Below are 922,746 nucleotides of genomic sequence, written 5' to 3'. Positions count from 1 at the left end.
ACGGAACTTGCGGGGTGCCGTCTTCGTTCTTCACCAAATGCATGGTGAGCATGATCATCCGGGCAACCCAGAAGAAAATGATGTCGAAACCGGTCACCAGCACGTCAGTGGAGTGGAAGGTTTTCAGCGCGTCGGTTTTTTCTGGCCAGCCCAGGGTGGAGAACGTCCACAGACCCGAACTGAACCAGGTGTCGAGCACGTCGTTGTCCTGTTGCAGCGCAACGTCCGGACCTAGGTTGTGCTTGGCACGAACTTCGGCTTCGTCGCGGCCTACGTAGACCTTGCCCGATTCGTCGTACCAGGCCGGAATGCGGTGGCCCCACCACAGCTGACGGCTGATGCACCAGTCCTGGATGTCACGCATCCACGAGAAGTACATGTTTTCGTATTGCTTTGGCACGAACGCGATGCGGCCGTCTTCAACGGCGGCAATCGCTGGTTCTGCCAATGGCTTGGTCGACACGTACCACTGGTCGGTCAGCCACGGCTCGATGATGGTGCCCGAGCGGTCGCCTTTCGGTACTTTCAGGGCGTGATCGTCGACGCTGACCAGCAGACCGGCTTCGTCAAAGTCCGCCACGATTTGCTTGCGCGCTTCGAAGCGATCCAGACCGGCGTATTTGGCCGGCAGGGTGCCATCGACAGTTTCGTTCAGCTTGCCGTCGAGGTTGAACACCTGAGCAGCAGGCAGCACTTTGGCGTTTTTGTCGAAGATGTTCAGCAGTGGCAGGTTATGGCGCTTGCCGACTTCGTAGTCGTTGAAATCGTGGGCCGGGGTGATTTTCACGCAGCCGGTGCCGAATTCAGGATCGCAGTAATCGTCAGCGATGATCGGGATGCGGCGACCAACCAGTGGCAGCTCAACAAACTTGCCGATCAGGGCCTTGTAGCGTTCGTCTTCCGGGTTTACCGCAACGGCAGCGTCGCCGAGCATGGTTTCTGGACGGGTGGTAGCAACCACCAGGTAATCCAGACCTTCGGCGGTTTTGGCGCCGTCAGCCAGCGGGTAGCGCAGGTTCCACAGGAAACCTTTCTCGTCGTGGTTTTCCACTTCAAGGTCGGAAATTGCGGTGTGCAGCTTGGTGTCCCAGTTGACCAGACGCTTGCCGCGGTAGATCAGACCGTCTTCGTGCAGGCGAACAAAGGCTTCTTTCACGGCTTCGGACAGGCCGTCATCCATGGTGAAGCGTTCGCGGCTCCAGTCTACGGACGAGCCAAGGCGACGGATCTGACGGCTGATGTTGCCGCCGGATTGGTCTTTCCATTCCCAGATCTTGTCCAGGAACTTCTCGCGGCCCAAGTCATGGCGGTTCAGACCTTGTGCTTCGATCTGACGCTCAACCAGCATTTGGGTGGCGATACCCGCGTGGTCGGTGCCCGGCTGCCACAGGGTGTTGCGACCCTGCATGCGGCGGAAACGGATCAGTGCGTCCATGATCGCGTTGTTAAAACCGTGACCCATGTGCAAGCTGCCGGTGACGTTCGGCGGCGGGATCATGATGGTGTACGGGTCGCCCGCGCCTTGCGGGGCAAAATAATTCTCTTCTTCCCAGGTTTTGTACCAGGAAGTTTCAATGGCGTGCGGCTGGTAGGTCTTATCCATGCGCGGCGGGACCCTATTGGCATTAATTCAGGAAAGCCGACAAGTATAGCGGGGTGGGAGGCGCAGGGCGAGTTGTGGTGTGGTGCAGGAAAAATTTGTAGCAGCTGGCGAAGGAACGAGGCTGCGTTAGCCTGCGAACCAGTCGTAAAGTCCGAGTTCTCAGTTTATCTGACGCGCCGAGGTGTCTGACCTATGACTGCTGCGCAGCCGAACGCAGCCTCGCTCCGCTCGTCAGCTGCTACAAGACCCGGATCAGCTCTGGTGTTGAGCGAGCAGGCGCTCCATATGCGCATCGAGGCGGCGTTTGATCTCGGTTTCGATATGCGGGGCGAAGTCGTTGATCACGTCTTGCATGATCGCTTGCGCAGCAGTGCGCAGTTCTTTGTCCAGATGCACCAACAGCGCGTCCGGGGCTTTTTCTGCCACGGGGGCCGGAGCTATGCCGACCAGTGGTATTTGGGCTGGCTCGGGCTCTTCTTCATCGCTGATCACTTCAGACAGCAACGGGATCTGTGGATCCTGTTGGCCGACCATCTCCGTCAGCAGCGGCGGTTGCAGGCCCTCATCGCCGAGCAGCTTGCGAATGGATTCAAGATCATCGAGCAGGTGTGCGGCTTTTTGCGGCGAATTTGAAGTGTCCATCGTGTGCTCAGAGTCGTTGTAACTTGTGGTCTTGCAGAGGATAGCCCTGTTCACGGTAGAAGCGGAAACTCTCCCGTGCGGCCAGTCGAACGGCGGGGTCTTCGACCACTACTTCAGCCACGCGGGCGAAGCGTTTGAAGAATTCCGGGACTTTAAGGTCCAGGTTGATCAGCAAGTCCTGATGGGACAGGGGGGCATCCGTGCAACCCATGACAACTACACCATCGGGTTCATCTTCGGTGTTGCTGTGGGGCACGAAGCTTTCGCCCTTGAAACGCCACAAGCGTTCATCCAGGTCCTGGCGTTGTGCGGTGTCAGTGCAGTGCAAATACACGCGGTGGCCAAGGCGCCAGGCCTTCTCGGTGAGTTTGCAGGCAAAATCCAGCCGCGCCGAGGGTTCGGCGCTGGGCAGGATATAAAAGTCGATTTTGGTCGGCTCTTTGGTTAATTCTTGGGTCATTGCGGTTCCTGAATCCGGGCTACGCCGCCGTCAAGCGGCGCAGCCTTGGATTGTCAGCTTCAAGCGTTGGCGCGATCCAGCAGGTACTGGGTCAGCAGGGGGACTGGACGGCCACTGGCGCCCTTGTCCTTGCCGCCGCTGACCCATGCGGTGCCCGCGATGTCCAGGTGGGCCCAATGATAGGCCTTGGCGAAGCGCGACAGGAAGCAGCCAGCGGTGATGGCGCCGCCTTTAGGGCCGCCGATGTTGGCCATGTCGGCGAACGGGCTGTCCAGTTGCTCCTGGTATTCGTCGAACAACGGCAATTGCCAGGCACGGTCGTCGGCTTGCTTACCGGCTTCCAGCAGTTGGTTGATCAACTCGTCGTTGTTGCCCATCAGGCCCGAAGTGTGGGCGCCCAGTGCAACCATGCAGGCACCGGTCAGGGTGGCGATGTCGATTACGGCCTGTGGCTTGAAGCGTTCTGCGTAGGTCAGGGCATCGCACAGCACCAGGCGACCTTCGGCGTCGGTGTTGAGGATCTCGACGGTCTGGCCGCTCATGGTGGTCACGATATCGCCCGGACGCGCAGCGCCGCCGCTTGGCATGTTTTCGGCGCAAGCCAGAATGCATACCAGGTTGATCGGCAGTTTCAGCTCAAGCACGGCGCGCAGGGTGCCGAACACGCTGGCGGCACCGCCCATGTCGTACTTCATTTCGTCCATGCCCGCGCCCGGCTTGAGGCTGATGCCGCCGGTGTCGAAGGTGATGCCTTTGCCGACCAGTACGAACGGTTTTTCGGATTTCTTGCCGCCGGCGTAGTTCATCACGATCAGGCGTGGCGGCTGGTCGCTGCCCTGGCCCACGGCGTAGAACGCGCCCATGCCCAGATCCTTGATCTTCTTCTCGTCGAGAATTTCGACTTTCAGACCTTTGTATTCTTTACCCAACTCCTTGGCCTGTTCTGCCAGGAAGGTCGGATGGCAGATGTTTGGCGGCAGGTTGCCGAGGTCGCGGGTGAACGACATGCCCGCTGCAATCGCCTGGGCGTGGGTTACGGCACGCTGGACTTCGGCCTGTGCGGCCTTGATGGTCAGCAGGGTGATTTTTTTCAGGGAGCGAGGTTCGGCCTTCTGGCTTTTGAATCGGTCGAAAGTGTACTCACCGTCGATCAGGGTTTCGGCCAGCAGGCGGGTTTTGCTGTAGCTGTCGCGACCCTTGACCACCAGTTCGTCGAGTGCGAACACCGCGTCGCTGCCGCCCAGGCCTTTGAGGACACCAAGCGCGGCACTGATGATTTTACGGAACGGGCGGTCGCCCAGTTCTTCATCCTTGCCGGTGCCCAGCAGCAGTACGCGTTCGGCCTTGAGGTTGGGCAGGCTGTGCAGCAGCAGGCTTTGACCGGCTTTGCCGGCCAGATCACCGCGCTTGAGGACTGCGCTGATAGCGCCGCCGGTGAGTTCGTCGATAACGTTGGCGGTAGGGCCCAGCTTGCGGCCTTCACCAATGGCGACCACCAGAGTGGCCGTTTTCAACGTTTCTGGACTAACGCTTTTTACAACCAGTTCCATGTCGGGGTCCCTGAGTCAAATAGTCAACATGCGCACAAACAATGCTGTTTGCTTGCTTGATAGAGGAGGCGCTTCACCTGCGATCCAGGCTGGCGACAAGGCGGGCAGTTTGAACCCCGTCGGACGAGCCTGACAACCCCGGTATAGGGCCAACTTGCCACTTTCAAGACTGCGCAGTGACAGGGGCGGCCATTCACAGGATAATGCACCATCTTTTTAAACGGCTCAGCTCATCCCCATGAGCCTGAACCGACTCGTTATGCTGCTTGTTTGGCCGCCTTAGCCTGACGACCCTGGAGTGTCTGGTTTGATCGTCTTCCGTTATCTATCCCGCGAAGTCCTGCTTACATTGAGCGCTGTCAGCGCTGTGCTGCTGGTCATCATCATGAGCGGTCGTTTCATCAAATATCTGGCTCAGGCCGCCTCGGGCGCACTGGATCCAGGCTCATTGTTCCTGATCATGGGCTTTCGCCTGCCAGGCTTCATGCAGTTGATTCTGCCGCTGGGTCTGTTCCTGGGCATTTTGCTGTCTTATGGGCGCTTGTACCTCGAGAGCGAGATGACCGTGCTGTCGGCTACCGGCATGAGCCAGCAACGTCTGCTGGGCATGACCATGGCACCTGCCGCACTGGTTGCACTGATCGTGGCCTGGCTCAGCCTGAGTCTGGCCCCGCAGGGTGCCAATGAATTTCAGTTGTTGCTCAACAAACAGGATGCCCTGACCGAGTTCGACACCCTGGAAGCCGGGCGCTTTCAGTCGTTGAGCGATGGTTCGCGGGTTACTTACACCGAAGAGCTGACCAATGACCGGACCCATTTGTCCGGCGTATTCATTACTCAAAAGAATCTCGGGCAGGACGCCAAGGACCGCAATATTTCAGTGTTGCTGGCTGAAAAAGGTCGTCAGGAGGTTCGCCCCGACGGCAGCCGTTGGTTGATTCTGGACAACGGCTACCGCTATGACGGCAACCCTGGGCAGGCTGATTATCGCGCCATCAAATACGACATCTACGGTGTATTGCTACCGAAGCCGGATGTCAGTAATGACGTGACGGACCGCGATGCGATCCCGACACGAAACCTGATCGGCAACCCGGAGCCGCGCTCGGTCGCCGAGTTGCAATGGCGTATTGCCTTCCCGTTTTTGGTGTTTATCGTGACCTTGATCGCAGTGCCGCTGTCGCGGGTAAATCCGCGTCAGGGGCGCTTCCTCAAACTGTTGCCGGCCATTCTTCTTTATATGGCCTATCTAAGCATGCTGACCTGGGGCCGAGGCCTGCTTGAGGGCGGCAAGATTCCTTTGGTGTTGGGCTTGTGGTGGGTACATGCCCTGTTCCTGATCATTGGCCTGGGGCTGATGTACTGGGAGCCGCTGCGCTTGAAGTTGGCGAGTCGCCGTAGTGCCAAGGAGATGACCCGTGGTTAAGCTCGACCGCTACATTGGTAGCAGTGTGTTGATGGCAATTTTGGCGGTACTGGGGATTATTCTGGGTCTGGCGCTGCTGTTTGCGTTGATCGACGAGATGCGCAGTATCAGCAGCAGCTACACCATCATGGACGTTTTCAGCTTTGTAATGCTGACTGCTCCGCGTCGCTTGTACGAAATGTTGCCGATGGCAGCGTTGATCGGCTGCCTGATCGGTTTGGGTGGTCTTGCAAGCAACAGTGAGCTGACCATCATGCGCGCGGCGGGTGTGTCCCTGGGGCGCATTGTCTGGGCCGTGATGAAGCCGATGCTGGTCTTGATGCTGGCAGGTGTGCTGATTGGCGAGTACGTAGTACCCGCCTCTGAAAACCTTGCCCAGGCCAACCGCGCACTGGCGCAAGGTGGTGGTGATGCGCAAAGTTCCAAGCATGGCCTGTGGCACCGCCAGGGTGATGAATTCATCCATATCAACGCTGTTCAGCCCAACGGGCTGCTCTATGGTGTGACCCGGTATCGCTTCGATAAAGAGCGCAACATGTTATCGGCGAGCTTCGCCAAGCGTGCGCAGTTCGATCAGGGGCACTGGCAGTTGAACGACGTCAGTACCACGGTTTTTCACGATCGCAGCACTGAAGTGATCAAGGTTCCGGAAGAAAGCTGGGACGTTTCGTTGAGCCCGCAACTGCTTAGTACCGTGGTCATGGCGCCTGAATCGCTGTCGATCGCTGGCTTGTGGAGCTACATCCACTACCTCAAGGAACAGGGGCTGAATAATGGCCGTTATTGGCTGGCATTTTGGGTCAAGGTATTACAGCCGCTGGTGACTGCTGCTCTAGTGTTGATGGCCATATCTTTCATCTTCGGCCCATTGCGCTCTGTTACTCTTGGCCAGCGGGTATTTACCGGGGTGCTGGTGGGTTTCACCTTCAAGATTGCCCAGGACCTGCTGGGCCCGATGAGCTTGGTGTTCGGTTTCTCGCCGTTGTTCGCGGTGCTGGCACCGACTGCAATCTGTGCATTGGCAGGCATCTGGCTGCTGCGTCGAGCAGGCTGACAAGCCTTCATTGAGTTCGCCAGAAGCCCCTATCTCGCGACAGGGGCTTTTTTGTAGGTGTCCATTGGCCTGTGAACGTGACGCTTGGCGAGAGGATCAGGTACAATTCCCGGCTATTTTTCGGCGGGCAGTCTGCCTGCGACTTTTTTGAGTGTTGACCCGTGAGTGATTTGAGTCATATCCGCAATTTCTCCATCATCGCCCACATTGACCATGGCAAGTCGACGCTGGCCGATCGTTTTATCCAGATGTGCGGCGGCCTCGCCGAGCGCGAAATGGAAGCCCAGGTACTGGATTCCATGGATCTGGAGCGTGAGCGCGGGATCACCATCAAGGCCCACAGCGTTACTCTGTACTACACGGCCAAAGATGGCATTACCTATCAACTGAACTTCATTGATACCCCGGGTCACGTCGACTTCACCTATGAAGTCAGCCGTTCCCTGGCGGCCTGTGAAGGTGCTTTGCTGGTGGTTGATGCGGGGCAGGGCGTAGAAGCCCAGTCCGTCGCCAACTGCTACACCGCTATCGAGCAGGGCCTTGAGGTCATGCCGGTATTGAACAAGATCGACCTGCCGCAGGCTGATCCTGATCGCGTGAAAGAAGAGATCGAAAAGATCATTGGCATCGATGCCACTGATGCCGTGACCTGCAGCGCCAAGACCGGCCTGGGTGTGGACGAGGTGCTTGAGCGCCTGGTGCATACCATCCCTGCGCCAACCGGTAACTACGAAGATCCGCTGCAAGCGTTGATCATCGATTCCTGGTTCGACAACTACCTGGGCGTTGTGTCCCTGGTTCGCGTGCGCCACGGCCGCGTGAAAAAGGGTGACAAGATTCTGGTCAAGTCCACCGGCAAGATGCACCTGGTAGACAGCGTGGGTGTGTTCAACCCCAAGCACACGGCTACCGCTGATCTGAAAGCCGGTGAAGTAGGCTTCATCATTGCGGGCATCAAGGACATTCACGGTGCGCCAGTGGGCGATACCCTGACCCTGAGCTCAACCCCTGATGTTGACGTACTGCCAGGTTTCAAACGTATTCAGCCGCAGGTCTACGCCGGTTTGTTCCCGGTAAGCTCTGACGATTTCGAAGACTTCCGTGAAGCCCTGCAAAAGCTCACGCTGAACGACTCGTCGCTGCAGTACACCCCGGAAAGCTCCGACGCGCTGGGCTTCGGCTTCCGTTGCGGCTTCCTCGGCATGCTGCACATGGAGATCATTCAGGAGCGCCTTGAGCGCGAGTACGACCTGGACCTGATCACCACGGCGCCAACCGTAATTTTCGAACTGCTGCTCAAGACTGGCGAAACGATTTACGTCGATAACCCGTCCAAGCTGCCGGATGTATCTTCTATTGAAGACATTCGCGAGCCGATCGTGCGCGCCAATATCCTTGTGCCTCAAGAGCACCTGGGTAACGTCATTACCCTGTGTATTGAAAAACGCGGTGTTCAGCACGACATGCTGTTCCTGGGTTCTCAGGTTCAAGTGACCTACGACTTGCCGATGAACGAAGTGGTTCTGGACTTCTTTGACCGTCTCAAGTCCACCAGTCGCGGCTATGCTTCGCTTGATTACCATTTCAACCGTTATCAGTCGGCTAATCTGGTCAAGCTGGATGTATTGATCAACGGCGAAAAAGTTGATGCGCTGGCATTGATTGTTCACCGCGACAACGCTCACTACAAAGGGCGTGCGTTGACCGAGAAGATGAAAGAGCTGATTCCGCGTCAGATGTTCGATGTGGCAATTCAGGCTGCCATTGGTGGCCAAATCATTGCGCGCTCGTCTGTTAAAGCGCTCCGAAAAAACGTACTGGCCAAATGCTACGGTGGTGACGTTAGCCGTAAGCGCAAGCTGTTGGAAAAGCAGAAAGCCGGTAAAAAACGCATGAAGCAAGTGGGTAACGTGGAAATTCCACAAGAAGCCTTCCTTGCAGTGCTCAGGTTGGATAGCTAGGTCCTATGTCACTAAATTTCCCGCTGTTGCTGGTCATTGCTGTTGCCGTGTGCGGTTTGCTGGCGCTGCTCGATTTGGTCTTCCTGGCTCCTCGCCGGCGCAAGGCCATTGCCAACTATCAAGCCAGCGTTACGCCGGTTGATAGGCAGGTAGTCGAAAAGCTCAACAAGGAACCGCTGCTGGTTGAATACGGCAAGTCGTTCTTCCCGGTTTTGTTCATCGTGCTGGTGCTGCGTTCGTTTCTGGTTGAGCCGTTCCAGATCCCGTCCGGCTCGATGAAGCCGACCCTGGATGTGGGCGACTTCATTTTGGTGAACAAGTTTTCGTACGGGATCCGCTTGCCGGTACTCGATACGAAAGTCATCGAAGTGGGTGATCCGAAGCGGGGCGATGTGATGGTGTTTCGCTACCCAAGCGATCCGACGGTTAACTACATCAAGCGTGTAGTTGGCCTGCCGGGCGACAAGATTCGCTACACCAGCGACAAGCATCTGTATGTCAACGATCAACTGGTTGCCGAGCAACTGGTGGGCACCGAACCAGGAACCCTGGGCAGTGCCGAGTTGTACAAAGAGAAGCTGGGCGAGGTCGAGCACATGATCCGCAAGGAAATGAGCCGCTACCGTGCGCCACCTGACAAGGAGTGGACGGTTCCGGCCGGGCATTACTTCATGATGGGTGACAACCGTGACAATTCGAACGACAGCCGTTACTGGGATGATCCGAACATTCCCAAAGACGAGTTGGGCATGGTTCCCGACAAGAATATCGTCGGCAAGGCCTTTGCTGTTTGGATGAGCTGGCCAGAGCCCAAGGCGAGCAACCTGCCGAACTTCTCGCGGGTTGGTCTGATCAAGTAGTCAAGACGGCGCTGTTAATAACAGCGCCGAATGCTTTTCAGGTGTACGAATAAGTCGTGTGCCTGAGTATTCAGGATGTGGATTTGAACAAAGCGTTAAGTGTGACGGCGGCGAACAGCCTGTCCATTTGCTATGCGATAAACGAGCATCACTGATCCCTTATATCGGTCCGGTGGTGACATTCGGCCACGAACTCAGCGTGGGTAAATCGTGAGTTTTTCTTTAGAACGTTTAGAGCGTCAGCTCGGTTATACCTTCAAAGACCAGGAACTGATGGTTCTGGCCCTGACACACCGCAGTTTCGCGGGGCGCAATAACGAGCGTCTTGAGTTCCTGGGTGATGCCATTCTCAATTTTGTTGCTGGCGAAGCGTTGTTTGACCGCTTCCCGTTGGCCCGTGAAGGCCAGTTGTCGCGTCTGCGCGCGCGCTTGGTAAAAGGCGAAACCCTGGCCGTACTGGCTCGTGGTTTTGAGTTAGGCGAGTACTTGCGCCTGGGCTCTGGCGAACTGAAGAGCGGCGGTTTTCGCCGTGAATCGATTCTGGCCGACGCCCTTGAAGCACTGATTGGCGCCATTTACCTGGATGCGGGCATGGATGCCGCCCGCGACCGCGTATTGGCCTGGCTTGCCAGTGAGTTCGAGACCCTGACTCTGGTCGATACCAATAAAGATCCAAAGACCCGCCTGCAAGAGTTCTTGCAGTCGCGTGCCTGCGATCTGCCGCGTTACGAAGTGGTAGATATCCAGGGCGAACCGCATTGCCGCACGTTCTTCGTTGAGTGCGAAATTGCCCTATTGAATGAAAAAAGCCGGGGTCAGGGTGTGAGCCGTCGTATTGCCGAACAGGTAGCGGCCGCCGCAGCACTGATAGCCCTTGGCGTGGAGAATGGCCATGACTGATACAACTGCAACTCGCTGTGGCTACGTTGCCATTGTTGGTCGACCAAACGTGGGTAAATCCACACTGCTGAACCACATTTTGGGTCAAAAGCTGGCGATCACTTCGCGCAAGCCGCAGACCACTCGCCACAACATGCTGGGCATCAAGACCGAAGGCACCGTGCAAGCGGTCTACGTTGATACCCCGGGCATGCACAAAGGCGGCGAAAAGGCCCTGAACCGCTACATGAACAAAACCGCTTCGGCAGCGTTGAAAGACGTTGACGTGGTGATCTTCGTCGTGGACCGCACCAAGTGGACCGACGAAGACCAAATGGTGCTGGAGCGCGTTCAGTACGTGACCGGTCCATTGATCGTGGCGCTGAACAAGACCGACCGTATCGAAGACAAGGCCGAGCTGATGCCGCACCTGAGCTGGCTTCAGGAGCAACTGCCGAACGCCCAGATCATTCCGATTTCGGCTCAACACGGGCATAACCTCGAAGCGCTGGAGCGTGTGATCGCCGATCACCTTCCGGAGAACGAGCACTTCTTCCCGGAAGACCAGATTACCGACCGCAGCAGCCGCTTCCTGGCCGCCGAACTGGTACGCGAAAAAATCATGCGCCAGATGGGTGCAGAGCTGCCGTACCAGATCACCGTAGAGATCGAAGAATTCAAGCAGCAGGGCAAAACCCTGCATATCCATGCCTTGATTCTGGTTGAGCGTGACGGTCAGAAAAAAATCATCATTGGCGACAAGGGCGAGCGCATCAAGCGTATCGGCACCGAGGCGCGCAAGGATATGGAGCTGCTGTTCGACTCCAAGGTCATGCTGAACCTGTGGGTTAAAGTGAAAGGCGGCTGGTCCGACGACGAACGCGCCCTGCGTTCCCTGGGCTACGGCGACTTGTAAACACAGCACTACCCGTGGGAGCGAGCCTGCTCGCGAAGGTCGTTAACGATAGTGCGCGTTTATTGGATAATCGCAGCGCTCTTCAGACCTTCGCGAGCGGGCTCGCTCCCACGGTGATTTCAGGCGTATACAAAACTCCATGTCCAGCAAGCCCATCGTCCCCCAGCTCGCCTACGTCCTGCACAGTCGACCCTATCGTGAAACCAGCGCGCTGGTTGATTTCATCACGCCTCAAGGACGTCTGCGGGCGGTGTTACGCAGTGCGCGGGGTAAGGCCGGTACGTTGGCGCGGCCCTTTGTTCCGCTGGAAATCGAGTTTCGTGGGCGTGGCGAGCTGAAAAACGTCGGGCGCATGGAAAGCGCCGGGATTTCAACCTGGCTCAATGGCGAAGCGCTGTTCAGCGGCCTCTATCTCAACGAATTGCTGATTCGGCTGTTGCCGGCTGAAGACCCTCATCCTGCTGTATTTGATCACTACGCAGCGACCTTGCTGGCGTTGGCCGAAGGCCGACCGCTGGAGCCTTTGCTGCGGGCGTTCGAATGGCGTTTGCTGGACGATCTGGGTTACGGCTTTTCGCTGAGCGTCGATATTCACGGCGAACCGGTAGAGGCCGATGGCATGTACCGCCTGCAGGTTGATGCAGGGCTGGAGCGGGTTTGGCTGCAACAGCCGGGGCTGTTTCATGGCGCGCAGCTGCATGCGATGGCCGAGGCGGACTGGGCTGCGCCTGGCGCATTATCGGCCGCCAAGCGCCTGATGCGTCAGGCACTGGCCGTTCATTTGGCTGGCAAGCCGCTGGCCAGTCGTGAGTTGTTTCGCAAGCCCTGAATAGACCGGTATGCTGTGCGCCGAATCTTCAACTCTTCAGGAGAGCCCCTGTGACCCAAAGCAACCGCATTCTTCTCGGCGTGAATATCGACCACGTAGCTACGCTGCGTCAGGCACGCGGCACGCGTTACCCTGATCCGGTCAAGGCTGCGTTGGACGCGGAAGAGGCGGGCGCCGATGGCATCACCGTGCATCTGCGCGAAGACCGCCGGCACATTCAGGAGCGTGATGTGTTGCTGCTCAAGGATGTGCTGCAAACGCGCATGAATTTCGAAATGGGCGTAACCGAAGAGATGATGGTATTTGCCGAGCGCATTCGCCCGGCGCATATCTGCCTGGTGCCTGAAACGCGCCAGGAGCTGACCACCGAAGGTGGTCTGGATGTTGCCGGGCAAGAAGCGCGGATCAAGGCGGCGGTTGATCGTCTGGCTAAAATCGGCTGTGAAGTCTCGCTGTTTATCGATGCGGACGAGCGTCAGATAGAAGCGTCCAAGCGCGTGGGCGCGCCCGCTATCGAACTGCACACCGGTCGTTATGCCGATGCACAAACCCCGACCGAAGTGGCTGAGGAGCTGCAGCGTGTGGCCGATGGTGTGGCGTTTGGCCTGGCTCAGGGGTTGATCGTGAATGCCGGTCATGGCTTGCACTACCACAACGTAGAGGTAGTGGCTGCGATCAAGGGCATCAACGAGTTGAACATTGGCCATGCGCTGGTGGCGCACGCATTGTTTGTGGGCTTCAAATCAGCTGTGGCCGAGATGAAAGCGCTGATCCTGGCGGCGGCGAAGGCTTAATCCCCTTGTAGCAGCTGCCGAAGGAACGAGGCTGCGTTCGGCGACGTAGTCGTCGCAAATTAGACGCCTAAATGTGTCAGATATATCGAGTTATTCAGGTTTCACGACGGCTGCGCCGCCGAACGCAGCCTCGTTCCTTCGGCAGCTGCTACGAAATGACGCTTTTTGTCAGAGCTGCGGCTCTTCCTTCGGCTTGGTCTTGTCGACACCGGGGATGTGCAGCTTGCTGTCAGCGGCCTGATCGCCTTCAAGTTGCGGTTGTGTAGCCCATGTCAGGATGTCGTAGTAACGACGGATGTTGGCCACAAAGTGCACTGGCTCGCCGCCTCGGGCATAGCCGTAGCGGGTTTTGCTGTACCACTGCTTCTGCGCAAGGCGAGGCAGCATTTTCTTCACGTCCAGCCACTTGTTCGGGTTCAGGCCTTCTTTCTTGGCCAGCTTGCGTGCGTCGTCCAGATGGCCACCGCCAACGTTATAGGCCGCCAGCGCAAACCAGGTCCGGTCAGGCTCTTCAATATCACTGTCGAGCTCGCTCTTGATCAGCGCGAGGTATTTGGCACCGCCCATGATGCTTTGTTTGGCGTCCAGGCGATTGGATACACCCATTGCCTGCGCAGTGTTTTGGGTCAGCATCATCAGGCCGCGAACGCCTGTTTTGGACGTAACGGCGGGTTGCCACAAGGATTCCTGATAACCCATGGCGGCCAGCAGCCGCCAGTCGATCTGTTCTTTTTTGGCGGCGTCCTTGAAGAACTTTTCGTACTTGGGCAGACGCTGCTGCAAGTGCTGGGCGAAAGTGTAGGCGCCGACATAGCCAAGTACATCCACGTGCCCGTAGTAACGGTCTTTGAGGCGTTGCAGGGTGCCGTTTTTTTCGACCTTGTCCAGGTACGCATTGATCTCGTTGAGCAGGCTGTTGTCTTCACCTGCCGCGACCGCCCAGCGCTGGCTGCGGGCATCCCCCAGATCGAACGCCACGCGCACATTGGGGAAGTACACCTGGTTCATGGCCACTTCGTTGGAGTCGACCAGTGTCAGATCAATCTGACCCTCATCCACCATGCGTAGCAAGTCGACGACTTCGACGGCATCGGATTCGTCGTATTCAATGCCGGGATATTGCTTTTTGAGTTCGGCGAGCTGTTCGGCGTGGGAGCTGCCTTTCATGACGGTGATGCGCTTGCCGACCAGATCGGCAGCGGACGTGGGGCGCGATTGTCCGTTGCGATAGATGATCTGCGGTGTGACTTCGAGGTACGGGTGAGAAAACTTGGCTTGTTGCAGGCGCTTCTCGCTGCTGACCAGACCGGCAGCAGCTAAAGCCGGGCCGTTAGGCTGGCCCAGTTGATTGAACATGTCGTCCAGGTTGTCAGCTGTTTCGATTTTCAGCTCTACCCCCAAATCGTCGGCAAAGCGTTTCACCAGCTCGTATTCAAAGCCGGTTTCGCCATTGCGATCCTCGAAGTAGGTCGCGGGGCTGTTACGGGTAATCACCCGCAGTACCCCATCCTCCTTTACGCGCTCAAGGGTGCTGGGTTTTTCAACGCAGGCACCGAGCATCAGGAAGAGTCCGGTTGCGAGGAGCCATCTGGCTCCACGCTGGCGGATATCAGTTAGAGAAAACATCCGCGCAGTATACGCAAAGCAGCGCAGGTGCCATATCTCGACAATTTTCGAAGGTTCTGATAATAGCCGTCAAAATAGCTGAAACCCTTGTGGAATGGGGGTTGCGTCAATGTTTAAAGATCATAAGTGAGCATTCGCCAAGCGGCTGATAGCCATAAAGAATAAGGCTTTGGTCGATTAGTGACGTTTGGTGTGCTTCAGGTGTGCCGTTTCGGGTGCCGTGGCGAACGGTTTAGGCTAGAATGCCGGGCCTCAAAGCATACCCCTCCCGAGGCTGTCCCGAAGATGTTGATCCTGCGCGGCGCTCCTGCCCTTTCTGCCTTTCGCCACAGCAAACTCCTTGCACAACTGAGCCTCAAGGTTCCGGCTGTCACTGGTTTGTATGCTGAATTCGCCCACTTTGCCGATACCACCGGTGAGCTGACCAGCGATGAACAGCAGGTACTGGCTCGTCTCCTGAAGTACGGCCCAAGCGTGCCGGTCCAAGAGCCGAGTGGCCGATTGTTCCTGGTGTTGCCGCGGTTTGGCACCATCTCCCCTTGGTCCAGCAAGGCTAGCGACATTGCCCGTAACTGTGGCCTGGCTAAAATCCAGCGCCTGGAACGCGGCATTGCGTTTTACGTTGCCGGTCAATTCAGCGACGCTGATGCTGAACTGATAGCCGCTGCATTGCATGACCGCATGACGCAAATCGTGCTGGGTAACCTGGAACAGGCTGCCGGTCTGTTCAGTCACGCCGAACCCAAGCCGCTGACTGCGATTGACGTGCTGGGTGGCGGTCGCGCCGCGCTGGAAAAAGCCAACATCGAGTTGGGCCTGGCGCTGGCCGAAGACGAAATCGACTATCTGGTCAATGCCTTCAACGGTTTGGGCCGTAACCCGCATGACATCGAACTGATGATGTTTGCCCAGGCCAACTCCGAGCATTGCCGCCACAAGATCTTCAACGCCAGTTGGGATATTGACGGTCAAAGCCAGGAAAAAAGCCTGTTTGGCATGATCAAGAACACCTACGTGATGCACAGCGAAGGCGTTCTGTCTGCTTATAAGGACAACGCTTCGGTCATCGTCGGCAGTGTTGCCGGGCGTTTCTTCCCGGATCCTGATACCCGCCAGTACGGTGCGGTGCAGGAGCCTGTTCACATCCTGATGAAGGTTGAGACCCACAACCACCCAACCGCGATCGCCCCGTTCCCGGGTGCAGCGACCGGTTCCGGTGGCGAGATCCGTGACGAAGGCGCAACCGGTCGTGGCGCCAAGCCAAAGGCCGGCCTGACCGGTTTTACCGTATCCAACCTGCAGATCCCGGGCTTTGAACAGCCGTGGGAAGTGCCGTACGGCAAGCCTGAGCGCATCGTTACCGCGCTGGACATCATGATCGAAGGCCCGCTGGGCGGCGCTGCATTCAACAACGAATTCGGTCGTCCGGCTCTGACCGGCTACTTCCGAACGTTCGAGCAGTCCATCACCACCCCGCGTGGCGAAGAAGTCCGTGGTTACCACAAGCCAATCATGTTGGCTGGTGGCATGGGCAACATCCGCGCCGAACACGTACAGAAAGCCGAAATCACCGTTGGCTCCAAGCTGATCGTGCTCGGTGGCCCGGCGATGTTGATCGGCCTGGGCGGCGGCGCTGCTTCCTCGATGGCTACCGGCGCAAGCTCGGCTGACCTGGATTTCGCTTCGGTACAGCGCGAAAACCCGGAAATGGAACGCCGTTGCCAGGAAGTGATCGACCGCTGCTGGCAGTTGGGTGACAAGAACCCGATCAGCTTTATCCACGACGTGGGTGCTGGTGGTTTGTCCAACGCCTTCCCTGAGTTGGTGAATGATGGCGATCGCGGTGGCCGTTTCGAACTGCGCAACATTCCAAATGACGAGCCGGGCATGGCCCCGCACGAAATCTGGAGCAACGAATCCCAGGAACGTTACGTTCTGGCCGTGGGCGTCGAAGACTTCGACCGCTTCCAGGCGATCTGCGAACGTGAGCGTTGCCCGTTTGCCGTAGTCGGTGAAGCCACTGCCGAGCCGCAACTGACGGTCACTGACAGCCACTTCGGTAACAGCCCGGTGGATATGCCACTGGAAGTGTTGCTGGGCAAGGCTCCGCGCATGCACCGTTCGGCAGTGCGTGAGCAAGAGCTAGGCGATGACTTCGATCCAGCTGCGCTGAGCATCGGCGAGTGCGTTGAACGCGTTCTGCATCACCCGGCCGTGGCAAGCAAAAGCTTCCTGATCACCATCGGCGACCGCACCATTACCGGTCTGGTTGCTCGTGATCAGATGGTTGGTCCGTGGCAAGTGCCAGTGGCTGACGTTGCCGTCACCGCCACCAGCTTCGACGTGTACACCGGTGAAGCGATGGCGATGGGCGAGCGTACTCCGCTGGCACTGCTGGATGCTCCTGCATCGGGCCGCATGGCTATCGGCGAAACCCTGACCAACATTGCGGCTTCGCGCATTGGCAAGATCAGCGATATCAAGCTGTCGGCCAACTGGATGTCGGCTGCCGGTCACCCGGGCGAAGATGCCCGTCTGTACGACACCGTAAAAGCAGTCGGTATGGAATTGTGCCCTGAGCTGGGCATCACCATTCCGGTGGGCAAGGACTCAATGTCGATGCAAACCCGCTGGAGCGAAGAGGGCACGGACAAAACCGTGACCTCGCCGCTGTCGCTGGTGGTTACCGGTTTTGCACCGGTGCTCGATATTCGCCAGACCCTGACCCCGGTACTGCGCATGGACAAAGGCCTGACCGATCTGGTTCTGATCGATCTGGGTCGCGGCCAAAACCGTATGGGTGCCTCGATCCTGGCGCAAACCTACGGCAAGTTGGGCAAGCATGCTCCAGACGTTGATGACGCAGAAGACCTCAAGGCCTTCTTCGCCGTAATCCAGGGTTTGAATGCCGATGGCCACCTGCTGGCTTACCACGACCGTTCCGACGGTGGTTTGCTGACCAGCGTAATGGAAATGGCGTTTGCCGGTCATTGCGGTGTCAACCTGGTGCTCGACGGTCTGGCTGAAACTGCCGCTGACATTCCTGCGATCCTGTTCAACGAAGAGTTGGGTGCGGTGATCCAGGTTCGTCAGGACTCGATGGCGGATATCCTTGCGCAGTTCAGCGCTGCCGGTCTGGGCGACTGCGTGTCGGTCATTGGCCAGCCGCGCAACTGTGACGATGTGAGCATCGAATTCAACGGCGAGACCGTGTTTGAAGGTCAGCGTCGTCTGCTGCAACGTCAGTGGGCTGAAACCAGCTTCCAGATCCAGCGTATGCGTGACAACGCTGATTGCGCCGAGCAAGAATTCGCCGTACTGCTGGAAGAAGACAACCCAGGCTTGAGCGCCAAGCTGAGCTTTGATGTCAACGAGAACATCAGCGCGCCGTACATCAAGACAGGCATTCGTCCTCAAGTGGCCGTACTGCGTGAGCAGGGCGTCAACGGTCAGGTTGAAATGGCGGCGGCATTCGACCGTGCCGGTTTCAACGCGATCGACGTGCACATGAGCGACATTCTGGCTGGCCGTGTCGACCTGAACGAGTTCAAGGGCCTGGTTGCCTGCGGTGGTTTCTCCTACGGCGACGTACTGGGTGCCGGTGAGGGCTGGGCCAAGTCGGCTCTGTTCAATGCCCGTGCTCGTGATGCGTTCCAGAGCTTCTTCGAGCGTACCGACAGCTTCTCCCTGGGTGTGTGTAACGGTTGCCAGATGATGTCCAACCTGAGCGAGTTGATCCCGGGCAGCGAGCTGTGGCCGCACTTTGTGCGTAACCGCTCCGAGCAGTTCGAAGCCCGTGTGGCGATGGTTCAAGTACAGGAGTCGAACTCGATCTTCCTGCAGGGCATGGCCGGTTCGCGCATGCCAATCGCTATCGCGCACGGTGAAGGCCATGCCGAGTTCGCCAGTGAAGAAGCCATGCTGCAAGCGGACCTGTCCGGTTCTGTGGCGCTGCGTTTCGTCGACAACCACGGCAAGGTGACTGAAAACTACCCGGCCAACCCGAACGGCTCGCCGCGCGGGATTACCGGTCTGACCAGTCGTGACGGCCGTGTGACGATCATGATGCCGCACCCTGAGCGTGTATTCCGCGCCGTGCAGAACTCGTGGCGTCCAGAAGAGTGGAACGAAGATGCGCCTTGGTTGCGCATGTTCCGTAACGCTCGTGCTTGGGTAAATTAAGAACAGGGTGGATTAAGACGATGTACAAGCTCAGCTTTTTCGTTCCCCCGAGCCATGTCGAAGTGGTCAAGGATGCCGTATTCACTGCCGGTGGCGGTCGAATCGGGACCTATGATCACTGCGCCTGGCAGACATTGGGCCAGGGCCAGTTTCGCGCGTTGGACGGCAGTCAGCCGTTTCTCGGGCAAACCGGTCAGGTCGAGTATGTAGGGGAATGGAAGGTTGAGCTGGTCGTCGCCGATGACCTGATTCACGCCGTGGTGGCTGCGCTCAAGCACAGCCACCCGTATGAAACGCCTGCTTATGAAGTGTGGCGTTTGGCGGATTTGTAAACCCTGATATGTAGCGGCTGCTGCAGGCTGCGATAGGGTGCGAAGCAGCCTTGGTTTTTTGAAGGTCCTTCGACCCTTATCGCAGCCTGCGGCAGCGGCTACAGGGGCTTGATCAACTGCCCCAACACCTCGCTCAACCTGCCTGCCTGTTCCCCTACCAACACATGCCAAACGCCATCGGCGTGCTGGCTGATGCCTTGGCTGCCCAAAGCCTTGAGCTGCATCTCTGACAGCAAACACTCTTCCCCAAGCTTGACCCGCAAGCGGGTGATGGCTACGCATTCAACGCGTAATACATTGCTGCTGCCGCCCAGTGCGGTCAGCCATCTTTGTGCGTGTTCGGGTTCGATTTTTTGCACCGGCTCAACCGTTGTGGCTTGCACGGTACTGGCAGCTGGCGAATGACTGACTTGCGTTAGCTGCAGGCGAATGTCATCGGCAATGCTGTCTGCCATTGGCCCAACCACGACTTGCAGGCTGCCTGCTCGGCCGGGGCGCATCACGCCCATGGCGCCCAGGGCTTTGAGTTCGCTGTCGACGGCCTTGCTGCGGTCGGCCAGTTCCAGGCGCAAGCGCGTGGTACAGGCGCCAACCGTGATCAGATTGTCCGGGCCGCCCAACGCCTGAATATAGGCTTTGGCGCGCTGGTTTTCGCAGAGGCCGGCGGTTTCTGCCACGGGGTTGTCTTCACGGCCCGGGGTCTTGAGTTTGAAGCGGCGGATGCAGTAATCGAACACCAGATAATAAATGCCGAAGTACGCCAGCCCGATTGGAAAGATCATCCAGCCATTGGTCGACTTGCCCCAGCCCAGCAGCATGTCGATGGCCCCACCGGAAAAGGTAAAGCCCAAATGGATATTCAGCAGGTTGGTGATAGCCATCGACAGGCCTGTCAGCAGTGCATGCAGCAAGTAGAGCAAAGGCGCGAGAAACATGAAGGCGAATTCAATGGGTTCGGTGACGCCGGTTAAAAATGCCGTCAGTGCCAACGACAGGAAAATCCCGCCCATCAACTTGCGTCGTTCTGGCAGCGTGTTGCGATACATCGCCAGGCAAGCAGCCGGCAGGCCGAACATCATCATCGGGAACATGCCGGTCATGAATTGCCCGCCATTGGGGTCGCCTGCAAAGTAGCGGCTCAGATCCCCGGTCACGACTTGTCCGGCGTCGTTGGTAAAGCTGCCGAACACGAACCAGGCCATATTGTTGAGGATATGGTGCAGCCCGGTCACGATCAGCAGTCGATTAAGCACACCGAAAATAAACGCGCCGAGGCTGCCGCTTTCGAGCAGCAAGACACCCAGGCTGTTGATGCCTTCCTGAATAGGCGGCCAGATCAGGCCAAACAACGCTCCCAGGGCCACGGCCGCAAACCCGGTGACAATCGGTACAAAACGCCGGCCGCCAAAAAACGCCAGGTATTCCGGCAGCTTGATGTCCTTGAAACGGTTATACAGCGCGCCTGCCATCAGGCCGCTGACGATCCCTGCCAGCATGCCCATGTTGATATTGGGGTCCAGCGCCTTGAGGGTCGATACCAGCACAAGGTAGCCGATAGCTCCCGCCAACCCGGCAGTACCGTTGTTGTCGCGGGCGAAGCCCACGGCAATGCCGATGGCAAAAATCAACGCCAGATTGGCAAAGATGGTGCCGCCCGCATCGTGGATGATTGCGATGTTGAGCAAGTCGGTGTCGCCCAGGCGCAGTAACAGCCCGGCAATGGGCAGGATCGCAATCGGCAACATCAACGCCCGGCCAAGCCGTTGCAGACCTTCGATGAAATATTGATACATGAGGGATTCTCCGTCGTTGTTTTTGTTGTTAGTCGCACAGCGGCCAGTACTGACGACAGGCCTCGCGTACCGATGCGGCATTGCTCATGTTCAGCAGGGTCTGGCTTAACGTTTGGCACATCCCGGCATCCAGCTGACGAACCCGGGCCTTGATTTCACCGATTTGCAGCGGGCTTACCGACAGTTCGCGAACCCCCAGGCCGATCAAGACCGGTGTGGCCAGCGGGTCACTGGCCAGCGCACCGCATACGCCTACCCAGCGCTGGTGTTTTGCAGCACCGGCGCAGGTGTGGGCGATCAGGCGCAGCAACGCCGGGTGCAAGGCGTCGACACGGGCGGCCAGCCCTGCGTGGTCGCGGTCCATCGCCAGGGTGTACTGCGACAAGTCGTTGGTACCGATGGAGAGAAAGTCCGCATGTTCGGCCAATTGCTCAGCCATCAGGGCCGCTGCCGGTACTTCAATCATGACGCCCAGTTCCGGACGCTGGCTCAGGCCCATTTCAACGCGCAAGGCATCCAGGCGCCGACGGATATGCAGCAGCTCGTCGACTTCGGTAATCATCGGCAGCAGGATGCGGCAACGCTGCACTGGGCTGACTTGCAGCAGGGCGCGCAATTGCTGGTCGAGTACCTGGGGATGCAGTTGCGCCAGGCGAATACCGCGCAAGCCCAAGACCGGGTTGGCCTCGACGGGTAGCGGCAGGTAGTCGAGTTGTTTGTCGCCGCCTACGTCAATGGTGCGGATGATCACCGGCTTGTCGCCCATGGCATTGAGTACGCCCTGGTAGGCTGCAATCTGCTCTTTTTCATTGGGGGCGGTAGTACGATCGACAAACAGGAACTCAGTGCGCAGCAAGCCCACGCCGTCTGCACCATTGGCGTGGGCGCTGGCGGCTTCGTGGCTGGAAGCGACGTTGGCGGCAATTTCGATGTGTTGCCCGTCGCAGGTCATGGCGGGCTCACGGGCATGCAGTTGTTGACGGGAAAACCGTTGCTGTTGGGCGAGTATGGTTTGGCGCACCTGTTCGACGCGCTCCGTGGTCGGGGTCAATTCCAGGCGAGCATTGTCGGCGTCGAGTATGACTTCCTGGCCTGCGGGTAAATCCAATACATCGGGGCCCAAGGCAACCAGGCAAGGCAAGCCTTTGCCGCGAGCCAGAATCGCCACATGGGAAGTGGCACCGCCTGCCGCCATGCACAACCCGGCCACGTTCTGTGCGCTAAGCATCAACAGGTCGGAAGGGGTCAGCTCATGGGCTGCGACGATGGCCCCCGGCGGCAACTGGCAATGCCCACTCTCACCCAGCAGGGCCCGCAGTACCCGCTGTTGAAGATCGTGCAAATCGTTGGAGCGTTCGGCCAACAGGGTGTTGCCCAGACTTTTCAGGATCGTGCATTGCTGCTCGATGGCATCGCTCCAGGCATGGGCTGCGTCATGTCCTTGGGCGATGGCGACGTGGCTGGCTTGCAGCAGTGCGCTGTCTTCGAGCAGGTCCAGGTGGGTGGCGAAAATCGTTTCTTCATCGCAGTTGTGTTGCTCGCGTGCGGCGCTCAGGGTCAGCCGGATCTCTGCGCGCACTTGATCCAGGGCAGTATTGAGCGCCAGCAATTGTTGCTCGGGAACATGGTTGCCGAGGTCGGGCGGCAGTTGTACGCCGGACAAATAAAACAGCGGGCCGCTCGCCAGTCCGGGCGCAGCACATACCCCGTTAAGCTGGCCCGGCGGATTGAGTGGCCGGATCGGTGTCGGGGCAAGTGCGGGTCGGGCAGGTGCCGGAGCCGATTGAGCTTTGCCCAGTACCGCCAAAACGGCTTGGAGCGCGGCGTCGGCATCTTCGCCTGCGCAACTGACCTGAACCTCATCCTGCTCGCAGATGCCCAGTGCCAACAGCCGCACAATGCTGTCGCATGGGGCTGAGTTGGCGCCTATGTGCAAGCGCACCAGGCTCTTGAAACCCAGAGCGGTCTGGCGCACCAGCGCGGCAGGTCGCGCATGCAGGCCACCGTGATGGGTTATGCGCACGCTGCCCTGGGCCTGTTGGCTGGTGCTGCCAGCGCCGCCAACCGGGGCAGCGCTGGTACGCGCAACGATATGCAACAACGCCTCGCCTGCCAGAGCCGTGTCATGTTGCGGGGGGTGCAGTTCGAAATGCTCGCCGTTGGTCAGCACCAGAAGGCTGATCAGGCTTTTGCAGCGTTGCGCGATTTGATCGGGGTTGAAGCGCAGCAGCGGTTGGCCGTTACTGACCCGGGCGCCGTTTTCCACCAGCAGCTGAAAACCTTCGCCCTGAAGATCAAAGGTGTCCAGCCCCACATGCAGCAGCAGTTCGGCACCGTTTTCAGCGCGTATGGTCAGGGCGTGGGCGGTTTTGGCGACATGCACCACTACCCCGTCACAGGGCGCATACAAACAATCGTTCAGAGGGTCGATGCCAATGCCGTCGCCCATCATGCCACTGGAAAATACGGCATCCGGTACGAGGGCCAGCTTGATGATCGGACCGCTAAGCGGCGCGCTGAGGGTGAGGTTCTTATTATTGTGCATGGCGCGATACTCATTAAACCTGCGGGGAGGACAACTCAGTGGGTACGGGTCACTTTGCTCAAGAAGCGCGGCTGATCGGGGTCCAGCCCTCGGGCTTCGGCCAAGGCTGCGGCCATCACATAGAAGCTTTGGATCGCCAGGATCGGGTCCAGGTCCGGGTGCGCTGCCTGGCTCAAGGTCAGGTCGCGTTCGGCCACGTCATCGGGTGCCGCCAGCAATACACGGGCGCCGCGTTGGCGCATGTCGCGGGCCAGGGTCAGCAAGCCTGCCTGCTCCACGCCACGCGGGGCGAAAATCAGCAGCGGGTAATTTTCGTCAATCAGAGCCATGGGCCCGTGGCGCACTTCGGCACTGCTGAAGGCTTCTGCCTGCAGCGTCGAAGTTTCCTTGAATTTAAGCGCCGCTTCCTGGGCAATGGCGAAGCCTGCGCCCCGGCCGATCACCAGCAGTCGCTGGGCGTCGCGCAGGGTGTCGATGGCTTTGCTCCAGTCCTGTGTACAGGCGTCGCGCAGGCCTGCGGGCAGGAGGTTGCCGGCTTCGAGCAAGGCTTGGTCATTGGCCCAGTACGCAACCAGCCTGGCGCTGGCGCTCAGGGTGGCGATAAAGCTCTTGGTCGCGGCGACACTGTGTTCGGCGCCAGCACACAAGGGCAGGGTGTATGCGCTGGCGTCTGCCAGCGGTGAGTGTTCGGCATTCACCAGCGCTACGCTCAAGGCGCCGCGTTCGCGCAGCAAGCTCAGGCTGTCGATGATGTCGGGGCTTTGGCCAGACTGGGAAAAGGCAAACACCGCCTGGCCTTTCACCCGCAGTGGTGACTGGCGCAAGGTCACCACTGACATCGGCAACGACGCCACGGGCACGCCCAGGTGCTGCATGGTCAGATAGGCAAAGTAACTGGCGGCATGGTCAGAGCTGCCGCGGGCGAGGGTCATGGCCACATCGGGCGGATTGGCCCGCAGTTCGCGTGCGAGGTCGGTCAGGGCCGGGTCGAGATTGAGCAGTTGGCATTCGACGGCTTTGCACGCGGTTTGGGCCTCTTCAAGCATTTTGGAAGTCAAGCGCTTCTCCTTCGACCATGACGGCAGTGATGTTCAATGAGCGATCCAGGCGCACGCAGTCAGCCCAGCTACCGGGCTGTAAGCGCCCGCGATCTTCAAGGCCGAGGTAATCGGCCGGGAACTGCGACAGACGCTGCGAGGCTTCGGCCAGCGGCAGACCAATTTTCACCAGATTGCGCAGCGCCTGATCCATCGTCAGGGTGCTGCCTGCCAACGTGCCATCCGCAAGGCGCACGCCGCCCAGGCACTTGGTGACGGTGTGGCTGCCCAGCTGGTATTCACCATCGGGCATGCCGGTGGCAGCGGTCGAGTCGGTGACGCAGTACAGGCAAGGGATCGCTCGCAAGGCGGCACGGATGGCGCCGGGATGCACGTGCAACAAGTCAGGAATCAACTCGGCAAAGCGCGCATGAGCCAGGGCCGCGCCCAGAATGCCGGGCTCGCGGTGATGCAGCGGGCTCATGGCGTTATACAAATGGGTAAAGCTGCTGGCACCGGCATCCAGTGCGGCCACGCCCTCTTCATAACTGCCCAGGGTGTGGCCCAGTTGCATGCGAATGCCGCGGGCGCTGAGTGTGCCGATCAGTTCGATATGCCCGGCAATTTCAGGCGCTATGGTGATGACCTTGATCGGCGCCAGGTTCAGGTAATCCTCGACTTCGGCCATCAGTGCGGTGTGCGCAAAGTTGGGTTGTGCCCCGAGTTTGCCAGGGTTGATAAACGGGCCTTCGAGATGCACGCCGAGGACGCGGGCGCAGCCGCTCGGGCGAGTTTGGCAAAAGTCACCGAGGGCGCCGAGCACGCGGCTGATGTCGTGATTCGGCGCGGTCATGGTGGTTGCCAGCAAGGCCGTGGTGCCAAAGCGCAGATGGGTACGGGTGATGGTGTCGAAGGCTTGCGCCCCTTGCATGATGTCTTTGCCGCCACCGCCGTGAACGTGCAAGTCGATAAAGCCGGGCAGCAGGTACGGCAAATCGTTATCTGCCGGGTTGCAGGGGCTGCCTTCGATGCCGACCACTTTGCCGTTTTCGTGGCGCAGGTAGCCGCGAACCCAGCCGTGGGCCGTGAGGATGTTGTCTTCGAGCATGAGCAGCCCTCTGGGCGTGGTGTCGAGTCAGGGTTAGCGGCGCAGTTCCGCCACGAAGTCGTAGTAGTCGTTGCGGCAATAGGTGTCAGTGACTTCGATGGGCGTGTTGTCTTCGAGGTAGCCAACCCGGGTCATCAACAGCATGGCGGTGCCAGGCTCAATGCCGACCAGGGTCGCGAATTCAGGCGAAGCGTTGATCGCCTGAATATGTTGCAGGGCGCGGACCACCGGTTTGCCGATGCTGTCCAGGTACTCATAGAGTGAGTCACCAATCACCTGTGGCTGCGGGATCAGAGAGGCGGGCAGGGCGCTCATCTCGATCGCCATGACAGTCTCATCGGCTTTGCGCAGGCGCTTGAGCCGCGCGACTTTATCGGTGGGCGACAGCGCCAGGCGAATCAGCTCTTCGTGGGTCGGCTGGGTAATTTCACGCTCTAGCCAGTGTGAGCTTGGGGCAAAACCTTTGAGCCTGAGCATTTCGCTGAAACTTGAAAGTCGCGACAACGGCTGTTCCAGGCGCGGCGTGATAAAGGTGCCCGAGCCTTGGCTGCGGCGGATCAAGCCTTGCTCGAACAGTACTTCCAGGGCTTTGCGGGCTGTCACCCGGGACAGGCCCAGTTGTTCGCTCAGGCTGCGTTCCGAAGGCAAGGCCTGCTCGGCTTTCCAGACGCCGGCGTGAATCGCGGCTTCCAGATTTCGGGCCAGTTGCAGGTACAGCGGCGTGGCCAGGGTGTCGTCCGGGCGTAGAGCCAGAAGAGTGTTCATGGGCGGTGCATCCGATGCGGTTATTAGGGTTTTGTCGCTCGGTAATGTGGCAAAAGTAATACCACTTCAATACCAAGTCAACGCGAGAATAATCACTATTCCCAGCATTAAGAGGGTGTTGTTCGGCTGAAAATATCTTTGGTGTTTAAGTGGTATTAGCGGTGCGCGGAAGGCGCTGAGAAGTTGCGGGCCCAGTCGGGCCCGGCGGGATGCAAAGGTATTAGACGTGGGGAAGAGGGAGTGGCGAACAACGACTGAAAATTATTTTTTGCTTACGGGCGGATTTCAACCATCGTGCCGTCTTTGACCAGGTTCCAGACTTCACGCATTTCGTAGTTTTTCATCGCGATACAACCATCGGTCCAGTCCAGGGTATGGAACAGCTCTTCTGGGTTGTCTTCGCTGTCCGGCGTGCCGTGGATCATGATCATCGAACCCGGGTTTACGCCCTCACGTCGGGCTGTCGCCGCGTCGCTGATATTGGGGTAGTTGATATGCATCGCCAGGTTGAACTTGTCGCTTTTTTTACGCCAGTCGACCCAATACATCCCCTCAGGGGTGCGCTTGTCGCCTTCACGCATTTTTGCCCCCTTGGGTTGCTTGCCCAAGGAAATACGGTAGGTCTTGATCGGTTTGCCATCGCTGATCAGTTGCAGCTTGCGGGCGGACTTGAGTACCAGGACCTTGTCGATGCTTTTCCCGGCATGGATCGGCTGTGCTGACGGGGTTGGCTGGAGTACCTGATTTTTATCGACGGGTTTTCCGTTTACGGTTATGACAACAGAAGCTTGGCAAGTAACGGCAAATGACAGGCAAAGAGCAGCGAGCAACCAACGCATTAGAGGGATATTCCTGAGGTACAAGGCAAACAGCATTATTGTTGGGGTTTATCAAGGCTGGCCAAAGGCGCTACAGCCTCGCTGCGCACAGGGTAGGTGGCACCAGGGCGGTCAGCGAAAAAGCATTCTAAGGTACGGCTGACCGTGCGAAAAGCCAGCTCTGACCAAGGGATGTCTGCTTCTTCAAACAGCCGGACCTCAAGGCTTTCTTCGCCTGCTGCAAAGTCGAGGCTTTGCAGCTCGGCGCGATAGAAAATATGCACCTGATTAATGTGCGGCACATCGATCAGGGTGTAGATATTCAGGTTTTCAACGATGGCGCAGGCTTCTTCGAGGGTTTCGCGTCGGGCTGCGTTTTCTACCGTTTCACCGTTTTCCATAAACCCTGCGGGCAGGGTCCAGTAACCCTTGCGCGGTTCAATGGCGCGCCGGCACAGCAGCACTTGTGTGCCCCAGGTGGGCAGGCAACCGGCAACGATATTGGGGTTTTGATAGTGGACAGTGTTGCAGTGGTCGCAGACATAACGCAGGCGCGAATCGCCTTGCGGGATATGTTGGCTGACGGAGTGGCCGCACAGGTTGCAAAATTTCATGCTGTGGTCTCTGGGTACTGCGCCTATCTTGGGGGGTTAGACGGGGTCGCGGCAAGTGCAGCATTACGGGCTGCGACACTGCGGTGCTTGGGTGCCCCGGGCAATTTGGTGCATGATGCCCGATAAGTGACGGATCGAGATGACCTATGCTGGACGAGCTGCTTGGCCGTGTGAGCCGCTACACCCCCCGCACGCTGGAAACAGAACGCAACTTCCCTGAGGCGGCAGTGCTGTTGCCGGTGACACGCAGTGCTGAGCCCGAACTGATTCTGACCCTGCGCGCCAGCGGGTTGTCGACCCACGGCGGTGAAGTGGCTTTCCCCGGAGGGCGCCGCGATCCCGAAGACCCGGACCTGGTATTTACCGCTCTGCGTGAAGCCGAAGAAGAAATCGGCTTGCCGCCGGGGCTGGTCGAAATTATCGGTCCGCTCAGTCCCTTGATCTCATTGCACGGTATTCGGGTGACACCATACGTCGGTCTGGTGCCGGATTACGTTGAGTATCTGGCCAACGATGCCGAAATCGCCGCCGTGTTCAGTGTGCCGCTGGAGTTCTTTCGTCAGGATCCGCGTGAGCACACCCATCGCATCGATTACCAAGGGCGCAGCTGGTATGTGCCGAGCTACCGTTTTGGCGTCTATAAAATCTGGGGGCTCACGGCAATCATGATTGTTGAACTGATGAACCTGCTCTACGACGACGTCAATATCAACCTGCATACCCCGCCTGAACGTTCCATTCCAATTTAGGCTCTGTACGAAATATATCTGCGCTCGGTTATGCTGCGTTGAAAACAGGCTCGCCTAACCTTCGCTCGAAAACATTTCATACAGACCCTAGAGCCGTCAGCAGACGGCCACGCCTGCCTTGAGGACATCCCATGAAATACCGTCTGGGCGACTCGCTCGTCGAAACCCACCCCGACAGCTGGACTGCTCCCAATGCCACCCTGATCGGCAAGGTGCGCCTGGAGGAGGGTGCCAGCGTCTGGTTTAACGCTGTGTTGCGCGGTGATAACGAGTTGATCCTGATTGGCAGGCACAGCAACGTGCAAGATGGCGCGGTGATGCATACCGACATGGGCTATCCGCTGACGTTGGGTACGGGTGTGACCATTGGTCATAACGCCATGCTGCATGGCTGCACGGTGGGCGATTACAGCCTGATCGGGATCAATGCGGTGATCCTCAATGGCGCCAAAATCGGCAAGCACTGCATCATTGGCGCCAACTCGCTGATCGGCGAGGGCAAGGAGATTCCGGACGGTTCGCTAGTCATGGGATCGCCGGGCAAGGTGGTCCGCGACCTGACCGAGGAGCAGAAAAAACTGCTGGAGGCCAGCGCGGCTCACTATGTGAAAAACGGCCAGCGTTATGCGCGTGATCTGAAGGTGCAAGAGCAATGAGTGATACCGAGCGCCCGGTCGCCTCACCCTGCGTGAATATTTGCGCACTGGACGATGATGATGTGTGCAGCGGCTGCCAGCGTACCGTGGCAGAAATTACCCGATGGAGCCGCATGACTAACCCCGAGCGCCGTGAGGTGTTAGCGCTATGTCATGAGCGGGCCAAATCCAGTGGTGTGGTGTGGATGTTGGGGCGCTAACCTGTAGTCGCTGACGAGGTACGAGGCTGCGATGAGCTGCGCAGCGCCCCCCTCAAGGCCCTTCGGGCCTTATCGCAGCCTGCGGCAGCGGCTACAAAATCCTGACCGACTCAAGTACCCTGTGCGCCTTCTCTAGAGGTGTCGCCCGCTACCATGCTGTTTCTTGTCGCTTATATCGCCAGCGTTGTGCTGATCAACTTCGCGTTTTCCACGGCGCCGCATCTGGACATCATCTGGTCAGCCTGGGGCGGGCTGGTGTTTGTGTTGCGCGATATGGTGCAAACCCGCTTCGGCCACGGCGCCTTGTTGGCCATGCTGGCGGCGTTGGTGCTGTCGTACATCACCTCCGACCCTTCGATTGCCCTGGCCAGCGCCACAGCGTTCGCCGTCTCCGAATGTATCGACTGGCTGGTGTTCAGCATCACCAAGCGGCCCTTGCACGACCGCTTGTGGATCAGCTCTGCGCTGAGTATCCCGATTGATACCTTTATTTTCTTCGGCATGATCGATGCGTTTACTCCTGGCGTGATCATTACCGCCATGGCGTCGAAATTCGCCGGTGTCACCTGTGTATGGCTGGCAATGGCCTGGCGTTTGCGTAAAGCCGCCGTTTAGTCATGTAAAATACTGGCCTTTGTATCCCCCTGCAGGCGCAAGCTTTGCGCGCGCCTTCGATGATTTGTTTCCTTGAGGACCTGAAATGACCCGTATCGGAACTCCACTGTCGCCCACCGCGACCCGCGTATTGCTGTGTGGCTGCGGTGAGCTGGGCAAAGAAGTTGTCATCGAATTGCAGCGTCTGGGGGTCGAAGTGATCGCTGTCGATCGCTATGCCAATGCACCCGCCATGCAGGTTGCCCATCGCAGCCACGTGATCAATATGCTCGACGGCGCCGCCTTGCGTGCCGTGATCGAAGCAGAAAAACCACACTTTATCGTTCCGGAAATCGAAGCCATCGCCACCGCGACCCTGGTTGAACTGGAAGCTGAAGGTTTCACCGTCATTCCAACCGCCCGTGCCACTTCGCTGACCATGAACCGCGAAGGCATCCGTCGTCTGGCGGCAGAAGAGCTGGATCTGCCGACCTCGCCGTACCATTTTGCCGATACCTTCGAAGACTACAGCGCAGCCGTGCTGGATTTGGGTTTTCCGTGTGTGGTCAAGCCGGTAATGAGTTCGTCGGGCAAAGGCCAGAGCCTGCTGCGCAGCGCTGACGATGTAAAGGCTGCCTGGGACTACGCGCAAGAAGGCGGTCGTGCGGGTAAGGGCCGGGTCATCGTTGAAGGCTTTATCGACTTCGACTACGAAATCACTCTGCTGACCGTGCGCCATATCGGTGGCACCACCTTCTGTGCTCCGGTCGGTCACCGTCAGGAGAAGGGCGACTATCAGGAATCCTGGCAGCCGCAGGCCATGAGCCCGGTTGCTCTGGCCGAGTCCGAGCGTGTGGCCAGGGCCGTTACCGAGGCGTTGGGTGGTCGTGGTCTGTTTGGCGTTGAGTTGTTTATCAAGGGCGATCAGGTGTGGTTCAGCGAAGTTTCGCCGCGTCCGCACGATACCGGTCTGGTGACTTTGATTTCTCAGGACCTGTCGCAGTTCGCGCTGCATGCGCGGGCGATTCTGGGCTTGCCGATCCCGTTGATCCGTCAGTTCGGGCCTTCGGCTTCGGCGGTGATTCTGGTTGAGGGGCAATCGACCCAGACCGCATTCGCCAACCTGGGCGCGGCTCTGAGCGAGCCGGACACGGCCTTGCGTCTGTTTGGCAAGCCAGAGGTCAACGGCCAGCGCCGCATGGGCGTGGCGCTGGCGCGGGATGAGTCGATTGAGGCTGCACGGGCCAAAGCGACCCGTTCTGCCAAAGCCGTAGTTGTAGAACTGTAAAAAACTTGTGGGAGCGGGCTTGCTCGCGATTGCAGCGCCTCAGTTCATCCGATGTTCCGAGTTGTCCGAATCGCGAGCAAGCCCGCTCCCACAGGTTGAGTGTTGCTTCAGGCCACCTTGTTCAGGTCAGCCTCTTTCGTTTCTTTCAGGCACAGCACAGCGATCAGGCTGAGCACGGCTGCGCCCGAAACATACCCGCCAACCCAACTCAAACCGCCCATGCTCACCAGCTTCTGGGCAAAGAACGGGGCCGCCGACGCGCCGACAATTCCGCCCAGGTTGTACGCGGCCGACGCGCCGGTGTAGCGCACGCGGGTCGGAAACAGCTCAGGCAGCAGAGCGCCCATCGGGGCAAAGGTCACACCCATCAAAAACAGTTCGATACACAGAAACAGCGCCACGCCCCAGGTCGAACCCTGGGTGAGCAGAGGTTCCATCAGGAAACCGGACAGGATCGCCAGCACGCCGCCGACAATCAGCACCGGCTTGCGCCCATAACGGTCGCTTGCCCAGGCCGACAAAGGCGTGGCGGCAGCCATGAAGAGCACGGCAAAACACAGCAGGCCGAGGAAGGTTTCGCGGGTATAGCCCAGGGTGGAGACGCCATAGCTCAGCGAAAATACTGTCGAGATATAGAACAGTGCATAGCACACCACCATCGAGGCGGCGCCCAGCAGCATCGGTGCCCAGTACTGGCTGAAGAGTTCGACGATGGGCATTTTCACCCGCTCGTGTTGTGCCACGGCCTTGGCAAACACCGGGGTTTCTTCCAGCTTCAGGCGCACATACAGCCCGACCATCACCAGCGCGGCGCTCAGCAGGAAAGGAATGCGCCAGCCCCATGAGCGGAACTGCTCATCGTTCAGGTTCATGGCCAGAATCAGGAACAGGCCGTTGGCCGCCAGAAAGCCGATCGAAGGCCCCAGTTGCGGGAACATGCCATACCAGGCGCGCTTGCCCTTGGGGGCGTTTTCGGTAGCCAGCAGTGCGGCCCCGCCCCATTCGCCACCCAGCCCCAACCCTTGGCCGAAGCGCAGTACGCACAGCAGGATCGGAGCCCAGGCGCCAATCGTGGCGTAGCCCGGCAGTACGCCGATCAGCGTGGTACACACGCCCATCAACAGTAGGGAAGCGACCAGAGTGGATTTGCGCCCAACCCGGTCACCGAAATGGCCAAACAGGAATGAGCCCAGCGGGCGGGCGAGAAAGGCGATACCAAAGGTCAGAAACGCCGACAGCATTTGCGCTGTACCGGAAGTCTGCGGGAAAAATACCGGGCCGATGACCAGTGCCGCTGCGGTGGCGTAGACATAGAAGTCGTAGAATTCGATGGCCGTACCGATAAAACTGGCCGTGGCAACCCGGGTTGCGGAGTTGACCGGCTTGTCGGGCGAGGCTTCGCTGTAAGTAGTACTGGAGGTCATACGCATATCCCTGACAGTTATGAGCTCGTTTACCGTTATCAGCTATTTCGGCGGATATGGCAGAGCGTTTTTTATGGTCGTTTAGCCCGAAGGGCTGGGGTGTAGGCGCAATGATTATAGGGAGGCCTTGCAAAATGTAACAAGGCCTTGCGCGGCGATTAAACCGCGGGTTTGACGCTGTTGTGCCAGATAAGCACACGGCTGACACGGTTATCTTCGGTCTGGAGGATCTCCAGGCGATAACCGCCGATTTTCAGGCATACCGTGGTTTCCGGGATGGTTTCCAGCGCTTCTGTAACAAGCCCGTTGAGGGTTTTTGGGCCGTCGCACGGCAGGTGCCAGCCCAGTGCCTTGTTCAGTTCGCGGATGGAGGCGGCGCCATCGATCACATAACGGCCGTCGGGCAGGGGGTCGATATGCGGGTTGCTGACGTCTTGCTCGTCCTCGAACTCGCCGACGATCTCTTCGAGAATGTCTTCAAGGGTGACGATGCCGAGCACCTCGCCGTACTCATCGACCACTACGCCCAGGCGGCGCTGCTGCTTGTGGAAGTTCAGCAGTTGCAGTTGCAGTGGGGTGCTTTCGGGGATGAAGTACGGTTCGTGACAGACCGCCAGTATTGCCTCTTTGGTCAGGCTGGCGTCGGGCAACATATGCTGGATATGACGGGTGTTGAGGATGGCTTCGACTTGATTGATGTCGTTATGAAACACCGGCAGGCGCGTGCGCTCGGTGCTGCGCAATTGCTCTATAAGCTCTTCTATCGGATCGTCGAGGTTGAGGCCCTCGACTTCGCTGCGCGGGATCAGGATGTCATTGACCGTGATGTTGTCCAGCGCATGGATGCTGGAGAGCAGGTGCGGGCGGCTGTTGGGTTGCTCGCCGTGTTGCTGGGGATCTTCGTCTTGCGGTTGCAGGGCTTCTGCGCGGCGGGCCGCTGAGCCACTTTTGCCGAGAAAATAGCCGGCAAGTATCCCGACTCCTGCGATCAACAGCGCCGAGACTGCGAGAATCGGCCCGGGGGGCAAGCTATCCATAATTATCGCCCGTCAGATATGCAGAATGTATTCACGAACCAGCTTGCTGCCAAAGTAGGCGAGCATCAGCAGGCAAAACCCGGCAAACGTCCAGCGGATGGCTTTGTGGCCGCGCCAGCCGAGGTGGTAGCGACCCCACAGCAGTACGCTGAATACGATCCATGCCAGGCAGGCCAGCAAGGTTTTGTGCACCAGATGTTGGGCGAACAGATTGCCCAGGAACAGCCAGCCGGAGATCAGTGACAGCGAGAGCAGTGACCAGCCAGCCCACAGGAAGCCGAACAGTAGGCTTTCCATGGTCTGCAGTGGCGGAAAGTTCTTGATCAGGCCTTTGGGGTGTTTGTGCTTGAGCTGATAGTTTTGCAACGACAGCAGCAACGCCTGGAACACCGCAATGGTGAACATGCCATAGGCCAGGATCGACAGCAGGATATGCGCCAGGATGCCGGGCTCTTCATTAATAACCTGGACCGTGCCTGGCGGGGCGAACTCGGACAGCAGTACCGTCAACATGCCCAGCGGATATAAAAGCAGCAGGAGGTTTTCGACCGGTATCCGTGCGCAGGCAACCAGCGTCACCGTGATGACGGCCACGGCAATCAGGCTGGCAGCACTGAAGAAGTCCAGTTCCAGACCCGCCGGGGTCATCAGGTGGGTAAACAGGCTGGTAGCGTGGGCGAGGACGGCAAGAATGCCGAGCGTCACCAACAGGCGTTTGTTTGCCTTGGCGCCCTGGCGCAGGCAAGTGCCTTGATAGAAGGTCGCAGCGGCGTACAAGCAGGCGGCGGCGAGGCTGGGTAGCAAGCTGGGTGACAAGGGGAGCATAAATCCTGTTAGGCAAGCCCGAAAGGGCTGAGTTTGGCATACAACCGCCCATGCACGAAAGACCACATAAGCCGACGGCAAGGTGTCGGACACGGCCAGTCTTCGCTATAATCCGCGACCTGCCCACGCCGCAGGCTCGCCGAGCATCAGTTTTACACGGGCTGGGCCGCAATAACCCCGGTCTACTTTGGGCCTGAAAGGATCGCGCATGTTTGAAAATTTAACCGATCGTCTCTCGCAGACGCTGCGCCATGTCACCGGCAAGGCCAAGCTGACCGAGGACAATATCAAAGACACCCTGCGTGAAGTGCGCATGGCGTTGCTGGAAGCCGACGTGGCTTTACCGGTAGTCAAAGACTTCGTCAACGCGGTCAAAGAGCGCGCTGTGGGCACAGAAGTGTCGCGCAGCCTGACGCCTGGCCAAGCGTTTGTGAAGATTGTGCAGGCTGAGCTTGAAAGCCTGATGGGCGCTGCCAACGAGGATCTGGTCCTCAATGTTACGCCGCCTGCCGTTGTATTGATGGCCGGTTTGCAGGGTGCGGGTAAAACCACCACCGCCGGCAAGCTGGCGCGCTTCCTTAAAGAGCGCAAAAAGAAAACCGTAATGGTGGTTTCGGCTGACGTTTATCGTCCGGCCGCGATCAAACAGCTGGAAACCCTGGCTGCTGAAGTGGGCGTTACGTTCTTCCCGTCCGATATCAGCCAAAAGCCGGTAGACATCGCTCGCGCAGCCATTGCTGAAGCCAAGCTGAAGTTTATCGACGTGGTGATTCTCGATACTGCGGGTCGTCTGCATATCGACGCCGAGATGATGGCCGAGATTCAGGAGTTGCACGCGGCGGTCAAGCCTGCGGAAACCCTGTTTGTGGTCGACGCCATGACCGGCCAGGATGCCGCCAACACGGCCAAGGCCTTTGGCGATGCGTTGCCGCTGACCGGTGTGATCCTGACCAAGGTCGACGGTGATGCCCGTGGTGGTGCCGCGTTGTCCGTGCGTGCAATCACTGGCAAGCCGATCAAGTTCATCGGTATGGGCGAGAAGAGCGATGCTCTTGAGCCTTTCCACCCGGATCGTATTGCCTCACGCATCCTGGGCATGGGCGACGTGCTCAGCCTGATCGAGCAGGCCGAGCAGACCCTCGATAAAGACAAAGCCGACAAGCTGGCTAAAAAGCTTAAAAAAGGCAAAGGCTTCGACCTCGAAGACTTCCGCGACCAACTGCAACAGATGAAGAACATGGGCGGCCTTGGCGGTCTCATGGACAAGCTGCCGAACATGGGTGGCGTCAATCTGGCGCAAATGGGCAATGCCCAGGGCGCGGCAGAGAAGCAGTTCAAGCAAATGGAAGCCATCATCAACTCCATGACCCCGGCCGAGCGCCGCGACCCTGATCTGATCAGTGGTTCGCGCAAACGCCGGATTGCCATGGGTTCCGGCACTCAGGTGCAGGACATCGGCCGCTTGATCAAGCAGCACAAGCAGATGCAAAAGATGATGAAAAAGTTCTCCACCAAAGGTGGGATGGCCAAAATGATGCGCGGCATGGGCTCGATGATGCCCGGCGGCGGCATGCCAAAAATGTAATTTACCTGCCCGAGCGCTTGCGTTCGGGCAACTCGCAGCAATGCGAGACACCCGGCAAACCCGCACTGTGCGGGAGCTGACCTGTCGCCATTCGTGGCGACCTTGTTGCAAGTCTGTAGGGTATGCCGGTAGGCGCCTGAAAAAGACATTTGCAAAAGTCCGGATATTCCTTAGAATATGCGGCCTTTCGGGCACCTATGCCCGCTGTGCCTTTAGATTTGCAGCACCGACTACAGGAACGATGTTCACATGCTAACAATCCGTCTTGCCCTTGGCGGCTCCAAAAAGCGCCCGTTTTACCACTTGACCGTTACCGATAGCCGTAACCCACGTGACGGTTCCCACAAGGAACAAATTGGCTTCTTCAACCCGGTTGCCCGTGGTCAAGAAGTTCGTTTCTCCGTTAAAGAAGACCGCCTCGCCTACTGGCAGAGCGTTGGTGCAACCATGTCTGAGCGTGTTGCTCAACTGGTTAAAGAAAACGCTAAGGCTGCGGCCTGAGCAATATGAGCGTGACGCCTGAAACTGCTGATGATTTGATCGTTATCGGCAAAATCTACTCGATTCACGGCGTGCGCGGCGAAGTGAAGGTTTATTCCTTTACGGATCCAATTGATAACCTGTTGGACTACAAAAAGCTGACGCTTCGGCGCGGTAATGATGTGCGACAGGCAGAGCTGGTCAGTGGCCGTTCTCATAACGGCAAGTTTCTGGTTGTAAAGCTCAAGGGTCTCGATGACCGTGACGAAGCTGGTCTTCTTCGCGAATTCGAAATCTGCGTGCCGCGTAACCTGTTTCCTGAACTGACCGACGGCGAGTACTACTGGTACCAGCTGCAGGGACTGAAAGTGACCAACCTTGAAGGGCAATTGCTCGGCAAGATTGTTGATCTGATGGAAACTGGCTCGAACGATGTCATGGAAGTCAAACCTTGCCCAGGTAGCCTGGATGATCGCGATCGCTTGTTGCCCTATACAGAGCAATGCGTGCTGAGCGTCGACCTTGCAGCTGGCGAGATGAAGGTGGATTGGGATGCGGACTTCTAAGCGTGGCTAAATTGCGCGTAGAAGTGATCAGTTTGTTTCCCGAAATGTTTTCCGCTATCAGCGACTACGGCATCACTAGTCGTGCGGTGAAACAAGGGCTCTTGCAGCTTACTTGTTGGAACCCGCGAGACTACACAACGGATCGACATCACACTGTGGACGATCGCCCATTTGGCGGTGGCCCGGGCATGGTGATGAAGATCAAGCCTCTGGAAGATGCACTGGTTCAGGCCAGAGAAGCAGCCGGAGAGGCGGCGAAGGTTATTTACCTGTCGCCCCAAGGCCGTCAACTGAATCAGTCGGCGGTACGCGAACTGGCGAATGAGGAAGCATTAATCCTCATTGCAGGTCGTTATGAAGGCATTGACGAGCGTTTTATAGACGCTTATGTCGATGAAGAGTGGTCGATTGGTGACTATGTACTCTCTGGTGGCGAGCTGCCGGCGATGGTTCTGATTGATGCGGTTACACGACTGCTGCCTGGAGCTTTAGGGCATGCGGACTCCGCGGAGGAAGATTCCTTCACGGATGGTTTGCTGGATTGCCCGCACTACACCCGACCGGAGGTGTATGCGGATCAGCGTGTTCCCGACGTATTGCTTAGTGGCAATCATGCACACATCCGGCGTTGGCGTTTACAGCAGTCCCTTGGGCGGACCTTTGAACGACGCGCCGATCTTCTGGAAAGCCGCTCGCTTTCTGGAGAAGAGAAGAAGCTGCTCGAGGAATATATCCGCGAGCGGGACGATAGTTAACAACGTATCGATGGTAGATCAGTTGATCTACCTTAGGAGCACAGCATGACTAACAAAATCATCCTTGCACTCGAAGCAGAGCAGATGACTAAAGAGATCCCTCCTTTTGCCCCGGGCGACACCATTGTCGTTCAGGTGAAAGTGAAGGAAGGCGATCGTTCGCGTCTGCAAGCTTTCGAAGGTGTAGTGATTGCCAAGCGTAACCGTGGCGTGAACAGTGCTTTCACTGTTCGTAAAATCTCCAACGGTGTTGGCGTAGAGCGTACTTTCCAGACCTACAGCCCGCAAATCGACAGCATGGCAGTGAAACGTCGCGGTGACGTTCGCAAAGCCAAGCTGTACTACCTGCGTGACCTGTCTGGTAAAGCAGCTCGCATCAAGGAAAAACTGGCTTAAGTCCAGCTTCCCGATGCAGAAAAAAGCAGCCTTCGGGCTGCTTTTTTGTTGCCTGAAATTTGTCATACCTTTGTCCAGTTGTAGGTAGTAAAAGCATGACTTTGCGTGAGCAAGAGATTCAACGCCGTACCGAATTGTCCGTTACCCGTATTACCAAAGCGGTATTCCCCTCGACCACCAATCATCACAACACACTGTTTGGCGGCACTGCGCTGGCCTGGATGGACGAAGTATCGTTTATCGCGGCGACTCGTTTTTGCCGTTTGCCGCTGGTGACTGTTTCTACCGACCGGATTGATTTCAACCACCCGATTGCAGCGGGCTGCATCGTTGAGTTGGTAGGGCGTGTGGTCAAAGTCGGCAATACCAGCCTCAAGGTTGAGGTTGAGGTGTATGTCGAAAGCATGAGCTGCGACAGTCGTGAGCTGGCGATCCAGGGCGTGTTCAGCTTTGTCGCCATCGATGACAACAAGCGCCCGGTGCCGGTATTGCCGCAAAACTTGTAGCGGCTGCCGTAGGCTGCGCTAAGGGCCGAAGGGCCTTCGTTTACGGGGGCGCAGCGCAGCCCATCGCAGCCATCGTTCCTCGGCAGCGGCTACAGGTTTTGTGTCGTCTGCTTTCGTCTCAGGCCTCCCGCCTGATCAACGCCAACAGCGTCCAGCCGGTTCCCGGTTTCAGTTCGCTGTCAGGTGTCACCACATGCACCCAGCCACTGTTGTCGCGGGCGAACAGCAGGGTCAGACGCTTGCCGTGCAGGGCCTGGTAATCCTCCCAAGTAAAGTTGTCGGTCAGGTTCGTGCTGTACAACTCGGCACCTTGGCTCAACTCGCTGGCCAGTTGGCCATAGGTCAGCGCGGGGCTGCCCAGCGCTTGCCCGCGGTACTCATGACTGGCGCGATGCTTGTCGGTACGGCGGTTTTCCTGGCCATTGGTTAATGCAAACAGGCGCTGAGGTCCGAACTCGTGGTGAAAACGTACCGCTGCCAGCGTATTCAGCTCGCCAGATGGCGACAGTGCGAGCAAGTACCCCAAGCCCACCAGATCAAGATGAGTTTCGGCATGCTGTGAGGCCGGATTACCAAAGTAAGTGGGCAGGTTTTCCATGCGGGCGGCGCGAATATTTTCCCAGTTGGAGTCCGTCAACAGGACGCGGCTGCCCAACTGCTGCAGTGCTTTGCCAATCACTCGCGCCGGGCCATTGGCCCCGACGATCAAAAAGCCGCTGGGTGCGGGCTCTGCCACTTTCAGCAGGCGGGCCAGAGGGCGCGCCGTGGCGCTTTGCAGCACCACGGTGCCAATGATCACCGCAAACGTAAGGGGCACCAGCAGCAGCGCGCCTTCATGGCCTGCTTCATCCAGGCGGATAGCAAAGATCGCGGAAACGGCGGCTGCAACAATCCCGCGAGGAGCGATCCAGGCCAGCAGTGCGCGTTCACGCCAGTTCAGTTTTGAGCCCAAGGTTGAGAGCGCAACGTTCAGCGGCCGAGCAATGAGCTGAATGATCAGCAGTAACACCAGTACCGCAGGCCCAAGGCCAATCATGGCGTTCAAGTCCAGACGCGCCGCCAGCAAAATAAACAGGCCCGAGATCAGGAAGATGCTCAGGTTCTCCTTGAAGTGCAGGATGTTGCGCACATCCACACCTTTCATATTGGCCATCCACATGCCCATCAAGGTGACCGCCAGCAGGCCGGATTCGTGCATCACCTCATTGGCGCCAATAAATACGGCCAATACCCCCGCCAGTGTGGCCAGGCTTTGCAGGTATTCCGGCAGCCATTGGCGGCGCACGATGTGGCCCATGATCCAGCCACCCACGATGCCGAACAGGCTGCCGCACACAATCACCCCGGCGAAGGTCAGCAGGCTGTGACTCAGGCCCTCACCTGTGGCGCTGGCGATGATAAAGCTATAAACCACCACCGCGAGCAGCGCGCCAATCGGGTCGATGACGATGCCTTCCCAGCGCAGTATGTTGGCAATTGAGGCCTTGGGCCGCACCACGCGCAGCATCGGTACAATCACCGTCGGCCCGGTGACCAGTGTCAGCGTCCCGAAAAGCAATGCCAGCAGCCAGTCGAAGCCCAGCAGCCAGTGTGTGGCCAGGGTAATTACAGCCCAGGTAGAGAGCGCGCCGATGGTCACCAGCCGGTGCACGACGGTGCCAATTTCGCGCCACTCGGACAGATGCAGGGTCAGGCTGCCTTCAAACAGAATCAGCGCTACTGCCAGAGACACCAAGGGCATCAGCAGGGGGCCAAACAGTTCTTGAGGGTCAAGCCAGCCCAGTACAGGGCCGACCAGAATGCCGGTCAGCAGTAAAAACAGAATGGCCGGCAGCTTCAGTCGCCAGGCCAGCCACTGGGAGCCCAAGGCTGCGATGCCGATACCGCCGAAAGACAGCAAAATCTGTTGTTCGGTCATAAGGTTATCCTGTGAAAACTTATGGTTTATGGCATCTGCCAGCCATGAAAGACTAGCGGCCACTTTTGCAGTTCACTTTTTATTTGTGCGTAGCCTTTGGTCTGCGCGTTTCGAGAGCTAATGTCAGCTATAGACGACCCACTTATCGACCGTTTTCTGGATGCCTTGTGGTTGGAAAAAGGCCTGTCGGACAACACCCGCGACGCTTATCGCAGTGATTTGGCCTTATTCAATGGCTGGCTGCAGGAACGCGACATTGCGCTGATCAATGCCGGACGCGAATTGATCCTGGATCACTTGGCCTGGCGTCTGGAGCAGGGGTACAAACCTCGGTCAACGGCGCGTTTTCTGTCCGGGGTGCGTGGCTTCTATCGTTACTTACTGCGAGAAAGGCTGATTAGCGTCGATCCGACGTTGCAGGTCGATATGCCGCAGTTGGGCAGGCCGTTGCCCAAGTCGCTGTCAGAGGCTGACGTTGAAGCGCTGCTCGCTGCGCCCGATCTGAGCGAGGTTATCGGTCAACGGGATCGGGCGATGCTCGAAGTGCTGTATGCCTGCGGCCTGCGGGTCACCGAGTTGATCAGCCTGACCCTGGAGCAGGTCAATCTGCGCCAGGGGGTATTGCGGGTGATGGGCAAGGGCAGCAAGGAGCGTCTGGTGCCGATGGGAGAGGAGGCCATCGTCTGGGTCGAGCGTTACATGCGTGATGCCCGGCATGAGTTGCTCGGCGGTCGCCCCAGTGATGTGTTGTTCCCCAGCCAGCGCGGTGAGCAAATGACTCGCCAGACTTTTTGGCACCGCATCAAGCATCAGGCCAAAGTCGCGGGGATCGACAAGTCGCTGTCGCCCCATACCTTACGTCATGCTTTCGCCACCCATTTGCTCAACCACGGCGCCGATTTGCGAGTGGTGCAAATGCTGCTGGGCCACAGTGACCTGTCCACAACGCAGATTTACACCCATGTCGCCCGTGCTCGTCTGCAAGACTTGCACGCCCGCCATCACCCGCGTGGCTAGGTGTCTTGTGTCAGTCAGAGTCGGTCATGCAAGTCATCTGTGGTAGGCTTTGCCGGTTTAGAAAGTGCGCCGCCCAAACCCGCTGTTTCAGGACGGGTGCTGAGATTTGGCCGCTTTGTCCGTCTTCAGGAGTTCCCATGCGTGTGACCCAAATTTTTGCCGCCGCAGCCATTGCGTTGGTCAGTACGTTCTCGTTCGCCGATACCGGCGCCGAGCAAGCTATTCGCAAGAGCCTTGAAACACTGCAACTGGATGTTCCGGTCGAGAGCATCAGCGCAAGCCCGATGGCTGGCCTGTATGAGGTCAAACTTAAAGGCAGCCGCGTGCTGTACGCCAGTGCCGATGGACAGTTCATCGTTCAAGGCTATATGTTTCAACTCAAGGACGGTAAGCCGGTCAACCTGACCGAGCAGGCCGAGCGTGTTGGCGTCGCCAAGTTGATCAATGGTATTCCGGTTGCAGAAACCGTTGTTTACCCTGCAATTGGCGAAACCAAGTCGCACATCACGGTATTTACCGACACTACCTGTCCTTATTGCCACAAATTGCACGCCGAAGTCCCGGAACTGAACAAAATGGGGATTGAAGTGCGCTATGTTGCGTTCCCACGTCAGGGTCTTGGTTCTCCGGGCGACCAGCAGTTGCAAGCGGTCTGGTGCTCCAAGGACAAGAAAGGCGCGATGGACAAAATGACTGATGGCAAAACGGTCGAGGCGCCAAAATGCGCCAACCCGGTTGCCAAGCAGTTTGCGATGGGCCAGTCCATCGGAGTAAACGGCACGCCAGCCATTGTTTTGGCTGACGGTCAGGTAATTCCGGGTTATCAGCCTGCTGCACAGGTTGGCAAGCTGGCACTCAGTGTTAAATAATCCTGCGTCGTCACGGTAAGCCTTTGACGATCATGGCGGGGCAGTTCCACTGCCCGGCTATTAATAGAGAACCGTGGTGATCCACGGTTGTTTTCCACGGCCGACCTTGAGTCGGCCGTTTTATGGGGAGTTCAGCGTGAATCCGGTCAAAGTAGGTATCTGTGGGCTCGGGACCGTCGGTGGCGGCACCTTCAACGTACTAAAGCGTAACGCCGAGGAGATTGCCCGCCGTGCCGGGCGTGGTATCCAGGTTGCGCAAATTGCAATGCGTACGCCAAACCCTCAGTGCGACATTACCGGTACCCCCATTACCAACGATGTCTTCGCTGTTGCGACCAACCCTGAAATCGACATTGTTATCGAGCTGATTGGCGGTTACACCATCGCCCGTGAGCTGGTGCTCAAAGCCATCGAAAACGGCAAGCACGTGGTCACTGCCAACAAGGCGCTGATTGCCGTTCACGGCAATGAAATTTTTGCCAAGGCTCAGGAAAAGGGCGTGATCGTCGCGTTCGAAGCTGCCGTTGCAGGCGGCATTCCAGTAATCAAGGCGATTCGTGAAGGCCTGTCGGCCAACCGCATCAACTGGGTGGCGGGCATCATCAATGGCACCGGCAACTTCATCCTCACCGAGATGCGCGAAAAAGGCCGTACCTTCGAAGACGTGCTGGCTGAGGCGCAAGCACTGGGTTACGCCGAAGCGGATCCGACGTTCGATGTTGAAGGTATCGATGCGGCACACAAACTGACCATTCTGGCGTCGATTGCCTTCGGCATTCCGCTGCAGTTTGACAAGGCCTACACCGAAGGCATCACCAAACTGACAACCGCGGATGTGAATTACGCAGAAGCCTTGGGCTATCGCATCAAACACCTGGGCGTTGCGCGCATTACTCCCAACGGTATCGAGTTGCGTGTGCACCCGACGCTGATCCCGGCTGACCGTCTGATCGCCAATGTGAATGGCGTAATGAACGCAGTAATGGTCAATGGTGACGCTGCCGGTTCGACCCTGTTCTACGGTGCTGGCGCTGGCATGGAGCCTACCGCTTCGTCAGTGATTGCCGACCTGGTTGATGTGGTTCGCGCCATGACCAGCGACCCTGAAAACCGCGTACCGCACTTGGCCTTCCAGCCGGACTCGCTGTCGGATCACCCGATTCTGCCGATCGAGGCCTGCGAAAGCGCCTACTACTTGCGCATCCAGGCTAAAGATCACCCTGGTGTGTTGGCTCAAGTGGCCAGTATCTTGTCCGAGCGTGGCATCAATATCGAATCGATCATGCAGAAAGAAGTCGAAGAGCACGACGGTCTGGTGCCAATGATCCTGCTGACCCATCGTGTTATCGAGCAGCACATCAACGATGCCATTGCGGCGCTTGAAGCGTTGCAGGGTGTAGTGGGCCCAGTGGTTCGTATCCGCGTTGAACACCTAAATTAATTGATGGCGCCAAGCGGCAGGCTCCAAGCCGCTTGGCGCTCAAACCGAAGGTTTGAAGACATGCGCTATATCAGCACCCGTGGCCAGGCACCGGCCCTGAATTTTGAAGATGTATTGCTGGCCGGTCTGGCCAGTGATGGCGGTTTGTATGTACCGGAAAACCTGCCGCGTTTTACCCAGGAAGAAATCGCTTCCTGGGCAGGTTTGCCGTACCACGAGTTGGCGTTTCGGGTGATGCGCCCGTTTGTTGCCGGCAGCATCCCGGACGCGGACTTCAAAAAGATTCTCGAAGAAACCTACGGTGCGTTTTCCCACGCAGCGGTAGCACCACTGCGCCAGCTCAATGGCAATGAATGGGTGCTTGAACTGTTCCACGGCCCGACCCTGGCGTTCAAGGATTTTGCCCTGCAACTGCTCGGTCGTTTGCTTGACTACGTGTTGGAAAAACGTGGCGAGCGCGTAGTCATTGTCGGTGCGACTTCCGGTGATACTGGCTCGGCTGCGATTGAAGGCTGCAAGCATTGCGAAAACGTCGATATTTTCATCCTGCACCCCAATAACCGGGTGTCGGAAGTGCAGCGTCGCCAGATGACCACACTGTTCGGTGACAACATCCATAACCTCGCCATCGAAGGCAACTTCGATGACTGCCAGGAAATGGTCAAGGCCAGCTTCGCCGATCAGGGTTTCCTCAAGGGCACGCGCCTGGTTGCCGTGAACTCGATCAACTGGGCGCGAATCATGGCCCAGATCGTTTACTACTTCCATGCAGCCCTGCAACTGGGCGGGCCGCACCGTTCCGTGTCGTTCTCGGTGCCTACCGGCAACTTTGGCGATATTTTTGCGGGCTACCTGGCACGCAACATGGGTCTGCCGATCAACCAGTTGATCGTTGCCACCAATCGCAACGACATCCTGCATCGTTTCATGAGCGGCAATCAGTACGCCAAGGACACCCTGCACGCGACCCTGTCGCCGTCGATGGACATCATGGTGTCATCGAACTTCGAGCGTCTGTTGTTCGACCTTCACGGTCGCAATGGCGCGGCAGTTGCCGGCCTGATGGATACCTTCAAGCAAACCGGCAACTTCAGCGTTGAAGATGACCGCTGGACCGAAGCGCGTCGCCTGTTCGACTCGCTGGCGGTGGATGATGAGCAAACGTGCGAAACCATCGCCCAGGTATTTGCCGAGAGCGGCGAAGTGCTGGACCCGCACACTGCCATCGGTGTGCGTGCCGCCCGCGAATGCCGTCGTAGCCTGGATATTCCAATGGTTATCCTGGGCACTGCGCACCCGGTCAAGTTCCCTGATGCGGTTGAACAAGCAGGCATAGGAAAAACCCTTGAACTGCCGTCGCACCTTTCTGACTTGTTTGAACGAGAGGAGCGCTACACGGTGTTGGCCAATGACCTCAAGGCTGTTCAGGCCTTTGTCAGCCAGCATGGCAATCGCGGCAAGGCCCTTTAAAGGCATTCGTCTTACGCGTTTTGAAGCCCGTCATCTGACGGGCTTTTTTGTTTGTGCATGGCAGACTTGTTCGGTTTTCGCCCCCGTATGCTGGCGAGCGCTCAGTCAAGGATGCTGTCATGTCACGTCTTCGCCGGGCATCTGAAACATGGATGCGCCTAGTGCTGTTTATGGGCTTTTTAAGCGTTATGCCGCAGGCCATTGGCAACCACGGATTGCCCTTGAGCCTTGGAACAGGCCCTGTCGAGTTCAAGCCGCTGCAACTGGATGCCGCTGATCAGCAATGGCTGGCCAATCATGGCGCGCTGCGGGTTGGTATCGCCCTCGGCGATCACGAACCTGTCGATATCACCAATGACCGCAATCAATATCAAGGCCTCAGTGCCGATTACCTCAGTATCGTGCGCGACAAACTGGGTGCAACTGTTGAAGTCCTTGGTTTCAGAAAACGCGATCAAGCCGTTGCAGAGCTGTTGGCCGGGAAGATCGACATTCTGACCAGTGCCAGTGGTTTTGAACGAGGGGTCGAGGGGATCACTTTTTCCCAGGAGTACATGACTGATCGGCTGGTTCTGGTCGGCCGTGCAGGTGAGGCTAAACCGGTTACAGGCTGGGCCGGTAAAAAAATCGGGGTGGTCGATGGCTACGTCGATATTCTGACCGTCCATGCGTTTTACCCTGACAGTGAGATCATAAACATTCCCGATTTGCACAGTGCGATGGAAACACTGGCAGAAGGGGGCGTTGATGCGTTTATCGGTAATGAACTCATTGTGCAGTCATTCAAAAGCATTCGGCCTTATTCGCAACTGCACATTATCGGGGACAGCGCGTTACCTGTTTACGGACTCGCATTTGCATCCCGTCGTTCTGACCCTCAGCTTGCTTCCCTGATCGAAAAAGCCCTGTCCAGCCTTGATGAGAGCACCTCGCGCATGGTCCTTTCCCGCTGGACGACCGGCCTTGAAGGCAGCATTGCGCAACAACGCATCAACCTGCTGCCTGGCGAGCGGGAGTGGATCGCGCGTAATCCGGTTGTGACCCTGGCTACACAGCAGTTTGCGTTGTACTCCTTCAGGACCGGGGACGGTCGATGGGCGGGGTTGAGCATTGATATTCTGGCGCGTATTTCACGCATGACCGGCTTGCAGTTTGTGCATAAAGAGGTGTTTTCAACCGCGCAAACCTTGGCCATGCTCAAAAGCGGCAAGGCGCAAATGAACGCCAGCCTCTCCAGAAGTCGTGAGCGCAAAGCCTATTTGAACTTCACCCATTCCTACGGTGGCGCTCCCTGGGTTTTTGTCGTGCGCGTCAATGATTCTCGCCTGGGGTCATTGGACCAGCTATCCGGAAAAACCCTGGTGCTTCCAGCAAGGCATGCCCTCGAAGACTTGGTTCGACGTGAATACCCTGCAATCACCCTGCGGCTGGTCGATACCTATGCCCAGGCGCGCCACGCGGTCGCTCAGGGCGAGGCGGATGCGACCGTCCAGAGCGAGACCCAGGCGCATTTGTATCCGCCGGGGCGTCTCAAGGTCGGGCGCAGTGTGGACGGGCGCTGGGCTGCCGCCAGTTTTTCGATACCCGACCAGTACCCTGAGCTGCTCAGCATCATGAACAAGGCTCTGGAGGCCATACCAGTGACCGAATTTCGCGCGTTGAGAGCCAACTGGCTGGGGGGCGTTGGCAAACCGCTTGTTATCGACAGTGGCTTGTATCATTCCGAGTGGCTGTACTGGGCGATAGCGGGTTTGCTGGTAGTCGGCCTCATGCTGTTTTCATACAACCGATTTTTACGTAGGCAACTGATTATTGGGCGCCAGCTTGAACAAGCCCTGCAGGCGCAGCTGGAGCTCAGCCAGCGTTATCTGGATGGCATCCCCAGCCCGATCTTTGTGCTGGGCCTTGAAGGTCAGTTGCTCACCTGCAATCAATGCTATGAAGAGCGGTTATCGGTCAATCTGGCGCAGATTTGCGGGCTGAAGGTCACGGACGTCAATTTGTTTCCTGATCAACTGGCCCAGCAGTTTCAGGGCGAAATCATGCACATGCTGCAAAGCCGAAGGCCTTACTACCAGAAGCGTTGGGTGGAGTTTAAATCGGGAGGTATGGAGATCTATCAGTGGACCGTCCCGTTTTACTCCGTTTCCGGACGTTTGGAGGGCTTGGTAGGAGGGTGGTTTGATGAGCATGAAGCCAGAAAGTGGGACTCGTGAGACTGGTTTCAAAGGTTAAATACAGTTTTTTGAACTTCCCCCTGCTTTTTCGGATATGTCCGATGTTTCTTGGTCGTTAGGCCTACTAAGGTTGATCTCCTCGATAACAGTAGGTTTATGTCTGAAGGCCCATGATGCGACCTCTGAAAGTATTGATTCTTGAAGACAACCCATTTCAGTTGATGGTGCTGCATCAGATGCTCAACGCATTCCGTATTTTCGACGTGCTGACGGCCGTAAGCGTGGATTGCGCCCGCAACTCTTTGCTCAAGAGCGGGGGCATCGATGTCGCCATTTGTGATCTAAATATGCAAGGGGCATCAGGTCTGGAGCTGATCAGCGAGTTGGCGCTGAAGCGTAAAGCGAGTGCTTTGATCATCCTGAATGCTACTGAGCCTCAAGTCGTCGAAATGGCGGTCTGTATGGCTCGCAAGCAAGGTCTCAAGGTGTTGGGTTGCTTGCCCAAGCCCGTAACCATAGGCGGGTTGGGGCAATTGCTGGAGTCATACCGGAGTTCCTTTTTGAGAACGGGTAGTGCGAATTAATTGCATATGCCGGGGGAACTTCCTGCGATTTCTGCGTGTCTGATTTTGCATCGGCAGGATCAAGCATATTGCTCCGATGTTTGTAGCCTGTTGAGCAGGTCATCTTGACCTTGTTAAACCCCGAGTTGTCTCCCCACTTCTCGGGGTTTTTTTATGGTTTTTTTGTCACTGCGGATCCGGATGTGGCAAGTGCATCGGCCCGATTTTGGTAAGTACCGCATTAACGTTGCGAATGACTTCGCGACCGTCAGGTGTGTCCGAACAGCCGACGTAAATGGTTTGATACTCGGGGGCACCCTGAATGGGGTAAAACACCATTGTTTCGGACGACAAGCCCTGTTGGCTGATCTTGGCCTGAATTTCCGGCCAATATCCCAGTAGCGCCTGGATGCGACCTGCATGCTGCATCTGCAACAGACTGCCCAGCGGGTCGTTGCCGTAATGCATGAAAAACTGGCTCGCCGGGCTCTGTGACAGCAACTCGTCAACCCACACGCCATAGCTACGTTTGGCGATGAGCCCAAGCTTCAAGGCTTGAGCATTTAACAGGCTCGGCAAGTCCACCTTGTCATCATGGACAAAGGGGGCGATCAGTTGTTGGTCCTTGCGCAGAATCGCCATGCCATTGCTGTGTAAAACCGCAACAGGCACGGAGTAGATAATCGAGCGGGCCCGGGCAGGGTTCCAGATCAGGGCCGGATCGCAGGTCAGAGACGGCTCTGCAAGCATTTGCAGGGCGCGGGCGCGGTTAACCGGCATGACCACGTGTTGGTACTGCGGCATGCTATCTATCAGGATCTGCGTCACTTGATCGATGATGCCCTGACCTTTCTGCGGGCCGTAGAACACGGTCAATGGCGGCAAGTCACGCATCAGCCAGATGAGCTGTTGCTCGGCCTGGCTGCAGGGCGTCCATGCCAGTAAAAGCGAGGTGATCAGGCCTGCCCAAGGGCTTCGCCACTTCGAGCGATGAGTCATTGTGCTGATCTCCTTCGGTCCCACCAGGAATGGGCCATCAGCCTAAATGGCACCGGTTTGCTTGAGGTTGGCGATTGCGGCGGCGTCGTACCCCAAGCTGCCTAATACTTCATCATTGTGGGCACCCAGTTCGGGTCCAACCCAATCTGCAGAGCCGGGGGTATCAGACAGCTTGGGTACGATGCCGGGCATTTTGAAGTCTTTACCGTCAGGCAGCCTGGCTTGCAGAAACATTTCACGGGCTAAAAACTGTGGGTCAGTGAACATGTCTTCTGCCGAGAAAATACGGCTGGCGGGCACTTGTGCCGTGCCCAGCCGCTCAAGCACTGTCTCCAACGGTAACGAGCCGACCCAGCGGTCAATAACCCCGTACAGCTCATCACGACGTCCATCTCGGCCATCATTGCTGGCAAGTGCCGGGTCATTTGCCAGGTCATCACGACCAATGATCTGCATAAAGCGTTTGAAGATTGCGTCGCCATTGGCGCCGATCTGAATGTGCTTGCCGTCCAGGCTGGTATGGATCGAAGACGGGGTAATGCCCGGCATGATGTTGCCCTTTCGCTCACGGATAAAACCGAAGACATCGAACTCGGGCACCATGCTTTCCATCATGGCAAAAATGGCCTCGTAGAGCGCCACATCCACCACCTGGCCCAGCCCCCCGTTAACTTCGCGATGACGTAAAGCCATCAGGGCACCAATCACGCCCCACAGTGCGGCAATCGAGTCGCCAATCGAGATGCCGGTGCGCACCGGCGGGCGATCCTCAAAGCCAGTGATGTAGCGCAGCCCGCCCATGGATTCGCCGACCGCGCCAAACCCCGGCTGGTCTTTCATCGGGCCGGTTTGACCAAAGCCGGAGAGGCGGACCATCACCAGTTTCGGGTTCAGCGCGTGCAGCACATCCCAGCCCAGGCCGAGTTTTTCCAGCACGCCGGGGCGGAAGTTTTCGATCAGGATATCGGCGTCCGCCAGCAATGCCTTGAGGATGTTCAGGCCGTCAGGGTGCTTGAGGTTCAAAGTCAGGGATTTCTTGTTGCGCGCCTGGACGAACCACCACAACGACGTGCCTTCGTATAGCTTGCGCCACTTGCGCAGTGGGTCTCCGCCATCCGGGGATTCGACCTTGATCACCTGTGCGCCAAATTCGGCGCAAATGCGTGATGCAAAAGGCCCTGCGATCAGGGTGCCCAGTTCGACGACTTTGAGGCCCGAAAGGGGTTTGGTGGCGAGCGTCATGTGCAATCCTTGTCCGGGGGGAGCGAGCGAGTACAGCCTTTTAACATAGCCGAGCGCTCGCAAGAAGCTGGCCGATTCGTTGAATGACAGTGTATCGGTTAGACTTGCCGCCTTTCTCCGTATCAAGAAGCCCGTTCATGGCACAGCCGTCCACGACCTACAAGTTTGAACTCAACCTTACCGATCTCGATCGCGGGGTCTATGAAAGCGTCAAGCAGACCATCGCCCGTCATCCTTCGGAGACCGAAGAACGCATGACCGTGCGCCTTCTGGCCTACGCCTTCTGGTACAACGAGCAGCTGTCTTTTGGTCGTGGTCTGTCTGATGTTGACGAACCAGCCTTGTGGGAAAAAAGCTTGGATGACCGTGTTTTGCACTGGATCGAAGTCGGCCAGCCTGATTCTGACCGCCTGACCTGGTGTTCGCGCCGCACTGAGCGCACCAGCTTGCTGGCCTATGGCAGCTTGCGCGTGTGGGAAGGCAAGGTGATTCCAGCGATCAAAAACCTGAAAAACGTCAATATCGCTGCCGTCCCGCAAGAGATTCTTGAAATACTGGCCAAAGACATGCCACGAGTTATCAAGTGGGACGTGATGATCAGCGAAGGCACGATCTTCGTGACCGACGATCGCGGCCAGCACGAAGTGCAATTGCAGTGGCTGCAAGGCGAACGCTAAGCCGCACCATTTTTTTACGATCTAGAGACCTATCACCCGCTTATGCGCATCGAACCTCGCCCACTGCCTCAAATCCTGCCTTTTCTGGGCGAAATGCCAACCCTGCTGACGCGTCTTTACGCGGCACGGGGCGTGCAGTCTCAGGCTGAACTGGATAAAAGCCTGGCGCGGCTGATCCCGTATCAGCAGCTCAAGGGCATCGATGCCGCCGTGGATTTGCTGGTAGTGGCGCTCGAACAGCGTCAGCGCATCTTGATCGTCGGCGATTTTGACGCCGACGGTGCCACGGCCAGCACCGTCGGTATGCTCGGTTTGCGGTTGCTGGGGGCGGCCCATGTCGATTATTTGGTGCCGAACCGCTTCGAATACGGCTACGGCCTGACCCCGGAAATCGTCGAAGTCGCGCTGACCCGTACTCCGCAGTTGCTGATCACGGTCGACAACGGCATCTCCAGTATCGAAGGTGTAGCCGCGGCGAAAAAGGCCGGGTTAAGCGTGCTGGTGACCGACCACCACTTGCCGGGCAACGAGTTGCCAGCGGCTGACGCCATCGTCAATCCCAACCAGCCCGGCTGCGATTTTCCGAGCAAGGCGCTGGCTGGGGTAGGGGTGATCTTTTATGTACTGATCGCTTTGCGTGCGCGCTTGAACAGCCTGGGCTGGTACCAGAACAGCAAGGCGCCGAATATCGCCGAATTGCTGGATCTGGTGGCACTGGGCAGCGTGGCCGACGTGGTGCCGCTGGATGCCAATAACCGGATTTTGGTGCATCAGGGACTTGAGCGAATCCGTGCCGGGCGTGCTCGTCCGGGGCTCAAGGCGATTTTGGAGGTGGCCAAGCGTGACCCTTCAAAAATCACCTCGACCGATCTGGGCTTTATTCTGGGGCCACGTCTGAACGCCGCCGGGCGTCTGGACGACATGAGCCTGGGCATCGAATGCTTGCTCACCGATGATGCCAATGCGGCGCGAGAAATGGCCGCGCAACTGGACGAGATGAATCAGGACCGCAAATCCATTGAGCAAGGCATGCAGCGTGAAGCTCTGGCCCAGCTCAAGGACCTGACCATCGACAGCATGCCGTTTGGCTTGTGCCTGTTTGACCCTGAGTGGCACCAGGGAGTGATCGGGATTCTGGCTTCGCGTCTCAAGGAGAAGTACTTCCGGCCGACCTTCGCTTTTGCCGATGCGGGCGACGGCATGCTCAAAGGCTCCGGACGTTCGGTGCCTGGGTTTCATATTCGTGATGCGCTCAGCGTGGTGGCCGCACAACACCCGGACTTGATCAGCAAATACGGTGGGCATGCGATGGCTGCCGGCTTGACCTTGCCCGAGGCCAACTTCCCTCTGTTTTGCGAGGCATTTGATGCCGAAGTCCGACGTCAATTGCGTGAAGAAGACCTCACGGGGCGCATGTTGTCCGACGGCAGCCTGGCGGTTGAAGAGTTTCATCTGGAGCTGGCGCGGGCTCTGCGCAATGCTGGCCCGTGGGGGCAGCACTTCCCCGAGCCGTTGTTTCACGGGGTGTTCCAGCTGGTAGAGCAACGCATCGTTGGCGAGCGGCATTTGAAAGTTGTGCTCAAAACCGAATGCGGCAGCGTAAAGCTTGACGGCATCGCTTTCGGGATTGATCGCGACGTGTGGCCGAACCCGACCATTCGCTGGGTCGAGCTGGCCTACAAACTCGACCTCAACGAGTTCCGCGGCAATGAAACTGTGCAACTGATGATTGCCCATATCGAACCGCGCTAACTCACGCCCGCAAACTTTTTTGTAGCAGCTGTCGAGCTCCGCGAGGCTGCGTTCGGGTGCGCAGCGCCCGTGAATCCTGAATCAAGGATTTGTCTGAACTACCGCAATGCCAGGCTTTGCGGCTGCTACGCACCCGAACGCAGCCTCGCGGAGCTCGTCAGCGGCTACGAGGACTTGCGCCCCTATTAGAGTCGCTACAGGTTTTGTACTGAACTCCCCCTCATCCAGTGATGTCGACTAGGCTCTAACGAAGTATCTGGAGCCCGCCCACTGGAATTAGAGGTGACCCATGAGTCTGCTGCTCGAACCCTACACCCTGCGTCAACTGACCCTTATTAACCGCATTGCGGTCTCGCCAATGTGCCAGTACTCCAGCGTCGACGGGCTGGCCAATGACTGGCATCTAGTCCATCTGGGTAGCCGCGCTGTTGGTGGCGCTGGGCTGATTTTTACCGAAGCCACCGCCGTAGTCCCTGAGGGACGTATCACCGCCCAGGACCTTGGGTTGTGGAATGACGAACAGATCGAACCCCTGCAACGCATTACCCGCTTTATTCGCGCTCAAGGGGCCGTGGCCGGTATCCAGCTGGCGCATGCCGGGCGCAAGGCCAGTACCCATCGGCCCTGGTTAGGCAAGCACGGCAGCGTCAAGGTGGAGGAGGGCGGCTGGGTGCCCGTCGGGCCTTCGCCAATTGCTTTCGACCCACAGCACACTGCGCCGACGCAGTTGGACGAAGCCCAGATCAGTGAGGTGATCCAGGCCTTTGTCGCCGCCGCCAAACGGGCGCTCGAGGCGGGTTTCTCGGTGGTTGAAATACACGCGGCCCATGGTTATCTGCTGCATCAATTCCTTTCGCCTTTGAGCAACCAGCGTCGTGACCAATATGGTGGCTCTTTCGAGAACCGCATTCGTCTGGTGCTGCAAGTGACCGAGGCTGTACGCGAGGTGTGGCCACAAGAGTTGCCGCTGTTTGTGCGGGTCTCGGCCACCGACTGGGTGGAAGACGGTTGGAACCCGGATGAAACCGTTGAGCTGGCACGACGTCTCAAGGTGCTGGGCGTTGACCTGATCGATGTATCTTCGGGGGGGACTGCGGCGGCGGCCGAGATTCCGGTCGGGCCGGGTTATCAGACACGCTTTGCCGAACGTGTACGCAAAGAAGCTTGTATCGCCACCGGTACGGTGGGGATGATTACCGAGCCTGCGCAGGCCGAGCATATTCTGCGCACCGGTCAGGCCAACCTGATTCTGCTGGCCCGTGAGCTGTTGCGCGACCCGTACTGGGCGCTGCACGCAGACGATGACCTGGGCGGTAAAAAGGCCACTTGGCCAGCCCAGTATCAGCGTGCTACTCACCGTGATCAGCCGATCCATGAGTCCGATCTGCGCGACTGATTCGACGTTTTTTTCACGCTAAACCCGCCTGGTGGCGGGTTTTCTGGCTCCCTTGAACCCTGTTGCGAGAGGATGTTTATGAGTACGCGAGGATTGCTTGATCAGTTACTGAAATCCGGCCAGCAAATGCTGGAGAAAAAAACCGGCGCTCAAGGTAGCGCTTCCAGTTCCAGCAAAGGGGGCCTGGGTGATTTGCTCGGCTCTGGTGGGTTGGGCGGTTTGCTCTCAGGTGCCGGAGGCGGTGCGTTGGCAGCCAGTGCCCTGGGCTTGCTGCTGGGAAACAAAAGCGCGCGCAAGTATGGCGGTCAGGCGTTGACCTATGGTGGCTTGGCCGCATTGGGCGTGCTGGCCTACAAAGCCTATGGCAACTGGCAGGCCAATCAGGGCACTGCACCGCAAACCGAACCACAAACCATTGACCGCGTAGCGCCGGCGCAAGTCGAGCAACATAGCCAGGCGATCCTCAAGGCCCTGGTGGCTGCCGCCAAGGCGGATGGTCATGTCGATGAGCGCGAGCGGCAGTTGATCGATGGCGAGCTGAGCAAATTGAATGGCGACCCTGCGTTGCGCCAGTGGCTGCAAGCAGAGCTGAACAAACCGCTGGACCCTGCGGAGGTGGCAAGTGCCGCCAGCACTCCGGAAATAGCCGCCGAAATGTATATCGCCAGCCTGATCCTGGTGGATGAAGAGCATTTTATGGAGCGTGCATACCTGGAAGAGCTGGCCAAGCAGCTCAAGCTCGACCCTGGCCTCAAGGCCGAGCTGGAAGCACAGGTCAAACAGGCCCAGGGCTAAAGCCCTCTGCGGTATGTCTATTTCAGCGCCCCGGTCCGCAATGGCCCGGGGCGTTCCTGTCTAACCCCCCCCCTGTTTATGCCAACTCGCAGCTCTTTTCTGCGAACCGCTGCCACTTCGCCGTCATAATCTCCTGCTAGCTTGCCCGCAAGAAATATTTTGTTACGTTTGATCAGGAATCTGTAATGAGCGACGAGACAGACCAGGACACCCAACTCCCGGCGGATAGCAGCCGCCGTCGGTTTCTCGCCGGTGCCGCTGCACTGGGCGTAGGCGCAGCCACCTTGAGCGCTTATGGTGGATCAGGGCCTGACAGTCCCGCCAAAACGGCGCCGCTGACGCCTGCCGAACTGGACAGCAAGCTCCACGAACAGGTCAAGACCATCGTGGTGATCTATGCCGAGAACCGCAGTTTCAATAATCTGTTCGCCAACTTTCCCGGCGTCGAGAAGCCGTTGTCGGCACTAAAGCCCGCCGATTACCAACAGCGCGACCGCGACGGTAGCCTGTTACAGACCTTGCCACCGGTCTGGGGCGGGGTAGTGCAGACAGGGCCGCAAACGGTCGATGGTGTGACCTACGCTCCTGGTGTGCAGTACCAGGAAAACCTGGCCAACGCCCCGTTCGCCCTCAAAGGGCCCAATCAGGAAGATCTACCGCTGAACCTGGTGACCCGCGACCTGTGGCACGTGTTTTATCAGAACCAGATGCAGATCAACGACGGCAAGAATGACCAGTTCGTCGCTTGGGCAGACTCCGGTGGTTTCACCATGGGTTACTACGCCCAGACGCGGTATTCGCTGCGTCTATGGGACGTGGCGCGGGAATTCGTGCTGTGTGACAACTTCTTTCAGGGAGCATTTGGCGGCTCGTTTCTCAACCACCAGTACCTGATCAGCGCCACTGTGCCGTTCTATCCGAACGCAGGCACTTCAGTTGCCGAAGCCCAGATTGCCGTGCTGCAAGGGGACGACCCGACCGGCACGCGCCTCAAACCCCTGGAGAAATCACCGGCCAGTGCCATGACCGGCGCGCCGCAGTTCGGCCCAAGCGCACTGACACCCGATGGTTTTGCGGTAAACACCATGGCTCCGCCTTACTGGCCAACCTGGATCCGCGACCCTGAGCGACCGGACTACGCCAAGTCCGACCTGCCGAGCGTGCTGGTGCCACAAACCCACGAGCATATCGGCGACAAGCTGAACCAAAAGAATATCGACTGGGCTTGGTATGCCGGTGCTTGGCAGGCCACGCTGGAGCAGTTCAAGGGATCGGAGGGGATTCCCAAAATTCCTGGCTTCCAGTACCACCACCAGCCGTTCAACTACTTCGTGAACCAAGGCCCGGAGAACCCGAGCGAGCGCAGCAAACGCCTGCGTGACGGTGGCCTGGGGGACGAGGCAAGTACCAACCGCTTCTTGGCCGACGCCGAGGCTGGCAAGTTGCCTGCGGTGTGCTTCTACAAGCCCCAGGGCAACCTCAACCTGCATGCCGGTTATGCCGATGTAGCTGCTGGTGATCGCCACCTTGATCGCGTGCTCAAGGTGCTACGCAACAGTGCGCAATGGGAGAACATGGTGGTGGTGCTCACAGTGGACGAAAACGGTGGCTGGTGGGACCACGTCGCTCCGCCCAAGGGTGACCGCTGGGGGCCAGGTACGAGAATTCCGGCATTGGTGGTGTCGCCTTTTGCACGCAAGGGTACGGTGGATCACACGGTGTATGACACGGCATCGATCCTGCGCCTGATCACTCGCGTGCATCAGTTGGAAATGCTTGATGGCCTCAAGCAGCGCGACGATGCAATGAAAGCCCGCGGCCAGGCGCCCATGGGTGACCTGACCAATGCACTGACGTTTTAACGCGTAATCACGGTGCTCTGTGGGAGCAGGATCGCTCCCACAGAGCAATGAGTTCAAATCGAGATCTCCTACACGTTTTGGATATTTTAAAATGTAGGTTTTTTTGTTTATTGCTGTGAGATCCGTCTCAACCGCTGTGCGAATCATTGCGTACCCTCGGCTATACTCACCATCATTTTGTATAGCTCCCCGAGGATCGACTGTGAAGAACTGGACGTTGCGCCACCGCATATTGGCGAGCTTTGCGGTAATCATCGCCATTATGCTGTTGATGGTTGTTGCTGCTTACTCGCGCCTGCTGTCGATCGAGAGCAGCGAAGAGACGGTACGCACCGACTCGATCCCCGGGGTTTATTACAGTTCGATGGTTCGCAGCGCCTGGGTCGACAGTTATGTCTTGACCCTGGAACTGGTGGGTTCTATCAACCAGCGTGCTCTGACCAACGAAGACCGCAAGCTGTACGCCAGCTACCAGGAACGTTTGAACAAAGAGCTGGATAATTACCGCAGGACTATCTTTGAAGGTGAAGACAGGGCTCGCTTTGATGAGTTCCTGGGGCTTCGCAAAGATTACGATCAACTGCTGGCCAGTGTCCTCGACCTGTATCAGAACAAGGATTTCGTACAGGCCCATAAGGTGCTTTCCGAGCAACTGGCGCCAGCCTGGATGGCCGGCCGCATGCAGCTCAACGAGGTCATCGACAGCAATCGTGATTCGGCCTCGACTGCGACCGATAACATTGCCCATGCGGTATTGACCGCCAAGTTAAGCATGATTATTTCGCTGATCATTGCCGTGCTGGCGGCGGCCCTCTGTGGCTTCCTGTTGCTGCGGGCGATTATGTCGCCGATGAAGCGCATCGTTTCGATTCTGGAGGTGATGCGTTCCGGTGACTTGAGCTCACGCTTGAACCTGGAGCGTAAGGATGAGTTTGGCGCGGTTGAAACCGGCTTCAACGACATGATGGCCGAACTGACCTCGCTGGTATCTCAAGCTCAGCGCTCTTCGGTGCAAGTCACCACGTCAGTGACTGAAATCGCCGCCACTTCCAAGCAACAACAAGCCACGGCCACTGAAACCGCAGCGACCACCACCGAAATTGGCGCCACGTCCCGCGAAATTGCAGCCACGTCCCGTGACTTGGTACGCACCATGACCGAAGTGACCTCGGCAGCCGATCAGGCCTCTATACTGGCCGGTTCCGGGCAGCAAGGCCTGGCCCGCATGGAAGAGACCATGCACTCGGTAATGGGCGCCGCCGATCTGGTAAACGCCAAGCTGGCGATTCTTAACGAGAAGGCCGGCAACATTAATCAGGTGGTGGTGACCATCGTCAAAGTGGCCGACCAGACCAACCTGTTGTCACTCAATGCTGCCATCGAAGCTGAAAAAGCCGGTGAGTATGGTCGTGGCTTTGCCGTCGTCGCCACTGAAGTCCGCCGGTTGGCCGACCAGACGGCTGTGGCCACTTACGATATCGAACAGATGGTTCGCGAAATTCAGTCAGCGGTCTCTGCAGGCGTGATGGGCATGGACAAGTTTTCTGAGGAAGTACGTCGCGGTATGTCCGAGGTGCAGCAGGTAGGCGAGCAACTGTCGCAAATCATTCATCAGGTTCAGGCTTTGGCGCCGCGAGTGCTGATGGTCAATGAAGGCATGCAGGCTCAGGCGACGGGCGCCGAGCAGATCAATCTTGCACTGGTACAACTGGGCGATGCCAGCAGCCAAACCGTCGAGTCCTTGCGTCAGGCCAGCTTTGCGATCGACGAACTCAGTCAGGTTGCCGTTGGGCTGCGCAGCGGCGTTTCGCGTTTTAAAGTCTGATGAGCGAGCTTCTAGCCAAACACTCAGGCGCCAAGGTGTCGAAAGAACGCCTGTTTTTGGTGTTTTACATCGCCAGTGAACGCTACGCACTGGCGGCCACAGATGTGGTCGAAGTGCTGGCACGTTCGCCGCTCAAGCCGATTGCCCAGGCACCCGCTTGGGTGGCCGGGGTGTTTGCTCATCGCAATCGGATGGTGCCGGTGATCGATATCAGCGCCATGACCTTTGGTAGCGCGGCGGTGGCGCGTACCAGCACCCGGCTGGTGCTGGTCAACTATCGCGGCCAATTGCTGGGGATGCTACTGGAGCAAGCCAGCGACACTTTGCGCTGTGATCCGGCGGACTTTCAGCCCTATGGTCTGGATAACCGTGATGCACCTTACTTGGGGCCGGTGCGTCAAGACGAGTCAGGGCTATTGCAGTGGTTGAGTGTGGATGACCTGCTTAGCCCCGCTGTGTATGCACTGCTGTTTCCTGCGAGCGATGACGGTGCTTGTGAGCAGGTGATCGCATGAGTGACGATCAACGTTTTTTCGATTTCCTGAAGCTGCGCATTGGCCTGGACGTGGCCTCGGTCGGCCCGGCAATCATTGAGCGTGCCGTTCGCCAGCGCTGTTCTGCACTGAACATGGCCGATAACGATCGCTACTGGCAGCACCTGCTCAGCTCCCAGGATGAGCAGCAAGCCCTGATCGAATCAGTGATCGTGCCCGAGACCTGGTTCTTTCGTTACCCTGAATCGTTTGCCACGCTGGGGCGTCTGGCCAGAGAGCGTCTGGCCGAGATCGGCAGTCGCCGCGCCCTGCGTATTCTGAGCTTGCCGTGTTCAACCGGCGAAGAGCCTTATTCGATTGCAATGGCGTTGTTTGATGCGGGGTTTGCAGCGCATCAATTCAAAGTCGAAGCGCTGGATGTCAGCCCGCTCTCGGTGCAGAGGGCGCAGAGAGCGCTGTATGGAAAAAACTCATTTCGTGGGCAGCAAACTGACTTTCGCGAGCGTTACTTCAGCCTTGAGGACGACGGTTATCAGCTGTCGGCACGGGTATGCGAACAAGTCAGCTTCAATGTCGGAAACTTGCTGGACCCCATGTTGCTGGCCAGCTTCGAGCCTTTTGACTTCGTGTTCTGCCGCAACCTGTTGATCTACTTTGATCTTAAAACCCAGCAGCAGGCACTGGATGCACTCAAGCGCATGACCCGTGATGATGGCGTATTGTTTATCGGCCCAGCCGAAGGCAACCTGCTCAGCCGGCTGGGCATGCGCTCGATCGGTGCGCCGCAGTCGTTTGCCTTTTGCCACAGTCGTGAGCCATTACCTGCAGCCCGCCCTGTGCTGGCTGAATTCAAGCCGTTGATCCGCCCACAACGGGCAGTGCCAGTGCCGCCACCGGCCAGCCGACCTTTTGCCCCGCGACCTCAAACCTCTACCGCGCAAAAGCCGAGTTCACTGACAGATGAACCGAAAGCGCTGCTGGAGCAAATCGCCAGCTTGGCCAATGAAGGCAAAAGCAATGAGGCACGGGCCGCCTGCGAACAATTTTTGCAACGACATGAGCCCCAGGCCGAAGTGTTTTACTGGCTGGGTTTGCTCAGCGATGTTCAGGGTCAGACATCCCAGGCACAGGTTTTTTATCGCAAGGCGCTGTACCTGGAGCCTCAACATTCTGAAGCACTGGCCCATCTGGCGGCCCTGCTGGCTTCGCAAGGCGATGTCGCAGGCGCCCAGCGCTTGAACGAGCGCGCTGCCCGTAACGGGCGTTCCGCCCACAGTGAGCGTAAATAATGAGCGCTTTAGCAGCCCAGAACTTGATCCACTCCGAAGCACAAGACATTGATGACTGCTGGAACCGTATTGGTATCTACGGTGACAAGAGCTGCCCGTTGCTGGAGCAGCATATTCATTGCCGTAACTGCGCCGTCTATTCGAGTGCCGCGACCCGTTTGCTGGATCGTTACTCATTTGAACAGGAACATCAGGAACTCAATGCACCACAGGCGCATGAAGAAAAAGTCGCTACGTGCTCGCTGGTGATTTTTCGTTTGGGTGACGAGTGGCTGGGGCTGGCCACGCGATGCCTGGATGAAGTCGCACAAATGCAGTCGATTCACTCCTTGCCGCACCAGCGCTCCAGGGCTTTGCGCGGTGTGGCCAATGTGCGCGGCACATTGGTGCCGTGCCTGTCGCTGGTCGAACTGCTGGGGCTGGACCCATCGGTGCCTGGCGCAACATCGCTGCGGATCATGCCGCGCATGCTGATTGTGGCGGCTCACGGCGGGGCGGTGGTACTGCCGGTGGATGAGGTGGATGGTATTCACAACATCGCCGAGCATGAATTAAAAGCGGCGTCGAGTTCAGGCGAGCATGCCAGCGCCAAATACACCCAGGGTGTGCTGCAGTGGAAAACCCGCAGCCTGCGCTTGTTGGATGAAGAGCAACTTTTGAGCGCAATCACCCGGAGCCTCACATGACCCCCGAGCAAATGCGCGACGCCTCGTTGCTCGAGCTATTCAGCCTTGAGGCCGAGGCGCAAACCCAGGTGCTCAATGCCGGTTTGCTGGCGCTTGAGCGCAACCCGACGCAGGCCGATCAGCTTGAAGCCTGCATGCGTGCGGCACACTCGCTAAAGGGCGCAGCCCGGATAGTCGGAGTGGACGCCGGGGTCAGTGTTTCCCATGTGATGGAAGACTGCCTGGTCAGCGCCCAGGAAGGCCGTTTGTACCTGCAACCCGAGCATATAGATGCTCTGTTGCAGGGCACCGATTTGTTGATGCGCATTGCCACGCCTGGCAGTGACAACGTCGGTCCGGCAGATATTGACGCCTACGTGACACTCATGAACGGGTTGCTGGACCCAGCGAACGCGCATGTGGCACCGCCCGAATTTGATGTGTCGCAACTGTTACTGGCACCCATGCCGCACGCCCCCGCACCTTTGCTTGAGCCGTTATTGCAGGCCGAGCCCGAGGTTGCGCCAGAGCCAATGCGTCGCCCCCAGCGGCTGACCGAAAGCGGCGAACGGGTGTTGCGGGTCACGGCGCAGCGCCTGAACAGCCTGCTCGATTTGTCCAGCAAATCGCTGGTAGAAACCCAGCGTCTCAAGCCCTACCTGGTGACGTTACAGCGCCTCAAACGCATGCAGGGCAGCAACCTGCGGGCAATGGATACGCTCAGTGAGCATCTCAAGACCATGGTCCTCAGTCATGAAGCCGAAGAGGCGCTGGCAGATGCCCGGCGCATTCTGACTGAGTCGCAGCGCTTGCTCAGTGAGCAGACCGCCGAGCTCGACGAGTTCTGCTGGCAGGCTGGTCAGCGTGCGCAATTGCTCTACGACACCGCACTGGCTTGTCGTATGCGCCCGTTTGCCGATGTCCTGGTCGGGCAGGAGCGCATGGTGCGTGATTTGGGCCGCGCCTTGGGCAAGCAGATTCGCCTGGAAATCGAAGGCGAAAAAACTCAGGTCGACCGCGATGTACTGGAAAAGCTTGAAGCGCCACTGATCCATTTGTTGCGTAATGCCGTCGATCACGGCATCGAAACTCCGGAGCAGCGGCTGCTGGCGGGTAAACCTGCCGAAGGTTTGATCCGCTTGCGCATCTCCCACCAGGCCGGTTTGCTGGTGCTTGAACTGAGCGATGACGGGGCCGGTGTTGATCTGGATCGTTTGCGCCGCACTATCGTTGAGCGTCAGCTGTCTACCGAGTCGACGGTGGCGCAACTGAGCGAAGAAGAACTGCTGACCTTTCTGTTTTTGCCGGGGTTCAGCCTGCGTGACATCGTGACCGAGGTTTCGGGGCGTGGCGTGGGGCTGGACGCCGTTCAGCACATGGTGCGCCTGCTGCGCGGTGCCATTGTGCTGGAGCACACTGCGCAACGTGGTAGCCGCTTCCATCTGGAAGTACCGCTGACCTTGTCCGTGGTCCGCAGCCTGGTGGTTGAGGTCGCAGACGAGGCCTATGCCTTCCCGCTGGCGCATATCGAGCGTATGCGTGACCTGCAACCGGACGAAATCGTGCAACTTGAAGGCCGCCAGCACTTCTGGCATGAAGGCCGGCATGTGGGGCTGGTTGCCGCCAGCCAGTTGCTGCAGCGTCAACCCAGCCAGAGTGACGATGAAACCCTGAAAGTCGTGGTGATTCGCGAGCGCGACGCGGTCTATGGCGTGGCCGTCGAGCGCTTTATCGGTGAGCGAACCCTGGTGGTATTGCCCCTCGATCCGCGCTTGGGCAAGGTGCAGGACATTGCGGCCGGGGCCTTGCTTGACGATGGTTCCCCCGTATTGATCGTAGATGTTGAAGATATGCTGCGCTCGGTCGACAAACTACTCAACACCGGACGTCTGGAGCGTATCGATCGGCGTAATCGGCATACCGCAGAACTGACCCGCAAACGTATTCTGGTGGTCGATGACTCGCTGACGGTGCGCGAATTGCAACGCAAGCTGCTGCTTAACCGGGGCTATGAAGTGGCTGTGGCGGTGGATGGCATGGACGGTTGGAATGCCTTGCGTGCCGAACACTTCGATCTGTTGATTACCGACATCGATATGCCGCGCATGGATGGCATCGAACTGGTCACTTTGTTGCGTCGTGACAGTCGATTGCAATCGATGCCGGTGATGGTGGTGTCTTACAAGGATCGAGAAGAAGACCGTCGGCGCGGCCTGGATGCAGGAGCCGACTATTATCTAGCTAAAGCCAGTTTCCATGACGATGCCCTGCTCGATGCAGTGGTTGAACTCATTGGAGGAGCCCAAACATGAGAATCGCCATCGTCAATGATATGCCCTTGGCGGTTGAAGCCCTGCGTCGGGCGCTGGCGTTCGAGCCCGCCCATCAGGTGATTTGGGTCGCCGCAGATGGCGAGGAAGCAGTGCGCCTGTGTGCCGAGAACACGCCGGACCTGATTCTGATGGACCTGATCATGCCGGTGATGGATGGCGTCGAAGCCACGCGCCGGATCATGGCCGAAAGCCCGTGCGCCATTGTGATCGTTACCATCGATCGCGAGCAAAACGTCCATCGCGTATTTGAAGCCATGGGTTTTGGTGCGCTGGATGTGGTGGACACCCCGGTGTTGGGTGGCAGTAACCCCAAGGAGGCGGCGGCGCCCTTGCTGCGCAAGATCCTCAATGTCGGCTGGTTGATGGGCCAGGGTGAGAAGCGTGTCCCACCGGTATCCGCCCAGCCTCGTGTCCCGGGTATGCGGGGCGGGTTGGTGGCGATCGGTTCGTCGGCAGGCGGCCCGGCAGCGCTCGAAACCTTGCTCAAAGGTCTGCCGAGGAACTTTGAAGCGGCAATCGTGCTGGTTCAGCATGTTGATCAGGTTTTTGCGGCCGGAATGGCCGAGTGGCTGAGCAACTCGTGCGGGCTCAATGTTCGTTTGGCCCTCGACGGTGAAGCGCCTCTGGCGGGGACCGTGCTGCTGGCGGGCACCAACCACCATATCCGGCTATTGAAGAATGGCACGCTGGCCTATACCGCCGAGCCGGTAAATGAAATTTATCGACCTTCGATAGATGTATTTTTTGAAAGTGTTGCCCGGCACTGGAGTGGCGATGCGGTGGGTGTGCTGTTGACCGGAATGGGGCGTGACGGGGCTCAAGGCCTCAAGCTTATGCGCCAGCAGGGCTTTCTTACCATTGCCCAGGATCAGTACAGCAGTTCGGTGTACGGCATGCCCAAAGCGGCGGCCGCCATCGATGCCGCGGTTGAAATCCGCCCCTTGGACAAGATTGCGCCACGCTTGCTGGAGAAATTTGCCAAATGACTGGTAAAACCCGACAGGACTGGCTTGAAGGTTGTAATTCAGGTGAACGCGCATGAATGACTTGCAGTTGGACGACGTCAAAACTGACGAAAACTCGGCCATGGTATTGCTGGTAGACGATCAGGCAATGATCGGTGAAGCCGTACGCCGTGGGCTTGCTCTTGAGCAAAATATAGATTTTCACTTTTGTGCGGACCCGCATCAGGCTATTGCTCAGGCCATCCGCATCAAGCCGACGGTGATTTTGCAAGACCTGGTGATGCCGGGGCTTGACGGTCTGACCCTGGTGCGCGCGTACCGCAATCACCCGGCGACCCAGAATATTCCGATCATTGTGCTTTCCACCAAGGAGGATCCGCTGATTAAAAGCGCGGCTTTCTCGGCTGGGGCCAATGATTATTTGGTGAAACTGCCGGATAACATCGAACTGGTGGCGCGGATTCGCTATCACTCAAGGTCTTACATGACGCTGTTGCAGCGTGATGCGGCTTACCGTGCGTTGCGGGTCAGTCAACAGCAGTTGCTGGACACCAATCTGGTGCTGCAACGCCTGATGAATTCCGATGGGCTGACCGGGCTGTCCAACCGCAGGCACTTCGATGAGTATCTGGAACTGGAGTGGCGCCGCGCCATGCGCGAGCAAACCCAGTTGTCGTTGTTGATGATCGATGTCGACTACTTCAAGTCCTTTAACGACAGTTTTGGTCATTTGGACGGCGACGAAGCGTTGCGCAAAGTGGCCTCGGCCATCCGCGATGCCAGCAGCCGACCGTCTGACTTGCCAGCCCGTTATGGTGGCGAGGAATTTGCCATCGTACTGCCCAATACCTCGCAGGGCGGAGCCCGGCTGGTAGCTGAAAAGCTGCGTATGGCGGTCGAAGCCATGAACATCCCGCATATTTCGCCGACAGCGGGTCAGTGCCTGACCATCAGCATTGGCCTGGCGACCATGACCCCGCAACAGGGCGGCAATTGCCGCGAGCTGATTTCGGCGGCAGACAAGGGGCTGTATCTGGCCAAGAAAAATGGGCGTAACCAGGTGGGGATCGAGTAACCCACTCCTGTAGCCGCTGCTCGTCAGCGGCTACAGGGTTTTAGTGTTAATTGGAATACCGCGTACATCCTTCCAGGACCTTGTCCCCATAGGAAAGATGAGATTGCTGACGGAATGCGTCAATAAGCTATCACTCCCGGATCATCTGTGGGAGCGGGCTTGCTCGCGATTGGGGCGATGCGGTTTGTGTTGATTTTCCTGCCCATAACCCCGCCAGGCGGGCTGCTGATGTGCTTGGTTTACGGTATACTCCCCGGCTTTGTAAAAATCGCCTACGAGTGCCGCCAGCCATGGAAATCAACCCGATCCTTAACAGCATCAAGGACCTGTCAGAGCGCTCCGAAACCATTCGGGGGTATCTTTGACTACGATCAAAAGCATGAGCGTCTGACTGAAGTCAATCGCGAGCTTGAAGATCCGAGTGTCTGGAACAACCCTTCGTACGCCCAGGAGCTGGGGCGCGAGCGCTCCCTGCTGGCGCAGATCGTTGAAACCCTTGATGAGATGCACACCGGTCTGGCCGATGCCAAAGACCTGCTGTTGATGTCCGCCGAGGAAGAAGATCAGGCCGCTGTAGATGACGTTGCCGCTGAGGTGGAACGTCTGCGCGAAGCCCTTGAAAAACTCGAATTCCGCCGCATGTTCCGCGGTGAAATGGACGCCAACAACGCTTACCTGGACATTCAGGCAGGCTCCGGTGGTACCGAAGCGCAAGACTGGGCCAATATCCTGTTGCGGATGTATTTGCGCTGGGCCGACAAGCGCGGCTTCGATGCCACCATCATGGAGCTGTCTGCCGGTGACGTTGCCGGGATCAAAGGCGCGACCGTACATATCAAGGGCGAGTACGCATTTGGTTGGTTGCGCACCGAAATTGGCGTCCATCGTCTGGTCCGCAAAAGCCCGTACGACTCGGGCAACCGTCGTCACACCTCGTTCTCGGCTGTATTCGTTTCGCCGGAAATCGACGACAACATCGAAATCGACATCAACCCCTCGGACCTGCGGATCGATACCTATCGCTCCTCCGGTGCGGGTGGTCAGCACGTAAACACCACCGACTCCGCCGTACGTATTACTCACGTACCGAGCAACACCGTGGTGAGCTGCCAGAACGAACGTTCGCAGCATGCGAACAAAGACACCGCGATGAAAATGCTGCGCGCGCGTCTCTACGAGCAGGAAGTCCAGAAGCGTAATGCCGCTTCCCAGGCGCTGGAAGACACCAAGTCGGATATCGGCTGGGGTCATCAGATCCGCTCGTACGTACTTGACGCCTCGCGTATCAAGGATTTGCGTACCAATATCGAGCGCAGTGATTGCGATAAGGTGCTCGACGGCGATATCGACGAGTACCTGGTAGCCAGCCTGAAACAAGGGCTGTAAGTCGAGCGACCAACCGTAAAGTGCGAAGCCAGTGCGATGCCCAAAAGGCGTGCTAAAGCCCGCTTCCCCCCGCCGCAAGGTGGGGGTAACGAACCTGTGATGGAATTTTTTAAGACATGAGCGACCAACAACTCGATCCGCAAGACCTGCAACAGGAAGAAAACGCCCTGATCGCCCTGCGCAAGGAAAAACTTGCAGCCGAGCGCACCAAGGGTAATGCCTTCCCGAATGACTTCCGCCGTGACAACTACTGCGCCGACCTGCAGAAGAAGTACGCGCAAGCGACCAAGGAAGAGCTGGCCGAAGCCGCCATCCCGGTCAAGGTTGCTGGTCGCATCATGCTTAACCGTGGCTCGTTCATGGTGATCCAGGACATGACCGGTCGCATCCAGGTCTACGTCAACCGCAAGACCCTGCCGGAAGAAACCCTGGCCGCTGTGAAAACCTGGGACCTGGGCGACATCATCGCTGCTGTTGGCACCCTGGCCCGTTCCGGCAAAGGCGACCTGTACGTTGAAATGACCGACGTGCGCCTGCTGACCAAATCCCTGCGCCCGCTGCCGGACAAGCACCACGGCCTGACCGACACCGAGCAGCGCTATCGCCAGCGTTACGTTGACCTGATCGTCAACGAAGACGTGCGTCACACTTTCCGTGTGCGTTCGCAAGTCATCGCCCACATCCGCAGCTTCCTGATGGCGCGCGACTTCCTTGAAGTGGAAACGCCGATGCTGCAAACCATCCCGGGCGGCGCGGCGGCCAAGCCATTCGAAACCCATCACAACGCTCTCGACATGGACATGTACCTGCGCATCGCGCCGGAACTGTTCCTCAAGCGTCTGGTGGTAGGCGGTTTTGAAAAGGTGTTCGAGATCAACCGCAACTTCCGTAACGAAGGCGTTTCGACTCGTCACAACCCTGAATTCACCATGTTGGAGTTCTATCAGGCTTACGCCGACTACGAAGACAACATGGACCTGACCGAAGAGTTGTTCCGTGAACTGGCGCAGCTGGTTCTGGGCACTACTGACGTGCCGTACGGCGACAAAGTGTTCCACTTCGGCGAACCATTTGTACGTCTGTCGGTGTTCGACTCGATCCTCAAGTACAACCCCGAGCTGACCGCTGACGACCTGAACGACATCGACAAGGCTCGCGCCATCGCCAAAAAAGCTGGCGCCAAGGTGCTGGGCTTTGAAGGTCTGGGCAAGCTGCAAGTGATGATTTTCGAAGAACTGGTCGAGCACAAGCTGGAACAGCCGCACTTCATCACCGAGTACCCGTTCGAAGTGTCGCCGCTGGCTCGTCGTAACGACGAAAACCCGAACGTCACTGACCGTTTTGAGCTGTTTATCGGTGGTCGTGAAATCGCCAACGCCTACTCCGAGCTCAACGATGCTGAAGATCAGGCTGAGCGCTTTATGGCTCAGGTCGCGGATAAAGACGCAGGCGACGACGAAGCCATGCACTACGATGCAGACTTCGTACGTGCCCTGGAATACGGCATGCCGCCGACTGCCGGTGAAGGTATCGGTATCGACCGTCTGGTGATGTTGTTGACCAACTCACCGTCGATTCGTGACGTGATCCTGTTCCCGCACATGCGCCCACAAGCGTAACGCACCAGAATAAAAAGCCGCCGATTTGAGGCGGCTTTTTATTGCCCGGGATGTAGGGTCCTGCAGCCGCTGCCGAAGGCTGCGACAAGGGCCGCAGACCCAACCCATGGCAGCCTTCGGCAGCGGCAGAGATACTTCAAGCGTGGGAGCGAGCCTGCTCGCGAAGATCATTCGCGAGCAGGCTCGCTCCCACGCTTGACCTGGAACAGAGTATCTACAGAGTGTTAATCAACGTTAAAAGGAATTTATCGTGAACCTTGTCGTGTCTCCGGAAGGCGCCGCAAATGTCGCCGTGGCAGTAGCTGAAAGTGTTCAATACCAAGGCCGCAAGGCCAGCCGGCATGGCAGCGAGCAGCGCCGCCAACTGATCCTCGATGCCGCCATGCGCATTGTGGTCCGCGACGGTGTGCGCGGGGTACGGCATCGGGCTGTGGCCGCAGAGGCCGGGGTGCCACTGTCGGCAACCACCTACTACTTCAAGGACATTGACGACCTGCTCAATGACACCTTCGCTCAGTACGTGGAGCGCAGTGCTGCGTTCATGGCCAAGCTTTGGCAAAGCACCGAAGGCAAGTTGCGCTACCTGGTGGCCAAGGGCGATGGCAGCCAACGGGCCCGTGCCGTACTGGCGGATGAAATCGCCGAGATGACCGCTGATTATCTTCAGCATCAAATGCTTACCCGTCGCGAGCATCTGATGGCCGAGCAGGCTTTTCATCAGGCGGCACTGTTCAACCCACGGCTGGCGGTGCTGGTACGTTCGCATCAGCAGATTTTCCTGCAGGGCGCCGGCCAGATCTTCGAAGTGCTAGGCTCCAGGCAACCTCAGCAGGATGCCAAAGTCTTGACGGCGATTATCGGTCGGATGGAGTATCAGGCCCTACTTGATGGCGCGCAGCCTGAGGCGGATAACGACCGGCTGGCTATTCTTACGCGCTACATGCACTTGGTGCTGGCCGCTCTATAGAAGGATGCAGGCATGAAAGCTTGGCGCGTGATGCTTATGGCATTGTCGTTTTTGATGTTGAACGGTTGTCTTGTGACCTTTAGCCAGGCGCCGCTTGCGCCACAGCCAGCGCCTAAACAGCTGCTGGGCAAGTGGGTCAGCAAGGATGCCTGGGGGCAAGCACGCAATCTTGAGATCAGTGCCATCGACAAAACCCGATACCAGGCCGTGGTCTACCCCAAGGGCGAACCCAAGGCCCGTGAGCGTTATGTGTTTATCGTTGCTCGCCACGGCAGTCGCTGGTATGCCTCGGCTGCAATACCGGCCAAACTGGGCGGCAATCACACGCTGAGCGGTTTTGAGTTGACCGATAACGGTGAGCTGGTGATCTACGATCTGGACCTTGATCAAATCAAGCAGGCTATCGGCCAGTCCGTGTTGAGCGGTGATCCGGTCGAAACCGCAGAAGGCCCTGGCACCTTGATCAAAAGCCCGTCGGCCGATGTTTTTGCCTACCTGGACGACCCGGCCAATTCCGACGTATTTGTCGAAGCAGCCCGCTATAAACGCGCGGCCAAATAACGTTCTTGATTACAAGCACGCTCTTAATTAAAGGAAGCTGCCGGTGGACGACTACCAGCGCACGATCCGCACCTTGTCTGACCGCATCGTGTTGGCACAAACCCCGATTCGCGTACTGGATGCGGTGAAGTGGGACGACAGCATCCGCCAGGGGTTTCTCAAGGCCAAAGGCAAGGAAATGCCTGCGGTCAGCCGCGATTATTATCTGGGGCGACCGTTGTCCTTTGACTCGGGCGCGGTGAAGTCCGAGTTCCAGAACATCGAGCGCGACATCACCCGCCAACTGGGCCAGTTCAACCCGGTCGGGCAGATCATGCGCCGCATGTGCAAGGAGTACCGGATGGTGGTGCGCATGCTTGAAGCGCGCGGTACTGAAGACTTCGGGCTGATTTCCCAGGAACTGTATGGCGCCGCCTCGGACGCGTTCCATGCCGGTGATCCGACCTTGGCCGATCTGGGCTTGATGATGTCCGACTACCTGGACAATATCGACGGCCACGGCGCGCTCAAGGACGAAGCCAAGACCCTGACCGCCAAAGATGCGGTGAACCTGCTGCAAAGCCGCCTGAACAAGGTATTTGGTGAGGCAGAGGAAACCATCCGGGTGTTTGAGTCCGATGGCATTGTTGCGGACGCGGCAGCGGGTGCCGATTACATCAAGATCCGCACCGATGCGATGTTTAACGAACGTGATGTGCGGGCCCTGGAAGTGCATGAGGGCCTGGTGCATGTGGGTACCACGCTTAACGGTCTGAACCAGCCAATCTGTACCTTTCTGTCCAAGGGCCCGCCGTCGTCCACGGTGACCCAGGAAGGCCTGGCGATTTTGATGGAAATCATCACCTTTGCGTCCTACCCGAGCCGGCTGCGCAAGCTGACCAACCGCACTCGCGCCATTCATATGGTGGAAGAGGGCGCGGACTTTATGCAGGTGTATGAGTTCTTCCGTGAGCAAGGTTTTGAGATGCCAGAAAGTTATGGCAACGCGAGCCGAGTTTTCCGTGGATCAGTGCCCAATGGCCTGCCATTCACCAAAGACTTGTCCTACCTCAAAGGCTTCATCATGGTTTACAACTATATTCAGCTGGCCGTGCGTAAAGGCAAGCTGGAGCAAGTGCCGCTGCTGTTCTGTGGCAAAACCACGCTGGAAGACATGCGCACCCTGCGTCAGTTGGTGGATGAAGGGCTGGTGGTTGCGCCCAAATACTTGCCGGATCAGTTCCGCGACATGAATGCGCTCTCGGCCTGGATGTGTTTCTCCAACTTCCTCAACCACCTGAGCCTTGACCGTATTGAAGCGGACTACTCGAATATTTTGTAACGTACACCGTGAACCGTAGCAGCTGCCGAAGGCTGCGTTCGATGGCGAAGCCATCGCAATATCGGGTTTCGCGGTGTTTCAGGTCAACGGCGTCTGCCGGTTTTACGACTGCTGCGCAGCCGAACGCAGCCTTCGGCAGCTGCTACAAGTAATGCAACCTTCGCAACTGGTGCCAACTCAGATGAAAACCCTGGCTGCACTCTGCCTGCTGTTGACCCTCAGCGGATGCAGCTCATTGCTGTTTTACCCCGAGCCCGGCCAGCCGATTACTCCGGCGGCGGCAGGCCTGGACTATCGTGACGTGACCCTCACTGCCGCCGATGGCACGCGCCTGAGTGGCTGGTGGCTACCGGCCAAAAAAGGCGTGCCGCTCAAGGGCACGGTGCTGCATCTGCACGGCAATGGCGGCAACCTGGCTTACCACTTGGGCGCTACTGCCTGGCTGCCAGAGCAGGGCTATCAAGTGCTGATGCTCGACTATCGCGGTTACGGCTTGTCGCAGGGCTCACCGGGTTTGCCTGCGGTGTATCAGGACATCGACGCGGCTTTCGACTGGTTGCAGCAACAACCGCAAACTCGAGGTCAGCCACTGATCGTGCTGGGGCAGAGCCTGGGGGGCGCGATGGGCGTGCACTACCTGAGTGAACATCCGCAGCAACGGGCACGAATCAAGGCGATGGTGCTTGATGGCGTTCCGGCCAGTTACCGCGAAGTAGGGCAGTTTGCCTTGAGCACGTCCTGGCTGACCTGGCCGTTGCAAGTGCCGTTGTCATGGCTGGTGCCCGACGCCGACAGTGCGGTTTATGCGATGCCGCAAATGGGCGGCGTGCCGCTGCTGATTTTCCACAGCCTGGATGATCCGATCGTGCCGCTTTCCAATGGCTTGCGCCTGTATCAAGCTGCGCCCCCGCCAAAGGTGCTGCAACTGACGCGTGGCGGTCACGTCCAGACGTTTGCCGACCCAACCTGGCGTCAGGTGATGCTGCGCTACCTGGATGACCCGCAACACTTTAATGGCGTGCGGCGCTTGGGCGAAATTCCCAACTACCCCGCCTCACCGAACACCGAACTTGAAGCCGAGAGCCAACAATGAGTGAAGAACGCAACGCCATCCCCCTGATCATCACAGGTATCTGCAGCATCATCGGCACCGTGGGTGCTCTGTGGTACTACGGCTATCTGCACTTCGCCAAGCCTGAAGATGCGTTGTTGCTCAGCGACTTCACCATGCTCAAGACCATTCCCGGTGAAGACTACAAAGTCTCGCTCACGCCAGCCAACCAGGTGGCGCAGTGCATCGACGGCATCATCGTACTGTTCGACACCGAGCAGAAGGGCCTGACCGGGGTATTGGTCAATAACAAGAAACAAGCGGTGCGTTGCCTGGGCCAGGAAACACCGAAGCTGTAGCAGCTGCCGAAGGAACGAGGCTGCGTCCGGCGGCGCAGCCGTCGTAAAACCTGAACTCGCGTTTTTTCAGCTAAACCGTGCTTTCAGTGTTTACGACGGCTGCGCCGCCGAACGCAGCTTTCGGCAGCTGCTACGCAGAGTTGCCCGCGTTCGTACAGAAGCAAAAAGCCCCGCCTGATCGCTCAGGCGGGGCTTTTTGCATGGGCTTATTGCATCGAGGAACGTGGTGCTACCGGCTGGTTGTCGTTGGAGATGGTCACTTCAACGCGGCGGTTCTGAGCTCGGCCCGAATCGGTGGCGTTGCTCGCAACCGGGTATTCCTTGCCATAACCCTGAGCCACGATACGGGTTGGGTCTACACCCTTGCGCACCAGAGCATTACGCACAGACTCGGCACGACGCTCAGACAAGGTCTGGTTGAAAGCTGCCGAACCGACGCTGTCGGTGTAACCCTCGACAATCACCTTGCGATCCGGGTTCTGGACCAGGTACTCAGCCAAGGTGTTGATATTGCGCATGCCGTTGGGTTGCAGATCGGACTTGCCGAACTGGAACAGCACATCGCCAAAGGTGACCAGCGTGCCGCGTTCGGTTTGCTTGGCGTTCATGCCCTTGAGTTGCTTGATCTGCGCATCACGGGCATCAAGCAATGCCTGGGAGCGTGCAGCACCGGCATTTTTCAGGTTGTTTTCAGCGGTGCGCAACGCGATGGTTTGCTTGGCCACTTCAATACGCTGGTTGGTCAGATAGGCCAACTGGTCAACCTTGGACTCGTCTTCCTTGTTCAGATAAGCCTTTTCAGCCTTGTCCAGCCATTCGCTGGCGTCCTTGGTTTCAAGCGCTGCAACCTTGGTGGCTTCAGGGTTGGTTTGCAGGCCGGAGAAGTTGGTCTTGGCGTTTTCCAGATTGACGTTTGGCTGGTGCGAGCACGCCGCCAGGCCAACGCTCAGGGCCAACAGGGCAGGGATCAGTACTGTATTGCGCATGATATTTAGTCCTTTCTATCGATTAGGAATGCTGTGTTGTCGGGTGCAGTGAAAAAACAGCAGCGTTTACTGAACGCTGCGCATGCCTTCCTGACGCAATTCCTGCACGGCTTTCTGAGCATCCTGAACAGCTTTCTCGGCTTTGGCCGCCTGGGCTTTGCGCTCTGCTACGCGAGCGTCCCACTCAGCTTGTTCGGACAGGCGTCGGGCCTCGTCGTATTTTTTGTCATGCATGGCCAGCTCGGCTTGCTTGAGCTTGTCCTGGGCAGACTTCATTTCCACCGGCGCATATTCAGTACCGCCCGCGCTCACGGCGTTATTCACGGCCGACTGAGTCACTGCGTATTGTTCCGACGGCGGGTTGCCAGCACATCCAGCCAAAACGAAGCTGGTGCCGATTGCCAGCGCAGCCAGTTTTAGCCCGCGCAGGCGTGGTGAGGTGGTTTTGACAGTGCGGGTCATCATGGTCTTCAACTCCATTGGGAAACTCCTTAGAAACAGCAAATTCCATCACGACTGGTGGCGTCACCCGGAGTGTTGGAACACGAGTTCCAGCGGTGATGGTTAATGGCTGTGACCGGAGCGTTTTTTGAATAGTTCAATAAAAGATGGCATATGGCCTAAAAGAATTCTGACCGTTCGGTCAGCGCATTTTTCTGGTACGGCGGCGCGGATGGCTTGCCAGAAACAGCGTTTGCAACGCACTCTTGGGGCACGAGCTGTCCCCGGATACCGCTGGAGAAACTGCTGATGACCGATATTGATGCACGCTTGCGCGATGATGTTCACCTGCTGGGTGAGCTGTTGGGTAATACGATTCGTGACCAATACGGCGAAGAATTTCTCGCCAAGATCGAGCTTATTCGCCGGGGAGCCAAGGCCGATCGGCGCGGCACTACAGGCGAAGAGTTGAGTGCGATTCTGGATGCCCTGAGCGACGATGAAGTGTTGCCGGTGGCGCGGGCGTTCAACCAGTTTTTGAACCTGGCCAATATCGCCGAGCAGTACCAGCTCATCCACCGGCGTGAAGAGGGGCAGGCCGAGCCTTTCGAGGCGCTGGTGTTGCCGCAGTTGCTCGAGCGGCTGCTGGCCGAGGGGCATAGTGCCGAGTCGCTGGCGCGTCAGGTAGGCCGTCTGGAAATCGAGCTGGTGCTCACCGCACATCCCACTGAAGTGACCCGGCGTACCTTGATTCAAAAGTACGATGCAATTGCCGAGCAACTGGCTGCCCAGGACCATCGTGACCTGACCCTCGCGGAAAAAACCGAGATCGAACAGCGCCTGCAGCGGTTGATCGCTGAAGCCTGGCACACCGAAGAAATCCGTCGTACTCGTCCCACGCCTGTCGATGAGGCCAAGTGGGGGTTTGCGGTCATTGAACATTCGTTATGGCACGCGGTGCCGCACATGTTGCGCAAGGCGGACAAGGCTCTGCATGCGGCCACCGGGCTGCATTTGCCGCTGGAAGCGGCACCGATCCGTTTTGCTTCCTGGATGGGCGGCGACCGTGACGGCAACCCCAATGTCACGGCCACTGTGACCCGTGAGGTGCTGCTGCTGGCGCGCTGGATGGCGGCTGATCTGTATCTGCGCGATATCGACAAACTAGCGGCTGACCTTTCGATGCAGCAAGCCACGCCCGCGTTGCTGGCCGTAGCAGGGGAGAGCGGCGAACCGTATCGGGCCGTGCTCAAGCAATTGCGTGAGCGCCTGCGCGCTACCCGTAGCTGGGCCCAGAGCGCGCTGAGCAGTAACCAGAGCGCTCCCGAGGCGGTGTTGCAGGACAATCGCGATCTGCTGGCGCCGTTGCAACTGTGTTATCAGTCCCTGCATGCCTGTGGCATGGGCGTCATTGCTGACGGTCCATTGCTTGATTGCCTGCGTCGGGCCGTAACCTTTGGCCTGTTCTTGGTGCGTCTCGATGTGCGTCAGGACGCCTCTCGCCACACGGCGGCAATGACGGAAATCACTGACTATCTGGGTCTGGGCCGTTACGAGGACTGGGACGAAGAAGCGCGCTTGATCTTCTTGATGCGCGAACTGGCCAACCGCCGACCGCTGCTGCCGGGCTACTTCAAACCCGGTGCCGACACCGCCGAAGTCCTGGCAACATGCCGCGAAGTGGCCGCTGCACCGGGGGCCTCGCTGGGTTCTTATGTGATTTCGATGGCGGGAGCCGCTTCTGATGTGCTGGCGGTGCAACTGCTGCTCAAAGAAGCCGGGCTTGAGCGTGCGATGCGTGTGGTACCGCTGTTTGAAACCCTCGCGGATCTCGACAATGCAGGTCCGGTTATCGAGCGTTTGCTGTTGCTGCCGGGTTATCGCGCCCGTTTGCATGGCCCGCAGGAAGTCATGATTGGCTACTCCGATTCGGCCAAGGACGCGGGCACCACGGCGGCGGCCTGGGCGCAGTATCGAGCGCAGGAAACCCTGGTCAATATCTGCCGTGCGCAAAGCGTTGAGCTGCTGTTGTTCCATGGTCGCGGCGGCACCGTGGGGCGTGGCGGTGGCCCGGCCCACGCGGCGATTCTGTCGCAGCCGCCGGGGTCGGTGGCGGGGCGTTTCCGTACTACGGAGCAGGGCGAAATGATTCGCTTCAAGTTCGGCCTGCCGGATATCGCCGAGCAAAATCTGAACCTGTATCTGGCCGCTGTACTGGAAGCCACCTTGCTCCCGCCACCCCTGCCGGAGCCGGGTTGGCGGGCGCTGATGGATGAGTTGGCGGCAGACGGGGTCAAGGCCTACCGTGGGGTGGTGCGCGATAACCCGCAGTTCGTCGAGTACTTCCGCCAATCCACCCCGGAGCAGGAGTTGGGCCGTTTGCCGTTGGGCAGCCGTCCGGCCAAGCGTCGGGCAGGCGGGATTGAAAGCCTGCGGGCCATCCCGTGGATTTTCGGCTGGACCCAGACCCGCCTGATGCTACCCGCCTGGCTGGGCTGGGAAACCGCGTTGAGCCAGGCGCTGGCACGCGGTGAAGGCGAGCAGTTGGCGCAAATGCGCGAGCAGTGGCCGTTCTTCCGCACTCGCATCGACATGCTGGAAATGGTCCTGGCCAAGGCCGATGCCGATATCGCCCGGCTCTACGACGAGCGTTTGGTGAGCCCGGAACTGCTGCCATTGGGTGCGCACTTACGCGACTTATTGTCGCAGGCGTGCGCGGTGGTTCTGGGTTTGACCGGTCAGGCGCAGTTGATGGCGCATAGCCCGGAGACCCTTGAATTCATTCGTTTACGCAACACTTACCTTGATCCTCTTCATCTATTGCAGGCCGAGCTTCTGGCGCGCTCGCGTCGCCAGCAAGCAGCCCAGGACAGCCCTCTGGAACAGGCATTACTGGTAACTGTGGCCGGGATCGCGGCGGGCTTGCGCAACACCGGCTAAGGCAAAAGAGCGGCCAATGTCGCGCCAGGGGGCGTGGGGACCGGGCAGAGTTGCTACCGATTCCTGCGCGGGCGCGACACTTTATTGTGGGGTTGAGACCTGTGACACGCGGCCGCACAGGCCCGTTTAGCTGTAATTTTTCCTACTTTTGGCGTCTTGTGTGGGCCGGGCCTGCTGTGTATCTTGATCAGCCCTTGGCCGTTTTGATAGCCATAACCCGATTTTGAGACTGGCCCAAAGAGGCGAGTCTGTTGTCATTTAAATAAAAAATTTGAGGAGCACATCGATGCGCGTAATTCTGCTGGGAGCTCCCGGGGCCGGTAAAGGTACTCAGGCAAAGTTCATCACTGAAAAATTTGGCATCCCGCAAATCTCCACTGGCGACATGTTGCGTGCAGCCGTTAAAGCCGGCACCGAGCTGGGCCTGATCGCCAAAGGCGTAATGGACAGCGGTGGTCTGGTCTCCGACGACCTGATCATCAACCTGGTCAAAGAGCGTATTGCTCAGCCGGACTGCGTAAACGGTTTTCTGTTCGACGGTTTCCCGCGCACCATTCCGCAAGCTGAAGCCTTGGTCAAAGCCGGTGTCGAGCTGGACCACGTGCTGGAAATTGCAGTAGAAGACGAAGAGATCGTTCAGCGTATTGCTGGCCGTCGTGTACACGAAGCTTCGGGCCGCGTTTACCACACCGTCTACAACCCGCCAAAGGTTGAAGGCAAGGACGACGCCACTGGCGAAGACCTGGTACAGCGCAAGGACGACACCGAAGAAACCGTTCGTCATCGCCTGTCGGTTTACCATTCGCAAACCAAGCCGCTGGTGGACTTCTACCAGAAGCTGGCTGCTGCCCATGGCAAGCCGAAGTACAGCCACGTTGAAGGCGTTGGCTCGGTAGAATCGATCACTGCCAAGGTGCTTGAAGCGTTGAGCTGATAAGTCGATTTTGCGTCATCACAACAGCCCGCTTGCGGGCTGTTGTTGTTTATACTGCTGCACTATTTCCAATTCTGATTCTGACGGGAACACCGATGAGCACCTTGCTGGCCCTGGATACCGCGACTGAAGCTTGTTCTGTTGCCCTGTTGCACGATGGCAAGGTCACGAGCCACTACGAGGTGATCCCGCGCCTGCACGCGCAAAAGCTGTTGCCGATGATTAAAGAGCTGTTGGCTCAGGCGGGTATCGAGCTGTCGGCAGTCGATGCCATTGCCTTTGGTCGTGGGCCTGGTGCCTTTACCGGCGTGCGTATTGCCATTGGCGTGGTACAGGGCTTGGCTTTTGCGCTGGAACGCCCGGTGTTGCCGATCTCCAACCTGGCGGTACTGGCCCAGCGTGCCCATCGCGAGCACGGCGCGACCCAAGTGGTGTCGGCCATTGATGCGCGGATGGATGAAGTGTATTGGGGTTGCTATCGCGAAGAGGCGGGGGAAATGCGTCTGCAAGGCGCTGAAGCCGTCTTGGCGCCCGAGGCTGCCACCTTGCCCGATGGCGCCACAGGCGACTGGTTTGGCGCGGGCACTGGCTGGGGTTACGCCGAGCGTTTGCAGGTCAAGCCGTACGCGATGGATACGGGCATGTTGCCCCACGCTGAAGACCTGCTGACCCTGGCCCGATTTGCCTGGGCCCGTGGCGAAGCCATCCGCGCCGATGACGCGCAGCCGGTGTACCTGCGTGACAAGGTGGCGACACCCAAAGCCGAGCGCTAAACCCCGCTGCCCTGTAGCAGCTGCCGAGGTACGAAGCCGTCGTAAAACCTGAGCTCTCATTGTATCTGACACACTGGGGCGCTTGAATTCACGACGGCTTCGCCGCCGAACGCAGCCTTCGTACCTCGGCAGCTGCTACGCATATTGTTTGCACCGCGCAACCAATCGCTGGCTCATTTGCTTAGTCAGCCTGGCGCCGCTAAATTGTAACTATCGCTACCGAGCTTGCTGCCATGCGCATTGACGGCTTTTCTTCCCAGTCCTACCCGATCAAGCGCAAGCCGCGTAAAGGCCAGCCGCTGCTTGATGAGTCGGTTGAGGACAGTGAAGTTCCGCTCGAAAGCGCTCCGCAAGCTACCCGTACGTCCTCATCCAGCGACCGCATCAGCCAGTTGCCAGTGCGCTCCCAGGACATGATCTTCCAACGTGCCATGAGCAAAAACGCAGCCAGTGCCCTTGCCAGCTACCTGACCACCGCAGGCTTTGTTGAATGGGAAACCCAAGTGCTAGGGCTGGACCTGTATATTTGAGCCATGACTCAAATACCTCTGCCTTATTACCTTGGTTGCCCGTCCTGGAGTGACAACGCCTGGCGCGAAGGCCTGTACCCGCAGAACGCTCGCTCGACCGATTTTCTAAGCTTGTATGCGCAGGTCTTCAATGCCGTCGAAGGCAACACTACCTTCTATGCCAGGCCCGCACCGACCACGGTCGAGCGCTGGGCGCAAAGCCTGCCGGAACACTTTCGCTTTACCGCCAAGTTCCCGAGGGAAATCAGCCATGGCGGTGATTTGCGTGAGCAAACAGCGGCAGCAGAAAGCTTCCTGCAGTTGTTGCGGCCCTTGGGAGCACGCGTAGCGCCGTTTTGGCTACAACTACCGGCTAGCTTCGGCCCTCATCGTTTGGCCGAGCTGGTGAGCTTTATAGACGCTCTGGAGTGCCCGCTGGCCGTTGAAGTGCGTCACCCGGAGTTCTTTGCCAGGGGCGATGCCGAGCGCTTGCTCAATCGCCTGCTGATGGATCGCGGGGTCGAGCGTATCTGCCTTGATCCGCGCGCACTGTTCAGTTGCACCTCGACCGATCCTGCGGTGCTTCACGCGCAATCGAAAAAGCCCAAAGTGCCTCCGCGCCCGGCAGCCTTCACGCAATTCCCGCAGGTGCGGTTTATTGGTCGCCCGGAGCTGGAGGCCAATGATCCGTATTTGTTGCCCTGGATTGAAAAAGTCGCGGGCTGGATCGAGGAAGGGCGCACGCCATATGTGTTTCTGCACACGCCGGACAATCACCGCGCGCCTGAACTGGCGCGGCGTTTTCATCGGCAACTGAGTGCAAGGTTACCGGGGCTGCCCGCACTGCCTGAGTTGCATCAGCAGACGGCGGTGGAACAGTTGGGCCTGCTTTAAGCCGCCATTCGCAGGTTGTTGACCACCAATGGGCGGGCCCAGCCCAGATCGAAGTCCATTGCCCGTTGTTGCTCGATCAGGGTCATGGTGTCGAATGGCTCGGCAGGGGGTGGCAACAGGTCCAGCTCGAATTCTGCAATCGGCAGATGCAGTGGGCGTGGCTCAGGCCCCGGGCCTGGGGCGGGCAGCGGATGTCCCTGTGCCATGACCAGCGGCCGCACCCAGGTCTTGTTGAAATTCTGTTGCTGCTGTTGGGCGATAAGATCTTCAGCCGGGTAGGGCACGGCTGGCGGTGGCAGCAGGTCCAGTTCGAATTCGGCAATGGGCAAAAACAGAGCTTGCGGCGGGCGCAGCTCGGTGTCCTGAACTTCGCAATGGCGCTGGGTCACGATAGTACCCAGTACCTCACTCCCGCCACGGGGCTCGGCATTTACATCCCTGGCCAGGTTGGCCACATCTATCGCTGCAAACTCTTCAGTGCCGGACTGTTCTGCCAATGCTTGGGCGTAGAAGTCCTTCCACAGGTGATTGACGCTGCCCGTGATCTGCGAATTGTGTCGGCCAAAGTCGCCAATTGGCGCAATAAAGCCGATGGATGTGGAATGAATGTCTGACATAGCTCTCGGACAACGCCCGGCTCTGGCAAAATGGCGGATATTTCATTTATCGGCAGTCTTTGCCGATCATTAAATTTTTGGGCGTGTTTTTAGATGATTGAGCAAGCAGCGGGCTGTCGTATCAAAGTCGAGGCATTGGACGAGGCCTATCAGGCCCTGGCCGAGCAATGGGCTGAGCGCCTGGGTTTGCCTCTGGACGAGCCGGATGCGCAGTTCGCCTTGCAGTTGAGCGCCCAGGGTTTGCAATTGCAGCAACTGGGCCCGGATGCGCCGGGGCCAGTGCGGGTCGACTTCGTGGAAGGCGGCGCGGCCCATCGTCGTTTGTTCGGCGGCGGGACCGGGCAGATGATTGCCAAGGCGGTAGGCATCCAGCAGGGCGTACGCCCGCGGGTGCTGGATGCCACAGCGGGTTTGGGCAAGGATGCGTTCGTTCTGGCGAGTCTGGGCTGTGAAATGAGCCTGATCGAACGCCAACCACTGATTGGCGCGCTGCTTGAGGACGGCCTGGCTCGTGGCCTGGATGATTTTGAAGTGGCGCCTATCGTGTCGCGCATGCACTTGCTTAAAGGCAATTCGATTGAAGTGATGCGCAACTGGGAAGGCGAACCGCCGCAGGTGATCTACCTCGACCCGATGTTCCCGCATCGTGAGAAAACCGCGTTGGTGAAGAAAGAGATGCGCCTGTTTCGCCCGTTAGTCGGTGATGACAATGATGCCCCGGCCCTGCTTGAAGCGGCGCTGGCGCTGGCGACTCACCGGGTGGTGGTCAAGCGCCCACGCAAGGCGCCGTGCATTGCAGGGCCAAAGCCGAGCCATGCATTGGATGGCAAATCGAGCCGATACGATATTTATCCGAAGAAGGCGTTGAAGCCCTGATACAAAGCTTGGGCAGCGCCAGCAGAGAACCTTAACCGTGGTTGCTCGCGAACGGCCTTCGCGAGCAGGCTCGCTCCCACGGGAGCAACAACCGAGTGTCTACAGGAACGGCCGATAAGCCCGCATGAAAATCCCCACGACTTCCTGTACATGGGCCTCGCTCGCTTCGGGGCCCGGCGGCTCGCCGCCGGCAAACAGCAGGCGAAAGTTGGGTGCGCCCTTGAGCATGCAGAAGAAGTGCTCCGCCGCGTAGTGAGGGTCGTCTATCTGCAACCCACCGCTCTGATCGATCTTGCGCAACAACCCCTCCATCTCGTGAACCACGCGCTCGGGGCCCGCTTCGAGGAAAATTTGCGACAGCTTGGGGTCCTGGCTGCCCAGGGTGACCATCAGGCGGTGCAGGTTCAGCGACTCCTCACTGTTGATCAGCCCCTGAAAGCCGCGGGCGATATTCAACAGCACCGCCTCTATCGGCTTGCCTGCGGGTAACTCAAAAAACAGTTCCGGTAATTGCTCAGTGCATTTGGACATGATCGCCGAAGAAAACAGCGTTTCCTTGTCGGTGAAGTGGCTGTAGACCGTCAGTTTTGACACGCCCGCCAGGCCTGCAACCGCATCCATGCTGGTATTGGCATAGCCATTGGTCAAAAACAGGGTTTTGGCGGCGTCAAGGATCGACTGGCGTTTTGCCAGGTCCTTGGGGCGGCCGAGGGCATTGGGGGGTAAATGATGGTCAGGCATATCCGTTTATTACTGGACTGGTGAGTTTGGTATTAATAACATGCTGGTCAGTATAAATATTCCAAGCCCCATTAGCGAAAGGTCGTCACCATGTTGCGCCATGCCTTGCCCCGCGCTGTGCCTCTGTGTCTGGTTTTTTTATTATCTGGGTGTGGGCATGAAGAGCCTGCCAAAATCAGCATTAGCCCGGCGATGGTGGTGCAACCGCAGCCTTCGGCGCAGGCGAACCAAAGTTATCCTGGTGAGGTGCGGGCCCGTTTTGACCCGCAGTTGGCGTTTCGTATTGGCGGAAAAGTCACCAAACGTCTGGTTGACGAAGGCGAGCGGGTCAAGGCGAATCAGCCACTGGCCGAGCTGGACCCGCAAGACGTACGCCTGCAACTGGACGCTACCCGTGCTCAAGTGGCCGCCGGGCAGGCCAACCTGAATCTGGTACGGGCTGAACGCGATCGCTACAAGACCCTGCTGGATCGGCAGATGGTCAGCCGTTCGCAGTTCGACAACGCCGAAAACCTCTACCGCTCGGGTGAAGCCAAGCTGCAGCAGCTCAAGGCCGAGCAGGACGTAGCCAGCAATCAGGCAAGCTACGCCGTGTTGCGTGCGCCACAAGATGGTGTGATCGCTCAGCGTCAGGTCGAAGTCGGGCAAGTGGTAAATGCCGGGCAGACGGTGTTCACCTTGGCTGCCGATGGCGAACGTGAAGTGCTGATCAGCCTGCCGGAGCAGGACTTTGGCCGCTTCAAGATCGGTTTGCCGGTAGCGGTGGAGCTGTGGTCGCAACCCGGCCAGCGCTTCAGTGGACGTATTCGAGAACTGTCACCGTCGGCCGATCCAAAGTCGCGCACCTTTGCTGCCCGTATCGCCTTCACTGCGGGCAAAGTGCCTGCCGAATTGGGCCAAAGCGCCCGGGTCTTTATTCAGAGCGAAGGCGTCAGCACGTTGTCGGTACCTTTGTCGGCCTTGACTGCCGAGAACGGTGCAGCCTACGTGTGGCGCGTCGGCCAGGGCAACAAGTTGGAGCAGGTCCCCGTGCGTGTAGGACCGTTTGGCGAGAAAAGCGTGCCGGTACTCGAAGGCCTCAAGGCCGATGACTGGATCGTTGCCGCCGGGGTGCATGTGTTGCACCCGGGACAGGAGGTGCGGCCGATTGATCGCTCCAACCGGGCGATCAATGTTGCGGCGAAGGAGTAATCCCCATGGGTTTTAACCTTTCCGCATGGGCGTTGCGCAATCGCCAAATCGTACTGTTCCTGATGCTTTTGCTGGCAATTGTCGGCGGGCTTTCTTACACCAAATTAGGCCAAAGCGAAGACCCGCCGTTTACCTTCAAAGCCATGGTGATTCGAACCCTGTGGCCGGGTGCCACGGCTGAAGAAGTCTCGCGCCAAGTCACTGAGCGTATTGAAAAGAAACTGATGGAGACGGGCGAATACGAACGGATTGTCTCGTTTTCGCGCCCTGGTGAGTCGCAAGTGACCTTTATGGCACGCGACTCGATGCACTCAAACCAGATTCCGGAGTTGTGGTACCAGGTCCGCAAAAAGATCAGTGACATCCGTTACACCTTGCCGCCGGATGTGCAGGGGCCGTTTTTCAATGATGAGTTCGGCACCACCTTCGGCAATATCTACAGTTTAAGCGGCGAAGGTTACGACTACGCAGTGCTCAAGGACTACGCCGATCGCATCCAGATCCAACTGCAACGGGTCAAGGATGTAGGCAAGGTCGAGCTACTGGGGCTGCAGGACGAAAAAATCTGGATCGAGCTTTCCAACCTCAAGCTCGCAACCCTGGGCTTGCCACTGGCGGCGGTGCAAAAGGCACTTGAAGAGCAAAATGCGGTGTCGACTGCGGGCTTCTTCGAAACCCCGGCCGAACGTGTGCAATTGCGCGTCAGCGGTAATTTCAAAACGGTCGAAGAGATCGAACATTTCCCGATTCGCGTAGGCGAGCGCACCTTGCGGATCAGCGATGTTGCCGATGTGCGTCGTGGCTTTAATGACCCACCTGCGCCGCGTATACGCTTTATGGGCCAGGACGCAATTGGTCTGGCTGTAGCGATGAAAGATGGCGGCGATATTCTGGTGCTGGGCAAGGCGCTGGACACCGAGTTTGAACGAATCCAGAAGCATCTCCCGGCCGGCATGCAATTGGGCAAGGTCTCTGATCAGCCTGCGGCGGTGAAAACCAGCGTTGGCGAATTTGTGCAGGTGCTGGTGGAAGCACTGGTTATTGTGTTGCTGGTGAGTTTTTTCTCGCTGGGTATACGCACTGGCATGGTGGTGGCGCTGGCCATTCCGCTGGTGCTGGCAATGACCTTTGCCGCTATGCATTACTTAGGCATCGGGCTGCATAAAATCTCCCTGGGTGCTCTGGTGCTGGCGCTGGGCCTGTTGGTGGACGACGCGATCATTGCAGTGGAAATGATGGCGATCAAAATGGAGCAGGGCTACGACCGGCTCAAGGCGGCGAGCTTTGCCTGGACCAGCACTGCGTTCCCGATGCTCACCGGTACGCTGATTACCGCTGCGGGTTTCTTGCCGATTGCCATGGCGCAGTCGAGCACGGGTGAATACACCCGCTCGATTTTTCAGGTGGTGACCATTGCCCTGCTGGCGTCGTGGGTTGCGGCAGTAGTGTTTGTGCCGTACCTGGGCGCGCTGTTGTTGCCGGATCTGGCGAAGATCCATGCCGCCAAGCACGGCACCGGAGCTGGCGTGCCTGACCCCTATGCGACACCGTTTTACCAGCGGGTTCGACGGCTGGTGGAGTGGTGCGTGACGCGGCGCAAAACCGTGATAGCACTGACCGTACTGCTGTTCCTGGGGTCGGTAGTGTTGTTCAAATTCGTCCCTCAGCAGTTCTTTCCGGCGTCCAGCCGTCTGGAGCTGATGGTCGATATGAAACTGGCCGAAGGCGCTTCGTTGAGCAACACCACCGATCAGGTCAAACAGCTCGAAGCGCTGCTCAAGGATCACCCTGGGATCGCCAACTACGTGGCCTATGCCGGGACCGGCTCGCCACGTTTTTACCTGCCACTGGATCAGCAGTTGCCTGCGGCCAGCTTCGCCCAGTTTGTAGTGCTGGCCAAGACCATCGAGGACCGCGAAAACCTGCGCACCTGGTTGATTAGCACCCTTAACGAGCAGTTTCCGACAATACGGTCGCGGGTCACGCGTCTGGAGAACGGCCCGCCTGTGGGCTATCCGGTGCAGTTCCGGGTCACCGGTGAGCATATCGAAGAGGTAAGGGCACTGGCGCGCAAGGTGGCGGCCAAGGTTCGCGACAACCCTTATGTGGTGAACGTGCACCTGGACTGGGAAGAACCGAGCAAAGTGGTGTACCTCAATGTCGATCAGGACCGTGCTCGGGCCTTGGGCGTGAGCACGGCCAACCTGTCGCGCTTTTTGCAAAGCACCTTGCTTGGCTCAACCGTCAGTCAGTACCGCGAAGACAACGAGTTGATCGAGATTCTGCTGCGCGGCACGCCTCACGAACGCACTGAACTGTCATTGCTGCCGAGCCTGGCAGTGCCGACCGACAATGGCCAGAGCGTGGCCCTGTCGCAAATAGCGACCCTGGAATATGGCTTTGAAGAGGGCATTATCTGGCACCGCAACCGCCTGCCGACCGTGACCGTGCGTGCGGACATTTATGGCAAGGAGCAACCCGCAACTTTGGTACAGCAGATTTTGCCGACCCTTGAAGATGTACGCGCCGAGTTGCCGGATGGTTACTTGCTGGAAGTGGGCGGCACCGTTGAAGACTCCACCCGTGGTCAGGACTCGGTGAAAGCCGGTGTGCCGCTGTTTATCGTGGTGGTGCTGACGTTGTTGATGGTGCAGCTGCGCAGCTTCTCGCGCATGGTGATGGTGTTTCTGACGGCGCCGCTGGGCTTGATCGGTGTGACGCTGTTCCTGCTGCTGTTCGGCAAGCCATTCGGCTTTGTGGCGATGCTGGGCACCATTGCGCTGTCGGGGATGATCATGCGCAACTCGGTGATCCTGGTGGATCAAATCGAGCAGGACAAAGCGGCGGGGCTGGACCCGTGGCGGGCGATTATTGAAGCGACGGTGCGGCGTTTTCGCCCGATTGTGCTGACCGCGCTGGCGGCGGTGCTGGCGATGATCCCGCTGTCACGCAGCGTGTTCTTCGGTCCGATGGCGGTGGCCATCATGGGCGGGCTGATCGTGGCGACTGCGCTGACCCTGCTGTTTTTGCCGGCTTTGTATGCGGCGTGGTTCAAGGTGAGGAAGGTTTAAAGGCAAAAGCCCCTCACCCCAACCCTCTCCCCGAGGGTGAGGGGGCCGATTGGGGGATATTGGAGCGCCACAGCAGTCTGAAGATACTGCACTGAATCCGAAAACAACTCGGTCAGTCCCCTCTCCCTCCGGGAGGGGGCTAGGGTTGCTCTTAAAGCGTCCCAAACACCTTCTTGGCCAAACTGGTAGCTGCTGCTGCCGGGTTCTGGCGGATGGTTTCTTCCTGTTTGCCGATCATTTCGAACAAGCCATCCAGGGCTTTTTCGGTCACGTAGCTTTCGATATTGGCGCTTTTGGCGTCCACCACACCCAGTGTGGCCGCTTGCCCTGCGAATGCGTTGTACTGCTGGGCCAGACCAACCTTGTCCGTGGCGGCTTTGACGATTGGCAGGAACTTGGCGCGGATCTGTTCGCGGCTGCTTTTGTTCAGGTACTGGGTGGCTGAGTCCTGGCCTCCGGTGAGGATGCCCTTGGCATCTGCCACGCTCATGTTTTTCACCGCATTCACCAACAACACTTGGGCTTGTGGCACGGCCGCTTCTGCGGCCTTGTTCATGCTGGTTTCAAGTTGGTCGACCTGAGCGCCCATGCCGAATTGCTTCATCTTTTTCGCGACTTTACCGAGGTTGCCCGGCAACTCGATCTTGACCTCGGGGTTGTTGCTGAAACCACCGGGGGTACCCAGTTGCTTGACCGCAATCTGCGCACCTTGGGTCAGGGCGTCTTTAAGGCCGCCAGTGGCATCGCTTTGCGACAGATCGCTCAACGACAACGCCAGCGCGTTGGCCGAAATCAGCAGGCCTGCGCACAGGCCCGCGAAACGTAGAGAAGGACGCAGCATGGGGTAACTCCTTGATTAGCGAACCTGATCCACACGCAAACGGATCGGTTGCAGGGTTTTTGCATTCAGGTCGACGCTGTTGCGCTCAGTGCTGATAAACAGCAACTGGCCATTCTCTTCAATCCGCGCACTCACCGCATAGGTATGGCCGGGCTTGACCTGCGCCGGGTCATAAGTCAGGTGGAACGGTAGTGGCACCTGACCGTTGATTTGGCCACTTTGCTTGGCAAGCGTTACCGCCGGAGCGTCGGCCAGCGAGACATCCTGCAAGCTCACTTCCAGTGTAGCCGTAGGCGGCAGGGCAATACGTTGCAGGTAAAACACTTCACCGTCGAGGGACGCTTGCGGGGCTGAGGTCATGGAACTACAGGCTCCGAGCAGGGCTGTGAGGCTGAGTAAAAGTACTTTTTTCATGGGGAGCTCCTATCAAGATGTTTTTTCGAGCGAAAGCGGCGGCTGCTCTTGTGGGTCTTCGCTGCGGTGCAAGGCAACCTGGCGAATCGACAAGCGAATTTCGGCCGGCAATACACGTTTGGCGGCGCCTTCGGCCAGTTCGCCGAGCAGTTCGTGGTAGCTCAACTTACCGCTGGCATCGCGGCGCAGTACGTCTTCTTCAAGCAATGTCTGGATAAAGTGGCGGAACAGGCTCTTGTCGAAAAACTCGGGAGCGTTGAGCCCGTGCAGGATCGACAGCCGTTGGGCCATCATGGTGCACAAGTCTTCCAGTTCTTCGGCGCTCAAGGTGTTCTGACCACTGTTGAGCAGCAAGGATATGGCCATGTAGAAGCGTTGCAGGGTTTGCGCAATGCTCCTGGACAACAGGGTCAGCAGTACAAAATGCCGCGAACTTGGCGCCGGGCGCAGGTACACGCCGTTTTCGAAGCGCAACAAGCCTTGTTCGACAAAAGCCTCGAGCCACTGGTCGACCACACCGTCGAGTTCTTGCGTTGACCAGCGGATAAACAACTCCGATTGCAGGTACGGATACAGTGCGTGGGTGTAGCGCAGGATCTGTTCGCGGCTCATGCGCGAGGCGCTTTGGAAGAAGCTGGCCAGCAACGAAGGCAATGCAAAAATATGCAGCACGTTGTTGCGGTAATAGGTCATCAGGACTGCGTTCTGCTCATCCAGATAAAGGATTTTGCCCAGCGCATCGCTTTGCTCGGCGAGCAGGTTCATGTCTTTCACATGGTTGATCAGCGCCCGGCCGTCGCCTTCGGGCAAGGTGGTGTGCGGCGAGTAGGGTACGCGGCGCAGCAGGGCCAGATACAGATCCAGCACCCGCGCCATAGCCTGTTCGTCCAGTGCCAGTCGGGTGGTGGAAAGCAGGGCCAGCGCCACCAGGTTTACCGGGTTGATGGCTGCCGCTTCATTCAAATGCTGAGCAACCTTTTCAGCCAGGCGATTGGTGGTTGGGCTCAACCATTCCGGGCGATACAGCGGCGCCAGTTCCTGCTGGCGCCAGCCCGGTTGCTCTTGTTCAAGAAACTCGGCGAGTTTGATCGGTTCACCAAAGTTGACCGCGACCTGACCGAACTTCTGTTTTTTAAGGGCGCCAATTACTTTGAAAATATCGAAAATCGATTCTTTCTTCTTGCTCGCACCGCGCAATTCGCCCAAGTAGGTACGACCCTCGAGTACGCGCTCGTAGCCGATGTACACCGGTACAAACACAATCGGTGTACGCGATGAACGCAAGAAGCTGCGTACGGTGATGGCCAGCATTCCGGTTTTCGGTTGCAGCATGCGCCCGGTGCGGGAGCGACCGCCTTCGACGAAGTACTCCACCGGGAAACCCTTGGTGAACAAGGTATGCATGTATTCGTTGAACACCGAGGTGTACAGCGGGTTGCCCTTGAAGGTGCGGCGCATGAAAAAAGCCCCGCCCCGACGCAGCAGGCGGCCCAGTACCGGCATGTTCAGGTTGATCCCGGCGGCGACATGCGGCGGGGTCAGACCATTGCGAAACAGCAGGTAGGACAGCAGCAGGTAGTCGATATGGCTACGGTGGCACGGCACGTAAATAATTTCGTGGCCTTGGGCGACCTTTTGCACGCTCTCGATATGGTTGACCTTGACCCCGTCATAAATCTTGTTCCAGAACCAGCTCAGGAGCACTTCGAAAAAACGGATCGCGGTGTAGGTGTAGTCGGATGCGATTTCATTGGCGTAGCGCAGCGCCTGGGCTCGGGCCTTGTCCGGCGAGATGTTCTCGCGCTCGGCTTCATCGAGGATCGCCTGGCGCACGGCAGGCTCGTTGACCAGGCCCTTGACCAGGTTGCGACGGTGCGACAGATCGGGGCCGATGGTGGCGGTTTTCAGGTTGCGAAAGTGCACCCGCAAAATGCGTTGGGCCATGCGCACGGTGCGTTCGTGGCCTTTGTTGAGGTCGATCAGTTCGCGCAAATGAATCGGTGCCGAGAACTGCACGCGGGTTTTGCGGCCCAGTATCAGGATCCGCAGCATGCGGCGCAGGCGCCCGGTCACTGCCCAGCTGTCGGCAAACAGTAGCTTCCAGGGGCTCGATTCGCTGTCCGGGGACTGGCCCCAAAACACGCTGACTGGAATGATTTGCGCATCTTCGCCCGGATTGTGGGTCAGGCCGTCGACCAGACGGGTCAACACCGGCGGTGCCCCGCGCTTGTCCTGACGGCCCAGCCAGTCTGGCTCGGGGGTCAGGTAAAAGAAGGCGGCAGGCTCAATCATCTCGCCCACGGCGACCGGCAATACCGGGCGCGGCAGACCGGCCTTGGAACATTCGGTGTCGACCACGGCCAGTTCGGTCAGCGAAGGCGATTGCAACACATAGAACACCGGTCGGCTGCGATCCAGGTTCAGGGAAAGGGAAGACTGATTAATCGTCTCCGAGCGCACCCACAGGTACAGCAAGCGACGCAGGGCGCCAAATACAAGGCGGCGGAACGGGGAGGGGGTCATACGGCTTCTGCGTTAGTGGATTAAACGAGTGTTTACTCGGTCGGGTAGTTTGCCGTATCTCCGGAAAATCGGCAAAAAAGCGGCGAACTAATATTGATTGAGTGTTTTTTTGCCTGACTTATACTCGGTGTTCTTTCGCGATTGTGCGTAAGACCGAATCTTCAAAGATCAGCGTTAAACGATAGTTCTCAAAGGGCCAATTAACGAGCCCGATCAATAATAAAAAGGGGGAAAGGTTCCATGACAACGCGCGTAACAGGCAATGTGAAGTGGTTCAACGATGCCAAGGGCTACGGCTTTATTCAGTGTGAAAACGGGGCTGATGTGTTTGTGCATTACCGCGCTATTCGCGGTGAAGGCCATCGCAGTCTGGCTGAAGGCCAGCAGGTCGAATACACCCAGGTCACCGGTGACAAGGGCTTGCAGGCCGAGGATGTAGTGGGGTTGTAACGCCAGCCTTGTAGCAGCTGCCGTAGGAACGAGGCTGCGTTCGGCGGCGTAGCCGTCGTAAAGTCAGGCCACGCGCAGGCTCAGATAAGCTGCGCGCTCACGTTCTACGACGGCTTCGCCGCCGAACGCAGCCTCGTTCCTTCGGCAGCTGCTACGGCACTCAGGAACCAGTTTTCCAGGTGATTTCTTCCTGGCCGTCTTCGCTGATACGAATCCAGCGGTCGGCGTCGGCCTCGCCCTGTTCTTCGACCCAGCTACCCGGCGCGCAACGTACTTCTACGTTCAGCGCTTTAAAGGCTGCGTGGGCGCAAGTGATGTCGTCTTCCCACGGCGTTTTATCGCTGTCCAGATACAGGCTGTTCCATTTGCCGACGGCTTTTGGCATCCAGGTAACGGGTACGTCGCCTGCGGTGCACTTCCAGGTTTCGCCTTTCTTTTTCCATTCCGTGCACGGGCCCAGCACTTTCGCGAGCCAGGCTTCGACGTCTTTGTAAGTGACCGCTTCTTTCAGGTAAATCTCGATATCGGGTTGGCGCATGGATGTCCTCACTGTGGGTCTGAAAAATCCACTCGCGGATTAATCGGATCAAGGGCGTATGCCCCTGACCGTAAAGTTGGTTATTGAAGAACGAAGTAATCGTAGCGCATCGAAACCGTCACCACTAAAGGCTCGGGGTGTTCGATGACCTGGGCCCGACGCTCGGCGCTGGCGCGCCAGCCATGGGGGGTCATGGCCAGCAGGTTGGCGCGATCCTGGGGTTCGCTCAAGCTGAGTGTGAACTCCAGGGTTTCGCTGTGTTGCAACTGCATGCCTTCGGGCACCAGGGCCAGGTGTTTGTCGTCGGCATAGTCGCGTACTTCGTCGTACAGCCGTTCGCGCAATTGCATCAAATGCCCGCGGGTTGGGCCGATACGCATCAGACCGCCGCCCGGGGTCAGCAGGCGCTTGGCTTCGAGCCAATCCAGCGGGCTGAATACGCTGGCCAAAAACTGGCAACTGGCGTCGGCCATAGGCACGCGGGCCATGCTGGCGATCAACCAGGTCAGTTGCGGGTTGCGTTTGCAGGCGCGCTTGACCGCTTCGCGGGAGATATCCAGCGCGTAGCCATCCGCGTTGGGCAGCGCCTCGGCGATTTGCGCGGTGTAGTAACCCTCGCCACAGCCGATGTCGAGCCAGCGTTGCGGTGCGCGCTCGGCTGCCAATTCCGCCAGGCGTTTGGCCACCGGTGCGTAATGGCCAGCGTTGAGAAAGTCGCGGCGGGCCTCGACCATGGCCTGGTTGTCGCCAGGGTCGCGGCTGTTTTTGTGTTGCACTGCCAGCAGGTTCAAATAACCCTGGCGGGCACGGTCAAAGCTATGCCCGGCTGGGCAGGCCACGCCATTGTCGACCGCATGCAGCGGCTCGGAGCAGATTGGGCAGGCAAGCATCAGGCGAGCAACTTGATCAGGGTCTGGTAGTAGATTTCGGTCAGCACATCAAGATCGCTGGCCAGAACCCGTTCGTTGACCTGGTGAATGGTCGCGTTGACCGGCCCCAGCTCTACAACTTGCGTGCCCAGGGTGGCGATAAAGCGCCCGTCGGACGTGCCGCCGCTGGTGGAGGCTTTGGTTTCGCGGCCGGTCACCTGCTTGATGCTCGACGATACCGCGTCCAGCAGAGCGCCTGGCTCGGTCAGGAATGGCAGCCCGGACAGCGCCCACTCGATGTGCCAGTCCAGACCGTGCTTGTCCAGAATGTCCGCCACGCGTTTTTGCAGGCCTTCAACGGTGGATTCGGTCGAGAAGCGGAAGTTGAACACCGCTACCAGATCACCGGGGATCACGTTGGTCGCGCCAGTACCGGAGTTGAGGTTGGAAATCTGGAAGCTGGTCGGCGGGAAAAAGGTGTTGCCGTTGTCCCAGTGCTCGGCGGCCAGTTCGGTCAGTGCGGGTACTGCGAGATGAATCGGATTCTTGGCCAGATGCGGGTAGGCCACATGGCCTTGCACACCGCGCACGGTGAGCTTGGCGCCCAGCGAGCCGCGCCGGCCGTTTTTAACCACGTCACCCACCAGCGTGGTGCTCGACGGTTCGCCGACGATGCACCAGTCCAGACGTTCGTTGCGGGCAGCGAAACGCTCAATCACCGCCTTGGTGCCGTGATGGGCCGGGCCTTCTTCGTCGCTGGTAATCAGAAATGCGACCGAACCCTTGTGATCCGGGTAGTCGGCGACGAAGCGCTCAGCAGCCACCAGCATGGCGGCCAGGCTGCCTTTCATATCGGCAGCACCACGACCACAAAGCATGCCGTGCTCATCGATCAGGGCATCAAACGGGTCGTTTTGCCAGGCTTGCACCGGGCCGGTCGGCACTACGTCGGTGTGACCGGCGAAGCACAGTACCGGGCCTTCGTGTTTGCCGTGGGTGGCCCAGAAGTTGTCGACGTCTTCGATGCGCATCGGCTCAAGCTTGAAGCCTGCATCGCCCAGGCGCTGCATCATCAGCTTCTGGCAGTCGGCATCGATCGGCGTCACGGATGGGCGACGGATCAGATCGCAGGCAAGTTGCAGGGTCGGCGAAAGGTCGGCGTGGGCCGTCATGGTATGGACTCCGAAGCGGGACAGGTGCGGGGCGGCACGGCACAAAAGGGCGGTTATCTTAAAGCAAAACGGCGACCAGAGGCCGCCGTTTAGTGGTTGCAGTCAATTTATGCAGCAGGTTGTTCTTCTGCTTCTTCGACCGGTTTGGGCAACGAAGACATAAAGGCCATGATCAACGCCGCCAGATACGGCAGCGATTGCACCAGCAGCATCACCACCCAGAAACGCATGTCGTTGCTTGGCAGGCCTTGTACCAGGAAGATCCCCAGCGCAGCGCCCCAAAGCAGCAGCATGATGAACACTTCTTCGCGGGCTTCCGAGATCGCGACCCAAAAGCCGTGGTTATCGGCGTTTTTAGGTGTACGGAAGAACGGAATGCTGGTGGTGAAGAACCCGTAGAGCACCGCTTTGGCGATGGTATGGGACAACGCCAGCCCGGCCAGAGCCGCGGCAAATGCATCCTTGAGGTTAACCCCCACTGCACGACGGTACAGGAAGATGATCTTGCCAACCTTGAACACAAACAGTGCCAATGGCGGGATAGCGAAAATCAGCAGCGGCGGATCGACCCGCGTCGGCACAATAATCATTGCCGCCGACCACAACAGGGCACCCACGGTGAAGAAGATGTTCATGCCATCGGCCACCCACGGCAACCAGCCCGCAAGGAAGTGATAGCGCTGACCACGGGTCAGTTCCGTGTCTTTGCCGCGTAGCAGGCTGGAGGTGTGACGCTTGATAATCTGAATCGCACCGTAGGCCCAGCGGAACCGCTGTTTCTTGAAGTCGATAAAGGTGTCAGGCATCAGGCCCTTGCCGTAGCTATTGTGCGAATAAGCTGCTGAATAACCTTTTTCGAACACGCGCAGGCCCAGCTCGGCGTCTTCACAGATGCACCAGTCCGCCCAGCCGAGCTCTTCGAGCACGGAGCGTCGGGTCATGGTCATGGTGCCGTGCTGAATGATCGCGTCACGGTCGTTGCGGGTGACCATACCGATATGGAAGAAGCCCTTGTATTCCGAGTAGCAGAGCTTCTTGAACTTGCTTTCGTTCTGGTCGCGGTAGTCCTGGGGCGATTGCACGATGGCGATTTTCGGGTCGGCAAAGTGCGGCACCATATGCTTGAGCCAGTTGCGGTCCACGCAGTAATCGGAGTCGATCACCGCGATCACTTCGGCATCCGGCGCGGTGTGCGGGATCAGGTAGTTCAACGCGCCGCCCTTGAAGCCAGCCAGAGGCGCGACGTGGAAGAACTTGAAGCGTGGGCCGAGGGTGGCGCAGTAGTCGCGCACCGGCTCCCAGACCGCCGGGTCCTTGGTGTTGTTGTCGATGATCAACACTTCGAAATCGGGATAGTCGAGGTTCGCGAGGGCGTCGAGGGTCTGTTTGACCATCTCCGGCGGCTCGTTGTAGCACGGCACATGGATCGAGACTTTCGGGCGATAGGCATCGTCGGCTTCGACCGGTAAAAATTCCCGTCGCCGTTTGTGCGTCCATACCGCCTCGGCCAGTTCATGGGCCTCGGTAAGCAGGACGATAAACACCCCGAGTGCACCCAATCCGAGCAAGAAGCCCACGGTCAGGCTAAACCAGGTGCTGTATTGCTGGCTGTAGTCGTAACCGATCCAGACCAGCACCGACCCGCACAGGAACGCGGTAAAGGTCAGGAAGGTTCGGCCACGCTGGCGCAAGGCCGAACCGTCGATCAGCAGCAGTGCCAGCGACAGCAGGCCCATGACCACTGAGCCAATTGCCAGCACGCGCCACTGTGGAATCGCGACCACCGGGCCTTCAAAGTTGAATTTTTGCTGACGAGCAGCGTTGTACACGCCCCAGTACGCGCCCACCGAGCCTTCATCGCTGGCCTTCCACGGCTGGTCGAAGGCTTCGATCACAAAGTAGTTGTAACCGCGACGGTTCAGGGTGTTGACCAGTGTACGCAGGTAAATCGCCTGGTCGGCCGGAGTGGCATCAGCGCCACCGCGCATGCGGCCATTGCTCGGCCAGCCAACCTCCGACAGCAGCAGTGGTTTTTTCGGGAACATCTTTTTCAGGTCGCGAGCACGGTCCAGTACAAACTGCCCCGCTTCGTCCACCGGGATAAATTCCCAGTACGGCAGAATGTGCGCGGCGATCAGGTCAACGTGCTTGGCCAGTTGCGGGTATTTCTCCCAGATATGCCATTGCTCGGACGTAGTGACCGGTACCTTGACTGCAGCGCGAACCCGATCCAGCAACACGATCAGGTCTTCAGGGGTGATTTCTTCGCGGAACAGGGCTTCGTTACCCACCACAACCCGCACCACGCTGCGCGAGTTATTGGCCAGTTCGATGGCTCTCTGGATTTCGCGTTCGTTGCGCTCCAGATCAGGGCTGATCCAGATCCCGATGGTCACGCGCAAACCGAATTCTTCCGCCAGCTTGGGGATATCACCCAAGGTGCCGTCGACCGAGTAGGTCCGAATGTTGTCGGTCAGCTTGCTCATGATTTCCAGATCGCGACGCATTTCATCGTCGGTCGGGTATTGGTCTTTCTGCGGGTACTGGCCTTGCTGGAACGGCGAGTACGAAAAGCCGGAGATTTGCTCGGGCCAGTTCGGTGCAGAAACCGGGCGATTAATCAGCGCCCAGAAGCCTGTGAACAGGGCGGCGATGGCCAATACCACCACCAGGTTGAGTCCAAATTTACGCGATGACATAACTATTTCGGGTTCCAAAGGGAGTGGAACGAAGATCGCTCGGCGGGTGCCAAACGGCGCGCATCCTACACTGTGCTCTGACCCATCGTATAGCTGACGGAATTGGGTCTGGCATTTGGCAGTTGCAGCCGACTTAAGTTCTTTCTTTATTACTTGTAGCTCTTATCTCTCTACTCAGCAGGCTATTAAAGCAGGCTTGGTCGCCTAGCCTGTAGGAAAGATACTCAATGCAATGTAAGCCCCCTATAATGCGCGCCGGTTTTTGGGGTGTTGGTCATGAGTACAGAAGATCCACGTTTTGCCGGTGTAGCCCGGTTATATGGGCTGGAAGGCCTTGAGCGACTGAAGGCGGCGCATGTGGCGATCGTCGGTGTGGGCGGTGTCGGGTCGTGGGCGGCAGAAGCGATTGCGCGATGCGGCGTCGGCGAAATTTCGCTGTTTGACCTGGATGATGTTTGCGTCAGCAACAGCAATCGGCAGTTGCACGCCTTGAGCACGACCGTTGGTCGGGACAAGGTCGAAGTCATGGCCGAGCGTCTGCGTCAGATCAACCCGGATTGTGTGGTCCACGAAGTGGCGGATTTCGTAACGCGCGAAACCATGGCCGAGTACATCACCCCCAATATTGATTGTGTGATCGACTGCATCGACAGCGTGAATGCCAAGGCCGCACTGATTGCCTGGTGCAAGCGCCGCAAGATTCAGATCATCACAACTGGCGGCGCGGGCGGGCAAATCGACCCGACGTTGATTCAGGTTTGCGACTTGAACCGTACGTTCAATGACCCGCTGGCCTCGAAAGTGCGTTCGACCTTGCGCCGCGATTACGGTTTTTCTCGCACCATGACCCGCCATTACAGCGTGCCATGCGTGTTCTCCACCGAGCAGCTGCGCTATCCCAAGCCTGATGGCAGCATCTGCTTGCAGAAGAGTTTCGTCGGCGATGGGGTGAAGCTGGATTGCGCAGGTGGTTTTGGCGCGGTGATGATGGTGACGGCGACTTTCGGTATGGTGGCGGCCACCAAGGCAGTGGACAAGATCGTGGCAGGGGTCAGGCGGCCTTCGGAGCGGGTGAAGCTTGCACCACAGGAATAAGGCTCGCCTCGGACCTGACCTGTGGGAGCGGGCTTGCTCGCGATAGTATCGGCGCGGTTTTTCAGATGAACCGAATCGCCCGCATCGCGAGCAAGCCCGCTCCCACAGAGGGCGGCAATGGCTAGCCTGCCAGTTCCCGCATTCGCACCAGTACGGCGTTCAAGCCATTGCTGCGCGACGGCGACAGTTGGCGGCTCAGGCCCAACTGATTGAACCACTCGGGCAGGTCGACCTGCTGCAGCGCTTGCGTCGATAACCCGTTCACCCGCGCCAACAGCAACGCCACCAACCCGCGAATCAGTCGCGCCTCGCTGCTGGCAGCAAATTGCCAATGGCCATCTACTTGCTCACCCACCAGCCACATCAGGCTTTCACAGCCATGCACGCGATTGGCTTCGGTTTTGTCGGCATCGTTCAGTTCCGGCAAACGCTGGCCCCATTGCATCAGCAGGCGTGCACGCTGCTCCCAGCCGGAGCAGTGCTCAAAACTATCGAGTGCAGCCTGTGCGTCGGCGGGCAGGGTCATTGCAGTAGCTCCAGCGCCTGATCGAGCGCGACGAAGAAACGCTCGAGGTCTTCAGAATCGTTGTACAGCGCCAGCGAGACACGGATGGCACCTGCCAGACCAAAACCTTTCAGCAGTGGCATGGCGCAGTGGTGCCCGGCGCGTACGGCAATCCCCTGTTCGGTCAGCAAGTGCGCCAGGTCGGCGTTGTGCACGCCCTCGACCACGAAGCTGACCAGCGCCAGTTGCGGCGACCCCAGCAGGCGAATGCCCTGACGCTGTTTCAAACCTTCGACCAGTAGCGCATGCAGTGCCGCTTCGTGGGCCTCAACCGCTGTCTGATCAAGGTTGGCCAAATAGTTGAGGGTGGCGCCCAGCGCAATCACGCTGGCAATCGGCGGGGTGCCCGCTTCAAAGCCCAGCGGTGCCGGACGAAATGTGGCGTGCTGGTAGTCGGCGTCTTGCACCATCTCACCACCAAACTGCCAGTGCTGCAGGCGGGCCAGTGCTTCGTGGCGACCGAACAGTACACCCAGCCCGTCGGGGCCGTAGAGCTTGTGGCTGGAAAACACATAGAAGTCGCAGCCCAGCACTTGCACGTCATGGCGACCATGCACGACGCCCTGTGCGCCATCGACCACTGTCAGTGCATCGTGGGCCTTGGCCATTGCCAGCAACGCGGGCAGGGGTTGCCACACGCCGAGCACGTTGGACAGTTGGCTCACGGCCAGCAGGCGGGTACGCGGGGTGATCAGGCGTGCCGCGGCATCGAGGTCGATCACGCCGTCGGCATCCAGAGGCAATACCACCAGAGTCAGTTTTTTGCGCTGTGCAAGCTGTTGCCACGGCAGCAGGTTGGCGTGGTGTTCCAGAGCGCTGATAACAATTTCATCGCCCGGATTGAATTGGTGCTCCAGGCCATAGGCCAGAAGGTTCAGCGCCGAGGTGGCGCCGTGGGTGAAAACAATTTGCCCGCACTCGCCAGCATTGAGCCATTGCGTCACTTTGTGGCGGGTGTTTTCAAATGCCTGAGTCGCGTGGGCACCCGGCAAATGCTGGGCCCGGTGCACATTGGCTGCGCCATTGGCGTAGTAATGCGTCAGTGCGTCGAGCAGGGCTTGGGGTTTTTGTGTGGTTGCAGCGTTGTCCAGATAGGTCTGGTCCTGACGTTGCAAGGCGGCGATGGCAGGGAAGTCAGCGCGCCAAGGAGAAGGCAAAAGCATGGTGTGGGGCTCTGTCGACGAAGCCAGAGACTGGCCCCGTCAGTTGCAGATAAACGCTTAGTTGTGAGCGTGCAGTGCTTCGTTCAGCTCGATGGCCGACTTGTGGGTTTTGCATTCCACAGCGCCAGTTTGCGAGTTGCGACGGAACAGCAGGTCAGGCTGGCCGGCCAGATCACGGGCTTTGAGCACTTTGACCAGTTGGTTGTTTTCATCCAGCAGGGCCACTTTGGTGCCAGCGGTCAGGTACAGGCCGGACTCGACGGTGTTGCGGTCGCCCAACGGGATACCGATACCGGCGTTGGCGCCGATCAGGCAGCCTTCGCCAACCTTGATCACGATGTTGCCACCGCCCGACAAAGTACCCATGGTCGAGCAGCCGCCGCCCAGGTCCGAACCCTTGCCGACGAATACGCCAGCCGAGACACGACCTTCGATCATGCCCGGGCCTTCGGTGCCCGCGTTGAAGTTGACGAAACCTTCGTGCATCACGGTGGTGCCTTCGCCAACGTAAGCGCCCAGGCGAATACGTGCCGCGTCAGCGATACGCACGCCAGCCGGAACCACGTAGTCGGTCATTTTCGGGAACTTGTCGACCGAGAACACTTCCAGCAGTTCGCCACGCAGGCGCGCTTCGAGTTGACGCTCTGCCAGCTCGCCCAGGTCGATGGCGCCTTGGGTGGTCCATGCCACGTTTGGCAGCAGCGGGAACACACCGGCCAGGTTCAGGCCATGCGGCTTGACCAGGCGATGGGACAGCAAGTGCAGCTTGAGGTAAGCCTCAGGCGTGGAGGTCAGGGTGGCGTCTTCGGCCAGCAGGGTTGCGACCAGTGGCTTGTGGCTTTCGGCCAGACGGGTCAGCAGGGCCGCTTGAGCAGCGTCGAGCGGCTTAACGGCTTCAGCCATTTGTGCGGCTTGAGCGGTGGTAAAGGTGATTGCCTGATTGCCGCCGGTGTAGCCCAGGATTGGGGCTACGGCTGCGATCAGCTCGACCGATGGATTGATCAGGGGTTGTGCGTAGAACACTTCCAGCCATGCGCCTTGACGGTTTTGTGTGCCGACGCCGAAGGCTGCGCTGAACAGGGTAGTAGACATGCAATTACCTCTTACAAAAATAAATGGGCGGTCGTTTAAAGAAGCGCCGCCGCATAAAGATCAGGCTTGAAGCCAATCAGGGTTTTGTCCCCGAGATCCAGCACCGGGCGCTTGATCATCGAGGGTTGGGCGAGCATCAGTTCAATGGCTTTGGCTTGGTCGAGATCGGCTTTGCGTTCGTCGTCGAGCTTGCGAAAGGTTGTACCGGCGCGATTGAGCACCACTTGCCAGCCGTGCTCGTTGCACCACTGGGTCAGGTGTTCACGGTCAATGCCGCTGCTTTTGTAGTCATGGAAGTCGTAGCGCACTGCATGTTCATCCAGCCAGGTGCGAGCCTTTTTCATGGTATCGCAGGCTTTGATGCCGAAAAGGTGCAACGTCTTGCTTGAATCGTTCACGGAAATTGCCCCTCCTTTGGAGATGCTGTAAATGAGCAGTCGAGGATTATGCCATGGGTCGCGTGCTTGGGCGTGGATGGCTTGAGCATCGCACGCTCTTGTGACATGTCGTCGCACTGCGACTTATGTTCAGACTCAAGATTTGTCGCTAGCGGCTACTATGACCTGCAATGCAAAAATGTTGCTAGCTGTGTCTAGTGGAAGCTGAAAGTTTGGGAACCTTGTAGATATGCAAACCGCCTATACCGTACTCATCCTGCTAATGCTGGTGAGTGTCTCGCGTCTGTTGGGGCGCTTGATTCCCTTGCCTTTGCCGTTGGTGCAGATAGCTGCAGGTGCCGTGTTGGCCTGGCCGACTCTGGGCCTGCATGTGGCTCTGGACCCTGAATTGTTTCTGTTTCTGTTCTTGCCGCCGTTGCTGTTCTCGGATGGCTGGCGCATGCCAAAACGTGAGTTCTGGCGCCTGCGTGGGCCGATTCTGACGCTGGCCGTAGGCCTGGTGCTGTTTACGGTAGTGGGTGCCGGTTATTTCATTCACTGGTTGCTGCCGACCATTCCGTTGCCTGTGGCGTTTGCCCTGGCTGCGGTGTTGTCGCCCACCGATGCGGTAGCGGTGTCGGCCATCGCCCAAAACCGGTTGCCAGCGCCCTTGATGCATATGCTTCAAGGCGAGGCGTTGATGAATGACGCAACGGGTCTGGTGACGTTCAAGTTCGCACTGGTAGCGGCCATTACCGGGGTGTTTTCCTTGGCCAACGCCAGCCTGACTTTTGTCCTGGTGGCTTGCGGTGGGCTGGCCATCGGCGTGGCCTTGAGCTGGTTGGTGGGGCGCTTGCGTTCGTGGATGATCGCCCGTGGCTGGGATGACCCGGCGACTCATGTGGTGTTCATGTTGCTGCTGCCCTTTGCCGCCTATGTGTTGGCTGAACGTTTGGGGGCGTCGGGGATTTTGTCGGCCGTAGCCGCAGGCATGATGCAGAGCTGGCTGGACTTGCTGCCGCGTCAGACCAGCACCCGGTTGCTTAATCGCAGTGTGTGGTCGCTGCTGGAGTTTGCGTTTAACGGTCTGATCTTCTTGTTGCTGGGCCTGCAACTGCCGGACATCATCAAAGCCGTAGTCCACCTTGAACCAACCCTGTGGCCGGCTTTGATGTACCGCTGTCTGGACGTAGTCGCGATTTTTCTGGTGTTGTTGGCGCTGCGTTTTATCTGGGTGCAGAGCATCTGGCGCCTGTCCGGCCTGTTGCGTCGCTGGCGCGGTAAGGGCGAGCTGACAATGGTGCCGACCGCACGCTCCTGCTGGCTGCTGACCGTAGGCGGGGTGCGCGGGGCAGTGACGCTGGCGGGGGTGATGTCGATACCGCTGTTGCTGAACGAGGGATTGGATTTTCCTGAGCGTGACCTGCTGATCTTCATTGCGGCGGGGGTGATCTTGCTGTCGCTGGTGGCGGCCTGTATTGCGCTGCCCTTGTTGTTACGCGGCATCCAGAAAGGCCCGGACGATGCGATGCGCAATGAGGTGCGCGAGGCCTGGCGGCGTACGGCAGAAGCTGCAATTCACGCGCTGGAGGCTGAAGATGTGGTCGACGGGCCGCAGGATGCAGCACAGGCAGCCCTGGCGGCGGAACTGAAGGCGCGGATCATGTCGGAATACCGCCATCAGCTGGCGGTGTACAACGACTCGGCAGAGGCGCAGGCACTGGCTACGCAGATGGACCAGTTGGAAAGCCGATTGCGTCTCAAGGCGCTGCGGGCACAGCGGCTGGAGCTGTACAGCTTGCGTCGGCATCACGAAATCGGCGATGACGCGTTGGGTGAGATTCTCAAGGATCTGGACTTGAGCGAGGCGAATCTTGGGGCGGTGAAGTAACGGCTTGATAAAACCGTAGCAGCTGCCGAGGAACGAAGGCTGCGTTCGAGCGCGCAGCGGTCGTAAATCAGGCATATGCGGATGTCACTGATAAACCGCATTTGCCGGACTTACGGCGGCTGCGCCGCCGGACGCAGCCTCGTTCCTTCGGCAGCTGCTACAGGGTCGCGAGGGGTTAGCGGCGGCGCTGGATAAAGTCGCGGATGCGCTCGGCGGCTTCCACGCATTCAGCCAGTGGTGCAACCAGTGCCATGCGCACGCGGCCTGCGCCGGGGTTGAAGCCGTCGACTTCGCGGGACAGGTATGAACCCGGAACCACGGTCACATGCTCTTCTGCGAACAGGTCGCGGCAGAATTCGGCGTCGTCGCCTTCAACCTTGGGCCACAGGTAAAAACCGCCATCCGGTCGCTGTACATCCAGTACCGGGGCCAGAATCTCCAGCACCGCATCGAACTTCTCGCGATACAGGTCACGGTTGGTACGCACGTGAGCTTCGTCGTTCCAGGCGGCAATGCTGGCCAGTTGGGTCTGAACCGGCATGGCGCAGCCGTGGTAGGTGCGATACAGCAGAAATGCCTTGAGGATCTCTGCATCGCCCGCCACGAACCCAGAACGCAAGCCTGGCAGGTTCGAGCGCTTGGACAGGCTGTGGAACACCACACAACGTTTGAAATCTTCGCGGCCCAGTGCCACGCAAGCGCTGAGCAGGCCAACCGGCGGCGTTTGCTCGTCGAAGTACAGCTCGCTGTAGCATTCGTCGGCAGCGATCACGAAGTCGTATTCGTCGGCCAGTGCGATCAGTTTTTTCAAGGTGTCGAGCGGGATCAGTGCACCGGTAGGGTTGCCCGGCGAGCACAGGAACAGGATCTGGCAGCGCTTCCAAATGTCGGGCGTAACAGCGTCGAAATCCGGGTTGAAACCATGTTCGGCCAGGCAGGGCAGGTAGTGCGGCTGGGCGCCTGCAAGGAAGGCTGCGCCTTCATAGATCTGGTAGAACGGGTTCGGGCTGACGACCAGAGCATCGTCGCCACGGTTGACCACGGTTTGGGTGAAGGCGAACAAGGCTTCACGGGTGCCGTTGACCGGCAGGATGTTGCGCGCCGGATCGAGCCAGCCTTTTGGTACGTTGAAGCGACGCTCGGCCCAGCCAGCGATGGCTTCACGCAGCGCCGGGATGCCCAATGTGGTCGGGTAGACCGCCATCTGGTCGAGGTTGTCAGCCAGCGCCTTGGCCACGAAGTCCGGTGAGCGGTGTTTCGGTTCGCCAATCGACAGCGCAATCGGGCGTTTGTCGGCGTTGGGCTGCACGCTGCCAAGCAGGGCGCGCAGTTTCTCGAACGGGTAAGGCTGTAGCTGTTTTAGAGCGTTGTTCATGGGGTGCGGGTCTCACTCGGCGGCGGTTAGATGCTCAGGCGCCACGGTTCTGGGGTTGAGTCTTGGTTGACCGTCAGTTGTTCAACGATGGCGTCCTGCAAGCGCATGCATAACTGCGGGTCTGACAGCGGCTGGTTGTGTGCGTCGGTAATGAAAAATACGTCTTCGACCCGCTCTCCCAAAGTGGCGATCTTGGCATTTTGCAGTGACAGGTCGAACTCCAGGAAGATCATTCCGATCCGCGCCAGCAGGCCCGGGCGGTCAGGGGCGCTGAGCTCCAGTACGGTGACCGGGCGCTGGGCGTCGTTGTGGATCGTCACCTGGGGGGCGAATGCAAAGTGCTTGAGCTGGCGCGGCACGCGGCGCTGGATGATGGTCGGGTAGTCATCCGGGTTGCGCAGGGCTTCAGTCAGGCCCTTGCGGATTTTTTCAATGCGCGCCGGGTTGTTGCCGATCGAGCCGCCGTCGTTGTCGAGCACGATATAGGTGTCGAGGGTGAACTGGCTGCTGGACGTGATGATGCGCGCGTCATGGATGTTCAGGTTGAGTTGGTCCATGGCGGCCACGGTCACGGCGAAGAAGTCGTGCTGGTCAGGCGCATAGATGAAGATCTGCGTACCGCCCTCGAACTCGCGCTGGGTAGTTTCCTTGATCAGCACCAGGGGGCCGCCATCGGCAGGTTGTTGCAGGATGGCTTCGGTGTGCAGGGCTACGTCGGCCGAGGTGTGGCGCAAGAAGTAGTCGTCGCCCAGCTGCGACCAGAGTTGCTCCACGTCATCCTGATCGTTGCCGTTGCGCACCAGCGTATCCAGCGCAGCACTTTGGGTCTGGCGGATTTGCTCTTCGCGGTCTACCGGGTTTTCCAGGCCGCGACGCAAGGCGCGCTTGGTTTCGGTGTAGAGCTGGCGCAACAGGCTGGCGCGCCAGGAGTTCCACAGCGTCGGGTTGGTGGCGTTAATGTCGGCCACGGTCAGTACGTACAGGTAGTCGAGATGGGTCTCATCGCCCACGATCTGGGCAAAGTCATGGATGACCTGCGGATCGGACAGGTCCTTGCGCTGGGCGGTGGTCGACATGACCAGGTGGTTTTGCACCAGCCAGACAATCAGGCGGGTATCCCACTGCGGCAACTGGTGGCGAATACAGAACGCTTCGGCATCCACGGCGCCAATTTCTGAGTGATCGCCGTGCCGGCCCTTGCCGATATCGTGGTACAGCCCGGCCAGATAAATCAGCTCGGGCTTGGGCAGCTTGGCCATTAGCTTGCTGGCCAGCGGGAATTTCTCTGACACTTGGGTGTATTGCAACTTACGCAGGTGCTTGATCAGGTTCAGGGTGTGCGCGTCGACCGTGTAAATGTGGAACAGGTCATGCTGCATTTGTCCGACGATAAAGCCGAACTCTGGCAGGTAGCGTCCGAGAATGCCGTATCGGTTCATCCGGCGCAGGTTGCGATGGATGCCGATCTTGCACTTGAACAACTCGATAAACAGGCTGGTGTTGCGAATGTCTTTACGGAATTCGTCGTCGATCAGATAACGGTGCTCCCGTAGCAGACGAATCGTGTCCGCGCGTACACCTTTGATTTCAGGGTGTTGGGCCATCAGCAGGAATATTTCGAGCATGGCGAACGGGGTGCGCTTGAACACGTAGTCACTGGTGGCTTCGATATAGCCATCGTGCAACTGGAAGCGTGAGTTCAACGGCGTTGGCGGCGCTTCGTCTTCGGGGGCGAGGATAATCTCTTCGAAGTGCTGGATGATCAGGTCGCTGAGCTGGGCAATGCTCATGACCACCCGGTAGTACTGCTGCATAAAGTTTTCGATGGTCTGCTTGGCATCTTCGCCGGTAAAACCGAGCAGTTCGCCGATGCTGCGCTGATGATCAAACAGCAGGCGGTCTTCAGAGCGGCCTGCGAGCATGTGCAGGGCGTAGCGCACCTTCCATAGGAACTCCTGGGAAGAGGCGAGCAGGGCGTGTTCGCTTTCCACCAGAAAGCCTTCGCCTGCCAGGGCGCGCAGATTCAGGGTCCCGTACTGGCGACGGGCTACCCACAAAAGGGTCTGGATATCGCGCAGGCCGCCAGGCGAGCCTTTGACGTTGGGCTCCAGGTTGTATTCGGTGTCGTTGTACTTGTGGTGACGGGCTTTTTGCTCTGCGCGCTTGGCCAGGAAAAAGTCCTTGCTGGGCCACATATGCGCGGTGCTGGTGACATCCAGCATGCGTTGGCGCAAATGCTCGGGGCCTGCCACGGTACGGCTTTCCATCAGGTTGGTGATGATGGTCAGGTCGGCGCGGGCCTGCTCGGCGCATTCCTCCACTGAGCGCACGCTCTGACCTACTTCCAGGCCAATGTCCCAAAGGAGTGTCAGAAAGCGTTCAATGGAGTCGCGGAAAACTTCGTGATCGGCGTTGTCCAGCAGGATCAGCAGATCGATGTCGGAGTAGGGGTGCAACTCGCCACGGCCGTAGCCGCCGACGGCGACCAGAGCAATGTCGGCCTGGTCGCTCCAGCTGAACTGATCCCAGGCCTGTTGCAGGATGTTATCGACGAACCATGCACGATCTTCGATCAAGCGGCGAATATCGCGCCCCCTTTTGAAGCGTTCGTCGAGCACCTCGCGTGCCTGGCGGATCGCCTTTTTGAAAGCGGCAATGGGGCTTGCCTTTAATGCCAGTTCGGCCTGGAACTGGCCACGGTCAAAAAGTTCTGGATCCACCTGCGGCATCGATTGGCATTCCTGTCGTGGGATTTGTTTCTGTTCAAACGGTGAAAACAGGCAAGTATCAGGCCGAAACGCGTGGGATGGTGTCATCGCTGCGCAGGGTGAAGATCTCGTAGCCGGTCTCGGTCACCAGCAGGGTGTGCTCCCACTGTGCAGACAGCTTGCGGTCTTTGGTAATTGCGGTCCAACCGTCGCCCAGCACCTTGGTGTCGGCCTTGCCCTGGTTGATCATCGGCTCGATGGTGAATGTCATGCCTGCCTTGAGCTCCATGCCGGTGCCTGCGCGACCGTAGTGCAGGATTTGCGGCTCTTCGTGGAACACCTTGCCGATACCGTGGCCGCAGAACTCGCGCACTACCGAGAAGCCGTTCTTTTCAGCGTGCTTTTGGATCACTTCGCCGATATCGCCCAGGCGGCAGCCCGGTTTGACGATTTCGATGGCCTTGTACATGCATTCCTGTGTCACTTGCGACAGGCGTTCGGCCCAGACTGGAACCTTGCCGACGTGGAACATGCGGCTGGTGTCGCCGTGATAGCCATCCTTGATCACGGTCACATCGATGTTCAGGGTATCGCCATCTTTCAGGACCTTGTCACCCGGGATGCCGTGGCACACCACATGGTTGATCGAGGTGCAGATCGACTTGGGGAAGCCTTTGTAATTGAGCGGAGCAGGGATGGCCTCTTGCACATTGACGATATAGTCGTGGCAGATGCGGTCCAGCTCTTCAGTAGTAACGCCTGGCTTGACGTGCTCGGCGATCATTTCCAGGACTTCGGCGGCCAGTTTGCCGGCGACACGCATTTTTGCGATGTCCTCGGGGGTTTTGAGGGTGACGGTCATTCGGGCTCTCTTCGCGCGTTGGCGCTCATCATCAGGATTGCGGATGTGCTGTTATAGCTGCACACCGTCATGAAAACGCGATTCTAACAGACGGCCGGCGTGAATCATGAGCCAAGCGCCATCGCTTCTATTAATAGAGTGGAGCATTCTGGCTCTATTCGAAGGCCTGCGCAAAAAAGGTGGCGGTTAATGATCCATCTTTTGATCTGCATTTGATCTGTTTTTGATCTGTTTTTGACTTGGCTTTTGATCTACCTGCCCCTTCGGGAGGCCGAATGGAGGTTCTGCGCAGTGGGTTGACCGGCATGGATGCCGGGAGAGCCGTGCCGGGCCAAGGATGGCCCGTCACGGCGTGCCCACGGAGCGGGACCGGAGTGAGGGGCACCTGAGCGAAGCGAGGGCCGTACGCTGGGGCAAGGCCTTTTTGGGTACTTTTGTGGCTGTTTGACAAAAGTGCCTCGCTGTAAGAGCGAAACCAATATTTCGGTTAGGCGCGAATGCTGGATATGTACTCAGTGGGTCAGTTGTTTTGCAAGGCACCTGATCCTGTGTCGAGTACATATCCATTCGATGCATCATGGTTTTCTACGGGTTCCGCCCTTACGGAGGGTTACTTTTGGCAAGCGCCCCAAAAGTAACCAAAAGGTCTTGGCCCTACCATACGGCCGCCTCGTCCAGGCTCGGCGGTGCCCTCACTCCGGCACTGTTACGGGCCTCAGCGGTGTTTGGAGTATTTTAGTGGCGGCAGTAACATTGTCAGGCAAGAGCCAAGAGCCAAGAGCCAACCTGGGGTAAACCCTTGTCAGGCAAAGGCTTAGCAATAAAGTCAAAATCCACGCTTCGTTTTTTGACCTTCTTGTGGTATAAAATGCGCCGCTTTGCGGGTATAGCCCGCAGAGCACAAACCCACACACGTGTCGACACGATGACCTGGGTGCCTTCAGCTTGAAGCTGCTGGTTGGTCGTTGGGATACGTGGAGGCCTAACCCGACTTATTAAGGAACTATCATGTCCCAAGTCAACATGCGCGATATGCTGAAGGCCGGTGTGCACTTCGGTCACCAAACCCGTTACTGGAACCCGAAGATGGGTAAATACATCTTTGGCGCGCGTAACAAGATCCACATCATCAACCTTGAAAAAACCCTGCCAATGTTCAACGAAGCTCTGACTTTCGTAGAGCGTCTGGCCCAGGGCAAAAACAAGATTCTGTTCGTCGGCACCAAGCGTTCCGCTGGCAAGATCGTTGCTGAAGAAGCAGCACGTTGCGGTTCGCCGTACGTGGATCACCGCTGGTTGGGCGGCATGCTCACCAACTTCAAAACCATTCGTGCTTCGATCAAGCGTCTTCGTGACCTTGAAATCCAGGCAGAAGACGGTACTTTCGCCAAGCTGACCAAGAAAGAGGCGCTGATGCGTACTCGCGATCTGCAGAAGCTGGATCGTAGCCTGGGTGGTATCAAGGACATGGGCGGTCTGCCAGACGCACTGTTCGTTATCGACGTTGACCACGAGCGTATCGCGATCACCGAAGCTAACAAGTTGGGTATCCCGGTAATCGGCGTTGTCGATACCAACAGCAGCCCAGAAGGTGTTGACTACATCATCCCGGGTAACGATGACGCAATCCGCGCTATCCAGCTGTACATGGGTGCGATGGCTGATGCTGTGATCAAAGGCCGTAACCACGTTGCTGGCGGCACCGACGTTTTCGTCGAAGAAGCTCCAGCTGCAGCGGTAGTTGAAGGCTGAGTAATTAACGCCTAGCGTTTACTCAGTACGCAAAAAGGGGGCTTGGCCCCCTTTTTGCCACCTCGAAATCCATTTGTTGTAACCATGTTTGTCGTATCTGTATCAGATGGCGGCCTGCACAGTTGATTCGAGGTGGGCTTCACACGAATTGAACGCCCGTTCGGTCGGGTGGAATGGTTGAAAACCTATCCAAGAGGAATTTTGAAATGGCAGAGATTACTGCAGCGTTGGTTAAAGAACTGCGTGAGCGTACTGGCGAAGGCATGATGGATTGCAAGAAAGCCTTGACCAAGGCTGGCGGCGACATCGAAAAAGCCATTGATGACATGCGTGCTTCGGGCGCTATCAAGGCAGCCAAAAAAGCAGGCAACGTTGCTGCTGAAGGCGCTATCGCAGTTAAAGTTGCGGAAGACAACAAGTCTGCCGTAATTCTTGAAGTCAACTCGCAAACCGACTTCCTGGCTCTGCAAGAAGACTTCAAAAACTTCGTCGCTGCCAGCGTTGAAAAAGCGTTTGCTGACAAACTGACCGACGCAGCTCCGCTGATCGCCGCTCAAGAAGAAGCTCGTCTGATTCTGGTTGGTAAAGTAGGCGAGAACGTTAACATCCGTCGTCTGGCTCGTATCGAAGGCGATGTTGTTGATGCTTACCTGCACGGCAACAAAATCGGTGTTGTAGTTGCTCTGAAAGGCGGCAACGCTGAGCTGGCTCGTGACATCGCCATGCACGTAGCTGCAAGCAACCCTGAGTTCCTGCTGCCATCGCAAGTTTCCGCTGATGCTATCGAACGCGAAAAAACCGTGTTCATGAGCCTCAACGAAGACAAGATCAAAGGCAAGCCAGCAGAAATCGTTGAAAAAATGGTTGCCGGTCGTATCAGCAAGTTCCTGGCTGAAGCCAGCCTGGTTGAGCAAGCTTTCGTCAAGAACCCGGAAATCAAAGTCGGCGAACTGGCCAAGAAAGCCGGCGCTGAAATCGTTTCCTTCACTTACTTCAAAGTAGGTGATGGCATCGAGAAGCCAGTTGATGACTTCGCAGCAGAAGTTGCTGCTCAAGTGGCTGCAAGCAAGCAATAAGACGGTTTTTAACTGTCGACCCAAGAGGCTGCCCGCTCACGCGCGCAGCCTCTTTTCAGATGGGAGGGGTTTTTACCTTCTCAACGGAACCGGTTAACAAAATCGTGTTCCGATGGCACTGCTGTGCAGTGCCACAGTTAGAGCGCAGGCTGCAGAATGGCCTCGCACAGATTTTCAATAAAACGCGGCAGGAGAGATTCGCAATGGCTCAGCAGGGCAGTGGTTATCAAGCTCGCTATAAACGCATTCTACTCAAGCTAAGCGGCGAAGCCCTGATGGGCTCTGAAGAGTTCGGGATCGACCCCAAAGTACTCGACCGCATGGCGCTGGAAGTGGGCCAGTTGGTCGGCATCGGCGTTCAGGTAGGATTGGTAATTGGTGGTGGCAACCTGTTCCGTGGTGCCGCATTGAGCGCCGCAGGTATGGACCGTGTAACTGGCGACCATATGGGCATGCTGGCTACCGTGATGAACGCCTTGGCCATGCGCGATGCGCTGGAACGTGCGAATATCTCCGCCATCGTTATGTCGGCTATTTCCATGGTAGGCGTGACCGATCATTACGATCGTCGTAAGGCCATGCGCCATCTCAACGCCAAGGATGTGGTGATTTTTGCTGCAGGTACCGGTAATCCATTTTTCACAACGGATTCGGCTGCCTGTTTGCGTGCCATTGAAATCGATGCTGATGTGGTGCTCAAGGCGACCAAGGTTGACGGCGTGTACACCGCAGACCCATTCAAAGACCCACATGCCGAGAAGTTCGATCATCTGACTTACGATGAAGTACTGGATCGCAAACTGGGTGTTATGGATCTGACGGCTATCTGTCTGTGCCGTGACCACAAAATGCCATTGCGTGTATTTAATATGAACAAGCCCGGCGCCCTGCTTAATATTGTCCACGGCGGCGCTGAAGGTACTCTGATCGAGGAAGGTCAACAATGATCAACGAAATCAAGAAAGACGCTCAAACGCGCATGCAGAAGTCGCTGGAATCTCTGTCCCATGCATTTGGCCAGATCCGTACCGGCAAGGCTCACCCAAGCATTCTGGGTAGCGTGATGGTTCCTTACTACGGCTCGGATACTCCGATCAGCCAGGTAGCGAACATCACCGTTAAAGACTCCCGCACCCTGCAAGTCGTAGCGTTCGAACGCAACATGCTGGGCGCAGTCGACAAGGCAATCCAGAGCGCTGGTCTGAACCTCAATCCGACCAACCTGGGCGAATTGTTGTTGATCTCCATGCCTGCCCTGACTGAAGAAACCCGTAAGGTTTTCGCCAAACAGGCGCGTGACGCTGCTGAAGATGCCCGTATTGCCGTACGTAATATCCGTCGTGACGCCTTGAGCCAGCTCAAAGACCTGGTCAAGGAAAAGGAAATCAGCGAAGACGAAGAGCGTCGTGGCGCTGATGATATCCAGAAGCTGACCGACAAGGCTGTGGCAGATATTGAAGTTGCCACCAAGCAGAAAGAAGCGGACCTGATGGCCGTATAAGGGTCAGGGCGTTTTATGGAAAAGACGAAGCAGGCTGACCCGTCATCTGTTCCGCGACATGTCGCGATCATCATGGACGGTAATAATCGCTGGGCGAAAAAACGCTTTCTGCCGGGTGTTGCCGGGCATAAAGCGGGTGTGGATGCGGTTCGTGCGGTAATTGAGGTATGTGCCCAGGCGGGAGTCGAGGTGCTTACCCTGTTCGCGTTTTCCAGTGAAAACTGGCAGCGACCTGCTGCGGAAGTCAGTGCCCTGATGGAACTGTTCTTCCGGGCGCTGCGTCGTGAGGCCAAGCGCCTCAACGAAAACGAGATCAGTTTGCGGATCATTGGCGACCGCTCACGCTTTCATCCGGACTTGCAAAAGGCGATGAGTGAAGCGGAAGCAATGACGGTGGGCGAGGGTCGCTTTGTGTTGCAGATCGCCGCTAACTACGGTGGTCAGTGGGACATCGCGCAAGCTGCCCAACAGCTGGCACGTCAAGTCCAGGCAGGTCATTTGCAGCCGGAGGAAATCACCCCCCGGTTGTTGCAAACCTGTCTGGTAACGGGTGATCAGCCGTTGCCTGATTTGTGTATCCGTACCGGAGGCGAGCACCGCATCAGCAATTTCTTGCTGTGGCAGCTAGCCTATTCCGAGTTGTACTTCTCCGACCTGTTCTGGCCGGACTTCAAACACGAGGCCATGCGTCATGCATTGGCTGATTTCGCTTCTCGCCAGCGCCGCTTCGGTAAAACGAGCGAGCAGGTTGAGGCTGGAGCCCGGATTTAATGCTGAAACAACGAATCATCACTGCGCTTATCTTGCTGCCAATTGCCTTGTGCGGTTTTTTTCTGCTTGAGGGCAGCGGCTTTGCGCTGTTTATTGGCGTAGTCGTTACTTTGGGTGCCTGGGAATGGGCGCGTCTTGCAGGCTTTGAGGCTCAAACTGCGCGGGTTTTGTTTGCCGCGATAGTGGCCTTGTTGTTGTTTGGTCTGCACGTTTTCCCTGATCTGGCGCCTTGGGTGCTGGGTGCGGCGGTATTGTGGTGGGCAGCAGCAACCTTTTTGGTGCTGACCTTTCCGCAATCGGCCGGGCACTGGTCGAGTATTGCGGCCAAGCTGGTTATTGGTCTGCTGATCCTGTTGCCAGCTTGGCAAGGTCTGGTTCTGATCAAGGCAATGCCGCTGGGTAACTGGCTGATCATGGCAGTGATGGTTCTGGTCTGGGGCGCAGATATTGGCGCTTATTTTTCCGGGCGCAAATTTGGCAAACGCAAGCTGGCCCCTAAAGTCAGTCCGGGCAAAAGCTGGGAAGGTGTTTTTGGTGGTTTGTTGCTGAGCCTGCTGATCACTGCTGTCGTCGGTGTAGTGCGTAGCTGGAGCGCTTCGCAGATGTTTGCTGCGCTGGTCGGCGCCGCCGTGATTGTATTGATCTCGGTGGTGGGCGATCTCACGGAAAGCATGTTCAAGCGCCAGGCTGGAATTAAAGACAGCAGCAATTTGCTGCCGGGCCATGGCGGTGTGCTGGACCGGATCGACAGCCTGACGGCGGCGATCCCTGTATTTGCGGTATTACTGTGGATGGCTGCGTCATGAGTCGCCCACAACAGATTACTGTTCTGGGGGCTACGGGCTCTATTGGCCTGAGCACCCTGGATGTTATTGCGCGTCACCCTGATCGTTATCAGGTCTTTGCCTTGAGCGGCTATAGCCGTCTCGCCGAGCTGCTGGCCTTGTGCGTCAAGCACCGCCCGCAAGTTGTGGTGGTACCCCATGAGCAGGCTGCGAGCCGATTGCAGGCGGATTTGCGCGCTGCGGGGCTCAACACCGAGGTATTGGTGGGTGAGGAGGGCTTGTGCCAGATATCCTCGGCTCCTGAAGTCGATGCGGTAATGGCGGCAATCGTTGGTGCTGCGGGCCTGCGTCCGACACTGGCAGCAGTCAATGCCGGCAAGAAGATCCTGCTGGCCAACAAGGAAGCGCTGGTGATGACCGGCGACCTGTTTATGCAGGCCGTACGTCGTAGCGGCTCGGTATTGCTGCCCATCGACAGCGAACACAATGCGATCTTCCAGTGCTTGCCGCAGGATTTTGCCCGCGGTCTGGGGAATGTAGGGGTTCGTCGGATTTTGCTTACCGCGTCTGGCGGGCCGTTCCGTGAAACGCCGCTGGCCCAGCTTGAGCATGTCACTCCAGATCAGGCCTGCGCTCATCCCAATTGGTCGATGGGGCGCAAGATTTCGGTCGATTCAGCCAGCATGATGAACAAGGGCCTGGAACTGATCGAGGCTTGCTGGTTGTTCGATGCCCGGCCGGATCAGGTTGAAGTGGTTATCCATCCGCAAAGCGTGATTCATTCGCTGGTCGATTATGTGGATGGCTCGGTGCTGGCTCAGTTGGGTAATCCGGATATGCGTACGCCGATTGCCAATGCCTTGGCCTGGCCTGAGCGTATTGATTCGGGTGTTGCGCCGCTGGACCTGTTTGCAGTGGCACGACTGGACTTCCAGCGTCCTGACGAGCAACGTTTCCCTTGTTTGCGTCTGGCTCGCGAGGCGGCCGAGGCCGGTAATAGTGCCCCAGCGATGCTTAATGCGGCGAACGAGGTTGCAGTGGCTGCCTTTTTGGACGGGCGAATCCGTTATCCGCAGATCGCCCGTATTATCGAAGATGTATTGAATAGCGAGCCTGTAGTCGCCGTAGACGAGCTGGAAGCGGTGTTTGCCGCTGATACCAAAGCTCGTATGCTGGCTGAACAGTGGTTGAGTCGTAACGGCTGAAAAAGTGGTGCTTGCCGGAACCGGACAGAATCGCGGAGAAAGTAGATGAGTGCGCTCTATATGATTGTTGGCACCCTGGTGGCATTGGGGGTGCTGGTCACTTTTCATGAATTCGGTCACTTTTGGGTGGCGCGCCGTTGTGGCGTCAAGGTTCTGCGCTTCTCCGTGGGCTTCGGTACGCCTCTATTGCGCTGGCATGATCGCCAGGGCACCGAGTTTGTTGTCGCAGCCATCCCGTTGGGTGGCTACGTTAAAATGCTCGACGAGCGCGAAGGTGAAGTGCCTGCCGATCAACTCGATCAGTCGTTCAATCGTAAAACCGTAGGTCAGCGCATTGCCATTGTCGCGGCCGGGCCGATAGCCAACTTCATGCTGGCGATGGCGTTCTTCTGGGTGCTGGCCATGATGGGCAGCCAGCAAGTGCGGCCGGTCATCGGTGCGGTTGAAAGCGGCAGCCTGGCGGCGCAAGCCGGTTTGGTAGCGGGTCAGGAAATTGTTTCCATTGATGGCGAGGCTACGACAGGCTGGTCCAACGTCAATCTGCAACTGGTTCGACGTCTGGGTGAAAGCGGCTCTCTGCAGGTTGTTGTGCGTGAGCCGGACTCCTCTGCCCAAGCGTCGCATCAACTTGTATTGAAAGACTGGCTCAAGGGTGCCGATGAGCCGGACCCTATCACCTCCTTGGGGATTCGCCCGTGGCGTCCCGAGCTGCCGGCAGTTCTGGCAGAGCTGGACCCGAAAGGTCCGGCGCAGGCCGCAGGGCTTAAAACCGGTGACAAGCTGCTGGCCATGAACGATCAGGTCATCAAGGATTGGCAGCAGGTTGTTGACTGGGTTCGTGTGCGCCCGGATGCCCGTGTCGTGTTGCATGTTGAACGCGATGGCGTGCCTGTTGAGATACCTGTCACGCTGGCAGCTCGCGGTGAAGGCAAGGCGGCAACGGGTTACCTGGGGGCAGGGGTCAAAGGTGTCGATTGGCCACCAGCGATGATCCGGGAGGTCAGTTATGGCCCGCTCGCAGCAATCGGGGAAGGGGCAAAACGCACCTGGACCATGAGCATATTGACGCTCGACTCGCTGAAGAAAATGTTGTTCGGTGAGCTCTCGGTAAAAAACTTGAGTGGACCGATAACCATTGCTAAAGTGGCGGGCGCTTCTGCCCAGTCGGGTGTTGCGGATTTCTTGAATTTTCTGGCTTATCTGAGCATAAGCCTGGGGGTTCTGAACTTGTTGCCCATACCTGTACTGGATGGGGGGCATTTGTTGTTTTATCTGATCGAGTGGGCGCGTGGTCGTCCCTTGTCGGATCGGGTGCAGGGTTGGGGAATGCAGATCGGGATCAGCTTGGTGGTCGGGGTGATGTTACTTGCCTTGATCAACGATCTGGGTCGTCTGTAAACGCTTCGCTGAATTGCGAATCTGCCGCATTTTGCGGCAGTTTGTTTATTGCCAGTTGGAATAAGAAAGGACTTCATGAAACGTCTGCTGCTAACTGCGGTTCTCGCCGTACTGATGATCGCCGAAGTTCACGCCGAGTCCTTCACTATCTCTGATATCCGTGTCAACGGGCTCCAGCGGGTTTCCGCCGGTAGCGTGTTTGGTGCGTTGCCTCTGAACGTGGGTGAGGTAGCGGATGACCGCCGTTTGGTGGAATCCACTCGTGCGTTGTTCAAAACCGGGTTCTTTCAGGATATCCAACTGGGTCGTGATGGCAATGTGCTTGTTATCACGGTTGTCGAGCGTCCTTCCGTCTCCAGCATCACAATTGACGGGAACAAGGCGATCTCCACTGATGACCTGATGAAAGGTCTTAAACAGTCGGGGTTGGCCGAAGGTGAGATTTTCCAGCGCGCAACCCTTGAAGGTGTGCGTAACGAACTGCAACGTCAGTATGTTGCCCAGGGCCGCTATTCGGCGACGGTAGACACCGAAGTGGTGCCCGAGCCGCGTAACCGCGTTGCCTTGAAGGTCAATATCAACGAAGGCACGGTTGCCGCTATCCAGCACATCAACGTGGTGGGTAATACGGTTTTCCCTGAATCGGATCTGGTTGACCTGTTCGAACTGAAAACCACGAACTGGTTGTCGTTCTTCAAGAATGACGACAAGTACGCTCGTGAAAAACTGTCGGGTGACCTTGAGCGTCTGCGCTCCTACTACCTCGATCGCGGCTATATCAATATGGATATCGCTTCGACCCAGGTCTCGATCACGCCCGACAAGAAAAGCGTCTACATCACCGTTAACGTGAACGAAGGCGAAAAATACAACGTCGGCGAAGTGAAACTGAGCGGTGACCTCAAGGTTCCTGAAGATCAGATCAAGTCGCTGCTGCTGGTTCAGCCGGGCCAAGTGTTCTCGCGCAAGCTGATGACCACTACTTCCGAGCTGATTACCCGTCGCCTGGGTAACGAAGGCTACACCTTCGCCAACGTCAACGGCGTGCCTCAGCCAAACCCTGAGAATCACACTGTTGCCATTACCTTTGTGGTCGATCCGGGCAAGCGTGCTTACGTAAACCGCATCAACTACCGCGGCAACACCAAGTCGGCCGACGAAGTGCTGCGTCGCGAAATGCGTCAGATGGAAGGTGGCTGGGCTTCGACCTACCTGATTGATCAGTCCAAGGTTCGCCTTGAGCGCCTGGGCTTCTTCAAGGAAGTCAACGTTGAAACCCCGGCAGTACCAGGTACTGACGATATGGTGGACGTAAACTACGCAGTTGAAGAACAGGCGTCGGGTTCGATCACTGCCAGCGTCGGTTTTGCCCAGAGCGCCGGTTTGATCCTTGGCGGCTCGATTACCCAGAACAACTTCCTGGGTACGGGTAACAAGGTCAGCATTGGCCTGACGCGCAGCGAATACCAGAGCCGCTACAACTTCAGCTATGTTGATCCGTACTGGACTGCTGATGGTGTGAGCCTGGGTTACAACGCGTTCTACCGTACAACCGACTACAAAGAGCTGGACGTTGACGTAGCAAACTACTCGGTGGACAGCCTTGGTGCTGGTATCACCATGGGCTACCCGATCAGTGATACATCGCGTCTGACCTACGGTCTGACAGTGCAGCAGGATGAAATCAGTACCGGTCAGTACACCGTTGACGAAATTTTCGACTTCGTAAATCGTGAAGGCGACAAGTACCTCAACTTCAAGGCATCGGTAGGTTGGTCCGAGTCGACTCTGAACAAAGGTGTGTTGCCAACACGTGGCAGTTCCCAGAGTCTGGTGCTTGAGTCCACGATTCCGGGCAGTGACCTGCAGTTCTACAAGCTTGATTATCGCGCTCAGCTGTTCCAACCACTGACCGACACCTACACCATGCGTCTGCACACAGAGTTGGGCTATGGTGATGGTTATGGTTCGACCGCTGGCCTGCCGTTCTATGAGAACTACTACGCTGGTGGTTTCAACTCGGTACGTGGTTTCAAGGACAGCGCCTTGGGCCCTCGCAGCACTCCAAGCTCCGGTAGAAATCCGGGCACCATTGCGGACCCGGATCAAGATCCGCTGCCGTTTGGTGGTAACGTGCTGATCCAGGGTGGTGTAGAGGTTCTGTTCCCTATGCCGTTTGTGAAAGACCAGCGCTCCCTGCGTACCTCCGTGTTCTGGGATGTGGGTAACGTGTTCGACACCAACTGCAAGGGTGATACCAAGGATTGCGATATCGGCTTTAGTAACATGGCCAGTTCTGTTGGTGTTGGCGTGACCTGGGTAACTGCGCTTGGCCCGTTGAGCTTCAGCTTGGCCATGCCGATCAAGAAACCGGATGACGCAGACACTCAAGTGTTCCAATTCTCCCTCGGCCAGACTTTCTAAAGCCTGACCTTAGATACAGACAACGGATTTTTTAGGAGTGCATCGTGCGTAAGTTGACTCAATTGGTTCTCCTGGCTTCGGTTCTAGTGGCAGGCCCGGCTTTCGCCGACATGAAAATTGCCGTACTGAACTATCAGATGGCATTGCTTGAGTCGGACGCAGCCAAGCGTTATGCCGTGGATGCCGAGAAGAAGTTTGGCCCGCAACTGACCAAGCTCAAAAGCCTGGAAAGCAGCGCCAAAGGCATTCAGGATCGTCTGGTGAAGGGCGGCGACAAAATGCAGCAGGGCGAACGTGAACGCCTGGAACTTGAATTCAAGCAAAAGGCCCGTGACTTCCAGTTCCAATCCAAGGAGCTGAACGAAGCCAAAGCCGTTGCTGACCGCGAAATGCTTAAACAGCTGAAGCCAAAACTGGACAGCGCTGTTGAAGAAGTCATCAAGAAAGGCGCCTTTGACCTGGTGTTCGAGCGTGGTGCTGTGATTGATGTCAAACCTCAGTACGACATCACTCGCCAGGTTATCGAGCGCATGAATCAGCTGAAGTAATTATGACTGCGACTATAAAACTCGGCCAATTGGCCGAGTTCCTTGGAGCCACACTGCGTGGCTCTGCGGAGAAAGAAATCACTGGGCTAGCCACTTTACAAGAGGCTGGCCCAGCTCAGTTGAGCTTTCTGGCCAACCCCCAATACCGAAAATTCCTCGTTGATTGCCATGCCGGGGCTGTATTGCTCAAGGCTGCAGACGCCGAGGAGTATGTCGGGGATGCGCTGGTTGTACCCGATCCGTATCTGGCTTATGCCCGAATTTCCCATCTGTTTGACCCCAAGCCCAAAGCGGTTGCCGGCGTTCATCCAACGGCAGTGATTGCTGCTGACGCGGTGGTTGATCCTGCAGCATGCATTGGTGCCTTTGCTGTGATCGAAAGCGGTGCACGCATCGCTGCTGGCGTTACGGTCGGGCCTCATTGCTTTATCGGGGCTCGCTGTGTAATTGGCCAAGACGGCTGGCTGGCTCCGCGTGTGACGCTTTATCACGATGTTCGCATCGGTCAGCGTGTGGTTATTCAGTCGGGTGCCGTGCTGGGTGGCGAGGGTTTTGGCTTTGCCAACGAGAAGGGTGTTTGGCAAAAGATCGCTCAAATCGGTGGTGTAACCATCGGTGATGATGTCGAAATCGGTGTTAATACCGCCATCGACCGCGGTGCTTTGGCCGACACACTGATCGGTAATGGCGTCAAGCTGGATAACCAGATCCAGATCGCACACAACGTTCAGGTGGGTGACCATACGGCCATGGCCGCCTGTGTCGGGATTTCCGGTAGCACTAAAATCGGCAAGCACTGCATGTTGGCGGGTGGTGTCGGTTTGGTTGGGCATATTGAAATTTGTGACAATGTGTTCTTGACTGGCATGACGATGGTGACCCACTCGATTACCGAGCCAGGCGCCTATTCTTCCGGTACGGCTATGCAACCAGCCGCTGAGTGGCGCAAGAGTGCGGCACGTATTCGTCAGCTGGACGACATTGCCAGACGGTTGAAACAACTGGAAAAGCGCGTCGGTAAGTGACCCCCGGCGGCAAAGCTTCTTCAAAAGGCTAATACAATTTCCATATCAAGCGTGCTGAACCCCTGGTTTGCTTCCTTGATTTGCTAGAGGAGCGCGCCTTAGTCGCGCGCGCCCAATCTTTATTACAGGCTTCCCCACGAAATGATGGACATCAACGAGATTCGCGAATATCTGCCCCACCGTTACCCGTTCCTGCTGGTGGACCGAGTGGTGGATCTGGATGTCGAGAACAAGCGCATTCGTGCCTACAAGAATGTCAGCATCAATGAGCCTTTTTTTAACGGCCACTTCCCGGCGCACCCGATCATGCCCGGTGTGTTGATCATTGAAGCGATGGCTCAGGCTGCCGGCATTCTTGGCTTCAAGATGATGGATCTCAAGCCGGCTGACGGCACACTGTATTACTTCGTAGGCTCCGACAAGCTGCGCTTCCGTCAGCCTGTGCTGCCGGGTGATCAGTTGATCCTTGAAGCCAAGTTCGTGAGCTGCAAGCGCTCCATCTGGAAGTTCGAGTGTCAGGCCACGGTGGATGGCAAGCCGGTATGCTCGGCTGAAATCATCTGTGCGGAACGCAAACTATGAGTTTGATTGACCCTCGCGCAATCATCGATCCGACGGCCATATTGGCCGACGACGTCGAGGTCGGCCCTTGGTCGATCGTCGGCGCAGGTGTGGAAATCGGCGAGGGGACAGTGATTGGGCCGCATGTGATTCTCAAGGGCCCAACCAAAATCGGTAAGCACAACCGTATCTACCAGTTTTCATCGGTGGGCGAAGACACGCCTGATCTCAAGTACAAGGGTGAGGAAACTCGCCTGGTTATCGGTGATCACAACGTTATTCGTGAAGGTGTGACGATTCATCGCGGAACCATTCAGGACCGTGCCGAGACCACGCTGGGTGATCACAACCTGGTGATGGCCTATGCCCATATCGGGCATGACAGCGTGATCGGCAACCACTGCATTCTGGTCAACAACTCAGCGTTGGCGGGCCATGTGCATATGGGCGATTGGGCGATCCTGTCAGGTTTTACCCTGGTTCATCAGTTTTGCCATATCGGCGCCCACAGCTTTTCGGGCATGGGCACAGCCATCGGCAAGGATGTTCCTGCGTTTGTGACTGTGTTCGGCAGCCCTGCCGAAGCCCGCAGCATGAACTTCGAAGGTATGCGCCGTCGCGGTTTCAGTGATGACGCCATTCATGCGTTGCGTCGTGCCTATAAAGTGGTCTACCGCCAGGGGCTGACCGTTGATCAGGCACTTGCCGAGTTGGCCGAGCCTGCTCTGCTGTTCCCTGAAGTTGCCATGTTTGTTGAGTCCATTCGCTCTTCCACCCGCGGCATTACGCGCTAGTCATGGCCAGATTGCGTATCGCGCTGGTAGCGGGGGAGGCCTCGGGCGACATTTTGGGCTCGGGATTGATGCGGGCACTCAAGGCTCAGCATTCTGATATCGAATTTATCGGCGTTGGCGGTCCGTTGATGGAAGCAGAGGGTATGACCTCCTACTTCCCGATGGAGCGTTTGTCGGTGATGGGGCTGGTTGAGGTGCTGGGGCGTCTGCGTGAGCTGCTCAAGCGCCGCAAGCTCTTGGTTCAGACATTGATTGCCGAAAAACCCGATGTGTTTATCGGTATTGATGCACCTGATTTTACCCTCAATATTGAACTTCAATTGCGCCGTGCCGGAATCAAGACCGTGCACTACGTCAGCCCTTCGGTATGGGCCTGGCGTCAGAAGCGCGTGCTGAAAATTCGCGAAGGCTGCGATTTGATGCTCACACTGTTGCCTTTTGAAGCCAAGTTTTACCAAGAGCACGGCGTACCTGTGCGTTTCGTCGGGCACTCGCTGGCCGACACTATCCCGCTTGAAGCAGATAAAGCCGGTGCTCGCGCTGAACTGGGTCTGCCTGACGGGCCGTTGGTCGCTTTGATGCCCGGTAGTCGCGGCGGTGAAGTGGGCAAGCTTGGTGGGTTGTTTCTCGATGCGGCGCAAAAAATCCGCGAAGCCCGGCCTGATGTGCGTTTTGTATTGCCGTGTGCGAGTGCCGCGCGCCGTGAGCAAATCGAGCAGTTGCTGGTTGGGCGCGACCTGCCGCTGACCTTGCTTGATGGTCAATCACACCTGGCACTGGCAGCCTGCGATGCGGTGCTGATTGCATCCGGCACTGCCACGCTGGAAGCCTTGCTCTACAAGCGGCCGATGGTGGTGGCTTATCGCCTGGCTCGGTTGACGTTCTGGATTCTCAAGCGTCTGGTCAAAAGTCCGTACGTGTCGCTGCCCAACTTGCTGGCTCAGCGGATGCTGGTGCCCGAGCTGTTGCAGGACGCTGCGACGCCTGAAGCCCTGGCCCAGACCCTGCTGCCCCTGCTGGACGGCGGTGAAGAGCAGACTCGCGGCTTTGACGAGATTCATCGCACATTGCGCCTCGACGCTTCCAATCAGGCCGCCAAAGCGGTACTGGACCTGATTGCACAATCCAAGTGAGTAAAGTAACCATGCAAATCGGATTGGACTTCAATCTGGTCGAAGACCTTGTTGCTGGTGTCGATGAGGTGGGTCGCGGCCCACTGTGTGGCGCCGTGGTGACTGCTGCCGTTATTCTTGACCCCAATCGGCCTATCGTCGGGCTCAACGATTCGAAAAAACTCACCGAAGCGCGTCGTGAAAAACTTTATGACGAAATCTGTGAAAAAGCCCTGAGCTGGTGTATTGCTCGGGCCGAAGTCGAAGAGATCGACGAGCTGAATATTTTGCACGCCACCATGCTAGCCATGCAGCGTGCAGTCGAAGGGCTGAGCATTACCCCTAAACTGGCGATGATCGACGGTAATCGCTGCCCCAAGTTGGCAATGCCTGCTGAAGCCGTTGTTAAAGGCGATAGCAAGGTTCCGGCGATTGCGGCGGCGTCGATTCTGGCCAAGGTCAGCCGTGACCGTGAAATGGCTGCATTTGAGTTGCAGTATCCGGGCTATGGTATCGGCGGTCACAAGGGTTACCCAACACCGGTGCACCTCGAAGCCCTTGAGCGTCTTGGCCCGACACCCATTCACCGGCGTTCGTTTGGTCCGGTGCGTCGTGCCTATGAGGCCCTTGAAGGTCTCGCCAAGGTTTAGCCGCAAGGCTGATGTTTTTGCCAAGGCCCGGTACAATCCGGGCCTTGTTGTTTCTCAAAGCTTATAGACAGGATCACCATGCCGGCTTCATTCGTTCACCTGCGCCTGCACACTGAATACTCCCTGGTCGATGGCCTGGTGCGGATCAAACCGCTGATCAAAACCCTGGCCGGCATGAATATGCCCGCTGTCGCGGTGACCGATCAGAACAACATGTGCTCCCTGGTCAAATTCTACAAAGCGGCCATGGGCGGCGGGATCAAGCCGATCAGTGGCGCGGATCTGTGGTTGTCGAACAAAGACCCGGAAAACCCGCTGAGTCGTATCAGTCTGTTGGCGATGAACCCTTTGGGTTATCGCAACCTCACCGAGCTGATCTCCCGTGGTTACATCGATGGTCAGCGCAATGGCCAGGTGATCATTGAGCGCGAGTGGGTAGCCGAGGCTGCTGCAGGCCTGATCATGCTTTCGGCAGCGAAAGAGGGCGAGATAGGTGTTGCGCTGATCAGTGGCAACACTGAAGAAGCCGAGACCCTGGCCCGCGAATGGATGGCGGTGTTCCCGGACCGTTTTTATCTGGAAATTCAGCGCACCAAGCGCCCCAACGACGAAGAGCATCTGCATGCTGCCGTAGCCCTGGCGGACAGGATTGGCGCGCCGCTGGTGGCGACTAACGATGTGCGTTTTATCAAGCAGCAGGATTTCGAAGCTCACGAAACCCGCGTGTGCATTGGTGAAGGCCGGGCCCTGGATGATCCGCGCCGCTCCAAGAATTACAGCGATCAGCAGTATCTGAAAAGTGCCGAGGAAATGGCCGAGCTGTTCAGTGATCTGCCTGAGGCGCTGGCAAACACGGTTGAAATCGCCAAGCGCTGCAATATTGAAGTCAAGTTGGGCACTCACTTTTTGCCCAACTTCCCGATTCCCGATGGCATGACCATCGATGAGTATTTCCGCAAAGTATCGTTTGATGGCCTGGAAGATCGCCTGAGCGTTCTGCTGCCCAAGGACACCACCGAAGATTACGACGCCAAGCGTCAGGTGTATGTCGACCGGCTTAATTTCGAGCTGGATATCATCATCCAGATGGGGTTCCCCGGTTACTTCCTGATCGTTATGGACTTTATCCAGTGGGCCAAGAGCAACGGTGTGCCGGTAGGGCCGGGCCGTGGTTCGGGTGCAGGGTCGCTGGTGGCCTATGTGCAGAAGATTACTGACCTTGATCCGTTGGAATACGACCTGCTGTTCGAGCGATTCCTTAACCCGGAACGGGTATCGATGCCCGACTTCGACGTCGACTTCTGTATGGATGGTCGCGACCGGGTCATCGAGTATGTGGCCGAAAAATACGGTCGCAACGCGGTAAGCCAGATCATCACCTTTGGTTCGATGGCCGCCAAGGCGGTAATCCGTGACGTGGCGCGGGTGCAGGGAAAGTCCTACGGTCTGGCGGATCGTCTGTCGAAGATGATTCCGTTTGAAGTCGGCATGACCCTGGAAAAAGCCTACGAACAGGAAGAAATCCTGCGTGACTTCATCAAGGTCGATGAAGAAGCAGCTGAAATCTGGGAAATGGCCCGCAAGCTTGAGGGCGTTGTGCGTAACGTCGGCAAGCACGCCGGTGGTGTGGTTATCGCGCCGACCAAACTGACAGACTTCTCGCCGATTTACTGCGACGAAGAGGGTGGCGGTCTGGTTACCCAGTTCGACAAGGATGACGTTGAGTCTGCCGGTCTGGTGAAGTTCGACTTCCTCGGTCTGCGGACCCTGACGGTTATCGACTGGGCCCTGAAAACCATCAACCGCGAGCGTGCCAAGGTTGATGAGCCACCGCTGGATATCGCTTTTATCCCGCTTGACGACAAACCGACCTACCAGTTGCTGCAAAAGGCCGAGACCACTGCGGTGTTCCAGCTTGAGTCGCGTGGCATGAAAGAGCTGATCAAAAAGCTCAAGCCCGACTGCCTGGAAGACTTGATCGCATTGGTGGCCTTGTTCCGTCCAGGCCCATTGCAGTCAGGCATGGTTGACGACTTTATCAACCGTAAGCACGGCCGGGCCGAACTGGCATATCCGCACTCGGACTATCAGTACGAAGGGCTCAAGCCCGTACTGGCACCGACCTACGGCATCATCCTGTATCAGGAACAGGTGATGCAGATTGCCCAGGTCATGGCCGGTTATACCCTCGGCGGCGCTGACATGCTGCGTCGGGCCATGGGTAAGAAAAAACCCGAAGAGATGGCCAAGCAGCGCGGCGGCTTTATTGAGGGTTGTGCCAACAACAATATTGATGGCGACCTGGCCGGTAACATTTTCGACCTGGTGGAAAAATTCGCCGGTTACGGCTTTAACAAATCCCACTCCGCTGCCTACGGCCTGGTGTCATACCAGACCGCATGGCTGAAAACCCACTACCCGGCGCCGTTTATGGCTGCGGTACTGTCGGCGGATATGCACAACACCGACAAAGTCGTGATCCTGATCGAAGAAATTCGCAGCATGAAGCTGCGTCTCGACGCGCCGGATGTGAATGCTTCGGAGTTCAAGTTCACGGTGAACGACGAAGGCCGGATCATTTACGGTCTGGGGGCAATCAAGGGAGTAGGTGAGGGGCCGGTTGAGGCGATTACCGAAGCGCGCCAGGACGGTCCATTCACGGATCTGTTCGACTTTTGTGCCCGGGTTGACCTTAAACGCATCAACAAGCGCACGCTTGATGGCCTGATTCGAAGTGGCGCGCTGGACCGTTTGGGGCCGTTCTTTCATGACGAGCCCAAAGCCTGGCAGGCCAGCATCGACCAGAACCGTGCAGTGTTGTTGTCGGCGCTGGAAGAAGCGATCAAGGCGGCCGAGCAGACCGCGCGCACCCATGACAGCGGTCACGCTGACCTGTTTGGGGGGTTGTTTGTCGAGGTCGATGCGGACGTCTATGCCAATCACCGCAAGGCCAAGGAACTGACGCTCAAGGAGCGACTCAAAGGCGAAAAGGACACGCTGGGCCTGTACCTGACCGGTCATCCGATTGATGAGTATGAAGGCGAAATTCGCCGCTTTGCCCGTCAGCGTATCATTGATCTGAAACCTGCGCGCGACACTCAGACCGTGGCCGGGATGATCATCGCGTTGCGAGTGATGAAGAACAAAAAGGGCGACAAGATGGGCTTCATCACCCTTGACGATCGTTCGGCACGGATTGAGGCCTCGCTGTTTGCCGAAGCTTTCCATTCGGCGCAATCGCTGTTGCAGACTGATGCGATGGTGGTGGTCGAAGGTGAAGTCAGTAATGACGATTTCTCTGGCGGGCTGCGATTGCGAGTCAAGCGGGTGATGAGCATGGAAGATGCGCGCACCAGTCTGGCCGAAAGCTTGCGATTGAAAGTCAACCGGGCCGCGCTTAAGGGTGATCAATTGCGCTGGTTGGGCGAGTTGTTAAAGAAACATCGCGGTGCGTGTCCGATTACCATGGACTACACCGGCGAAGACGCCAAGGCCATGTTGCAGTTTGGCGAGACCTGGCGAATCGATCCGGCGGACAGCTTGATTCAAGCCCTGCGTGACCAGTTCGGGCGAGACAACGTCTTCCTCCAATACCGTTGACGGTCAGGGGCGATTAGCGCGCCCTGACCTCGACCTGAATTTTTAATCTCGACCTGAGAGCGCCTGTCCCTTAAGGTAGGCGCGATACAGATCAACCGGCTGCCCCAGCTCGGTTCGAAACGCCAGCAAATGCTGGGTTTCAAACCTTCTGGCATGCTTTGCCGCCGACCCAAGACGGATGCTTATGAACCCGAATTTTCTTGATTTCGAACAGCCGATTGCTGACCTGCAAGCCAAAATCGAAGAGTTGCGCTTGGTTGGTAATGACAATTCGCTGAATATCAGCGATGAAATCTCTCGTCTGCAAGACAAAAGCAAAACGCTGACTGAAGATATTTTCGGCAAACTGACCAGCTGGCAGATTGCCCGCCTGGCCCGTCACCCGCGCCGTCCATACACGCTGGACTATATTCAGCACATCTTCACCGAATTCGATGAGCTGCATGGCGATCGTCACTTCTCGGATGACGCTGCCATCGTTGGTGGTATTGCCCGCCTGGACGATCAGCCAGTGATGGTGATTGGTCACCAGAAAGGCCGTGAAGTCCGTGAAAAGGTGCGTCGCAACTTCGGTATGCCGCGCCCTGAAGGCTATCGCAAGGCCTGCCGTTTGATGGAAATGGCCGAACGCTTCAAAATGCCGATCCTGACCTTCATCGATACCCCGGGTGCTTACCCTGGTATTGATGCTGAAGAGCGCAACCAGAGCGAAGCTATTGCCTGGAACCTGCGCGTCATGTCGCGTCTGAAAACCCCGATCATCGCTACTGTTATCGGTGAAGGCGGTTCGGGTGGTGCATTGGCAATTGGCGTTTGTGACCAGTTGAACATGCTGCAGTATTCGACCTACGCAGTGATCTCGCCTGAAGGTTGTGCCTCGATTCTGTGGAAGACCGCCGAAAAGGCGCCGGACGCAGCTGAAGCGATGGGTATCACCGCTGAGCGCCTGAAAGGCCTGGGTATTGTGGACAAGGTGATTGGCGAGCCATTGGGCGGCGCGCACCGTGATCCGGCAGCAGCATCTGCCTCGATTCGTGCAGATCTGATTTCCCAGTTGGACATGCTGAACAAGCTGGACCACGAAACGCTGCTCAAGCGTCGTTATGATCGCCTGATGAGCTACGGTCTCTGATTTAGCGAAATCTGAATGTGGGAGCGAGCTTGCTCGCGATGGTATCTACGCGGTTTGTCTGAAAGACCGAGTTGTCTGCATCGCAGGCAAGCCAGCTCCCACAGGTTTTTGCAATGTCTGATTTTTCGACTCTACTTTTTGCAGCCCTGAAACCCTGGCGCAATGCCAAAGCCTGGCACGTCGCGCTGTCCGGCGGTCTGGACTCTACCGTCCTGCTGCACCTTCTTGTGCAACTTCGTCAAACCCACCCATTACCTCCAATTACCGCGATCCATGTTCATCATGGTCTTCAGGCGGCGGCTGATGCGTGGCCGGCCCATTGCCAGGTGCTGTGTGACGGGCTGAGCGTGCCGCTGCAGGTGGTTCGGGTGCAAGTTCAAGCGGGTGCCAGTATCGAGCGTGCGGCGCGGGATGCGCGCTATCAGGTGTTTGTGGCAGCTACCGGAGCTCAGGAAGTGTTGCTCACCGGGCAGCATCGCGACGATCAGGCCGAAACCCTGCTGTTTCGTTTGTTACGCGGGGCTGGGGTCAGCGGCTTGGCGGCCATGCCGCGTCAGCGTCGTTTGGGGACAGGGCACCTGTGTCGGCCCTTGCTGGATGTGCCTCGTACTCAGCTTGAAACCTATGCCCGCGAGCACAATCTGAGCTGGATCGAAGACCCGTCCAACACCCAGACAGACTTTTCCCGCAATTACCTGCGCCATGAGGTATTTCCCGCTCTGCGTCGGCGCTGGCCGCAAGCCGCTGCCAGCATGGCTCGCAGCGCTGCACATTGTGCCGAGGCGCAAGGCCTGCTTGATGAGTTGGCGCAGCAGGATATTCACGCGGCAAGCGCTGCCGATGAATTTGTCTGGCTAGGCCTGCCTTCGCTGGAGCTTGCCCCGGTCGCCGCGTTGTCGCCTGCACGTCAGCGCAATGCCTTGCGTCACTGGCTGGCGGCCTTCACGCAATTGCCTGATACCGACCATTGGGCCGGGTGGGACGCATTGCGCGATGCTCGTGACGGCGCGCAGCCGGTCTGGAAACTGGCCCAGGGTGAGCTGCATCGCGCGGGTGCGCGCATCTGGTGGTTGTCCGGTGACTGGCTGTATCAGCCAACTGCGCCAGTGTCGTGGGCCCAGCCCGATCAAGTGTTGGCACTACCGGGTAACGGTCGGGTGCGCTTTGTCGGGGATATTCCCGATGGCCCCTTGCAAGTGAGCTATCGTCAAGGCGGTGAAGTGATGGCGTTGGAGCAGCGCGGTCATCGCGATCTGAAGCGGTTGCTGAACGAGCGGGGTGTTCCGCTGTTCGCCCGTGGCAGATTGCCGCTTCTGTACCGTAATGAGCAGTTATTGGCCGTGGCAAACCTCAATGGACTGGACTCCAGCCCCTGTGGACGCTGGCAATTACAGTGGCTGCCAACTTTGAGCGATCAAGGTTTGAGCTGAAAGGGGGTTTCCGGTAGACTACGCTCCCTTCTTGATACAACTTCTGTGGATTCACCAGAATTACAGAAGTTGCCGATTACCAAGCAGTCTTTGCTGGGCGATTTTAAAAAAATGTGTGGCTTGCATCGAACCGATGGTTTCCATCGGTCTGTTTCAACGCAGCAGTTTTTCGAAAGGTGCACTGTGACTAATGCTGGTGATTGGGGGCTTCGGCCTTCCTTCGCTTTCCCCGGCGGCTCTGACCGCTTTAACGCAGACTTCTAGGGTTTTTCATGACGCGCTACATCTTCGTCACGGGCGGTGTTGTTTCTTCATTGGGGAAAGGCATTGCCTCGGCTTCATTGGCAGCCATCCTGGAGGCGCGGGGACTTAAGGTCACCATGCTGAAGCTGGACCCCTACATCAACGTTGATCCGGGCACCATGAGCCCGTTCCAGCACGGTGAAGTGTTCGTCACACACGACGGCGCCGAAACCGACCTGGACTTGGGCCATTACGAGCGGTTTATCCGCACGACCATGACCCAGAACAACAACTTCACCACGGGCCGCGTTTACGAACACGTCCTGCGCAAGGAGCGCCGTGGTGATTACCTGGGTGCAACCATCCAGGTCATTCCGCACATCACCGACGAAATCAAGCGTCGAATCATCAAGGGCGCCGGCGATGCCGACGTAGCGATGGTTGAGATTGGCGGTACTGTGGGTGACATTGAGTCGCAACCGTTCCTCGAAGCAATCCGTCAGTTGCGCATCGAAGTAGGCGCCAAGCGCGCCATGCTGATGCACCTGACTCTGGTTCCGTACATCGCCACTGCTGGCGAAACGAAAACCAAACCAACGCAACACTCGGTTAAAGAGCTGCGTTCCATCGGCCTGCAGCCAGATGTATTGATCTGCCGCTCCGATCACCACGTTGATATTTCTTCGCGTCGCAAGATCGCGTTGTTCACCAACGTTGAAGAGCGTGCCGTTATTTCGCTGGAAGACGCCGACACTATCTACCGTATCCCGGGCATGCTGCACGCTCAGGGTCTGGATGATTTCGTTGTTGAGCGTTTTGGCCTGGAATGCAACAGCGCCGACCTGTCCGAATGGGAACAGGTTGTCGATGCCAAGCTCAATCCAGAGCACGAAGTCACCATCGCGATGGTTGGCAAGTACATGGAACTGCTGGACGCGTACAAGTCGCTGATTGAAGCGATGAGCCACGCCGGTATTTCCAACCGTACCAAGGTCAACCTGCGTTATATCGACTCCGAAGACATCGAAAACAAAGGCACTGAACTGCTTGAAGGCTGTGATGCCATTCTGGTTCCGGGCGGCTTCGGTCTGCGCGGCGTCGAAGGCAAGATCACGGCTGTTCAGTATGCTCGCGAGAACAAGGTTCCATACCTGGGTATCTGCCTGGGCATGCAAGTAGCGGTTATCGAGTTCGCACGTAACGTGCTGGGCTGGAAAGACGCCAACTCCACCGAGTTCGATCGCAGCAGCGGCCACCCGGTTGTAGGCCTGATCACCGAGTGGGAAGACGCCACTGGTGCAGTCGAAACCCGTACTGAAACCTCGGATCTGGGCGGCACCATGCGTCTGGGTGCCCAGGATTGCCAGCTGCAAGCCGGTTCCCTGGTTCACGATTGCTATGCCAAGGACGTGATTGTTGAACGTCACCGTCATCGCTATGAAGTGAACAACAACCTGCTGTCGCAATTGACTGAAGCTGGCCTGAAAGTGACCGGTCGTTCCGGTGACGGCGCGCTGGTAGAAGTGGTTGAAGCTCCGGATCATCCTTGGTTCGTCGCTTGCCAGTTCCACCCGGAGTTCACCTCCACGCCACGTGATGGCCATCCATTGTTCACCGGTTTCGTCAAGGCAGCACTGGCACAACACGAGAAGAAGGCGTAATCAGCATGGCGCAAAAGATTATCCGTGTAGGCAATATCGAAATTGCCAACGACAAGCCAATGGTCTTGTTCGGTGGCATGAACGTGCTGGAAAGCCGTGATATGGCCATGAAGGTGTGTGAAGAGTACGTGCGGGTTACTGAAAAGCTCGGTATCCCTTACGTGTTCAAGGCCAGTTTCGATAAGGCCAATCGCTCATCTGTCAGCTCTTACCGTGGCCCTGGCCTCGAAGAAGGCATGCGGATTTTTCAAGACATCAAGGCCGCTTTTGGTGTGCCGCTGATTACCGACGTCCACGAACCTGCCCAGGCAGCCGTGGTCGCCGAAGTCTGCGACATCATCCAGCTGCCGGCTTTCCTGTCGCGTCAGACTGACCTGGTCGTGGCAATGGCCAAGACCGGCGCCGTGATCAACATCAAGAAAGCCCAGTTCCTTGCGCCCCAGGAGATGAAACACATCCTGAGCAAGTGCGAAGAAGCGGGCAATGATCAGTTGATCCTCTGCGAACGTGGTTCCAGCTTTGGCTACAACAACCTTGTTGTAGACATGCTGGGCTTCGGCATCATGAAGCAGTTCGAGTACCCGGTGTTTTTCGACGTGACCCACGCGCTGCAAATGCCTGGTGGTCGCTCGGATTCTGCCGGTGGTCGTCGTGCCCAGGTGACCGATCTGGCCAAGGCTGGCATCAGCCAGAGCCTGGCGGGTCTGTTCCTTGAGGCACACCCGGATCCGGACAACGCCAAATGCGACGGCCCTTGTGCCTTGCGTCTGGACAAGCTGGAGCCGTTCCTGGCCCAGTTGAAGTCTCTGGATGAGTTGGTTAAAAGTTTTCCGACAATAGAAACCGCGTAACCCTCGTTTCTCCGGTAAAGTACCGCACGATTTCTCGGGCTGATGAAGCCCGAGCCTTATCGCCCGCAAGGCTGCCTGCTGTTTGACCCTTGCCGCCGATAACAATATTTCCCTCAGCTGCGTCGTTTTCGTCAACTTTGGAGTGTTTACAACAATGGCAAAAATCGTCGACATCAAAGGTCGTGAAGTTCTCGACTCCCGTGGCAATCCCACTGTGGAAGCGGACGTGCTTCTCGACAACGGCATCATCGGCAGCGCTTGCGCGCCGTCCGGTGCATCCACCGGTTCCCGTGAAGCGCTGGAACTGCGTGATGGCGACAAGAGCCGTTACCTGGGCAAGGGCGTACTGAAAGCCGTTGCCAATATCAACGGCCCGATTCGTGACTTGCTGCTGGGTAAAGACCCGGTTGACCAAAAGGCGCTGGACCACGCGATGATCGCGTTGGACGGTACTGAGAACAAAGGCTCCCTGGGCGCTAACGCCATTCTGGCCGTGTCTCTGGCTGCTGCCAAAGCCGCTGCACAGGACCAGGACCTGCCGCTGTACGCGCACATCGCTAACCTGAACGGCACGCCGGGTGTTTACTCGATGCCGGTTCCGATGATGAACATCATCAACGGTGGCGAGCACGCTGATAACAACGTCGATATTCAAGAGTTCATGGTTCAGCCGGTTGGCGCCAAGACCTTCTCCGACGCGCTGCGCATGGGCACCGAAATCTTCCATCACCTCAAAGCTGTGCTCAAGGCCCGTGGCCTGAACACCGCAGTGGGTGACGAAGGTGGTTTCGCACCTAACCTGGCTTCCAACGAAGATGCACTCAAAGTGATCTCCGAAGCCATCGCCAACGCCGGTTACACCCTGGGCACTGACGTGACCCTGGCGCTGGACTGCGCGGCAAGCGAGTTCTACGAAGACGGCAAATACAACCTGTCCGGTGAAGGTCAAGTCTTCAGTTCCGAAGGTTTTGCTGAATACCTAAAAGGTTTGACCCAGCGCTACCCGATCATCTCGATCGAAGACGGCTTGGACGAATCTGACTGGGACGGCTGGAAAATCCTTACCGACAAAATCGGTGAGAAGGTTCAGCTGGTTGGCGACGACCTGTTCGTAACCAACACCAAGATCCTGAAAGAAGGCATCGACAAGAGCATCGCCAACTCGATCCTGATCAAGTTCAACCAGATCGGCACCCTGACCGAAACTCTGGAAGCTATCCAGATGGCCAAGGCTGCTGGTTACACGGCTGTGATCTCGCACCGTTCGGGCGAAACCGAAGATTCCACCATTGCCGATCTGGCAGTGGGTACTGCGGCTGGCCAGATCAAGACCGGCTCTCTGTGCCGCTCTGATCGCGTTTCCAAGTACAACCAATTGCTGCGTATCGAAGAGCAACTGGGTGCAAAAGCCAAGTACAACGGTCGCAGCGAGTTCCGCGGCTAAGTACGGCGTGGTAAAAAGACTGCAGCTTGTGTCGGAAAATTCGCCACTGCGAGTCTTTTGACACTAATCTGATGCACATCGGTACAAGCCTGGTTCTTCCAGGCTTTGTACTATTGGTTGTTTACGTTTGTCGGCATGGCTGTCTTTTTACTGGATACCTGATATTCGATGCGCAGTCCCAATTGGTTGTTTCTCATCTTGCTCTTGCTGCTCGCTGGCCTGCAGTATCGCCTGTGGGTGGGGAATGGCAGTTTGGCGCAGGTTACCGACCTGACCCAGCAAATAGCCGATCAACATGCTGAAAATGAAATTTTGCTGGAGCGTAACCGCGTCCTGGATGCGGAAGTGCTGGAGCTGAAAAAAGGCATGGAGACCGTTGAAGAGCGTGCTCGCCATGAGTTGGGCATGATCAAGGAGGGTGAAACCCTCTATCAGTTGGCCCAATGAGCTATCCAACACCGGCCTTCTGGGCCGTGATTCCTGCCGCGGGTGTTGGTGCCCGTATGGCCGCGGACCGTCCCAAGCAATATTTGCAGTTGGGCGGGCGCAGTATTCTCGAACACAGCATCAGCTGTTTTCTCGACCATCCCGGCTTTAAGGGGCTGGTGGTCAGCGTCGCGTTTGATGATCCCTTTTGGCCAGCTTTGCCATGTGCCGCTGACCCTCGTGTAGTGCGGGTGGATGGCGGGCGCGAGCGGGCGGATTCCGTGCTCAATGCGTTGTTGTATCTGCATGCCCAAGGCGCTGCGGATGACGATTGGGTGTTGGTCCATGATGCGGCACGGCCAAACCTGTCACGTGAAGACCTGAACAAACTGCTGAGTGAATTGGCTGACGATCCTGTGGGTGGTTTGCTGGCTGTTCCTGCGCGGGACACACTCAAGCGCGTCGACAAAAATGGTCGCGCAGTTGAAACCGTTGATCGCAGTTTGATCTGGCAGGCCTATACACCGCAGATGTTTCGCTTGGGGGCCTTGCATCGTGCCTTGGCTGACAGCCTGGTGGCAGATGCGACCATCACTGACGAATCTTCGGCGATGGAGTGGGCCGGTCTGGCCCCGCGCCTGATCGAAGGGCGTTCGGACAACATCAAGGTCACCCGCCCGGAAGACCTGGAATGGCTGCGTTTGCGTTGGCTTAATCGCTGAGCATGTAACTGCTGTCGAAGGAACGCAGCCTCGTTCCTTCGGCAGCGGCTACAGAGATAGCGTCAGATACTCCTCCCGCTTCGCCAAACCTTCCTTAAGGTAATCCACCAGTTTTCTGACTTTTGGCGACAAGTGCCGCTGTTGTGGGTACAGCGCCCAGACCGCAGTGTTGGGCGGCTGGTGGGTGTCGAGCAGAGACACCAATGCACCGCTCTTCAAATGCTCCAGCACGTAGTAATCCGGCAACTGACACAGCCCCACACCCTGTAACGCTGCATCCAGTACCGCCTGCCCGCTGTTGCAGCGCCAATTACCCTGCACCCGTTGCGAAAACTCGCGTCCGTCCTGCTGTAATTGCCACAGATCGGAGCTGCCAATCAGGCAGTTATGCCGGCTCAATTCCGACAGGCTATGGGGGCGGCCGTAATGTTCCAGGTAGGAAGGCGATGCGCAGACATACATGCGCCTGGGGGCGAGGCGGGTGGCTACCAATCTCGAATCTTGCAAACGGCCCAAACGAATTGCCAGGTCAAGGCTTTCATGCACCAGGTCCAATGGCCGGTTGCTGAGTTCTATATCGACCCGCAATTGTGGGTACAACCCCATAAAGCGGGTGACCAAAGGCACGATAAATCGCTCGCCATAAGCTACCGCACACGTCATGCGCAGCATGCCCTTGGGTTCGCTGGCCAGATCACCGACCGCTCTCAGCGCCTCTTCCCGTCCATCTTGCAGGCGCTGGCAGTGTTGCAAAAAAGTTTGCCCGGCTTCGGTCAGCGTCACCTTTCGGGTGCTGCGATAAAACAGACGCGTTTGCAGGCGCTCTTCGAGGCGCGCCACCTGCCGGCTGATATGGGATGAAGAGACGCCAAGGCGCTCGGCCGCCGCTGTGAATTGGCCGCACTCGGCCACGGCGACAAACTCGTCGATACCTTCCCAACGGTTCTCATTCATGGATGATTATCCCTGTATGGCAATAATGTTTTGCTTTTGTCTGGATTATTAATCACTCAGCGCTGATTTACACTCGGCGTCTTGTTTTTACTTTGCTGGAGACGATTGATGATCAAGTCACGTGCTGCCGTAGCGTTTGAGGCCAAAAAGCCGCTGGAAATCGTGGAAGTTGACGTTGCCATGCCAAAGGCTGGCGAAGTGCTGCTGCGGGTTGTTGCGTCGGGTGTTTGCCATACCGATGCTTACACCTTGTCCGGTGCGGATCCGGAAGGCATCTTCCCGTCGATCCTGGGCCACGAAGGCGGCGCCATCGTTGAAGCGATCGGTGAAGGCGTGACTTCGGTTGCGGTCGGTGATCATGTCATCCCGCTTTACACACCTGAGTGCGGCAAGTGTAAATTCTGCCTGTCGGGCAAGACCAACCTGTGTCAGGCGATTCGCTCGACTCAAGGCAAGGGCCTGATGCCGGACGGCACTACGCGCTTCTCCTACAAAGGTCAGCCGATTTTCCATTACATGGGTACTTCGACGTTTTCGGAATACACCGTGCTGCCGGAGATTTCGGTCGCGAAAATTCAGAAAGATGCACCCCTTGAGAAGGTGTGCCTGCTGGGTTGCGGCGTCACCACCGGGATCGGTGCGGTTCTCAACACCGCCAAGGTCAAACCGGGCGATACCGTGGCGATTTTCGGCCTGGGCGGTATTGGTCTGTCTGCAGTGATCGGCGCCGTAAAAGCCAAGGCTGCGCGGATTATTGCCATCGACATCAACCCGGCCAAGTTTGAAATTGCCCGCCAGTTAGGTGCCACCGATTGCGTAAACCCGAAAGATTTCGATCGCCCGATTCAGGATGTGATCGTCGACATGACCGACGGCGGCGTCGACTTCTCGTTCGAGTGCATCGGTAATGTACAGCTGATGCGTGCGGCACTGGAGTGTTGCCACAAGGGTTGGGGCGAGTCCGTGATTATCGGCGTAGCCGGTGCAGGCCAGGAAATTTCAACCCGTCCATTCCAGCTGGTGACTGGCCGCGTCTGGCGCGGTTCGGCGTTCGGCGGTGTGCGCGGTCGCAGCGAATTGCCAAGCTATGTCGACATGGCGCAAAGCGGCGAGATCCCGCTGGATACTTTCATCACCCACACCATGGGCCTGGAAGATATCAATAAGGCATTTGACCTGATGCATGAAGGCAAAAGCATTCGCACCGTAATCCACTTCTGACGAAGAGCTGCAAGTTGCAAGCTATAAGCTGCAGCGGGTGATAGACCTTGCCTGCTTTTAACTTGTGGCTTGCAGCTGAAAGCCTGGAGCTGCCCATGACATTGGAAAATATCTCCTGCCAAAAAAGCTTTGGCGGCTGGCACAAGCGTTACAAGCATCGCTCTGAAGTACTGGGCTGTGACATGGTATTCGCCGTGTACTTGCCGCCGCAGGCCGAGCAGGGCGCCAAGTTACCGGTGCTGTACTGGTTGTCGGGCCTGACCTGTAACGACGAGAATTTTATGCACAAGGCAGGTGCCATGAAAATGGCTGCCGAGCTGGGGCTGATTATCGTGGCGCCCGACACCAGCCCGCGTGGCGAGGGGGTGCCGGATGACCCGCAGAGTGCCTGGGACTTTGGGCTGGGCGCAGGTTTCTATCTGAACGCCACTCAAGAGCCTTGGGCACAACATTATCGGATGCACGATTATGTGGTGCAGGAGTTGCCAGCCTTGGTCGAAGCGCATTTCCCGGCTTCGCAAAAGCGTGGCATCAGCGGCCACTCGATGGGCGGCCACGGCGCTTTGGTCTGTGCGCTGCGCAACCCTGGGCGCTATCAGTCGGTATCAGCCTTTGCGCCGATCAGTAATCCGATGGATTGCCCGTGGGGGCAAAAAGCGTTCTCCAACTATTTGGGTGACGAGCGTTCGCGCTGGCGTGAGTGGGATGCGAGCGTGTTGATCAGTGAGGCTCGTGAGAAGTTGCCATTGCTGGTAGATCAAGGTGATCGGGATGACTTTTTGGCCGTGCAACTCAAGCCTGAAGCACTGCAGCAGGCCGCCAGATTGGCGGATTATCCGCTGACCCTGCGCCTGCAGCCGGGCTACGACCACAGCTATTTCTTCATCGCCAGCTTTATTGATGACCACTTGCGGCATCACGCGAGCGCACTTAGCGCCTAATGTTGGTCAAAGTAGGTAGAATCACGCCCTGACTTAATCGGGGCGTTTTTTTATGCGTATTGGCCACGGCTATGATGTGCACTGTTTCGCTGAAGGCGATTTCATTACGTTGGGCGGCGTGCGGATCTCCCACAAATTCGGGCTGCTTGCCCACTCTGATGGCGATGTGCTTTTGCACGCCCTTAGCGATGCCTTGCTGGGTGCTGCGGCGCTTGGCGACATCGGCAAACACTTTCCGGACACCGATCCGACCTTCAAGGGCGCCGATAGTCGCGTCCTGTTGCGTCATGTCGTTGGTCTGATCCATGCCAAGGGCTGGAAAGTCGGCAACGTCGACAACACCATCATTGCCCAGGCGCCGAAAATGGCGCCGCATATTGAAACGATGCGTGCGCTGATTGCGGCGGATCTAGAGGTTGATTTGGACCAGGTAAACGTAAAGGCTACGACCACTGAAAAGCTTGGTTTCGTTGGGCGTGAAGAAGGTATCGCGGTGCACTCCATTGCGTTGTTGGTTCGCGCATGAACGAGTCTGATTTGCTCGGTCCACGGGCCTATGGCGAGGCATTGGGCACGGCAGTGCTCAAAGCGACGGCTGAAGATTTTCAAGTCGACGAAGTGCTTGATATACCGCTGTCCGGAGACGGTGAACACCTGTGGTTGTGGGTCGAGAAACGCGGCCTGAACACCGAAGAGGCCGCGCGCCGAATCGCCAAGGCGGCAGGCGTGCCTTTGCGCACTGTCAGCTACGCAGGCCTCAAGGACCGTCAGGCGTTAACCCGCCAATGGTTCAGCGTGCAACTGCCGGGCAAGGCAGACCCTGATTTGTCGGGCGCTGAAAACGACACCCTGAAAATTCTCAAGAGCTCGCGCCACAAACGCAAATTGCAGCGTGGAGCCCATGCGGCCAACGGCTTTACTCTGCGTCTGACGCAAATGGCCGGGGACAAGGATGCACTGGAACAGCGCCTGCAACTGATAGCCAAGCAGGGCGTACCGAACTACTTCGGCACCCAGCGTTTCGGCTGGCAGGGCGGCAATCTGGGCGAAGCCCGCGATTATGCGGCGCGCAAAGCCTTGCCTGAGCAGCGTAACGTGCGTTCGCGGTTACTCTCCACCGCTCGCAGCTATCTGTTCAATCAGGTGCTGGCGGCACGCGTGGCCGATGGTAGCTGGCAGCGGGCTCAGGTCGGTGATTTGCTGGCCTTTACCGACAGCCGCAGTTTTTTCCCGGCGGGCGAAGCTGAATGCAGCGATCCGCGACTGGCTATCCTCGATCTGCACCCTACCGGCCCGCAGTGGGGCGAGGGTGAGTCGCCGACCACCGGCGTGACCCATACGCTTGAGCAATCGATCGCAGAGCGCGAAGCCGATTTGCGCGACTGGCTGGTTCGCGCGGGCATGAGCCATGAGCGACGCATCCTGCGACTGCCCATTGGCCGGTTGACGTGGCATTATCCGCAGCCTGACATTCTGCAACTGGAATTTGTTCTGCCGGCCGGATGCTTCGCCACTGTTCTGGTGCGCGAGCTTGTTGATCTGGTGCCTTTGGATCAAGCGGATAGCCTATGCGTATTCTGATTTCAAACGATGATGGGGTCACAGCCCCGGGGTTGGCTGCGCTCTACGGTGCGCTGGCCGATTACGCCGAGTGTGTGGTGATTGCCCCTGATCAAGACAAAAGCGGGGCGAGCAGTTCGCTGACGCTGGACCGGCCGCTGCATCCGCACACGTTGGCCAATGGCTTTATCAGCATTAATGGCACCCCGACCGATTGCGTGCATCTGGGCCTTCACGGCTTGCTGGAGCAGCAGCCGGATATGGTGGTGTCCGGGATTAACCTGGGCGCCAACCTGGGTGATGACGTGTTGTATTCAGGCACCGTGGCGGCAGCGCTGGAGGGGCGTTTTCTGGATCGTCCTTCATTTGCCTTTTCGCTGGTATCGCGTCAGGTAGACAACTTGCCGACCGCGGCTTTTTTTGCCCGCAAATTGCTTGAGGCCCACGCATCGCTGGAACTGCCACCGCGTACCGTCCTCAATGTGAATATTCCCAACTTGCCACTCGAGAAGATTCGCGGCATTCAGCTCACCCGTCTTGGGCACCGGGCACGGGCTGCGGCGCCGGTACGAATGGTCGATCCGCGCGGCAAGGCCGGCTACTGGATTGCCGCGGCGGGGGACGTCGAAGACGGTGGGCCGGGTACGGACTTCCACGCGGTGATGCAGGGGTATGTGTCGATCACACCGCTGCAACTGGACCGCACCTTTGGTGATGGTTTCAAAAGCCTCAATGGCTGGCTGGAGGGTATGGGCTGATGGCGCGCGAGCAGGATGGCATGATGCACCGCGGCATTGGCATGACCTCTGAGCGTACCCGCGAGCGGCTGATTCAGCGTCTGCGTGAAGAGGGCATCGTTAACCAGAACGTGCTTGAGGTCATTCGTCGTACGCCACGACATCTGTTTGTGGATGAAGCTCTGGCACACCGGGCCTACGAAGACACGGCGCTGCCGATCGGTAATAACCAGACCATTTCCCAGCCTTACATGGTGGCGCGCATGAGCGAGCTGCTGCTTGAAGACGGGCCGCTGGACAAGGTAATGGAGATCGGCACCGGGTCGGGTTATCAAACTGCTGTGCTCTCGCAACTGGTTGAACGCATATTTTCGGTTGAACGCATCAAGGTATTGCAGGATCGGGCCAAGGAGCGACTGCTCGAGCTCAACCTGCGCAACGTGGTATTTCGCTGGGGCGATGGCTGGGAGGGCTGGCCTGCGCTGGCGCCCTACAACGGCATTATCGTGACGGCAGTGGCGACCGATGTACCGCAGGCATTGCTCGACCAGCTTGCCCCCGGTGGGCGTCTGGTGATTCCGGTAGGCGCGGGTGAGGTGCAGCAATTGATGTTGATTGTTCGCGAAGAGCACGGTTTCGCCCGGAGAGTGATCGGCAATGTGCGCTTTGTACCGCTGCTCAATGGGCCATTGGCCTGAGTCTTTGCCTGGTCTGAGTGAATTATAGGACTGGGCGCAGGTCATACTGCGCAGCGCCAACACGCCGCCCAATGCTTGACAGTTGTTTTCATGATTCGGCTTTGCCGTCTGTAAAAGCCCTGTAGCCAGTTATACTTGCGCCAAATCATGGCCAGTACTGGCGTCTATTATTTATCTTTAGCCATCTTCAAAGGGAGCGGCGGGTGAGTCTCACAGTCATTGCGCAGCGTATGAGTACCAAAAGCTATCAGAGACTGGTGGTCGGTCTGTTCCTGAGTGCCACGCTGGCTTTGTTGGCGGCGTGCTCCAGCACCCCGAAAAATGGCGTAAACGTCGTTGACCGCAATGGGGTGGCTCAGCGCCCGGCAGTGACCACAGGGCAGTACGTCGTGCGTCGTGGCGATACCCTGTTCTCGATTGCGTTTCGCTACGGCTGGGACTGGAAAGCGCTGGCCGCACGTAACAATATTGCGGCTCCGTTCACTATTGTCCCAGGTCAATCAATTCGCTTTGACGGACGCTCCGGAACCCTGCCTGCAGGTGGCACTTCCACCACTGTGGTGTCGTCTTCTTCGGGTAGCAAGACCACCGTTATCAAGCGTCCAGGCGCTGTCGTAGCGGCGCCGGCGGCTGTCGCGCCACTGCCGGCAGGTCCCGCACCGAAGGGTTGGGGATGGCCTTCTAATGGCATTTTGATAGGCAAATTTTCTTCAAACGGTAGTTTGAATAAAGGTATTGATATCGCCGGTGATTTGGGACAGCCTGTTTTAGCTGCGTCTGATGGTTCGGTTGTTTACGCTGGCAGTGGATTGAGGGGCTACGGCGAACTGATCATCATCAAACACAGTGATACCTATGTCAGCGCCTACGGTCATAACCGCAGGCTTTTGGTTCGGGAGGGGCAGCAGGTCAAGGTTGGACAGACAATTGCCGAAATGGGGTCAACTGGTACAGACCGGGTGAAACTTCACTTTGAAATTCGCCGCCAAGGTAAACCTGTAGATCCACTGCAATTCCTTCCACGTCGTTGATCGGTTACCAGCCTGTTCCTGCTCTGGTTAAGGAACAGGCTCAAGCATTGCCAAGGATTAAGGCGATGCTCGAGCTTGAGGTCGAACTCACCAAAGGACTATAGAAATGGCTCTCAATAAAGAAGCGCCGGGGTTTGACATCGACGATGAGGTGCTCCTTATGGACTCCAGCATCGATAGCGACTTGATGTCAGAAGAAGACGATTCAACCCCTCCAGCTCGAACCAAGTCCAAAAAAGCACCAGTCACCAAACAGCACAAGTACATTGACTACACACGGGCGCTTGATGCGACCCAGTTGTACCTCAATGAAATTGGCTTCTCCCCGCTGCTATCCCCTGCAGAAGAAGTTCATTTTGCGCGTTTGTCGCAAAGTGGAGATCCGGCCGGGCGCAAGCGCATGATTGAAAGCAACTTGCGGCTGGTGGTGAAAATCGCCCGTCGGTACGTCAATCGTGGTTTGTCGCTGCTGGATCTGATCGAGGAGGGCAACCTTGGGCTGATTCGGGCTGTCGAGAAATTTGATCCCGAACGCGGGTTTCGCTTTTCGACTTACGCCACTTGGTGGATTCGCCAAACGATTGAACGGGCGATCATGAACCAGACCCGTACCATTCGTTTACCGATCCATGTTGTCAAAGAACTCAACGTCTATCTGCGAGCAGCGCGTGAACTCACGCAAAAGCTCGATCACGAACCGTCCCCTGAAGAAATCGCCAACCTGCTGGAAAAACCTGTTGCCGAGGTCAAGCGCATGCTTGGGCTCAATGAGCGGGTGTCATCGGTAGACGTTTCTCTAGGCCCGGACTCTGACAAAACACTGCTCGATACCCTGACGGATGACCGCCCTACAGATCCTTGTGAGCTGCTTCAGGACGATGACCTATCGCAAAGTATTGACCAGTGGCTTTCTGAGCTCACAGACAAGCAGCGTGAGGTCGTTATTCGTCGTTTCGGGTTGCGTGGTCATGAGAGCAGCACCCTTGAAGATGTAGGTTTGGAAATTGGCCTGACGCGCGAACGCGTGCGGCAAATCCAGGTCGAGGGGCTCAAGCGGTTGCGCGAAATCCTTGAACGCAACGGTTTGTCGAGCGAGTCGCTGTTCCAGTAACAAGCTAGGCGTATCAACCAAAAACCCCGAGCGACTCGGGGTTTTTTGTGTCTTGAATTCAGCGGGATGCTCTTCGGTGCATATTTAGTATCAATGCCGGTTGAAATGCAGGGTCAAATGGCTGCTGTTGGGGTAGGGCATAAAGGGATCATTCGGATAAGTCTTGAAAAGCAATGTTACGGACGATATTGAATATTATCTGCGTATTGCTGTAAGCCTTTGCTTACCTTTTGCGTAAGCCGAGAGCTCTATCAGGGTGGGATAGCACCTTTTTTATGTATGCTATTGAATATAATTGTTTGAAATATAACGATTTTTTATTTTAGTTTATAACTGCTATGTAATAAATATCTATAACTGCTGTGCTTGCAGCAATTCAATAAAACTCTAGTATCTAAGTTGTGTCGACGGATCGACGCGGCGCTCAAGGAAGAACGCAGATGGACATCGCGGGATGCGATTCATCAGGATGATGAGAAGGAAAAAAAGGGACTAGGGAAAAAATGTGGGCGGGTCAAACCGCCCCTTTTTTCGCCCGAAAAAAGGTCGTGTGACCACTCGCACTATTACGCATCAGCGAATCGCTAACAGCAAAGCGCCCGAGGTCATTGACCTCGGGCGCTTTGTTTTGTGGTGCCAGAATGTCCCGTTAACGCTGATGCCTCTTCAGGGCACACATGCCATGTGCTTACAGCGTTGGGTAGTCGATGTAGCCCACCGAGCCTTTGGAGTAAAAGCTCTCTGGATGCGCTTCATTGAGCGGTGCATCGATCTTCAGGCGTGCAGGCAGGTCTGGGTTGGCGATAAAAGGCACGCCGAAGGCAACGGCATCCGCCTTGCCCGCGGCCAGCCAAGCATTGGCGCTGTCTTTGGTGAAGCTTTCGTTGACGATATACGGGCCGCCAAAGGCTTCCTTGAGCTGCGGGCCAAGGCTGTCTGGCGCTGCGTGTTCGCGGGAGCAGATGTAGGCGATACCGCGCTTGCCCAGTTCGCGGGCGACATAACCAAAGGTTTCAGCCAGGTTGTCATCACCCATGTCGTGCAAGTCGGCACGAGGCGACAAATGCACGCCAACACGGCCAGCGCCCCAGACGTCGATGGCGGCATCGGTAACTTCGAGCAACAGGCGAGCGCGGTTCTCTACGCTGCCCCCATATTGGTCGGTACGTTTGTTGGTGCTGCTTTGCAGGAACTGGTCGAGCAGGTAGCCATTGGCACCATGAATTTCGACACCATCAAACCCGGCGGCCTTGGCGTTTTCGGCACCCGTGCGGTAGGCCTCGACAACATCAGCGATCTCGGCGGTTTCCAGCGCCCGTGGCGTCGGGAAATCAGCCTTTGGACGAACCAGGCTGACGTGACCTTTGGCAGCAATGGCGCTTGGGGCTACAGGCGCTTCGCCATTCAGGTACATCGGGTGCGAGATACGCCCCACATGCCACAACTGCAACGCAATCCGCCCACCGGCTGCATGCACCGCCTTGGTGATGTTGGTCCAGCCACGGACCTGATCGTTGGACCAGATGCCCGGGGTATCCGGATAACCGACGCCCATGGCTGTTACCGAAGTGGCTTCGCTCAGGATCAGGCCGGCAGAAGCGCGCTGAACGTAGTATTCAGCCATCAGCGCATTGGGAACCCGACCTTCATCGGCGCGGCAGCGGGTCAGCGGAGCCATGATGATGCGGTTGGGCAGTTCAAGATCGCCCAGCTTGATCGGATCGAAAATCGTGGTCATTTATGCAGCCCTCTTAAGGATCAGTTTGTAGCACTGGCCAGTTCGGCATTGCCGTTTTGGCGAAAAGTAATCAGGGTCACCAGCAGCGCCAGAATCGCCAGCGCGGCAGCGGCCAGCGGAACGCTGGTGAGGCCGAAGCCGTGGGCAATAACACTGCCACCCACCCAGGCGCCCAGTGCATTGCCGACGTTGAACGCGCCAATATTCAGGGTTGAAACCAGGTTGGGTGCGGCTTTGCCGAAGGTCACGACGTTGATTTGCAGTGCCGGTACGGCGGCAAAGGAGGCGGCGGCCCACAGGAACAAGGTGATTTCAGTTGGAATCACGGCGACGCTGGTCCAGGTCAATACGGTCGACATCACGGCCATCGAGATAAAAACACCGATCAGGGTCGCGGCCAGGCGCTTGTCTGCCAGCTTGCCGCCGATGATATTGCCCACCGTCAGGCCAAGGCCGATCAGCAACAAGGTCCAGGTCACGCCGCTTGGCGATACGCCAGTGACATCACCGAGCAAGGGCGCTACGTAAGTGAACAGGGTGAACATCGAGGCGGAAAACAGCGCGGTCATGCTCAATGAAAGCCAGATGCCAGCGCCCTTGAGTGCGGCCAGCTCGGCACGCATATCGAGCTTCTCTTCGTCACGTTTGGCGGGCAGAAAGCGGATCAGGCCGATCAGCGCCACGACACCAATCACGGTGACTGCGAAAAACGTCGAGCGCCATCCTGCGGCCTGGCCCAGAGCGGTGCCCAGGGGGACGCCCAGCACGTTGGCCAGGGTCAGGCCGGTAAACATCAGGGCCACTGCTGACGCGCGTTTGTTGGCAGGTACCAGGCCTGCAGCCACAACTGAGCCAATACCGAAGAACGCTCCGTGACACAGCGCTGTCACTACGCGGGCAAACATCAGCACGTTGTAGTCACTGGCCAAGGCACACAGCAGGTTGCCGATGATAAAGATCACCATCAACGCGACCAAGGCAGCCTTGCGCGGCAATTTAGCCGTGGCCAGCGCCATGAACGGAGCCCCGATTGCCACGCCCAGTGCGTAACCGGTCACCAGCCAGCCAGCGCCGGGGATCGATACGCCAAGGTCGGCTGCGACATCAGGCAGCAAGCCCATGATCACGAACTCGGTGGTCCCGATGGCGAAAGCGCTGAGCGCCAGAATGAGTAGCGAGAGGGGCATGAAAGTCCTTGTTAAAGCTCTTGGCTGATTTGTTCGAGGAAGGCCTTGATGGTTTCCTCATTGCGTTTGAAAAAGTGCCACTGACCATGCTTTTGGCTGGTAATCAGGCCCGCTCGCTGCAGCGTTGCCAGGTGGGCAGAGACCGTTGACTGCGACAGGCCGCAGAGTTGGTCAAACTGTCCGGCGCACACGCCATGTTCGGTGGAGTGGACCTGGTCAGGAAACGAGGTGTCAGGGTCTTTGAGGGACTTGAGAATTTCTCGGCGTACTGGGTGTGCCAGGGCTTTTATTATTTCGTCGAGTTCAATCGGCATAGTGGCAGTGCTCATTGGGTACAACGTTATATCGCGATGAGGCGAACTTTAAATCGTCGTATCGCGATATACAAATATGAAATTGATCTAGGATCAGCTCAAATCGATATATCGGGTTATAACGATATTGGTGCGGCAGTGCTAAACTGCGCGACATGAATTATCTCGCACATCTGCACCTTGGCGGTCAGCGCCCGGAAGAATTACTTGGCAGCCTCTATGGCGACTTCGTCAAAGGGCGGCTGCACGGTCAGTACAGCCCCGAGATTGAACACGGGATTCAACTGCACCGCAGCATTGATGTATTTACCGACAACCATCCCTTGGTTGATCAATCGTTGTCGCGATTTACCCGGACCCGCAGGCGTTATGCGGGCATTGTGCTGGATGTGTTTTTCGATCATTGCCTGGCACGGGACTGGGGCCAGTATGCCGAGGGGCCGCTTGAGCGATTTACTTCGGACTTTTATCGGGTGCTGGTGGCCGAACAGCAGTTGCCACGGCGGCTTGCCACTATCGCGCCGCATATGGCTGCTCATGACTGGTTGGGTTCGTATCGGGACTTTGCTGTGCTGGAGCAAGTGTTCAACGGGATAGCTCGACGCTTGTCGCGCCCGGAAGAACTGGCCGGTGCTATGCAGGATTTGAAGGGATTGTACGAACCGCTCAGTGAGGATTTTCGGCTGTTTTATCCGCAGTTGCAGGTGTATGCGGCGGGTTGCTATCGGAAGGCATGTCCGTAGCAGGTGCCGAAAAACCAGATTTTGCGGTGTATCAGTTAAACCCGGTTGTCAGGATTTACGACTGCTGCGCAATATCCTGTAGCCGCTGTCGAGGAACGAAGGCTGCGTTCGGCTGGGCAGCAGTCGTAAAACCGTACACTGCAGTGGTTCAGGTAAATCCCGGACAGTGGCTACGGGCCTTTACCGTTTCACCGCTTCGTCTGCATCGCGAGCAAGCCCGCTCTTATCAAACATGAAGCAAGTTACTGATTTTAAAAAATTGAAAATTATCCTTTAAAACGTGAATTCTCGTAGGCGCCCCCCAGTTTGATGCGCGACAGCGCTACATCGAAGAGGTAGTGGGGCCGCCCACACCTCACTGTGCATAGGCCTCTGCTCAAATCATCGCCCCCACTCTTTCCGGCAGCGGGTCGGTTTGCGTGATCGGTGCTGTCACCACTCGCCGTATCGCTTCCTGGGCCTTGAACGCCAGCAATGCACGCTCCTGTTGCTGGCAGGCTATAGGTTCCAGCAGATGGATCTCGACGTCGGCCTGATCGTGGGAAAACAAGCGCAACAAATGCGACAGCAAATCGTCATCGCCAATAAACGGTGCTATCGCATCGACCTCACCATTACGTAAGTAACGGATGGCTACAGGCTGCAACGACATTTGGCTGTCAATCGCTGCCGCTAACAGACGGCCGTGAAAGGTACGTACCGAGCGCCCGTCAGTGGTCGTGCCTTCGGGAAACATCAACAGGGACAGCGGTTGTTGCAAGTGACGGGTCATCTGCTCTCGAATCAACTGGCTGTCGCCCGCGCCCCGGCGAATGAACAGGCTGCCGGCCTTGGCCGCCAACCAGCCTGCAACGGGCCAGTTGCGCACCTCTGATTTGGACAGGAAGGACAGCGGGGTCAGTTGCCCAAGCAGCGCTATATCGGTCCATGACACGTGATTGCTGACCCATAGCATTGGTGTTGCAGGTAGCTCGCCGACTACGGTGATGCGAAAGGGCAGGGCATTGCTCAGGCGTGCCATAAAAAACTGCGACCAGCGTTGGCGACGATCCATCGCGCTGTTCAGGCGCAAGCGTTCAAGTACCCCGAACACTCCAGCCATGCTCAACCCCAGGCTCACCACCCCTAGCACTCGCGCCACTCGGCCATATCGGCGTAAGCGGCTCATTACATGGCCGCCTTGAAGTGGCGAGCGTAACGCGGGCAGAGTTCATCGCGCTTGAGCAGAATAAACACGTCAGCCACCTGGAAGTCCTCATCCCAGCAGGGTTCGCCACAAATCCTGGCGCCCAGGCGCATATAAGCCTTGAGCAGCGGTGGCATTTCGGCGATGACGTTGGCGGGTACTTCCAGTGCCGGTAATGGCTTTTTCGGCTCGGCGCGTAAATGTTCAGTACACAAGTAGCGTTCGCGCAGACGCTGCATGATTGCCTGGGCCTGGATACCGCCATCCTGCATCGGGATGCTGGCGCAGCCCATCAGGTAGCGATAATTGCCCTGGTTGAGTACTTCAGCCAATTCGCCCCAGAGCACGGTGATGGTGCCGCCATTGCGGTAGGCTGGGTCGACACAGGTTCGGCCGATTTCAAGAATTGGGCCCTGCAAGTGAGCCAGCCCGTGCAGGTTGAATTCTTCTTCACTGTAAAAGTGGCCGATGTTCTGTGCTGCGCCGTGATCCAGCAAGCGGGTGGTGGCTACCAATTGGCCGCTATTGAGATCGCGCACCCCGATATGCTCGCAATAGGCGTCGTAACCGTCTTCATCCAGACCGTGTTCTGCACCTTTGAGTTTGGCCTTCAGCTCGTCGCTAAACACCCGAAAGCGCAGGGCCTGGGCCTCGCGCAACGCGTCAGGTCCGATCAGGCGTTCTGCCTGCAGGCGGCGTTCTGGAACAGTTTCGCGGATACGGGCGATCTGGGACATTGCGAATCTCCGTGCAGGCACCGGGCCTGCCTTGGGTTTCTGCGAATCGACTGAGGTGGGCAACTTCAGGCTAGGCAGGTGCAATGTCATCGCCATGACATTTGGATGATGCTTACATGACAGGCTCTGGGCAGAGGAACTGTCGATAGGGGTTGCGGCTCTAACACTGTGTAAAAAAAACTGCCAAGAGCGCGCTCTGGGGTTAATGTTCGCGCACGTTTATTGGGTGATGAGTTTTTATGTTCAAAGCGTTTTTATCTGCGGCCTGCACCTTGTTGCTGACCCTTGGTGTGAGCCTGTCTGCCCAGGCCAACTGGTATCTGGACGGTGAGTCATCACGGCTGTCATTTATCACTACGCAAAATGCCAATGTTGCCAACGCGCATCGCTTTTTGGTCTTGCACGGCAAAGTCGACCGTAAAGGCCATGCGCAATTGCGCATCGAAATGGATTCGGTCAACAGTGCGGTGCCGTTGCGTGATGAGCGCATGCGCGACGTGCTGTTTGATTTCAAGTCCTTCCCCGAAGCGCAAATCAGCGCGCAAATAGATCTGCAACCGATCAACGATCTTGCCTCCGGGGCGCAATTGGAGCTGCACTTGCCGGTCACGGTCAGCTTGCGCGGCAAACAGCACACCTATGAGGCCGAGTTATTGGCCACGCGTCTTGATGAGCGGCGCTTTCAGGTCGTGACTCTTGAGCCGCTGATGCTGCAAGCCGAAGATTTTGGTCTGCAACCGGAGCTCGAAACCCTGCGCAAATTGGCCGGACTGTCGGCGATCAGTTTTTCAGTACCGGTGAGTGCGGTGCTGATTTTCACGGCTCGCTAAGATGGCTGGCGCGGTATTTGGCTGGCGTAGCGACAACCAGTTCGAGTTGCTTATCGATGGGCCTCAGTTTTTCCCTCGAATGCTGGCAGCCATCGAGCAGGCACAAGAGCAGATTGATCTGGAGTTGTATCTGGTGGAGGCCGGAGACTGTGCCGAAACCATCGTGCAGGCCCTGGAACAAGCGGCCTGGCGCGAGGTGCGGGTGCGCTGCCTGTTTGACGGTTATGGCAGTCTGGGATTGAGCCTGGGGTTGCGCCGGCGATTGACCGAGGCCGGTGTCGAACTCCGGTATTACAACCCGCTGAGCTGGCGACGCGGGCTGAATAATCTGTACCGCGATCATCGCAAGCTGTTGCTGGTGGATCAGCAATTGGCCGTGGTTGGAGGCACCGGGGTGACCGACGAGTTTTGGCGCCCCAGTGAAAACACCTGCGACTGGCATGAAGTCATGGTCGAGATTCAAGGCCCGTTGGTGCTGGACTGGCAGATGCTGTTTGATCGTCAATGGCGCGCCAACATCAGTCGCAAGGCGTGGAAATCAGCGACACACTTTGGACTTGCGCGATTGCCCAAGGTGCCTGACGAAGGGCAGGGTATGGGGCGCGTGGCTTACGCGGATGCACATCAACATCGCGATATCCTGCAATCGCTGGTGCGCGCGATCAACAGCGCAAAACAACGAATCTGGCTGGCCACGCCTTACTTCTTGCCGACCTGGAGCGTGCGTCGTTCGCTGCGCCGTGCGGCTGCACGGGGTGTTGATGTGCGGTTGTTGCTCACCGGGCCGCGCACCGACCATCCCTCCGTGCGTTATGCCGGTCATCGCTATTACCCGCGTTTGCTTAAGTCCGGCGTACAGATTCTGGAATATCAGCCCCGTTTCCTGCATTTGAAAATGGTCCTGATCGACGACTGGGTCAGTATTGGCTCGTGCAATTTCGACCACTGGAACCTGCGGTTCAACCTTGAGGCTAACCTCGAGGCGATCGACCCTGCGCTCACCCAGGCGGTCGCCGCCAGTTTTATCAACGACTTCGCGCAGAGCCAGCCCATCAGCCTGCAAGACTGGCAGTCACGACCACTCTGGAAGCGGGTGCAGCAGCGCATCTGGGGCTGGGTTGATCGGGTGGTGGTGAATATTTTGGGGCGTCGGCACTAGAATTTTCTCGGCACGCGGTTACAGAACCCTGCATAACGTGCAAAATCGAGCGACTTCACGAGTAACGGAAACGCGTGAAGCATGTTTTTTTGGAGCGTTTTGCATGACACCTTCGCTGTTATTGGCCGTTCTGGCTTCGGGTTTTATCTACGGCATCACCCCTGGACCGGGGGTGCTCGCCGTATTTGGGATTGGTGCCGCACGCGGGCGACGCGCCGGAGCCGGTTTTTTGTGCGGGCATTTGCTGGGTGATGTGATCTGGTGCAGTACGGCGCTGATTGCCATCGTGGGCGCCCGTGAGTTTGGCAGCACGGCGTTTAATGTCCTGGGCTTGATCAGCGGCCTTTACCTGTTTTGGCTGGGGCTGCGTGCAGTTCGCGCCCAGCGTGGCAGCGTCGCCCAGCAAGGACCAGCACGCCAGCCGTTTACCCATGGCATTTTCTTCGGCTTGACCAATCCCAAGGCGTACCCCGTGGCGGTGGCGACCTTTACTGCATTGCTCTCCAGCCGTGCGGAACTTCTGACATGGGCCATGCTGCCATGGCTGATTGCATTGAGCTTTGTGGGTGGGGCGCTGGCCTACGTCATTTTGGTAGGCATTGTAGGCGCGGGGCATGTCAGGGCACTCTATCAACGGCATGAGCTGCTGATTACCCGTTTATGCGGGGTGATGTTTATCGGTTTTGCGATCAGTGCCTTGATGCACGCGCTGCCTGGGTTATTGCGAACTATCGTATGAAGTAGTGGCAGGGAACGCATGGCGATCTACGGCTCAGGGATGAATGTTGATGTTTACCCCTGAGGCACCAAGCGGTCTTATGGACATCAAAAGTTACCTGTTTCAGGCCGGTTTTATTGACTTGCTGCTGGATGCAGTGTGTGTGGTCGACCGCGCAGGCCACTTTGTTTATGTCAGTGCGGCCTGCGAGCGTATCTGGGGCTATGAGCCAAGCGAGCTGATTGGCCAGCCCATGATCAATCTGGTTTTCCCCGCCGATCGTGAGCGCACACTGCTCGCTGCCAGTGAAATCATGGCAGGCGAACCCAAGCTGAATTTCGAGAACCGCTATGTCCGCAAGGATGGGCGGGTCGCCCATATATTGTGGTCAGCGCGCTGGTCTGAAACCTATCAGATGCGCATTGCCGTAGCCCGTGACATTACCGAGCGCAAGCAAGCCGAGTCGCGCCAGTTGGCACTTTTCGCAATATCGGAAGCCGCCCACGCAACCGATGATTTGCTGACGCTGTTCAAGCGAGTACACCAGCTCATTGCGCAGTGGCTGCCGGCATTGAATTTTTCGGTTGCGCTTTGTGATCAAGGCCAGGGTGCGCTGAGTTTTCCTTATCACGTTGATGAGCATCCGTTGCAGCAAAACTCGGAGGTTACTCAACTCAGTGAGCTGGTCATTCGCGGTGGTCAGTCCATTCTGCGTTGTGGCGAGAAAATGCCGTCATGGCTGGGCGTGCCCCTGGCGACCCAGAACGGCATTATTGGTGCTCTGGTGGTCAAGAGTGCGCAGGGAGAAGAGCGTTATACCGAGCAGCACCAAGACCTGCTGCAATACGTCTCGACCCAGGTGGCGGCCGCCATCGAACGCAAGCAATTGCATGCCCGCTTGCAGTACTTGGCGCAGTACGATGCCTTGACTCGCTTGCCCAATCGAACGCTGCTCTACGACCGTTTGAACTGCGCGCTGGTGCATGCCAAGCGTGAGCGTGAATGCATGGCCGTCCTGTATCTGGATCTGGACCATTTCAAACGGGTCAACGACAGCTTCGGGCATGCCGTCGGTGATGGTCTGTTGCAACAGGTTGCGCACCGTCTGAGAAGTAGCGTGCGTGAAAGCGACACTGTCGCCAGGATGAGTGGTGATGAGTTTGTGCTGGTTCTGTCCAAACTCACGTTGCCGGAGCACGCGCTGGTCGTGGCTGAAAAACTACGACTGAACCTCAGTCAGCCCGTACTGATTGAGGGCCATAGGCTCAGCATTTTTGCCAGCATCGGCATCGCCGTTTATCCCGAGCATGGAGAGCTGGCCCAGCAACTGCTCAACTATGCAGACACGGCAATGTATCGAGTGAAAAAGAGCGGGCGCGGGTGAGATCATTCACCACTTGCCCGCTCTTGCCTCATCAGGCCTGAGCCAGAGCTGTGTGCTGGACGGTCGCAATGTTTTTACGTACCGCGCGATGCAGCAGGCCGCACACCATAAAGCCGATCAGCGCCAGTAGGCTCATCAGGCTGAATACATAGTTGTAGCCTTGTTGGCCTGGAAAGTGATCGAGGATCGAACCGTAGATCACGTAGGCAAACATCCCGGGGGCGTAGCCGATCAAGCAGGCGATACCGAAGGCCGAACCGGTGATGCGCTGGGGAATGCCCACTTCACTCATGGGCGCCCAAAATACGCCACGCATGGTGAACACAATCAGTGCGAAGGACAGCGTGGCGGCCATGCCGATATAGATGAAGTGCCCGCCCTTTGGCACCAGCATGATCAACGCCATGATTGGTAGCAGCGCCAGAAATGCCCACTTCATGTAGCGCGAAGGGCTCTTGAAATACTTGTCGGCCATAAAGCCGCCCGCCGGGCCGCCGAGGATCTTGAGGAAGTACTGGTTGATGATGCCGTAGGCACCGACCAGTGCGACCGGCAGCTCATAAATATCCTTGAGGTAGGGAATGAAGTAAGTCAGGCCGCAATAGACGATGTAGACCATGAAGACGTTGAAGCTGACCAGCCAGATCCCGGGAATCCTGATCGCTTCAAGCAGCCCGGACATGCCGGACAGGCTGGCCTCTTTCTTGACCACGGGGGCTGCCTTGTTATCGCGCAACAAGAACCAGGTGACAATGCCCGCGATGATGTCGACCAACGAATAGAACACGATGGCCGACTTGAGCCCCGCTTCACCTGACCCCATCGCGACGAACACCCCCAGCGCTGAAAACGCGACCAGCGTATCGACGATGCCCCGACCTCCCTCCAGAAAGCCGAACATGCGACCTTGTTCGTTATCCTCGCCAAGGTTGCGCACGGCCTTGAGCAAGGCAGGCCAATAGATGCAGTCCGCGCAGACGGCCAGTAGGCAGAACACGATCAACAGCTTGTCGAAGCCGGGGAAGGTGGCCAGATACAGTCCCAGACTGCCGGTTCCGATCAGGCCCAGGGGGATCAGCTTGCGTGTATCAAAGCGGTCCGCCAGATACCCGCCGACCACGAACAGGGCGGTGGCGATGATGGCATTGGCACTGAGCAGCGTGCCAAGCTCGGTGTGGCTGAGCCCCATATATTGCTGAATCGGGACGTAGAAAGCGTCTTTGAGGTTGGCGAGCTTGTAGATAGTCCCGCCGCCAAGAATGAGGACCAGAAAGCGTAGCCATTTGGCTTTGGACTGAGTGGTCATTTTTGTTCTCCCAGCGTCAGTTGAGCCAACATTTTCAATTCACCCAGCAGGTCGCGCACATAGCGAATCTGGTTGTTCGCCCACTGGTGTTCCTCATCCATCATCCGTTCCACGCAATAGCCTGGCGGCAGCGCGGTTTCGCTCATTTCGCGGTAGTCGATAAAGGGGTCAGCGGCTTCGTCCGACTGGCGGAAAGCTGGCGCGATGTAGTGGTTTTCCTGCTCCAGAATGAAGGCGATAACCTGCGGCTCGTGCTCGCCGAGCATCAGCAGTTCGAACACCATGCGCGCACTTGGCAGATGATCTTCGACGCTGCCTTGCAGCACACCGTAATGCCCGAAACCGTTTTGCTCGGGCACCACGCGTACACCTTTCATATGTACTTGGCGGATGTGCGGGGCCAGTTGTTGCAGGGCTGGCAACGGCTGCTCGCAGGCGTTGATCATGTTGCCGAAGTCGAACAGCGCATGCAGGCGTGGATGGTCAAGACGCTGCAGCAACTGCGCAATCTCATGGCTCTTCAACTCTTCATGTTGCTCGAAGTCGAAAAACAGGTCGTGCAGGTCTGCCTGCTCGGCCAGATACCGCAGGTCAGTTTCAATCAGCGCCATAACCCGTGAGAGGTGGCCTTCATAGCGTGAGTAAACGCGGATGTTGCGCGTGCCGAGAACGTTGGCAATGGCGATAACCTGATCGACATCTTCCTTGCGGGTGCTACTGATTTCCAGATGCACATCCAGACCGAGCCTGGCAGCCTTGTCGCGGAATTCCAGTAACTGGTGCGGGTTCATGTTGCTCAGGCTGTTGGCCTCGCCATCGAGCAAGTGCAGGCTCAGCCCTTGCAGCTCATGGCGGTAGGCGAAGTCCAGCAGCTCACCTGGCAGGACCCGGCCATGGGTCAGGTTGCTGAGGAGGGGATACGCATGGGCGAACAGGCGCAGCTGCGCCAGTCGGTCGATAAGTTTACTGGCCAGTTGCGGGGTCAGCACCGGCGGCGGGCAGCTGCCATCGGTGTTATGGCTTAGCAGGGAGTTGAAGCGTGCTTGAATACAGTTCATTAGAATTATTCCTGGTACAGGCACCGAATCAGTCGGTAGGGCCTTTATCGCACCAGGGTGGTTCTATCTATAGAGCCATTATTTTTTAATTCTTATGACCACTTTGTAGTGAGTGGCCCATTTTCAGCAGCGCCTGAGCCAGCGCTTCGACTTTCTCTTCGGCCTGTTCTACCGGGGTGCCGGCAAAGCCGATCAGCAGACCTGGGGGCAGATAACGCTGTACGCAGTAGTCGCTCAGGGCGTAGGTATGAATCTGGTGCCGGGCCAGTTCCTTGGCGATGGCCGCGTCATCCAGTTCTGGGGCGAGCCAGCCGATCAGATGCATGCCAGCACTCACGGGTTTGAGCTGCATAAAGTTGCCCAAACGTTGCTGCAGTGTGCTCAATAAACACTCTTGACGAGCCTGATACAGCGCGCGCATGCGGCGGATATGGCCGAGGAAATGGCCTTCGCGGATAAAGTCTGCCGTGACTGCCTGTAGCTGCGTGGACGGGCTACGATCCATGACGGCACGCATGGCGCAGAAGGGATCGACCAGCGCTTGCGGGAGTATTACGTAACCCAGCCGTAATGACGGGTAGAGCACTTTGCTGAACGTGCCGACGTAGATGACGCGGGCCCATTGGTCCATTGCATAGAGGGCCGGCAGTGGGCGCGAGCCATAGGTGAACTCGCTGTCGCAATCGTCCTCGATGATCCAGCGATTGCCCCGATCAGCCCACTCGATCAATTCCTGGCGCCGTGCATAGCTCATTGTCGTGCCGAGCGGGTGCTGGCGTGACGGAGTCGTAAACGCCAGTCGCGCCTCTGGGCATTCACGCAGGCCTTGCTGCACGTCGATACCCTGTTCATCAATCCGTAATGGCACCACCCGGCAACCTTGGGCCTGGAGGGCAATGCGCGCAGCAATATGGCCGGGGTCTTCCATCCAGATGCTGTCCTGGGGGTCGAGCAACAACATGCCCAGCAAGTTGAACGCTTGCTGGGCGCCCGAGACGATAACTACCTGGCTGGCCTCGCATTCGATTCCGCGAGCGTCATAGACGTATTCGGCAATCGCCTCGCGCAACCGCAGCAACCCCTTTACCTCGCCATAACCGAGTATTGCCTTGGTCGGTTGGCACAGATGCCGGTTCATCAAGCGCTTCCACACATGCAGCGGGAAAGCATCGAAGGCGCCCTGGCTTGGGAGGAAAGAGGTCGGACAGTTTGGTTCCCAGGTCTCGTAGGAAATCCCGCTGAAATGATCGCTGCGCAAGGACAGCACCGATTGGCTCAGGCTCGACAGGCGCGGGGGCTTACGCAGTTCGTCAGTCGTGGTTTCGCGGCTTTCCCACTCGGCTCCGACATAAGTGCCCGCACCGGGCCGTGAAACCAGAAACCCCTCGGCAATCAGCTGATCGAAAGCGTTCAGGATGGTAATTCGCGACAGCGCCTGTTCTTTGCACAAGGTCCGCGTGGAGGGCAGCCGAGTACCTCCTTGCAGGCGACCAGCGAGAATCTGCTGGCGAATTTGCAAGTACAGTTGACGATACAGGGGCGTTGGGCTGGCACGATCCAGCGCGATGCCGGTAAGGAGCCGACCACCGGGGGATTTCATGGGGTTTTGCCTCAATTATTGTTATTGCGTACTCAGGTACTCAGAGTTGCGCGTCGTCACGTATGGCGGCCAGGTCTTCCAGAAACACTCGTAGAATCGGTGGCGGGGCGACGCCCCGTCGGGTGATCACATCAAAAGGGGAGGTCAGGCAAAGCGTGTTGGGTGCAAGTTGCTGCATCTCGCCGGTCTTGACCCACTGGGCCGCAAAGTGATTGGGCAGAAAGCCCAGGTAGGCTCCCGATATGATCAGAATGGCCAGTGCCTCGATATTGTCGACGGTGGCTGCCGCCTTGCTCACTCCCAGACTATCCAGATCGTATTGCTGCATAAAGCCCCGGGCCACGATACGACTTTCGCCGATTTCCTCCAGTAACTCGTCACTTTCTGCAGTACTTGCGAACAATGGGTGGCGGCGCCCGCAGTACAACCCGAGAGCTTCATGGTACAGCGGTGAATATTCAAGCCCCGACACGGGGTTGGGGAAGTGCCCTATGGCCAGGTGCAAACGGTTGTCGAGTACTCGCTCTTCCAGCTCTGCCGGGGTACCGACATAAACGTTGAGGTGTACATCGTGGCCGCGGGAAACAAAACGCTGCGTGGTTCTGGGCAGGGGCGAGCCGGGGTCGCTGATGGTGGAGTCGATGATGCCCAGATTCAGCTTGCCGGTGATGTTCTGTTTGAGCACACCGGCATCCAGGCAAAAGGAGTCCACGGCCATCAGCAGGCGCTGGGTGGATTCGTAAATGGCCACGCCTTGTTCGGTCAGGCGAAAGCCACTACGGCCGCGCTGGCACAGTTTTACCCCGAGCCGGGTTTCGAGGTGGGTCATTTGTTCGCTGATGGTCGACTGGCCGATATTCAAGGCCGCTTGTGCCGCAGAAAACCCTCCGCATTTTACGATCTCGACAAAGACCCTGAGCAGTTTCAGATCTACGGTGTGTAGTTGATTCACTCCGGTACTCCCTTCTCTTGATGCATCGGATAGCCCGATATGAGTATCGGATGATTAGCATTTTTTCCATCAAAACCTGCGCTCATAGTCACTCCAGCAGGGGACGCTTACCAGCACTGTCCTCGCCAATAACAAGAACTGGAGATACATCACTATGTCTAAGAATGGGTATGAATCCGGCCGTTTGAACCTTCCGTTCGTGGGTCACTGTACGTTTGGCAAGGCCCCGGTCTGCACCGATTGGGATGCCCTTGATGCCGACGTGGCGATCCTCGGAGCGCCCAATGACATGGGAACGCAATGGCGCTCCGGGGCACGTTTTGGTCCACGCGGGATTCGTGAGGCATCGACGCTGTTTTCCTTCGGTCATGCGGGTGCATACGATCACGAAGATGACGTTATGTACCTGACCGCTCAGGATGTGCGCATGGTGGATGTGGGGGATGCAGATATTATCCACACCGACATGAATGCCAGTAACGACAATATCGAATTCGCGGTACGCAAGATTCTCGAAGCCGGTGCCATGCCGGTGGTTCTGGGGGGGGATCATTCCGTACATGCCCCGGTGATCAAGGCGTTCGAGGGCAAGGGACCGATTCATATCGTGCATTTTGATGCGCATCTGGATTTTGTCGACGAGCGGCATGGCGTTCGATATGGCCATGGCAACCCGCTGCGCCGTGCTTCGGAAATGAACCACATTGTCGGCATGACCCAAATGGGCATCCGTAACGTGTCGTCGTCCAACCGCGATGACTATGAGGCCGCCTACGCTTCCGGCTCCAAAGTACTTTCTGTTCGCGATGTGCGCCGCCTCGGCACCGAGGGCGTACTGGAACTGATCCCGCAAGGGGTCAAATACTACATCACCATCGATATCGATGGTTTTGACCCTTCCATTGCACCTGGCACGGGAACCCCGAGCCACGGTGGTTTCTTGTACTACGAGGTACTGGAAATTATCCAGGCCCTGGCCAAACGCAGCAAAGGCAACATTATCGGCATGGATCTGGTGGAGGTTGCGCCGGTGTATGACCAGGCCGGTGTGACCTCGATTCTGGCCGCGCAATTGCTGCTCAACAGCATCGGTTTCATCTACCACGAGCGGGCCAAGGCACGCGAACTCTGATATGCGCAACACGTCGGGGATCAGTGTGCAGCCCCGGATCGAGTCTTGAACCCAAGAGGCTTGGCGTGACCTTCACCCCGGCCCGAGAGAATAAAAATGGACATGACCGTCAAGCAGTATTTGCAAACATTCGGTGTGAGCGAAGCGACGCAAAGATTTCTCACCAAACACCAGAAAATGTTTATTGCTGGAGAGTGGGTCGAGGCAAGCGACGGGCAAACGTCTGACGTGATTGAACCATCGACCGAGTGCGTTTTGACTCGCATTCCCATGGGCACCACCGCGGATCTGGACCGCGCCGTGCAGGCTGCTCGGGCGCAGTTTGACGGTGGCGCCTGGCGTCAGCTCAAGCCGCTGGAGCGCGAGCGGCTGATGCATCGGCTGGCCGATCTGATTGAAGAAAATGCTGATGAGCTGGCTGAAATCGAGTCCATCGATATGGGTAAATCGGTGTCCGGTGCCCGTGCTGTCGACTTGCAGGGTACGGTGGACACGCTGCGCTATTTCGCCGGGTGGGCGACCAAGATTCATGGACGAACTGTAGAACCGTCGCTACCCGGTAACTATCTGGCCTATACCCGCAAGGAGCCGATCGGTGTTGTGGGCGCCATCGTGCCGTGGAACTTCCCTTTGCAAACCATGGCCTGGAAGCTCGGTGCCGCGTTGGCCACCGGCTGCACAGTGGTGGTCAAACCGGCCGAGCTGACGTCACTGTCGGCCTTGCGCTTTGCAGAACTGGTGCAGCAAGCGGGCATCCCTGACGGTGTGGTTAACATTGTGACCGGGCGCGGTAATGTCGTTGGTGCAGCGATGGCGACCCATCCGGGTATCGATAAACTGACCTTTACCGGCTCGACCCCCGTTGGTCGCACTGTCGGGCAGGCGGCACTGGATGACATGAAGCGACTTACCCTGGAACTGGGCGGCAAGTCCCCGGTTATCGTGCTGGCCGATGCCGATGTGCCAGCGGCGGCTCAGGCGATTGCCAACGGGGTGTTTTTCAACTCGGGCCAGGTATGCGATGCGGGTACTCGGGCCTACGTACATCGCAGTATTTACGACAGCTTCCTGAGTGAGTTGATTGCCTACACTCGGACCCTGAAGATGGCGCCGGGGCTGGACCCCGACTGCTTTATCAGCCCGCTGGTTTCTGCATTGCAGAAACAACGGGTGTTGGACTACATCGAAATCGGCAAGCGCGAAGGTGCCGAGCTGGTCTATGGCGGACAGCCAGTCCAAGGTCCTGGCTACTTCGTCGAGCCGACGATCTTTGCTCATTGTCGCAACGATATGCAGATCGTTCAGGAGGAGATATTCGGCCCGGTGCTGGTTACCGCGCCGTTCGATGATGAAGAAGAAGCTCTGGCGCTGGCCAACGACTCTCCGTTCGGCCTGGCCGCAGCGCTGTACTCCAATGACCTGGGTCGCGTACACAGCCTGATTCCGCGGCTCCGGGCCGGTTCGGTGTACGTCAATGCCCACGGCACCATAGACCCTTCGATGCCGTTCGGAGGTTACAAGCAATCGGGTTTTGGCAAGGATCTGGGCGCTGAACAGCTCGATTACCTGCTGGAAACCAAAGCGGTGTGGATAACGCTGCCCTGAGAGTCTTGTGACTCTGGTTCGTCGGGCGCCTGACGCGACTCTGAAAAGACGCACTCCAGTGCGTGCCGGAGCAGGTCGGTTATCTGGTCATGATCTTCACTACCTTTGCGAGTACATCATGGACACTCTTCACAAATCGGCTGTCGAAGGGCACTCGATCGACTTTATTCCCGAAAGCGAGCGCACCGACAAACTGTCCAGCCAGGGACCGTTCTGGTTTCTTGGTAACTTCACATTCTTCACCATGACCATAGGTTTCGTTGGCCCCAGTGTTGGGCTGAGTGCCTTATGGACCATCCTGGCCGGCACGCTGGGCATCATGTTTGGCACTTTGTTCATGGCATTTCACGGCTCCCAAGGGCCGCACTTGGGTTTGCCGCAGATGATCCAGTCGCGGGCCCAGTTCGGTTATCGCGGGGTGATTTTGGCACTGTTGGCCACGCTGTTTGTGTTCGCCGGTTTCAACATTGTCAACATGGTGTTGATGATGCAGGGCCTCAAGGAGCTCTTCGGTTTCAACCCGCTGATTGTGGCGCTGGCCGTGACGGTGCCAGCGACGGTGCTGGCGATTCTGGGACATGACTGGATGCACCGCAGTTTCAAGTGGGCGCTGTTTCTGTCGATCCCGCTCTACGGTCTGGTGACGCTGGCAGTAATGATGAATTGGGTGCCCGATGCACCGATGCCGCTGCTCGCTGCGGGTGAGGCAACCCCGGCACCTTTGGGTTTTAACTGGACCGGCTTTATCACCCAGTTTGCCGCAGCCGCCAGTTACAACATTGCCTATGCGCCATACGTATCCGACTACTCACGCTACCTGCCCAAGAACACCCATAGCGGGAAACTGATCGCGGTGGTGTTTCTCGGCGCTTCTCTGTCCGGTGCCTGGATGATTGCCGTGGGTGCCTGGCTGGCCGATCACCTGCATGCGAGTAACGTTCTGGTTGCGCTGTCGCAAGTGGGCAACACCGTCTCCCCCTTGATGGGCATTGTTGTGGTCGGTGTGACCATTCTGGTGTTTTTGCCGGTTATCGCCATGAACATTTACAGCGCCAAGCTGACCACCTTGACGTGCGTGGACTCGATCAAACACATCGAGCCGACGCGCAGGGCACGTATCCTCGCAATCGCTTTTGTGATCCTGCTGCAACTGGGTGTGTCGCTGAGCCTTCAGGGGTCGGACAAAGGTTTGTCGGTGCTGGGGATCTATCTGGTGGTGATGCTGTATTTCCTGGTGCCATGGACGGCCGTGAACCTCACCGACTACTTCTTTGTGCGCAAGGGGCGCTATGCCATCCCGCACTTTTTCACGCCGCACGACAGCCTCTATGGCAGTTGGGGCATGCGTGGCCTCGCTTCATATGCCATTGGTTTCGTCGCGATGATCCCGTTCTTCTACATCTTTGATGGGGTGGCGCAGAAGGAAGTCTATGTCGGCCCGCTGGCCAAGGCTCTGGGCAATATAGATATCGCCTGGCTGGTCGGGCTCATCGTGTCGGGGCTTGTGTACTACTGGTTAAGCCGCTCGATCGATCTCAAAAACGAAGAAGCCGTCATTCAGGGGATCGAACTGACGCATCCGCATTTCACCACCGGGGACAAGGCAGCGATGCCGCTTGCGCCGCTGTCCGGCATTACGAATTTTGGGAGATAGACATGTCGATCAAAGATTTTGATTACATCATCATTGGCGCAGGCTCTGCCGGATGCGTGTTGGCCAATCGGCTGACCGAAGACCTCGATACTCAGGTTCTGGTGCTCGAATACGGCGGTAGCGATCGCAGTGTGGTGATCCAGATGCCGAGTGCGTTTTCGATCCCGATGAACACCACCAAATACAACTGGCGCTATGAGTCCGAGCCCGAGCCTTACCTCGATGGCCGTCGCATTCATTGTCCGCGGGGCAAGGTGCTGGGTGGCTCGTCGTCTATCAACGGGCTGGTCTATATCCGTGGCCATGCTTTTGACTTTGACGAGTGGGAATCCTTGGGCGCAGAGGGCTGGGGCTATCGCAATTGCCTACCGTACTTCAAGCGTGCCGAGAGTTGTGAAGCGGGCGGTGACGAGTATCGCGGAGGCAGCGGCCCGCTGCATACCACCAGCGGCAACAAGATGAAAAACCCGCTGTACGGGGCTTGGGTCGATGCCGGTGCCGAAGCGGGATACATCAAGACCGATGACTGCAATGGCTACATGCAGGAAGGCTTTGGCGCCATGCATATGACGGTCAAAGACGGCGTTCGTTGCTCTACGGCCAATGCCTATTTACGACCTGCCATGCAGCGTCCCAATTTGACTGTGATCACCCTGGCGATGACCCGTCAGATCATTCTCGACGGCCAGCGCGCAGTGGGCGTCAGCTACGACCGTGACGGCCAGACCCACACGGTTTACTGCAAGCGCGAAGTGCTGATTTGCGCGGGGCCGATTGGCTCGCCGCATCTGTTGCAACGCTCCGGAATCGGCCCCTCGGTAGTGCTCGAAAAGGCCGGGGTAGAGGTGCTGCACGATCTGCCTGGAGTGGGCGAGAACCTTCAGGATCACTCGGAAATCTACATCCAGTACGGCTGCAAGGAACCGGTCACCCTCAACAGCAAAATGGACCCCCTGAGCAAACTGACGATTGGCCTGCGCTGGTTGCTGTGCAAGGACGGGCTCGGAGCAACCAACCACTTTGAAGCTGGCGGTTTTATCCGTTCCGAACAGGGTCTGCGCTGGCCGGATATTCAGTTTCACTTCTTGCCCGCTGCCATGCGCTATGACGGCAAAAAACCGATCAAGGGCCACGGCTTTATGGTGCTCACCGGGCCGAACAAACCCAAGAGTCGTGGCCATGTACGGCTTCGTTCGGCGGATCCCTATGAGCATCCTGAGATTCTGTTCAACTACTTGCAACGCGAAGAGGACCGCGAAGGTTTTCGACGTTGCGTGCGCCTGACCCGGGAAATCATTGGCCAACCCGCTATGGACCGTTTCCGTGACACCGAGATTGCACCAGGACCGAACGTGAACAGCGATGCCGAGATCGATGCCTTCGTACGCGAAAATCTGGAAAGCACCTACCACCCTTGTGGTTCGTGCCGCATGGGGGAGGACGATATGGCAGTGGTGGATTCACAACTGCGAGTGCGCGGGGTCGAGGGTTTACGTGTGATCGACTCGTCTGTATTCCCGACAGAGCCGAACGGCAACCTCAACGCTCCTACCATCATGCTGGCCGAGCGGGCCGCAGATCTGGTTCGTGGGTGCAAGATGCTTCCTGAGTCCGATGTGGTTGTGGGGTTGGCTGCACAGTGGGAAACACGTCAGCGCACTTCAGCACCGGTGAGAAAAGTCAGCGTTTGAGGCGTAGTGCAGTGTGGGGGATTTTGACTTGAAGAATGGATTCTTACTTTGAGCTGCTTATGGAATTTGGGAGTTTCCATGGAAGCAAAAGTGGAGCGGGTGGCGGGAATCGAACCCGCGTGATCAGCTTGGGAATCTTGGGCGGGTGGTGTTTCGTAGTGTCTCGGGATGTATGCTTGCACTCCGCAAAGCCCGCAGGAATGGGCCTTAGCGGCGAGTCGGTCATTTCATGCTGTTTCACCGGCTACCCCCAAATTTCAGGCCAACGGCCCCCAGTAACGGCCCCCAGATGCTCACCGAAAAACAAATCAAGGCAATGAAGCCTGAAGAAAAGGAATACACCGTCTCCGATGGCCGCAGTGCCAGGGGCGAGGGTGTTCTTATGTTGCGAGTTCGACCCAACGGAACAAAGGAGTTCTATTTTCAGCGCCGGTTAAACGGCAAGAAGATCAAGTCGAAGCTGGGCGTCTATCCCACCCTGGGCCTGTCGGCTGCCCGTGACCTGTGCCGCGCAGAAAAGGAAATACAGATATCTGCGGGCACCTTCAAAAATCTGCTCGATGCCTACATTACCAAGCTGGAAGGGGAGGGCGCTGCCTCGGCGGCTGATGTGAAGTGGTCGTTCAAGCACTATGTGATTGAGCCCTTCCCTGATCTAGTCAATCGTCCGGTGTCGCTGATTGGCCCTGCGGAGATACGCGACATCATCAGCAAGATGATTGCTGCGGGTATCACGACTTACTGCAACCGCGTCCGATCTCAACTGCATGCAGCCTTCCAGGTTGGACTTGAACAAGAGTTCAACCCCCGTAGCTACCAGAAGGCGAATCTGAAATTTGGCATCACCAGCAACCCGGTGGCCAGCGTTCCGGTACAGGCTGACTGGGAGAAACCGGGCAACCGCGCTCTGTCAAAAGAAGAACTCGCCACGCTGTGGCAGCTGCTGCCTGAGCATTTGAGCCTGGTCACGTCGGAGCTGATTAAATTCTTGATCGCTTCAGGTGGCCAACGACCCGAACAGTTACTGGCGACAGAGCGTAGAAACTACTTTTCCGATCACTTGATTATCCGCAGCAACAAAGGTGTTGAGGGGGAACGTACCTTGCACACCGTGCCTTACAACGATCTGATGCGGGGTTGTCTGCATGTAATGAATGAGGTCAGCGAGAACAGCGCTTACCCCTTTGAAGGAAAAGCCAAGGACACGTCATTGCATGCCAATTCGTTGTCTCGTGCAGTCACTAAGCTCTATGGTCGGCACACTGAGAAGTTTAACGGGGCTTTCACGCTGCGCGATTTGCGCCGCACCTGCAAAACCCTGATGGGCGTAGCAGGCTTGGATAAAGAACTTCGAGATCGAGTCCAAGGACATGCATTTAATGATGTATCATCAAAACATTACGACAGATATGATTATTTTAGAGAAAAAAGTCAGGCGCTAAGTTTGTGGTGTGATTGGCTTATGGAGGAGGTGGTAAGTGTTTAAGGATTTACGCTCTGAAGAGCCGAAGAGGTTTAAGCTTTATGAGTTTTGTGCTGCTCGTGATTTAATAGATTTTCTTTCCCCGTTGAATAATTTGTGGTCTTCTGGGCAGTACATATTTAGAGGGCAAGGTGACTCTAATTATGGATTGATTCCTTCAGCTTGTAGAAGTGGAGAAGGATCTTTTGCAGGTAAAAGCCCATATCGAATTTTTGGTACAACTAGTCTCGAACAGGTCGAGTTTGAACTGGCAATTCTCAAGAGGTTTTTAGAGGGCTGTGATAAAGCAGGATTGGTAGTGCCGGGCTATAGCGAAAAGCTAAAAGGTGAGTTGGATGGAGGGGTAGATAGTATTGTTGACAAGACTGTTATGTGGCCTCCGAAAGGATTTTATGAGGTTTTAGCTGCTGCACAGCATCATGGAGTTCCAACTCGACTTCTTGACTGGAGCCGCAGAAGTTATGTTGCTGCATATTTCGCTGGAGCTTCGGCTAGTTATGAAATAACCGGACAGCCAGAAGTCGCAATATGGGCGTTGGATATAAGCTCTAGAAAATCTTGGCAGAAGATCAGGATAATCGATCCGCCGGGTGGGACGAGTAAGAACCTAGCTGCCCAGTCTGGTGTTTTCACAATGCAAATCAATTCTGATCTGGGGTTGTGCGAGTATACAAAAATTTACCTTGAAGATATTGATGAGATATATGCGGCTATGGAGTTTTCAGCTTGTCCGCCATTGATGAAAATGACGTTGCCTGTTCAGGAAGTCCCTGAGTTGATGTCTTTGTGCTCAAAGTTTGGTGTCAGTGGTTCTACCCTATTTCCAGGGTATGAGGGAGTTGCCAAGGATGTCCAGGAGTGGGCAAGAGAAAAAAATGGAATTTCTTATATTATGAGTCAAGAAGAAATTGAGAATTATAATGGGGATGATTGAGTAAGTGGCTAGTGATTTTGTTAGGGGTTAAGTAAGTGCTAATAGATGAAGCCGCTCACGCGGCCTCAGATGTATTTAATGCTTTCCATTCTTCGGGGTTCTGCTGCCAAGTAGCTAAAGCAGATTCCCTCCAGCCGACACGCCCGGCCGAGATAACAACAGGCTTTGGAAAGCGCCCTCGTTTGACCTCGCGCCAAAGAGTTGTGCGGGAGAGTGAGGTGATCTCCAAGACATCCTTTTCACGTATGAAACGATCTAGCTTAATCACTCCTTCACCTCTTTAAAGTTTACAGTATGTGTATAACTCTCTGAACTTGAATCCGAACGCCCTCTTTGAGCGGTATCACGCAGCCTGAAAAATCCAGCACCGCACGGTTTTCGCTTTGTCAGCGGCGTCGACAACACCGCGTCCATGAAGGCTTCGCCGGCGAAGTAGTAAGTCAGCCCGACCTGGCGACTTTTGAGAATGTTGCGGATCCGGCAGGTCAGCGGGTTTTGCTTAGCCGCGAACAGTTCCTTTTGGTAGCCGTACATCTTGGAGATGAACTTATCCAGGAAGTCCACTTCGGTCAGGCCGCTGATATCGTTCTTGGCCTTCTTTTCCCGTTTTTTGTCGCCACTGTCCCTACGACCGGAACGCTCCCCTCGTGAGCCTTGGCGGCGCTCCTGGGGTTCTGCCGGATCGTCAACGTTTGGGGCCAGTGATGGCTTGGTGGCTTGTTTAAGAAGTCGCTCGCGAATGGTGGTCAACCGGTCCAGCTCGTTCAGGTCGTCCTTGGAGAGGCTCGTGGCCTTGTCCAGTAGCAGGGTGATCCGTCGGCCGATCGCCGTCAGCGGTTCTTCATCCGACAGCATGTCCTCCCAACCGCCCTGGCGAATCCAGTAGTAGACGATCCGGATGTTGGGCAGGTTGAGTTGCGCCTGAATTTCCTTCGCCTTACAGCGGCGTAGAAACAGGCGTTTAGCAGCTTCTTTTACTTCGGTTGAATAGAGCATGGGCCGCAGTCTATGCGGCGAAAACGCGGTAAACGCGGTGTTAAATTCCGCGTTCCTCCTATAAGTCGAATATAGGAGGAACGCGCAGTTGAATCGTTTGTTTGAGGCCGAATGGCTCCTTATCGTGGCGGCTCATTCAACCGATTGAGCGCAGTTATCGCCCATGCCCCGTTCCCTTGTTTCGTTCTGGAAACGTGTCGCCACCAGCGGCCCGACCGTTGACGGTCGAGTAATCCTTCCCCAGGAACTGCGTGATATCGCTGAGACCTACAGCACCACCACCTATACCGCTTCGATCTGGAGCGAACACGAACGCTGGCCTGGTTCCCACGGCACCGTGTTTGCCGTGCGTCTGGTTGAGGATGCGGAAGATTTGCAGCCTGGCCAAGTGGCTCTGGAAGCCCAGTTGAAGCCAAACCAGCGGCTGCTTTACCTCAATGATCAGGGTGAAAAACTGTTCACCAGCATCGAGGTCACTCCGGACTTTGCCAACACTGGTAAGGCGTATCTGACCGGGTTGGCGGTGACCGATTCCCCGGCCAGCCTGGGCACCCAGGAACTCTACTTTTCCCGCAAAACCGGCCAACCCGCTTATTTTGCGGCCTCTGTGGCCTTTGGGCCTCTGGGGAAACTGAAAGAGGAAGACCCAGTGGGTGAGATCGGCAAGCTGACTCGTCTGCTGACCCGGATGTTCAGCCTCTTTGCGGCTGTTGACCCTTCCATCGAAACGCCATCAATCCCCCCCACGGGCGAAGCCGAGTATCTGGCTGCAGCTCGCAAGCACTGGGATGCGTACCTTACGTATTTCTACGCTGGCCAGCCCATCCCGGATACACCGTCGCGCTGGATTGCCAACTGGATTGTTAACGCCAAGGAACCGGTGTTGGCCAACTGGCCGATCGATCCGGTGAACCCGACGCAAAGCGGTTTTAAAGGCGTGCCCTTTGAGTTTGTCGACGGTTTCACCCGCATTCCACACGGTGCGCCGCACTGGGGTGAGTACCTGGACAAGGCCACCTTTGCCTTTGAAGGGGATCTGGCCTGGAACGCAATCAATGCGTCCGTAAAAGCTCGCAAAGAGGATGGTTCGACCGACTGGAGCGCCGACGGTAAACAGTTCGACGTGGATTGGGTGATTGTCTGGACGGGGCAAAAGATCGATGCCAACGGTCGCGAGCTGTCCACCGGACATGATGCGGCCGAGTTTGGCTCCGTCCAGCTCAGGGACACCACGCTGCAGGGCGAGTACCCATTCAATTACGCCACGCGCCAACCGGTGGAGTTCGGCGGGCAGTACATCCCGCGCAACGCGGTGCAGCACAACCGCCCGTTGCACGTGCCGCTACTGGGCAGCGCCAACCAGATGGGCAATGCCGCCGACGGTGAGGAATGGTTCGCTGACGCCTGCTACGTGTGGAACCGTTGGGACAACTTCAAGTACGGCACACCGGACACCTTCACCATGAATCACTGGGGTGATGGCACTGCTTGGTCAGGCTACCAGCCTCGAGCATTTCAGGGCGCATGCCGTGCCTGGCAGCAACTGGTCGAGGACGGCAAACCTGTACCGGAAAAGTTGAAGGCGTATGTCGGCAACTGGATCAACTGGTTGGGCGAGTTTGTCAGCCAGCACAACGGCGTACTGCCCACCGACTTTCCAATGACCAGCGTTCCCCAGCCAGTGCCTGACGACTTCACCGGGCACATGACCGGCCTGTGGTTGTCCGGCGCCTGCATGGCTGCCATGGCGGGCTGTGAGCACCCGCAGCTGAACACGTTGATTGAGGCATGCGTCACCGAGCTGCAAAACAACTACGTGGTAACGCCTGTACCTGGTCAACCCATGAACGGTTGCTGGAGTCCGGCGGTTCGCCTGGGAACGGATAACGGCATGTTCTTCGGTTTCTGGGCCGGGGAGATCCTGCGCGGCCTGGGCATGTACATCTTGCTTAAACAACTTGGCCCCGGGGCGAGCATTTTCGACCGCCATCCACACGCTTAAAAATTACTGAACAGGTAGACGTATGTCTTCAAACATCACGATCGCGGGTGAAAATCTTATCGCGAAAAAGCATGGTGAACAGAAAGCGCTGGAAGTCAGCCGTTTTGTGTTCGCACTCATCCCAGGCTTGAACCCCGAAAGCGAAGTGGATCGCGCCTCAACCCTGCCGCCTGCAGCGCAAATCGTCCACACGGCCCCCATTCAGCGATCGGGCTACGTGACCCCCAATCAGGTGGTCTACAGCGTGATGCTGGGTTCTGACGTAGGCGACTGGGACTTCAACTGGGTAGGGCTGCAGACTGCTGAAAACGTTCTGTTGGCCGTGGCGTACGTGCCCGTGCAGCAAAAGCGCAAGAACCGGCACCCGTACCAGGTTGGCAACAACCTGACCCGAAACTTTATGGTCGCCTTCAGCGGCGCCCAGGCCATGACCGGCATCACGATCGACGCCAGTACCTGGCAACACGATTTTACCGTCCGCCTAGGCGGCATCGATGAGCGCGAGCGGCTGCACAATCGCGACTTTTTTGGTCGAGCGTGTTTTTTCGACAGTGGCCTGCAGTTGGTCAAAACAGGTAGCAGCTATCAGCTCAAGCCGGGTATTGCCTACGTTGAAGGCATTCGCGTTGTGCAGACCGAGCCGACCATCATCAACGTGGCCAACGTGCCATCCAAAGCCTGGCTGGAGGTCGCTTTACAGCGCAAGGGCAGCGATATGGTCACCACCTGCCAGGTGGTCTTTGGCGCAAACCTGGTCGACAAAACCGACAGCGCCGGTACCCGTCATTACTTCGTGCCGATCGCGGATCTGCCCAACTCCAACACTGTGACCGATTTGCGTCTGCCTCAACCGGTCGACGTTGCCTTGATCGAGCATCTGGCCTTACGCAATGGCGACTATGAAAAGCTGCGAGCCCGGGGCACTACAAAAGAGGACGTCGGGCTCAGTGAGTTGCCCAACGCTAAAAGCGATGATCCAAAGGCCAACAACAGCGCCATCCTGGCGACGACTAAGGCACTGCAGAATCTCAGGCTGCAATTGGAAGAGGACATGGTCGGCATGACAGGACTGTTTTCAACTCCAAATGCACCTATGGGGTGGCTAAAGGAAAACGGCGCGGCGGTATCGCGAACTGTTTACGCTCGTTTGTTCGCCAAGATCGGAACACGTTTCGGTGCAGGCGATGGTGTTAATACCTTCAACCTTCGAGATTCACGTGGACTATTTCCACGTTTTTTGGATGACGGAAGAGGCATCGACCTAGGGCGACAACTGGGCAGTAATCAGGCAGACGAGATCCGCAGCCACAACCACACGGGTAGTGCGGCAGGAGCAGGTGGGCACACACATGGTGCATCCAGCGACATGCAGGGGGCTCATACACACAAGGTCAAGGAAGGCTCTGTTGGGCCCGATGGATCTTCGGGAGAAGTCCTGACATCCGGGGATGACCTGACCTATATCCCTTACAGCTACTCGACGACGTCAAGGGAAGGGGCGCATACACACAATATTTCCATTGGATCAGTCGGCGATCACAGCCACGCCATCACCATTGGTTATTTCGGGGGCGCAGAAACACGCCCGCAAAACACTGCCTTCCTAGCCTGCATTAAGTATTGAGACCCGATATGGACACCAAAATCGTTTTTCAGACTGATCATCATGGGATCTACACAGGTGAAACCTGTGCTGACCGCTGCCCTTTAGAGCCAGATGTCTGGTTGATCCCGGGCGGCTGCGTGGAAGTAGCGCCCCCAGCGATCCCTGCACACCAAGCGGCCCATTGGAATGGCAAGGCGTGGAAGCTGATCGAGTCGTACCAGGGCGAGATCGTCTATCACAAGATCACCGGGCAGCCGTTGCTGATCGAAACCCCTGCGCCACTGCCAAAAGGTTACACCTTGAAAGCACCCGGTGAGCATCAGGTATGGAGCAAAGGCCAGTGGGTTGACGATGTGCCGGCACTGGTAAAAATTCGTCACGCCGAACAGTTGGACGCGGTAAATGCGGCCTGTGAACAAGCAATCACAATGGGTTTTTCCTGCGATGTCCTGGGGGAAACACACTGCTACGACAGTACCCTGATTGACCAGGTCAACCTGACTAGCCAGGTGGTACTGGGCAACGACGGGCACCTGGCCTGCCGTGATGCCCTGGGCGTCAAAGCCTACCGCGAGCACACCGCCGAGCAGTTGCACCTAGTCAGTGCCGCGTTCAACCATCACCGGCTGACCTGCCAGCAAAAAGCCCTGTTGCTCAAAGACCAGCTGGATGTGGCCCTGACCGCCAACGACCTAGCCGCGATCAAGGCGGTGAGCTGGGCAGCAGGCCAAGCATGAGCTGGGCGCCCGTCACCATGCGCTGGCCAAGCCAGTCAACCCAATGGCTGAGCCAGCTGTCCACCGCCAAACAGATGGCCGGATCTGAGCTGGCCAGCACCGCGTCACGCCTCGAAACGCTCAAGAGCATGGCCACCACCAGCCCGGGGCCGGTTGCTGAACTTGCAAAGCAGGGGATCGAGGCCGGGCGCTCGGCAATGGCTGACGCCCTGGGCGAAGTCCCGGCGTGCCTGGTAGTGACACCGTTCCAGAGTGGGGTTGGTCAGGGCACCGGCTTATTGCGTGCGTTGGCCGCGCCGAACCTGCTGCAGCTGCTGAGCGCCAAACTTAAGGACAGCCACGACACCGGGCTACCCATCGGCCAGCAATACGCGTTGGTGATCCTGTTCCTGGGCACTCGATATGACCAGTTCGCCGCCACCCTGGCGCGGTTCAACGCCTTGCTACCGTTTCCGGATCTGGAGCGCGCCCAGCGCCGTGCCCAGCAGTTATTCAAGCTGGAGGCGGAAAAGTGGGAGCTACCTTCTGCCGGTGCGCTGCCGCGCTGGGGGCAGATGCCCCTGGAGCGTTGCACCGTGACCAAAGCCGCAAGCCAGGCGCTGTCCAGCCAACTGGCGGCGCTGGAGGGCTACGCCGCTGACAGCTCGCCCATGGCCGACTTGGCGGCCCTGGCTGCACGCAAAGCCACTCAGGCCCAAGCCCACGACCGAAAGCTGGCCGAGCTGCAGCAGCTGCTGACCGGGAGCACCGCTGAAACCACCATGCAATGCCGCCTGATCGGCCCCGGGAACGGCGCCGAGCTGAGTGCCCAACTGCTGGAAGGCCAAGCCCCGGGCCATGAATGGGGGATCTGCGCTGGCATGGTGCTGGTGGGATCGCGCAAAGGGCTGAGCTTTGTACAGGAGATGATCGGCCTATGACGCTGCTACTTGATGGCGAACAAGTGCGCTGCAAAAACATGAAAGCCACGGCAAATCTGCGCATTGAAAGCGGGGATATGTCGGGTCAGACCAGCAACAGCGACAAGGCCCACACCGGTTTCAAGCCCAAAACTCTGACCTTTTCCGGGCTTATCCGGCATGCCGATGCGGACTGGTTGCGCACGCTGATGCGCCTGGCCGAGGCAACAGAGAGCGGTGGCCAACTCAAAACCTATCGCATCGTTCACGACACGGCCGCCGCATTCGGCATGCGCCAGGTGCAATTCAGCGACGGGGTCAGCTCCCGGGAACACGACACGCTGCAGGCCTGGCTGATCCAGTTCACGCTGACCGAGAAGCTGAGCAACCCCGAGCGGGTAGAAGGCCGTCGCACGGGCAACACCGTGGCCAGTCAGTCGGCGCCCGGGCAAGGCGTTGCCGGTGAGAACGGCAGTGATCCGGAAAAGCCCGGGCAAGAGCTGACCGGCTTTGAAGCCGTGCTGAAAAAAATTGATAACTGGATGGGCTGACCGCCATGAAACTGCACAAAGTGCTGACCATCGGCGGCACCACGTACCCGCTGGTTAAAGACGATGTCCGGCTAGAACTGCGTACCCCGGGGCGAGCCTCGTTCACGGTGCAAGCCAAAGCTCCGTTAAAAGGATTGGTGACGCTGGACATTGGTTACAACGACAAGCCGCTGCAGCGGTTTTTCATTGGCTACGTCGAGCACAGTACCAGCGTGAACGCCGTCGAGCAGGTGCTGTTCTGCCGCGAGCTGGCTGCGATCCTGAGTCAGCCGCTGCCGCTAAACCTGCGCCATGTGGATCTGCGCGCCGTCCTGACCGCTATCAGCAACAAGACCGGGCTCACGTTCCGCGTGCCTGACCAGCCCTATGCCAAGGTCAAAGCCCCGTTCTTTTACAACCTGGCCACCGGCATTCAAGCCATGGACAGCCTGGCCCGGGTGTTCAGCATCCCCGACCCGATCTGGCAGCAGCAGGGCGACGGCGAAGTCTTTGTTGGCAGTTGGGCCGACAGTTTTTTTGGTGCCCGGGAGCCGCTGCAGCTGCCAATCGAATTGTTCGACGGCTACCAGGGCAACGAAAGCGCCATGGTCGCCGCCATGCCAGGCATTCGTCCTGGTGCAACCTTTAACCAGGCACAACGCATCGTTTCGGTGTCGCTGGCCGCGAATCAAATGGGTTTGAAGTGGAAGAAGCAATAAAACGCGCTGTAGAACGTCAATTTCCCGAGCTGAGCGGCGGCTACCACCTGCCCAGATTCGCCCTGGTGCAAGGCGTGGCCGATGCCCCGGCGCAGTCCGGCATCTGCGACAACTTTCGGCCCCGGTACGCGGTAGACCTGCAGGTACTGGCCGAAGACGGCGAACCCGACCCCAACCTGCCGATTCTGGCCGGTGTACCGCTACCAGTGTCCGTGGGCGGTGATGAGATGGGCTTTTTCGGCTTCCCGGGGGAAGGCACCACGGTGGTGGTCAACTTCGCCTATGGCATGCCCAGCAAGCCCTTTATCCAGACCATATTGCCCCACGGCCTGAGCCTGCCTAAGGTGCCCAAAGGGGATCAAGTCTGGCAGCACAGCGAAACTGCCCAGCAGCGCGTAGACGCCGACGGCAACTGGTCGCGGCAGACCGATGGCCGTATACAGGACTTTTCAGCGGATCGCGAAGTGCAGGCCCTGGACAACCAGGAGCACTATCAAAGCCACACCCAAGAAGTGGATGACCATTCAAAAGAGAAGGTCGGCGGTGTAAAAACACTCGAAGCGATGGGTGCCATGAAACTGCTTTCAGGCGGGTCAATGAGCGTGGCGGCTGTAGATGACTTGCACCAGGCCACAGGCCGCGACTTGAATTTGGTGGTTGGTGATAAGTACAACGCCACCGTGGGTGGCGATATGCAGGAGCGGATCGAGGGCCTGCGCAAGAGCGTGGCGGGGGATGGCCAGCGGTTGGTCGCACCAAAAAACTGGATCGGTTCGGAAAGCGTGAACCTGTTTAAGGTGGTTTGTGATTTGCTCGACCTAGTGCAGGAGATGAACACGCAACTGGCGGGGCATACGCATATGCCAGGGCCGATGCCGAGTCCAACCGATGCTGAAGCATTCACCCTAAACGTTGACATCGTGTCTGGGCTGGCATCTAAACTTAGACCTATAGTTATGTGAGAAAAGCCTAATTATTCATTTCTTGGTAAAAATGCATTGGATACAAGGTCGTAGTTGGCAATAAGATAATCGCTGAGTGTTGACTCGGATATCTTATGCTCATTGTATCTAACTGTATAAATCATAGTCTCTATATGATGAGGCACGTTATCGCGAGCAAGAAAAACAGTTTGAGTGCCCATGCCATAAAATCTGAATAAAACAACAAGGTAAATCCCGCCATCTTGACTAGTGCCACTTGCCATCATTATGACGTGGCTATCGCTAGGGGGGTTCTCCAATACTTCTACTATGTTTTTTCCATCACCCAAAGAACAAGGCAGCTTTGGATTGCCTGTCAAAATTGAGCTCTTTACATCATCGAAGCAAGGGTGGCTTGCGAATATTGATCCCATGTTATGTATTAACAAATTAAATCCAATTTTCGCTATGGCTCTGTCGCATTCCCCACTCCACATAGATGAAGAACCTATAACAGGGCGCTCGAATTTTTTTGACACTACTCCAGCTTCCATGTCAGCAACCTCTGGCAGGCTTTTGCGGAGTCGCTCTAAATAATATTCGATTTTAGAGTTGTCTTTAATTTTAAGAACAATTTGCCCATCTTTCATTTGAAATAGCCGAGAATGATAACTTATGCCGTCTTTATCTTTACTCGTTAAGGGTTCCAGCCAAATTCCTAGCGCAGGAGGTTTAGATAGAGTAAACGTGCCATCCGATTTGAATTTGTTCTCGGAAATAACATAGTTGGATATCAGAAAACTTGCCGGGCATGAATTTTTGTTTTTTGAAATTACAGATACGTTATTTTGTTTGAGGATGTTTAATGCTTTCTCGCCAAAACTGACAAGAGGGGCTAGAGAGCTTGCTGAGTATTTTGTCTCGCTATCATTTTTAAATATTACTTGTGGGAGGATTGTAAATTCCCCGCTGCAGGCATAATCAATTTCTAGAAACAAACGCTCCTCGCTATCTATTAGGACTGATCCATTTGCCGAGTATCTAGAAAAAGACTTCCCTCTCCCTTTAGGCTGATTATGCCATCTAGCCAACCCAACCAGCGAATGCCGCAATAATGTCGCTTCCAGACCAGAAAATAATTTTGAGTTGCACTCAAAGCAAACAAGTCCATCCAATTTATAGTTATTGTCATCTCCCCCAAGACCCGCTGAAATAACGTGCTCAGTATTAAAATCATTGGATTCTTTGCAGTAAATACACATCCCCGTGTGGTTATTCATACTCATCCCCTCTCGCTGAATAGCTCGGCACAGCCATCATCGCTTGAAAATAGCGAAACTAAAAAAAAAAATCATAAAAAAGCACTTATCCCCCTCCCGCCGACGGGCCTTGTGTCCTTTTTTTGTGCAAATCCGGATGTAGTGCAAACGAACCTGCAGCCCAGGCGGGCTGTGGGGCTCTGCAGCCGATCGGCAATTGCACAGAATGCAAAGTTTTGAAGAGAAGTGCAGCGCGGTTGCACGAAGGTGCTCAGAACGTACGAGGAAGGCGTAGCGGTGAAGTGCCCGGATTCATTGGGCCAAAACTTTTAAAACGTGGGTTCCGGTGTGTTTTCAAAAACGCGCACGATCTTTTTCTGGCAGGTATTGATGGTGTGCGGGGAGAGGCTGAATTTCCTGCGCGCCACGACTGGCGGGGCCTGTAGCGTATCTGTTGGATTTCATGGGACTGCACGCGGTCGACGACCAGATTCCCCATTGCTCGAGCAAATCAGGCTCGCTTAAAAAGTCGTTTTATTGAGATTTTTTCTCAGGTCGAGGGGGGTATTTTCAAAAAGAGCGATATGAGTAATACGGATCGAAGGATAGGTGTGGAGGCCCCGGTTTTACTGGGCTTTGGGTATTACAAGGGAAGGTAATATGAAGCGATATGAAAAGTAATATTTCTGCCAAACCCCCGGATTCATTGGGTTTTAAAGAATAGAAATATAGCTTTTAAGAAAGGTAATACTATCGCCTTCCTATCGCTTAAATATCGCTTTTCCCAGAATCCGCTGGATGCCTTTATCTACAAGGGCTGCGGCTGTTTTTGGGATGGGATATTACTAATATTACTCTTTTTCCGGTCCCCACATATTTTGAGCAGAGACTGTCAGAGGGCTGGATCGCAGAAGCTTGTATCCGTGTCGTTGACGTTTTCAGGTCGTTGACCAATCAACCTTTTGCTCGACCTTGAGCCACGCGAGAGGGCAGTACAAAAAGGAACTGAGCTAAAGCCAGGGCAAAATCGATTCCTTTCTGCGCATCTGCTGCATTAGGGAGAGGAGCTTCTTCGTCCGCATGGCGTTGGTCGTTTGCCTCAAGTCGGACTTCGTGAGCCCACGCGGCCATATCTGCAGTGATTAGATGCTCAGCAGCTGCTTGGTCAATACGCTTATAGAGCGACCCAGCTTTTAGACCTTTTTCTTTTAGCATCGAGTCTACGGCTGAGGCCGTTAGCATCACAGCACCTGCAGGGGCGGAAATGCTTGTAATCGCCTGCTCGAGAAAGGATTTCGCCCGCTCTGGAACTGACCCATCCACGGTACGAGGGCTAGGCCAAATTTCGACTATGGATCCGAATATTTCGTGTACTTGATCGTATTTAGAAACCGTCATTGTCTGTCCACCACAGCTTTGACAGACATAGGTCGCCCACAATCGTTTGTTGGTCTGATTGTTATTTGTGGTTTCTATAGCTGCGTGACGGTACAGGTGCGGTAGGGCAATTTCGCAATGAGGGCATCGAGGTAGGTATAGTTGAGATGTTTGTTGCATATTCCTGATCCCGGAAGGCCTTGCTAAAAAACAAGGCTCGCAATCATACGGCCCCCAATACGGCCCCCTAGGTGGTAGGCCAGAGTTTCAGATGCGCTGAAACCCTTGAAAATAGTGGAGCGGGTGGCGGGAATCGAACCCGCGTGATCAGCTTGGGAAGCTGGAGTAATACCATTATACGACACCCGCTCAGAGCGGCTGACTTTGTACCAGAAGTCGGCCTTGATGAGAAGTTTTATTCTGAAAATATGCACTTCGCAGCGTTTTTTCGACCTGTTGTTTGTCTCGCGCGCGCTCACAGGGAGAGTGACTGTGGTTGAAGCTGCGTCGGTTTTAGAAAGTCGAGCAGGGCGTTTTTACTGATATGGCTGGCGGATTTGTGTTCCATGTCCAGAAAATGCCCGGTGTTTTCCAAGCTGACAAACTGGCTGTTGGCAATCGGTTGCGCAAAGTGCTGAGCGTCGCTGGCCACGGTGTATTCATCCCATGCGCCATTGATAAATAACACCGGGATCTCGATCCCCTTGGCTGCACTGAGGAAGCACTGCTGGTCGCTGTTCAGAACGTGGTTGATATGAAAGTGCATCTGCGCATATTCATGCTCGGCCAGGCTGCTGACATGCCGAAAGTTGAAGCGTTTGAAGAGCGGGGGCAAGTGCTTGCCCAGCGTGTCATTCACCAGATTGCCGACCTGGGTCCGGTTGCAGGCCGCCAGGCAGTGACGACCACGCTCCAGATAGTCGCGCATGGCTTCGTTGATCAACGGCGAAAAAGAACTGATCACGGCTTTTTCGATACGCCGTGGCGCAGATGCCAGTGCGGTCAGCGCCGCTGTGCCCCCCCCAGGAAAACGACAGCAGATAATTTGCATCAAAGTGCTCTATCAACTCCAGAAGCACCTGCGCTTCCAGTTCTCTTGTCAGCATTTTCTGATGAGGGTTATGAGGTTTGGACTTTCCGGCGTAAGGCTGGTCGTAAAGAACAACATTCAAATGCGGGTGCAGGTTTTTCAAGGTCTGGGAAAATGACGCAGTCGTCGCCATCGAACCATTGACCAGGATGATGGTGTTCTCTGCGTTATCGCACCGATAGAACTCGGTGTGAATTCGGTATTGGCCTTGAATATCGAGCACTGCAATTTCGGGCTTCATCATGGCGTCAGACTCCAGTGAATCGAGCGTCGGTCTGACTGATGGTGCACCGCGATTGTTACAGGCAAGGGTAAGGGGCTAGTCCGTTGACGGCTAGTGTGCGGGCGGCCCTTGGAATAGTTGTATTTCCTGATCGCTCAGCGCCCGATATTCGCCGGGGGCCAGTTGGCTGTCGAGTACCAGCGGGCCGATGCTTTCGCGGTGCAGCAGTACAACCTTGTTGTTGAAGTAGCCAAACATGCGTTTGACCTGATGGTAACGACCTTCAACGATACTCAGGCGCGCACTGCAAGGGCCGAGCAACTCCAGTTCGGCGGGCTGTGTTGTCAGGTCTTCAAAGGCGAAATAAACGCCTTCAATGAATTTGCTGATGTACTCGGGGCCGATTTCCTGTTCCGTCTCGACGTAATACACCTTGGGCATTTTGGTTTGAGGTTGGGTCACATGGCGCGACCACTGACCATCGTTGGTGATCAGCATCAGCCCGCTGGTATTGAAGTCCAGCCGGCCTGCAATGTGCAGTTCGTGCTGGTCGGGCTCATTGAGCAAATCAAGTACCGTCGGGTGCTCCGGGTCCTGGGTGGCGCTTACACAGCCAGGTGGTTTATGCAGCATGAAATACCGCGCTGGTTTACCTGCCTGAAGGATTTGCCCGTCGAACTCAATCCTGCTGAATGCCCGGATTTCGTGGCGCGGATCGCTAATCACCTGCCCATCCACCTGGATCCGTTTCTCGATCAGGAGCAAGCGTACTTGTTGGCGGTTGAACTGGGGCAAGTTGCTCAGGAAACGGTCTACACGCATAGCGATTAATCACAAGAAAAACAGACCTGCATATTACTTTAGGTGCTCCGATTGCGCTGGCTGCAATTGGCTTTGAACGTTCGCACAGCGAGGGCAAAGGCATGTCAGGTCGCGCTGTTCAAGTGGCAAGGCGCGGATGATTTCGGGGTCGATACTGACGCTGTAGCACCAGCAGGGTTGGTCGACGGTTGCAGGGTTTGCCATGGAACAGTCGTTGCGGGCCCCGCATGCAGGGCAAATCTCGGGAGTGGTCATGTCTGGGTGTCCGTTGTGGGGCAGGCGCTTAATCGCTCCATAGTAAACGCTGTCGAGGGCGTACGTATTTTTATGCGCGGGGCGTATGAAAATTCATTAATTTTTCAGTAAGTGGGTATTTAAAAGTTCGTGCACAATTATCGGAATTCGCCTACTAAGAATTGCATTGTCAAGTTGTGAGGGTTGATTAGTATTGGGTGCTTCGGCAAGGGGTGAGTGTCGAGAACTATCAAGTTTTAAATAAATATTTAGAGGTGGCTGGTTATGAAAGTTATTTGTATATTTTTGTGGGTGTTATTTTATTCGGCAAGTTCATGGGCTAATACAGCCGAAAGTTGTCCGAGTGTTGAAAGTGTAACCCTGCGGGCGGGTATCTACACCGCGCCGGCCGCCAAGGCCGGGAGCGAATGGATCGCTGTGTCTGGCGCGCAGTCGGCTTCGCGGTTGGAATCATTTGAGGCCGGGGTGTTTTATCCGGAAAGTAATCAGCAAGGCTCTGTAGGGAAAATTGGCTATTGCGAATATAAAGCGCAGGATCGTTCCCGTGTGAATTTGCACTATCGACAAAGCCGCGCTGAAGAGCACTCAATGCGTCTGCTCAATGTAGGCAACTGGACGTTTATGGAAAGTGGGCTGGGTCTGAAACTCTATGAATGCACTGTTTCAGATCCAGGCGCCTGTGCTTTTTCCATACTGGAGTAACTCGGTAATCCATCAGTTTTGATACAACAGCCGGGTGACAGAGGGGAGGGCGGAGGGCAGTGTGTTGCCTCTCTGCTTGATCCGCCGGTCTGACGTTTTTTATTCACGGCACTGAAAATCATTTTTGCGGTCTTAACAGGTGTCAGACAGCGTTGCTGTTTGTCGCCTTCCAGCGTCGCTGGATGTGCTCTTTCGCGGTCCAGGAGGCCGCCATGTATCGTCGCCTGCTCTCTATCGTTGTTCTTGGCTTGGCTGTATCTGCTTGCGTGCCTTATTACTCGGGTTACGAAGGTTATCGTACAGAGGTCTATACGGCTCCGGCCCCTTATTACTATGGCGGCTATCGTCCGTATTACGTGTATCCGCGAGGCTACTATGCCCCGTCTCCAGGCTATTACCACGGGCCCGCGTATTACCCTCAGGGGCCAGGCTATCGTTACGGTCATGGGCCGGGTTATGGCGCTGGTCATAATGGTGGGCGGGGGTGGAACCACCGGTGATGTTGACAATGGCGGCGGGCTTTTCTAGTGTCCGCCCCATTGTTTCTCAGGATGTAGCCATGACGTCGGATGACCGTATAAAACTTGAACCTGTATGGAAGCAGGCCTTGCGTGAAGAGTTCGATAAACCTTACATGGCCGAACTGCGTGAATTCTTGCGTCAGGAGCATGCGGCCGGTAAGGAAATTTACCCACCGGGCCCGCTTATTTTCAACGCTTTGAACCTGACGCCGTTGGACAGGATCAAGGTGGTTATCCTTGGCCAGGACCCTTATCACGGCCCAGGCCAGGCACATGGGTTGTGTTTTTCAGTGCAGCCCGGTGTCCCGACCCCGCCCTCGCTGGTCAATATTTATAAAGAGCTCAAGCGCGATTTGAATATCGACATCGCCCCCCACGGCTGCTTGCAGCATTGGGCTGAGCAGGGTGTTCTGCTGCTCAATACAACGATGACGGTGGAGCGTGCCAATGCCGCGTCCCATGCAAAAAAGGGCTGGGAGCACTTTACTGACCGAATTATTCAGGTAGTGAGTGAGCAGCAGCCTAAACTTGTTTTCTTGCTGTGGGGCGCCCATGCGCAGAGCAAGCAAAAACTGATTGATGCGACCAAGCATCTGGTGCTGACGTCGGTGCACCCATCGCCGCTATCGGCCTATCGAGGGTTTATCGGTAACGGCCACTTCAGTCGAACCAACAAGTTCCTTGAGCAAAATGGCTTGTCCCCGATCGACTGGAAACTGCCACCGGCATAAACAGCTCAGGCAGTAGCGGGGTGGTTGGCCGCGATAGTTGATCATCGTTTTGCACACCAGGTAAGGCAGCCTGGTGTGTAGGTTCTCAGTGTTAAAACTCGATTTGAATCAGGCAGTGCACAATCGACAATTGTCGGTTGTGCCTGTCATTTTTTCTGCAATCGCGCCGACGCGTGCTACCCAAGTCACTGCGTCGAACCGGATGCTCATGCTAGCGAACGTCTCGCTGCCGATACTGATGTCCAGGTAGGTGATGTTCATGATGTTGCTCCTAACTACTTGCAAGGCAGGTTTTCATAAAGTAGAGCTGCTTGGCGCAGTTCACGATTTACGCCGGGAAGGTGGACGTTGGGATTAGGCATGCCGCTGGGAGATAACTCATGGGTCATTTCAAACTCGGCTCTGACTGACCAGCCGCAGGCTTCAGTTGTGCACTGCAAGTAAGCGACACGCAAGAATATGTGGCGACCCTCGCTGGTGCGAATACGCATTTTACTTAGGCAGTGCGGGCAAACCATTTTGTAGGCGCTCATGATTGACTCCAGTTGAACTATCGTAAGGTGCCTGATTGAACATGCACGCTAATTTCAAAAAAAGACCAATCCGTTGATCGTGGGCCAGGATCGTTATGGGTGGGTTTGAAATGTTTTATAAATGGTGTGTAGGTTATTTTTACCTTGCTTGTAGGAGCTGTGGTTGTTGTTAGTGTTTGTTTATTAAGTTCATGTGATCGCGCTTTTTGCCTTTATTTTTATGGGTAAGGTTACATGGCAGAAATACTGGAAGTACTCGGTAAGCGTAAATTCTGCCGAAAAGCTCAACAAAGTCAAATTGGAGTGAGTAGATGTGTGTGGCCTGAAACCAATTGAAATACTTGGGCTGTTGAAAGTGAATTTGATTAAGCCTAGTGCCGCGCCTTCGCCGGTGTCAGGACTGTGGCAGTGAGCTCAAAAGCAGGCTGGCAGTTTCAATTGTTTGATGGGGCTCTTGATTTACTTAGGTGGGCGTAAACGCCGGATTATTTCAACTATGTCTGCTGTATTTACCCAAGCCGTTAATTTTATACTGATGGGGATGACGATAAGTGCGCAAATAAATGCGGTGACACCCGAAGACAAGCCTGGCAGGTGTGGCAGTACCACGGGGGCAAATAAATACCCAACGCCGGCACTCAGGAAAAATGACCCTGGAAATCTCCAGCCTTTCAGGTTGCCGCGCCTGCTCGTCACGATACATGCACCCAGGCTTGCCCCAAATAGAGTGTCACGATCGATCATTGCGACGACGATGGACAGTTTTGTTTCGAAATACCAGTATTGAGCTAGATTAACTATTTCAATTGTCATGGTGTGTACTCTGGGATCAATGTATTTGTTTGATGTAAAGATTCAAGTGGGTAGTTGCCTCGATTTTTGAGTTGATGATGCTTGATGAGGTGAGGTAAAGGGGCGTGTGGTCATGGTTTGCCCCTTGAAGAGCGTCCAGGCAATTCCGCTCAGGGTAGAAGGGTGATGCCGAGCTTAATGGCTTTAAGTACAGCGGCGTGACGTGACGTAACATCGAACTTTAGGCGTAAGTTAGCCATGTGGAAGTTGATCGTAGTTTCTGACCGGCTCAGAATGATTGCAATTTCAGCGCTGGTTTTTCCCTTGGCACACCACTCAAGTATTTCTTGTTCTTTCTGAGTGAGGCTCGGTATGAACGGCTGGGGTGTCGGCGGGGTCAGTCGGCAAAGTGACTTTTCTGAATGAGCAGAACTATGCATGTGGTGTCCTTGCTGTAGTGGTTGGTGTAAGCGCAGGTTCATTGTTTGAGCATTAAAAATAAGCGCACTTGCTACACACCAACAACTCAGTAAGGTTGTAGGAACACCTTTAACATCTTACGAGAATTCCTACATTGATCGGTGGTATTTCAGCGGGAGTGATCCCGCGTCCAGTACCGAAACAAAGGCTCTGCCAAAAACAGCACGAAGATCAGGCGCATGACTTGCAAGGCGGTGACCAGTGGAACTGAAAGTTGCAGTGTTTCTGCTGTAAGGCTCATTTCAGCAATCCCGCCCGGCATCATGCCCAGGGTCATGGAGCGCAGATCGAGTTGGGTAAGAGCACTCAAGCCCAGTGCGCACAGACTGGCGATCAGCATCGTCAGCGCTGTGCCCAGCAGTGTTCGGCCAATGAACGAAGGTGCCCGACGGAAGAACGCTCGATTGAAGTGGCAGCCCAGCCCGCTGCCAATTAACCATTGGCCCATCTGGCTGCTGCCGTCAGGCAGACCGATATGCAAATCCCACAGGATGCTGGCGCTGGCGCTGACTAGCAGTGGTCCGAACAACCACGGGTTGGGTTGACGCAAGCGTTGCCAGATCCAGGCCAGCAAAGCACCTGCTGGAAACAACAACAGTAACCAGTAAACGTTGATGGGGGCGGGGTGTAAGGCAGGTGCACCTTCGCCCAGTAGATACTTGAAGGCTGCCGGGACGCACAGTACAACAGTCAGCACCCGAAGGCTCTGGCCTGCTGCAACGCGGCTTAACACGGCACCATTGCGTGCGCCGAGGTTAACCATCTCTCCCGAGCCGCCGGGCATGCTGGAGAAGAACGCCGTCGCGCGATCCTCGCCGCTGCGACGCATAAGCCATACGCCGATCACACTCGAAACACTGGTGAGCAGGGCGCCAGCCAGGATCAGCCAAAAATGCGCCAGCACTTGCTCCATCACCACGGGCGTGAAATGCAGGCCGATGCCGATGCCGACAATCCATTGTCCGCATTTTCGCCCGCCAGGAATTTCGGCCAGTTGCCAGGGTGTCAGGCAACGTACCAGGATGATCGCGAGCAAGGAGCCGACCATCCACGGCAGTGGCCAGCCGATAAGGCTGGCGAGATAACCGCCGGCCAGACCGACCAGCGGCGTTCCCCACCAGTGTTTGAGTCCTGAATCACGCATCGGCCAAGGCGCGACGTTGAGCACTACGCTTACGCCAGATACGCAGTACAGGCATCAGCAACATGAGCGCAGTCAGTACCCAAACGCCCAACGTGATCGGGCTTGCCCACAGGATTTCCAGTGCACCATTGGAAATCGACAGGGCGCGGCGCAGGTTTTGCTCCATAAGCCCGCCCAGAATGAACCCCAGTAGCACCGGAGACAGCGGGAAGTCGAGTTTGCGCAGGATATAGCCGAAAATGCCGATACCGATCATCAGGAACAGATCGAACGTAGTGGCGTGAACGGCATAGACGCCAATGGCGGTAATAATTGCGATCACCGGCACCAACGCCCAGTTAGGCACCGAAAGTATCCGGGTGAAGATACGGATCATCGGAATGTTGAGGATCACCAGCATGATGTTGGCGATAAACAACGAGGCGATCAGGCCCCAGACGATATCCGGTTGCTGTTGGAACAACAGCGGGCCGGGCGTGATGTTGTACAGCGACAAGGCGCCGATCATCACCGCCGTAGTGCCTGAACCCGGTACACCCAGCGTCAGCATCGGCACCAGCGCGCCGCATGCCGAAGCGCCAATGGCCGTTTCGGGAGCCGCCAGACCGCGCATGTCACCCTCGCCAAATTTGCCGGTAGCACCCGCCAGGCGTTTTTCAGTCATGTAGGCCACGGCACTGGCCAGGGTGGCGCCTGCCCCTGGCAGTACGCCCATGACGAAGCCGAGCAGACCACAGCGGATATTCACCACGAACACCGCCGACGCTTCCTTGAAATTGAACATCATGCGGCCAGTGGCTTTTACGGCTTCCTGACCGCGGTGGGTTTTTTCCAGCAGCAATAAAATTTCGCTGATGGAGAACAATCCCAGTACCAGAACGACAAATTGAATGCCGTCAGTCAGGTGGATGTTGTCCCCGGTGAAACGGTAAACGCCGCTGTTGGCATCAATCCCCACGCACGCCAGAAACAGGCCAATCAGGGCTGCGATAAAGGTCTTGAGTGGCCGATCTCCCGCCATGCCGCCCAGGCAGACAATGGCGAACACCATCAGCACAAAATACTCCGCCGGACCGAAAGCAATCGCCCACTTGGCCAACAGCGGTGCGAACAACACCATGCCGCAGGTGGCAATAAAGGCACCGATAAATGAGCTCCAGGCCGACAACGACAACGCCACGCCAGCCAGTCCCTTGCGGGCCATTGGGTAGCCGTCGAGGGTGGTCATCACGGTCGAAGCTTCCCCCGGGATGTTCAGCAGAATCGAGCTGATACGCCCGCCGTACTCACAGCCCAAATACACCGCTGCCAGCAGGATAAGTGCCGACTCCGGCGGTAACCCGAGGGCGAAGGCGATAGGGATCAGCAGAGCGACCCCGTTGATTGGGCCAAGCCCTGGCAGTAATCCAACCACGGTGCCGATCAAGGTGCCGCACAACGCGGTGACCAGGTTGTAAGGGCTGAGCGCGACGCCGAAGCCCTGGCCCAAATAGCCAAAAGTATCCATATCAGTTCTCCAGAACGTCGAGCAGGCCAAGAGGCAGCGGAACGTCCATGGCTTTATCGAACAGTAAATAAAGGCCGACGCTCATCAAGCTGATGATCACGATGCTGGGCAGCCAGCGCCCGCCATACAGGCGCGCCATCGGGATGCCGATCAGGGTGCTGCTGAGAATAAAACCGAGGGTCTCGAATGTACCGGCGAAAATCAGCAGCAGTACGACACACAGACCAATCTTGGTCAGGGTTTCGCGATCCAGTTTGGGGTCATCTTCGCTATGCACTACGGGCGATGGACGAAAGACCATGTAGATCAGCCCCAGCCCCATCAAAGCCAGCATGAGCAAAGGGAAGGCGCGAGGGCCGACGGGTTCATAGGAAAAAGCCGCCTGATAAGGCCAGGCCATCACCGCCAAACCGAGGCAGACAAGCAGCATTGCAACGGAAAAAACGCGTTGTACGAGCATGGTTCACTCCTGGGCTGAGCCCTATATTCAAGGGCGCAGCCAGCGGTCGGCAGTGGTTACTGGATCAGGCCAAATTCCTGGGCCAGGGTTTTGTAGTCAGCCACCTGCTTTTTCACATAGGTGTCCAGCTCCGGACCGGTCATGGCGAAGGGGAATAGCTGGCGCTGATCACGCAATGCGGTGAACTCTTCGGAGGCCAGCAGTTTGTCGAAGGCGTCTTTCCACCATGCGTAGTCTGCATCGCTGACTTTTGGCCCAAGATAGAAACCGCGCACAACCGGCCATACGATGTCGTAACCCTGTTCTTTGGCGGTCGGAATGTTCTTCATCTCCGGCTCATCCAGGCGTTCGTTGGCGAACACCGCGAGCAGGCGCATATCGCCGCTCTGGATATGCGGCATGGAGTCGGAAATATCCGTACTGCCTACTTGAATATGCCCACCCAGCAGCGCCGTTGCGATTTCGCCGCCGCCTTCCAGGGCTACATAACGCAAGTCACGCGGGTTGATCCCAGCGGCCTTGGCGATCAGTGCAGTTTGCATCCAATCCTGGCTGCCAACCGTACCGCCTGAGCCGATCACCACTTTGCTGGGGTCTTTTTTCAGGGCCTGAACCAGATCATCGAGGTTCTTGTAGGGCGAGTCGCTCTTCACCGCAATGGCGCCGTAGCTGGTGCCAACGGCAGCCAGCCACCGCACGGCGTTTTCATCGAAACGGCCGAACTTGCCTTGTGCCAGGTTAAGCAATGAGCCACTGGACCAGGCTACCAAAGTGCCCCCGTCGGCCGGGCGCTGGGCCACCACCGCGTTATAGGCAACGGCACCTACGCCACCGGGCATGTAGGTTACGCGCATGGGTTTACTGAGCAGCTTCTCGTTCACCAGTGCGCTTTGCGCCAGTTTGCAGGTCAGGTCAAAACCACCGCCCGGAGAGGCCGGGGCGATGCACTCGGGGCGTTTTGGCTCAGCCATGAGTTGGCTGGTAAGCAGCATGCAGCTGGCAGCGAGAGCCAGGGAACGCAGGGGAAGTTTCATATTATCTCCTCAGGAGCTTTTGTTTTTATAGGGTAGTTATTTGTTGCTCAAATTCGTTGGCGCAGGGCTGTGCCTCGCCCGTATCAGGTACAAAGTACGGGCGATAGAAGGCCACTCGCAGGCATGGTGAGACAGGGCGCGAGTACGGAACAAACACAGAAGTGACGGGGCTTGGGCTGATGAGTCAGCATACAGGTGCTCCATTATTGTTCTTATTGGCGAAAACGCTTCGAGGCGTTTTTCGGGCCGCCATGCAGGCCATGGCGGTAATAGGGATTGCTGTAAGTCTCGCGATGCTAACCGGCTAACCTTTCGCTAACCTTACATAAGGCATTCACGGCTTTTGGGCTTCACAGGGCTCCGGCCGTCTGTACACTCCGCGCACTGAAGGCTGCGTCCTGAACAAAAATAATGAGGTAAACCCAATGCGTGTGCTTTTGGTCGAAGATCAGTTGCAACTGGCCGAGAGTGTCGCCCAAGCCTTGAAGGGCATAGGCTTGACCGTAGATGTACTGCACGACGGAGTGGCCGCTGACCTGGCCCTGAGCAGTGAAGAATATGCGGTGGCGATTCTGGACGTGGGCTTGCCGCGCATGAATGGTTTTGAGGTGCTGGCGCGCTTGCGTGCCCGTGGCAAAACCTTGCCGGTGTTGATGTTGACTGCGCGCAGTGACGTCAAGGATAGGGTTCACGGGCTTAACCTTGGTGCCGATGATTACTTGGCCAAGCCGTTCGAGCTGACAGAGCTTGAGGCTCGGGTCAAAGCGCTGCTGCGCCGTAGCGTATTGGGTGGCGAACGCCAGCAGCAATGTGGATCTCTGATCTACGACCTTGAAACCCGGCGCTTTACCTTGGGCGAAGAGTTACTGACCTTGACTTCGCGTGAGCAGGCGGTGCTCGAAGCGCTGATAGCCAGGCCCGGAAGGGTCATGAGCAAGGAACAGTTGGCGGCCCAGGTGTTTGGTCTGGACGAGGAAGCGAGTTCTGACGCGATCGAAATTTATATTCACCGCTTGCGCAAAAAGCTCGATGGCCAGGCCGTGGCGATTGTGACCTTCAGGGGCCTGGGGTACTTGCTGGAAAGCCGCGATGTTTAAGCTCGACAGCCTGCGCTGGAGTTTGCTCTGGCACCTGACGCTGTTGCTGGTTGTACTGATGCTGGCCAGCGGTTTGAGTGCTTATCTCAATGGCCGTGAAGCTGCCGATACCGCGTACGACCGAACCCTGCTGGCGTCGGCGCGTACCATCGCTGCGGGCCTGTCGCAGCGTGATGGCAGTCTGAGCGCCGACGTACCCTACGTTGCGCTGGATACGTTTGCCTACGACAGCGCCGGGCGAATTTACTATCAGGTCAACGATATCCACCAGCAGTTGATTTCTGGCTATGAAAACTTGCCGCCACCGCCACCGGGCACGCTACGTACCGATGATTACCCGGCTTTGGCGAGTTTCTATAACGGCATGTATTTGGGGCAGAACGTGCGGGTCGTGAGTTTGCTCAAGGCGGTGAGCGAACCCAGCATGAATGGCATGGCGGAAATCCGTGTGGCCGAGACCGATGAGGCGCGGGTGGCTATGGCCCGCAGCCTGATGGCCGACACTCTGCTGCGTTTGGGGATGTTGGGGCTAGGGGCGTTGCTGGTTGTGTGGTTTGCCGTAAGCGCCGCATTACGCCCGCTGGAGCGTTTGCGCACCGCTGTCGAGGAGCGTGAGACGGATGACCTGCGACCTTTGCCGCTGGTTTCCGTGCAGCGTGAATTGCGGCCATTGGTCCAGGCCCTCAATCATTTTACCGAGCGTTTGCGCGGGCAATTCAAGCGCCAAGCGCAATTTATTGCCGACGCGGCCCATGAGCTGCGTACCCCATTGGCGGTGCTCAAAGCCCAGCTTGAACTGGGCTTGCGTGCAGATGATCCGCACGCCTGGCGCAATACCCTTGAGCAGGCAACCCAGGGCACGGACCGGCTGACCCACCTGGCCAATCAGCTCCTGTCGCTGGCACGGATCGAAAATGGCGCGCGAGCCATCGCTGAAGGCGGCGCGCAGTTGCTCGACCTCAGTCAATTGGCTCGTGAGCTGGGCATGGCGATGGCACCTCTGGCCCATACCCGGGGGTTTGCGCTGGCGCTTGAGGCCGATCAGCCGGTTTGGTTGTACGGTGAACCCACGTTGCTGCACGAACTGCTGAGCAATCTGGTGGACAACGCCATGGCCCACTCTCCCGTGGGTGGCAATGTCGTCTTGAGAGTCACTGCTCCCGCGGTACTGGAAGTCGAAGATGACGGCCCAGGTATTCCCCCTGAAGAACGCGAGCGGGTATTTGAACGTTTTTATCGACGTAATCAGCAAGTAGCGGGGTCGGGCCTGGGGTTGGCAATTGTCGGTGACATTTGCCGTGCGCACCTTGCACATATCAGCCTGCACGATGGCGTGCAGGGCGGGTTGAAAGTACGGGTTAGTTTTGTCCCGGCCAATGGCGATCGCCGATAGGGTGAGAAACTCCGGGATTCAATCTCTGTAGCAACACAGAGTTTGTGTTACGAGTTCAGATAAACATCCCGCGCGCTTCGTTCAGTTGCTCCTGAAACCTGGGGTCGCCAGCTTCTACCCCCAGTTTCTTGAAGGCGTGCAGGGCGCTCAGTTGCTCAATGTCCTGATGCATGAACACGGTCGCGATTTGCACCAGATCGATGTAGTCAATGGCTTTGGATTGGCGGTTAAAGTCCTGATACAGGCCGGGAAGCTTGAGAAGCATCTCCGGAAACTCCCAAACAGCCAGCAATTTGTCGCCAATCAGCGGATGGATGCTGTCAATCACGTGATTCAGTGAGATCGGGTCGGAGAGCAGTTCGTTGTGTTCTTCGGCGTAGGTCAGGATGGGCAGTACGCCAATTTGATGCACCAGGCCGCCCAGTGCCGCCTGGTCTGGCTTGAGTGAGCTATGACGGCGGCACAAGGAGTAGCAGATACCTGCTACTTCCAGACTTTGGCGCCAAACATCGCGCATTTTTTTTTCGACCGTTTCCGAGCGGGCATGGAAAATCTGCTCCATCACCAGCCCGATTGCCAGATTGCTGCTGTAGTTCACGCCCAGGCGCGTGATGGCGGTGTGCAGGTCCGTAACCTCGCGGGTGGCACGCAGCATCGGGCTGTTGACCACTTTGATCAATCGCGCCGACAGCGCAGTGTCACGACTGATGACCTTGCTCAAATGGCTGACGCTGATTTCAGGGTTTTCAGCTGCCTTGCGGATGTTCAACGCTACTTCCGGTAGCGTGGGCAAAACCAGGTCGTCTCTATCAATGGCCTTAAGCAAGTCCGCTTGGACTCTGTGCGCGAGCATGCTCATATCTCTAGGGTGCTGCGTTTCAATGTGTGGCAATCAACGCTGGATCTCGCGATCACGGTCCAATTGATAAGGCAGCTCAAGCAGCGAAAGGCCAGGGCCTTGCAAGTCACCCAGGTGAATATCGCCCGCTTGGGCCGCATCCGAGGTCAGGACGGCAAGCAATTCGATACCGTTTTCTGCTTGAGCACCAAGCACGACTTCGCCCACTGAACTGCTATGGGAAGGTGCAAACAGAGGGGTCCCTGGCGCGGGTACTTCTTGAGCCGCCTCAAGCGACAAACGGTAGAGGTGGCGTTTGAGTTTGCCGAGATATTGCATGCGCGCGACGATTTCCTGGCCGGTGTAACAGCCTTTTTTGAAGCTGACACCGCCCACGGCTTGCAGGTTGATCATCTGCGGAATAAACAATTCGCGAGTCTGGGCCATGACCTGGCCAATACCCGCGCGGACCTGGCCAAGCAACCATTGGTTGAGGTCGGCTTCAACCAATTGCGCCTTCAAGTGTTGAACAACGCTTTCGCGCTGTGCAATCGGGGCCCACAGTTCTGCACGGCCTTCAGAGGCGCGAATGGCAATCAAACCGTTGGCGCGAGCGACGCTGTCGGTCTCGGCAGGCAGGTTCAGGCCCAGGCTCTCCAGTACCGTGTCTGCCTGGCTCAGGCCAAAGCGTGCCCAGTTGGCGCTGTCGTCGGTCAGTGTCGACTTGGAGAACACGGCGTACTTCTTCAGGTCCGCCAACTGCGGCTCGACCAGCTCATGGGCCATTGCCAGCAGGCAGCCGTTGTCCTGGAGCACGATGCGGAAACTGGATTGCATGCGGCCTTTTTGCGTACAACGGGCACCCAGGCTCGAGCGAGTTTCGCTCAAGTAGTTGAGGTTGCAGGTCAACTGCCCCTGCAAAAACTTGCTGGCGTCGTTGCCGATAACAGCAAGAATACCTTCGTGGTTCAGAGTGCAGAAAAAAGCAGAGTCGGCCATGGGTCATCGCAGGTAAAAAAGTCTGGGGGACATCATAGAGGTGCGCCCTGCAAATGGGTAGTTCCAGGGGACCGACCAAAGCCGACTGTTCTATGACGGATCGGCCTGTATACTTGCGCTCTATTTGAGGAGCGCTCCATGGTCGAAGATGTTGAACTCAATCGTCTCTACTGGCACAGCCGTCGCGGCATGCTTGAACTTGATGTGTTGCTGGTGCCTTTCGTCAAGGAAGTGTACGCCACCCTTAATGATGTAGACCGCGACTGCTATCGCAAGCTGCTGGAATGTGAAGACCAGGACATGTTCGGCTGGTTTATGGAACGCACCGAATCCGAGGACCCTGAGCTGCAACGCATGGTTCGCATGATTCTGGATCGTGTCCAGCCCAAGTAATTATTTTGAGTGCCGCTGGCATGCCTCCGGGCAATTGCTGGCGGCATGTCTTGCAGCCCAGGCCCTGGCGCTGATTTCAATCTGCCTTCTTTCAATCCCGGTCATGGCACGCGTGCTCGGCGTTTTGTTGTGCCTGGCGTACGGTGTTTGGGTGCTGCCACGGCATGTTCGATTGACCCATGCCAAGGCTTTTAGCCGCTTGCGCCGCGATGCCGATGGCTGGCAGCTGTGGAGCCGTGCACGGGGCTGGCAGGCGGTGCAATTGCGCCGCGACAGCCTGGCTCTGCCTTGGGTGGTGATTGTGCGTTTCAAGTTGCCTGGTGAATGGCGGGTTCGGGCGGTGTGTATCCCCGCCGACGCGCTGGCGCCAGATCAGCACCGGCGCTTGCGCGTGCGACTGAAGTTCAGTCGGCGTAGGTGGCTGGCACCAGAATAGTGTCCAGGGCTTCGGGCAACATGTGCGGGTAGTCGAGAGTGTAATGCAGGCCCCGTGACTCCTTCCTCGCCATGGCGCTGCGGATCATCAGCTCAGCTACTTGTGCCAGATTGCGCAACTCGATCAGGTCGCGACTGACTTTATAGTTACTGTAAAACTCGACCCTATGAGGCTAAACCCAATGGATACAGGGGTTTCAGCCGATGACCATCAACCACCACTCCCTAACTGGGACAAACCTGTTACAAACTGCCCTCGCCAAGCCGTACCACTATCGCCGGTCTGGTCGCTATTACCTTCGCCTTCGCCCTCAAGGAACCGCTAAGGGTTTCTATACGCTATCGCTCAGAACCACAGACAAGGCCACTGCTATGACCATCTCCAAGGACATCCTCAAGACGCTCGCTGCTTTCCACTTGGATAACCCAGAGGCAACATGGGATGAGCTCAGAGAGCGATTGGCAGACATCGCTGAGGAGTGCCTGACCATGGCTCATGGTGATGACTCACTGGTGGCCTACGAGATGATCTATGACGAACTAAGTCTGTCGCTTCGCGAGGCATCAGCTAAGGGGCCAATGACCATTGATCAACAAAGGGCAGCGAGTAAAGCCGAGGACATCCTTGAGGCCGCTCAGGAGCGCTTGAAGGGGAGGCCGGGCAAGCTGGTTGGGATCGTTGAGGAACTCAGAGGTGTCTCTTGTGGCACGCCTGTAGCACCTTGTCTGTCCCTATCTGTAAACGTTTCTAAGGCTCTGACATTCGAGCATCTCTCAGGGCTCTATATGGCGGAGCAAAAGGACAACGTACAGGCCAGCACTATGCGAGATGTTAAGTCGTCTTGTGCTGCTATCAGCGCTGTTCTGGGAGGCCTCGATCTTAAAGAGCACACTCGGGCTGACATGGTGGCGCTCAAAGCAAAACTGCTTGAGAACCGCAAAGGTTCCACTGTGAACAAGCTACTGACCCGGCTATCAACTGTCATGCACTGGGCTGTCAATAACGGCTACCTCGACAAGAGTTTCGATAAGGGCTTGAAGCTCTCCAAGGACGCTGACAGCTCGCGTGAGGCGCTCTCTCAGGATCAAGTACAGGCTCTGATGGATCACACCAAGACACTCCATGCCGATGCGTGGCAGCGCTGGGCGTTGTCCCTCGGGGTCATCACTGGGACCCGTATTGAGGAGCTAAGGCAGTTGACCAAGGCGGACGTTAAGCAGGTTGGAGGTGTGTGGGTCATCGACATTAATAGAAATGACGGCAAAACGGCTAAGACCAAGCATTCACTTCGGGTCGTACCGTTGACCGATGGGGCCTATGGGTTTGACCTAAAGGCGTTCCTTGAGTTTGTCGAAAAGTCCGACACTCGGCTGTTCACGCTGGGTGCTGGGCAATTCTCTGGTGTGCTCAATGGGGCCCTTCGGGATGTCTTGAAGTTGAAAACTGATCGGACCCAAACGTTCCACTCGTTGCGACACTCATTGGCTGGTGCCTTAAAGGCCGCTGAGGTGCCTGTGGGGACCGCTGAGGCAATCCTTGGGCACTCGTCGGGGTCTATCAGTTATGACCTTTATGGTGCGGGGAGTGCCGTGGAAGTGGGGCGTATGGCTGATGGTTTGGTAAAAGCCTTGATGGCACTTTAATGGCGTTCAGTTATGATCGTACGATTAGTTCAAGGAGCTTAAGATGCGTCTACATCTTGGTGGTTTTATTATGTTATGTGGTCTGGTTTCGGGCTGTGGGAGCCACTCTTCTAATTTACAGGTAGGGAACGAACAGTCTTATGCAAGCCTGAAAGATCAGCGAGAGGCAGTCCGTACGATCAAGGAGTACGAATCTCTGCCAATAGGTGCGCAAATTGTGAGTGAGGTTTCGGCAGGGCGGTGTCATCGGAGTTTTGTTGAGGAAGCGCCCAGTGAGGCTGCTGTATTGATCGACTTGAAAGTAGCCGCTTTCGCTCAGGGCGCAGACGGTATTATCGATGTGACTATATCTAAGGAGTCAGGTTTGAATCGGAACTGCTGGTATGTTCTTGGCGGTACGGCCAAAGCGTTCGTTTTCCAATAGCAGTAACGTAACTTTATGGGCATCGAGCTGGACGTTCTGGAAGGTCACCCTGAGCATGAACTATTGTTTGTGGCGACTCAGGTGGCCCGAGCGGCTGGCCTTAAAGATCCGAGCACAAGCATTCGCCAATCTAAGCGGCGTCTGCCAGATGGCTGCGTAACACTGTCGAGCCTTACGGGTTTCAAAACTGTAAGCCTTCCTAAAGAGCCTAACGGCTGCTCATTGCGAGTCACAACGGTGCTCATGCCAGAAAGCACGGTCTATGACATGCTTCTCAAAGGCCATGCCCCGGCCTCTGAGCCGTTCCGCAAGTGGGTCACCGAGGAGGTCCTGCCGACCATCCGCAAGACTGGCTCCTACAACGCCGAAGCAATTGTCATTTAATAACCCTCACTAAGGCCACAGCAATCCACTGACCTTAGGAGCATTCATTATGACAACTTCAGCACCAGCAGTAGTAGCACCCATTAAGCGTAGCCGTGGTCGACCATCTCTTCACATCGTCAATCCTTTCGAGGGCCTCATTGGACAGTCAACTGCATTTGGCCAATATCCATACTTCGCTTCGGACATCATTGAGGGGATCGCTCGGCTTGACTGGCACGACCGACCAATAGGAATAGGTGGTTCCTCTAAGCCGCTCTCCGTGAAGCGTCTGTTCGGCATCCTTTCGTGCCTTCCGGTAATCACAGCGGCAACCGTTCAGGAGTTCTTGGGGTTGGGTCTGCGACAGTCCCAGCGATACGTGAAGGCTATCGAGTTGGCAATGCCGAGACTGGTTAAAGCGAGCCCTGCATGCTTGATTGCTGCCATGAATGGTGACTTCTATATTGCTGGGGCGTCACCGTGGACGGACACGTTGGAGCCACCATCGACAGAGGCGCTGAGGAAACTACATCACGACCTGCGTGACCTCTGATTAAATGCCGCATACTTAAAAAGAACTACAAGACCATCTTTAAGGAAAAGCATCGGCACCAGATCGACCAGTTTCAATGAGAGAGGGTTAGTGATGAATATCACCCTCTTTCTAAGAGAGTTCAATGAACAAACTTTAAGATGCTCTTTCCTGTTATATGAATCTTTAAGAAGAACTACAGAGTTAGTTAAGCTGTGTCGTAAAAACCCTCACTAAGGCTACAGACACACCACGCCCATCGCTGGGCATCACACAGATAATCGCAGAGTCTTCCTGTTTGCTTCTTCATGCCACCGTCCAGAACCTTTGTCGGGTCTCTGCGCTGGGCTGTGGGAGCGAACCTGAGGGAGCAAACAAGAGGAATAGACAAATGATCACTGACATCAAACATAAGCACGCTGGGCACGTCATCATTATCGAAGGTCAAGCATTCAAGGCCAATGATGCAGGGCAGTGGGATCTAACTGACATCTGGCGAACCTTAAAGTTACCAGTAAAGAACGGACCTGCGCAGTGGCGGACCAAGCAGGCTAAACGAATGGAAGCTATGCAAAATTTGCACAGCTCTAATGGTGCCGGCTCATGGGCGACCAAACGCGCAACCCTTGAATATGCGGGCTGGGTCTCGGATGAATTCAAAGATATGGTCTATGACGCCTTCGAGGCGATCCTTGAGCTACCCGAAGTTGCTCTCATCGTTGCCGACAAGATGGCCTCTTTGGGGAACGATCACAGTGCATCCATCCTCAAGCGCATGACATTCAATGACAAGTGCCAATGGAGCTCTCTGGGGCACCGTAACACCGTACAGGGCCTTCGCTCAGCTATCGCTAAAGGCAATCTCACAGAAAATCAAGCAGCCACCCTTGCAGCCAGAGACGGCCTAAAGGGATTCGCTATATGAGCAACTTTAAGAAAACCATTCCGACAATTGATGAGCTCGCCTTGATTAACAGGGTGTTCACCAAGCCACGCCGGGCATCGCTCATTACGATCCGCGCCTTGGTCTCAAAGGTGAATGCTCCAGGCCGTTCGCGTGATCCTGAATTGGGCACTGTTTATGACCTCGCGGTGACGCTTCCCTACATTGCCCTCATAACAAACCAGCGATGCACGGAAGCGCTCAAGGACGCTCTTGAAGACGGTCTCAGTTTGAAGACGCTTGTTCGCTGTGACCTGTCCATTCCGATGAGCAGTCAGCCGATAAAGCTGGCCTGAGAACTGTCGTTTAAAAACCCTCACTAAGGCCACGGGAATCAGTCACCCATGGTCTCCTCAAAGTCCCACGAGGCGCCCTAAGCGTCAGTAGTGGGCAATCTCTGCACCACACCGGAACCTCTTTGCTGTCCGCCATTCAGCACAGAGGCATTCCTACAGTCCCCGCCAAGTTAACGCCCACAGGACTGTGAAACCACCTTCAATCCAATACCTTTAAGCAAACCTTGTTGATCCCGTGCGGGTCTCCTTTCCCCATTGGTCACGCGATCATGGCGGCAAGGTTTGACTTAAGGGTCTCTCAAAGGAGAACCCAATATGAAACTCGACATCGTACATACCGATAAGACCCTGACTATTCAAGGCCAAACTGTGACTAAGGCATATGCCGAAGGCGTGATGTTGGCAGGCCTGCTGGCTGCTGTGGGCAAGAACCACGGCGCTATCACTTCGATCATCAAGCAGTTCATGGAGGCTGGTCTGAGCACCTCAGCATTCCCTGATCAAACCTCAGTTGCCCGCCAAGAGATCCATGCGGCTGGTCTACGTGAAGCTGCTCGACAACGTGATGCCCAGTTCCATGCGGACCGATTTGCATCCTACAAGGCACCGACACGTCTTGAGGTAGCTCGTGCTCGTGAGGCCAAAGAGAAGCAAGCAGCCGCTATCCGTGAGCACGGCAACGCCATTCGTGCAGCTCGCCGTAACTAACAGTCGGCCACAAGGAGCCTTTGAGACCTCTCAAGGCTTCCCTAAACAGAATTCAATTCAGGAGATTATCAAACATGAAACCATACGAATACGTTAAGCCTACAGCGTGGTCCACCGCTATCACCGAACAAGGTGGGACCATTCAGTTCAACACAGAGACCACCATCAAAGGTGGTGCAGGCACTGACGCAGCGGCCTACGTTAAGGCCCTCACAGATGGTCTCAATGAATACTTCAACAGTGGAGACTGGGAAGAAGGCGCTGAAGAAGCGATTCCCTGTGAGTTCCGCCCTAAGGGCACCGAGCCGACCACCCAGCAGATCGTTCTGATGCAAGATCGAAGTGTTGAGTTCGACCCGCGTAAGTCCATCTATGACGATTCGACCTTCACTAAAGGCGAGGCCGTCGCTGGTGACTTCCTGTTCTGTGAGGCCACCCCTCAGGCCGCTCTGTTTTCTTTTCGTCAGACCTTCTTGGACCATCACATCATGTCGGGCTTCACCCTCAATGGTTTGACGCAGACCGCTGAGAAGCTCTTGAAGGATTTCGAGATGTCCTGTGGTGCGACCATTGCCAAGATACTGACCACCTCTTCGTCCACTGAGGTCAAGGCCCTTACAGGTCTCTCTAAGAGCCCACGCGAACGCGCTGAGGACATCATTGATGGTCTTACCATGAACATCAACCAAGCAGTTGGCACCTCGCTGTCTGACTTCGTGTTGCTGATCCCTGCTAAAGAAGTTGCTGGTCTTGAGCGTGCTGCTCAGCGTGCTGGCCTGTCGGACGTAGAGGACCTCTTGGGCTGTGGCTCTCAGTTCTACTCGGGTGCAGACTTGGGCATCTTCATGTTGCCTAAGGGCATGGCCTCACTGAGCTTCCGTAAGGACTCCAACGGTGCTGTGTGGCAGATCCATGCGACCCGTAACCCTAACGCTATGGCGTGGGACGTAGAGGTCATTGGTGTGGCTGATGTGGTGACACAGGCCAAGGTACAGCTCAAGCTGGCAAACCCTGCTGACCCTAAAGAGAAGCTCCAAGTAGAGCTGGTCGATTTCCCTATGGTCACTCGTGTGACCCTGGCTGACTAAATGATGTATCCCTGAGGCTCCCTTTGAGGAGTCTTGGGTTCTTTTAATGATATGTTATTTCGTTTCTTTTTATGGCTGGCTCAAGGAGGACCCTTATGACCATGCGAAAGATGTTCGGTTGGCTGACCTCAAGGCTATCGTTAAGTCTCCCAGCTTCTGGAAGGTAGTCGCCATGATTGCCATAGTCAGCGGGTTGGCTGTCCCTGAGGGGCTCATAGAGCTTACCCATGATCTGCTGAGTGATGTAATGACAGCCATGTGGGGCGTTCCTGTGTGAAATCTCGTGGGCCATTGGCTTGCAGGCTATTTAGACTTCACACAGGAACCCCTAAGAGGGTCTTTTAGAATTTGGCAGAAAAATGTGAGTGACTACCTTTAATGCACTCCGGGAGCAAGTACCCCCATAGGCCCTCGCGCACTCGCTCAGGCGCACCATAAGGACCCTTGCGGGCACGCGATAAGGACCCCAGCATTGGGACAAAAGTGAGCCAAAGCTGTTACAAAGCGGTGCCTTATGGTGCTACGCTAAGGTCTCTTAAAGTGCCTCAAAAGGTCGGTGTAAGGATCGTATCCTTCGCCTCTGGCAGCATCTCTGGATAGTCCAGCGTGTAGTGCAGACCCCGAGATTCCTTACGTTCCATGGCAGACCTGATCATCAGTTCAGCTACTTGGGCAAGGTTCCTCAGCTCAATCAGGTCTCTGCTTACACGATAGTTACTGTAAAACTCGTCAATTTCGTCCAGCAGCAAGCGCACTCGATGCTGTGCGCGTTGCAAACGCTTGTTAGTGCGCACGATTCCAACGTAGTCCCACATAAAGCGCCGTAGTTCATCCCAGTTGTGGGCGATGATCACGTCTTCGTCAGAGTCGGTAACCTGGCTGGCATCCCAGCTCGGCAGGGCTATGGGCGCGGCGATGTCGGGCAGTTGGGCAAGGATGTCGGCAGCGGCCGACTTGGCGTACACAAAACATTCCAACAGCGAGTTACTGGCCATGCGGTTCGCGCCGTGCAAGCCGGTGAAGCTGGTTTCGCCAATGGCGTACAGGCCTGGAACATCCGTATGACCATGTTCGTCGACCATTACACCGCCGCAGGTGTAATGCGCCGCTGGCACCACCGGGATCGCCTGCTTGGTGATGTCGATGCCGAACCCGAGGCAGCGCTCATAGACTGTCGGGAAGTGAGTCTTGATGAACGATTCTGACTCGTGGCTGATATCCAGATACACGCAGTCGATGCCCAGACGCTTCATCTCATGGTCGATGGCGCGTGCCACGATATCTCGCGGAGCCAGTTCGCCTCGCGTGTCGAACCGATGCATGAAGCGCTCGCCGTTAGGCAACTTGAGGTGTGCCCCTTCGCCCCGTAGCGCCTCGGTGATCAGAAAGCTCTTGGCCTGCGGGTGATACAGGCAAGTGGGGTGGAACTGGTTGAATTCCAGATTGGCCACGCGGCAGCCCGAGCGCCAGGCCATGGCAATGCCATCACCGCAGGCGCCGTCCGGATTGCTGGTGTAGAGGTACACTTTGGCCGCGCCCCCCGTGGCCAGAATAGTAAAGCGCGAGCCAAAGGTATCGACCTCGCCCGTGGCGCGATTGAGCACGTAAGCGCCGAGGCAGCGATCGCCTTCGAGGCCCAGGCGACGTTTGGTAATCAGATCGACGGCGACACGTTGTTCAAGCAATTCGATATTGGGCCGCTGACGTGCTTGATCGAGCAAGGTCTTGAAGATGGCGGCGCCGGTGGCGTCAGCCGCATGGATGATGCGCCGATGGCTGTGGCCGCCTTCACGGGTGAGGTGGAACTCAAAACCTGGCTGCTCGGGATCGACGGTGTCGTCGCGGGTAAAGGGCACGCCCTGATCGATCAGCCACTGGATGGCCTCGCGGCTGTGCTCGACGGTAAAGCGTACCGCGTCTTCATGGCACAGGCCGCCGCCGGCATTGAGGGTGTCTTCGACGTGGGATTGCACCGTGTCGGTGTCATCCAGAACGGCGGCAACACCACCCTGAGCCCAGAATGTCGAGCCATTGGCCAGGTCGCCCTTGCTGAGGACCGCAATACGCATGTGGCTGGGTAGTGTGAGAGCAAGGCTCAAACCAGCAGCGCCGCTGCCAATCACCAGCACGTCATGTTGAAAATGTTGGCTCATTCTTCTGACATCCGCAAAAAAGCGCCCACTAGTATATAGAAGGGGGGATCGGCACAATGGCCGGGCCTTTATGGCATTGTGAAATTACAGCGGGCATGAAGTGTGCCTCAGACTTGAGTAGTCTGCATGTCGATTTTCACAATTAATCTGCAAGGGGCGTCAAGGCTCAGGGGGACTCGAACCCTGATCCGCTTTCGAGGTGCCGCAGGGTGTACTTCGTACGAAAGTATTGAACTTTTCGTACTGCTCAGCGTTCCATAGAGGGTTGCCCTTGATGCAGGGAAACGGCGCTCAATTTGATGCGGGGTTTGTTTTTCGACTCGACAGCAGAATGTGGCGACAAGATTATCGACGCAGCCGGCCAGGCCCGAGCTGCGTTTTCGTGCGTGCCAAATCCGAGCGCGCAGGAAACTTGCCAGGGGGGAGAGAACTTTTGTGTAAAGCCCGAGTCTATGTTTGCAAGCCTGATCAATTAGCAAAGCAATCTTCCTCCCGGCCTTATGAGGAGTATTCATGCTAGCCCAGGAAGAGGATCAGCAGCTGGTCGAGCGCGTACAGCGCGGCGATAAGCGCGCATTCGATCTGCTCGTGCTGAAGTATCAGCACAAAATTCTCGGGTTGATCGTGCGTTTTGTGCACGACACCCATGAAGCCCAGGACGTCGCTCAAGAAGCCTTTATCAAGGCTTACCGGGCACTTGGTAATTTTCGCGGTGACAGCGCCTTTTACACATGGCTGTATCGCATCGCCATTAATACGGCAAAAAACTACCTGGTATCACGCGGTCGACGTCCGCCTGATAGTGATGTGAGTTCAGAAGATGCTGAGTTTTACGATGGTGACCACGGTCTCAAGGATCTCGAGTCGCCGGAGCGCGCTTTGCTCCGCGACGAGATCGAGAGCACCGTACATCGCACCATTCAGCTACTGCCAGAAGATTTGCGTACGGCCTTAACTTTACGTGAATTCGACGGTCTGAGTTACGAGGACATTGCGAGCGTCATGCAATGTCCGGTGGGTACCGTGCGCTCCCGGATTTTCCGCGCTCGGGAAGCCATTGATAAAGCCCTGCAACCGTTGTTGCAGGAAAACTGAGACAGCGGCGACAGCCAAGAGAGGAACCGCCATGAGTCGTGAAGCCCTGCAGGAATCGCTGTCCGCAGTGATGGATAACGAAGCGGACGAACTGGAACTACGTCGGGTATTGAATGCCTTTGACGACACACAAACGCGTGATACCTGGTCTCGTTATCAGGTGGCCCGTGCTGTGATGCACAAGGACCTGCTGATTCCGCGCCTGGACATCGCATCTGCCGTTTCGGCCGCCTTGGCCGAAGAACAAGTACCGGCCAAGGTGGTTCGTGGTCCGTGGCGCAGCATTGGTCGCCTGGCCGTTGCTGCTTCGGTTACCGTTGCTGTTTTGGCGGGTGTCAGGCTGTACAACCAGGATGACATCGTTGGTGCCCAGCTTGCTCAGCAGGCTGCACCACAGAGCCTGAGTGCGCCGATGGCTAAAGGCCCTGCGGTACTGGCCAACTACAGCGAAAGCTCCGATCAGGCCACAGGTCCGATGGCAAACGGTGTTCTGCAAGGTCAGCCCGGTTGGCACGATCAGCGTTTGCCAGGTTACCTGCGTCAGCACGCCCAGCAAGCGGCATTGAAAGGGTCTGAAAGCCCTCTGCCATATGCTCGGGCTGCCAGCCTGGAAAACCGTTAAGGACCAACATGCGCGTCCTACCTCTGTTATCGCTTTTGCTCTGCGGCTGGTTTGTTGTACCTGCACACGCCGATGATGCCCAGGACTGGCTCAAACGTCTTGGGCAGGCCGAGCAACAGCACAGCTATCAGGGCACTTTCGTTTACGAACGTAACGGTAGTTTTTCTACCCACAGCATCTGGCACCGCGTGCAGGATGGGAAAGTTCGTGAACGCTTGATGCAGTTGGATGGCGCTGCACAAGAGGTCATTCGTGCCGACGGGCGCACTGAGTGTGTCACTGGCAAGATGGTCTCCGGGCCTGGAGATGTCAGTGCCGTGTCGGCCAGACAGCTTGATACCCAGAAGCTCAATGACTGGTACGCAGTGACAAAAACAGGCGACTCAAGAGTTGCAGGTCGGCCGGTGGCGGTGATTTCACTCACCCCGCGCGACCAGCATCGTTATGGGTTCGAACTGTATCTGGACCGTGAAACCGGTTTGCCTCTCAAGTCGTTGTTGCTCAATGACAAGGGGCAACTGCTTGAGCGTTTCCAGTTTACCAGCCTTGAAACAACCACTCCTGATGACAGTGAACTCAAGCCCACAGGCCTTTGCCGTCCCGTTGCCACGGCTGATACGGCGGCCCCTGTGGTCACTACTGCCCATGCTTGGCATTCCGACTGGCTGCCACCCGGTTTCGAGCAAATCAGCAGCACAGTGCGGCGTGATCCACGGACCAAGTCTGAAGTCACCAGCCTCTTGTATGACGATGGCTTGACGCGTTTTTCGGTGTTTCTTGAGCCTTTGCAGGGCACTGCAGTTCCCGATGCCCGTGTACAACTGGGGCCAACAGTTGCAGTTTCACGGCATCTGACCACCCCGCAAGGTGACATGATTGCCACTGTGGTGGGTGAAATCCCGCTGGGAACTGCGGAGCGAATTGCACTCTCAATGCGTGTCGGTAAAGACGAATCTCAGACTAAACCATAGGGCTGGGTCGACATGGCGGGTGACAATTTTCCAATTGCCATTTTTCTATCTTTTAATAAAGGTCAGAGCCCTAAAGGGCTCTGGCCTTGTTTGTTTTCTGGGGCCTTAAAAACGGTCTATGCTTTGGACTTGGTTTTTTAGTGCCTGTCGCTTAACTCTGCTGCTATTAACGGGAGCTGTATGTCGATGCCTCGATTGAAAACTTATTTACCTATTTTTGCAGCCGTGCTGATGCTCGGGCAGGCAGTTCCGGTGATGGCTGAAGCGCAGTTGCCTGATTTTACGCAACTGGTCGAGCAAGCTTCGCCAGCCGTGGTGAATATCAGCACCACGCAAAAGTTGCCGGAGCGCAAAGTATCAAGCATGGGGCAAATGCCCGACCTGGAAGGCTTGCCGCCTGGTCTGCGCGACTTCTTTGAACGCAGTATGCCGCCTGGTGGCAAAGGTGGGCGGCAACGCGAGGCTCAATCCTTGGGGTCGGGCTTTATCATCTCGCCCGATGGCTACATCCTGACCAACAACCACGTTGTGGCAGATGCTGATGAAATCATCGTGCGCCTGTCTGATCGCAGCGAAATGAAGGCCAAGCTGGTTGGTACTGACCCACGTTCCGACGTTGCGCTGCTGAAAATCGAAGGCAAAAACCTGCCTGTACTGAAACTGGGCAAGTCTCAGGATCTCAAGGCCGGTCAGTGGGTGGTTGCCATCGGCTCACCGTTTGGCTTTGACCACACCGTGACCCAAGGCATTATCAGCGCTATCGGTCGCAGCCTGCCGAATGAAAGCTACGTGCCGTTTATCCAGACTGACGTGCCGATCAACCCGGGTAACTCGGGTGGCCCGCTATTTAACCTGGCGGGTGAAGTGGTGGGTATCAACTCGCAAATCTACACCCGCTCGGGCGGCTTTATGGGCGTGTCCTTCGCGATCCCTATTGATGTCGCCATGGATGTTGCCAATCAGCTCAAGGCTGGCGGCAAGGTCAGCCGTGGTTGGTTGGGCGTAGTGATTCAAGAGGTCAACAAGGATCTGGCCGAGTCGTTTGGCCTGGACAAGCCAGCTGGTGCGCTGGTGGCACAGGTACTTGATAACGGGCCGGCTGCCAAAGGTGGTTTGCAAGTTGGCGACGTGATTCTGAGCATGAATGGTCAGCCGATCATCATGTCGGCAGATTTGCCGCATCTGGTTGGCGCTCTCAAGGCCGGTAGCAAGGCAACCCTTGAAGTGATTCGTGACGGCAAGCGCAAAAACCTCGACCTGACTGTCGGTGCTATCCCTGATGATGCGAAAGATCTCGCTTCAGGCACGGGTGCCGAGCAAAGCAGCAACCGTCTGGGTGTGTCCGTGGCCGACTTGAGCGAAGAGCAGAAGAAAGCCAACGACATCAAGGGTGGCGTGATCATCACCGACGTTCAGGACGGTCCTGCGGCCTTGATCGGCTTGCAATCTGGCGACGTGATTACTCACCTGAACAATCAGGCAATTACCAATGGTAAGGAGTTCACTGAAATTGCCAAGGCATTGCCGAAGAATCGCTCGGTGTCGATGCGGGTTCTGCGTCAGGGTCGTGCCAGCTTCATAACCTTCAAGCTGGCTGAGTAAGCCATAGATATCTGTAGCCGCTGCCGAGGGCTGCGATGGGTTGCGTAGCAACCCCTGTTTGAAGATCCTTTGGATCTTGTTATTCGCAACGCAGCAACAAAAAAGCCCGTATCGAGAGATACGGGCTTTTTTTATTTCTTGGTTTTGGGGATGCGCACCAACTGAGTGTTGGAATACATGTCATGCCAGGTGCGGTTTTGCTTGTCGAAGACCGACCAGATGAACCCCAGACCCAGGCATAGCCATGAGCCGATGGAGACGATAAAACGCAACAAGGCTTGCCACAGGCTGATGGCCGTACCGTCCGCATTTTGCACGCGTATGCCCCAGACTTGCATGCCCAGGGTTTGCCCGGAATGGGTCCAGAACTTGGCAAAGAAACCGAACAGGACAAAAAACAGGATGGTCGAGAGTAATGGGTCGCCATCCAGGGCACCGGCCTCGGAAAGTGCCCTCATTTTGGCTTCGCCGATAAAGCTCATCATGATCAGCTTGTAAATAAAGGTGGTGACAATCAGCAGGGCGGTACACAGCAGGAAATCATAGAACATGGCTGCCAGGCGGCGCCCCAGGCCAACGGCGGGAAATTCGCCTTGAGGGCTAAGTGGTTGTTTCGACATGGCAGGGTCTCGTGAAGGAAAAGAGCCATCTTACGGAATTACGGCCATAAAAAAGCCTCTGATGTCACCATCAGAGGCTTTTGTGCGCGAGATCAGGCTTCTGGTTGAACTTCGTCAGCCTGCAGGCCTTTTTGGCCTTGAACTGCGATGAAGGTCACTTTTTGGCCTTCTTTCAGGCTTTTGAAGCCGTTGCCCTGAATGGCACGAAAGTGCACAAACAGATCTGGACCACTTTCAGGGGTGATGAAACCAAACCCTTTCTCGTCGTTGAACCACTTGACGGTACCGCTCTGACGTTGGGACATTTCTTAATTCCTTTGACGCTAACAATTAATGACAGCCTCTTTCACATGAAAGAGTTCTGGTGCTGGGTTGCAGGAAAGTAAGAGACGCAGAACGGGTTGTAGCAAACGTAGAGCTACTGCCCAGGTCACGATTCCAGCGACCCATGCAAACACAGTAGGCAAACTCTACGAAACTGGAATTGAAAATACAAGCCCCGTTAATAAGCGGGCGATACCGGGTTATTAACCTGCAACGGGAAGTTATAAGTGCGGATTAATCATAGAGAGGTTCAATTGTTTTCGAGTTTAAAACAGTGTTTTCGCTATCGAATCTTAGTGCAGTCCAAGAGCAGTTGCATGCTACGTTAGTGTGTAAACATGCAACTGTCTTACTTGAGGTTAGACGCTTAGCCTCTGTAATAACGCTGTGCGACAAATGGCATTTTCGACACTTTCATGGGTACACGCTTGCCTCGCACAATCGCCCAGACTTCAGAGTCCACCGGGGTGAACGCGATGTCCAGATAAGCCATTGCCAGGGGCGCGCCCAGAGTTGGGCCAAAACCGCCGCTGCACACAGTTCCAATCACAGTGCCGTCGGCGTCGACAATTTCCGCGCCTTCACGTACCGGGGTGCGCTCCTGTGGCAGCAAGCCCACGCGTCTGCGTGCCACGCCTTTTTGCTGCTGGGCAAAGATGCTCTCGGCACCCGGGAACCCGCCAGGACGCAGGCCATCGGCGCGGCGAGCCTTGGAGATTGCCCACAGCAGGCTGGCCTCAATTGGCGTGGTGCTGTCGTTCATGTCATGCCCGTACAGGCACAGGCCAGCTTCCAGGCGCAGCGAGTCCCGTGCGCCGAGGCCGATGGCCTGGACTTCTGGTTCTGCCAGCAGGCGACGTGCCAGTTCTTCGGCGCGATCGGCCGGTACTGAAATCTCAAAGCCGTCTTCGCCGGTATAGCCAGAGCGGCTGACGTAGCAGTCCGCGCCCAGCAATGTCACCGGGGCAAATTGCATAAAGGTCATTTTTGCCACTTCTGGCGCCAGGCGTTGCAGCACGTTGACGGCTGCCGGGCCTTGCAGGGCGAGCAGGGCGCGCTCTTCAAACAACGGCTGGATCTGGCAGTGGGCGCTCAAATGCTTGCGCAGATGCGCCAGGTCCTGATCCTTGCACGCGGCGTTAACCACCAAAAACAGTTCGTTATTGCCCAGATTGGCAACCATCAAGTCATCGAGGATGCCACCTTGTTCGTTGGTGAACATGGCATAGCGCTGCATGCCCACCGGCAGGTCGATGATGTCGACCGGCACCAGAGTTTCAAGGGCCTTGGCTGCATCAGCGCCGATCAGGCGGATCTGGCCCATGTGCGATACATCGAACAACCCGGCCTGTTCACGGGTGTGCTGGTGTTCTTTCATCACCCCCAGCGGGTACTGCACGGGCATGTCGTAGCCGGCGAACGGCACCATACGGGCACCGAGTTCAAGGTGCAGTGCGTGCAGCGGGGTTTGAAGCAGTTGTTCGGTGGACATTCGAGACTCCTTGAAAATCAGCACTCAATAATGTTGACAGCCAGACCGCCGCGAGCGGTCTCCTTGTATTTGCTTTTCATGTCGGCGCCGGTCTGGCGCATGGTGCGGATCACCTTGTCCAGCGAGACAAAGTGCTGGCCGTCACCGCGCAAGGCCATGCGTACCGCGTTGATTGCCTTGACTGAACCCATTGCATTGCGTTCGATGCACGGCACTTGGACCAGGCCGCCAATCGGGTCGCAGGTCAGGCCGAGGTTGTGCTCCATGCCGATCTCGGCAGCATTCTCGACTTGCTGTACGGTGCCACCCAGCACTTCGCACAACGCGCCAGCCGCCATTGAACAGGCCACGCCGACCTCGCCCTGACAGCCGACTTCGGCGCCGGAGATCGAGGCGTTTTCCTTGTACAAAATGCCAATGGCGGCGGCGGTCAGCAGAAATCGCACCACCCCGTCTTCATTGGCTCCGCCAATAAAGCGCATGTAGTAATGCAGTACGGCAGGAATGATCCCGGCCGCGCCGTTGGTAGGTGCGGTGACCACACGTCCGCCGTTGGCGTTTTCTTCATTGACCGCCAGCGCGTACAAATTCACCCAGTCGAGCACCGACAGCGCATCGCGCAACGCGGCCTCAGGGTTGCTGCACAGCTGACGATGCAGCGCAGCCGCCCGACGCTTGACCTTCAACCCGCCGGGCAAAATGCCTTCGTTGCGACAACCGGCACTCACGCAGTCCTGCATCACTTGCCAGATTTTCAGCAAGCCGCTGCGCGTCTCGGCCTCGGGGCGCCAAGCGCTTTCGTTGGCCATCATCACTTCACTGATCGACAGGTTGTGAGTGACGCAATGGCGCAACAGGTCCTTGGCGGTCTTGAAGGGGTATTTCAGTGCGGTGCTGTCTTCGACAATGCGGTCAGCGCCCGCTGCGCCTTCATCGACCACAAAGCCGCCACCGACCGAGTAGTACTCGCGGCTGCGGATCTGAATTCCAGCGCCATCAAGTGCTCTGAAAATCATGCCGTTGGGGTGATAGGGCAGGGGTTTGCGAATCATCGCCAGGTGCGACTTTTCGTTGAAATCGATGGGGTGTTGGCCCAGCAGGTTCAAGCGCCCGCTGCTGCGAATGGCGGCCAGACGCTCGGCCACGGTTTCGGTGTCAACGGTATCCGGGTGTTCACCTTCGAGCCCCAGCAATACGGCTTTGTCGCTGCCGTGTCCTTTGCCGGTGGCGCCGAGGGAACCGTAGAGTTCAACTTTTACGCAGGCGGTGTGTTGCAGCATTTCATCACGGCGCAGACCTTCGACAAAACGCGCAGCAGCACGCATGGGGCCGACGGTATGGGAGCTGGAGGGGCCGATGCCAATCTTGAACAGGTCGAACACGCTTAAAGACATAGGGTTCTCCGGTTTCTTATTGTGTAGTGCAACTTCGATCCCTGTGGGAGCTGGCTTGCCTGCGATAGCATCACTGCGGTCTGGCTGCAAAACCGCATTGCCTGTATCGCGAGCAAGCCCGCTCCCACATTTGGATCTCCATGACCCGGTTGCTTATGCTTCCTGATAGCTTTCGATCGAAGGGCAAGCGCAAATCAGGTTGCGGTCGCCAAACACGTTGTCGACCCTGCCAACCGGTGGCCAGTACTTGCCTTCGATCAGGGATGCAACCGGGTACACCGCTTGTTCGCGGCTGTACGGGTGGGTCCATTCGCCGACCATTTCAGCGGCGGTATGCGGAGCGTTTTTCAGCGGGTTGTCTTCCTTGTCCAGGCTGCCGTTTTCAACGGCGCGAATTTCTTCACGGATACAGATCATGGCGTTGCAGAAGCGATCCAGTTCTTCCTTGGATTCGCTTTCGGTTGGCTCGATCATCAACGTGCCTGCCACCGGGAACGACATGGTTGGAGCGTGGAAGCCAAAGTCGATCAGGCGCTTGGCCACGTCATCGACGCTGATACCGCTGGTTTCCTTGAGCGGGCGCAGGTCGAGGATGCATTCGTGGGCCACCAGGCCATTGCTGCCCGAGTACAGCACCGGGTAGTGCTCCTCGAGACGACGGGCGATGTAGTTGGCATTGAGGATGGCCAGCTGCGAAGCGCGCTTGAGACCTTCGCCGCCCATCATGCGGATGTACATCCAGGTGATTGGCAAGATGCTGGCGCTGCCGAACGGTGCCGCACATACCGCGCCTTCCTTGCGTTCCATTGCCGCGTGACCCGGCAGGAACGGCGTGAGGTGCGATTTGACGCCAATCGGGCCAACACCCGGGCCGCCACCGCCATGTGGGATGCAGAAGGTTTTGTGCAGGTTGAGGTGGGACACGTCGCCGCCGAACTTGCCCGGTGCGCACAGGCCCACCATCGCGTTCATGTTGGCGCCGTCGATGTACACCTGGCCGCCGTTGTCATGAATGATGCCGCAGATTTCGCGGATGCCTTCTTCGAACACACCGTGGGTCGACGGGTAGGTGATCATCAGCGCGGCGAGGTGATCGCGGTGCTCGATGGCCTTGGCGCGCAGGTCTTCAATATCGACGTTGCCCCGTGCATCACAGGCCGTTACCACCACGCGCATACCGGCCATGTTGGCAGTTGCCGGGTTGGTACCGTGGGCCGAAGACGGGATCAGGCAGATGTCGCGGCGCTCTTCGCCACGGCTCTGGTGATAGGCGCGGATCGCCAACAGACCGGCGTACTCGCCTTGGGAACCGGCGTTCGGTTGCAAGGATATGGCGTCGTAACCGGTGGCCGCGCAGAGCATGGCCTCAAGTTCTGTGGTCAGTTGTTGATAGCCCAGGCTTTGCTCGGCAGGAGCAAAGGGGTGCAGGCTGCCGAACTCGGCCCAGGTCACCGGGATCATTTCGCTGGCAGCGTTGAGCTTCATGGTGCACGAACCCAGCGGGATCATGGTGCGGTCCAGCGCCAGGTCCTTGTCCGCCAGACGACGCAGGTAACGCATCAGTTCGGTTTCAGAGTGGTAACGGTTGAATACCGGGTGGCTGAGGATCGGTGACTGGCGCACCAAGGCGGCTGGCAGGGTGCCGGTCACGGTCTGGGCCAGTGCGTCGAAGTCAGGCAGGGTCTGACCATCGGCGGCAAGCAGGGTCCACAGGGCGATTACGTCGCTCTGGCTGCTGGTTTCATCCAGCGACAGGCCCAGACGCTGATCGTCGACCACACGCAGGTTGATGCTTTGTGCGTGGGCCTTGGCGTGCAGGGCGGTGGTGGCGCTGGCGGTGTTGAGAGTCAGCGTGTCGAAGAACTGTTCTTGCTCGACTTTCAGCCCCAGCGCGCTCAGGCCCTGAGCCAGGATCGCGGTCAGTTGGTGAATGCGCCCAGCGATCTGGGTCAGGCCTTTGGGACCGTGGTACACGGCGTACATGCTGGCGATGTTGGCCAACAGCACTTGCGCGGTGCAGATGTTGCTCGTGGCCTTCTCGCGGCGGATATGTTGCTCGCGGGTTTGCATGGCCAGGCGCAGTGCCGGTTTGCCGTGACGGTCAACCGAAACGCCGACCAGACGGCCAGGCATGTCGCGCTTGAACGCGTCGCGGGTAGCGAAGTAGGCCGCGTGCGGGCCACCAAAGCCCAGGGGCACGCCAAAACGCTGGGCGCTGCCGATGGCCACGTCAGCACCGAACTCGCCCGGAGGCGTCAGCAGGGTCAGGGCCAGCAGATCGGCGGCAACGGCCACCAGTGCGTTGGCCGTGTGGAAACGCTCAACCAATGTACGGTAGTCGAACACGTCACCGTTGCTTGCCGGGTACTGCAGCAGAGCGCCGAAGAAGATCGATACGTCAGTCAGCTCGCGTTCGTCAGCGACCACCACCTCAATGCCCAGCGGCTCGGCACGGGTGCGCAGCACGTCGAGGGTTTGCGGGTGGCAGTGGCTGGACGCAAAGAAGCTGTGGCTGTTTTTGTTCTTGCTCAGGCGTTTGCAAAAGGTCATCGCTTCGGCAGCGGCGGTGGCTTCGTCGAGCAATGAAGCGTTGGCAATCGGCAGGCCGCTAAGGTCGCTGATCAGGGTCTGGAAGTTGAGCAGCGCTTCGAGACGGCCTTGGGAAATTTCAGGCTGATACGGTGTGTAAGCGGTGTACCAGGCCGGGTTTTCCAGCAGGTTGCGCAGGATCGGTGAAGGCGTGTGGCAGTTGTAGTAGCCCTGGCCGATATAGGTTTTGCACAGCTGGTTCTTGGCTGCGATGGCTTTGATCGAGGCCAGTGCATCGGCTTCGCTTTGACCCGCCGGCAAGTTGAGCACGCTGGTGCCCTTGATGCTTTCCGGGATCACGCTGGCGCTGAGGCCTTCAAGGGAATCAAAGCCGAGGGTGGCAAGCATCGCCTGCTCATCGGCCTGGCGCGGGCCGATATGGCGGGCGATGAATTCATTGGCAGTGCTGAGATTGATAGTCATGGCTGAGTTCTCAGTTGTCGTCTTGGGCTTTGATCAGGCGGTCGTAGGCGTCCTGATCGAGCAGCTTGTCGAGCGCATCGGCATCGGCGGGCTTGAAACGGAAGAACCAGCCTTCGCCCAGCGGATCTTCGTTGACCAGTTCCGGGCTGCTGTCGAGCGCGGGGTTCACTTCGAGCACTTCACCGTCCAAAGGCATGTACACGCCACTGGCAGCCTTGACCGACTCAACAGTAGCGGCTTCTGCACCCTTGTCGTAGGACTGCAACTCAGGCAACTGCACAAACACCACGTCACCCAGAGCGTTTTGCGCAAACGCGGTAATCCCCACGGTTACGCTGCCGTCGGCTTCGGCGCGCAGCCATTCGTGGTCTTCAGTAAAACGCAATTCGCTCATGGAAACTCCTCAGGGCCAGACATGTCTGGTGGTCACAGGTAAATGCTCGTGAAGACCGAGCTTATTGAGAGTTCATTGCAAAATGGCTGCCAGTTTATAAATATCCATATATATCAATTAGTTGTGTATTTATAAGGATCAGATTTACAACTGTGCTGTAGCGAAATCGCTACAGCACAAGGGCAATAAAAAAATTCAAGAGGATCAAAGCCTTGCGTGGCTGCGGTTTAGAGGGGCTGTATCGATATCGCTCCACTGGAGTGATATCGATACGGGCGAGGGGAGGGCTCTGTGGGAGCGAGCCTGCTCGCGATGCATGCGACGCGGTCTGACCGTGATTACGGGTCGATTCACGCGCGAGCAGGCTCGCTCCCACAGGGGAATGAGTGCGTCAGGCTTTACCCGGGATGCCGTATTTGCGTAGCCGGTGGGCAATGGCGGTGTGGCTGGTTTGCAGGCGGTTGGCCAGTTGGCGGGTCGAGGGGTAGCTGACGTAGAGTTTTTCCAGCAACGCCTTTTCGAAGGACTCGACGGCGTGCTCAAGGGTTTCAATCTCGCCGTCACTTTGCCGTGCAACCGAGGTGCCAGCGATGTCCAGGTCGCCAATGTCGACCAGGTTACTTTCACAAATGGCGGCAGCGCGAAAGATCACGTTCTGCAATTGGCGCACGTTACCGGGCCAGCGATTGCCCAGCAGGGCCGGGTAGGTGCCCGGTGCCAGTCGGCACACCGGGCGCTGGATCTGAGTGCAGGCCTGCTGCATGAAGGTGCGCGCCAGCAGCAAAATATCCTGGCCGCGCTCGCGCAGCGGCGGTACTTCGATATTGAGCACATTCAGTCGGTAGAACAGATCTTCGCGAAAGGTACCCTCGTTGACCATTTTTTCCAGGTTGCGGTGAGTGGCACTGAGGATCCGCACATTGACCTTGACCTCGCGTTCGCCGCCCACCCGGCGGAAGCTGCCGTCATTGAGAAAGCGCAGCAGCTTGGCTTGCAGATAGGGGGACATTTCGGCGATTTCATCGAGGAAAACCGTACCGTGGTTGGCCAACTCCATCAGCCCCGGCTTGCCGCCACGCTGGGCACCGGTGAAGGCGCCGGGGGCATAACCGAACAGCTCGCTTTCGGCCAGGTTTTCCGGAAGTGCAGCGCAGTTGAGGGCCAGAAACGGCGCGCCAAAGCGATCACTGATGGCATGGCAGGCGCGGGCCACCAATTCCTTGCCAGTACCGGTTTCACCCTGGATCAACAAGGGCGCGTCCAGCGCGGCCACACGCTGTGCGCGGGCTTTAAGCGTGCGAATCGCAGGCGACTCGCCGAGCAGGGCATCAAAGCCTTCGGCATGGTCGTGGTGCAACGCGGCCAGGCGCTCGCCGATACGGCTCGGTTGATACAGGGTCAGCAGGGCACCCGCATCGGTGATCGGCGTGGCATCGAGCATCAACGGATGGCCGTTGAGTGTGACTTCGCGCAATGGCAGGCGAAAGCCGTTTTCCAGCAGCACGGCGAGCAGTCCGGGGTCGGTGAACAGCTCGCCGATGCTTTCGCCGGTCGGTTCATGGCCGTACAGGGCCACCAGTGCCGGGTTGGCCAGCAGCACATGGCCTTGGCTGTCCAGCGCCAGTACCGGATCGGTCATGGCCGCGAGCAAGGCGTCGAGTTGCAAGTGGCGGCGTTGGCCGGGAAGGATGTCGACCACTGTCACCGATTGCACGCCCTTGACGCTGAACAGGGCTTCGCGCAGTTCGTCGAGTACTTGCGGGCTCAGGGTCGGGGCATCGATGTAGACGTTGGGCGGGACCATCTCCACCGCATCCAGGTTGAGGTTACGCCCGCCGAGCAGGGCCAGGACTTCCTGGGTGATGCCGACACGGTCGATAAAACTGACATGGATACGCATGGGAACAAGGAACACTTCTGGCCAGCGGGGATGGCCAGTATGCCTTGGCGGGGAGGATAGGTGAAATTCCGTGGGAGCGGGCTTGCTCGCGATGGCATCAACACGGCCTAACAGTAAAACTGCGTTGCCTGCATCGCGAGCAAGCTCGCTCCCACAAAAGCGCAGCCATCATCAAGTGGCTGAATTACTCCAGATGTTCAGGTTTGATCGGGTCGCCAGGCTTGTGGTTGAGCTGGGCCAGGACGTCGGCAAACATCTTGTCGTAGTAACCGTGCATCGCGCGGATGTCTGCGGTTTTTGGAATGCCGTGTTTCACGGCAATCTGGAATGCGTCATGGGCAAAGTTGTAAGCCAGGTCCTTGGGCAGGGTGAACGACTCTTTGAAGTCCTTCTGGTTGATCTGACCATGCATGTCGAACTGCATCGACTTGCCTTCCTTGGGATCCTGAACGACCTGGTAATCAATTTTGATGTCATACCCAAAGTCGCCCGGCTGCAGCGGTTCGCGATGGATATGCAGGTGACCGGGTTCGAACGAGGCCATAGGGGTACTCCTTGATGCTATGGGAAAAAGGGCAGACCCCGGGGCCTGCCCAGGGACTTAGAAGTAAGTGATACCCGGTTTTTCGGTGCTGACGCGAGTACCGGCCTTACCTTGAACGATTGCTTCGATATCCGCCAGTGCGCCGATCACAGCGGTCTTGCCGGTTTTACGGGCAAACTCGCAGGCAGCCTCCACTTTTGGTCCCATTGAACCGGAGGCAAAACCGAGCTTTTCCAACTCATCCGGGTGAGCCTGAGCAATGCCTTTCTGCGTTGGCTTGCCCCAGTCAATAAAGGCAGCATTCACGTCAGTGGCGATCACCAGCAGGTCGCTGCCCAGCTGTTGGGCCAGCAGCGAGGAGGCCAGGTCCTTGTCGATTACGGCTTCGATGCCGCGCAGCTTGCCGTCTTCGCCATACATGGTCGGGATCCCACCACCGCCCGCGCAGATCACGATGGTGCCTTTTTCCAGCAGCCATTTGATCGGGCGAATTTCGAAGATGCGTTTGGGTTTCGGGCTGGCTACCACGCGGCGGAACTTGTCGCCGTCCGGTGCAATGCTCCAGCCTTTTTCAGCGGCCAGGCTCTTGGCTTCGCTTTCGGTGTAGACCGGGCCAATGGGTTTGGTCGGGTTCTGAAACGCCGGGTCTTTGGGGTCGACTTCAACCTGGGTCAGCAGGGTGGCGAAAGGCGCTTCTGGTGGCAGCAGGTTGCCCAGCTCTTGCTCGATCATGTAGCCGATCATGCCTTCGGTTTCAGCACCGAGTACATCCAGCGGGTAGGGGGCTACTGCCGTATAAGCGGCGGCTTGCAGCGACAGCAGGCCGACCTGAGGACCATTGCCGTGGGCTACTACCAGCTCGTTGCCGTGGGCAATTCGAGCGATTTGGGCGGTAGCGGTCTGGATATTTTCGCGCTGGTTCTCGGCGGTCATGGGCTGGCCGCGACGCAAGAGGGCGTTACCGCCCAGTGCAACGACGATACGCATACAGGATGTCCTTATAGAAGTGTGAGAACGCCTTGTGTGGGAGCGAGCCTGCTCGCGAAGCTCGTTCGCGAGCGGGCTCGCTCCCACAGTAGATGTGTGTTTACACATCTACTGTGGGCCAGGCTTAGATATCAGCCAGCGCCGCTACCAGGATCGCCTTGATGGTATGCATGCGGTTTTCGGCTTGCTCGAAGGCGATGTTGACCGGGGACTCAAACACTTCTTCGGTCACTTCAATGCCGTTTTTCAGGTTTGGATGGTGCTCGGCCACATCCTTGCCAACCTTGGTTTCACAGTTGTGGAACGCTGGCAGGCAGTGCATGAACTTCACGCGTGGGTTTTCTGCCGCTTTGATCATGTCGCTGTTGACCTGGTAAGGCAGCAGCAGCTTGATACGGTCGTTCCAGGCTTCAACCGGCTCGCCCATCGATACCCAGACGTCGGTGTGGATAAAGTCCACGCCTTTGACCGCAGCTTTCGGGTCTTCGGTCAGGGTGATTTTGGCACCGCTTTCCTTGGCGAATTCCTGGCACTGTTTGACGAACGACTCTTCCGGCCACAGGCTTTTTGGTGCGGCGATACGCACGTCCATGCCCAGCTTGGCGCCAATCAGCAGCAACGAGTTACCCATGTTGTTGCGGGCATCGCCCAGGTACGCGTAGCTGATGTTGTGCAGCGGCTTGTCGCTGTGTTCGCGCATGGTCAGCACGTCGGCGATCATTTGCGTCGGGTGGAACTCAGCGGTCAGGCCGTTGAATACCGGCACGCCAGCGTACTTGGCCAGTTCTTCCACAATGGCTTGTTCAAAGCCACGGTATTCGATGGCATCAAACATGCGGCCCAGCACGCGGGCGGTGTCTTTCATGCTTTCTTTGTGGCCGATTTGCGAGGAAACCGGGTCGATGTACGTCACGTGTGCGCCCTGGTCGTGGGCTGCAACTTCGAATGCGCAACGGGTACGGGTCGACGTTTTTTCGAAAATCAGCGCAATGTTTTTGCCTTTCAAGTGCGGCTCTTCAGTACCGGTGTACTTGGCGCGCTTGAGATCGCGGGACAGATCGAGCAGGTAGTGCAACTCACGTGGCGTGTGGTGCATCAGGCTCAGAAGGCTGCGGTTTTTCATGTTAAAAGCCATGGTGATCTCCTTGGTTTTGGGTTAACCGGCTTGCACTGGCCCCTCGTAGGGGCCCGCGCAAGCAATCAAATGGGGTGATTAATAGTCGATTGGGTCGCGAATGATCGGGCAGGTCATGCAGTGGCCACCGCCACGGCCGCGTCCCAGTTCGGAGGCGCTGATGGTGATGACTTCAACGCCAGCCTTGCGCAGCAGGGTGTTGGTGTAAGTGTTGCGGTCGTAGCCAATGACCACGCCAGGTTCCAGCGCCACCACGTTGTTGCCGTCGTCCCACTGCTCGCGTTCTGCGGCGAAAGAGTTGCCGCCGGTTTCGACGACGCGCAGTTTCTTCAGACCCAGGGCGTGGGCCACGACTTCGAGGAAGCTGCCTTCTTCGCGTCGTACATCGATGCCGCCTTGTTTCTTGTCATCCGGATACAGGGAGAAGGCAACGATCTGCTTCACCACTTCAGGGAAGATGGTGACCAGGTCGCGGTCGCAGAAGCTGAATACGGTGTCCAGGTGCATCGCGGCGCGTGAGCGCGGCATGCCGGCCACGATGATGCGTTCTACCGCTTTGTTCTTGAACAGGTTCAGCGCCAGTTGGCCGATGGCCTGACGCGAGGTGCGCTCGCCCATACCGATCAGTACCACGCCGTTGCCGACGGGCATCACGTCGCCGCCTTCAAGGCTGGCGTTGCCGTGGTCGACTGTCGGGTCGCCGTACCAGATCTGGAATTCGGCGTTGGTGAACTCGGGGTGGAACTTGTAGATCGCCGTGGTCAGCAGGGTTTCCTGACGACGCGCTGGCCAGTACATCGGGTTCAGCGTCACGCCACCGTAGATCCAGCAGGTGGTGTCACGGGTGAACTGAGTGTTGGGCAGCGGTGGCAGGATAAAGCTGGTGTGGCCGAGGAAATCGCGGAACATCTGAATGGTCTTGCCACCAAAGCTGTCTGGCAGGTCGTCTGCCGACACGCCGCCGATCAGGTATTCGGCCGCCTGGCGTGGCTCAAGGCTCTTGATCCAGGATTTGACTTCGTTGACCAGGCCCACACCCACCTGATTGGGGGTCACTTTGTGGTCCAGGATCCAGTCCAGGGCTTCTGGCATGGCGACGATATCGGTCAGCAGGTTATGCATTTCCAGTACATCAATACCGCGATCGCGCATCTTGGTGACGAAGTCGAAGTGATCGCGTTTGGCCTGGTTGACCCACAGCACGTCATCGAACAGCAGCTCATCGCAGTTGCTTGGGGTCAGGCGCTGGTGAGCCAGGCCTGGGGAACACACCATAACCTTATGCAGCTTACCGGCTTCGGAATGCACGCCGAACTTCACTTTTTCCGTGGTCATTACAGTCATCCTCCAAAGTACACAAACAGGTTGTTACAGGGTCAGGAAGCCGTCGTAGAGACCATAGGCAGCCACCAGGGCGCCGATCACTACTGCGGCAAAAATTACTTTCTCGATGTTGGTGAAAACAGGTTGGCCACTTTCACGCTTGGCCTTGGCGAACAGAATGGCGCCAGGTGCGTACAGCAGGGCCGAGAGCAGCAGGTACTTGAGGCCGCCGGCATAGATCAGCCAGATGGCGTAGATCAGCGCGATACCACCGATGATCAAGTCTTTCTTGCGTTCTGCCAGGGCGTTCTCGTAAGTCTCGGCACGCACCGCCAGCAGGAAGCCGTAGGCCGCAGACCAGAGGTAAGGCACCAGAATCATCGAGGTCGCGAGGTAGATCAGCGACAGATAGGTACTGGCCGAGAACAGGGTGATGATCAGGAACAGTTGCACCATGGCGTTGGTGAGCCACAGGGCGTTGACCGGAACATGGTTGGCGTTTTCCTTTTTCAGGAAGGCCGGCATGGTGTGGTCCTTGGCCGCCGCGAACATGATCTCGGCGCACAGCAGTACCCAGGACAGCAGGGCACCCAGCAGCGAGATGATCAAGCCGACGCTGATCAGCACCGCACCCCAGTGACCGACCACATGCTCAAGCACGGCCGCCATCGACGGGTTCTGCAGTTTGGCCAGTTCAGGCTGAGTCATGATGCCCAGCGACAGCACGTTCACCAGTACCAGCAACAGCAGCACGGTGATAAAACCGATCACGGTGGCTCGACCCACGTCCGAACGTTTCTCGGCACGGGAAGAGAAGATGCTTGCGCCTTCGATACCGATGAACACCCATACGGTGACCAGCATCATGTTGCGCACCTGGTCCATCACGCTGCCCAGATCCGGGTTTTTCACGCCCCAGATGTCGCTGGTAAAGATGTCCAGCTTGAACGCGAAGATGGCAATCAGGATAAACAGCACCAGCGGTACGACCTTGGCAACGGTGGTCACCAGGTTGATGAACGCTGCTTCCTTGATCCCGCGCAGTACCAGAAAATGCACAGCCCACAGCAGGATTGAGGCACCGATGATGGCCGCAGGGGTGTTGCCTTCACCGAAGATCGGGAAGAAGTAACCCAAGGTGCTGAACAGCAACACGAAGTAGCCGACGTTACCCAGCCAGGCGCTGATCCAGTAACCCCAAGCGGATGAGAAACCCATGTAATCGCCGAAGCCGGCCTTGGCGTAGGCATAGACGCCGCCGTCGAGGTCAGGTTTGCGGTTGGCGAGGGTTTGGAACACAAAAGCGAGGGTTAACATACCGACTGCGGTGATTGCCCAACCGATCAGGATTGCACCCACATCGGCACTGGCGGCCATGTTTTGCGGCAATGAAAAAATGCCACCGCCAATCATTGAACCAACTACTAGAGCAACCAGCGCACCCAGTCGCAGTTTTCCAGGAGTATCAGACATTTGTAGTAACTCCAATCCAGGAGAAGTGAGGCTTCAAAGTAAGTCCATTAGTATTCGAGCCGTTTGACATAGATCAGGGCATTACTACATTCCATTGTTGATAGAGCGGGGAAGGTCGCGATGACGTATTTTTATGACGCTTCCTGAAAGCCTTACTCCAGACATGTTTTCAGGTATTAATACGTTCGTTGACCGGAGGGTCGTGGGGATTGAAGCTAGCCAGTATTTTCAGATATGCAAATTTCATTGCCATGTTTCATGAACCTGTCGACGAAATTAAATCGTCATCTATATGTGAACAGTTTTTTAGGTTTCAATAGAAAGGTTCGCAATTAAGAATGGCCGGCTTATTGCGCAACCCTATTAAACGTTCGGTTAGTTCATATATTTAGTCGGTGAGCGGCTGTAGCTTTATAGCCCTGAGTTTTAAATCAACAGCAGCAGAGGTGGCGATGTCGCAACAGACACAGAAGCTCCGGCTAAACGCCCTGATCGCGTTGGTGGTTGGCTCGATGATTGGCGGCGGGATTTTTTCGCTGCCACAAAATATCGCCGAGCGTGCAGCGGGCGGTGCCGTGTTGATCGGCTGGGCGGTCACTGCGGTGGGCATGCTGGCGCTGGCCTTTGTGTTTCAGACCCTTGCCAATCGCAAGCCGGAACTCGACTCCGGGGTGTATGCCTACGCCAAGGCCGGTTTCGGCGATTACATGGGTTTTTCGTCCGCCTGGGGTTACTGGATCAGCGCCTGGATGGGCAACGTCGGCTACTTCGTGTTGCTGTTCAGTACCCTGGGCTATTTTTTCCCGATGTTCGGGCAAGGCAACACGCCGATTGCCATCGGTTGTGCGTCGCTGCTGTTGTGGGGTGTGCACTTTTTGGTGCTGCGCGGGATCAAGGAGGCAGCGTTCATCAACCAGCTGACCACCGTCGCCAAAATCGTGCCGATCGTGATGTTTATCGTGTTGGCTGGTGTGGCATTTAAAGCGGATATTTTTACCCGGGATTTTTGGGGGGCCGAGACCCCGAGCCTGGGCAGTGTGATGGACCAGGTGCGCAACATGATGCTGGTCACGGTGTTTGTGTTTATTGGCATCGAAGGCGCCAGTGTGTACTCGGGGCGGGCCGAAAGACGTTCGGATGTGGGCAAGGCCACCGTCATCGGTTTTCTCGGCGTGCTGGCGTTGCTGGTGCTGGTCAACGTGCTGTCGCTGGGCATCATGAGCCAACCGGAGCTGGCGAAGCTGCAGAACCCGTCGATGGCCGGTGTACTCAAGCATGTGGTGGGGGAGTGGGGGGCGATTCTAATCAGTATAGGCTTGGCGATTTCGTTGCTGGGGGCGCTGTTGTCGTGGGCGTTGCTGTGTGCAGAAATTCTGTATGCCACGGCAAGGGATAAAACCATGCCGGCGTTTTTGAAAAAGGAAAACGCCAACCATGTACCGGTCAACGCCTTGTGGCTGACCAACTCGATGATCCAGATTTTTTTGATTATCACCCTGGTGTCTGCCGGCACCTATACCAGCCTGATCTACCTGGCCTCGTCGATGATTCTGGTGCCTTACCTGTGGTCGGCCGCCTATGCGGTGCTGTTGTGCATAAGGGGCGAGACTTACGAGCGGGCGGGTCGTCGGCGCATCAAGGACCTGGCGGTGGGGGCTGTCGCGCTGATCTATGCGATGTGGTTGCTGTATGCGGCGGGCCCCAAGTATCTGTTGCTGTCGGCGTTGCTGTATGCCCCGGGGATTTTCTTTTTTGCCAAGGCCAAGCGTGAACAGAATGAACCTCTGTTCAAAACATGGGAGAAGGTGATTTTTGCGGCGGTGCTGATGACTGCACTGGGGGCGGCGTATGCGCTCTATGGCGGTTTTATAAGCTTGTGATTATTTTGTAGCAGCTGCCGAGCCTGCGTCCGGCGGCGAAGCCGTCGTAAAGTCAGGCAATTTGGTTGTGTCAGGTAAAAACGGGATTCATGTTTTACGACGACTACGTCGCCGTACGCAGCCTCGTTCCTTCGGCAGCTACTACGGTTGTTTTGCAGTTGCAACAGGTAAGCGCTCCGGCCGTGACCAGATCCACAGGTTGCCCATGCTCATGCCGGCAATGGCGAGGAAGACCGGCCATTGGTGGTCGAGCACATACAGCATCAACCCTGCACACAGCAGCATGCTGATGGTGGCGCTGACCTTGGCCTTGCGCTGGATGATTTTGCCGTTGCGCCAGTTAGTCAGGATCGGGCCAAACAAACGGTGATTTTCGAGCCAGGCACTCAGGCGCGGGGAGCTTTTGGTCGCGGCCCAGGCAGCGAGCAAAATGAATTCGGTAGTTGGCAGGCCAGGAATCACAATGGCGATCAGGCCAATGCCAAGGCTCACGTAGGCCAGCAAGCCGAACAGGATGCGAGTGATTTTCGACGAGGATCGGGTTTGGCGGGTCATAAGCTCAAGACGCATAAAGGACGCCCGGTCAGCCAGTACTGGCCGGGCAACAAGCTTAAGCCAGTTCTGGCTGTTTCACGTACGTCTGTTCCAGCAGGTAAGTAAAGCGGCTGAAAGCATCATTAGCGGCTTGTTCCAGTTCTGCATCTTCTTCAGAAGTGAGTTCGACGCTGTCGAGCATCTCGATAAAGCTCTTCCAGTTGCGGCCACGACCCTCGGCAGGCTCACCCATGTGACGGGCACCGTGGGTTTCGCTCAGGCCCAGCAAGCGGGCTTGCTTGATCAGTACGCCTGCGCCCAGTTTCGAGCCTTCGGATACAAACACCCAACCCAGCGCCTGGGCTTTGCTCGGGTTGGACACCGCACCGGTAACAGGTGCCGGCAGTTCTACGCCCAGGTCGAGCAGGTCAGCCTTGATCTGTTCTGCGCGGCAACGCTCAGGCAGGTTGGGGATGTGCTGGGTCAGACGCGGGTCAGTGTGCAGCGCTGCCAGCTCGGTCAGGAACAGGTACTGGGCGGTTGCGAAATGGGTGTAGTTGTCGAGGCTGCCAAATGGGTCGCGGCCCATGACTTTTTCGCCAAGGGTGTCGTGAGTCTGGCGGGTGGCCAAGGTCAGACGCTTGGAACGCTCGGAGGGACGCGGTGCGGAATCTGGAGTGGTCATGCAAATGTCCTTGAGAATGAGATGCGCTTTGTAACTAGACGATCAGGAAGACGCATCACAGTAAAAAATCCTCACTGCGCAGAGCAAAAGCCTGCGCGGTGAGCTTTGAGGTCAGATATCCCAGACCAGATTGATTGCGAAGTTGCGGCCTGGAGCGGTCAAGCGCTCCATATTGGCCGGGTTCAGCACACCGGCTTCCCCCACGCTGTCGTAGCCGCGCACGTCATCCCAGTTCCAGTATTTTTTGTCGGTCAGGTTGTACAGGCCAGCGTTGACGGTGACGTCCTTGGTGACCTTGTAGAAACCGGTCAGGTCGAGCACGCCATAGCCCGGCGACTTGAATTGGGTGCTGGTGCCATCCGGGGCGAAGAAGCTGGTGTCGTCTACCTGATCCTTGTTCTTGACCAGGGTCCAGCTCACCAGACCGCCGTAGTTTTGCTGCTCGTAGCCCAGGCCCATCACGGCGGTCAGCGGGTTGACGCTATTGATCGGCTGGCCGGTGTCGTTGTTGCGACCGTGGGCATAAGCCACCGAGCCACGGGTGTACAGGCCTTGAGGCGCGCCGAAGGCGTCCAGATTCAAGCGACCTTTCACTTCTGCACCCTTGATGGTGGCGTGCTTGATATTGTTGGCCCGGAACTTGAGGTCGTCATAGCCAGGAGTGATGGCGTCTTCATTGATGAAGTCGCGGTACTTGTTATAGAAAACCGCAACGTCGAATGATCCAGCGTCAAAGTTGCCGCGCAAGCCGGTCTCGTAGCTTTTGCTTTTTTCCGGTTCCAGGTTCGGGTTTGGCTCAACCGAGTAGCCAGCCTGAAGATTGTCAAAGCGGCCATACAGTGATTTGGCGGTCGGTGTACGGAAGCCTTCGGCATATTGGCCGTACCAGGTGTAGTTGTCGTTGAACGCATAGGTCACGCCTAGCTTGGGCGACAGGCGATGCCAGACCTTTTCCTTGTCGCTGACCGTGTCCAGATTTTCAGGGTTAACGGTGTTCAGGAACTCTTGAGTGATGTGCGGCGTCAGCTTGGTGTAGTCGTAACGCAGGCCCGGCATAAAGGTCCAGTCGTTCCAGCTGATCTGATCCTGGGCGAACAGGCTATAGGTGTTGATGGTCGGGTCCGGGAAATCGCTGGATTTGACCAGATAGTCTTTTGAACTGTCGGCACCAACGGACGGGCACCCTGTACCCACTGCCAGGCAAGTACCCGAGCCGCTGCGCGAACCGGTGACTTTTTGGTGCTTGATGGTGGCGCCGTAGGTCAGCAAGTGATCGGTGTCACCAATATTGAAGGCTTTGTCCGCCTGGGCATCGAGTACCCAAGTCTTTTCTTCGTAGGTGGTGTTACGCGAGCGCATTACATTGCGGGAGAACGGGACGTAGTAGTCCTCCAGGGTCTTTTGGTCAGTCTTGGCGATCTGATAGTTCAGGCTCCACTTGAAGTGGTCGGCCAGCAGGGTGTCGAGCACCATGCTGTTTTCAAGGCCAAAACGCTCACGGCTGATGGTGTCTTTACCGTCACGGGAGCGGTACATGTTTTGGCCTACACCTTTGCCGAACGGACCGCCGACCGCACTTTTCTCATTAATGTCGAGACGGTCCTTGTACTTCTCATAAGTGAAGCCAAGACGATCATCATCGTTGTAGTTCCAGCCTGCCTTGGCCAGTACGTTGGTGGTTTTCACGTCTTCGGGGTTGGCCGCAGTGCGGGACAGGCCGGTGCCGCCGTGATCGCCATAGGATTTGGTTTCGTGACCTTCACGCTGGCTCAGGTGCAGCAGGCCGTCGAATTCGCCGGAGCGCCCGGCCACGGTGCCTGATTTCAGCCAACTGCGATCGGCCGAGCTGTAACCTGTTTTAAGGCGGGCACCGACATCCTGGCCTGGCTTGATAATGTCATCCGGGTCCAGGGTGAAGTAGCTGACGGCGCCGCCGATGGCGTTGCTGCCGTACAGCACTGACGCCGGACCACGCAGGATTTCGACGCGCTTGATGACTTCCGGGTCGACATAGTTGCGCTGGGTCTTGGCGTAAGGGCCGTTGAAGAACGAGTTGGGGATTTCTACGCCATCGACCTGGGTCAGAATCCGGTCGCCATCGATGCCGCGGATGTTGTAGTTACTGATACCACCACGCTGACCGGCACCACCTACCGAAACACCCGGCTCATACCGCACCAGGTCTTTGATGGTATTGACGTTATTGCGGTCCATATCCTGGCGGTCATGGACGCTGACGGTGCTGGGCACCGAGTTCACATCCTGCTCCTGGCGGGTGGCGCTAATGGTCACTTGTTGCAGGGCCAGGGTGCCGGTGGTGCCGCTGCGCTTTTCCAGCACGATATTGTTGTTGCTCAGTTTGCGGTAGCCCAGGTTGGTACCGATCAGCAAACGCTCCAGAGCTTTTTCCGGGGACAGCGAGCCGCGTACGCCGGGTGAAGAAACGTTCTGCGCCAGCTCAGCCGGCAGGCCGACCTGCCAGCCGGTGACTGTACTGAAATCGTTCAGGGCAGAGGCCAGTGGCTGTTGCGTGATTGCAAACTTGTAGTTACCCACGGAACGCGTAGCCGGCTGCTCATCGGTTGCCGCCAGGACTGGAGCCGCCTGTACGCCAGCCAAAATTATGGCAGCGGTCAACAACGACAATGTGCATTGCTGCAAACCGCCTGTGCGGACGTTGGATGAGGGCCGGCTGTTGAAACGAGTGGGCATTGATAGCGCTCCGAGGTGAACGAATCTTATAGTTGCGAAGCTGATTCAAAATGCGAATCAGTTGCATTGACTACAACGAGACGAATGACCTACGGCTATCGAGTAAAAAAACCTACATTTAATTGTGATGCTAGTTACTCAAGGTCCCTGTGACCTCAACTGTGGGAGCGAGACTGCTCGCGAAAGCGCGCTACCGTTTGCGACCTTCGCGAGCAGGCTCGCTCCCACAGAAGCATCTCAAACATTTAATTGAGAATGACCAGCGCCGGGAATTCCGAGATGTTACTGGAAGTGATGTGAGCCAGCGAGCGCAGGATGTCCAGCGGCTGATCGAGCCGGTAGTTACCGGTCACGGCGACGCTGGCCAGTTTGTCGTTGTTGTTGACGATCCAGCCGGGGTAGTAGCGCCGTACTTCGTCCAGCACTTTGCCCATGGGGCAGTTCTCAAACACCAGGCGTCCTTGAACCCAGGCCAGGTCGGTCTGGGGGTTAAGTTTGGCGGTCTTGCTGAAACCGTTGGGGCCAATGCTGACGCTGTTGCCGGCAGACAGGCGCATTTGCGTACCGGCACTGCTCACCCGCAAGTCCACATCGCCGCGCTGCACTCGTACTTGGGCTTCCCCATTGAGGTAACTCACGGCGAAGTCGGTGTCGCGCACACTCACGCGTACGGGGCCGGCATCGAGCACCAGCGGGAATTCCAGATTGGCCGGGATCTCAAAATACGCCTCACCCTGGTACAGGCGAGCGCTGCCTTGGGCGTTGACCACCTTGCTGGAGAACGCGGAATTGGTGTTAAGCAGTACTTTGGAGCCATCTTCGAGTTGCAGACGCTGGCGCTCGCCGATCACGGTCAAATGATCGGCTTGCAGGCGCAAGGGCACATTGCTGTAACTGCCCACGCTGATAATTACCACCGCTGCGGTTGCCAAGTGTTTCCAATGCCGCCCGATGCGTCGCAGCAGGCTGGGTGTGCGATGGGTCTGCAGGGTTTGCGCGGCGGCCAGCACCGGCTCTCCATTCCAGATCGCGTTGGCCCTGGCAAAGGCCCGGGCATGGGCCGGGTCGGCATTCAGCCAGTTTTCGAAGGCGGTTTGCTGTTCGTCGCTCGCACACTCAAGGGTAATCAGCCAGTCCAGTGCCTGATCCATGGCGCTGTCTTGCAGCACGTCTTGCGCCAGTTCAGGCACGGCAGATTTGTGAGTGTCCGTCACGGATGTTCCTTGGCAGTTTCAGAGCGTTCTTACAGGCATCACCGCTTAAGGTTAAGGGCGTTCAAGTCTGTCGGCTACCCCGATGCAGATTGCCATGATCAATTTGAGTTCCTTTTGAACGGTGCTCAGTGACACGTCAAGTTCTTCGGCAATTTCTTGATAACTGCAGCCATGCAGGCGGCTGAGGATGAAAATCCGTTGTTGACGCGCACTTAGCTGGCTCAGGCTCACACTCAAACGCTCCAGTAGTTGCGCGGCTTGATGGGCTTCTTCCGGGGTGCTGTGGGTGGAGGCGACGCCTTCGATGACTTCCAGTGGCACATCTTCGACCACGGTGCGTGACTGAATACGGCGGGCGCGCAGGTGATCAAGCGCCAGGTTGCGTGCGGTCTGGAAGACAAAGGGTTCAAGGTGCTCGACGGAGCTCTCGCTCAAGGCCCGGGTTACGCGCAAGTAGGTCTCTTGCAGCAGGTCCTCGGCGGTGCTGTGGTTGTTGACCATCCGCTCCAGAGTGCGCAGCAAGGTTACCCGTTGGGTAAGGAAGACTTGATTGAAGTGGGACTGGCTCACTGTGCTACCCGACCGATTTTGAGCGAATGATAATGCTTATCATCCGTGCTGTTGGTCAAGTGATGTTTTAAAAAGGTGTAATTATCCTGTAGCAACTGCCGAAGGCTGCGTTCGGTTGCGAAGCGACCGTAAACCCTGAATGCACGGTTTTCCTGACCCACCGAACACTATGATTTTACGATTGCTTCGCAGCCGAACGCAGCCTCATGCCTCGGCAGCTGCTACACAATAGGTGCCCAGACTTACGCCCGTCCTTTCAAATACGCACTGTAATCCGGGATGCGGTGTTCGTGGGCCTGGCTCATCAATGGGCTGCTGAGCAGGTAGTCCGCGCTGCATTCATTGCAGGCCACCGGAATGTTCCATACTGCAGCCACTCGCAGCAGGGCCTTGATGTCCGGGTCGTGGGGCTGAGGTTCGAACGGGTCCCAGAAAAACACCAGCATATCGATCCGCTGCTCGGCAATCCGTGCGCCAAGCTGTTGATCGCCGCCCAAAGGTCCGCTGATCATGCTTTCGATCGGCAGCCCAAGACGCTGGCTCAACAGCAGGCCGGTAGTGCCAGTGGCACACAGGTCATGCTGGCCGAGTTCCTCTTTATGGCGCTCGGCCCACTCCAGCAAAAAGCCTTTGCAGTGATCATGGGCCACCAGGGCGATGCGCTTGCGCGCCGCCAAGGTGGCCGTGGTGAAGCTGATACCGATCATCGCGTTACTCCGCGTTGTACAGCGCCAGGCAGTTATCGAGCATGCGGTTGGAGAAACCCCACTCATTGTCGTACCAGGCCAGAACCTTAAGCAGCTTGCCGCTTACTTTGGTGTGATTGGCGTCGAAAATGGACGACAGAGGGTTGTGATTGAAATCGCTCGATACCAGCGGCAGGCTGTTGTAACCCAGTACCTTGGAGTGCTGGCTGGCCTCTTTAAACAGCGCATTGACTTCAGCCGCGGTGGTTTCACGTTTGAGCTCGATGGTCAGGTCGACCAGCGACACGTTGATCACCGGAACCCGCACGGCCATGCCGGTCAGCTTGCCGGCCAGCTCTGGCAATACCAGGCCCACAGCTTCGGCGGCGCCGGTTTTGCTCGGGATCATGTTCTGGGTAGCCGAGCGTGCACGGTACGGGTCCGAGTGATAAACGTCGGTCAGGTTCTGGTCATTGGTGTAGGCGTGGATGGTGGTCATCAGGCCGTTTTCAATGCCGAACTCGCGGTGCAGGATTTGCGCCACCGGTGCCAGGCAGTTGGTGGTGCAGGACGCATTGGAAATAATTTGATGGGATTGGCGCAGAATGTCGTGGTTAACACCGTAGACCACAGTCGCATCGGCATTTTTACCTGGTGCAGAGATAATCACTTTACGGGCACCGGCGATAATATGCGCCTCGGCTTTACTGCGATCGGTGAACAAACCTGTGCATTCAAACACCACGTCAATTTTCAGCGCCGCCCACGGCAGTTCAGCCGGGTTCCGAATGGCTGACACGCTAATGCGGTCGCCATTGACGGTCAGGCTCTCCTGATCATGCTCGACGCTGGCGTCGAACGTGCCGTGAACGGTGTCGTACTTGAGCAGATGAGCGTTGATCGAACTGTCACCCAGATCGTTGATGGCGACGATCTGCAGGTCCTGGCGGTAACCTTGGGTATACAGTGCGCGCAGGACGTTCCGGCCGATCCGGCCAAAACCATTGATTGCGATTCGTAGAGTCATGGAAAGCGCCTGCCATCGATTTGTTGTTGGAATTACAAGATTATTCGCATAAAAATAGAAAACAAGCCATTTAAGTGGCAATATTTTGTTTTATCTACAACGAGTGACCTGAATCAACGGGTCCGAATGATTGAAGTCGTGTGTCTGCACCCTTCGATCAGCATAGGACACGTACAGGTCGCCACATCCGTTAGCCTGGAGTTCAACACATGCATCCCCGCGTTCTTGAAGTCACCGAGCGTCTTATTGCCCGTAGTCGTGCCACCCGTGAGGCGTACCTGACACTTATTCGCGGCGCCGCCAGTGACGGTCCGCAACGCGGCAAGCTGCAATGTGCCAACTTTGCCCATGGTGTGGCCGGGTGCGGCACAGAAGATAAAAACAGCCTGCGGATGATGAACGCTGCCAACGTTGCAATAGTTTCGTCATATAACGACATGCTGTCGGCTCATCAGCCTTACGAACACTTTCCTGAACAAATCAAAAAAGCGTTGCGCGAAATTGGCTCGGTGGGTCAGTTCGCTGGTGGCACGCCTGCCATGTGTGATGGCGTGACCCAAGGCGAGGCGGGCATGGAGCTCAGCTTGCTGAGCCGCGAAGTGATCGCGTTGTCGACGGCCGTGGCGCTGTCGCACAACATGTTCGATGCGGCGCTGATGCTGGGGATTTGCGACAAGATCGTGCCGGGCCTGCTGATGGGCGCACTGCGCTTCGGGCATCTGCCGACCATTTTTGTACCGGGTGGGCCGATGCCATCGGGGATTTCCAACAAGGAAAAAGCCGACGTGCGTCAGCGTTACGCTGAAGGCAAGGCCAGCCGCGAGGAGCTGCTGGAGTCGGAAATGAAGTCCTACCACAGCCCTGGAACCTGTACGTTTTACGGCACCGCCAACACCAACCAGTTGTTGATGGAAGTGATGGGCCTGCATTTGCCGGGTGCCTCTTTCGTCAATCCCTACACGCCATTGCGTGATGCGCTGACCCGCGAAGCCGCTCACCAGGTTACCCGTCTGACCAAGCAAAATGGTGACTTCATGCCATTGGGCGAAATCGTTGACGAGCGCTCGCTGGTGAACTCCATCGTCGCGCTGCACGCTACCGGCGGTTCGACCAACCACACCTTGCATATGCCGGCGATTGCCATGGCAGCGGGCATTCAATTGACCTGGCAGGACATGGCCGACCTGTCCGAGGTGGTGCCGACCCTGTCCCACGTCTATCCAAACGGCAAAGCCGATATCAACCACTTCCAGGCCGCGGGCGGTATGGCGTTCCTGATTCGAGAACTGCTCGAAGCCGGTCTGCTCCACGAAAACGTCAACACCGTGGCGGGTTATGGCCTGAGCCGTTACACCCGTGAACCGTTCCTGGTGGATGGCGAACTGGTTTGGCGCGAAGGCCCGATTGAAAGCCTCGATGAGGCGATCCTGCGCCCGGTTGCCCGTGCATTCTCGTCCGAGGGCGGGTTGCGGGTGATGGAAGGTAATCTGGGCCGAGGGGTGATGAAAGTCTCGGCGGTCGCGCCGGAGCATCAAATCGTGGAAGCCCCGGCCCGCGTGTTCCAGGATCAGCAGCAACTGGCCGATGCATTCAAGGCGGGCGAACTGGAACACGATTTTGTCGCCGTGATGCGTTTTCAGGGCCCGCGTTCCAATGGCATGCCCGAGCTGCACAAAATGACGCCGTTCCTCGGTGTGTTGCAGGACCGGGGCTTCAAGGTGGCGCTGATTACTGACGGGCGGATGTCAGGCGCATCGGGCAAAATCCCGGCAGCGATTCATGTCAGCCCCGAGGCTTCGATTGGCGGCGCCCTGGCGCGAGTGCAGGACGGCGACATGATTCGTGTCGATGGCGTCAAAGGCACATTGCAACTGCTGGTGGATGAGGCAGAATTCGCGGCGCGCACCCCGGCCATCGGCACTCTGGATAATGCCGTCGGCACCGGGCGTGAGTTGTTTGCGTTTATGCGTCAGGCCTTCAGTTCGGCCGAGCAGGGCGCGAGCACCTTTACCTCGTCTCTGGAAAATTTGAAATGAAGCTCGCACTGGTCGGTGACATTGGCGGCACAAATGCACGGTTTGCGCTGTGGGAAAACGACCAGCTGCATTCGGTCCGCGTGCTGGCCACGGCAGATTTTGCCTGCCCGCAAGACGCCATCAAGCTTTATCTGCACGACCTGAACCTGGCTCTGGGCTCTGTAGGTTCGGTGTGTTTGTCAGTCGCAGGCCCCGTGAGTGGCGATGAGTTTCGCTTTACCAACAACCATTGGCGCTTGAGCCGCTCGGGGTTCTGCCAAGCGTTACAAGTCGACAACCTGCTGCTGATCAATGACTTCAGTGCGATGGCCCTGGGCATGACTCGCCTGCAGCCGGATGACGTGCGCCAGGTTTGCCCGGGTATTGCAGACTCGACGCGGCCATCGGTGGTTATCGGGCCTGGAACCGGCTTGGGCGTGGGCACCCTGCTCAATCTTGGCGAGGCGCAGTGGATGGCCTTGCCGGGGGAGGGCGGCCACGTTGACCTGCCCATGAGCAACCCGCGTGAAGTGCAGTTGTGGCAACACATCTACAACGAAATTGGCCATGTGAGTGCTGAAAGCATTTTGAGCGGCAGCGGTTTGCCGCGGGTCTATCGGGCGATTTGTGCAGTGGATGGTCATACCCCGGTGCTGGACAGCGACCGTGCGATCACCGCCGCCGCGCTGGAAGGGGATCCGGTGGCGCTGCAGGTGCTGGAGCACTTCAGTTGCTGGCTGGGACGTGTGGCGGGCAACAATGTGCTGACCATCGGCGGGCGTGGCGGGGTGTATATCGTGGGCGGTGTGATTCCGCGTTTTGCCGATATCTTCCTGGCCAGCGGCTTTGCCCGCAGCTTCGCCGACAAGGGATGTATGAGTGATTACCTGAAGGGCATCCCGGTGTGGTTGGTGACGGCACCGTACCCTGGTTTGATCGGTGCGGGAGTGGCGTTGCAGCAAGCGTTTGGCTAAAACGCGTAAACCTTGTAGCCGCTGCCGCAGGCTGCGATAAGGGCCGAAGGCCCTTCAAAGCCATCGCAGCCTGCGGCAGCGGTTACCAATAAAAATAAGGAACACCACAGTGACCATACCCGGCAAATCCATTTTGCTGGTCGATGATGACCAGGAAATCCGAGAACTGCTTGATCTCTATCTCACTCGCGCCGGTTTTCAGGTGCGCACCGTGGGCGATGGTGCGGGGTTTCGCGAAGCGCTGGATGCGGCGGCCAGCGATCTGTTGATCCTTGATGTCATGCTGCCCGACGAAGATGGCTTCAGTTTGTGCCGTTGGGTGCGTCAACATCCACGTTTTGCCCAGATTCCGATCATTATGCTGACCGCCAGCTCTGACGAGGCGGACCGGATCATTGGCCTTGAACTGGGCGCCGACGATTATCTGGGTAAACCCTTCAGCCCCCGCGAGCTGCTGGCGCGGATCAAGGCGTTATTGCGCAGGGCGCAATTTGCCAATACGAGTTCGGGCAACGAAGTCCTGGCCTTTGAAGACTGGCGACTGAACACCGTGACCCATCGACTGTTTCATTCCGATGGCGAAGAGGTAATCCTGTCAGGGGCTGATTTCGCCTTGCTCAAGTTGTTTCTGGATAACCCGCAGCAGATTCTCGACCGTGACACCATCGGCAACGCTACCCGTGGGCGGGACCTGATGCCGCTGGACCGGATCGTCGACATGGCGGTCAGTCGCTTGCGCCAACGCTTGCGCGACACCGACAAACCACCGCGGTTGATCCGTACCATCCGCGGTAGTGGTTATCAGTTGGCGGCTCAGGTCTCGTTCGGCAATGACCTTTAAATTCCTGCGCAAATGGCATTTGCCCCGCTCATTGCTGGGCCGCATGTTGCTGCTGACCTTGCTCGCCATTTTGCTGGCACAAACCCTGTCCAGTGCTATCTGGTTGTCGCAGTTGCGTACCACGCAACTTGAAGGCCTGGTCAACAGTGCGCGCAGCATGGCGCACTCGATGAACGCGACCGTGACCTACCTGCGCTCCTTGCCATTGGCCTATCGTCCGCTGGTACTGGATCAATTGCGCAGCATGGGCGGTACACGTTTTGTCGTCAGCCTCAATGACAAGCCTTTGGACATGCAAGTGTTGCCGCCGACCCAGCGCAAGCAGGCGGTGCTGGATGCGGTGGATCAGGTGTTGCGCGAGTCGGTAGGGCCCAACGTCGACATGTCGGTGAGGTTTGTCAGCCCGCAGGATTTACGTATTTTCAATGCTGGTCTCAAGCTCGATGAGCTGCCACGTTCCTGGGCGCATTTTGCGTTGACCCTGGAACCGGTCAATCCGCCGGTGCTGGTGACGCAAATTCAGATGGTGCCGGGCGAATGGCTGTACATCGCGTCCCTGTTGCCCCAGCCCTACACCAGCCTTGAAGAAGAGGGCCTACCGGCATTGCAGGTGTGGTTTATCGTCCTCAGCAGCATTTTTTTATTGTTGTTTATCGGGCTGCTGGTGCACTGGCAAAGTCGCCCGCTCAAGCGTCTGGCCCGGGCTGCCCGCGATATGTCGCTGGGCGAGGATGAGGTCAAACCGGTCGAGGTGGGCGGTGGCAGCGAAGTGGTCGAGGTGGGGCGTGCCTTGAACACCATGCGCGCGCGTATCAGTCGTTACTTGACCGAGCGCAGTCAATTGTTCAGTGCCATCTCCCATGATTTGCGCACGCCCATTACCCGCCTGCGCCTGCGCGTTGAGCTGCTGGACGACGAGCAACTGCAACACAAGTTCGGTCGCGATCTGGATGAGCTGGAGATGCTGGTCAAAGGTGCGCTGCAATGTGTGAAAGACACTGATATTCACGAAAATATCGAGGCAGTGGACTTGAATCACCTGCTCGATTGCTTGATCGAGCCTTATTTGCTCCCGCAGGGAAATGGCCGTGTGACGTTACAGGGGAGGGCCCTCTGGCCGTATTCGGGCAAACCGCTGGCTTTGCGGCGCTGCATGGGCAACCTGATCGATAACGCACTCAAGTACGGTAAAAACGCGCACTTGCGTATTGATGACAATGAAAACGCTTTTGTGCTGACCGTTGACGATGAAGGGCCGGGCGTTCCCGAACAGCGGCTTGAGCAAGTGTTTGAGCCTCACTTTCGCCTGGCCGGGCAGCAGCAGGGCTACGGGCTGGGGCTGGGTATCGCACGCAGCATCGCCCACAGCCACGGCGGTGAAGTCAGTTTGCAGAACCTGCGCGTCGGCGGCCTGCGGGTTACTTTGTACTTGCCGCGAAATGGCGACTGATCGACAGGCTCGCCTGCTCGGCACTGATGGGCAACAAGACTTCCAGGTTGGATGCTGAAGCCTTTTCGATAATGGCTTCAGGTCGGCGGGGGCTATTCATCGCAGCGTTGATACGGTTTTCGCGCACGCGCCTGCTGGTCTGGCTGAAGTGCTGCTGCAGTTTTTCCATGGCCACGTCATAGGGCTCGTTGCACAGGCTTAATTGCCGCTGGCGCTCTTGCAGTGCCAGCCGCTTGGCCTCGTCATCGCCATAACGATCAACGCGAAAGCTCTTGCTCAGGTTGTAACCGTGAATACGCGTCGTCGCGCGCCAGTAATCGATGTGGTTGGACAGAACCCGGTAAACCCCGGGGTGCCCGCTGGTGTTGTGCGGCATCAGGCGTTGGCGGCTCTCATAAGTGAAGGCCTGGGGCATTTTCAGCACCAGTTGGTTGCGCAAGTTTTCGGCCGCGTCCAATGCTGCAGCTTCCCCTCCGTACTCGGCAAAGTCGAAGAGGTGCAGATGCATCTTGCCGGAGCGCTGAATGTCCAGTTTCCAGGCGTAGGCGCGACCGTCCGGGTATTCAAGCGGGTAAATGAAACAGTGATTACGGGTCGTTGCGCGTGGGCTTGGCATAAGTCACATCTCCTGATGGGGACCGGCATCCGTTCTTTAATCGTGACGATGTGCAGCAGACTCGCTGAAGTTTTTTGCTGGTACAACGTGGGAAAACGACTTCGGGATGCGTCCTACATGTAATGCGGAAAATGCCTTACTTCGGTTGTGGGCCCAGCTTGGTGGCTTACAGGAACCCGGTGTCAGACATTGTCGTAAAACCTTCAGCATCGAAAATCGCCCAAACCTCTGTGTCACAAGGTTGTGACATATGCGCGTCTCTTCGTTACGCGGGGGCGGGTAGTGATGGATACACTCTTTGGCAGCGCAAGCAAAAGACTTGCACAGCTATAACAACAAGAAAGGATCAGTCATGAATTCATTCAGTCGCCTCGCCGTTGTCATTTCGCTTGCCACTCTATTCCCCCTGAATACCTATGCCAGCACCCCTGCCGATTCCAAAGGTACGGTTGAAGTCGTGCATTGGTGGACGTCCGGTGGTGAAGCCAAGGCGGTTGGTGTTCTTAAAAAGCTGATCGAAAAAGACGGTTACACCTGGCAGGACAGCGCTGTGGCCGGTGGTGGTGGCGCAGCGGCCATGACCGTGCTTAAAACCCGCGCCGTGTCAGGCAACCCGCCGTCAGCTGCACAAATCAAAGGCCCTGACTTGCAGGACTGGGGCGCCCTCGGTTTGCTGACCAACCTCGATGAGGTGTCCAAGACTAATAACTGGGACGCGCTGCTGTCCAAAACCGTATCCGACACCATGAAATACAACGGCCATTACGTGGCTGTACCGGTGAATATTCACCGGGTGAACTGGTTGTGGATCAACCCCGAAGTGTTCAAAAAAGCCGGCATCGACAAAGCACCAACCACCCTTGAAGAGCTCTATGCCGCAGGCGACAAGCTCAAGGCCGCGGGCTTTATACCTCTGGCCCACGGTGGCCAACCTTGGCAGGACAGCACGGTTTTTGAAGACCTGGTGCTGAGCGTCATGGGGCCTGACGGTTATAAAAAAGCCTTCATTGATCTTGATCAAAAAACCTTGACCGGCCCGCAAATGGCCGAAGTCTTCACCAACCTGAAAAAACTGCAGAGCTATATGGATCCGGATGGCACCGGCCAGGATTGGAACCTGGAAGCGGCCAAGGTGATCAACGGCAAAGCCGGTATGCAGATCATGGGTGACTGGGCGAAGAGCGAGTGGGCTGCTGCGGGTAAGAAGGCTGGCACAGACTATGAATGCGTGCCTTTCCCCGGCACCAAGGGCAGCTTCACTTACAACATCGACTCGCTGGCGATGTTCAAACTGTCTGCCAAAAACAACACGCCAGGCAATATCGCAGCGCAAAACGATGTGGCCAAAATCGCCCTCGAACCTGAATTCCAGTACGTGTTCAACCAGAACAAAGGCTCGATTCCGGTACGCAACGATCTGGACATGAGCAAGTTCGACAGCTGTGGCCAGGCGTCAGCCAAAGACTTCGCCGAAGCGGGCAAGTCCAACAGCCAGTTGCCAAGCATGGCGCACAACATGGCCACTTCGCTGGCGGTGCAAGGCGCGATTTTTGACACCGTGAGCAACTTCATGAGTGACAAGAATGCGGATCCAGCCACTGCTGGCAAAAAGCTCTACTCCGCGATCAAGTCTGCGCAGTAATTCGTTGCTCTGACCTGCCACGCTCAGGCGTGGCACCCCATGACCCCAGGTTGTGCGGCATCTGCGTTTGCGGATGCCGGCATACCCTCTCGGGAGTATTTCGATGAGTTCCGTGGCTGTGTTCAGCAAGGCCTCGCCCTTTGATGCGCTGCAACGCTGGTTGCCCAAGCTGGTTTTGGCGCCGAGCATGCTGATCGTGTTGGTTGGCTTTTATGGCTACATTTTGTGGACGTTTGTGCTTTCGTTCACCAACTCCAGTTTTATGCCCAGCTACAAATGGGTGGGCTTGCAGCAATACGCACGCTTGATGGAAAACGACCGCTGGTGGGTCGCCAGTAAAAACCTGGCGGTATTTGGCGGGATGTTTATCGCCATCAGCCTGGTCATCGGCGTGTTCCTGGCGATTCTGCTCGACCAGCGGATTCGCAAGGAAGGCTTTATCCGCACGATTTATCTGTACCCGATGGCGCTGTCGATGATCGTCACCGGTACGGCCTGGAAGTGGCTGCTCAATCCCGGCCTTGGGCTGGACAAAATGCTGCGCGACTGGGGGTGGGAAGGCTTTCGTTTTGACTGGCTGCTGGATCAGGATCGGGTGGTGTACTGCCTGGTGATCGCGGCGGTATGGCAGGCTTCCGGGTTTGTGATGGCGATGTTTCTGGCCGGTCTGCGCGGGGTCGATCAGTCGATCATTCGTGCCGCCCAGGTCGACGGTGCGAGCCTGCCGACCATCTACCTGCGCATCGTGTTGCCAAGCCTGCGCCCGGTGTTTTTCAGCGCCTTCATGATCCTTGCGCACATTGCGATCAAGAGCTTCGACCTGGTGTCGGCGATGACCGCCGGTGGCCCGGGCTACTCCTCGGATTTACCCGCGATGTTCATGTATTCCTTCACTTTCAGCCGTGGGCAAATGGGTGTCGGTTCTGCCAGTGCGATCATGATGCTGGGGGCGATTCTGGCCATCCTCGTGCCGTACCTGTATTCCGAACTGAGGAATAAACGCCATGACTAATATGACGAGCGGGATCGGGGCACCACGATTGAGCTTCAGCCGCCTGGCGATTTACGCCACCTTGATTCTAGCTGCCGCGATCTACTTGATCCCGCTGGTGGTGATGCTGCTTACCAGCTTCAAAAGCCCTGAAGATATCCGCACCGGCAACCTGCTGAGCTGGCCGCAAGTAATTGACGGTATTGGCTGGATCAAGGCCTGGGACACGGTGGGCGGGTACTTCTGGAACTCGGTGAAAATCACCGTCCCTGCGGTATTGATCTCGACCTTTATCGGGGCCATGAACGGTTACGTCCTGTCGATGTGGCGCTTTCGCGGTTCGCAACTGTTCTTTGGCCTGCTGCTGTTTGGCTGCTTCCTGCCATTTCAAACCGTGTTGCTGCCGGCCTCGTTCACCATTGGCAAGCTGGGCCTGGCCAACACCACCACCGGCCTGGTGCTGGTGCACGTGGTTTACGGCCTGGCCTTTACCACGCTGTTTTTCCGCAACTACTACGTGAGCATCCCGGATGCCCTGGTCAAGGCTGCGCGGCTTGATGGGGCGGGCTTTTTCACTATTTTCGGGCGGATTCTGCTGCCGATGTCGGTGCCGATCGTGATGGTCTGTCTGATCTGGCAATTCACTCAAATCTGGAACGACTTTCTGTTTGGTGTGGTGTTTGCCAGTGGGGATGCGCAGCCGATTACGGTGGCGCTGAACAACCTGGTCAATACCAGCACCGGCGCCAAGGAATACAACGTTGATATGGCTGCGGCCATGATCGCGGGGCTGCCGACGCTGCTGGTCTACATTTTTGCGGGCAAGTATTTTCTGCGCGGGCTGACGTCCGGCGCGGTCAAGGGGTAAGGCATGGCTACTCTCGAATTACGTAACGTGAATAAATCCTACGGCAAGGGTTTGCCCGACACGCTGAAAAACATTGAACTGAAAATCAACGATGGCGAATTTCTGATTCTGGTGGGACCTTCGGGCTGCGGTAAGTCGACCCTGATGAACTGCATTGCCGGTCTTGAGACCATCAGTGGCGGGGCGATTCTGGTGGACGATGCCGACATCAGCGGCATGAGCCCCAAGGACCGTGATATCGCCATGGTATTTCAGTCCTACGCGCTGTATCCGACCATGAACGTGCGCGACAACATCGCCTTCGGTCTCAAGATCCGCAAAATGAGCGCGGAGGCGATTGAAGAAGAAGTCGCACGGGTTGCCAAGCTGCTGCAAATCGAGCACCTGCTGACCCGCAAGCCTGGTCAGTTGTCGGGTGGTCAGCAACAGCGCGTGGCGATGGGGCGGGCACTGGCGCGGCGGCCGAAGATTTACCTGTTTGACGAGCCGCTGTCCAACCTCGACGCCAAGCTGCGGGTCGAAATGCGCACTGAAATGAAGTTGATGCATCAACGCCTGAAAACCACCACCGTTTACGTCACCCATGACCAGATTGAAGCCATGACCCTGGGCGACAAAGTGGCCGTGATGAAAGACGGGATCATCCAGCAGTTCGGTACGCCCAAGCAGATTTACAACGACCCGGCCAACCTGTTTGTGGCCAGCTTTATTGGTTCGCCACCGATGAACTTCATCCCCCTGCGCCTGCAGCGTCGCGAAGGACGGTTGCTGGCCCTGCTCGACAGCGGGCAGGCACGCTGCGAGTTGCCGCTGGGCATGCAGGACGCCGGGCTGGAGGATCGTGATGTGATTGTGGGCATTCGCGCCGAGCAGATTGTGTTGGCACCCGCCGAGCCCAATGGCTTGCCAACGATTCGTGCTGAAGCGCAGGTCATCGAGCCCACAGGCCCTGACACCCTGGTTTTTGTGAACCTGAACGGGAGCAAGGTCTGCTGCCGAATGGCCCCTGATGATGCGCCGCTAGTGGGACAGAGCCTCAATTTGCAGTTCGATCCGGCCAAAGTGCTACTGTTTGATGCGAATACGGGCGAGCGTCTGGGAGCGATGAGTTCGCCTCAGACCCACGGCCGGGCAGATAACGTGGCGCAATTCAAGGGTCGTTAAGTCGGAACAGGGAGCCTGTGACCAGGCCTCCTTGAGTTGTGCCGCGTTAAACAATGCCAATAAGAAAACAACGAGGATTAAGGGATGACTAACAGAATGACCCGCACCCGTCTGGCCTGCCAGCTGTCGGCAATTATCGCGCTAAGCCTGGGTGCAAGCAGTGTCTACGCCGACGAAGCGTTCAGCGCCGACTCGAAATGGATGACCGGCGACTGGGGCGGTGAACGGACTAAACTGATTGAACAGGGCATCGACATCAAGGCCGATTACGTTGGTGAAGTCGGTGCCAACCTGCATGGCGGTTACAACGACGACAAGACTGCGCGCTACAGCGACCAGTTCGGTCTGGGCGTGGCTTTGGACCTGCAGAAACTGTGGGGCTGGGATAACACCCAGGCCAAGATCCAACTCACCAACCGTAATGGCCAGAACATCTCCAATGACCGTGTCGGCGACCCGCGTGCCGGCACTCTGAGTTCCTCCCAGGAAGTCTACGGCCGTGGCCATATGGTGCGCTTGACCCAATTGTGGATTCAGCACCAGTTCCTCGACGGCAAACTGGACGTCAAGGCCGGTTACTTCGGTGAAGGCGAAGACTTCAACACCTTCCCGTGCGAATTCCAGAACCTGGCGTTCTGCGGCTCCCAGGTCGGTAACTGGGCCACCAACATCTGGTACAACTGGCCGGTTAGCCAGGCTGCACTGCGTGTGAAATATAATATTTCGCCCGAGTTCTATGCGCAGATCGGCGCGTACAACCAGAATCCGTCGCAGCTTGAACACGGCAATGGCTTCAAGCTCAGCGGCAGCGGCACCAAGGGCACCGTCCTGCCGGTCGAACTGGTCTGGTCGCCGAAGGTCAACAGCCTGCCGGGTGAATACCGTGTCGGTTACTACAAAAGCACCGCGCCGGCCGATGACCTGCGCGAAGACATCAATGGCAATGACGCCGCAACCACCGGCCAGAGCTACCGCGTTCGCAACAGCAAAAGCGGCTACTGGTTTGTTGCGCAGCAGCAACTCACCACCCATAACGGTGATGCTTCCCGCGGCCTGAACATTGCTGCCAATGCCACCTTCCACGACAAGGACACCAACATCGTCGACAACTACCAGTCGCTGATGTTCGTGTACAAGGGCCCGTTCGATGCGCGTCCAAAAGATGACGTAGGTATCGGTTTTGCCCGTATCCATGTCAACGACGAGGTGAAGAAAAACGCCGAGCTGGCCAACGCGGCCATTGGCGCCACCGACTACAGCGATCCGCTGTACTCGCCATTGCGCTCTACCGAGTACAACTACGAAATCAACTACGGCTTCCACGTGACCAACTGGCTTACCGTGCGTCCAAACCTGCAATACATCACTCACCCGGGTGGTGTGGACCAGGTAGATAACGCATTGGTAGCAGGACTGAAAATTCAGTCGGTGTTCTAGGGTTCTTGCGCTAAGCTCCTTGCTTTTCCAGCGGATAGCCTTGGCTATCCGTTTTTTTTTCGGGGCTGCACACCTCGGCGTATGATTTTCAGGACTGCGGCACATGCATGAGCATCCGCTTCACCGTTTCTTCAAATCCAAACGCGAACAGCCGATTTTTCAGTGGGAGCGTTTTCAGCAACGCGACGTACTGGTGATCGATCACCCACATTGCCAGGCCGTATTCAGCCGTCAGGGCGCGCAATTGCTGCACTTCCAACCAACCGGGCAAAAGCCGTGGTTGTGGTGCGCAGCCAAATGGCCACAAGTGGGTGCCATACGCGGTGGGGTCCCTATTTGCTGGCCTTGGTATGGCCGCCATCCCAGTGAAAACGCGTGGCCATCCCATGGTTGGGCGCGGTTGATCGACTGGAAGCTGCTCGACAGCAGCACCGATGAAGAGGGTGTGACCCTGCACTGGCGTTTGCAGCTGTGCGATTGGCAGGTCGATTTGCATGCACGTCTGGGTGAAGAAATGGAGCTGCGCCTGAGTACCGAACATCAGGACGATGAGCCGTGCCAGGTCAGCCAAGCATTACGCGCTTACTGGCGTATTGGTGATGTCGCGGAGATAGCGCTGTCCGGTCTGGACGGTGTGCAGGGCTACGATCAGTTGAACCGTGAGGTTTGTCAGCAGAAGGGCGAGCTGCGGGTGGAAGGCGGTTGCCAGCGGGTGTTCCAGCATGACGGCGAAATGCAGCTCAACGATCACGCCTGGCAGAGAGCGTTGAGTATCGACACGGGAGTCAAGGCCAACACGGTGGTCTGGCATCCGGGCAAGCGGCCATTGCTGGGCGTGAGCTGGAATGAAGTGATGGGTTTTGTGTGCGTGGAGTCCACCAGTGGCGGCACGCATAACCAGACCCTGGCCCCCGGCGAGAAAGCTCATTTGAGTTTGCAGGCGAGGGCGGGGTTGGTGGCTGGTTAATGTTGCGGCTTGCTCACAGCCTCTTTTCTCATCAAACGTAGAAATGCTTGACGATGGGGGCAGAGCTTGCAGCGGATGCTGTACTTTTTGCCGGGCCTTTATAAGACAGGTTTGATTTCGAAATAGTCAGGCTGTGGGGTATGAGTATTTGTGGTCGAAACAAACTGTTCATAACCACGTCCGATTGCCCGGAACGCTGCAACTCGAAAACAGCCTCTTTTGTGTCGCCGCTGAACGGTTGCAGCTCGTTCACAATGCTGAGTGCAAGGCCCTCAATCATGTCCATGCCCATAAAGATGGAAGGCAGAATTGTGTTTGACTCGGCTGACCTGAAAAAAAGATATTTATCCCCATGTGCTACCCATGCGGGTGGGTTCGTTACGGGTCTCTGATCAATTTGCGCAAGGTCGGTCAGCTCTAAATGCGCCACGTCGTGATACTCATGCATGGGTTCCAGGACCGTCCGGTATCGATGCTCACCGAATCGGCTCTTTTCTTTCTGGTTTTTTTCGCCGGCCTCTAGTGAAAAAAATACGAAATCGTTTGTAGCGAAACTTTCGATGTCCAAGAGTTCGGTATTGTTTTTATCGAAGGTGATTTTGTTTTTTTGCAGCTGCTTTCTCGACTGCAGCGTCAGTGCGCCACTGCTGTCGCGAAAATCCTTGTTTGAAAAGTGCACAAGGTTAAATACTTCTTCTTGAAACCCCGTGACGAACAGCTCTTCTGCGGCTGACAAGTCCAGGTCTTGCTTAAGCCTCGCCATATTTCTATCGGATAACTCACTGATGGCGGTGAAACCGTTGCCTTGGGTTCTTATGTCCTCCCACGCCTCGCCATGTTTGAGCATATGGTTATAGGCCGCCTCGACTTCTTGCGGCGCATTGCCATTTGGATCAACAAAGTTCAGCGGGTTGTTGCGCAGCATTCGATACAGATTCAAGCCATCCACAGTCCCCGCCGGATCCGGGTTAATCCACCGCTGCAACCATGGCGCGTAATAGCGCATGCCGTAGTAGTAAAGCCCACTGGCATCGCGCTCCTTGCCCGAGTAACGAATGGTTTTATAGGCTGCCTCAACGGCGGAGCGCGCTGACCACCAGGCTGTACCACCATAGGGGTAATAACCTTCATGGCTGATCAGGCTGGCGTGTGCGTCCAGTTCCAGGGTGCTTGAACCCAAGTGGTCATCCAGGGTGTAGCGCAACTGGTCATTCTCGACCGCGTCGGGTTTGCCGTGTGCCCAATGCAGGCAGCGAACGGCAGTCGCGATCACGACTTCAAGGCGTTCTCCTTCGTGGGTATGTATTTCCAGCCCCGGCAAGTAGCGCACCTCTGAGGTATGGGTCACCATTTTTGCCTGTCGGGTGCCGACTTTGCGCAGGCGCTGGCCGCTGGCGTCGTAGATATAGCGTTCCTCATCATCGCTGCCTCCCTGGCGACTGACTTGTACGGTTCGGCTCAATTGATTGCGGTTATCCCAGCTCAGGGGCTGACCGGGTAGCAGGGCTTGCTGGTTGCCATTGGCATCGAAGGCCGCGTTAAAGTCCGGTATTTCAACCTGGGTCAAACCACGATTGCTTTTGGGCGCGATCAGCATCGTGCGGGTGTAGTTCTGCTGGCCTGTATGACGTAGTTCAGTCAGATTGCCGCCCGCATCGTATTGATAGGTCTGGCGGTAATTGACCAACAGGCTCAAATCGCCCGGGTTGGGCGCAAGTTCAGGTAAATGCGGGCCAATGCTGGCCCCGAGTGCTTCGCTGCCGGTAGCTTCGATCAATTGGTAGAGGCTGTCGTAGCGATAGGTGTTGATGGGTGAGGTTTTATGATGGGCAAAGAAGTGTACAGATTGGGCAAAGTCTTCAATTTGCAGCACATTGCCCACCGGATCGTACTGATAGCTCAGCGACTGCAGGGTACTACCGGGCCGGGTTGAGGTGAGTTTTATCAAGCGTCCGCTGGCAGGGTCGTACTGGCTGGTGCGGGTGACGCCATTGCCCAGGGTCTGGCTTTCAATTTGGCCAAAGGCGTTATAGGCCACGCTGTGGAAAACAGCAGTTTGCGTGCCGCCTTTGAGTTGCAGGGTTGCGCCGTTGACTTCACCTGCAACGTTGTAGCTCGTGCGTTGCTGATGACCCGAGGCATCGATCTGACAGGTTGTTTCGCCTAGGGCGCTGTACTGCCAGTTAGTGGTTGCACCACTTCCGGGTTCGAGTAACGCATCGCGTTCGGTTACGGGCTGCGGCCAGTCAGGCGTCTGCAGGCGGGTTAAAAAGTGTCGTGTTGCACTCAAGGCGGTGCCCGATAATGTGTAATCGGCAAAGAGTTGTGTGCCGGCACTGTCATCGTCGCGAACCAAACGACCGCACTGGTTGTGTGCAGCGGCTGGCGCAGAAACAGCGCCATAGCCAAGACGCGTAATAACCTGTTCAGGCTGGCCCGGTCCTTGTTCGCTAATGGAGACCGGTCGTGCCAATTCATCGAACTCGGTCCGCCAATGGCTGCCTCGACTGTCCCAGCTTTCAGCGTTGTTGGCATTTGCGTCAGCCAGAAGCAAACGCCAACCGGCATCAACGCTGTCGGTTAACAGTACCCGGTTGGACAGACTGAATACGGCGCTTTGATTGGGGGCGCCCAGGCGCGGGTCAGTGCACGCGATGGGTCGCCCGGCGGCATCGAATTGTTGACGAGTTACACGTTCGCTGACAGGTTCTTCGAGGTTGCTGCGATAGTAGGCAACTGTTCGGGCAGCCAACCCGCGCGGTTCAATGACTGTGAGTATCGGGGTCATTGCATCCTGCCGGTTGCGCAAGCTGATAGTCATTGCAAGCCTCCTGTATCGCCGACGCTGCTCATGGTTTTGAGGGGGAAGGCCTCCAGATACAGGTCATTTTCATCCTCACTGATGCTGTACCAGGTCAGGTACGTCTGGCGCCGCCAATAACCACTGGCGGTAATGGTTTTGGTCGGGCGGCCCAGCGGGTCGTAGAACTGTTGGTCGCTGTAACCGAACTGGCGAAAGGACTCGTCGTTGATGTAACGATACTTATCGGCGAAGTAAGGCCGGTAGACGCGAACCGCCAAGCCTTTATTGTTGTATTCCACGCGCTCGCTGACACGCCAGCGCTCGGCGGCCTGTACCTGTGCTGGCTGGCCTCCCGTAATGCTCAGGTTGCCTTGGTCGTCGACTGCGTAGGCCTGCCCCGGTTCGACCTTCTGTTTGCTTTGCAAGGCTCGGCCAAACCCGTCCGAGGCACTGATGGACATGCGTACTTGGCGTTGCGGGTCGTTCGGGTAGCGATCAGCCTGCAAAACTGCGCAATAGGCCGGTTCGCGAGGCAAGGCCAACAAGGCTGCGCAGGTTTGAGCCGAGATCTGGCTTTGCGGGTACTCACCGTTGGCCAAGCGTTTGCGCGCACTGGCGCGTAAATGCCCGGTGGGCATCAGCACCCCCAGCGCTACGCCATTGGGCAGCAGGTTCTGCGGCGCCTTCCCCATCCAGCTGCAGGGTTCGTAGAACATGGCCGAGGCCAGGTCGCCCATCACCGAGCTGTCGGCAATGGCCTGCCCAGCGCTTGCCGTGGCCTGCGTATGGCTGGCCATGGTGCCAAAACCGACATCCATGACCGCCTGGGTTGTGTCGTTCCACTCGGTGCCCCAGAACGTGCTCAGCACCAGCCTGCCCATCGCATCGTAGCGGGCTTCGTTAACATTCTGATTGGGGTCACGAATCCATTTGGCCTGCAAGGATTTGTAGTCGTAGACCACTTCAGTCACACCCTCGTCAGGTGCCGTAAATTTTTCCGGTAGTAACCAAAGGGGGTCATAGCTGACCCTGGACGGTTTGACCCATACCACCGGTTTTTGCTCGAGCAATTTGTTGAAATGCTCAATCGCGGCGAAAGTTGAATACCCCGTGCGTGCGGCCCACAGGCTGGTGCTGGCATCGACCGTGTTGCTGGTGGGCCGCCACAGACCGACATCCACATAACCGGCCGATTCGAGTTTGGCCTTGATCTCGTCAGGAGTGTTGCCCAGCAGGTTTGTCGGTGCGCCCTGAGCATCCTTGATCACATAGGCTTGCAAGGCACTGGCATCCAGTTCGGCCTGTTCGCCATATTCGGGCAGTGCCTCGAAGTTTACCGTCCCGTCAGGGCAGCCCTGGTATTGCACGCGGCTCTGGCCCGCCAGCATGCGCTGGCCGTTGAGCGGGTCTTTGCCCAGAGGTGACTGGGGGCCAATAAAGGTTTCATAACTGATGTTCTTGATCGACGGGTCGCCAGCGTCCAGGACGTAGGCCACATCCTGGCTGCGGTAGGGCAGGCCTAATCGCAGGTAGTCGGTCTGCTTGATATGCAACACCCGCGCATGGCTCTCACTCAGGTAGCAGCGCAGTTGGGCGTCGTCCCAGGCATCGCCCCACCAACGGCGCAAGTGTGCGTGATCTTCGTCGTCCGGGTACGGAGCCCGTGCACCGGCCCGTCGGGCGCATGCAACGGAGACGGCATGGTTTACGCTGCCATACTCATCCATGGTCAGGTTGATCTGGAGCTGGCAGAGCGGATCATCGCCCTGGCGCTCGTATTGCAGGCTGCGCTGTTCGATGACGAAAGGCAGCATGACGCTGTAGTTGTCATGTGCCGAGCGCGCTTGCAGCAGGCGAACGCCATAGCGACTTTGCGTGACGCTGTAAGGCACGCAATTGCCATCCACCCCCAGAATTTCGGTGCGCAAAACCGAGCCACTCAAGGTGCGGGCCGCGTCGCGCAGGGTTGGGGCATCCCAGTCGGTATGGATCTGCTCGTTGCCGTCCACGCACTGGGTGCACAGTGGGCTGCCCAGCGGCGCAAGCAGTGCATCGTCGGCCCAGGCATCGGTAACGGCCATGTGCAGGGTCTTGCCGGTGTGAAACCAGGTTTTGCTCAGTACCGGTGCGCTAAATCCTTGGGTCTCGGTAGCCGGTGCAGACTCTGTGTCGGTTTGCAGCAACAACCCAAATCCGCGAAATTCCCGCTCTACGCCATCGTAATAACCGTGTCGATAGGCAAAGAACTGAGATAAGTGGTTGCCGGTAATCTGATCGAACTGGCGTTGTTCACTGACCAGATGCATGGGGAAGGGCATTTCAGACACTGCCTGAGACGGGTCTTGCAGAAGGGCTTTTTCATCCAGCCATTCCTGGGCCGATGAGCGATACACAACCTCGCCCGCAGCGCCCATGTTGTTGTCCGTGGCGCACAGCAGATACGGTTTGCTGTTGCTGACAAAGTCGCAGCGCCAATGAACAGGTTCAAGATCTGGTTTGCAGGTGTTGCTGGTCACCACCAGGCTTGAGCAGCCCAGACCTTGCAGGTCAGCCACGCTGACGCTGGTCAGCGCCTCATATCGCAACCCTTCGGGCAACGTAATAGTGACGGGGGCGGCGAAACCATGCCCGCTGAGGTTGATGAAAATCTGCACCGAGCCACTTTGCCAATACAGGATGTCGGCGGCACCCGAACCATCGAGATCGGCGAGCCGAATGTGCGCGGGGTTAAACTCCCCGGCAAACTCCAGTTTGCCAAGGTTGATCGGCTCGCCGAATCGACCGCGCCCCAGGTTAGGAAAGCAGCTCACGGCCTGATCTGTAATACGGATCAAATGCTGCTGGCCCGATCCCAGCAGGTCACTGAACGCCACCAGTTCGTAGCGATCATCACTGAATACGGGCAAGGCGCTTTCATCGACCTGGCGTTTGACCAGGACGGGGGGAGCGAAACCCTTGTTCTTCAAATTGGCATACAGGCGAACGCTGCGTGTCCCGATCATCGCCAAATCCGACAGGCCGTCTCCCATCAGGTCGGCCAGTTGTGCTTGCGGATGAAAAAATTCGCTGGGGAAGGCTGCGTAGGGGGTGAAGTGGTCCCATTGCTGGTTGGTGTCGAGGGTGAAAAAACCTGCAATGGAGGGCTGGGCCACCAGCCAGTCGAGCTTGCCGTCACCGTTTAGATCAGTCAGAACTTGAAGTGTCGGCGATTGCAGGTTGGCGGCAGGCATTTGCTTGAGCAACTCCCGCGCAGCGTAGCTCACCGCGTTTTTATCAAGACCGGGAGAGGGATGACGGACGGGGCGCCGGTAGTACCAGGCGTTTTCCAGTCGATACAGGATTCCGGCCAGGCCACCGCCGAACAGGTCCACCAATTGGTAGTTACCGGCATCGATGCCCGCGTCCAGCCTTGGCGCCTGCTCGGAAAAAAATGGCGAGAACCGGGCCTCCCCGGCGGTGAGGTTGAATGAGCTGTACTCGAACTCCATCGGCGGGTTGAACTGCGCCTCTTGCCCGACATAACCAATCAAGTGAGCGGTGCTCAGCAATGACGCAACCGGTTGCTGCTGGTACTCCAGTTGCAGGCGCTGGACCAGCGTCGGTTTCCCCTCAATCAGTACCGGGCCGGTATTGTCGGGGCCATCGGCACACCAGTGATACATCAGTACCTGATGGCACAGGCGCAGAGTGCGGTCCTCGAAGCCATATCGGTAACTGCTGACCGGGTCAGCCCGCAGTGGCCACGACTGGCCAGCGGTCTGCGGGTACTCGGGCTGGGCCACCAGTCGAGCGTCGGATTCGCCATAGTCGAACACCAGATCAAAAAGCCAGACCGGTGCCATTGGCTTTTGCAGCAAAAAAGGCACCCGGTCGCCAGTCAGATTGCCATAACGCACACGCTGCAAATAACGATGGGTGTTGCTGTCCCTGCGTTGCCAGGCGTCTGCGTAGGGCCCTGTCAGAGTGCTCAGCGATACATCGTTTTCAGCTATGTATTCGTACAGGACATGTTCGCCATTCACCGCGACCGACTCTTCAAGATGCCACTCTGCAACCCAGGTCGAGGTGTCATGCCGGTGTTGCAATCGGGCGGTTTCACTATGGCCATAAATATGGACGCTACCGTCGGCGATCTGGATCAGCCAAAACGAATCGGTTGCGCCTACATAGTGTTCGAATGTGCTGAAGTCTCCTTCCACCCGTGGTCTGTAGGCGGTCACGCGGTAGGTTTCAGACAACGACCGGTCGCGAAAGCGTGATGCATCGCGAGTGTTGATCTGGCCATTGGCATTGCGCTCAGGCAACAACACATCGCCATTGGGAGAGAGGTAGGCCGGTTCGCTCATATTGCCATTGGCGTCGGGCTCGAACTGCGGCGTGCCCCGGTTGTTTTTCCGACTGATCGAGGGCCGGTTGATTGACCATCCCTGACCGAACTCTGTCCGTCCGCCAGCACTGCTGTAGCTCAATCCCAGTGCTGGGGCATAGCCGCGGCCAGGCGTGATGGGCAAGGGAATGGCGACTGACGCTGCGCCGGTGAAGCCGACGGCTGCCCAGCCTTTGCCAATGCTTTGGATGGCTCCGCCGCCTTTTGGCAGTGAGGGTGCAGAAATACTGAGCGGTTCTTGGGCCATGATCATGAACTCCTGCCACGGGGCTTTTTCAGATAGACCGATCTGAAGATGAAGGGGCAGGAGTAGCAGGCAGAGGAGAGACTGAACCCCGTTTAAAGAATGACCCCGAGGCGTTCACGTTATGACTGTTTTCGACAGCTGTAACCTGTCATATCTGACAGTAAAACGTCCTGGGGACTGCGGCTTTAGAAGAGGAGGGAAGATCATGGTGTAGCTGCTGAGGAGCGCAGAGAGGCTGCGATAAGGTCCGAAGAACCTTCAAAATATCGGGCTCGCTGCGCTTCTCAGCGGCTACAAGCCCCGTGGGCTGTCAGTTGAATTCGTCGCCTACCGGATAGCGGCTGGCGTTGAGGCTTTCCTTGATTTTGCGCAGGTGTGGCTGGAAGTCCACGCCGCGGCGCAAGGTCATGCCGGTGGCCAGCACATCGAGTACGGTGAGCTGAATAATGCGCGAGGTCATTGGCATATAAATGTCAGTGTCTTCGGGCAGCGGGATATTCAGGCTCAAGGTACTGGCTTTGGCCAGCGGCGAATTTTCGGCGGTCAAACCCAGTACAGAGGCACCATTGGCTCGCGCAATACGCGCCACTTCCACCAGCTCACGGGTGCGTCCGGTGTAGGAAATAATCACAAACAGTTCGCCGGTATGCGCCACCGAGGCGATCATGCGCTGCATCAGTACGTCGGCGTGGGCGGTGACCGCCAGATTGAAGCGGAAAAACTTGTGCTGCGCGTCCAGTGCCACCGGGGCCGAGGCACCCAGGCCAAAAAAGTGGATCTGCCGAGCCTGGATCAGCAAGTCGACGGCGCGGCTGACAAGGTTGGGGTCCAATGCCTGACAGGCGCTGTCCAGGGAGGCGATGGCGCTGCCGAAAATCTTCTGCGTGTAAGCGGCCGGATCATCGTCCGCTTCAACCGCACGGCTGACGTAAGCTGCACCACTGGCCAGGCTCTGCGCAAGTTGCAGTTTTAATTCAGGGTAGCCACTGACGCCAAATGAACGGCAGAAACGGTTGACCGTGGGTTCGCTGACGGAGGCTGCCTGAGCCAGCGCAGCGATGCTGAACCGGGTTGCCTGCTGCGGGTTCTGCAAAATGATTTCAGCCACTTTGCGCTCGGCCTTGTTCAGGTCTTCGAGGCGGCCCTTGATCTGTTCGAGTAAATTTCGCACGCGGTCCATTTATGATCCTTGGGTCAGCGATGCAAGAACCGGACTAAAGCGGTTCTGGAAGGTGGCCTATCCTACTGGTGGCCTGTGACGACCACTAGCAGGAATCTGTATTTTCAGAAAATGTTGTGTTTATTACTACATTTTTCCTTGAGTGATGCCTTGAAAAAAGGTATTTGTAGCTTAACTTGATAAAAGAACAAACATCATGCCTTCGATTACGGTTGAACCGTGCACCTTTGCCTTGTTCGGCGCCCTCGGCGATTTGGCCTTGCGCAAGCTGTTTCCTGCTTTATACCAATTGGATCGCGCCGGTCTGCTCCACGCTGACACGCGCATTCTTGCGCTGGCTCGTGAACCCGGCGACGCCACCGCGCATCTGGCGCATATCGACAGCCAGTTGCGCCAGTACCTGGGCGACAAGGAAATCGAAGCTGAGGCGCTAACCCGCTTCCTGGCTCGATTGAGCTATCTGCATGTGGATTTTTTCAAGACTGAAGACTATTTGTCTCTGGCAGAGCTTGCCGGAACAGAACAGCGCTTGATTGCCTACTTCGCCACACCGGCGGCGGTTTACGGTGCTATTTGCGAGAACCTGTCGAAAGTTGGCCTAGCGGAAAACACCCGCGTGGTGCTGGAAAAGCCCATCGGCTCGGATCTTGAATCCTCGCGCAAGGTCAACGATTCCGTGGCGCAGTTCTTCCCCGAGAACCGCACCTACCGGATCGACCACTACCTTGGCAAAGAAACCGTACAAAACCTGATTGCGCTGCGCTTTGCCAACAGCCTGTTCGAAACCCAGTGGAACCAGCGCTACATCTCCCACGTTGAAATCACCGTGGCCGAGAAAGTCGGCATCGAGGGTCGCTGGGGTTATTTCGACAAGGCTGGCCAGCTGCGCGACATGATTCAAAACCATCTGTTGCAGTTGCTGTGCCTGATTGCGATGGATCCGCCTGCGGATCTGTCGGCCGACAGCATTCGCGACGAGAAGGTAAAAGTACTCAAGGCACTGGCCCCGATCAGCGCCGAAGGCCTGACCACCCAAGTGGTGCGCGGCCAGTACATTGCCGGTTACAGCGAAGGCCAGTCAGTGCCGGGTTATCTGGAGGAGGAGAACTCCAACACCCAGAGCGACACCGAAACCTTTGTTGCCCTGCGTGCCGATATTCGCAACTGGCGTTGGGCGGGTGTGCCGTTTTACCTGCGGACCGGCAAGCGGATGCCGCAAAAGCTGTCGCAGATCGTGATCCACTTCAAGGAACCGTCGCACTACATCTTCGCCCCTGAGCAGCGTCTGCAAATCGGCAACAAGCTGATTATTCGTCTGCAGCCGGATGAAGGCATTTCCTTGCGTGTGATGACTAAAGAGCAGGGCCTGGATAAAGGCATGCAGCTGCGCAGCGGTCCGTTGCAATTGAATTTTTCCGACACTTATCGCAGTGAGCGGATCCCGGATGCCTACGAGCGTCTGTTACTTGAAGTCATGCGTGGCAACCAGAACCTGTTTGTACGCAAAGATGAAATTGAAGCAGCATGGAAATGGTGCGACCAGTTGATCGCCGGCTGGAAAAAGTCCGGTGATGCACCCAAGCCGTACGCGGCGGGCTCCTGGGGGCCGATGAGTTCCATTGCTCTGATTACGCGGGACGGGAGGTCTTGGTATGGCGATATCTGATGTGAAACTGCCTGAAGGTGTCAATGCGCACACTTTCAAGAACCCGGCACACATGGCCGAGGGGCTGGCAACTCGTGTTGCCGAGGAATTGAACCAGGCCATCAGCACTCAGGGCGTTGCCACTTTGGTAGTGTCTGGCGGTCGCAGCCCGGTGGCATTTTTCCAGAGCTTGATCAAACAGCCGATCGACTGGTCGAAAGTTGTCGTCAGCCTTGCTGATGAACGCTGGGTGCCGGTTGAACATGCCGACAGCAACGCCGGGCTGCTGAAAAAGCACCTGCTTCAGGGGCCAGCCGCCAAGGCCCGTTTTGTCGGTTTGTATAACGCTGCAGCCACAGTTGAAAAGGCTGCATTGGAAGCGGATCAAGGGCTGGCCGAATTGCCGCCGATTGATGTGCTGATTCTGGGCATGGGTGATGACGGGCATACCGCGTCGTTGTTCCCTAACAGCCCGAACCTGAGCGAAGCCCTGCAACTGGACAACCCGCGCCGTTGCTGGGCGATGCTGGCGCCAACCGTGCCGCATCAGCGTTTGAGCATGAGCCGCAGTCTGCTGGCCAGTGCGAAGCACAAAGTGCTGTCGATCCAGGGACAGTCCAAATTGAACACCCTCAACGAAGCGCTGGGGGGCACAGATGTTGCTGCCTTGCCGATTCGTGCCTTTCTGCAACCTACGTTAGAGATTTACTGGTGCCCATGAGCCAAGGATCAGCTGCCATGACAACAACAATTGCGAACGTATCGATGGCGGATAAAGTCGCCCTGATCGACAGCCTCTGTGAACGTGCACGAATTCTGCCGGTGATTACCATTGCCCGCGAACAAGACATCCTGCCATTGGCGGATGCGCTGGCGGCCGGTGGTCTGACGGCCCTGGAAGTGACCTTGCGCTCGTCGTTCGGCCTCAAGGCCATCCGTATTTTGCGCGATCAGCGCCCTGAGCTGGTGACAGGTGCGGGCACCGTGTTGGATCGCCATATGCTGGCGGCGGCAGAAGAAGCTGGTTCGCAATTTATTGTTACGCCGGGCATTACCCGTGACTTGCTCCAGGCCAGCGTTGCCAGCGATATCCCGCTGTTGCCGGGTATCAGCAATGCTTCCGGAATCATGGAAGGCTACGGACTGGGCTACCGTCGCTTTAAATTGTTCCCGGCTGAAGTCAGTGGCGGTGTGGCCGCGATCAAGGCATTGGGCGGCCCGTTTGGCGAGGTCAAATTCTGCCCGACTGGCGGGGTTGGCCCGGCGAATATTCGCAACTACATGGCGTTGAAAAACGTGATGTGTGTGGGCGGTAGCTGGATGCTGGACAGCGAGTGGATCAAAAACGGCGACTGGGCCCGAATCCAGGAATGCACCGCAGAGGCGCTTGCTCTGCTGGATTGATGTTTTAGCTACGAATATGTTGTGTGTTCTACGGTTTTTGGTGCGCTTGGTCGGCGCACCTTTTTTTTGCCCGGGTTTTTGTGATTACAACAAACCCGTAGCAGCTGCCGTAGGAACGAGGCTGCGTTCGATTGCGCAGCGATCGTAAATCCTGAATGCACGGTTTTTTCAGAAAGAACGCATAGTCTGACTTTACGACGGCTTCGTCGGAGTGCCGCACCACGCCAACGCAGCCTCGTTCCTACGGCAGCTGCTACGGGGCGAGCATCAAATGGTTATGCGTGGGCCAGTGACAGCTCGCGCAACGCCCTGACCAACTGATTAATGTCATCCAGACTGGTGGTTAAACCCACAGTGATACGAATGCAACTGCCACACGCCGAGCCATTGCGGGCGACGGTGAACAGGTTGTAGTCCTTGAGCAGGCGGTCAACCATCGGCTGCTGATCCTGTAGATGGGTAAAGCGCAGCGACGTAATGGCGCAACGCAGCCGCGGATCATCTTCGATCAGCACTTCAATCCCCGGCATTTTTCGCGCCTCACTCACCCACAGATCGCGCAGGTAGTTCAGTCGTGCTCCCTTGGCCCGTGCGCCGCCCATGTCCTGGTGCTCCTGTAACACTGTGGGCAGGGTCAGCCAGGCCGGGATATTGGCGGTGCCGTAGGGCGAGCGGTTGCGGATATCCGGTTCCGGGTAATGCTGGCTGGCCATGTCGGGGTCAATATCGGCCAGGCGCTGCGGGTCTATATACATACAGCCCAGTGTCAGCGGCGCCCCGATCCATTTATGCAGGTTGTACCCGGCAAAGGCGACGCCCAGTGTCTGCAGATCGAACTCGATCTGGCCCAGGGCGTGGGCACCGTCAAGTATCACATCGACCCCGTGCTCTTTGGCCGCTGCGACAATCTCCTGCACGGGCAGCACCAGCCCGGTGCGGTGGGTCACATGGGTAAGGGCCATCAGCTTGATACGCGGGTGTCGCACAAAGGCTTCGCGATAGCTGGCCACCAGGCTTTCATAAGTAGCAGGGTGCTTGTGGGTGATTTCAATGACTTCAAGCCCGCGTTGCTGTGCCACCCAGCGCATCGCATATTCGACGCTGTGGTATTCCAGGTCGCAGATCAGCAATTGATCGCCGGGTTGCAGGCCGTTGTAGTTGCGAATCAACGATTGCAGTGCGTCGGACGCGCGCGAAGTCAGTGCCACACCTGCCGGGTCAACGCCCAGCAGCTCGGCAAGTTGGTCGCGGATCTCGATGTTCCGGGACACATCGAAATGCTGGCGCACAGGGATCGAGTTGTTGCGGTTAATAAAGTCGATATTGCGCTGGTAGTCCTGCGCCACGTCGCGAGTCATGCGCCCGAAGTAGCCGTTTTCCAGATTGATCGGGCCGGGAGCTACGTCGTAGCGCTCGGCAATGGCGTGCCAGAAGTTTTCGTCGCGGGCGTTGTCTTCAATCCTTGGCATGGGCAACTCTTTCAGTGGCGGGGTTTGGGTTTTGCGTGTTTGGCGCGCAATGGGTCGAGGAGGTCCGACAGGCCGTTGTGATCAATCTCTTGCATCAGGGCCAGCAAGCCGCCCAGTTCGCCGTGGGGGAAGCCCTGGCGGGCAAACCAGTTCAAGTACTGGCCGGGCAGGTCGGCGATGATGCGGCCTTTGTATTTGCCGAAGGGCATTTCGCGTGTCAGCAACAGTTCGAGTTTTTCGGGGTTCATGCGGCGGCCTTTATTACGTGAAGCTATAGGATGAAAAATACAGGCAATTTGCATGAAGGCCAATTGACAGTTCATGCATATAAACCGGATACAGATTTTAATGAGTTTTGTAACTTGCTGATTATTAAGGGTTTTATTCGATTTTAAAAACTGGCACGAGCCCTGCAATCTCTATTGCACGATCCTCAACCCTGTAAGGAATTGAACAATGACTGACCTTAATAAAGAAGCCATTAGCGTCCTGAACGATTTGATCGAAACCAGCAAAGACGGCCAGGAAGGGTTTAAAACCTGCGCTGAAGATATCAAACACCCGGAGCTCAAGGCACTGTTTGCCAAGCGTGCTGCTGACTGTGCAGCGGCAGCTGCCGAATTGCAGGCACAGGTACGTGCACTGGGTGGTGATCCGGAAACCAGCACCAGCGTCGCCGGTGATTTGCATCGCCGCTGGGTGGACGTCAAGTCGGTGTTTACCGGCAAGGATGAAGAAGCAGTGCTCAACGAAGCTGAGCGCGGTGAAGACCACGCGCTGAAAGCTTATAAGGAAGCGCTGGAGAAAATCAGCAAGCACAACCTGGTGGGTATTCGCGATCTGGTAGAACGCCAGTATCACGGTGTGCAACGCAATCACGATCAGGTCAAAGCCCTGCGTAATCAGGCCCGTGCCCGTGCTTGAGAGCAACATGGCTGAATAAAAAAACGCCGGTTAACCGGCGTTTTTTTATGGGCGGGGATTAACCAATGCTGATCGCCGGCAGCACCGGCAAGGTCACGGTTTGTTGCTTGCGCGGGGCAATGATTTCGGCTTCGCCATCAACCACGATTTCATCGCGCTGATTGAACACGCGGGTAGCGATGCGAACGCGGAACTTGGGCATTTTTTCCAGAATTTCCAGACGCACGGTCAGGGTGTCACCGATCTTTACCGGCTTCTGAAAGCTCATTTGCTGGCCAACATAAATAGTGCCCGGGCCAGGCAGTTCGCAGGCCACGGCAGCACTTATCAGCGCGCCACTGAACATGCCATGGGCAATGCGCTCTTTGAACATGGTCGCAGCGGCGAATTCAGGGTCGAGGTGCACCGGGTTGTGGTCGCCGGACATGGCCGCAAAAAGCTGGATGTCGCGCTCTTCGACGGTTTTGCTGTAACTGGCAGTCTGGCCGACTTCGAGGGCTTCGTACGGGGTGTTGGTAACCTGGGTCATCTAGCGCATGTCCTGTGACGAGTGTTTGGTTTTAAAGCCATGATTTTAAAAGATTTTTCAATTCTTTTAGATAAAAAAGCAAATATGCTCATTCGCTGCGCAGCGGGCGGGTGTGGCTCAATGCCTGATTGAGCCACTCAATAACATCAGCCATCACTTCGTCGCGATTAATTTCATTGAAGAGTTCGTGCCGCGCTTGCGGGTACAGATTCAACTGCAACTGACGATTACCGGCTTGTCGCAAAGCCTTGGCCAGATCAGTGAGACGCTTGCCTTCACTCACCGGATCACATGAGCCGCCCATTATCAGTAACGGCAGGCCCGGATCAATTTGAGCGAGATTGGACGCTTTGCTGATTTGCTGCAACCCGCCTAACAAATCGATCCACAGTTGGTTGGTGCAGCGAAAACCACACAAGGGGTCACTGGCGTAAGCATCGACCTGGGCCGGGTCACGACTGAGCCAGTCGTAAGCGGTGCGGTTGGGCTTGAAGGTTTTGTTGAAAGAGCCGAAGGACAGCCACTCGATCAGCGCGCTGCGACCTTTGGGTCCTTGGCGCCACCGTTCGAAACGGGCGATCAGGCTGGCGGCACGATAGAGCGCCACCGGCTGGAAATTCGAGGCGCTGAGAATCGCGCCTTGCAGGCTTGCACTGTGATGCATCAAATACGCCTGGGCGATGTAACTGCCCATGCTGTGGCCGAGCAGGAAAATTGGCACTCCCGGATAGGTCTGGCTGATATGTCGGTTAATAGCCGCCACATCACTGACCACAGCACACCAGCCATCGTTGTCGGCAAAGTAGCCCAGAGTTTCTTGCTCAGCCGTTTTGCCGTGGCCGCGCTGGTCGTGGGCATACAGCCCAAAACCGGCATCACACAGGGTTTTGCCCAGGTATGCATAACGGCCACTGTGTTCAGCCATGCCATGAGCCAACAGAACTATGGCTTTGGGCGTGCCAGCAGGCAGCCACTGGTGAACAAAAAGACCACTCCGGTCGTTCGCCTCCAGCCAGAAAGTCTCAGGGATCATGGCAATTCCTTCATTTGTAGTCGTAGCAGTGTATAGCGCATTTGCCTGAAGGCCACTCAACAGGTAATCCCGTAGCAATAAGATTCAAGATGTAAATGGCGAAGATCGCTGTATTTGCCTACAACTTGATAACTGTTAACGTCCGCACATTCCGCTTTTCATTAAATGAATGACGCGGCCAGACACGCTCAGGTACGAGGATAAAAATAATGCAACCTGATTTCTGGAATGACAAACGTCCCGCCGGTGTACCGCTGGATATCGATATGACGACTTTCAAGTCGGTGGTTGATGTTTTTGAGCGCTCCTGCAAAAAATTCGCGGATCGCCCGGCCTTCAGCAATTTGGGTGTGACCATCACCTATGCCGAGCTTGAACGCCACAGTGCCGCTTTTGCCGGTTATCTGCAGGAATACACCGATCTCAAGCCTGGCGACCGCATCGCCGTGCAAATGCCCAATACCTTGCAGTATCCGATTGCCGTATTTGGTGCGATGCGTGCCGGGCTGATAGTGGTCAACACCAACCCGCTCTACACCTCGCGTGAGATGCGTCATCAGTTCAAGAGCGCAGGTATTCGTGCACTGGTGTACTTGAACATGTTCGGCAAGCGCGTACAGGAAGTACTGCAAGACACCGAAATCGACTACCTGATCGAAGCCAAAATGGGCGACATGATGCCGGCCGCCAAAGGCTGGATCACCAACCTGGTGGTCGATAAGGTTAAAAAACTGGTGCCTGCCTACCAGCTGCCCCAGGCGATTTCCTTCAAAAGCGTGTTACGCCGTGGTGCCGGCCAGGTTATTCGCCCGCTGACGGTAACGCTGGATGACACCGCAGTGCTGCAATACACGGGCGGCACCACCGGCCTGCCCAAAGGCGCGATGCTCACCCATGGCAATCTGATAGCCAACATGCAGCAGGTGCGTGCGTGCCTGTCACAGCATGGGGCTGATGGCCAGCCGATGCTCAAGGACGGCCGCGAGATCATGATCGGTCCGCTGCCGCTTTATCATATCTATGCATTCACCGCCAATTGCATGGGCATGATGGTCACCGGCAACCATAACGTCCTGATCACCAATCCGCGTGATATCAAAGGTTTTATCAAGGAACTTAAAAACTGGAAATTCACCTGTTTTCTGGGCCTCAACACCTTGTTTGTTGCGCTGATGGACCACCCCGACTTCAAGACCGTGGACTTCTCCGGGCTTAAAGTCACCAACTCGGGCGGTACGGCACTGGTCAAGGCCACGGCTGAACGTTGGGAAAAACTCACGGGGTGCAGAATTGTCGAAGGCTACGGCCTGACGGAAACCTCGCCGGTGGCCAGCGCCAACCCTTGCGGCTCCCTGGCAAGGCTGGGCACGGTAGGCATGCCGGTTCCGGGCACGGCCATGAAAGTGATCAGCGATGAGGGGGTTGATCTGGGGCTGGGCGAGCGGGGCGAGCTATGCGTCAAAGGTCCGCAAGTGATGAAGGGCTACTGGCAAAACCCGGAAGCCACAGCCGAGGTGCTGGACGCCGATGGCTGGTTCAAGACCGGCGATATTGCGGTGATTGATCCGGATGGTTTTGTCCGCATCGTCGATCGCAAAAAAGACCTGATCATCGTCTCCGGTTTCAACGTGTACCCCAACGAGATTGAAGACATCGTCATGGCTCATCCAAAAGTAGCCAATTGCGCAGTCATTGGTGTGCCCGATGAACGCACCGGGGAGGCGGTCAAACTGTTTGTAGTACCGCGCGCAGGCGGGGTGACCGTTGAAGAACTCAAGGCTTACTGCAAGGACAACTTCACGGGCTACAAGGTGCCCAAGCAAATCGTGTTGCGTGATTCCTTGCCCATGACCCCCGTTGGCAAGATCCTGCGTCGCGAGTTACGCGATAACGCCTGATTCGTTCAACCTGGCGACAGACGCCCACTGGCAGTAAGCCAGTGGGCGTTTTTTTTCGGCCATGACACTGACCGACAATGGCCCATAACCTTCAGTAGGTGCGCTGTAATGCCCGATATAGAGGGCTTTTGACGTTAGTAGAGTTATTGCACTAATGATGACTTAGGATTGTCCTACAGTCAGGTTGGTTACTCTGCGGCCCATTTTTGGCTCTAGGCGGCCTTTAGCAAAGCTGCTACTCTCGGCGCGCTTTGTGACTTCCAGGTTAAGTAAAAACCTGAACTGTCCATTATAAAAATCAAACAAATAAGAACCGCACCCATGCGGTGAAGAATTCGCGACGCTGAGGAGTGGGCTTCCATGATTGAGAGCTTTTGGAAGGATAAGTACCCAACTGGGATTGCTGCTGAAATCAATCCAGATGAATACCCAAATATTCAGACGGTACTGCGGGAATCTTGCCAGCGTTTCGCCGATAAACCGGCGTTCAGTAATCTGGGCAAAACCATCACCTATGGTGAGCTTTATGAGCAGTCCGGCGCTTTTGCTGCCTGGTTGCAGCAGCACACCGACCTGCAACCCGGCGATCGCATCGCCGTGCAATTGCCCAACCTGCTGCAATACCCGATCGCTGTGTTCGGAGCAATCCGCGCCGGCTTGATCGTGGTCAACACCAACCCGCTGTATACCGCGCGGGAAATGGAACACCAATTCAAGGACTCTGGCGCCAAGGCGCTGGTATGCCTGGCGAACATGGCGCATCTGGCCGAAAAGGTCGTGCCGCAGACTTCGATCAAGTATGTGATCGTCACCGAAGTGGCCGACATGTTGTCGCCCTTCAAGCGGGTGCTGATCAACTCGGTCATCAAGTATGTGAAGAAAATGGTTCCGGCTTATCACTTGCCCCAGGCCATCAAATTCAACGATGTGCTGAGCAAAGGGCAGGGCCAGCCGGTCAAGGAAGCCAACCCTGCGAGCAGTGATGTTGCTGTGCTGCAATACACCGGTGGCACTACGGGTGTGGCCAAGGGCGCGATGCTGAGCCACCGCAACCTGATCGCCAACATGTTGCAGTGCAAGGCGCTGATGGCTTCCAACCTCAATGAGGGTTGTGAAATCCTGATTACGCCACTGCCGCTGTACCACATCTACGCCTTTACCTTTCACTGCATGGCGATGATGTTGCTCGGTAACCATAACGTGCTGATCAGCAACCCACGTGATTTGCCGGCGATGGTCAAAGAACTGTCCAAGTGGAAGTTCACCGGCTTTGTGGGTCTCAATACCCTGTTTGTGGCGCTGTGCAACAACGATGCCTTCCGCAAGCTGGACTTTTCGGCTCTCAAGGTGACGTTATCGGGCGGCATGGCCTTGCAAATGTCGGTGGCCGAACGTTGGAAAACTGTGACCGGTTGCCCGATCTGCGAGGGTTACGGCATGACCGAAACCAGCCCTGTGGCCACGGTAAACCCGGCCCAGAGCATCCAGGTTGGCACCATTGGCATTCCGGTGCCTTCGACGCTGTGCAAAGTAATCAACGATGCCGGTGAGGAGCTGCCGCTGGGTGAAGTTGGCGAGTTGTGCATCAAGGGCCCGCAGGTCATGAAAGGCTATTGGGAGCGCCCGGACGCGACTGCGGAGATCATGGACGCTGAAGGTTGGTTGAAGTCCGGTGATATCGCACTCATTCAGCCAGATGGCTATATCCGTATTGTCGATCGCAAGAAAGACATGATTCTGGTTTCGGGCTTCAATGTGTACCCGAACGAGCTGGAAGACGTGATGGCTTCCTTGCCTGGTGTTTTGCAGTCCGCGGCAATCGGTATTCCGGATGAGAAAACCGGTGAACTGATCAAAGTGTTTATCGTGGTCAAGCCGGGCATGACCTTGACCAAAGACCAGGTGATGGCGCATATGCGTGCCAATCTGACAGCCTACAAAGCGCCTAAATTCGTCGAATTCCGCGACAGTTTGCCGACCACCAACGTGGGCAAAATTTTACGTCGTGAGCTGCGAGACGAAGAGCTGAGAAAGCTGGGCCTTAAAAAGTAACTTGCCTGAATACAACAAAGCCCCGCATTGCGGGGCTTTGTTGTTTACTTGTGTGGGAGCGAGCCTGCTCGCGAAAGATGTTAACGCTTGAAACTTTCGCGAGCAGGCTCGCTCCCACGGATTTTTTACTTCTGCATAAATTGCGCGAAGTTGACACCAGTACCTGTCGGACGCACGTCCTGCAGGAAGGAGTCCTTGTCTGCGCTCAGCTCAAGGCTCATGGTTGGCGTACGCTTGTGCGTAGCACGTACGACCATGCCTTCGCGCTTTTCGCGCAGGAATGCTGTCGTTACCTTCAAATGCAGCAGCTCGTCGGTGCTTGGAGTGTGCAGCAACAGGTGTACCCATTCGTATTGACCGACAGCCAAGCGGGCCAACGGAATATCGAACCACCAGATGTTCTTGTTGGTGTTCAGTGCGGCGAAATGGCAGTTGTTGACGCCGAGTACCGCGCCGCCGAGTTCCTGGTTTCTGCGGGCAATAGCCAGCTTTTTATCGAGTTTCATAACCTTCCTACAATTGCGGATCTTCAGCGCCATAGCCTGAATACGTCGCGTATTCTCGGGGGTTAGCGGGCAAACATAAAGCCCAACCTGCGCGGAACGACGAAATGATCGGTAGAAAATAAATGAAACTCGGTGCGGGAAGGTGAGTCAACCTTGGGTTGGTCGATTTACAGGTTTGGCGATGAAGTGCTTTCAGAGTCGCCAATTGGACTACTTTTAGGTAAAACCCTTCGCTTGGAGGCGTGTTGAACTCAATAACTGCGCGGCGAAAGGAGACGCTATGTTTTTTCCAGGCTTGAACGGCCTGCCTTTGGGCAAAGTCTTGATCCGTACGGTCAAGGAATTTATCGACGATGAAATGTCGACCTACGCCTCGGCGCTGGCCTACCAAATGCTGTTTTCGTTGTTTCCCTTCATTCTGTTCCTGATTGCTCTGATCGGCTTTTTGCATCTGCCCGACTTCTTTACCTGGTTGCGTTTGCAGTCTGAACTGGTCTTGCCGCCGCAAGCGCTGGAGCAGGTCAATCCGGTCATCGACCAGTTGCAGCAGTCCAAGGGCGGGTTGCTGTCGGTGGGTATCGTGATTGCGTTATGGACCGCTTCGGCGGGTGTGCGGCTGATGATGAGTGCGATGAATGCCGCGTATGACGTGGTCGAGGGGCGGCCCATCTGGAAGCGTTTTCCGCTGTCGATTTTTTACACCATCGGCATTGCCGGCATGCTTCTGGCCGCGGCTGCGCTAATGGTGCTCGGGCCGCAAGTGATGAGCTGGCTGGCAGGGCAGGTGGGGCTTGAAGACTTCGTTGTGACGCTGTGGACCATCCTGCGCTGGCCGGTGATTATCCTGTTGCTGATGGTTGCGGTGGCACTGATGTATTACGTGATGCCCGATGTTGAGCAGAAATTTCGTTTTATTACGCCTGGGTCGGTGCTTGCGGTAGTCGTCTGGATTGTGGCGTCATTGGGTTTTGCCTTTTATGTCAAAACCTTCGCGGACTACAACGCCATGTATGGCAGTATCGGGGCAATCATCGTGTTGTTGCTGTACTTCTACATTTCGTCGGCAGTGCTGTTGCTGGGAGCCGAGATGAATGCGGTGATCGAACACTTGTCGGCCGAAGGCAAAAATCCGGGTGAGAAAACATTCGCTGAATCCGAAGACCCCGACCCGAAGCAGCATGTCTCTGGCCTGGGGCGCGACCATTCCCTTAAACCCACTTCTGATGAAGCCTGACTATGATTCGTGAAATTCTGAAAATGGGCGATGAGCGTCTATTGCGTGTAGCCCAACCGGTGCCGGCTGAAATGTTCGACACGCCTGAACTTTGGCAACTGCTCGACGACATGTTGCAGACCATGGAACATGCGGGCGGTGTGGGTCTGGCGGCCCCGCAGATTGGTGTTGATCTGCAACTGGTGATCTTTGGCTTCGAGCACAGCGAACGCTACCCGGATGCCGAAGCCGTGCCGCAGACCATCCTGATCAATCCGTTGATCACGCCTCTGAGCCCCGCGCTTGAGGAGGATTGGGAAGGCTGCCTGTCAGTCCCAGGCCTGCGCGGTGTAGTCGAGCGGTATCACAAGATCCGCTACGAAGGCTTCACCCCCAAAGGTGAGCCGATCGTACGCGTTGCGGAAGGCTTTCATGCGCGGGTAGTGCAACATGAATGCGATCACCTGATCGGGCGTCTGTATCCGTCACGAATCAAGGACTTCAACAAATTTGGCTTTATTGATGTGTTGTTTCCTGATCTGGAACCGGGCACGCAGGAGTAACCCCTAACGCAATCATCGCCTTGTTGCGTTGGTAGCGAACCAGTCGTTCATGCAGGGCGTGGGGCAATTCCACGTCCAGGTTGAATCCCAGTTTTTCATAGAAACCCTGCAGTTCTGGATCGCAGAACAACCAGACCGGGCCGTCGCAGGTTGCCACTGCCTGGCTGACCAGTTCGCCAGCCACACCTTGCCCGCGTAGCGCTGGCGCGACAAACAACCCTGTTAGCCAGTAGCCGTTAGCCATTGGCCGCAAACACAACCCCGCAATAATCTCTTCTTGGCGAGCGACCCATAATTGCGCGTCCTTGACCGCTTTCATCGACGACTGGTGCGCACGATAAAACTTGTTCATCAACGGCCACAAAGGTGCTTCAAGCGGGGCGTAAACAATGGCAGTCATGAGTCCACAGGCTTTTAGGGAAGGGGCGCGCAGTATAAACAAACATGGCGCGGGTTTTGTGGTGTTGCCGATATTTACTGTTGAGGTCTATTCGGAATTAAAACGTAAGTTTTATCGTTCTTTTTCGAATAAACGGTTTTAAATAAAAGTTCGCGCGTGATCAGTGCTATACCTGAGTCCACATCCCTGAACACTGGAGCGCACAACATGGCTAAAGGCATGGATTCAAAGAAAGCAGCGAAGAAAAAACCGGCCAAAACAGCTGACGAAAAACGCGCTGATAAAAAATCCAAAAAGTCCGATAGCGGGTTGTTTGGGCATTAAGTAACTCTCCAGGAGCTCGGTTCTCGGGCTCCTGTCGTACTTTTAAACGCCGCATCCTCCATTTGGATTATTTTTTAAGCCTGTGCGTTTCGTCGCAAGTTGATGGCCATTTGCTTGCACCCGTTATTTGGCTAGCTATGCTCCTGTTTCACGGGGCCGGGCGCTAAGTGCTTAAACCCTCGAAGTGCGTACAGCTCTAACGTTAAGAGTTAAAAGCGCAGGTGGTTTGCTGTGTCTTGGACACTTTTGAATTATCAATAGACAGCACCTCCAGGGATTGAGCCATGTTTAGTTCGCACCGAAAAGCCGATCAGCTTGAGAATCAACGCCTCAATAGCTTGTTAAATGACATGGCAGCCAAAGTGCAGGCCATCAGTCGCTCCATGGCTATTATTGAGTTCGCCCCTGATGGCACCATCCTGGATGCCAACGAGAACTTTTGTCGGGTCATGGGTTATTCCGTTGACGAGATTCGTGGCAAACACCATCGACTTTTTTGTGAACAGTCTTACATCAAATGCAGCGACTACAGCCATTTTTGGCGCGATCTGGAACGCGGCGAACCGTTGAGCGGCACCTTCTCACGGCTTGACAAGTCGGGGCGTGAGGTATGGCTGGAAGCCAGCTATATGCCCATTGTCGGTTCAGACCAGCAGGTCACCCGTGTGATCAAGGTTGCTTCGGACATCACCGAGCAAATCAATAAAGAGCACGAAAACCAGAGCATCGTGAATGCCCTGAGCCGCTCCATGGCCGTCATCGAGTTTTCACCTGATGGGCGGGTGATCAATGCCAACCAGAACTTTCTCGACACCATGCATTACTCATTGAACGAAATTGTTGGCCAACACCACGGCATGTTCTGTCGTCGAAGTGAGAGCGAATCAGCCGGATATAAATCTTTCTGGGCCTCGCTCAACCGAGGTGAATACCATTCCAGACGTTTTGAGCGGGTCGACAAATACGGTCATACGGTTTTTCTTGAAGCGTCCTACAACCCGATTTTCGATGCCAAAGGCCGGTTGTACAAAATAGTGAAGTTCGCCAGCGATATCACCGCTCAGGTCACCAACCTGCAAACTGCTGCCGAATCGGCCCACAGCACTTCGGTGCAAAACGACGCCTGCGCGCAGAAGGGGTCGCAGGTGGTTCAGCAGACGGTGCAAATCATCGAGGCCATTTCCAGGGACCTCAATGAAGCTGCGCAGAGCATTGATGCCGTGAGCAAGCAGTCGGACAGCATTGGCAAGATTGTGCAGACCATTCGCGGGATCGCCGATCAGACCAACTTGCTGGCGCTCAATGCCGCGATAGAGGCGGCAAGGGCTGGGGAGCACGGGCGCGGTTTTGCAGTGGTGGCAGATGAGGTCAGAAACCTGGCGGCGCGCACCAGTGCGGCCACACTGGAAATTGTTGAAGTGGTACGCAGAAACCATGACCTATCGCTCAGTGCGGTCACCAGCATGCAGTCGAGCCTGAGCCGAACCGGGCTGGGTGTTGAACTGGCCAATGAGGCGGGAGAGGCAATTCTGGAGATCCAGCAAGGCTCCAGGCATGTGGTCGATGCTATCAGCCAGTTCAACTCGACGTTGCAGTTGCATTAACTGCTCTCGCGCACCATCAATTCAAACCCCATGTCTTGTACCGGGTTGGACACTTTATTGCCCGCCATCAGTGTGAGCATCTGCTCGGCTGCGCGGCGGCCAATGGCTTCCCGAGGTGTGCGAATACTGCTGAGGCGCGGCACCATAAACTCCGAAGACGGCAGGTCGTTAAAGCCTAGTACCGCAATCTGCTCCGGGATTTTTATCCCGGTGCGCGCTGCCTCCAGCAGGGCCCCTTGGGCAAGGTCATCGTTGCCGAAAAATATGGCATCAACCTGCGGATGGCTGGCGAGCAATTGTAAAAACAACTCACCGCCAAGGCCCACAGAGGAAGGGCGGGGCGTCAACACTTCAAGGTCAGGGTTGTACAAGCCTGCTTCCTGCAAGGCGCGACGGTAGCCTTCGCCCCGCAACAGCGTCCGCTGATCGAGTTGAGCGCCGATATAGGCCAAACGTCGGCGCCCACGGGAGATCAAATGCCGGGCGGCGGTTTCACCGGCCTTCAACTGAGAAAAGCCTACGCAGTTCAGGCCCTCGGCAGCATCCAGTTCCATCATGTACACGCAAGGGACATTGCTGGTTTCGATCATGCGCCGGGAGCTTTCGGAGCGGTCAAAGCCTGTCAGCAACAGACCGCGTGGCTGGTAGGCCATGTAGTTGCGCAGCAGGTTTTCTTCTTCATCGCGCGAGTAGTGAAAGTTGCCGATCAATACTTCAAAACCCTTGGGGCGCAATACGGCATGGATAGCTTCGAGAGTGTCGATAAACAGCAGGTTGGACAATGAAGGCACCAGCACGACTACGGAGTGGCTCTGCGCCGAGGCGAGTGCCCGAGCGGCCGGATTGACCACGTAGTTCAGGTCGGCGGCGGCCATCCGCACCTTTTCTGCAAGCTCGATGGCGACGCTGCTGATACCGCGCAAGGCGCGGGAGGCGGTAATGGGGCTGACCCCGGCGAGGCGGGCAACTTCATTAAGGGTAGGGCGACCCGTGGTTCGGGTGTTTTTATCGTTTTTAGAGGAGGTCATCGGGGCGGCTTGCCAAACAAAAAACAAGTCACTAAGGTAGCGCTGTCCTGGCGTGCCCGCAATTGCCTGATTGCGAGCAAGTCAGTTACCCCAGCTTTGTATGTCGAGAGCGTCACCGCGTCTCCCCATAAAAATGAGAAATAGACGTCGGTAGCCTAGGCTTTGTGCTTTGCTTTCAAGTATTGAACGCACGGACAAAGACAGCGCTGTCTACGGACTGAGGTGTTTCATGAGTCAACCTATTACTGCTCTGGTCATCATGGGCGTCGCCGGCTGCGGCAAGTCCAGCGTTAGCCAGGCACTGTGCCATCTCAATGGCGCAACTCCGATTGAAGGTGATGCGTTTCACCCAGCGGCCAATATAGACAAAATGAGTGCCGGTATCCCCCTGACCGATGAAGACCGTGCCGGCTGGCTAGACAGCCTGTGCGATGAATTGCGTCGTGCGGTTGCTAACGGCCAGCGCCCGGTCCTGACCTGCTCGGCGCTGAAACTGCGTTATCGCGAGCGCTTGCGCAGTGCGGTTGACGGTTTGGGCTTTGTGTTTCTTGAGCTCACCCCTGAAGTCGCTGCTGCTCGAGTGGCCGATCGTCCGGGGCACTTTATGCCCAAGACGCTGATCGACAGTCAGTTCGCTGCGCTTGAGTCACCGACCAATGAGTCATTGGTACTGACCTTGAACGCAGGTGAGATGAACGTTAAGCAATTAGCGAGCGCTGCCCGAGACTGGTGGTGCGAGCAGACGGTAATGGCAACTTCATGATGTTGTTTCAAACAGATAGCGCTATCTGCCTCGGCCGTAGCGGCACACACGTACTGGATAACAACAAAAAGGCAGGAGACGCCCCATGCTAGGCATGTCCCACAATACGTTTCTGCTGCTTGACGCAGTAGTGACCATCATCGGCTTGATCGTATTGATCACCCGATTCAAGCTGCATCCCTTTATCGCATTGATCATTGCGTCGGCATTTTTGGGCCTGACGGCCGGTATGCCTGCCAATCTGATCATCAAATCGTTCCAGGACGGCTTTGGTGGTGTGTTGGGCTTTGTCGGGATCATCCTGGCGCTGGGCACCATGCTTGGCAAAATGATGGCTGACTCTGGCGGTGCAGATCAAATCGCCCGTACCTTGATCCGTGCATTCGGCAAGGAAAAGGTGCAGTGGGCGATGATGTTTGCCGCATTCCTGGTCGGCATTCCGCTGTTCTTCGAAATCGGCTTTGTACTGTTGATCCCGCTGGTGTTTATCGTTGCGCGCCGCACCGGTGTCTCGATCATCAAAATCGGTATCCCGCTGCTCGCCGGTTTGTCGGCTGTACACGGGTTGGTGCCGCCGCACCCGGGCCCGTTGCTGGCCATTGGCGTATTTGGGGCTGATATCGGCAAGACCATTTTGTATGGCCTGATCGTTGCGCTGCCAACGGCGATCATTGCCGGTCCTATTTACGGTACGTTTATCGCTAAATACATTCCCGGTCATGCTTCGCAGGAGTTGATGGACCAACTGGCGAGCGAGCCGGAATCAAGCACGCTGCCGAGCTTTTCCATCACCTTGATCACTGTGCTGCTGCCGGTGTTCCTGATGTTGCTCAAGACGTTCGCGGACGTTGCGCTGCCGGATGGCAACTTCTTCCGTGTGTGGATGGACATGATCGGTCACCCGATCAGCGCCCTGTTGCTGGCATTGCTGCTGGCGCTTTACACCTTTGGTGCTCGTCAGGGTATTGATTCAAAACGCATCCTGAAACTGCTCGACGCGAGCCTGGCTCCGACCGCTGCAATCATTCTGATCATTGGTGCAGGCGGCGGCTTCAAGCAAATGCTTGTGGCTAGTGGTGTGGGTGACGTGATCGGCCATATGGCGGTGAACGCGCAAATCTCACCGATCCTGTTGGCTTGGCTGGTGGCTGCGGTGATTCGTATCGCGACCGGTTCTGCGACCGTAGCGACGATTACCGGGGCTGGGATTGTATTGCCGGTAGTGGACATGATTCCGGGTGTAAACCGCGAGCTGCTGGTGCTGGCAACGGGGGCGGGGTCGTTGATTCTGTCTCACGTCAACGATGCGGGTTTCTGGCTGGTGAAGCAGTACTTCAACATGACCGTGGCTGAAACCTTCAAAACCTGGACCGCGATGGAAACCATCCTGTCGGTTGTAGGTTTGATCTTTATTCTGCTGCTGTCGTTGGTGGTTTAACGAGTATTTGTAGCCGCTGCCGCCAGGCTGTTTGAAGGGCCGCAGGCCCTTCAAACAGGGTTGCCGTGCAACCCATCGCAGCCTACGGCAGCGGCTACAGAAACTTAGCTGGCGCTCAAGCCGTCAGCCCGGAACATAGCGCGAATACCGCGTAGCGCCTGACGAATTCGATCCTGATTTTCAATCAGGGCAAAGCGCACATGATCGTCGCCGTACTCACCAAATCCTACGCCTGGCGACACACAGACCTTGGCATCCGCCAACAGCTTCTTGGCGAATTCCAGTGAGCCCAGATGCGCGTAAGCCTCGGGAATCTTGGCCCAGATATACATCGAAGCTTTCGGGTTTTCGACCATCCAGCCCAGTTCATGCAGCCCTTTGACGATCACGTTGCGGCGCTGACGGTACTGTTCGGCAATATCCTTGACGCACTGCTGGTCGCCTTCGAGCGCAGCAATCGCCGCCACTTGCAGCGGGGTGAAGGTGCCATAGTCGTGGTAGCTCTTGATTCGCGCCAGAGCATTGACCAACTCCGGATTACCCACCATAAAGCCAATGCGCCAGCCTGCCATGTTGTAGCTTTTTGACAGGGTGAAAAACTCCACCGCGATGTCCTTGGCGCCCGGCACTTGCATGATCGAAGGGGCTTTCCAGCCGTCGTAGACGATGTCGGCGTAGGCCAGGTCGTGAACCACCAATACATCGTATTGTTTGGCCAGGGCTACCACGCGCTCGAAGAAATCCAGCTCAACGCATTGCGCCGTGGGGTTGGACGGGAACCCCAGAATCATCATTTTCGGCTTGGGGATCGAGCCGCGAATGGCTTTTTCCAGTTCGGCAAAAAAGTCCACGCCAGGGATCAGGGGCACCGAACGCACCTGGGCACCGGCAATCACGGCACCGTAAATGTGAATCGGGTAGCTGGGGTTGGGCACCAGCACGGTGTCGCCTTGGTCCAGAGTGGCAAGCATCAAGTGCGCCAGGCCTTCCTTGGAACCGATAGTGACAATGGCTTCGTGCTCGGGATCAATCTCGACGTTGTAACGGTCGGCATACCAGCGTGAAATAGCCCGGCGCAGACGTGGAATACCACGCGAAGTCGAGTAGCCGTGCGTGTCTTCACGCTGTGCGACAGTGCAGAGCTTTTCTACGATATGGGGTGGCGTCGGGCCGTCAGGGTTACCCATGCTGAAGTCGATGATGTCTTCGCCCCGACGTCGGGCGGCCATCTTCAGTTCAGCAGTGATGTTGAAAACGTAGGGGGGGAGTCGATCTATGCGCGCAAAGCGTCGCGGCGAACCTTGGTCTGCCATGTGTGCCTCTGATACGTAAGCGCCCGGAACCGTCCGAGCGACGTTGACCACTGCGGTGGTCTGAACAAAACAATACTGGCGATGATGGCCTTTTGTCTAGATGCCGCCAGGGTCTATTTTTTCGCGGGTACGACCAAGCTGCGTTTTTGTTCCTATACTCAATTGCTGTGTTTCCTACTTACTCGATCGAGCATGTCCCATGGATCAACTAAAAAAGTTCGAACTGCCAGCTCCGCGATTTGCCAAAGGTCAGTTTCAACTGATCGCGGGCTTGGGTGGGCGTTTCACTCAGGAGACCTCTGATCGAATTCCTCATTTGTGGGACCAGTTCATCCCGGAGATCGGAAAGGTGCCAAGTCAAATTGGCGAGGAAACCTACGGTGTTTGTTGTAATCCGGATGGCGAAGGCGGCTTTGAATACATTGCCGGCGTGGCTATCAGCAAGCTGGACGACCTGCCTGAGCGGTATCGCTGGATTGAGTTGCAAGAGCATGCCTACGCGGTCTTCGAGCATCGCGGCCCACTGGATACTCTTGCACAGACTTTTCAGGCGATTTGGAACGACTGGCTGCCCAACTCTGGCTACGAAGCGGTTGATGCGCCCGAGTTCGAGCGCTACAGCGCAGACTTCAATCCTGACACCGGCACAGGGGTGGTAGAGATCTGGCTACCGGTTAACAAGCCCGCTTAACCGGCCTGTAACAGCCGCGGCGACATGGGTTTCAGCGACAGCACCAGACGTCGTTCACCGCGATAGGCCTCGCCCTGCTCGACCCACCCCTGGCTCAGGTAAAAAGCCAGGGCGCTGGCGTTGAACGGACTTACAGACAGCATCAACTGACGAACTTCGGGCCAAAACCGATGAATGGCCTGGGGTAGTTCGCGCAGACAGGCTTTGCCTAATCCTTGGCCTTGCATCCGACTGTCGACCTGCAGTGCGTGCAAGGTGGCGCTGCCAGTTTCTGCCCAATGAGGCAAAAGTAGTTGGCGCTTAAGGAGTAGAAAGGCCACCGGTAGTTCATCGGTTAGCAGTGCCAATCCTTTGATCCCGTCATGTGCTTGGGCAGGCAGCGAGTGCAGAGCCGACTCGATATTGCCGCAAAAAGCGATTTGCTCAGGATGAACCTCAATCCCCAGCAATTGTTCGCGCTGGAGAGGGGTGAGGGCTTCATAAGCGCAGAGGCGGATGTGCATGTCGGAATTCTGTCGGGGCGCAATGGGAGGTAGCTGACGCTTTACATCAGTTACCGCTGAACAGTGCGTCAGTTTCTACTTATCCCGAGCCCAAATACAGATTTTTCGCAGGTCGACCTTCAGGGCAGCGGCAGGCTAAAGGTAAAAATCGTGCCGTTTTCTTCATCCGAGGCTACTTCCAGATGGCCGCCGTGGGACAGGGCTATCTGGCTGGCAATGTACAGCCCAAGGCCAAGACCGGCTTGCGGTGTGTGGTTGGCCGAGCGTGTATAGGGCTTGAAGATATCGGGCAGGAGTTCGGCCGGGATGGGTTTGCCTTGGTTCGAGACCGAGAGCCTGAAAACCCCATCCAGGATCAGGGCTTCAACCCGCACCGAACCGGTGAGAGAACCATGGGTAATGGCATTGGCCAGCAGGTTGGAGAGCAGTTGAGCCAAACGGCCACTGTCACATTGAATGCCTTCGAGTGGTCCGATGTCAGACTGGATCCAGCGGTCGGGATGAACGCTTTGTACTTCCGAAACCACGTGGCTGAACACTTGATCGAGATCGAGGCATTCGCACAGGGTTACGGGGATTCCGCTGCCGAGGCGGCCTCGAGCAAAGTCCAGTACGTCCTCTACTAACTGCGATGCACGATGACCGCAAGTCAGGATGTGCTGCACCAGAACATCAGTTGACGGGCTGGGGTGCCTGCGTAACAAACACTCGGCGGCTGTGGTGATAGCGAATAACGGGTTGCGCAAGTCATGGCCGATAACGGCGATAAATTGCTCGCGCAACTCTGCATTTTCGCGCTCCTGTAACAGCGCCGTTTCGGTACGCTGCAGGCTTTCTTCAGCGTCAATTTGCAGAGAAAGCAGACGTGCAAATGACTCCATTGTGGACTGGATGGTGCTGGCTTTGAGGCTTGCTGGATCTGGGTCAAGAGCGCACAGAGTGCCAAAAAAACTGCCGTCGGTACGCCACACCGGAATCGTGATGTAGCTCTCGAAACGATACAGTTTTGGCGTGTGATGGTGCTGGTACAGCGGGTCTGTACTGGCGTTGTCGATGATGATCGGCAGATGCGAGTTCATGCTTTCAAAGCACAGTGTGCTGACCAGATCCAGTTCCCCACCCGCCTGCAAGCCAAAGCCCAGGTTGTCGAGTACCGCACAGGCGGTCCAGGTGGTCTGGGTGACTCGGGCAACGGCGGCAAAGCGCATACCGGTCATTTCAGTGATGACCTGCAGGATCGCAGGCACAGCACTGATCCGGTTAATTGTTGCAATATCGTCTGCCGCGCCTTGCGCCATGGGAAATGCTCTTGCTTAAAAAGTTGATTTTAGCCAGAACACTTGAGCAAGGTACAAATTCATGGGGTATTTGTATAAATTTCTACAGACAAAACAAAAAAGCCGCGCCCTTCATAAAGAGTGGCGCGGCCTTTTTATTTAAATTAACTCAGGTGTCTTGTTTGTCCTGCAGCACTTCAGCAGTTTTTGCGTCGAGATCGACGTCCCACTTAATACCTTTGCTGTCGCGCAATTCAACTTCATAAACCAGTTTGCCGTAGGAGTGATCAAGCTCGGTGTCGAGAATGGTCGCGCCCGGATGTTTATCCAGCGCTGCTTGATTCAACTTTTCAAATGAGGTGATTTCACCCGATTTGATCAGGCCAGGAATATGGTCAGGGCGTACATCGGCCTGGGCAACACCAGCAGTCAAGGCCAGGGCAACAGTGGCGAATACTAGATTAAGTGATTTCATGTTGAGTCCCTTGGGGTTGATTTGTTTAAGTGGGCTCAGACTACCCGGCGCAACTTAACTCATCCTTAATTTTCGCCCTGTTACTTGCTAGTAGCCATTTTTTTCCAGCAGTTGGTTAACGGTTTGTGGTGCTGGACGCTGGAAGTACTTGAGCAGTTCACTGGCACGGTTAGTGAAAATGCCGTCGACGCCTGCGGCCATTGCTTTTTTGAAGTCCACAGGTTCGTCGAGGGTGTACACGTGCACCAGCATGCCTTTGTCGTGGGTGGCCTTGTTCATCCACGGCTGGATCAGGTCGGCATAACTCTGGTCACCGCCGTGGGTGAGTGCTGCCGATGGGCCTGTGCCGATTGCTCCGTTGGTCTTGGCAATATCAAGCCATCGGATGAACTCTGCCTGGTCTTTGGGTTGCTGCTTGGCGTAGTACGCGGCTTTATCCTTCTCGCCAGAATCGGCGAAACTGAGCGTGGTCTTGGGCGTAATGGAGTCTTCACCCACCCACAGCAAGAGGATTTTTGGTGTGTCGGGCATTTCTTTTTGCAACAACCCAAGGCTGCTTTTCTCGAAGGTTTGCAAAATCACCCGGCCTTTGCCCTGACCGACCTGCGGTTCCGCTTTCGCTCCTGTCGCAGGCTCAAGCCAGCCTCGTTCGTTCAGCTTGTTTTTCAGGTCGTGTTCAATACCCGGAAATTGCTTGGGTTCTTTGGTTTCGATGTACAGGCCCGGTTTGTGTTGCGGATTGCCTTGGGCGATATCGATGATTTCGTCCAGAGTCAAAATCGGCAGTCCTACGTAGGATTGACGTGCGCGTGTCGGGTAAGACTGGTTGAACCAACTGCCTGCATCCAGGGTTTTAAGTTCTGCGAGGGTAAAGGCGCTGGCGGGGCTGTCTTTGCGCTCCGGGAATTTTTTGGCCACATCGGTGGTACGTAACAGGCTGTTGTCATGCAGCGCAAACAGAACACCATCCTTGCTGCGTTGCAGGTCCATTTCCAGATAGTCGGCGCCCAAGTCTCGGGCCAGGGTGTAGGCTGCTGCGGTTGATTCCGGGGCATCGAATGACGCACCCCGATGGGCAATAACTGCCGGGTGCGGGATACCGTGAGCGTTGGCTTGTGCCGCTTCAATGGTGTTTACCGCGCTGGCGGTTTGTACGGCGCTCATGGCCAGGATCAGTAGCAGGGCGCTTTTGCCAAAAGTGTCAGGCATTGGTCGAATTCCTTTCAATCAGAACAATAGGGGGCCAAGCGACGGGCAGATCGACATGGACCTGTGTAATGTTTTTTTTTGCGATTTTTCCTGCAAATGTGCAGTACTCTTGGGCGCAGCAGCGTCCCCGGCAGAGGGACAAGCATCAAGTCTTGCGTGTAAACCATCGTTCCAGAGCCCTTGGGGCTCGTTAGTGAGGTTTACCATGCGTATCACTTCGCAACTAATCTGTCAGGCCGCCGATCTACTTAACGGTTTTGTTGGTTTCAATCGTAAGACAAGCCAGCACATTGTCCGTTTTAGTGAAGATTCTTTCGGGATGGATGTCGCTGACGACAACATCACGCCTACCAGCGAGTTTGTTTGGCAGTCTGCTGGCGCAGACACCATGACCCTCAAGCGCGAGTTGATCCAGTTATTGCTGGATCAAAACATCGACGACCGTCTGAACATTACCGAGCCTTTACGTGTGTATATGCAGCGTCAGGACGTGCCTGAAATTTCGGCCGTGCGCCGCTGTATAAGCTGAGTGCCTGCAACCCTCAGGACTCTTTGCGCACGAAGTGTTGGTGCATTTCCGTGGTCAGGCTTTCAATCCGCTCGGTCAACTGTTTGGTCATTTCGGTTAGCCGGGTGTTTTGTTCCAGCAGCGTCATGATCTGTTCTGTGGTTTGAGCCGCGGCGGCTTGCCGTTCGGTATTGGCCACGGCCAGAGCCTCGCGGTGCTGGGCATCTGCATCGGACTGGGCCTTGTCGCGCGCGGCTTGGCGCGTTTGAGCGAGCAGGATCAAGGGCGCGGCATAGGCCGATTGCAAGCTGAACGCGAGATTGAGCAGGATGAACGGATAAATATCAAAGTGCGCCACGCCAAACACATTCAGGCATACCCATATCACCACGATCAGGGTTTGTGCGCCGAGAAAGGCCGGGGTGCCAAAGAAGCGCGCAAATGCTTCAGCCCTTAAGGCAAACCGGTCATTGCCGAAGGTTGGCGCCAAGTGTTCGTAGGCCCGATGAAAACGCAAGTGATCGGTTTTCCTTGTGGGCGCTGGAGTGGCTGTATCTTCAATGGCCATAGGGCTCTCTTCTGGTTTCGCTTGCGTGATGGGTTCAACCGGAACTGCCGCTCAAAACCGACTCTGGAAGTGTGTCTGCGGCACCAACACTGATTTTGTTACGGCCCGTGTTTTTTGCGATGTACAGGGCTTTATCGGCTTCGTTCAACCACATGTTGGCGTGCAGGAACTCGGGGCGGCAGGTGGCTAGCCCAATGCTCAGGCTAACGTTCAGATCAGGTTCGTCGCAGTATTGAAAGTTGGCGAACACATGGCGCAGCCGCTCCATGATTTCCGTGGTTTGGGCCAGCGAACGGTTGGGCAGGATGACGCAGAATTCATCACCGCCATATCGCCCGGCGAGGTCTTCGGCACGCAAGTTATTCTTGAGCTCCTTGCTGAGCTGGCGCAATACACTGTCGCCCACGATATGTCCGTAGGTGTCATTGATATTCTTGAAATGGTCGATATCAATTAGTACCAGCGTTGCAGTGGAATGGTTTTCTTGGCACTTGAGGAAGCTGAGCTGTAACAGGTCTTTCCAGTAGCCGTGATTAAGCAGACCGGTAAGGCTATCGGTACGGCTGAGGGTGCTGAGTGTCCGCTTATGTTCCGCCAAAGTGATTGCCAGGCCATAACTGACCATGCCTACAGCGAAAGGGTAAAGGATCAGTACGGGCACGCAGGCATAAACTTGCAGGCTGGTGGTATGGGGAGTAAAGGCAATACCGAACAGCAACGACGCAATCAGGGCACCTGCCAATTGCGCCAGCGCTCCACGGAGCAGCAATTTTGGGCCACCTGCCGCGACGTTATGCATCATCATCATCGACACGATGATAACCGTTGGCAGAGGATTGAACTGAATGCTCGCAGCCCAAAACCCCCCACACAGAGAGTCGATCAAAATATTGCGGCGTTCAGCCCTATACGGATACGTCGCACGTGATGACAGCTGATATGCCAAGTGCGGCCATGCAAACGCATTGATCAGCAGCAGTACCCACACCCAGGCAGACCTGTCGAGCGGATAGAGAGCCGCCATCAAGCCGATGCCGCCAAACCCAGAGCCAATGATCCGTGGCGCATAAATGCGCTTGGCGAACGACAGACCTTTGCCTCTTTTATTGTCCATGGTTATCTGCGCAAGATGTTTGGGCTGAGTATCCGGCAACTGCTTGGTAGTCTCTGGCCGATTGTTGGCTTGCTGATAAGCATTGTCGAGAATACATCGCAGATATGTTGTTTTTTTTGAAACGATTTTTCGGTCTCTTCCAGCCCCTGAGGTAGAGACCGACCCTGTGGTGCAAGTTAAGCAGTGTCTGCTACCACTACAGGCGTTTATAAAATGACGATCAACCTTTCATGGACTGAAAAGCAAGTTAATACTCACTTTTTCACTGGAGCCTTCAGCCATGGCACTCGACTCACACGGTGCAGAGGGACCTAAACCCGCTGAACGTCATCAAGGCGCATTTTTGAATGATGGCGTAAGACCGTCCTCCAGCCTGGGCAAGACCTTGGGTATTTTCTGGAAAATGATTTTTCAAAAGCCTTCGGATACTCGTCCGGCAGGTGTGATCCCGGTCAAGTCACTGACTCGTGAACAGTTGGATGCCGCACCGAATTTCAGTGTGTATCGGCTGGGGCATTCGACCTTGTTGCTCAAGCTCAACGGCAAATACTGGCTGACCGATCCGGTCTACGCAGAGCGTGCCTCACCGTTCCAGTGGGCTGGCCCCAAGCGTTTTCATGCGCCACCGATCAGCCTTGATCAGCTTCCTCCTTTGGAGGCAGTGATACTTTCCCATAATCACTATGACCATCTGGATCAAAAAACCGTGTTGCGCCTGGCAGCCAAAACACAGCATTTTTTGGCGCCCCTGGGTGTAGGGGATTTGCTCATCAAGTGGGGAGTGCCGGCCAGTAAAGTTCAGCAACTGGACTGGTGGCAGGACACCCAATGTGGAGGCATTCACTTTATCGCGACCCCGTCCCAGCATTTTTCAGGCCGAGGTCTGTTTGATCATAACCAGACGCTTTGGGCGTCCTGGGTGATGATTGTTGATGAGGTACGGATTTTTTTCAGTGGTGATTCGGGGTATTTCGATGGTTTCAAATTGATCGGTGAGCAGTTTGGGCCATTTGATCTGACCTTGATGGAAACGGGCGCCTACAACGTTGACTGGCCGCATGTACACATGCAGCCCGAGCACAGCTTGCAAGCCCATATCGACCTGAATGGACGCTGGTTAATGCCTATTCACAACGGCACCTTTGACTTGGCCTTTCATGCCTGGTCCGAACCCTTTGACCGGATTGTGGCGTTGGCAGAGCAACATAATGTGCTCATCACAACGCCGCAAATGGGGGAGGGATTCAACCTGATGCAACCTCACAAAGGTCGTGCCTGGTGGCTTGAGGCGCACACTGGCGGGTAATCAAGGTCGTTCTTTTACTCGATCATGGCAAAGTCATCGCGGCCCATCGGATCTGGCGTTGTGCCGCGAACATTGCCTCCACGGCCGGGTGAAAACCCGGGGAAGAACACCAGCCCTTGCGCTTCCAGACTGTATGCGAGGGCCAGGCGAGTGACATCGCGTACAGGCGCTCCGGCTTCAAAGCGTTGAATGGCGGGCACTGAAACGGTGGACTGTTCACTCAGGTGCTCGAAACTCCAGCCAAGCATTTCACGGGCTTGCGCGCAGTGCAGTGGAGTAAATTGATTAATGACGATGCGTTCATACGTGCTGCGCATGGCTGAATGGGGCATGGGGGTTCTCCAGAGCTGAGTCAGTGCTTGAAAAAATACTGTTTTTTTATACAGTTATTTTTATCGTGGATCAAACTCATTTCTTGATACGTGCTGGCCGGTTAAACCAGCTGCCCAGCCGTTTTTTTGCAGGTTTTTGCGTGTGACGTAAGGGTCGAATATTTCGATAATGAGGGTCACGTAGCTGGTTTACCCCCTCCGCATTTCCGCCCGCCTGGCAACCCAGTTCGAAGATTTCATCAATAAAGAAATTTCTTCGCTCATCCCAGAAAAGTCCTAAATCTTTTATTTCAACTAAGTCTAAGAATTGCCCCGTTCAGGGACGTTCGGGTGCTCTTGCTTACGAGTTAATCCCACAACCAGATTAACGAATTATGGAAGGGCATCAGCATGACTGTTCGGGATTGAGTGATCACTACGCCGAGACACAACAGAAACCCTGAAAAAGGTTTTTTGGTAGTCGGATGATGCCTGTTTGAATGTGCCCCCTTATCTGAAATAGCGGTACCGGAAGAAATGACTCAATCTGCAATTCATCCCGCCCTCGCTACCAATCAACTTCTGTATCTGCTGTATGGCGACAAGGCTGTTTATCGGCATGAGGCGAAGTTCAGTATTTTGTCGGCGCTACGCCACAGGAAGGTTTCAGCGGACTTTACGATTACGCTGATGACTGACCAGCCGGAAGCTTTTGATGGCTGGCCAATCACAGTGTTGCCTCTGGACGCTATGACACTGGATGCCTGGCAAGGTGCAGGCGATTATTATCATCGGCGCAAGGCTTGCGCGATCCAGGCAGGTGTTGCGCTTGCTGGCAAAACTATTTTCACTGATACCGATACGGTTTTTTTCAAAGACCCTGCACAACTGTTCAAACGCGTCACTGATGATCAGTTTTTGATGGATGAGTTTGAGTGGTATTGGGACGAAGCTTCCCGGCGCTCGGAGTTCAGCGCACTAGTTACACATCTCAAGGCTGAAAATAAAGTACCCGTACCTGCCTTGAGGCTGTTCAATAGCGGGATTTGCGGGATGACCAAGGCCAACGGGGGTCTTCTCGAGGGGGTCATCAGTTTGATTGATCAATGGACTCATCATGGCGTAACGCTCCTTACGATTGAGCAAATCGCGATGTCATTTATGTTGGCCGGTCGGAAAGTCGTCGAGGCCAATGACTGCATCAATCACTATTTCTCGGTGAAGCGCTATCACCATGCAATGTACCAGGCGTTTTTCGAAGAGCAGGGCGAGGGCTATCGCGATGACTTGCCAAGAGCGACATTTGCTGTTCCCGACCGGCTTCCAAATAACTCGCTGCGCAATCGCTTACAGCTTAGATGGAGGTTCAGGGGGCAATGCTCTACTTCCCGAAAGGTAGCCAAGTTCTATCTATTGGGTAAGCAGGCTGATCGTTCTTCTTATCTTGATACTTGCAAGTATCTTTGGTGGGCTGTGGCTGTTGATGAACTTAGCAGCCTGGAACCTGCTGGCAAGTCCTTCACGAAGTTGGCTGCGTTATGGCAGGCGGATTCTGAATTTTTGAGTTTCATAAAGGGGAATAAAACACAAAAAAATGAAAGGTATATTTTCACTGGGCGAGTCTGAAATTTGCAAGGAGGGAGGTCATTTATGTCGGAACAACGTGCACAAAAAAAGGGCCAACAATTGTTGGCCCTTTTTGCTTGTTACGAATGGCTTGAATCAAGCCCCCGTATCAATCCCAGCTCAACGCGCCGCCGGTTTGGTATTCAATAACCCGCGTTTCGAAGAAGTTTTTCTCTTTCTTCAAGTCCATGATTTCGCTCATCCATGGGAACGGGTTGGTGGTGCCCGGGTATTCTTCTTTCAGGCCGATCTGCGACAGGCGACGGTTGGCGATGAACTTGAGGTAGTCCTCCATCATCGCTGCGTTCATGCCCAGTACGCCGCGCGGCATGGTGTCGCGTGCGTATTCGATTTCCAGCTGGGTGCCTTGCAGGATCATCTGCGAAGCTTCTTCCTTCATTTCAGCGTCCCACAGGTGCGGGTTTTCGATTTTGATCTGGTTGATCACGTCGATGCCGAAGTTCAGGTGCATGGATTCGTCGCGCAGGATGTACTGGAACTGCTCGGCAACACCGGTCATTTTGTTGCGACGGCCCATCGACAGGATCTGCGTGAAGCCGCAGTAGAAGAAGATGCCTTCCAGAACGCAGTAGTAGGCGATCAGGTTGCGCAGCAGTTCCTTGTCGGTTTCGACGGTGCCGGTTTCGAACTTCGGATCGGAGATCGAACGGGTGTACTTCAGGCCCCAGGTGGCTTTTTTAGCGACCGACGGGATCTCGTGGTACATGTTGAAGATCTCGCCTTCATCCATGGCCAGCGATTCGATGCAGTACTGGTAGGCGTGGGTGTGGATCGCCTCTTCGAATGCCTGGCGCAGGATGTACTGGCGGCACTCCGGGTTGGTAATCAGGCGGTATACGGCCAGTACCAGGTTGTTGGCAACCAGGGAGTCGGCTGTGGAGAAGAAGCCCAGGTTGCGCATCACGATGCGACGCTCGTCGTCGGTCAGGCCTTCCGGATTTTTCCAGAGGGCGATGTCGGCGGTCATGTTGACTTCTTGCGGCATCCAGTGGTTTGCGCAGCCGTCGAGGTACTTCTGCCACGCCCAGTCGTACTTGAACGGTACGAGCTGGTTGAGGTCGGCGCGGCAGTTGATCATCATCTTTTCGTCAACCGCAACACGGGCGGAAGCGCCTTCGAGTTCGGCCAGACCTTCAGCGATGTCGAGGTTGTCCAGAGCGGCCTTGGCGCGAATGATCGCAGCCGAGTCGTTGGCTGTAACTGCACGGGCTTCCTGGGCTGCAACACCGCCAGCGGCGTCGAGGCGGTCCATGTTGGCTTCGGTGGCGTGGCCAGCGTTGGCGCCTTTAACGGCGACTTCGCCTTCGTCTTCTTTGTCGAATTCGTCCCAGCTCAGCATGACGTGTCGTCTCCTGCGTGAGGGCCTGATAGCCGCGTGAAAACACTGATGGTTTGTTTTTTACACGGCCATAGGCCACTTGGATCTAAGAAATGTTGCTTGCAGTAGCGTTGTGCTCACGCAAAAACATGAATGTGTACGGTGGCTTGTACCGCTGTCGCTCAGGGGAGGAGGTCGTACCTGCACTCACCCTGGACCTTGAGGTTGTAGCAGCGTGGTTTTATAGCCCGGCAAGGGGATATTTCAAGCCTTTTTGGTGGCTGCAGTATACGGCTTTTGCACAAGGTATTTCAGCCAGTATTTTTTTAGAGCATGCGACGAAACGCCCTAAATTTGTGTTGGGCTTAAGCATGGCTGCGGCTGAGCGCGGGTTCACCGGGGCAGAAGTTTTTTTACCAGGGGCCGAAGCGGTCAAATGACCTGCGGCTTGAGCGGGAATGAGGCGGGCTTTGATGCGGGGCAGACCAAGCCCGGCCGAAACCGGGCGTCGAGTCGATGCGGTGTTAGCTGAGGCGATGGCCGTTGGTGCGGTCGTAACCGTCTTCGGCAAAGGCGGCCGAGCGGGTGTTGTCGTAGCCATCTTCGGCAAAGCTGGCCGAGCGGGTGTTGTCGTAACCATCTTCGGCAAAGCTGGCCGAGCGGGTGTTGTCGTAGCCATCTTCGGCAAAGCTGGCCGAGCGAGTGCTGTTGTAACCGTCTTCGGTAAAGGTGGCTGCGTGAGTGCGGTCATAACCGTCGGCGGCAAATGCGGTGCTGGCGAGGACGGACAAACTGAAAGCCACAATCAATGAACGTTTCATTTAATAATTCCCGTGCGATACAGGCGCAGGCAGGCAACTTTTCAAGGGCGATAAAGTTACGTTGATAGTTGCAAGAAGAGCCGTGTTGGATCGCTTTAACAAGTGAGTTAATTAACGCTGGAATAAATCGGGAGCCGTTAATCAGCCGTTGGAGCAACCGTTGCCCATTACGCGGTACTCAAGGGTGTGTTGCATGCCCTGCGAGTCTTCGTAGACCATTTGGGCCGGTACGACTTCGCAAACGCTGGGGATTTCGCTCATGGAAATAACTTTGGCGATATCCAGTTCGGACGAGTAGGAATACTGTTCAACGGCAGGCTGCTGATGTGCAGCATGTGCGTTAACTTCATCAGCCATGGCGGTCAAACACACACTGCTCAGGGCCAGAACTAACAACGCTTTCATTTCAAAATTACCTGTTTTAGGTCGAGAGGGGTCACGCAGCCCTTGTGAGGCTACGTGTGAAACCGAGTAATGAAGAGCGATTAAACTTGCCTTCGTGGGGGCTGTAACTTGGGTTAATCGCGGTGCCTTGGTTGGCGAGATGAATTTTAGGCCTGTGTCGTCCGGGCATATAGAGGGAGTTTTGATAAAGACTATTGACAGTTTCTGCAACAATCGTCGAAAACAGGGTTCTTTTTTGACGTTTGCAAGGTGAGCGTTGAGCAGTAAGACGCTGTAAGTACCGGTCTTGAGCCTTGCGCAGAAAAACCATGATTTTTCTGCGTGTTTCTTACTACCAACGTCGAATGGATCTCACGGCCTGGCCCGGCTAAAACAGGGTCATAAAACAACAACTACAAGCATTGAGGTATGAAACATGAGTGCCGCTTCCCTGTATCCCGTACGCCCTGAAGTCGCTGCTAATACGCTGACTGACGAGGCGACCTACAAGGCGATGTACCAGCAGTCCGTCGTCAACCCGGATGGCTTCTGGCGCGAACAAGCAAAGCGTCTCGACTGGATCAAGCCTTTTACTACCGTCAAGCAGACCTCCTTCGACGATCACCATGTCGATATCAAATGGTTCGCCGACGGCACCCTCAACGTTTCCTATAACTGCCTGGACCGCCACCTTGCCGAGCGCGGCGATCAGGTAGCGATCATTTGGGAGGGCGACGACCCTTCCGAGCAGCGCAACATCACCTACCGCGAATTGCACGAAGAAGTGTGCAAGCTGGCCAACGCCTTGCGCGGTCAGGATGTACACCGTGGTGACGTTGTCACTATCTATATGCCGATGGTGCCTGAAGCCGTGGTCGCCATGCTGGCGTGTACCCGCATTGGCGCAATTCACTCGGTAGTGTTTGGTGGCTTCTCGCCCGAGGCGCTGGCCGGGCGAATCATCGACTGCAAGTCCAAGGTGGTGATCACTGCAGACGAAGGTCTGCGTGGCGGCAAACGCACGGCACTCAAGGCCAATGTCGATGTGGCACTGACCAACCCTGACACCTCGAGCGTGCAGAAGATTATCGTGTTCAAACGCACCGGCGGCGACATTGCCTGGTACAAGCACCGTGATATCTGGTACCACGACTTGATGGCTGTGGCCTCGAAGCACTGCGCGCCGAAAGAAATGGGCGCCGAAGAAGCCTTGTTCATCCTTTATACCTCTGGCTCAACCGGCAAGCCCAAGGGTGTGCAGCACACCACGGGTGGCTACCTGCTGTATGCGGCCATGACCCACGAGCGCGTGTTCGATTACCGTCCTGGCGAGGTTTACTGGTGCACGGCGGACGTGGGTTGGGTAACCGGTCACACCTATATCGTTTACGGGCCGTTGGCCAACGGCGCGACCACGTTGCTGTTTGAAGGTGTGCCGAACTATCCGGACATCACTCGTGTGTCGAAAATTGTCGACAAGCACAAGGTCAACATTCTCTACACCGCGCCAACCGCCATTCGCGCCATGATGGCTGAAGGTCAGGCAGCGGTTAAGGATTTCGACGGCTCCAGCCTGCGCCTGCTGGGTTCGGTGGGTGAACCAATCAACCCTGAGGCCTGGAACTGGTACTACACAACGGTCGGCAAACAGCGCTGCCCAATCGTGGATACCTGGTGGCAGACCGAGACCGGGGCTTGCATGATGAGCCCGCTGCCGGGTGCGCATGCGCTCAAGCCGGGCTCTGCTGCACGTCCGTTCTTCGGTGTGGTGCCGGGGCTGGTGGATAACCTGGGCAACCTGATCGAGGGCGCTGCCGAGGGTAATCTGGTGATTCTTGATTCGTGGCCGGGGCAGGCGCGGACCTTGTATGGCGATCATGATCGATTCGTCGACACCTACTTCAAGACCTTCCGTGGCATGTACTTCACCGGTGACGGCGCGCGTCGCGACGAGGATGGCTACTACTGGATCACCGGTCGTGTGGATGACGTACTGAACGTGTCCGGACACCGGATGGGTACGGCTGAAATCGAGAGCGCGATGGTGGCGCACCCTAAAGTCGCTGAAGCTGCAGTGGTTGGCGTGCCGCATGACATCAAGGGGCAGGGGATCTATGTCTACGTCACCCTCAATGGTGGCGAAGAACCGAGTGAGGCGTTGCGCCTTGAGTTGAAAAATTGGGTGCGCAAGGAGATCGGTCCAATTGCCTCGCCGGATGTGATCCAGTGGGCGCCGGGCCTGCCGAAAACCCGCTCGGGCAAAATCATGCGCCGGATCCTGCGCAAGATCGCTACCGGTGAGTATGACGGTCTTGGCGATATTTCGACCTTGGCCGATCCGGGTGTGGTGCAACATCTGATCGAAACCCACAAGAGCATGAAGGTCGCGTAACGCGCTTTCATTGTCATCGAGCCCCGCCCGGCGCTGCCTGGCGGGGTTTTTTATTAATGGTCTTGTAGCCGCTGCCGAAGGCTGCGATAAGGGGCGCAGGGCCTTCGCTTTGAATTTAAATCGCTGCCTGCGGCAGCGGCGACAGGAGAAGTGTTGGAGGGAGTGTTACCGCATATGTAACCGGCTGCACAGCAACGGGGCATTCCGACACCCAAAGCACCGTTTTAGAGCCCTATTTGACTCGCTATAAAATAAGATGAAACGCTGCACTTGCCGGAATAGAAGGGTTTGCGAATAATAGGCCCGCTATTTGCAGCTTCTATAGGTTCTACGTCTTTTCCTCTTGCATTTATTTGAAGAGTTGTCAACATCCAAGACCGCCTTTTTCGATGCATCTGTAATTAGTTGTCGCATTGAAGAAATAACGGCTTGAAGCCTGTCGTTAGAATGCCGATCACTCGCTCGTCGTTGTTGTGCTGATTTCAGCTCAACGCCAGTAGGACGTTGCGCCGCATTCCCGGTTTAACCTCCGCATATTGGGCTTAGGCTCACTCTGCTTTTATTGCCCTTACCGATGGAGTCCTAAGATGAAGAAACTCGTGCTTCTTGGCGCCCTGGCACTGTCCGTGCTGTCCCTGCAGGCTTTTGCTGCTGAAAAACCTCTGAAGATTGGTATTGAAGCCGCTTACCCTCCGTTTGCTTCCAAAGCCCCGGATGGCAGTATCGTAGGTTTTGACTACGACATCGGTAATGCGCTGTGTGAGCAGATGCAGGTCAAATGTGTGTGGGTCGAGCAAGAATTTGATGGTCTGATCCCTGCGCTTAAAGTACGCAAAATCGACGCGATCCTGTCCTCGATGTCCATCACCGAAGACCGCAAGAAGTCTGTCGATTTCACCAACAAGTACTACCTGACCCCGGCTCGCCTGGTAATGAAGGAAGGTACTGTGGTCAGCGACAGCCTGGATGAGCTCAAAGGCAAGAAAATCGGCGTACAGCGCGGTTCGATCCACGACCGTTTCGCCAAGGAAGTTCTGGCACCTAAAGGTGCAGTCGTAGTGCCTTACGGTTCGCAGAACGAAATCTACCTGGACGTAGAAGCGGGCCGTCTTGATGGCACCGTTGCAGACGCCACCCTGCTGGACGACGGTTTCCTGAAAACCCCGGCTGGCAAAGGCTACGCATTCGCAGGCCCGGCATTTACCGACGTTAAATACTTTGGTGATGGCGTGGGTATCGCAGTGCGCAAGGGCGACGCCCTGAAAGACAAGATCAACGCTGCTATCACGGCTCTGCGTGAAAACGGCAAGTACAAGCAAATCCAGGACAAATACTTCAACTTCGATATTTACGGTCAGTAATACATCGCAGTTATTCGTCCGAAATGGCGCAAGCGACAGGATCTCTGAAGTTTGCGCCATTTTTTCATCCCCATTTCTGAGGACCTGAATCATGTTGAAAGGCTACGGGGCTGTCATCCTCGATGGCGCTTGGCTGACGCTTCAGCTCGCCTTGTCGTCCATGGCCCTGGCCATTGTTCTAGGTCTGATCGGTGTTTCGTTGCGCTTGTCGCCGGTACGTTGGCTGGCTTGGATGGGCGATCTGTATTCAACGGTAATCCGCGGGATTCCCGACCTGGTGCTGATTTTGCTGATTTTTTACGGCGGTCAGGACTTGCTCAATCGCGTGGCGCCAATGCTGGGCTACGACGACTATATTGATTTGAACCCGCTGGCGGCCGGTATTGGCACTTTGGGCTTTATTTTTGGTGCCTACCTGTCCGAGACCTTTCGTGGTGCTTTCATGGCCATCCCCAAGGGGCAGGCTGAGGCCGGCATGGCGTACGGGATGAGTTCGTTTCAGGTGTTTTTCCGGGTATTGGTGCCGCAGATGATTCGCCTGGCGATTCCGGGCTTTACCAATAACTGGCTGGTGTTGACCAAGGCCACGGCCCTGATTTCGGTAGTCGGCTTGCAAGACATGATGTTCAAGGCCAAGCAGGCGGCAGATGCCACCCGCGAGCCGTTCACTTTCTTCCTGGCGGTTGCGGCGATGTACCTGGTACTGACCAGTGTTTCGCTGCTGGCGTTACGACAACTTGAGAAGCGCTACTCGGTAGGCGTAAGGGCGGCTGATCTATGATCTTTGACTACAACGTCATCTGGGCCAGCATGCCGCTGTACTTGAGCGGGCTTCTGGAAACTGTGAAATTGCTCGGCATTTCGCTGTTTTTCGGCTTGCTGGCAGCAGTCCCGCTGGGGCTGATGCGGGTTTCCAAGCAAGCCTGGGTCAACCTCCCTGCCTGGCTTTTTACCTACGTGATTCGCGGCACGCCGATGCTGGTCCAGCTGTTCCTGATCTACTACGGCCTGGCTCAGTTCGAAGTCGTTCGTGACAGTTTCATGTGGCCGCTGTTGTCCAGTGCGACGTTCTGCGCGTGTTTGGCGTTTGCCATCAACACCAGCGCCTACACCGCCGAAATCATTGCCGGTAGCCTGCGGGCCACGCCTAATGGCGAGATTGAAGCCGCCAAGGCAATGGGCATGTCGCGCTCGAAAATGTATCGCCGTATCTTGCTGCCGTCGGCCATGCGCCGGGCGCTGCCGCAATACAGCAACGAAGTAATCATGATGTTGCAGACCACCAGTCTGGCCTCCATCGTGACTCTGATCGACATTACGGGCGCCGCGCGCACCGTCAATGCGCAGTATTACTTGCCGTTTGAGGCCTACATCACGGCCGGTGCTTTCTACCTGTGTCTGACCTTCATTCTGGTGCGCCTGTTCAAACTGGCCGAGCGCCGCTGGCTGGGCTACATGGCCCCACGGAAGGCCTGACATGGAACGAATTGATCATCTGTTGCCCTGGAACAGCTTGGGTTCTGAGCGCCACTTGACGGTATTTCGGTTTGGCGCGGGTGAGCGCAAGGCCTACATTCAGGCCAGCCTGCATGCCGATGAGTTGCCGGGCATGCGCTGTGCCTGGGAGTTGAAGAAGCGTCTGGCCGAACTTGAAGCTCAAGGCGCCTTGAACGGCGTGATCGAATTGGTGCCAGTAGCCAACCCCCTGGGGCTTGGCCAACTGCTGCAAGGCAGTCATCAGGGGCGTTTTGAGTTTGGCAGCGGCAAGAACTTCAACCGCGATTTCGTTGAGTTGAGCGAGCCGGTAGCGCAGAAGCTGGCAGGACGCCTGGGCGAAGATCCGCACGCCAATACCCGACTGATCCGTCAGGCAATGCTTGATGTGTTGTCCGAACTGCCCCCTGCAGCCAGCCAGCTGCAAGGCATGCAGCGTGTGTTGCTGAGCCATGCCTGCAGCGCGGATATCGTGCTTGACCTGCACTGCGAGACCGACGCTGCACTGCATATGTATGCCTTGCCTCAGCATTGGCCGCAGTGGTGTTCGCTGGCTGCGCGACTGGATGTGCGTGTTGGTCTGCTGGCCGAGGATTCGGGCGGCAGCTCCTTCGATGAAGCCTGTTCGTTGCCGTGGCTGCGCTTGCAGCGCCAGTTTGCTGATGCGCAGATTCCATTGGCCTGCATGGCAACCACGCTGGAGCTGGGTGGGCAAGCCGATACTGGGCGCCCGCAGGCTGAGGCTTATGCCGAGGGCATTCTGGCGTTTCTGGCCGAGCAGGGGCTGATCACTGGCGACTGGCCGGTAGCGCAGTATGAAGCGTGCGAAGGCATGCCATTCGAAGGCACTGAGTTGTTATTTGCACCGCACCCCGGTGTGGTGAGTTTTTTACGTCCGGTGGGCGCCTGGGTTGAAGTGGGCGAGCCGCTGTTTGAAGTGATTGATCCTTTATCCGACCGGGTCAGTACGGTATGCGCAGGAACATCCGGCGTGTTGTTTGCCGTTGAGCGACTGCGTTATGCCCAACCCGGTTTCTGGCTGGCTAAAGTGGCGGGGCGCGAGCCTTTGCGTCACGGGCGCTTGCTCAACGACTGACTGTTTTTGTGAGAACCGACAGCATGTACAAACTTGAAGTCCAAGACCTGCATAAACGCTATGGCAGTCATGAAGTGCTCAAAGGCGTTTCACTGGCCGCCAAGGCGGGCGATGTGATCAGCATCATCGGTTCCAGTGGTTCCGGCAAAAGTACCTTTTTGCGCTGCATCAACCTGCTTGAGCAGCCCCATGCAGGCAAGATCCTGCTCAATGGCGAAGAGCTCAAGCTGATTGCCAACAAGGACGGCGCACTCAAGGCTGCTGATCCCAAGCAGTTGCAGCGCATGCGTTCGCGCCTGTCGATGGTGTTTCAGCATTTCAATCTGTGGTCGCACATGACCGCGTTGGAAAACATCATGGAAGCGCCAGTGCACGTGCTGGGGATGACCAAGGCCGAGGCCCGTGAAAAAGCCGAGCATTACCTCAACAAGGTAGGCGTGTCCCATCGCAAGGATGCCTACCCAGGGCACATGTCCGGCGGTGAGCAGCAGCGTGTGGCGATTGCCCGTGCGCTGGCGATGGAGCCTGAAGTCATGCTGTTTGACGAGCCGACCTCTGCCCTCGATCCGGAGCTGGTGGGTGATGTACTGAAGGTGATGCAGGACCTGGCGCAGGAAGGCCGGACCATGGTGGTGGTGACTCACGAAATGGGCTTTGCCCGTGAAGTGTCAAACCAGCTGGTGTTCCTGCACAAAGGGATTGTTGAGGAAAGCGGCAATCCGCGTGAAGTGCTGGTCAATCCACAATGCGAGCGGTTGCAGCAGTTTCTGTCGGGCAGCTTGAAGTAACTGCAGTTTTAAGACTGCCTCTGTGCACCAAAATAGGTCATGCTCCGCATCCCGCGCAGCTGGCCTAGGCTAGTTGCATAGGTTTTATTCCCGTTTTCGTTCCGGATAGCACGCTATGACCGCCCATCGAATTGGTTTCCTCATTTGGCCCAGCACCAAAGCCTTGACCCTGGCGCTGGCCGAGGAAGCGTTGCGTGTTGCTCAGCGCGTGCATCCTGAAGTCGTTTACGAGTTGTTGTTCCTGCAGGCCGAGCCGCCTATCGAAGGCGCCTGGCAATTGCCCGGCGAGCCCTGGAACGGCAAGCTTGAAGGTTGCCAAAAACTGTTCCTGCTGGCGGACGAGCCTCCGACCTCCCTGGCGCCAGCCTTGAGCAGCGCGCTCAAGCAGCTGGTGCGGGCAGGGTGTGTGATTGGCGGGTTGTCGGCCGGGGTCTACCCGCTGGCGCAATTAGGCCTGCTCGATGGTTATCGTGCCGCGGTGCATTGGCGCTGGCAGGATGATTTTGCCGAGCGTTTCCCCAAGGTGATTGCCACCAGTCATTTGTTTGATTGGGATCGTGATCGCCTGAGTGCCTGTGGCGGGTTGTCGGTGCTCGACTTGTTGCTGGCTGTGCTGGCCCGTGATCATGGCGCTGAGCTGGCCGGTGCGGTTTCCGAAGAGTTGGTGGTGGAGCGCATTCGCGAGGGTGGCGAGCGTCAACGCATCCCGCTGCAAAACCGCCTTGGTTCCAGCCATCCCAAGCTGACCCAGGCCGTGTTGCTGATGGAAGCCAATATTGAGGAACCGCTGACCACTGACGAAATCGCCCAACATGTGTGCGTATCGCGTCGGCAGTTGGAGCGAATCTTCAAGCAATACCTCAATCGGGTGCCCAGCCAGTATTACCTGGAGCTGCGCCTGAACAAGGCCCGGCAAATGCTGATGCAGACCAGCAAGTCGATCATTCAGATCGGTTTGTCCTGTGGTTTCTCGTCTGGGCCGCATTTTTCCAGTGCGTATCGCAACTTTTTCGGCGCGACGCCGCGAGAAGACCGTAACCAGCGCCGCAGCAGCAGCCCGTTCGAGTTGTCATCGGCACCCGCCGAACGCGGCTGAAATCGTCCCGCCCCATCCTGCCCCTGAAACCAGCATGACCTGCCGTTGCGGCAATGCTCATGCTTTGGGGGCAAATCAGCGCGCCAGAGTGCTGCCGTAAATACGCCCCAGCGTTTAAACTGCGCCTTTGTGACGGAATATGTCGCATTGTCGTAAGCCTGTGTAAATCGTGGTTTGGCGCTATAAGAAGTTGTCGCTTGGCGACAAGGCGCGCCCCCGATGTGTCCCTACAATCCCCCCATCGCTCGCCAGTTTAGGCAGGCGTTCCTCTTCAGGAGACTCCGATGTCCGTTGAGCAAGCCCCGGTGCAACGCGCCGATTTCGATCAGGTCATGGTTCCCAACTACGCACCTGCGGCCTTTATTCCTGTGCGTGGCGCCGGTTCCCGTGTCTGGGACCAGGCAGGTCGAGAGCTGATCGACTTCGCGGGTGGCATTGCCGTTAACGTTCTTGGCCATGCGCATCCGGCACTGGTTGGCGCGTTGACTGAACAGGCAAACAACCTTTGGCACGTATCCAACGTGTTCACCAACGAGCCGGCACTGCGCCTGGCCAAAAAACTGGTGGATTCGACCTTCGCCGAGCGCGTGTTCTTCTGCAACTCGGGTGCCGAAGCGAACGAGGCCGCCTTCAAGCTGGCCCGTCGTGTGGCCCATGACCGTTTCGGCGCCGAGAAGTACGAAATCATTGCCGCGCTCAACAGCTTTCACGGCCGCACGCTGTTCACCGTAAACGTAGGCGGGCAGTCGAAGTACTCCGACGGTTTCGGTCCAAAAATCACCGGTATCACCCATGTTCCGTTCAACGATCTTGACGCGCTGAAAGCGGCGATCTCGGACAAGACCTGTGCCGTGGTGCTGGAGCCGATTCAAGGCGAAGGCGGCGTGCTGCCTGCCGAGCAGGCTTACCTGCAAGGCGCCCGCGAGCTGTGCGACCAGCACAATGCGCTGCTGGTGTTTGACGAAGTGCAAACCGGCATGGGCCGTACCGGCGAACTGTTTGCCTACATGCATTACGGCGTGACGCCGGACATCCTGACCAGTGCCAAGAGCCTGGGCGGTGGTTTCCCGATCGCAGCGATGCTGACCACCGAAGCGCTGGCCAAGCATCTGGTTGTCGGCACCCACGGCACCACTTACGGCGGTAACCCGCTGGCGTGCGCAGTCGGCAATGCGGTGATCGATGTGATCAACACCCCTGAGGTGCTGCAAGGCGTTAAAGCCAAGCATGACCTGTTCAAAACCCGTCTTGAGCAAATCGGCCAGCAATACGGCCTGTTTACTGAAGTGCGTGGCATGGGCCTGTTGATCGGCTGTGTGTTGAGCGATGCCTGGAAAGGCAAGGCTAAAGACATCTTCAATGCCGCAGAAAAAGAAAACCTGATGATTCTGCAGGCTGGCCCCGATGTGGTGCGTTTCGCCCCAAGTCTGGTGGTTGAAGAAGCCGATATCGAAGAAGGTCTGAACCGCTTCGAGCGCGCCGTTAAAACACTGACACAAGCCTGACCGGCATTCCCTGTGGGAGCGAGCCTGCTCGCGAAAGTCTCGAGAGCCGCGCTATCGTTCACGACCTTCGCAGCAGACTAACTCCTGCAGGGCGGTCTTGTTTTTCCCCTCTTATTTTATGGATTAAGGAGTGACACCATGCTGGTGATGCGCCCTGCGCAAATGGCTGATCTGGGCGAGGTACAGCGTCTGGCTGCGGATAGCCCGATTGGTGTCACTTCATTGCCGGACGATATCGAACGCCTGCGCGACAAGATCGCCGCGTCCGAAACCTCGTTTGCTGCCGAAGTCAGCTTCAATGGCGAAGAGAGCTACTTCTTCGTTCTTGAAGACACCACCACCGGCAAGCTGGTGGGGTGTTCGGCGATTGTGGCTTCGGCCGGTTACTCGGAGCCGTTTTACAGCTTCCGTAACGAGACCTTCGTTCACGCCTCCCGCGAGCTGAAGATCCACAACAAGATCCACGTCCTGTCGCAGTGCCATGACCTGACCGGTAATAGCTTGCTGACCAGTTTCTATGTGGTCCCGGAACTTGTGGGGTCGGCCTGGTCCGAGCTCAACTCCCGTGGCCGTCTGCTGTTTGTGGCCAACCACCCGGAACGCTTTGCCGATTCGGTGGTAACCGAGATCGTCGGTTATAGCGATGAAAATGGCGACTCGCCATTTTGGGACGCTATTGGCCGTAACTTCTTCGACTTGAACTACGCTGCCGCCGAGCGTCTGTGCGGGCTGAAAAGCCGTACTTTCCTCGCCGAGCTGATGCCGCACTACCCGATTTACGTGCCGTTGCTGCCTGACACTGCCCAAGAGGCCATGGGGCAAGTCCACCCGCGGGCGCAGATCACCTTCGACATCCTGATGCGTGAAGGCTTCGAGACCGATCATTACATCGACATTTTCGACGGTGGCCCGACCCTGCATGCACGGGTTTCGGGGATCCGCTCAATCGCTCAAAGCCGCGTGGTTCCGGTCAAGATCGGCACGCTGAGCAAAGGCGGCGGTCGTCAGTACCTTGTGGCCAATGCCCAGTTGCAGGACTACCGCGCAGTATTGCTGGAGCTTGATTGGGCGCCGGGCAAGCCGGTCACGCTGGATCTGGAAGCGGCCGAAGCACTCGGCGTTGGCGAAGGTGCCAGCGTACGAGTGGTGGCGGTTTAACGCGTTTGAGCGAGTTTCGCGGGGTTCGTCAGCGAGCCCCGTCTGAGGAGATAGCATGATCGTTCGTCCTGTACGCAATAGCGATTTACCGGCCCTGATTGAGCTGGCACGCAGCACCGGAACCGGCCTGACCACCTTGCCGGCCAACGAAGAGCGCTTGCTGCATCGAGTGACCTGGGCTGAAAAAACCTTCCGTGGTGAGGCCGAGCGCGGCGATGCGGATTACCTGTTTGTGCTTGAAAACGACGAAGGCAAGGTGGTGGGTATTTCCGCCATTGCTGGCGCCGTGGGCCTGCGCGAGCCTTGGTATAACTTCCGGGTGGGCCTGACCGTCAGCGCCTCGCAAGAGCTGAGTATTTATCGGGAAATTCCGACCCTGTTTCTGGCCAACGACCTGACCGGCAACTCTGAGCTGTGCTCGTTGTTCCTGAGTGCCGATTACCGCACGGGCCTCAATGGCCGGATGCTGGCCAAGGCCCGGATGCTGTTTATCGCCGAGTTCCCGGAGCTGTTCGGTAACAAGATCATTGCCGAAATGCGTGGCATGTCCGATGAAGCCGGGCGCTCGCCGTTCTGGGAAAGCCTGGGTCGACACTTCTTCAAGATGGAATTCAGCCAGGCCGACTACCTGACCGGTGTAGGCAACAAAGCCTTTATCGCCGAGTTGATGCCCAAGTTCCCGGTGTACACCTGCTTCTTGTCTGAAGATGCCCGTGCGGTGATCGGCAAGGTGCATACCCACACCGAACCGGCGCTGAACATGCTTAAAAGCGAAGGTTTCAGTTACCAGGGCTACGTCGATATTTTTGACGCGGGCCCGGCGGTGGAATGCGAAACCAGCAAGATCCGCGCTGTACGCGACAGCGAAGCGCTGGTGCTGGCCATCGGCACCCCGGGTGACGATGCCACGCCTTACCTGATTCACAACCGCAAGCGTGAAGATTGCCGCATCACCGCAGCGCCTGCGCGTCTGGCTGCTGGCACTCTGGTTGTCGATCCACTGACCGCCAAACGCTTGCAACTGACCGCAGGCGATCAAGTGCGCGCGGTTGCCTTGTCGGCCCAGCCAGTTGCCCCACGGGAGTCGAAATAATGAGCACGTTGTACATTGCAGGCGCCTGGCAGAACGGGCAGGGCGAAGCCTTTGAATCGCTGAATCCGGTCACCCAGAAAGTGCTGTGGGCAGGTAATGGCGCCAATGCCGAGCAGGTTGATGCCGCCGTCAAGGCCGCGCGTCAGGCTTTCCCGGAGTGGGCCACACGCACATTTGAACAGCGCCTGAGCGTGCTTGAAGCCTTTGCCGCGAGCCTTAAAACTCACGCGGATGAACTGGCACGTTGCATCGGTGAAGAAACCGGCAAGCCACTTTGGGAGTCGGCCACCGAAGTCACCAGCATGATCAACAAAGTGGCGATCTCGGTGCAAAGCTACCGCGAGCGCACAGGTGAAAAAAGCGGCCCGCTGGGCGATGCCACCGCTGTTTTGCGCCACAAGCCCCATGGTGTGGTTGCCGTATTCGGTCCGTACAACTTCCCTGGTCATCTGCCTAATGGGCATATTGTTCCGGCATTGCTGGCCGGTAACAGCGTGGTTTTCAAGCCGAGCGAGCTGACCCCCAAAGTCGCTGAGCTGACCGTCAAGTGCTGGATCGAAGCCGGGCTGCCAGCCGGGGTGTTGAACCTGCTGCAAGGTGCGCGCGAAACCGGTATCGCACTGGCGGCGAACACAGGTATCGACGGGTTGTTCTTCACTGGTTCGAGCCGCACTGGCAATGCACTGCATCAGCAGTTTGCCGGGCGCCCGGACAAGATCCTGGCCCTGGAAATGGGCGGCAATAACCCGCTGGTGGTCGATCAGGTCGCGGATCTGGATGCTGCGGTCTACACCATCATTCAGTCGGCCTTTATCTCTGCCGGGCAGCGTTGCACCTGTGCCCGCCGTTTGCTGGTGCCGCAAGGCGCATGGGGCGACAGCCTGCTGACGCGTCTGGTTGAAGTCAGCCAGAACATCGAAGTGGGGGCTTTTGATCAGCAGCCCGCACCCTTTATGGGGTCGGTGATTTCCTTGGGCGCCGCACGCGCCTTGATGGATGCACAAGAAGTTCTGTTGGGTTCGGGCGCTGTTGCCCTGCTGGAAATGCACCAGCCCGACAGCAATGCCGCCTTGCTGACGCCGGGCATTATCGACGTGACTGAAGTCAGCGATCGTTCGGACGAAGAGCTGTTCGGGCCATTGCTGCAAGTGATTCGCTACGCCGACTTTGACGCGGCAATTGTCGAGGCCAACAACACCGCGTTTGGTTTGGCGGCGGGCTTGCTGTCGGATTCCAAGGCGCGCTATCAGCAGTTCTGGCTGCAGAGCCGTGCCGGGATCGTGAACTGGAACAAACAGCTGACGGGCGCGGCGAGCAGTGCACCTTTTGGTGGCGTCGGGGCGTCGGGCAACCATCGCGCCAGTGCCTATTACGCAGCAGATTATTGCGCGTACCCGGTGGCTTCTCTTGAAACCCCGACCTTGACCCTGCCAGCGGCGTTGACCCCTGGCGTGAGAATGTCGTAACGCTTATCTCATTCCTGTGGGAGCGGGCTTGCTCGCGATTGCATCAGCGCGGTCTGGCAGCAAAACCGCATCGTACGCATCGCGAGCAAGCCCGCTCCCACAGGAGATACAAATAGCCACCGTTTCCCGGAGCCTCACCGATGAAGTCCTTTGAAGTCAATTTTGACGGTTTAGTGGGGCCGACCCATAACTATGGCGGTTTGTCGTTTGGCAACGTCGCCTCCCAGAGCAACAGTCAGCAGGCCTCCAACCCCAGGGAAGCCGCGCTGCAAGGCCTGGAAAAAATGAAAGCGCTGATGGACATGGGTTTTGTCCAGGGTGTGCTGGCGCCGCAAGAGCGTCCGGACGTTGCAGCTTTGCGCAGTCTGGGTTTTTCCGGCACCGACGCGCAGGTTATCGAGCGCGCAGCCAAAGAAGCCATGCCGTTGCTGGTTGCCAGTTGCTCGGCATCGAGCATGTGGGTGGCTAACGCCGCGACTGTCAGCCCAAGTGCAGACACTGCAGACGGGCGTGTGCACTTCACTGCTGCCAACCTCAACTGCAAATACCACCGCAGCATCGAGCACCCGACCACCAGCCGCGTGCTGGACGCGATGTTCGCTGATCAGCAACACTTTGCGCACCATGCTGCACTGCCCGCAGTGGCTCAGTTCGGCGATGAAGGCGCGGCCAACCACACGCGCTTTTGCCGTGAATATGGCGAGGCAGGTGTCGAATTCTTTGTGTTCGGTCGCAGTGCGTTCGACAGTCGTTACCCGGCGCCGCAAAAATACCCGGCCCGCCAGACCCTTGAAGCTTCGCAAGCGGTAGCCCGCCTGCACGGTCTGAGCGAAGAGGGCGTGGTATTCGCCCAGCAAAACCCTTCCGTCATCGACCAAGGGGTGTTTCACAACGATGTGATTGCCGTGGGCAATGGTGAGCTGTTGTTCCATCACCAGGACGCGTTCCTCAATACCGAGCAGATGCTGGCCGAGTTGCATGGCAAGCTGGCGGCCCGTGGCGCTAACTTCCAGTCGATCAGCGTGCCTCGCGATCAGGTGGCCGTGGAAGATGCGGTGCGTTCGTACCTGTTCAACAGCCAACTGCTGAGCCGTGCGGATGGTTCCATGCTGCTGATCGTGCCTGAAGAGTGCCGCGCCAACCCGCGTGTCTGGCAATACCTGCAAGGGCTGACGGCTGCTGGTGGGCCGATTCGCGAGGTCAAGGTGTTTGACCTTAAGCAGAGCATGCAGAACGGCGGTGGCCCGGCGTGCCTGCGGTTGCGTGTCGCACTCAATGAAACTGAGCTGGCAGCGGTCAATCCGGGGGTTATCATGACCGCGCCGTTGTATGACACGTTGACCCAGTGGGTCAGCAAGCACTACCGCGACGCCCTGCGCGAAAGCGATCTGGCCGACCCGCAATTGTTGCTTGAGTGCCGCACGGCATTGGATGAACTGACGCAAATCCTTAAACTGGGCTCGGTTTACCCCTTCCAGATCAATTGAACGGCGGTGTGCCTGAGCGATTATTAGTGCCGGGCACACACCTTCACCTCCCAATGAGAGCAAAAGAATGACCGATACCCTGAAGTTGATCCTTGAAGACACTGATGGCACCCAGCTGGAAACCAGCTGCACCCGCGTTGCCGTGATGTGGCAGGGCAAAGAATTGTGGATTCAGCAAGACGGCCGTGGCCAGTTGCTGATCGGTGTTGACGTTGAAGAAGGCGATGCCGAATACGCCAACCTGCTGCTGCGTCCATTAGCGACTAACCTTGTCAGCCTGCAACTGGAAATGGAACCGGCTGATCTGAGCGATGACGAAGACGATCACGTACACGGTCCAGACTGCAACCACTGATTAAGGATGCACCATGCTCGCTCTCGGCAAACTGCTTGAACTGACCTTGGCTGGACGTGAACCAGCCGAGAAAACTCAACTGACTGTCGACGGCGTGCGGATGCGCTGGCTGACCGAAGGCGCGCTTGAAGTACGCCCGCCCGAGGCTCGCGACAACGGCATGGATCTGTTGTTGTCAGCCGGCATCCACGGCAATGAAACAGCGCCGATCGAGTTGCTCGATCGTCTGTTGCATGCCATTGCGCGGGGAGAAATCAAACCCCGCGCACGAATTCTGTTCCTGTTCGGCAACCCGGGTGCCATGCGCACCGGCGCGCGGTTTGTCGAAGAAGACCTCAACCGGCTGTTCAATGGTCGCCACGCAAGCAGCAGCGGCCCCGAGGCCCTGCGCGCGTGCGAACTTGAGCATCTGGCCGAAACGTTTTTCAGCCCGCCTGAGCGCACCCGTCTGCATTACGATTTACACACGGCGATTCGTGGATCGAAGATCGAGCAGTTCGCGCTCTATCCCTACAAGGAAGGGCGTACTCACTCGCGCGACGAGCTGGCCCGCTTGCGCGCAGCCGGGATGGAAGCGGTGCTGTTGCAAAACAAGCCTTCGATTGTGTTCAGTGCTTACACCTACGACCGGCTGGGCGCCGAGGCGTTTACCCTGGAGTTGGGCAAAGCCCGGCCTTTCGGGCAGAACGGCGGGGTCAATGTCGAGCGTCTTGAGCTGCGTTTGCAGCAGATCATCGAGGGCACCGAGTCGCCGCTGGCCGAGGCTTCGCTCGAAGGCTTGCAGCTGTTTAGCGTGGCCCGTGAAGTGATCAAGCACAGCGATGCATTTATCCTGCATTTACCGGTGGACGTCGAAAACTTCTGTGAGTTACCCAAGGGATACCTGCTGGCGCAAGACGCGGGCAAGACGCGTTGGGTCATTGAAGAAGAGGGCGCGCGGATTATCTTCCCAAACCCCAAGGTCAAGAACGGTCTGCGCGCCGGGATGATTATTGAGCCTGCTGCAATCGAGGCGCTGGTTTAGCCTGGAATGAACCTTATGTAGCTTTTGCGTGAAGGCAGCCCCAACTCCTCGCGTATGCCGTTTTCGGTAAAGGCCACCGGGTTGGTCCTGGTGGGAGGGGTGAGCGGGTCGTTATCAAAGTCAAAGGGCTCTGCGCTGGCGGGCAAGCCGACTACCTGCAGCTCCGCGTTGTCGGCCTGGGCTGGCGGTATGTGGGGTTGTTGCGGATCCGGGCCGGTTCCCGAAAAAATGGTGCCGGTCACGTAGTTGTAGGCATGACACAGCTCATGGTAGAGCGAGGCCAGAGGCACCGATTCGTCTTTCTGGTGGGCCGGGTTGTAGTAGACCGTTCCGCCAAAGGCTCCCCAGCCAGCAGAGCCACCTGCTATGTAAGGCGACGCCATCAGCAGCGCGGGCTGGTACATCCCGTTGTCGATACGCTTGAGTTCCACAATGGTGATGGGCTTTTGGCTGGCGTGAATGCTCTTGCTCAGGGCTGCCAGCAGCTGTTGGCCGTAGGTCGAACCCAGTAACATTTTCAAGTCATCGGTCACACGCTCGACGAATGCGGGTGCTCCCTGAATGACCAGCCCTGAACTCGCCAGCGATTGCGCGTCGATTTTGCTGACCTGGCTATCGATAAAGGATGTGGCGTCATTTTGCGTATTGGTGGGCACCAGAACGCCCTCGCTTACGGTGGTCACAGGCTCTATTGAGTGCGCCTTGTCGTTGGGCTTGAGCCCTGCGAAGGCGTTATCCCCCAGGCCTGAATAAAGGGCGTTGCTGCCTTGACCAGCGTACAAAAGATCATCGCCGTCACCGCCACTGATGATGCTGTGTTGCTCGCCGCCAATGGCAATATCATTGCCTTCTCCGGTCTCGATGTAGCACCTGCCAGCCCCGCCGCGCACAAAATCATCCCCTTTGCCGGTGTAGACCGTCATTACGCCGCTGCCGATGGCATTGACCACGTCATTCCCTTCACCGGTTTCGATATAGGTGCGTCCATCGCTCGTCATCACGCGGTCATTGCCGGGGCCGGTGTATACCTGGGCGAAGCCTGAACTGGTGACAACGGTGTCGTCGCCTGAGCCGGTGTTGATGTGCAGGGGCTGCATGACCGTGGCGGCAATGTAGACCGAGTCGTTACCGTCCTGGGTATGGATTTCAATGATTTGTCTGGCGCTGGCCGGGGTAACGCGAAAGCGCAGGTGATTGATATCGATCAGCAGTCGATTACCGGTGCGGGTCACCAGAGTGGTTCGGTGCAGCCCTTCAATGGTGAAAACCAGCCGATCCGTGCCCTCGGAGATAGGTGTGGAGTATTCGTGGGTGTAGCGATCAATGGTGACGCTCTGACCCTTGTGGACAACGACATGAGTGCGGGTCTCGAGGGTGTGGTCGGTTATTGGCAGGGTTGTGGTGGTCGTGCCGGGGCCTTGGCTGGCGCCATTTATGGCGAATTCATGCTCGGCTTGAAGCCGTGCAGTGGAGGCTGAAGGGGTGAAAGAGGTCATCGTGGGTACTCCAGTGAATAAAGAGGCTTTATTCAAACGGCTCTGGAGGGTGCTGCGGTGTCAGATAATTGTAGCGGTGCCCACAAGCCGGACCGAAGTCTGGCTTGTGGGCTGGCGATTTACACCGCGCGTTTTTGCTGGGTGTCCATGCGCTTCAAGTCGCGAATTTTTTGCAGGGTATCGACGCAGGTCTTTGCCGCTTCCTGGCCTTTGTGCACGAAGTGGTCGAAGAAGAATTTGTGGTGTTCTTCACCGGCATGGAAGTGGTGCGGGGTCAGGCTGACCGAGAATACCGGCACTTCGGTTTCCAGTTGCACTTGCATTAGGGCGCTGACTACGGACTGGGCGACGAAATCGTGACGGTAGATGCCGCCATCCACCACCAGTGCCGCGCCGACGATACCGGCATAACGGCCAGTCTTGGCCAGCAGCTTGGCGTGCAGCGGGATTTCAAAGGCGCCGCCGACTTCAAAGAAATCGATGTCGCTTTCCTGATAGCCCTGTACCAGCATTTCGGCCAGGAAGCCTTTACGACTCTGATCGACAATGTCTTTGTGCCAGCAGGCTTGGATAAACGCTACGCGCTCGTGGTGGTTTTTGCTTTTGCTGTCGATTGCGGTGGGTTGCATGTTCAGATTCCTGTTTGTGTGAAAAACAGGGCATATGAATCGAATGGGATTAAAGGGTACGTTCAGGTGGGCAGCGCACGGCCATTTGGCATCGTCACTTGTCCACCTGGTTGACGGCCCTTTGGCGCCAATCCCGTTCTCTCTTCATCCGGACTATGACCGTCGGCCCCGGGATCACACCGGGTCTGCTGACCTTGATCTGTCTTCGCCGAAGCGGGGACCGACCAAGCGCTCGCGGGCTATGCGCTTTGCGCGCAATTACCGCCGGTGGGGAGTCGCACCCCGCCCTGAGAACGTTGCCGCCAGCCTTTCTGGCGGCGGGCATTTTGTATCACAAATTTTTCGCAGATGCATGGCTGCTTTTTGCTAATAGCAATCAAATTTCTTGCTGGGTTAGCAGTCGATTTCTGTGCAAACACAAATATATGGCCAATCTGCCTGCGCTACGCTTGTTCGAAAGGGAATTCCCCGATTAGTCTCCAGTGCTGATCCCTTATTGCCGAGGCCGCTCCAATGACTGTTATCGATCTTCGTAGTGACACCGTGACCCAACCCAGCGCTGGCATGCGCGAGGCCATGGCAAATGCGCCGATGGGCGACGATGTGTATGGCGAAGATCCTTCGGTAAACAAGCTGGAGTCCGAACTGGCCTTGCGTCTGGGTTTTGCCAGTGCGCTGTTCGTGCCCACCGGTACCATGAGCAACCTGCTGGCACTGATGGCTCATTGCGGGCGCGGTGACGAATATATCGTCGGTCAGCAGGCCCACACCTATAAATATGAAGGCGGCGGGGCGGCGGTACTGGGCTCGATTCAGCCGCAGCCGCTGGAGGTTCAGGCGGATGGTTCGCTGGACCTGGCGCAGGTTGTTGCCGCGATCAAGCCTGACGATTTTCACTTTGCCCGCACCCGTTTGCTGGCCCTGGAAAACACCATGCAGGGCAAGGTGCTGCCGGTTGAGTATCTGGCAGCGGCCAGTCGCCTGACCCGTGAGCATGGGCTGGCGCTGCACCTTGATGGCGCTCGGCTGTACAACGCGGCCGTCAAGCTGGGGGTTGATGCGAGTGATATCACCCGGCATTTCGACTCGGTATCGGTGTGCCTGTCCAAAGGTTTGGGTGCGCCAGTGGGCTCCGTGTTGTGCGGCACTGCCGAGCTGATCGGCAAGGCCCGACGCTTGCGCAAGATGGTCGGTGGTGGCATGCGCCAGGCAGGCCAGTTGGCGGCTGCCGGGTTGTATGCGCTGGACCATCAGGTTGAGCGTCTGGCGGACGACCATGCCAATGCGCAGTTCCTCGCCGAGGGCCTGCGTGCTGCCGGGTATGAGGTGGAGCCGGTGCAGACCAATATGGTCTATGTGCAGATCGACGAGCGGGCGGAGGCTCTCAAGGCCTTTGCGGCCGAGGAGGGGATCAGGCTCAGCGCGGCACCGCGCTTGCGAATGGTGACGCATATGGATGTCAGTCACAGTCAGATTGAGCACGTAATAGCCGTTTTTACCGAGTTTTCCCGCCAATAATCTTGCGATCCGTCCAATTGCTTGTCGCTATCGTATAAACACGCTGTACCCGAGGCGAAGGGCCGATATAATGCGGCCCTTTGCGAGTCGCACTGTCGATTGACGTGATTCACTTGCCTCTGGCCGCAGCCTCCGTGGAAGAACCTATGAAAAGCGCAGAAATCCGTGAAGCCTTCCTTCGCTTCTTCGAGGAGCAAGGTCACACCCGTGTCCCTTCCAGCTCCTTGGTCCCGAATAACGACCCAACCCTGCTGTTCACCAACGCGGGGATGAACCAGTTCAAGGACTGCTTCCTGGGTCAAGAAAAACGTGCCTACACCCGAGCGACCAGCAGCCAGAAGTGCGTGCGAGCCGGCGGCAAGAACAGCGACCTGGAAAACGTCGGCTACACCGCACGTCACCACACCTTCTTTGAAATGCTCGGTAACTTCAGCTTCGGCGATTATTTCAAGAAAGACGCGATCAACTTCGCTTGGACTTTCCTGACCGGCGTTCTCAAGCTGCCTAAAGACAAGCTCTGGGTAACCGTTTACGCCAGCGATGACGAAGCGTATGACATCTGGACCAAAGAAGTCGGCGTCCCTGCCGAACGCATGATCCGTATTGGCGACAACAAAGGTGCGCCGTACGCATCGGACAACTTCTGGACCATGGGCGATACCGGCCCGTGCGGCCCTTGCACCGAGATTTTCTACGATCACGGTCCTGAAATCTGGGGCGGCCCGCCGGGCTCGCCAGATGAAGACGGTGACCGTTACATCGAAATCTGGAACAACGTGTTCATGCAGTTCAACCGCACCGCCGATGGCGTGTTGCATCCGTTGCCAGCGCCGTCGGTAGATACCGGCATGGGCCTGGAGCGGATCAGTGCGGTGATGCAGCACGTCAACTCCAACTACGACATCGATCTGTTCCAGAGCCTGCTCAATGGCGCGGCGCAAGCCATCGGCTGTGCCAACGAAGGCCAGGCATCGCTCAAGGTTGTAGCCGACCACATCCGTTCGTGCAGCTTCCTGATTGCCGATGGCGTATTGCCTTCCAATGAAGGTCGCGGCTATGTATTGCGCCGCATCATTCGGCGCGCCTGCCGTCACGGCAACAAGCTGGGCGCAACCGGCAGCTTCTTCTACAAGATCGTCGCGGCACTGGTTGCCGAGATGGGCGAAGGCTTCCCGGAGTTGGTTCGCGAGCAAGCCAACATCGAGCGCGTGCTTAAAGCCGAAGAAGAGCAGTTCTCCAAGACCCTGGAGCAGGGCCTGAAAATCCTTGAGCTGGATCTGGCTGAACTCAAGGGCACCGTGGTGCCGGGCGACGTAGTGTTCAAGCTCTACGACACCTATGGTTTCCCGATGGACCTGACGGCCGACATCGCCCGTGAGCGCAACCTGACCGTGGACGAGGAAGGCTTCGAGCGCGAGATGGAAGCCCAGCGTGTGCGTGCGCGTTCGGCCAGCGCGTTCGGCCTGGACTACAACACTCTGGTTAAAGTCGATGTGCCGACCGAGTTTATCGGTTACAGCGCGACCCAGGCCCCGGCCAAAGTCGTTGCTCTCTACAAAGACGGTCAGTCGGTTGCCAGCTTGAGCGAAGGCGATGACGGCGTGGTCATTCTTGATCAGACCCCGTTCTACGCCGAGTCGGGCGGCCAGGTAGGCGATTGCGGTTACCTGCAAGCTGGCGCAGCGCGTTTTGACGTGCGCGACACCACTAAAACCGGCGGCGCGTTCCTGCACCACGGCGTGGTTGCAGCGGGCGGCCTGAAAACAGGCGAATCCGTTGAAGCCAAGGTAGATGCTGATGTGCGTCACGCCACCGCGCTGAACCACTCGGCGACTCACTTGCTGCACGCGGCCTTGCGCCAGGTGCTGGGCGAGCACGTTCAGCAGAAAGGTTCGTTGGTCGACAGTCAGCGCATGCGCTTTGACTTCAGCCACTTCGAGTCGATCAAGCCTGAGCAGATCAAGGCGCTGGAAGATATCGTCAACGCCGAGATTCGTAAGAACACCCCGGTCGAGACTGAAGAAACCGACATCGAAACCGCCAAGCAAAAAGGCGCCATGGCGCTGTTTGGCGAGAAGTACGGCGACAACGTGCGCGTACTGAGCATGGGCGGCGATTTCTCGGTTGAATTGTGTGGCGGTATTCACGCCAACCGTACTGGCGATATCGGCCTGATGAAAATCATCAGTGAGGGCGGTGTAGCCTCCGGTATTCGTCGGATCGAGGCTGTTACAGGCGCGGCCGCACTGGCTTACCTGAACGCCGCCGAAGAGCAGCTCAAGGAAGCCGCAAGCCTGGTCAAGGGCTCGCGTGAAAACCTGGTCGACAAACTGTCGGCGGTGCTTGAGCGTAATCGCCAGCTGGAAAAACAACTGGAACAATTGCAGGCCAAAGCTGCAAGCGCTGCGGGCGATGACCTGTCATCGTCGGCAGTGGACGTAAAAGGCGTGAAAGTGTTGACCGCCCGCCTGGATGGTCAAGATGGCAAGGCGCTACTGGCGCTGGTAGATCAGCTGAAGAACAAGCTCGGCCGTGCGGTGATCCTGCTCGGCAGTGTTCATGAAGACAAGGTTGTACTGGTTGCAGGCGTAACCAAAGACCTGACTGGCCAACTCAAAGCCGGTGATTTGATGAAGCAGGCCGCTGCGGCAGTGGGCGGGAAGGGCGGTGGTCGTCCGGACATGGCGCAAGGCGGCGGTGTTGATGCTGCAGCCCTGGACGCCGCGTTGGCCCTGACTGTGCCATTTGTCGAACAGGGTATCTGAGGTCCAGTACGCGCCATCGTCTAGTGATGGCGCGTCGTTTGAATGATAAATGGGCGCCCTTTATGGGCTGAGGCTGCTTTGAAATGGCTTTGATCGTACAGAAGTTTGGAGGCACCTCGGTCGGCACTGTCGAGAGAATCGAGCAGGTCGCCGATAAAGTTAAGAAGTTCCGCGAAGCCGGTAATGATCTGGTGATCGTGCTCTCTGCAATGAGCGGCGAAACCAATCGCCTGATCGAACTGGCCAAGCAAATCAGCGATCACCCGTCACCTCGCGAGCTGGATGTAATTGTATCCACGGGCGAGCAGGTGACTATTGGTCTGCTGGCGATGGCGCTGAACAAGCGCGGTGTACCTGCGGTGTCCTATACCGGCAGCCAGGTGCGCATCCTTACGGACAGCTCGCACACCAAAGCCCGCATCCTGAAAATTGACGATCAGAAGATTCGCGCCGACCTTGGGGCCGGGCGTGTGGTTGTGGTTGCAGGTTTCCAGGGCGTCGATGAGCACGGCAACATAACCACGTTGGGTCGTGGCGGCTCTGACACCACCGGTGTGGCACTGGCGGCGGCCCTGAAGGCTGATGAATGCCAGATCTATACCGATGTAGACGGGGTTTACACCACAGACCCACGGGTTGTGGCCAAAGCTCAGCGTCTGGAAAAGATCACCTTCGAAGAAATGCTGGAAATGGCCAGCCTGGGCTCCAAGGTGTTGCAGATCCGCGCAGTCGAGTTCGCAGGCAAGTACAACGTTCCGCTGCGCGTTTTGCACAGCTTCAAGGAGGGTCCAGGCACCCTCATTACTATTGATGAAGAGGAATCCATGGAACAGCCGATCATTTCTGGTATCGCGTTCAATCGCGACGAAGCCAAGCTGACCATCCGTGGCGTGCCAGACACCCCGGGCGTGGCGTTCAAGATTCTGGGCCCGATCAGCGCGGCCAATATCGAAGTCGACATGATCGTGCAGAACGTCGCGCACGATAACACCACCGACTTCACCTTCACTGTGCACCGCAATGACTACAACGCCGCACAAACCGTGCTGGAAAACACGGCGCGCGAGATCGGCGCCCGTGAAGTGGTGGGTGATACCAACATTGCCAAGGTTTCGATTGTCGGCGTAGGCATGCGTTCTCATGCGGGCGTTGCCAGCTGCATGTTTGAAGCACTGGCCAAAGAGAACATCAACATCCTGATGATCTCGACCTCCGAGATCAAAGTGTCGGTGGTGATTGAAGAGAAGTACCTGGAGCTGGCCGTGCGTTCCCTGCACACCGCTTTTGACCTGGACGCGCCAGCCCGGCAGGGTGAGTAAAGCGTTACCAGGAGGGCGCGGTTAATCCGCGCCCTTTGTTTTTTTTGGCAGGCATGAACCAGGCCCACCTGTTTTGTCATGTTGGTCAATACTTAGGAGCGCAGGGTGCTATAGCTGTTCGGCTAGTAGGCCCGGGCTCTTTTTTTTTGCAGACTGTTGTCCCTGAAATGAAAAGTGTGAGGAGAAACGTATGCTGATTCTGACTCGCCGTTGTGCGGAAAGCCTGATCATAGGCGATGGCGAAATTACTGTGACCGTGCTCGGTGTCAAAGGCAACCAAGTGCGCATTGGTGTGAATGCTCCCAAGGAAGTTGCTGTGCACCGTGAGGAGATCTACCTGCGGATCAAGAAAGAAAAGGACGAAGAACCAAGTCTTTAATTTTATTTAAGTTTTTAGTTGCATGCGGGGAAAAGGCTGGTTATTATACGCCCCGTGTTGCGGAGAGGTGGCCGAGTGGCCGAAGGCGCTCCCCTGCTAAGGGAGTACATCTCAAAAGGGTGTCGGGGGTTCGAATCCCCCCTTCTCCGCCATTATTCATGTAGCACGTTCGAATCTAGACAGTTCGGTAAGTTGTTGAAATTACTGAAAAAAAAGCTTGTCAGAGAGATTCAACGGTCTATAATACGCAGCTTCAAATGCACTCGTAGCTCAGCTGGATAGAGTACTCGGCTACGAACCGAGCGGTCACAGGTTCGAATCCTGTCGAGTGCACCATTTAAGAGTTAATGGCTTTGGCGGTTAACTTGGCTTCAACCAGCGGTGGTCTGGTCTAACAAACACAACTTGCACTCGTAGCTCAGCTGGATAGAGTACTCGGCTACGAACCGAGCGGTCACAGGTTCGAATCCTGTCGAGTGCACCATTTAAGAGTTAGTTGCTTCGGCGGTTAACTTTGCTTCAACCAGGGTGGTCTGGTCTAACAAACACAACTTGCACTCGTAGCTCAGCTGGATAGAGTACTCGGCTACGAACCGAGCGGTCACAGGTTCGAATCCTGTCGAGTGCACCAAACACCAAAAAGCCTGCACAGTGTGCAGGCTTTTTGCTATCTGCGATTTGAACATTACTGTCATTCGCCAGACTTCTCCCCAGGTTATGCTGACCCTTGTACACGCTGAGATTTCATCTTCGGCTTGTGTCCTATGCGTTTTAACCTGCGTCGCACAATCATCGTGCAGGCGCCGTTCGACGGCGCCTCGCAAGCTTTTGTTAAGTCCAAGATTTTTGCGTCATAAATTTTTAAGCCGTGTATGATTGCGCCCGTCAGCCCCGCCGGGGCTTGTGGAATACTTCCATGGACTTACCCAGTAGAAACTCAGCATCCCGTTTTTCCAATCATGAATTGACTGATTGATCCTTCCGGCGTGCCCTGCTGCTGGGAGTGGAGTTCGCCTATGACCGAAGTTGAAGTAAAGAAAACGCAAGACAGCCTGCAAAGCCGCCTCGCTCAAGTTATTGAGCTGCTTAATCGCCAGCGTGTGGTCGAAGACCTGACTCATCGTCAGGAAGGCCATAACCATGATCGGGTTGAAAACCTGGTCCATCGGCAAAACCTTGTTGAGCTCCAGCGCAAGCTGGAAGACCTGCACTCCGCAGACGTTGCCTACATCCTCGAAGCGTTGCCGCTGAACGACCGTTTGACGGTCTGGCAGTTGGTCAAGGCTGATCGCGATGGCGACATCTTGCTTGAAGTATCCGACTCGGTACGTGAAACCCTGATCGCCGACATGGACGATCACGAGCTTCTGGCAGCCGCCAAGGAGATGGATGCCGACGAACTCGCTGACCTGGCCCCTGAGCTGCCGCGAGACGTCGTCCATGAGTTGATGGAGACCCTTGATGGTCAGCAGCGTGAGCGCGTTCGCTCCGCACTGTCCTACAACGAGGATCAAGTCGGCGCCCTGATGGACTTCGAGATGGTGACGATCCGTGAGGATGTCAGCCTTGAAGTCGTACTGCGTTACCTGCGTCGCCTCAAAGAGCTGCCTGGGCATACCGATAAATTGTTCGTGGTCGATTACGACGGTGCGCTCAAGGGCGTGTTGCCGATCAAGCGTTTATTGGTCAACGACCCTGAAAAGCAAGTGTCCGAGGTAATGGCCAGCGATCCGGTGAGTTTCCATCCGGACGAAGATGCCTACGATGCCGCTCAGGCGTTCGAGCGTTATGACTTGATCTCGGCGCCTGTAGTCGACAAGAACGGCAAGCTGATTGGCCGTCTGACCATCGATGAAATGGTCGACCTGATCCGTGAGGAGAGCGAAACCGAAGTTCTCAACATGGCCGGTCTGCGCGAAGAGGAAGATATTTTTGCCTCGGTCTGGAAGTCCCTGCGTAACCGCTGGGCCTGGCTGGCAGTCAATCTGGTCACGGCGTTTATTGCTTCGCGGGTGATCGGCCTGTTTGAAGGCTCGATTGAAAAACTGGTGGCACTGGCAGCGCTGATGCCTATCGTGGCCGGCATTGGCGGTAACTCTGGCAACCAGACCATCACCATGATCGTACGAGCGATGGCGCTCGATCAGGTCAACACCGGCAGCACCTCGCGTCTGATGCGCAAGGAGCTGGCCGTGGGGCTGATCAATGGCCTGGTGTGGGGCGGGGTAATTGGCGTTGTTGCGTACCTGCTGTATGGCAGTTGGTCGCTGGGCGTGGTGATGACCGCGGCCATGACACTCAACCTGCTACTTGCAGCGCTGATGGGAGTATTGATCCCCATGACGTTGGCCAAGATGGGGCGTGACCCGGCCATGGGCGCGAGTGTGATGATTACCGCCATGACCGACAGTGGCGGGTTCTTCATCTTTCTGGGGCTGGCAACCATCTTCCTGCTTTGATGGTCTGCGGCCTGATCGGACACTGTCTGATCAGGCCGTTTTTGTAGCGGGCGTGAACAGCGCCCATAAAAAAAGCCAGCGCGATGCTGGCTTTTTTGTGCCTGATTTAAATCAGGATTACTCGGATGCCGCTTCAGCGTCGTGAGCAATCAGTGAAACCAGGGCGTTTTGCTGGCGATGTGACAGTTGTCGAAAGCGTTGCAGCAGCTCACGTTCATGCAGGGAAAGTTCTGGGCTGTCCAGGCGCATGCTGAGTTCGTCACCCAGTACACCTTCCTGAATAAGGCTTTGCTCAAGACGAGCAATGATTTCTGAGTTCATGCTGCGGTGATGGTTGCGAGCCACTTCGGCGATGCGCTCGCGCATTCCGTCTGGCAGGCGTACGACGAACTTGTCAGCCGTACGGCTGGAGTAAATAGCCTGTTTCAATGGGCGCATTATAGTTAACCGGTTAGTTCAGGGGAGCGGTTCTCGGGAATTGGCCGCAGGATGTATTTAAGACCGTCCTGGTGGCCAAATGTTCAACCTGAATTGCGAAGAGGCGCGCATCATGCCTTAAATCTGCCATTTTCCCGGCGTCAATTCTGTGACAAATATTGCCCCGGATGCAGGCGTTATGCCAGCAGTGATTATCAAAAACATGCGCTGGTATTCATAGCGTACAGATTTAGCGCTTATCCAGAAGGGTTGTGCCCTTGCAGGTTAGTAGCCTTGGCGCAATTGTGGGTCAAACTTGATTATTCACCCGTTCTCAGTGCGCTCATCAAAAAAACCAGCGTTCAACTTCGGCTGCTTCGCGGGTGGGGCGATCATTGGTCGCCAAATGAGGAGCTACGCTGGTGGCCGCATTCATCACCGCCAACTGGGGTAGCGGTTTGAGTGGTTTGCTGTAAACAGCTGCTATTTCAACGGGTTGCTCAGCCGAAGCAGGCTCAGGTTGAAAGTGCACAGCTGCCAGCACGGCCAGCGCAAGGGCATTTAACAGTAAGAGTGTGCAGTTCATGGCGGTCATCTCTGAGAGCATGGACGGAGTACTGTTACTAGAGCAGTCTTCATGCCAACTGTAGAATGGGTAAAAATCTATATAAAACAGTTGGTTGAAGTATGTCTTGGAGAGGGGCTGATTGCAATTTGCAATGATGGCTTTTTGCTGTAGTGCAATTTGCATGGCACGGAAAAAAGCGAGGAATTATCAGCCCTGTGCAGCCGCGGATAGCGGCTGCAGCGTGCTTGTCTAGCGTGCGAATCGAACTGCCCACCCCGTAATCGCCTTGGGGCGGGGTGTTGCGTAGGTGCGTACTTTCGACGTCGACAGCCCCAGGCGAACCAGCGTTTCGGCGATGGTCACCGCTGCCGTTACACCATCAACCACCGGCACACCGGTGCGCTGACGAATCTGCTCATCCAGTCCGGCCATTCCTCCGCAGCCCAGGCAAATAACTTCCGCCCGGTCTTGGCTAACCGCCAGTTCGGCCTGTCGAACAATGGCTTCAACAGCTTGTTGCGGTGAAGACTCGAGTTCAAGAACGGCAAGGCCGCTGGCGCGTACCGAAGCGCAGCGCTGCCACAGTCCTGACAGTTTCAAGCGGTCTTCAATCAGTGGCACGGTGCGATCCAGTGTGGTGACCACCGAGTAGGCACGCCCCAAAAACATGGCCGTGCTGGCCGCAGCGTCAGTGATATCCACCACGGGCACGTTGAGCAACTCCTGCAATCCTTCGCGGCCATGCTCGCCATATCCGGCCTGGATCACGGCATCGAAGGGCTGATCGTAGGCCATGACGCAGTCCATTACCGCGATTGCGGCCAAATAACTTTCAAAATTGCCTTCAACCGACTCAGCGCCGAAGCTGGGCGTCAGCCCAATGATTTCGGTGCCCGGCGCGGCTACGGATTGCGCCTGCCGAGCAATGGCCTGAGTGATGCTGTCGGTCGTATTCACATTAACCACGAGGATTCGCATGGACTCTCCTTGGAGTGGCTGGGAGGAGGCGGCCTGCACGCGGCAGACCGCCGTTGCATCAATGGCTGGCGTTATCGACCGCAATCGATTCGCCGCTGACTTGGGCGTAGTGGGTTTGGCGTTTGGCGATGATCAGATAAAGCATCGCTGCAATACCGGCACCAATCAGCCAAGAGAATGGAGAAACAGTGTGGAAACCCGGAACCAGCGCCAGAACAATTGCGATCAGCGCTGCCGGAATAAACGCCGCAACGGCGCGCAAATTCACGCCACGGGAGTAGTAGTAAATACCTGTGGGGTCTTCGCTATATAACGCTGGCACATCCACCTGGCCTTTTCGTACCAGCCAATAGTCGACCATGATCACGCCATATAACGGGCCGAGCAGGGCGCCCAGGCCAGACAGGAAGTAAACAATCACCAGCGGACTGTTATAGAGATTCCACGGCAGGATCAGCACCGCGATGGTTGCGCTGATCAGTCCCGCCCGGCGAAAGGTCAGGTACTTGGGGGCCAGGTTGCTCAGTACGAAAGCTGGCGCGACGAAGTTGGCCATGATATTCACCGCCACCGTCACAATCAGAAATGCCAGGCAGCCCAGCACCAGGAAGAAAGTATTGGGGATCGACGCAATGATCTGCGTCGGGCTCTCGATAATTGTCCCGTTGATTTGAAACTGAGCGCCGCAGAGCAGGACGGTGATACCGGCAAACACCAGAATATTCACCGGTAGGCCCCAGAAATTTCCGACCGTGATGGTTTTGCAGCACGGCGACGAACGCGAAAAGTCACTGAAATTAAGGATCATCGTGCCGTAAATCGCCAGCCACAGCGCGCCACCGGCAAACACATTGCGCCACACCTCTGCGGTGCTCAATGGCACGCGATCCGACCAGGCAATGCTGCCGTTGGCCTGAAAGTACATCCAGGCAGCAAGGCACAGCACGGTGATTAAAATCACTGGCCCGGCAAAGGCTTCATAGCGGCGAACCATTTCCATGCCGTAGGCGAGGATCGCCAGTTGCACAAACCAGATCGCGACAAAACATACCCAGCCCAGGGTCGACAGCCCAAGGATCGAGTCGTGGTCATAGGCAGCGAAACCGGGATGAATGGCGGTCAGCAACACACGCAAGACCACAGAGGCCAAATAGGTCTGAATCCCGAACCAGGCTATCGCGATAACGGCGCGTATCAGCGCCGGAATCTGGGCACCATGAATGCCGAAACTAATACGGCTAATAACCGGAAACGGCACTCCGGTTCTCTGGCCCATATAACCCGAGAGGTTCATGAAGTTGAACACCAGCGCTGCGCCGATCCCGAGCGAGAGCAAAATTTGCCAGCCATTCAGCCCAAGTGCATACAGCCCGATGGCAAACGAGTAATTGGCAATGTTGTGCACATCGTTGGTCCACAGGGCAAAAATACTGTAGCGGCCCCAGCGCCGACCTTCGGTTCTGGTCGGGGCAAGGTCGTTGTTATGCAGGCGCGGACTGAGTGCCAGTGGTGCGGGCGTGGGGCCTGCGGTGTGGGGGAGGGGAGTTGAAACCGGTGAAGGTAAATCCAGAGCGATGGTATCGGCGAGTCTTGAACGCATTCTGGCAAGCTCCTGATGCCTGCCGGCGTGATGACTGTTCATGAGCGTTGGCTCGACAAATCTTCGTCACGGCTGGCGGGAATCACTGGTTGTGAGAGTCCGCGGTATGCCTGCTTTTTGCTGCAGGCTACGAAACAATATGTACTTAGTTTTTGTTTATTTTGTATACAAGTTCCGTGTTGGTGTAAGCGATATTCATGCCAGCAGAAACACAGAGATCAGCAAAAGTGTTCATGGACTGCTTTGTGTTTTTTCATCTATATGAAAATAAAAGGATTTTTATTTTTTACCTGGCTGCTGAAAAACCAGCGAATAGAAAGGGAGATGACGCGTGGTCGATTGCGACCAAAGAATGGGTTGTTACTTTTTGATGCAGAAAACCTGTGTGGATAGTTTGAGTGCACCGTTATGTGACGTTTTGTATACGTTTTTTTGGCTGTAAGCACCTGTAAATACCCTGCTCCAGGTCAAGCCCCCCTGTGGGAGCGAGCCTGATTGCGAAGATCATTCGCGAGCGGGCTCGCTCCCACGCTTGAAGTATCTCTGCGGATACTCTGTTTCCGGGTGCGCAGCACGCGTAAATACAAAGCGTCAGGTCTGACGGTTACGCCGCATTCACGGCTATGGGGAGTGTGTCTTACCGTTAAAAAGCCCACACGCGACATGACAAATAAAGGCCTGGCCGTTACCATGCTCGCCGTCATTTGTCTCAGTAGCTCAATTGGATAGAGCATCCCCCTCCTAAAGGCTAGACACGATTTCTTGCAAGGGACAGGGCGCGGTGATAAGTTGTGATGGTTGTTGGTTTGGTTTTTTAGTTTTTCTGTTTGTATTCAAGCTGTTACGTCTGTAGTCCTTGTAGTTCAACGGATAGAACGGGGCCCTCCTAAGGCTCAGATGCAGGTTCGATTCCTGCCGGGGACACCATCTTAGTCACTACTTCAGTCACTACTTCTCTTCTTGCTCAGCATGACCTTGCTCGGGTCAGCTAGGCCTCGCGCTGACCTGCACATCCATCGCGACGTAGGCATGCGCTATGCACTCTGTCGGCAAGCTTCGATTTTCATTCGCTTTGATCGATATCAAGTCAATTATTGCGCTGTGCGCGATCCTCTACGCATATCAACCGCGTGTAAGTGTCAGCTAGCTCACATCAGGCATGGCTTATACGCCTTTGGATCCATCCCCTCGTGATTTCGTGCCACTGCTATAGTGGCTCATAGAATCAACTGAGGGATCAGAATGAAGGTCGTCAAACTCGGCATAGAGAATTTTCGCGGGATTCGGTGCGCCAGTCTTTGCTTCGATGGGCATACGCTCCTGGTTGGAACGAATAACGTAGGGAAAAGCACCATCTGTGAGGCTCTGGATCTGGTGTTAGGCCCGGATCGACTCAATCGGTTCCCCCCCATAGATGAGCACGATTTTTACAACGGAATTTATCTGTTCCCGTCTCTAGAAGAGGGATTGCCGCCTACGCCAATTCGCCTGCGTATCGAGGCTGTTCTGATTGGGTTGAGCGTCGAGGTTAGTAATCGGTGTGGAGGTAACTCGGAGTTTTGGCACCTGTTAGAAATGCGCGTTCTCGCGTCTGGTGAAATCGCCTCTGCGAATCCACCCGATGTCGTACCTTGCCTAAGGATCGAGACCATTGGTCTCTACGACATCGAGGAGGACGAGTTTGTCGCCAGGACTTATTTCTCTCATAGCCCTGATGCACCATTGGGTGAGTTGACGGCTGTTCCAAAGACCATCAAGCGACAGTTCGGATTCCTGTATCTGCGCACCCTTAGGACGGGATCGCGAGCGCTCAGTTTGGAGCGGGGGTCGTTGCTGGATATTATCCTGAGAGCTAAGGGTGTAAGGCACAGCCTCTGGCAGAAAACGATATCTCGGCTGCAAAGCCTAGACATTGAAGCCGATGCGACTGAAATAGCTCCCGTCCTTAGATCAGTTGAAAAAAGGCTCTCCAGATATGTAGCCCTTGAATCGCCTGGCAATGCCACGAAGCTTCACGTATCTGAACTTACCAGAGAGCATCTACGGAAAACGCTGACCTTTTTCATGGCGCTATCCGCTGATCAGGCGCATGTTCCGTTTGCCCATGCCGGCACCGGGACGATTAACACCCTAGTGCTGGCGCTGCTGTCACTTATTGCTGACCTCAAGTCTGATGTGATCTTTGCGATGGAAGAGCCTGAGATCGCTGTTCCCCCACATACTCAGCGAAGGATCGCCGAGTACCTTCTCACCAAAACGACGCAGGCGTTCGTCACGTCTCATTCTCCCTTTGTGATCGAGAAGTTTGAGCCTAGTCAAACGCTGCTGCTTGCCCGACAGGACGCCGGTACTGTCACATCTCGCAAAGTCTCGGATGCGACCGGACTTAAAGATAATGATTACAGACGATTCGCTAAGTCGGGGCTTTCTGAGTGCATGTTAAGTCGCGGTGTCATCGTCGTTGAGGGGGTAACCGAGCTGCATGCTATGCCAGTGATTGCTCGTCGCATGGAAGAACAGGATCCGAGTCTCCAGCCGCTGGATATTTCTGGGGTGGCATTCTTTGACGCGGATGGCGAGTCGAATGTGCCCAAATTCGGCAAGTTTTTTAAAACTTTGGGGCTTCGGACGTTTGCCTTCTACGATCTTCTTCCCAAAGGAAATCGAAAACCCGAGGTGCTCCAAGCGTTGGCCGATACCTATGAGATAAACACTGAACACCCCTACAAGGGCTTCGAGGGTCTGCTTGCTGCTGAGGTTCCAGCGTCACGTCTTTGGTCATTTCTACTCGATCTGAAGATCAGCGACGAGAGTGGAAACGTGATGGTGCCTGAGCTACAGCCAAGTGATGCTGCGGTAAGGTCTTTGGCGATGCAGGCTCTTGGAAGTAACAAGGGCGCGGGATGGGCGGCTCGCTTACTTAATGACTGCGAATATGAGGAGCTGCCCGGAGCGACTAAAGATTTCTTGTCTGGTATCTACAAACTGTTCCCTCGTCCTGTAGAAGCGGAAGAGGAATCGCAGTCTGATGATGCTTGGTTGGATGATCCGATATGACCGAGGCGCGTGATTTGCGCGATACAGTTATCGCCTGCGAGAAGCACATTTTAGTATTAGGCGGCCCCGGAAGCGGCAAAACTACGTTAGCTTTGCGCAAAGCGGTTCACCGGATCAGGCAGGGATTGCTTCCAGGGCAGTCCGTCTTATTCCTCAGTTTTTCACGTGCGGCTGTGGCTAGGATCGCAGATGCGGCGAAGCTGGAGTCCACGACGCAGGAAAAGGATTGCCTTTCAATCCAGACCTTCCATTCATTTTTTTGGACCATTCTTAAGGCGCACGGTTACCTGCTTGGGGCTCCAACTAAGCTATCTATCCTGCTTCCCCAAGATGAAAAAGCTCTATCGGCGGGTATCGACGATGAAGATGTAGGTTGGCCTGCTTGGCTGGTGGAGCGCGATCGCTTGTTCAGGGAGGAGGGCAGGGTCGCGTTCGATTTTTTTGCTACCAGCGTAGGCGATTTGCTAAAGAGCAGTAGTTATCTGCTTCAATCGGTCGCTGCTAAGCACCCACTCATCATCGTGGATGAGGCGCAGGACACCAGCGAGCCAGCGTGGAGCAATATTCAGCTTCTCGCGGCGAGGTCCCAGGTGATGTGCCTGGCTGACCAAGAGCAACAGATTTTTGACTTCTTGCCTGGCGTGGGACCGGAACGAATCTCCGTGATTCGCCAGGTTTTGCAGCCCTTTGCTGTGGATTTGGGAGCGCAGAATCACCGTAGTCCGAATTCGGAGATACTTTGCTTCGGAAACGACACGTTGAATGGCGTCGTTCGTGGGGCGCCGTATCAAGGTGTATCACAGTTAATGTACCGACCAGAAAATCCCACCCCTAATTGGAATCATTTGCTGCGTCGTGCTCTTAAGGAACTGTATGGCTCCATTATCGCGCAAGCCGGCGCCGTGCCAGGCACGATCGCCATCCTGGTCGGTAATAATCGCAGCGCTTTAAGGATGTCTAATGCGCTCAACGCACTGGAGCCTAATGTTGGCAAAGCCGTTCAACATAAGCTCCATTTTGACGAAGCAGAATCTCTGCTTTCAGCACGGTTAGCTGCCTTTCTCCTGGAGCCAAAAAAATCAGAGAACGAAGCCTTTGACATAGCATCTAGCATGGAGCTAATCGCTGCGGCCCGTAATGCCACGGGCCAGGCAAAAGCTGCTATTGCCACGCTGAAAGCGCAGGCTCTGCAAATGAGGCAGGGTAAGCAGTTGAAGATCAACCTCGTAAAAGCATTGCGAGGTGTGCTGTTGACCCTATCTGAGTCTCCGTTCACGGGAGATCCCGCTAACGATTGGCTGGCGGTGAAGGGTGCGCTGCGGGGAAGTGGTCAGAGCGAATTGCTCAGAGTGGCGGACCAGCTTGACTACCTTGTGGCCTTCAGGCGTGGTCACCGCATCTCTGCCGCATTGGCAGCGGAGTGGATCCGGGACGGGAAATACACCAATGCTCGGGGTGCCCTCGATCAAGCTTTGGCGCAGGAACAAATTCTTGATGGGGTTGAAGCAATACCTGGTCTTCAGATAATGAATATCCACAAGGCTAAAGGGAAGCAATTCGACGGTGTGATCATAGTTAGAGAAGCAAAGCGGAGCGCCAACGGAGTGGGGTCGTCCTTTGTGTGGAGAGACGACGATCCGCCGTACCCCAAAAGTCGAAGGCTCCTGCGAGTGGGCATCACGCGTGCTCGAACGCACCTCCTAGTGCTTAATCCCCTGTGGCCTGTATGTCCTCTCTTAAAAGGGCAGCAACTATAATCGGCTCAACTGAAAAACAAAGCTATCTGAATGACGTGCTGACTCGCTTGACTAAGCAGTGGCCAAGTGGAATTGAGCAGCTTCCGGTAGAAGTGGCAGCCAGTTCAATCACGGAAAACGTGATGTCCCGCCGCATAGAGCGATGTTGATGAGACGGTAGGTGCTTCAGCCAGCCTTTTTCAAGGCTGAACTAGACCAGCTTGGGTGCTCCCGTGAGGCGTATGCCGGATCAGCCTAGCTCAGGCTGTCAGTCTACGAGATTGGGCAATGGAGGTGGCAAGGGCGCTAATAGATGAGAAAAATTCTTAATAAAGCATCATTTGTAATCAAAAAACATACCCGGCTTTGCCGGAAGATAACCAGGGTTGTTCAGCGAAACACCTACAAGAGGTATTTTATGTATATATATACAGTGTGTCAAGAGAAAAATTAATCGTCCCTGTATTGACTTTTATGTGAGGGTGGGCATGTATTTTTATTTGTGTATCAAAGCTTTACTTTGACTTTCAGCAAGGACTTGTCGGCTGAATGAGGAGAGTGTCGTGTTTTGTCGCGGTGTGACGCTTTTATATGGGCTCTAGAGCGTTTTTTTGTTGACGGGTGTGCCAGGGTGGCGGCTAATCCCCATCGTCCAGCCTGCGCGCTTGTAGGTTGCTCCTGCTTTTTTTATATGATGCCGCTCGTTGGGCTGCGAAAAAAACCACAAAAGCGACGCAACATTCCACGGCACCGCACCCCATCCTTGACTCTACGGCTTCTTGGTTCATCACTACACTGCTCGGGCTCGCACGGGTTGCGCGTCTTCAGACTGGATCAGATCCAGTTGCAAACGTCTTCACACAGCTCATTCAGGAAGCTGGCAGAGTCTTGGCTGTCCTGCTCGTAAAACGCTGTGAGGGTGAGTAATGCTGCTGAGGAGACGTTTAGAAGCGCGGCCAATTCGACGATGCGTTCTAGAGTTGGCGAGTGGATTCCTCTTTCCAGTGCGCTGATATAGGTCCTTACGACGCCCGGCTCAAACGCCTCTTGCGTCATTCCGCGGGCCTTTCGTATCTGTCTCAAGGCCTTACCAAAAGCGAGCTTCACGTCCATCCTCAAAATACCTTGAGCAAATCCATACATGAGAAATTTGCTCGGAGGTATTTTCTACACTGTATACCATTCATTTTTATCGAATCGCTGGTATCCTCTCTGCGACATACCGGGCAACTAAACGTGGAGATATTTAATGATTGGCGACATCAATGACGCAATCCTGAGGCTAAAAAGTGACGCTGGCGACCTGCCGTTCACCGGCTATCTCACGAATGCTCACGTCGAAGATCCTCCGAGCGTTAAGGGCGAAATTTGGCGGCACATTCGAGCCGAACCCTCCGGGAAATTCGCAGACGGTCATCGCATCGAGACATCGCGAATGGTTGAGATTGAGGTCCGTGGCGAGAGCATGTGGGTGGTTACCGAGCAGGGAAGTCGGTATGGCATTCTTTCTATCAGCCCGATCGGTTGGATCTATTTCAGCAGCATCCTTCGTATTAATGAGCGTCTCAATCCAGCGCCAGCGCAAACTCCTCGATTCATAATGGATCTCCAGGCTGTTGATTCGCCGTTGCCGGAGCTTCGCGGCCTTCGGATGAGATCGCCCAAGCAGCCCGATCCTGCTGCTGTGGTGAACTCTTCGTCGATTCGTCGTGTTCTGAATCCGAGCGCGCAGCCGCCCGAGGTTGAAAGTACTGAACGATTGATCGAAGCCTTGAAACGAAATGGCGTGCGCTTTGTGACGCATTAACGATTTGTTAGGACGTACCTATGACGTAGGTTCGGCAGAAATTCTGCCTGAGTCGTTATCGGCCAGTAACGGACGTTTCTGTGCGGGGAGAAGTCTGCCCCAAAAGAATTGTGCCAATGCTGGCCTCAACGGATAGCGAACGGTGGGGAAAAGTGCACTTTAAAGAAGCATTCGCCCTGGTAAATGATCTCGCCCAGGCCATGTCTGCGATATTTGACAGGGTCACACTAGAGATTGCCTTGGGTGGCGCCAGTCCAGTCATCGGCGACTGGTCGGACCCAGCCAACTAGGGAATGCTGGTCACCGGCGATGGTGTTGGGTGCAAGAGCGGCGTGTATTTGTTTCGTAGCCGAGTTGCTGCTCGCGGTAAGCCCTCCGGGTCGTCACTATGGTCGTGGAGGCATCAGCGATGCTTCTAGCCTGCCAGGTAAGCAACGAAGCCAAGCCATTTAGGTCGACCACGCTTTCGTTAAGCTGCTGGCGCCGAGGATTTTCATAACCCGCTTCATGTTGTAGGCGAGTACCTGTGCATGAATGGCGTTAGGAACCGCTTTTGTCCGACTTCTGCCGGTCAAGGTTACCCAGAATGCCGGTCTAGTCCGATGAAAGCGACTGGTCAAATCCATGCAATACGCAAAAAAGAATTTCACCGACCGTAACGCATTTTTTTTACGTAACATCGTTGTGTTACAAGCAAAAAAAAGCGTTACGTCACGGTGGCTAAAGGCCGTGAGAGGGCTCCGAGTCGAAAAATTTCAGGACTGAGTGCCCCTATCCAGAACTTCTAGGCATGGGTGACTAGCATTGTGCAAAATTTGCACTTTCCAATTGGGGGATCTGGGTGCATCGGTGCCGCCATCGCCCGGCAGCGCTTACAGACACGATATCGGCTCAAAGCACCCAGTCAGTAGTCAGCCTCTACACATGCCTTGGAGACCTTAGAGGTGGTTGTATCGCGAATCAGAGCCTGCCGCTCATCTCCACAGCGCGTCGGCGGAGACTCGCGATCGTAAACCTGCTCTCCGGATGTGAGTGCGCCATTCGATATGGCGGTGAGGCCATACGACTTGAGCGTTCGGTCGAGAATAATCAGGCTCGTTTGGAAGGGTAGCAGCGCGCTCGTTGCGACGGAAATCTGGTTACGCACGCAGAACGCTTTCTACGGATTGAGGAACTGGTCGCCAAGGTAGGGCGGTGAGGTAGCACTCGCTCGTATATGTATACGGTGTACGCTCCTCAGCTCCGCAACTATTTTGTGAGAATGCTCAATTCTGCTCAAGGCTCGCTGGAGAATTGCAGTGGATCGATATAGCCAACTTGCATTGTCATCTGGGCGACTGCTAATCGCGGGCATTCCTTGCAACCTTTGGTTAAATTCTGCTTCGCGGGTCTCTAATAGGCACATCATTCTAACAGCGCTAAGTTGGTTGCATTCAGCACTGCCTTTTCAACTTGGAGTTAATCTAATTCTGTTGCCCCCCACCCCCAGCAATAATTGCAATGCCTCTGGTTGGCGAAGTTTGCTAATACACTTATGTCAAGGCGGTCTATAAATCAAGCATCTCTTTCCGTACGCTCAGCGAAAAAGGATTCCAGCCACTCTTCAACGTAGTTCTCCACAGTCCCCCAATCTATAATTTTCATCGCGTCTTCGGGAATATTTGACTGATAAACTTCAATAATCTCCCAAGCCTTGGTATCGAGAGGTGTATTTTCTGGTAACTCATAAATCAAATAGTCTGCAACATCCCGTGCGTTCCAATCTTTGTCAGCAAGAATCTCCAGGCAACCTTCCAAGCTATTACCAGCAAATAAGTGACTCATACAGTCTTCAACTCAAAAGTTATTTAGAGTATAGTATCGAAGCTAAATATCGTTGGCAATAGGTATGAGTAAATTTAGTCCAGTGTGTGGCAAAAGAAATTATACTAAATAATAAATATTAGTCGCGTATGAGGCTTCTATGTGTGACGATTACTGGGTTGTTTAATTAATATGAAGCATGTTTAATTTTGTTCTCAAATTTCAAGATGATGCACGCTGTTTTTGAATGTTAATTTATAGAAAAACAAGCACCTATTCGGTAGGCATTGCGCTGAAGTAATTTGATCAATCCTATCAAGGTAAAATGGCGCTCTTGAGCATGTCTCGGTTGGTGATTCGACGCAGGGGCGGACTCATCTGGTTCGCAAACCTGATGTTCCCTCTAAAAAGCGGGCTCAAAATTATAAAAGCGCGGAAAACAAATTTTCAACCACTAATCACTTATGGGCTATAGGCACCATTGGTGGCTTTTTCATGAGATCAGCACTCGCAGTTGTAGGAATCCGTGGATGAACATTAAGATTGAGGCGCTGATCACCCGTAGAATCGGCCTCGCCTCTGAATGCGGTTGTGCTCTTAAATAAGTTAAGCGCCTGTAATCAGGAAGAGGCAAATCTTGAAAGCCTAGTCCTGTCCTTAGGAACTGATTTCGACTTGGTTGAGGGCCGAACTTGGCATATCGACAGCCTTAACTCCGGCTACCGCCAATGATGCGCGTCCTATCGAAGTGATTGTGGCATAGGGGCGGCGCATCACAGTAAGGCAAACAGAGTGGTCAACTGATCCGCGTTTTAATCAACCAGCGAAAGCGTGAATTTACGTAAACAACTGGCGTTTTTTCACCCGAAACGAATGCCCGATCTCGGTGCGTGTGTGACTTTTAAACTACCGCTCACAGTCCTGAGCAGGCTCAAGTACCCCTAGCCTAAACATTTGCACTAACGAGGTTGTTCATTGGGGGGGACATAACGACGGCTTCGACCAAATTGATCCGCAATTTTCTTTGCTGCATCACCGAATCGCTTCTCAAAGGCCTCGCGTTCCTTTCGAGATAAGCCTTCAATTTTTGCTGCCGAAATTACGCGATGCTCAGCCAGCTCATCCTGGTTCTTGGCCTTCACGTAAGCGCAGGTATCGAACCCATCTGGACTTTCCGGACTATTCTTAGCGTCCTGATCAATCTGATTTCCCATTTCAGGTTAGCTCCGTCAGATGACAACCCAAGGGTCGTCTCGGGTTTTGGATGATATCAGGTCTGTAGGCCCAGACTGCTTGATCAGCTGCATATCGACTAAATACTGAAGTGACGTCTGATCACAACTTAGCGGATCACCTGATCAACTGCACCTCTTTTTTGATTTTATTGAACAGGGTAGTCCCTTGGTCGGCGGGGGAAGGGATTTGTGCAGAGTCATCTTTTTTGATGACATACCCTATACCCCGGCTATCTAATGCACAGCCAAGCGCAGAGTGAGCTACAAGCATCTCTCGGGCATCTTCGGCGCTACAATATTTTTTTCCGCTGGTTTGAATCGTATATAGTATGCGTTTGCATATGTTCAATAGGTCAGACTTTACTTCGTTCGTTGCAATCAAAACATTTTCGAGCCCTTCTCTGTCTAGATCGAGTTCCGGAGTGAGTTGAGTATTCGGTTTTATTAAAACTCCACCTAGTATCACGCCGCTAAACTCACCGATCTTAATTCCAGATTTACCCATCGTTGATTTAGTTTTGGCTTGAGGTATACCGCCGTGCATCCCCTCGGAAGCGTTGGCTAAAAGCGCAATATGTATGCGGCGAATTTGCTCTTCTCGCCAATTTGTGAATCTCTCGGCGTCTTCAGGAGGTATTTCGCAGTGCTCGATTTTTTGTTCGTGACTAAATTCAGCAATTTTAACCGTAGAGTTTTTCCTGGCTCCTTTTATGAGGTTGTTTTTTTCGTCATAAGCCACAATGCTTGAGCTAACGGTTTTTAGAACTATGCAGCGATCGCAATTTTGGGTGAGTTTTATGTACATGCGCGTGCCTTTTTTATTGATTTTTTATTTTTCAATTATAACATATGCGTTTGAAGTTAGAGTTGATTTTTCTGTTTGAAAGTATTGTTTTCAATTTTCGTGAGTTGCACTATGGGTTTGAAATTGTGCTTTTTCAATGGGGAGTAAACGTTGTGGGTGTATTAGTAGTCCTATTTCATCCAAGGCTTCGACAAGGCCGTTATCGCGAAAATACATTTGAGTCTTATTCAGTTTCTCCTCTAGGTTTTCTATGGTCAGGTTTTGAATCGAGATGGTACCTGATGGCTTGATATTGTTCGGTGGTAGTAAGAATATTTTGAATGTCGGCGTCTGAAAATGCTTTTGCAAAAGGCGTAGCATGTTTTTGGTGCCAAGGTTGACAATGCTTTCCCAGGTCTTCATCTCGTTTTTGCCAGTGGGGCGGGTTGCGGGCATAAAGTTAAAGTTAAATATGAAGCCAATTTTATAATCGTTATCGGTTCCTATGGATATTACACCTTCTCGATTATTTCGATTAATGAATTCGCGAGCTTGATTCGACAGAGATGTTACAGAGGTCATCATGCCTACGCTTACAGTTTTGACGTCTCGCTCAAACTTTGATACTGCTGGGAGCGTAGGGTTCGCACCGAGCCCTAGGGTGGCTTCGTCGCGAACTGGGGAGTAGTTTAGTCTTCCACACAGGGCCCCGAACGTTAGCACTGTTGACATGATCTTACTTCCGCTCATCCATCGGCCGTCCTCAGAGTTAAGCTTATAGCTGAGACCTTTGATTTCTCCTATTGTGCTTAGGACGGGTTTCATCTGCACGCCGCGTTTTGCCATTGCATGTACGAAGTCACTTACCGTTTCAATGTGACTAGAGAGAATGCTTTTAGCAATGGCACGAATGATCGATGCTTGGTTTTTGTTATTTATATTCTCGCCAGGGGAAAGAGTTGGCGTTAACTCATACTTATGCTCTAGGGTTCGTACTACCTCCATACCACGCTCGAAATCGTTGTTGTTGGCTAAAAGTCTATAATGGGATGCTAAGCCACTCTCGTCGAATCGTAACTGTACTCGGCAAAGCGCGATATGGACATGGCTATGGTCAGTATCGTTATGGCGCGCTGCAACCCACATCATGCTATTATCCACGCCTATACCCTCCAAGAACTCCTGCGTGAGTGATTCAAACTTAGTATGTGTGAGCCAGTCCTGGGCGGGGAGAGATAGCACATGATGTTCTATAAGCTTTTCCCCGCTGCCCTTATAGCGTTGCATTTGTATATTGAACTCTTCTTCTAACTCTCTGGTGTCTACGATTCTAATATCGCCTCTGTATCCTTTGTACGGGGAGCCACTCAGTACACTTCCACCGAGGTACTCGATAAGCGGTCGTTTGTCGATCTCTTTAGAATTTGCCGCGAATATGTAGCGTATCAGAGTTTCGCAAGATCGGAATGTGTGAGCCTTTTTGTAAATCATGACATGTGCCCATTATTGTTATTATTGGTAATTTAGAGGAGTTTCGGGGTGGCAGGTTTAAACGTTTTTCCTTTTGATGCAAGGTGTTCAAGCTCTGATAAACTAATGGTTAGCTCAGCGGGAAGTCGAGCGTTTTGGCTAAGTAGCCTCAAGCCTTCAATTTTGTTTAGCAAGTTTTCTATGTAATCATTTCGAGACTCAATTTCGTGAATTATATATCGCTCGTACCCTGTGTTTCTTTCTAATTTGTCTAATGTATAATCCTTGATGAACCGAGAAAGGCTTTTGTATTTGCCAGTTTCGGCCTTGAACTGAACTTGCTTGAATTCCCTTTCATTGAGATGCATTGTGATGCGTCGCGATGCTTTTTCCATGTCCGGCTTTCTTGGTCGGCCACTTTGTTTCTTGGTTAGGTCGATGATCATGCTTTTTCTCTTGTTGTTATTATAAAAGCGCAGAAATCGAAGATTTTGAGCACTAGCCGTTTCATGTGCCAAAAATTTATTTTTGAAGCTTGAAACATAGCTTGCTGAAAATATCTTTATCTAATTATACATTTAATTTTTTGACTGTGGTGATGTGCTTTTGGGTATTTATGTATAATGTGATCATTGGTTACTCCCGAGGGGATTGGTCCTTGTTACGATTGCTTGCGAGTGTTGTGAAGATTAGGGTTGTGTTTATCTTTTTGCTAAGTAGATTTCTGTTGTTTAAAGTGTTTTAGCTGTGGCAATCTCGTACTTTTTTCTACAGGCTTGGACTATTAGGTTTAGACTTCACAATTTAAATGGATTGGTGGATGTCGGTGGCTATTATTGTTTTATTGGCTTCGGGCAACAAACGAGTCTTCCTTTTTTGCAATTGAAGTTTTCTAAGCAAGCTGGGAGTGTCGTGACCCGCTACGCGGAATTTTCCCAGCGGCCGGATTGGGTAATAGGGGGGCAGTTGGTAGATATTTTAAAAAAACGTGAAAAATATTTAAAGGGTTTAGATTAAGTGTTGGACAGACAAACTGTGTTAATATTGAATTGCAACAATCCTGTTGCTTTAATAGATGGCTGGCACCGGGGAAGACTGGTAGTTTCGCTGGCGATTGGTCAGCGAAACTTGATTTCAAACACCGGGAGTTCATAATTTTCGTTAATCATACTTCGTCGTAGCTGGCGCCCGGTCGGTCATTTGATAGAAAGGGCACTGGTAACGACCGCCCCTCGCTGGGTATTTTCGCGCAGCGGTCGGGATTCAGCTTGCATAGCCGTAGTTTCCAACAAACCCTCCAATCGTATAGATGAATTGGCCGGACGGGTAGGATGGAGAGGACTTAGAGAGGGCTTCTCACCACCACGTAAGGCCTACAGCCCACCCTGTCGACGCATTTTTGGGCATCGTTTCAAATTTAATGCGAGCTAAAGATCTTGCAAGTTCTGCCGTTAAATCCAGGTACTGCTGAAACCTGCATCCATGGAAGGAGAGCCTCAGGCCTCATTCCGCTGATCCTAGACGTGTATCAACTGGACCGTCTGGCCATTCAATTCGCCTGGCCACGGCACTTGAGGCAATGCTATGCAACCGATTTCCGGCGATCTGGTAGTTGTAATCGATGACCAGATTCAGTCCTTGATCGAAGAGATCAACCACGCCCCCCATCAGCATCAGCAGACTCGTTTCATCGACGAGTTCCAGAACATGATGATTGACCAGCTCATGGGGCCATTTGGACTGACCAGAGCGATGTTCGATGACCGCGATGGCGGTGCGATCACAACGTTGCATAATTTTGAGAAAGGCATTGCTGCGAACGAATCGGATGATGCTCGCCATGCATCTTGGAAACAGGCCAACGAACAGAGCTTCGAGCGCAAGGACTATGACGCCGCGCTAAATGCTGCGCATGACGACATGCGCAGTGCGGATGGCAAGTTCTATGATGGCTACAAAGTTGCGAGTGAGATTCCTGAGGGGCCTCGTATGGACGCTCGTGATCACGTCGTCAGCGCCAGCAGCATCGAGCGCTCGGCCAAAGGACAGCTTGGGCAAACCCGCGAAGAGCGAGTTGCGACAGCCACCCTTGATGACAACGTAGTGTTGACTGCATTCAACATGAATTGCTCCAAGGGCGAGAAGGATCTGTTGGAGTGGGCTGCTTTACCTAGTAGTAAAGATCCGAGCAAAACCAACGCCGAGTACTTTGAAGTGGATGAGCAGACCCTCCTCGACAAATACAAGAAAGCAACCAAGGCAGTAGGCAGCACCCAGAACAGTGCGCTTTTTAGTAAGCAATCCGGCGAGTTTTTAGTCGAGGGTGCCAAGGCGTCGGGCAAGCTGGTGATCAGGCAGATCCTTGGTCTGCTGCTCAAGGACCTGATCGAGGGGTTAGTCCAAGATGTTCGCTATCTTGTAAACAAAGGCCTCGCCGAAGCCAAGCCACTTATGCAACTCGTCAAGGAGCGCATCCAGGCGACCTACGAGCGGATAAAGGTGAAGTGGGCGGACTATCTGAAAGAGGGGGCGAGTGCCGGGATCAGCGGTTTTCTGTCGACATTTGTGACGTTGATCATCAACTCTTTCATTACTACCGCGAAAAATCTGGTACGGATGATACGCGAAGCAGTACTTTCAATCGTCCGCGCAGTCAAGTTGATCATGACGCCGCCGCCGGGCACAGAGGCTAAAGATATCGCTATCGAGGTTGCCAAGATCCTTGCGTCTTCAATTGCTCTTTGCGTCGGTATAGCGCTGGAAGAAGTGATTCAGAAAGCACTTGAAGCTATTCCGGTGCTACTGCCCTTCGCCGGGACTATTTCCCCGGTGATTACCGGAGTTATCACTGGCGCACTGACACTCTTCACCGTTATGGCCTTCGACCGCCTGCGGGACTCCATTGCCTTTCAGAACAAACAACTTGCCGATGTCCACCGAGGACAAGCAGTCGGGCTGCTAAAAATCAAACATTCAATGTTCATGCTCGACAGTGCATATCGGCATGTCATTGTAACCACTGAAATGTTACGCGTTACCTTCGCTGATGATTGGTTCGAAGTCCGGGCTATGAAGGCCGTAACCACCACCAAAGCCGCTGAGTACCGCAAGGCGGTTGATAGTCTGGATGATCTATTGGAGTTGTTTTAATGAGTACTCACGAGCTTGTCGTTAAGAAGGAAATGACACCAGCGGGAATCGCCTCCGACCTGCTGAATGTGATCAAGGACATTGAACGAAGCATCTCCGAGTCCACCGATAAAACCGGAGCTATCGAACAGCGCGGCATGATCAAAAGTATGTTCGCCAGCTCAAAGACCGATCTGATCGAAATTTCCAAGTCGCAGAATAAGATTAACGAGCTGATGCTTGGCCTGATTCAAGAAATCATTACGCTCAACACTATGAGCTACTCGTTTCTGGCGGCGGTGATCGGTGAGTTGGAACAGCGCGCTAAGACCGGATGGACCGACAGCGAGGGTCGCTTCCAAGAGCTTTCTGAAACCGGACAGCAATTTGCAGGCAGGGCACACGATATTTTCTGCAAGATAGCTGAAGGATCCAAGTCTACGCAGACCCGGATCGATCTAAACAAGCAGGACATTGACAACCTAAAAAATGACTTTATCGCGAAGGCCGAAGTCCTCCAGCAGAGTCGCCAAGACATCGATAACATCAAAAGTGTACTGACCCATAAGACCGTACTGGCAGCCAAGCAGAGTAAGGAGATCGGCCAAATCCACTCTATTCTGGAGTCGAAAACCGAACGCCTGGCGTCTATCGACAAACTGCTTGAGACAAAATCCGAACGCCTATCGTCCATAGATAAGCTACTCGCCAGCAAAGCAGACCGACTGGCCTCCATCGACAAACTATTGGAAGAAAAATCAACGGTGGACCAAAGCCAGGATATGGCTATCAAACAGATCCTCCAAGCCTTGGAGGACGGTCAACACTTTGATCAACAACGCGTGCTGGAAATCCACTCGCTTAGACAAGCGCTGGAAGCACAAACGGAGAAAACCTCAGCAGCCATCAATGCTTTGCAGGCAAGGCAGGCCAAGTTGATGCGGGGAATATATGCCGCCGGCACTGTTGCGATTATGAGTGTAGGTATCACTGGTTTGCGGCTCGCCGGAGTGCTTTAGTGTTGTTGTGGCATTTTCGTTCCGCCTTCACTAAAGTCGGATTATGTGAGGGAATGCACGAAGAAACGTGCTGGCTCGCCGGATGGCATGAAAAGTTCCAAGGGCGGGGTTCGCTGCAAGCGATTTTCGGGTATCGGCTATTGAGCGCGTCAACCACTTATAATCATTTCGTGAAGCGTCACTTCAATGATCCATCGCTCTCTACCTTTCAAGAGGGCTAAGGCTGGCTCCTTTTCGCGAAGCGGGTATTTGCGATTAAGAACCCGCTTCGCGGAAATACCCCACAGGCAAAGCGTGTGGTATGGGCAACGAATTTACTCATACAGCCAAGGCTTCAGCTCGTCTAAGTTCTTCACCACAATCTGCTGCGCCGATGCCTTTGGGTCGAGCTTTTTTGGATCGATTTTAAAACGCTGCAACACGTATTTGATCAGCGCGCGACGAGTCGGGATTACCAACGCACCGTTAACCAAGCCGAAGTCTGCTTCGATGATAGCTTTGTGCTCGGGCTTAAGGCGTGAGTCAGGTCCAATGACCACGTCCACCTCGGTATTCCGGTCGTGATCGTCGGCTATTAGATTATTGGATTGCCGCTCAAACTCCGGCTGACCGCGTAGGGGACGCATTGGGCGCGCCCGTTAGAGGCCTCAAACGGACTGCGGTCTTGAGCGGCATCTCCGATTTTACTCGGCCCTACGGCATTACCGGCGGCGTAACTGACAGCATTGAAATGATGCTCTTCACCGCCGAAGGATTACTGCGTGCATATGTTCGCGGCAGATCAAGGGGAATATGTCATGTACCGAGCATCATTCATCACGCCTTGTGCGGTGGTTGATGACGCAAAACCATCAACCGGTTACGGGCGTTAGCGCTGATGGATTGCTCGTCCAAGAACGGGATTTGTGGTCACGTCGTGCGCCCGGCAACACATGCGTTACTGCGCTAAAAGCCAGCCAGCATCTCGGTTTTCTCGCAGAAAACAATAGAAAAAACTGTCTTGCGGTGATGCGTGCTGCCCCCTGCGCTTTCTTCGGCAACGCGTTTGAGTACGCCGCCGCGTCTCGTCCGGACGCCTCACTCACGAGCATCCAACGGGCTACTTGGCCGCAGGATTGTTTGCCGACATCCTTCAGTGTATGGCAGACCGGCAAGATGGGCTTGAACATGCGCTGTCGGAAAGCTTGGCAGTCCGCGGTAACAAACCTGGCATGGAAGAGTTGCGCGTCGCCTTGGAGCGCGCTCTCTTTTTCTTTTACGAAGGCTACTGCGCAACGCCAGAGAGCATTGATGAGTTCGGAGGTGGATGGATCGCTGAGCAAGCCTTGGCCATCGGAGTGTGGTGCGCTCTGACCGCGACATCCTTTGAGCAAGCGGTCATCGGTGCAGTAAATCACAGCGGCGATAGTGGCAGTATCGGTCTCATTACAGGGCACTTGTTAGGGGGGCGGTACGGTGCCGCCGCAATTCCTGCCCGCTGGTATGAGGGGCAGGAATTGTGCAGCGTGATAGAGAAAATTGCCCGTGGTATTGACCGCATGCAGCGAGAATACTCGGGCTGCGGTGGTGCCGCTGAGGGTGAAATTTAAGCGGATTACCCAGGTGCATAAGGTGCGACTGACTCCGGGATCATTTTTTGAAGACCGAGGCACCTTCTCGCTGGCGCTGCTGGCTCCTGACCGTCAAAATACGGTTCTTATAGCTGTCGCAGAACCAAAGTCATTTATGAACATTAAATCCCTAAACGGCTTCACTCGGTGTTCCCTCATCGTTCCTGAGACCCGTGTCGTTGCTGCGATGCTTTTAGAGGGGATCAGTAAGCAGGAGTGGCAGAGGCAGATAGTCGAGCTGAACGTCTTGCAGAAGCGAACTGCGAAGACGGCCATGACCTATGCGGGCACGGCTCGCTCTAGATTGGAGACTATGCATCCTGATTTATGGGCGCTGGTGCGAGACGAGAGCCTCCCAGTCGCTACGCAGGCGGTGCTCGCTGCTACCGTGAAGTTTTCTCCGCTGCTGGGGGACTTTCTGCGCACCGTGGTGCGTGACCAGTTCCGACGTTTTTCTACACACCTTGAACCGCGCCATTGGAATGCATTTTTAGAGGACCGTCTCCAAGTCGACCTCGACGCTCCGACCTTCAGTGCTTCAACACAGGTCAAGCTGAGGCAAAATGCCATGAGAATGCTTGCTGAGGCCGGTTTCATTGAGGACACTCGTAGCCTGCGGCTGCGCAGTCAACATATTGAGCCTGCTGTTTCCCATTTTTTACATCAGCACGACGAACGATACGTGCTTGACTGTCTCCAGGTGTGCCCGTGAACAATCTTGACGAACGGCTGAACAAAATTCTGGACCGCCTCACTTCCGACGATTTTCTCGGAGGGCAGGGTTTGGGTAATGAGGTTCCTTTTTACGCGTTCGACTATCCCCCGCAGGAGGAACTTAAGGTTCGGGAGCACGTGCAGTTTCTCCAGGGCGCTATTCCTAAACGTCGTCCAGATCTAAAGGTCGCGTGCGTCAACCTCTTCGAGCTAGTACTAGAGGTGTTGAGCGGCCGAAACCTGCTTGAAAAATCCATTGAGCGACAAGCCACGAAGGGCGACGATGCGTTGTTTAAAGCCCTGAAAGCTCCGCTGGATGCCGGCAAGATCGCAAAAGAGTTGGTCGGACGCTATCCACCCACAGAATACGGACTGATCATGGTCACCGGGGTTGGTAGCGCTTACCCGCTAGTACGCACCCATAACTTGCTGAACAACCTGCAACCGTTCATGGGACAGACCCCCTTGGTGTTGTTCTACCCAGGGCGATACGACGGTCAAGCGCTCCAGCTATTTTGTCAGTTAGGCGAAAAACCCTACTACCGTGCTTTCCGTCTGGTGAGCTGAAAAGGATGTCCACTTTGTTAATCAAGAATTTGTTCACGCGTCCTATCAACCGCTCCATCAACGGGGTAATCAAGGCTGACCAAGATGACGAAGAGTCTGTCTGGCAGGAGCTTGATGAGTACGTTATTACCCGCGAGTTGGATCAACACCTTCGTAGTTTTTTCGAAAGCTATCTTGCAGCGCTGGATAATCCTCAAGCAGCGTCGGGCCGTGTAGGTGTGTGGATCTCGGGCTTTTTCGGTTCGGGAAAATCCCACTTCCTGAAAATTCTGTCATATCTCTTAGAAAACAAGCGAGTGAGCAACGCTGGCGAAAGTCGCCATGCTATAGATTTTTTTGAGCGAAAAATTGCAGACCCAATGCTCGCAGCTGATATCAAGCGAGCGGTTGCGGCTGATACCGACGTGTTGCTGTTCAACATTGACAGTAAGGCTGACAGTGGTGACGGTCGTGACGCAATCCTTCGGGTGTTTCTCAAAGTGTTCAACGAGCGTCTCGGTTTCTGTGGTGACCATCCGCACATTGCACACATGGAGCGTTACCTAGATGAGCAAGGTAAGTTTGGCGAATTCAAGCAAGCTTTTGCAGAGTCTTCGGGTTCTACTTGGGAAGAAGAGCGTGACGCTTATCACTTTCAGGTTGATGCGCTAGCTAACGCTTTGTCACAGACGTTGGGTCAAGAAATCAAAGATGCCGATGCCTGGGTTGAGCGTTTTGAAAACGACTTCAACTTGAATGTCCAAAGTTTTGCCAGATGGGTGCAGGGTTACCTGGACAAGCGTGGTAAAGATCACAGGATTGTTTTCTTGGTGGACGAGGTGGGCCAGTTCATCGGTCAAGACACCCATTTGATGCTCAGTCTGCAAACCATTACTGAAGAGCTAGGCGTAATCTGTGGAGGACGTGCATGGGTATTGGTAACCTCTCAAGAAGACATCGATGCAGTCCTGGGTGAGGTACGCGCGTCCAAGGCCAATGACTTCTCCAAGATTCAGGGACGTTTCAAAACCCGTTTGTCGTTGTCCAGCGGCAACGTCGATGAGGTCATCCAGCGTCGTCTACTCGACAAGGAGCCAGAGCCCAAGGATGTCTTGCGTAAAATCTATCGCGAAAAAGCCGACATTCTGCGGAATCAGTTAAGTTTTACAAATACTGGGCGTACCTATAAGGCTTTTACTGACGAAGACAACTTCGCCGCCGTCTATCCCTTTGTGCCGTATCAGTTCCAGTTGGTACAACGAATCTTTGAAAGCATTCGCAAGGCCGGGGCCACCGGCACTCACCTGGCCCGAGGCGAACGCTCGCTGCTAGATGCCTTTCAATCAGCTGCCAAAGCCGTCAGTGAGAACTCCGTTGGTGTACTGGTGCCGCTTTACCGCTTCTACCCGTCCATCGAAGGCTTCCTTGAAGGGGTGGTCAAGTCGACCATTGACAATGCGGCCAGCAATCTCAGTCTGCAAGAGTTTGACACATTGGTTTTGAAAACCCTGTTCCTCATTCGATATGTCGATGAGATCAAGGGCAACGTAGATAATCTGATCACGCTTTTTATTGATGAGATCGACGCCGACCGCCAAGCGCTTCGCAAGCAGATCGAAGACAGCCTCCAGCGTCTGGAGAAGGAAACCCTCGTCAGTCGTAATGGTGATGATTTCTTCTTCCTGACCAATGAAGAGCGCGATATCAGTCGCGAGATCAAAGAGGTTGATCTCACCAGTGCCGACGAGGCTCGTGAACTGGGTCAATTGTTGTTCGATGAGTCCCTGCGTGGTCAGCGTAAGTTTCGCTTCCCAGACAATGGCAAAGATTTTGGTCTCAATCGCCAATGCGATCTGCATCCCCTGGGTAACCGCGTCGATGGCGATCTGCTGATCTCGGTCATCAGCCCATTGGTGGATGACCGGGATACCTGGAGCGAGCAACGCTGCATTCTCGAATCTAGTCAGGGGGAGGGCAGTGTGCTGTTGCGCCTGGACGATGAGCGCGATTTAGCGCGTGAACTGCGCCTGTACTTGCAGACCGACAAGTTCATCACGCGAAAGAATGATGGGACGCTGCCGCATAACACCAAACGTATCCTTCAGGATCGTGCCGAAGAAAACCGCCAGCGCCGCCAGCGCTTGAGCGCAAGTGGGGACCGTCTGCTGCGTGAGGCGGAAGTTTACGTCGCGGGTAACAAGCTGGAAACCAAGGCCTCCAGTGCACCGATGCTGGCGGAGGAAGCGCTTGATTATCTCGTCCGTAACACCTTCAGCAAACTTGGCTATATCCAACACTTGAGCAGCGACCCGCAGAAGGAAATTCAGGCTCTGTTGGCCACGCCACTGACGCTGGGCCTCGGCCTGGAGAGTACTGGCGAAGCTAATCCGCGTGCGCTCAAGGAAGTTAGCCAGCACATCGAATTGCTGGCCTCGCAATCACGTAGGATCGTCCTTCATGATCTCGCGGAAAGTCATTACGGTCGACGTCCATATGGCTGGCCAGAGTGGGAAACAGTGCTGCTTATTGTACGCCTGCTGCTCAAAGGTGAAGTCAGCCTGATCGGCAATGGCGGCCCCTTGGCTCCGCAGCAAATCTGGAGCGAAATCTCCACTCCTGCTCGCTGGCGCACCACCGAAATTCAGAAACGCCAGCAGGTAGGCTCAGGTGAGCTGCAAAAGGCCCGCCAGCAGTTCAAGGACGTGTTTCAGAAAATTGCCCCGGATGGTGAAGATACCCTCTACGATCACCTGCAAAGCAGTCTGATCAAATGGGAGGGCGAGCTTAAGCAATGGCGTGTGTTGGCACAAAACGGCCAGTATCCCGGTTTGGATGAAATCGATCTGGGCCTCAAACTGATTGGTAAGCTAAAGACTGCTCCCGATAGCTTCGATGCCATCCAATTGTTCCTCAAAGAGCGCAACCCGTTGCTCGATCTCTCCGATAGCTACGGCGATCTGGATAATTTCTACAGCAGCCAGAAAACGGCTTGGGACAAGTTGCGTTCCGCACAGTTAGATTTTCAGCCCAACCGGCCGAAGCTGGAGAAGGACGAAAAGGCGGCCCGTGCTTTGACGCGTATTGACGAAATCTTGAGTGCCAAAGCGCCGTACAATCTTATTCGCGAAGGAGAAGGGCTGATTCAGGCTGCTATCCAAGTCAATGACAGCTTCCTTCGGGAATCCCATCAGCGCGCGGACTCCTGGGTTGAGAAGTACATAACCAAGGTCAGCGTTGAGCTGGACGCGTTGCTTGCCAGTCCTGATCAACGAAACCGCAGTTTGCTGCCGTTGCAAACCCTTCGTCAGCGCATCGCTAAGCAGCGAAGTTTGGCTCACATCAGCCAAATGCAGGAAGAAGCCAGAGAGCTTGCCGATGTGGCACTGGACCATCTACAGCAGTTGGCGGAGCAAGCCGCAGCTAAAGCCAAAAAGGCTGCCAGCGAACCGGACCCTAAACCTCCAGTATCGGATAGCGGTACGCCAGATTTGATCGTGGCCGAACCAACCGCCCCGGCTAATAACTCTCCAGCGGCAGTAGTGGCACCAATTGTACCGATCAAAAAGCGCCGGATCATCGATGCTCAGCTGCTTGCCGGTTCTGGCTACATCGAGTCCCAGGTCGACATTGATAACTTTCTTGCCAAGCTGCGTAAGGAGCTGGAAGAAGCGGTGGCTGACAACCAGCGGGTGGAAATTCGTTAAGGAGTTCCGGTTCAAAAACAGAAATGGCGGCTGTATGGGGTACAGCCGTCGTTCTTCTTAGTCGGCGCATTGGAGCAAGCGACCATGGATGTTGAAAAAGTATTTGGGTCTGCCGATTGGCAGCTTATCAAGGGCGAGGTCCAGTCCACCTATAGCGAGCATTTTTCCCAATACAGTTATGCCAAGTATCCGGCGCTAGACTACCAACGCTTCAAGCAGACTTTTTCAGCCTTCAAACCTGTCGTCGAAGTTGATTCGGCATTGCTCTGGAAGTGGGGGCACTGGGGGAAGACCAATTATCCCAGTAAACAGGGGCTCTTGATCACTGAGATATCGGCGTTTTGGGGTGAGTATCTCAATTGGGTTGGTGTTCTTGCTGATGCCCCTTCGCCGAAGGATACCTTTCAATGGTGGAGCGAGCGGCTTGGGCGACTGCGCTATATCACTTCGGCTTTCCTGACTCACCTGATTCATCCTAGCGATGTGCCGATTATTGACCAGCATAATTTTCGCGCCATGAATCATTTTCTACGCGTGCAACAGCCGAAGAAAAAGCCTTCTGACTGGCGCGATATCGCTCACCTGAAATGTTTTCTAACCGAAGCAACTAACAAGCTTCAGTACTCAGAAAGCGACTTTGACAAATACCTGATGATGTATGGCCGTGCCCTTAAGCCGCATAAGCCTAAGAAGTCTCCCAAGGAAAATGCATGAACCGCTCTGCACTCAAGAAATACGCTCCCCAAGCTCGTCTCGATTTTATCGAAGCGGTGACCCAGCGGGCCCGGCGTTTGGGGCTCGATCCAGTCCAACCAGCCAATATTGAGCAAACGGGCGATGTGTTGTTAATTGGTGGCCAGCCATTTCCGGTCAGCATTACCAAGCAACGTGCCACGTTGGCCCAGCGTATTCAGCAGCAGGGCTTTAGCATTGTAATCGAGGCATTGGCCTACACTTGGTTTAACCGCTTGGTTGCCATTCGTTTTATGGAACTCAAGGGCTACTTCAACCATGGCTACCGTGTGCTCAGCCATCCGCAGGGCCAGCAGCCGGAGATCCTCGATAATGTCCAGCACCTTGACCTGTTCGGGTTAGATAAGGCCGAAGTCCTCCGCTTGAAAACTGCGGGTAATAAGGACGAAGAGCTTTACCGCGAAATTCTGCTCGCCCAGTGCCATGAGTTGCACCGCAATATGCCGTTCCTCTTCGAGGCGCTGGATGATGCCACTGAGCTGCTGCTACCGGACAACTTGCTGCGTACCGATTCGCCTATTGCCCGTCTGGTCAACGATATTGAAGAAAATGACTGGGAAGAGGTAGAAGTCATCGGCTGGATCTACCAATTTTACATCAGCGAAAAGAAGGACGAGGTGATCGGCAAAGTGGTTAAGAGCGAGGATATACCCGCCGCCACCCAGCTCTTCACTCCCAATTGGATCGTCCAGTATCTAGTGCAGAATAGTTTGGGTCGCCTCTGGCTTATGGCCAATCCTGGCTCCAGCCTGAAAGAAAAAATGCCCTACTACATCGAGCCCGCCGAGCAAACGCCGGAAGTCCAGGCCCAGCTGGATGCACTGATCAAGGTGCGCATCGACGAAGATGGTAGCACCCTCAATCCTGAATCCCTTACCGTCCTTGACCCTGCCTGCGGCTCCGGTCACATCCTCGTCGAAGCCTACAATTTGCTGCGTGCCATCTATGAAGAGCGTGGTTACCGGCTACGTGATATTCCCAGGTTGATCCTGCAAAAGAACCTGTATGGGCTGGATATCGACGACCGCGCTGCCCAACTGGCTGGCTTTGTTCTGCTGATGAAGGCTCGTGAGGATGATCGTCGTTTGTTTGATGAGGCCGGTAATCCGCCGCATCTTAATGTTATGGCTATTCAGGAAAGCGCTGGTCTGCCGCATGAGGAGATAGCGCAGACCATTATCAGTGCAGCTATTCAGATCGAGGGTGGTGATGCCTTCAAGTCGGGGCAGCTGTTTGGTGGCGGACAGCTAGAAACGCAGCACAGCTCAGGTATTATGGTATCCGATCTGCGTCAGCTAATTCATTTGTTCGAGAATGGCAAGACCTTTGGCTCGCTGATCAGCGTACCGGAGTTTCTTACGGCTAAACTGGCAAAGATTGTTGGTGTGCTCGCCAGTGTGCGCCGCGAGGGTGATGACTTATCTAAGAGCTATGCCGGGCAGGTACTTGAGCAGTTTGCTTGGCCTGCCAGCTTGTTGGCGCTGCAATATGATGCGGTAGTCGCGAATCCACCTTATATGGGTGGAAAGGGGATGAGTACCGAACTTAAGGCTTTCTCAAAAAAACAGTTTCCGGATAGTAAGTCTGATTTATTCGCTATGTTTATGGAACGTGGGTTTCTATGGTGTAAGTCCACAGGTATAAATAGCATGGTTACTATGCAGGTCTGGATGTTTTTAGGGGGGTACAGAGGGCTCAGAGCTAAGATAATCGATGAAAAGTTGATTGGAAGTTTGGTGCAGATTGGATATAATAGTTTTCCAGAATTAAATTCTAAGATAGCTCAGGCCTGTGCGTTTGTAATATTAAATTCATCAGTTTCTAATGCTGTTTCAAGGTTTGTAGATCTTAATTCATGTGAGGCCTCTACTGATAAAGGAGAGCTTTTCTTGGTGCATCGCTCTTCACTTACATACGACCGGTGTTCAGGTGGATTTAAACATATGCCGGGCGCCCCTATCGCATTTAGAATGTCAGAGAGGGAGCGTATGTCCTTTTCAGATAATCCACTTAATGGTGAACTTTGCGAAACCTCTAATGGTGTGCAAACAGGTGATAATGCCTTATTTGTACGGGAGTGGTTTGAGGTTTCTCAGGAGAAAATCGGCTTGAAATGGTTCCCTTACAATAAGGGTGGGCCATATAAGAAGTGGTTTGGAAACGGCGGAAATCTCGTTGATTGGGAAAGTGATGGGGTGAATATAAAGGCGCGGAGTAATTCTTGTTTTAGAGGTGAGGAATCCTATTTTAAGCCATGCCTAACATGGACCGACGTTACTTGGAGGTTGTCTGGCCGCTACTTGCCTTCTGGTTATATATCTGATGCGGCAGGACCCTGTGCGTATTTTTATAATGACGATGATATGTACTATGCGCTGGGGATCATGAATACCCCTTTGGCAGATGAGTGGTCTAAGTTAATAAATCCTACGTTGCATTTTCAGGCAGGAGACTTTAAAAAGATTCCGTTGGCCGCGTCATATAAGCGATCTCGCGTGAAAGAGCTAGTCTTATCTGCAATTGATATTACGGAAAAAGATCTGTTGGAGCATGAGGTTTCGCTTGGCTTTACTTTCAATCCACTTATTGTTGGGGGAGGGCTAATTGAGGGTGTGTTTGAAGATTATCTAAATGAGGTTGAGAAAAGAGTTCTTGATCTTAAACTTATTGAAAGTGAAAATCTTTTGGCTTTAATTGAGTCTTTTGGATTGGTTGATCGGAATGTTCCAGTAATTAAGGATGAGTGGATTACTCTTGAATGTAATCCTGCATATATTTTCGGTGGTGATGTCGGATTTCAAGACTTTAGAGTCAGGGCGAACCTTTCAGTTGAGCTTGTCAGTTATATGATTGGTTGCATGATGGGCCGCTATAGTCTAGATGAACCTAGTCTGATCTATGCACATAGCGGTAATATCGGTTTTGATCCTTCGCGCTACAGAAAATTTTCGGCGGATGCAGACGGCATTATCCCTATCAGCGACGATCATTGGTTCGAAGACGATGCCGCCGAGCGTGTGGGTGAGTTCGTCAAATTGGTCTGGGGTGCTGACACTTTTGTAGAGAATATGGAGTGGCTGTCCGATAGCCTGGGTCGTAAGGCCGGCGAAACCGCCGACGAGGCCATACGGCGCTACTTATCCACAAGCTTCTATAAAAACCACCTGCAAATGTACAAGAAACGCCCAATTTACTGGCTGTTCTCCAGTGGTAAACAGAAGGCTTTTGAGTGTCTAGTCTATTTACATCGCTATAACGAAGGCACGCTCTCTCGTATGCGCATGGAGTATGTGGTCCCCCTGCAAAGCCGCATGCAGGCCCGCGTCGACAAACTCGCTGACGACATTAACAGCGCCACTAGCAGTGCCCAGCAAAAGAGCTTGCAAAAGCGCAAAGATAAACTCACCAAGCAGCACGAAGAACTCCGCCGCTTCGATGAAATGCTGCGCTCCTATGCAGACCAGAGGATTACCTTAGATTTGGATGACGGCGTCAAGTTTAACTACGGTAAATTTGGTGATCTGCTAGCCGAAGTGAAAGCAATTACGGGCGGCAAGGAAGACTGACTGATTGGCGGCCCACTGATGTGGGCCGCTTTATCTCGACAAGGAAAATGTAGGTGCAAACAGGCAAATCTACGGTCAAAGATATTTTCGACGGCACTCGTATCTTCAATGTTCCCACCTACCAACGTGCCTATTCCTGGATGCGTGAGGACAATCTTGAAGACTTTTTCAATGACCTATGCAGTCAGCACCCGGACAGACCGTATTTCCTAGGGTCCTTTCTCTTCCATCTGAATGGAAACAAGAGCGAGTTCGCGCTTGTGGATATCGTCGACGGCCAGCAACGGCTGACGACCCTGGTCATCTTTATGCACGTGTTACTTGGGGGGCTTATTTCCCAAGGATCTACGCTGGTATCTGAGCGTACTCAACGTATATTCGTGCGTGATGGTGATGTCTTCAAGCTTGAGTCGGCGAATGAAGGTAATGCCTTCCTACATGATCTGGTGTTGGGTGACCGCCCACCTGCAACTGAAGACGTAACACTAAGAACCCATTCGCAACGACTTTTGTTAGACGCACGGCAGTATTTTGATGAGCAGCTGACTCGCCATGATCTGGCTATGCTTGAGCGAATTTATACGACCGCCATCAATGCTGATGTGCTGCTCTATGTGGTGGACAAAATCAGTACGGCTACCCAAATATTTGAATTGTTGAATGATAGGGGGCGGCGATTGACGGATCTGGAGTCAATCAAAAGCTTCCTGATGTATAACGCGGGAATTGTCTACGATCACCCAGAGCAAGTGATAGGTAAAATCCAAGAAGACTTTGCTGAAATTTATCGCCTGATTGAGTCGCACAACATTAATGATCGGGATGTGCTGCGTTATCACACGCTTGCGTTTGAGACGTACCCGAGCGATTACACTGATAAACCGAAGGCCTACATCAAGGAGAAGATACTCGGATTGGTGAGTGATGCGGAGCGACGGGAGGAGGCGAGAGCGCAGATTAGAGACTATCCAGCTCGCCTGAAAAAAAGCTTTCAATTATTTGCTCAGATCCGAGATCGCCGATTCATCGATCCGGAGTTGGCGAAAACATTTATGATTGGTCGTGTTGCTCCCTTCTATCCAGCGCTCATGAAGGTGCATAGTGAAAGACCATCTGAATTTCCGCGCTTGGTTAAAGCCATCAATGCCTTTACCTTCCGCTCCTCTTTAGCTCGACTGCGAAGCAACGGTGAAAGCTATCAGTTTACTTCTATGCGCAACGATAAAGATGTCGTTGAGGTGATCGAGAGCTTTGTTTTGGGGAATTGGTGGAACATTAACGGGCGGGCTCGCGAAGCCTTTGATTATAATAATTATTATGATTGGCTTGAAAAAAACGTAGTTAGATATATTCTTTTTTCTTACGAGAATAGTCTTCGTCGGCGTAAGGGCTTTCCATTGTTGTCGAGCAGAGACTACGCTTCAAAGGATGCCCGTGAAAAGCTTAGTATTGAGCATATCACTGCAAAGAAAGCATTGTCTGTTGAGTTTGATGATGACTTTAGAGAGAACTATCTGAATAATCTGGGTAACTTGGTGGTTGATCATGCGGCCTCCAACTCCAGCAAGGGGCGGAAAGGTGGTGATGAGAAGGTTATTCATTTCAATTTAGCGCCTTTAATGTCTCAAAATGAAATAAATGAAGTCGGTTGCGATTGGAATGATCTTGAATCAATAAAGAGATTCATTCGTCACCGTGAGGAAAAGTTAAAGAAGGAAGTTTCGGCTGAGTTCAAGATTTGAATCAGCGTTAGAACGATGGTCATTTCACATCAGTTGATGGTCTTCGGGCAGGGTGCGTAGCCGTGGTTTGGAACGGGCCCCTTAGGAGCATACTTACCGACATCTGACTGGCTGAATCCGGCTAACTGGTTTAAAATCTAGCTGAAAATAATCCTTATGGATAAATACTGGCGGTGAAAATAAACCAGCTCCTTTCCGATTGGCCCTACGGTGCTGTTGCCACGCAAGCGTGGCTACATGAGCATGGCGTAGGGCCAAACCTGGTACAAAAATATCAGCACAGTGGCTGGCTGGAGCGTATTGGTCACGGCACGTGGAAGAGAAGCGGCGATAAGATTGACTGGCAAGGCGGCGTTTTCGCATTGCAACAGGACGAGCCATTACGGATTTGGCCGGGTGGGGCGACGGCTTTGAGCCTGGCTGGATACAGCCATTACCTATCATTCGGGAAAGAGACTGTCGAACTGTTCGCCACAGCCGGCACCAGCCTGCCTGGCTGGTTCAGAAAGTACGCATGGGAAGTCTCGGTAAATTTTCACTCCACCGGGCTCTTCGCCTCAATGGCAGATCCTGCGTTGCAAGCCTTTCAGGTGCCTTACTCTCAATTTCACCTGCAAATTTCCACCCCAGAGCGTGCCGTGCTTGAGCTTATCCATCGAAGCGCGGACGAGAGTCTTTTTAGCGGTGTGGTCGACTTGTTCAGCGGGTTAGGTACCCTTAGCCCCCGCCGCTTGCAAAGACTGCTTGAGGCCTGCACCTCCATTCGCGTCAAACGTGTGTTCCTTTTGCTGGCTCGAAATGCTGGCCACGCATGGTATAGCCGAATAGACGTTTCGAAGGTGGATATAGGCAAAGGCAAGCGTCAGATCACGCCGGGTGGTCGACTTGATAAAGAGTTCCTCATAACCGTGCCAGGGAAATTTGCCAATGTCTCTTGATCCTCGTTACGCCGCTCAGGTCCGTTTGTTGGTCCAGGTGATACCTTACGTGGCGGCTGAGCATTGTTTTGCGCTCAAGGGCGGGACTGCGATCAATTTGTTTGTTCGAGATCTGCCTCGTCTTTCGGTGGATATCGATCTGGCTTACCTACCCAGCTCTGATCGTCACCAGGCTTTGTTGGATGTTCGCGCTGCGCTTGGACGTATTGCAGATGCCGTGGGTCTTGGCTTGCCGAATACAGGTGCAACCGTCCAAAGCAATCGGGACGATGAGTTGCGAATTTTGGTGAGAAGCCAACAAGCTCAGATCAAGGTCGAGGTGTCGCCGGTTCTACGAGGCACGGTTCATCAACCCACTGAGCGTGCTGTGGTCGCGCAGGTGGAGGACGAGTTTGGATTTGCTTCTATCTTATGCGTTTCTTTGCCTGATCTTTATGGCGGAAAAATTTGCGCGGCCCTGGATAGACAGCATCCCAGAGACCTCTTTGATGTCATGCTAATGCTCCGTGAAGAAGGGCTGACACGTGAAATTTTTGAAGGTTTCTTGGTTTATCTGATCAGTCATGGTCGACCTATGGCTGAGCTTCTTTCCCCTCGATGGAAGAAGCTTGATGGGATCTTCCAGGCAGAGTTTTCGGGCATGACGCGTGAGCCAGTTACCCTCGATCAATTGGAATCCACTAGGGCGTCGTTGCTTACTGCAATTCGTGAGCAATTCACCGAGCGAGACGCCGCTTTTTTGCTTTCTCTTAAGCGTGGGGAGCCGGACTGGTCGTTGTTAAATTTGCCTGGGATTGATCAGTTGCCAGCGGTTCGATGGAAGCTGCGTAACATCATGGAAATGTCTGCTTCAAGGCGGGCGGGCGCGGTTGATACTCTGCAAACTGTCGTTGACCAAATACTTGCGGGCCGAGCAACACAAGGCTAGTGATCGGCTCTTGAAACGGTTGGTTTATTTTTTTCTATTAAAGCACCCTTATAGGGTTTTATTTCGTAATATTTTAAACCCGCTTGGGGGCGGTGAATCATGTCAGAGCAGTCTGCACAACTAGAAAAGATTGGCCAAAGCTTGTTGCAGCTGTTCAGCGTTTGCCGAGTTGTATGGTGGGAAGATGCGGAGGGCGAGTTCAGTGAGCTACTGGATAGCATCGTTCTTCCAGACGTCCAGGTCCTAAGACGCTCCTCGGTGCCCGCGTTAGCGATCAAGAAAATCATAGAAACCGACAGGCCGGACTCTCTTTTTCTCATTTATGAGCAGGCTAGCCCTCCTGCCCCCGAGGATGATTGGCTACTGGATATCCGCCTTTATGCCGCCTCTTTCGCTGCGGATAGGACATCCATGCTGCTGCAAGAGCTAGGGTTGCGACGTCAAAGTTTGCGAGATCACTTGAAGGCTCGCAGCGCATTCTTTGCTAGCAAGGATAGGGTCGCGAAGATTCAGCGTCTTTTGAGTCCGGATGACGATGAGGCCGCCGTAGACCTTAAGATCCTGGCTGTGCTCGCGAAAGTTGAGCAAGCGGAGCAGTTTGCGGTTTTTACTGCAATATTTTCGTCGCTTGCTGACGCTGAAAACCTCGAAGAGAACGTGTTGTGGGATTCAATCTGCAAATTCGAGATGCAGGCGGTCTTCTGGCAACTCATGCTACAAGCATTTGGATATCAGCATACCGATCCATCGGTGAAGCATTTTTTTGTGCGTTTGTTTGCTACCGACATTGGTTATGCACTGGGCGCACAGGCACCAAGCAACATGTACTCTCTCCAGTTGAGCACAGTACGTGCGGCTAACGTGGCCGTCTTCCTGTCCCAATGGCGAGACAGTACCCTTCGTCAGCGCGCGTATGATCGGTTGTCCAGCAGACTTGCAATGGAATTGCGGCCGGGTGACTTGCTGGCTCAGGCATCTGTGGAGGCACTCATGTTGGTCAGCACTTTTGTCGACGTTGAGCGGCAGATAGCTGAACGGCTACGCGATTCTGTGCTAAGCAACACCAGCGAGATAATGGGTCAGGAGCTACGGGATATGGCGGCTCGTCGAATGGACGGATATTGGGCTAATCCCCGCTGGCCAGATAACGATGACGCGAACCGTTCGGTGTGGCACGCCTATTACCGCTCGCTAATCGCAGCCTCTGAGTTGTTTGAGCTAAGAAGGCGCTATGCGGGTGGGTTCTCCTTCGAGTCTCCGGAAGCTTGTTACAACGCGTATACCCAAGAGCTTTACCGCTTTGATCAGTTGTATAGGATCTACCACGAGGCTGCTGATGTCGTGTATGCCCGAAGCCCGGATGCGTTGTCTCCGTTGACATCTCGGGTTGAGCAAGATTACTTGACGGGTTTCCTCCAGCCTCTCGCACAGAAATGGGGAGCATTCCTCGATGGCGGACTGCTCCAGCAATGGAAGCTCCCAGGGGTTCCTAATCAGCAGAATTTTTATGCCGACCAAGTTGATCGCTATTTGAAGGGTGGCGATGACCGGCGTGTTTTTGTAGTTATCAGCGATGCATTGCGCTATGAGGTTGCTCAAGAACTGAGTGACTCGCTCAACGGCAAGTACAGGTTCGCGGCTGAGTTGGGTAGTCACTTGGGAGTGCTGCCGTCCTACACGAAGCTCGGGATGGCGAGCCTGCTACCCCACAAAACTCTTAGTTACACCGATGCTGGTTTGGTGCAGGTGGATGGGCTGAGCACAGATGGGTTGGACGCGCGCAACAAAATTCTTTCGGCAGTGAATGGTCTGGCCATACGTGCGGAAGATTTTTTGAATATGAACAAGACTGATGGGCGGGAGCTAATCAAGCCCCACCGGGTTATCTACATTTACCACAACAAGATTGATGCCGTAGGCGACACAGCAAGCACGGAAAGCAGCACATTTACCGCCTGCCGTGACGCGATCCACGAGTTGGAATCCATCGTGAGTCGCATCATCAACAATCTCAATGGGCATCGTGTGTTGGTCACGGCCGACCACGGTTTCCTGTTCCAGGACTCAGCGCTAGAGTCATTGGACAAAAGCAAGCTCGTTACCAAGCCTGCCAACAGCGTGGTATCGAAAAAGCGATATTTGATTGGGCGTAACCTCGGTACCAGTGAACAGGTGTTGAGTGGGTACATCCGAGAAACTGCGGGCATTACTGACGATATGATGTTTTGGTCGCCCCGTGGGGTTAGCCGATTCCACTTTGTGGGTGGGGCTCGGTTCATCCACGGCGGGGGAACATTGCAGGAAATTGCCGTTCCTGTGCTGAAGGTCCAGCAGGTGAGAGGCCAAAAGGCCAAAGAGACAGCAGTTAGGAAGGCGCAGGTGACAGTGCTGGGTAGCAATTTCACCGTGACGACCAACCGCTATGTATTCAATCTGTTGCAGACCGAGCCTGTGTCTGACCGGGTTCAGCCTGCTGTATTGCGCGTTGGGGTCTTTGACGCCGTTGGAGAGGCGGTTTCTGTCGTCGAGCAGGTGTCGTTCGATAGCGACTCACCAAACCTTGATCAGCGGCAGCGCAAGGTAATCTTGACCCTGCTGAATCGACCGTTCCCTTCTGGCGAGCGGTATTATTTCAAACTGCTTGATGCCGAAACCGATGTTGAGCAGTTCCGTATTGATGTCCGTATCAACCTGGCGATCAGCAATGACTTTGATTTCTGACAGTGAAAACCTCGATCTAGACCTTGATGGCCGCCTGAACGAGTTCTTCATGGGCAAGGTGGTCCGCAAGGATCTCACCAAGCGATTGAAGGAAGGTATCAACGTACCTGTTTACGTTCTTGAGTATCTGCTCGGGATGTACTGTGCATCAGATAACGAAGAAGTGATTGCAGACGGTCTGGAGACGGTCAAGCGCATTCTCTCAGAGAACTATGTGCGCCCTGACGAAGCCGAGAAGGTGAAGTCGAAGATCCGTGAGCGAGGTAGCTTCAAGATCATCGACAAGGTTTCCGTGAGCCTGAACGAGCGTCGAGATATTTACCAGGCGCTGTTCATGAACCTGGGGGTCAAGGATGCCGAAATACCCAGTCGCTTTATCAAAGAGTTCGAGAAGCTGCTGGCGGGCGGTATCTGGTGCATCGTGACGATGAACTATTTGTTCGAAGAGGGCGCCAAAGGCTCACCTTTCACCGTCCATGATCTGAAGCCGATCCAGATGCCAAATATGGACATGGATGCGCTGCTGGAGGCTCGGAAACACTTCACAGAAGATCAGTGGATGGACGTGCTGTTACGTTCGACGGGTATGGAACCGGCTCATTTTAAAGCGCGTACGAAGTGGCATCTCCTTACGCGAATGATCGCTTTCGTGGAAAACAACTACAACTGCTGTGAATTGGGGCCGCGCGGCACCGGTAAAAGTCACATCTACAAAGAAGTCAGCCCGAACAGTATTCTGGTTTCAGGTGGTCAAACGACGGTTGCGAACCTCTTTTACAACATGTCTCGGCGTCAGATCGGCTTGGTCGGGATGTGGGACGTCGTTGCGTTTGATGAAGTGGCGGGTATCTCATTCAAGGACAAGGATGGGGTCCAGATCATGAAAGATTTCATGGCATCGGGCTCCTTTGCTCGTGGCCGGGACTCCATTTCCGCATCCGCAAGCATGATGTTCGTGGGTAACATCAATCAGCCTGTAGACACACTGGTGAAGACCAGCCATCTCTTGGCTCCGTTTCCCTCAGCAATGATCGACTCAGCATTCTTTGATCGTTTCCACGCCTATATTCCTGGGTGGGAAGTACCTAAGATGCGGCCTGAGTTTTTTACAAATCGCTATGGGTTGATCACTGATTATCTAGCCGAGTTCATGCGCGAAATGCGTAAGCGTAATTTCGCTGATGCCATAGACCGCTATTTCAAGCTTGGGAATAATCTGAATCAGCGGGACACCATTGCAGTGAGGCGTACTGTTTCTGGTCTCCTCAAGCTGCTGCACCCCAGCGCAGATTATGATCGCGAGGCAGTCCGCCGTTGCCTTGAATATGCATTGGAGGCGCGTCGAAGGGTAAAAGAACAGTTGAAGAAAATCGGGGGAATGGAGTTTTACGATGTCCACTTTTCTTACATCGATGCGAACACGTTGGAAGAGACGTTCATCAGCGTGCCGGAGCAGGGCGGTGGTGGACTTATTCCTGAGGGCCAAGGCAAGCCAGGAGTGATGCACCTCGTGTCCACAGGCGCTAACGGACATCTGGGGTTGTACCGTCTGGAGACGCAAGTGACGGCAGGTAGCGGGCGGCTGAATATGTCTGGTCTTGGGAACAGCTCTTCCGCTAAGGAAGCGCTGAAAGTTGCCTTTGATTACTTCAAAGCAAACATCAGTCGGGTGAGTGCTGCGTCAAAAGTGGGGGATCACGACTATCACCTTCATGCGGTCGAGCTTCATAATACTGGCGCACCTAAGGCGCTGACTCTCGCTGGGTTTGTAGCTTACTGTTCCGTGCTGATGCAGAGACCACTCCAGGCGCAGATGGTTGTGCTGGGCGATATGAGCTTGGGTGGCAATGTGATTCCAGTTGAAAACCTTGCAGAATGCATGCAAGTTGCATTTGACGCTGGCGCGAAACGGATTCTCCTGCCAATGGCTAGCGTTACCGATATCCCAACAGTACCTGGCGAGCTGTTTGCAAAATTTCAAACCAGTTTTTACAGCGATCCGGTAGATGCCGCTTTTAAGGCTCTGGGTGTTAGCTGAAGTTTGGGTGTGCGCTCAATCAATCGAGTTCCCCGAGTCGGTGCACCGACTCGCCGACCATCCGGTTCGGAGGTGATGGTGCAACGAGCGGAGGTCGAGCTTCAAGGATTTTGATTCTTAGAGGCAAAAAACCAGTTGGCGGAGCGGCGCCCGCTGGGTCAATTCCTGGAGCTTGTCTCCAGGGACCTGCTCCGCAGAATGCTCCCACCGGGTCGCTCCTCGTGCCCAATCACTACACGATTGATATCCATGTATGAAGTGGCTGACCACCTGAGCGAGTCTGGACGGGTGATATTTGTACGTCCGGCCAAGTCATCTACCCAGCCCCACAAAGCCAAGACATGGTGTGCACTTAAATTTAAGTGGGCACCAGTTCTAGCCTTTTAAGCGGGTATTTCATGCAGCCAACACGCCGTTCCTGCTCCAAGTCCTTCAACGCCCAAGTCATCCAAGAGTGTGCCCAGCGCGGTACTTCAATTGCCAGCGTCGCACTCAACCATAGCCTCAACGCAAACCTCGTCCACAAATGGATTCGGCTGCAAGCGCAGCAAAGCACTGCGCTGCAACCTGCATTTATTCCATTGCCGGTGCCGCTGGTCGGGGCAAGCTTGCACTCAGCATCATCGAATATCTGTGTTGAATCCAGCATCCACATGGCACCGTCAAAGTGAACTGGCCCACTGAAAATGCTGCTGCCTGCTCGACCTTTCTTCGAGACCTTCTGCGATGATTCGCATCGATTCCATTTGGCTCGCGACCGAGCCCATGAACATGCGCGTCGTTACTGAAGCGGCGTTAGCCAGGGTGATCGCTGTGTTCGGTGCGGCGCAGCCGCACTGCGCTTATCTATCGTGACTGGCAGGCTTCTGCCTTGCCTGTATTTGTACCTTTGAAGCTTGAGACCGCTGGGGGTTTGTGCCGACCTTCGAGTGAGGTCTGGCCCGCATTCCATCGAAAGCTGCGTTTATGACAGAGAGTGGGCCGGGCCCTGCCTAGAACCCTCTGATTTGACCTTTAAGTCAGCTTATGAGTGGGCAAACGGGATGATAAATATTCGAGCGATTCGCTCATGTTGTGCCTATGTTGATTTATCCACACAAGATGTAGTAATTTTGGCTGCGTGATTAAAGGATGGCCTCATGCCATTCGGACGACTCCATCCTAAGGGACCTAGTATGCACATTGTTCGGTTCTTCCCCATCGGCAACGCCGATACCTGCTTGATCGAGTTGGAAAACGGCCGTCGCATTCTCTTCGATTTCGCTGACATGCATTGTTCGGACGATGACGAAGATAAGCGTTGCGACCTTGAAAAACAGCTTCGCGACATCCTTGGGGATGACAAGACGATCGATGTGGTTGCGTTCACTCACCTGGACAAAGACCACTGCAACCGGGCCAAGGAAGTCTTCTGGCTTGAGCATGCGGAAAAGTATCAGGACGACGATCGCATCAAGATCAAAACAATGTGGGTCCCGGCACATGCTGTCTTGGAGGAGGGGGTCACCGGACAGGCTCGTACCCTTCGCGCTGAGGCGCGGCACCGCTTCATCAAAGGGGAGGGGGTGCGTGTCTTCTCTCGTCCTGAGGAGCTTGATGATTTCCTGACCGAACGTGACATCGAGCCGAAAAAGCGTCGCAACCTGATCACTGACGCAGGGACACTTTGCCCGGAGTTCAACCTTGCACATGACGGTGTCGAATTCTTCGTCCACTCCCCATTCGGGAAGCGCGACGAAGAAAATGTCGTGCGCGTTCGAAATAACGATGCGCTGTTCATGCAGGCGACATTCGAAGTGGATGGTCAACAGACCAAACTGATTTTGTCTGCTGACGTCACCCACGAGGTGATTGATGACATCGTCGATGTCACTCGCTACCACGACCGAGAGCATCGCCTGGTATGGGACATCAACAACGTCCCACACCACTGTAGCTACAAGTCTCTGTCTGACGAGAAAGGCGAAGAAAAGACTGAGCCTTCTGCGTCGTCTAAGTGGCTTTACGAAGAGGCTGGGCAGCGTGGAGGGCTTTTGGTTTCGACTAGCAAGGTCATTCCTTCTGACGACGAAGATAAACAGCCCCCTCATCGCCAAGCCGCGGCTTACTACAAAGGGGTTGCAAAGCACCTGGGGGGCGAGTGGGTCGTATCGATGGAGCACCCTTCTAAAAGCAAGCCAGAACCTTTAGTGATTGAAATCAAGAGCACCGGTTACAAGATCAAGAAGGAACCGAGCAAGATCGTGATTGCGACGCCCGCCCCGCGCGCGGGGATCTGATCATGACTGGGCAGTTTGATGCGCCTCGCTCGCGGCTCGCTCGTTCGGTTGTGCAGTACCTTCTAGAGTCTGAAAGCTACCCATACGCGACTCTGCTTTCCGTTAGCCAAGACGGCGCTCAGGATCGTCTGGACATCGAGCTTGAGCTGGGGCTGGAGCAGCGTCGTCAAGTGCCGATCTGTTCCAGAGAGCCGATCAGCATAGTCTTCATGACCAATGACGATTCTTGGCCACCTAGGGTGCGCTCTGAACGAGCCGATTTTCCTGTGGGCATGGTACACACCAATATTGATCCAGATACGGACGGCGGCTTGTGCCTTTGCATCTGGGAAGACAATTGGTCCGACCTGGCAACGGGGCTTACTGGGCAGGTGCTCATTGAACGTATCAGGTCGTGGTTCTCTTCTATGGCCGCCGGGACGATCCATGATGATGAGCAGCATTTAGAACCACTGATCCACTCTGGGGCTCACACACTCATCGTGCCTCCAGGTCGTATTGATGGCACCTGGCATGCTCAATGGGCTGTGGAGAATGGTGGTCGATACGCTGTCGCAGTTGGACCGCAGCCTCCTAAAGAGGGGGGTAAGATCAAGTTTGCTGTGTACTCCCGCCGTTTGCCTTCGCAGGTTCATCGGGGCCTGGCGCTCACTCCCTATGATCTTGGTGCGCTCCATAAGCTTTCTGAAGGCTTTGGCTTCGACCTTATTGGTGATTTCGCCAACTGGCTGAAGGAACCTGAGCAGCTTGAAAAAGCCACTGAGCGCTTGCCCATACTGCTACTCATGGTGCCAAAGCGACGTACCAATGAAGGTGATGATGAGGAGGTCGAGGTCTGGTGTTACAGCTACCTCGAATCCCTAGCCATTCTTGGCGAACGCTTGAGCATCACTGCAACGATGGCAGGTGTCACGACCATCACCGTTCTCGGCACTACTCACGGAGTAGACCTAGCTTCCATTCGGCTTGAGCCGTGGCGTGTGGTCACGCGACTAAACCGTGCCTCGGCGAGAAAATTTTCGGGCATCGACATCCCGAAGGACATGCACTTTCTCGGTATTGGGGCGGGGGCGATTGGCTCGAATGTGGCCATGGTGACTACCCGCTCGGGATTGGGCACTTGGACGGTCGTGGATAATGACATTTTGCTGCCTCACAACGTAGTTAGGCAGGTTCAACGGGATGGTGCAGTCGGATTCAGGAAGGCAGAGATCCTGCGCCATGAGCTAGATAATGTCTTGGCGGATACTGGTAACGAGTTCATAGCGGTTGATGTATTCAACCCGGGTAGTGACGCTCAAGTGCTTGATGCCGCCCTGCGCAGCGCGGAAATCACCGTCGACTTCAGTGCGTCACCCGCGGTGGTGAGCTGGTTGTCCGATCAGCCGGCTAACCGGGTTGTAAGTGCGTTCTTCGGACCGAGTGGCTCTGACCTGGTTGTACTCGCAGAAAGCCTATCCAGGGACACGCGAATCGATGAAATCGAGGCGCAGTATTTCTGGGCGGTAGCCAAAGAGGAAAAGCTCAAAGGTCACCTTGCGGCCGCGCGGATGGACCGGATCCGCTATGCCAATGCCTGCCAAGATTTATCTCGTCCACTACCTCCGTGGCAGGTTCATACCCTGTGCGGCTTAGCCGCGGGGCGTCTGACTCAGATTGTTGATGAACAGAATGCGAGCTTCCGTGCTTGGAGAATGGACACGGTGTCTGGCGCGGTCGACTCTGTGGCGGTGCCTGTTCATCCTGCGCATCGATTCCGTAACGGCGGCATGCGGGTCACCTTGTCCGACGAAGTTGTACAAACAATGCGTGAACTGCGACGTCAGTCTGGCAGGAATGAAACGGGTGGCGTTCTGATGGGAAGCTTCGATCTCGTCTGCAATGTGCTCCACATCGTCGCTGCACTGCCAGCTCCTCCCGACAGCAAGCGTTCGCCAACTTACTTCATCCGTGGCATCAAAGATCTCAAACCGCGCATTGAGGCGATCTCCGAAGCTACCGCTGGGCGACTGCACTACGTTGGAGAGTGGCATAGCCATCTTGGTGCCGTACCAGCCAGGCCGAGCCGCGATGATGAAGAGGTATATGGCCATCTGACGAAGCACTTGGAACCAGCTGGCTCACCTTACGTGATGGCCATCTGCGGAGAGCGTGACAGTTGGCTTCGAGCTGGCTGGCAGGAGCGTGGAGTATTGGAAGGAGTGGTGACGCATGACCGTAAATGAGGTTTCGCTGGACAGTAGCTCAGAATCTATAGCGCTGGCTTTGTCTGGAGGCGGAGCCAGAGCTATGGCATTTCATCTGGGATGTCTTCGCGCCTTACATGATCTAGGAATCCTACAGCGGGTTTCGACGATCACTGCCGTATCTGGCGGAAGCGTTCTGGCAGGGTTGTATTGCAGCCACCCTGGAGATTTTGAGGACTTCGAGGCCCGGGTGCGTGAAGTTCTGAGGCAGGGGTTCGTTGTGCCGGCCTTGAAGCGAATGGTTACCTCGCTCGATGGTGTGAAAGCGGCGGCTTACGCTACCGCTCTAACCGTGGAGCGATCCGTGGCAATATTTTTTCGCCCTCTTTTCAAGTTATTGCGGTTATGGCGCAGAAGTAAGAAGCTCGGGGAGCGTTGGCCGAACTCATCGCCATTCCTACGAAAAGCTAGCCGTACCACGATTCTCCGAAGTGTTTTTAGCGAGACATTCCGCGGTGTCAAACTTAAGGATCTCAGGAGAGATCGTCCTGATTTGATCGTGATCGCTTGCGAGCTGCGTGCCAAAGCGGCCTTCTACTATACCCGAGAGAGCCTGCACTGCTGGCGCTATGGAGCGGTAAAGAGCGATGGTGTGGAGTTGGCTGACGCTGTGATTGCTTCCGCAGCGTACCCCGCAGCCTTGCCTGCGCTCGACCAGCGGTGGAGCTTCCTCAACGATAAAGGAGTGTTGACGCCTCATCGTGTGACGTTGACTGACGGTGGGGTGTACGACAACCTCGGGCTCGCCCCTTTATGGCCCAAGCGCGATTCTCCGAAGAGCTTGCCGGTGGCATCTCATGACCGAATCATCGCGTGCCGTGCAGGCTACGGTCTAGATGTGACTGAGCCATCATCTGTTTGGATGTCGCGAATGGGGGCTGCGTTCGAAAGTGTTTTTGCACGGGCGCAGAATCTGGCAACTAATCGTCTCTTTGACCTTGAAAGCGCAAAGATATTTAAAGGTGTTTTACTCCCATACCTTGGGCAGGAGGACAGTAACCTTAAGTTTCCACCACTTGGTTTGGTAAGCCGGGAGGAGACGGCCGGCTACCCTACAAATTTCAAGGCGATGGATGAGGAGTGGATTGAGCAGCTTGTAAAGAGAGGAGAGCAAATGGTCTACGCTCAGATAAAAGAGCACTGGCAATCATACATGTCTGCTTTACCTGTAAAAGCCTCCGTCTGACTTAAAGTGAGTGGCGCACACTTAAATATTGTGCGCTTTACTCGCAAAGCAAATAACACCACGGGCTTACACATAACTTTATACTTCCGGGTGATGAGCTATAGATGTCGGACATCTTCATATAGCTTTTAACTCCGAGGATGTAGTTGGCCTCAAATGTCAATCTATTAGGATCTTCTTCGGTACCTGATGTTTTTGTTTTTAGATCGGCTGTTACCTCTGGGTGAGGGTGGTGAGTAGAGCTGTTAGGTACGCAGTGGATGAAATATGGAGCAGCAAAGAAACTGGCAGCCCCAGCGTGCCAGGAATGTCTCGATCCATGATGTGGTATTTGAACTGTGGAAAGTGCGCTCCACCGTCCGTCTCCCAAATGCATTCTTAGTGATCTGATGGTATGAGGATTGATCGTTAGGTCGCCAAGCGAGAGATTCGCATTGCGGAATATAAATTCTCCGGTTGTTGTGTCGGTTGTAATCGGCGTGTCTGCTATCGGACGGGTGTACAAGCATAGAGAAATACTGTTGCGCTTTTTACTGCTTTTTCCAAAGTGATGGTCGTATACGTATCGAAGTTTTTTTCGCCAACCTGATCTTGGTTCAAATCCTGGGATCCCGATTTTGTACTCTAATACTACTTTTTTGATCTCGTCGGAGACTAGGTTGAGATCAATCCCGGAGCGTTTTGCTACCACTAAGCCAGCTTCCAATTTTGTGCAGAGACTGGGCTCGTCAGAGTTGTAAAAAATAAATTCAATATTTGAGTTTAATGCTTTGAAAGCTTGGTGGTGGTTTAATGTGTACAGGCTAGAAGATTTGGTGCCTGTGTCTAAAGAGCTACTTTCAGGTTTAGCAAATTGATCAAGCTCGGAAACGCCATGCCACGTGCCGTAAGGACGCCGGCTATTTGAAGCATGCGCCTCAGGGTCATGTTCGTCGGGCGAATCCAAAGGGGCTTCTGGCAATAGAGAGTCGCGTTCCTCAGTTTTTTCTTGCGGGCCACCTCTGACCTGTAAAATCTTCTTTACACGTCCTTCTAAACCCCTAGAAATTAACCAGCGTTCGGGATCCAGTTGGAAGAGAGCGGTCGAATCGGAGCAAGATGCTCCTCCATGATCAGAGGTGCTTTCTAACTTTTGGGCGAGATGGATGTATGGTATTGCCAACCACTTTACTTTCCATGTCCTCAAGAATTGCTCGACACCATTCACATGGTCATCATCGAAATGTGAAATTACCAATAAATCCACGGCTGCATCGAATCGCCATTTACATGAGTACCTCGCTAACTCTGTAATGGTTGCGGCTAAATATTTTTTTCGCTTGGATCCGCAGTCGTAAGCCCATCGAAACATACCGTGTTTGTTGCCCCATGCGGTCCCTGTATGAAAGGTGCCGTGTCCGACTGGGTGGTAGATTTGAGAAATTTTAATTGTCATAATAATGGCTCGCCTGCTTGCTAGAACAGATTTTTTCTAGGAGGAGCAGGGCGAGCCTGCTCAGGATTTAGAAATTTAGGGTGCCGATGTAGTAGTCGAGGTCTCGTACACCAAAGTCTTCATTAGGCCTGCCCTCGTCAGTAAGCCAATCGCGCTTACCATAAGTATCCCAAGACGCATAGCAGTGAACTTTTCGTCCGTCAGGTATAAAAGTAATATCGCCTGCTTTATTTTGCGTAATCTTCTTATAGCCTTGGTAGTACGTTAGGTGGCGGCTTCGTGCTTCACCAATAACGATAATTTTCTGCTTTAGTTTTTCTAGCCATTTGCTTGGAAGCTTCCCTGACTCTCGCCCATGGTGTGGGGCGAATACAATTGTGGTTTCAGGGAGTTCAATGTGGTCGAAGATTTTCTCCATAAATTCGGTTTCCAGATCTCCTAGCCAGAGGAAACTGGGGCCGTTTTTGATGGAGTAGCGCATAACAAGCGAGGAGTTGTTGAATGCTTTGCCGTCGGTGGAGGCTCGAAGTGCCTCTTGGAAGTCCTTGTTGTCAAGGTCAGGCCATAGGAAGCTTAATCCCGATGCGTCTCGTTCATCATCGCCCACATTAATCCACCTGCGAGTGCAGCCTTTGTGTACGTAAAAGGCTTTGTCGCCGTCGCGAAGCTTTTTGTAATGCAGGAATGACTCTGTTTCGTTGGGTTTGTTAGCGTCGTTTTTTACAACATAAAAATTCTGAATCGGCATTTTGGCATCAAGATGTTCGATGCCTAGCAGATGGTCCTCATCCGGGTGCGTCGAAATGAATCGTTTGATCCCCTTGTCTTTCGACTCTTGAATCAACTCGTCAACCAGCCACTCTTTATGGTCCCCAAAAAGCTGGCAGTCGATAATTGTAAAGTTATCGCTGTCGTGCTTTATGTAGAACATATCGCCGTTTCCGACGGTAAACGATCGGATCATTGCCATGGTGCATCCTTTAATCGTTACTGTTGGACTTTTGGGGACGGATCAACGCTTCGCAACTTAGGATCAGTTGGCGACCGTAGGCGTGCGAGGCTTCACGTACAGCAGATTTGTGCACGGCTACCATCAAGTACGCGGAGTGAAGGAAAACAGCGGCTACAGCTAGGTAGACCTTTTCGTCGATATTGGGAAGTGCGGCGAAGTAGCTAGGGCGGAGGTAGAGAATACCGCCGCAAAGAACGAGCACTACTAGATTACAGAGCAACGCAGTCGGTTTGAGGCCTAGCAGATTGCGACGAAACCCGTACGTCACATTTTCGCCGAACAGAAGATCGTATTTGACGTGATCGCGTGTCTCTTCACGTAGCCAGGCATTCGCTGACCGATAGAAGTCTGCGGCGCCCTCAGGGTAGGATTTCTCATCTTCTAGCGTTGGTGCGGGAAGGCGTAGCTGATCAGCAACAAAACTTCTGTAGCGATCCTTCGATCCCTCAGGGACATCTGGATTACCCCGTAGCCATTGACCTGGGGTCTCACCGGTGCCGAGCCTCTCTTGCAGTTTTTTTCCGCGATGCCTGGCCATTTCTGCAAAAGCAAAAAGGAGGACCAGCCCCATGCTGGCAGCGATCACTTGCGAGAGTGCTAGATGGTGCCACGGGACAAGGACAAACAGCAAAAGCAGGGTAGGGAAGCCAGCGATCAACGCCGGGAAGACTCGTGCTTTGAGGCTGTAGGTGTCGAACTGACCGAAAATTTCCATTATCCCACCCGTGATGAACCATACCACTCGCAGCCGGTTTCTGGGTGCATGGTGCCGGCTGCTGAGGGCGGCTAAGACACGACTGGACGCATGGCGATGAATCGCGATCATCGCACGCTCAACGGAGAAATGGCCAGTTGCCATGTGGTACAAATTGGTCCCTCAGACAGCCATGCGCGAATCATGCTCAAGCCCGAATGAATGGCTGTCAGCATCTGGCATTTTTAGGACCATCGATACTCAACTTTCAACGGAGCTTCCCATGTCTCGTCTGGTCGAACTTCGCACTCTTGAACAGGAGCTGGTAAAGCAGCTCGCTCAGCTCGCAGCCTTACCAGAGTCGAGAAAATTAAGATCCTAGCCTAGCTGCATTCTCCCGTAAAAAAGCCACGACTGTGGCATATGGATTCGGTTCTCCTTTGGTGGTGGCTACCGAAGCCAAAGATATCGCCGTCGAAGTCGCCAAAATCCTCGCTTCCTCGGTTACGCTTTGCGTGGGCATAGCGTTTGAAGAGGTTATTCAGAAAGCACTGGAAGCTATACCGTGCTGATGCCATCTGCCAGTGCTATTGCCCCGGTGATTACCGGCGTCGTTACCGGAGCGCTGACACTTTTCACAGTGATGGCCTTCGATCGACTTCGTGAGTCCTTTGCCTTTCAGAACAAACAACTCGCCGATGTGCATCGTGGGCAGGGAGTCGGGTTGTTGAAAATAAAACAGTCAATGTTCATGCATCGACGATGCCTATCGACATGTCATCGTCACCACCTAAATGTTGCGTATTGGCTTTGCCGAGGACTGGTTCGAAGTCCAGGCAATGAAGGTCGTGATCACCACAAAAGTGGCTGACTATCGCAAAGCGGTTGATAGCCTAGACTACTTGCTGGAGCTATTTTAATGAGTCAAGAACTTGTTGGTCAAAAAGAAGTGATCCCCGAGTTCATTGCCTCAGACTTGCTGAATGTGATCAAAGACACCGAACGAAGCAAGACTGACCCCTAAGGATAGGCCAAAAAAAGGCACCCTGTAGGTGCCTTTCATAAACGGTAAATCATTCGATTCTCCGCGCCCTGCTGCATGGCTCAAAGTGTATCCATAAACTCTTGAAACCGGCTTGCTCGCCAGCCAACCGTCTTATGACTTAGTCGCGTTTTCGGAGGTAGCTGTCCGGCTTTCTCCCAGCGTCCGATCGTCCGTGTTGACACGTTAAATAGATTCGCTGCTTGTTTAATGCTCAAAAAACGATCAGAAATTACTTCATTCATATTGCCTCCCAGTGGCCAGTTGATGCGCTATTTTGGTGGCAATAAAATATTAAAGTCAAGAACTTTTGAAAATGTCAATAGCATTGACGGTTTTTTTTAAGGGCTGAATTGGGCACATTTTTCTCCTGTGGAGGGGGAGGCTAGGGAAAGTTGGCTTTGCTTTTTGTCGTGCACCTCAGCAGCGTCACGTTTTGAAGCGGGCGCTCAGTAAGGGGCCGGGCAACACGCCTTCCTCGCCCGGCCGATAAGGGCGATTGTGTCCGCGTATTTTTAAGCGGACGGTCAGGATTTCCATGCGCCAACGAAGCTCCTACCCGAAAACCTTCAAGGCCCGGATTGTTCAGGAATGCCTGCAACCGGGCGCAACCTCATCCAGCGTTGCCATCAGTCACGGCATCAACGCCAACATTAACCGCAAGTGGCTACCGCTTTACCGAGACCAGCCACCAGCGGCGTTGCCGGCTTCCGTTCCGTTGAGAGCTACGCCCAAACGGCAGGCGGAAGCGTTGGCGATTATTGAGCTGCCGTTTGGCGAGCAATCGATCACAGAAATGGCCAACTTCCGATCCTGAAGGCTGCGCCCGCTTTGTCCGTGGACTCACTCAATGTTCGCATCGACGCCATCTTGCTCGCCACCGAGCCCAACCTTAATGTCTTCCAGTCTGAAATTTCGACTTTTTCAACAGAATCGGCCGATAGCTGTCAGTAGGGGCCATGCGGGCGTAGGATGAGGGCTTTCCCATCAGTCCTGACCTTTTCCCTTATGACTCAATCCGTGCGGACAATCGTGAAGTGCCAAGATCCAGGTGATGGTAGCGGGGACGTCATCATCGATCTCCCTCCGGATGTCCTTGCAGCAATAAACGTCGGTTTGGGTGATTCCTTGAGCATCGAATTGGTTAACGGGGCGATAGTGCTCAGACCGATTCGTGATGCGAATACCCAGTCCTGAGGCAGCTCTCGACCCAGAGCAGCCGTAGAGCTTTTGGGAAAGCTGTCGTTCAACGTGCAGCTAACCGGGCTGGCGCGGCTTGCCGCGACAGGTCCGTGTTGAGCTGAATGTTAGGGCTCATCCCTGGCCCTAGGATTTCCGGAGTTTGGTCGCTGCCGCTTGCGCCGTCGGATTGGGCGTAGGCTCTCCGACCTTCCGGAGCGTGTTGCGATCCGTATGGTGGAACGGCTCCGCCTGGCCTGGGATGATCAACACAGTGTCCTGTTCGTAGGACCACGTTCCATCGACATTGATCGCAACCGTGATGATGTAGCTCTTCGTTCTGAACGCATATTCCAAGAACGGGTTTGACACGATCCCGTTTGTTTCGGACCCGCGGACAGCCTCGAGGCGAAACGTTCTCGCATCGGCCTCGGCACGGCCGACGGCCATCGCTGCCTGTCCGCGCGGTATCGAAAGCGTCTGGATCACGGTGCCCGTCGCCGGTTCCCATAGCCAATAGCCGACTTGGTCGTGGAATGTCTCGACGTCATCAGGCTTGACGATCCGCGTGTGGTACCTCAGTCCGTAGAACAATTGCGGCCCATTGGTCTGTGCATCGATCGGCTGCAACTCCATGTGTTCGATGAAAGCCTGCTTTTCGGGGCCGTTGGGCTTCGGATTGACGTCGAGGCCGTGCGTGCCCACCCATATGCCTGCCATGCCGGTGAGCGGTCCCAGATTGGCGAGCGTATCGACTGCCGGCTCAGGTTCCGTGTAGATGTCTTTGGGGATGTTTTCCATAGTTGATTCCAGCGGGCCTAACTTTGTTTTAGGGCGACTGCCCTGCTGCGTAACATCGTTGCTGCTCCATAACATCAAACATCGACCCACGGCGTAACGCGCTTGCTGCTTGGATGCCCGAGGCATAGACTGTACAAAAAAACAGTCATAACAAGCCATGAAAACCGCCACTGCGCCGTTACCACCGCTGCGTTCGGTCAAGGTTCTGGACCAGTTGCGTGAGCGCATACGCTACTTGCATTACAGCTTACGAACCGAACAGGCTTATGTCCACTGGGTTCGTGCCTTCATCCGTTTCCACGGTGTGCGTCACCCGGCAACCTTGGGCAGCAGCGAAGTCGAGGCATTTCTGTCCTGGCTGGCGAACGAGCGCAAGGTTTCGGTCTCCACGCATCGTCAGGCATTGGCGGCCTTGCTGTTCTTCTACGGCAAGGTGCTGTGCACGGATCTGCCCTGGCTTCAGGAGATCGGAAGACCTCGGCCGTCGCGGCGCTTGCCGGTGGTGCTGACCCCGGATGAAGTGGTTCGCATCCTCGGTTTTCTGGAAGGCGAGCATCGTTTGTTCGCCCAGCTTCTGTATGGAACGGGCATGCGGATCAGTGAGGGTTTGCAACTGCGGGTCAAGGATCTGGATTTCGATCACGGCACGATCATCGTGCGGGAGGGCAAGGGCTCCAAGGATCGGGCCTTGATGTTACCCGAGAGCTTGGCACCCAGCCTGCGCGAGCAGCTGTCGCGTGCACGGGCATGGTGGCTGAAGGACCAGGCCGAGGGCCGCAGCGGCGTTGCGCTTCCCGACGCCCTTGAGCGGAAGTATCCGCGCGCCGGGCATTCCTGGCCGTGGTTCTGGGTTTTTGCGCAGCACACGCATTCGACCGATCCACGGAGCGGTGTCGTGCGTCGCCATCACATGTATGACCAGACCTTTCAGCGCGCCTTCAAACGTGCCGTAGAACAAGCAGGCATCACGAAGCCCGCCACACCGCACACCCTCCGCCACTCGTTCGCGACGGCCTTGCTCCGCAGCGGTTACGACATTCGAACCGTGCAGGATCTGCTCGGCCATTCCGACGTCTCTACGACGATGATTTACACGCATGTGCTGAAAGTTGGCGGTGCCGGAGTGCGCTCACCGCTTGATGCGCTGCCGCCCCTCACTAGTGAGAGGTAGGGCAGCGCAAGTCAATCCTGGCGGATTCACTACCCCTGCGCGAAGGCCATCGGTGCCGCATCGAACGGCCGGTTGCGGAAAGTCCTCCCTGCGTCCGCTGATGGCCGGTCTCTGCCAGTTCTGACCGACAGCTTGGAGTGGATATCTCTCAAGAAATCAACAGTTGATACGCAAAATTACGTATTTTGACATTATTTATTCCACATTTCTACGAGAAGCACATGGCAAGCCCAGAAATCAAGCTGGAAGAGCAGTTAATCGATGTGCGCTCAAACCAAATTGCATACAAACTAACCGTATATAACTCTAGTGCAGAATCTATTTCGATTTTAGGGTTGCAGCCAAATGTTCCAATCGGGGCGCAACTATTGGAGATCACTGATAACGAGTCGGCGGAAGATTTCTCCAAAAAGGCAGAGCTGATATTAGAGTTAAACAATCTTCTGGACAGCTTCTTGTGGGTTGAGTCGGAAGATTTTAGGGCGAATTTAATTACGGTTCAGGCTGAGGCTTTTAAATCTATCTTTAGTTTTAGTGGTTTTTTTCAGGCGTACACCTCAATAATATTCAGAAGGGGTTATTTTGAAACGCAAATCAAAAGGCGCGTGAATAGTTTCCAGTACAAAATAGCTTCCGGCGGTGATGCACACCACGCATACGATACTTGGCTAGATACCGGTCCCGTTTCATTTGTTGAACCACGCCATAAACAGAAGGGTATAAAGGTATTGTTTCAAGCGAAGCTAGCGCAATTAGATGCGGTTGAGTCCAGACTCCAAGAAAGTCTTAAAGGTGGTTCAAGCCTGACGTCTGTTGAACCCGGCTCATCTTTTTCGGCTACTTATGTGTTGCGATTTGATAGATCATTATTGGAGCCAAAGAAGTATCAAGTCGGGTTCAATGTGCGTTACAAGATTGCCGGCGGGGACATTCCGCAATCTGCATCAGTCGCGACGAACTTACAAATCAGCCCCTCTCCGCTTAGCTTGTCTATCGTTGCTATAGTTTCCGCACTCTTGGGCGCCATGCTTCGCGGGTCACTAGGCTCTGTACGTAAAGTATTGTCGCAAGCACCGCATAGCGCAGGCCAATGAGACCATCGCCGCAAAACTTGTTGCGAGCTTGTCGAAGCGCGTCACGATGCGACGGTTCTCCTTCAGCCAGCCAAACATGCGTTCGATGATGTTGCGCTGCCGATATTTGGGGCGATCAAAAAGTCGAGGCAATCCTGGCTTGGTTTTGCGCTTCATGCTTCGCAACGGAATGACTGGCTGCATGCGATAACGATCACAATACTGGCGCAGCGCTTCAGCGTCGTAACCCTTGTCAGCCAGCAACCAGCGGCAACGCTTGCGTGGGCGACCGCGCAGGCTGGGTATGCAAGCCTGATCGAGTAGCGGTTGGGCATAGGCTATATCGCTGGCTTGTCCGCCTGACAACAGGAAACGCAGAGGCACACCATTGGCGTCGCACAGCATGTGAATCTTGGTCGTCAGGCCACCCCGGCTGCGCCCGAGCGCGTGGTCTTGCGGTTCTTCAAATCCCCTTTTTTCCCGGCACCTGATGAGGCCCGGGTTGCTCGTACGGCAGTGGAGTCGATCATCCATGTTTCCAAGTCAATCAAACCCTGCTCATTCAATCGGATATGAAGACGCTTGAGCATCTGATCAAAAGCTCCGCAATCACGCCATCCCCGGAACCGTTGATAGATCGTTGACCAAGGGCCGAATCGTTCGGGCATGTCTCGCCAGGCTGCGCCAGAGCAAAGCACCCAGAGAATACCGTTTAGCATCAGGCGATCATCGGCCCGAGGGCGCCCGGTGCGCTGATTTTTGGTGAAGATATCTGCAACCAGATCCCAGGCTGCGTCGGGGAGTTCATACCGCTTTGCCATCTTGGCCTCCTGGCTTTAATGGCGGTGTATTTTACAGAAAATCGTATTTCTTGGGTTTACGTACAGAGCCTAGGAGGGGATGCTAATAAGTTTAATGAAATAATACAGTCAGCAACAACGGGGCAAATAATTATAGGTCCTATTGTTGCGCTGGTATTTTTTAATATTTATGAGCACACATCACTTGGCAAAGAATTAAGCTTTTCAATTAGCTGGAGGAGTGCGCTGTTAATCGGGGCTCTCTGTGGACTGGCGCAAGATAGGGTCATTGCAGCGTTGACGGCTCTAATTGGTGTTTAAGTTAAGCAGTTCTCTGACCAAAAAACTCCTGCTGCCAAGATGCTTGGTTATCTGAGTTAATTTCAAATTATTAATCGAGAATGGCATGAATCACTGCGACTGAATTGACCCTGGTTTTTTCAAATTCCATGGTCAGTTGATGTGGGTAGAACGTATTTTGATCGGCTGCTTCTGGCCAGATGCGGGCTATTCCGAATTCCCGCTCTCGGCCAAGAGCAGCCCTTCGGAGCGGCACATCAGTGGTCCGCTTAAAATTCAGACGTTTGACAAAAATTGAAACCGCCAGATCTCAAGTTATATCATTTTGTAATGACCCACTTTTAGGATGAAGCATAAAATCATGCATGGCATCGAACGCAAGAGAAACTTTCTATCAACTACCATCGGAATAGTCAAATATGTTCGATCTGAATAAGCTACGAAAGGAAATTCATGACAATATTGACTCCAAAAATGATCTGGCTTTAGCCAAAGTGCGTGGTCAGCTGCATTGGCTATCACGCACTGATAAAACATACCAAAACTCGGAAATTACCTGGGCTCTAAAAGCTCAAGAAGGGACACTTGAAAAGTTTCGAGATATATACAATGCGTCAAAATTAGACGGCGATACCGAACTGGTGGCGCTTGCACGGAATCTTTTTGAAAATATAATATGGTTAAGGCTTTTCAATAAAGATCATGGTTACGGATTAGTGTTTTGCTACCAACTAATCAACGAGCAATTAAAAAGCCAAGAGCAGGTTATTGAAAAGGCCCGAGGCGAGATAGCGCTATTCGAAGAGCTGGCAGAAGAAGACAAACCTGACCTTGGCCCATATAGTCACGTAACGCATCAGAGTAGCGCTTCTGAAGAAGAGATAGAGAAAGCACGGGAGTATCTATCCAATCAAAGTGCCATGGTAGATTCTAAGGCCCGAAGTCATTTCTCGATATACGCTGCATCCGCCAAGCACAATGGGTATTCATATCAAGCCCATTTAATAGCAACCAAGGTTATTCCACACCATGAGGAGCGTATATCAGTACTGCGCAAGCATCTAGATGATCTAAAAAAATCACATTCTGAAGCAGATCTTTCAAAACTAGAGGAGCTTGGGGCAACTAAACGTTGGAATTGGTTTGACAAGGCGAAAAACGTGGGGATGGCGGAGCACTACCATTTCCTCTACGCTTTTACAAGTCGCTCACTGCATTGCACGGCAATGAACATTATCACGCCAAAAGCTCTTGAAGACAGCGAGAGACATCTTTTGCTGGACTACATATTTATCACCAGTAATAATTGCTACGACGAAATAGAGAAATTTAATTACCCTGGAAAAGTTAACTTGGCGTATGTAGATATTTAGTAGCCACAGGACAAGCAAGGCAGCTCTAGTATTAAAATATTCTTGTACGTTAGGGCATTACAGAGCAAGACGCGTTACTCCGCCTCGCGCCGTTGCAGGCCGTCTATTTGTATATCGCGAGAAAGATAGATTCCCCTGCCGGAGTGGGGATCGTCTTCCTGTCGTCAAGCGCACTGCGATTGATAGTAAGCGGCATACTCGGATTATTGGCTGTGAAGCTTTCCTGTGAGAACACCGGGTCCCCAACTAGATGTCTGGAATAAAATCCCTTCCGGTGTCTCGCTGCCAATGTCCGCTTTGGCGCTCAAGGGCGCCGGTCCAGTAGAGCATGGCCACGGCTTTATCCCGGCCGCAACAACGCGTTTGCTCGTAAATCGAAGGTAAGCGCTCCATGAACCCCACCGACGTCAAGATGGGTGGGGGAATGGTTCACTTGTAGTCATCCCCGCGAAGCTCGTTGAGGGCTTGTATTTTTAGATCAGGGCGGTATTTTTTCTGCCGGAGGTCGTCTAGAAAGTCTCCCCACTTCTTGAGAGCTTCGGTTTTCTCAACGAGATAGCTATTCCGATCATAAAACTTGTTTTGTACGGACGATCTCCCGTGCGAGAGGATGTGGGCCCTCGTCTCCCGACTAATCCCGATGCCCGCCAGCATTGTCTCGGCAGATACTCGAATGTTTTTCCAGGTGAAATAGCGGGTCTTGGACGCTGCCTCATCTGGCCCAGCGACTTCGCTGAGGTGGGTTCCAGCCTCGCTAAATATTTTGCTAAAGGCGTCAGCTCGTATCAAGTTATGGGTCAGGGCGAAAGGGCCTTCCGCGCTGAGACGCAGGTCGAGCAATGGCTTAATTATCTCGGTAATACGGGGGGTAAAAGGCAGAAAATAGAGCCTGGGCTTCCCTTTGCCTTTGATATCGATCAGCGTAATGCCGTCGTCAGAAACTCGTTCCCACTTGAGGGCTGCGAGCATTTTAAGACGTTGTCCGCCAAAATATATTGGTGCAAGTGCGATCGCTCTTTGTCGATCCGGCAAGGTGTCGAGATAGATAAGCAGCTCAGCAAGCTCAGCTTGCTCAAGCGACTCGGTATCACCTTTGTAAACATCTTCTAGGCCTCCGACACCTGATACTGGGTTGGTAGTGATATCAAAACTCTTCGAATCTTCGACTTTTCGTTCAAGACTGGTAATGTTGCTCCGCGCCTTTTCAAACGCGGTACTAAGGTAGCCATGCAGGGTGTCGGTGGTCGAGCGCATGTTAGAAACGGGGGCGGGAGTAGTGTGATTTTTGCCTCGATTTTTTGGCTTTCCGGCCAGGACGTGTTTAAGGATGGTCGTGATGTCATAAACAGTGATATCACGGGCTGGTTTTGCCACAAGCTCGGGGAAGGGAGTGCTAACGTGGAGCTTGAACATGCCCGCGACCTGCTTTGCTTTCACTCTTCCTCTGGCCAGAAGGTCGTCACAGTAATTATCTAGAAGATCCTGAAATGTACCCACTCTAGACGCGTCATCTGCGATTTTCGCATCGACCACGCGTCGCGCCTCCTCTTGCGCTGCGTTTTTCTCTAGATATGCCTTGGGGTTGCCGTGCTCCAGCAAAATTGCAACGAGGTCGCGTGCCCTCTCTCGGATTTCTGCTAGCGTGAGGCCGGGAGCATTGGGAGTGGATCGGTATTGGCCTATGCTCAAAGATCCTGCTTTTTTGTTAATCGTCCAGCGGTAAAAAGCTGTCGTAACGGCGCCTACTTTTTTAAACAGGATGCTCCCAGTCCCGCGACCTAGCATGGACTCGGTAAGAGTGCCTCCGTCGCCGAGCCCTCTTAATCGTTGATCGTTGACGCGCTTGTCTTGGCTATTGCCTGCCATATGTCGATGCTCCAGGTGACTAATGGTCACTACTTTATCAACTACTTCTCCTGTCGCTCAAGGTCTTTTAATGGTCGTGAGTGTCTTTCATTTTATTAAAAAAAACCAATAAAACAGGGAGTTATTGCGGTTTTGACCTTACCTGTCTTTTTTGGTCTGTAATATACTAACCCCTCCTAAGGGGAAGGTTGCAGGTTCGAACCCCGCCTGGGACACCAGATACGCAAAGGCCCCGCACTGTTTACCAGGCGGGGCCTTTTTTGTTGCTGTTAGCCAACCCTTCAGGCTTGGCCGAGTAACCCCCGGCCCGCCAGGTTTTTCATTAATGCGCTAACTCCAAACGACCATTGCGGTGCTTGGTCGCTACCTGTGACGCGGTTGTGCAAGGCGCCCAGTGTCGGTGACGAGATGCTCACCACATCATCCGCCTTGTGGGTGAAGCCTTGACCCGGCTGGTCGCGGTCTTCAGTCGGGGCGAACAGGGTGCCGAGGAACAGCACGAAGCCGTCCGGGTACTGGTGGTTGGCGTTGAGTGTCTGTTCGGCCAGGTCCGCTGGGTCGCGGCTGATCTGGTTCATCGAGCTTTTGCCGTCGAGTACGTAGCCGTCCGTGCCTTCGACGCGCAAGGTCACTTCGCAGTGGCGCACGTGGTCGAGGTTGAAGTGTTCGTCGAACAGGCGAATAAACGGCCCGAGGGCGCAGGATGCGTTGTTGTCCTTGGCCTTGCTCAGCAGTAACGCGCTACGGCCTTCGAAGTCGCGCAGGTTGACGTCGTTGCCCAGGGTTGCGCCGTGTATGCGGCCTTGGCTGTCCACTGCCAATACTACTTCCGGCTCCGGATTGTTCCAGCTTGAGCCGGGGTGGATGCCGATGGCGTTGCCGCTGCCCACCGCCGCAAGGATCGGCGCTTTGGTGAAGATTTCTGCGTCCGGGCCGATGCCGACTTCGAGGTACTGCGACCACATGTTCTGTTCGATCAGCACCTGCTTGAGGCGCATGGCTTCGGGTGAGCCGGGGCGTAAATCGCGCAGGTTGTCGCCGATCACTTCTTGCACCAGGGCGCGAACTTCTTCGGCGCGCAGGGCATCGCCGCCTGCTTTTTCTTCGATCACCCGTTCGATCATGCTGGCGGCAAAGGTCACGCCTGCGGCCTTGATCACTTGCAGGTCCGCAGGAGCGAGCAAGTAGGGTTTGGCCTGGTCGCGTTGCTCACCACTGTTGGCCAGCAATGCCTCAATTTTACCCAGCGAGGTACCTCGGATTTCGCGCACGGCTTGCAGCGGGTTTTCGCTATCCAGCAGCAAACTCAAAGTAGGGAAGTGGGCGGTACAGTCGATCACTTCGCCGTCACGAATCACCACAACGGCTGGGCCACCACGTTCGCCGGGCAACCACGCGCGACCGACCAGTGTTGCGCGTTGCCAGTCATCCGGCAGGGAGTTTTTTACGGTCAATTGCAGGGTTTGCATTAGCGTGATCCTTGAAAAAAGTACATTGGGCAACTCTGGGGTAGCCCAGGTTTTGTGGGAGCTGGCTTGCCTGCGATGCGGACGCTGCGGTTTGTCAGGTAAACCGAGGTGTTGTCATCGCGAGCAAGCCCGCTCCCACAAGTCAGGTCATGTGTCCATAGTGTTTAGTGGGAGTGGCGGGGTGGGCCGTTTTCCGGGATCACACGCCAGTACAGGGTTGCCGGTTCCAGGCAGCCGCCCGTGGACAATTGGCCAACCAATTGGCGATACAGTTCCTGCCATGGGGTTTGCGAAGGGGCCAGCGGTGGCAGCGGTTCCTGGCGGCGCTCGTTGAGTACGCTTTCGTCCACCAGCAGGTTGACGCTGCGGGCATTGAGGTCGACGCGCAGGCGATCGCCGGTGCGCAGCAATGACAGGCCGCCGCCCACGGCAGATTCGGGGGACATGTTGAGGATCGACGGGCTGGCTGAAGTGCCGCTTTGACGGCCATCGCCCATGCACGGCAGTGAATCGATCCCGGCCTTGATCATGCTGGAGGGCGGCGCCATGTTTACCACCTCGCCACTGCCGGGGAAGCCGACGGTGCCGCAGCCACGAATCACCAGAATGCAACGCTCGTCGATATCCAGGGACGGGTCGTTGATCCGCGCCGTGTAGTCTTCCGGGCCCTCGAACACAATGGCTCGCGCTTCGAAGCTGTTGGGTTGCAGCGGATCGCTGAGGTAGGTCTTGCGGAAGGCCTCGCCCACCACTGACATTTTCATGATGGCGCTGTCGAAGAAGTTGCCGCTGAGTACGATAAACCCGGCGCGGTGCATCAGCGGGTCCTCATAGGAGCGGATCACGTCACGGTCGCCGGTTACGCAGTCGGCAACCACGTCACCCATGCTGCGGCCACTCACCGTGAGGCAGTCGCGGTGCAGGCGGCCGACCTTGTCCAGTTCATGCATCACCGCCGGTACGCCACCGGCACGATGGAAACTCTCGCCCAGGTATTCACCGGCCGGCATGCAGTTGACCAGCAACGGTACGTCTTCGCCGACACGCTGCCAGTCTTCCAGCGACAGGTCGATGCCGCTGTGGCGGGCGATGGCAATCAGGTGTGGCGGGCAGTTGGTGGACGCGCCCAGCGCCGAGGCCACGGCGATGGCGTTTTCAAAGGCGGCGTGGGTCATGATCTGCGACGGGCGTACGTCTTCGCGCACCAGGTCGACAATTCGCATGCCGGTGGCATAGGCCATTTGCCCGCGTTCGCGGTACGGCGCCGGGATGCTCGCGCAGCCTGGTAGCGACATGCCCAGCGCTTCGGCCAGGGCGTTCATCGACAGGGCGGTGCCCATGGTGTTGCAGTGGCCAACCGACGGTGAGGAGGCGGTGGTCAGGGTCATAAACCCTTCGTAATCGATCTCGCCGGCACTGAGCAAGTTGCGCGCATGCCACAACACAGTGCCCGAGCCGATGCGCTGGCCCTTGTGCCAACCGTCGAGCATCGGCCCGCCGGACAGCACGATGGAGGGCAAGTCGGTAGTGGCCGCAGCCATCAGGCAGGCCGGGGTGGTTTTGTCACAACCCGTGGTCAGCACTACACCGTCCAACGGGTAGCCGTGCAGCACTTCTACCAGGCCCAGATAGGCCAGATTTCGGTCCAGGGCGGCGGTCGGGCGGCGTGACTGCTCGGCAATCGGGTGCACCGGAAATTCCATCGGAATGCCGCCCGCGTCGCGAATGCCGTCCTTGACCCGTTTAGCCAGTTCGATGTGATGACGGTTGCAAGGCGTGAGGTCGCTGCCGGTCTGGGCGATACCGATAATCGGCCGCCCCGATTGCAGCTCGGCGCGGGTCAGGCCCTGGTTCATGTAGCGCTCTACATACAGTGCGGTGAGATCGGCGTGGCTTGGATCGTCGAACCACAGCTGGCTGCGCAGGCGGCGTGGGGTTGAATCGGTCATGGCAGGCTCCAGCAAGTTATTCGGGCAAAGGGTTGTTGCGGCGCAACTGACGGATCAGCCCGGCGTGGTCGAGTTCGCCGTCACCGGCCTCGACCATGGCGGCAAACAAGCTGTCGACCAGACTGCCTACCGGCAGTGACAGGCCGAGTTTTTGCGCTTGGGCGAGGGCGGTACGGGTGTCCTTGAGCTGCCATTTGGCAGGCCCGCCGGGAGTGAAATCATTGTTAAGCATGCGTTGGCCGTGTTGGCGCCAGATCGGTGAATCGACAAAGCCACCCATCAGCGCTTCGTGGACTTTTGTCGGGTCCGCGCCGCCGCGCTCGGCCAGCAGCAGGCCTTCGGCGACGGTGGCGATGGTGCTGGCGACGATCAACTGGTTGACCAGCTTGGACAGCTCGCCGGTGCCCGCCGGGCCAACGTGCACCGGGCGGCCCATGGCGGCCAGGACCTCGCAGCCCTGTTCGAAGGCCGCCGTTTCACCACCGACCATGATCGCCAGGCTGGCTTCCCGTGCACCGCGTTCGCCCCCCGACACCGGAGCGTCGAGGTAGTGCAGGCCGCGTTCGGCGCACATATGTGCCTGTGCGGCAGCGGTGTCGACCGGAATCGAGCTCATTACAATCACCAGCGCGCCGGGCGCTAATGCTTGGGTGGAGCCGTTTTCACCAAACAGCACCTCGTCACAGGTCGGGCCATCGCTGAGCATGCAGATCAGCACCTGGGCGCCGTCTGCTGCTTCAGCCGGGGTCTGAAACACTTCGGCGCCTTGCGCGGCAAGTTCCTGCACCTTGGCGGGCGAGCGGTTCCATGCCCGCACCGGGAAGCCTGCATGCAGCAGGTTGCGGGCCATGGGCTGGCCCATGATCCCGGTGCCGATAAAGGCTACGGTTGGCAAACTCATGCTTTACCTCCAACGGCGGCAGCGGATGCCTGGGTTGCGCCGATCTGCGACACCTTGTTACGTGGCATCAGCACCATGCCCAGGCCACCCAGTCCGACCAATGCAGCAATCACCAGGAAGCCCGGGGTGTAGCTGCCGGTCACAGTGAACAGATAGCCGGTCAGGTAAGGGCCGATAAAGCCGCTGAGGTTACCGATGGAGTTGATCAGGCCAATCCCTACGGCAGCGCCGACGCCCGTCAGTACTTGCCCCGGTACGGCCCAGAACACGTTGATGGCGCTGTAGACGCCCATGGCCAGCAGGATGAAACCAATAACGATGATCCATGGCTGGTTGAGCCACAGCGCCACGGCAATGGAAATTGCGGCGAGCATGGCTGCACCGCCCGCATGCCAGTGACGTTCTTGCAGGCGGTCCGAGCGACGGCTCCACCAGATCATTGCCACTGCGGCGACGGCGTACGGGATGGCGGTGATCAGACCGTTCTGCATCAGGCCGATTTCCAGCCCGAACGTGCCGCGGAACGATGCCAGAACCGTTGGCATAAAGAAGTTCATCGCGTTGGAGCCTGAGGTAATCCCGAAGTACACCATTGCCAGCAGCCATACCTGACGGTTGCACAGTGCCTTGCGGATCATCTGGCCCTTGGTCGGTTGCACGCCCACTACCAGCGGTTTGTTGCGCTCTTCCTGGGCCAGGGTGTTGATCAGCCAGTTGCGCTGTTTGTCGGTCAGCCAGTGAGCATCGGCCGGGTGGTCAGTGAGGTAGAAGAAGCACACCACGCCGAGAATCACCGCAGGTACAGCTTCGACGATGTACATCAGGCGCCAGCCGACAAAGCCCCAGGCATCGCCCATTTCCATCAGGCCCACTGACAGCGGAGCCCCGATAATTTGCGCGATGGGTACGCCCAGGTAAAAGCTGGCGATCATGCGGGCGCGGTAACGGCTCGGGAACCACAGTGACAGCAGGTAAATCACCCCCGGGAAGAATCCGGCTTCGGCGATACCCAGCAACACGCGCAGGGAGATGAAGTGGATGGGTGTCTGCAAAAAGCCCATGGCACCGGCGATGATGCCCCAGGTCACCATGATCCGGGCGATCCACACCCGGGCGCCGTAGCGGTGCAGCAGAATGTTGCTTGGCACTTCGAACATGAAGTAACCGAGGAAGAAAATACCTGCGCCCAGGCCATAAATGGTCTGGCTGATGCCGATGTCTTCGTTCATCCGCAGGGCGGCGAAACCGACGTTGTTGCGGTCCAGGAAGGCGACCACAAACAGCAGGACAAGAAAGGGGATCATGCGTTGGGTAACGCGTTTGATCGTCTGTTGTTCGATGTCCGAGACATCGGGGAGTGGAGTAGTCATGTGGCACGACCTCATTTTTTATTGTTGTGAGTAACGTGAGTCTTGAGTAACGAACCCTTCGTAGCAGCTGACGAGCGGAGCGAGGCTGCGTTCGGCGGCGTAGCCGTCGTAAACCCTGGGAGCCGGTTTTGACTGGCACACCGCAGGGTCTGATTTCACGACTGCTTCGCAGCCGGACGCAGCCTCGCTCCGCTCGTCAGCTGCTACGGAGCGCCTTGTGTTAGCTGGCGGTGTCCTCAATATGCGCCCGCACGATGGCGTCGAAATCCGCGTCGGCGGTAAAGCCCAGTGCGCGTGCACGCGGCGCTTCTACCTTGCTTGGCCAGCTCTCGACGATGCGCTGGATGGTTGCGTCCGGCTCCCAGTGAATCAGTTTGGTTACTTCATCACCGGCCACCCGTTGCAGCGCCGCCACCATATCGGCGACGGTGGTGGTGACGCCCGGCAGCGGGATGATGCGTTCGTTGCCCAGGGTTTGCGGTGACAGGGTCATGCCCAGCAGCATCGATTCAATGATGCGCCGCGGCGAGGTGAGGTATACGCGGGTGTCCGGGCGTACGGGGCAGACGGCGGGCAGGCCCACCAGCGGTTCGCGGATGATCGAACTGAAGAAAGTCGATGCCGCTTTGTTCGGCTTGCCGGGGCGCACCGCCACAGTTGGCAGGCGCAGCACCCGGCCATCGACAAAGCCCTTGCGCGCATAGTCGGCCACCAGCAATTCACCCACGGCTTTTTGCATGCCATAGGACGATTGCGGGGTGAGCACGGTGTTGTCGTCGACTACTTCCGGCAATGTGCCGCCAAACACCGCGAAGCCGCTGGCGTACACAAAGCGCGGTGCGTTGCCCTGTTTGCGCAGGGTTTCGAGCAGCAGCATCAGGCCGTGCAGGTTGACCTGCATGCCCAGATCGAAATCCGCCTCGGCAGCCGAGCTGACCACCGCCGCCAGGTGCCATACCAGGTCCACGCCATCAGTGACGCGGGCGATGACTTCGGGGTCGGCGACATCGCCGGTTACCAGTTCGATGCGCGGATCAGTCGGCACATCCTCACCGGCAAAGGTGTCAAACAGCACGATACGTTCAATGGCCCGAGGCGCTTGGCCTTCAAAGGTCAGGGTGTTGAGGTCGAGCAGGCGCTGGGCCAGTTGCTTGCCGATAAAACCGGTGCCGCCAGTGATCAGAATTCGCATGTGTAGCTCCGTTTCTTATAGTTGTTTGAGCGTTGTATCAGTCGGCTTGAACGGTGAGCTGGCGCTGTTCGCCAAGGCCGCTGATGCCCAGGCGCATGACCTGGCCTGCGCGCAGGTACACCGGTGTCGGTTTGACGCCAAGGCCCACACCCGGCGGCGTCCCGGTGGAAATCACATCGCCCGGTTGCAGCGACATGCAGCGGCTCAGGTAGGCAATCAAGGCCGGGATCTGGAACACCATGGTGCGGGTATTACCGTTCTGGTAGCGCTGTCCGTCGACCTCAAGCCAAAGGTCGAGCTGGTGCGGATCGGCGATCTCATCGCGAGTCACCAGCCACGGGCCGAGGGGGCCGAAGGTGTCAAAGCCCTTGCCCTTGTCCCAGGTACCGCCACGTTCCAGTTGCCATTCGCGCTCGGACACGTCATTGATCACGCAGTAACCGGCCACGTGCTCCAGAGCGTTGTTTTCGTCGATATTGCGTCCGCCCTTGCCGATGACCACGCCCAGTTCGACTTCCCAGTCGGTTTTGGTCGAACCACGGGGGATTTCCACGTTGTCGTTGGGGCCGCAGATGGCGCTGGTCCATTTGCTGAATACCACCGGTTCGGCTGGCACCGCCAGGCCCGACTCGGCGGCATGGTCGGCGTAATTGAGACCAATGCAGATGAACTTGCCGACCTGGCCGACGCAGGCGCCGATGCGTGGCGAACCGCTGACTAGCGGCAGGGTGGCGGGGTCGATTTTGCTTAGTGCGTCCAGGCTTGTGGCATCAAGGGCCGTGCCGGCTACATCGGCGATGTGCGCCGACAGATCGCGGATATTGCCTTGAGCATCCAGCAGACCGGGTTTTTCCTGACCTTTATCGCCGTAGCGCAGCAGTTTCATAAAAGCTCCTTTATCAAAATGTTCTTGGTGGGAGCGAGCCTGCTCGCGATTGCATCACCGCGGTGTCACTGAAACACCGAGGTGCCTGCATCGCGAGCAGGCTCGCTCCCACGGTTTCAGTTACTCATCCCGCCATCAATTACCTGGACAGTGCCGGTGGTGTAGCTGCTGGCATCGCTGGCGAGGTACAGCGCCAGTTGGGCGATTTCTTCAGCGCTGCCGATGCGGCCCATGGGTTGGCGGTCTACGAAGGCCTGATACACCTCGGCTTCGGACCGTCCCTGTTCAAGGGCCTGTTCGGCGATGCGCTGGCGCAGCGAAGGCGAGTCCACGGTGCCGGGGCAAATGGCGTTGCAGCGAATGCCCTGGCGCACATAGTCGGCGGCCACTGATTTGGTCAGGCCGATCACCGCAGCCTTGCTGGCGGTGTAGGCAAAACGGTTGGGCACGCCTTTGACGCTGGACGCCACCGACGCCATGTTGATGATCGAGCCGCCGCCGTTACCCAGCATGCCGGGCAGGAACGCGCGGATCATCCGGTACATGGCGGTGACATTAAGGTCGAAAGAGAATTGCCAGGCCTGCTCGTCGCATTCCAGTAGCGCGCCGCTGTGCACGTAGCCTGCGCAGTTGAACAGCACGTCAATAGCCCCCACCTGCTGGCAGATGGCGTCAATGGCGGATGCTTGAGTCACGTCCAGAGCCAGGACTTGAATGCCAGGGATGTCGTGCAAGGTTTCGATATGCAGGTCGGTGGCAATGACCTGAGCGCCTGCATCCCGAAAGGCCAGTACCGAGGCGCGGCCGATGCCTTGCGCCGCCGCGGTGACCAGAACGCGTTTGTTGGCTAGGTTCATGACAAGTGTCCGTTGTTATTATTTGGCGCAACAACTGCACACTAATATTGCTTTGCGATAATCGCCAATGAGATATTCTCAGGTCTTAATAACCGGAGGTTATCGGATGGCGGATGTCGGGTTTAACCAGCTGTGCAACTGGCTGCGATTTCGCCATTTGGTGCTTATCGACACCTTGGCGCGTACGCAAAACATGCACGCCACCGCGCAAGAGATGAGCATCAGCCAACCGGCTGTCAGCAAGATGCTGCGCGAAATCGAGCATCAACTGGGTTTTGATGTATTTGCCCGTTTGCCGCGCAGCATGACGCTCACTGACCTGGGTAGCCACGTGGCCCGGTTCGCCCAGATTGCGTTGAACGATACCGGCCAGTTTGTCAGCCAGATCAATCATCTGCGCCAGGGCGGGCATGGCTTGCTGAAGGTCGGCACCATCTATGCGGCGACAGCCCTGGCAGTACCGGCGGCAATTGTGCGGGTCAAGCAGGACTGGCCCTTGCTCACTGTGCAAGTGCTTGAAGGCACCAGTGCCAACATGCTGACTCTGCTTGAACACAAGGAGCTGGATCTGGTGGTGGCGCGGTTTACCCTCGACCGCCATCGTGAGTTGTTTGAATTCCAGGCGCTGGCGCCGGAGCCGCTGTGCCTGGTCACGGGCAGCCAGCACCCGCTGGCCGGGGCCAGTGAAGTGCCGCTGGCCGAACTCGGCAGCTGGCCGTGGGTGATTTACCCGACGGGCACGCCGATGCGCGCACGGGTAGAGAAAGCCTTTGTCGAAGCAGGCATGCAAACCCCGGAAAACACCGTGGAAACCGTGTCCCTGCAAACCACCATGCAACTTTTGCAAACCACCCCAGCGGTGGCGATGCTGGCCGAATCGATGGTGGAGCCCGAAATCCGGGCCGGGCGTTTGACCCGTCTGGCCTTGCCATTTCCGCTGGTGCTGGCGGATTACGGGGTGATTATCCGGCGCAATGAAGTACCTCAGTGGTCTGCGAAAGCCTTTATTGACGCGCTGTTGAGTGGCCCGGATGCCCTGCGCGGTGCCCGCCAGACGCCTTGATAACGACGAGTTATCAACTGATGGAATCTTGTGATTGGGCAGTGTGAACGTGGGCAACTAGAGTGAGCGGCGTCCTTGCAGGATAAAAAACCGCTCACTAGAGGCGCGCATGAAAACAATAAAAAGCTACAAGACGCTGACCATCTTCTTCCTGTTTATGATTGGCGTGGTCAACTACCTCGACCGCAGTGCCCTGTCCATCGCCAACACCACCATCCAAAAAGATTTGGCCATCAGCCCGATGCAAATGGGCGTGATGCTTTCGGCCTTTTCCATTGCCTACGCATTTTCGCAACTCCCCCTCGGCGCATTGATCGACAAGCTCGGTAGCAAGCTGGCGCTGGGCGGTTCGCTGGTGGTGTGGTCGGTCGCGCAGGCGGCCTTCGGTTTGTTCAGCAGCTACGGCCATCTGGTCGGACTGCGGGTGTTGCTGGGGATTGGCGAAGCGCCGGTGTTCCCTTCGGCGGCCAAGGCGTTATCGGAGTGGTTCGATACACAAGAGCGGGGTACGGCCACCGGCTGGGTGTGGTCCTCGACCTGCATCGGACCGTGCCTGGCGCCGCCTTTGTTGACGGTATTTATGGTGCACCTGGGCTGGCGCGGGATGTTTATCCTGACCGGCATCCTGGGCCTGCTGCTGGCGGTGTGCTGGTTCAAGTTCTACAAAAGTAAAGCGCAGTACATGGCCGAGACCGGCCGTGCAGAACCGGTGCCGGTACAACAGGCCAAGGCGCCGAAAGTGCGTTGGACCTCGTTGTTCAAGGACCGCAACACCTGGGGCGCATTTCTCGGGTTTATGGGCGTGATCTACATGATCTGGCTCAACCTCACCTGGCTGCCCGGCTACTTCGAACGCGAGCATGGCCTGGATCTGTATCGCACCGCCTGGGTGGTATCTTTGGCTTACCTGTTCGGCGCCCTGGGCACCATCGTTGCTGGCAAATGCTGCGACCGCTTGGTGGCGCGCGGCATGCGGGTACTGGCCAGCCGCAAACTGATGGTGATACTGGGCCTGCTCGGCGGGGCGCTGTTTACCCTGATCGTGGCCTTCACCACCAATGTGGTGGCCTGTGTGATCCTGCTGTGCCTGACCATGTTCTTTATCAACATCTCCAGCGCTACGGCCTGGATGATCGTCAACACCATCGTGCCGTCGGAGCGGGTCGCGTCCTTTGGTTCGATCCAGAACTTTGGCGGTTATCTTGCAGGCTCGATTGCGCCGATCCTGACCGGCTTCAGCGTGCAGCAAAGCGGCTCGTTCTCCACGGCATTCGTGATCAGCGCGGTAGTGGCGGCGTGCTCGGCCCTGGCTTACTTTACGTTGCTCAAGGAGCCACAGGCGCCGTTGTCGCCACTGGCGACACTTGCAACAGCGTGATTGAGTCTTTGTGGGAGCGGGCTTGCTCGCGATGAAGGCGCCGCGGTGTATCTGAGCAACCGCGTCGATACCATCGCGAGCAAGCCCGCTCCCACAGGTTTCTGGATGGTTTGATGGATCAAAGCCATTGGGCATCCCACAAGGGATAATCGCCGATTCGTTTGATCAGTCCGGCGCGCAAAGGGTTGGCGATAACGTAGCGGGCTACCCGCTTTAGATCTTCGTCATGACGTAAAGCATGGTCATGGTAGCCCTGCTGCCAGCGGCTGCCTGTGCGTCCGGTTACCTGATTGATGGTTCGGGTGCTCAACGATTTGGTGCGGCACATCAACTCATCAAGCGAGCCATGCTGCAGTTTTAGCAGCCAATGAAAGTGATCAGGCATCACCACCCATGCCAGCGATTCCGCGAAGCCTTGTTCTTGTGCCTGCCTGAACTGCTGGACAACATGCCGTCCTGTACGCCAGTTCAGGAAGATGGGTTCGCGATCCAGAGTGTTGGTGGTCAAGAGATAGATGCGATTTTGCTCGCTGTAGCGGCCGCGGCGCAGGCGATGGGATGCTGGAGGTGAAAGCATGACAAAGCTCAATGAGTTGATAAACCTCAAAGGCTAGTCACTGCTAGGCAGGGGTCACCGGCCATGGTTTAACCGTATATGTCATGGCGCACGATTTTTGTGTGAACGGTTGCATATATGCAACCCTGTGGGAGCGGGCTTGCTCGCGATGGCATCACTGCGGTGTAACTGAAACACCGAGGTGCCTGCATCGCGAGCAAGCCCGCTCCCACAAATAATTGGCGGTGGCTCGCAGCCTGTTACAACCAGGACTCGGTAACCCGCCGGTCAAGTTCTTCCCAATCGGCCATGCCCAGCACCCGGGTGGTGTTCAGGCCGCGCAGGTAGCCGCGCAGTTGATGGGCGCTGGCGTGGACTTCTGCGGTGCTGGTGTTTTCGCTGTCCAGGGCCTGCTCGTAGAGGCTCAGGTAGTCGTCCACCCGGTCGCGGTACTCGGGCAGTACCGCTTCGCGAATCAGGTCGAAAGTTCTCAGTTTTTGATTGGTATTCACGGGCCACCCTTTGTGAGATTACGGGCTATTGTTTTGCGTCCAACTGTTTCCCAATGTATCTCACCTGTGGCCCGTGTTAATACCGCTAGCGCCCGTTAGTGTGACGCAGGTGCCGAGACGGCAAGTTTCCCCGGTTCACGCCCGGCCCTGGCAGAACGCACCAGCATCAACGCCCCCAGCAAGGCTGTCGCGGCCAAAAAGTACATGCCTGCGTGTGGGTTGTTGAAGTAGCCCTCGGCCCAGGTTTTGACCGTCGGCGCGAGGAACCCACCGAGGTTGCCCAGCGCACCAATCACGGCAATCCCGCTGGCCGCTGCCGCACCACCCAAAAAGCGCGTTGGTAAGGTCCAGAACAACGGTTGCACGGTGATAAACCCGGCTGCCGCGACGCAGAACGCCAGGATCACCAGCGGCAGGCTGCCACTCAACGTCGAACCCACCATGCCCACCGCGGCCAGTGCCAGCATCACTGCGGCAAAGCGGGTTTGCTGGCCTTTGCGGTCGGCGTAGCGGGTTACGGCGTACAGCATGATAACGGTAGCAATCCACGGGATGGCGGTCAGCAAGCCGACTTTCAGGCCAATGCCGGTGCCCAGCAGTTCGGCGATCCGGGTCGGCAGGTAGAACAGCACGCCATACACGCTGACCTGAATCGTGAAGTAGATAAAGGTGAAGTACAGCACCTTGGGGTTGATCAGCGCCGAGCGCCAAGACGACGGGCCCTTGTTGGCCTTGAGCAGTTGCTCTTTGTTCAGTTCGTGTTCGATCGCGGCCTTTTCTTCGGTGTTCAGCCACTTGGCATCCCGCGGCTTGTCGGTCAGGTAGAAGAACGCAAATACGCCGATGATCGACGCGGCCAGGCCTTCGGTGACGAACATCCATTGCCAGCCCGCAAGGCCGAACTGGGCCGTTTCCAGCAGCCAGCCCGACACAGGGCCACCCACCATCAACGACACAGGTACGCCGAAGTAGTAAATGCCATAGGCCGAGCCGCGCTGGTTCTGCGGGAACCAGTAGGTCAGGTACAGCACCACGCCTGGCGACAGCCCGGCTTCGGCTACACCGAGCAGAAAACGCAGGACGTAGAAGCTGGTTTCGTCGTGGGCAAACATCATGGCCGCAGAAACCAGACCCCAGGTGACCATGATCCGGCTTAGCCAGATTCGCGCGCCGACCTTGTGCAGCATCAGGTTGCTCGGTACTTCAAATACCGCATAGCCAATAAAGAAAATCCCCGCGCCCAACGCAAACGCAGCGTTGCTCAGGCCGGTGTCGGCCTGAAGGGCGTGCTTGGCAAAGCCGATGTTGGAACGGTCGATGATCGCCATGGCGAACATCAGGGCGACAAAGGGCAGGATGCGCCAACGAATCTTGCTGAGCGCCTGTTGCAATACAGGGTTGGACATGGGGTGCTCCGTTTGTTTTTTTTGTGGAGTACAGCAATCAGATTTTTTTCAGGGCAGCACGGGCATAGGCCGCAACGATGACAAAACAGCCCATCGGCAACAGGTAGGCCACGGCGGTCGAAGAGTGGTCGGCGACCAGGCCCATCACGTAGGGCAGCAGCGCGCCGCCGACAATGGCCATGATCATGAATGAGCTGCCGCGCTTGGTATGCGGGCCGAGGTTTTTCACGCCCATGGCAAACAGGGTCGGGAACATGATCGACATAAAGAAGAACATCGCCACCAGCGCAACCACCGACAGGCCTTCAATCCCCAGCACCACCACGGCGCTCAGTGCCACGTTGATCAGCGCGTAAATCAGCAGCAGAAGCTGGGCATTGACCCGGCCCATCAGCCAGGTGCTGAAAAAGCGGCCAAACATAAAGCTGAGCATCGCCACCGAGAGCAGATACGCGGCTTGCTGGCTGCTCATCTGTGCCCAGTGTTCGGTGACGTAGTTGATGAAAAACGCGCCTACGCCGACCTGTGCACCGACATAGAAAAACTGGGTGATTACCCCGGTGACAAACTCGCGGTGCTGCCACAGGGTTTTGTGGTCGTGCTGTTGGGCCTGGACTTCCTGCTCGCGCAGGTCGGGCAGCGGGGTACGGGCGATCAGGATGGCCACCAGCAACACCAGGGCGGCAATCACCAGATAGGTCATTTGCAGCGATTGCGTGGTGTCAGTGCTGTTGGCGCCGCTGAAGAACAGCGCGCCGCCAATCAAGGGCCCGAAAAACTGCCCCAGGCCGTTGAATGATTGCGCAAGGTTCAAGCGTCGCTCGGCCCCGGCGGGGTCGCCCAAGACTGTGGCGTAAGGGTTGGCGGCGGTTTCCAGGCAACCCAGGCCGCAAGCGATCACAAACAGGGCGAACAGAAAGAACTGAAAGCTCTGCGCGGCAGCAGCAGGCATAAACAGCAGGGCGCCGGTGGCGTAGAGGCACAGGCCTAGCAGGATGCCTGCCTTGTAGCCGTACTTGTCCATCAGCAAACCGGCGGGTAGGGCGATGAGGAAGTAGGCGCCGAAGTAGGCGCTTTGCAGCAGGCCGGATTGCGCCTTGCTGACGTGCAGGGTTTCCTGAAAGTGCTTGTTCAGTACATCGAGCAAGCCATAGGACAGACCCCAGAGAAAGAACAGGCAGGTCACTAGAATCAGTGCCCAGCGATAGGACGTGACCGCCCGGCCAAAGGATGGCTGTGCGACGTTCGAGTGCTTGAGTGACATGACGCATCTCCTTTTTATTGTTGTTAGAGCGGTGTTGCGTGGATCTACTTGTGGGTGCTGACTTTGTGGGAGCGGGCTTGCTCGCGATGGCATCACTGCGGTGTGTCAGGCAGACCGATTCGTCTGCATCGCGAGCAAGCCCGCTCCCACAGGGTCAGGGTCAGGGTGAATGGTGCAGGCTGAAAATCTGGCTCATCGACGCCCATTTTTCGCCGGGACGGGTCCAGGGTGTGGGCTGCTGGAAGCGCCACATCAGCGTTTCCCATTCCTGCACCCTGGGGTCACTGGCTCCGGCCCGGGCAAAGGCTTCGGCGTTGAAGTCGGGAGCCGTGTCCATGACCATGAACAGCCGTGTACCCAGGCGCCAGATCTGCATGTCGAGCACGCCGTGCTGGCGCAGGTGGGCGCTGATCTGCGGCCAGATTTGCTGGTGCAAGCGTTCGTACTCGGCGATCAACACCGGGTCGTCGATCAGGTCCAGCGCCAGGCATTGGCGACTCATGTCAGCGCCCGGTCCAGGTGGGTGTAGCCGCCATCTACCACCAGCCATTGCCCGGTGGTGTGGGAGGAGCGTGACGACAACAGAAACAGCACGCTGTCGGCGATTTCCTTACTCGTGGTCATGCGTTGGCCGAAGGGGATTTTTTCGACGATGCTTGCCAGCTTGGCTTTCGGGTCGGCAAAGGTGTCGATCCAGCGCTCGTACAACGGAGTCATGACTTCAGCCGGAATGACTGCGTTGACCCGTACCCCGTCGCTCAGCAACGAGGTGGCCCATTCGCGGGTCAGCGACAGTTGCGCGCCTTTGGCGGCGGTGTAGCCGCTGGTGCCGCCTTGGCCGGTGAGGGCGGTCTTGGAGCTGATATTGACGATGGAACCGCGAGTAGCCTTGAGCGCGTCCACGCACAAGTGGGTCATCAGGTAGTAATGGATCAGGTTTTTTTCCAGTGACTCGACAAAGGCTGAACGCCCAGCTTCAAGGCCGATGCTGTCATTGACTCCGGCGTTGTTGACCAGCCCGTCGATACGGCCAAAGCGTTGCAGTACTGTGGCGACGGCGGCGCGGCAGGCGTCTTCGTCGCGCAATTCGACCTGTACAAACAGGCTTTGGGAACCACGTTGGTCCAGTTGCCGCGCCAGTTCATCGGACAGCGGGCTGTGACCGAAAATAACCGGGATCGCGCCTTCGTCGGCCAGCCCCAAGGAGATAGCTGCGCCAATCCCCGAGCCACCGCCGGTGACGATAAAGACCTTGTCTTGCAGATACAGATTCATTGAATCGCTCCCTCAATGTTGTAGACGCGGCACGCCGTGCCACCCCAAATGGCCGCATGCTGCGAGACACTGCCAACCAGGCTGCAGGTGGCCGCGTAGTCGCTGGCCAGCAGGCACACAGGCCAGTCGGAACCGAACATCAAACGCTCGGGGCCGAACAGTTCCAGTGCGGTGTGTAGATAGGGCGTCAGTTGTGCGCTATGCCAATCCTGCCAATGGGCTTCGGTGATCAGCCCCGACAGCTTGCAGCTGACATGGGGCAGGGCGGCCAGCGGCGCGAGTTGTTGGGCCCAGGCTTTCCAGTCATTGGCCTGCACATCGGGCTTGCCCAGGTGATCGAGCACCAGATGGTGTTGGTCATGCTGCTGGCATAGCTCGGTGGCAGCGCCCAGATCCCTGGCCTTGACCAGGATTTCGTAGACCAGACCCTGGCGTTGCAAGGTGTTCAACCCCCGGTTAAACGCGGGGTTTTGCATAAAGTCGGCGGGCGCGCTTTCGTCCTGCAACTGATGACGAAAACCACGCAGAGCCGGGTTCTGCGCCCAGCGTTCCAGCGACTGTTCAAGGTCGCTGGCGCACAGGTCGACCCAGCCCACCACGGCGCAAATCCACGGGTAACGTTCAGCCAACCGTAACAACTGATCGGTCTCGCTTGCACAGGCGCGGGCCTGCACGGCGATGCAGCCGTCAAACCCGGCCGCATCCAGCAGCGGGCGCAAATCATCGGGCTGAAAGTCGCGGCGTAAACAGCCCATGTCGCGGCCTATCCAGGGGTAGTCCGCGGCGTCATAGCGCCAGAAGTGCTGGTGTGCATCGAGCCGTAGTGCGTGTGAGGACGACATTATTATTGTGCTCCGCCCGTTGGTTCAGCCCCGGTAGCGATACTGCTCGCGGGACGCTGCCTTCATCTGAATCGAGAAGCCCGGCGCCTGCGGTGGCATATAGGCCGCATTGCGAATCACGCACGGGTCTTCAAAGTGCTCATGCAGATGGTCGACAAACTCCACCACCCGGCCTTCGTGAGTCCCGGCGATGCACAGGTAGTCGATCATCGACAGGTGTTGCACGTACTCGCACAAGCCAACGCCCCCGGCATGCGGGCACACCGGCAAGTTGTACTTGGCGGCCATCAGCATCACGGCCAGCACTTCATTGACCCCGCCCAAGCGGCAGGCGTCGATCTGCACCACGTCGATGGCTTCGCGCATGATCAGTTGCTTGAACACGATGCGGTTCTGGCACATCTCGCCGGTTGCCACCTTGACCGGAGCGACCCCGAGGCGGATTTTGCGATGGCCTTCCACGTCATCCGGGCTGGTGGGTTCTTCGATAAACCACGGCTTGGCGAACGACAGCTCACGCACCCAGTCGATGGCCGCGTTGACTTCCCATACCTGATTGGCGTCGATCATCAGTTGGCGATCCGGGCCCAGCACTTCGCGGGCGATGCGCACGCGGCGGATATCGTCTTGCAGGTCATGGCCGACCTTCAATTTGACGTGGGAGAAGCCCGCATCCACGGCTTCCTGGCACAGGCGGCGGAGCTTGTCATCGGCATAGCCCAGCCACCCGGCCGAGGTGGTGTAGCAGGGGTAGCCGTCGGCTTTGAGCAAGGCCAGGCGCTCGGCCTTGCCCTGGGCGCGTTCACGCAGCAGGGTCAGGGCTTCGGCCGGGGTGATGCAGTCGGTGATGTAGCGAAAATCAATGCAGCGCACCAGTTGCTCGGGGCTCATGTCGGCCACCAGACGCCATACCGGTTTGCCTTCGGCCTTGGCCCACAGGTCCCAGGCGGCGTTGACCACCGCACCGGTGGCCAGGTGAATGGCGCCCTTGTCCGGGCCGATCCAGCGCAGCTGGCTGTCACTGGTGACGTGGCGCCAGAAGCGGCCCATGTCTTCGGCGATCCATTCCAGTTTCAACCCCACCAGCAGGCTGGCCAGGGCCTTGATCGAAGCGCAGCAGATTTCATTGCCACGGCCGATGGTAAAGGTCAGGCCGTGGCCTTCGAGGTTCGGGGTGTCGGTTTCGAGGATGACATAGGCCGCTGAGTAGTCAGGGTCCGGGTTCATCGCGTCCGAGCCATCGAGGGATTGCGAGGTGGGGAAGCGGATGTCTTCAACCCGTACGGCGGTAATCGTGGTCATGGTGCGGCTCCCTGTCAGTCTGCATTTACGGTGCGTTGCTGTTGTTCACCCAGGCCGCTGATGCCCAGGCGCATGGTCTGGCCGGCGCGCAGGTACACCGGTTCTGGCTTGATGCCCAGGCCTACGCCCGGCGGGGTGCCGGTGGAAATCACATCGCCCGGTTGCAGGCTCATAAATTGGCTGAGGTAGCTGATGATTTTCGGGATCTGGAAAATCATCGTCCGCGTATTGCCGTTCTGGTAGCGCTTGCCGTCCACTTCCAGCCACAGGTCGAGCTGGTGCGGGTCGGCGATTTCGTCACGGGTCACCAGCCATGGGCCGAGGGGGCCGAAGGTGTCGCAGCCCTTGCCTTTGTCCCAGGTGCCGCCCAGTTCCAGTTGGAACTCGCGCTCGGACACATCGTTGATCACGCAATAACCGGCCACGTGCTCCAGGGCCTCACTTTCGCTGATGTAACGGCCGCCCTTGCCGATGACCACGCCCATTTCGACTTCCCAGTCGGTTTTGCGTGAGTTGCGCGGGATTTCGACGTCATCGTTGGGGCCGACAATGGCGCTGGTCCATTTACTGAACACCACCGGTTCGGCAGGGATTGCGGCGCCGGTTTCGGCGGCGTGGTCGGCATAGTTCAGGCCGATGCAGATAAATTTGCCGACCTGGCCGACGCAGGCGCCGATGCGGGGCGAGCCTTCAACCAGCGGCAGAGTGGAGGGGTCGATGTCTTGCAGGCGGGCAATGCTTTGCGGGCTGAGGGTGTCGCCTGCGATATCCGTGACCACTGCGGACAAATCGCGCAGTTGACCGTTGTTATCAAGCAGGGCAGGACGTTCCTGGCCTTTTTCACCGTAGCGCAGCAGTTTCATAAGTAATCCTTTTTGGAGAGAGGGCAGGGCCCTGTGGTAGCGGGCTTGCTCGCGATGGCATCACTGCGGTTTAACTGAAACTCCGAGGTGCCTGAATCGCGAGCAAGCCCGCTCCCGCAAGGTCAAAATCAAAAACGAAAGAGCTGGCGTCAGTTGCTCCAGCCGCCATCAATGATTTGTGCGGTGCCGGTGGTGAAACCGCTGGCACTCGATCCGAGGTACAGCGCCAGCTGGGCGATTTCTTCGGCGGTGCCGATGCGGCCCATGGGCTGGCGCGCGGCAAAGGCGGCGTATACCTCGTCCACACTGCGGCCTTCGCGCTCGGCTTGTTCGCTGATGCGCTGGCGCAGGGAAGGGGAGTCGACGGTGCCGGGGCAGATGGCGTTGCAGCGGATGTTCTGGCTGACAAAGTCAGCCGCTACTGAGCGGGTCAGGCCAATCACCGCACCCTTGCTGGCGCAGTAGGCAAAGCGGTTGGGCACACCTTTAACGCTGGACGCCACCGATGCCATGTTGATGATCGAGCCGCCGCCGTTGCTCAGCATGCCCGGCAAAAAGGCGCGGATCATGCGGTACATGGCGGTGACGTTGAGGTCCAGGGCAAAGCTCCAGTCCTTTTCGCTGCACTCCAGAATATTGCCGCTGTGGACCACGCCTGCGCAGTTGAACAGCACATCCAGCGGGCCAAGTTGTTTGGCCAGGCGCTCAATGGCAGCGGCATCGGTGACGTCCAGAACATGTTTGTGCGCGCCTTCAAGGGCGTCGAGGGCGGCGGCATTGATGTCGGCGGCGAAGACTTCGGCGCCGGCGGCCAGGTATGCCTGGACACTGGCCTGGCCAATACCCTGAGCGGCTGCAGTGATCAGCACGCGTTTGCCGGAAAGATCCATGGATGCTCCATAGTGATATTTTTTGTTTTTGTGGAAACTGGCCTAATGGTCAGGCCATTGTAGGCGCAGTAAATGGCAAAACGACGCAAGTATCAGGATAAGGTTTGCTATGATCGCTTTACGTTATCCGTCCAATGGTCAGGCCATTGGTCCTTTTGTAGCATGCACCTCAGTCTTCAACAAGCGTCTTTTTTTGCCAAAAGTGATCGTCGATCGCTGTTCATGCCAGAGCCAATTTCACAATGCCATTTCAAGTAATTGATAACCAAAGACTTTATCGGCAAATTGCCGACCAGCTGCGGGCCTTGATCGACAGCGGTGAATTCCCCCCGGGCAGCCGTTTGCCTGCCGAACGCGAGCTTGCCAAGTTGCTTGGCGTGAGTCGTGCGTCGGTGCGCGAGGCGATGATCGCGCTGGAAGTCATCGGGCTGGTCGATGTACGTGTCGGTAACGGGGTGCTGGTGTGTGAACCACCGGTGCAATCGTTGACCAATGAACCGGTGATGGCCCAAGCCACGCGCAATCAGTGGAAAGAGCTGGACCCTGAGCTGAACCTCGAAATCGACTTCAATGCCGAAATCCCACCGTTCGCCTTGCTTCAGGCTCGTCGTCTGATCGAGCCCGAAGCGGCGGCACTGGCCGCGGTCAATGCCAGCGATGAAGAACTGGCGGGCATCCGCGAAGCCTTTGAACGCAACGTGCAGGACAACCTTGAAGGTTCCCACACGCACCCCGGCGACCGCCTTTTTCATATCCGCATTGCCCAGGCCTCGGACAACCCGGCCTACGCCCTGATGATTCAACATCTGTTGGGCCATCGTTACGGCAGCATGTTTCAGCGTTTGCAAAACCACTACACCTCGGACGATATGATTCATCGTTCGGAAAATGAACACCGGCGTGTGCTGCAAGCACTGGAGCAGCACGACGCGGATGCTGCGCGCCAGGCGATGGCCGAGCATCTGGATGAAGTGATCCGCATCTTCAGCCGTAGCGCTCGCTAATCCTCAATCGGCAGCGGGACAGAGTTGGGAAAATTCCTACGTTTACAGGGAATTTCCCTAGGTAAGTCTCTTACCGAACTCGAGACAATTGACCTACACCGTTCACGATGGGTCAACCTCAATGCCTGGCAACTCCCTGCGTATCCTGATTCTTGAAGATGACGCCTTTCAACGTGCTGTTGCGGTGAGCATGTTTCGCTCGCTGGGGTGCCATGAAGTGTTTGAAGCCAGCGATGGCAGCGAGGCGCTGGCGGTTCTTCAGCAGGTAGGTACGGTGGATATCGCCGTCTGCGACTTGCAGATGGAGGGCATGGATGGGCTGGCCTTCTTGCGTCGGGCGGGCAAATTGGGGCAAGTTAAATCCATCATCATCAGCAGTGCCCTGTCGGCTGACTTGTGCCGTACAGCGCATCAGATCATTGCCCTGCTGGGGCTGGAGCTACTGGGTGATGTTGGCAAACCGCTGTACGCCGACGTCCTTGAGCCATTGCTGAGCAAGTATCAAAGTGCCAGCGCGAATGGGCACAAGCTGGAGCAGAGCGTGCAACTGGCCTGTGAGGACGAGGTGCGCCAGGCGCTGGCCCTTCAGCAATTGCAGGCCTGGTATCAGCCCAAGTTCAATCTGCAGACCGGTGAGGTGTGTGGTGTTGAAGTGCTCTGCCGCTGGTTGCATCCGCACAAGGGGGTGCTGCCGCCAGCCGTGTTTATCCCGGTGCTGGAACGTTGCGGATTGATGGATGACTTGTTGTTTGCTCAGTTGGATCAAGCCTTGCGCCTGCAAGAGCAAGCCAGAGCCGAGGGCTTCCCCCTGAATATGGCGTTCAACCTGCAAACCGCGCAACTAGCCAACAGCCAACTGACTTACACCCTCAAGGGGGTACTGACCCGTCATGCCACACCGGGCTCCAGGCTGACCTTCGAGTTGACCGAAAGCGGGCTGCTGCAAGCACCGGCCGCCAGCCTGGAAAATCTGGTGCGCCTGCGGATGATGGGCTGCCGGTTATCGATTGACGATTTCGGTGCCGGGTTTTCCTCGCTGCAACGGTTGTGTCAGTTGCCGTTTAACGAGATCAAGCTCGACGCAGAATTTGTCCGCAGCGTTGCACATGAGCCGCGCTGCGAAGCTGCAATCAGCAGCACCCTGGCCCTGGGTAAAGCCTTGGGGATGTCGGTGGTTATCGAAGGAATTGAAACCGAGGCTCAGTTCCTGCGTTTGCAGGCCATGGGCTGCATTGAAGGGCAGGGCTACTGGTTTGCCCGGCCCATGAGCGGGCCGGACTTGCTGGGCTGGTTGCAGCAACGTGAAACGAGCCTTGCTTGCTAACAATCAATTACTTAAATGAGTAGGGTGTCAGCGCGGTGGGGTCGATGTTCTGATCGACTTTGACCATCGCATCCTTGAGCGGGCAAAGCAGGCCGACACTGGTTTTGCGGCAGCCTTTGGCGCTTGCGAAATCACCCTTGAGCGGTTTTTGGCTGGCGCTTAGTTGGGTCAGGTTGCGGATTTGATCCATCGACTGCGCTTCAAAGGCAATGCGCAGAAAGTACTCTCCGGTTTTGACTTCCTTGTAGCGCTCGAACTGCAGCGTACCGACCGGGGGAATGTTGTTCTCGATGTAGTCCCCCAGCTTCCAGCCGAAACCGAGCATGGTGCGCAGGTAGGAAATGTTGGTGTCATGGGCCACCAACAGCATCAGCGGAACGTCTGGTGGAGTATCCGGGGCGTCTTTTTGGGCCAGTGAAGTGCCTTGTTTGAGCTCCAGCGAGATCTGGTTCATCAACTCGGACGCGCCGCGGCTGGCGATATAGGGGATGTCGTTGAGGTAGTCGTATTTGGCTTTGGTCAGCACCATCAGGCTTGAGACTTCGGCAGCGGTGCGGCCGTTGCCGAACGCGACTTTATCCAGTGGCAAGCCCTGGCTGTACTCCAGACGGAACACTTCGCCCATATTGGCGCCAGCGCTCAGACCCTTGATCGAGAAGCGGCCCTTGGCATTTTGCTCCAGTTCCCAGGCTTGTTTGCCGTACGGGCAGTCGGTGCCGGGCATGCAGGCGACTTCTCTGAGTTTTTCTTCAAAGGGTTTGTAGCGCGCCTGTGCCGCTTCGACGCTACCGCCCAGGGCCTTGAGAATGGCGGCTTTGGCTTTCACCGGGTCGAGGGCTGCAAAGGGCATTTCATTGGCCTGGAACAGCGCGTCCTGTTCGCCGCTGACATAAGTCGGCTGCAGGCCGCAGCCGGGGAACATGCCGTCGAGCAGGGCCTGGGCGGTAGCTTTGGTGCGTTGCAGGGGGCTGGCGTGGACCAGCAACTGGCTGGCATCCGGGCAGCCCGTGGGGATCAGCCCGGCGGTGCGCAGCACTTCGCCACGGTAGCGGCCCATTTCGACGGCACCGGTGTAGCCGTGGCCGGTCAGGTTGCCGAAGGGCACCAGCCAGGTTGGCCATTGGCGCTGGGTGACGGCAGTCAGCAGTTTTTCATTGGACTGGGTGGGCGGACGGACGCCGTGGCGGCTGACCTGCACGACTTTATCCAGCACATAGCCATCGCCGGTGGGCGCCCCGGCAAAGGCTGCCGGGCTTAACAGGCTGGCCAGCAACAGGCCGGTACAAAGAGGGGGCAACGTCTTCATCGTTTTTCCTTGGGTCATCCTGGACACAGTGGGCGCAGTGTAGCCGCTGCGCAGCCCATCGCAGCCTCGCTGCGCTCCTCAGCGGCTACAGACTGTAGCTTTTTGTGAGGTACCCGCTTGAAATCCCGAACAGCTGCTGCGTATTTTGTACAGGTTGCCGTTAGCGGCCTGCATCACAACAAGGAAAGTGTCATGACGAGCGATGGCCAGGGCTCACTCGCACAGCGATTGGCGGGTATTGATGAAATTGAATGCGTCACCCCCGATCTCAATGGCGTGCCCCGTGGCAAGGTCATGACCGCTGCCGGGTTCCTTGAGGGGCGGCGTTTGCAGATGGCCCGTGGAGTGTTGCTGCAATGCATCATGGGCGGTTACCCCGAAGCGCGTTTTTATGGCAGCGACGACGGCGATCTGGCGCTGGTGCCAGACCCGGCCCATATCCATCGCCTGCCCTGGAGCCAGCAGCCCCGCGCCTTGGCTATTTGTGATGCCGATGAGTTCAGTGGTGAAAGCTCGCGGCTATCGACTCGCGGTCAGTTGAAGGCCGTTATCGCCCGTTACGCGGCCCACGGACTGGCGCCGGTGGTGGCGACCGAGCTTGAGTTCTTTGTGTTTGCGCCCAACACCGATCCGACCCAGCCGTTCCGTCCGCCAGTGGGCCTGGATGGCCGTCGCGAAGATGGTTTTTCGGCGTTCAGCATCAGTTCCAATAACGGACTGCGACCGTTTTTCAGCGAGGTTTACGAATGCATGGCGGCCCTGGGTTTGCCGCGTGACACCTTTATGCATGAGATGGGCGTCAGCCAGTTCGAGATCAACCTGCTGCACGGTGATCCGCTGTTGCTCGCCGACCAGACTTTTCTGTTTAAGCATTTGCTCAAAGAGGTCGCCCTGAAACATGGACTGACCGTGGTCTGTATGGCCAAGCCGCTGGCGCATACGGCGGGTAGTTCGATGCATATTCATCAGAGCGTGGTGGAGCTGGGCAGCGGTCGCAACGTGTTCAGCGACGAAGCGGGGCAGCCGACGGCAACCTTTCGCCACTTTATTGGCGGCCAGCAGGCCGGCATGGGGGACTTCACGGCGCTGTTTGCGCCGAACGTCAATTCCTATCAACGTTTGTTCCATCCTTATGCATCGCCGAACAATGCCTGTTGGTCCCATGACAATCGTTCCGCGGGCCTGCGCATTCCGGCCAGTTCACCGCTGGCTCTACGGGTTGAAAACCGCTTGCCGGGTGCGGACGCCAACCCGTATCTGGCGATTGCCGCCAGCCTTGCGGCCGGGTTATACGGCATCGAACATAAGCTGGAACCCAGCGCTGCAATCGAGGGCGCGTTCGATGTGCCCCAGGCGTTGTCATTGCCATGTACCTTGCATGCTGCACTTGAGCGTCTCAAGGGGAGTCACTTGGCGATTGAACTGTTCGGTACTGAGTTCATCGAAGGTTACATTGCGTCCAAGACGCTGGAGCTGACCAGCTTCCAAGATGAAATTACTCCCTGGGAGCGTCGCGTTTTGGCGGCTCAGGCTTAACCGTTTAAATCTGTGGCGCCGGGCCTGTTCCCGGTTGCAGACACAAGGAGCCGCACGGAAAGCCAATGCACCAAATATGGAAGTCTTTTCGAGCGTTGTACTTTGCCTCGCTGATGATGTTGATCGGCTCTGGCCTTTTAAGTACTTATCTGGCGCTGCGCTTGGCGGCCGACAATGTCGACGGCTTGTGGATCGGCGCCTTGATGGCGGCCAACTACTTTGGCCTGGTACTGGGCGGCAAGATCGGCCACCGGCTGATTGCCCGGGTCGGGCATATTCGTGCCTACGCCACCTGTGCCGGTATCGTCGGGGCGGCGGTGCTGTGTCACGGGCTGACGGACTGGTTGCCGATGTGGCTGCTGCTGCGGGTGATCGTCGGCCTGGGCATGATGTGCCAGTACATGGTTATCGAAAGCTGGCTCAACGAGCAGGCAGATGCCAAACAGCGCGGCGTGGTGTTCAGCCTGTACATGATCGCGTCTTATTTGGGGCTGGTGCTCGGGCAGCTGATTCTGGCCGTTCACCCGGCCCTGGGCCCAGAGTTGCTGATGGTGGTGGCGTTGTGTTTTGCCTTGTGCCTGGTGCCGGTGGCCATGACCCGACGGATTCACCCGGCCCCCCTGCATCCGGCACCGATGGACCCCAGGTTCTTTATCAAGCGCGTGCCGCAGTCGTTGATCGCGGTGATGGGAGCGGGCTTGCTGGTGGGCTCGTTCTACGGTCTGGCGCCGCTGTATGCGTCGCAGCAAGGGCTGTCGACCGAGCTGGTCGGTGTGTATATGGGTAGCTGCATTTTTGCTGGTCTGGTGGTGCAGTGGCCGCTGGGCTGGTTGTCCGACCGTTATGATCGGCCGCTGTTGATCCGGATCTTCGCTTTTCTGCTGGCAGTGGCGGCATTGCCGTTGGCGATCTTGCCAGAGGTGCCACTGGAAGTGCTGTTTGTGGCGGGTTGTGTGGCGGCCCTGCTGCAGTTTTGCATCTATCCGCTGGCAGTTGCCTTTGCCAATGACCACATTGAGCCTGAGCGTCGCGTGTCGTTGACGGCCATGTTGCTGGTGACCTATGGCATTGGGGCAAGCGTCGGGCCACTGGCGGCGGGCGTGCTGATGAAGGTGTTCGGCAGCCAGATGCTGTATGCGTTCTTCAGCGTGGCCAGTTTGATCCTGGTATGGCGGATTCGCCCGAATGCAGTGACCAACCTGCACCAGGTCGACGATGCGCCGCTGCATCACGTGGCGATGCCCGACAGCATGTCCAGCTCACCGCTGGTAGCTGCGCTTGACCCGAGGGTGGATGAACAAATGGTGCAGGAGCAGATGGTGCAGGACCCGGTGGTGGATGAGTTCGAACCGCAGTCGGAACCCAAGCCATAGGTGCCTGCAGTCTAGTAATAGTCATCCTTGTCAAACTGCCGCGCCTCGCGCTGCAGTTGATAGACAAAGCGCTCGACCTGGCGCTGCACAGCGCCGCTGATGTTGTGAAAGCGCAAACCCGCGAAGGTGATGTTGAAGCGCTCTTCAAAATGCAGATAACGCAGTTCGACCGGCGTGGTCATCAGGCCAAAGGGCAGGGCGGCGCTGAAGCGCTCATACACCTGGCCCAGTTGCAGGCTTTGGCTGATATCGCCTTCAAAGCGCAACTTGCAACCGGTGGCGGAGACGTCCAGCAGCTTGCCATTGACTGGCGTGCCGAGCTTGTCACCGGCAATTTCCACATCAATCAGGTGAGCCAGTTTCAGGGCGGCGCGGAACGCGTTGCGGCGTTGGTGGTAAACCACTTCGCGCGGTAGCGCGCCGCGATAGCAGCGATGATCATTGAGGTCGCCAATGCTCAGTTGCGTCGTGCATTCCCAAGCGATGCGTACGCCATCGTGGAAACCCTCAACTCGAAACGGTATACCGTCCTCAAGAAAGCGCTCGCCCTCACGGGGGATCATTTCGTCCAGGACCAGGGTGTTGTTCTCACGATTCACATCGACCACATAGCTTTGGAAGCGCTGGGTGCGATCCTGAAAAGTGATGATTAACGGGTCATGGCTCTCTTGCAGCATCCGCAAGTTGGAGGCGATTTCCAGGGGGGTAGTCAGCACCTTTGGTGGCTGCGGAGCGTCTTGTGCGTCGAACACGTTGCATCAATCTCCAGGCAAAATACTGCAACACACAAAAAAGAGGCATTCTGCCATCATGCTGTGTGTCTCGCTAGATTCAGTGTTTGCGCAGGCTCAGGCCTGGCTGTAGGCGCGGTGCTTGTTAAGCATCGAAGTGGTGCCGCGTGCGTCATACAACGATGGGGCTTCGCCGCCATGAAGAATGCGCAACTGGTTGGCGGTGATCGCCTGCTGAGTCTGGATCGACTGGCCATTGAGCAAGTTCGCGGCCTGGCATTGAGCCAGTAACTGGTTCAGCGCATCGCTTTGGCTAAGCAGCTGCGCCCCCACGCTGGAATGGCTGGCCAAGCTTTCGAGGCCGCTGCGGTTGGTAGCCAGGCCCAGGCTTGCCAGGATCTCGCTGCGTTTGCGGCCATGTTGCTCAAGCAAAATGATCAGCGACTGCTTGCGCGCCAGAATATTTTCCAGCACCTGCATGTCGCGGCCTTTAAGGGCGATGGTCTCGTCCTGCAACAGGCCAAGCAGTTGCTCGGCGGGGGCGAGGTCATCGTTGATCAGTTGCAGTAAATTTTCGTCGTGCATGGCGAACTCTGGGTCTGTTGACGCTTCGTTGTGGCCGCGACGCTGTCCCACTTGGTGCAGGGCAAGGCGCGAGCAGTGTAGTTTGGTGTTTCAAATAAGCTGCGAGTAACACAGCCCAGCGACGCGGCTCACAACGAAGCGTCAACAAACCCCTGGATTAAGCGTCCAAAAGTGCGGCACAGGCCGTGGGCCTAGCGCTCGGCTTCCATATTCAGCAGTTTGCTGGCGACCCGATTGCTGTCGACCTTGTAGCTGCCGTCGGCAATGGCTTGTTTAAGCTCGGCCACCCGATTTTTGTCGACCGCAGGTTGTTCACGCAACGAGTCGCTGATCTTCTGCAACTGTTGAGCCTCTTGGCTGAGGTGTACAGATTCCCCGCTCGGGGCGCTGGCTTGTTCAGGGCTTTTTGCCGGGGCCGCTTGCGTGGCGCTACCGGTTTCCTGGCTGGCGTTGCTGCGCGTGCTGCCGGTTAAGGGTGGTGCGCTGTTGAGACGACTGAAGTCGATGACCATAACGAAAAACCTCGGGGTATTTGGACGCTTGCCATGTTTTCGGCCATACCCGGAAAAACTTTAGGCTCGATTAATCATAGCTTCACATAGAACGGTACTGATCTACGTCAAACCACAGTGTAGGAAAGTCGAGGAGCTGATGCCAGTTTTCCTACAATGCCACCTCAACTTGGCCGGGTGCTGTGACCCGAGCGCGGATCACACGCTTGGAATTCAGGTTCTTTACCCGGATCTGTTCGCTGAGGCCACCGTCCGACAGGGCTTCGCCGGGCATTTTGACACTTAACGTGCCGCTGCGGGCGCTGATTACCACATGGTCACCCTTGCGCACGGCAGCAGCCTGTTCCAGATGCGTGAGCGTCAGCACTTGATCGGTGACCATCGGGCGCAGGAGTTTTTGACCGACCGCCAGCTCGGTCGCGGTCAGATAGCCCTGATTGATCAGGCCCACATCCCGTTCGCGCAAAGTGACATCGGCGTAGTCGATCACCATGCCGCGCTTGAGCGGGTGATTGACGATGACCACGTCACGGAACAGTTTGACCTGGGCCGGAACGAAGATGGTCCATGGCGATAGCCCTTCGCAGCGTACACGCACGATCACGCGCCCCATGGGTTGTGCCGGGCTTTCGAGGGAGGCTGTCAATTCCTTGTCGCAATGAGCCAAGCGCAGACGCGGGTCCAGGTTGTTGACCTGGATCTGATATCGCCCCTCGGTCTGGCTGGTGGCGAGATAGTCTTCAACCGTGAATTCAAGAAAGCCCTGGGTCACGCCGATAAGCTGTTCAGGTGATGTAAACGCGTCGGCCCTGCTATAAGTGCCTACGCCAAGCAGGGCGCCAGCCGCCAGGACGCTCAGACAGCAGCGGCGCAGCGTCTGGGGGAAAAATCGGTGGCAGGAATTTGTCGTTTTTGCGTTCATGGCCGATAAAAAAGCAAGCCCCGTGCCGTTTACGGAAATTGGGTGTTGAAACTTGAAGTCTTTAAGAGGAGCTGAGTATGGCCGGAGTGATGGATGCGGTTAACCAGCGCACTCAACTGGTGGGGCAAAACCGCCTGGAGCTGTTGCTGTTTCGTCTGGATGGGCCACAGCTTTACGGGATCAATGTGTTCAAAGTCAGGGAGGTGCTGCAATGCCCAAAACTGACCATGATTCCCAAGTCCCATCCTGTGGTGTGTGGTGTGGCGAGCATTCGCGGCGCGACCATTCCGATTCTTGATCTGGCGATGGCCACCGGATCGGGTGCTTTGAAAGACCAGAGCAACCCGTTTGTGATCATCACCGAGTACAACACCAAGACTCAGGGCTTTCTCGTTCGCTCGGTCGAACGTATCGTCAACATGAACTGGGAAGATATTCATCCGCCGCCCAAGGGCACCGGTAACGACCATTACTTGACGGCCGTGACCCGGATGGACGACCAATTGGTCGAAATCATTGACGTCGAGAAGGTCCTGGCAGAAGTTTCGCCATCGCCTGAAACCATCACCCATGGCGTGGTGGATGTTGAAACCCGAACCAAGGCGCTGTCGCTGCGGGTGCTGACCGTCGACGATTCGTCGGTGGCACGCAAGCAGGTTGCCCGTTGCCTGCAAACGGTGGGCGTTGAAGTCGTGTCGTTGAACGACGGTCGTCAGGCGCTGGACTACCTGCGCAAGCTGGTGGAGGAGGGCAAGGACCCGTCCGAAGAGTTTCTGATGATGATCTCGGATATCGAGATGCCGGAAATGGACGGCTACACCCTGACCGCCGAAATCCGCAACGATCCGCGGATGCAAAAATTGCACATCATTCTGCATACTTCGTTGTCTGGGGTATTCAATCAGGCGATGGTCAAAAAAGTCGGGGCTGATGACTTTTTGGCCAAATTCCGGCCTGATGACCTGGCATCCCGGGTAGTCGACCGGATCAAAGCAGCAGACCATAGCCAGGGTTCACCCTTGGCGGTCAAAACGATTTAAGAGGCAGGACATTTGTCGACGGCTAATTTGGATTTTGAACAGTTCCGGGTCTTCCTGGAAAAAGCCTGTGGCATTTTGCTGGGTGAAAACAAGCAGTACCTGGTCTCCAGCCGGCTCAACAAACTGATGGAGCAGCAAGGCATCAAGTCGTTGGGCGAGTTGATTCAACGTATCCAGAGCCAGCCGCGCAGCGGGCTGCGCGAGTTGGTGGTCGATGCCATGACCACCAATGAAACCCTGTGGTTTCGCGACACCTATCCCTTCGAAGTATTGAAGAACAAGGTGCTGCCTGAGCAAATCAAGGCCAATCCGGGGCAGCGCTTGCGTATCTGGTCGGCAGCCTGTTCTTCGGGGCAGGAGCCCTTTTCGCTGTCGATGGCGATTGATGAGTTTGAGCGCAGCAACCTGGGGCAACTGAAGGCGGGCGTGCAGATTTTTGCCACCGACCTGTCAGCCCAGATGCTCAACACCTGCCGCACCGGTGAGTACGACAACCTGGCGATTGGCCGTGGCCTGTCGCCGGAGCGCTTGCAGCGCTATTTCGACCCCAAGGGGCCGGGGCGCTGGGTGATCAAGACGCCGATCAAGAATCGGGTCGAGTTCCGCCCCTTCAACCTGCTGGACAGCTATGCAGGCTTTGGCAAGTTCGACGTCGTGTTCTGTCGCAATGTGCTGATCTACTTCTCGGCAGAAGTGAAGAAAGACATCCTGCTGCGCATTCACAGCACCTTGAAGCCGGGCGGTTATCTGTTTTTGGGCGCCTCCGAAGCGCTCAACGGATTGCCGGATCATTACCAGATGGTCCAATGCAGCCCGGGGATCATCTACCAGGCTAAATAGGCGGACAAATAACCGTAGACCGTAGACCGTAGCAGCTGCCGAAGGAACGAGGCTGCGTTCGGCGACGTAGTCGTCGCAAATCAGGCCCCTCGGTGTGTCAGCGATATTGAGTCCTCAGGTTTCACGACGGCTGCGCCGCCGAACGCAGCCTCGTTCCTTCGGCAGCTGCTACGGAAAACCCGAAGCAAAGCGGCAGAAAAGCGGCAGTCAGCGGTCAACCGTTGCCGCTTTTCTGGCATTGCCGCCTCCCATGCCCCTCCCAAAGCCTTGAAATACGGCTCTGTGCCAACTGGCACGGGGTTTGCTCTGTTCATGTCATGTAGAACCTGAATCACATCCTCAGGTCAGCCCACAAAGGTTTTTCGACATGAGCATCAGCTTCGATAAAGCGCTTGGTATCCATGAGCAGGCACTGGGCTTTCGCGCCCAGCGCGCTGAAGTACTGGCCAACAACATCGCCAACGCCGATACCCCGAACTACAAGGCTCGGGACCTGGATTTCGCCTCTGTGCTCGCCGCCCAGAGTGACAAAAACCAGAGCGGCACGTTTGCGTTGAACAAGACCAACACTCGCCATATCGAAGCCCAGGGTCTGAGCAGTGGCGATGAGTCGCTGCTGTACCGCACGCCGATGCAGCCGTCGATCGACCAGAACACAGTGGACGCTCAGATCGAGCAGTCGAACTACGCAGAGAATGCGGTCAACTTCCAGGCCAGCTTCACCCTGCTCAACAGCAAATTCAAAGGGCTGATGTCGGCCCTGCGCGGGGAGTAATTCATGTCTCTAGCCAGTGTGTTCAATATTGCCGGTAGCGGCATGAGTGCCCAGACCACGCGTCTGAACACCGTCGCCAGTAACATCGCCAACGCCGATACCGTGTCGTCGAGCATCGACCAGACCTACCGTGCCCGGCACCCGGTGTTCGCCACTATGTTCGAAGGTGCACAAAGCAGTACGGGTGACTCGCTGTTCCAGAACCAGGACGGCGCCGGCCAAGGCGTGCAAGTGCTGGGTGTGGTTGAAGACCAAAGCGAGCTGCAGGCCCGCTACGAGCCGAACCATCCTTCTGCCGACGCCAAGGGCTATGTGTATTACCCCAACGTCAACGTGGTTGAAGAAATGGCTGACATGATTTCCGCCAGTCGTTCGTTCCAGACCAACGCCGAGCTGATGAATACCGCCAAAACCATGATGCAGAAGGTCCTGACCCTCGGTCAGTGATAAGGGACGACGCAAATGAGTGTGACCGATTCCACCAGCGGCTTGACCCTTAATCAGGTACTTGCCAACTCTGCCCAGGCCAAGACCACCGACACCAGCGTGGCGGCGGCAACCAAAGGCGTTACCGGCAACACGGCGCTGGGCAAGGATGCGTTCCTGCAACTGCTGGTCACCCAGCTGAAAAACCAGAACCCGCTGGACCCCCAGGACAACACCGCGTTCGTCGCGCAACTGGCGCAGTTCAGCAGCCTGGAGGGCATCACCTCGCTCAACGATACGGTCAACTCCTTGTCGGGCGGGCTGCAGTCCTCGCAGGCTTTGCAGGCATCGTCGCTGGTGGGCCGCTCGGTCATCGTGCAAACCAGTGAAGCCTATGTGGACCCTGCCAGCGACAAGCCATTCAACGGCACCGTGGTGGTCAAGGACGCCGATTCAAAACCCGTCATCACCATTACCGATGCCGACGGAGAGGTGGTCCGCACCCTGGAGCTGGGCAGTCAGAAAGCCGGCAACGCGGACTTTACCTGGGACGGCAAGGACGACGACGGTGTGCTGCTGGACAAAGGGTCCTACACCTTCACCGCATCGAGCAAAAACGACACCGGCACCACGGCGCTCACCACCTACCTGCCAGCGACCGTTAACAGCGTGACCCTGAGCAAGACCGGTGGCGAAATCATGCTCAACCTCGCAGGTCTGGGCAGCATTGGCATGTCCAAAGTCCAGACCATAGGCCTCTAAGCCGACTCATACGCCTCAAGGAGAGAAACATGTCATTCAATATCGGCCTTAGCGGTCTCTATGCGGCGAACAAGCAACTCGACGTGACCGGCAACAACATCGCCAACGCTGCGACCACCGGCTTCAAGGCATCGCGCGCAGAATTTGCCGATATCTACTCGGCCAGCAAGCTGGGTATCGGCAGCAAGACCGTAGGCAGTGGCGTGAACCTGGCAGCGGTCTCGCAAAACTTTGGTCAGGGCTCGATCAACAACACCGGCAACTTGCTGGATATGGGGATTCAGGGCAGCGGCTTTTTCGTGCTGAGTGACAACGGCTCCTTGAGCTACACCCGTGCCGGCACGTTCAAATCCGACAAAGAGGGCTACGTGACCAGCTCCGATGGCACTGCGCGTTTGCAGGGCTATGGCGTGGATGCGAACGGCAATATCATCAACGGTGTACTGACCGACCTGCGCATCGACACTTCTAACCTGGCACCCAAGCCTACGGGTTCGGTAACGTCGGAGATCAACCTGAACTCCAGCTCCGATACGATTGACCAGACCAAAATTCCGTTCGATCCGAGCGAGTCCACCAGCTACAGCAAAAAATTCAGCACCATGGTCTACGACACCCAAGGCAACGCGCACCCGATGGACCAGTACATGGTCAAGACCGGTGCCAATACCTGGAGTTCTTATACCCTGATTGACGGTCGTAACCCTGATGGCACGCCAGTCTCGGGCGATGGCGCCAAGGCTCCAGTGGCCTCGACCCTGGAGTTTGACTCGGCTGGTGCGCTGACCAAGGTCACGCAGCCCGATCCGATCAAGGATCAGCCTGAAAACACGCTGGTTGTCAGTGGCTGGAAGCCGGGTGCCATGATCAATGGTAAATGGGACTCAAACGGTGCCGACGCCAAGCCGGGCGGCATTGCCATCAACATGGCCAAGACCACTCAGTACAACACCGACTCCTCGCGTAACCCGCCGACCCAGGACGGCTACGCCACCGGCCAGATCAACAACCTGACCATTGATGGTTCGGGCGTGATGTTCGCCAACTTCAGCAACAACCAAAGCCGCGCCATCGGCCAGATATCCCTGGCCAGCTTTACCAATGAACAAGGCCTGCAGCCGGTGGGCGGCACTGCCTGGAAAGAAACCTTCTCCTCGGGTATGGCTGGCTACGACGCACCGAAAGTTGGCAGCCTGGGGGCCATTCAGTCCAACTCGCTGGAAGACTCCAACGTCAACCTGACCAATGAGCTGGTGGACTTGATCAAGGCGCAGAGCAACTACCAGGCCAACGCCAAAACCATCTCGACCCAAAGCACCATCATGCAGACCATTATTCAGATGACGTGATGGGTGTTATCGGTCATCCAGGCCTTCTGTAGATACTCTGTTGTCGATCAAGCCCTCCTGTGGGAGCGAGCCTGCTCGCGAAGGTCATTCGCGAGCAGGCTCGCTCCCACGATTGTTCTAGTCGCAGTCTCGCTTCGCTCAGCTGAACTCAACCCGCTCCGGCACCCGCGTCATCAGCACCTTGCCAGCACGGATCGACACCCGTGCCTTGGCTTGGCGCCGCACCGCTTCGTAATCATTTTCGGCATCCAGCACCAGTAGATTCGCCGGGCGACCTACCTCGATTCCGTAACCTTCACCCAGATTGAGCGTGCGTGCGCTGTTGTCGGTGACCAGATCCAGGCAGCGCGCCAGATCGTCAAAACCCATCATGTGGCAGATATGCAAACCGGCATCCAGCACCCGCAGGATGTTGCCGTTGCCCAGCGGATACCACGGGTCCTTGATCGAGTCCTGGCCAAAACACACGTTCATTCCGGCCCGGTCCAGCTCGGCCACCCGAGTTACGCCACGGCGTTTCGGGAAGGTGTCAAAACGCCCCTGCAAATGAATGCTCTCGGTCGGGCACGATACGAAGTTGATTCCCGAGGCCTTGAGCAACCGGAACAGTTTTGAACAATAGGCATTGTCGTAAGAGCCCATGGCCGTGGTGTGGCTGGCGGTTACCCGGCTGCCCATACCGCGTACCCGTGCTTCTTCGGCCAGTACTTCAAGAAAGCGTGAATGCGGGTCGTCGGTCTCGTCGCAATGCACGTCCACCAGGCAACCGGTGCGCTCGGCAAGGTCCATCAAGAACTTGATCGAACTGACCCCTTGTTCACGGGTGTTTTCAAAGTGCGGAATACCGCCGACCACATCGGCGCCCAACTCCACGGCCAGGGTCATCAACTCGCGCCCACCGGCGTAGGACTCGATACCTTCCTGTGGGAACGCAACGATTTGCAGGTCAATCAGGTGGCGGATTTCCTCGCGTACTTCAATCATCGCCCGCAGCGCGGCCAGGGTCGGATCGGTGACGTCGATATGGGTGCGTACGTGTTGAATACCATGCTCGGCCAGCATGTGGAGGGTGGCGTGGGCACGCTGTTTGGTGTCTTCGTGGGTGATGGTTTCTTTACGCTGTGCCCAGCGCTCGATGCCTTCGAACAGCGTGCCACTAAGGTTCCACTCGGGCTGGCCCGCGGTCAGGGCCGCATCCAGATGGATATGCGGCTCTACAAAGGGTGCGATCAGCAACTGGCCTTGAGCATCGATATCTGCACTCTGCGCCGCTACTGTGCCGGGCTGCAAGGTGATGGCGCTGATGCGTTCGCCTTCGCAACTGACCGTATACAGACCGGGTGTTCTACGCAGCGTGGCATTGATGATGTTCATAGTCGTTCCTATCGTTGGACACTAACAATGTAGTCGCAGCCTTCGTGCCTCGGCAGCGACTACAGGAAGTTTTTCTCCCCAAAAAACAAAACCCCCGTTAAGCCCAACTGTTGCCAGGGCTTAACGGGGGTTTATGGTCAGGCGGTTAACCCGCCTGCCAGCTCAGCTTATTGGCAAGCTTCGCAATCCGGCTCGTCAATCGCGCAAGCCTTTGGTACAGGTGCTGGACCGGCCGGGGCGGCAACTACGTCTTCGCTGTTGTTGCCGTTCGACACGGCGTTGAGCTTGCCAGTGTTGACGGTGGACTTCTCGGTGCTGGTCGCGGCCAGGGCACGGAGGTAGTAAGTGGTTTTCAGACCACGATACCAAGCCATGCGGTAGGTCACGTCCAGTTTCTTGCCCGAAGCGCCTGCGATGTACAGGTTCAGCGACTGAGCCTGGTCGATCCACTTCTGACGACGGCTGGCGGCGTCAACGATCCACTTGGTGTCAACTTCAAACGCAGTGGCATACAGCTCTTTGAGCTCTTGCGGGATGCGTTCGATTTGCTGCACGGAACCATCGTAGTACTTCAGATCGTTGATCATGACCGAGTCCCACAAATCGCGAGCCTTGAGGTCGCGAACCAGGTACGGGTTGATCACGGTGAATTCGCCCGAGAGGTTCGATTTCACGTACAGGTTCTGGTAGGTCGGTTCGATCGACTGCGATACGCCAGTGATGTTGGCGATGGTCGCGGTCGGTGCGATGGCCATGATGTTGGAGTTACGAATGCCTTTCTGTACACGGGCGCGAACCGGTGCCCAGTCCAGGGATTCGTTCAGGTCAACGTCGATGTACTTCTGGCCACGCTGTTCGATCAGAATCTGTTGCGAATCCAGCGGCAGGATGCCCTTGGACCACAGCGAACCCTGGAACGTCTCGTAAGCGCCACGCTCGTCAGCCAGGTCGCAAGAAGCCTGGATCGCGTAGTAGCTGACCGCTTCCATCGACTTGTCGGCAAACTCAACAGCGGCCTGCGAAGCGTAAGGAATGTGCTGCAGGTACAGAGCGTCCTGGAAGCCCATGATCCCCAGGCCCACTGGACGGTGCTTGAAGTTCGAGTTGCGAGCTTGCGGCACCGAGTAGTAGTTGATGTCGATAACGTTATCGAGCATGCGTACGGCTACGTCGATGGTGCGCTTGAGCTTGTCGGTGTCCAGCTTGCCGTTGACGATGTGGTTCGGCAGGTTGATCGACCCCAGGTTGCAAACGGCGATCTCGTCCTTGTTGGTGTTCAAGGTGATCTCGGTGCACAGGTTCGAGCTGTGAACCACGCCCACGTGCTGCTGCGGGCTACGCAGGTTGCACGGGTCTTTGAAGGTCAGCCAAGGGTGGCCGGTTTCAAACAGCATGGACAGCATTTTACGCCACAGGTCTTTGGCCTGGATGGTCTTGAACAGCTTGATCTTGCCAGGGTACTGGGACAGTGCTTCGTAGTACTCGTAACGCTCTTCGAAGGCCTTGCCGGTCAGGTCGTGCAGATCCGGTACTTCGGACGGCGAGAACAGGGTCCACGGGCCGTCATCGAAGACGCGCTTCATGAACAGGTCAGGGATCCAGTTGGCAGTGTTCATGTCGTGGGTACGACGACGGTCATCACCGGTGTTCTTGCGCAGCTCGATGAACTCTTCGATGTCCATGTGCCAGGTTTCCAGGTAAGCACATACAGCGCCTTTGCGCTTGCCACCCTGGTTAACGGCTACGGCGGTGTCGTTCACCACTTTCAGGAACGGAACCACGCCCTGGGATTTGCCGTTGGTGCCCTTGATCCACGAACCCAGTGCACGTACTGGCGTCCAGTCGTTGCCCAGGCCGCCAGCGAATTTGGACAACATGGCGTTGTCGTGGATCGCGTGGTAGATGCCCGACAGGTCGTCCGGCACGGTGGTCAGGTAGCAGCTGGACAGCTGTGGACGCTGAGTACCGGCGTTGAACAGGGTTGGGGTCGACGACATGTAGTCGAAGGACGACAGCAAGTTGTAGAACTCGATGGCGCGGTCTTCTTTTTGCTTCTCTTCGATTGCCAGGCCCATGGCCACACGCATGAAGAAGATCTGCGGCAGTTCGAAACGTACGCCATCGTGGTGGATGAAGTAACGGTCGTACAGGGTTTGCAGGCCCAGGTAGGTGAACTGCTGATCGCGCTCGTGGTTGATCGCCTTGCCCAGTTTTTCCAGGTCGAAGGTGGCCAGAACCGGGTTCAGCAAATCGAACTCGATACCTTTGGCGATGTAGGCCGGCAGGGCCTTGGCGTACAGGTCAGCCATCTCGTGGTGGGTGGCGCTGTCAGCGACTTGCAGGAAGCTCAGGCCTTCGGCACGCAGGGTGTCCATCAGCAGGCGAGCGGTCACGAACGAGTAGTTGGGCTCACGCTCTACCAGGGTGCGGGCGGTCATCACCAGGGCGGTGTTGACGTCGCTCAACGCTACGCCGTCGTAGAGGTTTTTCAGGGTTTCGCGCTGGATCAGGTCGCCGTCAACTTCTTCCAGACCTTCACAGGCCTCGGTGACGATGGTGTTCAGGCGGCCCATGTCCAGCGGCGCGAATGTGCCGTCAGCGAGGGTGATACGGATCGACGGGTGAGCGCGCACAGCGTCTTCAGCCGGGGCGCGGGTTGCACGTTCCTTGGAGCGGGCATCACGGTAGATCACATAGTCGCGAGCCACTTTTTGTTCGCCGGCACGCATCAGGGCCAGTTCAACCTGGTCCTGGATTTCTTCGATGTGGATGGTGCCGCCCGATGGCATGCGACGCTTGAAGGTCGCGGTGACTTGTTCGGTCAGGCGCGCAACGGTGTCGTGAATGCGCGACGAAGCGGCAGCGTTGCCACCTTCAACTGCGAGAAACGCCTTGGTGATGGCGACGGTGATCTTGTCATCGGTGTAAGGAACTACAGCCCCGTTACGTTTGATCACGCGCAATTGGCCTGGCGCGGTCGCAGACAGATCCAGATTTGAATCGGTACCCTGCGAGTTCTCGCGAGTTGTATCGGTTTGCATGGGGGTGTCTCCACATTCTCTATGTTTGTTTGGGCGCCTTTTGGGTGCCCACCGTTCCGTCCTGAAGCACTACAACCGGTAATGAGCCGGGCATAACAACTTCGGGACGTACAGAAGGGGGGTTAAGCCGCTTCCGTGCCGAAGTCTTGATTCACGCAGACCGCGTGAAACCGTATTCCAGCGGGATGACAGTATTTTTACTGCAACACCCGGGCCGCTTTCCGACGTTTAGGTTGGAAAGCGGTTGCCATCCGCATGAGCGGTTTGGACTTTAAAAACTGCGTTTGGTTTAACCCAACAGGCGCGAGAAAAGGGCTTGAAATTCTCGTCTGAGTTGTGTTGGGTTTTTGGCCTAAAACCCTACATATGGGGTTTTTTGGCGGAGCTGATACAAGATATGCGTTTTGCAGGGGTTGTGCAACGTACTGCCTGTGGATAACCCTGTGTGTAAATTGTGTGTGAAAGCTTGAATATCCATGTAGGCCGCACTGCACCGGCATTTAGCCGTTTGTCACCGGATTTTGCAGGAGCAAATCGTTTGCGCTGGATTTTGAGGGCGCGAACCCTACCATAAAAAACAGCGCTGTCCGAACGCATTTTCAGGCGGGTGCAAAGATAGGAAAGGTCAAGCGAAAAGACGTGCCGGGAGGCCGCATAGGGCCTTCCCGGCAATTGAGCGAAATTACTGCAACTGGAAGCTGTTTTGCTGGACGTTTTGCGAGTCGAGGCCAATCTGCACATTGAATTCGCCAGGCTCGGCGACGTGCTGCAACTGCGCGTTGTAAAACTTCAGATCGTTCTCGGCGACGGTGAATTGCACGACCTTCTGCTCGCCGGGTTTGAGCATGACTTTCTGGAAGTTCTTCAGCTCCTTGAGCGGACGGCTCATGGAGGCGGTGACGTCCTGGATATACAACTGAACCACGGTTTCGCCCGCGCGCTTGCCCGTGTTTTTCACGGTTACGCTGGCGGTCAGAGTGTTGCCCGGCTTCAAGGTTTTGGTCGACAGGCTGACATCCGACAGGCTGAAGTCGGTGTAGCTCAAGCCATAGCCAAACGGATACAGCGGGCTGTTGGGCTCATCGAAATACTGCGAGGTGTAGTTGCCCGGTTTGCCCGGTGTGAAGGGCCGGCCAATGCTCAGATGGCTGTAGTAAGTCGGAATCTGACCTACAGAACGCGGGAAAGTGATCGGCAGCTTGCCTGACGGGTTGTAGTCACCGAACAGCACGTCAGCAATCGCGTTGCCCCCTTCGGTGCCGCTGAACCAGGTTTCCAGCACGGCATCGGCTTGTTGCTGTTGCACATCGATCGACAGCGGACGGCCGTTCATCAACACCAGTACCAACGGCTTGCCGGTGGCCTTGAGCGCAGTAATCAGGGCGCGCTGGCTGGCAGGAATGTCCAGGTTGGTGCGGCTCGACGACTCGTGGGACATGCCCCGCGATTCACCCACCACAGCGACGACTACATCCGCCTGCTGCGCGGCCTTGACCGCCTCGTCAATCATCACCTGCGCCGGGCGCGGGTCGTTGACCACTTCTGGTGCATCGAAGTTGAGGAAGTTCAGGTAATCGACGATTTTCTGGTCGTCGGTAATATTGGCGCCGCGGGCGTAGATCAGGTTGCCCTGTTGGCCGAGTGCGTTACGCATGCCGTCATACACGGTCACAGACTGTGCTGGCAGACCCGCTGCGGCCCAACTGCCCATGATGTCGATCGGGGCTTTGGCCAGGGGGCCAACCAGGGCAATGCGCGCCTGTTTATTCAGGGGCAGGGTTTCGGCCTGGTTTTTCAGCAGCACCAGACTCTTGCGCGCCACTTCACGGGCTTCGCTGCGATGCAGGCGGCTTTCGGCCTTGGTGTCGGCCGGGTCATCTTCAGCCTTGCCGATACGCAGGTACGGGTCGGCAAACAAGCCCATGTCGTACTTGGCGCCAAGCACCTCGCGCACGGCGTTATCCAGATCGCTTTGCGGCACTTCGCCGGACTTGAGCAGGCCAGGCAATTCTTCGCCGTAGGCCTTGTCGTTCATGCTCATGTCGATACCGGCCTTGATTGCCAGTTTGGCGGCTTCGCGGCTGTCTTTGGCTACGCCGTGCTTGATCAATTCAATAATCGCGCCGTGGTCGCTGACTGCAACGCCTTTAAAACCCCAGTCCTTGCGCAGCAAATCCTGCATCAGCCACATGTTTGAGGTGGCAGGCACGCCATTGATCGAGTTCAGGGCCACCATCACGCTACCTGCGCCCGCTTCGATGGCGGCGTGGTAGGGCGGTAGATAGTCCTGAAACATGCGTGTCGGGCTCATGTCGACAGTGTTGTAGTCGCGTCCGCCTTCGACTGCGCCATACAGGGCAAAGTGTTTGACGCTGGCCATGATATTGCCGGGCAGGGCAGGCGATGCGCCCTGATAGGCTTGCACCATCACCCTGGCGATGCGCGAGACTAAATAGGTGTCTTCGCCAAAGCCTTCGGAGGTACGGCCCCAGCGCGGGTCACGGGCGATGTCGACCATGGGGGCGAAAGTCAGGTCGATACTGTCGGCGCTGGCTTCCTTGGCGGCCACGCGGCCGCTGAGGCCGATGGCGTCCATGTCCCAGCTGGAGGCGAGAGCCAGGCTGATCGGGAAAATGGTGCGATGGCCGTGGATCACGTCGTACGCAAAAAACATCGGGATCTTCAGGCGGCTGCGCATGGCAGCGTCTTGCATCGGGCGGTTTTCGTCGCGGCTGATGGAGTTGAACGTGCCGCCGATACGGCCTGCGGCGATTTCCTTGCGGATCATCTCGCGGGGCATTTCCGGGCCGATACTGATCAGGCGCAGTTGACCGATCTTTTCATCCACGCTCATTTTTTTCAGCAGTTCAGCAACGAACACGTCTTTGGGAGGGAGCGGGGCCGCCGGGGTTTGAGCCCACGCGGTGTGACTGGCCAGGCTGATGACGATGCCCAGCAAACACATATTTCTCATTGGATTCTTCTGCGCAGCCGCTCACTTGAAGCGAGGGAAGCCCGCGCTTGTGCAGCGATATTGTTCTGGAGGAATGTCAGGAATACTCGAATTAAAGAAATGACCTACCTTTAGAACAAAGTATTCCTGCATGGCAGGCAGTCTTTTAGCTGATTCGCCGCGAGCAATCCAGTATTGCCGGGAGTTTTTGGGTGTGGTGTGTGGTCTATAAACCTGATGTCGTTATTTCGGAGCGTTGCAAGCATGGGAATACAGAGCGTTAGAACCTGGGGTTGGAAAGTTATTGCCCTGCTGACCGTAAGCAGTCTGCTTGCAGGATGTGGGATCAATACCATTCCGACCCTCGACGAGCAGGTCAAGGCGGCCTGGTCGCAAGTACAGAACCAGTATCAACGTCGTTCCGACCTGATTCCCAATCTGGTGGAGACGGTCAAGGGCGCGGCCAAACAGGAGCAGGCCACCCTGACTGCGGTGATTGAAGCGCGGGCCAAGGCGACCTCGATCCAGGTCGATGCCAGCACGTTGAACAACCCGGAAAAACTCAAGCAGTTTCAGGAGGCGCAGAATCAGCTGACGGGAGCCTTGAGCCGGTTGATGGTGGTGTCTGAGCGTTACCCGGACCTGAAATCCAACCAGAACTTCCTGTCGTTGCAATCGCAACTGGAAGGCACGGAAAACCGGATCAGCGTGGCTCGTCGCGATTTTATCCTCGCGGTTGAGCGCTACAACACTGAGATTCGCACCTTTCCGGGGCGTTTGTGGCATGCGGTGATGTACAGCGACTTGCCGGTACGCTCCACCTTTGAAGCCACAACCCCGGATGCCGACAAGGCACCTGAGGTGAAGTTCTAAGCCGCCTGACCAATATGCGTACCCTGTAGCAGCTGCCGAGGAACGAAGGCTGCGTTCGGCGGCGCAGTCGTCGTAAAATCATTAATTGCGGTGTTTCAAATACACCTCAGGCTCAGATTTTACGACCGCTTCGCGCTCGAACGCAGCCTTCGTTCCTCGGCAGCTGCTACGAGTAACGCCTGTCAGATTCGACCTATGAGGTTGCCGATGCGCGTATCAAAGCCGGGGCTTGGCCTGTTGCTGTGGCTATTTATAGCCACGGCCCAGGCGCTGACTTTTCCTGCACTTAGCGGGCGGGTGGTGGACGATGGGCAAATGCTCGACCCCGCCACACGCCAGCAGCTGACGCAAAAGCTTGAGACCCACGAAAAAGCCACCGGCGAGCAAGTGGTGGTGGTCACCGTACCCAGTCTGCAAGGCACCCCCATCGAAGATTTCGGCTACCAACTGGGCCGCGCCTGGGGCATCGGCCAAAAAGACAAAAACAACGGCGCATTGCTGATTGTGGCCCGCGATGATCGCAAGCTGCGTATCGAAGTCGGCTATGGCCTGGAAGACCGCCTCACCGACGCCCAGTCCTCGGTGATCATCCATCAAGTGATCACCCCGGCCTTTAAAAGCGGTGACTACAACCAAGGTATCAGCGACGGAGTTGACGCCATCCTGCAAGTATTGGGTGGCGCGCCATTGGCCGAACCGGCCTATGCCGGAGGGCAGGGCGACAGCAACGATTTGATGGCCGAACACCCGGGCGTAGTTGTGCTGCTATTTATATTGTTTGTTCTGGTCGTTGCGGCCTGCCAGTTCTTTGGCATCTGCCGCTCAGGCGGCGGCGGTGGCTCGCGCTCGGGTGGCTTTGGCGGTGGCGGTTTCGGCGGTGGCGGTGGCGGTGGCGGAGGGTTCAGTGGTGGCGGTGGCAGTTTTGGCGGCGGCGGAGCCTCTGGCGGCTGGTAATTCATTTTTCAACGAGTATCGATAGTTATGGCTTTGTTAACTCAAGAGCAACAACGGCAGGTCGAAGAAGCCGTCACCCGTGCCGAACAACGCACCGACGCTGAAATTGTCACCGTGTTGGCACCGCGGGCCGATGACTACAGCTATATCCCCTTGTTGTGGGCCAGTCTGGTTGCCTTGCTGGTGCCCGCCGTGGCGCACGTTCTGATTGGCGGCCTGGAGATATATTCCTTGCTGATGCTGCAATGGGCCAGCTTCGTGTTTCTCAGCCTGATCTTCCGCCTACCGGCGATTACCACCCGCTTGATCCCGTCCCGTGTGCGCTACTGGCGAGCCAGCAACCTGGCCCGGCGGCAGTTTCTCGAGCAAAACCTGCACCACACCGAAGGGCGCACCGGCGTGCTGATTTTTGTCAGCGAGGCGGAGCGTTACGTCGAAATCCTGGTGGACGAAGGTATCTCCCGACATCTGGACAACAGCGACTGGGGTACCATCGTCAGCGATTTCACCCGCCGGGTGGCGTTGGGCCATACGGCTGAAGGCTTTATTGCCTGTATCGATGCCAGCGCCGAATTGCTCGCGCAGCACATACCGAGAACACAGGCGCGTAACCAATTGCCGAATCGGTTGGTGATGTTGTAATCGCGGCTGTCTGAAATTACTCCGTGCCCCCGGCGGCCAACGCGCCTAAAATGGCCGCCATTGCTTTTCTGATTTCTCCCTCTTGCACCCCCGAGGCACCATTTTCAATGTCAGTGACTGCTACCACCGCCCCGTCTGTGCCGGATCATCGTGCGCAATTTTTGAATCTGCTGGAAACCGGCCTGGCGCAAAACTCGTTTATCAAGCTGGTGCTGGCCAAGTACGTCGGTCCAGAGGCTGAATTGCAACGGGTGATCATCAAGCAGGTAACGGTCAAGGATCAGCCTTGCCTGTCTTTTGTGTACCGTTACAAAACCCGTGATATCACCAAGAACTTCCCGCTTGAAGAGGGCGTGGCGATTATTGCCGGGCTGTTGCCGGAAGCGTTCAAGAACGCGCACTTGCTGACCCTGACTGACGAAGTGCAGTTGGAATACAGCAAAAAAGGCAAAAGCTCGCTGTTCAAAGGCAAGAGCCAGCAGGAGCGCGAATTGCCGTCGGCTGAGCACAATCGCGAGAAAAATCGCTTTCTGGATCTGACGCGGCCGTTTCTCGCCGATCTGGGCGTGACCAACAAGCAGCAAGAGCTGATCCCGGCGATGTCGCGCAAGTGGAAGCAGATCAACAAGTTTATCGAGGTGTTTTCCCACGCCCTGAGCAACTCGCCGCTCAAGCTCGATCAACCGGTCAAGGTGGTGGATTTCGGTTCGGGCAAGGGTTACCTGACGTTTGCCATTCACGACCACCTGCGCCACAGCCTGCAAGCCGAAGGCATGGTGACCGGGGTTGAGCTGCGTGAAGACATGGTCACGCTGTGCAACAACGCCGCTGAACGCCTGGAGCACCCGGGCCTGACGTTCCAGCATGGCGATGTGCGCAGCTTTGCCCCGACGCCGATCGATGTGATGATCGCGCTGCATGCCTGTGATATCGCCACCGACTACGCCATCCATATGGGCATTCGTTCGGGTGCGGCGATCATCATGTGCTCGCCGTGCTGCCATAAGCAGATCCGCCTGCAAATCCAGAGCCCGGCATTGCTCAAGCCGATGCTGCAATACGGTTTGCACTTGGGCCAACAGGCCGAAATGGTTACTGACAGCCTGCGTGCACTGTTCCTGGAAGCCTGCGGTTATGAAACCAAGGTGTTTGAGTTCATCTCGCTGGAGCACACCAACAAAAACAAAATGATCCTTGCGGTCAAACGCGCCGAACCGCTGGACCCGGCGCAATTGTTGGTGAAAATTCAGGAACTCAAGGCGTTCTACAACATTCAGGAACACTGCCTTGAAACCCTGTTGCAGGCCGATGGGTTGTTGAAATAAGCCTGTAAGTTGCGTCTGGCGGGTACGTAGTACCTGGCTATTACCCGCCCAGGCGCGCAGGGGGTACTTTGGCTACTCTTACTGGCCCTATCCCCCACAGGAGCACGCACCATGGCAGCGAAAAAAATTCTGATGCTGGTTGGCGATTACGTCGAAGACTACGAAGTGATGGTGCCGTTCCAGGCGCTGTTGATGGTCGGGCATCAGGTGCATGCGGTGTGCCCCGGCAAGACTTCGGGCCAGACCGTGCGTACCGCCATCCACGACTTTGAAGGCGACCAGACCTACAGCGAAAAGCCTGGCCATTTGTTTGCCCTGAATTTCGATTTTGACAAGGTTAAAGCCAGCGATTACGACGCGCTGCTCGTACCGGGTGGTCGTGCACCGGAATACCTGCGCTTGAATGAAAAAGTGCTGGAGCTGGTGCGTGATTTCGACAAGGCGGGCAAGCCGATTGCTGCTGTGTGCCACGGTGCGCAACTGCTGGCGGCGGCTGGTACTCTGGAAGGCCGTGAATGCAGCGCTTATCCGGCGTGTGCACCGGAGGTTCGCCTGGCGGGTGGTACTTATATCGATATCGACGTGACCAAGGCCCATGTACAGGGCAACTTGGCCACTGCACCGGCATGGCCTGCGCATCCTGCATGGCTGGCGGCGTTCCTGGGCTTGCTCGGCACCAAGATTACCTTGTAAGAATGAGGGCGTGACCATGTGTGAATTGTATGTAAAAGCCGATCCGATTCTTTACGAGTCGCGCTCACGGTCATTGCGTATTTGCGGCGTGGTCACCACCCTGCGCCTGGAAAACCAGTTCTGGGACATCCTCAGCGAAATTGCACAGGAGGACGGCATGACCACCAACCAATTGGTGGCCAAGCTGTATGAGGAAGTGATGGATTATCGCGGTGAAGTGGTCAACTTCGCGTCTTTCTTGCGCGTCAGTTGCACGCGTTACCTGAGCCAGCGCCGGGTGCAGGTGCCGGAGTTGAGTGTGGTAGCACGTCATAAAGCCTGAGTGTGTAGCCGCTGCCGAAGGCTGCGATGGGTTGCGAAGCGACCCTGCTTTCAAAGGTTCTTCGGCCCTTATCGCAGCCTGCGGCAGCGGTTACAGGTTATGCACTGCTGTTTAGAAGAACCGCGTCACGCTGATCTTGGCATTTCGCCCCTGGCTGTAGGCGTTATCGCCACTGAGCATCGGGCGAAAGCTCTTGTTGAACATATTGTCCAAGGTGAAGTTGACCTCGGTGCCCTTGAGGTAAGGCTGTTGCGGCTTCCAGTTGGCAAACAGACCTTGCACGTTGTAGCCGTCATTATCGTAATGATCCCAGTAACGGTCACCCAAGACGCTCAGCGGGCTGCTGTAGTAATTGTCGCTCGGTCTGCGGTCGGTCTTGCGTACCCATTCGCCTTTCCAACCAACGCGGGCATCCAGGCTCGGTATTTTGGTGCCCAGTACGGCAATCCATTTTGGTGCGGGTACGTCGCGTGCCCAGACGTTGGGGCCCCAAGGGTTGGTGTAGGCGCCTTCGTGTTTGCCAGTCATCCATGCGTATGAAAGCGAGCCGAAGACGTACGTGGACTCGTAGAAGCTTTCAACCTCAAAGCCTTTGATAGTCACGCTGCCAATATTGCGGTAATTCGGCATATTGGGACCGCAGTCTTTGGTCATGCCCCCTGACACAGTTTGTGCCGCACAGCCTACGCCCGTGGCTTTGAAAATCTCGTCGTCGACAGTGTTGTGGAACAGGGTAGTGCGCACCAGTGCGTGGTCACTGTCGCCGAAAATCTGATCGAACGTGGTGATGTTGCCCCCACGCCAGCCGGTGATGCGTTCGGGGTCCAGGCCCAGGCTGCTGGAAGTGCGGCTGCCAGACCCCTGGACTTCATATTGCTCGTCGATCACCGGGGCGCGCCAGGTCTTGCTGTAGTTAACGAACAAGGCGGTTTTCGGAGTTATTGTCCAGAAGGCCGCCAGGCGAGGCGACCAGCCAGTGTAGGTTTTGTCACTGTAGTCGTGGCCCAGTTCCGGGTGGTTGTAGTAGGGCGCATCGTTTTCCTGGCCGCGATTGCGCACATGGTCGTAACGCATGGACGGCGTCAACGTGAAGTCGCCCCAGGTGATGGCGTCCTGAATATAGAAACTGTTGGTGTCGACCTTGCCTCTGGGCATGAAGTTTGGCTGGTAGTGGCCGTAGTTGTACTTCTCGGCGTCATAGCTCCCGCCCGGCATCCACATATTCACATCACGCTGATGCTTGCGAAATTGCACGCCAGTGGTCACCGCATGGTCCAGCGGGCCGCTGGCAAACAGGCTGATATTTTCGATCTGGAGCATGTCGTCGGTGTAGCCGGTTTCCATCTTGCGCCCGCCGCTGGTGGGCTGGGTGAAGGCCTGTGCGCTGCGCGTGTCGGTTTGTTCGGTATTGGAGTGCGAGTACTTCACTTCCAGATCCACCAGTGGATTGTCCAGAGGCTCGTATTTGTATTTGGCTGACCAGGTGGTGTCGATGGTTGAGCGGTTGGACAGGTAGCGTCGGGAGGCGATGTCGTAACCATATTTATCAATGTTGGCCTTGCTGGGTGGCTCCGGGTAGCTGACTGCCGAGAAGGGCACCCACAGGTAATTGTTGGCCCGCGAGTAAGACATGCCTACGCTGTGCTCGTCGTTGAGGTGCAGGTTGAGTTTGAGCAGTTGCGCGTCCAGATCCTGGGCGGTGTTGGGCAGGCGCTTGGGGTTGACCGGGTAAACATTACCGGGGTTGGGCATATTGTCGGCGAGCTTCATGTCATCACCGTCGCGTTTGGTGTAGTACACCAGCGCATCGGCGCGGCCATCATCGGTGCGGCCGTACACGGCACCGCTGTAAATCTGTTGATGGTCATTGCTGCTGTAGCCGTACTTGAGCATGGCACCAACGTCCTTGCCTTCTTCGAGCAGGTCCGGCGCGTCCTTGGTTTCCATGTGCACCACGCCGCCAAAACCACCATTGCCGGTGTGTATGTCGTGGGGGCCTTTCTCGACTTCCAGGCGTTTGATCAGCTCGGGCTCGATAAAAATCGTGCCCTGTTTGTAGCGTTCAAAGCCGCTTTTGGTCGCGCCATCAACGGTCATCTGCACATCTTCAGCTTCGCCCATGCCCCAAATGTTGATGGTCTGACCGCCCGGCTTGAGCGATCCGCCGAGGTTGATACCCGGCAGGGTGGCCAGCAAGCTGGGGATGTTATTGGCCTGATACTGATTGATCTGAGTTTGCGTCATGGTCGATTTGCCGACGCTGCTGGAATCCACCTCGTTACCGCTGCCCACCACGCTCACCGCGCCCAGCTCCAGGCTGTTGCTGGTGGTTGTACCGTCTTCCTTGGGTCTCACAACGTAGGTTCGGTCGACCTGGATCAGGCTGAAATCGGTGCCCTTGAGCAGTAACTGGATGGCTTGTTGCGGTGTGTAGTCGCCCTTGAGCGCGGGGGCTTTGATGTTGCGTAACAGGGCTTCGTCGAACAGCAGCTGGATTTTTGCCTGCTGCGCCACCTCACTTAACGAACTGGCCAGCGATTGTGCCGGCAGTTGCAGCTGGATCGACTCGGCATGGGCTTGCAGGCTGACCGCCAGGCAAGCTGCCACCAGTGTTGGGCGCGAGCAGAAGTGCGAGAAGTGATGTGGTGCGCGAAACATGAAATCCCCCGGTGTGGCAACAAAGGCCAAAAAGACATGCGTTAGCAACGCAGACCGGAGGAAGACGCGGCACAATGAAAAAACCACATATGCGAATGAAAAATATTCGCATATGTTTTTTTAGCGAGGTTCGATACGGATTGTTCCGTTGTCCTGCAGCACGGTTTTTACCGGGATCAGTGCAGGAAGAGCCTTGACCAGGGCCAGTGGGTCGCTGATATCCAGATTGCCCGAGACCTTGTAGGCAGCGAGTGGCCCAGCGGCCAGTTGGATCACGCCGGGGCGGTACAGGTCCAGCTCGTCCACCAGGCTGCCCAGTTCGCGATTGCGAAATGACAGGTGGCCACTGCGCCAGTCCGCCACTTTTTCGGCACCCAGGGGGTGCTCTTGCAGTGAGCTCTTGGCGTAGTCGTAGGTGGCGCGTTGTTGTGCGCCCAGCAGGGTTGAGGATTTTGCATCGGGGGTAAACGCAACCTGGCCGTGGGCGACACTGACGACCAATTGGCGCGAGCTGCGTCGTACATCAAAGCCGGTGCCGACCACCTTGATCCGTGCAGCGCCAGCATGTACCACTAGCGGCTGCTCCTTATTGGCTGCAACCTCGATATAAAGCTGGCCTTGATCCAAATAAATATCGCGCTGTTGTGCGTTGAATTCCAGGCGCAGCCGGGTATTGGCATTGACGTTCAAGGTGCTGCCATCGGGTAACAGGAGGGTGCGCCCGCCTTGGGCCAAAGTACTGACCTGCTGCTGGTGCAGCGCCACTGGAGCCCCGAGATTGAGCGCAAACACGGCGCATAGCACGGCGGCAGCGGTGGCCAGGGCGAAGTTTGAACGCCGGGGGCGGACAGGCAGCGCAATGGGTTGGTTGATCTGTTCAAGTTGACCCAGATCCGCCCACAGAGCCTCAAATTCGGCATAGGCCTGAGCATGGGCCGGGCTGGCATGCCATGTGTCGAATTGCTCGCGGGTGCTGTGGTCGCGCTCGTTGCGGTTACGTGCAAACCAGTTGGCTGCCTGCTCGTCGATGCTGTCGTGACCTGCTGCTTGATGAGGGCTCATTTTGGCTGCTCCTTGCCGCTGTCCCGTTGTTGATACTGCTTGCAGTGCAACAAGGCCAAGGCAATGTGCTTTTCTACCATGCTGACGGAGATCCCCATGCGCTCGGCAATCTGTGCCTGACTCAAGCCTTCAAAACGGTGCAGCATAAGGGCTTCACGGCGTCTGGGCGAGAGTTCTGCGAGTATGGTTTTGAGCTGTTCAAGGCGTTGCAGACGCTGGGCAGCAGCCATTGGATCATCCCTTTCGTCACTCAAGGGCTCGGATTCGCTCTCGCCGTGCTGGTGATGTACAGCCTGGCGCACTTGCTGGCGGCGCCAGTGGTCGCGCAATAGATTGCGCGCCATCTGGAACAGAAACGCCCGCGGCTGCTCGACGTTGGCCCGGTCCTGATAACCCAGCCATTGAGTGAAAACATCCTGAGTCATGTCAGCTGCATCGCTGGTGTTGTCGGTGCGCTTACGCAGAAAGTGCAAAATTTGCGTATAGAACTCGCGAAAGGAATCGGCCGCAGGCGGGTCGGGTTTAAGGCGAGACATGAGGGTCCTTGTGAACACAGCGATGCAAATAAGTCGCGAATGGTATCGATAACCATTGCTATTTGTCTCGTTGAAAGTTCGACTTTCGCTCATCTCGGCAAATAAATGGATAAATAGCCCATGGCGTCTTTACTGACTAGGTGCAGGAACCCTTAATTTCAGGAGAAGGTTATGTCGGGTTGGTACGAATTGAGCAATACCAGCAATGGGCAGTTCCGCTTTGTGTTGAAGGCGGCGAATGCCGAAACCATTCTGGTCAGTGAGCACTACACCACGCTGGCGGCAGCCAAAGGCGGGATCGCCTCGGTACAGACCAACAGCCCGCTTGATGAGCGGTACGAGAGAAAAGTGGCCAAGGATGGTAGTCCGTACTTCAACCTGAAGGCGGCCAATCACCAGATTATCGGCACCAGCGAGATGTACTCGTCAGAGGCTGCGCGTGACAAAGGCATTGCCAGTGTCAAACACAATGGGCCGACTACGGTCATCAAAGACAAGCATTGAGGCGTTCGGCCAGGGTTAAACCTCTACCGGCACCGAGTGTCGGCTGAGGCCCAGCGCATGAGTCTTCGAGTTAAAAAAGCGCAAGGTCAGCTTCTTCTCGGCAAACAGTGCCGTGTAATGGTTCTTTTGAAAGCGGATAAACGCTTCACTGCGCGGATAGATCGAGATGCACAGGGTTTTCAGCGGGGCCTGGCGCAAGGCATCGATCAGGTGCTGGTCCTGCTCGCCCAAGCTGTGGCCGAAGATGCACAGCGCGTCTTTATGCGCCATTAACTGCTCATGGCAAAAAGACAGGTAATCGGACTGGCGGATGGATTTTCGCTTGTCGTCGCTGCTGCTTTCGCTGACAAACAGCGGCACATCGTCCAGTGCGCTGATCGAGTGGTTAATTGCAAAGTTGCTTAACAGGGTGGGTTCGTTGGCCGTGATTCTGCGTGCCTTGCCTTCCTGATTTTTGACCAGGTGCAGCGCCCCGTGCAGATACAGCATACGAGTGGTTTTACCCTTGGCCGCACCGGCACTCAGTTCAAAAGTCGAACCGGGGGTATTGAACAGGTCGTTGAACTGTTTTGGCGCCTGCATCACTGCCCAGGGCGCAAGCAAGTCGTAGTTGGAGCAATACACACTGGCGTAGCGCGCCAGTTCTGCATGCCAGCAAGCCAGGGTTTCGGGCTGCATCAGGCGCCAGGGAATGTGCACGTCTTGAGTGCAGTTGATCAGGGCTTCTTTAATGGCGTAATAGCGTTTGCGCGGCGAGGCCGAGTTGATGGCCAGCGCCTTGTTGACCTTGCTCGCGGTTTTCAGGGCGCTGAGCACATGCTCGAAGTTGCGCGTGCCGAGGGCCTCGAACACGCTGAGTTCGGTCTGACTGAGGGGCTTTTCGGCGACGCTCTTGGCTTTGTCAAACAGCGAGTCGTAATAGAAGTCATGCCACACGGCCATGCTTGCGCCGTTGCCAATCAGCAGCCCGCTGCACGGTGTGCTGGTGCGCAACTGATTCCAGTCTTCTAGTTCGGCATCAAATTCCTGGAAAGGGGTCATCGCAATTTCGTCTCAAGGCGTGGGCGGTGTCGGACTTTATCATGCTCAAGTGTTGAGCCAGATCAACATTGCTGCATTGTGATTGGAGGAAGCTGTGGAGACCGACTTAGCCAATGACCCGCCAAGAGGACTCTACATGACCAGCACTTTCTTTATTCCCGCCGTAAATATTATGGGTAACGGTTGCTTGGCTGAAGCCATGACCGCTATTCGCAATTATGGTTTTCGCAAGGCCTTGATTGTGACTGACGCGGGGCTGGCAAAGGCGGGTGTTGCGACGCTGATCGCTGAGCAGCTGGCGCTGCAGGACATTGATTCGGTGATTTTCGACGGTGCCAAGCCGAACCCGAGCATTGCCAACGTTGAGGCGGGGCTGGTGGTGCTCAAGCAACATCACTGCGATTTTATCGTGTCGTTGGGTGGCGGCTCGCCCCATGACTGCGCCAAGGGCATTGCGCTGTGTGCCACCAATGGCGGGCATATCCGTGATTACGAGGGGGTTGATCGCTCGGCCAAGCCGCAATTACCGCTGGTCTCGATCAATACCACGGCCGGTACAGCCAGTGAAATGACGCGTTTTTGCATCATCACCGACGAAGAGCGCCACGTAAAAATGGCCATTGTCGACCGCAATGTGACACCACTGTTGTCGGTCAACGACCCCGAGTTGATGGTGGGGATGCCCAAAGGGCTAACCGCAGCCACGGGCATGGACGCCCTGACTCACGCCATTGAGGCGTATGTGTCAACGGCTGCCAACCCCATTACCGATGCTTGTGCGATCAAGGCGATGGAGCTGATCAGTCAAAACCTGCGTCAGGCGGTTAGCGACGGTAAAGATCTGACGGCACGCGAGAACATGGCTTACGCGCAGTTCCTCGCGGGCATGGCCTTTAATAACGCGTCGCTGGGCTTTGTGCATGCGATGGCCCACCAGTTGGGCGGGTTCTATGACTTGCCCCATGGTGTGTGCAATGCGGTGCTGCTGCCCCATGTGCAGATGTTTAACGCCAGTGTATGTGCGACCCGCTTGACCGATGTGGCTCACGCGTTGGGTGCCGATGTGCGGGGCTTGAGCCCGGAAGAGGGCGCGCAGGCGGCCATCGCGGCGATTCGCACCTTGGCCCGGGATGTAGAAATCCCGGCCGGGCTGCGTGACCTGGGCGCCAAGCTGGATGACATCCCGATTCTGGCCACCAATGCCCTGAAGGATGCTTGTGGTTTCACCAACCCGCGCAAGGCTGATCAGTGGCAGATTGAAGAAATTTTCCGTAACGCGTTCTGATTGAGAGGTACCGATCTTGCAGGAGAGGGCTTGCTTGCGATTCAGGCGACGCGGTTTACCTGCGTTGTCGGGTTGATGCCATCGCGAGCAAGCCCGCTCCCACAGAAAAGCACGGTACAGACATAAAAAAACGGCCAGGTTATTAACCTGGCCGTTTTTGTGTCTGACGTATAAAGCGCTTATTGCACTTCTACAGCCAGGCTTTCGCTGATTTTTTTCTGCCAGATCGCCGGGCCGGTGATGTGCACCGACTCGCCGTTGCTATCGACTGCCACGGTAACCGGCATGTCTTTAACGTCGAACTCGTAGATCGCTTCCATACCCAGTTCGGCAAATGCCACCACACGCGATTTTTTGATCGCTTGGGCTACCAGGTACGCAGCACCGCCGACGGCCATCAGGTACACAGCTTTGTGGTCCTTGATCGCTTCGATGGCGGTAGGGCCGCGCTCGGATTTGCCGATCATGCCCAGCAGGCCGGTTTGATCGAGGATCTGACGGGTGAACTTGTCCATCCGCGTAGCGGTGGTCGGACCGGCAGGGCCAACGACTTCGTCGCGCACCGGATCAACCGGGCCTACGTAGTAGATGAAGCGACCCTTGAGGTCGACCGGCAAGGTTTCACCCTTGTTGAGCATTTCGACCATGCGCTTGTGCGCAGCGTCACGCCCGGTGAGCATTTTGCCGTTCAGCAGGACGGTTTCGCCCGGCTTCCAGCTCTGCACGTCTTCCGGGGTCAGGGTGTCGAGGTTGACACGGCGGGCCGACGGGCCTGCTTCCCAAACGATTTGCGGGTAGGCGTCCAGCGGTGGCGCTTCGAGGGATGCAGGGCCGGAGCCGTCCAGTACGAAGTGAGCGTGACGGGTGGCCGCGCAGTTCGGGATCATGCACACCGGCAGGGACGCTGCGTGGGTCGGGTAGTCCATGATTTTTACGTCGAGTACGGTGGTCAGACCGCCCAGGCCCTGGGCGCCGATGCCCAGTTGGTTGACCTTCTCGAACAGTTCGATGCGCATCTCTTCGATACGGCTGGACGGGCCGCGCTTGATCAGGTCGTGAATGTCGATGGATTCCATCAACACTTCCTTGGCCATCACAGCTGCTTTTTCAGCGGTGCCGCCGATACCGATGCCGAGCATGCCTGGTGGGCACCAGCCCGCGCCCATGGTCGGAACGGTTTTGAGCACCCAGTCAACGATCGAGTCGGACGGGTTGAGCATGGCCATTTTCGACTTGTTTTCGGAACCGCCGCCCTTGGCCGCTACGTCCACTTCCACGGTGTTACCCGGAACGATGGAGTAGTGAATGACCGCAGGAGTGTTGTCCTTGGTGTTACGACGCGCACCGGCCGGGTCGGCCAGGATCGAAGCACGCAGGACGTTTTCCGGCAGGTTGTAAGCGCGACGCACGCCTTCGTTGATCATGTCGTCCAGGCCCATGGTGGCGCCGGTCCAGCGCACATCCATGCCTACGCGTACGAATACGGTGACGATGCCGGTGTCCTGGCAGATCGGGCGGTGGCCAGTGGCACACATGCGCGAGTTGATCAGGATTTGCGCCATCGAGTCACGGGCCGCTGGCGATTCTTCGCGCAGGTAGGCTTCGTGCATGGCCTGGATGAAGTCCACGGGGTGGTAGTAGGAAATGAATTGCAGGGCGTCAGCAACGCTCTGAATCAGGTCGTCTTGCTTGATCACGGTCATGGGTCGCGCTCCTCTATAAGACGGGAACATACAATCAATAAGGTGTTTGCGACCTTGGGTCAGGTCTTTGCTAGGCATACCGGGCACACATGACCGGTACAAAAAAGGCGCCGCAGTATAACCCGGTACACTCTTTGATACACCCGCACGCACAAAACTTGTAGCCGCTGCCGAAGGCTGCGATAAGGGCCGAAGGATCTTTGTTTTTTTATTCCGGTGGCGGGTCGCTACACCACCCATCGCAGCCTGCTGCAGCGGCTACACGGTGCCCGGATCTGGAATTACCCAACGGAGGCTATAAGTGCCCCAGTTACACGTTGCTGACCAGCGCTGGTCAGTTGCCGAAAGTACCAATCTGCTCGACGCCTTGAATCAGGCCGGGGTAGCCGTGCCCTACAGTTGCCGGGCTGGCAGTTGCCATGCCTGCCTGGTGCGCTGCGTGCGTGGCGAGCCGGCCGATCTCAAACCCGAGGCATTGAGCCGGGCACAGCGTGAGCAGGGTTGGCGTCTGGCTTGTCAGTGTCAGGTGGTCGAGGACCTGCAGGTTGAAGCCTTCGACCCGCTGCGCGATGGCATGCCAGCACATGTGCTGGCGCTGGACTGGCTGAGCCCGAGCGTGCTGCGGTTGCGCCTCTCGCCGCAGCGCCCGTTGCGTTATCGCGCTGGCCAGCATGTGGTGTTGTGGACCGCTTGCGGTGTCGCTCGACCGTATTCGCTGGCCAGTCTGCCCGAAGAGGACCGCTTTCTGGAATTCCACCTCGATTGCGCTCACCCCGGTGAGTTTGTCGACGCGGCCCGGCATTTTAAAGTCGGCGATTGTGTGCGGCTGGGTGAGTTGCGTGGCGGTGCGCTGCGTTACGACCCGGACTGGCAGGAGCAGCCGCTATGGCTGCTGGCATCCGGCACCGGGCTAGGGCCATTGTTTGGCGTGCTGCGCGAGGCATTGCGCCAGGACCATCAGGGGCCGATTCGGTTGGTACATGTGGCCCGCGATGCGAGCGAGTATTACCTCAAGGATCAATTGTCAGCATTGGCGGCGACGTGTCCGAACCTTACGGTTGAGTACCTTGAGCGTCAGCAATTGCCCGAGTACCTGCTGCAGCTGCGTCTTGCCTCACGTCAAACCCACGCTCTGCTCTGCGGCCATCCCGATACGGTCGAGGCGTTTGCCAAACGTCTGTTTCTGGCTGGGCTGGGCCGTAACCAACTGCTGGCGGATGCTTTTTTGACCCGCAGTTAAGCGCCAGGCGCAATAAAAAAGCCCCGCCTGAGTGATCAGGCGGGGCTTTGAGTTTAAGCCGTGTAAGGCTTAAACCATTTTGTCGCCGACATGCAGAATCTTCATGCCGTTGGTGCCGCCCACGGTGTGGTAGCTGTCGCCCTTGGTCAGGATGACCCAGTCGCCATTCTGTACGACGCCCAGTTTGAGCAGTTCGTCGATGGCAGCCTGGCTGACTTTTTCTGGCGGCAGGGATGCCGGGTCGAACGGTACGGTGTAAACACCACGGAACATCGCCGCGCGCGCCTGGGTTTCACGGTGCGGGGAGAACGCGTAGATCGGCACCGAAGAACGGATGCGCGACATGATCAACGGTGTGTACCCGCTTTCGGTCAGGGCGATGATCGCTTTGACACCCGGGAAGTGGTTGGCGGTGTACATGGCCGCCAATGCGATGCTTTGATCGCAGCTTTCGAAGGTTTTACCCATGCGGTGGCTGGAGGTTTTGCTGGTCGGGTGCTTTTCAGCGCCGACGCAAATACGCGCCATGGCTTGCACTGCTTCCAGCGGGTATGCGCCGGCAGCACTTTCAGCCGAAAGCATCACGGCGTCGGTGTAGTCGAGAACGGCGTTGGCAACGTCAGACACTTCGGCGCGAGTTGGCATCGGGTTCTGGATCATCGACTCCATCATCTGGGTCGCAACGATCACCGCCTTGTTGTGGCGACGTGCGTGCAGAATGATCTTCTTCTGAATGCCCACCAGCTCGGCATCGCCGATTTCTACGCCCAGGTCGCCACGGGCAACCATCACCGCATCGCTGGCTGCGATCAGCCCGTCGAGGGTTTCGTCGTCAGCCACGGCTTCGGCGCGTTCAATTTTCGCGACCAGCCAAGCAGTACCGCCTGCCTCGTCACGCAATTGACGAGCGTATTCCATATCTGCAGCGTCACGCGGGAACGACACGGCCAGGTAGTCGACTTCCATTTCGGCAGCCAGCTTGATGTCAGCCTTGTCTTTTTCAGTCAGGGCTGGCGCGGTCAGACCGCCGCCGCGACGGTTGATGCCCTTGTGGTCGGACAGTGGGCCGCCGATCAGCACGGTGCAGTGCAGAGCATCGCCGGTGGCGGTGTCGACACGCATCACGACACGGCCGTCGTCGAGCAACAACTCGTCGCCTACGCCGCAGTCTTTAACCAGATCCGGGTAGTCGATACCGACGATTTGCTGGGTGCCTTCAGTCAACGGATGGCTGGTGGAGAAGGTGAATTGATCACCGACTTTCAGCTCAATCTTTTTGTTGGCGAATTTGGCGATACGAATTTTCGGGCCTTGCAGGTCCCCCAGCAGGGCAACGAAGCGGCCATGCTTGGCGGCGATTTCGCGCACCAGCTTGGCACGAGCCTTGTGCTCATCGGGAGTGCCATGGGAGAAGTTCAGACGGGCAACGTCCAGGCCAGCGAGGATCAGCTGCTCCAGCATTTCTGGTGAATTGCTGGCAGGGCCAAGTGTGGCAACAATTTTGGTTCGACGAACAGACATGCAAAGACTCCTGAGTTCAAGCGCTGCCAAAGGCTACTATGGTCTTTGGCTGTAGTCATTGTTCCTCTGCACTACTTTCTGCTTAAGTTGTGGTGCATTGGGTCGGTTGCCTTGAAGAATTCGGCTGTGGGGTCGATACACTGTTGTGAACAGGAGATACCCATGCGAATTTTGCTCGTTTTATTGTTGCTCAGCACTGTGGCTGGCTGCACCCGCTGGTCGATGAACCACCATTTGAACAGCGCTTACCGTGCCTATGACCGAGGCAACTGTGAAGCAGTGATGCTGGAACTGTCCGAGGTTGATCGCGACAGCCGCAGTCGCCCGTATATCTGGCCGCAAACCGCAATGCTGCGTGGGCTGTGCCTGGAGCGTACGAAGTTTTACCTGGATGCATCCCAGACTTACCAATACATCATCAACGAGTTCCCGAAGAGCGAGTATGCCTATCGGGCCAAGGCGCGGATCGAGACGCTGCGTATTCTCAAATTCATTCCGGGGCCGGGGACAACGGCTCAGGCGCTGCCTGCAACCATTCAATGATGCACAAAATTATGACTGGTCAATTGTGCTCGTTTCACTAATATTGAATGGCTTTGAATGGTTATTGTTCATTCGTCATTCAAAGAGATGTCAATGCTCGGTGGCTGGTCGTTGCTCCGAGCTTCAAGCGGGTGCGTGCAGGGCAGACTGGGCGCGGGTTTTGGCTCAGGTGTGCGGGCAGGGCATTTTGAAGTGCTGGTGCGGCCATGCGTAATGGCCTTCTATAGTGATCTTGAATATGGTTATTGAGCGGCTCATCGAACGGCAGCAACTGACGTGTTACTTGGAAGTGTTCAATCGGTTCACGGACAAACCCGTGGGTTTTCTGGGTAATGTGTCCGACGGCGGGCTGATGCTGATCAGTCAGTTACCGATGCTGGTGGACGCCGATTTCGAGTTGCGGCTCAAGCTTCCCGGTTCCGATGGCTGCCCGCAGTTGATTGACCTGACGGCGCGTTGCCTGTGGTGCCGTGAGGATGTGACGCCCAATTGCTATGACTCCGGCTTTATCCTGTACCAGCCGCCTGCCGAGTACACCGCACTGATCAGTGCCTTGCAGCGCTACTTCAGCTTTCAGCCCTTGCAGGCTTCTGCATAGGTGTTTGAGCGCCTAGACTGTCGGGGTCTACTGCTCAGGAACACCCCGTGACCTCTATTTTTTGGTACGACTACGAAACCACTGGCATCAATCCGCGCTGCGATCGAGCCGTGCAAGTCGCTGGTATTCGCACTGACCTTGAACTCAACGAGATTGATCAGCCGGTCAATCTCTACTGCCAGCCCAGCGACGATATTCTGCCGCACCCGATGGCCTGCCTGATCACGGGCATCACCCCTGGCCGACTCGAAGACAAAGGCTTGGGCGAGGCGGAGTTCATGACTCGCACTCATGCTCAGCTGGCGTTGCCGGGCACCTGCGGTGCGGGCTACAACTCGCTGCGCTTTGATGACGAGGTCACGCGCTACAGCCTGTACCGAAATTTCTTCGACCCTTATGCGCGTGAATGGCAGGGTGGTAACAGTCGCTGGGATTTGATTGATGTAGTGCGCACGGCCTATGCCCTACGCCCTGAGGGGATCGTCTGGCCAGAGGATGACGGGCGTGTGACGCTCAAGTTGGAGCGTTTGACGGCGGCCAACGGAATTGATCACGGTCAGGCTCACGATGCGTTGTCCGATGTGCGGGCAACCATTGCGCTGGCGCGGCTGATTCGCGACAAACAACCCAAGTTGTATGACTGGTTATTCCAGTTGCGGACTAAACAGCGGGTGCTTGATCAAGTTCGTCTGTTGCAACCGATGGTGCATATTTCAGGCCGTTTTTCTGCAGCCAGACATTATGTCGGCGTGGTATTACCGCTGGCATGGCATCCAAAGAATCGTAATGCGTTGATCGTCTGCGATCTGCACTTTGATCCTCAGCCATTACTGGACATGGACGCAGAAACTTTGCGCCAGATGCTTTATACGCGCCGCGAAGATTTGCCGGAAGGTCAGTTGCCGGTTCCGCTCAAGCTGATACACGTTAATCGTTGTCCGGTGGTGGCACCCTTGAATGTAGTGCGGGCACAGGATCAACAGCGTTTGCAGTTGGACATGCCACTCTACCAAGCGCGCGCCCTCAGCCTTACCGATACCCAGGAAGTTTGGCGAGATAAGTTGTCGACCATTTATGCCCGCGAAGACTTTGTTCCCAGTGACGATCCCGAGCAGCAATTGTATGACGGTTTTATCGGTGATCGAGACCGTCGGTTGTGTGAACAAGTCCGGGCCAGTGATCCGGAGCAACTGGCCAAAGATACATGGCCTTTTGATGATGAGCGTTTACCCGAGTTGTTATTTCGCTACCGGGCGCGAAACTTCCCTCATACCTTGAGTGCACAAGAGCTGGAACGCTGGCATGTGTTCTGCCAACAACGGTTGGTGGACCCTGTCATGGGTGCCCCCATGACGCTGGCTAACTTCACCCAGGCCACGGATGAGCTGTCGCGTAGCGCTACGCCAGACCAGCTAAAGCTGCTGGGTGAGTGGCAGCGCTATGCGCAGGCGTTGAGCCGTCGTGTCGGGCTGAGCCTGCCAGGTGATAGCGAGGATTAAAAAGCGGGCAATAAAAAACGCCAGCAAGCTGGCGTTTTTATTAGCAGTGCAAAACGATTTGCGTGCCGGGTATCACTTAGTCAAGCAAAGTTGCCCAGCCTTCAACCACGTCGCTGCCCCACTTGGCTTTCCACTCTTTCAGAGTTTTGTGGTTGCCACCTTTGGTTTCAATCACTTCACCGTTGTGCGGGTTTTTGTATTGTTTAACCTTGCGGGCACGTTTGGTGCCGGTGGTTTTAACAACACCGCGTGGTGCTTTGCTTACTTTGGATTCTGGATCCAGAAGGGCGATGATATCGCGTAGCGATTTCTGGTACTCGCCCATCAGAGTGCGCAATTTACCTTCAAATTCCAGCTCGGTTTGAAGTTTGTCGTCTTCGGACAGATTCTTCAGGCGGGCTTGCAGTTCTTTGATAGCTTCTTCTGTTGCGCGATATTCGTTGATCAAGGACATGAGGATAGCCTTAGCTTGAAAAGGGTTTACAGGGATACAGTGACGCAATAGTAGTCAGACAGTTACTGCAAGTAAACATGCAAGGGCTGATTAATTTAAATTTTTATTCATTAACTTCAATGCTGCCAAGTATGCGCACAGTTAATAGCTGGGGTGCAATGGGCTTAATAACGTAGATTAATAAGTCTTGGCAGTTGTCGATAAAAGGCAGTGCAGGCCACGTCGATGCTGGCGTGCGGTCAAAGGCTACGCGACCCCGTGGCGCCTGCAGCAGGCGGTAACGAATACTGCAGTTTTGCTGCGCACTCGCTAGAATGGCGGCCTTAGTAAAGTTTTTGGAGTTTTCCCCTCATGCGCACTTTTCGGTTGGTTATTGCGTGCCCCGACGGCGTCGGCATTGTCGCCAAGGTCAGCAATTTCCTTGCCTCCTACAATGGCTGGATCACTGAAGCGAGCCACCACTCGGACGACCAAAGCGGTTGGTTCTTTATGCGTCACGAGATTCGTGCCGACTCTCTGCCGTTTGGGCTGGAGGCCTTTCGTGAGGCATTTGCCCCGATCGCCGAAGAGTTTTCGATGGAGTGGCGCATCACCGATACGGCGCAGAAAAAACGCGTGGTGTTGATGGCGAGCCGCGAGTCCCACTGCCTGGCAGATTTACTGCACCGCTGGCACAGCGATGAACTGGACTGCGAAATTTCCTGCGTGATTTCCAATCACGATGACCTGCGCAGCATGGTCGAGTGGCACGGCATTCCGTTTTATCACGTACCGGTTGACCCGAAGAACAAAGAGCCGGCTTTTGCCGAAGTCTCGCGCCTGGTCAAACATCATGCTGCTGAAGTTGTGGTACTGGCGCGTTACATGCAAATCCTGCCACCTGATCTGTGCCGTGAATATGCGGGCCAGGTCATTAACATTCATCACAGTTTCTTGCCGTCGTTCGTTGGTGCCAAGCCTTATCACCAAGCCTCGATGCGTGGCGTGAAGCTGATTGGTGCAACTTGCCATTATGTGACTGAAGAGTTGGACGCAGGTCCGATCATTGAGCAAGACGTAGTGCGTGTCAGCCACAGTGACAGCATTGAAGACATGGTGCGTTTCGGTCGTGATGTCGAGAAGATGGTGCTGGCCCGTGGCCTGCGTTACCACCTTGAAGACCGTGTGCTGGTACGCGGCAACAAGACGGTCGTGTTCTAAATATTCACTGCACAACACGTGTGGGAGCGGGCTTGCTCGCGATGGTATCGCCTCGGTGTTTCATATGAGCCGGGTTGCCTGTATCGCAGGCAGCCAGCTCCCACAGGTTTGCAGCAGTGCAGGGGAGGTGACATGAGTGACCCGCTCGACAAGGCCACCTCCAGTGCGCCTGCGACCTTGGGTGAAGGCTGTTTGAGTCGCTACGACCCGGATGCCCTCAGCCCCGAGGACGGCACCGAATTTCCTGATGCCGCCAGGCTTTGGGAGGCGTTGCAGAAAGCTTCAAGCGGCGAGCTTGAAGCTGTTCCCTGCCAATCAGATACGGAAACTGCCCACCAGTTGCTTCAAGCGCGCAGCTTGCTGTTCCAGGTCGGAACAGGCTCGAAGCGTTGACTGAAGGTTTTCGACCCCTTCCTGGTTGAGCGTATTGATTTCAGTAATGTCCATGTTGATCGACTCGACCACCGACGTTTGCTCTTCGGTTGCCGTGGCGACGGACTGGTTCATGCCATCAATTTCACCAATGCGTTCGGTCACGCTGATCAGGCGCTCGCCTGCGCGGTTGGCAATTTCCACGCTGTCTTGGCTATGACGCTGGCTTTCTTCCATGGTGTTCACTGAGTCGCGGGCACTGATCTGCAACTCTTCGATCATTTTTTGCACCTGCTGCGCCGATTCCTGGGTGCGGTGTGCCAGGTTGCGAACTTCGTCAGCCACTACGGCAAAGCCGCGCCCGGCTTCACCAGCGCGAGCTGCTTCAATGGCAGCGTTAAGTGCCAGCAAGTTGGTCTGCTGAGAGATGCTGGTGATCACTTCCAGGATCTGTCCGATGTTCACCGTCTTGTCGTTCAACGACTCGATATGACCGCTGGACGTGCCGAGCATTTGCGACAGTTTCTGCATCGAACTGATGCTGCGCTCGACCACTTGCTGACCTTCTTCGGCCAGGCCGCGAGCATCGCTGGCCTGGTGTGAGGCCTGGGCCGCGTTGCGGGCGATCTCTTGTGCGGCGGCGCCCAGCTCATTGATGGCTGCCGCGACGCTGTTGGTGCGACTCGCTTGCTCGTCAGAGTTGAGCATCGATGAGTTGGATGCGCTGACGACACGCAAGGCAACTTCGTTGACCTGTTCGGTGGCCGAGGCCACTTCGCTGATCGAGGAGTGAATGCGTTCGACAAAGCGGTTGAAGGCACTGCCCAGGGTGCCGAACTCATCCTGGGACTCCACTGCCAGACGGCGTGTCAGGTCGCCTTCACCTTCGGCAATGTTCTGCATGGCGCGGGTCATTACGTGCAGCGGTTGCATCAGCAGGCGGATCAACAGACCGAGCAGGGCGATGATCGAGACCACGGCAATCACTGTGGCAATAATTGCGGAGGTGCGAAATTCGCTGAGCGCTGCGAAGGCTTGTTCCTTGTCGATCGACAAGCCGACGTACCAGTTGACCGTGCCCAGCCCTTTGACGGGAGTGAAGGTCACGATCCGGGTTTTACCGTCGGCCTGGATCTCGCTGAACCCGGCGTTGATCGCAGGCGTGTCCTGCGGGTAGATATCCTTCAGCTGTTTCTTCACCAGGGTTTTGTCCGGGTGCACCAGGATTTCGCCGTCGGCACTGATCAAAAAGGCGTAGCCCATGCCGTTGAAGTTCAGGGCGTTGATGCTGTCGGTGATGGCTTGCAGGGTCAGGTCGGCACCGACCACGCCCAGGGTTTGCCCGGCCTTTCTCACCGGAGCACCGATGGAAATAACCATCTGCCCGGTGGCTGCGTCTATATAAGGTTCGGTCAGGCTTGAGGTGCTGGTGTTCAACGCATCCTTGTACCAAGGCCGGGTGCGCGGGTCGTAGCCGTCAGGCATTTTGCTGTCGGGGCGAATTGTAAAGCCGCCCTGGCTGTCGCCAAAGTAAACCGCCATAAAGGTGCGGCTAAGGGTTTTTTGCTCCAGCAGGTTCGTCACCTGGGTTGGTTCTGGAGTATTGGCGATTGATTCGGCAAGGTTTTCAGCCAGCAGAATCCGGCCGCCCAACCATGTCTGAATGTTATTGGCTGTGACACTGCCCATTTCGTTAAGGTAGTTGTCCAGGTTGTTGCGGATGGCGTTGCGCTGCAAGAAGTCGTTGTACAGCGTAAATAGCGAGAAGGCGGCTATTACGATCAGGGACGCGGCAAGCAGGATTTTATGGCTGAAACGTAGGTTTTTATTCATGGCTTGAAGGGTCCGCTAAGGTCTAAAAGTGTGAGACATACACTCTGGTAAAACGCGTGATCCGCAAATCACTGCCTGAACAGGGCAGATGGTCCATTTATCAAGGCGCTTTACGACGCTAAATCCGGTTTTTTCTGGTCTAGCATTAACGGTGTATCGACCCGCGATCGCGAAAGATTAATCAAAGGTGGCAAAATGCCTGACTCTTCTGCTCTAGTACTTGGTGCTGACCTCTCGGGTCAGTCCATCGCTCAATCCTTGCGCTTGGCAAACCGCCACGGTCTGGTGGCAGGCGCCACGGGGACGGGCAAAACCGTCACTCTTCAACGCTTGGCCGAGCAGTTCAGTGATGCGGGGGTTGCGGTCTTCGCCGCCGACATCAAGGGCGATCTGTGCGGTTTGGGGGCAGCGGCCAACCCTCAGGGCAAGATCGCAGAGCGGATTGCGGGTATGCCTTGGCTCAATTACCAGGCCAAAGCGTATCCGGTGACCTTGTGGGATATACAGGGCAAGACCGGCCATCCATTGCGAACCACCCTGAGTGAAATGGGTCCCTTGCTGTTAGGCAGTTTGCTGGAGCTGACCGACAGCCAGCAGTCGGCGCTCTATGCCGCCTTCAAGGTGGCAGACCGTGAAGGTTTGCTGTTGCTCGATCTCAAAGACCTCAAGGCACTCCTCAATCACCTGCGCGATAACCCCCAAGTGCTGGGGGATGACGCGGCCCTGATGACCACCGGTTCCAGTCAGGCGCTGTTGCGTCGCCTGGCGACGCTTGAACAGCAGGGGGCTGAAGACTTGTTTGGTGAGCCGGCACTGCAACTGGAAGATATTTTGCAACCGGCCAGCGATGGTCGTGGGCGGATTCATCTGCTTGATGCGAGTCGCCTGGTGCATGAAGCACCGAAGGTCTACGCGACCTTTCTTTTGTGGTTGCTGGCCGAGCTTTTCGAGCAACTGCCGGAGCGTGGCGATTCGGATAAACCGTTGCTGGCGCTGTTTTTCGACGAAGCACACTTGTTGTTTGCGGGAACGCCCAAGGCGTTGCAAGACCGTCTGGAGCAAGTGGTAAGGCTGATTCGCTCCAAGGGGGTCGGGGTATATTTCGTCACTCAATCTCCGGCGGATCTGCCAGACACTGTGCTTGCGCAACTGGGTTTGCGTATCCAGCACGGGCTACGGGCTTTTACGGCCAAAGAGCAGAAGTCCCTCAGGGCGGTAGCTGACGGGTTTCGCCCTAATCCGGCGTTCAGCGCGCTGGAGGTACTGACTGAGTTGGGTACGGGCGAAGCGTTGGTGGGCATGCTTGAGGACAAGGGCACTCCGGCCATGGTTCAGCGCGTGTTGATCGCGCCACCGCAATCACGCATTGGCCCGCTGACCGAAGCTGAGCGTGCGGCGTTGATCGCTGGTTCGCCGTTGCAGGGGCGCTATGACAAGCCCATTGATCGGGAGTCTGCGTACGAAGTGTTGATGGCCCGTAAGGGAGTGGCGCCGCAAGCGCAAACACAGGCTGCGCCGCATGAGCCGGGGTTGCTGGATCAGGCCGGTGACTTTTTGGGTAGCGCTGCGGGCAAGGCGTTGCAGTCCATGGCGCGCCAGGCAGCGGGGCAGGTGGGCCGTCAGCTGGTGCGTGGACTGCTGGGTTCGCTGTTGGGCGGTAGCAAACGCAAGTAGGGAAAATGGATATGTAGCCGCTGCCGCAGGCTGTGATTGGCTGCGCAGCAGTCCTGCTTTTTGGAGGTCCTGCGGAACTTGTCGCAGCCTCCGGCAGCAGCTACAGGTGTTCGGGGTTGTCAGGGTTTTGGTTTGGCGTGACTCGCCAGGCGCTCAAGGGCGGCGCGCAAGGCCGGGTCGGTAATGCCGTCGGCCGTTGCCTGAATGGTCTGGGCTGCATCGACGGATAAGTCCAGAGTATGCCCCACGACCTTGGCCTGCACCGTAGGCGGCTGCACTTTGAATAGAATCCGGGTCAGGCTGGAAAACTCGTCAAATACCTGTAATTGGCGCAACAGGCGTTTTTGCTGATAACGCAGGCGAGTGGCCCAGTGACCGTCAGTCACGATCAGCAACAAGCTGCCTTCACGCCATGAAGCGACGTGGCAATGCTCGCGTGCAGCTGGCTGGAGCTGGCTTTCAAGCAGACGTTGCAGGTGTGCCAGACGCTTTGCATGGCCAAAAATGGCTTTTAGGGGCTTGGCCTCGCGGAGCAGAACGGAGGGTGCCCGTGCTGGGTGTGGGCGAAATGCCATGTTCAGACACCTGAGAAAACAGAGCCGCAATCTTAGCAGAAACCTCCTGTTTCACTCGCCCGGATCCGGACTCGTCAAAATTTATTTATGAAATCAATGAGTAACTTCAGGTGCTTATGGGTTGAAGTTCAGCAAAAAGCCCTTATTTTAGGGAGGCCCCATTACAACGCAGTACCGGTATCGTGGAATAACGCCACTTTCCTCACCGCCGTTTCCGGGTAGAATGCTCGTTCGCATGCGGCCATCAGGGCTGCTCGGGCGACTCTCGGGGCCGCCCTCCATCCCTATGTGTGGAAGATCCTGCCGATATGTTTGCGCCTTTGTTAAAGAAACTTTTTGGAAGCAAGAACGAGCGCGAAGTTAAACGCATGCTCAAGACAGTTCAGGTCGTCAATTCCTTCGAAGAGCAAATGGTTGCTCTGACGGATGAGCAATTGCGCGCCAAGACCCAAGAGTTCAAGGCCCGCATAGCCAAAGGTGAGACCCTCGACCAACTGTTGCCAGAAGCCTTTGCGGTCTGCCGCGAAGCGGGTAAACGTGTCATGGGCATGCGCCACTTTGATGTTCAGCTGATCGGCGGCATGACCTTGCATGAAGGCAAGATCGCTGAAATGCGCACCGGTGAAGGCAAGACCCTGGTAGCGACCCTTGGGGTTTACCTCAATGCGCTGTCTGGTAAAGGCGTGCACGTAATTACCGTGAACGACTATCTGGCTCGCCGCGATGCCAACTGGATGCGTCCGCTGTACGAATTTCTGGGCCTGACGGTAGGTGTTGTAACACCGTTCCAGCCGCCTCAAGAAAAGCGTGAAGCCTACGCCGCCGACATCACTTACGGTACCAACAACGAGTTTGGTTTCGATTACCTGCGCGACAACATGGCTTTCAGCATGGAAGAAAAATTCCAGCGCGAGCTTAATTTCGCAGTGATCGACGAAGTCGACTCCATCCTCATCGACGAAGCCCGTACTCCGCTGATCATCTCCGGCCAGGCCGAAGACAGTTCCAAGCTGTACACCGAAATCAACAAGCTGATCCCGCGTCTTGAACTGCACGTCGAAGAAGTTGAAGGTGAAGTTACCAAAGCTGGTCATTTCACCATTGATGAAAAGACTCGCCAGGTTGAGCTGAACGAAGCCGGCCACCAGTTTGTTGAAGACATGCTGACCCAGATCGGTTTGCTCGCTGAAGGCGAGAGCCTGTATTCGGCGCACAACCTGGGGCTGTTGACCCACGTGTACGCTGCACTGCGCGCTCACAAGCTGTTCAATCGCAACGTCGAATACATCGTTGAAGACGGCCAGGTATTGCTGGTCGACGAACACACCGGGCGTACCATGCCGGGTCGTCGCTTGTCCGAAGGCCTGCACCAGGCTATCGAAGCGAAGGAAGGCCTGAATATTCAGGCAGAGAGCCAGACCTTGGCTACCACGACCTTCCAGAACTACTTCCGTCTGTACAACAAGCTCTCGGGCATGACCGGTACTGCAGACACCGAAGCGTTTGAATTCCACCAGATCTATGGCCTGTCGGTGATGGTTATCCCGCCGAACAAGCCACTGGCGCGTAAAGACTTCAACGACCTGGTGTTCCTCACCGCTGACGAGAAGTACACGGCGATTGTGGCTGACATCAAGGATTGCATGGCCAAGGGCCGTCCAGTGCTGGTGGGTACAGCGACCATCGAAACCTCCGAGCACATGTCCAATCTGTTGCACAAGGAAGGCATCGAGCACAAGGTTCTGAACGCCAAGTTCCACGAAAAAGAAGCCGAAATCATTGCCCAGGCCGGTCGTCCAGGCGCGCTGACCATCGCTACCAACATGGCGGGTCGCGGTACTGACATCCTGTTGGGCGGTAACTGGGAAGTGGAAGTCGCCTCCCTCGAAGATCCAACCCCGGAGCAGATCGCACAGATCAAGGCCGATTGGCAAAAACGTCACCAGCAAGTGCTGGAGTCGGGTGGTCTGCATGTAATCGCCTCCGAGCGTCACGAATCGCGCCGTATCGACAACCAGTTGCGTGGTCGTGCCGGTCGTCAGGGTGACGCGGGTTCCAGCCGTTTCTATCTGTCGCTGGAAGACAGCCTGATGCGCATCTTCGCCTCTGATCGGGTGAAGAACTTCATGAAGGCCCTGGGCATGCAGTCTGGCGAAGCAATTGAGCACCGCATGGTGACCAACGCGATCGAAAAGGCTCAGCGCAAGGTTGAAGGTCGCAACTTCGACATCCGTAAGCAATTGCTGGAGTTCGATGACGTCAACAACGAACAGCGTAAAGTGATTTATCACATGCGTAACACGTTGCTGGCTGCCGACAACATCGGTGAAACCATTGCCGACTTCCGCAAGGACGTACTCGACAGCACCGTCAGCGCGCACATCCCGCCACAATCGTTGCCGGAACAGTGGGACGTCAAAGGTCTGGAAGCTGCAATCGAAACCGGTTTTGGGGTGAAGCTGCCGATCCAGCAATGGCTCGACGAAGATGACCACCTGTACGAAGAAACCCTGCGTGAGAAGCTGCTGACCGAATTGCTGGCGGCTTACAACGAGAAAGAAGAGCAGGCGAGCCCTGAAGCGCTGCGCACGTTCGAGAAGCAAATTGTTCTGCGTGTACTGGATGACCTGTGGAAAGACCACCTGTCGACCATGGACCACCTGCGTCACGGTATCCACTTGCGCGGTTATGCGCAGAAGAACCCGAAGCAGGAGTACAAGCGCGAGTCGTTCAACCTGTTCTCCGAGCTGCTTGATTCGATCAAGCGTGATTCGATCCGTGTGTTGTCCCATGTACAGGTACGTCGCGAAGACCCGGAAGCTGAAGAGGCGCGTCTGCGTCAGGAAGCTGAAGATCTGGCTTCGCGCTTGCAGTTCCAACATGCCGAAGCGCCAGGCCTTGATCAGCCGGACGCATTGGCCCAGGTGCTGGAAGGCGCTGATGTGGCTGATGTGGTGGTCGAGCCTGTTCGTAACGAGCAGAAGCTGGGCCGCAACGAGCTGTGCTACTGCGGCTCGGGCAAGAAATTCAAGCACTGTCACGGGCAAATCAACTAACGCCCGCTTCAACTGCTGATACACCTGCGCCGCGACCGGCATTAGCCGTCGCGGCGTTTTACCATTGAATTCCCGTCCCTTTGCGGCGGCGCACAGAACTTATTTAGGAGCGCGTCATGGCTGTTGGTCTTGGTCCTTTGCCTGTTTTGCACCCGGTGGCCGGTTTTGAACTGGGTATCGCTTCTGCCGGTATCAAGCGTCCAGGACGCAAGGATGTGGTGGTTATGCGCTGCGCCGAAGGCTCCAGCGTGGCCGGTGTTTTCACCCTGAACGCGTTTTGCGCAGCGCCGGTTATTTTGGCCAAGCAACGCGTACAAGGCCCGGTTCGCTATTTGCTGACCAACACCGGCAATGCCAATGCGGGCACCGGTGAGCCGGGGCTGCTTGCGGCAACCCGTACCTGCGCCGCACTGGCCGAGTTGGCCGGTGTAGATGCCAGCGCCGTTTTGCCGTACTCCACCGGTGTAATTGGCGAGCCGCTACCGGTCGAGAAGATCGAAGGTGCACTGCAAGCCGCTCTCGACGACCTGTCCGAGAACAACTGGGCTGAGGCCGCAACCGGCATCATGACCACCGACACCCTGCCCAAAGGTGCCAGCCGCCAGTTCGAGCACGAGGGTGTGACCATCACCGTGACCGGCATCAGCAAGGGCGCGGGAATGATCCGTCCGAACATGGCTACCATGTTGGGTTACATCGCCACCGACGCCAAAGTTGCCCGTGAAGTACTGCAGAACCTGCTGCTCGATGGCGCCAACAAGTCGTTCAACCGCATCACCATTGATGGCGATACGTCGACCAACGATTGCTGCATGTTGATTGCTACCGGCAAAGCGGCCTTGCCTGAAATCACTGAAGCCAGCGGTCCGCTGTTTGCGGCGCTGAAACAGGCAGTACTGGACGTTTGCATGGACGTGGCGCAGGCCATCGTGCGTGACGGTGAAGGCGCAACCAAGTTTGTTACCGTTGAAGTGAATGGCGGCGCTAACCATCAGGAGTGTCTGGACGTGGGTTACACCGTGGCTCACTCGCCACTGATCAAGACCGCGCTGTTTGCTTCTGACCCGAACTGGGGCCGCATCCTGGCCGCTGTGGGGCGTGCTGGCGTGCCGGATCTGGACGTGAGCAAGATTGATGTGTTCCTGGGTGAAGTAAGCATCGCCAGCGGCGGTGCGCGTTCAGCCACTTACACCGAAGAGCAGGGCTCGGCGGTAATGGCTCGTGAGGAAATCACCATCCGTATCGAGTTGGGCCGTGGTGCATGCAGCGAGACTATCTGGACCACTGACTTGTCCCATGAATACGTGAAAATCAACGCCGAGTACCGTACCTAAGTCGTCTCGACATCGCGGACCTGTCAGCCGATTCTGCGCTGACAGGCCGGGGTGCCTCGCGGATCTTCAGCTCCTCCTTTTCTCAAGGTGCCTATCTATGAGCTTTCACCTGATCATTGGCGACAAGTTGCACTCTTCGTGGTCCCTGCGCGGCGCGCTGGCGCTGGATCTGGCGGGTGTTGCGTATACCGAGCAACTGATCAGGCTGGGCCAGCCTGATACCCGGGCACTTATTTTGCAGTATTCGGCAACGGGAAAAGTACCGTTACTCCAGACCGAGCACGGGACTATCGCTGACTCGTTGGCAATTGCGGAGTACCTGAACGAGCGCTTCCCGGCGGCACAGTTGTGGCCAGCAGATGTTGCTGCTCGGGCTCAGGCTCGATCGGCGTGTGCGCAAATGCACAGCGGCTTTTTTGGTCTGCGGGGCAATTTGCCGTTTGATTTGAGCCGTGATCAGGCGTTGGTGCCGATGCCTGCTGAGGCCCAGAGCGATATCGAAAGAATCAGTGCGCTGTGGGCCGAGTGCCGCGCAGTGGCAACCGAGAGCGGTCCTTATCTGTTCGGACGATTGAGTGTGGCAGATGCGTTTTTCGCACCGGTAGCTGTTCGTCTTCGTACATATCACGTTGCTCTTTCGACCGAAGATGAAGCCTATATCGACGCCATTTACCAATGGCCCGCGTTTAAAGCCTGGCAACAGGCCGGATTAGAGGAAGTAAAAGGGTGAAACGAGTTCATGTGGCTGCGGCCGTCATTCGAGGCGCAGACGGCAAAATTCTGATCGCCCGTCGTGCTGATTCTCAGCATCAAGGCGGTTTTTGGGAGTTTCCCGGTGGCAAGGTTGAAGCCGGGGAGTCGGTCGAAGCTGCGTTGGGGCGCGAGCTGAAAGAAGAGTTGGGTATTGTGGTTGAGTCTGCCCGGCCTTTGATCAAGGTTCAGCATGACTACCCGGATAAGCACGTTCTGCTGGATGTGTGGGAAGTCTCGGCTTTTGCTGGTGATCCCCATGGTGCAGAAGGTCAGCCATTGGCTTGGGTCAGCCAGCGCGAACTGGCGGATTACCAGTTCCCGGAGGCTAATCAGCCGATTGTGGCGGCTGCCCGCTTGCCCGATCAATACCTGATCACCCCCGATGGCCTGGAAATGCCAGAGCTGTTGCGCGGTATCCAAAAGGCCATTGCGGGCGGTATCAAGCTGGTTTCGTTGCGTGCCCCCAATGGTTATGACCCCAAGTACCGTGATTTGGCGGTGGATGCCACCGGTCTGTGTGCAGGCAAGGCGCAACTGATGCTCAAGGGGCCGCTGGAGTGGTTGGGGGATTTCCCTTCGGCGGGTTGGCATCTGACCGCCGCGCAATTGCGCAAGTACGCTGCCAAAGGCCGCCCTCTGCCGAAAGAGCGCTGGTTGGCCGCGTCCTGCCATAACGCCGAAGAGTTGGCATTGGCCGAGCAGATGGGCGTGGACTTCGTGACCCTGTCGCCGGTTCTGCCGACGCAGACACACCCGGATACGCCGCCATTGGGTTGGGAACAGGCGCAGCAATTGATCGTCAATTTCAGCAAACCGGTGTTTCTGTTGGGCGGGGTGGGCCCGGATGATCGTCAGCAAGCCTGGAGCATTGGCGCGCAAGGCGTTGCCGGGATTCGGGCGTTCTGGCCGCAGGTTTGATGTGATTTGTAGCCTGTTGCAGGTCTCGCGGGAGCGTAGCCGCTGATGTAGTCGCTGACGAGTAGAACGAGGCTGCGTCCGGCTGCGCAGCAGTCGTAAAACTGTTTCAGATCTACCGCGTCTATCGGCTTTACGACTACTGCGTCGTCGGACGCAGCCTCGTTCTACTCGTCATCGGCTACAAATGAACGACATCAAGCCTTCGGCTTTGCCGCCGCCTGCCACAGGATTTCGGCAATTCCCTGGCGCTTGGCAATCAAGCGCGCCGCGACAAACAGCAGGTCAGACAAGCGATTGATGTAAGCCAGCCCCACACCTGCCAGCGGCTCCATGGCATTTAGCTGCTGGCAGCGGCGTTCGGCGCTTCGTGCCAGGCAGCGGCAAACGTGGGCTTGAGCAATCAGGCTCGAGCCGCCGGGCAGAATGAAATTCTCAAGCGGGCCCAGTTCTTCGTTCCAGCGATCAATTGCGCTTTCAAGTCGCTCGACTTCAGTGTTATCGAGCGCTTGATACACCGGCATTGCCAACTCGCCTCCCAGGTCAAATAGCCGGTGCTGGCAGGGCTCAAGTACTTCAATCAGCTCGGTGAGGCCGGGATTCGCGGCGCTATGTTCAGTGAGTGCGGCCAGGAGCAAGCCGATCTGGCTGTTTAGCGTATCGACCTCACCGATGGCTTCTATCCGTGGGTGGTCCTTGGGTACGCGGCGGCCGTCGCCAAGCCCTGTTTCGCCCTTGTCGCCGGTGCGTGTGTAAATTTTCGATAAGCGAAAGCCCATATTACAGTTCCACCATGGTTGATTCGGGGGAGGCCATCAGGTTGCCAGCCAAAGGCAGGCGCAGGGTGAAGCAGGTACCCTGGCCCAAGGTTGAATTCACTTCCATTTGGCCCTTGTGGTTATTGGTAATGATGAAGTACGACACGGATAAGCCTAGGCCAGTGCCCTGGCCAACTTCCTTGGTAGTGAAAAAGGGTTCGAAAATCCGTTTGCGCACAGGCTCGGGCATTCCGACTCCGTTGTCTTCGACCTGGATTTCGGCCCACGGCGGGTTCAGTTTGGTGCGCAGGGTGATGCGCCCTGGCTCGCTTTTGTCGGTGCGTTGATGAATTGCCTGGGCTGCGTTCTTCAACAGGTTGAGCAGCACTTGCTCCAACTCGTTGGGGATGCCGGGCACCGGGCCAAGCTGTGGATCGAACTGCCGGACGATCGCTTGCCCCATAAAGTCAAAACCGATGGCCAAATCGAAATCATTGCTGGCGATGTCCAGCGCCTGGTCAATAAGTGCCGATAAATCACAGGGGCTCATTTGGCGATTGCTGCGTCGGCTGAAGCTGAGCATGTGGGTGACGATTTTCGCCGCCCGTGCGCCAGCTTGCTGAATGCCGTCCAGCAGCTTGGGAACTTCACGGGCCTGCAGATATTCATTGACGATATTCAGGTCAATGCCGGTCTGTTCGGCTTGTTCGACGTTCTTTGGCAGATCGCTCGATAAGCGTCGGCGAATGTTCTGTACGTTATGCAGAATGGCGCCTAGTGGGTTGTTGATTTCGTGAGCCATGCCTGCAGCCAGTCCGCCAACAGACAACATCTTCTCTGATTGCACCATCATGTCTTCCAGCGACAGGCGCTGGGTAATGTCATCGATGCGGATCACTACGCCGCGCCCACCGCCACCCATCAGCGGGTAGAAGGTCAGGGCATAGTGGCGAGCGTCTTCGCCCTGGCCCCAGGTGACGCGTTCAATTTTTACGACGCTGTGCTGTTCTATGGTGTCTTTGAGTTGTGGCAGGAACGGCTTCAGAGGCTCAAAGGCCAGGTAAATGGGCTTGTTCATGGCTTCATCCAGCTGAGTGCCGGAGAGGGCGCTGGCTTCCTGATTCCATTGCGTGACATAGAGTTGCTCGTCCAGAGCGATCAGGGCTGAAGGCATGGAGTCGATGATGCAGTTGAGGTAGTTCTGAAAGCCGGTGAGTTTTTTCTCTATTTTGCTGCGCACCTGTACCTCAAGCTCAAGCTTGCGGTTGGTGTTGCGGGTTTCCTCGGCCAGCGCCTGAGCTTGATCGTAGGCCTCCCGGGCTTCATCCCTGGCGCGTTTGAGCTCCTGATCACGCACTTCAATTCGCGACAACATGGTGTTGAATGCTTTGGCCAGGCTACCGATTTCGTCGTCGTTTCCCGGCGCTGCGCGTAGTGAGTAATTCTCTTCGCGCGTGACCTGGCGGGACAGCTCTTCCAGGCGGTGAATGGGTTGGGTGATCAGGCGTTTGATCTGTCGTGCCACTACGAACCACAGCAAAATGCTGAACACCAGAATGCCCAGGCTGGCGGTCAGGGTGCCAGTGTAGAAGGCCATGGGCAGTTCGCTGCTGGCGATCAACAGCAAATGCCCGGGCGGCTGGTCGCCGTGGTGCAGGCGTGTGACCTGATGGCTGCGCAGTTCGGTCAGGCTCCAGGCTTCAATTTGGCGATAGTGTTCCGGGAGTGGAAGGTGCTCGCCATGCTGCAATTGCACCAGCAGATTGCCAGCGCTGTCGTAAATTGCTGCGGCGCGCAGGGGGGCATAGCTGCCGATTTCATTGAGCAGGGCCTTGGCATTTTCTGGCGAGTCCAGAGCCTGAACGATCAGGTCGGGGTTGGCGCTTAACTGCCCCAGTGTCTGCAAGGCTTGTGGTGCGGTGCTCTCGTGGGAGATCCAGTACGCCACGCTGATAAACGTCAAATTGGCCACCAGCAACACAGTTGCCAGTAACGCGAGGAGGGCGGCCAGCAACTTCTGGCCTACCGGGAGGTTTTCAAGGCGCTGGCGCAAGGGCATGGGATGGCCGCTAAAAGAAGAACAAGCTGGCAGGGTAGCGCGGGGCTCAGTCGCAGGGCAATCCGCGCCGCTGCAGGTGTTCGCTCAAGCGTTGGTGTAGCTGTTGTAAATGCGGTACGGCAAACTGTCGATCGCGCGCGGCTTCGCAGGCATAGCCCAGCAGGTAGCTGATTTCGGTGCGGCGACCCTTGGTGACATCCTGATGCATCGAGGAGTAGTTGTTGGCGGTGGCCTGGATCACGTGATTTACCTCAGCGGCCAAATCAATCGCGGCTTCAGCTTGGTCGCAGTGCTCAAGCAAGGCGCCGAGTTCAGTACACAGGGTATTCACTTCAGCGCTGTGTGCTTGCAAGCCGCCATTGCGGCAATCGTGCAGGACCGTCAGCGGGTTGATCGCGCAGTTAAGGGCCAGCTTGCGCCACAAGCGGCTCAGAATATTGGGGCTCCACTCGTAGCTGATGCCGCTGTGCTGAAGTTCTTCAAGCCATTGCGGAGCAGGGCCCTGGTTGGAATCGCCCAGCCAGGTATGACCCATGCCGGCAAAGACCACCCGCCAGTCACCGTCGCGAAAGGCGCCTTCGGTACTGGAGGCGAAGATACAGCGTGCGTGCGGTACCAGGGTGGCGATGGCTTGCTGGCTGCCGAGACCGTTCTGCAGCAGGATCAGCTCGGCATTCGGGCTAAGCCGCGCGGCGACTTGTGCAATGGCCTGCGGTGCGTCATAGGCCTTGCAAGTGACCAGTAAGCGCTGGATCGGCTCATCAGTCTCGGGGATTTGTGCGCTGATGGCCCATTTTACTGAGTGTTCGCCTTCAATTAGCGTCAGACCTTGCGCCGCTTCATAGGCTTGCAAGCGTGCGGGGTTGCGCACGATCAGCTTGACCGGCAGGCCCGCACGCGCCAGTCGAGTGGCCCACAGTGTGCCCATGCTTCCAGCACCGAGAATGTGCCAGGTGGCAGATGCCCTGACGGGTACGTTGGGTCGTGGTTGAGACAGGGCCGAATTTGGCATGTGAGCTCGCAAGTGAATGAAGTCGAAGAACCGCTATAATGCCCGCGCATTTTAACTGTCAGGTCAGGCGTGCTCCATCTGTGTTGAGCGCGCCCTTTATTATTGGAGAAAATTACATGCCGTCGTTCGACGTGGTATCCGAACTGGACAAGCACGAAGTCACCAACGCCGTCGAAAACGCCGTCAAGGAACTGGACCGCCGTTATGACCTCAAGGGCAAGGGCACTTTCGAGTTCAAGGAGAAGGACCTGACGGTTAACTTGACCGCTGAGGCTGACTTTCAGCTCGAAGCAATGATCGAGATCCTTAAGCTGGCCCTGGTCAAGCGCAAGATCGACGTTCAGTGCCTTGAGGTCAAGGATGCTTATGCTTCAGGCAAGTTGATGAAGCAGGAAGCCGTGCTCAAGGAAGGTATTGATAAAGAGCTGGCGAAGAAGATCGTTGCTCATGTCAAGGACGCCAAGCTCAAGGTTCAGGCTGCCATTCAGGGCGAGCAAGTGCGCATCACCGGCAAGAAGCGTGATGACCTGCAAGACGCAATTGCTGCGTTGCGTGCCAAAACCTTCGACATGCCTTTGCAGTTTAATAACTTCCGCGACTGATGGCGGGGCTGGAGGAACCTCTGGCGATCATTGACGTCCGACTTTCCTGAGCGCTGCAGAAACGATAGAGCAGCCGAGGCTGCTCTATCGTTTTGTTGAATAAATAACGTTGCCGGGTATGGGCGCGAGGAGATGTAAATGGATTTGAACGCTGAAGTTGATCAATTGGTCAAGGCCTCACAGGCCTGGATCCCGATGATCATGGAATACGGCAGCCGTGTGTTGCTGGCACTGGTTACGCTAGCGGTGGGCTGGTGGTTGATCAACCGCCTGACGACCAAGATCGGGCAATTGCTGGCGTTGAGAAAGGCTGATTTGGCTCTGCAAGGTTTTATCAGCAGCCTGGCCAATATCATTCTCAAGATCTTGCTGGTTGTCAGTGTCGCATCAATGATCGGGATCCAGACCACGTCATTCGTTGCGGCGATTGGTGCGGCAGGTCTGGCCATTGGTCTGGCGTTGCAGGGCAGCTTGGCCAACTTTGCTGGCGGGGTACTGATTCTGTTGTTCCGTCCGTTCAAGATCGGTGACTGGATCGAAGCGCAAAGCGTAAGCGGAACCGTCGATAGCATTCAGATTTTTCACACCGTGCTGCGCACTGGCGACAATAAAACCGTCATCGTGCCAAATGGCAATCTGTCTAACGGCATCATCACCAACTACAACCGTCAGCCGACGCGCAAGGTAGTGTTTGATGTTGGTGTGGATTACGAAGCTGATCTGCAGAAGGTGCGTGAAGTATTGCTGAGGCTGGCTGATGATTCTCGGGTACTGAAAGAGCCGGCTCCAGTGGTTGTGGTCACGACCTTGGGCGAAAGCGCGATTACCATGTCGCTGCGTGTTTGGGTTAACACCCCGGATTACTGGGATGTTCTGTTTATGTTCAACGAGCATTCGCGTGATCGTTTGAAGGCAGAAGGTGTTGATATTCCGTTTCCGCACCGTGTAATTCGTGTGGTCCAGGAAGTGGCAGCGCAATAAGGTCGTGCCTGTACCCGTTAAAAAGGGTGGGTGTGAACAAACATTAAAGGGGCGAATGCCCCTTTAATTGTTTTTGTACCTTGAGGTGGACAGCTGCAGGTGCAAAGTTGGACCAGCGTCGTTAAGTGATAACTACTTGCGTTTAATGTTGTTAGTTAGCTTGCTATATATCGGCTTTTATACCCGCAAATAAAAAGCCACGCCCTGAGACAGGAGCGTGGCTTTCGCTAAACAAGTGCTTGTAATGACTGCCCGAAGGCCATGATTACAAGATGTTCAGTGGGTACTCAGCAATCAGGCGAAGATCGTTTACATCGTTGCCGTTGTTGCTGGTGGTGCGGTAGATAGCGCTACGCAGACGGAAAGACAGGTCTTTGGCCGGGCCTTCCTGCAGTACGTACTTGGTTTCGAAGTCGAACTCGTGTTCTTTGCCTTCGCCATCAGTCGTGGAGATGTTATCGCCTTTAACGTAGCGAGCCATGAAGCTCAGGCCAGGAACGCCGTAGCTGGCCATGTTCAGGTCGTAGCGACCCTGCCAGGAACGTTCGTCACGTTGGTTAAAGTCGGAGTACTGTACGGAGTTGGCAAGGAAAATGGTGCCGCCGCCGTCTACGCCGTAGTAATAAGCGCTGTCACCGGTGGAGCGCTGGTGAGCGATGGTGAACTTGTGAGCGCCGAGGCTATAGGCTGCTGCCAAGCTCCAGATTTTGTTGTCAACGTCGCCAGCTCGTTCCTGACCTTGGCTAGCAGTTCTGTAGCCGTTGAAGTCGAAGTTCAGGGCTTGAGTATCTGCGATAGGCAGGGTGTAGTTCAGGTTGATGTACTGCTTCTTGAAGTAGTCATCAACATCGGAAGCAGCTACGCCGCCGACAAAATTGTCAGTGAACTGATAGGTCGCGCCAGCAATGTTGGCAGCTGTCAGGCCTTTCTGGCCAGGACCGTTGATGCTGTCACGCGCCATACCGGTCTGCGAGCTCAATGCGGTGAAGCGACCTGCGGTCAGTTCCAGGCCTTTGATTTCCTTGCTGGTGAGCAAGGTGCCGGTGGCAACCTCTGGCAGCAGACGGCTATCGTCGGTGGAGAAAACCGGGCTGGCTACGAATTGGTTACCGTATTTCAGCACTGTGTCGGAGAGGCGGAATTTAACAGCGCCGCCGATTTTCGATTGGGTATCTTCCGGAGAACCGTCGCTTTTGGTTGCGAACAGACCGTTGCCTTGACGACCGGCGCCGCCGTCCAGACGTGCTGTACCCATGGCGAAAGCATCAACGCCGACACCGATGGTGCCTTGAGTGAAGCCCGATTGGTAGTTCAGCAGTTCGCTCAGGCCCCAGTCTTCGCGATAGCCACTTTTAAAGCCGCCACCTGGCTTGGCAATGTTGCCAGCGCCGTTACGGAAGTCACGGTTCATGTACAGCATGCGAGTTTTGGAAGTCAGCGAGCTGTCTTCAACGAAACCTTTAGCATCGTCCTGGGACGAGGCCATTGCGAACTGGGTAGTACCGGCTGAAACAGCCAGGGCGATTATGCTCCACTTCATCACGCGCATCGTGATTTGCTCCTTTGGTTTTTAGGAAGAGTACTGCCGTCCCACCTGAATTTATTATCTGGGCGGCTCTTTCTTTTTGTGTCGGCGCAAACTTATATCACGCCGGCAATGTTGGCGATACTTGCTCTCAAAAGCTTTCAGCATCGTTACAGCTATGTCGCAAATTGCACTCTACATGTCGCAAGCGCGTAGCGTTGAGCCGTTTTTCAGCATGTTTGTACTGCTGTTTTCAGCGTTGGCACATGTGTAAATACATGAGGCCTACAATAAAAACTCCTAATTCCTACGGTGCAACTTTTGTTATTTATCGTCAGGCTACTGCGCTCCGGCTGAAGCCTGGTGACTATGCCAAGCTCTATGCAACAAGCATGCTCAAATTGGCCTGAGGGGTAAAAAATAAATATTTTTCTCTCGGATCAGGCTGTGAGGCCTGATGCTGCTTGGGTCAAACGGCGATAAGACAGTCATTGAGGTATTGTTTTTCGTTGCAAGGAGAGCGCCTTGCTCAACCGCTAAGCTCAAAGCGTTACCGGTTACCACCTGTTGGGGTGGTAGGTGACGTTTTAGCGCACTAAAAGCATTCGCATTGTGCAGTTTTGGTGCACAAATGTTTGAGCGCTGTTGAATGAGCGTGCATTGCGGCATTTCAGGGGCGTGCAGGTGCTTGTTGGCGTGATGCGCGGAGTAATCAAGGGTATCCTTAACCTTTGTCGCTTGGTTGTCGGTGAGTCTCATCGCACGGCCAATCCAGCTGAAATAAACGGTTAAACAGGAGAGCTCCCAGTGTTCGCTTTGGATACACGCCTTCAAGAGGATACTTGGCTGATAGGGGATTTCCCCTTGTGCCGCTTGCTGCTTTCCAATGATTCGAATTACCCCTGGTTCATTTTGGTGCCGCGTCGCGAGGGTATAACCGAATTGTTTCAATTGGGTGACGATGACCAGCGAGTGATGTGGGCTGAGACCACCGCTTTGGCGCGAGTGCTTAAAGAGGTGTTCGGGGCGGACAAAATGAATGTCGCGACGCTGGGGAATGTTGTCAGCCAGTTGCACATGCATGTGATTGTTCGTTATCAGGCTGATGTGGCCTGGCCTGGGCCGGTGTGGGGCAAGCATCCTGCCAAGCCTTATACGCAGGCTGATGTGGGCGCGGTCCGAGATCGGCTGGCGTCGGCTTTTGACGTTGGGTTCACTTTTTCGGAGGGTTGATTGTGACGCTTGAAGCGCGAGTAATGGACCTTGAGAGCCGCTTGGCTTTTCAGGATGACACTATCCAGGCATTGAACGATGTGCTGGTAGCGCAGCAAAACGCGGTAGATCGCTTGCAAATGCAGATGGCTGCCTTGCTCAAGCGCCAGGAAGAAATGGGCGGGCAGTTTGAGTCGTTTGAAGAGGAAGCTCCGCCTCCGCACTATTAAGCCTTTTGTACAGGCAAAAAAAACCGCGATCCAGCAGGGCTGGTCGCGGTTTTTTTTCAGGTTTGAATCAGCGGCGCGGCAGTGCTGCGATCACATCTTCAGCTTGCAGGCCTTTGTCGCGGTTCATGACCGAGAACTCGACGCGTTGCCCTTCCACCAGTACGCGGTGGCCTTCGCCACGAATGGCGCGAAAGTGAACAAAAATATCATCGCCGGAATCTCGGGAAATAAAGCCGAAACCCTTTGAGGTGTTGAACCATTTTACAGTCCCTGTATCGCGGTTGGTCATGTCATAGCTTTGCGAGGACGAGGACGGTGATGATTTGTAGAAGCTGACAGCCAGGTGAAGCGCTACGGCAATTACTGCAGGAGTAAGGCCGAGCAGTACTGCAGGCTGGTCGCCAATCGGCAGCAGGAGGCCGAACAAGGTCAGTGTTTGCAGGACAACGGAAAGCACCAACAGGGCGCTGACCAGATTTTGCAGTTGGTGACGCGGGCCTTTATTCCAAAAAGGAATTACTGGAGCCAGAGTCAGGTTCAGCAGGCCAAAAAAAGCCAAGTAAAGAGCATCAGGATGTTGGAGGTAAGGTATAGCTTCGGATTGCAGGCTGGGAATAAAGGACAGCAGCAAAGCCGCTGCACCCGTTAGCAGGTGGACGATTTTCAACATTTCAATTGACTCACATTAAGATGGATCGCAAGGAAGAACTGGCTGAGCACGGTTCGCTTCAGAAAAAAATGGAGGCGCTGGACACGTGTAATCATCAGCCTGTGCACCCTCGCCAGAGGCTAAAAGAGGGCGACACGCTGCCTATTTAACAGCAAAGCTGGGGCCTACTCAAATTAAGCGTATTGAAACATCTGTGAGTGACACGGCTCGCTGAGGTCTAGGTCATATCTGTTTGTTGCGAAAGCCTTGTCCTAGACGCATGTAGTCTACTTTCTATTCGGAGCGGGTGCAGTGTCGCTCGTAGGCTTGATAAGCCAGCAGTTATCGGCGTCGTTGTGCCGAGGGGCGCAGAATGTGAATTTATGTGTTTTTTTTTTCGGCTTGAAGATATGCACGGTATGAGTATGGCTACATGCATGCCGTCTGAGGTGTGTACTTTTAGCGATTATTAAAAGGAGAAAGCATTTCGTTATGCTGATGGTGGATAACTTGGTTGGGGGTGAAATTAACGGGGTAAAGCGTGTGCGGTATTTAATTGTGTTTAATTGTTATTGTTCATGTTTTTTTTGATAGTTGTGTCGTAAGGCTGTCGTGTGAAGTGTTGGGTGTTTTATAGCTTTATGTACGAGACGTTTTCTGATTTTTTGGTGGCTCTCGCTCACTCTCGTCTACCCATTTTCCCTAGCGCTGGCACAGCTCTCGGTTGCGCCTGTTTTCACCTCTCGCTGCGAGAGCGCTCCTACAGGCATGAGGGTCTGGTCCGCTGGATAAGAATTCTTACATATTGTTTTATGGGGTGGTGTTCTACAAACAATATTAATTAATTCCAGTAATGTGCGATGGAGTGCTTTAGCTATGGATCGATTGATTCGACACGAAAACTCAGGGAGCAGGCTGCTGCATAAAGTTAAAGTTGATCCTGTAATTCTTGATTTTGGCATGACCTTGGCCCGGCCACTTTCCCGGTCGGTCAGGTTAAATGGTTTTGCCACCTGTTTACGGCTTGAAGAGGTGTACTGGGAAGTGCTGTCTGATATTTCGCGTATAAATAGCTGTTCAATAAACACGTTGCTGTCTTACATCGATCGAGAAGTGCACTTGCGACATGGGGGGGTAAAAAACTTCAGCGGGCTCATTCGGGTTGTCTGCGTGATGCATCTGTTGAAAATGGGCAGTGATTCTCGGGAGGTGGCATCCAGGCAGGTGGTTACCGGGTGAAGCCACGCGTTCAGCTGGGGGAGGGTGCTCGACGGCTTGTAATCGTTCAATATTTATGATGCATTTAGGGGTTTCTGGCTGTTCATGCGGCTGCAATGGCTCGATTTACCAGATATAATCTCGCGCTTTGCTGCGTGGCCCTCTTTAAGGGTCGCCGCTAACGGATTGTCGAGACACGCCAATGCCCATGTACGATTATCAATGTGCTTCCTGTGGTCATCAGCTGGAAGCCATTCAAAAGATCAGTGCCTCACCGCTGGTTGATTGTCCAGCCTGTCAGGCCCCTGAGCTGAAGAAAATGCTGTCCATGCCAGGCTTTCGCCTTAGTGGCACAGGCTGGTATGAAACAGACTTCAAGACAGGCTCGAAAAAGAATCTGGCCGGCGGCGATAAATCCGACTGAGGTCGAGCGAAAGCAGTCAGAACACAAGCGGGCTCTTGCATGGTTACCAGCACCGACGGTGCGCAAGACCTCCACCGAATTTCGAATTACGAGAAGTGAAACCACTACCATGATGCGCAGCCATTATTGCGGCCAACTGAACGAAAGCCTGGAAGGCCAGGAAATTACCCTTTGCGGATGGGTCCACCGTCGCCGTGACCACGGTGGGGTGATTTTCCTCGATATCCGTGATCGTGATGGTCTGGCCCAGGTGGTGTTTGACCCGGATCGCGCCGAGACTTTCGCTGCTGCCGACCGTGTGCGCAGTGAGTATGTAGTCAAGGTCACCGGTAAGGTGCGCCTGCGTCCGGCCGGTGCTGGCAACGCCAACATGGCGTCGGGCATGATCGAAGTGCTGGGTTACGAGCTTGAAGTGCTGAACGAAGCGGAAACCCCGCCGTTCCCGCTCAACGAGTTCTCCGACGTTGGTGAAGAAACCCGTCTGCGCTATCGCTTTATCGACCTGCGTCGTCCGGAAATGCTCGAGAAGCTGCGTCTGCGTTCGCGCATGACCACCAGCATTCGTCGTTTCCTGGACGAAAACGGTTTCCTGGACGTTGAAACACCAATCCTGACCCGTGCCACGCCAGAAGGCGCACGGGACTATCTGGTGCCAAGCCGTACCCATGCCGGTTCTTTCTTTGCCTTGCCGCAATCGCCACAGCTGTTCAAGCAGTTGTTGATGGTTGCCGGTTTTGACCGTTACTACCAGATCGCCAAGTGCTTCCGTGACGAAGACCTGCGTGCCGACCGTCAGCCTGAGTTCACTCAGATCGACATCGAAACCAGCTTCATGAACGAAGCCGAGATCATGGGCCTGACTGAAGAGATGATCCGCAACCTGTTCAAGGAAGTGCTGGGTCTGGAATTCGGTGAGTTCCCGCACATGACCTGGGAAGAGGCCATGCGCCGTTTCGGTTCCGACAAGCCTGACCTGCGTAACCCGCTGGAACTGGTTGATGTTGCCGATCAGCTCAAGGATGTGGAATTCAAGGTGTTCAGCGGTCCGGCCAACGATCCTAAGTGCCGTATCGCTGCCCTGCGCGTTCCCGGCGGCGCGAGCATGCCGCGCAAGCAGATCGACGATTACACCAAGTTTGTCGGCATCTACGGTGCCCGCGGCCTGGCGTACATCAAGGTCAACGAACGCGCCAAAGGTGTTGAGGGTCTGCAATCGCCGATCGTCAAGAACATCCCTGAAGCCAACCTCAATGTGATCCTGGATCGCGTTGGTGCGGTTGATGGCGACATCGTGTTCTTTGGTGCCGACAAGGCCAAGATCGTTAGCGAAGCCTTGGGCGCTCTGCGTATCAAGGTTGGTAACGATCTGAACCTGCTGACGTGCGAGTGGGCACCGATGTGGGTTGTTGACTTCCCTATGTTCGAAGAGAACGCAGACGGCAGCTTCAGCGCCTTGCATCACCCGTTCACGGCACCCAAGTGTTCGCCGCAAGAGCTCGAGGCCAACCCGGCTACCGCGCTGTCCCGTGCCTACGACATGGTGCTCAACGGTACTGAGTTGGGTGGCGGTTCGATCCGTATCCACCGCAAGGAAATGCAACAAGCGGTCTTCCGCCTGTTGGGTATCAACGAAGCTGAACAGGAAGAGAAATTTGGCTTCCTGCTGGACGCACTGAAATACGGCGCACCACCCCACGGTGGTTTGGCGTTCGGTCTAGACCGTCTGGTGATGCTGATGACCGGTGCCCAGTCGATTCGTGAAGTGATTGCCTTCCCGAAAACCCAGAGTGCTGCCTGCGTCATGACTCAGGCCCCGGGTGTGGTTGATAACAAAGCGCTGAGCGAGTTGCACATTCGTTTGCGCGAACAGCCTAAGGCTGAGTAAAGCGGTCCCTCAAAGGCGCATCTCCGGATGCGCCTTTGTCATTTGGGGCAAGAATTTTTATTGTCGGGTCACGTCACAGGCGAGGCCGGGCAAGGTTTTATAAAGGGATTCGGAGTACGTTATGGCAGGTCATTCTAAGTGGGCGAACATCAAGCACCGCAAAGAGCGTCAGGATGCCAAAAAAGGCAAGATTTTCACCAAGTGGATACGTGAGCTGACCGTTGCTGCCCGTCAAGGCGGTGCTGAGCCGGGTTCTAACCCGCGTCTGCGTCTGGCGCTGGACAAGGCCCTTGGTGCGAACATGAGCCGTGACATCATCGATCGTGCGGTCGCCCGGGGTGCTGGCGCGGCTGATACCGACGATATGGTCGAGTTGAGCTACGAAGGTTACGGCCCTGGCGGTGTTGCTGTGATGGTTGAGTGCATGACCGATAATCGCAACCGCACCGCAGCGGCTGTACGTCATGCGTTCAGCAAGTGCGGCGGTAACCTGGGGACTGACGGTTCTGTGGCGTATCTGTTCGAGCGCAAGGGTCAGATATCCTATGCTGCCGGCGTTGATGAAGATGCCTTGATCGAAGCTGCAATGGAGGCTGACGCCGACGATGTGGTGACCAATGAAGACGGCTCCATTGACGTGTTTACTTCGTTCTCCAGCTTTTATGCGGTTCGCAATGCACTGGAGGCAGCAGGGTTTGCTCCGGCTGATGCCGAAATCGTCATGCTGCCAACCACCAGCGCCGAACTGGATCTGGAAGGTGCGGAAAAGGTGCTCAAGCTGATCGATATGCTTGAAGACCTGGATGACGTACAGAACGTATATTCCAACGCTGAAATCCCTGACGCCGTCCTGGAGCAGCTAGCCTGACATACAGGTTGCGTCAATCAAGAGGCCGGAGGTGCTCCGTCGCGATTATCGCGGCGCTGTGCACCTCCGGCTTCTGCCTTTAAGCTGTCCGGGTAAATGCCGGTGGGCGTCACTTCATAAGCTGTAGGCGTTATGACTCTTATTCTTGGTATCGATCCTGGTTCGCGAATCACCGGTTATGGCGTAGTGCGGGACACTGGGCGTGGCTGTGTGTATGTAGCATCTGGGTGTATTCGCACGGGTAGCGGCGAACTGCATGAGCGGTTGCAGATTGTTTATCGCGGGGTGCGTGAGGTTATTCAGACGTACGGTCCTGTCACCATGGGCATCGAAAAAGTCTTTATGGCGCGCAATGCCGACTCGGCGCTCAAGCTCGGGCAGGCCAGAGGTGCAGCGATTGTGGCCGGGGCCGAAGAAAACCTGGAGATCGCCGAATATTCGGCAACTCAGGTGAAACAGGCCGTGGCAGGCACTGGTGGTGCCAACAAGGAGCAAGTGATGATGATGGTCATGCACCTGCTCAAGCTGACCTCCAAGCCGCAAATTGATGCGTCGGATGCCTTGGCGATTGCCTTGTGCCATGCGCACACGCGCTCCAGCCTGTTGCCGCATGGTTTGGGTGCTGCGCGTAGTCGTGGCGGGCGTTTGCGGCTCTGAGACGCGCTTTTTATCTGTAATTAAGCTTGCTGGCAGGGCTTCATCTGTAATGATGCGGTTCTGTCGTTCTACTTGTCAGCCATTGATCTGGCCAGAGAAAAGGATCTGAAACGTGATTGGACGCTTGCGCGGCACTCTGGCTGAAAAACAGCCGCCGCACCTGATTCTTGATGTAAACGGCCTGGGCTATGAGCTGGAAGTGCCGATGACTACGCTTTATCGGTTGCCGTCTATCGGCGAGCCGCTGACCTTGCATACCCACTTGGTGGTTCGCGAGGACGCGCAGTTGCTCTATGGTTTCATTGGCAAGCGCGAGCGCGACTTCTTCCGTGAGCTGATCCGGCTCAATGGTGTTGGTCCCAAGCTGGCCCTGGCATTGATGTCCAGCCTGGAGGTTGATGAACTTGTTCGCTGTGTGCAGGCGCAGGACACCTCGGCCTTGACCAAGGTGCCGGGGGTGGGCAAAAAGACCGCCGAGCGCTTGCTGGTTGAGCTGAAAGACCGCTTCAAGGCGTGGGAGCAAGTACCAAGCATGTTCGCCCTGGTGCCTAATCAGCCTGATGCGCCGGTGCAAGTGGCCAGCGCAGAAAGTGATGCAGTCAGTGCCTTGATCTCCTTGGGTTATAAGCCTCAAGAGGCGAGCAAGGCGGTTTCCGCTATCAAGGATAAAACGTTGAGCAGTGAAGATATGATTCGCCGCGCCCTGAAGGGAATGATTTAAGTGATTGAAGCTGATCGTCTGATAACCGCCTCAAGCGGGCGAGATCGAGAAGAAGTTCAGGATCGAGCGATTCGCCCTTTGAGTCTGGCTGACTATATAGGCCAGCCAACCGTGCGTGAGCAGATGGAGTTGTTTATCCAGGCCGCACGCGGGCGCTCGGAGTCGTTGGATCACACGCTGATTTTTGGTCCGCCCGGGCTTGGTAAAACCACGCTGGCCCATATCATTGCCCAGGAAATGGGGGTGTCGATCAAAAGCACCTCGGGCCCCGTATTGGAGCGTCCGGGGGATCTGGCCGCCTTGCTGACCAATCTTGAGCCGCACGATGTGCTGTTTATTGATGAAATCCATCGTTTGTCGCCCATTGTCGAAGAAGTGTTGTACCCGGCAATGGAGGACTTTCAGCTCGACATCATGATTGGTGAAGGGCCAGCTGCGCGCTCCATCAAGCTCGACTTGCCGCCATTCACTCTGGTGGGGGCGACGACCCGTGCCGGGATGCTGACCAACCCGCTGCGCGATCGTTTCGGGATTGTGCAACGCCTGGAGTTCTACAGCACCGACGATCTGGCGACGATTGTCAGCCGCTCGGCCGGTATCTTCGGCTTGCCGCTTGATCCTGAGGGTGCTTACGAGATTGCTCGTCGGGCTCGCGGCACACCGCGCATAGCCAACCGTCTGTTGCGCCGCGTACGGGATTTTGCCGAAGTGCGGGCCCAGGGTCATATCACCAAGCCGGTGGCTGACCTGGCGTTGAATCTACTGGATGTCGATGAACATGGTTTTGATCATCAAGACCGGCGCTTGCTGTTGACCATGATCGAGAAGTTCGATGGTGGGCCGGTGGGTGTAGACAGCTTGGCCGCGGCAATCAGTGAAGAGCGTCATACGATCGAAGATGTACTGGAGCCCTATCTGATCCAGCAGGGTTACATCATGCGCACCCCGCGTGGTCGTGTTGTGACTCGCCATGCGTATCTACACTTCGGTTTGAACATTCCGTCGCGTTTGGGTGAGATGCCTGTAGTAGACGAATTTCTGAATGCCCTGGACGATTAATAAGCCGTTTGCGGCCGATTTTTTTAAGGTTTTTGCTGTCTCAAGGACTGGCGCTGAAAATCTTGGGTCATAAAGCCCAAGAAGCGCAAAAAACAGTGGCTTGGCGGATTGGCAACCTGAGGAGTAAGCACTAGAGTATGCGCGCGCAAAACAGGCTTGAGCCGTTCGTACATCGCTGTCGCGTTTATTACGAGGACACCGATGCGGGTGGCGTCGTGTATTACGTAAATTATCTAAAGTTTATGGAGCGGGCTCGAACCGAAAGGCTACGGGAGATGGGCTTTGCCCAATCCGAGCTGGTGGGTGAGAACCTGTTATTTGTCGTGCATTCCAGCGAGGCGCGTTACCACGCACCGGCGCGACTGGACGATGAACTGTTGGTAAGTGCGCAAGTAATAGAACTGAACCGTGCCAGCCTGCGTTTCAAGCAGCAGGTTTGGCGGGCTGCAGATGCAACGCTGCTCTGTGAAGGGCATTTTTTGGTGGCCTGTGTGCGCGCCGATAGTTTCAAACCCCGAGCCATTCCCGAAGCTTTACGTACGGCCTTTGCCGACGTGAGCGGCGCGGGTAAACATTTAGAGCAGGAGATAAAGCGTGGAAGCTAACGTCGTCGACCATTCCTCCATGTGGAGCTTGGTCAGCAATGCCAGCATTGTTGTGCAGTTGGTAATGTTGATCCTGCTGGCCGCATCGGTTACCTCGTGGGTCATGATTTTTCAGCGCAGCACCATGCTGCGCGCCGGTCGACGTGCCCTGGAAAGCTTTGAAGAGCGTTTCTGGTCGGGTATCGACCTGTCGAAGCTGTATCGTCAGGCGGGTAGCAATCCGGACCCGGACTCCGGCGTTGAACAAATCTTCCGTGCCGGTTTCAAAGAGTTCTCGCGTCTGCGTCAGCAGCCGGGCGTCGATCCTGAAGCGGTAATGGAAGGTGTTGCACGTGCCATGCGCGTAGCCATCTCCCGTGAAGAAGAAAAGCTTGAACAAAGCTTGCCGTTCCTTGCCACTGTGGGTTCTGTGAGCCCGTATATCGGTCTGTTTGGTACGGTATGGGGCATCATGAACTCCTTCCGTGGCTTGGCAACTGCTCAGCAGGCAACGCTTGCGACAGTGGCGCCAGGTATTGCCGAGGCGTTGGTTGCAACGGCCATTGGCTTGTTTGCTGCTATCCCTGCGGTAATTGCCTACAACCGTTTTGCTGCGCGTAGCGAAACCTTGATCAGCCGCTACTACACCTTCGCCGATGAATTCCAGGCGATCCTGCACCGCAAAGTGCACACCAGCGAAGAATAAGCAGGTAATTTCCAATGGCTTTAATCGCTCGAGCTCGCAAAAAGCGCAAGCCGGTTGCCGAGATGAACGTAGTGCCCTACATCGATGTGATGTTGGTGCTGCTGGTCATCTTCATGGTGACCGCTCCGATGCTCAACCAGGGTGTGAAGGTTGATTTGCCCAAGGTCTCCAGCGAGGCCTTGCCGCAAGACAACAACACTCAGGTTCTGACTATTTCGATCAAGGCTGACAAGACCTACTTCTGGAACCTTGGCAGTGAAGTTGATACCGACAAGCAGATGGACAAGGCAATGACCTTGCCTCAGATGACTGACGCGGTGACTAAAATCATTCGCGCAGGCAATGAGGGCGGCAAACACACCCAGGTCTTTATTCGCGGTGACAAAACCGTGGATTACGGTGCGGTAATGGGTGCTATGGGTGGCCTACAGAAGGCCGGGGTCGGTAACGTTGGCTTGATAACCGAGGCTCCCTGATGCGCGAACAGCGGGAGCCGTCCGCCTCTGAAAACTTTTTTTGGCCTACAGTTTGGGCGGTAGGGCTGCACGTTTTGATTTTTGGCATGCTGTTCGCCAGCTTTGCCATGACTCCGGACCTGCCGCCTTCTAAGCCGATTGTTCAGGCGACCTTGTATCAGCTGAAGTCAAAAAGTCAGGCAACCACCCAAACCAATCAAAAGATTGCGGGTGAGGCGAAGAAATCCGCCGCTCGTCAGACCGAAGTCGAGCAGATGGAACAAAAGAAGGTTGAGCAGGAAGCTGTAAAAGCCGCGGAACAAAAGAAGGAAGAGGCTGCCGAAAAGGCTGCAGAAGCCAAGAAGGCTGACGAAGCCAAGGCGAGCGAGGCCAAAAAGGCAGACGAGGCGAGGAAGTCTGATGACGCCAAGAAAGCCGAGGATGCCAAAAAGGCTACAGACGCTAAAAAAGCCGAAGAGAAAAAACTGGCAGACATAGCCAAGAAAAAATCCGAGGAAGAGGCCAAGAAGGCTGCGGAAGAAGAGGCCAAGAAAAAGGCCGCAGAAGACGCCAAGAAAAAAGCGGCTGAAGATGCGAAGAAAAAAGCAGCTGAAGACGCCAAGAAGAAGGCCGTAGCAGACGAGGCAAAGAAGAAAACTGCCGAAGATGCGAAGAAAAAGGCCGCGGCCGATGCAGCCAAGAAAAAGGCTGTAGAAGCAGCACGTAAATCGACCGAAGAGAAAAAGGCGCAAGCCTTGGCTGATTTGCTTTCCGATACGCCGCAACGCCAGCAAGCCTTGGCGGATGAGCAAGGTGATGAGGTCGCCGGTAGTTTTGATGACCTGATTCGTGCTCGTGCAGCAGAAGGGTGGGCTCGTCCGCCGTCGGCGCGCAAAAATATGACAGTGGTGCTGCAAATTGGCATGTTGCCAGATGGCACGGTAACGTCTGTGACGGTTGCCAAGTCCAGTGGTGATGGACCGTTCGATAGCTCGGCTGTGGCAGCGGTCAAAAATATTGGCCGTTTAACGGAAATGCAGGGTATGAAGCCCAGCGATTTTAATCCTTATCGATCATTCAAGATGACATTCACACCTGAGGATCTAGCCTTGTGATTAAACTTTTTCGAGGACTGCTGGTCGTCGTCTGCTGCCTGGCAGGGATGGCTGTAGCAGATGAAAAGAACATTCTGGTCACCAGTGGCAGCGACCGGGCGACACCCATTGCAGTAGTACCTTTCGGCTGGCAGGGCGGCACTGTGCTGCCGGATGACATGGCTGAAATCATTGGTAATGACCTGCGTAACTCGGGTTACTACGCGCCGATTCCAAAGCAGAACATGATTGGCTTGCCGACTCAGGCCAGCGAAGTCATTTTCCGTGACTGGAAAGCCTTGGGTGCCCAGTACGTGATGGTTGGTAATATCGTGCCCGCAGGTGGTCGCCTGCAGGTGCAATATGCCCTGTTCAACGTTGCAACCGAGCAGCCAGTGTTGACCGGCAGCGTGTCGGGTACTGCTGAGCAGTTGCGGGATATGGCGCACTACATCTCCGATCAGTCGTTTGAAAAACTGACCGGTATTAAAGGTGCATTCTCAACCCGTCTGCTTTATGTAACGGCTGAGCGTGCCAGTGCAACCAATACCCGTTACACCTTGCAGCGCTCGGATTACGATGGTGCTCGCGCCGTTACCCTGCTGCAGTCGCGTGAGCCGATCCTGTCGCCGCGTTTTGCACCAGATGGCAAGCGCATCGCTTATGTGTCGTTCGAGCAGAAACGCCCACGTATCTTTATGCAGAACATTGATACCGGTCGTCGTGAGCAGATCACCAATTTTGAAGGCCTGAACGGCGCTCCAGCATGGTCGCCGGATGGCTCCAAGCTGGCGTTCGTATTGTCCAAAGACGGCAATGCCGAGATCTATGTAATGGATCTGGCTTCTCGTGGGTTGACTCGCGTCACCAATAACCCGGCAATTGATACCGAACCGTTCTGGGGCAAGGATGGTTCAACCATCTACTTCACCTCTGACCGTGGCGGCAAACCGCAGATTTACAAGACCGCAGTTGGTAGCGGTAACGCAGAGCGCGTGACATTTATCGGGAACTACAACGCCAGTCCGAAGCTTTCGGCTGACGAAAAGACCCTGGTAATGATCCATCGTCAGGACGGTTTCACCAATTTCCGTGTTGCGGCGCAAGATATACAGCGTGGAACCGTGAAAATCCTCACAGATACCAACCTTGATGAGTCTGCTACTGTCGCACCCAACGGCACCATGGTAATCTACGCCACCCGCCAGCAGGGCCGGGGAGTCTTGATGCTCGTGTCTATTAATGGACGCGTAAGGCTCCCTCTTCCTACCGCTCAAGGCGAAGTCAGAGAACCTTCCTGGTCCCCTTACCTGAACTGACGTGGTGATAGCTGTACGTTGCACATAACACTTGGGGTTCATTAGGAGTTTTACGATGGAAATGCTGAAGTTTGGTAAATTCGCTGCGCTGGCACTGGCCATGGCTGTAGCTGTAGGTTGCTCGTCCAAAGGCGGCGACAATGCCGGTGAAGGCGCTGCTGTTGATCCAAACGCTGGTTACGGCGCAAACACTGGCGCTGTTGATGGCTCCCTGAGCGAAGAAGCTGCTCTGCGCGCTATCACTGTTTTCTACTTCGAATACGATTCTTCGGACCTGAAACCAGAAGCAATGCGCGCTCTGGACGTTCACGCTAAAGACCTGAAAGCTAACGGCGCTCGCGTTGTTCTGGAAGGTAACACTGACGCCCGTGGTACTCGTGAGTACAACATGGCACTGGGCGAGCGTCGTGCGAAAGCCGTTCAACGCTACCTGGTACTGCAAGGTGTTTCTCCAGCACAGCTGGAGCTGGTGTCCTACGGTAAAGAGCGTCCAATCGCTACTGGCAACGACGAACAGTCGTGGGCTCAAAACCGTCGCGTCGAACTGCGTAAGTAATTCGTCATGCGAACGTGCCGCCGTGCTGTAACTATTCTGACTCTCAGCCTCATGCCGCTAGCGGCATGGGCTGCGGTTCCTGTGGTCGATGACAACTCTGGCTATAACAATAGCGGGGGGAGTTATCCATCACCGGGTTATGGTGCGAGCGGCGCCTATGCCGGGGGAGGGGTTTCGGCCCCTGTCTCGGCACAGGGCGAGCTGTTCAACCAGCTGCAACAAATGCAGGAACAGATTGCACGCCAACAGGGTGTGATCGAAGTTCTGCAAAATGATATATCTCGCATGAAACAAGAAAGCCTGGAGCGATACCAGGAACTTGATCGGCGTATTGGTTCTGGCATTGCTCCTGCTGCCGCTCCTGATAATTCCTCTACTGGTGGTAATGCCGCCGGTAATACAGCAGCGCCTGCACCTCAGGTTGCTGCCAGTTCGGAACCTGGTGATCCGGCGAAAGAAAAGCTCTATTACGATGCTGCTTTCGACCTGATCAAAGCCAAGGATTTCGACAAGGCCAGCCAGGCATTTACAGCCTTTCTGCGCAAATATCCAAACAGCCAATATGCGGGCAATGCCCAATACTGGTTGGGTGAAGTGAATCTCGCCAAAGGTGATCTGCAAGCCGCTGGCCAGGCATTTGCCAAGGTCAGTCAGCTGTATCCCAAGCATGCGAAAGTACCTGATTCACTGTACAAACTTGCTGATGTAGAGCGCCGCCTGGGTCATACCGACAAGGTCAAAGGCATCTTGCAGCAGGTTGTAGCTCAGTATCCGGGTACTTCGGCTGCTCAGCTGGCTCAGCGCGATTTGCAGCGCATGTAAGCAATAACCGGCTTTGATCGAGAAACCCGCGCCTGTCGCGGGTTTTTTCGTTAGAATCCACGCCCTTTTATGAAATACGCTCTTTTGAATCCTGCGTAAGCAGATTCTCTGGGGTGCCTGACGGAGGCGGACAGCCTGTTTAGCTGTTACGCCCGTGGCGACTATGCAAGACACATTGAGAATTACCGAAGTTTTTTACTCGTTGCAGGGTGAAACGCGAACGGCTGGGCTGCCCACCGTTTTTGTACGCCTGACCGGATGCCCTTTGCGCTGCGGTTACTGTGACAGCGCTTACGCCTTCAGCGGCGGGACTGTGCGCCCCCTTGACGACATCCTCCAGCAAGTTGCCGGCTTTCGCCCGCGTTACGTGTGCGTGACCGGTGGCGAACCACTGGCCCAGCCCAATGTCATTCCTCTGCTCAAGCAGCTCTGCGATGCGGGCTACGAAGTCTCGATCGAGACCAGTGGTGCTCTTGATATCTCGGCGGTCGATCCGCGTGTCAGTCGTGTTCTTGACTTGAAAACGCCGGGCTCAAAAGAGTCCCATCGCAACCTTTACGAAAACATCGCGTTGCTGACACCCAATGATCAGGTCAAGTTTGTGATCTGCTCTCGGGAAGACTACGACTGGGCTGTGTCCAAGTTGATCGAGTATGGTTTGGAGCGGCGGGCGGGCGAAGTGCTGTTTTCGCCGAGCCACCATGATTTGCCAGCCCGCGATCTGGCGGACTGGATCGTGGCGGATAACTTGCCAGTACGCTTGCAGATGCAACTGCACAAATATCTATGGAATGACGAGCCGGGGCGCTGAAATGACCGAACAAACTGTTGTCACCGAAAAAAGAGCCGTGATCTTGCTGTCTGGCGGCCTCGACTCAGCAACCGTGGTGGCTATGGCCCGTGCTGAAGGCTATAGCTGCTACACCATGAGTTTTGATTACGGCCAGCGTCACCGCGCTGAGCTGGACGCAGCTGCACGTGTTGCGCGGGACTTGGGCGCGGTTGAGCATAAAGTGATTGGCCTAAACCTGGACGGTATTGGCGGCTCAGCCCTGACTGACAGCTCGATAGACGTACCAGAAGCTCCGAGTGAGGGCATCCCGGTCACCTACGTGCCAGCGCGCAATACTGTGTTCCTGTCTCTGGCCCTGGGTTGGGCTGAAGTGCTGCAAGCGCGAGATATCTTTATTGGCGTCAACGCAGTGGATTACTCGGGTTACCCGGATTGCCGCCCGGAGTTTGTTGAAGCGTTTGAAGTCATGGCCAACCTGGCGACCAAGGCCGGGGTAGAGGGGCAGGGTTTTAGTATCAAGGCGCCTCTGCAAAACATGAGCAAGGCTCAAATCGTACAAGCCGGCGTGAAGCTGGGTGTGGACTACGCATTGACCGTTTCTTGCTACCAGGCAGACGCCCAGGGTCGTGCGTGTGGCAAGTGCGATAGCTGCCGCCTGCGCGCAGAAGGCTTTGCAGCCGCCGGAATTACTGACCCAACCCGGTATTTTTGAATTATTTCGAATTTATTTCTAACAAGGTGTTGAATTCTCGTTAGAAATCAGTATTATACGTCCCACAACGAAGCGGGTCGTTAGCTCAGTTGGTAGAGCAGTTGGCTTTTAACCAATTGGTCGTAGGTTCGAATCCCACACGACCCACCATATAGCAACACCAAAACAGCCGGTCTAATCCTCAGGATTAACCGGCTTTTTTGTGCCTGCAATTTGGCGAGGAGGGATGGCTGGCTGGCAGTCCCAATCGTGGCATTCATCCTCTCTCGGCTTATCATCAATTCCAACAGCGTCGATGCGTCTGATCTCTCATCAATCGATTGCAGTGATGGCAAGCTCAAGTCCTGAATCGCCTCACTCAATTAACACTCGGCTGAAAAACACCTGTTGAAGTTCAAAATGAGTATTTAAAATTTGTCCAGCAATCCGGTGTTGCGACGATCGGTTGAGTTCGCCCAAAGCGGCAGCCGCCACTTTCAGCAGCGTCTTTGGCGGTACCGCATACGCCAGAGCATTAGTCGCCGAGGCAATTGTGATGATAATTCGCCGATGGTGCGCGTATTCCGGGACTTGAAAACGGAGTGGATATCCTAAGTAGGCCATATGTCGGCTGTGCAGCTCAGCGAGATATCAGCCATTGTTTAATTCACCGCTACAACTGGATACGGGCTTATCCATTCAATGGGGGGGGGCTAATGCCCGCTCAGACCGAGAAAAAACCAAACGCCGCCTCCGTATTGGCCACTACAGAAGGGAGCTGTTCTCCGGCGTGGTAGCGCCGACTGGTTCGATTGCGGGTGACGTCGTCACATTGCAAGACAAACAGGAAGCGTCAGATAGAGACTTTTCCGTTGTTGACGATGACGTTTCGTGGATTGATATTCAGCAGTGAAGGTTGAAAATGCAGAAAAAAGGTGGAAGGGGGGCTGCTGCTTTCACCATGAGTGGCAAACTTGATTATCTTTTACATGGCCTTGGTAGTGGCTAGGGCTTATTAATCTGAGTACCAACTTCGGCCGAATGCCTGGAGATGTTCATGAGAGACCACGTTTTGGATGGGATTGCGCTTGGTCACCTGTTAAACATAACGCTGACAGATGGGGCTATCCGTAATGGCTATATAGCGTCTCCGGATTTAGCCACTTTGTTTCCTTCAGAATTTATTGCTGAGGGAGATCGCGAGCCGCAAGAGCATTTTAAACTGACGCTGCCCGCGGGTAATACTTATGAAACGTGGATCATCAAAAAATTTGGGCGTATCAGAGCTCGATTTGGCGCGGCCTTTTCTGCGCTAAAACTCAAGGGAGGAGATCGCGCCATTTTGAGTAAGGTTTCTGACGGTCATTATCAAATAACGTTTGAAAAACTGGCAGATACACAGCCATCTTTACCACTTGGCGATCTCCGTCCTGGCCTGGAAACGACTATGCATCCGATCCCCCTTAATCAAATTTTTTTTGGTCCGCCTGGAACAGGAAAAACCTATAAGACCATTGAAAGCGCGCTGGAAATTCTCGATGGTGACTTTTTATATGATGGAAATAATAGCCGTGCGGCGTTAAAAGAACGCTTTGATGCCTTTGTCCAAAAAAAGCAGGTTCGCTTTGTTACGTTCCATCAGAGCTTTAGCTATGAGGACTTTGTAGAAGGAATCCGTGCAGACACTGTGGATATTGATATTGAACAACCTGCATCAGGCGTTCAATACCGGGTTGAGAAGGGTATTTTTGCCCAAATGTGTGAGGATGCACGCCGCGACAAAGTCTATGAGCAACGAGTCGGTGTTAGGGAGGGCGCTAAAGTCTGGAAAATTTCTATTGAGGAAGCGAGTAGCTCTGGTGATACCCGTCGCTATTGCTTTGAGCATGGAGAGGCGCGTATTGGTTGGTCTTCCGTGGGTGATATCCGCTCAGCTGATTTGAAGAGCCCAGATTTGAATTTGGGTTCAAATGAACAAAGCTCCTTGACTGACTTTGGGCTGAACATTTTGCCTGGGGATGTCTTGGTTTGCTTGGGGACGCGGACACAGATCAGTGCAGTTGGAGTTGTGACCGGTGAGTACGAGTACGAGCCCAATGTCCCTGTAGGAGTACGCAACGATTATGTTCAGAAATTACCTGTACGCTGGTTAGCGACGGGTTTGAAATTCGACATTACCGCCATTAACAGAGGTGTTGGACTTACGCTGAAAACGGTCTACCCCTTGTGGCGCATCACATGGCCTGCGTTGCAGGAAGCTCTTCATGAGGGGGGGGTCGTTTTGGCTGAAGAGGCAGCAACTCAACCCGACGCGCTTGAGCCTTTTGTCTTGATCATCGACGAAATCAACCGTGGGAATGTTTCGCGAATTTTTGGTGAGTTGATTACGTTAATAGAACCATCAAAACGTGCTGGAGCGGATGAGGCACTGGAAGTCTTACTACCTTATTCAAAAGAGCGCTTTAGCGTGCCTGAGAACCTGTATTTAATTGGAACCATGAATACGGCTGATCGCTCACTGGCAGGTTTGGATATCGCTTTGCGCCGACGATTTACGTTCAGGGAGATGCCTCCGCGCCCGGATTTGCTGGACGATATTAGTGTTCGAGGCATCAATATTGGTGAGTTGCTCAGATCTATGAACGATCGTATTGAGGTGCTGCTCGATCGCGATCATCGCCTTGGCCATGCGTACTTTATGCCTTTGTCCAAGGACGAACTGACTCAAGATGAGCGGATGCATCTGCTGGAGCAAATCTTCCGCAATCAGGTTTTACCGTTGTTGCAAGAGTATTTCTTTGAAGACTGGCAGCGCATTCACTGGGTCTTGAATGACCATCGTAAAGCAGTTGCGGATCGGTTCACCGGTCAGAGTTCGCGTGATATGCAAGCATTGTTTGGCGATAGCGTGAATGTGCCGGCATATACTCGACCGTGGCAGATAAACAGCGCGGCGTTTACTCGTGTGGGGGCTTATAGCGGTGTGATTTCAGTTTCTAATACTGCTCTTATCGAAACCTCTCTCTCTGAGTTCGTGTCCGCGTGAATCGTTTGGTCACAGTCAGAGAGTATGCGCGGCTAACCACAGATTCTGTGCTTTGTGATCTGGATAATGCACAGGTCTCTGAGAGCGCTTTCGATTGGTTGTGTAAGCTCAGCGAGTCGTTCAATAAATCGGGCGCAGTACTGCTGCATGTGGAGGGACGGCGCTCTCTTCGATGGGATAGCTATGTTGGGCTGATTGAAACGCCATGCGGTACAAAGCTGGAAATTCTCCCCAAGCACATTGAAGCTGGTGATTGTCGAAAGACCAGTAGGGCATTACTGCGCAAGATGATTCAAGCTGCTTTGCGGATCAAACCACGTGAGGCCGGTATTACGGCATTGCAGCTATACGACGCTCCGTTGACAGAATGGGTGATGGCTCAGTTTTTGTCCGAGCTGGATTATTTGATCAAACGAGGAGTGCGCTTTGATTTTCACCGGATCGAAGATGAGCAGCGTTTTTTGCGAGGTCAGCTCAATACTGTGGCTCAGATGCGTCAACCACTTGGTCGTCAGCAATATTTTCAGCTCCGGCATGATGCATTTCTTCCTGATCGTGCGGAAAACCGTTTGTTGAAGTTAGCTTTGGAGCAAGTATGCCGCTCGACTCAAGATGCGGATAACTGGCGTCTCGCTAATGAACTAAGGAGCCTGTTGCGTGAAATTCCTTGTAGTTATCAAGTGCGTAAGGATTTTCGTGCTTGGCAGACAGATCGGCTTATGGCGCACTATGTGTCAATCAGGCCGTGGTGCGAACTGGTGCTTAATCAACAGATGCCATTGGCGTTGGAGGGAGCTTGGCAGGGAGTGAGTTTGCTGTTCCCGATGGAAAAACTCTTTGAAAACTACGTGGAGGCTTTTTTTAGAAAACGGCTGGAGCATGGAGCAACGTTACGTGCTCCAGCCAGAAGTGAACATCTGTGTCAGCATCAGAACAATCCTTGGTTTCGCTTGGAACCGGATTTTTTGATCCGTTTCCAAGGACGAGAATGGGTTCTTGATGCTAAATGGAAGTGTTTGGACACGAGAACAAGCGAGAACAAATACGGTTTAAACCAGAGTGACTTCTACCAGCTTTTTGCCTATGGCCATAAGTATTTGAATGGAGAAGGAGAACTGGTACTGATTTATCCACGAAGACAGCTTTTTCAGGAAACGCTGCAACCTTTTCATTTTGGAAGCGGGCTCACGCTGTGGGTGGTCCCATTCGACCTTGAAACTGACGAACTGGTAGGTCTGCAGCCGGAAAAATTAGCTGCGTTGCTGGCTAATAAATTTGAGTAACTGTTTTCGCGCTTATGTTGAATGATGGGGGTAAATGAGTTTTAGGTGTCGAACTAGAGGTGCTGATTGAAACCCGAAACCGTGACAAAAACGGCCATCCCACCACCCATCTCATAAGGGATCAATACTTTCATTCGGTCGTATGTGAAGCCCAGGATTTTCTTCCGTGCAAAATTCTAGGCCAGCGCTATGCTATCTGTATTGCACTCAGAATATTAGTGACAGACGAAATTGCTCAAGGTGGTGTCTGGCATACGCTGCTTATATTAGTAAGTTGGATTTCTATATGTGAATTTTCAATGCTCGTTTTTGCATGATGGTGAGAGAGTGAGTTATGAATAATAAAATCATATTTGCTGTCGTGGTGGTCGCTAGCGTGGGCGGTTGTAAGATCTATCCTGCTAGTAGCTATGATGAAACGTCTGGCTATACTTATATCCCATTGGACCCGTTACGCGTGATTACAGCAAAGGGGGAGAACTGTACCGCTGAAGAAAAAGTACTTGGAGGCAGTAGTGAGCCGTCTGCTTCACCACAATTTAAGGATGTCTTGTCGTCGTTGCCTGATAACACAGTTCGGATGGTGGTTGAGAACTTTACATCGGGGGGGAGTGTCACGTATGGGGTAGGGAAAATAGGTGGTAATTCTGAGCATTATCGGGTTACTGCCGATTACATATCTGCCGATACGATAAATTTCAGGTTGTGGATCAATAAGCAAGTTAGATATAGAAATGCAAAAATTGCAGTGTTCGGAGGTTCGGAGCTAGAAAATTCTAATTGGCAGCAGGTATCGATATTGGATCCGCTGACTTCTGAGTACTCATACGGGAATGCGACTGCGAATAGACAATCTGTAGTGGCCGAGAGATATATTGTACTTACTGATAGTGACTATAAAGATAGAAGCAATAAAGTTTCAGGGGGCGCTGGCTTGATTTTCACGCCATACAATATTCCTGTATATGTGGGGATCGGGATCCGCATTACATCAAATGTTGAGATAACAGGTAGTAAAGCCAATCTTTCCGGTATCGGTGTTATAGGCGCTGAGGCTCAGGCCAATAACCTTAAAGGGAGCTTGATTGTACAAACTTTAGGTGTGAGTGGGAAAGCAGTCTCTAGTGCGCTTCCAATGCACAGTGAATTGAACGCGACGACGGCTCAAAATGCCCTTATTGCTGCGGCCTCAATCAAAACCCTTATATATTCTGACGACACAGAAGTATATCCGCGAATAGTTGGATTATACCTGCCTCTCCCAAGCTCCAGGCCACTCGTTAATTCGATCATTTCTGCCATTTCCTCTAGTAATATTGAATGGAGTAGGCCATGTGGAATCAAGAAACCTAAAAGTGGATGATTGAATTCGCTGCAATTTATCCACCCTGTGCAAGTTTTTAACTGAAAAAAAACAGAGCCAAGCGAGCCCGTGAGGTACCCGCTTCTATGAGGGAAAGTGATTCTGATGGCATCGAGCATAACCAATTGGTCGTAGGTTCGAATCCCACACGACCCACCATATAGCAACACCAAAACAGCCGGTCTAATCCTCAGGATTAACCGGCTTTTTTGTGCCTGCGATTTGGTCAGGCGCGGGTATGGATGCAATAGAAAGCACATTCCTTGCAACGTGCTGGGTAGGAAGTGATGCACCTGAAAATAGGAAATTTCACTCGATTAAAGCCAGAGCCATGGTCTTTGGGCGGTAGTTAAATAGGCATCCTCACTACAGAGGGTTGTGCCATGGCCAAGGGGTTGATGGTTTCGTTTCGTGACGAGGTGCTTCGCAAAGGACTTGAGTCCACGTTGCCCTGCAATTTGAGTGATAAATGGCTGGGTGTGCTGGCTGCACAGTTGGAAGCGTACTTTGAGCAGGATGTAGAGGATGCACTGTCTCTGCCCCTTGCAGCGGTGCTGCATATCTTGTGCTCCAAAAGTGGAGGCGAGGCCGTCACGGTCTCACAAGACAGGCTTTTCGAGCATCTATGTGATTATCGTATTGAGCTGGGGCTGGAAGAGATCAGACGAAAAACAGAGATGGGGAATGAGCCGGTCAGTCTGCAGGCGATTTTTACGAATCGGACTGTCACGTTTCATGGTGCAGGGGATTAGTCGTCCAGTGTCAATGAACAAGGTGTCGTGGTTGGCGTCCTGGATTGAGCCCTGGGAGGTGCAGGGCCCGCTCAAGCCAGCAGTTCGGTAATCCAGCGTACCTGTTGGGCGATGTCTTGCACCTTTGCTTCGGGTACTGCCTGCTGCGCTCGGGCGATGTTGTTCAGGTTTTTTTGCTTCTGGCGCAGCATGCGCTGCCACTTGTGCAGGAACTCCGGGCTGCGGGCCTGCATTTGCAGTGGGCCGAAGTACAGTTCTTCGCCTGTGTATGTCACTGGCCCGGTGCGCTCGGCGACGATGATTTCGTAGTCGAACCTATTTTCTCGCAGCAGTTCCTCGTAGAGGATGCAGTAGTCGTTTTCCATCAGCCATTGGCGCAGTGGTTGTTCGCCGCCGTTGGGCTGCAGGATCAAGCGCTCCCGGCCGCTCAGGTGGGCCTTGCCGTTGTCGAGGATGTCGCGGATGGTTTCGCCGCCCATGCCGCAGATGCTGATCGCGGTAATCCCGTCGCTCGGTTCGATCGCTGCCAGGCCGCTGGCCTGACGCACGGTGATGCGCTGTTCCAGGCTGTTGTCGCGTACGGTGCGCTTGGCTGAGAGGAACGGCGTCAATGCCACCTCGCCAGCCACCGCCGCCGCGATGACGCCACGCCGCATCAACGCCACCGGCAGATAGGCGTGATCCGAGCCGATATCGGCCAGGTGCGCATCTGCTGGTATATGTGCAGCCACGCGCTCCAGGCGCATGGACAATGTATGTTGGTTCAACTGCAGTTCCTTTTCACCGCGAAGGTTCAGTACCTAGGCCTTGGCGCGGGTAATGTGATTGACCGAGCTTGTGCGCTTCAGCGCCCACCCGCCTGGCTAAGCTCAGCGCAGCAGCGAGGAGCTCGCCCGCACCTGTAGCTGCGGGGTCAGGGTGATCGACTCGCAGGCCTCGCCCTTGATGCGCTTGAGCAGCAGTTGCACGGCATGCTGACCCATTTCTGCCAGCGGCAGGCGCACGCTGGTCAGCGGCACCATCAGCTCGTTGGCCAGCGGGGTGTCGTTGAAGCCGACCACGGCAATGTCTTTGCCGGGCATCAAGCCCTTGTCGCGTGCGGCTCCCATCAAGCCGATGGCGAGGAAGTCGTTGACCGCGAAAAACGCCTGCGGCCGTGGGTTCAGGCCCAACAGGTACTCGCCTTGCCTGTGTCCGGTGAGGCTGTCAAAAGGGCCATTGAGGGTCCACTCCGGGCGCAGCGTGATGCCTTGTTCACGGTAAAACCGGGTAAAACCGCGTGTGCGGTCGGCCCCGGTGGAGGCATGCCGTTCGCCCGCCAGAATTGCCACATCGCGACAACCCAGCTGGTACAGGTGCTCGGCCGCCAGCCAGCCACCCAACTCATCGTCACTGCATGCAGCCAGATGCCCGGCAATCTGGCGGCTGACCAGCACGTAGGGGATGTGCTTGCGAGTCAGCAGATCGAGCAAGGGCTGGGTTTCGCCAACGTGTGAATCACCCACGATCAACCCGGCCACCGAGCGGCGCAAGGCATGTTCGGCACGCGCCATCTGGCGCTGCGGCTGGTCGTCGGTATTGGAGACGAAAGTCAGGTAGCCAGCCTGCTCGGCCGCGCTGTCGATGCTGTCGTAGATAGTCGCCATCACCAGGTCGGTGAGGCGCGGCATGAGCACGCAGATTTCCTGACTTTTACGCAACTTCAGGTTGGATGCCTGCGTGTTCGGTCGATAATCCAGCTCTTTTGCCAATGCACGAATCCGCGCCACAACTTCGGCCGACGCCGCTCGCTCGACCCCGGCGGGGTCGCCATTGAGCACCCGTGACACCGTGGAAACGTGCACTCCGAGTGCAGTCGCCATGGACTTCAGGGTGGCGGGGCGGGATTGATTCGGCATGTTCAAGAGGCTTCCAGCAGTCTGTTATTCAGCGCGCGAATTCTACCCGAACATGGGGCATCGTCCCGGAATTAAATCTTTACCCAAACGTTTGACTAAAACTTTTCTTCGCTCTACATTTCGCCAACCCAAACGTTTGGGTAAAACAATAAAAATACGCCGAGTCCGGCCGACTTTTTGACTTCTGCCATCACTTGAAGAGTCAGATTCCTATGAATAACCCAGTGATTCCGTCTTTCCGCTACCAGATTTTTTTCCTGATCATGCTGATGGCACTGCTCAACTACATCGACCGCGGCGCGATTGCCTACGCCTCGGCGAGCATTCTTCCGGAGTACGGTTTCGACAAGGCCGACTGGGGCAATGTCCTGGGTTACTTCGGTTACGGCTACATCCTTGGTGCGTTGATCGGCGGGATCCTCGCTGACCGTTTTGGTGCCAAGCGCATCTGGCTGATTGCCGGTGCCACCTGGTCGGTCTTCGAAATCGCCACGGCGTTTGCCGGTGATTTCGGGCTGGCGTTCCTGGGTGGTTCGGCCATGGCCGGTTTCGCCACCATCCGCGTGATGTTCGGCTTTGCCGAGGGGCCAGCGTACTCGGTGATCAACAAGAGCGTGGCCAACTGGGCGACCCCCAAGGAGCGCGGCTTCGTGGTTTCGGTCGGTTTGCTGAGTACACCGTTGGGTGCGTTGTTGACTGCCCCGGTGGCGGTGGGCCTGCAAACGCTGACCGGCGACTGGCGCAGCATGTTCGTGGTGCTGGGCGTGGTCAGCCTGGCACTGCTGATCTTCTTCATGACGCGCTTCACCAACACCCCCGAGGAAAACCCGCGCGTGTCCAAAGCCGAGCTGGACTTTCTGCGCAAGGAACGTGCCGAAGCGAGCAATGCCTCGACCCCAACGAGCAGCGTTGCGCCGGTCTGGCACTTCTTCAAGAACAAGGACCTGTTGCTTAATGCAATCGGCTACTTCTCGTTTGTGTACGTAACCTTTCTGTTGCTGACCTGGACCCCCAAATACCTGCAGGACGAGTTCCATTACAACCTCTCGTCGCTGTGGTACATGGGCATGATTCCGTGGACCGGCGCCTGCTTCACCGTGTTGCTGGGCGGCAAGATTTCCGACCTGTTGCTGCGCCGCACCGGCAATCTGAAAGTGGCCCGCAGCTGGCTGGCTGCGACCTGCCTGTTGTTGACCACGTTGTGTTTTATCCTCGTATCGCAGGCCCAGACCGTGTGGGGCGTGATTGCCCTGATGACCTTGGCCAACGCCCTCAACGCGCTGCCCAACTCCGTGTACTGGGCCGTGGTGATCGACACCGCGCCGTCCAACCGGGTTGGCGCCTACAGTGGCATGACCCACTTTATCGCCAACACCGCTTCGTTCATTGCCCCAATGCTCACCGGTTACCTGACCGTTCGTTACGGTTACTCCTCGATGTTTGTGGCGGCTGCGGTGGCCACGGCGCTGGGGATGAGCGCAATGCTGATGGTGCGTCCCGGTGGACGGCAGGCTGTTCCTTCCCCTATCCCCGCAGTTGTTTGATGGAGTTGTCTGTATGAACCTGGCGAAGCCTACCCACGCTGGATATTTTTTTGGCCAATCAGTCACCACGCTGGCCGAACGCCTGCGCGCGGGCAGCCTGACGAGTGTCGAGTTGACCCAGGCGGCTTTGGACAGCATCGAGCGCCTGAATCCGCTCTTGAACGCTTTTGTTCAGGTCGATGCACCCATCGCACTGGCTCAGGCCCGCAGGGCCGATGAGTTGTTGGCCCAAGGTCAGGACCTGGGCCCGCTGCAGGGCATTCCGGTAGCGGTCAAAGACAACATCGACACGTTCGACTACGTCACCACCTATGGTTCGGCACATTTCGAAGGCTTCAAGCCGAACGCCGATGCGCTATGTGTGCAGCGGTTGCGCGAGGCGGGGGCGGTGATTGTGGGCAAGACCTTGACCCACGAATTTGCCTACGGTCCGACCGGCGACCGTTCGCTGCAGGGCGCGGCCCGCAACCCGTGGGATGCGCGTTGCATCACGGGCGGCTCCAGCGCAGGCAGCGCCGCTGCAGTTGCCAGCGGTATGGTGCCGCTGGCGCTGGGCACCGACACCGGCGGATCGATCCGGATTCCGGCGGCATTGTGCGGCGTGGTCGGCTTCAAGCCATCGTTTGCCAGCGTACCGCTGGAGGGCGTGTTCCCGCTGTCGTCGAGCCTCGACCACGTGGGCCCGATCGCCAACTCCGTCGAGGATGCGCGTCTGCTGTTCGAAGTGATTGCAGGACGCGCCTGCGTCTCGCAGGCCAATCCTCGGCCGTTGCGGGTGGGCTGGATTACCACGGGCAGCTTCGGCCCGGTCGACGCCGAGGTGGATCGCCAAGCATATCAGGCGGCGCAACAGTTGTTTGGCGATACGTTGCAGGAGACTGCAGAGCTGGCGCCGCTGGCGGGAGGAATGAAAGACACCTTGCTGGTTCTGCAACGCGCCGAGGCCTTCGACGTCCATGCCGAGCGCATGCAGGATGCGCCACACAAGTTTGAGCAGGAGGTACGCGAACGTCTTGAGTTGTCGCGCGAGGTCAGGGGGTGGCAATACATTCGTGCCCAGGCTGGCCAGGAGCAGTACAAGGCTGCCATGGCGCGTTTATTCGAGCGCTATGACTTCCTGGTCTCGCCCAGCGTACCTGTTACCGCAACCGAGGTTGATGCGCGTGAGGTTCGGGTTGGCGAACAGGACATTGATGTACGCGGTGCAGTGCTTAGCTACACCAGTGCCTGGAACCTTACCGGGTTACCGGCGATCAGCCTGCCTGTGGGGCAGGTGAGGGGGATGCCGGTAGGGCTGCAAGTGATTGGCCCCGCAGGCGCAGATGATCGTTTGTTGCAGGTGTTGGCCAAGCTGTTCGTGCGGGGCCAGGCCGCCCGCACAAACCCTGTAGCAGTATAGAGGTAGCCGGTCAGCCCCTCAGGGCTACCGGTTGCTTTTCATTTGTGATGGTTTGACTACGCCACTTCGCCCACGGCCCTGTGTGCTTCATCAATTGCAGCATGGGCATAGGCGCTCCAGGCTGCATCCGAATTGGCAATGCTCACCCGGCCCAGCGGTTGGCGTGCGAGGTTCATCAGTTTTTCGCTCTCGTCGGCATCGTCGTACAGACTGTTGGAAAAATACGCATAGCCGTGTGACCAGCGATTGACGGTGATGGCGAGAATGTCGGTCTGGTGATTGAACCCCCCCGGGCCGAGCATGCGTTGCAGTTGATCACGCAGTTGCGCTTCGAGCACTTCGAACGATTGCCCGTACAGTCTGCCGCGACCGGCACGGGCCTGGTCGCGTGCGTTCATGCCACTGTTCGGGCTGGTAGGTACGTAGACCATGTGCAAGCCGATGGGTTGTTTCGGATCGCGCGGGTGTTCGTAGCCGCCCATGCTTACCGGGTAGTCGAGTTTGATGCGGCTGTAGGGCTGGGTCGCAGCATAGATTTCGTGGACGCCCAGCTTCTGGAACGACTCCCAGTTACGGATCACTACCTTGGTGTAGACCAGCGGGAATTTCACGTTTTGGCTCAGGGCGTAGGATTGCTCTGGCGGCAGGTCGTGCAGCAGATACGGAATCATCATGTTGTAGCAGGCCAGGATGCAATGCTTGCCGCGGACCTGATTGAGCTGGCCGCCACGGCTGTAACCGATATTTACCCCTTCGCCGACATTGCGCACGCTGACGGCGGTGCTGTTCAGACGTAAGCGTACTGGGGCTTTTGGCTGGTCCAGCTTGGCGTAGTCGAACGATGCGAGGACGATGTCCTCCATGTTGTGTCCGGGCGCGACGCTTGGTATCAGGCTACGAACCAGTAGCCGGGCCAGCGAAGCATTGCCATCAGGGAAGTGGTAGATGTAAGGCTCTTCCATTTCCGCTTGGGCTTCTTCGCTGATCGGTTCCAGACTCATCGCACTGAAACCTGGAAAGCCGACGTTATAAGTATCGTAAGCCGAAACAGCGTCGATGCTCAGGGCCATGAAGTCATTGGTACGACTCTGGAAGTATTTCACCGCAGACTCTGACAGGCCTACGTTCTTGAGCAGGAAATCGCGATAGCTGGTGGCTTCCAGGTAGGCGGTTTTTTCCTCGACAGTTTTGCCTGCGAGGTAGTCTTTTGGCGCGACGTGCAGTTCGATCAAGGCTGTCCGGTCTGCTTGCGGCAGGGGGAAGTCGTTGATGAAGTCACTGATGGAGCGGGCATGCAGTTGGTCCGGGGCAATGTCGTCGGCGACCATCGGTGTTGGGTCGCCGTTGACCAGTTTATCTTCGCCGAAGTTCTCCTTGTCGAAGAACACTGCACGGGACAGCCCCAGGTTCGGGTAGAACTGGCGGTCGAAAGCGGTTTCGAAGCGTTTGGTTTCGACCCCGAGTTTTTTCAGCATCCCGTTCACTTCCTTACTGAACAGGTGATTCGGCGACTGGAAGGCTTCGCTGCCGCCGTAGCCCAGGATCATGCGGCCGCCAGCGGAGAATTCGTTGCGCTTGGCGTGGCCGCCGAAGTCGTCGTGGTTGTCCAGAATCAGGATGCGTGCGTTCGGATGTTTCTCACGATAAAACCACGCAGCAGACAACCCGCTCAAGCCGCCGCCGACTACCACCAGGTCATACTGCTCACTGATGGGCAGGTGATCGGTGTCAAAGACCTTTTTCTCCCAGCCCATCTGGTGCGCGATTTCGAAGGAGCCGACGTGGCTGCCGCGCAGGCCGGTCAGGGCAGGTGGGTAGTAGCGACCGTCGGGTGCGGCCTGGAGGATCTGCAAAGGCGTCATGCCGGCAGCGATGATGATGGCGACGCCGTTGAGAAAGTCGCGGCGGGTGATTTCCATGATGAGTCCTTGTTTATTGTTATAAGCGCTGCGGTATCGGGGGGTGAAATGCAGTTATCGGCTGATCTGCCAAGCATCACCCGCTGGGGCTGTGCCGTGGTCATACGGTTTGGCGAGCCACATGTAGAGCAGGCCCAGACCGATGACGATGGCCGTGCTCAGGAGCATGGCGTAGTTGATGTACCACGGGGCATCCGGGGTGCGCGGCCAAGCCATGTTGATAATTGCGCTGATACCGTAGACCAAAGCGCCGATATTCACCGGCCAGCCCCAGGCGCCGAGGGTGAATTTGCCGCTGGGTTTCCAGCCTTTGGCGCGCGCGTAAAGTGCCGCGAGCACGATCATCTGGAACGCAAGGTAAATGCCGATCGCAGCGAAGCTGACGATGGTTGCCACCGCATCTTGCAGAAAGAAGCCCAGTGCAATGATCAGAGCGGGCAGGACGCCGGACACAAACAGTGCTGCCACCGGCACCTGAGTTGCAGGTGAAATTTTCTTCAGCACTGAGCTGCCAATGACCATTTCATCCCGTGCGTAGGAGTACAGCAGGCGACTGGCAGCGGCTTGTAGGCTAATCACACAGGAGATGAAGGAAATCATGACCACGCCCATCACCACTTTTGAGCCAACTGGACCGAAGGCGTTATTGAGGATGGTGGTCACCGGGTCCTTGTCGGTGCCGTTGATCACAGCCTGCATGTCCGGAACCGCCAGAATCAGCGCGAGGCAGGCGAACATCGCCGCGATCCCGCCGATATAGATGGTCATACGCATGGCTACCGGGATTTGCTTGCTCGGGTTTGGGGTTTCTTCGGCCACATCGCCGCACGCTTCAAAGCCGTAGTACAGAAACATTCCCGCAAGCGAGGCAGTGAGGAAGGCTGGCAGATACGAGCCATCGACGCTGATATCAAAGGTGTTGAACAGCACCCCGAGTGGCTGGTGACGTTCGAAAACCAACAAGTAAACGCCGACGATCACGGCGCCGATCAGCTCGCACAGGAAGCCGAACATGGCGATGCGTGCCAGCACCTTGGTCCCGCTGAGATTGACCAGGGTGGCGAACAGGGTCAAAACCAGCGCGATGATGATGTTGGTGTTATTGCTCGGCTCAAAGCCCATCATTGCGGCCAGGTACGGGCCGGCACCGACTGCCACGGCGGCGATGGTGACGCACAGTGCGATGGAGTAGATCCAGCCGACCATCCATGCCCAGCGCTTGCCTACCAAGCGACGAGCCCATGGGTAGACGCCACCGGAAATAGGAAACTGTGAAACCACTTCACCAAAAATCAGACAGACCAGCATTTGGCCGCAACCGACCAGCAGGTAGGCCCAGAACATCGGAGGCCCGCCTGCGGCGAGGCACAGACCGAAGAGGGTATAAACCCCTACGACCGGAGAGAGATAGGTGAAGCCCAGGGCGAAGTTCTCCCACAGGCTCATGCTGCGATTGAAATTGGAGGTGTAACCCAGTTTGCGCAGTTGCTCGGCGTCGCTATCGTCGATGGTGGCAGAGAGGTCGGGGGATGCACTCATGGTGTGCTGGCTCCGGAAGAACGGCGGATTTTGGATGGCCGAAACCGTGGCAAGGCGCTGATGGCGCTGCCGGGATCGGCGGTTATTGTTTTTAAATCGCGCAGAGTCCTTCGCGAACAGGCTCATTCCCGCAGGGGGAGTGCGGTCAAGATGCAGGAGCGAGCCTGCTCGCGAAGCGGTTAGTGCTTGAACATCACATGTCGCACGGTGGTGTAGTCCTCCAGTCCGTACATGGACATGTCCTTGCCATAACCGGACAGTTTCTGACCGCCGTGAGGCATTTCGCTGACCAGCATAAAGTGGGTGTTGACCCAGGTGCAGCCGTACTGCAAGCGTGCAGACAAACGGTGTGCGCGACCTACGTCCGAGGTCCAGACCGACGACGCCAAGCCGTAGTCCGAGTCGTTGGCCCAGCCCAGCACCTGTGCTTCATCGGTGAACTTGGTCACTGACACCACGGGCCCGAATACTTCGCGGCGGACAATTTCATCGTCCTGCAGGGCGTCGGCCAATACGGTCGGTTCGAAAAAGAAACCCTCGCCTTCAACCGCCTTGCCACCGGTGATCAAACGGATATGCGGCTGCGCCACCGCGCGCTCGACAAACCCGGCAACCTGGTCGCGGTGGCGAGCGGTGATCAGCGGGCCGAGTTCGGTCGATGGGTCGTCCTGCAAGCCGTACTTGATGCTGCTTACCGCCGCGCCGAGCTTTTCGACGAACTTGTCGTAGATGCCTTCCTGGGCGTAGATGCGGCAGGCGGCGGTGCAGTCTTGCCCTGCATTGTAGAAACCGAAGGTGCGGATGCCTTCCACGGCGGCGTCGATGTCAGCGTCGTCAAAGATAATCACCGGGGCCTTGCCGCCCAGCTCCATGTGCATGCGTTTGACGCTGTCAGCGGTACTGGAAATGATGTTCGAACCGGTGGCAATCGAGCCAGTCAGCGACACCATGCGCACTTTGGGGTGAGTGGTCAGTGGGCTGCCCACCGTCTGACCGCGGCCGAACACCAGGTTAAGCACGCCAGCCGGGAGGATATCTGACACCAGCTCAGCCAGACGCAATGCTGTCAGCGGGGTTTGCTCCGACGGTTTGAGCACCACGGTATTACCGGCAGCCAGGGCCGGGGCGATTTTCCAGGCAACCATCATCAGCGGGTAGTTCCAGGGCGCGATAGAGGCGATCACACCCACCGGGTCGCGGCGGATCATCGAGGTATGCCCCGGCAGGTATTCACCGCCGGCCGAACCGCTCATGCAGCGGCTGGCGCCAGCGAAGAAGCGGAATACATCGGCAATCGCCGGAATCTCGTCGTTCAATGCGGCGCTGTAGGGTTTGCCACAGTTGTCCGATTCCAGTTTGGCCAGCTCTTGCCCGTGGGCTTCGATGGTATCGGCGATTTTGAGCAACAGCAGTGAGCGGTCCTTTGGCGGGGTTTGCGACCAGCTGTCAAACGCGGCATCGGCGGCACGCACGGCGGCATCGACCTGGGCCTCGCTGGCTTCGTTGATGTGCACCAGCACGCTGCCGAGTGCCGGGTTGAGCACCGGTTGGGCGGGGCCTTCGCCGTCAATCAGTTGGCCGTTGATCAAGAGTTTGGTTTGCATGGCTGCGTCCTTATCGAATTATTTTGATCACTGTGGGAACGAGCCTGCTCGCTCCCACAGTGGGGGAGTCGCTGTCGGTTATTTACCGCCACTGCCCGCTACGCTTTCGCCACCACGGGTCAGGTAATAGGCGCCGAGAATTGGCAGCATGGTCACCATCATCACCAGCATGGCGACTACGTTGGTGACCGGCACGTCCCTTGGGCGGCTGAGCTGGTTGAGCAGCCACAGCGGCAAGGTGCGCTCATGACCAGCAGTGAACGTGGTGACGATGATTTCATCGAACGACAATGCAAATGCCAGCATCCCGCCTGCGAGCAACGCCGAGCCCAGGCTCGGTAACATGATGTAGCGGAAGGTTTGCCAGCCATCAGCCCCCAAGTCCATCGACGCTTCGATCAGGCTGTGGGAGGTGCGGCGCAAGCGCGCGATTACGTTGTTGTAGACGATCACTACGCAGAAAGTCGCATGGCCGACGATGATGGTGAACATCCCGGGTTCGATGCCGAATGACTTGAATGTCGCCAGCAACGCGATACCGGTGATGATCCCGGGCAGGGCAATCGGCAGGATCAGCATCAATGAGATGCCTTGCTTGCCGAAGAAATCCCGGCGGTACAACGCCGCCGAAGCCAAGGTGCCGAGCACCATCGCAATCAGCGTTGCAATCGCAGCAATTTGTGCCGACAACTTGATCGCTTCCAGTACGTCGGGGCGCGAAAACGCCACGCTGAACCAGTGCAGGGTGAACCCCTTGGGCGGAAAGCTGAAGGCCGCTTCCTCGGTGTTGAAGGCGTACATGAAGATGATCAGGATCGGGAAGTGCAAAAACACCAACCCGCCCCAGGCTGCGATTTTCAGGCCCAGGGATGCTTGATCGCCTTGTTTTTCCGACGCCGGTTTCTTTGGATCAGAGCGCATCGAAGGCCCCCAGACGTTTGACGATGGACAGGTAAATGGCGATCAGCACGATCGGCACCAGCGTGAAGGCGGCAGCCATCGGCATGTTGCCGATTGCGCCTTGTTGGGCGTACACCATGCTGCCAACGAAGTAGCCTGGCGGGCCGACCAGTTGCGGCACGATAAAGTCGCCCAGCGTCAGTGAAAACGTGAAGATCGAACCGGCGGCAATGCCCGGAATCGACAGCGGCAGAATCACCTGCATAAAGGTCTGGCGCGGCTTGGCGCCAAGGTCGGCCGAGGCTTGCAGCAGGGAGGGCGGCAAGCGTTCCAAAGAGGCCTGGATCGGCAATATCATGAACGGTAGCCAGATGTAGACGAACACCATGAAACGGCCAAGGTGCGAGGTCGACAATGTACTGCCGCCGACCCCCGGAATGCCCAGTACAAACTGCAATACCGGTTCCAGCCCCAGGTGCTGAACGAACCACTGCGCCACGCCGCCCTTGGCCAGCAGCAGCGTCCAGGCGTAAGCCTTGACGATGTAACTGGCCCACATCGGCGTCATCACCGCGATGTAGAAAAACGCTTTGGTTTTACCGGTGGTGTAGCGCGCCATGTAGTAGGCAATCGGAAATGCGACAACGGCACTGGCGATTGACACGACAATGGCCATGCTCAGAGTGCGCACGATGATGTCGAAGTTTGACGGCTGAAACAGCGCTGCAAAATTTGCCAGGGTCAGGTCGGGAGTGACCGCCATGGTGAAGTCATCGAAGGTGTAAAAACCTTGCCATAGCAACATCAACAACGAGCCCAGGTAGATCGCGCCAAACCACAGCAACGGCGGCACCAGCAGCATCGACAGGTAGAGGTTGGGGCGCCGGTACAACAGGTTGGAGAACCTGCGCAGAGGCGAGTTACCGGCCTGGGTTTGAGGGATAGCCACGCTGTTCATCTCACACCCCGCTTGTAACGGTGTTGTGCAGCGCGACCATGGCCTCGCGTGCCCAGCGGGCGCTGATGCGCTGCCCTGTCTGGTGCTGGGCACTGACATCCAGCCACTGCACGTTGGCGCGGCTGATGTTCAGGGTCTGGCCGTCTTCCAGTTTCAGCTCATAGCGGGTGGTGCTGCCTTGGTATTGAATATCGTGCAGCAGGCCACTGACTTCGATCTCGTGGCTGGCCAAGGGGCCCTCGGCGAAACGTACATGCTCGGGACGAATTGAAAACGCCTGCGGGTTGCCGCTCAATCGACGCGCCAAATCACCGCGGATCACGTTGGAGGTGCCGACGAATTCGGCGACGAAGGTGGTTGCCGGTTTCATGTACAGATTGCGCGGGGTATCAACTTGTTCGATGCGGCCCTTGTTGAACACGGCTACACGGTCAGACATCGATAGCGCTTCGGTCTGGTCGTGGGTGACAAAGATGAACGTGATGCCGAGCTGGCGTTGCAACTTTTTCAGCTCACTTTGCATCTGTTCGCGCAGCTTCAGGTCGAGAGCGCCCAGGGGCTCGTCGAGCAGCAACACGCGGGGGCGATTGACCAGGGCGCGGGCCAGGGCCACGCGTTGGCGTTGGCCGCCGGACAACTGCACCGGTTTACGCTCGCCGTAACCACCAAGGGCGACCATATCCAGCGCCTCTTCGGCGCGCATCTGGCGCTCGGCCTTGGCGACGCCTTTGACTTTCAAGCCATAAGCGACGTTGTCGCGAACGTTCATGTGCGGGAACAGAGCGTAATCCTGGAAGACGGTGTTCACATCACGCTGGTACGGCGGCAGCCCGGCGGCTTCTTCGCCATGAATGCGGATCGAGCCTGCGCTCGGTTGTTCGAAGCCTGCGATCAGACGCAAGCAGGTGGTTTTGCCCGAGCCGGATGGGCCCAGCATGGAGAAGAACTCGCCGTCCTTGATATCGATGGAAACCCGGTCAACGGCTTTCACCTCGCCGAATTGACGGGAAACTTGGGTGAACTGGACTGCAAGTGTCATGGTGCGGTGCTCCAAAAAACAGAATCTTTAAAAGCTGCGCGAGCAGGCTCGCTCCCACGGGGGAGTGCAATCAAATGCGCAAGTGAGCCTGCTGGCGAAGAGGGCTTAGCGACCGCCCATGATCGCGATGTAGTCCTGGGTCCAGCGGCTGTACGGCACAAATTTACCGCCTTCAGCCTGCGGGGTTTTCCAGAAGGCGATCTTCTCGAACTGGTCAAAACCGTTGGTCTTGCAGCCTTGTGCGCCCAACAGTTCGCTCGAGTTGCACGCTGCCGGCACTGCTGGTAACGAACCAAACCAGGCGGCTACGTCGCCCTGGACCTTGGGTTGCAGCGACCAGTCCATCCACTTGTAAGCACAGTTGGGGTGCTTGGCCTCGGCGTGCAACATGGTGGTGTCGGCCCAGCCCGTGGCGCCTTCCTTGGGGATGGTCGAGGCGATTGGCTGTTTCTCGTTCATCAGGCCGTTGACTTGATACGGCCAGGCGCTGGACGCGACCACGCCTTCGTTTTTGAAGTCGCTCATTTGCACGGTAGTGTCGTGCCAGTAGCGGTGAATCAATGGTTGCTGGGCACGCAGCAGTTCAAGCACGGCCTGGTATTGGGTTTCAGTCAGTTCATAGGGGCTCTGGATGCCCAGTTCCGGCTTGGCGGTCTTCAGGTACAGCGCCGCGTCGGCAATGTAGATCGGGCCGTCGTAGGCTTGCACGCGACCCTTGTTCGGTTTGCCGTCGGGCAGGTTCTGCGCATTGAACACCACGCTCCAGCTGTCAGGCGCGGTTTTGAACACACCGGTGTTGTACATCAGTACGTTCGGGCCCCACTGATACGGGGTGCCGTAGGTTTGCTGGTTGACCACGTACCACTGCGCATTGGCGAGTCGCGGGTCGATGTTTTTCCAGTTCGGGATTAGCGCCGTATTGATCGGCTGTACGCGCTTGCCGACGATCAACCGTAACGATGCGTCGCCGGAGGCGGTGACCAGGTCATAGCCACCCTTGGCCATCAGGCTGACCATTTCATCGGAGGTGGCGGCGGTCTTGACGTTGACCTTGCAGCCGGTTTCTTTTTCGAAACCGGTTACCCAGTCATAAGCCTTGTCGCTCTCGCCCCGCTCGATGTAGCCGGGCCATGCAACGATATCCAGCTGGCCTTCGCCTGCACCGACGGCTTTGAGCGGTTCGCCGGCCTGGAGCGTGGCGCTGGCCAGCAGCGCGGTGGTGATTGCACTGAGCATTGCGGTCTTGTGCACGAACATGGGGTTTCCCTCTTTTTTAATTATGGTCGGGGCAGTTTTGAACGTGATGTTGTGCCGTGAGCGGCTTGTTATTAGGGGATGCTGTTTTTCATAGATGTTGCCCGTGGCGGGCCATGATATGCCGCACCACGCTGTAGTCCTGCAGCGAATCGCTGGACAAATCCTTGCCATAGCCCGAGCGCTTGAGCCCGCCGTGGGGCATCTCGCTGACTAACATGAAATGGCTGTTGATCCAGGTGCAACCGTATTGCAGGCGTGCCGCAACCTGCATTGCCTTGTCCAGGTTTTGGGTCCAGATCGAGGAGGCGAGGCCGTATTCGGAGTCGTTGGCCCAGTCCACGGCTTGGGCGAGTTCGTCGAAGCGGGTCACTGTGACCACGGGCCCGAACACTTCGCGCTGAACAATTTCATCGCTCTGTTTGCACCCGGCCAGCAGGGTGGGCTGGTAATAGAAGCCAGCACCTGAATGCACGGCCGCACCGGTGATGCGTTCAATATGCGGTTGGCCGAGGGCCCTCTCGACGAAACTGGATACGCGGTCGCGCTGGCGGGTGCTGATCAGCGGGCCGATCTCGTTGTCGGTGTCGCGTTTACCGGCAAAGCGCAGGCTGCTGACGGCGGCACCGAGCTCGGCTACCAGTCGGTCATAAATTCCGGCCTGTGCATAAATCCTGCAGGCTGCGGTGCAGTCCTGGCCGGCGTTGTAATAACCATAGGTGCGCACGCCTTCAACCACGGCTTGAATGTCCGCATCATTGCAGACAATCACCGGGGCCTTGCCGCCGAGTTCCAGGTGCGTGCGCTTGAGGGTTTTGGCGGCGGTCGACAGGATTTTTTGCCCGGTGACGATATCGCCGGTCAGCGAAACCATGCGCACTTTGGGGTGGCTGACCAGACAGCTGCCCACGCTTTCACCACCGCCGCAGATAATGTTGATCACCCCGCGTGGCAGGATCTGGGCCAGTGCTGGCGCCAGGGCCAGAATCGACAGCGGAGTGTGCTCGGAAGGCTTGAATACCAGCGTGTTGCCAGCGGCCAGCGCGGGGGCGATTTTCCAGGCGGCCATCATGATGGGGTAGTTCCATGGCGCAATCGATGCCACCACCCCAATCGGATCGCGGCGCACCATGCTGGTGTAGCCCGGCAGGTATTCGCCGCTGAGCTGGCCGGTCTGGCAGCGCACGGCGCCGGCGAAGAAGCGGAACACATCGACAGTGGCGCTCAGATCGTCCTTGCGGGCCAGGTGCAGTGGCTTGCCGCAGTTCAGCGATTCGAGGCGGGCGAGCAAGTCGGCGTTCTTTTCGATCGCATTAGCGATCTCCAGCAGCAGGTTCGAGCGTTGCTGCGGCGTGGTCCGTGCCCAGCCAGCGAACGCGCGGTGGGCGGCGAGGATCGCGGCCTCGACCTGCTCGGAGCTGGCTTCGGCGATGTGGGTCAGCACTTCACCGGTTGCGGGGTTGAGGATTGGCTCAGCCATACCTTGGCCTGCGACCAGTTCACCATCGATTAATAGTGCGGTGAACAACGGGGTCTGGGCGGCTGACATTTTGCGGGTTCTCTTTTCTTGTGTGGTCATGGTGCTCCCTGTGACTGGGGCCCCGACCGTCTTATAGATGTAACAAGATTAGTCTTGGGCTCCGAGGTCGACAAATACTTAATACTGAAGGTGGCGTTCGATTAAATAGATGGCTTGCGCCCGCCGTGGGGTTGCTCCCGGGCGACTGTCAGGAACGGATCTACCAACGCCGGGCGCGCAGTACCGCGGCGCCAGGCCAGGCCGACGTCGAGGGTCTGGTTCAGATCCGCTATGGGCCGTGCTTCGATGATGTCGCCCTCCAGTGACCATGGCCGGTAAGTCATGTCCGGCTGGATCGACACGCCCAACCCTGCAGCCACCAGGCTGCGTACCGCTTCGGTCGAGGCGGTGCGCAAAGTGATGCGCGGTTGCAGGCCCGCCCGGGACCACAGGCGCTGGGCATTGCTGTCCATTTCATCGACGTTCAACTGGATCAGGGGCTCGCGGGTCACGTCGGCAAGGTTGATGCTGTCGCGTTCCAGCAACGGGTGCTGGGCCGGCAGCCATAGCCGGTGGGGGGAGTGGGTCAGCACTTCGGTCTGCAAGGCGTGGCGGTCTTCGAGGTTGGAGAGGATCAGTACCCCGACATCAATTTCGCCGCTGACCAGCAAATGCTCGATATAAGGGCGTTCGTCTTCCATTACTCGAATTTCGACGTTGGGATAAGCGCGCTGGAAGCGGGTCAGCAAGTCTGCAAGGTAGTAACCGGCAACGAGGCTGGTCACGCCTACGATCAACTGCCCGGCCACCTGGTCGGTGCTCTGCTGAAGGCTACGCTTGGCGTTGTCGACAGTCGCCAGAATCAGATGCGCCTGGCGCAGGAACTGGTGGCCCTGGTGGGTCAGGGTCATGCCCTTGGCATGGCGGTTGAACAGGCTGACACCGATTTCCTGCTCCAGTTGCTGGATGGCCAGGGTCAATGTCGATTGTGAGATATACACCGCCTGGGCGGCGGCCGAGATCGAACCGGTCTCGGCCACGGCAATAAAGTGGCGGATCTGACGCAAAGTCATCATGGGGGATTACCCAGTGGGCTGTTTTTATAGATGTGCCCCAGTGTATATCCTTTTTATCGATGGCTTGGTGCCGAAAGAACTCGCGATGTTCAGCCTTTGGCCACGCCTACCCGCCACTGCGAGGGTGGCACTATGCCGTTGACCAGGTAGTTGCCGACGATGCGCGACTTGTATACCCGGGGGTTGTGGTTGGCCAGGGTGCGGGCGTTTCGCCACAGGCGATCCAGCGCCTTGTTACTTGCAGTGGCGCTGGCGCCCAGGGCATCGAACAGCGCGGTGGTTGCCGCCAGCGTCGCGTCCACCACCGGATTTACCGCCAGGCAAACCTCCAGCTCGGCCTGTGCGACCTGCGGATCGTCATGGGGCAGGGGCTTGTCACTGGCTATCGTGTATTGCGCGGTGCTCTCCAGACGCTCTGCAGCTTGTCGGGTAATGGCTTGTGCGGCGTAGGCCTGGCTGGCGACTTCGCCGATCACTTGCAGCAGTTGTACGTCTTGCGCGGCAATGTCGGCATTGCCCGTGGAAAAGGTCCTGGATCGATTGCTCAGTTCTTCGGCGCCACTCAAGGCGGCTCGGCGGGCGATACCGGCCAGGGTGCTCAGGTGATAGATCTGAAAGAACGACTGCCCATAGGCAAAACGCTGGTCGGTGGCGCGCGGCTCGTCATCCAGCCGTACATTTTCGAAGATGCAGGTGCCGCTTGCCGTCAGGCGTTGGCCAAAACCGTTCCAGTCATCAATGATCTGTACTCCCGGCGCTTTAAGGTCGACCACCACGCTGTACAGCGTGTCGTCTTCACCGGTGCCGATGGTGTTGATCAGGTCGCTGTAAAGCGCACCAGTGGTGTAGAACTTTTTACCGCTGATACGCAACGAGCCGTCTTCAGCCCGATGGATGCGTGTGCCGAATTCGCCACGGGTCTGGGTGCCGACTTCGGTACTGCCCGGGGAGAGAAGTGCGCCCTGGCTCAGCGTGTCCAGCCATTTTGCCTGCCAGTCGAGATCCTTCGAGACGAGTACTTCTTCGCAAAAACCAAAATGCCCGCGCAGGGCCTGGGTGATGTTTGAGTCCGCGGCGGATAACTCGGTCAGCAGGGTGAGCAACTCGACCAACGTTGCGCCGTGCCCGCCATAAGCTTGCGGCAGGCGCCACCGCGGCAAGCCCAATGCATTCAATTGCTGGATCACCGTGGCCAGGCTGCTGCGCGAGCCATCCGCCTCCGCGGCTTGCGCGCTGATGTGTTCAAACAGTGGGCGAAAGGGCGCGGCCAGTTGTTCATAACGGGCGGTTGGGGCTGTGCCCCAAATATTCAAATCTGGATTAGGCATGCAATCTGACCTTGCCGGGCCTGCGCTCAAGGGCGCGCTGGCGCTGTAATGAGTGAAGTAAATGCGATTAGGCCCAGTGGTCTGGTGAGGCCACCCTAAACCTGGAACGGGAAAATTCTTAATACCAAAAACAGCTAACCAAATACCCGGACAGGGTTCTATTGATATGACTTAAAAGTATTAACCAGTTATGTATTTATTGCGCTAGCTTCTAAAAACGCCACGCTTGGCGATCCATAAAGCCTCTTTTCTCAATGCCAGACTGCATGCCTACAGATGGTTGAGTTAGCCGTTAACTCTGTAGGGATCCTTAATGACAACTCGTAAAAAACTGCTGGCCCTGCTGGGTGTGGCCTCTCTGGCACTGCATGGCGCATCGGCCTGTGCAGCTGCGCCATTGACCTTGGTGGTGGGGGATCAGTTCTTCTCCAATCGCATTGTTTTAGAGCTTTCGGGTGAGCTCAAGGACTTGCCCTATACCATCGACTTCAAGCGCTTCAATACTGGCTCGCCAGTGGCCTCGGCGGTTGCCAGCGGTGCGCTGGATATTGGCGTCGTTGGTGATACGCCGGTGATTAGCCTGGCGGCCAATGGTGCCCCGGTGAAGGTGGTGGCCAGTACGCAAACCAGCCTGAACGGTGTAGGTATCGTGGCCCGCCCGGGGATTCAGTCGGTGGCTGATCTCAAAGGTAAAACCGTCGCTATCTGGAACGGTTCCTGGAGCCAGCAAATGATGTTCAAGGCTCTGGATGAGGCAGGGGTTGCACGCGACAGCGTGACCTACAAATACCTGCTGCCGGCTGAAGCCAGCATGGCGCTGAGCCAGGGCGATATCGACGCGTTTGGCACGTGGGAACCCTATGTCTCGTTGCAGGAGAAAGAGGGCAGTACCCTGATCCGTAACGCCAAGGGGCTGATGAGCGCACCGACTTACGTGGTGGCCTATGAGCCTGTACTGGCGAAAAAAGGCGAAATCATCAAGGACTTTGTTGCGCGCCTGACCCGTGCCCGGGTATGGAGCCAAAGCCATGTCGATGAGTACGCCGTTGCCTGGTCCAAGGCTAACCAGTCCTCCCCGGAAATTGCCAAAGCCTGGTTCAAGCGCGACGCCATCACCGTGTTGCCGATTTCGCCCACCATCATCAGCGAGGCCCAGGCCACCTCTGATTTCCTCTATGACGCCAAGCTGCTTAAAAAGCCGTACGACGTCACTCCCATGTTTGACCGCGCACTCTGATCAACAAGGAAATCCTTATGGCCAAGCAAATGGCATTGGCGGGGTTCATGCTTTCGGGCCCCGTGGTACATAGCCACGCGGTATGGCGTCATCCGCAAACCCATAGCCACTTTCTCGACCCCGACTACTACATCGAAATCGCTAAAACCCTCGAGGATGGCTGCTTCGACCTGCTGTTTTTTGCCGATCGGCTGGCGGTTGGCGATCAGGCCGGGCAATCCCGTGCGCGCTCTTTTGAGCTGGGTGCCCAGGATGCTGCGCGGCTGGATCCGTTACCGATTCTCAGCCTGTTGGCCGGTCACACCAAACACATTGGCCTGGGGCTGACGCGCTCCACCACCTACTACCAACCGCCCCATGTGGCGCGAGCGATCGCTTCTCTGGATCATATTTCCAGAGGCCGCAGCGCTTGGAATATCGTGACCTCGATGAATGACAGCGAGGCGCGCCTGTTTGGCCAAGCGCAGCACTTGGCCCATGATCAGCGCTACGCCCGTGCCGATGAGTTTGTCGAACTGGTGCTCAAACTGTGGAACAGCTGGCAGCCCGATGCGCTGGTGCTGGACAAGGTTCGGGGCATCCTCGCGGACGCGAGCAAGATTGATGCGTTCAAGCACAGCGGTACTTTCTTCGACTGTGAGGGGCCGCTGAATATTCCGCGTGTGCCGCAGGGCCAGCCGGTGTTGATCCAGGCCGGGGCTTCGGGGCGTGGTCGGCAGTTTGGTTCGCGTTGGGCAGAGGTGATTTTCAGTATCAACAGCCGGGTGGAGCGCATGCTTGAATTCCGCCAGGACATCCACCAGCAAATGCGCACCATTGGTCGCAACCCGGACGATTGCAAAATCCTCACCGCGGTCATGCCGTTTATTGGCGGCACTGAAGCCGAGGCGATCAAAAAGCGTGATGAGCACAATGCGCTGGCCAACCCTGAGCTGGGGGTTATCACCTTGTCTACCCAGTCGAATTTCGACTTCACCCAGTTCCCGCTGGACACCCGCCTGCTCGATATCGCCAGGCACTCGACGACACCGGACGTGATCGCGCAAAAGCTGCGTCTGGAACGCGATATCACCCTTGGAGAATACGGCGCGATCATGGCCGCCAGCATCCGAGTGCCGCAACTGGTGGGCACTGCACAAAGCGTGGCGCAGCAACTGATCGACTGGCTGGAGCAGGGCGCTTGCGACGGTTATGTCGTATCGCCAGCGTATCTGCCGGGCACCTTTAAGGAGTTCACCGAATCGGTAGTGCCGATCCTGCAACGTCGCGGCTACCTGCGCACGGCGTATGAACACCCGACACTGCGTGGGCATCTGGGTTTAAAAAGTTATTAGTGACTGATCACAATGCGAGGGGCTTACCCCTAAACCCCTCGCTGATACCTCAATACTCGATAGATCCATCAATGCGTCCGCTTCTCTGAGCGGTTATGTCCTTGTGCCTGGGCTTAGAAGCGGCGGGCAGTAGTGTAGTTTTTCTTCCAGTAGGAATTGTCCATCGAGTCGATGCGGATCGTTTTGCCGGTGCGGGGTGCATGGATAAAGCGGTTGTCGCCGATGTACAGGCCAACGTGATTGCTGCGTGTGCCGCCCTGAGTGCGGAAAAATACCGCATCCCCAGGTTTCAGATTATGCCGGTCGACTTTTTGCAATTTCGCGCTGAGCATGGCTGCGGTGGTTCTTGGTACATGGATATTGGCTTCGTTCTTGAACAGATACACCAGCATGCCGCTGCAATCGAAGCCCTTTTCCAGTGACATGCCGCCCCACAGATAAGGGATGCCAAGCAAGGTATGTGCGCGGTTGATGACCTTTTTGACATGGTGTGGTGCAGAGGTTTCATGAACCGTCTGGACGGCCCAAGGATAAGGTTTTCGAGCCTCAGAAGCGGTAGCAAGGGTGGAGCCGACAAGGGTGAAAAACAAGAACAGAGAAATGAATTTAGACACAAGTAACCTTCCGTTTGATGGGGGTGCTTGAAGTCTAAAAGTGCAGTCGCAGCGGGTATGTGGGGCGCTTCCTACAAGGATTACGGTATTAATCTGAACCCGACGAACAGTACTTGGCGTATTGGATAAAGCGTTTTTCGGTTCTCGGGCTTAATCACGGTGCGCAGACCAGTGACTTCTTTGTGAGAGCGAGCCTGCTCGCGAATGATCTGCCTTCGCGAGCAGGCTCGCTCCCACAGAGAGTTGGCCTTGCAGGTTCTTTGTCGGGCGTCAGTTGGCGCGTGTTACAGCGACCATTTCAGGGAAAACATCACATTGCGCGGGTCACCATAGGTACCGCTGCCGGTGGCAGTCGGGATGCCCTGCCAGTATTTCTGGTCGAGCACGTTGTTCAGATTCACCCGTGCGTCCCAGTGCTCATTGACGCGATAGCCCGCCATCAGGCCCACCACGGCGTAGGCGTCCTGTTCGGCATGGCCATTGCCGACCCGGCCGTAAGTTGCGCTTTGGGCCAGTACGTCAGCGCCAATGCGCATTTTTTCCAGGTCACCTTGCAAGTGATAGGTGGTTGCGGCCTTGAACAGGTGTTTGGGCTGGTTGGGCGCAAACAGGTTGCCCTTGTCAAAGGCCTTGTCCTTGACGTACTGGCTCAGCACCAGGGTGTAGGCTGCCGAGGCTTGCCAGTTCGGGGTGAGGGCACCACTGATTTCCGCGTCAAGCCCACGGCTGCGGACTTCTCCCGCGGCTTCGTAGCAGGTGCGGTTGGTGGCCCGGCAACCGGCAGGCTGGGTATCGAGTGCATAGGCGCGGTTTTCCTGGGTCATGTCGAACAGCGCCAGCGATGCATTCAGTTCACCGTCGAAATACTCACCCTTGATCCCCACCTCATAACTTTCGCCGGTCATTGGTTTCAGAACAGAGCCGCTCACGTCCTGCTGCGTTTGCGGTTTGAAAATCTCGGTGTAGCTGGCGTAGACCGAATATGTGTCGTTCAGGTCGTAGATGACACCCGCGTAAGGGGTGATTTGCTGAGTGACTTTGTAGTCACCCGTGCCCGCTCGGTTGTCGTAGTCGTACCAGCTTAACCGGCTGCCAATGATGACGTGCAGCGGGTCGAACGGGTTGAACCGGGCCGCGGCATAAATGCCCCTCTCGGTTGCCGTGTTTTGGCTTTGATAGGGTGTGCGATCAGCAATGTCGGGCTTGGGAATCACGCCGGGGTCGAAGTTGTAGATATCGATCGGGGTGGCCTTTGACCAGAAGCCACCTTTTTGGTCGAACTTCTCCTGGCGACTGCTGGCGCCAACGGTCAGTTCATGCTCACGGCCAAACAACTGAAACGGACCGGATAAGGAGCCATCGAGGTTGGTCTGCACATCGGTGGTGTCGTATTGGCCCGAGGACTGAGTGAAACCTCCGCTCTTGGGTGCATTCAAGTAACTGGAGAAGGTATTGGACTCGGCCCAGATCCTGGCGAACGCCAGCCGTGAGGTCCAGCCGTTGTCGAAGTGGGTGGTGAGGTCGGTGAACAGGCTCACATTGTCCCGGTTCCAGTAGGCCCAATCGTTGCTCAAGAAGGTGTGGCGCGGCAGGTGCAAGTCTTCGCCATTCGGCCCGGCTGGCAGGCTCCCCCAGTCCGAGGTTGCATCGTCGCGCTGCTTGGACGCGCCCAGGGTCAAGGTGGTTGAGTCGCTCAGGTCGGCTTCCAGCACACCGTAAAAAGTCTGACGCAATTTGTCGCGTTCATCGATATAGCTCTTGTCATCTTCATACGCGGCTACCAGGCGCCCGCGCAGCGTGCCTGTTTCATTGAGCTTGTTCGATGCGTCCACCTCGGTGCGGTAGCGATCCCAACTGCCGGCACTGGTGGTGATACTGACTTGCGGCGTGGCCGTAGGGCGCTTGCGCACCAGGTTGAGGGTCGCCGACGGGCTGCCGGCTCCGCTCATCAACCCGGTGGCACCACGCACCACTTCAACCCGGTCATACATCGCCAAGTCTGCCCCGGCGATGGTGTCCAGGGTGAAAGTACTGAGGCTGGTCGGCAGGCCGTCGTACATCAGGTTATCGACGATAAAACCACGGGCCAGAAACTGTTGGCGGTCTCCGCCGAACTTGCGCAGGGTGATGCCCGGCGCGTACTTGACCACATCATTGAGGTCGTTCATGCCCTGGTCATCCATGCGCTGGCGGGTAATCACGCTCACCGACTGCGGGGTTTCGCGGATCGACAACGGCAGGCCGACTGCAGTACTCATGGCGCCCGTGGTGTAAGAACCGCTGCCTTCGGTGGTGGCCGTGCCAGCAACGCCGCTTTGCGCATTGATACTCACTTCGCCGAGGTTCAATACGCCTGTTTTGTATGGCTGCACATGGACGGAGTTGCCCTGTACGGTGCCACTTAGGCCGCTGCCAGCAAGCAGTTGCTCAAGTGCTTGCGCAGGTTCCAATTGGCCATGTATTGCTGGCGCCTGCTTGCCTGCGACCGCTTGGCTCTCGTAGTTCACCCGCAGGCCACTGGCTTTACCCAACTGGGTCAATGAAATCGATAACGGTTGAGCCGGCAGATTGAAACTGAGCGGTGCCGCCAGTGCTGCGGTCGACAGAGCAAGTGCCAAGGAGCCTGACAACATGGGCATAAAGGGACGAAGCATGTCGAAGATCCTGCAGAGGGGAGGGAGGCAGATCGACTTTGCAGGCAGCTCGCAGCGCAAGCGTGCAATGTATGGCAAAGACCACGTAAGGCGGGGATATTAGAGACTTATTCTCATATGTAAATGATAATTAATATCAATCAAGCGTATTTTTCGTTTGCGCAAATGCCGCTGGTTTTCAGGGCCGGGGGATTGTTGTGTGTTCACTGATGTAGAGGGGGGGGTGCTGCGACTGTCAGTTTTTCCTTGCAGCCTTGTGGCCACAAGGAAACGCCGAGTTCGAGGGTTTTAGAAGTAATAGCCAATATTGACATTGGTGCGGTAGTACCACTGGTTACTACCCACTGAACTTGTGTTGGTGAACCCGCTGCCGTTTTCTGCACCGCCGTAGGGGTTGGCATTTTTCGCCCAGGTCAGGTCAACCCAGGCCATGACTGGCATTGCAAAGAACTGCGCGCCCACGGTGTACATCTGCGAGTCGTCCCAGCCGCTTTTGTCTTTCATCAGACGGCTGTAGTCGTTATACAGTTTGATTTTTTTCAGCTGCCCCAGTTTTGGCGTGAGGATGTCGTAGCTTACGTTCAGCGCCCCAAGACTGGCCTTGGAAGCGATCAGGTACGCAGGCGTCAAGCCGTTACCGCCCATCAGCACCGAGTCTTTGCTGACTCCGGCCGGGTTTTTCGGGTCGAACTCATAGCGGATGCCTTGCCCGGTTACCGTCCATTGCCCGGCATTGATGATGGCGTGAATACCGCCAGCCCAGTAGTCGCCGTCGTCTTTGGTGGTGGCGTTATACAGCTGGGCGGTGGCGACCGATGCCCCGACCTCGGCTTTCCAGCCATCATTGATAAAGGTTCGCGCGACACGGGCGTTGAGCTGGTTGCGCTTCTCGTTGTCCTGGCGCGACTGGATGGCCGGGATCGCATTGTCCTTGAGGTCGGCATAGCGCCCGACCTCCGGTGCAAAGCGAATATCGCTCGGCAACATGCGCGGGAAAAAGGCCAGTTGCACGTCCCACTCCGGGTTCTTGTAGCTGTATTTCAAGCCTGAAGCCGTGCTTGAGCCGTAGCCCATAAAGAACGGCAGGTGATAACTCCAGCCGAACTGGGGATAGGGCTCCAGGCCGAACGGTTTGAACGGTGCACCCAGTTGCAGGTTGGAGTTGTCGTTCAGGCGATAGCCGACATAACCGCGATCCACGGCGCGTTTACCGTCATCCTGAAACCAGTAGCCGACATCACTGAACAGGTTCTTGTAGGTTGCCTGCACATCGAGGCGAAAGGTGTCGAACAAAAAGCGGCCATTGTTTTCGGTCGTGTCCCAATGTTCATCGCGGTAGTTGGTGCGCAAGGCCCCGCCAATATCGAGACTGCTTTGACCGTCATCACTGCGCCAGGCGATATGCGGAAACGGCTTTTTAACCACGGGTGCGGTCGAACCGGATTCGGCAGCAAAACTGACGCAACTGCTCATCATCAGTCCCAGACATATAACGGACTTGTTCATGTTTGACTCCCCTGCAAAGTTACGCATTGAAAAGTGACAGGCAACACGTTCCCGCTTGCCTTGATGGCGGCAATTGGCGAAGTGGCTTTGATAGATGCGTTTATTGTTTTATAGGTGATACGGCGTCTTTTCTATAAATCCGCTAGAGATAGAGCAGAAACTATGCCAACTGTTTTGTTTTTTATTTTTATTGATAATTCTATGTAAAACAATGATTTATATATAAAACGCAGGGCGCCGTATTGCCTGTGGAACATGGCTCTTGGGGAGTAACCAAAGTGCACATTAACTGTGCGTATATCTGTCACGTGCACAAAAAAGCCGACATTGAAGTCGGCTGCTTATAACGACGCAAAACTTTATTCAGGTGCAAGTCATTGTGGGGGCGAGCCTGCTCGCGCCCACAGATATTTACAGTAAGCCTATAAATCCAGCACCAATCGCTGGCTCTTGCAGCCCGATACACAGACCATCATCGATTTGTTCGTCGCACGCTCGGCTTTGGTCAGCACGCCGTCGCGATGGTCGATATCACCTTCCACTACCCGTGTTTCGCACGACCCGCATACCCCTTCGCGACAGCTGTATTCGATATCACAACCGGCTTCGAGCAACACGTCGAGCAAACTCAAACCTGGCCCGACGGACAGCGTCTTGCCGGTTTTTTTCAGTTCCACGCTGTAACTGCTCTGCGCGTCTGTGGATGGCGGCAGTTCGGCCGCCGCAAAGCGCTCGATATGCGCATGGGGATAGCCGAGACTTTCGCAGGTGCTCTCAAACGCATCGAGCATCGGGGTCGGGCCGCAGCAATAGAAGTGCGTATCGACGGGCTGGTCTGCCAGGTAAGCCGCCAGGTTCGGCGGCACGCCTTTTTCGTCGTTGAAGTGGTAGACCACCCGGGCGTCCAACCCGGCGAGTTCTTCCACCAACGCCGCTTCCTGGCGCGAACGGGCGCAGTAGATCAGCTCGGCAGATTTACCCAGCGCCAGCAGTTGGCGAAACATGCAGTAGATCGGCGTGATGCCGATGCCGCCTGCCACCAGCACACTGTGGCGGGCGCTCTCATCCAGTGCGAAGTTATTGCGCGGCCTGGATATGGACAGCTGCATGCCGACCCGCAATTGCCCGTGCACAAACTCCGAGCCGCCACGGCTGTTGCGATCCCGCAGGATGCCGATCACATAACGGCCCTGATCGCTCGGCGAGTTGAGCAACGAGTAACTGCGCACCAGACCGTTGGGCAGGTGCAGGTCAATATGTGAACCCGCGTCGAAAGGTGCGAACACGGTGTCACCGTAAGGGCGCAATTCGACACTGATAATGCCTTCGGCCTCGTAGCGCAGGGTATGCACGCGGGCGGTGATGGCGGCGTTCATGGCAATTGCTTCGCGTCGATCAGCTCCAGTTGAGCCTTGGCCGCGTTTTTCAGGTAGCGGCGCAGACGCACCACACCCAGGTCGTGCTGGTAGAGATTTTCCCGTTGATTGGCGTCCGGCTCCATAAACTCGAGCAGCACCCGGTCTTGCTCCAGCACTGCCCAGTGTCGTGCTTCCAGGCGGTTTTTGTAGAGGAAGCGCCAGGTATCACGCTGCCAGCCGGTCAGCGGCCGGCAACGCCAGTGGAACACCGCCGACAGTGAACGGCTGCTCGGCGTGTAGCTGCCGATGATGCTGAAGTTGCCGCCCGGGCCGCCGGTTTTCGGGTACGGGATTTCCAAACGCAGCCAGTGGCAGCTGTCGTCCATAAATTCGGTCCAGTCGAAATTCACCCCGCGCTGGCCCTCTTTTTCGAAGAAGAAACCCTTGTCAGTGTCGCGGGTGACGAATTTGGCAGTGGCTTCGCCTTCGCTCATGGAGTGCGACATCTTGTGCAGATAGGTGCCGTGCATCGGGTCCATGACGTTATCGATTACATAACGGTAATCGCCTTGCCACTCGGCGTAGCACAAGAAGCTGCTCCACTCTGGCGAGGTCAGCTGTTCGGGCAGCACCAGTTCCGGCGGGGTGTCCACATGGGGCTCGGCGGCGTTGTAGAGAAAGATCGCGCCAGCGGCTTCGCGGGTGTGAAACATACGTGTCGGGCGGCTGCCTTCGAGCTTGCAACCGGGGCTGCCCGGTACTTTGGTCACGGTGCCGTCGCTGCGCACTTCAACGCCGTGATACGGGCACTGCAGCCGGTCGCCCAGCACCGGGCCCTGGGACAACGGAGCGCCGCGGTGGGGGCAGTGATCTTCCAGGGCGTGGACGCTGCCATCATTGTCGCGCCACAGGGCGATCTTGTAGCCCAGGCGGCGGATCGACACGGGTTTTTCGCCCAGATGGTCGCTGGGCAATACCGGGAACCAGAGGTTTTTCAAGCCGTTAGCCAGGAGGTTTTCTACAGGGTCGACGGTTATGTTCATGTTCATTTTTCTCTTCTACCTAATTTTATGGGGCCTCAGCGGGCTATTCGCCCAGCCGGGCCATCAGGTTTTTATAGGCTTCAGGTGTCCACTCGCCGCTGGTCAGGGGGCAGGGCGGCCCGGCGCGGTTGAGGTGGGCGAGCAGGTCAGGCAGCTCGGTCACACCATTGCCGAAAGCGCGTTCGATGGAGTCGCCCAGCAGCTCTTCAAACTGGGTATTGGGACGTTTGCGGGCCTGATGCGGCTCGACATAAGGGAGTTGGGTCGTACTCATTTCATTAACCTGCGCAAGTTTTTTATAGGGGCGATCAAGCCGCATTCGGCGTGGGTACGGTCCAGGCGTCGTAGCCATAAACCCAATCGGCATTGCCGCCGTCCTTGAGCCATTGATTACCCCGTGAACCAATCTGGATCTGGCTGGTGCGTTGCAGGCGGGCGTTCTGGTAAGCGAGCAGAGCATCGGCAATTTGCCCGGTGCTGGTCAGGTCTTGCAGATGGCGGGCGAGCACCACCGCGTCTTCGATGGCCTGGCCTGCACCCTGAGCCATAAACGGCATCATCGGATGGCACGCGTCACCCAGCAGGGTCATGGCGCCCTGGGACCAGAACGGCAGCGGGTCGCGTTCGTACAGTGCGGTCTTGAGCACATCGCTGCAGGCATCGAGCAGGGCGCGGGCATCGGGATGGAAGTCCTGATAGTGGCTGCGCAACTCGTCGGCATCCCCGACGCTGGTCCAGGACTCTTCATGCCAGCTGTCTTGCGCGGTAGTGGCGAAGATAAAAATGTCGCGGCCCTGATTCAGCGGGAAGGTCACGATCTGGCTTTCAGGGTTGGGCCCCCACCACTTGGTGAACGCTTGAATATTCGGCACATGGGCCACGCTTTCGGCGGGCACCACGGCGCGGTAGGCGACTACCCCGGTAAAGCGTGGTTGCTCGTCACCGAACAACGCGTTGCGTACCACCGAGTGGATGCCGTCGGCGCCGATCAACAGGTCGGTGACGTGACTGCTGCCGTCCTTGAAGTGCAATTCGATGCCTTGTCCGGTCTGTACCACTTGCTCGGCACGTTTGCCAAATTGCACGTTTTCACTCGGGAACACATCGGCCAGCGCAGCCAGCAAGTCGGCGCGGTGAATGGTCAGTTGTGGCGCGCCGTATTTCTGTTCGGCGGCATCGGCCATTTCCAGGCGCGAGGTTTCTTCGCCGCTGTCCCACATCCGGCTGATGCGGTGAGTGGGGCGGGCTGCGGGGATACGCACCGCCGCGCCGACACCCAAGCCGTCAAGGGCTCGCACGGCGTTTGGGGTCAGGTTGATATCGGCACCGACCCGCAAAAAGGCCTTTGACTGTTCGAACACGGTGACGTTGTGGCCTGCGCGCTGCAGGGCAATCGCGGCGGTCAGGCCGCCGATTCCGGCACCGGCAATGGCGATATTCAGGGAAGACATGGGCGACTCCTGTTCAGGGTTTCGGTTTGTCGGTAAGGAATTTGCCTTGCGGTGCCTCGACATGCTGCTGGCGCCGGGTATTGCCATCGATGCCGCCCGCGATGGCCCATTCGGCAAACATCGTGGGGCCGGGTTCGAAGGCGCGTGGCTGCCACTCGCCGGTCAGTTGGTCTTCGTCGGCGTAGTACTCCACCAGCGCGCCAGCCGGGTTTTTGAAGTACCAGAAGAATGCCGAGGACACCGGATGGCGCCCCGGGCCAATTTCGGTGGCCCAGCCGCTGCGCGAGATATGCATGCCGCCGCCGAACACTTCGTGTACATCGCGCACGGTGAACGCGACGTGATTCAACCCGGCGCGCGGGGCGGGCAGTTGCAGCATGAACAGGTCGTGGTGGCCGCCTTCTTCGGCGGTGCGCAAAAACGCGCCGCGATCCGGATAACGATCCGAGGCCTGGAAACCAAAACGCTCGTGGTAGAAGGCTTCGCAGGCATTCACGTCCTTGACGAAAAACACCACATGGCCAACCTCAATCGGCGTGGCGCGGTCGTAGATCGGCGCGGCTTTATTGATCCGGCCTTTGGTCTGCCAGGTGTTATGGCCGCTGCACTCGATCTCCAGTTCACGCTTGCGGGTTACTTGCAGGCGGATGGCCAGGCCATTGGGATCGGTGCAGCCGATACGACCGTTGCTCTCGATAAAGCCCGGGTCGTTGGCGATGCGCTGGCTGTACAGCGCCAGGTCGGCAGTGTCGGCCACGCCCCACACCACTTCGCGCACGGTCGAGCCGGCTTCGATGGCGGGCGGCAGGCCGGCCTTGTTGATATCGGCGAGGACCACACGGCAGCCGTTGAGGGTTTCAAAGATCACCTCATCGGCCTGCTCGCTGACTTTGCTCAGGCCCCAGTCGCTGAAAAAACGTACACAGGTGTCCAGATCCTCGACACCGTAGGTGACTTCATCAATGCCCAATACGCTCATAACCCACCTTCTTTTGCCACACCGGCCCAGGCCAGCGGCTGTTCGTTCATGCCCCAATAGAGGCTTTTCTGTTCCATGTACTGCAGGATGCCGAGGCGGCCTTTTTCGCGGCCCAGGCCGCTGTCGCGCCAGCCGCCGAACGGGGTGGAAATCGAGAACTGCTTGTAGGTGTTGATCCACACCGTACCGGCCTGGATTTTTCGTCCCAGCGCCCAGGCACGCTTGTAATCGCGGGTCCAGATTCCGGCGGCGAGGGCATACAGGCTGTCGTTGGCCTGCTCCAGCAGTTGCGCTTCGTCATCGAACGGCATAGCCACCAGCACCGGGCCGAAGATCTCTTCCTGGCAGACTTGCTGGTGGTTGCTCAGGCCTTCGAGGATGGTCGGTGGATAGAAGTAACCCTGGTCGTACACGCCACCGCGCAAGCGCTGACCGCCGAGCATCAGGCGTCCACCTTCGGCGAGCCCCAGGGCGACGTAGCGCTCAACCGACTCGCGGTGCGCGGCGCTGATCAGCGGGCCCATTTGCGTGCGCTCATCGGCCGGGTCACCGACCCGCAACTCAGCTGCGGCCGCCACCAGTCGCGCCATAAACGGCTCATACAGGGCACGGGCGACAAACAGCCGCGAGCCGGCAATGCAGGCTTCACCCGACGAGCTGAAAATGCCGTACAGCACCCCGGCCACCGCGTGGTCGAGGTCGGCGTCATCGAGCACGATGGTCGGCGACTTGCCACCCAGCTCCAATGACACCGGCATCATTTTGTCGGCGGCGATATGGGCAATGTGCTTGCCGGTTTTGGTCCCGCCGGTGAACGACACACGTTTGACCAGCGGGTGGCGGGTCAGGGCATCACCCAGCAGCGAACCCTTGCCTGGCAGCACGCTGAGCAGGCCTTTGGGCAAACCAGCGTCCTCACAAATACGCGCCAGTTGCAGGGCCATTAGCGGGGTGATTTCGGCCGGTTTGATTACCACGGCGTTACCCGCGGCCAGTGCTGGCGCGACCTTTTGCGCTTCGCTGGCGATCGGCGAGTTCCACGGCGTGATCGCAGCGATCACACCCATGGGCTCGTAGACGCTCATGGTGACGAAGTCACCGCGTGACGGGGTGATGGTTTCTTCGAGGGTTTCACAGGCCGAGGCGAAAAACTGGAACGTACCGGCCGCGCTGGCTACCAGGGCTCGAGTTTCACTGATCGGCTTGCCGTTGTCCTGGCGCTGTAACTGCGCCAGATCTTCGCTGCGTTCGCGGATCAGTTCGGCGATGCGATACAGCACGCTGGCCCGCTCGTGGGGTTTGCGCTGCGCCCAGCCACTGTGCAAAAACGCTTGGTGGGCACCCTGCACGGCGTCTTCCACGTCTTCGACGCTGGCGGCATTGAGCCAGGCCACGGTCTCGCCGGTCGCCGGGTAGCACGTGGCGTAGCGCTCACCGCGGCCTTGTCGCCATTGGCCAGCAATGCAGATGGGTAAGGTCTGTTCGAGAGTCATAAGGGGGTCCTTGGCTTGCAACTTGCCGCTAAATTCATATCGAAATCACATGCGCGTGGTTGCCCAAGGCGCGTACAACGCTATAAACGGTCAGCGCCGAGGTTTTCGGGTTGGCCAGTAGCGGCTTGCCGCGCAGGCTCATTTCAAAACCGCCAAAAGCTCCGCGGGCTTCGAAGTGATGCACGTTCTCTTCGCTGCTCGGGTCGGCAATCAGGGTCACCAGTGTGCGGTCCAGTCCGATCCCTGCCAGGGACAAGGTGGCCGCGACGTTGGCATTTTTTGGATAAAGCCGCGCTGCCTCACGGGCGCTGCCCTGAAAAATCACCGTGGCTTCGCTGATGCTGTCCAGGTCGCAGACCTGATCGGCCGGGGTGTTTTTCCAGGCCCGGGCCGGTTTGCGCCCGGTGTAGCTGACCGAGTCCAGCCCGCCCACCTTGGCCGCCGACAGAGCGTCGATGCCGCCGATAGCGCCGGGCAGCAACTGGATGTAGGTCTGACCACGCTCGGCAGCCGCTTCCAGGCGCTCCACCAGGCCGACCTCGGACAGTGCGCCGACCGACACCACCAGGCACGGGATGCCGCGCTCCAGCGCCGGTAGTACGTGCTCTTCGATGGCGCGGTGGCCGGCGCACTCGACCAACAGGTCGGGGCGAGCGTCTGCGGGCAATGCGGTCAGTACCTGCGGCGGATGTTTGAAACCCGCCAGGCGCTGGCGCACCAGTTCCTCGGAACCAGCCGAGGCAATAACGCAGTCGACGCACATCTGCGCATCGCTCTCCAGCAGTTCGAGTACGCCGACGCCAATCGCGCCGCAGCCAACCATGGTGATATGCAACATGAACTAGTCCTCAGGCCGTGGCTTTTTGCGCTTTGGTTTCGCTGTTGGGCGGACCGGCGAACTGGGTGGCGAAACTGCCGACGCTGAGCATGTCGACTTCCAGCAGGAACGGGCCGGGTTGCGCCAATGCACCGTCGACCACACTGGCGAAATCCTTGAGGTCGGTGACCAGCGCGTGACGCAGGTTCAGCGACTCGGCGAGCATGGCGTAATCCGGGGTATGCAGGTCGACGTAGCAGTGGCGGCTGCCATACACCGCGTCCTGAATATTGCGGATCACCCCGTAGCGCTGGTCGTTCATCAGCAGGATCACCACGTTGGCCTTCTCTTGCACCAACGTCGCCAGCTCTCCGAGGTTAAGGATGAAACCGCCGTCACCCGCCAGGGCGAAGACCTTGCGTGTAGGGTCGGTCTCGGCGGCCGCAACCGCAGCACCGATGGCCATCGGCATCCCTTGGCCAATACCGCCACCCAGTGCATGCACGCCCGAACGCGGGTGGAACAGGGTCAGCAGGCGATTGCCCCAGATGCTGTTGGACAAGGTCACGTCGCGCACCCAGGAAAAATTGCGCCCGGTCATGCCTTGCAACTGTTCAACCATCGCCGAATACGGGCCAAGGTCTGCAACGAGTTGGGCGCGGGATTGTTCGCGCACCGCCTTGAGGTCGGCGAGGAACGTCGGGTCGATTTTCAGCCGACCTTGCAGACGATCGGCCAGGCCGTCGAGGGCCAGCGCCGCATCACCGCAGATAAACAGTTCGCTGTTGTAGCTGCGGCCTTCGATGGCCGGGTTGGCGTCGATCCGCAGGGTGTTGCGCGGCAGTTTCAGCGCGTACTTGAAGGTTTCGTTGCTGCGCAGGCGCGAACCTGCAATCAGCAGCGCATCGCAGCTTTGCAGAAACTGTTCGACCCGCTTGTTTTGCGAAAACGCGCCAAGGCAGCGCTCGTCGTCTTCATTGACCACCCCGCGGCCTTGGGTCGAGGTGATCACACCGACGCCCATCTCCAGCAGGCGTTTGACCTGCGCCCCGGCATGCCGCGCCCCACCACCGAGCCACAGCAGCGGGCGGGTAGCACTGGCCAGCCGCTCGGCCACCAGGTCCAGCGCTTCGGGCGACGGTACGGCCACGGGGATCGGCAATGGCGACAGGTCGGTGGGCATGGGGATAAAGGTCGACTGGATATCGATCGGGATCTCGACGCTGACCGGCCCGGTAGGGGCGGTGAGGGCGGTTTGCACGGCGAGCTTCAGGGTGCTGATGGCGGTTTCGACGCTGCGCACCCGGAATGCGGCCTTGGACACGGCCTTGAGCATGGTCAACTGGTCGCGGGCTTCGTGGATGTAAGCAAACTCCTGGTCCAGATACGGTGTTTCGATTTGCCCGGTGATGTGTAGCAGCGGTGTGCCAGCGGTCAGTGCTTCGACCATCGCACCCGCGGCGTTACCCGCAGCGGTGCCGGTAGAGGTCAGGCATACCCCCAGGCCGCCGGTGGTGCGGGCATAGGCATCGGCCATATTGGTGGCGCCGGCTTCACCCCGGGCCATGACAAAGCGGATATTGCCCCGCGCGGCGAAGGCATCGAGGATCGGCATGTTGTGGATGGAGATCACGCCGAACGCGGCCTTGACCTCGCACTGTTCAAGAAATGCAGTGATGGCGGCGCCAACGGTGACGGTATTTTCATTACGCATGGCGGGACAGACCTCCAGAAACATCGATATGGCTGCCTGTGGTGTACGAGGACAAAGGCGAAGCCAAAAACAGGATCGCGCGGGCCGCTTCAATCGGCAGGCCCAGACGCCCCAAGGGAATGTGTTTGCGTTGCGCCAGTTGGGCGGTCCACCGGGACCAGTCGAGCTCGCGCTCTTCCCGGGCCTCGAAGCGACTGCGCCATTGGCCGGACTCGACCAGACCGATCAGAATGCCGTTGACTCGAATGCCTTCAGGGGCAAATTCGGTGGCCATTGAACGCACCAGGTTCATCACTCCGGCGCGGGCGGCCGAGGTGGCGACCATGTGCGGTTCCGGTTGGCTGGCCAGCAGTGAATTGACGCAGACGATGGCGGCGTCGGGCAGGCTTTGCAGCTGGGTCATAAAGGCGCGGATCGGGTTGATCACCGAGAAAAACTTCAGGTTCAACTCTTCGGCCCAGTCGCTGTCCGTGGTATCGGCAAAGGTCGATACCCGGCCCTGGCCTGCGTTGTTGATCAAGATACTGGCCGGGCCAAGTGCTGCGAGGCTGGCGGCGGCAAAGGACTTCACTGACTCTGCGTCTAGAACATTGCACACCTGGGCAAGCAGGCGTGCTTCGGGGAAGCGTTGGCGCAAGGTGGCTTCGGCGTTGCGCAAACGTTCTTCGTTACGCCCGCATAAAGCTACGGCGGCACCGGCTTCGAGCAACAGTTCGACGCAGGCCAGGCCAATTCCCGAAGAACCACCGGTGACAATCGCGGTGCTGCCTTGCAGTTGATAGAGGCTCATCTCAATCCCTCATCAAGGCGGTGACGCGGTTGTGGCCATCGTTGGCCGCGCCGCTGTTGTAGTTGAGCAACCGCGACAGCTCGTCGGCGCTGCGGCGCACTTGCAGGAGCAACTCGTTGAAGTTGACGTGGGCAATCTGCGCGGTGGGAATGGTCACCCCCAGGGCGGCAACAATCCTGCTTGACTCATCGCGCACCGGAGCGGCAACGGTGGAGATCGACGACTCGAAGAAACCTTCGCCGCTGACGAAACCGCGCTCGCGGTCTGCCTGCACCATGTCGAACAGTTCCAGGGCGGTTTTTGGCGTGCAGGGGGAGTGCTGTTCAAGATGTTCTTCGGGGAACAGCTCGCGTAATTCGCTCAGTGACAGGTCTTCCAGCAGGATGCGCCCCAGCACCGTGGCGTGGGCGGGCAGGCGGGTGCCGACGTTGACTGCGCTGGAGAACACCGACGGTGGCGAGACCTTGGCCACGTACACGATGGAGCGGCCATCGCGGACCACCAGGTTGCTCGGGTAGTTGACCCGGTCACACAAACGCGCGAGCAACGGTTGCCCCAGCTCGGTCAGTTCCAGCGAGGCCAGATACTCGAAGCCCAGGCGCAGTACCGACATGCCGAGGCGGTATTCGTTGCCGCTGCGGGTGACGAAACCCATGGTTTCAAGGGTGGTCAACAGACGAAAAATCGTCGAGCGCGGCAGGGCCAGACGCCGCGCCAGCTCGGGGGCGGTCAGGGTGCGGTTGCTGCGCGTGAACTCGCACAGCAGCAGCAAGCCGCGCTCCAGGCCCGGCACGATATATTTGTCCTGAGCGTCCTTGGGCAGTTCTGAATCTGTCATAGCGATGCACCTGTCAGGGATTGTTTGATGGCAATGGCCAGTTGGCCTGCCACCGCATAGGGTTGTTCGATAGGGCTGGCATGTCCTGCGCTGTCAATCAGGCTGAAGCTGGCGCCCAAGGTCTGGGCCAGTACCCGGCAGCTGTCGGGTGTGGTGATGCCGTCGGCGGCGCCGCAATGCACGTCGCACGGCATCGACAGCGGCGGGTGGCGCAGCAGGTCATCGCCGCACAGCAGTTCAATGGCCTGGCAATAACCCTCGGGGTTAAGCCGCGCCATGTTCCAGCGCACCCAGGCGTGATCCTTGGGGCTGGCGCCGGGTGAAAGCATGTAGGCACTGCGTTGCTCGGCCATGGCCTGAATGCCTGGGTATTCGAGATCGGCCAGGCGTTTTAGACGCACGGCCTGGCCCTGAATCTTGCGCGATGGATGGCCATAGCCCTGGGCCGGGCTGATCAACACCAGTCGGCTTACCCGTTGTTGCTGTGCGCCGCTGGCGAAGGCCGTTGCCGTGATTGCACCAAGGGAATGGCCCACCAGCACACAACGCTCAATATCCAGTGCGTCGAGCATTTGCCGCAGGCGCTCGGCGTAGTCGGATGCATCCGGGGCCAGCGAACGTAGCGGGCTGGACTCCCCGTAGCCGGGGGCATCCCAGGCAATTACCCGTACGCGTTGCGCCAGCAACTGCGCCACCGCCAACCAGGACGCCGCGCCAGAGCCAATACCGTGCAACAGCACAATGGCTGCCCCGCTCCCGCATTCGCGCAAGCTTTGACGCCCGCCTGCGACGTCCAGCGTGCGCAGGGGGAAGTTAACGGCCAGCCTTGCTTCAAGGTCGGCGGTCAGCGTCGGGGTTAGATGATCGGTGGCGTGGAGCATGGCGTTATCCGCGTTTGATCGAGGCCAGAGGGTGCTCTGGCGGGTAAGTCGGGGTCAGCGGTTTTTTTGCGCCGAGCATCACGCACATCAACGCGTCTTCATCGCCGATGTTGATCTCTTCGCGATACACACCGGGCGGCACGGAGATCACATCACGGTCGGTGAGGATGGTTTCGAACCGCTCGCCGTCTTTCTCGATCACCACCTTGAGCGTGCCGCGCAGCACGAAGAACACTTCTTCAACGTCGGTGTGCAGGTGTGGCGGGCCTTCGTGACCGGCCGGAATCACCATGGTCGAAAAGGTGAAATTCTCTGACGGGATGGTGTTCATGTCAGTGCTCACACCCGTACCGCCGGTGCCGATGTAACGCATTTGCGCACGGCGGAATTTTGGGTCGTAGTCGGCCTGGAACTTCAGTGCGTTCCAGTCGTACTGGCGCGTTTCATAGCGGGCGATACGGCTTTTCATCCAACTGGCGAGGTCGCTGCCGGCGGGCTGTTCCCAGCTTTTTGGGGTGTCTTGCTGTGCGGATAAATCGGTCATGGCTGTCTCCAGTTCAAGGCATGACGAACCCGCCGTTGACCGGCAGGGTTTGTCCAGTGATAAAGCGGGCAAGGTCGGACAGCGCGAACAGCACGGCGCCGCTGACGTCTTCGGGCAGTTGCGGGCGCTGTATGGCCCTGCGGTCGTTGTACAAGCGGTGACGTGCTTCGGGCACGTAGGCGGTGGCCTCGACCAGCACCAGGCCGGGGGCAATGGCATTGACCGTGATGTTGTCGACGCCCAGTTCGCGGGCCAGGCTGCGGGTCATGGCGATGATTGCGCCCTTGCTCGCGACATACGCCAACAGGTTTGGCGCGCCCCATAGCGGGGTATCGGAGGCCAGATTGACGATGGCGCCCTGGCCGCTATTGCGCAGGGCGGGCAGGCAGGCTTTGGTCATCAGCCAGGTACCGCGCACGTTGACCTGCATGACCTGGTCCCAGGTGTCGATGTGCAGCTCTTCGCAGGTTTTGCCGCCGGAGTTGGTGATCGAGGCATTGTTCACCAGCCCGTCGAGCCCACCCAGCAAGTGCACGGTTTGCGCGACGCAGGCATCGATCGAAGCGGGCTGCGCCAGATCGACAGTTACCCCATATACGTTGAGCCCTTCAGCGACCAGTTCGGCGGCTGACTGCTGCACGCGCTCGGCGAGAATATCGGCGATCACCACCTGGGCACCGGCCTGGCCAATAGCCCTGGCAAAGGCATAACCCAACCCGCGAGCACCGCCGGTGACCAGCACCCGGCGCCCTTCAAGTAACGATTTATGAGCGCTCATCATTGGGTACTCAGCATGGCTTTAGGCATGTAATGCAGGACGCGCTTCTCGGCCCAGACCACGGCGCCGTAAGCCAATACGCCGATCAGGGTGAGCATGACGATGGCGACGAATACGCCAGCGGTATTGCCTTGGCCCTCGGCGTCGACCAGCAGGAACCCCAGGCCCTGATTGCCGCCGACCAGCTCACCCACGGTGACGCCGATCACGGCCAGGGTCGATGCGATACGCAGGCCGGAGAACAGCGCGGCCATGGCGGACGGGAACTCCACCAGACGGAAGATCTGCCAGCGGCTGGCGCTCATGGTGCGCACCAGGTTGATCATGTCCGGGTCTACGGTACGGATGGCGGAGAGCACGTTGATCATTACCGGGAAGAACACAATCAGGATCGCGATCAAAATCTTCGGGTAGATGGTGTAGCCCAGCCACATCACGAACAGCGGGGCGAAGGCCACTTTCGGGGCAATTTGCAGCGCCAGAATGTACGGCGAGAGCATGGCTTCGGCGCTGGGCGATAGCCCCAGCGATACGCCAATCGCTACGCCGAGCAGTGCGCCCAAGGCGAAGCCGACCACGATCTCGAACGCGGTGATCAGGGTGTGTTGCAGCAGGCCACCGGTTTGCCACATCAGCACGCCTTCCTGGGCCACACGGCTCAGTTTTGGCATGACAAATTCGGGCATGCCGAGCAGTCCAGGGCCCCATTGCCAGAGCGCCAGAAACAGGATCAGCAGGGCGATGCTGCCGAACACGGAGTTGTTAAGGTTTTTCATCGTATGTGTACCTTGTTGTCACTGGCCGTTATTGCGCGGCTGTTGGGCTGTCGATGAACTGGTTGGTGTAGAGCTCGTCGAGCTTGGGCTCGCGGGTGACGATGCCTTCGCTGACATAGAATTGGCGCACCGCTTCGAGTCGCGCCGGATCAATGCGCCCCAGTACGGGCTGGTTGGCATAAACGTGTTCGACGTAGAGCTTGAAGATTTTCTCCAGCTCATCTTCCTTGCCGGTATAGGCCGGAACCGCCTTGGCGAACGTCACGGCCGCGGCACGTGGGTCCTGGATGATGTCGCGCATGCCCTGCAGGGTTGCCTGCACCGTGCCGCGTACAATCTGCGGGTGGTTTTTGATGGCGTCATCGGAAGCGATGATCGACTGGGCCGTGCTTTCGAAAATTTGCTCTTGCGGGATCAGCTTGACCTTCAAGCCTGCCTCTTGGGCCTGGACCACCCAGTCCGGTACACCGGCCATGGCCTGGGCCTTGTTGGCCGTGAACAACTGCCAGACCCCCGCTGGGCCTGCGGCCTGGATATTCACATCGGTTTTGCTCAGGCCTGCTTTGCGCAGCGTGGCGAGCAGGGCGTAGTAGGTGGTGTCCGAGTAGGACATCACGGTCATGGTCTTGCCCTTGAGGTCGGCCACCGAATTGATATTGTCCGCGGCATTGGTCGCGATCATCGTTACCCCGCCTGCACCCAGGATAGCCACGGCCCGCACGGGAATGCCGTTGGCTCGCACCACGATCGGGGTATCGCCGATGGCGCCGCCGAGCATGGCGTTACCGGCGCCGATCTGCTTGGCCACATCCACCCCGCCCTTGGCTGCGATGAAGTTCATGTTCAAATCCTGGGCGGCGTAGTAGCCCTTTTCCTTGGCAATAATCCACGGAGCGAACGCTGGCAGGTTCGGCGGTGCCGGTAACAGGTACGTCACGTCGGTCGGTTGCGCCTGGGCGGCGAAAGCCATGCCCAGGCTCAAGGCAAGGGCGCTGGCTTGGCTAAAACGTTGAAACACAGACTTGAACATGCGGACTCCTCAAACAGGTGGGGGACGGCAGGGCGTGATCAATGCAGTTCGGTGTCGGCGCCGACTTGCAGCAACTCCATCAGGCGGCCTACCAGCGGGCCGATTTGCGGCAGCTTGCGGCGCTCCAGCGGGTTGTCGCGAAACGGCAGGTCGATGCTGATTTCTTCGATGATGGTGCCGGGGCGGGCGCTCATGACCAGCAAGCGATCGGACATGGCGATGGCTTCGATCAGGTCGTGGGTGATGAACAGGGCGGTTTTCTTTTCATCGAACAACATGCGCGCCATGTCTTGCTGCAGGATCATTTTGGTTTGCGCATCCAGCGCCGAGAACGGCTCATCGAGAAACAGCACTTGCGGGTCGATGGCCAGGGTGCGGGCCAGGGCTGCGCGTTGGCGCATGCCGCCTGATAGCTGGAACGGGTAGTGGTCGGCAAAACCGTGCAGGTGGCAGCGGTCGAGCAGATCCTTGGCCACGGCTTGGCGCTTGGCCGCGGGTACACCTTGAATCTCAAGGCCCAGCTCGACGTTGCGGCGGATACTGCGCCACGGCATGAGCAGGTCTTTTTGCAGCATGAACGCGACCTGGCGAACCGGGCCGGTAACCGCTTCACCGCCGACGAAGACTTCGCCTTCGGTGGGGCGATACAGACCGGAGCCCATGTTAAGGATGGTGCTTTTGCCGCAACCGGAGGGGCCGATGATCGACACCACTTCGCCACGGCGAATCTTGAAATTTACCTCGCGGATGGCGAAGGGGGCTTCGGACTTTCCTTTGGCCGGGAAGCACTTTCCGACATTGCGGAATTCAATTTCGGTGGGCTCCATATCTTCCTTGGGAGCGGCGTTGTTCCATTGCGGCGCGACGGCGAACATCTCTTTCACAGCCATTGGGAAGGGTCTCTGGTCTGTTTTATAGGTGATACGGTGTTTAATGCATGAACAATGCCAAAGTATTTATGGTTAAGTTTTATGTTTGAAATCTGTTGTTAATCAGTAAGTTGAGTGTTTATTCGGTTAATTGGCTTGTTTCATATATAAAACAACGTTTCTGTTCTGGCACAAAAATGCCCATGTTCAGCGCGAGCCAAATGAAGTTGCGAGAAAGTGGTGCTTCGGTAAGTAACGGATACACGTGTTAATTCGGGGTTTTGTTTTAAGTGCGAAACAGTCGGGACTTTGGTTGGCATCCCTGAGTGAAATCATGTGACTGCCGGGTTTGGTTACACATCGGTGGTGTAGCGCAACTATCATGGCCTGGTTATTTAGTCGTTTTGTGGCTCTAGGTGCTATGCCGTTGCAGCTCTACAGTGGAGCTATCTATCCTTATGGCTGACCATCATGGACTTCACACTGCAACACCTTGAGGACGAACCGGCCCTGCGTGCCAGTTTTGACCTGATGCGCGTCTTGCGCCCACATCTGCGCGATCCTGCAGCCTATTCGACGCAATTGCTGCGTCAGGTGGCTCAGGGCTATCGCCTGCTGGGCGCCTGGCAGGGGCTAACCCTGGTTGGGCTGGCGGGATACCGCGAGATGGAGAATCTGATCTATTCGCGCTTTATCTATGTCGATGATCTGGTGGTCAGTCCCGATTTGCAGCGCTCGGGGCTGGGGGCCAAACTTCTGAACGGCGTTCGTGACGAGGCCGTGCGCCGTCAGTGCAATCAACTGGTGCTGGACACCGGGCTGCATATGGCTCTGGCTCAGCGTTTCTACTTCCGCCAGGGCCTGCTGGCGCATGGCATGCACTTCACCCAGAGCCTGACCGGGAAGCAACCATGAACAACGCCTTGCTGATCAACGCCAGCCCCCACGGGCACTTTTCCCACGCCAGCCGTCTGGCCCGAGAGTTATTGGCCTCGCTACGCCAACGCTACCCGGACCTGGCCTGGGTGGGGCGGGATTTGAGCGAGCAGCCCTTGCCGCCACTGAGCATCGACTATGGCGCGGCACTGGCCGCACCTACTGCGTTTGATGCTCCGGTGTTCGATGTGTCCGAGACGCTGATCCGTGAGCTGGAAGCCAGTGACATATTGGTGATCGCCACGCCCATGCACAATTTCACCATTCCGGCGGCGCTAAAGCTGTGGATCGACTACGTGTTGCGTATCCATCGCACCTTCAGCGCGGGGCCAGAAGGCAAAACCGGCTTGCTCGCCGACCGTCCGGTGTATGTGCTGGTAGGGTCGGGTGGTTTTCATCAGGGGGAGCGGGCGCGGCAACCCGATTTTCTGACCGATTACCTGCGTTATGCCCTCAACACGCTCGGGCTGTTTGATATCCACTTTGTCTACTTGCAGGGACTGGTGTTTGGCGAGGAGGCGGTGGCCGCGGCACTCACGGTTGCCCGTGGGCAACTGGCCGACCTGGCGGGGCGATAGCATTCGTGTAGTCACTGACAAGGCCCGAAGGCTGCGAGAGCAGGTGTTTGGCGTTATCAATCAGTAGCTGGCTCAACACCTGTGCCGGGCCTGCCTGCACGCTTTGGGTGTAAAACGGCGACAGGTGTTCGTCACCGCCCAGGCACTGGGTGCTTTCAACGCCTGTTGATTGAACAGCTATCCATGCTCCGGGTTCATATCAGTGTTTCAGAGCATAAATCTCAGTCTGGTCATTGATCCGGTCAGGGGCTGCGCCCTTCGTCTGTGCGCAGGCCGTCGCCAGTGCAACATTAAACTTTTGAATCCCAAGGATATTCTGTAGCCTTGGCGCTCTGAATAGCTGGTCCGTGCCTGATAACACACATTCTCCCGGCGGGACTTGACGGTCCGGAGCCGGTGGTACACTCGACTTTCGCGCAACAGCGCTTGCAGGTCTTGCGAACATGACGCAAATTTCTGAACGACTTCTGGTTCAAGCCCACCTTGATGCCAAGCAGCCCAAGCCGTTGACTGAGGCCCAAGCCCTCAGCCTGCGTGCGCAGATCGCGGCTGAACTAAAAGCCCGCGATGCGGTGCTGGTGGCGCATTTTTATTGTGATCCGGTGATTCAGGCCCTGGCCGAAGAAACCGGCGGATGTGTGTCCGACTCTCTGGAAATGGCCCGCTTTGGCGCAGCCCACCCGGCCAAAACGATTTTGGTCGCCGGTGTGCGTTTTATGGGCGAGACGGCAAAAATCCTCACCCCAGAAAAACGCGTGCTGATGCCCACGCTGGAGGCCACCTGTTCGCTTGATCTGGGTTGCCCGGTTGAGGAGTTCTCGGCCTTTTGCGACAAGCATCCCGAGCGCACGGTGGTGGTGTATGCCAACACTTCAGCGGCGGTCAAGGCTCGGGCTGACTGGGTAGTGACCTCAAGCTGCGCACTGGAAATCGTCGAAAGCCTGATGGATAACGGCGAAACCATTATTTGGGGGCCGGATAAGCATTTGGGCCGTTACATTCAGCGCCAGACCGGTGCCGACATGCTGCTGTGGGACGGTGCCTGCATCGTTCACGAAGAGTTCAAGTCCAAGCAGCTTGAAGACATGAAGGCGTTGTACCCGGATGCGGCGATTCTGGTTCACCCTGAGTCGCCGGAGTCGGTGATCGATCTGGCCGACGCGGTGGGGTCCACCAGCCAGTTGATTGCAGCGGCGCAAAACCTGCCGAACAAGACGTTTATCGTGGCCACCGACCGCGGCATTTTTTACAAGATGCAGCAGTTGTGCCCGGACAAGGTCTTTATCGAAGCGCCGACCGCGGGTAACGGTGCTGCATGCCGCAGTTGCGCGCATTGCCCGTGGATGGCGATGAACACACTGGAGCGCACGCTGGAGTGCTTGCAGCAGGGCAGCAACGAAATCTTTGTTGACCCGGCACTGGTGCCTCACGCGATTCGCCCGCTCAAACGCATGCTGGATTTCACCCAGGCTGCGCGTTTGAAATTGGCGGGGAATGCCTAGTTTTATTGTGGGAGCGAGCCTGCTGGCGATGCAGGCGGTGCGGTTTGTCTGGATGACTGCCTCGAGGCTATCGCGAGCAGGCTCGCTCCCACGTGAAGCATCAGTTCATCATCTCTTTAAGCGCCCGCTCCTGATCCATCAACTCCCGCTTGCGCGCGTCCAGGCGCGACGACAGCTGGAAGTTGTTGGTCAGCTTCTGCGCGAAGTCCAGTTGCTGGATGGCCTGGCGATAGTCGCCCACCAAAGCAAAATACTCGGCACGCGCTTGATGCAGGCCGATGATATTGCCCGACAAACCCCGCGTTTCGGCCACTGAGTACCAGACATCCGGGTCATCGGGGCGGCTTTTGAGCAAGGCTTCAAGAGCCTTGTCGGCTTCCTTGGGATTATTTTGCTTGAGCAGCAAATCAACTCGGGCCTGGTTGAGCGGGTAGTTGCCCGGATATAGCGTGCGCATTCTGTCGATGCGCTGCTGGGCTTCGGCCAGGCGATTGCTGTCCATATCCAGCTCAATCTGCGCCAGGTTGTAGGTGATGTCGTTCGGCGCCTTTTCCAGCAGGGGCTTGAGGGTTTCGCGGGCTTCGGTGAACTGGCTGCTTTTGATATGGGCAATCGCGAGACCATAACGGGCTACGTCGTTTTTCGGGTTTTCATCCAGTTGCTGGCGAAAGCGCTTGGCGGCCAGGCCCGGGGTTTCTTCGTAGTTGAGTTGTACCCGGGCGCGGATCAGTTGATAGCGCAGGCTGTCTTCGGTGCCGCCCACTCTGGCCTGTTCGGCACGGTTGCGGGTGTCGGCGATACGCGACTCGGTGACCGGGTGAGTCAGCAAAAACTCGGGTGGCCTGCCGTCAAAACGGTATTGGCGCATCAGGCGCTCAAACATGGTGGGCATGGAGCGTGGGTCGTAACCGGCTTTTTCCAGGTTGAGAATACCGATCCGGTCCGCTTCCTGCTCATTCTGGCGCGAGAAGCGCCGCTGCTCTTGCAGGGCTGCGGCTTGTGTACCGGCGATGGCGGCGATCCCGGCGTCACCTGCGCCGGAGGCCGCAACGATGATCCCGGCGAGCAGGGCGGCCATCATCGGCAATTGCATGCGCTGCTGGGCTTCTACGCCGCGGGCAAAGTGGCGTTGCGACAAGTGGGCCAGTTCGTGGGCCATTACCGAGGCATATTCGCCTTCGGTCTGGGCATTGAGAAACAGGCCGCCGTTAACCCCGATGATCCCGCCGGGCGCGGCAAAGGCGTTGAGTTGCGGGCTGTTGATCAGGATGAATTCCAGGCGCCGATCCTGCACCTGGCTGGTTTCGACCAGTTTGTAGACGCTGGTTTCGACGTAATCCTTGAGTTGCGGGTCGTTGAGTTGCGACACCTGGCTGCGCAGCATGCTCAACCAGGCTCGGCCCAATTGGTACTCTTGCTGCGGCGAGACGATGGACGAACTGGCGTCACCCAGAGACGGTAAATCGTCGGCGAAACTCGGTGAAGCGAGCAGGCAAGCGAGCGTCAACAGGGTAGGGCGCAGAAAAGTCATGCACAGAGCTCTAGTCGGTAAAGCGCTTACTGTAGCTGGACACTGGTCTGACGACCAGTGGCGGGTCTGCTTGGGGTATTCTAGCCGGCATAAAAAATGCCCCTCTGGAGAAGTACGTAATGACTGATGCGTTGGCCCATGATGCCGAACTGGACGCCGCGGGCCTGAATTGTCCGTTGCCGTTGCTCAAGGCCAAGATGGCGCTGAACAAAATGATCAGTGGGCAGGTCCTTAAGGTGGTCGCCACGGATGCGGGTTCGCAACGCGACTTTCGTACCTTCGCACGCCTGGCTGGGCATGAGCTGCTGCGTGAGGAAGAGGATGCTGGCACCTATCGCTACTGGTTACGCAAGGCTTGAGTCCTGATTGACTTCAACTGTGGGGGCGGGCCTGCTCGCTCCCACAGAGAAGCACCGTACTTTCTTCTAAGGAATACCGATGTTCAAGGTTTTACGCGGTTGGGTGCAGCGCTATTTCTCCGATGAAGAGGCGGTGGTGCTGGCGGTTTTGTTGGTGCTGGCTTTTACCGCCGTGCTGACATTGGGCGGCATGTTGGCGCCGGTGCTGGCGGGCATGGTGCTGGCGTATTTGATGCAGGGCCTGGTCGTTGCGCTGGAACGCATGCGAGTACCGGCTGCGGCGGCGGTCGGGCTGGTGTTTGCGTTGTTCATGGGGTTGTTGCTGGTGTTCCTCGTGGTCGCGGTGCCCTTGCTTTGGCATCAGTTGATCACCTTGTTCAACGAGTTACCGGGCATGCTCGCCAAGTGGCAATCGCTGCTACTGCTGTTGCCCGAGCGGTATCCGCATCTGGTGTCGGATGAGCAGGTACTGCAGGCCATCGAAGTGGCCCGGGGTGAAATCGGCAAGTTTGGGCAACTGGCACTGACCTTTTCGTTGTCCAGCTTGCCGCTGTTGGTCAACATCATGATTTATCTGGTGCTGGTGCCGATTCTGGTGTTTTTCTTCCTCAAGGACCGGGCGTTGATTGGTCGTTGGGTGCGCGGTTACTTGCCCCGTGAACGGGCATTGATTACCCGGGTGGCCGAGGAAATGAACCGCCAGATTGCCAATTACATTCGCGGCAAGGTCATTGAAATCATTATCTGTGGCGGCGTGACTTATATCGCCTTTGTCACCATGGGCCTTAACTACGCGGCCTTGCTGGCGCTGCTGGTGGGGATCTCGGTGGTGGTGCCGTATGTAGGGGCGGTGGTGGTGACCGTGCCGGTGCTGTTGATTGCGTTGTTCCAGTGGGGCTGGAGCGACCAGTTTATCTACCTGATGGCGGTCTACGGGATCATCCAGACTCTGGACGGCAATGTGCTGGTGCCGCTGCTGTTCTCCGAGGCGGTAAGCTTGCACCCGGTGGCGATCATTTGCGCGGTGTTGTTGTTTGGCGGCTTGTGGGGTTTCTGGGGGATATTCTTTGCGATCCCTCTGGCGACGCTGTTCAAGGCGGTGCTCGATGCCTGGCCGCGTGAGCAACAATTAGTGGCTCCACTACTATAAACAGCTGAATCCCGAACATGAAAAAGCCCCGGCTCTTAAGTACAAGCCGGGGCTTTTTCGTTACTGCATCAGCTTACGCTTGAATAACCGGGATATTGGCATTTGCAGCCGCTTCACGGAATTCGGCGATCTGATCAAAGCTCAGGTAGCGGTACACGTCCGCTGCCATGGTGTTGATCTCTGCCGCGTAGACCATGTACTCCTCGACGCTTGGCAGGCGACCCAGGATCGAGGCAACCGACGCCAACTCGGCCGAAGCCAGGTAAACGTTAGCGCCGTCACCCAGACGGTTCGGGAAGTTACGGGTCGAAGTCGACACAACAGTCGAGTTCGGCTCTACACGTGCCTGGTTACCCATGCACAGCGAGCAGCCCGGCATTTCCATGCGCGCGCCTGCTTTGCCGAAGATGCCGTAGTAGCCTTCTTCGGTCAGCTGGTGAGCGTCCATCTTGGTCGGAGGCGACAGCCACAGACGAGTTGGCAACTGGCCTTTGACCTTGTCCAGCAACTTGCCCGCAGCGCGGAAGTGGCCGATGTTGGTCATGCACGAACCGATGAACACTTCGTCGATTTTCTCACCGGTAACGGTGGACAGCAGACGGGCGTCATCCGGGTCGTTCGGCGCGCAGAGCACAGGCTCATTGATGTCAGCCAAGTCGATTTCGATGATGTGCGCGTATTCGGCGTCAGCATCGGCTTCCATCAGTTCAGGGTTGGCTACCCAGGCTTCCATCGCTTGAGCACGACGCTCAAGGGTACGAGCATCGCCGTAACCTTCACCGATCATCCAGCGCAGCAGGGTGATGTTGGAGTTCAGGTATTCGGTGATGGACTCTTTGGACAGCTTGATGGTGCAGCCAGCAGCCGAACGCTCTGCCGAGGCGTCGGACAGTTCGAATGCCTGCTCGATGCTCAGGTTGTCCAGACCTTCGATTTCCAGGATGCGACCCGAGAATTCGTTGATCTTGCCTTTCTTCTCGACCGTCAGCAGACCCTGTTGGATTGCGACGTAAGGAATGGCGTGTACCAGGTCACGCAGGGTGATGCCCGGCTGCATTTCGCCTTTGAAGCGAACCAGAACCGACTCAGGCATGTCCAGTGGCATAACGCCAGTGGCTGCTGCGAACGCTACCAGACCGGAACCGGCCGGGAACGAAATGCCCATTGGGAAACGAGTGTGGGAGTCGCCGCCAGTGCCGACGGTATCCGGCAGCAGCATACGGTTCAGCCAGCTGTGGATGATGCCGTCGCCCGGACGCAGGGATACACCGCCACGGGTCATGATGAAGTCAGGCAGGGTGTGGTGGGTGGTCACGTCGATCGGCTTTGGATAAGCCGCGGTATGGCAGAACGACTGCATTACCAGATCAGCGGAGAAGCCCAGGCACGCCAGGTCTTTCAGTTCGTCACGGGTCATTGGACCGGTGGTGTCCTGAGAGCCTACGGTGGTCATCTTCGGTTCGCAGTAAGTACCTGGACGAACGCCAGTTACGCCGCAAGCCTTGCCAACCATTTTCTGCGCCAGGGTGAAACCCTTGGTGCTTTCAATCGGAGCTTCAGGCTTCTTGAACAGGTCGGCAGGGCCCAGGCCCAGTTCAGCGCGAGCCTTATCGGTCAGGCCACGGCCGATGATCAGAGGGATACGGCCACCAGCGCGAACTTCGTCCAACAGCACCGGGGTCTTCATTTCGAAGGTGGTGATGACTTCGTCAGTACCGTGCTTGCAGACTTTGCCAGCGTGCGGGTACAGGTCGATCACGTCGCCCATGTTGATGTTGGAAACATCGAATTCGATTGGCAGTGCGCCAGCATCTTCCATGGTGTTGTAGAAGATTGGAGCGATTTTGCTGCCGAAGCAGAAACCACCGGCACGCTTGTTCGGTACATAAGGAACGTCGTCGCCGAAGAACCACAGTACGGAGTTGGTAGCCGATTTACGCGACGAACCGGTACCGACCACGTCACCGACGTAGGCAATCGGGAAGCCGGCGTTGCGCATTTCTTCGATTTGCTTCATCGGACCGATGGAGCCTTGAACGTCCGGCACGATACCGTCGCGAGCCATTTTCAGCATGGCCAGGGCGTGCAGCGGGATATCAGGGCGCGACCAGGCGTCCGGTGCAGGCGACAGGTCGTCGGTGTTGGTTTCGCCGGTGACCTTGAACACGCGCAGGCTGATTTTGTCAGCCAGGACTGGGCGGTTCTTGAACCACTCGCCGTCAGCCCAGGATTGCACTACAGCTTTGGCGTGGGGGTTGCCGTTTTTGGCTTTTTCAGCGACGTCGTGGAAGGCGTCAAACATCAGCAGGGTGTGCTTGAGTTGCTCGGCGGCAACCGGTGCCAGCTCTGCGTCGTCCAGCATCTCAACCAGAGTCACGATGTTGTAGCCGCCTTGCATAGTGCCAAGCAGTTCAACAGCGCGTTTTTTGCTGATCAAAGGAGAGGTAGCTTCGCCCTTGGCAATCGCTGCCAGGAAGCCGGCTTTTACGTAAGCAGCTTCGTCAACACCCGGCGGAATGCGGTTGGTGATCAGGTCTACGAGGAATTCTTCTTCGCCGGCTGGCGGGTTTTTCAGCAGCTCAACCAGGCCTGCGGTTTGTTCGGCGTTAAGCGGCTGGGGAACGATACCCAGTGCTGCACGCTCTTCGATATGTTTGCGGTAGGCTTCAAGCACAGTTATTACCCTCATCATTGGTCCCAAATGGGTGTCCGGGACGCGCATCCAGGAATGCCGAGCACTCATGCGCTGCGGGGCTTTTTGAGCCGCTTAGCCAGAATTGCAAGGATTCCCAACAGAAGCTGTTTTCAAAGTTTTACGCCTTCCGAACGGGGGGCATGATGAATGTTGGTGCGGGTATCTGCAGTGCAAACACCCCTCACCAACACCGTTCTTCGGGATCAACTGTGCTCGTGACGCTTTGAAAACAGCTTCTAACGGACATTGGCGCCTTAAAAGGCAGACCGATTCTACGGTAAAAACTTGTTAAAGGTAAGTTAGGCCCTGAAGGTTGAGGGGTGATCTGCGTTAGACAAAGGGCTAACATGGGTGCCTGTTTCGTTCTGCAGTGCTCTATTTCGCCATGTCCAATCAAACCATCAAGACTCCCTGCATAGGCCTTTGCTCAACGGTTTACGGCGACCTCGTGTGCCGTGGTTGCAAGCGTTTCCACCATGAAGTGATCAATTGGAACGGTTACAACGAGGAAGAAAAGCGCGCTGTATGGCGCAGGCTTGAGCAGCTTTTGGTGCAAGTGATGGCTGGCAAGGTAGAGGTTTTTGATCGAGCCACGCTGCGCGACCAACTGGTGGCGCGCAAGATCCGCTTTGTGCCCAACCAGTCCGAATATTGCTGGGCCTACCAGCTGATTGCCCGCGGTGCGCGGGTGATCAATCAGCTGGAGCTCTACGGCATGGTGCTATTGCCGGAGTTTCGCGGTTGGGCTCTGCCCGAGTTGCGTGACGCCATTGATCGGGAATTTTTCCTGCTGTCCGAAGCGCATTATCAGCGCTATATCGCCCCTGGTTTTTTGCAAGAGGCCTTTGGCGAATAAGCCGATCAGCTCTTGCTCGCCAGTTCTTCCAGGTGCTCGATCATGTCATCGGGCTTGAGCACCAGGATGTCGCTTTCCAGCTTGTCTATCACCACTTCAGCAGTATTGCCGATCAGTGCGCCCGAGAAACCGGTGCGCGCCACTGTGCCCATCACCGTCACTACCGCGCCCAGAGCTTTGGCGACCCGTGGAATAATCACGTCTGCCGGGCCCTCCTCGATATGCAGGCGGCTGTCATCAATTTCACATTGCTGCTGAAACACCTTGCACTCGGCCCGGTAGGTTTGTTCCAGCTGGGTATCCAGGGGGTAAGCTGCGTCGACCGCTGCCAGCATTGGAGCGGGGTGAGCGCTGACGACATGAAATTGCGCATGGGCCATGCTCGCGATGCGGAAGCCGTGGTCGACAATGCTTGAATGCAGGGTCATATGCTCAGGATCGTTGTTGCCCACGTCGACGGCGGCCAATATGACCCCGTGCTCCCAGGATTCTGCGGTTTTGGCCAGCAGTACCGGGCTCGGGCAGTAACGCAGCAGTTTCCAGTCTTCGGGAGTCAGCAGGACTTTTTTCAGCGGGTTATCCGGCACGTGTTGCTTGATCACCAATCCGCAATTGTGAGCTTGCTGCACCTTGATGATGGTTGCGTGCTGGCTTTCATGCCAGGCCTGCTCGCTGCTGACGCTGTAGGCTTCAGTTTTCAGGCTGCTTTCAAGCACGCTCAGCAGGGCTGAGTGGTCATGTTTTTTATCGCAAATCAACAGATGCAAGTGCGCCTTGGTGTGGCAGGCGATGTGTTTGGCACGTTTGAGTGCGAGGCTTTCCATCAGATGGGGCTCGATGACGACCAACAGGGTGTTAATGCTGTGCATGACCGGTGACTCCACAAGTAATAAAAGCGGCTTGCATTCACTATAGTTGCTCTGCAGTTGTACCCGTGTTGATGCATATCAAGTTACGCCGTTGGTGCTGCGCTCCGTGGCCCGTATAATCCCTGGCTCGCCTCAATTCAGTTTTGTGAGCCTCATGTCAGCGATTTTTCAAAACACTGCCGGTTTGCCGTGCAACCCCCAACGGTCGGGAGCATGCGCGTGATTCTTCCTGAAATTCATCAGTTCCTGGGTTGCCGCACGCCTGACGGCTGGATCGCGGCGGCGTTGGCTGATCAGGAAACTTTGCTGATCGATCACAAAAACTGTGAGTTCAAGGCTGCGAGCACAGCGCTGAGCCTGATCGCCAAGTACCATTCCCATGTTGACCTGATCAACATGATGTCGCGTCTGGCCCGTGAAGAGCTGGTGCACCACGAGCAAGTCATGCGCCTGATGAAAAAGCGCAAGATCGAGTTGCGCCAGCTGTCGGCCGGGCGCTATGCCTCGGCGCTGCGCAAAGTGGTGCGTAACCACGAGCCGGTCAAACTGGTAGACACATTGGTGGTAGGTGCATTTATCGAAGCCCGCAGTTGCGAGCGCTTCGAAGCCCTGGTGCCACATTTGGACGAAGAACTCGGCAAGTTTTACTTCGGCCTGCTCAAGAGCGAGGCGCGGCATTTTCAGGGCTACCTGAAACTGGCCTACCAATATGGTGATGCCAAGGATATTGCCCAAGTGATCGAGCGGGTGAGGGTGGCGGAGCAGGAGCTGATCGAGTCGCCGGATGTCGAGTTCCGTTTCCATAGTGGTGTGCCAGCCGCCGCTTAAACTTCGGCAGCTGCTACGGGAGCTGTAAAAATACCAACGACCAGATAGATAGCCGCCTAATAATCGGCTTGACATTAGCTGCCTAGACAGTAATATTTCGAAACATTACTGCCTAGGCAGCTTCCTGGTGCCCTGATGAAACATTTCCATCCCGATAACTTCCAAAACTGCACCCTGGGTTTGCTCCTGGGGCGTACGGCCATGCTCAAGGACAAGATCATCGACCGCCATATGGAGCCTTACGGCATCACGGCGGCGCAGTTCAAGGTGCTGATCATCATGGCCCAGTTTGACGTCGACACTCCGGCCGAGCTCTGCCGCCACCTGTCGCTGGACAGTGGTTCGATGACCCGCATGCTGGATCGTCTCGAGCAAAAAAAACTGCTGGTGCGCCAGCGTTCCGAGGCCGATCGGCGCCAGGTTCAACTGGTGCTGACCGATGATGGTCAGGCGCTCGCCAGCCTGCTGCCGCAGATTGGCGCCGATGCGATGAATCAGCTGGCAAGCGCCATTAGCCCGCAAGAGCTGCAAAGCCTGGAACAGATCCTCAAGAAAATACTGTTGGCAGCGGGTGATCCGATCACTGTCATGCGCTTAGGTGAAAAATGAGCCACAAAACGCTGCGTACAGGCCTGAGCCTGGTATTTACGTCGATGGTGCTGGCCGGTTGCGCCAGCTACAGCGGTTTGAGCACCGTGGGCGTGAGCCAGGATGCGAAAAACCTTCACGCTGCCCGAACGCTTGACGGCGTGACGCTCAGCCCGGCGGCCTGGCCTGAAAAGGACTGGTGGAAGCGTCTGGGTGACGGGCAGCTTGATGGTTTGATCGAGGAAGCATTGCGCGACAGTCCGGATATGCAAATAGCCAGTGCCCGTGCGCATCAGGCAGCGGCTGCCGCCGGTGCCGCCAATGCTGCACGCATGCCAACCCTGGATGCCGAGGCTGATGTTTCGCGTTCGCGCTTGTCGCGCTCCCAGGACCCTACAGGTCAGGGCGGTCGGTACGACACGCTGCGCGATGCCAGCCTGACATTTAATTACACCTTCGATCTATGGGGCGGCCAACGCGACGCCTGGGAAGCAGCATTGGGCGAAGCCCGTGCGGCCACAGTTGACAGTCAGGCCGCGAGCCTGACCCTGGCCGCCGATGTGGCGCGGGGCTATAGCAGCCTGGGGCATGCCTTTATTGTGCGAGACCTGGCCAAGGATGACCTTGAGCGCACCGGTAAATTGCTCGACCTGAGCAAGCGCCGCCTGCAGGCCGGTATCGACAGTCACTATCAGTATCAGCAAACCGAAAGCCTTGAGGCCAGCTCCCAGGAGCAACTGATCAACGCTGAAAAACAACTCAAAAGTGCGCGCATCGCGCTGGCGGTGTTGTTGGGCAAGGGGCCGGATCGCGGGGTCGAGATTGCTCGCCCGAAAATTCTGGCGCCGAGCGCCGTAGCGTTGCCGAGCACCTTGCCGGCTGAGTTGCTGGGTCGTCGTCCCGATCTGGTGGCGGCGCGCTGGCGAGTGGAGGCGGCGAGCAAGAATATTGCGGCAGCCAAGACCCGGTTTTATCCCAATCTGAACTTGAGTGCGGCGGCGGGTACTCAGTCGTTGCTGGGCGATGCCTTGTTCGGCTCTGCCAGCCGCTTCCTCAATATTGCGCCGGCCATTTCGTTGCCGATATTTGATGGCGGGCGCCTGCGTGCAGGGCTGGATGCCGAAGATGCCAATTACGACCTGGCGGTCGCGCAGTACAACAAGATACTGGTGGGCGCGCTTGGCGACGTCAGCAATACCCTTGCGCAACTAGGTGCAGTGGGGCAGCAAATCAATGCCCAGCAGCGGGCCACCGATATCGCTCAGGATTCGTTCAATACCGTGTTGCAGCGCTACGGCTCGGGTGTCGGTAACTACCTGGATGTGCTCAGCATTGAACAGCAATTGCTTCAGGCCCAACGCCAGTTGGCGGACCTGAATGCCGAACAGATCGACCTTTCGATTCAACTGATGCAAGCCCTGGGCGGTGGATTTCAGCCCGGTAACCCGGTTGCGGCCGATTCCACTGAAGTCCTCGCTGGCAGAAAATTTTAGGTACCCGTCATGGCCACTGTGCAAACACCGAATGAAACGCAACAAACCCAGGACGCTGGCAACCAGCGTAAACGCAAGCTCTGGCTGAGCGGCCTGGCAATTCTGGTCATCCTGCTCGGGCTCGGCGTCTGGGCCTGGCAAGAGCTGTATGGTCGCTGGAGTGAAAGCACCGACGATGCCTATGTAAATGGCAACGTGGTTGAAATCACGCCGCTGGTCACCGGAACAGTGGTGAGCATCGGCGCCGATGATGGCGATCTGGTTCAGGAGGGCCAGGTCCTGCTCAACTTCGATCCGAGCGATGCGCTGGTTGGCTTGCAAAGCGCCGAGGCCAATCTGGCTCGTACGGTGCGTCAGGTTCGAGGCCTGTTCAGTGACGTGAAGGGCATGAAGGCTCAGGTCGCAGCGCAAAAAGTCGAAGTGCAGAAAAACCAGGACAACTACAACCGCCGTAAAAGTCTGGCGGCGGGCGGGGCTATTTCCCAGGAAGAGCTGTCCCATGCCCGGGATGATCTGTCTTCGGCGCAAAGTGCCTTGCGCAATGCCGAGCAAAAACTCGATACCACCAGTGCGCTGGTCGATAACACCTCCGTGGCCAACCACCCTGATGTGAAGGCGGCGGCTGCCCAGTTGCGTCAGGCGTATCTGGCCAATGCCCGCTCCACCTTGATTGCGCCGGTCACAGGCTACGTGGCCAAGCGTACTGTTCAGTTGGGCCAGCGGGTTCAGCCTGGCACTGCCCTGATGGCGGTCATTCCGCTGAATCAGCTGTGGATTGATGCCAACTTCAAGGAAACCCAGCTGCACAAGATGCGTATCGGCCAGCCGGTGGACATTGAGTCGGATATCTACGGCAGCAGCGTGAAGTACAGCGGCACCATCGACAGCATTGGTGCCGGTACGGGCAGCGCATTTGCTCTGTTGCCTGCGCAGAATGCGACGGGTAACTGGATCAAGATCGTGCAGCGGGTGCCTGTGCGCATTCATATCAATGCCGATGAGTTGGCGGAGCATCCGCTGCGGGTCGGCTTGTCGACGACCGTTGATGTGAACCTGCGAGACCAAAGTGGCCCGGTACTGGCCCAACAACCGCCGCAAAGAGCTTCGTTCACCACCACTGTGTACGCGCAGCAATTGGCCGACGCCGAAGCTCTGATAGCGCACTTGATCGACAGCAACAGCGCAGGTACTGGCGACATGGCCGCCCAACGCTGATTCGCCAATCCATAAGCCCCGCCACACAGGCGGGGCTGCATCCCCGGTTTTAAAGGATTTGCGATGAGTACAAACGCGTCTTTTTCTCCTCCCAGCCTGGTAATGGCCACCATCGGATTGTCGCTGGCGACCTTTATGCAGGTGCTCGACACCACCATCGCCAACGTCGCCTTGCCCACCATCTCCGGCAACCTTGGGGTGAGTTCGGAGCAGGGTACGTGGGTAATTACCTCATTTGCGGTAAGCAACGCGATTGCCTTGCCACTGACCGGTTGGTTGAGTCGGCGCTTTGGTGAGGTAAAGCTGTTTTTGTGGGCCACGATTCTGTTCGTGCTGGCTTCTTTTTTATGCGGTATTTCGACCTCGATGCCTGAGCTGGTCGGGTTTCGCGTGTTGCAGGGGTTGGTGGCCGGGCCGCTGTACCCCATGACTCAAACCCTGTTGATTGCGGTGTATCCACCTGCGAAACGGGGGATGGCATTGGCATTGCTGGCGATGGTCACGGTGGTTGCGCCCATTGCCGGGCCCATTTTGGGTGGCTGGATCACGGACAGTTACAGTTGGCCGTGGATCTTCTTCATTAATATCCCGATTGGCATATTTGCGGTGATGGTGGTTCGCCAGCAACTGAAGGCGCGCCCGGTGGTAATTACCCGTCAACCGATGGATTACGTGGGGTTGATTACTCTGATTATCGGGGTTGGTGCGTTGCAGATTGTGCTCGACAAGGGCAATGATCTGGACTGGTTCGAGTCCAACTTTATCCTGCTGGGCACCGCATTATCGGTAGTGGCGCTGGCGGCATTTATCATTTGGGAAATGACGGACAAGCATCCGATCGTCAACTTGCGTCTGTTTGCCCATCGCAACTTTCGCATCGGCACCATTGTGCTGGTGCTGGGTTATGCCGGGTTCTTCGGTATCAACCTGATTTTGCCGCAATGGTTGCAGACGCAGATGGGCTATACCGCCACCTGGGCTGGCCTGGCAGTGGCGCCAATCGGGATTTTGCCGGTGTTGATGTCGCCATTTGTGGGCAAGTACGCGAATAAATTCGACTTGCGCCTGTTGGCTGGGCTGGCGTTCTTGGCCATTGGCCTGAGCTGCTTTATGCGCGCCGATTTCACCAATCAGGTGGACTTCCAGCACATTGCGCTGGTGCAGCTATTTATGGGGATTGGTGTGGCGCTGTTCTTTATGCCGACCTTGACCATATTGATGTCGGACTTGCCGCCGCATCAGATTGCCGATGGTGCAGGGTTGGCGACGTTCCTGCGTACTCTGGGGGGCAGCTTTGCGGCTTCGCTGACCACCTGGATCTGGATTCGCAGGGCGGATCAGCATCACGCCTATATGAGTGAAAGCATCAGCGCCTATGACCCGGTAACCCGGCATACCCTGGAAAGTCTGGGTGGGGCCAGCACACCGGCTTACGCCCAGATGGATCAGATTCTGACGAGTCAGGCGTATATGTTCTCCACCGTGGACTACTTCACCATGATGGGTTGGTTGTTTATGGGCTTGATTTTGCTGGTATGGCTGGCCAAGCCACCGTTTGCAGCGAAGGCGGGGCCGGCGACCAGCGGGCATTAAAGCTGGAACCCTGCAAACCCCTTGTGGGAGCGAACCTGCTCGCGAAAGTATCTGACTGCGCCGATACCTTCGCGAGCAGGCTTGCTCCCACAGCTTTACTGTGAGGCGGGCTGCAAGAAATCAAACGGCTCAAGTCGCATGCCGTGCTCATCCACTTGCAGCACCCAACCTTGACGGTCCCAGTCACCCAGAACAATACGCTTGGCGGCGAGTTCGCCGATTTGCAATTTGTGGATTGCCGGGCGATGGGTATGACCGTGAATCAGGGTGTGTACGCCAAAGTGCGCCATGATCCGGGGAACTTCCTCGGGGGTCACGTCAACGATGTCATTGGCTTTCATGCGGGTCTGGGCACGGCTTTCGCTGCGCAGCTTGCGCGCCAGTTTGTGGCGAGTGCTCAGGGGCAGGTGGCGCAGAACCCATAAGGTGATGGGGTTGCGCAGGTAGCGTCGCAGGCGCATGTAGGCTTCATCGCGGGTGCACAGGCTGTCGCCATGCATCAGCAATACCGGCTCACCATAGAAGTCGACAACGCTAGGGTCTTTGATCAGGGTGCAGCCAGCCGCTTTACAAAAGGCCTGGCCAAGCAAAAAGTCGCGGTTACCGTGCATCAGAAAAATCTTCGTGCCGGTTTCGCTGAGTGTTCGCAACGCTTCGCAGATCGAGCGTTGGTAGGGTGTCATCGCATCGTCGCCAATCCAGGCTTCGAAAAAATCACCCAGAATGTATAGCGCCTGAGCCGAGCGCGCGCGCCCGGTCAGGAAATCCAGAAACGCCCGGGTTATGTCCGGGCGCTCCTCTTCCAGATGCAAATCTGAAATCAGCAGTATCACTCAATGATCTCTGCTTTCTCGACGATCACGTCTTCTTTAGGCACGTCTTGATGACCGGCTTTGGAAGTAGTGGCAACGCCTTTGATTTTGTCTACCACGTCCTGGCCTTCAACGACTTTACCGAACACGGCGTAGCCCCAGCCCTGAGCGGTTTTTCCGCTGTGGTTGAGGAAGCTGTTGTCAGCCACGTTGATGAAGAACTGGGCGGAAGCCGAATGCGGCTCCATGGTGCGAGCCATGGCCACGGTGTACTTCTCGTTTGGCAGGCCGTTGTCAGCTTCGTTCTGGATGCTTGGGCGCTTGTCTTTCTTTTCTTTCATGCCTGGCTCGAAACCGCCGCCCTGGACCATGAAATTGCCGATTACACGGTGGAAAACAGTGTTTTCGTAGTGGCCGGCTTTTACGTATTCGATGAAGTTAGCAACGGTGATCGGTGCTTTTTCAGCGTTCAGCTCGATCACGATGTCGCCGTGGTTGGTGCTCAGTTTTACTTTGGTCATGGTCGTTATCGCTCTATCAGAGAATTCGTCGGGCTTGGGGGCGGGGTGAACACACCTCAATCCCCCAGGCTGGCTGGGTAGATACAGCCGCGGGCGGAGTTTAGCGTGCTCGCACGGCATTTCGATGGTGTTTTTCCCATATGGGGACTAAAAGCCGGCATTTCAATCGGTTTGATTGAGTACCTGCTCTGTCAGGGACTTGACGGCATCGGCTATGATAGGCGCTTTGATTTAGTCGGCCGACCCAGGCCGCGCACCCTGTTACGTTCAAGGATCCTATGAGCAAGCCCACTGTCGACCCCACTCTGAATCCAAAAGCTGGCCCTGCTGTCCCGGCTAACTTCCTGCGTCCAATCGTTCAGGCGGACCTAGACTCGGGTAAATGCACACAGATCGTGACCCGCTTCCCGCCGGAGCCCAATGGCTATCTGCACATCGGTCATGCCAAATCCATTTGTGTGAACTTTGGGCTGGCTCAGGAGTTTGGTGGCGTTACGCATTTGCGTTTTGACGACACCAACCCGGCTAAAGAAGACCAGGAATACATCGACGCGATCGAAAGCGACGTGAAATGGCTGGGCTTCGAGTGGTCTGGCGAAGTGCGCTACGCCTCGCAATATTTCGACCAGTTGCACGCGTGGGCGATTTACCTGATTAAAGAAGGTAAGGCCTACGTCTGCGACCTGTCGCCTGAGCAAGCCAAGGAATACCGCGGCACTCTGACCGAACCTGGCAAGAACAGCCCGTTCCGCGACCGTAGCGTCGACGAGAACCTGGATCTGTTCGCCCGCATGACGGCTGGTGAGTTCGAGGACGGCAAGTGCGTACTGCGCGCCAAGATCGATATGGCATCGCCGAACATGAACCTGCGTGACCCGATCATGTACCGCATTCGTCATGCCCATCACCACCAGACCGGCGACAAATGGTGCATCTATCCGAACTATGACTTCACTCATGGTCAGTCGGATGCGATCGAAGGTATTACTCATTCGATCTGCACCCTGGAATTCGAAAGCCATCGCCCGCTGTACGAATGGTTCCTCGACAGCCTGCCAGTGCCAGCGCACCCGCGTCAGTACGAATTCAGCCGTCTGAACCTGAACTACACCATCACCAGCAAGCGCAAGCTCAAGCAACTGGTTGATGAAAAGCACGTCAATGGCTGGGATGACCCGCGCATGTCCACGCTGTCGGGTTTCCGTCGTCGTGGCTACACGCCAAAATCGATCCGCAACTTCTGCGACATGGTCGGCACCAACCGTTCCGACGGCGTGGTTGACTTCGGCATGCTGGAATTCAGCATCCGTGACGATCTGGACCACAGCGCGCCGCGCGCCATGTGCGTACTGCGCCCGTTGAAAGTCATCATCACCAACTACCCGGAAGGTCAGGTCGAGAATCTTGAACTGCCTTGCCATCCGAAAGAAGACATGGGTGTGCGCGTACTGCCATTCGCCCGTGAGATCTACATTGATCGCGACGATTTCATGGAAGAACCGCCAAAAGGCTACAAGCGCCTTGAGCCTGCGGGCGAAGTGCGTTTGCGCGGCAGCTATGTGATCCGTGCCGACGAAGCAATCAAGGACGCCGATGGCAACATCGTCGAACTGCATTGCTCGTACGACCCCGAGACCCTGGGCAAAAACCCTGAAGGTCGCAAGGTCAAAGGTGTGGTGCATTGGGTGCCAGCGGCTGCCAGCGTCGAGTGTGAAGTGCGTTTGTATGATCGTCTGTTCCGTTCGCCGAACCCTGAAAAGGCCGAAGACGGCGCGGGCTTCCTGGAAAACATCAACCCTGACTCTCTGCAGGTGCTTACCGGTTGTCGTGCTGAACCCTCGCTGGGTAATGCACAGCCGGAAGACCGTTTCCAGTTCGAGCGCGAAGGCTACTTCTGCGCGGATATCAAGGACTCGAAACCCGGTCACCCGGTATTCAACCGTACCGTGACCCTGCGTGATTCGTGGGGCCAGTGATCAAGTTTTGAAGGAATAAGCCGTGCTTACGATCTACAACACGCTCACCAAGAGCAAAGAAGTTTTCAAGCCGCTGGACGGCAACAATGTGCGCATGTATGTGTGCGGCATGACCGTGTACGACTACTGCCACATTGGTCATGGTCGTAGCATGATCGCCTTCGATCTGGTGACCCGCTGGTTGCGTTTCAGCGGCTACAACCTGACCTATGTGCGCAACATCACGGACATTGAAGACAAGATCATCAATCGTGCCCGCGAAAACGGTGAGCCTTTTGAGGTGCTGACCGAGCGCATGATCGCGGCGATGCATGAAGATGAGGCGCGGCTCAATATCCTCAAGCCGGATATGGAGCCGCGTGCCACGGATCATATTCCTGGCATGCACGCGATGATCCAGACCTTGATCGACAAGGGCTACGCCTATGCCCCGGGCAATGGTGACGTGTATTACCGCGTCGCCAAGTTCATGGGCTACGGCAAGCTGTCGCGTAAAAAGATCGAAGATTTGCGCATCGGTGCCCGCATTGAAGTCGATGAGGCCAAGAACGATCCTCTGGACTTCGTGCTCTGGAAGGGCGTCAAGCCGGGCGAGCCGAGCTGGGAATCGCCGTGGGGTCCGGGTCGTCCGGGCTGGCATATCGAGTGCTCGGTGATGTCCACCTGCTGCTTGGGTGAGACCTTCGATATTCATGGCGGCGGCAGCGATCTTGAGTTCCCGCACCATGAAAACGAAATCGCCCAGAGCGAGGCGGCAACGGGTAAAACCTACGCCAATGCCTGGATGCACTGCGGGATGATTCGCATCAATGGCGAGAAGATGTCCAAGTCCTTGAACAACTTCTTCACCATTCGTGACGTTCTGGAGAAATATCACCCGGAAGTGGTGCGTTATCTGTTGGTGTCGAGCCACTACCGTAGCTCGATCAACTACTCGGAAGATAATCTCAAGGATGCGAAAGCGGCCCTTGATCGCTTCTATAACGCACTTAAAGGGTTGCCGAAGGTTGCTCCGGCCGGTGGTGAGGCGTTTGTTGAGCGTTTCACCCAGGTGATGAACGACGACTTCGGTACGCCGGAAGCTTGTGCGGTGCTGTTCGAGATGGTTCGCGAGATCAACCGTTTGCGCGAAACTGATCTGCAAGCGGCCGCCGGTTTGGCTGCGCGCCTCAAGCAATTGGCGGATGTGCTGGGTGTATTGCAGCTCGAAGCCGACGATTTCTTGCAGGCAGGTGCTGCAGGCAAGATCGATGCGGCCCAGGTAGATGCCTTGATCGAAGCGCGTTTGGCTGCCCGTGCCGGTAAGGACTGGGCTGAGTCGGATCGTATACGCGATCAGCTGGCTGCGATGGGTGTGGTGCTGGAAGACGGTAAAGGCGGGACAACCTGGCGCTTGGCTGACTAGGTTGCACGTTGTGTGAACAAGAGCCCGTACAGGGTTTAATGCTGGTGATGTTGTGGGAGCGAGCCTGCTTGCTCCCACAGTTGAAGTCATCGCATTGCGCTCTGTGCGGGCTTTTGTTTGCCTGCCTTTTACCGGCACCCACAAAAACGGCACCCGAAGGTGCCGTTTTTGTATGCGCGGATCAACACTCAGTCGTGCAGTGTTTCAGCCGCGTACAGAGTATTTTCCAGCAGGCAGGCACGGGTCATCGGGCCAACGCCGCCCGGAACCGGGGTGATCCAGCCCGCGCGGGGCAGGGCGGTCTCGTAAACCACGTCACCCACCAGCTTGCCATCGGCCTGACGGTTGATGCCAACGTCGATCACGATGGCGCCTTCCTTGATCCACTCGCCTTTAACCAGGCCCGGCTTGCCGGCAGCAACCACGACCAGATCGGCGCGGCCAACGTGGCCGGCCAGGTCCTTGGTGAAGCGGTGGGTCACGGTCACGGTGCAGCCTGCCAGCAGCAACTCCATGGCCATCGGACGGCCAACGATGTTGGATGCGCCGACAATCACAGCGTCCATCCCGTACAGGTCCTGACCGGTGCTTTCCAGCAGGGTCATGATGCCTTTAGGGGTGCACGGACGCAGCAGCGGGATACGCTGGGCCAGGCGGCCGACGTTGTAGGGGTGGAAACCGTCGACATCTTTGTCAGGGCGAATGCGTTCCAGCAGCCTGGATGCATCCAGATGGGCTGGCAGAGGCAGTTGCAGCAGGATGCCGTCGATGTTCGCGTCGTCATTAAGACGGTCGATCAGATCGGTCAGCTCTTGCTGGGCAGTGTCAGAAGGCAGGTCATAGGCTTGGGAAATAAAGCCTACCTCTTCGCAGTCTTTACGCTTGTGCGAAACATAAACCTGGGAAGCAGGATCGCTGCCGACCAGAATCACTGCCAGACCAGGGGTTCGCAGGCCTTGCTCGTGACGCTCGGCGACACGTTTGGCAATCTGCTGGCGCAGGCTGGCGGCGATCGCTTTGCCGTCGATTAGTTGTGCAGTCATTACGCGTGATTAACCATCGTAAAGGGTGGAAAAAGGACGTGCATTCTCGCATGCCGCGACGCGAGGGCAAAGGCGCTTGGTCTGCTTATTCCCCTAACTCCTTTATATTTCTAAACTTTTTTCAAAAAAGAGTTGACGACTTTAGGGCTCACCTATAACATTCGTCGCACTTGTCGGGCACAGCCTAGCACTGGTTAAGAAGGTAGAGCGAAGTTGTTGTTCAGCTTGGTGATACTGAAAGCACTTGGTTTGTAGTCGTCACAGAGTACAAATTATTAAGGCGCCCGTAGCTCAGCTGGATAGAGCATCCGCCTTCTAAGCGGATGGTCGCAGGTTCGAGTCCTGCCGGGTGCGCCATTAGGCAGCTTTGGCACAAGTAAGCAGTACAGGCAATATGGTGGGCGTAGCTCAGTTGGTAGAGCACGGGATTGTGACTCCCGTTGTCGAGGGTTCGATCCCCTTCGTCCACCCCATATTTAGAAAGCCGCCAGATTAATCGTCTGGCGTCTTTGCTTCAAAAGTTTGAAATGCGGATGTGGTGGAATTGGTAGACACACTGGATTTAGGTTCCAGCGCCGCAAGGTGTGAGAGTTCGAGTCTCTCCGTCCGCACCAAATTTGAACAAAGCCGCTGTAGCGGCTTTTTTCTTTTGTTTTAACTGCTTGTTTCGTGAAACAGGCAGGGTTGTAAACGCGCTATGGTGGGCGTAGCTCAGTTGGTAGAGCACGGGATTGTGACTCCCGTTGTCGAGGGTTCGATCCCCTTCGTCCACCCCATATTTAAAGAAAACGCCAGATTAACCATCTGGCGTTTTTTTGTATCCGCAGTTTGAGAAACTGACGTAAGGGTGTCGCGCAGCGCCTCATTTCCCGCATGCTTAGCGTCCACTGCGATTTGTGTGACAATGCGCGCAGATTGGGGCGGCTCCAAAGGTGCCCGTGATCGCCAGTTAATCGGCAAGGGCTGTGTGCGTCGGTTTTGCGTCCGGCTTTTGCTCAATAATGCGGTTGTCTGCGCAAAGTGTCTTCGGTGATGTATCTGGTTCTGCCCGGTACTCGCTTCTATCTATATAGAAGGCGCAGCAGATGGCTGCTTTTACTTCATTTCTGTCGGCTGTTTTCATGCGTGTTTACGGTAGGGTGACTTCTTGAGTTTGACCCACTAGAATGCATGCCCTTGATTATGGGGTCGGAAACGGCCGGCTAACGTCTGTGCAACGAGGAATATCCATGCAAGTTTCTGTTGAAAATACTTCCGCTCTTGAGCGTCGCATGACCATTGGCGTGCCATCAGAGCGTATTGAGGCTGAAGTCAACAAGCGTCTGCAACAGACTGCCCAAAAGGCCAAGATCCCGGGCTTCCGTCCAGGCAAGGTGCCAATGAGCGTGATCCGTCAGCGTTACGAAGCTGATGCGCGTCAAGAAGCTCTGGGCAATGTGATCCAGGCTTCCTTCTACGAAGCAGTGGTTGAGCAGAAGCTGAACCCGGCTGGCGCTCCTTCTGTTGAGCCTAAAGTCTTCGAAAAAGGCAAGGATCTGGAATACGTTGCTACTTTCGAAGTATTCCCTGAATTCGAAGTAACCGGTCTGGACACTATCGCTATCGAGCGCCTGAGCGCCGAAGTGGCTGATGCCGACCTGGACAAAATGCTGGACGTGCTGCGCAAGCAGAACACCCGTTTTGAAGTGACTGACCGTGCCGCCCAGAACGATGATCAACTGAACATCGATTTCGTTGGCAAGGTTGACGGCGAAGTATTCGCTGGTGGTTCGGCCACCGGTACTCAGTTGGTTCTGGGTTCGGGTCGCATGATTCCTGGCTTCGAAGAAGGCCTGGTTGGCGCTAAAGCTGGCGAAGAGCGCGTTCTGAAGCTGACTTTCCCTGCTGACTACCAGAACCTGGACCTGGCTGGCAAAGAAGCCGAGTTCACCGTGACTGTGAACACTGTTTCCGAGCCTAAGCTGCCTGAGCTGAACGAAGAGTTCTTCGCTCAGTTCGGTATCAAGGAAACAGGTCTGGAAGGTTTCCGCACCGAAGTTCGCAAGAACATGGAGCGTGAGCTGCGTCAGGCCATCAAGTCCAAGGTCAAGAACCAGGTAATGGACGGTCTGTTGGCTGCCAACCCGATCGAAGTGCCGAAATCGCTGCTGTCCAACGAAGTTGATCGTCTGCGCGTGCAGGCTGTTCAGCAGTTCGGTGGCAACATCAAGCCTGATCAACTGCCGGCCGAGCTGTTCGAAGAACAAGCCAGCCGTCGCGTAGTACTGGGTCTGATCGTGGCTGAAGTAGTCAAGCAGTTCGACCTCAAGCCTGACGAAGATCGCGTTCGCGAAATGATTCAGGAAATGGCTTCCGCTTACCAGGAGCCAGAGCAGGTTGTAGCTTGGTACTACAAAAATGACGCTCAATTGAACGAGGTTCGTTCGGTTGTGCTGGAAGAGCAAGTTGTGGATACTGTTCTGCAGAAGGCCAAGGTGACCGATAAAGCGGTCTCTTACGAAGAAGCTGTCAAGCCGGTGGAAGCTCCACAAGCCGACTGATTTCTGACTCGTTAGAAAACACAACCATAAGCCAGCCTCGAGCTGGCTTATGCGTATCCAGACATGACTATTTGGGAGTGACTGCCGGACATGTCCCGCAATTCTTATATTCAGCAGAACTCTGATATCCACGCCGCTGGCGGCCTGGTCCCGATGGTTGTCGAGCAGTCGGCCCGTGGCGAGCGCGCCTATGACATCTATTCGCGCCTCCTGAAGGAGCGAATCATCTTCCTGGTCGGCCCTGTAGAAGACTACATGGCCAACCTGGTTGCGGCGCAGCTGCTATTCCTTGAAGCCGAGAACCCGGACAAGGACATCCATCTTTACATCAACTCCCCAGGCGGTTCGGTGACTGCAGGCATGTCGATCTACGACACCATGCAATTCATCAAGCCAGACGTGTCGACCATCTGTATCGGTCAGGCTTGCAGCATGGGCGCCTTCCTGTTGGCCGGTGGCGCACCGGGCAAGCGTCACTGCCTGCCTAACTCGCGCATGATGATTCACCAGCCGCTGGGCGGTTTCCAGGGGCAGGCGTCGGATATCGACATCCATGCCAAGGAAATTCTCAACATCCGTCATCGTTTGAACTCGCTGCTGGCTCACCACACGGGCCAGACTCTCGAAACCATCGAGCGTGACACTGAGCGTGACAACTTCATGAGCGCCGAGCGTGCAACCGAATACGGTTTGATCGACTCTGTGTTCAGCAAGCGTCAAATGCCCGCTTAAGCAGCTCAAATGTGGGTGGTTGGGTTAACCGACCACCTGCGGGCTTGAAAAAGCCCGCAGTTGCCTTCATCTTGTGTTGCAAGCCTATCGGATTTGGATCGATCGAATGACTGACACCCGCAACGGCGAGGACAACGGCAAATTGCTCTATTGCTCCTTCTGTGGCAAAAGCCAGCATGAAGTGCGCAAATTGATTGCCGGCCCCTCGGTCTTTATCTGCGACGAATGCGTCGACCTGTGCAATGACATCATCCGTGAGGAGGTGCAGGAAGCCCAGGCCGAGAGCAGCGCGCATAAATTACCTTCGCCAAAAGAAATCAGCGGCATCCTTGATCAATACGTCATTGGTCAGGAACGTGCCAAAAAGGTTTTGGCTGTAGCGGTGTACAACCACTACAAGCGCCTTAACCAGCGTGACAAGAAAAACGACGACGTCGAACTCGGCAAGAGCAACATTCTGCTGATCGGCCCGACCGGCTCGGGTAAAACCCTGCTGGCAGAAACCTTGGCTCGCCTGCTGAATGTGCCTTTCACCATTGCTGACGCAACCACGCTGACTGAAGCCGGTTACGTGGGCGAAGATGTTGAAAACATCATTCAGAAGCTGCTTCAGAAATGCGATTACGACGTAGAGAAAGCCCAGATGGGTATTGTCTACATCGATGAAATCGACAAGATTTCGCGCAAATCCGACAACCCTTCGATTACCCGTGATGTTTCGGGTGAGGGTGTGCAGCAGGCATTGCTCAAACTGATTGAAGGCACCGTGGCTTCCGTACCGCCTCAAGGTGGTCGCAAGCACCCGCAGCAGGAATTTTTGCAGGTTGATACCCGCAACATCCTGTTTATCTGTGGTGGCGCGTTCTCGGGTCTGGAGAAGGTTGTACAGGCTCGTTCGACTCGTGGCGGCATCGGCTTCAGTGCTGAAGTGCGCAGCAAGGAAGAGGGCAAGAAGGTTGGCGAATCCCTGCGTGAAGTCGAACCTGACGATTTGGTCAAGTTTGGTCTGATCCCGGAATTCGTGGGCCGTCTACCTGTTTTGGCGACGCTCGATGAGTTGGACGAAGCTGCATTGATGCAGATTCTGACCGAGCCAAAGAATGCGTTGACCAAGCAGTACGGCAAGTTGTTCGAGATGGAAGGTGTTGATCTCGAGTTCCGTGCTGATGCCTTGAAAGCCATCGCCAAGCGTGCGCTCGAGCGCAAGACTGGCGCCCGTGGCCTGCGTTCGATTCTTGAAGGCGTTCTGCTCGACACCATGTATGAAATCCCCTCGCAATCCGAGGTGAGTAAAGTGGTGATCGACGAAAGCGTTATAGAAGGCAAGTCCAAGCCGTTGTTGATTTATGAAAACAACGAACCGACTGCCAAGGTAGCACCTGACGCGTAAATGTAGTGCTGGGCACTACACATTGCGTGTTAAAGAAGGGGCCTTCGGGCCCCTTTGCTTTTCCTGCGGTACAACGCTTGTTTTTTATCGAGACTGCCCCCATCTTGGCTTCAAGCTTACATCCATCTGATTACGGCCTTATGGCCGCCGTAGAGGCGAAATCATGAAGACAACCATCGAATTGCCTCTCCTGCCATTGCGCGATGTTGTGGTTTATCCGCACATGGTGATCCCACTGTTCGTGGGACGCGAGAAATCAATCGAGGCCCTTGAGGCTGCGATGACGGGCGACAAGCAGATTTTGCTGCTGGCTCAAAAGAACCCGGCCGACGATGATCCGGGCGAAGATGCGCTCTATCGCGTAGGTACAATTGCAACCGTCCTGCAACTGCTCAAGCTCCCGGATGGCACAGTTAAAGTGCTGGTCGAAGGCGAGCAGCGTGGCGCTGTTGAGCATTTTGGCCAGGCTGATGGCTATCTGAGTGCTGAAGTATCCTTGATTGACGAAGTGGCTGCCCCGGATCGCGAGTCCGAGGTCTTTGTTCGCAGTCTGCTTTCGCAGTTCGAACAATATGTGCAGCTAGGCAAAAAGGTCCCGGCCGAAGTTCTTTCATCGCTTAACAGCATTGATGAACCAAGCCGTCTGGTCGATACGATGGCTGCCCATATGGCGCTCAAGATCGAACAGAAGCAGGAAATTCTTGAAATCATCGACTTGCAAGCTCGGGTTGAGCACGTCCTGGCGCTGCTGGATGCCGAGATTGATCTGCTGCAAGTTGAAAAGCGTATCCGTGGTCGTGTCAAAAAGCAGATGGAGCGCAGCCAGCGCGAGTACTACCTGAATGAGCAAATGAAAGCCATTCAGAAAGAGCTGGGTGATGGTGACGAAGGTCACAATGAAATCGAAGAGCTGAAAAAGCGCATTGACGCTGCGGGCTTGCCTAAAGACGCAATGACCAAGGCTTTGGCCGAGCTGAACAAGCTCAAGCAAATGTCGCCAATGTCAGCAGAAGCCACCGTGGTGCGCTCCTACATTGACTGGCTGGTGCAGGTGCCGTGGAAGGCTCAGAGCAAGGTGCGTCTGGACCTGAAGCGCGCAGAAGACATTCTGGACGCAGACCACTACGGTCTGGACGAAGTTAAAGAGCGGATTCTCGAATACCTCGCGGTGCAAAAGCGCGTGAAGAAAATTCGTGGCCCGGTTCTATGTCTGGTCGGTCCTCCTGGCGTAGGCAAAACCTCGCTTGCCGAGTCCATTGCTCACGCGACAAACCGTAAATTCGTGCGCATGGCTTTGGGTGGCGTGCGTGATGAGGCGGAAATTCGTGGTCATCGCCGTACTTATATCGGTTCGATGCCAGGAAGATTGATTCAAAAGATGACAAAGGTTGGGGTTCGCAACCCGCTGTTCCTGCTCGATGAAATCGACAAAATGGGCAGTGATATGCGCGGCGATCCCGCTTCGGCGTTGCTTGAAGTGCTTGACCCTGAGCAAAACCACAATTTTAACGACCATTACCTCGAGGTCGATTACGACCTGTCGGATGTGATGTTCCTGTGTACGTCCAACTCGATGAATATCCCGCCAGCTTTGCTGGACCGGATGGAAGTCATTCGTTTGCCGGGCTACACCGAAGACGAAAAAATCAACATTGCTGTCAAATACCTGGCCCCGAAACAGATTGAAGCCAACGGCTTGAAAAAGGGCGAGCTGGCGTTTGATAACGAAGCTATCCGCGACATTATTCGTTACTACACCCGCGAAGCCGGTGTGCGGGGCCTGGAGCGTCAGATTGCGAAGATCTGCCGCAAGGCAGTCAAAGAGCATGCGATGGAAAAACGCTTCGCGGTGACCGTCACGCCAGAGCTTCTTGAGCACTTCCTGGGTGTAAGAAAATTCAGCTATGGCTTGGCTGAAGTTCAGGATCAAATTGGTCAAGTGACCGGGTTGGCCTGGACTCAGGTCGGTGGCGAATTGTTGACCATTGAAGCGGCAGTTGTTCCCGGCAAGGGCCAGTTGATCAAGACCGGTTCGCTGGGCGATGTGATGGTTGAGTCCATCACGGCTGCGCTGACAGTTGTTCGCAGCCGCGCCAAGAGCCTCGGCATCCCATTGGATTTCCACGAGAAACGTGACATTCACATCCACATGCCAGAGGGCGCTACGCCTAAAGATGGCCCAAGTGCGGGTGTGGGCATGTGTACCGCTCTGGTCTCTGCGTTGACCCTGATACCGGTGCGTGCCGATGTTGCCATGACCGGTGAAATAACCCTTCGTGGTCAAGTATTGGCCATTGGCGGTTTGAAGGAAAAATTACTTGCAGCTCACCGTGGTGGGATCAAGACTGTAATTATTCCGGAAGAAAACGTTCGTGATCTGAAGGAAATTCCTGACAACATCAAACAGGATCTTCAGATTAAACCGGTTAAATGGATTGACGAGGTCCTGCAAATTGCGCTGCAATACGCGCCGGAGCCCTTGCCGGATGTGGCTCCCGAGATTGTTGCCAAGGACGACAAGCGAGAGTCTGACTCTAAGGAAAGAATTAGCACGCATTAATACGGATTCGCCTGATGGGCTTTCTTGACGCTTTTTAGAGCCCTTGTTATAAAGCGGCTCTATAAGTGTCCGTAAGTGCTTCAGCAGTCGTTTTGCTTTTACCAAAAAACTTTAGAAACATACTCAGATAGATATAAGGGGACTTAGAGTGAACAAGTCGGAACTGATTGATGCTATCGCTGCATCTGCTGATATCCCGAAAGCTGCAGCTGGCCGTGCGCTGGACGCAGTAATCGAATCCGTCACTGGCGCTCTTAAGGCTGGCGACTCTGTGGTACTGGTTGGTTTTGGTACTTTTTCTGTAACCGATCGTCCAGCTCGCATTGGTCGTAACCCACAGACCGGTAAAACGCTGGAAATTCCTGCTGCTAAAAAACCAGGCTTCAAAGCCGGTAAAGCACTGAAAGAAGCGGTTAACTAAGTTTCTGTAACACTTTTTACCCAACCGGGTCAGGCGCACGCCAGGCTTGGCAGCGGAGCGGTAGTGCAGTCGGTGGCAACATCGTCGTGTCACGCCGGGGGTCGCGGGTTCGAGCCCGGTCCGCTCCGCCAGTTACGAGAAGGCGCATCCTCGGATGCGCCTTTCTTCTATCCGGACTCTACCCACGCTCCACGGTTGCTCATTATGCAAGACCGTTTCTGGGGGAAGCATGCTGCAAAATATCAGGGACAATTCACAAGGCTGGATTGCCAAGACCATCATCGGAGTCATCGTCGCGTTAATGGCGTTGACCGGTTTCGATGCCATTTTTCAAGCCACCTCTACCAGCCAGGATGCCGCCAAGGTTAACGGTGAAGAAATCACTCAAGTCGAGCTGACTCAGGCTGTCGACATGCAACGTCGTCAGTTGCTGCAGCAGTTGGGCAAGGATTTCGACTCTTCGTTGCTGGATGAGAAAATGCTGCGTGAAGCGGCCCTCAAAGGGTTGATCGATCGCAAGCTGTTGCTGCAAGGCGCTAAAGACGCGAAGTTTTCGTTCTCTGAAGCTGCTCTGGATCAAGTCATTCTGCAGACCCCTGAATTTCAGGAAGACGGCAAATTCAGTTCTGAGCGCTTTGATCAGGTGATTCGTCAGCTGGGTTACGGCCGCCTGCAGTTCCGCGACATGCTGGGCCAGGAAATGCTGATTGGTCAGCTGCGTGCCGGTTTGGCAGGCAGTGGTTTCGTGACCGATGAGCAGGTGAACGCTTTTGCCCGTCTCGAAAAACAAACCCGTGATTTCGCGTCCATGAACATCAAGGCCGACCCGGCTGCGGTGAAATTGAGCGACGACGAAATCAAGGCTTACTACGACGAGCACGCCAAAGAGTTCATGACACCTGATCAAGTTGTGATCGACTACATCGAATTGAAGAAATCTTCTTTCTTTGATCAAGTAGCCGTGAAGGACGATGAACTGCAAGCACAGTACCAAAAGGAAATCGCCAACCTGGCTGAGCAACGCCGGGCTGCGCACATCCTGATTGAAGTCAACGACAAGGTCAGCGACGAGCAGGCCAAAGCGAAGATCTCCGAGATTCAGCAGCGTCTGACCAAGGGTGAAAGCTTCGAGGCACTGGCTAAAGAGTTCTCGCAGGATCCAGGCTCGGCTGCCAATGGCGGTGATCTGGGCTTTGCAGGTCCGGGTGTTTACGATCCTGTGTTCGAAACTGCAGTTTATGCTTTGAAGCAGGATCAGGTTTCGGAGCCGGTGCGTACCAGCTTTGGCTATCACCTGATCAAGCTGCTGGGCGTTGAAGCACCTGAAGTGCCGAGCTTTGCCAGCCTGAAAGACAAGCTGACCCATGATCTGAAAACCCAACAGGTTGAGCGTCGCTTTGTCGATGCGACCAAGCAGTTGGAAGACTCTGCGTTTGAAGCGTCCGATCTGGTTCAACCTGCTCAAGAGCTGAAGCTGACTGTGCACACTTCCGCGCCATTCGGTCGTGAAGGTGGCGAAGGCATTGCAGCCAACCGTGCTGTGATTCAAGCCGCATTCAGCACCGAAGTGATGGATGAAGGTGCGAACAGCACTGCAATCGAACTCGATCCTGAGACCGTAGTCGTGTTGCGCGCCAAGGAGCACCGCAAGCCTGAACAGTTGCCGCTGGAGGCTGTTGCCTCAAGCATTCGCGCGCAACTGGTCAAAGAGCACGCCAGTGCTGCGGCCAAGACTCGGGCTGAAGACATCATCAAAAATCTGCGCGATGGCAAACTGCCGTTGAACAAGCCGGTTGATGGTCAGTCGTGGAAGGTCCAGGAAGCGGTTGCGCGTGGTCAGGAAGGTATTGATCCTGCCGTGCTGCAAGCTGTATTCCGTATGCCCAAGCCAGCATCCAAGGACAAGCCGACATTTGGCAGCGTGACCTTGGCCGATGGCAGTGTTGTCGTACTGCGTTTGAATGGCGTCAACGATGCAGTAGCGCCAACGGAAGAAGAGAAAGCGTCGTATCGCCGCTTCCTCGCTTCGCGTGTTGGTCAGCAGGATTTCTCTGCCTACCGCAAGCAGTTGGAAAACGAAGCCAAGGTCGAGCGTTACTAATCGATCTTGCCGCTTCACTAAAAATGGCCGCTCATTGAGCGGCCATTTTTTATGGGTGCTGATCAGCTATTGCGGTGGGCGTGCTGGCTATCAACCGGCGCCTGGGCTCGCCGTTCGAGGCTGTAATCGCGTACCACATGGGCGATGCGCAAATGATAGTCGTTGAACACTTGCGCCCGTCCTTCGGACTGGGCCATACGGTGCTGCTCCAGCATGCGCCATTCCTGAATAGACTCTTCGTCGCGCCAAAATGACAATGACAGCAGTTTTCCCGGCTCGCTCAGGCTTTGGTAGCGCTCTATGGATATAAAACCCTCCAGCTCTGCAAGCAGCGGTTTAAGCTCGCCAGCCAGATCGAGGTAACGTTGGTAGTGCTGCTCGTGTGGCCAGGCTTCAAAAATCACGGCAATCATTGTTCAGGCTCCAGGTGGTTGCGAAATTGAGGGATTCGGCCATTGAGCGAGGGGAGGTAGCACCAGCGCAGCGGGCGCCTCAGTGATGCGGCCGGTTGTTGCAGGAGTGTAGAAATGGTTTCAGCAACGATCATCAATGCTAATTGCTGGCCCGGGCATTGATGCCTTCCCTGGCTGAAACTGAAACTTCTCCGCTCACCGCGCGTGAGCAAAAAACTGTCGGGCTCGGGGTTCGCGGCGGGGTCTCTGTTGGCCGAAGCGAGCAACAGCAGAACCGTATCCCCCGCGTGTAAAACGCTATCGCCGATGGTGCATTGTCTGGCAACAAAGCGCCGGGTGTTCTGTACCGGTGAGTCGTAGCGCGCAACTTCTGCAACCAGTTCGTTGACCAGTACTGGGGTGCGGGTCATGTCTTCCAGCAGTCCGGGTTGTTGCTGGAGCGCTACCAAGGTATTGCCGATCAAGCCTGCGCACGCTTCGCAGGTCTGCGATAGCAGGCCGATCAAATTGGCAATCAGGGCGTCATGGTCTTGCCAATCACTGGCTTTGAAGGACCGACAAATAGCCGAGAGAAAGTGGCTTCTCTGCTGCCCGTCGCTGAGCAGCACGTTTAGCATGTGGCTTAACCGGGTAGCGGCAATGTCCGCGTTACGCAGTTCAGAGGCATTGCTCAATGGCGAGAGGCAAGCGACAAAATCACGAGTCAACCCTGCGACGGTTTGTAACTGCGTGACCTGGAACCCCATCAAGGTCGCAAGTACTGAAACCGGCAAATTGAACATCAGCCTGTTCAGGCTTTCAGCGCAGTGCTCTGCACGTCCTGTAAGGCTGCCTACGAGCGCCGCGACCTCTTCCTGCGGCACATCCATCAGGGCGGGTTCGATAACGGCCCTGGGGCACTGGTGGCGCGCTCCTTCGTTCATGCGCATCAGCCTGGAAAATACCCACCCGGCCGAGCCTTGCGCAATGGCTGTCGGAATCGGTTCATGTACGGGCCGTACCCGGCAGTCCGGGTGTTGCAAAATAGCCGCCACCGCCGTTGCCCCGCATGCAACCCACAGGCCCAGAGCGGGATCGAAGTAAAGGTCCTTGTTTTGCCTGAGACCCGAGTAATAAAGGTAAGGGTCGGCGTGCGTGGCTGCCTCAAGGAGTGTCATCAAGAGCGTCCTGTTCAGTAAGAACGGTTAATCTCTCGTACACACGCTGTCTACGATTCGCTCGGGAGCGAAATATGGATGTTTCAGGTCATGACACCGATATCTCTCAGGTTGCGGCGGCTATTGCCGAGCCAGCCAGAACCAGGATGCTCTGTTCGCTGATGGACGGCCACGCGCGGACCAGTACAGAGCTGGCTGTGATTGCCCAGGTGGGAACATCCACGGCCAGTGCGCATCTGGCGCGGCTGAAAGAGGATGGGCTGGTCAAGCTGCATGTACAGGGTCGGCATCGTTACTACAGCCTGGCTGATGACCACGTCGCCCGGGCCATCGAAGCTCTGATGGTCATCAGCAAGATCGCCACGCCCCGGTTTGTACCCACGGCCCCTGATCGTTTGCAGTTTGCCAGAACCTGCTATGACCATATGGCGGGGACGCTGGCGGTTCGCCTGCATGATTTTTTCATCGAGTCTGCCTGGCTGGTCACTGCTGCGTCCGGCGATGGCATGTATCAACTCACGCTGGATGGCGAGAAGGCGCTGACGGGGCTTGGTATGGAGATCGAGACGCTGCGAGCGCAGCGCCGCCGCTTTGCCTGCGGGTGTCTGGACTGGAGCATGCGCCGCCCTCATCTAGCGGGAACGCTGGGTGCAGCTTTCCTGCAAATGTCCATTGCCCGCCAATGGGTGACTCAAGACCTGGATAGCCGGGCGCTTGGGTTGACGGCCAAAGGGCGGAAGGAGCTGGGCAGCCGTTTTGGCATCAGTTTTTGAAATTTCATGCGCAAATGCAAAACGCCCGGTGCAATAAATGCGCCGGGCGTTTTGAGTAGCGGCTACAGCGAAGGATTTACTCTTCGAGGCTGCCCATGGCGGTAGTGTTGAAGCCACCGTCTACGTACATGATTTCGCCGCTGATGCCCGACGCCAGGTCCGAGCACAGGAAAGCGCCGGCATTGCCGACTTCGTCGATGGTGACGTTACGACGCAGTGGGGTCTGCGCTTCGTTGGCCGCCAGCATTTTGCGGAAGTTCTTGATGCCCGACGCTGCCAGGGTACGGATCGGGCCTGCCGATACGCAGTTAACGCGCGTGCCTTCAGGACCCAGGCTACCTGCCAGGTAACGAACACCCGCTTCCAGGCTGGCTTTAGCCATGCCCATCACGTTGTAGTTAGGCATGGTGCGCTCGGCGCCCAGGTAGGACAGGGTCAGCAGGCTGCCATTGCGGCCTTTCATCATAGGGCGACCGGCTTTGGCCAGGGCCACGAAGCTGTAGGCGCTGATGTCGTGAGCAATGCGGAAGCCTTCACGGGTGGTAGCGTCAGTGAAGTCGCCGTCCAGCTGGTCGCCAGGGGCGAAGCCTACGGAGTGAACGATGCAATCCAGACCGTCCCACTTCTTGCTCAGGTCTTCGAAGACCTTGGCGATTTCTTCATCGCTGGCCACGTCGCAAGGGAAGCACAGCTCAGGGTTCGAGCCCCAGCCTGCGGCGAACTCTTCAACACGACCTTTCAGCTTTTCGTTCTGATAAGTGAAAGCCAGCTCAGCGCCTTCACGGTGCATGGCGGCAGCAATGCCAGAAGCGATGGACAATTTGCTGGCGACACCAACGATCAGTACGCGCTTACCGGTGAGAAAACCCATGTGTTGTTCCTCTATCAGGTTAATCGACAGCCACTGGTGCCAAAAAGGCGGCTTCCAGCAGCTGTTGTGTATATGGATGTTGCGGTGAGGCAAAGATGCTTTGCGCTTCACCCTGTTCGACCACTTGGCCATGCTTGACCACCATCAACTGGTGGCTAAGCGCTTTAACGACAGCCAGGTCATGGCTGATAAACAAATACGTCAGGTTGTGTCTGGTCTGCAGAGACCGCAGCAACTCAACCACCTGCCGTTGTACTGTCCGATCCAACGCTGACGTTGGCTCGTCGAGCAGAATCAATGCTGGTTTTAAAACCAGCGCCCGGGCAATGGCGATTCTTTGCCGTTGTCCGCCTGAAAACTCGTGAGGGTAACGGTGCCGGGTTTCCGGATCCAGACCTACTTCTCGCAAGGCTTCAATAATTGCGATTTCTTGCTCTGCAGCTGTGCCCATGCGATGAATGCGCAAACCTTCACCGACAATCTCGCTGACGCTCATGCGCGGGCTGAGGCTGCCAAACGGGTCCTGGAAGACCACCTGCATTTCCCGTCGCAGCGGCCTGACTTCTTTCTGCGACAAACAGTCTAGCCGTTTGTCTTCAAAACTGATCAAACCCTTGCTGGCAATCAGCCGTAAAATCGCCAGGCCCAGTGTCGACTTGCCCGATCCACTTTCTCCCACGATACCCAGGGTCTGCCCCTGTGGCAGGCTGAAGTTGATGCCGTCGACCGCTTTCACGTAATCAACGGTCTTGCGCAACAGCCCTTTTTTGATCGGGAACCAGACTTTCAGGTCCTCGACTTCCAGCAATGGCGGGCCGGCAACAGTGTTGGCCGGGCCTCCGCTGGGTTCTGCACTGAGCAGTTCCCGGGTGTAAGGATGCTGTGGCGAACGAAACAGCTGCTCGCACGATGCTTGTTCGACGATTAAACCGCGCTGCATGACACATACTCGATGTGCAATTCTTCGAACCAGGTTCAAATCGTGACTGATCAGTAGCAACGACATGCCCAGGCGGGCTTGCAGATCCTTGAGCAAATCAAGAATTTTCAGCTGCACGGTAACGTCCAGTGCCGTCGTGGGCTCATCGGCAATCAGTAGCTCAGGCTCGTTGGCCAAGGCCATGGCGATCATTACACGCTGCCTCTGGCCGCCTGAAAGCTCGTGTGGCAGGGCCTTGAGGCGTTTGTGAGGCTCGGGGATGCCGACCAGCTCCAGAAGCTCCAGTGTACGTTCTGTCGCTGCCTTGCCCATCAGCCCCTTGTGAATGGCCAGCACTTCATTGATTTGTTTCTCAATGCTGTGCAGCGGGTTCAGCGAGGTCATGGGTTCCTGAAAAATCATCGCAATGCGATTGCCACGGATATGCCGCAGTTTTTTCTCGCTCAGGCTCAGCAAGTCCTGCCCGCAATAGGTAATGCTGCCGCTAGGGTGATGTGCGAGAGGGTAGGGCAGCAGCCGGAGGATCGAATGTGCGGTGACCGATTTGCCCGAGCCACTTTCGCCGACCAGGGCCAGGGTCTCCCCACGTTTGATATCAAAACTGATGCCTTGCACTGCACGTTGTGATTTTTCACCGGAGATGAACTCGACGGAGAGATCGCGTACTTCGATCAGATTGTCCTGCGTCATCTCATTTCCTCGGGTCGAAGGCATCGCGAGCGGACTCACCGATAAACACCAGCAGGCTGAGCATGATGGCCAGCACCGCAAAGGCACTGATGCCCAGCCAGGGAGCTTGCAGGTTGGACTTGCCCTGAGCGACCAGCTCACCCAGTGACGGCGCGCCTGGTGGCAGGCCGAAGCCCAAAAAGTCCAGCGCAGTGAGGGTGCCGATGGCGCCAGTCAGGATGAACGGCATGAAGGTCATGGTGGAGACCATCGCATTGGGCAAAATATGGCGGTACATGATGGCCATGTCCTGCATGCCGAGGGCTCGGGCTGCGCGTACATATTCCAGATTTCTCCCACGCAGGAATTCGGCGCGTACTACGTCCACCAGGCTCATCCATGAGAACAGCAACATGATCCCCAGCAGCCACCAGAAGTTGGGCTGCACGAAGCTGGCAAGAATGATCAGCAGGTACAGCACGGGCAAACCTGACCAGATTTCCAGAAAGCGCTGACCGGCTAGGTCGACCCAGCCGCCATAAAAGCCCTGAAGCGCTCCGGCTATCACGCCAATAATCGAACTTAAAACAGTCAGGGTCAGAGCGAACAGCACGGAAATCCGAAAACCATAAATGACCCGCGCCAGCACATCGCGGCCTTGGTCATCGGTGCCTAGCCAGTTTTCGGCGGAGGGTGGAGCAGGAGCGGGGACTTTCAGGTCGTAGTTAATACTCTGATAGCTGTAAGGGATAGGCGGCCACAGTACCCAGGCGTCCTTCTTGGCCAGCAGTTCACGGATATACGGGCTTTTGTAGTTGGCTTCGAGGGGGAACTCGCCGCCGAAGACTGTTTCCGGGTAACGCTTGAGTGCCGGGAAATACCACTGGCCGTCGTAATCGATCGCCAAGGGTTTGTCGTTGGCAATAAATTCGGCGTTCAGGCTGAGGCCGAACAGCACCAGAAAAATCCACAGTGACCACCAGCCACGCTTGTTGGCTTTGAAGCGCGCAAAGCGGCGTCGATTCAGAGGCGATAGTTTCATCTCAATGCTCCCTGCTTTCAAAGTCGATTCGCGGATCGACCAGGGTGTATGAGAGGTCGCCGATCAGCTTCACCACCAGCCCGACCAGAGTGAAGATAAACAGGGTGCCGAATACCACGGGGTAGTCGCGATTAATGGCAGCTTCGAAACTCATCAAGCCCAGGCCATCCAGAGAGAAAATTACTTCCACCAGCAAGGCGCCGGTAAAGAAAATTCCGATAAATGCCGACGGGAACCCTGCGATCACCAGCAGCATGGCATTGCGGAAAACATGGCCGTAGAGCACTCGGTGGTTAGTCAGCCCCTTGGCTTTGGCCGTGACCACATACTGCTTGTTGATCTCATCCAAAAAGCTGTTTTTGGTCAGCAAGGTCATGGTGGCGAAGTTGCCGATCACCAACGCGGTGACCGGTAACGCCAGGTGCCAGAAATAATCGAGGATCTTGCCGCCTACACTCAGCTCGTCGAAGTTGTTGGAGGTCAGGCCGCGTAAGGGAAACCAGTCAAAATAGCTGCCTCCGGCAAACAGCACGATCAGCAGGATGGCAAACAGAAAGGCCGGGATCGCATAGCCGACGATGATCAATGAGCTGGTCCAGACGTCGAAGTGGCTGCCGTGTCGTGTCGCCTTGGCGATCCCCAGCGGGATCGACACCAGGTACATGATCAGGGTGCTCCACAACCCCAGCGAGATGGACACCGGCATTTTCTCCTTGATCAGGTCGATGACCTTGGCATCGCGGAAGAAGCTTTCGCCGAAGTCCAGCTGCGCGTAGTTCTTGATCATGATCCACAAGCGTTCCGGCGCCGACTTGTCGAAGCCGTACATCTTTTCGATTTCCTTGATCAGTTCCGGGTCGAGGCCCTGTGCGCCGCGATAATTGGAACCGGCCACCGATACCTCGGAGCCGCCTCCCGCAATACGGCTGGTGGCGCCATCAAAGCCTTCGAGCTTGGCGATCATCTGTTCAACCGGGCCACCGGGGGCGGCCTGGATGATGATGAAGTTAATCAGCAGGATCCCGAATAACGTCGGAATAATCAGCAGCAGTCGCCTGAATATATAAGCCAGCATTTAAGGCTCCAGGCCCGCGCTTGCAGGTTTAGTGGGAGTAGCAGGTTTGGCGTCAGGTTTTGCCCACCATGTCGTGGTGCCAATATCGTACTTCGGGGTCACTTCGGGATGGCCGATATGGCTTGAATACGCCACGCGCCAGGTTTTGATATGCCAGTTGGGGATCACGTAGAAACCCCACTGCAGCACTCGATCCAGCGCACGGGCGTAGTTGATCAGGCTTTGCCGGGACTCGGCGTTGATCAGGCCTTCAGTCAGTTGGTCGATGGCCGGGTTCTTGAGCCCTATAAAATTGCGGCTGCCGGGTTTATCGATACTTTGCGACTCCCAGTATTCACGCTGCTCGCTGCCCGGTGAACTGGACTGCGGGAAGCTGCCGACAATCATGTCGTAGTCACGCGAACGCAGACGGTTCAAGTACTGAGACGTATCGACCCGACGAATCTGCAAGTCGATGCCCAAGTCGCTGAGGTTGCGCTTGAATGGCAGCAGGATTCGCTCAAATTCGGTTTGTGCCAGCAGAAACTCGATAATGACCGGCTTGCCCTGCGCATCGACCATCTTGTCGTCGACAATGCGCCAGCCTGCTTCCTGCAGCAATTGATAGGCGCGGCGTTGTTGTTCGCGAATCATGCCGCTGGCGTCGGTGGCATTCGGTTTGAAGACCTGGGTGAACACCTGATCGGGAATCTGGCCGCGCAATGGCTCCAAAATGGCCAGTTCTGCTTCGCTTGGTGGTGCCTTGGCGGCCATTTCCGAGTTTTCGAAGTAACTGCCGGTGCGTGCATAGGCACCGCTGAACAACTGCTTGTTGGCCCATTCAAAGTCAAACAGCAGGCTCAGCGCCTCGCGCACACGAACATCCTGGAACATGGGTTTGCGCAGGTTGAAGATAAAGCCCTGCATGCCCGTAGGGTTGTGGTTGCGGATTTCTTCTTTTTTCAAGCGGCCCTGAGTGAACGCGGGGGCGTTGTAGGCGCCGGCCCAGTTCTTGGCGCTGATCTCCAGCCAGTAGTCAAATTGACCGGCCTTGAGTGCTTCAAAGGCCACGCTGTTGTCGCGAAAGTAATCGACGGTAATCGCATCAAAGTTGTACAGACCCTTGTTGATTGGCAGGTCCTTGCCCCAATAGTTCTTGTTGCGCTCGTAACGAATCGAACGCCCGGGCTTGATCTCGGTGATGGTGTAGGGGCCGCTGCCTGGCGGAACTTCAAGGTTACCCTTGCCGAAATCCCGGGTTTCCCACCAGTGCTTGGGCAGGACCGGGAGCTGGCCAAGAATTAGCGGCAGCTCGCGATTTTTGTTGTGCTTGAAAGTGAACTTCACCTGTAGCGGGTTTTCCGCGATGGCCTGGTCGACATCGCTGTAGTAGCCCTTGTACAGCGGTGAACCGTTTTTCATCAGGGTATCGAAGCTGAATACCACGTCTTCGGCACGGATCGGATGACCATCGCTGAACTTTGCTTCCGGGCGCAGATAAAACCGTACCCAGCTGTTGTCAGGGGCTTTTTCGATTTTCTCGGCGATCAGGCCGTAGGAGGTGAAGGGCTCATCGAGGGTCTGCCGGGCCAGGGTATCGAAGGTCAGTTCAATATCATCGGCCGGAACCCCTTTATTGATAAAGGGGTTGAGGCTGTCAAAACTGCCCAGTGCGGACTTACGAAACGTTCCGCCCTTGGGCGCGTCCGGGTTGACGTATTCCACATGCTTGAAGTTGGCCGGGTATTTGGGCGGCTCGTCGTAGAGGGTCAAGGCATGTTGTGGGGCGGCCAGCGCCGCGCAGGCAAAACCTGCCAACAGCAAGCCGGCGACGGGCTTGAGCAACGTACGCAAGGGCATCATTGGGTTTTCTCCGTAGGCTTAAGCCACCACGCGCTAAGGCCCAAGTTGTAGGGCGGCGTAGTCACAAAGGCGAACCGGTTGCGGTACGCCAGTCGGTGATAGTTCAGATACCAGTTGGGAATGATGTAGTGCTGCCACAGCAACACGCGGTCCAGGGCTCGCCCCGCTGACAATTGTTCGTCACGGGTCTGGGCGGCCAGCAAGCGCTCGAGCAACTGATCAACAATGGGGTTGGCCACGCCCGCATAGTTTTTGCTGCCCTTGATGTTGGCCTGGCTCGAGTGGAAGTACTGCCACTGCTCAAGGCCGGGGCTCAGGGTCTGGTCGAGGGTCATCAGGATCATGTCGAAGTCGAACTGATCCAGTCTCTGTTTGTATTGAGCACGGTCGACAGTGCGCAGGCGGGCGTCGATGCCGATGCTGGCCAGGTTTTCCACATAGGGTTGCAGAATGCGCTCAAGGTTGGGATTAACCAGCAGTATTTCGAAACGCAGCGGCTTGCCTTCGCTATCGAGCAGGCGCTGGCCGGAGAGTTTCCAGCCGCTTTCGGCCAGCAAACCCAGTGCTTGGCGCAGGGTTTCACGGGGAATGCCGCGACCATTGGTTTGAGGCAGGGCAAAGGCTTGGCTGAACAGTTCAGGTGGCAGTTGGCTGCGCCAGGGCGAAAGCATCAGCCATTCATGCCCTTGGGGAATGCCACTGGCCGAAAACTCACTGTTGGGGTAATAGCTCAAGGCGCGCTTGTAGGCGCCGTTGAACAGTGTGCGGTTGGTCCATTCAAAATCGAACATCAAACCCAGGGCCTCACGGACTTTGCTTTGCTCAAAACTGGCGCGGCGGCTGTTCATAAACAGCCCCTGGGTTTGCGTCGGGATCTGGTGGGTAATTTCGGCCTTGATCACATCACCGCGGCGTACGGCGGGGAAGTTATAGCCATTGGCCCAGTTCTTGGCCTGATGTTCGATATAGATGTCGAATTCACGGGCTTTGAAGGCCTCAAACGCGACATCGCTGTCGCGATAGAACTCCACTTCAACCCGGTCAAAATTGTATTTGCCGCGATTGACCGGGAGATTGGCGCCCCACCAGTTTTTCACGTGTTCAAAGACCAATTGGCGGCCGGGAGTGACCTTGGTGATGCGATAAGGCCCGCTGCCCAGCGGTGGTTCGAAGGTAGTGGCTTTGAAGTCGCGTTTAGCCCAGTAGTGCTGGGGCAAGACTGGCAATTCGCCCAAGCGCAAAATCAGTAACGGGTTGCCCGCACGTTTGAACACAAAGCGAATGCGTTTGGGGCCCAGAATATCGACCCGCAGTACTTCCTGAAGATTGGTCCGGTACTGCGGGTGGCCTTCTTTGAGCAACAGGTTGTAAGAGAACGCCACGTCGTAGGCAGTGATCGGAGCGCCATCGTGAAAGCGGGCTTCTGGCCGTAGGTTAAAGACGACCCAACTGCGTTCTTCGTTGTACTCCACCGACTGCGCGATCAAGCCATAGCTGGAGGTTGGCTCGTCGCCGGAGGGCGCGTACTGGCCAGTGCCGGCCATCAGGGTTTCGTTGAGTTCATTGACCCCGTATTGCAAGAAATTAGGGGTCGATACCGGGCTGGTGCCTTTGAAGGTATAGGGGTTAAGGGTGTCAAAGGTGCCGAACGCCATGACCTTCAAGGTCCCGCCTTTGGGCGCGTCAGGGTTTACCCAATCGAAATGGGTAAATGTGGCCGGGTATTTGAGGGTGCCGAACTGCGCATAACCGTGGCTTTCGCTCAGGGTTGCGCTTGCAGGGAAGCTCAAGGCCAGGCTGATAAATAGCGTAAGGAGGGGACGCATCAAGTCAGAGATCCGATCCAGGCATTGGGCTTAGGGTTTCCGTACAGTAACAGCTTGTATCTGTAGGAAAAAGGCCACGCTGGAAAGCACTGCGGGCAAGTTGAGTCCTACTTTTGTGTAGGACTCAACTTGCCCGCAAGGATAATCCCCTTCCGCTTAACGCGGTTTTGAGACTGTCAGCATTTGCCCGGGTTTTAGGGCTTTTGCGCTGTTTGGATTCCAGCGCTTGAGATGTTGCATTTCAACGTTGAAACGCTTGGCAACGATATACAGTGAATCACCTTTTTTGACCCTGTATTGCGTGGCCTTTCTACCTGTAGGTTTGCGGGTGTCCTGCATGACCAGGACCTGCCCTGCCTTGAGGTTGTTGCCGCTGAGTTTGTTCCAGTGTTGCAGGTCTTTGACGTCGACCTTGTTGGCCTTGGCAATCAGCGTCAGGTTGTCGCCACTTTTAACCTGGTACTTGCGATTCAGTCGAGCTGGTTGAGTGCTTGCAATCGTGTCAAAAACCGGCTTTTTAGGGCGCAGGCTTACCAGCTCTTCAGGCTTGAGGTTGGACAAGCTGGCGGTCAGCAGTTGAGCTTTGGAAGTAGGCACCAACAAGTGTTGCGGGCCATCAGTGGTGGCGCGCTGCTTGTAGGCCGGGTTTAGCTGAAACATCTCGTCTTCGTCGATCTCGGCCAGGGCTGCCACGCGGGACAAGTCCATGGACTGCTTGATCTCGACCATTTCGAAGTAGGGTTCGTTGGCGATCGGGTTCAGGTTGATACCATAAGCCTCAGGGGCCAGAACCACCTGGGACAGGGCCAGCAGTTTCGGGACGTAGTCCTTGGTTTCCTGCGGCAGTGGCAGGTTCCAGTAGTCAGTCGGCAAACCGAGTTTTTCGTTGCGTTCGATGGCCCGGCTCACGGTTCCTTCGCCAGCGTTGTAGGCCGCCAGGGCCAACAGCCAGTCGCCGTTGAACATGTCGTGCAGACGGTTCAGGTAGTTCAGGGCCGCAATCGTCGAGGCGGTAATGTCGCGACGGCCGTCATAGGCGCGAGTTTGACGCAAATTGAAGTAGCGGCCCGTCGAAGGAATAAACTGCCAGAGCCCTACCGCATTGGCGTGGGAGTACGCCATTGGGTTATAGGCGCTTTCGATGGCTGGCAGCAGGGCCAGTTCAAGGGGCATGTTGCGTTCTTCGAGGCGCTCCACGATGTAGTGGATATACAGGCTGCCGCGCTCGCCGGCATTTTCGAGAAACGACGGGTTGCTGGCAAACCACAAGCGCTGTTGTTCGATTCGGGGGTTAACGTTCTGGCCGTCTTGCAGTTTGAAACCCTGGCGCATCCGTTCCCACACATCCTGCGGGGCAACGGGGCTAGGCTTTTCACTGAGCCAGAGCGGCTCCTGGGGAATGCGTTTGGTGATTTTCAGGCTGGCGCGTTCGGTGGTTTGCGCCGAATGATCCATGGATTGGCAGCCCGCGAGAGTGGCGGACACAGCCACCGCGATGGCTTTAACCAAGCGCGTCAATGCGTCTGAATTGATGGAGTGACCTTTAAATGACGACATTGGCTGGAGGATGATTTCAGGAAAAAATGTCGGGGGATTCTAGGAAGCAGGGGGGGCGCGGTCAACTGTTCAGAACTTTTGTGCCAACCGCGACCTTGTTTAGAACGTGTCTTTCCAACTGCGCAAGCTGGCAAAGACAGCACTGGGCGAGTCATTGTCGAGTGAATTCCACTCGTCAGCTTTTTCTTTAACAGATGTTTCATTGACCCGCAGAAAGGGATTTGTGCGTAATTCGAGGGCTATAGATGATGGCAAGCTGATGCGACCTTCGGCGCGCCATTGCGTGACTTGCGCCACTCGCGCTGTAACGTCCGGGTTATTGGGCTCTACTGCCTGGGCAAAGCGCAAATTGCTCAAGGTGTATTCGTGGGTGCAATACACGCTCGTGTTGTCGGGCAGCGCGGCCAGTCGACTCAGCGAGTGGTGCATCTGCTCGGGGGTGCCCTCGAACAGTCGGCCACAACCGGCGGCAAACAAGGTGTCGCCACAGAACAGCAGGGGTGTCGACGCCGCATCGTGGTAGTAGGCAATGTGCCCCAGCGTATGGCCCGGCACTAGAATCACCTGGAATTCCAGGCCCAGTACCTCGATGCGGTCGGCGTCACGGAGTGCCACTTGTCGGGCTGGAATGGTCTCAAGTGCCGGTCCCCAGACCTTCGCGTTAGTGTGCTCATGCAGCTGCGTAACACCGCCGACATGATCGAAATGGTGGTGAGTGATCAGGATGTCACTCAACACCCAGTCCGGGTGCAGGTCCAGCCAGGCCAGCACAGGTGCGGCGTCACCCGGATCGACCACGGCGCAGCGCTTGTGAGTGGTGTCCTGTAGCAACCAGATGTAGTTGTCGCTGAAGGCGGGCAGGGCGTCGATCTGTAACATGGTGCAATTCCCAAGTGCGAAACAATGGCGCATCTTAGGGCTTGTGATAGGTAGATGGCGAGTTGGAGGAGCAATGACCAATAAAGCATTGGCTCAGGCAGATCCTGAGTGGCTGGCGCTGATCAGTTCGGCACGTGAATGGCTGTCTGGTCCTCATGGACAATTGTTGCTCGAAGATGAGCAACGGGTTCTTGAGGACGAGTTGGGACGCTTTTTCGGAGGCTACCTGGTGCATTACGGTCCTGGCGCTGAACCCCCGCCACAGGCTGCGCAAGTGCGGCGCAATGTGCGTCTTGGTGCACCTCTGCCAGGTGTTGAAATCATTTGTGAAGAGCAGGCCTGGCCGCTGTGTGAGCATGCAGCGGATGTTGTGGTGTTGCAGCATGGCCTGGATTTTTGCCTGTCACCCCATGGTTTGTTGCGCGAGGCGGCCAGCAGTGTGCGTCCCGGCGGGCACTTGTTGATTGTCGGGATCAACCCTTGGAGCAGTTGGGGGTTGCGCCATGTGTTCGCCAAGGATGCCTTGCGTAAAGCACGTTGCATTTCACCTTCACGCGTCGCCGACTGGTTGAACCTGCTGGGCTTTGCGCTGGAGAAACGCCGCTTCGGGTGCTATCGTCCGCCGCTTGCATCCAAGGCGTGGCAAAGCCGTTTGTCCGGCTGGGAGCGCAAGGCCGGTAGCTGGCAATTGGCCGGTGGCGGCTTCTATGTATTGGTCGCGCGCAAAATGGTAGTGGGCTTGCGTCCCGTCAACCCGCTACGCCGAGAGCCGATGGGCAAGCTGATTCCTCTGCAAATGGCCAAGGTCAACCGGCGCCATACTGAACCCTGAATTTATAGTGGGTCGGGTTAACCCGGCCCAGGCACTGCCCATTGCCAATGGTCAGGCCATAAGCAGCCTTTTCTGGAAAGTTTGTAATGATTGATAGCGTTGAAATGTTCACTGATGGTGCCTGCAAGGGCAATCCTGGTCCGGGTGGCTGGGGCGCTTTGCTGGTTTGCCAAGGGGTTGAAAAAGAACTCTGGGGCGGCGAAGCCAATACCACCAACAATCGCATGGAGCTGATGGCTGCCATTCGTGGGCTTGAAGAACTCAAGCGCCCATGCGAAGTGTTGCTGGTGACCGACTCGCAGTACGTGATGAAAGGCATCACCGAGTGGATGGTCAACTGGAAAAAACGCGGCTGGAAAACCGCCTCCAAGGAACCGGTGAAAAACGCCGACCTGTGGAAATTACTCGATGAGCAAGTCAGTCGTCACACCGTGAAGTGGCAGTGGGTACGCGGGCACATTGGTCACCCAGGCAACGAGCGCGCCGACCAGTTGGCCAATCGCGGGGTAGACCAGGTGCGGGGAATCAAGCATGCGTAGTGTTGTTCTCGATACTGAAACCACCGGTATGCCGGTTACCGATGGCCATCGGGTGATCGAGATCGGTTGCGTGGAGTTGATGGGGCGGCGTCTGACCGGCCGGCACTTTCACGTGTATCTGCAACCTGATCGTGAAAGTGACGAGGGCGCCATTGGCGTCCACGGTATTACCAACGAGTTTCTGGTGGGCAAGCCGCGCTTTGCTGAAGTGGCCGATGAGTTTTTTGAATTCATCAAGGGCGCTCAGCTGATCATTCATAACGCCGCGTTTGACGTGGGCTTTCTGAATAACGAGTTTGCCCTGATCGGGCAGACGGATCGCGCTGACTTGACGCAGTACTGCACCATTCTCGATACCCTGGCAATGGCGCGGGCGCGTCATCCGGGCCAGCGCAACAGCCTCGATGCCTTGTGCAAACGGTATGGCGTCGACAACTCGGGCCGTGAGTTGCACGGCGCACTGCTCGACTCCGAGATCCTGGCAGACGTTTACCTGACAATGACCGGCGGTCAGACCAGCCTGTCGCTGGCCGGTAATGCCTCCGACGGAAACGGCTCGGGCGAAGGTTCGGGCAATCAGGCCAGCGAGATCCGCCGCTTGTCGGCCGACCGTCAGCCGGGTCGGATTATTCGTGCAAGTGAAAGCGACTTGGCCGAGCATGCGGCACGGCTTGAAGCTATTGCAAAGTCAGCAGGTGGCCCGTCGTTGTGGGCGCAGTTGCTCGACGCGAAAGGGCAAACGCTGCAATAAGCACGGGATTTGTGTAGTCACTGCCGAAGGCAGCGATGGGTTGTGAAGGCAGTACTCCTGCGCCCCTATCGCACTGCGGCAACGGCTATATAAAGCCGGGCAGTCCTTGACAGGAAAGAAGGATTTTTCATGCATCTGGTTAGGAATCCCAAGGACCCTGAAGTCTCGGTACGTGTGGCTGACGAAGGTTTTGCTCCGTATGTCTGGTGCAACGATTTCAGCTTTGAAGTGCGTGCTTACGCCCGTGCCGATCGGCATAAAAAGGTCGAGCACTGGCCGCTGGATCTGATCACGCCTTACCGCAAATGCTACGGCATTGACCCGGATGAATTTGCCAGCTATCGCGGTGGCAAGGACAGCGACATTTTCATGGCGTATCTGGACAATCAGCCGGTTGGGCATGTGGTCGTTAGCACCAACTGGAACGGTTATGCCCATGTTGATGAGCTGGCAGTCGTCGTCAGTGCCCGCCGCCATGGTGTGGCCAAGTCGCTGCTGGACGTGGTCAGGTTCTGGAGCCACAAGAAAAACCTGCCGGGGATCATGCTTGAGACCCAGAACAACAATCTTGGCGCCTGCCGGTTGTACGAGCGTTGTGGGTATCAGGTGGGGGGTATCGATCACTTGCGTTATCGCGGCATTGATCCGCAGACCAGCGAAGTGGCGATTTTCTGGTATTTGATTTTTGAGAATACCAACTCGTAGCCGCAGCGTCGTTCCTTCAGCCGCGGCTACGAGGATTTGCGGCCCCTGGGTAACTAAAGCGTCACCAACCCCTGATCAGACAGCAACGCCTCGGCCTTTAAACGCACGATATCGAGCAGCGCATTCAGTGCGGGCCCAGGCTGCGCGCCTTTGCGCGTCAACGCATAGAGTGTCACCGGGATCGCCGGTGATATCGGGCAAACATCCAACCCACTGGCTTTGGCCCCCACGGCCGTAAACGGGTCAACCAGCGCCAGCCCTTCGCCTGCTTCCACCATGCTGCGCATCATCTGGTAACTCTGTACCTGAATCTGTACGACGGGCGCCGGGTGCAAGGCTTGCAGCTTGCTGTCCAGTACGCGGCTTAAAGGGTCGTGCTGTTGCAGGCCAATCATTGCCTGGCCTGCCAGCTCTTGTAGCGCGATGTATTTGTGCTTGGGGGATAACCAGCCGTGGGGCGCAAGAAACTGTACTTTGCCTTGAACCAGAGGCAGGCATTCGATCCCCGGTTGTTCTGATGGCTGCAGGCTAAAGCCGATATCACATTCGTCCATTAACAGACTGCGCACGATTTCAGCACAGGGCTGGCTGCCAAGAGTGCTCGGGGTATCGGGAAAGCGGCGTCTGAGGGCGCCAATACAGTGAGGGAGCAGAGGGCGTGCCAACGTTTCGCTGCAGACCACGCGCAAGGCTGGTTCCTGATGCTGGCGCAACTCGTTGCCAAGTTGGCGCAGCGGCTCAAGTGCCTGGTACAGCTGGTTGATCAGGGGTTGCAGTACAAGCGTATCGCGGGTGGCTTGAAGCCGCCCGCGAACGCTGGCAAACAGCATGAAGCCCAATTGCTGTTCGGCCTCCTGCAGCGTTGCGCTGAGGGTGGCTGCGGGCAATTGCAGCAATTCGGCAGCATGGCCGAGATTGCCGGTTTGCAAGATGGCTTGAATCACTTCGATGTGGCGTAAGCGCATGCTGGTGTCCTGTCTCGCAAATACTGATCCTTTTTGACGGCGTCTGTTGTTGCCATGCTGCGTTGCCGCTCCTCCCCATAGCCAGCTATGAGTCGTCGCGGCGCCTTGACTGACAACAACAGCCACTCGTCAAAAAAGGATCGTATTCGTGAGACAGGACACTCGTGTCCGGCAGATGAGGTTTCAGCCGTGCGAAGCCTGATCCCGGTCTCATCCTTTGACTTCAGCTAAATGCCGTGTGCAACAGGTCAGACTGCGACAATCGGAGAAGGCTCACGAACCAATATGACGCCCGATTGCACCAGCTCGAAATTATTGTCATCGTTCTTTTTGACGCGATCGCCAATGGCCAACTTGTACGTTGTTACGAGTTGGTCACCTGTTGCTTCCAAATTTTCAAATTCATGCACGGAATAGACACGGCCTTCCGCATCCCTTGCATGAAATTGCCCAACGAGAACTGCCGCCATTTGTAGAGAACCTCTGGAGATAAACACCCAATTTGCGGTTCTGTAGACCGTTGTTCAGCAGGGGAAGTTTAACAATGTTTAAAAAATAGTCCGCCTACTTTACAGGCTTGCAGGCCGATAGGGTGAACTGGGGTGCAAGAAAGGCGTCCGATCATCTATAACTAATCTTCTTACAGCCACAGACTCGGGGTTTTCTATGAGCAAGGTCTACAGCGTTGCAGTGTTGGTTGGCAGTTTGAGGAAGGATTCACTCAACCGAAAAGTGGCCCAGGCTCTGGCAGAGTTGGCCCCGGCCAGCCTTAAACTGTTCATTGTCGAAATTGGTGATCTGGCGCTGTATAACGAAGACATTGATGCCACACAGCCACCTGCGCCATACACCATCTTCCGCGATCAGATACGCCCGGCCGATGCCGTGTTGTTCGTGACTCCAGAGTACAACCGCTCGGTACCTGGCGTGCTGAAAAACGCCATCGATGTCGGCTCGCGTCCTTATGGTCAAAGTGTATTCAATGCCAAACCGGGCGCGGTGATCAGCGTTTCGCCAGGGGCCATCGGTGGCTTCGGGGCTAACCACCATTTGCGCCAGTCGCTGGTGTTCCTCAATGTGCCATGCATGCAGCAACCTGAGGCCTATCTGGGGGGAGCAGGGGATGCGTTTGATGCGTCCGGCAAGCTGTCAGATAAAACCCGACCGTTTTTGCAAAAGTTTATCGACGAGTACGCCAAGTGGGTTGAGCAGCATCACAAGCTCTGAGCCATAGATCTAAAAAAGCGGCAGGCCTGATTCAGGGCTGCCGCTTTTTTTTAGCTCACTCAGCTGCTCTGCGGCATCTCGCCCTTGGCCAGGCGCTGGTTGATATCGGCAATCACGTCCGGCAGGTCGCTGATGGTGTCGATCAGGTAGTGCGGGCGTGAACCTGCAAACAGCGCGTGGATGCGGGTGCGCTCACTGTCCAGTGTCGCGGGGTCCAGCGCCTGGTATTGGGCGTAGGTCAGGCCCAGCGCGTTGCCGGAACATACCAGCGCGACAGTCCACATGCCTGCACGGCGACCTTCAAGGATGCCCGGTACGGTATCGTCGATCTTCACGCAGGCGCCCACGTCATCAATGCCCAGCGCGATCACGTTGGCCAGAGCCTGGGCTGGCCAAGGGCGGCCATTAGGCACTTCGTCGGTGGCCACTACATGGTCGGCGACGTAGCCATTGGTGGCCGCCAGTTCAACAACTTTGGCCATTACTTGCGCCGGGTAGCCTGAACACGAACCGATTTTAATGCCTTGCTCACGCAGCTTGGCAATAGTCTCCAGGGCGCCTGGGATCAATGCCGAGTGCTCGGCGATTTTTTCGATTTGCAGTGGCATAAAGCGCTGGTAAATCGCAGTTACGTCATCGTCGCTCGGCGCGCGGCCAAAGGCTTTTTTGTAGCGCTCGGTGATTTGCGGTTGATCACACAGGGTGCGGATGTGGTCCCACTTGCCCATGCCCATCGGGCCGCGTGCTTCTTCGATGGAAACCTGCACGTCGAATTCGGCAAACGCTTCGACAAAAATCTGGGTTGGGGCGAAAGAGCCGAAATCGACCACGGTGCCGGCCCAATCGAGAATGGCGGCTTGCAGCTTGCTTGGGTTGGTGTAGTTCATGTCAGTAAGTCCTGTATGAGCGGGTGAGCCGCACGAAGTGAGTTAGGTTGTTTCCACACCATCAGATTTCGAAAACTTCCATCTCTTTTAGTACCTGGCCTACTGCGTTTACCGCTGCTTGCATTTCGGCCTGATTGACGTGGCCGATACAGCCCACACGGAAGGTTTCGACCTGGGTCAATTTGCCTGGGTACAGGATGAAGCCCTTGGCCTTGACGCGTTCGTAAAACTCCTTGAACTGGTAGCGCGGGTCTTTGGGGGCATGGAAGGTGACGATAATGGGCGCCTGAATGGCTTCGGGCAGGAAGCTGCGAATACCCAATTTGGCCATGCCGTCGAGCAGTGCCTGGCAGTTGTTGGCATAACGCTGGTGCCGTGCTGGCAAACCGCCTTCTTCGTTGTATTGCAGCAGCGCTTCGTGCAGTGCGGCGACCACGTGAGTCGGCGGGGTGAAGCGCCATTGCCCGGTTTTGGTCATATAAGCGTGCTGATCGTGCAGGTCCATCGCCAGTGAGTGGCTGTTGCCTGCAGCGTTGTCCAGCGCCTGTTTTCGGGCAAAGACAAAGCCCATGCCCGGTACACCTTCCAGGCATTTGCCGGAAGCAGCGATCAGCGCGTCAAAAGGAACCTGCCGGGCATCGACCGGCAGGGCGCCGAAGGAACTCATGGCGTCGATGATCAGACGCTTTCCGTGCTGGGCAATTACCGCCGCAATTTCGGGCAGCGGATTAAGAATTCCGGTACTGGTTTCGCAATGAATCAGTGCCACATGGGTGATGCTCGGGTCGGCGCGCAGCAGGCGGTCGACGTCGGTTGCGGTGGTGGGCTCATCTTCAGCGGTTTCAAAGGTGCTGAAGCGACGCCCCAGCACTTCACAGATTTTAGCCAGGCGTTTGCCATAGGCGCCGTTGATCAGTACCAGCACATTGCCGTCTCGTGGCACGAGTGTGCCGATGGCTGCCTCGACGGCAAATGTGCCGCTGCCTTGTAGAGGCACGCAGTAATGACTGTCAGCGCCATTGAGAATAGCCAGCAGTTGCTCGCAAAGGCTGGCAGTCAGCTGGTTGAAGCTGTCATCCCAGGAGCCCCAATCGACCATCATCGCCTGGCGTGTACGCGCCGACGTTGTCAGTGGGCCAGGGGTCAGCAGGATCGGCGCGGCAGTACTCATTCTGGTTTCCTCACAAGCATTGGGATGGCTACTGGATACACGGCATAAATTGCAGTTTGTGTTGATATCAATCAAATTGTTTGTTGTTATGCCAATCATCAGTGAGGCTTATAGCCATGAACTTGTTCCAGCTCCGTGCGTTTGACGCCGTGGCCCGTGAGGGCAGCTTTACTCGGGCGGCGGCCCGGCTGTTTATCAGCCAGCCAGCGGTGACCGGGCATATCAAGGCTCTTGAAGAGCACTACCAGATCACTCTGCTCAGGCGTACGGCACGGCGTGTGGAGTTGACCGAAGAAGGGATCAAGCTGGCGGCTATCACCCGTGCCATGTTCGGCTTGGTGGATGAAGCGCAGGTCATGCTTGAAGCCAATCGGCAACTGCTCACCGGGAGGCTTGAGGTGGCGGCCGACGGTCCGCATCTGGTGATGCCGATGCTGGCGAGTCTGCGGGCACGTTATCCGGGGATTACCGTGAACTTGCGCCTGGGCAATGCTCAGGAAACCCTGGCCGCGTTGTTGTCGGAGCATGCCGATGTCGCTGTTCTGACTGAAGTTGAGCCACGTAAAGGGCTGAGCTTGCGCCCGTTGGATGAGTCACGGATATGCGCGTTGGTGCCAGCCAACCATCCGTGGTTGGCGCTGCCCGATGGTATTGCGATTGCGCAACTGGATCAGGTGATCATGGTGCTGCGCGAACCGACCTCGATTACCCGTCGCACTTTCGATAGCGCTTGCGAGCAGGCCGGGGTCAGCCCGCGAGTGCTGCTGGAACTGGACAGTCGTGAAGCTGTGACCGAAGCCGTCGCGGCGCAACTTGGGGTGGGGATTGTGTCGTCGGTAGAGGTCAGCCATGACCCCCGTGTACGGGCAGTGCCGATCAACGGGGCGGGGCTGATCAATCTGCATATGCTGGGTTGCATGGAGCGGCGTGCCGAGTTGCGGCTGATCAAGGCGTTTATGGAGTTGGCGCCAAAAGTTTTGAGCGAATAAAACCCGTAGCAGTTGCCGAAGCAACGAGGCTACGTTCGATTGCGAAGCGATCGCAAACTCGTAGTACGCGTTTTTTCTGTAATAACAAGTGAGCTGACTTTACGATGGCTTCGCCGCCGGACGTAGCCTCGTTCCTTCGGCAACTGCTACGGTTCAGTGATCGTGATTTACAAACTCTCCCGCACAATCTCCAAAAACGTCGCTACCACCCGCCGTGATCTCTGCTCTTTCAGGCACACCAGCGTCTCGGTCAGGCGTCTCTTGCAGTCGGTGATTGGCAAGGCGCAGACCCGCGAGTCCGAACCGAACTCGGCTGCCGATACGACCCCCACGCCAATTCCGACCACCACCGCTTCGCGTGCGGCTTCGCGGCCCTCCACCTGGATCGCGGCGCGGATGCGCAGGCCCGCCTGGCTCATTTCTTCTTCAAGGGTTTGCCGGGTCACGGAGCCCATTTCGCGCAGCACCAGCGGCGTATCATCCAGGTCGGCCAGGCAGATGGAGCTGCGACTGGCCCATGGGTGGGTGCGCGCGACAAACGCCACCATCGGATCACTGCGCAAGGGTACGCTCAGCAGTCTTTCGTCGTTGACGTCGCGCCCGAGCAGGGCCAGGTCCGCCTGATAGTTGAACAGGCGCGCCAGGGATTCATCGGTGTTGCCGGTTTCGATTTTTACGGTGATTCCTGGGTAGCGTTCGCAGAAGCGGGCAATTTGCGGTAACACGTGAACCGGCGCGTCCACAGCCAGAATCAGGCTGCCGGTTTGCAGGGCCTGGGAAGCTTGCAGCAGTTCCTGGGCCTCGGCCTGAACCACGAACAGGCGTTGGGTGATGCTCAGTAAGCGCTCACCCAGGTCGGTCAGGCGCACCGAGCGTTTGTTGCGGTGGAACAACAACACCCCAAAACGCTCTTCGAGCTTTCGGACCTGATCGGAGATGGCTGGCTGGCTTAAAAACAACCGTTCGGCGGCACGAGTGAAACTGCCGTGGACAGCAACTGCGTGGAAGGCCTTCAACTGCGCATGGGAAACCGGCATCGGATAACCTCTTACAAGCTGAGCTTATGAGTGAAATACGATAAATCGATTTTACCTATTAGTCAGTAATTGCTTTGATCGACCTCAGCCCGCCGTTATGTCCTCGATAACGGTGGGTCGTGACACACCCTTGAGCGACCCTGAACCCAATAAAAAAAGGGCGCTCATGGCGTGTCTGATAAATACGGCCCTTGTCTGAAGGGCGGTATTGAAGTGCTCAACACAATAAAAAAACAGGCGTTCTTTTCTGATTCTGCCGGCACATCCCACCTCTGAGGTCAGACCTGACATGAACAAGTCCATTGCCACCATCAAGCGTTGGCGCGTGCAGATTTTTGCTATCACCTGGCTGGCCTATGCGGCCTTTTATTTCACTCGCAAAGCGTTTGCCGTTGCCAAGCTGGGGATCGGTGAAGACCCAAACTTCCATCTGGACAAGATGGCCATGGCCAACCTCGACGGTATCTACCTGGCCGCTTATGCCGTCGGACAATTTACCTGGGGCATCCTCGCCGACCGCTTTGGTCCGCGGGTTGTGGTGCTGGGCGGTTTGATCATCTCGGCACTGGCGGCGTTGGTAATGGGCACTTACGCCACCTTGCCGATTTTTGCCACCTGCATGCTGATCCAGGGGCTGGCGCAATCGACAGGCTGGTCGGGCCTGTGCAAAAACATCGGCAGCTTCTTTCCTGCCGAGCAACGCGGTCGGGTGTTGGGGTTGTGGAGTTCGTGCTACGCCTTTGGCGGGCTGGTGGCTTCACCCTTTGCCGGTTGGTGGGCGTATACGTTGATTGGCAGCTGGCATGCGGCGTTTATTTCCAGTGCGGCGGTGGTGGCTGTGGTCGCGGTGCTGTTTTTTATCTTCCAGCGCAACAAGCCTGAAGATGTCGGCCTGCCAGCGGTCGAGCCAGAGCCCGAAATGAGCGCTGAGGAGATTGCTGCCGAAAAACGTATCAGTGTCTGGGCGCCTCTGCGCGAGATCATGCGCAATCGCACAGTGCTGACTTTGGGCCTGGCGTATTTCATGTTGAAACCGGCACGCTACGCGATTCTGTTGTGGGGCCCGGTCATCGTCTTTGAACAAATGCCGCATGTGGGCAAGGTCGGTGCGGCGATCATCCCTACCGCTTTTGAGCTGGCGGGGCTGCTGGGCCCGATCATGATTGGTCTGGCTTCCGACAAACTCTTCGGCGCACGACGAATGCCAGCCTGTATTTTGAGTCTGCTGGCACTGACCATTTCACTCGCGTTCTTTATGGGAGCCTTGCATTCCGGCAGCGTGGTGCTGGTGGTGGCTTTGCTGTTTGTGATGGGGCTGACCCTGTACGGGCCGGATTCAATGATCAGCGGTGCTGCCGCCATTGACTTCGGCACCGCTAAAGCAGGCGCCACCGCGGCGGGTTTTGTGAATGGTTGCGGCTCGGTCGGGGCGATTCTCGGCGGTTTGCTGCCTGGCTATTTCGATACGGTCACGGTGTTTATCGTATTTGCCTGCTGCGCGCTGTTTTCCTCTCTGGTGCTGATTCCGCACTGGAACAGCCGTCCTGCAGGGCTCAAACCCCATTGCGCGTTTGTGCCCAATCATCCGTTGCTGATCAAACCCTTGCGCACCTGAGTGGGAGAATTATCCATGCGACCTTTTTGGCTGGAGCAGGCGCTAGCCCTGGAAAATGTCGAACCTTGTGCCGCGCTGGAGGGCGAGACCCGTGCCAGCGTCTGCATCGTGGGCGGCGGCTACACGGGGTTGTGGACGGCAATCATGCTCAAGGAACAAGACCCCGAGCTGGATGTGGTGCTGATTGAGGCCGACATTTGCGGCGCAGGCGCCAGCGGACGCAATGGCGGCTGCGCGTTGTCCTGGTCGGCCAAGTACTTCACCCTGGAACGTTTGTTTGGCGTGGAGGAGGCGGTACGTCTGGTCAAGGCTTCGGAGCACAGCATTTATGCGATTGGTGCGTTCTGTGAAAAGTACGCGGTAGACGCTGATTACCGTCTTGATGGCACGCTGTATACCGCGACCAATCAGGCCCAGGTCGGCTCGACAGACGGCGTGATTGCGGCGCTGAAGCGACAAGCGATCAATTCGTTCAGCAAGTTGCCAGTTGACGAGGTACAGCGCCGGGCCGGTTCGGCTCAGCATGTGGAGGGCTGGTTTTCTCCGGCAGCGGCCAGCGTGCAACCGGGCAAGCTGGTGCGAGGATTACGTAGGATCGCGTTGCAGCTTGGGGTGAGGCTGTATGAAAACACCCCGATGACCGGTTTGGAGGAGGGTGTGCCAGCCCTGATTCGTACACCCGCCGGGAGTGTTCGCGCCGATCGCGTGGTGCTGGCGATGAATGCCTGGATGGCCCGGGCATTCCCGCAGTTCGAACGCAGTGTGGCGATTGTGTCCAGCGATATGCTGATCACTGAACCGCGTCCTGACCTGCTGCAGGAGATCGGCCTGACCAGCGGTATCACGGTGCTCGATTCGCGAATTTTCGTGCACTACTACCACAACACCCCAGACGGGCGAATCATGCTGGGCAAGGGCGGAAATACCTTTGCCTATGGCGGGCGCATGTTGCCAGTGTTCGATCAGCCTTCGCCCTATGCCGGGTTGCTGGGTAAAAGCCTGCAGCAGTTTTTCCCGGCATTTGCCGGGGTGGGTGTGGAGGCTACCTGGAACGGGCCTTCGGACCGTTCGGTCACCGGTTTGCCGTTTTTCGGACAGATGAGCAGCCATGGCAATGTGTTCTATGGCTTTGGCTATTCGGGCAGCGGGGTGGGGCCGTGCCACATGGGGGGGCAGATTTTGGCGTCGCTGGTGCAGGGGCTGGGCAATGACTGGACGCGTTCGCCGCTGGTCAACGGACCGCTGGGGTATTTTCCGCCCGAACCGATTCGCTACCTGGGTTCGCTGATGGTGCGTAACGCAATTCGGCGCAAGGAGCGGGCTGAGGATCATGGCCATCGGCCCCGGCATTTGGATGTGCGGTTGGCCAGGTTTGCGGCGGCGGCGGGCAAGGCTGATAAGGGATAAGCAGGCACCGATTGGATTTTTTGGTCGATTGCCGACTTCTGGCCGTATAAACTTGCGCCCATTCGACGGCCGATAGGCCGCGACACACCAGATTGAGAGAGTGAGTAATGGGCGCACAGTGGAAGGTTAAACATAAAGCGGACGCCGCCAACAGCCGCGGCAAGATTTTTGGCAAGCTGGCCAAGGAACTGACGGTTGCTGCTCGCAACGGCGCCGACCCGGACATGAACTCGCACTTGCGTCTGGTCTATGAACAGGCGAAAAAAGCCTCGATGCCGGCTGACACCATCAAGCGTGCGATCAACAAAGGTGCCGGTATCGGCACTGAGGCCGTGCAATACCATCGCGTTACTTATGAAGGTTTTGCTCCCCATCAGGTGCCGCTGATCATTGAGTGCCTGACTGACAATATCAACCGCACCGTGGCTGAAATCCGCGTTGCGTTCCGCAAGGGCCAATTGGGTGCTTCGGGTTCGGTGGCATGGGATTTCAACCACGTTGGCATGATCGAAGCCAAGCCTGATACCCCGGACGCAGATCCGGAAATGGCCGCGATTGAAGCGGGTGCCCAGGATTTCGAAGAAGGTGAAGAAGAAGGCACGACCTTGTTCATCACCGAGCCGACTGACCTCGACTCCGTGCAAAAGGCACTGCCAGAGCAAGGCTTCACCGTGTTGTCGGCCAAGCTGGGCTATCAGCCGAAAAACCCGGTGAGCGGTTTGACGGACGAACAGATGGCCGAAGTCCAGGAGTTCCTGACCAAGCTGGAAGAGCAGGACGACGTGCAGGACATGTTTGTGGCGTTGGCCTGAACCTGAAGCAATGCTCCTTTGTAGATACTCTGTTCCAGGTCAAGCCCCAGTGGGAGCGAGCCTGCTTGAAGTATCTCTGTAGCCGCTGAGGAGTGTAGCGAGGCTGCGATGGGTTGCTCCGCAACCCCGGGATATTGAGCCCTTTTCGCAGCCTCGTTCCTCGTCAGCGGCTACAGATTTCTATGCCAGTTCCTGGCTGATATGTACAAAATCCGGCCGCGCCAGCACATCCGGCTGGGTACAGCGCTGCTGCAGGTCTTGCAGCGAAGCTCGCTGTTGATCACTCAGGCCTGAGTCGATCCGCTCCAGCAACTCCCCGAGCAAAATCCCGAAGGCCCGCACCTCGATGCGCTGCAGTGCACGGCTGTGCAGGCTGTCGTCGATGGCGTGAAAGCACGCTGCGCCAAAATCGCCCAGTAAACACTCGCCTTGGGCGTTGAACAGAATGTTGTGCCCGTACAAGTCTCCATGACAGATGCCCTGAGCGTGCAGGTGGCCTGCCGCCGAGGCGATGCCACGGGCAATGCGCAAGGCGCTGTCACACGTGAAGCGAGTGCTGTCGGCATACACATCGCGGCTACAGGTATCGAAACTGGGCAGGGCCGCAAGGTTGATAAACGACGGGTCGATCAATTCCATGACCAGAGCGGCCTGGTTGTCAGGATGGCCAACGACGCGCCCCAGCACCTTGATCAGGTTGGGATGCTGGCCCGCAGCGATACAGGCGTTCATTTCATTGAGCGGCGAGCCGTCGCTGGTGATGCTGCCTTTGTACAGTTTGACGGCCACTGACTGAGCTACCTGGCCGGGGGCGTTCCACCGGGCTTGATAAATAATCCCGGAGGCGCCTTCGCCCAACTTGTGTTCAAGAGCAAGCTGCGACCAGTCAATGTCAGGCGTGTTATCGGCTTGGCGATGAGCGCTGGCATCTTCACGTAGCGGGTTGCCGGCATACGCCAGCCAGCTCAGACCTGGCAAGGCCAGCAGGTCTGCGGGTAACTCGGTGAATTGGTTGGCCGCCAGGCGGATCAACTCCAGGCGCTCGCAGTTAGCCAGGCTCTGAGGCAAATGCTGTAGCCGGTTACCGGCCAGCATCAGCTTTTGCAGCAATGGTCGCTGGCCCAGTTCTTCGGGCAATTGGCTGATGCGGTTATCGGTCAGGATCAGCCAACGGAGCAGAGGAGGCAGCGCCGCACCGGGCACGCTTTCGATCCGGTTGGCCTTGAAGCCGATCATGCTCAACTGTGCGCACTGCCCCAGGCTTGCCGGTAGTTCGGTGAACTGGTTGTCCGAGCAAAACAGGATACGCAAACGGGTAAGACGATGCAGGTCGTCGGGCAGGCTGCTTAAGGCGTTGCCGCTCAGATTGAGAATTTCCAGGGACTCGGCCAACTGGAAAATCTCGACCGGGAACTCGGTCAGTCCGCACGACAGATCAAGGCGTTTGAGGCCTGCCAATTGGCCGGCGCGCAGTTTAGCGAGGGTATCCATAAGCAGGTTGGGCACTCGTGGGTGGGGCAAAAAGTGTCGCGCATGATAACGACTAATTGTGTCGGGGCCGAGTACTAGCCCGCAGAGGTTCTGCGCACAGCCTACGATGAACGGTCTGTGTCTGTTTAATTCCGCTGTCTCATGGACGAATCATCCTACGCTGCTAACCTTCATGCATAAGAACACGCCATGAAAGGGAAAACTCGTGGGGTATCGTTCAGGGATAATCATTATTGGCTTCTTGTTCAGTGGCTGTGCATGGTCTGCGCAGTACGAACTGGAAACTCGCCTCGTCGTCGAACGAGGCTGCCAGTTGGTCGGCATAACCCGCGAGGCGGGTGTCGACTCCTTGGGTATCCTTGATTTTGGTCATACATCGCGGCTGGACGGCCCATCAGCACCCTTGAGTGCAGCACTGATTAATCCGCGTTTACCCCGCTTGGAATGTAATCCCGATACGACTTATCAACTTCAAATCGACGGTGGCCAGCACGGCGGCAACGCCGATGTTCGTTATCTGACCCTGGGGCCCGGTAGCCCGGCCATTCCTTATCGACTGTTTCGTGACCCGGCGCGGCAAATACCGTTACTGGTCAATGTGCCTGTCAGCGGCACAGTGTCTGACAGCGGCTCGGTTGATTTGCCGTTGTATGGACGGATCGAGCCTCTACAGCTAATCCCTCCTGTCGGGCTGTACGCCGACCTGTTGAAAGTCACTCTCACGTGGTAACGACAGGAGTATGGATATGGCCGGCTCCGCGCGCATTTCAATCCTGTTCGGGACCTGTGTCTTGCTGGGCGTAAACGCGCAGGCAGCCATGCTCAGCGGGCAGATCCAAGCCCGTCTGGTAATCCTGGCCAGTTGTCAGGTAAGCAGTGGGGGCAGTGTCGATGAGTACAGCCTGGGCAAGATTGGCGTGCTCGATTTTGGCAGCCACGGCCCGACCTGGAACACCCCGTTTGAAGCATTGCTTGAGGGCAGCGAAAGTAATCTGGCGGTGGACTGCAACCCTTCGGTGAAGGGTTTTTCGGTCTCCATCGATGGCGGTAGTCACGTTAAGGGCACGACGCGCCAATTGAGCAATGGGCGACACATGATTCCATATCATCTGTTTTTCGATGCCGCTGGCAGCGATAGCTACAGTATTGGGCAACAGCACAGATTCAAGGTGGTGAGTGGTGGCCAAGTACCGATTCCGGTGTATGGCATGGTGATGGCGAATCCCAATGCGCTCCCGGCGGGTGTCTATCGAGACACGCTGCGGGTGACGTTGGATTGGTAAATATGAGTGGGGTGCAAGATGCGCGTACTTACATCAACGTTGGGTTTCACATTGCTGGGCTTGATGGCGGCAAGTCAGGTACAGGCAGCCACCACGGTAACCGGTGTCATCAATGCCACGTTAACGCTGACTACCAGTTGCCTGGTTAACGGGGCAACGGGCACCAGCGGGCTGGATTTCGGGACTTTGAGCTTCGGTACCACGACCTCGCTTTTCACTGAGGCCGACGGGCAAGTGCTGGGCAGTGGCGGTGGGGCCTTGACGATTCAGTGTTCGGCCGGTACGTCGCCGGTAATTACGGTGGGGGCGGGTGCTCACGATGGGCTCTCCACGGGGGGCACTCGTGCCTTGTCGGACAGTAATGGCCACTTCGTACCCTATGACCTTTACAGCGACACAGGGCATAGCACCTTGGTAGCCATCAACGGCACCATCGCGCCCGGCCTCAGTACAGGCGTAGCGCAGACGATCAATCTTTACGGCAAGGCGGTGGGTAAAACCGGCCTTCCGGCGGGCAGCTACACGGACGTCATTAACGTTTCGCTGACCTTTTAACCTTTGTGGGCTGGCCGTGCGCAGCGTCACTGATGCTGCTGTGTTCGTGCAGCGGTGTTTTGCACGGTGCAACAACTGCGACGTTTCAGGTCGGCGCGGGCATCGTGGCGGGGTGTCTGGTGACCAGTACCGGCGGCACTTACGGCAGTCTGAACTTCGGTACGTATCCGGCGTTGTCCACCTCGCCAGTCAGTGTGAACCTGGTGGGTGGCGTTACGTTGCAGTGTACGCCAGGGGTGACTGTCAGCATGCAGGTCGATGGCGGGTTGCATAACACCAGTGGGCGTCATTTGCAGATCGGCAGTGGCAGTGCACGGGTGGCATACCAGTTATTTCAGGACGCTGCACACAGCCAGAGCCTGGGCATCGCGCAGTCGGTCAACGTGCCTTATACCAATGCCAACGCAATCAGCCTGCCGATTTTTGGCTATGTGCTACTGCCGGGTAATCAACCGGCGGGTGCCTATAGCGATACGGTGCAAGTGCAATTGTCTTATTGAAGTCCAGGGCTCAGGAGTTTGTTTATGCACTTATTTTTACGGCCGCTTCAAGGTTTGGCCTGTTGCCTGCTGACGTTGGGGATTACTCAGCAGGCTCTGGCAGCCAGTTCGATTTTGATCTGGCCTATCGATCCGGTACTGGAAGCCGATCAGCAAGCCAGTGCCTTGTGGTTGGAAAACCGCGGAGATGAGCCTGCCAGTATGCAGATACGGGTATTTGCCTGGAATCAGGACGGCTTTGACGATCAGTATCAAAATCAGCGTGATGTGATTGGCAGCCCGCCGGTGGCCACTATCGGGCCTGGGCAAAAGCAGCTGATTCGTTTGACCCGGACCAAGTCTTTTCCCGCAGGCGAGGAGCATGCCTACCGCATCATCATCGATGAAATCCCTTCGGCCCTGCCTCCTGCGGCGAAGGACAGCACCAAGACGGCGGCGACGATTCGATTGCAAATGCGCTACTCGGTGCCGCTGTTTGCTTATGGCGCCGGGCTGTGGAGCAAGGTGGATGCAAGCCGCCCACGTGATGCTGCCGGTATCGGCTTACCGCAATTGAGCGGTCGCACCGTCAAGGTCGATGGCAAGCCCTATATCGAGATCCGTAATCGTGGCTCGGTGCATGCGCGACTGACCGAGGCGGTGCTCAAGTCGGGTGGCAAGTCGCAATCGATGGTAGATGGTTTGCTGGGCTATGTGTTGCCGGGTGCAACGATGCGCTGGCCAGCGCCGTTGGCCCAGGGCGATGCGTTGCAAGTACGGGTCAATGGTCAGACCAAGGTGCAGGCGGTGCCTTTAGGTCAATAAACGCAGGGTTCAGTAGTCGCAATTGGCCTTTAGCAAGTCCCCCTGACAACGGCATGACGTAGCGCGGTGTTGAATGTAACCGCGGGAGCGTTTGCAAGGAGCAGCCATTGAGGGACGGGATGAGGACGTGAGCCGGGCACTGATGTTGGTCATCATCGGCTTGTGCAGTGCACTGGCGGTGCCAATCAGTGAGGCAGCAGAACTGCCGCCACCGCCCGCCAATATACAGGCGGTCGCCGATGCATCGCTGTATCTGGAATTGGTGGTTAATCAAATGAATACCGGGCGCCTGGTTCACGTGCAACAGCGTGCAGGTCAACTGTATCTGCCAGCGGCCGATTTGAAGGAGTCGGGTATTCGCCTGCCAGTAGCCAGCCCGGAGGAAGTGGGACTCGACAGCGTGCCTGGTTTGCACAGCGAGTACGATATTCAGGGCCAGCGCCTGTTGCTCGACGTACCCCCCGAATGGCTGCCTGAGCAGCACTTTGGCAGGCGTTCAAGCTACCCGCGCACGGAGGCGGTAAGTAGCTTTGGCGGCTTGCTCAACTACGACCTGTACCTGAACGATACAGACGATGCTGGCACTTATCTGGCCGCCTGGAATGAAATACGGCTGTTTGACAGTTGGGGCACGCTGTCAAACACCGGGCAATACCGGCGCAGCATTGTGGGTACCGCCGATAGCCAGATGGATAATGGCTACCGCCGCTATGACACGCTCTGGCGCTTTTCCGATGACGAGCGAATGCTCACCTACGAGGCGGGCGACCTGATCAGCGGCGCCTTGCCCTGGACCAGTTCCGTGCGCATGGGCGGGGTGCAGCTATCGCGAGACTTTGGCGTGCGTCCTGATCTTGTGACCTATCCGTTGCCGCAGTTCTCCGGGGAGGCGGCGGTTCCGTCTTCAGTCGACCTGTTCATAAATGGCTTCAAGTCCTCCAGCGAAAACTTGCAACCTGGGCCTTATACCCTGACCAATATTCCCTTTATCAATGGCGCAGGCGAGGCCGTGGTGGTGACCACCGACGCGCTGGGGCGGCAGGTTTCTACCAGCGTGCCGTTTTATGTGACCAGTACCTTGCTGCAAAAAGGCCTGAGTGATTTTTCGGTGTCGGCGGGCAGCGTGCGTAGGGAGTATGGGGTCCGTAACTTTGCCTACGGTCCGGGTGTGACGTCGGGTAGCCTGCGCTATGGCCTGACCGACAGCCTGACCCTTGAAAGTCACCTTGAGGCCTCTGACTCGCTGACCTTGGGCGGTATGGGGGGCAATCTCAAGTTGGGTAACTTTGGTGTACTCAACAGTGCCGTGAGCCAAAGCCAGTTCGATGGCCGCGATGGCCGCCAGTTGAGCGTGGGCTACCAGTACAGCGCGCAACGTTTCAGTCTTGCCTATCAGCGTTTGCAACGATTTTCCGACTATGCCGATCTCTCGGTAGTCGACAGTGATTACGTCAGCCTCAGCCAGCGTAGCGAGCAATTGACCCTGAGCTTGAACCTGGATCGCTTTGGCAGTCTGGGCGCCGGGTATTTTGATGTGGTGGCCGCCGATACTTCGCGTACCCGCTTGCTTAACCTGAGCTGGAGCAAGCCGTTGTGGTTCAACAGCAGTGTATACGTCTCGGCCAATCGTCAGTTTGGCGACAGTAACTGGGCGCTGCAGGCGCAGATTGTGGTGCCGTTTGATCTGAATGCCAGCATGAGTTTCAGTACCGAGCGCAGCACCACGGGCGCCACCCAGCAACGGGTCAATTACAGTCGCGGGGTCCCGACGCAGGGGGGCGTTGGTTTCAACCTGGGGTATGCCCATGGCGACACACCTGACTACCGCCAGGCCGACCTGACCTGGCGGATGCAGTCGGTGCAGCTGCAAGCAGGCGTTTATGGCACGTCAGCTCAGCAAACACGTTGGGGCGATGCCAGTGGGTCACTGGTCTGGATGGACAATCAGGTATTCGCGGCCAACCGTATTGACGACGCCTTTGTCGTAGTCAGTACCGGGGATTTTTCCGATATTGGCGTGTTGTATGAAAACCAGTGGGTAGGCAATACCGATAAAAACGGTCATCTGCTGGTGCCCTGGAGCAGTGCCTACTATCGCGGAAAATACGAAATAGATCCGTTGAACCTGCCGGTCAACGTCCTCAGCCCTACGGTCGAGCAGCGGGTGGCGGTGCGTCGTGGAAGTGGCTACTTGCTGGAGTTTCCATTAAAGCGGGTGGCTGCTGCCAGCGTGCGTCTGGTCAATGCCCAGCAGCAAAACCTGGGGTTGGGCAGTGCGGTATTGAATGAGCAAAACGGCTCGCGTGCGGTCGTCGGCTGGGACGGGTTGGTGTACCTGGAAAACCTGGTGGCAAAAAACTCGCTGCAAGTGATCCTGCCTGATGGCCAGCAGTGCAAGGCACAATTCGAACTGGTGCCGGAGGCGGACCAGGTGCCTTTGATCGAGCCGGTGGTGTGCCAATGAAGTGTGCAATCGGGCTATGCCTATTGTGTTGCTTTGCTGTGTCCGAAGTAGAGGCAGGTTGTACTGCGGCGGCGGTCGCCAGCCCGGCCGGTTATGGAACGATCAGTTCAACGTTGGTGCGTACCGTGGCTCAAAACACTTCCTCAACAAGTGCTGGCCTCACCTGCACTCCCGGAGGGATCGCGCTATTCAGCACCGCCTACTTCAAGGCCACGATCACCTCGGCCCAGAGTGGAATGCTAGGACCTACCGGAGATGTGATTGCCTACTCGATCAGTGCGGGCACTAATGGCACTCATCCCATTACCCGTGGAACGGCATTCGACTTTGCCAGCAACGGGCTGCTGGGCACTACGGCACCGAGTATTATTCCTTTGTACTTCACGACCTCGATCAATAATGTCGCGGCAGGGATCTACACCGAAACACTGAGTGTGCGATGGGACTGGTACTACTGCACCGGCTTGGGCGCTTTAGGCGTTTGCCTTGGGTCAGACTCGGGGGTCAACAAGGTCAGCACCCTGACCGTAACCATGACGGTGGCCAACGACTGCACCATCAGCGCTCCCGTTATTACTTTTGGCAATGCGCCGGTGATCAGCGGGTTTACCCCGGTCAGTCAGACCATCAGTGTGGCCTGCACCAAAGGCAGTGCCTACACCGTGGGTTTGAGTGATGGCCTGCATCCCGTCAGTGTGGGCGGGCGGCGGCAGATGATTTTCGGCACTAACTTTTTGGCCTACGATATTTTCCAAAGTGCCGGTACTACCCGCTGGGGCAACGTGGGCAGTGCCCGGCGGGCGAGTTCGACTGCCGAGGTCAACCCCGGCAACGGGTTGGGCACAGGCAGCCAGATATTCAACTACAACGCCAAGATTTATACCGACCAGGCCACGCCGCCAGCCGGTGCCTACACCGACAGCGTGGTGCTGGACGTGGGGTTTTAGCGAAGCTCCTTGACCATCGCCGACAGGGTTGTCAGCACATCCTTGGCCAACTGCTTCGAACGTTTGCCATCCCAGCCAGTCTGCGGGTTCGGTGCATCGTTGTTGTCCTTGAATGGCATCTCCAGGGTCAACGACAGGCAGTCAAAGCGCTGGCCGACGCTGTTGCAGGCCAGGGTCATATTGGCTTGCCCGGGCTCGTCGCGGGTGTAGCCGTGCACGGTCTGAAAGTCCTTGGTCAGCGCGCCAAGGTGGCTGCGAAAGCGCTCCTCCAGCGTCGCCAGCCGCGGGGTGTAGCCCGGATTGCCTTCACAGCCGGCGGTGAATATATAGGGGATTTCTTCGTCGCCGTGGATATCCAGAAACAGGTCGACACCGTAGTGAGCCATCTGCTCCAGGGCGAAAAATACTTCCGGGCTGACCTGCGGGCTGGTGTTTTGCCAGGCGCGGTTCAGGTCCTGACCGTTGGCGTTGGTACGCAAGTGCCCGTGAAACGCGCCGTCGGGGTTCATGTTGGGGATCAGGTACAGGTCAGCGAAATCCAGCAGCTTGCGCATTTGCGGGTCGCTGCCTTGTTCGAGACGCTCGAAGATCCCTTCCATAAACCATTCGGCCATATGCTCGCCGGGGTGCTGCTGGGCGATGATCCAGATCTTGCGCTTGTGGCTGGCGCCGTTGCCTTTGCGCAGCAATTGGATGTCGCGACCTTCAACACTTTTGCCGGTGGCCAGCAACTCGCAACCTGACCACTGCAGTGCGTTCTTGATCAGTTGATCATGGCGTGCGCGGCTGTAGGGTTCGAAGTAGGCAAACCAGACCTGAGGTTGTTCGGCTGCAAGTTGAAAATTCAGTGCTGTGCCGTCGAATTCAGTCGGCACCCGGAACCAGTTTTCGTGATCGTATGAGGCAACGGCCTGATAGCCTTCCCACGCTTTATTGTAGGAAGACTGGCTGGCATTGCTTAATTGAAAATGGTGGGTGTACCCCGGCGTCAGGCCATCAGCCTTGAAGTGGAACCACTGAAAGTGCGGGCTCTTGGTGTCCGGTTTGATGGCGAGCTTTACCTGCAGCGGGTTGCTGGCGTCCAGCACCTGAATGTTGCCGCTGTCGAAGTCGCTGCTGATATGAAGTGAAGAGGGCGCCACGGTCATGGTCCAAATCCCAAAATCTGATGATTGTGGGCGTTACTGTACATCGCTATAGCGATAGGCCAATACGGAATTTTGGACAATAAGATGTAGGGGAATACGAAGGGGGGCGTCATCCTTGACGCAGCACGATTTTAGTGTTTTTGCGAGTGATTCTCAAGTGCTAAATTGCCATTACGGCCATAGTCCAGGACTTCAGGCTTCCGTTTCCCGATGTTCTTTTGCTATCATCGCCAACATCGTAGCGGTCACCGAAAAAAACCGACCGCACACCAGACTTCATTAGCCTGAAGCACGCAGAGCCAGAAAACTGGCCGCAAAAAAAAGACCCGGCCAGAAGCCGGGTCAAATAACCGTGATTAGCCTGATGAGGAGCTAATTCAAAAGACCGACCTAAGGTCCTTTGAATTATCGACTGATCTCGCGACCAGCTGCATGCAATAGTAATCATTATCATTTGCAAAGCAAGTTTTTTCCGCGCTATCTGGAAAATAATTTTCCATTCCTTGGCCCAGGCTTCTATCCCGCGGCCTGTACTGTTAGCCCAACAGCAACTCAGTGGTGCGCTTGACCTCGCTCATGGCGATATTCGAGTGGGCTTCCTGAACGTGTGGCTTCTGCAGCAAGTGATCGCGCAAAAAGCGTTCATAACTGTCGATGTCATGGGTGACCACCTTCAGCAGGTAGTCCATATCGCCTGCCATCGTGTAGCACTCGATCACTTCGGGGTAATCGGTAATCGCCTCTTCAAACTCCGTCAAATGACGTCGCCCGTGGCCTGACAGCCGCACATTGACGAAAACAACGATATTGAGCCCGAGTTTTTTCGGATTGAGCAGGGCGACCTTGCGCTCGATCAAGCCTTCCTCTTGCAGTCGATGGATCCGTCGCCAGCAGGGCGACTGTGACAACTCCACGTGTTCCGCCACCTCGGCGGCAGACAGGTCGGCATTATGTTGCAGCAGGCGGAGAATCTTGCGGTCGATGGCGCTTAATTTAATCTGCATGAATTGATCTGATTTCTTATTTTTTTTGAATGACACATGCAGATTAGCAGAACATTTCCTGCAATTTAGAAAGAAAATTCCTAGGTAAAACCTTCACTCTTTGGCTGCGCACCCATGCGTCGGGTCAGATACTGACTTTGCGGTCTGACACGCTTCCAGGGCCAAGAACAAGAGAGAGAATGTAATGCCGATATTTGCTCATCCCGAATTCGATCACCACGAACAAGTCCAGTTCTGTCACGACAAATCGACTGGCCTCAAGGCCATTATTGCAGTGCACAACACGCGCCTTGGCCCTGCTTTGGGTGGCTGCCGCATGTGGCCCTATGCCGACGAACAGCAAGCCTTGAACGACGTGCTGCGCCTGTCTCGCGGCATGACGTACAAATCGGCGCTGGCCGGCTTGCCGCTAGGCGGCGGCAAGGCGGTGATCATTGGCGATCCGCGCAAAGACAAGAGCGAAGCGTTGTTTCAGGCCATGGGCGGGTTTGTCGAGAGCATGGGCGGGCGTTACATCACGGCTGCAGACTCGGGCACCGGTGTCGCTGAAATGGCCCTGATGGGCCAGCGCACTCACCACGTGGTGGGGGCTGGCACGCGTGAGCAACTGGGCGGAGGCACGCGCAGTGGTGATCCGTCACCGGCGACGGCCCTTGGCGTGTTTATCGGCTTGCGCGAGGCAGTCTTGCAGCGTCTGGGTCGCAGCGACCTGGCAGGCTTGCGGGTGGCCGTTCAGGGCCTTGGGCAAGTCGGTTTCAACCTTGCCCGGCAGTTGAAAGAGGCGGGTGCTGAACTGTGGGTACACGATATTCAGGACGCTAACGTCAGGCGCGCAGTCGATGAACTGGGCGCCCATGCGGTCAGTGCACAAGATATTTACGGGCTGGATGTCGATGTATTTTCACCGTGCGCGATGGGCGCCATCATCAATGATGAAACCTTGCAGTTACTGCGTGCCCCGGTGATTGCCGGGGCGGCGAATAACCAATTGGCCAAAGCCTCTCATGCCGATGAGTTGTGGCGTCGTGGCTGCTTGCATGCCCCAGACTATGCAATCAATGCAGGCGGCATTATTGACGTGTCCTACGAGTACAACGGCGGCACGCCCGAACAGGTTCGCCAGCACGTAGAAGGCATTGGTGAGACTTTGCGCCAGATCTTCCTGAGGGCCAAGGCACAGGATCGCAACACCACGAGCATTGCCGACAGCCTTGCACAAGAGCGTCTTAACGCTTGATAGAAAAGGCGTTGGGGTTCGATCGGGCAGCCAGCGCCTTTTTCCACTTCAGCGGGCAGACAGCTGTTGCACGTCAATGGCCCTGTCCACCAATTGCTTGGACGATTCCATAAAGAACAGGATGCTCATCAGAAGATCACGTTGAGAACCCTGCTGATGCTCGGCAGCGCCTTGAGCACTGGCAATTGCACATCGCAGATAGTCCGATGCATGCACCAGAGCTTCCTCTTGGCTCACGTCTTCGCTGACCAGGAACATTTTTTTTTCGAGACCCTGCTGAGAAACAGATGGTTTCAAATAATAGTCGAGCGCACGTTGGGTTGCGGCGCTGTCCCTTAAGGATTCGAGCTCATTATCAGGCTCTGTTTTCAGCGCAATTTTTGTTATTGGAGTCATGATTTACCTGCGTTTCAGGAGTTAATCGAATCAGCAGGACAAGACTAGTACAAATAGTATTTGTTAATCGATTATAAATAATACAATGTGTGTATTGTTGCGCTGAATTCAATCCGTATTGTTCGGCAGATGGATAAATGGATCGCTTTAGTCAGAACCAAATTGCGCGAGCTGAAACTCACGCAAGAAAAACTAGCCGAACGCGTCGGGGCATCCCAGGGCGGAGTCGGTCATTGGCTCAATAAACGCCGTCAACCCGACCTGCCGACGATGAACAACGTGCTGCATGCCCTTGGGCTTGAGCACCTTGAAGTCGCCCTGGTGATTCGTGAGCGCCATGATGCAGGTGATACACCTGGTCCTGACGAATACGCCTATGAGATCACGTCAGCTTTCCGCTATCCGGTGAGAGACTGGGTGACGGCGGGTCAGGTCAGCGAGAAGGTGCAGCCTGGTTATGCGCCGCCCGGTACGATCTTTGAAGTCAGCGATCATTACGCCAAAGGGGCAGCGTTCTGGCTGCAGGTGACCGGTGATGCCATGACTGCTCCGATGGGTGTCAGCATCGCGCAAGGGATGATGATTCTGGTTGATCCGGATATCGAAGCCACGCCAGGCAGAATGGTGATTGCCCTTACACCTGAATCCGAGGCGACGACGTTCCGGCAGTTGATCGAAGAAAGTGGTCAACGCTATCTGAAGCCGCTGAACCCAACGTATCCCAAAACATTGTTCGATGACCGCTGCCGGATTATCGGAGTGGTAGTCCAGGCCACAGCCAAGTTCTAGACGCGTTTCAGATGCTGTAAAAAAGGCGGATACCGATCACGGTATCCGCCTTTTCTCATTCCAGCTCAACCAGCGCCGAGCCTTCACTGACCATCTCGCCTTCCTGGAAGAACAGGGCTTTCACCACCCCCCCATGGGGGGCGCGCAGGCTGTGTTCCATCTTCATGGCTTCGAGTACCACCAGTTGCGTGCCAGCCTCGACAGTTTGACCGACCTCAACCAGTACCCGCACGATGCTGCCGTTCATGGGGGCAGTCAGGCCGCCCTGGGCCGTGTGACTGGCACTCACGGCGCTGATCGGATCGTGCAGGCGCACGCAGTGCAACTCACCTTCCCAGCGTAGGTACAGCGCGTCAGCGCGGCGAATGGCCAAGTGCTGGCGCCGTACTCCGTCCTGTTCGATGACTAACTGTTCATCACGCAAGATGGCTGTATTGCCACTGAGGTGGATGACCTGTTGTTCGCCATTACAAGCCAATGCCAGCAACGTGTGTGCAGGCAAACCGCTGCGAAAGCCGTTGTTTGCGGACCAGGGTGACGCCGGGTCATCGTCCCGTACCAGTGGGGCCTGGCTCTGATTGAAGGCTTCGGCGGCTGCCGACCAGAAGGCAGCAGGCAGAGGCTCGGCAGCAGGCAGTAATTGTTCTTCGTAGCGCGGGATAAACCCGGTATCGAGTTCGGCTGCGGCGAAGGCGGGGTGGCCGATGATGCGTCGCAAAAAGCTCAGGTTGGTTTTCAGACCGCCGATGGCGAACTCATCGAGCATCGCCAGTAGGCGCAGGCGGGCCTGTTCGCGGTCCTCTCCCCAGGCAATCAGCTTGCCCAGCATCGGATCGTAAAACGGTGAAACCTCGTCGCCTTCACTGACCCCACTGTCCACGCGCCTGCCCGGGCCGGCAGCTGATTCGCGGTACACCTCAAGACGCCCGGTTTGCGGGAGAAAATCATGGCTCGGGTCTTCAGCGTACAAACGCACTTCGATGGCGTGGCCGCGCAAGGGCACTTGTGCCTGGGTGATGGGCAAGGCCTCACCGCATGCCACGCGGATTTGCCAGGCCACCAGGTCCAGCCCAGTAATGGCTTCGGTGACCGGGTGTTCAACCTGCAGGCGCGTGTTCATCTCCATAAAGAAGAATTCGCCTCGCGCATCCAGCAAAAACTCCACGGTGCCCGCGCCAACGTAGCCGATCGCCTGTGCCGCGCGCACGGCGGATTCGCCCATGGCTTGGCGCTGTTCGACACTCAGGCCCGGTGCTGGTGCTTCTTCCACGACTTTCTGGTGGCGGCGCTGAATCGAGCAATCGCGCTCATTGAGGTACAGGCAGTTGCCGTGCTGGTCGGCAAATATCTGGATCTCCACATGACGCGGCTTGAGCACGTACTTCTCGACCAGCATCCGTGCGTCGCCAAAGGAGGACAGTGCCTCGCGCTGAGCCGAAGCCAGCGCCTCAGCCAGTTGGCTGACCTCTTCGACCACTTTCATGCCTTTGCCGCCACCGCCCGCCGTGGCTTTGAGCAGCACCGGGTAGCCGATGCGCTCTGCGGCGAGGCGGAAGATTTCCAGGTCTTGAGCTTCGCCGTGGTAGCCAGGCACCAACGGTACGCCTGCGACTTCCATCAAGGCCTTGGCCGCGGATTTGCTGCCCATCGCATCAATCGCGCTGGCGGGGGGGCCAAGGAAAATCAGCCCGGCGGCCTCAATGGCGCGCGCGAAGCCTGCGTTTTCCGACAAAAAACCGTAACCGGGGTGAATGGCCTGCGCACCGCTGGCCTTGGCGGCAGCGATGATTTTGTCGATCTTCAGGTAGCTGTCGGCGGCTTTGCTACCGCCCAGGTCCACACAGATATCGGCTTCGCGACAATGCCGTGCATCGCGGTCGGTTGCGCTGTGTACGGCGACGGTGGTGAGGCCCAGCGCTTTGGCCGTGCGCATCACCCGGCAGGCGATCTCGCCGCGGTTAGCCACCAGCACGGAAGTAAGAAGAGGGGCGGTCATGAGCGCGGCTCCTGAGTCGATGAATCGGCTTGCCAGCTGGGTGCACGCTTCTGCAGAAAGGCGCGCAAGCCTTCCTGGCCTTCAGGACTGACCCGAATCCGTGCAATGGCGTTTTCACAGTAGCGACGGATGGCCAGAGTTGGCGCGCCATGACTGACTTCGCGCAGCAGATCCTTGCAGGAACGCATGGCTTGTGGGCTGTTGAGCAGCAAGTTGTCGACCCAATGGGCGATGTGCTGTTCAAGCTCTGCGAGGGGGTAGCACTCGGACAGCAAGCCCAGTTCACGGGCACGCTCGCCGCTGAAGCGTTCAGCGGTCAGGGCGTAGCGCCGGGCTGCGCGCTCACCGATGGCCTGCACCACAAAGGGACTGATTACAGCGGGTGCCAGGCCGATACGGACTTCGGACAAGCAAAACTGCGCATCCTGCGCGCCGATGGCCATGTCGCAGGCACTGATCAGGCCCAGTGCGCCACCGTAGGCTGCGCCTTGCACGACGGCCAGGGTCGGCATTTTCAGCTTGGCCAGGTTGTACATCAGTTCGGCCAGATGGCGGGCGTCGTCGAGATTGGTGTGGTAGTCGAGTTCGGCCGATTGTTGCATCCAGGCCAGATCGGCACCGGCACTGAAATGCTTGCCGCGCCCGCGCAGTACCAGAAAACGCATGGCTGGATCCGCTTGCACGGCCTCCAGAGCAAGGATCAACTCGCGGATCATCTCGGCGTTAAAGGCATTGTTCTTCTGCTCGCGGCTCAACCACAGGGTGGCAAAGCCCCGGGGATCGGTGTGCAGTTCGAGGGTGTTGAAATCGATCATGTTCTTCAGTCCTGAAAGGCTGTGGGAGTTACATCCGGAACACACCGAAACGGGTGGCTTCGATAGGTGCGTTCAACGCCGCCGACAAACCCAGCGCCAATACGTCGCGGGTTTGCGCCGGGTCGATCACGCCGTCATCCCACAAGCGAGCACTGGAATAGTAGGGGTGGCCCTGGTGTTCGTACTGGTCGAGGATCGGTTGTTTGATCTCGGCTTCTTCGCGGGCTGAAAACGCGACGCCGTTGCGTTCTGCCTGCTCGCGCTTGACCTGCACCAGCACGCCTGCCGCCTGTTCGGCGCCCATCACGCCAATTCGGGCGTTGGGCCACATCCACAAAAAGCGTGGATCGTAGGCCCGGCCGCACATGCCGTAGTTACCAGCGCCAAAACTGCCACCGATGATTACGGTGAATTTCGGCACTTTGGCGCACGCCACAGCGGTGACCAATTTGGCGCCGTGCTTGGCAATGCCACCGGCTTCGTACTTTTGGCCGACCATAAAACCGGTGATGTTTTGCAGAAACACCAAGGGAATACCGCGCTGGCACGCCAGCTCGATAAAGTGCGCGCCTTTTTGTGCCGCTTCGGCGAACAGAATTCCGTTGTTGGCCAGGATCGCTACCGGGTAACCGTGCAAATGCGCAAAGCCGCACACCAGCGTGGTGCCGAACAGGGCTTTGAATTCATCGAACACCGAACCGTCCACCAGCCGCGCAATGACTTCGCGCACATCAAAGGGCTGTTTGGCATCTGCCGGGACGATGCCATACAACTCGTCACGGCCATACAGCGGTGCCAGCGGTGTGCGCTGCTGCAACTGGCCCAACTTGCGCCAGTTGAGGTTAGCCACGCTGCGCCGAGCCAGTGCCAGCGCATGCTCGTCACTGTCGGCGTAATGGTCGGCCACTCCCGAAATCTTGCAGTGCACATCGGCACCGCCCAGGTCTTCGGCACTGACCACCTCGCCGGTGGCGGCCTTTACCAGTGGCGGACCAGCAAGAAAGATTGTCGCTTGCTGGCGCACCATGATGGCTTCGTCGGCCATGGCGGGCACATAGGCACCACCAGCGGTACACGAACCCATGACCACGGCAATTTGCGGGATGCCCGCCGCGCTCATGTTGGCTTGATTGAAGAAGATTCGCCCAAAGTGCTCGCGGTCCGGGAACACTTCATCCTGACGTGGCAGGTTGGCGCCGCCGGAGTCCACCAGATAGATGCACGGCAAGCGGTTTTGCTCGGCAATAGTCTGTGCCCGGAGGTGTTTTTTCACCGTCAGCGGGTAGTACGAACCACCTTTGACCGTGGCATCGTTGGCCACAATCATGCATTCCACGCCTTCGACCCGACCAATACCGGCGATTATCCCGGCAGCCGGAACGTCTTCGCCGTACACGCCGTAAGCCGCCAGCTGACTCAACTCCAGGAAGGGTGAGCCGCAGTCCAGCAGGCGATCAATGCGCTCGCGTGGCAGTAGCTTGCCGCGTGAAGTGTGACGCTCCTGGGCCTTGGCCCCACCGCCCTGTTGTACCTGCTCGAGCAGGGTGTGCAAGGCTGCCACCTGCTTGAGCATGGCGTCGCGGTTGACACCGAACTCGGCCGAGCGCGGGTTGATCGTCGTATGCAAGATGGACATGCCTACGCTCCTTAGCGAGTTTCGTTGAAGAGTTCGCGACCAATCAGCATGCGTCGGATTTCGCTGGTGCCAGCTCCGATCTCATACAGCTTGGCGTCACGCAACAGGCGTCCGGCCGGAAATTCATTGATATAACCGTTGCCACCCAGAATCTGGATCGCGTCGAGGGCCATCTGGGTGGCGCGTTCGGCGCTGTACAAAATCACCCCGGCGGCGTCCTTGCGCGTGGTTTCACCACGCTCGCACGCGGCTGCGACGGCATACAGATAGGCGCGGCTGGCGTTGAGCTGGGTGTACATGTCAGCCACCTTGCCCTGGATCAGTTGAAACTCGCCGATGCTCTGGCCGAACTGTTTGCGGTCGTGGATGTACGGCACGATCAAATCCATGCAGGCCTGCATGATTCCGGTAGGGCCGCCCGACAGCACCACGCGCTCGTAGTCCAGGCCACTCATCAACACCTTGACCCCGGCGTTGAGGGTGCCCAGCAGGTTCTCTTCTGGCACTTCAACATCGTCGAAAAACAGTTCGCTGGTATTGGACCCGCGCATGCCGAGCTTGTCGAAATGGCTGCTGCGGCTGAAGCCTTTCCAGTCGCGCTCAACGATAAATGCGCTGATGCCGTGGGCGCCCTTTTCCAGATCGGTCTTGGCGTAGATCACATAGGTGCTGGCATCAGGGCCGTTGGTGATCCAGGTCTTGCTGCCGTTGAGGACGTAATGGTCGCCGCGCTTGTCGGCCCGCAGTTTCATCGACACCACATCGGAACCGGCGTTGGGTTCGCTCATGGCCAATGCGCCAACGTGTTCGCCGCTGATCAGCTTGGGCAAGTATTTGAGTTTTTGTTCGTGGCTGCCGTTGCGGTTGATCTGATTGACGCAGAGGTTGGAGTGAGCGCCGTAGGAGAGGGCGACCGAGGCTGAGCCGCGGCTGATTTCTTCCATCGCCACCACGTGCGCCAAATAGCTCAGACCGGTGCCGCCGTATTCTTCCGGAACGGTGATGCCGAGCAACCCCATGTCACCGAACTTGCGCCACATGTCGGCGGGGAACAGATTGTCCTTGTCGATTTGCGCCGCACGTGGCGCCAGTTCGGCAGCGACGAAGGCCTGGACCTGATCGCGCAGCATGTCGATGGTTTCGCCCAGGGCGAAGTTCAAAGTCGGGTAGCTCATGGGGCACCTTGATCGTTGTTCTTGTGGAGGCGGTTACTACGTCGCCATTGATAACCTTGACGTTAACGTAAACTTGGCCTGTAAAACTGTCAACGACCTTTACGTTAACGTCAACTTCAGCCAGAGTAATTGCTGTTCTTCAATTGAGAGGGCGCCGCTACGCGCTTTACTCATGCTCCCAAAACAATCACAAGAGGAGTTGTCATGAAGCTGCAATCCAACCCCAGTTACAGCCAGGGTGCGCAGGACAAGCCACTGCTGGCGATGACCATAGGACAGGCTTTCGATCAGACCGTTGCGCGCTATCCCGAGGGCGAAGCGCTGGTGGTACGGCATCAACAGCAACGCTACACCTGGGCCCAGTTGGCGCGAGCGGTCGATGTGCATGCCAGAGCGTTGCTGGCCTTGGGTTTGCAAGTGGGGGACCGACTAGGGGTGTGGGCTCCTAACGGTGCCGAGTGGTTTATCAGCCAGTTTGCCAGCGCCAGGATTGGCGTGATTCTGGTCAACATCAACCCCGCATACCGGCTCTCTGAGCTGGAATACGTGCTTAAGCAATCGGGGTGTCAGTGGCTGGTTTGCGCGGGTGCGTTCAAGACCTCCAACTACCACGCCATGCTCCAGGAACTCATTCCCGAACTGGCCGAACAATCGATCGGGGCGCTTGATTGCCCACGCTTTGCCGAGCTGCGCGGGGTTATCAGCCTTGCTCCTGAGCCGCCTGCTGGCTTCCTGCCCTGGTCACAACTAGCCCCGCTGGCTGACGGGGTTACGGTTGACCAACTGCATGCCCGCCAGGCCAGCCTGCACTTCGATCAGCCGGTAAACATTCAGTACACCTCGGGCACTACGGGCTTTCCCAAGGGCGCGACCCTTAGCCATCACAATATTCTCAACAATGGCTACATGGTCGGTGAAAGTCTGGGGCTGACGGCCAATGACCGGCTGGTAATCCCGGTGCCGCTGTATCACTGCTTTGGCATGGTGATGGGCAATCTGGGTTGCGTGACCCACGGCACGACGATGATCTACCCCAGTGAAGCCTTTGATCCTGGCCTGACGCTGCAAGCGGTGGCCGAGGAGCGGGCTACCGGGCTGTACGGCGTGCCAACCATGTTTATCGCCATGCTTGATCATCCGCAGCGTGCCGGCTTTGATCTGTCGAGCCTGCGTACCGGAATCATGGCCGGGGCCACGTGCCCGATCGAGATCATGCGTCGGGTCATCAGCGAAATGCATATGGGTGAGGTACAAATTGCCTATGGCATGACCGAAACCAGCCCGGTCTCGATACAAACGGGTCCTGCGGATGAGTTGGAGTTACGTGTTACCACTGTGGGGCGTACCCAGCCACAGCTGGAGAGCAAGCTGATCGATGCGCAAGGCAACACCGTTGCACGCGGTGAGATTGGTGAGCTCTGTACGCGGGGTTACAGCGTGATGCTGGGTTACTGGAGCAACCCGCAGGCGACTCGCGAGGCCATCGACAGCGAAGGCTGGATGCATACCGGGGATTTGGCGCAGATGGATGAGCAGGGCTATGTGCGCATCGTGGGGCGTAACAAGGACATGATTATTCGCGGTGGTGAAAATATTTACCCGCGTGAGCTGGAAGAGTTCTTTTTTACCCATCCGGCCGTGGCTGACGTGCAGATCGTGGGCATCCCGGATGCCAAATACGGCGAAGAGATTGTTGCCTGGATCAAATTCCACCCAGGCCACACGGCTAATGAGCTGGAGTTGCAAACCTGGTGCAAGTCACGCATTGCGCACTTTAAAACGCCGCGTTACTTCAAGTTTGTGGAGACCTTTCCCATGACGGTGACTGGCAAGATCCAGAAGTTCAAAATGCGCGAGATCAGCATTCAGGAGTGTGCAAAACGCTAAGGCACTATTTGTTTTTTTGTGGGAGCGGGCTTGCTCGCGATGCAGTCGCTGCGGTTTATCAGGTAAACCGAGGTGAAGGCCATCGCGAGCAGGCTCGCTCCCACATGAGTGGCATGTGATTTGGCAAAATATCAAATCCCGGACAACACAAAGGGGAGCCTGGGCTCCCCTTTAATATGTCGTTGCATGCTCTTTTTTTATTATTGAAGGGCGGTTTATTGTTGTTTTTGGAACTCACCCTTTGCTGCGTTTTTTTGCGACCCCCATCCGGGGTCAAGAGCAAACGTATTTTTTTGAGCGCTGATCCACTTTTATCACTGGCTATCAAACCTGTGATCCAACCTGTGCGGGTGCTACCTGAAGGTAGTTTTATTATTCTCTGCCCGGTTGCGAGGTGGCTTTTAGGCGCCTCGGAAAAGTAAACCTTCTCCAAAAAAATCTGTTAGCTGCGTCTCTGCCGTGTTGTTTTTGTTATGTCAGAGTCGTTTCGTATTGTTTTTATTATGTTGCTGCGGTTTTTATTCTTGTTATGCCATAGAGATAGCAGGAGCCGTGCCAACTTTTGAAAACCCTTATAAATCAACGGTTTATGATTTTTGGCAATAAAAAACCGGCCATAGGTATGGCCGGTTTGTTTCCGTGTTACTCGTTTGTGGGAACACGAGGTAACACCATGGAACACTTTTTAGCCCTGGCGGGCCTTTGCTACCCGTGACCCGGTAACACGGCCCAGCACGTTGCAGATGTGTTCACCGGCCAGTAACAGCTTGTCCATGTCGATCCCGGTTTCGATGCCCATGCCGTTGAGCATGTACAGCACATCTTCTGTGGCCACGTTACCGCTGGCGCCCTTGGCATAAGGGCAGCCGCCGAGGCCGGCAATCGAGCTGTCGAACACCGCGATGCCTTCCTGCAGGCTGGCGTAGATATTCACCAGTGCCTGGCCGTAGGTATCGTGGAAATGCCCGGCGAGTTTTTCCCGAGGTACGTAAGCGGTTACTGCCTCAAACATCTCTCGCGTGGCCGTAGGTGTTCCGGTGCCAATGGTGTCGCCCAGCGAAACTTCGTAACAGCCCATGGCGTACAGCTCTTTTGCTACCTGCGCGACCTGCTGCGCGCTGACCTGACCTTCATAGGGGCAGCCGAGCACACAGGACACATAGCCGCGTACGCTGATGCCGTGCTGTTGGGCGGCTTCGATGATGGGCACAAAGCGCGCCAGGCTTTCGCTGATCGAGCAGTTGATATTGCGTTGCGAGAACGCTTCGGATGCCGCGGCAAATACCGCGACCTCTTTTACGCCTGCCGCCACGGCATCTTCAAACCCGCGCATGTTTGGTGCCAGTGCACCGTAGACCACCCCCGGCTTGCGCTGGATTTGCGCAAAGACCTCAGCTGAACCGGCCATTTGCGGCACCCACTTGGGCGATACAAAACTGCCGACCTCGATATAGCCCAGCCCGGCGTCGGTCAGGGCATCAACCAATTGCACCTTGTCGGCGACGCTGATGGGTTGAGCCTCATTTTGCAGACCGTCGCGGGGGCCAACTTCGATCAAGCGCACATAGGTTGGAAGTGTCATGGGGATTCACCGTATCTGTGTGGGGATACCCTGTGGGAGCGGGTATCAGCGTCTAATTGGTCGCCTGGCTGCTAATGGTCTGTTCCAGCGCCTGGATACAGCGTTCCTCGGCGGTATCCAGTTCCAGCTGCATTTGCTGGATATCCAGTAACTGCTGCTCCAACTGCTCGCGGCGTTCGGCGATTTTGCCCAGCATGCTGTTGAGCTGCTTTTGATTGCCGCTGGTGGGGTCGTAAAGTTCGATCAGCTCGCGGCATTCGGCCAGTGAGAAACCGATGCGCTTGCCGCGCAGGATCAATTTCAGGCTTACCTTGTCCCGTGGCGAATACACCCGCTCCTGGCCGCGTCGCTCGGGGGCGAGCAAACCTTGTTCTTCATAAAAACGAATGGCACGGGTGGTGATGTCGAGCTCGCGGGCAAGGTCGGAAATACTGTACGTCTGGCTGCTCATGGGCGGGCTCTGGAAGAATCGTGCTCTTAAACTAATGGCTGCTTGACGTATACGTCAAGCAAGCTCGCAGCTTCGGATTTCACTTGCTGTTGGCACAGCTCGATCAGTTGCTCACGCATCCAGCGATTGGCCGGGTCTTGCTCGGTGCTTTCGTGCCAATACAAGTGGGTTTCCACGTTGGGCAACTCATTGAGCGGCAATGGCACAAAGTGCAGGGCATGGCGCCGGGCAAAACGTTCGGGCACGGTCATGACCATGTCGGTTTGTTGCAGCACATTGGAGGCCATCAGGTAATGCTGGGAGCGCAGGGTGATCTTGCGTTGCAGGCCCATTTTTCCCAGTGCCAGGTCTACTTCACCCAGGCCATTGCGCCGGGTCGAAATATGAATATGGGTCAGTGCTAGGTACTCATCCAGGCTCAGGGTCGCGTTGCTGGCTAATGGATGGCCTTGGCGCATGGCGCAGACATAGCGGTCTTCCATCAACTTGATATGGCGCACTTGCGGGTCGGTATTGAGTGGCGCATCCACCGCAAAATCCAGCCGTCCTGCCGCCAGATCACTGGTGGTCTCACGTCGATGGGAGAGAAAGCTCTCGACCACCACTGATGGCGCCTGACGCCGCAAGCGCTGAAATAACGGCGGCAAAATCACCGCTTCGGTCAGGTCAGTCATGCTGATACGGTAGGTCTTGTTGGCTTGCAGGGGGTTGAAGGTGCGGCTTTCCTGAACGGATACGCGCAACAGCGCGAGGGCACTGCGCACCGGGCTGATGATGTTTTGTGCCATTGGCGTCGGCACCATGCCCTGGGCGGTACGGACGAACAGCGGGTCGTTGAAACTCTCGCGCAATCGCGCCAGTGCATTGGACACGGCTGGTTGCGTGATGCCGATGATTTGCCCGGCGCGGGTCAGGTTGGCTTCGGTGTAGATGGCGTCGAAGACGATAAACAGATTGAGATCAACCTTGTTCAGGTTCATGGCACGTGACTCTTGTTGTTAGTTATAGGGCTGCGGGTGAATCATATATTGCTTATGAATGGTAATACACGCTGTTAATAGGTGGCGCAAATAAAGGCGGGCTGATCTAGCATCGGGCATCAGTATTTTTCGACATTCCCGGTAGAAGGTAGCCACCCATGGATTTCGCTTATTCCCCGAAAGTTCAGGTACTGCGCGAGCGTGTGACAGCGTTTATGGACGCCTATGTTTACCCGGCGGAAGCGATCTTCGATCAGCAGGTGGCTGAAGGCGATCGCTGGCAGCCGACAGCGATCATGCAAGAGCTGAAACTCAAGGCCCAGGCTGAAGGCCTGTGGAACCTGTTCTTGCCCGAGTCCGAACTGGGTGCCGGGTTAACCAATCTGGAATACGCGCCTCTGGCGGAAATCATGGGCCGCTCGATGCTGGGTTCGGAGCCGTTCAATTGCTCGGCGCCCGACACCGGCAATATGGAGGTGCTGGTGCGTTACGCCAGCGAGGCGCAAAAACAACAGTGGCTGGCACCACTGCTGCGGGGCGAAATACGCTCGGCGTTCGCGATGACCGAGCCGGATGTGGCCTCATCGGATGCAACCAATATGGCTGCCCGTGCTGTGCGTGAGGGTGAAGAATGGGTGATCAATGGCCGTAAATGGTGGACGTCCGGCGCCTGTGACCCGCGCTGCAAAATTCTGATTTTCATGGGGTTGAGCAATCCCGAAAACCCGCGTCATCAGCAGCACTCGATGATCCTGGTGCCCATCGACACGCCGGGGGTGAAAATCGTACGGCCATTGCCGGTGTTCGGTTATGACGATGCGCCCCACGGGCATGCCGAAGTACTGTTCGATAATGTGCGAGTGCCCTACGAAAATGTCTTGCTGGGCGAAGGGCGCGGTTTTGAAATTGCTCAAGGCCGCCTTGGGCCGGGGCGAATCCACCACTGCATGCGCTCTGTTGGCATGGCCGAGCGGGCATTGGAATTGATGTGTAAACGCTCGTTGGGGCGCACCGCGTTCGGCAAACCGCTGGCACGTCTGGGGGCCAATATCGACAAAATCGCCGACTCGCGGATGGAGATCGACATGGCGCGGCTGTTGACGCTTAAAGCCGCGTACATGATGGACACCGTGGGTAACAAGGTGGCGAAAAGTGAAATCGCCCAGATCAAGGTCATCGCCCCGAACGTTGCGTTGAAAGTGATTGATCGGGCAATTCAGATTCATGGCGGGGCAGGGGTGTCGGGGGATTTTCCGCTGGCTTATATGTACGCCATGCAGCGCACGCTGCGCCTGGCCGATGGCCCGGATGAAGTACACCGGGCAGCGGTGGGCAAGTTTGAGCTGGACAAATATGTGGAGTGACGGGCTTTGATCCTGTGCAGTCAATACACCCACACCTCAACCCGGCGGTTCTTGAGGCGGCCTTCATCTTCGGTGTTGGCCGCTACCGGCATTTGTGCGCCGTAGCCGCGAATCTCGCGCAATACCACGCCATTTTTAACCAGCTCGCGGCGTACAGCCATTGCCCGCAATTTCGACAGCAGTTGTGCTCGCTCCGGGTCATCCTTGGCATCGCCAAAACCTACCAGCGTTACCTGTTTGTTGAGCTTGCCGGTGGCGGTCAGGTACTCGACGACCCGCAACAAGTCCTGGCGTGCCTTGTTATCCAGCGAGGCACTGCCTTCTTCAAAACGAAAGTTGACTGACAGGCGCTGCGCTTCTCTGGCCAGGGTTTGGTAGTCCAGAGGCATATGTGCACCGGGAAGCACACTGCCTGCCTGTACGCTTTGGGCGACAAAACCGTTTTGTGCAACGATGGCCTGGCCTTGAGGGCTTTGGGTAAAGGTAATCAACGCCTTGGCCCAGGGATTGTTCGTAGAGGGTGGCAGGTAAAAGAACAGTCGCCGCGACAAGGGGTAATCCTCGCTGGCGATCAGACTGGTAAGCGGCAGCATCGGTTGCGATGCGCCATCGATGATGGCTACTGCTTTGGCCTCGCGGATATAAGGCAGGCCGATAAAACCAATGGCTTGCGGATCGTGGCTGACCGCATCCGACAGCTGCTCGCTGGATTCAAAGCGTTTCGCGGTGCTGCTCAAGGGGTGCTCGCTGCGGTTCAAGACCAGCTCCTTGAAGATTTCCCAGGTGCCGGATTGATTATCGCGAGCATATAAATGGATGGCGCCGCCGATGCCGCCCAGTTGTTCCCAGCGGTTGATCTGGCCGCTGAAAATCTGTGCCAGCTGTTCGGTGTTGAGTTGATTGAGCGGGTTGCGTGGGTGAAGAATAATCGCCAGCCCGTCGATGGCAATTACCTGCTCGGCGTCAGGGCTTTTCAGGTCACCCAAGCGTTCGAGGTCGACCAGCTCACGGTCCTTGATTGGTCGCGATGAGGCCACCAGATCCGCCTGCCCAGAGGCAAGTGCAGCGAAACCGGTCCCCGAGCCGTGTGCAGCAACATCCACGCGGATCTGCTGACCTTGCGCGTTGGTGCCGACAATACTGTGTTCGTTGGGAGGGACGACGGGGACGCTATGGATGTCATGCAGCCCTTGCTCGGCCAGCATGGCCGCCACCAGCGCCGGGCCGAGGTTGGCGCCGATAGTGTTGGAACCCTGTATGTGCAAGTCGGCAGCAATGACCAGGCTGGTCATGGTGCAGAACAGGGTCAACGACATAAAGCGCAGCATCAGCGGGCACCTTCCTGGGGGCCATAGAAGTGCATGCAATTTAAGTCAGAAAAGTTGCAAGCCGATGACACGGTTTCCTGTAGCCGCTGCCGGAGGAACGAGGCTGCGTTCGGCGAAGGAGTCGTCGCAAATCAGGCGCCTCAATGTGACAGACAAATTGAGTGCTCAGGTTTCACGACGGATACGCCGCCGAACGCAGCCCCGCTGCGCTCCTCAGCGGCTACAGGCCACTCAGCTCAATTCCAGCCAGATCGGTGCATGGTCTGATGGTTTTTCCATGCCGCGCAGGTCGTAGTCGACTCCCGCCGCCTTGATCCGTGGCACCAGCCCCTCGGAGGCGAGGATCACGTCAATCCGCAGGCCGCGCTTGGGCTCGTCTTCAAAACCGCGGCTGCGGTAGTCGAACCAGCTGAAGCGGTCGGCCACGTCCGGGTGCAGATAACGGAAGCTGTCTACCAGCCCCCAGCCCTTTAGGCGTTCCAGCCACTCGCGCTCTTCCGGCAAAAAGCTGCACTTGCCGGTTTTCAGCCAGCGCTTGGCGTTGTCCGGGCCGATGCCGATGTCGCAGTCCTGTGGGGAAATATTGATATCACCCATCACCACCAGCGGTTGTTCGTTGCTGAACTGGCTTTCGAGCAACTGCTGCAGGTCGCTGTAAAAACGCTGCTTGGCCGGAAACTTGGTAGGGTGGTCGCGGCTTTCGCCCTGTGGGAAGTAACCGTTCATGATGGTCACGGGCTGGCCGTTTTCGTCGGCGAAAGTGCCCCAGATAAAACGCCGTTGCGCATCTTCTTCGTCGCTGGCGAAACCTTTATGCAGTTCCAGCGGCGCCTGGCGCGAGAGCAGGGCGACACCGTAATGGCCTTTTTGGCCATGAAAGTGCACGTGATAACCCAGCGCTTCGATGTCGGCGAGGGGGAACTGGTCGTCATGGACTTTGGTTTCTTGCAGGCCGATCACGTCTGGCTGATGTTTTTCGATCAGGGCTGCCAGTTGATGCGGCCGAGCGCGCAGGCCATTGATGTTGAATGAAACGATTTTCATGGGCGGGCAGTCCTGAGCAAAACTGCGATGCTAGCGGACTGACGCGTCAGCGGCCAGTGTGCAGTAGGTCAAATGCACTGCTAACGTAGGATGCACTTGGCCATGATTGAACTGTTGTGGCACTCGGGGGTTCGTACGCATTAGAAGCGCTGCCATGCAGGCCGCGCCCGGGAGATTTATCGCATGACGCAAACGTCGAACGCCAGCAGTCAGATTCAGATGCTCGACAGCGGCTATTCAAGAGAAGCGCGCTCTTTGCTGTATCAGGCCTATCGCCATGAGCCGACGTTCCGCTTTCTGTTTAACGCGAACCGCAGTGGTTACGAACAGCGGGTCAGGGCCACGGTGCGCGAGCTGGTCAAGCAGCATTTCCTGCAGGATTTGCCCGCGTTGGGGTTGCTGGTCAATGACCGGTTGTTGGGTGTTGCCTTGATTGCGCCGCCGCAAAGGCGCCTGGGCATCACTGAAAGTTGGGCATGGCAGTTGCGTATGCTGCTCAGTACCGGTTTGAGCTGTACGCGGCGCTATCTGGATTATCACCAAGCGGTACAGGCCTGCGTCCCGGGCGATGCAGTCCACATGTTGCCGTTGTTGGGGATTCATCCTGAATTTCAGGGGTTGCACTATGGCGAGCAGTTGCTGGAAGCCGTGCATAACTGGTGTGCCGAAGACGAACATTCCGAAGGCGTGGTGCTCGACACCGGGAACCCGCACTATCTGGAGTTCTACAAGCGTCAGGGTTATGTGGAAATAGGTGAGGTAGCGGTCGGACCTGTTGTGGAGCATGTGTTCTTTCATGCCAATCCACAGGTTTCACGCGTAGACGAAGCTTAAAATCCAGTTTCTGCCCATTGACGCGCTCTATGCGCACCCTAGCCCGTGATAGCATTCGCGCCTATGAAGTATCCAGGAAGATTTACCAGTGGTGTTGTCCTGCTGTTCAGCAGTTTTGCGGCGTTTGCCCAAAGCGAGCTGGTGGTCAAGGTCAACCCGGCAAACGATGCCCTCAAGGCCAACGTGGAAGGTTATATCGGCAGCCTCGACGATCGCGACGAGAAAGCGTTGCTGCGCTTCAAGCGTGGTGCGCAAGAGCAGGCCCTTAAAGCATCCCAGGCCTTGGGTTACTACCAGCCCAGCATAGAAGCCGAGGTTGAGCCCGGTGCCAAACCGCGTCTGGTGTTGCGCATTGATCCCGGCGAACCGGTGCATCTGCGCAACGTCAATGTGCGCGTCGAAGGCCCGGCCGCCTCGCTCAAGGCGTTTCAAATCCCGGCCAGTGATGATCTGAAACCGGGTGCGGTGCTTAATCAGGGCAACTACGAAGACGCCAAGCGGATGATTCAAAACCGGGCCCTGCGGTACGGTTTTTTCAACGGCAAATTTACTCGGCACGAACTGCTGGTCGACCCTAAAGGCGGTTTTGCAGACATCGATCTGGTCTACGAAAGCGGACCGCGTTTCCTCCTTGGCAAAGTCAGTTTTGCCGGCGATGCACCTTTTGACCAAACCCTGTTGCAACGCATGGTGCCTTTTACTCCGGACACCCCTTACGACTCGGAGCTGGTTGCAGAGCTCAATCAAAACCTGCAAAGCAGTGGTTATTTTGAAGTCGTGCGTGTCGATGCCGCACCGAGTACCGCTGTAGGGCAAGTAATTCCGGTCGACGTTGATCTGGAAACCCGCAAGCCGCGCACCATGACCCTTGGCCTTGGTTTTTCGACCGACACCGGTGCCCGTGGCAAGGCTAGCTGGATGCGTCACTGGGGCAACCCGCGGGGCGATAGCTATGGTTTCGAATCTGAAATTTCCCAGCCCAAGCAAAACGTCGGCGCCTGGTATGACATCCCGCTGGATCCGCCGCTGACCGACAAGCTGCGTCTTGCCGCGGGTTATCAAAATGAAGAAATCGCCAACACCGATACCTTGAGCAAGTTGCTCACGGTTGGCCCCGAGTGGCACAGCAAACTGGACAACGGCTGGACGCGAGTCGTGTCGCTCAAGTGGCAGCACGAGGAATATCGCCTGGGCGATGACTCTGGCCTCAGTACCCTGCTGATGCCAGGCGTCAGCTATTCGGTATTGCGCAGCGATAACCGTATCGATCCCAGCCACGGTTATAGCGTGACCACGGATATGCAAGTGGCCAAGGAAGGATTGTTGTCCGATACCAACCTGTTCCATGGTGATGTGAAGCTCAAGGCGCTGACCACCTTGTGGGACAAGCACCGCTTTTTGGGGCGGATTCAGTTTGGCGGCAGTGCCACCAATGGCTACCAATCGATTCCGCCATCCTTGCGCTTCTTTGCCGGTGGCGACCAGAGCGTGCGTGGCTATGACTACCAGACCCTGTCGCCGAAAAATTCGGAAGGTGATCGCATCGGCGGGCGTTACATGCTGGCTGGCAGCCTTGAGTATCAATATCAGTTCGCTGACAAATGGCGCTGGGCGACTTTTGTCGACCAGGGCAACGCATTCAATACGCTGGACTTTCCGAGCCTGAAAACCGGGGTCGGTGTGGGTATTCGCTGGATTTCTCCGGTTGGCCCGATACGCCTCGATCTGGCCCATGCGCTGGATGACGATGGCGGTGTTCGTTTGCACTTCTCGATGGGGCCAGAACTGTGATTCGTGGTTTGAAAATAGCCGGTCTGGTGTTGTTGGCGTTGGTGCTGCTGGTGGTTGTCAGCGTGGGCGTTATTCTCGGGACGCAGGCGGGCAGCCGCTGGGTGCTGGGGCAAGTGCCGGGCTTGCAAGTGGACAACTTCGCCGGGCGCCTGGGTGGCCAATGGGGTGCCGATCATCTGTTGTGGGAGCAAGGTACCAGTCGGGTCGAGGTGAGCAGGCCGATCTTTGCCTGGTCGCCGGGCTGCCTGATGCGCATGACTCTGTGTATTGATCAATTGCAGGCCGAGCAAATCAGCCTGCAATTTCCCCCGAGTGAGGACAGCATTAGCGGTCCGATCAGCCTGCCGGAGTTGAAATTGCCGCTGGCGATTGAGGTTGGAGTGGTCAAAGTCGGCAATGTGCTGTTCAACGGCATCGAACAACTCAAAGGCATGCAGATGTCGGCGCAGTGGACCGCCAAGGGTTTGCAGATCGACTCGGTGCATGTCGAGCGCGAAGACCTGAACGTTGAACTGTCCGGGTTGTTGCAACCCAATGGCGACTGGCCATTGACCTTGCAAGGCAATATCAGCCTGCCAGCACCGGGTGAAAAAACCTTGGCGCTGGCGCTCAAGGTTGAAGGTAGTGTGCGCACTACGCTGAACCTTACGGCCGACAGCAGCGGTTACCTTAACGCGCATCTGACGGGTGAAATTCAGCCGTTGGCGGATAACTTCCCGGCGCAGTTGAAAATTACCGCCGAGCCGTTCAAGGCCAGTCCGGATCTGCCGGATACCTTGCAGCTCAATCAGTTGCTGCTCACGGCTAAGGGCAATCTCAAAGACGGTTATGAATTGAATGGCAGCGCCACTCTGCCAGCTGAAAAAGAGCCAGTGAATCTGCTGCTCAAAGGTCGGGTAGATGCCAAGGGCGCGCAAATCGCAGCACTGGATTTGACGGCCAACCCGCAGCAGCGCTTGAAACTGTCGGGGCAAGTGGACTGGCAGGAAGGTTTGAGTGCCGAAGCCAAAATCGACTGGCTGGAATTCCCCTGGCACAACCTGTACCCGGTGATCGACAAGCCCGATGTGGACTTGCGTACCTTTGTTGGTGAAGTGTCCTACAGAGATGGCAATTATCTGGGCAACTTCAAGGCTGACCTCGACGGTCCAGCAGGCAAGTTCAGCCTCAGCAGCCCATTCAGTGGCGATCTGGGCAAGATATTCCTGCCGCAGCTCAAGCTGGTGGCCGGGCAGGGCAAGGCCGAAGGGCACGTCAATCTGCAGTTCGCCGACGGCCTGGTGTGGGACACGGCACTGGATTTGAGTGCAATCAACCCAGCGTACTGGGTGGCCGAGTTGCCGGGTACGTTGGCAGGGCCATTGCGCAGCAAGGGCTCATTCAAAAATGAGCGTCTTGAGCTGGATGCCAACCTCGACCTTAAAGGCCGTTTGCGCGGCCAGCCAGCGGTATTGCAAGCCAAGGCTGCAGGCGCAGGTGAGGCCTGGACTGTCAGTGCGCTGGACATTCGCCTGGGTGATAACCGAATCAATGGCAGCGCCAGTTTGCAGCAGCAACTCAAGGCCCAGCTTGATCTGAACATGCCGCGTCTGGGGCAACTGTGGCCCGAACTGCGCGGCCAGCTCAAAGGCCGGGTCGACCTGGCCGGGACGCTCAACGCGCCGCAAGGCAAGGTGCAGCTCAACGGCCAACAGCTGGCATTTGCCGATAATCATCTGCAAAGCCTGAGCCTGGATGCCAGTCTTGATCGTAATCAACGTGGTCGCTTTGACCTCAAAGGCAGCGGGATTCAGGCCGGTGACACTCAGCTTGGCGTACTCACTGCCAACGGCAGTGGCGATATCAAGCGCCAGCAGTTGAAGCTGGCGTTGCAAGGGCCGTTGCTGCAACTGGGCCTGGCGCTGGAGGGTGGCCTGGATAAAGACAATTGGCGTGGACGATTGGTCAGCGGTGACGTCAAGGCTGGCGGGCAGGACTGGGTGTTGCAAAACCCGGCGCGCCTGGAACGCCTGGCCGATGGCCGGGTCAATCTGGGCGCACAGTGCTGGATCTCTGGTCCGGCCAGTTTGTGCAGCGAAGAGCAACGCCTGGCGCCGGATCCCAAGTTGCGCTTGCACCTCAAGCAGTTTCCGCTCGACAGCCTGGCGCAGTGGCTGCCCAAGGATTTCCAATGGCAAGGCCAGCTCAATGCTGACCTGATGCTCGACCTGCCAGCCAGCGGGCCCAAAGGCCAGATAGTGGTGGATGCCAGTGGCGGCACGTTGCGCTTCAAGGACAAGGGCCAGTGGCTGGACTTCCCGTATCAGGCGTTCAAGCTGACCAGCAATCTGACGCCCAACCGGGTCGACTCCAGGCTCGATTTCGACGGTGGCAAGCTGGGGCAACTGATGCTGGCGGCGCGAATCAACCCGCTGCCAAAAAGCAAACCGATCACCGGTGAGTTCCGCCTGAGCGGGTTGGATGTGTCGATGATTCGTCCATTTGCGCCAATGGTGGAAAAACTCACCGGCCAATTGAACGGCTCGGGCACGATTTCCGGCGCGTTGCTGGCGCCTCATATCAACGGCAATGTGGCTCTGACTGGCGGCGAAATTTCAGGCCCGCAGTTGCCAACCAGTTTCGAGAATCTGCAACTTTCGGTAGCCATCAACGGTGAAACTGCACTGTTGAATGGTGGCTGGACCAGTGGCCCTCAAGGGCAGGGCAGCATCAGCGGCAATCTCGCCTGGGGCCAGGCTATGGCGGTCAACGTGCTGGTCAAGGGCAACAATTTGCCGGTTACGGTGGAGCCCTACGCCAAGCTTGAAGTCGCCCCCGACCTGAAGATCTCCCTGAATGCCGATAACACCTTGTTGATCGCCGGTCGGGTGAACGTTCCCAAAGGTGAAATCGTTGTTCGCGAGTTGCCGCCTTCGACGGTCAAGGTCTCGGATGACACGGTGATCGTGGGCCAGCAAACGACGGATGAGGCGCCGCCGATGCAGGTTGATATGGACATCACGGTGGTGGTGGGGCAGGAGTTGCTGACGTTCTCGGGCTTCGGCCTGAACGCTGACCTGGCCGGGCAGGTGCATATCGGCAACAACATGGATACCCGTGGCGAGTTACGGTTGAACAATGGCCGCTACCGGGCCTATGGCCAGAAGTTGACCATCCGCCGGGCGCGTTTGTTGTTTGCCGGGCCCATTGACCAGCCGTATCTGGACATCGAAGCGATTCGCCAGACCGACGATGTTATCGCCGGGATTCGCCTGACAGGCAGTGCGGAACAGCCCACCACGCAAATCTTCTCGGAACCGGCCATGAGCCAGGAGCAGGCGCTGTCCTACCTGATTCTGGGGCGACCGCTGACGGGGACTGGTGAAGATGAAAACATGCTGGCGCAAGCGGCACTGGGCCTGGGGTTGATGGGCAGTTCGGGGATCACCACCAGCCTGGCCAATCACCTGGGGATCAAGGACTTTGAACTCGACACCCAAGGCAGCGGCAACAGCACGGCAGTGGTGGCCAGTGGCAAGATCAACGAGCGCTTGAGCGTGCGTTACGGGGTTGGCGTATTTGAACCTGCCAGTACCATTGCCCTGCGTTACAAACTGAGCAAACGGGTGTATGTCGAAGTGGCCAGCGGCTTTGCGAGTTCGCTGGATATCTTCTACAAACGGGATTTTTAACCTGGGGTGAAATCCTGCGGCAGCGGTTACAGAGATACTTCAGCCGTGGGAGCGAGCCTGCTCGCGAAGATCATTCGCGGGCAGGCTCGCTCCCACAGGGTGCTTGACCTGGAGCTGAGTATCTACAGGCTATTGATCAGTGATTCAGTTGCTGCATCACCTCTTCGGTATAGCGCAACCCTGCCACGGCGCTGGCCGGGAAAATCGCCTCCAGTGCCGCCAGTTCGCTGGCGTTCAACTTGACCTCCAGCGCCGCCACATTCTGTTCCAGATACTTGCGCTGTTTGGTGCCAGGGATCGGGATCAGGTAATCACCTTGAGCCAGTACCCACGCCAAGGCCAATTGCCCGGCAGTTACGCCTTTTTCCGCCGCCAGACTTTCAACCTGCTCAACCAACAGCAGATTTTTGGCGAAGTTGTCACCTTGAAAACGCGGGCTGAAACGGCGGTAGTCGTCGTCGGCAAAGTCGTCAGCAGTTTTCAGAGCGCCGGTCAAAAAGCCACGCCCCAGCGGGCTATAAGGCACAAAGGCAATCCCCAGGCGTCGGCAGGCCTCAAGGCAGCCGTTGTCTTCCTGATCCCGGCTCCACAGCGAATACTCACTTTGCAGCGCGCTGATCGGATGCACCTTGTGCGCACGTTCAAGGGTCGTTGCCGAGGCCTCGCTCAGGCCCAGATAGCGAACCTTGCCCGCCTTGACCAGATCCGCCATCGCGCCGACGGTCTCTTCAATCGGTACATTCGGGTCCATGCGGTGCTGGTAGTACAGGTCGATAGTCTCGACCCCCAAACGCTTGAGGCTGCCCTCGATGGACTGGCGGATGTACTCGGGGCGACCGCTGACGGCGCGAAAGGCCGGGTTGGCCGGATCACGTACGATGCCGAACTTGCTGGCCACAAACACCTGGTCGCGTTTGCCGCGTATCGCCTGGCCGATCAGTTCTTCATTGGTGTGCGGGCCGTAAATATCGGCGGTATCGAGCAGGTTGATTCCCAGTTCCAGGGCTCGGTGCAGGGTGGCCACGGCTTCGCGGGTGTTGCTGCCGGTGGTGTAGAAGTCGGTCATGCCCATGCAGCCAAGGCCAATAGCGCTGACATAAGGGCCGTTTTTACCAAGTTGGCGAGTGTGCATGCGAAGTGCTCCTGAGTGGGGTGGAGCTATTCTTGACCTCGACAGCGGCAAGATAAACCGGGTAAAAACACTATGAGTATTCGTATTTTCTAAACAATGGAGGGGCTATGGACCGATTCAACGCGATGCGGGTCTTTACCCGTATCGTTGAGCTGGGCGGTTTCGCCAAAGCTGCCGACAGCCTGCAAATGCCTCGCGCCTCGGTCACGGTACTGATCAAGCAACTGGAAGCGCACTTGGGCGTACAACTGTTGCATCGCACTACGCGCCAAGTGAGTCCTACCCTGGACGGCGCCGCGTACTACCAGCGCTGCATCAGTTTGCTGGCAGATCTTGAGGAAGCCGAAGGGCTGTTCAAAAGCAGCCAGCCCAAGGGAACGCTTCGGGTCGAGATGCCTGCTGCGGTGGGCCGCCTGGTGGTGTTGCCGGCTTTGCCGGAATTCACGCAGCGCTATGCGCACATCGAGCTGGAAATCGGTCTTAACGATCGCCCGGTGGATCTGATTCGCGAAGGTGTGGATTGCGTGATTCGCGGCGGATTGACGATGGATGATTCACTGGTAGCGCGGCCGCTGGTGCAGATGGATCAGATCACGTGCGCCAGCCCCGGCTATTTGCAGGCCCACGGCGTGCCGCAATCACTTGAGGACTTGAGCGGGCATCAGGTGGTGGAGTACTTCTCCAGCGCATCCGGCAAGCGCTACGGGCTGGAGTTCCAGATCGGTGACGAAGTACGTCTGGTGGATTTGCCCAAGCAGATCGCGGTCAATAGTGCAGAGGGTTATCTGGCGGCGTGTGTGGCGGGGTATGGTCTGGTGCAAGTGCCGCATTACCATGTTGCGCAACTGGTACGTGAAGGACGAGTGCAAGAAGTGCTCGGCGATTGTCTGCCACCGCGCATGGCATTGACCGCCCTGTATCCGCCGCATCGGCAACTGTCGCCGCGAGTGCGGGTGTTTGTGGATTGGCTGGTGGACTTGTGTGCCCGGCCGGGCAGTGGCTTTAGACGTTAACCCGAGCCTGCGGGGCAGGCTCGGGGTGATTCATCAGCGGTGGTAATAACCTGGGCCACCATCATAGTAACGGTGATCGCCATGCCTTCCATGACCTGGGAAAACCACGCACCCGCTCATGGCCAGGATGAGCAACAACGGGACCAGCCTGGAGATACGACGTAACATGCACAGATCCTCAAGGTTAGAGCCGGTGGCAGCTAAAAAGCTTCCCCGGCTGTAAGATGAGACCTCGAATGTTTCAAATCATCTCCGTAAACCGAACATATTTGTTAAATTCCCGGTTTGCGTTTTCAGACTTACTTCAGGAACAGGTTATGACCCCTTCGCAGCGCTTGAAATACTCGATTTTGATCTCACTGGTAGTTCTGGGGATCATGTTTGGTCTTTCGTACATGCAGAACGCCGGCATGATCAGCGAGAAAATGTTCCAGTACATCGCCATCGGCGTGGCTGTGGTCGTGGTCGTGATCAACGGTGTGATGCGCCGCAAGACCAAGATTTAAGCTTCAATCCTTCCGATCAGAACGGCTTCAGCCTGTGGATGCAGGCTGTAGCTCTTGTCGCTGTTGAGCACCACCACCCCCTCGCTGCACAAGCGCTTGAGCACCTCGCGCACACTCAGAAACGACAGTGGAATATCCAGTGCCTGCAAATGACTGTGCATGCCGCGCACTCCCAGCCGTCGGTCATTCCCGGCCGCGGTCAGCAATGCGTCAATGACCTTGAGCCGTACCAGGCTGGTACGCAGCCCGAAACACTTGAGTAAGTGACGGATCCGTTCGTTGCCCTGCAAAGGAGCCAGAGCCTCCAGCAACCCCGGGTCGGGCTGGAAAGCTGTGTCGTGATGCTGGTGGCTACCATCCGTTGGTATTTGCTGGTTGTGCATGCAAAAAACTCCTTTTCAGAGCCTGATCAGGAAAAGAAAAAAAATGCTCTTGGTTAACTAGACGAATGAGCGACTTAAATCATGAACATTTGAATGTAGAAAATTTGTCGTAAATCCGTCTCGATTACGTATGCCCCCAGTAAGAACGGGGGTTTGGAACAATTATTAAATTTTTTTAACCTGCTTCGTTTTTCACTTGCCCGTGGTGGTTTTCAATCGATTGCGCCGCCCGGCTTTTTGTCGTGAAGGAGCAGCAGTGCACGTGATTATTTCCAGACCGTTAAGCAAAGTGTGCCTTGCAGGGCTGTGCCTGGGGCTGAGCGTTTCAGCCCTGGCCAGCACGCCCGCCAGCGACGTGAGCGCAGATATCCGCCGTACCACTTTTGGCGTGCCGCATATTCGTGCCGCTGATGAGCGCGGCCTGGGCTATGGCATCGGTTATGCCTATGCCCAGGACAACCTGTGTCTTTTGGCCAATGAAGTGGTCACCGTCAACGGTGAGCGCGCCAAATATTTTGGCCCCGAGGCGTTGACCCTGGAGCAGCGCGACAACCTGTCCAGCGATGTGTTTTTCACTTGGCTCAATACGCCCGAAGCGGTGTCTGCCTTTTGGCAGGCGCAAACCCCTGAAGTGCGGGATTTGATCCATGGCTATGTGGCCGGCTACAACCGCCAGCTCAGTGAGCGCGTAATACTCCCGGCACAATGTGACAATGCTTCGGTACGGCCCATCACGGCACAGGACCTGGTCAAGCTGACCCGTCGCTTACTGGTAGAGGGCGGGGCCGGTCAATTTGCCGAGGCCTTGGTAGCAGCAACGCCGCCGCGTGCCACGGCCGGTATCAAGACAACTGCCGGCAGCTTTGAAGTCGCCGCCGAGCGCATGCAACGCTTTGCCTTGGACCGCGGCAGCAACGCAGTGGCTGTAGGGGCCGAGCGCTCACAAACCGGTCGCGCCATGTTGTTGGCCAACCCGCATTTTCCATGGGTGGGCGGGATGCGTTTTTACCAGATGCAGTTGACCATTCCCGGCAAGCTCGACGTGATGGGTGCTGCGCTGCCCGGCTTGCCGATGATCAATATCGGCTTTAACCGGCACATGGCCTGGACCCACACCGTCGACACGTCAAAGCACTTCACTCTGTACCGGCTTGAGCTCGACCCGAAGGACCCGACGCGCTATCTGCTTGATGGTCAGTCGCGGGCACTCGATAAAAAAACCGTGACGGTCGACGTCAAGCAAGCCGATGGCAGCCTGCAATCTGTATCGCGGGATATCTACAGCTCAGTGTTCGGCCCGATAGTGCAGTGGCCGGGCAAGCTCGACTGGGATAATCACGTGGCCTTTAGCCTGCGCGACGCCAACCTGCAAAATGACCGCGTGTTGCAGCAGTGGTATGCGATCAATCAAGCCCCGAGCCTCGATGCCCTGCAAGCGTCCGTGAACCGGGTTCAGGGCATTCCGTGGGTTAACACCCTGGCGGTGGATGATCAGGGGCAGGCTCTGTACATGAACGTCTCGGTAGTGCCCTATGTCGACGCGGCTAAACTCGCCGCCTGCAGCGATCCGCGTGCAGGCCTTGAGCTGATCCTGCTTGATGGCAGCCGCAGTGCCTGTGGCTGGACCGTTGATCCGAGTGCAGCGCAACCGGGCATCTACCCGGCAAGTCAATTGCCACAATTGCGGCGTGATGATTACGTGCAGCACTCCAACGACTCGGCCTGGATGGTCAACCCCAAGGCGCCGTTGACCGGTTTTTCACCCCTGATCAGCCAGGACAGCCAGCCGTTGGGGCCGCGTGCGCGCTTTGCCCTGCAACGCCTGAGCCAGCCGGGGGCAATCAGCGTGTCGGATCTGCAAGGCATGGTGATGGATGATCGGGTGTATCTGGCCGGGTTGGTCATGCCTGACTTGCTGCAGGCCTGTGCGAGCGCGTCGAGGAGCCTTGCACCGCTGTGTGCCAGCCTCAAGGCATGGGATCAACAGGCAGATCTCGACAGTGGCATTGGCCTGGTGCACTTTCAGCACATCATGGGGCAATTGCTTGAAGTCGCGGATGTTTGGCGCGTGCCGTTCGACCCCGCAGACCCGCAGCACACCCCGCGTGGGCTGAACCTGAGTCAGGCGCAGGTACTCAAGGCGGTGCATGAGGCGCTACTGGCCTCGGCAGCCGCAGTGGCTGAAACCGGGTTGGGCGCGGATGTCACCTGGGGCGAGATTCAGGTCGTCAGCAGTGGTGGCCAGCAAACCCCGATCCACGGTGGCCCGGCGACGTTGGGCGTGTACAACGCCATGCAAAGCGTGCCGGGTCAGGACGGAAAGCGCGAAGTGGTCAGCGGCACCAGTTACCTGCAAACCGTGACCTTCGACGAGCAGGGGCCTAAGGCGCAAGGGTTACTGGCGTTCTCGCTGTCCAGCGACCCGGCCTCCAGGTATGCCCGTGACCAGACGCAAGCGTTTTCCAGGAAACAGTGGCAACCATTGCCCTTCACGGAGGCGCAGATCAAGGCTGACCCCGAATATCAGACGGTGCAGATTCGCGGGGAGCTAAAAGGAGGTTTGTAGATACTCTATTTCAGGCCAAGCACCCTGTTCGCTCCCACGCTCGAAGTCACTCTGTAGTTGCTGTCGAGGTACGAGGCTGCGATCGGCTGCGTAGCAGTCGTAAGATCATTCTGGCTAACGAGCGCTTCGCCCTCGGACGCAGCCTCGCTTCGCTCCTCAGCGGCTACAAGTTTTGCGGTCGGGCGTTGAGCACAGGCTGGCCATCCGCATTGCGGCTCAGGTACACCGGCAACACTTTGGGCAGGGAGGTCACCAACTGGTTGATGTCGTGGGTGTTGAACACGCCACCAATGCGCAGCTTGCCGGTGGCGCTGTCCGCCACAGTCAGCGGGGTATTGAGGTAGCGGTTGATCAGGGGCAGGGCCTCTGCCAGCGACAGGTTGTCCAGTACCAGCTTGCCGGTGCGCCACGCCAGGTCCGGGGTATTGGCATAGGTCTGGCTGATTTGCGCTGCGTAGTCGCCCGCCCTGTAGCGCGCCTGCATGCCCGGTTCCAGGCGCAAGCCATCGCCACTTAGGTTCTTGTTGCTGGTCACCAGCACCGAGCCTTCCAGCAGCGTGACCCGCACCTGATCCTCGTACATCCACACATTGAACTGGGTGCCTGTAACCCGAATTCGCCCTTCTGCGGCCTGGACCAGGAACGGGTGCGTGACATCGTGACTGACCTTGAAAAACGCCTCGCCCTTGCTCAGGGTCACCCGACGCTGATCCTTGTAGTTGCTGAAGGTCAGTTGTGTGCCCAGGTTTAGCTCGACTTGGCTGCCATCGGGCAACGTCACCGTTCTGATACTGGTGTCAGCTGTAAAACGTTCATAGGCATTGGGCAGCCAGCCCAGTTGCCAGCCGCTGTAAGCCGCCACAGGGGCCGCAAGCAGGGTGACGGCCGCGGCCACGGCAAAGCGTGACCAAGGGCTGCGACGCTGCACGCGGGGCAGTGCAATCACCTGGGCGGTGGCGGGAGCGGGGTGGGGCAGGTGCTCGCTGACATCCCAGATGTCGAGCATCGCTTCATATTCAAATGCGTGCACGGGATCGGCCGCCAGCCACACAGCGAAAGCCTCGCGTTCCTGATCGGTGCAATCGGGCTCGTGCACGCGCATGCACCACTGAGCCGCAGCTTCGGTGATGGCATCGTATTGGGCTTCGGTGAGGCGTGTTTCACTCATTGGCTTTTCCCGGTTTTGCGTATTCTAACCCCGCACTAGAGCTAACGAGAACATGAGCCATGTCAAAAGCATATCATTTAGCTGCATGGCCGGTTTTTTCTCTGCTACGGTTGTTCCAGTCACATTGAGTACCAGATACAACATCAATTAATGGAGTTAAGACAATGTTGAAGAAAACCTTTGCTGCTGTGATCACTACTGCTGCTTTGTTGGGTGCCGGTGCAGCGATGGCTCAGCCTGATCCGAACTGGGCGTTCTCCAAAGAATTGGTTGAAGTTCTCAAGAACAAAAACGGTTACACCGTGATCAAGAAAATTGAAGCCCAGGACCCTGCTGCCGGCATTTGGAAAGCAGAGGGGATCAAGAAAGTGGATGGCCTGGAATACGAAATTGTTTTCGATTCGACTGGCAAGGTGATCTCCGAGAAGAAAGACTGATTTCGGACACCTGAAACGAATTATCTGCTGAGCGTTTCAACCCGGTCCTGATCACACGTTGTGACAGGGTCGGGTTTTTTATTGCCTGTTTCAAGCCTGGTGCCACCCATTAAAAAGCCCCCGCTATACGGAGGCTTGTTGTGAGCAGCTGGCGCAAGCGGTGGTATCAGCCGTTGCTGCAACCATTACCCATCACCCGGTATTCAAGAATATGACGCTGGCCCTGATGGTCTTCATAAGTCATTTGTGCCGGCACAATGTCGCAGACATCGGCCACCGGTGACACGCTGATAACGTTGGCAATGTCGAGGTCAGTGGCGTAAGTGTAATGTTCGACAGCGGGTTGTTGTTGCGTAACTTGAAGTTCGTCAGCAGCAGCCAGTGTTGAAAGACTGATAAGTGCAAGAGCGATCAAACGTTTCATTATGGAGACCTTAAAACAATCACGAATCACTGACTTCAATTGCCGACATGGCGGGAGAAGTTGCTGCATCAACGAGGTAAGTGATGCAGCACGAAGTACCGTGCCCTGTTTCAATGTTGCGTTGAGGGATGAACATAGAATACGCCCCACGCGTATTGATTAAAGTCAAAAGATCGCCAAGGAGTCTTTCCGGATCAGTAACAATCCTGCTGCTTAATGGTCCGCACAACAAAAGGCCCCCTCACAAGAGGGGGCCTGGGGTCGTATCCGCAGGTGCAGCCATCGAGGGCTAGTGCATGCTGCAACCGTCACCCATCACCTGATACTCGACAGTGTGGCGCTGACCCTGGGAGTCTTCATAGGTCATGGTCGCCGGCACGACTTCACACACGTTGGGGATGGTGGACAGACTGACGACGCGGGCGATATCCAGTTTTGTACCGTAGCTGTAATGTTCGACAGCTGAAGGTTGAACGGTGGAAGTTTCACCTGCAACTGCAAGTGTTGCAAAACCGGCAAGCAAGAGTGCGATTAAATTTTTCATGAACGTGGCCTCTAAAGTAATCAAGAGTTAAAGCTGACTGACTTCATTTGCCGATGAGGCGGGAAGAAGTTACGACACATGTGAAAATTGCCAGGTGCGTACGAAGTACCGTGTAACAGGGTCAAGCAATGTTTAGAACATGTGAGTAATTTTACGCTGTTTTACCAAAGGAAAAAGACCTGATGGCAAAAGGCTCTGTTACTGCTGGGGTAACAATGTGATGGCGATGCGAACTTTTTCAAGTGCCCCCCGTATCGGCTTGCTGGCATACTGGCATCTCTGTTTCAGGAGTCAGCCATCGGTATGAATGTCGAGTCCCCCCTTAATGCATATCAACAGGCCATCGAGCAGCAAGGCTTTGTCCATGATCCTGCTCAATGGCTGGCTGTACAGGCGTTGCAACGCTGTCATGAGTCATTGCACTCAGGGGCGAAGTCGGTCAATGGCGTGTATTTGTGGGGCCCGGTAGGGCGAGGTAAAACCTGGTTGATGGACCGGTTCTACCAAAGCCTGCGGGTACCGGCCCGACGCCAGCATTTTCATCACTTCATGCAATGGGTGCATCAGCGCCTGTTTCAACTGACCGGCACAGCGGATCCGCTCAAGGCGCTGGCTAAAGGCCTGGCTGAGGACGTTAGAGTGCTGTGTTTTGACGAGTTGTTCGTCAATGACATTGCCGATGCGATTATTTTGGGGCGTTTGTTCCAAGTCATGTTCGATGAAGGGGTGGTGCTGGTCTGTACCTCTAACCAGCCGCCGCAAGACCTCTATGGTCACGGCTTCAACCGCGATCGCTTCGCCCCAGGGATCAGCGCGATTCTCCAGCATATGGATGTGGTTGCGGTGGACGGTATTGAAGACCACCGGCTGCACCCCGGTATTGCTCATCAGCGCTATTGGGTGACTGAACCGGGCCGGCCGAGCGCGATTGAAGCAGTGTTCAAGGAATTGACCCAAGGCCAGGCGGTGTCTGATCAGCCGATTGGGGTGGGCCATCGCTCGCTGAATGTGGTGCACGCCAGTGATGCCGTGCTGTGGTGCAATTTCCACGAGCTGTGTGAGCAGCCGCTGGCAGCCACCGAGTTCATGGACATCTGTGACCGCTATAAGGTGATGTTGCTCAGCGGAGTACCTTGCCTGAGTGCAGAGCAGCGCGAAGGTAAAATTGCCCGGGGTACGGAAGACGGGGCGGTGAAAGTCGAGGCCGGGGATCGCGAGCTGCCGCAGCTCTCCAAATACGATGACAGCGTGCGGCGTTTTATTGCGCTGATCGACGAATGTTACGACCGCAAAGTGCCGGTATGTATCGAAGCCCAGGTGCCGATGGATCAGCTCTATACCCAAGGTTACCTGGAGTTCGCCTTTCGCCGCACCTTAAGCCGCCTGCAGGAAATGCAGCTGCAGCGCTTTGGCCTGCAGGGCCAACCCTTGTAGATACTCTGTTCCGGATCAAGCCCCTTGTGGGAGCGAGCCTGCTCGCTCCCACGGTTGAAGTATCTCTGTAGATACCCTGTTCCCGGTCAATCCCACTGCGGTGCAACGCTCTGCGGGTTGGTCAGGCGGTGGCCGCGATCCAGTGCCGCAATCTGTGCCATGTCATCTTCGGTCAGGGTTAACTCACACGCCTTCAAGTTGCTCTCGAGGTTGTCGCGCTTGGTCGACGACGGAATCACCGAATATCCCAATTGCATCGCCCAGGCCAGTGTCACTTGGGCCGCAGTTGCGGCATGGCGTTTAGCGATCTCGATGATCACCGGATCGTTCAGGACTTCACCGTAGGCCAGTGTCATGTACGAGGTGATATGAATACCTTGGCTCTGTGCGAACTCAACCAATTTACGGTTTTGCAGGTACGGGTGAAGTTCGATCTGATTGGTGGCGATGTGTTCGGCGCCAACAGCGGCAATCGCTTCTTTCATCAGCGCGATGGTGAAGTTCGAGACGCCAATCTGTTTGGTCAGCCCCAGCTTTTTGGCTTCAAGCAATGCGCCCATAAATTCTGCTACCGGGACTGCACTTTTCGGTGACGGCCAGTGGATCAGGGTCAGGTCCAGGTGATCGGTGCGCAATTTTTTCAGGCTGTCCTGCAAGCTCGGAATCAGTTGGTCCCCGGCAAAATGGCTGACCCAGATTTTGCTGGTGATAAACAGTTTGTCCCGCGCTACGCCACTCTCGGCAATAGCCTGGCCGACGTCAGCTTCGTTTTCATAGATCTGCGCGGTGTCGACTGCCCGATAGCCCAGATCCAGGGCGTTTTTTACCGAGTCGATTACTGCTTGGCCTTTTAGACGAAAAGTACCGAGGCCGAATGCTGGAATAGTCATGGATAACTCCTTGAGGGACGTAAGAATGAGGTTGAGTATCCTCGGACTGATCCGTGGGAAAAACCTGCGATCAAGCAAAGCAGTCTTGATCTCAGGTCATGAATCCAGCCAGCAGAGTTCCTAAATTTCGTCCTTGAGCAAACGTTCTAGCTTGGATAACGCCTGCATTCGGGCTGGGACAGGTAGGGCAATGACGATTTCACGACGATGGTTCATCGCTGGTTTGGCGATCACCGGCGCAGCAGCGCCAGCAGCGTTTTATGGGCATCGTGAGTTGACGCGAGTGGACGAGCCGATTACGCCCGGCGAGGCGACAGTTGACCTGGCAGATACCGCCGGGCAGCAGTTGGCCGACCAGTTGCGCGGGCTTTGGACGATTCGCTTCAACGGGCAGGATGCCGGGCTTGACGGTGTGCCTGCAGATGATCTGGAGCTATGGCTCGATATCGCGCCACGTGGCCGTGGTGTCCGCGGTTATCTTGACACGGCGGCTATTTTGCACGGCTCACAGGTTCCGCGTTATCGCATTTTGGGCGACCTGGTGGCACCGGATGCGAAGCGGATGTACTGGCGACTCACCAGCAGCGAGTCGGTTAACGGCCAGCCTGATTACGAGTTCAGTTTCAGCCTCGATGAAGTCTGGGGCGCTTACGGTAATGCCGGCAGCGGCACCCTCAGCGGGCGCGTGCAGCATCTTGCGCGGCCATTGGCCTTGCCCGAGCAGGACAACAGCTTTGTTGCCGTCAAGCGTACCTTTCCTGAAGCCCGCGAACGGATCGGCCTCAACCCGACGTTGCTGGCCTGGCTGGTGACTCCTGAGCATCGGTTGTTTCACCAGCTGTGGCATGCATCCCGCGATACCTGGCATGAGCTGTCTGAAGACAAACGCAACGCTCTGCGTGGCATTGGCTGGCAACCCGGCCAGCGCGACAGGGAGCGCGATGCCCGTGGCCCGCGCAAGGATCGTAATGGCTCTGGAGTGGATTTTTTCTTTATGCATCGACATATGTTGCGCACCGCGCGCTCGATGCAGAATTTACCGTCATGGCCAGCGCTGCCATTACCGCAGCCAGAGCTTGAGCGTGATCGTGCAGGCTTTGCTCGTTACTTTGATAACCACGATGGCAGCGCCTTGCCGCCGACCTGGCTGGCGGAGGGTGATGAGGTCTATACGCAGTGGTTGAGTGATATCAAACAGCCGGAAACCTTTCACAGCAACTTCGAGGTCTGGGAGTCACGCTACCGTGACCCGCGCTATTTATCGTCGCTGACTTTGGGGCAGTTTGGTTCCGAGGTTGAGCTAGGTTTGCATGACTGGCTGCACATGCGCTGGGCCTCTGTACCGAGGGATCCGTCCAATGGCGCCCCGGTGCCGATGGCCCGTGATCCGGCGGATTTTGCCGGGCGCTGGTATGTGCCCGAAAACGACTTTTTGGGTGATCCGTTTTCCTCCCATGTAAATCCGGTGTTCTGGAGTTTTCATGGCTGGATCGATGATCGTCTCGAGGATTGGTACCGTGCCCATGAGCGCTTCCACCCTGGGGAGCTGACACGTCGGCAAGTCAATGGCGTGCCGTGGTTTGCGCCGGGGCGCTGGGTGGAAGTGGATGACCCGTGGCTGGGCCCGCTCACCCACGGCTGTAGCACAACACCGGGGTTGGCCACGGGTAAAACCGTGGAGATGGACCCCGAAACCATGAAACTGGCGCTGCGCATTACCTTTGGCGATGAGAAGAGCATTACCGGGTTGCTGCGGCGCATCCCGCGGCGACCGTGGTATGCGCGGCACCTGCTGGTCAAGACCTGAAGCAGGCGGGTTACTGCACCCGCCAACCTCCACCCAATGCCTTGTACAGCGCAACACTCGCCTGCAGCCGGGCCATGCGCAGTTGCACGCTCTGGTCCTGGGCCTGGTACAGCGTGCTTTGTGTTTGCAGAACCGTCAGCAGCCCTTCTGCCCCGGCGGTGTAGCGACTTTGGGCAATGTCAAAGGCCCGCTGCGCCTGCTTGAGTTCCTCGTCCTGCCATTGACGTTGCTGGTCCAGACCGCTGGCGCTGTTGAGGGCTTTTTCGACATCGGCAAAGGCGCTGATGATGCTGCCCCGATAGGCTTGCAGCAACTCTTGTTGACGTGCTGTGGCTTTATCGCGTTCGGCACTTAGACGGCCATTGTTGAAGATCGGCGCTGCGAGCCCTGCAGTGAGGGTGTAGAACGGGCTGCGCAGGATATTGCTGAAACGGTCAGCGCCAGAGCCCAGGCTGGCGCTCAGGGTCAGGCTGGGCAGCATGGCGGCGCGGGCCACGGTGATATCGGCCCGGGCGGCGATCAGTTTGGCTTCGGCGCTGGCGATGTCCGGGCGTCGGCCGAGCAGCTCGCTGGGCAGTCCGCTGCCTGTCGATGGCCAATGCAGCCGGGCGAAAGTGGTGTCGCCCAGTGCCAGGTTTTGTACGGGCTGACCAAGCAGGACGGCGAGGGTGATCCGTGCTTCCTGGGCCTGTTGCTCAGCCAGTGGCACTTGCCGTTGTTGGCTGGCAACCAGACTCTTTTGTTGGGCCAGTTCCAGGGCTGTGGCCGAGCCCGCGTCATAGCGAGTTTGCACGACGTGCAACACACTTTGCGCATTGGCCAGATTGAGTCGGGCAATGCGCAGTTGTTCATCAAGTGCCAGGGTTTGCACATAACTGCTGGCGACGCCGCTGAGCAAGGTCAGCTCTACCGTCGCGCGATCAAACTCGCTGGCCTTGAGCGCTTGTAGCGCACTGTCCCGAGCTGCCGCTTTGCCGCCCCAGAAGTCCACTTCATAGCTGGCGCTCAGGCTGGCGTCGAAATAGTCCACGGCCTTGTTGTCATCGCTGGCATCCAGTTGGCTGTAGCCTTTGCCGCGCAGCAGTTTTTGACGATTGGCATTGGTGCCGAATTTTACTTCGGGCAATAACGGTGCCCCGGCAATCACGGCAGATGCCTGGGCTTGCCGGACTCGGGCCATGGCGCCCGCCAGATCGTAGCTGCCAGCCCGCGCCTGGCTGATCAGGCGGCCCAGTTCGGGGCTACCAAACTGTTCCCACCATTGCTGGCTGACCTGCTGGCTGGCTGGTGCATGTGCCGACTGCCAGGAGGGTGGTGGAACCACGTCGTTATTGTCGTCAGGGGTGGAGTGGCTGCAAGCGCCCAGCAGCAGGCACAGGCTCAACAGGCTCAAGGTCGGCTTCATCAATTGCTCATTCACTGGTAAGGGCCGTGACCGGGTCTAGCCGGGCAGCCTTGCGGGCTGGCATAAAGCCGAAAATGACGCCGGTCACCAATGCGCAGCCAAAGGCGCCGAGCACTGCGACCAGCGAGAACGCCACCGCCACATCGCAGAGCAACAATACGCCACCGACGATAAAGGCCAGGGTGATGCCGGCCACGCCGCCGACCACCGAGAGCATCAGTGCTTCGGTCAAAAACTGGCGCAGGATGTCGCGCTGGCGGGCGCCGGTGGCCATGCGAATGCCGATCTCGCGGGTACGCTCGCGCACGGTCATCAGCATGATGTTCATCACCCCGATACCGCCCACCAGCAGCGAGATGGCGGCGATCGAACCGAGCATCAACGACAGGGTGTTGCGGGTTTTGGCTTCGGCCTGGATCATCGCCGCGTTGTTGGTGATTTCGAAGTCGCGTTTGCCGTGGTGCAGCCTGAGCATCAGTTGCTCGATGGCCTTTTCGGTCTGGTTGACCTTGCTCGCATCGGCGGCGGCGATCACCACATACTCCGGATTGTGGGTGCCGAACAGGCGCACGCTGGCCGCAGAGTAAGGCACCACGATGCGCGTATCGCTGTCCGAGTCGCCGGAGCTGGCGCCTTTTTCGGCCAGCACCCCGACCACGCGAAACGGTACGTTTTCCAGCAGGATGTACTGGCCAATCGGGTTGGGCACATCCTTGAGCACTTTATCGCGGACCTTTTTGCCGATCACCGCCACGGCGGCAGCCGCGTCTTCATCGGCCTGGCTAAAGAAGCTGCCTTGCACTACCGGCCAGTTGAAGATCGCCGAAAAATCAATACCGTTGCCGCCGGTGTACAGGGTGTGATCGACATTGCCATAGCGCACGCCAATCTCGGCGCCATTGATCGGCATGATCATTTTTACTTGCGGCAAGGTCGAGAGGGCGGCTACGTCATTGAGGGTCACGATGCCCAGTGGCGCTCTGGGCCTTGGCGACATGCCGCTGAGGTAAATGATGTTGGAGCCAAAGGCGCCCATTTCCGCCATCACCTGGCGTTTGCTGCCTTCGCCGACGGCCAGCATCACCACCACCGAGGCCACGCCGATGACAATGCCGAGCAGGGTCAAGGCGGTGCGAAAACGGTTGATCCACATGACTCGCCAGGCGGCGTGAACCGCATCGACCAGTTCGCCTTTCCAGGCTCCCCGGGCCTCGCTGCCTTCGCTCAGGCGCTTGCGCAGATCAATGGCCTGCAAGGCCTGGGGGTTGTCGGTCGCGGGCAGGTGCGTGCCGTTGCTACTGTCGCTGATAACTTCGCCATCGCGCACTTCGATGATCCGGTTGGCCCGTGCTGCGACTTCGCGGTCATGGGTAATCAGGATAACCACATGGCCTTGGCTCGCCAGTTCGTCAAGCAGGGCCATGACCTCGGCGCCGCTGTGGCTGTCGAGAGCCCCGGTGGGTTCGTCGGCGAGGATGATATGCCCGCCGTTCATCAGGGCGCGGGCGATCGACACCCGTTGTTGCTGACCACCGGACAGTTGGTGCGGACGGTTGGCGGTGCGTTCGGCCAAACCCAGGCGGTCGAGCAGGGCGGCTGCACGGGCGTGACGCTCGGCGGCCGGGGTACCAGCATAGATGGCCGGCATTTCGACGTTTTCCTGGGCCGACGCCGAGGGGATCAAATGGTAGCCCTGGAACACAAAGCCAAAGGCTTCGCGGCGCAACCAGGCCAGCTCGTCACTGTCGAGCCGGGCGACGTCTTCACCGGCAAACAGGTAGCGCCCGGAGGTTGGGCGGTCGAGGCAGCCGAGGATGTTCATCAGGGTCGACTTGCCCGAGCCCGAGGCGCCGACGATGGCGACGAACTCCCCGGCATGGATCGACAGACTGATGCCTTTAAGCACGTGAACTTCAGGCGTGTCGATGCCGCCGTAGACCTTGCGGATATCCTGCAGGTCGATCAAGGGAGTGGGCATTCAGCCTCCGTTGCCGGTAGCGGGGCCGACCAGCAGGTGATCGCCCTCATCCAGACCTTCGAGGATTTCTACGCGCAAACGGTCGCTGATGCCGGTACGGATTTCGCGAGGCTCGACCTTGCCGTTCTTGCTCACGATATGGGCGGTCTGGCGGTTCCCCTCGGTAGTGCCCTGCAACGCGATGATTGGCGCGAGCAATACATCCCGGGCCTGATTGGCGACAAAAAACACCTGGGTGGTCATTTCGGGCATCAGTGCCTGATCGTTGTTGTCGACATCCAGCAGCACGGTATAGAGCACCACGCGGGCGCTGCCGCTTTTGCTTGCGGGGCTGCCGCCGCCCTGGCTGCTTTCGTTGAGGGGTTTGGGCGGTACGGGCAGGACCTGGCGCACGGTGCTGTTCCAGCGCCGGTTGCCGCCGCTCAAGGTGGTGAAGTAGGCCTGCATGCCGGTTTTTACATGGCCGATATCGGCTTCCGAGACTTCAGCCCAGACCGTCATCGGCGAGAGCTTGGCGATGCGCAGGATCAGCGGTGTTTGCTGTTGGGCATTGAGGGTCTGGCCTTCGCGGGCATCCAGTGCCACCACGGTGCCGGACATGGGCGCAAAGATGCGGGTGTAGCCCAGTTCGGCTTCATCACTGCGCAAACTGGCCTGGGCCTGACGGATCTGCGCCGCAAACATGTCGGTCCGTGCCTGGGTGGTGCGGACTTCAGCCTGTGCCGCCTGAACATCTTCTTCGCGGGTGGCGCCGCCTTTTGCGAGGTGTTGCTGGCGCTGCAACTTCTGTTTTGCCAGATCGTGCAGGGCGCGTTGTTCTTGCAGTTGAGCCTTGAGGTTTTCGATGGCAAAGCGGCTGGCATCGAGTTTGGCGGTTTGGGTGGACGGGTCGATTTCGACCAGAAGCTGGCCTTCCTTGACTTCAGCGCCGACGTCGACGTGGATCTTGTGGATTTGCCCTGAGGCCTGTGCACCCACATCGACATATTGCCGGGGTTGCAGGGTGCCGAGTGCGGTCACGCTGCTTTCAATATCGCCCCGGGTTACGGGCACGGTGTCATAGGCATCGCGGCCCGGCGTCAGGAAAGGCCAGGCTGCCAAGGCGGCGCCGAGTAATAAACACAGGGTGATCAGCAGCGCACGTCGGGTCTGTCGAGGGCGTTTCATGCAGGGTTCCGGCCAATGGAAGTCGGCCCGTCGTCATGCCATTGGGCCCAAATGCCCAGAGCAAACGCTGTCGCGAGGACGACAGACACGGGGAGCTGTTGAGTAAACGAATGATTTGGCGAGGGATTTAGCTGTTTGTTTATAGGGTTGTTGCTAAATAATTCGACGAGGGTAGTGGCCTTGGGGTTTAAATCTATATGAGAATTACTATAAATTACATCTGTAAAAGTGCCATCATCATGCCGCTATTTCATTAGATCTGTTTCTGCGCTCACGGAGTGTTGCCGCTGCTGTCGCGGCCAGGAGTCCTGTTGGAAAACTACTATCGCGAACTGGTGGGCTTTTTGAGTGCCAGATTGGGTAATGCCCAGGCGGCCGAAGATGTGGTACATGACGCATATGTGCGCGTGCTGGAGCGTTCCAGTGATGAGCCGATTGCTCAACCTCGCGCATTTTTGTACCGCACGGCGCTCAATCTGGTGATCGACGGTCATCGGCGCAACACGTTGCGCCAGGCCGAGCCGCTGGAAGTGCTGGATAGCGAAGAGCGTTTTTACAGCCCCTCGCCGCAGGTGCTGATGGATCATGGTCAGCGCCTGGACATGCTCCAGCGGGCGTTGTCCGAGTTGCCAGCGGCATGTCGCGAGTGTTTTTTGCTGCGCAAGCTCGATGGCTTGTCTCACCTGGAAATTGCCGACCGTCTGGGGGTATCCCGCAGCATGGTCGAGAAGCACATCGTTAACGCAATGAAGCACTGCCGGATTCGTATCAGGCAGTGGGACAACGCCTAAATTTCATTTCTGTGTTCTCGTTCCTACTCAACAGACGATCTGCTGCCCTTCCACTGGGCAGTCGGTCACGGGCTTTTTTCCCTCTGTTGAGGGGTAATCCAGAGGACACTGAAAATGACACAGGCAATCGCTGCGGGCGTTGTGCATGATCTGATCGGCATCGGTTTCGGACCTTCCAATCTGGCTCTGGCCATCGCCCTGGAAGAGCGCGGGCAGGTTCAAGGCCCCCTGAATGCGTTGTTTTTAGACAAACAGGCTGACTATCGCTGGCACGGCAACACCCTGGTCACTCAGAGTGAGCTGCAGATTTCGTTCCTCAAGGATCTGGTCACGCTGCGCAATCCCACCAGTGCGTATTCCTTCGTCAATTACCTCAAGGCCCACGGTCGTCTGGTGGATTTCATCAACCTGGGGACCTTTTATCCATGTCGTATGGAGTTCAACGACTACCTGCGCTGGGTGGCGTCGCACTTTGAGGCGCAAAGCCGTTATGGCGAAGAAGTGCTGAGCATCGAGCCGGTACTGCATCAACAGCAGGTCGAAGCCCTGCGAGTGATTTCCCGCGATTCTCACGGCTTGCAACACGCTCGTACTACGCGCTCTGTGGTAGTGAGTGCCGGGGGAACGCCGAATATTCCGACGGTTTTCAAAGCGCTCAAGGATGACCCGCGGGTTTTCCATCATTCCCAGTACCTGGCGCGCATGGCCAAACAGCCATGTGTCAGCGGCAAGCCGATGCGCATCGCAATTATTGGCGGTGGTCAGAGTGCGGCTGAAGCGTTTATCGACTTGAACGACAGTTATCCATCGGCTCAGGTGGACTTGATTCTGCGTGGTTCGGCACTTAAACCTGCGGATGACAGTCCGTTCGTCAACGAGGTGTTTTCGCCACAGTTCACCGATCTGGTGTTTGCCCAAAACACCGCCGAGCGCGAGCGTCTGATTGTCGAGTATCAGAGCACCAACTATTCGGTGGTGGACATCGATCTGATTGAGCGCATCTACGCGATCTTCTATCGGCAGAAAGTCTCGGGCATTGCCCGTCATGTTTTCCGTAGCCTGACCAGCATTGAAAACGCCACGGCAGACGGGCAGGGCATCAAGTTGGCGCTGCGCAACACCGCCAATGGCGAGATGCTGGAGCAACACTACGATGCGGTCATTCTGGCCACCGGTTACGAGCGGCAGATGCACCGTCACCTGCTGGCACCACTGGCCGAATACCTGGGCGACTTCGAAGTAGGCCGGGACTACCGGATAGTCACCGATGAGCGCTGCAAGGCGGGGATTTACATGCAAGGTTTCTGTCAGGCCAGCCACGGCCTGAGTGACACCTTGTTGTCGGTTTTACCGATTCGGGCAGATGAGATTTCGGCGTCCCTGTATGCCCATGACAAGCGCAACAGCCAGCATCCAGCGGTGACTGAGCCTATGTTGGCCAGCGCGAGCTGAGACGCCATATCCCGCGCGGATGTCAGGCTTTATGACATTCGCGTGGTGAAACTGAACTCTTCCTGAAGAAGTTTCTGATTCATAAAGCGGAAGCCTTCCTACGGTTTACTCTCTAAAACGTCGGGCGTAAGCTGCCCGCGTTTTGATCAATAGCGCAGAGACCAAGTGGATAGCAGTTTGAGCGACAGTAGTTGGCCGGGTTCTAAGACCGGCATATTTTCGGCAAGCTAGCGCGCAGAATCCCCTGCCGCTTCTTGCTTGATAGCGAGAGGTGGCGTCTTGCCCGGGGCTGTTGTGACCCGAGCCCGCAAGCCCTCTTTCCGACACTGAAACGTGTGTGATTAACGCCCTTGGCGCATCGCAACGCGTTGTATGCGCGTGCCTTTTGGCTCATGCGCACGCTTGGCTGTACCTGCTTGTCGGCTTCGTTGACCGCCAGGGGAATCGTTATGGGCAACTTCTTTAGACTCGTTCGCCGCCGCCAGCATCGGCCCGCGCTACCGGGCAGTTTGCGATTGTTTGAATAACCGCGAGCCCCAGGCTCGCTCACGAGATTAAAACCATGAACGACGGTTCCAGATTAAGGCCGGCTGTGTAGTCACTCTGCTTGGGGTGAGCGCAGGCGGCGCAGGAGTAGCACCATGAAACTCGCCCTGAAAGAATTTTTCGCAGGCTTTTTGCGCACCCGCCATATTGGCCGGCACTTCCGCCGCCTGGCTTTGCTCGACAGCCTGACCAACACCACGGTCAGCCGCGAAGTGCCACCGACCCTGGCGCAAACTCTGGTGGCGGCCGCCAATACTGACAGCGCCGTTTTGATCGACAACCTGGGCACCCACACCGACGGTCTGAGTGAGGCCGAGGTTGAGGTGCAGCGTCAGCAATACGGGCTCAATGAAGTTGAACACGAGCAGCCGCTGAGCCGTTGGGTACATTTGTGGCACTGCTACAAAAACCCGTTCAACCTGCTGCTGACCTTGCTCGCAGCTGTATCTCTGGCCACCGATGACATTCAAGCCGCCGTGGTGATTGGCACGATGGTGGTGTTATCGACGTTGCTGCGGTTTTGGCAAGAGGCCAAATCCAACAAGGCGGCTGATGCCCTCAAGGAAATGGTCAGTAACACCGCGACGGTGATGCGTCGCGATTTCAGTGCTGACGCATCGCCGATGTTTGGCAAGTTCTATGGCGCGGCACAGAAAATCAGGGGCGCGCAGCGTATTGAGCTGGCAATCAAACAGTTGGTGCCGGGTGATCTGATCGTGTTGTCGGCGGGAGACATGATTCCGGCAGACTGTCGGGTACTGAGCGCCAAGGATTTGTTCGTCAGCCAAGCGGCGATGACGGGCGAATCGATGCCGGTCGAGAAGTTTGCGCGTCAGTTTGATAGCCAGACCAGTAACCCGCTGGAACTGGACAATATTCTGTTCATGGGCACCAACGTGGTCTCCGGCGCGGCCACGGCGGTGGTACTGACCACGGGCAACAACACCTACTTCGGGGCACTGGCACAGCGGGTTGGCGCGACCGATCGCGGTCCGACTTCGTTTCAGACCGGGGTCAACAAAGTTAGCTGGTTGCTGATCCGCTTTATGTTTGTGATGGCGCCACTGGTGCTGTTCATCAATGGTTTCACCAAGGGCGACTGGACGGAAGCCTTGCTGTTCGCACTGTCTGTCGCGGTGGGCCTGACCCCGGAAATGCTGCCGATGATCGTGACCTCGACCTTGGCCAAAGGCGCAGTGTTCCTGTCACGCAAAAAAGTCATCGTCAAACGTCTTGATGCGATCCAGAACTTTGGCGCGATGGATGTGCTGTGTACCGACAAAACGGGCACGCTGACCCAGGACAAGATTTTCCTGGCCAGGCATGTGGATGTCTGGGGGCAAGAGTCCGACGACGTGCTGGAAATGGCCTACCTCAACAGCTACTACCAAACCGGGCTGAAAAACCTGCTGGACGTGGCGGTGTTGGAGCATGTCGAGGTTCACCGCGAATTGAACGTGGGTACGGCCTTCAACAAGGTCGATGAAATCCCGTTCGACTTTACCCGTCGCCGCATGTCCGTAGTGGTGGCCGAGCAGGACCAGCCACATTTGCTGATCTGCAAGGGTGCTGTCGAAGAAGTGCTTTCGGTGTGCAAAACCGTGCGTCATGGTGAGCGGGAAGAAGCCCTGAGCGACGAACTGCTGGCGCGTATTCGCCAGGTTACCGCGGCCTTTAACGAAGAAGGCTTGCGCGTAGTGGCAGTGGCTGCGCGGCCGATGACGGAAGGGCGCGAGACATACAGCCTGAGCGATGAGCAGGAACTGACGCTGATTGGTTATGTAGCGTTTCTGGATCCGCCCAAAGAGAGCACCGCGCCTGCGCTTAAAGCGTTGGCAGAGCATGGGGTTGCGGTAAAAGTTCTGACGGGCGACAACGAACTGGTTACGGCCAAGATCTGCCGTGAAGTGGGCCTGGAGCAGAAAGGCTTGCTGATGGGCAATGACATTGAGCGCATGAGCGATGCCGAACTGGCGGTAGCGGTTGAAACCACCAACGTATTTGCCAGGCTGACACCGACGCACAAGGAACGCATTGTGCGTTTGCTCAAGGCTAACGGGCATGTGGTTGGCTTTATGGGAGACGGGATCAATGATGCGCCTGCGCTGCGCACGGCTGATATCGGGATTTCGGTGGACAGCGCGGTGGATATTGCCAAGGAAGCGGCAGATATCATCTTGCTGGAGAAAAGCCTGATGGTGCTGGAGGAGGGTGTGCTGGAAGGGCGTCGGACCTTTGCCAACATGCTCAAGTACATCAAAATGACCGCCAGCTCGAACTTCGGCAATGTGTTTTCGGTATTGGTGGCCAGTGCGTTTATTCCGTTTTTGCCAATGTTGCCGATGCATCTGCTGGTTCAGAACCTGCTGTATGACGTGTCACAAATCGCCATCCCTTTCGATAACGTTGATGAGGAAATGCTGAAAAAGCCGCAGCGCTGGCAGCCTGCGGACGTAGGGCGTTTCATGTTGTTCTTTGGGCCGATCAGCTCGATTTTCGACATTCTGACCTTTGGCCTGATGTGGTATGTGTTTAAAGCCAATACCCCTGAACACCAAACCCTTTTCCAGTCGGGCTGGTTCGTGGTTGGGCTGCTGACTCAAACCCTGATCGTGCACATGATCCGCACACCGAAAATCCCGTTCCTGCAAAGCCGTGCGGCAATGCCGTTGATGGTCATGACGGGGGTGATCATGGCTGTGGGCATCTTCCTGCCAATGGGGCCGTTGGCCGCTTACTTCAAATTACAGGCCTTGCCACCGCTGTACTTTGTGTTCTTGCCCATGATCCTGCTGGCGTACATGGTACTGACCCAGGCCGTGAAAGGGTTCTACATTCGCAAGTTCGGCTGGCAATGAGGCCTGCCACGGCCATCTGAGTAACGAGGGTTGCGGTCTTTTGAGATTGGCGTTTGCATGAGCAGTGAATTTCCGGCTCGGCAGCTCAAAAGGCCAAAACCCTTGGCAGCTTTAAGTAGCGAATATAAGAAAAATCTTACAGATAAGATGGTGAATTCCCTTCTCGTAGGCGGCATCTGATTAGCGATCATTCGCGGCTCGATTTCGAACGGGCTTCAGTGTGTTGCGCTCAAATATAGTGGGACCTAAAGAGGTTGATTGTAGGATCTATCCTATACTTTCAATGTCATCCATTAGGTTGTTTTTTACCGGCTTGCGCCGGCTATACCTACTCAAAACGATATGTTTGCGCCTGATATACGCTGATGCTCGGCTTACTGGCAGAGGATTAAATGTATGAAAGTGTTGATTGCTGATGATCATTCACTTATTCGATCAGCGATGAAAGTGCTGATGGAAAGTCAGGGGTATGAGGTCGTGGCAGAAGCGGCCAATGGCACCGATACGGTTCAACTCGCGCGCCTGCATAACGTTGACTTGATTGTCCTGGATATCACCATGCCGGGCCTGGATGGCCTGGAAGTGATCAATCGAATCAGGGCTTCAGGGCTGGATACCCGTATTCTGGTACTCACCTCACAATCGCCGCTGTTTTACTCACAGCGTTGCATGAAGGCAGGTGCCGCAGGGTTTATCACCAAGAGCCAGGACCTCACGGAATTGCTGAGGGCTGTCAAAGTGATCATGGATGGCTATACGTTCTTTCCGTATCTGGCGGCCAGTTCGGTACGCAACAGTGATGCAAGCATGAGCGACGTGGAGTTGATTCAGCATTTATCGGCACGTGAGTTGTATATTCTGCAACAACTTGCTCGAGGCTTGAGTAACAAGAAGATTGCTGAAGACATGATATTGAGCAGTAAAACCATTAGTACTTATAAGGCGCGATTAATAGAAAAACTGAATATAAAGTCGGTCGTCTATTTGGCAGATTTTGCCAAACGTAATGATCTGATTTAATTGAAAACACTTGCATGTCTGGGACTCATTGCGCTGCTACTTGTCCTTGGCCAACCCAATGCAGCCGCTGACCCGCCAGTGCAACCCTTGCGGCTGTTGGGCCGTTCGAATGTCGAAGCGTACAGCGTGGTGCTTACGGCATCTGACTGGCAATGGCTCAAGCAACAAGGCCCCTTGCGTTTGGGGGTCTCGGCACCCGACTACGGCCCTTTTGACCTGGTCGTCAATGGCCAGGATTTCGAAGGGGTAACGGCTGACTACGCGCAGTTGCTGTCGCAGTTGTTGCACGTCGATATCGAGGTCAAGCGTTACCCTTCAAGGCCGCAAGCGATTGAAGCACTCAAACTGGGCGAGTTGGATTTGCTCAGCAGCTCCAATGGTTTTGAAGCGCAAGATCCCGCATTGGTGTTAAGCCTGGCGTACGCGGACGACACACCTGCGCTGGTGACGCGCAGCAGTAATCGGGAGCGTCCGCCAGTTAATCTGGCAGGCCTGCGCATAGCCATGCTGGATCACTATTTGCCGCGGCAAAAGGTCAAGGACTTCTACCCCGAAGCATCCTTGCAACTGTATCCCTCGACTCTGACCGCTATCGGCGCCGTGGCATTTGGCCAAGCCGATGTTTACCTGGGGGATTTTATCAGCGCCAATTACTTGATCCAGAAGAACTACTTGAACAACGTGCAACTGGCTGACTTTTCACGTCTGGAAGGCAACCCATTTTCTTTTGCACTGCGTGGTGATGAGCCTAGATTGGTGCGCATTATTAATGCCGCGCTGGCGGTAATCCCACCCAGTGCACGTATGACAATCCTGCGGCGCTGGAGCTCTGACGGGCCGCAAATCAATAACCCGTGGCGGTTTAACCCCACTACAAGCGAACAGAGCTGGTTGGCAGAACACCCGCGATTAAAGGTAGCGGTCAATGATCAGTTCCTGCCGCTGTCGTTTTTTGATGAGCAAGGCGAGTTCAAAGGTTTAATTGCCGATCTGTTAACCAACATCAGTGCACGGACCGGCATAGAGTTTCAGCCAGTACGCGAGCATACGGTCGGGGGCGTGATTGAGTTGGTCGCCTCGGGCAAGGCAGATGTGTTGGGTGCTATCACCAGTAGCACCGCTCGTGAAAACCAGCTGAGCTTTACTCGGCCTTACCTCACCACGCCTTTTGTGCTGACCACCCGTATTGGCTCCGAGGGCTTTGAAACACTGGATGAAATGGCCAGCCAGCGTGTGGTGTTAGTACGTGGCAATGTGCTGCGCGATTTTATTGTGCATAGCTACCCACAGGTTCAGGTGCTGGAGGCTGACAACCCTCCGGCGGCCTTGCAAATGGTGGCAGAGGGCAAGGCCGATGCGGCGATCTGCACGCTGGTCAGTGCGCGTTATCTGGTCTCGCGGCGTTTTGCCAAACAATTGCACATCACGAGTACGGTGGGCACACAACCCGAGCAGATCGGATTTGCCACTGCTGGCAATGATCCTCAGTTGAATTCGATTCTGAACAAGGCATTACTCAGTATCACCCCTGGAGAAATGAGTGAACTGACCCGTCGCTGGCGCACTGACACGCTGGCGGGTGAGAGCTACTGGTTGCGTAATCGCGCTGCAATTTTACAAGGCTTCGCTATTGCGGCGGCCTTGCTGTTGGTGGCTATCGCGTGGATTACCTATTTGCAGCGGGTAATTGCCAAGCGTCAGCAATTGTTGAACGAGTTAAATATCGCCAAACAAGGCGCTGATGAGGCGAACCGGGCGAAGACCACATTCTTGGCTACCATGAGTCATGAAATCCGCACTCCCATGAATGCGGTGATTGGCATGCTGGAGCTGGCACTGAAAAAAGCCGATCAAGGGGTCATGGATCGTTTTGCTATTGAAGTGGCCTCGGTATCTGCCCGCGAGTTGCTCGAACTGATTGGCGATATCCTGGATATCGCACGTATTGAATCCGGGCACCTGTCGTTGAGCCCCCAACGGGCGAATATCAAATCGCTGGTAGAGGCCGTGGCGCGGATGTTCGATGGACTTGCGCGGCAAAAGCACTTGAGTCTGGTGTGTGAGTTGAGTCCGCAGGCGGATGCTGAGGTTCTGATCGATCCGATACGTTTCAAGCAGATCGTCTCCAACTTGCTGAGCAATGCGATCAAGTTCACGCACAAGGGCGAAGTTCGTCTGATCTTGAAAGTTCAGCCCGTTGACGATGCGCAGCAGGTGTCAATTTGCTTGCGTGTCGAGGACACGGGGGTGGGTATTTCTGATGAAGACCAGCGTCGCTTGTTCAGTCCATTTGTTCAGGCCAGTAACAACACCCAATCGGCACGCAACGGTTCAGGTCTGGGGTTGGTGATTAGCCGCGATCTTTGCGAAATGATGGGGGGGCAGTTGCACCTCAGTAGCCTGGAAGCGATCGGCACCCGGGTTGAGGTCATGATGGTGGTGCCACTGCTTGAGCCTGAAGAGTTTGCGGTAGACACCGAGCAGCAAGAGGTGGGCATTACCCGGTCGTTGAATGTTCTGGTGGTGGATGATTATCCGGCTAACCGGATGTTGCTGGCCCAGCAACTGAGTTATCTGGGGCACCGGGTGACGGACGCCGAAAATGGAGCGTTGGGCCTGAAAGCGTGGCGGACGGGGCATTTCGACGTGGTAATCACCGATTGTTCGATGCCGGTCATGAATGGCTATGAGCTGGCGCGGGCAGTGCGCTCCGAGGAGGCTTCCCTGGCACGGGTGGCTTGCCGGATTTTTGGTTTTACGGCGAACGCACAACCGGAAGAAGTCGAGCGCTGCAGGGACGCCGGTATGGATCAGTGCCTGTTTAAGCCCATCAGTTTGAATGACTTGAGTGCGTGTCTGGCGTCTGGTGTACCGCAGGATGCGAAAGGCCAGGATAGCCATGAACCGGAGGATGGCGCCGAGATTAATCTGACGTATCTCAAACAGTTGAGTCAGGGCGATGATGGGGTGATTCAAAAGCTGCTCACTGAACTGGCGGTCAGCAATCGACAGGACCTTGTATCCCTGGTCGAACTGTTTGTGAACGATGATTACCAAGGGCTGGCTGACCTGGCGCATGGGGTCAAAGGGGGAGGGAGGCTGATTCAAGCCAATAAACTGATCGAGTGCTGCGAGCAACTGGAAGCGGTTTGCCAGGCGGGGGAACCGCAACGTCTTACCGTTGCGGTCGATGCGCTGCACAGCAGTATGGAGCAGTTGGCTGAACAATTAGAGCGTTACGCGCAGGTCAATGAGTCACCTGAATGATGAGACCAAAATGCCAACCAGATCATTACGAATACTGATAGCCGACGCAGATCCGGCTCAGGCTCTAAAAATAGAAAAGGCCCTTAATATTTTGGGTTACTACCGGATCGCGCCTTTGTACAACGCTGAGGCGTTGGTGGGTTTGAAGGTCGCGGACACCAATGAATATGACGTGTTGCTGATCAGTCAGGACATGGCAGGAGGGGACATCACGGATGAGGTCGAATATCGCAATGAGAATTCGCATTTTCGCCATGTACTGATGTACGCGGATGTCGACAAGTTTGTCAGCCAACTCCCCAGGCTGATGCCGATGCTGGATTCTTCGGCTCAGCCTTGAAGCGCAGACTTGTCTGTATTACCTCGGCCGCGCTAAGGTCTGGTGTCGTCATATACAGACACTAATGGACTGATTCGTCGAGGAATACGCGTAATGTCGGATGTCGTTGTAGTGCAAGCAGACTATACAAACCCGGTTCACGCCCAGGCGCTGAGAGACGTATTGAACCACTATGCCAAAGACCCGATGGGTGGTGGTCAAGGGCTGTCGCAGGAAGTGCTGGATGGGTTGCCCGCCGCGCTTGCCAAGCGTCCCCATGCATTTAGTGTGCTGGCGTTCGTCAACGGTGAGGCGGCTGGTCTGGTGAACTGTTTTGAAGGGTTCTCGACCTTTGCCGGTAAGCCTTTGGTCAACGTGCATGATGTGTCAGTAGTGGATACGTTTCGCGGCCTGGGCCTGAGCCAGAAAATGTTGCTCAAGGTTGAAGACATCGCCCGTGAGCGCGATTGCTGCAAGATCACCCTGGAAGTGCTTGAAGGCAATCCGGTGGCACAAGGTTCCTATCGCAAGTTTGGCTTCAGCGACGGGCAACTCGACCCGGCTCATGGGCGTATGTTGTTCTGGAACAAGTATTTGTAAGCAGGGCAAGCCTGCTCCCACAAAAATGACAAAAATGTGGGAGCGAGCCTGCTCGCGAAGGTCGTAAACGATAGTGCGTGCATACGGGCTAATCGCGACGCTCTTGACGCTTTCGCGAGCAGGCTCGCTCCCACAGTTGCGGCCATATACCTTAAGTGAACAGCATTGCGGCTTAGAGTGTCCACTCCAGGCCTAAAGCCACCGTCCTCGGTTCGCCCCAGAACACGCCGTTATAAAAGCCCACGTTTTCGTAGTACTTCTGATCGAGCAGGTTCTTGACGTTCAGCGAAGCGGAGACATGCTCGTCGAATTTGTAGCGGGCCATCAGATCGACCAGGGTGTAGGACTTTTGATTAATGTCTTCTTTGAAGGTGATCGGGTTGCCATCTGCGTTTTTCTCACCGGTAGGACGATTGGCTGCTCGGTAGATATCGCTTTGCCAGTTCACGGCGGCACCCACGGTCATGGCGTTCCATTCCCCCGGCAGGCGGTAGGTGCTCGAGACCTTGACCAGGTTCAATGGCGACGCGGTGTTCATGCGCTGGCCTGTGGCGTTGCGTGAGTGGGTATAGGTGTAACCGGCAACCATGTTCCAGTCACGCATGACCTCACCAGCCAGCTCGATTTCAAAGCCATTGATCTTGTTGCCCTTGCCTCCGGATTTGTAATATTCCTCGCCGTTGGGGCCGCGTGGCACTGAGTCGTCGATTTCCGGCACGTTGTCCTGTTTGCTCCAGAACACGGCCGTCGACAAGTTGAGGCGTTCTTGCAGGAAGCTGCCCTTGAGGCCCAGTTCGTAGTTACTGCCAACTACAGGTTCCAGGTATGAGCCCGAAACAGATTTTTCTTCGGAAGGATTGAAGATATCCGTGTAGCTCACATAAGCCGTGAAGTCTTCGGTGAAGTCATACAGCAACCCTGCATAAGGCGTGATGATGTCGTTTTGTGTTTGGGATATATCGGTGTACTCAATGATTGTCTGGTTTTCATCGACGTAATCGTTACCGGTATTGGAGCTTTTCCAACTGCCATAACGGCTTCCGAGTACGGCATGCCATTTGTTTGTCAGGTTAAAGCGAGTGGCCAGATAACCTGACTTCTGTTTGATGATGCTGCGGGGGCCTCCAAGGCCAGTATCAAAGTCCTGATATGCGGGAATTGAGCCCATGTCATTCCAGTCGGGGACGGTGTTGTAGTCCTTTGGATTGAGAGATTTCAACAATGGTGAGGTGCTGTCATATTTGGCCTCGCCGTAACCCACCATCAGGTCGTGGTCTCGCCCGAACAAGGGGTAAGTGCCCGAGATATTGACGTCGACGGCGGTCATTTTTTCGTCACCGGTGAAGTGGCTGCTGTTGGCAAACATGCCCGTCCCATCGGCATTAGGGAAACCGCCACCGGCGTAATACACCTTGCCCGCGGCGTCACTGGTGCGATGGGTATAGGCCGCTTTCAGCCGCCAGTCGTTGAACAGTTGCTGGTCAAGCGTGGCAAACGCGGTTTTGTCCTTCATCGGCCACGAACTCCACGGGGTGGCCCAGTTGGTTGAACGGCCAAGATGGGCTTTGTCACCTGAGCCGGTCCAATAGGGCAGAGTACCCCAGGATGTACCCTGTACCTGCTTGTCCTGATAGTCGTAACCCACAGCCAAGGTAGTGGAGTCGGTCAGGTCCGCTTCCAAAATTCCGTAGGCCACTTCTCGTTTCAGGGCGTAGTTGTCGCGAAACGATTTGCTGTCGCGATAGGCAAGCACAGTGCGCCCGCGCAAACGGCCATCGAAGGCCAGCGGTCCGCCCACATCGACATAGCTGTAATAGTCATCGTAGCTGCCGCCCATGACGCCGGCCTTGGCCTGCAGCTCGTGGGTCGGGCGTTTGCGGATCATGTTGATGGTGCCCGACGGATCACCTGCGCCGGTGGTCAAACCGGTGGCTCCGCGCACGACTTCAATGCGGTCGTAGATGATGGTGTCAGCATCAGACTTCATAAAGCTGAAGGTGTTGAGCATCCCGTCAATCTGGAAATTACGAATGGTATAGCCACGGGCGGAATAGGCGACCCGGTCCGAGTCGTTGTGCTGCACTACCACGCCGGTGGTATGGCGCATGGCCTCGGTAAGGGTGTTGAGGTTGAAGTCGTCCATCTCCTGGCGGGTGACGACCGAGATCGACTGCGGGGTTTCGCGAATGCTCAGGTTGAGTTTGGTCGCGGTGCTGGTCGAGCCCGTGGTGTAGGAACCACTGTTTTCGGTGGTTGCACCCAGGCCTTCGGCAGTGACACTGGTACTGCCCAACTCCAGCGAACGGGTGGTTTTTTCGGTGTCATCCAGTTCGGCATCTGCCAGTAATTGCGGGCTGACGACACTGCTGATAAGGCCGAGAGAAAGGGTAATGGAACGGGTTATGGGCGCGAGCATGGCTGCGGCTCCTTGTTATTGATCTGAAGTTGTCTAGTGCTTCAAACGAATAACAAGGGGACGAGTTAAGACAAATGAGACTTATTGTTGTTTCTGGGTATGTGTAACGTTGAACTAAAACGCTGCGGGGCGGTATTGGCGCCCCGCAGCGTTTTTTTATTGCGTGGCCACACTTCCCGGAGCAGGAGGTTTGGGTTTGATCAGGCTGAAGTCGATCAAGGCTTTTTGCGGGCGCGAGTAAGGATCGCCAATCAGTTGCGGGCGGGCGACAAATTGATCGCTGACCAGGCTCTTTTTATCGTCGAGCTCGTCGGCACTCAGGCCTGCCAGGTCTGTCCAAGTATGGATGAACTGCGAGCTGCTGTAAGGGCGGCTGAGGTCGCTGGCGAAATTCCAGGCATGGCTTTCACGCCATTTTGGCGAGGCCCAGGCCATAAACGGAATGGTGTACATCGGCGCGGTCGGTTTGGCTTCGTTACGCCCCAACGTGTTGTGGCCGACCGAATCGAACACGTCTTCGCCGTGGTCGGACAGGTACAGCAGGAAACCATTGGGATCGGTCTTGGCAAAGTCCTTGATCAGGCTTGATACCACAAAGTCGTTATACAAAACGGCGTTGTCGTAGCTGTTGTACGTAGGTACTTGATCATCGGTAAGGCCAGACGGTACACCGGTGCGGTCGACGAATTTTTCGAAGGTCGGCGGGTAGCGGTACTGGTAGCTCATGTGGGTGCCGAGCAGGTGAATCACGATCAGCTTGCGCGGGGCACTGTCGGCAAGGATCTTGTTGAATGGCTCAAGTACATCGCCGTCGTACTGACGGGCGTTCTGGTTACGGTTGTTGTTGAGGTAGACCTGCTGGTCAGCCTGCTCGGAGAAAGTGGTGAGCATGGTGTTGCGCTTGGTCATGGTCTGCTGGTTGGTCACCCAGAAGGTCTTGTAACCGGCTTGCTTCATCACACTGACCAGTGACGGGGTGCTGAGGTACAGGTCAGGGTTTTCTTCGTCGGCAAACGTCAGCACTTGCTGCAGGGCTTCGATGGTGTAAGGACGTGGAGTCACGACGTTGTCGAAAATCGCCAGTTGATCGCGCAATTTGTCGAGGTTGGGTGTGGTTTCGCGAGGATAGCCATAAAGGCTCATGCGCTGGCGGTTGGTGGACTCGCCAATGACCAGAACCAGGGTGGTGGGTTTGCCGGCTTCAGTGTCCTTGAGGTTGGTCAGGGGTGGGATCTTGCTGGCGCTGGCAAGCATGCCTTGCATGTTGTCCAGTTGCTCAAGATAACGGCGATAAGCCACCACCATCTGCCATGGCACTGCTGGTTCGACACGGCTTTCGAAACTTTCCATGGCCGAGGCAAAGGTGTCGTGCTTGATGGTTTGCTTGATCAGCGGATAACCGACAACGGCCACCAGTATGGCGATTGCTGCGGTCCAGGCTTGCACGCGGGGCAGATACACCGGGCGCAGGCGAGTCCAGAGGAACACGGCAAAAGCGGTATGCGCCAGGAATGCCAGGACCATCCACCAGGCAAAGTACTGGGTCATGTATTCGCCAGCTTCGGAGATGTTCGATTCGAACATGATGAAGATGACGCTTTGTGAGAACTCTTGCTGATAGATAAAGAAGTAGCCAAGGCTGGCCATGGAGCATGCCCACAGAACGACGCCGATAACGGCAGCCATGACGCGGGTATGCTTGGGAAACATCAGCATCGGGGCCAGCCAGATGGCGCTCATCACAAAGGCTTGGCGAAACCCTGAAAACCCCGAGGTGCCCGTCAGCTGGATCAGCAGTTGGGTGATGCCGGAGAAATACCAGAAGAATAGAAACAGCCACCCAAGGGCCGCCCAGTCGAACCCCTTCGCAGATGTGTTACTGCGTTTAAACATCCCCATACAGCGCTCCAGCCGATAACTACTTGATTGGTTAGTGCCGTGTAGGCAGGCACAACACATGAGAACTGCATCAATGATGAGCAGTCGCAAAGTGTTTAAGTATTGCGAAGTGCATGTGAAAACTTTGTCACCAACAGTGGCGACTGTCGGGGCAGATCGGCTTGCTCAGGCGACCCTGAGGCTTGTAACTTTTGCAGTCTTTGCTGCTTCGTCCGTCTGTTGCATGTATTGAATCGGGTATATGTCCTTCAGCTTGTGCGAAACTATGCACCATGTGCCAGGACTGATCCTGGCCGAGCACCTTAAGCAATGCTGCACTAAGGTGCTTTAGACCTATTTTTTGTCGTTGGGAGCAACAGTACATGCAGTTGGGAATTATTGGATTGGGCCGTATGGGCGGGAATATCGCGCGGCGTCTGATGCTCAATGGGCATACAACCGTGGTTTTTGACCGCAATACCGACTTTGTAAGTGCTCTGGAACAGGAAGGCGCCACAGGCGTTGCCGATTTGCCAGCGCTGGTTGCAGGCCTGGCCAAACCTCGTGCTGTCTGGGTGATGCTGCCTTCCGGCGCGCCAACCGAAGATACCATCGAGACCTTGAGCCAACTGCTCGACGCCGATGACATCATCATTGATGGCGGCAACACCTTCTACAAAGATGACATTCGTCGTTCGCAGTCGCTGGCCGAAAAGGGCCTGCAGTACGTTGACGTCGGTACATCGGGCGGCGTGTGGGGCCTGGAGCGCGGTTATTGCATGATGATCGGTGGAGACAGCGCTGTCGTGAAGCACCTGGACCCGCTGTTTGCAGCGCTGGCGCCGGGCATGGGTGATATCCCGCGCACCAAGGACCGTGTGTCTGACGATGATCGTGCCGAGCGTGGTTACATCCATGCAGGCCCAGCGGGTGCAGGCCATTTTGTGAAAATGGTTCACAACGGTATCGAGTACGGCTTGATGCAGGCTTTCGCCGAAGGTTTCAACCTGATGAAGATGAAGGGCGGTGAAAATCTGCCTGAAGATCAGCGTTTTGACCTGAACCTGGGTGATATCGCGGAAGTCTGGCGTCGTGGCAGCGTGGTTTCGTCCTGGTTGCTGGACTTGACTGCCGACGCATTGGCCACTGATGAGCCGCTGGACGGTTACTCGGGCGCCGTGGCGGACAGCGGTGAAGGCCGTTGGACTATCGAAGCCGCTATGGAACAGTCGACGCCGGTGCCGGTGTTGTCGCAGGCCTTGTTTGCCCGCTACAGTTCGCGTCAGCAAAGCCTCTATGGCGACAAATTGTTGTCGGCCATGCGCTTTGGTTTCGGCGGCCATGTGGAGACGCCTAAAAAATGACCGATCTGTCCAGTAAACCCAACGTCAAGCCTGCGCCACCTACCACTCTGTTTTTGTTCGGGGCTCACGGTGATCTGGTAAAGCGCTTGCTGATGCCCGCGCTGTACAACTTGAGTCGTGACGGTTTACTGGATGATGGCCTGCGCATTGTGGGCGTCGACCACAATGCGATCAGCGATGAGGGTTTCGCCAAAAAGCTGGAAGACTTCATTCGAACTGAAGCCGCCAGCAAAGTGGATCATCCTGATGGCCAAGGCTTGAATGCCGATTTGTGGGCCTCGTTGGCGAAGAACATCAGCTACGTGCAGGGCGACTTTCTGGATGACAGCACCTACGGGGCGCTGGGGCAGAAAATCATCGCCAGTGGTACTGGCAATGCGGTGTTCTACCTGGCCACTGCACCCCGCTTTTTCAGCGAAGTCGTGCAGCGGTTGGGCGCCAGCGGGTTGCTCAAGGAAACCCCGGATGCATTTCGCCGGGTAGTCATTGAAAAACCTTTTGGCTCGGACGTGCAGACAGCGCAAGCATTGAATGAATGCCTGCTTGATGTCATGAGCGAGAAGCAGATCTATCGGATTGACCATTACCTGGGCAAGGAAACTGTCCAGAACATTTTGGTCAGCCGTTTCTCCAATGGGCTTTTTGAGGCCTTCTGGAACAATCATTACATTGACCATGTGCAGATCACGGCGGCAGAAACCGTTGGGGTCGAGACACGTGGCAGTTTTTACGAACACACCGGCGCTTTGCGCGACATGCTGCCAAATCATTTGTTTCAACTGCTGGCGATGGTGGCGATGGAGCCGCCCGCAGCGTTTGGGGCGGATGCGGTGCGCGGCGAAAAGGCCAAAGTCATTGGCGCGATTCGTCCCTGGTCCGAGGAAGATGCGCTGAAAAACTCTGTGCGCGGGCAGTACACCCAGGGTGAGTCCGGCGGCAAGCCGGTCGTGGGTTATCGCGAAGAGAACAACGTGGCGCCTGACAGCAATACCGAAACCTTTGTTGCGCTCAAGATAATGATCGATAACTGGCGCTGGGTCGGTGTGCCGTTTTATCTGCGTACCGGCAAACGCATGAGCGCGCGCGACACTGAAATCGCCATCTGCTTCAAACCGGCGCCTTATGCGCAATTCCGCGACACCGATGTCGAGCGGTTGCAGCCCAACTATTTGCGGATTCAGATTCAACCCAACGAAGGAATGTGGTTTGACCTTCAGGCCAAGCGTCCGGGCCCAGGCCTGAAAACAACCAATGTCGAGTTGGGGTTTGCCTACAAGGACTTCTTCGAGATGCAGCCGTCTACCGGCTACGAAACCTTGATTTACGACTGCCTGACCGGTGATCAGACATTGTTCCAGCGCGCGGACAATATCGAAAACGGCTGGCGTGGCGTGCAGCCTTTTCTGGATGCATGGCGTGAAAACACTGACGTGCAACCTTACAAGGCTGGCGAAGATGGCCCGCAGGCGGCTCAAGAACTGCTGGCTCGCGATGGTCGCGCCTGGCTCAACATAGGATGAGTGGCGTGAAGCAAGAACCCATCGAACTGGTGCTGTGCGACATGGATGGCACCTTGCTGTTGCCCGACCACACCATCAGCCCGCGCAACCTTGCGGCAGTCAAGGCACTGCAAGCGGCAGGCATTCATTTCACTCTGGCCACCGGCCGTCCGCCCAGAGCCATGCGCGAATTTATCAGGCAGTTGGGTATTGAGCTGCCTACAGCGGGATTCAATGGTGGGGTTTTGGTCAACGCCGATGGCAGCTATCTGCAGTCCCACCACTTGCCGTACGAAGCGGTCCTCAAGACCCTCGCCTTGTTGGCTGAGCATGAAGTTGAAGTCTGGGTGTTCGCTGACGATGAGTGGCTGTTGCGCGATCCGTTAGGGCCGATGGTTGCCCACGAGCAGCAGGGCCTGGGTTATGCGCCGCTGGCGGTCGAGAGTTTTGAGCCCTATCTGCACCGGGTGGACAAGATCGTGGCCACCACCAGCAATGCGCCGCTGTTGGTGGAGCTTGAGCAACATTTGCAGTTGTTGTTGAGCGGGGAAGCGTCAGCCAGCCGTTCGCAATCCCGTTATCTGGATATCACCGCCCTCAAGGCCAATAAAGGCGATGCTCTTGTCGCCTTGGCCGAGCATCTGGGCGTACCGCTTGAGCGGACGGTAGCAATCGGTGATGGCGGCAATGATCCGGCGATGTTTCATCGCGCCGGGTTGTCGATTGCAATGGGCCAGGCCGATGCGCAGATTCGCGAGCAAGCGATGCAGGTCACCGGCAGTAATGTTGCAGATGGCGTTGCTCAGGCGATTGAGCGCTTTATTCTGCCGCGCTGAAGTTTTTCATGTAGGTCATTTTGTCCGTAACTTGGCGTAATCGCGGCCTGCCTGGGGCCTGCAAGGCTTGTTATAGTCCGCCGTTCATTGACCGGCGGCAGCGCCCTACAAAGGATTCAGGTTATGTCCGACTACCAGGCTTTTCAGGTTGAGCTAAAAGGCAGCATCGCCCACGTTCAGATCAACCGGCCTGAAAAGGTCAACGCGATGAATGTGGCGTTCTGGACCGAAATCATCGAGATATTCCAGTGGATTGATGAAACCGACGCCGTGCGGGTTGTGGTGCTCAGCGGTGCAGGCAAGCATTTTTCCGCCGGTATTGACCTGATGCTCCTGGCCTCGGTGGCCAATGAGATGGGCAAGGATGTGGGGCGCAATGCCCGCTTGCTACGACGCAAGATCCTGCAAATGCAGGCCTCGTTCACTGCCGTGGACCAGTGTCGAAAACCTGTACTGGCCGCCATTCAGGGTTACTGCCTGGGGGGTGCGATCGATCTGATAGCCGCCTGCGACATGCGCTACGCCGCCGCGGACGCGCAGTTCTCGATCAAGGAAATCGACATGGGCATGGCCGCGGATGTGGGCACTCTGCAACGACTGCCGCGCATCATCGGTGATGGCATGCTCCGTGAGCTGGCTTACACCGGCCGGATGGTCGCGGCGGATGAAGCCCGCACGATCGGTTTGGTGAACCGGGTCTACAGTGATCATCAGGCGTTGCTTGACGGCGTTATGGCGATTGCCGATGAAATCGCCGGCAAGTCCCCCATCGCTATTGCGGGAACCAAGCGGATGATCAGCTATATGCGTGATCACAGTGTGGATGACGGTCTGGAATATGTCGCGACATGGAACGCAGCGATGCTGCAATCCAGCGACCTGCGTTTGGCGATGGCGGCGCACATGACCAAGCAAAAACCCGAGTTTGTGGATTGACGACTTTGTAACCTGAGCAAGGATCATTTAATGGCACCGCGTTGGATCACGGCAGTACTGGATACAGACCTACCTGGCGGCTGGGCCGTGGCGCGCGGCCCCGACGGCTTTTTGATTGACGGCAACGGCCCGTTGTTTCCCCGCAACTGGCTCAAGCGTCAGGACCTGCCGGTGCTGGCCGAGCATGGCATCGGCCACCTGGACGGTGAACCGGTGTATCTGCTGGAGCTGGATCGTGCAGCGCACGTTGAGGGCTGTGAATGGCAGGGCTTGCGCGCATTTATGCTGGGTGACGATCACACCCTGTACAAGGTGCTCGGCTATGCCGCGCAAATTGGCACTTGGGCTCGCGAGCATCGTTTTTGCGGTAGCTGCGGTCAGGCAATGACGCAGGTGCCAAGGGAGCGTGCGATGCATTGCGCAACCTGCGACTTGCGCAGTTACCCGCGTATCTCGCCGAGCATGATTGTGTTGATTACCCGGGGCGATGAGGTATTGCTGGCCCGTTCACCGCGCTTTGTGCCTGGGGTCTACAGCACCTTGGCAGGGTTCGCCGAGCCGGGAGAATCCGCCGAGGATTGCCTGATTCGTGAAGTCCGTGAAGAGGTGCAGGTCGAGGTCAGAAACATCCAGTATGTGGGCAGCCAGTGCTGGCCGTTTCCGCATTCGATGATGCTGGGTTTTCACGCTGAATATGCAGGGGGTGAAATCGTGCCCCAGGCCGATGAGATAGAAGATGCGCAGTGGTTCAATGTGCACCAGCTACCGCCGTTGCCAGCGTCGCGCTCAATCGCGCGCTATCTCATCGACTTGTATGTGGCAAAACGCTTAGGCCATGCCGAACCAGTGCTGCCAAGCTAGGCGCACGGTCAAACCCAGCACTACGGTGATAAACACCGGGCGAATAAATTTGGCCCCGCCGCTGATCGCGCTGCGGGCGCCAAAGAAGGCGCCGATCATGACGGCGAAACCCATGGTCAGGCCGATCACCCAGTCCACGTGACCGGAGAAGATAAACACCGACAGCGCCGCGATATTACTTACGAAGTTCATGCTGCGGGCCACGCCACTGGCCTTCACCAGGTCGATCGGGTACATCAGCATGCTGCTGACGGTCCAGAACGCGCCTGTTCCTGGCCCTGCCACGCCATCATAGAAACCCAGGCCAAAACCTTGCGGCAACTGCCACTTCTTTTTGATCGGCGCATCGTTGTCGATCGGGGTTTTGGGCGTGCCGCCAAACAGCAGGTAGAGCCCGCAGCCGAAAACAATCACCGGCAGCATTTTGTTCAGCCAGTCGGCGGGCATGTAGTGGGCGGTGGTTGCACCGATCAGGCCGCCTGCGAGAGTGCCGAAGATGGCCAGCTTCCACTCCCGGGGGTGGAACAGCTTGCGTCGGTAAAAGGTGAGGCTCGCCGTGGCCGCGCCGAATGTCGAGCTGAGCTTGTTGGTGCCCAGCACCAGATGTGGCGGCAGGCCTGCGGTGAGCAGGGCGGGGGTGGTGAGCAAGCCTCCGCCGCCGGCAATGGCGTCGATAAATCCGGCAACAAAAGCCACGAGAGCCAGAATGGCGAGGGTGGTCAAATCTACGCTGAGTTCAAAAGGCATGGGATCGACTTAATTCGGCAGGACGTACAGCGCAGACGCGCGGGAAGGGCGTCATCTTACCGATAAGCGTGAACAGCGGCGATAGGCCTTTTGTGGTGGGGCGGTTCAATAGACATCGCGCTGATTGCCCGACGGTACTTGGAGCGGTGCTGCAAACCGCTCTGTGCTGTTGTCAGGCAATTGCTGATGGTGTGCGAGTGTTATCAATAGGCGAGGGCGTCGGCTTCCACTCGCCGGGTGTTGACTGACAGTGCTCCGAGCTTGATCAGGCGTGTGCGCGTGACGTTACGACTCAAACCCAGCAGTTTGGCAGTGTGTACCTGATTGTGATGGCAAAACTCATAGGCGCTGCGTAGCAGAGCGTCTTCCACGGTTTCATGCAAGGCTCCTGGTTCTTCTTCGAACAGTTCTCGAAATGCGCGCTGCAACAAGTCCCGGGTAGTGTGCGTGGCGGACTGCTGTGCAGAGCAGTCCGGGCGCCTGCTGCGTAACTGGGACAAACGCAGATCTTGCACCGTGATGGTTTGATTGCGGCACAGGAGCAGGCTGTGGTGCACAACGTTTTCCAGTTCGCGAATATTGCCCTGCCAAGGGTGGCTGATCAGTGCCTCTTCAGCGCACGGGCTCAGGGCTGTCGGTCCGTGCGGTAGCCGTTGGCGGTAGATTTTAAGAAAGTGCTTGGCCAGCGGCAGTATGTCGCCAGGGCGTTCGCGCAATGGGAGCAGCGCGAGGCTAACCACATTGAGGCGGTAATACAGGTCCTCTCGGAAATGACCGGCGTCGATGGCTTGTTCCAGATTGACGTTGGTTGCGGCCAGCACGCGAACGTTGATCGGTGTGCTTTTGCGCGAGCCCAGCCGCACGACTTCTTGTTCTTGCAGGACGCGCAGCAGCTTTACCTGGATGGTCAACGGCAAGTCGCCGATTTCATCCAAAAACAAGGTGCCGCCATCGGCCTCCTCAAACCAGCCGGCCTTGGCGGTCAGCGCACCTGTGAACGCGCCCTTTTCATGGCCGAACAGTTCGGCTTCGACCAGTGACTCGGCAAATGCTCCGCAGTTAACGGCCACAAAAGGCTGCTGGTGGCGATGGCTGAGTTGGTGAATATGCCGGGCGACCAGTTCCTTGCCCGTACCGGTCTCGCCAATGATCAGCACACTGGCGTCACTGGGGGCTATTTGTTGCAGGTGCGCCAGCAGGTTTTTGGACGCAGGGTCTTCAAAAACCTGGGCCGTGGCGCGTATGGACGTGGCCAGTGCCGGGGTGGCAGGTAATGTTAAAAGCTGCATTGACAGCTCCTTTTAACAGGGGCTCTGCCCACAAAAGGAAAGCCGAAGGCTGCTTTATAAAGTTATTTTGATATTCCGTAAACTAACCTAATTCCATATTTATATATCGATATTGCATATCAGACTTGCGTCAGCACCTGTTTTTAGCGCCTTATAAGACCTTGCTTCCCAGATGGTCTGACTTTGGGATTTTTCCTACGTATTTTGTTCCGGAAACACCTTTTTTCGCCTGCCTCAATCGGGTATTTCTTACAGCCGCCTTTTCATGCGGCTTCACTATTCTGATATCAAGCACTGCCTGATTCCAGAACGCGCTCAGTGGGTTTGGACAATGAACAAGCGACCTATTTATTTCGATTACGCTGCCACCACGCCTGTGGACGCCCGTGTCATTCAGGTGATGGTCGATTGCCTGGGCTTTGAAGGTAATTTTGGTAACCCGGCTTCGGGCTCTCATGTCTTTGGTCAGCAAGCCCGGTCTGCAGTAGAGCTGGCACGTGAACAGGTAGCGCAACTGATTAATGCAAGGCCCGAGCAGATTATCTGGACCTCGGGCGCCACCGAGTCCAACAACCTGGCGTTAAAAGGTGTGGCTCAGGCCAGTGGCCAGTCGCATGGGCATATCATCACCAGCCAGATTGAGCATAAGGCGGTGCTGGATACGGCACGTTTTTTACAGAATTCGGGCTTTGAGGTGACCTATCTGGCACCCGATGCCAATGGGCTTGTAAGTGCTGAACAGGTCAGTGCTGCGCTGCGTGAAGATACGCTGCTGGTTTCGTTGATGCTGGTCAACAATGAACTGGGTACGGTCAATGACATCCCGGGTATTGGTCGGCGGGTGCGCGAGCATGGTGCGTTGTTTCATGTTGATGCCGCGCAAGGCGCGGGCAAGATCGCCATCGATCTGGGTGAGTGGGCGGTAGATCTGATGTCGTTTTCCGGGCACAAGATCTATGGCCCCAAAGGGATCGGTGCCTTGTATGTGGGGCCGCGAGCCCAGGCCCGGCTGCAGGCGCAGATTCATGGCGGCGGACACGAGTCTGGCTTGCGTTCAGGAACCCTGGCCACGCACCAGATCGCAGGTATGGGCGCGGCATTTGCGCTGGCCAGTCAGGAATTTATTCAGGAGCTGGCTCATATCGGCCACTTGCGTGAGCGTTTGCTCGAGCAACTGGCTGATGTGCCGGGGCTGCAGTGTAATGGTTGTCCGACACAACGCATTCCCCACACCTTGAGCCTGACCTTTAGCGAAGGGCTCTTCAACAGTGCGGCCTTGAGTGCTGCGCTGGCATACTCGGCAACGTCGGCATGCAACTCGGCCAGCAATGCGCCGTCCCACGTGCTGCTGGCATTGGGGCATGATGCAGATAAGGCGAGCCGAACGATTCGTTTGAGTCTTGGCCGTTTCACCCGCGAGCAGGATATAGATGTTGCAGTGAAGGCGATCAAGGCTTCTGTCGCTGCGCCCGCACCTTTTTGGGCGGTTGCCCAACCTTAGTGGCTGATCCATCATCATTGGCAACCAATAATAATTACCAGTGGCAAGCAGGAGACAGAATGAGTACTCAGTTGTTGAATTCGGAGTCGGTGGTGGAGCGCTTGGCGCGCACCCGTGCGTTGATGAGCCAGAATGGTATTTTCGCGCTTCTGGTGCCGTCGGCCGATCCCCATCTCTCGGAGTACTTGCCCGCGTATTGGCAGGGTCGCCAGTGGCTGTCAGGCTTTCATGGTTCTGTCGGAACCCTGATTGTGACTCCAACTTTTGCCGGGCTCTGGGCGGACAGCCGTTACTGGGAGCAAGCGAGCAAAGAGCTGAGTGGCAGCACCATCGAGCTCGTCAAGCTGGTGCCCGGCCAGCCCGGCCCTCTGGAGTGGTTGGCTGAGCAAGCGCCTGAGGGCGCAACGGTTTCGGTTGATGGCGCCGTTCTCGCGTTGGCCTCGGCGCGAACACTTGAAAGCAGGCTCAAGCAGCGTGGTGCAGTCCTGCGTACTGATATCGATCTGCTAAATCTGGTTTGGGAAAACCGTCCGGCACTTCCGGTGCAGCCGGTTTATGAGCACTTGCCACCGCAAGCGACAGTCAGCCGCGTTGAAAAGCTGGCGCAGTTGCGCGAGACCCTAACGCAGCGCAAGGCCGATGCACATTTCATTGCAACCCTGGATGACATTGCTTGGTTGTTTAACCTGCGTGGTTCGGATGTCTCCTTTAATCCAGTGTTCGTATCGTTTGCCATAATCGAGCAAGCGCGGGCAACCTTGTTCCTGGATCTGAATAAAGTCGGTGCACAACTGCGAGAGAGGCTTGAGGGGGAGGGTGTTGAGCTGCGTGATTACGCTGAGGTCAACGCGGCTCTGGCGTCCTTGCCTGCTGCAACCCGTTTGCTGGTCGATCCCGCGCGCGTGACCTGTGGGCTGCTTGGCCATTTGCAGCCTGAAGTAAAACTGGTCGAAGGCCTGAACCCAACCACCCTGGCCAAGTCACAAAAGAGTCTTGATGACGCGGTCCATATTCGTCAGGCCATGGAGCAGGATGGCGCTGCCCTCTGTGAGTTTTTTGCTTGGCTTGAAACAGCTCTTGGGCGTGAGCGCATCACTGAATTGACGATTGATGAGCAACTGACCGCTGCTCGTACCCGTCGCCCTGGCTTTGTATCGCTGAGCTTCAACACTATCGCCGCGTTCAATGCCAATGGTGCAATGCCGCATTACCACGCAACCGAGCAAGAGCATGCGGTGATCGAGGGCGACGGCTTGTTGTTGATCGACTCTGGTGGACAGTACCTTGGAGGCACAACTGATATCACGCGCATGGTTCCAGTGGGTACGCCAACGCCAGAGCAGAAGCGCGACTGTACCCGTGTACTTAAAGGTGTAATCGCTCTGTCCAGGGCTCAATTCCCGAAAGGAATCCTGTCACCCTTGCTGGACTCGATTGCACGGGCGCCGATTTGGGCTGAGAGCGTCGATTACGGGCATGGCACAGGACATGGCGTCGGCTATTTCCTCAATGTGCATGAAGGCCCACAGGTTATTGCCTATCAGGCTGCGCCTGCACCGCATACGGCGATGCAAGTGGGGATGATTACCTCGATTGAGCCCGGGACATATCGTCCGGGTCGCTGGGGGGTGAGGATCGAGAACCTGGTGCTGAACCGTGAGGCAGGGACTTCAGAGTTTGGGGTGTTTCTGAAGTTTGAAACTCTGACGCTGTGCCCGATTGACACTCGCTGCCTGGAGCCTTCGTTGCTGACGCGTGAGGAACTGGACTGGTTTGATGCTTATCATGCACAGGTTCGTGAGCGCTTGAGTCCGCTGCTTGCGGGGGCCGCTCTCGAGTGGTTGCTGGCTCGCACTGAGCCATTTTCGATCACTGGCTGATGTCTATGCCCAGCAGTCGGCCTGGTCGACTGCTGGGCATTATTATGGCGCGGGTTGCTACTTGCAGATAACGATCATGCTGCGACTGGTATAACCGGCCGGGTTCAAGCCGAACGGGTAATCTCCCGGTTCTTCGGCGGCATCCCCCGATTTGGCGACCACTCGGTATCCCTTGCTGCCACAGGACTTGACGGCTTTGTCGTAGCACTTGTTCCAGGATGAGGACAATCCAGAGCAATTGATATGCAAGCCTCGTTTGCCATGCTTGACGGCTGTTTCTGAGGTTGCAGCGCAGCCGGTTAAAGCGAGCACGGCTAAAGCTACCAAAATTCGTTTCATTCCTGTCCTTAAGCGTTTGCGTCGGATTTACGGGATGCGGGTATCGGTGACTATGAATCGATTGCTCCGATGGGAATTCTCATCCGGAATCGGTTCAAGTGACAAACATCCCTTAAACGAGAGTCAATTACCAGAACTCTGTCAAATAGCTGCCTTCTTGTCAGCAATGATAGGTTTTGAGTGGTTACGCATCGTTAAAGTCGCACCGATTGAAGCCAGAATGATGCAAGAAATGGCCATCCATTGGGTGAATGACAGCACCTCATTAAGAAACAGCAGGCCCGACAGTGCGCCAAAGGCGGGTTCTATGCTCATGAGGGTGCCGAATGTGCGGGTGGGGATGCGCGTTAGAGCGATCATCTCCAGTGTGTAAGGCACAGCGGTCGACAATAGCGCTACACCAATGGCTATGGGGATGATGCCCGGTGTCAGTAGTGCTGCTCCTGCGTGGTAAACGCCAATAGGCGCGAAAAACAAGGCTGCAATGATCACCCCTAGGGCCGCTGTCTGTACTCCGTTGTCAGCACCGGCCCTCTGGCCATAAAGAATGTACAGCGCCCAGCAGACCCCGGCGCTTAATGCATAGCCGGCACCAACGGGATCTATTCCTTGAGCGCTTTCACCAATCGGTATGAGCAGTAGCAGCCCTGTAATGGCCAGACCTATCCATATAAAGTCGATTGGTCTGCGGGAGCTATAAATAGCTACCGCCAATGGCCCCGTAAACTCCAGGGCAACAGCAATGCCCAGCGGAACGCTGCGCAGTGACATATAGAAGAGGAAGTTCATTCCTCCCAGGGCTATCCCATAAACAATCACGGTCTTCAGGGATGTCGCAGTGAGCTTGGCTCGCCACGGGCGCAGTATCAGCAGCATGATAAGGCTGGCGAAGGTAAGGCGCAGGCTGGTTGTTCCTTGGGCACCGATAATGGGGAACATGCTTTTTGCCAGCGATGCGCCAGATTGTATCGAGGCCATGGCGATAAGCAGCAGGCCGACAGGGAATAGCGTCGATATGAGGCTATGAGGGAGCTTTGTCATTACAGAGAGTGCCTGGGGTATGGGGCCTAGAGGTCAGGCATCATGCTTAAGTAATGCTGAATGTGCAATATACTGCGCACTTATCCGGTTTTCTCTATCTATAGAGCTGCTTCGGTCAATAGTTTGGGTTAATGCTTGACTTGGAATTCTAACGGCCTATAATTCGCCCACTTCCGGCGCAGTCGAAACGGAAAACTCCTTGGGTTTCAATGAGTTGGATTGGTTTTCGGCAGTGTCAGCTTCAAGTCATCGAAGCAGGAAATGAGGTGTTGACAGCAGCGTGTAACGCTGTAGAATTCGCCTCCCGCTAACGAGAGATCGAAAGCGCAAGTGGTTGATGTTACAAAGGAAACTTTGAAAACATCTTAAAATAACCGCTTGACAGCAACAGAGGCTGCTGTAGAATGCGCGCCTCGGTTCAGCGAAAGCTAACCAACCGCTCTTTAACAACTGAATCAAGCAATTCGTGTGGGTGCTTGTGGAGTCAGACTGATAGTCAACAAGATTATCAGCATCACAAGTTACTCCGCGAGAAATCAAAGATGTAACCAACGATTGCTGAGCCAAGTTTAGGGTTTCTTAAAAACCCAAAGATGTTTGAACTGAAGAGTTTGATCATGGCTCAGATTGAACGCTGGCGGCAGGCCTAACACATGCAAGTCGAGCGGTAGAGAGAAGCTTGCTTTTCTTGAGAGCGGCGGACGGGTGAGTAATACCTAGGAATCTGCCTGATAGTGGGGGATAACGTTCGGAAACGGACGCTAATACCGCATACGTCCTACGGGAGAAAGCAGGGGACCTTCGGGCCTTGCGCTATCAGATGAGCCTAGGTCGGATTAGCTAGTTGGTGAGGTAATGGCTCACCAAGGCTACGATCCGTAACTGGTCTGAGAGGATGATCAGTCACACTGGAACTGAGACACGGTCCAGACTCCTACGGGAGGCAGCAGTGGGGAATATTGGACAATGGGCGAAAGCCTGATCCAGCCATGCCGCGTGTGTGAAGAAGGTCTTCGGATTGTAAAGCACTTTAAGTTGGGAGGAAGGGCAGTTACCTAATACGTGACTGTCTTGACGTTACCGACAGAATAAGCACCGGCTAACTCTGTGCCAGCAGCCGCGGTAATACAGAGGGTGCAAGCGTTAATCGGAATTACTGGGCGTAAAGCGCGCGTAGGTGGTTTGTTAAGTTGAATGTGAAATCCCCGGGCTCAACCTGGGAACTGCATCCAAAACTGGCAAGCTAGAGTATGGTAGAGGGTAGTGGAATTTCCTGTGTAGCGGTGAAATGCGTAGATATAGGAAGGAACACCAGTGGCGAAGGCGACTACCTGGACTGATACTGACACTGAGGTGCGAAAGCGTGGGGAGCAAACAGGATTAGATACCCTGGTAGTCCACGCCGTAAACGATGTCAACTAGCCGTTGGGAGTCTTGAACTCTTAGTGGCGCAGCTAACGCATTAAGTTGACCGCCTGGGGAGTACGGCCGCAAGGTTAAAACTCAAATGAATTGACGGGGGCCCGCACAAGCGGTGGAGCATGTGGTTTAATTCGAAGCAACGCGAAGAACCTTACCAGGCCTTGACATCCAATGAACTTTCTAGAGATAGATTGGTGCCTTCGGGAACATTGAGACAGGTGCTGCATGGCTGTCGTCAGCTCGTGTCGTGAGATGTTGGGTTAAGTCCCGTAACGAGCGCAACCCTTGTCCTTAGTTACCAGCACGTAATGGTGGGCACTCTAAGGAGACTGCCGGTGACAAACCGGAGGAAGGTGGGGATGACGTCAAGTCATCATGGCCCTTACGGCCTGGGCTACACACGTGCTACAATGGTCGGTACAAAGGGTTGCCAAGCCGCGAGGTGGAGCTAATCCCATAAAACCGATCGTAGTCCGGATCGCAGTCTGCAACTCGACTGCGTGAAGTCGGAATCGCTAGTAATCGTGAATCAGAATGTCACGGTGAATACGTTCCCGGGCCTTGTACACACCGCCCGTCACACCATGGGAGTGGGTTGCACCAGAAGTAGCTAGTCTAACCTTCGGGAGGACGGTTACCACGGTGTGATTCATGACTGGGGTGAAGTCGTAACAAGGTAGCCGTAGGGGAACCTGCGGCTGGATCACCTCCTTAATCGACGACATCAGCTGCTCCATAAGTTCCCACACGAATTGCTTGATTCACTGTAAAAGACGGTAGAAGCCACTTAAGTTGTACGGCTTCTCTATCGTAAAGCTTAGAAATGAACATTTTCTCGAAAGAGAGTGAATGTTGATTTCTGATCTTTTGATTAGATCGTTCTTTAAAAATTTGGGTATGTAATAGAAAGTTAGACTGGATAACACTTTCACTGGTGTTTATTCAGGCTAAGGTAAAATTTGTGAATGAGTTCTTAATTGAACATGCGAATTTTCGGCGAATGTCGTCTTCATAGTATAACCAGATTGCTTGGGGTTATATGGTCAAGTGAAGAAGCGCATACGGTGGATGCCTTGGCAGTCAGAGGCGATGAAAGACGTGGTAGCCTGCGAAAAGCTTCGGGGAGTCGGCAAACAGACTTTGATCCGGAGATGTCTGAATGGGGGAACCCACCTAACATAAGTTAGGTATCTTAAGCTGAATACATAGGCTTAAGAAGCGAACCAGGGGAACTGAAACATCTAAGTACCCTGAGGAAAAGAAATCAACCGAGATTCCCTTAGTAGTGGCGAGCGAACGGGGACCAGCCCTTAAGCTGTATTGATGTTAGCGGAACGCTCTGGAAAGTGCGGCCATAGTGGGTGATAGCCCTGTACGCGAAAACATCTTTACAGTGAAATCGAGTAGGACGGAGCACGAGAAACTTTGTCTGAATATGGGGGGACCATCCTCCAAGGCTAAATACTACTGACTGACCGATAGTGAACTAGTACCGTGAGGGAAAGGCGAAAAGAACCCCGGAGAGGGGAGTGAAATAGATCCTGAAACCGTATGCGTACAAGCAGTGGGAGCCCACTTTGTTGGGTGACTGCGTACCTTTTGTATAATGGGTCAGCGACTTATTTTCAGTGGCAAGCTTAACCGAATAGGGGAGGCGTAGCGAAAGCGAGTCTTAATAGGGCGTCTAGTCGCTGGGAATAGACCCGAAACCGGGCGATCTATCCATGGGCAGGTTGAAGGTTGGGTAACACTAACTGGAGGACCGAACCGACTACCGTTGAAAAGTTAGCGGATGACCTGTGGATCGGAGTGAAAGGCTAATCAAGCTCGGAGATAGCTGGTTCTCCTCGAAAGCTATTTAGGTAGCGCCTCATGTATCACTGTAGGGGGTAGAGCACTGTTTCGGCTAGGGGGTCATCCCGACTTACCAAACCGATGCAAACTCCGAATACCTACAAGTGCCGAGCATGGGAGACACACGGCGGGTGCTAACGTCCGTCGTGAAAAGGGAAACAACCCAGACCGTCAGCTAAGGTCCCAAAGTTATGGTTAAGTGGGAAACGATGTGGGAAGGCTTAGACAGCTAGGAGGTTGGCTTAGAAGCAGCCACCCTTTAAAGAAAGCGTAATAGCTCACTAGTCGAGTCGGCCTGCGCGGAAGATTTAACGGGGCTCAAACCATACACCGAAGCTACGGGTATCACTTAGGTGATGCGGTAGAGGAGCGTTCTGTAAGCCTGTGAAGGTGAGTTGAGAAGCTTGCTGGAGGTATCAGAAGTGCGAATGCTGACATGAGTAACGATAATGGGTGTGAAAAACACCCACGCCGAAAGACCAAGGTTTCCTGCGCAACGTTAATCGACGCAGGGTTAGTCGGTCCCTAAGGCGAGGCTGAAAAGCGTAGTCGATGGAAAACAGGTTAATATTCCTGTACTTCTGGTTATTGCGATGGAGGGACGGAGAAGGCTAGGCCAGCTTGGCGTTGGTTGTCCAAGTTTAAGGTGGTAGGCTGGAATCTTAGGTAAATCCGGGATTCTAAGGCCGAGAGCTGATGACGAGTTGTCTTTTAGACAACGAAGTGGTTGATGCCATGCTTCCAAGAAAAGCTTCTAAGCTTCAGGTAACCAGGAACCGTACCCCAAACCGACACAGGTGGTTGGGTAGAGAATACCAAGGCGCTTGAGAGAACTCGGGTGAAGGAACTAGGCAAAATGGCACCGTAACTTCGGGAGAAGGTGCGCCGGTGAGGGTGAAGCATTTACTGCGTAAGCCCACGCCGGTCGAAGATACCAGGCCGCTGCGACTGTTTATTAAAAACACAGCACTCTGCAAACACGAAAGTGGACGTATAGGGTGTGACGCCTGCCCGGTGCCGGAAGGTTAATTGATGGGGTTAGCTAACGCGAAGCTCTTGATCGAAGCCCCGGTAAACGGCGGCCGTAACTATAACGGTCCTAAGGTAGCGAAATTCCTTGTCGGGTAAGTTCCGACCTGCACGAATGGCGTAACGATGGCGGCGCTGTCTCCACCCGAGACTCAGTGAAATTGAAATCGCTGTGAAGATGCAGTGTATCCGCGGCTAGACGGAAAGACCCCGTGAACCTTTACTATAGCTTTGCACTGGACTTTGAATTTGCTTGTGTAGGATAGGTGGGAGGCTTTGAAGTGTGGACGCCAGTCTGCATGGAGCCAACCTTGAAATACCACCCTGGCAACTTTGAGGTTCTAACTCAGGTCCGTTATCCGGATCGAGGACAGTGTATGGTGGGTAGTTTGACTGGGGCGGTCTCCTCCTAAAGAGTAACGGAGGAGTACGAAGGTGCGCTCAGACCGGTCGGAAATCGGTCGTAGAGTATAAAGGCAAAAGCGCGCTTGACTGCGAGACAGACACGTCGAGCAGGTACGAAAGTAGGTCTTAGTGATCCGGTGGTTCTGTATGGAAGGGCCATCGCTCAACGGATAAAAGGTACTCCGGGGATAACAGGCTGATACCGCCCAAGAGTTCATATCGACGGCGGTGTTTGGCACCTCGATGTCGGCTCATCACATCCTGGGGCTGAAGCCGGTCCCAAGGGTATGGCTGTTCGCCATTTAAAGTGGTACGCGAGCTGGGTTTAGAACGTCGTGAGACAGTTCGGTCCCTATCTGCCGTGGACGTTTGAGATTTGAGAGGGGCTGCTCCTAGTACGAGAGGACCGGAGTGGACGAACCTCTGGTGTTCCGGTTGTCACGCCAGTGGCATTGCCGGGTAGCTATGTTCGGGAAAGATAACCGCTGAAAGCATCTAAGCGGGAAACTTGCCTCAAGATGAGATCTCACTGGAACCTTGAGTTCCCTAAAGGGCCGTCGAAGACTACGACGTTGATAGGTTGGGTGTGTAAGCGCTGTGAGGCGTTGAGCTAACCAATACTAATTGCCCGTGAGGCTTGACCATATAACACCCAAGCAATTTGCGCCCTTGAATACAAGAGCCTGCAAGTTGCGGTGTGTGAAGACGATACAAACCGAAAGTTTGCGATTCACAAAACACCCCTCTATTACATACCCATTCGCTGGAGCGTGAGCCGAAAGGCAAACGACCTGGCTACCGAATTTCTTGACGACCATAGAGCATTGGAACCACCTGATCCCATCCCGAACTCAGTAGTGAAACGATGCATCGCCGATGGTAGTGTGGGGTTTCCCCATGTGAGAGTAGGTCATCGTCAAGATTAAATTCCAAACCCCCTGTCTGCTCACGCAGACAGGGGGTTTGTTTTTGGGCCGAGAAAAGTTGCGGCTAACGCAATGCCTGGAATTACAGCTTGACCATACTTTTCCCGGAGCAAAAAAAACCACCCCGAAAGGTGGTTTTTTTGAACCTGCGATTCAGTCACCGTAGTAGATACAGCCACTGGTGCAGGTTTCATGAATGCGTATCGCCGACAGTTCTGGAAGCAAAGGTTTGAGCTGTTGCCAAATCCACTTTGCCAATACTTCGCTGGTTGGATTTTCCAGGCCCGGAATGTCGTTCAAGTAATTGTGATCAAGCAGCTCATAAAGCGGTTTGAAAATCGCTTTGATTTCCGAAAAGTCACGGATCCAGCCTGTTGCAGGGTCGATATTGCCGCTTAAATGGATCGCCACCTTGAATGAGTGACCATGCAAGCGGCCGCATTTATGGCCTTCAGGAACATAAGGCAGGCGATGCGCAGATTCGAAGGTAAACTCTTTGAAAATTTCCACAATGTTTATAGCTCTTGAAGAAGTGACTATCGCCTGAGCGATAAATACAGGCTCGCAGTTTAGCAGTTAACACTCAGGTGCAGGTGTATACCTCCCTCATTCCGGAGCGTCGCCAGGCCGATTCAGTTTCAATTAAGCCAGCAACGCTATGCTTTGTGTTTTTGATGTCGCATAACGACGCTGGACGGAGGCCGTAAAGGCAAGTGATGACAGTGAACGTACGAGTTGGCGGATTGGTCGTGCTGATGTTTTCTGCTTTCTGTTCTTTGGCCTTCGCGCGGGACTTGGGGCAAGACGAGGCGCTGCATTTGCGCGAGAAAGGTCTCATTCAGCCTCTGGAGCAACTGCTTCAAAAAGCCCTCGAGCGCTATCCAGGTTCAAAGCTGCTGGAAGTGGAGCTTGAAGAGGATGACGACGTTTATGTTTATGAGGTTGAACTGCTTACGCCCAGTGGCGTAGTCCGTGAGATCAAGCTGAACGCCAGTAATGGTCAATTGCTCAAAGACGAGGTAGACGATTAATGCGGTTGTTGCTGGTGGAAGATCATGTCCCTTTGGCCGACGAACTGATGGCCGGCCTGACTCGATTGGGCTATGCGGTTGATTGGTTGGCCGATGGGCGTGATGCCCTTTATCAGGGGCAAAGTGAGCCGTATGACCTGATTATTCTCGATTTGGGCTTACCCGGAATTTCCGGCATCGATGTTCTCAAACAATGGCGTGCGCAGGGGTTGGCAACGCCGGTACTGATTCTGACTGCCCGTAGTTCATGGTCTGAGCGCATTGATGGTCTTAAAGCCGGTGCAGATGATTATGTGACCAAGCCTTTCCATCCTGAAGAGCTGCAGTTGAGGGTACAGGCACTATTGCGTCGCTCTCACGGTCAAGCGAATCAGCCTTTATTGAAGTCTGCGGGGCTGCATTTGGATGAGGCACGTCAATGTGTGATCAATGACGGGGCCGAAGTACAGCTGACCGCTGCCGAGTTTCGCCTTCTGCGGTATTTCATGTTGCATCCGCAGCAGATTCTCTCCAAGAGTCATTTGGCTGAGCATCTCTACGATGGCGAGACCGAGCGTGACTCTAATGTGCTTGAGGTCCATGTGAACCACCTGCGTCGCAAGCTAGGGCGGGCCGTGATCGAAACCCGGCGTGGCCAAGGTTATATTTTCGGCGCTGTTGGCCAGTGAAATCCATTCAGAGGCGTTTGAGCCTGGGCTTGGTCAGTGTTCTGTTGGTTGCAGGTCTGGTCGTAGGCCAGGTCAGTCTCTGGTTGTTCGAAAATGGCCTGCAGAGCTACCTGGAATCTGGCCTGAAGAACGACAGCGAAAATTTGCTGATGGCATTGAGCCGCGGTCCCCAGGGATTGCAGTTGGATGAGCGGCGAGTATCGCCAGCGTATCAACGTCCCTTCTCCGGGCACTATTTCAGCATCGAATTTGGTGATACTCACTGGCGCTCACGCTCGCTGTGGGACGCTCAATTGCCGCGACTCAGCCAGCCTGGATTGGACAGCGTGCTACAACCTGGCCCTGAAGGGCAGATGCTGCTGGTCTTGCGCAGTGACTATCGGCGTCTTGGTCAGGTGGTCTCCATCAGCGTGGCTCAGGACTACACACCAATCCGGGATAGCTTCAAGCAAGTTCAGCGGATCGGTCTGGGCATTGGTGTCCTGGCCCTGATCATTGTATTGCTGCTGCAACGAATTACTGTGCGCCGTGCTCTGCGGCCATTGGAGACTGCACGTAAACAGATTGCTCAATTGCAGTCAGGCCAGCGCTCGCAACTTGATGCACAGGTGCCCCTTGAGCTTGAGCCTTTGGTCACGCAGGTAAACCATTTGCTGGCTCATACCGAAGACAATCTCAAGCGCTCGCGTAATGCACTGGGCAATCTGGGCCATGCATTAAAAACACCGTTGGCGGTCTTAGTCAGCCTGGCCAATGATCCGCGGCTTGCAGCTTATCCTCAGATCCAAAAAACACTGCGTGAGCAGTTGGAGCAGATACAGCAGCGTATGAGTCGTGAACTCAATCGTGCACGCCTTGCAGGTGATGCATTGCCGGGTGCTCAATTTGATGCCGATGCAGAACTGCCTGGGCTTCTGTCGACTTTGGGCATGATTCACGGCGATCATCTGGAGTTGATACTCAAGGCTTCGCCGGGCATCCATTTACCCTGGGACCGGGAGGACATGCTCGAGCTGCTCGGCAATCTATTGGATAACGCCTGCAAATGGGCCGACTCCCAGGTAGAGCTAAGCGTTAGTCAAATGCCAAGCGGGTTTTTGATCGAGGTGCAGGATGATGGTCCGGGTATTCCGGCGACCGAGCGTGATCAGGTGTTCAGCCGAGGCACACGTCTGGACGAGCAAACCAGTGGTCATGGCCTGGGGCTGGGGATTGTGCGAGACATTGTTGATGCCTGGGGTGGGGAGATGCAGCTTGATACGGGTACGTTGGGCGGGCTGCTGGTAAGAATCAAACTCCCGGGGCGTACGCCAAAGGCGACGACGGCTTAAAGCCGTCGTCGCCCAGCAGATCACACGCGAAATTGGTCCATCAACCCTTGCTGCTGGTTGGCCAGTGCGTTGAGTGATTGGCTGACCCGCGCAGACTCATTGGCCTGTTCAGACAATGACTCGGTTACATCGCGAATAGTGGCTATGTTGGTGTTGATTTCTTCCGCTACGGCACTTTGCTCTTCTGCTGCACTGGCAATCTGCAAGTTCATGTCGGTGATCACGGTCACGGCATCACCGATTTGCTGCAAGGCCGTCACCGCTTGTCCCACTTGCTCGACACTGCCCTGGGCTTGGCGATGGCTATTGCCCATGGAACTCACCACTTCCTGGGTGCCTGCCTGCAGTTGCTCGATGACCAGCCGGGTTTCCTCAACCGATTCCTGGGTCCGGCGTGCCAGATTGCGTACTTCGTCAGCCACCACGGCAAAACCGCGCCCGGCTTCGCCTGCCCGCGCTGCTTCGATTGCAGCATTCAGGGCGAGCAGGTTGGTCTGTTCGGCAATCGCACGAATAACTTCCAGCACCGAGCCTATTTTTTCACTATTGGCCGCCAGCCCTTCGACTTGTGCCATGGCCACGCTCATGTCGGCAGCCAGATGGTCGATGCTGGTGGTGGTGCGGTCGATGATGGTGAGGCCTTGGCGTGTCGCCTGATCGGCATCACGAGCGGCCTGGGCAGCCTGCGCAGCACTGCGTGCCACGTCCTGTGCCGTTGCGCTCATCTCGTGGGAGGCGGTGGCCGCCTGATCGACCTGACGGTATTGCTGTTCCATGCCGGCACTGGTCTGGGTGGCAATGGCAGCCGACTGATCGGCCGTACTGCGGGCATCCTGAACCGAGCGTTTAACCTCGGCGATGGTTGGTTGCAGTTTGTCGAGAAAACGGTTGAACCAACTGGCCAGTTGGCCCAGTTCGTCTTTTTTATCGTAAGCCAGGCGACGAGTCAGATCGCCTTCACCGCTGGCAATATCTTCGAGCATGTTGGCCACGCTGAGGATTGGACGTGTAACGCTACGGGCCATCAGCCACACGAGCATCAGTCCGATGATTGCAGCGAGTGAACCCCAGGCCAACTCGACCAGGGCCCCGGCTTTATTGCCCTCATCCAGTTCGACTTGCAGCGCTTGGGCCGGTCCAAGCAATATTTTTTCCGGTACGTCGAGTAATACGGCCCAAGGCTTGCTGCCGGGGATCGGCAGGAAGGGAGTCAGGACTTTCAAGCGCTGCTGGCTGCGAATGCTTTGTGCCTGATCACTCCCGGCCATCATCCGAGTCAGTTGAGCGCCATCGTTGAGGTCTACCTGGTCAAGGCGCTGGGAAAGCTTGCTGGCATCAGCACTGAACCCGGCCAGTATCCCTGCCGAACTGATGATGCCCACACGGGTTTCCCCTTTGTACAGCTTCTGACTGGCTTGCAGGCTGATGGCTTGCAAGCTGTTGAGGTTGATATCGACCGACAGTGACGCGATGACTTTGCCGTCAACAATCAGTGGGAACACGATGCTGGTCAGCAATACGTTTTGCCCGTCGATCTCATAAAAATACGGCTCGATGATGCACGGTTTACGCGTCGTACGTGGGCAGGTAAACCATGTGTTATTGGCTTGGCCGCTGGGCCCGGTGCTGGTGTCGGCCATGTCCTTCTCAGGCAGTGCCATCGAGGTCAGTTTGCCCGGTGTCGGTTGCGACCAATACAGGGCAAAGCGCCCTTTGTCATTGCTGCCCAGGTCTTTTTGATGATCGAACAGTGTGTCCTTGCCATCCAGCGCGTTGGCTTCAAACACCAGCGACAGCCCCAGCAGGTCCGGATTGGCTTGCAGCGCGGCTTTTACCTGGCGGGTCAGATCTTCACGCAGGTCGAAGGCATCCAGAAAGCGTTTCTCGGATTGCTCACGTAAAAACAGGACTTGTCGGGCGAAGCCGTTGCCGTACTGATAGGCGTCCATAAACTGGCGACTGATAGCCAGTGCCTGGGCTTCACCCTGGGCCTCAATGCGAGCTTGGGCAGAATCATTAAGCATCTGCGAACTTGAAGCCTCTACCAGGTCGGCGGTGTGATCCATGCGATAGAGAGAAAGCCCCACCAGCAAGGTGACAACGCCCAGCAGGCAGAGTCCGGCGAGGAGGGTGATTTTCCATTGGATGGAAAGCTGTCTAAGCGACATGGATACATCCTAAAAAGGGGCTTTCATTGTTAGCGGCCGTGCGGGTTTTTTCTTTACCCGAAAGCCAGAGTTATTAGTCATCCAATCGGTGTTTAAAAAGCTGATTTAGCCCTTTAAATACTAGGGTTAAGGCTTGCGGAGGTGGATTGGCGGGAGCCTGTTGGCACGCGCTTTGACAAGGGGCTGGAGGTGCTGCAAAGTGTGCGCCCCCAAATAGGTCAACCCTTCCAGATCCGGCGATTGGAACAGTCGTCTGTTGCCCGAAATTTTCCGCTTTACGGTGTTTTATCGTGGTGCGCGCTATGAGGTTGTAATAATGAATGCAGTAATTGCCGCGGTCGGCATCATGCTGGTGCTCAGTCTGTCCCGTGTGCATGTGGTAATCGCACTGATTGTGGGTGCCGTCGTTGGCGGTCTCGTGGGTGGTCTGGGTATCGAAGCAACGCTCAACGCTTTTAACGGTGGCCTGGGTGGTGGCGCGCAGGTTGCGTTGTCCTACGCCATGTTGGGCGCTTTTGCAGTGGCCATCGCCAAGTCGGGCATGGCCCATGCCTTGGCGGATAAAGCGTTGATGATGGTCAACAGGCAGCATGCTGTCGGGGGTAATAGCGTCAAATGGTTATTGATCGGTTTGTTGCTGGTTGTGGCTATTGCTTCGCAGAACATCGTGCCGATTCACATCGCCTTTATTCCTTTATTGGTTCCGCCTCTGTTGTATGTACTGACCAAGCTGAAAATTGACCGACGCTTGATCGCCTGTGTCATGACCTTTGGTTTGATCACGCCGTACATGTTCTTGCCAGTGGGCTTTGGCAATATCTTCCTCAATCAGATCCTGCTCGCCAACGTCAGTAAAAGTGGCGTGGATATCAGCCAGGTCAATGTCACACACGCGATGGCAATCCCGGCCCTGGGTATGTTGTTTGGCTTGCTGGTGGCGGTTTTTATCAGCTACCGCAAAAAGCGCGAATATGATCTGGCCAAAATCGAACAGGTTGAGCAGGTAGCCGTCAGCTATAACCCCCGCACATTGCTGGTGGCCGGTGTGGCCATTGCTGCGGCGTTTATTATTCAGCTGTGGCTGGGGTCCATGATCATTGGTGCGTTGTCGGGTTTCCTGATTTTCTCGGCCTCGGGGATTGTGCGTTGGCGCGAGACTGACGATCTGTTTACCGAAGGTATGAAAATGATGGCCATGATTGGTTTCATCATGATCGCAGCCTCGGGTTTTGCCGAAGTTCTGAAGGCCACGGGCGAGGTTAAATCGCTGGTTGAGGCATCTGCTGGCTGGATTAACCACAGCAAAGGCGTGGGTGCGCTGCTGATGTTGCTGGTGGGTTTGCTGGTGACCATGGGCATCGGCTCGTCGTTTTCGACGGTGCCGATTCTGGCGGCTATTTTTGTACCGCTGTGCGTGCAGCTGGGTTTCAGCCCGATGGCCATCGTTTGCATCGTAGGTACTGCGGGAGCCTTGGGTGATGCGGGTTCTCCGGCGTCGGACTCCACCTTGGGTCCGACCTCCGGCCTGAATATTGACGGCCAACATCATCATATCTGGGACACCGTGGTGCCCACGTTCCTGCATTACAACTTGCCATTACTGGCCTTTGGCTGGGTCGCGGCAATGGTCTTGTAAGCGCTCGACGCGCCGGGCTTCAGGGCAGTTCGATACGCCCGGTTTCTCCGGGGACGGTCGGCCAATCTCCTGCAGCCCAGCGGGTTCTTGCCTGCTCGATCAGCGCCGGATCACTGGCGACGAAGTTCCAGTTCATGCGGCGCGGTCCATCCAGCGGTGCGCCGCCGATCAGCATCAGATGGCAGTCACCCTGGGCGTACAGCGTCATGTCTTCGCCCTCCGGGAGCAAGACCAGGGTGCGTGTCTCAAGTGTCTGGCCGTCCAGTTGTACTTCACCTTCCAGCACATACAGCGCGCGCTCCGGGTGTTCCGCCGGGATAAGCAGGGTGGTGGCCGTTTGCATGTGTATTTCGGCATACAGGGTCGGTGAAAGCACTGGCACCGTAGATGTCAGGCAAAAGCCTGTGCCTGCAATCAGACGAATCCTCACCCCCAGACTTTCGCTGACCGACAAACTGTCGGGATGATGATGGCTGTAGTGTCCTGGGCCTTTCTCGTGTTCTTTCGGGGACGCCAGCCACACCTGCAGCCCGTGCAGGCTTGAGCCCTGGGCCAGCAGGGAGGAAGGCGTGCGTTCGATGTGGGCAATGGCCGCACCAGCTGTCATCCAGCTGACTTCGCCAGGGCCAACCTGTTGGTCTGAGCCCAGGCTGTCCTTGTGTTGCAGTTGGCCTTCAAACAGATAAGTCAAAGTGGACAGGCCAATGTGCGGATGCTGTCGGATATTCATCCCGTGACCGGGCGGGTAGTGGGTAGGCAGCATGTGATCGAAAAACACAAAAGGCCCGACGCTGCGGCATTTGGCTGAAGGCAGTGGGCGCAGGATCGGTTGGCCTTCGACATCCTCGGCGCGCGGCCGAATCACGGTCAGTGTCTGCATGGGAGGATCCTGGAGATGGAGAAGCGTTGAGCATAACCCAACGCTGCTCGGTCCTGCCGGGGCGCTACTGGCTGAAAGCGCCTTCAGACAGGTGGGTTTCGATGGTGATCTCGGCGGTGGTCATCAATTTATGCACCGGGCACTTGTCGGCCACGTTGTGCAGTTCATCGCGCTGGGCATCGGTGAGCACGCCCTTGAGTGTCAGTTTGACGTGCAGGGCGTATTTGCCTTTCTGTTCTTCGCTGGCGTCGTGTTTGACTTCAACTGTGACCCCGGTCAGCGGGATGTCTTTCTTTTGTGCGTAGAGCTTGAGCGTCAGCGCCTTGCAGGCACCGAGGGCGGCATCGAAGTAATCATGGGGGGAGGGTGCAGAGCTTTCGCCGCCCATTGATTTGGGCAAATCGGTAAACACTTCGTGATCGTCGATTTTAATGCTGTGACGAAAACCCTCGTGGGACTCGGTATTAACAGTAACAGTCATGGCAAACCTCGGAGTGGCAGTGATAAAGGTCCTGATCTTTATAGAGCATCCCGAGCGGCATGCGTTCCATTAGACAAAAAAATGCCCCGGACTGGTTAGGCCAGCCGGGGCATTTTTACTTCGCGAGGGGTGGGCTTATTTGCCAACCCAGCGCTTCAGAACCAGAGTGGCGTTAGTGCCACCAAAGCCGAAGCTGTTGCTCATCACGTTGTTCAGCGTGACGTCTTCGCGAGTCTTGGTCAGGATCGGCATGTCAGCGACAGCCGGGTCCAGTTCCTCGATGTTGGCAGAACCGGCGATGAAGTTGCCTTCCATCATCAGCAAGCAGTAGATCGCTTCGTGAACGCCTGCGGCGCCCAGGGAGTGACCCGACAGGCTCTTGGTCGAGCTGATGGCTGGCGCCTTGTCACCGAACACCGCACGAACACCTTCCATTTCCTTGGCGTCGCCTACCGGAGTAGAGGTGCCGTGGGTGTTGAGGTAGTCGATCGGGCCGTCAACGGTAGACATTGCCATCTGCATGCAGCGGATGGCGCCTTCGCCGCTTGGAGCAACCATGTCGTAGCCGTCGGACGTCGCGCCGTAGCCGACGATTTCGGCGTAGATTTTGGCGCCACGAGCCAGAGCGTGTTCCAGCTCTTCAACCACGACCATGCCACCACCACCGGCGATGACGAAGCCATCACGGTTTTTGTCGTAGGCACGGGACGCTTTTTCAGGCGTGTCGTTGTATTGAGTGGACAGCGCGCCCATGGCGTCGAACAGGAACGACTGGCTCCAGTGTTCTTCTTCGCCGCCGCCAGCAAACACGATGTCCTGCTTACCCAGCTGGATCTGCTCAACCGCAGTACCGATGCAATGTGCACTGGTAGCGCAGGCTGAGGAGATCGAGTAGTTCACGCCCTTGATTTTGAAGGGAGTGGCCAGGCAGGCAGAAACGGTGCTGCCCATGGTCCGCGTAACGCGATACGGACCAACACGCTTGACGCCTTTTTCGCGCAGGATGTCCAGCGCTTCCATCTGGTTCAGGGTCGACGCGCCGCCGGAACCGGCGATCAGGCCGGTACGCGGGTTGGAGACTTGCTCCTCGGTCAGGCCCGAATCAGTGATGGCGTCTTTCATGGCCAAGTAGGCATAAGCCGCTGCGTGGCCGACGAAGCGATAGATCTTGCGATCGATCAGCTCTTCGAGAGGCAGGTCAATGGAGCCGGAAACCTGGCTACGCAGACCCATTTCGGCATATTCCGGGTTGAATCGGATGCCAGGGCGACTTGCACGCAGGTTAGCGGAGACGGTCTCTTTGTCATTGCCCAGGCACGAAACGATGCCCAGACCAGTGATAACGACGCGGCGCATGCGGATAACCCTTAAAAGTTGTCAGTGGAAGTAAATACGCCGACCCGAAGGCCTTCGGCTGTATAAATCTCGCGACCGTCGACAGTCACCGAACCATCGGCAATGGCCAGGTTCAGTTTGCCTTTGAGGACGCGCTTGATTTGAATGTTGTAGGTGACTTTCTTGGCGGTCGGCAAGACCTGGCCAAAGAACTTCACTTCGCCCGAGCCCAAGGCACGACCGCGGCCCGGCAGACCTTGCCAGCCGAGATAGAAACCTACCAACTGCCACATGGCGTCGAGGCCCAGGCAGCCTGGCATCACCGGATCGCCTTCGAAATGGCAGGCGAAAAACCACAGGTCCGGGGTGATATCCAGCTCGGCGACCAATTCACCTTTGCCGTACTTGCCACCCTCTTCACTGATATGGGTGATGCGATCCACCATCAGCATGTTAGGGGCGGGCAGTTGCGCGTTACCCGGGCCGAACAGCTCGCCGCGGCTACAGCGCAGCAAATCTTCCCGAGTAAAGGCGTTTTGTTTGGTCATGCGAGCTCCTCAATAATCCCATGCGGCAGGGTGGGGCAAATCTTCCCGACCAACCGAAACGTACACGTCCCAGTTCGCCAGCCTACACATAGACTATTGCGTTGTAGTGAAAGTCACAGCGCAAAGGGCAAGAATGTACACTTGTGCACTGAAAATTTAAATCGGGCCGGTTCAGTGGCCCATTCGGGTGTCTAAGACTGCCGCACTTTTGTGTTTAACGCCAGTCGCAGGTGGCTTATTAGCCATAAGTTACTGGACCCAGCGCTGCAGAATTTGTTCCAGATCAGCTCGTTTGAACGGCTTGGCCAGGTAATCGTTCATTCCAGCCTGCAGGCAGGTTTCCCGATCACCCTGCAAGGCGTTGGCGGTCAAGGCGATGATGGGCAGGGTCGCGCAGCCGGGCAGTTGGCGAATTTGCCGAGTGGCCTCGTAGCCGTTGATGATCGGCAACCGACAATCCATCAGGATCGCGGCGAAGCGCTCGGTGTTGGCGAAATGAATGGCTTGTGCGCCATCGCTGACCATACTCACCTCATACCCTAGGCTGCTCAACATGGCTTCAATCACGGTCTGATTGACCAGATTATCTTCCACCAGCAGGACTTTACGCCCAGGCGTACATGTTGCTTCAGCTTCTGGCACAGGCCGTGGGCTGAGTGCTATGGGTTGATGCAGCTCCAACGGGATTTCCAGGGTGAACACCGAGCCTTGTGTTTCTTCGCTCGCGGCGTGCAGTGAGCCGCCCATGCGCTCAGCCAGCGTACGGGCGATGGGCAGTCCCAGCCCTGTACCGCCATAACGCCGCGAAATCGAACTGTCAGCCTGCTGGAAGGCTGTAAACATGGAGTCCAGCTTTTCGCTGCTGATGCCGATACCACTGTCGCGCACGGCGCAGGTAAACCAGATCAACTCGTGATCCAGCTGTTGCCAAAGCGGTTCGATACTCACCTGGCCATGTTCGGTGAACTTCAAGGCGTTGCCGATCAGGTTGACCAGAATTTGCCGGATTCGGGTCGGGTCGCCCAGGACGTGCAAGTCTTGCAAACCCTCGGGGATAGTCAGTTGCAAACGCAACCCGCGTTGCCCGGCGCTGTGCTGGAACGCCTGAGCGCAGTTGCTGACCAACTCTGCAAGGCTGAAGGGGATGTGCTCCAGCTCAAGCGCCGAACGTTCGATTCGCGAGAAGTCGAGGATATCGTTGATGACCTTGAGCAAATGTTCGGTGGACTCCGACGCGAGGGCGGCATATTCAGCCTGCTCGTCGGTCATCTCTGTGGTTTCCAGCAGTTGCAGCATCCCTAATACGCCATTCATTGGCGTGCGCAGCTCGTGGCTCATCATTGCCAGAAAATCGGTTTTGGCGCGGTTGGCCCGCTCGGCCTCTTCGCGGGTCTGAATCAGCTGCGCAATGGCTGTCTGCTGCTCGCGGCTGGCCTGTTCAAGGCCCTCGGCCAGGTTGTTGATGTGTTGGGCCAGGCTGCCCAGCTCGCCATCGTCGACGACCGGCAAGGGGCGCTTGTAGTCGCCTTGCTGGATAGCCTTGACCGCGTTGCTCATATCACTGATGGGCTTGGACAAGTTTGATGCCAGGCGTCTGGCCAGGAGGTAAGTGAACCCCAGTGCAAACAAGGCAAGAATCACGGCCTTGAGCAGGATTTCTTGCTGGCGGGAACTGAACGCCTCCCCGGACATGCCAACCAGTACCCGTCCCAGATAGTCTTCTGCGGGTGCTGGCAGCTGGTCATTGCTCACCAGAGAAAAACTCCCCGAGGGGTTCTTTTGCAGCCTTACGGAAGCCTGGAACACTTCAACCTGCGACCCTTGTTCTGCGCTGGATGTTGGGTGCTCTGCGTGGGCCAGCACGTCGTTGGTACGGTTCTGTACTTGCACAAACTGTACGTGCGGAATGTTCAGAGAGGCGTTTATCAGGGTTTCCAGAACATGAGTGTTCCCGGTGATGACCCCGTACTCGGTGGCAGGTGCCAGTTGGTTGGCGATCAACTGGCCCGTGTGCTTGAGCTCCTGGCGCAAGTCCTGGATTCTTACAAAGGTAAAAAAACTGATCAACAACAAGGTCAATAACAACGCCGGGCCCAGGCTCATCATCTGAGTGCGGGTGTGGATGTCCCACCGAGTGCGAGCCATCATGGGAGTGGGGCTCCTTCAGAGAGTCGCCAGCCAGCAAACACATGGCCTATGTTGATTGTCATCCTTGACTTGCAGTCGTTCATTTTGAAGTACAGCAGTGCTGCCTCTTGAAGGTGAGAACCAGAACACCATGTTAACCGAGGTGCGGTACTTTTTCAGTCAAAGCCATCCATATGCCATGGGGCTGGTCGCGGGTGATGTGCTCCGTATAATGCCGTCATTGCCACTGCTAGATGGATTACGGGATTGCATATGACTGAACAGCGCGCTATTGCGGTCTTGGGAGGCGGAAGCTTTGGCACCGCCGTGGCCAACTTGCTGGCAGAGAACGGTCATCGTGTACATCAGTGGATGCGCGACCCCGAGCAAGCCGAGGCGATTCGCCTCAATCGAGAAAACCCACGTTACCTTAAAGGCATCAAGATTCATCCCGGGGTCGAGCCGGTAACCGACCTGCAGGCAGCACTCGAAGCCTGTGAGCTATGTTTTGTTGCCTTGCCGTCCAGCGCCTTGCGCAGTGTGCTGGCGGCACATGCCGAGCGTTTGAGCGGCAAAATGCTGGTCAGCCTGACCAAAGGGATTGAGGCTCACAGTTTCAAACTGATGAGCGAAATCCTTGAAGAAATTGCCCCTCAAGCGCGCATTGGCGTGCTGTCCGGGCCTAACCTGGCGCGGGAGGTTGCCGAGCATGCCCTGACCGCCACCGTAGTCGCCAGTGCCGACGAAGACCTTTGTAGTCGCGTTCAGGCCGCACTGCACGGGCGTACCTTCCGGGTCTATGCCAGTGCCGACCGGTTTGGGGTGGAGTTGGGCGGGGCGTTGAAAAACGTTTACGCGATCATCGCCGGCATGGCGGTGGCGTTGGGCATGGGTGAAAATACCAAGAGCATGTTGATTACCCGTGCATTGGCAGAAATGACCCGATTTGCCGTAAGCCAGGGCGCTAACCCCATGACTTTTCTCGGTCTGGCCGGTGTAGGTGATTTGATTGTCACTTGCTCATCCCCCAAAAGCCGTAACTACCAGGTCGGCTTTGCCTTGGGGCAGGGGCTGAGCCTCGAAGACGCGGTCGCTCGGCTGGGGGAAGTGGCCGAAGGCGTGAACACCCTCAAGGTGCTCAAGGCCAAGGCTCAGGAGCTGAACGTATACATGCCGCTGGTTGCTGGCCTGCACGCTATTTTGTTCGAGGGTTATACCCTGGACCAGGTGATCGGGCAGTTGATGCGCGGCGAACCGAAGACCGATGTCGACTTTATTTCCACCAGCGGTTTTAACTGAGCACGACAGGAGCAGTAGATGAACGACACTAAAAACGCGCCCAAGTACGAGTCCATCATTTTGCGCGTGCTGTGGATGCTGGTTTTCTTGCTGGTCTGGCAGGTCGCACAACTGGTCCTCGGCGGGCTGGTGCTGGTGCAACTGATTTACCGCTTGGTGTATGGCGCGCCCAACGGTTGCCTGATGAACTTTGGCGACAGCCTGAGCCTTTATTTGGCGCAGATTGGCCGTTTCGGCAGCTTTCACACCGAGCAAAAACCCTGGCCGTTTGCAGACTGGCCAGCCCCGCGTGCCCCTGAAGGTGAAGCGCCTTACGGGCAAGCCGCCAAGGGCGAAGAGACCAAGCCATGAAAGTCTGGATTTTGCGTCATGGCGAAGCCCAGCCCCACGCCCGGCGAGATGCCGAGCGCGAACTCACGGCCCATGGTCGGGAGCAAGTACTGCATAGCGCCGCCCGATTGATCGGCCAGCCGCTGGACTGCATTTTGGTCAGCCCTTATGTGCGGGCTCAGCAGACCGCCGAGCTGGTACGCAAGGCCTTGGGTTTCACTTCCGAGCTCATTACCGTGCCGTGGCTGACACCCGAGAGCGAGCCCAGGGACGCGCTCAGCAAACTTGCGGACAGCGGCAATGTATTGTTGGTCAGCCATCAGCCGTTTGTGGGCGAGTTGATCAGCTTGTTGATGCACGGCCATTTGCGCCAGCCCCAGCCCATGCAGACGGCCAGCCTGGTGGAGCTTGAAGGTGAGTGGCCGCTGGCGGGCAGCATGACCTTGCTCAGTGCGTATCACCCTTGATCAGTCCTGCGGTTGCGCATGTTGGTCGTAGTGAAAGATAGTTGGTGGCGGACCCATGGCATTTTGACGTTGCGTTGAAGGCCAATGGTTCCGCCACCCACATTCACTGACCTAGGAATGACCACATGAGCTTGTGGACCACCCCGCCAGATCTGGCGTACTTGAATTCAATGCGCAACAACACGATTTGCGACGTGCTGGACATCACCTTCGATGCCTTCGATGACAACTCAATCACCGCGAGCATGGTGGTCGATCATCGCACTCATCAACCCTTTGGCCTGTTACATGGTGGCGCCTCGGTGGTCCTGGCCGAAACCTTGGGTTCGATGGCCAGCTTTCTGTGTGTCGACACCACCAAATTCTATTGTGTTGGCCTCGAGGTCAACGCCAACCACTTGCGTGGCGTGCGTAGCGGCCGGGTGAGCGCAGTGGCCCGCCCGGTGCACATAGGCCGCACGACCCATGTCTGGGATATCCGCCTGAGCGATGACAGCGGCAAAAACAACTGTATTTCCCGGCTGACCATCGCCGTCGTTCCTTTGGGTGAAACACCACCAGCTCGGTGATCAAACGGCCAGATAATGGCCGTAGTGTCGTCACTCATGGCGCATACGGTCATTGATATGAAGAATCTTCCTGCAGACAATACGGCATACCTCCTACATCTGGACGCCTTGTATGTCTCGGCAGATTTTTTTCGCCCATGCCAATGGCTTCCCTTCGGCCACGTACGCAAAGCTGTTCCGTGCCCTTGCGCCGGATTACCGCGTGGCTCATCTGCCACAGCACGGGCATGACCCGCGTTATCCGGTGGACAACAACTGGCACAACCTTGTTGATGAACTGATCTTCCATCTGCAACAGCAAGACGAACCCGTGCTGGGGGTGGGCCATTCGCTGGGCGGGATGCTGCATCTGCATGCCGCTATCCGCTGTCCGCACCTGTACCGAGGCGTAGTCATGCTGGATTCACCGGTGCTGACGCGTACCGACCAGTGGGTGATTCGTGCGGCCAAACGCTTTGGCCTGATCGATCGTCTGACCCCGGCCGGTCGCACGCTGGGACGGCGTGAAGAGTTTGCCGACCGGGAAGCGGCGCGCGCTTACTTTGCAGGCAAATCGCTGTTTCGCAGCTTTGATCCCGACTGCTTTGAAGCCTATCTGGAGCACGGGTTGCGGCCTGTGGATGACCGCTTGCGGCTGAGCTTTGACCCGGCAACAGAGATCGACATCTATCGCAGCGTCCCGCATACCAGTCCCGGTCGAGCCTTTCAGTTGCAGGTGCCGTTGACCGTGGTTCGCGGGCGCGACAGCCGGGTAGTCATGAGCCATCATGCCAAGGCTGTTGCCCGCATGCCCAACGGAGAGTCGCTGAGTGTGCCGGGCGGGCACATGTTCCCGCTGGAGCAGCCGCAGGACACCGCCAGCCTGCTGAAACAGATTTTTGCCCGCTGGGAGCTTCGTTATCCTGGCCTCTAAAGAGCACCTTGCATGAGCCCTGTGGTTGAAGAAATTCGTCTTAGCCTGCCGCATATCGAACTGGCCGCACACATTTTTGGTCCCGAAGACGGGCTGCCCGTAATTGCCCTGCACGGTTGGCTGGACAACGCCAACAGCTTTGCCCGGCTGGCGCCAAAACTGTCGGGGTTGCGCATCGTGGCGCTGGATTTCGCCGGGCATGGTCATTCGGATCACCGGCCACGCGGAGCCGGGTATGCGTTGGCGGACTATGCCTTTGATGTGCTGCGTGTGGCCGAGCAACTGGGTTGGGATCGGTTTGCCCTGTTGGGCCACTCGCTGGGGGCGATTGTGTCGGTAGTCATTGCCGGATCGTTCCCTGAGCGGGTGACCCGGCTGGCGCTGATTGATGGCATCGTGTTGCGCAGCGGCCCTGAAGGGGATACGGCTGAGCGCATGGGGCAAGCCCTGCAGGCGCAACTCGACCTGGAGCACAAACGCAAGTCAGTGCATCCGACCCTCGACCGGGCCGTTGAGGCGCGAATGAAAGGTCTGGTTGCCGTCAGTCGTGAGGCGGCAGAACTGCTGGCCCAGCGCGGTCTGATGCCGGTGCCAGGAGGTTACAGCTGGCGTAGCGACAGCCGGCTGACATTACCGTCGCCCTTGCGCCTGAGTGACGAGCAGGCAATGTCCTTCGTTCGGCGGGTGAGTTGCCCTACGACGCTGGTGGTGGCAGAGCAGGGCATGCTGGCCAATCATCCCGAGCTGCTGGATCGACTACCCTTCACACTGGAACGGTTACCAGGTGGCCATCATTTGCACCTGAATGACGAGGCAGGGGCGATCCTTGTTGCAGACTGTTTCAATCGGTTCTTCGCCGTTCCTTGACTTGCGGCTACCAACTGTCGAGGCTTGGCGGGTTGAAATGGGAGACAACCATGATAGATCTCTACACCGCTGCGACCTCGAAAGGCCACCCGGTCTCTATCGTGAGGATGCTGAGCCACACGCTAGCACTCGGTGATGTACGCCGATGAAAATACCCAATCGTTATATCTGGGCGTTGGGACTGAGCTGTTTTAGCCCGCTACTGTGGGCCAGTGATGTACCCGGTAGCCACGATTTGCCCGATGTGCCGCGCCTCGCGGACGCGCAAATTGTCGATTACACCGTTAAACCTGACGTCGAGCGTATTTACCCGATGGGCTCGATCCGTAAGATCAGCGGCCGCCTGCGATTCGAGGGACAGATCAATACCCGTGGTCAGACCACGGCTGTGACCTACGAGTTGCCTGCCGAACATTCGGCCACCGAAGCCTTTACCGCTGCCCGTGAAGCACTGCAAAAGCAGGGTGCCGAATTGCTGTTCTGGTGCCAGGCTCGTGACTGTGGCGAAAGCAGCATCTGGGCCAATGAGATTTTCGGTAATTCCAAACTGGTCGGTTCTGATGAGCAACAGACCTACTTGTTGCTGCGTCGAGCGGCTCCCGAGCAGAACCAACTGATTGCCTTGTACGGCATCAATCGGGGCAACCGCAAAGCCTATCTGCACGTCGAACAACTGCAGGCGAGTGCCGATCTGGGTGAGTTGCTTCCGACCTCGGCCACCTTGCAGCGCCAGTTGAAAAGTACCGGCGAACTGGACTTCCCCAAGCTCAGCGGTGAGCCGGATGCACAGTGGCTGACGTTGATCTCAAGAGCATTGAACCTTGATGCGACTTCCAGGGTCAGTTTGACCGGTGCCCAGGCTTCCGCCTGGCGCGATGCGTTGATCAGTAACGGGGTACGGGCTGCCCGAATGGAACTGGGTAATGGTCAGGCCAAGGGCCTGCATATCGAGTTGCTACGCTAAACTTTTTCAAACGACGGCTACACTCTGCGTAGTCGTCGTCCTTCTTTTATTCTGAATTTTCTGCGGAACATACATGCTCAATAACGATCGCCTGCTGGTGCAGATTCTGCTGCTGGTGTTGTTCGGTGCCAGCCTGTGGGTGATGGCGCCATTCTGGTCAGCCTTGTTCTGGGGCGCAGTGCTGGCGTTTGCCAGTTGGCCGCTGATGCGCCTGCTGACACGCTTGCTCAAGGGCCGCGAATCGCTGGCCGCGAGCATCCTGACCCTGGGCTGGATGCTGTTGGTGGCCGTGCCGCTGGTGTGGCTGGGGCTAAACCTGGCAGACCATGTGCGTGATGCCACCACCTTCGTCAAGGATGTGCAGCTCGAAGGCTTGCCAGATGCTCCGGCCTGGATTGCCGGTATCCCGCTGGTGGGCGAACGTCTGGTGGGGATATGGAACACCATCGATGAACAGGGCGCGGCGATGCTTCTGGCGGTCAAGCCCTACCTGGGGCAGGTGGGTAACTGGTTACTGGCTCGCAGTGCACAGATCGGCGGTGGCATTCTTGAATTGACGCTGAGTATTGTCTTTGTGTTCTTTTTTTACCGTGATGGCCCGCGGCTGGCGAGCTTTGTACACGGTCTGCTTGAGCGGTTGATTGGTGATCGTGCCGACTACTACCAGGAGCTGGTAGCGGGCACTGTGCAGCGAGTGGTTAACGGTGTGATCGGCACCGCAGCTGCCCAGGCATTGCTGGCGCTGATCGGCTTTCTTATCGCTGGAGTGCCCGGTGCATTGGTGCTGGGGCTGGCAACGTTCCTGCTCAGCCTGATCCCGATGGGGCCGCCGCTGATCTGGATTCCGGCCACGGCTTGGCTGGCCTGGAAGGGCGATTACGGGATGGCGATCTTCCTGGGTGTTTGGGGCACGCTGATCATCAGCGGTGTCGATAACGTGCTTAAACCATATCTGATCAGCAGGGGCGGCAACCTGCCGCTGGTAATCGTCCTGCTTGGCGTGTTTGGCGGTTTGATAGCCTTTGGTTTCATCGGCCTGTTTATCGGCCCAACCTTGCTTGCCATCGCATATAGCCTGCTGGTGGATTGGAGCTCCAGCCAGCAGAATAAAGACAAGGTCTGACTTAGCCGAACTTGGGCCCGGAGCGGGTGTTTTTGCCCTTGGCCAAACGGTCGTAAAGCACCACATTGACCGTTGCGGCCAGGTTCATGCAGCCCGTGGTAGGGATGTAAATCACGTCTTCGCACCAGTCGAGCACGTCCTTGCCGAGCGAGCCGTCTTCCGGGCCGAAAATATAAATCGCCCGGTCAGGGTGGGTGTACTCAGGCAAGGAGCGCGCGCCCTCGACCATCTCAACCGCGACCGGGATACAGCCCAGCGGAATGATTTTTTTCAGATCGTCGATACCGATCAGAGGAATATCCTGATGGATTTTCTTGGTGTCGGTGACGAAGTCGCGAGCGCGCTCATAGCGTTTACCGGTGTAAAACACCGACGCCACGTTATAGCAACCAGCCGCACGCATCACCGAGCCGACGTTTTCCGGTGATTTGGGGTTATACAAACCAATGCAGCTGTACCGTTTGTTTGCCACGTGCCCGAGCCTTTGCGAAAAAAGACGCGAGTATACGGCATTGGCACAGCATAGGCCTGCGGTGGGAGTGGCGGTGTGCTACTCGTCTTTCTTCATCAGCCCGGCCAACGCCGCGAACGGGTTGTGGGTGGCCTTGGCAATTTTCGGGCTGCTGGTGGAGCTTTCCGAAAAGTACTGCTGATCGGTGTAACGAGAGTGCTCGTTGTCGTGGCAGTACAAGCACAGCAGTTCCCAGTTGGAACCGTCTTGCGGGTTGTTATCGTGGTTGTGGTCGCGGTGGTGCACCGTCAGCTCGCTCAGGCGCTTGCCAGCAAACTCACGGGCGCAGCGGCCGCACACGTGTGGGTACATTTTCAGGGCTTTGTCGCGGTAGCCCATTTCGCGGTCACGCTGGGCATCGGCCAGGATGCGATCCAGCTTGGCGGTGTGGGAGGGTGGGTTCGCCGAACTCATGGGTTCACCTTGTAAGACTAATGACGGTTATGTCGCTAAGTTTAGCTGTTGATCAGCCTTTGATTTTTTCTGCAATCCAGATCGTGTGCCGGGTGCCCTTGTTGCCGTGGGCAAACACCTGCACTTCTTCAGCCTTGAAACCGGCTTTGCGCAGTTTGTCCGAAAACTGTTTGTCAGCGCTGGCAGACCAGACCGCCAGCACGCCTTTTGGGCGCAGGGCCTTGGCGCAGGCGCTCAAACCGCCCGCTGAGTACAACCAGCTATTGGCTTTTTGGGTCAGGCCTTCAGGGCCGTTGTCGACGTCGAGCATGATCGCATCAAAACCACTGGGTTCGGCTTGCAGGACCTTGGCGACGTCTTCCATGCGGATCACGGTGCGTGGGTCCTGTAGCGGGTTACCCGATTTTTCGCCCAGCGGGCCGCGATTCCATTCAACGACGCCGGGTACCAGTTCGGCGACTACCACTTCGGCAGTCTTGCCCAAATGCTTGAGCGCCGAGGCCAGGGTGAAGCCCATGCCCAGACCGCCAATCAGGACCCGCGACTGCGGACGCCCGGCGACCTTGCGGCAGGGGATTTCGGCCAGTGCGTCTTCGGAGCCATGCATGCGGGTGTTCATCAGCTGGCCGCCGTCACCGCCCTGAATCTTGATCACGAAGTCTTCGCCATACTCGAACAGGCACAAGGCACCGCCGTTTTCGGGGATTGGAGTGGTGTCGAGCAAAACAAAACGTTTCATGGAAATCTCATTGAAGGGGGCAAAAACCGCAGGTTACGAGTAGCCTGAGGGCAGACAAGCCGGTCTGGCAACGGAGTGATTGATGAAACGCACTATTCTAACGGCCATTGTATGGAGCGCGCTCTTGATAAGTGCAGCCCAGGCAACGGAATTAACCACTGTTCCGAGCGCACCCGTGACTGCGGCACCGGGTTCGCCAGGCACTGCCACGCCAACCCCGTACCCGCAAATCACCCCGCGCGCTGTGCCAAAACCGGTAGCCGGGAGTGGCAGCCTGATCCCGCTGCCACCGATTGATCTGCCGCAACCGCCCAAGGATCAAGCGCTACCGGGGCTTGAACCGAAAGACTCGAAAGGTAAAACCTCTCAGGACTGACTGTACGCGAGCGTGTGTAGCCGACGAACAGCGCGAAGGCGAGCAAAACCCCTGTAGCAGTTGACGAGTAGAGCGAGGCTACGTTCGGCTGCGAAGCAGTCGTAAAACCACTCAGCCTTGGTGTTTCAGAGACATCGCGGATACCGGGTTTACGACGATTGCATCGTCGGACGCAGCCTCGCGGAGCTCGTCAGCTGCTACGTGACCGTTAAATACCCAGCACCTTGAACACAAACGCATATTCCAGCGCCACATCGCGCAAGCCCTGATAACGCCCGCTCATGCCGCCATGGCCTGCTTCCAGCTCGGTCTTGAGCAGCAGCAGGTTGTCGTCGGTTTTGCTGGCGCGCAGTTTGGCCACCCATTTGGCAGCTTCCCAATACTGCACGCGACTGTCGTTGTAGCCAGCAATTACCAGCATCGCCGGATACGCTTGCGCTGTGACGTTTTCATACGGTGCGTAGGCCTTGATCCGCTCATACACCTCTGGCTCTTGCGGGTTGCCCCATTCGTCGTATTCGGTGACGGTCAACGGCAGGTCCGGGTCGAGCATGGTGTTGAGCACATCCACGAACGGCACTTCGGCAATCGCCGCCTTGAACAGCTCAGGACGTTGATTGAGCACCGCACCAATCAGCAGCCCGCCAGCACTGCCACCACTGATGACCAATTGTTCGCTACGGGTCAGGCCCTGTTCGATCAGGTGTTCGGCACAGGCGATAAAATCGCTGAACGTGTTGTGTTTGTGTTCCTGTTTTCCCGCGCGATACCAGGCTTCGCCCAGTTCACCGCCACCACGCACATGGGCGATGGCAAAGGCTACGCCTCGATCGAGCAGGCTCAGGCGCGAATGGGAAAACCACGGGTCGAGACTTTCACCGTAGGCGCCGTAGCCATACAGGTAGAGCGGCACAGGCTGGCCCAGGACGTCGCGTTTGACCACCAGGCTGATCGGCACCTGAGTGCCATCCGGTGCGGTAGCCCACAAGCGCTGGCTGACGTAGTCATCGGCATTGAATGGCCCCAGTACCGGGGTTTCCTTGAGCACGTTTTGCGCGCCGGTGCTGAGCGTCAGTTGTCGAACTTGTGCCGGGCGATTTAGTGCTTCGTAACGCAGGCGAATATGCTTGCTGTCAAATTCCAGGCTGTCTTGCACATATAGGCTGTAGGCCGCGTCCGGCAATTGCACGCGATACGACGGCAGATCGTTGGGGCGCACTTCAATGATCGGCAGGCCGCCTTCACGCAGGCTCAAGCACAAGGCTTGGGAGTTCAGAGTCATGCCTTCCAGCATCACGCTGTCGCTGTGGGCGATCAGTTGCTGCCAGTCATTGCGCGTCGGCACCTCGCCGAGGGCGTAATAGAGGGCAAAATTAATGCCGTCCTGATTGGTGCGGATAAACCAGGCCCATTGGCCTTCGTACAGGCCGTGATCGACGCTGTAATCGTGCCCTTCAACCCGTGGTGCCAAGCAGCTAAAGGCTTGCTGCGGCTGATCGGCGTCCAGCACCCAGCTTTCGCTGGTGGTTTTGCTGTTGAGCAGCAAAATCAGCTGGTGCTCGGAACTCGAACGATAGCAATGCAGGAAGAAACGTCCGTCCGGCTCATGAAACACCTCGTGGGCGTGCGTCTCGCCCAAGGTATGACGCAACAACTTGTGCGGGCGATGGGTGTCGTCAAGCTCGGCGAAAAACAGCGTCTGGCTGTCATTGGCCCACGTCATGCTGCCATCGCAGTCTTCAAATGGCAGTTCGGTAACAGCGCCACTGCTCAGTTCTTTGACAAACAGGCGATAAACCTCTTCACCGCTGGTGTCCAGGCTGTAGGCAAGCCGCTGCTGATCAGGGCTGATGCTGAATGCGCCCAGGGAAATAAACCCGCCATCGGCCAGGGCGTTGGGGTCCAGCAGCAAGTGTTCGGCGTTTTCGTCGACCTGCTGACTGTCATCGGCCGGGCGCGGGCAGCGGTAATGGCGAGCGTACTCATCGCCGGCATTGGTGCGGGTGTAGTACAGATACGGCCCCCAAGGGGAGGGCAGTGACAGGTCGGTTTCGCGAATTCGGCCCTTGATCTCTTGAAACAGCGTCTCACGCAAGGTGGCCTGATCGGCCAGTTGTGCCTCCTGATAGCTGTTTTCGGCTTTCAAGTAGTCTAAAACTTCATCGCTATCGCGATTTTGCAACCACGAGTAGGGGTCTGAGCCCTCAACCTTATGTGCGATAGGAGCGCTATTGGCGTGGGCTGATTCGGTCATTAAGTGTTCTCTGAAACCTGCATGAAAAGAAGTGGCGCTGACGGCGTTGCAGCCGCACTGCCTAAAAGCCGTTATCATAGCGTCTCATTGCCTGCCGACCATGGATACCATGACCGAGAACGACTATCTGATCGCCTGGGGCCTTTACGCCTTTGCAGCTTTTGGCTGCCTGCTCGTATGGTGCCGCCTGACCCGCTTCATGTGGCGCTGGCTGCGCGAACCATTGCGCGTGTTAATGGCCGTGCTGCTGTTCAGTCCGACCATTATTGACCCGGTCAAAGAGCAATTCGCGCCAGCGGTGGCTATTACCGCGCTGGATCTGGCGTTTAAAGTCGGCAACAACGCTTGGCGTGCCGTCTCTGACCTGCTGATGTACGCCATTATTGCGCTGTGTCTATACGCTGTGTTTGTGTTGATCCGCTGGCCAATCGAGCGCGCCAGCAAGGCGCGCAAGGCGCAAGCCGACGCGGCAGCACAAGCCCATCAACACGATCCTGAAGACGACCAGCCATTTGGCTCGGCCGGCAATGATCGTTATGCGCCACAAGGCGCATCGCGTGCATCGGCCCCGTCCCGGGTCGAGCCGCGGCTGTAATCCTATTTCGTCGAGCCTGAATGCGAGAGTGCGAGCGTGTGTGAATTATTGGGCATGAGCGCCAACGTCCCGACCGATATTGTGTTCAGCTTTACCGGGCTTATGCAGCGCGGCGGGCGTACTGGCCCGCATCGTGATGGCTGGGGCATTGCCTTCTACGAAGGCCGTGGCCTGCGCCTGTTCCAGGACCCGGCCGCCAGTTGCGACTCCGAAGTCGCTTTGTTGGTACAGCGTTACCCGATCAAAAGTGAAGTGGTGATTGGCCATATCCGCCAGGCCAACGTGGGCAAGGTGTGCCTGTCCAATACTCACCCGTTTGTCCGTGAGCTGTGGGGGCGTAACTGGTGTTTCGCGCATAACGGTCAGTTGGCCGACTTTTCCCCGAGCACGAGCTTTTACCGTCCCATAGGCGATACCGACAGCGAAGCGGCGTTCTGTGATCTCCTTAACCGGGTGCGCGAAGCCTTCCCCGAGCCGGTCGACGTTGAGAGCATTCTGCCGGTGCTGGTAGCGGCCTGCGCCGAGTTTCGCAGCAAAGGCGTGTTCAACTGCCTGCTCAGCGACGGTGACTGGTTGTTTTGCTATTGCTCGACCAAGCTGGCGCAAATTACCCGTCGCGCCCCGTTTGGCCCGGCACGCTTGAAAGATGTCGACGTGATCGTCGATTTTCAGGCCGAAACCACGCCTAACGATGTGGTCACCGTGATCGCCACCGAGCCTTTGACCGAAAACGAAACCTGGACCCGCTACGAGCCGGGCCAATGGAGCCTGTGGCGACGCGGTGAATGCGTCAGCCAGGGCACAACCGAATAAGGATAGGCGTGTATGTTCTTGAGCTACCTGCGGTTGGTGTTGTTTACCCTTGGGCTGCTCCTCGGTGTGCAAGTGCCTGGGTTTATCAATGATTACGCCAATCGCGTTGAAGCTCATCTGATCGAGGCCCAGACCGGGTTGACGGGCTTCCAGAACACTGCCAACCAGTTTTTCAAAGGTGACCTGCAAGCGCTGGTGGCACATTACCAGGCCAGCGACGACCCGGTCTTCCGCAGCGATGCCACCAGCCTCGGCACCTTGCTCAACCGTCAGCGCCTGCTCGACGAGCAGTTCCAGGCCATGCAAGGCCCGTGGTACATGCGCGCCCTGCAAGTAGCGTATGCGGCCGACCCGGCCATCCGCCAGGAAACCCTCAACGCCTACACCTATCAGGTCTTGCTGTCGCCAAGCGCCATAGGCTGGGCTATGGCAGGGGCCTTGTTGTTCTCCTTTATGATCGAGGGGTTCTTCAGGCTGGTGGACTGGGTGGTACTCGGTGGCAAACGCCAACGCGAACGTCTGGCCCGACGCGAGCGCAGCTACTGATCGTGGGAGCGAGCCTGCTCGCGAAGATCTCAAGAGCGCACGGTAAGCTTGTAAACGCGCGCTACTGTTAACGACCTTCGCGAGCTGGCTGGCTCCCACAAAAATTTGTGCGTGTGGTTAGAAGCAATCAAATTATTTTTATGCCCGAGTCCGGCTTTTATTAGTTGGACGAACGGCGTGCGGCTGTCGAAAAATGCTCCACACCTAAACTATAAAAAGACCACAGGAGCATCATCGTGAGCCGCCTGTTATTGAACTGCGACATTGGTGAGAGTTTTGGCAGCTGGACCATGGGCCTGGATGCCGAAGTCATGCCGTTTATCGATTGCGCCAACATCGCCTGCGGCTTTCACGCCGGCGACCCGAGCATCATGCGCAAAACCGTGGCCCTGGCCTTGGCGCACGACGTGCAAATCGGAGCCCATCCTGCGTATCAGGACCTGGCGGGCTTTGGTCGCCGTTCCATGGCCTATTCAGCACAAGAAGTGCAGGACTTGTTGCACTATCAGATCGGCGCGCTGGATGGCATTTGCCGGGCGCAGGGTGCCCGGGTCAGCTACGTCAAACCTCACGGCGCAATGTACAACGACATGATGGCCAACCCCGCACAGCTGCGGGCAGTGATTCAGGCCATGGCCGCTTATGATTCAAGCTTGCCGCTGATGCTGATGGCTACCCGCGACAACAGCGCCGCCCAGGCGATTGGCGATGAGTTCGGTATCACCCTGTGGTTTGAAGCTTTCGCTGACCGCGCTTACGACAGCGCCGGGCATTTGGTCTCGCGTCAGTTGCCGGGGGCCGTGCACCACGAAGCGGATGTCATCGTGCAACAGGCCCTGACCATCGCTGCGGGCAAGGCTCTGGTTGCCAGTGATGGAAGCGCCTTGCTACTGCATGCCAATACCCTGTGTGTGCATGGCGATAACGCCAGCTCGGTTGCCGCCGTGCAGCGCATTCGCGAGGCTTTGAGCCAGCAGGCTCAGGCATGACGCCGCGTATCGAAGTGGTGGCCATCGACTGCCTGATGCTACGTTTGTTCGATGAAATCGCCGAAGCCAACATGCCGTGGATGCTGGCCGCCTGCGAACGATTGCGGGCCTGCTTCGCCGGGCAGTTAATCGATCTGGTGCCGTCCTACACCACCCTGATGGTGCATTACGACGGGCTGGCGCTAAGTCCAGCTCAGGCTCGGGAGTTGATCGCCGAGGCCATGACCGACCTGCGCCCGGAAACCCAAAACCGTGGCCAGTGCCATGTTCTGCCGGTGTGGTACGACTTGAGCGTGGGCCCGGAACTCACCTTGCTGGCCCAGCGCGCAGGTTGCTCTGTGAGTGAGGTCATTCGCCGTCACAGCGAGCATCAGTACCAGGTGTTTGCACTGGGCTTTGCTCCAGGCTTTGCCTTTATGGGCCTGGTCGAAGAGGCGCTGGCCGCCCCACGCCTGAACACCCCGCGCAAGCGCGTCGCCAGCGGCAGCGTCGGGATTGCCGAGCGTCAGACCGCCGCCTACCCGGCGCAGTCCCCCGGCGGCTGGAACCTGGTCGGGCGTACCCCGAGCGCGTTGTTTGACCGTGAACGTGATGGCTACAGCCTGATGCAGCCCGGCGATACGGTGCAATTCGCGCCTGTTTCCCACGCTGAATTCATCCGTTTAGGCGGTGACGATACCCCTCAGGAGGCCCTGGCATGAGCCAATTATTGATTCGAGCCAGCACGCCGTTGTGCCTGTTGCAGGACGCAGGACGTTTTGGCGTGCGGCATTTGGGCGTGACCCAGGGCGGTGCCGCGGATTGGCTGTCGATGGCGTGGGCCAATTGGCTGCTGGGTAATTCGCCGGATGCGGCGGTTATCGAAATCACTCTCGGTGGCTTGAGCCTTGTTGCCCAGGCTGATTGCAGCCTGGCATTGGCGGGCGCCGACCTTGCTGCCACAGTTGACGGGCAGGCGCTGAAGCCCTGGCGCAGTTTCGACTTGAAAAAAGGCCAGACTCTCACATTTACCCAGCCGCTGATCGGCGCCCGGGCTTATCTGGCGGCTCCCGCAGGTTTCAATGCGCCTCAAGTCTTGGGCAGTTGCGCCACGGTAGCCCGTGAGCAACTCGGTGGGCCGGATGGCTTCGGTCGCGGGCTGGTCGCAGGCGATGAACTGAGTTTTGCCGGGCATGCACAGCCGCTGCGCGAACTACCCCGTGGGCTGCAACCGGTGTTCAGTGCCAATCCTGCGCTGGATGTGGTGCTGGGTGCGCAAATTGGAGCTTTCAGCGGGCAAAGTACCTTCGATGCTTTCAACAGCTCCTGGACTCTGGACGCCCGGGCCGACCGCATGGGGATTCGCTTGTTGGGGCCAGCGCTGGTCTATCAGGGCGCACCGATGATTTCAGAAGGGATACCGCTGGGGGCGATTCAAGTGCCGCCCGATGGCCAGCCAATCGTGCTGCTCAATGACCGTCAGACCATTGGCGGCTATCCGCGGCTTGGTGCCTTGACGCCATTGGCTCTGGCGCGTCTGGCCCAGTGCTTGCCGGGGGAGGGCGTGTCCATGCGGCCCACCACCCAGGAAGCTGCGCAACGTCAGATGGTGGGATTCATGCAGCGATTCGGCTGAATCACTTTGTAGATACTCTGTTCCAGGTCAAGCCCCAGTGGGAGCGAGCCTGCTCGCGAATGATCTTCGCGAACAGGCTCGCTCCCACGCTTGAAGTATCTCTGTAGCCGCTGCGCTGCCCATCGCAGCCTGCGGCAGCGGCTCCAGAGTATCTACAAGGTTCATGAAAAATCACTTCGCCAAAAACCGCATCCCTTCTTCCAGCCCGTCAAGGGTCAGCGGGTACATGCGATCTTCGATCAGGTCACGCACGATCCCGGTGGAAGCCGTGTAGTTCCACGTGTCCTTGGGGTATGGATTGATCCAGATAAGTTTTTTGTACTTCTCCATAAAGCGTTGCATCCACTTGTAGCCTGGCTCTTCGTTCCAGTGCTCGACACTGCCCCCCGCGTGGGTAATCTCATACGGACCCATCGCCGCGTCGCCGATAAAAATCACTTTGTAGTCGGCACCGTACTTGTTCAGCAGGTCCTGGGTCGAGATGCGCTCAACCTGGCGGCGTTGGTTGTTCTTCCACACCGATTCATAAATGAAGTTGTGAAAGTAGTAGTACTCCAGATGTTTGAACTCGGTTTTGCAGGCCGAAAACAGCTCTTCGCACGTCTTGACGTGGGAGTCCATCGAGCCGCCGATGTCGAACAGCAACAGCAGTTTGATGTTGTTGCGACGCTCGGGGCGCATCTGAATATTCAGCAGGCCGGCATCACGGGCGGTGTGGTCGATGGTGCCGTCGATATCCAGTTCATCCGCCGCGCCCTGGCGGGCGAATTTGCGCAGGCGCCGTAGCGCAACCTTGATATTGCGCGTGCCCAGCTCGACCTGATCGTCGAGGTTCTTGTATTCGCGCTGCTCCCAGACCTTGGCCGCCTTGCCCTGACGCGCCCCGGCATCGCCCACGCGAATCCCTTCGGGGTGATAACCACCCGAGCCGAACGGGCTGGTACCGCCCGTGCCAATCCATTTGTTGCCACCGGCATGGCGTTCCTTTTGCTCCTCAAGGCGTTGCTTGAACGCTTCGATCAGCTTGTCCAGGCCGCCCAAGGACTGGAGTTGCGCACGATCTTCGTCGCTCAGCGAACGCTCGAACTCCTTGCGCAGCCAGTCTTCGGGGATCAAGGCCTCAAGGTGTTCGTTGAGGTTTTGCAAGCCATTGAAATAGGCGCCAAACGCCCGGTCGAACTTGTCGAAATGACGTTCATCCTTCACCAGGATCGTGCGCGCCAGGTAATAAAACTCGTCCATGTCGGCAAAGGTCACGCGGTGTTTCAGGGCGTTGATCAGGTCCAGCAGCTCGCGCACGGATACTGGCACCTTGGCCGCACGCATTTCATTGAACAGGTTAAGCAGCATGCTTATCGCCTTCTTGAAAAATCAGCGATTGGGGCGACGGCTCATAAACGCCAGGCGCTCAAGCAATTGCACGTCCTGCTCGTTTTTCACCAGCGCGCCCGCCAGTGGCGGAATGGCCTTGGTCGGATCGCGTTCGCGCAACACGGCTTCGCCAATGTTGTCGGCCATCAGCAGCTTGAGCCAGTCGACCAGCTCGGAGGTCGAAGGTTTTTTCTTTAGCCCTGGCACCTTGCGCACGTCGAAAAACACGTCAAGCGCTTCGCTGACCAGCTCTTTCTTGATGTCGGGGAAGTGCACGTCGACGATTTTCTGCAGTGTGGTGCGATCCGGGAAGTTGATGTAGTGGAAGAAGCAGCGGCGCAGGAAAGCGTCCGGCAGCTCTTTTTCGTTGTTGGAGGTAATGATGATGATTGGGCGGACCTTGGCCTTGATCGTTTCATCCGTCTCGTAAACGTAGAACTCCATCTTGTCGAGTTCTTGCAGCAAATCGTTAGGGAACTCGATGTCAGCCTTGTCGATTTCGTCAATCAGCAGGATGACGCGCTCTTCGGCCTCGAAGGCTTCCCAAAGCTTGCCTTTTTTCAGGTAGTTGCGAACATCGTGCACCTTGTCGACACCCAACTGCGAGTCACGCAGGCGGCTGACCGCGTCGTACTCGTACAGGCCCTGATGAGCCTTGGTGGTGGACTTGATGTGCCAGGTGATCAGCTTGCAGCCAAAGGATTCGGCCAACTGCTCGGCAAGCATGGTCTTGCCTGTACCGGGTTCGCCCTTGACCAGTAGTGGGCGTTCCAGAGTGATCGCCGCGTTGACCGCCAGCTTCAGGTCGTCGGTGGCCACATAGGCGCGAGTGCCTTCAAACTTCATCTGCAATTCCTCAAACCATAACCCGGGGCCTGCAAGGGGCAGGGCGGGACAACTAAAAAGTATGTCCGACTATAACGCGCTGCCCGCATAACGAGAACGCAGACGCGCCATTCAGTCTCTGAATGAGGCGTCACGCCATGACTGGACGCATGTAAGCGTGAGGCCTACCCTTGAGATCTTCCCAAAAGGTGCATAAGGACCCCGCCATGAGCCGCATTTTTGCAGATAACGCCCAATCCATCGGTAACACGCCTTTAGTGCAGATCAACAGCATCGCGCCGCGCGGCGTGACGATCCTGGCCAAGATCGAAGGTCGTAACCCTGGCTATTCGGTGAAATGCCGGATTGGCGCCAATATGATCTGGGATGCCGAGAGCCGCGGTGTACTCAAGCCGGGCATGACCATCATCGAACCTACGTCGGGGAATACGGGGATCGGCCTAGCGTTTGTCGCGGCAGCGCGCGGTTACAAATTAGTGCTGACCATGCCTTCATCGATGAGCATCGAACGCCGCAAGGTGCTTAAGGCTCTGGGTGCCGAACTGATCTTGACCGAGCCGGCCAAGGGTATGAAAGGTGCGATCGACAAGGCTGCTGAAATTCTGGCCAGTGACCCGGTCAATTACTTTATGCCGCAACAGTTTGAAAACCCGGCCAACCCGGCGATTCACGAAAAAACCACCGGCCCGGAAATCTGGAACGACACCGATGGTGGGGTTGACGTGCTGGTGTCTGGCGTAGGTACTGGCGGTACGATTACCGGGATTTCGCGCTATATCAAACACACTCAGGGCAAGCCGATCCTGTCGGTTGCGGTAGAGCCCATCACCTCGCCGGTGATCACTCAGGCGTTGGCTGGTGAAGAAATCAAGCCTGCTCCACACAAGATCCAGGGCATTGGTGCCGGTTTTGTACCGAAAAACCTCGACTTGTCGATTCTCGACAAGGTTGAACTGGTCAGCGACGACGAATCCAAAGCCATGGCCCTGCGACTGATGCATGAAGAAGGCATCTTGTGCGGAATCTCCAGCGGCGCAGCGATGGCCGCTGCCGCCCGTTTGGCAGAAACCCCGGAAATGCAAGGCAAAACCATTGTCGTGATCCTCCCGGATTCGGGTGAGCGTTACCTGTCGAGTTTCCTGTTTAGCGACATGTTCAGTGAGCAGGAACTGCACCAGTAACACTATGTTGCAGGCTGCGATGGGCGTAGCGCCTCGGGTTTTGGATCTACAATGAAGGTCTTTTGGCCCTTATCGCAGCCTGCGGCAGCGGCTACAGCCGTTGCCTGACCCAAATCAAACTGTTTTCCACCTCAAAATGCATAATCATTGCCTTTGGTGTCGGTCATTGCCCTGAATATTGGTTTTTGTGGGTTTTGTCCTATGCCTGTAGTGTTTATCATGGCCGGCTGCCACGTCGGGCGATTGGTGCCGCACGGTATTTTCGAGGAGTTGTTGCATGACCTTATCCTTCGCCATCAAGGCAGGGCTCATACTGCTGTTTGTCGGCAGCATCCTGTACGTGCATTTTCGCGGCAAGGCACGGTTGCCGGTGTTGCGCCAGTTCGTCAACCACTCCGCGTTCTTTGCGCCGTACAACGCCTTGATGTACCTGTTCTCCGGTGTGCCGTCCAAACCGTACCTGGACCGCAGCAAGTTCCCCGAGCTGGATGTGCTCAAGGACAACTGGCAAGCGATCCGCGAAGAAGCCATGCATTTGTTCGACGAGGGCTATATTCGCGCCGCAGAAAAGAACAACGACGCCGGTTTTGGCTCGTTTTTCAAGAAAGGCTGGAAGCGTTTTTACCTCAAGTGGTACGACAAGGCGCTGCCATCGGCCGAGTTGCTGTGCCCAAAAACCGTTGAGCTGGTCAACAGCATCCCCAATGTCAAAGGCGCAATGTTTGCCTTGTTGCCGGGCGGCAGCCACCTCAACCCGCATCGTGACCCGTTCGCCGGATCGCTGCGCTATCACCTGGGCCTGTCGACTCCCAACTCCGATGCCTGCCGTATCTTCGTCGATGGCGAAGAATATGCGTGGCGCGACGGTGAAGACGTGATGTTCGACGAGACCTACGTGCACTGGGTCAAAAACGAAACCGACATCACCCGCGTCATCCTGTTTTGCGACATCGAGCGGCCACTCACCAGCCCCCTGATGACCCGGATCAACCGTTGGGTCAGCGCGCAGCTGGGTAAAGCCACTGCTCCGCAGAACCTCGATGACGAACGCGTAGGCGGGATCAACAAGGCATACGCCTGGAGTAAAACCTTCAGCGACCGCTTCAGCGGTGTGGTCAAACAGTGGAAACGCCGTAATCCCAAGCTGTACCGCATCGCCCGGCCGATATTGGCGGTTATCGTGCTGGTACTGCTGTGGCGCTGGTTGTTTGGCTGATTTCAAGAAGCACAAAAAAACCGCTCTATAGGGAGCGGTTTTTTTTGGAATTTTTCCAGTCAGCTACCCGCTAGAACACCTGCAGGTTCCTCAACTTTACTACCGTTGAGTGCAACGCTCAAAAAACGCTGCTGAGTGGCAGACACGGCCGCTTTGCCTGGCTCGCTCTGATTACGAGGCTTGGCTTGGTTGGAGGCGGGAGGTGTGATCGTGACAGACATATTGCCACCATTTTGATTGTTTATTGTACAGTGATGTCGATGTTAGTCGTTCTCCAGGCGGACAACAAGTCGTCCAAATGGATCGAATTGAAACCCCAGTTCCTGGTAGACCTTTATGGCTCCCTGGGCCGGTTCTTGAATTTCCAGCCACTGGCTACCGACCTTTCGCGAGTATTGTTCGACAGCAATCATCGCAATTGCGGCGATGCGGTTCTTCAGTGGATGCCAGTTGTCAGGTTTATCTTCAAGCCTGACAATTTTGGTGCGCAAACGGCTCTGGTTGGGATTGGCGAAGCACAGACCGCACAGCTCTGAGCCGGACCAGATGGATAGGTCGAATGACCAGGGCTCCTTGGCTTTCCAGATGGGTATTTCCTCCCATGAGAAGTGAACACCGTCTCCCCAGCCATTTAGTGCCTCAAGCGCTCGTGAATCGATGGGCTTCAATTGTACGGCTCTGCCGGGCAGTGTTGTCGGCGTGTCAGCCAGTATCGAGCAAGCCGCCGCCCTGGCTTGTGATTTCAAAAGCTGGTGCTTGAGCCGGTTTCTGGGTCTTGGCATAAGGCTGATCAAGTGAAAAGGTAGCCCGCTGTTTTACTCGACTCTCGCCTGTTTTTAATCAGATGAGTCATTGCAATTAATGTCGAGCGCTGGTTATAGTCGGCGCTCGATACTTCTCTTCAAAAAGATCAGCCCATGCCGGTTTCCCTCTCACATAGCGTCGCCGTTTCAGCAGTCACTGCTGGCGTCGATCCGTGCGGAAATCAACAGCCTGTGCAGATCAGTCACTATCCCCCTCCTGTCAGCCGCACTGTGGTGTACGTCGTCGTATCGCCACCGGGTGTTGTTGCGGGCTGAGCAGATCGCTCGGCTGCCCGTACCCGTCTAAAAAAACACTGAATTTCAGCCTCGGCTGAGTTGGCTTTTTTGCCTGATGACAGGTGTTACCCATGTTTTCGATTTCTAAAGAGTCCGCGCTGGCGGCTGCGTCTACGTGCCTGTTCGTACTGCTGTGGAGCAGCGGTGCGATTTTCTCCAAGTGGGGGCTGGCGCATGCGTCGCCGTTTGCCTTTTTGTTGATTCGTTTTGCCATTGCCCTGTTGGCGCTGGTGCTGATTATTCCGCTGATGAAGTTTCAGTTGCCCCGTGGCAGAAGGGCGATCAGTTATGCATTGGCTACGGGCGTGGTGTTACTGGGGGCGTATCAGATTTTTTATCTGCTGGCGCTGGATCTGAAAGTGACACCCGGGGTTATGGCTACGGTCATGGGTGTGCAACCGATCCTCACTGCTGTGATCATGGAGCGCAGGCATTCCTTTAGCCGCTCCCTGGGGTTGCTGCTGGGTCTCGCCGGGCTGGTTCTGGTGGTGTATCAGGGCATCGGCCTGGCGGGGTTGTCGTGGGCCGGGATGTTGTATGCTCTGTTGGCACTGGCCAGCATGACGGCAGGCACCTTGATGCAAAAGCGCATCACCCGGAACCCGCTAGGCACGTTGCCCCTGCAATACCTCGCCGGTTTGCTGGTGTGTGCGGTATTTGTGCCGTTTCAGCCCTTTCACTTTGAACGCAGCGCGGGCTTTGTCGTGCCGGTGTTGTGGATGGGGCTGGTGGTTTCGGTATTGGCAACCTTGTTGCTGTACCGGATGATTGCCAGAGGCAATCTGGTCAACGTCACCAGCCTGTTTTACCTGGTGCCTGCGGTAACCGCGATCATGGACTACCTGATATTTGGCAACAAACTCGCAGCGTTGAGTTTGCTCGGGATGGCGATGATTATCATCGGGCTGATGTTTGTGTTCCGTAAAACCACCTGAAGCACATGCTTTTGTAGCCGCTGCCGCAGGCAGCGGCTACAGGTTCAGACCTTGGCTGCCGCCCCGGGCTTAAGCACCAGCCACAACGCCAGCGCAATCAGCAGCCCGCCATACAGATGGGCCATTGATAGCGGTTCGCCCAGAAACAGCGCGCCCCACAACACGCCGAACGGCGGGATCATAAAGGTCACGGTCATGGATTTTACCGGGCCAATGCTCGTCAGTAAGCGGAAGTACAGAATGTAGGCAAACGCTGTACACACCAGCCCCAAGCCCAGCAACGACAACCAGACACTCATCCCGCCCCAACTGACGGGTGGTTGATTGATCACGCTCAGGCCAAACAGCGGCAACAGGAACAGTGTGGCGCCAAGCATGCTGCCCAGTGCCGAAAGGCGTGGGTCAAGACCGCCTTGCTGATCCAGCCAGCGGCGGGCCAAAAAGCCGGCAAAGCCATAAAAGGTGGTAGCCAGCAGGCAGGCGAGGGCACCCATCAGCAAGTCCAGATTAAAAGCCACTGGTCCGGCCCGGGTCAGAACTCCGACTCCGAGCAGCCCGAGAAACACTCCGGCCATTTTGGTCAGGGTCAGTTTTTCGCTGAAAAACAGCCCGCCAATCAATACCCCCATCAACGGGGTGGTCGCGTTAAAAATTGACGAATAACCAGCTGGCAGTACCTGTGCTGCGACCGAGTACAGTGTGGCTGGAACCCCGGAGTTGATAACCCCCAGAATCAGAATCACCTTGAGTTTGCCGCCAAAATTCCAGCGCACGCGCATCAGCGCCAGGATCACTACCAGGCCAGTAGCCGCGATGGAGACCCGAAAGAATGCTGTAGGAATGGTTCCAAGTACCGGTGCGATGATCCGCATAAACAGAAAGCTGGCGCCCCAAATGCCTGCCAGCGACAGCATGCGCACCAAATCGACAAGTCTCACGGGTTTTTCCTTACAAGGTTTGAGCCGCGCAGTGTAGGGGATGCTGCGCGCAAGGCAATGGTTGCGCCTGCTAACAATTGGCCACTAAGCTCAGCCGTACAATAAAACCCTCACCGATAGTCGTGCAGAGGTTCCTCCATGCCCCAAACCTGGCCTGCGGCCGCCATCGCGCAAATGATCCTCGATGGTTTCGATGATTATCGTGAGCACTTTCGTCAGATCACCGACGGCGCCCGCGCCCGTTTTGAAGGGGCGTTGTGGCAAGCTGCGCAGGCCGCGTCGGCGGCACGGATCAATCTGTACGAGCAGAAGGTCAGTGAAATCAGGCAGCGCATGCAGGGCGCTTTTGGAGATCAGGATTTGCTGGATGCCGAGCAATGGCCGCGGGTCAAAAGTGCTTATATCCGATTGATAGACCTGCGCTTTGACGATGAGCTGGCCGAGACCTGGTACAACTCGACCTTCTGCAGCCTGTTCAGCCACGACCTGATCAGCGATGGCTGCATGTTTATTCACACTACCCGGCCCGTATTGCGTCAGGCCCGTGCTGCACAAACCCGTACCTATCGCCCTGCCGGGCAGTTGCATAACGCGTTGGCGCAGATTTTTAGCGACTTTGCCTTCGATGAGCCTTACGCCGATTTGCCGGGTGATCTGTTCAGGCTCGCTGCCCAATTGCGCGAAAGCTTGCCCGACTGGGTGTGCAAAGACCCGCAGTTGAGCATTGAGCTGTTTTCGTCGGTGCTATACCGCAACAAGGGGGCGTATCTGGTGGGACGCCTTTATACCCAGGACGAGCAATGGCCGCTGGTGATCCCGCTGCTGCACCGCGAAGGCCGGGGGGTTCAGATTGATGCGTTGATCACCGACGAAGCCGAGGTGTCGATCATCTTCTCGTTCACCCGCTCGTATTTCATGGTGGATGTGCCTGTACCTGCGGAGTTTATCGGCTTTCTCAAGCGTATCCTGCCGGGTAAACATGTCGCGGAGCTGTACACCTCAATCGGCTTTTACAAACACGGCAAGTCAGAGTTTTACCGGGCGTTGATCAATCATCTGGCCACCACCGACGACCGTTTCATCATGGCGCCAGGGGTGCGTGGGATGGTCATGACCGTGTTTACCCTGCCGGGCTTCAACACGGTATTCAAACTGATCAAGGATCGTTTCTCACCGTCGAAAAACGTCAATCGCGCCACAGTTATTGAGAAATATCGCCTGGTAAAAAGCGTGGACCGGGTAGGGCGTATGGCGGACACCCAGGAGTTCGCCGATTTTCGCTTCCCGATGAGTAAGTTCGACCCGGAGTGCCTGGCCGAATTGCTGGAAGTTGCGCCTTCAACCGTGGTCATCGAAGGCGATCAGGTATTGATTCGCCACTGCTGGACCGAGCGACGTATGACCCCACTTAACCTGTATCTGGAAAGTGCCAGCGCCGCGCAGATCCGCGAGGCGCTGGAGGATTACGGCCTGGCGATCAAACAACTGGCGGCGGCAAATATTTTCCCCGGCGACATGCTATTGAAAAACTTTGGCGTCACCCGGCATGGCCGCGTGGTGTTCTACGACTACGACGAAATCTGCTATCTGACCGAGGCCAACTTCCGACATATCCCGCAGCCGCGCACCCCCGAAGACGAAATGGCCAGTGAGCCCTGGTACTCCATCGGGCCGCTGGATGTGTTTCCTGAAGAGTTTCCGCCGTTCCTGTTCGCCGACGCTGGCCAGCGCCGCCTGTTCAATGAGCTGCATGGTGACCTGTACAACGCCGATTACTGGAAAAGCCTGCAAGCTGCGATTCTGGAGGGCAAGGTGATTGATGTGTTTCCTTACCGGCGCCGAGGCTGATCGCTCGCTCCCACACAAGAGGCTCTGTTTTGCTCGCAAATCTGCGACAATCCGCCCCCTGCATTTATGAAGACTTTTGCGCACCTGATGACTGACGAATCGCCTGCTATCGACCAACTGTTGAAAAACCTTGATCAAGCCATGATTGCCGACCGCCATAAGCTGCGTCGGCAGTTGCATGAGCTGCGCAAAAAGCCTGACGACGCCAAGCTGGCCGTCTGGGCGGAGCGGGTGCAGGCGTCGTGCGCGCAAGTGGCAGCGCGGGCGGCCAGTGTGCCGCTGATTCGCTATGACGAAAACCTGCCGATTGCCGCCAAGCGCGATGAGATCAAGGCCGCGTTGCTCAAGCACCAGGTGCTGATTCTGGCCGGTGAGACCGGCTCGGGCAAAACCACCCAACTGCCGAAAATCTGCCTGGAAATCGGTCGTGGTCAGCACGGTTTGATTGGCCATACCCAGCCGCGACGAATTGCTGCGCGCAGTGTTGCCAGCCGGGTGGCCGAAGAGCTGGGCACACCGCTGGGGGCGCTGGTCGGTTATCAGGTACGGTTTGAGGATCAGAGCGATTCCAACACCCTGGTCAAGCTGATGACAGACGGTATCCTGCTGGCCGAAACCCAGCACGACCGCTACCTCGAGCGTTATGACACGATCATTGTCGACGAAGCCCACGAGCGCAGTCTGAACATCGACTTCCTGCTGGGTTATCTGAAGATTTTGCTGCCGCGCCGTCCGGACCTGAAAGTCATCATCACTTCGGCGACCATCGATCTGGAGCGCTTCTCCAAGCACTTCAATGACGCGCCTATCGTCGAAGTCTCGGGCCGCACCTTCCCGGTCGAAACCTGGTACCGCCCGTTGACCTCAGAGCAGGACGAAGAGGGCAATAACGTCGAAGAAGACTTGAGCGTCGATCAGGCCATCATCGCTACTCTGGACGAGATTGCCGCGTTTGAGCGCAGTGAGCGCAAAAGTCCGGGTGACGTGCTGGTGTTTTTGCCCGGCGAGCGTGAAATTCGCGATGCCGCTGACATGTTGCGCAAGGCTCAGCTCAAACACACCGAAATCCTGCCTTTATATGCGCGGTTATCGCCTGCCGAGCAGCAGCGGATTTTCCAGTCGCACCCCGGCCGCCGTGTAGTGCTGGCGACCAACGTGGCGGAAACCTCGCTGACGGTTCCGGGCATTCGCTACGTGATCGACAGCGGTACCGCCCGCATCAGCCGTTACAGCTATCGGGCCAAGGTCCAGCGCCTGCCGATCGAGGCCATTTCCCAGGCCAGCGCCAACCAGCGTAAAGGTCGTTGCGGCCGGGTCGAGCCGGGTATCTGTGTGCGCTTGTACGCGGAGGAAGACTTTAACGGTCGCCCGGAATTTACCGATCCGGAAATTCTGCGTACCAACCTCGCGGCAGTAATCCTGCAGATGCTGCACTTGCGTCTGGGCGAGATCACGGCGTTTCCGTTTATCGAGCCACCGGATGGCAAGGCAATCACCGACGGTTTCAACCTGCTGCAAGAGCTGTCGGCGGTTAACCGCGAAAATCAGCTGACCCCGCTGGGCCGCCAGTTGGCGCGCTTGCCGGTGGACCCGCGCATGGGGCGCATGCTGCTCGAAGCCGCCAAGCTCGGCAGCTTGCAGGAAGTGTTGATTGTCGCCAGTGCGATGTCGGTGCAAGACCCGCGTGAACGGCCGCCCGAGCGCCAACAAGCGGCCGATCAGGCCCACGCGCAATGGAAAGATGTGGACTCGGACTTTGCCGGTTTGATCAATGTGTGGCGCGGTTTTGAGGAACAACGCCAGGCGCTGACTGCCAGCCCGCTACGTAACTGGTGTCGCAAGAATTTCCTCAACTACCTGCGCTTGCGCGAGTGGCGTGACTCTCACCGTCAACTGAGCCTGATCTGCCGCGATATGCAGCTCACGGTCAATCAGGAGCCGGCCGACTACCCGAAATTGCACAAGGCGGTGCTGTCCGGTTTGCTGAGCCAGATTGGGCAAAAAACCGAAGACGGCGATTACCTCGGCGCGCGTCAGCGCCGGTTCTGGATTCATCCGTCCTCAGGTCTGGGCAAAAAACGCCCGCAATGGCTGATGACTGCCGAACTGGTAGAAACCACCAAGTTGTATGCGCGGATGGTGGCCAAGATCGAGCCGGACTGGATTGAGCCGCTGGCCGGGCACTTGATCAAAAAGAATTACTTCGAGCCGCACTGGGAGAAGAAGCGCGGGCAAGTGGTGGCCTATGAGCAAATCACTTTGTTCGGCCTGATCGTGGTTGGGCGGCGAGCGGTGCATTACGGGCCAATTGATCCGGTGCTGTCACGCGAGCTTTTTATCCGGGAAGGGCTGGTGCGTGGCGAGATTCAGTCGCGGGCCAAGTGCCTGACCGCCAACGCGCAGTTGCTCGAGCAACTCGACGAGCTGGAGGCCAAGGCGCGTCGCCGCGATATTTTGGCGGACGAAGAAACCCTGTACGGGTTTTACGATGCCCGCCTGCCTGCCGAGATTCATCAGACCGCGACGTTTGACAGTTGGTATCGAGTCAACAGTCAGAAAGATCCGCAGTTGTTGATCATGCGTGAAGAAGACGTGCTGGCCCGTGAAGCCACCGAAATTACTGCCAAACATTACCCCGACACGCTGCACCTGGGGGATTTGACCCTGGAGCTGAGCTATCACTTTGAACCCAATCATCCCCGTGATGGGGTAACGGTCAAAGTGCCTGCGCCGCTGCTTTCGGTATTGCCGCCAGAGCGTCTGGAATGGCTGGTGCCCGGCATGATTGAAGCCAAGTGCATTGCGCTGGTGCGCAGTCTGCCCAAAGCGTTGCGCAAAAACTTTGTGCCGGTGCCGGACTTCGTCAAAGCGGCATTGCAGCGCATGGAGTTTGCTCAAGGCTCGTTACCGCAAACCTTGGGCCGCGAATTGCTGCGCATGACGGGGGCGCGGGTGAGTGATGAGGCGTGGGCAGAGGCCGCGCAGCAAGTTGAAAATCACCTGAAGATGAACCTTGAGATTGTCGATGCCGATGGCAAATTCCTTGGTGAAGGTCGCGACCTGGCTGAGTTGACGGCGCGCTTTGCCCAAGCGAGTCAGGCCGCGCTGGCGGTGCCGCAAACGGCCAAAAACCAGCAGCCGGTGGAAGCTAAAGTGTTTGCTGCAGTTGCGGAAAAAACCCAGCAGAAGATCGCCGGGCTGTCGATGACGGTTTACCCGGCGCTGGTGGAAGAGGGCAACACGGTCAAGGAAGGGCGTTTCTCGACCCCGGCTGAGGCGGAGTATCAGCATCGCCGCGCTTTGCAGCGCCTGTTGATGCAACAACTGGCGGAACCGGCCAAGTTCCTGCGCGGCAAATTGCCGGGGCTGACCGAGCTGGGCCTGTTGTACCGCGAGCTGGGACGGGTTGAGAGTCTGGTCGAAGATATTCTGCTGGCCAGTCTTGATAGCTGCATCCTTGAGGGCGAAGCGCTGCTGCCCCGTGATGGCGCCGGGCTGGCGTCGCTTGCCGAACGCAAGCGCGGGGCGTGGACCGAACATGCGGAAAAACTGGCGAAACTGACGCTGGATATCCTCAAACTGTGGCATGGGCTGCAAAAGCGCTTCAAGGGCAAGATCGACCTGGCCCAGGCGGTTGCCTTGAATGACATCAAGCAGCAGTTGAGTCATTTGGTGTATCCGGGTTTTGTTCGCGAAACCCCTGCGCTCTGGCTCAAAGAGCTGCCGCGCTACCTCAAGGCGATAGAAGTGCGCCTTGAGAAACTGCCGGGTCAGGTGCAGAAGGACCGGGTCTGGAGTGGTGAGCTGAGCGGGCTTTGGGCGCAATATCAAGCGCGTGCCACCAAGCACGCGCAGGAAGGCAAGCGCGACCCGCAGCTTGAGTTGTACCGCTGGTGGCTGGAGGAGTACCGCGTGTCGCTGTTCGGCCAGCAACTGGGTACGAAGGTGCCGATTTCGGACAAGCGCCTGAGCAAACAGTGGAGTGCCGTGGACGCGTAGATGCGACTGCTAACGGGATACTCTGTTACCGGTCAAGGCCCCCTGTGGGAAAGAGGCTGCTCGCGAATTATCTTTGCGAGCAGCCTCGCTCCCATAGTTGAAGTATCTGCAGTGGAGCTCTTCGCGTCTGTAAATAACGCCAAATGCTGGCATTTATGGCAAACTTCGCTGTTATCGACACCTGAAAACAATAGAGGAACGACCGTGCATAACGTCGTCATCAGCGGCACCGGCCTGTACACCCCGGCCAACAGCATCTCCAACGAAGAGCTGGTGCAGTCTTTCAATACCTATGTGCAACAGTTCAATGCGCACAACGCGACAGCCATCGAGGCAGGCGAAGTTCAGCCTCTGGCCGAGTCGAGCGCTGCATTTATCGAAAAAGCATCCGGCATCAAAAGCCGATTTGTGATGGACAAGGATGGCATTCTTGACCCGCAACGCATGCGCCCGCACTTGCCGGTGCGTAGCAACGATGAAATGTCGGTGCTCTGCGAAATGGCGGTAGGCGCCGCCAAACAAGCGCTGGAACGCGCAGGCAAGACTGCTGCCGATATCGACGGCGTGATCGTGGCGTGCTCCAACCTGCAACGCCCGTACCCGGCCATTGCCGTTGAAGTGCAACACGCGCTGGGCATTCAGGGTTTTGGTTTTGACATGAACGTGGCCTGTTCTTCGGCGACTTTCGGTATTCAGACCGCGAGCAACAGTGTCCAGCTGGGCCAGGCCCGCGCAGTGTTGCTGATCAGCCCTGAAGTGTGCACCGGCCACTTGAACTTCCGTGACCGCGACAGCCACTTTATCTTTGGCGATGCTGCAACCGCGGTGGTTGTCGAGCGCGCAGATCTGGCAACCTCCGAGCATCAATTCGATATCGTCAGCACCAAATTGTTGACCACCTTCTCGAACAATATCCGCAACAACTTCGGCTTCCTCAATCGTGCTTCTGACGAACCGACTGACAGCCCGGACAAACTGTTCGTCCAGGAAGGCCGTAAGGTGTTCCGTGATGTGTGCCCGATGGTGGCCGAGCTGATTGCTCAGCACCTGCAGGAAAACCAGCTGGATGTGACTCAAGTGAAACGCTTCTGGCTGCACCAGGCCAACCTGAGCATGAACCACCTGATCGTACGCAAGCTGTTGGGGCGCGAGGCTTCGATTGAAGAGGCGCCGGTGATTCTCGATACCTACGCCAACACCAGTTCGGCCGGTTCGGTGATTGCCTTTCACACGTACCAGGACGATCTGCCAAGCGGGGCGCTGGCAGTACTCAGCTCGTTTGGCGCCGGTTATTCGATTGGCAGCGTGATTTTGCGTAAGCGCTAAACACTGCCTAATTCCGATTGCGGAGGCCTTGATGGCAACTGCTGACGACGCTGAGCTACTCAAACGTCTGCTAAGCGGCGAACAGCAGGCCTTTCGCGAGCTGGTCAGCACTTATCAAAGTGCGATGAGAGCTGTGGCCTATGCCATTGTTGGCAATCGCCACGCTGATGAAGCAGTCCAGGATGCCTGGCTGTCAGTGGTACGCAATTTGTCCGGGTTTGAGGGCCGTTCGAGCCTGAAAACCTGGCTGCTGACCATAACCGCCAACTCGGCGAAAAACCGCTATAAGCAAAATCGCCGGGAAGTCTTGCTCGACGATTTACCCTCACCCCACGGCACGATTGACCCTGAGCGTTTTTCCAACGATGGCCACTGGCTACTGGCACCGTTTGCCTGGCATCAGGACACCCCCGAAGCCTTGCTCACTGAAGATGAATTGCGCGAATGCCTTGAACAAACACTGCTCAGCCTGCCGCAGTTGCAGAGCAGTGTGCTGGTGTTGCGCGAGCGTCAGGGCCTGGAGTTGGAAGAAATCTGTAATCTTCTTGAGCTGTCGCTCTCCAATGTTCGAGTGCTGGTGCATCGCGCCCGGCTTAAAGTCTTCGCGACTGTGGAGCATTTCGAGGAAACCGGCGAATGTTGAGCTGCAAACAGCAAGTAGCGCGCTCAAGTGACTATCTGGATGGCCAGCTGAGTTTTCGTGAGCGGTTGTTGGTGCGCCATCATTTGCTGTTTTGCCCTAACTGCCGACGTTTTATCAAGCAAATGCGCTTGATGAGTGCCGCGTTGAGAAAACTTCCCGAACCGCTGCCTACAGACCTTGAGCAAACGGTTGAGCGGATGATGCGCGAGCAATCTCGCTAAAGAAGGAGCGCAAGCAAGGTTGCCGTCGGTGGATGTGATGGGGGCCGACGCCAGCCTCGCTCTGCTTTTCAGACACAAAACGCTGAATGATTTCAGCGTTTTGCTGGTTGCGGGAGGCTTTTTAGAACTTGGCTTCCAGATCCAGTTGCAAGGTGTTGGCCTTGGCATCTTTCTGCGTGGAGGTTGCGTAGTCAGCCTTGGTCAGGAAGTAAGTCACGCCGACACCGAAGTTCTTGTCGATTTCATAACCCACTTTGACCTTGTGGCCGCGTGAGCCGGTAGTGCCGTTGGCGAAGTCAGAGTCAGTGAAAGCACCGACCACGGCGTTACGCTGAATGTCGCGGTAGTTGTAGTCCAGGCTGAAGGCGTTGAGCTTGCTTTTGAAACCCACCAGCCAGGCGTTGTCCTGATCGCTGTCGGTCGCTGCGTTGTGTACATATTGACCGTACAGCGACAGTGGCAGCGGCAGGTTGGCGATATCGACCTGGCCGAAGCCTTCGTACAGACGGAATTCGTCAGTGCTGTTGCCGTTAACTGCCAGGGCGCAAGGGGTGGTCTTGGTCCCGGTGGTTGGGCACTTGCTGTCCTTGTCGTTGTTGTAGCTGTAGACACTGCCGCCCAAAGTCACTTTCAGGCTGTCGGTCGGTGCGAACCTTGCACCCAACTGACCGGCATACAGGCTCAAGTCGTTGCGAAATTGCACGCCTTCGCCGTCAACGTTGTCCTTAAGGGTGTAGTAACCGGCGCTACCGAACATCTCGACGCCGCTGTTACCCAGGCTGTGCTTGTAAGTGGCGGCCAGGCCTTCCGGGTTGATATCGCTATCCCAGATCACATCGCCCATGCTCACCCATGGCTGTGCCATCTTGCCGGCGATCAGGTGCAGGTCCTTGACGGCGGTCGGGTGGTAGTCGATGAAGGCCATATCCAGCCACAGCTGCTTCTTGTCGAAGTAGTTGTCCAGATCCTGGTTGGTGGAGCGCGCATCGTCGCCGCCGCCAGTGGCAATACGAATACCGGTGTTCACTTGCGGGTTGATTTCGGTGTAGGCACCTAGACGAGCACGAATGCGCTGACGATCCTTGTTTTTGCCATCGGATTCGCCATCGATTTTGACTGTTTCCTGACGAACCCGCACATCCCCTTTGAGTTCGGTTTTGGCAGCCCAGGCGACTTTCTGTTCGAAAGCGCTGAGATCGGATTTTTTCACCTGGTTAGCGGCTGCTTCTTGCTGGGCTTGCTTCTCACTGGTGAGTTCGGTTTGCAGCTCGGCGTATTGAGCCGGCGATATGGAACCGTTGGCTTTAAGCATTTCGAGCAGTTTGGCATCGACCGCAGCGCTGGCCGGAATGCTCATGGCCAGTGCAAGGCCACCACACAGTCCCGCCGCTACCCGTGTAGATACAAGACGCATTTTGAATCTCCCAGTGCTGAGATGGCCCTAGCCACCCCAATAAAAATCGGCCCTTTACGGGCTCACGTTAACGAGGTTGGGTGTGTCATGAGCGTGTTGGCAAACCGTTCACTCATAACCCCGTGTTCTAAGAAGCGGCGTCAGTATCGCGGCTGGATATGACAGAAAAGTGGCGAACTGATAGCAAGTCTGTGACAGTGATTTCAGCCGGGTAAAACCGCCGGGAGCAGGCTTGTGGTGCTACCATCGCCGCTCTAAGCCGCGCTTCGGGGACTATTGATGCCGTTACAACGACTGGACAGCCTGTCCGCCATCACCGCTCAGGAATGGGATGCGCTGGTGCCGGTTGCGCAACCTTTCTTGCGGCATGCTTTTCTCAGCGCCCTGGAAGACAGTGCCAGCCTTGGCCCGCACTCCGGTTGGCAACCTGAGCACTTGTTGCATTACGAGAACGGGCAACTGCGAGCGGCATTGCCCAGCTACCGCAAATGGCACTCTTACGGCGAATACGTGTTCGATCACGAGTGGGCGCAGGCGTGTGAGCGAGCGGGTATCGAGTACTACCCCAAACTGTTGACGGCCGTACCCTTCAGCCCGGTCAGCGGCCCACGCTTGCTGGCCGCCCGTGCCGAGGACGGGTTGGAGCTGCTGGCAGCCTTGCCCGGCTATCTGGAGATAGAAGGGCTGTCCAGCGCGCACATCAATTTCACCGATGCATTGGCCGATACCGCCTTGGCGCAACAGCCCGGTTGGATGCAACGGTTGGGTTGCCAGTTTCATTGGCAGAACCGTGAATACCGCGATTTTCAGGACTTTCTTGATGCGCTGAGTTCACGCAAGCGCAAGCAAATGCGCAAGGAGCGCGAGCAAGTGGCGGGGCAGGGTTTCGACTTTGAATGGCTCGAAGGCCGTCAGGTCAGTGAGGCGCAATGGGATTTTGTCTATGCCTGCTACGCCAACACCTACGCCGTGCGCCGCCAAACGCCGTACCTGACCCGGGCGTTTTTCAGCCTGCTGGCCGAGCGCATGCCCGAATCGATTCGCCTGGTGCTGGCCAAGCAGGGCGGCACCTCGGTCGCCATGGCGTTCAGCCTGATCGGCGGCGACAGTTTGTATGGTCGTTACTGGGGTTGCTTGGCCGAGTTCGATCAGCTGCATTTTGAGACGTGCTTCTACCAGGGCATGGATTACGCCATTGCCCAAGGGATTCAGCGATTTGATGCCGGTGCCCAGGGTGAGCACAAGTTGATCCGCGGCTTTGAACCGGTGATCACCCACTCATGGCATTACCTGCGTCATCAGGGGCTGAAAGCGGCCGTGAGTGACTTTTTGCAGCGTGAGCGGGTCGGGGTGCTGGCGTATGCCGAAGAGGCGAGGTCGGCATTGCCTTACCGGCAGGCCTGATCCTCGCCGCTGCATGTGTCAGCTGCCTTCCTTGCCCAGCCAGCGATAGGTCAGCCCGCCAATGGCTGCACCCACCAGTGGTGCCAGCCAGAACATCCAGAGTTGCTGAAGCGCCCAGCCGCCTACGATCAGGGCCGGACCGGTGCTGCGTGCCGGGTTGACTGAAGTGTTGGTGACCGGGATCGAGATCAGGTGGATCAGCGTCAGTGCCAGACCGATGGCAATCGGCGCGAAGCCCGCAGGGGCTCGTTTGTCCGTGGCACCCATGATGATCAGGATGAACATGGCGCTCATTGCAATTTCACACACCAGCCCTGAAACCATCGAGTAGCCACCGGGTGAATGGTCGCCATAGCCATTGGCCGCGAGGCCGCTTGCGGCAAGATCAAAACCGGGTTTGCCGCTGGCAATCAAGTACAGAAGCGCTGCGGCAATTATCCCGCCCAGTACCTGGGCGATGATGTATGCAGGCAGTTCTTTGGCCGGAAAGCGTCCGCCTACCCACAAACCGAAGGACACGGCAGGGTTCAGATGACAACCGGAAATATGCCCTATGGCGAATGCCATGGTCAGCACTGTGAGGCCAAATGCCAGCGCGACCCCAAGTAAACCAATACCTACGTGGGGGAATGCTGCCGCGAGCACAGCACTGCCACAACCGCCAAGTACTAACCAAAAAGTACCCAGCAACTCGGTGACTGAACGTTTGAACAAGGTCATGGGAAGGTCCCGGATAGATAAATCTATCGAGCAATTGAAGCAGCGTCGCCTCCTGCGGTTAACGACAGAATTCGTCCGAATCCTGCTCTAAGTACAGCACTTGCGCGCTTTTTTTCCAGTGCCATAAAAAACGCCAGGGCCCTTTAAAATCGGGCGCTGGCGTTGTGGCTCAGGCAGGTTGCAGTGGCTTTCCTGTTGACTCAGTCGATGCCTACAAACCCTCCCGTTTGGTGCTGCCAGAGGCGTGAGTACAACCCGCCCCGGGCCAGCAGTTCACTGTGGGTGCCGGTTTCGGCGATATGGCCGTTTTCCAGGACCACCAAGCGGTCCATGCGGGCGATGGTTGACAGACGGTGGGCGATCGCAATCACGGTTTTGCCCTGCATCAGGGTTTCCAGGCTTTCTTGAATCGCGGCCTCGACTTCGGAGTCCAGTGCTGAGGTCGCTTCGTCCATGATCAGGATCGGGGCGTTCTTCAGCAGGACCCGGGCAATGGCGATACGCTGGCGTTGACCACCGGACAGTTTGACTCCGCGCTCGCCCACATGGGCATCGAAGCCGGTACGGCCCTGAGCATCGGACAGGAGCGGGATGAACTCATCAGCCCGGGCCTTGCGTACGGCTTCCCACAGTTCTGCATCGGTCGCGTCCGGTTTGCCGTAGAGCAAGTTGTCGCGGATCGAGCGGTGCAGCAATGAAGTATCTTGGGTGATCATGCCGATCTGCTCGCGCAAGCTTTCCTGGGTCACTTCGGCGATGTTCTGATCGTCGATCAGGATGCGACCGCCTTGCAGGTCGTACAAGCGCAGCAGCAGGTTGACCAGGGTCGACTTGCCAGCACCGGAAGGTCCGATCAGGCCGATTTTCTCACCGGGTTTGATCACCAGGTTGAGGTCGCTGATGATCCCGCTGCGCTTGCCGTAGTGGAAGTCGACGTGTTCAAAACGTACTTCACCACGGCTGACTGTGAGGCGGGGTGCCTGCTCGCGATCCGTCACTGCGACAGGTTGGGCGATGGTTTTCAGGCCGTCTTGCACCATGCCGATGTTTTCAAAGATGCCGTTGACCACCCACATGATCCAGCCGGACATGTTGACGATACGGATTACCAGGCCGGTGGCCAGGGCGATGGCACCGACGCTGATCAGCGACTGGCTCCACAGCCACAGGGCCAGGCCGCTGGTGCAGACGATCAGCAGGCCGTTCAGGGTGGTGATGGTCACGTCCATGCTAGTGACGACACGGCTCGCCAGCCGGGTTTTTTCGGTCTGCTCAATAATGGCTTCGCGGGCGTACTGCTGCTCGAAGTGGGTGTGGGCAAACAGCTTCAGGGTGGTGATGTTGGTGTAGCCGTCGACGATGCGCCCCATCAGTTTGGAGCGCGCATCGGAAGACACCACCGAGCGCTCTTTGACCCTGGGCACGAAGTAGTACAAGGCGCCGATGTAGCAAAGAATCCAGGTCAGCAACGGGATCATCAAGCGCCAGTCGGCTTCGGCAAACAGCACCAGGGAACTGATGGCGTAGATCAGGACGTGCCACAGGGCATCGACGGCCTGTACGGCCGAATCACGCAGCGAGTTGCCGGTTTGCATGATGCGCTGGGCGATGCGCCCGGCAAAATCGTTCTGGAAGAAGTTGAGGCTTTGCTTGAGCACATAGCTGTGGTTCTGCCAGCGGATCATGCTGGTCATGCTCGGGCTTAGGGTCTGGTGTACCAGCAGGTCATGCAAGCCAAAGAACACCGGGCGAATGATCAGGGCAACCACGGCCATCCAGATCAGCTCGGAGCTGTGGACCTTGAAGAAATCAGTATTAGGAGTGCCCTGGGTCAAGTCGATCAGCGTGCTCAGGTAGCTGAACAGTGATACTTCGATCAACGCCGCTATCAGCCCGACCACCAACAAGGCGGCAAACATGGGCCAGACCTGACGCAAGTAATAGAGATAAAACGCCCAGACAGTACTGGGAGGGGCAGCGGTGGGGGCTTCGCGGAAAATATCGATCAGTTGTTCGAAACGACGATAAAGCATGTGCACTGACGCCCGCAGGGCGGGCTCTCCTTTAGTTGACGTTCCCTATCCTGTAGCCGCTCGAAGGAACGCAGCCTCGTTCCTTCGGCAGCGGCTACAGGGCACCGGTCAAGGCTCCTGGCAGTCTGTCAGTCGATGCGTTTGGCTGACTTGATCAGTACCGGGTCGATCGGGACATTCTGCATGCCTTGTTTGGTGGTGGTTTGCGAATTGACGATCTGGTCGACCACGTCCATGCCATTAACTACCTTGGCAAATACGGCATAGCCAGCGTCACGGCCCGGGTCCAGGAAGGCATTGTCAGCCACGTTGATGAAAAACTGACTGGTGGCAGAGTTCGGGTTGGAGGTACGCGCCATCGACAGGGTGCCACGCACGTTATGCAGGCCGTTGCTGGCTTCGTTCTTGATCGGGTCGCGGGTCGGCTTTTGCACCATCTGCGTGGTAAATCCGCCGCCTTGCACCATAAAACCCGGGATCACACGGTGGAAAATGGTGTTGTTGTAGAAGCCACTATCGACATACTTCAGAAAGTTGTCAGTGCTGACTGGCGCCTTTACCGGGTCCAGTTCGATTTCGATCTTGCCGAAGCTGGTGTCCAGCATGACATGAGGTGCTTTGGTGGTGTCGGCAGCCATCAGATTGGCAGCGAACAGCAGGGCGCCAGCGGCAAGAGCAATTTTTTTAAGCATCATTCAGTGATCCTGAAAAGTGGAGTGGCTGTTCAATGCACGCGGGCAGGGATGCAAGGCGCATTGAACCAGTGCCCGTGCCACATCCGGCAGTGGCGGATGTTCACGGGCGGCGGGTGTTGGACAGGATATTCTTGAATCAGGTTCCTGCCCACTGATCTTCACGCTTGTTGTGGTGCTGCAAAAGCTGCGTCCAGTGGGGCCGTGTCGAAAGTTTGCAACAGTTCGACAAGAATTTGCGTGGCCGGGCCCAGAGGTTTGTCCTTGTTGGCGTACAGGAAGAATACCGGGTGACGATTACCGCCTTGATTGAGCGGCAGCGGTTTGAGCACGCCTTCCTTGAGTTCGCGTTCGATCATGTGCCGTGGCAACCAGGCAAAGCCCAGCCCGCTGCCTACAAACGCGGCAGCGGTGGCCAGGCTGCCGACGGTCCAGCGCTGTTCGGAGCCGAGCCAGCCAACGTCCCGTGGTTGCTGGCGGCCGGAGTCGCGAATCACCACTTGCAGTTGGCTTTCGAGATCCTGGAAATGCAGTTCGCGCTGCAGGCGATGCAACGGATGGTCGGGGTGGGCCACTGCAACAAATTCCACGGTGCTCAACTCGGTGCCCAGATAGCCGGGAATATTGAAGCTGCTGATGGCCAGGTCTGCGACGCCTTCGAGCAATACCTCTTCGACGCCGGACAATACTTCTTCGCGCAAACGCACGCGACAGCCCCGGCTTTGCGGCATGAAGGCGGTCAGGGCGCGTACCAACCGGGCATTGGGGTAGGCGGCGTCGACTACCAGCCGGACTTCGGCTTCCCAGCCTTGTTCCATGTGATGGGCGAGGTCTTCGAGCTGACTGGCCTGTTTCACCAGTTGCCGGGAGCGGCGCAGCAACACGCCGCCCGCCTCGGTGAGCACCGCTTTACGGCCATCGATGCGCAGCAATGGCACGCCAAGCTGATCCTGCATGCGGGCCACGGTGTAGCTGACAGACGACTGCGAGCGATGGAGTACTTCAGCAGCTTGAGCGAAGCCGCCGTGGTCGACCACCGCTTGCAAGGTGCGCCATTGATCAAGGGTCACGCGGGGCGCTTTCACGATGAATTCCTCTGGTGTTGAAGGGGTACAGGATACCGCTAAACAAACAGATTTATAGATAGGTTGTAGCAGGTATTTGCGCTTTTTTATCGAACCGATGCTCTCTAATCTTTCTCCATCGTCTTACAGTATTTACAGATGGAGCCTATCCGCCATGTCCAATGTTCTGATTATTGAAAGCAGCGCCCGTCAGCAGGATTCGTTTTCCCGACAGTTGACTCAGCAGTTCATCGACCAGTGGCAAACGCTGCATCCAACCGATCAGATTACCGTGCGCGATGTCGCCCTGAACCCGGTGCCGCATCTTGACGCCAACCTGCTGGGTGGCTGGATGAAGCCTGAAGCGCAACGCAACGGTGACGAGCATGCTTCCCTGCAGCGCTCCAATGAGCTGACTGACGAGTTGCTGGCCGCCGATGTACTGGTACTGGCGGCGCCGATGTACAACTTCGCGATTCCGAGCACCCTCAAGGCGTGGCTTGACCACGTGTTACGGGCCGGCGTGACCTTCAAGTACACCGAAACCGGGCCACAAGGTCTTCTGACCGGCAAAAAAGCATACGTTCTGACTGCACGCGGCGGGCTATATGCAGGTAGCACCTCGGATCACCAGGAACCCTATCTGCGGCAGGTCATGGCTTTTATCGGGATTCATGATGTGACCTTTATCCATGCCGAAGGCATGAACCTGGGGGGTGACTTCCAGGAGAAAGGTTTAAACCAGGCCAAGGCTCGACTGTCTGCCATCGCATAGTCTGTTAATCGACAGATAATCGTCGCAAGGCTTAATCGTTTCATTGCTCCTTCAAGCATGCGGTTCGCGCATCGAACCTCCCTTTGCACTTTCTTGAGTGCTCGTACCCGATCGGCCCTTGCGCCGGATCGGGTTTTTTTTGTCCGGGTATTGCGGGGTGATGGTCAAGGCTGATGAAAAACCGCTAAGGTCGCACACCTTCTTCTGAGCTTGCGGGCGTTTTGCCTGCGAGCTGATGCAACTTTCCGGCGAGAGATTCATGGGCTATCTGTTGTTTGTCACCTTGATTCAGGCGTTTTCCTTCAGCCTGATTGGTGAGTATCTGGCGGGACACGTTGACAGTTATTTTGCGGTACTGGTGCGTGTGGTATTGGCGGGGTTGGTGTTTATTCCCCTGACGCGCTGGCGCCAGGTAGAGCCCGGCTTTATGCGCGGCATGTTGCTGATCGGCGCCTTGCAGTTCGGGATCACCTACGTTTGCCTGTACTTGAGCTTTCGCGTACTGACGGTGCCTGAGGTGTTGCTGTTCACCATCCTGACGCCGTTGCACGTGACTTTGATCGAAGATGCGCTTAATCGCCGCTTCAACCCCTGGGCGCTGGTGGCCGCGCTGGTGGCTGTGATGGGGGCTGCAGTGATCCGTTTAGACACTATCAGCCCGGACTTCTTTGGAGGTTTTCTGTTGCTGCAATTGGGCAACTTTACTTTTGCCGCCGGGCAAGTGTTGTACAAACGTTTGGTGGCGCGCTATCCGAGTGACATGCCGCATTACCGGCGGTTTGGTTTCTTTTACCTGGGGGCTTTGGCGGTGGTATTGCCGGCCTTCTTGCTGTTTGGCAAAGCCAACTTTTTGCCGGACGCGCCCTTGCAATGGGGTGTTCTGGTATTTCTGGGGCTTATTTCTACGGCGTTGGGTCTGTACTGGTGGAACAAAGGTGCATGTATGGTCAGGGTCGGCACTTTGGCTGTGATAAACATTTTGCATGTGCCCGTGGGGTTGATTCTCAATCTGCTGATCTGGAACCAGCATGAACCGCTGGGGCGGTTGTTCATCGGCGGGCTGGTGATTGTGTTTGCGGTCTGGATCAGCCGGCTAGACCGCAGGGCTGTGACGGTCTAAGGTCAATCCCAGTCATCCATCGCCTGAAGGGAGAGTCGCAATGACAGTCAGGGTGTTGATCTTGCCGGGCCTGTTCAATTCCGGAGCAGGGCATTGGCAATCTCACTGGGAGCAGCGCTTCAGCGGGTTGCATCGGGTCAAGCAGGAAGACTGGGAAACCCCTGTCTGTACTGACTGGGTGCAGAACCTGCAGAAAAAGATTACCAAAAGTGAGCGGCCTGTGGTGCTGGTGGGCCACAGCCTGGCGTGTACGCTGATTGCACGTTGGGCGCAGCAGCACCCGGCAGAGGCAAGGCGTGTACGCGGGGCGCTGCTGGTTGCGCCCAGCGATACCGAAGCTGACAGTTATCCGGCCGGTACAACGGGCTTTAGCCCCATGCCGCTAAGTGAGCTGCCGTTTGACGCGATCACCGTAGCCAGCACCAATGATCCCTATGTCAGCCGCGAACGGGCTAGCGCATTCAGCGAGGCCTGGGGCAGCGAACTGGTATGGCTGGAGAATGCGGGGCATATCAATGGCGAAGGTGGCTATGGGTCCTGGCCACAGGGGATCGAGCTGTTGTTCAGGCTGACTGGTGATCCCCAGTTCAAGCAGGCCTGACACCTGTTTGGGGCTTGGTGGGGTGGAGTCTGTGGGAGCGGGCTTGCTCGCGATACAGGCAACTCGGTTTATCTGGCGGGCCGAGGTGACGCCATCGCGAGCAAACCGCTCCCACAAAGCTCCAACTTACACAGGGGTCAGGCGTCTTCCGGCAACGCCAACGGCGTATGCATCTTGCTCAGTAACCCTTTGCGCAGGTCGTTGCCGCTGGGTTGCTGATACACGCTTAGCCCGAATTCAGGCAGCACCGACAGCAGGTAGTCAAAAATATCGCCCTGGATGCGCTCGTATTCGTCCCACACCGTGGTTCGGGTAAAGCAGTACACCTCAAGCGGTACGCCTTGAGGCGTGGTTTGCATCTGGCGCACCATGCAGGTCATGTTTGGCTGAATGTCGGCATGGCTTTTCAGGTAGGCCAGGGCATACGCGCGGAAAGTGCCGATATTGGTCATGCGCCGACGGTTGGCGGACATTGCGGCGACGGTGCCTTGAGCTTCGTTCCAGCTCTTGAGCTCGGCTTTCTTGCGATGCAGATAATCGCTCAGCAGGCGTACCTGTTCCAGTCGCTGCTCCTGCTCATCGGTCAGAAAAGCAATGTCACTCGCGTCAATAAACAAGCTGCGCTTGATCCGCCGCCCACCGGATTGCTGCATGCCGCGCCAGTTCTTGAACGACTCGGACATCAAGCGCCAGGTCGGGATCGACACAATAGTTTTATCGAAGTTTTGCACCTTGACGGTGTGCAGGGTGATGTCGATCACATCGCCATCAGCACCGACCTGTGGCATCTCGATCCAGTCGCCGACGCGCAGCAAGTCATTGCTGGTCAATTGCACACTGGCCACGAACGATAGCAGGGTGTCCTTGTAGACCAACAGAATGACCGCCGACATTGCGCCCAGACCCGAAAGCAGCAGCATTGGTGAGCGATCGATCAGGGTCGCGACAATGATGATGGCCGAAAACACATACAGCAGCATTTTCGTCAGCTGAATGTAGCCCTTGATCGGTCGGGTCTTGGCGTAATTGGTGCGCGAGTAAATATCGAGCAAGGCGTCCAGCAGTGAGCTGATGACCCGCGTCAGGACAAAAATGGTAATGGCCAACGCCAGGTTGCCGAGGAAATGACGACCGTTGTCGCTCATGTCCGGCACCAAGTTGCGCCCGAACTGCACGATCAGGGATGGAGTCAGTTGTGCCAGGCGATGGAACACTTTGTGTTCGCGTAAATCATTGATCCAGTGCAAGGCGGGCTGGCGACCAAGGATTTTGGTCACGCGCAGCACAACGATGCGTGCGATGTGGCCAGCCAGCAGGGCAATGCCCACCAGAACGATCAGGCCCAGTATGGCCGAGACCCAGGGATGTTGATCCAGGTTGGCCCACAGGGTCTGGATTTGGGTCCAGAGTGGTTGAGTATCCATAAGCTAAAACACTATCCAGGTAATAAATGGCCATGGGATTAGAGCACTTCAGGACAATTTATGGGCCCTGATTGGACTAAAGACCCTAAAAAACCATTTGTTTCATGCCGTTCGTGCAAAGTAACTCGGCCTAGGCGCTCGAAACCGTTACTCTATGCCGCTGATTTTTTGTATTTCTTCGAGGTAGCACCCGTGTTTTCCGATTTCGCCCTGCACGAACGCCTGCTTAAAGCTGTGGCCGAGCTTAAATTTGTCGAGCCTACGCCTGTGCAAGCAGCGGCCATCCCGCTCGCGCTCGAAGGGCGTGACCTGCGGGTTACAGCTCAAACCGGGAGTGGCAAAACCGCCGCTTTCGTCCTGCCGATTCTGAATCGTCTGATTGGTCCAGCTAAAATCCGCGTCAGCATCAAAGCGTTGATTTTGCTGCCGACCCGCGAGCTGGCACAGCAAACGCTTAAAGAAGTTGAGCGTTTTTCGCAGTTCACGTTCATCAAGTCCGGTCTGATCACCGGCGGTGAAGATTTCAAGGTCCAGGCCGCCATGCTGCGCAAGGTGCCTGACATCCTGATCGGCACCCCTGGCCGTTTGCTGGAGCAACTGAACGCTGGCAACCTCGACTTGAAAGAAGTTGAAGTACTGGTGCTCGACGAAGCCGACCGCATGCTCGACATGGGCTTCTCCGAAGACGTTCAGCGTCTGGTCAACGAGTGTGCGAACCGTCAGCAGACCATGCTGTTCTCGGCCACCACCGGTGGTTCGGGCCTGCGCGAGATGGTTGGCAAGGTTCTGGACAATGCCGAGCACTTGCAGCTCAACCAGGTCAGCCAACTGAACGCCACCACGCGCCAGCAAGTGATCACTGCTGACCACAACCAGCACAAAGAACAAATTGTTAACTGGCTGCTGGCTAACGAGACTTATCAAAAGGCAATCGTTTTCACCAATACCCGCGCCATGGCGGACCGTATCTACGGTCGTCTGGTGGCTCAGGACTACAAGGCGTTTGTCTTGCATGGTGAAAAAGATCAGAAAGACCGCAAACTGGCCATTGACCGTCTGAAGCAGGGCGGCGTCAAGATCCTGGTTGCCACCGACGTTGCGGCCCGTGGTCTGGACGTTGAAGGCCTGGATCTGGTGATCAACTTCGATATGCCACGCAGCGGCGACGAGTACGTTCACCGTATTGGCCGTACTGGCCGCGCCGGTAACGATGGCCTGGCGATCTCGCTGATCTGTCACGGCGACTGGAACCTGATGTCCAGCGTTGAGCGCTACCTGAAGCAGAGCTTCGAGCGCCGCACCATCAAGGAAGTCAAAGGTACCTACGGCGGACCGAAAAACGTCAAGGCCTCGGGTAAAGCTGTTGGTGTGAAGAAGAAAAAGACCGACGCCAAGGGCGTCAAGAAGAAGTCGGGCGCCAAGGCACCGACCAAGCGCAAAATCGCCAACCGCCCGAAGACCGACGCTCTGTCGCTGGTCAGCAAAGACGGCATGGCACCGCTCAAGCGCCGCAAGCCAGAAGCTCCAGCCGCTGAATAAAGCGCTGGCGTGACTCACAAAAAACCCGGCCTGTGCCGGGTTTTTTGTTGCCTGCTCCTTTCTTTGTGCTTATGCCATGAGTCAGTAGAACGCCCGCTCGGCCTTGAACGTCAGCAAACCATCACATTCGGCGTTTTGCCCTGAATACGCCGAGCACTCTGTATCGTCCAGGCTGGAGTCGCTGTAGATCAAGTTCAGGTCAATCCCCATCCAGGGGCGCGATAACTTGATCGACCAATCATTAAAAGCGCGCACGCTGCCGCCATCGGCGATCGATACCGGGGTGCCCAACTGGTGGGTGGTGTATTTCATGCTCACCCCGATACCGAAGGGCTGGTTGACCCCGAGATCGGCAAACAGCGTACTGTCGCGACGGTCCGGGTCGTTACTGAAGGCGGCGCCAAAGCGCGTACCCAGTAGCGTGAGGCCGGCAAAAAATTGCTGGCTGTCGAGTGAGTCGAGTTTGGGGTAGCTGTAATGGATCATCCCCAGCTCATAGCTCAGGGTCTGGTCGAAGGGATGCTTGTAGCCGAGGTAGGAGTCCACTTCCAGATTGCTGCCGGGCTTGATGCCCATGGTGGGCGCCCATTGCCCGGCGTACCAGCCGCTGTTATGGGTCAGGTCCAGGCCGCCATGAAAGGTCGAGCCTGCGCTCGTAGGCTTGACCAGGCCTTGGGCCATACTGCGGCTCGGCTGGGTGGCCAGTTTAAGATCGAAGTCGCCCAGCGCGCGGGAAAAGACGTGTGCATCCACAATCGTGCTGGCTAGCAGCGTGCCAGTCAGCAGTACAGCCCGTGTGAGCATGATTGGCTCCCTATATCGGCTCAAAGGCTTGATTCAGAGCCTTTGGAGCATACGCAGGAATGTCGGCAATAAAGTGCCGTTCGTCGATTTATCGATTCGAATCAGCTTTGATGCAGGAGAAGAGGGAATAAATCGATAGTCCTAGCGCCTTGGAAGGCAAAGCGCATGAGGACCAGATGACGCGAGGGGTATTACTTTTTGCCGAGCGTGATTTGCTTGGACGGACCAAAAGTTTGGCCGCTGACGCCTTTCTTGATTTCCTGAATTTCGCCGCCGGATTTCAAGAATGCTTCAATTTGAGCATTGATTGAGGCGCTGGTTTCAACAGCGGGAGCTGGCTTTGCTTTGCTGGCGGATGCTTTTACACGCATGGCGGCTATTGTCCTGTAGAAAATAACTTGGCCAGCGATAGTACCTGAAATACTTGACAATTGCTTGTTAAATATCTTCGTAAAATTAAAGTGACGTTGTGCGCGAGGGATAAACACTCGCGTAATTCTCTGCTAACTCGCTGTTTTAATTCATAACAGCGTAAGAATTCTAAACGAATTTGGAGGCTGGCAGGCGGGTGGTCGGCACCTTGCCGGGTGACGAGTGGCACCTAAGGTACGCTGGAAAATCCTGATAAATCAAACCTTTCGCAAATTTTTTGGATGCCGGGCGGCGGCGCTCCAATTCGCCCCTCTAAACTCGGGTAGAATGCCGCCTACGTAATGAGGGTATTGAACATGGCTTTAATCGGTCGCTACAACAGTTTGCAAGTGGTTAAACATACAACGTTTGGTTTGTATCTGGACGGCGGGGCTGACGGTGAAATCCTGTTGCCTAACCGTTATATTCCAAAAGATATTCCCAGCGAAGATGAAGATTGGCTTAACGTCTTTGTTTATTTGGACAGCGATGACAAGTTAATTGCCACGACTGAAAAACCAAAAGTTCAAGTCGGTGAGTTCGCCAGCCTTAAAGTGGTTGAAGTTAATAGCATCGGTGTATTCCTCGATTGGGGGCTGCCGAAAGATTTGCTGTTGCCGTATTCCGAAGAAAAACGCCAGATGACGGCTGGTGAATATGTCGTGGTGCACGTCTACCTCGACAAGCACACGCGCCGTATCACCGCGACGGCGCGTCTGGACCGTTATCTGGACAAAACCCCGGCCAATTACCAGGTAGGCCAGGAAGTTGATCTGTTGGTAGCGGAAGCTACGGACATGGGCTTTAAAGCCGTGATCAACAACAAACACTGGGGTTTGATCCACAAGAATGAAATTTTCAAGTTCATGCGTGCGGGCAAACAAGAGAAAGGGTTCATCAAGGAAGTGCGCGCTGACGGCAAGATCAGCCTGAGCCTGCAACCGGTTGGCCAGGAAGCGGCCAGCAGCCTGAACTCGAAGATCCTCAGCAAGTTGCGCGACAACAACGGCGTACTGGCGGTCAGCGACAAAAGTGCCCCTGAAGTGATCAGCAACCTGTTTGGCGTCAGCAAGGGCAACTTCAAAAAAGCCATTGGCGCGCTGTACAAGGAAGGCAAGATTGCGATCCACGCGGACCGCATTGAACTGATCTGATCCAACGCGAAGGGGCTGACGACATGAGTAAAGCAGTGTGGGCGTATATCGGTGCGTTACTGGCTTTCCTGGTGCTCGACGGCCTGTGGCTGGGCTTGCTCATGAGCTCAACTTATAAAGAGCTGCTGGGTTCGCTGATGCTGGCGCAACCCAAATGGGGCCCGGCCATCGTGTTTTATCTGTTGTATGTGCTGGGCGTGGTGTTCTTTGTCGTGCTGCCGGCTCTGGCCCGTGGCAGTGCGCGCAGGGCCGCATTGACCGGTGCGTTTTTCGGGCTGGTAGCCTATGGCACCTATGACATGACCAACTGGGCTACGCTGCAAGGCTGGTCTGCCCAGTTGGCATTGATGGACATGGCGTGGGGCGGGTTATTGACTTGTCTTGCCGCGTTGTCGGGTTATTGGGCGGCACGCAAACTGGCGGGCTGATTTCTTCTGTAACAGCACCGAACGCTGTGCGGTTCTTGACCTTTGCGGGCGTGGCTTTCTTGTTAGGTGAACTATGAGTGTTTCGCGGCGCGCAACGGATGCTTTCGCACTGCAAGTCATGTTGGGCCTGTGCCTGATCTGGGGCGTGCAACAAGTCATCATCAAACTCGCAGCGCCCGATATCGCGCCGGTCATGCAAGCCGCCATGCGCTCCGGTATTTCGGCGTTGCTGGTCGGGCTGTTGATCTGCTGGAAGGGCGGCTGGGGCCAGGTGCCCGCAACCTGGCGAGGGGGCCTGCTGGCAGGTAGCCTTTTCGGTCTGGAGTTCTTCTTTATCTCTGAAGGCCTGCAACTGACCAGTGCTGCGCATATGTCGGTATTCCTCTATACCGCGCCCATTTTTACCGCGCTGGGTATTAACTGGTTATTGCCCAGCGAGCGTTTGCGGCCGTTGCAATGGTTGGGGATTATTCTCGCGTTTATCGGGATCGCCTTTTCCTTTGCGGGTGGTGTTTCGTTTGCCGATATGGACCGCAATATGCTGCTGGGCGATGCCTACGCGATTCTGGCAGGCATGGCCTGGGGCGCGACCACGGTCGTGGTGCGTGGCTCGCGGCTATCGGAAGCGCCGGTGACCCTGACGTTGTTCTACCAACTGGTGGTCGGCTTTCTCGGGCTGTTGGTGATCGCCGCTTTTAGCGGTCAGATCACCCATGTCAGCCTGACCACCGTCGCGGTGGCCAGTGTGCTGTTTCAAGGGCTAGTGGTGTCGTTCTTCAGTTATCTGGTGTGGTTCTGGCTGCTCAAGCGCTATATGGCTTCCAACCTGGCGGTGTTCTCGTTTATGACGCCGCTATTTGGTGTGACGTTTGGCGTGCTGGTGCTGCACGAACCCTTGAGCGCCAACTTTGTGGTGGGCGCGATTCTGGTGCTGTGCGGCATCACGTTTGTCAGCGCTGAGCAGTGGGTGCGGCGCAAGGTGCGCGCTCTGCTCGGTAGCTGATCGACTGCCGGGGGGGTGAAAGTGTCGGTGTACATGCCTTGCAACAACCTTTTGGCAGTACTACAACCTGGCTGATGTGGCGAAAAGGCATGATGGGCGTCAACTCGAACGCGTGGATAGAGCTGCTGCAGACGTCGCCACTGCTAAATAGTGCGAAGTCGACGCAACTCAAGGCATTGGCTTGAGTCAGATGAGTAGGACGTTAGCCTAAAGTTCATTGACCTTAGGCATGCATTGAGTAGGACTTAGGACTATTATCTGTGTGAAGCGACTACAGAACTCCCGTCGCCAGAGTGACCCCAAGGGGGATTTATGAAAGACAAACTGCAAACCTGGCTCCATGACGTTGGTGTTGCGCTTGGCCTGATTGAGCCGCCACTGCAACCTGTGCCGATTCCTGTCGAGGATCCGCGTCGTCGTCCGCAACGTCGCCGTTAAAGGTGTGTTTGCGTTACACGCAGATTGACTGCTTTTTTCTTCCGATCCTTGGCCGGTGAGTGGGCCAAGGAGGGGGCAAAGAAAGGGCAGCATGAACTGCCCTTCAATTTTTGGCTGGCTAGCCTACGGTATAGCGCACGCTGTAATTTAGCGGCGCATTGTCTGTTTTCTCTGTGACTCGAGCTTCACACTTCACATCTTCCATACCCGTTGACGTTGCACTGGCCGATCGGGCTGAGGTTAGTGTCGGCTTGAATACGCCGAATGACTGGCTGACTTTCAGCTCTGTGGTAAAGGTGCATTCCCGATTTCCGTTGGCATATGAAATGACTTCACGCAGTGTTGCAGGGGTTTTTCTGGGGTAGCCGAAGTTGGTTTTGTAGTTGGCTTCAAATGAATGTTCGCTCAGCGGATCGACATCAAAGAAGCCCGGCTCGGCCAGCGACAGGTTCCAGTTCGAGCGATTGAGGGTGAGGGGGCCTGACGTGTTGTTGACTATTTCGAACGTCAGAGTGGTGACATCGGCTTGAGCGCTGGCGCTGGTGAGTGCCATGCCGGTAGCTACTATGGCAGTGGCCAGATAGATCTTGAAGTGGGTCATGGTGTTAAGTCCATTTAATCAAAGGCTGCTTGAAGTTGTGCGGCGACATCCCATGTCGCCACTTTTCAAGCGTAGTTGGATTGATTAATGGCTTGGCAGCGATATAGCACTGTATGGGCGGGGTATTAGAGTTTGTAGCTGTATGAAGTTGTACAGCTGTGGGGTGTAGAGAAAAACGGGTAGGACCTGAGGGTCGTACCCGCTGAAGAAACCTTTACAAGACTGCGCTAGCAACTGCAGCAGGGCGTCGATCCAGCAGGCTGACCAGGATAAAGCTGATTAGCGCTACGCCCAGGCTGTAGTAAATCGGCGTGTTGGCTTCCAGCCCATCCTTGAACATAAACCCCAGAGCCGTGATAAACCCCAGGCCCATGCTGGTAATGGCGCCCGCCGTGGTGGCACGCTTCCAGAAAATCGCCCCGATCAGTGGCACCAGCATGCCGCCGACCAGCAGGTTGTAGGCCAAGGTTAGAGCACTGATCACATCCGAGACCACCAGTGCGATGCCCAACACCGCGATGCCTGTGAGCAAGGTAAACAGGCGGTTGATGTTGAGGCTCGACTGCTTGCCGCCGCGTAGCCTTGGCAGCAGGTCTTCAGTCAATACGGTGGAGGCAGCCAGCAAGCCTGCACTGGCCGTCGACATCATGGCCGCCAGGGCCGCTGCAATCACCAGTCCGCGAATACCGTCCGGTAGCGAGACCTTGACGATAGCGGCGAAGGCGTTATTGACGTTGTCCAGATCCGGCAGCAGTACATGCGCCGCCATGCCGATCAGGGCACAGGTCAGGCCGTAGAGGATGCAATACAAGCCTGCAAACGTGCCTGCGTACTTGGCCACCTTGGCGGTCTTGGCAGTAAACACCCGTTGCCAAATGTCCTGGCCGATCAGGATGCCGAAGAAGTAGATCATGAAGTAGGTGATGATCGTGTCCCAGCCGATGCTGGTGAAGCTGAAGTTCGAGGCTGGCAACTTGCTGACCAGTTCGTCCCAGCCGCCGACGCGGTACAGGCAGATGGGCAGCAGCACGAACATCAGGCCGATGGTCTTGATCGCAAATTGCACGATATCGGTCAGGGTCAGCGACCACATGCCGCCAATGGTTGAATACACCACCACCACGCCACCACCGAGCAGCACCGAAATCCAGAAGGGCAGGTCGAACAGCACTTCCAGCACGGTGCCGATGGCCAGTATCGAAGTCACGCCGATCATCAGCGCGTAGGCCAGCATAATCACCGCACTGGCCTGACGGGCCATCGGGTTGTAACGCTTCTCCAGCACCTGGGTCACGGTGAAGATTTTCAGTTTGAGCAACGGTTTGGCCAGGAACAGATTGAGGGCGATGATTCCGCAGCCCAGCGCGGCACACAGCCAGAACCCGGAAATCCCATGTACATAGCCCAGCCGCACGGTGCCGACAGTAGACGCGCCGCCGAGCACGGTTGCCGCCATGGTGCCCATGTACAGGGTAGGACCGAGATTGCGTCCTGCCACCAGGTAGTCTTCGTGGGTTTTTGCCTTGCGCATGCCGTAGTAACCCAGCACCAGCATTGCCGCTGCGTAGATAAGGACGACCAGTAGATCTAAAGCCATGATGGCGAATCTCCGATTATTTTTTTTATGGATGCAGCGAGTCACAGCACGGTGGCTCGGTGCCATAAAGCCTGGGGCTTAATGGCACCGATAGGATGTCTTCAGCGATGCACAACGCCAGGTAGCACGCAGAGCATTTCGTAGAGCAGGTTGGCCCCCAGTAATGAGGTGTTGCCGGTGGTGTCGTAGGGCGGCGAGACTTCTACCAGATCGCAACCAACCAGATCGAGGCCCTGGCAGCCGCGAATGATTTCAATCCCCTGAATCGTGGTCAGGCCGCCGATTTCCGGCGTTCCGGTGCCGGGTGCCCAGGCCGGGTCAATACCGTCGATATCAAAGCTCAGGTATACCGGGCCATTGCCGAGTTTCTCGCGCACTTCGGCCATCAAGGGGGCCAGCGATTTGTGCCAGCACTCTTCGGCCTGGACTACGCGGAAACCCTGGTTGCGGCTCCAGTTGAAATCTTCGGCGGTATAGCCTTGGGCGCGCAGGCCGATTTGAACCACACGGTCGCAGTCCAGCAGGCCTTCCTCCACGGCGCGGCGGAAGGTGGTGCCATGGGCGATTTTCTCGCCGAACATATGGTCGTTCACATCGGCGTGGGCATCGATATGCACCAGCCCGACCTTGCCGTGCTTTTTATGAATGGCCCGCAGAATCGGCAGGGTGATGGTGTGATCGCCGCCCAGGGTCAGCGGGATCACATCGTGCTCGAGGATGTCGTCGTAGGATTCTTCGATGATCCGCACGGCATCCAGCAGATTGAAGGTGTTGATCGCCACATCGCCGATATCGGCCACTGACAGTGAATCGAACGGCGCGGCGCCGGTGGCCATGTTGTAGGGGCGGATCATCACCGACTCGGCGCGAATTTCGCGAGGGCCGAAGCGGGTGCCGGGGCGCAGCGAGGTACCAATGTCCAGTGGCACCCCAATAAAGGCGGCATCCAGGCCTTTGGCCGATGGCAGGTGGGGCAAGCGCAGCATGGTGGCGATACCGGCGAAGCGCGGCATCTCATTGCCACCCAGTGGTTGATGAAGAATTTTGTCCACGGGAAAGGCCTCGTCGTTTGTTGTGGTTATGGCGGTCGATTCTGCGAAAGGCGCGCCGCGGGAAGAATCTCTGCGGGCAAATACTTAGTTCAGGTTTTTCTAAACTAATCATCCGGCGCAAGATAGACTTTGCCCCATGCCCTCAAAGCCAAACCATAAGATGCCCGGAACTCCCATGGCCAACGCTTTACCCGATCTGAAACTATTGCGAATCTTTGCCAGCGTGGTCAGGCATCAGGGTTTTGCTAATGCGCAACAGGCACTCAACCTATCGACCTCAGCCATCAGCACCTATATGAGCCAGCTCGAAGCCAATCTGGGCCTGGTGCTGTGTCATCGCGGGCGCGGCGGGTTCAGCCTGACCAGCAAGGGCGAGCTGTTTCATCAGGAAACCTTGCGTCTATTGGGCGAGCTTGAAGGGTTTGAGCAATATGCCGCAGCGCTCAAGGGCGAATTGCGCGGCACCCTGAACCTGGGGGTTATCGACTCCACGGTCAGCGATAAGGCCTTGCCCTTTGCCGAGGCAATCGGTGCTTACAGTCAAGAGCACCCGGCGGTACACCTGCATCTATCGGTGATGAGCCCGTATGAATTGCAGCTCGGGGTGCAGGACAACCGCCTGGATCTGGCCATCGGTGCGTTTTCGACGCGGATGAGCGGGCTGGTGTATCAGCCGCTGTATCGAGAACAACACTGGTTGTACTGCAGCACACGGCATCCCTTGTTCAGCGAACGACGTATTCCCGAACCGGTCATTACCCAGCAACGGATGGTCGGTCGCGGTTACTGGAGCCAGGCCGAGCTGGCGCGCCACGGCTTCAAGCACAGTGCGGCAACGGTCGACAGCATGGAGGCGCAACTGATTCTGGTGCTGTCCGGGGCTTACATTGGCTATTTGCCCGAGCATTACGCAGAACCGTGGGTGGAGAAGGGCGACTTGCGCGTGCTGCTGCCCGCGACTTTTGGCTATCAGGCACCGTTTTCAATGATCGTACGCCGTGGTCGCAGCCGTGAACCGCTGATTCAAACCTTCCGCGATCTGCTCAAAGCGCAGCTAAACCAATCTTGAACGAGAGCTTTATTCCCATGTCCCGAGCCCAATGCCCTCGCTGTTTGCGTCCGCAATCCCACTGCTTGTGCAAATTGATCCCACAACTGGACAGTCGCACCAAGGTGTTGCTGCTACAGCACCCGAGCGAGGTAAACCATGCGCTGAATACTGCGCGGCTGGCAGCCCTGGGGTTGATCAATGCCGAGTTGGTGGTGGGCGAAGTGTTTGTGGATCTGGACGTATTGCTCAACCCACCGGGGTATCAGGCGCGATTGCTGTTTCCGGGGGATGATGCGCAGTTAATACACTCGGGCGCAGCTTCGGATGATAGCTTGCCGCTGTTGCTGGTGGTGCCGGACGGTACGTGGCGCAAAGCGCGCAAATTGTTGCACCTCAACCCGTTGCTGGCGCAGTTGCCGCGGGTCACGTTACCCGAAGGTGCGGTATCGCGTTACCGGCTGCGCAAAGCGCCGGGGCCGGGTGCCCTGTCGACCCTGGAAGCGATTGTGCAGGCGCTCGAAATCCTTGAAGCGCCGACTTCGTTTGCGCCGCTGTTGCGTCCGTTTGAAGCGCTGATTGAAGGGCAAATCGAGGCAATGGGTGCGCAGACCTATCAGCGAAATCATCTGAGCACCCTGTAGCAGTTGCCGAAGGAACGAGGCTGCGTCCGGCTGCGCAGCAGTCGTAAACCTGAGGACCAAATATGGCTGACACACCGAGGCGCCTGATTTTGCGACGGCTACGCCGCCGAACGCAGCCTCGTTCCTTTGGCAGCTGCTACAAGTTGTTATGTTTCAGTGCTTTTCGAGGGTTTTTTGACGCAGGATGTAAATGCTCACCAGCACCGCGCTGGTCAGCATAAAGCCCCGGGCCCAAGGCAATGGCACCAGGTAGCAGGACACGCCAATGCTCAGCCACATCAAGCCAATGGCATAGACCTTGCCCTTGAGCGGAATTCCGTTGCCATCAAGATAGTCGCGGATCCATGGCCCGAGCCGAGGATGCTCGACCAGCCATTGATAAAAGCGCGGGGAACTGCGAGCAAAGCATGCTGCAGCCAATAGCAGAAAGGGGGTTGTGGGCAGTACCGGCAGGAAAATCCCGATCACCCCCAACACTACGCTCAGCCAGCCGATGGCAAACAGAGCGTAGCGCAGCAACCGCGAACGGTTGCCCAAGGAGGGAGGTGTCACTTAATCAGTGGTGACGTGGCTTGAGGATCGCCGGCTTCTCGTCAGGTGCCTGGCACAGCAGGTACAGGGCGGTCAGCGCTTCAGGGATCTGCACGATCATGTCGTCCATCAGATTGGCATCCTTGGCGATGTCTTCGAACTCTGGCTGATCATCGAACAGGCCCGAACCCACCATGATCGGCAGCAGCATTTCGCTGACTTCTTCTTCGGCGGTTTCGAACCAGGCAGCTTCGCGCATAAATACGCCTTCCATGAAGCCGACACACCAGCCGCGCAAGTCGGAATCGTCCGGCTCGTCGCCCAGATCCAGATCACAAGGCAGCTCGAACTCTTCGTCGGACGCCAGTTGGCGAGCGATATGGGCCTTGAGCTGAATCAGCGTGCCTTCGATCTCGGCGCGCTGGGCGTCGTCCTGGTAATGAGGTGCCTCGGAGAAGATCGCATCGATCCACTCACGCTCAGGAACGTCTTCAGAGCAGATGGACAGGGCAGTCAGATAGCCGTGGGTGGCCACGTAGTCCAGCGCCTCGTCATGCAGCTCGTCGGCGTCGAGGAAGACTTGCAGGCGGGTTAGTTGCTCAGCGAAGGACATTAAAGTGCTACCTAGTAAATAAACGATAGTGAATTCTAGGCTTTCTTGAGCGCCCAAGCCAGTCGCAGGGCACATTTGGCCTCAGTTTCCGGTTATCGGTGTTGCAATTACGCAGCCCGCAGCGGGGGAGTGCTCGGGTATACTGCCGCGTTTTGTGATGCCCTGTGGAAAATGCAGCGCACCGGTGCCCTGTGCCCGAGCCTTTGAATGGCTTGCGGCCGTGCCGGATCGTGTTGGCGCAGGGGTGTTTCGGCGATTTCTGGAGTTTTTATGCTCGAACAGGCTCAACGCGTACTCAAAGACATCTTCGGCTACGACAGTTTCCGTGGCCGTCAGGGTGACATCATTGAGCGCGTGGCCAATGGTGGTGACGCCTTGGTGCTGATGCCCACCGGCGGCGGCAAATCCTTGTGCTTTCAGGTGCCTGCGCTGCTGCGTGATGGCCTGGCCGTGGTGGTGTCGCCGCTTATCGCCCTGATGGATGATCAGGTCGCGACCCTTGAAGAACTCGGGGTGGCGGCTGCAGCATTGAATTCGACCCTCAACGCCGAGCAACAGCGTGACCTGGCCAACCGCATCAAGCGCGGTGAAGTCAAAATGCTCTATCTGGCGCCCGAACGTCTGGTACAGCCGCGCATGATGGCGTTTTTGCAGAGCCTGGATATCGCTCTGTTTGCCATCGACGAAGCGCATTGCGTGTCGCAGTGGGGTCATGACTTCCGCCCCGAATATCTGCAATTGGGCCAACTGGCCGAAGTGTTCCCCAATGTGCCGCGTATCGCCCTGACGGCCACGGCGGACAAACGCACTCGCGAAGAAATCGTCACCCGCCTGCATTTGCAGAACGCGGAACGTTTTCTGTCGAGCTTTGACCGGCCCAATATTTTTTATCGCATCGTGCCAAAAGAGCAGCCGCGCAAGCAGTTGCTGGCGTTCCTCTCGGAGCGGCGCAGCGATGCAGGCATTGTGTACTGCCTGTCGCGTAAAAAAGTCGACGAAGTGGCGAAGTTCTTGTGTGATCAGGGCTTCCCGGCCTTGCCGTATCACGCCGGTTTACCGAGCGATACCCGTGCCGCCAACCAAAAGCGCTTCCTCAACGAGGAGGGGCTGATCATGGTAGCGACCATCGCTTTCGGCATGGGTATCGACAAATCCAACGTGCGCTTTGTCGCACACCTGGATTTGCCCAAGTCACTCGAGGCCTATTACCAGGAAACCGGTCGGGCAGGGCGTGACGGCCTGCCAGCTGATGCGTGGATGGCCTACGGTCTGCAAGACGTGGTGATGCTCAAGCAAATGCTGCAAAACTCCGAAGGCGATGAGCGACACAAGCGTCTTGAGCATCACAAGCTCGATGCGATGTTGTCTTTGTGCGAAGAAACCCGCTGCCGCCGTCAGACCTTGCTCGCATATTTCGACGAAGACATGCCGCAACCTTGCGGGCATTGCGACAACTGTGTCGATGGCGTGCAGACCTGGGACGCAACCGAGCCTGCGCGTCAGGCGCTGTCGGCGATTTATCGTACCGGCCAGCGTTATGGCACCGGGCACTTGATCGATGTGCTGCTGGGCCGAGAAAACGAAAAAATCCGCAGCGTGGGTCATCAGCACTTGTCGGTGTTTGGTGTCGGCAAAGACCGCAGCGAAGGCGATTGGCGCACGCTTTTCCGTCAGTTGGTGGCCCGTGGTCTGGCCGATATCGATATTGAAGGCTACGGTGGTTTGCGTTTGAGCGACAGCTGCCGGCCGTTGCTGCGCGGTGAAGTGACGCTGGAACTGCGCCGCGAGCTGAAGCCGCAAACCTCGGTCAAAAGCAGCTCTGCCAGCCCGGCCAGCCAACTGGTGCGCGGCGAAGAGCGCGAACAGTGGGAAGCCCTGCGTGCCTTGCGACGCAAGTTGGCTGAAGAACACGGCGTGCCGCCTTACGTCATCTTCCCCGACTCGACTTTGCTCGAGATGCTACGCAGCCAACCCAGCTCCTTGTCCGAGATGGCCACGGTCAGCGGTGTCGGTGCGCGCAAGCTGGAGCGTTACGGCGAGGCGTTCCTCGAAGTACTCGGCGGGCAGGCTGAAACCCCGAAAGTGGTGGCCGACATCCGCCACGAGTTGATCAGCCTGGCCCGCGCCGGCATGACCCCGCTGCAAATCAGCGGGCAATTGCAGTGCTCGGAAAAGAACGTTTACACCATGCTGGCCGAAGCCATCGGGCGTCAGGAGTTGTCGCTGGAGCAGGCGCTGGACTTGCCTGAAGAGCTGATGGAAGAAGTGCAGGATGCGTTCCTGGATGGCGAAGGGGAGCTGCCGAGCGTGGCCAGCATTGCCGAGCAATTCAAGGGTCGGGTGCCTGAAGGCGTGCTGTATTGCGTGCGTGCGGCGCTGCAATCGGAATTTGAAATCTAATGATTATGTAACGATTGATTGACTTGTAGCTATTGCCTATGAGCAATCGTCATGCTTAGCTGACTAATAATTAGTTTCACTCTATTTTCAGTCTAATCATTGAGTTTTTTATGCCGTTAACCGATCAACACCGTTTTGGTATGCAACTGGCCCAAATGTCTCGTGGGTGGCGTGCCGAACTGGATCGTCGTCTTGCTGGCCTGGGCCTGTCCCAGGCACGCTGGTTGGTGCTATTGCATCTGGCCCGTTTTGACGAAGCGCCCACTCAGCGCGAACTGGCCCAGAGCGTTGGCGTTGAAGGTCCGACCCTGGCCCGTCTGCTCGACAGCCTTGAGGCTCAGGGCCTGGTGCAGCGCCACGCGGTAGTTGAGGATCGGCGTGCCAAGAAGATCGTCCTGAGTGATTCTGCCCGCCCGTTGATCGAGCAGATAGAAGCCATTGCCACGGCGTTGCGTCAGGAACTGTTTGTGGGCATTGATGAAGAAGAACAGCGCATCTGCCTGCGGGTTCACAAGCGCATTCTGGATAACCTGGAAAAAAACTGATCCCTGCACATTTTCCCTTGTGGGAGCGAGCCTGCTAGCGATGGCATCACTGCGGTCTCTTTGGAGGACCGCGCTGCCAGCATCGCGAGCAGGCTCGCTCCCACATTGGCGTGAACCGTCAGAACGTCTGCCCCAGGTTCAGATACAGCGCCTTTTGGTCATCATCGTTAAAGCCATAGCTGAAGTTGAGCGGGCCCAGCGGGGTGTCGAAGCCGATAAAGATACTCGCCGCATTGATATAGCCGCTGTCGAACTCGTTGTCGTTGTTCCAGGCGCGTCCGCGCTCCAGCGACGCCCCGGCATACAGCGGGAAATCAAACGGCAAGTACGAGCGCGGAGTCAGGCGACGGTAGTACACGGCGCGCATCAGGCTGATGTTTTGCCCGGAGATCGCGTCCTGCCTGAAGCCCGACAACTGCCGCGCCCCCCCTAGCAAATAGCTCGATGTGACAACGTTGGCCTGATCCAGAGTCCGCGCGTATCGCCCACCCAGAATCCAGGTGTTGGGTCCTGAACTCAGCGCCTTGTCCAGATTGAATTCCCACTGACGATAGCGCTCATCCGAGCCAATCCCCGGTTCGAACTGGCGTACGCTCAGGTTGATATCTTCACCCGAGTGCGGGAAGTACACGTTATCCAACGAGTCGAACGAGTATTTGATGTCATAGAAGCCCTCATTGAAGCTGGCGCTCGGCAAGTCCTGATCGCCGATTCGCACATTGGCTTTGCCCCAAGCCTCGCCAACACCCAAACGGATCTCACCGCTGTTGCCGATTTGACGACCCACATTCAGACCAAAGCCGTAACGTTCCAGTCGATATTCTGCGACGGGATCGTTATCGAGGATGGACTCCACGTTCTGTGACTGGACGTTGATATACGGAGCGACGAAGTACCGCGAGCCCGCATCCAGTGGTTGATAAAACTCGCTGTAGAGTTCTTGCTGGTCACCGATTTGGACCCGGGTCAGCCATTCGGCTCCTAAGGTGTTGATGCCGTTCATGCGGTAACTGGCGCCCAAATTGAACGCGCTATCACCGCGCAGATCGTCAGACAGGTTCAGCCCCAGCCGCAAGTAATCAGTGCCGCTGCGCTTGGCCCGAGCACTGATCACCAAGGTATGATCCTGGCCTTTGCGCGCGACGCGGTATTGCACCTGATCGAAGTAATCGAGGCCGTACAGGGTGCCCATATCTCGCTGCAGGCGGCCTAGATCCAGTGGCTCGCCGATCGGTTGGCGAATGTAATAGCGGATTACCGAGTCGCCGATTTTCGAGTCGTTCTCAATTTTGATCGCGGTAATGACCGGCGTACGCTCTTCGCTGGTGCGGGCAGCTGCCAGGCTCGCATCAGGGTTTTGGCGCAGGCTGGCCAGGCGCTTTTCAAGAATCTGCGTGGCCCGGTAACCGGCGTTGATGATGTCTGCGGAGCGGCCAAAATCAGTGGCGCCATAACTGGCCAGCGCGGGCTGGATCAAGATGTCGTCCGGTTTTAGCGACGCAAGCTGCACCTCGGAGTTAGTGCGGGTCATCAGGGTGATGGACTGATTGAGGATGTCGAACACCGTGCTCAGCTCTTTGCGCCCGCGCAGCGGTGTACCGATGTCGACCACGATGACGATATCCACGCCCATTTCCCGGGCTACATCCACCGGGATATTGTCGACCATGCCGCCGTCGACCAGCAGTTGACCATTGATTTCAACCGGGGCGAACACCGCAGGGATCGACATGCTGGCGCGGATCACCTGGGGCAGATGGCCTTTGCGAAACACTACTTTTTCGCCGTTGACGATATCGGTGGCTACGGCGCGGAACGGGATCGGCAACTTGTCGAAATCGCGAATATCGCTGCTGTGGGCCAGCAGGCTTTCGAGCAGCAGTGACAGGTTCTGGCCCTGAATCACGCCCAATGGCAGGCCCAGGCTGCCATCGTCGCGAAAGCTGAGTTTTTGTTTGATCAGAAAGTCGCGGTCATCCTGCTTGCGTCGAAACGGTACGTCTTCGCGGTCTGGAGCGTCAGACAGGGCGTCTTTCCAGTCGATGCTCAAGGCGAGTTTTTCCAGTTCGTCGATCTTGTAGCCGGAGGCATACAGACCGCCGATTACCGCGCCCATGCTGGTGCCCGCGATGGCATCGATGTGAATACCCTGTTCTTCGAGGGCCTTGAGCACGCCGACGTGGGCCAGGCCACGGGCCGCCCCCCCGGACAACACCAGGCCGACTTTCGGCTTGCCCGCTTCGGCGGCAAACAGCATCAAGGGGCAAAGACACAGGAGTAAACAGCTCAGCAGGCGGCGCATCATGAATCTCTGGGCAAGCGATAAAGGCGGCTATTATAGCGGCGCCTTTCTCTTCAAGAGCCTTTGAAATCATGTCGCTCAATAAACCCGAAATTGTCATCACCTATTGCACCCAATGCCAGTGGCTGCTGCGCGCCGCATGGCTGGCCCAGGAGTTGCTCAGCACCTTTGCCGAAGACCTTGGCCGGGTTGCGCTGGAACCGGGCACCGGCGGGGTGTTTCGCATCACCTGCGACGGCGTGCAAATCTGGGAGCGCAAGGCCGATGGCGGCTTTCCCGAGGCCAAGGTGCTGAAGCAGCGGGTGCGTGATCAAATCGACCCGCAGCGCGACCTTGGGCATAACGACCGGGCTCAGTGAGCGCCAGCGTCCACAGAGGTGTTGCGCGGTGCCGGGCCGCTGGCCATACGGCTTGATACCACGATAGCGACGATGATCAGCACTCCGCCCAGCAGCATGCGCAGCGTGGGTGTTTCGTGGAACAAGACCCACGCCAGTGTGATGCCATACACCGGCTCCAGGGCGAAAACCACGGCGGCGGTGCGTGCTTTGATCACCCCCAGGCTGGCGACGAACAGGCTGTGCGCCACACCGGTGCAGAGCACGCCGAGCAGGCCGATCCACAGCCAGTCCAGCGGGCTGACGTCGCTCAGCCCCGGGGCGGCAAAAGGCAGCAGGCATAATGCGACGACTGCGTTTTGCCACATGGCGGCCTGTACCGCAGGGACTCGGCCCGAGCTGGCGCGGTTGTTCAGCGACAACAGCGAGAACAGCAACCCCGAGGCCACCGACCACAGCAGCCCTTCGGTGGCCTGGCTGGCCAGATCAAAGCTTGGGGTGACGAGGATCAGTCCGACGCTGACCAGTACCACCAAAATGATTTCGTTGAGCCGAATGCGTTCGCGAAAAATCAACCCTTCCAGGATGACGGTAAACGCCGGGAAGCTGGCAAAGCCCAGGGTTGCAATCGCCACCCCGGCGATCTTGACCGAAACAAAAAAACTCACCCAATGCCCGGCCAGCAGCAAGCCGCTTAACAGCAAGCTGCGGGCATCGCGCAGGGTCAGCGGGTGCCAGCGGGTGCGTTTGGCCAGCGCGGCAAAGCACACCAGGGCCAGCACCGCGAAGGCGGCGCGGCCAAATACGATAATTGAGGCCGAAGCAGCTGCAAGCTTGCCGAATACGCCGGTCAGGCCAAACAGCAGGGCGCCGATATGCAGGGCGCCCAGGGCGGTACGCGGAGTCATTGCAATCCTTGAATCAATCCAGGCAAGGCGTGCAGTCTAAAGCGCGAGGCGCGGGGCTGTCTGTCGTCAAACTGGCGTCAGTTGTCGCCAGGCTCGCGGCGCAGCACTGACGGCGAGGCACCGAACTCACGGAGCATGGCGGCGGCAAACGCGCTTTGCGAACTGTAACCGACGCGGTTGGCGACTTCGCCAATCGGCAGGCTGCTCTGGCGTAACAAGGTCAAAGCGCTGCGCAAACGGCGTTGGCGGATGTAGTCCATTGGCGTTTGCCCGCACTCGCTGGCAAAGCGGCTGTGCAAGCGGGCGCAGGACAAACCAGCGATCTGCGCCAGATCCGCGACTTGCAGTGGGTAGGCGGCGTTCTGCTCGATATAGGCATCCAGAGCGGCGTAAGGCAGACGCTTGGGTTGCGCCCGTTCAGGAGCAAGGGTGTTCAAGCTGGCCAACAGCAAAATCGCGCCTTGGCGGGCAATCAGCGGATCGCTTACCGGGCTGCTGGCGAGCCAGCTTACCAATTGATGTTGACGGGGATCGAGAGGCAAGTGCCCGGCAGTGTCGAGCAGTTGGCGACTGGCATCGGCATGCTCGCCCAGCGACTGCCCGAGCCAGTCCTGCCCCGGAACATCGAGCACCAGGCAATGGCTGCCTTGGGTGCTGCCGCAAGTGTGATGGGCTCCGGCGGGCACGATGATCAAATGTTGCTGGTGCAACAGGCTGGCGCGCCCGTCTACTTCAAAGTCGAGCTTGCCGGACAGACTGATCACCACCTGCGCGTGCTCATGGCTATGAGCAATCACCTCGTGGCGGTAATGGCGCAGTGACAGGATCTGGTCCATGGCGATCTCTTTTTGTAGGATCAGTGCCGCCAAAACGCTGGAATGCACAGTACGAACACGGTAATGATCTCCAGTCGTCCAAGCAACATGCCCAATGACAGAATCCACTTGGCTGCATCCGGCAGGCTGGCGAAGTTGCCGGACGGCCCAATGGTCTCGCCCAACCCCGGCCCCACACCAGAGACCGTACTGGCCGCGCCGGTGAGGGCGGTCATCCAGTCCAGCCCGAGCAGCGACAAGGCCAGGGCAATTACGCAAATGGTGATGGCGAAGAAGAACGAAAAGGTCAAAATCGAACGTACGATTTCCTCGTCGAGGCGGTGGCCGTTGTACTTCTGCTTGATCACTGCCCGCGGGTGGATCAGTTGGTTAAGGTTGGCCTTGAGCAGGATATAGGCGACTTGAAAGCGGAAAATCTTGATCCCGCCTGCGGTCGAACCCGAACAGCCGCCAATAAAGCCCAGATAGAAAAACAGCATCAGCGAGAAATTGCCCCACAGGCTGTAGTCGCCAAGGGCAAAACCCGTAGTCGTAACCACTGAAGTCACGTTCAGTGCCACATGGCGAAAGGCATCCCACCAGGGCATGTTGGTGGTCCACCACAGCCAGGCGCTAAGCACCAACCAAGTCACCAGCAGCAGGCCAAGCAAACCTTGTACTTGCTGGTCCTTGATCAGTGCCTTGCGATGGCCGCGCAAGGTTGCGACATAAAGAGTAAACGGCAGGCTGCCCATGATCATGACGGCGATGGCGACCCAGTGGACCGCCGGTTGTGACCACTTGGCCAGTGATTGGTCGGAGGTCGAGAAGCCGCCAGTGGAGATCGCCGACATCGCGTGGTTGATCGCATCAAACACACTCATGCCCGCCCACCAGAACGCCAGGCTGCCGAGGATGGTAATGCCGACGTACGTGGCGACAATCAGGCGGGCCACCATGTGCGAGCGCGGCATGACTTTTTCGGAGCGGTCAGAGGATTCGGTCTGAAACAGGCGCATGCCACCGATTCGCAGCAAGGGCAAGATCGCTACCGCCATCCCGATAAAGCCGATGCCGCCCAGCCAGTGCAGCATCGAGCGCCACATCAGAATGCCGGGGGACATGGTGTCCAGCCCGCTCAAAACCGTGGAGCCGGTGGCGGTAATACCGGACATGCTTTCGAAAAACGAGTCGGTATAGCTGATGTGCTGCGTCAGCAAAAATGGCAGCGCGGCGAAGATACAGACGATGACCCAGCTGGACACTGTCAGCAGGTACATGTCGCGGGGCCGCAGGTGAACCTGCTCGGGGCGCCCGGGTATCACCAGCGCCAGGCCAGCAAGAAAGGTGATCAGGCTGGCCCACAGAAAGGACGGCAAGTCGCCCAAATGGTCGTAAATAACCAACGTCAGCATGGGCACGGCCATGCTGATCGCGAGCGTAATCAGGAAGATGCCGATGATAAAACCAATGATGCGTAAAGTCGGCAACGCCATGAAGTCAGCTCGGGGATGAAAGAGGGGCGCCATTCTACCTGTGGGCTGGGCTATGTAAACCGCCAAGCCTTCGGGAGATACCGTTAGAATAGCCGCACATTTTCTTCAGGAGGTGGCCAATGGAGGCTCTCGACGCTTTGCTCAACCGTGTTTCTGCCCCGCGCCTGCTCGACCCGGCGCCAACGGCTGAGCAACGTGAAGTACTTTTTGCGGCCGCCTTGCGTGCGCCGGACCACGGCCAGTTGCGCCCTTATCGGTTTTTGACGGTTGAAGGCAATGCGCGCAACCAATTGGGCGAAATCCTCGCCGAGGCGGTGCAGGCTCAGGGCGGCGAGGTGACTCAAGCCGCACTGGACAAGGCTCGCGCCATGCCTTTGCGAGCCCCCTTGGTGGTCGTGGTGGTTGCCCGGTTGCAGGACCACTTCAAAGTGCCTAAATCCGAGCAACTGATTACTGCGGGCTGTGCGGCCCATGCCATTGAGTTGGCGGCTTATGCCCAAGGCATTGGTGCGGTATGGCGCACGGGTGAGCTGTCGTATGCGCCGCATGTGGCCAAAGGCCTTGGCTTGACCGAGGGTGAGGAAGTGGTGGCATTTTTGTACCTGGGCACGCCGCAGAACGAGTTACGAACCGCGCCTAAGGTCGATAGCGCCGAGTTTGTGACGGTCTGGTCGGTTAAATAACACCCTGTAGATACTCTGTTCCAGATCAAGCCCCAGTGGGAGCGAGCCTGCTCGCGAATGATCTTCGCGAGCAGGCTCGCTCCCACGCTTGAAGTATATCTGTAGCCGCTGAGGAGCGAAGCGAGGCTGCGATCGAGGGCGAAGCCGTCGCAAGATGCGTCAGCAAAACCGCGTACTCGGGTTTTACGACTGCTGCGCAGCCGATCGCAGCCTCGCTTCGCTCCTCAGCGGCTACAGAACGTTACAGAGCTTTACAGATTGCCGTTCGGCTCCAGCGGCAACTCCAGAGTGGCAACAAACCCGCCATCCGGGTGATTGCTCAGCACCAGCCGCCCGCCATGGCGTTCTGCCGCACGGCGTGCAATTGCCAGTCCCAGCCCGTGCCCGGCCGCTGTCTGACCGGGAGCGCGGAAGAATGGTTCGCCCAATTGCGTCAGGTACTCCTCAGCAACTCCGGGCCCATGGTCGCGAACCTTGATGGTGATGTGCTCGCCTTCGCGGCCGGCGCTCAGCTCAATCGGCTGGCCGGGCGGGTTGAAGCGCTGCGCGTTGCGCAGCAGGTTATCCACCGCACGTTCGATCATCGTCGGCCAGCCGTTGAGGTTCAACCCCGGCTCGTCATGCAGGTGCACCGGCTGCTCGGGGGCCGCCATCGAAGCGTCTTTTTGCACCGCACTGAGCAGGGCATTCAGTTCGACGGGTTCCGCACTGGCCTGATCGGCATCAACCCTGGCCAGGGCCAGAATTTCGCTGATCAACGACTCCAGTCGGTCGCACTCGCGGGTCAGGCGCGGCCACAGCTTTTCACGCTCCTCGGGCCCGGCGCGTTCGGCCAGGGCCAAGGCGATGCGCAGCCGTGCCAGCGGCGAGCGCAGTTCGTGGGACACGTCGCGCAGCAATTGGCGCTGGCTGCTGATCAGGCTCTGCAGGCGGGCGCCCATGCGGTTGAAGTCGGTGGCCAGCACGCCAAACTCATCACGCCGTGAAGCCAGTCGCGCCAGGCTGTTCTGCTGATAGGTGGTTTGCCCCAGATCATCCACTGCCACGCGCAGGCGGCTCAGTGGGCGGGTGATCGACAGCGTAACCAGCAGGCTGAACAGCGTCAGTACCACCAGCGCAATGCCCAGCGCACTCAGTGGCCAGATCAGGCTTTGGCGATGCCAGGCATCCAGTTCCGGGTGTGGAATGCGATAAATCAGCAGATAGGTTTCAGCAGTTGTGGGGCTGGTGTATTCGACGGTCAGGCGGCGCCACGGCAGTTCCTCCTGGCCCGGATTCTGGCGGGCTTCCCAGGCAGCTGCGCGGCGGGGGAAGGTGCCGCGTACCACGGGGTCGCCACTTTCGTTCAGCACTTGCACATCGATGTGATAGCGACGTTTGCGTTTTTCGAGGAATTCTTGCGCCGCATCGGCGCCTTGGGTTTCGTAGCGCTCCGTCCATTGTTGCGCCAGATTGGCAATTGCGGGGTGACGGGAGAGGATCCAGGCGTCTTGATTGAGCATGTGCCCCAGCAGGATCGACAGCCCTGCGACCAAGGCAATCGCCAGCCAGAAGCTGGCAAGAATGCGCCAAAACAGTGATCGCACGGTAATTCCTCACGAGTCATGGATTAAAACGAGTAAAGCCCAACGGCCAAGGGCCGTTGGGCTTGATGTGCGCGTGGATTATTGCGCTTTTGGAGCTTGCTGTGCTTTCCAGTCTTTGAACTGCTTCCATTCAGCTTGACGCTCGGCGCGTTTCGTTTGCATCTCGTCGAAGCGTTTTTGCTGATCAGGCTTGAGCAAGGCACGGATATCGCTCTGGGTTTTATCGTGCTTGGCTTTCATCTCGTCTTTCAGCGCTTTCTGATCGGCGGCTGGCAGTTTTTCCAGGTATTTCTCGACCAGTTGCTTGCGATCATGCATTTGCTCGCCCATCAACTTGCCGATTTGCTGGCGCTGTTCGCGGCTCAGGTCCAGTTGGCTGTACGGGGCATCGCCGCGGCCGTGTTCACCACCGTGACGTGGGCCCATCGAGCCATCGCCACCAGGCATGGCCATTGCGACGGTTGGCAGTGCTGCAGCAAACATCAAAGCAATTAGAGTCTTGCGCATGGTGTATCTCCTTCGATTACGGTTCCGGTGAATCCGGATGCGCCCAGTTTAGGGAGATCAAGGTCAAGCGCTGTCAGCCATGCGTAAAGCTTTGGTAAAGAGGATTTTGCAGCGGGTTTACATATACGTCCTCTGTGTGGGGACGTCCTGTAGCCGCTGCCGCTGGCTGCGCTGCGCTGCGCTTTTCGAAGCCGGACCTATCGCAGCCCGCGGCAGCGGCTACATGGATAAATCAGGCGCTGTAAAAGTAACCGCGGCTGCGCAGCGCTACGATGCGCGGGCTGCCATCGGGGTGGGGGCCGATTTTTTTGCGCAGGTTGCTGACGTGCATGTCGAGGCTGCGATCGTACAGGGTCAGCTTGCGACCCAGGGCGATTTGCGCCAGTTCCTGCTTATCCAGCGGCTCACCCGGTTGGCGCAACAAGGCTTCGAGAATGCGGCTTTCAGAAACAGTCAGGGTAATGTCGTGCTGGTCGATGGTGGCCACGCCGCGCATCGGGCTGAAACACAGGTCGCCCAGCTCGATCTGGGTGGAGACGGCGGCCGGATGGCTGCGGCGCAGTACCGCGCGCAGGCGGGCGGTCAGCTCACGGGGGTCGCACGGTTTGGCCAGATAGTCATCGGCGCCCAGTTCCAGGCCCAGAATCCGGTCCAGCGGTTCGCCGCGGGCTGACAGCATCAACACCGGCAGGTCCGGGTGGTCGTTGCGTAGTTGCTTGAGCAGCTCAAGGCCGCTGCCGTCGGGAAGCATCACATCCAGAACCACGGCATCGGGGCTGGATTCGGTCAGCGCCTTGCGGGCACTCAGACCGTCGTGGCAAGCGCGAACCTGGAAGCCTTCCTGGCTCAACCAGCTGGCCAGCAGCTCACACAGCTCCTGGTCATCATCTATCAGTAACAGGTCGCTCATGACTTACTCGATTTAGCCGGTGTCGACGTTGTCTACGTCGACCACCGGTAAAGATACAGGTTACGGCAGGACTTGCTTGAACGGCTTGACGCTGACATTGGCATACACGCCAGCGGCAACGAAGGGGTCAGCCGCGGCCCAGGCCTGGGCGTCGATCAGGGACTCGAATTCGGCCACCACCAGGCTGCCGGTAAAGCCGGCAGCGCCCGGATCATTGCTGTCGATGGCCGGGTGCGGGCCAGCCAGCACGATGCGACCTGCCGCTTTAAGCTGTTGCAAACGCTCAAGGTGCGCCGGGCGGGCAGCCAGGCGAGCTTCGAGCGAGTTGGCGACGTCTGTTGCAATAATGGCGTAGAGCATGTCAGTCCTTGGTCTTGGGGATGGTTGGGTCGGTGTCATGCAGATGACGCGACAGGTAGATACCTTGGGCGATCAGGAACAGCACGGTCATGCCCAGGCTACCAAACACTTTAAAGTCGACCCAGATGCTTTGATAGGTGAACGCAACGAACAGGTTGGCAGCGCCGCAGAACAGGAAAAACCCGATCCAGGCCAGGTTCAGGCGGGTCCATACGGCATCCGGCAGGCTCAGTGCGTGCCCCATCATGCGCTTGATCAGCAGTTTGTCGCCGATGAAATGACTACCGGCAAACGCCAGTGCAAACAGCCAGTTCACCACCGGTGCTTTCCACTTGAGGAAGGTTTCGCTGTGGAAAGCCAGGGTAAGGCTGCCGAACAGCAGGCAGGCAACCAGGGTCAGCCATTGGCTTTTTTCGAGTTTGCGCTGCTTGAAAAACAGAATCCCGTAAACCACCAGCGAGCTGGCGATCAACATTGCAGTAGCGCTGTAGATGCCCCCTACCGACAGGCTATGCCCGCCGATTTCGACGATGCGTGGATCGGTTTTATAAACGATGAAAAACAGTAACAGCGGGATGAAGTCGATGAATTGTTTCACAGTGGCAGCCAGAAGCAGGATGTAGCGGCATAATAACAAACATCAATGACAGCGAAAGCGTCAGCTAGAGGTTATTAAATTCCCGTGGAAATTGACTTGCATTGCCATAGCACAGCTTCCGATGGCGCCCTGGCGCCTGCGGTACTGGTCGCGCGTGCGTTCGAGAAAGGTGTGCGAGTCCTGGCCCTGACCGATCACGATACACTTGAAGGCCTTGACGAAGCTCGCGCTGCGGCGCAGGCGTTGAACATGACGCTGATCAACGGCGTTGAATTGTCATGCACCTGGGGTGGGGCCACGATTCATGTGCTCGGCTATGGTTTTGATGTCAATGCTCCGGCGTTGGTCGAGGCGATTGCCAAACTTCATGATGGCCGCTGGCTGCGGGCTGAGGAGATCAGCCGCAAGCTGGCGCTCAAAGGCATGCCCGGCGCGCTTGAAGGCGCGCGAGCCATTCAGCAGGGCTTGGGTGACAGTGGAAACGCCCCGGCCCGGCCGCACTTTGCCGACTACCTGGTCGAGGCTGGCTACGTCAAGGACCGCGCCGAAGCGTTCCGCAAGTGGCTGGGTGCTGGCAAGTTGGGCGACGTCAAACTGCATTGGCCGACCCTTGAAGACACCGTCGCGACCCTGCGAGCAGCGGGCGCTTGGGTCAGCCTGGCGCACCCTTCGCACTATGATTTCACGCGTAGCAAGCGCCGACGGCTGATTGGCGACTATATTCAAGCTGGGGGTCACGCAATTGAAGTGGTCAACGGGCATCAGCCAGCCGAACAGGTTGGCAGCTTGGCGATCCTTGCGCGTGAGTTCGGTCTGCTGGTCAGTGCCGGCAGTGATTTTCATGGCCCAGGAGGTTGGTCCGAGATCGGCGAGTACCGTCCCATCCCGGAAGATCTACCGCCATTGTGGTGTCGATTCAAATATGAGCAACCCACAGCCAACGTCTGAACAGGTAAACACTGTGAGTCAATTTTTCCAGATTCATCCGGAAAACCCACAACCGCGCCTGATCAAACAGGCCGTTGACATCATCAAAAAGGGTGGGGTGGTGATTTATCCCACCGATTCGTCCTACGCCGTGGGTTGCCAGATGGGCGACAAGGGCGCGATCGAACGGATCAAGCGCTTGCGTAACCTGGACGACAAGCACAACTTTACCCTGATGTGCTGCGACCTTTCTCAGTTGGGGCTGTTTGCCAAGGTCGACACCGGCACCTTCCGTTTGCTCAAGGCGCACACGCCGGGGCCTTACACCTTTATTCTCAACGCCACCCGCGAAGTACCGCGCCTGCTGCTGCATCCCAAGCGCCGCACCATTGGTTTGCGGGTGCCGAGCCATCCGATTGCCTTGGCGCTGCTTGAAGAGTTGGGCGAGCCGCTGATGAGCGTCACCCTGATTCTGCCGGGCGAAAGCGAGCCGATGGAAGACCCGTACGAGATCCGCGACGCCCTGGAAAAACAGGTCGACCTGATCATCGATGGCGGTTTTGGCGGCAACAAGGCCTCCACCGTGATCAGTATGGTGGACAGTGGTGATCCCGAAATCGTGCGCGTGGGCTGTGGCGACCCTGAACCCTTTATGGTCGAGGCCTGATGTCTGACGTTCAAGCTCCTGAGGCGGTAGAGGCCCAGGCCGGTGCCCAGCAAGAACTGTCGCTCGCTATGGTCTATGGCCAGGCCGTCATCGAAATGCCGCAAGACCTGTACATCCCGCCGGATGCGCTGGAGGTTTTTCTCGATGCTTTTGAAGGCCCGCTCGATCTGCTGCTGTACCTGATCCGCAAGCAAAACATCGACATCCTCGACATTCCAGTGGCGGAAATTACCCGCCAGTACATGGGATATGTCGAGTTGATGAAAACCGTGCGCCTGGAATTGGCCGCCGAATACCTGGTTATGGCTGCGATGCTGGCCGAGATCAAGTCGCGCATGTTGTTGCCGCGCTCGGTTGCAATCGAAGAGGACGAGGGCGACCCTCGGGCCGAACTGATCCGCCGCCTGCAGCAATATGAGCGGTTCAAGGCTGCTGCTGAAGGGATTGAGGGGCTGAGCCGGGTAGGGCGCGAGGTGTTTGTGCCCAAACTCGACGCGCCCGAGGCGCGGGCGCGCAAGCTGGTGCCGGATGTGGCGCTGGAAGAACTGCTGATGTCGATGGCTGAAGTGTTGCGCCGCACCGACATGTTTGAAAGTCACCAGGTCAGCCGTGAGGCTCTGTCGACCCGCGAACGGATGAGCGACGTGCTCGAACGCCTTAAGGGCGGCGGTTTTGTACCGTTTGTCGAGCTGTTTACCGCCGAAGAAGGCAAGTTGGGCGTGGTCGTGACGTTTATGGCCGTTCTTGAGCTGGTCAAAGAGTCGCTGATCGAATTGGTGCAAAATGAACCCTTCGCGCCGATCCATGTGCGGGCAAGAGCCGAATAAAGAGCTGAAACCATGAATTTGACTGAACCCCGCGAGCTGGCCCCCTTGCTTGAGGCCTTTCTGTTGGCCTCGGGAAAGCCGCAAAGCCTTGAGCGCCTGTTTGAATTGTTTGAAGAAGGCGAGCGCCCGGAACCGCCGGTGTTCAAAAAGGCCCTGGAGCTGTTGCGCAAATCCTGCGATGGCCGGGCGTTTGAGCTCAAGGAGGTGGCCTCGGGCTATCGCCTGCAGATCCGCGAGAAATTCTCACCCTGGATCGGACGCTTGTGGGAAGAGCGCCCGCAGCGCTATTCGCGAGCCATGCTTGAAACCATGGCGCTGATTGCCTATCGCCAGCCTATTACCCGGGGCGAGATTGAAGATGTGCGCGGTGTGGCGGTGAACAGTCATATCGTCAAAACCCTGCTTGAACGTGAGTGGATTCGCGTGGTGGGGTATCGCGACGTGCCGGGCAAGCCCGCGATGTTCGCGACCACCAAGGGCTTTCTCGACCACTTCAACCTCAAAAGCCTCGACGAATTGCCTCCGTTGGCCGAATTGCGCGAGCTGGAGCCAGATCCGATCCTCGATTTTGACGACGCCCCGGTGCCTGCGCATCTTCAGACCCTGGCTGACGAAAGCGCAGAGCCTGAAGAGCCGAAAGACGAAACCAGCTTCCGCACCCTGCTGACGGAACTGGACTCGATGGAAGAAGGTCTTAAAACCGACTTTGATGACTTGTTGCGCGACGCGGCGCCAATTGATGTTCCGGAACCAGAACCAGAACCAGAACCAGAACCGGAACCGGAACCGGAACCAGAGATAGAGGCGCAACCACAACCGCAGCAACCCTCTGCGGCCGAACTGGCCCGCGAGCGCTTGCGCGCAGCCGTTGCTGCGCTTGAGCAGCGATCCGCCTTGAGCGATGAAGAGCTTGAGGCACAGGCGCTAGCCGAAGCCATCGAACAGGAACGCCGCGAGCTGGACGACTGACGCAAAACCTCTGTGGGAGCGAGCCTGCTCGCGATTTGATCGGCGAGGTGTATCTGTGACTGACGTAGCGATCCCATCGCGAGCAGGCTCGCTCCCACAAAAAAGCAATTGAGGTATATCCATGAGTTCACCCAAGGACCCCTGCATCAGTGTCTGCAAGTTTACCGATGACATTTGCATCGGTTGCGGGCGCACCAAAGCTGAAATCAAAGGCTGGAAGAAACTCGGCAAGGATGAAAAACGTGCGGTGCTGGCCGAGTCGGCCCTGCGTTTGCTAGCGCTTGAGGCCACCGGTCGGCGGAAAAAGAAGTAGGAAACCCACTTCGTGACTAGGCTTTGATGCGCAATGGCCAACATCAGCGTATGATTCGCGACCCTCTGGGGCTCTATAGAGCTCCAAGGCCCATTTTTAACACTTCAGGCGCTCGCCTGAATTGACACACCGGGAGGTGCCCAGATGAGTGATCTAGACCCTAAAGACAGCCAGGAAATTGGCCCAGCAGGCGAAAAACTGCAAAAAGTCCTCGCCCGTATTGGCGTTGGCTCGCGTCGCGACGTAGAGAGTTGGATCAGCCAAGGCCGGATCAAGGTCAATGGCAAGGATGCAACCCTGGGTCTGCGCGTAGACCTGCATGACGCCATCTCCATCGATGGCAAGGTGATCAAGCGTGAAGAGGCAGCCGAATCGGTTCGCCGCGTGATCATGTACAACAAACCCGACGGCGAAATCTGCACCCGTGACGACCCTGAAGGCCGTCCGACCGTGTTCGACAAACTGCCGCGTCCAAAAGAAGGCCGCTGGATCAACATCGGCCGTCTGGACATCAACACCACCGGCTTGCTGATGTTCACCACTGACGGTGAATTGGCTAACCGCCTGATGCACCCTTCCTACGAAATGGACCGTGAATACGCGGTACGTGTACGTGGCGAAGTGGACGACGAGATGATCGAGCGCCTCAAGGCCGGCGTTGTGCTGGAAGACGGCCCGGCGCGTTTCACCGACATCAAGCAGGCTCCGGGCGGCGAAGGCTTCAACCATTGGTACCACTGTGTAGTGATGGAAGGCCGTAACCGTGAAGTACGTCGCCTGTGGGAATCCCAGGGCCTGGTGGTCAGCCGTCTGAAGCGCGTGCGTTTCGGTCCGGTGTTCCTCAACTCCGACCTGCCAATGGGTCGCTGGCGCGAAATGAGCCAGTTTGAGGTCGATATCCTCAGCGCTGAAGTTGGCCTGACGCCAGTTGCCATGCCGCAAATGAACGCCAAGAGCAAAGACAAGCTTGAGCGTATGCAGCGTAAATCTTCGCGTCCTGTGGCGCGTACTGATCGTGTTGCACGCACTCTGCGCCCGGCCGAAGGTGCTCCGTTGGCTCCGCGCCCTGCGCGCCAGCCGCACATCGAAGGCGAGCGTCCTGCGCGTCCTGCTCGCGAAGAAGCTGCTCGTCCGGCACGCAAGCCGGCAGGTCGTACTGACCGTGTGCCAGCGGGTCGTGGTGCACCAGTCGCTGAGCGTCCGAGCGAAGTTAACAAGCGTCCAACCAAGCCGAGCCGTTCAGGCCCCAAGCTGGTTGACGATGCACCGTCGGGCAAGCGCCGTGGCGCCCCGGCCGGTTCGGGCCAGCGCCCGGGCTTCGGTCGCCGCAAGCCGCAGTAAGCTTGTAGCGCGCTAAAAAGAACGCCAGCCCCCAGGGGCTGGCGTTTTTTTATACCTGAAAAAAGCCCTGTAGCAGCTGCCGAAGGAACGAGGCTGCGTTCGGCGACGTAGTCGTCGCAAAATCAGATTGCTCGGTGTGCCAGTCAAATCCGGATGTCAGGATTTACGACGGCTGCGCCGCCGAACGCAGCCTCGTTCCTTCGGCAGCTGCTACGGTTAAAAATCTGAGTGGCAAATAATCGTTACAGTCCGTCAATAAATCCATACGAATTCAACCACTTACTGACCTTAAACCGCTAAAAACCGCTCTCTGTAATGAAAATCTTCCGAGTTTTATAGATTTAGGACACTTCCTGCCCGAATGGCGGCTTGTTTCGTCTTGCAATCAGCTGTGTGATGGGATCTTGCCTTCGTGCGGGTGTACAATGCGCCGCGTTTTAACTGTGACTCAATTGCGTACCCGCGCATTTTGTGCCACTCGGTGATATGCCGATTGGCCAAAACATCAAGGCTATCCGCCTTGTTAATTCCGCAATGCCACAAGCGTTGCGGGTTCGATTCCGTCACAGATAAAAACAAACAGGTGACGCATGACTCGTGAAACAACCTTGGATTCCTGGCGTCTGCGCTGGGGTTTGATTTGTGTTGTAGACCCTTCGATCACTGCCTCTGGTGCTCAAGTTACAACGCACTGAATCACATCAAACCTTGTGTGGGACCTTTTCAATGAGTGGAAATACCTCGCATTCGGGCGAGCTTAAACGCGGCCTGAAAAATCGTCATATCCAACTGATAGCCCTCGGTGGCGCGATTGGTACTGGCCTGTTCCTCGGTTCGGCCGGGGTGCTGAAATCGGCCGGCCCGTCAATGATTCTGGGTTATGCGATCTGCGGCTTTATCGCCTTCATGATCATGCGCCAGCTCGGCGAAATGATCGTCGAAGAGCCGGTAGCCGGTTCTTTTAGCCACTTTGCGCATAAATATTGGGGCGGCTTTGCCGGTTTCATGTCGGGCTGGAACTGCTGGGTGCTGTACATCCTGGTGGGTATGTCAGAACTGACCGCTGTCGGTAAATACGTGCACTACTGGTGGCCGGAGATCCCGACCTGGGCCTCGGCAGCTGCCTTTTTCGTCCTGATCAACCTGATTAACCTGACCAACGTCAAAGTGTTTGGCGAGGCCGAATTCTGGTTTGCGATCATCAAGGTTGTGGCGATTGTTGGCATGATTGCTCTGGGCAGCTATCTGCTGGTCAGCGGCACCGGTGGTCCTCAGGCATCGGTCAGCAACCTGTGGGAGCATGGCGGCTTTTTCCCCAACGGGACTACCGGTCTGATCATGGCCATGGCCTTTATCATGTTCTCCTTCGGTGGTCTGGAAATGCTTGGCTTCACCGCCGCAGAAGCCGACAAGCCACGCACCGTGATCCCCAAGGCAATCAATCAGGTGATCTACCGGATCCTGATTTTCTACATCGGTGCCCTGGTGGTCCTGCTGTCGCTGACCCCGTGGGACTCGTTGCTTGAAACCCTCAATGCCGGTGGCGATAGCTACAGCAGCAGCCCGTTCGTGCAAGTGTTCTCGATGCTGGGCAGCAACACCGCTGCGCATATCCTCAACTTTGTGGTCCTGACCGCGGCGTTGTCGGTGTACAACAGCGGTACTTACTGCAACAGCCGCATGTTGCTGGGTATGGCGCAACAGGGCGATGCCCCGAAAGTGCTGGCTAAAATCGACAAGCGCGGTGTGCCGGTCAACTCGATCCTGGCCTCGGCTGCGGTCACGGTGATTGCAGTTCTGCTCAACTACCTGATGCCGCACGATGCGCTGGAACTGCTGATGTCGTTGGTAGTGGCCACGCTGGTGATCAACTGGGCGATGATCAGCTACTCGCACCTCAAGTTCCGCCAGCACATGGATAAAACAGCGCAAACGCCGCTGTTCAAGGCGCTGTGGTATCCGTATGGCAACTACGTTTGCCTGGCATTCGTGGCGTTTATTCTGGTGATCATGTTGTTGATCCCGGGGATTCGTGTGTCGGTCTACGCGATTCCGGTATGGGTGGCCTTTATGTGGATGTGCTTCCTGATCAAGAACAAGCGTGCGCTGCAAGCATCAACAGCGGCTTACAGTTCAGCCAAATAAGCTGAGCGCTGAAATCAACAAACCCGGCCATTGCGCCGGGTTTGTTGTTTGTGGGGTATCCTGCACGCCCTGAAGACGGACCCATTTTTGATGCTGGTAATTTCCAACAACGTGCATATCCCTGATGCCGAGATCGAGCTGACGGCAATCCGTGCCCAGGGAGCGGGCGGGCAGAACGTCAATAAAGTCTCAAGCGCCATGCACTTGCGCTTCGATATCGTTAATTCGTCGCTGCCGCCGTTTTACAAGGAGCGGCTGCTGGCGCTGCGTGACAGCCGGATCACCAGTGATGGTGTGCTGATTCTCAAGGCCCAGCAATATCGCACCCAGGAGCAGAACCGGGCCGATGCACTGGAGCGTTTGGTCGAGTTGATCGTCAGCGCGACCAAGGTCGAGAAAAAACGCCGCCCGACCAAGCCGACCCTGGGTTCGAAAAAGCGTCGCCTGGAATCCAAGACCAAGCGCGGCAGCATCAAGGCTGGGCGGGGCAAGGTGGACTTCTAGAGAGTCCCCCAATCCCCAAAGGCATTAAGTGACTCTCGCTCTCTGCGCCTGGCGATACAGATACACACTGAGCAACAACCCGCTGAGCGCCGCCAGTGCCGCAAACAGAAAGATCGAAGCAAAGCCAAAGCCTGCGGCTACGGCGCCCACCAGCGGCCCGGTGATGCCCAGTGACAGGTCGATAAACAGCGAGTACGCGCCCACCGCTGCACCACGGCTGGAGGCGGGCACCAGGTTGACCGCTTCAACCCCCAGTGCCGGGAACACCAGTGAGAAGCCGAAGCCACTCAAGGCCGCGCCCGCCAGCGCCAGTTCCGGGTTCGGCGCCAACCACAGCAACAGCAGGCCCAGGGTCTCGACGCTCAGGCAGGCAATCGCCACCCGAAAGCCGCCGATACGGTTGATAAAGTTGCCGAATATCAGCCGTGCGCCAATAAAGCTGGCGCCAAACAAGCTCAGGCACAGTACTGCGTTTTCCCAGTGATTAGTTGCGTAGTACAGGGTGATAAAGGTCGCGATGGTGCCAAAGCCGATCGAGCCCAGGGCCAGCCCGGTGCCGTGGGGCAGCACTCGCCCCAGCACATGCAGGAACGGCAAGCGCACACCGCTGACAATGGGCGCGGCCAGTTTTGGCCAGGCCAGCAACACGCCCAGGGCTCCCAGGGCAATGATGCTTGCCCCCAGGCTCCACATGCCCAGATGGCCGACCATCACCACGCCCAATGGCGCGCCAATAGCAATCGCGCCGTAACTGGCGATGCCGTTCCAGGAAATCACCTTGGCGGTATTTTGTGCGCCAACCCGGCCAATGCCCCAGCCGATGGAGCCGGAACCCACCAGGCTTTCCGCGCTGCCCAGCACCAGCCTGCCGATCAACAGGCTGGCAAGGCTCCAGGCCGGCATGCTCGTCAGCCAGGTGGACACCAGCATAAACACACCGCTCAGGCCGCAGCCAGCCAAGCCAATCATCACGGCGCGCTTGCTGCCCCGGGTGTCAATGATGCGGCTGGCGTACGGGCGGCTCAGCAGGGTGGCCAAATACTGCACGCTGATCACCAGCCCGGCGATTACGGTGCCGTAGCCGAGGTGGTTGTGTACGTAACCGGGCAGTACGGCCAGCGGAATGCCGATATTCAAATAGCCGATAAAGGTAAACAGAACAATGGAAACCACTTGTAGTGTGATTGCCATAGGGCGCTGTGTTTCAGGCATGGGGTAGGGGTCCTGCGGGGAGCGGTTGGGGCAGATTACAACGGTGCAACCAATTGTGTCGCGATTAAAGCCGCCAGTGCATTTTCCTGGGTGCCGAAACGCTTGAGCAAGGTTGCTTGTTTTTCGGGGCTTAGGCGTTCCCAGAGGTCGATCATTTTTTCGGCGGTGCCGATCAAAACGCTGGCTTGGGTTTCGCTGAAATTGTCAGTCACGCTTGAATCCGGAATAGGGGGGGTGGAGCGATTGTGTCAGACGGTGTGAAAAACCAGATGCTTTTCGCACCGTCTGATTGCGAACCGTCAGTCTTCGCTGTCGGCCTGGAGGCTTTCTGAAGCCTCGTCCAGTGCGGAGTTTTCGCCACTGGTGTGTTGCGGGATTGGCTGCTGGGTTTCATGCAGGCTTGGGAAGGGGAGGTTTGGGATCTCGTGCATCGTCGCGCTCCTCGCAAGGTGTGTTTAAGTAGCTTGCTAAGGATACAGGACGAAGTGTGACAATTTGTCTTTTTATTGCGTCTGGGGGGATTTGTATCGAGTTTTTCATGCGGCGGCTACAAGGCAAACAAAATCCCCGTAGCAGCTGCCGAAGGAACGAGGCTGCGTCCGGCGACGCAGTCGACGTAAACCCGGTGAACTCGATGTATCTGAAACACCAAGGCTCAATGGTTTTGCGACTGCTGCGCAGCCGGACGCAGCCTCGTTCCTTCGTCAGCTGCTACGGATTTCAGATGTGTCGAAAGTCAGTGAGTACACACCTGCGCAATTGCCTTGGCCAGCAGGCTCAGGCGGGTGCCGTCTACTCCGGCCATGTTGGCGCGACCGGAACCGACCATGTACACGCTGTGTTTCTCGCGCAACAACTGGACTTGCTCCTGAGTCAGGCCGGTGTACGAAAACATCCCGCGTTGCTGATTAATATGCGCGAAGTGCTCAGCCAGCCCGAATGGCGCCAGTGCTTCTACCAGACCGCTGCGCAATTGCGCGATCCGGCTGCGCATGGCTTCCACTTCTTCGATCCACACGCTTTTGAGCTGTGCATCGCCGAGGATCGTCGCCACCACTGCTGCGCCATGATCCGGCGGGTTGGACCACAGGTTGCGCGCCAGATAAGCCAACTGGCTGCGGATGTCCGTCAGCTTTTCGGCATCATGGGCACACACAATCAAGGCGCCGACACGTTCGCGATACAGGCCGAAGTTCTTCGAGCACGAACTGGTGATCAGGACTTCCGGCAGCTCACGGGCAAACAGGCGAGTCGACCAGGCATCTGCTTCCAGTCCATCGCCGAAGCCTTGGTAGGCGAAGTCGATCAACGGCAACAGTTCGCGGCGGCGTACTACGTCCAGTACCTGCAGCCAGTCAGCCTGGGACAGGTCGAACCCGGTCGGGTTGTGGCAGCAAGCGTGCAGCAGCACCACATCGCCTTTTGGCGCGTGTTCCAGCGCTTCGAGCATCGCAGCAACGTTGAGCTTGTTGTCGCTGCCCACGTACGGGTAGTGGCTGATCTTCAGCCCGGCAGCGGCAAAGATGGTTTCATGGATCGGCCAGGTCGGATCGCTCAGCCAGATGCCGCGGCCCGGCAGGCATTGTGCGATAAAGTCGGCGCTCAGGCGCAACGCGCCGGTGCCACCCGGAGTCTGGGTGGCGCCTGCACGTTTGCCCGCCAGCAGGAGCGAGTCCTCACCCAGTACCAGTTCGCTGATCAGTTGCCCAAAACGGCTGTCGCCATGACCGCCGATATAGGTTTTGGTCTGCTGCTGGTCTACCAGGCGCTGTTCGGCCTGTTTGACCGATTGCAAGATCGGCGTCAGGCCATTGGCGTCTTTATAGACGCCCACGCCCAAGTCGAACTTGTCGGGGTTGTTGTCCTGCTGGTAGGCGTCCATCAAACCAAGAATCGGGTCGCCCGGTACCCGACCAATAGCGGCAAAGTGCATTACTTGCGGCCTTCGGCGGTTTTTGCAACTTCGTCAGTGCGCGCGGCCATGATGAAGTCGTTGCGGTGCAGGCCTTTGATCGAGTGGCTCCACCAGGTCACGGTGACCGAGCCCCACTCGGTCAGCAGGCCTGGGTGATGGCCTTCAGCCTCAGCGATTTCGCCCACGGCATTGGTAAAGGCCAGTGCGAACTTGAAATTCTTGAACAGAAAGACCTTTTCCAGCTGCATGACGCTGTCGCGAACTTCGATGTTCCAGTCGGGGATCTGTTTGATCAGCATCGGCAGTTCTTCGTCGCTGACCTGTGGAGCATCGGCGCGGCAGGCTTCGCAGTGGGCTTGGTTCAGTGCGTTCATGGTGGATTCCTGAATTCGGTTTTTATTGATGTAAGTATAAAAAGTCGGGTTAAGCCGCTTTGGGTTTAGGCGCGAACTTTGGCGCGTGCAGGCCCATTGTCATGCCTTTTTCGACCATGCCCATAATGTCTTCGTGGGCCAGGTCAAACAGTCGCTTCAAGTCCGGCAGGACAAAATACAGCGGCTGCAAAATATCGATGCGATACGGCGTGCGCATGGCTTCCAGCGGATCGAACACCTGATGTTCCGGTTCTGACGACAGGCTGTAAACCGTTTCTTTGGGCGATGAAAGAATCCCGCCACCATAAATGCGCTTGCCTTCAGGGGTGTCGACCAGGCCGAACTCGATGGTCATCCAGTACAGGCGGGCCAGATACACGCGCTGTTCCTTGCTCGCTTGCAGCCCCAGCTTGCCGTAGGTGTGGGTGAACTCGGCAAACCACGGGTTGGTCAGCAGCGGGCAATGGCCGAAGATTTCGTGGAAAATATCGGGCTCTTGCAGGTAATCCAGCTCTTCGGGGGTGCGAATAAAGGTCGCTACCGGGAACTGCTTATTGGCCAGCAATTCGAAGAAGGTCTGGAAGGGGATCAGCGCGGGTACGCGGGCAACTTGCCAGCCGGTGGTGGCGCCCAATACCTGATTGATTTCGCTCAGTTGCGGGATTCTGTCGTGGGGCAGGCCAAGCTTCTCGATGCCTTGCATGTACTCAGGGCAGGCGCGGCCTTCCAGCAGTTTCAACTGACGGGTAATCAGCGTGTTCCACACCGCGTGTTCTGCAGGTGTGTAGTCGATAAAGCCATTGGCATCCGGCTCACGGGCGACGTATTTCGTTTGCTTCATGGGGCTCTCCGCAAGGAAATCGTTTTTATTATTCGGCGTTGTTGCGATGCCTTAGTGATACCCCAAGTGATTGCGTCGTACAGCTAGCCTTAAGCCAGTAATGCTGGGATGATGCGTCTAATTCGTAAAGTAATCGTTACGATGTGATGGTTGCTCTGTCATTGCTGAGTAACCGACAGCAAAACTGTCACAAAATCGTGACGATGAAATGCCACTGAAGTAGGAAAACTTCTCTGTGGGAGCGAGCCTGCTCGCGAAAGGCGCTCTTGAGGCCTTCGCGAGCAGGCTCGCTCCCACACTGGATCTCCATTGTTAGTTATTCCCGAGCCCTGCCCATGCGCATCAAAGTCCACTGCCAAAACCGGATTGGCATTCTTCGCGACATTCTCAACCTGTTGGTTGCCTATGGCATCAACGTCAAGCGGGGCGAGGTGGGGGGCGATCAGGGCAATGCGATTTACCTGTACTGCCCAAATTTGATCAACCTGCAATTCCAGGCCCTGCGTCCGAAGTTTGAAACCATCGCCGGTGTATTCGGAGTCAAGCGCGTAGGTTTGATGCCCAGCGAACGCAGGCATATGGAACTCAATGCCTTGCTCGGGGCGCTGGAGTTTCCGGTGTTGTCCATTGATATGGGCGGTTGCATCGTTGCCGCCAACCGTGCCGCCGCGCAGTTGCTCGGGGTTCGTGTCGACGAGGTGCCGGGGATTTCCCTGTCGCGTTACGCCGAAGATTTTGACCTGCCCGAACTGGTACGGGCCAACAAGTCGCGGATCAATGGCTTGCGGGTCAAGATCAAGGGGCTGGTGTATCTGGCGGACATTGCACCGCTGCAACTGGAGCACGATGAAAGCGAGGCGATGGCGGGCGCAGTCCTTACCCTGCACCGCGCTGACCGCGTGGGCGAGCAAATTTACAATGTGCGCAAACAGGAGTTGCGCGGTTTTGACAGTATCTTCCAGAGTTCGAAAGTCATGGCCGCCGTGGTGCGTGAAGCCCGGCGCATGGCGCCGCTGGACGCGCCACTGTTAATAGAAGGCGAAACCGGGACCGGCAAGGAGCTGCTGGCCCGCGCCTGTCACCTGGCCAGCCCCCGTGGCCAGTCGCCATTGATGGCGCTCAACTGTGCTGGCCTGCCCGAGTCGATGGCCGAAACCGAGCTGTTCGGTTATGGCCCCGGAGCGTTTGAAGGGGCGCGCGCCGAAGGCAAACTCGGCCTGCTGGAACTGACAGCGGGCGGTACGTTGTTTCTCGATGGTGTGGGTGAAATGAGCCCGCGTTTGCAGGTCAAACTGTTGCGCTTTTTGCAGGACGGCTGCTTCCGGCGTGTCGGCAGCGATGAAGAGGTGTATCTGGATGTGCGGGTTATGTGCGCCACCCAGGTCGACCTGTCCGAGTTATGTGCCAAAGGTGAGTTCCGCCAGGACCTTTACCACCGGCTCAACGTGCTGTCGCTGCACATCCCGCCGCTGCGTGATTGCCTGGACGGACTTGAGCCTTTGGTCGAGCATTTTCTGGATCAGGCCAGCCGACAAATCGGTTGCCCGCTGCCGCGTCTGGCGCCTGCGGCCATGGATCGCCTGAGCCACTACCACTGGCCGGGCAACGTGCGCCAACTGGAGAACGTGTTGTTTCAGGCGGTTTCGCTGTGTGATGGCGGGATGGTAAAGGCCGAGCATATTCGCTTGCCGGATTACGGCGTTCGCCAGCCGCTGGGTGAGTTTTCGATGGAGGGCGGCCTGGAGCAGATTGTCGGGCGTTTCGAGAAGGCGGTGCTGGAGCAGCTGTATTCCGAGCACCCGAGCAGCCGATTGCTGGGCAAGCGGCTGGGGGTTTCCCACACCACCATCGCCAACAAACTGCGCGAGCACGACATTATCAAGACGAAGCAGTAGAACCGTGGGAGCGTTGTCTGCTCGCGAACGGCCTTCGCGAGCAGGCTCGCTCCCGCAGGTTTTGCGTTGTCTGGCAGACCATGCCTTGCCGCTACCGGCAGAACCCCGCCGTATTTACGTCTTTTCCCTTTCTCGCCTCGTCCGCCAATCTCCCTCCAGCCCGGTCAAACCGGCCTTTCCCACCGTCAAAAAATAGTTGGTGCGCAAATTGCTTTAACCACCGCAGTACAGCGGTGGGCGGCAAGCGTCCGTCAGACAGAGGAAAGACTGTGGACAAGTACCTTTATGTGGCAATGACCGGCGCCAGTCAGAACGCACTGGCGCAAAAGGCGCATGCCAACAATCTGGCGAACATCTCGACCAACGGTTTTCAGCGTGACCTGGAGCAGGCGCGTTCGATGCCGGTGTTTGGCGACAGCTTTCCGGCGCGGGCTTTTGCCCTGACTGAGCGCCCGGCAACCGATTTCAGCCCCGGTGCCATGATCGAGACCGGCCGTGACCTGGATGTGGCCGTGTCCGGCGATGGCTGGCTGGCCGTGCAGGCTCCTGACGGCAGCGAAGCCTATGTGCGCACCGCGAGCATGAACGTGGACGCCCTTGGCATGCTGCGTGCTGGCAATGGCATGCCGATCATGGGTAACGGTGGACCGATTGCGGTGCCGCCCCAGCAGCAGATCGAGGTTGGTCAGGACGGCACCATCAGCATCCGCGCCCAGGGCGAAGGCCCACGCGTCATGGCGCAAGTGGACCGGATCAAGCTGGTCCAGCCGGACTTGAAAACCATGACCAAGGGCCTGGACGGCTTGATCCACACCAGCGACGGCCAGCCTGCTGTGGCAGATGCCAACGTGCGAGTGGTCTCGGGGTTTCTGGAGGCGAGCAACGTCAATGCCGTCGATGAAATGACCTCGGTGCTGGCACTTTCCAAGCAGTTCGAGCTGCACATCAAAATGATGAACACCGCCAAAGAAGACGATCAGGCCATGACTCGCGTCTTGTCCATCAGCTAATTACTTGAACGCAGCGCCGAAAAACCGGCGCGCGAGGAGAGCACCATGCTTCCAGCACTGTGGGTTGCAAAAACCGGTTTGGCTGCACAAGACACCAACCTGACCACCATTTCCAACAACCTGGCCAACGTGTCGACCACCGGTTTCAAACGTGATCGCGCCGAGTTCCAGGATTTGCTCTATCAGATCAAGCGCCAGCCTGGCGCCCAATCGACCCAGGACAGCGAGCTGCCTTCGGGTCTGCAAGTGGGCACCGGGGTGCGCATCGTCGGCACGCAAAAGAACTTTGCCGCTGGTAGCCTGCAAACCACTGATCAGCCATTGGATATGGCGATCAATGGCCGGGGCTTTTTCCAGATCATGCAGCCCGATGGGACTACGGCCTACAGCCGCGACGGTACATTCCACCTGGACTCTAACGGCCAGATCGTCACCGCCAGCGGTTTTGCCCTGGAACCGGCGATTGTGGTGCCTGCCGATGCGCAGACCTTCACCGTAGGCCAGGACGGCACCGTGTCAGTGACGATTGCCGGTAACCCGGCCGCGCAGGTGATCGGCAACGTGCAGACCGCCGACTTTATTAACCCGGCCGGTTTGCAGTCCCAGGGCGGCAACCTGTTCCTGGAAACCGCCTCCAGCGGCGCACCGCAAATTGGTACACCTGGCCTCAACGGTTTTGGTCTGACCATGCAAAGCATGCTGGAGACCTCGAACGTCAGCACCGTGGAAGAAATGGTCAACATGATCACCACTCAGCGCGCCTACGAGATGAACTCAAAAGTGATCTCCACCGCTGACCAGATGTTGTCGTTCGTTACGCAAAACCTGTAATTACGTGAAATAGCGGGAGAGCTCATGAAGCGCTTGTTTTCTGTTCTGGCACTGGGCGCCATTACCTTTGTGGCCGGTTGCGTCAGTCCGCCACCGCGGCCTAACGATCCGTACTACGCCCCTGTACTGCCGCGCACGCCGCTGCCGGCAGCGGCCAACAACGGCTCGATTTACCAGGCCGGTTTCGAGCAGAACCTGTACAGCGACCGCAAGGCGTTCCGCATTGGCGACATCATTACCATCACCCTGAACGAGAAGACCCAGGCGAGCAAAAACGCCAACTCGGCGATCGGTAAAAACAGCAACACCAGCATCGGCCTGACCTCGTTGTTCGGCAGCGGCATGACCACCAATAACCCGCTGGGCGGTGGCGACCTGAGCCTAAACGCCGGTTACAGCGGCAGCCGTGCGACCAAGGGCGACAGCAAGGCCGGGCAGGGCAACAGCCTGACCGGCTCGGTCACTGTGACCGTGGCCGACGTGTTGCCCAATGGCATCATCGCCGTGCGCGGCGAGAAGTGGATGACCCTGAACACGGGTGACGAGCTGGTACGCATTGCCGGTCTGGTGCGGGCGGATGACATCTCCACCGACAACACCGTGTCTTCGACCCGCGTGGCCGATGCGCGCATTACCTATTCGGGGACCGGCTCGTTTGCCGATGCGAGTCAGCCAGGCTGGTTCGACCGCTTCTTCCTTAGCCCGTTGTTTCCTTTTTAGTGATGAACTTCACCATGTCCAACCTCAAGCATTTGCTGGCAGCCGTGTTGCTGTTGTCGACCTCCCTGGGCGCCCATGCCGAGCGGTTGAAAGACATCGCCAGCATTTCTGGCGTGCGCTCCAACCAATTGATTGGTTATGGCCTGGTGGTCGGGTTGAATGGTACGGGCGACCAGACCACGCAAACCCCGTTCACCCTGCAGACCTTCAACAACATGTTGTCGCAGTTCGGGATCAAGGTGCCGCCGGGCTCGGGCAATGTGCAGCTCAAAAACGTTGCGGCAGTGTCGATCAGCGCCGATCTGCCCGCATTTGCCAAGCCGGGGCAGGTGATCGATATCACCGTGTCCTCGATCGGCAACTCCAAAAGCCTGCGCGGCGGCACGCTGCTGCTGACACCGCTCAAGGGTATCGATGGCAATGTGTATGCGGTCGCCCAGGGCAACCTGGTGGTTGGCGGCTTTGACGCCGAAGGCCGCGACGGCTCGAAAATCACCGTCAACGTTCCGTCTGCCGGGCGCATTCCGGGTGGTGCATCGGTTGAACGAGCAGTGCCGAGTGGTTTCAATCAGGGCAACAGCCTGACTTTGAACCTCAACCGTTCGGACTTCACCACGGCCAAGCGGGTAGTGGACAAGATCAACGACCTGCTCGGCCCTGGCGTAGCACAAGCGATTGATGGCGGTTCGATTCGCGTGACTGCGCCGCTGGACCCAAGCCAGCGTGTCGATTACCTGTCGATCCTGGAAAACCTTGAAGTCGATCCGGGGCAGGCGGTGGCCAAGGTCATCATCAACTCGCGCACCGGCACTATCGTGATCGGCCAGAACGTCAAGGTTTCGCCAGCTGCGGTGACTCACGGCAGCCTGACCGTGACCATCACCGAAGACCCTATCGTCAGCCAGCCGGGCCCATTGTCCAATGGTGAGACGGCCGTGGTGCCGCGCTCGCGCCTTAACGCCCAGCAGGAAGCCAAGCCAATGTTCAAGTTTGGCCCGGGCACTACGCTGGATGAAATCGTGCGTGCGGTGAATCAAGTGGGTGCGGCGCCAGGGGACTTGATGGCGATTCTCGAAGCGCTGAAGCAGGCTGGCGCCCTGCAAGCCGACCTGATCGTGATCTGAGGCCGACGTCATGGACATGCGTAAGAGTGGAGTGGTCAGTGGCAGCGATTCCGGGGCGTTTACCGACCTTAATCGGCTGAACAACCTGAAGGTCGGCGACCGCGAAAGCGACGCGAATATGCGCAAGGTTGCGCAGGAATTCGAGTCGCTGTTCCTCAACGAAATGCTCAAGTCCATGCGCTCGGCAAACGAAGTGCTGGGCAAGGACAATCCGCTCAACACCCCTGCGGCCAAGCAATATCAGGAAATGTACGACCAGCAACTGTCGGTGACCCTGTCCCGCCAGGGCGGCGGTATCGGCCTGGCCGACGTATTGATGCGCCAGATGTCGAAAAACAAATCCGCAGTGCCGGGGGAGGCTACGGCCATCACGGCGCTGAACACCGAAGTCAAAACTCCGGCAGTCACTAGCACGGACAGCCCCTTTGTCCGCTCCAGTGGCCAGCGTGCGCTGTGGGCCTCGCGAGTCGCCGTCGCGCCGACTGCGGCAGAGGGCGGGCACAAAAACGATATGGCCATGCTCAATCAGCGGCGGTTGGCGTTGCCGAGCAAACTCACGGATCGCCTGCTGACCGGGATCGTGCCGTCAGCCGACCCTGCGCGCTCGACCCTTAATACCGGCAGCGTGCCGGGGCGTACCTCGCCGGGGCTGGATGCGGTGCTCAAGGGCGGCCGCCAGCCGATGCTCAGCGCCAGCGGCGCGCATGGGCGGATGCAGATTTACGGGCGTGCCATAGCGCAGCCACCACTGGCTCCGACCAAGCAAGCGTTCGGCTCTCCCGATGCGTTTGTCGCCACCATGCTGCCGATGGCCCAGCAGGCCGCCGCCCGTATCGGTGTCGACCCGCTGTATCTGGTGGCGCAAGCGGCACTGGAAACCGGCTGGGGCAAATCGGTAATGCGCCAGCAAGATGGCAGCAGCAGCCACAACCTGTTTGGCATCAAGGCCACCGGCAGTTGGCAGGGCGCGCAGGCGCGGGCTATTACCAGTGAGTTCAAGGGCGGGCAGATGGTCAAGGAGACAGCGGACTTCCGCTCCTACGATTCGTATCAAGACAGCTTCCACGATCTGGTCACGCTGCTGCAGAGCAACAATCGTTATAAAGAAGTGCTCAGCGCTGCCGATAAACCGGAGCAGTTTGTGCGCGAGTTGCAGAAGGCCGGTTACGCGACCGACCCTGAGTACGCGAGCAAGATTTCGCAGATAGCCAAGCAAATGAAAACCTACCAGAGCTACGCCTCGACGGGTTCTCTCACGAATTTATAAGGTTTGAACCATGGCGAGTTTGATCAACATCGGGATGTCGGGGCTGAACGCCAGCCAGGGCGCATTGGCGACGGTCGGCAATAACATTGCCAACGCCAATACCTCGGGCTATTCGCGTCAGCAAATCGTCCAGGGCAGTGGCGCTTCGCAGCAAGTGGGCGGGGTGTTTATCGGCACCGGCACCACCCTGGCTGACGTGCGCCGGGTGTACAACTCCTACCTCGACGCCCAGTTGCAAACCACCACTTCGCTCAATGGCGATGCCCAGGCCTATCTCGATCAGATCGGCACGGTCGACAAACTGCTGTCGGATAAAAATACCGGTGTTTCGGCCGCGCTCAGCAGCTTCTTCAGTTCGCTGCAAACCTCTGCCAGCGCGCCCGGTGATGTGTCGGCACGCCAGCTGCTGCTGACCAGCGCACAAACCCTGAGCAACCGTTTCAACTCGATCTCGTCCCAGCTGAACCAGCAGAACGAAGGCATCAACAGCCAGTTGGACACCCTGACCTCGATGGTCAACCAGCACACGGCCACCATTGCCTCACTGAACAAGCAGATTGCCCAGGCGACTACCGCCGGCAACACGCCAAACAACCTGCTGGATGCGCGCAACGAAGCCGTACGCACCCTTAACGAATTGGTCGGAGTGAGCGTTCAGGAACACGACAACGTTTACGACATCACCCTGGGCACCGGTCAGGCGCTGGTGCAGGGCACCACCTCCAATACCCTGTCGGCGGTGCCGGGCAAGGTCGATAAAAGCCAGTACAGCATCCAGATCAATTACCAGCAGTCGAGCTCCGATGTGAGCTCGGTGCTCAGTGGCGGCAAGATCGGCGGCCTGCTGCGCTATCGCGACGATGTGCTGGCCCCGGCGATGAACGATCTGGGGCGCACCGCGATTGTGGTCGCCGATGCGATCAACAAACAGCTGGGGCAGGGGTTGGATGCAAACGGCGAATTCGGTTCGTCGATGTTCAACAGCATCAACAGTGACAAGGTCATTACCCAGCGCAGCCAGGCGGCGACCGGCAATATTGGCGCGGGTAACTTCAATGTCAGCATCGCCGACAGCGGCGCCCTGACGGCCTACGACTATCAGGTGACGTTTACCAGCGCGACCGAGTATTCGGTCAAGCGCTCGGATGGCACCGATATGGGCTCGTTCGACAGCGCGGCAACCCCGGCCAAAGTGATCGACGGCTTCACCCTGGACCTCAAGGGCGGGCCCATGACCGCTGGCGACGCATTCAAGGTCAGCCCCACCCGCAGCGGCGCGAGCAATATCGGCGTGCAAATGAGCGATGCCAATAAGTTGGCGTTTGCCGGACCACTGGTGGCCGGGGCGGGCAGCTCCAACAGCGGTACTGGCGCGGTGGGCGGCTTGAGCCTGTCGTCGGCGCTGGATATTTATGGCGGGGTCAATCTGGGCAAGGCGCAAAGTGATATCGAAGGCGCGATGCCGGTGCGCATCGCATTTGACGAGGCCGCAGCCGACGGTACACAGAGCTACCGGGTACTGAACGAAGCAGGCAAGGAAATAGGCGCAGGTAGCATCGTGCCGGGCCAGGACAACAAGGTCACGATCAATGTGCCAGTCACTAATGCTGACGGCACCACCACTCAGGTAGGTTTTGACACGGTTATCAGCGGTTCGCCGGGCAAGGGCGACAGTTTTGATATCAAGTTCAACAAGGACGGCAAGGCCGATAACCGCAACGCCAATGAGCTGCTGGGCCTGCAAACCAAAGCCACTGTGGGTGTAGGCAAGGACGGCACCGGCGGCGTCAGCATGGGCACCTCCTACAGCCAGCTGGTTTCCAAGGTCGGCGGCAAGGCCAGCCAGGCCGCTGTCGACGGCACCGCCAACGGCGCGGCGTTGGCTTATGCCAAGGAAGTGCGCAACTCGGTGTCCCAGGTCAACCTGGATGAAGAAGCGTCCAATCTGGTCAAGTTCCAGCAGTACTACACAGCCTCGTCGCAGATCATCAAAGCGGCGCAAGCAACCTTCAGCACGCTGATCAACAGTCTTTAAGGGAGCCCGCGACGATGCGTATTTCTACCTCGCAGTTTTTTGAATCGACCAGCGCCACCTACCAGAACAACTTCTCGTCGGTGATCAAGACCCAGGGCCAGATCGATTCCGGCGTGCGAATTCAGACTGCTGCGGATGACCCGGTGGGCGCAGCGCGCTTGCTGCAACTGCAACAGCAAAAAGACATGTTGGGCCAGTACTCCGCCAATATGAACAGCATCAAGGCCTCGTTGGGCGCTCAGGAAGCGGTGCTCGACAGCATCAACACCGCGTTGCAGAAGGCCGGTGAATTGGCTCTGGGGGCGGGCAGCGGCAAAAGCGACGCCGACCGCATGGCCATCGCCAATGAGCTGGGTAGCATTGAAGATCAGGTGTTCAGCCTGCTCAACAGCAAGGATACCGCGGGCAACTACATGTTCTCGGGCTCTAAAAGCGACACGCCGCCCTACACCCGTAACAACGATGGCACTTATACCTATCAGGGTGACGACACCCAGCTCAACCTGAAAGTCTCCGACACCCTGACCCTGGCCAGCAGCGATACGGCCAGGAGCATCATGGAAGGCGCGACCAATACCGGGCGCACCCAGGCGACTTTCGTCCCGGTACTGGACGCCGCGGGTGTGCCTTCGGTCAACGATGGCAAACTCTCGGTGTCTGCCGGTTTGGTGACTTCAAGCCCGGTGTTCAACAAGAGCTTTGCCGAAGGCCAGCCTTACACGCTGACATTCACCAGCAGCACTCAGTACACCTTGACCGATAGCAAGGGCAATGACCTGACCTCGCAGGTTGCGGGCAATGGCGCGTTCGACCCGACCAAGGACGGCTCACAGAGCTTCAGCCTGCACGGCGTGTCGTTCGACATCAGCCCCAACCTCAAGGACATTCCCGAGGCAGAGCGGGACGCGGCAGTGGCGGGGCGTACCTTTACCCTGGAAGCCAAGGCGGACACCTTCAACGCTTCGCGCACGCCGAGCAACACCTCGACCGCGCAAATCACCGGCTCCACGGTGACCGACCCCAAGGCCTACGGTGACAGCTTTCCGAGCAATGGCGCGGTAATCAAATTCACCAGCGCCACCGAGTACGAGGTCTATGCCCAGCCACTGAGCGCCGACAGCAAGTCGATTGCCCAGGGCAAGGTTGGCGATGAGGTGCTCGGGATCACGTTTGACTTTGCCGGTACGCCTGCAGTGGGCGACCAGTTCGCGATCAACCGCAACAACCACCAGAGCCAGAACGCGCTGGATACCATCAGCCAGCTGCGTAAGGCGCTGGTGATCCCCAGCGACAAGGACCCGTTGGTCCAGCAAACGCAAAAGGACGCGATCAACGCGGCGATCGGCAACCTGAAAAACGCCAGTGTGGGGGTCGACAGCGCCCGTGGCTCGATTGGTGCGCGTTTAAAGGCGGTGGACATCCAGGCCGACGAAAATATCAGCCTGGGCCTGGCCAACGACTCCACCACCGCGGCCATCGGCAACACCGACATGGCGGGGGCCTCCATCGAACTGGCGTTCCAGAAAGCCATGCTCGAAGCCTCGCAACTGGCGTTTGTCAAAATCTCCCAGCTAAGCCTGTTTAACCAGCTTTAAACAGCCATGCAGAGAACTGGCTCTGTAGCCGCTGAGGAGCGGAGCGAGGCTGCGATGGGCTGCGTAGCGGCCCTGTGGTGGCCCTGCGGACCACATCGCAGCCTCGTTCCTCGACAGCGGCTACAGACCTTCAATCTGCGTCTTGCCTGAAATGTTTTGTATAAAACCTCACAAAATAGCGTGACCTATGAGTCATAACGGGCATCTTCACTGTATCGTATGAAACGTACGGGCGGGTGCAGGGCCTTTTTCAGGCTGTTTTGTCTATTTTTATGCACCCATATTCGCCGCATTCCTGCGCGTTTAAGCCCTTTTATTGTCAGCACCCCTCGATTGTGCGAGCGGGTGATCTCCAGCTATTTAGTATTGGGAAGCCACAATGATTGGCATTAAAAGCATCGCCAGTTACGTGCCAGCAAGCGGTGTAGACAACTACGCGCAAGGCGCGAAATTCTCCAAGGACGAAGAATTTATTCTGGGCAAGATAGGTTCGGCTTTTCTGCCGCGCAAAGATGCTGACCAGGAAACCTCGGATCTGTGTGTCGAAGCGGTCAACGCGCTGTTCGCCAACAATCCGCAGCTCAAGCGCGAATCCATCGACGCGCTGATCGTCGTTACCCAAAACGGCGATGCCGAAGGCCTGCCGCACACGGCCGCCATCGTTCAGGACAAGCTCGGTCTGCCGACCAACGTGGCTGCCTTTGATATTTCCCTGGGTTGCTCGGGTTATGTCTACGGCATCTACGCGATGAAAGGTTTTATGGAAGCCACTGGCCTGAAAAACGGCCTGTTGATCACTGCCGACCCGTATTCGAAAATCGTTGATCCCGAAGACCGCAACACCACCATGCTCTTCGGCGACGCCGCTACCGCTACCTGGATGGGCGAAGACGCTCCCTGGCAGCTGGGCAAGGCCAAATTCGGCACCGACGGCTCCGGTGCCCCGCACCTGAAAGTCAGCGATGGCGTGTTCTTTATGAACGGCCGCCAGGTGTTCAACTTCGCGCTGCTCAAAGTGCCTGCGCACTTGAACGAGTTGCTGGAAGAGTCTGAGCTGACCTCCAAGGACATCGACGCCTTCTGCATCCACCAGGGCAGCGCGGCGATTGTTGACGCCGTGGCCCGCCGTTTTGAAGGCGAGCCTGAGAAGTTCATCAAGGACATGGTCGAGACGGGTAACACCGTGTCGTCGAGCATCCCGCTGCTGCTGGAAAAACACGTGATGGAAGCCAGCTGGAAGCGCGTAGCGCTGAGCGGTTTTGGCGTGGGCCTGTCGTGGGGCTCGGCGATCATCTATCGCCCTTAAGCTTCACCCTGAAATACAAAACGCCCGTGGCCTAAAAAGCCACGGGCGTTTTGCTTTCTGATATGGGGTGATGGCATCTGTGGGAGCGGGCTTGCTCGCGAGGGCATCAACCCGGTTTCCCTGGAATACCGCGTCGCCCGAATCGCGAGCAAGCCCGCTCCCACACTGGGGGATACCCGGCAGGTCATCCCCCGCTAACCCCCTGAAATACAAGGGATGGCCCCCAGCCAGTAAATAAAAGCAAAAAAACCCTCAAGCAACCTGCTTTGACGACGATAACTATTACGAAGGTTCTCTAGGCCACACCCGGCGGTTGCCAGGGCCGGAAGCCGCAGTATTCATCCAATGAGGATTTCGTCATGGCTTTATCAGTAAACACTAACGTCACGTCCCAGACCGTTCAGAAGAACCTGAACAAAGCCGGCGACTCGTTGAGCACCTCGATGACCCGTCTGTCTTCCGGCCTGAAAATCAACAGCGCCAAAGACGACGCTGCCGGCATGCAGATCGCCAACCGTCTGACCTCTCAGGTTAAAGGCATGACCGTTGCCATCGCCAACGCCAACAACGGCTCGTCGATTGCACAGACTGCTGAAGGCGCGATGCAAGAGTCGACCAACATTCTGCAACGTCTGCGTGAACTGGCCCTGCAGTCCGCGAACGGTGATAAAAGCGCTGATGACCGTGCGTCCCTGCAGCAAGAATTCACAGCGAAAGTCGGTGAACTGACCCGTATTTCGTCTACCACCACCTTCGGTGGTCGTAACTTGCTGGACGGTTCGTTCCAGAACCAGGCTTTCCAGGTCGGTGCTGATGCCAACCAGACTATTTCGTTTGGTATGAGCGATATCAGTGCTACTGGTTTGAAAGGGTCTTTCAGTGAAGCGAACGTGGCAGCTACGGCAAGTACTATGGTTGCGGGAGTAACTGGAGGTGTAGTTGATTTAGATACTTTTAAAGTTAAAGCTGGAACTGCATTCGCCACGCCAGGCGCTGCTCAGACACTGACCTTTACTACTCCTACGGGCACTGCCGGCGCAGATGTAGATACAGATATTGCGTTGACTACTGCAGATACAGCAGATAGTACCGCTGCAAAAATCAATGCCCAGTCCGCTACTACTGGTGTCACCGCCAAGGTAAATGCTGGCGTGCTTGAGTTCTCATCTGCAAAGGCTTTTAGTGTTATAGCTGATAATGCCGCTGGATCGGGTGTGGGCACTACAGCGCTTACTCCAAAAGCTGGTTTGACTGCTAATGCAGAAATTAATATCAACGGCTCGAAAATATCATTGACTGCTGGTAAGCCGCTGACGGGTGCTACCGGTAGTCTGCTCGCTGAAATCAATGCTGCGACTACCTCTACGGGCGTCACAGCTAGCGAAAAAGACGGTCGTCTTATCTTGACTTCCGCGGCTGGCAAGCCCATTAACCTTTCCAATCCCGAAAGTGCTGCCGGTAAAGGTGCTCTAGACTCCCTTGGCTTGTCCGCAGGCAGCACGCAACCTAAGTTGACTTCTGATACTTCGATATCCTTGAACGGGGTTGAGGTTAAGTTCAAAAAAGGCGATTCCATGGACAATGTGGTGTCGACTATTAACAGCGCAAGCACCGGCGTAACCGCCAGCAAAAACGCTGATAACACGCTGAAGCTATTCTCCACCAAAGACATCATTATCACTGATGGCAGCGCAGGCAGCGGTTTGACTTCATTGGGTCTGAGTGATGGTAAGACTACGGCCAACACCCTCGAATCAACCGTCTCCGACCTGAGCGTATTGACTGCCGAAGGCGCTCAACAAACCATCCAGGCGCTGACTGGCGCCATCCAGCAGATCGATACCCAGCGTTCCGCACTGGGCGCCGTGCAAAACCGTTTTGACAGCACCGTATCCAACCTGCAAAGCATCTCCGAGAACTCCACTGCTGCACGTGGTCGCGTACAGGACACTGACTTCGCATCGGAAGCTGCAGAACTGACCAAGCAACAAACCCTGCAACAGGCCGCTACTGCGATCCTGTCCCAGGCTAACCAGCTGCCATCCGCTGTAATGAAGCTGCTTCAGTAACTTCAGCGCTTGGTTGAGAACAAAAGGGCGCGTTTACGTGCCCTTTTGTTTTTTCAGCTTTTGGTACTTGAAGGTGGCACGAATTGTGAAGCTGTCTGCTGCCTTGGCTCTGCTCGCCAATAAAGCGGCAGCCACCGGACAAGGAGAAAACAGATGGCCAGTTCAACGATTACCGGTGTCGGTTCGGGTTTTGACACCATCGGAATTGTGAAAGCCTTGGTGGATGCTGAAAAAGCACCCAAGCAAAGCCAGATTACCGCGCAACAAAAAGACACCACCATTCAGTTGTCCGCTGTGGGCACGGTAAAAGGCTCGCTTGAAACTTATCGCGCAGCCATTGCCAAGCTCAACAGCGTTTCCAGTTTCAATGGCTTGGCCGCTACGTCGTCTGACGAAAAGATTTCCAAAGTCACCATTGATGACAAAGCCTCCAGCGGTACCTATGCGCTGGACGTTACCAAGCTGGCTACATCGTCAAAAATCACCAGCAAGGTATTTGAGGGCGGCACTTCTTCGGTCGTTAACTCGGGCACAGAGCCTACGACACTGACCATCTCCCAATCCGGTGATAACTACAACGTCTCGATCCCGGCGGGCGCAACCCTGCAGCAGACCCGTGAAGCAATCAACACGCAGCTGCAGTCCAAAGGCATCAGTGCCAACGTTTTGACCGATGCCAATGGTTCGCGACTGGTGATCGGCTCGCAGACCACGGGCAAGGGCACCGATATCACCATTAGCGGTGACTCGGAGCTGTCGACCGGGTTTGACGCCGGTAAAGCGCCGGTGAATGCCGAATACACCATCGATGGCATCGCCATGGAGTCGTCGAGCAACAAGGTCACTTCAGCCATCAGCGGTGTGACCCTGGAGTTGATTGATACCAAGGCGTCCACCATCACCGTGGCGTCCAACACGGCCACCCTGAAAACCTCGGTGCAGTCGTTTGTCAGCGCCTACAACGCGCTGCTGACCAGCATCAATACGCAAACCAAGGTCACGGCCACCGGTGACGCGGCAACCACCACCTCGGGCGCGTTGACCGGCGATGCGTCGATGCGCCAACTGGTCAACGGCATTCGTAACGAACTGCTGCAAAACTCCGGCTCGTCGAGCATGGGCAACTTGTCCCAGATGGGCATCAGCACCGATCAGAAAACCGGGCTGTTGACGCTGGATGACAAGAAGTGGGACACCGCAGTGGCGACACCCAATGGTGCCAGTGAAATTGCCAAGGTATTTACCGGTGATACCGGTCTGGTAGCACGCATGACCAAGGCAACGGATAGCTACGTGGGTACTACAGGGCTGTTGGCCAGTCGCGTTACCGATTTGAATACCAAGCTGACGGACTTGACGACTCAGCAGGCGGATCTGGATCGGCGCATGGAAAGCATGAAAACTTCGCTGACTTCCAAGTACACCGCCATGGATACCCTGATCGCCAAAATCAACGCCAGCAGCTCCAGCATCATGACCACGCTCAATTCCTTGAATAACCCTAAATCCAACTGATTTCGCCCGGCCTCACGGCTAAAGCTTTTGGCCGCTCAGTCGATATAAAAATCAATAACCAGTCACTTTTGCCTGTCACCGTAATGAGGTAGAAACATGAACCCGATGCGCGCCCTTCGTCAGTACCAGAAGGTTAATTCCCACGCTCAAATCTCCGAAGCCAGCCCCCATCGCTTGATTCAAATGCTGATGGAAGGCGGTCTGGATCGTATGGCCCAGGCCAAAGGCGCGATGAGCCGTGGGGATATCCCGCAGAAGGCCATGTTGATCACCAAGGCCATCGACATCATCACCGGCCTGCGTCAGGGCCTGGATGAAGACAAGACCGATGACAAGGAAGCGCTGCAGCAGCTGGACAGCCTGTATGAATTCATGACGGTGCGTTTGACCCAGGCCAATGCCAAGAACGACCCTGAAATCATCGATGAAGTGGCTCGCCTGCTGATCACTGTAAAAAGTGGTTGGGATGCCATTGCCCCGCAATAAGCCCGAGGAGTGCGTCATGAGCCAACTGCAACGAATTCAGGAAACCCGCGAAGCGCTGATTGATGCTCTGGCCGAGCGCAATTGGGATGCCATCGGCGAGTTGGACTCGGCCTGCCGGGTGTGTGTCGAGAATGTGCTGGACGAAGCGCCGCTGGATGAAGCCGTGTTGCGCGAAAATCTGGAAGGGCTGTTGGTGGTGTATCGCATGTTGCTGGAGGCGGCAACCGATGAACGTCAGTCGGTTGTTGAGCAGATGGGGCAGATCAATCAAGCAAAAAATGCGTCAAAGGTTTACCATCTGTTCGGTTAAGGCTTAAAGAAGATGTGGTTAATCGCGTTTTAAACCGCCATAAATTTGACTATGCACAGCTTTTTGACTTAACTAGCGCGTTATTCTGTTTTCAGTCGTCTTAGATATCCAACAGGGTTAGGGCGTCTACATATGTCCTGCCATCCGGGGCATTGAGTTGACTAGGGAAGTTGCTATTGCATGTGGCGTGAAACCAAAATTCTGCTGATCGATGACGATAGCGTCCGCCGCCGCGACCTGGCGGTGATTCTGAATTTTCTTGGCGAAGAAAATTTGGCCAGCCCTAGCCACGAGTGGGAGCAGGCCGTCAGTTCCTTGTCGTCCAGCCGCGAAGTACTCTGCGTACTTGTAGGCACGGTGAGTGCCCCCGGTGGGCCTTCAGGTTTACTTAAGACACTGGCTGTGTGGGATGAGTTCCTGCCGATCATGCTTTTAGGTGAAGTTTCTTCGGTCGACCTGCCTGAAGACCAGCGCCGCCGGGTGTTATCCAGCCTCGAAATGCCGCCCAGCTACAGCAAATTGCTTGATTCCCTGCACCGTGCCCAGGTCTATCGCGAGATGTACGATCAGGCCCGCGAGCGCGGCCGTCATCGTGAACCCAACCTGTTCCGCAGCCTGGTCGGTACCAGTCGGGCGATTCAGCATGTGCGTCAGATGATGCAGCAAGTGGCCGATACCGATGCCAGCGTGCTGATCCTTGGCGAGTCCGGGACCGGCAAGGAAGTGGTCGCACGTAATCTGCATTACCACTCCAAGCGCCGTGATGCGCCGTTTGTGCCGGTCAACTGTGGGGCAATTCCTGCCGAGCTGCTTGAAAGCGAACTGTTCGGGCATGAGAAGGGCGCTTTCACGGGTGCTATCACTAGCCGCGCCGGGCGTTTTGAGCTGGCCAATGGCGGCACGCTGTTCCTCGATGAAATCGGCGACATGCCGCTGCCGATGCAGGTCAAGCTGCTGCGCGTGTTGCAGGAGCGCACCTTCGAGCGTGTGGGCAGTAACAAGACGCAGAGTGCTGACGTGCGCATTATCGCCGCCACGCACAAAAACCTCGAAAGCATGATTGAAGTCGGCGCCTTCCGCGAAGACCTGTACTACCGCCTCAACGTATTCCCGATTGAAATGGCGCCGCTGCGTGAGCGGGTCGAAGATATTCCGTTGCTGATGAACGAGCTGATTTCGCGCATGGAGCACGAAAAACGCGGTTCGATCCGCTTCAATTCCGCTGCGATCATGTCGCTGTGCCGTCACGGCTGGCCGGGCAACGTTCGCGAGCTGGCCAACCTGGTCGAGCGCATGGCAATCATGCATCCGTACGGGGTGATTGGCGTTGTTGAGCTGCCGAAAAAATTCCGCTACGTGGATGACGAAGACGAGCAACTGGTCGACAGCCTGCGCAGCGATATGGAAGAGCGCGTGGCGATCAACAACGCCACCACCGATTTTGTCGCCAGTGCCAATGCGATGCTGCCGCCCGAAGGTCTGGACCTCAAGGACTACCTGGGCGGGCTGGAGCAGGGCTTGATTCAGCAGGCACTCGACGACGCCAATGGCATCGTCGCCCGTGCTGCGGAGCGCCTGCGGATTCGCCGTACCACCCTGGTCGAAAAAATGCGCAAGTACGGCATGAGCCGTCGCGAAGGCGAAGAGCAGTCAGACGATTGACGTTGCAGCTCTGTAGATACTCTGTTCCAGGTCAAACCCCAGTGGGAGCGAGCCTGCTCGCGAATGATCTTCGCAAGCAGGCTCGCTCCCACGCTTGAAGTATCTCTGCAGCGGCTACATTTGCAATGCGCCCGTATCAGGCACGGGTATTGCTTCGCTTGGTGTAACGAACCGTTTTATGACGGTCAGCCAAGCGAGAACGCAGCATGTCTCAAGCCGCCATCCAACTGTCCTCTGTCCCTGATCCCTACAGCCTGCTCGAAGCTCGTGTCTCTGAGCTTGCGGGCGAGTTGGCCGTGGTCAGCGCGCAGCGCATGGCCGAGCTGGCGGAAAAAGAGCGGCTGGCCAATCGCCTGCAAAACCTCCTTGATCTGCTGCCCGGCGGGGTCATCGTGATTGATGATCGCGGCCGGGTGCGCGAGGCCAACCCTGCGGCCTGCGAGCTGCTGGGGCTGCCGCTGGAAGGCGAGTTGTGGCGCCATGTGATTGCCCGCTGCTTTGCACCCCGTGAAGACGATGGTCACGAAGTCTCTTTGAAGGACGGTCGGCGACTGTCGATTGCTACCCGTTCATTGGACGCGGAGCCGGGGCAACTGGTGTTGCTCAACGACCTGACAGAAACCCGGCGCCTGCAAGACCAGCTTGCCCGCCATGAACGCCTGTCTTCGCTGGGGCGGATGGTTGCTTCCCTGGCTCACCAGATTCGTACGCCGCTTTCGGCCGCGCTGATTTACGCCAGTCACTTGACCGAGCAGGCACTGCCGGTAGAAACCCAGCAGCGCTTTGCCGGGCGTCTCAAGGAGCGTCTGCACGAGCTTGAACATCAGGTGCGTGACATGCTGGTGTTTGCCCGTGGCGAACTGCCGCTGACCGACCGGGTTACTCCCAAAGTCCTGATGCAAACCCTGCAGGCCGCAGCGCAAACCCATGTCCAGGGCGTCGAAATACGCTGGCAGTGCGACGCCTATACAGGGCAGTTGCTGTGTAATCGCGACACCTTGGTCGGTGCGCTGCTGAACTTGATCGAAAACGCCCTGCAAACCGGTGCCGCGCAGGTGCGGCTCAAAGTCCACTTGTACCGTCGTGACAACAGTCTGCGGTTGTGTGTCAGTGACAGCGGCAGTGGTATTGAGCCCAAGGTTCTGGCGCGCTTGGGTGAGCCGTTTTTTACCACCAAAGCCACCGGCACCGGCCTTGGGCTGGCGGTGGTCAATGCCGTGGTGCGAGCGCATCAGGGTCAGTTGCAATTACGTTCGCGGCTGGGGCGTGGCACCTGCGCCTTGCTCTGTTTGCCGCTGATTCCCGGTGTGGCGGAGGCAAACTGATGGTGATGCGAATTAACGTGCTGCTGGTCGAGGACGACCATGCATTGCGCGAGGCCTTGGCGGACACTTTGTTGTTGGCCGGGCATGGGTTTCGGGCCGTCAGTTCGGGCGAGGAAGCGCTGGGGGCAGTCGCCCTGGAGTCATTCAGCCTGGTGATCAGCGATGTCAACATGCCGGGCATGGATGGCCATCAACTGCTTGCCCGCCTGCGCAGCAGTCAGCCGCAATTGCCGGTGTTGCTGATGACGGCTCACGGCGCCGTGGAGCGTGCCGTGGATGCAATGCGTCAGGGCGCGGTGGACTATCTGGTCAAGCCGTTTGAGCCCAAGGCCCTGCTCGATCTGGTGGCCCGCCATGCCCTGGGCAGTCTTGGGGTGGCGGACACTGAAGGTCCGGTGGCGGTGGAGCCGGCCAGCGCGCAACTGCTGGAGCTGGCAGCAAGGGTGGCCCGCAGTGACGCAACGGTGCTGATCTCGGGCGAGTCGGGCACCGGTAAAGAGGTGCTGGCGCGCTATATCCACCAGCACTCCCATCGGGTCAATCAGCCGTTTGTGGCGATCAACTGCGCAGCCATCCCCGACAACATGCTTGAAGCCACGTTGTTCGGTCATGAAAAAGGCTCGTTTACTGGCGCCATTGCAGCCCAGGCGGGCAAGTTCGAGCAGGCGGATGGCGGCACCTTGCTGCTCGACGAAATTTCCGAAATGCCGCTGGGTCTGCAGGCCAAATTGCTGCGCGTGTTGCAAGAGCGTGAAGTGGAGCGGGTTGGCGGGCGCAAGCCGATCGTGCTGGATATCCGCGTGGTAGCGACCACCAACCGCGATCTGGCGGGCGAAGTGGCGGCGGGGCGCTTCAGGGAAGATTTGTACTACCGTCTTTCGGTGTTTCCGCTGGCCTGGCGCCCTTTGCGCGAGCGCACTGCCGATATCCTGCCGCTGGCCGAGCGCTTGCTGGCTAAATACATCAGCAAAATGAAGCACACGGCGGTGGGGTTTTCCGCGGATGCCAAGGCGTGCCTGAGTACTTACTCGTGGCCTGGCAATGTGCGTGAGTTGGATAACGCCATTCAACGTGCGTTGATCCTGCAGCAGCGCGGATTGATCGAGGCGGCAGATTTTTGCCTGGCCGGGCCTGTGGCCTGCGCGCCATTGCCGCCGTTAGCGGTTGAAATGCCGGAATCGCCCGGCGGATTGGGCGACGACCTGCGCCGCCGAGAGTTTCAGATGATCATCGACACCCTGCGGGCCGAGCGCGGCCGCCGCAAGGAAGCCTCCGAGCGGCTGGGTATCAGCCCGCGTACCCTGCGCTACAAGCTGGCGCAGATGCGCGATGCGGGGATGGATGTTGAGGCCTATCTGTTTGCATCGAGCTGACAGGTCGGCCCTTTTTTGTGGGAGCGAGCCTGCTCGCGATGCAGGCGCAGCGGTTTATCAGTTGCATATGGTGATGCCTTCGCGAGCAGGCTCGCTCCCACATAGTTGAGTGACTCTTTACCTGCGACGTTTTGTAACGTTAATTGTTATAGAACGACAAAGAGCTGGCACTCTTGTTGCTACACCTCGGTATGCGCTGTGAAAGTGTCAAAAAATTGCGGGTCGTCGGAGGCAGTTGTCCATGAGCCAAGGTATTGAATTTAATCGATTGATGTTGGACATGCGGGCCATGCAGATGGACGCCATGGCTCAGCCGAAATCGGCTGTGCAGGCCGCTCCCGAAGCGGGTGCCAGCAGCTTCTCCGACATGCTCGGCAATGCGATCAACAAGGTCAGCGAAACCCAGCAGGCGTCGAGCCAGTTGTCGAATGCGTTCGAAATCGGCAAGAGTGGCGTCGATCTGACTGACGTGATGATTGCTTCCCAGAAGGCCAGCGTTTCTTTCCAGGCCTTGACCCAAGTGCGTAACAAGCTGGTTCAGGCGTACCAAGACATCATGCAGATGCCGGTTTAAGGGCGATATAAAGTCATGGCAGATGCACTCCCGGATAACGTTCCGGCCCCAGCAGGCTCAGGCGGCAAGTCGTCGCTGTTTGGCCTGTCCTTCCTCGATAATCTGGCTGATATGACCATGCTGCGTCAGGTCGGCCTGATGGTCGGCCTGGCGGCGAGCGTGGCGATTGGTTTTGCCGTGGTGTTGTGGTCGCAGCAGCCCGATTACCGGCCGCTGTATGGCAGCCTGGCCGGTATGGATGCCAAGCAGGTCATGGAAACCCTGGCCGCTGCAGATATTACCTACACCGTTGAACCCAACTCGGGTGCCTTGCTGGTCAAGGCCGATGACATCTCCCGTGCGCGGCTCAAGCTCGCCGCCGCAGGCGTCAAGCCGACTGATGGCAATATCGGTTTTGAGATTCTCGACAAGGACCAGGGCCTGGGTACCAGCCAGTTTATGGAAGCCACGCGCTATCGCCGTGGTCTGGAAGGCGAACTGGCGCGCACCATTTCCAGCCTCAATAACGTCAAGGGCGCCAGGGTTCACTTGGCCATCCCTAAAAGCTCGGTGTTTGTGCGCGATGAGCGCAGGCCCAGCGCTTCGGTACTGGTTGAGCTGTATGCAGGCCGCTCGCTGGAGCCTGGCCAGGTACTGGCGATTGTCAATCTGGTGGCCACCAGCGTGCCGGAGTTGAGCAAGTCGCAGATCACCGTCGTCGACCAAAAAGGCAACCTGCTCTCGGATCAGGGCGAAAATTCCGAATTGACCATGGCTGGCAAGCAGTTCGATTACAGCCGCCGTATGGAAGGCATGCTGACCCAGCGTGTGCACAACATTCTGCAGCCGGTGCTGGGTAATGACCGCTACAAGGCCGAAGTGTCGGCCGATGTGGATTTCAGTGCAGTCGAGTCCACCTCCGAGCAGTTCAACCCCGATCAACCGGCCCTGCGCAGCGAGCAATCGACCAGCGAGCAGCGTACTGCCAGCAACGGCCCGCAAGGGGTGCCCGGAGCCTTGAGCAACCAGCCGCCGAGCCCGGCCACAGCCCCGCAGCAAGCCGGTCGGGGCGCTGGCGCCACGGGCATGATCCAGCCGGGTCAGCCGTTACTCGATGCCAACGGCCAGCAAATCATGGACCCGGGCACCGGTCAGCCGATGCTGGCCCCGTACCCGGCCGACAAGCGCTCGCAATCGACCCGCAACTTTGAGTTGGACCGCTCCATCAGCCACACCAAGCAGCAGCAGGGCAGGGTCAATCGCCTATCGGTGGCGGTGGTGATCGACGACAAGCTCAGCGTCAACCCGGCCAACGGTGAAGTCACCCAGGTGCCGTGGAGCACCGATCAGCTGGCGCGCTTTACCCGCTTGGTACAGGACGCGGTGGGCTTTGATGCCAGTCGCGGCGACAGCGTCAGTGTGATCAACGTGCCGTTCTCCACCGAGCGTGCTGAAGTGATTGCCGATATTCCGTTCTATTCGCAGCCCTGGTTCTGGGATGTGGTCAAACAAGTACTGGGCGTGCTGTTTATTCTGGTGCTGGTGTTTGGTGTGTTGCGCCCGGTGCTCAACAACATCACCGGCCATGGCCGCAACAAGCAAACGGCAGGTATTGGCAGCGATGCCGAAATGGGCGGTATGGGCGGTCTGGATGGCGAGTTGGGTAACGACCGTGTCAGCCTCGGCGGCCCGCAAAGCATCCTGTTGCCAAGCCCGAGCGAAGGCTATGACGCCCAGTTGAATGCAATCAAGAGTCTGGTCGCTGAAGATCCGGGCCGTGTAGCCCAGGTAGTAAAAGAGTGGATCAATGCCGATGAGTGATAACCGTGCCGCCGCCGCCAAACTGAGCCGGGTCGACAAGGCGGCAATTTTGCTGCTGTCGCTTGGCGAAACCGACGCGGCCCAAGTTTTGCGGCATATGGGCCCCAAGGAGGTTCAGCGGGTCGGTGTGGCGATGGCGCAAATGCGCAACGTACACCGTGAGCAGGTCGAGCAGGTGATGAGCGAGTTCGTCGAAATTGTCGGCGACCAGACCAGCCTTGGCGTCGGGTCGGACAGCTACATCCGCAAAATGCTCACCTCGGCCCTTGGCGAAGACAAGGCCAATGGTCTGATCGACCGTATTCTGCTGGGCGGCAACACCAGCGGCCTGGACAGCTTGAAGTGGATGGAACCGCGGGCTGTGGCCGACGTGATCCGCTTCGAGCACCCGCAGATCCAGGCCATTGTGGTGGCCTACCTTGACCCGGATCAGGCGGGCGAAGTGCTCGGTCACTTTGATCAAAAGGCGCGTTTGGATATCATCCTGCGGGTCTCGTCGCTCAACACCGTGCAACCGGCGGCGCTCAAGGAGCTGAACCAGATCCTCGAGAAGCAGTTCTCCGGCAACTCCAATGCGGCCCGCACCTCTCTGGGCGGCGTGAAGCGGGCGGCCGATATCATGAACTTCCTCGACAGTTCGATGGAGTCGCAACTGATGGACTCGATTCGCGATATCGACGAAGACCTGTCCGGGCAGATCGAAGACCTGATGTTTGTCTTCAATAATTTGGCCGACGTTGACGACCGGGGCATTCAGGCGCTGCTGCGCGAGGTATCTTCGGACGTGCTGGTGCTGGCGCTCAAGGGCTCCGACGAGAACGTGCAGGAAAAGATTTTCAAGAACATGTCCAAACGTGCTGCCGAGCTGCTGCGCGACGATCTGGAAGCCAAGGGGCCGGTACGCGTCAGCGATGTCGAAACCGCGCAGAAGGAAATTCTCACCATCGCCCGCCGTATGGCCGAAGCCGGAGAAATTGTTCTCGGCGGGAAGGGCGGCGAAGAGATGATCTAAGTGAGCAGCGGCGAGTCTCCCGGTGATGTGATCCGCGCCAAGGATGTTGGCGCCTTCGATGTATGGGGGCTGCCCAGCTTTGACCCGTGGCGCGAACCCGAAGCGCCTGAACCCGAGCCGGTCGAAGAGCTGCCGGTCGAGATGGAAGAAGTGCCGCTGGATGAAGTCCAGCCATTGACCCTCGAAGAGTTGGAAAGCATTCGTCAGGAGGCCTACAACGAAGGCTTCGCCACTGGTGAAAAAGAAGGTTTTCACAGCACTCAGCTCAAGGTCCGCCAGGAAGCAGAAGTGGCTCTGAACGCCAAGGTCGCCAGCCTGGAGCGCTTGATGAGCAGCCTGTTGGCGCCACTTGCCGAGCAGGATCAACAGCTGGAAAAAGCCATGGTCGGGCTGGTCGAACATATGACCCGACAAGTGATACAGCGCGAACTGAAAACCGACTCCACTCAGATCGAAAAAGTGCTGCGTGAAGGCCTGAAGCTGCTGCCGATGGGCGCCGAAAATATCCGGCTGTTTATCAATCCGCAGGATTTCGATCAGATCAAGGCCTTGCGCGAGCGCCATGACGAGCACTGGCGGATTGTCGAAGACGACAGCTTGCAACCCGGCGGCTGCCGCATTGAAACCGAACACAGCCGGATCGATGCCAGCATCGAAACTCGGGTCAAGCAGGCCATGAGCCAGTTGTTTGACCAACTCCACGAACAGGCGCTGCACCCGGCGGCGCCTGATATTGAAATCGACCTCGATGCACCTTAAGCGCACCAGCTTTGCCAAGCGCCTGAGCACCTATGCCCCGGCCGTGTCGTTGCCCGTGCAGCCAGTGGTCGAGGGGCGCTTGCTGCGCATGGTCGGCCTGACTCTTGAAGCTGAAGGCTTGCGTGCTGCCATGGGCAGCCGTTGCCTGGTGATCAATGACGACAGCTTTCACCCGGTGGAAGTCGAAGCCGAGGTCATGGGCTTTTCCGGCGGCAAAATTTTCCTGATGCCCGTGGGCAGTGTGGCCGGAATTGCCCCCGGCGCCCGGGTGGTGCCGCTGGCCGATAATGGCCGCTTGCCCATGGGCATGAGCATGCTCGGGCGGGTGCTGGATGGCGCCGGGCGCGCGCTGGACGGCAAAGGCCCGATGAAGGCCGAAGACTGGGTGCCAATGGACGGTCCCGCGATCAACCCGCTCAAGCGCGATCCGATCAGCGTGCCGCTGGACGTGGGTATTCGTAGCATCAACGGTTTGTTGACGGTCGGGCGCGGCCAGCGTTTGGGCCTGTTTGCCGGTACAGGGGTGGGCAAGAGTGTGCTGTTGGGGATGATGACCCGCTTTACCGAGGCCGACATTATCGTGGTCGGTCTGATCGGTGAGCGGGGCCGTGAGGTAAAGGAGTTTATCGAGCACATCCTTGGTACCGAAGGGCTCAAGCGCTCGGTGGTCGTGGCGTCGCCCGCCGATGACGCGCCATTGATGCGGTTGCGTGCGGCCATGTATTGCACGCGGATTGCCGAATATTTTCGCGACAAGGGCAAGAACGTCCTGTTGCTGATGGACTCCCTGACCCGCTTCGCCCAGGCCCAGCGGGAAATCGCCTTGGCCATTGGCGAGCCGCCTGCGACCAAGGGCTATCCGCCTTCGGTATTTGCCAAGCTGCCCAAGCTGGTGGAGCGTGCCGGTAATGCCGAGGCGGGTGGTGGTTCGATTACCGCGTTTTATACCGTGTTGTCCGAAGGCGATGACCAGCAGGATCCGATTGCCGACTCGGCGCGAGGCGTACTCGACGGCCATATCGTCTTGTCCCGGCGCTTGGCCGAAGAAGGGCACTACCCGGCCATCGACATTGAAGCGTCCATCAGCCGGGTGATGCCGTCGGTGGTGACGGCAGAGCACATGCGCCGGGCGCAGCAGTTCAAACAGCTGTGGTCGCGCTTCCAGCAGGCGCGGGACTTGATCAGCGTCGGTGCCTACGTGCCGGGCGGCGACCGCGAAACCGACACCGCAATCTCCCTGCAACCGGCGATGGTGGCGTACCTGCGCCAAGGGCTGAACGACAACATCAGCCTGGCCGAAAGTGGCGGCCATCTGGGCAGCATCTTTGCGCCGGCAGCGGGCGGTTAATCGATCATGGCTGGTGATGGAAGGGCGGCGCGCCTGGCGCCAGTGGTCGATATGGCCGAAAAGACCGAAAAGGCTGCAGCCCAGCGCTTGGGTCACTTTCAAGGGCAGGTCAACCTGGCCAACAGCAAGCTTGGGGATCTGGAAAACTACCGTGGCGAATACCAGGCGCAATGGGTTGATCGTGGCAGCCAGGGCGTGTCGGGCCAATGGTTGCGCAACTATCAATACTTTCTAGGCCAGCTGGAAACTGCCGTTGGCCAGCAGCGCCAGAGCCTGGTGTGGCATCAGAACAACCTCGATAAAGCCCGCGAGACCTGGCAAGCCGCTTATGCCCGGGTCGAGGGCCTGCGCAAACTGGTCCAGCGCTACGCCGACGAAGCCCGCCAGCTGGAAGACAAGCGTGAACAGAAATTGATGGACGAACTGTCCCAGCGCTTGCCGCGTAAAGAAGTTTACTGAGCCAGACTAAGGCCCCCTGTGGGAGCGAGCCTGCTCGCGAATGTTCTTCGCGAGCAGGCTCGCTCCCTCGGTGAAGTATCTGTAGCCGCTGTCGAGGCACGAGGTTACACATTTTCGTTCGCAAGACCGTCTATAGTTGCTGGGTCAACCACGGGAGTATCCATATGGCAGTGACATCTGAAATCTCCGCAGATGGCCGTAAGCTGACAATTGCGATCAAGGGGCGGTTCGACTTCGCCAAACATCAGGAATTTCGTGACGCTTATGAGGAGCTGAATCCCCGGCCCGCCTGCGTGGTAGTGGACTTGAAAGAGGCGACCTACCTCGACAGTTCGGCGTTGGGCATGTTGTTGTTGCTGCGTGAATATGCGGGCGGTGATGAGTCTGATATCCGGGTGGTCAACAGCAATCCGGATGTGCGCAAAATTCTGGGCACATCCAACTTCGACCAGTTGTTCGATATCAATTGAGCAGCCCAATGGAGCGTCTGTGGCATCTGCAACAGACGGTTTTGCAACAGCGCGACCTGATCGCCGAGCACAACGACTACCTGCTCAATGAGCAGCGGGTGGCCAAGGCGGTATTTGACCGAGTAGCGCACTCGGGCTGTCTGGATGCGCCTAATATCCGCTATCTGCAATCGCCCTATGCCTTGTTTAACGGCGATTTGCTACTGGCCGCCTATACGCCGTCAGGCGATACCCATCTACTGCTAGCCGACTTTACCGGCCACGGCTTGCCCGCGGCTATTGGTGCCATGCCCCTGGCTGAAGTGTTCTACAGCATGACGGCCAAGGGCTACGGGCTGGCGGAAATCCTGCGGGAGATGAATTCCAAGCTCAAACGCATCCTGCCGGTGGACATGTTCTGCTGCGCCGCCTTGCTGTGCGTCAGTGCCCAGCGCCGCTGTGTCGAGGTCTGGAATGGCGGCATGCCCGATGGCTATCTGCAATCCGACGGGCAGCGCATGGCATTGACCTCGCAGCATCTGCCACTGGGGGTGTTGCGTGCCGAGGTGTTTGATCATGCCGCTCAGGTATTGCCGATGCTGCCTGGGGATCAGGTGTTTTTATTGACTGACGGGGTAATTGATACCTGTGGGCCGGATCAGCAGTTGTTCGGGGTTGAGCGGCTGGAGCGGGTGCTGGATGCCAATCGGCATCCGCTGCAATTGATTGCCGAGGTCGAACAGGCCTTGCGTGATTTTCAGGGCCTTGCCCGCGATGATGTGAGCATGGTGCAGATCACCTCGCAATTACCACAGCCTTTCGGTGTGCCGGCTATCGTCTACTCCGACAGCGGCCAATGCAGCCCGCTGGACTGGTCGTCCAGTTTCGAGTTTCGGGCACCAACCCTGCGACAGTTCAACCCTCTGCCTTATTTACTGCAATTGATGATGGAGGTTCACGGGTTGCGGGCTCAAGGTGCGGTAATCCATGCCGTTTTATCCGAGCTTTACAGCAACGCGCTGGAACATGGAGTGCTGGGCCTCGACTCTCGGCTAAAGCGCGATACAGAGGGGTTCGCGAATTATTATCAGCAGCGCAAGGAGCGTTTGGCGACTCTCAAAAGCGGGTTTGTGCGGGTGTCGTTGCAGGTCGAGCCGATTGGGGATAGTGGTCGCTTGCTGGTCCAGGTCGAGGACAGTGGCGCGGGCTTTGACGTTGCCAAAGTGCTGGCCAGACCACTTGATCTAGACCGTCTGTCGGGGCGTGGGGTGAGTTTGGTACGGCAACTGTGCCCTGCAGCGCGTTGGGCACCCGATGGTCGCAGTGCGACCGTAGAGTTTTCATGGGGGGGTCTGGCATAATCCGCCCATTCTTGATCAAGGAGTGAACAAGTGTCTGATATCCATATGGATCCAAAAGTGGTAAGTGCGTTGCGAGACGTGATGGAAGGAGGGTTTGCGGACCTGCTGGACACCTTTCTCTCGGACTCCGAAGAGCGTATTGGCCAATTGCACAGCACCCGCGAAGCAGGCGACCTGACACTGGTTGCCCACAGCTTTAAAGGCAGCAGCAGCAATATGGGTGCCATTCGATTGGCGCATTTGTGCGGCCAGCTCGAAGAGCGTGCGCAAAAGAAACAACTGGTCGGCATCCAGGAGCTGGTGATTAAAATCGACGATGAATACCAGATGGTACGTCGACTCTATCGCGCCGAGCGCCATCGTTCCGAGCCTCCACACTTTGCGTCCAGCTGATTTTACCCAAGCTGGCCCGAACCTTGCTCTGACTCTCTGACCTGTACCCATACCAGCCGTACAGCGGAGACCCGTTAATGCCTGTTGTCGCCCAATCACTGCTCCAGACACCTGCTGCTGCGCCCCCCAAGGCAGCGGCGGGCAGCCCTGCGCAGCCTGTCAATGCCGAGGCGCAACCCTTTGCCAAGGTGTATGCCGAGGCGTCTGCCCCGGCACCCGCCGTTGCCGATAGCGGCAACCCCTTGCCTGGCGGCAAGGCCAAGGAGGCAGCCAGCACCGATCAGGATGAGAGTGCCAGGCCGGCTGATGACGCGGCAGCCACCGATCCGCTGGTTTTGCAGCCCGTGACCCCAGCACCGGCACCGGTGGTGGAGGCCGCACCTGAGGCCGTGCCGGTCACTGCTGAAGTGCAAGTGGCCCAGCTGGCGGTTCAAGTACCGCCGCAACCTGTGGCCGACGACGGCTTCGACCCCGAAGCTGACCCTCTGGATGCAATGCCCGCTGTGCGCCTGGCAATGGAGCAAGGCGGGCATGTATCCGCCAGCAGTCAGACTCCGGTTAAAAACGCCCCGAGTGAAGCCGCGCCCACCGCTGCACAAGGGCAGGCCGGTGCAGTAACCATGCTGGTCGATGCGAAAGCCGACGACTCGACAGCGGGTGAAGGCGGCGAAAAAGCCTTCAAGGGCTTGGTAGACGATGGCCTCAAGGACCTGAAAAGCGCGGCCAGCGACACGCGGGTCGATGACTTCGCCAATCGCCTGGCGGCGCTGACCCAGGCATCCGTACCAAAAACCGTGAATGCACTGCCGGTCAACCAGCCGTTGGCCATGCACCAGAGCGGCTGGTCTGAAGAAGTCGTCAATCGTGTGATGTACCTGTCCAGTGCGAACCTCAAATCGGCCGATATCCAGTTGGAGCCGGCAGAACTGGGGCGTCTGGATATTCGGGTCAACATTGCTGCCGACCAATCGGCGCAAGTCAACTTTGTCAGTGGCCATGCCGGCGTTCGCGAAGCGCTGGACAGCCAGATGCATCGTTTGCGCGAAATGCTCGCTCAGCAGGGCATGGGGCAGGTCGACGTTAACGTCTCTGACCAGTCGCGCAACTGGCAGGGGCAGCAGGGTCAGGAGCAGGCCCAGAGCCGCTCCAGCGGGCATCGACTTGAGAGTGGCGGCGAAGAAGAACTCGCGGTCGAAGCACCAGTGGCTCCCAGGGTAGTGCTGGGCTCCAGTGCGGTGGATTACTACGCGTAATTAGCTCCCCCTCTGTAGCAGCTGCCGAAGGCACGAGGCTGCGTTCGGCGGCTCAGCCGCCGCAAAGTCAGGCCCTGCGGTATGTCAGTTAAACCCGGCTTTCAGGTTTTACGATTGCTGCGCAACCGAACGCAGCCTCGTGCCTTCGGCAGCTGCTACAGGGCTGGGATTTATGTCGCAACCACTTCTGGCATAACACTTGCTCTGCCAAGTCTGGCACCTGTGAAAACCAAATAGTGACGGATTATTGGCATGGCGACGAGCGACGCGGTAAATGAACCGGCCGGCAAAGGCAAACTCAAGCTGATTATCCTGATCGTCGTGGCAGTGCTGCTGGCGATAGGTCTTTCCGTGGGCGCTACCTGGTATTTCATGCACAGCCCCAAGACTGAACCCGTGGCCGAGGCGAATGCCAACGTCAAGCTGCCCGCGATCTATGAACCTCTGACTCCGGCCTTTGTGGTCAATTACAACGCCAATGGCCGCCAGCGTTACCTGCAAGTGAGTTTGACCTTGCAGGCGCGCGACCCTGCCGACCTGAAGGCGCTGATGGTGCATATGCCGGTGATCCGCAACAATCTGGTGATGCTGTTCTCCGGGCAGACCTTTGACGATCTCGCGACACCGGTAGGCCAGGAAATACTGCGCCAGAAAACCACTGCCAGCGTGCAGGAAGTTGCGCAAAAAGAACTCGGCAAAGTGGTTATCGATCAGGTGCTCTTTACTAACTTTGTATTGCAGTAGGATCACGACATGGCCGTGCAAGACCTGCTGTCCCAGGATGAGATTGACGCGCTGCTGCATGGCGTCGATGACGGTCTGGTACAGGCCGAAACAGCTGCCGAGCCCGGTAGTGTCAAAAGCTACGACCTGACCAGTCAGGACCGCATCGTCCGGGGCCGCATGCCGACCCTGGAAATGATCAACGAACGTTTCGCCCGCTACACCCGCATCAGCATGTTCAACATGCTGCGCCGCTCGGCGGACGTGGCGGTGGGCGGGGTGCAAGTGATGAAGTTCGGCGAGTACGTGCACTCGCTGTACGTGCCCACCAGCCTCAACCTGGTCAAGATCAAACCGTTGCGCGGCACGGCGCTGTTTATCCTCGACGCCAAGCTGGTGTTCAAACTGGTAGACAACTTCTTTGGCGGTGACGGCCGTCACGCCAAGATCGAAGGCCGTGAATTCACCCCCACCGAATTGCGGGTGGTGCGCATGGTGCTGGAGCAAGCCTTCATCGACTTGAAGGAAGCCTGGCAAGCGATCATGGAAGTCAATTTCGAGTACATCAACTCGGAAGTGAACCCCGCCATGGCCAATATCGTCGGCCCCAGCGAAGCCATCGTGGTGTCCACATTCCATATCGAACTCGATGGCGGAGGTGGCGACCTGCACGTGACCATGCCGTACTCGATGATTGAGCCGGTGCGCGAAATGCTCGACGCCGGTTTCCAGTCCGATCTCGACGATCAGGACGAGCGCTGGAGCAAGGCCCTGCGCGAAGATGTACTCGATGTCAGCGTGCCGCTCAGTGCCACCGTGGCTCGCCGTCAATTGCGCCTGCGCGATATTTTGCATATGCAGCCTGGCGACGTGATCCCGATCGAGCTGGAAGATGAACTGATCATGCGCGCCAATGGCGTGCCCTCGTTCAAGGTCAAACTGGGCTCGCACAAGGGCAATCTGGCCTTGCAGGTTGTTGAGCCCATCGGTCGGCGCTAAGCCGCCCCACACAAATCCAATGATTGAATGCCCGCCGAGGACACCCCATGACTAACCAACACGATACAACTGCTGCAGACCAGGCGCTGGCCGATGAATGGGCAGCGGCTCTGGAAGAAACCGGCGATGTTGGCCAGGCAGATATCGACGCGTTGCTGGCTGCCGATGCGGCCACCAAGCCGACTTCCAACCGGCTGGCGATGGAAGAGTTCGGCAGCGTGCCGCGCAATAATCAGCCGGTCACCCTGGACGGACCCAACCTGGATGTGATTCTGGATATTCCGGTGTCGATCTCCATGGAAGTGGGCAGTACCGACATCAACATCCGCAACCTGCTGCAACTCAATCAGGGCTCGGTGATCGAACTCGATCGTCTGGCTGGTGAGCCGCTGGATGTGCTGGTCAACGGCACCCTGATTGCTCACGGCGAAGTGGTGGTGGTCAACGAAAAGTTCGGCATCCGCCTGACCGACGTGATCAGTCCAAGCGAACGCATCAAGAAGCTGCGCTAAGTGAAGCGGTTCCTCGGCGGTTTACTGGCCTTGCCCTTTAGCGTGCTGGCGGCAGAGCCTGTGGCCAATGCCACGGTGGCTGCACCCGTGGTCGGCGCCAGCATCGGCGGGCAATTGACGCAGCTGGTGCTGGGTTTGCTGTTGGTCCTGGGGCTGATTTTTGCCCTGGCCTGGCTGCTGCGCCGCGTTCAGCAGACGGGGCCGCGTCAGGGCCAGGTAATTGAATTGATCAGCTCACGGGCCCTGGGTGCGCGGGATCGGCTGGTGCTGGTGCAAGTCGGCAACGAACAGATCCTGCTGGGCCTCACGCCGGGCCGTATCACCCCGTTGCATGTGCTCAAGGAACCGGTGCAAGTGCCGGGTACTGCGCAGTCGGCAACCCCCGAATTTGCCAAACGATTGATGGAAATACTGGGTCAGCAAAAGGACAAGCCGTAATGCGTTTAGTTGTCGCGCTGTTGTTGGCGCTGGTCGCGCCGTTGGCGTTAGGGGCTGACCCGCTGTCGATTCCGGCCATCACCCTGGGTACCGGGGCCAACGGCCAGCAGGAGTATTCGGTCAGCCTGCAAATCCTGCTGATCATGACCGCGCTGAGCTTTATCCCGGCATTCGTTATGCTGATGACCAGCTTTACGCGGATCATCATCGTGTTTTCGATCCTGCGTCAGGCGCTGGGGTTGCAGCAGACCCCGTCGAACCAGATCCTGACTGGCATGGCGCTGTTCCTGACCATGTTTATCATGGCCCCGGTATTCGACCGGGTGAACAACGATGCCTTGCAGCCTTACCTTGCGGAAAAGCTCACGGCCCAGGATGCCATTCTCAAGGCTGAAGTGCCGATCAAGGACTTTATGCTGGCGCAGACCCGCACCAGCGACCTTGAGCTGTTTATGCGCCTGTCCAAACGCACCGATATCGCTACCCCGGATGCCGCGCCCCTGACCATTCTGGTTCCGGCCTTTGTCACATCGGAGCTGAAAACCGCCTTCCAGATCGGTTTCATGATCTTTATTCCGTTTTTGATCATCGACCTGGTGGTGGCCAGTGTGCTGATGGCCATGGGCATGATGATGCTCTCGCCGCTGATCATCTCGCTGCCGTTTAAAATCATGCTGTTTGTGCTGGTGGATGGCTGGGCGCTGATTATTGGCACGCTGGCCAGCAGTTTTGGTGGAGTCTGAATCATGACCCCGGAAGTTGCGGTTGACCTGTTTCGCAGTGCGTTGTGGCTGACCACCCTGATGGTCGCCGTGCTGGTGATCCCCAGCTTGCTGGTGGGGCTGCTGGTGGCCATGTTTCAGGCAGCGACCCAGATCAACGAACAAACCTTGAGCTTCCTCCCGCGATTGCTGGTGATGTTGATCACCTTGATCGTGGCGGGGCCGTGGCTGGTGCAGACCTTTATGGAATACATCCTGCAGTTGTACGGCAGCATTCCGCAGTTGATCGGCTAAATGTCGCTGCTCGCCCTGACAGACGCGCAGATCAGTACCTGGGTCGCCAGCTTTATGCTGCCGCTGTTCCGGGTGGGCGCGCTGCTGACCACCATGCCGATCATCGGCACGACCCTGGTGCCCAAGCGCATCAAGCTGTTTCTGTCTTTGGCGATTACCCTGGCGATCATGCCCAGCCTGCCGCCGTTGCCCACCGTCAACCCGCTGGACCTGAGCGGCCTGATGCTGATTGCCGAGCAAATCATCATCGGTGCGTTGCTGGGGTTCTCGTTGCAGCTGTTTTTCCAGGCGTTCGTGGTGGCCGGGCAAATTGTCGCGATCCAGATGGGCATGGGCTTTGCGTCCATGGTCGATCCGGCAAACGGGGTTAACGTGGCGGTGATCGGGCAGTTCTTCACCATGCTCGTGACGTTGCTGTTTCTGTCGATGAACGGCCATTTGGTGGTGTTTGAGGTGCTCACCGAGAGCTTCACCACCTTGCCGGTGGGTGGCGGGTTGCTGACCAACCATTACTGGGAAATCGCCAACAAATTGGGCTGGGTGCTGGGGGCCGCGCTGCTGCTGGTGCTGCCTGCGATTACTGCGCTGCTGGTGGTCAATATCGCTTTTGGCGTGATGACCCGGGCCGCGCCGCAACTGAATATCTTTGCCATCGGTTTTCCGCTGACCCTGGTGCTGGGCATGGTGATTCTGTGGATCAGCATGGCTGACATTCTCAACCAGTATCAACCGCTGGCCTCCGAGGCTCTGCAGTTCTTACGTGAACTGGCACAGGCGAGATAGACCGTCATGGCAGAGAGCGAAAGCGGTGCCGATAAAACAGAAGACCCCACGGAGAAACGAAAAAAAGACTCCAGAGAAAAGGGCGAAATCGCACGTTCCAAAGAACTGAACACCTTGGCCATCATGTTGGCCGGCTCTGCGGCTTTGCTGATTTTCGGCGGCGCGCTGGCGCAGGACCTGATGGAGTTGATGCGCTACAACTTCAGTCTGAGCCGCGACGTACTGCTCAACCCTGACTCCATGGGCATCTTCCTGTTGCACTCGGGCAAGATCGCGCTGCTGGCCCTGCAGCCGGTGTTGATCACCTTGCTCATTGCCGCCCTGGTCGGGCCGATCTCTCTGGGCGGTTGGCTCTTCGCTGCGGGCAGCCTGGCCCCAAAATTCAGCCGCATGAACCCCGCCGCCGGGATCAAGCGCATGTTCTCGGCCAAGGCCCTGATTGAGCTGCTTAAAGCGCTGGCCAAATTTTTTATCATCCTGATCGTAGCCTTGCTGGTATTGAAGTCCGACATCGACGACCTGCTGTGTATCGCCCATGAACCGCTGGAGCTGGCGGTGATCCATAGCCTGCAAGTGGTTGCCTGGAGTGCCTTGTGGATGGCGTGCGGGCTGATCCTGATTGCAGCGGTGGACGTGCCGGTGCAGCTGTGGGAAAGCCATCAGAAGCTGTTGATGACCAAGCAGGAGGTGCGCGATGAGCATAAAGACCAGGAAGGCCGCCCCGAGGTCAAACAGCGGATTCGCCAGTTGCAGCGCGACATGTCCCAGCGTCGGATGATGGCAGCGATCCCCGATGCTGACGTCATCATCACCAACCCGACACACTACGCCGTGGCCCTCAAGTACGACCCGGAGCAGGGCGGGGCGCCAATGTTGCTGGCCAAGGGCAGTGACTTTTTGGCGCTGAAAATTCGCGAAATTGGTGCCAAACACAACATCCTGCTGCTTGAATCCCCGGCACTGGCGCGTTCGATTTACCACTCCACGGAACTGGAGCAGGAAATCCCGGCCGGCTTATACCTGGCCGTGGCCCAGGTGCTGGCCTACGTGTACCAGATCCGCCAGCACCAGGCGGGCCAGGGCAAACGCCCGGACCCGCTCAAGGATCTGCCGATTCCGGCGGATTTGAGGCGTGATGAGTAAGCGTTCTTAAAGTGTATGAAAAGGGCTGTTGCCAATGAGTCAGTTATGTTTGTAATAGTAACTGATCGCTTTTCGTTACGTGTTTTTAAAGTGGGCTTTGATAAGTACTTTAAAAGTATATATTTCAGATATATCTTAAATTATAAAAAGATCGTAATTTAAAAAAACTAATGAGTTGTATCTTTTGCTGCTTATCAGTAGTAACTACTGGTTTGTTGGATTCGCTTGTGTTTTTCCTGTCGTTCGCTTGAGAAATTCCCTACATATTATTTTTTGTTTCGCTGTTAATTTCTTTTCCTGCTGCACCAGTGCTGCAAAAAAAACATGATGTTATTTATCGGTAAAACTACAGAAGCCTTGTTGGCTTCGTAATTGTTTTAAGTGCGTTTGCACGGGAGAAATTAAATGCGTGTTGCAATGAAAACTGCCATGGCGTCCATGGTCTTGTTGGCTGTTTCTGCGTCCGGTGTTAATGCGGGTGTAGGGTCGGGCCAAATCACGTTCCAGGGTGAGATTCTCGATTCTGCATGCTCCATCAATCCGGGCAGTTCCGACCAGACAGTTTCTCTGGGGCAGGTGGCTAAGTCGCAATTGGCAACGGGGGGCATGGCCCCTCCTCAAAGCTTCCAGATTGAGCTTAGTGGCTGCTCCTTGACCGGCCTAACTGATAAGACAGTGACTGCCAAGTTCACGGGCGCCGAATCAGCAGCCGTGCCCGGAGCATTGGGTATTGTTGGTACGGCCAAGGGGGCGGGCATTATGTTAGTTGATGGCACTGGCACCGCGGTTACTTTGGGTAGCTCCACCAAAGTGCAGACAATTCAGGCTGGTGATAACACCATGCTTTTTGGTGCCTATCTGAAAGGTCAGGCGACCGGTGCTATTACGCCTGGCGAGTTCACCTCCGTGACTAACTTCGCCCTCGAATACAAATAGTCCTTTGCCCTGTTGTCGTTCGTTCGACAGCAGGGCAAATACGGCGGGAGCTAACTGTGAAAGCATTCTTCAAGCCCGCTGTTGCTGGCGTGCTCTTCATATGTATGAATTTTTTTATTGGTTCTTCGTCCGCGCAGAATAAACAGGGCAGTGGCCGTGTAATGCTGGCTGGAGAAGTTGTTGATTCTGCGTGTGCGCTGGATGCAAAAAGTGCCTATCAAGTCATTGAATTGGATCCTTTGTCCATGGGGCGACTTATTCGTCAGGGCGAGGGTGAGCCTCATATTTTTTTATTGCGTTTGGTCAAGTGTTCTTTGACTCGCCCTGATCCTTCCCGGCCAGGTACTTATTTGCCTGATTGGCAGCACCTCAGGGTGACCTTTGAAGGGCTGGCCGACAGTGGCGGGCGCCTGTTTGCCACTGTCGGTACCTCAACAGGTCTGGCCCTGCGTATTGCCGATATGCAAGGGCTGCAAAGTACGCCGGGAGTGTCGATGCCTCTGACGTCCCTTACCGGAGAGGATCAAGAGCTGCGCTACACCCTTCAACTGGTCGGCAATGGCCGCCCAATGGCTGTTGGTTCTCACCGAGCTGCGGTGCGTTTCCGGCTGGAGTATTTTTAAATGTACGGGCTGTTTACCTTGCGGGACTGCGCAGTCGCCAGAGCGATGTTGTGTACCGGGCTGATGTCGATTGCAGGCGGTGTATGGGCCGCCGAGGACATCCAGTTCAATACCGATATTCTTGATCTGAACGATCGCACCAACATCGACCTGTCGCAGTTCTCTCGCAGCGGATTTATCTTGCCGGGCACCTACCTGATGCAAGTACAGATAAACACGCAGTCGCAGCCTGAGCAGCGCATTGCCTTTTATCCCCCTGACGATGATCCCAAAGGCAGCCAGGCCTGTGTGTCTGCCGAACTGGTGGAGCAGTTGGGTTTGAAGAAAGATCAACTGACCCAGCTCACTTGGTGGAAAGGCGGTGAGTGCCTGGACAGCAGCAGTCTGTCGGGGATGGAAGTCAGTGGCGATTTGAGTACCTCCACGCTCCGTATCTCCATCCCTCATGCGTACCTGGAGTACAGCGCGCAGAACTGGGATCCACCCTCCCGGTGGGACGAAGGGGTGCCAGGCCTGCTGCTGGACTACAACCTGACGGCACAGTCGATCAGCCAGAGAAACACAGTAAGCCGCAACAACCTGAGTGGCAACGGCACTTTTGGTGCCAATGCGGGGCCCTGGCGGTTGCGGGCTGACTGGCAAGGTCGTATCGACGACGAAAACATCCGTCGTGAGCAACGGCTCGAGTGGAACCGTTTCTATGCATATCGGGCATTGCCTTCAATCCAGGCACGCCTGATGGTGGGGGAAAACTACCTGTACTCGGACCTGTTCGACAGCTTTCGTTTTACCGGCTTCGCACTCAGCTCCGATGACAACCAGTTGCCTCCCAACTTGCGAGGCTATGCGCCTGAGGTCGTGGGTGTTGCCAAAACCAATGCCAAGGTCACCATCAGCCAGCAGGGTCGGGTGTTGTATGAAACCTTGGTCGCGGCGGGGCCTTTTCGCATTCAGGATCTCAATGATGCCGTTAGCGGCAGTCTCGATGTGCGGGTGGAAGAGCAAGATGGCACTGTCAATTCATTCACGGTCGAGTCATCCAGCATTCCCTATCTGACTCGCCCCGGTACGGTGCGCTACAAGCTTGCCAGCGGTCGGCCGTCTGGCCTGCATGATGGAGGGCAGGGCAGCGTCTTTGGCTCGGGGGAGTTTTCCTGGGGGGTGAGTAACGGTTGGTCGCTTTATGGAGGGGGCCTTAGCGACAGCAACTACACGGCGTTATCACTCGGTGTAGGGCGCGATCTGTTGGCCTTTGGTGCGCTGTCATTCGATGTTTCGCGAGCCCGCACCACTGTGCAGGACGAATCGCTGTCCGGCAGTTCCTACCGTCTGAGCTATTCGAAGCGATTTGAGGAATACGACAGTCAAGTCTCCTTTGCGGGATACCGGTTTTCTGAAAAAGACTACGTGAGCATGAGCGAATACCTGAATGCGCGTCACTACGGCAAGCCTGTGGGGGGCAGCAAATCGCTTTATACCGCCACGCTCAACAAGCATTTTCGAGATGCCGGGCTCTCTGCTTACGTGACCTACACCGATCAGTCCTTTTGGGATCTCCCGAGCAGTAAACGCTGGAACCTGTCACTGGCGCGTTCTTTCAATATGGGGTCGGTCAAGAACATGAATGTCTCATTGAACATGTTTAGAAATCAGGAACGAAACCAGCGCACGGGTACGCAAAATAATAATACCGGCATGTTTCTGTCGCTCAGCATGCCCTTGGGTAGATCTGGCAGCTTAAGCACCAGCGCCAGCAGTTCGCACAATAAAAATATGTATTCAGCGCGCTTCAGTGACCAGTTAGGTGAGCGCAGTCACTATCAACTGAGTGCAGATAACACCTCTGTCGGTGGTTATCTAAGCCATGTCGCTGATCATGCGGATTTGTCTCTGAGCGCCAGCCTGAAGGAAAACAACTACACCAGCCTCGGCATGTCTGCACGAGGCGGCGCCACACTGACCCCATACGGCGGGGCGGGGCATCGAAGCTCAGGTGTGGGTGGCACTCGATTGATGGTCGATACCAGCGGTGTGCCTGGGGTACCTGTGCGCGGCTATGGCCGCACAACCAGCAGTAACGCCTTTGGCAAAGCTGTGGTTCCGGACGTCAACAGTTACTTGCGCACAGCGGCCAGTGTTGACCTTGAGAATTTGCCAGCCAATGTTGAGGCGACTCAGTCCGTGACCCAGTTGACCCTGACGGAAGGCGCCATTGGTTACCGCACGCTGGATGTGGTTGCCGGCCTTAAAGCCATGGCAGTGCTGCTTTTGCCTGATGGCAGCGTGCCGCCATTCGGTGGCACGGTGAAAAATGAAAAACAGCAGGAAACCGGCATCGTCAATGACGGTGGCAGTGTCTATCTAAGCGGCATTCGGCCCGGGGAGAAGATGGTTGTCTCTTGGGGCGGCGTCGAGCGTTGCACGCTGGTAATGCCTGCCAATTTACCGGCCGACGGCTTGGCCACCACCCTGGATCTGCGCTGCCAGATGCTGATACCTGATAACGCTGCACCCGCATCTGCATCGCGGATCCGGCTTACTAACACAGAGATAACACCTTCATGATCAAGAAATTCAGCTTTGCACTTTCGGTTCCTGCCCTTGTGGCCATGTGCCTGATCAACAACGCCCATGCCGCCATTGGCCTTGACCGCACCCGAGTCGTGTTTGATGGCAGCAAAGAGGCTGTCAGCATGAACATCACCAACAACAACACCCAGTTGCCTTATCTGGCCCAGGGCTGGGTAGAAGATGAGCAAGGCAACAAGATCACTTCACCGTTGATCGTGCTTCCGCCTGTCCAGCGCCTGGAGCCGGGTAAAAATAGTCAGGTAAAAGTCCAGGCGTTACCGGCAATCAAGTCTCTCCCTCAGGACCGGGAGTCGGTGTATTACTTCAACCTGCGGGAAATTCCGCCCCGCAGTGACAAGGCCAACAGCCTGCAAATTGCCCTGCAGACCCGCATCAAGTTGTTTTACCGGCCTGCTGCATTAATTCAGAACCGACAAGAGCGGTCTGAGCCCTGGCAGCAAGAACTGACCCTTACCCGTGTCGGTGATCACTATCAGGTCAACAACCCCACCCCGTACTACGTCACGCTGATTGATGCCCGTCGCAGTAAAGACACGGAAACCGTCACGGATTTCGAGCCCCTTATGCTGTCGCCCAAAGGCTCATTGAAGTTGGGGGGAAGTGTTGCTGCGCTCGGCACTAAACCAAGGCTGACCTATGTGAATGATTTCGGTGGTCGTCCGACTCTGGTGTTCAGCTGTGCTGGCACTACTTGCAAGGTGGACGTGGCTGCGTCCTCGGTCAATGAGTAGCGCGCATCGGGCTTGCACGGTGACGGCCCTGAGCTGCCTGCTACTGGTGTCGAGTATTCATCAGGCCCGGGCCGGGGTGATCCACGGCATGAGTGGAATGCTGGATATCTCCGGCACACTGCACAACACCCCCTGTGCCCTGGACATGTCTTCGGCCTATCAGGATGTAGACCTGGGCAGTGTGGCTCGCAGTCAATTGCTGCGCCCGGGTGATCAGGCAACCCCCGTGGCGTTTCAATTGCGCTTTGTCGATTGCCAGCGCGCTTCGGGCAGCCTGCAGAGTGAGCACACTGGCAATCTGGTGTGGAGTGCCTATCAGCCTGTGGTGTCGGTGGCCTTTGTGGCGCCAGCCGATGCGGATGATCCACGGTTGGTCAAGGTGCAGGGGGTTACCGGGATGGGATTGCAACTGACCGATGCCCTTGGGCGGGACGCAGGTTTGGGCGGTCGTGGTGAGCCTTTGTTCCTGCAGCACGGCAACGACACCCTGACCTGGCACGTGCGGCCAGTGCGCACTTCGGCTGCTCTGAGCAATGGCGCCTTTCAGGCGGCCGTTGATTTCAGGCTCGTCTATGAATAAGGGGGCAGCGATGAACATGTCAATACATTGGCGGGCAGTAACCGCCTTGGGCAGCCTGTTGTTGCTCTGCGGTCAAGGTGCCTTGGCGGACGTCAGTGTGAGCATCAGGGGGGTAGTCCTCATGCCTCCACCCTGCGTTATCAACGCAGCAGGCACGCTGAATGTATCTTTTGGGAGCGAGCTTCTGACGACCCGGATCAACGGCGTCAATTACGAGAAAGCGGTGCCTTACACCCTGACATGTGGGCAGCAACCCACCAATTCAATGACCCTGGAATTAAGGGGAACTGGCGCCGGGTTTGACGCTAAGGTCCTGGGTACCAGTAAAAGTGATCTTGGTATCAGGCTTATGGTTGGGGGAGAAGCTTGGCCCCTCAATACCACCGTGAATTTCACGCACCCCACCTTGCCAGTTGTGACGGCGGTTCTCGTAAAAAAAACTGGCAGCACCCTCACGGGCGGGTCATTCGCTGCCTCGGCTACATTAGTGCAAGCACTGCGATAAGAGGGAAATATTGATGAGACTCAAACAACAATCTGCGCTTTTTGCAGTGTGCGCCATTGGCTTTTGCGCCAACGCAATGGCCAACCTCACGTTCAGTGGCACCCTGAGAGCACCGCCGCCCTGCACCATAAACAGTGGTGCCAATATCGCTGTCGACTTCGGTGAAATGGGCGTTAACACTGTCGATGGGGTAAAACACCGTAAACCATTGACTTACACCATTACCTGTACTGCAAGCACTTTGCCGTGGAGCATGTTCTTGACGGTAACGGCCACGGCAACGAGTTTTGATACCTCAGCCGTGCAGTCCAATGTCCCTGATCTTGGTATCAAGATACTGCGAAACAACTTGCCATTTGTGCTCAACACAAAGTTGTCGATTGCTCCGGCAAGTCCACCCGTGCTGGAAGTTGTTCCGGTCAAGAAGTCGGGCTCCACGCTGAGCGAGGGCAATTTTACGGCCACGGCAGTGCTGGTGGCTCATTACGAGTGAGGAGGGTATCCCATGCAAGCTGAGAGCAAAAATCAGCGCTGGCAGCCTGTAGTGATCGCGCTGCTGCTGGGTGCGACCTTGATGCGGCCAGGTGCTGGGCTGGCAGCGGACAACCTGACTCTTAGCGGAGCACTGGTTGCGGCGGCTTGCAAGATCAAGGCTGGCGACGAGGTGTTGGCGGTTGATCTCGGAGCGGTCACTAACGCAGACCTTTATCTTTACACCCGTACGGTCGGCAAAACTTTCCAGATCCACCTTGAAGACTGCAACACAGGCATCAGTAACTCTGTGACGACTACCTTCAGTGGTACCGAGAATACCAAGCTGCCGGGCTTGCTGGCGCTGGGCGGGACCATTGAAAAAGGGGTGGCAATCGGATTGGAAACACTCGGGGGCACACCCCTGCCGTTAAATGTGGCCAGTGCCAGGCAGGCATTAAGTAATGGCGCCAATGTGATTGCATTCAAGGTGTTTATCAAAGGGGAGCCGCAGGCCGTTGCAAACCGCTTGATAAAGCCAGGGTATTATACTGCCGTTTCGACTTTTACGTTGGATTACCCTTAAAACTACAGCGCTTTTTTAGAGCTGTTTTATAGTGAAGAGATTTATATGAAATATCTAAGTGGAGTGTTTTTTTTGATGCTGGCTAATATCGCCAGCGCAGTAGATTGCCGGGTGAATGGCGGGTTTTGGTTGGACGTGGAGGTTGGGGGGAGTTTGGGGCTTAATGTTTGGACCAATGTAGCGTTTAATGCTAGCCTCGATAGAGTTTTGCTGGATGGCTATACGTTGGAATGCAGGCATAGGGCTTCGGCTTCTTCTAATCCTTCTCTAAAGATACAGCCCGCTACCAATATTGGTGTCGTATTGTGGCCGACAGTTAGTCATCTCCAGGGCGGCTTAAGGGTTGGCAGCAATGATTCCCCTATACCTGTGTGGTCCGGTCAATACCTCGCGGTACTGGGGCGGGAGCCTTTAGTGGCTACGAGTGTGCTTGGTCGGCCATATTTAAAAAGGCCCACGACAGCTGGAAGTTATATTAATATTGCGTCAGGGGTCGGCCTCGCTACAGTGAATTTGGTTTTACATTTTTCTAATAATGCAGGCAGTAAGACTCTGAATTTGCCGATCTACGTGCGCTCAAATAACGCACTCAACTTAAGCCCATCAACCTGTACGATTAATAATAACAATCCAATTGTAGTAGATTTTGGTTCGGTGGATCCTCTTGCGGTTGGCGGAGATATATCATCCGGTACGCCTTACAGGAAATCTGTCCCTCTGAATTACTCATGCCCTGATGCCGGTATTTCCTCACCCATAGATATCAAACTGGTGGGGACTGCCTCTTCGTTCAACGCAAGTGCCCTTGCTACCACTAATCCCAATCTTGCCGCTGGCTTGACTCGCCTGAGTTTGTTAGTTGCTCCGGGAAGTTCTTTCAGGACCAGTATCAGCAATAGCTCAGGCAGCGACACGGTGTTGTTTACGCTTTTCCGTAAAACCGGCAGCTTACCAGTCGCCGGGCCTTTCACAGCGAGTGGCACGCTGGTGATGAGCCTGCCTTGAGTTTTTGAAGGATTAAGGCCTTGTGACATCACCGTGGGAGCGAGCCTGCTCGCGAACCGCGTCGTCTTCATCGCGAGCAAGCCCGCTCCCACAAATGATTTTCGGTGAATCGCGGGTCTGTGCAGCTCGACTTGCTCGCGATGGCATCACTGGATAATCGCGATGTTCTGAAGACCTTCTCGCTAGCAGGCTCGCTCCCTCAGAGGCTCCTACTGGGTGAATCAGGGCGGGCTTTTGATTCTGATATGGCCATTGGCCAAAGTTGGAAGGGTTCTTGCAGTGGCAGGCTCTACGGCGCACATGGCGTCAAAAGTTTGCTAAAGGTTTGTCGCAATGTCCTTGGATCGCTCTCAGTTAATCAACACCGCACGCAGCGGTCTGGCCGGTTTGGGTCGAGGGCAATTGGGCGTGCCGTTGTTGTTGCTGGTGATGCTGGCAATGATGATGTTGCCAATCCCGGCGTTCCTGCTGGACGTGTTTTTTACCTTCAATATTGCGCTGTCGATTGTGGTGCTGTTGGTGTGCGTCTACGCCCTGCGGCCCCTGGATTTTGCGGTGTTCCCCACCATTTTGCTGGTCGCCACCCTGATGCGGCTGGCGCTCAACGTGGCTTCGACCCGGGTGGTGATGCTCCACGGTCAGGAAGGGCACGCGGCGGCAGGCAAGGTGATTCAAGCCTTCGGTGAGGTGGTGATCGGCGGCAACTACGTGGTCGGTATCGTGGTTTTTGCGATTTTGATGATCATCAACTTCGTGGTGGTGACCAAAGGTGCCGGGCGCATTTCCGAGGTCAGCGCACGTTTCACCCTCGATGCCATGCCCGGCAAACAAATGGCCATCGACGCCGACCTCAACGCCGGGCTGATCGATCAGAACCAGGCCAAGCTGCGCCGTCAGGAAGTCGCCCAAGAGGCCGAGTTCTACGGCTCGATGGACGGTGCCAGCAAATTCGTACGCGGTGATGCAATCGCCGGTCTGTTGATTCTGTTTATCAACCTGATCGGCGGCATGGCGGTGGGTATCTTCCAGCACGGCATGACGTTCAGCGAAGCGGGCAAGGTTTACGCCTTGCTGACCATCGGTGACGGTTTGGTGGCGCAGTTGCCATCCCTGCTGCTGTCCACCGCAGCCGCGATCATGGTGACCCGTGCCTCGGGCTCCGAAGACATGGGCAAGCAGATCAATCGCCAGATGTTTGCCTCGCCCAAGGCGCTGGCGGTGTCGGCAGGTTTGATGGCGGTGATGGGGATTGTGCCGGGCATGCCGCACTTTTCCTTCCTGAGCCTGGCCGCCGTTGCCGGTGGCGTGGCGTACCTGATGTGGAAAAAACAGAACGTGGTCAAGGTCCAGGCCCTGCAAGAGGTCAAGCGCCAGCAAGAGTTGCTGCCGTCGCCTGCCCGTGCGCAAGAGACCAAGGAGCTGGGTTGGGATGACGTGACGCCCATCGACATGATCGGGCTCGAAGTCGGCTATCGGCTGATCCCGCTGGTAGACCGCAATCAAGGTGGCCAGTTATTGGCGCGGATCAAGGGGGTGCGTAAAAAGTTGTCCCAGGATTTGGGCTTTCTGATGCCGACCGTGCATATCCGCGACAACCTCGACCTGGCCCCCAGTGCCTATCGCTTGACCCTGATGGGGGTGATTCTGGCCGAGGCCGAGATCTACCCGGACCGCGAAATGGCGATCAATCCGGGGCAGGTATTCGGCACGCTGAACGGGATTACCACCAAAGACCCGGCCTTTGGTCTGGAAGCGGTGTGGATTGAAGTCAGTCAGCGCAGCCAGGCGCAATCGCTGGGCTATACCGTAGTGGATGCCAGCACCGTGGTGGCGACGCACCTTAACCAGATTTTGTACAAACACTCCCATGAGCTGATCGGGCATGAAGAAGTGCAGCAGTTGATGCAGTTGCTGGCCAAGTCTTCGCCCAAGCTGGCCGAGGAGCTGGTGCCGGGCGTGCTGAGCCTGTCGCAGTTGCTCAAAGTGTTGCAGGCCTTGTTGGCTGAGCAGGTGCCGGTGCGCGATATCCGCAGCATTGCCGAAGCCGTCGCGAACAATGCCCATAAGAGTCAAGATACTGCCGCTTTGGTTGCCGCTGTGCGCGTGGGCCTGTCCCGCGCCATTGTGCAAAGTATTGTAGGCGTTGAGTCTGAGCTGCCTGTGATCACCCTTGAGCCAAGGTTGGAACAAATATTGCTCAATAGTTTGCAGAAGGCCGGACAAGGCCAGGAAGAGGGCGTTTTGCTGGAGCCAAGCATGGCAGAGAAACTCCAGCGCTCGTTGATCGACGCTGCTCAGCGTCAGGAAATGCAAGGTAATCCAGTGATCCTGTTGGTGGCAGGCCCGGTACGCGCAATGCTTTCGCGCTTCGGCCGTCTGGCGGTGCCCAACCTGCATGTGCTGGCTTACCAGGAAATCCCTGACAACAAGCAGGTCACGATCGTTGCGACAGTAGGCCCTAACGGCTGAGGGTTTGGTTTATGCAAGTGAAGCGATTTTTCGCCGCCGATATGCGTCAGGCCATGAAGCTGATCCGTGATGAGCTGGGGGCTGACGCCGCCATTATTGGCAACCGCCGGATCGCCGGGGGCGTTGAGTTGACCGCGGCCCTGGACTACAAGCTGTCCGCGCTGGCACCCCGTGTACCGAACATTGAGCTCGAAGAAGAACTGCGCAAGACCCAGTCGCGGATTGTCTCGGCCCAGGCCGAGTTGAGCCTGCGCGGCGAAGGCGAGGCGGGCGTTAACCGTCAGCTGTTTGCCGGTTTGCCGCTGACTGCCGCCGAGCCGTTGATCGAGCCGACGCTGGAAGAGCCGCCACGCCCTGCGCCTGCGCCCGTCGCACCGACGGTTGATCAGCGCGCATTCGACAATATGCGCCATGAGCTGAACGGTTTGCGTGAATTGCTTGAAGTGCAGCTCGGCTCGTTGGCCTGGAGCCAGTTGCAGGATGCCAAACCAGCGCAGGCCAATCTGTGGCGCCGCTTGCAGCGTATCGGTCTGTCCGGGCCGCTGTCGCGTGATCTGCTGGCCCAAGTGGCCGGTATCGAAGAGCCGCGCCAGGCCTGGCGAATGTTGCTGGCGCACCTGGCGCGGATGATCGCTACGCCGGAGCTGGAGCCGCTGGAAGAGGGCGGCGTGATTGCGATGGTCGGGCCTGCAGGGATGGGTAAAACCACGACGCTGGCCAAGCTGGCGGCGCGTTATGTACTCAAGTACGGCGCGCAGAATATCGCTCTGGTGAGCATGGACAGCTTTCGAATTGGCGCTCAGGAGCAACTCAAGACCCTGGGCCGAATTCTCAATGTACCGGTGACCCACGTCGCTCCCGGCCAGTCGTTGGGCCAGACCCTAGAGCCGTTGGTGCGCAAGCGCGTGGTGCTGGTGGATACCGCGGGCCTGCAGGCCAGTGATCCGGCGTTGCGTTTGCAGCTTGAAAGCCTGGCCGGGCGCGGGATCAAGGCGCGAAATTATTTGGTATTGGCCACCACCAGCCAGAAACAGGTGCTGACGGCGGCGTACCTCAGTTACAAGCGTTGCGGGTTGGCGGGTTGCATCCTGACCAAGCTGGATGAGACAGCAAGCCTGGGCGAGGTGTTGAGCCTGGCGATCAGCAATGCGCTGCCGGTGGCTTATCTCACTGACGGCCCACGGATTCCGGACGACCTTCACTTGCCGCGTCGGCACCAACTGGTGAGTCGCGCAGTGAGTGTGCAGATGCAGGAAGAACCCAGCGAAGAAGCTATGGCAGACATGTTTGCCGATATCTATCACAGCCCTCCCAAACGGGTCGGCTGAGGCAGTCAAGATTACGTTGCAATGTACCTACATCGGATGGTCTGAAAATTTTGTTCCGCAGGGGAACGAGCAGCCAACGCATGTAGCCGCGTCTAAGTAAGACAAGGTAAAGAAAGATCATGGGCAGCATGCATCCCGTACAGGTGATCGCAGTGACCGGCGGCAAGGGTGGCGTCGGTAAAACTAACGTGTCAGTCAACTTGTCCATCGCATTGGCCGAGCTGGGCAGGCGCGTTCTGTTGATGGACGCGGACCTTGGGCTGGCAAATGTCGATGTCCTGCTGGGCTTGACCCCCAAGTTTACCCTGGCCGATGTGGTCGAGGGTCGTTGCGAGCTGCGCGACGTATTGCTGCAAGGCCCTGGCGGGATTCGCATCGTGCCGGCGGCTTCGGGCACCCAGAGCATGGTGCATCTGAGCCCGGCGCAGCATGCCGGCCTGATCCAGGCATTCAGCGACCTTGGCGATAACCTGGATGTACTGGTGATCGACACCGCTGCCGGGATCGGTGAGTCGGTGGTCAGCTTTGTGCGCGCCGCCCAGGAAGTGCTGCTGGTGGTGTGCGACGAGCCGACGTCGATCACCGATGCCTATGCGCTGATCAAACTGCTTAATCGCGATTACGGGATGAACCGCTTTCGCGTACTGGCCAATATGGCCCAAAGCCCCCAGGAAGGGCGCAATCTGTTCGCCAAACTGACCAAGGTTACCGACCGTTTTCTGGATGTGGCCCTGCAGTATGTGGGTGCCGTGCCTTACGACGAGTGCGTGCGCAAGGCCGTACAAAAGCAGCGCGCCGTTTACGAAGCGTTCCCGCGCTCCAAGTGCTCGCTGGCGTTCAAGGCCATTGCGCAAAAAGTTGATACCTGGCCATTGCCCGCCAACCCCAGGGGCCACCTGGAGTTCTTTGTCGAGCGTCTGGTGCAGCAAGCAGGGGGGCGTTTTTAATGACGGCCAGCGGTTATCGCATGTACAGCAAGTCGTCGCGTGACACCCAGTATGAGCTGATCGAGCGCTACGCCCCTCTGGTCAAGCGCATTGCCTATCACTTGCTGGCGCGTTTGCCTGCCAGCGTGCAGGTGGATGACTTGATTCAGGCCGGGATGATCGGCCTGCTTGAAGTATCGGGCAAATACGACGCGAGCAAGGGCGCGAGTTTCGAGACTTACGCCGGCATCCGTATCCGTGGCGCGATGCTTGATGAAGTGCGCAAGGGCGACTGGGCGCCGCGTTCGGTGCACCGCAATACACGCATGGTCAGTGATGCAATTCGGGTAATTGAAGCAAAAACCGGTTGTGACGCTAAAGATCATGAAGTTGCGGCCGAACTCCAGTTAAGCCTTGATGATTATTACGCCATCTTGAATGACACCCTGGGCAGCCGCCTGTTCAGTTTTGACGACCTGTTGCAGGACGGCGAACACGAAGGGCTGCATGAAGATGGCGTGAGTGCCCACACGGAGCCATCGCGAGATCTGGAAGACGAGCGCTTCCAGGCCGCCTTGGCCGATGCGATTGCCCATCTGCCCGAGCGCGAGCGTCTGGTGTTGGCGCTGTACTACGACGAGGAGTTGAACCTCAAGGAAATCGGCGAAGTGCTGGGGGTCAGTGAATCCCGTGTCAGCCAGTTGCACAGCCAGTGCGCCGCACGCCTGCGTGCGCGTCTGAGCCAGTGGCGAGCGCACTGACGGGAACACGTGCACTTATTGTGGGAGCGGGCTTGCTCGCGATGGGATCGACACGGTGAATCAGAAAAGCCGCGCCGCCTGCATCGCGAGCAAGCCCGCTCCCACAGTCGATTTGGGCGGTTTTTGAAAACGAATTGATTGAATGGCGCGTCCCCAGACAGGACGCGTTTAAGACTGCTTGGAGGTCGAATTGGACAAGAACATGAAAATCCTCATCGTTGATGATTTTTCAACGATGCGGCGGATCATCAAAAACCTGTTGCGTGACCTTGGTTTCACCAACACGGTCGAGGCGGATGACGGCACCACGGCGCTGCCGATCCTCAACCTGGGGCAAATCGACTTTTTGGTGACCGACTGGAACATGCCGGGCATGACCGGTATCGAGCTGTTGCGCCACGTGCGTGCAGACGAAAAACTCAAGCACTTGCCAGTGCTGATGGTGACAGCTGAAGCCAAGCGCGAGCAGATCATCGAAGCGGCCCAGGCCGGAGTTAACGGTTATGTGGTCAAGCCATTCACGGCTATCGCACTCAAAGACAAGATCGAAAAGATCTTTGATCGCATCGGTTGATCGGTTGCCTTGGGGGCGCTATGGAGCATAAAGAATCCACACAGGGTGATTTTGAGTCGACCCTGAAAAAACATGCTCACGAATTGGTCGAAAGCCTTGAAAGAGGCCAATTTGGCGATGCCGTGCAGCTGATTCACGAACTTAACCAGACTCGCGACCGCGGGCTGTATCGCGAAGTCGGCAAGCTGACCCGCGAGCTGCACAGCGCAATAGTCAATTTTCAGATTGACCCGGGAATGCCGCAAGCCGAAGAAGTGTCGCAGATCACGGATGCCACTGAACGTTTGGCCTATGTTGTGAAACTCACTGAAGCGGCGGCCAATCGGACCATGGACCTGGTGGAAAACAGCACGCCGCTGGTCAACGCAATGGGGCACGAAGCCAAGGCCTTGAGTACGGACTGGGGGCGCTTTATGCGTCGTGAAGTCGGTGCCGAGGAGTTTCGTGAGCTAGCGCGTCGGGTTGACAGTTTTTTGACGCGTAGCGAAACGCAAAACAGCATCGTGTCCAGCAACCTGACGGACATTTTGCTGGCTCAGGATTACCAGGACCTCACCGGTCAGGTGATAAAACGTGTGACGCAATTGGTCACGGAAGTTGAAAGCAATCTGCTCAAACTGGTGCTGATGGCCAGCCAGGTAGATCGCTTTGCCGGGATCGAACACGATCGCGATGCACTGCGTGCTGAAAATAATTCGCAAAAAAACCAGGCCAAGGGTGAAGGTCCGCAGATTCATGCCGATACACGTAATGACGTCGTATCCGGTCAGGATGATGTAGACGATTTGCTGTCCAGTTTAGGTTTTTAGGTCTTGAAGAGGCACGGGCGCTGTTGCCCGGCGTCCACGAGCCTATATCAAGGAGCACGTACATGAGCTTCGGCGCCGATGAAGAAATCCTTCAGGATTTTCTGGTTGAAGCCGGCGAGATTCTAGAGTTGCTGTCCGAACAACTGGTTGAGCTGGAAAGCCGACCGGATGATGCGGATCTGCTCAATGCAATTTTTCGCGGTTTTCACACTGTAAAAGGGGGCGCCGGCTTCCTGCAGCTCCATGAGTTGGTGGAGTGCTGTCACATCGCCGAAAACGTCTTCGACATCCTGCGCAAGGGTGAGCGCAGCGTCGACGCGGAGCTGATGGACGTGGTGCTCGAGGCCCTGGATGCGGTCAACGGCATGTTCAGCGAAGTGCGCGAGCGCAGCCCGGTCACCGCCGCAACCCCTGAGTTGCTGGAAGCGCTGGCGCGTCTGGCCGAGCCTGCGGCTGCGCAGGTTGTCGTTGCACCCGTACCTGAGCCAGTGATGGCTGCCGCCCCGGTGAGCGATATCACCGACAGCGAATTTGAACAGCTGCTGAATTCGCTCGACGCGGTCAAGGCTGCTGCGGCAGAACCTGAACCGGTCACCGCGCCAGAGATCACGGCCAGCGACGAAATCAGCGATGCCGAGTTTGAGTTGCTGCTTGACCAGTTGCATGGCAAGGGCCAGTTTTCCTCGGCCGCTGCGGTGGTTGCCGCCGAGCCTGAAGAGGTGCCTGCTGCGCCAGCCGAAGTGAGCAATGAAATCACCGATGACGAATTTGAAGCCTTGCTCGATCAGTTGCATGGCAAGGGTTCGTTCAATACCGATGCGCTGGAAACTGCGACTGTAGCGCCTGTGGCCATTGCCCAGGAGCCTGCTGGCGATCCGAATCTGATCAGCGATCACGAATTCGAAGCCTTGCTCGATGAGATGCACGGCAAAGGCAAGTTCAGTGCTGATTCTGCTGCGGTAGTGGCTGTGGTTGCGCCGGTCAAACCAGTGCCGGCTGCGCGTCCGGCCCCGGCCCGTGCTGCTGCACCTGCGGAAAAACCGGTCGCCTCCGAGGCCGAAACCACGGTGCGGGTGGATACCGCACGGCTCGATGACATCATGAACATGGTCGGCGAACTGGTGCTGGTGCGTAACCGTCTGGTGCGCCTGGGCCTGAACAGCCATGACGAGGAAATGGCCAAGGCGCTGTCCAACCTTGACGTGGTGACCGCCGACCTGCAAACCGCAGTGATGAAGACCCGGATGCAGCCGATCAAGAAAGTATTCGGTCGCTTCCCGCGGCTGGTACGTGACTTGGCGCGTCAGCTGAAAAAAGAAATCAGCCTGGAGTTGGTGGGCGAAGAAACCGACCTGGACAAAAACCTGGTCGAAGCCCTCGCCGATCCGCTGGTCCACTTGGTACGCAACGCGGTCGATCACGGTTGCGAAACCCCGGAAGAACGCGCAGCCGCAGGCAAACCGAGCTGTGGCCGGGTGATTCTGTCCGCCGAGCAGGAAGGCGACCATATCCTGCTGTCGATCTCCGATGATGGCAAAGGCATGGACGCCAATTTCCTGCGCTCCCTGGCCGTGAAAAAAGGCCTGATGGACAAGGACGCAGCTGATCGCCTGAGCGAGAGCGACTGCTACAACCTGATTTTTGCGCCGGGCTTCTCGACCAAAACCGAGATCAGCGATGTGTCCGGGCGTGGCGTGGGCATGGACGTGGTGAAAACCAAGATTGCCCAGCTCAACGGCTCACTGAGCATTGAGTCAGTCCTGGGGCGCGGCTCGAAAATCGTGATCAAGGTGCCGTTGACCCTGGCGATCATGCCAACCCTGATGGTGATGCTGGGCAACCAGGCATTTGCCTTCCCGCTGGTCAACGTCAACGAGATTTTCCACCTTGATCTGTCACGCACCAACGTGGTCGACGGCCAGGAAGTGGTGATCGTGCGCGACAAGGCGCTGCCATTGTTCTACCTCAAGCGTTGGCTGGTAGCCTCGGCCGCCCATGAAGAGCAGCGCGAAGGGCATGTGGTGATTCTGTCGGTCGGGACCCAGCGCATCGGCTTTGTGGTCGATCAGTTGGTCGGTCAGGAAGAAGTGGTGATCAAACCGTTGGGGAAAATGCTCCAGGGCACGCCAGGCATGTCGGGCGCCACCATTACCGGTGATGGCCGTATTGCCTTGATTCTGGATGTTCCGAGCATGCTCAAGCATTACGCATCACGGCGTATTTGATTCTGGTGAGTCGGGCGTGCCCCGACGGCCTAACGGAGTGTTTATGGTAGTCAAGGTCCTGGTGGTGGATGATTCCGGTTTTTTCCGCCGTCGCGTCTCGGAAATTCTGTCGGCTGATCCGACGATTCAAGTGATCGGCACTGCCACCAATGGCAAGGAAGCGATTGATCAGGCGCTGGCGCTCAAGCCGGACGTGATCACCATGGATTACGAGATGCCGTTGATGGATGGCATCACGGCCGTGCGCCATATCATGCAGCGCTGTCCGACCCCGGTATTGATGTTTTCCTCGCTGACCCACGAGGGCGCTCGCGTCACCCTCGATGCGCTGGATGCCGGTGCGGTGGATTTTCTGCCGAAAAATTTCGAAGACATCTCGCGCAATCCCGAGAAGGTCAAACAGATGCTGTGCGAAAAGGTCCACAGCATCTCGCGCAGCAACCGGCGAATGTCCAGCTACAGCGCCCCGGCACCTGTGGTTCCGACTCCAGCGCCCCGGCCAGCACTGGGTGGCTTTACAGCGCCAGCCGCCGTTGCCGCACCTGCACGCACCACGCCGATTGCCAGCCGTGGCGCAACAGCGCCAAGCACAACCTCTGGCGCGCCCAAACGCAAGGCGTACAAGTTGGTCGCCATCGGAACATCGACCGGTGGCCCGGTGGCCTTGCAGCGGGTATTGACCCAGTTGCCGGGCAACTTCCCGGCGCCGATTGTGCTGGTGCAGCACATGCCCGCGGCGTTCACCAAGGCGTTTGCCGAGCGCTTGGACAAGCTGTGCCGCATCAGCGTCAAGGAAGCCGAAGACGGCGATATCCTGCGCCCTGGTCTGGCCCTGCTGGCGCCAGGCGGCAAGCAAATGATGATTGATGGTCGTGGCGCGGTACGCATCCTGCCGGGCGACGAGCGCCTGAACTACAAACCGTGTGTGGATATCACCTTCGGTTCTGCGGCCAAGTCCTTTGGTGACAAAGTTTTGGCGGTGGTCTTGACCGGCATGGGCGCAGACGGTCGTGAAGGCGCTCGTATGCTCAAACAGGGCGGTAGTCAGGTGTGGGCGCAGGACGAAGCCAGTTGTGTGATTTACGGCATGCCCATGGCCATCGTCAAAGCCAACCTGGCCGATGCGGTGTACAGCCTCGATGACATCGGCAGGCATCTGGTCGAGGCTTGCCACTGATGGACGTGCTCAGCCTGATTGGCATCATCATGGCGTTTGTCGCGATCATCGGCGGCAATTACCTGGAAGGCGGCCATTTAGGCGCGCTGGCCAATGGCCCGGCGGCGTTGATCGTGCTCGGCGGCACAGTGGGGGCGGCGTTGTTGCAGTCGCCCATGAGTGCGTTCAAGCGGGCGATGCATACCGTGGTGTGGATCTTGTTTCCGCCGCGTATCGACATGGCGGGCGGCATCGACCGTGTCGTCAACTGGAGCCTGACGGCGCGCAAGGAAGGCTTGCTGGGCCTTGAAGGCGTGGCCGATACCGAACCCGACAATTATTCGCGCAAGGGCCTGCAATTGCTGGTCGACGGGGTTGAGCCAGAAACCATTCGCAGCGTGCTGGAGGTCGATTACATGACCCAGGAAAGCCGCGATATCGAGGCCGCGAAAGTCTTTGAAAGCATGGGCGGCTACGCGCCGACCATCGGCATTATCGGCGCCGTCATGGGCCTGATCCACGTGATGGGCAATCTGGCCGATCCGGGGCAATTGGGTAGCGGTATCGCCGTGGCGTTTGTAGCGACCATTTACGGGGTGGCCAGTGCCAACCTGGTGTTGCTGCCCATCGCCAGCAAGCTCAAGGCGATTGCCATGCGCCAATCGCTGTACCGCGAGATGTTGCTCGAAGGCATTTTGTCGATAGCCGAAGGCGAAAACCCACGCTCCATTGAACTCAAGCTGCAAGGCTTTACGGGTTAACCATGAGCCGTCGCCGTCGCCCCGTTGATGAGCACGTCAATCACGAACGTTGGCTGGTGTCCTACGCGGATTTCATCACCTTGCTGTTTGCTTTCTTCGTGGTCATGTACTCGATTTCTTCGATCAATGAAGGCAAGTACCGGGTGGTCTCCAAGGCGCTGGTGGGGGTGTTTAGTGACACCGAGCGCAGCATCAGACCGGTGCCCATCGGTGAAGAGCGGCCGCTGACGACCCAGCCTGCCGAGCCCTTGATCAAAGACAGTGAACATACCGATGCAGGCCTTGGGCAAGTGCCGGATGACCCGCTTAAAGCCATCGCCAATGACATCACCAATGCCTTTGGCGACTTGATCGCATCCAGGCAATTGACGGTGCGCGGCAATGAGTTGTGGGTCGAGATTGAACTCAATTCCAGCCTGTTGTTCGGCAGCGGAGATGCGATGCCCAGCAATGCGGCGTTCAACATTATCGACAAGGTGGCGGCGATCCTTAAGCCGTTCGAGAACCCGATTCACGTCGAGGGTTTTACTGACGATTTGCCGATTCGGACCGCGCAATATCCCACCAACTGGGAGCTGTCTTCGGCCCGCTCGGCGAGCATCGTGCGCATGCTCGCAATGCAGGGGGTGAACCCCGGCCGCATGGCGTCGGTGGGCTACGGCGAGTTTCAGCCGGTGGCCAATAACGCCACACCAGAGGGGCGCGCGCTCAATCGTCGGGTGGTGCTGGTGGTGTCGCGCAACCTTGAAGTGCGTCGCAGCCTGACCGCCACCGGAACCGCCAACGCAACACCGGATGCTGCCCTGAAGCGGGCTGGCACACAAACTGCACCGCCACCCACACAGCCGCTGGTTCGCGGGGATGCCGTCAATTCCCCGTCACCAAACCTTTAATCTCGGCCGGCACGCATGCAGCCGGGAGGAACCACAGAATGAGAGTCTGGGCAGTAGCCAATCAAAAAGGTGGGGTCGGCAAGACCACCACATCCATCGCTCTGGCCGGTTTGCTGGCAGAGGCGGGCAAGCGCGTGGTCGTGGTCGATCTCGACCCGCACGGCTCCATGACCAGTTACTTCGGGTATGACCCCGATGGTCTGGAACACAGCGTTTATGACCTGTTTCTGCATCAGGGGCAGGTGCCTGAAGGCTTGGCTGCACAATTGCTGCTGCCCACCAGCCACGAAAAGATTGCCTTGCTGCCGGCCACCACGGCACTGGCAACCCTGGAGCGTCAGGCGCCGGGACAAAGCGGCTTGGGGTTGGTGATTGCGCGCAGCCTGGCGCAACTGTGGCAGGACTATGACTACGCCATCATCGACAGCCCGCCGATTCTGGGGGTGCTGATGGTCAACGCATTGGCGGCCAGCCAACAGTTGATTATCCCGGTGCAAACCGAGCATCTGGCGCTCAAAGGCCTGGAGCGGATGGTCCACACCTTGCGCATGATCAACCGTTCGCGTACGCAAGAGCTGCCGTTCTGCATCGTGCCGACCTTGTTCGACCGCCGCACCCAGGCTTCGATGAGCACCTTGCGGGTGTTGCGCGATGTGTATCCCGACACTCTGTGGCAGGGTTTTATTCCAGTCGATACCCGGTTGCGCGATGCCAGTCGGGCCGGGCAGACACCATCGCAGTTCGACGAGAAAACCCGGGGAGTTATCGCTTATCGTGCGTTGCTCAAGCACGTCCTGACCCGCCAGCTTGCACCGCAGGTGGCGTGAGGTGGGCGAGCATTCAAGTATCGGCCGTGCTTGGCCGATAACGTCTACAGGTCTCTGTCGCGAGGCTGTTGAGTGGGGCACTTTATGACGCAGCCGATAGCACTTTCCAACCGACCGCAATTGGCTTTGCAGTCGTACCTCGACGACTTGCTGTTCGATGCAACGCAAGCGGCGCTGGTTGAGTCGGACGAGTTTGCCGACGCCATTCTTGAAGAGCAGGTGCGCGATGCCCGTGCCCTGTCTCTGGAGCAGGCTGCGCAAACCCCTGCCGAAGAGCCACTGGCGATGCCGGTAGAGTTGGCGCAGGTGGGTGTGCCCGCTGAGACGCTGGCCCATCCACTGGTTGAAGTGCATCGGCCGAGTGCGCCGGGTGCGCACTTGCCGATACCGGATGATGGCCGCCCTGCGTGGGCTGCTGAGCCTTTCGAATGCCTGTTGTTCGACGTGGCCGGGCTGACCCTGGCGGTGCCTTTGGTGTGCCTGGGTTCGATTTATTCACTGGCCGGGCGTGAACTGACCCCGCTGTTTGGTCAGCCCGACTGGTATCTGGGAATTCTGCCCAGCCAGGGCGGCAAGCTCAACGTGCTGGACACGGCGCGCTGGGTGATGCCCGAGCGCTATCGCGATGATTTTCGCGAAGGCCTGCAATATGTCATTTCAGTACAGGGCTACGAATGGGGGCTGGCGGTGCATCAGGTCAGCCGCTCGTTGCGCCTGCACCCGAACGAAATCAAATGGCGCTCCCAGCGCGGGCAGCGGCCGTGGCTGGCGGGCACTGTGATTGAACACATGTGTGCACTGCTGGATGTGGAGCAATTGGCGCAGTTGATCGCCAAAGGCAAATCATAAGAACAAGCCTGGTGGACGCCCATCTGTAGGGGGAGCCGCCGGTTATCAGAATTTTGCAGTATTTCAGTCAGGGGTTTGGGGTATGAAACAGTCAGCGGCACAGGGGTTGGAAGATCCGATCCTGCAATGGGTTACCTTCAAGCTGGATAACGAGACCTATGGCATCAACGTGATGCAGGTGCAGGAAGTGCTGCGTTACACCGAAATCGCCCCGGTTCCGGGTGCGCCTTCCTACGTGCTGGGCATCATCAACCTGCGCGGTAACGTAGTGACGGTGATCGACACGCGTCAGCGTTTTGGCTTGTACAGCGCCGAAATTACCGATAATTCGCGGATTGTCATCATTGAAGCCGACAAACAAGTGGTCGGTATTCTGGTCGACAGCGTGGCGGAAGTGGTTTACCTGCGTCAGTCTGAAATCGAAACGGCGCCTAATGTGGGCAACGACGAGTCGGCCAAGTTTATCCAGGGCGTGTGCAACAAGAACGGCGAACTGCTGATTCTGGTTGAGCTGGACAAAATGATGACCGAAGAAGAATGGTCGGATCTGGAGAACATCTGATTGATCCTTGAGGTGGCGGTAATCGTCCTCGGCCTGCTGTGGGCCGTGACCCTGTGGCTGTTCGTCAGCCACGTACGCCGCCAGCGGGTGCTTGCGGCGCAGCAGGTGGCGGGCGATGAACAGCGTGACCGGCGCCTCAGGGAACTGACGCGGCGCCTGGACACCTACCAGAACGGTAATGTGCAAATGGGTGAAGACCTGCACGAACTGCGCGCCGTGGTCGCGCCGCTGCCCGAAAAGCTGACCCAGCTTGAACAGCGCGACCCCACCAGCCTGTCGTTCAACCAGGCGGCGCGTCTGGTCAGCATGGGTGCCAGCGTCGACGAACTGACCCAGTCTTGCGGACTGACTCAGGCCGAGGCCGAGTTGATGAGCAAGATGTACAAAGGCTGAACGTTCTAACCGCCAGACCATTTCTTCCCCCTGTTTACCAGATGCATCGCGCGAGGACGTTGTCCTCGATCGCAGCCTTGCTGCTACAGAGATACTTCAAGCGTGGGAGCGAGCCTGCTCGCGAAGATCATTCGCGAGCAGGCTCGCTCCCACTGGGGCTTGACCTGGAACAGAGTATCTACAAGGCCGGTGGTTTCTGTAGCCGCTGTCGAGCAGCGCGAGGCTGCGATCGGCTGCGTAGCAGTCGCCAGTTCATTCACCCCGGTTTTGCGAGTATTTTTTAGCGGCAGGGGAGGATTTATGGCGGTGTTATATCCCGCTCACCCGGAACCGCATTCGGGTCAAATCCCACCGGGAACTTGCCTTTAAGCTGCCAGGCAAAGGCAATGATCTCGGCCAACGTCCGGTACAGCTCCTGTGGGATTCTGTCGCCTAACTCCATTCGCGCCAATAACCTGACCAGCTCAGCATTCTCATAAATAGGCACTTCGTACTCGCGGGCCAGTGCGAGGATAGCTTCGGCCAGTTCGTCATCTCCCTTGGCGGTGAGGGTCGGGGCCTGTTTGCCGTCGTATTTGAGGGCAATCGCCTGGCGCGGTTCAGGTGGGTTATTCATGCGGTTTCATCCACCCAGCGTTGTTCCAGTTTGGTATGGCTGCTTGGTGGAGGTGTGCCTTGATGGCAATCCAGATCGGTCACGCTCAACCCCGCGTCAAGCAAGCGCTGGCGCAAGTTGCCCAGTTGGCTCTCGATCAAGTTCACCGTGTACGCTCGCTCAGCCCAGAGCTGGCCCGACAGGTTGCCGCGCAGCAGTTGCGCCTGCACATGCAGCGGGCCGAGCGGTGCAAGGTCAAAGGCCAGTTCTACGCGCCACAGTTGATCCTTGATTTCTCGGGCCTCGGGTTTGTCCTGCGGTTGTTTCTCTGGCGGATCTTCGCGCTGGAATTTGACCTGCAACGGCACGATGTCATGAGCATTGCGCATCGGGATTTCCAGTTGCCAGGTGGTCAGCACGGCGCCATCGGCCGTGCGCCCGCTTTGCTCCAGACTCGACAGCTGATGGCTTTGCAGGCGCGAAATGGCTGCTGCGGCCAATTTCAGCAAACTCTCCAGACTGTCTTCTCTTTCGCCGCTCTGCATTGACCGCTGAGGCAGGGGGAACCCGCCGGGTTGTGGCTTGGCACTGACCTGGCCAAGCATGCCCAAGGCATTGCGGACAAAGGTCGGCAAGGCCTGGGCCTGGGTGCTGGCAGCCATGCCGGGGTTGAAGCTGGTACTGGCCGGCACGCCGGGCAGGATCTGCGCAATCAGGCGCAGCAGGGTGGCCTTCATGTCCGGGGCCAAGGCCAGGGGTTGGCCACTCAGCAGTCGGGCCTCCAAAAATGCACCGCTGTTGAGCAGGGCGTCACTCAGGCCCTTGGGGTTACTCAATTGCGCCGTGGTAGGCAAACCGGCTAACAGCTTGTCGATGGATGTGCGAAGTTCGGTAGGCATGTCGGCAGTGGGGGGCAGTTTTTGCAGGGCATTGAGCAGCCCCTCCAGCGAGCCTTGGCGGCTTTGTTGTGTGGCCAGTTGTTGCGCTACCGCCAGTTGTTCCTGACGCCCGCTGAGCGGTACAAAGCTCAAGCTTTGCGGGCCGTTCACCTGCGCGCTGAGCAAACTGCCGATCCGCAAAGGCTGTGGGCTATCCAGGGTCAGGGTGCTGCCACTCAGGGCGCTGTTGAGCAGGGTCACCAATGAGCGATAGACCGCCGGTTGCCCGGCTGGCTGGGCTAACACCTGGGTGGTCAGCACTTTGCCTTGCAGCAGCGTGCCCACCGGCAGTTGTTGTGGATCAAGGCGGGTGAGGGTGGCCACGCTGCTGGTCAGCGCCTGTTGCAGGCTGATCGCCAGGTTACCTGCTGAAGGCTGGGTCACGGCCAGTTGCGTGCCCAGCGGCAACGGGAAGTTGCTGCTGGCCTGCACGTTGGTTTCTCGGCCACCGACCAGGGTCAACTTGAGCAGCAGTTGGAAAGTAAGGTCGTTTTGCTTGAGCGATAACACTTCGGCTTGGGCGCTCTGGCCAGGTCGAATAAGGCCATCAGCAGGTTGCAGCAACTTGAGCACTTCACCGCCCACAAGACCAGAGCGCAGACTGCTTGGTGCGGTTTGTGGGATAGGTGGAATATTCATGTCGCCTTTCATCGAAACAACCTGTCGAAATTGCCCGCTTTAGAGTAGGACATGGCATGTATAATGCCGCCCCGTCGTTCAGAGACCCTAAAAACATCACAAATGTTTGATCCAGCTCTCTGAAACAGGCCATAAATGCATTTATCCTGCATCACTTTAACGGCCACGCCCGCGCCGACTTGAACCGTGAAGGCCTCAATTACGTGACCAGCCCTCTTTTAGAAGCCGTAGCGCTCGCCTGTGAGCGTGACTGGCGGATGCTGTTCGAAAATCTCGAATTGCGCCTGGCCAGCCACGACATGTTGCAAATCAGTGGCCCCAATGGCAGCGGCAAAACCAGCCTGCTGCGTTTGTTGGCGGGCCTGATGCAGCCGACGGCGGGCGAAGTGCGGCTTAACGGTCAAGCCTTGAGCAGCCAGCGCTACGAACTGGCGAACAACCTGCTGTGGATCGGCCATGCCGCCGGGATCAAGGACCTGCTCACCGCCGAAGAGAACCTCAGCTGGCTCTGCGCCTTGCATCGTCCGGCCACTCGCGAAGCGATCTGGACCGCACTGGCAGCGGTAGGGCTCAAGGGTTTTGAAGATGTACCGTGTCATACCTTGTCGGCCGGTCAGCAGCGCCGTGTAGCCTTGGCCCGGTTGTATCTGGACAGCCCGCCGTTGTGGATTCTCGACGAGCCGTTCACCGCGCTCGACAAACAGGGCGTGGCGCAACTCGAAGAGCACCTGGCCCGCCATTGCGAAGGTGGCGGCATGGTGGTGCTCACCACGCACCATACGTTGGCCCGGATGCCGGCCGGTTACCGCAATATCGACCTGGGGCAGTGGGCTGTATGAGTGTGTTCGGGACGTTGGTGGCGCGTGAAGCGCGTTTGTTGTTTCGCCGCCCGGCCGAGTTGGCCAATCCGTTGGTGTTTTTCGCGATTGTGATCGCGATGTTTCCGTTGGCCGTCGGCCCGGAGACTAAATTGTTGCAAACCTTGTCTCCAGGGCTACTGTGGGTGGCTGCGCTTTTAGCGGTTTTACTCTCGCTGGACGGGCTTTTTCGCAGTGATTTCGAGGACGGATCGCTGGAGCAGTGGGTCCTTTCGTCGCACCCCCTGCCTCTACTGGTATTGGCCAAGGTACTGGCACACTGGGCGTTTTCCGGTTTGGCACTGGTGATTCTGTCGCCACTGCTGGCCTTGATGCTCGGGCTGCCGGTGGCTTGCCTGCCAGTGTTACTGATGTCGCTACTGCTGGGCACGCCGGTGTTGAGTTTACTTGGGGCCGTGGGGGCTGCGTTGACCGTAGGCCTCAAGCGTGGCGGCCTGCTCCTGGCGTTGCTGATTCTGCCTTTATATATCCCGGTGCTGATTCTTGGCAGTGGCGCCCTGCAGGCGGCATTACAAGGCATGCCCGTAACCGGTTATTTGCTGTGGCTTGGTAGCCTGACCGCCTTGGCAGTAACCCTGACACCCTTTGCAATAGCCGCCGGCCTGAAAATCAGCGTCGGCGAATAATGAGGTCTGGCCCCCGTGGGCCAGTAAAGACCCTGGCTGGCATGACACTCAACCTGTCGTGACCGGCACCGTGATGGAAACAGCGTGATGAACTGGACTTGGTTTCACAAACTCGGCTCGCCCAAATGGTTCTATGCCATCAGTGGGCGGCTGTTGCCGTGGTTAAGCATTGCCGCCGTGTTGCTGATTACCTGCGGAGTGGTCTGGGGCCTGGCGTTTGCACCGCCGGACTACCAGCAGGGCAACAGCTTTCGGATTATTTATATCCATGTTCCGGCGGCCATGCTGGCGCAGTCCTGCTACGTGATGCTGGCAGTGTGCGGTGTGGTGGGGCTGGTGTGGAAGATGAAAATCGCCGACGTTGCCCTGCAAGCCGCGGCGCCCATCGGTGCCTGGATGACCGCCGTAGCGCTGGTCACCGGTGCCGTGTGGGGCAAGCCAACGTGGGGCTCGTGGTGGGTGTGGGATGCGCGCCTGACCTCGATGCTGATTCTGCTGTTTCTGTATTTCGGCCTGATCGCCCTGGGCAACGCCATCACCAATCGCGACAGCGCGGCCAAGGCCTGCGCGGTGCTGGCGATTGTGGGCGTGATCAATATTCCGATCATCAAATACTCGGTGGAGTGGTGGAACACCCTGCATCAGGGCGCGACCTTCACCCTGACCGAAAAACCGGCGATGCCCATGGAAATGTGGATGCCGCTGCTGCTGACCGTGTTGGGCTTTTATTGCTTCTTTGGCGCGGTGCTGCTGTTGCGCATGCGCCTGGAAGTGCTCAAGCGAGAGGCTCGCAGCAGTTGGGTCAAGGCTGAGGTGTTGAAGGCTCTGGAGGGTGCGCGATGAGTTTTGCTTCTTTTGGCGACTTTATCGCCATGGGTCATCACGCGGTGTATGTCTGGTCGGCCTATGGCATTTGCCTGGCGGTACTGGGGTTGAATGTGGCGCTGCCGATCATGGCGCGCCGACGCTATCTGCAACAAGAGGCGCGCCGCTTGCGTCGGGAGAATTCGAAGTGAATCCGCTGCGTAAAAAACGCTTGATCATCATCCTCGCGATTCTGGTGGGGGTGGGCGCTGCCCTGGCCTTGGCCCTGAGCGCCTTGCAGCAGAACATCAACCTGTTTTACACCCCGACTCAGATTGCCAATGGCGAAGCGCCACTGGACACCCGCATCCGTGCCGGTGGCATGGTTGAGGCCGGTTCGCTCAAGCGCTCGGGCGACTCACTGGATGTGCAATTTGTAGTCACCGACTTCAACAAGTCCGTAACCATCACGTATCGCGGCATCCTGCCGGACCTGTTCCGTGAAGGGCAGGGCATCGTCGCGCTGGGCAAGCTCAATGCCCAGGGTGTGGTGGTGGCCGATGAAGTACTGGCCAAGCACGACGAAAAATACATGCCGCCCGAAGTGACCAAAGCGCTGAACGAAAGTGGCCAATCCGCGCCTGTACCGGCGAGTGAGGGTAAGTAATGATGTCTGGACTGTTTATTCCTGAATTGGGCCACCTGGCCATGATTCTGGCCCTGTGCTTCGCCATCGTGCAGGCCATCGTGCCGCTGCTGGGTGCCTGGCGTGGCGACAAATTGTGGATGAGCCTGGCGCAACCCGCCGCGTGGGGCCAGTTTGCCTTTTTGCTGTTCTCGTTCGGCTGCCTGACCTATGCCTTTATGGCCGATGATTTCTCGGTGGCGTACGTGGCGAGCAACTCCAACAGCGCGCTGCCGTGGTACTACAAGTTCAGTGCCGTGTGGGGCGCCCACGAAGGCTCATTGCTGTTATGGGCGATGATTCTGGGTGGCTGGACCTTCGCGGTGTCGATCTTCTCGCGGCAATTGCCGCAGGTGATGCTGGCGCGGGTGCTGGCGATCATGGGCATGATCAGTGTGGGTTTCCTGCTGTTTTTGATCCTGACCTCGGACCCATTCGTACGCTTGCTGCCGCAGATTCCTTCGGACGGTAATGACCTTAACCCACTGTTGCAGGATATCGGCCTGATTGTTCACCCGCCGATGCTGTACATGGGTTATGTCGGTTTCTCCGTGGCATTTGCCTTCGCCATTGCCGCCTTGCTCGGTGGTCGTCTGGACGCCGCATGGGCGCGCTGGTCGCGTCCGTGGACCATCGTGGCGTGGGCCTTCCTGGGCATAGGGATCACCCTCGGTTCCTGGTGGGCTTACTACGAACTTGGCTGGGGCGGCTGGTGGTTCTGGGACCCGGTGGAGAACGCCTCGTTCATGCCATGGCTGGTGGGTACTGCACTGATTCACTCGCTGGCCGTCACGGAAAAACGTGGTGTGTTCAAAAGCTGGACCGTATTACTGGCCATTGCCGCGTTTTCGTTGAGCTTGCTGGGCACCTTCCTGGTACGTTCCGGCGTGCTGACCTCGGTGCATGCGTTCGCCTCCGACCCGGAGCGCGGCGTGTTTATCCTGATCTTCCTGCTGTTTGTGGTGGGCGGTTCGCTGACCCTGTTTGCGTTGCGCGCGCCGGTGGTCAAAAGTCACGTCAGCTTCAAGTTGTGGTCCCGCGAAACCTTGCTGCTGGGCAATAACCTGGTGCTGGTGGTGGCCGCGTCAATGATTCTGCTTGGCACCCTGTACCCGCTGACTGTGGATGCCATCAGTGGCGCCAAGATGTCGGTGGGCCCGCCGTACTTCAACGCACTGTTTATCCCGTTGATGGGCTTGCTGATGGTGGTGATGGCCGTCGGCATGCTGGTGCGCTGGAAAGACACTCCGGTCAAATGGTTGTTGGGCATGCTGACCCCTGTGTTGCTGGGCAGCGCGGCCCTGTCGGCGATTGCCGGCGTGGCTTATGGCGACTTCAACTGGGCCGTGATGACCACCTTTATGCTGGCCGCTTGGGTGCTGTTGGCCGGGGTGCGTGATATCGGTGACAAAACCCGCCACAAAGGCCTGGTCAAAGGTGTGCGCAGCCTGACCCGCAGCTATTGGGGCATGCAGATTGCCCACCTGGGTATCGCGATGTGCGCGCTGGGTGTGGTGTTGTCGAGCCAGAACAGTGCCGAGCGCGACCTGCGCCTGGCGCCGGGCGAGTCGATGGAATTGGGCGGTTATCACTTTATCTTTGAAGGTGCCAAACACTTCCAGGGCCCCAACTTCACATCGGACAAAGGCACTGTGCGAGTAGTGCGCAATGGTAAGGAAGTCAGTGTGCTGCACCCTGAAAAACGCCTGTACACGGTGCAGAACTCGATGATGACCGAAGCCGGGATTGATGCCGGTTTCACCCGCGATCTGTATGTGGCGCTGGGCGAGCCTCTGGGTGACGGCGCATGGGCTGTGCGGGTACATGTGAAACCGTTTGTGCGCTGGATCTGGTTCGGCGGTCTGCTCACTGGTTTTGGTGGACTGCTGGCAGCGATGGACCGTCGCTACCGGGTCAAGGTTAAAAGCCGGGTGCGCGAAGCACTGGGCATGACAGGAGCCACGGCATGAGACGTTGGTTGATGCTGATCCCGCTGGCCGTTTTTCTGGGCATGGCGTGGTTTCTATACAGAGGCTTGTACCTGGACCCGACCGAGCTGCCGTCGGCGATGATCGACAAGCCGTTCCCGGCGTTCAGCCTGCCTGCGGTCGAGGGCGACAAGGTCCTGACCGAGGCTGACCTCAAGGGCAAACCGGCGCTGGTCAACGTGTGGGCCACCTGGTGCATATCGTGCCGGGTCGAGCACCCGGTGCTGACCAAGCTGGCTGAGCAGGGCGTGGTGATCTACGGCGTGAACTACAAGGACGTCAATGCAGACGCGAAAAAGTGGCTCAAGGATTTCCATAACCCGTATCAGCTGGACATCAACGATGCAGACGGCACCCTGGGTTTGGACCTCGGTGTGTACGGCGCTCCCGAGACCTTCCTGATCGACAGTCAAGGCATCATCCGGCACAAGTTTGTCGGCGTGATCGACGACACCGTGTGGCGCGAACAACTGGCCGGCAAGTATCAGGCACTGGTTGACGAGGCCAAGCCATGAAGCGCTGGTTAGCCGCCGTGGTATTCGGCCTGACGCTGACGGGTATTGCTCAGGCGGCCATCGACACCTACGAGTTTGCCAATGACGCCGAGCGCGAGCGCTTCCGCGAACTGACCAAGGAACTGCGTTGCCCCAAGTGCCAGAATCAGGACATTGCCGATTCCAACGCACCGATTGCCACCGACCTGCGCCGCGAGATTTTCCGCATGTTGGGCGAGGGCAAGGACAACCAGCAGATCCTCGATTTTATGGTTTCTCGCTACGGCGATTTCGTGCTCTATAAACCGGCGCTGACCAGCAAGACTGTCGTGCTCTGGTTTGGCCCGCTGGCCTTGCTGGTGGGTGGTCTGGTGGTAATTGGCGTCATCGTCGGGCGCCGCCGTCGTACAGAGCAGGCCGAAGGCTCGGACACACTTTCTGCCGAGGAGCGTAAGCGCCTCGACACTTTGCTGGATAAAACCAAAGATGATTGATTTCTGGCTCGCAGCAGGCTTGCTGCTACTGATAGCCCTCAGCTTTTTATTGATTCCGGTATTGCGTGGGCGCCGCGCCCAGCGTGAAGAAGACCGTACTGCATTGAACGTCGCCTTGTACCAGGAGCGCGTGGCCGAATTGCAGGTCCAGCGTGAAGAAGGCGTACTGACTGCCGAGCAGCTCGAAACCGGCCGCGCCGAAGCTGCCCGCGAATTGCTGGCGGACACCGAAGGCGTGGCGCCGGGGCGGGTTTCCAGCCTGGGCAAGGCCATTCCGCTGCTGGCGGCGGTAATGGTGCCGGTCCTGGGCTTGGGCCTGTACCTGCACTTTGGCTCCAGCGATAAGGTCGAGCTGACCCGCGAGTTCTCGCAGCCGCCGCAATCCCTTGAAGAAATGGTCGCGCGCCTTGAGCGTGCCGCCGCCGCGCAACCTGACTCGGCCGAAGGTCTGTACTTCCTGGGCCGAGCCTATATGGCGCAAAACCGTCCGGCTGATGCAGCCAAAGTGTTCGAGCGTACGGTCACGCTGGCAGGGCGTCAGCCTGAGCTGCTGGGGCAGTGGGCGCAGGCGCAGTACTTTGCCGACGATAAAAAGTGGAGTGACAAGACCCAGGCACTGACCGATGAAGCCTTGAAGGCCGACCCGAAAGAAGTCACCAGCCTGGGCCTGCTGGGCATTGCAGCCTTTGAAGACCAGCGCTTCCAGGAGGCCATTGGCTACTGGCAGCGCCTGATGAATGAATTGCCCGAAGGCGACACTTCACGCGCCGCCCTGGAAGGTGGTATCGCCAAGGCTCGCGAACAACTGCTGGCCAGCGGGGGCAAGGTTGAAGCTGCGCCTGCGGTCAAGGCCCAGGCGTCGATCAAGGTCAGCGTTGATCTGGCTGACGCGGTCAAGGCCAGTGTCCTGCCGGGCGATAGCGTGTTTATCTTCGCCCGTGCGGTGTCCGGCCCACCGGCGCCGCTGGCGGTCAAGCGCGTGACCGTGGCGGACCTGCCCATCACCGTTGAGCTGGGCGATGTCGACGCCATGATGCCGCAATTGAAACTGTCGAACTTTCCTGAAGTCCAACTGATGGCACGCATCTCCCGTGCTGGCCAGCCGACGGCGGGCGAGTGGGTAGGGCGCAGCAAACCGCTGTCCAGCAGCACCAAGGCGTTGCAACAGCTGACCATCGATAGCCCGGAAAAATAAAGTTGATGCGATCGATGTAGCCGCTGCCGCAGGCTGCGATAAGGGCCGCTGTGCTGCCCATCGCAGCCTGCGGCAGCGGCGACAGGTTCATCACTATCAATAGAGACATTTTCATGAGTCCACTTGCACGCATTACCCTGCTCAGCGTGGTTTTAGGCTTGAGCGCCTGTGCGGTTCATCAGCCTTACGAACCGAGCGCGCCATCCACACCGATGCCGCAGCCGTCGCCCCAGCCCTCCGGCAAACCCCTGCCTGACATGCCCATCCCCAAGGCGCCGAAGCCGTTACCGCGGACCTCGGCCACCTTCGCGCCGCCGCCGGGCGGGCCGAGCCATTGGGATGCGCGCATGGGCGTGTACGTGCTGGATGACCAGACCAACGTCTTCTACCGTCAGCGCGCCTACTATCGCTGGGACAACGGCTGGAGCCGCTCGGTCAGCCCCAGCGGGCCGTGGGAAGACACCGATATCAGCGGCGTACCGCCGGGATTGAGTCGGCAGTTCAAGTAACGTTCAACGGCGACCTTAGGGTCGCCGTTTTATTTTCAGATATATCGAAACTGTGTAGGGTGCTTCTGATCGTTATCAGGAGCCGGCCATGAGCCTATTTGAATTCAAGCAAATTGATGTCTTCAGCACAGTTGTACTTAAAGGCAACCCGGTGGCTGTGGTTTTGAACGCCGACGGTTTGACCGATGCGCAGATGGCCGACTTTGCGCGCTGGACCAACCTCAGCGAAACCACCTTTGTACTGAAACCGCAAAACCCCGAAGCCGATTACCGCCTGCGCATTTTCACCACCCTGAAAGAACTGCCATTTGCCGGGCATCCGACGCTGGGCAGTTGCCATGCCTGGCTGGAAGCCGGGGGCAAGCCCAAGGGTGAAGAGATCGTTCAGGAGTGCAGCGCGGGCTTGATCCGAATTCGCCGCAATGCTGGGCAACTGGCATTTACAGCGCCGCCTTTGTTGCGTGCTGGCGCCGTCGAAGATGCACTGCTGCAACGCCTCTGCCGTGGCCTGGGTATCGAGTCTCAGGCTGTTGCGCTGGCGCGTTGGGTCGACAACGGCCCCGGCTGGGTGGCGCTGATGCTACGCGACCGGGAGCAGGTGCTGGCTTTGAACCCTGATTACGCACAGTTGCTGGGCCTGTCCATTGGCGTGGTCGCGCCTTGGAACGCCGAGCGCGATGGTGATGAAGCGCAGTTTGAAGTGCGCGCATTTTGCGCCGGTGAAGGCATGCCCGAAGACCCGGTCACTGGCAGCCTGAATGCCGGGCTGGCGCAGTGGCTGATTGCGGACGGCCTGGCCCCGACGCGCTATGTAGTCAGTCAGGGCACGGCCATGGGGCGTGCGGGGCGGGTATCTATCGAGCAGATTGGCGACGATATCTGGGTGGGCGGTGCGGCTGTGACCTGTATTTCGGGGCAGCTCACGCTTTAACATTCATGCCCCTTTGGCTTTCACCGCCCGTTTTGGCTTTGCCTTGCCTGTTGCAGCCTTGCGTTTCTTTTTCCAGGCAGGCGCCGTGCCTGCCGGGCTGGCCGGGCCGCTGATGGTCATGGTCATGGCGCTGCAACGCTCGATATGTTTGCTCATCCATGCCGCCTGTTTGGCGACGAATATGTCGAGGGTCATTTCGCCGCTTTGCACCATGTCCAGTGCCTGTTCCCAGATAGCCGTGGTGCCGGGGTCGGCGATGGCGCGGGGCACGGCGTCGATCAGGCTGAAGGCTGGTGGCGTGGCAGCCAAGGCCTTGCCGTTTTTGATCAGGTAGCCGCGATCCAGCAAGCCCTGGATGATCCCGGCGCGGGTAGCTTCGGTGCCGATGCCGGTGGTGTCCTTGAGCTTTTGCTTAAGCAGCGGATCCTGCACCAGTTTGGCGACGTTTTTCATCGCCTTGATCAGGTCGCCTTCGGTGAAGGGCTTGGGCGGCTGGGTCCACAGGTCCTTGAGGTTAACCGCCGCAATCGCGCAATCCAGACCTTCGCGCAATATCGGCAAGGGTTGAGGTGCCGGTGCCTCGCGACCTTTGGCGGGGGCCAGGGCTTCGGGCAGGGCGCGCTTCCAGCCGGGTTCGACGATCTGCTTGCCCACGGCGCGCAGGTTTTGCCCTGCGCAGTCGAAGTCGGCCTGGGTGCGGTCGTACTCGTGGTTGGGCAGGAACTGCGCCAGGTAGCGTGCGCGAATCAAGGTATACACCGCGCGATGTTTACCGCTCAGGCGCTCCAGGTTTTTCGCAGCTGCTGTGGGAATGATGCCGTGGTGGGCGCTGACTTTGGCGTCGTTCCAGGCTCGTGAGCGGCGCTGTGGGTCCAGATACCCGGCCAAGGGGCCCAGTGCCGGGTCGGCCTGCTGCAATCCCGCCAGAATCGACGGTGCTTCGCTGTGCTGACTTTGCGGCAGGTAGCCGCAATCGCTGCGCGGGTAGGTGACGACTTTGTAGGTTTCGTACAGCGCCTGGGCGATGTCGAGGGTTTCCTGGGCGCCGAGGCCGAGCTTTTTCGAACACACTTCTTGCAGCGTGCCCAGATCGAACGGCAACGGTGCGACTTCGCGCATGCGCTCGGTGCGCAGCTTGCAAACCCTGGCGCTGTTTATCGCCGCTGCGGCTTGCTGCGCATGGGCCTGATTGAGGCAGCGGTCCTGGTCGTCGCAGGTGTCGGGGTCGGCGCGCCATTGCGCGGTGAACAACTGCGCGTCATGTTTGAGTTGTACATCAATGGCCCAGTAGGCCACGGGAATAAAGTCGCTGATGCTGCGATCACGGTCGACCACCAGACGCAGGGTCGGGGTTTGCACCCGGCCCACTGGCAATACGCCCTGATAGCCGGACTGGCGCCCGAGCAGGGTGAACAGGCGGCTCATGTTCATGCCGATCAACCAGTCGGCTCGCGAGCGCCCCAGCGCTGAATGATAGAGGTTGAAGGTTTCGCTGCCAGGCTTGAGGGCGCCCAAGGCTTTGCGGATGGAAGCGTCGTCCAGGGCCGAGAGCCACAGGCGCTGGATGGGGCCGCGATAACGGCAATGCTCGACCAGTTCGCGGGCGATCATCTCGCCTTCACGGTCGGCGTCGGTTGCGATCACCAGTTCGCTGGCTTCACCGAGCAGGCGCTTGACGGCCTTGAACTGGCTGGCGGTCTTGGGTTTGACGCGCATTTTCCATTTTTCGGGAATGATCGGCAGGTCGGCCAGCACCCAGCGCTTGTAACGCTCGTCGTAGGCATCGGGCGGGGCGGTTTCGAGCAGGTGGCCGATGCACCAGGTGACGGTGGCATTGGGGCCCACCCAGCAGCCATCACCGCGTCGGCTGGCACCGAGCACGGCGGCAATATCTTTGGCCTGGGAGGGTTTTTCACACAGAAACAGCCGCATCGCTTAACTCATTCATGCTGCGCAGAAGGTGCACAGCATGGGCAGAGATAGGCGCGAGGGCAAGTGTTTTTACTGGGTGTATGTACAGCTTGACGTGTTGCGTAGCAGTTGCCGTAGGAACGAGGCTACGTCCGGCGACGAAGTCGTCGTAAACCCGGCAAGCACGGTACACCTGAAACAACGAGTCGCTTGGTTTTACGACTGCTACGCAGCCGAACGCAGCCTTGTTCCTACGGCAGCTGCTACGAGTAAATCCCTGTGGGAGCAAGACAGTTGCTCCCACAGGAGGCGGGTGTTATTGACCGTTATAAATCTGGTCGAATACGCCACCGTCGTTGAAGTACTTTTTCTGCACGTCGCGCCAGTCGCCGAAGGTTTTTTCAACCGACAGGAATTCGACTTTCGGGAAGCGGTCGTTGTACTTGGCCAGCACTGCCTTGTCCCGTGGACGCAGGTAGTTTTTGGCGGCAATTTCCTGGCCTTCAGGCGACCACAGGTACTTCAAATAGGCTTCGGCAGTGGCGCGGGTGCCTTTTTTGTCTACCACTTTGTCGACCACGGTCACGGGCGGCTCGGCTTCGGCCGATACGCTTGGGTAGATCACTTCGAACTGGTCGCGGCCAAATTCGCGGGCGATCATTTCAGCTTCGTTCTCGAACGTTACCAGCACGTCGCCGATCTGGTTGGTCATAAAGGTCGTGGTGGCTGCGCGGCCGCCGGTGTCGAGTACCGGAGCCTGCTTGAACAGCTTGGCGACAAAGTCCTTGGCCTTGGTTTCGTCACCGCCGTTTTTCAGCACATAGCCCCAGGCCGAAAGGAAGGTGTAGCGGCCGTTACCCGAGGTTTTCGGGTTGGGCACAATCACCTGTACGCCGTCCTTGAGCAGGTCTGGCCAGTCTTTCAGGGCTTTGGGGTTGCCTTTGCGCACGATAAACACAGTGGCCGAGGTGAACGGCGCGCTGTTGTCGGGCAGGCGGGTCACCCAGTTTTCCGGAACCAGCTGGCCGTTATCGGCCAGGGCGTTGATGTCGGTGGCCATGTTCATGGTGATCACGTCAGCCGGCAGGCCGTCGATTACCGAACGCGCCTGTTTGCTGGAACCGCCGAAGGACATTTGTACGTTGAGCTTTTCGCCGTTGTGCTCTTGCGCCCAGTGCTTCTGGAATGCTGCGTTGTAGTCTTTGTAGAAGTCACGCATCACGTCGTAGGACACGTTCAGCAGCGGCGGTGGGGTGGCCGCATGAGCGACACTGCCAAGGGCCAGGCCAGCGGCAAGAATGGAGGCGCTAAAGAATTTTTTCACTGAGCATTCCTTGTTATAGGGAGCAGTAGGGGCAAATTGCCAGCAACTATAGCCGCTGGCGCATAGTCCTTAAAAGATTAAAAAGTACTGTGGTTATGCCTTTTTCGTAAAGAGAGCATTGCCGCAACGGGAACAAAAAGCTGCCGTTGGTTCGTGAGTGTTCTTCTTGCAGGTCGGGCAGTCGTGCTTGAGTTGTTCACCCCGCATGGCGTTGGCCAGTTCGGCGGTGAAGATGCCCGTAGGCACGGCAATAATCGAGTAGCCGGTGATCATGACCATGGCCGAGATAACTTGCCCCAGTACAGTTTTGGGCACTATGTCACCAAAGCCGACGGTGGTCAGGGTGACGATGGCCCAGTAGATACTTACCGGAATGCTGGTAAAGCCGTTTTCCGGGCCTTCAACCACATACATCAGGCTGCCGAACACCGTGACCAGAGTCGAGACACTGACCAGGAACACGATGATTTTTTGCTTGCTGCCCCGCAGGGCCGCGAGCAGGTAGTTGGCCTGGCTCAGGTAGGGTCGCAGCTTGAGGATGCGAAAAATGCGCAGCATACGGATGATGCGGATAATCAGCAGGTACTGCGCGTCGCTGTAGTAGATCGCCAGGATCCCCGGCACGATGGCCAGCAAATCCACCAACCCATAAAAGCTGAAGGCGTAGCGCAGCGGTTTGGGCGAGCAATACAGACGCAGGCCGTACTCGATGGCAAAAACAAAGGTGAAGCCCCATTCGATATACGCCAGCATATCGGCGTAGTCGCGGTGAATGCTGTTGATGCTGTCGAGCACCACGACCACCAGGCTGCACAGGATGATCAGCAGTAGTGCGGTGTCGAAACGGCGCCCGGCGGCGGTGTCGGCCTGAAAGACCATGACGTAAAGCCGTTGGCGCCAATCATTGTTATCCATGCAGGTTGCTCGATGCCCAAATGTCAGAAGGTTCGAGTATTAACGCTCAATGCGCAACCTGCATTGCTCTTCAGCATCCGGTATGGCGGGGCTGAATATCCGCACGCTGGCGTGTACCAGCCAGCAAGCGAGAATAAACGGTGCGGTTAATGGCGCCAGGCCCAGGGCGGTAAAACCGGGTGTGAGCAGCAAAGTGACGATGATGCCGACCAGTGGCAGCCAGGCTCGGCGTCGTTGCTGGCTTAGGGCCAGCGCCGCGAGCACCGGGTTGTAGCCGGTGAGCCCACTCAGTGCTGCCGCCGTATCCTGCTGGTACAGGCCGAATAACAGACCGGCCAACGAACCCGTAATGGCCCACAGAGCAGCCCGCCAACTGCTGGCCCACAGGCCGATCACAATCAGCAGCCCGGCAATCGGATGCTGTAACAGCATGACCTGAGCAACACCTTTGAACAGGGCCTGTATCAGCGCCAGGCTGTTGACTGCCTGTTCGGGACTCAAGGACGGGGTCGGGGTGTTGTTGAGGTGCAGCAACATCCAGCCGATACCCACGAATGGCGCGGTATAGGCCAACAGGCTTTGCCCGTGGCTGGCGCGTTTGAGCCACTGGTGAACCAGTATCGTGCTAGATCCGGCACTGGCAATGATCAGCAAGGGCAGTAGGGCCGACCATTCCAGATGGTGGCTCAACAGTAACCCCAGCAAGATCCCGTTGTAACTGTAGAGGCCCGCTTGGCGCTCGGCTTTGGGGTAGTCGCGGCGTTGCGCGGTCAGGAGCCCGGCAATCCCTCCCAGCAAAGCGCCACCAAGCAGGGTTGGGGCGCTGATCAGAATCGCCAGCAAGCACAACACACCGCACAAGGGATGACGCTGGAGGAATATCTGGCTGAAACCGGCGCACAGGGCAGTCGCCCAGTCGGGACAGGGGTGTGAACTCATGATTGTTACCTGGTAGTCGCTGCCGAGGCACGAAGGCTGCGAGCTCTTGATTGGCTCCCTGCATGATCAAGAACTCGCAGCCTTCGTGCCTCGGCAGCGACTACAGGTATCCCGGTATCCCGAAAGAGGGGAGGCCGGTGGGCTTATTGGTCGCGAATCGAAAAATTGGCCATGTGTTCCAGGCCCTTGATCAGCGCCGAGTGGTCCCAGTTGCTGCCACCGATGGCTGCGCAGGTGCTGAACACTTGCTGGGCATTGGCGGTGTTGGGTAGGTTGATCCCCAGCTCACGGGCACCGGCCAGGGCCAGGTTGAGGTCTTTCTGGTGCAGGCTGATACGGAAGCCCGGGTCGAAAGTGCCCTTGATCATGCGTTCGCCATGAACTTCGAGGATCTTCGACGAGGCAAAACCGCCCATCAGTGCTTCGCGAACCTTGGCCGGATCGGCGCCGTTTTTCGCGGCAAATACCAGCGCTTCAGCTACCGCCTGAATATTCAGGGCGACGATAATCTGGTTCGCCACCTTGGCGGTTTGACCGTCGCCATTGCCACCGACCAAGGTGATGTTTTTGCCCATGCTCTGAAGCAGGGGCAGGGCGCGGGCAAAGGTTTTTTCGTCGCCGCCGACCATGATGCTCAGCGTGCCAGCCTTGGCGCCGACTTCACCGCCGGACACTGGGGCATCCAGATATTGCGCGCCCTTGGCGTTGATTTTTTCAGCGAAGGCCTTGGTCGCGGTCGGCGAGATCGAGCTCATGTCGATCACTACCTTGTTCGGGCTCAGGCCAGCGGCGATGCCGTCTTCGCGAAACAGCACGTCTTCGACCTGTGGGGTATCGGGCACCATGACGATGATGAATTCGGCTTCCTGGGCAACTTCCCGCGGGCTGGCCAGGGCAATCGCGCCTGCAGCGATCAGATCGGCCGGTGCCGCGCCGTGATGGGTCGACAGGAACAGGCTGTGCCCGGCCTTTTGCAGGTTGCTGGCCATAGGCGAACCCATGATGCCTGTGCCGATAAATCCGATTTTAGCCATGACAAATTCTCTTGTTTTTATTGGAGCTGTTTGGATTGCCCGTAGCAGCTGCCGAAGGAACGAGGCTGCGTCCGGCGGCGAAGCCGTCGTAAAATCAGCTGACGCGGTGCATCAGTTGAATGGCGATCACCGGGTTTGCGACGGCTTCGCCGCCGGACGCAGAGCTGCTACAGGGTTTTGTGTGTTGCTGTTACACCGCGTTATGGCTCTTGAGCCACACAAGGCCAGCTTCGGTGCTGGTCAGCGGCTTGTATTCGCAGCCGACCCAACCTTGATAACCAATGCGGTCCAGGTGCTCGAACAGGAACCGGTAGTTGATTTCGCCAGTGCCCGGTTCGTGACGGCCGGGGTTGTCGGCCAACTGGATATGGTTGATCTGGGGCAGGTGCGTTTGCATAGTGCGGGCCAGATCGCCCTCCATTATTTGCATGTGGTAGATGTCGTACTGCAGGAACAGGTTGGTGCTGCCGACTTTTTCCTGGATCGCCAGTGCCTGCTTGGTGTTGTTCAGGTAGAAGCCCGGAATGTCGAGGGTGTTGATCGACTCCATCACCAGCTTGATACCCACCGCCTGCAACTTATCGGCGGCGTACTTGAGGTTGCTGACAAAGGTTTTTTCGATCAGTGCCTCGTCTGCGCCTTGTGGGCGAATCCCGGCCAAGCAGTTGATCTGGTCGTTGCCCAGCACTTGCGCGTAGGCAATGGCCAGATCGACCCCGGCGCGGAACTCTTCAACCCGATCCGGGTGGCAGGCAATTCCGCGCTCACCCTTGGCCCAGTCACCCGCTGGCAGGTTGAACAGCACTTGAGTCAACTTGTTAGCGTCGAGCTGTGCCTTGATCTCGGCAGAGCTGTAGTCGTAAGGGAACAAATATTCAACGCCATGGAAACCAGCGTTGGCAGCCGCTTGAAAACGGACAAGAAAATCCTGTTCGGTGAACAGCATGGACAGGTTGGCGGCAAAACGCGGCATGGTGAACTCCTGCAAATAGGTGGCCCCTCTCCATGAAGGAAAGGGGCGGTCAATTAATCCAGCATCGAAATGGCAGTCGGTGCATCGTTACCCACCAACGCCAGATCTTCAAACTCATTGACGGCGTTGATTTCGGTGCCCATCGAAATATTGGTCACGCGCTCCAGGATGATTTCTACCATCACGGGCACACGGAATTCCTTGATCAGCTCTTGGGCCTTGCGCAGGGCAGGCTGGATTTCACTCGGTTCAAACACACGCAAGGCCTTGCAGCCCAAACCTTGAACGACGGCGACATGGTCAACGCCATAGCCATTGAGTTCAGGTGCGTTGAGGTTGTCGAACGCCAACTGCACGCAGTAGTCCATTTCAAAACCACGCTGCGCCTGACGAATCAGTCCCAAGTAGGAGTTGTTAACCACGACGTGGATATACGGCAGGTTGAACTGTGCGCCGACGGCCAGTTCTTCGATCATGAACTGGAAGTCATAGTCGCCGGACAACGCCACTACATTGCGACTCGGGTCAGCCTTGACCACGCCCAGCGCTGCCGGAATGGTCCAGCCCAAAGGTCCGGCCTGGCCGCAGTTGATCCAGTGTCGAGGCTTGTACACGTGCAGGAATTGCGCACCGGCAATCTGCGATAAACCGATGGTGCTTACGTAGCATGTGTCTTTGCCAAACACCTGGTTCATTTCTTCGTACACGCGCTGCGGTTTGACCGGCACATTGTCGAAGTGGGTCTTGCGGTGCAGGGTCGCTTTGCGCTGCTGGCAGTCTTGCAGCCAGGCACTGCGGTTTTTCAGTTTGCCAGCGGCTTTCCATTCGCGGGCCACTTCAAGGAACACTTTGAGTGCGGAACCTGCGTCGGAAACGATGCCCAGATCCGGGTTAAACACGCGGCCGATCTGGGTGGGTTCGATATCAACGTGAATGAACTTGCGGCCTTCGGTGTAGACGTCGACCGAGCCGGTGTGACGGTTGGCCCAGCGGTTGCCGATGCCCAGTACCACATCGGACTTGAGCAGGGTGGCGTTGCCATAACGATGCGAAGTTTGCAGACCGACCATACCCACCATCAGCGGGTGATCGTCGGGGATGGTGCCCCAGCCCATCAGAGTCGGGATCACCGGGATACCGGTCAATTCGGCGAATTCCACCAGCAGGTCACTGGCGTCGGCATTGATCACGCCGCCACCGCTGACCAGCAGCGGGCGCTCGGCTTGATCGAGCAGGGCCAGGGCTTTTTCGGCCTGGAGCCGGGTAGCTGCAGGCTTGGCCAGTGGCAGCGGTTCGTAGGCGTCGATGTCGAATTCGATTTCAGCCATTTGCACATCAAACGGCAGGTCGATCAGCACCGGGCCAGGGCGGCCGGAGCGCATTTCGTAAAAGGCTTTCTGGAAGGCATAAGGCACCTGGCCTGGTTCCATCACAGTGGTCGACCACTTGGTGACGGGTTTGACGATGGTGGTGATATCGACAGCCTGGAAGTCTTCTTTATGCATCCGCGCCCGTGGCGCCTGGCCGGTGATGCACAGAATCGGGATCGAGTCGGCCGAGGCACTGTATAGGCCGGTGACCATATCGGTACCCGCAGGCCCCGAGGTGCCGATGCACACGCCGATATTGCCGGCCTTGGTGCGGGTGTAACCCTCGGCCATGTGCGAGGCGCCTTCGACGTGGCGAGCGAGGACGTGATCGATGCCACCGACCTTTTGCAGGGCCGAGTACAGCGGGTTGATGGCAGCGCCCGGGATGCCGAACGCGGTATCGACACCTTCGCGACGCATCACCAGAACGGCGGCTTCGATTGCTCTCATTTTGCTCATTGTTTTGTGCCTCTTACGTTTTGTAATTGTATACAAATGGCTGTTGAGCGAGTGTATTCATCCTCCGGCGTGCAGGTCAATGGCTTTTATCGATTCAGTGCCTGATCGCTGATGTGCCCTGTATTCAGGCTTTATGTGCGGGTATTGAATTTTATGAAGATAAAAATTGTATACAAAAGAATTTATTATTGTGTTCTATTGATCTCATAGAAGGCGCGTTAAAAGGCGTGCGAAAGGCTTTCCATAACAAGATAAGGATGGCAACCATGAGTGCTTTAACCTTGAAAGTCGCTTTAGAACTGACCGTTCAAGCCCTTGGCGTGGGGCGCGGAATTCACGCGTCACCGCTGACGGTGGCGGTGCTCGACAGTGGCGGGCATTTGCTGGCGTTGCAGCGCGAAGACGGCGCCAGCCTGTTGCGCCCCAGCATTGCGATTGGTAAAGCCTGGGGCGCAATTGCCTTGGGCAAGGGGTCGCGTTTGCTGGCGCTGGATGCACAGCAGCGCCCGGCGTTTTTTGCCGCTCTGAACGGCATGGGTCAGAGCGACGTGGTGCCTGCACCGGGAGGCGTGTTGATTCTCGATGAGTCGGGGCAAGTGGTCGGCGCGATTGGCATCAGTGGCGATACTTCGGATATCGACGAACAGTGCGCGATCAGCGCGGTAGAGGCTCTGGGCTTGCGGGCGGATGCGGGAGTGGTGGCCTGATTTTTGGTAAATGATTGACCGCCTTCGCGAGCAGGCTCGCTCCCACAGTGATCCCTTGACTGTGGGAGCGAGCCTGCTCGCGAAGTACCCAGTCAAACCCAGATAGCGTCCCACAGCGGATAATCGCCCAGCTTCTCAACCAGCCCCGCTCGCAATGGGTTTGCGACAACATAACGAGCAATTTTCACCAAATCCTCTTCTCGCTTTAATGCACGATCATGAAAGCCATTCTGCCAAAGGCTTATCTTGCGAACGCTCGACAGGTTCACCACTTTGGTACTCAAAGACTTTGTTCTTTGCATCAACCCGCTCAGCGTCCCACGGCGCAACTCGATCAACCAATGAAAGTGATCGGGCATTACGACCCAAGCCAGCGAGTCAGCAAAACCTTGGTCTTGCGCGGCGCGAAATTACGCGACAACCAATCGGCCCAAAGCAAAGTCATTGAAAATCGGTTCTCTACAGCGCGTATTGGTACTCAGGAGATAAATTCGATTCTGCTCAGAATAACGGCCTATGCGCAGGCGGTGTGAGGCAGCGAGAGACGGCATTCCTTTGCCCTTTCACAAATAAGTCATGAAAAGGCTAGCCCTGTAAGGGCAACACAGATGGGCAGTTTTTTAGCTTGATGTGTCTGGGAAAATACCTTCACGAGCAAGCTCGTTACCGCGGGTAGGGTGGGAGCGAGCCTGCTCGCGAAGGCCCTTGCTCGGTCTACCGGTCCGGTTCACAACCCTTGAGCACCAGCCGAATAATGGTCTGTGTCGCCGCTTCGTAGTCGCTGTCGTCGAGTTTGGCCTTGCCGGTGATGGCGGAGATTTGCCAGTCGAAGTCGGCGTAGGTCTGGGTCGCGGCCCAGATACTGAACATCAGGTGATGCGGGTCGATAGGTGCTATCTGGCCACGGTCGATCCAGATCTGGATGCAGTCGATATTGTGTTTGGCCTGGACGTTCAGCTGCTCGACCTGTTTTTCGCTCAGGTGCGGGGCGCCGTGCATGATTTCACTGGCAAACACCTTGGACGCAAACGGCAGATCGCGGGAGATGAGGATTTTTGAGCGGATGTAGTTGCTCAGTACTTCGTTCGGTTCGCCATCGGCATTGAACGGCGTCGAAGCCCGCAGAATCGGGTCGATAATGCTTTCGAGCACCTCGCGATAGAGGTTTTCCTTGGACTTGAAGTAGTAGTAGACGTTGGGCTTGGGCACGCCTGCCTTGGCCGCGATATCGCTGGTTTTGCTGGCGGCGAAACCTTTGTCAGCGAACTCTTCGCTGGCGGCACGCAAAATCAGTTCTTTATTACGCTCGCGGATACTGCTCATAAACCCGATATGTCCTTGCCGACTGTGGCGGTCGGGCATGGTAGCACCGGGCTTGCAAGTGGCTCAAGATTGCAGCTTTCGGGCTGGCACGCGCTATGCTTGTGTCCATTCAAACTCAAAGGATGTTTTTCTATGGCTGGCAGTAGCTTGCTGATGTTGCTCGACGATATCGCCGCAGTACTCGATGACGTCGCACTGATGACTAAGGTGGCCGCCAAAAAAACCGCAGGGGTGCTGGGCGATGACCTTGCGCTCAACGCCCAGCAGGTGTCTGGCGTACGCGCCGACCGGGAGTTGCCGGTGGTGTGGGCCGTGGCCAAGGGCTCGTTTCGCAACAAGTTGATCCTGGTGCCCGCAGCACTGGCTATAAGCGCATTTGTACCGTGGGCCGTGACGCCGCTGTTGATGGTGGGCGGTGCTTTTTTGTGCTTTGAGGGCTTTGAGAAGCTCGCCCATTCCTTTATGCACAACAAGGCCGAGGCTCAGAGCGAGCGCCAGGCGTTGCAGGACACCCTGGCCGGGGCTGACGTCGATCTGGCGGCCTTTGAAAAGGACAAGGTCAAGGGCGCCGTGCGTACGGACTTCATTCTGTCCGCCGAAATCATTGCCATCACCTTGGGGATCGTGTCCGAGTCGCCGTTGATACAGCAAGTGGTGGTGTTGTCGGGGATCGCCATTGTGATGACAATCGGCGTGTATGGCGTGGTGGGTGGCATCGTCAAGCTCGATGATGGCGGCCTGTACCTGAGCCGCAAGACCGGTGACGGGGCATGGCCGCGTTTTCAGCGCAGCTTTGGCCGTGGCGTGTTGAGCGCCGCACCTTACATGATGAAAAGCCTGACGGTGATCGGCACGGCCGCGATGTTTATGGTCGGCGGCGGGATCTTGACCCACGGCGTGCCCGCGCTTCATCACTGGGTCGAAGGCGTGGCGCAAAACAGCGCGCAATGGCTGGGCGTGGTATCGGCCATTGTGCCGACCTTGCTCAACGCCGTGGGCGGCATCATCGTCGGGGCGCTGGTGTTGGCTGTGGTCACAGGCGTGAGCAAGGTGTGGCGCGCAGTCAAAGGCTAAGCCGTCATGCCGCCAGGGGGCGCGGCGACGTGCTGTTTTGCAGCAGGCGATAACCCAGCACGGCGAACAGCAACATGCCGCCCCCGGCTGCCAGCGACACGGTAAACCCGGTCTGGGCGCCGTAAGCGTCGATTACCCAGCCGCCGACCACTGCGCCGAGGGCAACCCCCATGCCCAGGCCGGTAATCATCCAGGTCAGGCCTTCGGTCAGTTTGGCGGGCGGGACGATATTTTCCACCAACCCCATGGCGGTAATCAGGGTCGGGGCGAAAAACAGCCCGGCAAACAGCATTCCGACGGCCAGTGTGGTGATGCTGTCGACCCACATCAGCGGCACCATCGTGATCGCGGTGGCCAGTGCGCCCAGCACAAACAGCTTGGGCAGCGGCATGTTCAATTTGAGCGTACCGAACACCAACCCGGCCACGCACGACCCCAGGGCATATACCGAGAGCACGATGCTTGCAGCGGCGGGTTGGCCCTGGTGCTGGGCAAAGGCGACGCTAACCACATCCACAGTGCCCACAATCGTCCCCAGGCCCAGCAGGGCCATCAGCAAGATAAGCACGGCACCCTGCTGCAAGACGCTGCCGCCGTGCTCGTTGCTGCGCGGGTGTACCGGTGGTTCGGTTTTGCGTTGCAGCACAAACGCGGTGACGCCGATTGCCAGCAGGATGGCTGCCACCAGCGGCCCGGCCTGCGGAAACAGCGCCACGCTGAGGCCCACGGAAATTGGCGGGCCGATGATAAAACTCACTTCATCGAGCACAGACTCGAACGAGAACGCGGTGTGCAATTTGGGGGAGCCGCGATACAGCTCGGTCCAGCGTGCCCGCACCATCGCTGGCATGCTGGGAATGCAGCCCGACAGTGCGGCAAAAACAAACAGCGTCCAGTCTGGCGCGCCGAAGTGGCTGCACAGCAGCAAGCCCAGCAATGCGCTGACGCCAATGACGGTGACGCCCGGTAGTACGCGGCTCTGGCCGTAGCGGTCGACCCAGCGCGAGATTTGCGGCGCCAGCAGGGCCATGGCCAGGGCAAAGGTTGCGGCCACGGCGCCTGCCAGCCAGTACGAGCCGTGCAATTGTGCCAGCATGGTGATGATGCCGATGCCGACCATGGAAATTGGCATCCGTGCGATCAGGCCCGCGCCGCTGAAAGCCTTGGTGCCGGGGGCGCTGAAAATCTCGCGATAAGGGTTAGCCATACAAGCTCCGCAACAAAAGGTGGACCGCAGTCTGTAGCCGCTGCCGCAGGCTGCGATGGGTTGCGAAGCGACCTCGTTGTTGAAGGTCCTTCGGCCCTTATCGTAGCCTGCGGCAGCGGCCACATACGCGGCGTATGTAGAAATATACGCATACGCGGCGTATGTCAATTAACATACGTCGTGTATCTCAAAATAAAGGTGGCAGGCATGGCGCCCAAAGCGCGGTCGCAAATGATCGAAGAAACCCGTGGCAAGCTGCTTGAGGCTGCTCGGCTGGCCTTCGGTTCGGTGGGTTACGCCCAGACTTCGATGGACGAGTTGACGGCCTCGGTGGGCTTGACCCGTGGTGCGCTGTATCACCACTTTGGTGACAAGAAGGGGTTGTTTCAGGCGGTGGCCCAGCAGATCGATGCCGAACTGGACGCGCAGTTGGCGCAGGTTCTTGAGCAGGCCGAGAGCCAGTGGCAAGGGTTTCGGGATCAGTGCCGGTTGTATCTGGAAATGGCCCTGGAAATTGAAGTGCAGCGCATTCTGTTGCGTGATGCGCCCTCGGTACTGGGCTCGCAATACGTACAGAACACCCAATCGGTGTGCTGCTTGTCGATGGCGTCAATGCTGCAAGGCTTGATGGACACCCAGGTGATTCAACGCACCGATCCCGAGGCGCTGGCGCGTCTGATTCAGGGTGGTTTGATGGATGCGTCGTTCTGGATTGCCGAGGCTGACAACCCGCCACAGCGTCTGGCGGCTGCGCTGGACAGCCTGGACCTGATGCTGCGGGGTTTGCTGCAAGTGCCTCAGGCGCGATAACGCGGCTGAGGCCGGTGCATCAGAAGTGGTACTTGACCAACAGGCTCGCGGTGTCCTGGTTGGTCTTGAATGAACCGCTGTCTTCGATGCCGTACTTGTTTTTCCAGTAGTCGTATTCCACGCCGACATACAACTGTTTGGCGCCCCAGCTCAAGGCCTTGCCCAGGTCGTATTTGATCTGCGGATTGAAGTGCAGGTTGGCATGGTAGGTGCCACGGGCGTTCTGGTCATTGTCGACCACCCAGTCCATGTAGCCGTCGATCAGCACATCGGAGTTGCCCAGGGGCAGGGTGTAGGCCCACACCGGGGTAATCTGCCATACGCCTTTGCCTGCACGATTACCTTCCGGGAAGCGCTGGTAGAAGTTCAACTGGAAGTAGTCAAAGCCTGGCACGTTCAGGTCGAAACCCGGGCCGATCAGGTAGGCCTCGGTGTCGCCTTCGCCAAACTCGTAGGTCATGGCCAGCAACACGTCTTTGATCGGGCCAAACTCAAACTTCTGATCGAAAATCTTGCCGAACGACAACCGTGGGGTGAATTCACCGTAATAGGTGTTCGGGCCAACGTTGCCGTCTTCTTTGCCGTTGTAAAAAATGCGGTCGAGGAAGAAGAAGTTATCACCGTACTTCCAACTGTCAGCATGCTCGAAGGTGACGGTCTGCTGAATCTTTGGATTGACTTGAAAGTCCTTGCCGTACAAGTAAGTCAGGCTGTTGGTTTGCCATTGCAACAGGTCGCCGGCGACTGCCGCAGGACCGCCCAACATGCTCCCCGCAAGCATCAGGCTGGTAAGTGTGCGCTTCATTCGGTTAGCTCCAAAAAAGTAAAAAGTTGTGCAGTAGTCAGAACGTGGCGCTCTGTGATGGCGCCTTGATCCGTGCTTTAAAACAGTCAGTAAACCTTTGATTTAAAGGTATAAAGCTGGCTCTGAAGTCAGCTTTAAAACAGTACTGGCGCTTGAGCGGGCGCGGAGAATACTGGCTCAGGCGTCTGCACTCAAGCGCTCTGTTAACGCTCAAGGCGAGCATGAACAGTGGGTGCACAAACATTTAACTTAGAAGTGGACTTTGATCAGGGCGCTGGCGGTGTTCTGGTTGGTGTCCAGACGGCTGCTGCTGTCGATGCCGTACTTGTCCTTCCAATAACTGTATTCAATCCCGACATACAGCTGTTTTTCACCCAGATTCAGGGCTTTGCCCAGGTCATATTTGATCTGCGGATTGAAGTGCAGATTGGCGTGGTAAGTGCCGCGTGAGTTCTGGTCGTTGTCGACCACCCAGTCCATGTAACCGTCGATCAGCAGGTTGGAGCGTCCCATCGGGATTGTGTAGGAAAACGACGGAGTGATCTGCCAGACCCCTGTTCCAGGGCGCGGGCCTTCGGTATGTCGACGGTAGAAGTTCAGGGTGAAGTAGTTAAACCCCGGCACCGCCAGATCAAACCCCGGGCCGATCAAGTACGCCTCGCTGTCGCCTTCGCCGTACTCGTAGGTCATGGCCAGCAGGACGTCCTTGATCGGGCCGTACTCAAGTTTTTGGTCGAAGATTTTTCCGAACGACAGGCGCGGGCTGAACTCACCATAGTAGGTGTGTGGGCCTTTGTTGGGGTCATCCTTGCCGTTGTAGAAAATGCGATCGACAAACAGAAAGTTGTCGCCGTACTTCCACTTGTCGGCATGTTCGAAAGTGACGGTTTGCTGGATCGAAGGGTTGATCTCGAAATTTTTGCCGTAGAGGTAAGTCAGGCTGTTGGTTTGCCACAAAAACAGATCTCCGGCCATTGCCTGACCGGCAGCCAAAATCCCACCCGCGAGCGTGACGCCCCAGTGTTTGCAGTTCATGGGTAACTCCCTTTTTATTATTGTGTTGTTTCAGAAGCTGGTGAATCTGTGGGCGCGAGCTTGCTCGCGATGGCATCAATGCGGTCGTTCAGATTTACCGCATCGTTTGCATCGCGAGCAGGGGCTCAGTCAGCTTCAATGCTGATGCACATGCCCGCTCATGGCCGTGCGTCCGGCGCCACCCAGTACATTGAACATCAGGTTCAGGCACACCGCGCTGACGGCGGCCATGGCGATGCCGCTGTGGGTGATGGGTCCCATCCACAGTGGCAGGTGGGCGAAGAACTCGGGGCGCACCACCGGGATCAGGCCCATGCCGATACTGACGGCCACCAGCAACTGATTGCGGCGGTCGGCGATATCGGCTTCCTGCAGGATCTTGATTCCAGTTGCCGCAACCATGCCGAACATGGCGATGGCTGCGCCGCCCAATACCGCCGGTGGAATCGAGGCCACCAGGTACGCCGCCTTGGGCAGCAGGCTCAGGGTGATCAGAAACACGCCCGCCATGATCGTCACCGAGCGGCAACGCACGCCGGTCATCTGTACCAGACCAATGTTTTGAGCGAAGGAGGAGTGGGTAAATGTGTTGAAAAAGCCGGCGAGGAACGACGCCCCGGCATCACACAACAGGCCGCGACGCAGCATGCGTGGGGTGACTTCCTGGCCGGTGATTTTGCCCAGCGCCAGGAACATCCCGGTGGATTCGACAAAAATGATGACTACCACCAGACACATGGAAAGGATCGGCGCCAAGTGGAACTCCGGCATGCCGAAGTGCAGCGGCGTAACAATCTGGAACCAGGGCGCGTTGTCGATGCCGGACAGGTCAACCATACCAATGGCGCCGGACAGCACGTAGCCCAAAGCCATACCGATCAGCACCGAGATATTGACCCAGAAACCGCGCATAAAACGGTTGATCAGCAAGATGGTGCCCAGCACCAATGCCGCGATAGCCAGGTACACCGGTGAACCGAACTGCGCAGCAGCACTGCCACCACCGGCCCAGTTAACCGCGACGGGGAATAGTGACAGGCCAATCGAAGTGATCACGGTGCCGGTGACCAAGGGTGGAAAAAAACGCACCACCTTGGACATGAACGGCGCAATGATCATCCCGAAAAAGCCTGCGGCAATAGTCGCGCCGAAAATCCCGGTCATGCCGATACCCGGCATCCCGGCCATCGCCACCATGCTGCCAACGGCTGCAAAACTGGCGCCCATCATCACCGGCATGCGAATGCCCATGGGGCCGATACCCATCGACTGCACGATAGTGGCGACCCCGGCGACCAGCAGGTCGGCGTTGATCAGAAAGGCGATCTCTTCGCGACTCAAACCAGCGGCCTGTCCGATGATCAACGGTACGGCAACGGCGCCGCCGTACATCAGCAGTACATGCTGCAAACCGACCAGAATCAATTGCAACAAGGGTAGCCGCGCCAAGGGGGGCGGGGCTGATATGGCGGGTATGCGCGGTTCGGTTAAATCGGACATGCAACACCTCGGTCATTTTTATTGTAGTGGTGTGTTCCTGTGGTCGCAGCAGTGCTGCGACCACATAGCCTGTGCGTCAGTTGGTTTGGGCTCCGGTGTTGATCCAGGCACCGATCAGGTCGCGTTCCTGTTGCGTCATTTGGGTGATATTGCCCAGCGGCATGATCTGGCTGGCGACGGCCTGGGCCTGAATGCGCGGGGCCATCAGCTTGATCTGTTGCGCGGTATCGAACATCACGCCAGCGGGCGCTGCGCTGAACAGCGGACTGCTGGGTGTGGCTGAGTGACAGACTGTGCAGCGTTCCTGGATCACCACATGGACTTTCTCGAAGTCGATACTGGCCACTGGCGCTGCCGGGGCAGCGGGTGCGGTTACCGGGGCTGGAGCATCTGCGGCCCTGACTCCGCCCAGGGCGGTTTCCGGAAGCGGTTGGTACTTGATGACCTTGGCGGTTTCAGGAGCAGTCGACACCGGTTTTGGGCCTGTGACGTAAGCCAGGCAGATCATGCCCAGTGCTGCAACCGGCAAGGTCCAGGCATATTTGTGGCTATTGTGGCGGGTGTTGAAGTAGTGACGAACCAACACCGCCAACACCGCAATCCCGGCCAGGATCAGCCAGTTGTATTGGCTGCCATAGGTGCTCGGGAAGTGGTTGCTGATCATGATGAACAGCACCGGCAAGGTGAAGTAGTTGTTGTGACGTGAACGCAGCAGGCCTTTGGCCGGCAGTGCCGGATCGGGGCTGCGGCCTTCCTTGATTGCAGCTACCAGGGCGCGTTGCGCGGGCATGATGGTGCGGAACACGTTACCGACCATGATGGTGCCGATAATGGCGCCCACATGCAGGTACGCACCGCGCCCGCTGAACACCTTGCTCAGGCCGAACGCTGCTGCAACCAGCAAAACAAACAGGACGAAACCGAGCAACGCCGGGCGTTTGCCCAAGGCGGAGTCGCATAGAAAGTCGTAAACAAACCAGCCGGCAATCAATGAACCGATACCGATGGCAACTGCTTCGGGACCGCTCAGGCTGCTGCCGGGAGCGATCAGGTACAGCGCGGGGTTGAAGTAGAACACCAGACAGAGCAGGGCGATGCCTGACATCCAGGTGAAATAGGCTTCCCACTTAAACCAGTGCAGGTTTTCCGGCATGGTGGGTGGGGCCAGCTTATATTTTTCGAGGTGGTAAATACCGCCGCCGTGAATGGCCCAAAGGTCGCCCGCCAGGCCTTCCTTGGGGTTGGCTCGGTTGAGGTTGTTCTCCAGCCAGACGAAATAAAACGATGCGCCGATCCAGGCCACACCGGTAATCATATGAATCCAGCGCACGCTCAGATTCAGCCATTCCATTAGATGTGCTTCCACAGTCTTTACCTCTGCCCGCTACCCTGCGTGAGTAGACGGACCTTCTCTTATTGGTGGGGGGCGAGGATCAACAGCTCATCCTCTTTCAAGAAATGCTCATCGCAGTTATTGCCTGTGCCACTGCGATCAACCACCAGGAAGTCATCCCGCTTTTCGATCGTCAGCACCGGATGGTGCCAAACGCCGCGATGGTAATTAATGCCCTGCCTGCCATTACTGACAAAGGCACGGACCAGACCTGATACAGGTTCATCGCCAAGTGGCGCGACCACGATCAGAAAGGGGTTGCCGAGCAGCGGTATAAAAGCCTGGCTGCCCAGCGGATGGCGCTCCAGCATGCGGACGGTAAACGGCATATCCTGCGCGTCTGCGCGGAAAATACTGATGATCGCCTTGTCTTCTGGCGTAGCCGTTTCGACCTCGGCCAGACGGTGAAAGCGCATGGTCGAACCGTTATTGATCATGAAGTGGTCGCTGCCATCGGTTTCAATCACATCACCGAAAGGGGCGAAGGCTTCTTTGGTCAGCGGTTCAATCATCAATGTGCGCATGGTGGTCTTCTTATTCGGGTTTCTGTGGTGTCAGTTTTGTCGCTATCGCGGGCAAGCCCGCTCCCACATGTGCGATGCAATTCCCTGTGGGAGCAGGCTTGCCTGCGATCGGGGTCAGCGCTTATTTGGCGACTTTACCCAATACGCGCAGGCGGCTTACACCACCGTCCGGGAACAGATTCAGGCGAATGTGGGTGATTGGACCGAGGTCTTTGAGTTGCTCGCTGTAGGTGTGTTCAGCGTGCATTTCCATTTTTTGGCTCGGCAGCAATTCACGCCAGAACAGCGACTGGGTTTCGATCTGGTTGTCAGTACCGCCCTTGACGAACGCGCCCTGGATCGAGCAGCTGTCCGGGTAGTTGCCCTTGAAGTGCAGGGTGTCGATGGTGATTTCTTCGATCAGGCCAGCATGCCCCAGAGCCACGATGACCCAGTCATTACCTGGCGTACGACGACGCGCGGTTTCCCAGCCGTCGCCCATGTTGATGCCACGGCCCGGGTTGAGGATGTTGCTCATGCGGCCGAAGTGTTCATCGGAGCAGGCGAGGGCACGGCCACCGTTGAGGGCTGAAGCCAGATCGACCTGTTCGTTGTCGCCCACTGCCGACCAGTCGCGGAACGGCACGCCGTAAACGCGCAGACGTGCTACGCCGCCATCCGGGTAGATATTGAAGCGCAAGTGGCTGAACGCCTGGTCATTGCTGATCTCGTGGTAGTGGTGGCTGTTGCCTTGCAGCTCGACAGCCGACAGCACTTCAACCCATTTAGTGTCTTCGCCCGGTTCGCCCGAGGCCAGGAAACAGGCCTCAAGGGAGGCAGACGGCGGGAAGTTGCCGGTGAAGAATGAAGTGTCGATGTCCACGCCCTTGATCGAGCCCGGAACGCCAAGACGGATGACTGCACTGTCATAGCCTTCGAAGCGCTTGCGGCGGGACTCCCAGCCGTCCATCCACTTGCCGTTGTCATCGAAAACGCCCTCCTTCCATACGGCCGGGGTCGGCTGGAACATGCGGTTGGCGTCAGCGAACCAGTCATCGGTTACCGAAACGATTTTGGTGCCCAGGCGGGCATCGGCCAGGTTGACGAACTTCTCGAAAGGTACGGCGTAAGCTTTCATTCTTCTTGTCTGCCTTTAATTAAGTGGCTGGAGATGCGTCATCGGCAAGTGCCGGTTCGGCTTAGAGCTGGAGCAATCGGAACAGGGCAATTTTGTTGATTTCTGCCAACGCGCATTTGAACTCGACGTCTGCCGGGTTGTGGATACGTGTCTCGAACGCGGCGAGGATCTGGTGCCGGTCGCTGCCTTTTACCGCCATGATGAAGGGAAACTTGAACTTGGCTTTGTAGGCGTCGTTCAGCTCGGTGAAGCGTTGGAACTCATCGCTCGTGCATTGGTGAATACCGGCGCCAGCCTGTTCATGGGTACTGGCTTCGGTAAGTTGGCCCTGGACGGCTGCTTTGCCTGCCAGGTCCGGGTGAGCGTTGATCAATGCCAGCTGGCTGGCGTGATCGGCGCTCAACAAAATGTCACTCATACGCTGGTGCAGGGCCTCGATGGTGTCGACGCTGCTGTCCAGGCCCAGGTCGAAGGCTTTTGCAGCAACCCAGGGCGAGTGTTCGTAAATATCGGCAAAGGCCGCCACGAACGCTTCACGACTCAGGGTTGAAGGCTTGAGGGTCTTGAAGGTGCTCATTTGGCAGTCTCTGCAACATAAGGATGGGTGGCGTGCCAGTGGCGGGCGATGTCCACGCGGCGGGTGAACCAGACGTGCTCGTGCCCCTTGGCGTATTCAATAAAACGCTTGAGGGCGGCGAGACGCGCAGGGCGGCCAATGAGGCGGCAATGCAGGCCGATCGATAGCATCTTCGGCGACTCTGCGCCTTCGGCGTACAGCACATCGAAAGCATCCTTGAGGTACTGGAAAAACTGCTCGCCGGTGTTGAAACCCTGCACCTGGGTGAAGCGCATGTCATTGGTGTCCAGGGTGTACGGGATCACCAGATGCGGTTTGCCGGTAGGGTTGTTCGGTTCCCAGTAGGGCAGGTCGTCGTCATAGGTGTCCGAGTCGTACAAAAAGCCGCCTTCTTCCATCACCAAGCGCCGGGTATTGGGGCCGGTGCGGCCGGTGTACCAGCCCAGCGGGCGTTCGCCGCTGATTTCGGTGAGGATGCGGATCGCTTCGAGCATATGCTCACGCTCGAGGGCTTCATCCATGTACTGGTAGTCAATCCAGCGATAACCGTGGCTGCAAATCTCATGCCCGGCGTCAACCATGGCGCGGATCACATCCGGGTGGCGCTGGGCGGCCATGGCGACGGCAAATACGGTGAGCGGGATATCGAATTCTTGAAACAGCTTGAGTACTCGCCAAACGCCTGCGCGGCTGCCGTACTCGTAAAGGGATTCCATGCTCATGTTGCGTTCGCCTTGCAGCGGCTGCGCCGAAACCATTTCCGAAAGGAAGGCTTCTGACTCCTTGTCACCGTGGAGAATGTTGCGCTCGCCGCCTTCTTCGTAGTTGAGTACAAAAGACAGGGCGATGCGGGCGTTGTCCGGCCAATGCGGGTGCGGAGGGTTTGGACCGTAACCAATCAGGTCGCGTGGGTAGTCAGCGCTCACTACAGTCTTCCTTATTGTTTGTGTTAACAGTCGATTGGCCAGACCTGGCGTCACTGTGATGGATTGATTGTATACAACTTTGCAATCCATTTGTAACCCTGATTTTTCCTATTTCTACCATGTCTGCTGCTGAAATAGTACTTGCAAGAAACTTGCCTGATTGGTCAGTTTATGGGGGTTAGGTCTATGGCCACTGTGGCTTTGCCAAGAAATGGCATGTAGGCCGCGTGGTTAAAGGGGGAGGCTGGATTGTGCTTTTTAATTGTGTACAATTTTTTTGATAAATGTCTTAATCATGTCTTCGCTGAGCCTTTTGGTGCGCTAAAGGGGTGCAGCTCCAGTTTTATTCACCGACTCGGGAGGTCGCACAATCTATGGGACGTTTGACTACGCACGTTTTGGATGCCGCACACGGCTGCCCGGGCAGCTCGATCAAGGTCGAGCTGTATCGGGTAGAAGGTTCAGGGCTGGAATTGGTGGCGACGGCGCTGACCAACAACGATGGCCGATGCGATACGCCCCTGCTGGAAGGTGATACGTACCGTTCCGGGGTTTATCAGTTGCAGTTCAGTGCCGGTGATTACTACCGCGCGCGGGGTGTGCAGCTGCCTGCACCTGCGTTTCTGGATGTGGTGGTGCTGCGTTTCGGGATCAGTGCCGAGCAGGATCACTACCATGTACCGCTGTTGATTTCGCCGTACAGCTACTCGACTTATCGCGGGAGCTAAAAGTTTTCGATCTGCGCATGTGGTTTTTTGCCCGCTCACACTGCGGGCTTTTTTTGCCCGCAAACAAATAAGCTGTGGGAGCGGGCTTGCTCGCGATGGCGTCGATGCGGTCATCCAGAAAAACTGCGTCGCCCGTATCGCGAGCAAGCCCGCTCCCACAAATGCGGTGCTGTATCAGCGGCTCAACAGCGACGCCGTGCCCGCCACTCCAAACAGCCCGGCACTGACGCGGTTGAACCAGCTCTGGCCCTTGCCGCTGCGCAGATAGCCCGCCGCACCGTGTGCACCCAGGCCATAAGCCAGCTTGCACAGCAGGTCGAGCACGGTCCAGGTGGCGATCATCACCAGCAACTGGTTGAGGAAGGGCAGGTTGGGGTTCAGAAATTGCGGCAGGAAGGCGGCAAAGAACAGAATGTCTTTCGGATTGCTCGCACCCAGTACAAACGCGCGCCCAAACAGGGCGCTGAAGCGCGGTTTTGGTGCGGCTTCAGGTACGTTGGTGACGGTGGCCGGCTGGCGCGACTGTTTCCAGCTTTGCCAGGCAAGGTAAAACAGATAGAGCGCACCGACGATCTTCAGGGCGCTGAAGAGCTTTTCCGAGGCCAGCAGCAAGGCGCCCAGACCCAGGGCCGAGGCGCTGAGCAGGCAAATCGAGGCAAACACACCGCCCAGAAAGGCCGGATACGAGCGACGCAACCCGTAGTTCAAGCTGTTGCTGATCATCAATAACGACAATGGCCCCGGAATCAGGATTACCACCAATGCCGCGCTGCTGAACAGCAGCCAGGTTTCCAGACTCATCACTTCCTCCCATGCAACAAAGGCCCCGCTTCATTGGCGGAGCCGGTTGATACCGCCCGGTTTACAGGTAAATAAACTTGGCGATGAAAATAGCGCAGAGCACCCACAAACTGACGGATATTTCGCGGTGTTTGCCGGTGCCCGCCTTGAGTGCGACATAGCTGATAAAACCCAGAGCGATCCCGTCGGCGACCGAGAAGGTCAGCGGCATCATGATCACGGTCACAATCGCCGGGATGCAGTCGGTGGGTTCGTCCCAGTTGATGTGCTGCATGCCGCCCATCATCAGCATCGCGACGTAAATCAGTGCGCCTGCCGTTGCATAAGCGGGGATCATGCCAGCCAGTGGGGCAAAGAACATCGCGGCCACAAACAACACGCCCACAGTGACGGCGGTAAGCCCGGTGCGCCCGCCTGCAGCGACACCCGCGGCGCTTTCGACGTAACTGGTGACCGGCGGTACACCGACCACCGCGCCGAACACGCTGGAGGCGCTGTCAGCCTTGAGCGCCCGTGACAGATTCTCGATCTTGCCGTCTGCCTTGACCAGCCCGGCTCGCTGGGCCACACCCATCAGGGTGCCTGCTGTGTCGAACATGTGTACAAACAGGAAGGCCAGTACCACGCTGATCATACTGATATTGAACACACCCTTGAGGTCCATGGCCATCCAGGTTGGCGCCAAGCTTGGCGGCGCTGACATGATGCCGTTGTAGTGCACCAGGTCCAGGCCCCAACCGGCCAGAGTGACGGCGATGATGCTGATCAGGATCGCGCCGAAAACCCGGTGATAGCTGAGAATTGCGATCATCAAAAAGCACACAGCGGCCAGCAGCGGGGCAGGGTCGCGCAACGAACCGAGCTTGATCAGGGTTGCCGGGCTGTCGACGATGATGCCCGAGGTTTTCAGGCCGATGATCCCCAGAAACAAGCCCACCCCCGCGCCCATTGCATAACGCAGGCTGACGGGAATGCTGTTGAGCAGCCATTCTCGTACCCGCGACAGGGTCAGAATCAGAAACAGCACGCCGGAGACAAAGACCGCGCCCAAGGCCGTCTCCCAGCTGTAGCCCATAGTGCCGACCACGGTGTAGGTGAAAAACGCATTCAGGCCCATGCCTGGCGCCAGCCCTACCGGCCAGTTGGCGTAGAGCCCCATCAGCAGGCTGCCGAGGGCGGCGGCGATACAGGTCGCGACAAAGGCGGCGCCGTGATCAATGCCAGCATCAGCCATGATGTTGGGGTTGACGAAGATGATGTAGGCCATGGTGATAAAGGTAGTCAGCCCGGCGATCAGCTCGGTTTTGACCGTGGTGCCATGCAGCGACAGTTTGAACAGACGCTCCAGCCAGCCACGGGGGGAGGGAGGTGAAAGTTCAGCGACGGGTATTTCAGACTTTTGGCTGTCCACGGTAATTTCCTCAGGCTTTTATTGTTTTTAAGGGCACTGGGTGAGGCGGGTGACAGGTTTATTGACTTTTAGGTCAAGAACGCAGGCGAGATGAATTATGCTTTTGTATACAAATAAAGCAAATAATGTTTTATAAATTGTGGACGAAGTGCCGGGTCGGCTACCCCACAGGTTAGCCGTGGCGGCTTTGACCCAATGCAAGATTGATCGCCAACCAGCCGTTAACCGCCTCGTCACCCGCCTGAGCGAACACTCGCTGGAGTAATTTGACCTGCTCGCGGCGCAGGTTTTTCTCGAAGGTCACGCCGTCAGCGGTCAGTTCCAGCAGGCGTTTGCGCTTGTCGGTCTCGGGCGCGACGCTGCGCACCAGGTCCATTTCGATCAACTGCCGTAATGGCGTGTTGAGGGCCTGTTTACTCACACCCAGCAATGTCAGCAGTTCCTTGACGCTTACACCGGGGTGATGGGCGATAAAGAAAACAATGCGCTGATGCACCCGACTTAGCCCACGGCGTGCCAGCATTTCGTCCGCCTTGGCGGTAAATGCTTGATAGCCAAAGAAGAAGGCTTCCATGGCGGCGCGCTGAGTGGTCGGATTTTTAAGGTCAAGCATATTGACGTATCTAGGCTTCGCGGCGTAGTTTCGGTCAACCAGTTTGACTTATTTCCAATTACTTCCGCTACCGGTGATCTGTATGGCCTTCTCCGAACGTGTTTCCCGCCTGAAAAGCTCTTTGATTCGTGAAATTCTGGCTGCGGCCCAACGTCCGGAAGTCATGTCTTTCGCTGGCGGGCTACCGGCCGAGGCCATGCTGCCCAAAGTCGACTGGACCGATATGCCAGCCTCGATGGGTCAATACGGTATGAGCGAAGGCGAACCGGCATTGCGTGAAGTGCTGGCCGCAGAGGCCCGCGCACTGGGTGTTGATTGCGATGCGAGCCAGGTCATTGTGCTGAGTGGCTCGCAGCAGGCGCTGGATCTGGCTGCCAAGCTGTATATCGACAAGGGCACTGAAATCATGCTCGAGGCGCCGACCTACCTGGCGGCGCTGCAAATCTTCCAATTGTTCGGCGCCGAGTGCCTGAGCTTCCCGCTGCAAGCCGATGGCCCGGATCTGGCCGCGTTGCGTGTGCAGCTGGAAAAACACAAGCCGGCGTTCATCTACCTGATCCCGACGTTCCAGAACCCGTCTGCCGTGCGTTACAGCGAAACCAAGCGCGACGCGGTAGCGGCTTTGCTGGATGAGTTCGGCGTGACCCTGATCGAAGACGAACCCTACCGCGAACTGAATTTCGACGGTGGCAGCGCCACGCCGATTGTCAGCCGCCTGAAAAAAGCCAGCTGGATCTACACCGGCACCGTGTCCAAAACCTTGTTGCCAGGCCTGCGCGTTGGCTTCCTGATTGCCAGCCCGGACCTGTTCCCGCACCTGCTGCGCCTCAAGCAATCGGCAGACCTGCACACCAACCGTATCGGTCAATGGCAGGCTCTGCAGTGGATCGGCACCGAGAAAATGAGCAACCATCTGGCTGAACTGCGTGATTTCTATCGCGTGCGCCGTGACGGTTTTCAGCTGGCGCTGGAAGAACACTTCGCGGATCTGGCTGATTGGCATGTACCGCAGGGCGGGCTGTTCTTCTGGCTGACCCTCAAGCAGCCGTTTGATACCCGTACCTTGCTCAAACCTGCACTGGAGCAGAACGTGGCATTTATGCCGGGTGAACCGTTCTTCGCCAACCCGGACCAGAACGTTGGCAGCCTGCGCCTGAACTTCAGTCACATCGACCCTGCGCGTCTGCACGAAGGTCTCAAGCGCCTGGCTAACGTGATTCGTCAGGCACAGGCTGCCCAGGCGGCCTAAAGGAGGCGCGATGCTCAAGGTTTATGGCGATTACAACTCGGGCAACTGCTACAAGATCAAGCTGATGCTGCATTTGCTGGGTCTTGAGTATCAGTGGTTCGCGGTGGATATTCTCAAGGGCGAAACCGAAACCCCGGAATTTCTGGCGAAAAATCCCAACGGCAAGGTGCCGGTGCTGGAGCTGGAAGACGGTACGTGCCTGTGGGAGTCCAATGCGATTCTCAACTACCTGGCCGACGGCAGCGAGTTTTTGCCCGCGGAGCCGCGTTTGCGCACGCAAGTGCTGCAATGGCAGTTTTTCGAGCAGTACAGCCATGAGCCCTATATCGCGGTGGCACGTTTTATCCAGTTCTACCTGGGGCTGCCTGAGGATCGTCTGGCGGAATACCGCAAGCTGCAGAAACGCGGTTACAAGGCGCTGGACGTAATGGAGCAACAGCTCAACCGCACACCATATCTGGTGGGTGAGCAGTACTCGATTGCGGACGTGACGTTGTATGCCTACACCCATGTGGCTGATCAGGGCGGGTTTGATCTGAGCAGCTATCCGGGTATTCAGGCCTGGCTTGCTCGGGTGGCCAGCCATCCGCGGCATGTGGGGATGCTTGACTAAAATTCCCTAAAGCCTGCTCGCGAAGGTGTCAGAAGCTTTCGCGAGCAGGCTCGCTCTCACTGAGAGTGCAGCTTAAACGTTGGCAAACCGTTGGTTCAGGTAATCAATAATGACCTTGGATTCATACATCCAGGTGGTCTTGCCATCTTCTTCTATTCGCAGGCACGGTACTTTGATCTTGCCGCCTTGTTCCAGCAGGGTCTGACGGTCCTGCTCGTTGTTCTTGGCATCACGCAGAGCTACCGGCACATTCAGGCGGCGCAGCGTGCGGCGGGTTTTTACACAGAACGGGCAGGCGTGGAACTGGTACAGGGTCAGACCCTTTGCAGCTTGATCAACCTGCGCCTGTGCGGCAGCCGGGCGCTGTTTTTTGCTCGGGCGGGTAATAAAATCGCCAGCGATGATGAGCTGACCCAGGCCTACGCGAAGCGCTTTGATAAACACAGTAAAAGCCTCATGGGCAAGAAAGAAGAGGCGCAGCTTACCTGAAAACACGCAGACGAAAAAAACCGGCGATAAACGCCGGCCTTTTTCGGTATGCCTGTTACTTGATCAGGCTGAGAAACTCGCTGCGCGTGGCCGCGTTCTCGCGGAACTCACCCAGCATCACCGAAGTGATCATCGACGAGTTTTGCTTCTCGACACCGCGCATCATCATGCACATGTGCTTGGCTTCAATCACCACTGCAACGCCCAAGGCGCCGGTGACTTGCATCACAGCGTCGGCGATTTGGCGGCTCAGGTTTTCCTGGATCTGCAGGCGACGGGCGTACATGTCGACAATGCGTGCCACTTTCGACAGGCCCAGCACTTTGCCGCTCGGAATATAAGCGACGTGGGCCTTGCCGATAAACGGCAGCAGGTGGTGTTCGCACAACGAGTACAGCTCGATGTCTTTCACCAGCACCATTTCGCTGTTGTCAGAGCTGAACAAGGCACCGTTGGTGACTTCTTCCAGGGTTTGCTCATAGCCACGGCAAAGGTATTGCATGGCTTTGGCTGCACGCTTTGGCGTATCCAGCAGGCCTTCACGGGAAACGTCTTCGCCGAGTTGACCGAGGATCGCGGTGTAGTTTTGTTCCAGTGTCACAGGACTATATTCCATGCGGGTTTCAGAGTGGCACCTCATCGGGTCGTACCAATTTTATACCAATCACGCTGTTTTCGAGTTTCCCGAGCTCGCTCCAGTCTGCGCTGGAATTTAGCCATTTAGCATACGTTGGTAGCAACATTTGTACGCTGTGGCCTAGCTGATTGGCGATAAACGCAGGGTTCATGCCTGCCATGGGGCACATGGTAGCTTAGGTGTGCCTGCAGTTGTATTGTCTGCGCACCCTGATCTGCAGTTTTGAGCGGGCTTCCTGAAAAAAGTTGGCGGTTATGCCTGATCGATGGTCGACTGTTACGGTTGCGTACGTTGGGCAAGCTTGGTGGGCTCGTAGAGCCAGTCAGCATCGTTTTGAAAGGGGCGGGCATCATGTTTTGAGCTGTTGAGCGATTCAACTGCTGCAGTTAGCCGGTGATTTGGTTATGCATTTTGATTCTTCGGTGGTTGTCAGAATACCCCCCTGTGGCTGAAGCCGTACCGCTCTGAATATGATCGAGGTGCGTGAATACTTTTCGCGCGGGTAGACACGCTATTTTGTAATTCAATGCGGTCATTTTATCTTGTAAGTCATACCCTGGATTGCGCTCGTCGCTGCTCGCATCCCTGGAGTCATTATCGATCACGAATACAGGCATGGCTTTACCTTGCAAGGCCGTGTGCAAAAGTTGCAGGCAAGTTTTGGTCAATTCAAGTGACTTATAGTTGACCACTACAATGCTGTAGTTTTGTTTGTTTTATTAGCGGGGAGCTTCAGTCTGGAATGACGCCCGAGGGGCCAGCCAAGGCAGCGGCTTCAGTCAGAAATGTTGCAGCTTGCTTGTGCGATAACCCGCCTTGCCTGGCCAAGGTATTCAACCAGCCGGCCAATCGCGACACGCAGCGCGACTGCTGCGAGCCTATTGCGTGCATATGGTGGAACAACTGCGTCTGCAGCGCCGCGGGGGAGGTGGACACCACTTGCGGATGAAGCTCGACAGCAATTCGGGCGGCCAGTTGTGCCGTGTCTTCTGAGACGGTGCATAACTCACGTAAACAGTGCTCATAAGACGGCGTGACGGGTAACGGCATGACGGCATGTCCTGTTAATTGTAATGGGTCTGTACACGTAAGCCGGTAGCTGGAGCCTGGCAGGTTTCCTGGCCCAACTGAAAAGGTCCCCGCACCGGGCTTCGATGAAGAGATGTATTGGGCGCGAGAGTCATTTTCGGATAGGGCTATACCGCTGAACGGCCTTGTCCTGACTTGTTGCTCACCGGTGAAGACTGTATCGATGCACGGCTATTTGGAGCCAGGCTCAAGGGGGGCATCGTTTTCAGATTAACGGCCAATGAGTGAAGAACATGTGAAAGTCGGCGGGGCGCCTTGAACGAGGGGAGGGTGCGCGCAGAAGGCGCTTTGCCTGATTCCGGTAGTCAGGCACAACGCTGCAAGCTTGATGACAGGCTGTTACTCGTCGCGACCTTCCATCATGGTGCGCTTGAGCATCACATATACGGCGCCGGCGCCGCCGTGTTTGGCCTGGCAGGAACAAAAGCCCAGTACCTGTGAATGCTGGCGCAGCCAGGTATTGACGTGACTTTTAATCATCGGGCGCTTGCCGTCCAGGCGCACGGCCTTGCCATGAGTAACGCGTACGCAGCGAACTTCAAGTTTGGTGGCTTCGCCGAGAAACTCCCAAAGGGTTTCGCGGGCTTTTTCGACCGTCATGCCATGCAGGTCAAGGCTGCCTTCGAAGCTGATCTGCCCGAGCTTGAGCTTGCGCATCTGGCTTTCTTGTACGCCGTCACGGGACCAGCTCAGCTGATCTTCGGGGCCCACATCAATCACGAACTGGTCAGACAGGCCGTCGATGATGGTCGCATTGGTACGTACGGTGGCTGACTGGCGCAATTTGGCCAACTGCGCACGGTCAGCTTTGGGTTTGCCGGTGTCGGCCCGATCATGCTTGATCGGTTTAACACCGCGAATTTCGGTTTTGAACAGGGAAAAGTCGTCGTCTTGCATGTCAGCCTCCGCGAAGGGCGGCTAGTTTACCCAAGTCGACGACGATCGGGCGGCGGATATGCTTCAGTCGTGCTTTTTCATCAAGTGCGCAGCCATACTCAGCCCGAGCGGTTGGCGCATAAGGCGACGTCGGCGACGCCACATCCAGATTCCTAGCCAGCAGATCAGCAAGCCGAGCACCAGTACCAACGATGCGCCTGCGGGGCTGGCGTTGAGCTCGCCCAGGGCGTTTGGATGGCCAATCAGGCTGGTAGCACCCGCAGCCGCCAACAGCGCGCCAAACAGGGCCAGCAGGGCTGCAAACGTCAGAGTCAGGCGTGCACGCCAGTTGCTGTGTGCCTTTGGGCGTAAGCGTCGAGCATCAAAACCATCGGAGATCTTCATTCCGATCTTTCCTTAAAGGGTATCGGCCCTTCGACAGGGACATGGGCAGGTTGTTCCTGAGTGTCGTGAAATTGGGCGCGCGTGCAGGTAGATGGTTGCAGATGGGCGGTTGGGGACCGCCCTCGGAAGTGGGCTCAGATCAAATCAGGTTTTGAGTCAGCGTCAGGGTGGCGAAGTTGTCGTTCATGATCGCCATTTCGGCTTTCTGAACCTGCGCCGCACTGATGATGCCATCTGGAGTAGGCAGGTCCCGGGTGGCGCACGCATCTTCAACCAGGGTGCAGCGCAAGCCGTAGTCTTTGGCTGCTCGCACGGTGGTGCTGACGCTGGAGTGGCTCATGAAGCCGCAGACGATCACATCCAGGGAACCCAGGTTCTCCAGCGCCTTTTGCAGGCCTGTGTCGTTGAAAGCGTTGGGCATGCGTTTTTCGATAATCAGCTCATCGCCCTGGGGCTCCAGGCCCTTGATGAAAGCACCGCGCTCGCCCTGGGGGTCGAACATGCCGCCTACGGTGCCTAGGTGACGGATATGGATTACCGGACGCTTGGCCTTGCGGGCCGCCTCAAGCAAAAGGGCGATGTTGGCGGTGGCAGCATCCATACCGGACAAGGCCAGTGGCCCGTTCAGGTATTCATTTTGCGCATCGATGATCAGCAGGCTGGCGTTGCTCAGGTTGGCCGCGGCATAACCACGTCCTGTGAGTTGAAACATCGTCTTTAAAGCGGGCATTCGGGGGCTCCTTTGAATGGGGCTTTTGCGACATTCTCCACTGGCGGAGCGTTTATGTGAATGGCCTGTCGTGTAAGCGGCGTGGTTGTTGGCCTGTAGCCATGTCAAGGAGCAGCGCCAGAGCCGCAAAATGTACAAAGTGGAGCGATTTTGCCATTTTTTTGCAGGTGGTCTTACATTTTAAAACGGTCTTGCGTCTAACCGTCCGGCACAACTTTGGCGCGTAGAGGTTTGGCTGTTAGAATCGCCAATCGATTTTGAGGAGTAAGACCATTGATCACTTCCCGCCTGCGCACTCTGCGCGACCATATTCGCTGGGCCGTTAGCCACTTTCATGGGGAAGATCTGTTCTTTGGTCATGGCACCGACAACGCTTGGGACGAAGCCCGTCAACTGGTATTGGGTGCATTGAACCTGCCGTGGGAAATCGCGGACAGTTATCTCGATTGCCGTCTTGAAGACGATGAGCTGGTCAATCTGCAACATTTGCTCAAACGCCGGATTGAAGAGCGTGTACCTACTGCCTACCTGTTGGGTGAGGCCTGGTTCTGCGGCATGTCGTTTATTGTTGACGAGCGTGTCTTGATTCCGCGTTCGCCGATTGGTGAGTTGATCGAAAAACGCTTTGAACCGTGGTTTGGCACTGAGCCTGCGCGCATTCTCGACCTGTGCACCGGTTCGGGTTGTATCGGCATTGCGTGCGCCTATGAGTTCCCGAACGCTGAAGTGGTGCTGGCGGACTTGTCCTTTGAAGCCCTTGAAGTGGCCAATCAGAACATTGAGCGCCATGGTGTCGATGAGCGTGTGTACACGGTTCAGGGCGACGGCTTTGATGGCTTGCCGGGGCAGCGCTTTGACTTGATCGTGTCCAACCCGCCGTATGTCGATGCAGAAGATTTTGCCGACATGCCTGCCGAGTACCAGCATGAGCCGGAACTGGGCCTGGCCTGCGGCGATGATGGTCTGAACCTGGTGCGCCGGATGCTGGCCGAGGCGGCTGATCATCTGACCGAGAAGGGCCTGCTGATTGTTGAAGTGGGCAACAGTCAGGTTCACGTCGAGTCGCTGTACCCGGAGGTTGATTTTGCCTGGCTTGATTTCGAGCGCGGCGGTCATGGCGTGTTTATGCTGACTGCCGAGCAGTGCCGTGAGCATCAAGCGTTGTTTGCTTCGCGGGTTTGATCGTAGCCGCTGTCGAGCTCCGGCGAGGTAGCGATCGTGAAATCAGGCGTTATGGTGCGCCAGTTGAATCCGGTACTCAGGGTTTGCGACTGCTGCGCAGCCGGACGCAGCCTCGTTCTACTCGTCAGCGGCTACATGGCTGCAGTATCAGCGGTGGGTCGCAATCCAGATCAACAAGCCTGCCTGGAAGACCGTAAAGGCCACCAGGCAGGTGATGGTAAATCTCAGGCCAGTCTCTTCGCGCTGGTATCGGCTGAGTTTTTCATCTTTTTCGCGCAGTTTTACATCTTGTTCCAGCAGGTTCTGTTCGGCCTGCTGGAGCATGTGCGCAGCCTCCAGAATGTCCAGAATCTGCAGCTTTTCGACGTTCCAGCTATCCAGCAGTTCGCCTACCAGCACGTCTTCGATCCGTGCTTTCAGATACTGGGCGTCGGCATACACCACATCAAACCCATGCACACGCAAGAAATGATCGCGACGCAGGCGGCTGTCTTCGTTCAACGCGTCCCTGCTGGGCAGGTCGGTTCCGGCAATGCGGTACTGCGACCATCTCTTCTGCGCCCACAGCACGGCCTGGGCCAGCAGAAAACGGCCAATTCCGCGGTTCAGCGGTTCTACCTGCAAACCGCGTTCAGGGCTGATACGCACGCGGCGGGTGGTGTGGTCGACCCACACGTCAAGATGGTTTTGTTCACTGCGTACCCGCTGGCCAGGCAGCGAGAGAGTCAGGCGCAGCAGGCTGAGCTCCTTGCTGTGGCGCTCGGCAGAGCCGAACTGCACGAAGCGCAAGGGCCGCGCTCCCGTGCTGCGGTCGGTCTGCAAGGGGGCGAGACGCAGCATCCTGAAATGCTCAGGTTGCACGTCAGCCCAAGGCAGCGGCGGTGCTTCGGGCGTTGCCGCTGTCTCAGGCCCGGCGGGTTGTGATGGGGTGTCGCTCATAGCGGCTCAATCCTGTGCTAGCCCGAAATGTCAGCTAAGCAAAGGCGGCCGACACAGGTTTATCGGCCGTTATGCGCAGTACTGTAGGGCTGGCCCGCGTTCACTTTCGTGATAAAGCGCACAGTTCGGTCACCCAACTCACCAGCCAGCCGCTGATTGGGATCGTTGTACGACTGCACCTGGCGTTTCATGTCCATGGGCACGATGCGCATCACGTGGTTCATGCCATTGATCAGGGTCAGCACGGCATCGGGCTTGGCTGCCTTGAGCAGGCGCGCATCCTTGACCTCAACCTGAATGTCGTGAGTGCCCTGAATGATCAGTGCTGGCATTTTTAATGCAGCAAAGGCGGTAGCCGGGTTGTAGCGCAGCAGGCTAACCATGTACGGCTGCACGGAGGGGCGAAACACCAGTTGCAGGTCAGTGGGTACGTTGTCGTCGGTTTGGCCGGCCTCCAGAGTGCTGATCAGCTCAAAGCTGCGCTTGAGCAGGGCAGGTGGCAGGTGATTGCGTTGCAGTTGTTCGCGCAACAACACGCCGACCGGACGTCCCGTGCCCGCAATGGAGACCACCCCGGCGGCGCCAATTTTAGGTGCTGCCAGGCTGGCGATCAGTGCGCCTTCACTGTGCCCGAGCACAAACACCTTGCCAAAGCGCGGGTCGCTCTTGAGCTTGTTGCCCCAAGCGACGGCGTCGGAGACATATTGATCGAAGTTCAACTGACGCTCGTCGGGCCCGGCAGGCTGGCTTTGGGCAATGCCGCGCTTGTCGAAGCGCACACTGGCGATATTGCTCTGTGCCAGGCGCCATGCCAGTTTTTTCAGGCTGTCGTTACGCCCGCCAATAGGGTTGTTGCCATCGCGGTCAGTAGGGCCGGAGCCGGCAATGATCAGCACTACAGGCACGGGTTTGTCGCTCTTGGGTAGCACCAACGAGCCATACAGCGTGCCAGAGCCGGTATCCAGCTCAATGGGTCGCAGCAAGACATTAGAAGGAGGGGCCGCCAGGGCCTGGGTGCCGAACAGGGTCAGTGCTAAAAAGAGTATTCGAAGCATCATAGCGCCATCATTGTCTAATGTGCCGGTTGGACAAACCCGGATGAGTAAGGTTCGAGGATGAACTACAGAGGTAGCCTGCGTATACTGGCGCACTTAGTTATCTGGGATCTGTTCATGCTTTGTTGTGGCTGCAACAAAAAAACAGATTCCGGGCTGAATTCAATCGGCTGATTTTCGCGGAGCGCCCTGCATGTCCGGCAATACCTACGGCAAGCTGTTCACTGTCACCACCGCTGGCGAAAGCCATGGTCCGGCGTTGGTCGCCATTGTTGATGGCTGCCCGCCCGGGCTTGAGCTGTCTCTTGAAGACTTGCAGCGTGATCTGGATCGACGCAAACCCGGCACCAGTCGTCACACGACTCAGCGTCAGGAACCCGACGAAGTCGAAATCCTTTCCGGGGTTTTTGAAGGTCGCACCACCGGTTGCGCCATCGGCCTGCTGATCCGCAACACCGATCAGAAGTCCAAGGACTATTCTGCGATCAAGGACCTGTTCCGCCCATCCCACGCCGATTACACCTACCACCACAAATACGGTGAGCGCGATTACCGTGGTGGCGGTCGCAGCTCGGCCCGCGAAACGGCCATGCGGGTAGCCGCAGGTGCAATTGCCAAGAAGTATCTGGCAACCCAGGGCATCGTGATTCGTGGCTACATGAGCCAGTTGGGCCCGATTGAAATTCCGTTCAAGACCTGGGATTCAGTCGAAGAAAACGCCTTTTTCAGCCCCGATCCGGACAAAGTGCCCGAGCTTGAGGCCTACATGGATCAACTGCGCCGTGACCAGGACTCGGTCGGTGCCAAGATCACCGTAGTCGCCGAAGGCGTGATTCCAGGTTTGGGCGAGCCGATTTTCGATCGTCTGGATGCCGAGCTGGCCCATGCGCTGATGAGCATCAACGCGGTCAAAGGCATTGAAATTGGCGCCGGTTTTGCCAGCGTTGCCCAGCGCGGCACCGAGCACCGCGACGAGATGACTCCTGAAGGCTTCCTTAGCAACAACGCAGGCGGCATTTTGGGCGGCATTTCGTCTGGTCAGCCGATCGTTGCGCATTTGGCCCTCAAGCCAACGTCGAGCATCACCACGCCGGGTCGTTCGATCGATGTTCATGGCAATCCGGTGGATGTGATCACCAAGGGCCGCCATGACCCGTGCGTTGGCATTCGTGCCACGCCGATTGCCGAAGCGATGATGGCCATCGTGTTGATGGACCATCTGCTGCGTCATCGTGGCCAGAACGCTGATGTGCGAGTGAGCACACCAGTGCTGGGCCAGTTGTAATGCAAGGGCTGTTGAGCGCTACGGTCTGACGGCCGTGGCGACACTTCCTTACTGGCGCCTGTCAGGGTTCTATCTTTTCTATTTCGCTTTGCTCGGCGCGACAGCGCCGTTTCTGGCGCTGTACTTCCATCACCTTGGCTTCTCCAGCGCACGCATAGGCGAGCTGGTTGCCATCCCGATGCTGATGCGTTGCGTGGCCCCCAACCTGTGGGGCTGGCTGGGCGACTACACCGGCCAGCGTCTGTTGATCGTGCGTTTGGGTGCGCTGTGTACCTTGCTCAGTTTTGCGCTGATTTTTGTTAGCCAGAGTTACGTCTGGCTGGCGCTGGTGATGGCGTTGCACGCGTTCTTCTGGCACGCCGTGTTGCCGCAATTTGAAGTCATCACCTTCGCCCACTTGCGTGAGCAGCCTGAACGCTACAGTCAGATTCGCCTGTGGGGCTCGATCGGCTTCATTCTTACCGTGGTGATTTTGGGGCGCCTGTTCGAGTGGCTGAGCCTGGATATCTACCCGGTAGCGTTGATCGTAATCATGGCCGGGATTGTGTTGTGCAGCCTCTGGGTGCCGAACGCGCAGCCTTCCAGTCAGGGACGAAAGCTCATCGTGGGTGGTTTTTTAAAGCAGCTGTGCAGTCCGGGCGTGCTGGCGTTTTATGTCTGTGTCGCGTTGATGCAAATGAGCCACGGACCGTATTACACCTTTCTGACCTTGCACCTTGAAGACCTGGGTTACAGCCGTGGCGTGATTGGCTTGCTCTGGGCCTTGGGGGTGGTTGCCGAAGTGCTGATGTTTTTGGCCATGCGCCGCATCCTGCTGAAGTTCTCGGTGCGGCGGGTGTTGATGTTCAGCTTTATGCTGGCCGCCTTGCGCTGGCTGCTGTTGGGCTCTTTTGCCGAGCACTTGTGGGTGCTGTTGCTGGCGCAGCTGCTGCACGCCGCAACCTTCGGCAGTTTTCATGCATCGGCCATGACCTTTGTGCAGCGCAGTTTCGGCCCCGGCCAACAAGGGCAGGGCCAGGCCCTGTATGCCACGTTGGCCGGTATCGGCGGAGCTGTGGGGGCGCTGTACTCCGGCTACAGCTGGAACACGCTGGGCCCCGCTATCACCTTTAGTATGGCAAGCCTCGCAGCGTTGGCCGCAGCCGTTATCATTGGCACTCGACTGCAAGAGGACAGGCCAGGAGCCTTATCCGTGAACACCTGAGCCTGGATATCATTGAAGCCTTCGAACTCCTGTTTGAAGGCGAACTGAAAACCCGCGCAGTACTCAATCGTTAACGCTGACTTCGTTGTGAAGAAGCCCATCACTTGATTTGACCGGTATGCCTGAGCGGTCTGTAAAAGCCGAGTGCGCGCCGAAGCCGAGGAACCACGCCCCATGAGCAGCCTGTCCGTTTATCACGTATCGAGCCCCGAGCTACCGAACAAGGTGCTGACCCACCTTGAAGACATCGCCTCCACGCTGGCCGAGCAGGGTGTGCGCTTTGACCGTTGGCAGGCGGGCGCGCCAATTCAGCCGGGTGCCAGTCAGGAACAAGTGATCAACGCCTATCGCCCCCAGATTGACCGGCTGATGAGCGAGGGTGGCTATGTCGCCGTTGACGTGATCAGCCTTAATAGCGATCACCCGCAAAAAGCCGAACTGCGCGCCAAATTCCTCGATGAGCATCGTCATGCCGAAGATGAGGTGCGTTTTTTCGTCGCCGGACGTGGGCTGTTTACGCTGCACATTGAAGATTATATTTATGCAGTTTTGTGCGAAAAGAACGACCTGATCTCAGTGCCAGCAGGCACGCGGCACTGGTTCGATATGGGCGAGCATCCGCATTTTGTTGCCATCCGGCTGTTCAAAAACCCTGAAGGCTGGGTCGCGGACTTTACTGGCGAAGACATCGCCAATCGTTTCCCGCGCCTCGAAGATTAATCACGCTGCTCATGTTGTTGCAGGGAGTGATCCGGTTTGCCTGGATCATTCCAGGGGTGCGACTGCTGCACACAGTAAAAAAGCCAGCGAATGCTGGCTTTTTTGTATGTGGCATTCACGGTTTAGCGGCTGTGATAAGTCGGCAGGGCGAAGCGATGCTGGCTTTGCAGCAGCGAAATGGTCGGCAGCTCACTGGCTGAGCCCGCCAGGTCGCGGCGAATAGCGCTGATGGCCCAAGTCAATTGCTCTGCGGTGTGCAGTTGCGCGTAAGAAAGTGTGCGCTGGGTCTGCTTGCCATCACTGTCACACAGGGTCAGCAACACGCCGCCATCTGGGCGTGGCTTGACGGTCACGGTGTGGTTGGAGAACAACGATGCGAATTTTTCCTGGATCATGCTCATGTGTTCAGCTCCATAGCTCTTGAAGGGCTTGTATGGAGTAGAAGGTGCAGTGATTGTGCCATCATTGATTTTTTAAAAAATCGTTTAAAATCAATTACTTATATTTTTGCGTAAATCGATGTGTCGTGCATTCTGCATGAATGGGCATCGTGCATCCTGCATTTTGCCATGTGCTTATCAATCTTTGACCGTTGATTAATTGTCTCTATGAGCATCTTGAGTAAAAAAGGGATGACACATTTGCTCCGTCTCAGGAAACTAGGTTTTTTTGTAACGAACGTGGAGCCTTACATGTCAGACGACAAGCCAGCAGACCAAAACCGGCAGATGACCCCAGAAGAGGCCGCCGACTTTGCCGAGCAGGTGTTCAATAAGGCGCGCGACGGCGATGCCGCGATGCTGGCAGCCTTGCTGAGCAAGGGCTTACCCGCCAATTTGCGCAATCACAAGGGCGATACCCTGTTGATGCTGGCCAGCTATCACGGGCACGTAGAGGCCGTTAAGGTTTTGCTGGAGCACAATGCCGATCCTGAAATCCGCAACGACAACGGCCAAAGTCCGATTGCCGGTGCAGCTTTCAAGGGCGATCTGGAGATGGTCAAAACTTTGGTCGAGGGCGGCGCGCAAGTAGAAGGCGCTTCGTTTGATGGCCGGACTGCGTTGATGATGGCCGCGATGTTCAACCGCACGCCGATCATTGATTACCTGGTCAGCAAGGGTGCCGATCCAAAAGCCAAGGACGCCAACGGCATTACGGCACTGGATGCGGCCAAGACCATGGGAGCTACCGAGGCGGTAGCTCAACTCGAGAAGCTGCTGGGCTGATTGCCCTTGAAGGGCGCAATTGTTATATCCTTCGCGCCCTTAATTTTCCTTGTGACAGGCCTCGCCCATGAAAACCACTCTCGTTGAACTCATCAGCAAAATCAGCTCTGGGTGCATGGGCGACGATGAAATCGCCGCGATTGCTGATGAGGCGGCTCAAGCGTACGCCGACCAGGCTGGGTTTCTGGCTGCCAACCCGGACATCAACTACGACGACAGCTTCCCCATCCCATTGGGTGAGTGGGTGGTTGTGGGCAGCCTGCCGGATACAGTCTTGTTTCAGGCAGACACCTACATGGATCTGTTTGCCCAGATCGTCGACTCGTTTGGCCCGGGCGTAGCGTTCAATATCAAGCCCAAACAGCTGGCCAAGACGGAGCCGCTGACGGCACTGAACCGGATTCAGATCCAGATGGGCAGCATGAACCCGCAAAATGGTGGCTATGTGTTGCTGAACCTCAGCCAGCCGCTGGATGATGAAATCCAGGTGGTGCTGGTTTACGGCAATGACGTGCCGCGCGTACTCGAGCTGTGCGCAGAAGCCGGTATTGCTGCGGCACCTTCGCTGGAAGCCTTGAAAGTGGCAGTGCACGTCTGACGCCGGGCCAGTGCAATAAAAAACTGAACCCCGGCCACGGGTGACTATCCTATGTGCACAAGTACTCACTCAGGAGCGTCATCATGGGTTCAACCTTTAATGGTCTGATTGGTCTGATCATTCTGGCTCTGGATATCTGGGCCATCATCAATGTGCTCAAAAGCGGTGCCGGGACCGGGGCGAAAATCCTCTGGGTGTTGTTGATCCTCTTCCTGCCGGTACTGGGGCTGGTCATTTGGGCCATCGCCGGGCCGCGGGGCAATGTGCGCATTTAAGTTGGCCAGTTGTCAGCTGGCAGCCAACACGCCAAGCAACGATTAAGCTTCTGTAATAGTAACAAAGGGCCTGATGGCCCTTTTTTATGTTTCAAAATGTGCTCTGCACGAAATTTTCACGGTATCTTTAAGACAATTCGCGCGCATTTTTCTGCTCGATCGACTCGTTAAACGGCTCTGGCTTGGTATTTAGCAGTCAGTCGACGGCCAAATTTTGCGTAATAGAGAGCGATGCACCCGTGGCAAGCCACCGGTGATAAAGCCACTTCAACTTGAACCAATGGGTCCTAAAACGACATGGCAAACCCGGACGCCCCAAGACAACAACACGCGGCCACGCGTATGTTGCAACCGACTGTCAAATCGCATCTGGCGTTTACGCTGCTCTGTGCCTTGATCATGATGGTGATGTTCACCCTGCTGCGGGTGGCATTGCTGGTTTATAACCGGGAAATGATCCTCGATACCCCGGCCTCTACTTTCCTTGAAGCGTTCGCCAACGGCTTGCGTTTTGACATTCGTATTGTTGTCTACTTCAGCATTCCTCTGCTGCTGGCGCTGCTCAGCGTCAAGGCAATGGCTGCGCGCGGCGTGCTGCGCTTCTGGCTGACTGCTGCCAGCAGCCTGGCGCTGTTTCTGGGCCTGATGGAGATGGACTTCTATCGTGAATTCCATCAACGCCTTAACGGTCTGGTTTTCCAGTACGTGAAGGAAGACCCGAAAACCGTGATGAGCATGCTCTGGTATGGCTTCCCGGTCGTGCGTTACCTGCTGGCCTGGGCTGTTGGCACCGTCATTTTGTACTTTGCCTTCCGAGGCGCTGACCGCGTAACTCGCTCCAGCTCGACCGTGGCTACTGCAGGCGGATCCCGTGCCGTAGCGCCTTGGTATGGCCGCGTTGCGGTGTTTGTGGTGCTGCTGTTGGTGTGTGTGGTGGCTGCTCGCGGTACTTTGCGCCAAGGTCCTCCGCTGCGCTGGGGTGATGCCTACACAACAGACTCCAACTTCGCTAACCAATTGGGTCTGAACGGCTCTCTGTCCCTGATTGCAGCAGCCAAAAGCCGCTTCGGTGATGACCGCGCCAATACCTGGAAGGCCACGCTGGAACAGCCGGTAGCTCAACAAACCGTGCGCGATATGTTGCTGGCCGCGAACGACAAGCTGGTCGATCCGGACACTGCTGCTGTACGTCGTGATACCACGCCGCCTGCGGAAAAAACCCTGCCGATCAAGAACGTTGTCGTGATCCTGATGGAAAGCTTCGCCGGTCACTCGGTGGGCGCGCTAGGTCGTCCGGGCAATATCACGCCGTACTTCGACAACCTGTCCAAGGAAGGCTTGCTGTTTGAGCGCTTCTTCTCCAACGGCACCCATACCCACCAGGGCATGTTTGCCACCATGGCCTGCTTCCCGAACCTGCCGGGCTTTGAATACCTGATGCAGACCCCGGAAGGCAGCCACAAGCTGTCTGGCCTGCCAGAGCTGCTTAGCGCACGCAAGTTCGATGACGTGTATGTCTACAACGGCGATTTTGCCTGGGACAACCAGTCAGGTTTCTTCAGCAACCAGGGGATGACCACTTTTGTTGGTCGTAACGATTTCGTTGACCCGGTGTTCTCTGATCCTACTTGGGGCGTGTCCGATCAGGACATGTTCAATCGTGGCCTGGAAGAGCTGAAAAAGCGTGAAGGCAAAGAGCCTTTCTATGCGTTGCTGCAAACCCTGTCCAACCACACGCCGTATGCCTTGCCTACGCCGTTGCCGGTTGAGCCGGTGACGGATCGTGGTTCGCTCAACGAGCATTTGACCGCGATGCGTTACTCGGACTGGGCGTTGGGCCAGTTCTTCGAAAAAGCGCGCAAAGAGCCATATTTCAAGGAAACCCTGTTTGTGGTGGTCGGTGACCACGGCTTCGGCAACGAACAGCAGATATCCGAGATGGACCTTGGGCGTTTTAACGTGCCATTGCTGCTGATCGGTCCTGGCATTCAGGAAAAATTTGGGGCCCGTACTGACATTGTGGGGACTCAGGTCGACATCGTGCCAACCATCATGGGCCGTTTGGGTGGCGAGTTCCGTCAGCAATGCTGGGGTCGTGACCTGCTCACTCTGCCTGAAGGCGACAAGGGCAGCGGTGTGATCAAGCCGTCTGGCAATGACCAGACAGTGGCGATCATCAGTGACGACCAGTTGCTGGTTCAGCCCAAGGATATGCCGCCCAAGATTTGGCAGTACAAGTTGGGTGCCAATGCTGAAGCCAAAGTGGTGACCGATTCGCCGGACGAAGCCGTGCTTAAACAGAAGCTCGAATCCTTCCTGCAAACCGCGACCAAAAGCCTGCTGGATAACACCGCAGGTGTGGCTGATCCGAAGTAATCAGCCATGTGAATAAAAAAGAGGCCTTAGGGCCTCTTTTTTATTGTGTTACGGGCGTCAAATTTTGCCGAGTAAAAGCAATATCAACAGTACAACCAGCACGGTCCCGATGATGCCCGAGGGTCCATACCCCCAGCTCTTTGAGTGCGGGAACACAGGGAGCCCGCCAACTAGCAGCAAAATCAGGATGATCAGAAGAATCGTGGTCATGGGCATTTCCTTCTTGATGTGTTCCGTCAACGTTGAAGTTCTACGGGGCGCCGCTTTAGGAACAAGGATGGGCAGTGCTTACAAAATCCGACTCGACTGCCAGGTGAATAATTCAACTTTTTCTACCTTGGGCTCAAAAACAGTTCTGTCTTGATCGCCAGCCAGCCCGCAGGTAGGGTGGCGCGCTGCATATCCGGAGGCATCACGCATGCTTAATTACGTTTGGTTTTTTTTGGCAGCTCTGTTTGAAATTGCCGGTTGCTATGGCTTTTGGATGTGGTTGCGCCAAGGCAAGAGCGCATGGTGGGCATTGCCCGCGCTGTTGAGCCTGGTGCTGTTTGCCCTGCTGTTGACAAAAATCGAGGCGACCTATGCCGGGCGCGCCTATGCCGCTTATGGCGGGATTTATATTGTGACGTCCATTGCCTGGCTGGCGGTCGTGGAGCGTGTACGACCGTTGAGTTCTGACTGGATAGGGGTTGGGCTGTGTGTGATTGGCGCGACCATTATCTTGCTGGGGCCGCGCTTTTCAACGCCGTAAAAGACACGATTCGGCGACTGCGCTGTAGGAGTTAACCGATGCAGTAGTAGGCCTGTGCTGAATTCTCTTGTAGGGATTGAAGGGTGATTTTATGCCGTGCAGTCTTTGTGGCTACCCACCCTTCAGGATAAGAGTCATGCAGATACTGAGTTGTGCTGCCGGTGAGCGTATTTCAATCGGGCAAGACATTTACGTGTGCATCATTGCTGTGAACAGCAACAGCATTCGTTTGGGGGTCGAGGCCCCCAAGCATGTCAGTGTTCATCGATCAGAGATTTATGAGCGGATAAAAAGCCAGCGGGCAGGGCGCCTGGTCATTGGTCCCCTTGCCAAGGGTTAATCAAAGAACTCTTTTGGCACTGCGTGCTTGGGCATGAGCTGGCATTGCTGGCTTTCGAGGTCAAAGAAAATGACCGCCTGGCCTTTGCTCAGTGCATGCCGAACCCGCAGCACACGGGTCTCCTGGGGGGTGTCATCGCCGTTGTCAGTGCCATCGCGACTTACGAAGTCTTCGATCAGACGGGTGAGGGTGTCAGGTTCAAGCTGGTCGTAAGGAATAAGCATGGGGTTTCTCGTAAGTGGGCGGGTGCAATGCGCTTAAATCGATTTGTCACGGTTATCCCAATAGCGCTGTGCCAGCTCAAAGGCTTGCTCCCGCGGTGTACCCAGCCCGCGTAATGCCAGGGCCATAGTCGAGAGCAGGGCCAATTGCGGGTAGCTGTCTTCAACTTCGCCACGCCATAGCGCCTTAAGGTGCTCGGGCTCCAGCGACGCCGGTTTTACGTGACGTTGCGCAGACAATGCCGGCCACTCTTCGTCCCAACTGACTCCCGCCGTAGTGCCGTAAAGATGGCTCAGGGTGTCGGGATTGATTTCAACTTCGCCGCCATCGCCTTTGACCACGATGCTGGTGTCCCCCAGCAACCCGCTAGCCTCACGATGCACGCTTTGATACCCAGGGTGGAAGATGCTTTGCAGGCCGCAGCGCGCACTCAACGGGTTAAGAATGCGTGCCAGTGAGTGAATCGGCGAACGCAGGCCCAGGGTGTTGCGCAGGTCAATCATGCGCTGCAATTGCGGCGCCCAGTCCTGCAGTGGCATAAACGCCAGGTTGCCTGTATCCAGAGCCTCGCTAACGCTTTGCCAGTTGCGGCACAGTGGAATGGCCAGCTCGTCGAGAAGTTGCTCGCTGTACAGTCGGCCCGCGGTATGGGCACCACCGCCATGCATAAAAATACGCACGCCATTTTGCGCCAGGCACTTGGCGGCCAACAGATACCAGGGCAGGTGCCGTTTTTTACCTGCGTAAGTCGGCCAGTCAATGTCGACACTGATCGCGGGCGCCATCAGACGCTCCCTCACTGCCTCAGTGAAACCGGCCATTTCCTCGGGGCTTTCTTCCTTGTGCCGCAGCAACATCAGGAAGGCGCCCAATTGCGTGTCTTCTGCTTTTTCGTCGAGCAACATACCCATTGCCTCGCGAGCTTCTTCGCGGGTCAGATTGCGGGCACCACGTTTGCCTTTGCCCAGGATGCGCACAAATTGCGCAAAAGGGTGTTCGGCTGGAGTTTCGAGAGTCAGCGCAGCGGGAGTGTTCATAGGCAATTGGTCGGCTTGGGCAGGCCCGCCAGCTTAGCGGCGAGTTTGGCTGGGGTGCCATTAAACAGTCGGTTGAGGTGCAGGCTGTTGCCTTTGTCAGGCCCCAGTTTAAGCGCGGTGTACTTGATTAGCGGGCGCGTGGCAGGCGACAGCTCAAACTCCTGATAGAAGCTGCGCAGCAGCTCGAGGATTTCCCAGTGCTCAGGGCTTAACTCAAGCCCTGCTTGCGCGGCCAATGCCTGAGCAACCTCGGCAGACCAATCGTTGAGATCGAGCAAGTAGCCGTCTTTGTCCAGCTCGATATTTTTACCATTGAGTGTGAGCGTATTCATAGCCAGCTGTTGACCTTGTCATAACGAATCGACAGTTCGACGAAGGCCGGGTAATCCACACATGTTGCCCATTGCGGGCAATCAAGGTTGCGCGCCAGCAAGTCCTCCTCAAGGATAAACACGGTTTTCTCCTGAAGGGGCGTCAGAGCGCTGCCTTGAGGCAGTACGGCATATACCGCGTCACCGCTAAGCAGTAAGGCATCGTCGCTACCCAGCAAGCGCAGGCAGCTACCCAGACGGGTGTCGGAAAAGGGTGAGTGGCTCAGAACGTGTAGAGTCGACATCAGAGAGTGATCACTTGGTCGTAACGGTCAATAAGTGCGCGGACTTCTTCAGTCGACAGCGACTGCACATCAGCTACCGCAAGCCCTGCGGGACTGATGCCGCGCTCGCTCAAACTGTGGTTGCAGGCATACAAATCGTCTACGCCGAACATGGTCAGGGCTTGCAGGTTGGCCGAGAGGTTCTTCTGCTCAATGGCGGTGGCATTTTGATTCGCCAGCAGCTGAAAAATACCGTCATCCAAAAACAGCAGGCCAATCGGCAGATCAAACGCACCGCCTGCCAGCACAATATCCAGTGCTTCCTTCGCGCCGGGGCCAGACCAGGGCGCCTGTCGGCTGATAATCAACAGCGACTTGGACATATCAAGGCCCTCCGAAGCAGATCAGTCGATCAGCCGTTTGAATGGCATCGTGTAATTGCCCAAGCCCCGACAACTCCCACGGAGCTTTCAGGTTGACCCCGGGCCGTTGGTAGCGTGCGGCTTCGTCTTCATTCAGCACACCACGGCGCAAGGCGGCGGCAATGCAGACCACACCATCGAGCTGATGCTGGCTGACGAACGTCGCCCATTGTTGCGCGATATCCTGCTCGTCTTGCGGCGTCACAATATTGCTCGAAGCGCTGTGCACGCCATCTTGATAGAAGAACAACCGAACAATTTCATGGCCGCTAGCCAGCGCTGCCTCGGCAAAGCGTAGGGCTCGGCGGGAAGAGGGCGCATGGGCCGCAGAATAAAGGGCAATGGCAAATTTCATGGTGGGCTCTGTCAGCAAATCTGCGGCAATGATAAAGCCAGATGCCTCAAGATGCTTGCAGCAGACAACAAAAAGCCCGCCGAAGCGGGCTTTTGCGTAGCGGATGTCGATCAGTCGTCGCGGCTCATGATGCCGAAAATTTGCAGCAGGCTGATAAACAGGTTGTAGATCGACACATACAGGCTGATGGTGGCCATGATGTAGTTGCGCTCACCGCCATGAATGATGGCGCTGGTCTGGAACAGAATGCAGACCGAAGAGAACAGTACGAAGCCAGCGCTGATCGCCAGTTGCAGGCCGCTGATCTGGAAGAAGAAGCTCGCCAGTGTCGCGCCCAGCAGAACAAAGAAACCGGCAGTGATAAAACCGCCCAGGAAGCTCATGTCCTTGCGAGTGATCAGCACATAGGCAGACAGGCCGCCAAACACCAGGGCCGTCATTGCAAATGCCGAACTAACCACCTCGGCGCCGCCCTGCATGCCCAGGTAACGATTCAGAATCGGGCCCAGCAAGAAACCCATGAAACCGGTCAGGGCAAAAGCGGACACCAGGCCCCATGCCGAATCACGAAGCTTGTTGGTCAAGAAAAACAGACCGTAAAAACCGATCAGTACAACAAAAATATTAGGGTAACCGACCCGCATCTGCTGCGAGACATAAGCCATCACACCGCTGAAAGCGAGGGTAAGGGCCAGCAAACCGTACGTGTTGCGCAGGACGCGGCTAACTTCTAGCTGCTCGGCCTGCACGCTGTTATTAACGGCGTAATCCTGTTCGCGCATGGCGATACTCCTGTGGTTGGAAATGTTAAGTAGCAAAGATCATAGCAGAGGCTCTGAAACAAGCGATCAAGAGAGTTTGACAACGTGTTTCATTCAGGTATTATGGCGCCCGCAACAACGGTAGGCAGTGTGGCTGGATGGTTTAAGGCGAAAGTCTGAAGCCGCCGATTGTATCAGGTACGGGGGTCTTATCTCTGGTGCTTTTTACTTGCACGCTAGCGGTTGTTGAGTTTGAAGTACGGGAAATTGGCAGAGTGGTTGAATGCACCGGTCTTGAAAACCGGCGAACGTTAATAGCGTTCCCAGGGTTCTTATCCAAGGCTAGCTTCTGTTGCACCTTTGCAAAGCGTTTTATCGGAACATCGGGGAATTGGCAGAGTGGTTGAATGCACCGGTCTTGAAAACCGGCGAACGTTAATAGCGTTCCCAGGGTTCGAATCCCTGGTTCCCCGCCGAGAATCAGTAAAATCAAGGGTTTAGGTGTTACCTAAGCCCTTTTTTTTCGCCTGCAAGAAAGTAGTTTTTGATTCCTTAGTCGGGTTTCCGTCGCCTCTTTGGCAAGGCGCAGCATTCTGGTTGCTACTTGTAGCGCCTTATGCGGGGATTCGCGTTGTCGTAGCACCTTCAGGTTTGTCATCTTCCATATCTACTCATCCCTCTAAAACGTATCGTCCCGAGATGCGTATCTAAGGTGCCAGTTAGCATGTCTGCGGGAGCGAGCAGCGATGGCAAATTCTTGGCAGGCGTGTGGCATCGCCGCGCTACTGCTTGATAAATAAAAAGTGATATCGACCGGATTGCGATGACGGTACAGGCGCTTGTCACGGGGGCGAGATGCCTTGTGGTTTTTTGCGTGATGGAAACTACACGTGCATTCCTTGGAGTGGGGCTTGTTCGAAAATGGCATCGCTAACGTTGTCTTTTTCGGAAGATCGGTGATCTGCCGTCATGCCTCCGGGAGCGTTGGGAGCCTGTTTGCAATCCGCGGGGGAACTTGGGGGGGCAAATGACGTGAAGTCGCTGCCATACGCATCCACGACCAGATGTATCTTGGTGTTGGAGGATTCGCTGTGTAGAGACCGGTACATCCTTTACACATCTAACCGGGTACATCGTTTACACATTTACAGGCTTGAGACGCGTTTTGCACCGCGCTCAAGCCTGCCCAAAGGGTAGCTGCAAAGGTACAGATCCCACACATCATCAGCTACTTCCTTCAAAGCTACTTGCTCGCCTATCAGGGCTTCGCCCAAGAATATGTGCGAGCCTTTCCATTTGATCTCTCCGTTGCTTCGTACTCGTCTTACATCCACATCTTCTCCGTACTCCACCGCAGGTACGTAGCCCGGGTAAATCCTTGCCGATGAGCTGTACACTTCGGCGGGTACTTTCATGTCCAAAGCAGTGTGGGGCCTGTAGTAGTTGAAGTCGTGCACGAACTCTTCAAAGAGCAACTGTTGTCGTAGCAGGTTATCGGCCGCAGGCTTGAGTACAGCGGCTTTTAAGGTGCGGTGCATGCGTTCGTGCCGACCGTTTTGATCCGGGCGCCCAGGCTTGATCGTTTCCGGATAAATGCCGAGCCTGATAAACCATACCGACAGGCTCGATAGCCTCGCCAAGCCAGTTGAGGCGAACGGCGAGCCATTGTCGGTTCGTATAACATCAGGTATCCCATACTCCCTGAACGCCCACTCAAAGCCTTGCCGCGTGGGCTCGCCGTGAGTGCCGAGAAGACCTCTGCAAAGCAGTAGATAGCGGCTGGCGTGGTCTGTAATGGTCAGGGGGTAGCACCAACGATCGTCCTTGGTTCTGAACTGACCTTTGAAATCGGCGCACCAGGTTTGGTTGGGTTCATTGGCCTCGCGTAACTTGGCCGAGCTATGAGGGCGGGGATGAGCGCGCTTACGAGGCGATACGAGTCCAGCTTTCTTCAGCCATAACCCCGCGGTACTTGCAGCAGGCCAGACAATCTCAGGCTCTGCATTTCGCAAGCGCTGGATCAGCTGTTTCGGGCCGCGATCCAGGTGCTCGTTTTTCTTTTCGAGCAGTCTGCTGATGATCTCGTCACTCGTCTGGTGCGGGCAGTGGTACGGCTTGCGGGACAGCTCTTTGAGGCCATCAGAGCCTCGATCTGCATACCGGTTTAGCCATTTATCAACCGTGGGACGGCTGATGCCATGACGGCGACTCAACTGGCTTTTGCTGTAGTTACCGCTAAGCCAGTCGCTGATTAATTTAACTCGCTGATCCATTAGGGACTCTCGTTTCCAGGGCATGGTCAGTACCTCCTGACCATGATTAATACCTGTAAACGATGTGCCCGGTCTTAAACGTAAACGATGTACTCGGTTTCTACCCTGACTACCCCCCCCCCTCGCACCCGGCGGAGTGTGGGTGACCTTGCAGTGGCGGCCACCATCATCATTCACGCCTAGTGCGACTCCTTCTCCAGCATTGACTCCCACGCCCGTTATCGCGCCAGCGACAGATGCGTCGTTGGAAGTTTTTCCAGTCACTGTAGTCGGCGACAGGTCGCGCCAGAGCGCGACGGTATGCACAATTCCAAAATACCGTGTCGACCAAGCGACGATTGTCCTGTTCCACACCTCCCAACTGTGTGGTCTGCGCTGGCTCGCGCGGTTCCAGCGCAGTCCAGTGATCGTAAGAGATTTCCTGTCGAAAATAGGCTTTGCTCATTCAAGGGCGGTTGTCGAAGGAGGCTAAGAGCATGCTGTTAGATTGCTTTTATATGGGTCGTTGCAGCTAAAGAGTACACGAAACATATACTCATTAAGTCCGCCGTTAGTTATGAGTATACTAGTGCTATACTCTTTAAAAAATAAGGCGTTGCGCTGTTTTTCTATTGTGGAGCGGTTCGATTTTGTGGCAAGCTTGAAAAGAAATGGCTGGGAAGCTTGTTTTTTTATTCTTGTTAGAGTCGTTGTAAGATATGAAATTCGCTGAGCTTATAGAAACGACCCGTAATGGGTTGCCAACCTACCGACTGATCTGTCCTGATCAAAGTCTTTCCAAGTGTTTTGACGAGTGGGCATATCAAATTGCAAGAAAGCGCAAAGTTAAGTCTTTGAAGGCATATGCTTTCGCTGTCAAAAAGTTATTAAACTATTTAAATAAAGTTGATGTGCTGCACGGTGGCCTCACTGCCATATTATTGAAGGATGCTCTCGATGCGTACGAAAGTTATCTTGTATATGGCGCCAAAAGTGAGTCCGTAATTGCACGAAGCGTTGCAAAAGTTCTCGATTGTAAGAGCTTGAGTGGTAGTTCCATTGGGGTACATTTCGCTGGTGTTAACTCGTTTCTGGTCGCAAGCGAAGCCGCGCGGGAAGGATTGATTGAGCTCCAGAGTAGTGGATATATTTCTGAGGTACCGATATCCCCTTTACCGTTAACAGAAGGACGGTCTGAGGATGCAACCACGAAAGTTCAGTATGCAATCAAGTCTAAGAGCTGGTTTGCGGGCTGCGTAGCCGGTGGCGCCAGACGAGTAAAACGCACTAGGTTGTCAGCAGTCTCTAAGCCCTCGACACTCGCTTACACAGATAATGCAGGTGGCGACGACAAAGCATTCCCTATCGATAAGTGCATGGAGCTGATCAACAGCGCTAGTTGTCTGCGGGATGCTGTTCTGTGGTCGTTGCTCGCTGCCTCAGGGGGGCGCATTTCTGAAGCGCTGACGCTTCAGCTGGAAGATATCATTATCGATGTTGATAATCCCAGCGGGAAGAAGGTTCTAATTATCGACCCTGCCAGTCGCAGAAACGTACTGAGCAAGTATGTGTCAGAGCGAACGCTCAACAACGTCACGCACAAGGGGCGCGCGACTACTGCTACCTATCTTATCGAACCATTTGCATCAGTGTTTTGGGTATATTTGAACGAATACATGGAAGAGCAGCGGGCACAGGAAAAGGCTCGACATCAACCGGTGTTCCACAGATTTCTGTTTCGAAACCTCCGAAATGGAAAGCCCATTCCGGCCTCTTACCAGACCGTTTGGGCGCGATTTAATGCCGCGGCTATCAAAGTGACGGGGCAGAGCTACGGTTTTCATTCGTTGCGCCATATGTATGCGTATTACTTGCTTAATCATTGTCCTAGCCCGGCCAATCCAAAAAAGTTCGGGCTTGACCTGAAGGTTGTTCAGCATTTGATGGGGCATAAATCAATAAAGTCTACTGAGAGATATGCCCGCCGAGATGCAAAAATGCTTGATGCGACCTTCGCAGCTATCAACATGCTAAGAATGTCTGCTTCTAATTATAGTGTTTCAACCGTTCAAATCATGCATTTGGAAAACGAAGTCGAGCAGCTTAGAGAAGAGTTGAAAAAGGGGCGAGAGAATGATTAATCTCAGCAGCGAAACGCCACTTTGGCTCGTTGATGATGAGCAAGTGCAATGTGAGTTTAAACGTGCAGTGGCTTTCGTGCGAAAAGCATACTCCTCTTTAAGTGGTGACTCTTCGGTGAACTATACAGTGGCCTCGAAGATTAGAAACGTGTTTTCTTCAAGCTTAAGTGTTGATACGTGGGGGCGTGCTCAGATTGAGGCGACTCTATCATTCACATTTAGGGGGTCGCAAACGAGACTATGCGATATTGATCGTGAGCTCAGGAGTGTGCCTAGTACATACCATGATCCGCTTTCCGCATTTTTTCGGTTGGTATTTGTTGTGCTCTGGGCTCGGCGAGTATTATTAGCGCCGCTCGCGATGCAGACGATTGTTCACAATGACGGAGTGTTTGACCATCTGTGTGAGGAGCTTGACGTCGAATGTCTCAAAATGATCAGAGGGATCCACCCAAAGTCGAATCTACCTAGCATTTTCAAACGAGGAGAGTTCAATGACGGTAGCAGTCGTGTGAACTTTTGGGTTCGCCTGCTTTTTAGCACTGATTTTTATACCGTTGGCGAGATGAATCGCGTCGATTGTCAAAAGTTGTTTGATAATTGCTATGGCAACGGGGATAAACCTTTACGCAGATACTTTGTTGCGGACTTTCTCCTGATGTTGGCGCATCCGTTCCAGGAGAAGAAGGAAATGGCGGTGGATATTGTTGAGCAGTATAAATCTGCTAAGGATGATCGTAAAGTTCAAGCGGCGAAACGGAAAAAAGAGCGTGATAAGCTACCTAGGAGCAGAATCAAGATTGGTGCTTCAAGCTTTAATGTAGCGCTCGCTGAGGCTCGTAGCGCCGCATTAGAACTTTCTAGGGGGACTCGACCATTCGATTTTGAGAAAATTTTCAAAACTCTTTTTGGGCAGCATCGGATTAAGCCCTTATTCAATACAAAGTCCAAGGATGGAGGCGATTCTATTTACGAGTCAATGCATCCGGTTATCCGCAGTTTCGTTGGTTTGGTTGATGGAATGTTTAGGTCATATCTGCTGTCCAAGCGACTGCAGAGGGCAAGTAATCATATTATGGTATTGAATCTTTTTCTGAGTTATTTGTCGTGTTATCTGCCTGGATATTACTTGGCTCGTGATGGTTCTTTGGAAGGATATCCGAAAAACTTGAAGGACTTTAATTGTACTATTTTTTTTACACGCCAACACATTTTTACGGAAGGCTTTTTGCAGTACAAAAAAGAGCCACCTATGACATTCCTAAAATATATGGAGTTATATGCTTCAGAGCATGGCTGGGTAAACGAAACTCAATATAGTCGCGTGCTCATTGTGGATGATTTTTGTACTTATGTGCAAAGCAATCGGGAGATTTTGCCTGATGCCAATCTTTTTACTAATAATTTCTCAGCTTCTTGCTATCCGTCAATCGAAAAGCGTGCTGGAACTGTAAAAAAAATAATTCCTAGGGATTATTTTTCAACTTTTTTGAGTATGCTTTACAGTTTAGAATATCTTGTAATGCACATCAATCTGATGGCTGCGGGTGAAATGCGTGGGGTTCTGGGTGGGCAGTTACATCAGCCAGTTCTTCAGGATCTTCTTGAGAGCCACGCTTGGGCAGGGTTACTTAGCAAGGAGACAAGGGGTGTTGGATCAGTTAATCTCGATCTTCTCAATTACTGCCCAATTTTTTATCATGATGGTGTTGTTCAGCGAATGGAATTTTTGCCGAGATTTTATAGTGTGATCGACTATGAGATTGAAGGTAATCTTCTAAAAATGATTTCTCCCAATGAGATCCGAATTACGCAGTTGATGTGTGAAACGGGTTTACGACAGCATCACATTGTTTGGCTCGATAAAGAGCGCTATGACTGTGTGATGGATAGTTACAGTAAAAGCCAGCTGGCGCCTCTTTTTGTAAGTAGCGATAAATCACACGGTGAGTGGACTGCAATCGTATCTAGGCATGTGGTCGATGTGATGCATCGTCAGCGCGCTTGGTATGATAAATGTTCCCACCCTAGTTACGCTGAAAATATATGGTATGGCGGAGTTGAAGGTTCTAAGTTCGGTCAATACAAACCACTGTTTAGGCGTCCTGGTGAGGGGGTGAGCGATTCAAATTGGAAAAATTATCGATATTTTCCAATGTATATGCTCATGTTACAGTATTTCATCAGAGAGACAATTGGTGATTGTTCTGGAGAACCACTGGTTTATCTTAAGGGAGAGGGTAAAACTAGGCTGGAAATCGACTCTTATGACGCAACTTTTCTCGGCAAGATCTCCATGGCGGATCTGACCAGTCCGCATACACCTCACGCGTTGAGGGCGGGTTTTGTATCTGAAGCAATTCGTTTCCTTCCGCCCTCGATTATCGGTCAATTCATGACGGGGCAGACAGAAGAGCTGGTTTGGTATTACGCCATTTTCGATGGTAAGAGTATGCCCGATCACCAGAAGTTGCTGGCCGACTACCTTAATAAAAATATGGACGCTTTGGGACAGGGGGATGCTCCAGAGCTCGCGCAAGCAGTATTGGAGATGAACACTCGTCTTATGAAAAGTATTCAGGTGGATGCTGTCAAAGCGATCCAGACCCACGGGCTGATCAGTCTTACCGGTGTCAAGGAAGGCGAAAGCGGAATCGAAGTGTTGCGAGCCAAGCGTTACACGAAGCTCGCTTATAACAATTGTCACATTTGTCCATTCGACAATCGGTGTCCTAAGGAAGTTGTCGAAAAGTTTGGCGTTGGTCGACCCTGTGCGCTTTGCCCGTACGCGATCCGGGGGGTTGATCACCTGGGGGCAATCAGCGCCGAGAAAGACAAAGCAAAGGAAATGATGATCAGTGTTCTCAGACATATCGATGAGTACAGAGCCCTGAAAGCCAGAGCGCGTAATCCTCGTACTCTAGAAGATCTCAACGCTGAATATGATCGCCATGCGCGCGAAGCTTATGCCTTGGAAGCGATCGAGCAGCAATTGTATCAGATGGCTCGAAGTGGCCAACTGCAGAGCTTTTTCATGAAAGAGAGCGTTGGGCTTGCTGCGCACTACGAGAAAATTTCGCTCACGGAAGGCGAGCACTTAATTAAGCGTCTGATTGACGTGCAAAATTTCCCAGATGTAACTAGCTCGCATCTGGACACAAAGTTTGCTTACATGAGGACTTCTCTGCTCATGAGCAAAGGGCGGTTCGAGGAGATCCTTAAGCCGGACTTCAGTTCGCCTGCACATCAACTGGCCTCTCAAGTTGGGAGTATGCTGACAACCGGTGCGCTACAAGTCCAAGATGTATTTCGTATAGGTCGAGCAACAGAGCAGCTACAATACATGGAGAAGCCGAAGCAGGACATCGGAGTTCGTATCGGACTTGTGCCTTTGGAGCATGAATGAGAGAACATGTTCGAGATCCATTTTGCGAGTACAGAGATAGCAACCGAAATGCGCGAATAGCTCATATTATTCATGCCCTTAAGACGTTGACAAATGCGGATTATAAAAATATCACACGCTTGGCCAAGGATGTGGCCAAAATTGTTACCGAGTTCGAGGCGAAAGAGTTCGTATCAGTCAACGCCGGAGATAGTGACATGCTCAAGCCGATGAGCCATGTCACACTCCTAAAAAATAAGAAATATCGTGAAGTTCTTGAGCAAGCCTTTGATTTTGAAACTGACGTTGAGTGTAGTAATACAGTCTCCGTTGCAGAGTATGAGGCGTTGAAGTATCGATGTGCCGGTCTTGAAAGTAAAATCGCGTTGCTCGAACAGACCATTCGAAACTTAGATGCAGGAGTTGGAGGTCTTGGGTACCGCGTCGCCGAGACGGCCAATGATGGGGTTGAGGGCGACTCATCTGATGCAGCTTTTCTATTAGATTTACTTGATGATCTGAAAGGCGAGTTGCACGATGCTATCGAAACGATTCTCCCAGGGGAAGAGAATACCTATCGTCCGCAGCCCGGACTTTATGGGCCTTTTAACATGATCCGAAATTACGAAGAACTGGAGCATCTTCAAATGATACGAGATCGGATTGAGGATCGTCGACGTAAAGCCAAAGTACTGCGCTGAACGCTTGAGCGACCTGTCGACTGTCGCTCTTATAGCCAACAGCCAGCCGGATGGCTCAAACGACTGAGCTTCACACCTATGGATACTCCGAACAAGTCGTTTCAGGCAGAGCTGCCCCCAGAAAATACGTGGGCTCCAGCAGGCTCTCCAAGCGAAAATCAGACTTATTCGGAGGGTTCTCAGCCGTTGTGATCCTCTGCGGGCACATAAAAAACACTGAATTGCATCGCTAGAGATTTGCCTGAGAGCTAGTTCATCAAATCGGAAATTTTAGCGTTAAATTTTAATGAGCAGACTTGGCTAGATATCGTTGCACGGTCGACTTAGATACGTCTAATTCTCGAGCAATCTCTGAATTAGATAATCCCTTCTGCTTCAGCTGGGGGGCAAGTTTTAGCCTTTCACTTGCAGCGAGACTGGACGGTCGTCCATGTCGGCGTGGCATACCGTCGCTGGAGATCAACTCGATCACTCCAGTCTCTTTCAACGTCTTTAGCTTCCTCGAGATCCGCTCCAATGCCACATCTGTCGCCTCCTCAGAAAGCAAAGAAGTTGTTAGGAGCATTAGAACAGTGGCCTCAGCGTCCAGCATTTTTGAAATTTTCAAAAGCATTTCGATCGAAACGTTCCCTTTTCCGCGCTCCACGCGGCTCAGGTAAGAGCGATCAATTAAAGGTAGGTCGTCCTGGGACATTCCTGATTTCTGTCTCAAGGCCCGGACAACGGCCGCAAATGCTTCGCTGAGAGACATTTATGATCCTCTACAAAACAGAGGATAAAGCCACATTGCGTCGACCCATAACACGTTATATAATCCTTATTTCGGGTCGATTGGTTTCGTTATTCATGAGAAGGCAATGCCCGAGGTAGTGTCGCTTCCGTGAGCTTTCCTAACGGTGATGCGCTTTAACATATGACATGTATTGACGGGAATGAAGCATGGGATTCGAAGAAATCCAAGCATCCGGCGAGCTCCTATCCACCACCGGAGAGCCCCGCTCTGGATCTGGAGAAAGTCAAGAAGCGCTAATTCATATCGCGCAGACCCGCTTCCCAAACAAAGGCTTTTGCATCGTCCAGCAGTGGACAATCGTGCGTGCGATAGCGAGCGATGGTGATCTCACCAAAATCCACGCTCATGGCCACCTGCCGCTCTTTGTTTTCGCCGAAAAAGTCATCCTAGACAGCCGAGGACGCTTCGATTATGGGAATTGGGTGAGAAGCACCATGGTCATCTCATTCCAAGATGGTTTTCTCTTTGAAACCAAAAACACTGTGTACGTTTTGATGGGAGACGGCGACGAAAAGTCAGCCAGTCTCGCCGCGATACTGTCTCTTTATCAATGATGTCAGCTGCAACTGCGGTCTGTAGATCCACGGGAATGTGAAATGTTTAGAAGTCATGAAGCCTTTGCCGAGGGCACCCCTAATATCTTTGGGGATGGGTATTCAAACTGGCGGATATTTGAACGCCACTTGGCTCATCCTTGGTATCACGTCGTTCTTGAAGAGTGCTTGGATGGCAAGGTGTGGCCACGCACCATGATGATTAGTGACATCGATATGCTCGAAGAAATACTTTCCCAACAAACCAGCGAGTTTGTCGTTACGGAAATTCAGGTCGTCACGCCGGGGTGGATGAACAAAAACGGCAAGTGGATCATGGAGGGGCTTTCGGGGTTGCTGGTGGGATATGACTCCACGGGATGTCGGGTATGTCTTCACAACATAGATGACGAAAAGGCTTATACCGATGCCCCAGGTCGTCTTATTGACGCTCACTCTCTTAAAGGGCTTCGAGTGATTTTTTAATCCAAGTACGTAAACGCAGTCTCTCCTTGCAAGGCGAGCAATGCTCGGAGGCCGGCCGCCGCAGCGGTATCCAAAGTACAACTAAATCGAAACTGGTCGTCCGTTATGAAAATTCAGATTTACTCTGACCTGCACCTCGAGTTCGCTCGGTTCGATCCCGCCCCAAGCGATGCGGATGTAGTCATTCTCGCTGGTGACATTGATATCAAATCGCGTGGAGTCTCTTGGGCGAATGGCACATTCCAGTGCCCTGTTATCTATGTGTGTGGCAATCATGAGTACTACGGCGGGCACATAGGTCACACACTGCGAAAAATGAAAGACGCGGCATTGCCCCATGTGCATGTACTCGAAAACGAGATGCTCATTCTCGACGGCACACGTTTTTTGGTTACAACTGCCTGGACAGATTATTCGGCTACAGGTGATGTGGTTGCGGCCAAGCGGGTTGCATGGGATTCGATGAACGATTTTTTGGTGATTCGAGCCGACTTAGATTACAGGCGCTTGCGTCCAGACGACCTAGTCGCTAAGTCAATGAGAGCTCACCTATGGCTAACCCAAGAGCTTAATAGACCTTTCGACGGCAAAACAGTGGTGGTCACACACCATGCACCTGTGTTGGATCATATGGGTGATGATCACTCCGGGCATCTGGCTGCGGCCTATGCGAACGATTGGTCAGAATTACTTATCAAGGCTGATCTTTGGATATATGGGCACACGCATTTTGCAACAGACTTCCTCAAGAATGGGTGCCAAGTGGTTTCCAATCCGCGCGGCTACCCGGGTCAAAGTACAGGCTTCGATCCTGAGTGCTTGGTGGTGGTTTGATAGTGAATAGATCTTGTCAGTGTGAATCGCCCCGAGTTTTCTAGACATTCTGATTCAGTTTTAATGTCATTGTAGACTTGGGTTCTAATGGCGGGGGAGGGCGGCGAGGAGGCCTAAATTGACCCCCTGCAGGTTCAGGTTTTTATAGCCAACTTTTGATCTGTGCACACACGGCCTGAGTTGAAATGCCATAGCGGTCGTGCAGCGTTGGAAGCGCTCCCGCATCAAGAAAAGCGTCCGGTAGAGCAATTTGTCTAAACGATGGCGTTACACCATTGCGCAGCAATACCGTTGCCACTGCCTCTCCCAAACCACCAATGATTGAGTGATTTTCAGCGGTTATAACTAGCCGCCCTGGCTTTCTTGCCTCAGCAAGAATGGTCTGCTCATCCAAAGGCTTGATAGTAGGTACGTGCAGTACTGCGACATCAACGCCATCAGCCTGAAGTTCTTTAGCAGCTTCTAATGCGCGCATCGTCATAAGCCCGGTGGAGATGATCAAAACGTCATTACCGGTACGTAATGTCTTCGCTTTACCAATCTCGAATTTGTACCCGTACTCGTCGAGCACAAGCGGTACGTTACCCCGTAACAAGCGCATGTAAACGGGCCCTTGATGGGCCGCGATAGCGGGTACTGCCTGTTCGATCTCAAGAGCGTCACAAGGATCGATAATCATCAGATTTGGCATCGCTCTGAAGATGGCCAAGTCGTCTGTGGCCTGGTGGCTTGGGCCGTAACCTGTGGTCAGGCCTGGCAGGCCGCAAACTATTTTGACGTTAAGATTTTCTTCAGCGATCGCCATGCAGATGAAGTCGTAGGCGCGACGCGAGGCAAACACCGCATAGGTAGTGGCGAAGGGTGCGAAGCCTTCACGCGCCATTCCGGCTGCCGCACTCATCAACAATTGCTCGGCCATTCCCATCTGGTAGAAGCGGTCGGGATGAGCTTTGGCGAAGATGTGCAAGTCAGTGTATTTTGACAAGTCAGCAGACAAGCCGACGATATCTGCTCGCTGATCCGCGAGTGCTGCCAACGCGTGACCAAATGGGGCGGATTTAGTGGCCTGACCTTCAGAGGCTATAGATGCAATCATCGCTGAGGTCGTCAGTTTCTTCTTTACAACCACGGGCGCTTGAGCCGAATTGGTATTTGTAGTGCTCATACAGTTTTCCCCTCATCGAGGTTGTTCAGTGCAAGATCCCATTCATGCTCATCCACGCGTATGAAGTGCGCCTTCTCACGGGTTTCCAGAAATGGCACGCCTTTGCCCATTTTGGTGTCGCAGATAATGACTCTGGGCTGAGAACCTGGATGACTGCGGGCTGCGTCGAACGCCTTTACCAATGCGTCCAGGTCGTTGCCGTCTACTCGTTGGGTAAACCAGCCGAACGCTTGCCATCGATCGACGATAGGTTCAAACGCCAACACTTCACTAGAACGTCCATCGGCTTGCTGATTATTGACGTCGACGATGGCGATGAGGTTGTCGAGTTTCCAGTGAGAGGCCGACATCACTGCTTCCCAAGTGGAGCCTTCATTCAGTTCGCCGTCCGACAGCAGGTTGTAAACGAATGACGCAGATTTTTTGCGCTTTAAGCCCAGGCAGGCACCCACCGCAATTCCCAGTCCTTGGCCAAGCGATCCACCTGTGATCTCCATGCCAGGTGTGTAGGTGGCCATGCCAGACATGGGCAAACGGCTGTCATCTGAACCGTATGTTTCGAGTTCGTCCAAGGGCACGATTTCAGCTTCAATCAATGCTGCATATAGCGCGATCGCGTAGTGACCGATGGAGAGGTAAAAGCGATCGCGCTCTTCCCACTCCGGGTCTTCAGGTTTGTAGTTCAAAGCATGGAAGTACGACACGGCTAGCAAGTCCGCTGCACCTAACGCCTGACCTACATAGCCTTGGCCCTGAACTTGGCCCATGCGCAAAGCGTGGCGGCGAATGTTGTGAGCGCGCTGCACTAAAGTAGTGGACGATGCATGAGTTGGGGTGGCAGTCATGGGGAATTCTCCGTTAACTCAACGATTGACCGAGGCGGCAGGAATGCGTAGTACCAAGCAGGCGCCTATGCACAGCACACCAGTGATCAGATACATACCAATGGCACTTGAACCGGTTGTGGTGGTGATCCATCCAATCAGATAAGGCGAGCAGAACCCCGCGAGATTGGCAAAGCTATTGATCCCGGCAATACCCGCAGCAGCGGAGACTCCACCGAGCAAAGTGGTAGGCAACATCCAGAATAGTGACGAGGCAGAAAGAACACCTGCCGCCGCTAGGCACAGGCTCAATACCGATAGAACCAGGTTGCCTCCGAACACTGCCGCCAGCGTTAGGCCCAGCGCGCCCGCAATCATTGGCCCGACCAGGTGCCAGCGACGCTCTTGGTGTTTGTCCCCGCTGCGCCCCATAAACACCATTGCCACGATGGCGCACATATACGGCAGGCTGGTGGCCAAGGCGAGCGTTGCTCCATTGGGTGAAAAAGGCATCGTTGGCCGAGGCATTCTGATCGACATAGCGCGCCACCGTGGTAAAGACGTGTTGGATGCAGGTGAAACTTTCAACCATGAGGATCTTATGGCTGCGGCTCGAGCTCAAGGCGTCTCTATCAACAAGCGCGACATTCTCATCATCCGCACTGGATGGATTGGCTCGTTTTATAAACGCGACCCGGAAGAGTTCTACAAAGACTTTATCGAGCCAGGCCTTACCTACAGCCCTGAGCTGGTGAAGTGGTTTCAGGAGATGGAAATTCCGAACATTGTCACCGACACCATCGCTAACGAAGTCACCGTCGATCCCGTGTCAGGGGTTGCGTTGCCGTTGCACAACGCACTCATGAGGAACTTGGGCATCACTCTCACTGAGATCGCTCAGCTTGATCCTCTCGCTGAGGACTGCGCTGAGGACGGTCAGTGGACGTTCCTGTACACCGCAGCCCCTCTAAAAGTCGTTGGCGGAACCGGCGCTCCTGTGAATCCGATCGTCATTAAATAAGTATCTTTGCCTGAGGGCAGCAAAAACGCTGCTCTCAGGTCTTACTCTCCAATTAACGGCTCCCGAACGGCAGGCTGTTGGCTTATCATCCTCTGCGCAAATCGAGGGCGTTCTTCTGATCGTCCTGTCTCCGCGCTACGATTTAGGATGCTGAATCTCCAATGAAAAAAATCGAGAAACCGAAGCTCAAGGATGTGGCTGAATTGGCGGGCGTCTCGATGGGGAGTGCTTCAAGAGCATTGGCTGTCCCGCACTTAGTGAAACCTGCAACGCTGGCCAAAGTACAAGCAGCTGTTCAAGAGCTCGGGTACGTGCGAGACGGGGCCGCGCGTGCATTGGCATCTAGGCGCACGCACAGCATCGGAGCCGTTTTTCCTACTTTTAACAACCCTGCGTTCGCTGAAGCTGTCCAGGCTCTCCAGTTAAGACTAACGGAGCTTGGGTATCACCTGATCATTTCTTCCCATGAGTACGACCAGGCGCAAGAACTGGTAAACGTAAGGAACATGATTGAGCGGGGCGTCGAAGGCCTGCTGTTGGTGGGTACTGAACACAGTCCTGAAATTTATGAAGCACTAACTGCCGCCCAATGCCCATTCATTCTCATGTGGTCGCTAGATGGTGCTCACGACCATCACTGCGTGGGGTTCAGCAACGAGGAGGGTGGTCGATTGATAGCCAAGCACTTGCTTAGCCTTGGTCATCAAAGTATCGCCATGATCAGTGGAGTTGTTTCTCACAACGAACGGGCAAAATACCGTCTGAAAGGAATCACCGCTCAGCTACTCGAGTCAGGGATTGAGCTTTCAAGTGAGCGGATTATTGAACAGCCATTCACGATTGAGGGAGGGCGCGCCGGGCTGCGGATTGCTATGGAGCTTAACCCCAAGCCTACAGCCATTGTTTGCAGCACTGACCTCACCTGTATTGGAGCGTTGGCGGAAGCGCGTTCCAATGGGATCGACGTCCCTAAAGAACTATCAGTCAGCGGATTCGATGATATCGAGTTCGCGGCTGCCTACGTGCCAGCCCTGACGACCGTCAGGGTGCCGACTTCAAAAATTGGTATCAGCAGCGCCAACAATATCGTTGCGCTGATCGAGGGGCGCCCACTTGCACGCCGCGAGCGCATACAAATCGAACTCGTCGTCCGAAATAGTACGGCGCCACGACCTTAGAGCGTTTTTAGGAAGGGACTAAACTCTTGGCGCTTCATTGGCATTGAACCAACCTGGGCGGTACTCGCTCCAGGTCAGTTGCCAGAATCCCTCATGCTTGCGACGAAGCCGCATCTGGTAATGCGCGCCATAGAGAGGCGTGCCATTTTGCGTGTGTGAGTTTCCAGGAATGACTCTGCCGACAATCATTTCCGCTACACCCTTTTCCTCGTCGGACTTGATCTCCAGCACATCCGCGAAATGCTGCATCCACGGCCAGGGCCTGCGAAACTCTTTGAAGGAGCCGATGATCGCGTGGCGCCCTTCAATAAGGCCCATCGGTTGGAAATCACCAGCGGCGTCGTTGGTAAAGCAATGAGCAAGCTGCTGCATGTCAGCCTGATCCAGTGCCCATGAGTAACGAGCGTAGGTTTCAGCAATGCACTCCGCACTGGTCGCCGAAGCCGTTGAGTTAGGGAAAGCAAGCCATGGCGAATTCAGCTCGCTAACGATGGTCGGTGCTGGGTCGCCAATCCTCCATCCGTCGTCACCTGGTGGAAGCTGCCAGTGAATTGCAAGCGAGTAGTCCCCGGTTACCCAATTCAAGGCAATCAGCACGCTGTCGAGGCGCCAGGTGCCTGATGTCTTTTTCATAGAGCCTGTGACAGTCATACCAAATCCGAGCGTGGCCGACTTTGTGGCTTTGCTGATATGGCCATAGGCGTAGAAACTGAAATTGGCGTCGGTTTCTCCACCACCCACATAGTGATTGGTTGCCCTCACTGAAAAGCCATCAGCCTTGACTCGGTCTTGCTGGAAAGCTCTGACAATCTTGCGTCCACCCTCATGACCGGACATGTGGCTTGTTACCAACTGGCAATTTTCAGTGAATATATCCCCAGCAGATTCCCAATTACCGCTCTCCCAGGCTTTCAGAAAGGTGGCTATAACGCCCTTGATGTCGGTGCGATCACTTGAGCTTGTCACTGGGTCACCTGCGAGGCAGGTTGGCCTATGGGAAAGTGTGGCAGGACATACTCAGCCATCTCCTCCAGGACATCAGCGGCTGGTCGCTGCAGAGGTTTGATATTCAGTGCGACGTGTGAAACACCTTCATCCTGTTGCCGTTTCCAGAGCTCCACGAGAGCATTACGCCCGATCCTTATTCCGTTGTAGCCGCGCTCCATAGGTGTGCTCGGATCCTTCGCCAGATCGAAAAACGTCGCGTAACCGTATGGTTTTGCATTGCCGGTCTGACTGGCAGAACGGAATTCGCGGATGAGGCCGGGCAAACGATTGAAGTCGCTCAGATGCCAAATCCAAGCATCGGCGTTATTGGCTACTGGTCACTATCCAATGACTGAAAACCCATTGGAGTTCTGTGACACGGTACGCGCGTTCCTTCGTGAAGCGGGTCACGGCCACGCAGGCTGAAAGATGTGATTGAGGAGCCCGCTCGGCAGGCGGGCTTTTCTGCGTTTATTTAACGCGAAGGCTCAATCCCGAAAAAGCCTTTTCTATTCCCGCACAAGAAACCCGAATCGCGCCAACCCACTGAGGCTCAGGCCTTTGCAGGTGCAATCGCGACCCTCGAATCCCTTGCATAGCCGATCGTCAGACAATCAGAATTATTCTCTTGTGATCTGTGATCACACTGGATAGCATCTGTCTCAGAGCGAAGATCTGTGCGTCAGTTTTGATCACCAACAGCTCAAACGATTACTCCTAAACATAAATACAAAATTTGGAGAACATCATGCGAAGTACAGCTTCATCTGCGACCGAGCGCGGCCCCATTGCAATCATTGGCGCGGGCTTGATTGGGAGAGCTTGGGCGATTGTTTTTGCTCGGGCGGGACATCCGGTGCGTTTACATGACATGGATCTGCAGACAATGCAGAACAGCCATGTCTACATCGAAGCGAGACTTAATGAACTCGCAGAATTCGATCTTCTTAATGACGCCCCCCTCACCGTGCTGGCACGCATTACTTGCGTTCCCGATTTGGCTGATGCGCTACGTGACGTGGTGCTCGTACAGGAAAACGTTCGGGAAACGGTGGAGGCGAAAATCGACATCTTCAGTCGAATGGATGCGTTGGCGCCCAAGGACGCGATTCTTGCCAGTTCAACTTCATGGTTACCGGCCTCCGAGTTCACTAAAGATCTACCAGGTCGGGGGCGCTGCGTAGTTGCACACCCTACCAACCCACCTTACTTAGTTCCTCTTGTGGAGCTTTGCCCTGCGCCGTGGACAGAATCTGAAGTGATGACTCGAGCGCATGAGATCTACACCGCAGCAGGGCAGAGCCCTGTCGTTCTATCCAGAGAGATCCACGGCTTCTTGTTGAACCGAGTCCAAGCAGCAGTCCTCAACGAATGCTTCAAATTGCATGAAGAAGGCTTTGCTAGTTCTGAGGATATTGATCGAGTACTCAAAGATGGACTCGCCCTCCGATGGTCATTTATGGGCCCCTTCGAAACCATCGATCTCAACGCCCCTGCGGGCGTATCTGACTATGCCAAACGCTACGGTCAGCAAAATCGCGAAACGATCAACTCCGAAAATGCTTTTGATTGGTCGGAATCAGCAGTCGCCCGAGTACATGACGAGCGCCGCCAAAAACTTGAACTCGAAGGAATTGCGTTGCGATCCGCTTGGCGTGACCGCCGCCTTATGGCTCTCGCTGCGCACAAGCGTCAGGCACCAAATTCCTGACGGAATCAATTCATCCTGAACACCAAAATAAAAGTAACCAGGAGATCACCATGGCTCGTAAAGTCATCATCACTTGCGCGGTCACCGGCGCAATTCATACACCTTCTATGTCTCGTTATCTGCCGGTAACACCAGGTCAAATTGCCGAAGCGGCGATTGGTGCCGCTGAGGCTGGCGCCTCAATTGTTCACCTACATGCTCGTAATCCAATTGATGGCAGCCCCTCTCAGGATCCGGAACTGTTTAGGCAGTTTCTGCCGGCTATCAAAGAGGCTAGCGATGTGGTGATCAACCTGACTACAGGTGGCGCACCGACAATGTCGCTTGAAGATCGACTTCGTCCAGCACATCAGTTCAAACCGGAAGTGGCCTCACTGAACATGGGCACGATGAACATGGGTCTTTACCCAATGCTCAATCGGTTTAAGGGGTTCAAACACGCTTGGGAGGAACCATACCTCGCCGGCAGCCATGACCGCATTTTCAAAAATACTTTTACCGACATAGCCCACATCCTCGAGTCATGCAGTGAGAACGGTACCCGTTTTGAAATCGAATGCTATGACATTGGGCATCTCTACACCGCTGCACATTTCATTGATCGCGGCCTCATCAAACCCCCATTTTTGATCCAATCGGTTTTCGGCATTTTGGGCGGGATCGGCGGTCACCCTGAGGACGTCCTGCATATGCGTCGCACAGCTGATCGGCTCTTCGGAGATGACTATCAGTGGTCGGTTCTTCCAGCAGGAAAGCAGCAGATGAGCATTGGTGCTCAATCAGCCACGCTTGGAGGACACGTGCGGGTGGGTCTTGAAGACTCGCTTTGGGACGGGCCGGGCCAATTGGCAAAAAGCAACGCAGATCAAGTCTCGCGCATGCGCAAAATTCTCGAAGGGCTTTCACTTGAAGTGGCGACACCTGCTGACGCGAGGGAAATTCTGAAGCTCAAAGGTGGGGATAACGTCAATTTTTAAGCGCGGGTATTCATTCCCGTAAAGCCTATCTAGAGGATATTTTGATAACTAAAGGTCGCGGCACAACACTCGCGCCTTAGCAATTTATCCTCGTGAGGAGAACATGAACCATGTTAGCTACGACCCATACAAAAACACAAAAGGGACAGTCGCTGAACGCTTTAATGTTTCGCAAACTAATGCCGATGTTGATCTTTGCTTACGTTATAAGCTTTCTAGACAGAACTAACATTTCACTTGCCAAAACACACATGGCAGTAGACTTGGGTATTTCCGCTGCCGCCTACGGTTTTGGTGCAGGGCTCTTCTTCCTTACCTATGCACTCATGGAGGTACCTAGTAACCTGATCATGCACCGGGTAGGTGCCCGACTCTGGATCACAAGGATCATGATCACCTGGGGGGTGTTGTCTGCCGGTATGGCCTTCATTACCGATGAGACTACGTTTTACATTGCCCGCGCGCTACTGGGCGCAGCTGAAGCAGGATTGTTCCCAGGTGTAATGCTCTATTTAACCTATTGGTTTGGTCGTGAGCAAAGGGCACGAGCCAGTGGCTATTTTCTAATCGGGGTCTGTCTCGCGAATATCATCAGCGGGCCGGTTGGCGGGCTGCTGTTAGAGATGGATGGAATCTGGGGTTGGCACGGCTGGCAGTGGTTGTTCTTCTTGGAGGGCATTCCAGCTGTTCTATTCTCCATTGTGATCTGGCGAAAGCTTCCGGACGGCCCATCTACGGCAAGTTGGCTATCAAAGGAACAAGCCACTGAAGTAGAGCAAGTTCTGAAAAAAGAACATGAAGAAGAGATCGCCTCCGGCAATGTTGGTCATTCTTTTAAGAGCGTTCTTAAAATCCCTCAGATTTGGCTTGCTATCGCGGTGTACTTCCTCCACCAAGTTAGTGTGTATTCGGTAATTTTCTTCCTGCCTGGCATCATCGGCACCTATGGAGGCTTGTCATCGTTACAAATAGGATTGTTAAACTCAATCCCATGGATAGCCGCAGCGCTCGGCGCAGCGTTTCTTCCGAAATATGCAACCACTCCGAAAATTTCACGCAAAATAATGTTCGGTGGGCTGCTCCTGATGTCAGCTGGATTGACCCTCGCGGCTTATACCACTCCGCTAGTAGCACTAATAGGATTTACTCTTACGGCATCAATGTTTTTCGTTGTTCAGCCTGTGATATTTCTCTTCGCTAGTTCAAGGCTAGCGGGAGCAGGTATGGCGGCGGGTCTGGCGTTAGTGAATACCTTTGGTATTACTGGTGGTTTCTTCGGCCCTTCACTTCTGGGCTTCGTTGAGCAAACTACTGGGAGTACGAAGAATGGACTCATTATTGTAGCGGCTCTTTTAACGCTCGCGGCATTCCTGAGTTTGAAACTACGTCAGGCACAAGAAACGATTACTACAAAAACGCGGGACAACATTGTATTGCCCCAGGCTGCGCCGTGTATTACTGATAATGCGAGGACAAAATGAAGAGTACATCCCTGGCACTTAAACTACATCCCGACGACAATGTTGCAATCGCACGCGCTTCGATACCTCAAGGAACCGTGGTTACTGAGTTCGGTAATATCGTGGTGATCGCCGATGTGCCCGCAGCTCACAAGCTCGCCCTTGCACACGTAAACCCAGGTGATCCTGTTCTGCGTTATGGCCAGATTATTGGCTTTGCTACTAAACCCATTGAGCCAGGCGATTACGTGCATACGCACAATCTTGAAATGGCGACGTTCGAGCGAGACTACGCGTTCGGCGAGGATGCCAAAGTCGCGTCGCCTGCAGCCTCTCCTGTGACATTCCAAGGTTTCGTCCGCGCTGACGGGCGAGTAGCAACTCGAAACTACATTGGTGTAGTGAGCACTGTGAACTGCTCCTCCACTGTTACCAAAATGGTGGTTGAACACTTCTCGCGAAACGGCGTGCTGGATGCTTACCCAAACGTGGACGGTGTGGTGCCGATCACCCACAGTTTCGGTTGCTGCATAGAGCACAATGGCGAGGGGGTGAACCAACTGCGGCGCACGCTAGGCGGTTTCATCAAGCACGCCAACTTCGCTGGCGTGGTCGTCATCGGCCTTGGCTGTGAAGCCAATCAGATGGGCGCGCTGTTCATGGCCCAGGGCATCGAGACCGGCAAGCTTATTGCTCCCGTGGTCATCCAAGACGTTGGCGGAACCCGCAACGCAGCGGATGCCGCCATTGCCGCCGTGGAATCGATGCTGCCGGTTGCCAACAAGTGCCGACGTGAGCCGGTATCGGCGCGGCACCTGACCGTGGCGCTCCAGTGCGGCGGTTCAGACGGATACTCGGGCATCACGGCCAACCCCGCCCTCGGTGTGGCTGTCGATATGCTCGTAGCGCAAGGTGGAACTGCCATCCTTAGCGAAACGCCGGAGATCTACGGTGCTGAACACCTGCTGACTCGTCGCGCGGCAACCCGTGAGGTCGGCCAGGGTATCGTCGACCTTATCAAATGGTGGGAAAGCTACGCAGACCGCGAAAAAGGCAGCATCGATAACAACCCCACACCTGGTAACAAGGCCGGCGGCCTGACGACCATTCTTGAAAAGTCTCTGGGCGCAGTTGCCAAAAGTGGTTCCTCAGCACTCATGGGCGTTTATCGTTACGCCGAACCCATTACAGTCCGAGGCTTGGTGTTCATGGATGCGCCTGGCTATGACCCTATGGGAGCCACTGGCCAAATCGCCAGCGGCGCAAACCTCGTTGCGTTCACCACCGGACGCGGCTCGTGCTTTGGCGCCAAACCTGCTCCTTCGATCAAGCTTGCGACGAATACCAAAATGTACACTCGCATGAAGGATGATATGGACATCAACTGCGGGGATGTCATGGATGGCGATGCCACCCTTGAATCGAAGGGTAAAGAGATTTTCGACATGCTCATACGCGTGGCTTCTGGAGAGAAATCTAAAAGCGAGGCGCTGGGCGTTGGCAATGAAGAAACAGTGCCTTGGATGATAGGCGCTCAAATGTAATACGCGAGCAGAAAAAGGCGTCCTGATACCAGGGCGCCTTCTTTTTAAGCCTTGTTGATAAGGTTAATCAGCTTCGACAGGCTTGTGCGCATCGGCAACGATCAGCGCCCCTGTATTCAAGATAAACTCGGCAGCACTTTTGATGTCATCTTGCAGTGATTCACAGGCGGCAACGGGGTCACCTTTCTTTAAAGCATCAACCATAGCTGCGTGATGACTGGCTTGCACTCGCTGAACCACACGCTCAGTGCCAGATCGGAGGTCATAGTTGATGATAGGCCCTATTCTCAGCCACAGGGACTCAACTATCTGGAGCAGGATGGGCATGTCCGCCTGATTATAAATTGCGAAATGCAATTCTTTGTTCAGTGTAATCAGCCGTGACTCATCGGGAGCGCCTTTTGCAAACTCCGCGCAAAATGCCTCGTGTATCTTTTCTATCTCAGCCAGCGCATGCGAATCAACAAGCTCCGCAGCACGAGCCGCAGCTTGCCCCTCCAGATTCAACCGGATACTGGTGATTTCCCGGAACTGGCTGACCGTCAGTACAGGAACGCGAATATATCGATTAGCCGCCATTTCAAGCGCTTGCTCAGCGACCAACCTGTGAACCGCTTCTCGCACTGGCATGACGCTAACACCTAGAGCGTCCGCTATAGATCTGAGCGAGAGTTTTTCCCCTGGCATAACGCGTCCGCTTATCAGCAGGTCACGTAGTTGGGCATAAACGTCCGCACTGAGAGTCTGGCGGATCATGGGCGTTACAAGTGTGGATAGGTTCATGGCTAGAATTATAGGCAGGTTCAATCAGCCGGCATAGGAAAATGAGACATCTGTGATCACGGATGTGCGGGTATCGAAAGTGACGGAGTTGGGGAGAAACGAGTTTTCTAGCACGCACAAAACAAACGTCTCGCTACCAAGGTTGGTGGCGAGACGTGTAGGTCTGACTAATCAAAGATACTCGACATTGCCGTCGATGCTGATCGCTTGTCCTGTCACATTGCTAGCGGCAGGGGAGCAGAGAAATAAGGCCATTGCTGCCACGTCTTCGGGTGGAGTCATCCGGCGCAATGAGATTTTCTTCAATGTTTGTTCAAGCATCTCCGGCTCTGAGATCCCTAACTGTTTGGCGCGATCACTGATGACGCGATCCTGGCGAGGGCCCTCAACGATGCCCGGCAGCAGTGCGTTGACTCGAATGTCTTTTTCTCCCAACTCGGCTGCCAATGACTTCATAAGACCTACGATGGCCCACTTGGTCGCGGCGTATGGAGTTCGCCAGGCATAACCTAAGCGCCCCGCGACGGATGAAATATGAATGATGTGTGCGTGTTCTGACTTCGTTAGGAGGGGGACAGCATGATGAGCGAAGCGATACTGCGCATTGAGATTGATGTCTATTGTCTGTTCCCATTCGGCGTCGCTAATTTTGTCGATTCCGCCGGTCGGCCCTGCTATGCCTGCATTGTTGATAAGTACATCGAGCCCATCCACCCACTCCTGTTGTATCTCGAAGACTCGCTTAATTTGAGCAGAGTCAGAGACGTTAGCCAATGTGGCCAAAGCTTCAGGATAGCGCTCACGAAATTGTGCGATCGCCTGCTCGCTTACATCGCACACATGGACTCTCGCCCCAATTTCGAGATAAGCAGCAGCGATCGATTCTCCAATGCCTGCTGCGCCCCCGGAAATCAAAACCCTTAATCCGGTATAGGGTGTCAGCCGCTTCATCACGTTCATAGCTACTGCGTCCTGTCTTATTTTTGTTCATGAGCTCTTTCTTGGCTACGGCGTGCGTAGACAAGAAAACCTCATCAAGTGATATGTGATCACAGCCTGCTTGTCAAGACAGGCTTGCCGCAGATTTGCAGGCGATTACCGGAGAGGGTGCAGACTCCTATTGCGGTTCAGCATTGCTAGGAGTCATGTGGCAGGATTATTGATCTCAGTTTATGCCCCCCGAAGATTTGGACACCATTGGGATGGACTGACATAAATTAAGGACAAAATATGCTCAGCAAATCTCAGATTATTACCATCCCAGTTCTGATCTCATCGGTACTTTTACTCACCGGCTGCCCGCCGTCAGCTGAATTCACTCGGTGGAAACGCGCTTCGACCACAGTTGAGGGTGTCAAAGCCGCAATGACAGAGTGTGGCGACCCGGTAGGCACTTCGATGGTGCATTTGCCAATAAACGATCAAGTGCTGCAATTCCAGTGTATGCAGCGTCTTGGTTTTATTCGCAAAGACGGCTTTGAATACTGTGAAATAATGAAGAATATGCCCGCATGTGTAGAAGAAAGGCAGGGCCGTCCGCTCAGCTTGTCCCAGCTCGAAGCGCTACCGTTTGTCGAAGATGAAGCATTTCACCCAATCAAGCCCAATTCCGGCCGGGATGAACGTATGCAGGTCTCATGGCGTAAAGCGGGAGCATCACTCCATTTCTCAGTACAGGTAGCCAATGATAGTGAAGCCCTGCCGGTGATGTACTCCTGCGGCTATGCGAAACCACTCGGGTCGAATCTGGACGTCGCCAGCATCGGGCGAACTGCAGAAGTGCAGCGCTGCATGATTGATCATGGCTTTGAGCCCAAAAATAAAAATATGGTGGTTTGTCAGACTTACCCACAAGTGACGGGCTGTTCGTCGACAATACCACCGAGTTGATGCAGATAGAGAGCAGAGCCAAGAGGAGGGGGCTCGTTAGAGATAGAGTGCTCATCGACCCAGTTGCGTTGTCTACATCGATTTAACCGAGACCATGTCTACGTACTTGTACTTCTTTCTGGCAGCCTTCACAGCCTCCTGCTCAGCAAGCAACGAGCTCTACGTATCGGCCTCGTGAATCAACTCGATCATTTCCCCCCCCTCAAACTCGTTTCCGACACCTAACGTCACCCTCAGCCTGGGCGTGAATGCTTAATCGCGCAGGGTTCCGTAGACACATCCAGGCCTCAAAGAGGTTGATCTCAATGCTTCGCTTTTGACAGGAAACGAATAAATTAAAGTTGCGAACCTAGACTCATCAGTGCGGGTCTCGTGATCGCTATTTATGAATCTGATACCTAAATTATTTACGGCTAATCCCAGAGTTTGGTGTATTGTTAGGATACTAACTACGTAGAGACTAAACATGTCTAAACTTGCTGAATTCCGTCAACTTGAAAAACACCTTGCTGAACAACTCGAGGCTCTCGAAGCCCTGAAAGGGGATGCTGGCCTCAAGAAGGAAATAGAGTTCGAAACGAAGCTACGCGCTCTGCTTGCTGAATACGGTTACAGCCTCTCTAACGTAATCAACTTGTTAGATCCTCAGGTTGGCCGCAGCGCTCCAGTAGTGAAATCCAAAGCTGGCACTCGTAAACCACGTCAGGTGAAGGTCTACAAAAATCCGTACACTGGCGAGGTCATCGAAACCAAAGGTGGGAATCACAAAGGTCTGAAGGAGTGGAAGGCAGAACACGGCTCAGATACCGTTGAGTCCTGGCTGACCAAGTGATTTTGGTTTGAGTACAAAAGGGCCCTTCGAGGGCCCTTTTTTGTATGTTATTTGAGATAGGTGGTTGATCTTCTCGGCGGAGAATTCAAGCATCTCCAGAGGCTCTTGAGTAACTCCTATCTGACGCTGAAATCTGTGCGTTTCTGGCCATAGAAGCTTAGTGTTAGCCAACTCCCCCAGATTACGACCCATCCTGACCGCCCCTGCTGAGTATCAAAACAATAACCTGATAAACAAGGACGGTTTTCCCCGTCGTATTAGCGACATCGACTTTAAAAACAGCCCCCCCCCAGTTCATAGTTCCGTGCGTGGATGAGTGGTTGTATTGCTTAAGCTGAGAGCTAGAGAATATCCCTAGGCACGACCGGAGCCACAAGCGTTTAATCGCACCGACGGGGCTAGTTGGCAAAGAGACCGACAACACCTTTGCCGACACTAGTCAGTTCGACAGGATCACCCAGCGCATCAATGGTGACCAGAATGGAGTGGCCGATCGGCAAGCGTTGTATGCCCAAGCGCTCAAGGTGTTGGCGTGATGGCGGATACGGTGCTGGGTGCTGCTGATCATCCTTGCCCTGATGGTGGGCAGCGCGTGAACTGCATGGCCGTGGCAGGCCACGCCTACGATGAGCAATTGGTCGCCAAGGAAGCTGCCCACCAAACCAAGTTCACCCTTCTGGCCAATGCCAGCCCCACGCGGGTTCTGGCAGAGCAGGGCAAGTTCCTTACGCTGGAGCAATCGCTGGCAGCCAGTGACCGATCCTATTGCCGAACTCTGACCGATGCAAAAACCAAACAATCACGCCTGGGTGATCGCTTGCTACTGCCGACCTGCGGCTTTAAGTCCAACTTGACGGAGCTACGAATGGTTCGTGACGCAGTGCAACCTACCACCGGTGCCGGCGGCATGGCTTATGGTGCCCTTAGAAACCAACTTGTTTCAGCGCATGCCCAACGAATTATCGGAGTCTACGGCGACGGCGATTAGGGACTAATCGCGTTGCAAGCCTGCAAAGGCTACGCGAGAGAAGTCTCTGGTAAGAAGTTAAAAGAGCTGAGGTTTTAGAAATTTTTTTCCCAAAGCTTGCTAGGATAGCTTGGCTAAAATCTCGTTTTACCATAGGAACAGCGGGGATATTGATAATTACACGTTTTATGACGTGAATCTCAAAAGGGGAATCTTATGGTTGGAAAGCCTACGGATGATAGTCCAAACACACCTTCTCAACCCAGTGAAGGCATTCCTGCTCCTACTGGAGCGGCCAATCTTATCGATACTGACTATGTCATTGGTCAAGACAACATCAAGGGAGAGTTTTCGTTCTCACTCGATATCCACGGTAAAGTTTTCATCATTTCAGCAGCCACCATTTTACTATTCGTGATTTTGACGTTGGCATTGCAGAATGAAGTAGAACCCCTTTTTAGCTCCATTCGAAACTGGCTAACCAGCCATCTAGCCTGGCTCTTCATGAGCATTGCGAACGTTTTTGTCTTGCTATGCATTGCACTTATTTTCTCTCCGCTGGGCAAGGTTCGTTTGGGCGGCAGAGATGCCAAACCAGACCATAGTTACGTCGGTTGGTTTTCAATGCTTTTTGCTGCGGGGATGGGCATTGGGTTGATGTTTTATGGGGTAGCCGAACCCATGTCGCATTACGCTGCTTCCATGGGAGGTGTGACAGTCGATGCGAGCGGTTTACGCACGGATTGGGCGCCCCTAGGAGGTGCCGAAGGTGATATGAAGGCATCTGCTGACTTGGCGATGGCGGCTACCATCTTTCACTGGGGACTCCATCCTTGGGCTATATACGCGATTGTGGCGCTGTCTTTAGCATTGTTTTCTTATAACAAAGGCTTGCCGCTTTCAATACGCTCAATTTTTTATCCACTATTGGGTGAGCGTGTCTGGGGATGGCCGGGACATATCATCGATATACTAGCGGTATTTGCCACGCTATTTGGTTTGGCGACCTCTTTAGGGATTGGCGCAGAACAGGCTGCTGCAGGTATTGAATATCTCTTCGGAATTAAATCGACGAATCTGAGCAAGGTTGTACTGATCGTTGGGATCACCATAATCGCTCTTTGGTCAGTCCTTTCCGGCTTGGACAAGGGCGTCAAAATGCTTTCCCAGATCAATATGGGGCTTGCGCTGCTCTTGTTGGTGTTCGTAATCATTGTGGGGCCGACCCTGGCTATTTTCACTGGATTCTTTAAAAATCTGGTGACTTATGTTGAATATTTGCCTGCGCTCTCAAACCCATTTGGACGTACTGATATCGAGTTCACTCAAGGCTGGACTGCCTTCTACTGGGCTTGGTGGATCAGTTGGTCACCATTTGTAGGCATGTTTATCGCTCGCGTCAGTCGTGGTCGAACTGTCAGAGAGTTTCTGATCTCTGTTCTACTTGTGCCTTCAGTAGTTTCTGTATTATGGATGACTACGTTTGGCGGTACGGCAATTGACCAAGTGACCACTCAAAGCCTTATGGGAGTCAAGGACGCGGTCTTAGAGCTGAAGTTGTTCGCCATGCTGGGAGAGCTCCCCCTCAAGGAGATCAGCTCATTCCTAGGTATTATTCTGGTCATAGTGTTCTTTATTACTTCCTCTGACTCCGGCTCATTGGTGATCGATACCATCACAGCTGGAGGCAAGGTTGACGCGCCTGTTCCTCAACGGGTGTTCTGGGCGGTAATCGAAGGCGTGATTGCGATTGCTCTGCTATTGGGGGGCGGTCTGGTGGCACTGCAGGCAATGGCAGTATCCACGGGGTTGCCTTTCGCAATAGTTCTAATGATAGGGTGTATCTCTCTAGTGAAAGGACTAATGTCTGAGCCTCGCTAGTCAGTATGAGCTAGGCTATAGGTAAGATTGACCTCAAGCTTCAAGGTGTAACATATCTATCTGCTTGCACCTTGAAGCTATTAACTTGGTTCAATTCCATAACTCACCGACAGGTGTGAGTGGCGAGTAGTGAGTTGCTATCTGCGCCTGCAACAACTCGGCAGTCGCGAGAGCATCGGTTAATGCATGATGTGCGTGATAAGCCGGCAGGTTCAACCTAGAGCGACTGTCTGCCAGCCGTATGGACTGTTGCTTGCGTCCAATCAGTCGGCCGAACCAGCTAATTTTTTGCCTATGGAAGTGTGCCTCTAACTGCATCGTATCGATGACTGGAAACTTAAGGCCTTCACCTAAATACCTACGCACTGCCTGATCCAAGAAGGCGCGCTCAATATTCCGGTAATGGACGACAATCACTCTGCCCGCCATGGCTTCAAGCAAAGGATCAAGCACCTGCGCAAACACGGGGGCATCTAAAATTTCGGCATGGGTTATGTGATGAAAGGTCACTGACTTTTCATTCAGTTCGGACGATGGTTTTATCACCCAGTAAAGTGAATTCCCGCAACAAATACGATTCAGCGTGAACGGCATAACACCAATACTCACCATGCTGTGGGACTGTGAGTCAAGGCCGGTAGTCTCTACGTCCATGGCCAGCAGTTGAACGCTCTCAATGGGTGCCAGCGCTGAAACCGCGCCAGCTTGATAGAACTTTCGTAATAGAGGATTAACCGAAATCTTCGCCAATGTCTCGAACTCGGCAGACCAGTCCAGCACTCTATTTTTAGGCTGCTTTTTTAGGTTTTTCATCGCTAAAAGCGGCCCTTTGAAGGATATCGGAATCGCAAGAAATTTTGGCCATTGCTCAACACCTGAAACGCTTCTTTGAGGTTATGTCGTTCACTGCTAGAAAAGCGCTCGGGCTCAATGTAGTTATTGAGTGATGCCCCCTGTTCAAGTGCGTCCGCCTGGTGTCGAATACGCACCATCGACAGGAACTCTAGTGCGTACCGAAGTTGCTTTAATGCTTCTGGAGGAATGACTTTACTGCGGGCTATAGCATCCATGCGATCAAATGAGTTCTGAGCGGTACTGCCACATGCTAGCGCATGAATCCGGATAAGGTCGGTCAGCGGTGCCGTGCCACGCCCTTTAAGGTTGATGATCCTTTTTTGCTGTCCGTCAGTCTCAACGACAAAAGTACGGAAGAATCCTAATGGCGGCGTTCGATTAAGGGCAATACGAGCCATTGCGCTTAGAAATACAGGGTGTGTACTGGCTTTTCGAGCGCACAGGTCTTTAAGCTCTTGTACCAACTCAAGCTTGCCAAAAACCCCATCCAGATCGAAAAAAATACAGCTATTAAGCAACGTAGTTGGATTAGGTTTTTCGATCCACTGATCGAAGTAACTTCGCCATACCTTCAAAGGCTGTCGCCACTGCTCGTTGGTCGCCATGACCCCGCCCTTGCAGTAGCTGTAACCGCACGCGGCCAGTCCATCGCTAACAAACGTTGCCAGGGCTCGGAAGTAAGAGTCGTGTTGGATCGGATCGAAGCTGTCGTCGAGTACTAACGCGTTGTCCTGGTCGGTCACTAACAACTGCTCATCACGCGCCATTGATCCCAAAACCATAAAGCAGTAAAGCACTGGAGGCGGGCCTAACTTTTTCTCGGCCAGCTCAAGCAAACGCTGGGTAAAGGCACGGCCAATACCTGAAATCGCGCTTCCGATCATGTGCGCAGTAGCCCCGTCACGCACCATGCGGATATAGGTTCCTCGCAGGTCACGCAAAAGTGATCTCAGACCTTCAACTGAGGTCTGGTTAGAGATTCTGTTAACCAAGTACAAACTGCTATGCGATTCGTACCTGATGATATCCGACAGGTTTATAAGGCCAATTGGATTACCATCGTGCACAACCGGCAAGTGATGAATATTGCGGCGCAACATCACAAGCATGGCTTCAAACACTGAATCATCGGAGCCAATTACAACCGGATCGACTGTCATAATGTCGCTGGCACGAGTTTCGTCAGCGTTTAGGCCCACTGCAACAAATCGCGTGCGAAGGTCTCTATCTGTGACGATCCCTTCTATTTCAGCCGTCTTTAAACCTGCTGGAGACATGACTAGAACGCAGGATACACTTTGCTCAGTCATGATTTTTGCAGCGCCGCCGACAGAGATATCTGACGTGACCCACACCAAGGGACGTGAGATAAGGGCGCGACATTTGAGCTGAATAAGCTCACTAGCACGCCCCTGAGCTTCAACAGCAGTTTTGAGTCTCGAGTTTCCCTCTGCTTCAACGAAGTCAGCGAAAGCATCATGTTGCGCACAAAGGTCAGCGAAAACGTCGGCAGGGATGTAATAGATCAGGCTATCTTCCAACGCTCGGGCGGGAAAGCGTACCTTGTTGCTACGTAACAGACCTGCCTGACCGAATAGGTCACCTTCGACGAGACGGTCATAGAGCTCACCATTACGCCGGTAAATCTCCACCGCACCACTACGAACATAATGCAGATCCTGAATGGTCGCACCGGCTTCAAGAATGTCACTGCCGGCTTTGAAATAACTCACTTCAATTCGCCGAGCGATGGCGTCTACCGACTCCTTTGGCAGGGCATCAAAAGGAGCGAAACGATAGAGGTGGTCGCTAATCTCCTGTAACTCAATCTGCATGAAACCTCGTGATGCTGGAAAAATAAAAGTCGCGAGCGCCATAGTTGGCGAATGGGAATAGTCTTTCTGTATCGGCCACCACATCACATCCGGTGACTAGGATCAAGCTTCGTGGCTGACTTACGTTATGCGTTGTAACCACTTTGAGTAACTGCGTACGGTAATTTTTGCGATACCCAGAGGATCAATATTAATCGCCCCGGGTTTCTGAGGTATTCAGCAATCACTATTCGCCTAGAGATGCCCCTCCTGAAATGCGGCAACCAGCCAAAAGCGGACTGATCGAGCCTTGCCTCATCTTGTGTCCTTTTGAGGCTTCGATATCTCTAGGAGAGCCCGGGCGGATTCAGGGGCTGAAATCCTACACGGGTCTCGACAGGGTCTTTGATCGCCTTTAGGGGGAGCTCAGAATCTCAGGTGACACCTTTGAAATCCATGTCTTTTACCAGCACTTATATGCAGGAGATGCAAAATGAGCATTGATTGGATCAACTTCACGCCTTGGACTTCATTAGCTGGAGGCGCCTTGATAGGGCTGGCTGCTAGCTTGTTTGTTCTCGCGAATGGACGCATCGCCGGCATCAGTGGACTGCTTGGAAGCGTGCTGCGATTCGATAGTGAGGGTTGGAGTGAGAAGGCGTTATTTCTTCTTGGTCTACTGATTTCTCCGTTGTTGTGGGGAGCGTTTACCGTAATGCCAGAGATCGAGATTAAGGCAGGGTGGCCGACGCTGATCATTGCGGGCTTGCTTGTCGGAGTGGGTACTCGTTACGGATCTGGTTGTACAAGCGGCCATGGCGTTTGCGGGATCTCTCGACTCTCAGCACGATCCATCACGGCAACGATGTGCTTTATGTTTGCTGGCTTTGCAACGGTGTACGTCATCCGTCATGTGGTGGGAGCATGAAAATGATCAAGTTGACCGCCTTTTTTGCAGGACTGATCTTCGGCCTTGGTCTTCTCCTGGCAGGCATGGCGAATCCCGCCAAAGTATTAGCTTTTCTTGATTTGGCCGGGGCCTGGGATCCATCACTCGCACTGGTGATGGGTGGGGCCATCGCGGTGGCGATTATTCCCTTGAATTGGGCGCGCAAAAACAAACAATCCTTGTTGGGTGCCCCGATGCAGTTTCCAATGAAAAGGGAGTTGGATTCCCGCTTGATTGGCGGCAGCCTGTTGTTCGGTATAGGTTGGGGTCTTGCGGGGATCTGCCCTGGGCCAGCGTTAACAATTCTGCTTACAGGGCACGGCCAAATCATCATATTCGTATTGGCCATGTTGGCCGGAATGTACTTGTTTAACCTATTAGAACGTAGCGCACGACCCGATTAGGCTGAAACCGTGGACACGATACTGGGAGCACAGTCAGACTCTCAAACCTGCTGACCAGATCGATAACACGTATTTCCGGCCAATGAATATTTGATGTCCGGGCTGAACGATTCACAAGTCTTCATTTTCGCTGAGCGATTCTTGCTGGCCTGGAACCGAATAAAACTTTCGCTGATGGCGTTTAGCTTTTGATTGAACGATCCGGACTATGCTGCAAATTCCAATACCCAACTCGACCCTCGCGCAGAATCTGACAGCCAAAGCTGACCGATTGAAAAACCAAACAAGCACGCCTTCGTGACCGCTTTGCTGCTGATCTGCGGCTGTCAGTGCCACTCGATGTCACCGCCACAACCGGTTGTGACTGACCACAACTGCGGCGTGGTTTATTGCGCCCATAGAGCCCAACTTGACCGAGCTCATGCTAGACGAATCGTCGGCGACCATGGGCTGATCGCCCTGAAAACCTACCCAGGAAGTATCGGCAAGTAAAAAAAGGAGTGATGGAATCAACATGTTTTGGAGGTGCTGTCTTTAGATTCTGAACCAGTTAGTTGATCGAACCAAACAAAGCGCTATAAGGAGCTTGCCCCTTTAGCCTCAGTCTGTAGTTCGGGTTTTTGTACTATAATTACTCTAGGCGAAAGGGTTGGAGGTTGCAGCAAGTCTATTGTGCTGCTCTGTTTTTAAGGTCTAGTCAGATACTTTGATTAGCTGATGCTCAGGTGTCTAGGTATGTTGAATGATGTCACTAATCTGAATAGTTATCTTAATGGCTATTGGTCAGTAATGGAGGTTCAGATTGTACCAGCATCGTGCTACCAAAACGAAAGCGGGCTTAGCAGCCATCGCGTTTCTATTGATCACGCTCGTGCCTATGTGGGGCACGCTCCATGCTTGGCTTGATCAAGAGAACGTTTTGGTAGAAAAAGCTGCGGGTAGTGATGCTATGAATCTTGCCGTTGCATTCGATGTGCACGTTCAAAGCGTGGTTCGTTTTGTAGATACTTTAACTCAAGATTTGCGTGAGCATGCTGTTAAAGATCGTAATGATTTTGGGCGCATAGTTAAAGAGGAACTTGTACTTTATGGGAACATGGTTGCTCAAGTTGCGCTGATTTCTCCGGAGGGGATGCTAGTTTATTCGTCGCTAGCCCCAGCCTTTGGCGCGGTAGATTTGAGTGGTCGCGATCATTTTCGCGCCCATCGTTATAACCCTTCAAAAGATAAGTTATTTATTAGTAAGCCCGTGTTTGGCAGGGTTTCTGGTATTTGGTCTATACAGTTCACTCGACCAATAATTGAGGGTGATAAGTTCTCAGGGGTCGTGGTAGTGTCAATCCCTATGTCTTTCTTTTCGGATTTTTATAAAAAAATTAATGTTGGGACTAATGGTTTGATTGCTCTTGTAGGTATGGATCGTGTTCCTCGTGCAGTGGCATCAAAGGATAGTGGCGCTATTGATTTTGGCGAGCTATTGCTTTTGAAAAGTGCGCCATATTTTGTTAAGGAAGCGTTGCCTGAAGGGCTGTATAGAGGAATTAGTGCATTCGATGGGTCTGAGAGCTTGACCGCATACCGTCGTTTAGAAGACGCCGGCTTGGTTGTTCTTGTTCAGCTTTCACCTGAAGATTATTTGATGTCATCTGGTAAGCGTCATAGAGTGCTAATTTTCTGTGCAAGTGCTGTCACGATATTGCTACTGTCTTTTGCTTTGTTGATATATTCCACCGTGTGGCAGCATTTGAAGGATGCAAAAGCCCTCAAGCAGGCTCACAAAACTCTTCGGGAACTTGTAAATGTTGATATTTTAACTGGCGCACTGAGCAGGAGCCATTTTTTAGAAGTCCTTGAGAAGGAGTTCAGGGATTCAGAATCCTGCGGTACGAAGTTAAGCTTGATATTGATTGATATTGATTATTTCAAGCAAGTAAATGATACGTATGGGCATCCGATTGGAGATATTGTTCTGAAACAGGTGGTTGCTGTGTGTTGCACCGAACTTCGAGCACATGATAGTTTTGGGCGGCTAGGGGGGGAGGAGTTTGGTGTGATCCTCCCATGTACGGATGGGGCAAGCGCCGTCGGTGTTGCAGAGAAGTTACGGCTGGCGATTGAAAGTTCAAAGATTTCAACAAGTAAAAGTCTAGTTCGGGTGACTGTTAGCATGGGTGTAGCATTCGCGCTGCCCTCGGGAGATACCCCAAGTAAGTTAGTTGTTAGAGCGGATGATGCGCTTTACTGTGCAAAACAAGCTGGTCGTAACAGGGTCTGTTCTGCTCGTGGTAATGATGACGCTTCGCAAGTTACGACACTGTCGACAAATGACTCTTAGTGTTTGGCGGCAAGGTTAAGCGGATTGAATAAAGTAAGCGTGGCTTTTATTTTTCAAGGAAAGTTACAGCCTGCGCGAAGCGGCTATTTATTGGAGCTGTTTTACACCTTGGTCGTGTTGACGCGATGGAGGACTCATAGAGTTTGGTGGCAGCTTGTTCGTTGTTGCCAATGGGCCGCATTCCGAGCGCAGACGGATTACCAGGTGCAAAATACCCTATGGAAATACTTATTAAGCTTTTCATATTAGCTGCCGATACCCTTGACACAGGGCAAGGGATCTATCTAAATGAGAAACAATCAACCGGTCACGCAGCGCGAGATTGCCTTGGGAGCGCAACAAAAACTTATTTCTACAACTGATGCACGAGGTGTCATTACGTATTGCAATGATGCTTTTGTCGAGATCAGCGGTTTCAATAAGTCAGATCTAATAGGCGCGCCCCAAAATATCGTCCGACATCCCGATGTCCCCTCTGCCATATTTGCTCATATGTGGGGCGCTCTCAAACAAGGCCAGCCTTGGATGGGTATCGTAAAGAACCGAACTAGCAGTGGCGACCATTACTGGGTGAATGCTTATGTCACTCCAATTTTCGAGGGTAGCCAGGTAATTGGTTATGAATCGGTCAGGGTTAAGCCTACGACCGATCAAGTTCGACGCGCAGAGAACCTTTACAATCGCCTAAACCTAGGCAAGTCGGCTATCCCCAGCAGTGACAAATGGAAACCTATCCTCATGGACTGGCTACCACTTTTGGCTATGGGGCTAGTGGGCTCCTTAGGGGGAGTATTTTTCAGTACTTCTCTGGCATTAACCTTGGCGGTATTAATATCTGTTCTCTTCGGGCTGATTGTTTCGCGTCAGAAAAATCAAGGGGCGCTGCATCTGTTGAAAATGGCTGACCCCACAACCTCGGATCAGTTAATTGCACAGATGTATAGCGATGAGCGCGGCCCACAGGCGCGGCTTGAAACCGCATTTGTGAGCCAGGCATCGAGGCTCAAGACTTGCCTTACTCGTTTGCAAGACACCGCAGAGCAGCTCACTGGTCTGGCTGAAAGGTCGGATAACCTTGCCTCAGATAGCTCGCGCGGACTTGAACGTCAGCGAGTCGAGACTGAGCAAGTGTCAGCTGCAGTTAGTCAGATGGCTGCGACCACGCAGGAGGTCGCAACCCACGTTCAGAGAACCGCTAGCGCTACTCAAGAAGCCAATGAGCTAACAGGACGGGGCCGTGATGTAGCTCGAGATACACGTGAGGCCATCCAACGCCTCTCGATCGTTGTCGGAGAGACTGGCCAAGCGGTTGCACAGTTAGCTAAAGACAGCAATGAAATCGGAACGGTTGTCGATGTCATTAAAGGTATTGCCGATCAAACCAACTTGCTTGCTTTGAATGCCGCGATCGAAGCTGCACGTGCTGGAGATATGGGCCGAGGTTTTGCTGTGGTTGCAGACGAGGTGCGTCAGTTGGCACAACGCACCACTCAGTCAACTATTCAAATTCATAGCCTGATCTCCAAGCTGCAAACCTCGTCAAATAGTGCTGTTAAAACCATGGAGAATGGACATCGCCAAGCTGAAGAAGGAGTCGCCTGGGTACTAGAAGCTGACAAGGCATTGGTCGGTATTAGTGATGCGGTAGCTCACATTACTGATATGACCACCCAGATCGCCGCAGCGACTGAAGAGCAAACTGCCGTTGCAGAGGAGATTAGTCGCAACATTACGACCATCGCAAATCTTGCAGATCAAACATCTGAACAAGCAAGAAGCTCGGCAGAGCTCAGCAAAGAATTAACTCAAACAGCGACGACCCAGTACTCATTGGTCGAACGATTCAACCGGTAACAAACGAACCTTCTCTACAAAAGCCCGCTCTGTGCGGGCTCTCAATTGCGCTCTTAGCCTGGCTCTGATCTCAAGGTTTTGCGAGAGCAAATCCAAGGTTTAGAGGGGCTTGTTGATAGCGGTGCCAATCAGCTAACCCTCTCCCATGCTGAGCGCAAAGTGTCCCGGTTTCTGTCAGAAGCATTCGCCCAGTTACCGACGTGACTCGTGCTTACGCGTGGTAAATACCGCGAGCTGACTGGCAGGTTACTGCGCAAGGAAGCATGCAAGTGACCGATAACTGTCTTTGGCCAGCGACAGCTCTGGGTCGAGGCTGACTGTCAGTGGGCAACCGCTATACTGATTTGACTACTGAGAGGGCGGGTATTGATGAAGAGGACAATTCTGGGAATGACTGAGGCTGGCGAGCCGTTGATCTTAGAGGCCTTAGAAGCTCTGCGTCTTTATCGTGAGGCTAAAACTTTAGGCCGCCCACAAGAGGAAATTGATCAACTGAAAATATTGGCTGATTCGCTAGTCCAGACAGTAACCGATTATCAGCTTTTAGCGGCTGGTGCTGACTTCATAACGCTTCACTAGAAAGGATTACACTTGAGAAATGCATTGAATCGCCCCGGATTCTCTAGACACCTTGCAAGCTCATTGCGTAACGCTTTTCAAACTCTACCGGTGACAGCTGATTGTTGAAATCATGGCGGCGTTTTACGTTGTAGAACATCTCGATGTAATCGAACACATCACTACGAGCATCTTCCCGCACGGTATATATTTTTCGTTTGACCCGCTCCCGTTTCAGAAGTTGGAAAAAGCTCTCGGCCACGGCGTTATCATGGCAGTTGCCTCGGCGACTCATACTGGCAACCAAATTGTTTGCGCTCAAAAAGCTGCGCCAATCGGAGCTGCTGTACTGGCTGCCCTGGTCGGAATGAACCATCACCCCTTGCTTCGGTTTACGCCTCCAAACCGCCATCAACAACGCATCAATAGCCAAATCACTGGTCATCTGCGCCTTCATTGACCAGCCAATGACCTGACGAGAAAACAGATCCAGCACCACCGCCAAATACAACCAGCCTTCATACGTACGAATGTAGGTGATGTCGGTTACCCAAACCTTGTTGGGTTCCACGACATCGAACTGGCGCCTCAGCAAATTGGGTGAGGCGACCGCCGGCTTACCGCCGTACTTTCCAGGGCGGCGTCTATAACCTGTCTGAGAACGGAGACCTTCAAGACGCATCAGCCTCGCCACACGATGACGACCACAATCCTCACCGACCTCGCTCAGATCGTCATGGATTTTACGATAACCATAAACGCCTCCGCTCTCCAACCATGAGTGCTTGATCAAACCTAGCAGTCGCTGGTCGTCTTTAGCGCATGCAGATTGTGGCTCAGACAACCAGATGTAATAACCGCAGGGATGGACTTTCAGCGTCAGGCAAAGCCGTCGAATGGAATAGTCGCCGGCTCGCTGCTTGATAAAGGCCTACTTCAACCGCACTCCTTGGCAAAGTACGCGGCGGCCTTTTTTAATATGTCTCGCTCTTCAGTGACGCGCTTGAGTTCCGTTCGCAGACGACGCAGTTCAGCGTGCTGATCATCATCCTGCTGCCGTTCTTCTTGAGGTTTGCTGTAGCGCTTTATCCAGGCATAGAGGCTATGCGTCGACACGCCGAGACGCGCCGCTACATCAGCGACAGGCAGCTTCTTTTCGGTCACTTGATTGACTGTTTGGATTTTGAATTCTTCGGGATAACGTGGGTTGCTCATAGCACCTCCTGATTGGCCTCATTTTAAGGCATGAAGGTGTCTACGAAACTAGGGGCTATTCATCCAGCATTTGCATCCTGGATGACCTGGATCCCCAATGACGAGGATCCCCAACGAATTCTTCCTGAGTCAGTCAGGCCTGCTCTTTACGTTTGCTGCGCAGACGCGCCACACGTGCCTTAGCGATGATCGATGAGTAGGCCACACATAGATAAATCCCATTGGGGAATTCAGAAAGGTCTAACAAGTGCTGGCCTATGACCGTTGGATCAAATGTCTTGATCGCCTCATTGGTCAGTGCATCCAGGTCGGGCGGGGCGATGCTGTCTTGTGTCTGGCCACCGTAGTGGTGACTGCCAGGCTCAAGAGATCCCGTCTCGCGCGGAGCGACGTAGTCAGCATGCGCCGTGGGTAGTATCGGTTGTACAGGCTGTACCGACTCTAAAGGAGGGGCACTCACCTCGGGCAATACATTATGGCGTTGAATAGGCGCTTCAACGGCTGGTTGTTTCTCACTGACCGTAGTGGGCTCATCAAACATATCGACCGTATTACTCACCGGGGGCGATGCCTTCCGAGTTTCGATTACGGCATCTTCGTTACCTAATAGTGCAGGGCGACAGCGAATGAGCAATGTCTGACCCCAATCACCCGTAAACCATTGCCACACTGCCGACTTTTGTTTGCCGGAGAAGATTCGGCCAGACGGTTTAACCTTACCCAAGCCCAAGAGTTCGAGGCCTGCTGGAGTGGCTTCCAACGAATCAATCACAGCCCTAGGGGCTTGCCAATAGAGCATGTCTGGGTAGGTAAAGCTCTCAGCACGTCCACCTTGACTGATAGCGTACAGGCGCTTTGCTTCTTGGCGCAGGTAAGTTTCATCTTGGATTTCACCCAAGCATCTGACATCTGGGTGTGCAGCGCCTATCAATGCACCCGCCATGGTCGCGATCGTATCAGTATCGCTGTTAAGCAAATTGACTACCTGCTCAATGATCTCCTGGGAGCCTACTCGCTGGCCCAGAAGTGCTGCGACGTTTGCGAACAGGGCACATTTGAGTCCTGAGCCTCTTTCTTCGGCGCTCAGTCCCTTGTCGCTGGTGACTATCTCAACATAGAGCTCAGCAGGTGATGCCGATTTGTTGGCCAGGCAATTAACCGCGTTACCAACAGAAGCTTCCCATTCAGCCGCAACCTGATCCACAGCAATTTGAAGCGACGTGTTACTAGCCTTTTCCCACGTAGGCGCCCAGAACGTTGCGAGCTCCGAGTCGCTTCTGATTAGAGAAGGGATACTCCGGATATCGGATGTAAATTGGAACCACTCTGTTTCATTGGGCACACGCCCGTGTTGGAATACGTGGGCTAGAGAAACTGCATGCACAACAGCCCCCGCGATACCCCGCATGTGTCCATGAGTACAAATGGCGTTACGGATGACATCAACCAGATACGAAGGCTTGTTTGTAACGTCTGCAGCGGCCCATACGTGAGGTTGGACGCGCATCGCTGCACCGTTGCCGCCGCCATTCACATACCCGTTGAAGAAGTTGCTGAACCAGTTCGTGCTCCGATTGCAGAGTGAGCTCGCTGCTGACTTGCTTCCTCGTCCGGCTCCCAGCGCATAGACCTGCCAAATAGGCAGTTCTATTTTGGCAAATGCCTCTACATCAAAATATCCTTGACCTGAGATCGCGCGACTGGTCGAAAGACGCAGTTGAGTATCGTCTGAATAGCTTCCTGCAGGAAGGACGACCTGAGCGCCGAATCTTCCGCCGATAATCCTCTGCCATTGCTCCGTTCTGGTTGAGCGTGGCTGACCGAGTCGTTCGCTGACAAGGTTTTCGGAAGCGAGCTCCGTCGGGAATCCCATGGCGTCGCCGTAGGCTGCCCATAGCGCCGATGAAATTGTGCGTTGCAGCCTATTTTCTGACATTGCTCTACTCACCTGATCCTTTCAAACAGCTCTGGCCTAACCACTACGTTGACAGGGGAATGCCCCGTTGCAGCCATCTGACCCGCTAGCTCGTCACTGTCATTGTCGCAACGCACGTAGATACGTTGCAAATGGTCTGTCGACAGTTCTTGGGGATACAGGATCTCGGCTTGGTTGCAGGTCGGGAGATTACTCGGATGATTGGCGGAACGATGTGAGTAATTTGCTAGGTACTGATGAATTGGGGTCTGGAATATGGCTTCCAACCCTTCAGGGCCCTTTGCACGCTCGACGTTGGTATAGATGTTGTTCGTCGTCGTGAACCAGACATCATCGTGAAGCAGTATTTCAGGCGTGAAATCCAGAATGCACCAGAAAAAATCCTTCTCCTTATGCCAGCTACCGGAGCACGTTCTGAAGAACGCGGTATTGATTTGGCTGACGGAAAGGTTGGCATAATCCAGCCAGGCCCGATCCTTGTCTCGGTAGCGCGCATTAGGTTGGAAGATGTGCTTGAGCTGTTGATCTGCGTTAAGGCGCTGGCGAGATTTGAGCGCCCTTGATGCAAAGAGCCCAAGGGAGCCGCGATTGGTGGTGAAGTGGAGGATGGACTCGATGCCTCGCTCCGCAATCAGCTGCTGAATAGTCATACGTCCCGGCCTTCATACAGATCATCATCTACGAAATGCATAATGTCCGGCGCATCGGATGGCTTGAATCCAATCAGGACGCTTTCCCTGGCCCTTCCCACGCCCATTGCGACCAGGCGGCGCAGCCGCGCTGATGGTTCGTGTTCTGCCACATCGATTTGATCCTCATCATCAGGCATGTCTACCTGAAGAACAGAACCGTCCAGGCCTATCATGATGACGTGATCGAACTCCAAGCCCTTACTGGAGTGCAGCGTACACAATGCGATGTTCTCAGGCCCCTCTGGCCATACAGGAGAGCCGGTCAGATTGACGAAGGGCAGACCCGCACGATTCAGAGCGGGTATCAGATCCCGAAACCAGCCTTTGTAGTGCAAAAACGCTACAGATTGTTGGGTGAGATCAATGTCGCGAAGGAACTCTATCGCTCCGCGTACCTGATTCGGGTACGAGCCTCTCAAGACGATCGGTTTCGGCCCATCAGCCCTTGCGGTAGCGTAATTTGGCATCGTCCCGTTATCGTCGATCAGGAGCCCTGTGAGCATGGCACTCGCGAACCGAGCAATCTGACGGGTGTTCCGGTAGTTGGTCTGCAGGGTATGGCTCTTTTCCGGGCGCAGACTTACCCCGACCTCAACCCACGTGAAGTTGCGTGAATAGATGCGTTGAGCACTATCGAGTACGAAGGTCACTGAGGCGTCCGCCGAGCGCTGATTGAGCACCGCTCGTACCTCATTTGCCGAGAAATCCTGGGTCTCGTCCACCACGATTACGTCGTATTGCTCAAGCTGAGTGTTGCTTAGGTCGCACGCCAGATCCCCCCAATCTACCCGTTCATGCTCTGCTTTGAATCCAAGATAGGGTCGGATGACGAGCTCAAGGAGCTGCTGCCTGGCCGGACGTTCCATCCGAGGCGTCACGCCTCGTCCATCTCGGCGTGCAGACAAGTAGTCGTCCAATTCATCAATGTGGAAACGACCAAGAACGTACTGAGCTTCCTCAACAACGAATTCAGACTCAAGCCCTGCGGCAGCGGCGAGTCGGCGGAGATGGGCTGATGCAACTTCCAGATCGAGAATGTTCCGGGCGCCGGTCAAACGCTGGGCCCATTTGTTGAAGGTGGCTATTTCCAGCGAAATGAGAGGCTCTTGACCCAGTTGCCGCTCGGTGAGTTCGTTTATGTAGCCACGAAGCGTTCTGTTGAACGTCAGTACCAAGACTTTCACAGGTCGGGGTTCAGCCTGCCGCCGCGCGCGATTTAAATAGAACGCCACGCTGGTGCGCAGCTTGAGGAGGGCTGTAGTCGTCTTCCCACTTCCTGCGGCTCCTCGAATCACATCAACGCCAGATGTGACTCGGGAAAACAGCGCAAGCTGCTCAGCCGTGGGTATAACGTCGATCAGCGCCTTCATCTGTCTATTCCATCCGTGGGGAAGCTCGAATCCTATCAGGTAATAGTGGCGTTACAATGGCGCATATCAATATTTTGTAAAATCGAAGGATTCGATCAGTTTGTAGCGTCCGAATCGCCGCCAGATGTCAAATGTGGATTTGTGCTACGAAATGTAGCCATGGATGTAGATGGCGATTGAGGCTGAGGCGACGGCAGTGCTGAGTAGGCCTTAGAAGGCTCGCACACCATCGCCAAACGTGCCACCTGGGCCAGGCTCAAGCAGGCAGTCAGGTGAGCATCTATTTCACGAGGAGCGCGACATTGTAGCCGCGTCAATTCCTCGGTGATGCATAGCCCGGCTCGTCACTGCCGTTGTTCTCGGAAATTCGCCAGTTGGTCTCAAGTGGGATGACCGGACTATGTTGATACCTCCCGAAGGGCGATTGTTCGTCGTGAGGAGGGAGCCGAAACCAATGCTCCCTCTCGAGCAGCTCTGGAAAGCGTTTGAAGACGGTCAGGTGATGCAAGGGGATGGTTTGAATGTAGGCATGGAGATTACCTAGATCGATGAACACCCTAGGCTCTGTACGTAAACCCAAGAAATACGATTTTCTGTAAAATACACCGCCATTAAAGCCAGGAGGCCAAGATGGCAAAGCGGTATGAACTCCCCGACGCAGCCTGGGATCTGGTTGCAGATATCTTCACCAAAAATCAGCGCACCGGGCGCCCTCGGGCCGATGATCGCCTGATGCTAAACGGTATTCTCTGGGTGCTTTGCTCTGGCGCAGCCTGGCGAGACATGCCCGAACGATTCGGCCCTTGGTCAACGATCTATCAACGGTTCCGGGGATGGCGTGATTGCGGAGCTTTTGATCAGATGCTCAAGCGTCTTCATATCCGATTGAATGAGCAGGGTTTGATTGACTTGGAAACATGGATGATCGACTCCACTGCCGTACGAGCAACCCGGGCCTCATCAGGTGCCGGGAAAAAAGGGGATTTGAAGAACCGCAAGACCACGCGCTCGGGCGCAGCCGGGGTGGCCTGACGACCAAGATTCACATGCTGTGCGACGCCAATGGTGTGCCTCTGCGTTTCCTGTTGTCAGGCGGACAAGCCAGCGATATAGCCTATGCCCAACCGCTACTCGATCAGGCTTGCATACCCAGCCTGCGCGGTCGCCCACGCAAGCGTTGCCGCTGGTTGCTGGCTGACAAGGGTTACGACGCTGAAGCGCTGCGCCAGTATTGTGATCGTTATCGCATGCAGCCAGTCATTCCGTTGCGAAGCATGAAGCGCAAAACCAAGCCAGGATTGCCTCGACTTTTTGATCGCCCCAAATATCGGCAGTGCAACATCATCGAACGCATGTTTGGCTGGCTGAAGGAGAACCGTCGCATCGTGACGCGCTTCGACAAGCTCGCAACAAGTTTTGCGGCGATGGTCTCATTGGCCTGCGCTATGCGGTGCTTGCGACAATACTTTACGTACAGAGCCTAATAGTTCTGGGTGGGGGCGGTGAGGCAGTTGGGGGATGTTCCATGGTTGCTGGCGTTGTGACCGTGTTGTCATTTTCAAGCGCTGCTGTTATTGGGGCTGAAGGCGATGTTTCGCTGACGTTTGGGCCACTCTCGGTCGCCGTGTTATCGGGCAGTTCGTATGGAGGTTCATGCCCATGCGTATCGGCGTTATTTTCACTGGATGTTTTTTCTATTGTTAATAACAAAACAACGCCGCGTCGGGGCAATGTTTTTAACACGGATCTGTCGAGTCCAACTTCCGAGAGATAATGCCTGAGGGTGTGAAGCGCCTTGTAGTAACTGCTGTCCGATACGATCAGACCACGATCTCCCCAGACGCGTCGGATTAAATCTTCTTTGTCAGTCACGCCCTCGATCAGGGCTAATAGCAAATGGCCTTCATTGCTGGTGAGGGTAGTTTGCAGGGGAGAGTTACGCAGTAAAAGCTTCTCATGATCATAGGTGCATTTGACCGTAGTTAATGCTGTTGAAGTTTCACGGTCGCCCTGCATCTTATGTACCTTTGATATTTTCCTGTACAAGAAGATCATAGAGGTACGCTATGAGTCAAGTCTGCTTGTAGGAAATTTCCTATCCGTCTCGTTGGGTCGTTTGTTTGGGGTGCTCAAAAGTTGAAAGTAAGTTTGAGTAAGGTGTTTTAAGGCGGGGAGGTATTGTGAGTAAGGTGGGGTGAGGCATTTAATGGGCAGAGTGGTTATATTGAAAGCTTATTTTTTAATCTAAAATTGAGCGTCGTTACGTTTGATATATGTGAACTAAGGTGTGATGTTGTGACGCATGTTTTTTCAGTGATGGTGCTTGTGTTTAGTTTCGGTCTCACCGGTTGTACTGCCAGTGATTGGATTCACGCGGCGGGGAGTGTCATGCACGCTCAGGAGGCCTACGATAAAAAGTCGCGCGGCGACAGAATCAAAAGAGCCAATTCAGCGGCTGCGCGTATAAACCGTTAGCGGGCAAACTTCCTGGCCGCAATCACACACATAATCACCACCGCAGTAACGCCAAACATGCCCATGCTTACCGTTTCATGCAGCACTGTGGCTGCCAGCGCCAATCCAAAAAAAGGTTGCAGAAGTTGAAGCTGGCCAACTGCAGCAATCCCGCCTTGGGCCAGCCCTCGATACCAAAATACAAAACCAATCAACATGCTGAAGACTGATATGTAGGCCAAGCCAAACCAGGCGGGAGGGCTGATGCCTGTGAATGAAGTGGGGGCCCACAGCCATGCCAGTGGTGCCATCAGCGGTAGCGAGAGCACCAGTGCCCAGGAAATCACCTGCCAACCGCCCAGCGTGCGGGACAGCTTGGCTCCTTCGGCATAACCAAGGCCACATATCAGCACTGCCAGCAGCATCAGGATGTCACCTTCGGGGGCAGCCGTAAGGCCCTGGGAGAAGGCGTAGCCCACCACAAAAGCGCTGCCCAGGACTGAAAACAACCAGAATGCTGGCCTGGGTCGTTCCCCTCCGCGCATTACAGCGAAAGCTGCTGTGGAAAGTGGTAACAGGCCCAGAAACACAATGGTATGTGCCGATGTCACATGTTGCAGGGCTAGCGCTGTCAGCAGGGGGAAGCCGATTACCACGCCAGAGGCCACGATCAGCAGGGGTAGCAGATGGATGCGCTGCGGCCGTCTGGCCTTGAACAGCCCAAGCAAGGCTAACGCAAGCACACCAGCAATACTGGCGCGTGCCAGGGTCAGAAACACCGGATCAAACTCCAGCACCGCCACCTTGGTCGCGGGCAGTGAAGCGCTGAAAATAACCACGCCGATGAACCCGTTGATCCAGCCACTCAGGTTCTTTTCAGAGGTGGGGTTTTGCAGGTTTGAGGTACGTTCCATCGAGTCTCACACTCAAGGCTGATCGGGGGATTGCATGCAGCACATCCTATGGCTGATGATTAATGACAATCAAAATATTGTCATGGATACAAAGCCCGATGTCTCGATCCCGCTACAAGTCGCTGGTTGACGCATTTGCAGTTGATATCCGCTCAGGGCGATTGCCTCCGGGCACGCGCTTGCCCACTCACCGCCAGCTTGCCGCCAGCGAAGGGTTGGCGCTGGTCACGGCAAGCCGGGTTTATGCAGAACTTGAGGCCATGGGATTGGTCAGCGGAGAAACCGGGCGTGGCACCTTTGTCAGGGAGACCTCGTTGCCTCCCGGTCATGGTATCGACCAGCCCGACGTGACAGCCGGGATGCTCGACCTCAACTACAACTATCCCTCCTTGCCTGGCCAGGCCGACATGCTGCGCACCGCCTTGCGGCAATTGGCGTTGTCTGGCGACCTGGAGTCGTTGTTACGCTACCAGCCCCATGGCGGCCGCTTGCATGAGCGGGCATCGGTGGCGCGGCACTTGAGCGCGTGCGGGCTGAATGTACCTGGCGAACAGGTATTAATCGTCAATGGCGCGCAGCACGGATTGACCGTGGCGTTGATGGCACTGTTACAGCCCGGCGATGTGATCGCGGTCGATGCCTTGACCTACCCAGGCTTCAAGGCTCTGGCGCTCGCATTGCATCTTGAAATCCTGCCGATTCCAACCACAGAAAGCGGCCCGGATCTGGAGGCCCTCGCCAAGCTCTGTCGCAGCCGCTCGGTGCGTGCGGTGTATTGCATGCCGACTTTGCATAACCCGTTGGGTTGGGTGATGAGCCTTGAGCAGCGAGAGCAGTTGGTCGCGATTGCTCGCAAGCATGACCTGCATATTATCGAAGACGCGGCCTACGCGTTTTTGGTCGAAAACCCTCCGATACCTTTGGCCGAATTGGCGCCGGAAAGGACGGTCTACGTTTCTGGATTTTCCAAAAGTGTCGCAGCAGGCTTGCGCGTAGGTTTTATCGTCGCGCCTGCGGAAAAAGTCGGGGTTCTGGAGCGAATCATCCGGGTCACCGCCTGGAATGCACCTGGCGTGATGACAGCGATCACCAGCGCTTGGCTCGACGATGGCACTGTAAGCCGCCTGGAAGCACAGAAGCGCAAAGACGCACAAGCACGGCAGCTTATCGCTGACGAACTATTGGCCGGGATGCACACTGTTCGCCACCCTTCGTCCTACTTTGTCTGGCTGCCTTTATCGGAGGATGCCAGAGCGGATCAGGTCGCGGCGGCATTACTGCGCGAACAAGTATCGGTCTCCACCGCTCAGCCGTTTGCGACATCAGCCCATGTACCCCATGCCATCAGGCTGGCGCTGGGATCGGTGGGCATGGCTTCACTGCGTGAAGGCCTGGCAAAAGTGAGGCGGGTGGTTGAGGCCCATGCCTGGGCGTGAACTTATGCCATGGGCGGCAAGCGGCGCTTTACCGGGCTCTTCTTGATAATCGCCGTATTGGTTTCGGCGTATGCATTCAGCTCATCGAGCAGGCTGTCCAATTGCTCGATTGAACGGACATGCAAGCGGGCGATAAAGCAGTCTTCCCCCGTGACCTTGTCGCATTCGGTGAACTGCGGGGTGTTCTGGATCTGGCGTTCTACCTCCTGCAACTGGCCGGGTAGCGGCCGAATCCGGATGATCGCCTGGAGCTGATAACCGAATGCCTTGGGATCAATATCCACGGTATAACCAGTGATCACTTTGCGCTCTTCCAGCTTGCGTATCCGCTCGGCGACGCTGGGCGAGGACAACCCGCTGATGCCAGCGAGGGTCTTCAGGGAGCTACGTGAATCTTCCATCAAGGCACTAATCAAAAGCTGATCAATCTCGTCGTTCATTTCTTGCTCCTTAGGCAAAATCGGCAGAATGCCTCAACACTAAAGGCAAATATACCGACTCGCCTTTTTTGGATTATGGAGCTGCCTGTGTCGGGATTGCCATACTGTTTCCTACTTTAAAGGGGGCAGTTATGGACAAGACAATGCAACGCGGTTCGCTGGAAATGGTCGCCGCCATGTTGATCTCCGGGACAATTGGCTGGCTGGTTCTGCTCTCCGGGCAAGCGGTGCTGGATGTAGTGTTTTGGCGCTGTGTATTTGGTGCAGCCACGTTGCTGGTGATCTGTGGACTGATGGGGTTTCTGCGCCCCGGTTTGTTGAATCGCCATACCTTTGGATTGATCGTGCTGAGCGCAGTGGCCATCGTCGCCAACTGGGTGCTGTTGTTTGCTTCCTACTCACGCGCCTCCATTGCCATCGGCACCGCCGTGTACAACGTCCAACCGTTTATTCTGCTTGGTTTGGCGGCGTTGTTTCTCGGCGAAAAAATCACCCTGCAAAAACTGGCCTGGCTGGCGGTGTCCTTCGTCGGAATGCTGGCCATCGTCAGCGCTCATCAGGGGCAAGGGGAGAGCGGCAATCAGTACTTGCTGGGGATTGCCTTGGCATTGAGCGCAGCGTTGATGTATGCCGTGGCCGTACTGATCATCAAACGTCTGCGCGGAGTGCCGCCGCACCTGATCGCGCTGATCCAGGTCAGCACCGGAGTACTGCTGCTGGCTCCAATGGCCAATTTCAGCGAGCTACCAGCTGGCACACAGGCCTGGAGTTCTTTACTCACTCTTGGTGTAGTCCATACCGGCTTGATGTACGTACTTCTCTACGGAGCAATCCAGAAACTGCCCACGGCACTGATCGGAGCACTGAGCTTTATCTACCCCATAGCTGCAATTTTTGTCGACTGGTTTGCCTTTGGCCATCGGCTGGGGTTGCTGCAATGGGTGGGTGTTGTGGCGATTTTGGTTGCCGCGGCAGGGATTCAGTTGGGGTGGCGAGTGGGTGGGAGGCGGGTTGTGGTTCAGTAAAGGATTAAGCGCTCGGCATCTCGACTCTTTCCTACGGCAGGCACATTCTGCTTACGTTGTCGGGTAAATTTCCCTACCGTGTGTGCCTACGTGCAGATTCATAAGGATAGGGTGATGTCGGGCGGATGGAGTGACAAGGAGCTAGCGGCGTCGGTTGAGGCATACCGGGCAATGTTGGAAAAGCAGGCAGCAGGACAAAAGTTTGTTAAGGCTCATATTTATCGTGGCTTAGCCGAGCGTTTTGGTCGCGATGAGGGGGCTTTTGAACGCCGAATGCAAAACATCTCCGCCATCTATGATGCGAGGGGCCTGGAGTGGGTTAAAGGACTAAAGCCGCAAAAAAATATCGGTACAGCCATCAAGTCTATATTGATTGAAATGATTGATTCGCTACCGGGCCTCAGCCCAGCAGCTCAGGAGCTGGCAGTAGCCGAAACCCAAGCCGAACTAGAACACGCCTTCGATCCCCAAAATATTGAAGACGCGAGAAACCGAGTGGCTGCAAGTATTGTTCGTCGTCGCGGGCAGGCTGCGTTTCGTAAGAAGTTATTGGCGGCTTATGCCGAGCGCTGCGCAATCACAGGCTGCGATCAACCGGAAGTGCTGGAGGCTGCGCATATTCATCCCTATAGGGGGCAGCAGACCAATGCCGTCGCCAACGGTGTCTTGCTTCGCGCCGATCTGCATACGTTGTTCGATTTGTATCTGATTGCCATTGAACCAGACACTCGCCTTATTCGCTTGGCTCCGGCGCTGAGTAAATCGGACTACGCCCAATACGAAGGCATGCCACTCAATACACCAGTATCGCCCTCAGCGATGGCCAGTACTGAAGCGTTGCAGTGGCATGCGGATCGTTGCTCCTGGCTTAAATCCCCGAGCGACTCATCGGACTGATCATCCGCACTCCCAAACTCAGGGCCTGGGTCACCAGTGCTCTGAGGTCCGCTGTGTTTTCGTCCTTGATGCTCTGCGCCAGCTTTTCGCCGAGGGTGGGGGCGGTATCTGTGCCTTCAGGGTAGGCGCGCAAAATCAGTAGCCCGCTGTTGGTCAGTACTACTTCGTAGAACGCAACGCCTGACATGCCGTCGAAGTGGATATAGCCGATGTCGGCCAGCCATTTGACGGTGGCCAGAAACAGGTTTTCTTCTTTCTCCAAGGCTTCGCGGTTGCTGTCGCCAAGGGTTTTGTAGTCGATAAAATGCTCGGCAGTGAGGGTGATAGGCAAAGGGAAGTTGCGGTACAGATGGCCCAGGATCAATCCGGTATAGCAGTCGAACAGTTCAATATTGTTGGACGGCAAGGCGGTGAATGAATGGACGTTCTTGTCTTTGAGGTGACTGGCTAATCCTTTGAACATGCGAACCTCTGTCAGTTGAGTCTGTTTGCCGTGACTGAAAAAACTTACCCATTGGTATAGCACAGCCACAATCATCGAACCTGACTTGCAGCAATTGTTACAAGGTTATGCAGAGAGATGGGAAAAAGCCTAAAAAATCAGATGGATAACTGGCTATTTAAAATCAGACTGCTATTACTGATGGGCGCGATCACGTGCGTATAGCCGCTTGCTACCCGGTTTGGGCGAGGCTATTTATTATCAGGAGGATGGATGTCAAAGCCTGCATGGATGCGCAACACCCTGGTGGCGGCTGCTTTGCTCAGTGTACTGGCAGCGCCTGCTTATTCATCGCAGGACCGCACCCTGCAACTGGCCATTGGCGATGAGCCCACTGAAGGTTTTGACCCGATGTTGGGTTGGAGTCATGGCAGTTACCTGCTGTTGCACAGCCCATTGCTCAAACAGAATGAAGATTTGTCCTGGAGCAGTTTTCTGCTCAGCGACTATAAGACCAGTGACGACGGCAAGACCTGGACTCTGAAGCTCAAACCCGACTTGAAGTTTTCCGACGGCTTGCCGTTAACGGCCAAGGATGTGGCGTACACCTACAACAATGCGGCGGCCAGCGGTGGCAAGGTCGACATGGGCAACTTTCTCAAGGCCGAAGCGGTTGATCCGCTTACTGTGCGTATTGAGCTAAAGGCCCCGCAAAGCACCTTCGTCAATGTGCTCGGCTCGCTGGGTATCGTCTCTGCGGATAAATACGACGCCAAAACCTACGCGCAAAAACCGATTGGCGCAGGGCCTTATCGACTGGTCAGTTATCAGCCGGGCCAGCAGTTGATTGTTGAGGCCAACCCGTACTACGCGGGGCAGAAAAACGATTTCAACAAGTTGGTGTTTGTCTTCCTCGATGAGGACAGTGCATTTGCTGCCGCGCAAAGCAAGCAGTTGGGCATTGTGCGTATTGCGCCTTCGCTGGCCGTAACGCCGGCGGCGGGCATGAAGTTGTGGGTTCGTCCTAGCGTGGAAAACCGTGGCATCGTGATGCCAACCATCGCCTCAGGCAAGAAAGACGCTCAGGGCTATCCCATAGGTAATGATGTGACGGCCGATGTCGCCATCCGCAAAGCCATCAACTACGCCATCAATCGTCAGTTGCTTGCCGACCAGATTCTCGAAGGTCACGCTATCCCGGCGTATACCGGCGTCCAGGGCTTGCCGTGGGATAACCCGGATGCGGCCTTCAAGGATGGCGATATCGCCCGGGCCAAACAGATTCTGGATGAGGCCGGTTGGGTAGAAACCGCCAGCGGTATCCGCGAGAAAAACGGCCTGCCAGCCAAAGTCACCCTGTGGTACGCCAGTGGTGATGCCACGCGTCGTGATCTGGCCCAGGCCGTGCGTTCGATGCTCAAACCTGTCGGCATTGACGTGGACTTGAAATCCGGCAGCTGGGAAACCGTTGAACGCAACATGCACGCCAACCCGACCCTGTTTGGCTGGGGCAGCCTTGACCCGATGGAGCTTTACCATCACTACAGCAGCAAGGCGGCAGGCGTTGAGTACTACAACCCCGGCTATTACAAAAATCCATTGGTTGACCAGCATCTGCAGCAAGCGCTGGATGCGCCGACCTGGCAGCAGGCTGTGCCGTTTTGGCAGCAAGTGGAGTGGGACGGCAAAACCGGCGTGGGCGTAAAAGGCGATGCAGCCTGGGCCTGGTTGCTCAACGTACAGCACACCTACCTGACAGATGAATGCATCGACCTGGGCAAGGGCGCCCCGGAAATTCACGGTTCCTGGTCGTTGCTCAATAGCGTTGACGGCTGGAAGTGGACCTGCAAGTGATACGCGGTCTCTCGTTGTTTGTTGTGCGTTTACTGGGCCTGCTGCTGGTAACGGCAGCGGGCACCTTTGCCTTGCTGAGTTTTTCGCCGGTGGACCCGATTCGTGCCTATATCGGCAACGACTTACTGCACGTGCCCCCTGAGCAATATCCGTTGATTGCTGCGCGCTGGGGGCTCGACCTGCCATTGTGGGAACGTTTTTTGCGCTGGTTCGGGCAAATGCTGCAAGGCGATTTCGGCTACTCGATGCTTTATAACGCACCGGTCTCGCAAGTGATTGGCGAGCGCTTTGCTACCTCTTTTGCGCTGCTGTTTTCGGCGTGGCTGTTTTCCGGCATCGTTGGCCTGGCGATGGGCCTGACAGCGGGGCGTTACTTGAATCGCTGGCCGGACCGGCTGATCTCAACCTTGTCCTATGTGCTCGCGTCGATGCCAACCTTCTGGATTGGCTTGCTGTTGCTGTCACTGTTTGCCGTGACCCTGAATTGGGCGCCGATCTGCTGCGCCTGGACCCCCGGCAGCAATGCTGAAACCGCAACCTGGGGTGACAGGCTCAGGCATTTGATTCTGCCCATGCTGGCACTTGGGGTGTTGGGCGTGGGCAATATCGCCCTGCATACCCGCTCGCGGGTCGCTGAGGTCATGAACAGCGAATTTATTCGCTATGCCCATGCCCAAGGCGATAAAGGTTGGCCACTGATCAATTTCCACATTCTGCGTCACGCGGTGACCCCCGCCTTGTGCCTGCAATTTGCCTCGGTGGGGGAGTTGATTGGCGGCTCGTTACTGGCCGAAAAAGTCTTCGCCTATCCGGGCCTCGGGCAGGCCACAATTGATGCCGGTTTGCGCGGTGATATTCCGTTGCTGATGGGGATTGTGATGTTTTGTGCCGTGCTGGTGTTTACCGGCAACAGCATCGCCAACGCGCTGGTATTGCGCCTCAACCGTGGGGCGGCGCGCCAGATATGACTTACGACCCGAATCGCGCCTTGCTCAGGCTTTGTCTTTCGCTGCTGCTGTTGCTGGGATTGATCGTCTACGGCATTTCGATCATCAATATCGATGTTTCCATGGACTTGCTGGCCCGGCGCCTGCCGCCATCGGCCGAGTACTGGTTTGGTACTGACAGCCTCGGCCGTGACCTGTGGTTGCGGTGTTTTCAGGGGATGACCACCAGCCTGCAGATCGGCCTGACCGCCGCCTTCAGCAGCGGCTTTTTGGCGATGCTGGCCGCCAGTTTGTGCACAGTGAACAAAACCCTCGACTACCTGATTCGCGGGCTGATCGACAGCATGCTGGCGCTGCCGCATTTGTTGTTGCTGGTATTGATTTGTTTCACCCTGGGCGGCGGCAAACAGGGGGTGATCCTGGCAGTAGCGCTGACCCATTGGCCGCGACTGGCTTTGATCCTGCGTGGCGAGATCCTGCGGATACGCGAGACTGACTTCGTGATGCTCTCGCACCGTCTGGGCAACAGCAGCTTTTATCGCTGGCGCCATCACTTGCTGCCGTTGCTGTTGCCGCAGTGGATCATCGGCACCTTGTTGATGTTCCCCCACGCGGTCTTGCATTCGGCGGCGTTGAGTTTTCTGGGTTTTGGCCTGGCGCCACATGACCCGTCATTGGGCCTGTTGTTGGCCGATGCGCTAAGGTATTTGAGCAGCGGCGCTTGGTGGCTGGCATTTTTCCCGGGTTTGATACTGGTGGGCCTGGTACTGGTTTTTGACCAATTTGCACGGGCATTGCAGCAGCTCTGGATAAGGATTACCTGATGCTGAAATTCGACCAGTTTGCGATCGACGTTGCTCACTACCATTGGCTGGGGCACAAGACCTGGCATCCTCTGCTGAGCAATATTTGCCTTGAGGTTCACCCCGGCGAACTGGTGGCGCTGGTGGGCTCCAGCGGTGAAGGTAAAAGCCTGCTGCTGCAAAGCACCTTGGGCTTGTTGCCTGAAAACATGCGCTGCCGGGGTGACATTATGCTCGACGGGCAGGTACTGGGGGATGCCAGCAAGGTCGATCAGCGCGGTAAAACCGTGTGTTACGTACCCCAGGGTGTCAGCGCCCTGAACCCGCTGATCAAGCTCGGACCGCAATTGATGCGGGCAGCCCAATTGAGCGGGGTCAAGCTGGGGCTGGACGATGTGGCTGAGCAACTTCGCCGCTACCGCTTGCAGCCGGAATTGATCAATGAGTTTCCGCGCACACTCTCGGGCGGGATGGCCAAGCGCGTTCTGGCCAGTAGTGCGGCCCTGACCCATGCGCGCTATATCCTGGCTGACGAGATCACCTCGTGGCTGGATGACGACCATGCCTGTCAGTTGCTGACTCACCTCAAGAGCTTTTGCCTGCAGGGGCGCGGGATTTTGTGGGTCACCCATGATCTGGCGCTGGCGGCGCGCTTTGCCGATAGGATCGCGGTGTTGCATCAGGGCCAATTGCACGAAACCCTGAGTGCGCAAGAATTGCGCGAAAACGGCGGCAGCCCTTGGCTGCAGTCGCTGTGGGCGGCGTTGCCCGAGCAGCAGTTCTTTGCGCGCAGGGTGCCGGAATATGCTTGAGGTCCAGCAATTAAGCATTGTTCAGGATGGCCACCGGCTTTGGGATGCGGTGTCATTCGAGGTCAGACCGGGGGAGCGTCAAGGCATCTCTGCACCTAGCGGCTACGGCAAAACTACCCTCGGCCGAGTGCTGGCGCAATGGCAGTCGGCAACCTCGGGCAGTGTCCGTGTGGGCGGCAAACCACTGTCGAAAAAGGGCTATTGCCCGGTCCAACTAGTACCGCAGCATCCCGAGCAAACGTTCAACCCTTACCGCACCACCGGTGAAAGCCTGCGCGATGCCTGGTCGCCGGATGCCGATTGGCTAAAGCGTCTGGCGGTAAACCCTGGCTGGTTGGCACGCCGTCCGGACGAATTGTCGGGCGGGGAGCTGGCACGTATCGCCTTGCTCAGAGCATTGGACCCACGCACCCGTTACCTGATTGCTGATGAAGTGACGGCGCAACTGGATGCACATATTCAGGCGCAGGTCTGGCAAGTGTTGCTGGAAGAAGCCAAGCACCGAGAGTTGGGGTTGATTGTGTTCAGCCACAACAAGGCGTTGCTGGAGAAGGTGTGTTCGAATATCTGGTATCCGGGTAGAACCGTTTCTTCGTAGCCGCTGCCGCAGGCTGCGATGGGTTGTGTAGCGATCCCTTTGACCCGAATCTAAGGTCCTGCGGACCTTATCGCAGCCTTCGGCAGCGGCTACAGAGATCATTCGCGAGCAGGCCCTGGAACAGAGTATCTACAAGTGCTCAGTCAGGCTGCGCCTTCAAGACCATGCAATTCGCAGTATTCAGCCCAGTCCATACCGGCCATTTGCGCCACCTCGCGGTGGACCTCAAGGCGTTGGGCCTCAAATTCCTGCGCGCTGGCGCTGGTCAACTTAAGCGTCAGTTCCCAAGCAAAAAAGCCCAGGCGTTCGGCTTCGGCTTCAAAGGCTTCGTTCAAGCGATCCTGGCGATACTCCTTCATCGACTGACCCACCGCGCGGGCAGCCAATGGATTTAACGTATCAAGTTCTTCGACCAGCTCAGGGTGTTCAGCGAGAAATCGATCAAGGGCTTTTTGATGATTGGTTCCGGGTTCGGTCACAACGATCTCCAGGTAAGAACGCAGGGGTGTTGATATTCAGGGAGTGGCGGCCGGTGATGATAAACAGCACATCAATGCCTGACTGCGTGATGGCCGACAGGTAATCGGCGCGGGGCAGGGTGATGTCGCGCTCATAGCCGCTTTGCGCATGGCGCCCAACGCCACCCGCAACGGCCAGTTGTGCCTGTGTCAGTTTAAGGCGTAGACGCTCGTGTTTCAGCCGCTCACCGTATGTACTCATTCACGTCGCCAAAGCCAAGCATTAATGGTGTTGAAAAGAGTAAGACAAACGGAGAAATAGGGAAAGAATTGAGGCGCTAACTGGTCATTATCTGTAAGACGAAGCTCTAAGGCCAAGCAGGATCCCCAAGGCGATCCTGCTGTGCGTAGTCGTTTACAGCGCGGGGTTTTTCTCTGCTTCTGGCAGGAACCAGTTCAGCAGCAAGGCGCAGATACCGCCAGTGGCCACGCCCGACTCCAGCACGTTGCGCAGAGCTGCAGGCATATGCGCAAGGAACTCAGGCACCTGCGACACACCCAGGCCCAGTGCCAGGGAGACGGCAATGATCAGCAGAGCGCGGCGGTCCAGGTTGATGCTGGCCAGAATGTTGATCCCCGAGGCGGCTACGGCGCCGAACATCACCATTGCTGCACCGCCAAGCACCGGCTCTGGCACGGCCTGAATGGCACCGGCCACGCTTGGGAACAGGCCCAGCAGAATCAGCATGCCGGCAATCCATACGCCAATGTGGCGGCTGGCAATGCCGGTGAGCTGAATCACGCCATTGTTCTGGGCGAAGATCGAGCTGGGGAAGGTATTGAAAATACCCGCCAGAAACGAGTTGGCGCCGTTGACCAGCACGCCGCCCTTGATGCGCTGCATCCAGACCGGGCCTTCGACCGGCTGGCGCGATACCTTGCTGGTGGCGGTCACGTCGCCAATGGCTTCCAGCGAGGTGACGAGGTAAATCACCAGCATCGGAATAAACAGCGCCCAAGAGAAGCCTAGACCGAAGTGCAAAGGCATCGGCACCTGGAACAGTTCGGCTTCATGCATGCCGGTGAAGTCCAGGCGACCCAGGTAGCCAGCCAGTGCATAGCCCACGGCCAGTGCGATAACGATGGCGCAACTGCGCATCCATACCAGCGGGATGCGGTTCAGGATGACGATGATCGCCAGTACCACACCCGACAGCAGCAGGTTTTCGCCATTGGCAAACGTACCGTTACCCATCGCAGTGAAGCCGCCGCCCATGCTGATCAGGCCGACTTTGATCAGCGTCAGGCCAATCATCAGCACCACGATGCCGGTGACCAGCGGGGTGATCATGCGTTTTACAAAGGGTAAAACCCGCGAGATGCCCATTTCCACAAACGAACCGGCAATCACTACCCCAAAGATCGCAGCCATCACGCCTTCGACCGGCGTGCCTTGCTTGACCATCAGCGCGCCACCCGCAATCAGCGGGCCGACAAAGTTGAAGCTGGTGCCTTGCACGATCAGCAACCCGGCGCCGAAAGGCCCGAAGCGCTTGCACTGGACGAAGGTGGCGATGCCGGAGATGACCAGCGACATGGAGACGATCAGGTTGGTATCGCGGCTGGAGACGCCCAGCGCCTGGCAGATCAACAGGCCGGGGGTGACGATGGGTACGATGATGGCCAACAGATGTTGCAGCGCTGCGAGAAAGCCGATCCACGGCTTGGGACGGTCTTCAAGACCGAAGACCAGCTCGCTGGTTCGGGACTCGGCTTCATGGGGGGGTTTGAGAGAGGTCATGGCGAGCGCCCTGGAAAAAAGAGCGCGATTCTACTGGTCTTGGGCCATTACGCCCAGCGTTGGATTGCCACCTTATAAGAACCCCCCGTAGCAGCTGCCGAAGGAACGAGGCTGCGTTCGATTGCGAAGCAATCGTAAAACCTGAGTCCGCGATTTTACTGATAGGCCGCGACTTCAGGTTTTACGACGGCTGCGCCGCCGAACGCAGCCTCGTTCCTTCGGCAGCTGCTACGGGGGTTCTTACCTATTTAGTTACAGATGCAACGCATGCCCCAAAGCACGCAGCGCGGCTTCTTGCACAGCTTCACCCAAGGTCGGGTGAGCGTGAATGGTGCCAGCGATGTCTTCCAGGCAAGCGCCCATTTCCATTGACTGGCCAAAGGCCGTCGACAACTCGGAAACCCCCGCGCCCACGGCTTGCCAGCCAACAATCAGGTGGTTATCACGGCGTGCCACAACCCGCACAAACCCGGTTTTGGATTCCAGGGTCATGGCCCGGCCATTGGCGGAGAACGGAAAGCTGGCACTGATACAGTCCAGGCCCGCCGCTTCAGCCTCAGCCGGAGTTTTGCCGACCACGACGATCTCCGGGTCGGTAAAGCACACCGCAGCAATGGCCGTAGGGCTGAACTCGCGCTGCTTTCCGGCAATGATTTCGGCGACCATCTCGCCCTGGGCCATGGCCCGATGAGCCAGCATCGGCTCGCCGGTCAGGTCGCCAATCGCCCACACGTTGCGCATGCTGGTGTGGCAACGGTTGTCCACGCGAATTGCCGGGCCATTCATGGCCAGCGCCAGGGATTCAAGGTTGTAGCCTTGAGTGCGCGGACGGCGCCCGACAGCAACCAGCACCTGGTCGGTTTCCAATGTCTGGCTCTGGCCCATGCGGTCGCGCATGGACAGGGTTTTGGTGCTGGCCTGGAATCCTTCGACGCTGTGTTCCAGATACAGGGTAATGCCCAGCGCCTTGAGGGACTCGGCCACCGGCAGCGTCAGATCCTTGTCGTAAGTCGGCAGGATTCGATCACGGGCTTCTACCACCGTGACTTCGGCACCGAGCTTGCGGTAGGCAATACCCAGTTCCAGACCGATATACCCGGCGCCGACCACGGTCAGGCGCTTGGGAATGGCTGTTGGCTGCAGGGCTTCGGTAGACGAAATAATTGCTCCGCCAATCGGCAAAATCGGCAGATCAATGGTTTGTGAGCCGGTGGCCAGCAGCAGGTGTTCGCATTCGATGCGTTGCCCGTCGACTTCAACCGCCTTGCCATCGAGGATCCTGGCCCAGCCATGAATGACCTTGACCCCGTTCTTTTTCAGCAGCGCGCCAACGCCGGTCGTCAGGCGGTCAACGATGCCGTTTTTCCATTGCACGCTCTGGCCGATATCGAGAGTCGGCGCTTGGGTCTTGATCCCCAGTGGCGAACTGTTGGTGCTGTAGCGCTGGGTGGTATGAAACTGCTCGGCAACGTGAATCAGTGCCTTGGACGGGATGCAGCCGACGTTCAGGCAGGTGCCGCCCAGCGACTGGCCTTCGATCAGGACCGTCGGGATACCTAGCTGGCCAGCGCGGATCGCCGCGACATAGCCGCCAGGGCCGCCACCGATAATCAGCAGCGTGGTGTGTTGTGTTGGCTGCATGTTCACTCCAGAAACAGGGTGGCAGGTTGTTCGAGCAAGCCACGCATGGCCTGGATAAATTGTGCCGCGTCCATGCCATCGACCACGCGATGATCGAAGGAGCTGGAGAGGTTCATCATTTTGCGGATCACGATCTGGCCTTTGACCACTACTGGTCGTTCGACGATACGGTTCACGCCAATGATCGCCACCTCGGGCAGGTTGACCACCGGCGTGCTGACAATGCCGCCCAACGCGCCAAGGCTGGTCAGGGTAATGGTCGAACCGGAGAGTTCTTCGCGGGTGGCTTTGCCGGTGCGTACGGCATTGGCCAGCCGGGCAATTTCATCGGCGGCGCCCCACAGGTTCAGGGTTTCGGCATGGCGAACCACCGGCACCATCAGGCCTGCGTCGCTTTGTGCCGCAACGCCAATATGCGCCGCGCCAAAGCGAGTGATGATCTGGGCTTCGTCGTCGTAGCGTACGTTGATCTGTGGGAAATCGCGCAAGGCTACGACCATCGCCCGTACCAGAAACGGCAACAAGGTCAGCTTGCCGCGGCTTTCGCCCCACTTCTGATTGAGCTGGGCACGCAGTTCTTCGAGTGCGGTGACGTCTACTTCTTCGACATAACTGAAGTGCGCCGCGCGGCGTTTGGCGTCCTGCATGCGCTGGGCGATTTTGCGGCGCAGGCCGATTACCGGGATTTGCTGTTCATCATTGCGTTTGGCGTAACCACTGGCAGGCGCGACGCTGGTGCTGGTGTCTTGTGCCAGGTAAGCATCCAGGTCGTCATGCAGCACACGGCCAGCAGGGCCGCTACCGACTACAAAGCGTAGCTCGATCCCGGCATCCCAAGCGCGCTTACGCACGGCCGGGGAGGCAAGTGGGCGTTCATTGGCTTCGCGGGCGACAGGTGCAGCCCGTAGCACCGCTGCGGCTTTAATCGCGGGCGACGCAACCACGGCGACTTCGACGCGGGCCTGTGGCGCAATGTTAGGGGCGGCGGCCACCGGTGCTGGTGCAGCGGCAGGCTGGGCGCTTTCACGCAGGTTTCCCGCGCCTTCGACTTCGATGCGGATCAGCTCGCTGCCCACTGCCATCACTTCGCCGGGCTGGCCGCCCAGGGCCAGGACTCTGCCAGCGACGGGGGAGGGAATGTCTACGGTAGCCTTGTCGGTCATCACATCGGCCACTACCTGGTCTTCACTGACCATGTCGCCGACTTTGACAAACCATTCCACCAGTTCAACTTGAGCAATGCCTTCGCCAATGTCCGGCATCTTGATAACGTGCGTACCCATTCAGACCTCCATAACCCGTTGTAAAGCTGCACCCACTCGCGCCGGGCCAGGGAAGTAGGCCCACTCCTGAGCATGCGGATACGGTGTATCCCAGCCGGTTACGCGCTCGATTGGCGCTTCCAGGTAGTGGAAGCAGTGCTCTTGAACCAGTGCGATCAGCTCGGCGCCAAAACCGCAGGTGCGGGTGGCTTCGTGCACGACAACGCAACGGCGGGTCTTCTTGACAGAGGTGACGATGGCATCCAGATCCAGCGGCCACAGGCTGCGCAGGTCGATGACTTCGGCGTCGATACCGGTTTCTTCGGCGGCAACTTGCGCGACATACACCGTGGTGCCGTAGGTCAGGATGGTGACTTCAGTGCCGGGGCGCACGATGGCGGCGCAGTCCAGCGGTACGGTGTAATAACCGTCGGGTACGGCGCTGGCCGGGTGTTTCGACCACGGGGTAACCGGGCGGTCGTGGTGGCCGTCGAACGGGCCGTTGTACAGGCGTTTTGGCTCGAGGAAGATCACCGGGTCATCGTTTTCGATGGCGGCAATCAGCAGGCCTTTGGCGTCGTAGGGGTTGGATGGCATCACGGTGCGCAGGCCGCAGACCTGGGTGAACATGGCCTCCGGGCTCTGGCTGTGCGTCTGGCCGCCGTAGATCCCGCCGCCGCAAGGCATGCGGATGGTCATCGGGGCGATAAACTCACCGGCCGAACGATAGCGCAGACGCGCAGCTTCAGACACGATCTGGTCGGAAGCCGGGTAGAAGTAGTCGGCAAACTGGATTTCGGCGACCGGGCGCAGGCCATAAGCGCCCATGCCCACGGCAGCACCAACGATGCCGCTTTCCGAGATCGGCGCGTCGAACACCCGCGAGCTGCCGTACTTGGCCTGCAGGCCTTCGGTGCAGCGAAATACGCCGCCGAAGTAGCCCACGTCCTGGCCAAACACCACTACGTTATCGTCGCGCTCAAGCATGACATCCATGGCCGAGCGCAGGGCCTGGATCATCGTCATGGTGCTGGTACTCACGGCGTTCTCCATCTGAATTTTATTGTTGTCGTTCATCTGGTTATAACCCCAATTCCTGACGTTGCCGACGCAAATGCTCGGGCATTTCCTTGTACACGTCCTCAAACATCGTCGCGGCGCTGGGTATTTGCCCGCCGGCCAGGGTGCCGAAACGCTCGGCTTCCTTTTGCGCGCCAATGATTTCGGCTTCGAGTTCGGCGCTGACGGCAACGTGTTCTTCTTCTGACCAGTTGCCGGTGGCAATCAGGTGCTGTTTGAGGCGAATAATCGGATCGCCCAGCGGGAAGTGGCTCCAGTCATCTGCAGGACGGTACTTGGATGGATCGTCCGAAGTGGAGTGCGGGCCTGCGCGATAGGTGACCCACTCGATCAGGGTCGGTCCCAGGTTGCGACGGGCGCGTTCGGCGGCCCAGGCGGAGGCGGCGTACACCGCGATAAAGTCGTTACCGTCAACTCGCAGTGAAGCGATGCCGCAGCCTACGCCGCGCCCGGCGAAGGTGGTGGATTCGCCGCCAGCAATGGCCTGGAACGTTGAAATCGCCCATTGGTTGTTGACCACGTTGAGGATCACCGGGGCGCGATAGACGTGAGCGAAGGTGAGGGCGGTGTGGAAGTCGGACTCGGCGGTGGCGCCGTCACCGATCCAGGCCGAGGCGATTTTAGTGTCGCCCTTGATCGCTGAGGCCATGCCCCAGCCGACTGCCTGTACGAATTGGGTTGCGAGGTTGCCGGAAATACTGAAAAAACCGTAGTCACGCACCGAATACATGATCGGCAATTGCCGGCCCTTGAGCGGGTCGCGTTCGTTGGACAGCAATTGGCAGATCAGATCGACCAGAGGCACATCGCGGGCCATCAGAATGCTTTGCTGGCGATAGGTCGGAAAGCACATGTCGTCGATGTTCAAGGCCAGGGCCTGGGCGCTGCCGATGGCTTCTTCGCCAAGGCTTTGCATGTAGAACGACATTTTTTTCTGGCGCTGGGCGACCACCATGCGCGTGTCGAAAATACGGGTCTTGAGCATGGCGCGCATGCCAGCACGCAACACCTCGGTCGATACGCCTTCGGCCCAGGGGCCAAGAGCCTGGCCCTGATCATCGAGCACGCGGATCAGGCCTTTGGCCAGGTCGGCCGTGTCGGCAGGCTCTACGTCGATAGGGGGTTTACGCACCAGACCGGCGTCGGTCAGGCGAAGGTAACTGAAGTCGGTCTTGCAGCCTGGGCGGCCAGACGGTTCGGGAACGTGCAGGCGCAGCGGTGCATATTCATTCATGGCTTTCTCTACGCTCGATCTTGTCGTGTTTATTAGGCGCGGGAGCTAGGTTTTACGTCGAAGATCTGTCTGATAAGAGATTCAGATCTTGTCCTACAACAATCATATTCCTGACGGTGAAGAATATTTCTCTGTAGTTGGTTGTGCTTTGAAGCATTTAAGGATAAGAATTCTTTATAAACATAAAAAACAGGTGTTTTTATCTCATGCGCAAGCTAGATCGAACGGATATCGGGATTCTCAACAGTCTTCAGCAGAATGCACGCATCACCAATGCGGACCTTGCGCGTTCGGTAAACCTGTCGCCGACGCCGTGTTTCAACCGGGTCAAGGCGATGGAAGAACGTGGCCTGATCCGTGAGCAGGTGACCCTGCTTGATGCCGATATGCTGGGCCTGCACGTCAATGTGTTTATCCATGTCAGCCTGGAGAAACAGGTCGAAGAAGCTCTGCAGCATTTTGAAGCGGCGATTTCCGATCGCCATGAAGTCATGGAGTGCTATTTGATGGCCGGCGACCCGGATTATCTGATCCGGGTTTTGGTGCCCAGTATTCAGGCGCTGGAGCGCTTCATGATGGACTTTTTGACCAAGGTGCCCGGCGTGGCCAATATCCGCTCCAGCTTCGCGCTTAAACAGGTGCGCTACAAAACGGCGTTGCCCCTGCCGCCCGGGGGGCTAACGCTGGAAGAGTAATCTAAACCCGCAACCGCCAACGTTCATTGAAGCGCAGGTCAACCACCGACAGCGGTTCCACGTCGATCAGGTTGAAGGAGGCGGTACTGGCTGCCAGCGCATGCAAAATGGCGGCGCGGATGACAAAGGGATGAGTCACCACGGCAAAATGGCCCTCTTCACGAAACTCGTCGAGCCAGGCGCTGACCCGCAGGCAGAGGTCTTGCACGGATTCGCCGCCATGGGGCGCTGAGTATGGGTTGTTGATCCAGCTCGTCAGTGCTTGGGGCATGCTCTGTTGCAGGTCTGACAGACGCAGGCCCTGCCAGTCGCCTATATCGTAATCCCCCAGCGCGGGCACGATTTCAATTTCGCCGCCCAGTGCCTGAGCGGTTTGCAAGGCTCGGGTTTCGGGGGCGCAGAGGATGCGTACTGGTTTTTTCAGGGCCACACTCATTTCAGCCGCCAGCAGCAACCCCTTGGGCTCAGCCGGCTCATCCAGCGCAAAGCGTCCCAGACGCTGGGCTTCAGTGCGGGCATGACAAATAAGGCTGAGACGAATGGGCATGCTGAGATCCTTGCGGGGGAGGCGTAGTGTCTGGTTTCGGAGTTACTGCGTGCCTTAAAGTCAGTTTAGGCCAGGGTCTGACGTTTCGTTGTGAACCGCATCGCTGGGTCAAATTTTGCCAGGCGCGGCCACAACCAAACGTCAACAGACCCTAGTATTATGACCGCGTATTTCACTCTCCAGGTACTTTGCAATGTCTGCTGCTTTCTTGAAAAAAATCCTCAATACCGCTGCGTTGCTGACACTGATGGCCGGTGCCAGCGCGGCATTTGCCCATGCCCATCTGGAACAGTCGACACCTGCCGCTGACAGCACCGTCAGTAATGTCAAAGAACTGCGTCTGGCTTTTACTGAGGGCGTGGAACAGGCGTTCACCAAGGTCGTCCTTACTCATGACCAGGCACCGGTTGCAGTGAGCAGCATCAAGACCGAGCCCGCAAACAAGAAAATCCTGATTGTAACTCCAGCCCAGCCGTTGCCAGCGGGCACCTATAACGTGAAGTGGAACGCAGTG

825 protein-coding genes, 12 tRNA genes, 3 rRNA genes, 19 pseudogenes and 1 riboswitch (2 of these 860 only partly in view) are annotated in these 922,746 nt (G+C 56.6%); of the genes and pseudogenes, 498 read left to right on the top strand and 361 right to left on the bottom strand.

The window, feature by feature from the left end; all coding sequences use genetic code 11:
- From V6L79_RS22870 to V6L79_RS22855, 4 genes are all read right to left on the bottom strand, one after another.
- Positions 1-1,603: the 5' portion of a valine--tRNA ligase gene (locus V6L79_RS22870; protein ID WP_261739533.1), read on the bottom strand. It extends 1,244 nt beyond the left edge of the window; 1,603 of the gene's 2,847 nt are visible here — the first part of the coding sequence; the start codon lies at positions 1,601-1,603; its stop codon lies beyond the left edge, outside the window.
- 252 nt (positions 1,604-1,855) lie between these two features.
- Positions 1,856-2,245: a DNA polymerase III subunit chi gene (locus V6L79_RS22865; protein WP_261739532.1), complete on the bottom strand. Its 390-nt coding sequence runs from the start codon at positions 2,243-2,245 to the stop codon at positions 1,856-1,858.
- A 7-nt stretch (positions 2,246-2,252) separates the two neighbouring features.
- Positions 2,253-2,705: a DNA polymerase III subunit chi gene (locus V6L79_RS22860; RefSeq protein WP_338579544.1), complete on the bottom strand. Its 453-nt coding sequence runs from the start codon at positions 2,703-2,705 to the stop codon at positions 2,253-2,255.
- A gap of 59 nt (positions 2,706-2,764) precedes the next feature.
- Positions 2,765-4,255 (bottom strand): leucyl aminopeptidase, encoded by a 1,491-nt coding sequence (locus tag V6L79_RS22855; protein WP_261739530.1) that lies wholly within the window; start codon positions 4,253-4,255, stop codon positions 2,765-2,767.
- Between the two features lie 307 nt (positions 4,256-4,562).
- On the opposite strand from V6L79_RS22855, the gene lptF reads away from it, so the two are divergent.
- The 8 genes from lptF (at position 4,563) to pdxJ (ending at position 12,974) form a co-directional block, all read left to right on the top strand.
- The gene (lptF, locus tag V6L79_RS22850; RefSeq protein ID WP_338580342.1) at positions 4,563-5,681 is read left to right on the top strand and encodes an LPS export ABC transporter permease LptF; all 1,119 of its coding nucleotides are present in this window, start codon (positions 4,563-4,565) and stop codon (positions 5,679-5,681) included.
- A complete protein-coding gene (lptG, locus tag V6L79_RS22845) occupies positions 5,674-6,735 on the top strand; it encodes an LPS export ABC transporter permease LptG (RefSeq protein WP_261739529.1) in 1,062 nt (353 codons plus the stop codon). Before lptF ends, lptG begins: the two co-directional genes overlap by 8 nt.
- A 161-nt stretch (positions 6,736-6,896) precedes the next feature.
- Positions 6,897-8,696, top strand: coding sequence for a translation elongation factor 4 (lepA, locus tag V6L79_RS22840; RefSeq protein WP_261739528.1), 1,800 nt, complete (start codon positions 6,897-6,899; stop codon positions 8,694-8,696).
- Between the two features lie 5 nt (positions 8,697-8,701).
- On the top strand, positions 8,702-9,556 hold the full coding sequence (lepB, locus tag V6L79_RS22835; RefSeq protein WP_261739527.1) for a signal peptidase I: 855 nt from the start codon (positions 8,702-8,704) through the stop codon (positions 9,554-9,556).
- A 210-nt stretch (positions 9,557-9,766) separates the two neighbouring features.
- Complete coding sequence (gene rnc, locus V6L79_RS22830) at positions 9,767-10,456, top strand: ribonuclease III (RefSeq protein ID WP_019822045.1); 690 nt, start codon at positions 9,767-9,769, stop codon at positions 10,454-10,456.
- On the top strand, positions 10,449-11,351 hold the full coding sequence (gene era / locus V6L79_RS22825; protein ID WP_261739526.1) for a GTPase Era: 903 nt from the start codon (positions 10,449-10,451) through the stop codon (positions 11,349-11,351). Before rnc ends, era begins: the two co-directional genes overlap by 8 nt.
- Before the next feature lie 139 nt (positions 11,352-11,490).
- Entirely contained in the window at positions 11,491-12,180 is a 690-nt protein-coding gene (gene recO / locus V6L79_RS22820; protein WP_261739525.1) for a DNA repair protein RecO, read from the top strand.
- Positions 12,181-12,230: 50 nt separating this feature from the next.
- Complete coding sequence (gene pdxJ, locus V6L79_RS22815) at positions 12,231-12,974, top strand: pyridoxine 5'-phosphate synthase (RefSeq protein WP_338579543.1); 744 nt, start codon at positions 12,231-12,233, stop codon at positions 12,972-12,974.
- A 168-nt stretch (positions 12,975-13,142) separates the two neighbouring features.
- Here pdxJ and mltF read toward each other — a convergent pair whose 3' ends face one another.
- Positions 13,143-14,600 (bottom strand): membrane-bound lytic murein transglycosylase MltF, encoded by a 1,458-nt coding sequence (gene mltF, locus V6L79_RS22810; RefSeq protein WP_261739523.1) that lies wholly within the window; start codon positions 14,598-14,600, stop codon positions 13,143-13,145.
- A gap of 285 nt (positions 14,601-14,885) precedes the next feature.
- Here mltF and purL point away from each other — a divergent pair, with 285 nt between their 5' ends.
- Both purL and V6L79_RS22800 read left to right on the top strand, forming a co-directional pair.
- A complete protein-coding gene (purL, locus tag V6L79_RS22805) occupies positions 14,886-18,782 on the top strand; it encodes a phosphoribosylformylglycinamidine synthase (protein ID WP_261739522.1) in 3,897 nt (1,298 codons plus the stop codon).
- A 20-nt stretch (positions 18,783-18,802) separates the two neighbouring features.
- Entirely contained in the window at positions 18,803-19,114 is a 312-nt protein-coding gene (locus V6L79_RS22800) for a YqfO family protein (RefSeq protein ID WP_261739521.1), read from the top strand.
- 98 nt (positions 19,115-19,212) lie between these two features.
- Here V6L79_RS22800 and nagE read toward each other — a convergent pair whose 3' ends face one another.
- From nagE to V6L79_RS22765, 7 genes are all read right to left on the bottom strand, one after another.
- Positions 19,213-20,907 (bottom strand): N-acetylglucosamine-specific PTS transporter subunit IIBC, encoded by a 1,695-nt coding sequence (gene nagE / locus V6L79_RS22795; protein WP_338579542.1) that lies wholly within the window; start codon positions 20,905-20,907, stop codon positions 19,213-19,215.
- A gap of 28 nt (positions 20,908-20,935) precedes the next feature.
- Positions 20,936-23,452 (bottom strand): phosphoenolpyruvate--protein phosphotransferase, encoded by a 2,517-nt coding sequence (gene ptsP, locus V6L79_RS22790; protein ID WP_338579541.1) that lies wholly within the window; start codon positions 23,450-23,452, stop codon positions 20,936-20,938.
- A 35-nt stretch (positions 23,453-23,487) separates the two neighbouring features.
- On the bottom strand, positions 23,488-24,510 hold the full coding sequence (locus V6L79_RS22785; RefSeq protein ID WP_261739518.1) for an SIS domain-containing protein: 1,023 nt from the start codon (positions 24,508-24,510) through the stop codon (positions 23,488-23,490).
- Positions 24,491-25,597 carry an N-acetylglucosamine-6-phosphate deacetylase gene (gene nagA, locus V6L79_RS22780; protein WP_321834430.1) on the bottom strand — a complete coding sequence of 369 codons (1,107 nt, stop codon included), beginning with the start codon at positions 25,595-25,597 and terminating at the stop codon, positions 24,491-24,493. Before nagA ends, V6L79_RS22785 begins: the two co-directional genes overlap by 20 nt.
- Before the next feature lie 33 nt (positions 25,598-25,630).
- Positions 25,631-26,362 carry a GntR family transcriptional regulator gene (locus V6L79_RS22775; RefSeq protein ID WP_261739516.1) on the bottom strand — a complete coding sequence of 244 codons (732 nt, stop codon included), beginning with the start codon at positions 26,360-26,362 and terminating at the stop codon, positions 25,631-25,633.
- 272 nt (positions 26,363-26,634) lie between these two features.
- On the bottom strand, positions 26,635-27,201 hold the full coding sequence (locus tag V6L79_RS22770; RefSeq protein WP_261739515.1) for a murein L,D-transpeptidase family protein: 567 nt from the start codon (positions 27,199-27,201) through the stop codon (positions 26,635-26,637).
- Positions 27,202-27,236: 35 nt separating this feature from the next.
- Positions 27,237-27,794, bottom strand: a complete 558-nt coding sequence (locus V6L79_RS22765; RefSeq protein ID WP_261739514.1) for an NUDIX hydrolase — start codon at positions 27,792-27,794, stop codon at positions 27,237-27,239.
- A 146-nt stretch (positions 27,795-27,940) separates the two neighbouring features.
- On the opposite strand from V6L79_RS22765, the gene V6L79_RS22760 reads away from it, so the two are divergent.
- The 5 genes from V6L79_RS22760 to purT all read left to right on the top strand — a co-directional run bounded on the left by V6L79_RS22760 (position 27,941) and on the right by purT (position 31,281).
- Positions 27,941-28,543, top strand: coding sequence for a CoA pyrophosphatase (locus V6L79_RS22760; RefSeq protein ID WP_261739513.1), 603 nt, complete (start codon positions 27,941-27,943; stop codon positions 28,541-28,543).
- Positions 28,544-28,674: 131 nt separating this feature from the next.
- The gene (locus V6L79_RS22755) at positions 28,675-29,199 is read left to right on the top strand and encodes a gamma carbonic anhydrase family protein (RefSeq protein ID WP_261739512.1); all 525 of its coding nucleotides are present in this window, start codon (positions 28,675-28,677) and stop codon (positions 29,197-29,199) included.
- Positions 29,196-29,399 carry a DUF1289 domain-containing protein gene (locus tag V6L79_RS22750; protein ID WP_261739511.1) on the top strand — a complete coding sequence of 68 codons (204 nt, stop codon included), beginning with the start codon at positions 29,196-29,198 and terminating at the stop codon, positions 29,397-29,399. The genes V6L79_RS22755 and V6L79_RS22750 overlap by 4 nt, the downstream gene beginning before the upstream one ends.
- Positions 29,400-29,552: 153 nt before the next feature.
- The gene (locus tag V6L79_RS22745; RefSeq protein WP_261739510.1) at positions 29,553-30,014 is read left to right on the top strand and encodes a VUT family protein; all 462 of its coding nucleotides are present in this window, start codon (positions 29,553-29,555) and stop codon (positions 30,012-30,014) included.
- An 85-nt stretch (positions 30,015-30,099) separates the two neighbouring features.
- A complete protein-coding gene (gene purT, locus V6L79_RS22740) occupies positions 30,100-31,281 on the top strand; it encodes a formate-dependent phosphoribosylglycinamide formyltransferase (RefSeq protein ID WP_261739509.1) in 1,182 nt (393 codons plus the stop codon).
- Positions 31,282-31,388: 107 nt separating this feature from the next.
- Here the strand turns inward: purT and V6L79_RS22735 are convergent, their stop codons facing one another.
- The 3 genes and pseudogenes from V6L79_RS22735 to V6L79_RS22725 all read right to left on the bottom strand — a co-directional run bounded on the left by V6L79_RS22735 (position 31,389) and on the right by V6L79_RS22725 (position 34,567).
- The gene (locus tag V6L79_RS22735; RefSeq protein ID WP_261739508.1) at positions 31,389-32,705 is read right to left on the bottom strand and encodes an MFS transporter; all 1,317 of its coding nucleotides are present in this window, start codon (positions 32,703-32,705) and stop codon (positions 31,389-31,391) included.
- 158 nt (positions 32,706-32,863) lie between these two features.
- Positions 32,864-33,727 (bottom strand): annotated as a pseudogene (locus V6L79_RS22730) (transporter associated domain-containing protein); the annotation flags it as partial.
- 27 nt (positions 33,728-33,754) lie between these two features.
- Positions 33,755-34,567 (bottom strand): inner membrane protein YpjD, encoded by an 813-nt coding sequence (locus tag V6L79_RS22725; protein WP_261739507.1) that lies wholly within the window; start codon positions 34,565-34,567, stop codon positions 33,755-33,757.
- Between the two features lie 208 nt (positions 34,568-34,775).
- Here V6L79_RS22725 and ffh point away from each other — a divergent pair, with 208 nt between their 5' ends.
- From ffh to V6L79_RS22695, 6 genes are all read left to right on the top strand, one after another.
- Positions 34,776-36,152, top strand: coding sequence for a signal recognition particle protein (gene ffh, locus V6L79_RS22720; RefSeq protein WP_261739506.1), 1,377 nt, complete (start codon positions 34,776-34,778; stop codon positions 36,150-36,152).
- 249 nt (positions 36,153-36,401) lie between these two features.
- A complete protein-coding gene (gene rpsP / locus V6L79_RS22715; RefSeq protein WP_095036762.1) occupies positions 36,402-36,653 on the top strand; it encodes a 30S ribosomal protein S16 in 252 nt (83 codons plus the stop codon).
- A 5-nt stretch (positions 36,654-36,658) separates the two neighbouring features.
- The gene (gene rimM, locus V6L79_RS22710; protein ID WP_048363294.1) at positions 36,659-37,198 is read left to right on the top strand and encodes a ribosome maturation factor RimM; all 540 of its coding nucleotides are present in this window, start codon (positions 36,659-36,661) and stop codon (positions 37,196-37,198) included.
- A gap of 2 nt (positions 37,199-37,200) precedes the next feature.
- Positions 37,201-37,953, top strand: coding sequence for a tRNA (guanosine(37)-N1)-methyltransferase TrmD (gene trmD, locus V6L79_RS22705; RefSeq protein ID WP_003440270.1), 753 nt, complete (start codon positions 37,201-37,203; stop codon positions 37,951-37,953).
- A gap of 45 nt (positions 37,954-37,998) precedes the next feature.
- Entirely contained in the window at positions 37,999-38,349 is a 351-nt protein-coding gene (gene rplS / locus V6L79_RS22700) for a 50S ribosomal protein L19 (RefSeq protein WP_003440273.1), read from the top strand.
- Between the two features lie 95 nt (positions 38,350-38,444).
- Complete coding sequence (locus tag V6L79_RS22695) at positions 38,445-38,855, top strand: acyl-CoA thioesterase (RefSeq protein ID WP_261739505.1); 411 nt, start codon at positions 38,445-38,447, stop codon at positions 38,853-38,855.
- A 118-nt stretch (positions 38,856-38,973) separates the two neighbouring features.
- Here the strand turns inward: V6L79_RS22695 and V6L79_RS22690 are convergent, their stop codons facing one another.
- Positions 38,974-40,773 carry a sodium:proton antiporter gene (locus tag V6L79_RS22690; protein WP_321834415.1) on the bottom strand — a complete coding sequence of 600 codons (1,800 nt, stop codon included), beginning with the start codon at positions 40,771-40,773 and terminating at the stop codon, positions 38,974-38,976.
- Between the two features lie 120 nt (positions 40,774-40,893).
- On the opposite strand from V6L79_RS22690, the gene xerD reads away from it, so the two are divergent.
- From xerD to V6L79_RS22660, 6 genes are all read left to right on the top strand, one after another.
- Positions 40,894-41,790 (top strand): site-specific tyrosine recombinase XerD, encoded by an 897-nt coding sequence (xerD, locus tag V6L79_RS22685; protein WP_261739503.1) that lies wholly within the window; start codon positions 40,894-40,896, stop codon positions 41,788-41,790.
- A 137-nt stretch (positions 41,791-41,927) separates the two neighbouring features.
- Positions 41,928-42,659: a thioredoxin fold domain-containing protein gene (locus V6L79_RS22680; RefSeq protein WP_261739502.1), complete on the top strand. Its 732-nt coding sequence runs from the start codon at positions 41,928-41,930 to the stop codon at positions 42,657-42,659.
- 136 nt (positions 42,660-42,795) lie between these two features.
- Positions 42,796-44,100, top strand: a complete 1,305-nt coding sequence (locus V6L79_RS22675; protein ID WP_261739501.1) for a homoserine dehydrogenase — start codon at positions 42,796-42,798, stop codon at positions 44,098-44,100.
- Positions 44,101-44,160: 60 nt separating this feature from the next.
- Positions 44,161-45,570, top strand: coding sequence for a threonine synthase (gene thrC / locus V6L79_RS22670; RefSeq protein ID WP_261739500.1), 1,410 nt, complete (start codon positions 44,161-44,163; stop codon positions 45,568-45,570).
- Between the two features lie 119 nt (positions 45,571-45,689).
- Entirely contained in the window at positions 45,690-47,786 is a 2,097-nt protein-coding gene (locus tag V6L79_RS22665) for a transporter substrate-binding domain-containing protein (protein ID WP_338579540.1), read from the top strand.
- A 131-nt stretch (positions 47,787-47,917) separates the two neighbouring features.
- The gene (locus V6L79_RS22660; protein WP_261739497.1) at positions 47,918-48,331 is read left to right on the top strand and encodes a response regulator; all 414 of its coding nucleotides are present in this window, start codon (positions 47,918-47,920) and stop codon (positions 48,329-48,331) included.
- A gap of 165 nt (positions 48,332-48,496) precedes the next feature.
- Here V6L79_RS22660 and V6L79_RS22655 read toward each other — a convergent pair whose 3' ends face one another.
- Both V6L79_RS22655 and V6L79_RS22650 read right to left on the bottom strand, forming a co-directional pair.
- Positions 48,497-49,309, bottom strand: a complete 813-nt coding sequence (locus V6L79_RS22655; RefSeq protein WP_261739496.1) for a TIGR02285 family protein — start codon at positions 49,307-49,309, stop codon at positions 48,497-48,499.
- Between the two features lie 42 nt (positions 49,310-49,351).
- On the bottom strand, positions 49,352-50,551 hold the full coding sequence (locus V6L79_RS22650) for a CaiB/BaiF CoA-transferase family protein (RefSeq protein ID WP_338579539.1): 1,200 nt from the start codon (positions 50,549-50,551) through the stop codon (positions 49,352-49,354).
- 137 nt (positions 50,552-50,688) lie between these two features.
- Between V6L79_RS22650 and V6L79_RS22645 the strand changes: the two genes are divergently transcribed.
- From V6L79_RS22645 to V6L79_RS22555, 19 genes are all read left to right on the top strand, one after another.
- Positions 50,689-51,228, top strand: a complete 540-nt coding sequence (locus tag V6L79_RS22645) for a YaeQ family protein (RefSeq protein WP_321834410.1) — start codon at positions 50,689-50,691, stop codon at positions 51,226-51,228.
- Positions 51,229-51,270: 42 nt separating this feature from the next.
- Positions 51,271-52,980 (top strand): single-stranded-DNA-specific exonuclease RecJ, encoded by a 1,710-nt coding sequence (recJ, locus tag V6L79_RS22640; protein ID WP_261739493.1) that lies wholly within the window; start codon positions 51,271-51,273, stop codon positions 52,978-52,980.
- 289 nt (positions 52,981-53,269) lie between these two features.
- Positions 53,270-54,376, top strand: coding sequence for an NADH:flavin oxidoreductase/NADH oxidase (locus tag V6L79_RS22635; protein ID WP_321834409.1), 1,107 nt, complete (start codon positions 53,270-53,272; stop codon positions 54,374-54,376).
- 78 nt (positions 54,377-54,454) lie between these two features.
- Entirely contained in the window at positions 54,455-55,171 is a 717-nt protein-coding gene (locus V6L79_RS22630) for a tellurite resistance TerB family protein (protein WP_261739491.1), read from the top strand.
- A 185-nt stretch (positions 55,172-55,356) separates the two neighbouring features.
- Entirely contained in the window at positions 55,357-57,033 is a 1,677-nt protein-coding gene (locus V6L79_RS22625; RefSeq protein ID WP_338579538.1) for an acid phosphatase, read from the top strand.
- A 202-nt stretch (positions 57,034-57,235) separates the two neighbouring features.
- Positions 57,236-58,858: a methyl-accepting chemotaxis protein gene (locus V6L79_RS22620; RefSeq protein ID WP_321837544.1), complete on the top strand. Its 1,623-nt coding sequence runs from the start codon at positions 57,236-57,238 to the stop codon at positions 58,856-58,858.
- Positions 58,858-59,373, top strand: a complete 516-nt coding sequence (locus V6L79_RS22615; protein WP_261739488.1) for a chemotaxis protein CheW — start codon at positions 58,858-58,860, stop codon at positions 59,371-59,373. Before V6L79_RS22620 ends, V6L79_RS22615 begins: the two co-directional genes overlap by 1 nt.
- On the top strand, positions 59,370-60,641 hold the full coding sequence (locus V6L79_RS22610; protein ID WP_261739487.1) for a protein-glutamate O-methyltransferase CheR: 1,272 nt from the start codon (positions 59,370-59,372) through the stop codon (positions 60,639-60,641). The genes V6L79_RS22615 and V6L79_RS22610 overlap by 4 nt, the downstream gene beginning before the upstream one ends.
- Entirely contained in the window at positions 60,641-61,327 is a 687-nt protein-coding gene (locus V6L79_RS22605) for a chemotaxis protein CheW (RefSeq protein ID WP_321834403.1), read from the top strand. The genes V6L79_RS22610 and V6L79_RS22605 overlap by 1 nt, the downstream gene beginning before the upstream one ends.
- Complete coding sequence (locus V6L79_RS22600; protein WP_338579537.1) at positions 61,324-63,618, top strand: hybrid sensor histidine kinase/response regulator; 2,295 nt, start codon at positions 61,324-61,326, stop codon at positions 63,616-63,618. Before V6L79_RS22605 ends, V6L79_RS22600 begins: the two co-directional genes overlap by 4 nt.
- Complete coding sequence (locus V6L79_RS22595; RefSeq protein WP_321834402.1) at positions 63,615-64,625, top strand: chemotaxis response regulator protein-glutamate methylesterase; 1,011 nt, start codon at positions 63,615-63,617, stop codon at positions 64,623-64,625. The genes V6L79_RS22600 and V6L79_RS22595 overlap by 4 nt, the downstream gene beginning before the upstream one ends.
- 52 nt (positions 64,626-64,677) lie before the next feature.
- Positions 64,678-65,679, top strand: coding sequence for a PleD family two-component system response regulator (locus tag V6L79_RS22590; RefSeq protein WP_261739483.1), 1,002 nt, complete (start codon positions 64,678-64,680; stop codon positions 65,677-65,679).
- A 290-nt stretch (positions 65,680-65,969) separates the two neighbouring features.
- A protein-coding gene (prfB, locus tag V6L79_RS22585; protein WP_261739482.1) for a peptide chain release factor 2 occupies positions 65,970-67,065 on the top strand; the annotation gives its coding sequence in 2 pieces (ribosomal slippage) (positions 65,970-66,041 and positions 66,043-67,065; 1,095 coding nt in all).
- A 116-nt stretch (positions 67,066-67,181) separates the two neighbouring features.
- Positions 67,182-68,684, top strand: a complete 1,503-nt coding sequence (lysS, locus tag V6L79_RS22580; protein WP_261739481.1) for a lysine--tRNA ligase — start codon at positions 67,182-67,184, stop codon at positions 68,682-68,684.
- Positions 68,685-68,946: 262 nt separating this feature from the next.
- Positions 68,947-69,651: a TetR/AcrR family transcriptional regulator gene (locus V6L79_RS22575; RefSeq protein WP_261742489.1), complete on the top strand. Its 705-nt coding sequence runs from the start codon at positions 68,947-68,949 to the stop codon at positions 69,649-69,651.
- Positions 69,652-69,663: 12 nt separating this feature from the next.
- Positions 69,664-70,212 carry a hypothetical protein gene (locus V6L79_RS22570; RefSeq protein ID WP_321834399.1) on the top strand — a complete coding sequence of 183 codons (549 nt, stop codon included), beginning with the start codon at positions 69,664-69,666 and terminating at the stop codon, positions 70,210-70,212.
- Between the two features lie 43 nt (positions 70,213-70,255).
- The gene (locus V6L79_RS22565; RefSeq protein WP_395247638.1) at positions 70,256-71,533 is read left to right on the top strand and encodes a flavohemoglobin expression-modulating QEGLA motif protein; all 1,278 of its coding nucleotides are present in this window, start codon (positions 70,256-70,258) and stop codon (positions 71,531-71,533) included.
- Between the two features lie 181 nt (positions 71,534-71,714).
- Positions 71,715-72,626, top strand: coding sequence for an alpha/beta hydrolase (locus V6L79_RS22560; RefSeq protein ID WP_321836537.1), 912 nt, complete (start codon positions 71,715-71,717; stop codon positions 72,624-72,626).
- Positions 72,623-72,943 (top strand): hypothetical protein, encoded by a 321-nt coding sequence (locus V6L79_RS22555; protein WP_261739479.1) that lies wholly within the window; start codon positions 72,623-72,625, stop codon positions 72,941-72,943. The genes V6L79_RS22560 and V6L79_RS22555 overlap by 4 nt, the downstream gene beginning before the upstream one ends.
- A gap of 206 nt (positions 72,944-73,149) precedes the next feature.
- On the opposite strand, the gene V6L79_RS22550 is transcribed toward V6L79_RS22555, so the two are convergent.
- Entirely contained in the window at positions 73,150-73,929 is a 780-nt protein-coding gene (locus tag V6L79_RS22550) for an OmpA family protein (RefSeq protein WP_261739478.1), read from the bottom strand.
- A 66-nt stretch (positions 73,930-73,995) separates the two neighbouring features.
- On the bottom strand, positions 73,996-74,409 hold the full coding sequence (locus tag V6L79_RS22545) for a DUF4398 domain-containing protein (RefSeq protein WP_395247637.1): 414 nt from the start codon (positions 74,407-74,409) through the stop codon (positions 73,996-73,998).
- A 270-nt stretch (positions 74,410-74,679) separates the two neighbouring features.
- Between V6L79_RS22545 and ppc the strand changes: the two genes are divergently transcribed.
- The 5 genes from ppc to V6L79_RS22520 all read left to right on the top strand — a co-directional run bounded on the left by ppc (position 74,680) and on the right by V6L79_RS22520 (position 80,420).
- On the top strand, positions 74,680-77,310 hold the full coding sequence (gene ppc / locus V6L79_RS22540) for a phosphoenolpyruvate carboxylase (RefSeq protein WP_261739477.1): 2,631 nt from the start codon (positions 74,680-74,682) through the stop codon (positions 77,308-77,310).
- Between the two features lie 286 nt (positions 77,311-77,596).
- Positions 77,597-78,244, top strand: coding sequence for an adenylate kinase (gene adk, locus V6L79_RS22535; protein WP_261739476.1), 648 nt, complete (start codon positions 77,597-77,599; stop codon positions 78,242-78,244).
- A 95-nt stretch (positions 78,245-78,339) separates the two neighbouring features.
- Complete coding sequence (gene tsaB, locus V6L79_RS22530) at positions 78,340-79,017, top strand: tRNA (adenosine(37)-N6)-threonylcarbamoyltransferase complex dimerization subunit type 1 TsaB (protein ID WP_261739475.1); 678 nt, start codon at positions 78,340-78,342, stop codon at positions 79,015-79,017.
- Between the two features lie 233 nt (positions 79,018-79,250).
- Positions 79,251-79,547 carry a hypothetical protein gene (locus tag V6L79_RS22525; RefSeq protein ID WP_261739474.1) on the top strand — a complete coding sequence of 99 codons (297 nt, stop codon included), beginning with the start codon at positions 79,251-79,253 and terminating at the stop codon, positions 79,545-79,547.
- Between the two features lie 3 nt (positions 79,548-79,550).
- Positions 79,551-80,420 (top strand): DUF72 domain-containing protein, encoded by an 870-nt coding sequence (locus V6L79_RS22520; protein ID WP_338579536.1) that lies wholly within the window; start codon positions 79,551-79,553, stop codon positions 80,418-80,420.
- Here the strand turns inward: V6L79_RS22520 and V6L79_RS22515 are convergent.
- Positions 80,417-81,037: an energy transducer TonB gene (locus V6L79_RS22515; protein ID WP_261739472.1), complete on the bottom strand. Its 621-nt coding sequence runs from the start codon at positions 81,035-81,037 to the stop codon at positions 80,417-80,419. The genes V6L79_RS22520 and V6L79_RS22515 overlap by 4 nt on opposite strands.
- Before the next feature lie 93 nt (positions 81,038-81,130).
- On the opposite strand from V6L79_RS22515, the gene V6L79_RS22510 reads away from it, so the two are divergent.
- Positions 81,131-81,913 (top strand): class I SAM-dependent methyltransferase, encoded by a 783-nt coding sequence (locus V6L79_RS22510; protein WP_261739471.1) that lies wholly within the window; start codon positions 81,131-81,133, stop codon positions 81,911-81,913.
- Positions 81,914-82,012: 99 nt separating this feature from the next.
- Here the strand turns inward: V6L79_RS22510 and V6L79_RS22505 are convergent, their stop codons facing one another.
- Complete coding sequence (locus tag V6L79_RS22505; RefSeq protein WP_321834387.1) at positions 82,013-82,654, bottom strand: TetR/AcrR family transcriptional regulator; 642 nt, start codon at positions 82,652-82,654, stop codon at positions 82,013-82,015.
- A 90-nt stretch (positions 82,655-82,744) separates the two neighbouring features.
- Between V6L79_RS22505 and V6L79_RS22500 the strand changes: the two genes are divergently transcribed.
- On the top strand, positions 82,745-83,845 hold the full coding sequence (locus tag V6L79_RS22500) for an efflux RND transporter periplasmic adaptor subunit (protein WP_261739469.1): 1,101 nt from the start codon (positions 82,745-82,747) through the stop codon (positions 83,843-83,845).
- Positions 83,846-83,850: 5 nt separating this feature from the next.
- The gene (locus V6L79_RS22495; RefSeq protein WP_338579535.1) at positions 83,851-86,916 is read left to right on the top strand and encodes an efflux RND transporter permease subunit; all 3,066 of its coding nucleotides are present in this window, start codon (positions 83,851-83,853) and stop codon (positions 86,914-86,916) included.
- A 151-nt stretch (positions 86,917-87,067) separates the two neighbouring features.
- Here the strand turns inward: V6L79_RS22495 and V6L79_RS22490 are convergent, their stop codons facing one another.
- From V6L79_RS22490 to plsB, 3 genes are read right to left on the bottom strand one after another with little or no spacing between them, the layout of a single operon-like run.
- Positions 87,068-87,757 carry a DUF4197 domain-containing protein gene (locus V6L79_RS22490; RefSeq protein WP_261739467.1) on the bottom strand — a complete coding sequence of 230 codons (690 nt, stop codon included), beginning with the start codon at positions 87,755-87,757 and terminating at the stop codon, positions 87,068-87,070.
- Positions 87,758-87,772: 15 nt separating this feature from the next.
- Positions 87,773-88,171 carry a YbaY family lipoprotein gene (locus V6L79_RS22485; RefSeq protein WP_261739466.1) on the bottom strand — a complete coding sequence of 133 codons (399 nt, stop codon included), beginning with the start codon at positions 88,169-88,171 and terminating at the stop codon, positions 87,773-87,775.
- Positions 88,172-88,183: 12 nt separating this feature from the next.
- Positions 88,184-90,694 (bottom strand): glycerol-3-phosphate 1-O-acyltransferase PlsB, encoded by a 2,511-nt coding sequence (gene plsB / locus V6L79_RS22480; RefSeq protein ID WP_261739465.1) that lies wholly within the window; start codon positions 90,692-90,694, stop codon positions 88,184-88,186.
- Between the two features lie 240 nt (positions 90,695-90,934).
- On the opposite strand from plsB, the gene V6L79_RS22475 reads away from it, so the two are divergent.
- Complete coding sequence (locus tag V6L79_RS22475; RefSeq protein ID WP_261739464.1) at positions 90,935-91,144, top strand: cold-shock protein; 210 nt, start codon at positions 90,935-90,937, stop codon at positions 91,142-91,144.
- Between the two features lie 160 nt (positions 91,145-91,304).
- Here the strand turns inward: V6L79_RS22475 and V6L79_RS22470 are convergent, their stop codons facing one another.
- The 4 genes from V6L79_RS22470 to V6L79_RS22455 all read right to left on the bottom strand — a co-directional run bounded on the left by V6L79_RS22470 (position 91,305) and on the right by V6L79_RS22455 (position 96,422).
- Entirely contained in the window at positions 91,305-91,682 is a 378-nt protein-coding gene (locus V6L79_RS22470) for a hypothetical protein (protein WP_261739463.1), read from the bottom strand.
- An 80-nt stretch (positions 91,683-91,762) separates the two neighbouring features.
- Entirely contained in the window at positions 91,763-92,572 is an 810-nt protein-coding gene (locus tag V6L79_RS22465) for a putative RNA methyltransferase (RefSeq protein ID WP_261739462.1), read from the bottom strand.
- Positions 92,572-93,723 carry a succinyl-diaminopimelate desuccinylase gene (dapE, locus tag V6L79_RS22460; RefSeq protein WP_261739461.1) on the bottom strand — a complete coding sequence of 384 codons (1,152 nt, stop codon included), beginning with the start codon at positions 93,721-93,723 and terminating at the stop codon, positions 92,572-92,574. Before dapE ends, V6L79_RS22465 begins: the two co-directional genes overlap by 1 nt.
- Positions 93,724-93,830: 107 nt before the next feature.
- Positions 93,831-96,422, bottom strand: coding sequence for a glycosyltransferase (locus tag V6L79_RS22455; protein WP_261739460.1), 2,592 nt, complete (start codon positions 96,420-96,422; stop codon positions 93,831-93,833).
- Between the two features lie 276 nt (positions 96,423-96,698).
- On the opposite strand from V6L79_RS22455, the gene tcdA reads away from it, so the two are divergent.
- Entirely contained in the window at positions 96,699-97,517 is an 819-nt protein-coding gene (gene tcdA, locus V6L79_RS22450; RefSeq protein WP_338579534.1) for a tRNA cyclic N6-threonylcarbamoyladenosine(37) synthase TcdA, read from the top strand.
- 121 nt (positions 97,518-97,638) lie between these two features.
- On the opposite strand, the gene V6L79_RS22445 is transcribed toward tcdA, so the two are convergent.
- Genes V6L79_RS22445 through V6L79_RS22430 form a run of 4 tightly spaced genes read right to left on the bottom strand, consistent with a single transcriptional unit; the run spans position 97,639 to position 100,735 of the window.
- Entirely contained in the window at positions 97,639-98,043 is a 405-nt protein-coding gene (locus tag V6L79_RS22445; protein WP_321834378.1) for a SufE family protein, read from the bottom strand.
- Complete coding sequence (locus V6L79_RS22440; RefSeq protein ID WP_321834377.1) at positions 98,040-99,245, bottom strand: cysteine desulfurase; 1,206 nt, start codon at positions 99,243-99,245, stop codon at positions 98,040-98,042. Before V6L79_RS22440 ends, V6L79_RS22445 begins: the two co-directional genes overlap by 4 nt.
- 57 nt (positions 99,246-99,302) lie before the next feature.
- Complete coding sequence (dapD, locus tag V6L79_RS22435; RefSeq protein WP_321834375.1) at positions 99,303-100,337, bottom strand: 2,3,4,5-tetrahydropyridine-2,6-dicarboxylate N-succinyltransferase; 1,035 nt, start codon at positions 100,335-100,337, stop codon at positions 99,303-99,305.
- 35 nt (positions 100,338-100,372) lie between these two features.
- Positions 100,373-100,735: an ArsC family reductase gene (locus tag V6L79_RS22430; protein WP_321834373.1), complete on the bottom strand. Its 363-nt coding sequence runs from the start codon at positions 100,733-100,735 to the stop codon at positions 100,373-100,375.
- Between the two features lie 229 nt (positions 100,736-100,964).
- Between V6L79_RS22430 and V6L79_RS22425 the strand changes: the two genes are divergently transcribed.
- A complete protein-coding gene (locus V6L79_RS22425; protein ID WP_261739455.1) occupies positions 100,965-102,605 on the top strand; it encodes a Na+/H+ antiporter in 1,641 nt (546 codons plus the stop codon).
- 175 nt (positions 102,606-102,780) lie between these two features.
- Here the strand turns inward: V6L79_RS22425 and dapC are convergent, their stop codons facing one another.
- Genes dapC through map form a run of 3 tightly spaced genes read right to left on the bottom strand, consistent with a single transcriptional unit; the run spans position 102,781 to position 107,595 of the window.
- On the bottom strand, positions 102,781-103,980 hold the full coding sequence (dapC, locus tag V6L79_RS22420) for a succinyldiaminopimelate transaminase (protein ID WP_261739454.1): 1,200 nt from the start codon (positions 103,978-103,980) through the stop codon (positions 102,781-102,783).
- Between the two features lie 26 nt (positions 103,981-104,006).
- The gene (locus V6L79_RS22415) at positions 104,007-106,709 is read right to left on the bottom strand and encodes a [protein-PII] uridylyltransferase (RefSeq protein ID WP_261739453.1); all 2,703 of its coding nucleotides are present in this window, start codon (positions 106,707-106,709) and stop codon (positions 104,007-104,009) included.
- 58 nt (positions 106,710-106,767) lie between these two features.
- Complete coding sequence (map, locus tag V6L79_RS22410) at positions 106,768-107,595, bottom strand: type I methionyl aminopeptidase (protein ID WP_321836536.1); 828 nt, start codon at positions 107,593-107,595, stop codon at positions 106,768-106,770.
- A gap of 963 nt (positions 107,596-108,558) precedes the next feature.
- Between map and rpsB the strand changes: the two genes are divergently transcribed.
- The 23 genes and pseudogenes from rpsB to ispD all read left to right on the top strand — a co-directional run bounded on the left by rpsB (position 108,559) and on the right by ispD (position 134,661).
- The gene (gene rpsB / locus V6L79_RS22405; protein WP_016781981.1) at positions 108,559-109,302 is read left to right on the top strand and encodes a 30S ribosomal protein S2; all 744 of its coding nucleotides are present in this window, start codon (positions 108,559-108,561) and stop codon (positions 109,300-109,302) included.
- A gap of 206 nt (positions 109,303-109,508) precedes the next feature.
- The gene (gene tsf, locus V6L79_RS22400) at positions 109,509-110,378 is read left to right on the top strand and encodes a translation elongation factor Ts (RefSeq protein ID WP_048359908.1); all 870 of its coding nucleotides are present in this window, start codon (positions 109,509-109,511) and stop codon (positions 110,376-110,378) included.
- Between the two features lie 203 nt (positions 110,379-110,581).
- Positions 110,582-111,325, top strand: coding sequence for a UMP kinase (gene pyrH / locus V6L79_RS22395; protein ID WP_003440426.1), 744 nt, complete (start codon positions 110,582-110,584; stop codon positions 111,323-111,325).
- On the top strand, positions 111,322-111,879 hold the full coding sequence (gene frr, locus V6L79_RS22390; protein ID WP_261739450.1) for a ribosome recycling factor: 558 nt from the start codon (positions 111,322-111,324) through the stop codon (positions 111,877-111,879). The genes pyrH and frr overlap by 4 nt, the downstream gene beginning before the upstream one ends.
- Positions 111,880-111,894: 15 nt before the next feature.
- Positions 111,895-112,650: a polyprenyl diphosphate synthase gene (uppS, locus tag V6L79_RS22385; RefSeq protein WP_261739449.1), complete on the top strand. Its 756-nt coding sequence runs from the start codon at positions 111,895-111,897 to the stop codon at positions 112,648-112,650.
- A complete protein-coding gene (locus tag V6L79_RS22380) occupies positions 112,650-113,456 on the top strand; it encodes a phosphatidate cytidylyltransferase (protein WP_261739448.1) in 807 nt (268 codons plus the stop codon). The genes uppS and V6L79_RS22380 overlap by 1 nt, the downstream gene beginning before the upstream one ends.
- On the top strand, positions 113,453-114,640 hold the full coding sequence (ispC, locus tag V6L79_RS22375; protein WP_261739447.1) for a 1-deoxy-D-xylulose-5-phosphate reductoisomerase: 1,188 nt from the start codon (positions 113,453-113,455) through the stop codon (positions 114,638-114,640). Before V6L79_RS22380 ends, ispC begins: the two co-directional genes overlap by 4 nt.
- Before the next feature lie 45 nt (positions 114,641-114,685).
- Positions 114,686-116,038 carry an RIP metalloprotease RseP gene (gene rseP / locus V6L79_RS22370; RefSeq protein ID WP_321837560.1) on the top strand — a complete coding sequence of 451 codons (1,353 nt, stop codon included), beginning with the start codon at positions 114,686-114,688 and terminating at the stop codon, positions 116,036-116,038.
- Between the two features lie 75 nt (positions 116,039-116,113).
- The gene (gene bamA, locus V6L79_RS22365) at positions 116,114-118,462 is read left to right on the top strand and encodes an outer membrane protein assembly factor BamA (RefSeq protein WP_338579533.1); all 2,349 of its coding nucleotides are present in this window, start codon (positions 116,114-116,116) and stop codon (positions 118,460-118,462) included.
- A gap of 44 nt (positions 118,463-118,506) precedes the next feature.
- Positions 118,507-119,010: an OmpH family outer membrane protein gene (locus tag V6L79_RS22360; RefSeq protein ID WP_003440444.1), complete on the top strand. Its 504-nt coding sequence runs from the start codon at positions 118,507-118,509 to the stop codon at positions 119,008-119,010.
- Between the two features lie 2 nt (positions 119,011-119,012).
- Positions 119,013-120,067: pseudogene (lpxD, locus tag V6L79_RS22355) on the top strand (UDP-3-O-(3-hydroxymyristoyl)glucosamine N-acyltransferase).
- Between the two features lie 109 nt (positions 120,068-120,176).
- Entirely contained in the window at positions 120,177-120,617 is a 441-nt protein-coding gene (gene fabZ / locus V6L79_RS22350) for a 3-hydroxyacyl-ACP dehydratase FabZ (RefSeq protein WP_261739444.1), read from the top strand.
- Complete coding sequence (gene lpxA / locus V6L79_RS22345; protein ID WP_261739443.1) at positions 120,614-121,390, top strand: acyl-ACP--UDP-N-acetylglucosamine O-acyltransferase; 777 nt, start codon at positions 120,614-120,616, stop codon at positions 121,388-121,390. The genes fabZ and lpxA overlap by 4 nt, the downstream gene beginning before the upstream one ends.
- A gap of 2 nt (positions 121,391-121,392) precedes the next feature.
- A complete protein-coding gene (gene lpxB, locus V6L79_RS22340; RefSeq protein WP_261739442.1) occupies positions 121,393-122,523 on the top strand; it encodes a lipid-A-disaccharide synthase in 1,131 nt (376 codons plus the stop codon).
- An 11-nt stretch (positions 122,524-122,534) separates the two neighbouring features.
- Positions 122,535-123,152: a ribonuclease HII gene (gene rnhB / locus V6L79_RS22335; protein ID WP_261739441.1), complete on the top strand. Its 618-nt coding sequence runs from the start codon at positions 122,535-122,537 to the stop codon at positions 123,150-123,152.
- Positions 123,153-123,230: 78 nt separating this feature from the next.
- Positions 123,231-126,752 (top strand): DNA polymerase III subunit alpha, encoded by a 3,522-nt coding sequence (dnaE, locus tag V6L79_RS22330; protein ID WP_261739440.1) that lies wholly within the window; start codon positions 123,231-123,233, stop codon positions 126,750-126,752.
- Positions 126,753-126,936: 184 nt separating this feature from the next.
- Positions 126,937-127,884: an acetyl-CoA carboxylase carboxyltransferase subunit alpha gene (locus V6L79_RS22325; RefSeq protein WP_261739439.1), complete on the top strand. Its 948-nt coding sequence runs from the start codon at positions 126,937-126,939 to the stop codon at positions 127,882-127,884.
- A gap of 113 nt (positions 127,885-127,997) precedes the next feature.
- Positions 127,998-129,314 carry a tRNA lysidine(34) synthetase TilS gene (tilS, locus tag V6L79_RS22320; protein WP_338579532.1) on the top strand — a complete coding sequence of 439 codons (1,317 nt, stop codon included), beginning with the start codon at positions 127,998-128,000 and terminating at the stop codon, positions 129,312-129,314.
- A 272-nt stretch (positions 129,315-129,586) separates the two neighbouring features.
- Entirely contained in the window at positions 129,587-131,218 is a 1,632-nt protein-coding gene (locus V6L79_RS22315) for a CTP synthase (protein WP_261739437.1), read from the top strand.
- Between the two features lie 5 nt (positions 131,219-131,223).
- The gene (gene kdsA, locus V6L79_RS22310) at positions 131,224-132,069 is read left to right on the top strand and encodes a 3-deoxy-8-phosphooctulonate synthase (protein ID WP_060694718.1); all 846 of its coding nucleotides are present in this window, start codon (positions 131,224-131,226) and stop codon (positions 132,067-132,069) included.
- Positions 132,070-132,223: 154 nt separating this feature from the next.
- Positions 132,224-133,513 carry a phosphopyruvate hydratase gene (gene eno, locus V6L79_RS22305; protein WP_261739436.1) on the top strand — a complete coding sequence of 430 codons (1,290 nt, stop codon included), beginning with the start codon at positions 132,224-132,226 and terminating at the stop codon, positions 133,511-133,513.
- Positions 133,514-133,681: 168 nt separating this feature from the next.
- Positions 133,682-133,960 carry a cell division protein FtsB gene (gene ftsB, locus V6L79_RS22300; protein WP_261739435.1) on the top strand — a complete coding sequence of 93 codons (279 nt, stop codon included), beginning with the start codon at positions 133,682-133,684 and terminating at the stop codon, positions 133,958-133,960.
- Positions 133,957-134,661 (top strand): 2-C-methyl-D-erythritol 4-phosphate cytidylyltransferase, encoded by a 705-nt coding sequence (ispD, locus tag V6L79_RS22295; protein ID WP_338579531.1) that lies wholly within the window; start codon positions 133,957-133,959, stop codon positions 134,659-134,661. Before ftsB ends, ispD begins: the two co-directional genes overlap by 4 nt.
- Before the next feature lie 48 nt (positions 134,662-134,709).
- On the opposite strand, the gene V6L79_RS22290 is transcribed toward ispD, so the two are convergent.
- On the bottom strand, positions 134,710-135,615 hold the full coding sequence (locus V6L79_RS22290; protein WP_261739433.1) for a LysR substrate-binding domain-containing protein: 906 nt from the start codon (positions 135,613-135,615) through the stop codon (positions 134,710-134,712).
- A gap of 108 nt (positions 135,616-135,723) precedes the next feature.
- Here V6L79_RS22290 and V6L79_RS22285 point away from each other — a divergent pair, with 108 nt between their 5' ends.
- From V6L79_RS22285 to rpoS, 8 genes are all read left to right on the top strand, one after another.
- Entirely contained in the window at positions 135,724-136,836 is a 1,113-nt protein-coding gene (locus V6L79_RS22285) for an S-(hydroxymethyl)glutathione dehydrogenase/class III alcohol dehydrogenase (RefSeq protein WP_261739432.1), read from the top strand.
- A gap of 95 nt (positions 136,837-136,931) precedes the next feature.
- On the top strand, positions 136,932-137,777 hold the full coding sequence (fghA, locus tag V6L79_RS22280) for an S-formylglutathione hydrolase (RefSeq protein WP_405046605.1): 846 nt from the start codon (positions 136,932-136,934) through the stop codon (positions 137,775-137,777).
- A gap of 52 nt (positions 137,778-137,829) precedes the next feature.
- The gene (ispF, locus tag V6L79_RS22275; RefSeq protein ID WP_048359885.1) at positions 137,830-138,303 is read left to right on the top strand and encodes a 2-C-methyl-D-erythritol 2,4-cyclodiphosphate synthase; all 474 of its coding nucleotides are present in this window, start codon (positions 137,830-137,832) and stop codon (positions 138,301-138,303) included.
- Complete coding sequence (gene truD / locus V6L79_RS22270) at positions 138,300-139,358, top strand: tRNA pseudouridine(13) synthase TruD (protein WP_321834333.1); 1,059 nt, start codon at positions 138,300-138,302, stop codon at positions 139,356-139,358. Before ispF ends, truD begins: the two co-directional genes overlap by 4 nt.
- Complete coding sequence (gene surE, locus V6L79_RS22265; RefSeq protein WP_261739430.1) at positions 139,346-140,095, top strand: 5'/3'-nucleotidase SurE; 750 nt, start codon at positions 139,346-139,348, stop codon at positions 140,093-140,095. The genes truD and surE overlap by 13 nt, the downstream gene beginning before the upstream one ends.
- Positions 140,096-140,136: 41 nt before the next feature.
- Positions 140,137-140,772: a protein-L-isoaspartate(D-aspartate) O-methyltransferase gene (locus V6L79_RS22260; RefSeq protein ID WP_169845246.1), complete on the top strand. Its 636-nt coding sequence runs from the start codon at positions 140,137-140,139 to the stop codon at positions 140,770-140,772.
- A 203-nt stretch (positions 140,773-140,975) separates the two neighbouring features.
- Complete coding sequence (locus V6L79_RS22255) at positions 140,976-141,803, top strand: peptidoglycan DD-metalloendopeptidase family protein (protein ID WP_261739429.1); 828 nt, start codon at positions 140,976-140,978, stop codon at positions 141,801-141,803.
- A 106-nt stretch (positions 141,804-141,909) separates the two neighbouring features.
- Complete coding sequence (gene rpoS / locus V6L79_RS22250; protein ID WP_261739428.1) at positions 141,910-142,914, top strand: RNA polymerase sigma factor RpoS; 1,005 nt, start codon at positions 141,910-141,912, stop codon at positions 142,912-142,914.
- A 688-nt stretch (positions 142,915-143,602) separates the two neighbouring features.
- Here the strand turns inward: rpoS and V6L79_RS22245 are convergent.
- Genes V6L79_RS22245 through V6L79_RS22235 form a run of 3 tightly spaced genes read right to left on the bottom strand, consistent with a single transcriptional unit; the run spans position 143,603 to position 146,153 of the window.
- A complete protein-coding gene (locus V6L79_RS22245) occupies positions 143,603-144,652 on the bottom strand; it encodes an alkene reductase (protein ID WP_338579530.1) in 1,050 nt (349 codons plus the stop codon).
- Between the two features lie 20 nt (positions 144,653-144,672).
- Positions 144,673-145,839, bottom strand: a complete 1,167-nt coding sequence (locus tag V6L79_RS22240) for an MFS transporter (RefSeq protein ID WP_261739426.1) — start codon at positions 145,837-145,839, stop codon at positions 144,673-144,675.
- A gap of 11 nt (positions 145,840-145,850) precedes the next feature.
- Positions 145,851-146,153 carry a helix-turn-helix transcriptional regulator gene (locus V6L79_RS22235; RefSeq protein WP_261742484.1) on the bottom strand — a complete coding sequence of 101 codons (303 nt, stop codon included), beginning with the start codon at positions 146,151-146,153 and terminating at the stop codon, positions 145,851-145,853.
- A gap of 155 nt (positions 146,154-146,308) precedes the next feature.
- On the opposite strand from V6L79_RS22235, the gene V6L79_RS22230 reads away from it, so the two are divergent.
- On the top strand, positions 146,309-146,896 hold the full coding sequence (locus tag V6L79_RS22230; protein WP_321834325.1) for an ACP phosphodiesterase: 588 nt from the start codon (positions 146,309-146,311) through the stop codon (positions 146,894-146,896).
- 376 nt (positions 146,897-147,272) lie between these two features.
- Here the strand turns inward: V6L79_RS22230 and V6L79_RS22225 are convergent, their stop codons facing one another.
- Both V6L79_RS22225 and olsB read right to left on the bottom strand, forming a co-directional pair.
- On the bottom strand, positions 147,273-148,064 hold the full coding sequence (locus tag V6L79_RS22225) for a 1-acyl-sn-glycerol-3-phosphate acyltransferase (RefSeq protein WP_261739424.1): 792 nt from the start codon (positions 148,062-148,064) through the stop codon (positions 147,273-147,275).
- Positions 148,064-148,819 (bottom strand): L-ornithine N(alpha)-acyltransferase, encoded by a 756-nt coding sequence (gene olsB, locus V6L79_RS22220; protein WP_261739423.1) that lies wholly within the window; start codon positions 148,817-148,819, stop codon positions 148,064-148,066. Before olsB ends, V6L79_RS22225 begins: the two co-directional genes overlap by 1 nt.
- A gap of 239 nt (positions 148,820-149,058) precedes the next feature.
- On the opposite strand from olsB, the gene V6L79_RS22215 reads away from it, so the two are divergent.
- The 4 genes from V6L79_RS22215 to V6L79_RS22200 all read left to right on the top strand — a co-directional run bounded on the left by V6L79_RS22215 (position 149,059) and on the right by V6L79_RS22200 (position 152,910).
- Complete coding sequence (locus V6L79_RS22215) at positions 149,059-149,649, top strand: YceI family protein (RefSeq protein ID WP_261739422.1); 591 nt, start codon at positions 149,059-149,061, stop codon at positions 149,647-149,649.
- A gap of 1 nt (position 149,650) precedes the next feature.
- Positions 149,651-150,808, top strand: coding sequence for a phosphatidylserine/phosphatidylglycerophosphate/cardiolipin synthase family protein (locus tag V6L79_RS22210; protein WP_261739421.1), 1,158 nt, complete (start codon positions 149,651-149,653; stop codon positions 150,806-150,808).
- A 103-nt stretch (positions 150,809-150,911) separates the two neighbouring features.
- Entirely contained in the window at positions 150,912-151,547 is a 636-nt protein-coding gene (locus tag V6L79_RS22205) for a LysE family translocator (RefSeq protein WP_261739420.1), read from the top strand.
- A gap of 79 nt (positions 151,548-151,626) precedes the next feature.
- Positions 151,627-152,910, top strand: coding sequence for a diguanylate cyclase domain-containing protein (locus V6L79_RS22200; RefSeq protein ID WP_261739419.1), 1,284 nt, complete (start codon positions 151,627-151,629; stop codon positions 152,908-152,910).
- Between the two features lie 31 nt (positions 152,911-152,941).
- Here V6L79_RS22200 and V6L79_RS22195 read toward each other — a convergent pair whose 3' ends face one another.
- The 4 genes from V6L79_RS22195 to V6L79_RS22180 form a co-directional block, all read right to left on the bottom strand.
- Positions 152,942-154,216, bottom strand: a complete 1,275-nt coding sequence (locus V6L79_RS22195) for an MFS transporter (RefSeq protein WP_261739418.1) — start codon at positions 154,214-154,216, stop codon at positions 152,942-152,944.
- Positions 154,213-155,274, bottom strand: a complete 1,062-nt coding sequence (locus V6L79_RS22190; RefSeq protein ID WP_321837566.1) for a TIM barrel protein — start codon at positions 155,272-155,274, stop codon at positions 154,213-154,215. The genes V6L79_RS22195 and V6L79_RS22190 overlap by 4 nt, the downstream gene beginning before the upstream one ends.
- An 85-nt stretch (positions 155,275-155,359) precedes the next feature.
- On the bottom strand, positions 155,360-156,874 hold the full coding sequence (locus V6L79_RS22185) for a PLP-dependent aminotransferase family protein (protein WP_338579529.1): 1,515 nt from the start codon (positions 156,872-156,874) through the stop codon (positions 155,360-155,362).
- A 40-nt stretch (positions 156,875-156,914) separates the two neighbouring features.
- The gene (locus tag V6L79_RS22180) at positions 156,915-157,826 is read right to left on the bottom strand and encodes a LysR family transcriptional regulator (protein WP_261739415.1); all 912 of its coding nucleotides are present in this window, start codon (positions 157,824-157,826) and stop codon (positions 156,915-156,917) included.
- 154 nt (positions 157,827-157,980) lie between these two features.
- Between V6L79_RS22180 and speB (V6L79_RS22175) the strand changes: the two genes are divergently transcribed.
- The 6 genes from speB (V6L79_RS22175) (at position 157,981) to V6L79_RS22150 (ending at position 166,325) form a co-directional block, all read left to right on the top strand.
- Complete coding sequence (speB, locus tag V6L79_RS22175; protein ID WP_261739414.1) at positions 157,981-158,958, top strand: agmatinase; 978 nt, start codon at positions 157,981-157,983, stop codon at positions 158,956-158,958.
- A gap of 96 nt (positions 158,959-159,054) precedes the next feature.
- The gene (locus tag V6L79_RS22170; RefSeq protein WP_321834317.1) at positions 159,055-160,563 is read left to right on the top strand and encodes an aldehyde dehydrogenase family protein; all 1,509 of its coding nucleotides are present in this window, start codon (positions 159,055-159,057) and stop codon (positions 160,561-160,563) included.
- Positions 160,564-160,681: 118 nt separating this feature from the next.
- The gene (locus tag V6L79_RS22165; protein ID WP_338579528.1) at positions 160,682-162,217 is read left to right on the top strand and encodes a cytosine permease; all 1,536 of its coding nucleotides are present in this window, start codon (positions 160,682-160,684) and stop codon (positions 162,215-162,217) included.
- Positions 162,218-162,219: 2 nt separating this feature from the next.
- Positions 162,220-163,908 carry a choline dehydrogenase gene (gene betA, locus V6L79_RS22160; RefSeq protein ID WP_261739412.1) on the top strand — a complete coding sequence of 563 codons (1,689 nt, stop codon included), beginning with the start codon at positions 162,220-162,222 and terminating at the stop codon, positions 163,906-163,908.
- Between the two features lie 289 nt (positions 163,909-164,197).
- On the top strand, positions 164,198-165,394 hold the full coding sequence (locus tag V6L79_RS22155; protein ID WP_338579527.1) for an integrase family protein: 1,197 nt from the start codon (positions 164,198-164,200) through the stop codon (positions 165,392-165,394).
- Positions 165,387-166,325: an FRG domain-containing protein gene (locus tag V6L79_RS22150; protein WP_338579526.1), complete on the top strand. Its 939-nt coding sequence runs from the start codon at positions 165,387-165,389 to the stop codon at positions 166,323-166,325. The genes V6L79_RS22155 and V6L79_RS22150 overlap by 8 nt, the downstream gene beginning before the upstream one ends.
- A gap of 55 nt (positions 166,326-166,380) precedes the next feature.
- On the opposite strand, the gene V6L79_RS22145 is transcribed toward V6L79_RS22150, so the two are convergent.
- Positions 166,381-166,593 (bottom strand): AlpA family phage regulatory protein, encoded by a 213-nt coding sequence (locus V6L79_RS22145; RefSeq protein ID WP_338579525.1) that lies wholly within the window; start codon positions 166,591-166,593, stop codon positions 166,381-166,383.
- Positions 166,594-166,721: 128 nt separating this feature from the next.
- Positions 166,722-167,321 (bottom strand): annotated as a pseudogene (locus V6L79_RS22140) (terminase); the annotation flags it as partial.
- Between the two features lie 163 nt (positions 167,322-167,484).
- Here V6L79_RS22140 and V6L79_RS22135 point away from each other — a divergent pair.
- The 7 genes and pseudogenes from V6L79_RS22135 to V6L79_RS22105 all read left to right on the top strand — a co-directional run.
- Positions 167,485-168,078, top strand: a pseudogene (locus V6L79_RS22135) (GPO family capsid scaffolding protein); the annotation flags it as partial.
- 1,267 nt (positions 168,079-169,345) lie between these two features.
- Positions 169,346-170,947 carry a phage tail protein gene (locus V6L79_RS22130; protein WP_338579524.1) on the top strand — a complete coding sequence of 534 codons (1,602 nt, stop codon included), beginning with the start codon at positions 169,346-169,348 and terminating at the stop codon, positions 170,945-170,947.
- A gap of 8 nt (positions 170,948-170,955) precedes the next feature.
- Entirely contained in the window at positions 170,956-171,666 is a 711-nt protein-coding gene (locus V6L79_RS22125; protein WP_338579523.1) for a phage tail protein, read from the top strand.
- Complete coding sequence (locus V6L79_RS22120; RefSeq protein WP_338579522.1) at positions 171,663-172,586, top strand: hypothetical protein; 924 nt, start codon at positions 171,663-171,665, stop codon at positions 172,584-172,586. The genes V6L79_RS22125 and V6L79_RS22120 overlap by 4 nt, the downstream gene beginning before the upstream one ends.
- A complete protein-coding gene (locus V6L79_RS22115) occupies positions 172,583-173,116 on the top strand; it encodes a DNA-binding protein (protein WP_338579521.1) in 534 nt (177 codons plus the stop codon). Before V6L79_RS22120 ends, V6L79_RS22115 begins: the two co-directional genes overlap by 4 nt.
- Positions 173,117-173,121: 5 nt before the next feature.
- Positions 173,122-173,814: a hypothetical protein gene (locus V6L79_RS22110; protein ID WP_338579520.1), complete on the top strand. Its 693-nt coding sequence runs from the start codon at positions 173,122-173,124 to the stop codon at positions 173,812-173,814.
- Positions 173,799-174,776, top strand: a complete 978-nt coding sequence (locus V6L79_RS22105; RefSeq protein ID WP_338579519.1) for a hypothetical protein — start codon at positions 173,799-173,801, stop codon at positions 174,774-174,776. The genes V6L79_RS22110 and V6L79_RS22105 overlap by 16 nt, the downstream gene beginning before the upstream one ends.
- An 11-nt stretch (positions 174,777-174,787) precedes the next feature.
- Here the strand turns inward: V6L79_RS22105 and V6L79_RS22100 are convergent, their stop codons facing one another.
- From V6L79_RS22100 to V6L79_RS22075, 6 genes and pseudogenes are all read right to left on the bottom strand, one after another.
- A complete protein-coding gene (locus V6L79_RS22100; RefSeq protein WP_338579518.1) occupies positions 174,788-176,023 on the bottom strand; it encodes an HNH endonuclease in 1,236 nt (411 codons plus the stop codon).
- A 927-nt stretch (positions 176,024-176,950) separates the two neighbouring features.
- Complete coding sequence (locus tag V6L79_RS22095) at positions 176,951-177,394, bottom strand: DUF4145 domain-containing protein (protein WP_338579517.1); 444 nt, start codon at positions 177,392-177,394, stop codon at positions 176,951-176,953.
- 274 nt (positions 177,395-177,668) lie between these two features.
- Positions 177,669-177,742 (bottom strand) — tRNA-Gly (locus V6L79_RS22090).
- A gap of 106 nt (positions 177,743-177,848) precedes the next feature.
- A pseudogene (locus V6L79_RS22085) lies at positions 177,849-178,704 on the bottom strand (alpha/beta fold hydrolase).
- A gap of 93 nt (positions 178,705-178,797) precedes the next feature.
- The gene (locus V6L79_RS22080; RefSeq protein ID WP_261739411.1) at positions 178,798-179,508 is read right to left on the bottom strand and encodes a pseudouridine synthase; all 711 of its coding nucleotides are present in this window, start codon (positions 179,506-179,508) and stop codon (positions 178,798-178,800) included.
- 33 nt (positions 179,509-179,541) lie between these two features.
- Entirely contained in the window at positions 179,542-179,763 is a 222-nt protein-coding gene (locus tag V6L79_RS22075; protein ID WP_261739410.1) for a cysteine-rich CWC family protein, read from the bottom strand.
- Positions 179,764-180,027: 264 nt separating this feature from the next.
- On the opposite strand from V6L79_RS22075, the gene V6L79_RS22070 reads away from it, so the two are divergent.
- Both V6L79_RS22070 and ung read left to right on the top strand, forming a co-directional pair.
- Positions 180,028-180,465: a DUF3757 domain-containing protein gene (locus tag V6L79_RS22070; protein WP_261739409.1), complete on the top strand. Its 438-nt coding sequence runs from the start codon at positions 180,028-180,030 to the stop codon at positions 180,463-180,465.
- A 559-nt stretch (positions 180,466-181,024) separates the two neighbouring features.
- Positions 181,025-181,717: a uracil-DNA glycosylase gene (gene ung / locus V6L79_RS22060; RefSeq protein ID WP_261739407.1), complete on the top strand. Its 693-nt coding sequence runs from the start codon at positions 181,025-181,027 to the stop codon at positions 181,715-181,717.
- Between the two features lie 108 nt (positions 181,718-181,825).
- Here the strand turns inward: ung and V6L79_RS22055 are convergent, their stop codons facing one another.
- The 8 genes from V6L79_RS22055 to V6L79_RS22020 all read right to left on the bottom strand — a co-directional run bounded on the left by V6L79_RS22055 (position 181,826) and on the right by V6L79_RS22020 (position 187,667).
- On the bottom strand, positions 181,826-181,978 hold the full coding sequence (locus tag V6L79_RS22055) for a hypothetical protein (RefSeq protein WP_261739406.1): 153 nt from the start codon (positions 181,976-181,978) through the stop codon (positions 181,826-181,828).
- A gap of 14 nt (positions 181,979-181,992) precedes the next feature.
- Positions 181,993-182,250 carry an ogr/Delta-like zinc finger family protein gene (locus V6L79_RS22050; protein ID WP_261739405.1) on the bottom strand — a complete coding sequence of 86 codons (258 nt, stop codon included), beginning with the start codon at positions 182,248-182,250 and terminating at the stop codon, positions 181,993-181,995.
- A 459-nt stretch (positions 182,251-182,709) separates the two neighbouring features.
- On the bottom strand, positions 182,710-183,063 hold the full coding sequence (locus tag V6L79_RS22045) for a putative holin (protein ID WP_261739404.1): 354 nt from the start codon (positions 183,061-183,063) through the stop codon (positions 182,710-182,712).
- Positions 183,064-183,212: 149 nt separating this feature from the next.
- The gene (locus V6L79_RS22040; RefSeq protein ID WP_261739403.1) at positions 183,213-183,482 is read right to left on the bottom strand and encodes a response regulator transcription factor; all 270 of its coding nucleotides are present in this window, start codon (positions 183,480-183,482) and stop codon (positions 183,213-183,215) included.
- A gap of 149 nt (positions 183,483-183,631) precedes the next feature.
- Positions 183,632-184,666, bottom strand: a complete 1,035-nt coding sequence (locus tag V6L79_RS22035; protein ID WP_261739402.1) for an AbrB family transcriptional regulator — start codon at positions 184,664-184,666, stop codon at positions 183,632-183,634.
- Positions 184,659-186,173 carry a tripartite tricarboxylate transporter permease gene (locus V6L79_RS22030; RefSeq protein ID WP_321837574.1) on the bottom strand — a complete coding sequence of 505 codons (1,515 nt, stop codon included), beginning with the start codon at positions 186,171-186,173 and terminating at the stop codon, positions 184,659-184,661. The genes V6L79_RS22035 and V6L79_RS22030 overlap by 8 nt, the downstream gene beginning before the upstream one ends.
- A gap of 1 nt (position 186,174) precedes the next feature.
- On the bottom strand, positions 186,175-186,633 hold the full coding sequence (locus V6L79_RS22025; protein ID WP_338579515.1) for a tripartite tricarboxylate transporter TctB family protein: 459 nt from the start codon (positions 186,631-186,633) through the stop codon (positions 186,175-186,177).
- A gap of 56 nt (positions 186,634-186,689) precedes the next feature.
- A complete protein-coding gene (locus tag V6L79_RS22020; protein WP_321834310.1) occupies positions 186,690-187,667 on the bottom strand; it encodes a tripartite tricarboxylate transporter substrate binding protein in 978 nt (325 codons plus the stop codon).
- 425 nt (positions 187,668-188,092) lie between these two features.
- Here V6L79_RS22020 and V6L79_RS22015 point away from each other — a divergent pair, with 425 nt between their 5' ends.
- Positions 188,093-188,764 (top strand): response regulator, encoded by a 672-nt coding sequence (locus V6L79_RS22015; protein WP_261739398.1) that lies wholly within the window; start codon positions 188,093-188,095, stop codon positions 188,762-188,764.
- A complete protein-coding gene (locus V6L79_RS22010) occupies positions 188,757-190,157 on the top strand; it encodes a sensor histidine kinase N-terminal domain-containing protein (RefSeq protein WP_338579514.1) in 1,401 nt (466 codons plus the stop codon). The genes V6L79_RS22015 and V6L79_RS22010 overlap by 8 nt, the downstream gene beginning before the upstream one ends.
- A gap of 55 nt (positions 190,158-190,212) precedes the next feature.
- Here the strand turns inward: V6L79_RS22010 and V6L79_RS22005 are convergent, their stop codons facing one another.
- Both V6L79_RS22005 and V6L79_RS22000 read right to left on the bottom strand, forming a co-directional pair.
- Positions 190,213-191,016 (bottom strand): HDOD domain-containing protein, encoded by an 804-nt coding sequence (locus tag V6L79_RS22005; protein ID WP_261739396.1) that lies wholly within the window; start codon positions 191,014-191,016, stop codon positions 190,213-190,215.
- A 33-nt stretch (positions 191,017-191,049) separates the two neighbouring features.
- The gene (locus tag V6L79_RS22000; protein ID WP_321834307.1) at positions 191,050-191,994 is read right to left on the bottom strand and encodes a folate-binding protein; all 945 of its coding nucleotides are present in this window, start codon (positions 191,992-191,994) and stop codon (positions 191,050-191,052) included.
- Positions 191,995-192,132: 138 nt separating this feature from the next.
- Between V6L79_RS22000 and V6L79_RS21995 the strand changes: the two genes are divergently transcribed.
- Both V6L79_RS21995 and V6L79_RS21990 read left to right on the top strand, forming a co-directional pair.
- Entirely contained in the window at positions 192,133-192,387 is a 255-nt protein-coding gene (locus V6L79_RS21995; RefSeq protein ID WP_261739394.1) for a succinate dehydrogenase assembly factor 2, read from the top strand.
- Entirely contained in the window at positions 192,371-192,823 is a 453-nt protein-coding gene (locus V6L79_RS21990; RefSeq protein WP_261739393.1) for a protein YgfX, read from the top strand. The genes V6L79_RS21995 and V6L79_RS21990 overlap by 17 nt, the downstream gene beginning before the upstream one ends.
- On the opposite strand, the pseudogene V6L79_RS21985 reads toward V6L79_RS21990, so the two are convergent.
- A pseudogene (locus V6L79_RS21985) lies at positions 192,792-192,983 on the bottom strand (L-aspartate oxidase); the annotation flags it as partial. The gene V6L79_RS21990 and the pseudogene V6L79_RS21985 sit on opposite strands and share 32 nt — an antisense overlap.
- Before the next feature lie 43 nt (positions 192,984-193,026).
- On the opposite strand from V6L79_RS21985, the gene V6L79_RS21980 reads away from it, so the two are divergent.
- The 7 genes from V6L79_RS21980 (at position 193,027) to V6L79_RS21950 (ending at position 198,823) form a co-directional block, all read left to right on the top strand.
- Positions 193,027-194,466 (top strand): site-specific integrase, encoded by a 1,440-nt coding sequence (locus V6L79_RS21980; RefSeq protein ID WP_338579513.1) that lies wholly within the window; start codon positions 193,027-193,029, stop codon positions 194,464-194,466.
- Between the two features lie 43 nt (positions 194,467-194,509).
- Positions 194,510-194,890, top strand: a complete 381-nt coding sequence (locus V6L79_RS21975; protein ID WP_047281087.1) for a hypothetical protein — start codon at positions 194,510-194,512, stop codon at positions 194,888-194,890.
- A gap of 15 nt (positions 194,891-194,905) precedes the next feature.
- Positions 194,906-195,274, top strand: a complete 369-nt coding sequence (locus V6L79_RS21970) for a BRO family protein (protein ID WP_338579512.1) — start codon at positions 194,906-194,908, stop codon at positions 195,272-195,274.
- 905 nt (positions 195,275-196,179) lie between these two features.
- Positions 196,180-196,713, top strand: coding sequence for a hypothetical protein (locus tag V6L79_RS21965; protein ID WP_338579511.1), 534 nt, complete (start codon positions 196,180-196,182; stop codon positions 196,711-196,713).
- Positions 196,710-197,027 (top strand): hypothetical protein, encoded by a 318-nt coding sequence (locus V6L79_RS21960; protein ID WP_338579510.1) that lies wholly within the window; start codon positions 196,710-196,712, stop codon positions 197,025-197,027. The genes V6L79_RS21965 and V6L79_RS21960 overlap by 4 nt, the downstream gene beginning before the upstream one ends.
- A gap of 315 nt (positions 197,028-197,342) precedes the next feature.
- Complete coding sequence (locus V6L79_RS21955) at positions 197,343-197,735, top strand: hypothetical protein (protein WP_153380719.1); 393 nt, start codon at positions 197,343-197,345, stop codon at positions 197,733-197,735.
- Positions 197,736-197,809: 74 nt separating this feature from the next.
- Positions 197,810-198,823, top strand: a complete 1,014-nt coding sequence (locus V6L79_RS21950) for a hypothetical protein (protein ID WP_338579509.1) — start codon at positions 197,810-197,812, stop codon at positions 198,821-198,823.
- A 545-nt stretch (positions 198,824-199,368) separates the two neighbouring features.
- Here the strand turns inward: V6L79_RS21950 and nadB are convergent.
- Complete coding sequence (nadB, locus tag V6L79_RS21945) at positions 199,369-200,976, bottom strand: L-aspartate oxidase (RefSeq protein ID WP_338579508.1); 1,608 nt, start codon at positions 200,974-200,976, stop codon at positions 199,369-199,371.
- Between the two features lie 513 nt (positions 200,977-201,489).
- On the opposite strand from nadB, the gene rpoE reads away from it, so the two are divergent.
- From rpoE to V6L79_RS21925, 4 genes are all read left to right on the top strand, one after another.
- Positions 201,490-202,071: an RNA polymerase sigma factor RpoE gene (rpoE, locus tag V6L79_RS21940; protein ID WP_048359852.1), complete on the top strand. Its 582-nt coding sequence runs from the start codon at positions 201,490-201,492 to the stop codon at positions 202,069-202,071.
- Positions 202,072-202,102: 31 nt separating this feature from the next.
- Entirely contained in the window at positions 202,103-202,693 is a 591-nt protein-coding gene (locus V6L79_RS21935) for a sigma-E factor negative regulatory protein (protein ID WP_261739391.1), read from the top strand.
- Between the two features lie 8 nt (positions 202,694-202,701).
- On the top strand, positions 202,702-203,664 hold the full coding sequence (locus V6L79_RS21930; protein WP_321837577.1) for a MucB/RseB C-terminal domain-containing protein: 963 nt from the start codon (positions 202,702-202,704) through the stop codon (positions 203,662-203,664).
- 180 nt (positions 203,665-203,844) lie between these two features.
- Positions 203,845-205,266, top strand: coding sequence for a DegQ family serine endoprotease (locus V6L79_RS21925; RefSeq protein ID WP_338579506.1), 1,422 nt, complete (start codon positions 203,845-203,847; stop codon positions 205,264-205,266).
- 131 nt (positions 205,267-205,397) lie between these two features.
- On the opposite strand, the gene V6L79_RS21920 is transcribed toward V6L79_RS21925, so the two are convergent.
- The 12 genes from V6L79_RS21920 to arcD (V6L79_RS21865) all read right to left on the bottom strand — a co-directional run bounded on the left by V6L79_RS21920 (position 205,398) and on the right by arcD (V6L79_RS21865) (position 219,864).
- Positions 205,398-205,886: an RDD family protein gene (locus tag V6L79_RS21920; protein ID WP_261739388.1), complete on the bottom strand. Its 489-nt coding sequence runs from the start codon at positions 205,884-205,886 to the stop codon at positions 205,398-205,400.
- A gap of 92 nt (positions 205,887-205,978) precedes the next feature.
- Entirely contained in the window at positions 205,979-206,191 is a 213-nt protein-coding gene (locus V6L79_RS21915; protein WP_261739387.1) for a cold-shock protein, read from the bottom strand.
- Between the two features lie 386 nt (positions 206,192-206,577).
- The gene (gcvT, locus tag V6L79_RS21910; protein ID WP_338579505.1) at positions 206,578-207,702 is read right to left on the bottom strand and encodes a glycine cleavage system aminomethyltransferase GcvT; all 1,125 of its coding nucleotides are present in this window, start codon (positions 207,700-207,702) and stop codon (positions 206,578-206,580) included.
- 17 nt (positions 207,703-207,719) lie between these two features.
- Positions 207,720-209,096 (bottom strand): L-serine ammonia-lyase, encoded by a 1,377-nt coding sequence (locus tag V6L79_RS21905; protein WP_261739385.1) that lies wholly within the window; start codon positions 209,094-209,096, stop codon positions 207,720-207,722.
- A 153-nt stretch (positions 209,097-209,249) separates the two neighbouring features.
- Complete coding sequence (gcvP, locus tag V6L79_RS21900) at positions 209,250-212,108, bottom strand: aminomethyl-transferring glycine dehydrogenase (protein WP_261739384.1); 2,859 nt, start codon at positions 212,106-212,108, stop codon at positions 209,250-209,252.
- Between the two features lie 10 nt (positions 212,109-212,118).
- Entirely contained in the window at positions 212,119-212,502 is a 384-nt protein-coding gene (gene gcvH, locus V6L79_RS21895) for a glycine cleavage system protein GcvH (protein WP_261739383.1), read from the bottom strand.
- 391 nt (positions 212,503-212,893) lie between these two features.
- Positions 212,894-214,402 carry a sigma-54-dependent transcriptional regulator gene (locus tag V6L79_RS21890; protein WP_338579504.1) on the bottom strand — a complete coding sequence of 503 codons (1,509 nt, stop codon included), beginning with the start codon at positions 214,400-214,402 and terminating at the stop codon, positions 212,894-212,896.
- Between the two features lie 184 nt (positions 214,403-214,586).
- Complete coding sequence (locus tag V6L79_RS21885) at positions 214,587-214,946, bottom strand: DUF5064 family protein (RefSeq protein WP_261739381.1); 360 nt, start codon at positions 214,944-214,946, stop codon at positions 214,587-214,589.
- 57 nt (positions 214,947-215,003) lie between these two features.
- Positions 215,004-215,933, bottom strand: a complete 930-nt coding sequence (gene arcC, locus V6L79_RS21880) for a carbamate kinase (RefSeq protein ID WP_261739380.1) — start codon at positions 215,931-215,933, stop codon at positions 215,004-215,006.
- 124 nt (positions 215,934-216,057) lie between these two features.
- On the bottom strand, positions 216,058-217,068 hold the full coding sequence (locus V6L79_RS21875; protein ID WP_261739379.1) for an ornithine carbamoyltransferase: 1,011 nt from the start codon (positions 217,066-217,068) through the stop codon (positions 216,058-216,060).
- A 78-nt stretch (positions 217,069-217,146) separates the two neighbouring features.
- Positions 217,147-218,403, bottom strand: a complete 1,257-nt coding sequence (arcA, locus tag V6L79_RS21870; protein ID WP_261739378.1) for an arginine deiminase — start codon at positions 218,401-218,403, stop codon at positions 217,147-217,149.
- A gap of 33 nt (positions 218,404-218,436) precedes the next feature.
- The gene (arcD, locus tag V6L79_RS21865) at positions 218,437-219,864 is read right to left on the bottom strand and encodes an arginine-ornithine antiporter (protein ID WP_261739377.1); all 1,428 of its coding nucleotides are present in this window, start codon (positions 219,862-219,864) and stop codon (positions 218,437-218,439) included.
- Positions 219,865-220,316: 452 nt separating this feature from the next.
- Between arcD (V6L79_RS21865) and arcD (V6L79_RS21860) the strand changes: the two genes are divergently transcribed.
- Positions 220,317-221,744, top strand: coding sequence for an arginine-ornithine antiporter (arcD, locus tag V6L79_RS21860; RefSeq protein ID WP_261739376.1), 1,428 nt, complete (start codon positions 220,317-220,319; stop codon positions 221,742-221,744).
- 141 nt (positions 221,745-221,885) lie between these two features.
- Here the strand turns inward: arcD (V6L79_RS21860) and V6L79_RS21855 are convergent, their stop codons facing one another.
- From V6L79_RS21855 to gap, 7 genes are all read right to left on the bottom strand, one after another.
- Positions 221,886-222,299: a YbaN family protein gene (locus V6L79_RS21855; protein WP_338580341.1), complete on the bottom strand. Its 414-nt coding sequence runs from the start codon at positions 222,297-222,299 to the stop codon at positions 221,886-221,888.
- Between the two features lie 55 nt (positions 222,300-222,354).
- The gene (locus V6L79_RS21850) at positions 222,355-222,963 is read right to left on the bottom strand and encodes a biliverdin-producing heme oxygenase (RefSeq protein ID WP_321837580.1); all 609 of its coding nucleotides are present in this window, start codon (positions 222,961-222,963) and stop codon (positions 222,355-222,357) included.
- 111 nt (positions 222,964-223,074) lie between these two features.
- Positions 223,075-225,675, bottom strand: coding sequence for a TonB-dependent receptor (locus tag V6L79_RS21845; protein WP_338579503.1), 2,601 nt, complete (start codon positions 225,673-225,675; stop codon positions 223,075-223,077).
- 245 nt (positions 225,676-225,920) lie between these two features.
- Positions 225,921-226,889 carry a FecR domain-containing protein gene (locus V6L79_RS21840; protein ID WP_261739373.1) on the bottom strand — a complete coding sequence of 323 codons (969 nt, stop codon included), beginning with the start codon at positions 226,887-226,889 and terminating at the stop codon, positions 225,921-225,923.
- A gap of 51 nt (positions 226,890-226,940) precedes the next feature.
- The gene (locus V6L79_RS21835; RefSeq protein WP_338579502.1) at positions 226,941-227,459 is read right to left on the bottom strand and encodes a sigma-70 family RNA polymerase sigma factor; all 519 of its coding nucleotides are present in this window, start codon (positions 227,457-227,459) and stop codon (positions 226,941-226,943) included.
- 242 nt (positions 227,460-227,701) lie between these two features.
- Entirely contained in the window at positions 227,702-228,166 is a 465-nt protein-coding gene (locus V6L79_RS21830; RefSeq protein WP_261739371.1) for a methylglyoxal synthase, read from the bottom strand.
- 4 nt (positions 228,167-228,170) lie between these two features.
- Entirely contained in the window at positions 228,171-229,172 is a 1,002-nt protein-coding gene (gene gap, locus V6L79_RS21825; protein ID WP_261739370.1) for a type I glyceraldehyde-3-phosphate dehydrogenase, read from the bottom strand.
- Between the two features lie 209 nt (positions 229,173-229,381).
- Here gap and edd point away from each other — a divergent pair, with 209 nt between their 5' ends.
- The 4 genes from edd to V6L79_RS21805 all read left to right on the top strand — a co-directional run bounded on the left by edd (position 229,382) and on the right by V6L79_RS21805 (position 234,452).
- Entirely contained in the window at positions 229,382-231,208 is a 1,827-nt protein-coding gene (gene edd, locus V6L79_RS21820; protein ID WP_261739369.1) for a phosphogluconate dehydratase, read from the top strand.
- Positions 231,205-232,161 carry a glucokinase gene (locus tag V6L79_RS21815; protein ID WP_261739368.1) on the top strand — a complete coding sequence of 319 codons (957 nt, stop codon included), beginning with the start codon at positions 231,205-231,207 and terminating at the stop codon, positions 232,159-232,161. The genes edd and V6L79_RS21815 overlap by 4 nt, the downstream gene beginning before the upstream one ends.
- Before the next feature lie 109 nt (positions 232,162-232,270).
- Entirely contained in the window at positions 232,271-233,002 is a 732-nt protein-coding gene (locus V6L79_RS21810) for a response regulator (RefSeq protein ID WP_261739367.1), read from the top strand.
- Complete coding sequence (locus V6L79_RS21805; protein ID WP_315968124.1) at positions 232,992-234,452, top strand: HAMP domain-containing sensor histidine kinase; 1,461 nt, start codon at positions 232,992-232,994, stop codon at positions 234,450-234,452. The genes V6L79_RS21810 and V6L79_RS21805 overlap by 11 nt, the downstream gene beginning before the upstream one ends.
- Here V6L79_RS21805 and V6L79_RS21800 read toward each other — a convergent pair.
- A complete protein-coding gene (locus V6L79_RS21800) occupies positions 234,421-235,068 on the bottom strand; it encodes an AP2 domain-containing protein (RefSeq protein ID WP_261739366.1) in 648 nt (215 codons plus the stop codon). The two genes, V6L79_RS21805 and V6L79_RS21800, sit on opposite strands and share 32 nt — an antisense overlap.
- Positions 235,069-235,420: 352 nt before the next feature.
- On the opposite strand from V6L79_RS21800, the gene V6L79_RS21795 reads away from it, so the two are divergent.
- The 6 genes from V6L79_RS21795 (at position 235,421) to V6L79_RS21770 (ending at position 242,137) form a co-directional block, all read left to right on the top strand.
- Positions 235,421-236,710 (top strand): ABC transporter substrate-binding protein, encoded by a 1,290-nt coding sequence (locus V6L79_RS21795; protein ID WP_261739365.1) that lies wholly within the window; start codon positions 235,421-235,423, stop codon positions 236,708-236,710.
- A gap of 103 nt (positions 236,711-236,813) precedes the next feature.
- Positions 236,814-237,722 carry a carbohydrate ABC transporter permease gene (locus V6L79_RS21790; RefSeq protein WP_261739364.1) on the top strand — a complete coding sequence of 303 codons (909 nt, stop codon included), beginning with the start codon at positions 236,814-236,816 and terminating at the stop codon, positions 237,720-237,722.
- Between the two features lies 1 nt (position 237,723).
- On the top strand, positions 237,724-238,569 hold the full coding sequence (locus V6L79_RS21785; protein ID WP_261742480.1) for a carbohydrate ABC transporter permease: 846 nt from the start codon (positions 237,724-237,726) through the stop codon (positions 238,567-238,569).
- Between the two features lie 3 nt (positions 238,570-238,572).
- On the top strand, positions 238,573-239,733 hold the full coding sequence (locus V6L79_RS21780; protein WP_261739363.1) for an ABC transporter ATP-binding protein: 1,161 nt from the start codon (positions 238,573-238,575) through the stop codon (positions 239,731-239,733).
- A gap of 84 nt (positions 239,734-239,817) precedes the next feature.
- Positions 239,818-241,170, top strand: a complete 1,353-nt coding sequence (locus tag V6L79_RS21775; protein WP_261739362.1) for a carbohydrate porin — start codon at positions 239,818-239,820, stop codon at positions 241,168-241,170.
- Positions 241,171-241,273: 103 nt separating this feature from the next.
- Entirely contained in the window at positions 241,274-242,137 is an 864-nt protein-coding gene (locus V6L79_RS21770; RefSeq protein WP_338579501.1) for a D-hexose-6-phosphate mutarotase, read from the top strand.
- Between the two features lie 31 nt (positions 242,138-242,168).
- On the opposite strand, the gene V6L79_RS21765 is transcribed toward V6L79_RS21770, so the two are convergent.
- The 3 genes from V6L79_RS21765 to V6L79_RS21755 all read right to left on the bottom strand — a co-directional run bounded on the left by V6L79_RS21765 (position 242,169) and on the right by V6L79_RS21755 (position 250,745).
- Entirely contained in the window at positions 242,169-244,958 is a 2,790-nt protein-coding gene (locus V6L79_RS21765) for an RHS repeat-associated core domain-containing protein (protein ID WP_338579500.1), read from the bottom strand.
- Positions 244,955-249,574, bottom strand: a complete 4,620-nt coding sequence (locus tag V6L79_RS21760; protein ID WP_405046604.1) for a SpvB/TcaC N-terminal domain-containing protein — start codon at positions 249,572-249,574, stop codon at positions 244,955-244,957. The genes V6L79_RS21765 and V6L79_RS21760 overlap by 4 nt, the downstream gene beginning before the upstream one ends.
- Positions 249,575-249,884: 310 nt before the next feature.
- Entirely contained in the window at positions 249,885-250,745 is an 861-nt protein-coding gene (locus V6L79_RS21755) for a MurR/RpiR family transcriptional regulator (RefSeq protein ID WP_261742479.1), read from the bottom strand.
- Positions 250,746-250,950: 205 nt separating this feature from the next.
- Here V6L79_RS21755 and zwf (V6L79_RS21750) point away from each other — a divergent pair, with 205 nt between their 5' ends.
- Genes zwf (V6L79_RS21750) through V6L79_RS21740 form a run of 3 tightly spaced genes read left to right on the top strand, consistent with a single transcriptional unit; the run spans position 250,951 to position 253,803 of the window.
- Entirely contained in the window at positions 250,951-252,420 is a 1,470-nt protein-coding gene (zwf, locus tag V6L79_RS21750; RefSeq protein WP_261739358.1) for a glucose-6-phosphate dehydrogenase, read from the top strand.
- Positions 252,407-253,120 (top strand): 6-phosphogluconolactonase, encoded by a 714-nt coding sequence (gene pgl / locus V6L79_RS21745; RefSeq protein ID WP_261739357.1) that lies wholly within the window; start codon positions 252,407-252,409, stop codon positions 253,118-253,120. The genes zwf (V6L79_RS21750) and pgl overlap by 14 nt, the downstream gene beginning before the upstream one ends.
- 17 nt (positions 253,121-253,137) lie before the next feature.
- Positions 253,138-253,803, top strand: coding sequence for a bifunctional 4-hydroxy-2-oxoglutarate aldolase/2-dehydro-3-deoxy-phosphogluconate aldolase (locus V6L79_RS21740; RefSeq protein WP_395246975.1), 666 nt, complete (start codon positions 253,138-253,140; stop codon positions 253,801-253,803).
- Positions 253,804-254,078: 275 nt separating this feature from the next.
- Here V6L79_RS21740 and V6L79_RS21735 read toward each other — a convergent pair whose 3' ends face one another.
- The gene (locus V6L79_RS21735) at positions 254,079-255,272 is read right to left on the bottom strand and encodes an aminotransferase class V-fold PLP-dependent enzyme (RefSeq protein ID WP_321834281.1); all 1,194 of its coding nucleotides are present in this window, start codon (positions 255,270-255,272) and stop codon (positions 254,079-254,081) included.
- A gap of 11 nt (positions 255,273-255,283) precedes the next feature.
- Positions 255,284-255,520, bottom strand: a complete 237-nt coding sequence (locus tag V6L79_RS21730) for a DUF3820 family protein (protein WP_261739354.1) — start codon at positions 255,518-255,520, stop codon at positions 255,284-255,286.
- Between the two features lie 208 nt (positions 255,521-255,728).
- On the opposite strand from V6L79_RS21730, the gene V6L79_RS21725 reads away from it, so the two are divergent.
- The gene (locus V6L79_RS21725) at positions 255,729-256,196 is read left to right on the top strand and encodes a PA2169 family four-helix-bundle protein (RefSeq protein ID WP_261739353.1); all 468 of its coding nucleotides are present in this window, start codon (positions 255,729-255,731) and stop codon (positions 256,194-256,196) included.
- A 58-nt stretch (positions 256,197-256,254) separates the two neighbouring features.
- Here the strand turns inward: V6L79_RS21725 and V6L79_RS21720 are convergent, their stop codons facing one another.
- On the bottom strand, positions 256,255-256,725 hold the full coding sequence (locus V6L79_RS21720; protein WP_060694572.1) for a MaoC family dehydratase: 471 nt from the start codon (positions 256,723-256,725) through the stop codon (positions 256,255-256,257).
- Positions 256,726-256,813: 88 nt separating this feature from the next.
- Positions 256,814-257,758: an alpha/beta hydrolase gene (locus V6L79_RS21715; protein WP_261739352.1), complete on the bottom strand. Its 945-nt coding sequence runs from the start codon at positions 257,756-257,758 to the stop codon at positions 256,814-256,816.
- A 209-nt stretch (positions 257,759-257,967) separates the two neighbouring features.
- Between V6L79_RS21715 and fadD2 the strand changes: the two genes are divergently transcribed.
- Positions 257,968-259,656 carry a long-chain-fatty-acid--CoA ligase FadD2 gene (gene fadD2 / locus V6L79_RS21710; protein ID WP_261739351.1) on the top strand — a complete coding sequence of 563 codons (1,689 nt, stop codon included), beginning with the start codon at positions 257,968-257,970 and terminating at the stop codon, positions 259,654-259,656.
- 360 nt (positions 259,657-260,016) lie between these two features.
- Positions 260,017-261,708 carry a long-chain-fatty-acid--CoA ligase FadD1 gene (gene fadD1 / locus V6L79_RS21705; protein ID WP_321834276.1) on the top strand — a complete coding sequence of 564 codons (1,692 nt, stop codon included), beginning with the start codon at positions 260,017-260,019 and terminating at the stop codon, positions 261,706-261,708.
- A gap of 125 nt (positions 261,709-261,833) precedes the next feature.
- Here fadD1 and V6L79_RS21700 read toward each other — a convergent pair whose 3' ends face one another.
- On the bottom strand, positions 261,834-262,214 hold the full coding sequence (locus tag V6L79_RS21700; protein WP_261739348.1) for a hypothetical protein: 381 nt from the start codon (positions 262,212-262,214) through the stop codon (positions 261,834-261,836).
- Positions 262,215-262,494: 280 nt separating this feature from the next.
- Here V6L79_RS21700 and V6L79_RS21695 point away from each other — a divergent pair, with 280 nt between their 5' ends.
- Both V6L79_RS21695 and def read left to right on the top strand, forming a co-directional pair.
- Positions 262,495-263,448 (top strand): YihY/virulence factor BrkB family protein, encoded by a 954-nt coding sequence (locus tag V6L79_RS21695; RefSeq protein WP_261739347.1) that lies wholly within the window; start codon positions 262,495-262,497, stop codon positions 263,446-263,448.
- 2 nt (positions 263,449-263,450) lie between these two features.
- Complete coding sequence (gene def / locus V6L79_RS21690) at positions 263,451-263,990, top strand: peptide deformylase (RefSeq protein WP_261739346.1); 540 nt, start codon at positions 263,451-263,453, stop codon at positions 263,988-263,990.
- Here the strand turns inward: def and V6L79_RS21685 are convergent.
- Entirely contained in the window at positions 263,944-264,390 is a 447-nt protein-coding gene (locus V6L79_RS21685; RefSeq protein ID WP_338579496.1) for a GNAT family N-acetyltransferase, read from the bottom strand. The two genes, def and V6L79_RS21685, sit on opposite strands and share 47 nt — an antisense overlap.
- Before the next feature lie 608 nt (positions 264,391-264,998).
- On the opposite strand from V6L79_RS21685, the pseudogene V6L79_RS24820 reads away from it, so the two are divergent.
- Positions 264,999-265,769 (top strand): annotated as a pseudogene (locus V6L79_RS24820) (PAS domain-containing protein); the annotation flags it as partial.
- Positions 265,749-266,318 (top strand): methyl-accepting chemotaxis protein, encoded by a 570-nt coding sequence (locus tag V6L79_RS24815; RefSeq protein WP_395246986.1) that lies wholly within the window; start codon positions 265,749-265,751, stop codon positions 266,316-266,318. The pseudogene V6L79_RS24820 and the gene V6L79_RS24815, both read left to right, overlap by 21 nt.
- Here the strand turns inward: V6L79_RS24815 and V6L79_RS21675 are convergent.
- Entirely contained in the window at positions 266,315-267,346 is a 1,032-nt protein-coding gene (locus V6L79_RS21675; RefSeq protein WP_338579494.1) for a LacI family DNA-binding transcriptional regulator, read from the bottom strand. The two genes, V6L79_RS24815 and V6L79_RS21675, sit on opposite strands and share 4 nt — an antisense overlap.
- A 229-nt stretch (positions 267,347-267,575) precedes the next feature.
- On the opposite strand from V6L79_RS21675, the gene V6L79_RS21670 reads away from it, so the two are divergent.
- Positions 267,576-268,109: a gluconokinase gene (locus V6L79_RS21670; RefSeq protein ID WP_261739342.1), complete on the top strand. Its 534-nt coding sequence runs from the start codon at positions 267,576-267,578 to the stop codon at positions 268,107-268,109.
- An 85-nt stretch (positions 268,110-268,194) separates the two neighbouring features.
- A complete protein-coding gene (locus V6L79_RS21665; protein ID WP_261739341.1) occupies positions 268,195-269,547 on the top strand; it encodes a GntP family permease in 1,353 nt (450 codons plus the stop codon).
- Between the two features lie 104 nt (positions 269,548-269,651).
- Here the strand turns inward: V6L79_RS21665 and alaC are convergent, their stop codons facing one another.
- A complete protein-coding gene (alaC, locus tag V6L79_RS21660; RefSeq protein WP_321834268.1) occupies positions 269,652-270,860 on the bottom strand; it encodes an alanine transaminase in 1,209 nt (402 codons plus the stop codon).
- 199 nt (positions 270,861-271,059) lie between these two features.
- Between alaC and V6L79_RS21655 the strand changes: the two genes are divergently transcribed.
- Positions 271,060-271,551 carry a GyrI-like domain-containing protein gene (locus V6L79_RS21655; RefSeq protein ID WP_261739339.1) on the top strand — a complete coding sequence of 164 codons (492 nt, stop codon included), beginning with the start codon at positions 271,060-271,062 and terminating at the stop codon, positions 271,549-271,551.
- Here the strand turns inward: V6L79_RS21655 and V6L79_RS21650 are convergent.
- From V6L79_RS21650 to V6L79_RS21635, 4 genes are all read right to left on the bottom strand, one after another.
- Positions 271,548-272,054, bottom strand: coding sequence for a GNAT family N-acetyltransferase (locus tag V6L79_RS21650; RefSeq protein ID WP_321834267.1), 507 nt, complete (start codon positions 272,052-272,054; stop codon positions 271,548-271,550). The two genes, V6L79_RS21655 and V6L79_RS21650, sit on opposite strands and share 4 nt — an antisense overlap.
- Before the next feature lie 119 nt (positions 272,055-272,173).
- The gene (locus V6L79_RS21645) at positions 272,174-273,352 is read right to left on the bottom strand and encodes a GAF domain-containing sensor histidine kinase (protein ID WP_261739337.1); all 1,179 of its coding nucleotides are present in this window, start codon (positions 273,350-273,352) and stop codon (positions 272,174-272,176) included.
- A 148-nt stretch (positions 273,353-273,500) separates the two neighbouring features.
- A complete protein-coding gene (locus tag V6L79_RS21640; RefSeq protein ID WP_261739336.1) occupies positions 273,501-273,806 on the bottom strand; it encodes a PepSY domain-containing protein in 306 nt (101 codons plus the stop codon).
- A gap of 87 nt (positions 273,807-273,893) precedes the next feature.
- Positions 273,894-275,015 (bottom strand): glycerophosphodiester phosphodiesterase, encoded by a 1,122-nt coding sequence (locus V6L79_RS21635; protein ID WP_338579493.1) that lies wholly within the window; start codon positions 275,013-275,015, stop codon positions 273,894-273,896.
- A gap of 205 nt (positions 275,016-275,220) precedes the next feature.
- Here V6L79_RS21635 and V6L79_RS21630 point away from each other — a divergent pair, with 205 nt between their 5' ends.
- Positions 275,221-275,544, top strand: a complete 324-nt coding sequence (locus V6L79_RS21630; RefSeq protein ID WP_261739334.1) for a DUF2025 family protein — start codon at positions 275,221-275,223, stop codon at positions 275,542-275,544.
- Positions 275,545-275,557: 13 nt separating this feature from the next.
- On the opposite strand, the gene V6L79_RS21625 is transcribed toward V6L79_RS21630, so the two are convergent.
- Positions 275,558-276,091 carry a DUF1003 domain-containing protein gene (locus V6L79_RS21625; RefSeq protein ID WP_261739333.1) on the bottom strand — a complete coding sequence of 178 codons (534 nt, stop codon included), beginning with the start codon at positions 276,089-276,091 and terminating at the stop codon, positions 275,558-275,560.
- Between the two features lie 34 nt (positions 276,092-276,125).
- On the bottom strand, positions 276,126-277,205 hold the full coding sequence (locus V6L79_RS21620; protein WP_261739332.1) for a diguanylate cyclase: 1,080 nt from the start codon (positions 277,203-277,205) through the stop codon (positions 276,126-276,128).
- 280 nt (positions 277,206-277,485) lie between these two features.
- On the opposite strand from V6L79_RS21620, the gene V6L79_RS21615 reads away from it, so the two are divergent.
- Positions 277,486-278,511, top strand: coding sequence for an MBL fold metallo-hydrolase (locus tag V6L79_RS21615; protein WP_338579492.1), 1,026 nt, complete (start codon positions 277,486-277,488; stop codon positions 278,509-278,511).
- 14 nt (positions 278,512-278,525) lie between these two features.
- Here the strand turns inward: V6L79_RS21615 and V6L79_RS21610 are convergent, their stop codons facing one another.
- Complete coding sequence (locus V6L79_RS21610) at positions 278,526-278,843, bottom strand: helix-turn-helix transcriptional regulator (protein ID WP_321834264.1); 318 nt, start codon at positions 278,841-278,843, stop codon at positions 278,526-278,528.
- A gap of 516 nt (positions 278,844-279,359) precedes the next feature.
- Between V6L79_RS21610 and V6L79_RS21605 the strand changes: the two genes are divergently transcribed.
- Positions 279,360-280,448, top strand: coding sequence for a hypothetical protein (locus tag V6L79_RS21605; RefSeq protein WP_338579491.1), 1,089 nt, complete (start codon positions 279,360-279,362; stop codon positions 280,446-280,448).
- A 109-nt stretch (positions 280,449-280,557) separates the two neighbouring features.
- On the opposite strand, the gene V6L79_RS21600 is transcribed toward V6L79_RS21605, so the two are convergent.
- Positions 280,558-281,808, bottom strand: coding sequence for a ribonucleotide-diphosphate reductase subunit beta (locus V6L79_RS21600; protein ID WP_261739327.1), 1,251 nt, complete (start codon positions 281,806-281,808; stop codon positions 280,558-280,560).
- A gap of 92 nt (positions 281,809-281,900) precedes the next feature.
- On the opposite strand from V6L79_RS21600, the gene V6L79_RS21595 reads away from it, so the two are divergent.
- Positions 281,901-282,227, top strand: a complete 327-nt coding sequence (locus tag V6L79_RS21595; RefSeq protein WP_261739326.1) for a hypothetical protein — start codon at positions 281,901-281,903, stop codon at positions 282,225-282,227.
- 84 nt (positions 282,228-282,311) lie between these two features.
- Here V6L79_RS21595 and V6L79_RS21590 read toward each other — a convergent pair whose 3' ends face one another.
- Together V6L79_RS21590 and V6L79_RS21585 are read right to left on the bottom strand one after the other, a co-directional pair.
- Positions 282,312-282,608: a hypothetical protein gene (locus V6L79_RS21590; protein ID WP_261739325.1), complete on the bottom strand. Its 297-nt coding sequence runs from the start codon at positions 282,606-282,608 to the stop codon at positions 282,312-282,314.
- 141 nt (positions 282,609-282,749) lie between these two features.
- Complete coding sequence (locus V6L79_RS21585) at positions 282,750-283,013, bottom strand: DUF2790 domain-containing protein (RefSeq protein ID WP_261739324.1); 264 nt, start codon at positions 283,011-283,013, stop codon at positions 282,750-282,752.
- A gap of 415 nt (positions 283,014-283,428) precedes the next feature.
- On the opposite strand from V6L79_RS21585, the gene acs reads away from it, so the two are divergent.
- The 14 genes from acs (at position 283,429) to astE (ending at position 299,307) form a co-directional block, all read left to right on the top strand.
- Positions 283,429-285,384 (top strand): acetate--CoA ligase, encoded by a 1,956-nt coding sequence (gene acs, locus V6L79_RS21580; RefSeq protein WP_261739323.1) that lies wholly within the window; start codon positions 283,429-283,431, stop codon positions 285,382-285,384.
- A 587-nt stretch (positions 285,385-285,971) separates the two neighbouring features.
- Complete coding sequence (locus V6L79_RS21575) at positions 285,972-286,745, top strand: ABC transporter substrate-binding protein (RefSeq protein ID WP_261739322.1); 774 nt, start codon at positions 285,972-285,974, stop codon at positions 286,743-286,745.
- A 91-nt stretch (positions 286,746-286,836) separates the two neighbouring features.
- On the top strand, positions 286,837-287,526 hold the full coding sequence (locus tag V6L79_RS21570) for an ABC transporter permease (RefSeq protein ID WP_261739321.1): 690 nt from the start codon (positions 286,837-286,839) through the stop codon (positions 287,524-287,526).
- A complete protein-coding gene (locus V6L79_RS21565; protein ID WP_261739320.1) occupies positions 287,523-288,221 on the top strand; it encodes an ABC transporter permease in 699 nt (232 codons plus the stop codon). Before V6L79_RS21570 ends, V6L79_RS21565 begins: the two co-directional genes overlap by 4 nt.
- A gap of 1 nt (position 288,222) precedes the next feature.
- Positions 288,223-289,335, top strand: a complete 1,113-nt coding sequence (locus V6L79_RS21560) for a succinylglutamate desuccinylase/aspartoacylase family protein (RefSeq protein ID WP_261739319.1) — start codon at positions 288,223-288,225, stop codon at positions 289,333-289,335.
- A gap of 23 nt (positions 289,336-289,358) precedes the next feature.
- On the top strand, positions 289,359-290,123 hold the full coding sequence (locus tag V6L79_RS21555; protein ID WP_261739318.1) for an ABC transporter ATP-binding protein: 765 nt from the start codon (positions 289,359-289,361) through the stop codon (positions 290,121-290,123).
- Between the two features lie 115 nt (positions 290,124-290,238).
- Entirely contained in the window at positions 290,239-291,219 is a 981-nt protein-coding gene (gene argR, locus V6L79_RS21550; RefSeq protein WP_261739317.1) for a transcriptional regulator ArgR, read from the top strand.
- Positions 291,220-291,503: 284 nt separating this feature from the next.
- Positions 291,504-292,724 (top strand): aspartate aminotransferase family protein, encoded by a 1,221-nt coding sequence (locus V6L79_RS21545; RefSeq protein WP_261739316.1) that lies wholly within the window; start codon positions 291,504-291,506, stop codon positions 292,722-292,724.
- A gap of 138 nt (positions 292,725-292,862) precedes the next feature.
- On the top strand, positions 292,863-293,882 hold the full coding sequence (aruF, locus tag V6L79_RS21540; protein ID WP_261739315.1) for an arginine/ornithine succinyltransferase subunit alpha: 1,020 nt from the start codon (positions 292,863-292,865) through the stop codon (positions 293,880-293,882).
- A gap of 55 nt (positions 293,883-293,937) precedes the next feature.
- Complete coding sequence (astA, locus tag V6L79_RS21535; protein WP_261739314.1) at positions 293,938-294,975, top strand: arginine N-succinyltransferase; 1,038 nt, start codon at positions 293,938-293,940, stop codon at positions 294,973-294,975.
- Complete coding sequence (gene astD, locus V6L79_RS21530) at positions 294,972-296,441, top strand: succinylglutamate-semialdehyde dehydrogenase (RefSeq protein ID WP_338580340.1); 1,470 nt, start codon at positions 294,972-294,974, stop codon at positions 296,439-296,441. Before astA ends, astD begins: the two co-directional genes overlap by 4 nt.
- A 140-nt stretch (positions 296,442-296,581) precedes the next feature.
- Complete coding sequence (gene astB / locus V6L79_RS21525; RefSeq protein ID WP_338579490.1) at positions 296,582-297,928, top strand: N-succinylarginine dihydrolase; 1,347 nt, start codon at positions 296,582-296,584, stop codon at positions 297,926-297,928.
- A 67-nt stretch (positions 297,929-297,995) separates the two neighbouring features.
- The gene (locus tag V6L79_RS21520) at positions 297,996-298,283 is read left to right on the top strand and encodes a topoisomerase II (RefSeq protein WP_235573226.1); all 288 of its coding nucleotides are present in this window, start codon (positions 297,996-297,998) and stop codon (positions 298,281-298,283) included.
- Positions 298,284-298,296: 13 nt separating this feature from the next.
- Positions 298,297-299,307 (top strand): succinylglutamate desuccinylase, encoded by a 1,011-nt coding sequence (gene astE / locus V6L79_RS21515; RefSeq protein WP_261739312.1) that lies wholly within the window; start codon positions 298,297-298,299, stop codon positions 299,305-299,307.
- Here the strand turns inward: astE and V6L79_RS21510 are convergent.
- The gene (locus V6L79_RS21510) at positions 299,304-300,803 is read right to left on the bottom strand and encodes a M91 family zinc metallopeptidase (protein WP_338579489.1); all 1,500 of its coding nucleotides are present in this window, start codon (positions 300,801-300,803) and stop codon (positions 299,304-299,306) included. The two genes, astE and V6L79_RS21510, sit on opposite strands and share 4 nt — an antisense overlap.
- Positions 300,804-300,922: 119 nt before the next feature.
- On the bottom strand, positions 300,923-301,432 hold the full coding sequence (locus V6L79_RS21505; RefSeq protein WP_261739310.1) for a 6,7-dimethyl-8-ribityllumazine synthase: 510 nt from the start codon (positions 301,430-301,432) through the stop codon (positions 300,923-300,925).
- Positions 301,433-301,563: 131 nt separating this feature from the next.
- Positions 301,564-301,731, bottom strand: a riboswitch (FMN riboswitch).
- Between the two features lie 214 nt (positions 301,732-301,945).
- Here V6L79_RS21505 and ltaE point away from each other — a divergent pair.
- The 9 genes from ltaE (at position 301,946) to mgtE (ending at position 309,872) form a co-directional block, all read left to right on the top strand.
- Complete coding sequence (gene ltaE / locus V6L79_RS21500) at positions 301,946-302,950, top strand: low-specificity L-threonine aldolase (protein WP_321834242.1); 1,005 nt, start codon at positions 301,946-301,948, stop codon at positions 302,948-302,950.
- 146 nt (positions 302,951-303,096) lie between these two features.
- Positions 303,097-305,715 (top strand): alanine--tRNA ligase, encoded by a 2,619-nt coding sequence (gene alaS, locus V6L79_RS21495; RefSeq protein ID WP_261739308.1) that lies wholly within the window; start codon positions 303,097-303,099, stop codon positions 305,713-305,715.
- An 83-nt stretch (positions 305,716-305,798) separates the two neighbouring features.
- Positions 305,799-307,034: an aspartate kinase gene (locus V6L79_RS21490; protein WP_261739307.1), complete on the top strand. Its 1,236-nt coding sequence runs from the start codon at positions 305,799-305,801 to the stop codon at positions 307,032-307,034.
- A 190-nt stretch (positions 307,035-307,224) separates the two neighbouring features.
- Positions 307,225-307,413, top strand: coding sequence for a carbon storage regulator CsrA (gene csrA / locus V6L79_RS21485; RefSeq protein WP_003175645.1), 189 nt, complete (start codon positions 307,225-307,227; stop codon positions 307,411-307,413).
- 61 nt (positions 307,414-307,474) lie between these two features.
- Positions 307,475-307,565, top strand: a tRNA-Ser gene (locus tag V6L79_RS21480).
- A gap of 107 nt (positions 307,566-307,672) precedes the next feature.
- Positions 307,673-307,749: transfer RNA gene (locus V6L79_RS21475), tRNA-Arg, on the top strand.
- Positions 307,750-307,820: 71 nt separating this feature from the next.
- Positions 307,821-307,897, top strand: a tRNA-Arg gene (locus tag V6L79_RS21470).
- 70 nt (positions 307,898-307,967) lie between these two features.
- Positions 307,968-308,044 (top strand) — tRNA-Arg (locus V6L79_RS21465).
- Between the two features lie 385 nt (positions 308,045-308,429).
- A complete protein-coding gene (mgtE, locus tag V6L79_RS21460) occupies positions 308,430-309,872 on the top strand; it encodes a magnesium transporter (RefSeq protein ID WP_261739306.1) in 1,443 nt (480 codons plus the stop codon).
- A gap of 117 nt (positions 309,873-309,989) precedes the next feature.
- Here mgtE and V6L79_RS21455 read toward each other — a convergent pair whose 3' ends face one another.
- The 4 genes from V6L79_RS21455 to V6L79_RS21440 all read right to left on the bottom strand — a co-directional run bounded on the left by V6L79_RS21455 (position 309,990) and on the right by V6L79_RS21440 (position 313,435).
- Complete coding sequence (locus tag V6L79_RS21455) at positions 309,990-310,310, bottom strand: Arc family DNA-binding protein (protein WP_019823397.1); 321 nt, start codon at positions 310,308-310,310, stop codon at positions 309,990-309,992.
- 325 nt (positions 310,311-310,635) lie between these two features.
- Positions 310,636-311,040 (bottom strand): hypothetical protein, encoded by a 405-nt coding sequence (locus tag V6L79_RS21450; RefSeq protein ID WP_338579488.1) that lies wholly within the window; start codon positions 311,038-311,040, stop codon positions 310,636-310,638.
- Between the two features lie 66 nt (positions 311,041-311,106).
- Positions 311,107-311,835: an aspartate/glutamate racemase family protein gene (locus V6L79_RS21445; protein ID WP_338579487.1), complete on the bottom strand. Its 729-nt coding sequence runs from the start codon at positions 311,833-311,835 to the stop codon at positions 311,107-311,109.
- 58 nt (positions 311,836-311,893) lie between these two features.
- The gene (locus tag V6L79_RS21440; protein ID WP_261739302.1) at positions 311,894-313,435 is read right to left on the bottom strand and encodes an NCS1 family nucleobase:cation symporter-1; all 1,542 of its coding nucleotides are present in this window, start codon (positions 313,433-313,435) and stop codon (positions 311,894-311,896) included.
- A gap of 852 nt (positions 313,436-314,287) precedes the next feature.
- On the opposite strand from V6L79_RS21440, the gene V6L79_RS21435 reads away from it, so the two are divergent.
- The 3 genes from V6L79_RS21435 to V6L79_RS21425 all read left to right on the top strand — a co-directional run bounded on the left by V6L79_RS21435 (position 314,288) and on the right by V6L79_RS21425 (position 318,249).
- Positions 314,288-314,362: transfer RNA gene (locus V6L79_RS21435), tRNA-Arg, on the top strand.
- A gap of 315 nt (positions 314,363-314,677) precedes the next feature.
- Positions 314,678-316,492, top strand: coding sequence for an AAA family ATPase (locus tag V6L79_RS21430; protein WP_338579486.1), 1,815 nt, complete (start codon positions 314,678-314,680; stop codon positions 316,490-316,492).
- Positions 316,489-318,249, top strand: a complete 1,761-nt coding sequence (locus V6L79_RS21425) for a UvrD-helicase domain-containing protein (protein WP_338579485.1) — start codon at positions 316,489-316,491, stop codon at positions 318,247-318,249. Before V6L79_RS21430 ends, V6L79_RS21425 begins: the two co-directional genes overlap by 4 nt.
- An 813-nt stretch (positions 318,250-319,062) precedes the next feature.
- On the opposite strand, the gene V6L79_RS21420 is transcribed toward V6L79_RS21425, so the two are convergent.
- Positions 319,063-319,341 carry a helix-turn-helix domain-containing protein gene (locus V6L79_RS21420; RefSeq protein ID WP_073638108.1) on the bottom strand — a complete coding sequence of 93 codons (279 nt, stop codon included), beginning with the start codon at positions 319,339-319,341 and terminating at the stop codon, positions 319,063-319,065.
- Positions 319,342-319,477: 136 nt separating this feature from the next.
- Between V6L79_RS21420 and V6L79_RS21415 the strand changes: the two genes are divergently transcribed.
- The gene (locus V6L79_RS21415) at positions 319,478-320,035 is read left to right on the top strand and encodes a hypothetical protein (RefSeq protein ID WP_073638107.1); all 558 of its coding nucleotides are present in this window, start codon (positions 319,478-319,480) and stop codon (positions 320,033-320,035) included.
- A 1,554-nt stretch (positions 320,036-321,589) separates the two neighbouring features.
- Here V6L79_RS21415 and V6L79_RS21410 read toward each other — a convergent pair.
- The 5 genes from V6L79_RS21410 to V6L79_RS21390 form a co-directional block, all read right to left on the bottom strand.
- Positions 321,590-321,859: a hypothetical protein gene (locus tag V6L79_RS21410; RefSeq protein WP_073638106.1), complete on the bottom strand. Its 270-nt coding sequence runs from the start codon at positions 321,857-321,859 to the stop codon at positions 321,590-321,592.
- Positions 321,860-322,797: 938 nt separating this feature from the next.
- Positions 322,798-323,052 (bottom strand): hypothetical protein, encoded by a 255-nt coding sequence (locus V6L79_RS21405; RefSeq protein WP_338579484.1) that lies wholly within the window; start codon positions 323,050-323,052, stop codon positions 322,798-322,800.
- A 136-nt stretch (positions 323,053-323,188) separates the two neighbouring features.
- Positions 323,189-323,878: a hypothetical protein gene (locus V6L79_RS21400; RefSeq protein WP_073638104.1), complete on the bottom strand. Its 690-nt coding sequence runs from the start codon at positions 323,876-323,878 to the stop codon at positions 323,189-323,191.
- Between the two features lie 90 nt (positions 323,879-323,968).
- Positions 323,969-325,348: a relaxase/mobilization nuclease domain-containing protein gene (locus V6L79_RS21395; RefSeq protein WP_338579483.1), complete on the bottom strand. Its 1,380-nt coding sequence runs from the start codon at positions 325,346-325,348 to the stop codon at positions 323,969-323,971.
- A gap of 32 nt (positions 325,349-325,380) precedes the next feature.
- On the bottom strand, positions 325,381-325,773 hold the full coding sequence (locus V6L79_RS21390; protein ID WP_073638102.1) for a hypothetical protein: 393 nt from the start codon (positions 325,771-325,773) through the stop codon (positions 325,381-325,383).
- A 1,138-nt stretch (positions 325,774-326,911) separates the two neighbouring features.
- Between V6L79_RS21390 and V6L79_RS21385 the strand changes: the two genes are divergently transcribed.
- Both V6L79_RS21385 and V6L79_RS21380 read left to right on the top strand, forming a co-directional pair.
- Positions 326,912-328,477: a hypothetical protein gene (locus V6L79_RS21385; RefSeq protein ID WP_338579482.1), complete on the top strand. Its 1,566-nt coding sequence runs from the start codon at positions 326,912-326,914 to the stop codon at positions 328,475-328,477.
- Positions 328,477-329,475: a hypothetical protein gene (locus V6L79_RS21380; RefSeq protein ID WP_338579481.1), complete on the top strand. Its 999-nt coding sequence runs from the start codon at positions 328,477-328,479 to the stop codon at positions 329,473-329,475. Before V6L79_RS21385 ends, V6L79_RS21380 begins: the two co-directional genes overlap by 1 nt.
- A 314-nt stretch (positions 329,476-329,789) precedes the next feature.
- On the opposite strand, the gene V6L79_RS21375 is transcribed toward V6L79_RS21380, so the two are convergent.
- On the bottom strand, positions 329,790-330,101 hold the full coding sequence (locus tag V6L79_RS21375; RefSeq protein WP_405046603.1) for a hypothetical protein: 312 nt from the start codon (positions 330,099-330,101) through the stop codon (positions 329,790-329,792).
- Between the two features lie 489 nt (positions 330,102-330,590).
- Here V6L79_RS21375 and V6L79_RS21370 point away from each other — a divergent pair, with 489 nt between their 5' ends.
- The 14 genes from V6L79_RS21370 to V6L79_RS21305 all read left to right on the top strand — a co-directional run bounded on the left by V6L79_RS21370 (position 330,591) and on the right by V6L79_RS21305 (position 354,446).
- Positions 330,591-331,064: an ADP-ribosylglycohydrolase family protein gene (locus V6L79_RS21370; RefSeq protein WP_338579480.1), complete on the top strand. Its 474-nt coding sequence runs from the start codon at positions 330,591-330,593 to the stop codon at positions 331,062-331,064.
- Positions 331,065-331,086: 22 nt separating this feature from the next.
- Positions 331,087-331,797, top strand: a complete 711-nt coding sequence (locus tag V6L79_RS21365) for a DUF1819 family protein (protein ID WP_338579479.1) — start codon at positions 331,087-331,089, stop codon at positions 331,795-331,797.
- Positions 331,794-332,366 (top strand): DUF1788 domain-containing protein, encoded by a 573-nt coding sequence (locus tag V6L79_RS21360; RefSeq protein WP_338579478.1) that lies wholly within the window; start codon positions 331,794-331,796, stop codon positions 332,364-332,366. Before V6L79_RS21365 ends, V6L79_RS21360 begins: the two co-directional genes overlap by 4 nt.
- Positions 332,367-332,371: 5 nt before the next feature.
- Positions 332,372-336,049 carry a BREX system P-loop protein BrxC gene (gene brxC / locus V6L79_RS21355; protein WP_338579477.1) on the top strand — a complete coding sequence of 1,226 codons (3,678 nt, stop codon included), beginning with the start codon at positions 332,372-332,374 and terminating at the stop codon, positions 336,047-336,049.
- A gap of 84 nt (positions 336,050-336,133) precedes the next feature.
- Positions 336,134-336,763, top strand: a complete 630-nt coding sequence (locus V6L79_RS21350; protein WP_338579476.1) for a hypothetical protein — start codon at positions 336,134-336,136, stop codon at positions 336,761-336,763.
- Positions 336,760-340,368 (top strand): BREX-1 system adenine-specific DNA-methyltransferase PglX, encoded by a 3,609-nt coding sequence (pglX, locus tag V6L79_RS21345; protein ID WP_338579475.1) that lies wholly within the window; start codon positions 336,760-336,762, stop codon positions 340,366-340,368. Before V6L79_RS21350 ends, pglX begins: the two co-directional genes overlap by 4 nt.
- Before the next feature lie 53 nt (positions 340,369-340,421).
- Positions 340,422-342,110, top strand: coding sequence for a DUF262 domain-containing protein (locus V6L79_RS21340; protein ID WP_338579474.1), 1,689 nt, complete (start codon positions 340,422-340,424; stop codon positions 342,108-342,110).
- Positions 342,111-342,283: 173 nt separating this feature from the next.
- Entirely contained in the window at positions 342,284-343,048 is a 765-nt protein-coding gene (locus tag V6L79_RS21335; protein WP_137203959.1) for a type IV toxin-antitoxin system AbiEi family antitoxin, read from the top strand.
- Positions 343,038-343,976: a nucleotidyl transferase AbiEii/AbiGii toxin family protein gene (locus V6L79_RS21330; protein WP_098950601.1), complete on the top strand. Its 939-nt coding sequence runs from the start codon at positions 343,038-343,040 to the stop codon at positions 343,974-343,976. The genes V6L79_RS21335 and V6L79_RS21330 overlap by 11 nt, the downstream gene beginning before the upstream one ends.
- 99 nt (positions 343,977-344,075) lie before the next feature.
- Positions 344,076-346,697 carry a BREX-1 system phosphatase PglZ type A gene (gene pglZ / locus V6L79_RS21325; RefSeq protein ID WP_338579473.1) on the top strand — a complete coding sequence of 874 codons (2,622 nt, stop codon included), beginning with the start codon at positions 344,076-344,078 and terminating at the stop codon, positions 346,695-346,697.
- Complete coding sequence (brxL, locus tag V6L79_RS21320; RefSeq protein ID WP_338579472.1) at positions 346,681-348,735, top strand: protease Lon-related BREX system protein BrxL; 2,055 nt, start codon at positions 346,681-346,683, stop codon at positions 348,733-348,735. Before pglZ ends, brxL begins: the two co-directional genes overlap by 17 nt.
- 1,175 nt (positions 348,736-349,910) lie before the next feature.
- Positions 349,911-351,014 (top strand): hypothetical protein, encoded by a 1,104-nt coding sequence (locus V6L79_RS21315; protein ID WP_098950604.1) that lies wholly within the window; start codon positions 349,911-349,913, stop codon positions 351,012-351,014.
- A gap of 2 nt (positions 351,015-351,016) precedes the next feature.
- Entirely contained in the window at positions 351,017-353,239 is a 2,223-nt protein-coding gene (locus tag V6L79_RS21310) for a Mov34/MPN/PAD-1 family protein (protein WP_338579471.1), read from the top strand.
- The gene (locus tag V6L79_RS21305; protein ID WP_338579470.1) at positions 353,226-354,446 is read left to right on the top strand and encodes a patatin-like phospholipase family protein; all 1,221 of its coding nucleotides are present in this window, start codon (positions 353,226-353,228) and stop codon (positions 354,444-354,446) included. Before V6L79_RS21310 ends, V6L79_RS21305 begins: the two co-directional genes overlap by 14 nt.
- Before the next feature lie 37 nt (positions 354,447-354,483).
- Here the strand turns inward: V6L79_RS21305 and V6L79_RS21300 are convergent, their stop codons facing one another.
- From V6L79_RS21300 to V6L79_RS24810, 4 genes are all read right to left on the bottom strand, one after another.
- Complete coding sequence (locus tag V6L79_RS21300; protein WP_338579469.1) at positions 354,484-355,881, bottom strand: hypothetical protein; 1,398 nt, start codon at positions 355,879-355,881, stop codon at positions 354,484-354,486.
- A gap of 67 nt (positions 355,882-355,948) precedes the next feature.
- A complete protein-coding gene (locus tag V6L79_RS21295; RefSeq protein WP_338579468.1) occupies positions 355,949-356,851 on the bottom strand; it encodes a hypothetical protein in 903 nt (300 codons plus the stop codon).
- Positions 356,852-356,861: 10 nt separating this feature from the next.
- Positions 356,862-357,608, bottom strand: coding sequence for a hypothetical protein (locus V6L79_RS21290; RefSeq protein ID WP_338579467.1), 747 nt, complete (start codon positions 357,606-357,608; stop codon positions 356,862-356,864).
- 1,083 nt (positions 357,609-358,691) lie between these two features.
- Entirely contained in the window at positions 358,692-358,874 is a 183-nt protein-coding gene (locus tag V6L79_RS24810) for an AlpA family transcriptional regulator (protein WP_098950608.1), read from the bottom strand.
- Between the two features lie 293 nt (positions 358,875-359,167).
- Between V6L79_RS24810 and V6L79_RS21285 the strand changes: the two genes are divergently transcribed.
- Positions 359,168-359,446, top strand: a complete 279-nt coding sequence (locus tag V6L79_RS21285) for a transposase (protein ID WP_338579466.1) — start codon at positions 359,168-359,170, stop codon at positions 359,444-359,446.
- 191 nt (positions 359,447-359,637) lie between these two features.
- Positions 359,638-359,826 (top strand): AbrB/MazE/SpoVT family DNA-binding domain-containing protein, encoded by a 189-nt coding sequence (locus V6L79_RS21280; protein WP_338579465.1) that lies wholly within the window; start codon positions 359,638-359,640, stop codon positions 359,824-359,826.
- 129 nt (positions 359,827-359,955) lie between these two features.
- Here the strand turns inward: V6L79_RS21280 and V6L79_RS21275 are convergent, their stop codons facing one another.
- Entirely contained in the window at positions 359,956-360,609 is a 654-nt protein-coding gene (locus tag V6L79_RS21275; protein ID WP_048373211.1) for an FABP family protein, read from the bottom strand.
- 157 nt (positions 360,610-360,766) lie between these two features.
- On the opposite strand from V6L79_RS21275, the gene intI1 reads away from it, so the two are divergent.
- Positions 360,767-361,780, top strand: coding sequence for a class 1 integron integrase IntI1 (intI1, locus tag V6L79_RS21270; protein WP_000845048.1), 1,014 nt, complete (start codon positions 360,767-360,769; stop codon positions 361,778-361,780).
- A 221-nt stretch (positions 361,781-362,001) separates the two neighbouring features.
- Positions 362,002-362,874: a hypothetical protein gene (locus tag V6L79_RS21265; RefSeq protein ID WP_338579464.1), complete on the top strand. Its 873-nt coding sequence runs from the start codon at positions 362,002-362,004 to the stop codon at positions 362,872-362,874.
- On the opposite strand, the gene V6L79_RS21260 is transcribed toward V6L79_RS21265, so the two are convergent.
- A protein-coding gene (locus tag V6L79_RS21260; protein WP_086005488.1) for an IS5 family transposase occupies positions 362,821-363,674 on the bottom strand; the annotation gives its coding sequence in 2 pieces (ribosomal slippage) (positions 362,821-363,330 and positions 363,333-363,674; 852 coding nt in all). The two genes, V6L79_RS21265 and V6L79_RS21260, sit on opposite strands and share 54 nt — an antisense overlap.
- A gap of 698 nt (positions 363,675-364,372) precedes the next feature.
- On the opposite strand from V6L79_RS21260, the gene V6L79_RS21255 reads away from it, so the two are divergent.
- Positions 364,373-365,326 (top strand): hypothetical protein, encoded by a 954-nt coding sequence (locus tag V6L79_RS21255; RefSeq protein ID WP_338579463.1) that lies wholly within the window; start codon positions 364,373-364,375, stop codon positions 365,324-365,326.
- A 429-nt stretch (positions 365,327-365,755) separates the two neighbouring features.
- Here the strand turns inward: V6L79_RS21255 and V6L79_RS21250 are convergent, their stop codons facing one another.
- From V6L79_RS21250 to V6L79_RS21215, 8 genes are all read right to left on the bottom strand, one after another.
- Positions 365,756-367,192, bottom strand: a complete 1,437-nt coding sequence (locus V6L79_RS21250) for an integrase (protein ID WP_338579462.1) — start codon at positions 367,190-367,192, stop codon at positions 365,756-365,758.
- Between the two features lie 281 nt (positions 367,193-367,473).
- Positions 367,474-368,661: a fumarylacetoacetate hydrolase family protein gene (locus V6L79_RS21245; protein WP_261739290.1), complete on the bottom strand. Its 1,188-nt coding sequence runs from the start codon at positions 368,659-368,661 to the stop codon at positions 367,474-367,476.
- Between the two features lie 164 nt (positions 368,662-368,825).
- Entirely contained in the window at positions 368,826-370,610 is a 1,785-nt protein-coding gene (locus V6L79_RS21240; protein ID WP_261739289.1) for an IlvD/Edd family dehydratase, read from the bottom strand.
- A gap of 16 nt (positions 370,611-370,626) precedes the next feature.
- Positions 370,627-371,511 carry an NAD(P)-dependent oxidoreductase gene (locus tag V6L79_RS21235; protein WP_338579461.1) on the bottom strand — a complete coding sequence of 295 codons (885 nt, stop codon included), beginning with the start codon at positions 371,509-371,511 and terminating at the stop codon, positions 370,627-370,629.
- Positions 371,508-372,881: an MFS transporter gene (locus tag V6L79_RS21230; protein WP_261739287.1), complete on the bottom strand. Its 1,374-nt coding sequence runs from the start codon at positions 372,879-372,881 to the stop codon at positions 371,508-371,510. Before V6L79_RS21230 ends, V6L79_RS21235 begins: the two co-directional genes overlap by 4 nt.
- 220 nt (positions 372,882-373,101) lie before the next feature.
- Positions 373,102-374,073 carry a D-erythronate dehydrogenase gene (denD, locus tag V6L79_RS21225; RefSeq protein ID WP_338579460.1) on the bottom strand — a complete coding sequence of 324 codons (972 nt, stop codon included), beginning with the start codon at positions 374,071-374,073 and terminating at the stop codon, positions 373,102-373,104.
- A 37-nt stretch (positions 374,074-374,110) separates the two neighbouring features.
- Positions 374,111-374,959, bottom strand: coding sequence for an ureidoglycolate lyase (locus V6L79_RS21220; protein ID WP_338579459.1), 849 nt, complete (start codon positions 374,957-374,959; stop codon positions 374,111-374,113).
- 116 nt (positions 374,960-375,075) lie between these two features.
- On the bottom strand, positions 375,076-375,816 hold the full coding sequence (locus V6L79_RS21215) for an SDR family oxidoreductase (RefSeq protein WP_338579458.1): 741 nt from the start codon (positions 375,814-375,816) through the stop codon (positions 375,076-375,078).
- A gap of 106 nt (positions 375,817-375,922) precedes the next feature.
- Here V6L79_RS21215 and V6L79_RS21210 point away from each other — a divergent pair, with 106 nt between their 5' ends.
- Positions 375,923-376,879 carry a LysR family transcriptional regulator gene (locus V6L79_RS21210; protein ID WP_261739283.1) on the top strand — a complete coding sequence of 319 codons (957 nt, stop codon included), beginning with the start codon at positions 375,923-375,925 and terminating at the stop codon, positions 376,877-376,879.
- Between the two features lie 109 nt (positions 376,880-376,988).
- Positions 376,989-378,257 carry an MFS transporter gene (locus V6L79_RS21205; RefSeq protein ID WP_261739282.1) on the top strand — a complete coding sequence of 423 codons (1,269 nt, stop codon included), beginning with the start codon at positions 376,989-376,991 and terminating at the stop codon, positions 378,255-378,257.
- 118 nt (positions 378,258-378,375) lie between these two features.
- On the opposite strand, the gene V6L79_RS21200 is transcribed toward V6L79_RS21205, so the two are convergent.
- The 10 genes from V6L79_RS21200 to V6L79_RS21155 form a co-directional block, all read right to left on the bottom strand.
- The gene (locus V6L79_RS21200; protein WP_261739281.1) at positions 378,376-378,834 is read right to left on the bottom strand and encodes an REP-associated tyrosine transposase; all 459 of its coding nucleotides are present in this window, start codon (positions 378,832-378,834) and stop codon (positions 378,376-378,378) included.
- 239 nt (positions 378,835-379,073) lie between these two features.
- Entirely contained in the window at positions 379,074-379,325 is a 252-nt protein-coding gene (locus V6L79_RS21195; protein ID WP_261739280.1) for a hypothetical protein, read from the bottom strand.
- Between the two features lie 95 nt (positions 379,326-379,420).
- A complete protein-coding gene (locus V6L79_RS21190) occupies positions 379,421-380,731 on the bottom strand; it encodes an MFS transporter (protein WP_321834234.1) in 1,311 nt (436 codons plus the stop codon).
- 37 nt (positions 380,732-380,768) lie between these two features.
- Complete coding sequence (locus tag V6L79_RS21185; RefSeq protein ID WP_338579456.1) at positions 380,769-381,995, bottom strand: sugar MFS transporter; 1,227 nt, start codon at positions 381,993-381,995, stop codon at positions 380,769-380,771.
- A gap of 160 nt (positions 381,996-382,155) precedes the next feature.
- On the bottom strand, positions 382,156-382,497 hold the full coding sequence (locus V6L79_RS21180; RefSeq protein WP_338579455.1) for an L-rhamnose mutarotase: 342 nt from the start codon (positions 382,495-382,497) through the stop codon (positions 382,156-382,158).
- Complete coding sequence (locus V6L79_RS21175) at positions 382,494-383,270, bottom strand: SDR family oxidoreductase (RefSeq protein WP_338579454.1); 777 nt, start codon at positions 383,268-383,270, stop codon at positions 382,494-382,496. The genes V6L79_RS21180 and V6L79_RS21175 overlap by 4 nt, the downstream gene beginning before the upstream one ends.
- Positions 383,267-384,112, bottom strand: coding sequence for an amidohydrolase family protein (locus V6L79_RS21170; RefSeq protein ID WP_338579453.1), 846 nt, complete (start codon positions 384,110-384,112; stop codon positions 383,267-383,269). The genes V6L79_RS21175 and V6L79_RS21170 overlap by 4 nt, the downstream gene beginning before the upstream one ends.
- A gap of 24 nt (positions 384,113-384,136) precedes the next feature.
- The gene (locus tag V6L79_RS21165; RefSeq protein WP_338579452.1) at positions 384,137-385,414 is read right to left on the bottom strand and encodes an L-fuconate dehydratase; all 1,278 of its coding nucleotides are present in this window, start codon (positions 385,412-385,414) and stop codon (positions 384,137-384,139) included.
- A 14-nt stretch (positions 385,415-385,428) separates the two neighbouring features.
- Entirely contained in the window at positions 385,429-386,277 is an 849-nt protein-coding gene (locus V6L79_RS21160) for a fumarylacetoacetate hydrolase family protein (RefSeq protein WP_338579451.1), read from the bottom strand.
- A 149-nt stretch (positions 386,278-386,426) separates the two neighbouring features.
- Positions 386,427-387,167, bottom strand: coding sequence for an SDR family oxidoreductase (locus V6L79_RS21155; RefSeq protein WP_321834229.1), 741 nt, complete (start codon positions 387,165-387,167; stop codon positions 386,427-386,429).
- Between the two features lie 242 nt (positions 387,168-387,409).
- Here V6L79_RS21155 and V6L79_RS21150 point away from each other — a divergent pair, with 242 nt between their 5' ends.
- Together V6L79_RS21150 and V6L79_RS21145 are read left to right on the top strand one after the other, a co-directional pair.
- A complete protein-coding gene (locus V6L79_RS21150; RefSeq protein WP_261739271.1) occupies positions 387,410-388,171 on the top strand; it encodes a FadR/GntR family transcriptional regulator in 762 nt (253 codons plus the stop codon).
- A gap of 121 nt (positions 388,172-388,292) precedes the next feature.
- Positions 388,293-389,495, top strand: a complete 1,203-nt coding sequence (locus V6L79_RS21145; protein WP_321834228.1) for an EAL domain-containing response regulator — start codon at positions 388,293-388,295, stop codon at positions 389,493-389,495.
- Between the two features lie 7 nt (positions 389,496-389,502).
- Here the strand turns inward: V6L79_RS21145 and V6L79_RS21140 are convergent, their stop codons facing one another.
- Entirely contained in the window at positions 389,503-390,801 is a 1,299-nt protein-coding gene (locus V6L79_RS21140; protein WP_338579450.1) for a histidine-type phosphatase, read from the bottom strand.
- Between the two features lie 294 nt (positions 390,802-391,095).
- On the opposite strand from V6L79_RS21140, the gene V6L79_RS21135 reads away from it, so the two are divergent.
- Both V6L79_RS21135 and V6L79_RS21130 read left to right on the top strand, forming a co-directional pair.
- Positions 391,096-392,337, top strand: a complete 1,242-nt coding sequence (locus V6L79_RS21135; RefSeq protein ID WP_338580339.1) for a glutamine synthetase family protein — start codon at positions 391,096-391,098, stop codon at positions 392,335-392,337.
- 65 nt (positions 392,338-392,402) lie between these two features.
- Complete coding sequence (locus V6L79_RS21130; RefSeq protein WP_321834226.1) at positions 392,403-393,710, top strand: MFS transporter; 1,308 nt, start codon at positions 392,403-392,405, stop codon at positions 393,708-393,710.
- An 11-nt stretch (positions 393,711-393,721) separates the two neighbouring features.
- Here the strand turns inward: V6L79_RS21130 and V6L79_RS21125 are convergent, their stop codons facing one another.
- From V6L79_RS21125 to flgA, 4 genes are all read right to left on the bottom strand, one after another.
- Positions 393,722-394,462, bottom strand: a complete 741-nt coding sequence (locus V6L79_RS21125) for a flagellar regulator YcgR PilZN domain-containing protein (protein ID WP_321834225.1) — start codon at positions 394,460-394,462, stop codon at positions 393,722-393,724.
- Positions 394,463-394,558: 96 nt separating this feature from the next.
- Positions 394,559-395,026 (bottom strand): flagella synthesis protein FlgN, encoded by a 468-nt coding sequence (locus tag V6L79_RS21120; protein ID WP_261739266.1) that lies wholly within the window; start codon positions 395,024-395,026, stop codon positions 394,559-394,561.
- A 191-nt stretch (positions 395,027-395,217) separates the two neighbouring features.
- A complete protein-coding gene (gene flgM, locus V6L79_RS21115) occupies positions 395,218-395,538 on the bottom strand; it encodes a flagellar biosynthesis anti-sigma factor FlgM (protein WP_321834224.1) in 321 nt (106 codons plus the stop codon).
- A gap of 151 nt (positions 395,539-395,689) precedes the next feature.
- Positions 395,690-396,460, bottom strand: coding sequence for a flagellar basal body P-ring formation chaperone FlgA (flgA, locus tag V6L79_RS21110; RefSeq protein ID WP_261739264.1), 771 nt, complete (start codon positions 396,458-396,460; stop codon positions 395,690-395,692).
- 77 nt (positions 396,461-396,537) lie between these two features.
- Here flgA and V6L79_RS21105 point away from each other — a divergent pair, with 77 nt between their 5' ends.
- The 6 genes from V6L79_RS21105 (at position 396,538) to flgE (ending at position 401,652) form a co-directional block, all read left to right on the top strand.
- Complete coding sequence (locus tag V6L79_RS21105; RefSeq protein WP_261739263.1) at positions 396,538-397,500, top strand: chemotaxis protein CheV; 963 nt, start codon at positions 396,538-396,540, stop codon at positions 397,498-397,500.
- Between the two features lie 12 nt (positions 397,501-397,512).
- On the top strand, positions 397,513-398,340 hold the full coding sequence (gene cheR / locus V6L79_RS21100; protein WP_261739262.1) for a protein-glutamate O-methyltransferase CheR: 828 nt from the start codon (positions 397,513-397,515) through the stop codon (positions 398,338-398,340).
- 367 nt (positions 398,341-398,707) lie between these two features.
- Entirely contained in the window at positions 398,708-399,115 is a 408-nt protein-coding gene (flgB, locus tag V6L79_RS21095) for a flagellar basal body rod protein FlgB (protein ID WP_261739261.1), read from the top strand.
- A gap of 3 nt (positions 399,116-399,118) precedes the next feature.
- Positions 399,119-399,562 carry a flagellar basal body rod protein FlgC gene (gene flgC / locus V6L79_RS21090; RefSeq protein ID WP_261739260.1) on the top strand — a complete coding sequence of 148 codons (444 nt, stop codon included), beginning with the start codon at positions 399,119-399,121 and terminating at the stop codon, positions 399,560-399,562.
- Positions 399,563-399,577: 15 nt separating this feature from the next.
- Positions 399,578-400,303 carry a flagellar hook assembly protein FlgD gene (flgD, locus tag V6L79_RS21085; protein WP_321834223.1) on the top strand — a complete coding sequence of 242 codons (726 nt, stop codon included), beginning with the start codon at positions 399,578-399,580 and terminating at the stop codon, positions 400,301-400,303.
- Between the two features lie 29 nt (positions 400,304-400,332).
- Positions 400,333-401,652: a flagellar hook protein FlgE gene (gene flgE, locus V6L79_RS21080; protein ID WP_261739258.1), complete on the top strand. Its 1,320-nt coding sequence runs from the start codon at positions 400,333-400,335 to the stop codon at positions 401,650-401,652.
- A 138-nt stretch (positions 401,653-401,790) separates the two neighbouring features.
- On the opposite strand, the gene codA is transcribed toward flgE, so the two are convergent.
- From codA to bglX, 3 genes are all read right to left on the bottom strand, one after another.
- A complete protein-coding gene (gene codA, locus V6L79_RS21075) occupies positions 401,791-403,026 on the bottom strand; it encodes a cytosine deaminase (protein ID WP_338579449.1) in 1,236 nt (411 codons plus the stop codon).
- A gap of 167 nt (positions 403,027-403,193) precedes the next feature.
- Entirely contained in the window at positions 403,194-406,067 is a 2,874-nt protein-coding gene (locus V6L79_RS21070) for a ribonucleoside-diphosphate reductase subunit alpha (protein ID WP_261739256.1), read from the bottom strand.
- Between the two features lie 682 nt (positions 406,068-406,749).
- Positions 406,750-409,041, bottom strand: coding sequence for a beta-glucosidase BglX (bglX, locus tag V6L79_RS21065; protein ID WP_261739255.1), 2,292 nt, complete (start codon positions 409,039-409,041; stop codon positions 406,750-406,752).
- A gap of 243 nt (positions 409,042-409,284) precedes the next feature.
- On the opposite strand from bglX, the gene V6L79_RS21060 reads away from it, so the two are divergent.
- The 6 genes from V6L79_RS21060 (at position 409,285) to V6L79_RS21035 (ending at position 413,829) form a co-directional block, all read left to right on the top strand.
- Positions 409,285-409,893 (top strand): LemA family protein, encoded by a 609-nt coding sequence (locus tag V6L79_RS21060; RefSeq protein ID WP_261739254.1) that lies wholly within the window; start codon positions 409,285-409,287, stop codon positions 409,891-409,893.
- Between the two features lie 207 nt (positions 409,894-410,100).
- Positions 410,101-410,847, top strand: coding sequence for a YgcG family protein (locus V6L79_RS21055; protein WP_338579448.1), 747 nt, complete (start codon positions 410,101-410,103; stop codon positions 410,845-410,847).
- A 27-nt stretch (positions 410,848-410,874) separates the two neighbouring features.
- Positions 410,875-411,489 carry a TPM domain-containing protein gene (locus V6L79_RS21050; RefSeq protein ID WP_338579447.1) on the top strand — a complete coding sequence of 205 codons (615 nt, stop codon included), beginning with the start codon at positions 410,875-410,877 and terminating at the stop codon, positions 411,487-411,489.
- Between the two features lie 107 nt (positions 411,490-411,596).
- Positions 411,597-412,814, top strand: coding sequence for an SAM-dependent methyltransferase (locus tag V6L79_RS21045; protein WP_338579446.1), 1,218 nt, complete (start codon positions 411,597-411,599; stop codon positions 412,812-412,814).
- Between the two features lie 111 nt (positions 412,815-412,925).
- Entirely contained in the window at positions 412,926-413,507 is a 582-nt protein-coding gene (locus tag V6L79_RS21040) for a DJ-1/PfpI family protein (RefSeq protein ID WP_019823320.1), read from the top strand.
- A 16-nt stretch (positions 413,508-413,523) separates the two neighbouring features.
- The gene (locus V6L79_RS21035) at positions 413,524-413,829 is read left to right on the top strand and encodes a ribbon-helix-helix domain-containing protein (protein ID WP_261739250.1); all 306 of its coding nucleotides are present in this window, start codon (positions 413,524-413,526) and stop codon (positions 413,827-413,829) included.
- 111 nt (positions 413,830-413,940) lie between these two features.
- Here V6L79_RS21035 and V6L79_RS21030 read toward each other — a convergent pair whose 3' ends face one another.
- The 3 genes from V6L79_RS21030 to V6L79_RS21020 form a co-directional block, all read right to left on the bottom strand.
- Positions 413,941-416,487 carry a TonB-dependent receptor gene (locus V6L79_RS21030; RefSeq protein WP_261739249.1) on the bottom strand — a complete coding sequence of 849 codons (2,547 nt, stop codon included), beginning with the start codon at positions 416,485-416,487 and terminating at the stop codon, positions 413,941-413,943.
- 120 nt (positions 416,488-416,607) lie between these two features.
- The gene (locus V6L79_RS21025; protein ID WP_338579445.1) at positions 416,608-417,549 is read right to left on the bottom strand and encodes a FecR domain-containing protein; all 942 of its coding nucleotides are present in this window, start codon (positions 417,547-417,549) and stop codon (positions 416,608-416,610) included.
- Positions 417,546-418,085, bottom strand: coding sequence for an RNA polymerase sigma factor (locus V6L79_RS21020; RefSeq protein WP_261739247.1), 540 nt, complete (start codon positions 418,083-418,085; stop codon positions 417,546-417,548). Before V6L79_RS21020 ends, V6L79_RS21025 begins: the two co-directional genes overlap by 4 nt.
- Before the next feature lie 171 nt (positions 418,086-418,256).
- On the opposite strand from V6L79_RS21020, the gene V6L79_RS21015 reads away from it, so the two are divergent.
- Positions 418,257-418,589, top strand: a complete 333-nt coding sequence (locus V6L79_RS21015) for a YegP family protein (RefSeq protein WP_261739246.1) — start codon at positions 418,257-418,259, stop codon at positions 418,587-418,589.
- A 15-nt stretch (positions 418,590-418,604) separates the two neighbouring features.
- Here V6L79_RS21015 and V6L79_RS21010 read toward each other — a convergent pair whose 3' ends face one another.
- Positions 418,605-419,630, bottom strand: a complete 1,026-nt coding sequence (locus V6L79_RS21010; RefSeq protein ID WP_338579444.1) for a DUF4917 family protein — start codon at positions 419,628-419,630, stop codon at positions 418,605-418,607.
- Between the two features lie 136 nt (positions 419,631-419,766).
- Between V6L79_RS21010 and yiaY the strand changes: the two genes are divergently transcribed.
- The gene (gene yiaY, locus V6L79_RS21005; protein ID WP_338579443.1) at positions 419,767-420,915 is read left to right on the top strand and encodes an L-threonine dehydrogenase; all 1,149 of its coding nucleotides are present in this window, start codon (positions 419,767-419,769) and stop codon (positions 420,913-420,915) included.
- A gap of 179 nt (positions 420,916-421,094) precedes the next feature.
- Here yiaY and V6L79_RS21000 read toward each other — a convergent pair whose 3' ends face one another.
- On the bottom strand, positions 421,095-422,618 hold the full coding sequence (locus V6L79_RS21000) for a fumarate hydratase (RefSeq protein ID WP_321834210.1): 1,524 nt from the start codon (positions 422,616-422,618) through the stop codon (positions 421,095-421,097).
- A 301-nt stretch (positions 422,619-422,919) separates the two neighbouring features.
- Between V6L79_RS21000 and V6L79_RS20995 the strand changes: the two genes are divergently transcribed.
- On the top strand, positions 422,920-423,858 hold the full coding sequence (locus tag V6L79_RS20995) for an iron-sulfur-binding ferredoxin reductase (RefSeq protein ID WP_338579442.1): 939 nt from the start codon (positions 422,920-422,922) through the stop codon (positions 423,856-423,858).
- Positions 423,859-423,927: 69 nt separating this feature from the next.
- Here V6L79_RS20995 and pyk read toward each other — a convergent pair whose 3' ends face one another.
- A complete protein-coding gene (gene pyk, locus V6L79_RS20990; RefSeq protein ID WP_261739241.1) occupies positions 423,928-425,379 on the bottom strand; it encodes a pyruvate kinase in 1,452 nt (483 codons plus the stop codon).
- A gap of 162 nt (positions 425,380-425,541) precedes the next feature.
- Here pyk and V6L79_RS20985 point away from each other — a divergent pair, with 162 nt between their 5' ends.
- From V6L79_RS20985 to sbcB, 3 genes are all read left to right on the top strand, one after another.
- Positions 425,542-425,922: a tol-pal system YbgF family protein gene (locus V6L79_RS20985; RefSeq protein WP_261739240.1), complete on the top strand. Its 381-nt coding sequence runs from the start codon at positions 425,542-425,544 to the stop codon at positions 425,920-425,922.
- Positions 425,923-426,160: 238 nt separating this feature from the next.
- Positions 426,161-426,520, top strand: coding sequence for a PilZ domain-containing protein (locus tag V6L79_RS20980; protein ID WP_338579441.1), 360 nt, complete (start codon positions 426,161-426,163; stop codon positions 426,518-426,520).
- A gap of 47 nt (positions 426,521-426,567) precedes the next feature.
- Positions 426,568-428,019, top strand: a complete 1,452-nt coding sequence (gene sbcB / locus V6L79_RS20975) for an exodeoxyribonuclease I (RefSeq protein ID WP_338579440.1) — start codon at positions 426,568-426,570, stop codon at positions 428,017-428,019.
- Between the two features lie 76 nt (positions 428,020-428,095).
- Here sbcB and mvaT read toward each other — a convergent pair whose 3' ends face one another.
- Entirely contained in the window at positions 428,096-428,473 is a 378-nt protein-coding gene (mvaT, locus tag V6L79_RS20970; RefSeq protein ID WP_016782206.1) for a histone-like nucleoid-structuring protein MvaT, read from the bottom strand.
- A 351-nt stretch (positions 428,474-428,824) separates the two neighbouring features.
- Between mvaT and purU the strand changes: the two genes are divergently transcribed.
- Together purU and V6L79_RS24805 are read left to right on the top strand one after the other, a co-directional pair.
- The gene (gene purU / locus V6L79_RS20965) at positions 428,825-429,673 is read left to right on the top strand and encodes a formyltetrahydrofolate deformylase (RefSeq protein ID WP_261739237.1); all 849 of its coding nucleotides are present in this window, start codon (positions 428,825-428,827) and stop codon (positions 429,671-429,673) included.
- Between the two features lie 132 nt (positions 429,674-429,805).
- Complete coding sequence (locus V6L79_RS24805; protein WP_395247131.1) at positions 429,806-430,066, top strand: hypothetical protein; 261 nt, start codon at positions 429,806-429,808, stop codon at positions 430,064-430,066.
- Here the strand turns inward: V6L79_RS24805 and V6L79_RS24800 are convergent.
- The gene (locus V6L79_RS24800; protein WP_395247149.1) at positions 429,989-430,753 is read right to left on the bottom strand and encodes a methyl-accepting chemotaxis protein; all 765 of its coding nucleotides are present in this window, start codon (positions 430,751-430,753) and stop codon (positions 429,989-429,991) included. The genes V6L79_RS24805 and V6L79_RS24800 overlap by 78 nt on opposite strands.
- A gap of 93 nt (positions 430,754-430,846) precedes the next feature.
- Positions 430,847-431,878: pseudogene (locus V6L79_RS24795) on the bottom strand (cache domain-containing protein); the annotation flags it as partial.
- 195 nt (positions 431,879-432,073) lie between these two features.
- Between V6L79_RS24795 and V6L79_RS20955 the strand changes: the two are divergent.
- Positions 432,074-433,552 carry a helicase HerA-like domain-containing protein gene (locus V6L79_RS20955; protein ID WP_321834202.1) on the top strand — a complete coding sequence of 493 codons (1,479 nt, stop codon included), beginning with the start codon at positions 432,074-432,076 and terminating at the stop codon, positions 433,550-433,552.
- A gap of 119 nt (positions 433,553-433,671) precedes the next feature.
- On the opposite strand, the gene V6L79_RS20950 is transcribed toward V6L79_RS20955, so the two are convergent.
- On the bottom strand, positions 433,672-434,127 hold the full coding sequence (locus V6L79_RS20950) for a DciA family protein (RefSeq protein WP_338579439.1): 456 nt from the start codon (positions 434,125-434,127) through the stop codon (positions 433,672-433,674).
- A gap of 308 nt (positions 434,128-434,435) precedes the next feature.
- On the opposite strand from V6L79_RS20950, the gene secA reads away from it, so the two are divergent.
- The 4 genes from secA (at position 434,436) to V6L79_RS20930 (ending at position 440,188) form a co-directional block, all read left to right on the top strand.
- A complete protein-coding gene (secA, locus tag V6L79_RS20945; RefSeq protein WP_261739233.1) occupies positions 434,436-437,183 on the top strand; it encodes a preprotein translocase subunit SecA in 2,748 nt (915 codons plus the stop codon).
- A 116-nt stretch (positions 437,184-437,299) separates the two neighbouring features.
- A complete protein-coding gene (gene argJ, locus V6L79_RS20940; protein ID WP_338579438.1) occupies positions 437,300-438,517 on the top strand; it encodes a bifunctional glutamate N-acetyltransferase/amino-acid acetyltransferase ArgJ in 1,218 nt (405 codons plus the stop codon).
- A gap of 97 nt (positions 438,518-438,614) precedes the next feature.
- Entirely contained in the window at positions 438,615-439,247 is a 633-nt protein-coding gene (locus V6L79_RS20935) for a glutathione S-transferase family protein (protein ID WP_261739231.1), read from the top strand.
- Positions 439,244-440,188 carry a Nudix family hydrolase gene (locus V6L79_RS20930; protein WP_338579437.1) on the top strand — a complete coding sequence of 315 codons (945 nt, stop codon included), beginning with the start codon at positions 439,244-439,246 and terminating at the stop codon, positions 440,186-440,188. Before V6L79_RS20935 ends, V6L79_RS20930 begins: the two co-directional genes overlap by 4 nt.
- A gap of 194 nt (positions 440,189-440,382) precedes the next feature.
- Here V6L79_RS20930 and V6L79_RS20925 read toward each other — a convergent pair whose 3' ends face one another.
- From V6L79_RS20925 to V6L79_RS20915, 3 genes are read right to left on the bottom strand one after another with little or no spacing between them, the layout of a single operon-like run.
- Positions 440,383-440,964 (bottom strand): cob(I)yrinic acid a,c-diamide adenosyltransferase, encoded by a 582-nt coding sequence (locus tag V6L79_RS20925; RefSeq protein ID WP_321834195.1) that lies wholly within the window; start codon positions 440,962-440,964, stop codon positions 440,383-440,385.
- Position 440,965: 1 nt separating this feature from the next.
- A complete protein-coding gene (locus V6L79_RS20920; RefSeq protein WP_261739228.1) occupies positions 440,966-443,002 on the bottom strand; it encodes an ATP-binding protein in 2,037 nt (678 codons plus the stop codon).
- Between the two features lie 46 nt (positions 443,003-443,048).
- Entirely contained in the window at positions 443,049-443,930 is an 882-nt protein-coding gene (locus V6L79_RS20915; protein WP_315968123.1) for a putative 2-dehydropantoate 2-reductase, read from the bottom strand.
- A gap of 200 nt (positions 443,931-444,130) precedes the next feature.
- Between V6L79_RS20915 and V6L79_RS20910 the strand changes: the two genes are divergently transcribed.
- Positions 444,131-444,616, top strand: a complete 486-nt coding sequence (locus tag V6L79_RS20910; RefSeq protein ID WP_019823277.1) for a YajQ family cyclic di-GMP-binding protein — start codon at positions 444,131-444,133, stop codon at positions 444,614-444,616.
- A 138-nt stretch (positions 444,617-444,754) separates the two neighbouring features.
- Entirely contained in the window at positions 444,755-445,597 is an 843-nt protein-coding gene (locus tag V6L79_RS20905; protein WP_261739226.1) for a mechanosensitive ion channel family protein, read from the top strand.
- Positions 445,598-445,862: 265 nt separating this feature from the next.
- Here the strand turns inward: V6L79_RS20905 and V6L79_RS20900 are convergent, their stop codons facing one another.
- Both V6L79_RS20900 and V6L79_RS20895 read right to left on the bottom strand, forming a co-directional pair.
- Positions 445,863-447,146, bottom strand: coding sequence for an OprD family porin (locus tag V6L79_RS20900; RefSeq protein ID WP_261739225.1), 1,284 nt, complete (start codon positions 447,144-447,146; stop codon positions 445,863-445,865).
- 372 nt (positions 447,147-447,518) lie between these two features.
- Positions 447,519-447,881: a hypothetical protein gene (locus tag V6L79_RS20895; RefSeq protein WP_261739224.1), complete on the bottom strand. Its 363-nt coding sequence runs from the start codon at positions 447,879-447,881 to the stop codon at positions 447,519-447,521.
- A 48-nt stretch (positions 447,882-447,929) separates the two neighbouring features.
- Between V6L79_RS20895 and V6L79_RS20890 the strand changes: the two genes are divergently transcribed.
- Both V6L79_RS20890 and V6L79_RS20885 read left to right on the top strand, forming a co-directional pair.
- Positions 447,930-448,355, top strand: a complete 426-nt coding sequence (locus V6L79_RS20890; RefSeq protein WP_261739223.1) for an HIT domain-containing protein — start codon at positions 447,930-447,932, stop codon at positions 448,353-448,355.
- 2 nt (positions 448,356-448,357) lie between these two features.
- Positions 448,358-448,564, top strand: coding sequence for a SlyX family protein (locus V6L79_RS20885; RefSeq protein WP_029611570.1), 207 nt, complete (start codon positions 448,358-448,360; stop codon positions 448,562-448,564).
- Between the two features lie 67 nt (positions 448,565-448,631).
- On the opposite strand, the gene V6L79_RS20880 is transcribed toward V6L79_RS20885, so the two are convergent.
- Positions 448,632-449,234 (bottom strand): cold-shock protein, encoded by a 603-nt coding sequence (locus V6L79_RS20880; protein WP_315968122.1) that lies wholly within the window; start codon positions 449,232-449,234, stop codon positions 448,632-448,634.
- 855 nt (positions 449,235-450,089) lie between these two features.
- On the opposite strand from V6L79_RS20880, the gene V6L79_RS20875 reads away from it, so the two are divergent.
- The 22 genes and pseudogenes from V6L79_RS20875 (at position 450,090) to V6L79_RS20770 (ending at position 469,509) form a co-directional block, all read left to right on the top strand.
- Positions 450,090-450,452, top strand: coding sequence for a ribbon-helix-helix domain-containing protein (locus tag V6L79_RS20875; protein ID WP_321834187.1), 363 nt, complete (start codon positions 450,090-450,092; stop codon positions 450,450-450,452).
- Positions 450,453-450,633: 181 nt separating this feature from the next.
- Positions 450,634-450,855: an FmdB family zinc ribbon protein gene (locus V6L79_RS20870; protein ID WP_019823263.1), complete on the top strand. Its 222-nt coding sequence runs from the start codon at positions 450,634-450,636 to the stop codon at positions 450,853-450,855.
- 109 nt (positions 450,856-450,964) lie between these two features.
- Positions 450,965-452,740, top strand: coding sequence for an aspartate--tRNA ligase (aspS, locus tag V6L79_RS20865; protein ID WP_261739221.1), 1,776 nt, complete (start codon positions 450,965-450,967; stop codon positions 452,738-452,740).
- Between the two features lie 121 nt (positions 452,741-452,861).
- Complete coding sequence (locus V6L79_RS20860) at positions 452,862-453,608, top strand: YebC/PmpR family DNA-binding transcriptional regulator (protein ID WP_261739220.1); 747 nt, start codon at positions 452,862-452,864, stop codon at positions 453,606-453,608.
- 132 nt (positions 453,609-453,740) lie between these two features.
- Positions 453,741-454,265 (top strand): crossover junction endodeoxyribonuclease RuvC, encoded by a 525-nt coding sequence (gene ruvC / locus V6L79_RS20855; RefSeq protein WP_029611572.1) that lies wholly within the window; start codon positions 453,741-453,743, stop codon positions 454,263-454,265.
- 112 nt (positions 454,266-454,377) lie between these two features.
- On the top strand, positions 454,378-454,986 hold the full coding sequence (gene ruvA / locus V6L79_RS20850; RefSeq protein ID WP_019823258.1) for a Holliday junction branch migration protein RuvA: 609 nt from the start codon (positions 454,378-454,380) through the stop codon (positions 454,984-454,986).
- Positions 454,987-456,045 (top strand): Holliday junction branch migration DNA helicase RuvB, encoded by a 1,059-nt coding sequence (gene ruvB, locus V6L79_RS20845; protein WP_261739219.1) that lies wholly within the window; start codon positions 454,987-454,989, stop codon positions 456,043-456,045.
- A gap of 137 nt (positions 456,046-456,182) precedes the next feature.
- Entirely contained in the window at positions 456,183-456,650 is a 468-nt protein-coding gene (gene ybgC, locus V6L79_RS20840) for a tol-pal system-associated acyl-CoA thioesterase (RefSeq protein ID WP_261739218.1), read from the top strand.
- Positions 456,640-457,335: a protein TolQ gene (tolQ, locus tag V6L79_RS20835; RefSeq protein ID WP_060694291.1), complete on the top strand. Its 696-nt coding sequence runs from the start codon at positions 456,640-456,642 to the stop codon at positions 457,333-457,335. Before ybgC ends, tolQ begins: the two co-directional genes overlap by 11 nt.
- A 23-nt stretch (positions 457,336-457,358) precedes the next feature.
- Complete coding sequence (gene tolR / locus V6L79_RS20830) at positions 457,359-457,811, top strand: protein TolR (protein WP_162200692.1); 453 nt, start codon at positions 457,359-457,361, stop codon at positions 457,809-457,811.
- Positions 457,811-458,905, top strand: a complete 1,095-nt coding sequence (gene tolA / locus V6L79_RS20825; protein ID WP_338579436.1) for a cell envelope integrity protein TolA — start codon at positions 457,811-457,813, stop codon at positions 458,903-458,905. The genes tolR and tolA overlap by 1 nt, the downstream gene beginning before the upstream one ends.
- A 47-nt stretch (positions 458,906-458,952) precedes the next feature.
- Positions 458,953-460,203, top strand: coding sequence for a Tol-Pal system beta propeller repeat protein TolB (gene tolB / locus V6L79_RS20820; protein WP_261742473.1), 1,251 nt, complete (start codon positions 458,953-458,955; stop codon positions 460,201-460,203).
- Between the two features lie 55 nt (positions 460,204-460,258).
- A complete protein-coding gene (pal, locus tag V6L79_RS20815; RefSeq protein ID WP_003441254.1) occupies positions 460,259-460,759 on the top strand; it encodes a peptidoglycan-associated lipoprotein Pal in 501 nt (166 codons plus the stop codon).
- Positions 460,760-460,765: 6 nt separating this feature from the next.
- Positions 460,766-461,581 carry a tol-pal system protein YbgF gene (ybgF, locus tag V6L79_RS20810; RefSeq protein WP_321838079.1) on the top strand — a complete coding sequence of 272 codons (816 nt, stop codon included), beginning with the start codon at positions 460,766-460,768 and terminating at the stop codon, positions 461,579-461,581.
- A gap of 163 nt (positions 461,582-461,744) precedes the next feature.
- Positions 461,745-462,392: a 7-carboxy-7-deazaguanine synthase QueE gene (queE, locus tag V6L79_RS20805; RefSeq protein ID WP_338579435.1), complete on the top strand. Its 648-nt coding sequence runs from the start codon at positions 461,745-461,747 to the stop codon at positions 462,390-462,392.
- Position 462,393: 1 nt separating this feature from the next.
- Complete coding sequence (gene queC, locus V6L79_RS20800) at positions 462,394-463,086, top strand: 7-cyano-7-deazaguanine synthase QueC (protein ID WP_261739214.1); 693 nt, start codon at positions 462,394-462,396, stop codon at positions 463,084-463,086.
- A gap of 74 nt (positions 463,087-463,160) precedes the next feature.
- Positions 463,161-463,236, top strand: a tRNA-Lys gene (locus V6L79_RS20795).
- A gap of 315 nt (positions 463,237-463,551) precedes the next feature.
- Positions 463,552-463,677: pseudogene (locus tag V6L79_RS24790) on the top strand (IS3 family transposase); the annotation flags it as partial.
- A 445-nt stretch (positions 463,678-464,122) separates the two neighbouring features.
- Positions 464,123-466,111 (top strand): AAA family ATPase, encoded by a 1,989-nt coding sequence (locus tag V6L79_RS20785; protein WP_338579434.1) that lies wholly within the window; start codon positions 464,123-464,125, stop codon positions 466,109-466,111.
- On the top strand, positions 466,108-467,394 hold the full coding sequence (locus V6L79_RS20780) for an McrC family protein (protein ID WP_321834173.1): 1,287 nt from the start codon (positions 466,108-466,110) through the stop codon (positions 467,392-467,394). Before V6L79_RS20785 ends, V6L79_RS20780 begins: the two co-directional genes overlap by 4 nt.
- A gap of 334 nt (positions 467,395-467,728) precedes the next feature.
- Positions 467,729-468,757 (top strand): hypothetical protein, encoded by a 1,029-nt coding sequence (locus tag V6L79_RS20775; RefSeq protein WP_338579433.1) that lies wholly within the window; start codon positions 467,729-467,731, stop codon positions 468,755-468,757.
- A 383-nt stretch (positions 468,758-469,140) separates the two neighbouring features.
- Positions 469,141-469,509: a hypothetical protein gene (locus V6L79_RS20770; RefSeq protein WP_261739213.1), complete on the top strand. Its 369-nt coding sequence runs from the start codon at positions 469,141-469,143 to the stop codon at positions 469,507-469,509.
- Positions 469,510-469,580: 71 nt separating this feature from the next.
- On the opposite strand, the gene V6L79_RS20765 is transcribed toward V6L79_RS20770, so the two are convergent.
- Both V6L79_RS20765 and V6L79_RS20760 read right to left on the bottom strand, forming a co-directional pair.
- A complete protein-coding gene (locus V6L79_RS20765; RefSeq protein WP_321838070.1) occupies positions 469,581-470,276 on the bottom strand; it encodes a tRNA (adenine(22)-N(1))-methyltransferase TrmK in 696 nt (231 codons plus the stop codon).
- Positions 470,277-470,378: 102 nt separating this feature from the next.
- Positions 470,379-471,407 (bottom strand): LacI family DNA-binding transcriptional regulator, encoded by a 1,029-nt coding sequence (locus tag V6L79_RS20760; protein ID WP_321834168.1) that lies wholly within the window; start codon positions 471,405-471,407, stop codon positions 470,379-470,381.
- 212 nt (positions 471,408-471,619) lie between these two features.
- Between V6L79_RS20760 and V6L79_RS20755 the strand changes: the two genes are divergently transcribed.
- Both V6L79_RS20755 and V6L79_RS20750 read left to right on the top strand, forming a co-directional pair.
- On the top strand, positions 471,620-472,951 hold the full coding sequence (locus tag V6L79_RS20755; RefSeq protein WP_321834166.1) for an MFS transporter: 1,332 nt from the start codon (positions 471,620-471,622) through the stop codon (positions 472,949-472,951).
- Positions 472,952-472,964: 13 nt separating this feature from the next.
- Positions 472,965-474,350, top strand: coding sequence for an amidase (locus tag V6L79_RS20750; protein WP_321834164.1), 1,386 nt, complete (start codon positions 472,965-472,967; stop codon positions 474,348-474,350).
- Positions 474,351-474,406: 56 nt separating this feature from the next.
- Here the strand turns inward: V6L79_RS20750 and V6L79_RS20745 are convergent, their stop codons facing one another.
- From V6L79_RS20745 to V6L79_RS20700, 10 genes are all read right to left on the bottom strand, one after another.
- Positions 474,407-476,269 (bottom strand): NAD(P)-binding protein, encoded by a 1,863-nt coding sequence (locus tag V6L79_RS20745; RefSeq protein ID WP_338579432.1) that lies wholly within the window; start codon positions 476,267-476,269, stop codon positions 474,407-474,409.
- 54 nt (positions 476,270-476,323) lie between these two features.
- Positions 476,324-477,808, bottom strand: coding sequence for an APC family permease (locus tag V6L79_RS20740; RefSeq protein ID WP_261739208.1), 1,485 nt, complete (start codon positions 477,806-477,808; stop codon positions 476,324-476,326).
- A 179-nt stretch (positions 477,809-477,987) separates the two neighbouring features.
- The gene (locus V6L79_RS20735; protein ID WP_338579431.1) at positions 477,988-479,412 is read right to left on the bottom strand and encodes a gamma-aminobutyraldehyde dehydrogenase; all 1,425 of its coding nucleotides are present in this window, start codon (positions 479,410-479,412) and stop codon (positions 477,988-477,990) included.
- Positions 479,413-479,490: 78 nt separating this feature from the next.
- On the bottom strand, positions 479,491-480,333 hold the full coding sequence (locus V6L79_RS20730) for an ABC transporter permease (protein WP_261739206.1): 843 nt from the start codon (positions 480,331-480,333) through the stop codon (positions 479,491-479,493).
- Entirely contained in the window at positions 480,323-481,270 is a 948-nt protein-coding gene (locus V6L79_RS20725) for an ABC transporter permease (RefSeq protein ID WP_321834157.1), read from the bottom strand. Before V6L79_RS20725 ends, V6L79_RS20730 begins: the two co-directional genes overlap by 11 nt.
- 1 nt (position 481,271) lies before the next feature.
- On the bottom strand, positions 481,272-482,309 hold the full coding sequence (locus tag V6L79_RS20720; RefSeq protein ID WP_338579430.1) for an ABC transporter ATP-binding protein: 1,038 nt from the start codon (positions 482,307-482,309) through the stop codon (positions 481,272-481,274).
- Between the two features lie 105 nt (positions 482,310-482,414).
- Positions 482,415-483,566: a putative ABC transporter substrate-binding protein YdcS gene (ydcS, locus tag V6L79_RS20715; RefSeq protein WP_261739203.1), complete on the bottom strand. Its 1,152-nt coding sequence runs from the start codon at positions 483,564-483,566 to the stop codon at positions 482,415-482,417.
- Between the two features lie 88 nt (positions 483,567-483,654).
- Positions 483,655-485,142 (bottom strand): gamma-aminobutyraldehyde dehydrogenase, encoded by a 1,488-nt coding sequence (locus V6L79_RS20710; protein WP_261739202.1) that lies wholly within the window; start codon positions 485,140-485,142, stop codon positions 483,655-483,657.
- Between the two features lie 101 nt (positions 485,143-485,243).
- Positions 485,244-486,158 carry a LysR family transcriptional regulator gene (locus tag V6L79_RS20705; RefSeq protein ID WP_261739201.1) on the bottom strand — a complete coding sequence of 305 codons (915 nt, stop codon included), beginning with the start codon at positions 486,156-486,158 and terminating at the stop codon, positions 485,244-485,246.
- A gap of 89 nt (positions 486,159-486,247) precedes the next feature.
- On the bottom strand, positions 486,248-487,486 hold the full coding sequence (locus V6L79_RS20700) for an acyl-CoA dehydrogenase family protein (RefSeq protein ID WP_261739200.1): 1,239 nt from the start codon (positions 487,484-487,486) through the stop codon (positions 486,248-486,250).
- A gap of 313 nt (positions 487,487-487,799) precedes the next feature.
- Between V6L79_RS20700 and V6L79_RS20695 the strand changes: the two genes are divergently transcribed.
- Entirely contained in the window at positions 487,800-488,723 is a 924-nt protein-coding gene (locus tag V6L79_RS20695; RefSeq protein ID WP_261739199.1) for an ABC transporter substrate-binding protein, read from the top strand.
- Between the two features lie 17 nt (positions 488,724-488,740).
- Complete coding sequence (locus tag V6L79_RS20690) at positions 488,741-490,057, top strand: LLM class flavin-dependent oxidoreductase (RefSeq protein WP_338579429.1); 1,317 nt, start codon at positions 488,741-488,743, stop codon at positions 490,055-490,057.
- Positions 490,058-490,170: 113 nt separating this feature from the next.
- Here the strand turns inward: V6L79_RS20690 and V6L79_RS20685 are convergent, their stop codons facing one another.
- The 19 genes from V6L79_RS20685 to V6L79_RS20595 all read right to left on the bottom strand — a co-directional run bounded on the left by V6L79_RS20685 (position 490,171) and on the right by V6L79_RS20595 (position 510,213).
- Positions 490,171-490,671, bottom strand: coding sequence for a C40 family peptidase (locus V6L79_RS20685; protein ID WP_261739197.1), 501 nt, complete (start codon positions 490,669-490,671; stop codon positions 490,171-490,173).
- Positions 490,672-490,955: 284 nt separating this feature from the next.
- A complete protein-coding gene (locus V6L79_RS20680) occupies positions 490,956-493,325 on the bottom strand; it encodes a TonB-dependent siderophore receptor (protein ID WP_338579428.1) in 2,370 nt (789 codons plus the stop codon).
- A gap of 288 nt (positions 493,326-493,613) precedes the next feature.
- On the bottom strand, positions 493,614-494,831 hold the full coding sequence (locus tag V6L79_RS20675; RefSeq protein ID WP_338579427.1) for a hypothetical protein: 1,218 nt from the start codon (positions 494,829-494,831) through the stop codon (positions 493,614-493,616).
- Between the two features lie 422 nt (positions 494,832-495,253).
- Complete coding sequence (locus V6L79_RS20670) at positions 495,254-496,207, bottom strand: PDR/VanB family oxidoreductase (protein WP_321834147.1); 954 nt, start codon at positions 496,205-496,207, stop codon at positions 495,254-495,256.
- Positions 496,204-497,238 carry an aromatic ring-hydroxylating dioxygenase subunit alpha gene (locus tag V6L79_RS20665; RefSeq protein WP_261739193.1) on the bottom strand — a complete coding sequence of 345 codons (1,035 nt, stop codon included), beginning with the start codon at positions 497,236-497,238 and terminating at the stop codon, positions 496,204-496,206. Before V6L79_RS20665 ends, V6L79_RS20670 begins: the two co-directional genes overlap by 4 nt.
- 37 nt (positions 497,239-497,275) lie before the next feature.
- Entirely contained in the window at positions 497,276-497,506 is a 231-nt protein-coding gene (locus V6L79_RS20660) for a recombinase-like helix-turn-helix domain-containing protein (RefSeq protein ID WP_261739192.1), read from the bottom strand.
- Between the two features lie 34 nt (positions 497,507-497,540).
- Complete coding sequence (locus tag V6L79_RS20655) at positions 497,541-498,683, bottom strand: FAD-dependent monooxygenase (RefSeq protein ID WP_338579426.1); 1,143 nt, start codon at positions 498,681-498,683, stop codon at positions 497,541-497,543.
- Between the two features lie 13 nt (positions 498,684-498,696).
- The gene (locus tag V6L79_RS20650; RefSeq protein WP_261739190.1) at positions 498,697-499,662 is read right to left on the bottom strand and encodes a VOC family protein; all 966 of its coding nucleotides are present in this window, start codon (positions 499,660-499,662) and stop codon (positions 498,697-498,699) included.
- Positions 499,659-501,155, bottom strand: a complete 1,497-nt coding sequence (locus V6L79_RS20645) for an aldehyde dehydrogenase (protein WP_261739189.1) — start codon at positions 501,153-501,155, stop codon at positions 499,659-499,661. The genes V6L79_RS20650 and V6L79_RS20645 overlap by 4 nt, the downstream gene beginning before the upstream one ends.
- 34 nt (positions 501,156-501,189) lie before the next feature.
- Positions 501,190-501,993: an aspartate dehydrogenase gene (locus V6L79_RS20640; RefSeq protein WP_338579425.1), complete on the bottom strand. Its 804-nt coding sequence runs from the start codon at positions 501,991-501,993 to the stop codon at positions 501,190-501,192.
- 10 nt (positions 501,994-502,003) lie between these two features.
- Complete coding sequence (locus V6L79_RS20635; RefSeq protein ID WP_261739187.1) at positions 502,004-503,686, bottom strand: thiamine pyrophosphate-binding protein; 1,683 nt, start codon at positions 503,684-503,686, stop codon at positions 502,004-502,006.
- Entirely contained in the window at positions 503,679-504,476 is a 798-nt protein-coding gene (locus tag V6L79_RS20630; protein WP_338579424.1) for an SDR family oxidoreductase, read from the bottom strand. The genes V6L79_RS20635 and V6L79_RS20630 overlap by 8 nt, the downstream gene beginning before the upstream one ends.
- Before the next feature lies 1 nt (position 504,477).
- A complete protein-coding gene (locus V6L79_RS20625) occupies positions 504,478-505,314 on the bottom strand; it encodes an IclR family transcriptional regulator (protein WP_261739185.1) in 837 nt (278 codons plus the stop codon).
- The gene (locus V6L79_RS20620) at positions 505,311-506,195 is read right to left on the bottom strand and encodes an alpha/beta hydrolase (protein ID WP_338579423.1); all 885 of its coding nucleotides are present in this window, start codon (positions 506,193-506,195) and stop codon (positions 505,311-505,313) included. The genes V6L79_RS20625 and V6L79_RS20620 overlap by 4 nt, the downstream gene beginning before the upstream one ends.
- A 4-nt stretch (positions 506,196-506,199) precedes the next feature.
- Positions 506,200-506,739 carry a cupin domain-containing protein gene (locus tag V6L79_RS20615; protein ID WP_261739183.1) on the bottom strand — a complete coding sequence of 180 codons (540 nt, stop codon included), beginning with the start codon at positions 506,737-506,739 and terminating at the stop codon, positions 506,200-506,202.
- A 13-nt stretch (positions 506,740-506,752) separates the two neighbouring features.
- Positions 506,753-507,517, bottom strand: a complete 765-nt coding sequence (locus V6L79_RS20610; protein ID WP_261739182.1) for an SDR family oxidoreductase — start codon at positions 507,515-507,517, stop codon at positions 506,753-506,755.
- Positions 507,517-508,293 carry an ABC transporter permease gene (locus tag V6L79_RS20605; protein ID WP_261739181.1) on the bottom strand — a complete coding sequence of 259 codons (777 nt, stop codon included), beginning with the start codon at positions 508,291-508,293 and terminating at the stop codon, positions 507,517-507,519. The genes V6L79_RS20610 and V6L79_RS20605 overlap by 1 nt, the downstream gene beginning before the upstream one ends.
- Before the next feature lie 28 nt (positions 508,294-508,321).
- Positions 508,322-509,323, bottom strand: a complete 1,002-nt coding sequence (locus V6L79_RS20600; RefSeq protein WP_321838058.1) for an ABC transporter substrate-binding protein — start codon at positions 509,321-509,323, stop codon at positions 508,322-508,324.
- A gap of 38 nt (positions 509,324-509,361) precedes the next feature.
- On the bottom strand, positions 509,362-510,213 hold the full coding sequence (locus tag V6L79_RS20595; RefSeq protein WP_395247634.1) for an ABC transporter ATP-binding protein: 852 nt from the start codon (positions 510,211-510,213) through the stop codon (positions 509,362-509,364).
- Between the two features lie 450 nt (positions 510,214-510,663).
- On the opposite strand from V6L79_RS20595, the gene V6L79_RS20590 reads away from it, so the two are divergent.
- The 3 genes from V6L79_RS20590 (at position 510,664) to nadA (ending at position 513,208) form a co-directional block, all read left to right on the top strand.
- A complete protein-coding gene (locus V6L79_RS20590) occupies positions 510,664-511,107 on the top strand; it encodes a GNAT family N-acetyltransferase (RefSeq protein WP_261739179.1) in 444 nt (147 codons plus the stop codon).
- Positions 511,104-511,706, top strand: a complete 603-nt coding sequence (locus V6L79_RS20585; protein ID WP_338579422.1) for an NAD(P)H-dependent oxidoreductase — start codon at positions 511,104-511,106, stop codon at positions 511,704-511,706. The genes V6L79_RS20590 and V6L79_RS20585 overlap by 4 nt, the downstream gene beginning before the upstream one ends.
- Before the next feature lie 443 nt (positions 511,707-512,149).
- Complete coding sequence (gene nadA, locus V6L79_RS20580; RefSeq protein WP_095001725.1) at positions 512,150-513,208, top strand: quinolinate synthase NadA; 1,059 nt, start codon at positions 512,150-512,152, stop codon at positions 513,206-513,208.
- A 100-nt stretch (positions 513,209-513,308) separates the two neighbouring features.
- Here nadA and V6L79_RS20575 read toward each other — a convergent pair whose 3' ends face one another.
- Positions 513,309-514,739, bottom strand: coding sequence for a M48 family metalloprotease (locus tag V6L79_RS20575; protein WP_261739177.1), 1,431 nt, complete (start codon positions 514,737-514,739; stop codon positions 513,309-513,311).
- Positions 514,740-514,858: 119 nt separating this feature from the next.
- On the opposite strand from V6L79_RS20575, the gene V6L79_RS20570 reads away from it, so the two are divergent.
- Together V6L79_RS20570 and V6L79_RS20565 are read left to right on the top strand one after the other, a co-directional pair.
- Positions 514,859-515,098: a sulfurtransferase TusA family protein gene (locus tag V6L79_RS20570; RefSeq protein ID WP_261739176.1), complete on the top strand. Its 240-nt coding sequence runs from the start codon at positions 514,859-514,861 to the stop codon at positions 515,096-515,098.
- A 79-nt stretch (positions 515,099-515,177) separates the two neighbouring features.
- On the top strand, positions 515,178-516,248 hold the full coding sequence (locus tag V6L79_RS20565) for an AI-2E family transporter (RefSeq protein WP_261739175.1): 1,071 nt from the start codon (positions 515,178-515,180) through the stop codon (positions 516,246-516,248).
- A 73-nt stretch (positions 516,249-516,321) separates the two neighbouring features.
- Here V6L79_RS20565 and acnB read toward each other — a convergent pair whose 3' ends face one another.
- Complete coding sequence (gene acnB, locus V6L79_RS20560) at positions 516,322-518,922, bottom strand: bifunctional aconitate hydratase 2/2-methylisocitrate dehydratase (protein WP_261742470.1); 2,601 nt, start codon at positions 518,920-518,922, stop codon at positions 516,322-516,324.
- 406 nt (positions 518,923-519,328) lie between these two features.
- Here acnB and V6L79_RS20555 point away from each other — a divergent pair, with 406 nt between their 5' ends.
- Positions 519,329-519,799, top strand: coding sequence for a DUF1289 domain-containing protein (locus V6L79_RS20555; protein WP_261739174.1), 471 nt, complete (start codon positions 519,329-519,331; stop codon positions 519,797-519,799).
- Positions 519,800-519,804: 5 nt separating this feature from the next.
- On the opposite strand, the gene V6L79_RS20550 is transcribed toward V6L79_RS20555, so the two are convergent.
- On the bottom strand, positions 519,805-520,668 hold the full coding sequence (locus V6L79_RS20550; protein WP_338579421.1) for a universal stress protein: 864 nt from the start codon (positions 520,666-520,668) through the stop codon (positions 519,805-519,807).
- Between the two features lie 219 nt (positions 520,669-520,887).
- Between V6L79_RS20550 and V6L79_RS20545 the strand changes: the two genes are divergently transcribed.
- The 5 genes from V6L79_RS20545 to V6L79_RS20525 all read left to right on the top strand — a co-directional run bounded on the left by V6L79_RS20545 (position 520,888) and on the right by V6L79_RS20525 (position 526,385).
- Positions 520,888-521,496: a tRNA-(ms[2]io[6]A)-hydroxylase gene (locus V6L79_RS20545; protein WP_261739172.1), complete on the top strand. Its 609-nt coding sequence runs from the start codon at positions 520,888-520,890 to the stop codon at positions 521,494-521,496.
- Positions 521,497-521,631: 135 nt separating this feature from the next.
- On the top strand, positions 521,632-522,105 hold the full coding sequence (locus V6L79_RS20540) for a MarR family winged helix-turn-helix transcriptional regulator (RefSeq protein WP_261739171.1): 474 nt from the start codon (positions 521,632-521,634) through the stop codon (positions 522,103-522,105).
- Positions 522,102-523,577 (top strand): efflux transporter outer membrane subunit, encoded by a 1,476-nt coding sequence (locus V6L79_RS20535; protein WP_261739170.1) that lies wholly within the window; start codon positions 522,102-522,104, stop codon positions 523,575-523,577. Before V6L79_RS20540 ends, V6L79_RS20535 begins: the two co-directional genes overlap by 4 nt.
- 9 nt (positions 523,578-523,586) lie before the next feature.
- Positions 523,587-524,792 (top strand): HlyD family efflux transporter periplasmic adaptor subunit, encoded by a 1,206-nt coding sequence (locus V6L79_RS20530; RefSeq protein WP_321838056.1) that lies wholly within the window; start codon positions 523,587-523,589, stop codon positions 524,790-524,792.
- A gap of 63 nt (positions 524,793-524,855) precedes the next feature.
- Entirely contained in the window at positions 524,856-526,385 is a 1,530-nt protein-coding gene (locus V6L79_RS20525) for a DHA2 family efflux MFS transporter permease subunit (RefSeq protein ID WP_261739168.1), read from the top strand.
- Between the two features lie 95 nt (positions 526,386-526,480).
- Here V6L79_RS20525 and lpxH read toward each other — a convergent pair whose 3' ends face one another.
- Together lpxH and V6L79_RS20515 are read right to left on the bottom strand one after the other, a co-directional pair.
- Positions 526,481-527,218: a UDP-2,3-diacylglucosamine diphosphatase gene (gene lpxH, locus V6L79_RS20520; RefSeq protein ID WP_261739167.1), complete on the bottom strand. Its 738-nt coding sequence runs from the start codon at positions 527,216-527,218 to the stop codon at positions 526,481-526,483.
- A complete protein-coding gene (locus tag V6L79_RS20515; protein WP_019823171.1) occupies positions 527,215-527,718 on the bottom strand; it encodes a peptidylprolyl isomerase in 504 nt (167 codons plus the stop codon). Before V6L79_RS20515 ends, lpxH begins: the two co-directional genes overlap by 4 nt.
- Positions 527,719-527,996: 278 nt before the next feature.
- On the opposite strand from V6L79_RS20515, the gene V6L79_RS20510 reads away from it, so the two are divergent.
- The gene (locus tag V6L79_RS20510; protein ID WP_338579420.1) at positions 527,997-529,694 is read left to right on the top strand and encodes a glutamine--tRNA ligase/YqeY domain fusion protein; all 1,698 of its coding nucleotides are present in this window, start codon (positions 527,997-527,999) and stop codon (positions 529,692-529,694) included.
- Between the two features lie 22 nt (positions 529,695-529,716).
- Positions 529,717-531,099: a cysteine--tRNA ligase gene (cysS, locus tag V6L79_RS20505; RefSeq protein ID WP_261739165.1), complete on the top strand. Its 1,383-nt coding sequence runs from the start codon at positions 529,717-529,719 to the stop codon at positions 531,097-531,099.
- Positions 531,100-531,287: 188 nt separating this feature from the next.
- Here the strand turns inward: cysS and folD are convergent, their stop codons facing one another.
- The gene (gene folD, locus V6L79_RS20500; RefSeq protein ID WP_261739164.1) at positions 531,288-532,142 is read right to left on the bottom strand and encodes a bifunctional methylenetetrahydrofolate dehydrogenase/methenyltetrahydrofolate cyclohydrolase FolD; all 855 of its coding nucleotides are present in this window, start codon (positions 532,140-532,142) and stop codon (positions 531,288-531,290) included.
- A gap of 280 nt (positions 532,143-532,422) precedes the next feature.
- Here folD and V6L79_RS20495 point away from each other — a divergent pair.
- The 10 genes from V6L79_RS20495 (at position 532,423) to V6L79_RS20450 (ending at position 541,886) form a co-directional block, all read left to right on the top strand.
- A tRNA-Arg gene (locus V6L79_RS20495) sits at positions 532,423-532,499 on the top strand.
- A 40-nt stretch (positions 532,500-532,539) separates the two neighbouring features.
- Positions 532,540-532,615: transfer RNA gene (locus V6L79_RS20490), tRNA-His, on the top strand.
- Positions 532,616-532,671: 56 nt separating this feature from the next.
- Positions 532,672-532,756: transfer RNA gene (locus V6L79_RS20485), tRNA-Leu, on the top strand.
- A gap of 86 nt (positions 532,757-532,842) precedes the next feature.
- Positions 532,843-532,918 (top strand) — tRNA-His (locus V6L79_RS20480).
- Positions 532,919-533,371: 453 nt separating this feature from the next.
- The gene (tig, locus tag V6L79_RS20475; protein ID WP_261739163.1) at positions 533,372-534,682 is read left to right on the top strand and encodes a trigger factor; all 1,311 of its coding nucleotides are present in this window, start codon (positions 533,372-533,374) and stop codon (positions 534,680-534,682) included.
- A gap of 90 nt (positions 534,683-534,772) precedes the next feature.
- A complete protein-coding gene (clpP, locus tag V6L79_RS20470; protein ID WP_016782312.1) occupies positions 534,773-535,414 on the top strand; it encodes an ATP-dependent Clp endopeptidase proteolytic subunit ClpP in 642 nt (213 codons plus the stop codon).
- 106 nt (positions 535,415-535,520) lie between these two features.
- The gene (gene clpX, locus V6L79_RS20465; protein ID WP_048359633.1) at positions 535,521-536,804 is read left to right on the top strand and encodes an ATP-dependent Clp protease ATP-binding subunit ClpX; all 1,284 of its coding nucleotides are present in this window, start codon (positions 535,521-535,523) and stop codon (positions 536,802-536,804) included.
- A 163-nt stretch (positions 536,805-536,967) separates the two neighbouring features.
- On the top strand, positions 536,968-539,364 hold the full coding sequence (lon, locus tag V6L79_RS20460; protein ID WP_261739162.1) for an endopeptidase La: 2,397 nt from the start codon (positions 536,968-536,970) through the stop codon (positions 539,362-539,364).
- Positions 539,365-539,512: 148 nt separating this feature from the next.
- Positions 539,513-539,785 carry an HU family DNA-binding protein gene (locus V6L79_RS20455; RefSeq protein ID WP_016782315.1) on the top strand — a complete coding sequence of 91 codons (273 nt, stop codon included), beginning with the start codon at positions 539,513-539,515 and terminating at the stop codon, positions 539,783-539,785.
- Between the two features lie 229 nt (positions 539,786-540,014).
- The gene (locus V6L79_RS20450) at positions 540,015-541,886 is read left to right on the top strand and encodes a SurA N-terminal domain-containing protein (protein WP_338579419.1); all 1,872 of its coding nucleotides are present in this window, start codon (positions 540,015-540,017) and stop codon (positions 541,884-541,886) included.
- Between the two features lie 62 nt (positions 541,887-541,948).
- On the opposite strand, the gene V6L79_RS20445 is transcribed toward V6L79_RS20450, so the two are convergent.
- Both V6L79_RS20445 and V6L79_RS20440 read right to left on the bottom strand, forming a co-directional pair.
- On the bottom strand, positions 541,949-542,299 hold the full coding sequence (locus V6L79_RS20445) for an antibiotic biosynthesis monooxygenase (RefSeq protein WP_338579418.1): 351 nt from the start codon (positions 542,297-542,299) through the stop codon (positions 541,949-541,951).
- Positions 542,296-543,456 (bottom strand): cytochrome P450, encoded by a 1,161-nt coding sequence (locus V6L79_RS20440; RefSeq protein ID WP_338579417.1) that lies wholly within the window; start codon positions 543,454-543,456, stop codon positions 542,296-542,298. The genes V6L79_RS20445 and V6L79_RS20440 overlap by 4 nt, the downstream gene beginning before the upstream one ends.
- A 74-nt stretch (positions 543,457-543,530) precedes the next feature.
- On the opposite strand from V6L79_RS20440, the gene V6L79_RS20435 reads away from it, so the two are divergent.
- Complete coding sequence (locus tag V6L79_RS20435) at positions 543,531-544,229, top strand: helix-turn-helix transcriptional regulator (protein ID WP_338579416.1); 699 nt, start codon at positions 543,531-543,533, stop codon at positions 544,227-544,229.
- Positions 544,230-544,305: 76 nt separating this feature from the next.
- Here the strand turns inward: V6L79_RS20435 and fabI are convergent, their stop codons facing one another.
- The 8 genes from fabI to gloB form a co-directional block, all read right to left on the bottom strand.
- Positions 544,306-545,100, bottom strand: coding sequence for an enoyl-ACP reductase FabI (gene fabI / locus V6L79_RS20430; RefSeq protein WP_016782317.1), 795 nt, complete (start codon positions 545,098-545,100; stop codon positions 544,306-544,308).
- Positions 545,101-545,119: 19 nt separating this feature from the next.
- Entirely contained in the window at positions 545,120-546,730 is a 1,611-nt protein-coding gene (locus tag V6L79_RS20425) for an ABC transporter ATP-binding protein (protein ID WP_321834105.1), read from the bottom strand.
- 1 nt (position 546,731) lies between these two features.
- Complete coding sequence (locus tag V6L79_RS20420; RefSeq protein WP_261739156.1) at positions 546,732-547,751, bottom strand: ABC transporter permease; 1,020 nt, start codon at positions 547,749-547,751, stop codon at positions 546,732-546,734.
- 1 nt (position 547,752) lies between these two features.
- Entirely contained in the window at positions 547,753-548,826 is a 1,074-nt protein-coding gene (locus V6L79_RS20415) for a microcin C ABC transporter permease YejB (RefSeq protein WP_261739155.1), read from the bottom strand.
- Positions 548,827-550,668 carry an extracellular solute-binding protein gene (locus tag V6L79_RS20410; RefSeq protein WP_338579415.1) on the bottom strand — a complete coding sequence of 614 codons (1,842 nt, stop codon included), beginning with the start codon at positions 550,666-550,668 and terminating at the stop codon, positions 548,827-548,829.
- Complete coding sequence (locus tag V6L79_RS20405; protein ID WP_261739153.1) at positions 550,665-552,494, bottom strand: extracellular solute-binding protein; 1,830 nt, start codon at positions 552,492-552,494, stop codon at positions 550,665-550,667. Before V6L79_RS20405 ends, V6L79_RS20410 begins: the two co-directional genes overlap by 4 nt.
- 156 nt (positions 552,495-552,650) lie before the next feature.
- Positions 552,651-554,051: a lytic transglycosylase domain-containing protein gene (locus tag V6L79_RS20400; protein ID WP_261739152.1), complete on the bottom strand. Its 1,401-nt coding sequence runs from the start codon at positions 554,049-554,051 to the stop codon at positions 552,651-552,653.
- Positions 554,052-554,150: 99 nt separating this feature from the next.
- Entirely contained in the window at positions 554,151-554,930 is a 780-nt protein-coding gene (gloB, locus tag V6L79_RS20395; RefSeq protein ID WP_261739151.1) for a hydroxyacylglutathione hydrolase, read from the bottom strand.
- Positions 554,931-555,003: 73 nt separating this feature from the next.
- Here gloB and V6L79_RS20390 point away from each other — a divergent pair, with 73 nt between their 5' ends.
- From V6L79_RS20390 to V6L79_RS20375, 4 genes are all read left to right on the top strand, one after another.
- Entirely contained in the window at positions 555,004-555,762 is a 759-nt protein-coding gene (locus V6L79_RS20390; protein ID WP_261739150.1) for a class I SAM-dependent methyltransferase, read from the top strand.
- Between the two features lie 86 nt (positions 555,763-555,848).
- Positions 555,849-556,301, top strand: a complete 453-nt coding sequence (rnhA, locus tag V6L79_RS20385) for a ribonuclease HI (RefSeq protein WP_261739149.1) — start codon at positions 555,849-555,851, stop codon at positions 556,299-556,301.
- The gene (dnaQ, locus tag V6L79_RS20380) at positions 556,294-557,052 is read left to right on the top strand and encodes a DNA polymerase III subunit epsilon (RefSeq protein WP_261739148.1); all 759 of its coding nucleotides are present in this window, start codon (positions 556,294-556,296) and stop codon (positions 557,050-557,052) included. The genes rnhA and dnaQ overlap by 8 nt, the downstream gene beginning before the upstream one ends.
- A gap of 129 nt (positions 557,053-557,181) precedes the next feature.
- A complete protein-coding gene (locus V6L79_RS20375) occupies positions 557,182-557,757 on the top strand; it encodes a GNAT family N-acetyltransferase (RefSeq protein ID WP_261739147.1) in 576 nt (191 codons plus the stop codon).
- Between the two features lie 53 nt (positions 557,758-557,810).
- Here the strand turns inward: V6L79_RS20375 and V6L79_RS20370 are convergent, their stop codons facing one another.
- A complete protein-coding gene (locus V6L79_RS20370) occupies positions 557,811-558,722 on the bottom strand; it encodes a LysR family transcriptional regulator (RefSeq protein ID WP_261739146.1) in 912 nt (303 codons plus the stop codon).
- 248 nt (positions 558,723-558,970) lie between these two features.
- Positions 558,971-559,192 (bottom strand): hypothetical protein, encoded by a 222-nt coding sequence (locus V6L79_RS20365; protein ID WP_261739145.1) that lies wholly within the window; start codon positions 559,190-559,192, stop codon positions 558,971-558,973.
- Between the two features lie 196 nt (positions 559,193-559,388).
- On the opposite strand from V6L79_RS20365, the gene V6L79_RS20360 reads away from it, so the two are divergent.
- Positions 559,389-559,949 carry an NADPH-dependent FMN reductase gene (locus tag V6L79_RS20360; protein WP_261739144.1) on the top strand — a complete coding sequence of 187 codons (561 nt, stop codon included), beginning with the start codon at positions 559,389-559,391 and terminating at the stop codon, positions 559,947-559,949.
- A 59-nt stretch (positions 559,950-560,008) separates the two neighbouring features.
- Here the strand turns inward: V6L79_RS20360 and phnX are convergent, their stop codons facing one another.
- Both phnX and V6L79_RS20350 read right to left on the bottom strand, forming a co-directional pair.
- Entirely contained in the window at positions 560,009-560,836 is an 828-nt protein-coding gene (gene phnX / locus V6L79_RS20355; protein WP_261739143.1) for a phosphonoacetaldehyde hydrolase, read from the bottom strand.
- Positions 560,837-560,897: 61 nt separating this feature from the next.
- Positions 560,898-562,007, bottom strand: coding sequence for a 2-aminoethylphosphonate--pyruvate transaminase (locus V6L79_RS20350; protein ID WP_321834095.1), 1,110 nt, complete (start codon positions 562,005-562,007; stop codon positions 560,898-560,900).
- Between the two features lie 116 nt (positions 562,008-562,123).
- Here V6L79_RS20350 and V6L79_RS20345 point away from each other — a divergent pair, with 116 nt between their 5' ends.
- Positions 562,124-562,996, top strand: coding sequence for a LysR substrate-binding domain-containing protein (locus V6L79_RS20345; protein WP_321834092.1), 873 nt, complete (start codon positions 562,124-562,126; stop codon positions 562,994-562,996).
- Between the two features lie 167 nt (positions 562,997-563,163).
- Here V6L79_RS20345 and V6L79_RS20340 read toward each other — a convergent pair whose 3' ends face one another.
- Positions 563,164-564,033 carry a LysR family transcriptional regulator gene (locus tag V6L79_RS20340; protein ID WP_321834090.1) on the bottom strand — a complete coding sequence of 290 codons (870 nt, stop codon included), beginning with the start codon at positions 564,031-564,033 and terminating at the stop codon, positions 563,164-563,166.
- Between the two features lie 289 nt (positions 564,034-564,322).
- On the opposite strand from V6L79_RS20340, the gene V6L79_RS20335 reads away from it, so the two are divergent.
- The 3 genes from V6L79_RS20335 to V6L79_RS20325 all read left to right on the top strand — a co-directional run bounded on the left by V6L79_RS20335 (position 564,323) and on the right by V6L79_RS20325 (position 567,867).
- Positions 564,323-565,648, top strand: a complete 1,326-nt coding sequence (locus V6L79_RS20335; protein WP_261739139.1) for an MFS transporter — start codon at positions 564,323-564,325, stop codon at positions 565,646-565,648.
- 15 nt (positions 565,649-565,663) lie between these two features.
- Positions 565,664-567,055, top strand: coding sequence for an FAD-dependent oxidoreductase (locus V6L79_RS20330; protein ID WP_338579414.1), 1,392 nt, complete (start codon positions 565,664-565,666; stop codon positions 567,053-567,055).
- A gap of 107 nt (positions 567,056-567,162) precedes the next feature.
- Positions 567,163-567,867, top strand: coding sequence for a YebC/PmpR family DNA-binding transcriptional regulator (locus V6L79_RS20325; protein ID WP_261739137.1), 705 nt, complete (start codon positions 567,163-567,165; stop codon positions 567,865-567,867).
- 180 nt (positions 567,868-568,047) lie between these two features.
- Here V6L79_RS20325 and V6L79_RS20320 read toward each other — a convergent pair whose 3' ends face one another.
- Positions 568,048-569,358: a protein kinase gene (locus tag V6L79_RS20320; RefSeq protein ID WP_338579413.1), complete on the bottom strand. Its 1,311-nt coding sequence runs from the start codon at positions 569,356-569,358 to the stop codon at positions 568,048-568,050.
- A gap of 241 nt (positions 569,359-569,599) precedes the next feature.
- Here V6L79_RS20320 and V6L79_RS20315 point away from each other — a divergent pair, with 241 nt between their 5' ends.
- The 7 genes from V6L79_RS20315 to V6L79_RS20285 all read left to right on the top strand — a co-directional run bounded on the left by V6L79_RS20315 (position 569,600) and on the right by V6L79_RS20285 (position 575,911).
- Complete coding sequence (locus tag V6L79_RS20315) at positions 569,600-570,088, top strand: spore coat U domain-containing protein (protein ID WP_405046649.1); 489 nt, start codon at positions 569,600-569,602, stop codon at positions 570,086-570,088.
- Positions 570,089-570,104: 16 nt separating this feature from the next.
- The gene (locus V6L79_RS20310; protein ID WP_261739134.1) at positions 570,105-570,641 is read left to right on the top strand and encodes a spore coat U domain-containing protein; all 537 of its coding nucleotides are present in this window, start codon (positions 570,105-570,107) and stop codon (positions 570,639-570,641) included.
- A gap of 18 nt (positions 570,642-570,659) precedes the next feature.
- Positions 570,660-571,196 (top strand): spore coat protein U domain-containing protein, encoded by a 537-nt coding sequence (locus tag V6L79_RS20305; protein ID WP_321838041.1) that lies wholly within the window; start codon positions 570,660-570,662, stop codon positions 571,194-571,196.
- A gap of 32 nt (positions 571,197-571,228) precedes the next feature.
- Positions 571,229-571,696: a spore coat U domain-containing protein gene (locus V6L79_RS20300; protein WP_321838040.1), complete on the top strand. Its 468-nt coding sequence runs from the start codon at positions 571,229-571,231 to the stop codon at positions 571,694-571,696.
- Between the two features lie 24 nt (positions 571,697-571,720).
- Entirely contained in the window at positions 571,721-572,500 is a 780-nt protein-coding gene (locus V6L79_RS20295; protein WP_338579412.1) for a molecular chaperone, read from the top strand.
- Positions 572,501-572,642: 142 nt separating this feature from the next.
- Entirely contained in the window at positions 572,643-574,964 is a 2,322-nt protein-coding gene (locus V6L79_RS20290; protein WP_338580338.1) for a fimbria/pilus outer membrane usher protein, read from the top strand.
- Positions 574,961-575,911 (top strand): spore coat U domain-containing protein, encoded by a 951-nt coding sequence (locus V6L79_RS20285; RefSeq protein ID WP_338579411.1) that lies wholly within the window; start codon positions 574,961-574,963, stop codon positions 575,909-575,911. The genes V6L79_RS20290 and V6L79_RS20285 overlap by 4 nt, the downstream gene beginning before the upstream one ends.
- Here V6L79_RS20285 and V6L79_RS20280 read toward each other — a convergent pair.
- Together V6L79_RS20280 and V6L79_RS20275 are read right to left on the bottom strand one after the other, a co-directional pair.
- Positions 575,908-577,059: a M14-type cytosolic carboxypeptidase gene (locus tag V6L79_RS20280; protein WP_338579410.1), complete on the bottom strand. Its 1,152-nt coding sequence runs from the start codon at positions 577,057-577,059 to the stop codon at positions 575,908-575,910. The two genes, V6L79_RS20285 and V6L79_RS20280, sit on opposite strands and share 4 nt — an antisense overlap.
- 536 nt (positions 577,060-577,595) lie before the next feature.
- Positions 577,596-578,063 (bottom strand): Lrp/AsnC family transcriptional regulator, encoded by a 468-nt coding sequence (locus tag V6L79_RS20275; RefSeq protein ID WP_261739128.1) that lies wholly within the window; start codon positions 578,061-578,063, stop codon positions 577,596-577,598.
- 184 nt (positions 578,064-578,247) lie between these two features.
- Here V6L79_RS20275 and V6L79_RS20270 point away from each other — a divergent pair, with 184 nt between their 5' ends.
- Positions 578,248-579,300, top strand: coding sequence for a Glu/Leu/Phe/Val dehydrogenase dimerization domain-containing protein (locus V6L79_RS20270; protein WP_338579409.1), 1,053 nt, complete (start codon positions 578,248-578,250; stop codon positions 579,298-579,300).
- Positions 579,301-579,348: 48 nt separating this feature from the next.
- On the opposite strand, the gene V6L79_RS20265 is transcribed toward V6L79_RS20270, so the two are convergent.
- Positions 579,349-579,696: a DUF6124 family protein gene (locus V6L79_RS20265; RefSeq protein ID WP_261739126.1), complete on the bottom strand. Its 348-nt coding sequence runs from the start codon at positions 579,694-579,696 to the stop codon at positions 579,349-579,351.
- 129 nt (positions 579,697-579,825) lie between these two features.
- Here V6L79_RS20265 and V6L79_RS20260 point away from each other — a divergent pair, with 129 nt between their 5' ends.
- Positions 579,826-580,485, top strand: coding sequence for a LexA family transcriptional regulator (locus V6L79_RS20260; protein ID WP_261739125.1), 660 nt, complete (start codon positions 579,826-579,828; stop codon positions 580,483-580,485).
- Positions 580,486-580,540: 55 nt separating this feature from the next.
- Here V6L79_RS20260 and V6L79_RS20255 read toward each other — a convergent pair whose 3' ends face one another.
- From V6L79_RS20255 to V6L79_RS20240, 4 genes are read right to left on the bottom strand one after another with little or no spacing between them, the layout of a single operon-like run.
- Positions 580,541-582,481, bottom strand: coding sequence for an acetyl/propionyl/methylcrotonyl-CoA carboxylase subunit alpha (locus V6L79_RS20255; protein ID WP_338579407.1), 1,941 nt, complete (start codon positions 582,479-582,481; stop codon positions 580,541-580,543).
- Complete coding sequence (locus V6L79_RS20250) at positions 582,478-583,296, bottom strand: gamma-carboxygeranoyl-CoA hydratase (RefSeq protein ID WP_261739123.1); 819 nt, start codon at positions 583,294-583,296, stop codon at positions 582,478-582,480. Before V6L79_RS20250 ends, V6L79_RS20255 begins: the two co-directional genes overlap by 4 nt.
- Before the next feature lie 28 nt (positions 583,297-583,324).
- Entirely contained in the window at positions 583,325-584,932 is a 1,608-nt protein-coding gene (locus V6L79_RS20245; RefSeq protein ID WP_338579406.1) for a carboxyl transferase domain-containing protein, read from the bottom strand.
- A gap of 11 nt (positions 584,933-584,943) precedes the next feature.
- Positions 584,944-586,107, bottom strand: a complete 1,164-nt coding sequence (locus V6L79_RS20240) for an isovaleryl-CoA dehydrogenase (protein ID WP_261739121.1) — start codon at positions 586,105-586,107, stop codon at positions 584,944-584,946.
- Positions 586,108-586,311: 204 nt separating this feature from the next.
- On the opposite strand from V6L79_RS20240, the gene V6L79_RS20235 reads away from it, so the two are divergent.
- Positions 586,312-587,994 (top strand): AMP-binding protein, encoded by a 1,683-nt coding sequence (locus V6L79_RS20235; protein ID WP_338579405.1) that lies wholly within the window; start codon positions 586,312-586,314, stop codon positions 587,992-587,994.
- Positions 587,995-588,679: 685 nt separating this feature from the next.
- Here V6L79_RS20235 and V6L79_RS20230 read toward each other — a convergent pair.
- Genes V6L79_RS20230 through V6L79_RS20220 form a run of 3 tightly spaced genes read right to left on the bottom strand, consistent with a single transcriptional unit; the run spans position 588,680 to position 591,007 of the window.
- On the bottom strand, positions 588,680-589,576 hold the full coding sequence (locus V6L79_RS20230) for a hydroxymethylglutaryl-CoA lyase (protein ID WP_338579404.1): 897 nt from the start codon (positions 589,574-589,576) through the stop codon (positions 588,680-588,682).
- A gap of 52 nt (positions 589,577-589,628) precedes the next feature.
- Positions 589,629-590,027, bottom strand: coding sequence for a MerR family DNA-binding transcriptional regulator (locus V6L79_RS20225; RefSeq protein ID WP_261739118.1), 399 nt, complete (start codon positions 590,025-590,027; stop codon positions 589,629-589,631).
- 26 nt (positions 590,028-590,053) lie between these two features.
- Positions 590,054-591,007 carry a LysR family transcriptional regulator gene (locus V6L79_RS20220; protein WP_261739117.1) on the bottom strand — a complete coding sequence of 318 codons (954 nt, stop codon included), beginning with the start codon at positions 591,005-591,007 and terminating at the stop codon, positions 590,054-590,056.
- A gap of 158 nt (positions 591,008-591,165) precedes the next feature.
- Here V6L79_RS20220 and V6L79_RS20215 point away from each other — a divergent pair, with 158 nt between their 5' ends.
- On the top strand, positions 591,166-592,371 hold the full coding sequence (locus V6L79_RS20215) for an acyl-CoA dehydrogenase (protein ID WP_261739116.1): 1,206 nt from the start codon (positions 591,166-591,168) through the stop codon (positions 592,369-592,371).
- Positions 592,372-592,391: 20 nt separating this feature from the next.
- Here V6L79_RS20215 and V6L79_RS20210 read toward each other — a convergent pair whose 3' ends face one another.
- Positions 592,392-593,687 (bottom strand): phosphate ABC transporter substrate-binding/OmpA family protein, encoded by a 1,296-nt coding sequence (locus V6L79_RS20210; protein WP_261742468.1) that lies wholly within the window; start codon positions 593,685-593,687, stop codon positions 592,392-592,394.
- A 243-nt stretch (positions 593,688-593,930) separates the two neighbouring features.
- Positions 593,931-594,743, bottom strand: coding sequence for an exodeoxyribonuclease III (gene xthA / locus V6L79_RS20205; RefSeq protein ID WP_261739115.1), 813 nt, complete (start codon positions 594,741-594,743; stop codon positions 593,931-593,933).
- A 183-nt stretch (positions 594,744-594,926) separates the two neighbouring features.
- Here xthA and V6L79_RS20200 point away from each other — a divergent pair, with 183 nt between their 5' ends.
- The 3 genes from V6L79_RS20200 (at position 594,927) to V6L79_RS20190 (ending at position 601,039) form a co-directional block, all read left to right on the top strand.
- Positions 594,927-595,577, top strand: coding sequence for a GNAT family N-acetyltransferase (locus tag V6L79_RS20200; RefSeq protein WP_261739114.1), 651 nt, complete (start codon positions 594,927-594,929; stop codon positions 595,575-595,577).
- A gap of 63 nt (positions 595,578-595,640) precedes the next feature.
- On the top strand, positions 595,641-597,368 hold the full coding sequence (locus V6L79_RS20195) for an autotransporter assembly complex family protein (protein ID WP_261739113.1): 1,728 nt from the start codon (positions 595,641-595,643) through the stop codon (positions 597,366-597,368).
- Positions 597,365-601,039, top strand: coding sequence for a translocation/assembly module TamB domain-containing protein (locus V6L79_RS20190; protein WP_338579403.1), 3,675 nt, complete (start codon positions 597,365-597,367; stop codon positions 601,037-601,039). Before V6L79_RS20195 ends, V6L79_RS20190 begins: the two co-directional genes overlap by 4 nt.
- Before the next feature lie 136 nt (positions 601,040-601,175).
- Here V6L79_RS20190 and V6L79_RS20185 read toward each other — a convergent pair whose 3' ends face one another.
- Positions 601,176-602,171, bottom strand: coding sequence for an aldo/keto reductase (locus tag V6L79_RS20185; protein WP_321834063.1), 996 nt, complete (start codon positions 602,169-602,171; stop codon positions 601,176-601,178).
- 107 nt (positions 602,172-602,278) lie between these two features.
- Between V6L79_RS20185 and V6L79_RS20180 the strand changes: the two genes are divergently transcribed.
- Together V6L79_RS20180 and V6L79_RS20175 are read left to right on the top strand one after the other, a co-directional pair.
- Entirely contained in the window at positions 602,279-603,184 is a 906-nt protein-coding gene (locus V6L79_RS20180; RefSeq protein WP_261739110.1) for a LysR family transcriptional regulator, read from the top strand.
- A 317-nt stretch (positions 603,185-603,501) separates the two neighbouring features.
- Positions 603,502-603,690: a hypothetical protein gene (locus V6L79_RS20175; RefSeq protein ID WP_261739109.1), complete on the top strand. Its 189-nt coding sequence runs from the start codon at positions 603,502-603,504 to the stop codon at positions 603,688-603,690.
- On the opposite strand, the gene V6L79_RS20170 is transcribed toward V6L79_RS20175, so the two are convergent.
- On the bottom strand, positions 603,687-604,073 hold the full coding sequence (locus V6L79_RS20170) for a fe2+ zn2+ uptake regulation protein (RefSeq protein ID WP_261739108.1): 387 nt from the start codon (positions 604,071-604,073) through the stop codon (positions 603,687-603,689). The genes V6L79_RS20175 and V6L79_RS20170 overlap by 4 nt on opposite strands.
- A gap of 262 nt (positions 604,074-604,335) precedes the next feature.
- Here V6L79_RS20170 and V6L79_RS20165 point away from each other — a divergent pair, with 262 nt between their 5' ends.
- Positions 604,336-606,639, top strand: coding sequence for an acylase (locus V6L79_RS20165; protein ID WP_338580337.1), 2,304 nt, complete (start codon positions 604,336-604,338; stop codon positions 606,637-606,639).
- A gap of 163 nt (positions 606,640-606,802) precedes the next feature.
- Here V6L79_RS20165 and V6L79_RS20160 read toward each other — a convergent pair whose 3' ends face one another.
- Positions 606,803-607,807 (bottom strand): FecR family protein, encoded by a 1,005-nt coding sequence (locus V6L79_RS20160; RefSeq protein WP_338579402.1) that lies wholly within the window; start codon positions 607,805-607,807, stop codon positions 606,803-606,805.
- A 164-nt stretch (positions 607,808-607,971) separates the two neighbouring features.
- Between V6L79_RS20160 and V6L79_RS20155 the strand changes: the two genes are divergently transcribed.
- The gene (locus V6L79_RS20155) at positions 607,972-608,244 is read left to right on the top strand and encodes a PepSY domain-containing protein (RefSeq protein ID WP_261739105.1); all 273 of its coding nucleotides are present in this window, start codon (positions 607,972-607,974) and stop codon (positions 608,242-608,244) included.
- Positions 608,245-608,410: 166 nt separating this feature from the next.
- Here V6L79_RS20155 and V6L79_RS20150 read toward each other — a convergent pair whose 3' ends face one another.
- Positions 608,411-608,668, bottom strand: a complete 258-nt coding sequence (locus tag V6L79_RS20150) for a DUF2790 domain-containing protein (protein ID WP_338579401.1) — start codon at positions 608,666-608,668, stop codon at positions 608,411-608,413.
- 289 nt (positions 608,669-608,957) lie between these two features.
- On the bottom strand, positions 608,958-609,212 hold the full coding sequence (locus V6L79_RS20145) for a DUF2790 domain-containing protein (protein WP_261739103.1): 255 nt from the start codon (positions 609,210-609,212) through the stop codon (positions 608,958-608,960).
- Between the two features lie 303 nt (positions 609,213-609,515).
- On the opposite strand from V6L79_RS20145, the gene zapE reads away from it, so the two are divergent.
- Positions 609,516-610,646: a cell division protein ZapE gene (zapE, locus tag V6L79_RS20140; protein WP_338579400.1), complete on the top strand. Its 1,131-nt coding sequence runs from the start codon at positions 609,516-609,518 to the stop codon at positions 610,644-610,646.
- An 86-nt stretch (positions 610,647-610,732) separates the two neighbouring features.
- Here the strand turns inward: zapE and dkgB are convergent, their stop codons facing one another.
- On the bottom strand, positions 610,733-611,536 hold the full coding sequence (gene dkgB / locus V6L79_RS20135) for a 2,5-didehydrogluconate reductase DkgB (RefSeq protein WP_338579399.1): 804 nt from the start codon (positions 611,534-611,536) through the stop codon (positions 610,733-610,735).
- Positions 611,537-611,726: 190 nt separating this feature from the next.
- On the opposite strand from dkgB, the gene V6L79_RS20130 reads away from it, so the two are divergent.
- A complete protein-coding gene (locus tag V6L79_RS20130; protein WP_338579398.1) occupies positions 611,727-613,343 on the top strand; it encodes a PvdJ/PvdD/PvdP-like protein in 1,617 nt (538 codons plus the stop codon).
- Positions 613,344-613,353: 10 nt separating this feature from the next.
- Here the strand turns inward: V6L79_RS20130 and V6L79_RS20125 are convergent, their stop codons facing one another.
- The 3 genes from V6L79_RS20125 to V6L79_RS20115 are packed head-to-tail and all read right to left on the bottom strand — an operon-like array spanning position 613,354 to position 617,893.
- Positions 613,354-614,748 carry an efflux transporter outer membrane subunit gene (locus V6L79_RS20125; RefSeq protein ID WP_338579397.1) on the bottom strand — a complete coding sequence of 465 codons (1,395 nt, stop codon included), beginning with the start codon at positions 614,746-614,748 and terminating at the stop codon, positions 613,354-613,356.
- Positions 614,749-614,755: 7 nt separating this feature from the next.
- Positions 614,756-616,726 (bottom strand): MacB family efflux pump subunit, encoded by a 1,971-nt coding sequence (locus V6L79_RS20120; RefSeq protein ID WP_261739098.1) that lies wholly within the window; start codon positions 616,724-616,726, stop codon positions 614,756-614,758.
- The gene (locus tag V6L79_RS20115; RefSeq protein WP_338579396.1) at positions 616,727-617,893 is read right to left on the bottom strand and encodes an efflux RND transporter periplasmic adaptor subunit; all 1,167 of its coding nucleotides are present in this window, start codon (positions 617,891-617,893) and stop codon (positions 616,727-616,729) included. It abuts the gene before it with no gap.
- Positions 617,894-618,204: 311 nt separating this feature from the next.
- Here V6L79_RS20115 and V6L79_RS20110 point away from each other — a divergent pair, with 311 nt between their 5' ends.
- From V6L79_RS20110 to V6L79_RS20080, 7 genes are all read left to right on the top strand, one after another.
- Positions 618,205-618,684 (top strand): sigma-70 family RNA polymerase sigma factor, encoded by a 480-nt coding sequence (locus tag V6L79_RS20110; RefSeq protein WP_261739096.1) that lies wholly within the window; start codon positions 618,205-618,207, stop codon positions 618,682-618,684.
- 114 nt (positions 618,685-618,798) lie between these two features.
- Positions 618,799-620,136 carry a lysine N(6)-hydroxylase/L-ornithine N(5)-oxygenase family protein gene (locus tag V6L79_RS20105; RefSeq protein WP_261739095.1) on the top strand — a complete coding sequence of 446 codons (1,338 nt, stop codon included), beginning with the start codon at positions 618,799-618,801 and terminating at the stop codon, positions 620,134-620,136.
- A 641-nt stretch (positions 620,137-620,777) separates the two neighbouring features.
- The gene (mgtA, locus tag V6L79_RS20100; RefSeq protein ID WP_338579395.1) at positions 620,778-623,540 is read left to right on the top strand and encodes a magnesium-translocating P-type ATPase; all 2,763 of its coding nucleotides are present in this window, start codon (positions 620,778-620,780) and stop codon (positions 623,538-623,540) included.
- A 396-nt stretch (positions 623,541-623,936) separates the two neighbouring features.
- A complete protein-coding gene (locus tag V6L79_RS20095; RefSeq protein ID WP_261739093.1) occupies positions 623,937-624,560 on the top strand; it encodes a response regulator transcription factor in 624 nt (207 codons plus the stop codon).
- Positions 624,561-627,827 carry a transporter substrate-binding domain-containing protein gene (locus V6L79_RS20090; protein WP_338579394.1) on the top strand — a complete coding sequence of 1,089 codons (3,267 nt, stop codon included), beginning with the start codon at positions 624,561-624,563 and terminating at the stop codon, positions 627,825-627,827.
- Positions 627,828-627,837: 10 nt separating this feature from the next.
- Entirely contained in the window at positions 627,838-628,167 is a 330-nt protein-coding gene (locus V6L79_RS20085; protein ID WP_321834044.1) for a hypothetical protein, read from the top strand.
- Between the two features lie 93 nt (positions 628,168-628,260).
- A complete protein-coding gene (locus tag V6L79_RS20080; protein WP_261739090.1) occupies positions 628,261-628,746 on the top strand; it encodes an N-acetyltransferase in 486 nt (161 codons plus the stop codon).
- Positions 628,747-628,918: 172 nt separating this feature from the next.
- Here the strand turns inward: V6L79_RS20080 and V6L79_RS20075 are convergent, their stop codons facing one another.
- Both V6L79_RS20075 and V6L79_RS20070 read right to left on the bottom strand, forming a co-directional pair.
- Positions 628,919-631,162, bottom strand: a complete 2,244-nt coding sequence (locus tag V6L79_RS20075; protein WP_321834043.1) for a TonB-dependent siderophore receptor — start codon at positions 631,160-631,162, stop codon at positions 628,919-628,921.
- Between the two features lie 156 nt (positions 631,163-631,318).
- Positions 631,319-633,061, bottom strand: a complete 1,743-nt coding sequence (locus V6L79_RS20070; RefSeq protein ID WP_261739088.1) for a phosphoethanolamine transferase CptA — start codon at positions 633,059-633,061, stop codon at positions 631,319-631,321.
- Positions 633,062-633,423: 362 nt separating this feature from the next.
- Here V6L79_RS20070 and gnd point away from each other — a divergent pair, with 362 nt between their 5' ends.
- The 5 genes from gnd (at position 633,424) to nudC (ending at position 638,536) form a co-directional block, all read left to right on the top strand.
- Complete coding sequence (gene gnd / locus V6L79_RS20065; protein WP_338579393.1) at positions 633,424-634,404, top strand: phosphogluconate dehydrogenase (NAD(+)-dependent, decarboxylating); 981 nt, start codon at positions 633,424-633,426, stop codon at positions 634,402-634,404.
- Positions 634,401-635,924, top strand: coding sequence for a glucose-6-phosphate dehydrogenase (gene zwf, locus V6L79_RS20060; RefSeq protein ID WP_261739086.1), 1,524 nt, complete (start codon positions 634,401-634,403; stop codon positions 635,922-635,924). Before gnd ends, zwf (V6L79_RS20060) begins: the two co-directional genes overlap by 4 nt.
- Positions 635,921-636,739: a Cof-type HAD-IIB family hydrolase gene (locus V6L79_RS20055; RefSeq protein WP_321834037.1), complete on the top strand. Its 819-nt coding sequence runs from the start codon at positions 635,921-635,923 to the stop codon at positions 636,737-636,739. Before zwf (V6L79_RS20060) ends, V6L79_RS20055 begins: the two co-directional genes overlap by 4 nt.
- A 123-nt stretch (positions 636,740-636,862) precedes the next feature.
- Positions 636,863-637,675: a crotonase/enoyl-CoA hydratase family protein gene (locus tag V6L79_RS20050; RefSeq protein WP_338579392.1), complete on the top strand. Its 813-nt coding sequence runs from the start codon at positions 636,863-636,865 to the stop codon at positions 637,673-637,675.
- 30 nt (positions 637,676-637,705) lie between these two features.
- A complete protein-coding gene (gene nudC / locus V6L79_RS20045) occupies positions 637,706-638,536 on the top strand; it encodes an NAD(+) diphosphatase (protein WP_261739083.1) in 831 nt (276 codons plus the stop codon).
- Here the strand turns inward: nudC and V6L79_RS20040 are convergent.
- Positions 638,504-639,283, bottom strand: coding sequence for a TSUP family transporter (locus tag V6L79_RS20040; protein WP_321834034.1), 780 nt, complete (start codon positions 639,281-639,283; stop codon positions 638,504-638,506). The two genes, nudC and V6L79_RS20040, sit on opposite strands and share 33 nt — an antisense overlap.
- A 203-nt stretch (positions 639,284-639,486) precedes the next feature.
- Positions 639,487-640,572, bottom strand: coding sequence for a sigma-54 dependent transcriptional regulator (locus V6L79_RS20035; RefSeq protein ID WP_338579391.1), 1,086 nt, complete (start codon positions 640,570-640,572; stop codon positions 639,487-639,489).
- A gap of 331 nt (positions 640,573-640,903) precedes the next feature.
- On the opposite strand from V6L79_RS20035, the gene V6L79_RS20030 reads away from it, so the two are divergent.
- Together V6L79_RS20030 and V6L79_RS20025 are read left to right on the top strand one after the other, a co-directional pair.
- Positions 640,904-642,073, top strand: coding sequence for an aminotransferase class V-fold PLP-dependent enzyme (locus V6L79_RS20030; RefSeq protein WP_338579390.1), 1,170 nt, complete (start codon positions 640,904-640,906; stop codon positions 642,071-642,073).
- A gap of 59 nt (positions 642,074-642,132) precedes the next feature.
- Positions 642,133-643,953, top strand: coding sequence for an aminopeptidase P family protein (locus V6L79_RS20025; protein WP_338579389.1), 1,821 nt, complete (start codon positions 642,133-642,135; stop codon positions 643,951-643,953).
- 57 nt (positions 643,954-644,010) lie between these two features.
- Here V6L79_RS20025 and V6L79_RS20020 read toward each other — a convergent pair whose 3' ends face one another.
- On the bottom strand, positions 644,011-644,292 hold the full coding sequence (locus tag V6L79_RS20020) for a hypothetical protein (RefSeq protein WP_261739078.1): 282 nt from the start codon (positions 644,290-644,292) through the stop codon (positions 644,011-644,013).
- A gap of 141 nt (positions 644,293-644,433) precedes the next feature.
- The gene (rhtA, locus tag V6L79_RS20015) at positions 644,434-645,333 is read right to left on the bottom strand and encodes a threonine/homoserine exporter RhtA (protein WP_338579388.1); all 900 of its coding nucleotides are present in this window, start codon (positions 645,331-645,333) and stop codon (positions 644,434-644,436) included.
- A 599-nt stretch (positions 645,334-645,932) separates the two neighbouring features.
- On the opposite strand from rhtA, the gene V6L79_RS20010 reads away from it, so the two are divergent.
- The 3 genes from V6L79_RS20010 (at position 645,933) to rrf (ending at position 650,965) form a co-directional block, all read left to right on the top strand.
- Positions 645,933-647,469: ribosomal RNA gene (locus V6L79_RS20010) — 16S ribosomal RNA — on the top strand.
- Between the two features lie 327 nt (positions 647,470-647,796).
- Positions 647,797-650,688 (top strand): 23S ribosomal RNA (locus V6L79_RS20005).
- 161 nt (positions 650,689-650,849) lie between these two features.
- A 5S ribosomal RNA gene (gene rrf, locus V6L79_RS20000) occupies positions 650,850-650,965 on the top strand.
- Together the 16S, 23S and 5S rRNA genes form the textbook arrangement of a ribosomal RNA operon.
- A 157-nt stretch (positions 650,966-651,122) precedes the next feature.
- On the opposite strand, the gene queD is transcribed toward rrf, so the two are convergent.
- On the bottom strand, positions 651,123-651,479 hold the full coding sequence (gene queD, locus V6L79_RS19995; RefSeq protein WP_338579387.1) for a 6-carboxytetrahydropterin synthase QueD: 357 nt from the start codon (positions 651,477-651,479) through the stop codon (positions 651,123-651,125).
- Positions 651,480-651,685: 206 nt separating this feature from the next.
- On the opposite strand from queD, the gene V6L79_RS19990 reads away from it, so the two are divergent.
- From V6L79_RS19990 to V6L79_RS19980, 3 genes are read left to right on the top strand one after another with little or no spacing between them, the layout of a single operon-like run.
- Positions 651,686-652,000: a PepSY domain-containing protein gene (locus tag V6L79_RS19990; protein ID WP_261742467.1), complete on the top strand. Its 315-nt coding sequence runs from the start codon at positions 651,686-651,688 to the stop codon at positions 651,998-652,000.
- Positions 652,000-652,668 (top strand): response regulator transcription factor, encoded by a 669-nt coding sequence (locus tag V6L79_RS19985; RefSeq protein ID WP_261739076.1) that lies wholly within the window; start codon positions 652,000-652,002, stop codon positions 652,666-652,668. Before V6L79_RS19990 ends, V6L79_RS19985 begins: the two co-directional genes overlap by 1 nt.
- Positions 652,665-653,999 (top strand): sensor histidine kinase, encoded by a 1,335-nt coding sequence (locus V6L79_RS19980; RefSeq protein WP_261739075.1) that lies wholly within the window; start codon positions 652,665-652,667, stop codon positions 653,997-653,999. Before V6L79_RS19985 ends, V6L79_RS19980 begins: the two co-directional genes overlap by 4 nt.
- A gap of 20 nt (positions 654,000-654,019) precedes the next feature.
- On the opposite strand, the pseudogene V6L79_RS24785 reads toward V6L79_RS19980, so the two are convergent.
- Together V6L79_RS24785 and V6L79_RS24780 are read right to left on the bottom strand one after the other, a co-directional pair.
- A pseudogene (locus V6L79_RS24785) lies at positions 654,020-654,532 on the bottom strand (methyl-accepting chemotaxis protein); the annotation flags it as partial.
- Positions 654,533-654,877: 345 nt separating this feature from the next.
- A pseudogene (locus V6L79_RS24780) lies at positions 654,878-655,948 on the bottom strand (HAMP domain-containing protein); the annotation flags it as partial.
- Positions 655,949-656,483: 535 nt separating this feature from the next.
- Between V6L79_RS24780 and V6L79_RS19970 the strand changes: the two are divergent.
- Positions 656,484-657,803, top strand: coding sequence for a Na+/H+ antiporter family protein (locus V6L79_RS19970; protein ID WP_261739073.1), 1,320 nt, complete (start codon positions 656,484-656,486; stop codon positions 657,801-657,803).
- A gap of 19 nt (positions 657,804-657,822) precedes the next feature.
- Here V6L79_RS19970 and V6L79_RS19965 read toward each other — a convergent pair whose 3' ends face one another.
- From V6L79_RS19965 to V6L79_RS19945, 5 genes are all read right to left on the bottom strand, one after another.
- A complete protein-coding gene (locus tag V6L79_RS19965; RefSeq protein WP_338579386.1) occupies positions 657,823-658,683 on the bottom strand; it encodes a pirin family protein in 861 nt (286 codons plus the stop codon).
- Positions 658,684-658,747: 64 nt separating this feature from the next.
- Complete coding sequence (locus V6L79_RS19960) at positions 658,748-659,164, bottom strand: OsmC family protein (protein WP_261739071.1); 417 nt, start codon at positions 659,162-659,164, stop codon at positions 658,748-658,750.
- A 135-nt stretch (positions 659,165-659,299) separates the two neighbouring features.
- Positions 659,300-660,520, bottom strand: a complete 1,221-nt coding sequence (fabB, locus tag V6L79_RS19955) for a beta-ketoacyl-ACP synthase I (RefSeq protein ID WP_261739070.1) — start codon at positions 660,518-660,520, stop codon at positions 659,300-659,302.
- Between the two features lie 11 nt (positions 660,521-660,531).
- Entirely contained in the window at positions 660,532-661,047 is a 516-nt protein-coding gene (gene fabA / locus V6L79_RS19950) for a 3-hydroxyacyl-[acyl-carrier-protein] dehydratase FabA (RefSeq protein WP_003210552.1), read from the bottom strand.
- 249 nt (positions 661,048-661,296) lie between these two features.
- Positions 661,297-663,195, bottom strand: coding sequence for an ATP-binding protein (locus V6L79_RS19945; RefSeq protein WP_261739069.1), 1,899 nt, complete (start codon positions 663,193-663,195; stop codon positions 661,297-661,299).
- Between the two features lie 252 nt (positions 663,196-663,447).
- Here V6L79_RS19945 and V6L79_RS19940 point away from each other — a divergent pair, with 252 nt between their 5' ends.
- The 8 genes from V6L79_RS19940 (at position 663,448) to V6L79_RS19905 (ending at position 669,706) form a co-directional block, all read left to right on the top strand.
- Positions 663,448-664,473: an NAD(P)H-dependent glycerol-3-phosphate dehydrogenase gene (locus V6L79_RS19940; RefSeq protein ID WP_261739068.1), complete on the top strand. Its 1,026-nt coding sequence runs from the start codon at positions 663,448-663,450 to the stop codon at positions 664,471-664,473.
- Between the two features lie 18 nt (positions 664,474-664,491).
- Complete coding sequence (locus tag V6L79_RS19935) at positions 664,492-664,824, top strand: DUF4389 domain-containing protein (RefSeq protein WP_261739067.1); 333 nt, start codon at positions 664,492-664,494, stop codon at positions 664,822-664,824.
- Positions 664,821-665,270, top strand: coding sequence for a phosphohistidine phosphatase SixA (gene sixA / locus V6L79_RS19930; protein WP_338579385.1), 450 nt, complete (start codon positions 664,821-664,823; stop codon positions 665,268-665,270). Before V6L79_RS19935 ends, sixA begins: the two co-directional genes overlap by 4 nt.
- 125 nt (positions 665,271-665,395) lie before the next feature.
- Complete coding sequence (locus V6L79_RS19925; protein WP_261739065.1) at positions 665,396-665,839, top strand: hotdog fold thioesterase; 444 nt, start codon at positions 665,396-665,398, stop codon at positions 665,837-665,839.
- Positions 665,840-665,951: 112 nt separating this feature from the next.
- Positions 665,952-666,752 carry an alpha/beta fold hydrolase gene (locus V6L79_RS19920; RefSeq protein WP_261739064.1) on the top strand — a complete coding sequence of 267 codons (801 nt, stop codon included), beginning with the start codon at positions 665,952-665,954 and terminating at the stop codon, positions 666,750-666,752.
- Between the two features lie 12 nt (positions 666,753-666,764).
- A complete protein-coding gene (locus V6L79_RS19915) occupies positions 666,765-667,619 on the top strand; it encodes an alpha/beta hydrolase (RefSeq protein ID WP_321834018.1) in 855 nt (284 codons plus the stop codon).
- A 145-nt stretch (positions 667,620-667,764) separates the two neighbouring features.
- Complete coding sequence (locus tag V6L79_RS19910) at positions 667,765-668,583, top strand: DUF4892 domain-containing protein (RefSeq protein ID WP_338579384.1); 819 nt, start codon at positions 667,765-667,767, stop codon at positions 668,581-668,583.
- A 73-nt stretch (positions 668,584-668,656) separates the two neighbouring features.
- A complete protein-coding gene (locus tag V6L79_RS19905; protein WP_261739061.1) occupies positions 668,657-669,706 on the top strand; it encodes an AI-2E family transporter in 1,050 nt (349 codons plus the stop codon).
- A gap of 1 nt (position 669,707) precedes the next feature.
- Here the strand turns inward: V6L79_RS19905 and V6L79_RS19900 are convergent, their stop codons facing one another.
- The 3 genes from V6L79_RS19900 to V6L79_RS19890 all read right to left on the bottom strand — a co-directional run bounded on the left by V6L79_RS19900 (position 669,708) and on the right by V6L79_RS19890 (position 671,370).
- On the bottom strand, positions 669,708-670,178 hold the full coding sequence (locus tag V6L79_RS19900; RefSeq protein WP_261739060.1) for an RNA methyltransferase: 471 nt from the start codon (positions 670,176-670,178) through the stop codon (positions 669,708-669,710).
- 78 nt (positions 670,179-670,256) lie between these two features.
- Positions 670,257-670,631 carry a YajD family HNH nuclease gene (locus V6L79_RS19895; protein WP_003441620.1) on the bottom strand — a complete coding sequence of 125 codons (375 nt, stop codon included), beginning with the start codon at positions 670,629-670,631 and terminating at the stop codon, positions 670,257-670,259.
- Between the two features lie 52 nt (positions 670,632-670,683).
- Entirely contained in the window at positions 670,684-671,370 is a 687-nt protein-coding gene (locus V6L79_RS19890) for a spermidine synthase (RefSeq protein WP_048382941.1), read from the bottom strand.
- A gap of 82 nt (positions 671,371-671,452) precedes the next feature.
- On the opposite strand from V6L79_RS19890, the gene V6L79_RS19885 reads away from it, so the two are divergent.
- Positions 671,453-671,746 (top strand): hypothetical protein, encoded by a 294-nt coding sequence (locus V6L79_RS19885; protein WP_261739059.1) that lies wholly within the window; start codon positions 671,453-671,455, stop codon positions 671,744-671,746.
- Positions 671,747-671,954: 208 nt separating this feature from the next.
- On the opposite strand, the gene V6L79_RS19880 is transcribed toward V6L79_RS19885, so the two are convergent.
- Positions 671,955-674,000: a S9 family peptidase gene (locus tag V6L79_RS19880; protein ID WP_338579383.1), complete on the bottom strand. Its 2,046-nt coding sequence runs from the start codon at positions 673,998-674,000 to the stop codon at positions 671,955-671,957.
- A 100-nt stretch (positions 674,001-674,100) separates the two neighbouring features.
- On the opposite strand from V6L79_RS19880, the gene V6L79_RS19875 reads away from it, so the two are divergent.
- From V6L79_RS19875 to V6L79_RS19850, 6 genes are all read left to right on the top strand, one after another.
- Positions 674,101-674,595, top strand: coding sequence for an MFS transporter (locus tag V6L79_RS19875; protein WP_261739057.1), 495 nt, complete (start codon positions 674,101-674,103; stop codon positions 674,593-674,595).
- Positions 674,596-674,631: 36 nt separating this feature from the next.
- Entirely contained in the window at positions 674,632-675,408 is a 777-nt protein-coding gene (locus V6L79_RS19870) for a class II glutamine amidotransferase (protein ID WP_261739056.1), read from the top strand.
- Between the two features lie 12 nt (positions 675,409-675,420).
- Entirely contained in the window at positions 675,421-675,954 is a 534-nt protein-coding gene (locus tag V6L79_RS19865) for a DUF2937 family protein (protein ID WP_261739055.1), read from the top strand.
- A 236-nt stretch (positions 675,955-676,190) separates the two neighbouring features.
- Positions 676,191-676,943, top strand: coding sequence for a 5-oxoprolinase subunit PxpA (locus tag V6L79_RS19860; protein ID WP_261739054.1), 753 nt, complete (start codon positions 676,191-676,193; stop codon positions 676,941-676,943).
- On the top strand, positions 676,940-677,644 hold the full coding sequence (locus V6L79_RS19855) for an allophanate hydrolase subunit 1 (protein ID WP_321834002.1): 705 nt from the start codon (positions 676,940-676,942) through the stop codon (positions 677,642-677,644). Before V6L79_RS19860 ends, V6L79_RS19855 begins: the two co-directional genes overlap by 4 nt.
- Positions 677,641-678,558, top strand: a complete 918-nt coding sequence (locus V6L79_RS19850; protein WP_338579382.1) for a biotin-dependent carboxyltransferase family protein — start codon at positions 677,641-677,643, stop codon at positions 678,556-678,558. The genes V6L79_RS19855 and V6L79_RS19850 overlap by 4 nt, the downstream gene beginning before the upstream one ends.
- A gap of 171 nt (positions 678,559-678,729) precedes the next feature.
- On the opposite strand, the gene V6L79_RS19845 is transcribed toward V6L79_RS19850, so the two are convergent.
- Positions 678,730-679,908 (bottom strand): VWA domain-containing protein, encoded by a 1,179-nt coding sequence (locus V6L79_RS19845; RefSeq protein ID WP_261739051.1) that lies wholly within the window; start codon positions 679,906-679,908, stop codon positions 678,730-678,732.
- A 21-nt stretch (positions 679,909-679,929) separates the two neighbouring features.
- Positions 679,930-680,775 carry a MoxR family ATPase gene (locus V6L79_RS19840; RefSeq protein WP_261739050.1) on the bottom strand — a complete coding sequence of 282 codons (846 nt, stop codon included), beginning with the start codon at positions 680,773-680,775 and terminating at the stop codon, positions 679,930-679,932.
- Between the two features lie 206 nt (positions 680,776-680,981).
- On the opposite strand from V6L79_RS19840, the gene cysK reads away from it, so the two are divergent.
- On the top strand, positions 680,982-681,956 hold the full coding sequence (gene cysK, locus V6L79_RS19835; RefSeq protein WP_321833997.1) for a cysteine synthase A: 975 nt from the start codon (positions 680,982-680,984) through the stop codon (positions 681,954-681,956).
- 277 nt (positions 681,957-682,233) lie between these two features.
- Positions 682,234-683,172, top strand: coding sequence for an aspartyl/asparaginyl beta-hydroxylase domain-containing protein (locus V6L79_RS19830; protein WP_261739048.1), 939 nt, complete (start codon positions 682,234-682,236; stop codon positions 683,170-683,172).
- 263 nt (positions 683,173-683,435) lie between these two features.
- Here the strand turns inward: V6L79_RS19830 and V6L79_RS19825 are convergent, their stop codons facing one another.
- On the bottom strand, positions 683,436-683,918 hold the full coding sequence (locus tag V6L79_RS19825; RefSeq protein WP_338579381.1) for a hypothetical protein: 483 nt from the start codon (positions 683,916-683,918) through the stop codon (positions 683,436-683,438).
- Positions 683,919-684,343: 425 nt separating this feature from the next.
- Between V6L79_RS19825 and V6L79_RS19820 the strand changes: the two genes are divergently transcribed.
- Positions 684,344-685,207: a DMT family transporter gene (locus V6L79_RS19820; RefSeq protein WP_338579380.1), complete on the top strand. Its 864-nt coding sequence runs from the start codon at positions 684,344-684,346 to the stop codon at positions 685,205-685,207.
- Between the two features lie 44 nt (positions 685,208-685,251).
- On the opposite strand, the gene V6L79_RS19815 is transcribed toward V6L79_RS19820, so the two are convergent.
- The gene (locus V6L79_RS19815) at positions 685,252-686,121 is read right to left on the bottom strand and encodes a DMT family transporter (protein ID WP_405046648.1); all 870 of its coding nucleotides are present in this window, start codon (positions 686,119-686,121) and stop codon (positions 685,252-685,254) included.
- A gap of 162 nt (positions 686,122-686,283) precedes the next feature.
- Here V6L79_RS19815 and aceK point away from each other — a divergent pair, with 162 nt between their 5' ends.
- From aceK to V6L79_RS19790, 5 genes are all read left to right on the top strand, one after another.
- Positions 686,284-687,993, top strand: a complete 1,710-nt coding sequence (gene aceK, locus V6L79_RS19810) for a bifunctional isocitrate dehydrogenase kinase/phosphatase (protein ID WP_338579379.1) — start codon at positions 686,284-686,286, stop codon at positions 687,991-687,993.
- Positions 687,994-688,080: 87 nt separating this feature from the next.
- On the top strand, positions 688,081-691,992 hold the full coding sequence (hrpA, locus tag V6L79_RS19805; RefSeq protein WP_338579378.1) for an ATP-dependent RNA helicase HrpA: 3,912 nt from the start codon (positions 688,081-688,083) through the stop codon (positions 691,990-691,992).
- A gap of 204 nt (positions 691,993-692,196) precedes the next feature.
- The gene (locus V6L79_RS19800; protein WP_321833990.1) at positions 692,197-693,318 is read left to right on the top strand and encodes a beta-ketoacyl-ACP synthase III; all 1,122 of its coding nucleotides are present in this window, start codon (positions 692,197-692,199) and stop codon (positions 693,316-693,318) included.
- Between the two features lie 31 nt (positions 693,319-693,349).
- Entirely contained in the window at positions 693,350-693,961 is a 612-nt protein-coding gene (locus tag V6L79_RS19795; protein WP_338579377.1) for an RNA polymerase sigma factor, read from the top strand.
- On the top strand, positions 693,955-694,182 hold the full coding sequence (locus tag V6L79_RS19790) for an anti-sigma factor (RefSeq protein ID WP_261739039.1): 228 nt from the start codon (positions 693,955-693,957) through the stop codon (positions 694,180-694,182). Before V6L79_RS19795 ends, V6L79_RS19790 begins: the two co-directional genes overlap by 7 nt.
- 121 nt (positions 694,183-694,303) lie before the next feature.
- Here the strand turns inward: V6L79_RS19790 and V6L79_RS19785 are convergent, their stop codons facing one another.
- The gene (locus tag V6L79_RS19785; protein ID WP_261739038.1) at positions 694,304-695,596 is read right to left on the bottom strand and encodes a putative porin; all 1,293 of its coding nucleotides are present in this window, start codon (positions 695,594-695,596) and stop codon (positions 694,304-694,306) included.
- 279 nt (positions 695,597-695,875) lie between these two features.
- Here V6L79_RS19785 and V6L79_RS19780 point away from each other — a divergent pair, with 279 nt between their 5' ends.
- Positions 695,876-697,000, top strand: coding sequence for a GNAT family N-acetyltransferase (locus V6L79_RS19780; RefSeq protein ID WP_261739037.1), 1,125 nt, complete (start codon positions 695,876-695,878; stop codon positions 696,998-697,000).
- Positions 697,001-697,018: 18 nt separating this feature from the next.
- On the opposite strand, the gene aqpZ is transcribed toward V6L79_RS19780, so the two are convergent.
- The 4 genes from aqpZ to V6L79_RS19760 form a co-directional block, all read right to left on the bottom strand.
- Positions 697,019-697,720 (bottom strand): aquaporin Z, encoded by a 702-nt coding sequence (aqpZ, locus tag V6L79_RS19775; protein ID WP_261739036.1) that lies wholly within the window; start codon positions 697,718-697,720, stop codon positions 697,019-697,021.
- Positions 697,721-697,920: 200 nt separating this feature from the next.
- Positions 697,921-699,753, bottom strand: a complete 1,833-nt coding sequence (locus V6L79_RS19770; protein ID WP_261739035.1) for an ABC transporter ATP-binding protein — start codon at positions 699,751-699,753, stop codon at positions 697,921-697,923.
- 128 nt (positions 699,754-699,881) lie between these two features.
- Positions 699,882-700,445: a peptidylprolyl isomerase gene (locus V6L79_RS19765; RefSeq protein WP_261742466.1), complete on the bottom strand. Its 564-nt coding sequence runs from the start codon at positions 700,443-700,445 to the stop codon at positions 699,882-699,884.
- A 161-nt stretch (positions 700,446-700,606) separates the two neighbouring features.
- Positions 700,607-701,530: a LysR family transcriptional regulator gene (locus tag V6L79_RS19760; protein ID WP_261739034.1), complete on the bottom strand. Its 924-nt coding sequence runs from the start codon at positions 701,528-701,530 to the stop codon at positions 700,607-700,609.
- Between the two features lie 154 nt (positions 701,531-701,684).
- On the opposite strand from V6L79_RS19760, the gene V6L79_RS19755 reads away from it, so the two are divergent.
- The 3 genes from V6L79_RS19755 to V6L79_RS19745 all read left to right on the top strand — a co-directional run bounded on the left by V6L79_RS19755 (position 701,685) and on the right by V6L79_RS19745 (position 704,005).
- Entirely contained in the window at positions 701,685-702,284 is a 600-nt protein-coding gene (locus V6L79_RS19755; protein ID WP_261739033.1) for an FMN-dependent NADH-azoreductase, read from the top strand.
- Between the two features lie 259 nt (positions 702,285-702,543).
- Positions 702,544-703,404, top strand: a complete 861-nt coding sequence (locus V6L79_RS19750; RefSeq protein ID WP_338579376.1) for a carboxylate/amino acid/amine transporter — start codon at positions 702,544-702,546, stop codon at positions 703,402-703,404.
- 40 nt (positions 703,405-703,444) lie between these two features.
- Positions 703,445-704,005: an alpha/beta hydrolase gene (locus V6L79_RS19745; protein ID WP_261739031.1), complete on the top strand. Its 561-nt coding sequence runs from the start codon at positions 703,445-703,447 to the stop codon at positions 704,003-704,005.
- A gap of 137 nt (positions 704,006-704,142) precedes the next feature.
- On the opposite strand, the gene V6L79_RS19740 is transcribed toward V6L79_RS19745, so the two are convergent.
- Entirely contained in the window at positions 704,143-705,429 is a 1,287-nt protein-coding gene (locus V6L79_RS19740; RefSeq protein WP_321833981.1) for a mechanosensitive ion channel family protein, read from the bottom strand.
- Positions 705,430-705,621: 192 nt separating this feature from the next.
- Between V6L79_RS19740 and V6L79_RS19735 the strand changes: the two genes are divergently transcribed.
- Positions 705,622-706,968 carry a DEAD/DEAH box helicase gene (locus V6L79_RS19735; protein WP_261739029.1) on the top strand — a complete coding sequence of 449 codons (1,347 nt, stop codon included), beginning with the start codon at positions 705,622-705,624 and terminating at the stop codon, positions 706,966-706,968.
- Positions 706,969-707,049: 81 nt separating this feature from the next.
- Here V6L79_RS19735 and V6L79_RS19730 read toward each other — a convergent pair whose 3' ends face one another.
- Together V6L79_RS19730 and V6L79_RS19725 are read right to left on the bottom strand one after the other, a co-directional pair.
- On the bottom strand, positions 707,050-707,772 hold the full coding sequence (locus tag V6L79_RS19730) for a TorF family putative porin (RefSeq protein ID WP_338579375.1): 723 nt from the start codon (positions 707,770-707,772) through the stop codon (positions 707,050-707,052).
- Positions 707,773-707,963: 191 nt separating this feature from the next.
- The gene (locus tag V6L79_RS19725; RefSeq protein WP_048360704.1) at positions 707,964-708,143 is read right to left on the bottom strand and encodes a hypothetical protein; all 180 of its coding nucleotides are present in this window, start codon (positions 708,141-708,143) and stop codon (positions 707,964-707,966) included.
- 357 nt (positions 708,144-708,500) lie between these two features.
- Between V6L79_RS19725 and V6L79_RS19720 the strand changes: the two genes are divergently transcribed.
- From V6L79_RS19720 to V6L79_RS19700, 5 genes and pseudogenes are all read left to right on the top strand, one after another.
- Entirely contained in the window at positions 708,501-709,337 is an 837-nt protein-coding gene (locus V6L79_RS19720) for a S1 RNA-binding domain-containing protein (RefSeq protein ID WP_261739027.1), read from the top strand.
- 23 nt (positions 709,338-709,360) lie between these two features.
- Positions 709,361-709,765 carry a DUF2177 family protein gene (locus V6L79_RS19715; RefSeq protein WP_261739026.1) on the top strand — a complete coding sequence of 135 codons (405 nt, stop codon included), beginning with the start codon at positions 709,361-709,363 and terminating at the stop codon, positions 709,763-709,765.
- Between the two features lie 73 nt (positions 709,766-709,838).
- Complete coding sequence (locus V6L79_RS19710) at positions 709,839-710,768, top strand: DMT family transporter (protein ID WP_261739025.1); 930 nt, start codon at positions 709,839-709,841, stop codon at positions 710,766-710,768.
- An 11-nt stretch (positions 710,769-710,779) separates the two neighbouring features.
- A pseudogene (locus V6L79_RS19705) lies at positions 710,780-710,953 on the top strand (LysR family transcriptional regulator); the annotation flags it as partial.
- 127 nt (positions 710,954-711,080) lie between these two features.
- The gene (locus V6L79_RS19700) at positions 711,081-711,206 is read left to right on the top strand and encodes a PA1414 family protein (RefSeq protein ID WP_003441703.1); all 126 of its coding nucleotides are present in this window, start codon (positions 711,081-711,083) and stop codon (positions 711,204-711,206) included.
- A gap of 118 nt (positions 711,207-711,324) precedes the next feature.
- On the opposite strand, the gene V6L79_RS19695 is transcribed toward V6L79_RS19700, so the two are convergent.
- The 3 genes from V6L79_RS19695 to speB (V6L79_RS19685) form a co-directional block, all read right to left on the bottom strand.
- A complete protein-coding gene (locus tag V6L79_RS19695) occupies positions 711,325-711,807 on the bottom strand; it encodes a hypothetical protein (RefSeq protein ID WP_338579374.1) in 483 nt (160 codons plus the stop codon).
- 214 nt (positions 711,808-712,021) lie between these two features.
- On the bottom strand, positions 712,022-713,404 hold the full coding sequence (locus tag V6L79_RS19690) for a sodium:solute symporter (protein ID WP_261739023.1): 1,383 nt from the start codon (positions 713,402-713,404) through the stop codon (positions 712,022-712,024).
- A 101-nt stretch (positions 713,405-713,505) separates the two neighbouring features.
- Positions 713,506-714,456 carry an agmatinase gene (speB, locus tag V6L79_RS19685; RefSeq protein ID WP_338579373.1) on the bottom strand — a complete coding sequence of 317 codons (951 nt, stop codon included), beginning with the start codon at positions 714,454-714,456 and terminating at the stop codon, positions 713,506-713,508.
- Between the two features lie 175 nt (positions 714,457-714,631).
- On the opposite strand from speB (V6L79_RS19685), the gene V6L79_RS19680 reads away from it, so the two are divergent.
- Positions 714,632-715,525, top strand: a complete 894-nt coding sequence (locus V6L79_RS19680; protein ID WP_321833975.1) for a LysR family transcriptional regulator — start codon at positions 714,632-714,634, stop codon at positions 715,523-715,525.
- 17 nt (positions 715,526-715,542) lie between these two features.
- Entirely contained in the window at positions 715,543-716,148 is a 606-nt protein-coding gene (locus V6L79_RS19675; protein WP_261739020.1) for a tRNA-uridine aminocarboxypropyltransferase, read from the top strand.
- Positions 716,149-716,301: 153 nt separating this feature from the next.
- Here the strand turns inward: V6L79_RS19675 and V6L79_RS19670 are convergent, their stop codons facing one another.
- Complete coding sequence (locus V6L79_RS19670) at positions 716,302-716,700, bottom strand: YbaN family protein (protein ID WP_321833973.1); 399 nt, start codon at positions 716,698-716,700, stop codon at positions 716,302-716,304.
- A 4-nt stretch (positions 716,701-716,704) separates the two neighbouring features.
- A complete protein-coding gene (locus V6L79_RS19665; RefSeq protein WP_048360714.1) occupies positions 716,705-717,292 on the bottom strand; it encodes a YecA family protein in 588 nt (195 codons plus the stop codon).
- A gap of 270 nt (positions 717,293-717,562) precedes the next feature.
- Here V6L79_RS19665 and recQ point away from each other — a divergent pair, with 270 nt between their 5' ends.
- Both recQ and V6L79_RS19655 read left to right on the top strand, forming a co-directional pair.
- The gene (recQ, locus tag V6L79_RS19660; protein WP_261739018.1) at positions 717,563-719,692 is read left to right on the top strand and encodes a DNA helicase RecQ; all 2,130 of its coding nucleotides are present in this window, start codon (positions 717,563-717,565) and stop codon (positions 719,690-719,692) included.
- Positions 719,693-719,802: 110 nt separating this feature from the next.
- A complete protein-coding gene (locus V6L79_RS19655; RefSeq protein WP_261739017.1) occupies positions 719,803-720,237 on the top strand; it encodes a MarR family transcriptional regulator in 435 nt (144 codons plus the stop codon).
- A gap of 118 nt (positions 720,238-720,355) precedes the next feature.
- Here the strand turns inward: V6L79_RS19655 and V6L79_RS19650 are convergent, their stop codons facing one another.
- On the bottom strand, positions 720,356-722,539 hold the full coding sequence (locus V6L79_RS19650; RefSeq protein WP_338580336.1) for a patatin-like phospholipase family protein: 2,184 nt from the start codon (positions 722,537-722,539) through the stop codon (positions 720,356-720,358).
- 71 nt (positions 722,540-722,610) lie between these two features.
- On the opposite strand from V6L79_RS19650, the gene V6L79_RS19645 reads away from it, so the two are divergent.
- On the top strand, positions 722,611-722,898 hold the full coding sequence (locus V6L79_RS19645) for a SelT/SelW/SelH family protein (RefSeq protein WP_261739016.1): 288 nt from the start codon (positions 722,611-722,613) through the stop codon (positions 722,896-722,898).
- Here the strand turns inward: V6L79_RS19645 and V6L79_RS19640 are convergent.
- The 3 genes from V6L79_RS19640 to V6L79_RS19630 all read right to left on the bottom strand — a co-directional run bounded on the left by V6L79_RS19640 (position 722,892) and on the right by V6L79_RS19630 (position 726,096).
- Positions 722,892-723,785 (bottom strand): DMT family transporter, encoded by an 894-nt coding sequence (locus V6L79_RS19640; protein WP_321833971.1) that lies wholly within the window; start codon positions 723,783-723,785, stop codon positions 722,892-722,894. The genes V6L79_RS19645 and V6L79_RS19640 overlap by 7 nt on opposite strands.
- Positions 723,786-723,862: 77 nt before the next feature.
- On the bottom strand, positions 723,863-724,621 hold the full coding sequence (locus V6L79_RS19635; RefSeq protein WP_261739014.1) for an AraC family transcriptional regulator: 759 nt from the start codon (positions 724,619-724,621) through the stop codon (positions 723,863-723,865).
- A gap of 20 nt (positions 724,622-724,641) precedes the next feature.
- Positions 724,642-726,096: a TrkH family potassium uptake protein gene (locus tag V6L79_RS19630; protein ID WP_261739013.1), complete on the bottom strand. Its 1,455-nt coding sequence runs from the start codon at positions 726,094-726,096 to the stop codon at positions 724,642-724,644.
- Between the two features lie 119 nt (positions 726,097-726,215).
- Here V6L79_RS19630 and V6L79_RS19625 point away from each other — a divergent pair, with 119 nt between their 5' ends.
- Positions 726,216-726,779: an NAD(P)H nitroreductase gene (locus V6L79_RS19625; RefSeq protein ID WP_261739012.1), complete on the top strand. Its 564-nt coding sequence runs from the start codon at positions 726,216-726,218 to the stop codon at positions 726,777-726,779.
- A 251-nt stretch (positions 726,780-727,030) separates the two neighbouring features.
- On the opposite strand, the gene V6L79_RS19620 is transcribed toward V6L79_RS19625, so the two are convergent.
- The 5 genes from V6L79_RS19620 to V6L79_RS19600 form a co-directional block, all read right to left on the bottom strand.
- The gene (locus V6L79_RS19620; RefSeq protein ID WP_261739011.1) at positions 727,031-728,365 is read right to left on the bottom strand and encodes a HAMP domain-containing sensor histidine kinase; all 1,335 of its coding nucleotides are present in this window, start codon (positions 728,363-728,365) and stop codon (positions 727,031-727,033) included.
- A gap of 78 nt (positions 728,366-728,443) precedes the next feature.
- Complete coding sequence (locus V6L79_RS19615) at positions 728,444-728,872, bottom strand: Spy/CpxP family protein refolding chaperone (protein ID WP_261739010.1); 429 nt, start codon at positions 728,870-728,872, stop codon at positions 728,444-728,446.
- Between the two features lie 232 nt (positions 728,873-729,104).
- The gene (locus V6L79_RS19610; RefSeq protein WP_261739009.1) at positions 729,105-729,782 is read right to left on the bottom strand and encodes a response regulator transcription factor; all 678 of its coding nucleotides are present in this window, start codon (positions 729,780-729,782) and stop codon (positions 729,105-729,107) included.
- A gap of 60 nt (positions 729,783-729,842) precedes the next feature.
- Positions 729,843-730,142: a YciI family protein gene (locus V6L79_RS19605; protein ID WP_261739008.1), complete on the bottom strand. Its 300-nt coding sequence runs from the start codon at positions 730,140-730,142 to the stop codon at positions 729,843-729,845.
- 1 nt (position 730,143) lies between these two features.
- The gene (locus V6L79_RS19600; protein ID WP_338579372.1) at positions 730,144-730,740 is read right to left on the bottom strand and encodes a septation protein A; all 597 of its coding nucleotides are present in this window, start codon (positions 730,738-730,740) and stop codon (positions 730,144-730,146) included.
- Between the two features lie 84 nt (positions 730,741-730,824).
- Between V6L79_RS19600 and V6L79_RS19595 the strand changes: the two genes are divergently transcribed.
- The 8 genes from V6L79_RS19595 to arfB all read left to right on the top strand — a co-directional run bounded on the left by V6L79_RS19595 (position 730,825) and on the right by arfB (position 738,433).
- A complete protein-coding gene (locus V6L79_RS19595) occupies positions 730,825-731,688 on the top strand; it encodes a PHP domain-containing protein (RefSeq protein ID WP_261739006.1) in 864 nt (287 codons plus the stop codon).
- Positions 731,689-731,701: 13 nt separating this feature from the next.
- Positions 731,702-732,334 (top strand): L-threonylcarbamoyladenylate synthase, encoded by a 633-nt coding sequence (locus V6L79_RS19590; RefSeq protein WP_261739005.1) that lies wholly within the window; start codon positions 731,702-731,704, stop codon positions 732,332-732,334.
- Between the two features lie 128 nt (positions 732,335-732,462).
- Complete coding sequence (locus V6L79_RS19585) at positions 732,463-733,161, top strand: ScpA family protein (RefSeq protein WP_321836527.1); 699 nt, start codon at positions 732,463-732,465, stop codon at positions 733,159-733,161.
- A gap of 12 nt (positions 733,162-733,173) precedes the next feature.
- Positions 733,174-734,130, top strand: a complete 957-nt coding sequence (gene scpB, locus V6L79_RS19580) for an SMC-Scp complex subunit ScpB (protein WP_338579371.1) — start codon at positions 733,174-733,176, stop codon at positions 734,128-734,130.
- Between the two features lie 121 nt (positions 734,131-734,251).
- A complete protein-coding gene (locus tag V6L79_RS19575) occupies positions 734,252-734,443 on the top strand; it encodes a DUF1289 domain-containing protein (RefSeq protein WP_261739003.1) in 192 nt (63 codons plus the stop codon).
- Between the two features lie 144 nt (positions 734,444-734,587).
- On the top strand, positions 734,588-735,784 hold the full coding sequence (gene rluB, locus V6L79_RS19570; protein WP_261739002.1) for a 23S rRNA pseudouridine(2605) synthase RluB: 1,197 nt from the start codon (positions 734,588-734,590) through the stop codon (positions 735,782-735,784).
- A gap of 726 nt (positions 735,785-736,510) precedes the next feature.
- Positions 736,511-737,929: an amino acid permease gene (locus V6L79_RS19565; RefSeq protein ID WP_321833969.1), complete on the top strand. Its 1,419-nt coding sequence runs from the start codon at positions 736,511-736,513 to the stop codon at positions 737,927-737,929.
- Between the two features lie 90 nt (positions 737,930-738,019).
- Positions 738,020-738,433, top strand: coding sequence for an alternative ribosome rescue aminoacyl-tRNA hydrolase ArfB (arfB, locus tag V6L79_RS19560; protein WP_261739000.1), 414 nt, complete (start codon positions 738,020-738,022; stop codon positions 738,431-738,433).
- Positions 738,434-738,457: 24 nt separating this feature from the next.
- Here arfB and V6L79_RS19555 read toward each other — a convergent pair whose 3' ends face one another.
- The 6 genes from V6L79_RS19555 to phhA all read right to left on the bottom strand — a co-directional run bounded on the left by V6L79_RS19555 (position 738,458) and on the right by phhA (position 742,775).
- Complete coding sequence (locus V6L79_RS19555; protein ID WP_261738999.1) at positions 738,458-739,645, bottom strand: MFS transporter; 1,188 nt, start codon at positions 739,643-739,645, stop codon at positions 738,458-738,460.
- Between the two features lie 35 nt (positions 739,646-739,680).
- Entirely contained in the window at positions 739,681-739,857 is a 177-nt protein-coding gene (locus V6L79_RS19550; RefSeq protein WP_261738998.1) for a hypothetical protein, read from the bottom strand.
- 87 nt (positions 739,858-739,944) lie between these two features.
- Positions 739,945-740,076, bottom strand: coding sequence for a hypothetical protein (locus V6L79_RS19545; protein WP_261738997.1), 132 nt, complete (start codon positions 740,074-740,076; stop codon positions 739,945-739,947).
- A gap of 305 nt (positions 740,077-740,381) precedes the next feature.
- Complete coding sequence (locus V6L79_RS19540) at positions 740,382-741,578, bottom strand: amino acid aminotransferase (RefSeq protein WP_338579370.1); 1,197 nt, start codon at positions 741,576-741,578, stop codon at positions 740,382-740,384.
- Entirely contained in the window at positions 741,578-741,934 is a 357-nt protein-coding gene (locus V6L79_RS19535; protein WP_338579369.1) for a 4a-hydroxytetrahydrobiopterin dehydratase, read from the bottom strand. The genes V6L79_RS19540 and V6L79_RS19535 overlap by 1 nt, the downstream gene beginning before the upstream one ends.
- A gap of 49 nt (positions 741,935-741,983) precedes the next feature.
- Positions 741,984-742,775 (bottom strand): phenylalanine 4-monooxygenase, encoded by a 792-nt coding sequence (gene phhA, locus V6L79_RS19530; protein WP_261738994.1) that lies wholly within the window; start codon positions 742,773-742,775, stop codon positions 741,984-741,986.
- Between the two features lie 335 nt (positions 742,776-743,110).
- On the opposite strand from phhA, the gene V6L79_RS19525 reads away from it, so the two are divergent.
- The 57 genes from V6L79_RS19525 (at position 743,111) to V6L79_RS19245 (ending at position 800,882) form a co-directional block, all read left to right on the top strand.
- Positions 743,111-744,670 (top strand): sigma-54-dependent transcriptional regulator, encoded by a 1,560-nt coding sequence (locus V6L79_RS19525; protein WP_261738993.1) that lies wholly within the window; start codon positions 743,111-743,113, stop codon positions 744,668-744,670.
- 269 nt (positions 744,671-744,939) lie between these two features.
- Positions 744,940-745,680, top strand: coding sequence for a flagellar basal body rod protein FlgF (locus tag V6L79_RS19520; RefSeq protein WP_261738992.1), 741 nt, complete (start codon positions 744,940-744,942; stop codon positions 745,678-745,680).
- A gap of 45 nt (positions 745,681-745,725) precedes the next feature.
- Complete coding sequence (gene flgG / locus V6L79_RS19515) at positions 745,726-746,511, top strand: flagellar basal-body rod protein FlgG (RefSeq protein WP_261738991.1); 786 nt, start codon at positions 745,726-745,728, stop codon at positions 746,509-746,511.
- Between the two features lie 24 nt (positions 746,512-746,535).
- Entirely contained in the window at positions 746,536-747,231 is a 696-nt protein-coding gene (gene flgH / locus V6L79_RS19510) for a flagellar basal body L-ring protein FlgH (protein ID WP_261738990.1), read from the top strand.
- Between the two features lie 14 nt (positions 747,232-747,245).
- Entirely contained in the window at positions 747,246-748,355 is a 1,110-nt protein-coding gene (locus V6L79_RS19505; RefSeq protein WP_261738989.1) for a flagellar basal body P-ring protein FlgI, read from the top strand.
- A 10-nt stretch (positions 748,356-748,365) separates the two neighbouring features.
- Positions 748,366-749,622: a flagellar assembly peptidoglycan hydrolase FlgJ gene (gene flgJ, locus V6L79_RS19500; protein ID WP_338579368.1), complete on the top strand. Its 1,257-nt coding sequence runs from the start codon at positions 748,366-748,368 to the stop codon at positions 749,620-749,622.
- Between the two features lie 10 nt (positions 749,623-749,632).
- Positions 749,633-751,657, top strand: coding sequence for a flagellar hook-associated protein FlgK (flgK, locus tag V6L79_RS19495; protein ID WP_338579367.1), 2,025 nt, complete (start codon positions 749,633-749,635; stop codon positions 751,655-751,657).
- A gap of 14 nt (positions 751,658-751,671) precedes the next feature.
- Positions 751,672-753,252 carry a flagellar hook-associated protein 3 gene (locus V6L79_RS19490; RefSeq protein ID WP_338579366.1) on the top strand — a complete coding sequence of 527 codons (1,581 nt, stop codon included), beginning with the start codon at positions 751,672-751,674 and terminating at the stop codon, positions 753,250-753,252.
- A 379-nt stretch (positions 753,253-753,631) separates the two neighbouring features.
- On the top strand, positions 753,632-754,558 hold the full coding sequence (locus V6L79_RS19485) for a ketoacyl-ACP synthase III (RefSeq protein ID WP_261738985.1): 927 nt from the start codon (positions 753,632-753,634) through the stop codon (positions 754,556-754,558).
- A 359-nt stretch (positions 754,559-754,917) separates the two neighbouring features.
- Positions 754,918-756,627: a flagellin gene (locus tag V6L79_RS19480; protein WP_338579365.1), complete on the top strand. Its 1,710-nt coding sequence runs from the start codon at positions 754,918-754,920 to the stop codon at positions 756,625-756,627.
- Positions 756,628-756,780: 153 nt separating this feature from the next.
- A complete protein-coding gene (fliD, locus tag V6L79_RS19475; RefSeq protein WP_338579364.1) occupies positions 756,781-758,142 on the top strand; it encodes a flagellar filament capping protein FliD in 1,362 nt (453 codons plus the stop codon).
- A 96-nt stretch (positions 758,143-758,238) separates the two neighbouring features.
- Positions 758,239-758,628, top strand: a complete 390-nt coding sequence (gene fliS, locus V6L79_RS19470) for a flagellar export chaperone FliS (RefSeq protein ID WP_046809730.1) — start codon at positions 758,239-758,241, stop codon at positions 758,626-758,628.
- 16 nt (positions 758,629-758,644) lie between these two features.
- Positions 758,645-758,938, top strand: a complete 294-nt coding sequence (locus tag V6L79_RS19465; RefSeq protein WP_261738981.1) for a flagellar protein FliT — start codon at positions 758,645-758,647, stop codon at positions 758,936-758,938.
- 180 nt (positions 758,939-759,118) lie between these two features.
- Positions 759,119-760,600, top strand: a complete 1,482-nt coding sequence (locus tag V6L79_RS19460) for a sigma-54 dependent transcriptional regulator (RefSeq protein WP_261738980.1) — start codon at positions 759,119-759,121, stop codon at positions 760,598-760,600.
- Positions 760,601-760,806: 206 nt separating this feature from the next.
- Positions 760,807-761,925, top strand: a complete 1,119-nt coding sequence (locus V6L79_RS19455) for a PAS domain-containing sensor histidine kinase (RefSeq protein ID WP_261738979.1) — start codon at positions 760,807-760,809, stop codon at positions 761,923-761,925.
- 5 nt (positions 761,926-761,930) lie between these two features.
- Positions 761,931-763,298, top strand: a complete 1,368-nt coding sequence (locus V6L79_RS19450; RefSeq protein ID WP_338580335.1) for a sigma-54 dependent transcriptional regulator — start codon at positions 761,931-761,933, stop codon at positions 763,296-763,298.
- A gap of 241 nt (positions 763,299-763,539) precedes the next feature.
- The gene (gene fliE, locus V6L79_RS19445; RefSeq protein ID WP_016781577.1) at positions 763,540-763,872 is read left to right on the top strand and encodes a flagellar hook-basal body complex protein FliE; all 333 of its coding nucleotides are present in this window, start codon (positions 763,540-763,542) and stop codon (positions 763,870-763,872) included.
- Between the two features lie 15 nt (positions 763,873-763,887).
- Positions 763,888-765,672, top strand: coding sequence for a flagellar basal-body MS-ring/collar protein FliF (gene fliF, locus V6L79_RS19440; RefSeq protein WP_261738978.1), 1,785 nt, complete (start codon positions 763,888-763,890; stop codon positions 765,670-765,672).
- Entirely contained in the window at positions 765,665-766,684 is a 1,020-nt protein-coding gene (gene fliG, locus V6L79_RS19435) for a flagellar motor switch protein FliG (RefSeq protein WP_261738977.1), read from the top strand. The genes fliF and fliG overlap by 8 nt, the downstream gene beginning before the upstream one ends.
- The gene (gene fliH, locus V6L79_RS19430) at positions 766,685-767,443 is read left to right on the top strand and encodes a flagellar assembly protein FliH (RefSeq protein WP_261738976.1); all 759 of its coding nucleotides are present in this window, start codon (positions 766,685-766,687) and stop codon (positions 767,441-767,443) included. It abuts the gene before it with no gap.
- Complete coding sequence (fliI, locus tag V6L79_RS19425) at positions 767,433-768,791, top strand: flagellar protein export ATPase FliI (protein WP_261738975.1); 1,359 nt, start codon at positions 767,433-767,435, stop codon at positions 768,789-768,791. The genes fliH and fliI overlap by 11 nt, the downstream gene beginning before the upstream one ends.
- 6 nt (positions 768,792-768,797) lie before the next feature.
- Entirely contained in the window at positions 768,798-769,250 is a 453-nt protein-coding gene (fliJ, locus tag V6L79_RS19420; RefSeq protein ID WP_321833949.1) for a flagellar export protein FliJ, read from the top strand.
- Between the two features lie 164 nt (positions 769,251-769,414).
- Entirely contained in the window at positions 769,415-769,720 is a 306-nt protein-coding gene (locus tag V6L79_RS19415; protein WP_261738973.1) for an STAS domain-containing protein, read from the top strand.
- A gap of 8 nt (positions 769,721-769,728) precedes the next feature.
- Positions 769,729-771,060 carry an ATP-binding SpoIIE family protein phosphatase gene (locus tag V6L79_RS19410; RefSeq protein ID WP_338579363.1) on the top strand — a complete coding sequence of 444 codons (1,332 nt, stop codon included), beginning with the start codon at positions 769,729-769,731 and terminating at the stop codon, positions 771,058-771,060.
- 30 nt (positions 771,061-771,090) lie between these two features.
- Positions 771,091-771,453: an Hpt domain-containing protein gene (locus V6L79_RS19405; RefSeq protein WP_261738971.1), complete on the top strand. Its 363-nt coding sequence runs from the start codon at positions 771,091-771,093 to the stop codon at positions 771,451-771,453.
- Between the two features lie 77 nt (positions 771,454-771,530).
- Positions 771,531-772,706, top strand: coding sequence for a flagellar hook-length control protein FliK (locus V6L79_RS19400; protein WP_338579362.1), 1,176 nt, complete (start codon positions 771,531-771,533; stop codon positions 772,704-772,706).
- 252 nt (positions 772,707-772,958) lie between these two features.
- Complete coding sequence (gene fliL, locus V6L79_RS19395; RefSeq protein ID WP_261738969.1) at positions 772,959-773,450, top strand: flagellar basal body-associated protein FliL; 492 nt, start codon at positions 772,959-772,961, stop codon at positions 773,448-773,450.
- 9 nt (positions 773,451-773,459) lie between these two features.
- Entirely contained in the window at positions 773,460-774,428 is a 969-nt protein-coding gene (gene fliM, locus V6L79_RS19390; RefSeq protein ID WP_261738968.1) for a flagellar motor switch protein FliM, read from the top strand.
- Positions 774,429-774,475: 47 nt separating this feature from the next.
- Positions 774,476-774,940: a flagellar motor switch protein FliN gene (gene fliN / locus V6L79_RS19385; RefSeq protein WP_261738967.1), complete on the top strand. Its 465-nt coding sequence runs from the start codon at positions 774,476-774,478 to the stop codon at positions 774,938-774,940.
- Positions 774,941-775,378: a flagellar biosynthetic protein FliO gene (gene fliO / locus V6L79_RS19380; protein WP_261738966.1), complete on the top strand. Its 438-nt coding sequence runs from the start codon at positions 774,941-774,943 to the stop codon at positions 775,376-775,378. It begins immediately after the preceding gene.
- Positions 775,378-776,121 carry a flagellar type III secretion system pore protein FliP gene (gene fliP / locus V6L79_RS19375; RefSeq protein ID WP_261738965.1) on the top strand — a complete coding sequence of 248 codons (744 nt, stop codon included), beginning with the start codon at positions 775,378-775,380 and terminating at the stop codon, positions 776,119-776,121. The genes fliO and fliP overlap by 1 nt, the downstream gene beginning before the upstream one ends.
- A 3-nt stretch (positions 776,122-776,124) precedes the next feature.
- The gene (fliQ, locus tag V6L79_RS19370; protein ID WP_019828826.1) at positions 776,125-776,394 is read left to right on the top strand and encodes a flagellar biosynthesis protein FliQ; all 270 of its coding nucleotides are present in this window, start codon (positions 776,125-776,127) and stop codon (positions 776,392-776,394) included.
- Complete coding sequence (gene fliR, locus V6L79_RS19365) at positions 776,395-777,177, top strand: flagellar biosynthetic protein FliR (protein WP_261738964.1); 783 nt, start codon at positions 776,395-776,397, stop codon at positions 777,175-777,177.
- A 6-nt stretch (positions 777,178-777,183) separates the two neighbouring features.
- A complete protein-coding gene (flhB, locus tag V6L79_RS19360) occupies positions 777,184-778,320 on the top strand; it encodes a flagellar biosynthesis protein FlhB (protein ID WP_338579361.1) in 1,137 nt (378 codons plus the stop codon).
- Between the two features lie 405 nt (positions 778,321-778,725).
- Positions 778,726-779,256, top strand: a complete 531-nt coding sequence (locus tag V6L79_RS19355) for a fimbrial protein (protein WP_261738962.1) — start codon at positions 778,726-778,728, stop codon at positions 779,254-779,256.
- A 56-nt stretch (positions 779,257-779,312) separates the two neighbouring features.
- Complete coding sequence (locus V6L79_RS19350) at positions 779,313-779,879, top strand: fimbrial protein (RefSeq protein ID WP_338579360.1); 567 nt, start codon at positions 779,313-779,315, stop codon at positions 779,877-779,879.
- Positions 779,880-782,444 carry an outer membrane usher protein gene (locus V6L79_RS19345; RefSeq protein ID WP_338579359.1) on the top strand — a complete coding sequence of 855 codons (2,565 nt, stop codon included), beginning with the start codon at positions 779,880-779,882 and terminating at the stop codon, positions 782,442-782,444.
- Entirely contained in the window at positions 782,441-783,202 is a 762-nt protein-coding gene (locus V6L79_RS19340) for a fimbria/pilus periplasmic chaperone (protein WP_338579358.1), read from the top strand. Before V6L79_RS19345 ends, V6L79_RS19340 begins: the two co-directional genes overlap by 4 nt.
- Positions 783,195-783,782, top strand: a complete 588-nt coding sequence (locus V6L79_RS19335; protein WP_338579357.1) for a fimbrial protein — start codon at positions 783,195-783,197, stop codon at positions 783,780-783,782. Before V6L79_RS19340 ends, V6L79_RS19335 begins: the two co-directional genes overlap by 8 nt.
- Positions 783,736-784,287, top strand: a complete 552-nt coding sequence (locus tag V6L79_RS19330) for a fimbrial protein (protein ID WP_315968117.1) — start codon at positions 783,736-783,738, stop codon at positions 784,285-784,287. Before V6L79_RS19335 ends, V6L79_RS19330 begins: the two co-directional genes overlap by 47 nt.
- A 13-nt stretch (positions 784,288-784,300) precedes the next feature.
- On the top strand, positions 784,301-784,780 hold the full coding sequence (locus tag V6L79_RS19325; protein WP_338579356.1) for a fimbrial protein: 480 nt from the start codon (positions 784,301-784,303) through the stop codon (positions 784,778-784,780).
- A 12-nt stretch (positions 784,781-784,792) separates the two neighbouring features.
- Positions 784,793-785,344, top strand: coding sequence for a fimbrial protein (locus tag V6L79_RS19320; RefSeq protein WP_338579355.1), 552 nt, complete (start codon positions 784,793-784,795; stop codon positions 785,342-785,344).
- A 45-nt stretch (positions 785,345-785,389) separates the two neighbouring features.
- Complete coding sequence (locus V6L79_RS19315; protein WP_338579354.1) at positions 785,390-786,349, top strand: fimbrial protein; 960 nt, start codon at positions 785,390-785,392, stop codon at positions 786,347-786,349.
- A 339-nt stretch (positions 786,350-786,688) separates the two neighbouring features.
- Complete coding sequence (gene flhA, locus V6L79_RS19310) at positions 786,689-788,818, top strand: flagellar biosynthesis protein FlhA (protein WP_261742462.1); 2,130 nt, start codon at positions 786,689-786,691, stop codon at positions 788,816-788,818.
- Between the two features lie 11 nt (positions 788,819-788,829).
- Positions 788,830-790,146, top strand: a complete 1,317-nt coding sequence (flhF, locus tag V6L79_RS19305) for a flagellar biosynthesis protein FlhF (RefSeq protein ID WP_261738954.1) — start codon at positions 788,830-788,832, stop codon at positions 790,144-790,146.
- A 119-nt stretch (positions 790,147-790,265) separates the two neighbouring features.
- Positions 790,266-791,093, top strand: coding sequence for a flagellar synthesis regulator FleN (gene fleN, locus V6L79_RS19300; RefSeq protein WP_016781547.1), 828 nt, complete (start codon positions 790,266-790,268; stop codon positions 791,091-791,093).
- The gene (gene fliA / locus V6L79_RS19295) at positions 791,093-791,833 is read left to right on the top strand and encodes an RNA polymerase sigma factor FliA (RefSeq protein ID WP_261738953.1); all 741 of its coding nucleotides are present in this window, start codon (positions 791,093-791,095) and stop codon (positions 791,831-791,833) included. The genes fleN and fliA overlap by 1 nt, the downstream gene beginning before the upstream one ends.
- A gap of 202 nt (positions 791,834-792,035) precedes the next feature.
- Positions 792,036-792,407: a chemotaxis response regulator CheY gene (locus V6L79_RS19290; RefSeq protein WP_261738952.1), complete on the top strand. Its 372-nt coding sequence runs from the start codon at positions 792,036-792,038 to the stop codon at positions 792,405-792,407.
- A gap of 20 nt (positions 792,408-792,427) precedes the next feature.
- A complete protein-coding gene (locus V6L79_RS19285) occupies positions 792,428-793,216 on the top strand; it encodes a protein phosphatase CheZ (protein ID WP_261738951.1) in 789 nt (262 codons plus the stop codon).
- A gap of 62 nt (positions 793,217-793,278) precedes the next feature.
- Positions 793,279-795,441, top strand: a complete 2,163-nt coding sequence (locus tag V6L79_RS19280) for a chemotaxis protein CheA (protein WP_261738950.1) — start codon at positions 793,279-793,281, stop codon at positions 795,439-795,441.
- A gap of 43 nt (positions 795,442-795,484) precedes the next feature.
- Positions 795,485-796,618, top strand: a complete 1,134-nt coding sequence (locus V6L79_RS19275; RefSeq protein WP_261738949.1) for a chemotaxis response regulator protein-glutamate methylesterase — start codon at positions 795,485-795,487, stop codon at positions 796,616-796,618.
- Positions 796,618-797,358 carry a flagellar motor protein gene (locus V6L79_RS19270; protein WP_261738948.1) on the top strand — a complete coding sequence of 247 codons (741 nt, stop codon included), beginning with the start codon at positions 796,618-796,620 and terminating at the stop codon, positions 797,356-797,358. The genes V6L79_RS19275 and V6L79_RS19270 overlap by 1 nt, the downstream gene beginning before the upstream one ends.
- A gap of 2 nt (positions 797,359-797,360) precedes the next feature.
- Positions 797,361-798,251, top strand: a complete 891-nt coding sequence (gene motD, locus V6L79_RS19265; RefSeq protein WP_261738947.1) for a flagellar motor protein MotD — start codon at positions 797,361-797,363, stop codon at positions 798,249-798,251.
- A 38-nt stretch (positions 798,252-798,289) separates the two neighbouring features.
- Positions 798,290-799,078, top strand: a complete 789-nt coding sequence (locus V6L79_RS19260; RefSeq protein ID WP_261738946.1) for a ParA family protein — start codon at positions 798,290-798,292, stop codon at positions 799,076-799,078.
- Positions 799,079-799,162: 84 nt separating this feature from the next.
- Positions 799,163-799,927 carry a CheW domain-containing protein gene (locus tag V6L79_RS19255; RefSeq protein ID WP_321837962.1) on the top strand — a complete coding sequence of 255 codons (765 nt, stop codon included), beginning with the start codon at positions 799,163-799,165 and terminating at the stop codon, positions 799,925-799,927.
- An 82-nt stretch (positions 799,928-800,009) separates the two neighbouring features.
- Positions 800,010-800,489, top strand: a complete 480-nt coding sequence (locus V6L79_RS19250) for a chemotaxis protein CheW (RefSeq protein WP_261738944.1) — start codon at positions 800,010-800,012, stop codon at positions 800,487-800,489.
- Positions 800,490-800,882 (top strand): DUF2802 domain-containing protein, encoded by a 393-nt coding sequence (locus tag V6L79_RS19245; RefSeq protein WP_261738943.1) that lies wholly within the window; start codon positions 800,490-800,492, stop codon positions 800,880-800,882.
- Between the two features lie 298 nt (positions 800,883-801,180).
- On the opposite strand, the gene V6L79_RS19240 is transcribed toward V6L79_RS19245, so the two are convergent.
- Complete coding sequence (locus V6L79_RS19240; RefSeq protein WP_338579353.1) at positions 801,181-801,498, bottom strand: EscU/YscU/HrcU family type III secretion system export apparatus switch protein; 318 nt, start codon at positions 801,496-801,498, stop codon at positions 801,181-801,183.
- Positions 801,495-803,066: a flagellar hook-length control protein FliK gene (locus V6L79_RS19235; protein ID WP_338579352.1), complete on the bottom strand. Its 1,572-nt coding sequence runs from the start codon at positions 803,064-803,066 to the stop codon at positions 801,495-801,497. Before V6L79_RS19235 ends, V6L79_RS19240 begins: the two co-directional genes overlap by 4 nt.
- Before the next feature lie 245 nt (positions 803,067-803,311).
- Between V6L79_RS19235 and ccmA the strand changes: the two genes are divergently transcribed.
- From ccmA to V6L79_RS19180, 11 genes are all read left to right on the top strand, one after another.
- Positions 803,312-803,893, top strand: coding sequence for a cytochrome c biogenesis heme-transporting ATPase CcmA (gene ccmA / locus V6L79_RS19230; RefSeq protein ID WP_395247718.1), 582 nt, complete (start codon positions 803,312-803,314; stop codon positions 803,891-803,893).
- Entirely contained in the window at positions 803,890-804,558 is a 669-nt protein-coding gene (ccmB, locus tag V6L79_RS19225) for a heme exporter protein CcmB (RefSeq protein ID WP_261738940.1), read from the top strand. The genes ccmA and ccmB overlap by 4 nt, the downstream gene beginning before the upstream one ends.
- Positions 804,559-804,642: 84 nt before the next feature.
- Positions 804,643-805,401, top strand: a complete 759-nt coding sequence (locus V6L79_RS19220; RefSeq protein WP_219261020.1) for a heme ABC transporter permease — start codon at positions 804,643-804,645, stop codon at positions 805,399-805,401.
- Positions 805,398-805,574: a heme exporter protein CcmD gene (gene ccmD, locus V6L79_RS19215; RefSeq protein ID WP_261738939.1), complete on the top strand. Its 177-nt coding sequence runs from the start codon at positions 805,398-805,400 to the stop codon at positions 805,572-805,574. The genes V6L79_RS19220 and ccmD overlap by 4 nt, the downstream gene beginning before the upstream one ends.
- On the top strand, positions 805,571-806,029 hold the full coding sequence (gene ccmE / locus V6L79_RS19210) for a cytochrome c maturation protein CcmE (RefSeq protein ID WP_261738938.1): 459 nt from the start codon (positions 805,571-805,573) through the stop codon (positions 806,027-806,029). Before ccmD ends, ccmE begins: the two co-directional genes overlap by 4 nt.
- Positions 806,029-808,017 carry a heme lyase CcmF/NrfE family subunit gene (locus tag V6L79_RS19205; RefSeq protein ID WP_338579351.1) on the top strand — a complete coding sequence of 663 codons (1,989 nt, stop codon included), beginning with the start codon at positions 806,029-806,031 and terminating at the stop codon, positions 808,015-808,017. The genes ccmE and V6L79_RS19205 overlap by 1 nt, the downstream gene beginning before the upstream one ends.
- Entirely contained in the window at positions 808,014-808,550 is a 537-nt protein-coding gene (locus V6L79_RS19200) for a DsbE family thiol:disulfide interchange protein (RefSeq protein ID WP_261738936.1), read from the top strand. Before V6L79_RS19205 ends, V6L79_RS19200 begins: the two co-directional genes overlap by 4 nt.
- Positions 808,547-809,023 (top strand): cytochrome c-type biogenesis protein, encoded by a 477-nt coding sequence (locus V6L79_RS19195; protein ID WP_321833885.1) that lies wholly within the window; start codon positions 808,547-808,549, stop codon positions 809,021-809,023. Before V6L79_RS19200 ends, V6L79_RS19195 begins: the two co-directional genes overlap by 4 nt.
- Entirely contained in the window at positions 809,016-810,218 is a 1,203-nt protein-coding gene (gene ccmI / locus V6L79_RS19190; protein WP_321833884.1) for a c-type cytochrome biogenesis protein CcmI, read from the top strand. The genes V6L79_RS19195 and ccmI overlap by 8 nt, the downstream gene beginning before the upstream one ends.
- A 113-nt stretch (positions 810,219-810,331) precedes the next feature.
- On the top strand, positions 810,332-810,727 hold the full coding sequence (locus V6L79_RS19185; protein WP_261738933.1) for a hypothetical protein: 396 nt from the start codon (positions 810,332-810,334) through the stop codon (positions 810,725-810,727).
- Positions 810,728-810,815: 88 nt separating this feature from the next.
- A complete protein-coding gene (locus V6L79_RS19180; RefSeq protein ID WP_338579350.1) occupies positions 810,816-811,658 on the top strand; it encodes a PhzF family phenazine biosynthesis protein in 843 nt (280 codons plus the stop codon).
- A 3-nt stretch (positions 811,659-811,661) separates the two neighbouring features.
- Here V6L79_RS19180 and V6L79_RS19175 read toward each other — a convergent pair whose 3' ends face one another.
- From V6L79_RS19175 to gcl, 7 genes are all read right to left on the bottom strand, one after another.
- Entirely contained in the window at positions 811,662-813,590 is a 1,929-nt protein-coding gene (locus V6L79_RS19175) for a DNA topoisomerase III (protein ID WP_338579349.1), read from the bottom strand.
- Between the two features lie 295 nt (positions 813,591-813,885).
- Entirely contained in the window at positions 813,886-814,893 is a 1,008-nt protein-coding gene (locus tag V6L79_RS19170) for a sulfate ABC transporter substrate-binding protein (protein WP_261738930.1), read from the bottom strand.
- A gap of 93 nt (positions 814,894-814,986) precedes the next feature.
- Positions 814,987-815,808: an ion transporter gene (locus tag V6L79_RS19165; RefSeq protein WP_261738929.1), complete on the bottom strand. Its 822-nt coding sequence runs from the start codon at positions 815,806-815,808 to the stop codon at positions 814,987-814,989.
- A gap of 39 nt (positions 815,809-815,847) precedes the next feature.
- A complete protein-coding gene (locus tag V6L79_RS19160) occupies positions 815,848-816,747 on the bottom strand; it encodes an urea transporter (RefSeq protein ID WP_261738928.1) in 900 nt (299 codons plus the stop codon).
- Between the two features lie 143 nt (positions 816,748-816,890).
- Complete coding sequence (locus V6L79_RS19155; protein ID WP_338579348.1) at positions 816,891-817,781, bottom strand: 2-hydroxy-3-oxopropionate reductase; 891 nt, start codon at positions 817,779-817,781, stop codon at positions 816,891-816,893.
- 190 nt (positions 817,782-817,971) lie between these two features.
- Positions 817,972-818,754: a hydroxypyruvate isomerase gene (hyi, locus tag V6L79_RS19150; protein ID WP_321833878.1), complete on the bottom strand. Its 783-nt coding sequence runs from the start codon at positions 818,752-818,754 to the stop codon at positions 817,972-817,974.
- Between the two features lie 53 nt (positions 818,755-818,807).
- Positions 818,808-820,583 carry a glyoxylate carboligase gene (gene gcl, locus V6L79_RS19145; protein ID WP_321833876.1) on the bottom strand — a complete coding sequence of 592 codons (1,776 nt, stop codon included), beginning with the start codon at positions 820,581-820,583 and terminating at the stop codon, positions 818,808-818,810.
- A 266-nt stretch (positions 820,584-820,849) separates the two neighbouring features.
- On the opposite strand from gcl, the gene V6L79_RS19140 reads away from it, so the two are divergent.
- Positions 820,850-821,290 carry a heme-binding protein gene (locus tag V6L79_RS19140; protein ID WP_338579347.1) on the top strand — a complete coding sequence of 147 codons (441 nt, stop codon included), beginning with the start codon at positions 820,850-820,852 and terminating at the stop codon, positions 821,288-821,290.
- A gap of 92 nt (positions 821,291-821,382) precedes the next feature.
- Here V6L79_RS19140 and V6L79_RS19135 read toward each other — a convergent pair.
- Positions 821,383-821,841, bottom strand: a pseudogene (locus V6L79_RS19135) (REP-associated tyrosine transposase).
- A gap of 163 nt (positions 821,842-822,004) precedes the next feature.
- On the bottom strand, positions 822,005-822,613 hold the full coding sequence (locus V6L79_RS19130; RefSeq protein WP_261738922.1) for a TetR/AcrR family transcriptional regulator: 609 nt from the start codon (positions 822,611-822,613) through the stop codon (positions 822,005-822,007).
- A 132-nt stretch (positions 822,614-822,745) separates the two neighbouring features.
- Between V6L79_RS19130 and V6L79_RS19125 the strand changes: the two genes are divergently transcribed.
- Complete coding sequence (locus V6L79_RS19125; protein ID WP_338579346.1) at positions 822,746-823,687, top strand: DUF808 domain-containing protein; 942 nt, start codon at positions 822,746-822,748, stop codon at positions 823,685-823,687.
- Positions 823,688-823,691: 4 nt separating this feature from the next.
- Here the strand turns inward: V6L79_RS19125 and V6L79_RS19120 are convergent, their stop codons facing one another.
- On the bottom strand, positions 823,692-824,894 hold the full coding sequence (locus V6L79_RS19120; RefSeq protein WP_321833869.1) for an MFS transporter: 1,203 nt from the start codon (positions 824,892-824,894) through the stop codon (positions 823,692-823,694).
- 207 nt (positions 824,895-825,101) lie between these two features.
- Here V6L79_RS19120 and V6L79_RS19115 point away from each other — a divergent pair, with 207 nt between their 5' ends.
- The gene (locus tag V6L79_RS19115; protein WP_261738877.1) at positions 825,102-825,704 is read left to right on the top strand and encodes a TetR/AcrR family transcriptional regulator; all 603 of its coding nucleotides are present in this window, start codon (positions 825,102-825,104) and stop codon (positions 825,702-825,704) included.
- Between the two features lie 19 nt (positions 825,705-825,723).
- Here the strand turns inward: V6L79_RS19115 and V6L79_RS19110 are convergent, their stop codons facing one another.
- From V6L79_RS19110 to puuE, 8 genes are all read right to left on the bottom strand, one after another.
- Complete coding sequence (locus tag V6L79_RS19110; protein ID WP_261738876.1) at positions 825,724-826,509, bottom strand: outer membrane protein OmpK; 786 nt, start codon at positions 826,507-826,509, stop codon at positions 825,724-825,726.
- A gap of 249 nt (positions 826,510-826,758) precedes the next feature.
- Positions 826,759-827,544 carry an outer membrane protein OmpK gene (locus V6L79_RS19105; RefSeq protein ID WP_261738875.1) on the bottom strand — a complete coding sequence of 262 codons (786 nt, stop codon included), beginning with the start codon at positions 827,542-827,544 and terminating at the stop codon, positions 826,759-826,761.
- 135 nt (positions 827,545-827,679) lie between these two features.
- Positions 827,680-829,044 carry a nucleobase:cation symporter-2 family protein gene (locus V6L79_RS19100; RefSeq protein WP_261738874.1) on the bottom strand — a complete coding sequence of 455 codons (1,365 nt, stop codon included), beginning with the start codon at positions 829,042-829,044 and terminating at the stop codon, positions 827,680-827,682.
- A gap of 76 nt (positions 829,045-829,120) precedes the next feature.
- On the bottom strand, positions 829,121-830,410 hold the full coding sequence (locus V6L79_RS19095) for a urate hydroxylase PuuD (RefSeq protein ID WP_261738873.1): 1,290 nt from the start codon (positions 830,408-830,410) through the stop codon (positions 829,121-829,123).
- Positions 830,411-830,457: 47 nt separating this feature from the next.
- Positions 830,458-830,961: an ureidoglycolate lyase gene (locus V6L79_RS19090; RefSeq protein WP_261738872.1), complete on the bottom strand. Its 504-nt coding sequence runs from the start codon at positions 830,959-830,961 to the stop codon at positions 830,458-830,460.
- 121 nt (positions 830,962-831,082) lie between these two features.
- On the bottom strand, positions 831,083-832,078 hold the full coding sequence (gene alc, locus V6L79_RS19085) for an allantoicase (RefSeq protein WP_261738871.1): 996 nt from the start codon (positions 832,076-832,078) through the stop codon (positions 831,083-831,085).
- A gap of 61 nt (positions 832,079-832,139) precedes the next feature.
- On the bottom strand, positions 832,140-832,655 hold the full coding sequence (gene uraD, locus V6L79_RS19080) for a 2-oxo-4-hydroxy-4-carboxy-5-ureidoimidazoline decarboxylase (RefSeq protein WP_321833863.1): 516 nt from the start codon (positions 832,653-832,655) through the stop codon (positions 832,140-832,142).
- Positions 832,652-833,581 carry an allantoinase PuuE gene (gene puuE, locus V6L79_RS19075; protein ID WP_321837952.1) on the bottom strand — a complete coding sequence of 310 codons (930 nt, stop codon included), beginning with the start codon at positions 833,579-833,581 and terminating at the stop codon, positions 832,652-832,654. Before puuE ends, uraD begins: the two co-directional genes overlap by 4 nt.
- Before the next feature lie 374 nt (positions 833,582-833,955).
- Between puuE and uraH the strand changes: the two genes are divergently transcribed.
- Positions 833,956-834,309 carry a hydroxyisourate hydrolase gene (gene uraH, locus V6L79_RS19070; RefSeq protein WP_261738868.1) on the top strand — a complete coding sequence of 118 codons (354 nt, stop codon included), beginning with the start codon at positions 833,956-833,958 and terminating at the stop codon, positions 834,307-834,309.
- A 174-nt stretch (positions 834,310-834,483) separates the two neighbouring features.
- Here uraH and V6L79_RS19065 read toward each other — a convergent pair whose 3' ends face one another.
- The 3 genes from V6L79_RS19065 to V6L79_RS19055 all read right to left on the bottom strand — a co-directional run bounded on the left by V6L79_RS19065 (position 834,484) and on the right by V6L79_RS19055 (position 837,134).
- Complete coding sequence (locus tag V6L79_RS19065) at positions 834,484-835,110, bottom strand: LysE family translocator (RefSeq protein ID WP_261738867.1); 627 nt, start codon at positions 835,108-835,110, stop codon at positions 834,484-834,486.
- Between the two features lie 61 nt (positions 835,111-835,171).
- The gene (locus V6L79_RS19060; RefSeq protein WP_405046602.1) at positions 835,172-836,521 is read right to left on the bottom strand and encodes an NCS2 family permease; all 1,350 of its coding nucleotides are present in this window, start codon (positions 836,519-836,521) and stop codon (positions 835,172-835,174) included.
- Positions 836,522-836,693: 172 nt separating this feature from the next.
- On the bottom strand, positions 836,694-837,134 hold the full coding sequence (locus V6L79_RS19055) for a MarR family winged helix-turn-helix transcriptional regulator (RefSeq protein WP_261738866.1): 441 nt from the start codon (positions 837,132-837,134) through the stop codon (positions 836,694-836,696).
- Positions 837,135-837,216: 82 nt separating this feature from the next.
- Between V6L79_RS19055 and V6L79_RS19050 the strand changes: the two genes are divergently transcribed.
- A complete protein-coding gene (locus V6L79_RS19050) occupies positions 837,217-838,383 on the top strand; it encodes a PLP-dependent aminotransferase family protein (RefSeq protein WP_261738865.1) in 1,167 nt (388 codons plus the stop codon).
- Between the two features lie 10 nt (positions 838,384-838,393).
- The gene (locus V6L79_RS19045) at positions 838,394-838,996 is read left to right on the top strand and encodes a glutathione S-transferase family protein (RefSeq protein ID WP_338579345.1); all 603 of its coding nucleotides are present in this window, start codon (positions 838,394-838,396) and stop codon (positions 838,994-838,996) included.
- A gap of 72 nt (positions 838,997-839,068) precedes the next feature.
- Here the strand turns inward: V6L79_RS19045 and V6L79_RS19040 are convergent, their stop codons facing one another.
- The 7 genes and pseudogenes from V6L79_RS19040 to V6L79_RS19010 form a co-directional block, all read right to left on the bottom strand.
- On the bottom strand, positions 839,069-839,440 hold the full coding sequence (locus V6L79_RS19040; RefSeq protein ID WP_321833859.1) for a glutathione S-transferase N-terminal domain-containing protein: 372 nt from the start codon (positions 839,438-839,440) through the stop codon (positions 839,069-839,071).
- Positions 839,441-839,540: 100 nt separating this feature from the next.
- Complete coding sequence (folE, locus tag V6L79_RS19035) at positions 839,541-840,086, bottom strand: GTP cyclohydrolase I FolE (RefSeq protein WP_019826593.1); 546 nt, start codon at positions 840,084-840,086, stop codon at positions 839,541-839,543.
- 22 nt (positions 840,087-840,108) lie between these two features.
- Positions 840,109-840,375 (bottom strand): annotated as a pseudogene (locus V6L79_RS19030) (site-specific integrase); the annotation flags it as partial.
- Positions 840,376-840,854: 479 nt separating this feature from the next.
- A complete protein-coding gene (locus V6L79_RS19025) occupies positions 840,855-841,172 on the bottom strand; it encodes a hypothetical protein (RefSeq protein ID WP_261738862.1) in 318 nt (105 codons plus the stop codon).
- A gap of 378 nt (positions 841,173-841,550) precedes the next feature.
- Complete coding sequence (locus V6L79_RS19020; protein ID WP_261738861.1) at positions 841,551-842,108, bottom strand: Smr/MutS family protein; 558 nt, start codon at positions 842,106-842,108, stop codon at positions 841,551-841,553.
- Positions 842,109-842,171: 63 nt separating this feature from the next.
- Positions 842,172-842,492 carry a hypothetical protein gene (locus V6L79_RS19015; protein WP_261738860.1) on the bottom strand — a complete coding sequence of 107 codons (321 nt, stop codon included), beginning with the start codon at positions 842,490-842,492 and terminating at the stop codon, positions 842,172-842,174.
- A gap of 139 nt (positions 842,493-842,631) precedes the next feature.
- Positions 842,632-843,222, bottom strand: a complete 591-nt coding sequence (locus V6L79_RS19010) for a cysteine hydrolase family protein (RefSeq protein WP_261738859.1) — start codon at positions 843,220-843,222, stop codon at positions 842,632-842,634.
- Between the two features lie 273 nt (positions 843,223-843,495).
- Between V6L79_RS19010 and prmB the strand changes: the two genes are divergently transcribed.
- Positions 843,496-844,404, top strand: a complete 909-nt coding sequence (gene prmB, locus V6L79_RS19005) for a 50S ribosomal protein L3 N(5)-glutamine methyltransferase (RefSeq protein WP_261738858.1) — start codon at positions 843,496-843,498, stop codon at positions 844,402-844,404.
- 147 nt (positions 844,405-844,551) lie between these two features.
- Here the strand turns inward: prmB and V6L79_RS19000 are convergent, their stop codons facing one another.
- Positions 844,552-845,343, bottom strand: coding sequence for a hypothetical protein (locus V6L79_RS19000; protein WP_338579344.1), 792 nt, complete (start codon positions 845,341-845,343; stop codon positions 844,552-844,554).
- 59 nt (positions 845,344-845,402) lie between these two features.
- Positions 845,403-846,401 carry an alpha/beta hydrolase gene (locus V6L79_RS18995; RefSeq protein ID WP_261738856.1) on the bottom strand — a complete coding sequence of 333 codons (999 nt, stop codon included), beginning with the start codon at positions 846,399-846,401 and terminating at the stop codon, positions 845,403-845,405.
- Between the two features lie 190 nt (positions 846,402-846,591).
- On the opposite strand from V6L79_RS18995, the gene aroC reads away from it, so the two are divergent.
- From aroC to V6L79_RS18980, 3 genes are all read left to right on the top strand, one after another.
- Entirely contained in the window at positions 846,592-847,683 is a 1,092-nt protein-coding gene (gene aroC / locus V6L79_RS18990; RefSeq protein ID WP_261738855.1) for a chorismate synthase, read from the top strand.
- Positions 847,684-847,717: 34 nt separating this feature from the next.
- Complete coding sequence (locus V6L79_RS18985; RefSeq protein WP_338579343.1) at positions 847,718-848,887, top strand: MFS transporter; 1,170 nt, start codon at positions 847,718-847,720, stop codon at positions 848,885-848,887.
- Between the two features lie 174 nt (positions 848,888-849,061).
- Positions 849,062-849,607, top strand: a complete 546-nt coding sequence (locus tag V6L79_RS18980) for an acireductone dioxygenase (RefSeq protein ID WP_321833848.1) — start codon at positions 849,062-849,064, stop codon at positions 849,605-849,607.
- A gap of 122 nt (positions 849,608-849,729) precedes the next feature.
- On the opposite strand, the gene V6L79_RS18975 is transcribed toward V6L79_RS18980, so the two are convergent.
- Positions 849,730-850,008 (bottom strand): DUF3509 domain-containing protein, encoded by a 279-nt coding sequence (locus V6L79_RS18975; protein WP_261738852.1) that lies wholly within the window; start codon positions 850,006-850,008, stop codon positions 849,730-849,732.
- Between the two features lie 291 nt (positions 850,009-850,299).
- Here V6L79_RS18975 and V6L79_RS18970 point away from each other — a divergent pair, with 291 nt between their 5' ends.
- The 4 genes from V6L79_RS18970 (at position 850,300) to V6L79_RS18955 (ending at position 854,082) form a co-directional block, all read left to right on the top strand.
- Entirely contained in the window at positions 850,300-850,833 is a 534-nt protein-coding gene (locus V6L79_RS18970) for an ankyrin repeat domain-containing protein (protein WP_261738851.1), read from the top strand.
- Between the two features lie 67 nt (positions 850,834-850,900).
- Positions 850,901-851,431, top strand: coding sequence for a hypothetical protein (locus V6L79_RS18965; RefSeq protein WP_261738850.1), 531 nt, complete (start codon positions 850,901-850,903; stop codon positions 851,429-851,431).
- 83 nt (positions 851,432-851,514) lie between these two features.
- Entirely contained in the window at positions 851,515-851,706 is a 192-nt protein-coding gene (locus V6L79_RS18960) for a PLD nuclease N-terminal domain-containing protein (protein ID WP_261738849.1), read from the top strand.
- A gap of 297 nt (positions 851,707-852,003) precedes the next feature.
- Complete coding sequence (locus tag V6L79_RS18955; RefSeq protein ID WP_338579342.1) at positions 852,004-854,082, top strand: LTA synthase family protein; 2,079 nt, start codon at positions 852,004-852,006, stop codon at positions 854,080-854,082.
- A gap of 57 nt (positions 854,083-854,139) precedes the next feature.
- On the opposite strand, the gene V6L79_RS18950 is transcribed toward V6L79_RS18955, so the two are convergent.
- Positions 854,140-854,298, bottom strand: coding sequence for a DUF3309 domain-containing protein (locus V6L79_RS18950; RefSeq protein ID WP_261738847.1), 159 nt, complete (start codon positions 854,296-854,298; stop codon positions 854,140-854,142).
- Positions 854,299-854,500: 202 nt separating this feature from the next.
- Here V6L79_RS18950 and V6L79_RS18945 point away from each other — a divergent pair, with 202 nt between their 5' ends.
- Both V6L79_RS18945 and csrA (V6L79_RS18940) read left to right on the top strand, forming a co-directional pair.
- Positions 854,501-854,833 carry a YnfA family protein gene (locus V6L79_RS18945; RefSeq protein ID WP_261738846.1) on the top strand — a complete coding sequence of 111 codons (333 nt, stop codon included), beginning with the start codon at positions 854,501-854,503 and terminating at the stop codon, positions 854,831-854,833.
- A 136-nt stretch (positions 854,834-854,969) separates the two neighbouring features.
- The gene (gene csrA / locus V6L79_RS18940) at positions 854,970-855,173 is read left to right on the top strand and encodes a carbon storage regulator CsrA (RefSeq protein ID WP_321833844.1); all 204 of its coding nucleotides are present in this window, start codon (positions 854,970-854,972) and stop codon (positions 855,171-855,173) included.
- Here the strand turns inward: csrA (V6L79_RS18940) and V6L79_RS18935 are convergent.
- The 7 genes from V6L79_RS18935 to V6L79_RS18905 all read right to left on the bottom strand — a co-directional run bounded on the left by V6L79_RS18935 (position 855,170) and on the right by V6L79_RS18905 (position 858,586).
- Complete coding sequence (locus V6L79_RS18935; protein ID WP_016781468.1) at positions 855,170-855,397, bottom strand: YheU family protein; 228 nt, start codon at positions 855,395-855,397, stop codon at positions 855,170-855,172. The two genes, csrA (V6L79_RS18940) and V6L79_RS18935, sit on opposite strands and share 4 nt — an antisense overlap.
- Positions 855,398-855,430: 33 nt before the next feature.
- Positions 855,431-856,432: a glycosyl transferase family protein gene (locus V6L79_RS18930; RefSeq protein WP_261738844.1), complete on the bottom strand. Its 1,002-nt coding sequence runs from the start codon at positions 856,430-856,432 to the stop codon at positions 855,431-855,433.
- Positions 856,429-856,764, bottom strand: a complete 336-nt coding sequence (locus tag V6L79_RS18925) for a TusE/DsrC/DsvC family sulfur relay protein (RefSeq protein ID WP_261738843.1) — start codon at positions 856,762-856,764, stop codon at positions 856,429-856,431. The genes V6L79_RS18930 and V6L79_RS18925 overlap by 4 nt, the downstream gene beginning before the upstream one ends.
- Positions 856,761-857,048: a sulfurtransferase complex subunit TusB gene (tusB, locus tag V6L79_RS18920; RefSeq protein ID WP_261738842.1), complete on the bottom strand. Its 288-nt coding sequence runs from the start codon at positions 857,046-857,048 to the stop codon at positions 856,761-856,763. Before tusB ends, V6L79_RS18925 begins: the two co-directional genes overlap by 4 nt.
- A complete protein-coding gene (gene tusC / locus V6L79_RS18915) occupies positions 857,048-857,410 on the bottom strand; it encodes a sulfurtransferase complex subunit TusC (protein WP_338579341.1) in 363 nt (120 codons plus the stop codon). The genes tusB and tusC overlap by 1 nt, the downstream gene beginning before the upstream one ends.
- Position 857,411: 1 nt before the next feature.
- Positions 857,412-857,804, bottom strand: coding sequence for a sulfurtransferase complex subunit TusD (gene tusD / locus V6L79_RS18910; RefSeq protein ID WP_261738840.1), 393 nt, complete (start codon positions 857,802-857,804; stop codon positions 857,412-857,414).
- A gap of 110 nt (positions 857,805-857,914) precedes the next feature.
- On the bottom strand, positions 857,915-858,586 hold the full coding sequence (locus V6L79_RS18905; RefSeq protein ID WP_338579340.1) for a Bax inhibitor-1/YccA family protein: 672 nt from the start codon (positions 858,584-858,586) through the stop codon (positions 857,915-857,917).
- Positions 858,587-858,950: 364 nt separating this feature from the next.
- Between V6L79_RS18905 and V6L79_RS18900 the strand changes: the two genes are divergently transcribed.
- Positions 858,951-859,038: transfer RNA gene (locus V6L79_RS18900), tRNA-Ser, on the top strand.
- Positions 859,039-859,710: 672 nt separating this feature from the next.
- On the opposite strand, the gene V6L79_RS18895 is transcribed toward V6L79_RS18900, so the two are convergent.
- Positions 859,711-860,862 carry an integrase core domain-containing protein gene (locus tag V6L79_RS18895; RefSeq protein ID WP_178114888.1) on the bottom strand — a complete coding sequence of 384 codons (1,152 nt, stop codon included), beginning with the start codon at positions 860,860-860,862 and terminating at the stop codon, positions 859,711-859,713.
- 674 nt (positions 860,863-861,536) lie between these two features.
- On the opposite strand from V6L79_RS18895, the gene V6L79_RS18890 reads away from it, so the two are divergent.
- From V6L79_RS18890 to V6L79_RS18880, 3 genes are read left to right on the top strand one after another with little or no spacing between them, the layout of a single operon-like run.
- On the top strand, positions 861,537-862,958 hold the full coding sequence (locus V6L79_RS18890; protein ID WP_153328840.1) for a site-specific integrase: 1,422 nt from the start codon (positions 861,537-861,539) through the stop codon (positions 862,956-862,958).
- Positions 862,951-866,364, top strand: a complete 3,414-nt coding sequence (locus V6L79_RS18885; RefSeq protein WP_153328838.1) for a hypothetical protein — start codon at positions 862,951-862,953, stop codon at positions 866,362-866,364. The genes V6L79_RS18890 and V6L79_RS18885 overlap by 8 nt, the downstream gene beginning before the upstream one ends.
- Positions 866,361-867,044, top strand: coding sequence for a hypothetical protein (locus V6L79_RS18880; RefSeq protein WP_153328836.1), 684 nt, complete (start codon positions 866,361-866,363; stop codon positions 867,042-867,044). The genes V6L79_RS18885 and V6L79_RS18880 overlap by 4 nt, the downstream gene beginning before the upstream one ends.
- 283 nt (positions 867,045-867,327) lie before the next feature.
- Here the strand turns inward: V6L79_RS18880 and V6L79_RS18875 are convergent, their stop codons facing one another.
- A complete protein-coding gene (locus tag V6L79_RS18875) occupies positions 867,328-867,795 on the bottom strand; it encodes a helix-turn-helix domain-containing protein (RefSeq protein WP_153328834.1) in 468 nt (155 codons plus the stop codon).
- Positions 867,796-867,983: 188 nt separating this feature from the next.
- Here V6L79_RS18875 and V6L79_RS18870 point away from each other — a divergent pair, with 188 nt between their 5' ends.
- The 3 genes from V6L79_RS18870 to V6L79_RS18860 all read left to right on the top strand — a co-directional run bounded on the left by V6L79_RS18870 (position 867,984) and on the right by V6L79_RS18860 (position 869,690).
- Positions 867,984-868,391 carry a DUF6957 family protein gene (locus tag V6L79_RS18870; RefSeq protein ID WP_153328831.1) on the top strand — a complete coding sequence of 136 codons (408 nt, stop codon included), beginning with the start codon at positions 867,984-867,986 and terminating at the stop codon, positions 868,389-868,391.
- Between the two features lie 42 nt (positions 868,392-868,433).
- Complete coding sequence (locus tag V6L79_RS18865) at positions 868,434-868,856, top strand: hypothetical protein (protein ID WP_153328829.1); 423 nt, start codon at positions 868,434-868,436, stop codon at positions 868,854-868,856.
- A 105-nt stretch (positions 868,857-868,961) separates the two neighbouring features.
- A complete protein-coding gene (locus V6L79_RS18860; protein ID WP_301462085.1) occupies positions 868,962-869,690 on the top strand; it encodes a metallophosphoesterase family protein in 729 nt (242 codons plus the stop codon).
- Positions 869,691-869,832: 142 nt separating this feature from the next.
- On the opposite strand, the gene V6L79_RS18855 is transcribed toward V6L79_RS18860, so the two are convergent.
- From V6L79_RS18855 to V6L79_RS18845, 3 genes and pseudogenes are all read right to left on the bottom strand, one after another.
- Complete coding sequence (locus tag V6L79_RS18855) at positions 869,833-870,855, bottom strand: transketolase family protein (protein WP_301462089.1); 1,023 nt, start codon at positions 870,853-870,855, stop codon at positions 869,833-869,835.
- Entirely contained in the window at positions 870,852-871,700 is an 849-nt protein-coding gene (locus V6L79_RS18850) for a transketolase (protein WP_301462090.1), read from the bottom strand. Before V6L79_RS18850 ends, V6L79_RS18855 begins: the two co-directional genes overlap by 4 nt.
- A gap of 18 nt (positions 871,701-871,718) precedes the next feature.
- Positions 871,719-872,165 (bottom strand): annotated as a pseudogene (locus V6L79_RS18845) (MFS transporter); the annotation flags it as partial.
- On the opposite strand from V6L79_RS18845, the pseudogene V6L79_RS18840 reads away from it, so the two are divergent.
- Positions 872,152-872,700 (top strand): annotated as a pseudogene (locus V6L79_RS18840) (cyclase family protein); the annotation flags it as partial. The pseudogenes V6L79_RS18845 and V6L79_RS18840 overlap by 14 nt on opposite strands.
- A 161-nt stretch (positions 872,701-872,861) precedes the next feature.
- Positions 872,862-873,878, top strand: coding sequence for a substrate-binding domain-containing protein (locus tag V6L79_RS18835; protein WP_301462101.1), 1,017 nt, complete (start codon positions 872,862-872,864; stop codon positions 873,876-873,878).
- 18 nt (positions 873,879-873,896) lie between these two features.
- On the opposite strand, the gene V6L79_RS18830 is transcribed toward V6L79_RS18835, so the two are convergent.
- Together V6L79_RS18830 and V6L79_RS18825 are read right to left on the bottom strand one after the other, a co-directional pair.
- Positions 873,897-874,844 carry a nuclear transport factor 2 family protein gene (locus V6L79_RS18830; RefSeq protein ID WP_338579339.1) on the bottom strand — a complete coding sequence of 316 codons (948 nt, stop codon included), beginning with the start codon at positions 874,842-874,844 and terminating at the stop codon, positions 873,897-873,899.
- Positions 874,841-875,149 (bottom strand): hypothetical protein, encoded by a 309-nt coding sequence (locus tag V6L79_RS18825; protein ID WP_338579338.1) that lies wholly within the window; start codon positions 875,147-875,149, stop codon positions 874,841-874,843. Before V6L79_RS18825 ends, V6L79_RS18830 begins: the two co-directional genes overlap by 4 nt.
- Positions 875,150-875,613: 464 nt before the next feature.
- Between V6L79_RS18825 and V6L79_RS18820 the strand changes: the two genes are divergently transcribed.
- The 4 genes from V6L79_RS18820 to V6L79_RS18805 all read left to right on the top strand — a co-directional run bounded on the left by V6L79_RS18820 (position 875,614) and on the right by V6L79_RS18805 (position 880,557).
- Positions 875,614-876,576 (top strand): 3-hydroxyacyl-CoA dehydrogenase, encoded by a 963-nt coding sequence (locus V6L79_RS18820; RefSeq protein WP_301462110.1) that lies wholly within the window; start codon positions 875,614-875,616, stop codon positions 876,574-876,576.
- A 50-nt stretch (positions 876,577-876,626) separates the two neighbouring features.
- The gene (locus V6L79_RS18815) at positions 876,627-877,553 is read left to right on the top strand and encodes a 3-keto-5-aminohexanoate cleavage protein (RefSeq protein ID WP_301462112.1); all 927 of its coding nucleotides are present in this window, start codon (positions 876,627-876,629) and stop codon (positions 877,551-877,553) included.
- 110 nt (positions 877,554-877,663) lie between these two features.
- Positions 877,664-879,034, top strand: coding sequence for an MFS transporter (locus V6L79_RS18810; RefSeq protein ID WP_301462113.1), 1,371 nt, complete (start codon positions 877,664-877,666; stop codon positions 879,032-879,034).
- Positions 879,031-880,557, top strand: a complete 1,527-nt coding sequence (locus tag V6L79_RS18805) for a UxaA family hydrolase (protein WP_301462115.1) — start codon at positions 879,031-879,033, stop codon at positions 880,555-880,557. Before V6L79_RS18810 ends, V6L79_RS18805 begins: the two co-directional genes overlap by 4 nt.
- Before the next feature lie 63 nt (positions 880,558-880,620).
- Here the strand turns inward: V6L79_RS18805 and V6L79_RS18800 are convergent, their stop codons facing one another.
- Both V6L79_RS18800 and V6L79_RS18795 read right to left on the bottom strand, forming a co-directional pair.
- Positions 880,621-881,313, bottom strand: a complete 693-nt coding sequence (locus V6L79_RS18800) for a GntR family transcriptional regulator (protein ID WP_301462116.1) — start codon at positions 881,311-881,313, stop codon at positions 880,621-880,623.
- Positions 881,314-881,511: 198 nt separating this feature from the next.
- The gene (locus V6L79_RS18795; RefSeq protein ID WP_301462118.1) at positions 881,512-882,300 is read right to left on the bottom strand and encodes an SDR family oxidoreductase; all 789 of its coding nucleotides are present in this window, start codon (positions 882,298-882,300) and stop codon (positions 881,512-881,514) included.
- 270 nt (positions 882,301-882,570) lie between these two features.
- Here V6L79_RS18795 and V6L79_RS18790 point away from each other — a divergent pair, with 270 nt between their 5' ends.
- Positions 882,571-883,230: a hypothetical protein gene (locus V6L79_RS18790; RefSeq protein ID WP_301462119.1), complete on the top strand. Its 660-nt coding sequence runs from the start codon at positions 882,571-882,573 to the stop codon at positions 883,228-883,230.
- A 72-nt stretch (positions 883,231-883,302) separates the two neighbouring features.
- Here the strand turns inward: V6L79_RS18790 and V6L79_RS18785 are convergent.
- A pseudogene (locus tag V6L79_RS18785) lies at positions 883,303-883,482 on the bottom strand (hypothetical protein); the annotation flags it as partial.
- 214 nt (positions 883,483-883,696) lie between these two features.
- Here V6L79_RS18785 and V6L79_RS18780 point away from each other — a divergent pair.
- From V6L79_RS18780 to V6L79_RS18765, 3 genes are all read left to right on the top strand, one after another.
- A complete protein-coding gene (locus tag V6L79_RS18780; RefSeq protein ID WP_301462147.1) occupies positions 883,697-884,062 on the top strand; it encodes a histone-like nucleoid-structuring protein, MvaT/MvaU family in 366 nt (121 codons plus the stop codon).
- 535 nt (positions 884,063-884,597) lie between these two features.
- A complete protein-coding gene (locus V6L79_RS18770) occupies positions 884,598-885,050 on the top strand; it encodes a lysis protein (RefSeq protein ID WP_301462148.1) in 453 nt (150 codons plus the stop codon).
- Positions 885,051-885,245: 195 nt separating this feature from the next.
- Positions 885,246-886,910: a BCCT family transporter gene (locus V6L79_RS18765; RefSeq protein ID WP_019822696.1), complete on the top strand. Its 1,665-nt coding sequence runs from the start codon at positions 885,246-885,248 to the stop codon at positions 886,908-886,910.
- 90 nt (positions 886,911-887,000) lie between these two features.
- On the opposite strand, the gene V6L79_RS18760 is transcribed toward V6L79_RS18765, so the two are convergent.
- Together V6L79_RS18760 and V6L79_RS18755 are read right to left on the bottom strand one after the other, a co-directional pair.
- Positions 887,001-887,723 carry a 3'-5' exonuclease gene (locus V6L79_RS18760; protein ID WP_301462151.1) on the bottom strand — a complete coding sequence of 241 codons (723 nt, stop codon included), beginning with the start codon at positions 887,721-887,723 and terminating at the stop codon, positions 887,001-887,003.
- Between the two features lie 2 nt (positions 887,724-887,725).
- Positions 887,726-889,600, bottom strand: a complete 1,875-nt coding sequence (locus tag V6L79_RS18755; protein WP_301462152.1) for a DUF294 nucleotidyltransferase-like domain-containing protein — start codon at positions 889,598-889,600, stop codon at positions 887,726-887,728.
- Between the two features lie 472 nt (positions 889,601-890,072).
- Here V6L79_RS18755 and V6L79_RS18750 point away from each other — a divergent pair, with 472 nt between their 5' ends.
- From V6L79_RS18750 to V6L79_RS18725, 5 genes are all read left to right on the top strand, one after another.
- Positions 890,073-890,507, top strand: coding sequence for a YeeE/YedE family protein (locus V6L79_RS18750; RefSeq protein ID WP_019822702.1), 435 nt, complete (start codon positions 890,073-890,075; stop codon positions 890,505-890,507).
- 2 nt (positions 890,508-890,509) lie between these two features.
- Complete coding sequence (locus tag V6L79_RS18745) at positions 890,510-890,932, top strand: DUF6691 family protein (RefSeq protein ID WP_037031739.1); 423 nt, start codon at positions 890,510-890,512, stop codon at positions 890,930-890,932.
- Positions 890,933-891,734: 802 nt separating this feature from the next.
- Entirely contained in the window at positions 891,735-893,267 is a 1,533-nt protein-coding gene (locus V6L79_RS18735) for a diguanylate cyclase (protein WP_338579337.1), read from the top strand.
- Between the two features lie 288 nt (positions 893,268-893,555).
- Positions 893,556-895,121 (top strand): PAS domain-containing methyl-accepting chemotaxis protein, encoded by a 1,566-nt coding sequence (locus V6L79_RS18730; protein WP_301462156.1) that lies wholly within the window; start codon positions 893,556-893,558, stop codon positions 895,119-895,121.
- A 369-nt stretch (positions 895,122-895,490) separates the two neighbouring features.
- Positions 895,491-895,700, top strand: a complete 210-nt coding sequence (locus V6L79_RS18725; RefSeq protein ID WP_048350899.1) for a hypothetical protein — start codon at positions 895,491-895,493, stop codon at positions 895,698-895,700.
- 43 nt (positions 895,701-895,743) lie between these two features.
- Here V6L79_RS18725 and V6L79_RS18720 read toward each other — a convergent pair.
- The 4 genes and pseudogenes from V6L79_RS18720 to V6L79_RS18705 all read right to left on the bottom strand — a co-directional run bounded on the left by V6L79_RS18720 (position 895,744) and on the right by V6L79_RS18705 (position 900,892).
- A pseudogene (locus tag V6L79_RS18720) lies at positions 895,744-896,894 on the bottom strand (IS3 family transposase).
- A 133-nt stretch (positions 896,895-897,027) separates the two neighbouring features.
- Positions 897,028-898,830 (bottom strand): ADP-ribosylglycohydrolase family protein, encoded by a 1,803-nt coding sequence (locus V6L79_RS18715; protein ID WP_153328357.1) that lies wholly within the window; start codon positions 898,828-898,830, stop codon positions 897,028-897,030.
- 8 nt (positions 898,831-898,838) lie between these two features.
- Complete coding sequence (locus tag V6L79_RS18710; RefSeq protein ID WP_153328359.1) at positions 898,839-899,480, bottom strand: DarT ssDNA thymidine ADP-ribosyltransferase family protein; 642 nt, start codon at positions 899,478-899,480, stop codon at positions 898,839-898,841.
- The gene (locus V6L79_RS18705) at positions 899,477-900,892 is read right to left on the bottom strand and encodes an AAA family ATPase (protein WP_153328361.1); all 1,416 of its coding nucleotides are present in this window, start codon (positions 900,890-900,892) and stop codon (positions 899,477-899,479) included. The genes V6L79_RS18710 and V6L79_RS18705 overlap by 4 nt, the downstream gene beginning before the upstream one ends.
- 630 nt (positions 900,893-901,522) lie before the next feature.
- Between V6L79_RS18705 and V6L79_RS18700 the strand changes: the two are divergent.
- Positions 901,523-902,376: pseudogene (locus V6L79_RS18700) on the top strand (IS5 family transposase).
- On the opposite strand, the gene V6L79_RS18695 reads toward V6L79_RS18700, so the two are convergent.
- Both V6L79_RS18695 and V6L79_RS18690 read right to left on the bottom strand, forming a co-directional pair.
- On the bottom strand, positions 902,360-902,908 hold the full coding sequence (locus V6L79_RS18695) for a hypothetical protein (protein WP_338579336.1): 549 nt from the start codon (positions 902,906-902,908) through the stop codon (positions 902,360-902,362). The pseudogene V6L79_RS18700 and the gene V6L79_RS18695 sit on opposite strands and share 17 nt — an antisense overlap.
- Before the next feature lie 455 nt (positions 902,909-903,363).
- Positions 903,364-904,260, bottom strand: a complete 897-nt coding sequence (locus V6L79_RS18690; RefSeq protein ID WP_261738816.1) for a DMT family transporter — start codon at positions 904,258-904,260, stop codon at positions 903,364-903,366.
- 98 nt (positions 904,261-904,358) lie between these two features.
- On the opposite strand from V6L79_RS18690, the gene V6L79_RS18685 reads away from it, so the two are divergent.
- Positions 904,359-905,696 carry a PLP-dependent aminotransferase family protein gene (locus V6L79_RS18685; RefSeq protein ID WP_338579335.1) on the top strand — a complete coding sequence of 446 codons (1,338 nt, stop codon included), beginning with the start codon at positions 904,359-904,361 and terminating at the stop codon, positions 905,694-905,696.
- Positions 905,697-905,698: 2 nt separating this feature from the next.
- Here V6L79_RS18685 and V6L79_RS18680 read toward each other — a convergent pair whose 3' ends face one another.
- Complete coding sequence (locus V6L79_RS18680; RefSeq protein WP_321837938.1) at positions 905,699-906,136, bottom strand: Lrp/AsnC family transcriptional regulator; 438 nt, start codon at positions 906,134-906,136, stop codon at positions 905,699-905,701.
- A gap of 131 nt (positions 906,137-906,267) precedes the next feature.
- Between V6L79_RS18680 and V6L79_RS18675 the strand changes: the two genes are divergently transcribed.
- Positions 906,268-907,161: a DMT family transporter gene (locus tag V6L79_RS18675; protein WP_321837937.1), complete on the top strand. Its 894-nt coding sequence runs from the start codon at positions 906,268-906,270 to the stop codon at positions 907,159-907,161.
- A 171-nt stretch (positions 907,162-907,332) separates the two neighbouring features.
- Positions 907,333-908,058, top strand: coding sequence for an HNH endonuclease signature motif containing protein (locus tag V6L79_RS18670; protein ID WP_338579334.1), 726 nt, complete (start codon positions 907,333-907,335; stop codon positions 908,056-908,058).
- On the opposite strand, the gene V6L79_RS18665 is transcribed toward V6L79_RS18670, so the two are convergent.
- A complete protein-coding gene (locus V6L79_RS18665; RefSeq protein ID WP_261738811.1) occupies positions 908,030-908,521 on the bottom strand; it encodes a hypothetical protein in 492 nt (163 codons plus the stop codon). The two genes, V6L79_RS18670 and V6L79_RS18665, sit on opposite strands and share 29 nt — an antisense overlap.
- 252 nt (positions 908,522-908,773) lie before the next feature.
- On the opposite strand from V6L79_RS18665, the gene V6L79_RS18660 reads away from it, so the two are divergent.
- From V6L79_RS18660 to V6L79_RS18640, 5 genes are read left to right on the top strand one after another with little or no spacing between them, the layout of a single operon-like run.
- Entirely contained in the window at positions 908,774-910,354 is a 1,581-nt protein-coding gene (locus V6L79_RS18660; protein ID WP_261738810.1) for an ABC transporter substrate-binding protein, read from the top strand.
- Positions 910,351-911,322: an ABC transporter permease gene (locus V6L79_RS18655; protein WP_321833797.1), complete on the top strand. Its 972-nt coding sequence runs from the start codon at positions 910,351-910,353 to the stop codon at positions 911,320-911,322. The genes V6L79_RS18660 and V6L79_RS18655 overlap by 4 nt, the downstream gene beginning before the upstream one ends.
- Entirely contained in the window at positions 911,319-912,125 is an 807-nt protein-coding gene (locus tag V6L79_RS18650; RefSeq protein ID WP_261738808.1) for an ABC transporter permease, read from the top strand. The genes V6L79_RS18655 and V6L79_RS18650 overlap by 4 nt, the downstream gene beginning before the upstream one ends.
- Complete coding sequence (locus V6L79_RS18645; protein WP_261738807.1) at positions 912,125-912,916, top strand: ATP-binding cassette domain-containing protein; 792 nt, start codon at positions 912,125-912,127, stop codon at positions 912,914-912,916. Before V6L79_RS18650 ends, V6L79_RS18645 begins: the two co-directional genes overlap by 1 nt.
- Positions 912,909-913,514 carry an ATP-binding cassette domain-containing protein gene (locus V6L79_RS18640; RefSeq protein WP_261738806.1) on the top strand — a complete coding sequence of 202 codons (606 nt, stop codon included), beginning with the start codon at positions 912,909-912,911 and terminating at the stop codon, positions 913,512-913,514. Before V6L79_RS18645 ends, V6L79_RS18640 begins: the two co-directional genes overlap by 8 nt.
- A 143-nt stretch (positions 913,515-913,657) precedes the next feature.
- On the opposite strand, the gene V6L79_RS18635 is transcribed toward V6L79_RS18640, so the two are convergent.
- The 7 genes from V6L79_RS18635 to V6L79_RS18605 all read right to left on the bottom strand — a co-directional run bounded on the left by V6L79_RS18635 (position 913,658) and on the right by V6L79_RS18605 (position 920,990).
- Complete coding sequence (locus V6L79_RS18635) at positions 913,658-913,993, bottom strand: DUF6388 family protein (RefSeq protein ID WP_338579333.1); 336 nt, start codon at positions 913,991-913,993, stop codon at positions 913,658-913,660.
- Positions 913,956-914,234: a helix-turn-helix transcriptional regulator gene (locus V6L79_RS18630; RefSeq protein WP_321833794.1), complete on the bottom strand. Its 279-nt coding sequence runs from the start codon at positions 914,232-914,234 to the stop codon at positions 913,956-913,958. Before V6L79_RS18630 ends, V6L79_RS18635 begins: the two co-directional genes overlap by 38 nt.
- A gap of 153 nt (positions 914,235-914,387) precedes the next feature.
- Complete coding sequence (locus V6L79_RS18625; RefSeq protein WP_338579332.1) at positions 914,388-915,773, bottom strand: uracil-xanthine permease family protein; 1,386 nt, start codon at positions 915,771-915,773, stop codon at positions 914,388-914,390.
- 252 nt (positions 915,774-916,025) lie between these two features.
- Positions 916,026-917,414, bottom strand: a complete 1,389-nt coding sequence (gene lpdA, locus V6L79_RS18620) for a dihydrolipoyl dehydrogenase (RefSeq protein ID WP_261738802.1) — start codon at positions 917,412-917,414, stop codon at positions 916,026-916,028.
- Positions 917,415-917,416: 2 nt separating this feature from the next.
- Positions 917,417-918,697, bottom strand: a complete 1,281-nt coding sequence (locus V6L79_RS18615) for a dihydrolipoamide acetyltransferase family protein (RefSeq protein ID WP_261738801.1) — start codon at positions 918,695-918,697, stop codon at positions 917,417-917,419.
- Positions 918,698-919,753, bottom strand: a complete 1,056-nt coding sequence (locus tag V6L79_RS18610; protein WP_019826497.1) for an alpha-ketoacid dehydrogenase subunit beta — start codon at positions 919,751-919,753, stop codon at positions 918,698-918,700.
- A 4-nt stretch (positions 919,754-919,757) separates the two neighbouring features.
- Positions 919,758-920,990 carry a 3-methyl-2-oxobutanoate dehydrogenase (2-methylpropanoyl-transferring) subunit alpha gene (locus V6L79_RS18605; protein WP_261738800.1) on the bottom strand — a complete coding sequence of 411 codons (1,233 nt, stop codon included), beginning with the start codon at positions 920,988-920,990 and terminating at the stop codon, positions 919,758-919,760.
- 206 nt (positions 920,991-921,196) lie between these two features.
- On the opposite strand from V6L79_RS18605, the gene bkdR reads away from it, so the two are divergent.
- Positions 921,197-921,685: a Bkd operon transcriptional regulator BkdR gene (gene bkdR / locus V6L79_RS18600; protein WP_016781430.1), complete on the top strand. Its 489-nt coding sequence runs from the start codon at positions 921,197-921,199 to the stop codon at positions 921,683-921,685.
- Position 921,686: 1 nt separating this feature from the next.
- Here bkdR and V6L79_RS18595 read toward each other — a convergent pair whose 3' ends face one another.
- Positions 921,687-922,232 carry a histidine phosphatase family protein gene (locus V6L79_RS18595; protein ID WP_261738799.1) on the bottom strand — a complete coding sequence of 182 codons (546 nt, stop codon included), beginning with the start codon at positions 922,230-922,232 and terminating at the stop codon, positions 921,687-921,689.
- Between the two features lie 193 nt (positions 922,233-922,425).
- Between V6L79_RS18595 and copC the strand changes: the two genes are divergently transcribed.
- Positions 922,426-922,746 carry the 5' portion of a copper homeostasis periplasmic binding protein CopC gene (gene copC / locus V6L79_RS18590; protein WP_261738798.1) on the top strand. The gene runs 54 nt beyond the window's last position, so only the first 321 of its 375 coding nucleotides appear in the window; it begins with the start codon at positions 922,426-922,428; its stop codon lies off the right edge, out of view.

The sequence above is a fragment of the Pseudomonas sp. ML2-2023-6 genome, assembly GCF_037055265.1.
In the GTDB taxonomy this organism is placed as follows: Bacteria; Pseudomonadota; Gammaproteobacteria; order Pseudomonadales; family Pseudomonadaceae; genus Aquipseudomonas; species Aquipseudomonas kulmbachensis.
Note: the sequence above shows the minus strand (reverse complement) of the source record. Positions and strands in the feature narration are given on the sequence as shown.

Bases quoted from the DNA above. Each gene is read 5' to 3' on its own strand.
- tusD (WP_261738840.1), bottom strand. From the start codon at position 857,804: ATGAAATTTGCCATTGCCCTTTATTCTGCGGCCCATGCGCCCTCTTCC.
- V6L79_RS18895 (WP_178114888.1), bottom strand. From the start codon at position 860,862: ATGCCCTGGAAACGAGAGTCCCTAATGGATCAGCGAGTTAAATTAATC.
- flgM (WP_321834224.1), bottom strand. From the start codon at position 395,538: ATGGTCATCGACTTCAGTCGTCTCAACAGCGCACCACCCTTAACCGGC.
- V6L79_RS20025 (WP_338579389.1), top strand. From the start codon at position 642,133: ATGAGTACTCAGTTGTTGAATTCGGAGTCGGTGGTGGAGCGCTTGGCG.
- V6L79_RS19700 (WP_003441703.1), top strand. From the start codon at position 711,081: ATGAAAGACAAACTGCAAACCTGGCTCCATGACGTTGGTGTTGCGCTT.
- V6L79_RS20515 (WP_019823171.1), bottom strand. From the start codon at position 527,718: ATGACCAAAGTAAAACTGAGCACCAACCACGGCGACATCGTGATCGAG.
- V6L79_RS20745 (WP_338579432.1), bottom strand. From the start codon at position 476,269: ATGGAAATCACCCGCCGCGACTTTCTCAACGGCGTCGCCATCATCATC.
- V6L79_RS22550 (WP_261739478.1), bottom strand. From the start codon at position 73,929: ATGCGCAATACAGTACTGATCCCTGCCCTGTTGGCCCTGAGCGTTGGC.
- V6L79_RS21455 (WP_019823397.1), bottom strand. From the start codon at position 310,310: ATGCGCCCATTGAAACAGGCTATTTACTCCAGCCGTACGGCTGACAAG.
- V6L79_RS22570 (WP_321834399.1), top strand. From the start codon at position 69,664: ATGAAAGCTTGGCGCGTGATGCTTATGGCATTGTCGTTTTTGATGTTG.
- flhB (WP_338579361.1), top strand. From the start codon at position 777,184: ATGGCAGAGAGCGAAAGCGGTGCCGATAAAACAGAAGACCCCACGGAG.
- V6L79_RS21725 (WP_261739353.1), top strand. From the start codon at position 255,729: ATGACTGACCTTAATAAAGAAGCCATTAGCGTCCTGAACGATTTGATC.
- V6L79_RS22315 (WP_261739437.1), top strand. From the start codon at position 129,587: ATGACGCGCTACATCTTCGTCACGGGCGGTGTTGTTTCTTCATTGGGG.
- V6L79_RS18935 (WP_016781468.1), bottom strand. From the start codon at position 855,397: ATGCTTATTCCTTACGACCAGCTTGAACCTGACACCCTCACCCGTCTG.
- V6L79_RS20610 (WP_261739182.1), bottom strand. From the start codon at position 507,517: ATGAGCGCTCATAAATCGTTACTTGAAGGGCGCCGGGTGCTGGTCACC.
- era (WP_261739526.1), top strand. From the start codon at position 10,449: ATGACTGATACAACTGCAACTCGCTGTGGCTACGTTGCCATTGTTGGT.
- V6L79_RS22750 (WP_261739511.1), top strand. From the start codon at position 29,196: ATGAGTGATACCGAGCGCCCGGTCGCCTCACCCTGCGTGAATATTTGC.
- cysK (WP_321833997.1), top strand. From the start codon at position 680,982: ATGAGCCGCATTTTTGCAGATAACGCCCAATCCATCGGTAACACGCCT.
- fliG (WP_261738977.1), top strand. From the start codon at position 765,665: ATGAGTGATAACCGTGCCGCCGCCGCCAAACTGAGCCGGGTCGACAAG.
- V6L79_RS19830 (WP_261739048.1), top strand. From the start codon at position 682,234: ATGACCTTATCCTTCGCCATCAAGGCAGGGCTCATACTGCTGTTTGTC.
- V6L79_RS19710 (WP_261739025.1), top strand. From the start codon at position 709,839: ATGAGTGTTTCGCGGCGCGCAACGGATGCTTTCGCACTGCAAGTCATG.
- V6L79_RS18880 (WP_153328836.1), top strand. From the start codon at position 866,361: ATGAGAGAACATGTTCGAGATCCATTTTGCGAGTACAGAGATAGCAAC.
- V6L79_RS21770 (WP_338579501.1), top strand. From the start codon at position 241,274: ATGCATGAGCATCCGCTTCACCGTTTCTTCAAATCCAAACGCGAACAG.
- V6L79_RS20200 (WP_261739114.1), top strand. From the start codon at position 594,927: ATGACGCAAACGTCGAACGCCAGCAGTCAGATTCAGATGCTCGACAGC.
- V6L79_RS20125 (WP_338579397.1), bottom strand. From the start codon at position 614,748: ATGAAGCCGACCTTGAGCCTGTTGAGCCTGTGCCTGCTGCTGGGCGCT.
- V6L79_RS18965 (WP_261738850.1), top strand. From the start codon at position 850,901: ATGAAAACCACTCTCGTTGAACTCATCAGCAAAATCAGCTCTGGGTGC.
- folD (WP_261739164.1), bottom strand. From the start codon at position 532,142: ATGACTGCACAACTAATCGACGGCAAAGCGATCGCCGCCAGCCTGCGC.
- V6L79_RS22380 (WP_261739448.1), top strand. From the start codon at position 112,650: ATGCTGAAACAACGAATCATCACTGCGCTTATCTTGCTGCCAATTGCC.
- mgtA (WP_338579395.1), top strand. From the start codon at position 620,778: ATGAAACTCGCCCTGAAAGAATTTTTCGCAGGCTTTTTGCGCACCCGC.
- V6L79_RS18665 (WP_261738811.1), bottom strand. From the start codon at position 908,521: ATGTTCAAAGGATTAGCCAGTCACCTCAAAGACAAGAACGTCCATTCA.
- V6L79_RS21805 (WP_315968124.1), top strand. From the start codon at position 232,992: ATGACCTTTAAATTCCTGCGCAAATGGCATTTGCCCCGCTCATTGCTG.
- V6L79_RS19765 (WP_261742466.1), bottom strand. From the start codon at position 700,445: ATGCTTAAAAAAATTGCTCTTGCCGCTGGCGCCCTGCTGTTCGCTGCC.
- V6L79_RS22000 (WP_321834307.1), bottom strand. From the start codon at position 191,994: ATGGCCGACTCTGCTTTTTTCTGCACTCTGAACCACGAAGGTATTCTT.
- V6L79_RS22865 (WP_261739532.1), bottom strand. From the start codon at position 2,245: ATGGACACTTCAAATTCGCCGCAAAAAGCCGCACACCTGCTCGATGAT.
- frr (WP_261739450.1), top strand. From the start codon at position 111,322: ATGATCAACGAAATCAAGAAAGACGCTCAAACGCGCATGCAGAAGTCG.
- V6L79_RS20680 (WP_338579428.1), bottom strand. From the start codon at position 493,325: ATGCTTCGTCCCTTTATGCCCATGTTGTCAGGCTCCTTGGCACTTGCT.
- acs (WP_261739323.1), top strand. From the start codon at position 283,429: ATGAGTGCCGCTTCCCTGTATCCCGTACGCCCTGAAGTCGCTGCTAAT.
- arcD (WP_261739377.1), bottom strand. From the start codon at position 219,864: ATGTCTGATACTCCTGGAAAACTGCGACTGGGTGCGCTGGTTGCTCTA.
- V6L79_RS20240 (WP_261739121.1), bottom strand. From the start codon at position 586,107: ATGAGCTACCCGACTTTGAACTTCGCCCTGGGCGAAACCATCGACATG.
- denD (WP_338579460.1), bottom strand. From the start codon at position 374,073: ATGCGAATTCTGATCACTGGCGGCACCGGTTTTATCGGCAAGCAACTG.
- ybgC (WP_261739218.1), top strand. From the start codon at position 456,183: ATGCGCGCGCAAAACAGGCTTGAGCCGTTCGTACATCGCTGTCGCGTT.
- V6L79_RS19905 (WP_261739061.1), top strand. From the start codon at position 668,657: ATGCTCAATAACGATCGCCTGCTGGTGCAGATTCTGCTGCTGGTGTTG.
- V6L79_RS19840 (WP_261739050.1), bottom strand. From the start codon at position 680,775: ATGAAGTTTGAAGGCACTCGCGCCTATGTGGCCACCGACGACCTGAAG.
- V6L79_RS22455 (WP_261739460.1), bottom strand. From the start codon at position 96,422: ATGTCATCGCGTAAATTTGGACTCAACCTGGTGGTGGTATTGGCCATC.
- V6L79_RS22050 (WP_261739405.1), bottom strand. From the start codon at position 182,250: ATGAGCGCCTACAAAATGGTTTGCCCGCACTGCCTAAGTAAAATGCGT.
- V6L79_RS18660 (WP_261738810.1), top strand. From the start codon at position 908,774: ATGTCAAAGCCTGCATGGATGCGCAACACCCTGGTGGCGGCTGCTTTG.
- V6L79_RS21585 (WP_261739324.1), bottom strand. From the start codon at position 283,013: ATGAAAGCGTTGTTAGTTCTGGCCCTGAGCAGTGTGTGTTTGACCGCC.
- V6L79_RS19770 (WP_261739035.1), bottom strand. From the start codon at position 699,753: ATGCTTTATCGTCGTTTCGAACAACTGATCGATATTTTCCGCGAAGCC.
- arcD (WP_261739376.1), top strand. From the start codon at position 220,317: ATGTCGCAACAGACACAGAAGCTCCGGCTAAACGCCCTGATCGCGTTG.
- V6L79_RS19270 (WP_261738948.1), top strand. From the start codon at position 796,618: ATGGACGTGCTCAGCCTGATTGGCATCATCATGGCGTTTGTCGCGATC.
- V6L79_RS19345 (WP_338579359.1), top strand. From the start codon at position 779,880: ATGTACGGGCTGTTTACCTTGCGGGACTGCGCAGTCGCCAGAGCGATG.
- V6L79_RS19790 (WP_261739039.1), top strand. From the start codon at position 693,955: ATGTTGAGCTGCAAACAGCAAGTAGCGCGCTCAAGTGACTATCTGGAT.
- V6L79_RS21280 (WP_338579465.1), top strand. From the start codon at position 359,638: ATGACTCAATCCGTGCGGACAATCGTGAAGTGCCAAGATCCAGGTGAT.
- V6L79_RS20020 (WP_261739078.1), bottom strand. From the start codon at position 644,292: ATGAAACGAATTTTGGTAGCTTTAGCCGTGCTCGCTTTAACCGGCTGC.
- V6L79_RS18890 (WP_153328840.1), top strand. From the start codon at position 861,537: ATGAAATTCGCTGAGCTTATAGAAACGACCCGTAATGGGTTGCCAACC.
- V6L79_RS19200 (WP_261738936.1), top strand. From the start codon at position 808,014: ATGAGACGTTGGTTGATGCTGATCCCGCTGGCCGTTTTTCTGGGCATG.
- tolA (WP_338579436.1), top strand. From the start codon at position 457,811: ATGCGCGAACAGCGGGAGCCGTCCGCCTCTGAAAACTTTTTTTGGCCT.
- V6L79_RS20295 (WP_338579412.1), top strand. From the start codon at position 571,721: ATGCACTTATTTTTACGGCCGCTTCAAGGTTTGGCCTGTTGCCTGCTG.
- V6L79_RS20670 (WP_321834147.1), bottom strand. From the start codon at position 496,207: ATGAACGCCGCCATCACCGCCCGCGTGCATACCCTGCGCTACGAGGCC.
- V6L79_RS22235 (WP_261742484.1), bottom strand. From the start codon at position 146,153: ATGCCGATTGAACTCGACGAAATAATAAAAGCCCTGGCACACCCAGTA.
- V6L79_RS20635 (WP_261739187.1), bottom strand. From the start codon at position 503,686: ATGCGTAATGAAAATACCGTCACCGTTGGCGCCGCCATCACTGCATTT.
- V6L79_RS22190 (WP_321837566.1), bottom strand. From the start codon at position 155,274: ATGAACTGTATTCAAGCACGCTTCAACTCCCTGCTAAGCCATAACACC.
- V6L79_RS22125 (WP_338579523.1), top strand. From the start codon at position 170,956: ATGGACACCAAAATCGTTTTTCAGACTGATCATCATGGGATCTACACA.
- V6L79_RS19935 (WP_261739067.1), top strand. From the start codon at position 664,492: ATGAACGACACTAAAAACGCGCCCAAGTACGAGTCCATCATTTTGCGC.
- V6L79_RS20910 (WP_019823277.1), top strand. From the start codon at position 444,131: ATGCCGTCGTTCGACGTGGTATCCGAACTGGACAAGCACGAAGTCACC.
- V6L79_RS21890 (WP_338579504.1), bottom strand. From the start codon at position 214,402: ATGCGTATCCATGTCAGTTTTATCGACCGTGTCGGCATCACCCAGGAA.
- V6L79_RS21905 (WP_261739385.1), bottom strand. From the start codon at position 209,096: ATGTCTTTAAGCGTGTTCGACCTGTTCAAGATTGGCATCGGCCCCTCC.
- V6L79_RS20590 (WP_261739179.1), top strand. From the start codon at position 510,664: ATGGACTTCACACTGCAACACCTTGAGGACGAACCGGCCCTGCGTGCC.
- V6L79_RS24800 (WP_395247149.1), bottom strand. From the start codon at position 430,753: ATGCTCAACTCTGACGAGCAAGCGAGTCGCACCAACAGCGTCGCGGCA.
- V6L79_RS19400 (WP_338579362.1), top strand. From the start codon at position 771,531: ATGCCTGTTGTCGCCCAATCACTGCTCCAGACACCTGCTGCTGCGCCC.
- V6L79_RS20710 (WP_261739202.1), bottom strand. From the start codon at position 485,142: ATGACCACACAAGAAAAGAGAACCCGCAAAATGTCAGCCGCCCAGACC.
- V6L79_RS19880 (WP_338579383.1), bottom strand. From the start codon at position 674,000: ATGACCGAATCAGCCCACGCCAATAGCGCTCCTATCGCACATAAGGTT.
- V6L79_RS21025 (WP_338579445.1), bottom strand. From the start codon at position 417,549: ATGAGCCCTCATCAAGCAGCAGGTCACGACAGCATCGACGAGCAGGCA.
- V6L79_RS21155 (WP_321834229.1), bottom strand. From the start codon at position 387,167: ATGGATCTTTCCGGCAAACGCGTGCTGATCACTGCAGCCGCTCAGGGT.
- V6L79_RS20730 (WP_261739206.1), bottom strand. From the start codon at position 480,333: ATGCGCTCTGATCCAAAGAAACCGGCGTCGGAAAAACAAGGCGATCAA.
- V6L79_RS20175 (WP_261739109.1), top strand. From the start codon at position 603,502: ATGACCCCTTCGCAGCGCTTGAAATACTCGATTTTGATCTCACTGGTA.
- V6L79_RS22020 (WP_321834310.1), bottom strand. From the start codon at position 187,667: ATGAAACTTCCCCTGCGTTCCCTGGCTCTCGCTGCCAGCTGCATGCTG.
- V6L79_RS19165 (WP_261738929.1), bottom strand. From the start codon at position 815,808: ATGGATAACAATGATTGGCGCCAACGGCTTTACGTCATGGTCTTTCAG.
- V6L79_RS19340 (WP_338579358.1), top strand. From the start codon at position 782,441: ATGATCAAGAAATTCAGCTTTGCACTTTCGGTTCCTGCCCTTGTGGCC.
- V6L79_RS21295 (WP_338579468.1), bottom strand. From the start codon at position 356,851: ATGGCAATGATCCGATCGTTTACCGTCGGAAACGGCGATATGTTCTAC.
- V6L79_RS19630 (WP_261739013.1), bottom strand. From the start codon at position 726,096: ATGGCGTTGCCGACTTTACGCATCATTGGTTTTATCATCGGCATCTTC.
- aceK (WP_338579379.1), top strand. From the start codon at position 686,284: ATGCCCCAAACCTGGCCTGCGGCCGCCATCGCGCAAATGATCCTCGAT.
- nadA (WP_095001725.1), top strand. From the start codon at position 512,150: ATGACGCAAATTTCTGAACGACTTCTGGTTCAAGCCCACCTTGATGCC.
- V6L79_RS20525 (WP_261739168.1), top strand. From the start codon at position 524,856: ATGAGTACAAACGCGTCTTTTTCTCCTCCCAGCCTGGTAATGGCCACC.
- V6L79_RS20905 (WP_261739226.1), top strand. From the start codon at position 444,755: ATGGATTTGAACGCTGAAGTTGATCAATTGGTCAAGGCCTCACAGGCC.
- V6L79_RS20875 (WP_321834187.1), top strand. From the start codon at position 450,090: ATGGATCGATTGATTCGACACGAAAACTCAGGGAGCAGGCTGCTGCAT.
- astA (WP_261739314.1), top strand. From the start codon at position 293,938: ATGATCGTTCGTCCTGTACGCAATAGCGATTTACCGGCCCTGATTGAG.
- V6L79_RS21625 (WP_261739333.1), bottom strand. From the start codon at position 276,091: ATGGCCATTGAAGATACAGCCACTCCAGCGCCCACAAGGAAAACCGAT.
- V6L79_RS22725 (WP_261739507.1), bottom strand. From the start codon at position 34,567: ATGCTCCCCTTGTCACCCAGCTTGCTACCCAGCCTCGCCGCCGCCTGC.
- V6L79_RS20030 (WP_338579390.1), top strand. From the start codon at position 640,904: ATGAACAAGCGACCTATTTATTTCGATTACGCTGCCACCACGCCTGTG.
- V6L79_RS18995 (WP_261738856.1), bottom strand. From the start codon at position 846,401: ATGATGCTTCGAATACTCTTTTTAGCACTGACCCTGTTCGGCACCCAG.
- secA (WP_261739233.1), top strand. From the start codon at position 434,436: ATGTTTGCGCCTTTGTTAAAGAAACTTTTTGGAAGCAAGAACGAGCGC.
- V6L79_RS18645 (WP_261738807.1), top strand. From the start codon at position 912,125: ATGCTGAAATTCGACCAGTTTGCGATCGACGTTGCTCACTACCATTGG.
- V6L79_RS19895 (WP_003441620.1), bottom strand. From the start codon at position 670,631: ATGAGTTCGGCGAACCCACCCTCCCACACCGCCAAGCTGGATCGCATC.
- V6L79_RS19525 (WP_261738993.1), top strand. From the start codon at position 743,111: ATGCGCATCAAAGTCCACTGCCAAAACCGGATTGGCATTCTTCGCGAC.
- V6L79_RS21635 (WP_338579493.1), bottom strand. From the start codon at position 275,015: ATGCCTGACACTTTTGGCAAAAGCGCCCTGCTACTGATCCTGGCCATG.
- speB (WP_261739414.1), top strand. From the start codon at position 157,981: ATGTCTAAGAATGGGTATGAATCCGGCCGTTTGAACCTTCCGTTCGTG.
- V6L79_RS19650 (WP_338580336.1), bottom strand. From the start codon at position 722,539: ATGCGCCGCCTGCTGAGCTGTTTACTCCTGTGTCTTTGCCCCTTGATG.
- V6L79_RS20270 (WP_338579409.1), top strand. From the start codon at position 578,248: ATGCCGATATTTGCTCATCCCGAATTCGATCACCACGAACAAGTCCAG.
- V6L79_RS21555 (WP_261739318.1), top strand. From the start codon at position 289,359: ATGTACAAACTTGAAGTCCAAGACCTGCATAAACGCTATGGCAGTCAT.
- V6L79_RS21170 (WP_338579453.1), bottom strand. From the start codon at position 384,112: ATGTCGTCCTCACACGCACTACGGCTCGATGCACACCAGCACTTCTGG.
- V6L79_RS20925 (WP_321834195.1), bottom strand. From the start codon at position 440,964: ATGGGCTTTCGCTTATCGAAAATTTACACACGCACCGGCGACAAGGGC.
- bkdR (WP_016781430.1), top strand. From the start codon at position 921,197: ATGCGCAAGCTAGATCGAACGGATATCGGGATTCTCAACAGTCTTCAG.
- V6L79_RS19720 (WP_261739027.1), top strand. From the start codon at position 708,501: ATGGCTTTAATCGGTCGCTACAACAGTTTGCAAGTGGTTAAACATACA.
- V6L79_RS22475 (WP_261739464.1), top strand. From the start codon at position 90,935: ATGACAACGCGCGTAACAGGCAATGTGAAGTGGTTCAACGATGCCAAG.
- motD (WP_261738947.1), top strand. From the start codon at position 797,361: ATGAGCCGTCGCCGTCGCCCCGTTGATGAGCACGTCAATCACGAACGT.
- V6L79_RS19325 (WP_338579356.1), top strand. From the start codon at position 784,301: ATGAGACTCAAACAACAATCTGCGCTTTTTGCAGTGTGCGCCATTGGC.
- V6L79_RS19680 (WP_321833975.1), top strand. From the start codon at position 714,632: ATGGCCAACGCTTTACCCGATCTGAAACTATTGCGAATCTTTGCCAGC.
- V6L79_RS22115 (WP_338579521.1), top strand. From the start codon at position 172,583: ATGACGCTGCTACTTGATGGCGAACAAGTGCGCTGCAAAAACATGAAA.
- V6L79_RS21190 (WP_321834234.1), bottom strand. From the start codon at position 380,731: ATGTCCAACCCTGTATTGCAACAGGCGCTCAGCAAGATTCGTTGGCGC.
- mltF (WP_261739523.1), bottom strand. From the start codon at position 14,600: ATGTTTTCTCTAACTGATATCCGCCAGCGTGGAGCCAGATGGCTCCTC.
- V6L79_RS21185 (WP_338579456.1), bottom strand. From the start codon at position 381,995: ATGTCACTCAAGCACTCGAACGTCGCACAGCCATCCTTTGGCCGGGCG.
- V6L79_RS19260 (WP_261738946.1), top strand. From the start codon at position 798,290: ATGAGAGTCTGGGCAGTAGCCAATCAAAAAGGTGGGGTCGGCAAGACC.
- V6L79_RS22760 (WP_261739513.1), top strand. From the start codon at position 27,941: ATGCTGGACGAGCTGCTTGGCCGTGTGAGCCGCTACACCCCCCGCACG.
- V6L79_RS21305 (WP_338579470.1), top strand. From the start codon at position 353,226: ATGACCGTAAATGAGGTTTCGCTGGACAGTAGCTCAGAATCTATAGCG.
- V6L79_RS21570 (WP_261739321.1), top strand. From the start codon at position 286,837: ATGTTGAAAGGCTACGGGGCTGTCATCCTCGATGGCGCTTGGCTGACG.
- V6L79_RS22525 (WP_261739474.1), top strand. From the start codon at position 79,251: ATGCGCATTGACGGCTTTTCTTCCCAGTCCTACCCGATCAAGCGCAAG.
- V6L79_RS22495 (WP_338579535.1), top strand. From the start codon at position 83,851: ATGGGTTTTAACCTTTCCGCATGGGCGTTGCGCAATCGCCAAATCGTA.
- V6L79_RS18945 (WP_261738846.1), top strand. From the start codon at position 854,501: ATGCTTAATTACGTTTGGTTTTTTTTGGCAGCTCTGTTTGAAATTGCC.
- tig (WP_261739163.1), top strand. From the start codon at position 533,372: ATGCAAGTTTCTGTTGAAAATACTTCCGCTCTTGAGCGTCGCATGACC.
- V6L79_RS19490 (WP_338579366.1), top strand. From the start codon at position 751,672: ATGCGTATTTCTACCTCGCAGTTTTTTGAATCGACCAGCGCCACCTAC.
- V6L79_RS21130 (WP_321834226.1), top strand. From the start codon at position 392,403: ATGCACCAAATATGGAAGTCTTTTCGAGCGTTGTACTTTGCCTCGCTG.
- flgB (WP_261739261.1), top strand. From the start codon at position 398,708: ATGAGCATCAGCTTCGATAAAGCGCTTGGTATCCATGAGCAGGCACTG.
- V6L79_RS20390 (WP_261739150.1), top strand. From the start codon at position 555,004: ATGACCAATAAAGCATTGGCTCAGGCAGATCCTGAGTGGCTGGCGCTG.
- V6L79_RS19125 (WP_338579346.1), top strand. From the start codon at position 822,746: ATGGCTGGCAGTAGCTTGCTGATGTTGCTCGACGATATCGCCGCAGTA.
- pyk (WP_261739241.1), bottom strand. From the start codon at position 425,379: ATGTCTGTTCGTCGAACCAAAATTGTTGCCACACTTGGCCCTGCCAGC.
- V6L79_RS22515 (WP_261739472.1), bottom strand. From the start codon at position 81,037: ATGTCAGACATTCATTCCACATCCATCGGCTTTATTGCGCCAATTGGC.
- V6L79_RS21010 (WP_338579444.1), bottom strand. From the start codon at position 419,630: ATGACCCCTTTCCAGGAATTTGATGCCGAACTAGAAGACTGGAATCAG.
- V6L79_RS20645 (WP_261739189.1), bottom strand. From the start codon at position 501,155: ATGACTCTCGAACAGACCTTACCCATCTGCATTGCTGGCCAATGGCGA.
- dnaQ (WP_261739148.1), top strand. From the start codon at position 556,294: ATGCGTAGTGTTGTTCTCGATACTGAAACCACCGGTATGCCGGTTACC.
- V6L79_RS19120 (WP_321833869.1), bottom strand. From the start codon at position 824,894: ATGGCTAACCCTTATCGCGAGATTTTCAGCGCCCCCGGCACCAAGGCT.
- V6L79_RS19990 (WP_261742467.1), top strand. From the start codon at position 651,686: ATGACAGTGAACGTACGAGTTGGCGGATTGGTCGTGCTGATGTTTTCT.
- V6L79_RS19780 (WP_261739037.1), top strand. From the start codon at position 695,876: ATGCCGTTACAACGACTGGACAGCCTGTCCGCCATCACCGCTCAGGAA.
- rseP (WP_321837560.1), top strand. From the start codon at position 114,686: ATGAGTGCGCTCTATATGATTGTTGGCACCCTGGTGGCATTGGGGGTG.
- arcC (WP_261739380.1), bottom strand. From the start codon at position 215,933: ATGCGTATCGTCGTTGCACTGGGCGGTAACGCCCTCTTGCGTCGCGGC.
- ptsP (WP_338579541.1), bottom strand. From the start codon at position 23,452: ATGCACAATAATAAGAACCTCACCCTCAGCGCGCCGCTTAGCGGTCCG.
- V6L79_RS21380 (WP_338579481.1), top strand. From the start codon at position 328,477: ATGAGTACTCACGAGCTTGTCGTTAAGAAGGAAATGACACCAGCGGGA.
- flgH (WP_261738990.1), top strand. From the start codon at position 746,536: ATGAAGCGCTTGTTTTCTGTTCTGGCACTGGGCGCCATTACCTTTGTG.
- zapE (WP_338579400.1), top strand. From the start codon at position 609,516: ATGAATGTCGAGTCCCCCCTTAATGCATATCAACAGGCCATCGAGCAG.
- ppc (WP_261739477.1), top strand. From the start codon at position 74,680: ATGACCGATATTGATGCACGCTTGCGCGATGATGTTCACCTGCTGGGT.
- V6L79_RS19285 (WP_261738951.1), top strand. From the start codon at position 792,428: ATGGAGCATAAAGAATCCACACAGGGTGATTTTGAGTCGACCCTGAAA.
- V6L79_RS20150 (WP_338579401.1), bottom strand. From the start codon at position 608,668: ATGAAACGTTTGATCGCTCTTGCACTTATCAGTCTTTCAACACTGGCT.
- V6L79_RS19565 (WP_321833969.1), top strand. From the start codon at position 736,511: ATGAGTGGAAATACCTCGCATTCGGGCGAGCTTAAACGCGGCCTGAAA.
- V6L79_RS19485 (WP_261738985.1), top strand. From the start codon at position 753,632: ATGATTGGCATTAAAAGCATCGCCAGTTACGTGCCAGCAAGCGGTGTA.
- flgK (WP_338579367.1), top strand. From the start codon at position 749,633: ATGGCGAGTTTGATCAACATCGGGATGTCGGGGCTGAACGCCAGCCAG.
- V6L79_RS19740 (WP_321833981.1), bottom strand. From the start codon at position 705,429: ATGGATACTCAACCACTCTGGACCCAAATCCAGACCCTGTGGGCCAAC.
- V6L79_RS19675 (WP_261739020.1), top strand. From the start codon at position 715,543: ATGTCCCGAGCCCAATGCCCTCGCTGTTTGCGTCCGCAATCCCACTGC.
- V6L79_RS20450 (WP_338579419.1), top strand. From the start codon at position 540,015: ATGCTGCAAAATATCAGGGACAATTCACAAGGCTGGATTGCCAAGACC.
- V6L79_RS19815 (WP_405046648.1), bottom strand. From the start codon at position 686,121: ATGCTGTCGCTGGCAGGCATTTGGGGCGCCAGCTTTCTGTTTATGCGG.
- ccmB (WP_261738940.1), top strand. From the start codon at position 803,890: ATGAGTGTGTTCGGGACGTTGGTGGCGCGTGAAGCGCGTTTGTTGTTT.
- V6L79_RS20400 (WP_261739152.1), bottom strand. From the start codon at position 554,051: ATGTCGTCATTTAAAGGTCACTCCATCAATTCAGACGCATTGACGCGC.
- V6L79_RS22645 (WP_321834410.1), top strand. From the start codon at position 50,689: ATGGCACAGCCGTCCACGACCTACAAGTTTGAACTCAACCTTACCGAT.
- V6L79_RS21415 (WP_073638107.1), top strand. From the start codon at position 319,478: ATGATTGGCGACATCAATGACGCAATCCTGAGGCTAAAAAGTGACGCT.
- truD (WP_321834333.1), top strand. From the start codon at position 138,300: ATGAACGAGTCTGATTTGCTCGGTCCACGGGCCTATGGCGAGGCATTG.
- V6L79_RS21255 (WP_338579463.1), top strand. From the start codon at position 364,373: ATGTTCGATCTGAATAAGCTACGAAAGGAAATTCATGACAATATTGAC.
- V6L79_RS22110 (WP_338579520.1), top strand. From the start codon at position 173,122: ATGAAACTGCACAAAGTGCTGACCATCGGCGGCACCACGTACCCGCTG.
- lepB (WP_261739527.1), top strand. From the start codon at position 8,702: ATGTCACTAAATTTCCCGCTGTTGCTGGTCATTGCTGTTGCCGTGTGC.
- V6L79_RS22445 (WP_321834378.1), bottom strand. From the start codon at position 98,043: ATGACCCTGCCCGCCGACGCACAGGCTGCACTCGATAGTTTTGAGCAC.
- V6L79_RS18650 (WP_261738808.1), top strand. From the start codon at position 911,319: ATGACTTACGACCCGAATCGCGCCTTGCTCAGGCTTTGTCTTTCGCTG.
- V6L79_RS21300 (WP_338579469.1), bottom strand. From the start codon at position 355,881: ATGACAATTAAAATTTCTCAAATCTACCACCCAGTCGGACACGGCACC.
- V6L79_RS19410 (WP_338579363.1), top strand. From the start codon at position 769,729: ATGGAGCGTCTGTGGCATCTGCAACAGACGGTTTTGCAACAGCGCGAC.
- V6L79_RS22855 (WP_261739530.1), bottom strand. From the start codon at position 4,255: ATGGAACTGGTTGTAAAAAGCGTTAGTCCAGAAACGTTGAAAACGGCC.
- V6L79_RS18715 (WP_153328357.1), bottom strand. From the start codon at position 898,830: ATGTCAGAAAATAGGCTGCAACGCACAATTTCATCGGCGCTATGGGCA.
- V6L79_RS20210 (WP_261742468.1), bottom strand. From the start codon at position 593,687: ATGTCGTTGACCCTGTTCTGCACCATGACCAGCCTGGTCATTGCTGCC.
- V6L79_RS20535 (WP_261739170.1), top strand. From the start codon at position 522,102: ATGAGCCACAAAACGCTGCGTACAGGCCTGAGCCTGGTATTTACGTCG.
- V6L79_RS18875 (WP_153328834.1), bottom strand. From the start codon at position 867,795: ATGTCTCTCAGCGAAGCATTTGCGGCCGTTGTCCGGGCCTTGAGACAG.
- V6L79_RS19505 (WP_261738989.1), top strand. From the start codon at position 747,246: ATGTCCAACCTCAAGCATTTGCTGGCAGCCGTGTTGCTGTTGTCGACC.
- V6L79_RS20290 (WP_338580338.1), top strand. From the start codon at position 572,643: ATGTTGGTCATCATCGGCTTGTGCAGTGCACTGGCGGTGCCAATCAGT.
- V6L79_RS24810 (WP_098950608.1), bottom strand. From the start codon at position 358,874: ATGAATGAAGTAATTTCTGATCGTTTTTTGAGCATTAAACAAGCAGCG.
- V6L79_RS21290 (WP_338579467.1), bottom strand. From the start codon at position 357,608: ATGGAAATTTTCGGTCAGTTCGACACCTACAGCCTCAAAGCACGAGTC.
- V6L79_RS22800 (WP_261739521.1), top strand. From the start codon at position 18,803: ATGTACAAGCTCAGCTTTTTCGTTCCCCCGAGCCATGTCGAAGTGGTC.
- rpoS (WP_261739428.1), top strand. From the start codon at position 141,910: ATGGCTCTCAATAAAGAAGCGCCGGGGTTTGACATCGACGATGAGGTG.
- fliL (WP_261738969.1), top strand. From the start codon at position 772,959: ATGGCGACGAGCGACGCGGTAAATGAACCGGCCGGCAAAGGCAAACTC.
- V6L79_RS21105 (WP_261739263.1), top strand. From the start codon at position 396,538: ATGGCCGGAGTGATGGATGCGGTTAACCAGCGCACTCAACTGGTGGGG.
- V6L79_RS22095 (WP_338579517.1), bottom strand. From the start codon at position 177,394: ATGACGGTTTCTAAATACGATCAAGTACACGAAATATTCGGATCCATA.
- V6L79_RS20550 (WP_338579421.1), bottom strand. From the start codon at position 520,668: ATGCACAGCATTAACACCCTGTTGGTCGTCATCGAGCCCCATCTGATG.
- aspS (WP_261739221.1), top strand. From the start codon at position 450,965: ATGATGCGCAGCCATTATTGCGGCCAACTGAACGAAAGCCTGGAAGGC.
- V6L79_RS22485 (WP_261739466.1), bottom strand. From the start codon at position 88,171: ATGAAAAAAGTACTTTTACTCAGCCTCACAGCCCTGCTCGGAGCCTGT.
- V6L79_RS19415 (WP_261738973.1), top strand. From the start codon at position 769,415: ATGGCAGTGACATCTGAAATCTCCGCAGATGGCCGTAAGCTGACAATT.
- V6L79_RS21600 (WP_261739327.1), bottom strand. From the start codon at position 281,808: ATGCTGAGCTGGGACGAATTCGACAAAGAAGACGAAGGCGAAGTCGCC.
- V6L79_RS19045 (WP_338579345.1), top strand. From the start codon at position 838,394: ATGCTCAAGGTTTATGGCGATTACAACTCGGGCAACTGCTACAAGATC.
- V6L79_RS19090 (WP_261738872.1), bottom strand. From the start codon at position 830,961: ATGCGCACATTGATGATTGAACCGCTGACCAAAGAAGCCTTCGCCCCT.
- V6L79_RS18695 (WP_338579336.1), bottom strand. From the start codon at position 902,908: ATGCAGGGCGACCGTGAAACTTCAACAGCATTAACTACGGTCAAATGC.
- V6L79_RS21575 (WP_261739322.1), top strand. From the start codon at position 285,972: ATGAAGAAACTCGTGCTTCTTGGCGCCCTGGCACTGTCCGTGCTGTCC.
- V6L79_RS22655 (WP_261739496.1), bottom strand. From the start codon at position 49,309: ATGACTCATCGCTCGAAGTGGCGAAGCCCTTGGGCAGGCCTGATCACC.
- V6L79_RS21120 (WP_261739266.1), bottom strand. From the start codon at position 395,026: ATGCACGACGAAAATTTACTGCAACTGATCAACGATGACCTCGCCCCC.
- V6L79_RS22605 (WP_321834403.1), top strand. From the start codon at position 60,641: ATGAGCGCTTTAGCAGCCCAGAACTTGATCCACTCCGAAGCACAAGAC.
- rhtA (WP_338579388.1), bottom strand. From the start codon at position 645,333: ATGACAAAGCTCCCTCATAGCCTCATATCGACGCTATTCCCTGTCGGC.
- V6L79_RS20250 (WP_261739123.1), bottom strand. From the start codon at position 583,296: ATGATCGATTTCAACACCCTCGAACTGCACACCGATCCCCGGGGCTTT.
- V6L79_RS20585 (WP_338579422.1), top strand. From the start codon at position 511,104: ATGAACAACGCCTTGCTGATCAACGCCAGCCCCCACGGGCACTTTTCC.
- V6L79_RS20195 (WP_261739113.1), top strand. From the start codon at position 595,641: ATGAAGTATCCAGGAAGATTTACCAGTGGTGTTGTCCTGCTGTTCAGC.
- lpxB (WP_261739442.1), top strand. From the start codon at position 121,393: ATGGCCAGATTGCGTATCGCGCTGGTAGCGGGGGAGGCCTCGGGCGAC.
- V6L79_RS19105 (WP_261738875.1), bottom strand. From the start codon at position 827,544: ATGAACTGCAAACACTGGGGCGTCACGCTCGCGGGTGGGATTTTGGCT.
- V6L79_RS19000 (WP_338579344.1), bottom strand. From the start codon at position 845,343: ATGAGCGACACCCCATCACAACCCGCCGGGCCTGAGACAGCGGCAACG.
- V6L79_RS19020 (WP_261738861.1), bottom strand. From the start codon at position 842,108: ATGCAAGACGACGACTTTTCCCTGTTCAAAACCGAAATTCGCGGTGTT.
- V6L79_RS20870 (WP_019823263.1), top strand. From the start codon at position 450,634: ATGCCCATGTACGATTATCAATGTGCTTCCTGTGGTCATCAGCTGGAA.
- pal (WP_003441254.1), top strand. From the start codon at position 460,259: ATGGAAATGCTGAAGTTTGGTAAATTCGCTGCGCTGGCACTGGCCATG.
- V6L79_RS18790 (WP_301462119.1), top strand. From the start codon at position 882,571: ATGCTCAGCAAATCTCAGATTATTACCATCCCAGTTCTGATCTCATCG.
- pglX (WP_338579475.1), top strand. From the start codon at position 336,760: ATGAACCGCTCTGCACTCAAGAAATACGCTCCCCAAGCTCGTCTCGAT.
- V6L79_RS19890 (WP_048382941.1), bottom strand. From the start codon at position 671,370: ATGAAACGTTTTGTTTTGCTCGACACCACTCCAATCCCCGAAAACGGC.
- V6L79_RS19820 (WP_338579380.1), top strand. From the start codon at position 684,344: ATGTTTTCGATTTCTAAAGAGTCCGCGCTGGCGGCTGCGTCTACGTGC.
- V6L79_RS19025 (WP_261738862.1), bottom strand. From the start codon at position 841,172: ATGCCGTTACCCGTCACGCCGTCTTATGAGCACTGTTTACGTGAGTTA.
- V6L79_RS20775 (WP_338579433.1), top strand. From the start codon at position 467,729: ATGAATAATAAAATCATATTTGCTGTCGTGGTGGTCGCTAGCGTGGGC.
- fadD1 (WP_321834276.1), top strand. From the start codon at position 260,017: ATGATTGAGAGCTTTTGGAAGGATAAGTACCCAACTGGGATTGCTGCT.
- V6L79_RS22520 (WP_338579536.1), top strand. From the start codon at position 79,551: ATGACTCAAATACCTCTGCCTTATTACCTTGGTTGCCCGTCCTGGAGT.
- V6L79_RS20155 (WP_261739105.1), top strand. From the start codon at position 607,972: ATGTTGAAGAAAACCTTTGCTGCTGTGATCACTACTGCTGCTTTGTTG.
- V6L79_RS21035 (WP_261739250.1), top strand. From the start codon at position 413,524: ATGTGTGAATTGTATGTAAAAGCCGATCCGATTCTTTACGAGTCGCGC.
- yiaY (WP_338579443.1), top strand. From the start codon at position 419,767: ATGACCAGCACTTTCTTTATTCCCGCCGTAAATATTATGGGTAACGGT.
- tilS (WP_338579532.1), top strand. From the start codon at position 127,998: ATGTCTGATTTTTCGACTCTACTTTTTGCAGCCCTGAAACCCTGGCGC.
- V6L79_RS21590 (WP_261739325.1), bottom strand. From the start codon at position 282,608: ATGAAACGTTCATTGATTGTGGCTTTCAGTTTGTCCGTCCTCGCCAGC.
- fliN (WP_261738967.1), top strand. From the start codon at position 774,476: ATGACTAACCAACACGATACAACTGCTGCAGACCAGGCGCTGGCCGAT.
- V6L79_RS18810 (WP_301462113.1), top strand. From the start codon at position 877,664: ATGTTAGCTACGACCCATACAAAAACACAAAAGGGACAGTCGCTGAAC.
- V6L79_RS20330 (WP_338579414.1), top strand. From the start codon at position 565,664: ATGCGACCTTTTTGGCTGGAGCAGGCGCTAGCCCTGGAAAATGTCGAA.
- V6L79_RS19155 (WP_338579348.1), bottom strand. From the start codon at position 817,781: ATGGCTAAAATCGGATTTATCGGCACAGGCATCATGGGTTCGCCTATG.
- V6L79_RS21875 (WP_261739379.1), bottom strand. From the start codon at position 217,068: ATGGCTTTTAACATGAAAAACCGCAGCCTTCTGAGCCTGATGCACCAC.
- V6L79_RS20265 (WP_261739126.1), bottom strand. From the start codon at position 579,696: ATGACTCCAATAACAAAAATTGCGCTGAAAACAGAGCCTGATAATGAG.
- V6L79_RS21695 (WP_261739347.1), top strand. From the start codon at position 262,495: ATGTTTTTTCCAGGCTTGAACGGCCTGCCTTTGGGCAAAGTCTTGATC.
- V6L79_RS22500 (WP_261739469.1), top strand. From the start codon at position 82,745: ATGTTGCGCCATGCCTTGCCCCGCGCTGTGCCTCTGTGTCTGGTTTTT.
- nagA (WP_321834430.1), bottom strand. From the start codon at position 25,597: ATGCTCGAAGACAACATCCTCACGGCCCACGGCTGGGTTCGCGGCTAC.
- ccmD (WP_261738939.1), top strand. From the start codon at position 805,398: ATGAGTTTTGCTTCTTTTGGCGACTTTATCGCCATGGGTCATCACGCG.
- lysS (WP_261739481.1), top strand. From the start codon at position 67,182: ATGAGCGACCAACAACTCGATCCGCAAGACCTGCAACAGGAAGAAAAC.
- V6L79_RS18955 (WP_338579342.1), top strand. From the start codon at position 852,004: ATGGCAAACCCGGACGCCCCAAGACAACAACACGCGGCCACGCGTATG.
- V6L79_RS21655 (WP_261739339.1), top strand. From the start codon at position 271,060: ATGGATCAACTAAAAAAGTTCGAACTGCCAGCTCCGCGATTTGCCAAA.
- V6L79_RS20335 (WP_261739139.1), top strand. From the start codon at position 564,323: ATGAACAAGTCCATTGCCACCATCAAGCGTTGGCGCGTGCAGATTTTT.
- V6L79_RS19460 (WP_261738980.1), top strand. From the start codon at position 759,119: ATGTGGCGTGAAACCAAAATTCTGCTGATCGATGACGATAGCGTCCGC.
- ruvC (WP_029611572.1), top strand. From the start codon at position 453,741: ATGACTCTTATTCTTGGTATCGATCCTGGTTCGCGAATCACCGGTTAT.
- V6L79_RS21975 (WP_047281087.1), top strand. From the start codon at position 194,510: ATGCGTCTACATCTTGGTGGTTTTATTATGTTATGTGGTCTGGTTTCG.
- V6L79_RS21390 (WP_073638102.1), bottom strand. From the start codon at position 325,773: ATGATCATCGACCTAACCAAGAAACAAAGTGGCCGACCAAGAAAGCCG.
- V6L79_RS20880 (WP_315968122.1), bottom strand. From the start codon at position 449,234: ATGTTGAAAATCGTCCACCTGCTAACGGGTGCAGCGGCTTTGCTGCTG.
- V6L79_RS22185 (WP_338579529.1), bottom strand. From the start codon at position 156,874: ATGAAATCCCCCGGTGGTCGGCTCCTTACCGGCATCGCGCTGGATCGT.
- V6L79_RS20180 (WP_261739110.1), top strand. From the start codon at position 602,279: ATGGACCGATTCAACGCGATGCGGGTCTTTACCCGTATCGTTGAGCTG.
- mvaT (WP_016782206.1), bottom strand. From the start codon at position 428,473: ATGTCCTTGATCAACGAATATCGCGCAACAGAAGAAGCTATCAAAGAA.
- V6L79_RS20980 (WP_338579441.1), top strand. From the start codon at position 426,161: ATGGTTATTGAGCGGCTCATCGAACGGCAGCAACTGACGTGTTACTTG.
- fliD (WP_338579364.1), top strand. From the start codon at position 756,781: ATGGCCAGTTCAACGATTACCGGTGTCGGTTCGGGTTTTGACACCATC.
- V6L79_RS21965 (WP_338579511.1), top strand. From the start codon at position 196,180: ATGATCACTGACATCAAACATAAGCACGCTGGGCACGTCATCATTATC.
- V6L79_RS19140 (WP_338579347.1), top strand. From the start codon at position 820,850: ATGAGTGCTTTAACCTTGAAAGTCGCTTTAGAACTGACCGTTCAAGCC.
- V6L79_RS21675 (WP_338579494.1), bottom strand. From the start codon at position 267,346: ATGACCTCCTCTAAAAACGATAAAAACACCCGAACCACGGGTCGCCCT.
- V6L79_RS20915 (WP_315968123.1), bottom strand. From the start codon at position 443,930: ATGGGCACACTGTGGGCCACTCGACTGGCGCGTGCGGGCCTGCCGGTC.
- V6L79_RS22610 (WP_261739487.1), top strand. From the start codon at position 59,370: ATGAGTGACGATCAACGTTTTTTCGATTTCCTGAAGCTGCGCATTGGC.
- V6L79_RS21215 (WP_338579458.1), bottom strand. From the start codon at position 375,816: ATGAACCTAGCCAACAAACGCGTTCTGGTCACCGCGGCGGCGCAAGGC.
- dapE (WP_261739461.1), bottom strand. From the start codon at position 93,723: ATGACGGCCCACGCCGACCTTTCGCCGACCCTGCAACTTGCCTGCGAT.
- V6L79_RS19725 (WP_048360704.1), bottom strand. From the start codon at position 708,143: ATGCGTGTAAAAGCATCCGCCAGCAAAGCAAAGCCAGCTCCCGCTGTT.
- V6L79_RS18625 (WP_338579332.1), bottom strand. From the start codon at position 915,773: ATGACCTCTCTCAAACCCCCCCATGAAGCCGAGTCCCGAACCAGCGAG.
- uraH (WP_261738868.1), top strand. From the start codon at position 833,956: ATGGGACGTTTGACTACGCACGTTTTGGATGCCGCACACGGCTGCCCG.
- flgJ (WP_338579368.1), top strand. From the start codon at position 748,366: ATGGACATGCGTAAGAGTGGAGTGGTCAGTGGCAGCGATTCCGGGGCG.
- V6L79_RS19915 (WP_321834018.1), top strand. From the start codon at position 666,765: ATGAGCCCTGTGGTTGAAGAAATTCGTCTTAGCCTGCCGCATATCGAA.
- V6L79_RS21560 (WP_261739319.1), top strand. From the start codon at position 288,223: ATGGAACGAATTGATCATCTGTTGCCCTGGAACAGCTTGGGTTCTGAG.
- V6L79_RS20080 (WP_261739090.1), top strand. From the start codon at position 628,261: ATGTCGGATGTCGTTGTAGTGCAAGCAGACTATACAAACCCGGTTCAC.
- V6L79_RS20305 (WP_321838041.1), top strand. From the start codon at position 570,660: ATGCGCGTACTTACATCAACGTTGGGTTTCACATTGCTGGGCTTGATG.
- V6L79_RS19615 (WP_261739010.1), bottom strand. From the start codon at position 728,872: ATGCGCAAGACTCTAATTGCTTTGATGTTTGCTGCAGCACTGCCAACC.
- V6L79_RS21785 (WP_261742480.1), top strand. From the start codon at position 237,724: ATGACGAGCGGGATCGGGGCACCACGATTGAGCTTCAGCCGCCTGGCG.
- V6L79_RS21135 (WP_338580339.1), top strand. From the start codon at position 391,096: ATGACCGCTGCCGGGTTCCTTGAGGGGCGGCGTTTGCAGATGGCCCGT.
- V6L79_RS21665 (WP_261739341.1), top strand. From the start codon at position 268,195: ATGCTAGGCATGTCCCACAATACGTTTCTGCTGCTTGACGCAGTAGTG.
- pglZ (WP_338579473.1), top strand. From the start codon at position 344,076: ATGTCAGAGCAGTCTGCACAACTAGAAAAGATTGGCCAAAGCTTGTTG.
- V6L79_RS22545 (WP_395247637.1), bottom strand. From the start codon at position 74,409: ATGGAGTTGAAGACCATGATGACCCGCACTGTCAAAACCACCTCACCA.
- recJ (WP_261739493.1), top strand. From the start codon at position 51,271: ATGCGCATCGAACCTCGCCCACTGCCTCAAATCCTGCCTTTTCTGGGC.
- ybgF (WP_321838079.1), top strand. From the start codon at position 460,766: ATGCGAACGTGCCGCCGTGCTGTAACTATTCTGACTCTCAGCCTCATG.
- fliE (WP_016781577.1), top strand. From the start codon at position 763,540: ATGAGCCAAGGTATTGAATTTAATCGATTGATGTTGGACATGCGGGCC.
- V6L79_RS19695 (WP_338579374.1), bottom strand. From the start codon at position 711,807: ATGACCCACTTCAAGATCTATCTGGCCACTGCCATAGTAGCTACCGGC.
- V6L79_RS18710 (WP_153328359.1), bottom strand. From the start codon at position 899,480: ATGACTATTCAGCAGCTGATTGCGGAGCGAGGCATCGAGTCCATCCTC.
- V6L79_RS22030 (WP_321837574.1), bottom strand. From the start codon at position 186,173: ATGGATACTTTTGGCTATTTGGGCCAGGGCTTCGGCGTCGCGCTCAGC.
- V6L79_RS20420 (WP_261739156.1), bottom strand. From the start codon at position 547,751: ATGAAACTATCGCCTCTGAATCGACGCCGCTTTGCGCGCTTCAAAGCC.
- V6L79_RS21615 (WP_338579492.1), top strand. From the start codon at position 277,486: ATGGCACTCGACTCACACGGTGCAGAGGGACCTAAACCCGCTGAACGT.
- V6L79_RS22635 (WP_321834409.1), top strand. From the start codon at position 53,270: ATGAGTCTGCTGCTCGAACCCTACACCCTGCGTCAACTGACCCTTATT.
- fabA (WP_003210552.1), bottom strand. From the start codon at position 661,047: ATGACCAAACAAAACGCCTTTACTCGGGAAGATTTGCTGCGCTGTAGC.
- V6L79_RS21610 (WP_321834264.1), bottom strand. From the start codon at position 278,843: ATGCCCCATTCAGCCATGCGCAGCACGTATGAACGCATCGTCATTAAT.
- recQ (WP_261739018.1), top strand. From the start codon at position 717,563: ATGCTCGAACAGGCTCAACGCGTACTCAAAGACATCTTCGGCTACGAC.
- V6L79_RS20035 (WP_338579391.1), bottom strand. From the start codon at position 640,572: ATGCAGCTTTTAACATTACCTGCCACCCCGGCACTGGCCACGTCCATA.
- V6L79_RS22245 (WP_338579530.1), bottom strand. From the start codon at position 144,652: ATGACCACGATTTTCGATCCGATCAAGCTGGGCGATCTTGAACTGCCC.
- dkgB (WP_338579399.1), bottom strand. From the start codon at position 611,536: ATGACTATTCCAGCATTCGGCCTCGGTACTTTTCGTCTAAAAGGCCAA.
- V6L79_RS20435 (WP_338579416.1), top strand. From the start codon at position 543,531: ATGGATGTTTCAGGTCATGACACCGATATCTCTCAGGTTGCGGCGGCT.
- V6L79_RS20595 (WP_395247634.1), bottom strand. From the start codon at position 510,213: ATGGCTGTGAAAGAGATGTTCGCCGTCGCGCCGCAATGGAACAACGCC.
- V6L79_RS21915 (WP_261739387.1), bottom strand. From the start codon at position 206,191: ATGTCCCAACGTCAGAGCGGTACCGTCAAGTGGTTCAACGACGAGAAA.
- V6L79_RS20605 (WP_261739181.1), bottom strand. From the start codon at position 508,293: ATGAAAAACCTTAACAACTCCGTGTTCGGCAGCATCGCCCTGCTGATC.
- V6L79_RS22210 (WP_261739421.1), top strand. From the start codon at position 149,651: ATGGCTGGCGCGGTATTTGGCTGGCGTAGCGACAACCAGTTCGAGTTG.
- bglX (WP_261739255.1), bottom strand. From the start codon at position 409,041: ATGAGAAATATGTGTTTGCTGGGCATCGTCATCAGCCTGGCCAGTCAC.
- V6L79_RS20085 (WP_321834044.1), top strand. From the start codon at position 627,838: ATGCCAACCAGATCATTACGAATACTGATAGCCGACGCAGATCCGGCT.
- V6L79_RS22600 (WP_338579537.1), top strand. From the start codon at position 61,324: ATGACCCCCGAGCAAATGCGCGACGCCTCGTTGCTCGAGCTATTCAGC.
- astE (WP_261739312.1), top strand. From the start codon at position 298,297: ATGCTCGCTCTCGGCAAACTGCTTGAACTGACCTTGGCTGGACGTGAA.
- V6L79_RS20310 (WP_261739134.1), top strand. From the start codon at position 570,105: ATGGCCGGCTCCGCGCGCATTTCAATCCTGTTCGGGACCTGTGTCTTG.
- V6L79_RS19665 (WP_048360714.1), bottom strand. From the start codon at position 717,292: ATGTCCTTCGCTGAGCAACTAACCCGCCTGCAAGTCTTCCTCGACGCC.
- V6L79_RS21055 (WP_338579448.1), top strand. From the start codon at position 410,101: ATGCGCGTATCAAAGCCGGGGCTTGGCCTGTTGCTGTGGCTATTTATA.
- V6L79_RS22660 (WP_261739497.1), top strand. From the start codon at position 47,918: ATGATGCGACCTCTGAAAGTATTGATTCTTGAAGACAACCCATTTCAG.
- V6L79_RS20565 (WP_261739175.1), top strand. From the start codon at position 515,178: ATGTTCAAGGTTTTACGCGGTTGGGTGCAGCGCTATTTCTCCGATGAA.
- V6L79_RS21330 (WP_098950601.1), top strand. From the start codon at position 343,038: ATGTCTCTTGATCCTCGTTACGCCGCTCAGGTCCGTTTGTTGGTCCAG.
- V6L79_RS21400 (WP_073638104.1), bottom strand. From the start codon at position 323,878: ATGTACATAAAACTCACCCAAAATTGCGATCGCTGCATAGTTCTAAAA.
- V6L79_RS18885 (WP_153328838.1), top strand. From the start codon at position 862,951: ATGATTAATCTCAGCAGCGAAACGCCACTTTGGCTCGTTGATGATGAG.
- V6L79_RS22625 (WP_338579538.1), top strand. From the start codon at position 55,357: ATGAGCGACGAGACAGACCAGGACACCCAACTCCCGGCGGATAGCAGC.
- V6L79_RS21015 (WP_261739246.1), top strand. From the start codon at position 418,257: ATGTCGGGTTGGTACGAATTGAGCAATACCAGCAATGGGCAGTTCCGC.
- V6L79_RS19015 (WP_261738860.1), bottom strand. From the start codon at position 842,492: ATGAAGATCTCCGATGGTTTTGATGCTCGACGCTTACGCCCAAAGGCA.
- V6L79_RS21995 (WP_261739394.1), top strand. From the start codon at position 192,133: ATGGTCGAAGATGTTGAACTCAATCGTCTCTACTGGCACAGCCGTCGC.
- rnhB (WP_261739441.1), top strand. From the start codon at position 122,535: ATGCAAATCGGATTGGACTTCAATCTGGTCGAAGACCTTGTTGCTGGT.
- V6L79_RS22130 (WP_338579524.1), top strand. From the start codon at position 169,346: ATGTCTTCAAACATCACGATCGCGGGTGAAAATCTTATCGCGAAAAAG.
- V6L79_RS21685 (WP_338579496.1), bottom strand. From the start codon at position 264,390: ATGACTGCCATTGTTTACGCCCCGCTTGAAGCACCTTTGTGGCCGTTG.
- V6L79_RS18980 (WP_321833848.1), top strand. From the start codon at position 849,062: ATGAGCAGCCTGTCCGTTTATCACGTATCGAGCCCCGAGCTACCGAAC.
- V6L79_RS19240 (WP_338579353.1), bottom strand. From the start codon at position 801,498: ATGAATAACCCACCTGAACCGCGCCAGGCGATTGCCCTCAAATACGAC.
- V6L79_RS21165 (WP_338579452.1), bottom strand. From the start codon at position 385,414: ATGACCACGATTACCGCCGTACGGGTTGAAGACATCCGCTTCCCCACC.
- V6L79_RS21310 (WP_338579471.1), top strand. From the start codon at position 351,017: ATGACTGGGCAGTTTGATGCGCCTCGCTCGCGGCTCGCTCGTTCGGTT.
- V6L79_RS20540 (WP_261739171.1), top strand. From the start codon at position 521,632: ATGAAACATTTCCATCCCGATAACTTCCAAAACTGCACCCTGGGTTTG.
- V6L79_RS19185 (WP_261738933.1), top strand. From the start codon at position 810,332: ATGAGTCCACTTGCACGCATTACCCTGCTCAGCGTGGTTTTAGGCTTG.
- V6L79_RS19965 (WP_338579386.1), bottom strand. From the start codon at position 658,683: ATGCAGACACTGACCGTGATTCGGCCGCGCGCCGAGGATGTCGAAGGC.
- V6L79_RS19100 (WP_261738874.1), bottom strand. From the start codon at position 829,044: ATGTCCGATTTAACCGAACCGCGCATACCCGCCATATCAGCCCCGCCC.
- V6L79_RS20510 (WP_338579420.1), top strand. From the start codon at position 527,997: ATGAGCAAGCCCACTGTCGACCCCACTCTGAATCCAAAAGCTGGCCCT.
- V6L79_RS20660 (WP_261739192.1), bottom strand. From the start codon at position 497,506: ATGAGTACGACCCAACTCCCTTATGTCGAGCCGCATCAGGCCCGCAAA.
- nadB (WP_338579508.1), bottom strand. From the start codon at position 200,976: ATGAGCCAACATTTTCAACATGACGTGCTGGTGATTGGCAGCGGCGCT.
- V6L79_RS20370 (WP_261739146.1), bottom strand. From the start codon at position 558,722: ATGCGCTTACGCCACATCGAAGTGATTCAAGCCATCTTGCAAACCGGC.
- V6L79_RS21740 (WP_395246975.1), top strand. From the start codon at position 253,138: ATGACAACAACAATTGCGAACGTATCGATGGCGGATAAAGTCGCCCTG.
- V6L79_RS21245 (WP_261739290.1), bottom strand. From the start codon at position 368,661: ATGCAAACCCTGCAATTGACCGTAAAAAACTCCCTGCCGGATGACTGG.
- V6L79_RS21930 (WP_321837577.1), top strand. From the start codon at position 202,702: ATGCGCGTCCTACCTCTGTTATCGCTTTTGCTCTGCGGCTGGTTTGTT.
- V6L79_RS20055 (WP_321834037.1), top strand. From the start codon at position 635,921: ATGAGTGGCGTGAAGCAAGAACCCATCGAACTGGTGCTGTGCGACATG.
- V6L79_RS22615 (WP_261739488.1), top strand. From the start codon at position 58,858: ATGAGCGAGCTTCTAGCCAAACACTCAGGCGCCAAGGTGTCGAAAGAA.
- V6L79_RS19320 (WP_338579355.1), top strand. From the start codon at position 784,793: ATGCAAGCTGAGAGCAAAAATCAGCGCTGGCAGCCTGTAGTGATCGCG.
- V6L79_RS19970 (WP_261739073.1), top strand. From the start codon at position 656,484: ATGAATGCAGTAATTGCCGCGGTCGGCATCATGCTGGTGCTCAGTCTG.
- V6L79_RS20120 (WP_261739098.1), bottom strand. From the start codon at position 616,726: ATGCCCACTCCCTTGATCGACCTGCAGGATATCCGCAAGGTCTACGGC.
- V6L79_RS22025 (WP_338579515.1), bottom strand. From the start codon at position 186,633: ATGCTCGTACAACGCGTTTTTTCCGTTGCAATGCTGCTTGTCTGCCTC.
- V6L79_RS22555 (WP_261739479.1), top strand. From the start codon at position 72,623: ATGAGTGAAGAACGCAACGCCATCCCCCTGATCATCACAGGTATCTGC.
- V6L79_RS19785 (WP_261739038.1), bottom strand. From the start codon at position 695,596: ATGCGTCTTGTATCTACACGGGTAGCGGCGGGACTGTGTGGTGGCCTT.
- astB (WP_338579490.1), top strand. From the start codon at position 296,582: ATGAAGTCCTTTGAAGTCAATTTTGACGGTTTAGTGGGGCCGACCCAT.
- V6L79_RS19290 (WP_261738952.1), top strand. From the start codon at position 792,036: ATGAAAATCCTCATCGTTGATGATTTTTCAACGATGCGGCGGATCATC.
- V6L79_RS21070 (WP_261739256.1), bottom strand. From the start codon at position 406,067: ATGCAAACCGATACAACTCGCGAGAACTCGCAGGGTACCGATTCAAAT.
- V6L79_RS20640 (WP_338579425.1), bottom strand. From the start codon at position 501,993: ATGTTGCATATCACCATGGTTGGCTGCGGCGCGATTGGCGTCGGCGTA.
- V6L79_RS22005 (WP_261739396.1), bottom strand. From the start codon at position 191,016: ATGAGCATGCTCGCGCACAGAGTCCAAGCGGACTTGCTTAAGGCCATT.
- V6L79_RS21790 (WP_261739364.1), top strand. From the start codon at position 236,814: ATGAGTTCCGTGGCTGTGTTCAGCAAGGCCTCGCCCTTTGATGCGCTG.
- tusB (WP_261738842.1), bottom strand. From the start codon at position 857,048: ATGTCGACTCTACACGTTCTGAGCCACTCACCCTTTTCCGACACCCGT.
- V6L79_RS19455 (WP_261738979.1), top strand. From the start codon at position 760,807: ATGTCTCAAGCCGCCATCCAACTGTCCTCTGTCCCTGATCCCTACAGC.
- V6L79_RS22120 (WP_338579522.1), top strand. From the start codon at position 171,663: ATGAGCTGGGCGCCCGTCACCATGCGCTGGCCAAGCCAGTCAACCCAA.
- V6L79_RS18745 (WP_037031739.1), top strand. From the start codon at position 890,510: ATGATCAAGTTGACCGCCTTTTTTGCAGGACTGATCTTCGGCCTTGGT.
- V6L79_RS21640 (WP_261739336.1), bottom strand. From the start codon at position 273,806: ATGAAATCACTTAATCTAGTATTCGCCACTGTTGCCCTGGCCTTGACT.
- lon (WP_261739162.1), top strand. From the start codon at position 536,968: ATGAAGACAACCATCGAATTGCCTCTCCTGCCATTGCGCGATGTTGTG.
- V6L79_RS19655 (WP_261739017.1), top strand. From the start codon at position 719,803: ATGCCGTTAACCGATCAACACCGTTTTGGTATGCAACTGGCCCAAATG.
- lpdA (WP_261738802.1), bottom strand. From the start codon at position 917,414: ATGCAGCCAACACAACACACCACGCTGCTGATTATCGGTGGCGGCCCT.
- V6L79_RS20600 (WP_321838058.1), bottom strand. From the start codon at position 509,323: ATGTTCAAGTCTGTGTTTCAACGTTTTAGCCAAGCCAGCGCCCTTGCC.
- V6L79_RS20320 (WP_338579413.1), bottom strand. From the start codon at position 569,358: ATGGATACCCTCGCTAAACTGCGCGCCGGCCAATTGGCAGGCCTCAAA.
- V6L79_RS21205 (WP_261739282.1), top strand. From the start codon at position 376,989: ATGAAAACAATAAAAAGCTACAAGACGCTGACCATCTTCTTCCTGTTT.
- V6L79_RS21565 (WP_261739320.1), top strand. From the start codon at position 287,523: ATGATCTTTGACTACAACGTCATCTGGGCCAGCATGCCGCTGTACTTG.
- fliA (WP_261738953.1), top strand. From the start codon at position 791,093: ATGACGGCCAGCGGTTATCGCATGTACAGCAAGTCGTCGCGTGACACC.
- V6L79_RS22590 (WP_261739483.1), top strand. From the start codon at position 64,678: ATGAATGACTTGCAGTTGGACGACGTCAAAACTGACGAAAACTCGGCC.
- rnhA (WP_261739149.1), top strand. From the start codon at position 555,849: ATGATTGATAGCGTTGAAATGTTCACTGATGGTGCCTGCAAGGGCAAT.
- V6L79_RS21050 (WP_338579447.1), top strand. From the start codon at position 410,875: ATGGCTTTGTTAACTCAAGAGCAACAACGGCAGGTCGAAGAAGCCGTC.
- V6L79_RS21970 (WP_338579512.1), top strand. From the start codon at position 194,906: ATGGGCATCGAGCTGGACGTTCTGGAAGGTCACCCTGAGCATGAACTA.
- V6L79_RS20860 (WP_261739220.1), top strand. From the start codon at position 452,862: ATGGCAGGTCATTCTAAGTGGGCGAACATCAAGCACCGCAAAGAGCGT.
- V6L79_RS19635 (WP_261739014.1), bottom strand. From the start codon at position 724,621: ATGGACCAGATCCTGTCACTGCGCCATTACCGCCACGAGGTGATTGCT.
- mgtE (WP_261739306.1), top strand. From the start codon at position 308,430: ATGACCGAAGTTGAAGTAAAGAAAACGCAAGACAGCCTGCAAAGCCGC.
- V6L79_RS18925 (WP_261738843.1), bottom strand. From the start codon at position 856,764: ATGAATACGCTCACACTCAATGGTAAAAATATCGAGCTGGACAAAGAC.
- V6L79_RS18835 (WP_301462101.1), top strand. From the start codon at position 872,862: ATGAAAAAAATCGAGAAACCGAAGCTCAAGGATGTGGCTGAATTGGCG.
- V6L79_RS19605 (WP_261739008.1), bottom strand. From the start codon at position 730,142: ATGCTCTACGCCATTATTGCAACAGACGTCGCCAACTCGCTCGAAGCT.
- scpB (WP_338579371.1), top strand. From the start codon at position 733,174: ATGAATTTGACTGAACCCCGCGAGCTGGCCCCCTTGCTTGAGGCCTTT.
- V6L79_RS22040 (WP_261739403.1), bottom strand. From the start codon at position 183,482: ATGCATAGTTCTGCTCATTCAGAAAAGTCACTTTGCCGACTGACCCCG.
- V6L79_RS19945 (WP_261739069.1), bottom strand. From the start codon at position 663,195: ATGATGGCTCGCACTCGGTGGGACATCCACACCCGCACTCAGATGATG.
- V6L79_RS22010 (WP_338579514.1), top strand. From the start codon at position 188,757: ATGTTTAAGCTCGACAGCCTGCGCTGGAGTTTGCTCTGGCACCTGACG.
- V6L79_RS20705 (WP_261739201.1), bottom strand. From the start codon at position 486,158: ATGATGACTTTGCGTCAGATCCGCCACTTTATTGCCGTGGCCGAGACC.
- V6L79_RS19280 (WP_261738950.1), top strand. From the start codon at position 793,279: ATGAGCTTCGGCGCCGATGAAGAAATCCTTCAGGATTTTCTGGTTGAA.
- V6L79_RS18595 (WP_261738799.1), bottom strand. From the start codon at position 922,232: ATGCCCATTCGTCTCAGCCTTATTTGTCATGCCCGCACTGAAGCCCAG.
- V6L79_RS20770 (WP_261739213.1), top strand. From the start codon at position 469,141: ATGGCCAAGGGGTTGATGGTTTCGTTTCGTGACGAGGTGCTTCGCAAA.
- V6L79_RS19160 (WP_261738928.1), bottom strand. From the start codon at position 816,747: ATGAGTTCACACCCCTGTCCCGACTGGGCGACTGCCCTGTGCGCCGGT.
- V6L79_RS21445 (WP_338579487.1), bottom strand. From the start codon at position 311,835: ATGCGAATCCTCGTGGTTAATGTGAATACGACCGACAGCATCACTCAG.
- V6L79_RS22425 (WP_261739455.1), top strand. From the start codon at position 100,965: ATGCAAACCGCCTATACCGTACTCATCCTGCTAATGCTGGTGAGTGTC.
- V6L79_RS21620 (WP_261739332.1), bottom strand. From the start codon at position 277,205: ATGGACAATAAAAGAGGCAAAGGTCTGTCGTTCGCCAAGCGCATTTAT.
- V6L79_RS20285 (WP_338579411.1), top strand. From the start codon at position 574,961: ATGAAGTGTGCAATCGGGCTATGCCTATTGTGTTGCTTTGCTGTGTCC.
- clpP (WP_016782312.1), top strand. From the start codon at position 534,773: ATGTCCCGCAATTCTTATATTCAGCAGAACTCTGATATCCACGCCGCT.
- V6L79_RS21230 (WP_261739287.1), bottom strand. From the start codon at position 372,881: ATGACTACTCCACTCCCCGATGTCTCGGACATCGAACAACAGACGATC.
- V6L79_RS20105 (WP_261739095.1), top strand. From the start codon at position 618,799: ATGACACAGGCAATCGCTGCGGGCGTTGTGCATGATCTGATCGGCATC.
- V6L79_RS18970 (WP_261738851.1), top strand. From the start codon at position 850,300: ATGTCAGACGACAAGCCAGCAGACCAAAACCGGCAGATGACCCCAGAA.
- V6L79_RS18755 (WP_301462152.1), bottom strand. From the start codon at position 889,600: ATGCAGATTGAGTTACAGGAGATTAGCGACCACCTCTATCGTTTCGCT.
- fabZ (WP_261739444.1), top strand. From the start codon at position 120,177: ATGATGGACATCAACGAGATTCGCGAATATCTGCCCCACCGTTACCCG.
- brxL (WP_338579472.1), top strand. From the start codon at position 346,681: ATGACTTTGATTTCTGACAGTGAAAACCTCGATCTAGACCTTGATGGC.
- zwf (WP_261739358.1), top strand. From the start codon at position 250,951: ATGCCTTCGATTACGGTTGAACCGTGCACCTTTGCCTTGTTCGGCGCC.
- V6L79_RS22170 (WP_321834317.1), top strand. From the start codon at position 159,055: ATGGACATGACCGTCAAGCAGTATTTGCAAACATTCGGTGTGAGCGAA.
- arcA (WP_261739378.1), bottom strand. From the start codon at position 218,403: ATGACCACGGAAAAAGTGAAGTTCGGCGTGCATTCCGAAGCCGGTAAG.
- eno (WP_261739436.1), top strand. From the start codon at position 132,224: ATGGCAAAAATCGTCGACATCAAAGGTCGTGAAGTTCTCGACTCCCGT.
- V6L79_RS19910 (WP_338579384.1), top strand. From the start codon at position 667,765: ATGAAAATACCCAATCGTTATATCTGGGCGTTGGGACTGAGCTGTTTT.
- V6L79_RS21045 (WP_338579446.1), top strand. From the start codon at position 411,597: ATGTCAGTGACTGCTACCACCGCCCCGTCTGTGCCGGATCATCGTGCG.
- V6L79_RS18670 (WP_338579334.1), top strand. From the start codon at position 907,333: ATGTTGGAAAAGCAGGCAGCAGGACAAAAGTTTGTTAAGGCTCATATT.
- V6L79_RS21920 (WP_261739388.1), bottom strand. From the start codon at position 205,886: ATGTCGAAACAACCACTTAGCCCTCAAGGCGAATTTCCCGCCGTTGGC.
- V6L79_RS21700 (WP_261739348.1), bottom strand. From the start codon at position 262,214: ATGAAACTCGATAAAAAGCTGGCTATTGCCCGCAGAAACCAGGAACTC.
- V6L79_RS22745 (WP_261739510.1), top strand. From the start codon at position 29,553: ATGCTGTTTCTTGTCGCTTATATCGCCAGCGTTGTGCTGATCAACTTC.
- fleN (WP_016781547.1), top strand. From the start codon at position 790,266: ATGGGCAGCATGCATCCCGTACAGGTGATCGCAGTGACCGGCGGCAAG.
- V6L79_RS19690 (WP_261739023.1), bottom strand. From the start codon at position 713,404: ATGGCTTTAGATCTACTGGTCGTCCTTATCTACGCAGCGGCAATGCTG.
- V6L79_RS19575 (WP_261739003.1), top strand. From the start codon at position 734,252: ATGAGTTCACCCAAGGACCCCTGCATCAGTGTCTGCAAGTTTACCGAT.
- V6L79_RS21850 (WP_321837580.1), bottom strand. From the start codon at position 222,963: ATGACCACTCCAGATTCCGCACCGCGTCCCTCCGAGCGTTCCAAGCGT.
- V6L79_RS22215 (WP_261739422.1), top strand. From the start codon at position 149,059: ATGTTCAAAGCGTTTTTATCTGCGGCCTGCACCTTGTTGCTGACCCTT.
- V6L79_RS22070 (WP_261739409.1), top strand. From the start codon at position 180,028: ATGAAAGTTATTTGTATATTTTTGTGGGTGTTATTTTATTCGGCAAGT.
- V6L79_RS21350 (WP_338579476.1), top strand. From the start codon at position 336,134: ATGGATGTTGAAAAAGTATTTGGGTCTGCCGATTGGCAGCTTATCAAG.
- V6L79_RS22290 (WP_261739433.1), bottom strand. From the start codon at position 135,615: ATGAATGAGAACCGTTGGGAAGGTATCGACGAGTTTGTCGCCGTGGCC.
- V6L79_RS18860 (WP_301462085.1), top strand. From the start codon at position 868,962: ATGAAAATTCAGATTTACTCTGACCTGCACCTCGAGTTCGCTCGGTTC.
- flgG (WP_261738991.1), top strand. From the start codon at position 745,726: ATGCTTCCAGCACTGTGGGTTGCAAAAACCGGTTTGGCTGCACAAGAC.
- edd (WP_261739369.1), top strand. From the start codon at position 229,382: ATGCATCCCCGCGTTCTTGAAGTCACCGAGCGTCTTATTGCCCGTAGT.
- V6L79_RS21030 (WP_261739249.1), bottom strand. From the start codon at position 416,487: ATGTTTCGCGCACCACATCACTTCTCGCACTTCTGCTCGCGCCCAACA.
- lpxA (WP_261739443.1), top strand. From the start codon at position 120,614: ATGAGTTTGATTGACCCTCGCGCAATCATCGATCCGACGGCCATATTG.
- V6L79_RS21925 (WP_338579506.1), top strand. From the start codon at position 203,845: ATGTCGATGCCTCGATTGAAAACTTATTTACCTATTTTTGCAGCCGTG.
- V6L79_RS19250 (WP_261738944.1), top strand. From the start codon at position 800,010: ATGAAACAGTCAGCGGCACAGGGGTTGGAAGATCCGATCCTGCAATGG.
- V6L79_RS20050 (WP_338579392.1), top strand. From the start codon at position 636,863: ATGTCCGACTACCAGGCTTTTCAGGTTGAGCTAAAAGGCAGCATCGCC.
- V6L79_RS22775 (WP_261739516.1), bottom strand. From the start codon at position 26,362: ATGAACACTCTTCTGGCTCTACGCCCGGACGACACCCTGGCCACGCCG.
- V6L79_RS18675 (WP_321837937.1), top strand. From the start codon at position 906,268: ATGGACAAGACAATGCAACGCGGTTCGCTGGAAATGGTCGCCGCCATG.
- V6L79_RS20895 (WP_261739224.1), bottom strand. From the start codon at position 447,881: ATGAGACTCACCGACAACCAAGCGACAAAGGTTAAGGATACCCTTGAT.
- V6L79_RS22230 (WP_321834325.1), top strand. From the start codon at position 146,309: ATGAATTATCTCGCACATCTGCACCTTGGCGGTCAGCGCCCGGAAGAA.
- V6L79_RS21760 (WP_405046604.1), bottom strand. From the start codon at position 249,574: ATGGCCCAAGAACCGCTCAGTATTTCTGCACCCTCACTGCCAAAAGGC.
- V6L79_RS19535 (WP_338579369.1), bottom strand. From the start codon at position 741,934: ATGAACGCACTGAACCAAGCCCACTGCGAAGCCTGCCGCGCCGATGCT.
- V6L79_RS18615 (WP_261738801.1), bottom strand. From the start codon at position 918,697: ATGGGTACGCACGTTATCAAGATGCCGGACATTGGCGAAGGCATTGCT.
- V6L79_RS20300 (WP_321838040.1), top strand. From the start codon at position 571,229: ATGCTGCTGTGTTCGTGCAGCGGTGTTTTGCACGGTGCAACAACTGCG.
- V6L79_RS21410 (WP_073638106.1), bottom strand. From the start codon at position 321,859: ATGAGTCACTTATTTGCTGGTAATAGCTTGGAAGGTTGCCTGGAGATT.
- V6L79_RS22470 (WP_261739463.1), bottom strand. From the start codon at position 91,682: ATGCGCCAACCCGATATCGAGATTTACCTGAAAGAAGCGGTCACTTAC.
- ydcS (WP_261739203.1), bottom strand. From the start codon at position 483,566: ATGTTCGTGCACAAGACCGCAATGCTCAGTGCAATCACCACCGCGCTG.
- V6L79_RS19205 (WP_338579351.1), top strand. From the start codon at position 806,029: ATGATGTCTGGACTGTTTATTCCTGAATTGGGCCACCTGGCCATGATT.
- V6L79_RS20095 (WP_261739093.1), top strand. From the start codon at position 623,937: ATGAAAGTGTTGATTGCTGATGATCATTCACTTATTCGATCAGCGATG.
- V6L79_RS20615 (WP_261739183.1), bottom strand. From the start codon at position 506,739: ATGACCGATTTATCCGCACAGCAAGACACCCCAAAAAGCTGGGAACAG.
- V6L79_RS22205 (WP_261739420.1), top strand. From the start codon at position 150,912: ATGACACCTTCGCTGTTATTGGCCGTTCTGGCTTCGGGTTTTATCTAC.
- fliR (WP_261738964.1), top strand. From the start codon at position 776,395: ATGTCGCTGCTCGCCCTGACAGACGCGCAGATCAGTACCTGGGTCGCC.
- V6L79_RS20725 (WP_321834157.1), bottom strand. From the start codon at position 481,270: ATGAACAGCGTGGCTATCCCTCAAACCCAGGCCGGTAACTCGCCTCTG.
- argJ (WP_338579438.1), top strand. From the start codon at position 437,300: ATGGCTGTTGGTCTTGGTCCTTTGCCTGTTTTGCACCCGGTGGCCGGT.
- V6L79_RS21275 (WP_048373211.1), bottom strand. From the start codon at position 360,609: ATGGAAAACATCCCCAAAGACATCTACACGGAACCTGAGCCGGCAGTC.
- tsaB (WP_261739475.1), top strand. From the start codon at position 78,340: ATGAGCACCTTGCTGGCCCTGGATACCGCGACTGAAGCTTGTTCTGTT.
- V6L79_RS20695 (WP_261739199.1), top strand. From the start codon at position 487,800: ATGACAACTCGTAAAAAACTGCTGGCCCTGCTGGGTGTGGCCTCTCTG.
- V6L79_RS22510 (WP_261739471.1), top strand. From the start codon at position 81,131: ATGATTGAGCAAGCAGCGGGCTGTCGTATCAAAGTCGAGGCATTGGAC.
- V6L79_RS21385 (WP_338579482.1), top strand. From the start codon at position 326,912: ATGCAACCGATTTCCGGCGATCTGGTAGTTGTAATCGATGACCAGATT.
- V6L79_RS20920 (WP_261739228.1), bottom strand. From the start codon at position 443,002: ATGCCCTTGCGCCAGCGCCTTGAAAACCTCCCGGTAGGCCAGAAGTTG.
- V6L79_RS21180 (WP_338579455.1), bottom strand. From the start codon at position 382,497: ATGAGTCGCCAATGCCTGGCGCTGGACCTGATCGACGACCCGGTGTTG.
- V6L79_RS24805 (WP_395247131.1), top strand. From the start codon at position 429,806: ATGAGTGACCCGCTCGACAAGGCCACCTCCAGTGCGCCTGCGACCTTG.
- V6L79_RS22560 (WP_321836537.1), top strand. From the start codon at position 71,715: ATGAAAACCCTGGCTGCACTCTGCCTGCTGTTGACCCTCAGCGGATGC.
- ispD (WP_338579531.1), top strand. From the start codon at position 133,957: ATGAGCTATCCAACACCGGCCTTCTGGGCCGTGATTCCTGCCGCGGGT.
- V6L79_RS19330 (WP_315968117.1), top strand. From the start codon at position 783,736: ATGGCGCCTTTCAGGCGGCCGTTGATTTCAGGCTCGTCTATGAATAAG.
- V6L79_RS22155 (WP_338579527.1), top strand. From the start codon at position 164,198: ATGCTCACCGAAAAACAAATCAAGGCAATGAAGCCTGAAGAAAAGGAA.
- V6L79_RS20760 (WP_321834168.1), bottom strand. From the start codon at position 471,407: ATGCCGAATCAATCCCGCCCCGCCACCCTGAAGTCCATGGCGACTGCA.
- alaC (WP_321834268.1), bottom strand. From the start codon at position 270,860: ATGGCAGACCAAGGTTCGCCGCGACGCTTTGCGCGCATAGATCGACTC.
- V6L79_RS19745 (WP_261739031.1), top strand. From the start codon at position 703,445: ATGACAGTCAGGGTGTTGATCTTGCCGGGCCTGTTCAATTCCGGAGCA.
- V6L79_RS22695 (WP_261739505.1), top strand. From the start codon at position 38,445: ATGACTTTGCGTGAGCAAGAGATTCAACGCCGTACCGAATTGTCCGTT.
- V6L79_RS18855 (WP_301462089.1), bottom strand. From the start codon at position 870,855: ATGAGCACTACAAATACCAATTCGGCTCAAGCGCCCGTGGTTGTAAAG.
- ffh (WP_261739506.1), top strand. From the start codon at position 34,776: ATGTTTGAAAATTTAACCGATCGTCTCTCGCAGACGCTGCGCCATGTC.
- ftsB (WP_261739435.1), top strand. From the start codon at position 133,682: ATGCGCAGTCCCAATTGGTTGTTTCTCATCTTGCTCTTGCTGCTCGCT.
- V6L79_RS21670 (WP_261739342.1), top strand. From the start codon at position 267,576: ATGAGTCAACCTATTACTGCTCTGGTCATCATGGGCGTCGCCGGCTGC.
- brxC (WP_338579477.1), top strand. From the start codon at position 332,372: ATGTCCACTTTGTTAATCAAGAATTTGTTCACGCGTCCTATCAACCGC.
- V6L79_RS20985 (WP_261739240.1), top strand. From the start codon at position 425,542: ATGCGAATTTTGCTCGTTTTATTGTTGCTCAGCACTGTGGCTGGCTGC.
- V6L79_RS21160 (WP_338579451.1), bottom strand. From the start codon at position 386,277: ATGAAACTGCTGCGCTACGGTGAAAAAGGCCAGGAACGTCCTGCCCTG.
- V6L79_RS19730 (WP_338579375.1), bottom strand. From the start codon at position 707,772: ATGCTCACACGGGCTGTACTGCTGACTGGCACGCTGCTAGCCAGCACG.
- V6L79_RS21210 (WP_261739283.1), top strand. From the start codon at position 375,923: ATGGCGGATGTCGGGTTTAACCAGCTGTGCAACTGGCTGCGATTTCGC.
- V6L79_RS20410 (WP_338579415.1), bottom strand. From the start codon at position 550,668: ATGATGCCCTTGCGTACGTTGCTCAAGCCCGTCGCCGGCTTGCTGTTG.
- V6L79_RS22035 (WP_261739402.1), bottom strand. From the start codon at position 184,666: ATGCGTGATTCAGGACTCAAACACTGGTGGGGAACGCCGCTGGTCGGT.
- V6L79_RS21885 (WP_261739381.1), bottom strand. From the start codon at position 214,946: ATGGCCTCGTTCGAACCCGGTCACCTGCATATCCATCGCGAACCGCTG.
- olsB (WP_261739423.1), bottom strand. From the start codon at position 148,819: ATGTCCCAGATCGCCCGTATCCGCGAAACTGTTCCAGAACGCCGCCTG.
- V6L79_RS19875 (WP_261739057.1), top strand. From the start codon at position 674,101: ATGGATACCATGACCGAGAACGACTATCTGATCGCCTGGGGCCTTTAC.
- V6L79_RS20360 (WP_261739144.1), top strand. From the start codon at position 559,389: ATGAGCAAGGTCTACAGCGTTGCAGTGTTGGTTGGCAGTTTGAGGAAG.
- V6L79_RS19465 (WP_261738981.1), top strand. From the start codon at position 758,645: ATGAGCCAACTGCAACGAATTCAGGAAACCCGCGAAGCGCTGATTGAT.
- adk (WP_261739476.1), top strand. From the start codon at position 77,597: ATGCGCGTAATTCTGCTGGGAGCTCCCGGGGCCGGTAAAGGTACTCAG.
- V6L79_RS22200 (WP_261739419.1), top strand. From the start codon at position 151,627: ATGGACATCAAAAGTTACCTGTTTCAGGCCGGTTTTATTGACTTGCTG.
- fliM (WP_261738968.1), top strand. From the start codon at position 773,460: ATGGCCGTGCAAGACCTGCTGTCCCAGGATGAGATTGACGCGCTGCTG.
- V6L79_RS18870 (WP_153328831.1), top strand. From the start codon at position 867,984: ATGGGATTCGAAGAAATCCAAGCATCCGGCGAGCTCCTATCCACCACC.
- V6L79_RS21775 (WP_261739362.1), top strand. From the start codon at position 239,818: ATGACTAACAGAATGACCCGCACCCGTCTGGCCTGCCAGCTGTCGGCA.
- V6L79_RS21265 (WP_338579464.1), top strand. From the start codon at position 362,002: ATGGCAAGCCCAGAAATCAAGCTGGAAGAGCAGTTAATCGATGTGCGC.
- gnd (WP_338579393.1), top strand. From the start codon at position 633,424: ATGCAGTTGGGAATTATTGGATTGGGCCGTATGGGCGGGAATATCGCG.
- V6L79_RS20275 (WP_261739128.1), bottom strand. From the start codon at position 578,063: ATGCAGATTAAATTAAGCGCCATCGACCGCAAGATTCTCCGCCTGCTG.
- rpoE (WP_048359852.1), top strand. From the start codon at position 201,490: ATGCTAGCCCAGGAAGAGGATCAGCAGCTGGTCGAGCGCGTACAGCGC.
- dapD (WP_321834375.1), bottom strand. From the start codon at position 100,337: ATGTCTACTACCCTGTTCAGCGCAGCCTTCGGCGTCGGCACACAAAAC.
- gcvT (WP_338579505.1), bottom strand. From the start codon at position 207,702: ATGTCCACCGAACAACTGCTTCAAACCCCGCTGCACGCACTGCACCTT.
- codA (WP_338579449.1), bottom strand. From the start codon at position 403,026: ATGAACATCATCAATGCCACGCTGCGTAGAACACCCGGTCTGTATACG.
- V6L79_RS22075 (WP_261739410.1), bottom strand. From the start codon at position 179,763: ATGACCACTCCCGAGATTTGCCCTGCATGCGGGGCCCGCAACGACTGT.
- V6L79_RS21645 (WP_261739337.1), bottom strand. From the start codon at position 273,352: ATGGCGCAAGGCGCGGCAGACGATATTGCAACAATTAACCGGATCAGT.
- V6L79_RS19925 (WP_261739065.1), top strand. From the start codon at position 665,396: ATGAGCTTGTGGACCACCCCGCCAGATCTGGCGTACTTGAATTCAATG.
- fadD2 (WP_261739351.1), top strand. From the start codon at position 257,968: ATGCAACCTGATTTCTGGAATGACAAACGTCCCGCCGGTGTACCGCTG.
- V6L79_RS20280 (WP_338579410.1), bottom strand. From the start codon at position 577,059: ATGACCGTGGCGCCCTCTTCACTTCATATCAGCAGCGACTTCGACAGC.
- V6L79_RS21800 (WP_261739366.1), bottom strand. From the start codon at position 235,068: ATGCCAAGCCCACGCGCAACGACCCGTAATCACTGTTTCATTTACCCG.
- V6L79_RS20215 (WP_261739116.1), top strand. From the start codon at position 591,166: ATGGATTTCGCTTATTCCCCGAAAGTTCAGGTACTGCGCGAGCGTGTG.
- purL (WP_261739522.1), top strand. From the start codon at position 14,886: ATGTTGATCCTGCGCGGCGCTCCTGCCCTTTCTGCCTTTCGCCACAGC.
- bamA (WP_338579533.1), top strand. From the start codon at position 116,114: ATGAAACGTCTGCTGCTAACTGCGGTTCTCGCCGTACTGATGATCGCC.
- gloB (WP_261739151.1), bottom strand. From the start codon at position 554,930: ATGTTACAGATCGACGCCCTGCCCGCCTTCAGCGACAACTACATCTGG.
- flgD (WP_321834223.1), top strand. From the start codon at position 399,578: ATGAGTGTGACCGATTCCACCAGCGGCTTGACCCTTAATCAGGTACTT.
- flgE (WP_261739258.1), top strand. From the start codon at position 400,333: ATGTCATTCAATATCGGCCTTAGCGGTCTCTATGCGGCGAACAAGCAA.
- V6L79_RS22260 (WP_169845246.1), top strand. From the start codon at position 140,137: ATGACCTCTGAGCGTACCCGCGAGCGGCTGATTCAGCGTCTGCGTGAA.
- V6L79_RS18630 (WP_321833794.1), bottom strand. From the start codon at position 914,234: ATGAGTACATACGGTGAGCGGCTGAAACACGAGCGTCTACGCCTTAAA.
- V6L79_RS19865 (WP_261739055.1), top strand. From the start codon at position 675,421: ATGTTCTTGAGCTACCTGCGGTTGGTGTTGTTTACCCTTGGGCTGCTC.
- V6L79_RS22165 (WP_338579528.1), top strand. From the start codon at position 160,682: ATGGACACTCTTCACAAATCGGCTGTCGAAGGGCACTCGATCGACTTT.
- V6L79_RS19885 (WP_261739059.1), top strand. From the start codon at position 671,453: ATGAAACGCACTATTCTAACGGCCATTGTATGGAGCGCGCTCTTGATA.
- V6L79_RS21980 (WP_338579513.1), top strand. From the start codon at position 193,027: ATGACCATCAACCACCACTCCCTAACTGGGACAAACCTGTTACAAACT.
- fabB (WP_261739070.1), bottom strand. From the start codon at position 660,520: ATGCGCCGCGTCGTTATCACTGGTCTGGGCATCGTTTCGTGCCTGGGC.
- V6L79_RS20340 (WP_321834090.1), bottom strand. From the start codon at position 564,033: ATGCCGGTTTCCCATGCGCAGTTGAAGGCCTTCCACGCAGTTGCTGTC.
- V6L79_RS21020 (WP_261739247.1), bottom strand. From the start codon at position 418,085: ATGTCTCGCCTTAAACCCGACCCGCCTGCGGCCGATTCCTTTCGCGAG.
- V6L79_RS19545 (WP_261738997.1), bottom strand. From the start codon at position 740,076: ATGCACGAGATCCCAAACCTCCCCTTCCCAAGCCTGCATGAAACCCAG.
- V6L79_RS18690 (WP_261738816.1), bottom strand. From the start codon at position 904,260: ATGGAACGTACCTCAAACCTGCAAAACCCCACCTCTGAAAAGAACCTG.
- V6L79_RS19855 (WP_321834002.1), top strand. From the start codon at position 676,940: ATGACGCCGCGTATCGAAGTGGTGGCCATCGACTGCCTGATGCTACGT.
- V6L79_RS20785 (WP_338579434.1), top strand. From the start codon at position 464,123: ATGAGAGACCACGTTTTGGATGGGATTGCGCTTGGTCACCTGTTAAAC.
- V6L79_RS20325 (WP_261739137.1), top strand. From the start codon at position 567,163: ATGGGCGCACAGTGGAAGGTTAAACATAAAGCGGACGCCGCCAACAGC.
- V6L79_RS18685 (WP_338579335.1), top strand. From the start codon at position 904,359: ATGTCTCGATCCCGCTACAAGTCGCTGGTTGACGCATTTGCAGTTGAT.
- V6L79_RS18800 (WP_301462116.1), bottom strand. From the start codon at position 881,313: ATGATCCGCCAGACTCTCAGTGCGGACGTTTATGCCCAACTACGTGAC.
- V6L79_RS22045 (WP_261739404.1), bottom strand. From the start codon at position 183,063: ATGACAATTGAAATAGTTAATCTAGCTCAATACTGGTATTTCGAAACA.
- V6L79_RS19795 (WP_338579377.1), top strand. From the start codon at position 693,350: ATGGCAACTGCTGACGACGCTGAGCTACTCAAACGTCTGCTAAGCGGC.
- queC (WP_261739214.1), top strand. From the start codon at position 462,394: ATGACCGAACAAACTGTTGTCACCGAAAAAAGAGCCGTGATCTTGCTG.
- V6L79_RS22595 (WP_321834402.1), top strand. From the start codon at position 63,615: ATGAGAATCGCCATCGTCAATGATATGCCCTTGGCGGTTGAAGCCCTG.
- V6L79_RS22440 (WP_321834377.1), bottom strand. From the start codon at position 99,245: ATGCTTTTGCCTTCTCCTTGGCGCGCTGACTTCCCTGCCATCGCCGCC.
- V6L79_RS22505 (WP_321834387.1), bottom strand. From the start codon at position 82,654: ATGCCTGACCATCATTTACCCCCCAATGCCCTCGGCCGCCCCAAGGAC.
- V6L79_RS21505 (WP_261739310.1), bottom strand. From the start codon at position 301,432: ATGCAACCCACCGCAATCGACAGCAAAAGCAAAAACCACCACGAGCGC.
- V6L79_RS19540 (WP_338579370.1), bottom strand. From the start codon at position 741,578: ATGCACTTTGCCGCTATTGGTCGGGTACCGGGCGACCCGATTCTTGGT.
- clpX (WP_048359633.1), top strand. From the start codon at position 535,521: ATGACTGACACCCGCAACGGCGAGGACAACGGCAAATTGCTCTATTGC.
- alaS (WP_261739308.1), top strand. From the start codon at position 303,097: ATGAAAAGCGCAGAAATCCGTGAAGCCTTCCTTCGCTTCTTCGAGGAG.
- V6L79_RS18765 (WP_019822696.1), top strand. From the start codon at position 885,246: ATGGTTGGAAAGCCTACGGATGATAGTCCAAACACACCTTCTCAACCC.
- V6L79_RS22240 (WP_261739426.1), bottom strand. From the start codon at position 145,839: ATGCCCCTCTCGCTACTCATTCTGGCGCTCAGCGCTTTCGCCATCGGG.
- nudC (WP_261739083.1), top strand. From the start codon at position 637,706: ATGGCACCGCGTTGGATCACGGCAGTACTGGATACAGACCTACCTGGC.
- V6L79_RS21715 (WP_261739352.1), bottom strand. From the start codon at position 257,758: ATGATCCCTGAGACTTTCTGGCTGGAGGCGAACGACCGGAGTGGTCTT.
- ispC (WP_261739447.1), top strand. From the start codon at position 113,453: ATGAGTCGCCCACAACAGATTACTGTTCTGGGGGCTACGGGCTCTATT.
- surE (WP_261739430.1), top strand. From the start codon at position 139,346: ATGCGTATTCTGATTTCAAACGATGATGGGGTCACAGCCCCGGGGTTG.
- V6L79_RS21425 (WP_338579485.1), top strand. From the start codon at position 316,489: ATGACCGAGGCGCGTGATTTGCGCGATACAGTTATCGCCTGCGAGAAG.
- V6L79_RS20625 (WP_261739185.1), bottom strand. From the start codon at position 505,314: ATGACAGATTCAGAACTGCCCAAGGACGCTCAGGACAAATATATCGTG.
- V6L79_RS21735 (WP_321834281.1), bottom strand. From the start codon at position 255,272: ATGCCAAGGATTGAAGACAACGCCCGCGACGAAAACTTCTGGCACGCC.
- V6L79_RS21395 (WP_338579483.1), bottom strand. From the start codon at position 325,348: ATGATTTACAAAAAGGCTCACACATTCCGATCTTGCGAAACTCTGATA.
- V6L79_RS20555 (WP_261739174.1), top strand. From the start codon at position 519,329: ATGTCCAATCAAACCATCAAGACTCCCTGCATAGGCCTTTGCTCAACG.
- csrA (WP_321833844.1), top strand. From the start codon at position 854,970: ATGCAGATACTGAGTTGTGCTGCCGGTGAGCGTATTTCAATCGGGCAA.
- V6L79_RS20365 (WP_261739145.1), bottom strand. From the start codon at position 559,192: ATGGCGGCAGTTCTCGTTGGGCAATTTCATGCAAGGGATGCGGAAGGC.
- flgC (WP_261739260.1), top strand. From the start codon at position 399,119: ATGTCTCTAGCCAGTGTGTTCAATATTGCCGGTAGCGGCATGAGTGCC.
- gcl (WP_321833876.1), bottom strand. From the start codon at position 820,583: ATGAGCAAAATGAGAGCAATCGAAGCCGCCGTTCTGGTGATGCGTCGC.
- V6L79_RS19845 (WP_261739051.1), bottom strand. From the start codon at position 679,908: ATGCTGCTTAACCTGTTCAATGAAATGCGTGCGGCCAAGGTGCCAGTA.
- V6L79_RS19180 (WP_338579350.1), top strand. From the start codon at position 810,816: ATGAGCCTATTTGAATTCAAGCAAATTGATGTCTTCAGCACAGTTGTA.
- V6L79_RS18680 (WP_321837938.1), bottom strand. From the start codon at position 906,136: ATGAACGACGAGATTGATCAGCTTTTGATTAGTGCCTTGATGGAAGAT.
- V6L79_RS20260 (WP_261739125.1), top strand. From the start codon at position 579,826: ATGGATAAATGGATCGCTTTAGTCAGAACCAAATTGCGCGAGCTGAAA.
- rluB (WP_261739002.1), top strand. From the start codon at position 734,588: ATGAGTGATCTAGACCCTAAAGACAGCCAGGAAATTGGCCCAGCAGGC.
- V6L79_RS20575 (WP_261739177.1), bottom strand. From the start codon at position 514,739: ATGACTTTTCTGCGCCCTACCCTGTTGACGCTCGCTTGCCTGCTCGCT.
- V6L79_RS18850 (WP_301462090.1), bottom strand. From the start codon at position 871,700: ATGACTGCCACCCCAACTCATGCATCGTCCACTACTTTAGTGCAGCGC.
- V6L79_RS20440 (WP_338579417.1), bottom strand. From the start codon at position 543,456: ATGACACTCCTTGAGGCAGCCACGCACGCCGACCCTTACCTTTATTAC.
- V6L79_RS19645 (WP_261739016.1), top strand. From the start codon at position 722,611: ATGTCGCTCAATAAACCCGAAATTGTCATCACCTATTGCACCCAATGC.
- V6L79_RS18640 (WP_261738806.1), top strand. From the start codon at position 912,909: ATGCTTGAGGTCCAGCAATTAAGCATTGTTCAGGATGGCCACCGGCTT.
- V6L79_RS21375 (WP_405046603.1), bottom strand. From the start codon at position 330,101: ATGCGTCCCCTACGCGGTCAGCCGGAGTTTGAGCGGCAATCCAATAAT.
- V6L79_RS21140 (WP_338579450.1), bottom strand. From the start codon at position 390,801: ATGAAGACGTTGCCCCCTCTTTGTACCGGCCTGTTGCTGGCCAGCCTG.
- V6L79_RS20690 (WP_338579429.1), top strand. From the start codon at position 488,741: ATGGCCAAGCAAATGGCATTGGCGGGGTTCATGCTTTCGGGCCCCGTG.
- V6L79_RS20445 (WP_338579418.1), bottom strand. From the start codon at position 542,299: ATGATTGCCGTGATTTTTGAAGCCTGGCCACACGAGCAGCACTACCAA.
- V6L79_RS21285 (WP_338579466.1), top strand. From the start codon at position 359,168: ATGCGCCAACGAAGCTCCTACCCGAAAACCTTCAAGGCCCGGATTGTT.
- V6L79_RS21630 (WP_261739334.1), top strand. From the start codon at position 275,221: ATGCGTATCACTTCGCAACTAATCTGTCAGGCCGCCGATCTACTTAAC.
- V6L79_RS20345 (WP_321834092.1), top strand. From the start codon at position 562,124: ATGAACTTGTTCCAGCTCCGTGCGTTTGACGCCGTGGCCCGTGAGGGC.
- V6L79_RS20225 (WP_261739118.1), bottom strand. From the start codon at position 590,027: ATGAGCAGCCAGACGTACAGTATTTCCGACCTTGCCCGCGAGCTCGAC.
- hyi (WP_321833878.1), bottom strand. From the start codon at position 818,754: ATGCCGCGTTTTGCCGCCAACCTGTCCATGCTGTTCACCGAACAGGAT.
- V6L79_RS21315 (WP_098950604.1), top strand. From the start codon at position 349,911: ATGCACATTGTTCGGTTCTTCCCCATCGGCAACGCCGATACCTGCTTG.
- V6L79_RS19715 (WP_261739026.1), top strand. From the start codon at position 709,361: ATGAGTAAAGCAGTGTGGGCGTATATCGGTGCGTTACTGGCTTTCCTG.
- V6L79_RS22100 (WP_338579518.1), bottom strand. From the start codon at position 176,023: ATGAGTATGAATAACCACACGGGGATGTGTATTTACTGCAAAGAATCC.
- V6L79_RS21440 (WP_261739302.1), bottom strand. From the start codon at position 313,435: ATGCGTTCAAGACTCGCCGATACCATCGCTCTGGATTTACCTTCACCG.
- V6L79_RS19335 (WP_338579357.1), top strand. From the start codon at position 783,195: ATGAGTAGCGCGCATCGGGCTTGCACGGTGACGGCCCTGAGCTGCCTG.
- uraD (WP_321833863.1), bottom strand. From the start codon at position 832,655: ATGAGCACCTTCAAGACCCTCAAGCCTTCAACCCTGAGTCGTGAAGCG.
- V6L79_RS22680 (WP_261739502.1), top strand. From the start codon at position 41,928: ATGCGTGTGACCCAAATTTTTGCCGCCGCAGCCATTGCGTTGGTCAGT.
- intI1 (WP_000845048.1), top strand. From the start codon at position 360,767: ATGAAAACCGCCACTGCGCCGTTACCACCGCTGCGTTCGGTCAAGGTT.
- V6L79_RS20740 (WP_261739208.1), bottom strand. From the start codon at position 477,808: ATGAGTGCATCCCCCGACCTCTCTGCCACCATCGACGATAGCGACGCC.
- V6L79_RS18750 (WP_019822702.1), top strand. From the start codon at position 890,073: ATGAGCATTGATTGGATCAACTTCACGCCTTGGACTTCATTAGCTGGA.
- V6L79_RS20700 (WP_261739200.1), bottom strand. From the start codon at position 487,486: ATGCCTAATCCAGATTTGAATATTTGGGGCACAGCCCCAACCGCCCGT.
- pyrH (WP_003440426.1), top strand. From the start codon at position 110,582: ATGGCTCAGCAGGGCAGTGGTTATCAAGCTCGCTATAAACGCATTCTA.
- V6L79_RS20230 (WP_338579404.1), bottom strand. From the start codon at position 589,576: ATGACACTTCCAACCTATGTGCGCTTGATCGAAGTTGGCCCCCGCGAC.
- V6L79_RS22080 (WP_261739411.1), bottom strand. From the start codon at position 179,508: ATGCGTGTAGACCGTTTCCTGAGCAACTTGCCCCAGTTCAACCGCCAA.
- arfB (WP_261739000.1), top strand. From the start codon at position 738,020: ATGCTGGTAATTTCCAACAACGTGCATATCCCTGATGCCGAGATCGAG.
- V6L79_RS21145 (WP_321834228.1), top strand. From the start codon at position 388,293: ATGCCTGGCAACTCCCTGCGTATCCTGATTCTTGAAGATGACGCCTTT.
- V6L79_RS19555 (WP_261738999.1), bottom strand. From the start codon at position 739,645: ATGCCTGAAACACAGCGCCCTATGGCAATCACACTACAAGTGGTTTCC.
- V6L79_RS20620 (WP_338579423.1), bottom strand. From the start codon at position 506,195: ATGCTCCACGCCACCGATCATCTAACCCCGACGCTGACCGCCGACCTT.
- V6L79_RS19755 (WP_261739033.1), top strand. From the start codon at position 701,685: ATGTCCAATGTTCTGATTATTGAAAGCAGCGCCCGTCAGCAGGATTCG.
- rplS (WP_003440273.1), top strand. From the start codon at position 37,999: ATGACTAACAAAATCATCCTTGCACTCGAAGCAGAGCAGATGACTAAA.
- xthA (WP_261739115.1), bottom strand. From the start codon at position 594,743: ATGAAAATCGTTTCATTCAACATCAATGGCCTGCGCGCTCGGCCGCAT.
- argR (WP_261739317.1), top strand. From the start codon at position 290,239: ATGACCGCCCATCGAATTGGTTTCCTCATTTGGCCCAGCACCAAAGCC.
- V6L79_RS20665 (WP_261739193.1), bottom strand. From the start codon at position 497,238: ATGAACATGAACATAACCGTCGACCCTGTAGAAAACCTCCTGGCTAAC.
- V6L79_RS21720 (WP_060694572.1), bottom strand. From the start codon at position 256,725: ATGACCCAGGTTACCAACACCCCGTACGAAGCCCTCGAAGTCGGCCAG.
- V6L79_RS22735 (WP_261739508.1), bottom strand. From the start codon at position 32,705: ATGACCTCCAGTACTACTTACAGCGAAGCCTCGCCCGACAAGCCGGTC.
- V6L79_RS22285 (WP_261739432.1), top strand. From the start codon at position 135,724: ATGATCAAGTCACGTGCTGCCGTAGCGTTTGAGGCCAAAAAGCCGCTG.
- V6L79_RS18605 (WP_261738800.1), bottom strand. From the start codon at position 920,990: ATGAATGAATATGCACCGCTGCGCCTGCACGTTCCCGAACCGTCTGGC.
- V6L79_RS19960 (WP_261739071.1), bottom strand. From the start codon at position 659,164: ATGACTGTTACTGTTAATACCGAGTCCCACGAGGGTTTTCGTCACAGC.
- V6L79_RS20255 (WP_338579407.1), bottom strand. From the start codon at position 582,481: ATGACCGCCCCTCTTCTTACTTCCGTGCTGGTGGCTAACCGCGGCGAG.
- V6L79_RS19355 (WP_261738962.1), top strand. From the start codon at position 778,726: ATGCGTGTTGCAATGAAAACTGCCATGGCGTCCATGGTCTTGTTGGCT.
- V6L79_RS20630 (WP_338579424.1), bottom strand. From the start codon at position 504,476: ATGAGCCTCTATCAACTGCAAGGCAGCACCGCGATTGTCACCGGTGGT.
- V6L79_RS22415 (WP_261739453.1), bottom strand. From the start codon at position 106,709: ATGCCGCAGGTGGATCCAGAACTTTTTGACCGTGGCCAGTTCCAGGCC.
- V6L79_RS20735 (WP_338579431.1), bottom strand. From the start codon at position 479,412: ATGCAAACCAAACTCTTGATCAACGGCCAACTGATTGACGGCGAAGGC.
- ltaE (WP_321834242.1), top strand. From the start codon at position 301,946: ATGACTGTTATCGATCTTCGTAGTGACACCGTGACCCAACCCAGCGCT.
- V6L79_RS20950 (WP_338579439.1), bottom strand. From the start codon at position 434,127: ATGGCATTTCGCCCACACCCAGCACGGGCACCCTCCGTTCTGCTCCGC.
- V6L79_RS20755 (WP_321834166.1), top strand. From the start codon at position 471,620: ATGAATAACCCAGTGATTCCGTCTTTCCGCTACCAGATTTTTTTCCTG.
- flgA (WP_261739264.1), bottom strand. From the start codon at position 396,460: ATGAACGCAAAAACGACAAATTCCTGCCACCGATTTTTCCCCCAGACG.
- V6L79_RS22015 (WP_261739398.1), top strand. From the start codon at position 188,093: ATGCGTGTGCTTTTGGTCGAAGATCAGTTGCAACTGGCCGAGAGTGTC.
- V6L79_RS18805 (WP_301462115.1), top strand. From the start codon at position 879,031: ATGAAGAGTACATCCCTGGCACTTAAACTACATCCCGACGACAATGTT.
- V6L79_RS22755 (WP_261739512.1), top strand. From the start codon at position 28,675: ATGAAATACCGTCTGGGCGACTCGCTCGTCGAAACCCACCCCGACAGC.
- V6L79_RS22770 (WP_261739515.1), bottom strand. From the start codon at position 27,201: ATGCGTTGGTTGCTCGCTGCTCTTTGCCTGTCATTTGCCGTTACTTGC.
- hrpA (WP_338579378.1), top strand. From the start codon at position 688,081: ATGACTGACGAATCGCCTGCTATCGACCAACTGTTGAAAAACCTTGAT.
- V6L79_RS19195 (WP_321833885.1), top strand. From the start codon at position 808,547: ATGAAGCGCTGGTTAGCCGCCGTGGTATTCGGCCTGACGCTGACGGGT.
- V6L79_RS18730 (WP_301462156.1), top strand. From the start codon at position 893,556: ATGAGAAACAATCAACCGGTCACGCAGCGCGAGATTGCCTTGGGAGCG.
- V6L79_RS18975 (WP_261738852.1), bottom strand. From the start codon at position 850,008: ATGAGCATGATCCAGGAAAAATTCGCATCGTTGTTCTCCAACCACACC.
- V6L79_RS21240 (WP_261739289.1), bottom strand. From the start codon at position 370,610: ATGACCGATTCAACCCCACGCCGCCTGCGCAGCCAGCTGTGGTTCGAC.
- V6L79_RS18760 (WP_301462151.1), bottom strand. From the start codon at position 887,723: ATGAAAAACCTAAAAAAGCAGCCTAAAAATAGAGTGCTGGACTGGTCT.
- V6L79_RS20235 (WP_338579405.1), top strand. From the start codon at position 586,312: ATGAAGCTGCAATCCAACCCCAGTTACAGCCAGGGTGCGCAGGACAAG.
- V6L79_RS22765 (WP_261739514.1), bottom strand. From the start codon at position 27,794: ATGAAATTTTGCAACCTGTGCGGCCACTCCGTCAGCCAACATATCCCG.
- rpsP (WP_095036762.1), top strand. From the start codon at position 36,402: ATGCTAACAATCCGTCTTGCCCTTGGCGGCTCCAAAAAGCGCCCGTTT.
- aqpZ (WP_261739036.1), bottom strand. From the start codon at position 697,720: ATGACCTTGTTCAAACGTTCAGTCACCGAGTTGCTGGGTACTTTTTGG.
- rpsB (WP_016781981.1), top strand. From the start codon at position 108,559: ATGTCCCAAGTCAACATGCGCGATATGCTGAAGGCCGGTGTGCACTTC.
- V6L79_RS20655 (WP_338579426.1), bottom strand. From the start codon at position 498,683: ATGTCTTCCCTGAATATCGCCATTGCCGGTGCCGGAATCGGCGGCCTG.
- V6L79_RS21250 (WP_338579462.1), bottom strand. From the start codon at position 367,192: ATGGCAGGCAATAGCCAAGACAAGCGCGTCAACGATCAACGATTAAGA.
- alc (WP_261738871.1), bottom strand. From the start codon at position 832,078: ATGAAAGCTTACGCCGTACCTTTCGAGAAGTTCGTCAACCTGGCCGAT.
- fghA (WP_405046605.1), top strand. From the start codon at position 136,932: ATGACATTGGAAAATATCTCCTGCCAAAAAAGCTTTGGCGGCTGGCAC.
- V6L79_RS21220 (WP_338579459.1), bottom strand. From the start codon at position 374,959: ATGAAACTGCTGCGCTACGGCGATAAAGGTCAGGAAAAACCCGGTCTG.
- kdsA (WP_060694718.1), top strand. From the start codon at position 131,224: ATGGCGCAAAAGATTATCCGTGTAGGCAATATCGAAATTGCCAACGAC.
- V6L79_RS20375 (WP_261739147.1), top strand. From the start codon at position 557,182: ATGCATCTGGTTAGGAATCCCAAGGACCCTGAAGTCTCGGTACGTGTG.
- V6L79_RS18725 (WP_048350899.1), top strand. From the start codon at position 895,491: ATGAAGAGGACAATTCTGGGAATGACTGAGGCTGGCGAGCCGTTGATC.
- ccmI (WP_321833884.1), top strand. From the start codon at position 809,016: ATGATTGATTTCTGGCTCGCAGCAGGCTTGCTGCTACTGATAGCCCTC.
- V6L79_RS19115 (WP_261738877.1), top strand. From the start codon at position 825,102: ATGGCGCCCAAAGCGCGGTCGCAAATGATCGAAGAAACCCGTGGCAAG.
- tcdA (WP_338579534.1), top strand. From the start codon at position 96,699: ATGAGTACAGAAGATCCACGTTTTGCCGGTGTAGCCCGGTTATATGGG.
- tusC (WP_338579341.1), bottom strand. From the start codon at position 857,410: ATGTCCAAGTCGCTGTTGATTATCAGCCGACAGGCGCCCTGGTCTGGC.
- V6L79_RS20245 (WP_338579406.1), bottom strand. From the start codon at position 584,932: ATGTCCATCTTGCATACGACGATCAACCCGCGCTCGGCCGAGTTCGGT.
- phnX (WP_261739143.1), bottom strand. From the start codon at position 560,836: ATGAACTACACCAACCCAAGCAAGCTGCAAGCCGCCATTCTCGATTGG.
- V6L79_RS21150 (WP_261739271.1), top strand. From the start codon at position 387,410: ATGCCATTTCAAGTAATTGATAACCAAAGACTTTATCGGCAAATTGCC.
- V6L79_RS21730 (WP_261739354.1), bottom strand. From the start codon at position 255,520: ATGAACCCCGAAAAACTCGAACTGTTGCTGACACGCGAAATGCCCTTC.
- gcvP (WP_261739384.1), bottom strand. From the start codon at position 212,108: ATGACTATCAATCTCAGCACTGCCAATGAATTCATCGCCCGCCATATC.
- V6L79_RS19640 (WP_321833971.1), bottom strand. From the start codon at position 723,785: ATGACTCCGCGTACCGCCCTGGGCGCCCTGCATATCGGCGCCCTGCTG.
- plsB (WP_261739465.1), bottom strand. From the start codon at position 90,694: ATGACCCCCTCCCCGTTCCGCCGCCTTGTATTTGGCGCCCTGCGTCGC.
- V6L79_RS19850 (WP_338579382.1), top strand. From the start codon at position 677,641: ATGAGCCAATTATTGATTCGAGCCAGCACGCCGTTGTGCCTGTTGCAG.
- pgl (WP_261739357.1), top strand. From the start codon at position 252,407: ATGGCGATATCTGATGTGAAACTGCCTGAAGGTGTCAATGCGCACACT.
- V6L79_RS20070 (WP_261739088.1), bottom strand. From the start codon at position 633,061: ATGGGGATGTTTAAACGCAGTAACACATCTGCGAAGGGGTTCGACTGG.
- V6L79_RS18950 (WP_261738847.1), bottom strand. From the start codon at position 854,298: ATGCCCATGACCACGATTCTTCTGATCATCCTGATTTTGCTGCTAGTT.
- sixA (WP_338579385.1), top strand. From the start codon at position 664,821: ATGAAAGTCTGGATTTTGCGTCATGGCGAAGCCCAGCCCCACGCCCGG.
- fliI (WP_261738975.1), top strand. From the start codon at position 767,433: ATGCACCTTAAGCGCACCAGCTTTGCCAAGCGCCTGAGCACCTATGCC.
- V6L79_RS20040 (WP_321834034.1), bottom strand. From the start codon at position 639,283: ATGCCTTTTGAACTCAGCGTAGATTTGACCACCCTCGCCATTCTGGCT.
- V6L79_RS21960 (WP_338579510.1), top strand. From the start codon at position 196,710: ATGAGCAACTTTAAGAAAACCATTCCGACAATTGATGAGCTCGCCTTG.
- tolB (WP_261742473.1), top strand. From the start codon at position 458,953: ATGGCTGTAGCAGATGAAAAGAACATTCTGGTCACCAGTGGCAGCGAC.
- ispF (WP_048359885.1), top strand. From the start codon at position 137,830: ATGCGTATTGGCCACGGCTATGATGTGCACTGTTTCGCTGAAGGCGAT.
- V6L79_RS20720 (WP_338579430.1), bottom strand. From the start codon at position 482,309: ATGACACTTGCAGTCCAGTTCACCCAAGTTTCCCGTCAATTCGGCGAG.
- gcvH (WP_261739383.1), bottom strand. From the start codon at position 212,502: ATGAGCGAATTGCGTTTTACTGAAGACCACGAATGGCTGCGCGCCGAA.
- V6L79_RS18905 (WP_338579340.1), bottom strand. From the start codon at position 858,586: ATGCGCGAACAGGATTACGCCGTTAATAACAGCGTGCAGGCCGAGCAG.
- flhF (WP_261738954.1), top strand. From the start codon at position 788,830: ATGCAAGTGAAGCGATTTTTCGCCGCCGATATGCGTCAGGCCATGAAG.
- V6L79_RS19450 (WP_338580335.1), top strand. From the start codon at position 761,931: ATGCGAATTAACGTGCTGCTGGTCGAGGACGACCATGCATTGCGCGAG.
- zwf (WP_261739086.1), top strand. From the start codon at position 634,401: ATGACCGATCTGTCCAGTAAACCCAACGTCAAGCCTGCGCCACCTACC.
- V6L79_RS20160 (WP_338579402.1), bottom strand. From the start codon at position 607,807: ATGAGTGAAACACGCCTCACCGAAGCCCAATACGATGCCATCACCGAA.
- V6L79_RS21855 (WP_338580341.1), bottom strand. From the start codon at position 222,299: ATGACCCGCCAAACCCGATCCTCGTCGAAAATCACTCGCATCCTGTTC.
- V6L79_RS18815 (WP_301462112.1), top strand. From the start codon at position 876,627: ATGGCTCGTAAAGTCATCATCACTTGCGCGGTCACCGGCGCAATTCAT.
- V6L79_RS19255 (WP_321837962.1), top strand. From the start codon at position 799,163: ATGACGCAGCCGATAGCACTTTCCAACCGACCGCAATTGGCTTTGCAG.
- V6L79_RS21950 (WP_338579509.1), top strand. From the start codon at position 197,810: ATGAAACCATACGAATACGTTAAGCCTACAGCGTGGTCCACCGCTATC.
- V6L79_RS21650 (WP_321834267.1), bottom strand. From the start codon at position 272,054: ATGCACATCCGCCTCTGCGCTTATGAAGCCCTCACCCCTCTCCAGCGC.
- csrA (WP_003175645.1), top strand. From the start codon at position 307,225: ATGCTGATTCTGACTCGCCGTTGTGCGGAAAGCCTGATCATAGGCGAT.
- V6L79_RS21520 (WP_235573226.1), top strand. From the start codon at position 297,996: ATGACCGATACCCTGAAGTTGATCCTTGAAGACACTGATGGCACCCAG.
- V6L79_RS19175 (WP_338579349.1), bottom strand. From the start codon at position 813,590: ATGCGGCTGTTTCTGTGTGAAAAACCCTCCCAGGCCAAAGATATTGCC.
- V6L79_RS21405 (WP_338579484.1), bottom strand. From the start codon at position 323,052: ATGGGAAATCAGATTGATCAGGACGCTAAGAATAGTCCGGAAAGTCCA.
- V6L79_RS22325 (WP_261739439.1), top strand. From the start codon at position 126,937: ATGAACCCGAATTTTCTTGATTTCGAACAGCCGATTGCTGACCTGCAA.
- V6L79_RS21510 (WP_338579489.1), bottom strand. From the start codon at position 300,803: ATGACCTCTTTCACCCCTTCAGCCTCCACTGCACGGCTTCAAGCCGAG.
- V6L79_RS21845 (WP_338579503.1), bottom strand. From the start codon at position 225,675: ATGCCCACTCGTTTCAACAGCCGGCCCTCATCCAACGTCCGCACAGGC.
- V6L79_RS19235 (WP_338579352.1), bottom strand. From the start codon at position 803,066: ATGAAAGGCGACATGAATATTCCACCTATCCCACAAACCGCACCAAGC.
- V6L79_RS22490 (WP_261739467.1), bottom strand. From the start codon at position 87,757: ATGCTGCGTCCTTCTCTACGTTTCGCGGGCCTGTGCGCAGGCCTGCTG.
- V6L79_RS22195 (WP_261739418.1), bottom strand. From the start codon at position 154,216: ATGACCACTCAGTCCAAAGCCAAATGGCTACGCTTTCTGGTCCTCATT.
- tsf (WP_048359908.1), top strand. From the start codon at position 109,509: ATGGCAGAGATTACTGCAGCGTTGGTTAAAGAACTGCGTGAGCGTACT.
- V6L79_RS18705 (WP_153328361.1), bottom strand. From the start codon at position 900,892: ATGAAGGCGCTGATCGACGTTATACCCACGGCTGAGCAGCTTGCGCTG.
- V6L79_RS20185 (WP_321834063.1), bottom strand. From the start codon at position 602,171: ATGCACACTCGCCAACTTGGTAAAAACGGCCCTTATGTCAGCGCTATT.
- V6L79_RS21175 (WP_338579454.1), bottom strand. From the start codon at position 383,270: ATGAATCTGTATCTGCAAGACAAGGTCTTTATCGTCACCGGCGGTGGC.
- V6L79_RS19480 (WP_338579365.1), top strand. From the start codon at position 754,918: ATGGCTTTATCAGTAAACACTAACGTCACGTCCCAGACCGTTCAGAAG.
- V6L79_RS20350 (WP_321834095.1), bottom strand. From the start codon at position 562,007: ATGAGTACTGCCGCGCCGATCCTGCTGACCCCTGGCCCACTGACAACG.
- V6L79_RS21780 (WP_261739363.1), top strand. From the start codon at position 238,573: ATGGCTACTCTCGAATTACGTAACGTGAATAAATCCTACGGCAAGGGT.
- V6L79_RS21450 (WP_338579488.1), bottom strand. From the start codon at position 311,040: ATGCAAATTGCACTACAGCAAAAAGCCATCATTGCAAATTGCAATCAG.
- V6L79_RS19920 (WP_261739064.1), top strand. From the start codon at position 665,952: ATGTCTCGGCAGATTTTTTTCGCCCATGCCAATGGCTTCCCTTCGGCC.
- V6L79_RS20675 (WP_338579427.1), bottom strand. From the start codon at position 494,831: ATGAACAAGTCCGTTATATGTCTGGGACTGATGATGAGCAGTTGCGTC.
- V6L79_RS18960 (WP_261738849.1), top strand. From the start codon at position 851,515: ATGGGTTCAACCTTTAATGGTCTGATTGGTCTGATCATTCTGGCTCTG.
- V6L79_RS21200 (WP_261739281.1), bottom strand. From the start codon at position 378,834: ATGCTTTCACCTCCAGCATCCCATCGCCTGCGCCGCGGCCGCTACAGC.
- V6L79_RS20130 (WP_338579398.1), top strand. From the start codon at position 611,727: ATGACGATTTCACGACGATGGTTCATCGCTGGTTTGGCGATCACCGGC.
- V6L79_RS19315 (WP_338579354.1), top strand. From the start codon at position 785,390: ATGAAATATCTAAGTGGAGTGTTTTTTTTGATGCTGGCTAATATCGCC.
- V6L79_RS21490 (WP_261739307.1), top strand. From the start codon at position 305,799: ATGGCTTTGATCGTACAGAAGTTTGGAGGCACCTCGGTCGGCACTGTC.
- V6L79_RS18820 (WP_301462110.1), top strand. From the start codon at position 875,614: ATGCGAAGTACAGCTTCATCTGCGACCGAGCGCGGCCCCATTGCAATC.
- V6L79_RS19050 (WP_261738865.1), top strand. From the start codon at position 837,217: ATGGCCTTCTCCGAACGTGTTTCCCGCCTGAAAAGCTCTTTGATTCGT.
- V6L79_RS20170 (WP_261739108.1), bottom strand. From the start codon at position 604,073: ATGCACAACCAGCAAATACCAACGGATGGTAGCCACCAGCATCACGAC.
- V6L79_RS19610 (WP_261739009.1), bottom strand. From the start codon at position 729,782: ATGAGCGACCTGTTACTGATAGATGATGACCAGGAGCTGTGTGAGCTG.
- purU (WP_261739237.1), top strand. From the start codon at position 428,825: ATGCGCACTTTTCGGTTGGTTATTGCGTGCCCCGACGGCGTCGGCATT.
- aroC (WP_261738855.1), top strand. From the start codon at position 846,592: ATGTCCGGCAATACCTACGGCAAGCTGTTCACTGTCACCACCGCTGGC.
- V6L79_RS20955 (WP_321834202.1), top strand. From the start codon at position 432,074: ATGCCTGACTCTTCTGCTCTAGTACTTGGTGCTGACCTCTCGGGTCAG.
- rimM (WP_048363294.1), top strand. From the start codon at position 36,659: ATGAGCGTGACGCCTGAAACTGCTGATGATTTGATCGTTATCGGCAAA.
- V6L79_RS19275 (WP_261738949.1), top strand. From the start codon at position 795,485: ATGGTAGTCAAGGTCCTGGTGGTGGATGATTCCGGTTTTTTCCGCCGT.
- V6L79_RS20900 (WP_261739225.1), bottom strand. From the start codon at position 447,146: ATGCGCGTGATGAAGTGGAGCATAATCGCCCTGGCTGTTTCAGCCGGT.
- V6L79_RS20115 (WP_338579396.1), bottom strand. From the start codon at position 617,893: ATGAAACGCCCTCGACAGACCCGACGTGCGCTGCTGATCACCCTGTGT.
- V6L79_RS20570 (WP_261739176.1), top strand. From the start codon at position 514,859: ATGACTGATGCGTTGGCCCATGATGCCGAACTGGACGCCGCGGGCCTG.
- V6L79_RS22665 (WP_338579540.1), top strand. From the start codon at position 45,690: ATGTCACGTCTTCGCCGGGCATCTGAAACATGGATGCGCCTAGTGCTG.
- def (WP_261739346.1), top strand. From the start codon at position 263,451: ATGATTCGTGAAATTCTGAAAATGGGCGATGAGCGTCTATTGCGTGTA.
- V6L79_RS18780 (WP_301462147.1), top strand. From the start codon at position 883,697: ATGTCTAAACTTGCTGAATTCCGTCAACTTGAAAAACACCTTGCTGAA.
- V6L79_RS18795 (WP_301462118.1), bottom strand. From the start codon at position 882,300: ATGAACGTGATGAAGCGGCTGACACCCTATACCGGATTAAGGGTTTTG.
- V6L79_RS20220 (WP_261739117.1), bottom strand. From the start codon at position 591,007: ATGAACCTGAACAAGGTTGATCTCAATCTGTTTATCGTCTTCGACGCC.
- V6L79_RS19110 (WP_261738876.1), bottom strand. From the start codon at position 826,509: ATGAAGCGCACACTTACCAGCCTGATGCTTGCGGGGAGCATGTTGGGC.
- V6L79_RS20530 (WP_321838056.1), top strand. From the start codon at position 523,587: ATGGCCACTGTGCAAACACCGAATGAAACGCAACAAACCCAGGACGCT.
- phhA (WP_261738994.1), bottom strand. From the start codon at position 742,775: ATGAAGCAAACGAAATACGTCGCCCGTGAGCCGGATGCCAATGGCTTT.
- nagE (WP_338579542.1), bottom strand. From the start codon at position 20,907: ATGTATCAATATTTCATCGAAGGTCTGCAACGGCTTGGCCGGGCGTTG.
- fabI (WP_016782317.1), bottom strand. From the start codon at position 545,100: ATGGGTTTTCTCACCGGTAAGCGCGTACTGATCGTTGGTGTCGCCAGC.
- ccmA (WP_395247718.1), top strand. From the start codon at position 803,312: ATGCTGTTCGAAAATCTCGAATTGCGCCTGGCCAGCCACGACATGTTG.
- aruF (WP_261739315.1), top strand. From the start codon at position 292,863: ATGCTGGTGATGCGCCCTGCGCAAATGGCTGATCTGGGCGAGGTACAG.
- V6L79_RS18865 (WP_153328829.1), top strand. From the start codon at position 868,434: ATGTTTAGAAGTCATGAAGCCTTTGCCGAGGGCACCCCTAATATCTTT.
- V6L79_RS20405 (WP_261739153.1), bottom strand. From the start codon at position 552,494: ATGCGTCCCCTCCTTACGCTATTTATCAGCCTGGCCTTGAGCTTCCCT.
- fliP (WP_261738965.1), top strand. From the start codon at position 775,378: ATGCGTTTAGTTGTCGCGCTGTTGTTGGCGCTGGTCGCGCCGTTGGCG.
- V6L79_RS20750 (WP_321834164.1), top strand. From the start codon at position 472,965: ATGAACCTGGCGAAGCCTACCCACGCTGGATATTTTTTTGGCCAATCA.
- V6L79_RS18930 (WP_261738844.1), bottom strand. From the start codon at position 856,432: ATGAACACTCCCGCTGCGCTGACTCTCGAAACTCCAGCCGAACACCCT.
- V6L79_RS18610 (WP_019826497.1), bottom strand. From the start codon at position 919,753: ATGAACGACAACAATAAAATTCAGATGGAGAACGCCGTGAGTACCAGC.
- V6L79_RS22690 (WP_321834415.1), bottom strand. From the start codon at position 40,773: ATGACCGAACAACAGATTTTGCTGTCTTTCGGCGGTATCGGCATCGCA.
- V6L79_RS20935 (WP_261739231.1), top strand. From the start codon at position 438,615: ATGAGCTTTCACCTGATCATTGGCGACAAGTTGCACTCTTCGTGGTCC.
- V6L79_RS21545 (WP_261739316.1), top strand. From the start codon at position 291,504: ATGTCCGTTGAGCAAGCCCCGGTGCAACGCGCCGATTTCGATCAGGTC.
- V6L79_RS20075 (WP_321834043.1), bottom strand. From the start codon at position 631,162: ATGCTCGCGCCCATAACCCGTTCCATTACCCTTTCTCTCGGCCTTATC.
- uppS (WP_261739449.1), top strand. From the start codon at position 111,895: ATGGAAAAGACGAAGCAGGCTGACCCGTCATCTGTTCCGCGACATGTC.
- V6L79_RS22055 (WP_261739406.1), bottom strand. From the start codon at position 181,978: ATGAACATCACCTACCTGGACATCAGTATCGGCAGCGAGACGTTCGCT.
- V6L79_RS21795 (WP_261739365.1), top strand. From the start codon at position 235,421: ATGAATTCATTCAGTCGCCTCGCCGTTGTCATTTCGCTTGCCACTCTA.
- V6L79_RS21040 (WP_019823320.1), top strand. From the start codon at position 412,926: ATGGCAGCGAAAAAAATTCTGATGCTGGTTGGCGATTACGTCGAAGAC.
- gap (WP_261739370.1), bottom strand. From the start codon at position 229,172: ATGACTCTACGAATCGCAATCAATGGTTTTGGCCGGATCGGCCGGAAC.
- V6L79_RS21765 (WP_338579500.1), bottom strand. From the start codon at position 244,958: ATGACTATCAGCTTGCGCAACCGGCAGGATGCAATGACCCCGATACTC.
- V6L79_RS20425 (WP_321834105.1), bottom strand. From the start codon at position 546,730: ATGACGCAGGACAATCTGATCGAAGTACGCGATCTCTCCGTCGAGTTC.
- betA (WP_261739412.1), top strand. From the start codon at position 162,220: ATGTCGATCAAAGATTTTGATTACATCATCATTGGCGCAGGCTCTGCC.
- recO (WP_261739525.1), top strand. From the start codon at position 11,491: ATGTCCAGCAAGCCCATCGTCCCCCAGCTCGCCTACGTCCTGCACAGT.
- V6L79_RS19625 (WP_261739012.1), top strand. From the start codon at position 726,216: ATGGAGGCTCTCGACGCTTTGCTCAACCGTGTTTCTGCCCCGCGCCTG.
- fliS (WP_046809730.1), top strand. From the start codon at position 758,239: ATGAACCCGATGCGCGCCCTTCGTCAGTACCAGAAGGTTAATTCCCAC.
- V6L79_RS21815 (WP_261739368.1), top strand. From the start codon at position 231,205: ATGAAGCTCGCACTGGTCGGTGACATTGGCGGCACAAATGCACGGTTT.
- V6L79_RS22630 (WP_261739491.1), top strand. From the start codon at position 54,455: ATGAGTACGCGAGGATTGCTTGATCAGTTACTGAAATCCGGCCAGCAA.
- V6L79_RS19065 (WP_261738867.1), bottom strand. From the start codon at position 835,110: ATGAGTCTGGAAACCTGGCTGCTGTTCAGCAGCGCGGCATTGGTGGTA.
- V6L79_RS21595 (WP_261739326.1), top strand. From the start codon at position 281,901: ATGTTGCTTGCAGTAGCGTTGTGCTCACGCAAAAACATGAATGTGTAC.
- dapC (WP_261739454.1), bottom strand. From the start codon at position 103,980: ATGAACAACGCTCTAAAACAGCTACAGCCTTACCCGTTCGAGAAACTG.
- V6L79_RS22225 (WP_261739424.1), bottom strand. From the start codon at position 148,064: ATGAGCCGCTTACGCCGATATGGCCGAGTGGCGCGAGTGCTAGGGGTG.
- V6L79_RS21235 (WP_338579461.1), bottom strand. From the start codon at position 371,511: ATGAGTTTGCCAACCGTAGCCTTTATCGGCACCGGGATCATGGGCCAG.
- V6L79_RS20650 (WP_261739190.1), bottom strand. From the start codon at position 499,662: ATGAGCGTATTGGGCATTGATGAAGTCACCTACGGTGTCGAGGATCTG.
- V6L79_RS22465 (WP_261739462.1), bottom strand. From the start codon at position 92,572: ATGCTTGCCTGCCCAATCTGCTCCGAGCCGCTGCATGCGGTCGACAAT.
- thrC (WP_261739500.1), top strand. From the start codon at position 44,161: ATGCGCTATATCAGCACCCGTGGCCAGGCACCGGCCCTGAATTTTGAA.
- V6L79_RS19750 (WP_338579376.1), top strand. From the start codon at position 702,544: ATGGGCTATCTGTTGTTTGTCACCTTGATTCAGGCGTTTTCCTTCAGC.
- V6L79_RS21605 (WP_338579491.1), top strand. From the start codon at position 279,360: ATGACTCAATCTGCAATTCATCCCGCCCTCGCTACCAATCAACTTCTG.
- V6L79_RS19130 (WP_261738922.1), bottom strand. From the start codon at position 822,613: ATGAGCAGTATCCGCGAGCGTAATAAAGAACTGATTTTGCGTGCCGCC.
- V6L79_RS20145 (WP_261739103.1), bottom strand. From the start codon at position 609,212: ATGAAAAATTTAATCGCACTCTTGCTTGCCGGTTTTGCAACACTTGCA.
- V6L79_RS21830 (WP_261739371.1), bottom strand. From the start codon at position 228,166: ATGATCGGTATCAGCTTCACCACGGCCACCTTGGCGGCGCGCAAGCGC.
- fliF (WP_261738978.1), top strand. From the start codon at position 763,888: ATGGCAGATGCACTCCCGGATAACGTTCCGGCCCCAGCAGGCTCAGGC.
- V6L79_RS18770 (WP_301462148.1), top strand. From the start codon at position 884,598: ATGGCGGATACGGTGCTGGGTGCTGCTGATCATCCTTGCCCTGATGGT.
- V6L79_RS19940 (WP_261739068.1), top strand. From the start codon at position 663,448: ATGACTGAACAGCGCGCTATTGCGGTCTTGGGAGGCGGAAGCTTTGGC.
- queE (WP_338579435.1), top strand. From the start codon at position 461,745: ATGCAAGACACATTGAGAATTACCGAAGTTTTTTACTCGTTGCAGGGT.
- V6L79_RS20415 (WP_261739155.1), bottom strand. From the start codon at position 548,826: ATGCTGGCTTATATATTCAGGCGACTGCTGCTGATTATTCCGACGTTA.
- V6L79_RS21000 (WP_321834210.1), bottom strand. From the start codon at position 422,618: ATGACCGTGATCAAGCAAGACGACCTGATTCAGAGCGTTGCTGACGCC.
- V6L79_RS21060 (WP_261739254.1), top strand. From the start codon at position 409,285: ATGGGAATACAGAGCGTTAGAACCTGGGGTTGGAAAGTTATTGCCCTG.
- V6L79_RS19985 (WP_261739076.1), top strand. From the start codon at position 652,000: ATGCGGTTGTTGCTGGTGGAAGATCATGTCCCTTTGGCCGACGAACTG.
- fliJ (WP_321833949.1), top strand. From the start codon at position 768,798: ATGGCTGGTGATGGAAGGGCGGCGCGCCTGGCGCCAGTGGTCGATATG.
- V6L79_RS21935 (WP_261739391.1), top strand. From the start codon at position 202,103: ATGAGTCGTGAAGCCCTGCAGGAATCGCTGTCCGCAGTGATGGATAAC.
- V6L79_RS22650 (WP_338579539.1), bottom strand. From the start codon at position 50,551: ATGACGCTCGCCACCAAACCCCTTTCGGGCCTCAAAGTCGTCGAACTG.
- fliQ (WP_019828826.1), top strand. From the start codon at position 776,125: ATGACCCCGGAAGTTGCGGTTGACCTGTTTCGCAGTGCGTTGTGGCTG.
- V6L79_RS19055 (WP_261738866.1), bottom strand. From the start codon at position 837,134: ATGCTTGACCTTAAAAATCCGACCACTCAGCGCGCCGCCATGGAAGCC.
- V6L79_RS22860 (WP_338579544.1), bottom strand. From the start codon at position 2,705: ATGACCCAAGAATTAACCAAAGAGCCGACCAAAATCGACTTTTATATC.
- V6L79_RS21420 (WP_073638108.1), bottom strand. From the start codon at position 319,341: ATGGACGTGAAGCTCGCTTTTGGTAAGGCCTTGAGACAGATACGAAAG.
- V6L79_RS19010 (WP_261738859.1), bottom strand. From the start codon at position 843,222: ATGCCCGCTTTAAAGACGATGTTTCAACTCACAGGACGTGGTTATGCC.
- V6L79_RS21430 (WP_338579486.1), top strand. From the start codon at position 314,678: ATGAAGGTCGTCAAACTCGGCATAGAGAATTTTCGCGGGATTCGGTGC.
- purT (WP_261739509.1), top strand. From the start codon at position 30,100: ATGACCCGTATCGGAACTCCACTGTCGCCCACCGCGACCCGCGTATTG.
- xerD (WP_261739503.1), top strand. From the start codon at position 40,894: ATGTCAGCTATAGACGACCCACTTATCGACCGTTTTCTGGATGCCTTG.
- V6L79_RS21955 (WP_153380719.1), top strand. From the start codon at position 197,343: ATGAAACTCGACATCGTACATACCGATAAGACCCTGACTATTCAAGGC.
- dnaE (WP_261739440.1), top strand. From the start codon at position 123,231: ATGCCGGCTTCATTCGTTCACCTGCGCCTGCACACTGAATACTCCCTG.
- ung (WP_261739407.1), top strand. From the start codon at position 181,025: ATGACGTCGGATGACCGTATAAAACTTGAACCTGTATGGAAGCAGGCC.